Source organism: Parvularcula marina (genome assembly GCF_003399445.1).
In the GTDB taxonomy this organism is placed as follows: domain Bacteria; phylum Pseudomonadota; class Alphaproteobacteria; order Caulobacterales; family Parvularculaceae; genus Parvularcula; species Parvularcula marina.
On sequence record NZ_QUQO01000001.1, the window covers coordinates 1,596,454 to 2,506,174 of the forward strand.

887 protein-coding genes, 6 tRNA genes, 2 other RNA genes, 5 pseudogenes and 1 riboswitch (2 of these 901 running past the window's edge) are annotated in these 909,721 nt (G+C 59.9%); of the genes and pseudogenes, 497 read left to right on the top strand and 403 right to left on the bottom strand.

Going from position 1 to position 909,721, the window contains the following annotated elements; translation table 11 throughout:
- The 5 genes from DX908_RS07640 to DX908_RS07660 form a co-directional block, all read right to left on the bottom strand.
- Positions 1-903, bottom strand: the 5' portion of a protein-coding gene (locus DX908_RS07640; protein WP_116391766.1) for an SDR family NAD(P)-dependent oxidoreductase. It extends 12 nt beyond the left edge of the window; only the first 903 of its 915 coding nucleotides appear in the window; it begins with the start codon at positions 901-903; the stop codon falls past the left edge of the window.
- 94 nt (positions 904-997) lie between these two features.
- Positions 998-1,630 (bottom strand): TetR/AcrR family transcriptional regulator, encoded by a 633-nt coding sequence (locus DX908_RS07645; RefSeq protein WP_116393027.1) that lies wholly within the window; start codon positions 1,628-1,630, stop codon positions 998-1,000.
- A gap of 98 nt (positions 1,631-1,728) precedes the next feature.
- A complete protein-coding gene (locus DX908_RS07650) occupies positions 1,729-3,336 on the bottom strand; it encodes an AMP-binding protein (RefSeq protein WP_116391767.1) in 1,608 nt (535 codons plus the stop codon).
- Entirely contained in the window at positions 3,333-4,997 is a 1,665-nt protein-coding gene (locus DX908_RS07655; RefSeq protein WP_116391768.1) for a carboxylesterase/lipase family protein, read from the bottom strand. The genes DX908_RS07650 and DX908_RS07655 overlap by 4 nt, the downstream gene beginning before the upstream one ends.
- A 187-nt stretch (positions 4,998-5,184) precedes the next feature.
- Positions 5,185-7,434 carry a TonB-dependent receptor gene (locus DX908_RS07660; protein WP_116391769.1) on the bottom strand — a complete coding sequence of 750 codons (2,250 nt, stop codon included), beginning with the start codon at positions 7,432-7,434 and terminating at the stop codon, positions 5,185-5,187.
- Positions 7,435-7,819: 385 nt separating this feature from the next.
- On the opposite strand from DX908_RS07660, the gene DX908_RS07665 reads away from it, so the two are divergent.
- The 5 genes from DX908_RS07665 (at position 7,820) to DX908_RS07685 (ending at position 14,793) form a co-directional block, all read left to right on the top strand.
- Positions 7,820-9,745, top strand: coding sequence for a DUF3604 domain-containing protein (locus tag DX908_RS07665; protein ID WP_116391770.1), 1,926 nt, complete (start codon positions 7,820-7,822; stop codon positions 9,743-9,745).
- The gene (locus DX908_RS07670; protein WP_158548576.1) at positions 9,735-10,643 is read left to right on the top strand and encodes a peptidylprolyl isomerase; all 909 of its coding nucleotides are present in this window, start codon (positions 9,735-9,737) and stop codon (positions 10,641-10,643) included. The genes DX908_RS07665 and DX908_RS07670 overlap by 11 nt, the downstream gene beginning before the upstream one ends.
- On the top strand, positions 10,640-11,638 hold the full coding sequence (locus tag DX908_RS07675) for a HupE/UreJ family protein (RefSeq protein WP_116391772.1): 999 nt from the start codon (positions 10,640-10,642) through the stop codon (positions 11,636-11,638). Before DX908_RS07670 ends, DX908_RS07675 begins: the two co-directional genes overlap by 4 nt.
- Positions 11,639-11,850: 212 nt before the next feature.
- Positions 11,851-13,185, top strand: a complete 1,335-nt coding sequence (locus DX908_RS07680) for a spinster family MFS transporter (protein ID WP_116391773.1) — start codon at positions 11,851-11,853, stop codon at positions 13,183-13,185.
- A 33-nt stretch (positions 13,186-13,218) separates the two neighbouring features.
- Complete coding sequence (locus DX908_RS07685) at positions 13,219-14,793, top strand: carboxylesterase/lipase family protein (protein ID WP_116391774.1); 1,575 nt, start codon at positions 13,219-13,221, stop codon at positions 14,791-14,793.
- Here the strand turns inward: DX908_RS07685 and DX908_RS07690 are convergent.
- Positions 14,790-16,067: a TetR/AcrR family transcriptional regulator gene (locus DX908_RS07690; protein ID WP_116391775.1), complete on the bottom strand. Its 1,278-nt coding sequence runs from the start codon at positions 16,065-16,067 to the stop codon at positions 14,790-14,792. The two genes, DX908_RS07685 and DX908_RS07690, sit on opposite strands and share 4 nt — an antisense overlap.
- Positions 16,068-16,295: 228 nt before the next feature.
- Between DX908_RS07690 and DX908_RS07695 the strand changes: the two genes are divergently transcribed.
- Genes DX908_RS07695 through DX908_RS07715 form a run of 5 tightly spaced genes read left to right on the top strand, consistent with a single transcriptional unit; the run spans position 16,296 to position 24,307 of the window.
- Positions 16,296-19,346, top strand: coding sequence for a TonB-dependent receptor domain-containing protein (locus tag DX908_RS07695; protein WP_158548578.1), 3,051 nt, complete (start codon positions 16,296-16,298; stop codon positions 19,344-19,346).
- Positions 19,347-19,391: 45 nt separating this feature from the next.
- A complete protein-coding gene (locus tag DX908_RS07700) occupies positions 19,392-20,258 on the top strand; it encodes an alpha/beta hydrolase family protein (RefSeq protein ID WP_116391777.1) in 867 nt (288 codons plus the stop codon).
- Positions 20,255-21,718, top strand: coding sequence for an SLC13 family permease (locus DX908_RS07705; RefSeq protein ID WP_116391778.1), 1,464 nt, complete (start codon positions 20,255-20,257; stop codon positions 21,716-21,718). Before DX908_RS07700 ends, DX908_RS07705 begins: the two co-directional genes overlap by 4 nt.
- Complete coding sequence (locus tag DX908_RS07710) at positions 21,715-22,896, top strand: M14 family metallopeptidase (protein ID WP_116391779.1); 1,182 nt, start codon at positions 21,715-21,717, stop codon at positions 22,894-22,896. Before DX908_RS07705 ends, DX908_RS07710 begins: the two co-directional genes overlap by 4 nt.
- A gap of 10 nt (positions 22,897-22,906) precedes the next feature.
- Complete coding sequence (locus DX908_RS07715; RefSeq protein ID WP_116391780.1) at positions 22,907-24,307, top strand: lyase family protein; 1,401 nt, start codon at positions 22,907-22,909, stop codon at positions 24,305-24,307.
- An 88-nt stretch (positions 24,308-24,395) separates the two neighbouring features.
- On the opposite strand, the gene DX908_RS07720 is transcribed toward DX908_RS07715, so the two are convergent.
- Positions 24,396-24,569: a DUF1328 domain-containing protein gene (locus tag DX908_RS07720; protein ID WP_116391781.1), complete on the bottom strand. Its 174-nt coding sequence runs from the start codon at positions 24,567-24,569 to the stop codon at positions 24,396-24,398.
- Positions 24,570-24,793: 224 nt separating this feature from the next.
- Between DX908_RS07720 and DX908_RS07725 the strand changes: the two genes are divergently transcribed.
- The 6 genes from DX908_RS07725 (at position 24,794) to DX908_RS07755 (ending at position 28,223) form a co-directional block, all read left to right on the top strand.
- Positions 24,794-25,645 (top strand): diacylglycerol/lipid kinase family protein, encoded by an 852-nt coding sequence (locus DX908_RS07725; RefSeq protein ID WP_158548580.1) that lies wholly within the window; start codon positions 24,794-24,796, stop codon positions 25,643-25,645.
- Positions 25,642-26,454, top strand: a complete 813-nt coding sequence (locus DX908_RS07730) for a metallophosphoesterase family protein (RefSeq protein ID WP_116391783.1) — start codon at positions 25,642-25,644, stop codon at positions 26,452-26,454. Before DX908_RS07725 ends, DX908_RS07730 begins: the two co-directional genes overlap by 4 nt.
- 95 nt (positions 26,455-26,549) lie before the next feature.
- Complete coding sequence (locus DX908_RS07740) at positions 26,550-26,843, top strand: ElaB/YgaM/YqjD family protein (RefSeq protein ID WP_116391785.1); 294 nt, start codon at positions 26,550-26,552, stop codon at positions 26,841-26,843.
- 3 nt (positions 26,844-26,846) lie between these two features.
- A complete protein-coding gene (locus tag DX908_RS07745) occupies positions 26,847-27,245 on the top strand; it encodes a hypothetical protein (protein WP_116391786.1) in 399 nt (132 codons plus the stop codon).
- A 233-nt stretch (positions 27,246-27,478) separates the two neighbouring features.
- The gene (locus DX908_RS07750) at positions 27,479-27,616 is read left to right on the top strand and encodes an entericidin A/B family lipoprotein (RefSeq protein ID WP_116391787.1); all 138 of its coding nucleotides are present in this window, start codon (positions 27,479-27,481) and stop codon (positions 27,614-27,616) included.
- Between the two features lie 94 nt (positions 27,617-27,710).
- Complete coding sequence (locus DX908_RS07755) at positions 27,711-28,223, top strand: Dps family protein (protein ID WP_116391788.1); 513 nt, start codon at positions 27,711-27,713, stop codon at positions 28,221-28,223.
- A 57-nt stretch (positions 28,224-28,280) separates the two neighbouring features.
- Here DX908_RS07755 and DX908_RS07760 read toward each other — a convergent pair whose 3' ends face one another.
- From DX908_RS07760 to DX908_RS07770, 3 genes are all read right to left on the bottom strand, one after another.
- The gene (locus DX908_RS07760; protein ID WP_158548584.1) at positions 28,281-29,876 is read right to left on the bottom strand and encodes a sensor histidine kinase; all 1,596 of its coding nucleotides are present in this window, start codon (positions 29,874-29,876) and stop codon (positions 28,281-28,283) included.
- A gap of 97 nt (positions 29,877-29,973) precedes the next feature.
- Positions 29,974-30,573, bottom strand: a complete 600-nt coding sequence (locus DX908_RS07765; protein WP_116391790.1) for a sigma-70 family RNA polymerase sigma factor — start codon at positions 30,571-30,573, stop codon at positions 29,974-29,976.
- Complete coding sequence (locus DX908_RS07770) at positions 30,573-30,752, bottom strand: NepR family anti-sigma factor (protein ID WP_147303754.1); 180 nt, start codon at positions 30,750-30,752, stop codon at positions 30,573-30,575. Before DX908_RS07770 ends, DX908_RS07765 begins: the two co-directional genes overlap by 1 nt.
- A 149-nt stretch (positions 30,753-30,901) precedes the next feature.
- Here DX908_RS07770 and DX908_RS07775 point away from each other — a divergent pair, with 149 nt between their 5' ends.
- Positions 30,902-31,717, top strand: coding sequence for a response regulator (locus tag DX908_RS07775; protein ID WP_116391792.1), 816 nt, complete (start codon positions 30,902-30,904; stop codon positions 31,715-31,717).
- A 182-nt stretch (positions 31,718-31,899) separates the two neighbouring features.
- Complete coding sequence (locus tag DX908_RS07780) at positions 31,900-32,418, top strand: hypothetical protein (protein ID WP_116391793.1); 519 nt, start codon at positions 31,900-31,902, stop codon at positions 32,416-32,418.
- 22 nt (positions 32,419-32,440) lie between these two features.
- Here the strand turns inward: DX908_RS07780 and DX908_RS07785 are convergent, their stop codons facing one another.
- The gene (locus DX908_RS07785) at positions 32,441-34,003 is read right to left on the bottom strand and encodes a methyltransferase regulatory domain-containing protein (RefSeq protein WP_116391794.1); all 1,563 of its coding nucleotides are present in this window, start codon (positions 34,001-34,003) and stop codon (positions 32,441-32,443) included.
- A gap of 256 nt (positions 34,004-34,259) precedes the next feature.
- Between DX908_RS07785 and DX908_RS07790 the strand changes: the two genes are divergently transcribed.
- Entirely contained in the window at positions 34,260-42,788 is an 8,529-nt protein-coding gene (locus DX908_RS07790) for a cadherin-like domain-containing protein (RefSeq protein ID WP_158548586.1), read from the top strand.
- 111 nt (positions 42,789-42,899) lie between these two features.
- On the opposite strand, the gene hutC is transcribed toward DX908_RS07790, so the two are convergent.
- Positions 42,900-43,592 (bottom strand): histidine utilization transcriptional repressor HutC, encoded by a 693-nt coding sequence (gene hutC / locus DX908_RS07795; RefSeq protein ID WP_116391796.1) that lies wholly within the window; start codon positions 43,590-43,592, stop codon positions 42,900-42,902.
- On the bottom strand, positions 43,589-44,953 hold the full coding sequence (locus DX908_RS07800) for a formimidoylglutamate deiminase (RefSeq protein ID WP_199564637.1): 1,365 nt from the start codon (positions 44,951-44,953) through the stop codon (positions 43,589-43,591). Before DX908_RS07800 ends, hutC begins: the two co-directional genes overlap by 4 nt.
- 79 nt (positions 44,954-45,032) lie before the next feature.
- Here DX908_RS07800 and hutI point away from each other — a divergent pair, with 79 nt between their 5' ends.
- The 4 genes from hutI to hutU are packed head-to-tail and all read left to right on the top strand — an operon-like array spanning position 45,033 to position 50,249.
- Positions 45,033-46,244 carry an imidazolonepropionase gene (gene hutI, locus DX908_RS07805; protein ID WP_116391798.1) on the top strand — a complete coding sequence of 404 codons (1,212 nt, stop codon included), beginning with the start codon at positions 45,033-45,035 and terminating at the stop codon, positions 46,242-46,244.
- Positions 46,241-47,782 (top strand): histidine ammonia-lyase, encoded by a 1,542-nt coding sequence (hutH, locus tag DX908_RS07810; RefSeq protein WP_116391799.1) that lies wholly within the window; start codon positions 46,241-46,243, stop codon positions 47,780-47,782. Before hutI ends, hutH begins: the two co-directional genes overlap by 4 nt.
- A complete protein-coding gene (gene hutG / locus DX908_RS07815; protein WP_116391800.1) occupies positions 47,779-48,585 on the top strand; it encodes an N-formylglutamate deformylase in 807 nt (268 codons plus the stop codon). Before hutH ends, hutG begins: the two co-directional genes overlap by 4 nt.
- Positions 48,582-50,249, top strand: coding sequence for a urocanate hydratase (gene hutU, locus DX908_RS07820; protein WP_116391801.1), 1,668 nt, complete (start codon positions 48,582-48,584; stop codon positions 50,247-50,249). The genes hutG and hutU overlap by 4 nt, the downstream gene beginning before the upstream one ends.
- A gap of 87 nt (positions 50,250-50,336) precedes the next feature.
- Here hutU and DX908_RS07825 read toward each other — a convergent pair.
- Positions 50,337-50,413 (bottom strand) — tRNA-Arg (locus tag DX908_RS07825).
- A gap of 182 nt (positions 50,414-50,595) precedes the next feature.
- Positions 50,596-51,366: a type III secretion system chaperone family protein gene (locus DX908_RS07830; protein ID WP_116391802.1), complete on the bottom strand. Its 771-nt coding sequence runs from the start codon at positions 51,364-51,366 to the stop codon at positions 50,596-50,598.
- A gap of 119 nt (positions 51,367-51,485) precedes the next feature.
- Here DX908_RS07830 and DX908_RS07835 point away from each other — a divergent pair, with 119 nt between their 5' ends.
- Positions 51,486-52,823, top strand: coding sequence for an RsmB/NOP family class I SAM-dependent RNA methyltransferase (locus DX908_RS07835; protein ID WP_116391803.1), 1,338 nt, complete (start codon positions 51,486-51,488; stop codon positions 52,821-52,823).
- Here the strand turns inward: DX908_RS07835 and DX908_RS07840 are convergent, their stop codons facing one another.
- Positions 52,824-53,309 carry a hypothetical protein gene (locus DX908_RS07840; protein WP_233508652.1) on the bottom strand — a complete coding sequence of 162 codons (486 nt, stop codon included), beginning with the start codon at positions 53,307-53,309 and terminating at the stop codon, positions 52,824-52,826.
- 157 nt (positions 53,310-53,466) lie between these two features.
- Between DX908_RS07840 and DX908_RS07845 the strand changes: the two genes are divergently transcribed.
- Complete coding sequence (locus DX908_RS07845) at positions 53,467-54,339, top strand: BrxR family helix-turn-helix transcriptional regulator (protein ID WP_116391805.1); 873 nt, start codon at positions 53,467-53,469, stop codon at positions 54,337-54,339.
- Between the two features lie 10 nt (positions 54,340-54,349).
- Here the strand turns inward: DX908_RS07845 and DX908_RS07850 are convergent, their stop codons facing one another.
- Entirely contained in the window at positions 54,350-54,643 is a 294-nt protein-coding gene (locus DX908_RS07850; protein WP_116391806.1) for a hypothetical protein, read from the bottom strand.
- 133 nt (positions 54,644-54,776) lie between these two features.
- On the opposite strand from DX908_RS07850, the gene rpsO reads away from it, so the two are divergent.
- Complete coding sequence (gene rpsO / locus DX908_RS07855) at positions 54,777-55,046, top strand: 30S ribosomal protein S15 (RefSeq protein ID WP_116391807.1); 270 nt, start codon at positions 54,777-54,779, stop codon at positions 55,044-55,046.
- Between the two features lie 154 nt (positions 55,047-55,200).
- Complete coding sequence (locus DX908_RS16425; RefSeq protein ID WP_199564639.1) at positions 55,201-57,021, top strand: AmpG family muropeptide MFS transporter; 1,821 nt, start codon at positions 55,201-55,203, stop codon at positions 57,019-57,021.
- Between the two features lie 7 nt (positions 57,022-57,028).
- On the opposite strand, the gene DX908_RS07865 is transcribed toward DX908_RS16425, so the two are convergent.
- Entirely contained in the window at positions 57,029-57,427 is a 399-nt protein-coding gene (locus tag DX908_RS07865; protein ID WP_116391808.1) for a hypothetical protein, read from the bottom strand.
- 58 nt (positions 57,428-57,485) lie between these two features.
- Between DX908_RS07865 and DX908_RS07870 the strand changes: the two genes are divergently transcribed.
- Entirely contained in the window at positions 57,486-58,484 is a 999-nt protein-coding gene (locus DX908_RS07870) for an adenosine kinase (protein WP_116391809.1), read from the top strand.
- A 3-nt stretch (positions 58,485-58,487) separates the two neighbouring features.
- Here DX908_RS07870 and DX908_RS07875 read toward each other — a convergent pair whose 3' ends face one another.
- The 10 genes from DX908_RS07875 to DX908_RS07920 all read right to left on the bottom strand — a co-directional run bounded on the left by DX908_RS07875 (position 58,488) and on the right by DX908_RS07920 (position 65,299).
- The gene (locus DX908_RS07875) at positions 58,488-59,261 is read right to left on the bottom strand and encodes a prolyl oligopeptidase family serine peptidase (RefSeq protein WP_116391810.1); all 774 of its coding nucleotides are present in this window, start codon (positions 59,259-59,261) and stop codon (positions 58,488-58,490) included.
- Positions 59,262-59,386: 125 nt separating this feature from the next.
- Positions 59,387-59,830, bottom strand: coding sequence for a glyoxalase superfamily protein (locus tag DX908_RS07880; protein ID WP_116391811.1), 444 nt, complete (start codon positions 59,828-59,830; stop codon positions 59,387-59,389).
- Between the two features lie 183 nt (positions 59,831-60,013).
- A complete protein-coding gene (locus tag DX908_RS07885; protein WP_116391812.1) occupies positions 60,014-60,340 on the bottom strand; it encodes a phosphoribosyl-ATP diphosphatase in 327 nt (108 codons plus the stop codon).
- The gene (gene hisF / locus DX908_RS07890) at positions 60,337-61,101 is read right to left on the bottom strand and encodes an imidazole glycerol phosphate synthase subunit HisF (RefSeq protein WP_116391813.1); all 765 of its coding nucleotides are present in this window, start codon (positions 61,099-61,101) and stop codon (positions 60,337-60,339) included. The genes DX908_RS07885 and hisF overlap by 4 nt, the downstream gene beginning before the upstream one ends.
- Positions 61,098-61,832, bottom strand: a complete 735-nt coding sequence (gene hisA, locus DX908_RS07895) for a 1-(5-phosphoribosyl)-5-[(5-phosphoribosylamino)methylideneamino]imidazole-4-carboxamide isomerase (RefSeq protein ID WP_116391814.1) — start codon at positions 61,830-61,832, stop codon at positions 61,098-61,100. Before hisA ends, hisF begins: the two co-directional genes overlap by 4 nt.
- Complete coding sequence (gene hisH, locus DX908_RS07900) at positions 61,829-62,458, bottom strand: imidazole glycerol phosphate synthase subunit HisH (RefSeq protein WP_116391815.1); 630 nt, start codon at positions 62,456-62,458, stop codon at positions 61,829-61,831. The genes hisA and hisH overlap by 4 nt, the downstream gene beginning before the upstream one ends.
- A gap of 149 nt (positions 62,459-62,607) precedes the next feature.
- On the bottom strand, positions 62,608-62,907 hold the full coding sequence (locus tag DX908_RS07905; RefSeq protein WP_116391816.1) for a hypothetical protein: 300 nt from the start codon (positions 62,905-62,907) through the stop codon (positions 62,608-62,610).
- A gap of 107 nt (positions 62,908-63,014) precedes the next feature.
- Positions 63,015-63,893 carry a dienelactone hydrolase family protein gene (locus tag DX908_RS07910; protein WP_116391817.1) on the bottom strand — a complete coding sequence of 293 codons (879 nt, stop codon included), beginning with the start codon at positions 63,891-63,893 and terminating at the stop codon, positions 63,015-63,017.
- Positions 63,894-63,965: 72 nt separating this feature from the next.
- Complete coding sequence (locus DX908_RS07915) at positions 63,966-64,658, bottom strand: DJ-1/PfpI family protein (protein ID WP_116391818.1); 693 nt, start codon at positions 64,656-64,658, stop codon at positions 63,966-63,968.
- 11 nt (positions 64,659-64,669) lie between these two features.
- The gene (locus DX908_RS07920) at positions 64,670-65,299 is read right to left on the bottom strand and encodes a glutathione binding-like protein (protein WP_116391819.1); all 630 of its coding nucleotides are present in this window, start codon (positions 65,297-65,299) and stop codon (positions 64,670-64,672) included.
- A 73-nt stretch (positions 65,300-65,372) separates the two neighbouring features.
- Here DX908_RS07920 and DX908_RS07925 point away from each other — a divergent pair, with 73 nt between their 5' ends.
- On the top strand, positions 65,373-65,975 hold the full coding sequence (locus DX908_RS07925; protein WP_116391820.1) for a TetR/AcrR family transcriptional regulator: 603 nt from the start codon (positions 65,373-65,375) through the stop codon (positions 65,973-65,975).
- On the opposite strand, the gene hisB is transcribed toward DX908_RS07925, so the two are convergent.
- Positions 65,972-66,571: an imidazoleglycerol-phosphate dehydratase HisB gene (gene hisB, locus DX908_RS07930; RefSeq protein ID WP_116391821.1), complete on the bottom strand. Its 600-nt coding sequence runs from the start codon at positions 66,569-66,571 to the stop codon at positions 65,972-65,974. The genes DX908_RS07925 and hisB overlap by 4 nt on opposite strands.
- Positions 66,572-66,684: 113 nt before the next feature.
- Here hisB and DX908_RS07935 point away from each other — a divergent pair, with 113 nt between their 5' ends.
- Positions 66,685-67,032: a hypothetical protein gene (locus DX908_RS07935; protein WP_116391822.1), complete on the top strand. Its 348-nt coding sequence runs from the start codon at positions 66,685-66,687 to the stop codon at positions 67,030-67,032.
- Between the two features lie 75 nt (positions 67,033-67,107).
- Positions 67,108-67,647: an ATP-dependent protease subunit HslV gene (hslV, locus tag DX908_RS07940; RefSeq protein WP_116391823.1), complete on the top strand. Its 540-nt coding sequence runs from the start codon at positions 67,108-67,110 to the stop codon at positions 67,645-67,647.
- Between the two features lie 3 nt (positions 67,648-67,650).
- Here hslV and DX908_RS07945 read toward each other — a convergent pair whose 3' ends face one another.
- Positions 67,651-68,157, bottom strand: coding sequence for a hypothetical protein (locus DX908_RS07945; protein WP_116391824.1), 507 nt, complete (start codon positions 68,155-68,157; stop codon positions 67,651-67,653).
- Positions 68,158-68,240: 83 nt separating this feature from the next.
- Here DX908_RS07945 and hslU point away from each other — a divergent pair, with 83 nt between their 5' ends.
- Entirely contained in the window at positions 68,241-69,551 is a 1,311-nt protein-coding gene (gene hslU / locus DX908_RS07950) for an ATP-dependent protease ATPase subunit HslU (RefSeq protein ID WP_116391825.1), read from the top strand.
- On the opposite strand, the gene DX908_RS07955 is transcribed toward hslU, so the two are convergent.
- Together DX908_RS07955 and DX908_RS07960 are read right to left on the bottom strand one after the other, a co-directional pair.
- Positions 69,548-70,222: a hypothetical protein gene (locus DX908_RS07955; RefSeq protein WP_116391826.1), complete on the bottom strand. Its 675-nt coding sequence runs from the start codon at positions 70,220-70,222 to the stop codon at positions 69,548-69,550. The genes hslU and DX908_RS07955 overlap by 4 nt on opposite strands.
- A 71-nt stretch (positions 70,223-70,293) precedes the next feature.
- A complete protein-coding gene (locus tag DX908_RS07960) occupies positions 70,294-71,748 on the bottom strand; it encodes an alanine/glycine:cation symporter family protein (RefSeq protein ID WP_116391827.1) in 1,455 nt (484 codons plus the stop codon).
- Between the two features lie 74 nt (positions 71,749-71,822).
- Here DX908_RS07960 and DX908_RS07965 point away from each other — a divergent pair, with 74 nt between their 5' ends.
- Positions 71,823-72,206 carry a hypothetical protein gene (locus tag DX908_RS07965; RefSeq protein ID WP_158548588.1) on the top strand — a complete coding sequence of 128 codons (384 nt, stop codon included), beginning with the start codon at positions 71,823-71,825 and terminating at the stop codon, positions 72,204-72,206.
- Here DX908_RS07965 and DX908_RS07970 read toward each other — a convergent pair.
- Together DX908_RS07970 and gshB are read right to left on the bottom strand one after the other, a co-directional pair.
- Positions 72,193-74,259, bottom strand: a complete 2,067-nt coding sequence (locus tag DX908_RS07970) for an acyltransferase family protein (RefSeq protein ID WP_116391829.1) — start codon at positions 74,257-74,259, stop codon at positions 72,193-72,195. The genes DX908_RS07965 and DX908_RS07970 overlap by 14 nt on opposite strands.
- 9 nt (positions 74,260-74,268) lie before the next feature.
- Positions 74,269-75,216: a glutathione synthase gene (gene gshB / locus DX908_RS07975; protein ID WP_116391830.1), complete on the bottom strand. Its 948-nt coding sequence runs from the start codon at positions 75,214-75,216 to the stop codon at positions 74,269-74,271.
- Positions 75,217-75,326: 110 nt separating this feature from the next.
- On the opposite strand from gshB, the gene DX908_RS07980 reads away from it, so the two are divergent.
- A complete protein-coding gene (locus DX908_RS07980; RefSeq protein WP_116391831.1) occupies positions 75,327-76,841 on the top strand; it encodes a hypothetical protein in 1,515 nt (504 codons plus the stop codon).
- Here DX908_RS07980 and trhA read toward each other — a convergent pair whose 3' ends face one another.
- Positions 76,842-77,537, bottom strand: a complete 696-nt coding sequence (trhA, locus tag DX908_RS07985) for a PAQR family membrane homeostasis protein TrhA (protein ID WP_116391832.1) — start codon at positions 77,535-77,537, stop codon at positions 76,842-76,844.
- 201 nt (positions 77,538-77,738) lie between these two features.
- Here trhA and pnp point away from each other — a divergent pair, with 201 nt between their 5' ends.
- Positions 77,739-79,862, top strand: coding sequence for a polyribonucleotide nucleotidyltransferase (pnp, locus tag DX908_RS07990; protein ID WP_116391833.1), 2,124 nt, complete (start codon positions 77,739-77,741; stop codon positions 79,860-79,862).
- Between the two features lie 78 nt (positions 79,863-79,940).
- Here the strand turns inward: pnp and DX908_RS07995 are convergent, their stop codons facing one another.
- A complete protein-coding gene (locus DX908_RS07995; RefSeq protein WP_147303756.1) occupies positions 79,941-80,261 on the bottom strand; it encodes a hypothetical protein in 321 nt (106 codons plus the stop codon).
- A gap of 155 nt (positions 80,262-80,416) precedes the next feature.
- On the opposite strand from DX908_RS07995, the gene DX908_RS08000 reads away from it, so the two are divergent.
- Complete coding sequence (locus DX908_RS08000; RefSeq protein ID WP_116391835.1) at positions 80,417-82,624, top strand: TonB-dependent receptor; 2,208 nt, start codon at positions 80,417-80,419, stop codon at positions 82,622-82,624.
- Positions 82,625-82,684: 60 nt separating this feature from the next.
- Here the strand turns inward: DX908_RS08000 and DX908_RS08005 are convergent, their stop codons facing one another.
- Together DX908_RS08005 and DX908_RS08010 are read right to left on the bottom strand one after the other, a co-directional pair.
- Positions 82,685-83,266 (bottom strand): DUF1134 domain-containing protein, encoded by a 582-nt coding sequence (locus DX908_RS08005; RefSeq protein WP_116391836.1) that lies wholly within the window; start codon positions 83,264-83,266, stop codon positions 82,685-82,687.
- 81 nt (positions 83,267-83,347) lie between these two features.
- Positions 83,348-84,751, bottom strand: a complete 1,404-nt coding sequence (locus DX908_RS08010) for a penicillin-binding protein activator (protein ID WP_116391837.1) — start codon at positions 84,749-84,751, stop codon at positions 83,348-83,350.
- Positions 84,752-84,887: 136 nt separating this feature from the next.
- Between DX908_RS08010 and rsmI the strand changes: the two genes are divergently transcribed.
- The 5 genes from rsmI (at position 84,888) to DX908_RS08035 (ending at position 90,317) form a co-directional block, all read left to right on the top strand.
- Complete coding sequence (rsmI, locus tag DX908_RS08015; RefSeq protein ID WP_116393028.1) at positions 84,888-85,724, top strand: 16S rRNA (cytidine(1402)-2'-O)-methyltransferase; 837 nt, start codon at positions 84,888-84,890, stop codon at positions 85,722-85,724.
- Positions 85,703-86,104, top strand: a complete 402-nt coding sequence (locus DX908_RS08020; RefSeq protein WP_116391838.1) for a YraN family protein — start codon at positions 85,703-85,705, stop codon at positions 86,102-86,104. Before rsmI ends, DX908_RS08020 begins: the two co-directional genes overlap by 22 nt.
- A 72-nt stretch (positions 86,105-86,176) precedes the next feature.
- Positions 86,177-86,719 (top strand): BON domain-containing protein, encoded by a 543-nt coding sequence (locus tag DX908_RS08025; RefSeq protein ID WP_158548590.1) that lies wholly within the window; start codon positions 86,177-86,179, stop codon positions 86,717-86,719.
- A gap of 73 nt (positions 86,720-86,792) precedes the next feature.
- Positions 86,793-88,346 (top strand): YifB family Mg chelatase-like AAA ATPase, encoded by a 1,554-nt coding sequence (locus tag DX908_RS08030; RefSeq protein ID WP_116391840.1) that lies wholly within the window; start codon positions 86,793-86,795, stop codon positions 88,344-88,346.
- A gap of 81 nt (positions 88,347-88,427) precedes the next feature.
- The gene (locus DX908_RS08035) at positions 88,428-90,317 is read left to right on the top strand and encodes a response regulator (RefSeq protein ID WP_116391841.1); all 1,890 of its coding nucleotides are present in this window, start codon (positions 88,428-88,430) and stop codon (positions 90,315-90,317) included.
- On the opposite strand, the gene hemW is transcribed toward DX908_RS08035, so the two are convergent.
- Both hemW and rdgB read right to left on the bottom strand, forming a co-directional pair.
- Entirely contained in the window at positions 90,312-91,445 is a 1,134-nt protein-coding gene (gene hemW, locus DX908_RS08040; protein ID WP_116391842.1) for a radical SAM family heme chaperone HemW, read from the bottom strand. The two genes, DX908_RS08035 and hemW, sit on opposite strands and share 6 nt — an antisense overlap.
- A complete protein-coding gene (gene rdgB, locus DX908_RS08045) occupies positions 91,442-92,068 on the bottom strand; it encodes an RdgB/HAM1 family non-canonical purine NTP pyrophosphatase (protein ID WP_116391843.1) in 627 nt (208 codons plus the stop codon). Before rdgB ends, hemW begins: the two co-directional genes overlap by 4 nt.
- 346 nt (positions 92,069-92,414) lie before the next feature.
- On the opposite strand from rdgB, the gene DX908_RS08050 reads away from it, so the two are divergent.
- The gene (locus tag DX908_RS08050; RefSeq protein WP_116391844.1) at positions 92,415-92,621 is read left to right on the top strand and encodes a helix-turn-helix domain-containing protein; all 207 of its coding nucleotides are present in this window, start codon (positions 92,415-92,417) and stop codon (positions 92,619-92,621) included.
- Here DX908_RS08050 and DX908_RS08055 read toward each other — a convergent pair.
- On the bottom strand, positions 92,611-93,474 hold the full coding sequence (locus tag DX908_RS08055) for a LytTR family DNA-binding domain-containing protein (protein WP_158548592.1): 864 nt from the start codon (positions 93,472-93,474) through the stop codon (positions 92,611-92,613). The two genes, DX908_RS08050 and DX908_RS08055, sit on opposite strands and share 11 nt — an antisense overlap.
- Before the next feature lie 162 nt (positions 93,475-93,636).
- Here DX908_RS08055 and DX908_RS08060 point away from each other — a divergent pair, with 162 nt between their 5' ends.
- From DX908_RS08060 to DX908_RS08070, 3 genes are all read left to right on the top strand, one after another.
- The gene (locus DX908_RS08060; protein ID WP_116393029.1) at positions 93,637-94,809 is read left to right on the top strand and encodes an acyltransferase family protein; all 1,173 of its coding nucleotides are present in this window, start codon (positions 93,637-93,639) and stop codon (positions 94,807-94,809) included.
- 64 nt (positions 94,810-94,873) lie between these two features.
- Positions 94,874-96,025 carry a dual-specificity RNA methyltransferase RlmN gene (gene rlmN, locus DX908_RS08065; RefSeq protein ID WP_116391846.1) on the top strand — a complete coding sequence of 384 codons (1,152 nt, stop codon included), beginning with the start codon at positions 94,874-94,876 and terminating at the stop codon, positions 96,023-96,025.
- 114 nt (positions 96,026-96,139) lie between these two features.
- Positions 96,140-98,620 (top strand): ATP-binding protein, encoded by a 2,481-nt coding sequence (locus DX908_RS08070; protein WP_158548594.1) that lies wholly within the window; start codon positions 96,140-96,142, stop codon positions 98,618-98,620.
- Here the strand turns inward: DX908_RS08070 and DX908_RS08075 are convergent.
- Entirely contained in the window at positions 98,617-99,792 is a 1,176-nt protein-coding gene (locus tag DX908_RS08075; RefSeq protein WP_116391848.1) for an alkane 1-monooxygenase, read from the bottom strand. The genes DX908_RS08070 and DX908_RS08075 overlap by 4 nt on opposite strands.
- Positions 99,793-99,985: 193 nt before the next feature.
- Between DX908_RS08075 and DX908_RS08080 the strand changes: the two genes are divergently transcribed.
- Positions 99,986-100,333: a hypothetical protein gene (locus DX908_RS08080; protein WP_158548596.1), complete on the top strand. Its 348-nt coding sequence runs from the start codon at positions 99,986-99,988 to the stop codon at positions 100,331-100,333.
- A 25-nt stretch (positions 100,334-100,358) separates the two neighbouring features.
- Here DX908_RS08080 and DX908_RS08085 read toward each other — a convergent pair whose 3' ends face one another.
- Together DX908_RS08085 and tsaD are read right to left on the bottom strand one after the other, a co-directional pair.
- Positions 100,359-101,366 (bottom strand): NAD(P)H-dependent glycerol-3-phosphate dehydrogenase, encoded by a 1,008-nt coding sequence (locus DX908_RS08085; protein ID WP_116391850.1) that lies wholly within the window; start codon positions 101,364-101,366, stop codon positions 100,359-100,361.
- Positions 101,363-102,427, bottom strand: coding sequence for a tRNA (adenosine(37)-N6)-threonylcarbamoyltransferase complex transferase subunit TsaD (gene tsaD, locus DX908_RS08090; RefSeq protein ID WP_116393030.1), 1,065 nt, complete (start codon positions 102,425-102,427; stop codon positions 101,363-101,365). Before tsaD ends, DX908_RS08085 begins: the two co-directional genes overlap by 4 nt.
- Before the next feature lie 22 nt (positions 102,428-102,449).
- Between tsaD and hemC the strand changes: the two genes are divergently transcribed.
- Genes hemC through DX908_RS08110 form a run of 4 tightly spaced genes read left to right on the top strand, consistent with a single transcriptional unit; the run spans position 102,450 to position 107,690 of the window.
- On the top strand, positions 102,450-103,451 hold the full coding sequence (gene hemC, locus DX908_RS08095; protein WP_199564641.1) for a hydroxymethylbilane synthase: 1,002 nt from the start codon (positions 102,450-102,452) through the stop codon (positions 103,449-103,451).
- Positions 103,448-104,149, top strand: a complete 702-nt coding sequence (locus DX908_RS08100; protein ID WP_116391851.1) for a uroporphyrinogen-III synthase — start codon at positions 103,448-103,450, stop codon at positions 104,147-104,149. Before hemC ends, DX908_RS08100 begins: the two co-directional genes overlap by 4 nt.
- Before the next feature lie 54 nt (positions 104,150-104,203).
- On the top strand, positions 104,204-106,006 hold the full coding sequence (locus DX908_RS08105; RefSeq protein WP_116391852.1) for a COG4223 family protein: 1,803 nt from the start codon (positions 104,204-104,206) through the stop codon (positions 106,004-106,006).
- A gap of 52 nt (positions 106,007-106,058) precedes the next feature.
- Complete coding sequence (locus DX908_RS08110; protein WP_116391853.1) at positions 106,059-107,690, top strand: heme biosynthesis HemY N-terminal domain-containing protein; 1,632 nt, start codon at positions 106,059-106,061, stop codon at positions 107,688-107,690.
- A gap of 4 nt (positions 107,691-107,694) precedes the next feature.
- On the opposite strand, the gene trxA is transcribed toward DX908_RS08110, so the two are convergent.
- From trxA to tsaE, 6 genes are all read right to left on the bottom strand, one after another.
- The gene (gene trxA / locus DX908_RS08115) at positions 107,695-108,018 is read right to left on the bottom strand and encodes a thioredoxin (protein ID WP_116391854.1); all 324 of its coding nucleotides are present in this window, start codon (positions 108,016-108,018) and stop codon (positions 107,695-107,697) included.
- A 103-nt stretch (positions 108,019-108,121) separates the two neighbouring features.
- Positions 108,122-111,628 (bottom strand): double-strand break repair helicase AddA, encoded by a 3,507-nt coding sequence (gene addA, locus DX908_RS08120; protein ID WP_158548598.1) that lies wholly within the window; start codon positions 111,626-111,628, stop codon positions 108,122-108,124.
- Positions 111,618-114,653 (bottom strand): PD-(D/E)XK nuclease family protein, encoded by a 3,036-nt coding sequence (locus tag DX908_RS08125; protein ID WP_158548599.1) that lies wholly within the window; start codon positions 114,651-114,653, stop codon positions 111,618-111,620. Before DX908_RS08125 ends, addA begins: the two co-directional genes overlap by 11 nt.
- Positions 114,650-115,354, bottom strand: a complete 705-nt coding sequence (locus tag DX908_RS08130) for a nucleotidyltransferase family protein (protein WP_116391857.1) — start codon at positions 115,352-115,354, stop codon at positions 114,650-114,652. The genes DX908_RS08125 and DX908_RS08130 overlap by 4 nt, the downstream gene beginning before the upstream one ends.
- On the bottom strand, positions 115,351-116,424 hold the full coding sequence (locus DX908_RS08135; protein ID WP_116391858.1) for an aminoglycoside phosphotransferase family protein: 1,074 nt from the start codon (positions 116,422-116,424) through the stop codon (positions 115,351-115,353). Before DX908_RS08135 ends, DX908_RS08130 begins: the two co-directional genes overlap by 4 nt.
- Positions 116,421-116,882 (bottom strand): tRNA (adenosine(37)-N6)-threonylcarbamoyltransferase complex ATPase subunit type 1 TsaE, encoded by a 462-nt coding sequence (gene tsaE, locus DX908_RS08140; RefSeq protein ID WP_158548601.1) that lies wholly within the window; start codon positions 116,880-116,882, stop codon positions 116,421-116,423. Before tsaE ends, DX908_RS08135 begins: the two co-directional genes overlap by 4 nt.
- Before the next feature lie 118 nt (positions 116,883-117,000).
- Here tsaE and DX908_RS08145 point away from each other — a divergent pair, with 118 nt between their 5' ends.
- Entirely contained in the window at positions 117,001-117,321 is a 321-nt protein-coding gene (locus tag DX908_RS08145; RefSeq protein WP_116391860.1) for a 2Fe-2S iron-sulfur cluster-binding protein, read from the top strand.
- Between the two features lie 60 nt (positions 117,322-117,381).
- A complete protein-coding gene (locus tag DX908_RS08150; RefSeq protein ID WP_233508654.1) occupies positions 117,382-117,843 on the top strand; it encodes an MmcB family DNA repair protein in 462 nt (153 codons plus the stop codon).
- Between the two features lie 232 nt (positions 117,844-118,075).
- On the opposite strand, the gene DX908_RS08155 is transcribed toward DX908_RS08150, so the two are convergent.
- Positions 118,076-118,765: an HAD family hydrolase gene (locus tag DX908_RS08155; RefSeq protein ID WP_116391861.1), complete on the bottom strand. Its 690-nt coding sequence runs from the start codon at positions 118,763-118,765 to the stop codon at positions 118,076-118,078.
- Positions 118,766-118,780: 15 nt separating this feature from the next.
- A complete protein-coding gene (locus DX908_RS08160; protein WP_116391862.1) occupies positions 118,781-119,743 on the bottom strand; it encodes a LysR family transcriptional regulator in 963 nt (320 codons plus the stop codon).
- 112 nt (positions 119,744-119,855) lie between these two features.
- Between DX908_RS08160 and DX908_RS08165 the strand changes: the two genes are divergently transcribed.
- Positions 119,856-120,122, top strand: coding sequence for a hypothetical protein (locus tag DX908_RS08165; protein WP_116391863.1), 267 nt, complete (start codon positions 119,856-119,858; stop codon positions 120,120-120,122).
- Positions 120,123-120,184: 62 nt separating this feature from the next.
- Here DX908_RS08165 and DX908_RS08170 read toward each other — a convergent pair whose 3' ends face one another.
- From DX908_RS08170 to DX908_RS08180, 3 genes are all read right to left on the bottom strand, one after another.
- The gene (locus tag DX908_RS08170) at positions 120,185-120,496 is read right to left on the bottom strand and encodes a hypothetical protein (protein ID WP_116391864.1); all 312 of its coding nucleotides are present in this window, start codon (positions 120,494-120,496) and stop codon (positions 120,185-120,187) included.
- A gap of 120 nt (positions 120,497-120,616) precedes the next feature.
- A complete protein-coding gene (locus DX908_RS08175) occupies positions 120,617-121,336 on the bottom strand; it encodes a DUF4386 domain-containing protein (protein WP_116391865.1) in 720 nt (239 codons plus the stop codon).
- 87 nt (positions 121,337-121,423) lie between these two features.
- The gene (locus DX908_RS08180) at positions 121,424-123,619 is read right to left on the bottom strand and encodes a sodium-translocating pyrophosphatase (RefSeq protein WP_116391866.1); all 2,196 of its coding nucleotides are present in this window, start codon (positions 123,617-123,619) and stop codon (positions 121,424-121,426) included.
- A 190-nt stretch (positions 123,620-123,809) separates the two neighbouring features.
- On the opposite strand from DX908_RS08180, the gene DX908_RS08185 reads away from it, so the two are divergent.
- Entirely contained in the window at positions 123,810-124,844 is a 1,035-nt protein-coding gene (locus tag DX908_RS08185; RefSeq protein ID WP_116391867.1) for a hypothetical protein, read from the top strand.
- A 3-nt stretch (positions 124,845-124,847) separates the two neighbouring features.
- On the top strand, positions 124,848-125,615 hold the full coding sequence (locus DX908_RS08190; protein WP_116391868.1) for a hypothetical protein: 768 nt from the start codon (positions 124,848-124,850) through the stop codon (positions 125,613-125,615).
- A 12-nt stretch (positions 125,616-125,627) separates the two neighbouring features.
- Here DX908_RS08190 and DX908_RS08195 read toward each other — a convergent pair whose 3' ends face one another.
- From DX908_RS08195 to lptM, 4 genes are read right to left on the bottom strand one after another with little or no spacing between them, the layout of a single operon-like run.
- Positions 125,628-126,020 (bottom strand): hypothetical protein, encoded by a 393-nt coding sequence (locus tag DX908_RS08195; RefSeq protein ID WP_116391869.1) that lies wholly within the window; start codon positions 126,018-126,020, stop codon positions 125,628-125,630.
- Positions 126,021-126,023: 3 nt separating this feature from the next.
- Positions 126,024-127,016 carry a carbon-nitrogen hydrolase family protein gene (locus tag DX908_RS08200; RefSeq protein ID WP_116391870.1) on the bottom strand — a complete coding sequence of 331 codons (993 nt, stop codon included), beginning with the start codon at positions 127,014-127,016 and terminating at the stop codon, positions 126,024-126,026.
- Between the two features lie 8 nt (positions 127,017-127,024).
- Positions 127,025-128,284, bottom strand: a complete 1,260-nt coding sequence (lysA, locus tag DX908_RS08205; protein WP_116391871.1) for a diaminopimelate decarboxylase — start codon at positions 128,282-128,284, stop codon at positions 127,025-127,027.
- 18 nt (positions 128,285-128,302) lie between these two features.
- Entirely contained in the window at positions 128,303-128,428 is a 126-nt protein-coding gene (gene lptM / locus DX908_RS08210) for an LPS translocon maturation chaperone LptM (RefSeq protein WP_147303757.1), read from the bottom strand.
- Positions 128,429-128,475: 47 nt separating this feature from the next.
- Here lptM and DX908_RS08215 point away from each other — a divergent pair, with 47 nt between their 5' ends.
- Positions 128,476-129,153 (top strand): hypothetical protein, encoded by a 678-nt coding sequence (locus tag DX908_RS08215; RefSeq protein ID WP_116391873.1) that lies wholly within the window; start codon positions 128,476-128,478, stop codon positions 129,151-129,153.
- Positions 129,154-129,171: 18 nt separating this feature from the next.
- On the top strand, positions 129,172-130,836 hold the full coding sequence (locus DX908_RS08220; protein WP_116391874.1) for an aq_1923 C-terminal domain: 1,665 nt from the start codon (positions 129,172-129,174) through the stop codon (positions 130,834-130,836).
- 56 nt (positions 130,837-130,892) lie between these two features.
- On the opposite strand, the gene DX908_RS08225 is transcribed toward DX908_RS08220, so the two are convergent.
- Positions 130,893-131,408, bottom strand: coding sequence for an RNA pyrophosphohydrolase (locus DX908_RS08225; RefSeq protein WP_116391875.1), 516 nt, complete (start codon positions 131,406-131,408; stop codon positions 130,893-130,895).
- Entirely contained in the window at positions 131,405-132,571 is a 1,167-nt protein-coding gene (locus tag DX908_RS08230; protein WP_158548603.1) for a divergent polysaccharide deacetylase family protein, read from the bottom strand. The genes DX908_RS08225 and DX908_RS08230 overlap by 4 nt, the downstream gene beginning before the upstream one ends.
- A gap of 144 nt (positions 132,572-132,715) precedes the next feature.
- Between DX908_RS08230 and DX908_RS08235 the strand changes: the two genes are divergently transcribed.
- Positions 132,716-134,413, top strand: a complete 1,698-nt coding sequence (locus tag DX908_RS08235) for an AMP-binding protein (RefSeq protein WP_116391877.1) — start codon at positions 132,716-132,718, stop codon at positions 134,411-134,413.
- Between the two features lie 19 nt (positions 134,414-134,432).
- Here the strand turns inward: DX908_RS08235 and DX908_RS08240 are convergent, their stop codons facing one another.
- Positions 134,433-134,675 (bottom strand): hypothetical protein, encoded by a 243-nt coding sequence (locus tag DX908_RS08240; protein WP_158548605.1) that lies wholly within the window; start codon positions 134,673-134,675, stop codon positions 134,433-134,435.
- Between the two features lie 143 nt (positions 134,676-134,818).
- Between DX908_RS08240 and DX908_RS08245 the strand changes: the two genes are divergently transcribed.
- Positions 134,819-134,908 (top strand) — tRNA-Ser (locus DX908_RS08245).
- 243 nt (positions 134,909-135,151) lie between these two features.
- Here DX908_RS08245 and DX908_RS08250 read toward each other — a convergent pair.
- The 9 genes from DX908_RS08250 to DX908_RS08290 form a co-directional block, all read right to left on the bottom strand.
- Positions 135,152-135,859 carry a DUF4386 domain-containing protein gene (locus tag DX908_RS08250; protein ID WP_116391879.1) on the bottom strand — a complete coding sequence of 236 codons (708 nt, stop codon included), beginning with the start codon at positions 135,857-135,859 and terminating at the stop codon, positions 135,152-135,154.
- Between the two features lie 101 nt (positions 135,860-135,960).
- Entirely contained in the window at positions 135,961-137,145 is a 1,185-nt protein-coding gene (locus DX908_RS08255; protein ID WP_116391880.1) for a helix-turn-helix domain-containing protein, read from the bottom strand.
- A gap of 78 nt (positions 137,146-137,223) precedes the next feature.
- Positions 137,224-137,805 carry a nucleotidyltransferase family protein gene (locus DX908_RS08260; protein ID WP_116391881.1) on the bottom strand — a complete coding sequence of 194 codons (582 nt, stop codon included), beginning with the start codon at positions 137,803-137,805 and terminating at the stop codon, positions 137,224-137,226.
- The gene (locus tag DX908_RS08265) at positions 137,802-138,752 is read right to left on the bottom strand and encodes an XdhC family protein (RefSeq protein WP_116391882.1); all 951 of its coding nucleotides are present in this window, start codon (positions 138,750-138,752) and stop codon (positions 137,802-137,804) included. Before DX908_RS08265 ends, DX908_RS08260 begins: the two co-directional genes overlap by 4 nt.
- A gap of 13 nt (positions 138,753-138,765) precedes the next feature.
- Positions 138,766-139,071 (bottom strand): hypothetical protein, encoded by a 306-nt coding sequence (locus tag DX908_RS08270; RefSeq protein ID WP_116391883.1) that lies wholly within the window; start codon positions 139,069-139,071, stop codon positions 138,766-138,768.
- A 3-nt stretch (positions 139,072-139,074) separates the two neighbouring features.
- Complete coding sequence (locus tag DX908_RS08275; protein WP_116391884.1) at positions 139,075-139,683, bottom strand: hypothetical protein; 609 nt, start codon at positions 139,681-139,683, stop codon at positions 139,075-139,077.
- Positions 139,684-139,694: 11 nt separating this feature from the next.
- Entirely contained in the window at positions 139,695-141,938 is a 2,244-nt protein-coding gene (locus DX908_RS08280; protein ID WP_116391885.1) for a xanthine dehydrogenase family protein molybdopterin-binding subunit, read from the bottom strand.
- Between the two features lie 3 nt (positions 141,939-141,941).
- On the bottom strand, positions 141,942-142,400 hold the full coding sequence (locus DX908_RS08285; RefSeq protein WP_116391886.1) for a (2Fe-2S)-binding protein: 459 nt from the start codon (positions 142,398-142,400) through the stop codon (positions 141,942-141,944).
- A 167-nt stretch (positions 142,401-142,567) separates the two neighbouring features.
- Positions 142,568-142,642: transfer RNA gene (locus tag DX908_RS08290), tRNA-Gly, on the bottom strand.
- Between the two features lie 109 nt (positions 142,643-142,751).
- On the opposite strand from DX908_RS08290, the gene DX908_RS08295 reads away from it, so the two are divergent.
- The 6 genes from DX908_RS08295 (at position 142,752) to DX908_RS08320 (ending at position 148,184) form a co-directional block, all read left to right on the top strand.
- Complete coding sequence (locus DX908_RS08295; protein ID WP_116391887.1) at positions 142,752-143,261, top strand: prolyl-tRNA synthetase associated domain-containing protein; 510 nt, start codon at positions 142,752-142,754, stop codon at positions 143,259-143,261.
- A 61-nt stretch (positions 143,262-143,322) separates the two neighbouring features.
- On the top strand, positions 143,323-144,279 hold the full coding sequence (locus tag DX908_RS08300; protein WP_158548607.1) for a tetratricopeptide repeat protein: 957 nt from the start codon (positions 143,323-143,325) through the stop codon (positions 144,277-144,279).
- A 42-nt stretch (positions 144,280-144,321) separates the two neighbouring features.
- Positions 144,322-144,984 (top strand): LON peptidase substrate-binding domain-containing protein, encoded by a 663-nt coding sequence (locus tag DX908_RS08305; RefSeq protein ID WP_116391889.1) that lies wholly within the window; start codon positions 144,322-144,324, stop codon positions 144,982-144,984.
- Between the two features lie 3 nt (positions 144,985-144,987).
- Entirely contained in the window at positions 144,988-145,203 is a 216-nt protein-coding gene (locus DX908_RS08310) for a Trm112 family protein (protein ID WP_116391890.1), read from the top strand.
- A gap of 83 nt (positions 145,204-145,286) precedes the next feature.
- Positions 145,287-145,820, top strand: a complete 534-nt coding sequence (locus DX908_RS08315; protein ID WP_116391891.1) for an SH3 domain-containing protein — start codon at positions 145,287-145,289, stop codon at positions 145,818-145,820.
- A gap of 147 nt (positions 145,821-145,967) precedes the next feature.
- Entirely contained in the window at positions 145,968-148,184 is a 2,217-nt protein-coding gene (locus DX908_RS08320) for a TonB-dependent receptor family protein (RefSeq protein ID WP_158548609.1), read from the top strand.
- 56 nt (positions 148,185-148,240) lie between these two features.
- Here the strand turns inward: DX908_RS08320 and DX908_RS08325 are convergent, their stop codons facing one another.
- The 3 genes from DX908_RS08325 to DX908_RS08335 all read right to left on the bottom strand — a co-directional run bounded on the left by DX908_RS08325 (position 148,241) and on the right by DX908_RS08335 (position 150,723).
- Positions 148,241-148,849 (bottom strand): energy transducer TonB, encoded by a 609-nt coding sequence (locus DX908_RS08325; RefSeq protein WP_116391893.1) that lies wholly within the window; start codon positions 148,847-148,849, stop codon positions 148,241-148,243.
- Between the two features lie 117 nt (positions 148,850-148,966).
- Positions 148,967-150,346, bottom strand: a complete 1,380-nt coding sequence (locus tag DX908_RS08330) for a M23/M56 family metallopeptidase (protein ID WP_116391894.1) — start codon at positions 150,344-150,346, stop codon at positions 148,967-148,969.
- The gene (locus DX908_RS08335; RefSeq protein WP_116393033.1) at positions 150,343-150,723 is read right to left on the bottom strand and encodes a BlaI/MecI/CopY family transcriptional regulator; all 381 of its coding nucleotides are present in this window, start codon (positions 150,721-150,723) and stop codon (positions 150,343-150,345) included. The genes DX908_RS08330 and DX908_RS08335 overlap by 4 nt, the downstream gene beginning before the upstream one ends.
- A gap of 110 nt (positions 150,724-150,833) precedes the next feature.
- Here DX908_RS08335 and DX908_RS08340 point away from each other — a divergent pair, with 110 nt between their 5' ends.
- The 4 genes from DX908_RS08340 to katG all read left to right on the top strand — a co-directional run bounded on the left by DX908_RS08340 (position 150,834) and on the right by katG (position 156,397).
- The gene (locus DX908_RS08340; protein ID WP_158548611.1) at positions 150,834-151,439 is read left to right on the top strand and encodes a glutathione S-transferase N-terminal domain-containing protein; all 606 of its coding nucleotides are present in this window, start codon (positions 150,834-150,836) and stop codon (positions 151,437-151,439) included.
- Between the two features lie 93 nt (positions 151,440-151,532).
- Complete coding sequence (gene fabA, locus DX908_RS08345; protein WP_116391896.1) at positions 151,533-152,078, top strand: bifunctional 3-hydroxydecanoyl-ACP dehydratase/trans-2-decenoyl-ACP isomerase; 546 nt, start codon at positions 151,533-151,535, stop codon at positions 152,076-152,078.
- An 84-nt stretch (positions 152,079-152,162) separates the two neighbouring features.
- Positions 152,163-153,383, top strand: coding sequence for a beta-ketoacyl-ACP synthase I (gene fabB, locus DX908_RS08350; protein WP_116391897.1), 1,221 nt, complete (start codon positions 152,163-152,165; stop codon positions 153,381-153,383).
- A gap of 659 nt (positions 153,384-154,042) precedes the next feature.
- Positions 154,043-156,397, top strand: coding sequence for a catalase/peroxidase HPI (katG, locus tag DX908_RS08355; RefSeq protein WP_116391898.1), 2,355 nt, complete (start codon positions 154,043-154,045; stop codon positions 156,395-156,397).
- A gap of 94 nt (positions 156,398-156,491) precedes the next feature.
- Here the strand turns inward: katG and DX908_RS08360 are convergent, their stop codons facing one another.
- Both DX908_RS08360 and DX908_RS08365 read right to left on the bottom strand, forming a co-directional pair.
- The gene (locus tag DX908_RS08360) at positions 156,492-157,619 is read right to left on the bottom strand and encodes a Gfo/Idh/MocA family protein (RefSeq protein ID WP_116391899.1); all 1,128 of its coding nucleotides are present in this window, start codon (positions 157,617-157,619) and stop codon (positions 156,492-156,494) included.
- 21 nt (positions 157,620-157,640) lie between these two features.
- Positions 157,641-158,114 (bottom strand): cupin domain-containing protein, encoded by a 474-nt coding sequence (locus DX908_RS08365; protein ID WP_116391900.1) that lies wholly within the window; start codon positions 158,112-158,114, stop codon positions 157,641-157,643.
- A gap of 176 nt (positions 158,115-158,290) precedes the next feature.
- On the opposite strand from DX908_RS08365, the gene DX908_RS08370 reads away from it, so the two are divergent.
- Together DX908_RS08370 and bfr are read left to right on the top strand one after the other, a co-directional pair.
- The gene (locus tag DX908_RS08370; RefSeq protein WP_199564642.1) at positions 158,291-158,500 is read left to right on the top strand and encodes a (2Fe-2S)-binding protein; all 210 of its coding nucleotides are present in this window, start codon (positions 158,291-158,293) and stop codon (positions 158,498-158,500) included.
- Between the two features lie 82 nt (positions 158,501-158,582).
- A complete protein-coding gene (bfr, locus tag DX908_RS08375; protein WP_116391902.1) occupies positions 158,583-159,077 on the top strand; it encodes a bacterioferritin in 495 nt (164 codons plus the stop codon).
- On the opposite strand, the gene DX908_RS08380 is transcribed toward bfr, so the two are convergent.
- A complete protein-coding gene (locus tag DX908_RS08380; RefSeq protein WP_116391903.1) occupies positions 159,074-160,867 on the bottom strand; it encodes an ATP-binding protein in 1,794 nt (597 codons plus the stop codon). The two genes, bfr and DX908_RS08380, sit on opposite strands and share 4 nt — an antisense overlap.
- Before the next feature lie 153 nt (positions 160,868-161,020).
- Here DX908_RS08380 and DX908_RS08385 point away from each other — a divergent pair, with 153 nt between their 5' ends.
- The 3 genes from DX908_RS08385 to DX908_RS08395 all read left to right on the top strand — a co-directional run bounded on the left by DX908_RS08385 (position 161,021) and on the right by DX908_RS08395 (position 164,013).
- The gene (locus DX908_RS08385; protein ID WP_116391904.1) at positions 161,021-161,842 is read left to right on the top strand and encodes an enoyl-ACP reductase FabI; all 822 of its coding nucleotides are present in this window, start codon (positions 161,021-161,023) and stop codon (positions 161,840-161,842) included.
- Positions 161,843-162,029: 187 nt separating this feature from the next.
- A complete protein-coding gene (locus DX908_RS08390) occupies positions 162,030-162,662 on the top strand; it encodes an outer membrane beta-barrel protein (protein ID WP_116391905.1) in 633 nt (210 codons plus the stop codon).
- 142 nt (positions 162,663-162,804) lie between these two features.
- Positions 162,805-164,013 carry a dipeptidase gene (locus DX908_RS08395; protein WP_116391906.1) on the top strand — a complete coding sequence of 403 codons (1,209 nt, stop codon included), beginning with the start codon at positions 162,805-162,807 and terminating at the stop codon, positions 164,011-164,013.
- On the opposite strand, the gene DX908_RS08400 is transcribed toward DX908_RS08395, so the two are convergent.
- From DX908_RS08400 to DX908_RS08425, 6 genes are all read right to left on the bottom strand, one after another.
- Positions 164,014-165,453 carry an aldehyde dehydrogenase family protein gene (locus tag DX908_RS08400; protein ID WP_116391907.1) on the bottom strand — a complete coding sequence of 480 codons (1,440 nt, stop codon included), beginning with the start codon at positions 165,451-165,453 and terminating at the stop codon, positions 164,014-164,016.
- A gap of 104 nt (positions 165,454-165,557) precedes the next feature.
- On the bottom strand, positions 165,558-166,382 hold the full coding sequence (locus DX908_RS08405; RefSeq protein WP_116391908.1) for an energy transducer TonB: 825 nt from the start codon (positions 166,380-166,382) through the stop codon (positions 165,558-165,560).
- An 86-nt stretch (positions 166,383-166,468) separates the two neighbouring features.
- Complete coding sequence (locus DX908_RS08410) at positions 166,469-167,236, bottom strand: SDR family NAD(P)-dependent oxidoreductase (RefSeq protein ID WP_116391909.1); 768 nt, start codon at positions 167,234-167,236, stop codon at positions 166,469-166,471.
- A gap of 18 nt (positions 167,237-167,254) precedes the next feature.
- Complete coding sequence (lpdA, locus tag DX908_RS08415; RefSeq protein ID WP_116391910.1) at positions 167,255-168,643, bottom strand: dihydrolipoyl dehydrogenase; 1,389 nt, start codon at positions 168,641-168,643, stop codon at positions 167,255-167,257.
- Between the two features lie 11 nt (positions 168,644-168,654).
- Entirely contained in the window at positions 168,655-169,002 is a 348-nt protein-coding gene (locus DX908_RS08420) for a GIY-YIG nuclease family protein (RefSeq protein ID WP_116391911.1), read from the bottom strand.
- A 140-nt stretch (positions 169,003-169,142) separates the two neighbouring features.
- Entirely contained in the window at positions 169,143-169,568 is a 426-nt protein-coding gene (locus DX908_RS08425) for an EVE domain-containing protein (protein WP_116391912.1), read from the bottom strand.
- A 224-nt stretch (positions 169,569-169,792) separates the two neighbouring features.
- Here DX908_RS08425 and DX908_RS16430 point away from each other — a divergent pair, with 224 nt between their 5' ends.
- Positions 169,793-170,506, top strand: a complete 714-nt coding sequence (locus DX908_RS16430; protein ID WP_199564644.1) for a hypothetical protein — start codon at positions 169,793-169,795, stop codon at positions 170,504-170,506.
- Between the two features lie 62 nt (positions 170,507-170,568).
- Here DX908_RS16430 and DX908_RS08435 read toward each other — a convergent pair whose 3' ends face one another.
- Genes DX908_RS08435 through DX908_RS08450 form a run of 4 tightly spaced genes read right to left on the bottom strand, consistent with a single transcriptional unit; the run spans position 170,569 to position 174,345 of the window.
- Positions 170,569-171,885, bottom strand: a complete 1,317-nt coding sequence (locus DX908_RS08435; RefSeq protein ID WP_116391913.1) for a dihydrolipoamide acetyltransferase family protein — start codon at positions 171,883-171,885, stop codon at positions 170,569-170,571.
- On the bottom strand, positions 171,886-172,074 hold the full coding sequence (locus DX908_RS08440; RefSeq protein ID WP_116391914.1) for a hypothetical protein: 189 nt from the start codon (positions 172,072-172,074) through the stop codon (positions 171,886-171,888).
- On the bottom strand, positions 172,075-173,079 hold the full coding sequence (locus tag DX908_RS08445; RefSeq protein ID WP_116393034.1) for an alpha-ketoacid dehydrogenase subunit beta: 1,005 nt from the start codon (positions 173,077-173,079) through the stop codon (positions 172,075-172,077).
- 33 nt (positions 173,080-173,112) lie between these two features.
- Positions 173,113-174,345 (bottom strand): thiamine pyrophosphate-dependent enzyme, encoded by a 1,233-nt coding sequence (locus tag DX908_RS08450; RefSeq protein WP_199564738.1) that lies wholly within the window; start codon positions 174,343-174,345, stop codon positions 173,113-173,115.
- Positions 174,346-174,640: 295 nt separating this feature from the next.
- Between DX908_RS08450 and DX908_RS08455 the strand changes: the two genes are divergently transcribed.
- Both DX908_RS08455 and DX908_RS08460 read left to right on the top strand, forming a co-directional pair.
- A complete protein-coding gene (locus DX908_RS08455; RefSeq protein ID WP_116393035.1) occupies positions 174,641-175,792 on the top strand; it encodes an acyl-CoA dehydrogenase family protein in 1,152 nt (383 codons plus the stop codon).
- A 76-nt stretch (positions 175,793-175,868) separates the two neighbouring features.
- Positions 175,869-176,420, top strand: coding sequence for a hypothetical protein (locus DX908_RS08460; RefSeq protein WP_116391916.1), 552 nt, complete (start codon positions 175,869-175,871; stop codon positions 176,418-176,420).
- A gap of 69 nt (positions 176,421-176,489) precedes the next feature.
- Here the strand turns inward: DX908_RS08460 and DX908_RS08465 are convergent, their stop codons facing one another.
- Both DX908_RS08465 and proB read right to left on the bottom strand, forming a co-directional pair.
- A complete protein-coding gene (locus tag DX908_RS08465; RefSeq protein WP_438943326.1) occupies positions 176,490-177,773 on the bottom strand; it encodes a glutamate-5-semialdehyde dehydrogenase in 1,284 nt (427 codons plus the stop codon).
- Complete coding sequence (gene proB / locus DX908_RS08470) at positions 177,760-178,854, bottom strand: glutamate 5-kinase (RefSeq protein WP_158548613.1); 1,095 nt, start codon at positions 178,852-178,854, stop codon at positions 177,760-177,762. Before proB ends, DX908_RS08465 begins: the two co-directional genes overlap by 14 nt.
- A gap of 153 nt (positions 178,855-179,007) precedes the next feature.
- On the opposite strand from proB, the gene DX908_RS08475 reads away from it, so the two are divergent.
- The 4 genes from DX908_RS08475 to recR are packed head-to-tail and all read left to right on the top strand — an operon-like array spanning position 179,008 to position 181,623.
- Positions 179,008-179,688, top strand: coding sequence for an SDR family oxidoreductase (locus DX908_RS08475; protein WP_116391919.1), 681 nt, complete (start codon positions 179,008-179,010; stop codon positions 179,686-179,688).
- Positions 179,688-180,083, top strand: coding sequence for a GFA family protein (locus DX908_RS08480; protein WP_116391920.1), 396 nt, complete (start codon positions 179,688-179,690; stop codon positions 180,081-180,083). The genes DX908_RS08475 and DX908_RS08480 overlap by 1 nt, the downstream gene beginning before the upstream one ends.
- Complete coding sequence (mmsB, locus tag DX908_RS08485) at positions 180,080-180,979, top strand: 3-hydroxyisobutyrate dehydrogenase (RefSeq protein ID WP_116391921.1); 900 nt, start codon at positions 180,080-180,082, stop codon at positions 180,977-180,979. Before DX908_RS08480 ends, mmsB begins: the two co-directional genes overlap by 4 nt.
- Positions 180,980-181,017: 38 nt before the next feature.
- Entirely contained in the window at positions 181,018-181,623 is a 606-nt protein-coding gene (gene recR, locus DX908_RS08490; protein WP_116391922.1) for a recombination mediator RecR, read from the top strand.
- A gap of 45 nt (positions 181,624-181,668) precedes the next feature.
- Here the strand turns inward: recR and DX908_RS08495 are convergent, their stop codons facing one another.
- The 5 genes from DX908_RS08495 to DX908_RS08515 all read right to left on the bottom strand — a co-directional run bounded on the left by DX908_RS08495 (position 181,669) and on the right by DX908_RS08515 (position 187,310).
- Positions 181,669-181,953, bottom strand: coding sequence for a T6SS immunity protein Tdi1 domain-containing protein (locus tag DX908_RS08495; RefSeq protein WP_199564648.1), 285 nt, complete (start codon positions 181,951-181,953; stop codon positions 181,669-181,671).
- 244 nt (positions 181,954-182,197) lie between these two features.
- Positions 182,198-184,264 carry a M13 family metallopeptidase gene (locus DX908_RS08500; RefSeq protein WP_116391924.1) on the bottom strand — a complete coding sequence of 689 codons (2,067 nt, stop codon included), beginning with the start codon at positions 184,262-184,264 and terminating at the stop codon, positions 182,198-182,200.
- A gap of 242 nt (positions 184,265-184,506) precedes the next feature.
- Positions 184,507-185,907: an adenosylhomocysteinase gene (gene ahcY, locus DX908_RS08505; RefSeq protein ID WP_116391925.1), complete on the bottom strand. Its 1,401-nt coding sequence runs from the start codon at positions 185,905-185,907 to the stop codon at positions 184,507-184,509.
- Positions 185,908-185,977: 70 nt separating this feature from the next.
- Positions 185,978-186,844, bottom strand: a complete 867-nt coding sequence (locus tag DX908_RS08510) for an SDR family oxidoreductase (RefSeq protein WP_116391926.1) — start codon at positions 186,842-186,844, stop codon at positions 185,978-185,980.
- A 1-nt stretch (position 186,845) separates the two neighbouring features.
- On the bottom strand, positions 186,846-187,310 hold the full coding sequence (locus tag DX908_RS08515) for a low molecular weight protein-tyrosine-phosphatase (RefSeq protein ID WP_116391927.1): 465 nt from the start codon (positions 187,308-187,310) through the stop codon (positions 186,846-186,848).
- 122 nt (positions 187,311-187,432) lie between these two features.
- Between DX908_RS08515 and DX908_RS08520 the strand changes: the two genes are divergently transcribed.
- Positions 187,433-189,658, top strand: coding sequence for a primosomal protein N' (locus DX908_RS08520; protein WP_116391928.1), 2,226 nt, complete (start codon positions 187,433-187,435; stop codon positions 189,656-189,658).
- Positions 189,659-189,661: 3 nt separating this feature from the next.
- Here DX908_RS08520 and DX908_RS08525 read toward each other — a convergent pair whose 3' ends face one another.
- The 4 genes from DX908_RS08525 to DX908_RS08540 are packed head-to-tail and all read right to left on the bottom strand — an operon-like array spanning position 189,662 to position 192,080.
- Positions 189,662-190,318: a TIGR02466 family protein gene (locus DX908_RS08525; RefSeq protein ID WP_116391929.1), complete on the bottom strand. Its 657-nt coding sequence runs from the start codon at positions 190,316-190,318 to the stop codon at positions 189,662-189,664.
- Complete coding sequence (locus DX908_RS08530; RefSeq protein ID WP_199564650.1) at positions 190,318-190,659, bottom strand: Dabb family protein; 342 nt, start codon at positions 190,657-190,659, stop codon at positions 190,318-190,320. The genes DX908_RS08525 and DX908_RS08530 overlap by 1 nt, the downstream gene beginning before the upstream one ends.
- Positions 190,660-190,688: 29 nt before the next feature.
- Complete coding sequence (locus DX908_RS08535) at positions 190,689-191,045, bottom strand: hypothetical protein (RefSeq protein ID WP_116391930.1); 357 nt, start codon at positions 191,043-191,045, stop codon at positions 190,689-190,691.
- Positions 191,046-191,081: 36 nt separating this feature from the next.
- Complete coding sequence (locus DX908_RS08540; RefSeq protein ID WP_116393037.1) at positions 191,082-192,080, bottom strand: glycerophosphodiester phosphodiesterase family protein; 999 nt, start codon at positions 192,078-192,080, stop codon at positions 191,082-191,084.
- Between the two features lie 128 nt (positions 192,081-192,208).
- On the opposite strand from DX908_RS08540, the gene DX908_RS08545 reads away from it, so the two are divergent.
- Positions 192,209-192,601 (top strand): DUF1801 domain-containing protein, encoded by a 393-nt coding sequence (locus DX908_RS08545; protein ID WP_116391931.1) that lies wholly within the window; start codon positions 192,209-192,211, stop codon positions 192,599-192,601.
- A 180-nt stretch (positions 192,602-192,781) separates the two neighbouring features.
- Here the strand turns inward: DX908_RS08545 and DX908_RS08550 are convergent, their stop codons facing one another.
- From DX908_RS08550 to ffs, 9 genes are all read right to left on the bottom strand, one after another.
- Positions 192,782-193,153, bottom strand: a complete 372-nt coding sequence (locus tag DX908_RS08550; protein ID WP_116391932.1) for a DUF7668 domain-containing protein — start codon at positions 193,151-193,153, stop codon at positions 192,782-192,784.
- Between the two features lie 9 nt (positions 193,154-193,162).
- Positions 193,163-193,486: a YbaB/EbfC family nucleoid-associated protein gene (locus DX908_RS08555; protein ID WP_116393038.1), complete on the bottom strand. Its 324-nt coding sequence runs from the start codon at positions 193,484-193,486 to the stop codon at positions 193,163-193,165.
- A 5-nt stretch (positions 193,487-193,491) separates the two neighbouring features.
- Complete coding sequence (locus DX908_RS08560) at positions 193,492-194,004, bottom strand: DinB family protein (RefSeq protein WP_116391933.1); 513 nt, start codon at positions 194,002-194,004, stop codon at positions 193,492-193,494.
- Positions 194,001-195,671, bottom strand: coding sequence for a DNA polymerase III subunit gamma/tau (locus DX908_RS08565; protein WP_116391934.1), 1,671 nt, complete (start codon positions 195,669-195,671; stop codon positions 194,001-194,003). The genes DX908_RS08560 and DX908_RS08565 overlap by 4 nt, the downstream gene beginning before the upstream one ends.
- A gap of 61 nt (positions 195,672-195,732) precedes the next feature.
- A complete protein-coding gene (locus DX908_RS08570) occupies positions 195,733-196,401 on the bottom strand; it encodes a DUF3011 domain-containing protein (protein ID WP_116391935.1) in 669 nt (222 codons plus the stop codon).
- A 100-nt stretch (positions 196,402-196,501) separates the two neighbouring features.
- Positions 196,502-196,726 carry a helix-turn-helix transcriptional regulator gene (locus DX908_RS08575; protein ID WP_116391936.1) on the bottom strand — a complete coding sequence of 75 codons (225 nt, stop codon included), beginning with the start codon at positions 196,724-196,726 and terminating at the stop codon, positions 196,502-196,504.
- Positions 196,727-196,733: 7 nt separating this feature from the next.
- Positions 196,734-197,132 carry a hypothetical protein gene (locus DX908_RS08580; RefSeq protein ID WP_116391937.1) on the bottom strand — a complete coding sequence of 133 codons (399 nt, stop codon included), beginning with the start codon at positions 197,130-197,132 and terminating at the stop codon, positions 196,734-196,736.
- Between the two features lie 19 nt (positions 197,133-197,151).
- Positions 197,152-197,562, bottom strand: a complete 411-nt coding sequence (locus tag DX908_RS08585) for a hypothetical protein (protein WP_147303759.1) — start codon at positions 197,560-197,562, stop codon at positions 197,152-197,154.
- 232 nt (positions 197,563-197,794) lie between these two features.
- An RNA gene (gene ffs / locus DX908_RS08590) (signal recognition particle sRNA small type) lies at positions 197,795-197,896 on the bottom strand.
- A gap of 178 nt (positions 197,897-198,074) precedes the next feature.
- Here ffs and DX908_RS08595 point away from each other — a divergent pair.
- Genes DX908_RS08595 through aguB form a run of 4 tightly spaced genes read left to right on the top strand, consistent with a single transcriptional unit; the run spans position 198,075 to position 200,891 of the window.
- Entirely contained in the window at positions 198,075-198,704 is a 630-nt protein-coding gene (locus DX908_RS08595) for a hypothetical protein (protein ID WP_116391939.1), read from the top strand.
- Positions 198,705-198,706: 2 nt separating this feature from the next.
- A complete protein-coding gene (locus DX908_RS08600) occupies positions 198,707-199,000 on the top strand; it encodes a winged helix-turn-helix domain-containing protein (RefSeq protein WP_116391940.1) in 294 nt (97 codons plus the stop codon).
- Positions 199,001-199,044: 44 nt separating this feature from the next.
- Positions 199,045-200,052, top strand: coding sequence for an agmatine deiminase family protein (locus DX908_RS08605; RefSeq protein WP_116391941.1), 1,008 nt, complete (start codon positions 199,045-199,047; stop codon positions 200,050-200,052).
- On the top strand, positions 200,049-200,891 hold the full coding sequence (aguB, locus tag DX908_RS08610) for an N-carbamoylputrescine amidase (RefSeq protein ID WP_116391942.1): 843 nt from the start codon (positions 200,049-200,051) through the stop codon (positions 200,889-200,891). Before DX908_RS08605 ends, aguB begins: the two co-directional genes overlap by 4 nt.
- Before the next feature lie 7 nt (positions 200,892-200,898).
- Here the strand turns inward: aguB and DX908_RS08615 are convergent, their stop codons facing one another.
- Together DX908_RS08615 and DX908_RS08620 are read right to left on the bottom strand one after the other, a co-directional pair.
- Positions 200,899-201,276 (bottom strand): PilZ domain-containing protein, encoded by a 378-nt coding sequence (locus DX908_RS08615; protein WP_116391943.1) that lies wholly within the window; start codon positions 201,274-201,276, stop codon positions 200,899-200,901.
- A 196-nt stretch (positions 201,277-201,472) separates the two neighbouring features.
- Entirely contained in the window at positions 201,473-202,105 is a 633-nt protein-coding gene (locus DX908_RS08620; protein WP_199564653.1) for a 2OG-Fe(II) oxygenase, read from the bottom strand.
- Positions 202,106-202,215: 110 nt separating this feature from the next.
- On the opposite strand from DX908_RS08620, the gene DX908_RS08625 reads away from it, so the two are divergent.
- Entirely contained in the window at positions 202,216-202,995 is a 780-nt protein-coding gene (locus DX908_RS08625; RefSeq protein ID WP_116391944.1) for a hypothetical protein, read from the top strand.
- A 6-nt stretch (positions 202,996-203,001) separates the two neighbouring features.
- Here DX908_RS08625 and DX908_RS08630 read toward each other — a convergent pair whose 3' ends face one another.
- The 4 genes from DX908_RS08630 to DX908_RS16715 are packed head-to-tail and all read right to left on the bottom strand — an operon-like array spanning position 203,002 to position 205,098.
- The gene (locus DX908_RS08630) at positions 203,002-203,421 is read right to left on the bottom strand and encodes a Fur family transcriptional regulator (protein ID WP_116391945.1); all 420 of its coding nucleotides are present in this window, start codon (positions 203,419-203,421) and stop codon (positions 203,002-203,004) included.
- Between the two features lie 9 nt (positions 203,422-203,430).
- On the bottom strand, positions 203,431-203,892 hold the full coding sequence (locus DX908_RS08635) for a GNAT family N-acetyltransferase (RefSeq protein ID WP_116391946.1): 462 nt from the start codon (positions 203,890-203,892) through the stop codon (positions 203,431-203,433).
- Positions 203,889-204,536: a tRNA (adenosine(37)-N6)-threonylcarbamoyltransferase complex dimerization subunit type 1 TsaB gene (gene tsaB / locus DX908_RS08640; RefSeq protein WP_325047974.1), complete on the bottom strand. Its 648-nt coding sequence runs from the start codon at positions 204,534-204,536 to the stop codon at positions 203,889-203,891. The genes DX908_RS08635 and tsaB overlap by 4 nt, the downstream gene beginning before the upstream one ends.
- Complete coding sequence (locus DX908_RS16715) at positions 204,514-205,098, bottom strand: NifU family protein (RefSeq protein WP_116391948.1); 585 nt, start codon at positions 205,096-205,098, stop codon at positions 204,514-204,516. The genes tsaB and DX908_RS16715 overlap by 23 nt, the downstream gene beginning before the upstream one ends.
- A 171-nt stretch (positions 205,099-205,269) precedes the next feature.
- Between DX908_RS16715 and DX908_RS08650 the strand changes: the two genes are divergently transcribed.
- Positions 205,270-207,591 (top strand): NADP-dependent malic enzyme, encoded by a 2,322-nt coding sequence (locus tag DX908_RS08650; RefSeq protein WP_116391949.1) that lies wholly within the window; start codon positions 205,270-205,272, stop codon positions 207,589-207,591.
- Positions 207,592-207,593: 2 nt separating this feature from the next.
- On the opposite strand, the gene ypfJ is transcribed toward DX908_RS08650, so the two are convergent.
- From ypfJ to DX908_RS08665, 3 genes are all read right to left on the bottom strand, one after another.
- Positions 207,594-208,472 carry a KPN_02809 family neutral zinc metallopeptidase gene (gene ypfJ / locus DX908_RS08655; protein ID WP_116391950.1) on the bottom strand — a complete coding sequence of 293 codons (879 nt, stop codon included), beginning with the start codon at positions 208,470-208,472 and terminating at the stop codon, positions 207,594-207,596.
- 57 nt (positions 208,473-208,529) lie between these two features.
- Positions 208,530-208,997: a DUF2721 domain-containing protein gene (locus DX908_RS08660; RefSeq protein ID WP_116391951.1), complete on the bottom strand. Its 468-nt coding sequence runs from the start codon at positions 208,995-208,997 to the stop codon at positions 208,530-208,532.
- Between the two features lie 66 nt (positions 208,998-209,063).
- Positions 209,064-209,702: a DUF2799 domain-containing protein gene (locus tag DX908_RS08665; protein ID WP_116391952.1), complete on the bottom strand. Its 639-nt coding sequence runs from the start codon at positions 209,700-209,702 to the stop codon at positions 209,064-209,066.
- Positions 209,703-209,903: 201 nt separating this feature from the next.
- Between DX908_RS08665 and DX908_RS08670 the strand changes: the two genes are divergently transcribed.
- Positions 209,904-210,185: a hypothetical protein gene (locus tag DX908_RS08670; RefSeq protein ID WP_147303760.1), complete on the top strand. Its 282-nt coding sequence runs from the start codon at positions 209,904-209,906 to the stop codon at positions 210,183-210,185.
- A gap of 84 nt (positions 210,186-210,269) precedes the next feature.
- On the opposite strand, the gene DX908_RS08675 is transcribed toward DX908_RS08670, so the two are convergent.
- From DX908_RS08675 to lepA, 3 genes are all read right to left on the bottom strand, one after another.
- Positions 210,270-210,752 (bottom strand): hypothetical protein, encoded by a 483-nt coding sequence (locus tag DX908_RS08675; RefSeq protein WP_116391954.1) that lies wholly within the window; start codon positions 210,750-210,752, stop codon positions 210,270-210,272.
- A 124-nt stretch (positions 210,753-210,876) separates the two neighbouring features.
- Positions 210,877-211,311, bottom strand: coding sequence for a hypothetical protein (locus DX908_RS08680; RefSeq protein ID WP_116391955.1), 435 nt, complete (start codon positions 211,309-211,311; stop codon positions 210,877-210,879).
- A 268-nt stretch (positions 211,312-211,579) separates the two neighbouring features.
- A complete protein-coding gene (lepA, locus tag DX908_RS08685; RefSeq protein ID WP_116391956.1) occupies positions 211,580-213,379 on the bottom strand; it encodes a translation elongation factor 4 in 1,800 nt (599 codons plus the stop codon).
- Between the two features lie 120 nt (positions 213,380-213,499).
- Here lepA and DX908_RS08690 point away from each other — a divergent pair, with 120 nt between their 5' ends.
- From DX908_RS08690 to DX908_RS08700, 3 genes are read left to right on the top strand one after another with little or no spacing between them, the layout of a single operon-like run.
- Positions 213,500-213,931, top strand: a complete 432-nt coding sequence (locus DX908_RS08690) for a hypothetical protein (RefSeq protein WP_116391957.1) — start codon at positions 213,500-213,502, stop codon at positions 213,929-213,931.
- Complete coding sequence (locus DX908_RS08695) at positions 213,928-214,779, top strand: HTTM domain-containing protein (RefSeq protein ID WP_116391958.1); 852 nt, start codon at positions 213,928-213,930, stop codon at positions 214,777-214,779. The genes DX908_RS08690 and DX908_RS08695 overlap by 4 nt, the downstream gene beginning before the upstream one ends.
- Positions 214,776-215,156 carry a DCC1-like thiol-disulfide oxidoreductase family protein gene (locus DX908_RS08700; protein WP_116391959.1) on the top strand — a complete coding sequence of 127 codons (381 nt, stop codon included), beginning with the start codon at positions 214,776-214,778 and terminating at the stop codon, positions 215,154-215,156. Before DX908_RS08695 ends, DX908_RS08700 begins: the two co-directional genes overlap by 4 nt.
- 3 nt (positions 215,157-215,159) lie before the next feature.
- Here the strand turns inward: DX908_RS08700 and DX908_RS08705 are convergent, their stop codons facing one another.
- Complete coding sequence (locus DX908_RS08705) at positions 215,160-215,768, bottom strand: TetR/AcrR family transcriptional regulator (protein ID WP_116391960.1); 609 nt, start codon at positions 215,766-215,768, stop codon at positions 215,160-215,162.
- A gap of 51 nt (positions 215,769-215,819) precedes the next feature.
- Between DX908_RS08705 and DX908_RS08710 the strand changes: the two genes are divergently transcribed.
- Positions 215,820-216,806: an aldo/keto reductase gene (locus DX908_RS08710; protein ID WP_116391961.1), complete on the top strand. Its 987-nt coding sequence runs from the start codon at positions 215,820-215,822 to the stop codon at positions 216,804-216,806.
- 5 nt (positions 216,807-216,811) lie between these two features.
- Here the strand turns inward: DX908_RS08710 and DX908_RS08715 are convergent, their stop codons facing one another.
- From DX908_RS08715 to acnA, 8 genes are all read right to left on the bottom strand, one after another.
- Complete coding sequence (locus DX908_RS08715; RefSeq protein ID WP_116391962.1) at positions 216,812-217,990, bottom strand: acetyltransferase domain-containing protein; 1,179 nt, start codon at positions 217,988-217,990, stop codon at positions 216,812-216,814.
- A 79-nt stretch (positions 217,991-218,069) separates the two neighbouring features.
- Entirely contained in the window at positions 218,070-218,492 is a 423-nt protein-coding gene (gene mscL / locus DX908_RS08720; protein ID WP_116391963.1) for a large-conductance mechanosensitive channel protein MscL, read from the bottom strand.
- Between the two features lie 114 nt (positions 218,493-218,606).
- Positions 218,607-220,250: a vWA domain-containing protein gene (locus DX908_RS08725; RefSeq protein WP_116391964.1), complete on the bottom strand. Its 1,644-nt coding sequence runs from the start codon at positions 220,248-220,250 to the stop codon at positions 218,607-218,609.
- A gap of 138 nt (positions 220,251-220,388) precedes the next feature.
- The gene (locus DX908_RS08730; protein ID WP_116391965.1) at positions 220,389-220,817 is read right to left on the bottom strand and encodes a hypothetical protein; all 429 of its coding nucleotides are present in this window, start codon (positions 220,815-220,817) and stop codon (positions 220,389-220,391) included.
- Positions 220,818-220,826: 9 nt separating this feature from the next.
- The gene (locus DX908_RS08735) at positions 220,827-221,699 is read right to left on the bottom strand and encodes a mechanosensitive ion channel family protein (protein WP_199564655.1); all 873 of its coding nucleotides are present in this window, start codon (positions 221,697-221,699) and stop codon (positions 220,827-220,829) included.
- 72 nt (positions 221,700-221,771) lie between these two features.
- On the bottom strand, positions 221,772-222,479 hold the full coding sequence (locus tag DX908_RS08740; protein ID WP_158548615.1) for a DUF1223 domain-containing protein: 708 nt from the start codon (positions 222,477-222,479) through the stop codon (positions 221,772-221,774).
- 56 nt (positions 222,480-222,535) lie between these two features.
- Positions 222,536-223,303: a prolyl hydroxylase family protein gene (locus tag DX908_RS08745; RefSeq protein WP_116391967.1), complete on the bottom strand. Its 768-nt coding sequence runs from the start codon at positions 223,301-223,303 to the stop codon at positions 222,536-222,538.
- Positions 223,303-225,978 carry an aconitate hydratase AcnA gene (gene acnA / locus DX908_RS08750; RefSeq protein WP_116391968.1) on the bottom strand — a complete coding sequence of 892 codons (2,676 nt, stop codon included), beginning with the start codon at positions 225,976-225,978 and terminating at the stop codon, positions 223,303-223,305. The genes DX908_RS08745 and acnA overlap by 1 nt, the downstream gene beginning before the upstream one ends.
- A 182-nt stretch (positions 225,979-226,160) precedes the next feature.
- Between acnA and DX908_RS08755 the strand changes: the two genes are divergently transcribed.
- Positions 226,161-227,069: a DUF4349 domain-containing protein gene (locus tag DX908_RS08755; RefSeq protein ID WP_158548617.1), complete on the top strand. Its 909-nt coding sequence runs from the start codon at positions 226,161-226,163 to the stop codon at positions 227,067-227,069.
- Between the two features lie 4 nt (positions 227,070-227,073).
- Here DX908_RS08755 and DX908_RS08760 read toward each other — a convergent pair whose 3' ends face one another.
- The 3 genes from DX908_RS08760 to DX908_RS08770 form a co-directional block, all read right to left on the bottom strand.
- Positions 227,074-227,949 carry a c-type cytochrome gene (locus DX908_RS08760; RefSeq protein WP_116391970.1) on the bottom strand — a complete coding sequence of 292 codons (876 nt, stop codon included), beginning with the start codon at positions 227,947-227,949 and terminating at the stop codon, positions 227,074-227,076.
- Between the two features lie 64 nt (positions 227,950-228,013).
- Positions 228,014-228,634 carry a class I SAM-dependent DNA methyltransferase gene (locus DX908_RS08765; protein WP_158548619.1) on the bottom strand — a complete coding sequence of 207 codons (621 nt, stop codon included), beginning with the start codon at positions 228,632-228,634 and terminating at the stop codon, positions 228,014-228,016.
- A 16-nt stretch (positions 228,635-228,650) separates the two neighbouring features.
- The gene (locus DX908_RS08770; RefSeq protein WP_199564656.1) at positions 228,651-229,619 is read right to left on the bottom strand and encodes a hypothetical protein; all 969 of its coding nucleotides are present in this window, start codon (positions 229,617-229,619) and stop codon (positions 228,651-228,653) included.
- Positions 229,620-229,843: 224 nt separating this feature from the next.
- Between DX908_RS08770 and ccmA the strand changes: the two genes are divergently transcribed.
- From ccmA to dapF, 8 genes are all read left to right on the top strand, one after another.
- The gene (ccmA, locus tag DX908_RS08775) at positions 229,844-230,479 is read left to right on the top strand and encodes a heme ABC exporter ATP-binding protein CcmA (protein WP_158548621.1); all 636 of its coding nucleotides are present in this window, start codon (positions 229,844-229,846) and stop codon (positions 230,477-230,479) included.
- Positions 230,476-231,117 (top strand): heme exporter protein CcmB, encoded by a 642-nt coding sequence (locus DX908_RS08780; protein ID WP_116391974.1) that lies wholly within the window; start codon positions 230,476-230,478, stop codon positions 231,115-231,117. Before ccmA ends, DX908_RS08780 begins: the two co-directional genes overlap by 4 nt.
- A 69-nt stretch (positions 231,118-231,186) precedes the next feature.
- On the top strand, positions 231,187-231,690 hold the full coding sequence (locus tag DX908_RS08785) for an invasion associated locus B family protein (protein WP_233508657.1): 504 nt from the start codon (positions 231,187-231,189) through the stop codon (positions 231,688-231,690).
- Positions 231,691-231,787: 97 nt separating this feature from the next.
- Positions 231,788-232,558 (top strand): hypothetical protein, encoded by a 771-nt coding sequence (locus tag DX908_RS08790; protein ID WP_147303762.1) that lies wholly within the window; start codon positions 231,788-231,790, stop codon positions 232,556-232,558.
- A complete protein-coding gene (locus DX908_RS08795; protein ID WP_116391976.1) occupies positions 232,555-232,743 on the top strand; it encodes a hypothetical protein in 189 nt (62 codons plus the stop codon). Before DX908_RS08790 ends, DX908_RS08795 begins: the two co-directional genes overlap by 4 nt.
- 16 nt (positions 232,744-232,759) lie before the next feature.
- Complete coding sequence (locus DX908_RS08800) at positions 232,760-234,244, top strand: glycosyltransferase family 2 protein (protein ID WP_158548622.1); 1,485 nt, start codon at positions 232,760-232,762, stop codon at positions 234,242-234,244.
- On the top strand, positions 234,241-235,224 hold the full coding sequence (locus tag DX908_RS08805) for a hypothetical protein (RefSeq protein ID WP_116391978.1): 984 nt from the start codon (positions 234,241-234,243) through the stop codon (positions 235,222-235,224). Before DX908_RS08800 ends, DX908_RS08805 begins: the two co-directional genes overlap by 4 nt.
- 13 nt (positions 235,225-235,237) lie before the next feature.
- Complete coding sequence (dapF, locus tag DX908_RS08810; RefSeq protein ID WP_116391979.1) at positions 235,238-236,101, top strand: diaminopimelate epimerase; 864 nt, start codon at positions 235,238-235,240, stop codon at positions 236,099-236,101.
- An 86-nt stretch (positions 236,102-236,187) separates the two neighbouring features.
- Here dapF and DX908_RS08815 read toward each other — a convergent pair whose 3' ends face one another.
- The gene (locus DX908_RS08815; protein WP_116391980.1) at positions 236,188-236,508 is read right to left on the bottom strand and encodes a DMT family transporter; all 321 of its coding nucleotides are present in this window, start codon (positions 236,506-236,508) and stop codon (positions 236,188-236,190) included.
- Positions 236,509-236,706: 198 nt separating this feature from the next.
- Here DX908_RS08815 and mtaB point away from each other — a divergent pair, with 198 nt between their 5' ends.
- The 3 genes from mtaB to DX908_RS08830 are packed head-to-tail and all read left to right on the top strand — an operon-like array spanning position 236,707 to position 240,146.
- Complete coding sequence (gene mtaB, locus DX908_RS08820; protein ID WP_116391981.1) at positions 236,707-237,984, top strand: tRNA (N(6)-L-threonylcarbamoyladenosine(37)-C(2))-methylthiotransferase MtaB; 1,278 nt, start codon at positions 236,707-236,709, stop codon at positions 237,982-237,984.
- Entirely contained in the window at positions 237,977-239,446 is a 1,470-nt protein-coding gene (gene ftsY / locus DX908_RS08825; protein ID WP_199564657.1) for a signal recognition particle-docking protein FtsY, read from the top strand. Before mtaB ends, ftsY begins: the two co-directional genes overlap by 8 nt.
- A gap of 7 nt (positions 239,447-239,453) precedes the next feature.
- The gene (locus tag DX908_RS08830) at positions 239,454-240,146 is read left to right on the top strand and encodes an inner membrane-spanning protein YciB (protein WP_116391983.1); all 693 of its coding nucleotides are present in this window, start codon (positions 239,454-239,456) and stop codon (positions 240,144-240,146) included.
- Positions 240,147-240,173: 27 nt separating this feature from the next.
- Here DX908_RS08830 and DX908_RS08835 read toward each other — a convergent pair whose 3' ends face one another.
- Positions 240,174-240,752, bottom strand: a complete 579-nt coding sequence (locus DX908_RS08835; RefSeq protein WP_116391984.1) for an NUDIX hydrolase — start codon at positions 240,750-240,752, stop codon at positions 240,174-240,176.
- 211 nt (positions 240,753-240,963) lie between these two features.
- Between DX908_RS08835 and DX908_RS08840 the strand changes: the two genes are divergently transcribed.
- Positions 240,964-241,620, top strand: a complete 657-nt coding sequence (locus DX908_RS08840; RefSeq protein ID WP_116391985.1) for a MarR family winged helix-turn-helix transcriptional regulator — start codon at positions 240,964-240,966, stop codon at positions 241,618-241,620.
- A gap of 94 nt (positions 241,621-241,714) precedes the next feature.
- Here the strand turns inward: DX908_RS08840 and xth are convergent, their stop codons facing one another.
- On the bottom strand, positions 241,715-242,515 hold the full coding sequence (xth, locus tag DX908_RS08845; RefSeq protein WP_116391986.1) for an exodeoxyribonuclease III: 801 nt from the start codon (positions 242,513-242,515) through the stop codon (positions 241,715-241,717).
- Between the two features lie 50 nt (positions 242,516-242,565).
- Positions 242,566-243,783, bottom strand: coding sequence for a hypothetical protein (locus DX908_RS08850; protein WP_116391987.1), 1,218 nt, complete (start codon positions 243,781-243,783; stop codon positions 242,566-242,568).
- A 165-nt stretch (positions 243,784-243,948) separates the two neighbouring features.
- On the opposite strand from DX908_RS08850, the gene DX908_RS08855 reads away from it, so the two are divergent.
- Entirely contained in the window at positions 243,949-244,707 is a 759-nt protein-coding gene (locus tag DX908_RS08855) for a sulfite exporter TauE/SafE family protein (protein ID WP_116391988.1), read from the top strand.
- On the opposite strand, the gene DX908_RS08860 is transcribed toward DX908_RS08855, so the two are convergent.
- Both DX908_RS08860 and DX908_RS08865 read right to left on the bottom strand, forming a co-directional pair.
- Positions 244,704-245,330 (bottom strand): hypothetical protein, encoded by a 627-nt coding sequence (locus DX908_RS08860; RefSeq protein WP_116391989.1) that lies wholly within the window; start codon positions 245,328-245,330, stop codon positions 244,704-244,706. The genes DX908_RS08855 and DX908_RS08860 overlap by 4 nt on opposite strands.
- A 203-nt stretch (positions 245,331-245,533) precedes the next feature.
- Positions 245,534-246,325 carry a LolA family protein gene (locus tag DX908_RS08865; RefSeq protein WP_116391990.1) on the bottom strand — a complete coding sequence of 264 codons (792 nt, stop codon included), beginning with the start codon at positions 246,323-246,325 and terminating at the stop codon, positions 245,534-245,536.
- Between the two features lie 180 nt (positions 246,326-246,505).
- On the opposite strand from DX908_RS08865, the gene DX908_RS08870 reads away from it, so the two are divergent.
- A complete protein-coding gene (locus DX908_RS08870) occupies positions 246,506-246,982 on the top strand; it encodes a hypothetical protein (RefSeq protein ID WP_233508659.1) in 477 nt (158 codons plus the stop codon).
- A gap of 3 nt (positions 246,983-246,985) precedes the next feature.
- On the opposite strand, the gene DX908_RS08875 is transcribed toward DX908_RS08870, so the two are convergent.
- Positions 246,986-249,424 (bottom strand): DNA translocase FtsK, encoded by a 2,439-nt coding sequence (locus tag DX908_RS08875; RefSeq protein WP_116391992.1) that lies wholly within the window; start codon positions 249,422-249,424, stop codon positions 246,986-246,988.
- A 311-nt stretch (positions 249,425-249,735) separates the two neighbouring features.
- Between DX908_RS08875 and DX908_RS08880 the strand changes: the two genes are divergently transcribed.
- Together DX908_RS08880 and DX908_RS08885 are read left to right on the top strand one after the other, a co-directional pair.
- A complete protein-coding gene (locus tag DX908_RS08880; RefSeq protein WP_116391993.1) occupies positions 249,736-251,037 on the top strand; it encodes a CAP domain-containing protein in 1,302 nt (433 codons plus the stop codon).
- A 66-nt stretch (positions 251,038-251,103) separates the two neighbouring features.
- On the top strand, positions 251,104-252,348 hold the full coding sequence (locus DX908_RS08885) for an FAD-dependent monooxygenase (RefSeq protein WP_116391994.1): 1,245 nt from the start codon (positions 251,104-251,106) through the stop codon (positions 252,346-252,348).
- On the opposite strand, the gene DX908_RS08890 is transcribed toward DX908_RS08885, so the two are convergent.
- The 6 genes from DX908_RS08890 to dnaK all read right to left on the bottom strand — a co-directional run bounded on the left by DX908_RS08890 (position 252,345) and on the right by dnaK (position 259,679).
- Positions 252,345-252,869 (bottom strand): retropepsin-like aspartic protease family protein, encoded by a 525-nt coding sequence (locus DX908_RS08890; protein WP_116391995.1) that lies wholly within the window; start codon positions 252,867-252,869, stop codon positions 252,345-252,347. The genes DX908_RS08885 and DX908_RS08890 overlap by 4 nt on opposite strands.
- Positions 252,869-254,521, bottom strand: a complete 1,653-nt coding sequence (locus DX908_RS08895) for an amidase (protein WP_116391996.1) — start codon at positions 254,519-254,521, stop codon at positions 252,869-252,871. The genes DX908_RS08890 and DX908_RS08895 overlap by 1 nt, the downstream gene beginning before the upstream one ends.
- Before the next feature lie 52 nt (positions 254,522-254,573).
- A complete protein-coding gene (dapB, locus tag DX908_RS08900) occupies positions 254,574-255,332 on the bottom strand; it encodes a 4-hydroxy-tetrahydrodipicolinate reductase (protein ID WP_116391997.1) in 759 nt (252 codons plus the stop codon).
- The gene (dnaJ, locus tag DX908_RS08905) at positions 255,329-256,498 is read right to left on the bottom strand and encodes a molecular chaperone DnaJ (protein ID WP_116391998.1); all 1,170 of its coding nucleotides are present in this window, start codon (positions 256,496-256,498) and stop codon (positions 255,329-255,331) included. The genes dapB and dnaJ overlap by 4 nt, the downstream gene beginning before the upstream one ends.
- A 167-nt stretch (positions 256,499-256,665) precedes the next feature.
- Positions 256,666-257,406, bottom strand: a complete 741-nt coding sequence (locus tag DX908_RS08910; protein ID WP_116391999.1) for a class I SAM-dependent methyltransferase — start codon at positions 257,404-257,406, stop codon at positions 256,666-256,668.
- Between the two features lie 347 nt (positions 257,407-257,753).
- Entirely contained in the window at positions 257,754-259,679 is a 1,926-nt protein-coding gene (dnaK, locus tag DX908_RS08915; protein WP_116392000.1) for a molecular chaperone DnaK, read from the bottom strand.
- 272 nt (positions 259,680-259,951) lie between these two features.
- Between dnaK and DX908_RS08920 the strand changes: the two genes are divergently transcribed.
- Positions 259,952-261,199, top strand: a complete 1,248-nt coding sequence (locus DX908_RS08920; protein ID WP_116392001.1) for a transferrin-binding protein-like solute binding protein — start codon at positions 259,952-259,954, stop codon at positions 261,197-261,199.
- A gap of 6 nt (positions 261,200-261,205) precedes the next feature.
- Here the strand turns inward: DX908_RS08920 and DX908_RS08925 are convergent, their stop codons facing one another.
- Both DX908_RS08925 and grpE read right to left on the bottom strand, forming a co-directional pair.
- Entirely contained in the window at positions 261,206-262,534 is a 1,329-nt protein-coding gene (locus tag DX908_RS08925) for a surface lipoprotein assembly modifier (protein ID WP_116392002.1), read from the bottom strand.
- A 37-nt stretch (positions 262,535-262,571) separates the two neighbouring features.
- On the bottom strand, positions 262,572-263,195 hold the full coding sequence (gene grpE, locus DX908_RS08930) for a nucleotide exchange factor GrpE (protein ID WP_116392003.1): 624 nt from the start codon (positions 263,193-263,195) through the stop codon (positions 262,572-262,574).
- 79 nt (positions 263,196-263,274) lie between these two features.
- Here grpE and cutA point away from each other — a divergent pair, with 79 nt between their 5' ends.
- The gene (gene cutA, locus DX908_RS08935; RefSeq protein ID WP_116392004.1) at positions 263,275-263,607 is read left to right on the top strand and encodes a divalent-cation tolerance protein CutA; all 333 of its coding nucleotides are present in this window, start codon (positions 263,275-263,277) and stop codon (positions 263,605-263,607) included.
- Here cutA and hrcA read toward each other — a convergent pair.
- On the bottom strand, positions 263,588-264,622 hold the full coding sequence (gene hrcA, locus DX908_RS08940) for a heat-inducible transcriptional repressor HrcA (protein ID WP_116392005.1): 1,035 nt from the start codon (positions 264,620-264,622) through the stop codon (positions 263,588-263,590). The two genes, cutA and hrcA, sit on opposite strands and share 20 nt — an antisense overlap.
- A gap of 114 nt (positions 264,623-264,736) precedes the next feature.
- On the opposite strand from hrcA, the gene rph reads away from it, so the two are divergent.
- The 4 genes from rph to DX908_RS08960 all read left to right on the top strand — a co-directional run bounded on the left by rph (position 264,737) and on the right by DX908_RS08960 (position 267,494).
- Positions 264,737-265,444, top strand: a complete 708-nt coding sequence (gene rph, locus DX908_RS08945; protein WP_116393042.1) for a ribonuclease PH — start codon at positions 264,737-264,739, stop codon at positions 265,442-265,444.
- A gap of 2 nt (positions 265,445-265,446) precedes the next feature.
- Positions 265,447-266,499 (top strand): lysophospholipid acyltransferase family protein, encoded by a 1,053-nt coding sequence (locus DX908_RS08950; RefSeq protein ID WP_116392006.1) that lies wholly within the window; start codon positions 265,447-265,449, stop codon positions 266,497-266,499.
- Positions 266,500-266,594: 95 nt separating this feature from the next.
- Positions 266,595-267,071 (top strand): DUF1203 domain-containing protein, encoded by a 477-nt coding sequence (locus DX908_RS08955; RefSeq protein ID WP_116392007.1) that lies wholly within the window; start codon positions 266,595-266,597, stop codon positions 267,069-267,071.
- A 39-nt stretch (positions 267,072-267,110) separates the two neighbouring features.
- On the top strand, positions 267,111-267,494 hold the full coding sequence (locus DX908_RS08960; RefSeq protein WP_116392008.1) for a thiol-disulfide oxidoreductase DCC family protein: 384 nt from the start codon (positions 267,111-267,113) through the stop codon (positions 267,492-267,494).
- Here the strand turns inward: DX908_RS08960 and DX908_RS08965 are convergent.
- From DX908_RS08965 to DX908_RS08980, 4 genes are all read right to left on the bottom strand, one after another.
- Complete coding sequence (locus DX908_RS08965) at positions 267,472-268,026, bottom strand: acyloxyacyl hydrolase (RefSeq protein ID WP_116392009.1); 555 nt, start codon at positions 268,024-268,026, stop codon at positions 267,472-267,474. The two genes, DX908_RS08960 and DX908_RS08965, sit on opposite strands and share 23 nt — an antisense overlap.
- A 76-nt stretch (positions 268,027-268,102) precedes the next feature.
- Positions 268,103-268,639 (bottom strand): hypothetical protein, encoded by a 537-nt coding sequence (locus tag DX908_RS08970; protein ID WP_147303764.1) that lies wholly within the window; start codon positions 268,637-268,639, stop codon positions 268,103-268,105.
- Positions 268,602-271,193 (bottom strand): M1 family metallopeptidase, encoded by a 2,592-nt coding sequence (locus DX908_RS08975; RefSeq protein ID WP_158548624.1) that lies wholly within the window; start codon positions 271,191-271,193, stop codon positions 268,602-268,604. Before DX908_RS08975 ends, DX908_RS08970 begins: the two co-directional genes overlap by 38 nt.
- A 68-nt stretch (positions 271,194-271,261) precedes the next feature.
- Entirely contained in the window at positions 271,262-272,017 is a 756-nt protein-coding gene (locus tag DX908_RS08980) for an alpha/beta fold hydrolase (RefSeq protein WP_116392011.1), read from the bottom strand.
- Between the two features lie 244 nt (positions 272,018-272,261).
- Here DX908_RS08980 and DX908_RS08985 point away from each other — a divergent pair, with 244 nt between their 5' ends.
- Entirely contained in the window at positions 272,262-273,035 is a 774-nt protein-coding gene (locus tag DX908_RS08985; protein ID WP_116392012.1) for a hypothetical protein, read from the top strand.
- Here DX908_RS08985 and pyrF read toward each other — a convergent pair.
- A complete protein-coding gene (gene pyrF, locus DX908_RS08990) occupies positions 273,010-273,708 on the bottom strand; it encodes an orotidine-5'-phosphate decarboxylase (RefSeq protein WP_116393043.1) in 699 nt (232 codons plus the stop codon). The two genes, DX908_RS08985 and pyrF, sit on opposite strands and share 26 nt — an antisense overlap.
- A 15-nt stretch (positions 273,709-273,723) precedes the next feature.
- Between pyrF and DX908_RS08995 the strand changes: the two genes are divergently transcribed.
- Together DX908_RS08995 and DX908_RS09000 are read left to right on the top strand one after the other, a co-directional pair.
- Positions 273,724-274,344 (top strand): hypothetical protein, encoded by a 621-nt coding sequence (locus DX908_RS08995; RefSeq protein ID WP_158548628.1) that lies wholly within the window; start codon positions 273,724-273,726, stop codon positions 274,342-274,344.
- A gap of 28 nt (positions 274,345-274,372) precedes the next feature.
- Positions 274,373-275,359, top strand: coding sequence for a YncE family protein (locus tag DX908_RS09000; protein ID WP_116392014.1), 987 nt, complete (start codon positions 274,373-274,375; stop codon positions 275,357-275,359).
- On the opposite strand, the gene DX908_RS09005 is transcribed toward DX908_RS09000, so the two are convergent.
- The 5 genes from DX908_RS09005 to DX908_RS09025 all read right to left on the bottom strand — a co-directional run bounded on the left by DX908_RS09005 (position 275,329) and on the right by DX908_RS09025 (position 278,344).
- Complete coding sequence (locus DX908_RS09005; RefSeq protein ID WP_116392015.1) at positions 275,329-275,997, bottom strand: glutathione S-transferase; 669 nt, start codon at positions 275,995-275,997, stop codon at positions 275,329-275,331. The two genes, DX908_RS09000 and DX908_RS09005, sit on opposite strands and share 31 nt — an antisense overlap.
- Positions 275,994-276,917, bottom strand: a complete 924-nt coding sequence (gene trhO / locus DX908_RS09010; protein ID WP_116392016.1) for an oxygen-dependent tRNA uridine(34) hydroxylase TrhO — start codon at positions 276,915-276,917, stop codon at positions 275,994-275,996. Before trhO ends, DX908_RS09005 begins: the two co-directional genes overlap by 4 nt.
- Positions 276,918-276,948: 31 nt before the next feature.
- Positions 276,949-277,632 (bottom strand): endonuclease III, encoded by a 684-nt coding sequence (nth, locus tag DX908_RS09015; protein WP_233508661.1) that lies wholly within the window; start codon positions 277,630-277,632, stop codon positions 276,949-276,951.
- A 69-nt stretch (positions 277,633-277,701) separates the two neighbouring features.
- Positions 277,702-278,034 carry a DUF2853 family protein gene (locus DX908_RS09020; protein WP_116392018.1) on the bottom strand — a complete coding sequence of 111 codons (333 nt, stop codon included), beginning with the start codon at positions 278,032-278,034 and terminating at the stop codon, positions 277,702-277,704.
- 70 nt (positions 278,035-278,104) lie between these two features.
- The gene (locus DX908_RS09025; RefSeq protein ID WP_116392019.1) at positions 278,105-278,344 is read right to left on the bottom strand and encodes a hypothetical protein; all 240 of its coding nucleotides are present in this window, start codon (positions 278,342-278,344) and stop codon (positions 278,105-278,107) included.
- Between the two features lie 143 nt (positions 278,345-278,487).
- Between DX908_RS09025 and DX908_RS09030 the strand changes: the two genes are divergently transcribed.
- Positions 278,488-279,060, top strand: coding sequence for a DUF7010 family protein (locus DX908_RS09030; protein WP_116392020.1), 573 nt, complete (start codon positions 278,488-278,490; stop codon positions 279,058-279,060).
- A gap of 3 nt (positions 279,061-279,063) precedes the next feature.
- Here the strand turns inward: DX908_RS09030 and DX908_RS09035 are convergent, their stop codons facing one another.
- Positions 279,064-280,575, bottom strand: a complete 1,512-nt coding sequence (locus DX908_RS09035) for a mechanosensitive ion channel family protein (protein ID WP_116392021.1) — start codon at positions 280,573-280,575, stop codon at positions 279,064-279,066.
- 113 nt (positions 280,576-280,688) lie between these two features.
- On the opposite strand from DX908_RS09035, the gene miaB reads away from it, so the two are divergent.
- From miaB to trmB, 9 genes are all read left to right on the top strand, one after another.
- On the top strand, positions 280,689-282,050 hold the full coding sequence (gene miaB / locus DX908_RS09040) for a tRNA (N6-isopentenyl adenosine(37)-C2)-methylthiotransferase MiaB (protein ID WP_116392022.1): 1,362 nt from the start codon (positions 280,689-280,691) through the stop codon (positions 282,048-282,050).
- Positions 282,051-282,515, top strand: coding sequence for a hypothetical protein (locus tag DX908_RS16175; protein ID WP_147303765.1), 465 nt, complete (start codon positions 282,051-282,053; stop codon positions 282,513-282,515).
- 4 nt (positions 282,516-282,519) lie between these two features.
- Positions 282,520-283,506: a PhoH family protein gene (locus tag DX908_RS09045; RefSeq protein WP_233508662.1), complete on the top strand. Its 987-nt coding sequence runs from the start codon at positions 282,520-282,522 to the stop codon at positions 283,504-283,506.
- On the top strand, positions 283,503-283,994 hold the full coding sequence (gene ybeY, locus DX908_RS09050) for an rRNA maturation RNase YbeY (protein ID WP_199564659.1): 492 nt from the start codon (positions 283,503-283,505) through the stop codon (positions 283,992-283,994). The genes DX908_RS09045 and ybeY overlap by 4 nt, the downstream gene beginning before the upstream one ends.
- On the top strand, positions 283,960-284,940 hold the full coding sequence (locus DX908_RS09055) for a hemolysin family protein (protein WP_199564660.1): 981 nt from the start codon (positions 283,960-283,962) through the stop codon (positions 284,938-284,940). Before ybeY ends, DX908_RS09055 begins: the two co-directional genes overlap by 35 nt.
- On the top strand, positions 284,937-286,571 hold the full coding sequence (lnt, locus tag DX908_RS09060) for an apolipoprotein N-acyltransferase (RefSeq protein WP_116392023.1): 1,635 nt from the start codon (positions 284,937-284,939) through the stop codon (positions 286,569-286,571). The genes DX908_RS09055 and lnt overlap by 4 nt, the downstream gene beginning before the upstream one ends.
- An 86-nt stretch (positions 286,572-286,657) precedes the next feature.
- On the top strand, positions 286,658-287,062 hold the full coding sequence (locus tag DX908_RS09065; protein ID WP_116392024.1) for a helix-turn-helix domain-containing protein: 405 nt from the start codon (positions 286,658-286,660) through the stop codon (positions 287,060-287,062).
- Between the two features lie 76 nt (positions 287,063-287,138).
- On the top strand, positions 287,139-288,308 hold the full coding sequence (gene metK / locus DX908_RS09070) for a methionine adenosyltransferase (protein WP_116392025.1): 1,170 nt from the start codon (positions 287,139-287,141) through the stop codon (positions 288,306-288,308).
- A gap of 11 nt (positions 288,309-288,319) precedes the next feature.
- The gene (gene trmB, locus DX908_RS09075) at positions 288,320-289,009 is read left to right on the top strand and encodes a tRNA (guanine(46)-N(7))-methyltransferase TrmB (protein ID WP_116392026.1); all 690 of its coding nucleotides are present in this window, start codon (positions 288,320-288,322) and stop codon (positions 289,007-289,009) included.
- On the opposite strand, the gene DX908_RS09080 is transcribed toward trmB, so the two are convergent.
- A complete protein-coding gene (locus DX908_RS09080) occupies positions 288,996-289,868 on the bottom strand; it encodes a sulfotransferase family protein (RefSeq protein WP_158548630.1) in 873 nt (290 codons plus the stop codon). The two genes, trmB and DX908_RS09080, sit on opposite strands and share 14 nt — an antisense overlap.
- A 143-nt stretch (positions 289,869-290,011) precedes the next feature.
- On the opposite strand from DX908_RS09080, the gene rimP reads away from it, so the two are divergent.
- The 8 genes from rimP to DX908_RS09120 all read left to right on the top strand — a co-directional run bounded on the left by rimP (position 290,012) and on the right by DX908_RS09120 (position 297,936).
- Positions 290,012-290,539 carry a ribosome maturation factor RimP gene (gene rimP, locus DX908_RS09085; protein ID WP_233508664.1) on the top strand — a complete coding sequence of 176 codons (528 nt, stop codon included), beginning with the start codon at positions 290,012-290,014 and terminating at the stop codon, positions 290,537-290,539.
- A gap of 10 nt (positions 290,540-290,549) precedes the next feature.
- Positions 290,550-290,888: a hypothetical protein gene (locus DX908_RS09090; protein WP_147303766.1), complete on the top strand. Its 339-nt coding sequence runs from the start codon at positions 290,550-290,552 to the stop codon at positions 290,886-290,888.
- A complete protein-coding gene (gene nusA / locus DX908_RS09095) occupies positions 290,872-292,455 on the top strand; it encodes a transcription termination factor NusA (protein WP_116392030.1) in 1,584 nt (527 codons plus the stop codon). The genes DX908_RS09090 and nusA overlap by 17 nt, the downstream gene beginning before the upstream one ends.
- 118 nt (positions 292,456-292,573) lie before the next feature.
- Positions 292,574-293,197: a DUF448 domain-containing protein gene (locus tag DX908_RS09100; protein ID WP_116392031.1), complete on the top strand. Its 624-nt coding sequence runs from the start codon at positions 292,574-292,576 to the stop codon at positions 293,195-293,197.
- Between the two features lie 173 nt (positions 293,198-293,370).
- On the top strand, positions 293,371-295,995 hold the full coding sequence (gene infB / locus DX908_RS09105) for a translation initiation factor IF-2 (protein WP_116392032.1): 2,625 nt from the start codon (positions 293,371-293,373) through the stop codon (positions 295,993-295,995).
- Positions 295,996-296,162: 167 nt separating this feature from the next.
- Positions 296,163-296,984, top strand: coding sequence for a calcium-binding protein (locus DX908_RS09110; RefSeq protein ID WP_116392033.1), 822 nt, complete (start codon positions 296,163-296,165; stop codon positions 296,982-296,984).
- 107 nt (positions 296,985-297,091) lie between these two features.
- Positions 297,092-297,167 (top strand) — tRNA-Thr (locus DX908_RS09115).
- A gap of 448 nt (positions 297,168-297,615) precedes the next feature.
- On the top strand, positions 297,616-297,936 hold the full coding sequence (locus DX908_RS09120; RefSeq protein ID WP_158548631.1) for a hypothetical protein: 321 nt from the start codon (positions 297,616-297,618) through the stop codon (positions 297,934-297,936).
- A gap of 98 nt (positions 297,937-298,034) precedes the next feature.
- Here the strand turns inward: DX908_RS09120 and DX908_RS09125 are convergent, their stop codons facing one another.
- Positions 298,035-298,601 carry an ActR/PrrA/RegA family redox response regulator transcription factor gene (locus DX908_RS09125; protein ID WP_147303768.1) on the bottom strand — a complete coding sequence of 189 codons (567 nt, stop codon included), beginning with the start codon at positions 298,599-298,601 and terminating at the stop codon, positions 298,035-298,037.
- Positions 298,591-299,934, bottom strand: a complete 1,344-nt coding sequence (locus DX908_RS09130; protein ID WP_116392035.1) for an ActS/PrrB/RegB family redox-sensitive histidine kinase — start codon at positions 299,932-299,934, stop codon at positions 298,591-298,593. The genes DX908_RS09125 and DX908_RS09130 overlap by 11 nt, the downstream gene beginning before the upstream one ends.
- Positions 299,935-299,980: 46 nt before the next feature.
- On the opposite strand from DX908_RS09130, the gene DX908_RS09135 reads away from it, so the two are divergent.
- Together DX908_RS09135 and DX908_RS09140 are read left to right on the top strand one after the other, a co-directional pair.
- Positions 299,981-300,580, top strand: a complete 600-nt coding sequence (locus DX908_RS09135) for an SCO family protein (protein ID WP_116392036.1) — start codon at positions 299,981-299,983, stop codon at positions 300,578-300,580.
- A gap of 114 nt (positions 300,581-300,694) precedes the next feature.
- Positions 300,695-302,002 (top strand): polyhydroxyalkanoate depolymerase, encoded by a 1,308-nt coding sequence (locus DX908_RS09140; protein ID WP_116392037.1) that lies wholly within the window; start codon positions 300,695-300,697, stop codon positions 302,000-302,002.
- A gap of 9 nt (positions 302,003-302,011) precedes the next feature.
- Here DX908_RS09140 and DX908_RS09145 read toward each other — a convergent pair whose 3' ends face one another.
- On the bottom strand, positions 302,012-302,233 hold the full coding sequence (locus DX908_RS09145; protein ID WP_116392038.1) for a hypothetical protein: 222 nt from the start codon (positions 302,231-302,233) through the stop codon (positions 302,012-302,014).
- A gap of 63 nt (positions 302,234-302,296) precedes the next feature.
- Between DX908_RS09145 and polA the strand changes: the two genes are divergently transcribed.
- Both polA and DX908_RS09155 read left to right on the top strand, forming a co-directional pair.
- Positions 302,297-305,113, top strand: a complete 2,817-nt coding sequence (gene polA / locus DX908_RS09150) for a DNA polymerase I (RefSeq protein ID WP_116392039.1) — start codon at positions 302,297-302,299, stop codon at positions 305,111-305,113.
- A 95-nt stretch (positions 305,114-305,208) separates the two neighbouring features.
- Positions 305,209-305,640, top strand: coding sequence for a DUF4282 domain-containing protein (locus DX908_RS09155; protein ID WP_116392040.1), 432 nt, complete (start codon positions 305,209-305,211; stop codon positions 305,638-305,640).
- On the opposite strand, the gene htpX is transcribed toward DX908_RS09155, so the two are convergent.
- Positions 305,623-306,525 carry a zinc metalloprotease HtpX gene (gene htpX, locus DX908_RS09160; RefSeq protein WP_116392041.1) on the bottom strand — a complete coding sequence of 301 codons (903 nt, stop codon included), beginning with the start codon at positions 306,523-306,525 and terminating at the stop codon, positions 305,623-305,625. The genes DX908_RS09155 and htpX overlap by 18 nt on opposite strands.
- 72 nt (positions 306,526-306,597) lie before the next feature.
- On the opposite strand from htpX, the gene DX908_RS09165 reads away from it, so the two are divergent.
- A complete protein-coding gene (locus DX908_RS09165; protein ID WP_199564661.1) occupies positions 306,598-306,834 on the top strand; it encodes a DUF1674 domain-containing protein in 237 nt (78 codons plus the stop codon).
- Here the strand turns inward: DX908_RS09165 and dnaQ are convergent.
- Genes dnaQ through DX908_RS09190 form a run of 5 tightly spaced genes read right to left on the bottom strand, consistent with a single transcriptional unit; the run spans position 306,827 to position 310,425 of the window.
- Positions 306,827-307,534 carry a DNA polymerase III subunit epsilon gene (dnaQ, locus tag DX908_RS09170; RefSeq protein ID WP_116392042.1) on the bottom strand — a complete coding sequence of 236 codons (708 nt, stop codon included), beginning with the start codon at positions 307,532-307,534 and terminating at the stop codon, positions 306,827-306,829. The two genes, DX908_RS09165 and dnaQ, sit on opposite strands and share 8 nt — an antisense overlap.
- 14 nt (positions 307,535-307,548) lie before the next feature.
- Entirely contained in the window at positions 307,549-308,163 is a 615-nt protein-coding gene (gene coaE / locus DX908_RS09175; RefSeq protein ID WP_116392043.1) for a dephospho-CoA kinase, read from the bottom strand.
- Positions 308,160-308,978 (bottom strand): shikimate dehydrogenase, encoded by an 819-nt coding sequence (gene aroE / locus DX908_RS09180; RefSeq protein WP_199564662.1) that lies wholly within the window; start codon positions 308,976-308,978, stop codon positions 308,160-308,162. Before aroE ends, coaE begins: the two co-directional genes overlap by 4 nt.
- Positions 308,972-309,562, bottom strand: coding sequence for a Maf family protein (locus tag DX908_RS09185; protein WP_116392044.1), 591 nt, complete (start codon positions 309,560-309,562; stop codon positions 308,972-308,974). Before DX908_RS09185 ends, aroE begins: the two co-directional genes overlap by 7 nt.
- Positions 309,559-310,425, bottom strand: coding sequence for a pyruvate, water dikinase regulatory protein (locus tag DX908_RS09190; RefSeq protein ID WP_116392045.1), 867 nt, complete (start codon positions 310,423-310,425; stop codon positions 309,559-309,561). The genes DX908_RS09185 and DX908_RS09190 overlap by 4 nt, the downstream gene beginning before the upstream one ends.
- Positions 310,426-310,751: 326 nt before the next feature.
- On the opposite strand from DX908_RS09190, the gene hemE reads away from it, so the two are divergent.
- The 3 genes from hemE (at position 310,752) to rho (ending at position 313,655) form a co-directional block, all read left to right on the top strand.
- Positions 310,752-311,789, top strand: a complete 1,038-nt coding sequence (hemE, locus tag DX908_RS09195; protein WP_116392046.1) for a uroporphyrinogen decarboxylase — start codon at positions 310,752-310,754, stop codon at positions 311,787-311,789.
- A 9-nt stretch (positions 311,790-311,798) separates the two neighbouring features.
- On the top strand, positions 311,799-312,239 hold the full coding sequence (locus DX908_RS09200) for a CopD family protein (protein WP_116392047.1): 441 nt from the start codon (positions 311,799-311,801) through the stop codon (positions 312,237-312,239).
- 138 nt (positions 312,240-312,377) lie between these two features.
- The gene (rho, locus tag DX908_RS09205) at positions 312,378-313,655 is read left to right on the top strand and encodes a transcription termination factor Rho (protein ID WP_116392048.1); all 1,278 of its coding nucleotides are present in this window, start codon (positions 312,378-312,380) and stop codon (positions 313,653-313,655) included.
- Between the two features lie 6 nt (positions 313,656-313,661).
- Here rho and DX908_RS09210 read toward each other — a convergent pair whose 3' ends face one another.
- Positions 313,662-314,588, bottom strand: a complete 927-nt coding sequence (locus tag DX908_RS09210) for a glycerophosphodiester phosphodiesterase family protein (RefSeq protein WP_116392049.1) — start codon at positions 314,586-314,588, stop codon at positions 313,662-313,664.
- Between the two features lie 53 nt (positions 314,589-314,641).
- Here DX908_RS09210 and DX908_RS09215 point away from each other — a divergent pair, with 53 nt between their 5' ends.
- From DX908_RS09215 to DX908_RS09245, 7 genes are all read left to right on the top strand, one after another.
- A complete protein-coding gene (locus DX908_RS09215) occupies positions 314,642-314,896 on the top strand; it encodes a DUF6489 family protein (RefSeq protein WP_116392050.1) in 255 nt (84 codons plus the stop codon).
- Between the two features lie 15 nt (positions 314,897-314,911).
- Positions 314,912-316,186: a tRNA uridine-5-carboxymethylaminomethyl(34) synthesis GTPase MnmE gene (gene mnmE / locus DX908_RS09220; protein ID WP_116392051.1), complete on the top strand. Its 1,275-nt coding sequence runs from the start codon at positions 314,912-314,914 to the stop codon at positions 316,184-316,186.
- A 66-nt stretch (positions 316,187-316,252) separates the two neighbouring features.
- The gene (gene mnmG / locus DX908_RS09225) at positions 316,253-318,115 is read left to right on the top strand and encodes a tRNA uridine-5-carboxymethylaminomethyl(34) synthesis enzyme MnmG (protein ID WP_116392052.1); all 1,863 of its coding nucleotides are present in this window, start codon (positions 316,253-316,255) and stop codon (positions 318,113-318,115) included.
- Positions 318,108-318,752 (top strand): 16S rRNA (guanine(527)-N(7))-methyltransferase RsmG, encoded by a 645-nt coding sequence (gene rsmG / locus DX908_RS09230; protein WP_116392053.1) that lies wholly within the window; start codon positions 318,108-318,110, stop codon positions 318,750-318,752. The genes mnmG and rsmG overlap by 8 nt, the downstream gene beginning before the upstream one ends.
- The gene (locus DX908_RS09235; RefSeq protein ID WP_116392054.1) at positions 318,753-319,538 is read left to right on the top strand and encodes a ParA family protein; all 786 of its coding nucleotides are present in this window, start codon (positions 318,753-318,755) and stop codon (positions 319,536-319,538) included.
- Complete coding sequence (locus DX908_RS09240; protein ID WP_116392055.1) at positions 319,538-320,428, top strand: ParB/RepB/Spo0J family partition protein; 891 nt, start codon at positions 319,538-319,540, stop codon at positions 320,426-320,428. The genes DX908_RS09235 and DX908_RS09240 overlap by 1 nt, the downstream gene beginning before the upstream one ends.
- A gap of 379 nt (positions 320,429-320,807) precedes the next feature.
- Positions 320,808-321,848, top strand: coding sequence for a threonine aldolase family protein (locus DX908_RS09245; RefSeq protein WP_116392056.1), 1,041 nt, complete (start codon positions 320,808-320,810; stop codon positions 321,846-321,848).
- Here DX908_RS09245 and DX908_RS09250 read toward each other — a convergent pair.
- Both DX908_RS09250 and hemH read right to left on the bottom strand, forming a co-directional pair.
- Positions 321,845-322,744: a histone deacetylase family protein gene (locus tag DX908_RS09250; RefSeq protein ID WP_116392057.1), complete on the bottom strand. Its 900-nt coding sequence runs from the start codon at positions 322,742-322,744 to the stop codon at positions 321,845-321,847. The two genes, DX908_RS09245 and DX908_RS09250, sit on opposite strands and share 4 nt — an antisense overlap.
- Positions 322,744-323,814 carry a ferrochelatase gene (gene hemH / locus DX908_RS09255; RefSeq protein WP_116392058.1) on the bottom strand — a complete coding sequence of 357 codons (1,071 nt, stop codon included), beginning with the start codon at positions 323,812-323,814 and terminating at the stop codon, positions 322,744-322,746. The genes DX908_RS09250 and hemH overlap by 1 nt, the downstream gene beginning before the upstream one ends.
- A 95-nt stretch (positions 323,815-323,909) precedes the next feature.
- On the opposite strand from hemH, the gene DX908_RS09260 reads away from it, so the two are divergent.
- The 10 genes from DX908_RS09260 to DX908_RS09305 all read left to right on the top strand — a co-directional run bounded on the left by DX908_RS09260 (position 323,910) and on the right by DX908_RS09305 (position 332,398).
- Positions 323,910-324,440 carry a CC0125/CC1285 family lipoprotein gene (locus DX908_RS09260; RefSeq protein WP_116392059.1) on the top strand — a complete coding sequence of 177 codons (531 nt, stop codon included), beginning with the start codon at positions 323,910-323,912 and terminating at the stop codon, positions 324,438-324,440.
- 79 nt (positions 324,441-324,519) lie between these two features.
- Positions 324,520-326,631, top strand: a complete 2,112-nt coding sequence (locus tag DX908_RS09265; protein ID WP_116392060.1) for a prolyl oligopeptidase family serine peptidase — start codon at positions 324,520-324,522, stop codon at positions 326,629-326,631.
- A gap of 61 nt (positions 326,632-326,692) precedes the next feature.
- Complete coding sequence (locus DX908_RS09270; protein WP_233508665.1) at positions 326,693-328,054, top strand: dicarboxylate/amino acid:cation symporter; 1,362 nt, start codon at positions 326,693-326,695, stop codon at positions 328,052-328,054.
- Positions 328,051-328,542, top strand: a complete 492-nt coding sequence (locus tag DX908_RS09275) for an asparaginase (protein WP_116392062.1) — start codon at positions 328,051-328,053, stop codon at positions 328,540-328,542. Before DX908_RS09270 ends, DX908_RS09275 begins: the two co-directional genes overlap by 4 nt.
- 12 nt (positions 328,543-328,554) lie before the next feature.
- The gene (locus DX908_RS09280) at positions 328,555-329,010 is read left to right on the top strand and encodes a methyltransferase family protein (RefSeq protein ID WP_116392063.1); all 456 of its coding nucleotides are present in this window, start codon (positions 328,555-328,557) and stop codon (positions 329,008-329,010) included.
- Positions 329,011-329,217: 207 nt separating this feature from the next.
- Positions 329,218-330,717, top strand: coding sequence for a signal recognition particle protein (ffh, locus tag DX908_RS09285; RefSeq protein WP_116392064.1), 1,500 nt, complete (start codon positions 329,218-329,220; stop codon positions 330,715-330,717).
- Positions 330,714-331,136 (top strand): hypothetical protein, encoded by a 423-nt coding sequence (locus DX908_RS09290; RefSeq protein WP_116392065.1) that lies wholly within the window; start codon positions 330,714-330,716, stop codon positions 331,134-331,136. Before ffh ends, DX908_RS09290 begins: the two co-directional genes overlap by 4 nt.
- Before the next feature lie 12 nt (positions 331,137-331,148).
- Positions 331,149-331,586 carry a 30S ribosomal protein S16 gene (rpsP, locus tag DX908_RS16775; RefSeq protein WP_116392066.1) on the top strand — a complete coding sequence of 146 codons (438 nt, stop codon included), beginning with the start codon at positions 331,149-331,151 and terminating at the stop codon, positions 331,584-331,586.
- 6 nt (positions 331,587-331,592) lie between these two features.
- A complete protein-coding gene (rimM, locus tag DX908_RS09300; protein ID WP_116392067.1) occupies positions 331,593-332,132 on the top strand; it encodes a ribosome maturation factor RimM in 540 nt (179 codons plus the stop codon).
- Between the two features lie 68 nt (positions 332,133-332,200).
- The gene (locus tag DX908_RS09305) at positions 332,201-332,398 is read left to right on the top strand and encodes a hypothetical protein (RefSeq protein WP_116392068.1); all 198 of its coding nucleotides are present in this window, start codon (positions 332,201-332,203) and stop codon (positions 332,396-332,398) included.
- Here the strand turns inward: DX908_RS09305 and pheT are convergent.
- From pheT to DX908_RS09350, 9 genes are all read right to left on the bottom strand, one after another.
- On the bottom strand, positions 332,395-334,773 hold the full coding sequence (gene pheT, locus DX908_RS09310; protein ID WP_116392069.1) for a phenylalanine--tRNA ligase subunit beta: 2,379 nt from the start codon (positions 334,771-334,773) through the stop codon (positions 332,395-332,397). The genes DX908_RS09305 and pheT overlap by 4 nt on opposite strands.
- Positions 334,770-335,180 (bottom strand): acyl-CoA thioesterase, encoded by a 411-nt coding sequence (locus DX908_RS09315; protein ID WP_116392070.1) that lies wholly within the window; start codon positions 335,178-335,180, stop codon positions 334,770-334,772. Before DX908_RS09315 ends, pheT begins: the two co-directional genes overlap by 4 nt.
- 5 nt (positions 335,181-335,185) lie before the next feature.
- The gene (pheS, locus tag DX908_RS09320; RefSeq protein ID WP_116392071.1) at positions 335,186-336,226 is read right to left on the bottom strand and encodes a phenylalanine--tRNA ligase subunit alpha; all 1,041 of its coding nucleotides are present in this window, start codon (positions 336,224-336,226) and stop codon (positions 335,186-335,188) included.
- Between the two features lie 138 nt (positions 336,227-336,364).
- The gene (rplT, locus tag DX908_RS09325) at positions 336,365-336,721 is read right to left on the bottom strand and encodes a 50S ribosomal protein L20 (protein ID WP_116392072.1); all 357 of its coding nucleotides are present in this window, start codon (positions 336,719-336,721) and stop codon (positions 336,365-336,367) included.
- Between the two features lie 15 nt (positions 336,722-336,736).
- Positions 336,737-336,937: a 50S ribosomal protein L35 gene (gene rpmI, locus DX908_RS09330; protein ID WP_116392073.1), complete on the bottom strand. Its 201-nt coding sequence runs from the start codon at positions 336,935-336,937 to the stop codon at positions 336,737-336,739.
- A 161-nt stretch (positions 336,938-337,098) separates the two neighbouring features.
- On the bottom strand, positions 337,099-338,448 hold the full coding sequence (locus DX908_RS09335; RefSeq protein WP_199564664.1) for a hypothetical protein: 1,350 nt from the start codon (positions 338,446-338,448) through the stop codon (positions 337,099-337,101).
- Between the two features lie 112 nt (positions 338,449-338,560).
- Positions 338,561-339,157, bottom strand: a complete 597-nt coding sequence (locus DX908_RS09340; RefSeq protein ID WP_116392074.1) for a Smr/MutS family protein — start codon at positions 339,155-339,157, stop codon at positions 338,561-338,563.
- Positions 339,147-340,334: a murein transglycosylase A gene (mltA, locus tag DX908_RS09345; protein WP_116392075.1), complete on the bottom strand. Its 1,188-nt coding sequence runs from the start codon at positions 340,332-340,334 to the stop codon at positions 339,147-339,149. Before mltA ends, DX908_RS09340 begins: the two co-directional genes overlap by 11 nt.
- A gap of 30 nt (positions 340,335-340,364) precedes the next feature.
- Positions 340,365-341,018 carry a Tim44/TimA family putative adaptor protein gene (locus DX908_RS09350; protein ID WP_116392076.1) on the bottom strand — a complete coding sequence of 218 codons (654 nt, stop codon included), beginning with the start codon at positions 341,016-341,018 and terminating at the stop codon, positions 340,365-340,367.
- A 108-nt stretch (positions 341,019-341,126) separates the two neighbouring features.
- Here DX908_RS09350 and DX908_RS09355 point away from each other — a divergent pair, with 108 nt between their 5' ends.
- From DX908_RS09355 to DX908_RS09365, 3 genes are all read left to right on the top strand, one after another.
- Positions 341,127-341,519 carry an FxsA family protein gene (locus tag DX908_RS09355; protein ID WP_116392077.1) on the top strand — a complete coding sequence of 131 codons (393 nt, stop codon included), beginning with the start codon at positions 341,127-341,129 and terminating at the stop codon, positions 341,517-341,519.
- A gap of 90 nt (positions 341,520-341,609) precedes the next feature.
- A complete protein-coding gene (gene secB / locus DX908_RS09360) occupies positions 341,610-342,098 on the top strand; it encodes a protein-export chaperone SecB (RefSeq protein WP_116392078.1) in 489 nt (162 codons plus the stop codon).
- 69 nt (positions 342,099-342,167) lie between these two features.
- Entirely contained in the window at positions 342,168-343,406 is a 1,239-nt protein-coding gene (locus DX908_RS09365; protein ID WP_158548635.1) for a glycosyltransferase, read from the top strand.
- A 279-nt stretch (positions 343,407-343,685) separates the two neighbouring features.
- Here the strand turns inward: DX908_RS09365 and DX908_RS09370 are convergent, their stop codons facing one another.
- Genes DX908_RS09370 through DX908_RS09420 form a run of 11 tightly spaced genes read right to left on the bottom strand, consistent with a single transcriptional unit; the run spans position 343,686 to position 352,090 of the window.
- The gene (locus DX908_RS09370) at positions 343,686-344,087 is read right to left on the bottom strand and encodes a GFA family protein (protein ID WP_199564665.1); all 402 of its coding nucleotides are present in this window, start codon (positions 344,085-344,087) and stop codon (positions 343,686-343,688) included.
- A 13-nt stretch (positions 344,088-344,100) separates the two neighbouring features.
- Positions 344,101-345,066, bottom strand: coding sequence for a hypothetical protein (locus DX908_RS09375; RefSeq protein ID WP_147303769.1), 966 nt, complete (start codon positions 345,064-345,066; stop codon positions 344,101-344,103).
- Complete coding sequence (locus DX908_RS09380; protein WP_116392082.1) at positions 345,063-345,821, bottom strand: HesA/MoeB/ThiF family protein; 759 nt, start codon at positions 345,819-345,821, stop codon at positions 345,063-345,065. The genes DX908_RS09375 and DX908_RS09380 overlap by 4 nt, the downstream gene beginning before the upstream one ends.
- Entirely contained in the window at positions 345,818-346,279 is a 462-nt protein-coding gene (gene dut, locus DX908_RS09385) for a dUTP diphosphatase (protein WP_116392083.1), read from the bottom strand. Before dut ends, DX908_RS09380 begins: the two co-directional genes overlap by 4 nt.
- Positions 346,276-347,607: a bifunctional folylpolyglutamate synthase/dihydrofolate synthase gene (locus DX908_RS09390; protein ID WP_116392084.1), complete on the bottom strand. Its 1,332-nt coding sequence runs from the start codon at positions 347,605-347,607 to the stop codon at positions 346,276-346,278. Before DX908_RS09390 ends, dut begins: the two co-directional genes overlap by 4 nt.
- 1 nt (position 347,608) lies before the next feature.
- Positions 347,609-348,577, bottom strand: coding sequence for an acetyl-CoA carboxylase, carboxyltransferase subunit beta (accD, locus tag DX908_RS09395; RefSeq protein ID WP_116392085.1), 969 nt, complete (start codon positions 348,575-348,577; stop codon positions 347,609-347,611).
- A 9-nt stretch (positions 348,578-348,586) separates the two neighbouring features.
- Positions 348,587-349,408: a tryptophan synthase subunit alpha gene (gene trpA / locus DX908_RS09400; RefSeq protein WP_116392086.1), complete on the bottom strand. Its 822-nt coding sequence runs from the start codon at positions 349,406-349,408 to the stop codon at positions 348,587-348,589.
- Between the two features lie 38 nt (positions 349,409-349,446).
- Positions 349,447-350,700 carry a tryptophan synthase subunit beta gene (gene trpB / locus DX908_RS09405; RefSeq protein WP_116392087.1) on the bottom strand — a complete coding sequence of 418 codons (1,254 nt, stop codon included), beginning with the start codon at positions 350,698-350,700 and terminating at the stop codon, positions 349,447-349,449.
- Positions 350,701-350,715: 15 nt separating this feature from the next.
- Positions 350,716-351,387 (bottom strand): phosphoribosylanthranilate isomerase, encoded by a 672-nt coding sequence (locus DX908_RS09410; protein WP_199564666.1) that lies wholly within the window; start codon positions 351,385-351,387, stop codon positions 350,716-350,718.
- A 10-nt stretch (positions 351,388-351,397) separates the two neighbouring features.
- Complete coding sequence (locus DX908_RS09415) at positions 351,398-351,733, bottom strand: LapA family protein (protein ID WP_116392088.1); 336 nt, start codon at positions 351,731-351,733, stop codon at positions 351,398-351,400.
- Between the two features lie 51 nt (positions 351,734-351,784).
- Complete coding sequence (locus DX908_RS09420) at positions 351,785-352,090, bottom strand: integration host factor subunit beta (RefSeq protein ID WP_116392089.1); 306 nt, start codon at positions 352,088-352,090, stop codon at positions 351,785-351,787.
- 185 nt (positions 352,091-352,275) lie between these two features.
- Here DX908_RS09420 and DX908_RS09430 point away from each other — a divergent pair, with 185 nt between their 5' ends.
- From DX908_RS09430 to coaBC, 3 genes are read left to right on the top strand one after another with little or no spacing between them, the layout of a single operon-like run.
- Positions 352,276-353,043 carry a class I SAM-dependent methyltransferase gene (locus tag DX908_RS09430; protein WP_233508666.1) on the top strand — a complete coding sequence of 256 codons (768 nt, stop codon included), beginning with the start codon at positions 352,276-352,278 and terminating at the stop codon, positions 353,041-353,043.
- A gap of 4 nt (positions 353,044-353,047) precedes the next feature.
- Positions 353,048-354,568 carry a 2-polyprenylphenol 6-hydroxylase gene (ubiB, locus tag DX908_RS09435; protein ID WP_116392092.1) on the top strand — a complete coding sequence of 507 codons (1,521 nt, stop codon included), beginning with the start codon at positions 353,048-353,050 and terminating at the stop codon, positions 354,566-354,568.
- Positions 354,565-355,803 (top strand): bifunctional phosphopantothenoylcysteine decarboxylase/phosphopantothenate--cysteine ligase CoaBC, encoded by a 1,239-nt coding sequence (gene coaBC / locus DX908_RS09440; protein WP_116392093.1) that lies wholly within the window; start codon positions 354,565-354,567, stop codon positions 355,801-355,803. Before ubiB ends, coaBC begins: the two co-directional genes overlap by 4 nt.
- 7 nt (positions 355,804-355,810) lie before the next feature.
- Here the strand turns inward: coaBC and DX908_RS09445 are convergent, their stop codons facing one another.
- From DX908_RS09445 to DX908_RS09455, 3 genes are all read right to left on the bottom strand, one after another.
- Positions 355,811-356,743, bottom strand: a complete 933-nt coding sequence (locus tag DX908_RS09445; protein WP_116392094.1) for a TraB/GumN family protein — start codon at positions 356,741-356,743, stop codon at positions 355,811-355,813.
- Between the two features lie 63 nt (positions 356,744-356,806).
- The gene (locus DX908_RS09450; protein WP_116392095.1) at positions 356,807-357,283 is read right to left on the bottom strand and encodes a hypothetical protein; all 477 of its coding nucleotides are present in this window, start codon (positions 357,281-357,283) and stop codon (positions 356,807-356,809) included.
- Positions 357,284-357,351: 68 nt separating this feature from the next.
- Positions 357,352-358,329, bottom strand: a complete 978-nt coding sequence (locus DX908_RS09455; protein WP_116392096.1) for an ABC transporter ATP-binding protein — start codon at positions 358,327-358,329, stop codon at positions 357,352-357,354.
- Positions 358,330-358,474: 145 nt separating this feature from the next.
- Here DX908_RS09455 and DX908_RS09460 point away from each other — a divergent pair, with 145 nt between their 5' ends.
- A complete protein-coding gene (locus DX908_RS09460) occupies positions 358,475-358,843 on the top strand; it encodes a bleomycin resistance protein (protein WP_116392097.1) in 369 nt (122 codons plus the stop codon).
- 67 nt (positions 358,844-358,910) lie between these two features.
- A complete protein-coding gene (locus tag DX908_RS09465; protein WP_116392098.1) occupies positions 358,911-359,189 on the top strand; it encodes a zinc-finger domain-containing protein in 279 nt (92 codons plus the stop codon).
- Here the strand turns inward: DX908_RS09465 and DX908_RS09470 are convergent.
- The 4 genes from DX908_RS09470 to DX908_RS09485 form a co-directional block, all read right to left on the bottom strand.
- Positions 359,186-359,725, bottom strand: a complete 540-nt coding sequence (locus tag DX908_RS09470) for a hypothetical protein (RefSeq protein WP_116392099.1) — start codon at positions 359,723-359,725, stop codon at positions 359,186-359,188. The genes DX908_RS09465 and DX908_RS09470 overlap by 4 nt on opposite strands.
- 61 nt (positions 359,726-359,786) lie before the next feature.
- Positions 359,787-360,335: a DUF2244 domain-containing protein gene (locus DX908_RS09475; protein WP_199564667.1), complete on the bottom strand. Its 549-nt coding sequence runs from the start codon at positions 360,333-360,335 to the stop codon at positions 359,787-359,789.
- A 58-nt stretch (positions 360,336-360,393) separates the two neighbouring features.
- Complete coding sequence (locus DX908_RS09480; RefSeq protein ID WP_116392100.1) at positions 360,394-361,011, bottom strand: sulfotransferase family protein; 618 nt, start codon at positions 361,009-361,011, stop codon at positions 360,394-360,396.
- Between the two features lie 66 nt (positions 361,012-361,077).
- Positions 361,078-361,968 (bottom strand): prephenate/arogenate dehydrogenase family protein, encoded by an 891-nt coding sequence (locus DX908_RS09485; protein ID WP_116392101.1) that lies wholly within the window; start codon positions 361,966-361,968, stop codon positions 361,078-361,080.
- Positions 361,969-362,067: 99 nt separating this feature from the next.
- On the opposite strand from DX908_RS09485, the gene DX908_RS09490 reads away from it, so the two are divergent.
- Both DX908_RS09490 and DX908_RS09495 read left to right on the top strand, forming a co-directional pair.
- Positions 362,068-362,379 (top strand): autorepressor SdpR family transcription factor, encoded by a 312-nt coding sequence (locus tag DX908_RS09490; protein WP_116392102.1) that lies wholly within the window; start codon positions 362,068-362,070, stop codon positions 362,377-362,379.
- Positions 362,376-362,756, top strand: a complete 381-nt coding sequence (locus DX908_RS09495) for an SdpI family protein (RefSeq protein WP_116392103.1) — start codon at positions 362,376-362,378, stop codon at positions 362,754-362,756. Before DX908_RS09490 ends, DX908_RS09495 begins: the two co-directional genes overlap by 4 nt.
- Here DX908_RS09495 and DX908_RS09500 read toward each other — a convergent pair whose 3' ends face one another.
- The 4 genes from DX908_RS09500 to trmD all read right to left on the bottom strand — a co-directional run bounded on the left by DX908_RS09500 (position 362,757) and on the right by trmD (position 366,549).
- Positions 362,757-364,454 (bottom strand): ArnT family glycosyltransferase, encoded by a 1,698-nt coding sequence (locus DX908_RS09500; protein WP_116392104.1) that lies wholly within the window; start codon positions 364,452-364,454, stop codon positions 362,757-362,759.
- On the bottom strand, positions 364,451-365,236 hold the full coding sequence (locus DX908_RS09505) for a glycosyltransferase family 2 protein (RefSeq protein ID WP_116392105.1): 786 nt from the start codon (positions 365,234-365,236) through the stop codon (positions 364,451-364,453). Before DX908_RS09505 ends, DX908_RS09500 begins: the two co-directional genes overlap by 4 nt.
- A 174-nt stretch (positions 365,237-365,410) precedes the next feature.
- On the bottom strand, positions 365,411-365,827 hold the full coding sequence (gene rplS / locus DX908_RS09510; RefSeq protein ID WP_116392106.1) for a 50S ribosomal protein L19: 417 nt from the start codon (positions 365,825-365,827) through the stop codon (positions 365,411-365,413).
- Positions 365,824-366,549 carry a tRNA (guanosine(37)-N1)-methyltransferase TrmD gene (gene trmD / locus DX908_RS09515; RefSeq protein WP_116392107.1) on the bottom strand — a complete coding sequence of 242 codons (726 nt, stop codon included), beginning with the start codon at positions 366,547-366,549 and terminating at the stop codon, positions 365,824-365,826. Before trmD ends, rplS begins: the two co-directional genes overlap by 4 nt.
- A gap of 342 nt (positions 366,550-366,891) precedes the next feature.
- On the opposite strand from trmD, the gene DX908_RS09520 reads away from it, so the two are divergent.
- On the top strand, positions 366,892-367,323 hold the full coding sequence (locus DX908_RS09520; protein ID WP_116392108.1) for a hypothetical protein: 432 nt from the start codon (positions 366,892-366,894) through the stop codon (positions 367,321-367,323).
- A gap of 238 nt (positions 367,324-367,561) precedes the next feature.
- On the opposite strand, the gene DX908_RS09525 is transcribed toward DX908_RS09520, so the two are convergent.
- Complete coding sequence (locus tag DX908_RS09525) at positions 367,562-368,755, bottom strand: hypothetical protein (protein WP_116392109.1); 1,194 nt, start codon at positions 368,753-368,755, stop codon at positions 367,562-367,564.
- An 85-nt stretch (positions 368,756-368,840) separates the two neighbouring features.
- Positions 368,841-369,521: a helix-turn-helix domain-containing protein gene (locus DX908_RS09530; protein ID WP_116392110.1), complete on the bottom strand. Its 681-nt coding sequence runs from the start codon at positions 369,519-369,521 to the stop codon at positions 368,841-368,843.
- Between the two features lie 256 nt (positions 369,522-369,777).
- Here DX908_RS09530 and DX908_RS09535 point away from each other — a divergent pair, with 256 nt between their 5' ends.
- Complete coding sequence (locus tag DX908_RS09535; RefSeq protein ID WP_116392111.1) at positions 369,778-372,657, top strand: M16 family metallopeptidase; 2,880 nt, start codon at positions 369,778-369,780, stop codon at positions 372,655-372,657.
- Between the two features lie 65 nt (positions 372,658-372,722).
- On the opposite strand, the gene holA is transcribed toward DX908_RS09535, so the two are convergent.
- The 3 genes from holA to leuS are packed head-to-tail and all read right to left on the bottom strand — an operon-like array spanning position 372,723 to position 376,947.
- Positions 372,723-373,784 carry a DNA polymerase III subunit delta gene (gene holA / locus DX908_RS09540; protein ID WP_116392112.1) on the bottom strand — a complete coding sequence of 354 codons (1,062 nt, stop codon included), beginning with the start codon at positions 373,782-373,784 and terminating at the stop codon, positions 372,723-372,725.
- Complete coding sequence (gene lptE / locus DX908_RS09545; protein WP_116392113.1) at positions 373,781-374,359, bottom strand: LPS assembly lipoprotein LptE; 579 nt, start codon at positions 374,357-374,359, stop codon at positions 373,781-373,783. Before lptE ends, holA begins: the two co-directional genes overlap by 4 nt.
- Entirely contained in the window at positions 374,359-376,947 is a 2,589-nt protein-coding gene (gene leuS, locus DX908_RS09550; protein ID WP_116392114.1) for a leucine--tRNA ligase, read from the bottom strand. Before leuS ends, lptE begins: the two co-directional genes overlap by 1 nt.
- Positions 376,948-377,105: 158 nt before the next feature.
- Here leuS and DX908_RS09555 point away from each other — a divergent pair, with 158 nt between their 5' ends.
- Positions 377,106-379,055 (top strand): sialate O-acetylesterase, encoded by a 1,950-nt coding sequence (locus DX908_RS09555; RefSeq protein ID WP_116392115.1) that lies wholly within the window; start codon positions 377,106-377,108, stop codon positions 379,053-379,055.
- A gap of 21 nt (positions 379,056-379,076) precedes the next feature.
- Here DX908_RS09555 and DX908_RS09560 read toward each other — a convergent pair whose 3' ends face one another.
- Positions 379,077-379,769 carry a queuosine precursor transporter gene (locus DX908_RS09560; RefSeq protein ID WP_116392116.1) on the bottom strand — a complete coding sequence of 231 codons (693 nt, stop codon included), beginning with the start codon at positions 379,767-379,769 and terminating at the stop codon, positions 379,077-379,079.
- A 132-nt stretch (positions 379,770-379,901) separates the two neighbouring features.
- On the opposite strand from DX908_RS09560, the gene pxpA reads away from it, so the two are divergent.
- Genes pxpA through DX908_RS09575 form a run of 3 tightly spaced genes read left to right on the top strand, consistent with a single transcriptional unit; the run spans position 379,902 to position 382,209 of the window.
- On the top strand, positions 379,902-380,651 hold the full coding sequence (gene pxpA, locus DX908_RS09565) for a 5-oxoprolinase subunit PxpA (protein ID WP_116392117.1): 750 nt from the start codon (positions 379,902-379,904) through the stop codon (positions 380,649-380,651).
- Positions 380,648-381,271 carry a 5-oxoprolinase subunit B family protein gene (locus tag DX908_RS09570; protein WP_116392118.1) on the top strand — a complete coding sequence of 208 codons (624 nt, stop codon included), beginning with the start codon at positions 380,648-380,650 and terminating at the stop codon, positions 381,269-381,271. The genes pxpA and DX908_RS09570 overlap by 4 nt, the downstream gene beginning before the upstream one ends.
- Positions 381,268-382,209 (top strand): 5-oxoprolinase subunit C family protein, encoded by a 942-nt coding sequence (locus DX908_RS09575; protein WP_116392119.1) that lies wholly within the window; start codon positions 381,268-381,270, stop codon positions 382,207-382,209. The genes DX908_RS09570 and DX908_RS09575 overlap by 4 nt, the downstream gene beginning before the upstream one ends.
- A gap of 10 nt (positions 382,210-382,219) precedes the next feature.
- Here DX908_RS09575 and DX908_RS09580 read toward each other — a convergent pair whose 3' ends face one another.
- Positions 382,220-382,684: a DUF3576 domain-containing protein gene (locus DX908_RS09580; RefSeq protein WP_116392120.1), complete on the bottom strand. Its 465-nt coding sequence runs from the start codon at positions 382,682-382,684 to the stop codon at positions 382,220-382,222.
- A gap of 214 nt (positions 382,685-382,898) precedes the next feature.
- Between DX908_RS09580 and DX908_RS09585 the strand changes: the two genes are divergently transcribed.
- Positions 382,899-384,155 (top strand): porin, encoded by a 1,257-nt coding sequence (locus tag DX908_RS09585; RefSeq protein ID WP_158548637.1) that lies wholly within the window; start codon positions 382,899-382,901, stop codon positions 384,153-384,155.
- 16 nt (positions 384,156-384,171) lie between these two features.
- Here DX908_RS09585 and DX908_RS09590 read toward each other — a convergent pair whose 3' ends face one another.
- Positions 384,172-384,774, bottom strand: a complete 603-nt coding sequence (locus tag DX908_RS09590; protein WP_158548639.1) for a thiamine phosphate synthase — start codon at positions 384,772-384,774, stop codon at positions 384,172-384,174.
- A 10-nt stretch (positions 384,775-384,784) separates the two neighbouring features.
- Between DX908_RS09590 and DX908_RS09595 the strand changes: the two genes are divergently transcribed.
- Positions 384,785-385,468: a YggS family pyridoxal phosphate-dependent enzyme gene (locus DX908_RS09595; RefSeq protein ID WP_116392123.1), complete on the top strand. Its 684-nt coding sequence runs from the start codon at positions 384,785-384,787 to the stop codon at positions 385,466-385,468.
- A gap of 8 nt (positions 385,469-385,476) precedes the next feature.
- Positions 385,477-386,127: a response regulator transcription factor gene (locus DX908_RS09600; protein ID WP_116392124.1), complete on the top strand. Its 651-nt coding sequence runs from the start codon at positions 385,477-385,479 to the stop codon at positions 386,125-386,127.
- Here the strand turns inward: DX908_RS09600 and DX908_RS09605 are convergent.
- The 4 genes from DX908_RS09605 to DX908_RS09620 form a co-directional block, all read right to left on the bottom strand.
- A complete protein-coding gene (locus DX908_RS09605) occupies positions 386,124-387,284 on the bottom strand; it encodes a glycosyltransferase family 4 protein (protein WP_116392125.1) in 1,161 nt (386 codons plus the stop codon). The two genes, DX908_RS09600 and DX908_RS09605, sit on opposite strands and share 4 nt — an antisense overlap.
- Positions 387,285-387,717: 433 nt before the next feature.
- Positions 387,718-388,668, bottom strand: a complete 951-nt coding sequence (locus tag DX908_RS09610; RefSeq protein WP_116392126.1) for an isoaspartyl peptidase/L-asparaginase family protein — start codon at positions 388,666-388,668, stop codon at positions 387,718-387,720.
- The gene (locus DX908_RS09615; protein ID WP_116392127.1) at positions 388,665-390,119 is read right to left on the bottom strand and encodes an alanine/glycine:cation symporter family protein; all 1,455 of its coding nucleotides are present in this window, start codon (positions 390,117-390,119) and stop codon (positions 388,665-388,667) included. The genes DX908_RS09610 and DX908_RS09615 overlap by 4 nt, the downstream gene beginning before the upstream one ends.
- Before the next feature lie 61 nt (positions 390,120-390,180).
- Entirely contained in the window at positions 390,181-392,001 is a 1,821-nt protein-coding gene (locus DX908_RS09620) for a DEAD/DEAH box helicase (RefSeq protein ID WP_116392128.1), read from the bottom strand.
- Between the two features lie 324 nt (positions 392,002-392,325).
- On the opposite strand from DX908_RS09620, the gene putA reads away from it, so the two are divergent.
- Complete coding sequence (gene putA, locus DX908_RS09625; protein WP_116392129.1) at positions 392,326-395,415, top strand: bifunctional proline dehydrogenase/L-glutamate gamma-semialdehyde dehydrogenase PutA; 3,090 nt, start codon at positions 392,326-392,328, stop codon at positions 395,413-395,415.
- Positions 395,416-395,448: 33 nt separating this feature from the next.
- Here the strand turns inward: putA and zapE are convergent, their stop codons facing one another.
- Positions 395,449-396,597, bottom strand: a complete 1,149-nt coding sequence (gene zapE / locus DX908_RS09630; protein ID WP_116392130.1) for a cell division protein ZapE — start codon at positions 396,595-396,597, stop codon at positions 395,449-395,451.
- Positions 396,598-396,675: 78 nt separating this feature from the next.
- Here zapE and DX908_RS09635 point away from each other — a divergent pair, with 78 nt between their 5' ends.
- Positions 396,676-397,662: a threonine ammonia-lyase gene (locus DX908_RS09635; RefSeq protein WP_116392131.1), complete on the top strand. Its 987-nt coding sequence runs from the start codon at positions 396,676-396,678 to the stop codon at positions 397,660-397,662.
- On the opposite strand, the gene DX908_RS09640 is transcribed toward DX908_RS09635, so the two are convergent.
- Both DX908_RS09640 and DX908_RS09645 read right to left on the bottom strand, forming a co-directional pair.
- On the bottom strand, positions 397,650-398,108 hold the full coding sequence (locus DX908_RS09640; protein ID WP_116392132.1) for an arsenate reductase ArsC: 459 nt from the start codon (positions 398,106-398,108) through the stop codon (positions 397,650-397,652). The genes DX908_RS09635 and DX908_RS09640 overlap by 13 nt on opposite strands.
- Positions 398,105-398,452 carry an ArsR/SmtB family transcription factor gene (locus DX908_RS09645; RefSeq protein WP_116392133.1) on the bottom strand — a complete coding sequence of 116 codons (348 nt, stop codon included), beginning with the start codon at positions 398,450-398,452 and terminating at the stop codon, positions 398,105-398,107. Before DX908_RS09645 ends, DX908_RS09640 begins: the two co-directional genes overlap by 4 nt.
- 165 nt (positions 398,453-398,617) lie before the next feature.
- On the opposite strand from DX908_RS09645, the gene DX908_RS09650 reads away from it, so the two are divergent.
- Together DX908_RS09650 and DX908_RS09655 are read left to right on the top strand one after the other, a co-directional pair.
- Positions 398,618-399,169, top strand: a complete 552-nt coding sequence (locus DX908_RS09650; protein WP_116392134.1) for an outer membrane beta-barrel protein — start codon at positions 398,618-398,620, stop codon at positions 399,167-399,169.
- A 162-nt stretch (positions 399,170-399,331) separates the two neighbouring features.
- On the top strand, positions 399,332-399,859 hold the full coding sequence (locus DX908_RS09655) for an outer membrane beta-barrel protein (protein ID WP_116392135.1): 528 nt from the start codon (positions 399,332-399,334) through the stop codon (positions 399,857-399,859).
- Between the two features lie 88 nt (positions 399,860-399,947).
- Here the strand turns inward: DX908_RS09655 and DX908_RS09660 are convergent, their stop codons facing one another.
- The 6 genes from DX908_RS09660 to sdhC form a co-directional block, all read right to left on the bottom strand.
- Positions 399,948-400,739, bottom strand: coding sequence for a succinate dehydrogenase iron-sulfur subunit (locus DX908_RS09660; protein WP_116392136.1), 792 nt, complete (start codon positions 400,737-400,739; stop codon positions 399,948-399,950).
- A 174-nt stretch (positions 400,740-400,913) separates the two neighbouring features.
- Positions 400,914-402,332: a cell envelope integrity protein CreD gene (gene creD / locus DX908_RS09665; protein ID WP_116392137.1), complete on the bottom strand. Its 1,419-nt coding sequence runs from the start codon at positions 402,330-402,332 to the stop codon at positions 400,914-400,916.
- 117 nt (positions 402,333-402,449) lie between these two features.
- On the bottom strand, positions 402,450-402,827 hold the full coding sequence (locus tag DX908_RS09670) for a nuclear transport factor 2 family protein (RefSeq protein WP_116392138.1): 378 nt from the start codon (positions 402,825-402,827) through the stop codon (positions 402,450-402,452).
- 11 nt (positions 402,828-402,838) lie between these two features.
- Positions 402,839-404,641: a succinate dehydrogenase flavoprotein subunit gene (sdhA, locus tag DX908_RS09675; RefSeq protein ID WP_116392139.1), complete on the bottom strand. Its 1,803-nt coding sequence runs from the start codon at positions 404,639-404,641 to the stop codon at positions 402,839-402,841.
- A gap of 19 nt (positions 404,642-404,660) precedes the next feature.
- The gene (gene sdhD / locus DX908_RS09680) at positions 404,661-405,005 is read right to left on the bottom strand and encodes a succinate dehydrogenase, hydrophobic membrane anchor protein (protein WP_116392140.1); all 345 of its coding nucleotides are present in this window, start codon (positions 405,003-405,005) and stop codon (positions 404,661-404,663) included.
- Between the two features lie 5 nt (positions 405,006-405,010).
- Positions 405,011-405,451 (bottom strand): succinate dehydrogenase, cytochrome b556 subunit, encoded by a 441-nt coding sequence (gene sdhC / locus DX908_RS09685; RefSeq protein ID WP_233508668.1) that lies wholly within the window; start codon positions 405,449-405,451, stop codon positions 405,011-405,013.
- 124 nt (positions 405,452-405,575) lie between these two features.
- On the opposite strand from sdhC, the gene DX908_RS09690 reads away from it, so the two are divergent.
- From DX908_RS09690 to DX908_RS09700, 3 genes are all read left to right on the top strand, one after another.
- A complete protein-coding gene (locus tag DX908_RS09690; protein ID WP_158548643.1) occupies positions 405,576-406,118 on the top strand; it encodes a YbjN domain-containing protein in 543 nt (180 codons plus the stop codon).
- 338 nt (positions 406,119-406,456) lie between these two features.
- On the top strand, positions 406,457-407,149 hold the full coding sequence (locus DX908_RS09695; protein ID WP_199564668.1) for a DUF305 domain-containing protein: 693 nt from the start codon (positions 406,457-406,459) through the stop codon (positions 407,147-407,149).
- Positions 407,146-408,960, top strand: coding sequence for an LVIVD repeat-containing protein (locus DX908_RS09700; RefSeq protein WP_147303770.1), 1,815 nt, complete (start codon positions 407,146-407,148; stop codon positions 408,958-408,960). Before DX908_RS09695 ends, DX908_RS09700 begins: the two co-directional genes overlap by 4 nt.
- Before the next feature lie 5 nt (positions 408,961-408,965).
- Here the strand turns inward: DX908_RS09700 and DX908_RS09705 are convergent, their stop codons facing one another.
- The 8 genes and pseudogenes from DX908_RS09705 to DX908_RS09740 all read right to left on the bottom strand — a co-directional run bounded on the left by DX908_RS09705 (position 408,966) and on the right by DX908_RS09740 (position 414,191).
- A complete protein-coding gene (locus tag DX908_RS09705; RefSeq protein WP_116392144.1) occupies positions 408,966-409,409 on the bottom strand; it encodes an acyl-CoA thioesterase in 444 nt (147 codons plus the stop codon).
- Positions 409,410-409,417: 8 nt separating this feature from the next.
- Positions 409,418-409,696: an HPr family phosphocarrier protein gene (locus DX908_RS09710; protein WP_199564669.1), complete on the bottom strand. Its 279-nt coding sequence runs from the start codon at positions 409,694-409,696 to the stop codon at positions 409,418-409,420.
- The gene (locus DX908_RS09715) at positions 409,693-410,115 is read right to left on the bottom strand and encodes a PTS sugar transporter subunit IIA (protein ID WP_116392146.1); all 423 of its coding nucleotides are present in this window, start codon (positions 410,113-410,115) and stop codon (positions 409,693-409,695) included. Before DX908_RS09715 ends, DX908_RS09710 begins: the two co-directional genes overlap by 4 nt.
- A 5-nt stretch (positions 410,116-410,120) precedes the next feature.
- Positions 410,121-410,624 carry a phosphoenolpyruvate carboxykinase (ATP) gene (locus DX908_RS09720; protein WP_116392147.1) on the bottom strand — a complete coding sequence of 168 codons (504 nt, stop codon included), beginning with the start codon at positions 410,622-410,624 and terminating at the stop codon, positions 410,121-410,123.
- Positions 410,621-412,375 carry a sensor histidine kinase gene (locus DX908_RS09725; RefSeq protein ID WP_116392148.1) on the bottom strand — a complete coding sequence of 585 codons (1,755 nt, stop codon included), beginning with the start codon at positions 412,373-412,375 and terminating at the stop codon, positions 410,621-410,623. Before DX908_RS09725 ends, DX908_RS09720 begins: the two co-directional genes overlap by 4 nt.
- Positions 412,376-412,424: 49 nt before the next feature.
- Complete coding sequence (locus DX908_RS09730; RefSeq protein ID WP_116392149.1) at positions 412,425-413,123, bottom strand: response regulator transcription factor; 699 nt, start codon at positions 413,121-413,123, stop codon at positions 412,425-412,427.
- 71 nt (positions 413,124-413,194) lie between these two features.
- Complete coding sequence (locus tag DX908_RS09735) at positions 413,195-413,476, bottom strand: 4a-hydroxytetrahydrobiopterin dehydratase (RefSeq protein ID WP_116392150.1); 282 nt, start codon at positions 413,474-413,476, stop codon at positions 413,195-413,197.
- Between the two features lie 11 nt (positions 413,477-413,487).
- Positions 413,488-414,191: pseudogene (locus tag DX908_RS09740) on the bottom strand (Sir2 family NAD-dependent protein deacetylase).
- Between the two features lie 103 nt (positions 414,192-414,294).
- Here DX908_RS09740 and DX908_RS09745 point away from each other — a divergent pair.
- The 6 genes from DX908_RS09745 to DX908_RS09770 all read left to right on the top strand — a co-directional run bounded on the left by DX908_RS09745 (position 414,295) and on the right by DX908_RS09770 (position 419,028).
- Positions 414,295-415,383: a DUF1036 domain-containing protein gene (locus tag DX908_RS09745; RefSeq protein ID WP_158548645.1), complete on the top strand. Its 1,089-nt coding sequence runs from the start codon at positions 414,295-414,297 to the stop codon at positions 415,381-415,383.
- Positions 415,370-416,098 (top strand): pyrimidine 5'-nucleotidase, encoded by a 729-nt coding sequence (locus DX908_RS09750; protein WP_116392152.1) that lies wholly within the window; start codon positions 415,370-415,372, stop codon positions 416,096-416,098. The genes DX908_RS09745 and DX908_RS09750 overlap by 14 nt, the downstream gene beginning before the upstream one ends.
- The gene (gene dapD, locus DX908_RS09755) at positions 416,095-416,931 is read left to right on the top strand and encodes a 2,3,4,5-tetrahydropyridine-2,6-dicarboxylate N-succinyltransferase (protein ID WP_116392153.1); all 837 of its coding nucleotides are present in this window, start codon (positions 416,095-416,097) and stop codon (positions 416,929-416,931) included. The genes DX908_RS09750 and dapD overlap by 4 nt, the downstream gene beginning before the upstream one ends.
- 117 nt (positions 416,932-417,048) lie before the next feature.
- Positions 417,049-417,363 carry a MarR family transcriptional regulator gene (locus DX908_RS09760; RefSeq protein WP_233508670.1) on the top strand — a complete coding sequence of 105 codons (315 nt, stop codon included), beginning with the start codon at positions 417,049-417,051 and terminating at the stop codon, positions 417,361-417,363.
- The gene (locus DX908_RS09765; protein WP_116392155.1) at positions 417,356-418,273 is read left to right on the top strand and encodes a S66 peptidase family protein; all 918 of its coding nucleotides are present in this window, start codon (positions 417,356-417,358) and stop codon (positions 418,271-418,273) included. The genes DX908_RS09760 and DX908_RS09765 overlap by 8 nt, the downstream gene beginning before the upstream one ends.
- Complete coding sequence (locus DX908_RS09770) at positions 418,270-419,028, top strand: C40 family peptidase (protein WP_116392156.1); 759 nt, start codon at positions 418,270-418,272, stop codon at positions 419,026-419,028. The genes DX908_RS09765 and DX908_RS09770 overlap by 4 nt, the downstream gene beginning before the upstream one ends.
- Here the strand turns inward: DX908_RS09770 and DX908_RS09775 are convergent.
- Positions 419,025-419,222, bottom strand: coding sequence for a DUF4169 family protein (locus DX908_RS09775; RefSeq protein ID WP_116392157.1), 198 nt, complete (start codon positions 419,220-419,222; stop codon positions 419,025-419,027). The two genes, DX908_RS09770 and DX908_RS09775, sit on opposite strands and share 4 nt — an antisense overlap.
- A 17-nt stretch (positions 419,223-419,239) precedes the next feature.
- Positions 419,240-419,908 (bottom strand): c-type cytochrome, encoded by a 669-nt coding sequence (locus DX908_RS09780; protein WP_116392158.1) that lies wholly within the window; start codon positions 419,906-419,908, stop codon positions 419,240-419,242.
- A gap of 131 nt (positions 419,909-420,039) precedes the next feature.
- Between DX908_RS09780 and DX908_RS09785 the strand changes: the two genes are divergently transcribed.
- The gene (locus tag DX908_RS09785) at positions 420,040-420,897 is read left to right on the top strand and encodes a prephenate dehydratase (RefSeq protein ID WP_116392159.1); all 858 of its coding nucleotides are present in this window, start codon (positions 420,040-420,042) and stop codon (positions 420,895-420,897) included.
- Here DX908_RS09785 and nudC read toward each other — a convergent pair.
- Together nudC and DX908_RS09795 are read right to left on the bottom strand one after the other, a co-directional pair.
- Positions 420,867-421,772, bottom strand: coding sequence for an NAD(+) diphosphatase (gene nudC, locus DX908_RS09790; protein WP_116392160.1), 906 nt, complete (start codon positions 421,770-421,772; stop codon positions 420,867-420,869). The genes DX908_RS09785 and nudC overlap by 31 nt on opposite strands.
- Before the next feature lie 168 nt (positions 421,773-421,940).
- Positions 421,941-423,326, bottom strand: a complete 1,386-nt coding sequence (locus DX908_RS09795; protein WP_116392161.1) for a helix-turn-helix domain-containing protein — start codon at positions 423,324-423,326, stop codon at positions 421,941-421,943.
- 154 nt (positions 423,327-423,480) lie between these two features.
- Between DX908_RS09795 and DX908_RS09800 the strand changes: the two genes are divergently transcribed.
- The 7 genes from DX908_RS09800 (at position 423,481) to arsC (ending at position 430,892) form a co-directional block, all read left to right on the top strand.
- Positions 423,481-425,070, top strand: coding sequence for an isocitrate lyase (locus DX908_RS09800; protein WP_116392162.1), 1,590 nt, complete (start codon positions 423,481-423,483; stop codon positions 425,068-425,070).
- A gap of 157 nt (positions 425,071-425,227) precedes the next feature.
- Positions 425,228-425,677, top strand: coding sequence for a hemerythrin domain-containing protein (locus DX908_RS09805; RefSeq protein WP_116392163.1), 450 nt, complete (start codon positions 425,228-425,230; stop codon positions 425,675-425,677).
- A 93-nt stretch (positions 425,678-425,770) separates the two neighbouring features.
- On the top strand, positions 425,771-428,047 hold the full coding sequence (locus tag DX908_RS09810; protein WP_199564670.1) for a S9 family peptidase: 2,277 nt from the start codon (positions 425,771-425,773) through the stop codon (positions 428,045-428,047).
- A 78-nt stretch (positions 428,048-428,125) separates the two neighbouring features.
- The gene (locus DX908_RS09815) at positions 428,126-429,280 is read left to right on the top strand and encodes a PQQ-dependent sugar dehydrogenase (RefSeq protein ID WP_116392164.1); all 1,155 of its coding nucleotides are present in this window, start codon (positions 428,126-428,128) and stop codon (positions 429,278-429,280) included.
- A 51-nt stretch (positions 429,281-429,331) separates the two neighbouring features.
- Positions 429,332-429,925, top strand: coding sequence for a DUF3313 family protein (locus DX908_RS09820; protein ID WP_116392165.1), 594 nt, complete (start codon positions 429,332-429,334; stop codon positions 429,923-429,925).
- A 56-nt stretch (positions 429,926-429,981) separates the two neighbouring features.
- Positions 429,982-430,476, top strand: coding sequence for a CreA family protein (locus DX908_RS09825; RefSeq protein WP_116392166.1), 495 nt, complete (start codon positions 429,982-429,984; stop codon positions 430,474-430,476).
- Positions 430,473-430,892, top strand: coding sequence for an arsenate reductase (glutaredoxin) (arsC, locus tag DX908_RS09830; RefSeq protein WP_116392167.1), 420 nt, complete (start codon positions 430,473-430,475; stop codon positions 430,890-430,892). The genes DX908_RS09825 and arsC overlap by 4 nt, the downstream gene beginning before the upstream one ends.
- A 340-nt stretch (positions 430,893-431,232) precedes the next feature.
- Here arsC and gcvA read toward each other — a convergent pair whose 3' ends face one another.
- The gene (gene gcvA / locus DX908_RS09835) at positions 431,233-432,135 is read right to left on the bottom strand and encodes a transcriptional regulator GcvA (protein ID WP_116392168.1); all 903 of its coding nucleotides are present in this window, start codon (positions 432,133-432,135) and stop codon (positions 431,233-431,235) included.
- Positions 432,136-432,263: 128 nt separating this feature from the next.
- Between gcvA and cysG the strand changes: the two genes are divergently transcribed.
- From cysG to DX908_RS09895, 12 genes are all read left to right on the top strand, one after another.
- Positions 432,264-433,664, top strand: a complete 1,401-nt coding sequence (gene cysG, locus DX908_RS09840; RefSeq protein ID WP_158548647.1) for a siroheme synthase CysG — start codon at positions 432,264-432,266, stop codon at positions 433,662-433,664.
- Entirely contained in the window at positions 433,661-434,029 is a 369-nt protein-coding gene (locus DX908_RS09845) for a DUF2849 domain-containing protein (protein WP_116392170.1), read from the top strand. The genes cysG and DX908_RS09845 overlap by 4 nt, the downstream gene beginning before the upstream one ends.
- Positions 434,030-434,035: 6 nt before the next feature.
- Complete coding sequence (locus DX908_RS09850; protein ID WP_116392171.1) at positions 434,036-435,706, top strand: nitrite/sulfite reductase; 1,671 nt, start codon at positions 434,036-434,038, stop codon at positions 435,704-435,706.
- Positions 435,693-436,085 carry a DUF934 domain-containing protein gene (locus DX908_RS09855; RefSeq protein ID WP_199564671.1) on the top strand — a complete coding sequence of 131 codons (393 nt, stop codon included), beginning with the start codon at positions 435,693-435,695 and terminating at the stop codon, positions 436,083-436,085. Before DX908_RS09850 ends, DX908_RS09855 begins: the two co-directional genes overlap by 14 nt.
- Positions 436,082-436,822, top strand: a complete 741-nt coding sequence (locus tag DX908_RS09860) for a phosphoadenylyl-sulfate reductase (RefSeq protein WP_116393054.1) — start codon at positions 436,082-436,084, stop codon at positions 436,820-436,822. Before DX908_RS09855 ends, DX908_RS09860 begins: the two co-directional genes overlap by 4 nt.
- A gap of 41 nt (positions 436,823-436,863) precedes the next feature.
- Positions 436,864-437,244: a 30S ribosome-binding factor RbfA gene (gene rbfA, locus DX908_RS09865; RefSeq protein ID WP_116392173.1), complete on the top strand. Its 381-nt coding sequence runs from the start codon at positions 436,864-436,866 to the stop codon at positions 437,242-437,244.
- A gap of 96 nt (positions 437,245-437,340) precedes the next feature.
- Positions 437,341-437,796, top strand: coding sequence for a hypothetical protein (locus tag DX908_RS09870; protein WP_116392174.1), 456 nt, complete (start codon positions 437,341-437,343; stop codon positions 437,794-437,796).
- A 157-nt stretch (positions 437,797-437,953) separates the two neighbouring features.
- Complete coding sequence (gene truB, locus DX908_RS09875) at positions 437,954-438,910, top strand: tRNA pseudouridine(55) synthase TruB (RefSeq protein WP_116392175.1); 957 nt, start codon at positions 437,954-437,956, stop codon at positions 438,908-438,910.
- Between the two features lie 54 nt (positions 438,911-438,964).
- Positions 438,965-439,495: a DUF1993 family protein gene (locus DX908_RS09880; protein WP_116392176.1), complete on the top strand. Its 531-nt coding sequence runs from the start codon at positions 438,965-438,967 to the stop codon at positions 439,493-439,495.
- Positions 439,496-439,688: 193 nt separating this feature from the next.
- Positions 439,689-441,131 carry an amidohydrolase gene (locus DX908_RS09885; RefSeq protein ID WP_116392177.1) on the top strand — a complete coding sequence of 481 codons (1,443 nt, stop codon included), beginning with the start codon at positions 439,689-439,691 and terminating at the stop codon, positions 441,129-441,131.
- A 12-nt stretch (positions 441,132-441,143) separates the two neighbouring features.
- Positions 441,144-442,433, top strand: a complete 1,290-nt coding sequence (locus tag DX908_RS09890; RefSeq protein WP_158548649.1) for an amidohydrolase family protein — start codon at positions 441,144-441,146, stop codon at positions 442,431-442,433.
- Positions 442,434-442,513: 80 nt separating this feature from the next.
- Complete coding sequence (locus tag DX908_RS09895) at positions 442,514-443,002, top strand: hypothetical protein (protein ID WP_116392179.1); 489 nt, start codon at positions 442,514-442,516, stop codon at positions 443,000-443,002.
- Here DX908_RS09895 and truA read toward each other — a convergent pair.
- The 3 genes from truA to def are packed head-to-tail and all read right to left on the bottom strand — an operon-like array spanning position 442,995 to position 445,210.
- Positions 442,995-443,744, bottom strand: coding sequence for a tRNA pseudouridine(38-40) synthase TruA (truA, locus tag DX908_RS09900; protein WP_116392180.1), 750 nt, complete (start codon positions 443,742-443,744; stop codon positions 442,995-442,997). The genes DX908_RS09895 and truA overlap by 8 nt on opposite strands.
- Before the next feature lie 3 nt (positions 443,745-443,747).
- Positions 443,748-444,686, bottom strand: a complete 939-nt coding sequence (gene fmt / locus DX908_RS09905; protein ID WP_116392181.1) for a methionyl-tRNA formyltransferase — start codon at positions 444,684-444,686, stop codon at positions 443,748-443,750.
- Between the two features lie 8 nt (positions 444,687-444,694).
- Positions 444,695-445,210 carry a peptide deformylase gene (def, locus tag DX908_RS09910; RefSeq protein WP_116392182.1) on the bottom strand — a complete coding sequence of 172 codons (516 nt, stop codon included), beginning with the start codon at positions 445,208-445,210 and terminating at the stop codon, positions 444,695-444,697.
- A 209-nt stretch (positions 445,211-445,419) separates the two neighbouring features.
- Here def and rmuC point away from each other — a divergent pair, with 209 nt between their 5' ends.
- Positions 445,420-447,588, top strand: coding sequence for a DNA recombination protein RmuC (gene rmuC / locus DX908_RS09915; protein WP_116392183.1), 2,169 nt, complete (start codon positions 445,420-445,422; stop codon positions 447,586-447,588).
- Here rmuC and DX908_RS09920 read toward each other — a convergent pair.
- Positions 447,585-448,319 carry a hypothetical protein gene (locus DX908_RS09920; protein ID WP_116392184.1) on the bottom strand — a complete coding sequence of 245 codons (735 nt, stop codon included), beginning with the start codon at positions 448,317-448,319 and terminating at the stop codon, positions 447,585-447,587. The genes rmuC and DX908_RS09920 overlap by 4 nt on opposite strands.
- 81 nt (positions 448,320-448,400) lie before the next feature.
- Positions 448,401-449,255 carry a universal stress protein gene (locus tag DX908_RS09925; RefSeq protein WP_116392185.1) on the bottom strand — a complete coding sequence of 285 codons (855 nt, stop codon included), beginning with the start codon at positions 449,253-449,255 and terminating at the stop codon, positions 448,401-448,403.
- A 384-nt stretch (positions 449,256-449,639) separates the two neighbouring features.
- On the opposite strand from DX908_RS09925, the gene hemA reads away from it, so the two are divergent.
- From hemA to DX908_RS09950, 5 genes are all read left to right on the top strand, one after another.
- The gene (gene hemA, locus DX908_RS09930) at positions 449,640-450,908 is read left to right on the top strand and encodes a 5-aminolevulinate synthase (protein ID WP_116392186.1); all 1,269 of its coding nucleotides are present in this window, start codon (positions 449,640-449,642) and stop codon (positions 450,906-450,908) included.
- A 101-nt stretch (positions 450,909-451,009) separates the two neighbouring features.
- Complete coding sequence (locus DX908_RS09935; RefSeq protein ID WP_116392187.1) at positions 451,010-452,017, top strand: peptidoglycan-binding protein; 1,008 nt, start codon at positions 451,010-451,012, stop codon at positions 452,015-452,017.
- A 98-nt stretch (positions 452,018-452,115) separates the two neighbouring features.
- Positions 452,116-453,252 carry an alkene reductase gene (locus DX908_RS09940; protein WP_116392188.1) on the top strand — a complete coding sequence of 379 codons (1,137 nt, stop codon included), beginning with the start codon at positions 452,116-452,118 and terminating at the stop codon, positions 453,250-453,252.
- Positions 453,253-453,363: 111 nt separating this feature from the next.
- The gene (gene ppa / locus DX908_RS09945) at positions 453,364-453,894 is read left to right on the top strand and encodes an inorganic diphosphatase (RefSeq protein ID WP_116392189.1); all 531 of its coding nucleotides are present in this window, start codon (positions 453,364-453,366) and stop codon (positions 453,892-453,894) included.
- Positions 453,895-453,973: 79 nt separating this feature from the next.
- On the top strand, positions 453,974-454,921 hold the full coding sequence (locus DX908_RS09950; RefSeq protein WP_116392190.1) for a sterol desaturase family protein: 948 nt from the start codon (positions 453,974-453,976) through the stop codon (positions 454,919-454,921).
- Positions 454,922-455,010: 89 nt separating this feature from the next.
- Here DX908_RS09950 and DX908_RS09955 read toward each other — a convergent pair whose 3' ends face one another.
- Positions 455,011-455,604: a YceI family protein gene (locus DX908_RS09955; protein ID WP_116392191.1), complete on the bottom strand. Its 594-nt coding sequence runs from the start codon at positions 455,602-455,604 to the stop codon at positions 455,011-455,013.
- A gap of 214 nt (positions 455,605-455,818) precedes the next feature.
- On the opposite strand from DX908_RS09955, the gene DX908_RS09960 reads away from it, so the two are divergent.
- From DX908_RS09960 to DX908_RS09970, 3 genes are all read left to right on the top strand, one after another.
- Entirely contained in the window at positions 455,819-456,115 is a 297-nt protein-coding gene (locus DX908_RS09960) for a YggT family protein (protein ID WP_233508671.1), read from the top strand.
- Positions 456,116-456,118: 3 nt separating this feature from the next.
- Complete coding sequence (folD, locus tag DX908_RS09965; protein ID WP_116392193.1) at positions 456,119-457,006, top strand: bifunctional methylenetetrahydrofolate dehydrogenase/methenyltetrahydrofolate cyclohydrolase FolD; 888 nt, start codon at positions 456,119-456,121, stop codon at positions 457,004-457,006.
- Positions 457,007-457,094: 88 nt separating this feature from the next.
- Positions 457,095-458,261: a hypothetical protein gene (locus DX908_RS09970; protein ID WP_116392194.1), complete on the top strand. Its 1,167-nt coding sequence runs from the start codon at positions 457,095-457,097 to the stop codon at positions 458,259-458,261.
- An 18-nt stretch (positions 458,262-458,279) separates the two neighbouring features.
- On the opposite strand, the gene DX908_RS09975 is transcribed toward DX908_RS09970, so the two are convergent.
- The gene (locus DX908_RS09975) at positions 458,280-459,470 is read right to left on the bottom strand and encodes an acetyl-CoA C-acyltransferase (RefSeq protein ID WP_116392195.1); all 1,191 of its coding nucleotides are present in this window, start codon (positions 459,468-459,470) and stop codon (positions 458,280-458,282) included.
- 116 nt (positions 459,471-459,586) lie between these two features.
- On the opposite strand from DX908_RS09975, the gene DX908_RS09980 reads away from it, so the two are divergent.
- Both DX908_RS09980 and DX908_RS09985 read left to right on the top strand, forming a co-directional pair.
- Entirely contained in the window at positions 459,587-460,822 is a 1,236-nt protein-coding gene (locus tag DX908_RS09980; RefSeq protein ID WP_116392196.1) for a M24 family metallopeptidase, read from the top strand.
- Positions 460,823-460,988: 166 nt separating this feature from the next.
- Positions 460,989-461,408, top strand: coding sequence for an SET domain-containing protein (locus tag DX908_RS09985; protein WP_116392197.1), 420 nt, complete (start codon positions 460,989-460,991; stop codon positions 461,406-461,408).
- 206 nt (positions 461,409-461,614) lie between these two features.
- On the opposite strand, the gene egtD is transcribed toward DX908_RS09985, so the two are convergent.
- The 3 genes from egtD to DX908_RS10005 form a co-directional block, all read right to left on the bottom strand.
- Positions 461,615-462,544, bottom strand: coding sequence for an L-histidine N(alpha)-methyltransferase (gene egtD, locus DX908_RS09995; protein ID WP_116392199.1), 930 nt, complete (start codon positions 462,542-462,544; stop codon positions 461,615-461,617).
- 9 nt (positions 462,545-462,553) lie between these two features.
- Positions 462,554-463,807, bottom strand: coding sequence for an ergothioneine biosynthesis protein EgtB (gene egtB, locus DX908_RS10000; RefSeq protein ID WP_116392200.1), 1,254 nt, complete (start codon positions 463,805-463,807; stop codon positions 462,554-462,556).
- Positions 463,808-463,888: 81 nt separating this feature from the next.
- Complete coding sequence (locus DX908_RS10005; protein WP_116392201.1) at positions 463,889-464,854, bottom strand: NAD-dependent epimerase/dehydratase family protein; 966 nt, start codon at positions 464,852-464,854, stop codon at positions 463,889-463,891.
- 56 nt (positions 464,855-464,910) lie between these two features.
- Between DX908_RS10005 and DX908_RS10010 the strand changes: the two genes are divergently transcribed.
- From DX908_RS10010 to DX908_RS10040, 7 genes are all read left to right on the top strand, one after another.
- A complete protein-coding gene (locus DX908_RS10010) occupies positions 464,911-465,513 on the top strand; it encodes a nicotinate-nucleotide adenylyltransferase (RefSeq protein ID WP_199564672.1) in 603 nt (200 codons plus the stop codon).
- Between the two features lie 57 nt (positions 465,514-465,570).
- Positions 465,571-466,059, top strand: coding sequence for a ribosome silencing factor (rsfS, locus tag DX908_RS10015; RefSeq protein WP_370337269.1), 489 nt, complete (start codon positions 465,571-465,573; stop codon positions 466,057-466,059).
- A gap of 12 nt (positions 466,060-466,071) precedes the next feature.
- The gene (locus DX908_RS10020) at positions 466,072-466,557 is read left to right on the top strand and encodes a 23S rRNA (pseudouridine(1915)-N(3))-methyltransferase RlmH (RefSeq protein WP_199564673.1); all 486 of its coding nucleotides are present in this window, start codon (positions 466,072-466,074) and stop codon (positions 466,555-466,557) included.
- A 52-nt stretch (positions 466,558-466,609) separates the two neighbouring features.
- Positions 466,610-467,791, top strand: coding sequence for a murein hydrolase activator EnvC family protein (locus DX908_RS10025; RefSeq protein ID WP_147303771.1), 1,182 nt, complete (start codon positions 466,610-466,612; stop codon positions 467,789-467,791).
- A gap of 105 nt (positions 467,792-467,896) precedes the next feature.
- Positions 467,897-469,399: a S41 family peptidase gene (locus DX908_RS10030; protein ID WP_233508673.1), complete on the top strand. Its 1,503-nt coding sequence runs from the start codon at positions 467,897-467,899 to the stop codon at positions 469,397-469,399.
- 100 nt (positions 469,400-469,499) lie between these two features.
- Positions 469,500-469,913, top strand: a complete 414-nt coding sequence (locus tag DX908_RS10035) for a helix-turn-helix domain-containing protein (protein ID WP_116392205.1) — start codon at positions 469,500-469,502, stop codon at positions 469,911-469,913.
- A gap of 99 nt (positions 469,914-470,012) precedes the next feature.
- Positions 470,013-470,537, top strand: coding sequence for a DUF4199 domain-containing protein (locus tag DX908_RS10040; protein ID WP_158548650.1), 525 nt, complete (start codon positions 470,013-470,015; stop codon positions 470,535-470,537).
- Positions 470,538-470,762: 225 nt separating this feature from the next.
- On the opposite strand, the gene DX908_RS10045 is transcribed toward DX908_RS10040, so the two are convergent.
- Positions 470,763-471,632: a TerC family protein gene (locus tag DX908_RS10045; RefSeq protein ID WP_199564674.1), complete on the bottom strand. Its 870-nt coding sequence runs from the start codon at positions 471,630-471,632 to the stop codon at positions 470,763-470,765.
- A 160-nt stretch (positions 471,633-471,792) separates the two neighbouring features.
- Here DX908_RS10045 and DX908_RS10050 point away from each other — a divergent pair, with 160 nt between their 5' ends.
- The 10 genes from DX908_RS10050 (at position 471,793) to atpC (ending at position 480,535) form a co-directional block, all read left to right on the top strand.
- Positions 471,793-473,529 (top strand): hypothetical protein, encoded by a 1,737-nt coding sequence (locus DX908_RS10050; protein ID WP_116392207.1) that lies wholly within the window; start codon positions 471,793-471,795, stop codon positions 473,527-473,529.
- 146 nt (positions 473,530-473,675) lie between these two features.
- Positions 473,676-474,224 (top strand): F0F1 ATP synthase subunit delta, encoded by a 549-nt coding sequence (locus tag DX908_RS10055; protein ID WP_116392208.1) that lies wholly within the window; start codon positions 473,676-473,678, stop codon positions 474,222-474,224.
- Between the two features lie 3 nt (positions 474,225-474,227).
- Positions 474,228-475,760 carry a F0F1 ATP synthase subunit alpha gene (gene atpA, locus DX908_RS10060; RefSeq protein WP_116392209.1) on the top strand — a complete coding sequence of 511 codons (1,533 nt, stop codon included), beginning with the start codon at positions 474,228-474,230 and terminating at the stop codon, positions 475,758-475,760.
- Between the two features lie 12 nt (positions 475,761-475,772).
- Positions 475,773-476,141 (top strand): hypothetical protein, encoded by a 369-nt coding sequence (locus tag DX908_RS10065; protein WP_116392210.1) that lies wholly within the window; start codon positions 475,773-475,775, stop codon positions 476,139-476,141.
- Positions 476,141-477,019: a F0F1 ATP synthase subunit gamma gene (locus DX908_RS10070; protein WP_116392211.1), complete on the top strand. Its 879-nt coding sequence runs from the start codon at positions 476,141-476,143 to the stop codon at positions 477,017-477,019. Before DX908_RS10065 ends, DX908_RS10070 begins: the two co-directional genes overlap by 1 nt.
- 25 nt (positions 477,020-477,044) lie before the next feature.
- Positions 477,045-478,472, top strand: coding sequence for a F0F1 ATP synthase subunit beta (gene atpD, locus DX908_RS10075; RefSeq protein ID WP_116392212.1), 1,428 nt, complete (start codon positions 477,045-477,047; stop codon positions 478,470-478,472).
- A 242-nt stretch (positions 478,473-478,714) separates the two neighbouring features.
- Positions 478,715-478,885 (top strand): hypothetical protein, encoded by a 171-nt coding sequence (locus DX908_RS16315; protein ID WP_158548652.1) that lies wholly within the window; start codon positions 478,715-478,717, stop codon positions 478,883-478,885.
- Positions 478,886-479,141: 256 nt separating this feature from the next.
- Positions 479,142-479,312: a hypothetical protein gene (locus DX908_RS16320; RefSeq protein WP_158548654.1), complete on the top strand. Its 171-nt coding sequence runs from the start codon at positions 479,142-479,144 to the stop codon at positions 479,310-479,312.
- Between the two features lie 154 nt (positions 479,313-479,466).
- Positions 479,467-479,625 (top strand): hypothetical protein, encoded by a 159-nt coding sequence (locus DX908_RS16325; RefSeq protein WP_158548656.1) that lies wholly within the window; start codon positions 479,467-479,469, stop codon positions 479,623-479,625.
- A gap of 526 nt (positions 479,626-480,151) precedes the next feature.
- Positions 480,152-480,535: an ATP synthase F1 subunit epsilon gene (gene atpC / locus DX908_RS10080; RefSeq protein WP_116392213.1), complete on the top strand. Its 384-nt coding sequence runs from the start codon at positions 480,152-480,154 to the stop codon at positions 480,533-480,535.
- Between the two features lie 2 nt (positions 480,536-480,537).
- Here the strand turns inward: atpC and ccmI are convergent, their stop codons facing one another.
- Positions 480,538-481,671, bottom strand: a complete 1,134-nt coding sequence (gene ccmI, locus DX908_RS10085) for a c-type cytochrome biogenesis protein CcmI (protein ID WP_158548658.1) — start codon at positions 481,669-481,671, stop codon at positions 480,538-480,540.
- Positions 481,672-481,990: 319 nt separating this feature from the next.
- Here ccmI and gdhA point away from each other — a divergent pair, with 319 nt between their 5' ends.
- Positions 481,991-483,367 (top strand): NADP-specific glutamate dehydrogenase, encoded by a 1,377-nt coding sequence (gdhA, locus tag DX908_RS10090; protein WP_199564746.1) that lies wholly within the window; start codon positions 481,991-481,993, stop codon positions 483,365-483,367.
- 30 nt (positions 483,368-483,397) lie between these two features.
- Here the strand turns inward: gdhA and DX908_RS10095 are convergent, their stop codons facing one another.
- The 4 genes from DX908_RS10095 to DX908_RS10110 all read right to left on the bottom strand — a co-directional run bounded on the left by DX908_RS10095 (position 483,398) and on the right by DX908_RS10110 (position 487,537).
- The gene (locus DX908_RS10095; protein ID WP_116392215.1) at positions 483,398-484,390 is read right to left on the bottom strand and encodes an aspartyl protease family protein; all 993 of its coding nucleotides are present in this window, start codon (positions 484,388-484,390) and stop codon (positions 483,398-483,400) included.
- An 11-nt stretch (positions 484,391-484,401) separates the two neighbouring features.
- Entirely contained in the window at positions 484,402-485,109 is a 708-nt protein-coding gene (locus tag DX908_RS10100) for a Crp/Fnr family transcriptional regulator (protein ID WP_158548660.1), read from the bottom strand.
- Between the two features lie 174 nt (positions 485,110-485,283).
- Positions 485,284-486,243, bottom strand: a complete 960-nt coding sequence (locus tag DX908_RS10105; protein ID WP_158548662.1) for a FecR family protein — start codon at positions 486,241-486,243, stop codon at positions 485,284-485,286.
- 25 nt (positions 486,244-486,268) lie between these two features.
- Positions 486,269-487,537, bottom strand: coding sequence for a tetratricopeptide repeat protein (locus DX908_RS10110; RefSeq protein ID WP_116392218.1), 1,269 nt, complete (start codon positions 487,535-487,537; stop codon positions 486,269-486,271).
- Positions 487,538-487,700: 163 nt separating this feature from the next.
- Here DX908_RS10110 and DX908_RS10115 point away from each other — a divergent pair, with 163 nt between their 5' ends.
- The 15 genes from DX908_RS10115 (at position 487,701) to DX908_RS10185 (ending at position 511,538) form a co-directional block, all read left to right on the top strand.
- Positions 487,701-490,085: a CHASE2 domain-containing protein gene (locus tag DX908_RS10115; protein WP_116392219.1), complete on the top strand. Its 2,385-nt coding sequence runs from the start codon at positions 487,701-487,703 to the stop codon at positions 490,083-490,085.
- Between the two features lie 36 nt (positions 490,086-490,121).
- The gene (locus tag DX908_RS10120) at positions 490,122-490,976 is read left to right on the top strand and encodes a metallophosphoesterase (protein ID WP_116392220.1); all 855 of its coding nucleotides are present in this window, start codon (positions 490,122-490,124) and stop codon (positions 490,974-490,976) included.
- 123 nt (positions 490,977-491,099) lie between these two features.
- On the top strand, positions 491,100-493,544 hold the full coding sequence (locus tag DX908_RS10125) for an NAD(P)-binding domain-containing protein (RefSeq protein WP_116392221.1): 2,445 nt from the start codon (positions 491,100-491,102) through the stop codon (positions 493,542-493,544).
- Positions 493,544-494,416, top strand: coding sequence for a hypothetical protein (locus DX908_RS10130; protein WP_116392222.1), 873 nt, complete (start codon positions 493,544-493,546; stop codon positions 494,414-494,416). The genes DX908_RS10125 and DX908_RS10130 overlap by 1 nt, the downstream gene beginning before the upstream one ends.
- A 10-nt stretch (positions 494,417-494,426) precedes the next feature.
- Entirely contained in the window at positions 494,427-496,307 is a 1,881-nt protein-coding gene (locus DX908_RS10135; RefSeq protein ID WP_116392223.1) for a cytochrome c3 family protein, read from the top strand.
- 9 nt (positions 496,308-496,316) lie between these two features.
- Positions 496,317-498,323 carry a heme lyase CcmF/NrfE family subunit gene (locus tag DX908_RS10140; RefSeq protein WP_116392224.1) on the top strand — a complete coding sequence of 669 codons (2,007 nt, stop codon included), beginning with the start codon at positions 496,317-496,319 and terminating at the stop codon, positions 498,321-498,323.
- On the top strand, positions 498,320-498,778 hold the full coding sequence (locus DX908_RS10145) for a cytochrome c-type biogenesis protein (protein WP_116392225.1): 459 nt from the start codon (positions 498,320-498,322) through the stop codon (positions 498,776-498,778). The genes DX908_RS10140 and DX908_RS10145 overlap by 4 nt, the downstream gene beginning before the upstream one ends.
- 139 nt (positions 498,779-498,917) lie before the next feature.
- On the top strand, positions 498,918-505,796 hold the full coding sequence (locus tag DX908_RS10150) for a cadherin-like domain-containing protein (RefSeq protein ID WP_116392226.1): 6,879 nt from the start codon (positions 498,918-498,920) through the stop codon (positions 505,794-505,796).
- 167 nt (positions 505,797-505,963) lie between these two features.
- The gene (locus tag DX908_RS10155; RefSeq protein ID WP_116392227.1) at positions 505,964-506,578 is read left to right on the top strand and encodes a ribonuclease D; all 615 of its coding nucleotides are present in this window, start codon (positions 505,964-505,966) and stop codon (positions 506,576-506,578) included.
- Positions 506,579-506,720: 142 nt separating this feature from the next.
- Complete coding sequence (gene lptC / locus DX908_RS10160; RefSeq protein WP_116392228.1) at positions 506,721-507,410, top strand: LPS export ABC transporter periplasmic protein LptC; 690 nt, start codon at positions 506,721-506,723, stop codon at positions 507,408-507,410.
- A gap of 63 nt (positions 507,411-507,473) precedes the next feature.
- Positions 507,474-507,950 carry an LptA/OstA family protein gene (locus tag DX908_RS10165; RefSeq protein WP_116392229.1) on the top strand — a complete coding sequence of 159 codons (477 nt, stop codon included), beginning with the start codon at positions 507,474-507,476 and terminating at the stop codon, positions 507,948-507,950.
- Entirely contained in the window at positions 507,950-508,741 is a 792-nt protein-coding gene (gene lptB / locus DX908_RS10170; protein WP_116392230.1) for an LPS export ABC transporter ATP-binding protein, read from the top strand. The genes DX908_RS10165 and lptB overlap by 1 nt, the downstream gene beginning before the upstream one ends.
- Before the next feature lie 62 nt (positions 508,742-508,803).
- Positions 508,804-510,255 (top strand): RNA polymerase factor sigma-54, encoded by a 1,452-nt coding sequence (gene rpoN, locus DX908_RS10175; RefSeq protein ID WP_116392231.1) that lies wholly within the window; start codon positions 508,804-508,806, stop codon positions 510,253-510,255.
- A gap of 101 nt (positions 510,256-510,356) precedes the next feature.
- Positions 510,357-510,938: a ribosome hibernation-promoting factor, HPF/YfiA family gene (gene hpf, locus DX908_RS10180; protein WP_116392232.1), complete on the top strand. Its 582-nt coding sequence runs from the start codon at positions 510,357-510,359 to the stop codon at positions 510,936-510,938.
- Positions 510,939-511,070: 132 nt separating this feature from the next.
- Positions 511,071-511,538 (top strand): PTS sugar transporter subunit IIA, encoded by a 468-nt coding sequence (locus DX908_RS10185; protein ID WP_116392233.1) that lies wholly within the window; start codon positions 511,071-511,073, stop codon positions 511,536-511,538.
- Positions 511,539-511,617: 79 nt separating this feature from the next.
- On the opposite strand, the gene DX908_RS10190 is transcribed toward DX908_RS10185, so the two are convergent.
- Positions 511,618-511,860 carry a DUF1150 domain-containing protein gene (locus DX908_RS10190; RefSeq protein WP_199564675.1) on the bottom strand — a complete coding sequence of 81 codons (243 nt, stop codon included), beginning with the start codon at positions 511,858-511,860 and terminating at the stop codon, positions 511,618-511,620.
- A gap of 192 nt (positions 511,861-512,052) precedes the next feature.
- Positions 512,053-512,847 (bottom strand): undecaprenyl-diphosphate phosphatase, encoded by a 795-nt coding sequence (locus tag DX908_RS10195; RefSeq protein WP_116392234.1) that lies wholly within the window; start codon positions 512,845-512,847, stop codon positions 512,053-512,055.
- Between the two features lie 168 nt (positions 512,848-513,015).
- Here DX908_RS10195 and DX908_RS10200 point away from each other — a divergent pair, with 168 nt between their 5' ends.
- The 4 genes from DX908_RS10200 (at position 513,016) to DX908_RS10215 (ending at position 517,940) form a co-directional block, all read left to right on the top strand.
- Positions 513,016-513,591, top strand: a complete 576-nt coding sequence (locus DX908_RS10200) for a polysaccharide biosynthesis/export family protein (RefSeq protein ID WP_116392235.1) — start codon at positions 513,016-513,018, stop codon at positions 513,589-513,591.
- Between the two features lie 147 nt (positions 513,592-513,738).
- A complete protein-coding gene (locus tag DX908_RS10205; RefSeq protein WP_158548664.1) occupies positions 513,739-515,139 on the top strand; it encodes an outer membrane beta-barrel protein in 1,401 nt (466 codons plus the stop codon).
- A gap of 145 nt (positions 515,140-515,284) precedes the next feature.
- Complete coding sequence (locus DX908_RS10210) at positions 515,285-517,486, top strand: GumC family protein (protein WP_158548666.1); 2,202 nt, start codon at positions 515,285-515,287, stop codon at positions 517,484-517,486.
- 28 nt (positions 517,487-517,514) lie between these two features.
- Positions 517,515-517,940: a M23 family metallopeptidase gene (locus tag DX908_RS10215; RefSeq protein WP_233508720.1), complete on the top strand. Its 426-nt coding sequence runs from the start codon at positions 517,515-517,517 to the stop codon at positions 517,938-517,940.
- A gap of 54 nt (positions 517,941-517,994) precedes the next feature.
- Here the strand turns inward: DX908_RS10215 and DX908_RS16660 are convergent, their stop codons facing one another.
- The 3 genes from DX908_RS16660 to DX908_RS10230 all read right to left on the bottom strand — a co-directional run bounded on the left by DX908_RS16660 (position 517,995) and on the right by DX908_RS10230 (position 522,159).
- Positions 517,995-519,278 carry a calcium-binding protein gene (locus DX908_RS16660; protein WP_116392239.1) on the bottom strand — a complete coding sequence of 428 codons (1,284 nt, stop codon included), beginning with the start codon at positions 519,276-519,278 and terminating at the stop codon, positions 517,995-517,997.
- 168 nt (positions 519,279-519,446) lie between these two features.
- Entirely contained in the window at positions 519,447-520,991 is a 1,545-nt protein-coding gene (locus DX908_RS16670; RefSeq protein WP_116392240.1) for a calcium-binding protein, read from the bottom strand.
- Between the two features lie 127 nt (positions 520,992-521,118).
- Complete coding sequence (locus tag DX908_RS10230) at positions 521,119-522,159, bottom strand: calcium-binding protein (RefSeq protein ID WP_116392241.1); 1,041 nt, start codon at positions 522,157-522,159, stop codon at positions 521,119-521,121.
- 128 nt (positions 522,160-522,287) lie between these two features.
- Here DX908_RS10230 and trpS point away from each other — a divergent pair, with 128 nt between their 5' ends.
- Positions 522,288-523,301, top strand: coding sequence for a tryptophan--tRNA ligase (gene trpS / locus DX908_RS10235; protein ID WP_116392242.1), 1,014 nt, complete (start codon positions 522,288-522,290; stop codon positions 523,299-523,301).
- A gap of 63 nt (positions 523,302-523,364) precedes the next feature.
- Here trpS and DX908_RS10240 read toward each other — a convergent pair whose 3' ends face one another.
- Positions 523,365-524,390: an alpha/beta hydrolase gene (locus tag DX908_RS10240; RefSeq protein WP_116392243.1), complete on the bottom strand. Its 1,026-nt coding sequence runs from the start codon at positions 524,388-524,390 to the stop codon at positions 523,365-523,367.
- A 130-nt stretch (positions 524,391-524,520) separates the two neighbouring features.
- Here DX908_RS10240 and DX908_RS10245 point away from each other — a divergent pair, with 130 nt between their 5' ends.
- The 4 genes from DX908_RS10245 (at position 524,521) to DX908_RS10260 (ending at position 527,212) form a co-directional block, all read left to right on the top strand.
- The gene (locus tag DX908_RS10245; RefSeq protein WP_116392244.1) at positions 524,521-525,144 is read left to right on the top strand and encodes a hypothetical protein; all 624 of its coding nucleotides are present in this window, start codon (positions 524,521-524,523) and stop codon (positions 525,142-525,144) included.
- A complete protein-coding gene (locus DX908_RS10250) occupies positions 525,141-525,437 on the top strand; it encodes a winged helix-turn-helix domain-containing protein (protein ID WP_116392245.1) in 297 nt (98 codons plus the stop codon). The genes DX908_RS10245 and DX908_RS10250 overlap by 4 nt, the downstream gene beginning before the upstream one ends.
- A gap of 69 nt (positions 525,438-525,506) precedes the next feature.
- A complete protein-coding gene (locus DX908_RS10255; RefSeq protein ID WP_116392246.1) occupies positions 525,507-526,826 on the top strand; it encodes an amidohydrolase in 1,320 nt (439 codons plus the stop codon).
- Positions 526,823-527,212, top strand: a complete 390-nt coding sequence (locus DX908_RS10260; protein WP_116392247.1) for a hypothetical protein — start codon at positions 526,823-526,825, stop codon at positions 527,210-527,212. Before DX908_RS10255 ends, DX908_RS10260 begins: the two co-directional genes overlap by 4 nt.
- On the opposite strand, the gene DX908_RS10265 is transcribed toward DX908_RS10260, so the two are convergent.
- Positions 527,209-527,847, bottom strand: coding sequence for a bifunctional 4-hydroxy-2-oxoglutarate aldolase/2-dehydro-3-deoxy-phosphogluconate aldolase (locus DX908_RS10265; protein WP_116392248.1), 639 nt, complete (start codon positions 527,845-527,847; stop codon positions 527,209-527,211). The genes DX908_RS10260 and DX908_RS10265 overlap by 4 nt on opposite strands.
- Positions 527,844-529,265: a pyruvate kinase gene (gene pyk / locus DX908_RS10270; RefSeq protein WP_116392249.1), complete on the bottom strand. Its 1,422-nt coding sequence runs from the start codon at positions 529,263-529,265 to the stop codon at positions 527,844-527,846. The genes DX908_RS10265 and pyk overlap by 4 nt, the downstream gene beginning before the upstream one ends.
- An 89-nt stretch (positions 529,266-529,354) precedes the next feature.
- Here pyk and DX908_RS10275 point away from each other — a divergent pair, with 89 nt between their 5' ends.
- The 3 genes from DX908_RS10275 to phoB all read left to right on the top strand — a co-directional run bounded on the left by DX908_RS10275 (position 529,355) and on the right by phoB (position 532,363).
- Positions 529,355-530,779 carry an ATP-binding protein gene (locus DX908_RS10275; protein WP_116392250.1) on the top strand — a complete coding sequence of 475 codons (1,425 nt, stop codon included), beginning with the start codon at positions 529,355-529,357 and terminating at the stop codon, positions 530,777-530,779.
- Positions 530,780-530,915: 136 nt separating this feature from the next.
- Positions 530,916-531,635: a phosphate signaling complex protein PhoU gene (phoU, locus tag DX908_RS10280; protein ID WP_158548670.1), complete on the top strand. Its 720-nt coding sequence runs from the start codon at positions 530,916-530,918 to the stop codon at positions 531,633-531,635.
- Between the two features lie 35 nt (positions 531,636-531,670).
- On the top strand, positions 531,671-532,363 hold the full coding sequence (phoB, locus tag DX908_RS10285) for a phosphate regulon transcriptional regulator PhoB (RefSeq protein ID WP_116392252.1): 693 nt from the start codon (positions 531,671-531,673) through the stop codon (positions 532,361-532,363).
- A 4-nt stretch (positions 532,364-532,367) separates the two neighbouring features.
- Here phoB and DX908_RS10290 read toward each other — a convergent pair whose 3' ends face one another.
- Entirely contained in the window at positions 532,368-533,828 is a 1,461-nt protein-coding gene (locus DX908_RS10290) for a TrkH family potassium uptake protein (protein ID WP_116392253.1), read from the bottom strand.
- Positions 533,829-533,872: 44 nt separating this feature from the next.
- A complete protein-coding gene (gene apaG / locus DX908_RS10295) occupies positions 533,873-534,277 on the bottom strand; it encodes a Co2+/Mg2+ efflux facilitator ApaG/CorD (protein ID WP_116392254.1) in 405 nt (134 codons plus the stop codon).
- A gap of 157 nt (positions 534,278-534,434) precedes the next feature.
- Here apaG and DX908_RS10300 point away from each other — a divergent pair, with 157 nt between their 5' ends.
- Both DX908_RS10300 and pdeM read left to right on the top strand, forming a co-directional pair.
- Positions 534,435-535,517: a 2'-deoxycytidine 5'-triphosphate deaminase gene (locus tag DX908_RS10300; RefSeq protein ID WP_116392255.1), complete on the top strand. Its 1,083-nt coding sequence runs from the start codon at positions 534,435-534,437 to the stop codon at positions 535,515-535,517.
- Positions 535,518-535,579: 62 nt separating this feature from the next.
- Positions 535,580-536,317: a ligase-associated DNA damage response endonuclease PdeM gene (gene pdeM, locus DX908_RS10305; RefSeq protein WP_116392256.1), complete on the top strand. Its 738-nt coding sequence runs from the start codon at positions 535,580-535,582 to the stop codon at positions 536,315-536,317.
- Here pdeM and DX908_RS10310 read toward each other — a convergent pair.
- Both DX908_RS10310 and gloB read right to left on the bottom strand, forming a co-directional pair.
- Positions 536,314-536,808 carry a DUF3429 domain-containing protein gene (locus DX908_RS10310; RefSeq protein ID WP_116392257.1) on the bottom strand — a complete coding sequence of 165 codons (495 nt, stop codon included), beginning with the start codon at positions 536,806-536,808 and terminating at the stop codon, positions 536,314-536,316. The two genes, pdeM and DX908_RS10310, sit on opposite strands and share 4 nt — an antisense overlap.
- A gap of 47 nt (positions 536,809-536,855) precedes the next feature.
- A complete protein-coding gene (gene gloB, locus DX908_RS10315) occupies positions 536,856-537,638 on the bottom strand; it encodes a hydroxyacylglutathione hydrolase (protein ID WP_116393060.1) in 783 nt (260 codons plus the stop codon).
- Positions 537,639-537,719: 81 nt separating this feature from the next.
- On the opposite strand from gloB, the gene DX908_RS10320 reads away from it, so the two are divergent.
- Together DX908_RS10320 and hisC are read left to right on the top strand one after the other, a co-directional pair.
- Positions 537,720-538,484, top strand: coding sequence for a class I SAM-dependent methyltransferase (locus tag DX908_RS10320; RefSeq protein ID WP_116392258.1), 765 nt, complete (start codon positions 537,720-537,722; stop codon positions 538,482-538,484).
- An 11-nt stretch (positions 538,485-538,495) separates the two neighbouring features.
- Positions 538,496-539,593: a histidinol-phosphate transaminase gene (gene hisC, locus DX908_RS10325; RefSeq protein WP_116392259.1), complete on the top strand. Its 1,098-nt coding sequence runs from the start codon at positions 538,496-538,498 to the stop codon at positions 539,591-539,593.
- 113 nt (positions 539,594-539,706) lie between these two features.
- Here the strand turns inward: hisC and DX908_RS10330 are convergent, their stop codons facing one another.
- The 6 genes from DX908_RS10330 to DX908_RS10355 form a co-directional block, all read right to left on the bottom strand.
- A complete protein-coding gene (locus DX908_RS10330; protein ID WP_158548673.1) occupies positions 539,707-540,660 on the bottom strand; it encodes a DUF2125 domain-containing protein in 954 nt (317 codons plus the stop codon).
- Positions 540,650-541,420: a lysophospholipid acyltransferase family protein gene (locus tag DX908_RS10335; RefSeq protein ID WP_116392261.1), complete on the bottom strand. Its 771-nt coding sequence runs from the start codon at positions 541,418-541,420 to the stop codon at positions 540,650-540,652. The genes DX908_RS10330 and DX908_RS10335 overlap by 11 nt, the downstream gene beginning before the upstream one ends.
- 4 nt (positions 541,421-541,424) lie before the next feature.
- A complete protein-coding gene (locus tag DX908_RS10340; protein WP_116392262.1) occupies positions 541,425-542,021 on the bottom strand; it encodes a YdcF family protein in 597 nt (198 codons plus the stop codon).
- A gap of 70 nt (positions 542,022-542,091) precedes the next feature.
- Positions 542,092-543,627: an amidophosphoribosyltransferase gene (gene purF / locus DX908_RS10345; RefSeq protein WP_116392263.1), complete on the bottom strand. Its 1,536-nt coding sequence runs from the start codon at positions 543,625-543,627 to the stop codon at positions 542,092-542,094.
- Between the two features lie 69 nt (positions 543,628-543,696).
- Positions 543,697-544,212, bottom strand: coding sequence for a CvpA family protein (locus tag DX908_RS10350; RefSeq protein WP_116392264.1), 516 nt, complete (start codon positions 544,210-544,212; stop codon positions 543,697-543,699).
- A gap of 90 nt (positions 544,213-544,302) precedes the next feature.
- A complete protein-coding gene (locus DX908_RS10355; protein WP_116392265.1) occupies positions 544,303-545,349 on the bottom strand; it encodes a helix-turn-helix domain-containing protein in 1,047 nt (348 codons plus the stop codon).
- Between the two features lie 183 nt (positions 545,350-545,532).
- On the opposite strand from DX908_RS10355, the gene DX908_RS10360 reads away from it, so the two are divergent.
- Positions 545,533-546,348 carry a DUF2306 domain-containing protein gene (locus DX908_RS10360; RefSeq protein WP_116392266.1) on the top strand — a complete coding sequence of 272 codons (816 nt, stop codon included), beginning with the start codon at positions 545,533-545,535 and terminating at the stop codon, positions 546,346-546,348.
- Between the two features lie 5 nt (positions 546,349-546,353).
- On the opposite strand, the gene DX908_RS10365 is transcribed toward DX908_RS10360, so the two are convergent.
- The 3 genes from DX908_RS10365 to radA all read right to left on the bottom strand — a co-directional run bounded on the left by DX908_RS10365 (position 546,354) and on the right by radA (position 549,392).
- Complete coding sequence (locus DX908_RS10365) at positions 546,354-546,773, bottom strand: response regulator (RefSeq protein ID WP_116392267.1); 420 nt, start codon at positions 546,771-546,773, stop codon at positions 546,354-546,356.
- Between the two features lie 60 nt (positions 546,774-546,833).
- Positions 546,834-547,886 (bottom strand): sensor histidine kinase, encoded by a 1,053-nt coding sequence (locus DX908_RS10370; RefSeq protein ID WP_116392268.1) that lies wholly within the window; start codon positions 547,884-547,886, stop codon positions 546,834-546,836.
- 138 nt (positions 547,887-548,024) lie between these two features.
- Positions 548,025-549,392: a DNA repair protein RadA gene (radA, locus tag DX908_RS10375; RefSeq protein WP_116392269.1), complete on the bottom strand. Its 1,368-nt coding sequence runs from the start codon at positions 549,390-549,392 to the stop codon at positions 548,025-548,027.
- Positions 549,393-549,470: 78 nt separating this feature from the next.
- Between radA and DX908_RS10380 the strand changes: the two genes are divergently transcribed.
- The 4 genes from DX908_RS10380 (at position 549,471) to DX908_RS10395 (ending at position 554,364) form a co-directional block, all read left to right on the top strand.
- Positions 549,471-550,556 (top strand): M48 family metalloprotease, encoded by a 1,086-nt coding sequence (locus DX908_RS10380; protein WP_116392270.1) that lies wholly within the window; start codon positions 549,471-549,473, stop codon positions 550,554-550,556.
- Positions 550,553-552,067: an ArnT family glycosyltransferase gene (locus DX908_RS10385; RefSeq protein WP_116392271.1), complete on the top strand. Its 1,515-nt coding sequence runs from the start codon at positions 550,553-550,555 to the stop codon at positions 552,065-552,067. Before DX908_RS10380 ends, DX908_RS10385 begins: the two co-directional genes overlap by 4 nt.
- A gap of 129 nt (positions 552,068-552,196) precedes the next feature.
- Entirely contained in the window at positions 552,197-552,484 is a 288-nt protein-coding gene (locus DX908_RS10390; protein ID WP_116392272.1) for a hypothetical protein, read from the top strand.
- 71 nt (positions 552,485-552,555) lie between these two features.
- Complete coding sequence (locus DX908_RS10395; protein ID WP_116392273.1) at positions 552,556-554,364, top strand: DUF885 domain-containing protein; 1,809 nt, start codon at positions 552,556-552,558, stop codon at positions 554,362-554,364.
- 286 nt (positions 554,365-554,650) lie between these two features.
- Here the strand turns inward: DX908_RS10395 and DX908_RS10400 are convergent, their stop codons facing one another.
- The 4 genes from DX908_RS10400 to DX908_RS10415 form a co-directional block, all read right to left on the bottom strand.
- Positions 554,651-555,262, bottom strand: coding sequence for a 5-formyltetrahydrofolate cyclo-ligase (locus DX908_RS10400; protein WP_116392274.1), 612 nt, complete (start codon positions 555,260-555,262; stop codon positions 554,651-554,653).
- Between the two features lie 31 nt (positions 555,263-555,293).
- A non-coding RNA gene (gene ssrS / locus DX908_RS10405) (6S RNA) lies at positions 555,294-555,451 on the bottom strand.
- Between the two features lie 27 nt (positions 555,452-555,478).
- Entirely contained in the window at positions 555,479-555,796 is a 318-nt protein-coding gene (locus DX908_RS10410; protein ID WP_116392275.1) for a cell division protein ZapA, read from the bottom strand.
- 1 nt (position 555,797) lies between these two features.
- Positions 555,798-556,070, bottom strand: coding sequence for a hypothetical protein (locus DX908_RS10415; RefSeq protein WP_147303773.1), 273 nt, complete (start codon positions 556,068-556,070; stop codon positions 555,798-555,800).
- A 180-nt stretch (positions 556,071-556,250) separates the two neighbouring features.
- Here DX908_RS10415 and tkt point away from each other — a divergent pair, with 180 nt between their 5' ends.
- From tkt to folE, 16 genes are all read left to right on the top strand, one after another.
- Positions 556,251-558,206 carry a transketolase gene (tkt, locus tag DX908_RS10420; protein WP_116392277.1) on the top strand — a complete coding sequence of 652 codons (1,956 nt, stop codon included), beginning with the start codon at positions 556,251-556,253 and terminating at the stop codon, positions 558,204-558,206.
- 2 nt (positions 558,207-558,208) lie between these two features.
- Positions 558,209-559,216, top strand: coding sequence for a type I glyceraldehyde-3-phosphate dehydrogenase (gene gap / locus DX908_RS10425; protein ID WP_116392278.1), 1,008 nt, complete (start codon positions 558,209-558,211; stop codon positions 559,214-559,216).
- Between the two features lie 14 nt (positions 559,217-559,230).
- A complete protein-coding gene (locus DX908_RS10430) occupies positions 559,231-559,653 on the top strand; it encodes a hypothetical protein (protein ID WP_116392279.1) in 423 nt (140 codons plus the stop codon).
- 1 nt (position 559,654) lies between these two features.
- Positions 559,655-560,284: an SAM-dependent methyltransferase gene (locus tag DX908_RS10435; RefSeq protein ID WP_199564676.1), complete on the top strand. Its 630-nt coding sequence runs from the start codon at positions 559,655-559,657 to the stop codon at positions 560,282-560,284.
- 3 nt (positions 560,285-560,287) lie between these two features.
- Complete coding sequence (locus DX908_RS10440; protein WP_116392280.1) at positions 560,288-561,481, top strand: phosphoglycerate kinase; 1,194 nt, start codon at positions 560,288-560,290, stop codon at positions 561,479-561,481.
- A 52-nt stretch (positions 561,482-561,533) separates the two neighbouring features.
- Positions 561,534-562,427: a fructose bisphosphate aldolase gene (locus DX908_RS10445; protein WP_116392281.1), complete on the top strand. Its 894-nt coding sequence runs from the start codon at positions 561,534-561,536 to the stop codon at positions 562,425-562,427.
- 7 nt (positions 562,428-562,434) lie between these two features.
- Complete coding sequence (gene thiE / locus DX908_RS10450; protein ID WP_116392282.1) at positions 562,435-563,088, top strand: thiamine phosphate synthase; 654 nt, start codon at positions 562,435-562,437, stop codon at positions 563,086-563,088.
- 37 nt (positions 563,089-563,125) lie between these two features.
- Positions 563,126-564,292 (top strand): tetratricopeptide repeat protein, encoded by a 1,167-nt coding sequence (locus DX908_RS10455; RefSeq protein WP_116392283.1) that lies wholly within the window; start codon positions 563,126-563,128, stop codon positions 564,290-564,292.
- 82 nt (positions 564,293-564,374) lie between these two features.
- Positions 564,375-567,269 carry an isoleucine--tRNA ligase gene (gene ileS, locus DX908_RS10460; protein WP_116393062.1) on the top strand — a complete coding sequence of 965 codons (2,895 nt, stop codon included), beginning with the start codon at positions 564,375-564,377 and terminating at the stop codon, positions 567,267-567,269.
- Complete coding sequence (lspA, locus tag DX908_RS10465; protein WP_199564677.1) at positions 567,266-567,934, top strand: signal peptidase II; 669 nt, start codon at positions 567,266-567,268, stop codon at positions 567,932-567,934. Before ileS ends, lspA begins: the two co-directional genes overlap by 4 nt.
- Entirely contained in the window at positions 567,931-568,488 is a 558-nt protein-coding gene (locus tag DX908_RS10470; RefSeq protein ID WP_116392284.1) for a DUF3035 domain-containing protein, read from the top strand. Before lspA ends, DX908_RS10470 begins: the two co-directional genes overlap by 4 nt.
- Positions 568,489-568,561: 73 nt before the next feature.
- Positions 568,562-568,723, top strand: a riboswitch (FMN riboswitch).
- A gap of 122 nt (positions 568,724-568,845) precedes the next feature.
- Positions 568,846-569,955: a bifunctional diaminohydroxyphosphoribosylaminopyrimidine deaminase/5-amino-6-(5-phosphoribosylamino)uracil reductase RibD gene (ribD, locus tag DX908_RS10475; protein ID WP_199564678.1), complete on the top strand. Its 1,110-nt coding sequence runs from the start codon at positions 568,846-568,848 to the stop codon at positions 569,953-569,955.
- Positions 569,937-570,536 carry a riboflavin synthase gene (locus DX908_RS10480; protein ID WP_116392285.1) on the top strand — a complete coding sequence of 200 codons (600 nt, stop codon included), beginning with the start codon at positions 569,937-569,939 and terminating at the stop codon, positions 570,534-570,536. The genes ribD and DX908_RS10480 overlap by 19 nt, the downstream gene beginning before the upstream one ends.
- A complete protein-coding gene (gene ribB, locus DX908_RS10485) occupies positions 570,533-571,159 on the top strand; it encodes a 3,4-dihydroxy-2-butanone-4-phosphate synthase (protein WP_116392286.1) in 627 nt (208 codons plus the stop codon). The genes DX908_RS10480 and ribB overlap by 4 nt, the downstream gene beginning before the upstream one ends.
- A gap of 1 nt (position 571,160) precedes the next feature.
- Positions 571,161-571,640 carry a 6,7-dimethyl-8-ribityllumazine synthase gene (ribH, locus tag DX908_RS10490; protein ID WP_116392287.1) on the top strand — a complete coding sequence of 160 codons (480 nt, stop codon included), beginning with the start codon at positions 571,161-571,163 and terminating at the stop codon, positions 571,638-571,640.
- Between the two features lie 2 nt (positions 571,641-571,642).
- The gene (folE, locus tag DX908_RS10495; protein ID WP_116392288.1) at positions 571,643-572,212 is read left to right on the top strand and encodes a GTP cyclohydrolase I FolE; all 570 of its coding nucleotides are present in this window, start codon (positions 571,643-571,645) and stop codon (positions 572,210-572,212) included.
- On the opposite strand, the gene ybgC is transcribed toward folE, so the two are convergent.
- Genes ybgC through DX908_RS10525 form a run of 6 tightly spaced genes read right to left on the bottom strand, consistent with a single transcriptional unit; the run spans position 572,209 to position 576,587 of the window.
- Entirely contained in the window at positions 572,209-572,610 is a 402-nt protein-coding gene (gene ybgC, locus DX908_RS10500) for a tol-pal system-associated acyl-CoA thioesterase (protein ID WP_116392289.1), read from the bottom strand. The genes folE and ybgC overlap by 4 nt on opposite strands.
- Complete coding sequence (gene ruvB, locus DX908_RS10505) at positions 572,607-573,620, bottom strand: Holliday junction branch migration DNA helicase RuvB (RefSeq protein ID WP_116392290.1); 1,014 nt, start codon at positions 573,618-573,620, stop codon at positions 572,607-572,609. The genes ybgC and ruvB overlap by 4 nt, the downstream gene beginning before the upstream one ends.
- Complete coding sequence (gene ruvA / locus DX908_RS10510; protein ID WP_116392291.1) at positions 573,617-574,237, bottom strand: Holliday junction branch migration protein RuvA; 621 nt, start codon at positions 574,235-574,237, stop codon at positions 573,617-573,619. The genes ruvB and ruvA overlap by 4 nt, the downstream gene beginning before the upstream one ends.
- A complete protein-coding gene (ruvC, locus tag DX908_RS10515) occupies positions 574,234-574,734 on the bottom strand; it encodes a crossover junction endodeoxyribonuclease RuvC (RefSeq protein ID WP_116392292.1) in 501 nt (166 codons plus the stop codon). Before ruvC ends, ruvA begins: the two co-directional genes overlap by 4 nt.
- Before the next feature lie 51 nt (positions 574,735-574,785).
- Complete coding sequence (locus tag DX908_RS10520; protein ID WP_116392293.1) at positions 574,786-575,736, bottom strand: bifunctional riboflavin kinase/FAD synthetase; 951 nt, start codon at positions 575,734-575,736, stop codon at positions 574,786-574,788.
- Entirely contained in the window at positions 575,730-576,587 is an 858-nt protein-coding gene (locus tag DX908_RS10525; RefSeq protein ID WP_116392294.1) for a TIGR01459 family HAD-type hydrolase, read from the bottom strand. Before DX908_RS10525 ends, DX908_RS10520 begins: the two co-directional genes overlap by 7 nt.
- Before the next feature lie 153 nt (positions 576,588-576,740).
- On the opposite strand from DX908_RS10525, the gene DX908_RS10530 reads away from it, so the two are divergent.
- From DX908_RS10530 to mtgA, 3 genes are read left to right on the top strand one after another with little or no spacing between them, the layout of a single operon-like run.
- Entirely contained in the window at positions 576,741-577,271 is a 531-nt protein-coding gene (locus DX908_RS10530; protein WP_116392295.1) for a hypothetical protein, read from the top strand.
- A gap of 48 nt (positions 577,272-577,319) precedes the next feature.
- The gene (locus DX908_RS10535; RefSeq protein ID WP_116393065.1) at positions 577,320-578,246 is read left to right on the top strand and encodes a glycine--tRNA ligase subunit alpha; all 927 of its coding nucleotides are present in this window, start codon (positions 577,320-577,322) and stop codon (positions 578,244-578,246) included.
- Complete coding sequence (mtgA, locus tag DX908_RS10540; protein WP_116392296.1) at positions 578,227-578,982, top strand: monofunctional biosynthetic peptidoglycan transglycosylase; 756 nt, start codon at positions 578,227-578,229, stop codon at positions 578,980-578,982. Before DX908_RS10535 ends, mtgA begins: the two co-directional genes overlap by 20 nt.
- A gap of 8 nt (positions 578,983-578,990) precedes the next feature.
- Here mtgA and DX908_RS10545 read toward each other — a convergent pair whose 3' ends face one another.
- The 4 genes from DX908_RS10545 to DX908_RS10560 all read right to left on the bottom strand — a co-directional run bounded on the left by DX908_RS10545 (position 578,991) and on the right by DX908_RS10560 (position 583,062).
- Complete coding sequence (locus tag DX908_RS10545; protein WP_116392297.1) at positions 578,991-579,362, bottom strand: response regulator; 372 nt, start codon at positions 579,360-579,362, stop codon at positions 578,991-578,993.
- A gap of 54 nt (positions 579,363-579,416) precedes the next feature.
- Entirely contained in the window at positions 579,417-580,913 is a 1,497-nt protein-coding gene (locus tag DX908_RS10550; RefSeq protein ID WP_116392298.1) for a two-component system sensor histidine kinase NtrB, read from the bottom strand.
- On the bottom strand, positions 580,910-581,353 hold the full coding sequence (locus DX908_RS10555) for a MarR family winged helix-turn-helix transcriptional regulator (RefSeq protein ID WP_158548675.1): 444 nt from the start codon (positions 581,351-581,353) through the stop codon (positions 580,910-580,912). The genes DX908_RS10550 and DX908_RS10555 overlap by 4 nt, the downstream gene beginning before the upstream one ends.
- A 215-nt stretch (positions 581,354-581,568) precedes the next feature.
- Positions 581,569-583,062, bottom strand: coding sequence for a SpoVR family protein (locus tag DX908_RS10560; RefSeq protein ID WP_116392300.1), 1,494 nt, complete (start codon positions 583,060-583,062; stop codon positions 581,569-581,571).
- A 301-nt stretch (positions 583,063-583,363) separates the two neighbouring features.
- Between DX908_RS10560 and DX908_RS10565 the strand changes: the two genes are divergently transcribed.
- Positions 583,364-583,942, top strand: a complete 579-nt coding sequence (locus tag DX908_RS10565) for a lipid-binding SYLF domain-containing protein (protein WP_116392301.1) — start codon at positions 583,364-583,366, stop codon at positions 583,940-583,942.
- Between the two features lie 61 nt (positions 583,943-584,003).
- On the opposite strand, the gene DX908_RS10570 is transcribed toward DX908_RS10565, so the two are convergent.
- The 6 genes from DX908_RS10570 to DX908_RS10595 form a co-directional block, all read right to left on the bottom strand.
- Positions 584,004-585,320 (bottom strand): YeaH/YhbH family protein, encoded by a 1,317-nt coding sequence (locus DX908_RS10570; RefSeq protein ID WP_116392302.1) that lies wholly within the window; start codon positions 585,318-585,320, stop codon positions 584,004-584,006.
- 117 nt (positions 585,321-585,437) lie between these two features.
- Complete coding sequence (locus DX908_RS10575) at positions 585,438-586,148, bottom strand: protein-tyrosine phosphatase family protein (RefSeq protein ID WP_116393066.1); 711 nt, start codon at positions 586,146-586,148, stop codon at positions 585,438-585,440.
- An 11-nt stretch (positions 586,149-586,159) separates the two neighbouring features.
- Positions 586,160-586,951 (bottom strand): glycosyltransferase family 2 protein, encoded by a 792-nt coding sequence (locus DX908_RS10580; RefSeq protein WP_116392303.1) that lies wholly within the window; start codon positions 586,949-586,951, stop codon positions 586,160-586,162.
- Complete coding sequence (locus tag DX908_RS10585; protein ID WP_199564680.1) at positions 586,948-587,742, bottom strand: hypothetical protein; 795 nt, start codon at positions 587,740-587,742, stop codon at positions 586,948-586,950. Before DX908_RS10585 ends, DX908_RS10580 begins: the two co-directional genes overlap by 4 nt.
- Before the next feature lie 179 nt (positions 587,743-587,921).
- Positions 587,922-588,356 (bottom strand): PA2169 family four-helix-bundle protein, encoded by a 435-nt coding sequence (locus DX908_RS10590; RefSeq protein WP_116392304.1) that lies wholly within the window; start codon positions 588,354-588,356, stop codon positions 587,922-587,924.
- A 91-nt stretch (positions 588,357-588,447) separates the two neighbouring features.
- Positions 588,448-588,612, bottom strand: a complete 165-nt coding sequence (locus DX908_RS10595) for a DUF1328 family protein (RefSeq protein WP_116392305.1) — start codon at positions 588,610-588,612, stop codon at positions 588,448-588,450.
- Between the two features lie 210 nt (positions 588,613-588,822).
- Here DX908_RS10595 and DX908_RS10600 point away from each other — a divergent pair, with 210 nt between their 5' ends.
- The 4 genes from DX908_RS10600 to DX908_RS10615 all read left to right on the top strand — a co-directional run bounded on the left by DX908_RS10600 (position 588,823) and on the right by DX908_RS10615 (position 595,327).
- A complete protein-coding gene (locus DX908_RS10600; RefSeq protein WP_116392306.1) occupies positions 588,823-589,116 on the top strand; it encodes a hypothetical protein in 294 nt (97 codons plus the stop codon).
- 152 nt (positions 589,117-589,268) lie between these two features.
- The gene (gene glyS, locus DX908_RS10605) at positions 589,269-591,686 is read left to right on the top strand and encodes a glycine--tRNA ligase subunit beta (protein ID WP_116393068.1); all 2,418 of its coding nucleotides are present in this window, start codon (positions 589,269-589,271) and stop codon (positions 591,684-591,686) included.
- Positions 591,687-591,724: 38 nt separating this feature from the next.
- Positions 591,725-594,394 carry a pyruvate, phosphate dikinase gene (ppdK, locus tag DX908_RS10610; RefSeq protein ID WP_116392307.1) on the top strand — a complete coding sequence of 890 codons (2,670 nt, stop codon included), beginning with the start codon at positions 591,725-591,727 and terminating at the stop codon, positions 594,392-594,394.
- A gap of 147 nt (positions 594,395-594,541) precedes the next feature.
- Positions 594,542-595,327 carry a cell wall hydrolase gene (locus DX908_RS10615; RefSeq protein ID WP_158548677.1) on the top strand — a complete coding sequence of 262 codons (786 nt, stop codon included), beginning with the start codon at positions 594,542-594,544 and terminating at the stop codon, positions 595,325-595,327.
- Here DX908_RS10615 and nadC read toward each other — a convergent pair.
- From nadC to DX908_RS10660, 9 genes are all read right to left on the bottom strand, one after another.
- On the bottom strand, positions 595,316-596,179 hold the full coding sequence (gene nadC, locus DX908_RS10620; RefSeq protein ID WP_116392309.1) for a carboxylating nicotinate-nucleotide diphosphorylase: 864 nt from the start codon (positions 596,177-596,179) through the stop codon (positions 595,316-595,318). The genes DX908_RS10615 and nadC overlap by 12 nt on opposite strands.
- Positions 596,176-597,756, bottom strand: coding sequence for an L-aspartate oxidase (locus DX908_RS10625; RefSeq protein WP_116392310.1), 1,581 nt, complete (start codon positions 597,754-597,756; stop codon positions 596,176-596,178). Before DX908_RS10625 ends, nadC begins: the two co-directional genes overlap by 4 nt.
- Positions 597,731-598,825, bottom strand: coding sequence for a quinolinate synthase NadA (gene nadA / locus DX908_RS10630; protein WP_116392311.1), 1,095 nt, complete (start codon positions 598,823-598,825; stop codon positions 597,731-597,733). The genes DX908_RS10625 and nadA overlap by 26 nt, the downstream gene beginning before the upstream one ends.
- Positions 598,826-598,991: 166 nt before the next feature.
- Complete coding sequence (locus DX908_RS10635; RefSeq protein ID WP_116392312.1) at positions 598,992-599,930, bottom strand: NUDIX hydrolase; 939 nt, start codon at positions 599,928-599,930, stop codon at positions 598,992-598,994.
- Between the two features lie 43 nt (positions 599,931-599,973).
- On the bottom strand, positions 599,974-600,375 hold the full coding sequence (locus DX908_RS10640) for an ACT domain-containing protein (protein WP_116392313.1): 402 nt from the start codon (positions 600,373-600,375) through the stop codon (positions 599,974-599,976).
- Entirely contained in the window at positions 600,372-600,971 is a 600-nt protein-coding gene (locus DX908_RS10645; protein WP_116392314.1) for an HD domain-containing protein, read from the bottom strand. The genes DX908_RS10640 and DX908_RS10645 overlap by 4 nt, the downstream gene beginning before the upstream one ends.
- Positions 600,972-600,974: 3 nt before the next feature.
- On the bottom strand, positions 600,975-601,577 hold the full coding sequence (locus tag DX908_RS10650; protein ID WP_116392315.1) for an SMI1/KNR4 family protein: 603 nt from the start codon (positions 601,575-601,577) through the stop codon (positions 600,975-600,977).
- Positions 601,578-601,595: 18 nt separating this feature from the next.
- The gene (locus DX908_RS10655) at positions 601,596-602,078 is read right to left on the bottom strand and encodes a RidA family protein (RefSeq protein WP_116392316.1); all 483 of its coding nucleotides are present in this window, start codon (positions 602,076-602,078) and stop codon (positions 601,596-601,598) included.
- Positions 602,079-602,087: 9 nt separating this feature from the next.
- Positions 602,088-603,209: a beta-ketoacyl-ACP synthase III gene (locus DX908_RS10660; protein ID WP_116392317.1), complete on the bottom strand. Its 1,122-nt coding sequence runs from the start codon at positions 603,207-603,209 to the stop codon at positions 602,088-602,090.
- 252 nt (positions 603,210-603,461) lie between these two features.
- Here DX908_RS10660 and DX908_RS10665 point away from each other — a divergent pair, with 252 nt between their 5' ends.
- The gene (locus tag DX908_RS10665; protein WP_158548679.1) at positions 603,462-604,745 is read left to right on the top strand and encodes a multidrug effflux MFS transporter; all 1,284 of its coding nucleotides are present in this window, start codon (positions 603,462-603,464) and stop codon (positions 604,743-604,745) included.
- On the opposite strand, the gene DX908_RS10670 is transcribed toward DX908_RS10665, so the two are convergent.
- The 5 genes from DX908_RS10670 to DX908_RS10690 form a co-directional block, all read right to left on the bottom strand.
- The gene (locus tag DX908_RS10670) at positions 604,712-605,293 is read right to left on the bottom strand and encodes a DNA-3-methyladenine glycosylase I (RefSeq protein ID WP_116392319.1); all 582 of its coding nucleotides are present in this window, start codon (positions 605,291-605,293) and stop codon (positions 604,712-604,714) included. The genes DX908_RS10665 and DX908_RS10670 overlap by 34 nt on opposite strands.
- The gene (gene ygfZ, locus DX908_RS10675) at positions 605,290-606,093 is read right to left on the bottom strand and encodes a CAF17-like 4Fe-4S cluster assembly/insertion protein YgfZ (RefSeq protein WP_158548681.1); all 804 of its coding nucleotides are present in this window, start codon (positions 606,091-606,093) and stop codon (positions 605,290-605,292) included. Before ygfZ ends, DX908_RS10670 begins: the two co-directional genes overlap by 4 nt.
- A gap of 39 nt (positions 606,094-606,132) precedes the next feature.
- On the bottom strand, positions 606,133-608,187 hold the full coding sequence (gene pbpC, locus DX908_RS10680) for a penicillin-binding protein 1C (RefSeq protein ID WP_116392321.1): 2,055 nt from the start codon (positions 608,185-608,187) through the stop codon (positions 606,133-606,135).
- On the bottom strand, positions 608,187-613,034 hold the full coding sequence (locus tag DX908_RS10685; protein ID WP_199564681.1) for an alpha-2-macroglobulin family protein: 4,848 nt from the start codon (positions 613,032-613,034) through the stop codon (positions 608,187-608,189). The genes pbpC and DX908_RS10685 overlap by 1 nt, the downstream gene beginning before the upstream one ends.
- 138 nt (positions 613,035-613,172) lie before the next feature.
- Positions 613,173-615,173: a DUF3857 domain-containing transglutaminase family protein gene (locus DX908_RS10690; RefSeq protein WP_116392323.1), complete on the bottom strand. Its 2,001-nt coding sequence runs from the start codon at positions 615,171-615,173 to the stop codon at positions 613,173-613,175.
- A gap of 82 nt (positions 615,174-615,255) precedes the next feature.
- On the opposite strand from DX908_RS10690, the gene DX908_RS10695 reads away from it, so the two are divergent.
- The 4 genes from DX908_RS10695 (at position 615,256) to DX908_RS10710 (ending at position 619,131) form a co-directional block, all read left to right on the top strand.
- On the top strand, positions 615,256-616,254 hold the full coding sequence (locus DX908_RS10695; protein ID WP_116392324.1) for a 2-dehydropantoate 2-reductase: 999 nt from the start codon (positions 615,256-615,258) through the stop codon (positions 616,252-616,254).
- Positions 616,255-616,627: 373 nt separating this feature from the next.
- On the top strand, positions 616,628-617,422 hold the full coding sequence (gene rpsB, locus DX908_RS10700) for a 30S ribosomal protein S2 (protein ID WP_116392325.1): 795 nt from the start codon (positions 616,628-616,630) through the stop codon (positions 617,420-617,422).
- A 161-nt stretch (positions 617,423-617,583) separates the two neighbouring features.
- Positions 617,584-618,507 carry a translation elongation factor Ts gene (gene tsf / locus DX908_RS10705; protein ID WP_116392326.1) on the top strand — a complete coding sequence of 308 codons (924 nt, stop codon included), beginning with the start codon at positions 617,584-617,586 and terminating at the stop codon, positions 618,505-618,507.
- An 81-nt stretch (positions 618,508-618,588) separates the two neighbouring features.
- Positions 618,589-619,131, top strand: coding sequence for a hypothetical protein (locus DX908_RS10710; RefSeq protein ID WP_116392327.1), 543 nt, complete (start codon positions 618,589-618,591; stop codon positions 619,129-619,131).
- On the opposite strand, the gene DX908_RS10715 is transcribed toward DX908_RS10710, so the two are convergent.
- Positions 619,116-619,586: a hypothetical protein gene (locus DX908_RS10715; protein ID WP_116392328.1), complete on the bottom strand. Its 471-nt coding sequence runs from the start codon at positions 619,584-619,586 to the stop codon at positions 619,116-619,118. The genes DX908_RS10710 and DX908_RS10715 overlap by 16 nt on opposite strands.
- Before the next feature lie 350 nt (positions 619,587-619,936).
- Here DX908_RS10715 and DX908_RS10720 point away from each other — a divergent pair, with 350 nt between their 5' ends.
- Entirely contained in the window at positions 619,937-621,901 is a 1,965-nt protein-coding gene (locus DX908_RS10720; protein ID WP_116392329.1) for a calcium-binding protein, read from the top strand.
- A gap of 53 nt (positions 621,902-621,954) precedes the next feature.
- Here the strand turns inward: DX908_RS10720 and DX908_RS10725 are convergent, their stop codons facing one another.
- A complete protein-coding gene (locus DX908_RS10725; RefSeq protein WP_158548682.1) occupies positions 621,955-622,959 on the bottom strand; it encodes a TIGR00341 family protein in 1,005 nt (334 codons plus the stop codon).
- Positions 622,960-623,128: 169 nt separating this feature from the next.
- On the opposite strand from DX908_RS10725, the gene pyrH reads away from it, so the two are divergent.
- The gene (gene pyrH / locus DX908_RS10730) at positions 623,129-623,881 is read left to right on the top strand and encodes a UMP kinase (protein WP_116392331.1); all 753 of its coding nucleotides are present in this window, start codon (positions 623,129-623,131) and stop codon (positions 623,879-623,881) included.
- 51 nt (positions 623,882-623,932) lie between these two features.
- Here the strand turns inward: pyrH and DX908_RS10735 are convergent, their stop codons facing one another.
- Together DX908_RS10735 and DX908_RS10740 are read right to left on the bottom strand one after the other, a co-directional pair.
- A complete protein-coding gene (locus DX908_RS10735) occupies positions 623,933-626,656 on the bottom strand; it encodes a vWA domain-containing protein (protein ID WP_116392332.1) in 2,724 nt (907 codons plus the stop codon).
- Between the two features lie 3 nt (positions 626,657-626,659).
- Positions 626,660-627,370, bottom strand: a complete 711-nt coding sequence (locus DX908_RS10740; protein WP_116392333.1) for a FecR family protein — start codon at positions 627,368-627,370, stop codon at positions 626,660-626,662.
- 166 nt (positions 627,371-627,536) lie between these two features.
- Here DX908_RS10740 and frr point away from each other — a divergent pair, with 166 nt between their 5' ends.
- The 17 genes from frr (at position 627,537) to lpxB (ending at position 644,283) form a co-directional block, all read left to right on the top strand.
- Positions 627,537-628,088, top strand: a complete 552-nt coding sequence (gene frr, locus DX908_RS10745; RefSeq protein WP_116392334.1) for a ribosome recycling factor — start codon at positions 627,537-627,539, stop codon at positions 628,086-628,088.
- Between the two features lie 40 nt (positions 628,089-628,128).
- The gene (gene uppS, locus DX908_RS10750) at positions 628,129-628,905 is read left to right on the top strand and encodes an undecaprenyl pyrophosphate synthase (protein ID WP_116392335.1); all 777 of its coding nucleotides are present in this window, start codon (positions 628,129-628,131) and stop codon (positions 628,903-628,905) included.
- Positions 628,906-629,147: 242 nt separating this feature from the next.
- On the top strand, positions 629,148-629,834 hold the full coding sequence (locus DX908_RS10755; RefSeq protein ID WP_116392336.1) for an RNA polymerase sigma factor: 687 nt from the start codon (positions 629,148-629,150) through the stop codon (positions 629,832-629,834).
- Complete coding sequence (locus DX908_RS10760) at positions 629,779-630,726, top strand: hypothetical protein (protein WP_147303774.1); 948 nt, start codon at positions 629,779-629,781, stop codon at positions 630,724-630,726. Before DX908_RS10755 ends, DX908_RS10760 begins: the two co-directional genes overlap by 56 nt.
- A gap of 113 nt (positions 630,727-630,839) precedes the next feature.
- The gene (locus DX908_RS10765; protein WP_116392338.1) at positions 630,840-631,406 is read left to right on the top strand and encodes a hypothetical protein; all 567 of its coding nucleotides are present in this window, start codon (positions 630,840-630,842) and stop codon (positions 631,404-631,406) included.
- A 147-nt stretch (positions 631,407-631,553) separates the two neighbouring features.
- On the top strand, positions 631,554-632,126 hold the full coding sequence (locus tag DX908_RS10770) for a sigma-70 family RNA polymerase sigma factor (protein WP_116392339.1): 573 nt from the start codon (positions 631,554-631,556) through the stop codon (positions 632,124-632,126).
- The gene (locus DX908_RS10775) at positions 632,119-632,751 is read left to right on the top strand and encodes an NrsF family protein (protein ID WP_116392340.1); all 633 of its coding nucleotides are present in this window, start codon (positions 632,119-632,121) and stop codon (positions 632,749-632,751) included. The genes DX908_RS10770 and DX908_RS10775 overlap by 8 nt, the downstream gene beginning before the upstream one ends.
- A gap of 108 nt (positions 632,752-632,859) precedes the next feature.
- Positions 632,860-633,681, top strand: coding sequence for a phosphatidate cytidylyltransferase (locus tag DX908_RS10780; RefSeq protein ID WP_116392341.1), 822 nt, complete (start codon positions 632,860-632,862; stop codon positions 633,679-633,681).
- 29 nt (positions 633,682-633,710) lie between these two features.
- Entirely contained in the window at positions 633,711-634,892 is a 1,182-nt protein-coding gene (dxr, locus tag DX908_RS10785; RefSeq protein WP_116392342.1) for a 1-deoxy-D-xylulose-5-phosphate reductoisomerase, read from the top strand.
- A 35-nt stretch (positions 634,893-634,927) separates the two neighbouring features.
- Positions 634,928-636,412: an RIP metalloprotease RseP gene (gene rseP / locus DX908_RS10790; RefSeq protein WP_116392343.1), complete on the top strand. Its 1,485-nt coding sequence runs from the start codon at positions 634,928-634,930 to the stop codon at positions 636,410-636,412.
- Positions 636,413-636,493: 81 nt separating this feature from the next.
- A complete protein-coding gene (gene bamA, locus DX908_RS10795; protein ID WP_233508675.1) occupies positions 636,494-639,079 on the top strand; it encodes an outer membrane protein assembly factor BamA in 2,586 nt (861 codons plus the stop codon).
- A 116-nt stretch (positions 639,080-639,195) separates the two neighbouring features.
- Entirely contained in the window at positions 639,196-639,792 is a 597-nt protein-coding gene (locus tag DX908_RS10800) for an OmpH/Skp family outer membrane protein (protein ID WP_116392344.1), read from the top strand.
- A gap of 115 nt (positions 639,793-639,907) precedes the next feature.
- Positions 639,908-640,969, top strand: coding sequence for a UDP-3-O-(3-hydroxymyristoyl)glucosamine N-acyltransferase (lpxD, locus tag DX908_RS10805; RefSeq protein ID WP_116392345.1), 1,062 nt, complete (start codon positions 639,908-639,910; stop codon positions 640,967-640,969).
- A complete protein-coding gene (gene fabZ, locus DX908_RS10810; protein ID WP_116392346.1) occupies positions 640,966-641,433 on the top strand; it encodes a 3-hydroxyacyl-ACP dehydratase FabZ in 468 nt (155 codons plus the stop codon). Before lpxD ends, fabZ begins: the two co-directional genes overlap by 4 nt.
- Before the next feature lie 4 nt (positions 641,434-641,437).
- On the top strand, positions 641,438-642,223 hold the full coding sequence (lpxA, locus tag DX908_RS10815) for an acyl-ACP--UDP-N-acetylglucosamine O-acyltransferase (protein ID WP_116392347.1): 786 nt from the start codon (positions 641,438-641,440) through the stop codon (positions 642,221-642,223).
- A gap of 3 nt (positions 642,224-642,226) precedes the next feature.
- Positions 642,227-643,099, top strand: coding sequence for an LpxI family protein (locus DX908_RS10820; RefSeq protein WP_116392348.1), 873 nt, complete (start codon positions 642,227-642,229; stop codon positions 643,097-643,099).
- Positions 643,096-644,283: a lipid-A-disaccharide synthase gene (gene lpxB, locus DX908_RS10825; protein WP_116392349.1), complete on the top strand. Its 1,188-nt coding sequence runs from the start codon at positions 643,096-643,098 to the stop codon at positions 644,281-644,283. The genes DX908_RS10820 and lpxB overlap by 4 nt, the downstream gene beginning before the upstream one ends.
- Here the strand turns inward: lpxB and DX908_RS10830 are convergent.
- On the bottom strand, positions 644,230-644,709 hold the full coding sequence (locus tag DX908_RS10830) for a RidA family protein (RefSeq protein WP_116392350.1): 480 nt from the start codon (positions 644,707-644,709) through the stop codon (positions 644,230-644,232). The two genes, lpxB and DX908_RS10830, sit on opposite strands and share 54 nt — an antisense overlap.
- A 4-nt stretch (positions 644,710-644,713) precedes the next feature.
- Positions 644,714-646,012, bottom strand: a complete 1,299-nt coding sequence (locus DX908_RS10835; RefSeq protein ID WP_325047970.1) for a DNA polymerase IV — start codon at positions 646,010-646,012, stop codon at positions 644,714-644,716.
- A 138-nt stretch (positions 646,013-646,150) separates the two neighbouring features.
- On the opposite strand from DX908_RS10835, the gene DX908_RS10840 reads away from it, so the two are divergent.
- Complete coding sequence (locus tag DX908_RS10840; RefSeq protein WP_147303775.1) at positions 646,151-646,531, top strand: response regulator; 381 nt, start codon at positions 646,151-646,153, stop codon at positions 646,529-646,531.
- 59 nt (positions 646,532-646,590) lie between these two features.
- The gene (locus DX908_RS10845) at positions 646,591-647,979 is read left to right on the top strand and encodes a PleD family two-component system response regulator (protein WP_116392353.1); all 1,389 of its coding nucleotides are present in this window, start codon (positions 646,591-646,593) and stop codon (positions 647,977-647,979) included.
- 80 nt (positions 647,980-648,059) lie between these two features.
- On the opposite strand, the gene glnA is transcribed toward DX908_RS10845, so the two are convergent.
- The 4 genes and pseudogenes from glnA to ruvX all read right to left on the bottom strand — a co-directional run bounded on the left by glnA (position 648,060) and on the right by ruvX (position 651,755).
- Positions 648,060-649,466 (bottom strand): type I glutamate--ammonia ligase, encoded by a 1,407-nt coding sequence (gene glnA / locus DX908_RS10850; RefSeq protein ID WP_116392354.1) that lies wholly within the window; start codon positions 649,464-649,466, stop codon positions 648,060-648,062.
- A 278-nt stretch (positions 649,467-649,744) separates the two neighbouring features.
- Positions 649,745-650,332, bottom strand: a pseudogene (gene plsY, locus DX908_RS10855) (glycerol-3-phosphate 1-O-acyltransferase PlsY); the annotation flags it as partial.
- The gene (locus DX908_RS10860; RefSeq protein WP_116392356.1) at positions 650,329-651,282 is read right to left on the bottom strand and encodes an aspartate carbamoyltransferase catalytic subunit; all 954 of its coding nucleotides are present in this window, start codon (positions 651,280-651,282) and stop codon (positions 650,329-650,331) included. The pseudogene plsY and the gene DX908_RS10860, both read right to left, overlap by 4 nt.
- The gene (gene ruvX, locus DX908_RS10865; protein WP_116392357.1) at positions 651,279-651,755 is read right to left on the bottom strand and encodes a Holliday junction resolvase RuvX; all 477 of its coding nucleotides are present in this window, start codon (positions 651,753-651,755) and stop codon (positions 651,279-651,281) included. The genes DX908_RS10860 and ruvX overlap by 4 nt, the downstream gene beginning before the upstream one ends.
- On the opposite strand from ruvX, the gene DX908_RS10870 reads away from it, so the two are divergent.
- The 5 genes from DX908_RS10870 to gatB are packed head-to-tail and all read left to right on the top strand — an operon-like array spanning position 651,754 to position 656,391.
- The gene (locus tag DX908_RS10870) at positions 651,754-652,602 is read left to right on the top strand and encodes a hypothetical protein (RefSeq protein ID WP_116392358.1); all 849 of its coding nucleotides are present in this window, start codon (positions 651,754-651,756) and stop codon (positions 652,600-652,602) included. The genes ruvX and DX908_RS10870 overlap by 2 nt on opposite strands.
- Before the next feature lie 51 nt (positions 652,603-652,653).
- Positions 652,654-652,953, top strand: a complete 300-nt coding sequence (gatC, locus tag DX908_RS10875) for an Asp-tRNA(Asn)/Glu-tRNA(Gln) amidotransferase subunit GatC (protein WP_116392359.1) — start codon at positions 652,654-652,656, stop codon at positions 652,951-652,953.
- Entirely contained in the window at positions 652,950-654,425 is a 1,476-nt protein-coding gene (gene gatA / locus DX908_RS10880) for an Asp-tRNA(Asn)/Glu-tRNA(Gln) amidotransferase subunit GatA (RefSeq protein WP_116392360.1), read from the top strand. Before gatC ends, gatA begins: the two co-directional genes overlap by 4 nt.
- Before the next feature lie 10 nt (positions 654,426-654,435).
- The gene (locus DX908_RS10885) at positions 654,436-654,873 is read left to right on the top strand and encodes a VOC family protein (protein ID WP_116392361.1); all 438 of its coding nucleotides are present in this window, start codon (positions 654,436-654,438) and stop codon (positions 654,871-654,873) included.
- Between the two features lie 21 nt (positions 654,874-654,894).
- Positions 654,895-656,391, top strand: a complete 1,497-nt coding sequence (gene gatB, locus DX908_RS10890) for an Asp-tRNA(Asn)/Glu-tRNA(Gln) amidotransferase subunit GatB (RefSeq protein ID WP_116392362.1) — start codon at positions 654,895-654,897, stop codon at positions 656,389-656,391.
- Positions 656,392-656,424: 33 nt separating this feature from the next.
- On the opposite strand, the gene rlmJ is transcribed toward gatB, so the two are convergent.
- The 5 genes from rlmJ to DX908_RS10915 form a co-directional block, all read right to left on the bottom strand.
- Positions 656,425-657,150: a 23S rRNA (adenine(2030)-N(6))-methyltransferase RlmJ gene (gene rlmJ / locus DX908_RS10895; protein WP_199564682.1), complete on the bottom strand. Its 726-nt coding sequence runs from the start codon at positions 657,148-657,150 to the stop codon at positions 656,425-656,427.
- Between the two features lie 44 nt (positions 657,151-657,194).
- A complete protein-coding gene (gene rsmA / locus DX908_RS10900; protein WP_116392364.1) occupies positions 657,195-658,007 on the bottom strand; it encodes a 16S rRNA (adenine(1518)-N(6)/adenine(1519)-N(6))-dimethyltransferase RsmA in 813 nt (270 codons plus the stop codon).
- On the bottom strand, positions 658,000-659,082 hold the full coding sequence (gene pdxA / locus DX908_RS10905) for a 4-hydroxythreonine-4-phosphate dehydrogenase PdxA (RefSeq protein ID WP_233508677.1): 1,083 nt from the start codon (positions 659,080-659,082) through the stop codon (positions 658,000-658,002). The genes rsmA and pdxA overlap by 8 nt, the downstream gene beginning before the upstream one ends.
- Before the next feature lie 3 nt (positions 659,083-659,085).
- Positions 659,086-660,360, bottom strand: coding sequence for a peptidylprolyl isomerase (locus DX908_RS10910; RefSeq protein WP_116392366.1), 1,275 nt, complete (start codon positions 660,358-660,360; stop codon positions 659,086-659,088).
- 112 nt (positions 660,361-660,472) lie between these two features.
- A complete protein-coding gene (locus tag DX908_RS10915) occupies positions 660,473-661,021 on the bottom strand; it encodes a DsbE family thiol:disulfide interchange protein (RefSeq protein WP_147303776.1) in 549 nt (182 codons plus the stop codon).
- Between the two features lie 158 nt (positions 661,022-661,179).
- On the opposite strand from DX908_RS10915, the gene DX908_RS10920 reads away from it, so the two are divergent.
- From DX908_RS10920 to metH, 3 genes are read left to right on the top strand one after another with little or no spacing between them, the layout of a single operon-like run.
- Positions 661,180-662,169 (top strand): ArsR/SmtB family transcription factor, encoded by a 990-nt coding sequence (locus tag DX908_RS10920; RefSeq protein WP_199564683.1) that lies wholly within the window; start codon positions 661,180-661,182, stop codon positions 662,167-662,169.
- Positions 662,156-663,022: a methylenetetrahydrofolate reductase [NAD(P)H] gene (gene metF, locus DX908_RS10925; protein ID WP_116392369.1), complete on the top strand. Its 867-nt coding sequence runs from the start codon at positions 662,156-662,158 to the stop codon at positions 663,020-663,022. The genes DX908_RS10920 and metF overlap by 14 nt, the downstream gene beginning before the upstream one ends.
- Positions 663,019-665,673: a methionine synthase gene (gene metH / locus DX908_RS10930; RefSeq protein ID WP_369122904.1), complete on the top strand. Its 2,655-nt coding sequence runs from the start codon at positions 663,019-663,021 to the stop codon at positions 665,671-665,673. Before metF ends, metH begins: the two co-directional genes overlap by 4 nt.
- Here the strand turns inward: metH and DX908_RS10935 are convergent.
- Positions 665,658-667,073, bottom strand: a complete 1,416-nt coding sequence (locus tag DX908_RS10935) for an MATE family efflux transporter (protein ID WP_158548687.1) — start codon at positions 667,071-667,073, stop codon at positions 665,658-665,660. The two genes, metH and DX908_RS10935, sit on opposite strands and share 16 nt — an antisense overlap.
- Positions 667,074-667,249: 176 nt before the next feature.
- Here DX908_RS10935 and DX908_RS10940 point away from each other — a divergent pair, with 176 nt between their 5' ends.
- Positions 667,250-667,513 carry a hypothetical protein gene (locus DX908_RS10940; RefSeq protein WP_199564684.1) on the top strand — a complete coding sequence of 88 codons (264 nt, stop codon included), beginning with the start codon at positions 667,250-667,252 and terminating at the stop codon, positions 667,511-667,513.
- Between the two features lie 2 nt (positions 667,514-667,515).
- On the opposite strand, the gene DX908_RS10945 is transcribed toward DX908_RS10940, so the two are convergent.
- From DX908_RS10945 to DX908_RS10955, 3 genes are all read right to left on the bottom strand, one after another.
- Positions 667,516-668,739 carry a glucuronyl esterase domain-containing protein gene (locus DX908_RS10945; RefSeq protein WP_116392371.1) on the bottom strand — a complete coding sequence of 408 codons (1,224 nt, stop codon included), beginning with the start codon at positions 668,737-668,739 and terminating at the stop codon, positions 667,516-667,518.
- A 79-nt stretch (positions 668,740-668,818) separates the two neighbouring features.
- Positions 668,819-669,667: a hypothetical protein gene (locus DX908_RS10950; protein ID WP_116392372.1), complete on the bottom strand. Its 849-nt coding sequence runs from the start codon at positions 669,665-669,667 to the stop codon at positions 668,819-668,821.
- A gap of 111 nt (positions 669,668-669,778) precedes the next feature.
- Entirely contained in the window at positions 669,779-670,945 is a 1,167-nt protein-coding gene (locus tag DX908_RS10955) for a YcjF family protein (RefSeq protein WP_116392373.1), read from the bottom strand.
- A gap of 91 nt (positions 670,946-671,036) precedes the next feature.
- Between DX908_RS10955 and DX908_RS10960 the strand changes: the two genes are divergently transcribed.
- Positions 671,037-671,543, top strand: a complete 507-nt coding sequence (locus DX908_RS10960; RefSeq protein ID WP_147303777.1) for a hypothetical protein — start codon at positions 671,037-671,039, stop codon at positions 671,541-671,543.
- A 9-nt stretch (positions 671,544-671,552) separates the two neighbouring features.
- Here the strand turns inward: DX908_RS10960 and DX908_RS10965 are convergent, their stop codons facing one another.
- From DX908_RS10965 to DX908_RS10980, 4 genes are all read right to left on the bottom strand, one after another.
- On the bottom strand, positions 671,553-672,299 hold the full coding sequence (locus tag DX908_RS10965; RefSeq protein WP_116392375.1) for a hypothetical protein: 747 nt from the start codon (positions 672,297-672,299) through the stop codon (positions 671,553-671,555).
- Positions 672,300-672,545: 246 nt separating this feature from the next.
- Positions 672,546-674,492, bottom strand: coding sequence for a PrkA family serine protein kinase (locus DX908_RS10970; protein WP_116393072.1), 1,947 nt, complete (start codon positions 674,490-674,492; stop codon positions 672,546-672,548).
- Between the two features lie 532 nt (positions 674,493-675,024).
- Positions 675,025-676,461 (bottom strand): mechanosensitive ion channel family protein, encoded by a 1,437-nt coding sequence (locus DX908_RS10975; protein WP_147303778.1) that lies wholly within the window; start codon positions 676,459-676,461, stop codon positions 675,025-675,027.
- Positions 676,462-676,567: 106 nt separating this feature from the next.
- Positions 676,568-677,200 (bottom strand): lysoplasmalogenase, encoded by a 633-nt coding sequence (locus tag DX908_RS10980; RefSeq protein WP_116392377.1) that lies wholly within the window; start codon positions 677,198-677,200, stop codon positions 676,568-676,570.
- A 99-nt stretch (positions 677,201-677,299) separates the two neighbouring features.
- On the opposite strand from DX908_RS10980, the gene DX908_RS10985 reads away from it, so the two are divergent.
- The gene (locus DX908_RS10985; RefSeq protein WP_199564685.1) at positions 677,300-678,004 is read left to right on the top strand and encodes a DUF2270 domain-containing protein; all 705 of its coding nucleotides are present in this window, start codon (positions 677,300-677,302) and stop codon (positions 678,002-678,004) included.
- A 63-nt stretch (positions 678,005-678,067) separates the two neighbouring features.
- Positions 678,068-678,943 (top strand): N-acyl homoserine lactonase family protein, encoded by an 876-nt coding sequence (locus DX908_RS10990; protein ID WP_158548689.1) that lies wholly within the window; start codon positions 678,068-678,070, stop codon positions 678,941-678,943.
- Positions 678,944-678,959: 16 nt separating this feature from the next.
- Here the strand turns inward: DX908_RS10990 and DX908_RS10995 are convergent, their stop codons facing one another.
- From DX908_RS10995 to DX908_RS11005, 3 genes are read right to left on the bottom strand one after another with little or no spacing between them, the layout of a single operon-like run.
- Positions 678,960-679,385, bottom strand: coding sequence for a DUF1801 domain-containing protein (locus DX908_RS10995; RefSeq protein WP_199564686.1), 426 nt, complete (start codon positions 679,383-679,385; stop codon positions 678,960-678,962).
- Between the two features lies 1 nt (position 679,386).
- Positions 679,387-680,778: a mechanosensitive ion channel family protein gene (locus DX908_RS11000; protein WP_158548691.1), complete on the bottom strand. Its 1,392-nt coding sequence runs from the start codon at positions 680,776-680,778 to the stop codon at positions 679,387-679,389.
- Positions 680,775-682,349: a lysine--tRNA ligase gene (locus DX908_RS11005; protein WP_116392381.1), complete on the bottom strand. Its 1,575-nt coding sequence runs from the start codon at positions 682,347-682,349 to the stop codon at positions 680,775-680,777. The genes DX908_RS11000 and DX908_RS11005 overlap by 4 nt, the downstream gene beginning before the upstream one ends.
- A 90-nt stretch (positions 682,350-682,439) precedes the next feature.
- Between DX908_RS11005 and DX908_RS11010 the strand changes: the two genes are divergently transcribed.
- The 5 genes from DX908_RS11010 to DX908_RS11030 all read left to right on the top strand — a co-directional run bounded on the left by DX908_RS11010 (position 682,440) and on the right by DX908_RS11030 (position 686,854).
- Positions 682,440-682,874 (top strand): tellurite resistance TerB family protein, encoded by a 435-nt coding sequence (locus DX908_RS11010; protein WP_116392382.1) that lies wholly within the window; start codon positions 682,440-682,442, stop codon positions 682,872-682,874.
- Positions 682,871-684,280, top strand: a complete 1,410-nt coding sequence (gene rimK / locus DX908_RS11015; protein ID WP_116392383.1) for a 30S ribosomal protein S6--L-glutamate ligase — start codon at positions 682,871-682,873, stop codon at positions 684,278-684,280. Before DX908_RS11010 ends, rimK begins: the two co-directional genes overlap by 4 nt.
- Positions 684,277-684,642, top strand: a complete 366-nt coding sequence (locus DX908_RS11020) for a DUF952 domain-containing protein (protein ID WP_116392384.1) — start codon at positions 684,277-684,279, stop codon at positions 684,640-684,642. Before rimK ends, DX908_RS11020 begins: the two co-directional genes overlap by 4 nt.
- Positions 684,639-685,673: a quinone-dependent dihydroorotate dehydrogenase gene (locus DX908_RS11025; RefSeq protein ID WP_116392385.1), complete on the top strand. Its 1,035-nt coding sequence runs from the start codon at positions 684,639-684,641 to the stop codon at positions 685,671-685,673. Before DX908_RS11020 ends, DX908_RS11025 begins: the two co-directional genes overlap by 4 nt.
- Before the next feature lie 83 nt (positions 685,674-685,756).
- Positions 685,757-686,854, top strand: coding sequence for a serine hydrolase domain-containing protein (locus tag DX908_RS11030; protein ID WP_116392386.1), 1,098 nt, complete (start codon positions 685,757-685,759; stop codon positions 686,852-686,854).
- A 195-nt stretch (positions 686,855-687,049) separates the two neighbouring features.
- Here DX908_RS11030 and DX908_RS11035 read toward each other — a convergent pair whose 3' ends face one another.
- On the bottom strand, positions 687,050-687,544 hold the full coding sequence (locus DX908_RS11035) for a hypothetical protein (protein WP_199564687.1): 495 nt from the start codon (positions 687,542-687,544) through the stop codon (positions 687,050-687,052).
- 201 nt (positions 687,545-687,745) lie between these two features.
- Between DX908_RS11035 and DX908_RS11040 the strand changes: the two genes are divergently transcribed.
- Entirely contained in the window at positions 687,746-689,389 is a 1,644-nt protein-coding gene (locus DX908_RS11040) for an amidohydrolase (protein WP_158548693.1), read from the top strand.
- Here DX908_RS11040 and DX908_RS11045 read toward each other — a convergent pair.
- On the bottom strand, positions 689,386-690,660 hold the full coding sequence (locus DX908_RS11045) for a peptidase MATCAP family protein (RefSeq protein WP_116392388.1): 1,275 nt from the start codon (positions 690,658-690,660) through the stop codon (positions 689,386-689,388). The genes DX908_RS11040 and DX908_RS11045 overlap by 4 nt on opposite strands.
- Positions 690,661-690,807: 147 nt before the next feature.
- On the opposite strand from DX908_RS11045, the gene DX908_RS11050 reads away from it, so the two are divergent.
- The 3 genes from DX908_RS11050 (at position 690,808) to DX908_RS11060 (ending at position 694,278) form a co-directional block, all read left to right on the top strand.
- Positions 690,808-693,657 (top strand): intermembrane phospholipid transport protein YdbH family protein, encoded by a 2,850-nt coding sequence (locus DX908_RS11050; RefSeq protein ID WP_116392389.1) that lies wholly within the window; start codon positions 690,808-690,810, stop codon positions 693,655-693,657.
- Between the two features lie 81 nt (positions 693,658-693,738).
- Positions 693,739-693,921: a YnbE family lipoprotein gene (locus DX908_RS11055; RefSeq protein ID WP_116392390.1), complete on the top strand. Its 183-nt coding sequence runs from the start codon at positions 693,739-693,741 to the stop codon at positions 693,919-693,921.
- A 15-nt stretch (positions 693,922-693,936) separates the two neighbouring features.
- Positions 693,937-694,278, top strand: a complete 342-nt coding sequence (locus DX908_RS11060) for a YdbL family probable chaperone protein (protein ID WP_116392391.1) — start codon at positions 693,937-693,939, stop codon at positions 694,276-694,278.
- Positions 694,279-694,298: 20 nt separating this feature from the next.
- Here the strand turns inward: DX908_RS11060 and DX908_RS11065 are convergent, their stop codons facing one another.
- From DX908_RS11065 to DX908_RS11080, 4 genes are read right to left on the bottom strand one after another with little or no spacing between them, the layout of a single operon-like run.
- A complete protein-coding gene (locus DX908_RS11065) occupies positions 694,299-694,808 on the bottom strand; it encodes a PH domain-containing protein (RefSeq protein WP_116392392.1) in 510 nt (169 codons plus the stop codon).
- Positions 694,809-694,857: 49 nt separating this feature from the next.
- Positions 694,858-695,628, bottom strand: a complete 771-nt coding sequence (locus DX908_RS11070; protein WP_116392393.1) for an ABC transporter ATP-binding protein — start codon at positions 695,626-695,628, stop codon at positions 694,858-694,860.
- On the bottom strand, positions 695,625-696,620 hold the full coding sequence (locus DX908_RS11075) for a FecCD family ABC transporter permease (RefSeq protein WP_199564688.1): 996 nt from the start codon (positions 696,618-696,620) through the stop codon (positions 695,625-695,627). Before DX908_RS11075 ends, DX908_RS11070 begins: the two co-directional genes overlap by 4 nt.
- Complete coding sequence (locus DX908_RS11080; RefSeq protein WP_116392394.1) at positions 696,617-697,426, bottom strand: ABC transporter substrate-binding protein; 810 nt, start codon at positions 697,424-697,426, stop codon at positions 696,617-696,619. The genes DX908_RS11075 and DX908_RS11080 overlap by 4 nt, the downstream gene beginning before the upstream one ends.
- 168 nt (positions 697,427-697,594) lie before the next feature.
- Here DX908_RS11080 and rplU point away from each other — a divergent pair, with 168 nt between their 5' ends.
- The 6 genes from rplU to obgE all read left to right on the top strand — a co-directional run bounded on the left by rplU (position 697,595) and on the right by obgE (position 701,236).
- Entirely contained in the window at positions 697,595-698,242 is a 648-nt protein-coding gene (rplU, locus tag DX908_RS16720) for a 50S ribosomal protein L21 (RefSeq protein ID WP_116392395.1), read from the top strand.
- Between the two features lie 2 nt (positions 698,243-698,244).
- Positions 698,245-698,511, top strand: coding sequence for a 50S ribosomal protein L27 (gene rpmA, locus DX908_RS11090; RefSeq protein WP_116392396.1), 267 nt, complete (start codon positions 698,245-698,247; stop codon positions 698,509-698,511).
- An 84-nt stretch (positions 698,512-698,595) separates the two neighbouring features.
- Positions 698,596-699,135 carry a GNAT family N-acetyltransferase gene (locus DX908_RS11095; RefSeq protein ID WP_147303780.1) on the top strand — a complete coding sequence of 180 codons (540 nt, stop codon included), beginning with the start codon at positions 698,596-698,598 and terminating at the stop codon, positions 699,133-699,135.
- Positions 699,125-699,652: a GNAT family N-acetyltransferase gene (locus tag DX908_RS11100; protein ID WP_116392398.1), complete on the top strand. Its 528-nt coding sequence runs from the start codon at positions 699,125-699,127 to the stop codon at positions 699,650-699,652. Before DX908_RS11095 ends, DX908_RS11100 begins: the two co-directional genes overlap by 11 nt.
- 1 nt (position 699,653) lies before the next feature.
- Positions 699,654-700,184 carry a GNAT family N-acetyltransferase gene (locus DX908_RS11105; RefSeq protein WP_116392399.1) on the top strand — a complete coding sequence of 177 codons (531 nt, stop codon included), beginning with the start codon at positions 699,654-699,656 and terminating at the stop codon, positions 700,182-700,184.
- On the top strand, positions 700,181-701,236 hold the full coding sequence (gene obgE / locus DX908_RS11110; RefSeq protein ID WP_116392400.1) for a GTPase ObgE: 1,056 nt from the start codon (positions 700,181-700,183) through the stop codon (positions 701,234-701,236). The genes DX908_RS11105 and obgE overlap by 4 nt, the downstream gene beginning before the upstream one ends.
- Positions 701,237-701,381: 145 nt before the next feature.
- Here obgE and DX908_RS11115 read toward each other — a convergent pair whose 3' ends face one another.
- Both DX908_RS11115 and DX908_RS11120 read right to left on the bottom strand, forming a co-directional pair.
- On the bottom strand, positions 701,382-701,876 hold the full coding sequence (locus tag DX908_RS11115) for an alpha-isopropylmalate synthase regulatory domain-containing protein (protein ID WP_116392401.1): 495 nt from the start codon (positions 701,874-701,876) through the stop codon (positions 701,382-701,384).
- Between the two features lie 287 nt (positions 701,877-702,163).
- Entirely contained in the window at positions 702,164-703,135 is a 972-nt protein-coding gene (locus tag DX908_RS11120) for a complex I NDUFA9 subunit family protein (protein ID WP_116392402.1), read from the bottom strand.
- A gap of 145 nt (positions 703,136-703,280) precedes the next feature.
- Between DX908_RS11120 and DX908_RS11125 the strand changes: the two genes are divergently transcribed.
- The 4 genes from DX908_RS11125 to DX908_RS11140 are packed head-to-tail and all read left to right on the top strand — an operon-like array spanning position 703,281 to position 707,051.
- Positions 703,281-704,465 carry an anthranilate synthase component I family protein gene (locus DX908_RS11125; protein ID WP_158548695.1) on the top strand — a complete coding sequence of 395 codons (1,185 nt, stop codon included), beginning with the start codon at positions 703,281-703,283 and terminating at the stop codon, positions 704,463-704,465.
- The gene (locus tag DX908_RS11130) at positions 704,462-705,037 is read left to right on the top strand and encodes an anthranilate synthase component II (protein ID WP_116392404.1); all 576 of its coding nucleotides are present in this window, start codon (positions 704,462-704,464) and stop codon (positions 705,035-705,037) included. Before DX908_RS11125 ends, DX908_RS11130 begins: the two co-directional genes overlap by 4 nt.
- Positions 705,034-705,885 (top strand): aminotransferase class IV, encoded by an 852-nt coding sequence (locus DX908_RS11135; RefSeq protein ID WP_116392405.1) that lies wholly within the window; start codon positions 705,034-705,036, stop codon positions 705,883-705,885. The genes DX908_RS11130 and DX908_RS11135 overlap by 4 nt, the downstream gene beginning before the upstream one ends.
- A complete protein-coding gene (locus DX908_RS11140; protein WP_116392406.1) occupies positions 705,882-707,051 on the top strand; it encodes an acyl-CoA synthetase family protein in 1,170 nt (389 codons plus the stop codon). Before DX908_RS11135 ends, DX908_RS11140 begins: the two co-directional genes overlap by 4 nt.
- Here the strand turns inward: DX908_RS11140 and DX908_RS11145 are convergent.
- On the bottom strand, positions 707,048-707,596 hold the full coding sequence (locus tag DX908_RS11145) for a pilus assembly protein N-terminal domain-containing protein (RefSeq protein ID WP_116392407.1): 549 nt from the start codon (positions 707,594-707,596) through the stop codon (positions 707,048-707,050). The genes DX908_RS11140 and DX908_RS11145 overlap by 4 nt on opposite strands.
- Before the next feature lie 138 nt (positions 707,597-707,734).
- Between DX908_RS11145 and DX908_RS11150 the strand changes: the two genes are divergently transcribed.
- The 10 genes from DX908_RS11150 (at position 707,735) to DX908_RS11195 (ending at position 717,869) form a co-directional block, all read left to right on the top strand.
- Positions 707,735-708,460, top strand: coding sequence for a Crp/Fnr family transcriptional regulator (locus DX908_RS11150; protein ID WP_116392408.1), 726 nt, complete (start codon positions 707,735-707,737; stop codon positions 708,458-708,460).
- Positions 708,461-708,600: 140 nt separating this feature from the next.
- Positions 708,601-708,795, top strand: a complete 195-nt coding sequence (locus tag DX908_RS11155) for a Flp family type IVb pilin (protein ID WP_116393076.1) — start codon at positions 708,601-708,603, stop codon at positions 708,793-708,795.
- A 204-nt stretch (positions 708,796-708,999) separates the two neighbouring features.
- Positions 709,000-709,491, top strand: coding sequence for an A24 family peptidase (locus DX908_RS11160; RefSeq protein WP_116392409.1), 492 nt, complete (start codon positions 709,000-709,002; stop codon positions 709,489-709,491).
- A gap of 110 nt (positions 709,492-709,601) precedes the next feature.
- Positions 709,602-710,387 carry a Flp pilus assembly protein CpaB gene (gene cpaB, locus DX908_RS11165; RefSeq protein WP_116392410.1) on the top strand — a complete coding sequence of 262 codons (786 nt, stop codon included), beginning with the start codon at positions 709,602-709,604 and terminating at the stop codon, positions 710,385-710,387.
- Positions 710,388-710,410: 23 nt separating this feature from the next.
- Entirely contained in the window at positions 710,411-711,838 is a 1,428-nt protein-coding gene (locus DX908_RS11170; RefSeq protein ID WP_158548697.1) for a type II and III secretion system protein family protein, read from the top strand.
- A gap of 13 nt (positions 711,839-711,851) precedes the next feature.
- On the top strand, positions 711,852-712,529 hold the full coding sequence (locus tag DX908_RS11175) for a CpaD family pilus assembly protein (protein ID WP_158548699.1): 678 nt from the start codon (positions 711,852-711,854) through the stop codon (positions 712,527-712,529).
- 48 nt (positions 712,530-712,577) lie between these two features.
- Complete coding sequence (locus DX908_RS11180) at positions 712,578-714,326, top strand: CpaE/TadZ family protein (RefSeq protein ID WP_116392413.1); 1,749 nt, start codon at positions 712,578-712,580, stop codon at positions 714,324-714,326.
- Positions 714,327-714,335: 9 nt separating this feature from the next.
- Positions 714,336-715,823 carry a TadA family conjugal transfer-associated ATPase gene (locus DX908_RS11185; RefSeq protein ID WP_116392414.1) on the top strand — a complete coding sequence of 496 codons (1,488 nt, stop codon included), beginning with the start codon at positions 714,336-714,338 and terminating at the stop codon, positions 715,821-715,823.
- Positions 715,824-715,834: 11 nt separating this feature from the next.
- The gene (locus tag DX908_RS11190; RefSeq protein ID WP_116392415.1) at positions 715,835-716,824 is read left to right on the top strand and encodes a type II secretion system F family protein; all 990 of its coding nucleotides are present in this window, start codon (positions 715,835-715,837) and stop codon (positions 716,822-716,824) included.
- 4 nt (positions 716,825-716,828) lie between these two features.
- Positions 716,829-717,869 carry a type II secretion system F family protein gene (locus DX908_RS11195; RefSeq protein WP_116392416.1) on the top strand — a complete coding sequence of 347 codons (1,041 nt, stop codon included), beginning with the start codon at positions 716,829-716,831 and terminating at the stop codon, positions 717,867-717,869.
- Here the strand turns inward: DX908_RS11195 and DX908_RS11200 are convergent, their stop codons facing one another.
- Positions 717,870-718,817, bottom strand: coding sequence for a helix-turn-helix domain-containing protein (locus DX908_RS11200; protein ID WP_199564689.1), 948 nt, complete (start codon positions 718,815-718,817; stop codon positions 717,870-717,872).
- 122 nt (positions 718,818-718,939) lie between these two features.
- Between DX908_RS11200 and DX908_RS16895 the strand changes: the two genes are divergently transcribed.
- Both DX908_RS16895 and DX908_RS11210 read left to right on the top strand, forming a co-directional pair.
- Positions 718,940-719,590, top strand: a complete 651-nt coding sequence (locus DX908_RS16895) for a hypothetical protein (RefSeq protein ID WP_199564690.1) — start codon at positions 718,940-718,942, stop codon at positions 719,588-719,590.
- Positions 719,591-719,603: 13 nt separating this feature from the next.
- Positions 719,604-720,548 (top strand): DMT family transporter, encoded by a 945-nt coding sequence (locus DX908_RS11210; protein ID WP_233508680.1) that lies wholly within the window; start codon positions 719,604-719,606, stop codon positions 720,546-720,548.
- Between the two features lie 79 nt (positions 720,549-720,627).
- Here the strand turns inward: DX908_RS11210 and DX908_RS11215 are convergent, their stop codons facing one another.
- Positions 720,628-721,629, bottom strand: coding sequence for a tetratricopeptide repeat protein (locus tag DX908_RS11215; protein WP_158548701.1), 1,002 nt, complete (start codon positions 721,627-721,629; stop codon positions 720,628-720,630).
- Here DX908_RS11215 and DX908_RS16330 point away from each other — a divergent pair.
- The 3 genes from DX908_RS16330 (at position 721,628) to DX908_RS11225 (ending at position 726,093) form a co-directional block, all read left to right on the top strand.
- Positions 721,628-721,786, top strand: a complete 159-nt coding sequence (locus tag DX908_RS16330; protein WP_158548703.1) for a hypothetical protein — start codon at positions 721,628-721,630, stop codon at positions 721,784-721,786. The genes DX908_RS11215 and DX908_RS16330 overlap by 2 nt on opposite strands.
- Before the next feature lie 62 nt (positions 721,787-721,848).
- A complete protein-coding gene (locus DX908_RS11220) occupies positions 721,849-723,219 on the top strand; it encodes a leucyl aminopeptidase family protein (protein WP_116392419.1) in 1,371 nt (456 codons plus the stop codon).
- 240 nt (positions 723,220-723,459) lie between these two features.
- Complete coding sequence (locus tag DX908_RS11225) at positions 723,460-726,093, top strand: sensor histidine kinase (RefSeq protein ID WP_158548705.1); 2,634 nt, start codon at positions 723,460-723,462, stop codon at positions 726,091-726,093.
- A 5-nt stretch (positions 726,094-726,098) separates the two neighbouring features.
- Here the strand turns inward: DX908_RS11225 and DX908_RS11230 are convergent, their stop codons facing one another.
- Positions 726,099-727,091 (bottom strand): hypothetical protein, encoded by a 993-nt coding sequence (locus DX908_RS11230; RefSeq protein ID WP_147303781.1) that lies wholly within the window; start codon positions 727,089-727,091, stop codon positions 726,099-726,101.
- A gap of 134 nt (positions 727,092-727,225) precedes the next feature.
- Positions 727,226-728,248 (bottom strand): PilZ domain-containing protein, encoded by a 1,023-nt coding sequence (locus DX908_RS11235; protein WP_116392422.1) that lies wholly within the window; start codon positions 728,246-728,248, stop codon positions 727,226-727,228.
- Between the two features lie 134 nt (positions 728,249-728,382).
- Here DX908_RS11235 and DX908_RS11240 point away from each other — a divergent pair, with 134 nt between their 5' ends.
- Complete coding sequence (locus DX908_RS11240) at positions 728,383-729,033, top strand: tetratricopeptide repeat protein (protein ID WP_116392423.1); 651 nt, start codon at positions 728,383-728,385, stop codon at positions 729,031-729,033.
- A gap of 3 nt (positions 729,034-729,036) precedes the next feature.
- Here the strand turns inward: DX908_RS11240 and DX908_RS11245 are convergent, their stop codons facing one another.
- Positions 729,037-729,495, bottom strand: a complete 459-nt coding sequence (locus DX908_RS11245) for a GcrA family cell cycle regulator (RefSeq protein WP_116392424.1) — start codon at positions 729,493-729,495, stop codon at positions 729,037-729,039.
- A gap of 263 nt (positions 729,496-729,758) precedes the next feature.
- Here DX908_RS11245 and DX908_RS11250 point away from each other — a divergent pair, with 263 nt between their 5' ends.
- The 3 genes from DX908_RS11250 to DX908_RS11260 are packed head-to-tail and all read left to right on the top strand — an operon-like array spanning position 729,759 to position 732,430.
- Complete coding sequence (locus DX908_RS11250) at positions 729,759-730,619, top strand: ABC transporter permease (RefSeq protein ID WP_116392425.1); 861 nt, start codon at positions 729,759-729,761, stop codon at positions 730,617-730,619.
- A gap of 5 nt (positions 730,620-730,624) precedes the next feature.
- Positions 730,625-731,590, top strand: a complete 966-nt coding sequence (locus DX908_RS11255) for an Hsp33 family molecular chaperone (RefSeq protein ID WP_116392426.1) — start codon at positions 730,625-730,627, stop codon at positions 731,588-731,590.
- Positions 731,591-732,430, top strand: a complete 840-nt coding sequence (locus DX908_RS11260) for a sulfurtransferase (RefSeq protein ID WP_116392427.1) — start codon at positions 731,591-731,593, stop codon at positions 732,428-732,430.
- A gap of 19 nt (positions 732,431-732,449) precedes the next feature.
- Here the strand turns inward: DX908_RS11260 and DX908_RS11265 are convergent, their stop codons facing one another.
- From DX908_RS11265 to DX908_RS11290, 6 genes are all read right to left on the bottom strand, one after another.
- The gene (locus DX908_RS11265) at positions 732,450-733,871 is read right to left on the bottom strand and encodes a Glu/Leu/Phe/Val family dehydrogenase (protein ID WP_116392428.1); all 1,422 of its coding nucleotides are present in this window, start codon (positions 733,869-733,871) and stop codon (positions 732,450-732,452) included.
- Positions 733,872-733,938: 67 nt separating this feature from the next.
- Entirely contained in the window at positions 733,939-735,522 is a 1,584-nt protein-coding gene (gene purH, locus DX908_RS11270) for a bifunctional phosphoribosylaminoimidazolecarboxamide formyltransferase/IMP cyclohydrolase (protein ID WP_116392429.1), read from the bottom strand.
- Between the two features lie 318 nt (positions 735,523-735,840).
- Positions 735,841-736,983, bottom strand: a complete 1,143-nt coding sequence (locus DX908_RS11275; protein ID WP_199564691.1) for a UDP-N-acetylglucosamine 4,6-dehydratase family protein — start codon at positions 736,981-736,983, stop codon at positions 735,841-735,843.
- Positions 736,984-737,167: 184 nt separating this feature from the next.
- A complete protein-coding gene (locus DX908_RS11280; RefSeq protein ID WP_116392431.1) occupies positions 737,168-738,625 on the bottom strand; it encodes a hypothetical protein in 1,458 nt (485 codons plus the stop codon).
- A 1-nt stretch (position 738,626) separates the two neighbouring features.
- Positions 738,627-739,301 carry a ribulose-phosphate 3-epimerase gene (gene rpe / locus DX908_RS11285; RefSeq protein WP_116392432.1) on the bottom strand — a complete coding sequence of 225 codons (675 nt, stop codon included), beginning with the start codon at positions 739,299-739,301 and terminating at the stop codon, positions 738,627-738,629.
- A gap of 250 nt (positions 739,302-739,551) precedes the next feature.
- On the bottom strand, positions 739,552-740,112 hold the full coding sequence (locus DX908_RS11290; protein WP_116392433.1) for a hypothetical protein: 561 nt from the start codon (positions 740,110-740,112) through the stop codon (positions 739,552-739,554).
- A gap of 98 nt (positions 740,113-740,210) precedes the next feature.
- Between DX908_RS11290 and DX908_RS11295 the strand changes: the two genes are divergently transcribed.
- Positions 740,211-741,266: an aldo/keto reductase gene (locus DX908_RS11295; protein ID WP_116392434.1), complete on the top strand. Its 1,056-nt coding sequence runs from the start codon at positions 740,211-740,213 to the stop codon at positions 741,264-741,266.
- A 219-nt stretch (positions 741,267-741,485) separates the two neighbouring features.
- Here the strand turns inward: DX908_RS11295 and astB are convergent, their stop codons facing one another.
- From astB to DX908_RS11310, 3 genes are read right to left on the bottom strand one after another with little or no spacing between them, the layout of a single operon-like run.
- Positions 741,486-742,826, bottom strand: coding sequence for an N-succinylarginine dihydrolase (astB, locus tag DX908_RS11300; protein ID WP_116392435.1), 1,341 nt, complete (start codon positions 742,824-742,826; stop codon positions 741,486-741,488).
- A complete protein-coding gene (astD, locus tag DX908_RS11305) occupies positions 742,823-744,283 on the bottom strand; it encodes a succinylglutamate-semialdehyde dehydrogenase (RefSeq protein ID WP_116392436.1) in 1,461 nt (486 codons plus the stop codon). The genes astB and astD overlap by 4 nt, the downstream gene beginning before the upstream one ends.
- Positions 744,284-744,286: 3 nt before the next feature.
- Positions 744,287-745,324 carry an arginine N-succinyltransferase gene (locus DX908_RS11310; RefSeq protein WP_158548707.1) on the bottom strand — a complete coding sequence of 346 codons (1,038 nt, stop codon included), beginning with the start codon at positions 745,322-745,324 and terminating at the stop codon, positions 744,287-744,289.
- Between the two features lie 305 nt (positions 745,325-745,629).
- Between DX908_RS11310 and DX908_RS11315 the strand changes: the two genes are divergently transcribed.
- On the top strand, positions 745,630-747,060 hold the full coding sequence (locus DX908_RS11315) for a hypothetical protein (protein ID WP_147303782.1): 1,431 nt from the start codon (positions 745,630-745,632) through the stop codon (positions 747,058-747,060).
- On the opposite strand, the gene DX908_RS11320 is transcribed toward DX908_RS11315, so the two are convergent.
- Positions 747,057-748,445, bottom strand: coding sequence for a sensor histidine kinase (locus tag DX908_RS11320; protein ID WP_116392439.1), 1,389 nt, complete (start codon positions 748,443-748,445; stop codon positions 747,057-747,059). The genes DX908_RS11315 and DX908_RS11320 overlap by 4 nt on opposite strands.
- A 59-nt stretch (positions 748,446-748,504) precedes the next feature.
- Positions 748,505-749,614, bottom strand: coding sequence for an alanine dehydrogenase (gene ald, locus DX908_RS11325; RefSeq protein ID WP_116392440.1), 1,110 nt, complete (start codon positions 749,612-749,614; stop codon positions 748,505-748,507).
- A gap of 421 nt (positions 749,615-750,035) precedes the next feature.
- On the opposite strand from ald, the gene DX908_RS11330 reads away from it, so the two are divergent.
- Together DX908_RS11330 and DX908_RS11335 are read left to right on the top strand one after the other, a co-directional pair.
- Positions 750,036-751,217, top strand: coding sequence for an OmpA family protein (locus DX908_RS11330; RefSeq protein ID WP_158548709.1), 1,182 nt, complete (start codon positions 750,036-750,038; stop codon positions 751,215-751,217).
- 146 nt (positions 751,218-751,363) lie between these two features.
- Positions 751,364-753,544, top strand: a complete 2,181-nt coding sequence (locus tag DX908_RS11335; protein WP_116392442.1) for a transglycosylase domain-containing protein — start codon at positions 751,364-751,366, stop codon at positions 753,542-753,544.
- On the opposite strand, the gene DX908_RS11340 is transcribed toward DX908_RS11335, so the two are convergent.
- A complete protein-coding gene (locus DX908_RS11340) occupies positions 753,527-754,276 on the bottom strand; it encodes a M48 family metallopeptidase (RefSeq protein WP_116392443.1) in 750 nt (249 codons plus the stop codon). The genes DX908_RS11335 and DX908_RS11340 overlap by 18 nt on opposite strands.
- A 159-nt stretch (positions 754,277-754,435) precedes the next feature.
- Between DX908_RS11340 and mutS the strand changes: the two genes are divergently transcribed.
- The 9 genes from mutS to DX908_RS11385 all read left to right on the top strand — a co-directional run bounded on the left by mutS (position 754,436) and on the right by DX908_RS11385 (position 767,223).
- On the top strand, positions 754,436-757,123 hold the full coding sequence (mutS, locus tag DX908_RS11345) for a DNA mismatch repair protein MutS (protein ID WP_233508681.1): 2,688 nt from the start codon (positions 754,436-754,438) through the stop codon (positions 757,121-757,123).
- Positions 757,107-759,752 (top strand): [protein-PII] uridylyltransferase family protein, encoded by a 2,646-nt coding sequence (locus DX908_RS11350; protein ID WP_116392444.1) that lies wholly within the window; start codon positions 757,107-757,109, stop codon positions 759,750-759,752. The genes mutS and DX908_RS11350 overlap by 17 nt, the downstream gene beginning before the upstream one ends.
- Positions 759,753-759,758: 6 nt before the next feature.
- Positions 759,759-761,300: an exodeoxyribonuclease VII large subunit gene (gene xseA, locus DX908_RS11355; RefSeq protein ID WP_116392445.1), complete on the top strand. Its 1,542-nt coding sequence runs from the start codon at positions 759,759-759,761 to the stop codon at positions 761,298-761,300.
- A gap of 130 nt (positions 761,301-761,430) precedes the next feature.
- Positions 761,431-764,205, top strand: coding sequence for a TonB-dependent receptor (locus tag DX908_RS11360; RefSeq protein WP_116392446.1), 2,775 nt, complete (start codon positions 761,431-761,433; stop codon positions 764,203-764,205).
- Positions 764,206-764,303: 98 nt separating this feature from the next.
- Entirely contained in the window at positions 764,304-765,374 is a 1,071-nt protein-coding gene (locus DX908_RS11365; RefSeq protein WP_158548711.1) for a phytase, read from the top strand.
- A 96-nt stretch (positions 765,375-765,470) separates the two neighbouring features.
- The gene (gene ykgO, locus DX908_RS11370; RefSeq protein WP_116393079.1) at positions 765,471-765,596 is read left to right on the top strand and encodes a type B 50S ribosomal protein L36; all 126 of its coding nucleotides are present in this window, start codon (positions 765,471-765,473) and stop codon (positions 765,594-765,596) included.
- Between the two features lie 77 nt (positions 765,597-765,673).
- Complete coding sequence (locus DX908_RS11375; protein WP_147303785.1) at positions 765,674-766,213, top strand: tetratricopeptide repeat protein; 540 nt, start codon at positions 765,674-765,676, stop codon at positions 766,211-766,213.
- Between the two features lie 4 nt (positions 766,214-766,217).
- Positions 766,218-766,718, top strand: a complete 501-nt coding sequence (locus DX908_RS11380; protein ID WP_158548713.1) for a TerB family tellurite resistance protein — start codon at positions 766,218-766,220, stop codon at positions 766,716-766,718.
- 22 nt (positions 766,719-766,740) lie between these two features.
- A complete protein-coding gene (locus DX908_RS11385) occupies positions 766,741-767,223 on the top strand; it encodes a GNAT family N-acetyltransferase (protein ID WP_116393080.1) in 483 nt (160 codons plus the stop codon).
- Here DX908_RS11385 and DX908_RS11390 read toward each other — a convergent pair.
- The 3 genes from DX908_RS11390 to DX908_RS11400 all read right to left on the bottom strand — a co-directional run bounded on the left by DX908_RS11390 (position 767,220) and on the right by DX908_RS11400 (position 768,643).
- Positions 767,220-768,101 (bottom strand): MBL fold metallo-hydrolase, encoded by an 882-nt coding sequence (locus DX908_RS11390; RefSeq protein ID WP_116392450.1) that lies wholly within the window; start codon positions 768,099-768,101, stop codon positions 767,220-767,222. The genes DX908_RS11385 and DX908_RS11390 overlap by 4 nt on opposite strands.
- An 8-nt stretch (positions 768,102-768,109) precedes the next feature.
- Entirely contained in the window at positions 768,110-768,535 is a 426-nt protein-coding gene (locus DX908_RS11395) for a protein tyrosine phosphatase family protein (RefSeq protein WP_116392451.1), read from the bottom strand.
- Positions 768,536-768,566: 31 nt separating this feature from the next.
- A tRNA-Pro gene (locus DX908_RS11400) sits at positions 768,567-768,643 on the bottom strand.
- Positions 768,644-768,775: 132 nt separating this feature from the next.
- Here DX908_RS11400 and DX908_RS11405 point away from each other — a divergent pair.
- The 8 genes from DX908_RS11405 (at position 768,776) to DX908_RS11440 (ending at position 775,400) form a co-directional block, all read left to right on the top strand.
- Positions 768,776-768,850: transfer RNA gene (locus DX908_RS11405), tRNA-Gln, on the top strand.
- 514 nt (positions 768,851-769,364) lie between these two features.
- Positions 769,365-770,141, top strand: coding sequence for a DUF3450 domain-containing protein (locus DX908_RS11410; protein ID WP_116392452.1), 777 nt, complete (start codon positions 769,365-769,367; stop codon positions 770,139-770,141).
- A gap of 32 nt (positions 770,142-770,173) precedes the next feature.
- Positions 770,174-771,541: a MotA/TolQ/ExbB proton channel family protein gene (locus tag DX908_RS11415; protein WP_158548715.1), complete on the top strand. Its 1,368-nt coding sequence runs from the start codon at positions 770,174-770,176 to the stop codon at positions 771,539-771,541.
- A 26-nt stretch (positions 771,542-771,567) separates the two neighbouring features.
- The gene (locus DX908_RS11420; protein WP_116392454.1) at positions 771,568-772,101 is read left to right on the top strand and encodes a MotA/TolQ/ExbB proton channel family protein; all 534 of its coding nucleotides are present in this window, start codon (positions 771,568-771,570) and stop codon (positions 772,099-772,101) included.
- Between the two features lie 4 nt (positions 772,102-772,105).
- Positions 772,106-772,534 (top strand): ExbD/TolR family protein, encoded by a 429-nt coding sequence (locus DX908_RS11425; protein ID WP_116392455.1) that lies wholly within the window; start codon positions 772,106-772,108, stop codon positions 772,532-772,534.
- Positions 772,535-772,623: 89 nt separating this feature from the next.
- Positions 772,624-773,034 carry an ExbD/TolR family protein gene (locus DX908_RS11430; RefSeq protein WP_116392456.1) on the top strand — a complete coding sequence of 137 codons (411 nt, stop codon included), beginning with the start codon at positions 772,624-772,626 and terminating at the stop codon, positions 773,032-773,034.
- 14 nt (positions 773,035-773,048) lie between these two features.
- A complete protein-coding gene (locus DX908_RS11435; protein WP_116392457.1) occupies positions 773,049-773,663 on the top strand; it encodes an energy transducer TonB family protein in 615 nt (204 codons plus the stop codon).
- 171 nt (positions 773,664-773,834) lie between these two features.
- Positions 773,835-775,400 carry a tetratricopeptide repeat protein gene (locus tag DX908_RS11440; RefSeq protein ID WP_116392458.1) on the top strand — a complete coding sequence of 522 codons (1,566 nt, stop codon included), beginning with the start codon at positions 773,835-773,837 and terminating at the stop codon, positions 775,398-775,400.
- Positions 775,401-775,491: 91 nt separating this feature from the next.
- Here the strand turns inward: DX908_RS11440 and mnmC2 are convergent, their stop codons facing one another.
- Positions 775,492-777,252: a tRNA (5-methylaminomethyl-2-thiouridine)(34)-methyltransferase MnmC2 gene (mnmC2, locus tag DX908_RS11445; RefSeq protein ID WP_116392459.1), complete on the bottom strand. Its 1,761-nt coding sequence runs from the start codon at positions 777,250-777,252 to the stop codon at positions 775,492-775,494.
- Positions 777,249-778,457 carry a lytic murein transglycosylase gene (locus tag DX908_RS11450; RefSeq protein WP_116392460.1) on the bottom strand — a complete coding sequence of 403 codons (1,209 nt, stop codon included), beginning with the start codon at positions 778,455-778,457 and terminating at the stop codon, positions 777,249-777,251. The genes mnmC2 and DX908_RS11450 overlap by 4 nt, the downstream gene beginning before the upstream one ends.
- 133 nt (positions 778,458-778,590) lie before the next feature.
- Between DX908_RS11450 and DX908_RS11455 the strand changes: the two genes are divergently transcribed.
- Complete coding sequence (locus DX908_RS11455; protein ID WP_116392461.1) at positions 778,591-779,337, top strand: glycosyltransferase family 2 protein; 747 nt, start codon at positions 778,591-778,593, stop codon at positions 779,335-779,337.
- Positions 779,338-779,353: 16 nt separating this feature from the next.
- Here the strand turns inward: DX908_RS11455 and DX908_RS11460 are convergent, their stop codons facing one another.
- From DX908_RS11460 to DX908_RS11490, 7 genes are all read right to left on the bottom strand, one after another.
- Positions 779,354-779,746 (bottom strand): MerC domain-containing protein, encoded by a 393-nt coding sequence (locus DX908_RS11460; RefSeq protein WP_116392462.1) that lies wholly within the window; start codon positions 779,744-779,746, stop codon positions 779,354-779,356.
- A 214-nt stretch (positions 779,747-779,960) separates the two neighbouring features.
- Complete coding sequence (locus tag DX908_RS11465; protein ID WP_116392463.1) at positions 779,961-780,689, bottom strand: energy transducer TonB; 729 nt, start codon at positions 780,687-780,689, stop codon at positions 779,961-779,963.
- A 91-nt stretch (positions 780,690-780,780) separates the two neighbouring features.
- A complete protein-coding gene (locus DX908_RS11470) occupies positions 780,781-781,935 on the bottom strand; it encodes a M20 aminoacylase family protein (RefSeq protein ID WP_199564693.1) in 1,155 nt (384 codons plus the stop codon).
- A gap of 41 nt (positions 781,936-781,976) precedes the next feature.
- The gene (locus DX908_RS11475; protein WP_147303786.1) at positions 781,977-782,675 is read right to left on the bottom strand and encodes a hypothetical protein; all 699 of its coding nucleotides are present in this window, start codon (positions 782,673-782,675) and stop codon (positions 781,977-781,979) included.
- A 114-nt stretch (positions 782,676-782,789) separates the two neighbouring features.
- A complete protein-coding gene (locus DX908_RS11480; RefSeq protein ID WP_116392465.1) occupies positions 782,790-783,464 on the bottom strand; it encodes a hypothetical protein in 675 nt (224 codons plus the stop codon).
- A gap of 23 nt (positions 783,465-783,487) precedes the next feature.
- Positions 783,488-784,588 carry a serine hydrolase domain-containing protein gene (locus DX908_RS11485; protein WP_116392466.1) on the bottom strand — a complete coding sequence of 367 codons (1,101 nt, stop codon included), beginning with the start codon at positions 784,586-784,588 and terminating at the stop codon, positions 783,488-783,490.
- 3 nt (positions 784,589-784,591) lie between these two features.
- Positions 784,592-784,894, bottom strand: coding sequence for a hypothetical protein (locus DX908_RS11490; RefSeq protein WP_116392467.1), 303 nt, complete (start codon positions 784,892-784,894; stop codon positions 784,592-784,594).
- 75 nt (positions 784,895-784,969) lie between these two features.
- Between DX908_RS11490 and DX908_RS11495 the strand changes: the two genes are divergently transcribed.
- Positions 784,970-785,638 (top strand): hypothetical protein, encoded by a 669-nt coding sequence (locus DX908_RS11495; RefSeq protein ID WP_116392468.1) that lies wholly within the window; start codon positions 784,970-784,972, stop codon positions 785,636-785,638.
- Between the two features lie 3 nt (positions 785,639-785,641).
- On the opposite strand, the gene DX908_RS11500 is transcribed toward DX908_RS11495, so the two are convergent.
- Together DX908_RS11500 and DX908_RS11505 are read right to left on the bottom strand one after the other, a co-directional pair.
- Positions 785,642-787,117: an AMP nucleosidase gene (locus tag DX908_RS11500; RefSeq protein WP_116392469.1), complete on the bottom strand. Its 1,476-nt coding sequence runs from the start codon at positions 787,115-787,117 to the stop codon at positions 785,642-785,644.
- 3 nt (positions 787,118-787,120) lie between these two features.
- Positions 787,121-787,339: an AMP nucleosidase gene (locus tag DX908_RS11505; RefSeq protein WP_116392470.1), complete on the bottom strand. Its 219-nt coding sequence runs from the start codon at positions 787,337-787,339 to the stop codon at positions 787,121-787,123.
- Between the two features lie 160 nt (positions 787,340-787,499).
- Here DX908_RS11505 and galE point away from each other — a divergent pair, with 160 nt between their 5' ends.
- Positions 787,500-788,495: a UDP-glucose 4-epimerase GalE gene (galE, locus tag DX908_RS11510; protein WP_116392471.1), complete on the top strand. Its 996-nt coding sequence runs from the start codon at positions 787,500-787,502 to the stop codon at positions 788,493-788,495.
- Positions 788,465-791,293, top strand: a complete 2,829-nt coding sequence (locus tag DX908_RS11515) for a right-handed parallel beta-helix repeat-containing protein (protein ID WP_116392472.1) — start codon at positions 788,465-788,467, stop codon at positions 791,291-791,293. The genes galE and DX908_RS11515 overlap by 31 nt, the downstream gene beginning before the upstream one ends.
- A gap of 11 nt (positions 791,294-791,304) precedes the next feature.
- Here the strand turns inward: DX908_RS11515 and DX908_RS11520 are convergent.
- Positions 791,305-792,351 (bottom strand): annotated as a pseudogene (locus DX908_RS11520) (homocysteine S-methyltransferase family protein); the annotation flags it as partial.
- 177 nt (positions 792,352-792,528) lie between these two features.
- Between DX908_RS11520 and DX908_RS11525 the strand changes: the two are divergent.
- Together DX908_RS11525 and DX908_RS11530 are read left to right on the top strand one after the other, a co-directional pair.
- Positions 792,529-793,134 carry a superoxide dismutase gene (locus DX908_RS11525; RefSeq protein WP_116392474.1) on the top strand — a complete coding sequence of 202 codons (606 nt, stop codon included), beginning with the start codon at positions 792,529-792,531 and terminating at the stop codon, positions 793,132-793,134.
- A 21-nt stretch (positions 793,135-793,155) separates the two neighbouring features.
- Positions 793,156-794,055, top strand: a complete 900-nt coding sequence (locus DX908_RS11530; protein ID WP_116392475.1) for an alpha/beta hydrolase family protein — start codon at positions 793,156-793,158, stop codon at positions 794,053-794,055.
- 3 nt (positions 794,056-794,058) lie between these two features.
- On the opposite strand, the gene DX908_RS11535 is transcribed toward DX908_RS11530, so the two are convergent.
- The 3 genes from DX908_RS11535 to bamJ form a co-directional block, all read right to left on the bottom strand.
- Positions 794,059-794,796 carry a DUF6090 family protein gene (locus DX908_RS11535; RefSeq protein ID WP_116392476.1) on the bottom strand — a complete coding sequence of 246 codons (738 nt, stop codon included), beginning with the start codon at positions 794,794-794,796 and terminating at the stop codon, positions 794,059-794,061.
- A gap of 110 nt (positions 794,797-794,906) precedes the next feature.
- On the bottom strand, positions 794,907-795,956 hold the full coding sequence (locus tag DX908_RS11540; RefSeq protein WP_116392477.1) for an alpha/beta hydrolase: 1,050 nt from the start codon (positions 795,954-795,956) through the stop codon (positions 794,907-794,909).
- Between the two features lie 18 nt (positions 795,957-795,974).
- Positions 795,975-797,126 (bottom strand): BamJ family beta-barrel-assembly machinery protein, encoded by a 1,152-nt coding sequence (bamJ, locus tag DX908_RS16460; RefSeq protein WP_116392478.1) that lies wholly within the window; start codon positions 797,124-797,126, stop codon positions 795,975-795,977.
- A gap of 211 nt (positions 797,127-797,337) precedes the next feature.
- Between bamJ and DX908_RS11550 the strand changes: the two genes are divergently transcribed.
- From DX908_RS11550 to DX908_RS11565, 5 genes are all read left to right on the top strand, one after another.
- Positions 797,338-799,236, top strand: a complete 1,899-nt coding sequence (locus DX908_RS11550) for a ribonucleoside-diphosphate reductase subunit alpha (RefSeq protein WP_199564694.1) — start codon at positions 797,338-797,340, stop codon at positions 799,234-799,236.
- A gap of 105 nt (positions 799,237-799,341) precedes the next feature.
- Positions 799,342-799,833, top strand: coding sequence for a hypothetical protein (locus DX908_RS16180; protein WP_147303787.1), 492 nt, complete (start codon positions 799,342-799,344; stop codon positions 799,831-799,833).
- A 683-nt stretch (positions 799,834-800,516) separates the two neighbouring features.
- Positions 800,517-800,804 carry a GIY-YIG nuclease family protein gene (locus DX908_RS11555; protein ID WP_116392479.1) on the top strand — a complete coding sequence of 96 codons (288 nt, stop codon included), beginning with the start codon at positions 800,517-800,519 and terminating at the stop codon, positions 800,802-800,804.
- 160 nt (positions 800,805-800,964) lie between these two features.
- Positions 800,965-802,239 carry a TIGR03862 family flavoprotein gene (locus DX908_RS11560; RefSeq protein ID WP_116392480.1) on the top strand — a complete coding sequence of 425 codons (1,275 nt, stop codon included), beginning with the start codon at positions 800,965-800,967 and terminating at the stop codon, positions 802,237-802,239.
- On the top strand, positions 802,236-802,985 hold the full coding sequence (locus DX908_RS11565) for a DUF4197 domain-containing protein (RefSeq protein WP_116392481.1): 750 nt from the start codon (positions 802,236-802,238) through the stop codon (positions 802,983-802,985). The genes DX908_RS11560 and DX908_RS11565 overlap by 4 nt, the downstream gene beginning before the upstream one ends.
- 4 nt (positions 802,986-802,989) lie before the next feature.
- Here the strand turns inward: DX908_RS11565 and DX908_RS11570 are convergent, their stop codons facing one another.
- Positions 802,990-804,009: a hypothetical protein gene (locus tag DX908_RS11570; RefSeq protein WP_116392482.1), complete on the bottom strand. Its 1,020-nt coding sequence runs from the start codon at positions 804,007-804,009 to the stop codon at positions 802,990-802,992.
- A gap of 267 nt (positions 804,010-804,276) precedes the next feature.
- Between DX908_RS11570 and DX908_RS11575 the strand changes: the two genes are divergently transcribed.
- The 10 genes from DX908_RS11575 (at position 804,277) to DX908_RS11620 (ending at position 815,160) form a co-directional block, all read left to right on the top strand.
- A complete protein-coding gene (locus DX908_RS11575; protein ID WP_147303788.1) occupies positions 804,277-805,218 on the top strand; it encodes a hypothetical protein in 942 nt (313 codons plus the stop codon).
- 308 nt (positions 805,219-805,526) lie between these two features.
- Positions 805,527-805,937 (top strand): hypothetical protein, encoded by a 411-nt coding sequence (locus DX908_RS11580; RefSeq protein WP_116392484.1) that lies wholly within the window; start codon positions 805,527-805,529, stop codon positions 805,935-805,937.
- Between the two features lie 23 nt (positions 805,938-805,960).
- Positions 805,961-806,437 (top strand): methyltransferase family protein, encoded by a 477-nt coding sequence (locus DX908_RS11585; protein WP_116392485.1) that lies wholly within the window; start codon positions 805,961-805,963, stop codon positions 806,435-806,437.
- A 12-nt stretch (positions 806,438-806,449) separates the two neighbouring features.
- Positions 806,450-807,304 (top strand): bifunctional DNA-formamidopyrimidine glycosylase/DNA-(apurinic or apyrimidinic site) lyase, encoded by an 855-nt coding sequence (gene mutM / locus DX908_RS11590; protein WP_116392486.1) that lies wholly within the window; start codon positions 806,450-806,452, stop codon positions 807,302-807,304.
- 72 nt (positions 807,305-807,376) lie between these two features.
- Positions 807,377-807,643, top strand: a complete 267-nt coding sequence (rpsT, locus tag DX908_RS11595; protein ID WP_116392487.1) for a 30S ribosomal protein S20 — start codon at positions 807,377-807,379, stop codon at positions 807,641-807,643.
- A gap of 647 nt (positions 807,644-808,290) precedes the next feature.
- Complete coding sequence (locus tag DX908_RS11600; RefSeq protein ID WP_116392488.1) at positions 808,291-809,727, top strand: DnaA ATPase domain-containing protein; 1,437 nt, start codon at positions 808,291-808,293, stop codon at positions 809,725-809,727.
- 93 nt (positions 809,728-809,820) lie between these two features.
- Positions 809,821-810,939, top strand: coding sequence for a DNA polymerase III subunit beta (dnaN, locus tag DX908_RS11605; protein ID WP_116392489.1), 1,119 nt, complete (start codon positions 809,821-809,823; stop codon positions 810,937-810,939).
- A 4-nt stretch (positions 810,940-810,943) separates the two neighbouring features.
- Positions 810,944-812,062, top strand: a complete 1,119-nt coding sequence (gene recF, locus DX908_RS11610; RefSeq protein WP_116392490.1) for a DNA replication/repair protein RecF — start codon at positions 810,944-810,946, stop codon at positions 812,060-812,062.
- 138 nt (positions 812,063-812,200) lie between these two features.
- Complete coding sequence (gene gyrB, locus DX908_RS11615; RefSeq protein WP_199564753.1) at positions 812,201-814,612, top strand: DNA topoisomerase (ATP-hydrolyzing) subunit B; 2,412 nt, start codon at positions 812,201-812,203, stop codon at positions 814,610-814,612.
- A gap of 23 nt (positions 814,613-814,635) precedes the next feature.
- Positions 814,636-815,160, top strand: coding sequence for a P-loop NTPase family protein (locus tag DX908_RS11620; RefSeq protein ID WP_116392491.1), 525 nt, complete (start codon positions 814,636-814,638; stop codon positions 815,158-815,160).
- Here the strand turns inward: DX908_RS11620 and DX908_RS11625 are convergent.
- Positions 815,154-816,776 (bottom strand): SulP family inorganic anion transporter, encoded by a 1,623-nt coding sequence (locus tag DX908_RS11625; protein WP_116392492.1) that lies wholly within the window; start codon positions 816,774-816,776, stop codon positions 815,154-815,156. The two genes, DX908_RS11620 and DX908_RS11625, sit on opposite strands and share 7 nt — an antisense overlap.
- A gap of 164 nt (positions 816,777-816,940) precedes the next feature.
- On the opposite strand from DX908_RS11625, the gene DX908_RS11630 reads away from it, so the two are divergent.
- Positions 816,941-820,219: an amidohydrolase family protein gene (locus DX908_RS11630; RefSeq protein ID WP_116392493.1), complete on the top strand. Its 3,279-nt coding sequence runs from the start codon at positions 816,941-816,943 to the stop codon at positions 820,217-820,219.
- Positions 820,220-820,249: 30 nt separating this feature from the next.
- On the opposite strand, the gene DX908_RS11635 is transcribed toward DX908_RS11630, so the two are convergent.
- From DX908_RS11635 to DX908_RS11645, 3 genes are all read right to left on the bottom strand, one after another.
- On the bottom strand, positions 820,250-821,089 hold the full coding sequence (locus DX908_RS11635; protein ID WP_158548717.1) for an alpha/beta fold hydrolase: 840 nt from the start codon (positions 821,087-821,089) through the stop codon (positions 820,250-820,252).
- 170 nt (positions 821,090-821,259) lie between these two features.
- Complete coding sequence (rpoH, locus tag DX908_RS11640; RefSeq protein WP_116392495.1) at positions 821,260-822,171, bottom strand: RNA polymerase sigma factor RpoH; 912 nt, start codon at positions 822,169-822,171, stop codon at positions 821,260-821,262.
- 184 nt (positions 822,172-822,355) lie between these two features.
- The gene (locus DX908_RS11645) at positions 822,356-823,366 is read right to left on the bottom strand and encodes an RluA family pseudouridine synthase (RefSeq protein ID WP_199564695.1); all 1,011 of its coding nucleotides are present in this window, start codon (positions 823,364-823,366) and stop codon (positions 822,356-822,358) included.
- Positions 823,367-823,397: 31 nt separating this feature from the next.
- Between DX908_RS11645 and DX908_RS11650 the strand changes: the two genes are divergently transcribed.
- Positions 823,398-823,739: a hypothetical protein gene (locus DX908_RS11650; protein WP_147303789.1), complete on the top strand. Its 342-nt coding sequence runs from the start codon at positions 823,398-823,400 to the stop codon at positions 823,737-823,739.
- A 149-nt stretch (positions 823,740-823,888) separates the two neighbouring features.
- Here DX908_RS11650 and rarD read toward each other — a convergent pair whose 3' ends face one another.
- Complete coding sequence (rarD, locus tag DX908_RS11655) at positions 823,889-824,836, bottom strand: EamA family transporter RarD (protein WP_116393085.1); 948 nt, start codon at positions 824,834-824,836, stop codon at positions 823,889-823,891.
- A 182-nt stretch (positions 824,837-825,018) separates the two neighbouring features.
- On the opposite strand from rarD, the gene DX908_RS11660 reads away from it, so the two are divergent.
- The 4 genes from DX908_RS11660 (at position 825,019) to DX908_RS11675 (ending at position 830,930) form a co-directional block, all read left to right on the top strand.
- Positions 825,019-826,125, top strand: coding sequence for a helix-turn-helix domain-containing protein (locus DX908_RS11660; protein WP_158548718.1), 1,107 nt, complete (start codon positions 825,019-825,021; stop codon positions 826,123-826,125).
- Between the two features lie 108 nt (positions 826,126-826,233).
- Positions 826,234-828,549 (top strand): TonB-dependent receptor, encoded by a 2,316-nt coding sequence (locus tag DX908_RS11665; RefSeq protein ID WP_233508682.1) that lies wholly within the window; start codon positions 826,234-826,236, stop codon positions 828,547-828,549.
- A 91-nt stretch (positions 828,550-828,640) separates the two neighbouring features.
- Complete coding sequence (locus DX908_RS11670) at positions 828,641-829,597, top strand: alpha/beta fold hydrolase (protein ID WP_116392498.1); 957 nt, start codon at positions 828,641-828,643, stop codon at positions 829,595-829,597.
- Between the two features lies 1 nt (position 829,598).
- Positions 829,599-830,930 (top strand): spinster family MFS transporter, encoded by a 1,332-nt coding sequence (locus DX908_RS11675; RefSeq protein WP_199564696.1) that lies wholly within the window; start codon positions 829,599-829,601, stop codon positions 830,928-830,930.
- Positions 830,931-831,061: 131 nt separating this feature from the next.
- Here the strand turns inward: DX908_RS11675 and DX908_RS11680 are convergent, their stop codons facing one another.
- Complete coding sequence (locus tag DX908_RS11680) at positions 831,062-832,078, bottom strand: aspartate-semialdehyde dehydrogenase (protein WP_116392500.1); 1,017 nt, start codon at positions 832,076-832,078, stop codon at positions 831,062-831,064.
- Between the two features lie 217 nt (positions 832,079-832,295).
- On the opposite strand from DX908_RS11680, the gene DX908_RS11685 reads away from it, so the two are divergent.
- The 7 genes from DX908_RS11685 (at position 832,296) to DX908_RS11720 (ending at position 837,949) form a co-directional block, all read left to right on the top strand.
- Positions 832,296-832,979 carry a calcium-binding protein gene (locus tag DX908_RS11685; protein ID WP_116392501.1) on the top strand — a complete coding sequence of 228 codons (684 nt, stop codon included), beginning with the start codon at positions 832,296-832,298 and terminating at the stop codon, positions 832,977-832,979.
- Between the two features lie 156 nt (positions 832,980-833,135).
- On the top strand, positions 833,136-833,846 hold the full coding sequence (gene tolQ / locus DX908_RS11690) for a protein TolQ (protein WP_116392502.1): 711 nt from the start codon (positions 833,136-833,138) through the stop codon (positions 833,844-833,846).
- Between the two features lie 4 nt (positions 833,847-833,850).
- On the top strand, positions 833,851-834,264 hold the full coding sequence (tolR, locus tag DX908_RS11695; RefSeq protein ID WP_116392503.1) for a protein TolR: 414 nt from the start codon (positions 833,851-833,853) through the stop codon (positions 834,262-834,264).
- Between the two features lie 14 nt (positions 834,265-834,278).
- Complete coding sequence (tolA, locus tag DX908_RS16340; protein ID WP_158548720.1) at positions 834,279-835,154, top strand: cell envelope integrity protein TolA; 876 nt, start codon at positions 834,279-834,281, stop codon at positions 835,152-835,154.
- A 91-nt stretch (positions 835,155-835,245) separates the two neighbouring features.
- On the top strand, positions 835,246-836,580 hold the full coding sequence (gene tolB, locus DX908_RS11710) for a Tol-Pal system beta propeller repeat protein TolB (protein WP_116392505.1): 1,335 nt from the start codon (positions 835,246-835,248) through the stop codon (positions 836,578-836,580).
- A gap of 213 nt (positions 836,581-836,793) precedes the next feature.
- Entirely contained in the window at positions 836,794-837,321 is a 528-nt protein-coding gene (gene pal, locus DX908_RS11715; protein WP_116392506.1) for a peptidoglycan-associated lipoprotein Pal, read from the top strand.
- A 73-nt stretch (positions 837,322-837,394) separates the two neighbouring features.
- Positions 837,395-837,949, top strand: a complete 555-nt coding sequence (locus DX908_RS11720) for a hypothetical protein (protein WP_116392507.1) — start codon at positions 837,395-837,397, stop codon at positions 837,947-837,949.
- 10 nt (positions 837,950-837,959) lie between these two features.
- Here the strand turns inward: DX908_RS11720 and DX908_RS11725 are convergent, their stop codons facing one another.
- The 4 genes from DX908_RS11725 to map form a co-directional block, all read right to left on the bottom strand.
- Positions 837,960-838,202: a ribbon-helix-helix domain-containing protein gene (locus DX908_RS11725; protein ID WP_116392508.1), complete on the bottom strand. Its 243-nt coding sequence runs from the start codon at positions 838,200-838,202 to the stop codon at positions 837,960-837,962.
- Positions 838,184-838,405 carry a hypothetical protein gene (locus DX908_RS11730; RefSeq protein WP_116392509.1) on the bottom strand — a complete coding sequence of 74 codons (222 nt, stop codon included), beginning with the start codon at positions 838,403-838,405 and terminating at the stop codon, positions 838,184-838,186. The genes DX908_RS11725 and DX908_RS11730 overlap by 19 nt, the downstream gene beginning before the upstream one ends.
- A gap of 76 nt (positions 838,406-838,481) precedes the next feature.
- On the bottom strand, positions 838,482-839,201 hold the full coding sequence (gene radC, locus DX908_RS11735) for a RadC family protein (protein WP_116392510.1): 720 nt from the start codon (positions 839,199-839,201) through the stop codon (positions 838,482-838,484).
- 21 nt (positions 839,202-839,222) lie between these two features.
- Entirely contained in the window at positions 839,223-840,086 is an 864-nt protein-coding gene (map, locus tag DX908_RS11740) for a type I methionyl aminopeptidase (protein WP_116392511.1), read from the bottom strand.
- Positions 840,087-840,220: 134 nt separating this feature from the next.
- On the opposite strand from map, the gene DX908_RS11745 reads away from it, so the two are divergent.
- Positions 840,221-840,694, top strand: a complete 474-nt coding sequence (locus DX908_RS11745) for a hypothetical protein (RefSeq protein ID WP_116392512.1) — start codon at positions 840,221-840,223, stop codon at positions 840,692-840,694.
- Positions 840,695-840,773: 79 nt separating this feature from the next.
- Here DX908_RS11745 and DX908_RS11750 read toward each other — a convergent pair whose 3' ends face one another.
- From DX908_RS11750 to DX908_RS11765, 4 genes are all read right to left on the bottom strand, one after another.
- On the bottom strand, positions 840,774-841,157 hold the full coding sequence (locus tag DX908_RS11750; RefSeq protein ID WP_116392513.1) for a VOC family protein: 384 nt from the start codon (positions 841,155-841,157) through the stop codon (positions 840,774-840,776).
- Between the two features lie 96 nt (positions 841,158-841,253).
- Complete coding sequence (locus tag DX908_RS11755) at positions 841,254-841,622, bottom strand: DUF1304 domain-containing protein (protein ID WP_116392514.1); 369 nt, start codon at positions 841,620-841,622, stop codon at positions 841,254-841,256.
- A gap of 44 nt (positions 841,623-841,666) precedes the next feature.
- Positions 841,667-842,290 (bottom strand): DUF3299 domain-containing protein, encoded by a 624-nt coding sequence (locus DX908_RS11760; RefSeq protein WP_116392515.1) that lies wholly within the window; start codon positions 842,288-842,290, stop codon positions 841,667-841,669.
- A complete protein-coding gene (locus DX908_RS11765; RefSeq protein ID WP_158548722.1) occupies positions 842,287-842,841 on the bottom strand; it encodes a ZrgA family zinc uptake protein in 555 nt (184 codons plus the stop codon). Before DX908_RS11765 ends, DX908_RS11760 begins: the two co-directional genes overlap by 4 nt.
- Before the next feature lie 146 nt (positions 842,842-842,987).
- Here DX908_RS11765 and DX908_RS11770 point away from each other — a divergent pair, with 146 nt between their 5' ends.
- Together DX908_RS11770 and DX908_RS11775 are read left to right on the top strand one after the other, a co-directional pair.
- Positions 842,988-843,305, top strand: a complete 318-nt coding sequence (locus DX908_RS11770; protein WP_116392517.1) for a hypothetical protein — start codon at positions 842,988-842,990, stop codon at positions 843,303-843,305.
- A gap of 53 nt (positions 843,306-843,358) precedes the next feature.
- Positions 843,359-843,787, top strand: a complete 429-nt coding sequence (locus DX908_RS11775) for a Fur family transcriptional regulator (RefSeq protein WP_116392518.1) — start codon at positions 843,359-843,361, stop codon at positions 843,785-843,787.
- Positions 843,788-843,810: 23 nt separating this feature from the next.
- On the opposite strand, the gene DX908_RS11780 is transcribed toward DX908_RS11775, so the two are convergent.
- A complete protein-coding gene (locus DX908_RS11780; protein WP_199564697.1) occupies positions 843,811-844,947 on the bottom strand; it encodes a M14 family metallopeptidase in 1,137 nt (378 codons plus the stop codon).
- Between the two features lie 113 nt (positions 844,948-845,060).
- Between DX908_RS11780 and DX908_RS11785 the strand changes: the two genes are divergently transcribed.
- From DX908_RS11785 to pgi, 10 genes are all read left to right on the top strand, one after another.
- On the top strand, positions 845,061-846,047 hold the full coding sequence (locus tag DX908_RS11785) for an SDH family Clp fold serine proteinase (protein ID WP_116392519.1): 987 nt from the start codon (positions 845,061-845,063) through the stop codon (positions 846,045-846,047).
- A gap of 156 nt (positions 846,048-846,203) precedes the next feature.
- Positions 846,204-847,640: a hypothetical protein gene (locus DX908_RS11790; RefSeq protein WP_158548724.1), complete on the top strand. Its 1,437-nt coding sequence runs from the start codon at positions 846,204-846,206 to the stop codon at positions 847,638-847,640.
- A gap of 58 nt (positions 847,641-847,698) precedes the next feature.
- Positions 847,699-848,085: a hypothetical protein gene (locus tag DX908_RS11795; protein WP_116392521.1), complete on the top strand. Its 387-nt coding sequence runs from the start codon at positions 847,699-847,701 to the stop codon at positions 848,083-848,085.
- A gap of 58 nt (positions 848,086-848,143) precedes the next feature.
- Positions 848,144-848,812 carry a hypothetical protein gene (locus tag DX908_RS11800; protein WP_116392522.1) on the top strand — a complete coding sequence of 223 codons (669 nt, stop codon included), beginning with the start codon at positions 848,144-848,146 and terminating at the stop codon, positions 848,810-848,812.
- Positions 848,813-848,824: 12 nt separating this feature from the next.
- Positions 848,825-849,235 carry a heavy-metal-associated domain-containing protein gene (locus tag DX908_RS11805; protein WP_116392523.1) on the top strand — a complete coding sequence of 137 codons (411 nt, stop codon included), beginning with the start codon at positions 848,825-848,827 and terminating at the stop codon, positions 849,233-849,235.
- Positions 849,235-849,615, top strand: coding sequence for a hypothetical protein (locus tag DX908_RS11810; RefSeq protein ID WP_116392524.1), 381 nt, complete (start codon positions 849,235-849,237; stop codon positions 849,613-849,615). Before DX908_RS11805 ends, DX908_RS11810 begins: the two co-directional genes overlap by 1 nt.
- Positions 849,616-849,632: 17 nt before the next feature.
- The gene (locus DX908_RS11815) at positions 849,633-850,403 is read left to right on the top strand and encodes a MauE/DoxX family redox-associated membrane protein (protein ID WP_233508683.1); all 771 of its coding nucleotides are present in this window, start codon (positions 849,633-849,635) and stop codon (positions 850,401-850,403) included.
- A 65-nt stretch (positions 850,404-850,468) separates the two neighbouring features.
- Complete coding sequence (locus tag DX908_RS11820) at positions 850,469-852,613, top strand: protein-disulfide reductase DsbD family protein (RefSeq protein WP_158548726.1); 2,145 nt, start codon at positions 850,469-850,471, stop codon at positions 852,611-852,613.
- Positions 852,614-852,626: 13 nt separating this feature from the next.
- On the top strand, positions 852,627-853,223 hold the full coding sequence (locus DX908_RS11825; RefSeq protein WP_116392526.1) for a redoxin domain-containing protein: 597 nt from the start codon (positions 852,627-852,629) through the stop codon (positions 853,221-853,223).
- A gap of 86 nt (positions 853,224-853,309) precedes the next feature.
- On the top strand, positions 853,310-854,950 hold the full coding sequence (pgi, locus tag DX908_RS11830; protein ID WP_116392527.1) for a glucose-6-phosphate isomerase: 1,641 nt from the start codon (positions 853,310-853,312) through the stop codon (positions 854,948-854,950).
- Here the strand turns inward: pgi and DX908_RS11835 are convergent.
- The gene (locus DX908_RS11835) at positions 854,928-855,533 is read right to left on the bottom strand and encodes a GGDEF domain-containing protein (RefSeq protein ID WP_158548728.1); all 606 of its coding nucleotides are present in this window, start codon (positions 855,531-855,533) and stop codon (positions 854,928-854,930) included. The two genes, pgi and DX908_RS11835, sit on opposite strands and share 23 nt — an antisense overlap.
- A 175-nt stretch (positions 855,534-855,708) precedes the next feature.
- On the opposite strand from DX908_RS11835, the gene purE reads away from it, so the two are divergent.
- Together purE and DX908_RS11845 are read left to right on the top strand one after the other, a co-directional pair.
- A complete protein-coding gene (gene purE, locus DX908_RS11840) occupies positions 855,709-856,212 on the top strand; it encodes a 5-(carboxyamino)imidazole ribonucleotide mutase (protein ID WP_116393089.1) in 504 nt (167 codons plus the stop codon).
- On the top strand, positions 856,182-857,282 hold the full coding sequence (locus tag DX908_RS11845) for a 5-(carboxyamino)imidazole ribonucleotide synthase (RefSeq protein ID WP_116392529.1): 1,101 nt from the start codon (positions 856,182-856,184) through the stop codon (positions 857,280-857,282). Before purE ends, DX908_RS11845 begins: the two co-directional genes overlap by 31 nt.
- Positions 857,283-857,291: 9 nt before the next feature.
- On the opposite strand, the gene DX908_RS11850 is transcribed toward DX908_RS11845, so the two are convergent.
- Complete coding sequence (locus tag DX908_RS11850) at positions 857,292-857,579, bottom strand: hypothetical protein (RefSeq protein WP_116392530.1); 288 nt, start codon at positions 857,577-857,579, stop codon at positions 857,292-857,294.
- A gap of 107 nt (positions 857,580-857,686) precedes the next feature.
- On the opposite strand from DX908_RS11850, the gene DX908_RS11855 reads away from it, so the two are divergent.
- The 12 genes from DX908_RS11855 (at position 857,687) to DX908_RS11910 (ending at position 867,873) form a co-directional block, all read left to right on the top strand.
- Entirely contained in the window at positions 857,687-858,829 is a 1,143-nt protein-coding gene (locus tag DX908_RS11855) for a DUF2336 domain-containing protein (RefSeq protein WP_116392531.1), read from the top strand.
- A gap of 165 nt (positions 858,830-858,994) precedes the next feature.
- Complete coding sequence (locus DX908_RS11860; protein WP_116392532.1) at positions 858,995-859,546, top strand: Na+/H+ antiporter subunit E; 552 nt, start codon at positions 858,995-858,997, stop codon at positions 859,544-859,546.
- Positions 859,546-859,866: an MrpF/PhaF family protein gene (locus tag DX908_RS11865; protein ID WP_116392533.1), complete on the top strand. Its 321-nt coding sequence runs from the start codon at positions 859,546-859,548 to the stop codon at positions 859,864-859,866. Before DX908_RS11860 ends, DX908_RS11865 begins: the two co-directional genes overlap by 1 nt.
- Positions 859,863-860,225 carry a monovalent cation/H(+) antiporter subunit G gene (mnhG, locus tag DX908_RS11870; RefSeq protein WP_116392534.1) on the top strand — a complete coding sequence of 121 codons (363 nt, stop codon included), beginning with the start codon at positions 859,863-859,865 and terminating at the stop codon, positions 860,223-860,225. The genes DX908_RS11865 and mnhG overlap by 4 nt, the downstream gene beginning before the upstream one ends.
- Positions 860,222-860,917 (top strand): DUF4040 domain-containing protein, encoded by a 696-nt coding sequence (locus DX908_RS11875; RefSeq protein WP_116392535.1) that lies wholly within the window; start codon positions 860,222-860,224, stop codon positions 860,915-860,917. Before mnhG ends, DX908_RS11875 begins: the two co-directional genes overlap by 4 nt.
- A complete protein-coding gene (locus tag DX908_RS11880) occupies positions 860,914-861,357 on the top strand; it encodes a Na(+)/H(+) antiporter subunit B (protein WP_233508684.1) in 444 nt (147 codons plus the stop codon). The genes DX908_RS11875 and DX908_RS11880 overlap by 4 nt, the downstream gene beginning before the upstream one ends.
- 4 nt (positions 861,358-861,361) lie before the next feature.
- On the top strand, positions 861,362-862,219 hold the full coding sequence (locus tag DX908_RS16900; RefSeq protein ID WP_116392537.1) for a sodium:proton antiporter: 858 nt from the start codon (positions 861,362-861,364) through the stop codon (positions 862,217-862,219).
- Positions 862,216-863,715 carry a monovalent cation/H+ antiporter subunit D family protein gene (locus DX908_RS11890; protein ID WP_116392538.1) on the top strand — a complete coding sequence of 500 codons (1,500 nt, stop codon included), beginning with the start codon at positions 862,216-862,218 and terminating at the stop codon, positions 863,713-863,715. The genes DX908_RS16900 and DX908_RS11890 overlap by 4 nt, the downstream gene beginning before the upstream one ends.
- Complete coding sequence (locus tag DX908_RS11895) at positions 863,715-865,205, top strand: monovalent cation/H+ antiporter subunit D family protein (RefSeq protein ID WP_116392539.1); 1,491 nt, start codon at positions 863,715-863,717, stop codon at positions 865,203-865,205. Before DX908_RS11890 ends, DX908_RS11895 begins: the two co-directional genes overlap by 1 nt.
- A gap of 25 nt (positions 865,206-865,230) precedes the next feature.
- The gene (locus tag DX908_RS11900) at positions 865,231-865,557 is read left to right on the top strand and encodes a hypothetical protein (protein ID WP_116392540.1); all 327 of its coding nucleotides are present in this window, start codon (positions 865,231-865,233) and stop codon (positions 865,555-865,557) included.
- Positions 865,554-867,311: a Na(+)/H(+) antiporter subunit D gene (locus DX908_RS11905; RefSeq protein WP_116392541.1), complete on the top strand. Its 1,758-nt coding sequence runs from the start codon at positions 865,554-865,556 to the stop codon at positions 867,309-867,311. The genes DX908_RS11900 and DX908_RS11905 overlap by 4 nt, the downstream gene beginning before the upstream one ends.
- Positions 867,312-867,477: 166 nt before the next feature.
- On the top strand, positions 867,478-867,873 hold the full coding sequence (locus DX908_RS11910; protein ID WP_116392542.1) for a helix-turn-helix domain-containing protein: 396 nt from the start codon (positions 867,478-867,480) through the stop codon (positions 867,871-867,873).
- On the opposite strand, the gene gluQRS is transcribed toward DX908_RS11910, so the two are convergent.
- Positions 867,845-868,708, bottom strand: coding sequence for a tRNA glutamyl-Q(34) synthetase GluQRS (gene gluQRS / locus DX908_RS11915; RefSeq protein ID WP_116392543.1), 864 nt, complete (start codon positions 868,706-868,708; stop codon positions 867,845-867,847). The two genes, DX908_RS11910 and gluQRS, sit on opposite strands and share 29 nt — an antisense overlap.
- Positions 868,709-868,869: 161 nt before the next feature.
- Here gluQRS and DX908_RS11920 point away from each other — a divergent pair, with 161 nt between their 5' ends.
- Positions 868,870-869,322: a J domain-containing protein gene (locus tag DX908_RS11920; protein ID WP_116392544.1), complete on the top strand. Its 453-nt coding sequence runs from the start codon at positions 868,870-868,872 to the stop codon at positions 869,320-869,322.
- A gap of 2 nt (positions 869,323-869,324) precedes the next feature.
- Here the strand turns inward: DX908_RS11920 and DX908_RS11925 are convergent, their stop codons facing one another.
- Both DX908_RS11925 and tldD read right to left on the bottom strand, forming a co-directional pair.
- Positions 869,325-870,788, bottom strand: a complete 1,464-nt coding sequence (locus DX908_RS11925) for an amidohydrolase family protein (protein ID WP_116392545.1) — start codon at positions 870,786-870,788, stop codon at positions 869,325-869,327.
- Positions 870,789-870,855: 67 nt separating this feature from the next.
- Positions 870,856-872,271 (bottom strand): metalloprotease TldD, encoded by a 1,416-nt coding sequence (tldD, locus tag DX908_RS11930; RefSeq protein WP_116392546.1) that lies wholly within the window; start codon positions 872,269-872,271, stop codon positions 870,856-870,858.
- Between the two features lie 218 nt (positions 872,272-872,489).
- Here tldD and DX908_RS16790 point away from each other — a divergent pair.
- From DX908_RS16790 to DX908_RS11960, 7 genes and pseudogenes are all read left to right on the top strand, one after another.
- Positions 872,490-872,828: pseudogene (locus DX908_RS16790) on the top strand (cytochrome c oxidase subunit II transmembrane domain-containing protein); the annotation flags it as partial.
- A gap of 354 nt (positions 872,829-873,182) precedes the next feature.
- Positions 873,183-873,671: pseudogene (locus DX908_RS16795) on the top strand (cytochrome c oxidase subunit II); the annotation flags it as partial.
- A gap of 11 nt (positions 873,672-873,682) precedes the next feature.
- Positions 873,683-875,458 carry a cytochrome c oxidase subunit I gene (gene ctaD / locus DX908_RS11945; RefSeq protein ID WP_116393091.1) on the top strand — a complete coding sequence of 592 codons (1,776 nt, stop codon included), beginning with the start codon at positions 873,683-873,685 and terminating at the stop codon, positions 875,456-875,458.
- Positions 875,459-875,475: 17 nt separating this feature from the next.
- On the top strand, positions 875,476-876,408 hold the full coding sequence (locus DX908_RS11950; protein WP_116393092.1) for a heme o synthase: 933 nt from the start codon (positions 875,476-875,478) through the stop codon (positions 876,406-876,408).
- Complete coding sequence (locus DX908_RS16465) at positions 876,401-876,577, top strand: hypothetical protein (RefSeq protein ID WP_199564699.1); 177 nt, start codon at positions 876,401-876,403, stop codon at positions 876,575-876,577. The genes DX908_RS11950 and DX908_RS16465 overlap by 8 nt, the downstream gene beginning before the upstream one ends.
- A gap of 6 nt (positions 876,578-876,583) precedes the next feature.
- Positions 876,584-877,156 (top strand): cytochrome c oxidase assembly protein, encoded by a 573-nt coding sequence (locus DX908_RS11955; RefSeq protein ID WP_116392547.1) that lies wholly within the window; start codon positions 876,584-876,586, stop codon positions 877,154-877,156.
- Positions 877,157-877,209: 53 nt separating this feature from the next.
- Complete coding sequence (locus DX908_RS11960) at positions 877,210-878,184, top strand: alpha/beta hydrolase (protein WP_116392548.1); 975 nt, start codon at positions 877,210-877,212, stop codon at positions 878,182-878,184.
- Here the strand turns inward: DX908_RS11960 and DX908_RS11965 are convergent.
- Together DX908_RS11965 and DX908_RS11970 are read right to left on the bottom strand one after the other, a co-directional pair.
- Entirely contained in the window at positions 878,156-878,572 is a 417-nt protein-coding gene (locus DX908_RS11965; RefSeq protein ID WP_116393093.1) for a SufE family protein, read from the bottom strand. The genes DX908_RS11960 and DX908_RS11965 overlap by 29 nt on opposite strands.
- A gap of 87 nt (positions 878,573-878,659) precedes the next feature.
- Entirely contained in the window at positions 878,660-879,628 is a 969-nt protein-coding gene (locus DX908_RS11970; protein WP_116392549.1) for a hypothetical protein, read from the bottom strand.
- A 211-nt stretch (positions 879,629-879,839) separates the two neighbouring features.
- Here DX908_RS11970 and DX908_RS11975 point away from each other — a divergent pair, with 211 nt between their 5' ends.
- Positions 879,840-881,024 (top strand): sensor histidine kinase, encoded by a 1,185-nt coding sequence (locus DX908_RS11975; protein WP_116392550.1) that lies wholly within the window; start codon positions 879,840-879,842, stop codon positions 881,022-881,024.
- The gene (locus DX908_RS11980; protein WP_116392551.1) at positions 881,021-881,353 is read left to right on the top strand and encodes a DUF1491 family protein; all 333 of its coding nucleotides are present in this window, start codon (positions 881,021-881,023) and stop codon (positions 881,351-881,353) included. Before DX908_RS11975 ends, DX908_RS11980 begins: the two co-directional genes overlap by 4 nt.
- 18 nt (positions 881,354-881,371) lie before the next feature.
- Here the strand turns inward: DX908_RS11980 and DX908_RS11985 are convergent, their stop codons facing one another.
- Together DX908_RS11985 and DX908_RS11990 are read right to left on the bottom strand one after the other, a co-directional pair.
- Complete coding sequence (locus DX908_RS11985; protein WP_116392552.1) at positions 881,372-882,343, bottom strand: DUF2336 domain-containing protein; 972 nt, start codon at positions 882,341-882,343, stop codon at positions 881,372-881,374.
- Between the two features lie 87 nt (positions 882,344-882,430).
- Complete coding sequence (locus tag DX908_RS11990; RefSeq protein ID WP_158548730.1) at positions 882,431-884,785, bottom strand: transglycosylase domain-containing protein; 2,355 nt, start codon at positions 884,783-884,785, stop codon at positions 882,431-882,433.
- Between the two features lie 139 nt (positions 884,786-884,924).
- Between DX908_RS11990 and DX908_RS11995 the strand changes: the two genes are divergently transcribed.
- The 25 genes from DX908_RS11995 (at position 884,925) to DX908_RS12115 (ending at position 909,628) form a co-directional block, all read left to right on the top strand.
- On the top strand, positions 884,925-885,392 hold the full coding sequence (locus DX908_RS11995; protein WP_116392554.1) for a YcgN family cysteine cluster protein: 468 nt from the start codon (positions 884,925-884,927) through the stop codon (positions 885,390-885,392).
- Positions 885,393-885,498: 106 nt separating this feature from the next.
- Entirely contained in the window at positions 885,499-886,944 is a 1,446-nt protein-coding gene (locus tag DX908_RS12000) for a serine hydrolase domain-containing protein (RefSeq protein WP_116392555.1), read from the top strand.
- Positions 886,945-887,248: 304 nt separating this feature from the next.
- Positions 887,249-888,601, top strand: coding sequence for a DNA-packaging protein (locus DX908_RS12005; RefSeq protein WP_233508685.1), 1,353 nt, complete (start codon positions 887,249-887,251; stop codon positions 888,599-888,601).
- A 14-nt stretch (positions 888,602-888,615) separates the two neighbouring features.
- A complete protein-coding gene (locus DX908_RS12010; protein WP_116392557.1) occupies positions 888,616-889,779 on the top strand; it encodes a phage portal protein in 1,164 nt (387 codons plus the stop codon).
- Complete coding sequence (locus DX908_RS12015) at positions 889,779-890,021, top strand: hypothetical protein (protein WP_116392558.1); 243 nt, start codon at positions 889,779-889,781, stop codon at positions 890,019-890,021. Before DX908_RS12010 ends, DX908_RS12015 begins: the two co-directional genes overlap by 1 nt.
- Positions 890,021-890,521: an HK97 family phage prohead protease gene (locus DX908_RS12020; RefSeq protein WP_116392559.1), complete on the top strand. Its 501-nt coding sequence runs from the start codon at positions 890,021-890,023 to the stop codon at positions 890,519-890,521. Before DX908_RS12015 ends, DX908_RS12020 begins: the two co-directional genes overlap by 1 nt.
- A complete protein-coding gene (locus DX908_RS12025) occupies positions 890,518-891,711 on the top strand; it encodes a phage major capsid protein (protein ID WP_233508686.1) in 1,194 nt (397 codons plus the stop codon). Before DX908_RS12020 ends, DX908_RS12025 begins: the two co-directional genes overlap by 4 nt.
- Positions 891,712-891,783: 72 nt before the next feature.
- A complete protein-coding gene (locus tag DX908_RS12030; protein WP_116392561.1) occupies positions 891,784-892,332 on the top strand; it encodes a head-tail connector protein in 549 nt (182 codons plus the stop codon).
- On the top strand, positions 892,329-892,643 hold the full coding sequence (locus DX908_RS12035) for a phage head closure protein (protein ID WP_116392562.1): 315 nt from the start codon (positions 892,329-892,331) through the stop codon (positions 892,641-892,643). The genes DX908_RS12030 and DX908_RS12035 overlap by 4 nt, the downstream gene beginning before the upstream one ends.
- Complete coding sequence (locus DX908_RS12040; RefSeq protein ID WP_116392563.1) at positions 892,640-893,056, top strand: DUF3168 domain-containing protein; 417 nt, start codon at positions 892,640-892,642, stop codon at positions 893,054-893,056. Before DX908_RS12035 ends, DX908_RS12040 begins: the two co-directional genes overlap by 4 nt.
- Positions 893,057-893,067: 11 nt before the next feature.
- Positions 893,068-893,481 carry a phage major tail protein, TP901-1 family gene (locus DX908_RS12045; protein ID WP_116392564.1) on the top strand — a complete coding sequence of 138 codons (414 nt, stop codon included), beginning with the start codon at positions 893,068-893,070 and terminating at the stop codon, positions 893,479-893,481.
- Entirely contained in the window at positions 893,478-893,816 is a 339-nt protein-coding gene (locus tag DX908_RS12050) for a GTA-gp10 family protein (RefSeq protein WP_116392565.1), read from the top strand. The genes DX908_RS12045 and DX908_RS12050 overlap by 4 nt, the downstream gene beginning before the upstream one ends.
- A 23-nt stretch (positions 893,817-893,839) precedes the next feature.
- Entirely contained in the window at positions 893,840-893,971 is a 132-nt protein-coding gene (locus tag DX908_RS12055) for a phage tail assembly chaperone (protein ID WP_233508687.1), read from the top strand.
- 1 nt (position 893,972) lies between these two features.
- Positions 893,973-894,506 (top strand): phage tail tape measure C-terminal domain-containing protein, encoded by a 534-nt coding sequence (locus DX908_RS12060; RefSeq protein WP_116392567.1) that lies wholly within the window; start codon positions 893,973-893,975, stop codon positions 894,504-894,506.
- Positions 894,499-895,134, top strand: coding sequence for a DUF2460 domain-containing protein (locus DX908_RS12065; protein WP_116392568.1), 636 nt, complete (start codon positions 894,499-894,501; stop codon positions 895,132-895,134). The genes DX908_RS12060 and DX908_RS12065 overlap by 8 nt, the downstream gene beginning before the upstream one ends.
- Positions 895,134-896,000: a phage/gene transfer agent baseplate hub protein gene (locus DX908_RS12070; protein WP_116392569.1), complete on the top strand. Its 867-nt coding sequence runs from the start codon at positions 895,134-895,136 to the stop codon at positions 895,998-896,000. The genes DX908_RS12065 and DX908_RS12070 overlap by 1 nt, the downstream gene beginning before the upstream one ends.
- Entirely contained in the window at positions 895,997-896,434 is a 438-nt protein-coding gene (locus tag DX908_RS12075) for an NlpC/P60 family protein (RefSeq protein ID WP_116392570.1), read from the top strand. The genes DX908_RS12070 and DX908_RS12075 overlap by 4 nt, the downstream gene beginning before the upstream one ends.
- Positions 896,431-900,240, top strand: coding sequence for a baseplate multidomain protein megatron (locus tag DX908_RS12080; RefSeq protein ID WP_116392571.1), 3,810 nt, complete (start codon positions 896,431-896,433; stop codon positions 900,238-900,240). Before DX908_RS12075 ends, DX908_RS12080 begins: the two co-directional genes overlap by 4 nt.
- A gap of 90 nt (positions 900,241-900,330) precedes the next feature.
- Positions 900,331-901,239, top strand: a complete 909-nt coding sequence (locus tag DX908_RS12085) for a PAS domain-containing protein (RefSeq protein WP_116392572.1) — start codon at positions 900,331-900,333, stop codon at positions 901,237-901,239.
- Between the two features lie 89 nt (positions 901,240-901,328).
- The gene (locus tag DX908_RS12090) at positions 901,329-902,255 is read left to right on the top strand and encodes a DnaJ C-terminal domain-containing protein (protein ID WP_116393094.1); all 927 of its coding nucleotides are present in this window, start codon (positions 901,329-901,331) and stop codon (positions 902,253-902,255) included.
- A gap of 143 nt (positions 902,256-902,398) precedes the next feature.
- Positions 902,399-903,946 carry a Do family serine endopeptidase gene (locus DX908_RS12095; RefSeq protein WP_158548732.1) on the top strand — a complete coding sequence of 516 codons (1,548 nt, stop codon included), beginning with the start codon at positions 902,399-902,401 and terminating at the stop codon, positions 903,944-903,946.
- Positions 903,947-904,054: 108 nt separating this feature from the next.
- Positions 904,055-904,732, top strand: coding sequence for a response regulator transcription factor (locus tag DX908_RS12100; protein WP_116393095.1), 678 nt, complete (start codon positions 904,055-904,057; stop codon positions 904,730-904,732).
- 52 nt (positions 904,733-904,784) lie between these two features.
- Positions 904,785-906,389, top strand: coding sequence for a sensor histidine kinase (locus DX908_RS12105; protein WP_158548734.1), 1,605 nt, complete (start codon positions 904,785-904,787; stop codon positions 906,387-906,389).
- A gap of 103 nt (positions 906,390-906,492) precedes the next feature.
- A complete protein-coding gene (locus DX908_RS12110; RefSeq protein ID WP_116392575.1) occupies positions 906,493-906,780 on the top strand; it encodes an HU family DNA-binding protein in 288 nt (95 codons plus the stop codon).
- A 22-nt stretch (positions 906,781-906,802) separates the two neighbouring features.
- Entirely contained in the window at positions 906,803-909,628 is a 2,826-nt protein-coding gene (locus DX908_RS12115; protein ID WP_116392576.1) for a bifunctional [glutamine synthetase] adenylyltransferase/[glutamine synthetase]-adenylyl-L-tyrosine phosphorylase, read from the top strand.
- Here the strand turns inward: DX908_RS12115 and DX908_RS12120 are convergent.
- A protein-coding gene (locus tag DX908_RS12120) for a sensor histidine kinase (RefSeq protein WP_116392577.1) crosses the window boundary here: on the bottom strand, positions 909,610-909,721 show its 3' portion. The gene runs 2,153 nt beyond the window's last position; the window shows 112 of its 2,265 coding nt (coding positions 2,154-2,265); the start codon falls outside the window, past its right edge; the stop codon is at positions 909,610-909,612. The two genes, DX908_RS12115 and DX908_RS12120, sit on opposite strands and share 19 nt — an antisense overlap.

Consider the following 909,721-nt stretch of genomic DNA (forward strand, 5'->3'; position numbering starts at 1 on the left):
GAGCGTCAATGATTCAGCCGCTGTGGCGCTTGCCACCTCGCGTTCCGACTGGGCAAAGCCATATGCCGGCACGATTTCACCGCTGCGGTCCGCAACACTGTCCCATACCGCAATCAGACGCTCACCTGCCTGCTCATCCGTACCGATGAACTCACCATTCGTCAGCGTAATATTGGCTTTCGCAAAATGCCCGGCGCCCGCGCATAGGATTGCGCGTGTCGGCGCGTCTTCGCCGACCAACGCCAGAAGGCCGGGGCTGACCAGCGCGGGATCAAGCTGGCGGAGGCTCTCCTCGGAAAGCACACCCTCGGTCATTTGGGTTGCGGCCGTCGGTGCGAGCGCGTTGACCCGAATGTCATAACGCTCCCCTTCGATCGCGAGCGTCTGCATCAGGCCAACCAGCGCCATTTTCGCGGCCCCATAATTGGCCTGTCCGAAATTGCCATAGAGGCCCGACGAGGAGGTCGTCATAACGATGCGGCCATAATTCTGTGCCCGCATGATCGGCCAGACCTTGTGACAACAGATCGCCGCGCCCATCAGGTGAACATCCATCACCAGCCGGAAGTCATCTAAGTTCATCTTGCCGAAGCTCTTGTCACGGAGAATGCCGGCATTGTTGATGAGAATGTCGATCCGGCCCCATTCATCGATGATCCGGGACATCATCGATGTGACGTCCGCTTCATCCGTGACCGAACAGGTGATGGCCATCGCCTCCCCACCCTGCTCCTGAATTTCGTGGACGACATTCACGGCGGCTTCTGCGGAGAGGTCATTGACGACCACTTTCGCGCCTTTGCCTGCAAGATAAAGCGCATGGGTCCGGCCAAGGCCGCCGCCAGCCCCGGTGATCAGTGCGACGCGGCCCTCAAGCGACGTTTCAGATACAGCATTCGTCATGTGTTGCCCTCACATTTACTAACTCACTAGTGAGTGAATTACTTATCCATCAAGATTTTGGCTGATTGTCCAGTCACTTGGCAGGAAATTGATCTCACTCGTCTTCGTGCCGCCCCTTGCCGCAGAGCTCACGGAAACCCGCCGCCATGAAGGACGCCATACGGGCCTTCACGGCCGAAAAATCATCAGACTTGCAGACACCGCCGGAGAGTTTGTCGATCCGGCCCGTCCTTGCGAGCGTCAGGAGAAGCGCGCCACTGACGAAGTGATAGCCCCAGAAGATGTCCTCTTCCGAACAGTCCGGCAGCGCTTTCTTGAGAAGGTCGATAAGCCTGAGGACGACCGGGTCAAAATGGTCATCCATGAGGTTGGCGCCCCATTCGGGCGTGTTGGCGACGAGAGCGCCCAGCGCGCCATAATTCTTCCAGCTTTCGCCACCCTGGATATAAAGATCGAGGTCGGTATCAAGGAAAGCATGTAGCGCGCCTTCGACTGTCGGCTTGCCGGCGCAGGCTTTCTCATACTCATCGAGCGCTTCGATCCGTCGCGTGCTGGTCACGACGGCGCGGCGAGCGAAGACCTCATCGAAGAGCTTTTTCTTGTCGTCGAAATAATAGTTCAGAAGTGTGTGATGAACGCCCACACGTTTGGCCACGTCTTTCAGTGTGACGCCATGCAGCCCGTGTTTCGAGAACAGAAACTCGGCTTCGTCGAGGATCTGTTCCATCGTCTCGGCGCGTTGTTCGGCCTTGGTCGTCCGCCGGCGTGTTTTGGTCTGCTTCGTCACCACGTTCTCTTCTAGCCCCAAACAGTGGTGATCAACAATTAGTCACGCCTCGGGTCAAGCTCTCCATATTCGGCACGAAGTCGCATCTTGTCGATCTTGCCCGTCGGGGCCAGCGGCATGGAGGGCAGGCGCACCACGGCATCGGGGATCCACCATGACGCAAATCGGCTGCGCAGAGGCTCGAGCAGGGTTTCATCACTCACATCATCGCTGTTGAGGGTCTCGACCAGCAGGATCGGCCGCTCGCCCCATTTGGGGTCCGTCCGGCCGATGACAGCCGCAAGAGAGACTTCGGGCAGGGCCCCGATGACCGCTTCGATCTCTGCGGGGTTGATCCACTCACCGCCCGATTTGATGAGATCCTTTGCCCGCCCAGTAATGGCCAGCCGGCCCTCCTCATCGATTTTGGCAAGATCGCCTGTGCGGAACCAGCCCTCCTCATCAGTCGCCAGCTCTTCCTGTCCGAAATAGCGTTCAAGAACTGCAGCGCCCCGAACGAAGAGATGTCCCTCTTCGCCCCGCTGATTGGCAAGCGGCTTGCCGCTTTCATCTTTAAGCAGAAGATCGACGCCGATCGCGGGTTTCCCGGCATATTGAGCCGAGATACTGGCCTCATGCTTCGGCGTGACCGTGCCGGAGGGCGAAAGCTCCGTCATGCCCCAGCTAGACTGCACGCTCGCTCCAAGGCGGCGTTCGATCCGCTCCAAGAGCGCAGGCGGCAGCGGCGCCCCGCCCATGATGATGCGCTTGAGAGTGGGCAGCTCGATCCCGGCAGCCTCAACATGCTCAAGAAGGCCGAGCCAAACTGTCGGCACCCCAACCCCGACCGTAACATTCTCGGTCTGGATGAGATGCGCGAGATTCGCACCATTCGTCTGACGGCCCGGCAGGACGAGTTTTGCGCCAATGGCTGGCGCCGCGAAGGGAATCCCCCACGCATTGGCATGGAACATGGGCACAACCGTCAGGATACTGTCTGTCCCCGAGAATGCCATGACATCCGTCTGCAAGAGACGAAGCGTATGCATGAAGCTTGAACGGTGGGTGTAGGTCACCCCCTTCGGCTGACCTGTCGTCCCGGAGGTAAAGCAGAGCCCGCAAGGCGCCGTTTCCGGAAAGTCCCCCCAGGGAATATCCTGCGGCTGATCGTCGATGAGCCGCTCAAGCATCTGAACCCCCGGGGCGCCGTTCGGCCCCTTGGTCTCCGTTGCCTCACCATCAATCACAAGGATCTGGACGAGGCCCGGCGCATGCTCTGCCATCTGATGAGCTAGCGGGAGGAGGTCCGCACTCACCACAAGGATGCGCGCCTCTGACTGGCAAACCATGTCGCCGAGCTGTGGAGGGGTCAGACGGGGGTTGAGTGTATGACACACGGCCCCCATCCCCATGATCGCAAACCACGCTTCAAGATGCGCTTGGGTATTCCAGGCCAGCGTCGCAACGCGCTCACCCTCTTTGACGTCGAGGCCAGCGAGTACGGACGAAACGGCCTTGCTCCGCTCCATCAGCCCGGCATAGCCGATACGCGTGCTCTCACCGTCCAGCCCGGCCGTGACGATCTCTGCATCGGGATGCCATTTGGCCGCGTGGGTCAGAAATTTGTCGAGGGTCAGGACAAAGTCCTGCATGGCGCCATCAATCATGGGCAATCCGCCGTCTCTGACGGAAGAACCGGGGACCAGAGCCCGGTATTCCAGTTCCATGGCAGCGAGCCGGCAGCGCGGCGGCGGCACACAGTTTCCTCGTGCAGCTCATACATGCCCGGCATCAGATGGTGATCAGCACGCGGATGATCCTCAAACGCCATATAGGCTTCATCCTCATCAAAGGACGCCCACTCTGCCGCTCCCGGCGCCGATGGCGTCCCGGTTTTCGCAAAATTGGCCCAATAGGCCGTCATGGCTGCGGAGAGTTCCTTCTCGGCATCCGTGTCCGGAATTTTCGGCCAGTTCATGGGCGTCAGGTCGAGCGTGCCGAAGACATAAGGGAGCTCGGAGGCGTGAAAACCGTGCAGCCCTCTTTCATCTGCCGCCGGATAGCCATGGTCGAACATGTAGAGATATGCCGACTGGCCCAGCGCGGTCTGGTATTTCGCCATGCGCTCGGATGTCCAGCCATAGAGCGCATCCCGCGTCGTCGCGACGATGCTGTCTTCTAGCGTGTCTGACGGATAGAGCCGCAGGAATTCATCCGCGAGATCGCCGTAACGGTCGCGGATGACGTCTTCATAGTCTTCGGCACTGTCAGGCGCTGCAGGCGCAAGTGCCCGCATGGATTTGACTTCACCACTGTTAAAACCGACGAGGAGCGGCACAGGCGCCTGCTCTCCGCGTTCAAAGACAGCAACAGGCTGGTCAGGAATGATCACACCATCAACGACGCCGAAAGGCGCGAAGCGGACCTTATTTGCCTGCTCATAAACTTCTTGCGCATCCATTGCGCGCAAATCCGCAATATTCTCAGCTCCCATTGCTTTTGCCGTGGCGAGCCCGACATCCTCAGCTGACGGAACGCCATGCTGCATCTCGGCGAGAGCCGGTGTCGTGACCATATAGGCGCTCTGGGCAATTGCCCCGTCGAACAGGCCTTCGGCTTTGGGGGAGGTCATCAGATACATGACGCTCAGCGCGCCAGCAGATTCGCCAGCAATAGTGACCTGCTCCGGATCACCACCGAAGGCGCTAATATTATCCTTGACCCATTCGAGTGCCGCGACCTGATCGAGCAAGCCGTAATTGCCCGAGATTCCGTCAGGTGATTCTGCGCTTAATTCCGGATGCGAATAAAATCCCAGAACGCCGAGACGGTAGTTGACCGACACAACAATAACACCCTGCTCTGCGAATTTCGTGCCCTCATAGAGCGGCTCTTTGCCCGAACCGGCACGCAGCGCGCCGCCGTGAATCCAGAAAAAGACAGGCGCGTCCTTTGCGTCCTCCGGTGCCCAGATATTCAGGGTCAGACAGTCTTCGCTGATCTCACCGATGTCATAGGCATAGACGCTCTCGGAGGATGCGTTCTTCAATTGAGGCTGAACGCAGGCAGGCCCGAATTCCTGAGCGTCCTTTACCCCATCCCATGCCGCGAGCCTGACGGTGGGCTTCCAGCGCATGTCCCCAACCGGTGCTTCCGCGTAAGGAATACCCTTGAAAATGTTGATCCCGTCTTGGGCGACGCCTTTGACCTTGCCCGCAGGAGCTGAAACGACAGGTTTGTCATCAGCGACATGGTCATCACCTGCATCGGCGCACCCCGATAGCAATACCGCACACAAACAAATAAGCGACTGAAATGACTTGTGCATTATGCTTCTCCCATGATCGGGCCGCTCTCGTGCAAGCCTTCAGGATCATGACGATACTCTCGAAAATTCACCGAGGGACCGGCAACCTTCCGAGCTGAAAATCCCCGGCTGCTCAGGAAGCGCAGCCGGGGAGTTGGTTGCAAAGCCGGCCAAAGAGTCCAGGGAGCGCTCTTTGACCGAACCATGCTTAGATGCCGTAGCTCAACCGGATACCGATGGTCCGGGGAATGTGTGTGCCGTACTTACTTTCGATGAAAGCTTCCGGGTGCACATAGGTGAGCGAGTCGTCGTCGAAGAGGTTCTCGACATAGCCAACGACAGTCCATTCACCCATATCTGCACCAAGAGAAAGGTTCACCTTCTCCCAGCTATCGGTGAAGTCATATTGCGGGCTTTGGACACCCGGCTGACCCGGCACGTTCGGGAACAGTCCCGGGAACGAACCGACATGGACGATGTTCGCGGAGAAGAAACCATCCGCTGAGTCACCGATATCGAAGTTATAGCGAAGGCGCGCTGCACCCTGGAATTTCGGCGAAGCCGTCCGGGCACCTTCAACGGCGCCTGAGAAGGCTGCCTCTTCCGCAGTCAGCTCAGTCACTTTCGATTCGTTGATGGCGCCATTCACGCTCAGGACCAGATTATCAGTTGGCAGAAGTGTTGCTTCGAACTCAAAGCCCTTACTTTCGATCTGACCGATATTTGTCGCAAACTGAACAGAGTCAGAGACCCGGTTCGCCTGCACCTGAATGTTACTCCAGTCGATGTAATAGGCAGCAAGGTTGGCACTCAGTTTGCCATCCATCCAGACGCCCTTCATGCCAACTTCGTAGCTCTTGAGGTCATCGGAATCTGCACCCTCCGGAATGATGATATCATTCGGGTCAAGAGTACTTGCAAGGCCTGCACGTGCGTTCCGGACTGGCGCCCGGAAACCGGTCGCATAGGTGGCATAGGTCGTCACCGCAGGCGTCAGATCGTAAGAGACGCTTGCCTTGTAGGACGGGCCTGTTTCCTCAGCCTTCTCCCCTTCTTCGGGCGGAATGGCCGAAACCGTCAGCGGCCCCGTCGCGAAGGTCAGCGCTGCCAGCAGGTAGTTACTATTATACCCACCAGCCTCGGTGTACCCTTGCGCATCGGTGGTACCGTAACGCAGGCCACCAGTGAGGCGTAGCTTGTCACTGACGTGATAGGTCAGCTCACCAAAGCCGGCGATTTCGTTCTGCCGCGCATGTGTTTTCGCACGCTGATAATATTCGTCCGGAAGACCGGTCAGCCCGCGCATGTCGAGGAACTCCTGCGTTCCGCGATAGTTCAGATCGACGTCCCGGCGCTTGGTGAAATAAAAGCCGCCAACGATCCAATCCCACTTTCCGCCGGCAGCCGAAGCCAGACGCAGCTCCTGGGTGAAGATGTCATCATAAGCATCCGCATCAAGAGCAAATGGAATCGTCTGCCCGAATGTGGCCGCCAGGTCGACATAGAACTTCTGATCGAACGTCGTATAGGTCGAGGAGCTGGTGAAGCTGGCCCAGTCCAGATCATATTCGACAGTACCATTGTAGTTCGTCAGCTTACCGTGGAACTGGTCAGGACGGTCAGAGACGTGCACACGGCCAAGTTCAGGGCTGATGGTTGCCGAATCTTCGGGGTTACTTTTCTCATGCGAGAAAAGAAGCCTCACGGATAGACGATCGGTTGGCTCGACGAGGAAAATCGCACGTCCGCCGTAGTTTTTCAGGACGTTGGAGTTTTCAATACCGGTTCCGGCATTATCGACCCAGCCATCCTCATGACGATAGAAGCCGACAACACGCAATGCTGCTTTGCCCTCGATAACGGGCACGTTGACCATCGCATTATACCGCTGACGGAAGGCGTCTTCATCAATGACGCCATAGTCAACGAGGGCGGAATAATCGAAATTATCGAGATCCGGGTTCTTCGTCAGGATACGCATCGCGCCGGCGAGCGACCCCGAGCCGAACAGTGTCCCTTGTGGACCGCGCAGGAACTCGACGCGCTCAACATCGAACAGGTTCGGGTCGATAATGGTCGAGTTCCCGTTCGCAGAGATAGGCACTTCGTCGATATAAACAGCAACCGTACTTTGAAGGTTGGCATTATAACCATTGGTGGCAATACCGCGTGCGGTGAAATTGTTGAAGTTCGCCGTCGGCTTGTTGAGGATCACCCCCGGGGTTTCATCCGCGATACCTTCATATCCAACGACGCCCTTGATCGAGAGCTCCCGTTGGTCGAATGCCGACACACTGAGAGGCACATCTTTGATGCTCTCTTCGCGACGGGTCGCCGTGACGATGATTTTATCTTCAGTGGCGGATTCGTCCGCCGACGTGTCTGTGTCCTGTGCAATAGCTGCTGGCAGGGACATCAAAAGGATCGCGCTTACCGATCCCAAAAGTTGGGCCTTCATAGACTACCTCCCGTTCATGCCGATCTCCCGCCGGCGTGTTCGAAAACTATTGTTCAAGATCGGCCCCATGTCAATTTCACTATCACGTGTGTGAATGTTTTTCTGGGCGCGGTTCCACAGATAGAATCTGTTGGCGAACTCAAAGCGATTATTCCTTTATCATGTTTATTTTCAATATCTTACAGCGTTTCTTCGATTTCCGCGGATCGTGATATCACCCCCTATGAGCTGAGAATACGGCGCGAGAATTGACCGAGTGTTTCGATTGAGCAACACTCACTCACATGTGAATGAGCGTTAAAACAGCTCAGTTCGGGAGGACAATTTGACCATCATCCGCAGGACGTGCGCGCACTTTCCCGTAACGCCATATATAGAGACCGGAATGATCAGACGGATCGGGATTTGCGCCTCACTACTGGCCCTGTCGGCATGCGGAGCAGATGAGACTGCCCCCTCCCCCAAGGACCTTGTCGCAGCTCGCCCGATTGGCACCGAAGAAATTGTGACGAGCAGCAGACCGGCCCCAGAGGGCCCGCCGTCCAATCCTCTCCGTAATGTCTATTTCGGCGATCTGCACATCCACACACGGAATTCTTACGACGCCTATCTCTTTAATGTGCGGGCTACACCGGACGATGCCTATCTTTATGCCAAGGGCGGCACGATCAAGCATCCGGCAGGCTTCGACATCAAAATGAAGTCGGGGCCGCTCGATTTCCTCGCCGTCACGGACCATGCTGAATATCTCGGCGTGCTCGAGGCGATCGACACGCCCGGCACGGAATATTCAACGGTTCCTTACGCGAAGGATCTGTTCTCAAGCGATACCGGCAAGGTCATCAGCGCCTTCAGCCTGTTCGTGGACAGCCTTGTCAGTGGAGAGCGCCGTGACGATCTCTCTGACCTGTCAGCCACAAGGTCGGCATGGCAGGAGACGATTGAGAGTGCGGCCCGCCATAATGATCCGGGCACGTTCACGACATTCATCGGATATGAGTTCACGTCCGCACCGGAGACGCGAAACCTCCACCGCAATGTCATTTTCTCCGGCACGGATGTGCCGCCGCTCCCTTTCTCGGAATTTGAATCCCAGAACCCCGAGGAGCTCTGGAACTGGCTCGACGAGCTGCGCGAGAGCGGCACCGAAGCCTTGGCCATTCCTCATAATGCCAATGCCTCGGATGGGACGATGTTCGAATATGTCAAATGGGACGGTCGGCCGATCGACCGCGCCTATGCTGAACAACGTCTGCGCAACGAGCCGCTGGTCGAGCTGATCCAGAATAAGGGGCAGTCGGAGACTATGCCCCTCCTCTCCCCGAATGACGAGTTCGCCGGCTTTGAAGTTCGGGAGACCTATGTCGGCTCGACCAAGCCGATTACGAAATTTGCAGGCAGCTATGTCCGCGATGCCCTGAAGCGAGGCCTCGAAATTGAAAATGAGGCTGGGGTTAATCCGTATAAGATCGGCTTTGTCGCGGGCAGTGACGGCCACAACGCCGCCAGCGCCTATGCGGAGGACAATTACTACGCCAATCATGGTGTGTTGGATGGAACGGCTCGGCAACGCGGCTCTGTCCCGCCCCCGGATTATGAAAGCTGGGAAGATTATTACGCAGACGGACGGCCCGCCGGGGCTTCTGCGGGATCAGGCGGGCTGACCGCAATCTGGGCGGAAGAGAATACGCGAGACGCCCTTTACGCAGGCCTCCGCCGCAAGGAGACCTATGGGACATCAGGTCCCCGTATTAAGGTGCGCCTCTTTGCCGGCTATGATCTCGATGGGATCGATCTTGCGACCGATGAAGGCGTTGAAGCTGCCTATCGGCACGCGATTCCCATGGGTGGTGATCTGACTGCCAAGCCCGGCAGCGCCCCGCAAATCGCTGCCATTGCGATGCAGGACATCGATTCCGCCCCGCTGCAGCGCATACAGATCATCAAGGGCTGGGTCGATGATCGCGGCCAGTCACATGAGCAGGCGTTCGACATGGCCTGCGCCGATGGCGGCACGGTTGATCCGCTGACCCATCGCTGTCCCGACAATGGCGCAGACGTCGATCTTTCGACCTGCGCGATCTCACCGGACAAGGGCGATGCGCAGATTGCCGGCCTGTGGACGGACCCTGAATTCGATGCCGGGCAGAATGCCTTTTATTATGCCCGTGTGCTGGAGAACCCGACCTGCCGTTGGTCGACATGGGATGCCGTGCGTGCCGGCGTCGCCCCCAATCCGCGCCGTCCTGCGACCATTCAGGAGCGTGCCTATACGTCGCCCATCTGGTACAGCCCCGCGGATGTCGACTGATCCCTCGCCCCAAGCGGGCCTTTCCTCCTTACGCGCTTCCGGATCCAGAGCGATCCGCGAACCGCTGTTCCAGTTCTTGCTGGTCGCGATCGTCCTCTTCACGCTCAACAGCCTTCTGAATGGCGGCGAGGCAGAAGGGGACGGGCAAACCATCACCATCCCTGAAGGCCGGGTGTTGCAGATCGCGGAAAGCTATCGGCTGATGTCCGGCCGGGCGCCCAGCCGAACGGAGCTTGAAGCTCTGATTGCGGACTATGCTGATGAGGAGATTGCCGCCCGCGAAGCGGCCGCGCTCGGGCTAGATGCGGATGACACGATCATCCGCCGCCGCCTGCAACAGAAATTGACCTTCCTCGTAGAGGACAGTGCCGCGACAAGTGAGCCGACAGCCGAAGACCTCGCCGCCTATTTCGAAGCGCATCGGGAGGACTACATCCTCCCCGCCCGGCTCGCCTTCCGGCAAATCATGGTCAGTCCCGACAAGAGAGGGGACACAGCGCCCGCCGAGGCTGCTGCAATTCTCGAAGAGCTGAAGGCCGGGACGAACCCAACCTCGCACGGCGATCCGTCGATGCTGCCCAAATCCATGACACTGAGCCCCGAGACCGGAATCGCGATGGTCTTTGGCCAGAGTTTTGCCGCCACACTTTTCGCCAGCGACAAAGAAGGCTGGTTCGGCCCCGTCCGCTCACCGATCGGCCTTCATCTCGTTGAGATCACGAGCCGCGAGCCAGCCCGCATGCCAGCCTTTGCCGAGATCGAAGCGCAAGTCGCTGCCGACTGGATGGCTGAGAACCGGGCCTTTGCCCGCAGTGAGTTCGAGGAAGACCTTCGCGAGCGTTATGACGTCACGATCGAGTGGCCAGAGGCCTATCGTGACGGCCCGGCCGGGGAATGATCTTGCACTGGCGCCTCTATTTCCTCCTGCCCCTGATCATCGCAATTTGCGGGACCGCCTCCGCACATGAGGTCCGGCCCGCATATCTTGAACTTCGCGAGATCGAGCTGGGCACCTATGACATATTGTGGAAGACCCCGGCGCGAGGTGATCTACGCCTTGCCCTGAATGTCATCCTGCCGGACAGCTGCATCACCACCTCCCCACACCGCACCGTCCCGGTTGAGGCAGCCGTGATCGAACGCTGGCGTACGATTTGTGAAGGCGGGCTGCAGGGCCAGACGATCCGTATCGAGAATCTTGAGACCAGCCTGACGGATGTCATCCTGCGGGTTGAACCGCTTGAGGGAGCCGCCTCTACGCTGCGGCTCGACGGCGCTACCCCATCGTTGGTGATCCCACAGAAGCAATCAGGATGGGCGGTCGCCCATTCCTATTTCGATCTGGGGGTCGAGCATATCCTGCTCGGCTTTGACCACCTGCTCTTTGTCCTGTGCCTCCTATTGCTGGTCCGGAATGTGCGCAGGCTGATCGGTGCCGTCACCGCCTTTACGGTCGCCCATTCGATTACGCTGGCCGCGACGACTCTCGGGCTGGTGCACCTCGCCATCGGGCCGGTCGAAGCGCTGATCGCTCTTTCGATCGCCTTTCTGGCTGCCGAGATTATCCGGGTACATAAGGGACAAACAGGCGCCACAGCACGCTGGCCCTGGATTGCCTCTTTCGGCTTTGGCCTGCTGCACGGGTTTGGCTTTGCCTCCGTCCTCGCGGAAATCGGCCTGCCAGGCGAAGCCCTGCCGGTCGCCCTCCTGTTCTTCAATATCGGGGTCGAGGCCGGCCAGCTCCTCTTCGTCGGGGCTGTCCTGCTCGTCATGCTCCTCCTGCGGCAATTCTCCTCCCGCCTGCCGGAATGGAGCTGGCGCGCGGCCCCATACACGGCGGGCAGCATCGCGATGTTCTGGTTCATTGAGCGCACGGCCGGCATTATTTTCTGACTCCCCGGCTAGAAGATTTTCATTCACACGTTAGTGAGTATTGACGACCGGTGCCTTCGCCCTGCATGATGCCGCCCAAGACCCGAATACCAATCATGAAAAAGATCGGGGAGGACGACGGATGAGGAAAGCGGCTGCCGCGCCATTCTTGGCGCGCGATACTCACGCCTGTAGCTCTGTGCACGTCCTTCTTTGCGAGGGAACACCGAGCCATGTCTGAGACCCCAATAGCCAATCCGGTGAACCCTGCCGCAAACACCGGCAACTCCGCTGATCCAAAGCCGACAAAGCGCGCCTGGGTCGTGCTGGGCATCCTCTGTTTCGTCTATATTCTGAATTTTCTGGACCGTCAGCTGCTCGCGATCCTCGCCAAGCCGATTCAGGATACGCTCAATATTTCTGACACCCAGCTCGGGCTGATCACGGGCCTCTATTTCGCATTTTTCTATTGCTTCATTGCCATTCCGGTCGGCTGGCTGGCGGACCGGACACACCGGGTCGGCATCCTGTCTCTAGCCTGCGGGATCTGGAGTGCCGCGACTTTGGCCTGCGGGCTCGCCAAATCCTATCCGCAACTTGTCATTGCCCGGATGACCGTCGGCTTTGGTGAAGCGGGCGGTGTGCCGCCCTCATATGCGATCATCACGGATTACTTCCCCAAGGGGAATCGCGGCCGGGCGCTCAGCATCTTCAATCTTGGCCCGCCCATCGGGGCAGCCCTCGGCATTGCCTTTGGCGCCGCCATTGCCGCCGCCTTCAGCTGGCGGATGGCATTTATCGTTCTAGGCGGTATCGGAATCGTCACAGCCATCGGCGTCGCCCTGTTCGTCAAGGAACCGCCACGCGGCGCCTTTGACAAAGTGTCGGACCAAGAACGACAGGAGAAAGCGAAATTCTGGGAGACACTGAAGATGTTCTTCTCCCGCAAATCGCTGATGCTCGCTGCCCTAGGCAGCGGATCGACCCAGTTCATCACCTATGGCCTTGGGAATTTCACCACACTTTACCTGATGCGCGACAAGGGCATGACGTTGAGTGAAGTGGCTCTTTGGTATTCCCTCATCGTCGGCTTTGGCATGGGCGCCGGGATCCTCGTCTCTGGCTGGGCGATCGACAGGTTCACCCGGAAGTCAAAACAGGCTTACGCGCTTGTCCCGGCCGCCTCTCTTGCGCTCGCTATTCCGTTCTATCTGGCATTCGTCTGGGCACCGACATGGGAGTGGTCGCTGATCTTCCTCATCGGCCCGATGTTCCTCAACTATTTCTATCTCTCCTCCTCTGTCGCTCTGGTGCAGGAAGAGGTGAAACCGAACCAGCGTGTCATGTCTGGTGCTCTCTTGCTCCTTGTCATGAACTTTATCGGGCTCGGGCTCGGGCCGACCTATGTTGGCGCGGCGAGTGATTTCTTCCGAGCTGATTTCCCGGAGAATTCACTTCAGATCGCGCTCTTCACACTGACTCCATTCTACGTCTTTGCGATCATCCTCTTCCTCTGGCTGGCGAAGGTCCTGAAAAAGGAAAGTGAAGACGCCGCCGCGGCTGTATGATAGGCCCTGCCCGCAATAGAGGGCAGGAATCTCATGTCGGACACAGATCACTCCCCCATCGTCAACACCCCAGCAGGTAGGCTGGAAGGGACGCGGGAAGATGGACTTCACGTCTTCAAGGGGATTCCTTATGCAGAGCCGCCCACGGGCCAGAACCGCTGGCGTCCCCCTATGCCCAAGGCCGATTGGAACGACATCAAGGAGGCGACATCCTTCGGCCCTGCCTGCCCTCAGCCGCCCCGGCGGCCGGGCAGTATCTATGCAGACGATTTGGGGCCGACGAGCGAAGACTGCCTCAGCCTCAATGTCTGGGCGCCTGAGGATGCCTCAAACGCGCCTGTCTATGTCTGGATACATGGCGGCACGCTTATCTGGGGCGCGAGCAAGGAATGCTACTACCATGGCGCCCGTCTCGCCCGCGAAGGGATGGTCGTCGTCACGATCAATTACCGGCTCGGCATTTTAGGCTATCTTGCCCACCCGGAACTCAGCGCTGATTCCGTGGACGGCATATCCGGCAATTACGGCCTGATGGATCAGATCGAGGCCCTGAAATGGGTCAGACGGAACATCAGCGCCTTTGGCGGCGATCCCAATAATGTCACCGTAGCTGGCGAATCCGCTGGCGCCCTGAGCATTCTCTATCTTCTGAGCTCTCCGGCGGCGAAAGGGCTGTTCTCGAAAGCCATTCTGCAGAGCTCCTATCTGATCTCGACGCCCCACCTCAAAGAGCGGGTGCATGGCGAGACGCCTGCAGAGGAAATCGGCAGCGATGTCGGCAAGAAGCTTCAGGCGAGCGATCTGTCCGTACTCCGCGCAATGGACGCGCAAGACCTTGTCGATAACGCCACGCTGGCAGGTTACCTGCCCTTCGGCACAGTCGACGGGCATCTCCTACCGGCTCAGCCGGCAGACATCTTCGACCGAGGAGAACAAGCTCCTGTGCCCGTCCTTGCGGGGTTCAACAGCGGCGAAGTGCGTTCGTTACCCTTCCTTGCTGCCCCGCCCCCATCATCGCGTGCCGAATATGAGGACGTCATCAGGGGCCGGTATGGAGAGATGGCGGAGGAATATCTGCGTCTTTATCCGAGCACAGATATGATGGAGAGCAATTTCGCTGTGGTCCGCGACGCGCTTTATGGCTGGACAGCAGAGAAGCTGGTCCTACAGCAGTCGGAACAGGGCCTTCCCTCCTATCTTTATCTTTTTGACCATGGCTATCCGGCAGCTGATGCAGCGGACCTCCATGCCTTTCATGCATGCGAAATCCCTTACATGTTCGGGAATTTCGATCGCACACCTCCACTATGGCCAACCAATCCGGATACGGCCGAAGAGCACGCGCTTTCCGATAAGATGGTCAGCTATTGGAGCCGCTTTGCCGCGACGGGAACGCCAACTGCTCCGGAGACTGCTGAATGGCCCGCTTACGGAAATACCCGCGCCTATATGGCATTCCGCGACAAGCCTGAGCCCGGCGCCAATCTCATGCCTGGCATGTTTGAGTTCCACGACTACGAGATTTCACGCCGCCGCAAGGATGGCGGGACCCCCTGGAATTGGAATGTCGGGCTGGCCTCACCGCCACTGTCCGAGAAACAGCGCTAGCGCTCTGCAGCGAGACCGAAGAACAGCGTCTGGAAATAATGCGGCGCTGAAATCATTCCTTGCTCACCATCTGCCTCTATTCCGAAAGCGGTGAGCCGCTGGCGCGTCGCGCCGAAGATTGCACCGCAGATCAGATATTCCAGCGCCTCGATATCGACCGGACGGATACTGCCACCTGAGATGCCGTGAGCGACAAGCTCACTGATCCCCGCCGTTACCCGCTTGAACCGGGCGGTCGCAATCGGCCGCTGCTTTTCATCCAGTGCTGAGAACAGAGTCAGCCGAAGAAGCGGATTAAGATCCGTAAGGTGACCATTATATAGTGAAGTCAGAAAGAGATGAAGCCGCGTCATGGCGTCGGCCTCACCACTCATATGTGTTGCGAGCGCTTTCTCCATCATGTCGAGCGTATGATGGACGCAACTGTTCAGCAGCGCATCCTTGTCATCGAAATGATAGTAGAAGACGCCTCTCGTTACCCCCAGTTCTGCGGCAACATCATGTACTGACAGATTTCTGTAGCCCCATCGATTTAGATGTCTCGTCCCGATACGAAGAAAGGCTTCCAGTTTCATCTTGTTACGCGCTTTGCGGTCAAAGAGAAAATTGTCCGTATCAACTGCAGTCTGCGAGCGCGCAGATGGCACTTTGCGGCTGCGCGATGCCGCCAGTCCGTAGCAAAGAAGGTCGCATAGCGCATCGATGGCCGCATCATGAGAATCCGGCACGACATTCTGGAGCCAGCGCCGGATCCATTGCTGCATACTGATCAACAGGAATGCCGACGCAGCAGGTGAGCTTGACCGGATCGACTTGTCTTCGATCCCCTTGCGGATGAAACTGCGAAGCGCCTTACCATGCGCCGCCAGGCGCGGCTTGATGGATCTTGCATCACCTTCGCCGAGGGCGGACGGATCACTGATGACCGCCAACGGCATTCTATGCCCGAGGATCGCCGCCGACTGAGCCTGCGCATAGGCCCTGATCCACCGTACAACCCGTTCAAGTCCAGTCGGCGCATCTGCCGCCAGCTTGATTTCCGCTTCGGCAAAATCACAAGTCCCTGAATAGGCCTCGAAGAGCAGCGCCTCTTTCGACTTGAAATGATAGCTGATGCTCGTCTTGGCTGTGCTGAGACGCCCAGCCACGTCCTCTAGGCGAGTGTCGTGATAGCCTTGATCGTTAAATAGCTTGATAGCTTCTGAGAGGATAATCGCACGCTTTTCGCTGCGATCAGCGGACTGAAGCGTCGATGCTTTCGGTGCCTCACCCATTCTCAGTCGTCTTCCTCCACTCACGCTGCCTTTTTCTGACGGGTTGCTATCTCCGTCGGCATTCGAGGCATTCTTGCCACGCTATAGCAAAAATTTGAACCGCTTGTATTAAATAATTGACTTGGTTCAAATGACCGATACGGTCACCTCCACACAAAACACGCCTGCAATTTAAGCGGAGGGAATAAAATGAGGGTGACGAAAAAAGAGTTTTTGCTGAGCGCGGCCATGGCTGCCGTCATAGCGTCTGGCGCTGCCTGGGCTCAGGATGACACGACCGATACCGATGATGACGATGTCATTGTGGTCACCGGGACCAACATTCAGGGCGCGCGCATCAATGAGGCGCTGCCCGTTACGATCGTCGGCGAAGACGATATTGCCGCAATCGGCGGCATCGACGGCGAAGACCTGATCCGCTCTCTTCCTGCTCAGGGCGGCGTTGCCTTCCGTCAGGACAACAACACAACGAACAACAACGCTCGCGGTGACGTGGCGTCGATCAACCTACGGTCGATCGGCTCAAGCGGCACACTCGTACTCCTCAATGGCCGCCGTGTCGTTAATCACCCCTCGACCCAAGCAGAGCTCTCCACCCCGGTCACCACGACCAACATGAACTCCCTGCCAGTTGCAGGCATTTCCCGTGTTGAAGTCCTCAATGACGGTGCCTCGGCTATTTACGGCACGGACGCCGTTGCCGGTGTCTTCAACACCATCCTCGACGATGATTTTGATGGCTTCCAGGTTCAAGCCCGTAACCTCTACGCGACCAATAACGACCTCAACGAACAAACCGTCACGCTGAAAGCCGGTCGGAATTTCAATGAGGGCAAGACCAACATCTCGGTCGCAGCCGAGTTCTCGACGCGTGACGGCATTTTTGCAGATGAATTCAAATTCTCAGCCAGCGAAGATCGTCGGCCTTTCCTTGTAGGGACAAGTTTTGAGGGCGACACTTCTTTCGACAACCGTGCGACTGCCTCTCCTTGGGGACAGTTCACGCTCAGAACGACATCTTCGACCCGTGTTCGCCAGAATGGTACCACACTGACAAATTCTTCGGGCAGGTTCCATATTCAACCAACGAGTTTCTCGGGATGCCGAGCTGATACGGCCGATGCACTCTCCGTTCCTGGCATATGTATTGATGACAGCAGTCAGGACCGCGATCTGCGCTTCGATGGCGCCTATGAGCGCTCAGTCATTTCTGACCGTGACCGGTTCAATGCCTTCGCGTTCCTGAACCATGATCTCGATAATGGAGTTCGTCTGTATAGCGAGCTTGGAATCTATTACGCTGAAACTCAGAAAACGAACGAGCCTCGAAACGGTATTGGCGCAACCGAAATCTCGATTCCGGCCAATTACTATTACAACCCGTTCGGCCCGGTCATGTTCTCTGATGGTTCAATCAACCCGAACCGTCTTCCTGGCCTGGAAAACGTTCCCGTTGAAGGCCTGCCGGTCTTCACCGATGGCGGCCGTTATCGCTTCGTTGATGTTGGCTTCCGCGATATTGAGGTCCAAAACATGCAATGGCGCGCACTTGGCGGTGCCCGCGGTGAGTTCGGTACAAGCGGTTGGGACTGGGATAGCGCAGTCCTTTATAACCGTGCCTATGCTGAAGACTCAGTGAACAATTCAGTGTCTCGTTCACTCTTCCAGCAAGCGCTGATGAATGAGACACCCAATGTCTACAACATTTTTAATGGTGCCGACCCGGACAACCCGTCGATCGGTGACGCAACGCCGAACGCGCAAAGTCTGATCGATCCCTTCCTGATCGATGTTGTCCGCAAGAGTACATCAGAACTCGCTCTTGCAGATTTCAAGGTCACCAATGGCAATGTCTTCGCCCTGCCGGGTGGTGATGTTGGTGTCGCCCTCGGCGTTGAGGCCCGTTACGAAGCCTATGACGAAGACCGCGATGAACGTGTCGATGGCACCATCACCTATACGGATGCTGTGACAGGCGAAGTCAGCCAGACGGATGTGTACGGCACAAGCCCGACGCCGGACTCGAACGGCTCGCGCAATGTCTATGCTGCTTTCGCAGAAGCCTCCGTGCCGCTGGTCAGCCCGGATATGAACATCCCACTGGTCAATACTTTCGACCTGCAGCTTGCTGCACGTTACGAGCATTATTCGGACTTCGGCGGCAGTGGCATCAAGCCGCGTGTGGCCGCTGCCTGGAAACCATTCGATTTCCTCAAACTGCGGGGCGCTTGGTCAAAAGGCTTCCGTGCCCCGAACCTGATCGTCGTGAACGAATCAGTTGACCGATCGAATGCTCGCGAAGACAGCTATGCCTGTGAAGCCGGTGTCCGTAATGGCACTTTTCCGACATTTGGTGATTGTACTGGTTTCTCGGTTGGCCGGACGGAACGACGCACAGTCGCGGAGGATATTGGCCCTGAAGAAGACACCAACATCACTTATGGCCTCGTCTTCGAGCCTCGCGGGATCAATGGTCCGCTCAGCTTCCTCAATCCACTGACGATCACAGTCGATCGCTGGGAAATTGAACGTGAGAATGTGGTCGGCGTCTTCGGCGCAGAGAACCACGTCAGCCTTGACTACCTGCTACGCCTACAAGGGTCATCGAACCCGAACGTAGTCCGTGCTGCTCCGAATGAAGATGATATCGCCTTTTTCGATGCGGCGGGCCTCACGCCAGCTGGGGAAATTGAGGTAATTCTGGATACCTATGACAACAATGAGAACATTGACGTCGAGGGCTGGGACTATGCCCTTTACTATGACCTCGATGACCTTCCGGTCGGGGACCTCAGCTTCAAGCTGAATGCTTCTTATCTGGATACTTACTTTATCGCCCTGTCACCGGGCGCACAGATGATCCGTGATGCTGTCGATAGCGGTCTGATTTCGGATGATATCACCGTTTCGCAGGAAGGCGAGATCATCAAACAGGATGGTCAGCCGGAATGGCGCCTCGGGTCGACCATTACGTGGCGTCACCCGACCGGTGTCGGTGGCGGTGTTCGCGTCAACTACATCAGCGAATTCATCGACACGGGCGCAGGCCTCAATCCCGATGGGGATCCCTTCATCGTCGACGACTGGGCGACAACCAATGTCTACCTTCAGTATCAGCATGATGGTGAAGGCTTTATGGATGGTCTTCGTGTTCGTGTCGGCGCCAACAACGTCACCGACGAAGAACCACCGCTTGCGGACGAAACCAACGGTTATGATGCTGCCTATCACAGTATCCGTGGTCGTCAGATTTACTTCGACATCCGCAAAAAATTCTGATCAACGGGCATGGGGTGCTGTCAGTGACGGCACCCCTATCCTCATATGCACCGTTATTTCCTCACCCTCCTGATCATTGCGGTTGTTTTCTTTCAATCGGCATTCGCCGGTGAACTCCGCTCGGGTCAATTCACCTTCTCCGGCTGGGATGGCCCGGCCCTGGAAGTTCACTATATCGAGCCTGCCGAAGACGACATGGCAGACGCTCCCATCGTCATTGTCATGCATGGCGTCCGGCGGAATGCGGATGATTACGCCCGCAACTGGCGTGAACTCGCGAAAGAATATGGCTTTCGCATCTATGCACCAGAATTCTCACAACGGGATTTCAAGGGCGCTGAGCTCTATAACCTCGGCGGCATCGGTACGGATCATCCCAGCTCTTATGCAGCGATTGAACCGCTATTTACCAGTATCATGGAACGTGGCGGCACGGCGGACGGGTACTACCTCTTCGGTCATTCCGCGGGCGCACAATTCGTTCACCGCGCGCTTCTCTTCGAAGATCTCGACCACCTCAAACTTGCCTTTTCCGCAAACGCTGGCTGGTACACTATGCCCGACGAAACCCTCGATTGGCCTTACGGCATCAAGGGTACGGCTGCGGACGAAGATGATCTTCGCGCGTGGTTCGGTAAGCCGATGATGATCCTTCTCGGCGAAGAAGACACCGACACTCGCGATCGTAACCTTCGTCGTTCGATGGAAGCCCTGAAGCAAGGGCCGCATCGCTTCGCCCGCGGCGTGACCTTCATCAACGCTGCGAAAGCCAAAGCGGATGAGCTGAGCGTGCCCCTCATCTGGCGCGGCGGCACCGTGCCCGGCGTCGCCCATGACAATGCCGGCATGGCGATCGCTGCAGCGCCGCTGATTGCCGCTCATGAAAAAAATAAAGTAGACACACAACCATGACCACCAAGTCGATCGAGGCCCCCGCCCTTCACCAGCGCGTGGGGCTGATCCTCGGCCCTGTCGCCGCGCTGCTTGTCTTTTTCTTCTTCGATGCTGAGGGTGTGTCCGATGCTGGCGTCATGACCGCCGCCGTCGCGACCCTCATGGCAATCTGGTGGGCGACAGAAGCCGCGCCTGTAGCGGTGACTGCCTTTCTGCCGCTGGTCCTCTTCCCCGCATTGGGGGTTTCTCCGATTTCCGAAACCGCGCCTTCCTATGCTCATCCGATCATCTATCTCTTCCTTGGCGGTTTTGTCATTGCCCTCGGGATTGAACGAACTGGGCTCCACCGCCGGGTCGCACTCAGCATTTTCAGACTAGCTGGGGTAAACGGACGATCCCTCGTCGGCGGATTCATGGCTGCTGCCGCAATCATCAGCATGTGGATCTCCAACACCTCCACCACCCTGATGCTGCTGCCTATTGCGATGTCCGTCATCGTCGTCATCCGAGAATCGATGACCTCATTGACCGAGAAAGAGCGCCGGGATTTCGAAACCTCCCTCCTGCTCGGCCTTGCCTATGGCGCGACCCTCGGCGGCGTTGCAACACTGGTCGGTACACCACCCAATGCCTTCATGGCTGGGTTCATGGAAACGACTTATAACGAGGAAATTGATTTCCGCCGCTGGATGATTGTCGGCGTCCCCGTCTCCGCCATCATGCTACCGCTGACATGGCTCCTTCTGACTCGGATCGTCTTCAAGGTCGGCTTCAAATCCAATGATGAAGCTCGCCAGCATATCGCCGAGCTGGGCTCCGGTCTCGGCCCGATGAGCAAAGGTGAGGTACGGATTGCCCTGCTGTTCGTCTTTCTTGTCGGTGGTTGGCTGTTCCGTAAACCGATCGCCAATGCGACCGGCCTTGCCGAGCTTTCCGATGCCGGGATCGCCATGGCCGCCGCAATTGGCGCCTTTCTCATCCCCAGCGGTGAACGGCGCGAAGCGCTCGTCACATGGGAGGACACAAAGCGCCTTCCATGGGGGGTGCTGATCCTTTTTGGCGGCGGCCTTGCGCTCGCTGGCGCGATGACGAGTTCCGGCCTGACCGAATGGCTGGGGCGTGAGCTTGCGCCGCTCGGCACGGTGAACATCGTCATTCTGGTCGTTGCGTCCGCCGCGCTTGTGATTTTCCTCACGGAACTGACGAGCAACCTCGCTACGACAGCAACATTCCTCCCCGTCATGGCCGCCATTGCCGTTGAAACAGGACAGGACCCGCTGGTCTTCGTCATTCCGGTGACGCTGGCCGCCTCTTGCGCCTTCATGCTGCCTGTTGCGACGCCGCCAAATGCGATCGTCTTCAGCTCCGGCTCGGTCTCGATCCCCCGCATGATGCGAGCGGGCGTTATGCTCAATCTGATCGGTGTTGTCGTTCTCTCCCTTGTCGCAATCTTCTTGGCCCCGGTGGTATTCGGATGATTACTTATTCGCTTCTCTTTCTTCTCAGCAGCGTTTCAGCAAGCGCCGCCACTGATCTGCCGTGCACAGAAGGCAGTGTTCGCCTCCTTGCCGATTTCCCAGGCGCTCGTGCCGAAGATTGCCGCAGGACCAAGAACGGATTTGCTATAGTCATCCGACCGGAGGCCGAGCCGATCAACAAAAGCCCCTGGTATGCCTTCGATATCGTAATGGACGAACAAGCCGAGGTCGCGACCACAGTCACGGTCAATATCCGCTATATCTATGGCAAACACCGGTATGATCCCAAACGGTTTGACGAAGAAACGGGCTGGACGTTGCTGCCTGAAAAAGACGTCCATGTCCGCGATGACGGTAAATTTGCCCGTTTCGTGTTCGATGTCACAGAACCCCGTACACGGATTGCTGCTCAACCGCTCTTTGATCCAGCCGATCGCGAAGCATGGACGAAAGACTATGCCCAGCGTGCTGGCTTCGACCTGACCGAGGCCGGCAAAACCCCGAATGATCATTCCGTCTGGCACATGAGCTCCCCTGCCGAAAAGCAGGACGCCCCGCATCTGCTCATCATTGGCGGTCAGCACCCGCCAGAAGTGCCTGGCACAATTGCCATGCGGGCCTTCCTTGATCGTCTGGGGGAAGATGATGAGCTGACGGCTGCTTTCCGCCAGCAATTCCACATCGACATCTTCCCGACCCTCAATCCTGACGGGATCGCAGCCGGGCACTGGCGATTTAACAGCCAGCTAGTCGATATGAACCGCGACTGGGGACCGTTCGAGCAAGTCGAAACACGCCTCGTTCGAGACCTCATGGAAACGCGTACCGAATCGGGTGGTCAACCCGTTCTGATGATTGATTTTCACGCGACTTTCAAAGGTGATATTCTGTACACCCCGACCGGCGAAGATGGTGAGCGCTACCAGCCGTTCCTCAACGCATGGTCGGAAGGCATCACCTCCCGCATGGGCGGAGGACCAGGCTTCATCGTCGATCCGCGCTCGAATCCGGGGCTGCCGACCGCTAAAAGCTGGTTCACATCGACCTATGATGCCCCCGGCCTCACCGTTGAGCTGGCGGACAAGACGAATGCTGTTCGCGCTCAAAAGCTTGGGCGAGCCGCTGCCGAGGAATTACTGCACATCCTTCCTGATTATGCCGCTGATATAACAAAATAGGAGCCGTACAATGATGAATAGCCTGATTTCCGGATGGCTGTTGATTCTCGCGTCCAGTTCCTCACCTTCTTCGCCGCAGACTGTCGAAGATGTCTTTACACCCGAGCACCGCAACATGCTCGTCATGCAAGTTGAGGCCGCCATCGCCAACGCACAGGCCGATCATGGCGTCATCTCCCGCAAAGTGGCGCGGGAAATTGGACGTACCGCAACGCTAGAGTATGCTCCCCTCGACGAAGTCGCAGCGGAGTATAAAATTGTCCGGCACCGGATGGTCGCGCTCCTCAATGTCTGGCGCCGCTCATTAAGTCCTGAAGCCCAGAACGCGCTTCATTTTGGCGCCACCACCGTCGACATCTATGATACTGTCCGTATTCTGCAGGTGCGCGAGAGCATCGGTCTGCTCCGTGAAGACATGCTGGCGGTCGAAGCCCTGCTTGTTGAATTGGCCCGCGAGTATCGCGATACCCCCATGATCGGCCGTACTCTAGGCCAGCACGCTTTGCCCATCACCTTCGGCAAGAAGGCCTCCGTCTGGGCTGCCGCGAACCGTCGGAACATTGAGCGGCTGAATGACATGGAATGCCGCCTGGTCACCCTCGGCGTCTTCCGCGGTGCCGTTGGTACCCATCTGGGACTGGGGCCAAAGGGCATCGAAATTGAAAATTCGGTCGCCGAGTCTCTGGGTCTTGGCCCTGTGACCCCCGCCGACTGGCACGGGATGCGAGATGTCTTCGGGGAGTATGCTTCGGTTCTTTCCATCAGCTCCCGGACATATTCCAAGATTGGTGAGGAGATCTTCTTTCTCCAATCGACGGATATCGGCGAAGTCTATGAACGCCGCGCCTCAACCGCGATCAGCAGCAGCACCATGCCGCACAAGCGGAATCCAAGCCGTTCAGAAGCCCTGATACATTGGGGGCGTGTCATCCCCGCCGAGGCGAACATTCTGATGGATGATATCGCCAATGCGTTTGAACGCGACAACACCTCCCGCCCGAATAGCACGATTGAAGATCTGTCAGTTGATGCAGCCGAGATGATGGATGATCTCGAATCCCTGCTAGAGCGGCTGGAGGTCGAGCCGGACAGAATGGCTGAAAATCTTGGCCGCACGGATGGAATGATCCTTGCCCAGCGGATTGTCTTTGCACTGCAAGAGGATGTCGGCAAGGAAGCAGCTGAGGCGCATGTCACCGAGGCAGCGCGGGCATCTTTGACGCAAGGCTTGAGTTTTCGGGAGTCATTGCTGGCCGATCCTGAAATCGGCCCCTATTTGACCGACAATATTGATGAGCTTCTTGATCCGTCTACTTACCTTGGCTTGTCCGCGGAGCAGGCTGACGAGACTATTGCCTGGCTGGCCTCAACGCCAGCAACCCCGGTCTGCGGCGAGACGTCTGCGAGATAGCTCGTTCAGACATCGCGCTTAAGCTACGAAACTCAAGAAAAAAGCCCGGACAATTCGTCCGGGCTTTTTTATTCTCATGTGGCGCCTGTTAAAGAGGGCTTCGCCCACGGACTGCACGCGCGATAAACGTGACGACCAAAAGCGCCAAGAAAATGAAGAACAGAATTTGCGCAATACCGGCCGATGCGCCGGCGATGCCGCCGAATCCAAGTGCTGCTGCGGCAATGGCAAGTACGAAAAAAGCAAGTGCCCATCCAAGCATGGTAATATCTCCTAATAACAAACTATTGGTTCGAAGCTAAATCGCTTACACGGAATAAACGAGGTGGCCTCACTGCGGTTCCCAGAGGGCCAGAATTAAATCTTCGACCGGCCGGGAACTTTATCGGAACTCTCGCTTTTTATCCCCTGAACCGCGCTGTGCGCCTGAGTTTCTGGTCACGACGCTAACTGCCATTTGGCATGAAAAGGGGTGTGCCTAAGATCATGATCGTCCTTATCAATCGGGATTCTGGGTCCACTTCTGATCGCACGAGCGCAGAGCTGCAGCAGATATTGCAGGAACACGATTTGACTGCCCAAATTATAGAGACGCGCTCAGATGACCTGACACGCGATATCTCTGACACGGTCGAAAAAGATCCTGAAATGATCATCGCGATCGGTGGCGATGGCACGGCAGCATGCCTTCTCGACCAATGCCATGGCCGTGATATTGAAGTTCTTCCGCTTCCCGGCGGCACCATGAATCTCTTACATAAATCTTTGCACGGTGAATTTGACGACTGGCAGGATTGCCTGACCAAGGCATTGACAACGGGCAGGGCCCGCAAGATTTCCTGTGGTCAGGTTGCTGACAGGACATTTTATGTTGGCGCAACCTTCGGACAGCTTTCCCACCTCTCCGAAGTCCGGGAAAAAATCCGTGAAGGCAGTTTCACAGAAGCTGCCGATGAACTCATCAAGACAGAGGCTCTCGACCTCACGACGACGCTTGAAATCACCTATAAGGAAGCAACAGGCTGCGAAGCGCGACTTGATGCAACTGCGGTCGGCTCACTCCTCATCGCTGGGAATGGCCCTGCTCATTACCGCTTTGATATTGGTATCATGGATCCCGGCTCTCATTTCTCACTTGCGAAAACGGCGCTTGCCGCCATCGTCAATGACTGGCGCAAACTGGAAGATATCGATTTCATTCGGACACGTGCCTTCACCGTGTTTGACAATGAGAGAGACGAGATTGCCGCGACACTCGACGGTGAACCGGCAGAACTCCCCAATCTGTGTGACGTCAAAATCAAAGAGAATGTCGTATCAGTACGAACCGCAAAATGAACATCACCCGCCTGGCGCATGTGGCGGACCTGCATTTCGGCGCGCTTGATAAAGCTGCGTTAGACGTCTTCACGTCTTTCATTCAGTCAAACAACGTTGAAGGAATTGTGATCTCGGGCGACCTCACCCAACGTGGTAGCCATCACGAATTTGAGCAATTCAAGGCCTGGTCTCGTGAGGTTTCAGTACCTCTCATCTGCGTACCGGGCAACCATGATACGCCCATGTATAGCGTGGCACGCCGCGCCATAAGCCCGTTCAGACGATATAATTCATATACAGATCACATCCCGGCTTCCGGTACTTTTGGTTCATTCCAGGTCGAAGGGCTGAATACCGCTCGTGGATGGCAATTCCGGCTCAACTGGGCGGAAGGGTCGGTCAGGCAAGGTGATCTGACAGAACTGCTTGGCAGATACCCCAAAGATTCGGACACTATCTCCGTCATTGCGTGTCATCACCCCTTCCTCTCCCCGCCGTCTTCGCCTTTGCGGATCCGTACACGCCGCGGCGTCTGGGCCAGTCGGGCAGTGGCCGATAGTAAGGTGAGCCTGCTCCTTGCCGGCCATGTCCACACCCCCACCACGACCTGGCGAGGCACAAAGGAGAAAGGCTATCTTTCGGTGACGTCCGGAACGCTATCGCAACGGCTCCGCCGTCATCCGCCCAGTTTCAATCTCATTTCTCTTTATCAGGACAAGATCGAAATCGAGGCTGTCATGGCGACAGAAGCTCAAGCTGGCCACCGCAAGATACTGGGGACTTGGCCTCGGCAGGGCAGCCAAATCCTTCCCCACCCAAACCGGTAATCTCCATACGTGCCCTGCAAAAGGGTGAGGGAACGGAACCCCAGAACATGCTCATGCGTAGGTAGGGTGTGCAATTTTTTTGGAGGTTTCACATCATGAATACCCAAACGACGAATGTGAATGGTGAGAGCCACGATCTGGACACTCTTCGCGCGGATGTTTCGGCCCTGCGGGCTGATTTGCAGACGCTTCTTTCCGATGCCGGCAAAGTTGCAGGTGAATTCGCTGACAGCGGTATGAAGCGCGGCAAGGAAGCTGCGTCCCGCATGTCATCGGCAGGCAAGGACGGCATTGCGAAGGCTGAGAACAGCGTGAAGGATCATCCCGTCGCCGCCCTCGGCATCGCTTTCGCCTTTGGTGCCCTTCTGGGCTTTGCCAAGCGGAAATAACCAGTGGACAAGGCTAAGCTTCGCCTGTTTGCCGGGATCGCTGGCGCCCTCTTTGGCTTTTGTGGCTTGGTGGCGCTGGCGGTCGCTGGCAGTATTGCATTGGCCGCGGCGATTGGCCTTGGTCCAGCCGTGGCTGTACTCGCGGGCGCTTTTCTTCTGCTCGCGATAATGTGTTTCAGCTTTTTCCTTCTGCCGACGAAATCGATCGAGGAAGAAATCCATCAGGCTGAGGAGTTGGGATCTGCGGCCCTCGCAGACCTTCCCTTTGATACCCTCAAGCAGTTTATCAAGAAGCACCCATTATCCGCTACCGCGATCGCACTTACAGTTGGCTATAGCCTGATCAAGAACCCGCAAGGCCTGGCAAAGCAGGCACAGCGGGCGATGATCCATTTTATGTAAAAATTTTTCCGCGAGGCCGGAACCAACTTCGGATGCCGGCGTTTTAGATTAGATACCTGCCCACCCTGCGGGTGTTTTCCTGCCCAAAGGAGCCGATGCCCCTCTGCCCCTGCCTCAGCATCGGCTCCTTTACCCCCCCACATTTACTTACATTTTTATCCGTTTACGTCTTTTTCTAGACGGAACCATTTCCTCAGCCGATCGTTTCTATTGGGACAACCATGGAGGCTATCATGAGACGCTATTGGAAACTTTTCGCCATGTCCCTCTTCGCAGCGGGAACTGTCGCCTGCTCAACTATCGAAGGCGTTGGCAAGGACGTCGAGGAAGTTGGCGAGGAAATTCAGGAGACCTCTGAGAACAATCGTTGAGGCGAAAAAAGCGCGAGAACTGGACCGGAAGAACTTCAGTTCGATCCGGCCCATTTTCGCATTCCAATTTCATTTTTTTACAGACGGATAGAACATGACCAATACTGCATTGAAAATCGCAACGACCGAATTTGAACCCGATGTCGGAATGACCGACCAGGAACGCGCGGATGTCGCTAACGCCCTCTCACACGTTCTCGCCGACACCTACATGCTATTTATCAAAACCCAAGGCATTCACTGGAATGTGACGGGTCCGTCGTTCGTCGGCATCCACAAGCTGACCGAAGAACACTATGAGAATATGTATGAGGCGATCGACAAGATTGCTGAACGCATCCGTGCGCTTGGGATCAAAGCCCCGGCTAGCTATGCCAAATATGGCGAGCTGTCCTCCATCTCCGACAATGGTGATGACTATTCTTCAGTTGGGGATATGCTCAACACGCTGATCAGTGACCACCAAAAAGCCGTGCAATCCATGCGCAAAGCAATTGGTTGGTGCGAAGACAAAAAGGACTTCGTCACTGCTGATATGATGATCGAACGAATGGCCTGGCACGAGGAAGCGATCTGGATGCTCAAATCCCTATCTGCAAGTTCGTAATCCGACCACGCAGACAACCTTTTCAAAGGCGGGAGTTCATCAACTCCCGCCTTTTTGTTATCGCGGAGGAATTCTCAACTCCACATGATAACCCTGTTCATTGACTGCCTGTGTGAGCTCTGCCGAAAGCTGGCGCGCAAATGCCGTCATGAGCTTTGATCCAAGTCCTGAAGATGACTCACCGACCTTTCCGGCCTTCCCGTCATCCTGGATTGAGAGAAACAGATCGTCGCCATCTTCCATCAGTGTCACGCTGATCTCTTCACCATCACCGGTTTCAAGGGCATATTTCACCGAATTCGTGATCGCCTCGAGGACAAACAGTGCCATCGGGATCGCGTCATCCGACACTCTCTCGACCTCGGCGATATTCCAGCGCAATCGCCCCCCGAATTCTTCTATACCGAGCGCACCCTGAAGGTGCTCCAGCAGCGCATCGAAGAATGGCCGCATCTGGACATATTCCAGTCGCTCATGCTGATAAAGAGTTTGGTGTACGATTGAAAGTGCATCGATCCTGTTACGGACGTTTCCAAGTACTCTTCTTGCCTGAGTGTCCTCGAGAGGCCGCATCTGCAGCCGAACAAAGCTGCTGACAATCTGAAGATTATTTTTGACACGGTGATGGATCTCTTTGACCGCTGCATCGCGCACAGCAATCGCTTCGTGCAATTCCTCGTCCCGCTGCCCGATCCGCCTCGCCATATTCTCAAGAATGGAAGATAGCTTCGATATTTCCTGCGGCGCTTCTTCGAACGAAGCATCAGTCGTATAATCATATTTCCCGACAGCATAAGCAGCCGTCATGCGCCGTAATGGCCAGAACCATTTGAGGATCAAATGCTCGATCGCGAACCAGACAGCAATCAGGGTCAGGAGGAATGTCAGTATCGGCAAGCCGATCGTTACTGCCGGACGCAGAGTGAACTCGCTGACAATTCCCGGCGCCGGCCGTGAGACCATGGCGTAGATACCGCCCTCGCCGATAGGGCGGATCACGCGGTCATAAGGATCGCCTTCATTGTCATCGACGACATCCAGCATCGTCTCATTGGACTGCACGGCCTTGCGAACGTCCAGCGCACGACCATCCTGAAACCTCACGCTGCCAAAGACATTCCCGTCGCTATCAACGAGCGCAACTTCGATATCATCCTGCTCTCGGGGGGCTGGCATGGCAGACATGAGTCTGTAGATATTGATCCCTATACTGGCAGATCCTGCGAACTCTCCATTCTCATCCTCTAGCCTGTGGAGTGAAGCAAATGACCATTCATCGCTCTCGACACCGATGAACGCACCTGTCCTCAACGTCACACGACCATCTCTGAGCTGTGCATGCCAGTAGCGATCCTGGATCTCATAACCAGGCTCACCTCTGGCCGTACATTTGGCCAGCCCCGTCACACCATAGTGAACGATATTCTGTACGTAGGGAAACACAGGCTTGATGCGCGCCATGGTCTCAGAACATCTGTCTTCGGCGATATCATCACTGAAAATCGCGAGGAGCGATTCTGCCGAGGCAACAGATTTCTCAATCCAGTCGATAGCATTGTCAGACGCCAGAATGAGTTCTTCCTGACGATCTTGAATGGTATTTCGGCTATCGAGATAGGCTCGCCACCCAGCGATGACGAGGACAGGGCTCAATGCTGCAGCAATCGTTACAAGGAGACGCGCGCGGAGGCTTTGAAGTGCCTTTGGAACGCTCGTGGCATTGCCGTTCGCACCCTTCCCACTTCCAGCCTTAACCTCTCCCTCCTTGGAGGGAGGCTGCTTCAGCCATGATGTCCGAGATTGCGTCGCTAGCTTTTGCGCCTTGCTCGTCGCTGAATCCTGCTGATCCGTCATTCAACATTTCCTCAAGCGCGCTCCGCCCACGGCTCACACGGCTCTTGATCGTTCCCACGGCGCATCCGCAGATAGCAGCAGCTTCATCATAGGCAAGGCCTCCAGCACCAACGAGAATGACAGCTTCCCGTTGCTCTGAGGGGAGTTTTTGTAAGGCATTTCGCAGCGCGAGAACCTCTAAAGGCGCAGACGGATCATCGACAGCCATCAGCGTACCTTCGGCGACCTCCTGATCCAGCGGCTGAGATCGCCATGCTCTACGCTGTTCGGAATAAAAGTGATTCCGAAGGATCGTGAACACCCAAGCACGCAGATTGGTGCCTTCCTTATAGCTTTCGCGGGATTTCCACGCCTTCAGCATGGCTTCCTGCGCTAAATCATCCGCCATCGATGCATTACCGCACATGCTTCTGGCGAAAGCACGAAGTTGCGGAATAAGGACGGTCAGCTCTTTTTTGAAATTCTCGTCTTCAGACGGATGTGATGCACTGGCCATTATGCATCACCAGATGATGAGCGGTTGTTATCAGCATCCTCTAACAATTTTAGGAAGTCATCCGGGACATCTTCCTGGATGACATCATCATAAATTTGGCGCAATTGACGCCCAATTCTGTTGGTGCGCATGCGACGCTCGCGCTTCTCCAACGGATTGGTGTCTTTTTGATCAGTCATAAATTCGTCATTCGGGTTATCGTGATCGGGCAATATCATAACGCCGCTTCCGGCAGCCGGTTCCGAGAAATCTGAGATTTTTTTGATTTTTTTCGCAACCTTCTCGTCACCAGAGCGTTTTAGCGCTGATCACTGATTGAGGGTACCAAATGTCACTTGTTGAAACTTTCCGCCCGCATCTGCCGTTTCTGCGGCGTTATGCACGGGCGCTGACAGGCAGCCAGCAGAGCGGGGATGCTTATATTCGCGCCTCTCTTGAGGCTCTCTCTGCTGACCCCGACCAGATTGGCACTGGCATCACAGATGGGTCAGAAGCTCCTCGCATTGCACTCTACCGCCTGTTTCACACGATCTGGAGCACTACAGGTGCTGCACTTCAATCTCAGAAAGACGAGATTGAGAATAGCGATCTCAGCCCACTCGATCGCCTCGAAACACTCTCCCCGCTTTCGCGTCAGGCTTACCTTCTGACCATGCTGGAAGGGTTCACCCGTAACGAGGCCGCTATCATTCTTTCACTGTCACCTGCTGAAGTCGACGAACTCGTTGATACAGCCCAGCGTGACATTGAGAGCGAGCTGCGGACAAATGTGCTCATCATCGAGGACGAGGCCATTATTGCCGCGGACCTCGAAGCACTGGTGACGGAACTTGGTCATGATGTTGTTGGCACAGCCGCCACGCGTGACGAAGCGGTCAAGACGGCCTTGAGCACGAAACCCGGTCTCATCCTTTGCGATATTCAGCTCGCCGATAACTCGTCTGGCATCGACGCTGCACAGGATATTCTGGCCAGTTTTGATGTGCCCATTATTTTCATCACGGCATTCCCTGAACGTTTGCTGACAGGTGAGCGGCCGGAGCCAACCTACCTGATCTCCAAGCCGTTCCAGGACAATGTCGTCAAAGCGGCAATCGCGCAGGCGTTGTTCTTTCATCCCGCCAAGGACAAAAAGGCAGCCTGATCTGGCGTGAACACATGACGAATAGCCGTTGAGCAATCGACGCTAATCCCAACGAAACATGGCCCCCATTCTCGCAACAAAGAGATGGGGGCCTTTCTTTTTCCGCCCTCTGGAATGGCTAATCTCACGATCGCGCGGAACCGGCTCCTTGCACAGACGTTTGTTCGGTGGAGGGTATAAACATGCGTACCAAAGCCATTTTCATCTCTACCGCCGCTATTCTCGGCACCGCGTCCGTCGCATTGTCCAATACGGACACGCGTACGGTAACGGATAAAAGGTCATCTATTGAAATTGATCAATTCGAAGCTGACGCTCAAAAGTCATTCTATCGGATCGACATCAATGATGACGACAAGATTGATATCGAAGAGTTCGCCGCTCAAACGCTTGTGCATGCCGAGCTCGCCCGTTTTAACGGATACGTTACTCTTGAGACTGATGAGATTACCTATATTCCATTGAGTAACCGCCCTCAGTACGAGCTGTCACTTTCGGAACGGACCCGCATCACGACTCTCGCCCGCCGTGAGTTCTATGAGTATGCTGGCGATGATGGCGAAATGTCTTTCTACGAATGGACAAGCTATAAGCTCGCAGATGTTCGCCAGCACGATCGTGACCGCGATAGTCGGATTGAAGGTGACGAGCTGACAGATTACGCACGTCAAGTTGCTCGCCTTCGTCACTCTGGCGTATAAAGATTATGTTTGATATGTCAGGCTATTCTTGGCCTGACATATCTTCTTCAACAGCCAATAAACCACTTCGCTGGCATTCCTGCAGCAGGTGATCAAGCGCAGCAATGATCCGGGCGGGATCTGCTTTTTGGTTTGGTGTGGCGTTTTGATCGCCAATATCCAATCGTCCCTCTGATACGGCCGTGCAAATCTCTTCCACCAATGCCTCGCGGGTTCTTGTGCCGTCCATCAGCCTTGCGATAAAGCGCACAGGACCGCGCAACGCGACAGGCTCGTGAAGCCGGGAGCTTACCTCGACCATACCTTGCGCGAGCTGCGCCCTGGCGACGGGCCAGAGAGCCGGACGATCATCCGCCGCGCTCCCATTCCGTAGAGGGATGGTCGACACTTTAACGTGACCAGCCTCAATTGTGCGCCACAGGGCGTCATGCAGCCGATCCGCCGCCCCGGGCTGGCTGGCGCCCGTACCCACCAGAGCGATATCCGCGATTTCGTCGAGCGTGCGGGTTTCCGGATAGGCGTCCTCGAGCAGCGAAAGCGCCTTTCCTGCGACAGGGTCATTGGTTCGGATCCGCGACTCGCCATGACGGAAGGTCAGCGTGCCGCCCTCTTCTGCCTCCCTGACCATGGAACAGGCATAATGAAGTGACTGCAGCACTTCGCCGTGTGCCTTATTGTCTTTTTTGGCATCTGCCCGTCGCAGGATGGACCGCCTGAACTTCCTGCCACTGACAAAATCAGCGCCTTGTGTCCGCGATAGATGGTCAACGGCAGTGATAATGGGGTGCTCCTGCTCCAGTAGCGGCCCCAATGAACTTACGTCCTGTTCGGGCGGTGCGGCATCGCAGACATAGGACAGCCCATGCCCTTCTGCCCATTCGACAAAATCATGGAAGTGACACGGCTCATTGAACGGCCCCAGAAACTCCCCTTGAAAATGCGGATCGGTCATGCGGACGCATTGGGCGATCTCGTCCTTCAGCGCGCTGCCATAGGGCGTCTTCGGATCAAGACAGCCGGCATAAGCCTCTAGGACACTCCGCGCCTCCGCGATCGCCGTGATTGGATCAGTGCCCGGATCTATATGACGCTGGCATATCTCACGGACCGCCATACGGAGCCCCCAGCCGGGATAGGTATTATAACTGATATAGGCGAGCCCGGTCTCCGTCAGGGAGGCGGCGCAGATTTTCAGGATGGCTTCCCGAACGGGCTGCGGCGTCCAGCTAAAGACCCCGTGGCAGATGATAAAATCATATTTCCGCGCACCCAAATTAAGCTGCGATATATCTCCCTGACGAAGCGAAATATTCTTCAGGCTGAGTTCTTCAATCAGCTGATTGCCGTCACGGATGTGCCGGTCAGCAAGATCCACCCCTTCAAATCGGGCCTCCGGAAATCGGGCGGCCAGCGGGATGATATTGCCGCCTGACGCACAACCAAGTTCCAGCACAGTCGCCGTCTCAACGGCCGGGACATGACAGCCATGCAGAGCAGCGAGCGCCGCCAACCGCGCCGGCTGCGTTTGCGGAAATGGCAGTGATGCATAGGGCAGTGCATCATAATCGATCTGATCCGGCGTCATGACTGCGCTCCCCTCAACGGCTGCCCAACCAAACGGCAGAAAGCCTACATTTCAGTGCTTTAGCACTATACACGACGTGAATTGACCGAGATGACGACTTTAATACCGCTTTACGCCGCCCAACCCTTGGAATACATAAAAGGTTAATGAATCAATGAATTCACTCGGGTCACGGGCAAAGATCCTCCCGCCTACATCTTAGGCGAGCATGACCCCCCACCCTCGTGAAAGCAGTGGTTTTCTGGGGGAGATCAGCATGGACTATTTTCTGACGATTGATGGCGTCAATGACGGCACAGACGGCTTCGAGCCATTTGCTCTGTTCGAACACGGCATGTCACGATCTGAAGCGCTACTCTTCTCGGGCTATCAGGGCTTTGGCCCAGTCCGTATAGAAAGTGCGCCTGCGGACATCTCAGTCAATTCATTCAGCAGTCGGCAGGCCATCGAGACAGGCCTCAATACACCCGGCGGCAATGAACAGATTGCTCTGAATGCTGATAACCTCTTGCTTCCAGCTGCCGCTCAGTCCCTGAGCAGCATTTCAGGCATCGCAAAGACCTATCTTTTCATCGATGGGTTGAATGGCGGCTCCACAGATATCGGTTTTGAAGGCGCGTTCGAGATCAACTCTGTGCAGCTTGGCGCCGGCCTTTCCGTCTCCAACGGGACGCCTGGTGCTCCGTCATTCTCCGAGCTGAATGTCACCCTCGAGGGCATGTCGGCTGACTTGCTGTCTGCGATCGCCGCGGGGGCGGGCATTGAGTCCATCCAGGTGCTGGCTGTCGATGGGTCCGGCGACACCCTCTATGATCTGCGTCTTGGTGACGTCTTCGTCACAGGAAATTCTGTTTCCTCAGGTGGCGGTACGCCAAACACCAGTCTGAGCTTTTTCTATGAGAAGATAGGCCTGACACTTGGGGACAAGAGCTTCGGCTTTAATGTGGCCTCGAACATGTCGATCGAAGCCGACGCAATAGCCGAACCAGTTCCGGCGGTGGAGAATGGCCTCGAGGATGGCGCTGCTGTCCAGTATTATCTGACCATTGACGGCTATAATGGCGGCGTCAGTGACAAGGGTTTCAAAGGCGCATTCGAGATTGATTCGTTCCAGTTCGGTGCCGGTGTCGGCGTTTCAGTCGGCGGGGGAGCACCGATGCTCTCCTTGCCCAGCTTCAGTGAGCTGACAGTATCACTGCAGGGTTTTGCGCCGGGGCTGTTTGCCGAGCTGATCGCCTCTCAACGCTTAGGTGCCGTCCAGATCGAGGGCGTCGACGTGAATGGCGATGTCATCTACGATTTGCGGCTTACGGATGTTTTCCTGGGTAGCCAGTCCGTTTCAGCAGGTGGCGCGACACCCGCAAGTTCGCTGAGCTTCAACTATCAGAAAATCGGTCTTATCACCGAGAGCGGAGATTTCGGATACGATTTGCCTTCCGGAACAGAGATCAATGCGCAGAATCTGGCGCAAGCTAGCGCCGACCCCATGCTTGATCTCGAAACTCAGTCTGCAGATAATTACTATCTGATTATCGACAGCGGCGCGAATGGCGCTGCCGGGAAAGGCTATTTCGAGATAGAGCTCGGCTCTGTTCAGTTCGGCGCTGGCGTCGGCATCAGCGGAAACAACAAAAGCGCGCCATCCTTCAGTGAGGTCACTGTCACTTTTAACGGCATTGCCGCCAACCTCTTCGACTTCATCGGCGCCGGAAATAGCATCGGCCCCGTCAGGATCGTGGGTACGGACAATAGTAGCGCGAACGGCTCAAAAGGCGCCGTGATCTATGAGCTGCGGCTTGATGATGCGTATGTCACAGGGAACAGTATTAGTGGCGGGGCGGGCTCAGCCCTTTCAACAAGCCTGTCGCTCGCATCAGAGCGCATCGGCTTCATCACCGATCCCAGCTCCTTCGGTTATGACATCGCAACCCAGACAAGCGCGGATCCTGAAAACTTGCCTGTCGCTATGGCCAATCAAGGCGGCTTCGGAACTGCGGCTATTGAGCAATATTATCTTGTCATCGATGGGCTAGACGGCGGCGTCACCTCGAAAGGTTTTGAAGGCGCATTCGAAATCAACTCCCTGCAATTCGGCGCTGGTGCGCCGCTGCAATTCATGGCCGCGACACCCATGCAGGGAATGCCGAGTTTCTCGGAAATCACAGTTTCTCTCGATGGCATCTCACCAACCCTGTTCACTCTTTTGGCAACGGGCGCTGATCTTGGTGCGGTGAGCATCAAGGGGGTGAGCGCAGGCAGCGTTGTCACCGAGATCCGGCTCGCGGATGCGCTGTTGTCCGGGAATTCCGTCTCGGCAGGCGGCAGCGATTTCAGCTCGAGCCTTAGTTTTGCCTATGATCAGATCGGCATCATCACACCCAACGGGAATGCCGGCTACGATCTTAGCGCTGGTACCCTGATAAATGCGCTCAACATGGATGAGGCTGTCGGGGGAAATGGCAGTGACCATGAAAACGGCGCCGTTGAACAATACTACCTGCTGATTGACGGCCTTAATGGTGGGTCTACGGATAAAGGTTTTAGCGGCTGGTTCGAGATTGACTCACTCCAGTTCGGCGCTGGCCTCTCCATTCAGAATGGCAGTCCTCAGAACGCCGCATTCTTCTCGGAGATATCCGTCAGCCTTGATGGCATTTCGCCCGAGCTACTGGATGAGCTTGCCTCCGGTAACGGGCTCAGTGCGGTCTGGATCGCAGGCATCAATGCAAATGGTGAGGTCATCTATGATCTGCGCCTTGGCGATGTGGACATCACAGGTAATAGCATCAGCGGCGGCAACGGATTTTCTGTCTCCTCAAGCCTGTCATTTGCATATTCGCGGATCGGATTGATCACGACAGAATCGGAATTTGGCTTCAACCTGATCTCAAATACGGTCATCGATCCGGACACCATTGCCAGCCCCGCGGCCAGCGCGATTGATGGCTTGGCTGAAAATGCCGTCACTCAGTACTTCCTGACCATTGACGGGTTTGATGGCGGCTCTTCCGGCAAGGGGGGCGCAGATCAGACCTACCTGCTCGACTCGATCCAGTTTGGTGCTGGCGTCGCCGTGCAGCAGGGCGGCCCCAAAGGTAATCCGTCCTTCTCCGAAATCACGATCATGCTTGATGACATCACGCCAGAACTTTTCGAGGTGCTGGCCAATGGAGACATCCTGCCTTTCGTGCGGATCACTGGGCAGGACAGCAAGGGCTCCACGGTCGTTGATCTGCGTCTGGGTGATGTCTTCGTCACCGGCAATTCCGTCAGTGGCGGGGACTCATCAACCTCCAGCAGCCTCACCCTGAATTATGACGCTTTCGGCCTGATTTCACCGGGCGGCAGCTTCGGCTATGAACTTTCAACGGGCACGGAGATAAATCCAAATTCGATCGGGAATATCGCAACAGAACCGCCTGTTGCAAACGATGATCAAGCGACCACTGACGAAGATGCGTCTGTCATCATCTCCGTCCTTGCCAATGACAGTGATGGCAATGGCGACATGCTCTCAATCTCGAATTTCTCACAAGGGATGAATGGCACCGTCACGGACAATGGCGATGGCACACTGACATATCTGGGCAATCAGGATTTCTTCGGCGCGGACAGCTTCACCTATACGATCAGTGATGGCAATGGCGGCGCCGATACCGCCACGGTCAGCGTCACCATCAATGCAGTCAATGACGCACCCATTGCCAATGACGACAGCTTCTCCGTCGACGAAGACAATGTCCTGATGGGCAATGTGAAATTGAATGACGTCGATGTTGAGGACCATGCCATTTCCCTGCTGGCGGTCGATACTCAACATGGTGTGCTGGTCCTCAACCATGATGGCAGCTTCACCTACACACCGGGTGCTGACTTTAACGGCACGGACAGCTTCACTTATGTCCTTCGCGACCCCGACTTCCCGGCCACACCGCAGGATGTCGCCGTCGTCACGATCACGGTTGATCCGGTCAATGGTGCGCCCATTGCTGGCGACGACATCATCACGGTCAGCGAAGACGCTGGTGTCATGACATCATTCAGCCAGACATTCGATAATAGTCAGCCCACGCTTGCTCTCAATGAAGTCATTGTTTCATCGGGCGTCTTTCCATCTAATGGTGGCAGCGGCGGCATTCTGGGCCTGGCTCATCTCTTCACATACGCTTTTAACTTCACCCCCACCGGGACGGTGAACACTAACGGAAACCTGCTCTCCATTTCTCAGAACACGGCGTTGTTCAGCCTGATTGGCACTATCTATGGCGGAAATGGCGTGACGACTTTCGGTGTACCGAATCTCGACAGCCGCCTGAGTACCGGTGATGATCCAAACACCCTCCTCGGCCTGCAATACGGCACGGACGACATAACCCTCACAAGTGCTAATCTGCCTGCAAGCCTCGGTGGCGAAGACCAGCCGTTCAGCAATGAACAGGACTCACTGGTTGTCAAATACATGATCAATGTCGACGGTTTCTTCCCGTCAGAAAGCGGCGCATCACTTGACTCCATCGGCATGATCCATCGCTTTGCCGGGAATTTCGAGCCCAACGGGATGCTGGAGTGCGACGGACGCCTGCTAAGCATTGCTCAGTATTCGGCTCTATTTGCAGTTATCGGCACGACATATGGCGGTGATGGGCAAACAACTTTTGCCCTGCCCGACCTGCGTGGACGTACGATTGTCGGGGCAGGCAATGGGTTAAACCCTGGCGATGTCATCGGCGAGGATGATACGACCCTGACAGAAGACAACCTGCCGCTAAGTGTTGGTGGCAACAATGATCCGTTTACCAATCAGGGTCCGGCATTGGCGCTCAACATGCTTGTCGCACTGCAAGGATTATTCCCCTCTCAGAGTGGTGGTGGTGGCGGGCCTGATAGCAGCGTGGCCACCCTTGGACAGGTTGTCGCTTTTGCCGGTAATTTCATACCTGGCAACTGGGCGCTTGCGAATGGAGCCATCCTGAACATCAGCCAAAATCCGGCTCTATTTGCGCTTCTCGGCACCACATATGGCGGCAACGGACAGACCAATTTTGCCCTGCCCGACCTGCAGGGGCGCTCAATCATCAATGCGAATTTCCAGGACCCTATCGGGACACAGAGCGGTGGCTCTCAGTATCAGCTCGATCCAAACTCTTTTGATGGCAGCCTGCTGATAAATGACAGTGATCCGGAAGGGGACGATATCTCGATAGTCGCAGTCGAGGGCGACGCCATGAATCTCGGCGTGGAAATCACTTTGGCTTCCGGTGCGCTTCTCACAGTTCATGCCGATGGCTTCTATAGCTACAATCCGAATGGGCAGTTTGAATATCTGGATGCTGGTGAGACTGCGACCGATACCTTCACCTACACGATCAGTGATCCAGACGGCGCGATGGACATTGCGACCGTCACTGTCATGATCAATGGCGTGAACGACGCGCCCATCGCCAATAACGACAGCTTCTCCGTGGACGAAGACAATGTCCTGATGGGCAATGTCAAAGTTAATGATAGTGACCCCGAAGACCACGCCATTTCTCTGCTCGCCGTCGACACCCAACATGGCGTGCTGGTTCTCAACCATGATGGCAGCTTCACCTACACGCCGGGTACTGACTTTAATGGCACGGACAGCTTCACCTATGTCCTGCGCGACCCGGACTTCCCGACCACACCGCAGGACGTTGCGACCGTCACGATCACGATTGATCCAGTCGATGACGACCCTATCGCAGCGGACGACAGCGGCATGGGGTTCACGACGGATGAGGATACGAGCTTCACGACCGGTAACGTGCTCGACAATGATAGCGACCCTGATGGGGGCATGCTGACGGTCGATTCCGCGGATACAACCAGCGCAGCTGGCGCCGCGATCACCAACAATGCCGACGGGACGTTCGATTATGACCCGGGCAGCCTGTTTGACTATCTTGCCGTGAGCGAAACGGCAACGGACACTTTCTCCTACACCGTCACAGACGGTAGCGGCGGGTTCGATACGGCGACCGTGACGGTGACCATTACCGGGGTAAACGATGCCCCGATCCTGCCGGTTGCGCAGGGTTATAATCTGATGCTGCCGGAAGATGCCTTTAACGGATTCCTCGGGATCGGCCTGACCAACAGTCCGGATGTCACCGATGCAGACCTATCAGATCTGGTCTCCGTGAATGTCACCTCGGTCAGCCAATCGGGGGATAAGGCCGGTGTACTGACAAATGAACAGCTCCTGCCTCTCCTCTTTATTCCGGGTAATCCGATTATCGGGGCGGGAAGCACGGAAGGCGAAATTGTTCTCAACTTTAGCGGAGAGGCTGGACTGTTCGACTTCCTGCAGGCCGGCGATCTGCTGGAGATCACCTACACCTTCACGGCCACTGACTCACAAGGCGCAACCGATACATCCTCTATCGACTTCCGTATCACCGGCGTGAACGACGCCCCGATTGCGGCAGGCGACAGTGGCGCCGCCTTCACAACGGATGAGGACACAAGCTTCACGACAGGCAATGTCCTCGCAAACGACAGCGACCCTGACATGGGGGATGTGCTGAATGTCAGTGACGCGACACCTCTCACCTTCCTGAGTGATGCGGGCGCCATGATCACCAATAATGGCGACGGCACCTTTGATTACGATCCGGGTGGGCTTTTCGACTATCTCGACGCCGGGGAGGCAACGACGGATAGCTTCTCCTATATCGTCAGTGACGGGAATGGCGGCTTTGAAGCGGCACAGGTCACCATCACCATCAATGGGGTCAATGACGCGCCCATCGCCAATAATGACAGCTACATGGTGGACGAAGACAATGTCCTGATGGGCAATGTCAAAACCAATGACAGCGATCCGGAAGACCACGCCATCTCCCTGCTGGCGGTCGATACCCAGCATGGTGTGCTCGTCCTCAACCATGATGGAAGCTTCACCTACACACCGGGTGCTGACTTTACCGGCACGGACAGCTTCACCTACGTCCTGCGCGACCCAGACTTCCCGACGACACCGCAAGATTTCGCTGTGGTTACGATCACGGTTGATCCTGTCAATGATGCTCCCGTCGCCATGGATGATGACGTCACCACCGATGAAGACGTGGCGATCATCATTTCTGTGCTTGCCAATGACAGCGATGTAGATGGTGACATGCTCTCCATCATGAGCTTCAGCCAGGGGGCAAACGGCACCGTCACCGACAACGGCGATGGCACGCTCACTTATCTGGGGAATGCGGATTTCAACGGGACTGACAGTTTCACCTACACGATCAGCGACGGAAATGGCGGCACCTCTACGGCAACCGTCAATGTGACGGTTGATCCGGTCAATGACGATCCAGTTGCGATGGATGATGATGTCACCACCGACGAGGATGTGGCGATAATCATCTCCGTCCTGTCTAACGACAGTGACGTCGACGGCGACATGCTCTCCATCTTGAGCTTCAGCCAGGGGGCAAACGGCACCGTCACCGACAATGGCGATGGTACGCTCACCTATCTAGGCAATCAGGATTATTTCGGGACGGACAGCTTTACCTACACCGTTAGCGACGGGAATGGCGGTACCGACACGGCAACTGTCACCGTGACCATCAATTCGGTCGAGGACGATCCGCTCGACCTGACCGGCACGCCTGGCCCCGACACGCTCATGGGCGCCGACGGGAATGACACCCTCAATGGGCTCGGCCAGGATGATGTTCTTGATGGTGCTGCTGGCGATGATACGCTCTTCGGGGCTGCTGGCGATGACACACTCCTCGGCCAGAATGGTGAGGACACCCTCAATGGGGCGTATGGGGACGACTCCCTTGATGGCGGCAATGGCGCCGACAGCCTGCTAGGTGATCGCGGCGAAGATACACTTCTCGGCGGCGAAGGCGATGACACGGCCAAGGGTGGCCGCGATGATGACACCCTGCTTGGTGGTGGCGGCAATGACCTTCTCATCGGCAATAATGGCGTCGACATGCTCAATGGCGAAGACGGCGATGACGAGTTGCGCGGCGGCTACGGTAATGACGTCCTGCTCGGCGAGGATGGCGACGACCTTCTGAAAGGTGAAGACCTCGATGACTCGCTTGTGGGCGGCGATGGTCAGGACACGCTCGAAGGCGGCAATGATCGCGACACGCTGTATGGCGGCAATGACGATGACCTGCTGCTGGGCGGCAATGGCCGCGACATCCTCTACGGCGAGAATGGCGAGGACGTCCTTCGCGGTGGGTTCGGCAATGACGCACTTGACGGCGGCGAAGGCAATGACGCACTCGATGGCGGCGATGACAATGACACGCTTGATGGCGGGGCCGGCGTCGATACGCTCGAAGGCGGGGACGGCAGAGACCTGCTGATGGGCGGTGCTGATAACGATCTGCTGATGGGCGAAGGCGGCCGCGATACGCTGCTTGGCGGCGGTGGCGATGATGATCTGCGCGGCGGCAATTCTGATGACATGCTCGAAGGCGGCGATGGCGAAGACATCCTCTCTGGCGGAATGGGGGATGACACACTAATCGGCGGCAGTGGTGATGACACCTTCACCTTCTTCGGTAATGTCGAGAATGGTGATAATCTGCTGACGGACTTTGACACTGGCGCTGGGTCAGAAGATGTCATCCGCCTCGTCGGTTTCGGCGAAGCATTCGACGAATTCGCCGATATCCTCGCTGCGGCCAGCCAGGTTGGCCTGAATACCGTCATTGACCTGGGCGGCGGCAATTCCATCATCCTGACGGATACGGTGGTCGCTGATCTGCATCAGGACGACTTCGTCTTCATCTGATGATAGGCGGCGTCTCGGCATAAAAGACGAGCGCACCGGCTCACCTAACGTGTCGTTGTGGCGACCGCGCAGTCCGGCCGAAGCGATACTCTGTGAGCGATGTAATCGTCGTTAGAGTTCGGTCCGCATGTGATAGCCTGGGCGGTAACACAGCTTCGTCGTCGTGATGTAGAGGTCGCGAAGCCAAGTCGTGCGTTCGACAGTGAAGAGCGGCGCACCTAATGACGTCGCAAGCGCTTGCGCTTCGATCTGTCCGGCTGCCATCGCCGAAAATCGAACATCGCCGCTCGAATAGGGAACTTCTCTGACGAGCCACTCGTTTGCGCTGATAATGTCGAAGGGAGCATCGACAACGCCCGGCGCCGCCTTGATGTTCACCCATCGGTCTTCAAACGCATAGGGCTGGCCGTCACTCAGATGCACGGTGTGAAGGCGAAGAACGCGCGCGCCTGTCGCAAGTCGCAGGCGAGACTGAATGAAGCCCGGCGCCTTTAGCGTTTCACGGAAGGCGACTCGTGAGCTGTAGGCTCCACCAGCGGCTTCGATCTCGTGACGAAGGATAGGTATACGAAACTTTGCCTGCCGCGACGGAATCTCTCTTACGCGTGTGCCCGCTCGCCGCTTGCGCTCGATCAGGCCATCTTCGGCGAGTTTCTGAAGGGCGCGATTCACAGTCGTGCGAGAGCAGCCATATTCCTCGGCAAGATCGGTTTCACCGGGCATCATCGCGCCGGGCGCCCATTCGCCATCGGTAATACGACCACGAATGGCTTCACGAATCGAGATGTGATTACGCTCGTTCAAAGATCGGCTCTCAGCTCAGCCATGACCGCGTCAAACCGGGCACGGATTACGTCACGCCGGATATGTTCACCCTGCCTGACGGCATGACGACCTGCGGACCAGACGTCACTGACGGCGCTATCGTCTCCCGCGAATATCCAGGCGTCGAGGAGATGATCATCTTCCATGCCCGCAAGGTAGGGCTTCGCGCCGTCGAGCGCGACGAGATCGGCAAGTGCGCCGGGCGCGATCCGACCCGAATCGCGTCCCAGCGCCTGCGCGCCGCCGGCTGTCACATGATCATAGAGGAAACGCCCGCAGGAGCGTGCATCGGCAAGCACGGCCCGGCGCCGCAACGTTAGCCGCTGCGAATATTCAAGCAGGCGCAGCTCTTCGGTGAGGGAGATACGGACATTGGAGTCGGAGCCGACCGCCATTCGTCCGCCTGCGTCAATAAAGGCGGCGGCAGGAAATACGCCGTCACCGAGATTGGCTTCAGTGATGGGGCAAAGCCCCGCCACGCTCTTTGACACCGCTGCATCACGGGTTTCGTCCGGGCTCATATGTGTTGCGTGGATGAGGCACCAGTTCTCGGCAATCTCGGCATGATCGAGAAGCCAGCGCACTGGTGTCGAGCCGAGCGCGGCCTTGACCTCATCCACTTCTGCGGTCTGCTCGGCGATATGGATATGAACGGGGGCATCTTTTGCGAGATCCGCCGCAAGGGCGAGCCCCTCTTGGGTCACCGCGCGCAGGGAATGCGGCGCAACACCAAGACGAAAGTCATCTGCAAACAGATTTATCTTAGAATGGATCGACTCGTGGAGACGTTCAAATCGCTCAAGATCGCAGCCGAATCTCAACTGTCCGTCCTTGAGCGCGCGATCATCGAGACCACCGCGCATATAGAGCACCGGAAGGTGTGTACAGCCGATCCCCGTTTCATCCGCCGCATTCAGAATGCGACCCGACATCTCCGCCGGGTCATCGTAAGCCTCTCCCCCATTCTGATGGTGGAGGTAGTGAAATTCTCCGACAGCGGCGTAACCGGCCTCGAGCATTTCGACCTGAACCTGCGCGGCGATGGCTTCCACATGTTCCGGCGTCAACCGTTCGACAAAGCGATACATCAGCTCACGCCATGTCCAGAAATTATCCGTACCCGCTTTGCCGCGAAACTCCGTCAACCCTGCCAGAGCGCGCTGAAAACTGTGGGAGTGCACATTCCCCGGCGCCGGGAGCAGGATGTCCACGCGCGTGGCGTCCGGCAAATCCCCGTCGCCGATGGCGGTGATGCTGCCGTCTTCGCCGATGGTCACATGTGCATCGCGGCGCCAGCCTGCCGTCGTCAGCATCTGCTTTGCGAAAATCGCCCGTCGCAATGGCTTGCACCCTCTGCTAATATGTGTACACATATTAGACCATAACGCAGATATTTCAAGCATCGCGGAACACCAACATATGCCCGCACGGCTCCTGACCCAATGCAGACTGGCGACTATGACGCCGGGCGGGGCACCATACGGCCTGGTGGAAGATGCGGCGATCGCGATTGATAACGGACGTATCGCCTGGGCGGGCGCATCACCCGAATTACCCTCGCAGTATACAGAACTTCCAGAAGAGCTGCTGGGCGGACGTCTCGTCACCCCAGCGCTGATCGACTGTCATACCCATCTCGTCCATGGCGGCGACCGTGCGCGGGAATTCGAGATGCGCCTCAACGGGGTGAGCTATGAAGAGATCGCCCGCGCTGGCGGCGGCATAAACTCCACGGTCGTCTCGACGCGCGCGGCAAGCGAGCAGGAACTGATCGATACGGCGCTCATCCGCCTCGACAGCCTGATTGCGGATGGTGTCGCCGTCGTTGAAATAAAATCAGGCTACGGCCTTACCGTGGACGATGAACTCCGCATGCTGCGTGTCGCACGGCGGCTCGGCGAGTTGCGGCCTGTCAAGGTCGTCACGACCTGGCTTGCTGCGCATGCCATGCCGAGAGATTTCAACGGTGACGCTGACCAATATATCAACGACGTTGTGATCGCCGGGCTGGAACGAGCGGCAGCAGAGGGCCTTGTCGATGCCGTCGACGGCTATTGTGAGAATATCGCCTTTTCGCCTGCACAGATCGAACGGGTCTTTCAGAAAGCGCGCGAGCTCGGCCTGCCAGTAAAACTTCACGCCGAGCAGCTTTCCGACCAGAAGGGCGCGGTGCTTGCCGCCCGCTATGGCGCGCTTTCGGCCGATCATCTTGAACATCTTGCGCCCGAGGATGCAGGCGCGCTAGCCGCTGCGGGCTCTGTCGCGGTCCTGCTTCCCGGCGCTTTTTACGCGCTGCGCGAGACGAAGCTGCCGCCGATTGAGGCACTGCGCAGCGCCGGCGTTCCGATGGCCGTGGCAACCGACTGCAATCCCGGCACTTCGCCTTTGTCATCCCTCCTCGTTACCATGAACATGGCCTGCGTGCTCTTCCGTCTGACCCCAGAAGAAGCGCTTGCAGGGGCGACCAGCGCCGCCGCCAAGGCGCTCGGACTTTCAGGTGAGTACGGAACTATCGAGCCCGATACCCGAGCGGAGCTTGCAGTCTGGAACGTCAAACACCCGGCGGAGCTGAGCTATCGTATCGGGCGCTCCCCCCTTGAACGGCGGATCTCAGCCATGGAGACAGCATGAGCATCGTCCTCAACCCCGGTCAGGCAACTCTGACCCTGCTGGAACGGATCTATCGCGGCGAAGAGGCTTTTCACCTCGACCGTACCGCGCGTGCTGGCGTCGATCAGTCAGCGGAGAAAATTGCGCAGGCTGTCAGAGGCTCAGCCCCGATCTATGGCGTCAATACAGGCTTTGGGAAGCTGGCATCGGTCCGCATCGAGACAGCACATATCGAGCAGCTTCAACGCAACCTTATTCTCTCCCATTGCGCCGGCACGGGCGCACCACTTCCTGCGGCGATCACGCGCCTGATCATGGCCTTGAAACTCTTGTCACTCGGGCGCGGCGCGTCCGGCGTGCGATGGGAGCTCATTGAGCAGATCGAGACTTACGTCGCAGCCGGAATACTACCGGTCATCCCGTCGCAAGGTTCGGTCGGCGCCTCCGGCGACCTTGCACCTCTTGCCCATATGACTGCGGCGCTGATCGGTGAGGGCGAGGTCGCCTTCCGGGGCGCGACGATGCAAACGGCGGATGCCTTATCCATGGCAGGGATTTCTCCCCTACCGCTGGGGCCTAAGGAAGGCCTTGCCATGATCAATGGTACGCAGGTGTCGACGGCGCTGGCGCTTGCCGGGCTCTTCGATGCATGGCGGCTGGCGGTAGGCAGCCTTACGACCTGCGCACTGTCCGTAGACGCCGCAATGGGAACGGCCGCACCTTTCCGGGAGGAGATCCACCTCCTGCGCGGCCACCCCGGCCAGATCGATGCGGCGCGTCGTCTGCGCGAACTCCTGTCGGGATCCGGTATCAATGCCAGCCACATCGATGGTGACGAGCGTGTCCAGGACCCTTACTGCCTGCGCTGTCAGCCGCAAGTCGCCGGCGCCTGCATCGATCTCATGCGCCGAGCCGGGGCATCCCTTCTTATCGAAGCCAATGCTGTGACCGATAACCCGCTCGTGCTGCCGGACGGCGACATCGTTTCGGGCGGCAATTTTCACGCTGAGCCCGTGGCCTTTGCTGCCGACGAGATCGCCATCGCCATTGCCGAAACGGGCGCGATTTCGCAGCGACGCATTTCTCTGCTTGTCGATCCGGCCTTGAGCTATGGCCTGCCGGCTTTTCTGACGCCCGCGCCCGGGCTGAATTCCGGCCTGATGATCGCGGAAGTCACCTCCGCGGCTCTGATGAGCGAGAACAAGGCGCTCGCCAATCCGCGTTCGGTCGATTCCACACCGACCTCGGCCAATCAGGAAGACCATGTCTCGATGGCATGTCACGGCGCGCGGCGGCTTGAGGAGATGAATAACAATCTTGCCGGGATCATCGCGGTCGAGGCGATGGCCGGCGCGCAAGGGATCGATCTGCGCGCGCCCCTCCAGACGAGCGAAAAGCTGTCAGGCGTCATCAAAGAGATCCGCAGTGTATGCCCTCCGCTTACGGATGACAGGATCCTCTCAGGCGACATAGAGGCTCTGAAGACTGTTGCATTATCGACGACACGACTCGCGGACATAGGCGGCGTCGCACCCGTCATGCTGGAGCTTGTGCCGTGACCCCGGTAAGTGTTCACGAAGGCACAGCACCCGTCATCCTCGTCCAGCCCCATTCGGGGACATTCGTTCCCGTAGAGATCGAAGCGCGTCTGAACCCCTGCGGCCGCGAACTTCTTGATACAGACTGGCATGTGGACCGGCTTTATGAAGACCTCCTTCCAGAGGCCAGCGTGGTCCGGGCGAATTTTCATCGCTATGTCATCGACGCCAATCGCGACCCTTCCGGCGTCAGCCTCTATCCCGGCCAGAACACGACCGGCCTCGTCCCTCTCGTCACGTTTGACGAACAGCCGATCTGGGCGGAACCGCCTACAGATGAAGAGATTGAGGCGCGGCGCAGGGACTATCATTCCGCCTATCATGCTGCGCTGTCGCTGGAGATCGAAAGGGTGAAGGCCCGCCACGGCGTCGCCGTTCTTTATGACTGCCATTCGATCAGGTCCCGGTTGCCCTTCCTCTTCGAAGGTGAGTTGCCCGACCTCAATATCGGCACGAATAATGGCGAGAGCTGCGCACGCGCCCTCGAGAGTGCTGCCACTGATATTTGTGCGCAGTCGGATTTTTCTTGCGTCCTCAATGGCCGTTTCCGGGGCGGCTGGACGACTCGTCATTATGGAAAACCCCGAACGGGCGTCCATGCGATCCAGATGGAGATCGCCCAGCACTGCTATCTTGAAACCGAAGCGCCGCCCTTCGCCTATAACGACAGCAAGGCAGATAAATTGCGCAAAACGCTCAAACAGATACTCGAACGCGTCAATGCGCTGGCGCTCAGCGGAGAACTCGAAGGAGACGGATCGTGACTGACAGACTGGCCAACAGACGTGAGGTCAAGGCCCCAACCGGATCAGAGCTCAACTGCCTTTCATGGACGACGGAAGCACCTTTCCGTATGCTGCATAATAATCTCGATCGTGAGGTGGCGGAGAATCCGGACGAACTCGTCGTCTATGGCGGCATAGGGCGGGCCGCCCGCACATGGGCTGACTTCGACAGAATTTCTACCGCACTGAAGACGTTACGCGAGGACCAGACGTTGCTGGTTCAATCGGGCCGGCCGGTTGGTGTTTTCGAGACGCACAAGGATGCGCCGCGCGTGCTCATCGCCAACTCCAACCTCGTTCCACACTGGGCGACCTGGGAGAAATTCAACGAACTCGACCGCAAAGGGCTGATGATGTACGGCCAGATGACAGCCGGATCGTGGATCTATATCGGTACGCAGGGGATCGTTCAGGGGACGTATGAAACATTCGTCGAGGCGGGCCGGCGCCACTACAGCGGCGATTTAAAGGGACGCTGGATCCTGACCGGCGGGCTCGGCGGCATGGGCGGCGCACAGCCGCTCGCCGCGGTAATGGCCGGCGCCTGCTGCCTCGCGGTCGAATGCAATCCCGACAGCATCGATTTCCGTCTGCGTACGCGCTATCTCGATGAGAAGGCCGAAACGCTGGACGAGGCGCTCGAGATGATCGAGCGCTGGACAAAGGCCGGAGAAGCAAAATCAGTCGGCCTTCTCGGCAATGCCGCCGACATCTTTCCCGAACTCGTCAAGCGCGGCGTGAAGCCTGACATCGTCACCGATCAGACCTCGGCCCATGACCCGGTGAACGGCTATCTACCGCTTGGCTGGACGATGGCAGAATGGCGCACCAAACGCGAAACTGATCCGAAGGCGGTCGAAAAAGCTGCACGCGCCTCAATGAAAATCCATGTGCAGGCGATGCTGGATTTCTGGAATGCAGACGTTCCGACACTCGATTACGGCAACAACATCCGCCAGATGGCGTTTGAAGAAGGGCTTGAGAAGGCGTTTGATTTTCCAGGCTTTGTGCCGGCCTATATCCGCCCGCTCTTCTGCCGTGGCGTCGGGCCGTTCCGCTGGGCGGCGCTATCCGGTGATCCGGAAGATATTTACCGTACGGACGAAAAAGTAAAAGAGCTGCTGCCGGACAATGCGCATCTGCATAACTGGCTCGACATGGCGCGCGCGCGGATTTCGTTCCAAGGGTTGCCGGCGCGGATCTGCTGGGTCGGATTGGGTGATCGCCATCGCCTCGGGCTCGCCTTCAACGAAATGGTCGCAAACGGTGAACTCAAGGCGCCGGTCGTGATCGGCCGCGATCATCTCGATTCAGGGTCGGTCGCCAGCCCGAACCGTGAAACCGAGGCGATGAAAGACGGCTCGGACGCCGTATCCGACTGGCCGCTCCTGAATGCGCTTCTGAACACTGCGTCCGGCGCCACCTGGGTGTCACTGCATCATGGCGGCGGCGTCGGCATGGGCTTCTCGCAGCATGCCGGCATGGTCATCGTCGCCGATGGTACCGAAGACGCCGCGCGGCGCCTGAAGCGTGTCCTCTGGAACGATCCGGCGAGCGGCGTCATGCGCCACGCGCACGCAGGCTATGATGATGCTGTGGCGTGCGCGCAGGAGATGGGTTTGGAACTCGGCCTATCGAAGTAGGCTGACGAAGGTCGCGACTGAAGCGCGGTCGATCTGGTCGCCCCAGTGGAAGCAACGGACAAAGCACAGTTAGCTGTGAAGGAAAAATGGCGCACCCGAGAGGATTCGAACCTCTGGCCTCTGCCTTCGGAGGGCAGCGCTCTATCCAGCTGAGCTACGGGTGCGAAGAGGACCCCCGATAGCGGTCCTTGACGAGGTCAGCAAGAAGAAAGCTGAGCCATAAGCTCAAGGCCCTCGTTTACAGCCAACCTGCACAGGCCCGCGTGCACCAACCCCCCGAGGTACAAAAAACCCGGCATCGCCATCTGGCCATGCCGGGTTCTTAAAATTCGAATGCGAGAAGCGCTTAGCGCTCGCCCGTCACCTGGTTGACGATACGGCCAGGGGCCAGACCATCTGCCTTCACGAAGGTGTCGACCACATCGGTCAGCGCTTCGAAGCTGACTTCGTGGCTGGACGGGTTCAGGCCAACCTGCTGGGCAAGCGACGCATTGGCGAGGATGCCGCGCATGTTGAGACCATTGGCCGACAGATCGCTGTCGGTCGGCGCCTTCACCGTATTGGTAGCTTCATAAAGATGGCGGTCAAAGGTGGATGCCATGTGCAGGTAATTGGCGATCGAGATCGCAAGGTTACCGCGCGGTGTGCCGTAATCTGCAATGTCATAGCGGCTGACATAGGCGACGCCTGAGTCATCAAGACCCGTCGAGACGAACGCATAGCGGTAGTTGAAGGCCGCAACCGTGCGCGACGGCGCGTTGCTCTTGAACAGGGCCAGCATGTGCAGCCCGCGGCACTTGGTGCCTTTGTCGTTACAAGCCGTCGGCGTGAGCTGGAATTTGAGGCCGTTCGGTGCCGCGGCGAGAATGATTTTCTGGCCATCGGGCAGCTTTGCGCCCTGATATTTCAGGCCCATCTCATCAAGGATCGGCAGGATCGAGACCGCATCAAAGCTCTCAAGAATTTCCGTTGGATTGGAAATCGGTGCTTTCTCTACAGCCAAGGAATTGCTTTGTGCCGCTGCTATCCCCATAGCCAGCGACCCGGCAGCCGCAATACATGCGCCTTTCAGAATGTTCTTGATCATCTCATCCCCAGTCAGTTCGTTGCCCACCATCGCCGCCCTGCTACAGCGGCATCACAGGAAGTCTTAACCCAAAAAACGCCATTGGGGTAGCCGCCCCGACCTGAAATCCCCAAAAACACCCCCAGATCGACGCAGGATCCACTCCTTTCATGCCCAAAAATCCTCCCATCACCCAGCCTTCGAAAAAGCCGAAAATCATTGAAGGCCTGGCAAGCCGGGGCGCAGCCCTTGATATCCTTCGCCTTTTGCGCAGCGGTTTGGCGCTTGATGAGGCGCTTTCTGTCTCAAAGACGTTTGAATCGCTTGAGGGGGCGGATCGCGGCTTCGCGCGGGCACTGGTCATGACCGTGCTGCGCCGGCGCAACACGCTTGATGAAATCTACGCGCCTTTCCTCGACCGACCGCTGAAACCGAACCAGCACGAGGTGCGGACCATTCTGCGGCTGGCGGCCGCGCAAATCATCTTCCTTGAGACCCCGCCTCATGCTGCCGCCTCGACTGCTGTGGATCTGGCGCGCGAGCGCCGGGAGACGGCGGGCTTTGCCAAGTTGATCAACGCGCTTTGCCGCCGCATGGCGGAGGCCGACCCCGAGCGGATCAAGGCTCTGCCGCCCCGCACCGACACGCCCGGCTGGTTCTGGCGCAAGCTTGAGCGCAGCCATGGCGCAAAGGCCGCCCGCACTATCGCGCAGGTTCATGCCTCAGAGCCGCCGCTCGACCTTACCTTCCGAACGTCAGCCGACCGTGATGAATGGGCGGAAAAGTTGGGTGCCGAGCCTGTGGGGGAGGTATCGCTCCGCCAGCTCGACCGCGGACGGACCGAGAATATTGAGGGGTATGAGGACGGTATCTGGTGGGTCCAGGATCTCGCCGCCACCCTGCCCGCCCGCCTTGCCGGCGACGTTGCAGGCAAGCGCGTCTATGACCTTTGTGCCGCTCCCGGCGGCAAGACGATGCAGCTGGCTGCGGCAGGCGCGGATGTCACGGCTGTCGACATCTCCCCCTCACGGATGGAGCGGCTGACGGCAAACCTTCAGCGCACCAATCTTAAGGCGACAAGCTTCATCTGTGATGTCCTCGACTGGCAACCCGAAGACCTTGCCGATGTCGTTCTTCTTGATGCGCCCTGCACAGCGACGGGGACTGTCCGTCGGCACCCGGACCTTCTCTGGTCAAAGAAAGAAGAAGACGCCGAAGCCCTCGCCGTCCTTCAGGACCGGATGCTCGATCATGTCACCGCCATGGTTGCACCCGGCGGGCTTCTGATCTTTGCGACCTGCTCGCTCCTCCCCGAAGAGGGGGAGGAACGAGCCGCAAGGTTCCTGAAGACGCATCCCGAATTTGAGCGCGTGCCCGTGACCGAGGAAGATGTTGCCGGCCTGCCGGTGATCAACCGTGACGGAGACCTGCGCTGCACCCCGGCCGTCCTTGCCGACAAGGGCGGCATGGACGGGTTCTTTGCGGCACGCTTCCGCAAGAAAGACTAGCTAGCGCGCAAAGCCGCCCAGCCAGTTCCAGAATTCTGCCGGATTATTCTGGCAGAATTTTCTCAGCACACGCGCATAATCGAGCAATGGCTGGACTTCATCGATCCTGACACCAAGGCGTTCGGAGATTTCATCAATCGCCGAGCCGTCAGATGTCATCCGATATGCGGTGAAGGCTCGCCACTCATCTGTCTCGGAGAGAAGCCCGCGCAACAACTCATCCCTTGCCTCAAAGGCTGACTGGGAAAGCTCCCTGCCGCGTCCTTCATTATTCCTCTTTGAACAGATCGTGCAGCTATTCTCGATACATTCACCGAACAGAACGATTTGCGCTTCGTGACGGCCAGCCTTGTCCGACACATTCGAGCCTTCACCTGAGGACGCACCTCCTCTGCTTGCCTGCCTTTTCCAGACAGCAAGCGCGGAGACAGTCTTCGCAAACTGATCAAGCGTTGCGGGATCACCGATTTCGATCAGCAAAGTCACGTCCTGCCGAAATTTCCGCGCGCACGGCTCCTCGTCATGGAACTCCATTTTATCCACCACCTCATACTCCCAGATTGACGCCGCCCAACGGCACGTATATTAAATATACTCATATAGTTTTTGGGTCAATATAGTTAATTTACTTATCGGGCGAATCATGCAGCCAAATGATCTCAAACTACGCTGGGGTGTCGAGCAACGCCTTGAATTCATTGAGTATCGGCTGTTCTGGGAGGGGTATGTAAATCGCGGAGATATTATTGACCGATATGGCGTTTCGGTCCCTCAGGCCTCCAAAGACCTCGCTCAATACCAGGAAGCTGCCCCCGATAATCTCGATTACGACCGGCGCGCCAAAAAATATGTGCCGCTGCCAGGATTCAAACCAATCTATCTGAAACCGGATGCCGAGGATTACCTGACCAAGCTGGTGTCACGCACGTCCCAGTCATCCGATCTGCTGTCGGGTATCGAATATCCAAAGGCGGACATGATCCCGAACCTCAACAGGAAGCTTGATCCTGATGTCCTGCGCAGCCTGACGACCGCCAGCCGCCACTTGCAGGTCGTGGAGGTTGCCTATCAGTCCATGACGTCAGAAGCGTCTGCACCGACATTGCGGAAGATCAGCCCGCATGGGTTCGGCAGCGACGGGATGCGGTGGCATGTCCGTGGTTATTGTCACCGGGATGACATCTTCAAGGACTTCCTCATCTCCCGGTTTCACGACATTAGGGCAATTGAAGCGTCCGAGATTGATCCGAGAACAGACCTTCAATGGCATTCGACACTGAATGTCATCCTTACCCCCAATCCCGCGCTCTCAGAAGCCCAGCAGGATGTCATTGCAGCAGATTACGGGATGCTGAATGGCCGTCTGGAAGTCGACGTCCGGAAATCATTCCTCTTCTACTTCCTTCGACGATACCGGCTCGACCTGACAGATCTGTCGCCAGACCCGCGCGAGGCGCCGCTTGTCATCGAAAACCGGTCGGCGTTTGAAGAAGCACTTGTTTCAAATCAGAACTGAGGTGCGCCGATCAGAGCTCCGGGCGGCTGCGGCGGATCTCATCGACGGCGAGCTTGGCATCACGCAGGCCTGCGCCCGTATCCTCCCGCAAGCGCCGGATCGCCGGGATGACTTTTTTCTCGGCCAAAAGGTTGTCGATATCGGCGCGCGCTTCTGCGGTCAGTTTTGACACCAGCAGCCCGGGGTCCTGCGCCGGCTGGGCCAGCGCCCGGTCCTCATCAGTGGCGCGCGCAAAACGGCCCATCACATAGCCGAGAATGAAGACCCCGAAGAGGAGCCATAAGGAGGTTGCGCCGCTTTCCATGAAATGACGCTAGCACCAATGACTTGCCGCAATCTTAGCGCTTGCCTTGGCCCTACTTTGCCCATATGAGCGCCCCCTTCCGCTGGACGGTGCCCCGGCGGGAATTCTGATATCGGCACCGCGGAGAAGAAAAATGTCGATTACGCCCGAGCGTAAAGCCGAACTTATTGCCGAATACGCCATCAAAGAAGGCGACACCGGCTCCCCCGAAGTTCAGGTCGCGATCCTGACGGACCGGATCAACACGCTGACCGAGCACTTCAAAGAGCACAAAAAAGACAATCACTCGCGCCGCGGCCTCCTCAAAATGGTTTCGCAGCGCCGCCGCCTGCTCGATTATGTCCGCGCCAAGGAAGAAGCACGCTACCTGTCGCTGATCGAGCGCCTGTCGCTGCGCCGCTAATCCGCGCGAACATCTGAATTTGAAGAGGCCGCCCGGAACACCCGAGGCGGCCTTTTTCATCTTCAAGTTCTCTGACCGAAACGTCACGCCAGCGCGTTAACCTTGAGGACTCGAATTCAGCTATAGTGATGGATCACTGAACGCTGGAGGCCCCGTGACGGATACGAACAAGTCGGCAAACACTGAAGCGCCGTCACAAGCCGCCGCCCTGTCATCTGGCGACAAAGCCGATAAGGATCCGCGCCAGCTCTGGGGGCCGTCCTATCTCGACACGTCGTCGTGGAAGTGGGTGCCGGGCTGGCTCTATCCCTATATGCGGCCCGAAATGCTCGCCATGCTGATGCTTGGCTTCGCATCCGGCCTGCCGCTCTACATGTTCTATTCGAAGACCTCGATCTGGCTGCGGGATTCAGGGATCGAGCGATCGACCATCGGGTTCTTCTACTGGATCGGCCTTGCCTACACCCTCAAATGGATCTGGGCGCCGGTCATCGACAAGACCGTCATCCCCCTTCTCGGCCGCTCGGTCGGCCATCGCCGCTCGTGGATGATGGTGTCGATTGCCGGAACGGTCGCGGGCCTCCTCATCCTAGCCACCGCCGACCCGTCACAAGGATTGATCCGGGTTCTGATCGGCGCCGGCCTCGTTGCCTTCTCGGGCGCGACGCTCGATGTCTCGATTGACGCCTGGCGGATTGAAAGCGCGCCGAACAAAGCACAGGCAAACATGGCCGCGTCCTACTCCCTTGGCTATCGGGGCGCGCTAATTTTCTCTGGTCTTGGCGTCAGCCTCGCCGGATGGGCAGATAGCTGGACGATTGCCTTTTGCGCGATGGCCGCGGGCATGGCTGCCTGCGCTATTCTCATCCTGCTGATCAAGGAGCCATCACAGCGCAAGCAGAACCAGAATCTGGACGGCCTCCCGTTTTTGGCAGGGCCGATCAATGCGACTGCCGTGGCAACTGCAATATTTGTGGCGGCCCGCATCCCCAAGATGTTCGGCATCGAGACGATTGTCGTCGACATCCTCGCTGTCGTCGCCGTTGCGGCGTTAATTATCGGCCCGCTTCTGTTCCGGGGCACCAAATCGCCTTTGCCCTTCCGCCTTCTTCTCGCGGGCGTCGGTGCCGCTTTCGTCTACTCTCACGAGATCGCAAGCCTCTCCAGCGTGCCCCAAGATACGCCGCTCTTCGATGTCATCCTTGCCGTGGTCTCAATCCTGATCATCGGGATTTACGCCCGGATCGTCTATCAGCTAGTCACATCGGCCTTCGGCACCACAGCCGACACAACCGAGGAAGCACCGCGAGGGAAGTTCTACTCGCTCTTTGCCACGCCGCTTTTGCAGGTCTGGGACCGTTTCGGCAAAGTCCTGATCCCGATCCTTGTCCTTGTGCTGATCTACCGCACGAGTGACTTCACCATGGGGGTGATGGCTGGCCCGCTCTATATCGACCTTGGCTACCAGAAGGAGACAATCGGCCTGATGCAGTCATCAGGTGTCTTCGCAATTATTGCCGGTCTCTTCGTCGGCGGGCTGGTCGCCAACCAGATTGGCGTCATGCGCTCCCTCTTGGTGGGCGCTGTACTGACGATCGTAACGACGGCCTTTTATGCCTATTTCGCAACCGTCGGGGGCGAAGGCGAAACGCTGCTGCTCGCCACCGCCATCAATGCCGACAATTTCGCCGGTGGGTTCGTCACCACCGTCTTCATCGGCTACCTCTCAAGCCTCGTTGATCCGAAATATGCCGCGACCCAATACGCGCTCTTCTCATCGCTCTACGCCCTGCTTAACAAACTGGTCGCGGGCTTCTCAGGCCTGATCGTCGATGCGCTGGGCTATTTCTGGTTCTTCCTGCTGACTGCTAGCTATTCCATTCCGGCAATCGCGCTGATCTTCGTCGTCATGGCCATGCAGAAGAAATATCCGCCTAAACCGGTCGGCGATGCCCTCGAGGAACCATCCGTATAGGCAGCAATCAGCTGCCCGGTGCCCGGCGGGCCACAAGGCATTCGGCAAAGCTGGGCATCACTCTGCCCATGATCGACGGGCCGACCGCAAGACTTGAGACATTGCCGCCGGCCGGCATGATGACGGCATAAAGCCGGCAGGCCCCAAGGTCATAGCGGCGGAATTCATTGCTGCCCTCAACCCGGGTCAGGGCGGGGGCACCGGTCTCGGCCTCAAGCGCGGCAACAGGCCGCCCGATGAAGCCTTCGGCGGGCGGGACATTGGCGATCCGCTCAGAGGGCAGACCCTTCATGAAATCGCCCAGCGGGTCAGTCTCCGCCTTTGGCCCTGCCACCACTTCAGGCGCATGATCTGCGCCGGATGTTGTCTCACACCCTGCCAGCAGCCCGCCAGCGAGCAGCGCCATTGCAAAGCCCCATACGGCCCCGCTAGGGCATCGCGGATTGAAAAAAGAGGACATCTTCATGACCGCCACTTTAGACGTCATCGCCATCGGAAACGCAATCGTCGATGTGCTCGCGCATACGGAAGATGCGTTCATCGAGAAGCATGACCTCATCAGGGGTGCGTTCGTGCTGATTGACGAAGAAAAGGCCGCTGCCATTGGCGCGGATCTTCATAATCCCGAACAGGTAGCGGGCGGCTCGGCGGGCAACACGGTTGCTTGCCTTGCAAGCCTTGGCGGCAAGGCGGCCTATATCGGCAAGGTTGCGGATGATGAATTCGGCGCCGTCTATCGCAATTCAATGGAAGAGATCGGCGTCAAATTCCTCTCCGATTATGAACGCTCAGGTGCGGCAACGGGCCGGTGCCTGATTGCGGTGACGCCGGATGCCGAGCGGACCATGGCGACCCTTCTCGGCGCGGCCGGGATGATCACGGTCGATGATATCGACGAAGAAGACATCACCCAGGCGGCGGTCACCTATTTTGAAGGCTATCAGTTCGATGCCCCGCATGCGCGGCAGGCCTTCATGAAAGCCTGCATGATCGCACATAAAGCGGGCCGAAAGACGTCCCTCACCCTCTCCGATATCGGCGTCGTCGAGCGGAACCGCGAGGTCCTGCTCGAAGTGATCAACGATCATGTCGATCTTGTCTTCGCCAATGAGGATGAAGCCCGCGCGCTCTTCGGTACGCATGACAATGCGCAGGCGCTGGCCGCAGAGATGTCCAAGATCGTCCCCTTCGGCGCGGTCACCTGTTCCGAACGCGGCTCAATCGTCTACGGCCCGGAGCACCCTTGCGAGGAAGTTCCCGCTTTCACGCCGCCGCAGCTCGTCGACACGACAGGGGCGGGTGATGCCTATGCCGGCGGCTTCCTTTACGGCTTCACCCGCAATATGCCGCTTGATGAGTGTGCACGCCTTGGCTCGCTCTGCGCAACTGAGGTCATCTCCCATATGGGCCCACGCCCAGAAGTGAACCTTGCTGAGCTGGCAAAGGAAAAGGGCTTCTTTTAAGCCCTACTCAGCCTCAGCTTCTCCATCGAGAAACCGGATCGCTTCAATCAGCTCCGGCCCCCGCGGGGTCTGGTGTGTGGCGTTACGATCATCGATCAGAAGGACGTTCTCGATCCCTTCATTTTTGTACTGACTGAAGATCGAGCGCGTCTCTCGGCGGTTCTGATCGCGCGCACCGGTATAAAAGACATACCGGTTCTGCCGCATCAGCGCCTTCTGCTCTTCGGTGGCATCGAGGCGGTTCACCCCGCAAATGAAGATCGCTCCCCGAAATGTTGCCGCGTAGGTTGGCGCCAGCATACTGGCCATTCGTCCGCCACCTGAGAAACCGGCCACATAGACCCGCGAGGCATCAACCGGGTAGTGGTTCGCGATTAGATAGGTTGCAAGGATTGTCTCATAGGCCCGGTACTGCGCCCGCCGGGAATTGCCGGAGCGATTAAGCTCCACAAAGATCATATTGGTTTCATCGAGCGCCGGGCCCCACCCTGCGGGCAGGATCGCCTGACGGCGTGGGGTGATATAGGAGAGAAGCCCGATGGGCGTGCCCGGCTCCCAGCTCTCAGGCACATAGATCAGGAATTCGAGGTCCTGATCGGCATCCATTCCCTTCACAAAATTAGCTGCCGCCTCCGCGCCGATGATCTCAGCGGGAGATGCCTTGACGGAGAACCAGCCGCGTTTCTCCCCGGCGGCAAAATCGGCGGGCAATTCCGCCGCCTGCGCGCAGGCCAGCATGACGAGGCTCAGACTGAGCGCGATGAAGATTTTCAGCATGACGTGCCCTCCCCCTTATCGGAGGAGGGCAGCGTTTCTCTTTGCTCACAAAAAATCAAGCGCTGGATGTAGAGCCATCCCGACCGCATTCGCGGCCGGTTTCTGCCGGACAGTCTGCCAATCCGTCAGGACACGGTCTTCACAGAAAGGTGCGGCACCCCTCCGGATGTTCGCTCCGGCGAAATACCATCAGGACGGACAAATTTGGTCACACGCTGTCTGTAGGCGGAGAAGCTGTCAAAGGTGACGACATCCACTGGCTCATCGAAATGAAGCGTCAGGCGAACACCCTGCTCTCCCATATTATGCACAGCAATTATCTCACCCGCGAAGGGCTGCCCCAGATAATCGCCGCTCACGCGCCGACCGGGCTGGAAGCTGGGCGGATCAGGGCGATTGCCCGCCCGTGCATGAAGCGTATTCCAGTCACGCATACCGTATTGGCGCGCAATCAACTCCAGGGCTTCGGAATGGCTGATGAAATCACCCTCCGACGCCAATGCTGCGCGCAGATTTTTCGCCTGTCGTTTCAGGGCCTCTAGCGAGGGGATAGATAGGTTTTCTGTCATGACGACACACTGTTTCCTATACCGCCGGGATTTCCGCTGGGGCTCGCATTGCCAATGGACCGGCAGTTCAAAACGTGTCGTTCCAGATCATTCGAGGACTTCACCATAAACGCGAGCGGCAGGGGCCTCGACCCTATGAGGGCCAAGTAGGGAGCAATCTCGTTCTCGTCAACAGGGGGCGGATCATTTCCCGCGGCTGGCTTTTTCGTCGTGGCCGGACACGCCCTCGCGCGCAGCCAGAACTGCCGCGACATCCGCAAAGCTCAGCCCGTTCGCGGCCAGCAAGACGCCAAGATGGTAAAGGACATCCGCGGCCTCTGCAGCCAGCTCGTCTTTTTTGCCCGTTGCTCCAGCCAGAGCCGCCTCGACAGCCTCCTCACCGAATTTCTTGGCGCAGCGTTCCGCGCCTTTGGAGAGCAGGCTTGCCGTATAAGAACTGTCGGGGCTCTCGCTCTTGCGCGCCTCGATTGTTGCCTCAAGCCGGGTGAGAACATCGCCAATACTGCTCATGTCAACCTCATGGGTATGCCGTGGTCGGACATATGGGATTTCGCCTCGGCAATCGAATAGGTGCCGAAATGGAAGATGCTGGCTGCAAGAACCGCAGAGGCCTTGCCTTCAGTGACGCCCTCGACAAGGTGATCGAGCGTGCCCGCGCCCCCGGATGCAATCACCGGGATCGGTACTGCTTCTGAAATCGTCCGTGTCAGATTGATATCATAGCCTGATTTGACGCCGTCCCGGTCCATCGAAGTGAGGAGGATCTCGCCCGCGCCAAGCTCCGCGGCGCGCCTCGCATATTGGATGGCATCGACCCCGGTGGGCGTCCGCCCGCCATGGGTGAAAATCTGCCACCCCCGGCCCGGCACCGCCTTCGCATCAATCGCAATGACGATGCACTGATTGCCTGCCGCTTTTGCCGCCGCGCTGATGAGATGCGGATCGCGGACCGCCGCCGAATTGATCGCAACCTTGTCTGCGCCTGCGGCCAGCAGCCGGTGGACATCATCGACAGACCGCACCCCACCACCAACCGTCAAGGGACAGAAGACCTGCTCCGCCGTTCGCGTCACGATATCGAGCAGCGTGCCGCGTTCTTCATGGCTGGCCGTGATATCGAGAAAACAGATCTCATCCGCGCCTGCATCGGAATAGGCTTTAGCACTTTCCACCGGATCGCCGGCGTCTTTGAGATCAACGAAGTTGACGCCCTTGACGACGCGGCCATGCGCGACATCGAGACAGGGGATGAGCCGGGCTTTCAGTGTCATGTGACACCTTCAAGTGAGAGCACATTCTTTGGCTCAATTGTTCGTTCGTAGAGGGACCGCCCGAGAATGGCGCCTGCCACGCCATCGTCCCGGCAGGCCAATAGATCGGAGATATCCTCCGCCTTCGCAATCCCGCCCGAGGCAATCACAGGAATACTCGTCTCCCGCGCCAGCGCCCGTGTCGCCTCGACATTCGCGCCGGTCAGCGCGCCATCGCGGGATATGTCAGTATAAACCACAGCCGCGATTGAGGTGTGGTCATAGCGTTTGATGAGGTCAGACGCCGCAATGTCCGAAACCTCGTCCCAGCCCTCTGTTGCGACCCTTCCATCCTTCGCATCAATCCCAAGGACAATCCGGCCGGAGAAGAGGTTGAGAGCGAGTTCAGTGAATTCAGGATCCTTCACGGCCGCCGTGCCGATGATCACGCGACTGACCCCAAGCGAGAGCCAGCGTTCCACCGTTTCAAGGGACCGGATGCCGCCGCCGATTTCAACCTTTGCCTTCGTTGTACGGATGATGTCTTCGACCGCATCTGCGTTTTCTGGCTTGCCCGCAAAGGCGCCATCAAGATCGACAACATGCAGATGAGAGAACCCCGACTCCTCAAAGGCTTTGGCTTGCGCCGCCGGGTCATCACCGTAAACCGTCGCCTTCTCCATATCGCCATGGAGCAGGCGGACACATTTGCCGGCTTTGAGATCGATGGCGGGCCAGAGAGTGAAGGTCATGACGGCTCCCAGTTGAGGAAATTGCCGAGCAGCGAAAGCCCGTAGGTCTGACTTTTTTCAGGGTGGAACTGCACACCGGCAATATTCTTCCTGATGATCGCCGCCGGGAAGGTTTCGCCATAGGTTGCGGTGGCTGCGATATCCGCTGGATCCTCAGCATCAAAACAGAATGAATGCACAAAATAGGCATCGCCATCGGGCGGGAAGAGCGCGTGCTCTTTGGCCTGCACGTCATTCCATCCCATATGCGGGATTTTAAGGCCCTCTGCCTTCAGGGCACGGACGGACCCTGCGATCCAACCGAGCCCCTGGTGCTCGCCATGCTCGAACCCTCGGCTCGCCAGAAGCTGCATCCCGACACAGATACCAAGAAAGGGCGCGCCCTTATCCAGCACCGCCTCGCGCAGGGCGTCGATCACGCCATCACGTGCGGACAGAGCCGCCATGCACGCCCCGAACGCGCCGACCCCGGGCAGGACGATGCGGTCCGCCTTCAGGATCTCCTTCGGCGATGAGGTTACGCAGATCCGTGCTGCGCTCGCCCCCTCTTCGGCGACACTCGACAGCGCCTTCTCCGCGGAGTGGAGATTGCCGGAGCCATAATCGATGAGCGCAACGGTTTGCATAGGCGCCCGCGATAATCGTCCCGGACGCGAGGCGCAACGCCGCCGCCCGCAAAAAGCCCCGCCCAACAAAAAAAGGGCCCCGCGGTTGCGAGACCCTTTCCGGAAAAACTCAGGCCCAGAAAGGCCCGGTAAATCGGCTTAAGGCCGACTTACATGTCGTCTGATTTTTGGCATGCCATGATCGCAGCAGTGCCAGCTTCGCCGAGCGATTCCATGCCCACTTCGGGGTCATAGGCGTCGAGGTCAGCCATCACAGCTTCGTCGTGATGGGCTTTTTTGTAGAGGCATTTGCAGTCAGTCATGCTGCCTTCGTCTTTGACAGCTTCACAGCCAGCAACCCATTCTTTCATGGCAGCTTTGTCATCGGCTGACATTTCATGGTCGTCGCCAGCAACAGCAACGCCAGCAGTCAGAACGAGCGCGGCGCCCGCGAGAAGAAGCGATTTCATTGGTAGTTCCCTCTAATTATGTCTGCCCCAACGGCAGTGGGGAGAATTTGCGTTAACTATACGGCAAAAGAAAGACACATCCCTGCAACTTTTGAAAACAGGCGTAGTCAGGCCCGTAAATGCTCGTCGAAAAAGGCAAGTGTCCGCCGCCAGGCGAGCCCCGCGGCCTCCGGATCGAAGCGGCTGGTCGAATCATTATGGAAACCGTGATTCACGCCTTCATAAAGATGGACCAAATAGGGTTTTCCAGCCGCGATCAGCGCCTGTTCATAGGGCGGCCAGCCCGCATTCACGCGCTCATCAAGCCCAGCGAGTTGGATCATGAGGGGCGCTGAGACTTTTTCGGCATCCTCCGCTGACGGCCAGCCGCCATAAAAGGGCACAGCCGCAGACAGGCCTTCGGCCCGGTAGGCCAGCTCATTCGTGACATAGCCCCCAAAACAGAAGCCGACACAGCCAACCTTTCCGGTCGAGGCGGGATGCGCCTTCACGCTCATCAGGCCGGCGAGGAAGTCTTCGACCATCTCCTCGCGGTCGCGCTCACGCTGCAATGCCCGGCCATCATCATCATTGCCGGGATATCCGCCAAGTGGGTAGAGCGCATCGGGCGCAAGGGCGACATAACCCGCCTTGGCAAGCCGCCGGGCCACATCCTCGATATAGGGGTTCAACCCCCGGTTCTCGTGGACGACCAGAACGGCCGGATGCTGCCCCTCCCCTGCGGGCCGGGCGAGGAGGCCCGCCATCTCGCCTGCGCCTTTCGGGGATGGGTAGATCAGCGTTTCGGTCTCAATATCCGGATCATCGGGCGAGACCTGCTGGGCCATCGCATAATTGGGCAGGAGCGCAGCCAGCATGCCGGAAATGGTGAGCCCCGCTACGGCATAAGCGCCGAGGCCTTCCAGAAAGCCGCGCCGGTCGACCTGTCCGTGGCAATACTGGTCGTAAAGCTCATAGGCTTCCTGCGGCAGCTTACGCGTACTCATGGCCAAGTCTCCTCCGTCCATTTTACCGGGGATCATAGCGATTGGCCAACAAAGCGCGAGAAGTGCTGACAGTCAGGCAGGCGGTTTCCACTCGAAAGAGCGACCGGCAAAGCCCGGCTCCTGAGCCAATATTTGCGCCGACATCCCTTCAACAGCCTTGACCAAAGCCTTGGACCGATCAGGCGCCTCTTCGGGTGTGGTTTCTTGATAGGGCGGAGACGGATAATATTCGATCCCGAGCTGCAGGGTCTTTCCCGCCATCTCTCCACCGATCTCCCCGGCCAGATAAAGTCCGGTATCGATACTGGCCGACACGCCCGCGCCCGTCACATATTTACCGGACCGGTGATACCGCTCAGGCACGACGTCCACGCCATATTTGGCAAGGTCGTCGCGATAGAAATAATTTGTGGTCGCCGATTGTCCGTCCAGCATCCCAGCAGCGGCAAGAATACCGACGCCATTGCAGATACCCACCGTCCAGGTCGTCCCTTCATCAAGACGTCGCAGCACATCGAGGACATGGGGTTTATTCAGTACCCGGTCGACACCCGGCCCGCCGGGGATATAGAGAATGTCGAGAGAGCCGATATTTTCGAGCGACGCCGTGGCCGTCAGGCCAAGCGCTCGCGTATCGGCTGCAATCAACCCCTCTTCTTCAGCGAAGAACACGGTCTCCATGCCGGGAAGGCGCGCGAGCACCTCATATCCGCCGATTGCATCGAGCAGGGTCAGCCCGTCAAACAGGAAAATGCCTAATCGCATGGTGTAGTCCTTTATGTCCGTGGAGGGAAGGATTGCATCTCTTCCCGTTCGATCGCGACTGCCGCAGCAACTGCTTCAATTGCCATGCATCGCTTTAGGAAGTCTGTGAGGTTGTCAGGCAGCTCGATCCCTGTGAACCGCACGAGCAGTAGCGCCCAGAGCAGATAAGCATCGGCCACACTGAACTTCTCATCCAGAAGGAAGGCATCGCCAATCTGCTTGGACATATAGGCGACTGTTTCACCAACCCTGTCTCGCAAGATTGCCTTTGTGTCGTCATCCGTCTCCGGACGGAAATAGGGAAAGAGGAAAGCCTTATGCACTTCCGTGCCGACAAAGCTGAGCCATTCCTGCAGCCGGTAACGACCGGGATCATCCGCGGCAGGCGCAAGCCCAGACCCCGGCGCCAGATCGGCAATATACTGAAGAACAGCGGCATTCTCGGTCAGCTTGCTGCCATCGGGCAGGATGAGGACCGGCACACGCTTTTTCGCTGTGACATCCGCGAAGGACAGCCCGTCCTTAAGGGATGTCTGGGTCGTAAAATCGACCGGCAGGTATTCGGCATCGATCCCGCCCTGCATCAGCGCCATCCGCGCTGCGAGCGAGCAGGCCATGGGCCGGTAATAGAGCTTGAGCATGGCGTCCTCTTTTTTGTACTGTTTGATACATATATCGTATCAGCGCAAGCTAAAATGTATCGAGTAGTACAAAATGTCTGAAACCCTTCATCGGGGCCGTCCCCGCAAATTTGACGAGAAAGCTGTTCTCGACGCCGCGCTGGAAGTCTTCCGCCGGCAGGGGTTCAGTGCGACCTCGCTTGATGACCTGACGGCGGCCACCGGCCTCAACCGGCCAAGCCTATATGGCGCCTTCGGCAACAAAGAGGCGCTATTCCGTTCGTGTGTTGATCATTATTGGCGTACGCAGGGCCGCGAATATATGCGGGCGCTCTTCACGGGCGACACGCTCGCCGAAGGGCTTGGCAATATGTGCCGCACCTTCCTCGATGCGGTCTGTGTGCCGCATCCGGGCGGATGTATCGTCGCTTGCTGCCTGCCGAGTGCATCAACTTCGGATCTCGATCACACAGAATTTCTCTCGGATATCTTCTCGCAATGCGATGCCAGCGTAAGGAAACGACTGACCCGCGCCAGCAAGGACGGCGATATTCCGCAAACGGCGGACATAGAGACCCTGGCCGGCTATATCGTGACCACCCTCTTCGGTTTCAGCTTGCGAGCACGAGCAGGCCTGTCACGCGACATTCTCGACCGTCAGGTTGAGCTCTTCATAAAGACTGTGGCGAACCCTTAAGAGCCGAGCGACCCTTTGGTCGAGGGCGTCTCGCCCGCTCGGCGCGGATCAATCATGGTCGCGATGTCGAATGCTTTCGCGAGGGCCTTGAAACAGCTCTCGGCAATATGGTGGCTATTATCCCCATACAGATTTTCGACATGCAGGCACATGCCCGAATTGGTCGCAAAGGCGTGGAACCATTCCTTGAACAGCTCTGTATCCATCTCCCCGACCTTGTCGCGGGGGAAGGCGACCTTCCAGATGAGATAGGGCCGCTTTGAGATATCAAGAGAGGCGCGCGTCAGCGTCTCATCCATCGGCACATAGGCATGCCCGAACCGCGCAATGCCTTTCGCATCGCCCAGCGCATCGGCCACGGCGAGACCCATCACGATGCCGACATCCTCGGTCGTGTGGTGCATGTCGATATGCAGATCGCCCTTCGCCGTCACCTCAAGATCGATGAGAGAATGCTTGGCAAAGCCTTCGAGCATGTGATCGAGAAAACCGATCCCGGTCGAGATTTTTGCCTTGCCCGTCCCATCGAGATCGAGCGTCACGGTGATGTCGGTTTCCTTGGTCGCGCGCGTGCGCGTGGCGATTCTGTTGGTCATAGCCCGTGCCCGTTAGCGGAAATTGCTTACCAAAGCGATGCGGCAGGTGGCCTTGCCTTTTTGCCGGCAAATCGGTGAAGACAAGATGCGCCTTACGCGCAAGGAGTTCCCTCATGCCCTTCCGCCTGACCATGACAAGCCTTGCCGGCCTTCTCCTGCTCACCGCCTGCGGCAGCAGCCCAGAGGCGACGTTCAGCCGGGGCTGTGATGCCATGATGAAACGGCAGGACGGTGTGAACGATGAGGAACGCAAGACGTTCTGCACCTGTCTGAGCGACGGCACGTCCGCGCTGTCCGATGAGGACAGAAAAACGCTCGGCATCCTGATGAAAGAGGGCAAGGCCGACGAGGATATCCGCATCGGCCTTCAGGGCGCGAGCGACGAAGGCGAGCTGAGCGTCACCGGCGCCGGGATCTTCCTGCAGAAATCCATGAGCTGTTCGCTGACCATGGTGCTTTGACGCCGCCCCCTTGCGAGAAGGGGGTATCGGCGCCTATCTCCCGTGCCTTCATCGACTGAACGGAGATCGACGCCCATGACCACCATCCTTGCCGTCCGCCGCGGAAATGAAGTCGCCCTTGGCGGCGATGGCCAGGTGACCATGGCCGAGAAAGTCATTTCCAAGGGGGATGCACGCAAGGTTCGCCGTATCGGCGAGGGCAAGGTCATCTCCGGCTTTGCCGGCGGCACCGCGGATGCCTTCACCCTGCTCGAACGGCTCGAAGGCAAGCTTGAGCAATATTCAGGGCAGCTCCTTCGCTCCTGCGTCGAGCTTGCAAAAGAATGGCGTACCGACCGCTATCTGCGGCGGCTCGAGGCCATGCTGATTGTCGCGGACAAGGACCAGACCCTGATGGTCTCGGGCCTCGGCGACGTCATCGAACCCGAAGCGCTTGAAGGCGGCGGCGTCATCGGTATCGGCTCTGGCGGCAACTATGCCCAAGCTGCGGCGCTCGCTCTTTATCAGAATACGGATCTGTCCGCCGAAGAAATCGTCCGCAAGGCGCTCACCATCGCCGCCGACATCGACATCTATACGAACCACAATCTGATCGTTGAGACGATCAAGAACTAGGCCCTACTCCGTCCCGCTTACTGCCTCGAGGTCACGGCATTCGCGCTGCGCCTCGCCCTGGATGAGATTGTTGAGGTTCGCGCGGTGATAAGGCTCTCGGCTCCGCGCATAGTAATTGGCGGCAAACGGCTTGTAGCGCGTCAGCGTCCAGCCATTCGGCTGCAACGTGAAATAGGCGTATGAGGCCTGAATACCGACAGCCGTGGCGGGCTGCACCCGTCCCTCAATGACCCCGAGATCCGGACGATAATATTCCTGTCCACTCGTATCATCGATGGAACAGACAAGGCAGGTGGATTTCGCCCCGAGAAGAGACCTTTGCCCCCAGCATTCGAGCGCCTCGATCCACAGGCTATCCTTGTAGATCCACATCTCTCGGGCATAGCCAGCGCGGATTTCGGCGTCGCCCTCCCGCAGAAGATAGGTCGCATCTTCAGCGCTGATTTCGGCAAGCGCACTTCCGCTTCCGACACAAAACACCGCCAGAACTGCACTCAACCAACGGGTCATTGACCGGGCCCCTCAAAAATACCACACGCACGCCCCACACTATACGCAAGAGTCCCAACCGCAACAGGAAGTGAGCCCCATCCATGGCCAATTTTACCCCGCGAGAAATCGTCTCCGAGCTCGACCGCTACATTGTGGGGCAAAAGGATGCGAAGCGGGCAGTGGCTGTGGCGCTGCGGAACCGCTGGCGGCGCCGGCAATTGCCGGATGATCTGCGCGACGAAGTGACGCCGAAGAATATCCTGATGATCGGGCCGACCGGGGTCGGTAAGACCGAGATTTCCCGCCGCCTTGCCAAGCTGGTCGGCGCCCCCTTCCTGAAGGTCGAAGCCACCAAATTCACGGAGGTCGGCTATGTCGGCCGGGATGTGGATTCTATCATCCGCGACCTTGTCGAAGTTGCCATCGGCCTTGTCCGCGAGAAGCGCCGTGAAGAGGTCAAGTCGCGCGCCCATGAGGCCGCTGAAGACCGCGTGCTCACCGCCCTTGTCGGCGAGAATGCAGGCGAGGCCACCAAGGACAGCTTTCGCCGCAAGCTGCGGGCGGGCGAGCTTGATGACAAGGAGATCGAAATCGACCTTGCCGATACGGGCCGCGGCGGCGCGCCGATGTTCGACCTTCCTGGCATGCCCGGTGCATCGGTTGGCATGATCAACCTGTCCGACATGATGGGCAAAGCTTTTGGCGGGCAGAAGAAGACCCGCAAGATCAAGGTCAAGGACGTCTACGAACCATTGATCGCCGAAGAATCCGATAAGCTGCTCGATGATGAGCAGATCGCGACCGAAGCCGTCTCCCTCGTTGAGAATGACGGTATCGTCTTCCTCGATGAGATCGACAAGGTCGCCCGGTCTTCAGAACGCTCAGGCGCGGATGTCAGCCGTGAAGGCGTGCAGCGTGACCTCCTCCCGTTGATCGAAGGCTCGGTCGTCGCCACCAAATATGGTCAGGTGCGGACGGATCATATCCTGTTCATCGCGTCGGGTGCGTTCCATGTCGCCAAACCCTCTGACCTGCTGCCCGAACTGCAGGGCCGCTTGCCAATCCGGGTGGAGCTCAGCGCCCTGACGGTTGAGGATTTCATCGCCATCCTGAATGACACAGAAGCCAGCCTGCCCAAGCAATATTGCGCCTTGATGGAGACCGAAGGCTTCACCATTTCCTTCACCGAAGACGGCATCCAACGCCTCGCCGAGAAGGCCGCCGAGGTGAACACCAATGTCGAGAATATCGGCGCCCGCCGGCTCGCCACGATCCTTGAGCGCGTGCTGGAAGATATCAGCTTTGATGCGGCTGACCGTTCTGGCGAGACCGTCGAGATCAATGCCGCCTTTGTCGATGAGCGCCTCGAAGGGCTCGTCGGCAATGCGGATCTATCGAAATTTATTCTTTAGTCCGGGGTATGAAGGTTCCGGTCGCGCGGCATCCGGTTGAGGCCGCGCTCCGGCGGCGCCTCGCCTTCGAATTCAGGCAAGGTCGGCTCAGCCGCTTCCTCTACTTCCTCTTGTGGCGCGAGCAGGAAAGGGAATGGATCACCTTCAATGAATTCATCGCTCCGGCCACTGACATAACTTACGCTGGCCGCAACTGCGCCATTTGAGAAACTGGCTTCCCGCGCCAGCTCACCGCCTTGCGCGACATTGACGCTGCCATCGAGGGAGGCAGACGTAAAATCAAAGCCCTTACAGAATTTCGTCCGACCAAAGTCATTTGAGAGATTGGTCGACTTACAGACGCGCTGATAATTTTGATAATCAAGAGTGACGCTACTGCAACGCGGATTGTAGAAGGCAATGAGGTCATTGCTGAGATCGACCAGCGCATTCGACACGGACACGGCATCATTATAGCGATCAACCGAACTCGCGCTTGAGCGATTGATCGACATATTGCCCAAGCGCCGCTTTGCAGCGTCCTTCCGTTGGAAAATGTTATCGAGCTGATGGCTCATCCCGGCGCAAAGCGCGGCCTCTTCGACTGACAGCGCGCGCTGGGCGGAGGCGGATCCTGCCATGGCCGCAAAACAGAGGCCTGCCGCAAGGGACATTTTCAGCTGATTACCCATGGAAGATCGCTTCCCCCAGTCACACCCATAGGAAGAGTACTTTCATAAGCCCCAATCGGCAAGCGAAAGCCTTAAACGGGCCGATCCTGCCGCCGTTTCTCAAGCCATGCCTCATCTGCCTCATGGAGTTGCCAGGCCGCGTGATCGAGATCGAGGTCAGCGAATGCTTCCGGGTCGAGCACTGGCACGCGCTTGGCCCTGAACTCGGCATCGAAATCCCGGAGCAGCCGGAAGGCGATCGGCGAGAGAAGCACCAGCGCGAAAAGGTTCACCAGCGCGAGAAGCCCCATCGTGACATCCGCAAAGCCGAAGGCCGCCCCCAGATTGACCATCGCGCCGACGAGCACAAAGCCGATGGCGATGACCCGATAGGCAAAAAAGGCCGCCTTGTTGTCCTGGAAGAAATAATCGACCGCCGTTTCGCCGAGATAATAATTATACATGATCGAGGAGACGACGAAGAGGAAGAGCGCGACCGCGACGAAGATCTCGGCCCAGTCGCCGACATGTTCCGCCAGCGCCGTCTGGGTCAGAATGACCCCATCCGTTGCCGCATCGCCTAGAGGCACACCTGACATGATAATGATCAGCGCCGTACACGTACAAAGAATGATCGTATCGATGAAGACAGAGAGCGCCTGCACGATCCCCTGCTGGCCCGGATGGGCAACATAGGCGATGGCCGCGACATTGGGCGCAGAGCCCAACCCCGCCTCATTCGAGAAGAGCCCTCGCCTGATCCCCTGCAGGATGGCCGCCCCGACACCGCCCGCAACCGCTTCCTCCAGTCCTAAAGCATGCCGGAAAATCGTCGAGAATGCCGCCGGGACATCGGACAAATTGGTCGCGATGATGAAAAGGACGAGCCCGACATATCCGATCGCCATGACTGGCACGATGATCTCAACGACACTGGCGATGCGGGAAACCCCGCCAAGGATGACGATCCCGATGAGGATGGCAAGGACAACGCCCGTCGCCATGCTCGGCACACCAAAGGCGCCCTCGATAGAGGTCGAGACAGCAAAGCTCTGCACGACAATAAAGGCGATCCCGAATGTCAGCAGAAGGAGGAAAGAATAGAGATAGGCCAGCCCCTTTGATCCGGCACCCAAAAGAGGCTTCAACCCCTTTTCGATATAATAGGCAGGCCCGCCGCGGAAATTGCCGTCCGGCTCTCGCGTCTTGAAAAGCTGGGCAAGCGAGCACTCAAAGAAACTCGTCGCCATGCCGACCAATCCCACAAGCCACATCCAGAAGATCGCGCCCGGCCCGCCCAGCGTGATCGCAACCGCCACACCGGCAATATTGCCCGCACCAACCCGTCCGGCCACGGACAGTGCCAGCGCCTGAAAGGATGTCGCCTCACTGCCTCGGTGGCTGAACCCTTGCGCAAGGACACCAAACATGCGGCCGAAATAGCGAAACTGAACGAAGCCGGAGCGAAGCGTGAAATAAAGCCCGATGGGGACAAGGGTGAAGAGGAGAATTTTGCTCCAGATCAGATCATTCAGTGTGGCCAGCATGGGCGACAGCTCCCTCCTCTTATTTCTGCACCGCCAGACGTAACGCGCAACCAGCCACTTCGTTCCATAACTGCATGCACGGCCTTGCCGGGGCGGCCTTCCCGCCATTATCCTTCTTCTCGGTGGGAATGGGGGCGCTTATGCGCGAAGTGCAGTCAAACAGCCAAAGCGGCAGCAATCCGGTCTTACGGTTTCTCTATCGGCTCTACACCTGGCCAGCCTATCCCGTGAAACTGGTGCTCGGATTTATCTTCACGGCCATCGTGACTGCTATACGGACGATCTGGCGGCTGACGGTCGGCAGGATCATCCAGTCCTCAAAGGAAAAGGGGGGCCTGTTCCGCGCCGTCGCAACATCTTATGAGCTTGGGCTTGCGACCTTGTTTTATGCGGCTGTCTACACCCAGTGGGAGACGATCACCGGCTGGTGGCGTCAGCTAGGACTTATCGGCGGATAGATGATGGTTCTGCCGGAGCTGTGAAGACCGGCATCGCGTCTATCAGATAACGCGACCCGGTCGCCGACAGGTGATTATCGTCAAAATATAGCGGGTGCCCTTCTTTATCCTGCGTGAGGCATTTATCTTCCGGACAAAGAATTTCCGCTGGGTCATAGAGGGTAAGCGCTCCCTCTTCTTCGAGTGTCTGAAAGCTGTAGAGAAACGACTGGCGCTTTGCCGCCACCTGCGCTCTTGTTTCAACAGCAGGTGAAGGCAGAAACGGCCAGAGAGCGGCCCGAGCCAGCGCATCCGGCACAGGCCGGGGATGAGACGGCACATCGAGAAGAACTCGTAGCTCCGTATGCGGTTCAATACGCCTTACCGTATAATCAAGGGACCAGCCGAATTGCTCCAGCCGCGCTGATGGCATCCCTTCATGCGCAAAGGGGCCTCCCACAGCAATGCTGGAGCCCGGCCTGCCGTCAGGCCGGGGCGCGAAAATATCCCAATGACCAACCAGCAGAACCATCGGGACACGTCCTGTCTCAATGAGGCGCGCAGCCGCTTCATTATGCGCTTCGCAAGCAAGCGCACTATCGCGCGAGAAACTCGTCCAACCAAGTCCAAGCAAGGGCGGACAGGACGCCTTGTCCATAACCGCAATGTTGAGCCCGCTCCGCTCTGCCAGCGCAGCCAGCCCCGGCACGATGGCACCGGCATGGCTATCGCCCCAGAGCAGGATATCGATATCGCGGCTGCCCTCCCCTCCCAGAAAGCACAATCGGCGTTCTGTCCACAGAGGGTCAGATTTAAGAGGATCACCATCAGCAAGATAGGGACAGCGTCGCTCCTCCCCGCCTCTGTCTTCCGCCCCCGCGAGAATAGGAGCGACTTCCGGGGGAATACGCCCCGGCAGGCCATTTGTCAGATGGACAGCGGCGACAAGGCACATCGCCATGACCCAGACCGCCGCGACACCGCCGAGTAGATGAACAGGCTTGATCAGCACACGGCGCTGGCGGATCGGCTGTTCGACGAAATGATAGGTGAGGCTTGCCAGCCCGAAGGCCGGGATGAGCGCCAGCGCCATCATCCAGTCCTCTGGATCGTAAATCAGATGCCGGACCAGCGTCAGGATCGGCCAGTGCCAGAGGTAAAGCGCGTATGAAATCCGCCCGAGATAGACCGCGCCTTGGTTCTCGAGCAGCATCCTGCTGCCGCCCCTCGCCTCATCGCCGAGGAGATCGCGGCCAAGCAATGCAGGCAAAAACGCGATAAGCGGCACAAGGAGGATCGCCCCCGGGATGCCGCTCTCCTCTGTGATAAGCCCCCCGCAGGCCATGATGACGAGGAGCCCAGGCACAAGGCTCCACTGAACCAGCTTCAGGGCGATAGGGCGGGAACGGATAAAGGCGCCGATCTCTTCGCGATAAACCGCGAGAACGCAGCCCAGCAGCAGCTCCCAGATCCGGTTCCATGTCGCAAAAAACGCCCGTTCCGGGCTGGCGATTGAGACAGAAACCACGGCTACAGCAAGCCCGAGGATGAGGAGGGCGATCAGCCCTTTGCGAAGGTACTTACCCGGCAGTGCCATGAGAAGTAGCGGATAGAAGAGGTAGTATTGCTCCTCCACCGACAGCGACCAGTTATGCAGATAGAGGTTCGTCCAGTTATCGGCGGCAAAATAATCCGTGCTCGCAAAGAAGTACCAGTTGGAGGAGAGGAGCAGCGACGAGCCGAAGGCCGCGGCATTGCGCGCGAGGTGATCTGGCAAGAAGCCGATCATACCGATGAGCAGCGACACCGTCCCGACAAGGAGGAAAGCAGGCGCGAGCCGCCGCACCCGCCGCAACAGGAACCGGCCATAGTGAAACTGGCCCTCGCCCCGCTCCTGCCCGATGAGTTGGGTGATGAGATAGCCCGAGATCACAAAGAAGAGATCGACACCGATGAACCCGCCGGGCACGTCATCGGGAAAGGCGTGAAAAAGCAGCACCAGCAACACGGCAAAACCGCGCAAGCCGTCAATATGCGGACGGTAGGTGAGATGCTGGGGCCGAGAGAAACTCATAAGGGCTGATCAGGTGCGGTTCTTCTCCACCCAGTCCCAGAACATGACCGCGATATCCGCGCCGCCAAAGCGTTTGACTTCCTGAATGCCAGTCGGGGAAGTCACATTGATTTCGGTGATAAAGCCGCCGATCACATCGATGCCGGTGAGCAGAAGCCGCTTCTCTTTCAGGACCGGACCGATCCGTGCACAGATTTCCCGATCGCGGTCATCTAGCTCAATGGCTTCGGCCACCCCGCCGACATGCATGTTGGAGCGCGCTTCGCCCTCGGCAGGCACGCGGTTGATCGCGCCCACTGGCTCACCGTCGAGCAGGATGATCCGCTTATCGCCCTTCCTCACATCTTTGAGATATTTCTGCGCGATCACCGGCACACGCCGCCCGGCAAGGAACATCTCAAGCAGTGAAGCGAGGTTCTCGTCATCGGGCCTCACCCGGAAGACGCCCGCGCCGCCATTGCCGTAAAGCGGCTTGATGATGATGTCGCGATGGGTCTCCCGGAACGCCCGGATCGCCTTTTCATCGGCGGTGATGAGGGTTTCGGGCATCAGGTCCGGAAAATCCATCACCAGAATTTTTTCCGGCGCATTCCGAATTTCTGCCGGATCGTTGAGCACCATCACGCTCTCGGGCAGTTTTTCGAGCAGGTGACAGGCCGTGATGTAGCTCATGTCAAAGGGCGGATCCTGCCGCACCAGCACGACGTCGACCTCACTTAAATCGAGTAATTCGCGGCTGCCGAAACGGACATGATCGCCTTCATCGCGGCTCAGTTTATCGATGGAACGCGCAGAAACACTAAGTTTTTCGCCTTCCAGCCGCAGATCCGGCGCTTCATAGGTCCAGAGTTTGTGACCGCGCGCGAAGGCTTCAAGGGACAACGCGAATGTCGTGTCTCCCTTGATGTCGACCGCCTCCATCGGGTCCATCTGCACGGCAATCTTGAGGACGGACATCTGAATTCTCCTATTTGGGGCAGCAAATACTTGGGCAATGCGTGACCGCATCGCCACTGGCATTAACCTGCCGCCATGGTAAAGTCGGAATTCCAGAGGGGATGGTGGCTATGGCGAATCAATTCGTAGCTTATCAGGACGAGCGTCACGGACTCGCCGCGTGGGTGGCTGAGCAGATCGCTGCGGACCTGTTCCGTAATCAGGCAGAGCCTGATGCACCGCTGCATGAAGTGACTGAGGGACAAGCACCCGAAGCCAGCATGCGCGCTGGTGGAGCGCCGAGTTTTACAGCTGAATCCTACGGCATGCGGCTTTCTGCAGGCGGCCGGGATACTGCCCTGATGGAAGGACCGGCCCCTCGCCAGCGTGCCGATCAGGGTCTCGATAAAGCCTATCGGACGTGGACCTCGCCGCGGACTTCCGCCGAGTCGATCATGTCGACCGTGATCGCAGGCCAGGCTCAGGTCGGCGTCCTGCCGCTTTATGACAATGACAAAAGCTTCTCTCGCGATACGCTGAATGCGCTGATCGATTTCCCGCCGAACCGGGTGATCCGCGAATATGTCGCCGAGAGCAATTACGTCCTCGCCGCTCCCGCTGACCTGATCCACGAGATCGAGCAGTCCGGCTATACCGACAGCTTCTCCGGCACCGGCTCGTCGCAGAGCTTCCAGTGGAATCGCGACAAGCAGCAGCGCTATCTGCGCAAGGTCACGACGATTTTCGCCTCCGCCGATGCCATGCGTCATTGCTCGGCAGCCCTTGAGGGTTTCCGCGCACGCGGTATCGAAGTTCAGACGATCCCTGATGGAGCAGACAGCTATCGCAAGGGCCTCGAAGTCGCGAGCGAGTACCTTGATCCGAACCGCCGGGTTGAGACCTATTTCTCTAACGCCAGCCACACACGGGTCAGCAAGTCACGCGGCGCCAATCACAACAAGCCCGTGATTGCGGTCCTCCTCTCCGCCGACAAGGCGATGAGCCCGGACGGCTATGCCTATGACAGCGATTATGTCGTGCTTGAAGCCGAGATGGCCGGTGCGGATCGCATCCGCACCTCGTTCATCGCGCTTCAAAAAGGCATCCCGGCAATTCCGCCAGAGGATATCGATCCACTGCGCTATGAGATGGCGTCACTTCGCCAGCGCTTCAAAGCCCCGAAGAAATCAGGCGGCGGCGCTGACCATCGCGCGCTTTACCCGATTGCCGGTGACAAGCCGAACGGCGCTCCTCAGCCCGAAGGCGTACCGGCCTATGTTCGCTGTCTTTATAAATGCGACACGGTCGGCAATGGCGTGAAGGACATCTCGCCGGTCATTCGGGCGCTTGCAGAACAAAAGCTCTCTTATACGACGACGACGCTTGATGGCCGCCCCGGCCACCCGATTGTCTTCGCCATCGATGTCCCGGCAGACCGCTGGGAAGAGATGCGCCCGGTTCTGCGCCAGATCACGCGGATGACCAATTATCGGCGGCTTGCCGATTTCCCGGCCATCCAACCGATGATCAAGGAAACCATCCGCCCGAAAACCGCGACGACCGCGCGCGGCCGGACGGCGATGCTCCTGATTGGCGGGATTGTGGTGGCAGTGGCCGCCTTTGCCTTCATGCAGATGGGCGGCTGATCAGGCAGCCGCCCGCTCATTCAGCACAAAGCCGTAAATCGCGATGAAATGGCAGATGCTGCCCGCGAGTACGAAACAGTGGAAAATCGTGTGCGTGAAGGCGCGTGACTTCCACGCATAAAAGACCGCGCCCACGGTAAAGCAGAGCCCGCCTGCGACCAGCCAGATGAAGCCGGACAGCGCCATGTTCTGGATCAGCTGGTGCACGATGAAAATCGCGATCCACCCCATGCCGATATAAGAGGCCAGCGACAGCCAGTCATATTTCTTGAGCCCCGCAAAGAAGTGGACGACGAATTTCATCGCAACCCCAATTGCCGCCACGGACCAGACCACGGCGAGGATCACCTTCCCCGTCATATCCGGCAAGGTGATGAGCGCAAACGGCGTGTAGGAGCCTGCAATCTTTAGATAGATCGCCGCATGGTCGATCACCTCAAGGAACGGCTGCACCGACAGCTTGAAACAGGCGTGATAAACGGTCGAGGCGATATATAGGAATATCGCGCAGCCGCCATAAATGCTGACCGCGGTAATGCCCGCCGCACCAGAACCAACGGCCACTGCCTTCAGGATCAAAAAGACCAGCGCAATGATCGCGAGGATAATGCCGACGCCATGCGTCACCGCATGCAGCACTTCCTCAAGGGCGGTGTGCACGTCATGGGCTTCAGCGGCTCGTTTTGGTAGGACCATAACGTATCCTTACGCTGTAAAGACGGCAGAGCTAAGGCACTCGTCGCAAAAATCATGCCCTGACCAATCACGGCTGATGACACTCGGTTGCATCTGGCGTTGGCTTGCCCCACAAGCCCCGCCATCGATCAGAAAAGACTGACGATATAGGCCGCGAGCGGCAATTCGGCCGGCGGCGATCACGAAAGACGAACGATAAGAATGTTCACAATCACCAAAAAAACAACCGAATGGGCCGGTCGGCCCCTCACGCTCGAAAGCGGGCGCATTGCGCGCCAGGCCGATGGCGCCGTTCTCGCCACCTATGGTGAGACCACCGTTCTCGCCACCGTCGTGGCTCAGAGAGAGCAGAAACCGGGGCAGGACTTCTTCCCGCTGACCGTGAACTACCAGGAAAAAACCTATGCCGCCGGCCGTATTCCGGGCGGCTTTTTCAAACGCGAAGGGCGTCCTTCCGAAAAGGAAACCCTGACCTCGCGCCTCATCGACCGGCCGATCCGGCCGCTGTTTGCGCCAGGCTTCAAGAACGAAGTTCAAGTCATCTGTACCGTGATGAGCCACGATCTTGAAAACGATCCGGATATCGTTGCGATGATCGCGGCCTCTGCCGCCCTGACTATTTCCGGCGTCCCCTTCATGGGCCCGATCGGCGCTGCTCGCGTCGGTTACAAGGACGGCGAATTCATGATCAACCCGACCCTCGCCGATCTTGAGGGCACGGAACTCGATCTCGTCATGGCCGGCACGCAAGACGCCGTCATGATGGTTGAATCGCAGGCTGAAGAACTCTCCGAAGAAATCATGCTCGGCGCCGTGATGAAAGGTCATGAGGCGTCACGCCAGATGATCGATCACATCATCTCATTTGCCGAAGAATGCGCAAAAGAGCCGTGGGATTATGTGCCTGCGGATTATTCGGATATCGCGCCGCGCGTCCGTGAACTGGTCGAAGCTGACCTCCGCGCTGCCTATCAGGAAACGGTCAAACAGAACCGCCAGGAAAAGATCAATGCCGCCAAACAAAAGGCGAAAGAGACTTTCATCGGCGAAGATGTGGCTGACCCGATTGACGGCATCGTCCTCGGCACGCTCCTGAAAGAAATCGAGAGCGATATCGTCCGTAATGATATCATCGAGACGGGCAACCGGATCGACGGCCGTGACACGAAAACCGTCCGTCCGATCGTCTCAGAAGTCGGCATCCTGCCGCGCACGCACGGCTCCGCACTCTTCACCCGCGGGGAAACGCAAGCCATCGTCGTCTCGACACTGGGCACCGCCGATGACGAGCAGTTCATCGACGCGCTTGAAGGGACGTATAAGGCAAAGTTCCTGCTGCACTATAACTTCCCGCCTTTCTCGGTTGGTGAGACGGGCCGCGTCGGCTCTCCTGGCCGCCGCGAAATCGGCCACGGCAAGCTGGCCTGGCGGGCGCTTCAGGCTGTTCTTCCGGCTGAGGAAGAATTCCCTTACGTCATCCGCCTTGTCTCGGAGATCACCGAGTCGAACGGCTCCTCCTCAATGGCAACGGTCTGCGGCTCTTCGCTGGCCATGATGGACGCCGGTGTGCCGATCAAGCGCGCTGTCGCCGGGATCGCCATGGGCCTCATCCTTGAAGGCGAGAAATTCGCTGTCCTGTCCGATATTCTGGGTGATGAAGATCACCTGGGCGATATGGACTTTAAAGTGGCGGGTACGTCCGAAGGCGTCACCTCGCTGCAGATGGACATCAAGGTTGCCGGCATCACAGAGGAGATCATGCAGGTCGCCCTTGGTCAGGCCAAAGACGGCCGGATGCACATCCTTGGCGAGATGAACAAGGCGCTTTCCGCTTCCCGCGGCGAAGTCGGCGAGTTCGCGCCGCGCATCGAAACGCTGAAAATCCCGGTCGACAAGATCCGGGACGTCATCGGCTCGGGCGGCAAGGTCATCCGCGAGATCGTCGAGAAGACAGGCGCGAAAGTGAATGTCGAAGACGACGGCACGATCAAAGTCGCATCATCTGACGGCGCGTCGATCGATGCGGCCGTCAAATGGATCAAGTCGATCACAGACGAACCGGAAGTCGGCGAAGTCTACAAAGGCAAGGTCGTCAAGACCGTCGACTTTGGCGCATTCGTCAACTTCTTCGGCGCCCGCGACGGCCTTGTTCACATCAGCCAGCTGAATGACGGCCGTCCGGAGAAAACCACCGACGTCGTCAATGAAGGCGACGAGGTTTTCGTCAAGCTTCTCGGCTTTGATGACCGCGGCAAGGTTCGCCTGTCGATGAAGGTCGTCGATCAGGAGACCGGTAAGGAAATCGCCAAAGACGGCGACGAATAATCCTTACACAACCTGATTGAGGTTAAAATGAAGGCCGGCCCCGCAAGGTGCCGGCCTTTTTTTGTGGCCAGCTAACCGTCAGTGGTCCATCTTTTCTTTCATCTTTGGAGCATCTTTCATCTCCATGTTTTCTAACGCCATGCAGTCTTTCTTCATCGCGTCTTTTTTCATCGACTCATCTTCCATGGAGTCCTTCATGGCGTCGCCCTCGGCCATGGATTCCTCTTTCATCATGGCGTCATCGGCCATCATGGAATCATCCGCCATGCCCTCTTTCATCTTGTCTGCAGGCTTGCAGTCTTCAGCCTGAGGCTTCTCTTTCATCCCATCTTCCATCATTTCCTGAGCGGCAAGAACCGTCGGAATAGACAACAATGTAACCGTGACGGCAGTCAGCATTCGTTTCGACATGGGGGTGCTCCTCACATTTGTTTCCCGCTTTCCTGTTCGTGACGCAGGCGCAGAAGTTACAAAAAATGCGCCCCGATCAATTGCTCCGCCTTGGCAGGTGAGTAGTCGCCCCCTATGCGTCATCCAAAAACAAATGAGGAAACATGATTGCCTTCGCTGCACTCGGCATGCTTTTGGCCGACGACATCATCACCGTAACTGGCACCAAGCTAGACGCACCGCTCAGCGAACTGCCCATGAGTGTGGATGTATTGTCTGCAGATGAGCCCGGCGGGCTTGCCCCTCTTAATGCAGCAGAAGAAATCAGCGAGCGCCTCGCAGGCGTTGAGGCCGCGGTCGCCAACGGCACGCAGGTTGCCTTCCAGATCCGCGGCATCGGTGCAGTCGATCATCAGGCGCTGACCCCCACGGCCGCAGCTGTCTATGTCGATGGCGTCTTCATGGCGACCAACGTCCAGACGGGCTTTCTTCTTTATGACATCGACCGCGCGGAAGTCCTCAAAGGCCCGCAAGGCACGCTTTATGGCCGCAATGCCTCCTCCGGTGCGGTGAATTTCGAGACCGTCCGTCCGTCAGCGGACCAGTCAGGCTATCTCAGGCTTGCGCTCGGCAATTTCGGGCTGATCGATAGTGCCGGCGCTATCGGCGCCTCTTTCTCTGACCGCATCCATGGCCGGCTGGCCGGACGCTTGCTGCGCCGCGATGCCGTCCTTGATAATGTCATCACGGATGCGGGCGTTCCGGCCCCGGATGATGCAGGTAAGCGCGAGGAATACGGCCTGCGCGGCAGTCTTCTGGTCGAAGGCGCGACAGGCTGGGACACGCTGATCCGCGCGCATTGGGAACAGGATAGCGGCATCAACGCCGCCCCGCGCAATGACAGCCTCGATATCGGCGATCATGAAATCTCGATTGGCCCTGACGGCATTCAGGATACGGACAGCTCATTCTGGGGTAGCTCGCTTGAGGTAACCGGTCAACATGGCGAGTGGGAGATATTCTCCCTGACTGCCTATGAAGCCTATGACCAGAATTACGGGTTTGATTTCGATGGTGCTCCTGCACCTTTTGGCAATCCGAACCTCAACGCCAATCTCTCCTATGACCGCGAGTTCTGGCAATTAAGTCAGGAGGTCCGCGGCCAGCGGCAATTTGGCGATCATCGCGTGATGATCGGTGTGACGGCCTCGACCGATGATTTTGATCAGGACTATCTGATCTGGTGCGGCGATCTTGACCCTGAGACTCTGCTTGGCTCCTGCCCCTATGTGGGCGCGCCCGGCCGGGTCGGACCAACACCTGCCTCTCCCGGCACGCCCCTTTCCCTCCTGACACGGATCGAACAGGCTCGCGATACCGCAGCTCTCTTCACCCATAATGAGATTGCGCTTGGGGCACTCACCACCCTGACCCTGGGCGGACGCCTCACATGGGAGCGGATCGAAGGCGAAGGTTTCGGCATCCACATCTTCGATGATGGCACGCGCGGTTTTAACAATCGCGATGGACTCGGCCCGGCCATGGGCAGCAATGTCATTGAGGACACGCGGTTTACCGGTAATGCTGCACTCTCCCGCCAGATCGGGACGGGTACGGCCTATCTTGCGATTTCCAGCGGCTATAAATCGGGCGGCTTTAATGGCGAAGTCCAGAACAACGCCACCCATTTCGCGGATGAGGGTCTCTTCGGGGCAGAAACAGTCACCGCTTATGAAGCCGGGTTCAAATCTCCGCTGGGGCAAACAGCCTTCCTGAATGCGGCGATCTTCTATCAGGATTATGCCGACCCACAGGCGCGGATCTTCGTCAATTTCACTCAGCCCAATGGCGATGTCATCACCTCGAACTCGCTTTCCAACCTTGATGAGGCAACAAGCTATGGCGCTGAGCTGAATCTCGACTGGCAACCCAGCCCAGCACTCGATCTGCGGGCAGGGCTCGTTCTGCTCGAGACGGATATCCATCAGGGGACGGAGGCTGTGCCGACCGGCAATGCCGACACCTTTGACGGCAATCCCCTGCCCTTCGCACCCGAGGTCTCAGCGACACTTTCAGGGACCTACACAATGCCCCTCGATAATGGCGGGACGTTGATCCTCGGCGGACATGCGAAATACCGCAGCGAGTTCTATCTCGATGCGGAAGGTCTTACCGCACGGTCGCAGGATGGATATACGATCCTTGATGCCACAGCCGCGTACCGTTTGCCGAGTAAGAAGCTGACCATCGGCCTCTTCGGGCGCAATCTTCTTGATGAGGATTATGCCGTCTCCGGCTACGGCTTTATCGGCTATAACACCTTCCGCAGTGCCCCTCGCTCATGGGGCGTTGAGGCAAGCCTCGATTTCTAGCCCCCACAAAAAAAGCCCCGGCGAATACCGGGGCTTTTCACATCTTCATCTTTCAAAAGATCAGAACGGGACGACCCGCGGCTCCCGCGAATAAGCAAGATAACCGATATTCGCGCCCAGCCGGGCCCCAACGCCTGCGCGCATCGGCACAAGGGTGATATTCTCTGCACGCTGATAATTGGCACCCACACCGCCAACGAGATAGGCCGTGCCTTCAACACCGGGGAAGCGCTGGATCAGGCGATCCGGGTTCTGAAGACCATAGACAAGTGTGAAGGTTTTCGACGCGTTAGCCCCGAGATCCCAGCCGATTGACGGGCCCTGCCAGTAAACCGGCATCTGATAGCCATTGCGCATCACAAGATAGCCCGAGCCATAGCGAAGCCCTGCGCCAATCGCGCCGGAGGCTTCTTCGCCATAAATATAGCCAATCGGCTCCCCAAGATCGGCAAAGGTCCGCTCAACGAGCGTCCCGGCGGTTTCTGCCGACACGCCGAGCCAATCCTCAATCGCGTTGACGGCACCGGATTCGGAGAAGTCGCTATTGGGCGGCGGCGGAGGCGGCGCGTTCTGTCCCGAGCGCGGGGACATGCAGGCCGAGGCCAGAAAGAGGAGGCTAAGGGCAGCCAAAATCCGGGTCATAAGTCACCATCCAAGTTCAAGACCTGTAAACGCCGGTCTCAACTGATTTGTTCCCGCAGAAAACGGGGGCGAAAGCGTTACTTAAAATCCGACCTGCTCAACAAAGCTGCGCGGAGCCGGATCAATAACTTCGATACCCGATGGACGGATTTCAAGAATGGCGAGGCCACGCTCGACCATACCGTCCGAACGCAGGCGGAAGAGGCCGTCCGCGCCGAGATAGCCATTCGGGTTAGCAATCGTATCGACCGAGAACCGCGTCTCCGGCGGCAGTTGCGAGAGACGAGCTGTCAGAAGCGCGGCATCATAAGCGAGCGAGGCAAGACGGGCCGGACGTTCGCCATAAGCGCGCTCATAACGGCGCTTGAAGCCTTCGGCGAGCGAGGGGTCGGGCGCGGCGAACCAGCCACCATTGAGCGCCGGTTCACGGGTCAGCAGCGGGTTGTTCCAGGCCGACAGGCCGAGCAGTTTCACCTGCCGCACATTCACATTGTAATAGGGGAAGAGCGGCGCCAGCGCGCGAAGAAGACGGCCCTGCTCCGGCAGCAGCACCGCCTGATAGCCGCCTTGCGAGAGATCACCATTGACGATCACGCCCGTGCCGCGCTCGTCCTCCGGCGCGCGGAAAGGGTCATCCCCGTTGATGATGCTGCTCGCGCCTGCTGCCAGATTTGAATTGGCGTTCATGACACGCGGCGTCACGTAAGACGGCACAAATTCGTCATCGGCAAATTGCGCCATGCGCCGCGCCGGCTCGATCATCTTGTCAGCGGAGCGCTCGTAACGCTCCGTATGCACGATATTGCCGCCGCGATTATAGACCTCGGTCGAGAAGGACCGGGCGACGCGGTCACCGAATTCTGAATAAGGCGCCATCAGGCCGAACCGGGCATAGCCCTGCTGCAGCGCATATTGGGTGACGCGGGAGATTTCCGCCTCGGGCGGGAAGCTCAAGAGATAGACCCCATTCCCGGCGACTTCAGAGTCGGAAGAGAAGGCGATGACCGGAATATTATAGGGGCGGGCCACATCCGAGACGGCCGCCACCGATTCGGAGAAGAGCGGGCCGAGAATGATCTCCGCGCCTTCGCGAATGGCTTCTTCAGCCATGTAGCGGGCACCCTCTTCGGTGCCTTGGGTGTCTTTCGGGATCAACAGATAGCGTTTGTTGTCGCTTTCAAAGGCAACCATCTGCGCCGCTTTCAGCATGGATGCCGCCGCCGCCTCGATATTCTCCGACGGGTTGGTGAAGGGCAGCAGGATTGCGACCCGCACCAGCTCATCATTCCGGTCCGCCTGCGGGACCGTCACGAATTCCTCTTCGCGGATCTCCGGCAGGTCAGGGCGCTGCTGTTCCGCCGTCCGGTCTGGATAGCTCGACGGCCCGGTCGTTTCGCAGGCGGCAAGCGCCATAGAGCCGATCAGGACGGCAGTGAGCATTCGGAAATGGCGGCGGAAAGTAAGAACCATGAGCGCGTCTTCCATCAAAGTGTCGGATATCCCCGTACACCTTAGGGGAGGCGTTAACAGGTCTCAATCGCCTGAAGAGGGCAGATATGTGAAATGATTGTGGCCAGAGACGTTGACCGGCCCGCCGGATGGCGATCACAGAAAGGCCGATATGACAGATTTCTCCCTCGCGCCCGGCCTTTATGTGGCCGCAACCCCGATCGGCAATCTTGGCGATGTCACGAAGCGGCTGGCCGATACGCTGGCCGCCGCCGATGAAGTGCTGTGCGAGGACACGCGGATTTCCGGCAGGTTGATGCAGGCGCTCGGCATCACCGCAAAGCTGCGCCCTTATCACGATCATAACGGCCCGCAGGTCCGGCCCGGCATTCTGGCCGCGCTGAAAGATGGCGCGCGGATCGCGCTGATTTCCGATGCCGGCACACCGCTGATTTCTGATCCCGGCTACAAGCTGGTTGCCGAAGCGCGCGAGCAAGGTATTCAGGTTTACACCGTCCCCGGACCATGCGCCGCGATTGCCGCGCTTTCGATTGCCGGGGTACCGACCGACCGCTTCTCCTTTCTCGGCTTTGCCCCTGCCAAACAGGGCGCACGTCAAAGCCTCCTGCGGGAGGTCATGATGCGCGAGGAAACGCTCGTCTTTTATGAAACCGGTCCGCGCCTTTCAAAAATGCTCCGTGACGTGACGGAGGTGATGGGCGACCGGCCCGTCCTGATCGCCAGAGAGCTGACCAAGCTGCATGAGGAAGTCGTGCCTGGCACAGCGGCAAGCCTTGCTGACATCTATGAGAGCCAGCCCCCGAAAGGCGAGATCGTCGTCGTGCTGCCGCCTGCTGCTGCCCCTCAGCCCACAGAGGAAGACATCGACCGGTTGATGGAAGAGGCGCTCAAGACGCTATCCCTCAAAGACGCCTCCGAAGAGGTGGCCAAGAAAACCGGGCGCCGCAAACGGGATCTTTATCAGGCATGGCTCGGCCGGACACGGTAAGCCGCGCCGCCCGTGAACGGGCCGGACGGCGAGCCGAATGGCTTGCCGAACTCCTCTTACGTGCGAAGGGATATTCGATCCTTGCCCGTCGTTTCCGCTCTGGCAAGGGAGAGATCGATCTGGTCGCTAGGCGCGGGGCCACGCTCGCTTTCGTCGAGGTCAAGGCCCGGCCCAGCCACGAAGAAGCGGCCATTGCCATCACCCCCACTGGAGAGAAAAGGATTGCAGCGGCGGCGGTCATATTCCTGTCGCGCCATCCAGAGCTCTCGCCAGATACCATCCGCTATGACCTGATTACTGTTGCGGGCCTGTGGCCCAGACATCACAAAGATGCCTTCCGTCCCGCCCCCGACTCACGCGATCCTGCTGCGCTCTTCTGAGCCCTTTTCCGGTGCCATGCTCATGCCTATTTTGGGCGCGACACACATTCTTGGTTAATGAGGACCATCGACATGCCAGCCCGTCTCCTGCTCTTAAGCCTCGCCCTCCTGCTTTCGGCCTGCGTCACCAATCGCAGCCTTGAATCCGGTGTGGCGGATACGAGCCTCGATCTGGCGCTGAAAGATGCCCTCTTCCGGGATACCAATTACGACACCTCCGACATCGACATCACCATCTTCGAGCGCCGCGTCCTTCTCTCGGGTACCGCTCGGTCGGTAGATGCCCGCCGCGATCTCTCGATGAAGGCCCGCTCGATGGCAGGGGTCGATGAAGTCATCAACGAAGTGGTCGTTGGCCCCCGGACGGCGTTCGGTCAGGGGACGAAAGACGCCTTGATCGACCAGAAATTCGGCTGGGCGCTGAAAGCCGATAACGGTATTTATCGCGACAATTACCAGTTCTCGGTTTCCAATGGCGTGATCTACCTGCTCGGCGTGGCGCAGGGGCCGGCGGAGCTCGACCGCGTGCTCGGACAGGCCCGCGTCATTGACGGGGTCAAAGACATTGTTCCGCATGTCGTTTTCGTCGCCGATCCGCGCCGCTCAAAGACCTGATATTTGTTCTTGTAATGTTCTAGTTATTCGCTAAAACAACCCCTCGTGGAGAGAGCATGAGGGGAGGCCGGCCATGGTCGCGACAGTCACGACCTTTGCCTATGAAGGTGTCGAGGCCCGGCCGGTTTCCGTTCAAGCCCAGGTCACGGGCGGCAATCCGAAATTCTTCATCGTCGGCCTAGCGGACAAATCCGTCTCCGAAGCGCGCGAGCGGATCTGGTCGGCCTTTGCCGCCATCGGGCTGGGCGTCCCGCCCAAGCGGATCACCGTCAATCTCTCCCCTGCTGACTTACGTAAAGAAGGCAGCCATTTCGACCTGCCCATCGCGCTCGCGCTGATGGCGGAGATTGGGGCGATCCCCAAAGATGCCGTCGATGGCTATGCCGTGATCGGAGAGCTCAATCTCGATGGCACGCTCGCCGGCGTGACAGGCGCCCTGCCTGCGGCCATTGCCGCCCAATCCGAAGGACTGGGGCTGATCTGCCCGGCTGCCAGCGGAGCGGAGGCCGCCTGGGCCGGAGAAGATGCCGGGATCATCGCGCCCGAGAGCCTTATTCAGCTGGCAAACCATTTCAAAGGCACCAGCGTTCTGGCGCCGCCCAAACCCGGCGAGCTGATCCCTTCACGCGCCGCGCCTGACCTGCGCGAGGTCAAGGGACAGGAGACGGCCAAGCGCGCGCTCGAAATCGCCGCCGCCGGGGGACATAATCTGCTGCTCGTCGGCCCGCCGGGGTCCGGCAAATCGATGCTGGCCGCGCGCCTGCCTGGTATCCTTCCGCCGCTATCGCCGCGCGAAATGCTGGATGTCTCGATGATCCAGTCGGTTGCCGGGCATATCAAGGATGGCGCCCTGTCGCCTGACCGTCCGTTCCGGGCGCCGCATCATTCGGCCTCTATGGCCGCGATGGTTGGCGGGGGCGTCCGCGCTTTGCCCGGCGAAGCCTCCCTCGCGCATCGCGGGGTTCTTTTCCTTGATGAGCTGCCTGAATTCTCCGCCCCTGTTCTCGACAGTCTGCGCCAGCCGCTCGAGACAGGGGATGTTCGGATTGCCCGGGCCAATGCCCATGTCCGCTATCCAGCGGAATTCCAGTTGGTCGCCGCCATGAACCCCTGCCGCTGCGGATATGGTAAAGCTTCGGGCCGCGCTTGCGGCCGCGGTCCTAACTGCGAAGCCACCTATCAGGCGCGGATCTCCGGGCCCTTCCTCGACCGGATCGATCTGACGATTGAGACCCAGCCGGTTGCGGCGCTCGACCTCACCGCGCCTGCGACAGGTGAGACAAGTGCCGAGGTCGCGGCCCGCGTCATCAAGGCAAGGGAGATCCAGCTCGCTCGTTCCGCCGAAGCGGGCGTACCGGCGCTCAATGCAAGGCTCAGCGAAACCGCGCTTGATACCCAGGCCAGCCCCGATGCCGATGGTCAGGCGCTGCTCACCCGCGCCTGCGAACAGCTCAACCTGTCGGCCCGCGCCTATGCCCGCATCCTGCGGGTTGCCCGGACGCTTGCCGATCTTGACGGCAATGACGGGGTCGTCCGGCGGCACATCGCCGAAGCGATCAGCTTCCGGCAACGTGACGGCCTCTCAGCACCGACCGGAGAATCCGCCCTGCCTCGCCATGCAGGCTGACGCACTATCCGTATTTCATGCACCTTTTGTTCAAATTTTTAGCAGAAGGTCTCGCCGGTTCGACAAAAGCCCGGAGCAGCTATGTCACCGCCCAATGCGGTCCTAGATCGGATCGCCCTTTTCGCCATTCTGATTGATGACGAGAACCGGATCCGGTTCCTCAATGCTGCCTTGCGCGACACGACCTCCCTGTCCGAGGGGGATCCCTTCTCGCCGACAGACCTGCCGATCGACACCCGTCTCGTTCAGGGGCCGACGGCGAAGTCGAACCACTTCACGACGGCGATGCAGATCCGCAATCAGAGCCGGCTTGTCGAATGGAGCCCGTCGCAATTCTCCGACGGCGAGATTCTGCTTATCGGCAAGGATGTCACGAGCGACCGCCGGTCTTATGCGACCTTGCGCGAACTCGCCCGCTCCGCCGCGGATGCCAGCCAGTCCAAGATGCGCTTCCTAGCAACCATGAGCCATGAGATGCGCACGCCGCTCAATGGCATTCTGGGGATGAACGGGCTTCTTCTGGACACGGAGCTTGATAGCAACCAGCGGACCTATGCCGAGGCTGTGCGCCAGTCCGGCACCGCCCTTCTCGGTCTCATCAACGATATTCTCGACTATTCAAAAATCGAAGCGGGACGTCTCGACCTTGAAGAGCACTGGTTTGATCCCGCCAACCTTCTGCAGGGGGTGACCGAGCTTCTGTCTCCGCGCGCGGCAGAAAAAGGCCTTGAGATCGCGGCCTATGTCGCACCGGATGTCCCCAAACGTCTTTACGGGGATGAAGGCCGCCTGCGTCAGGTGCTCCTCAACCTTGCCGGCAATGGCGTCAAATTCACCGAAAGCGGCGGGATTTCCCTCGAGCTGCGCGCGTCTCCTGCGGAGAAACCGGGCTCGATGCGGCTCAAATTCGATATTCGCGATACAGGCATCGGGATTTCGCAGGAGCATATCACTTCGATATTTGAAGAATTCTCGCAAGGCGACAGCGGCAGCGCCCGCAAGCATGAGGGCACCGGCCTCGGCCTGACCATCGCCCAGCAGATCGTGAACGCCATGGGCGGCACGATCTCTGTCGAAAGCGAAACCGGCAAGGGCAGCATTTTCGGCTTTGAGATTTTCCTCAACGCCGAGAAGAGCAAGACCATCGACGATCTTCCGCCTCATGATGATGTGACTGTCGTCGTCGCAACGAACCAACCCTTCCTCAAGCACATTCTCGGCCTGCAACTTGAAGCGATCGGGGTCGGCAAGGTCCTATTTGCTGACACAGCCGCTGACGCCCTCGATCATTTGTCGAGAAATCCGTCTGCCACACTTTTCTGCGATCTTTCGATCGCCGCGACCGACGGCCCGAAACTCGCAGGCGCGTCCCCGCATTCAATCGTGCTCCTCTCGCCGCTGGCCCGTGGCCGCCTCGATGCATTCCGTCAGGCGGGTTTCGATGGCTATCTGATCAAACCGATCCGGCAGTCGAGCCTTGCCGAACGCCTTTCCCGGACTACAAGCCAGTCCATTACCAGCCGTCCGCAGCGGTTGGACACGACGGAGGTCAATCCCATGCCCTCTACCCCGAACAGGCTCCGCGTCCTTCTCGCCGAAGACAATCAGATCAACTCGGTCCTCGCCCAGGCGATCCTCAAACGCGCCGGCCACCATGTCGATGTGGCCGCGAATGGCCGCGAGGCGCTCGACACCTTCGCACTGGCGCCATATGACCTTGTGCTGATGGATATGCGCATGCCAGAAATGGATGGCCTCGAGGCCACCCGCCGCCTCCGTGATTCCGGTGCGACCTTGCCGATCATCGCCCTGACCGCCAATGCCATGGCAGCGGATCGTCAGGAATGCTTCGATGCCGGTATGGACGACTTTGTCTCCAAGCCGTTCGAGCCGCAGGAGCTGCTCAATATGCTGATCAAATGGACATCTGGTGACGCAGAAGATCGCCGCGAAGACGCCGCCGCATCATAAGGCGCCAACCAGCCTGCTGATAATATAATCCGTGATCAGCCTGTGATCCTCCGGGATCATCAGGCGATGGCTCTCCTGCTGCACCATGCCATCGTCGAGTAGCGCGCCCGTGACGGACAAGACGGACGCCTTCTGCTCTTCCTTCAAGAGATTCAGATCGAGCCCCGCTACCTGGCGTAACCCGCCCGCAAGGAGCTCGATGAGCTGGGCTTCTTCATCAAGCTGCTCTTCATCATACCGCTCCTGGTGCGGCATACCCAGCCATTCACGAATCGTGGGCCTGCCCGCGATCGCAGAGCGCCCTACCTCAAGTGTCAGACGCCCATGCGAGCCGGGGCCGATCCCGATCCAGTCAGCGCCTCGCCAATAAAGGCTATTGTGTTTGGCCTCCGCCCCCGGGCGGGCATGGTTTGAAATCTCATATCCCGGACACCCCGCCGATGCCGTCATCGATTGCGTCATCGCATAGAGCCCGGCGGCCCGCTCATCCGGCATGGGGTGCCAATCACCGCGCCCGACGGCTTTTGCAAAAGCAGTCTCGGGTTCCACCGTCAGCTGATAAAGCGACAGATGCGGCGCCCCGACCGCCAGAATATCGCTCAGCCGCATCTCCCATGCCACAAGATCTTCATCCGGCAGGGCATAGATAAAATCGAGCGTATACGCCTCAAATGTACTGGCGGCGACATCAACCGCCCGGCGCGCCTCCGCCTCGCCATGGTTGCGCCCGAGAAACGAAAGCTGCGCATCGTCAAAAGACTGGACGCCAAGGGACAGCCGATTGATCCCGGCGGACCGGAAACCGGCAAAATGCGATATCTCCGCATCCGTCGGATTGGCTTCAAGCGTGATCTCCGCCGCAGGTGCCAGACCGAAGAGTCGATCCGCCGCCTCTATCAATTGCCCGACCGCAGACGCGGGCAGAAGAGAAGGCGTGCCGCCGCCGAAATAGATGCTGGCGAGCTGCCTTGACCCCATCCGTTCCCGGAACTTCTCTAGATCTAAGACATATTCAGCGACCCAGCGCGCAAAATCTTCATCGCGGCTGCGGGTGATTGTGAAATCGCAATAGGGACAGATCCGGGAACAGAACGGCCAATGGATATAAAGCCCGGTCTCTAAACTCACGACAGGCCAAGCTCCGCCCGCAGAGCCGCCAGCGCTTTTGCGCGATGGGAATAGCCCGCCTTCTCCGCCGGCGTCATTTCACCGAATGTCCTTTCTTCTCCATCGGGAATGAAGATCGGATCATAGCCAAAGCCGGCTACTCCGCGCGGCGGGAAGGTCAGACGCCCCTCGACGCGGCCCTCCGCGACCAGCTCCTCTCCGCCCGGCAGGATCAGGACAAGGACACAGACAAAGGCCGCGCGCGCGCCCATCGCCGCTTCATCGCCGCCAAGCTCCTTCATGATCCGGGAGAAAGCCATGTCATAATCCCGATCCGGCCCTGCCCATCTGGCCGAATAGATGCCGGGCGCCCCGCCCAACGCATCGATGGCAAGACCTGAATCATCGGCCAGCACCGCGCCTAGCGTTAGCCCGGCCGCCGCCAATGCCTTCAGCCGTGCGTTGCCGGAAAACGTGTTTTCCGTCTCTTCTGGTTCGGGGAGGGCCTTGTCGATCGCCGACAGGATATCAATATCATCCCCACGGAACGCTGCCTCAAGCTCTCTCAGCTTGCCTTTGTTATGGCTCGCAAGCAGCAATCCGCCCTCCCTCAGAACGGCCTGAACCAATTTCTTTTCTGTCATGACAGGCTCCTCACTTGTATTGTTATTCGGCAAACCCATATTGAATAACATGATGGCGACGCAGGGTCGTCATCGCACCTGAAGGGAGAAAAAACTCATGTCCAGCTCACGTTTCGCGTCGGTATTTATGTCGATCGTTGCCGTCGGCATGGTTGTCACCGTCGGTGTGGGCGTTCTTGCAGCGCTCGCGCCCCTGTCCATCGGCGCTTGAGAGTAACTTCATAGTGCCATGGATGTTGCGTTTAGGGCACGAATGCCCTCAATCTGGCCTATATTCACGCTCAGGCGGGGGTGCACACCCGCCAATGGGCTCCGTAAACAACTTGGTCAGGATGACGATCGGGCAATGACGATCAATGTAAAGCTCGACAGGATGTTGCTCGACAGACGCATGTCGCTGACCGAGCTTTCCGACAAGGTCGGCGTGACCATCGCCAATCTGTCGATCCTGAAAACCGGCAAGGCAAAGGCCGTGCGCTTCTCGACGCTTGAGGCGATCTGTGAAGCGCTCGACTGCCAGCCCGGCGATATTCTCGAATTCATCAAGGAGTAGCGGGGGCTTCAAGCCTGTCGCGAAACCGCCGGCTGACCGGCACTTCATCCCCATTCTGCATGACCGCCACGGCATCGCCTGATCCCGTAGGCTTTAGCTCGACCATAGCTTTCGGATTGACGAGCCATGAGCGATGTACCCGCACAGCCTCACCACCAGCCGCCGCGACCTGATCGGATAGCGCAGACAGCGTGGTCCGTATTGTCACTGTCCGGACAGATGTTTTCAGCTCGACATAATTGCCCGAGGAGTTGGCCGTCAGGATATCCTCGATTGTGACATAGAGAGTCCGCCCACCGCTTTTCACACTCAGCTGCCGGGTCGCCGCCGCATCCCGCCGGGCCGTCGCAAGGTCCGCGCGCATCTGTTCGAACTGCCGCGCAAGGACGATAAAGACGACGATCAGCGCATAGGTCATCACATCCTTGCGGAATTCGTACGTCAGCTCCCGCAAGGGGTTGTCGGTGAAAATATAGTGCTCGCCCCAGAAGAGCGCGTGACCGATTTTCCGTAAGATCACGAAGAAAAATATGTGAAGACCTGAATAGACGATCACGCCGAGCACATGAAACAGCACCAGGCGTTTCCAGTCATGCTGCCCCGGTGTCGCCTGAGAGACGATCCACCTCACCAGCGGGAATAATGCCAGGATCACGAAGATACTCGAGAATTCCCAGAGCATGACCCTGGACACCGGAGAGCCGTCCCCAGCGCGATCAAGTTCGGTCGCGTAAGACCAGACCGCGATTATCTGACCGGCGATGCCAAAGATCGCAAACCACAGAAAAGCGGACCAGTCGGCCCGCCGGTCGATGGCCCTAGGATCGCCCGCCTCCTCACTCGGCCGTTTCATCGCTTTTATGAGCCTGCCGATCATCCCTCATGTCCGCCGCTTGTCCCTGAGGCTGCGAATATTGGCGGCATTCACGCGAAAATCCATGCCGCAAATCCCTTGGCGCTCGGCACGGCGCGCCATCCGCGCGATCCAGCCGGAAACGCATAAGGGAGCATGCTGATGATGAGTCTTACCCCTAAGGACGGCTCTATCGACAATCGCCGTTACGACCTCGACTGGCTGCGCGTCATCGCCTTTGGCCTCCTGATCCTCTATCACAGCGGCATGTTCTACGTGACGTGGGGCTGGCATGTGAAAAGCGCCTATGCCGGCCCGCTGATCGAGCCCCTGATGTCGGCCGTCAATCCGTGGCGGCTCGCGCTCCTCTTTTTCATTTCCGGCGTCGCCGTCCGCTTTGCCAGCGACAAGGCTTCCTCGCCTGCCAGTTTCGCGGGCTCTCGCGCGTTCAGGTTGGGAGTGCCGATCGTCTTCGGCATGCTGTTGATCGTCATGCCGCAGACCTATTTCCAGCTTAGACAGTCGGGGCAGATCGAGGCCGGTATCCTCGATTTTTATCCGCGCTATCTCAGTGGTGATCCCGATTGGGGCGTGATCACCCCGACCTGGAACCACCTTTGGTATGTCGTCTATCTCTTCGTCTATATCCTGCTGCTCGTCCCGCTGATGCCGCTCCTCCGACGGCTCGCATGGGGGCCGATCGGGCAGGGACTTGGCTGGATCGCATCGCATCCAGCGCGCCTCATCTTTCTGATCGCGCTCCCTTTCATCGCTTATGAGTATCTCCTGTCCCCTCGCTTCCCAACGACGCATGCCCTCATTGGTGACTGGGCCAATCACGCCCACCGACTGACAGTCTTCCTGCTCGGCTATTTCGCGGCAAAGAACCCCGGCTTCTGGTGCGGCATTGCGCGGAGCTGGCCCTATGCGCTGGCAACGGCAGTAGGGCTCTGGGTCTTTGGCGGTCTGATGGAAGCCTATTGGCCGAGCGTCGAAGGCACCGTTTTCGGCAAGCCGATCGCCCTCAGCGAGCCTGCGCTGACAGTTCTATACGCATGGACAGTGATCATCAGCCTTCTGGGTCTCGCCCAGAGATTCCTCAACCGCTCCTCGCCCGCCTTGAGATATCTCAACGCCGCCGTCTTTTGCTATTACATCGTCCACCAGTCGATCACCGTCACGGCGGGGTATCTGCTGACCGAGATTTTTGCGCTCGGCCCAGTCCTTGAGCCTATTCTGGTGGTCGGTATTACGATTGCCGGGTGTGTTCTCTCCTTCGAGATCTTCCGGCGCATCCCGGGCTTACGCATCGCCTTTGGAATCCGGCAGCGTTAAGCGTTCACAAACGTCGTCCGGATCGCTATGTGCGCGGCTTGCTTGAATAAGGTAGACTGCCGCGGTGACCACACTGCTCGATCTTGCGCCCGAAAAACCCGCGACGCGCCCTTCGCTCTTTGGCCTCGACCGGGAGGGCCTGCGCGCGCGCCTCGCCGAGGATCTGGGGCTTGAGCCCAAGCCCGCGAAAATGCGCGCAAGCCAGGTCTGGCAGTGGGTCTATGGCCATGGCGCCCGCTCTTTTGACGATATGACCAATATCGCAAAGGACATGCGGTCCCGGCTGAAAGAGACCTACTCCCTCGCCCGACCGGAGATCACAGAACGGCAGGTCTCCTCGGACGGCACACGGAAATATCTCATCCGCTTTGCCCCGGGCATTGAGGCGGAGGCGGTCTACATTCCTGGCGTCGGTCGCGCAGGCGCCCTTTGCGTCTCAAGCCAGGTCGGCTGCACCCTCAACTGTACCTTCTGCCATACAGGCACGCAGGCGCTCGTCCGTAATCTGACGGCTGAAGAAATCGTCGCGCAGGTGCTCGTCTGCAAGGACGATATCGAGGAGTGGCCCTCCAGCCGCGATGACCGCAAGCTTTCCAACATCGTCTTTATGGGGATGGGTGAGCCGCTTTATAATCTCGACCACGTTGCCCGCGCCATCGACATCATCTCCGACAATGAAGGAATCTCGATCTCGCGCCGCCGGATCACGGTGTCGACGTCCGGCGTCGTCAGCGAAATGCAGGTACTGGGCGAGCGCACCGATGCCATGCTCGCGATCTCTCTTCATGCGACCAATGACGAGCTTCGCAACGAGCTGGTCCCGATCAACAAAAAGTGGCCGCTCAAGGAACTTCTCGATGCCTGCCGCGCCTATCCAGGCACGTCGAATTCTAAGCGCATTACCTTTGAATATGTGATGCTCGACGGGGTGAATGACAGCGATGCGGAAGCGAAGGAGTTGGTCCGCCTGCTCCGCGGCATCCCGGCGAAGATTAATTTGATCCCCTTCAATCCATGGCCGGGCAGCCCATACGCCTGCTCCTCATGGGAACGGATCGAGGAATTTGCCGATATTGTGAATGCTGCCGGCTATGCCTCTCCGATCCGCACGCCGCGCGGCCGGGACATTTCGGCGGCCTGCGGACAGCTAAAATCGGAAAGCATCAAGCAACGCGCTTCGGATCGTCGCAAGTCCGCATCCAATCCTGCGGCATAAGCTTCCGGATTCGTCAAAGTTTAACCATGCTGCTGGTAAACCGTTGTCATGGTTTCAGCGTCTCATCCTCGGCCCGCCAAGTCGCTCCGTAAGAAGATTGGCGATCACACATTGATGTGGTCGCTGCTCGTCATTGCGCTGACGACGGCAGTCAGCTTTGGCTGGACATATATGTCGACCCGGGATCACCTATTAGGCGAGCTCGAACAATCTACAGTTGAGCGCGCAGCAAGCCACCAAGTTCTTTTCGACCGAGTAAGGACTTTAGAATTACAAGCTAGAAATCTTTTTCTCAGTGGACTGCCTCATATGGAAGAATCGGCGACGGTCGGATTCTTCAATCACATTTACCCTGAGAAGGAAGATGGGACGCGACGCTCTCGCCCAGATCTCTTTGACGGCTTTAATACAAATTACGGCGTGCACGTCTATGGCGTGGGCGCATTTATAGCCAATGGTGCTGATGATACGTTAGACGATAAAAAACGTCTGGTTGCAGCCTATCATACGATCAGTCGCCTCGGCCCTTCCGCGGGTCTCGGCATCGACAATCTGTGGTTTTTCACACCCGATAATGCGCTGATCATGTTCGCCCCAGACCGCGAAGACCGGCTCATGTTTTATCGAGCGAACGCACCGGCGGACTTCGATTTCCAAGGGCAGCGTTTTGCCAAAAACTCATTACCTGAGAACAATCCGGATCGGGTCATGACATGCACGCCGTTGACTCCAATCGTCTACGACCAAACAGGCAAGACACTGACTTCAGGCTGCCAACTTCCCGTTGATCAGAATGGAGAATATGTAGGTGCGTTCGGTGTCAGTCTGTCGTTGAACGGTTGGCTGAAGGAAGCAGTCAGACCGGTCATGAATACCGGCACGCCGATTCTGCTCGACCGCGACCTAAATGTGATGTCGCACCCCGAGCTTCATCGCGAGGAAAACCCCGCCCAGCCTGCGGATATCGAAAGCCAACTGAACTTTCAGGCCTCGCCTGGCGCCTTCCAGCGGGAGAGAATTTTCTATCACAAGGAGTCCGGCAGCTTCATCGCCCATGCGCCGATCCATGGCCCTGAATGGACCTTCGCCATTATGGTCCCCCACGCTGCCATTACGGGCACGGCCACCCGCTCCGCTGCGATAACCGGTTTCATTGCATTTCTAGGCACAGCGGGCCTCGTCATTGCCCTACATATCCTCATTAGTCGGAATGTTCTTACCCCCCTGAACATGTTGACCCGCGAAGCAACAACTGACGAAATGAAATGTTGCGAAGATGCACAGGCACTTCTCGACCGGGATGATGAAATCGGCCAACTTGCCGGCGCCTTTGCTGACCGGGACGCCCGCTTCAGGGCGCTCGTCGATACGCTCGAGACGCGCGTCTCCGAGCGCACAGCAGAGCTTGAAGCCGCCAAAAACAACGCCGAGCTCGCCAATGAAGCAAAGTCACGCTTCCTCGCGACGATGAGCCATGAAATCCGCACCCCGATGAATGGCGTCATAGGCATGGCGGATGCTCTCTCACGCACCAAACTTGAGACCGATCAGGCTCAGATTCTTGGTATTCTCAAGAACGCAGGTAACTCGCTCCTGACGATCCTCAATGACATCCTTGATCTCTCGAAGATCGAGGCGGGCGCTGTCTCTCTGGAGATCATGCCAACCGAGGCAGAGGAGATGCTCGAAACCGTTCTTCACACCCACAAGGTGACAGCTGAAGAAAAAGGATTGGAGCTGACGCTCAACATTGATGACAGCGCGCGTGAAAGTTTCTTGGTGGACCCGACGCGCATTCGTCAGATCGTCAATAATCTCGTCTCGAATGCCGTGAAATTCACCGCCGAAGGCAGCATATCCATCAGTGCACAGCATGAAAATGACATGCTGGAAATCAGTGTCAGTGATACGGGCCCGGGCATTTCAGCTGACGCGCTGCCCTATATTTTTGATTCCTTCCGCCAAGAAGACAACACGACAACCCGGCGTTTTGGAGGTACAGGCCTTGGCCTCGCGATCGTCCGCCAGCTTTGCGAAATGATGGGCGGCAGCGTCGAAGTGGCGAGCAAGCAAGGCGAGGGTTCCACTTTTACCATCAGGGTTTCTGCTGAATTGGCGAATGATTCAGCCAAATCAACTCTCCCGACACAATCCGTATCTGACGAGAATGATCAGATCGCACGCACCCTTCTTCAGGGGACAGACATCCTTGTCGCCGAAGACAATGAAACCAATTGCATGGTGCTGCGCATTCTCATGAAGCCCTATGGCCTCAATCTGACATTCGTCGGCAATGGCGCAGAAGCTGTCTCCGCTTGGCGCGATGGCGATTATGAAGCGATCCTGATGGATATGCAGATGCCAGTCATGGACGGTTTGGAGGCCACCAAGCGCATCCGCGCCGAAGAGGCCGAGAATGGCCGGGGACCGATCCCCATCATTTCAGTGACGGCAGACGCCATGGATGATCAGCTCAAAGAGCATCTTGCTGCTGGTGTAAACCGCGGGATGACCAAGCCGATTTCAGCCCCGTTGCTGGCCGACGCCCTGATCAGCGAGCTGGCCCTGAAAGCTCGCAAAAGCAGCGCCGCTTAAGCAGCGCCTGCCGCCCATTTTGCCTCAAGCCGCGCCCGAGCCGGCTCATGCAGGTTGACCTTCGAGAGTTCACCTCCGGCCCATTCCATGACTTTCGGGTCCATCACCCGGAACCAGAGCGGCGGGATCATCGCCATCAGCATACAGCCCGGATATCCCGTCGGCAGTTGAGGGAGCCCCTCGAAATGCCGCAGCACCTGATAGGGCCGTGCGGGATGGGCATGATGATCCGAATGCCGCTGCAAATGAAACTGCATTATGTTTGAGACGATGTGATTGGCATTCCAGCTATGCCGCGGGGCGCAGGGCTCATACCGGCCAGATTCGTTCCGCTGACGGAGCAATCCGTAATGCTCGATATAGTTGACCAGCGTCAGCGCGAACCACGCAACGAAATGGTGCAGGATAATCCATGGCAGGGCGGCAATCCCGAGCGCAAGAACAAGCGCCAGCGCCACCACAATCGTGATCGCATCGGCCTGCAAGATCTCATTCCGCCATGACCAGATGCCATGGCCTCTCTTTTCCAGACGTTTTTTCTCGATCGCCCAGCCGCCACGCAGGGCGCCGGGCAACTCACGCATCGCAAAGGCATAGATATTCTCGCCGAACCGGCCGGAGGCGCAGTCCTCGGGCGTCGAGACATTCTTGTGATGCCCGAGGTTATGTTCAGCGCTGAAATGTCCATAGCCGACCGCGCCCAGCGCGAGCTTCGCCATCAAACGATTGAGCCTGTCGGTCTTGTGCCCCAGCTCATGTCCGATCGTGATCATCGAGCCGTTCAGCGTCCCTGTGCCGAGCACGAAAGCTAGCTGCGCCCAGAAGGGCAGGCCCTGCGTCACAACAAAAATCATGGCGGCAATGAATGCCAGATAGCCGACCGGGATCACCGCATGGACGGCCGCCATGTAGAATCTGTCTTCAGCCATGGCTTTGAGGACACGCTCGCCAGGATTCGTGTTGTCGACCCCGACCAGCGCATCGAGCAGCGGCACCACGAGATAGACAACACAGAGCGGCAAAAGCGCAGTCCAGAGCGCGTGATCGAGCGCTATCCAGGCCAGAATCGCCCAGATCGGGGTCAAAGTGACTACGCTATAGCCGATAATCCACAGATATCGTTTTGTATCCGATTTCTTTAAGGTTAATGATTCTGCTGCGCTTTTTGTCATCGCTTATCGGCCCCTCTCCCGAGCCCTATTGTCCTTACATGCAGCGGCGGCGCGTAGAACAACATTTGGCATTTCTTAACACTTGGAGAATCCGGGCGCAGCGGTTAATGTCTCAAGAACGCGTTGGTGGGGTGAAGAGTCGATGGGACGCACGGAAAGCATTTTTGCAGGTATTTTGCTCGCCGCAATCATCATGGCAGTCGCCGTGGTTGTGCTCCGAAGCGATGCGCGGACGAGCGGGCCTTCTCAGCCCTTTGTGATCGCAGAGCCCGATATTGGCAGCTTTGACGTTCGCTTCTCCGGCAACACCGACGCTGACACTTGCACCTGCTATGAGCAGGCATATGCCTTCGGCGCTAAATATTCTGATATTTCGAGCGATCTCTACCGCGGCGGTTTCCAAGCCTGTGAATCCCGGCTTGGCCATGGCGGTGCGCAGGCGTGGACCTATGGCTGGTCGAACGGCATGACGGGCACACCGGGCCGCAAGAGCTGCCGGAATTACATGGCGCAGGCTCGGGCAGCCAGCCAGGGCCACTAAGGCCCGGCTCGCAGACGCCGTATTCCTAATTCTCTGATTTCAATGGTCGGGTGAGGAGTTCCTCAACCACGGACGACAATGGCTTGTGGCCCTCGATGAGGGTTGCCACCCCTTCGGCGATCGGCATTTCGACCCCGGCTTCTTTTGCCAGCCGCACGAGGATCGGGGCGGTTGCCGCCCCTTCCGCGACCGTGCGGCGTTCTTTGAGAATATCGGCGACTGCCCGGCCCTGACCGATCTCATACCCAAGGGAGAAATTCCGAGACTGCTGCGAGGAGCAGGTCAGGATGATGTCGCCCAGACCTGAAAGCCCGTTGAGCGTTTCAGGCCGGGCGCCTTTTGCCACGGCAAAGCGGACGGTTTCGGCAAAGCCCCGCGCCATCAGTGCCGCCCGCGCAGAATTTCCGAGCCCCGCCCCCTCGACCATGCCGCAGGCAATCGCGAGCACATTCTTGATCGCCCCGCCAAGCTCCGCGCCGATCACGTCGTCGCTGAGATAAGGTCGGAAGGTCGGCGTCGCGAGCGTGACGAGCCAGCGCTCGCCCCGCGCTTTGTCCTTGTCCGCGAAAGTCACCGCCGCGGGCAGGCCGCGCGCCACATCATGCGCAAAGCTCGGCCCGGAAAGAACGCCCGCGCCCGCCTCGGGCCAGATCTCCTCGACAACCTGATGAACGGCTCGGCCGGTCGACTGCTCGATCCCTTTCGAACAGAGCGCCAGCGGCAACGCGTTGTCCGGTGCCGCCTCACGGAAGGCCGGGAGCTGCGCGCGGATATGCTGGGCCGGGATCACGCAGAGCATCGCGTCGGCCCCAGCAAGCGCGCCATGATCGGTCACTGCCGTGATGCCTTCGGGTAGGGGGATACCGGCTAGGTAATCTTTGTTCTCACGCGCATCATTGATCTGCGCCGCCACAGCATCATTCCGTGTCCAGAGCGTTACCTTACGCCCCGCACCCGCCAGGAGAGCCGCGAGCGCCGTGCCCCACGCCCCGGCCCCGGCGACGAAGCAATGCTCATAGGGTTTCGCCGTCATGCTTTTCGTCCTTTCCGGCCCGAGCCGAGGGTCACATCCGCTTCCCGCTCATCAAGTGGCCAGCGGGCACGTGGTGCCAGCCGCATGACACCGCTTATCGCCTCCGGCCCCAGATGCAGATACTGCCTCGCTCCGGCCAGCGCGATCATCGCCGCATTGTCCGTACAGAATTTAAGTGGCGGCACGACTAGCTGCCAGCCTTCGCTCGTCGCCAGCGTCTCCAGCTCAGACCGCAGGAGCGTATTGGCGGCCACACCGCCAGCGGCCACCAGATGCCGGGCCTCGCCCGCCATCTCTATCGCCCGCGCGGTACGCGAGATCAGATGCGCCACGGCCGCCGCCTGAAAAGAGGCGGCAATATCGGCCGCATCAAGCGCGATAACGGCTTCTTCCACATGCTGACGAATAGCCGTCTTCATGCCGGAGAAAGAAAAGTCACACCCCGGACGGCCAAGCAATGGCCGCGGCATGTCATACCGCGCCGCATCACCATTAACTGCCAGTTTCTCGATCGCCGGTCCGCCTGCGCCATCAAGCCCGAGCAGCTTAGCAGTCTTGTCAAAGGCTTCGCCTGCCGCATCATCGATTGTCGTTCCCAGCCGCCGAAAGGTCACCGCATCTTCCACGACGAGAAGCTGGGTATGCCCGCCCGAGACGAGCAGCAACAAATAAGGAAAAGGAACGTGCCCGGACAGCTCAACCGACAGCGCATGCCCCGCCAGATGGTTGACCGGCATCAGGGGCACCCCGGCGGCGAGCGACAATCCCTTGGCGAAGGTGAAGCCCGACATGACCCCGCCGATCAGGCCCGGCCCCGCCGTCGCCGCAATCAGGTCGAGCGCCGCCGGCGCCACGCCCGCTTCCGCCAGCGCCGCCGCCGCAAGATCGGGCAGGCGCACCGCATGGGCCCTTGCCGCAATCTCTGGCACCACCCCGCCGAAATCGGCATGTTCGGCGACTTGGCTCGTCACCTTCGATGACAGGATCTCCACCCCGTCGCCCACGCGCAACACCGCCGCTGCGGTATCATCGCAGCTGGTCTCAATTCCCAGAACGGTCAGGGGCGCGGTCGCTTGCGCGGTCATGGCGACCGGCCTAGTCATCGCCATCATGTCCTTCAAGCCCCTCGCGATCGCTTCACGCCAATCTCCTCTGGCCGTCAGACAGGCCGAACTCGTCCGCGACCTGCTAGGCGAGGCCGCCGGTATCGCGCCCGAAGACCGCGAGGCGGCCTTCCCGCTCAAGACTTACGTCAGCACCGGGGACAAATTGCTCGCCCCCAGCCTCTCTGAAATCGGCGGCAAAGGCCTCTTCACCAAGGAGGTCGAGGACGCACTTCTGTCAGGCGAAGCGGATATTGCGGTCCATTCAATGAAGGACATGCCGGCCGAGATGCCGGATGGCCTCATCCTTGCCGCGGTCCCCGCCCGCGAAGATTACAGAGATGCGCTGGTCAGCCCCGGCGGGCTCACCTTTGACGCGCTGCCCGAAGGCGCCCGTATCGGCACCAGCTCGATCCGGCGGCGTGCCCAGCTCTCCCGGCTGCGCCCAGACGTGACACTCGCTCCCATGAGGGGGAATGTCGGTACACGGCTCGATAAGCTCGCGCGTGGCGAGGCGGACGCCACCTTCCTTGCCGAGGCAGGCCTTAAACGTCTGGGCCGGGATGATGTCACCCGCACGCCCCTGTCGCCGGACATCATGCTGCCCGCGCCGGGCCAGGGCATTCTCTGCATTCAGGCGCGCGCCGATAATGACGCCGCGCTGGAACTCTGTGCCCGTATCAATTGTCAGGACACGGCACTGGCCAGCGCCGCTGAGCGCGCGCTTGTGAAGAAGCTCGACGCCTCCTGCCGCACGCCGCTGGCTGCCCTTGCGACCCTCAAGGAAGGCGAGCTGAGTTTGCGTGCCGAAATCCTGATGCCTGATGGCACCTCGCATTTTGGCGGTTATCGCGAACTACCCGCACAGGATCGCTCCGCCCCCGGCGTACTTCATGCCGCCGGCCTGATCGGGGAAAGCCTTGCCCGCCATCTGATCGAGGAGGCGGGGGACCAGCTCACCCGCATCTTCGGCGCTTCATGACGATTTTCATCACCCGCCCTGCACCGGACGCAGAACGGACCGTCGATGCCCTCCGCGCCGAAGGCATTGAGGCGGAGGCTGCGCCCCTGATGAACATAAGCTTTGCCGATAAGGCCCTGCCCAAGATCCCGGAGAATGCGCTTCTCGCTTTCACCTCCGCGAATGGGGTCCGGGCATGGGTCTCAGCAGGCGGCCCTGCCCTCCCCGTCTTTGCGGTCGGGGATGCCACGGCAAACAGCGCCGCCGAACTCGGCCTGCCCATCGAAGGCATCGCAAGCGGCGATGTCGAGGCGCTTTTCATTCTACTGGATGCGGAGGCGGCGGGCCGCTCGATCCTCCATGTCCGGGGCCAGCAGGCGATCGGCAATCTTTGCGACCGCTTGGGCGAAGCTGGTCATTCCACAGTCAGTCTGCCGCTCTACGAAGCTGTTGCGGCCCCAAAACTGCCCCCCAACCTCAAAGCAGCGCTGGAGAGAGAGGTACATGCCGTCGGGATTTTCTCCCCGCGGAGCATGAAGCTCTTTCTAGACCTCGTGGAGGCAGAGGGTCTCACGCCCCGCCTGACCGCTCTTGATGCCATTTGTCTCAGCCCGGCCGTTGCCGAAATTGGCAAATCTTCAGGCTTTCGAAGCGTTCATGTTGCAGAACGTCCGGAGCTCTCTGCCTTCGTTGACACTGCTCGTTTGCGACGCACATAAGCCAAGGCGGGAGACAATGCCCGCCTTGTATCGTGTGTGCACCGGAGAGAGACCATGGCCCCGCAGGATCCACCCCGCGACGACGAGACCCCTGAGACCGAGTCTTCGCCGGACACCCCCGAAATCGCCGATGAAGGTGACGCGCCGCGCGAGCTGTCGACGGACAATACCGACGCGGTCGATGCGGAAATCGTGAGTGAGACGACAGCGGACGAAGAGACGGACGAATTCGTCGCCGCCGAAGACCCAGACACCATGGTCGCTAACGCATCTGAAGAAGATGCGTCTGACGAGGCACCAGAAGAAGAATTGGCCGCCGCAGAGCCGGCCAATGAGAACACGCCGAAAGGCGGCGGCCTGGCTGCGCCTTTTGCCATTATCGTTGGCGCGCTGGTTGTCGTTGCCGCGCTTGTCTACTTCCTCAATCACGATGATGAGAGCGTGGAACCTGCGAAAGTCGAGCGCGTCGCCGCGGCTCAACCAGTCGCTGCTACTCCGATCAATCGCACGCAGGTTTCTGAAGATGTTGCACCTGATACGGACGGCCATGCCGTAGCGGACGAAGCGCCCGTCGCCGCCGTCACGGAAGATGAGCCCGCGACCGAGGAAACGGACGATAGTTCCGGTACGGAAAACACCATCGTGGCTGCAGCTTCCGAGGAAGAAGAAGAGCCGGACACCGCGCCTGAGGAAGAAGTGATCGCATCCAGCGAGGAAGATGAGGCCGAAGAGCCCACCACGCAGGAAGAAGAAAATGAAAGCGCCGCGAGCGCCATGGTCGCCGCCATGACGCAAGGCGAGGAAGCAGACGACAATGCAAGCAGCGAAGAGACGGCCGCGCGCCGTTCCGCACTGATCGCCCGGGCCGCTGAACGCAACCGCGCCCGCCGCGAAGGCCGTGACGAAGCGCCGATCACGGAAGAAATTGAGGATACAGAAGAAACGCAAGTCGCCGAGATCGAGGAAGAAGAGCTTCCCGAAGACATCTCCCATGCGGCCAGTTCGCTGACAGAAGAAATCAACGCCGCCGTCGTCACCCTCAATGAAATCGACAGCGAAAACGCTGCTGATGAGGTCGCTGAAGTTGAGGAAGTGAAAGAGGCGCCCGTTGTGGCGGCCGTGACACCTGCACCGACGCAGCCGGCCCCGGATCTTGAGGAGCTCAAATCAGATGTCCGTGCGGATGTCCTCGCCGAGACTGAGCAGGTTATCGACCAGAAGATCCAGCAAACCGAACAGGAAGTCCGTGCCCTGCGCACAGAGCTGACCGAACAGCAGCGCCTCGCCGATGAGCGCCTTGCTGCCCTCACCCGCAAGATCGACACACTAGAGACGAATGATCTGACGGCAGCCCGTCAGGGAACGCTGCTGATTGCCCTCTCCGATCTGCATGACAGCGTCCAGTCCGGCTCGCCCTTCCTCAAACAACTTGAGAATGTCGAGCGCATTGCGCCCAATGCACGGTCACTGAGCCCGCTCCGCACCCATGCTGCCACAGGCCTACCGACGGATCAGACGCTTCGCACCAGCTACGCCCTTGCCGCGCGGCAGGCACTTTCCGGCGCCAAGCGTGAAGAGGCGGATGGCCCCTTCTCCCGCCTTGGCGCTAATCTGACCGGGCTCTTCACGGTACGGAAGGTCGGCGAAGTCGAAGGTGATACGCCCTCGGCCATCATCGCTCGCGCCGAATCCCGGATGCAGAATGGCGACCTTAACGGCGCCGTCGAAGAGCTTGGCAATCTGGATGGCCTTGCGCACGACGCCTTTGCTGACTGGATCGAAAAAGCCGCGGCCAAGGTCGATGCCGAGCGCCGGATCGAAGCCATGGAACGGGCCGTGACGGCCCGGGCCGGATAGGTCTAGACTTGAAGCCAGAACCCGCATCATTGCCAGGGAGCAGCCCCGCTAGATGATACGCATCGTGATCTTTATCGCCATCGTGTTCGCCCTCACTCTCGGGGCGACACTCCTGATCAATGTTGAGGGCGAGACGGTCATGTATTTCGGCGACATTGTCTTCAATGCGCCGTCCTGGGCCGTCATCATGCTGCTCTCGGCTTGCGCCATGGTCATCGTTGCAGCGACACTGTTCCTCTACGGTGTATTGCGGATGCCAAAGGCGATTGCCCGCCAGCATAGAGACCGCCGCCGCGTGAAAGGCCTGACCGCACTGACCCGCGGCCTTGAAGCTGTCGCTGCTGGCGATGCAACCGACGCCCAGCGCCATGCGAAAATGGCCAGTCGTCAGCTCAAGGACGAGGCTGGCCTCACCCGCCTCCTGACCGCGCAGGCGGCACAGCTTGCAGGCGATGAAGTCACCGCCGAGCAGAGCTTTGCCGCGATGCTCGAAGCGCCTGAAACCGAATTTCTCGGGCTTCGCGGGCTTTATCTTCAGGCCATGAAACAGGGCGACCGCAAGGAAGCCCGTGAATATGCCGAGCGCGCCTTCCGCCTGCGCCCCGGCACGGAATGGGCTTATCAATCCGTCTACACCCTGCATCTTGATCGCGGCGCGTGGGGTGATGCCCGCGATATCCTGATCAAGGCGCAGCAGCATGGCCATGAAGGCGGTGAGCCCGCTAAACGACGTGAAGCCGCGCTCCTCACCGCCATGGCCTATGGCGCCGAGGCCGGCGGCGAGGCAGACACCGCCCGCCGCGAAGCCAATGAGGCTCTCAAGAAAGCCCCCGGCTTTGCGCCTGCCGCTGTCCTTGCCGCGCGCCTTGAAGGGAATGCAGGTCGCCGCTCCAAGGCCGCCAAGATCCTTGATGAAGCCTGGGCCATTGCCCCGCACCCCGCGATCGCCAAGACCATGGCCGATCTTTATAAGGATGAAACGCTAGAGCGCCGGGCCGAGCGCCTGACGAAGCTCGCTGAGAATAAACCGGAAGCGGATGAAAGTCAGCTCCTGATCGCCGAGCAGGAAAACGCGCGTAGCGATCACGCCGCTGCCCGCGAAAGGCTGGAGCCGCTGCTTACCCGGAACCCCCGTGCCCGGACATTCTCCGCCATGGCAACCGCGATCCGTCACCTTTATGGCGATGCCGCCGCGAGCGTGTGGCAGGACCGGGCCGCCGCCTCTCCGCTTGACCCCGTGCCCGGCGCAGATGGCGATTTTCATTTCACCACGGATGGCTGGAAGCGGCTGATCCGCGAATATGGCGACCATGGCCGCATGGCACCGCCGCCGCTTGAAGAGCTGCGCACCAGCCTGACGGTCGAGGAAGTCCGCCTGCTGCTCGCGCCGCCCGTCATCACCGAAACAGCGATCGAAGACGAGGCGCCCGCCGCCATCGTCGATGCCGAGGTCACCGAATCCGAGACAACGCCGGAAGCTGAACCTGAAACCGAGCCTGATCCTATCGACGACCAGCAGGCTGTCGATGACGCGGCCTCCCTCTCTCCAGATAGCGGCACAGATACGCCGGAGACGGACGAACCAGCAGCCTCAGCCGGTCAAGACACGGACGCAGGAACAAAAACGTCCGCCGAAGGCGATCCCCCGGCGGACGAAGAAGACAAGGCCAAAGAAGGCGCCTGAGCCGTTACGCGGCGGCGTCCTGCACCCATTTGACGATATTGCCCTTGGCATCGGCGCCGAGCTTGGTGGCGACCGGCTCGCCGCCCTTGAACAGCATCAGCGTCGGCACGCTGCGCACGCCATATTGCATCATCACGGACGGGTTCTCGTCGATATCGACCTTCGCGACCGTCAGCTTGCCTTCGAGCTCTTCGGAGATTTCCTCGAGCGCCGGGCCGATCTGTTTACACGGGCCGCACCACGTCGCCCAGAAATCGACCAGCACGAGGCCGTCATTCTTCAGGACCTCTTCCTCGAACGTCGCATCCGACACTTTTACCGTAGCCATGATCACTCCTATTCATGATCGGGGCGGTCACATGAGGGCCCGCGATCCTTCAAATACCAGACTTGCACGAGGTAGGCCTTCGGGGCCAGACCGCAAGCCCCTATCATCCGATGGATTCTAGGGTCCGGTCCAGCAATTCTGGGCTGAGCGGCATCAGCTGCGGCGTATATGTCCAGAGGATCGCGGCCTCGACCTGATGCGCAGGGAAGAGCCGCACGAGCAGCGCCCGGTAAATTGCCATCTGCCGCAGGATCCCATGCGGGGCCGCCTCTGGCGTCGCGGGCGGCGGGCGCATCGTCTTGTAATCGACGACCAGCACCTTGCCGTCCGACACCAGCAGCCGGTCGACCTGCCCCGCATAGTCCCGGCCCCCAAGCTGGCCGCGCAGCGCGACCTCCGTCTGCCCGTCAGGACCGAAGACATCGCCAAAGGCCGGATCGCGCAGGACCGCCAGCACCTCATCCCGCCATGCGGTGCGCGTTTCATCTGTTTCCTCGGCGGCATGAAGGGTCAGTAGCCGGTCCGCCGCCCCCTCCCACGCCCCGGGCGGCAGAGCGGGCAGGATTTCGAGCAATTGGTGAATGACCAGCCCGCGCGCACGCGGGGAAGGTCCCCCTTGCGCCGCTGCGCCCCGGCGGGGCGGATAAACCGGCCCGTCATCTTCTTCATCGAGCGAGGAAGGAAAATAGACCGTAGGCGATGTTTCCGGCGGCACCGCCGCAAACAGCCAGTCCGGCGCGGTCACAGCATCTTCCGTCCTGTTCGTGCCGGCCTTTTCTTTCAGGAGAGCGGGCTTCCCGCCCCGCCGCAGCCTGACCGGCAGGTCTTCGCGCCAACCGCAAGCCCGCTCTTCTATCCCCTCTATCCGGTCAAACGCCTGACACGCCAATCCGTACCAGGACGCTTCCATGGGCGGCTTTGCAGCCGCCGCCTCGTCAGGTGTTGTCTTCTCGTTCCGCCGTCCGGCTTCCGTCCCGCAGATAACCAGCCGCTGTTCCGCGCGTGTCGCGGCAACATAGAGCTTGCGGCGGTATTCCTGCATCTCCCGGGATTTGAGATAGTCCTTGCCCGCTTCCGCCGCCGGATGCGTCACCCCGCTGGGCAGGCGGATAAAGACGCCGTCTTCGTCATCATCTTTGAGCAGAGGGATGTCCTCATACCGCGCGCCGGGCTTGAAATTCGCATCGGCCAGATAAACGGCGGGCGCCTCAAGCCCCTTTGCGCCATGCACCGTCATGATACGAACCATATCGGCTTCGTCACCGAATTCCTTCTTGATGTCGCTCGTCAGGCCCTGAAGATGCGCAAGGAACCCATTTAGCGTTCGCGGATTTCTGACATCAAACTCAAGCGCCTCATTCATGATCTCATCGAGGGCATCATCGGAGGCATCGCCTAGGCGTTGCCGCAATAGATAGCGGCCCGTCGGTGCGCCCTCTTCGAGCAGGACCGACAGAAAGGCAAAGGAGCCGAACCGGCGGCCCGCTTCCTCAGCCGCGCTGATCCGCGCCACGATATCAGCGGCCTTCTTGCCCAGCGGCGTTTCATCACGCGCCGAGAGCAATGCCGTCCACAGACGGCCCTTCCGGTCATAGGCCAGGCTGAAAAGCTCATCCTCCGTAAACCGCCCAAAAGGAGATTTCAGTATTTCGGCCAGCGACAGATCGTCTTCGTGATTGACAGCAAAACGCAAGGCAGCGCTGAGATCCTGTACCGCGACATCTTCGAGCAGCTTGACCCGGTCCGTGCCGCCATTCGGAATGCCTTTGAGCGCCAGTGTACGAACGATCTCGGGGAACACGCCTGTCCGCCGCTGGCAGAGGATCATGATATCCCCATAGGTCGGACGCCTTGCATGCCCTTCCTTATCGGTCACCACTCCCGTGCGGACATAATCCTCGATATCCGACGCGATGGCCTCGGCCAGCGCCCGGTTGGGATGTTGTGGGCCTTCGGCATCGACGGGCAGCACCCAGAGGTCGGGGTCTTCGCGCTCGGGCTTGCGGAAGAGCGGCCATAACTCGACCTGTCCGGCAAGGTCAGGTTTGGCCGGGGCGTGCAGCTCCCTTTCATCCTCATAAAGACCACTTCCGGCATCACCCTCGAACATGGCATCGACCGTGTCGAGAACTGTCCGGGCAGACCGGAAGGAGAGAAACAGCGTTTGCTCCTCGAAAGGATGCTCGCCCGTCGCCTCCCCCATGCGGGATTTCTCCTTTTCAAACAGACGCGCATCCGCGCCCTGAAAGGAATAAATCGACTGCTTCTTGTCACCGACCACAAAGGCCGTGCGCGGATGGGCGCCTGGTTCACGATCCCAGAACCCGTCCCGCAGTGAGTTGATCACCGCCCATTGCCGCGCGCCCGTATCCTGCGCCTCATCAAGCAGGAGATGCGAAATCCCCTGATCAAGCTTGAAGCGGATCCAGTCATCATGATGGGTTTCTACCAGATGCGCCGAATGCTCGATCAGATCATCGAAATCGAGCGCGCCCCGCGCCTCTTTGAAAGCCTTGTAGCGTTTCTCATATTCTCTCCGCATTCGGATGAGAGAAGCGTTGAGCTTGAGGATCTTGAGACCTTCGCATTGCGCATGGGCGTTACTCAGACGCTCACAGAATTCGAGCGTATGCGCCTTATAATCTCGCACCCTTGCGCGAACAAATTCATTGCCGCCACAGGTTCGCTCGGCGGGCATTTCCTTTTTCGCCGTCAGCCAGGCGGCAATCGCCTCATAGAACAGAGCCGGCAACTCCTCAGGTGACGCGCCTTTGATCTTCCGCGCCATAGCCGACTGCAGATCGAATTTCTGCCTCGGCTTGTCACCATATTCATGGACGAACTCATCATGCGCCTGCTCAAGGTCGGACAGATAGGCCGGACTGGCACTGCGCAAAGCGTCCGCCGCGATTGAGGCTTCATCCGCCCCCAGCTTCAGCCCGAGACGCGAGAGGATGATAGTCTCATCGGGCTCTTCATGCTCCCTCCGATGGCTGAGCATCTCCATGACCTGCGCGACATTGCCGAAATGGTCGAGCAGAGCGAGGAAATCCTCGCGCCATTCGGCATGCTCGACACCATTAGCAAAGTCGCTGGCGATTCGCTGGCAGAGGTCTTCTGTCTCCGCCTCTTCCAGAACGGAGAAACCCGGCAGCAGCCCCGCCTCAAGTGGGAACCGGCTGAGCAGGCTTTCACAAAATGCGTGGATCGTCTGTATCCGCAATCCGCCTGGCGCATCGAGAGCCCGGGCAAAAAGCCGCCTTACCTCACTGAGGTCAGGTGCCTCCACATCCGGCCCGAGCCGGGCCGCCAGTGCGGCAGCCAACGCCTCATCACTCATCAACGCCCATTCACCGAGCGTGCGGAAGAGCCGCGCCTGCATCTCTGCGGCGGCGGCTTTTGTATAGGTGATGCACAGGATCGAGGCCGGATTGGCGCCTTTCAGCTCCACCCCGTCGCCCATCAGCAGACGGATCACCCGGTTCGTCAAGACATGGGTCTTGCCCGACCCTGCATTGGCCGAGACCCAGGCGGAAAGCTGAGGATCAGAAACGCTGGTCTGGATTTCCTCCGTGCGGCGGAAATCATCGGTTGAGCGGTCAATCGCCATTTTCCGCACCCCCGTCATCACCACGCACCGCCCATTCCCCGCGCCGGGCGAGCAGATCATAATCTCCTGTATCAGCAGCTTTCTTGGGATAGATCTGTGAACGGAATGGCCGTTCTCCGGAGAGCATGGCCTCGAGCAATTCCCTCAGGCGGCGGTCCACTTCCTCAATATGGTCGGCCAGATCCTGCCCCCAAAGCTCGCCCTTATAATCTCTGCCGTCAGCCTTGAGGTCGCCGAAGATCGGCGCATCGAGCTCCTTCAGGATCGGCAGATAGGCAATCCGGTGGGTGCCTGACGCTTCGAATTTCTCGAACGCTCCTGCGCGCGCCATCAGAGCCAGAATGCTCAATTGCGGATCAAAGGCGAGGTCCTGCCGCATCGTTGGCGGCACACCGGTTTTGTAGTCGATGATACTCAGCAGGCCATCCTGACGCCGATCAATCCGGTCGGCGCGGCCATTCAGGCGCATCTCGCCGGAGGGCAGGTTCAATGTCCAGAGGCCCGTCTTTTCGAACCAGCTCTCTGAAAGCTCCGAGGCAAGACTTTCCTGAAGCACCTGCCAGTTCGCGAGCGCCCTTGCCGTATCGCGCCGCCAGAAGACAAGGTAATCCATCGGAATGCGGTATTTCCTGAAGACTTCAACAAGCAGATCCTCACCCCGCGCTTCCCAAACGCCGGGCTCCTCTCCCAATGCCTGGAAAAGGTCGTGATAGACATTGCCGCGCTCGGCATATCCGACCGGCATGTCGAGCGGCTGCAGATGTTTGAGCTTCAGCACTTGCCGCGCATAGATCGCATAAGGATCACGCATCAACCGGCCGATGGCGGTGACACTCAGCTCCGGCGGCATCGCTGATTTTGGCGGCACCGGCTCAGGCGGCGGGGCGTGTGCGATCTCAGACGCCGGCGGCGCCTCCCGGATCGCCCGAAGCGCACGCAGGCTGTCGGTGATATCGACATCCTTTTGCAGGCCGCCAGCCCGAAGAAAGCTTTCAATCCGTACCCACCAGCGTGAGGCACTAGCCGGAGAGCGCCCCTGCCGCATGGACCGGCTGAGCACGACATCGGGCCGGGCCGCGTGCTGTTCAAAGTCATGCGCCGCCCGGCCGATCGACTGTTCAGGTGCCGCAAGACCGAGCGAGACCCGCATCTGCCGCGACAGGAAGGGATCCTCTGGCGCTGCATCAGGCCAGACGCCTTCATTCAGCCCCGCAAGAATGGTGAGATCCGCTGTCTGTAGCCGCGCCTCAACCAGTCCGTAAACAAACAGCCTTGGGTGACCGACCCCGACGCGGCGGACGACAGCGCTGCCGAGCAAGGCCTCGAAAAGATCGGCATAATTTGTCCCCGCTGGATCTTGCGGTAAGACCGGAGAGGTCAGAAGGCCATCAATCGTGCCCGATAACAGCTCGCCATCCTCATAGCGCCATAGGCGGGTGACCCCTTCCTCCGTATCCGTTGCAGAAAGTCTTTCGGCCAGATCGGTCATCACGGATATCTGCTCGGCCAGCGAGCCGGCCCCCACAAACTGGTCGAGATGGCCAGACAGAAGATCGAGCAGCGGCAACGCTGCGGGCAGCTTCTCCCCAAGCACGGGACTAAGACCCGAGATGAGATCCGCCCAGCACGGATATTTCACGCCGCGCAGCTCCAGATCGATCCGCCGGGCCGCCTGCCGCGCCGTATCGAGATCCTGCCCCCATTGGCAGAGCTCATGATTGAGGATCTGCATGAGAGCCGCACCACTTGACGAATCACCGAGCCACGCCGCCACAGCGCGCATGAATGTCCCCCGGAATGTACCGCCAAGGGGCGTGCCGCCTGTGTCGTCAACATCAATGCTCCATGCCCGGAGCTTTGCGCAGACCCGCCGCGCCAGATCCCGGTCCGGCGTCATCAGCATGGCCGTCCGGTACGGCACATCCAGCGCCTCACGCAATAACAGACTGATCAGCGCGGCCTCTTCATCGGGGCTCTCAGCGGCCAGCAGGCGAAGCCCCTCACAGGCGGCACGCAGCTCTCCGGCATCTTGCAAAGCGGCAAAGCCGTCATACCAGCTATCGGTCGCATTGGCGGGCCGCAGGGCAAGGCTCAGAAAGGCACGTCGGGGCTGGAGCGAATCTTCTCCCTCCGCCCACGGCAGAACTTCACTGCGTGGCAAGTCATCCAAATCATTTTTCAGCCAGTCACGGAAAATTGCCTGCGGATGGGGCGCTTCGATTGCTTCCCACGCTTCTGCGTCCATCTCCGGCTCGAAACCCGGCAGGATGACGACGCCTGCTTCACTCATCGCAACGCGCGCCATGAATCGGCTTGTGGCTTTTACTGTGCCCAGAGAGCCCGCCACGATCACCGGATCCTGCGGCGCATAAAGCAGCACTTCCCCAAGCTCATTGAGGATCGCCGTCCGGCGCTCCGCGCCTTCCATCCAACCTTGCGCCTCAAGGATCTGCGGCCAAGCAGACCCGAGGATCGACAGGAAATCGAGCTGTTCCGCCCAGTGTTTTGCGACATCGCCCTCAAGGTCGCCGGAGGAGAATGTCTCAAGCTGCGAATAATGCACATCATCCCGGTGCAGACCATCGAGAAAGCGCCCGAGCAGTTCGCCTGTGCGGATCGCGCTGGGCCAGTCCGCGCCCCGATCCTGCGCAATCTCCTTGGCTCGCACCAGATGCGCAAGCTGGAGGCGGCGGGTCACGGGGTCCGCTGACGGTTTCAGCTCCAGTGCCGCCGCCGGGGGTTGGCCTGAAATAATGAGGTCTTCCTCATCAAGATCACCTAATGCACGCAGACGCGGCAGGAGAGTCACCTCCCCTTCGCCGAGGTCACCGAAAAGCTGAGCCGCCGTCCGGATCGCGCGGCGGTTCGGCAGGAAGAGTGTCAGGCGAGACAACCCGATCGGGTCATCCTTATACGCCTCAACAATCGGCGCGATCAGCTCGCGCAGGAAATCGGCCCCTGCCGGAATGGTCGCGACCGCAGGGGATCGCGCAAGATGCGCCGAGAGAAAGGCCGGGGCCTTCACACCCCCTCCCCGAGAAGTTCTGTTGCCGCGTGATAGCCCGCCGGATCCCCGACATGCATCCATCGTCCGTCATGAATAAGGCCGAAGAGCCGCCCATTCTCCATGGCGCGCTCCCAGAAGACGCGTGTGGATTTGGGCGCAGGCTCCTCCCCTGCCCAAAGGCGGGGATGAATGATCTGCAGTCCGGTGAAAACGTATTTCTCGCTATCGCCATCCCAGGAGAGCTTCCCCTCCGCATCGAGATGAAAATCGCCATGTCCGTCATAGCCGGAGGTCATCGCGACGGGGACGAGCAGGAGAAGTGCATCCATTTCCTCATCGCTCCACGCTTCACGCAACTTCTTGACCGGTCCGCCATTTTCATGCGGCAGGATGGCATCCGTATTGGTACAGAAGACCGGCTCCTCACCCAGCAAGGAGGATGCCTTGATGAGCCCGCCGCCGGTTTCCATCAATTGCTCACGCTCATCGGAGACGATGATCTCGGGCAATGTGATTTCTGCCAGATGGGCTTCCATCTTATCGGCCTTATAATGAACATTGACCACGGCGCGCGTCACCCCGCCTGCCGAGAGAAGGTCTAGAGACCAGTCGATCAGCGGCTTGCCCGCGACCGGCACCAGCGGCTTTGGCAGATCGCCAGAGACCTCACGAAAGCGGGTGCCGAGGCCCGCGGCCAGCACCATGGCGGTGTCGATCATGACGCACCCCCGAAATCAGAAAGGAGCGAGGGCATATATTGCTCAAACCACGGACGAATGGCGGCGGCATCCGGGCGATCAAGATCGCGACGGAAATGCGCCTCGACACGCGGCAAGAGGCCGTCATATTTCGGCTTGCCGTCGCGCCGGGTGAGCCGCGCGAAAATGCCGAGGATCTTGGCGTTCCGCTGGGCAGCAAGGATAGCATAATCGCGGATGAAGCCTACATCGCCCGCCGCCACATCATCGTGCAGCTCTCTGGCAAGGCCGGTATCGACATCCCGCCGGGCATCCTCGAGCAGGGAGACAACATCGTATGCAGGCTGACCAATCAGCGCGTCCTGAAAATCGATCACGGCAAGCGGGCCGTCTTCGGGCACAAGGATGTTCTCGGCATGGAAATCCCGCAATGTCAGGGCACGCGGCTCGCTCAGCCGTTCGAGAAGGGCATGCCACATGGCGCGATAGGCCTCGATGGCATCGCCCGACAGCTCGGCCCCGCGATGCGGCGCATACCATTCCGGCAGCAGCATGGCCTCGGCCTCATAGGCCACCCGGTCATAGGTCTGCAGCGCCCAGTTTGAGACCTGCCCCGGCGCGATCCTATTCTCCCTTAGCGGACGAATAGCCTCCAGCGCCGCAGCATAGAGCGCACCTTCATCTTCGCCTGCCTCGATCGCATGGACCAGCAGGCGGTCGCCAAAGTCCTCAATGACGGCAAATCCGCCCACCGGGTCATCGGCAAATATGCGCGGCGTGCGCACACCCACCTCGCGCAAGTAATCCGCAAGCGACGTAAAGGCCTCAAGCCGGGGACCCGCGAGCCGCGCCATGGCGTTATAGCCAAGCTCGCGCCGTGCGGATTCATCCGCATCGGGCGGGCAGGCAGCGGTCTCGGCACCCGGCGGCGCATCCATCAGCAAGGCTGGGCTTTCCCCACCCGAAAGGCGGAAATAACGGCGGGTTGAGGCATCGGCCGTCAGCGGCTGGGGCGGTGTGCCTGCCCACCCCGTCCGCTCAAGGAAGGCTGCGCGCGCTGCCTCCCGGTTCGCCATCTCATCACCACTCATACAAAGTCCTTTTCCGAAAGGCGCGCAGCCCAGTCTTCATCGCCGGCCAGCTCCCAAACCCTCGCGCCCGGCTCTTCTCTCGCCGTGACGGTTAGCGCCCCGCCGGGCAGATAGCCCTCGCCATGTTCGGCCCATTCGACAATCAGGATGCCAGCCTCTGCTGCCTCATCCAGCCCCAGCTCCATCACCTCTTCGGGATCTTCCAGCCGATAAAGATCGGCATGGGTGACCGGGGGCGTCGTCGCATATTGCTGGATCAGGGCGAAAGTCGGGCTCGGCACCTCGATCTCCTCCCCCGCCAGCGCGCGGATCAGGCCGCGGGCCAGCACGGTCTTGCCCATACCCAATGCGCCGGACAGGAAGACGGTATCGCCCGCGCGCAAAAGCGCGGCGAGCTGCCTGCCGATCCGATCCGTGTCTGATTCGCTCCCTGCTCGGAGCGTCATGAGAAGTGTCACGAGAAACAGTATAGCCATGTGGGGGCCCGCCGCGAACCCGCAAGACTTGAGCTTCTTTCCCCTAAGAGGCTAAGGGGCGGATCGTTCACCAGATCCCGATCCCGGAAAGACCCCGCCCATGGTAAAGCTGACCTATATCGAACATGACGGCACCACGCATGATGTCGAGGCCGCGCCGGGCCTGACCGTCATGGAAGCGGCCGTGAAGAACAACGTGCCGGGCATCGATGCCGATTGCGGCGGCGCCTGCGCCTGCGCGACCTGCCATGTCTATGTCGATGAGGCCTTTCGGGCGAAAACCGGTGAACCTTCGCCGATGGAGGAATCGATGCTCGATTTTGCCTCCGAGCGGCAGGAAAACTCGCGCCTCTCCTGCCAGATCACGGTCGAGGAAGCGCTCGACGGGCTGTCCGTCCGGCTGCCGGAATTCCAGGGCTGAGCTGACCGGCTTCATCTTGCGGCTTGACTCCGCGCCTCATTTTCATGCTTTGTTCCCTTTGTGGACGACAGCCTCACCGATATTCCGCCCGGCTTTTCAGAGGCCGGGCTGCGCCCCGAAGTCACCGCGAAGCTGACCCGCGGGGTTGCGCGGCTGCTACGCCATATGGGCTGTGCAGTCCTGGCCGAGATGCGGCTGGCCAATGGTCGGCGCGCCGACCTGATGGGCATCTGCCCGAAAGGCACCCTCACCCTTATCGAGATCAAATCCTGCCGCGCCGACTTTGAGGTCGACAATAAATGGCCGGATTATCTCGACTGGGCCGACCGGTTTTATTTCGCGGTCGATGAGGAATTCCCGCGCGAGCTGCTCCCCACAGACGAGGGCCTGATTATCGCGGACGGGTTTGGCGGAGACATCATCCGCCCCTCTCAAGATCGCAAGCTGAGCGGCGCGCGGCGCAAGGCCGTGACATTGCGCTTTGCCCGCCAAGCCGCCTTCGCAGGATTTTCCGAGGAATAAAGGGGGAGCGGCAAAGCAGGCCACCTTTGAAATCTGGCCGCGTCCGCACCCCCATATAGGTGGATGGTCGCATGCTTGCCGCCCCGCCCTCTGGGGTATCAGGAATGAGGGCAGTACCATTCCTGACATCGAATGACGGGTATGTTGGGCAGGTCCGTCATTCGTTCACAAAAACTTAACACAATTGGGACGGTTACGCAGAAAGAGTTTTCCCCCAGAAATTGTGATATTCTCACAGCATACGGAGGGCTATGGCCAGCTCAGAATGCGTCTCGATCAAACGATCCGCACCCGCTTCTTGCAGCTGATCCGCATGATCCTCAAGGCAATGCCCGCCACCGAGGAACCCCCAGACTGTTCCGCCTGCGGCCTTTCCGGCGGCAACACCATGCGCGCTATCCTCGATAATGAGACATGAGGCCGGATCCACGCCAAGCTGTTCGGCCGCATAAAGAAAGATATCTGGTGCGGGCTTTCCATGCTCGACGAAATCCGCCGAATAGACATGCCCGTCAAAATAAGGCGCCAGACCGTAACGGTTGACCTTGTCATCAAGATAGATCTGCGCAGATGAGGAGGCGACTGCCATTCTGTAGCCCAACTCACGCGCCGTTTGCACAACGTCCAGAGCACCGGGCACAATTGTCATGGTATGTCGCTGTGCCCGCCGCGTCTCAATCATCCCGTCCCAGAGACTGGTGAATTCCGCCTCCGACGGCATCCGGCCGAGAACAGCGCCATATTCATCCTGCAGCGCCGTTCTGAATAGGTCGGCGCGCATCCCATTGAACCGTCGGATCAGATCCTCCGGCCCCCAATCAAATCCACGCTCATTGAGAAAGACGGCAACATCTTCAAGCCCGACGATTTCGCTGTCGACGAGCACACCATCACAGTCAAAAAGGATTGCAGCAAAAAGCATGGCGCGCCCTTAGCCTTACGCCAGCTCTTCCGCTAGCCTGCTTGGATCCGCTTGAATACGGCTCATCGCGTCGTGCAGGCGATCCCGCACGAAACGGTGGCGGGAGTTCTGTGTCCAGTTGGGGTGCCAGGCGATGACGAGGTCAAAAGACGGCACCTTCACGGGCGGCTCGAAAATATAAAGGTTCTTCGGCATCAGTCCCATCAGAAGCTGCGGGCCGGTCAGAACACAATCCGTATGCATCACGATTGGCAAGGCAAGCAGGAACGAAGATGTCGTGTAAGCGATGTTCCGGTGATAGCCCCGCTCTGTCAGCGCCCGATCAGTGAACCCTTCGGCCTTTCCTGCAGGCGCAACGAGCACATGATCAAGAGACAGGAACTCTTCCAGCGTCAGCGGGTGGCCCGCCAATGGATGGTTTGCCCTCACGGCACTGACGAAGTTGTGCCGCGCAACGGGCCGGATGACGAAGTCTTCAATACGGATGGTCGGCGGCAGGTCGAGTACCGGCGCCTCGGGCAGGAAACAAAGGTCGAGCTTGCCCGTCGCCAGCTCGCGCGCCGATTCAAGGCTGGGGCTTGAGAGATCAAGGCTCAACCCTGGTGCTTCCGACCGGATCACCTCTTCCCATAATTTGGCGATCAGTGCGCCGACATCATCCGTACACGCGATCCGAAAGCGGCCCTTTGCATGAACGGGGTCGAACGGGTCGGGCACGCGTAGGACTTCACGGCATTGCTCCATCGCATGGGCAACGACCGGCCGGAGTTCCTCGCCTAGCGGGGTCGGGATCATCTCGCCGCCGGTCTTGACCAGAAGCGGGTCACCGAACGCATCCCGCAGCTTGGCAAGCGCCCGTGAGGCCGCGGGCTGGGAAAGACCAATCTGGGCTGCTGCCGCCGTCACGCTGCGCTCTGACAGCAGCCAGTGCAGCGCCAGCAAGAGATTCAGGTCGAGGCCTTCAAGACGTCTGTCCATAATTCACATTTGGTATATTGAAAATGACTATTATGCATTTGTGATATATGCACTGCACACTTAGGTCAAGGGTGACCGGCGCGGGATCGGTCGCCAGTTCAAGAGGACCATCATGTTCATTCGCTCCACTCTCATTGCCGGCGCAGCTCTGATCGCTGCAGCCAGCGCCCCTGCCCATGCGAACACCCAGGAAGAGGTGGAACTGTGTCTGGCTGCACTTAGCCAGGAAGCGCCTGACGCCAAATTCTCCTTCAAACGGAAAAGTGGCGGCGCGCTTGCTAAACTGAAATTCGAAATGGTGTCCGCTGACGGCGAGAAGAAAAGCGTCGTTTGCAAGGTCCGCAAGGGCGAAGTCGAAGAACTCGACATGGACGCATAAGCCGCTCCCGGCTTTTAGAATGCCCAATGTGAAAACGGCCCCTTTCGGGGCCGTTTTTTGTTTTATTTCTTGGTCATCTGCTTGGCGACAACACCGCCGCCGCCGCCGAGAATACCGCCGCCAATGGCGCCTTCGACGATGTTCTGCAGATAGGTCATCAGCATATTGGCATCATCGCCAGAAGCCAGAACCTCATTGAGACCCGCCTGGTCGGCGCCAAAGCCGCCAGCAAGACCCCCGAGAAGGCCGCCCAGCGTCCCTGTCGTCAGACCGCCACGCAGCAGTTTGGACAGGATCGGCCCGAGAATGGCCCCAGCCACCCCGTTGGTGACGAGTTCAGGATGTGCCTGAATCCAGTCGAGAATTTGTTCCATCTGTTCGTTACCCCTCTAGTTCGGTACGCGTTTCGCCCCCGTAAGGGTTAAGAAAGCTGATCTAGGTTATCCCGTCCAGCTATTTTCCAGCAGCCAGAAGTGGCTCTGACACCGCTGAAATCAGCTCACTTCAGGCCACTTCTTCGGATTGAGCCCGCGGATCAGCAACCAAAGGGTGAGCGCGCCCTCCCCGACCAGAGCGGGCAGGATCACCATCATACTGATGATCTTTGCAAATGGACCATAATCCGCAAACAGAAGAGTTCCCATCCCATCCACAATGTATCCGGCACCGGCCAGGAAAAGCAGGATGCCGAGGAGGGCCGGCAGATAGGCCGCCCTGACCAGCAAGAGCCCGAGCAGGAAGATATGGATGCCAAAGAATACAAGTGAAACGGCGAACCCCGAACCATAAGATTTAAGTGCCAGATAGATCTCGGCCTGCGCGTTGACGGGCGAGAGCGCATCCCCTGCCTCAACGATCTTCAGGATATGGACGAATTCGAGCGCAACAGCTGCGAACATGACCGTATAGACCAGCCGAAATAGCGCCGAGAGGAGTGACAGTTTTCGTCCGGCAGGGATCAGCAAATAGTATAGCGACCATGAGATGATCACATCGGCGATCAGCACGATGACAAATGCCGCTGCGCCAAGCCGAAACTGCCCCAGATTTTCCATCAGATTGGCGGTCGTGGCCGCGGGGTCTCCGTCGACAACCAGACCGCCGATCGCGAACATATTGGCAAAAATCGCAAAACCGAAAATCAGTAGGTAGAAAAAGCCCGTGAGCCGAGCGAGTCCTTGCGCTTGCGATGCCGTCAGTGTGGATTTGTCCATTCTTGCCCTCTCCCCATTCCTCTATTGCCCAAAGAAAAAGGGCGGCCCGAAAGCCGCCCTTTACTAGATAATCAGACCTCGCCGGTGTCAACCGTGAGCAAAGAAGGCGAGCATCAAGAGTGCCACGATATTGGTGATCTTGATCATCGGGTTCACCGCAGGACCAGCTGTGTCCTTATACGGATCGCCGACGGTGTCGCCCGTCACGGCCGCTTTGTGGGCTTCTGAGCCCTTGCCACCATGATTGCCATCTTCGATGTATTTCTTGGCGTTGTCCCATGCGCCGCCACCCGCGGTCATGGAAAGCGCCACGAAGAGGCCGGTGATGATCGTCCCCATCAGCATCGCACCGAGAGCTGACAGTGCAGCATCCTTACCGGCTGCCGCGCCATCAGGCGCGAAACCAGCAACAGCAAGTCCGATCAGAACATAAAGAACAATCGGCCCAAGGATTGGCAGCAGTGACGGCACGATCATTTCCTTGATCGCCGCGCCCGTCAGCAGGTTCACGGCCCGCGCATAGTCAGGACGCTCCGTGCCCTGCATGATGCCCGGTTTCTCTTTGAACTGGCGGCGCACTTCCTCAACGATGGCGCCTGCCGCGCGGCCAACGGCCTGCATGGCAAGGGAGCCGAAGAGGAAGGGCAGAAGCCCGCCTGCAAATAGGCCGATGATGACATACGGGTTCGACAGATCGAAGCTGACCGTCACGCCCTCGAAGAACTCGAACTTGTCCGAATTCTCAACGAAGAATTCGAGATCCTTCGCATAGGCCGCGAACAGCACCAACGCGCCGAGGCCCGCAGAGCCAATCGCATAGCCTTTGGTCACAGCCTTAGTCGTGTTGCCGACCGCATCGAGCGCATCCGTTGTCTCACGCACAGAGCTGTCGAGTTCGGACATCTCCGCAATGCCGCCCGCATTGTCCGTCACCGGACCGAAGGCGTCGAGTGCGACGATCATCCCGGCAAGAGCCAGCATGGTCGTGACCGCCGTTGCGATCCCGTAAAGACCGGCCACACCAAAGGTGAAGGCGATCCCCACCATGATGATCAGCGCCGGCAGGGCCGTTGCTTCCATGGAAACGGCAAGGCCCTGGATCACGTTTGTGCCGTGGCCGCTTTCAGAGGCCTTGGCGACGGATTTCACCGGACGGAAGCCCGTGCCGGTGTAATATTCCGTGACCCACACAATCGCGCCCGTGACGACGAGACCAGCAATGCCGCAGTAAAAGAGGCTTAGACCGGTAAAGGTCGTCGCACCATCACGTGTCGAGAAGACCTCGTCAAAGCCGAGCATCAGGCCGGTCACAACAGCCAACGCGATGATCGACAGGCCACCGGTTGCGATCAGGCCCTTGTAGAGCGCGCCCATTACATTGGTGGAGCCCTTGGAGAGCTTCACGAAATAGGTGCCGATGATCGACGTCACGATGCAGCTTGCGCCGATCGTCAGCGGATAGAGCATAAAGGTGCGGACATTGTCGAAGACACCGTCACCGCCCGAGAGGATCTGAATTTCCGTCGGCGCAAAGAGGATCGCGCCCAGAACCATGGTCGCCGCGATGGTCACGACATAGGTCTCGAACAGGTCAGCTGCCATGCCGGCACAGTCGCCGACATTGTCGCCCACATTGTCCGCGATGGTGGCAGCGTTCCGGGGATCATCCTCCGGGATACCTGCTTCGACCTTACCGACGAGGTCACCGCCGACATCCGCACCCTTGGTGAAGATGCCGCCGCCCAGACGGGCAAAGACAGAGATCAGCGATGCACCGAGCGACAGGGCGATCAGCCCCTCGACAACACGGCGGTCATCGACATGCTCAGTCACGGAAGTGAGGACCGCGAAATAGACAGCGAGGCCGAGCAGCGCGAGGCCGGCGACCAGCATGCCTGTGACCGCGCCCGACTTGAACGCGATGTCGAGACCCTTGGCGAGGCCGGAGCGCGAGGCTTCGGTCGTGCGCACATTGGCCCGGACCGAGACCAGCATGCCGATATAGCCTGCCGCGCCGGAAAGAACCGCGCCGAAAAGGAAGCCAACGGGCGGCGCCCAGTCACGGAAGAAAATGAAGAGAAGTGCAAATACCACGACACCAACAATGGTGATCGTTGTGTATTGCTTGTTCAGATAGGCTTGCGCGCCTTCCTGAATGGCTTTGGCGATCTCCTGCATCCGATCTGTGCCGGCCGGTGCCTTCATCACGGACTGCGCGGTGATGAAGCCATAGGCCACCGCCAGGAGGCCCGCCGCGATGACGAGCATTAGGGTCAGTGTCATGGGTGTTATCCCCTCTCCAATTGGTTATTTCGCCCTTGCGAGAACCGCTGGACGTTTTTCAACCAATGAAACTGTCAGCGGTTGGCGTCAGAATCAATTGCATTGTCAGCCCTTCCCGCATTTGGAGTCCTGAACCTCACCTTAAACATTCTGTTTTAGGGCGGCGCTTGGGGAACTCTGGGAGAGGTGTATGCGCCACCTCATTATTATTGCGGCTACACTGGCTCTTTTGGGATGCGGACCTGAAGAAGAGCCGACGCCTACGCGCGCAGCGGCAGAAAACTATCACCGAGAGCTGCGGGGATATGAATATCACGAAGATGTGATGCGCGATTCCGAAGGGACGCATTATTATGTCCAGTCCGCGCTCAGCGGCTATTTCCGAACAGATGACGAGGACTTGCCGGTAAGTCTCACTGAACTTGCAAGTTCCGGCTGTCAGATCCCGCGCCCCGAAGAGACGGACGCTCTTTACATTGTCCATGTCGGTGGCAGTGAGCAGCAGGCCCCGATCCATTACATCACCAACCAAGCCATGAATGACGCCGCCGAGCGGATGGTCAGCGCCTATGTCCAGCGCGAAGGCGACATGCCCGCCTATGCCCGCTTCAAAGCCGGCCGGACGATGCCCATCACGAATGTCGTCGTGACCGAGCGCGAAAAACCCGTCTTTCTTATCCTGATCAGTCAGGGCGACCTCATCTGGTCCTTCCAGCCTGCTGAAGGCACACAGATCCGCCAGATCGTCGCACTGACCCCGGGGATGCTCGGCTTTGCGCATCTGCCGGAAGGCACAGAGGTTCACTCCCTTTATGGCAGGAGCCTTGCCCGCTGCGGCATCAAGCCTGCGCGGATGCCAAAAGAGCACTGGTCCTTTGTCCGCAATGTGAAGGAGTCCTCCTACGGCCAGGATCTCCTCGCTGAGAACAGGAAACGCGCCCGCGACTTTGACCGCTGGATGCGCGAGACTTTCGACCTTGGTTTTTATAGCGCTGTTGAGGGCCTCCATCTCAGCAACGCGCTGATTGGCCCGATGCCGGCCAGCGAGGACGCTCGCGCACCTTACCTGCCGCTCTTGGGCAGCGCTGTCCTTCTGTCTCCGTCGGATTTCGTCATGGCCGCGTCCCAAAAGACATTCAGTAGCCAGAGCGAAGCACTGGTCCGTCAAACCGCCACTGAAGCCGCGGGCGGCAGTCTTTCAAATCTCGTTGCAAGGGGAAACTGACCCATGTTCGACAACAGTCCCATTTCCATGATTACCAAGCTGATCGGCCTTTGCTGTTTCGGTGTGTTTCTTGCGACCCAGCTGAATGTCTTCAATCACGTGCAAGGCATGACCTATGCGATGAATGGCGGTGACCGGCAAAAAGATCCGCTGGCAGATCAGGGGATCATCGTCTCCAACAACACGATGGATCATAACCGCAAGATCATGTCGTCCGCCTATATGGCGACTGTCAAACAGGACGACATCGACGCCTATCGCAACGTGACCTTCTCCGCACAGGTGCCGGTCAAACAGCTTCTTCAGGACGGAGAGAGCCGTCCCGAGGATGGGTTCGAAGGGGTATTCGCTGAATCCCGTGCAGTTTTCTACGCACAGGAAGAATGCGAGCGACTGCTACAGACAATGGCGTCGAGCTGTCAGGTCGTCCGCGCCACTGGCAAGTACAAGCGCGATATCGTCGACATCTCCGCCGTTCTGAAATTCACGCAAAAAGCCGCGTTCGGCGAACTTGATGCAACGACTGCCTGGTCATTCAACGAAGTTCAGGTGAACATGACCGACGGCATGGTGACTTCGCCCCGTCAGTATGCCCACAAAAAACGCCTGCAATTCTATCGCAAGGCGGTCAGTGAATGCACTCAGATCAAGCGTCGCGCAGGGAATTGTGCGATCACCAGTATTCGCATCAGCTCGTTTCAGGAATCGAACAGCACGATGGTCAATATGAATGCTTCTGCCGAATACGGCTTTCTGATGCGTCAGAGATAAGCGGCGGCCATATCAACCTAGCCGCTCTTCCAGCCATGCTCGCAGGACGGCTGCATTATCCGTACCCAGTTTGATCTGGGGGTCAGCGAAATCTTTCGTGCGGATCCGCAAGGAACCGGGCAGCGCCTCAACGGCCGAGACTTCACTCCGCGCAAGGATCCGGACCAGCGGGAACATTCCCATCGGACGGATAATCGCAACGCGGTGAGCGCCAAGACCAAGCAGGACGCCGCCCTTGAAGACGCGCTCTTCTTCGGGCGTTTCACCCGGATGGGCTTTCAGAAAATGCGCCCGCGCTTCCTCAATGGAGAATTCAGCTTCGCGGCCTTTGCCGAGCCGGTTGAGCAGCAGGGCCACCCCGCCGATCGCGACAGCCACAAAGACGAAATAGAGCAGGAGCGCCATGGCCTATTCCTTGAAGGTGACGGTCGATTGCCGTCGTCTGTTGACGTGAAGGTCAAAAACATCCGGACGCGAATAATGCCCCACCACATCCAGCGTCAGATGCGCCCGCCGGACATGGGCGTGATCGAGATCCGCAACAAGCAGAGCCTCCTTATCGAGCACCGGCGGAATGACCCAATTGCCGTCAGGATCCGCAATGCAGCTTGCGCCATTCGCAAGTTGGCCTGCATCATTGAGCTTGCCGATATCCGGCAGGTTGAGTTGCGGCACATCCGCGCCTGACATCAGACCAGAGACAGAAAGAGCATATCCCCGCCCTTCCCGCGCGATCATCGGCGTCAGTTGCTCCGTATTATGAAGACCACCCGGCCATACGGCGACGTGCAGGTCCTCGCCTTGCGCATAAAGACTGGCCCGTGCGAGCGGCAGCCAGTTCTCCCAGCAATTAAGACCACCTGCGGTGAAAGCGCCAAGCTTGTGGACGCGCAACCCATTCCCATCGCCAGCGCCCCAGACAAGCCGTTCCTCATAGGTTGGCATCAACTTGCGGTGCACTGATTTAATCTCTCCATCCTCGCCGATATAGACAAGGCTGGCGTAAAGCGTATGGCCGCCGCGATCGGCTGCCCGCTCCATCACCCCAAGATAGACCGCCATTTTCGCGTCACGCGCCATGGCGCAGAGCGGCTCAAGATGCCCGCTTTCGATCTCGACACCATGATCGAGATAATGCGCATACCACTCTTTCTGGACGTCACTTTCGAACTGGGCGCCATCGGTCCGCTCGACCCAGAAAGGGTAGCCCGGCACGAGGGATTCTCCGAAACAGACAAGCTGCGCGCCTTCACTGGCGGCCTGCCCGGCGCAAGCTGCGACTTTCTCCAGGGTTGCATCACGATCAAGCCAGACCGGCGCAATCTGCGCCAGCGCAACGGTCAGCCTGCCTTTTTCCCGGATCGTGCCCTGATCAGACGGGCGGATGATTTCAAGCGCCATGCGACACCTCAAAGCCAGGACGGCACAGCCTCTCCGGACAGCATGTCCTCATAGCTGGGACGTTTACGGATAATGGCAAACCGCTCTCCATCGACGAGCACTTCCGGGGCCAGTGGCCGAGTGTTGTATTGCGAACTCTGCGTCGCGCCATAGGCACCTGCACCACGGAACGCGAGCAACGCGCCTTCCTTTGGGTCACGCAACGCGGCATCGCGCAGGAAAACGTCCGTCGACTCACAGACTGGCCCGGCAATATGGCAGGATTTTGGCTCCGCATCCGATTGCGCAACTTCCTGCACGTCATGGTGAGAGCCATAAAGCGCCGGGCGCATCAGATCGTTCATGCCGCCATCGACGATGACATATTGCGTTCCGTCCTGATCTTTCTGGAGCAAGACCTCTGTGACGAAGAGACCCGCATTCCCGGCGATCAGCCGGCCGGGCTCCATGATCACCTGCACCCCCAGATCGTCTGTCAGGCGGCGAATGATCGCGGCATAATCAGAGGGCAGCGGCGGCACTTCGCCATCCTGCCGGTAGGGGATGCCAAGACCGCCGCCCAGATCGAGGGAAGCTACTTCACAGCCCTTCCCGCGCAACGCCGTCACAAGGTCACGGCCTCGTCCTGCAGCCTTCTCGAACGGCATCAGCGAGGTGATCTGCGAGCCGATATGCATCGCAATCCCGCGCGGCGCGAGCGAGGGGTGGGCCGCAGCTTCCGTATAAAGACGGACAGCCTCATCCCAAGGGATACCGAACTTGTCGTTCTTACGCCCCGTCGAGATGCGCGTGTCTGTCCCGGCATCGACATCCGGATTAACGCGCAGGGCCAGCGGAGCTGCAACGTCCATCTCCTCTGCCACACCGGCGAGTTGGCGAAGCTCCGCCTCACTCTCGACATTGAACTGCAGGATGCCGGCTTCGAGCGCCGCCTTCATCTCGGCGCGCGTCTTGCCAACACCTGAAAAGACGATCCGATCCGCCGGAATGCCGGCTTTCAGGGCACGGAAGAGCTCTCCGCCCGATACGATATCCGCGCCCGCGCCTTCTTTTCCCAGCAACGAGAGGACGGCGATATTCGACAGCGCCTTGACCGCAAAAGCGACCAACGCACCTGACCCCGCAAAGCCTTCGGCAAAAACCCGGTAATGGCGGCGCAAGGTGGCCGCGGCATAGACGTAGAACGGCGTGCCCACCTCATCAGCGATAAGGGGAAGCGGCACATCCTCCGCATGAAGAACGCCATCACGATAGGTGAAATGATCCATCAGAGTGGCCCCGGTCTGCTACCGCGTGAAGGACTGATCCTGATTGCCAGGAGGCGGCGGTGTGTCGAGCGGCGCCTTGCGCCCGCAGGCACTCAGCGAAAAGGCGGAGACGAGGATGAGCAGGGCGAAGATAATCCGGGACATGATCGACCGATTGCGCCGCTCGCCGGGGGCCGTCAAGTAGAGCCGTCATGACCGACCCGCATGCTCCGCGAACTGCCCCGCTCGGCCGCCTGATCAAGCTCATGGCCCTGATCGGGGCCGGCTTCATCCTCTTTGTGGTTTTCGCCGCCTCCCAGAAACCCCGGACCGGCCCGCCGGGCCTTGAGGAGCTGGCCGCGCGCATGCCCGGCGTCAGGTTGACGGCGAATGAGGACGGTCTTGCCGCCTTTCTGGCTCCCGGAGAGGAGGCAGAAACTTATGACGTCCTCGGCGCACCCGAGGGTCTGCCGGGCGCCATCGCGGTCTATTTCTGGCCCGCCGACTGCACCACACATTGCGAGACCGCGGCACAAGCTTTCATCGCGGGGCTGGGTAGCAATTCTGTCTTCACCCCCGTTATCGCCCGCCAGATTCCGCGTTCAGCGGGCCAAAGATGGGAAGCGGCACTGCCGATGGGCGTCATCGGGGTCAATCATTTCGGCGGCGCCCATCGCGAGCACCTTTCCGGGTCGCCACGACACATTGTGATTTTCTATCGAAACAACCGCGAAATCGCCCGCGCCAGCGGCGTCGACTGGTCAAAACAGCCTGCACAGGACCTAATTCGCGCCCTTCAGGACACACTTTTACCGGATATTGTATTTTTCTTCGCACCTGCACTGTGCGTCGCAACCAGTTCATGGTTAATGATTCGGCGTGTCCCTTGAGGCTATGGAGAGATACCCATGACAAATAGTTTGAAGGCGCTTCTGCTTGGCGCCACCGCAAGTTTCGCTCTCGTCGCATGCGGCGGCGACAAAGATGACGCCAAGGATGATGCCAAAATCGAAGTCGACGGCAAGTCGATGACGATGAAGTCTGACTCCCCGCTCGATAAACCATTCAAACTGTCGAATGCTGAGCCTTATGACATCGCGGCTCTGCTCGACGGGATGGGAGGCGCACTTAGCTACGATAGTGCAGATTTCGACGGAGACCTCGGCGCAGCCGTCATCACCAATCTTCGCCCTGCATCTGACGATGGCGGCGAGACATCGATCGGCCGGGTCGAAATTTACGGCCTGAACCAGGAAGCGCTAGCCGGTATGGGCTCTGGCGCTGGCTTCACCGACATGACCGAGCTGTTCCGCAAGGTCCGCATGTTCGACGTCAAATCGACCTTCCCGGTTGAAGAAGGCTGGGACGGCTCAGAGCCGACCGTCGGCAATATCTCGATCGGCGCACTCGAAATCGACACGATCAAGATGATGGGCACGCCTGGCGGCGATATGGGTCCGGACAGTGTCGAATTCGGCGGTCTTTCGCTGAAAGACATGTCGATGAACGTGCCTTTCTCGGGCGAAGGTGACGGCGTCAAATTTGCGACCCCTGACTTCCGCGTTGCTGGCTACAAGAACGGCGTCTTTGGCGGCCTGATGGCAGCTGACCTCTCATACGACATCAAACAGTCGGACGAGATGATCCAGGAACAGCTGGCCGGGATGGGCCCGCAAGCTGGCATGCTCACCGACATTCCGCTTCTCAAGAACATGATTTTCCCGGCCCACCAGTCCGGCAAGATCGGCATGATGAGCTGGGACGGCCTGACTTTCACCAACCTCATTCCGTTCATCCAGAACGGCGAGACCCCGCCGGTCAGCGAGACGAACCTCATCAAAATCGGCGGCATGAAATTCCTCGATCAGGAAGTCTCGATCAACGGCAAGAAAGCCGCGTCGGTTGAAAGCACGGTTGTTGATCCGATCGACTTCCACCACTTCATGCCGAAAAAGATCCGTATCGTGTCGAAAGGCTCCAAAGCTGACATGACGGCTTATGTCGGTGACGAGAACCCGGCGATCACCAAAGTCCTCAAGGACAATGGTCTCGACAAGGTCAACGGCGAAAGCGAACTTGAATATTCGTTTGACCCGCGTTCGGGCGGCATCAAGCTCGACATGGATGGCGAAGCCAAGGGTTTCTATGGCCTCAGCCTGAACTTTGCGATGTCGGATTTCGACTACGACACGATCGTTGGCGCTGAAGATGAAGGCGCCAAACAAGGCGCCGTGATGAACGCAGCCATCGACGGCATGACGCTGAAGCTCAAGGATGAGAAACTCCTCGACACTGTCTTCGCCATTGCAGGCGCACTTACCGAGCAGGATCCTGCCGGCCTTCGTCAGCAAGCTGTTGGTCTCATGTCGCTTGGCGCCATGCAGGGCGCGCAATTCTCTCCGCGCGTTCCAGAATATGCGACCGCGCTTTCGAGCTTCGTCAGCGAAGGCGGCACACTGACCATCAGCGTCGCCCCGTCACAGCCCGTGACGATCGGTTCGCTGGCCGCCTCTGGCCAGTCCAATCCGGGCGCCGTGCTCGACACGCTCAACGTCACGGTCAAGCAAGACTGATCCTGACCGAGATCAAATGATTAAGCCCCCGCTTTGGCGGGGGCTTTTTTTATGGGTTAGCGATTGCCGGAAGCGATATAATCCGCAAGCGGCGAGAAGGCCCGCACAAGCGATTTGTAGACATCCCGCTTGAACGGCACGACGAGGTCAGGAACCTCCTCTAGCGGCGCCCAGCGCCACTCACAGAACTCCGCCGGCTGATGAGAATCGAGGTTCACCTCGTCATCATCACCTTCGAACAGCATGAGCGCCCATTTCTGTTTTTGCCCGCGCCAGCGGTCGCGCTTCTTTGCTTTGTAGTCGGAAGGAAAGTCATAAACGAGCCAGCCCGGCGTCGTGACCAGAAGACGCGTCGAGCTGACGCCGCTTTCTTCCTGCAGCTCGCGGACAGCCGCATCTTCAATCGACTCGCCGGGATCAACGCCGCCCTGCGGCATCTGCCAGCGATATTTATAGGCGCGCTGGACGGCGCTGGAGGCAACGCGCTTGCCCAGCCAGACTTCGCCTTTGCGGTTCAACAAACATATCCCGACATTGGGACGGTACTGATCAAGGTCGGGTAGTTCTTTCATGACGGTCCATTAGCTACCGCAGAAGCGGGAACAAGGTCAAAGCCCTCTTTTTCAAGGCCATCCGCCCACGTCTCAATGGCGCGAATGGCATCGGCTGAAATATAGAGCCGGGCGAGCACAGGCCTTCCACTGCTCGCCGAGGCTTTGAGCTGGGAGAGCCCCTGCTCGGCAAGGCCGCTGCCGCGCGGCACGATTACATTGACCCGGCCATAAGGAACACCTTGCTCGATCGCGGCCTGCGCGCCGAGCCCAGTGTCATCAATATAACCAAGCCCTCTTGATTTGAGGACGGACATGACTTCACTGATCGCGGCCTCATCTTTACCAAAAGACGTGCCCAGATAATTCGTCGCCAGCGGATAGGCCGGCGCCCGCGCGAGCAGCCAGCCAAGCCGCTTGCCATTCGCCTCGCCCCGCCGCGCAATCGTCAGGCCCGCTGGCCCCAGCGCTTCAGCACTGACGCCCGGCTCTTCCATGGGCAGCTCGATGGCGACCTCATGCCCTGCCGCCATCGCCTTTTCCATCAGTGCCGTGACGTCTTTGGAATAGGGTGCAAAACTGAGCGCAACTTCCGGGGGCAGACGGTTGATCGCCTGCTCAGTCAGCTCGGCATTAAGCCCCAGCCCGCTGAGCATGACCGCCACCTGCGGATCGCGGCCCGACACGTTTGGCCGCCGATATGCGTTGAAAGGCGTCAGCCCGTCAGAACCGATTTTCGGCGCTAATCCATATTCGCTCGAGCCGACCAGTGCGGGTAGCGCTGTGGTCGCCATCTTGCGCCGCGCAGCTGCAGCCGCCTCTCCACTGGTTTCTGGAATGGTGATCCGCAGCGTGCCATCGGGCTGCTCTTCCTCGGTCGTGATCAGCTCGCTGGTCCGGGTGACGCCCGTCGGGCCCGCCTCAATATCGTCCGGCACAGTGATGACCTTGGGCCCGGTAGCGGCCCCTTCATCCTCGACCATGACAACAGGCTGTCCCGGCTCAACACCCTGCGGCGCGCCCGCATAGCGCTCAGGCTCTAACGGCAAATCAACGACCAGATCGGGTTCATCGACCGGTTCCGGCGACAGCCAGACAAATACTGCGCCCGCAAGCAGGACCACCCCCAGCCCCAGCCACGCCATTTTCAGGCGGGAAAGGCCGAAATTTCTCTTCTTTCGCATGCGCTTGTCCGGACTCCATCGCACATGCACCCTTGCCCCCGGGGCCCGAGTGTCGTTGAACATGAGATAAGGTCGTGCCTCCTAGACGGTTTCGATGCATGAAAGAAGGCTGGCAGCCGGATTGTGAGCGGCCGGGAGGAAAAAATGGTGAATGACAACGCCCCGGCGAAAAAAGCCGCCCCGACCCCTGAAGAACTCGCCCAGGCGGCTGAGGAAAAGGAACGGGCGACCGCCGAAGGCCGCCTGAAGGACGAGGCGCGCCGGACCCGCAAGAAAATCTGGTCGCAATCGCGCGCGACCGTCATCGGCAAGGTGCTGGAGACCAAGGCGCGTGTCGGCGGCAGCAAGGTCGCCTTCATCGATCCGGAAGGCAAAGAGACAACCTATAAGGATGTCGCGCGCGGCGCTTTCGCGCTCGGCAACGCCCTGCGCAAACGCACCAAGCGCGGCGAGAATGTCGGCGTCCTGATGCCGACGAGCCCCGCGGGCGTGATCACCATCCTCGCCCTTCATATCGACGGCCGCGTGCCGACCATGATCAATTTCACGGCTGGCGAATCGGCGATCCTCTCTGGTCTTGAGACGGCGGAAGTGAAGCTCGTTCTCACCTCACGGAAATTCGTTGAGGTCGGCGGCTATGATGACCTCGTCGAGGCGATCAAGAAGAAATGCGAGATCGCCTATCTTGAGGACATCAAGGAAAACCTGACCGCCATCGACAAGCTGCGTGCCGCGCTGGGGGAGAAATTCCCCTCCTTCATGCGCCGCCCGAATTCCCCCGATGCGCCTGCCGTCATCCTCTTTACATCGGGTACGGAAGGAAAACCCAAGGGCGTTGTTCTCTCGCACCAGAACCTCGTCGCCAATGTCGAGCAGGTGCGCAATCACGTCATTCTTGAAGACACCGACATATTCATCAACCCGCTGCCGATCTTCCACTCCTATGGCCTGACGGGAGGGCAGTTCTATCCGCTGATTGATGGGCTGACCTGCATCCCTTACCCCTCACCGCTGCATGTGAAGATTATCCCGGAAGTCATCCGGCGCTATGGGGCAACGATCCTCTTTGCGACCGACACCTTCCTTCAGCGCTATTTGAAAAACGCCAAGGATGGCGCGCTTTCAACCCTTCGTTATGCCGTATGCGGCGCAGAAAAGGTACGCGATGAAACCCGCGCGCTTGCCCGCAAGAAATTCGGCTTCAACGTGCTTGAGGGCTATGGCGCCACCGAATGCGCGCCGGTTATCGCGGTCAACCAGCCGGGCGATATCCGTCCGGGCACGGTCGGCAAGCTCCTGCCCGGCGTTGAATCCCGCGTCGATGCTGTTGAGGGCCTGTCCGAAGGCGGACGGCTTTTTGTCCGGGGCCCGAACGTCATGCTCGGCTATCTTGACCCGGACCATCCCGGTGAGCTGCTCGCCCCTGATGAAGGCTGGCACGACACGGGCGACATCGTTCATATCGATGGCGGCGGCTATATGTCGATCCGTGGGCGGCAGAAACGCTTTGCCAAGATCTCTGGCGAGATGGTCAGCCTGGCCGTGGTCGAGAACTGCGCCGGGGTCGTCTGGCCGGACAGCCTCCATGCTGCCGTCATCCTGCCCGATGACAAGAAAGGCGAGCAGATCGTCCTTCTGACCGAAGAACCCTCACCGAAGCCCGAAACGCTCAAAGACTGGGCACGCAATCACGGCGTGCCGGAACTCGCCGTGCCCAAACGGGTCCTGCATGTGCCGGACATCCCGGTCCTCGGGACCGGCAAGGTCGATTATGTCAGGCTGAATGCCATGGCCGAGGATCTGATCGCCACGGCCGAAGCGGAAAAAGCGGCCGCCGAATAATCGGCGGCCAATCCGGGCCTTAGTTCACCGGCCGGAACACCAACGTCAGGATCACGCCCGGCACGCCGATCAGCGTCCACAGCGGCAGGTCGAGGAAGAATTTGCCGACCCCGCCTTCAGGCACGGACAGCTCAAGCCCCGCAATATTCATGAATTCGGCGGTCGTCGTGATGACGGGAATGCCCTCATCCAGCGTCGACACCGCGTCATAGCCCAGCAGCATCAGCGCCAAAGCCACCAGAATCCAAGCAAAAATCCGCAAGACCGCCATGATCGCGCCCGCCCTCAATACTAACCTCCCCCGACATTATGCGAGGGACGTGCCGACGGCAATGATGGGCGCGGGAATAGGCGCGGAAAGCCTTGAAATTCCCGATCAGTCTGGGCAAAGGGGCTCTTCTTGAAGGACAGGTGGCCGAGTGGTCGAAGGCGCACGCCTGGAACGCGTGTAGGCGGGTAACCGTCTCGAGGGTTCGAATCCCTCTCTGTCCGCCAGCCTTCGCGGCGAATTGAGCCTAGCGAAATGAGCTGCAAGGCTGTCACGCCGGAGCTTCGCAGGAAGAGCAGGCGGACTTTCGCCGCTACGGCTTGGCGAGCCAGACTCTCTATTTCGCGCTACCGCCTTCGGCTACTTGAGCGCGTGGTGCCTTCACGTCGAATTGAACCTAACCAAGCGAACCACGAGGGCGGCCTTATTCGCCGCCCCTCGCTTTTGGTCATCGGTGCAGAAAGTCAGGTTCAAGAGCTCCTCGCCATCCAGTGCTTTGTGTTGATCCCCGCAAAGAGCAGCCAGAACGCGGCGACCCATTCAAAGAGCGCACCCGGCAGGAAGAAGAGCATGATCTTTTCTTCAAGCGCCGGATAGAGAATGACCGTCGCGGCGACCGACCCGATCACCAGATAGGTAAAAATCCCCCAGGCCGAGAGCCAGCGCGGAATGAACCGTGACCGGAAGAACAGCGAGAAAAAGAGGACCCCGCCGACCGCCATTGGGATGAGCAGGAAATAGATCGCCGAGCCATAGACATCGCGCAGGAGCGAGACGAGGGACGCGCGCTGATCATCAGAGAAGCCGGGGGTCAGTTCCGGATTCACCACCGTGATGAACACGGCATATTTGAAGATGATGAAGGTCGCGCCCATCGCGCCTTCGATCAGCCGGCAGAACGCCGCAACCAGCGCCGGCCCCTGACCCACCGATTTCAGCACCATATACATTGCCGCGGCGGAGACGCAGACGAAGGTGTAGAGCACCACTTCGGCCAGAAATCCCGTGCGGAACATGAGCGCAAGCAGCGGCGAGGCATTCTCATCACCTAGCGCACTGAGCGACGGGATCGGCCCGAAGGTGATGTAGATCCCCGCAGCACTGTAAAGGACATAGGATAGCCCCGCGAGCCGGGCCATTCGGCGGGCGGCGACATCGTTGAACGGCATTGTGGACATGGTAAGAAAGCTCCCCTCAGCAAAAGTGATCCAGACCGGCGCAACTGCCGGTGACCCTTTTGCAGATGGAGAAGGCCTGACCGCCTGTCGTCCGGATGGGGCTATTCGGACGCTCTCAGGGCAGATTTTTCGGGCTTCGCCGCAGCGTGTAGCCCCGCATTCCGGGCACTTTCGCGATAGGCGCTCGGCGGCGAGCCGACATGCTTTTTGAATGCGGCGTTAAAGGTCGAGCGCGAATTGAACCCGACTTCGAGGCCAACCTCGAGGATTGTGAGCTCGGTTTCGGCGAGCAGCCTCTTGGCCTCCTCAGCCCGGCGGCTGTTCACGAAGTCAAAGAAATTGACGCCCAGCTGCTGGGAGAGCGTTTCGGAAATGTGGTTCTTCGTGATGCCCGTGACGTCTGAGAGCTTGCGAAGCGACAGACCCTTGTCGGCATAGAGACTGTCCTTGTTGAGCGCAGCCCTAAGCTTGCCAGCGGTTTTGCTTAGCCGCTCTTCTGAGAGGATCGGACGCCGGGCGGGCTCCTCGGCTTTGCCCGTCCGCCCAAGCGGCAGCGCCGGCTGATGCAATCCGAGAAACGCAAAAGCCGCGATTGCCAGAGACTCGCTGAAGGCCAGCGTGACATTAAAGGCCGGGATTGAAACGCCGGACAGCCAGAAGGCCTGCTTGACGGCAAAGAACAGCCAGGCGCCCGCAAAGACGAAAAGGATGTTGCGGAGCCAGTCGAGCGACTTGCGCTCGATATTCGCAAACTGCTCCATCATCTGTCGCCGGTGGCGCATCTGTAGATGCAGGGCAGCGGCAAGATAGACGGCTGTCGTTGCAAGAAAAATGACGAGAGATCCGGTGCAGGTGAACAGCGCGATCCGGTAATGCGCAGGATTTCGCGTCGCCGGATCAGCGAGCGCGAGCTTTTCCTCCGCACTCAGCGTCGCGAAGGGCAGGCTGATGAGAATGACGAGCAGAGGACCGAGCAGCGCGATCCAGTCGAGCCCGCCAAAGGACCGCTTTTCAGATGAGATTAGGGCCCGCGTATAGAAGAAGACGGCCGGGCCCAAGGCTGCCTTGACCGACAGATCAGCCCCCACAAGATGCGGCGCGATGCGGTAAGCGCCGGACAGCACAAGCAACTGGCCAAGCACATGCGCAAGCAGCGCAATCAGCACGACACGGAAATATAAGACCCGATCGCCGCGCTGGCCCCGATTGGCCATCGCCATAGCGAACGCAAAGCCGATTGATCCGGATGCGACGGCGTAGGCGATTGTCGAGAACGTGTCGGACATGGGCCCGTTCTCGGAAAAATTGCCGCCGAGGGCAATCGCTATCCATGCAGGAATTGCGCAAGCCGAAGACCGGCTTCATCACGCCTGATCATATCGATGCAGACTTTCTTCCGTATCAATATCTATTGCGGCTTCATCGCGCAGGGGAACGCGGCGAATGTCTTTGTGTTGCCGAAGATAGTCTCGACCGCCCACCTCGCCTCTCAGCCTAGAGAGAGCTTCGAAATGCGCGCGGCTGAACAGAACCGGCGGCATCAAGCGGCCTTCCCGTTCGCTCGCGACGACATCTGCGGCACCTACGGCGGCACACACGGCCTTAAGATCACGTGGTATAATGAATGGCATATCGGCAAGGACGATAAGCGCGGCTTTTGCATCCCCTCGCTTAATCTCGGAGATGCCTAGCGCCAAGGACGCCCCCTGTCCCTCTTCAGGGTTCGGGTTGGGCACAATCTGAACGCCTGCTTCCGTATAAAGATCGATGAGCGGGGACTCCGCGGTCGGCACGACAGCATAGCGGCTTGGGAAGCCCTTCGTTGCCGCCAGCACATGCGCGCCAAGCGGTTGCCCCCGGAAAGGCGCGAGCAGCTTGTTCCCTTCTCCAAACCGGCGGCTTTGCCCACTGGCAAGGATCAGGACCGCGATCACCGCCGGGTTCATTCGTCCACGGCCTGCCAGGCTGCCGTTACTTCGGCGAGCGCCGAGATCGCGAGCGCCTGAGCGTCCCGCGCCTTGGCGACAAGCCCGATCGGCGCATGGATTCGCGCAATATGCTCCTCCATCACGCCTGTCTCGCGCAGAGCAGCGCAGCGTCGTTCATGCGTCCGACGGCTGCCCAGCGCGCCGATGTAAAAGGCCGGCCCCGCCATCGCCTCGAGCAGCAAGGCCCGCTCCCACTCATGCTCATGGAACATAAGCACAAAGGCTGTCCACGGATCATCGCGGCCCTGCGGCGGAGTATCCGGCGCCATCAGATGATCCGTCGCAAGGCCCATCCCTTTTGCCAGTCCAAGGCTCTCCTCATCCGGCGATTGCAGATGCACATCATACCCGCACACAGAGGCGAGCCTCGCGAACGCGAGAGGCTCCGTGCCCCGCCCGGCAATGCGCAGTCTGAGGCGCGGCTTCAGCTTCACGGCCAGTCGTGTCCCATCCCAATCCGCAGCGCGAGCACCCGCTTCAGCGATCGCCAATCCATCAATACCCGCTTCAAGCGTGACCGCAGATCGCTTTATAAGCCGGGTACAAATCGCCTGGATTACTTGCAAATCTGGATTGGGCAAGACCAATAGCTCAAGCCGTCCACCGCAGGGCAGGCTCACGTCGCGGAAGGTCGACCCCTCGCCATAAATCAGGGTACGTGGCTTATCCTCGGCAATAGCTTCACGGGCCTGAAAGACAACATCTGCATCAACGCAGCCATTCGAGACATAGCCCGAGACCCGGCCATCGCCTGCAATCGCCATCATCGCGCCAGGTGGCCGGATGCCGCCGCCGGTGATGTTGGTGATCAAAACAAGGGCCGTCCCTTCACCCCGTGCCGCTGCCGCAAGGAGAAAGCCGAGAATATCGGCCGAGTCGGTGTAATGCCGGGGTGAAAACCGCAATGGATTGCCCTCGTCAGGCTGCGCGATGCATGATACGGCTCGTCACTCTACTGATGAAATGCCCGATCATGAAAATAACTGGCGCAATCATCAAGAAACGATGCAGGCCGAGCCCCAGCATGTTGACGACAATGAAAAGAACGAGCGTACCAAGGCCGTACCAGTAAACCCGCTCACTGCGGGCCGGCATCAGGTCGGCCAGCACATGACCAAGCCCTGCGAAGCAGACAAACAGGAACACCCCTATAGGGCTGGCGCTGAAAAGCAGCGCGAGGATCAGGCCCGAGAGCGTTGCAAGATATAATGGCAAAGCACCCATGATCTACTCCCCTTCCTCTGCAGGCGTCATATCCCCGGGACAAGGCGCACCCGTCTCTTCCCACGCCAGAACCGCTGCTGCCGTCAGGTCCGCAGAGCCCGGCGCCGGTTCACGGCCCGGCCCCGGCGCCCATCCCCAAAGGACAAGCTCGTCATGCGAAATGTGATCGGCCACTTCGGCAAGCGTTCGGCCGCCATTACGGTCGGGATCCTTGATCTGTTCACAGATCGCTGCGCTGTCTTTGCCGAACCATTCCATCTCGACCGGCGCGAGCGCCCAGACATGCGCGCCCGGCGGGCCGTGCGGGAGGTCTGAATTCTCCGTCTGGTGACAGGTCATGCAGGGCAGGGTCATCAGACCGATCCGGTCATCTCCGCCAGTGATGTTCATGCCGTGATACTGCCACTCGCCCGGCGCCAAACCATAGCTCGGCCCGGACCAGCGCGGCCGATTATCCGCCCCGACATGGCAATTGGCACAACGCGGATGGGACAGGACTTCATAGACCTTGTTCCATTCGGCAAGCCCTGCCTCACGGGACGGCGACGCCTCTTCCTGTGCTATTGCGGGGCTGACAAGAAGGAACAAGGCAAGAGCGATCAATCGTTTCATCTCATTCCTCCTTATACAAAGCTGATATGCTTGTTGAACGGCATTTCGCGGATCCGTTTGCCGGTGGCCGCAAAAATCGCGTTGGCCAGCGCCGGGGCGGCAGGCGGCACGGGCGGCTCCCCGATGCCGCGAACATGCTCGCCATTCTCAAGGCCGCGCACGATGATCTCTGGACACTGATAAAGTCGCATGCCCTCGTGCTGGTGGAAATTGGTCTGCTGCGCCCGGCCGCCTGAATAGGTGATCTCGCAATTCATCGCATGGCCCAGCGCCCAGATGACGCCGCCCTGCACGAGATTTTCAAAATTAACCGGATCGACAACGCGGCCGACTTCGGCGGCAACATAGACCTTGTCGATGCGGATGCCGTGGCCGGTATCGGTCACCTCGACGACTTCCGCGACGGGCGTGCCGAAGGAAAGACAGAAGGCGACCCCGCGCCCGCGCCCCGCTTCCATCGGACTGCCCCAGCCTGACATTTCACCGACGGCTTCGAGTGTTTTGCGCGAGGGCTCATGCCACATCAGACGCAGACGTTCCTCCAAGGGATCGGCGCCGGCCTCATGGATCAGCTCATCGAGGAAACAGTCATGAAAGAAGCCATTGGTCGAGGCGCCGACTGAACGCCATGAGCTCACCGGCGCCAGCTCAGGTGCTCTGTAGCCGGACATCCGATAATTCGGGATGCTGTAAGGCTGGTCCCATGCGCCGGACGTGATAACACTATCAGGTCCGGGCACGGAAAAACCCTGCCGCCCCATCTGGGAGGAAATCACCGAAGGCATGGCAATGCCGAGGTCATAGGCGTCGACATGGCCGTCTTTCACCGCGCCGCGCATCCGGCCCATGGCGATCTGGCGCGGGAAGTCATGGATCATGTCTTCTTCGCGCGAATAGGTAAGCTTGATCGGCGTGCCTTTCATCTGAACGGCCAGTTCAGCTGCCTGCTTGACGACTTCGTCTTCCAGACGGTGACCGAAGCTGCCCCCTGCCATCAGGACATGCACACGGACTTTTTTGACATCGACACCGGCGATGCGGGCGACATTCTGCTCAACAAAGCGGGGGATCTGAGTCGCCGTCCAGACATCGACCCCATCCTCACCGACCAGCACCGTCGCATTGATCGGCTCCATCGGCGCATGCGCAAGATAGGGCGCACGATACTCCGCCTCATGAACTGTTTCCGCCGCGTCCAGCGCCTTTTCGACATCGCCATCGTCCCGCGCCAGCTTGTCGAGGTGGTCCTTATTAAAAGAGGCAGCGAGCATCGCCCAATGTCCGTCCATTTCGGCAGGATAGGCCGCCTCTCCCCATTCGACCTCGATGGCTTCTGCGGCCTTGATCGCCCGCCACGTATTGTCAGCGATCACGCCGAAACCGCCCGTGACAGGTAGCACCTTCAGTACGCCGCGCATCTTCTCTGCGGCACTCGCATCATGACTTTTCACGCCTGCGCCCTGATGCGGATTGATCCGGATCGCCGCATAGAGCATGCCATCGATCTGCTGGTCGATGCCATAATCCTGCGTGCCGGTCGATTTGGCGACAATGTCATGACGGCGCATCGGCTTGCCCAGAAGGCGCCATTGAGAAGGATCGCGCAGCTTGACATTTGTCACTGGGCGGATCTTTGTCGCCTCTTCAGCCAGCTCGCCATAGCCGATCGTCGTGCCGTCCGGCAGCTCAACGGCACCCCGTGCGGTTTTCAGTTCACGCACCGGCACCCGCGCCTTTTTGGCAGCCGCAGCTTTGAGCGTCTCACGCGCCACAGCCCCGGCGATACGTAATTTGACAAAACCGTCAGGCACGGTGGTTGAACCGCCCGTGATCTGCATGCCGACGAACTTCATGACGGCGTCCAGCGTGCTGCGGACGGTCTCTGCGGCAAAGCTGTCATCGGTCGCGCGAAAGGGCGCCGCCTCCCGCGCTAGCGCGGTGTTATAATAGATCGCATCGGGCGGGCCGGGATCGACCCGCACCTGATCCAGCCCGATATCGAGCTCCTCTGCGATCATTGCCGCCTGGATCGAATAGGCGCCTTGCCCCAGATCGGTGCGCGGCGTGATCAGCGTGACGCCCGCCGCATCAAGCCGGACGTAAGGGGTGAGCGCCGCCTCCCCTTCTCCCAGATCATCCTCAAGCGGATTATTCATCGGGCTTTTATATTTATAGATGCCGAAAACAACCCCGCCGCTGACAGCAAGGGAGCCGACAAGGAACGTCCGCCGGGCTATATCTACAACTAGCGCCATGACTCAGGCCTCCTTCAGCTTAGCGGCGGCCAGACGAACCGCCTTGCGGATCCTCGGATAGGTGCCGCAGCGGCAAAGATTGGCCGACATGGCGTGGTCGATTTCCTCATCTGACGGGTCCGGATTGATCGTCAGGAAGGCGGCGGCCGACATGATCTGCCCCGACTGGCAATATCCGCATTGCGCGACCTGCGTTTCAATCCATGCCTCCTGCACCGCGTGCAGGGCGTCGGGCGCACCGAGCGCTTCGATTGTGGTCACATCGCCATTCACCTGGCCTGCGCGGATCGAACAGGAACGGACGGCGAGCCCGTCAATATGCACCGTACACGATCCACATCGCGCCAGTCCGCAGCCATATTTGGGGCCGGTGATGCCCAGCTCGTCCCGCAGGACCCAGAGGAGCGGCATGTCCTCTTCGACATCGACCTCATGGGTCTCGCCATTGACGGTGAGTTTCATCGCTCGCTCTCCCTCGCGCCGCTGACGCGAACGCGGAACCACAGAGGTGTCCTAACGCGTGTGTGCAACAGGACAAAACCAGTCTGTCAGATAGGCTGAATCGCGTGTTTACGGGAGGCATGCAGACAGGTTCTGTCTGCATAACGGATATGACTATCCCGGAAAAATGGAGCGGGCGATGCGATTCGAACGCACGACCCTCACCTTGGCAAGGTGATGCTCTACCCCTGAGCTACGCCCGCTCATTGCCGCTTTAAAAGCGGCGGCGAGCTCGCCTTAAAGACTACGGCGAGAACTGATGCAAGCAGAAAAATTGATTCAGTTACCGTTCTGAGGCAGTCCGCCTGCGTCATGCCCTCAGAAGATGATCTTCACCGCTGGTTTTCGTCCCATGGGTTCGCGATTGAGCAGCGCGAGCACCCTGCGACCCCGACTGTCGCCGACGCAAAGCGCATCAAGGTCGAGCTTCCGCCCGGCCATTCAAAGAGCCTGCTCGTCGAAGGAAAAGGCGGCGACCTGACCCTGATCTGCGCGCGCGGGGAAATTCGCGCTGACCTGAAGGCACTCTCAACGACGCTAGGCACAAGGCGGTTCAGCTTTGCCGGGGAAGAGACAATGGTGGAGACGCTTGGCGTGCGCCCGGGCTCCCTCACCCCGCTCGCCCTGATCAATGACACCGGCCGAAAGATCGCCCGCGTCGTCCTTGATGCGCCGCTGATGAAAGAGGCCGCGATCTGGTGCCATCCCTTGCGCAATACCGCCTCTGTCGGGGTACCGCCCGAAGCCATAATCGCCTTCATCACAGACCATCACGGTGCGCCGGTCCTGATCGATGTTGCCGCACCAGAGAACGGCGCCTGACCCACTTGCCCGATCCCGCCGGGACGGCCATCTAGACCCCAAGAGAAGAAAGACGATTCCTATGACCGACATTATCGGCGGCACGCCTGAAGGCGGCACTCAGGCGCAACTCGTAAAAGACGCCACCATCGAGACCTTTCAGGCCGATGTGCTGCAGGCCTCGCTCGAGGTTCCTGTGGTCGTTGATTTCTGGGCGTCATGGTGCGGACCCTGCCGGACGCTGGGGCCGATCCTTGAGAAACAGGTGCAGGCCCGCGGCGGCAAGGTGCTGATGGTCAAGGTCGATACCGACAAGAACCAGATGTTGGCCCAGCAGCTGAGGATCCAGTCCCTGCCGACTGTCATGGGCTTTATCGGCGGCCAGCCGGTGGACGGCTTTCAGGGCGCCCTGCCCGAAAGCCAGGTCAGCCAGTTCCTCGACCGGCTGATCGATGCTGCCGCGCAGGCCGGTCTCGGCGGCGGCAAGTCGCCCGCCCATGACCCTAAGGCGCTCGCCGAGATGGGCGAGAAGGCGCTCGAAGAGAATGATTTTGCGACCGCGCTGCAGGCTTTTGGTGCATCCGCTGAAGCCTCCGAAACCGGCAGCGACGGGCAGGTGACTGCCTTTGCCGGCATGGCCCGCGCCGCGCTCCTTGGCGGCAGCCCGGAGCAGGCCGAGCAGTTCCTCGGCATGGTCCCCGAGGCAAAGCGCGACCTTGCCCCGGTGGCGCAGGTCCGCGCGATGATGGAGCTGTCAGGCGGCAGCGATGTGCCCCCCGAGGCCGTCGAGAATGCGCTAAAAGCCGCAGAAGCCAGCCCCCAAGACCCTGAAGCCCATTTCGTGCTGGGTGAAGCGCTGGCCGATGCCGGTGACACCGAAGGCGCCATGGCCTCTCTCCTACGCTCTATCGAGCTCGACCGGGAATGGCGCGAAGGTGCCGCTCGCGAGAAACTGCTCAAGATTTTTGAGGCTCTTGGGCCGGCGGATGCCGGCGTCAAATCGGCGCGGCGGAAACTGTCTTCCCTCCTGTTTGCCTGAGCCATAAAAGACTACAAATGCTGCGGGCGAGAAGGAGACAGCATGACAGACACCGGATTGGTTCTGCCTGACGAAATTGCCCTTTTCCCTTTGCGCGACGCAGCCCTTTTCCCCCGCTCGCACTTGCCGCTCAACATGTTCGAGCCGCGTTATCTCGCGATGACAGAATATGCGCTGGGGGCGAACCGGCTTATCGGTATGATCCGTCCGCGTTCCGAGAACGAGGATATGAACCCGCCGCTTTATTCCATCGGCTGTGCAGGACGGGTGGTCTCATTCTCTGAGACGGACAATGGCCAGTTCCTGGTGGAGCTCCTTGGGGTCAGCCGCTTCCGCCTGATCTCCGATCATCTGACGGATGGGAATTTCCGCATGGGAGAAGTCGACTGGAGCGCATTTCGGTCAGATCCCTCTTCACCCCAAGAAGACACCGACAGCCTGCGCCCACAATTGCTCAGCTCACTGGAGACCTATTTAAAATCAACTGGCCTCGCTGCAGACTGGGAGACGATCGACAATGCCGCAACGGAAACAATCGTTAATTCCGTGGCTGTGAGTTGCCCCTTTGATGCCGATGAAAAGCAGGCACTCCTCGAAGCGCCGAGCCTGACCCAGCGCATCAGGGACCTCATGACCCTGATGGAAATTGCCGCTGCCGAAGCGCTCGATGACATGGCGCCCGACACCTTCAGCAGGATACAATAGAAAATGAACGACAAGATCGACCCGAAGCTCCTCACCCTGCTCGTCTGCCCGGTCACCCGCAGCACGCTGCATTATGATGCAGAAAAACAGGAACTCGTTTCGGACAAGGCAAAGCTTGCCTTCCCCATTCGCAGCGGCATTCCGATCATGCTGGAAGCCGAGGCAAGGCGGCTTGATGAGGCCCCGAAAGCGGGTTCAGACACTCCCTTAACGGAGTGATTTTTTTCCTTTGTTTATCGTCGCTTAACCATGATGAACTATTAACACTCTCGCAAGAGTCATGAAGAGAGTGTGAGGTTCCCATGGTCCGTATCTGGCCGATTGCCGCTGCCGTATCAGCCATAGCGCTTTCCGTGACCGTCCTTCCGTCCGCCATTGCAGGGGCTGGCGAAGTGGCAAAACCCCAGCCTATCATTGAGGCTGATAGCCCTTCCGGGCTGCCTGTGCCTCGTTTCGTCGCCCTACGGAAAGATGAAGTCCGCGCCCGTTTCGGCCCGAGCTTTGATTATCCGGTGGCGTATGAATTCCGGCAGGAAGGTCTGCCGCTCAAGGTGATTGCCGAGGATCGTGACAATATCTGGCGCCGGGTCGAAGACCGTGATGGCCGCCGAATGTGGATCCACCGCTCCATGCTGTCAGAGAATGCCCACGGCATCGTCACCTCGGACAGCACCATTCTTCGCGCTGCGCCGAACACGCATGCGAAAGGCCGTGCCCGTCTTAATAATGGCGTGATGGCAAAGATCGAACGCTGTGAGCAGAACTGGTGTCAGGTTCGCGCCGCTGACTATCGCGGCTGGCTACCCAAGGAACAGCTCTGGGGCGCGCCGATCTGATTTCACTGTTCTCGAAGATATGAAGGCCATCCGCTAGGGTGGCCTTTAGCATATCGCAGTTGACAGTCATTCGCATTTGCACGACACAGCCGCCCTCTCTTAATGGGGTTTGCAATCGTGTCTTATTCTATATTGGCTGGCGCATTGATGGCCGGCGCCTCTCTTATCGCCGCCGCTGCAGCGGAGACCGTTCCCGCGAACGCGGATATTGACCTGATCACCGTCACTGGCAGCCGCCCTGCGAGTGAGATCGCAGGCGCTGTGGACCGGATCGATGCCGACGCTCTGCGCCGCTTCGAATTTGCCGACATCAACCGCATTCTGCGCCAGGTACCTGGGCTTAATATTCAGGAAGAGGACGGCTTCGGTCTTCGTCCCAATATCGGCATCAGGGGTTCAGGCGCCGACCGTTCTTCGAAAATTGTCATCATGGAAGATGGCGTCCCTGTCGCACCTGCGCCCTATGCAGCGCCTTCTGCCTATTACTTTCCTACTGCGGGGCGCATGAACGCAATCGAGATCGTGAAGGGGCCGGGCGCTGTGCGCTATGGCCCGAACACAACTGCAGGCGCCATCCAGTTTTTCTCGACCCCGATCCCTGAAGAAGCGGCGGGGCATATCACGGCATTTGTCAGCGACACAGACCGGACGACCGTTCACGCCTATGCCGGCAAGCGTTGGACTGCTGACAGCCTCCCTGTCCATATTGGCGGACTGATTGAGTTCTACTCAGATGAAAGTGATGGCTTTAAGAAAATCACTCGTGGCGAGACCGGCTTTGACATCACCGACTTTGTCACAAAGCTGGGCTTTTATTCCAAGCCGGGCGCAGCCGCAGAGCAAAGTCTGGTCTTTAAATATCAGCATTCGGAGCAGACCTCGGATGAGACCTATCTCGGCTTGACCGAGGCAGATTTCGCTCGTAGCCCCTACCAGCGATATGCCGCAAGCCAGCTTGATCAGTTTCAGGGCGATCACGACACTTATCAGGCCACCCATAACATCACTTTCGGGAATGGCATCAAACTCAACACCATCGCCTATCGAACGGATTTTGCGCGGAACTGGCGCAAGCTTGATGCTTTCGACAATTCAGCATTGTCAGAGTCCGGCGATTGCAACAGCCTTAATGAAATTCTGATCGATCCGCTGGCATGCGAATTGGAGTTCCGCGTCCTTGCCGGCCCCCAAGGGTATGTCAGCCCTGATGATGTCCTCGGCCTGCGCCATAATAACCGGGATTATTATGCGGCCGGTATTCAATCCGCTATCGGATTTTCCTTTGAGGGACTGGGCGCCAGCCACGATCTGACCGCGAGCATTCGATATCACGAAGATGAGCAGGATCGCTTTCAGCAACAAGACCAATATCGCATGGATAATGGCACGCTTGTCCTGACGACTGACAATGCGCCGGGCACGCAATCTAATCGCCTTTCAACCGCTGAAGCCTGGTCAGGATATCTCGAAGACATCATCAGCTTCGGGAAGACTGAGATCACGGCAGGCATTCGCATTGAGAATGTCGAGACCATGGAAACCCGTTGGTCGGGCGCCGACCGCACCGATGCAACGATCAGCCGGGAGCGCTCTAACAGCTATACGGAGCTTCTTCCGTCACTTGCCGTTCTCTATCGCGCAACACCGGAACTCTCCGTATTTGCCGGAGTGCATCGCGGATTTGCCGCGGCCGGGGTCGGCTCATCTGAGGACACTGACCCGGAAGAGAGTTGGATTTATGAGGTTGGCGGACGATATACCAATGGCCCCGCCTCTATCGAGACCATCTATTTTTTCAATGACTATTCAAACCTCATTGGTGCCTGTACCAATTCGACCGGTGGATCTGGCTGCGATATCGGCGACAGCTTCAATGCGGGCGAAGTTGACGTCTACGGGCTGGAGGTCACGGCGAGCACTGATTTTGCGCACTATGCGCAGCTGCCGGATATGTCCCTTCCTGTCGCCGTCACCTATACGTGGACTGAGAGTGAGCTTCAGTCGAGCTTTGACAGCGGGTTCTTCGGCACCGTCATCGCAGGTGATGAATTGCCCTATGTTCCGGAACATCAGCTAACCGTCAGTGCCGGGATTGAACAAGGCGCATGGCGCCTTGACGCCATCATCAATCATGTGAGCGAGACTCGCAATGTCGCTGGCGGAGATCCCATCCCCGCGAGCGAAGAAATCGACGCACGCACACTCGTCGATCTGTCAGCCAGCTATGAAGTGACCGAGCATATCTCCCTTCTCCTCAAGGCGGAAAATCTGTTTGACGAGGAGTATCTCGCAGCACGGCGCCCCTATGGCCTCCGCCCGGGCAAGCCGCGTGAAGTCTTCGCTGGCCTGCGCATCGATTTCTAACCTCGCTCCGTTAGACAGTCAGCACAAAGAAGGACGGGGCCCGAAGGCCCCGTTTTTTATTCTTCGAGTTTGAAGTCGAATGTCTTCTGTAGCCCTCGCTTGCGGATCCCGTCTGGATCGGCATCGGGGAGGGGTGAGTATTTCCACCCCTCAATGGCACGCAAGGCCGCCTTGTCGAGACAACTGTCATCTGACTCAAGAACACGCGCATTGATGACCTGTCCGCCATTGGTGACGTCATATTCCACCGTGACGTCGCCCTCGATTTCCCGCGCGGCGCAATTGGCCGGATAGGCCGGTAATTTCTGCAGCACCGGATAGAAACCGGTCGGGGTAATCGTTGGCCCTTCCATCCCACCAGGGTTCCCTGGAAGACCGGGGATCTTGCCAGGATCAGGCCTCGGATCTTTAATTTTCGGGCCCGGAATAGGATCACCATCACCATTGTTCTCCGGCTTGGGCGGCGGTGGCAGGTCTGGCGGTGGTGTCGGATTTGGCGGCGGCGGAGGGGGTGTCCGCTTCGGAAGAACAGTCTCCCTGATATCTTCAAGCGCGTCAGGCACTGTCGAGCCGTCATCACGGATCAGATGGTACATCAAAAGAAAAAGCAGGCTTGTGACGATAACCGCCACTGGAAAGCCCACCAGATAACGTAAGAATTTCATGTTCCTGCCCCACAAGTTACGTGTTTGGGGCGGATGCTACCTCAGGATGAGGCAATCGCAAAGCTCGCGGTAAGCGGCAGCGAACCGGCACCCCGAAATGAGGTGCCGGCAGCAAGTTTAGTCCTTATGCGGCTTAACCTTCGGTCCCGGCAGGTCGAGGACGGTCGCCGGATCGACATGCTCGCCATTGACGATCACTTCGAGATGAAGATGCGGGCCGGTCGCCTGCCCCGAAGCACCAACCCGCGCAATCAACTCGCCGGCACGGACTGTTGCCTTGCCATCCGCCACGATTGTATCGAGCTGAGCGTAGCGGGTGATCACACCGTCCCCATGATCAAGCTCCAGCATATTGCCGTAACCTGCGTCTGACAGAGTGACCCGCAAGACCTTACCCGACGCCGGGGCGTAGACCGGCGTGCCCAATGGCGCGGCAATATCTGTCCCTTTATGCATTTTCGGCTTTTTGTTGATGGGATGGACTCGCTCTCCATACGGACTGCTCATATGTCCCTCGACAGGCCGAACTGTAAAGTTCACCTCCGCCGCATGGGCGATCTGCCACGCCGAGAGGGGCGCCAGGACGAGGCCGAGCGCAGCCAGTACGGCAGTGGCCCGCCGGTTGCGGCGGCGCGGCTTTGGTTGCATGATATCTCCTAATCTCACGCGGATATCTCCTTTGGTTCTGGGTGAGAGAACCGCCGGGGCGCATGTCGGTGCTGCTCCGGCGGTATGCTTCAGGACCCGGATCAGCGTCGCTGCATAGGCCTTTCGCATCTGGGGCGCCGCGCCAAGAACCCGCGCATCACAATCAAGTTCGGCAGCAAGGCGGCAATGGCTGGTCTGCACACGAATGAACGGATTGAACCAGAAAACGGCATCAGCCGCGGCAAGAATGAGGAACCAGAACGGGTCCCGCCGGGCGATATGCGCCCGCTCATGTGCGATGATCAGCGCTGTCTCTTCCTCGCTCGCAGTCTTTGAATAGGCGCTCGGCAGAATGACCCGCCCGCAAGGCGTCGCGAAAGGCGAGACCGGCGCGCCGGTCAGGCGCACATCGCCCACAGCATCCCGGCCGATAGAGTGCCGCAAGATCTCACGCATACGGACATAGCCACGCGCAAACCGGCCAAGCCCCAAGGCAGCGCCCGCAAGATAGAACAAAATCAGCGTCGCCCAGACCCACGGCATCAGATTAAAGCCGGGGGCAGCGGCTTCTTCCGCGACAACAACGCCGAGCCCGCCAATATGCTGCGGCTCTCCCATAGGCGGCAGCGGTGATGGAATATGCGGCATCAGTTCCGGCAGAAAGACGACTGCTAATCCGCAAAGAACCGGCAGGACCATCAGGACAAGGACGGCCCGTTCCTGCTGATCACTCAGTGACGTCTCGCCCGCACATATCCGGCGCAACAGCGCCACAAGGCCCGACCACAAAAACGGCACACAGAGAACCATCAGCACAAAGAGGGCAGAAGGAGAAAGGCTCAACGTCATGCGTCATCCTCCTCATTGAGCCGGGCGAGCATGTCCTCAAGCTCAGCAATTTCATCCGCGTCGATGACCGAGCTGCCGGTGAACATCGACACCGGCAGCGGCGCATCCGCGCCCAAGACGTTGCGCCCGAAATCGCGGATCAGCCCGGCAAGGGTTTCGACCTTGGGCTGGGCCGCCGTGAAGGTCTTGATGCCGTGGACCGGCTCGATATCGAGGAGGCCCTTCTCGACCATGCGGTCGAGCGTCTTGCGCGTCGCCGAATAGGACCAGCCGGACTGGACCTCCGTTGCATCATGGATTTCACGGGCGGAGAGGCGCCCTTCGCGCCAGATCGCCTGAAGAAGCCGAAGCTCAGAGGAAGAAGGGGATGATGACATATAAGCAATCCGTCGCAGGTATGCGACATTTGTCGCATCAGCATCACTGACTGTCAATGCAGGATTTTGCGCCTCGACCTCTCAATGCCCAAAGGACTAAATCGCAGGCCATGAAACTCATCTACACCAATGCCTCCCCCTATGCCCGCAAGGCCCGCATCGTGGCCCTCGAAGACGGGATAGATCTTGAGCTGATCTGGCACCATCCGACTGCGGAAGGCTCGAAGGTTCCTGACTTCAATCCGCTGGGCAAAGTCCCGGCGCTGATCCTAGATGACGGCACGCTGATCATCGACAGCCCCGTGATCTGCGAATTCCTCGACCAGCATGAGCGGACCCCCAGCCTCGTGCCCGCCGCCGGTCCCGACCGCATGAGGGTGAAGACGCTGGAAGCCATTGCAGACGGCATCATGGACGCAACGGTCGCGAGTGTTCTTGAGACCCGCCGCGATCCGTCCGAGCGGTCGCCCTATTGGCTCACCCGCTGGGAAGAGGCAATCCGGCGCGCCCTACCGCTGCTTGAGGGTCAGCTCCTCGCCGATGAGAGTTTCAATCTCGGCACCATCGCCAGCATTTCCGCACTCCATTATCTCGACTTCCGTTTCCCCGAGCAGGCCTATCTCGAGCCCCATCCGGCCCTCTCCGAATGGCTCAAATCACATGAAAACCGGGACAGCATCGTCCAGACCATGCCGTTTGACGGCCCCTCTCGTTGACGGTGACAAAGGGGCGGCGCTACACCCGCCGGGAAGTTTGAAGGAGCGGCCGTCGAGCGCGCTCCACCGCCCTCTTTTTTCCGCTGGAGTCTCATGTCTGATATTGCCGTCACGCCCCGCCCCAATTCCTTTGACAAGCAGGCGCTGATCGACTGCGGCATGAACGGCTATGCCGGCCCAGGCACGGCTCAATTGCCTGTGCCGCCGATGCTGATGTTCGACCGCATCACCTCGATCACCGATACTGGCGGCAAGCACGGCAAGGGTCAGGTCATTGCCGAGCTCGATATCACCGATGACCTCTGGTTCTTTGAATGCCACTTCCCGGGCGACCCCGTAATGCCCGGCTGTCTTGGCCTTGATGCCATGTGGCAGCTCGTCGGCTTCTTCATGACATGGGGCGGCAGCATGGGCCACGGCCGGGCGCTCGGCGCCGGTCAGATCAAATTTACAGGACAGGTGAAACCTGAGGTTTCCATTGTCCGCTATGAAATAGACATTCGCCGGGCAATGCGCGGCAAACTCGTCCTCGGCATCGGTGATGGCACCATGTTCGCGGATGATCGGCCGATTTATGAGGCCAATGATCTGCGGGTCGGGCTGTTCAGCCAGGACCAGCTTAATTCGGGCGCCATGTAAGCCGGGAAATTCCGGCCAAATATGCCTATATAAGCGGCACAACCATAATCGTGCCGGTAGCAAGACTTCAGGTAAGGAACGCGTATGAGAAGGGTCGTCGTAACTGGAATGGGGATCGTATCTTCGATTGGCAGCAGCCTCTCGGAAGTGCTGGACTCCCTTCGCGAGGCCAAATCCGGCATCAGCTTCTCCCCCGAAATGGCGGAGCGTGGCTTCAAGAGCCAGATCCACGGCAAGCCCCAGCTCGACGTCACCGAAGTCCTCGACCGCAAGACCCGCCGTTTCATGGGCGAGGGCGCGGCCTGGAACTATATCGCCATGCGCGATGCGATCGAAGATGCGGGCCTTGAGAAGAAAGACATCTCCGATCCGATGACGGGCATCGTCATGGGATCTGGCGGCCCTTCGACCCGGACGATCGTCGAGGCGGCGCAGAAGACAATTGAGACTGGCAGCCCGCGCAAGATCGGCCCGACCTCGGTGCCGAGCGCGATGAGTTCGACCAATTCGGCCTGCCTTGCCGTCCCTTACGAGATCAAGGGCCTCAACTATTCGATCAGTTCGGCCTGCGCGACCTCCGTACACTGTATCGGCCATGCCTATGAGCAGGTTGCGATGGGCAAGCAGGACGTCATCTTTGCCGGTGGCGGCGAGGAACTCGACTGGACGCTCTCGAACATGTTCGATGCGATGGGCGCGATGTCCTCCAAATATAATGACAACCCCTCGATTGCGTCGCGTGCGTATGATGCCGCCCGCGACGGCTTCGTCATAGCTGGTGGGGCTGCGACCGTTGTCGTTGAGTGCCTCGACCGGGCACTCGCCCGCGGCGCGAAGATCTGGGGCGAGATTACGGGGTACGCAGCCAATTCGGATGGCTTCGATATGGTCGCGCCATCAGGCGAAGGCGCCACTCGCTGCATGAAAAAGGCGATGGAAACCGTCAAGCGCGCCATTGGCTATATCAACACCCATGGCACCTCGACCAAGGTCGGCGACATCCGCGAAGCCAATGCGATCCGTGACGTCTTCGGCGAGAAGACCCCGCCCTTTGGCTCGACCAAGTCGCTGACCGGCCACTCACTCGGCGCGGTCGGCGCGCAGGAGCTGATCTATTCGCTCCTGATGATGAAAAACCGCTTCCTTGCCAAATCCGCCCACATCGATGAGCTCGACCCTGAGTTCGAAGGCATGAATATCCTCCGTGAGCGGATCGACAATGTCGACCTCGGTGCCTTCATGTCGAACAGCTTCGGCTTTGGCGGCACCAATGCCTGCCTCGTCATGGAGAAATATGAGGGCTGATCGCACCCTTATATATTACGAGATTTCCGAAGGGGCATGTGAAAGCGTGCCCCTTTTTCATGCGAGCCGCCTTAACACCCTGAAATCTGAAAATTGAGACACCTCACCCCAATATGGCGGGAATGAGGTCTTTCTTACGCATCCCTCATCCGGCCTGATACATTTCGACAAACTTTTTGCCGTTCCCTCGGCTACAGCGCCCATAGAGCAATCATCTCTACGGGAACGATCCTCATGAATGGAAAGTGTCGCAGGCCTGAACCGGCTGAAGACCATGGGCGGCAGGCTGGAAAGCTGCGCCGGCGTTCCCCCGAAATCCGGCTGGCACGTCTGCCCCACTGCCTCGCCAGTCCGGAGACCGCCGATATCCCTCCCTGGTATCGGCACCCCAAGGAGGCCCGCATCCATTAGCACCCCGGTGCGGGCCGTTCTTCCCTGTCGCCCGGTCTTCACGGACCGGGCGCATCTTTTCGCACATACACGTGCCGAGGGAAAGCAGGAGATGAGAAACAAGTCTCGATATCCCTTGCACGGATAAATAGGTGTATCGATTTTATCGATACACTTTATGGTGATAATCTATTATTCCGCACCAATGACTCGCCCGTAACCTCTTCGCACAAGAGCGCTCAACGCTCTCAAAAGAAGAGGAACGCGTGATGAAACAGTCCAGAAAATCAATGTTGTGTATCACCGCCGCCGCCCTGGCACTGACAGCCCTGTCAGCCTGCTCGGATGGCTCATCGTCATCTGAGGCCACTAGCGCCGCCGCAGCCGAGGCAGCTAAACCCGCCACCCCGATGAACAGCGCAGCGGAGCCATCCACGCCTGCGCCCAAGCCTGCCAAGATGAGCAGCGCCGCGCATGATGAGATCCGCACCAACGATTTCTGGTGGCCTGAGACCCTCAATCTCTCTGCCCTGCGTGCCAATGAAGTCACCCGATCTAATCCGCTCGGGGATGATTTCGATTACGCCGCCGCATTCGCAAAGGTCGATATCGAGGCGGTCAAAACTGACCTAAAGGAAGTCCTCAACACCTCCCAGGACTGGTGGCCGGCCGATTACGACCATTACGGACCGTTCTTCATCCGCATGGCATGGCACAGCGCCGGGACCTACCGCACCTATGATGGCCGCGGCGGTGCCGGCGGCGGCCAGCAGCGGTTTGAGCCGCTTAATAGCTGGCCGGACAACGCCAATCTCGACAAGGCGCGCCGCCTTCTCTGGCCGGTGAAGCAGAAATATGGCGAGAACATTTCCTGGGCGGACCTGATGGTCCTTGCCGGGACCGTCGCCATGGAAGACATGGGTTTCAAGACCTTCGGTTTCGCCGGGGGCCGCGAAGATGATTGGCAGGCGGAGCTTGTCTATTGGGGGCCGGAGCAGAAAATGCTGGCGCGCGAACGCTTCCATGGCGATGGTGAGCTTCGCGATGGCCTTGCCGCGACCCAGATGGGCCTTATCTATGTGAACCCCGAAGGCCCGGACGGTAAACCCGACCCGGTCGCCGCCGGAAAATTCATCCGTACAGCCTTTGGCCGCATGGCCATGAATGATGAGGAAACCGTTGCACTTATCGCGGGCGGTCACACATTCGGCAAAGCGCATGGCAAGGGCAAGGCTGACTGTGTCGGCAAGGAACCCGCCGCCATGACCGTCGAGCATCAGGGCATCGGCTGGAACAATAGCTGCGGCGCCGGCAACGCTGCCGACACCTTCACCAGTGGCCTTGAAGGCGCGTGGACATCAAGCCCGGCCCAATGGACCCATCAGTACCTCAACAATCTCTTCGCCTTCGAATGGGAGCAGACGAGAAGCCCGGCCGGCGCGATCCAGTGGGTGCCCAAAGATGGCGCTGGGGAAGGCATGGTGCCCGATGCCCACCTCGAAGATGTGACGCACCAGCCGATCATGTTCACGACGGATCTTGCGCTCAAATTCGATCCTGAATACCGCAAGATTTCCATGCGCTTTCAGGAGAATCCCGAAGAGTTCGAGGACGCTTTTGCCCGCGCCTGGTTCAAGCTGACCCACCGCGACATGGGCCCGCGCGCCCGTTATGTCGGCGCGACGGCTCCCGCCGAGGCGCTGATCTGGCAGGATCCGGTTCCCGAGGTCGACCATCTCCTCATCACCTCCGCAGATGAGGAACGTCTGAAGGCGGATATTCTTGCAACAGACCTGACCGTCCCGCAGCTTGTGCGGGCGGCATGGGGCTCGGCAGCTTCCTTCCGTGACACCGATATGCGCGGCGGCGCGAATGGCGCGCGCATCCGGCTCAGCCCCCAGAAAGACTGGGGGGTGAATAATCCGGATGAGCTGGCCCAGACCATCGCCACGCTCGAAGGCGTACAGCAGGCCTTCAATGACGCGCAGTCCGGGAACAAGCGGGTGTCGCTGGCCGATGTCATCGTGCTTGGCGGCGCCGCAGCGATTGAGAAAGCGGCAGCCGATGCCGGTCATGACGTTACCGTCCCCTTCGTGCCCGGACGAACGGACGCGACGGCCGAAATGACGGATGCGGACTCCTTTGCACCGCTAGAGCCCAAAGCGGATGCGTTCCGCAATTACTACAGCAGCACGGCCCGCCTCTCGCCTTCCGAGGAGATGGTCGATCGCGCTGATCTTCTCTCCCTCACCGTGCCGGAAATGACGGTTCTGGTCGGCGGCATGCGCGCCCTTGGGGCGAATACGGATGGCTCCGATTATGGTGTCCTGACGGATGAGCCCGGCACGCTCACGAATGATTTCTTTGTGAACCTGCTCGATATGGGCACGGTCTGGACCCCGGTTGCGAGCCAGGAGAATGTCTATGAAGGGCGCGACCGCACAACGGGCGATCTCAAATGGATGGCAACCGAAGTCGATCTCGTCTTTGGGTCGAATGCGGAGCTTCGCGCCGTGGTCGAGCATTATGCCTATGAGAATGCCGAAGAGCGGTTCATCGAGGACTTCATCGCGGCATGGACCAAAGTGATGCAGCTCGACCGGTTCGATATCGGCCGCACCTGAACAAGGCTCCCTCTTTCATCAGAGGGCGTTCTTTAAATCATGAGCGCACGGCAATGCCCCCATTGCCGTGCGTTTTTTGTGTAGGGATTCCCCCTCACCCCGGCATTTTGGGTGGGGTGAAGGTGTCGGCGCGGCTCGCCTGTACTTGCGCTTTCAGCGCCAATTCGGTCGCAAGGAAACAATGCGCCTGGCTCATCGCTGTTTCGGTGCGGTTGAGGACATCATCGACCAGTTGCGGCCCGTAAGGCGGCACGACATCAGAGCAGTCGATCTGCCGGATCTCTTTCTGGTCAACAAGGAAGAGATGATCCCTACCCGGCGCACCGCCAATGTCGACATATTTGCGCAAGTCGATATAGCCGTCTGTCCCCAGGACCATCAGGCGTCCATCTCCCCAATAGCCCAGCCCCTCCGGCGTGAACCAGTCGATCCGGACATAGCCTACCCCACCATTCCCGCGCAGCATGGCATCGCCGAAATCCTGAAAGTCCGGATGCGCCTCATTATGGAAATTTCCGGTCTGGGAAGCCACGACCTCCGCTTCGGTGGAGCCGGTGAAATGAAGGAACTGGTCCATCTGGTGCGAACCGATATCGCAGATGATGCCGCCGAACTGCGCCAGATCCCAGAACCAGTCCGGGCGGGTCGCGGGCCGGATCCGGTGCGGCCCCAGCCCGATTGTCTGGATAACATCACCGATCGCACCTTTTGCGACCAGCTCACTGGCGCGGATCGAGCCGTAATTCTCAAAACGCTCTGAATAGCTTATCGAATAGATGCGCCCCGTTTCCTTCTGCACCCGGCGCACCTCGGCAAGCTGCTCAAGGCTCGTAATGCCGGGCTTGTCGGCCATATAGTCTTTACCTGCCTTCATGACCCGGATACCGATGGGCGCGCGCTGGGCCGGTATGGCGGCGGAGACGACCAGCCGGATCGTCTCATGCTCGATGATCTCGCGCTCATCGCTGACCCGTTTGACCTCGGGAAAACGGCTCTGGAATTCCGCAGCCAGATCATCCTCAACCGCGTAAAAATGGGTCAGCCTGCCGCCGCCCCTAATGACGGCCGCGCACTGGCTATAGACATGACCGTGATTGAGGCCGATCACCCCGAAATCGAGCCTGTGAGGCGGGGTGGCGCCGGAAGGCCGGATGCCGAAGGCTGCCGCTGCGCCGAGGGCCGCGCCTCCTTTGACTGCATCGCGCCGGTTGAAATGGGACATGATGCTCCTCCTGCTTGCCGCTTACGGATGAAAATTGATGACCTGATAGGTCGCGGGGCCGTCACCAACATTTCGCACCCCGTGCCAGTCCATCGACAGGAACACCATGACCGAGCCCGGCCCGATCACTTTCGTCTCGCCATTGACGTAGACCTCGAGCGTCCCCTCCTGCAACACGACGACTTCCTCATTCGGATGCCGATGCGGCGCGTGCGAGGTCTCGCCCGCATTGAGCGTCGTGATGTGGATCTCCAACGTCTCGAGCGTGCGCGAGGCCTCATCCATCAGCTGCACACGGGCGCCGCTTCCTGTATCGCTGAACGCCATTTCGTCCCGCGAGAACACGGTCACCGGATCCCCCGGCACGGGCTCGGCGGCAGCTTCGGGCGGCGCGATGCTGACTGCTTCCGACATGCTTTGCGGCGGGCTCGCCATGGCGATTGTCAGCCCTGCGGGCAGGGCCGTGAGCCCCGCTAATATCCTGATCCCGTTCATCTCGCGTCTCCCTGTCCTGAGGCGCAGGCTAGCAGCAGAGCGAGGGCCGAGCCATGATGCGTGGCCGTTCGGCGCAGCGCGGGGCTTCCGGGCGCATTCTTGACCCGCTATCAGGCCCTTACACGTCGTTAAGAATGACTCGCACCCTACTTGACAATCGTTCTTAACCGCCGCAAATGACTCTCATGATCGTTTGCGTCTGCCGCCGTCTGAACTGCACCGCCGTCAAGGAGGCCATCTCCTCTGGCGCGCGCTCGCCTGAATGCGTGCAGGCCCATCACGGCCATCAATTCAATTGCGGCCGCTGCCGGACGACGATCGGTGAAATGATCGCCTCCGAGATGGATGACCGGGCCACGCCCGAAACACTCCTCGCAGCAGAATAAGATGAGGGCGCGCATTTACGCCCCCGTCCGAAGCGCATAGGCCCTTCTTCAACTCATTCATCCGGTAAGAGGCAAGGCACCCATGAAGGGCGACGCAAAGGTAATCGAATTTCTCAATCTGGCGCTCAAAAACGAGCTGACGGCAATCAACCAGTATTTCCTGCATGCGCGGATGCTCGACAATTGGGGCATCACGGTTCTGGGCAAGAAGGAATACAAGGAATCCATCGAGGAGATGGAGCATGCCGATAAGCTGATCGAGCGTATCCTGTTCCTTGAGGGGCTGCCGAACCTGCAGGATCTCGGCAAGCTGCGCATCGGTGAGGATGTGAAAGAGCTGCTCGAATGCGACCTGGCACTTGAGCTTGATGCCATTCCGCTCCTCAAAGACGCGATGGAGCATTGCGAAAAAGTCCGCGACTATGTCAGCCGCGATCTCTTCGATTACATTCTGCGTAATGAGGAAGAGCATGTCGACTGGCTCGAAACCCAGCTTGAACTGGCGGATCGTCTCGGGATGCAGAACTTCCTGCAACTCCAGTCTGAGCCGAATGCGTCGGGCGGCAGCCTCGATTAAGCGGTCATCCGTGGGGTGACGGTCTCGCCGGCCTTTTTGCCTGCAAACTCGGCCATCACCTTGCGCAGAGCATCCATCGAGATCGGCTTTGCAAGATAGCCGTCAAAGCCGGCCTCAAGAAAACCGCTGATCTCATGCGCCAATGCGTGGGCCGTCACCGCGATGATCGGTGTGCCCTTACCCACGACGCCCCGAGCCGCCTGCTCTCGGCGGATTGCTGACATGGCATCGGTGCCCTCCATATCGGGCATGGAGATATCCATGAGGATGAGGTCGAATTCCATTTCACTAGCAGACTGGATGGCCGTCCTGCCGTCCTCGGCCATGACGACCCGCGCCTGCATCGAACCGAGATAGGACTCGAGCACCATCCGGTTCACCTGATTGTCATCAGTGACCAGAACATTGACACCGGGGAAGACACTCAACTCTTCGCTTTCATCTGTAAACTGAGAAACCAGCGACTGTTTTTCGGCGCAGAGCTCAAGCGGCAAGCGGACAGTGAAACTTGTCCCCTCCCCCAGCTTTGAGGTTACATTCACATCACCGCCCATCCCATGGGCAAGACCGTTGACGATCGCCAATCCCAGCCCCGTGCCCCCATAACGGCGGGAGATTGTCTTATCTGCCTGGGTGAAGGGCTCCATGATGACGTTGAGCTGCTCATCCGACATGCCGATCCCTGTATCACGGACACTGATCATGACATGGCCTGTCGGCTCATCTTCTTTGATATGGATGCGGATGCCCCCCTCGCTGGTGAATTTCAGCGCATTGGAGACAAGATTATTGAGGATCTGCATTAGGCGTAATTCATCACCCATGCGCAAGCAGGCATACCCCTCCTGCACCGTCACACCGAGTTTGATGCCCTTGGCCTCGGCAGTCATTGCATGGGTACGGACGACCTTGTCGGCAATCAGCGCAAGATCGATGGGCTGTTCTTCAAGCTCGATACGGCCAGCCTCAATCTTCGAGAGATCGAGAATATCGTTGAGGAGCCGCAACAGGAGAAGACCTGAATCCTGAAGGATTTCCACCTTTTCCATGGCGGCCGGGGTCAGGTCATCCTGCTTGAGGGCCTCCGCCATGCCGAGCACTCCATTGAGCGGCGTACGGATTTCATGGCTCGTGCTGGAGAGGAAATCGGATTTCGCCTTGTTTGCCCGCTCGGCTTCTCTTTGACCGTGCTCAGCGTTCTTCCGCGCATCCAGAAGCTCAAGCGAAAGCTGGCGCGTCGTCCGAAACGCGACAACGAGGTGAGCGAGGTAAAGAAGCACGGCTATCAGCATGATTACCCCGCTCGCCCGGCTGGCTGGCCCGTATCCCACGACAGCCAATATCGGAATCCCGATGAAATAGAGCGCGTGCGGAATAGCTGCGGCAACGAATGTGCGCCGCTCATTCCGCATGTGAAGCGTCACATGAAGCAGCGATCCCGCAAACCAGACGAAAGAGAACACACCATCCGCCGGGTTCCCTAGGAACCACAATAGCGCCGCAACGGCGGAATATATCAGGGAAGCCTGAAAGGCAGAGGCTGCAATGAGATTAAGCCGGGCCTCACTGATCGGTACCGGCTCTGCTCGGAAAGCGGGACGCCAGATCAGAAAATCGACCAACTGGCTGAACAGCACGATCGCCAGCCAGGCCAGCCCGATTACAGGCTCGACCTCGACGGCGAGAACCGTGGCCCCAAAAAACGCGATAATTATCCGCGTTTTCAGCTCCTTACGGCGCCCCCTCGCCGTGAGGCGGAGATCATCCAGCTGTCGCTCGGATAGACCCAAAGCACGTTACTCCCACATATTTTGGGCCCAGAATACGATGTCTTCGTGAAGGGAGAGATAATTCAGAAGTTAAGCCTGTAGTTAATCATAACAGACTTGGCCTAGGCGCAAGCGCCGCCTAAAGCCTGCGATCAAAAGATTAAGGAGCCCCCCATGTCCGATGCCCCCATTTACCCTGAAGGCGATCTGTTGAAGGGCAAGCGCGGCCTCATCATGGGCGTGGCGAACAAGAACTCCATCGCCTGGGCGATCGCCCAGCAGCTCAAGGCCCAAGGCGCCGAGCTCTGCTTTTCCTATATCGAAGCGATGGAAAAGCGCGTCCGCCCACTGGCTGAGGAACTTGGGGTCGATTTCCTCGTCCCTTGCGATGTCACCGATGATGCCTCGATGGATGCCTCTTTCGGCGCGATCAAGGAGCGCTGGGGCGAGATGGATTTCCTCGTCCACTCAATCGCCTTCTCGGACAAGGATGAGCTGAAAGGCTCCTTTGTTGAGAACACAACGCGCGAGAATTTCCGCAATTCGCTCGACATCTCGGCCTTCAGCTTTGTCGATTCCGCCCGCCGCTCCGCTGAGATGATGAAGCCCGGCGGCTCGATGATCACCCTGACCTATCTGGGGTCAGAGCGGGTCATCCCGTCCTATAACGTCATGGGTGTCGCCAAGGCCGCACTGGAAGCCTCAACGCGCTATATTGCGCGGGATCTTGGCCCCAAGGGCATCCGCGTGAATGCGATCTCCGCTGGCGCAATCAAGACGCTGTCGCTGGGCGGTATTCAGGGCGGCCGGTCGCTTCTGTCGGAGGGGCGCAACTGGTCACCTCTGCGTGAGGATACGGACCCCGTCGGCGTCGCCGGTGCCGCGCTCTATCTGCTCTCCGATCTGGGCAAAAGCTGCACGGGCGAAGTCCTTCACGTCGATGCCGGCTTCCACATTGTCGGCATGCCCGACCCTGAGGCGCTCGGCGGGGAATAGTTCCGTTATCGAATCGTAATTCCAGCGGACTACGTCACAATATGGCCAGATAGTGGCAAATCGTGACGTAGACGTTGAATTGTAACAACATGAATATCTTCGTGAAATCAGATTTCCGTCTCTGAGGGAACGCTCCCTTACCCCCGCGTGTTGAAGGCCCCGTAACCTGAAAAGGAAAGGGATTACGATGACCTTCACGAAACTTCTCGCCGGCAGTGCTGCGCTGGCTCTCATCACCGGAACCGCCGCCGCCCAGGACCAAATGGGTCAGGGCACGGAAGATACTGGCCTTTATGTCGGGGGTGGCTACACCTTTATCGACATCGAATCCGAAGAAGATATTGGCGATAACACCAACGCCCTGACCGGCCGCCTTGGCTGGCAGATCATTCCGAATTTCGCCCTTGAGGGTGAAGCCACCTTCGGCATCGATGATGGTGAGTTCGACTATGATGGCGACGAAGACGATTTCGACTTCGACGACAATAATGACGGCGATCTCGACGATGTTCTGAATGCGGATGGTGAGCTAGGCCTCGACTATCTCGTCGGCCTTTACGGCAAATATACCCTGCCGGTCACCGATGCCGTCGATCTTTATGCCCGTGCCGGTTACGCCTTTGCCGAGATCGATGCGACCTTCGAGACCGCAGGCGGCAATGAGTTCTCCATCGGCGGCTCGGAAAGCGGCTTTGCCTTTGGTGGCGGCGCCGGCCTCGACATGACGGAAAGCTCAACCGTCCGCCTCGACTACACCCGGTATGAATTCGAGGATGCGAATGCCGACGGCGTGAACGTCACCTATGAGCATAAGTTCTAAGCGCCCTTTGCTTACCTCAGCTTGGAACTTGTCCCCCGGAAGGTCTGTCCTTTCGGGGGTTTTCCTGTCAGCGCCCGCATCTTGCTCCGATGCGCGGGATTGGGCAGGGTCCGGCCCGTATGGTTAACAAGGATCACGCCCCATGAGCCGTCTTCTCAGCGCTTCGCTCGCCGTAATCGCCGCCCTCACCGCCCCGGCGCTGGCCGATCCCGCAAACCCAAGCGAAAAAGCTATTCGTCTCGCCAAGGAAACGATCATCCTTGATGGCCATGTGGACATTCCCTACCGCCTGCAGAACCAACCGGAGAGCATTGCGGTGCGCACCGAGGCAGGTGATTTCGATTATGTCCGCGCGATGGAAGGCGGGCTGAACGCGCCCTTCATGTCGATCTATGTCGCCTCCAGCTTCCAGTCGACGCCGGGCGCCGCGCCAGAGCAGGCCGACGCGCTGATCGACCTGGTCGAGGGGATTGCCGAGGCTGATCCCGACAAATTCGAGGTCGCATATTCCGTAAGCGATGTAAAACGCATCACCAGCGCAGGGAAAATCGCTCTGCCCATGGGGATGGAGAATGGCGCCCCGATTGAAACGGACCTCGCAAAGCTCGATCACTTCTATGAACGCGGCATCCGCTATATCACTCTGACGCATGGCCAGCCCAATGCGATTGCGGATTCAAGCTATGACATCAACCGGCCCAATGAGGGCCTGAGCGACTTTGGCGTGGAAGTCGTCCGTAAGATGAATGATCTGGGGATCATGGTCGATATAAGCCACGTTTCCGATGATGCCTTCTGGGACGTCATGGCACTGACCGATGTGCCGGTGATCGCCAGCCATTCCTCCGCCCGTCGCTTCACCGAAGGGTTTGAGCGCAACATGTCCGACGACATGATCAAGCGCCTTGGCGAAGAGAACGGCGTCATCATGATCAATTACGGCTCCAGCTTCCTGACCAATGATTATCAGGAATGGACGAGCCGCCTGCGCGCCGCCAGCGCCAGCTGGCTCAAGGCCGAAGGCATTGATGAGCCTACGGATGAACAGCGCGAGGCCTTCCAGGCCGGCTATATGGCCGCCAGCCCCAAACCCTATGCCACAGTCGAGCATGTCCTCGACCATATCGACCATGTCGTTGATATTGCCGGGATCGATTCGGTGGGCCTGGGGTCGGATTTCGACGGGGTCGGCGACAGCCTGCCGGTCAATCTCAAAGATGCCTCGATGATGCCGCGCCTCGTTCAGGGCCTGATCGACCGCGGCTATTCGGATGAGGACATCAAGAAGATCCTGTCCGGGAATGCCTTACGCGTCTGGAACGCGGTCGAGGCAGCGGCGAAGAAGGGGTGATCACACCTTCCCCAGCTTGATGACGCGCATCTTGTCCTGAGTCATCTCGTGCATGGTGTGGCCAATGCCGCCGACGCCGTGCCCGGACTGTTTCCGGCCTGCAAAGGGCATCCAGTCAACCCGGAAGGCGGTGTGGTCATTGATCATCACCGCCGTCGCATCAAGCCGCCGCGAGGCGTCCATCGCGATATCGAGGTTTTTCGTGAAGACCGCCGCCTGGAACGCGAAAGGCAGGTCGTTTGACTTCGCAATCGCCTCATCAAGGCTGTCTACGGAGTAAATGCAGATGACCGGCCCGAAAATTTCCAAGGTCGAGACCCGCGCATCGGCGGGCGGATCAAGCAGGATGGTCGGCGCATAGGTCGTCTCGCCCAAACGCTCCCCGCCGGTCACGACCTTGGCGCCGCCTGCCTTTGCCTCATTGACCCATTCCTCAACCCGGTCGACTTCACGTGGACGGATCAGGGGCCCACATTCGGTCTTGGCCGAGACCGCATCGCCGACCACCAGCCGGGCCGCGCCATGCGCCAATTGCTCGGCAATCGCCGGGGCCATTTTGCGCGGCGCATAGACCCGCTGGACCGACACGCAGACCTGCCCTGAATGATACATCCCGCCTTTCAGGAGGGAGGGGATCATCTCGGAGAAATCGGCATCCTCCGCCACAATCACGGGGGCCAGCCCGCCATGCTCCAGCGCGCAGCGCGTGCCGGGCGCCAGTTTCGATCGCAGCATCCAGCCGACCTTGGCCGAGCCGATAAAGGAGAAGAAATGCGTACGCGGATCAGTTGCCATCTGCTCCGCCCCGACCCGGTCATTGAGGACAAAGCGGCACCATTCTTCGGGCAGCCCTGCCTGATGGAAAATGTTCACCAGCGTCTGGCAGGAGAGAGGCGTGTCCGCAGATGGTTTGACGAGGACCGGACAGCCCGCCGCCACCGCCGGGCCGACCTGATGCACGATCAGATTGAGCGGATGGTTGAAGGCCGAGAGCGCAACGACCGGCCCGATGGGCTCGCGCTGGGAAAAGGCGATGCGCCCCGCCCCCGCTGCGGTGAGATCCATCGGGATCTCCTCGCCCTTGATCTCCGCGATGCCGTGAGCGCAGAGGCCGATGCCGTCGATGGCGCGCGTGACCTCCACGATCGCGTCCTGCAGCGGTTTGCCGCCTTCATTGGCGATCTGATGCGCCAGCGCGTCGGCATTGTCCTCCATGATCCCGGCGGCCCGAGCGAGGATGTCGATACGCTTATGCGCCGGCAGCCACGCATTGCGGTTCCGGTGCAGTGCCTGCGCCTGATCGAGATAACCGTCGACCACATCCCACGGGTTCATGGCGACTTCGCCGATTTTCTTGAGGGAATAGGGATTGACGACGTCGACCTTGCCGCCACCGCCGGATGCGCCGCGCGATTTGCCGCTGAACCGTGATCTTAGCATGCCTCATACCCCCTCAAGGCGCTTCTGTGCGAAGCCTAACCCGAAGAGGGCGCGGGGACCAGAGCGCGGCGTAGTCGTCCACCAGACGGGCCAGTCAGCCCCTCTCAGTTGCCTATCTGGAATTCGATAGTCGTCCGCACCCCTTCCCGAGCGACTGGCTGGCGGTCCACGATTTTGGGCGCGTAGACCCATTGCACGACAGACTTCTCCGCCGCCCTTTTGTAGCAGGAGCGCGTTGCGTCAACCGTCTTCACATTGATCGGCGCGCCTTCTGCCGTCACATCAAATTCGAGCACCACCCTCGCATTCCAGACACCTGGACCATTCACACAACGCCTGAAATCGGCATATTCAGGCGGAACCCGCAACAGAGGCTGCGCATCACGATCAAGCCCGCCTTCCTCTTCCATGAGGGTACGGATTTTATGGATCGTCTCTTCTGTGATCCGGTACTCAAGCGTTGCGGTGAGCTTCCTGTCCTCCGCCGACCCTTTCCGTGCAGATTTATAATCATAGAGCCAGACTTTCGTTATCGTGACTGCCGAAAGATCAAGGCACGGATTGGTCGAAGACTGGACGGCGATATTCTCCGTCCTGCCATTCCAATCAACGTCATAGCCGACCGTCACGGTGCCGATGAATCCATCTTCCGGGTAGTTGTCCGGATCGATACAGTAATAATAAAGCCCCAGCGGCGGAGCCTGCCGTGAGATCGGGACGGGCTTTTTATCATCAACAGCCCCGGCCAGAGCCGGCGCCGAGCCTAACAACAGCACAAGGAGGAAAGACAGAACGCCCCCCGCACGCGTCTTGAACTTACTGCTCATCAGCATCCCCTTCTTCTTGCCGGCCAGATTTACTTCACCCGGAATAGAGGAAAGCACCTGCCAGCTTGCACGGCGACATGACGGCCCTCTACTGACAGCCATCGGCCCTATCGGAGGCTAGATCAGGAAATTCTCGCACACGCCCTGCCCCCAAGAGGAAAGAGCCTCGCACAAAAGTTGTACCGGAGCTAGCCCTCGCGGTGTACGGCAAACGGCCCAAAGGCCTGATCGACCGGCATCAACTCGATACGGTTGACGTTGATATGGGCAGGCAGCGCCAGAACATCCGTGATCACCCGGGCGATATCATCCCCGGTCATGCTGTCCGCGCCCTCATAGACCTTGTCCGCTTTTCCTTTGTCGCCTTCGAATCTGACAAGCGAGAACTCCGTATCCGTCATACCCGGCTCGACCGAGGTGACACGGACCTTCGCGCCCAGAAGATCGGCTCGCAGATTGAGTGAGAATTGCGTCACGAAGGCCTTGGTCGCGCCATAGGCATTACCGCCCGGATAGGGATATGATCCGGCAACAGAGGAAATATTGATGACATCGGCACGCGGCAGCGATTTCAGTCTCGGCAGGAAGCCCCGCGTCAGATGCACAAGGCCCGTCACATTGGTCGCAATCATCTGATCCCAGTGAGAAAGCTCCGCCTCCGCCGCGCCTGAGAGCCCGAGCGCCAACCCCGCATTGTTGATGAGGATATCGGGTTGCCAGTCCTCCGAAAGCGTTGCGGGGAACCCATCGACCGCGTCCAGATCCATCATGTCGAGCTGGGCGGTCTTGAGCCGGTCCGTCCCCGCCTCTTTCTCAAGCGCGTCGAGCCGGTCCGTCCGGCGCCCCGTTGCGACAACTTTCGCGCCGCCCGCCAGCAGCCGCAGCACGGTGGCGCGACCGATCCCTGACGTGGCCCCGGTGACAAGGGCAGTCCGGTTTTCAAATTGATCCGTCATCGGCTTTCCTGTCTCAGCTTAGATATGAAGGGCGTGCCCGAGTGCCTTGAGGGCCGCTTCCTGCACGCCTTCTGATTTCGTCGGATGCGCATGGATCGTGCCCGCCACATCTTCGAGCCGCGCGCCCATCTCGATCGCCGTCGAGAACTGCGCGGAAAGTTCGGACACATCCGCGCCCACGGCCTGAAAGCCGAGAATGACGTGATTGTCCGCACGCGCAGTGGCTTTTACGAAGCCGGTCTCGTTCTCCATCGTCATTGCACGGCCATTTGCAAGGAAGGGGAACACACCGACCCTGACGTCGATGCCCAGTTCTTTTGCCCGCGCCTCGCCAATGCCGACCTGCACCACCTCCGGATCGGTAAAGCAGATTTCCGGAATGGCCCGCTTGTCCCAGGCCCGGTTCTCGCCCGAGATGATCTCCGCAACCATCTCGCCCTGCGCCATGGCGCGGTGCGCGAGCATCGGATTACCCGTCACATCGCCGATGGCCCAGACGCCAGTCATCGAGGTGCGGCACCGCTCATCAATCTTCAGGAACGGGCCATCCATCGCAAGGTCGAGTTCTTCGAGCCCCCAGCCGTCTGTGCGCGGACGGCGCCCGACCGTAACGAGCACCTTTGCCGCCTCGATGTGAGAGGCCTTTCCATCCACCTCGACAGCAAGGCGGCCATTTTCATAACCCTTGGCCAGCGTGCCGAGATGCAACTCGATCCCCAGCTCTTTCATCCGTCCAAGGACGGGCTTCACGAGATCACGATCATAGCTCGGCATGATGCCGTCCGTCGCCTCAACCACGGTGACCTTCGCACCGAGCTTGGCCATAGCCATGCCCAGCTCCATGCCGATATAGCCGCCGCCGACAACCGCGAGGGTTTCGGGCACCGCCTGAAGATCAAGCGCCGTTGTGGAGGACAGGATATCTCCGCCAAACGGCATGAAGGGCAGCTCCACCGAGGAAGACCCCGTCGCGATGATGATGTTCTTTGCCCGGATGTCCTGATGACCGTCTTCCGTCTTCACCCGCACGGTTTTGCCGTCGATGAATGTGGCCCAGCCGCGCATTGTTTCAACACCGGCTTTTTTTAGAAGGCCAGCAACACCTTTGTTCAGCCGTCCGACGATCCCGTCTTTCCATTTGACGGTCTGGGCAAGATCAAGCGCTGGCGCCACCGTCGTGATGCCGATCTGGCTGCCCTCCTGCATATGAGATATCTTATGGAATTCCTCGGCTGCATGGATCATCGCCTTTGACGGGATACAGCCGACATTCAGGCAGCAGCCGCCAAGCGGGCCGTCATCAACCAGCATCGTATCGAGCCCCAACTGCCCGGCCCGGATCCCCGCGACATAGCCACCCGGCCCGCCACCGATAACAAGAACATTCGTAGTGATAGGATTTGGCATAGAGTTCCCTCCTATTGAGGACGCCCTTCAGGGAACTGGTCCTCATATCTCTCAAATTCTTTGGCTGTCAGTCCAAATAGCGAAGGATAGAGGTCGTTCCAATCGCGATTATGCTCTTCGATCAGCCTGATCTTCCATGCGCGGCGCCATTTTTTGAGCCGTTTCTCGCGTGCAATCGCCTCGTCGACATCTTCAAAAGCTTCATGCCAGACAAGACGGGTAACCCCATATTTCGCCGTGAACCCCTTTATCCGTTTCGTACGGTGCTCCCACACCCTTTTCGCCAGATCACTCGTCACACCGATATAGAGCGTGCCATGCTTCCCCGATGCGAGGAGGTAGACGGAATAAGTTTTCACCCTCCCCTCCTGTCATCCCGGACGGCGCATAGCGGCGATCCGGGATCCATAATTGATGATAAGCCTCCCCAGCCACCGGCCCGGCATCCCGATTATGGTTTCCGGGCTCGCAAGCTCTGCTTGCGCCCCGGAATGACAGCTCATGGCTTCACGCCGCCCAAATTGCAGATCTCTTTCCACTCCGCCGCCGTCACCGGCTGCACCGAGAGGCGGGAATTCTTCACAAGGACCATCTCGGCAAGGCTGTCTTTTGCCTTGATCTCCTGCAGCGTGACCGGCGTTTTGAGCGGCTCTATCGCCTTGATGGTCACGCATTCCCATGGGGAGCCAGGCTCCGCCGTCGGATCGGGTTTTGCTTCCTCGATCACCTCGACGATACCGACAATCTCCCGTGTTTTCTGGGAGTGATAGAAGAACGCCTTATCCCCGGCCTTCATCTCCTGCATATAATTCTTGGCCTGATGATTGCGCACGCCATCCCACGGCTCCCCCGCATCGCCTTTGGCGACTTGCTGGTCCCACGACCAGGTGGAAGGTTCCGATTTCATCAGCCAGTAACTGGGCATGTGCGCTCCCTTGAATTGAACCAGCCCACTCGATGTGCATTTCCCGATGCGGCGGGCAGACATTTCATGACCGCATAACAGCAGGCTTCCTGTTATAAAACCATGCTCTGCCGGGCTGCATCCGATACAATTTGAGACAAGATTGCCGCAATCCGGCCCGCCGCCCGCCATCGCGCAGCGGAACGCTCATTCCGGCCCGGAAGGGCCAATGAAAGGAGCATGTTATGCGAAAACGACAGATGGTCGCCGCCCTCGCGGCGGCCGGCGCGCTGCTGGGTATCGGCAGTGCGGCGCAGGCCGGTGAATGGCGGCTCGATCCATGGCGATGCCCCGATTTAAGGGAGGATATCCTCGACGCCCGGGTTAATTACGGGCGGGCGGATCGGCGCGAAGACCGGATCGACAGGCGGTACACGAACTGCCCGCGCAGCGCGTGGGTATATGTCGGCGACCGTTATGACCGATACGGCCGATATTACAGTGATTACCGTGCTGGGCCGCCCCGATACCGGGACTATGCCTATCGGAACGGTTATCTGATCGGATCGATCGGGGACGCCTATTTCCGGATTGTCCTGACCGATAATGACCGCTTCCAGCGTTATTATCGGTACTCGCCTCATTATTATCGGCGTGACGTCAGATATGACCACCGGAATGATCATCGCGATCAGCGTTATGCACGGCGCGAAAACCACCGGGACGACCGCTATGATCGCCGCAATGACCGACGCGATGATCGTGGAGACCGACGCAATGACAGGCGTGATGATCACAGCGACAGGCGCAATGATCGGCGGGACGATCGCGGAGATCGTCGCGACGACAGAAGGGATGACCGGGGCGACCGGCGAGATGATCGCAGGGATGACAGGCGTCAGGGGCGCGGCAACGAAAGCGGCAGAGCCCCGTCTGCCGTGAAGGGCCGGGCCGGTTAAACGAAAGGCAGAAGGTAAGCCCTTCTGCCTTTTATCCCTTACGCTGAATGACCGGGCGATCCTCAGATGAAGAGGGTCGCCGGGTTTTCAAGATAGGCTTTGATCGACTGCACGAACTCCGCCGCATCCCAACCATCGACAATACGATGATCGAAACCGGAGGAGAGGTTCATCAGCTTGCGCGGCACGACATGACCATTCGCGTCATAGCGCGGCAGGGTCTGGATCTTATTAACCCCGACAATGGCGACCTCCGGATGGTTGATCACCGGCGTTGTCACGAGCCCGCCCATCGGCCCCAGCGAGGTGATGGTGATGGTCGAGCCTGAAAGCTCTTCGCGTTTGGCCGACCCATCGCGCGCGGCAGAAGAAAGCCGCAGCACTTCCGCTGCGTTCTGCCAGACATCATTCGCCTCGGCATGGCGGATCACGGGGACGATCAGGCCATTATCCGTCTGCGTTGCAATACCGATATGCGCCCCGCCAAAACGATGAACGACACCTGCATCATCGTCAAACCGTGCATTGATATGCGGGAATTTCCGCAAGGTGAGCACCATGGCCCGCATCAGATAAGGCAGGACGGTCAGCTTTGGCCGGTCACCGCGGCCCGCATTCATATGCGCGCGCAGATCTTCGAGGGCAGTGACATCCACCTCTTCCACATAAGTGATGTGCGGAATACGGCGTTTGGACTCCTGCATTTTCTCGGCGATCTTCCGGCGCAGGCCGATGACCTTCACTTCCTCGACAGACGTGTCGGGAGCGAAGGTCGCACCTGATCCGCCGGGCACCTTTGCCGGAGACTGGCCTGAAATATAGCTGTCGAGATCCTCATGGGTGATCCGGCCAGCAGGGCCTGTTCCGTAGACGAATTGCAGATCGACCCCTTGTGCGCGAGCCCGCGCCCGCACTGCCGGGGAGGCCAGCGGCTTGTCATTGACATCGCGCGCACGCGGAAGATCGACGAGCCGTGAAGCTGCCGGTTGCGCTTGTACAGGGGCAGGCTCAGTTTTCGGCGCTGGAGCAGGCGCGGCTTTGGGTTCGGGTGCAGGGCTTTCCTCTGCAACCGGCGCCTTTTCTTCCGCAGGGGCCGTGGCGGCAGCGGACGCAGAATCTTCCTTCGTGTTGCCCGCACCTTCGACTTCGAGCTTGATGATCTCGGAGCCGACCGCGACGACTTCGCCGACAGCCGGGCCGATCCACAACACCTTGCCTTTGCGGGGGCTCGGGATTTCGACGGTCGCCTTGTCAGTCATGACATCAGCGAGATTCTGATCCGGTTCGACCTCGTCTCCGGGCTTGATGTGAAGCTCGACAAATTCGGCTTCCGCAACACCCTCGCCGACATCTGGCAATTTAATAACGTGTACGCCCATTTAGCCCCCCATCCGGCGGCCGGTGACGATACGCAGGACCGTCGCAAGAATAATGATCGCCGGGGCGATGATGCGAAGGGCGCCGACCCGGCCGGACGCGACCTCTTCAACCGCCGGATAGTCAACGACGAGGATCATGCCGATCATGGCCGCTGCGATGATCACCAGAATTTCGGTTACCAGTCTCATTTACCCCTCCATGACTTCGCGCAATGCCGCGCCAACACGCTCCGGACCCGGCAGATAAGCCCATTCCTGCGCATGCGGATAAGGTGTGTCCCAACCGCAGACCCGCAGGATCGGCGCTTCGAGATGATAGAAACAGCGCTCCTCGACAAGCGCGAGCAGCTCACCCGCAAAGCCGCCCGTCTGGGTCGCTTCATGTATGATGACGCAGCGGCCCGTCTTCTGGACGCTTTCATTGATCGTATCGAGATCAAGCGGAATGAGGGAGCGAAGGTCGATCACTTCAGCATCAATGCCGGTCTCTTCGGCTGCCGCTTTGGCAACATAGACCATGGTGCCATAAGCGAGCACGGTCACATCACTGCCGGAGCGTTTAATATCCGCCTTACCCAGAGGAATATTGTAATAACCCTCCGGCACCTTGCCATCTTCGTGCTTGGACCACGGCGTCAGCGGCTTTTCATGATGGCCATCAAAGGGGCCATTATAAAGGCGTTTCGGCTCGAGGAAGATGACCGGGTCAGGATCCTCAATCGCGGAGATCAGGAGGCCCTTGGCGTCATAGGGCGTGCAGGGCTGGACGACCTTGATGCCTGAAACGTGCGTAAAACAGGCTTCCGGGCTCTGTGAGTGCGTCTGACCGCCGAAAATACCGCCGCCCGTTGGGGTACGGATGGTGATCGGGCAGGTAAACTCCCCCGCCGAGCGATAGCGGATACGCGAGGCTTCCTGCGTGATCTGGTCGTAAGCCGGGAAGATATAGTCGGCGAACTGAATTTCAACGCAGGGCTTCAAGCCATAGGCCGCCATGCCGATTGCCGTACCGACAATACCGCCTTCTGAAATCGGCGCATCGAAAACGCGGTTCTGGCCGTATTTCTTCTGAAGGCCAGCGGTGACGCGGAAGACGCCGCCGAAATAGCCAACATCCTCGCCATAAACGACGACATCGGGATCGCGCTCAAGCATGACGTCATGCGCATCGCGTAGCGCCTCGATCATGTTCATGGAGCGGGTGTTCGTGACAGTATCAGACATTGATCAGAACCCTGCTTTCTGACGCTGTTCTTTCAGGCGCCCCGGCATTTCGGCATAAACGTCCGTGAACATGTGCTTTGTGCTGGCGCCATTGCCTTCACTGACAAGACCGATGGCCTCTGCCTCCTGCTCGGCTTCTCGCATCTCGGTCTCCGCATTACCGGAGAGGTCATCGAACTCCGCTTCGGTCAGCTCGCCCGCAACAATCATATGCTGCTTGAGCCGATCAATTGGATCGCCCAGCGGCCATTTCTCCGCCTCATCTTTTGGGCGGTAGGCGGACGGATCATCAGAGGTCGAGTGCGCGCCCTTCCGGTAGCTGAGATATTCAATCAGAACCGGACCCAGATTGCGCCGGGCGCGTTCCGCTGCCCATTGAGCTGCCGCGTGAACGGCGAGGAAGTCATTGCCGTCAACCCGCAGGCCCGGAATGCCGTAGCCGAGACCGCGGCTGGCGAAAGTTGCGCCCAAACCCCCGGCGATGCCCTGGAAGGAGCTGATCGCCCACTGATTATTGACGATGTTGAGAATGACCGGCGGCTTGTAGACGCCCGCAAAGACCATGCCCGTATGCCAGTCGCCTTCGGCGGTTGCGCCATCGCCGATCCAGGCCGCACAGATCTTCGTGTCGCCCTTGATCGCCGAAGCCATGGCCCAGCCCACTGCCTGCGGCCATTGCGTCGCAAGATTGCCGGAGATCGTGAAAAAGCCATGCTCTTTCGAGGAATACATGATTGGCAGTTGGCGGCCTTTCAGGGGATCGCCCTCATTCGAATAAATCTGGTTCATCAGGAGACGGACCGGATAATCCTGACTGAGGAGGATGCCCACCTGACGGTAGCTCGGGAAGTTCATATCACCCTTGCGCAGGGCCAACTGGTGCCCCGCCGCGATGGCCTCTTCACCGAGACACTGGATGTAGAAGCTTGTCTTGCCCTGACGCTGCGCTTTCATCATGCGGGCATCGAATGCCCGCGCACGGATCATCGTCTCCAGCCCCTTGCGCTTTGCTTCGGGTGTGACGGTTTCCGCCCACGCACCATGCGCCTTGCCATCCATGTCGAGGACACGGATCAGGCCGGTCGTGAAGGGACGGCTTTCCTCTGCCCCAAGATCAATTGACGGGCGGGGCATCTTGCCCGCCTCGCCGATATCTACATGCGAGAAATCGGCATCTTCTCCCGGGCGTCCGGATGGTTCCGGTACGGTGAGGCTGAGCGGCGCGTAATCATCCACGATACGACTATGTCCATCCATGTCTCTGCGAACCCTCCCTTATGGGTTTTCGACCCGCGACATACCCGCAAGGGACAGTCCCGGTCATCAGATGGGTGCAGCGAATATCACACTCAAATTGGACTTTTCTTCCACCAACCCAGCTCGCGAAAGCGGGATATATGTGCCGCAGCGCAACATCCTCCCAATCTGTACCGTTTCAGGACGTATGCGCTGAAATCCGGGGGCCTCCCCGCAGCTCGGCGAGCGTGATATGCGGCCCAAAACAACGACCGATACAGCCGAGGACTCGCTCATGGACTTTGCGCTCAATGACGAACAGCAGGCCATTCAGGACATGGCCCGCCGCTTTGCCGCAGATGAACTCGCCCCGAATGCCGCCCGCTGGGATGAGGAAAAGCACTTCCCCGTCGATGTTATCAAGAAGACGGGCGAGCTTGGCCTGGCCGCGATCTATGCGCCCGAAGAGATCGGCGGCTCAGCCCTGTCGCGGCTCGATGCCGTCCTCGTCTTCGAAGCCCTGTCGGCTGGCTGCACGGCGACGGCCGCCTATGTCTCGATCCACAATATGGTGACCTGGATGGTCGGGGCGTTCGGTAATGACGCCCTCAAATCAAAATATGGCGAAAAGCTCGCAACCGCCGAAATGCTGGGCAGCTATTGCCTGACCGAGCCGGGCTCGGGCTCGGATGCCGCAGCTCTGCGGACCAAAGCCGTGCGCGACGGAGACGATTATATCCTCAATGGCTCAAAGGCGTTCATTTCAGGCGCTGGCTCCACCGACCTCTATCTCGTCATGGTACGAACGGGCGAGCCCGGCCCGCGCGGCATCTCCGCGATCCTCGTCGAGGACGGCACGCCCGGCCTCACCTATGGCGCCAATGAGAAGAAGATGGGCTGGAACGCCCAGCCGACCCGCGTCATCACTTTCGAGAATGCCCGTGTGCCGGCCGAAAACCTGCTGGGGCAAGAGGGCGAAGGGTTCCGCTTTGCCATGAAGGGGCTTGATGGCGGCCGTCTCAATATCGCGGCCTGTTCTCTCGGGACGGCGGATGCCGCCATCCGTCAGGCACTCGATTACACCAATGAGCGGACGGCCTTCGGCAAGCGGCTCAATGAGAACCAGGCGCTGCAATTCAAGCTGGCCGACATGCAGATCGCGCAGGAAGCCTCACGCTCTCTCCTCTATCGGGCCGCATGGTCGCTCGACCAGAAACTGCCCGAGGCGACGCAGCTTTGCGCTATGGCGAAGAAATTCGTGACCGATCAGGGCTTTGATATCGTCAATACCGCACTCCAGACGCATGGCGGCTATGGCTATCTGGGAGATTATCCCCTTGAGCGGATGCTCCGCGATGTCCGCGTCCACCAGATCCTCGAAGGCGCCAATGAAATCATGCAGATGATCATCGCACGCGGGATGCTCAAAGACTATCAGGCCGGCTGATCGAGCAGCATTGGACGCAACGCCAATGAACGCCTAAACTCCTTCCCAGTGTATTATGGGAAGGAGAGACATCCATATGTTGCACCGTTTTGTTGCCGTCCTGTCGGCATTTGCCGTCCTGATCACGGCTCAGGCATCCGCCAAAAATTTCACCACCGCGGACGTCGAGAATTTCATCAAGGTCAGCGAAGAGCTTAAGGGCCTTGAAGACCGCTATCCCGATGCGGATCTCGGGGTCGACACGAGTGACATGAAATCTTTCACGCAGATGATCGACGAAAATGGCAATCTGAAAGTTTACCGCCGCGTCCTTTCAGACATGCCTGAGGGACCGGCGCGCAAAGAAGTCGTGAGCGCAATCAAGAGCAATGGATTTTCGTCTACGGATGAATTTGCGCCCAAAGCCGATGCGATCATCATGACCTATCTCGCCATTGAACTTGGCAAGCAGGACATGTCGGGCATGGACCAGATGACCCCGGAAATGATGGCAGCCATGCCGCCGTCCGTGCAGGCTCAGATGGGCCCGGTCATTAAGATGATCAATGCCGCGAAGAATGTTCCGGCTGCAGACAAGGCGACGCTGACGCCACTCCTGCCAAAGCTGGAAGCTGTCTTCCAAGACTAATCTATCAGACCACTATACTGAAAAGCCCCGCCACATCCGGCGGGGCTTTTTTTGTGTCTGCTATTCAAGTCAGGCTCGGGTCTGGCCGGACCCGCGCACCTGATATTTGAACGTCGTGAGCTGTTCGCAGCCGACCGGCCCGCGCGCATGGATGCGGCCTGTCGAAATACCGATCTCCGCGCCCATGCCGAATTCTCCGCCATCGGCGAACTGGGTTGAGGCGTTATGCATGACAATGGCGCTGTCGATTTCGGTGAGGAATTTCTCCGCCACCTTTTCGTCCTCGGCAATGATGCTTTCGGTGTGTCCGGAAGAATAGGTGCTGATATGTTCGAGCGCGCCATCGACACCATCGACCACTTTCATGGCGATGCGGGGGGCGAGATACTCTGTCACCCAGTCCTCGTTGGTCGCCGGGATAAGCCCGTCAGCGCGCGACAGGGAGGCATCATCGCCGCGCACTTCGCAGCCCGCTTCGATCAGGGCCTTTGCAATTTCCGGCACGAATCTGTCGGCAGCCGCGCGATCGATCAGGACCTTCTCCGCAGCGCCGCAAATCCCTGTACGGCGCATCTTGGCATTGACGACGACGGCCTTTGCCATCTCGATATCCGCTGAGGCATCGACATAGACATGACAGATGCCTTCCAGATGCCCAATCACCGGGACGCGTGCTTCCTTGGACACACGCTCGACTAGGGAGCGTCCGCCGCGCGGCACGATGACATCGACATTCCCGTCGAGGCCGGAAAGCATGTGCCCGACCGCCGCACGATCTGTCTCCGGCACCATATAGACCGCATCGCGCGGCATATCTGCCTCAGCGAGAGCCTCTCGCACGAGCGCGACCAGCTTGCCGGATGTGTTGAAACTATCCGAGCCCGGACGAAGGATGACGGCATTGCCCGATTTGAGTGTCAGTGCGCTGGCATCGACCGTCACATTGGGGCGGCTCTCATAGATCACACCAATCACGCCGAGGGGCACGCGCACGCGGGAAATCTGCAGCCCGTTCGGCCGCTCCCAACTTGCCAGCACATCACCGACAGGATCGGGGAGCGCCGCGACATCGCGCACGCCCTGAACGATCCCGGCAATGCGCTCCTCATCGAGCCGCAGCCGGTCAATCATCGGTGCATCAAGGCCGTTCTCCTCGGCCCGCGCCAGATCTTTTGCGTTCGCCTCAAGGATTTCCGGCACGGCGCCTTCGAGTTTCGCGGCGATGGCTTCGAGCGCTTTGACGCGGGCCTCTGCCGGCATAGTGCCAAGCTGGCGGCTGGCATAACGCGCAGCTGATGCTGCATTCAAAAGAGTCTGGTGGAGCGGTGTCACACTTTCATCAGTGGTCATCATCTTCTCCCAAAGTTAGAATGAGATTATCCCGGTGCAGAACGATATCTCTCGTCTTTCCCTTTGCGGTCGTGAAATCGCAGGCCGCAAGGCCAAATCCGACCACCTCATCATTATGTCTAATTTCAATAACGTCGCCGCGCAGGAATGGATCCGAAACGCTTGTCACGCCGACAGCCAGAAGACTTGCGTCGTTCTGGAGAGCTTTCACTGCGCCCTCGTCGATTTCCACGGCCCCGGCCCGCTCATGCACGCCTGAGAGCCATCTCTTCCGGGCAGAGAGTTTCTCGCCCGCTTCAAAAACTGTGCAGCGCGCCTCACCAGTGATCAGGTCCCGGATCGGATGCTGGCGGCGGCCTGACGCAATGATCGTCGTCACACCCCAGTCAATGGCGATCCGTGCAGCCGCAAGCTTTGCCCGCATCCCGCCTGTACCAACACTACTCAGGGATTCCTGGGCGGCATCGAAATATTTTCCTGCCTCACCATAGGGAATGAAAGGAACGTGCTCGGCGCTCGGGTCCGCAGCCGGATTGCCCGTATAAAGACCATCAATATCAGACAAGATGATCAGAATGTCGGCATCGACAAGACCCGCCGTCTTTGCTGCCAGCCGGTCATTATCGCCATAGCGGAACTCGCGCGTCGTCACGGCGTCGTTCTCGTTCACGACCGGAATGACCTCATGATAAAGCAGCGCCCGCAGCGCTGCCCTTGCGTTCAGATACCGTGTCCGGTCATCGGTAACGTCCGGGGTCAGAAGAACCTGCGCTGCGACGCGGTTATGCGCCTCGAAGGCCGATTGCCATCTGGTGATCAGCGCCGCCTGTCCGATCGCGGAAAGCGCATGACGGTCCTCCGTTGCTTCTGGGTCCAGCGATGGCACGAGCTCATGCCCCACCGCGACCGCGCCTGAGGACACAAGGACAGCATGCCATGGCCGCTCACGGATATCGGCGGCGACCCCGCCCATGGAAAATTCTTCAACTTCGGTAATAAGCGCAGAGCCAACTTTCACGACGGCAAGCTTGGCGCGCTCCAGAAGGTCTCTAACAAAATGAAGTGACTGATGATCGTCTGCCACGAAAAAAGGAATCTCCTCTACTCCTATCGGCTACGTGGTTCGCAGCCGCACAAATGTCCACCCTCCGCAGGGGAAAGATGCTGCAAACTGGGGTCGCGAAACCCGTGCGTCTCAGGCTAACCGGCACCACGTGAGTCAGCAGGAGTAAGCCTTATGTCATCCGTTCTGATTACCGGTGCGAACAGGGGTATCGGTCTCGAATTTGCGCGTCAGTATGCTGCTTCCGGCTGGACGGTCCATGCGGCGTGCCGTCAACCGCACAGTGCCGGTGAGTTAAACGCACTGGGCGGGATTCGGTTGCATGAAATTGACGTCACGGATCACAATTCCATCGACGCGCTAGCCGCAAAGATAGATGAGCCGATCGATGTGGTCATCGCCAATGCCGGCGTGATGGGCCCGAGAAGCGATCAGCAAAGCTTCGGCAGCTTTGATTACGAGGCCTGGCGTGCTGTCATGGAGGTCAATCTCTATGGCACCGTTCACACCTGCGAAGCCTTCACGCCGCACCTTGAGAAAGGCGATCAGAAAAAACTCGCGGTCCTCTCCTCCAAGATGGGATCGATTGCCGATACGAGTGGCGGGCTTGCCCATTACCGCACATCGAAGACCGCGCTGAACATGGCGATCATGGCGTCGGCGGCGGGTCTTGCCCAGAAGGGGATCGCCGCCGGGATCTTCCACCCCGGCTGGGTCCAGACCGATATGGGCGGGCCGAGCGCGCTTATCACCACCGAGGAATGCGTGACCGGCCTGCGCCAGCAGATCGCGGGCCTGCCTGTGACGGCCAAGCCTGACTTTTTGACGTTCGATGGCGAGGTGCTGTCGTGGTGATGCTCCAAGGACAATGCCTCTGCGGCGATGTGAAGTTCCGCATCACCGCGCCACTGACCCATGCCTCTGCCTGTCATTGCGACCAGTGCCGCCAATGGTCCGGCCATTACTGGGCGACGGGCCGGACAAAGCAGAATGATCTCGTCATCGAGAATGGCAGCGAAAGCATCGCGTGGTATCCCGAGCGACACGCCGAGCGGGGGTTCTGCGTGATCTGCGGCTCTTCGCTCTTCTACCGCCAGATTGATGCGGCATCGGAGCATGTTGCAGTTTCGCTCGGCGCCATCAAAGGCGATACCGGCATTGAGCTTTCCCGGCACATCTTTGTGCGGGAAAAGGGTGACTATTACCAACTGCCCGCAGAGGCAGAAACATATGAGGGAGATGACGAATGAGCAGCATTCTTTTTATCGGGCTCGGCAATATGGGCTCAGGCATGGCGGTCAATCTGGTGAAGGCCGGGCATGACGTTCATGCCTTCGACTTGTCTGCCGATGCGGTTGCAAAGCTCGCCGATGAAGGCGCAACGCCGGTCCCCTCGCTGAAGGATTTCAAAGGTGCCGTTGACGTGGTGATCACCATGCTGCCCGCTGGCCCGCATGTCGCGAGCGTTTATACGAGCCCTGACGGCCTGCCCTCCTCGATTGAAAAGGGCACGCTCTTTATCGACTGCTCGACCATTGATGTGCAGACGGCCCGCGCCGTGGGGACAGGCGCCAAGGAGCGCGGCTTTCCTTTCGTCGATGCGCCGGTTTCCGGCGGTGTTGCCGCCGCGCAAGGGGGTACACTGACCTTCATGGTCGGCGGAGAGGCGTCAGATTTCGAGAAGGCCAAACCCTATCTCGACTCCATGGGCAAGAATGTCTTTCACGCAGGGCCTCTGGGGAACGGGCAGGTCGCCAAGATCTGCAACAACATGCTGCTCGGCATTTCAATGATCGGCACCTGTGAGGCGTTCCACCTTGCCGAAAAACTCGGCCTCGATGCGCAGACCTTTTTCGATATTTCCTCGACCGCGTCGGGCCAGTGCTGGTCGATGACGAGCTATTGCCCGGCGCCGGGACCCGTCCCCAATGCGCCGTCGAACCGCGATTACCAGCCGGGCTTTGCCGCCGCGATGATGCTCAAAGACCTGCGCCTTGCGCAGGATGCGGCAAAGACCGCGAAAGCCCCGACCCCGCTCGGCGCCCATGCAGAGCAGCTCTATGCGCTGATGGAATCGGCCGGGGCGGACGGGTTTGATTTCTCCGGCGTGATGAAGCTGCTTGATGGATCGCTGCCGAAAAACTGACCTCGCGACAGAGGGGCCGGACAGGCTATAGTGGCGGCATGGTCTCTTCTCCTGCCGGTCCCGAACTCGATCATCTGATGAAACTGCTCGCAAGGCTGCCGGGGCTCGGCCCCCGCTCGGCCAAGCGCGTGGCCCTGCACCTTTTGCGCAAGCGCGAGGCGCTGATGGAGCCGCTGGCCGAAGCGATCTCGGCCGCCGCCCAGCATGTGCAGGCCTGTGATATCTGCGGGAACTGGGACAGCCGGAACCCTTGCGGTATCTGTGAGGATGAGGCGCGCGACACCGGCGTCATCTGCGTCGTACAGGATGTTGCCGATGTCTGGGCGCTGGAACGCTCAGGCGCCCATCATGGCCGCTATCATGTGCTTGGCGGGGTCATCTCTCCGCTCGATGGGGTGGGGCCGGATGATCTGAACATCGCCTCCCTTGCCCAGCGGGCAAGTGCCGGCGGGGTCACGGAAATCATCCTTGCCACCGCCGCGACCGTCGATGGTCAGACCACAGCAGGTTACATCGCCGAGCGGCTCGAGGGGATCGATGTGAAGGTCACCCGCCTGTCCCATGGCGTGCCCATGGGCGGCGAGCTTGACTATCTCGATGAGGGCACGCTCGCCGCGGCCCTCAGGTCGAGACAGATTTTCTAGGCATCACACGACCAGAACTGTTTACCACCAGTCCGTATACATCCCTTAATCGGTAAACTTTAGTTGGACCTGCGCGCCATCAGGCAGATCGCGGATCTGCTTTCCTAAGTACCCAGAAAATTTTATCAGCTCCACAAGCGGAGCTGACTTTACATTAGACATCTCATAGGCACCGCTGAGAGCACCCGGAATAACTAGGCAGTACGACCAGTCCTCCGGCAGCACACCCAGACTTTCCCTCGCAGCTTCAACAAGTACCGCCATTTCCCAATCCGCGACAAAATCAAGATCACGCCAAAGGCTATCAAAGTGCTCTTTGCTGTCTGCCACAACTTCGCAGTAGACGTCTTCAGGGCAAAGACGCCAGTATCTTCCATCATGATCGCGGATGATGAGATTGCCAAATTCGTTTCGAGCAACAATCTCAAGAGGCTCGATACCTACCCAGCCTCAAGTATCTCAGAAACCAAATCCATCGCACACCACCACTTCTCCAGAAGCGCCAGCAAAGGACTGATAAAGCGCGTCGCGTCCCTACACCTTGAGCTCAGAAAGCTTACCTTCTTACCATATTCTACCAGATTTTCACGCGCTCTTCAGGCGGAAGATAAAGCTCATCGCCGGGCTGAACGTCGAAGGCGTCATACCATTCGTCGATATTCCGTACCATGCCGTTCACCCGCAGATACATCGGGCTGTGCGGCGCGGAGAGGAGCCGCTGGCGAAGGGACTCTTCGGTCCGCTTGAACCGGCGCGCCTGCGCCCGACCAAGGAACACCCGCTGCTCACCGGTAAAGCCGTCAAGCACCGGCGATTCCTCACCGTTCAGATGCTCCTTATAGGCATGATAGGCGACCAGCACCCCGGCAAGATCACCGATATTCTCACCCAGCGTCTGCCGGCCATTCACATGCAGGCCGGGCAGCGGCTCATATTCATCGAACTGCGCGGCGAATTTGTCACCCAGCGCATCAAAGGCCGCGCGGTCCTCTTCCGTCCACCAGCTTTGCAGGAAACCCTGCGCATCATATTTCGAGCCCTGATCATCGAACCCGTGCCCGATCTCGTGCCCGACGATGGAGCCGATGGCGCCGTAATTGATCGCGGCATCCGCCTTCGGATCAAACAGCGGGGACTGGATATAGCCCGCCGGGATGAAGGCTTCGTTCCGGTTCGGGCTGTAGAAGGCATTGACCGTCTGCGGCGCGGTGAACCATTCGCGCTTGTCCACCTTGGTGCCGAGCCGGTTATTGCTTTCGGCTTGTGACCAGACGCGGTGACGTTTGATATTGCCAAAGAGATCGCCAGAGACGATGTCGAGCTCGGAGTAATCCTGCCACTTCTCAGGGTAGGCGATCTTGGCGGTCATGGCGGCAAGCTTCTCCTGCGCCTTGACCTTGGTTGCGTCCGTCATCCATGTCAGATTATCGATCCGCACAGAGAGGGCCGAACGGATATCCTCGAACATCTCGGTCATCAGGACTTTTGATTCTTCGGGGAAGTATCGGTCGATATATTCCTTGCCCACCGCCTGATCGAGGCGGCCATTCACGAGAGCAATCCCCCGCTTCTCCCGGTCGCGCGGCTCTTCCTGTCCGTTGAGTGCCTTGCCGAAGAATTCGAAATTCGCCTGATAGACATAATCAGGAAGGAAGGCGGCGTTCGACGAAATATAGTTCGCCAGCAGATAATCCCGCCAGACAGCCACCGGCGTTTCCGCGTAAAGCGCTGCCAGCGATGGGAAGGCAGATTTCTCGCGCACGACGATATCACCTTCGGATGGCAGGCCCAGCGTATCAAGAGCCGCTTCCCACGGCATACCCGGCGCCATCGCCTCAAGCTCCGCAATCGTCATCCGATTATAGGTGAGATCCGCATTGCGCCGCTCGGCCCGTGTCCAGTGCCGCTCCGCAATCGCGGTTTCAAGATCAAAGACCGCCGCTGCGCGCTTTGCACTATTGTCTTCGCCGAGCAGCTCCAGCATCCGCGCCAGATGCTCCTTATACGCTGCACGGGTTTCATCGAGTCGCTCTGACTCTCTCAAATAGTAGGAGCGATCCGGCATACCGATGCCCGAATGGGTCGCGCCCATCACATAATCGGACGGGCTTTTTGAATCGATGGTGACATAGATGGCAATCGGGCTCGGCAGGCCGAGCGAGGGATCAGCCATCAGCCGGGCGATATCCTCATGCGTCTTTGCCGCACGGATACGGGCAACATCTTCCGCAATCGGATCGAGACCCTTCGCCTCAATCGCGGCAACATCCATGAAGTCATTATAGAAATCGCGGATCTTCTGGCCTTCGGAGCCGGCCGCGACATCCGAGGTCGAAAGGTCCGCGATGATCTCGGCAATGCGCGCCTCGTTGCGCTCCTGCATGATCACCGAAAATCCGGTCCCGGAGCGGTCGGACGGGATCTCCGTCGCTGCGAGCCAGCCGCCATTGGCATATTGGAAGAAATCATCCCCCGGGCGTGTCGTGGGATCAAAAGCATCGAGCGGGTAGCCCCAGGGCTCGATCATCGGCCCCTCTTCTTCGGCCATCATTTTAGGGCCGGCATCGCCGGTGGTCGTGGCACAGGCCGCCAGAGAGATCAGCGCAACCCCGCCAAGCAGGGACTTCAGCAGTCGGGACATGGGTCTCCCCCTTCTCGTTTATCGATATAGAAAGCCCGCCCTCAACGTTAGGTCAAGGGCGGGCGATCATCATTCTCAGTATCTAGGTGCATTTTGCGCAAACAAGCTTTCGAATTGTGCAAGCCATGCCGGACGAAAAACAGACCGCATAACGGTCAATGCGCGACCACAGTTGAAGGTCACCTGCGGGCACAAAAAAGGGGCGCCGTCGGCGCCCCATTTCCATTCTATCCGATCCCGGATCAGTAACGGTAGCCTTCGGGCTTGAACGGGCCGCTCTTTGACACGCCGATATAGTCGGCCTGCTCGCCCGTCAGTTCGGAAAGCTGCGCGCCGACATGCGAAAGGTGCAAGGCCGCCACTTTCTCATCGAGACGCTTGGGCAGGACATAGACCTTGTTCTCATATTTCCCGTCCTGATTATTCGCATAAAGCTCGATCTGGGCGAGGGTCTGGTTGGTGAAGCTGGCCGACATCACGAATGACGGGTGGCCCGTGGCGTTGCCGAGGTTCACAAGGCGGCCTTCGGAAAGAAGGATCATCCGCCGGCCGTCCGGCTTGGTCAGCATGTCGACCTGCGGCTTGATATTGTCCCATTCCCAGTTGCGAACGCCATCAACTTGAATCTCATTGTCGAAGTGACCGATATTGCAGACGATCGCCATGTCTTTCAGGTCGCGCATATTGTCGACGGTCAGGATATCCTTGTTGCCCGTGGCGGTGACGACAATGTCCGTACGCTTCACACCATCATCCATGGTCACGACCTCAAAGCCGTCCATGGCTGCCTGAAGCGCGCAGATCGGGTCGATCTCCGTCACCATCACCCGGCAGCCTGCACCGCGAAGCGACTGGGCCGAGCCCTTGCCGACATCGCCATAACCAGCCACCAGCGCCACCTTGCCCGCCATCATGACATCCGTACCGCGACGAATGGCATCGACGAGCGACTCTTTGCAGCCATACTTGTTGTCAAATTTCGACTTGGTGACCGAGTCGTTCACATTGATCGCCGGGAAAGGCAGCGTGCCATTCTTCTCGCGCTGATAGAGACGAAGGACACCGGTCGTCGTTTCTTCCGTCACGCCTTTAATCGAGGCTTTGACGCGCGAATAGAAACCGGGGTCACGGGCAAGACGGGCCTTGATCGTGTTGAAGAGGCAATTCTCTTCTTCATTACCCGGATTGTCGAGGATCGACGGATCGCTTTCGGCTTCCGAGCCCAGCAGGATCAGCATGGTCGCATCGCCGCCATCATCAAGGATCATGTTGGCAAGACTGCCATCGGACCATTCCCAGATGCGGTCGGCATAGTCCCAGTATTCCTGCAGCGTCTCGCCCTTTTTGGCGAAGACCGGCGTGCCATTGGCGGCAATCGCGGCCGCGGCGTGGTCTTGGGTCGAATAGATGTTGCAGCTCACCCAGCGGACCTCGGCGCCGAGCGCCTCGAGGGTCTGGATCAGCACGGCGGTCTGGATCGTCATGTGCAGCGAGCCAGCGATCCGCGCGCCTTTCAGCGGCTGAGCCGCGCCAAATTCTTCGCGCGTCTGCATAAGGCCGGGCATTTCATGCTCGGCGATCCTGATTTCCTTGTTGCCGTAATCGGCTAGCGAAATATCGGCGACATCATAGTCCTGGGTCATGAGGGATCCTCTGGAGATTCTTCTATGTGAGGGGCGCCTAGCAGGGGCGGCAAAGGATATAAAGCTTTCTTTATATGCCTGCCAGCAGGTCCTGCAGCCCCTCTCGATAGCTAGGATATTTCAAGGAAAATCCTGACAAGGCCTTAAGCCCGTCATTCTTCAGCCGCTTGTTGTCCTCATAAAATGAGCGCGCCATGTCGGACATCTCCGCCTGTTCGAAGGGGACTTTCGGTGGCGGCTCGATGCCGAGGAGCTCAGCGGCATAAGTAATGACATCCTGCGGCGGAGCGGGTTCGTCATCGGCAAAATTGATAACCGTAGGCGCGGTCTCAGCCTCGATGAGGGCATAAAGCCCCGCGGCGATATCGTCCCGGTGGATGCGGTTGAAGACCTGACCCGGCTTGATGATGCGCTGGGCGAGGCCCGCTTTCGAACCGCGCGTGCCACCTTTCAGACTGAGAAGCGCATTCCGGCCCGGTCCATAGATCCCGGCGAGCCGGCAGATATGGTGACGCACACCGAAATAACGCCCCACATACCGCCATTGTGATTCCGCCAGCAGGCGGCGTCGCGCCCGCGCGGTCAACGGCAAGCAGGGTGTCTCCTCATCAACCCATTCTCCCTGATGGTCGCCATAAACGCCCGAAGAGGAGAGATAGATAAGCACCGTATCCGGAGAAATATTCTCGATCGATGTGACGGCTGGACATCCCATCTCTCCTGGCGGCACGGAGATGACTATGGCATCCGCTTGTCCCGCCAACTCTGGCAAGGCTCCCTTGCCATTCCAGAGATGCCCCCTGATCCCGTTTGCCTCGAGCTTTTCAGCTTTGGATGGATCCCGCGTCGTTGCGTGGATCTCCCAGCCCTCCGCTTTTAATTGTTGAGCAAGAGGCTCGACTGAATAGCCGAAGCCGACGGCAAACAGCACCGGCATCTTAGCGCCCCGCCTCGATATCATCGAGAATGGCGTCGACGGCTTCCTCGACAAGATCGATCACATGATCGAACCCCTCCGGCCCGCCATAATAGGGGTCGGGCACATCGCCGCCGCCCGTCCGAGCAAGGAACATCTGAAGATTGGCCGTCGCATCGGGCGGACGAATATCGAGAAGATCAGCATGGTTTGAGCTGTCCATCGCGAAGATCATATCATGGATGTAGAAGTCGCCACTATCTGCCTGTTGCGCACGGTGGGCCGAAAGATCGTAACCGCGCAAGGCTGCCGCCGCCGTCATTCTTTTGTCTGCCGCCCCGCCGACATGCCAGCCGCCGGTTCCCGCGCTCGCCACCTCGACTTGTATACCGCGCGCCTTTGCTCGCGCCCGCATCACGCCCTCGGCGACGGGGGAGCGGCAGATATTCCCAAGGCAGACGAAAAAGAGACGCGGAGCTTTACTCATGCGCCTGAGATAGCAGATATGGAGGCCATGCCCAATTGGGCAGAATGTCTGGCCATCACGAGTGCCCTTATGCGAGACTCGGCTAGACTTGCACTCCCCGAAGCCGAAACCTGAAGGAGCTTATGGCCGAGCGCGGCGCACAACCTGACCCCCAGCTTTTCGCGACCGAGGAGGTGCCGAAAGAGCGGGTTCATGTCCTGCTGCCGATGCCGGTTGGCGACGGCTATGACTATGTCCTGACTGCCGGAATGACGGCACCGCCCGGGAGTTTCGTAATTGTGCCGCTGGGACCGCGCGAAATGGTCGGCGTCGTTTGGCCCGAGCCGACCGATCCTGACCTGCCCGAGCGCAAGCTCAAACCCGTTTCGGAAGTGATCGACGCGCCGCCCCTCTCGGCGGATGTCATGGCCTTTGTCGACTGGGTGGCAAATTACACGATCAGCCCGCGCGGGACCGTCTTGCGGCTGGTCATGCGGTCGGGCCAGCAATTGAGCCCGCCCAAACCCCAAACAGGATATATCCGCGCGGAAGTCCCGGACAGCCTGCGCATGACCAGCGCCCGCGAGAAGGTGCTCGATATGACCAGCGAGACCCCGCTGACCGCCGCTGAGCTGGCCCGCGAGGCCGGGGTGAGCGACGGGGTCGTCCGGGGGCTGGCCGAAGCGGGCGGGCTGCAAGCCATTGAGATTGATCCGGACCCGCCCTTTGGAGCGCCGGACCCTGACCGTAAGGGGCGCGCGCTTTCCCCCCTTCAGGCCGAAGCGGCAGAGCACCTCACCGCCGCCGTGCGCGAGGAACGCTATAGCGCCTGGGTGATCGACGGGGTCACGGGGTCGGGCAAGACGGAAGTCTATCTCGAAGCCATCGCCGAGACACTCCGTCTGCGGCCGAGCACGCAAATCTGTATCCTGCTCCCGGAGATCGCCCTGACCCTGCCCTTCCTCAAGCGGATAGAAGAGCGCTTTGGCGCAGCGGCCGCGCATTGGCATTCAGATGTCTCCTCCGCCGAGCGCCGCCGAGTCTGGCGCCGGGTCGCAGAAGGTCAGGCTCGGCTAGTCGTCGGGGCGCGCTCGGCGCTCTTCCTGCCTTATACGGATCTTGCTCTGATCGTCGTCGATGAGGAACATGAGGCAGCCTATAAGCAGCATGACGGTGTTCTCTATCAGGGAAGGGACATGGCGGTCGCACGCGGAGCGCTGGGAAACTTCCCTGTCCTTCTCGTCTCTGCCACGCCCTCGCTTGAAACCCTCGCCAATGTCGAGGAGGGCCGGTACGGACTTGTCTCCCTGCCTTCCCGCTTTGGCCCCGCCACTCTGCCGGACACAGACATTGTCGACATGCGTGCCCATCCCCCGGAGAAAGGCCGCTGGCTTTCGCCGAAGGTGATCGAGGCGGTCAATGAGACGCTGGGGCGGCAGGAGCAGGTACTCCTTTATCTCAATCGTCGCGGCTATGCGCCCGTCACGCTCTGCCGGAAATGCGGAGAACGGATGACCGCGCCGCATTCGGATACATGGCTGGTCGAGCACCGGTATTCGAACCGGCTGGTCTGTCACCATACGGGCTATTCGATCCCCAAGCCCGATCATTGCCCGCATTGCGGGGCGGCGGACAGTCTGACGCCCTGCGGTCCCGGCGTTGAGCGGATCGCCGAAGAAGCGAAAGAAACATGGCCGGACGCGAAGATCGAAATTCTTTCCTCTGACATGCTGATGGGGCCGGGCGCTGCCAAGTCGCTCCTTAAACGGATGACTGAAGGCGAGATCGATATTCTTGTCGCAACGCAGGCCGCCGCCAAGGGGCACAATTTCCCGAACCTCACCCTCGTTGCGGCGGTCGATGCCGATCTTGGCCTTGCGGGCGGTGATCTGCGCGCCGCCGAGCGGACTTTCCAGACCCTGTCACAGGTTTCTGGCCGAGCTGGCCGTGCCGCCAAGAAAGGCCGTGTGCTGCTGCAAAGCTATCAGCCCGAGAACCCGGTCATTGCGGCGCTTGCTCGCGGCGACCGCGACGGCTTTGCCGAGGCCGAGCTTGAAGGCCGTGCCGCACTCGGCTTTCCGCCCTATGGACGGCTCGCCGCCGTCATCCTGAGCGGTGAGAATGAGCAGAAGCTGAATGAAGTTGCCCGCGCGCTGGCCGGGGTCGTGCCGCATGCGGAAGGTGTCGAAGTCTGGGGCCCGGCTCCTGCTCCGCTCTATCGCCTTCGCGGTACTTACCGGCTGCGCTTTCTCGTCAAGACCACAAGGCGGGTCAGCATTCAGTCCGTGCTTGATGAATGGCTGTCACGGATCAAGATCCCCGCCTCGATCCGTAAGACGGTGGATGTCGACCCCTATACCTTCACCTGAACCCTACCGCCCCGGCTCGCCCGGCCCGACCATCAGATTGATCGCAATCGAGATCCGCTCTCGCGAGCCCTGATAGGGACGCACACTGTGTTTGAGCCATGAAGGGAAGGCGACAATCATCCCGTTTCGCGGCCGGATGCCCTTCACATTCTCCTCCGGCTTTCCGTCCGTCCGTTTAGCCACGATATCGGGTGTGTACATCCGGTTCATTGGAAAGCGGGGGTCGTGGAGAACCAGCTCGCCACCCTGATCCGCGCCATCGCCTTCATAGCCGGTATCGACATAATAGACGACGGACCACAGCGCGCCGGGATGGGCATGCATCTGGTTCGAGGCGCCGGGCGGCGAGACATTCGCCCACATCTCCGCCACCCATCCAAAGCGGCGTTCATCCGGGCTCGACAGCTCAACCGTATGCGGATCACACAGGATACAAGCCCGGCGCCCGAGCGCCTGCGCCGCCTCCCCGCCCCAGGCCATCATGTCGGTCGTTGAATGCCAGCCGAGTGTGTTCGATCGCTCGATCCCCCCGCTTTGCGCGCGGTTCTGCTCGATCACATCTTTCAGCGCCTGATTGAGGGGCTCGCAATCGGGCATATCCCCGATCAGGACAATGGTCGGAAACAGCTCATTGACGCGGGTGTTGAAGCGATCCTCCATCACGCGCCTTCGGGATCATAAAAGGAATCAAAGACGCGCACGGATTTCCAGTTATCCTTCAGCGTCTCGATGAATTTCTGGTGCCGGTCCGTCACCTGATAGGCGTCATGCGCTTCCCTGCTCTCGAAGGCGACCAGCAGCGAGACGTCGAAGACCTGATCATTCACCTCCCGCGCATAGTCCCCGGCCCGCGCACCGACGGAGAAGAAGAGAACCCCTTCGTGCCCGGAGAGATATTCCCGCGCGCCCTCGATCAACGCATTGACCGCCTCGGGGCTTTTGTCCTCCAGCTCGAAGAACACCGCATGTGACATCGCCGTCCGCGTTTCTGCCGGCATCATGACCTCCCTTTTTTGACCTCCTTAGGCGGTCAGACCTGTCCCATCAAATGACGGACGATCACCGTCATGGAGAGGAAGATCCACAGCGTATTGAAGGCAACGAGAGTGGGGAGAAGCTTCTTCATCGACGCCCAGATCAGCGCCACGGACGTGCCGAGCGTCAGCACATGCAGCCACCAGATCTCCACACCGAAGACGAGGCCCGGCACGATCACCGCCGCCTTGGTCGCCCAGGCGAGAAACTCGACCGTGTTATAGCTGGTCCAGTAATCGCGGCGCCCCCACATCTTCATGCAGCCGATGATCGGCCGCCAGCCGACATGGGTGTAGACAATAAGGGTCAGTGTCGCCGCCAACAGCGCGGCAATCAGATACGGGTTGGTCATGAAATGGCCCCGGCAAGAAACGGACCGCTCCTTAGCCTATTGGCGCCCGCCCGCCCAGACAGCGTCCTCGCCTTTGAGGGCCGGGCCGATGATCTCCACCCGGTTGGTCCAGATATAGCCGCCGAAACTATCCGGCACACGGGCGAGCGTTTCGGGGTCATCGATGCCGGGCGTGCCCGGATCGCCGCTGCCATATTCGCCCATCAGGATGATGTCAGATCCCGCAGCCGTCATTCGCGCCTCAAAAGCCCGCGGCCAGCCCCAGGCCAGCCGCGCATGGCTGATCGGCAAAGCGAGCGTCCGGTTGCGGCAATCCGCAGGGACATTCGCAGTCCAACCGGTGAGAAGATAGGATTTGGCGCAGGCCTTCAGCGCGGGCTTGTGAAAATAGCGCAAGCCCGGGAGGGCTTTGAGCGTCTCTTCAATTGGTCCGGGGGCACCGTAAACACCCCAGAGCCGCTCGCGCCATTCGGGATGGGCGACCATGAGAGCTGCAAAGGCCGCGCCTTCCTCGAGGTCATTGCTCTTGAAATTGATCAGAAACTGCCCGTCCGGGAAAGCCTCGAACACTTCTGTCAGGGAGGGGATCATCCCCACCCCCTTGCCGCGAAGAGGGAAGGTCTCCCCGCCATCGGCGGTATAGCCATAGCCCGCATCAAGCGTCTTGATGTAATCAAGGCTTGCGCGGCGGGTCACGCCCTCCCCATCCGTGCGGCAATCAAGCGTCCAGTCATGAAAGACTACGAAATGTCCATCCGTTGTCGGATGGATATCAAGCTCAATGACATCCGCCCCCGCCGCAAAGGAGGCCTCGAATGAGGGAATCGTGTTCTCGATAAAGTCATGCTCGGGCGGGAAGATGCGGGTCGCAGTGCAGGTCTGGTTCGTCAGCCCTTCGCGTGAATAGGTGTGATGGATACCCCGATGGGCGATGATCTTGACGTCTTCGCCGATCGGCTTCGCCAATAGCGAAGCATTCCGTGTCCAGAGGGCCGCGATAATCATCAGCAGCCCGATACCAATGCGGCTCCACATCATCCGCCCTCTTTTTTGTTCCCGAACGGAGGAGAGCAGATCAATGGGGCGGTTTCAGGGCATCTCCGGCTAGCTGATGCCTCTACCGGAGACTTGCTCGCAAGGCGCGCCAGCTGTATCGATAGGCCATGAAGCCCGAAACCATCGATCAATATCATGACGCGCAGGCCAGCGAGGATCAGCAGATCTGCGCGCTCCTCCGTCAGGAGATCGACCGGGCGTTCCCCGATGCCGAAAGCAAGATCTGGCATGGTCATCCGGTATGGTTTCTCGATGGAAATCCCATCACCGGTTACAGCAAGCTGAAAGACAGCGTCCGCCTACTCTTCTGGAGCGGCCAGTCCTTTGAAACGGGCGGTCTGTCCGTGGAAGGAAAATTCAAGGCCGCCGAGAAGCGCTACACTTCTTCAAGTGAGATCGATACAGTGGAACTGCGAGGGTGGCTTGGTGAGGCTCGTGATATTCAGTCGGACTACAAGAACCTCGTGAAGCGCAAAGGCCGCCTCGAGCGCCTGAAGTAAGCGCTGTGCGAGGATAGGTTACTCTCGATTTCTCCGCTCATGCCCGCGAAGGCGGGCATCTGCCTCTGATGCGCCTCTCACTCATATTCGGCACGCACAAAGATGAACTCAACCTTCGTCACTCAAGACCAGATCCCCGCCTTCGCGGGGATGAGCAGGCGAAGAGATAGAGATAAGAAACTAAGGAACATAAATCAGACCCGCTTCAAACTCATATCCTCCGGATACTTCATACACACGGACATGAAGAACCAGGTCACTCGTATTACCCTGAACAGTTATCAGATCGACCAGCACTTGCCAGTAATCTCGTTCCCATACGTATATTGAAGTTTCCCATGCACGGTCGGAAAGTGGGCCAATCAGCTCAGGATAGGCCTGCAGATTGCCACTATTATATGTGAGTGTCTCGGCATCGATTGGTCTTATGCCATCTCCGGCCGCCGCCTTACCTTTCGCGTATAAATCGGCGATTTTCTTGAGAGTAGATCGCCAAAGGCTTGGGACCGCTTGTTCTTTTTCCGGTAATTTTTCGACGGCGACGTCAGACATAAGGAGCCATCAAAACGGCAGTTTCATGCCCGGGGGAAGCGGCAGGCCGTCGGTCATCGATTTCATCTGCTCCGCAGACGCTGTTTCGAGTTTTGACTTCGCGTCATTGATCGCGGCGGTGACGAGGTCTTCGAGGACTTCCTTATCCTCTTCCTTGAACATCTCCGGCGATATTTCGACCCTCGAGGCATAACCCTTGCCGTTAAGCACCACACGAACGAGACCGGCGCCAGCCGTGCCCTCGGCCTCCATCGATGCAATCTTCTGCTGCATCTCTTCCATTTTCTGCTGCAGGCCTTGCGCCTGTTTCATCATGTCGCCGAAATTCTTCATCATGATCAGTACTCCTTATATTCCTGCGGCATGATCGGAATATCCGTATCATCGGGTTTCGCCCCCGCCGCGGTCAGCATCATGTGGATCTGCCCCCGGTGATGGGTGGCATGGTTAAAGACATGAACGATCAGGGGCGCTTTCGGGTTCGAAAGCTCTCCATAAGAGATCGATTTATAGGTCAGCACACCGTCAATATCGCCTTGCGTCATGCCATCGGCCCAGTCACGGATGACGCCATCAAGCTCGCGCCGCTGACCCACAAACTCGTCCCAGTCGATATGCGCCTGCGCATCCGCGAAGCTCGTGATCTTCGGTGCCTCAACGACCCCGAAGCGGGCAAGCCAGAGGAAATCCGCCCAGTAGATATGCCGGAAGGTCGCGCCGATCGACCCCCAGAAGGCACCTCGCTCCGCCCACCGATCTTCATCCGTGAGAGTTGAGGCGGCTTTGACGAGGCTGTCATTTTGCCAGTGATTATAGCGCGCCATCATCTGCGCATATTCAGGGGTGATCATTCATCACTATCCTTGGGGGCCCCTTTCAACGGGCGGACGGCCGAAATCTTCGCGCCGGGGAAAGCCTCGAACGCGGCTTTGACCAGCGGGTGGGCGTGAAGCTGTTCATCGCGTTCCATACGGAGGGTTTTGACGCCGCCCGGATCCTTGACGATGGAAATCATCCAGGGGCGGTCCGTCCAGTCCTTCAGCGCCGTCGTCAGCCGCCCGGTCAGGGATTGGGGCGCGTCTTTCGTCACCGCGACATCAAGCCGGCCGTCCTCGATATGGACGGGGATCAGGCAGGTCTCGATCAGGGTCCTCAGCTCCGCATCGCGGTGCTGTTCAGCAAGCCGCGCGATCTCAAGCAGGCTGGTGATGCCGGGATCAGCAGATTGTTGCGCAACCGGAACAGCCCTTGCTTCGACTGAGGCTTGGGGCGCGAGCGCGGCCTGCGCACCGCCCCCGCCACGCGGGGCCGCAGGGGCCGGGCTTTGCGTGCCGCCTCCGGTGCCTGAGCCTTCACCAAGCGCCTTCAGCGCTTCTTCGGGCGTCGGCTGGGCCGCTGCATAGGCCACGCGGATAAGACCAATCTCGGCTGCCGCTGCCGCATCGGGCGCCGCCAGCGTCTCCTCCAGCGCCTTCATCAGGAGCGACCAGCAGCGGGTCAGCGCCGGGAGCGGCACGGATTTAGAGAGCGCAATGGCGCGGTCCGCATCCGCCTCTCCTGCCTGGCCATGACGCGCGGCGGCCTCCCCCGCCGCCGTCGTGCGGGTCAGAAGATGCGTCATGTCGAGCAGATCGCGCAGGACCGCCGAAGGGTCCGCGCCTGCATCATATTGCTCCCGGAACAATCCAAGCGCGGTCGCGGTTTCGCCCTTCATTGCGGCCTCGAGCAGGGCCCAGGTCTGGGTCCGGTCAACGAGCCCCAGCATGTCGCGGACATCCGACGCACTGATCGCCTCGCCCGCTTTCTGGACCAGCGCCTGATCAAGCAAAGAGAGCGCATCACGCACCGAGCCTTCAGCGGCCTGCGCGATCATGAACAGCGCCTCACGCGCAATCGCGGCGCCTTCCTTCTCGGCGATCCCGGCGAGGTGTCCCGTCAATGTCTCGGCATCGAAACGGCGAAGATCAAACCTCTGGCATCGCGAGAGGACCGTCACCGGCACCTTGCGGATCTCCGTCGTTGCAAAGATGAATTTCACATGCGGCGGCGGCTCTTCGAGGGTCTTGAGCAGCGCGTTGAAAGCGCTGTTCGAGAGCATGTGCACCTCGTCGATGATATAGACCTTGGTCCGCGCCTCGATCGGGGCATAGCGCACCCCTTCGATCAGCTCACGGATGTCCCCGACGCCTGTGCGCGAGGCAGCGTCCATCTCGATGACGTCCGGGTGGCGGCTTTCGGCGATGGCGCGGCAGTGTTTCCCCTCAACCGCCATATCGACGGTCGGGCGGTCAATCTCATCGGTCTCGTAATTTAGGGCGCGCGCCATGATCCGTGCGGTGGTCGTTTTGCCCACCCCGCGCACGCCAGTCAGGATGAAGGCATGGGCGATGCGGTTCGCATCGAACGCATTGCGCAGGGTTCTGACCATGGCGTCATGGCCAAGAAGGTCATCGAAGCTCTGCGGCCGGTATTTCCGGGCGAGCACACGGTATTCGGGAGAGGATGCGGCGTCTGACACGCCTCACATCTAGGGCAGAAGCGGGACGGAGGAAACCGTCCCGCTCTCCACAAGCCATACTTTAGTAGCGGCGATACCGGTCGCGGCTGACATAGGAGAAGACCGCGCGGCAGCCATTATTCACCCAGACCCCTTCGCGGGTCTCGCCCCAGTCGGTACCCCGACGGCAGGGCGCATCCGAACGGCGGTCATAGAGCCGAAGTTCAGTGAAGTTCTCATTGATCCGGCACAGCCGGTAACGACGATTGTCGCTCTCGCATTTGATATATTGGAGCTCGCCATAACCGCCGCGACCATAGTCGTCGTCGCGTCCGCCGCCATAGCCGCCTTCACCAAGCTGGACCTGAAAGGTCGCGCGGCAGCCATTATCGACCCAGACTGCGTAGCGCTCGACGCCCCAGTCACGGCCGATCTGGCAACTGCCCGACGAACGTGAGGCGACATAGCGCAAAGACCAGATCCGGCCGCCGACCTCGCAACGGTCATACCCGCCGCGCGAGCGGCATTCGATGGTGCGTTCGCGGCCATACCGGTCGCGGTCGCCATAGCGATCATTGTCGCGGTAGGGCCGCGCTTGCGCCACTGGCGGCGCACCTGCCGCCCGGCCTTTCACGCCTTGCGATGAGGCGCCGGCCAGTTCGACATTAAGATCGACACCCGCCTGCTGGGCAGCGGCAATCCCGAAGGAAGCAGCAATGGCGCCCGCGGCGGTGAGAATGGTTTTCAGCATGTTGGTCCTCCCTGAAGGGCCTTTTCGATGTCTCGATAGGGCCAGCGGAATGTGTCCGAAAGGGGGCACCGGTTTCCCAAAGAGTCAACCAAAGGGGGCACTACTTTCCATCTTGCTCCGGATGATACTGAAACACCTCATCGAGCGGCACGCCGAAGACATGCGCGATGCGATAGGCCGCCTCGAGGCTGGGGGCGTATTTGCCCTTTTCAATCGCGGCGATGGTCTGGCGCGTCATGCCAATCCTGTCGGCCAGCTCACTCTGCGTCATTTCATCGGCATCAAAGCGTAAGCGACGGATATTATTACTGATGGGAAGGGCCAAATCCGGTTCAGCCCTCCACCCGGTAGAGAATGATCTGCCAGAACGCCTTCACACCCTCGGCGAGCAACAGCCCGAGGAAAGCGATATTCGCGACCATCCAGTTCTCCTCCTTCAGCGACAGCGCGATGATGAGCAGCAGGGTGGCATTCAGAACGGCAGCCCCGACAATATCCGCCCGCCGCGCAATGCGCCGGTCACGCTCATCGCTCTTATCGCTATCTCGATAGAAGAGAATGCTGACCGCAATATGGATGACGATTGCCAGCACAATGAAAATGATGATGGCGGTGAGGATCCAGCTCTCCGCGCCAATCCCGCCCGCCTCGATCAGGCTTTGGCCGTAAAGCCCCCCGACGATGAGACAGACCAGCAGCAGGATCCACGCGCTTTTTTCCTGAAAAGACATGATTTCACTCCCGATATGATCAAGCGGACGCGCCGCGGTAGAGGGTGATCTGATAGAGCACTTTGGCGAACTCCCCTGCGACCATCCAGAAGAACAGGAAATGCGCGATCAGCCGATCGCCGGTCATCAGCGCATAAATAAAAACCAGAAACGCACCGATGGTGATGATCGTGCCCTGCGCCCGTTCGGCCCGCAGCGTGATCTTCTCATCCCGTTCGTCACGAGCCTCGCGGTCCGCTTTTGATGTGAAGACCGACACCCCGATCGAGCCGACGGCGGTGACGATACCGAAAGCGATCATGGCGATGATCAGCTCTGTATTGGTGCCGACCACGATATTGCCGCCCTCGATCAGCGAGACCAAGTGCCCGCCATAAACGAGGATAATCCCCACCAGAGTGACCCAGGCCAGTTTTTCCCTGAATGTCATGCTGCCCTCCTGTTCCTGCCGCTTGAAGCGAACGAGCATGTTCGCCTGACGCTACATAATGTTAGATTTATTATACATCATGTCAAGAATATAGACCAATGATCGCATAGAGAGCTGATAAATATGGATTTTTTTGGTCGTCCATTCTGCATATTGGGCAGAAAGCCGACCAAGCTCCCGGCGCAGAATCGGCGACGCGGCTGCTTATAAGGGAGCAGAATGTAAGGGAGGAATAAGTGGAAGACCGACACGACCCGGGACGGAAACTCGTTACGGCTGCTTCCTTCCGGACCTGACCGGGTTGGCGAGGCGCCCGTCCGCGCGGCCTTCCGGCGGGTTACGTGGCGAATGAACCGGATGATTGCAACATCGCAGTGACGGATTCTGTATCTCGGTTGAAAAATCAGGCCTGCCTCGGCAGCCTCTCATCCATTTGCCCTTTCCAATCATTAGTTTGATTTGCAAACGAGCTTGTTTATATTACCCCACCAGAGGAGATTTCCGCGCTAATCATGACGCCCGACCCCACCAGAGATGATATTTCGTTTCTCAAACGAGTGAGCGAAGAAGGACGATACGCCCCGCTACTGGGCGGGCGCTATCTGCTCATGTGGGGCACGGTTATCACCATCGCCTATACCTTCCAGTACCTGATCCTGTCGCAGACGTTGGCCTGGCCCGGCTGGTCCATCGCCGCGATGTGGTTGATCGTCATGGCGATCGCCGGCGGATTCATGGCCACATTTCCCAAAGCCATCCGGAACAAACCCGGCCTTCATGCCGTCTCCAACCAGGTCGAGCGCTGGGTTTGGACCGCAGGCGGCATGAGCATTTTCGCCTTTGCAAGCGGCACGATACTGGCGATCAGCCTGACCGGCGCATCTGTGGTTCTTTTCGACATGATCGTCGCCATCGCCCTTGCGGGATACGGGACGGCGTTCCTCGTCGTCTCCTATATCGCCGGACAGGGATGGATGCGCCTGCCCGCGATCGGCAGTTTCATCGGCACAGGGATCATCCCGTTTTTTGCGGGCACACCGCTCACCTATCTGGTTGGGGCGGTCATCGTGTTTTTCGTTGCGGTCATTCCGGGCATCATCCTGCTTCGTGCAGAGCCTGCGGCGCTCAAGGAGGCAATGTGATCATGGCCGGTTTCGATGCGGGCAATATTGATGAGACGATTCATGGCCGGATCCGTCTGGGGATCATGGCCTATCTCGGCTCGGTCTCACCGGCAGGGTTTACGGAGCTTGCGAATGTGCTGGAGGCAACCAATGGGAACCTCTCCGTACACCTCAGAAAACTCGAGGAAGCGGGCTATGTCAGCATCGAAAAAGGGTTCGAGCATCGCCGTCCGGTGACCCATGTGCACCTGACCGAAAAGGGCCGTGAGGCGTGGTCGGTTTACCTTGACGCGATCAAGCCGCTATTCGGCTGAAAATTCCCCTATCCAGAACGCCGCTCTTATGGCATCGGCGAAAAATGACAGACATTTCCTTCTCTCTGGTGCCTGAATGGGCGCCGCAATCAGCATTGTGGATCGGCTGGCCGCGCCTCGCCCATGACTGGCCCGAGGGGCTCGTCACGGCGCGCGAGGAAGCGGCTAACCTTATCCGTAACGCCAGTCGTTTCGTTCCCGTAAAGGTTTCCATCGGCGGCCCTCGGTCAATGGCCGATGCGCTTAAACGCGAGCTGGATGAGGTCGCCGACCTCTATCCCGTCTCCGCGACCGATGTGTGGCTGCGCGACACCGGCCCGATTGTCGGTTTCGATGAGGGAACGCTCTCGGCGCAGGCCTTCCGGTTCAATGGCTGGGGCGGCCGGTTCGGCGCTGCTGACGACCGCTATACCGCAGGCGCGATTGCCGCGATCGAAGGCGCCTATGTAACCTCGCATGACTTTATTCTTGAGGGCGGCTCGATCGAGATCGACGGTGAAGGACGCCTGCTGACGACCAAGGATTGCCTTCTGAACCCCAACCGCAATGGCGGATGGGAAAAGCGCGAGGCGGAGCGCACCTTGCGCGATACATTCGGGGTCGATGAGATCCTGTGGCTCGACCGTGGCCTCGTGAACGACCACACGGACGGTCATATCGATAATATCGCGCGGTTCATCGGGCCGGGCCATGTCGTCTGCCAGCGCGCCTCCGACGAGGATGATCCGCACCGGGAACGCCTTGAAGAGATCGAGCGGGCCTTGCGTACCTTCAGCCTTGAAGTCTCAACCATCCCCTCACCGGGACGGGTGACCAACAAGGAGGGCGATGTCGTGCCGGCGAGCCATTGCAATTTCATCATCACCAATGGCGCGGTCCTGCTCCCGACCTATGATGAGGCGAATGGCGCCGCTGCAGCTGAAGAGCTGGATGCACTTTTCCCGGATCGTGAGATCGTGCCCCTGCGCGCGGACCATATCCTGAAAGGCGGCGGCGGCTCCTTCCACTGCATGAGCTGTCAGATCCCCGCATTCGAGGAGGACGTAGCATGAGCCGGAAAGTCACTGTTGCCGCTATTCAGTATGCGCCGGGTCTAGCAAAGGACTCCTTTGCCGAAGCCGAAGCGCTGGTCCGCGAGGCAGCGAGCCAAGGCGCGCAGGTGATCCTGCTGCCCGAACTCTTTGAAGGCCCCTATTTCTGCAAGACGCAGGAAGAAGAGCATTTTGCCATGGCGCAACCCTGGCAGACGCATCCGGTGGTCACGCGCTTTGCGCCGCTCGCCAAGGAACTGGGCGTTGTCCTGCCGCTATCGATTTTCGAGCGGGAAGGTCCGCACACCTATAACTCGCTGGTCTGTGTTGATGCGGATGGCGAGCTCTTGGGCGTTTATCGCAAAAGCCATATCCCCGACGGACCGGGCTATCAGGAAAAATATTATTTCCGGCCGGGCAATACGGGTTTCAAAGTCTGGGCGACCAAATTCGGCAAGATCGGCGTCGGTATCTGCTGGGATCAGTGGTTCCCCGAGGCCGCCCGCGCCATGGCCCTTCAGGGGGCGGAGCTTTTATTCTACCCGACCGCCATTGGCGCCGAACCGCAGGCCCCGGAGATGGACACCGCCGCGCGCTGGCGCCGCGGGATGCAGGGCCATGCGGTTGCGAACACCATGCCGGTGATCGCCGCGAACCGCTTTGGAGATGAGGACGGACAGGTCTTTTATGGAACCAGCTTTATCGCTGACCAGACCGGCGAAATCGTCACCGACTTGAACCGGACCGAGACGGGCGTCATCACAGCGAGCTTTGATCTTGATGAGCTGGCAACCGAACGCTCCGCTTGGGGCCTTTTTCGTGACCGTCGGCCAGAGCTTTATTCTCCGCTCACCTCTTAGAGAGTGTTCAGAGCATGGTCTCAGATGAATGCACGGAGATCAGCTTTCTGATCTTCGTGGTCATCCGCTGCTGTTCCCACTCGGAGAATTCGAACAAACCACCATATCGCATGCCGATTCGTCCACTCACAATCCTGACACGAAGGGCGAGTTCCTTGTCGATATCGACCTTATAGATCTTGCCGACTTCCAAAGGGCTCCGAAGGTGAAGCCCGATGCCCGAGAGGCTGATGTCTGTGGTTGAACCGACCGCCGCCTTATATCCATCGATATAGACCTGTACCGGCAGGTCGACGTCGTACCGGATCTCCTTGCGGCGATTGAAATCGCGCAGGGCACTCGTGCCCTGATGTTTTACGACACCTACCATTGCTGCCCACACCATGTTTGCGCCTTGCCGCCACCCGGCAGGACGATTGAAAAGTCACGCAACAAACACCTAAAGTTGAGAATGGCCATCGATGATTAAGATCGAGGCCACAAAATCAGTAAAACTTTACGTAGGCGAAACAAACTCCCGCGCCACCGACGTCTCCTGCAACTCGGGAGCATCAGTAACGCGCCATAAGTAGCCGGGCAGACTAGCCTCGCTTGCCCTCGAACGGGTTCAGCTTTTTGAGGAAATATTGCAAACCGCCGCGGTTCTCCTTGCGGTCAAGCTCGTCCTGATTGATCAGGAAGGTCGTCTGGATGACGTACCGCTCACCGCCAAAGGGCGGATGTCCATGCCAACTCGTCTCCGACCGGGCAAAGGCAAAGACATTACCCGCCAGAGGCTCGACCTCTTCGGCGTAGTCGTCCATTGACTGATCGCCATTCAGGGCACGGATGGCCCCGCCCTCGTCCTTATCCCAGCTCTCATTCAGATAAACCAGCATGGTGCAGATCTTGCTCTCTGAATCATTATGGATGCGCCCATCGCTTTCCTTTGAAAGCTTCCGTACCGTGATCATGCGCGGCTTGTCGCGCAGCTCCAGTCCCAGCTTGTCGGAAAGGACATCCGCCAGCTCCGGCGATTGCAGATCCGAGATCAACTCGGCGAAGCGTCCATGGCTGTCGAGCTTTGACAGCGGCAGATAGCCGGTCTTGGCGATCGCCGGGTAATCGGCGCGGACACCTGCCGCCTCGTCAAGCGAAAGGGCCCCCTCCGCCACGATATAGGTGAAGGGTTCGGTACGGGTGCGCGCCGCGCGAAGGGCTTCGAAATTCAGCATATGCGCCATCTAGCGCGGCAGGGGCGGCTCGTCACTATCCCGCATTGGGCCATTCTGGCGGCACTGAAGATAGCTGGTCCCTTGCGAAGAACATTCTGGTAGAAGGACTTATGACATCTCGCGGCATCGGCATATTGAGCTGGCGGGCCCATGACGGGCTCGACGACATTCTCGCCGGTTATGGCGCCGCGGGACTTTGGGACCTGTTCGACGAAAAGCTGATCTGGTTTCAGGAAGAGAGCGATGCAGACCGGGCGCTGGCCGACCGCCATGGCCTGCCCTATGGCGGCACACCCGACAATCAGGGGATATTGGGCGGCTTCCGGAACCTTGCCGCTGCGATGAGTTCGGACATCATTCTTCTGCTCGAAAACGATCTGCCGTTGATAGAGGGGCATGAAGAAGTCGCCCGCCAGATTGAGGCCGCCACCGAGATGCTGGCCAATGGCGAAGCGCAGGTCGTACGCCTGCGGCACCGCAAGCAGCCGGGGCAGAAATTCGACACGCTGGGCAAATACCTCCGCTATCACGGCGAAGGCGCGATGCCCTATCTCCGCCGGACGATCCGTGTGGGGAAGGCAAAGCGGCTGGCTGGCACGGCGCTTTATTCAGAAGAATATCCCGACGCCATGTTCCCTGACTTTATCCAGGCGCGCGATGACGGCGGATGGCTCATCTCATCGGCTTGCCTGCCCTGGACCAATCAATCGATCATGGTACGGCGGGAATTCCTGCTTGATGAGATCATCGCCTATGCCGAGGCGCACCCCTCCCCGCGCCGGGTCAACGGATTTCCGGATATCGAGAAGGAATGGAACACGCCGCGTTGGCGGCGCTCAGGCTGGCGGGTCGGGGCGACCGAGGGCCTGTTCACGCATGAACGGCCCTGAGGCCGTCTACTTTTTCTCTGACTCATCAAGCGGCACGCCATAAAGCTCGAGCCGGTGATCGACGAGGCGGAAGCCATGCTCCCGCGCGATCTTTTCCTGCAGCGCCTCGATCTCTTCATTGACGAATTCGATGACTTCCCGTGTACGAACATTGATTAGGTGATCGTGGTGTTCCTCGGTCGCTTCCTCATAGCGAGAGCGTCCGTCCTGAAAATCATGCCGCTGGACGATCTCGTAATCTTCGAGGAGCTTCAGCGTACGGTACACCGTCGCAATAGAGATGCGGTCATCAAGCTCTGATGCCCGGCGGTGGATTTCCTCCACATCCGGATGATCGTCAGCCAAAGAGAGAACGCGGGTAATGACCCGGCGTTGCTCCGTCATGCGAAGGCCTTTTTCGGCGCAAAGTTTTTCGAGGCGGTCCATTCGATGCTTCTAGGCGGTATCGTGATGTTCGGGCAAGCCGGGACACCACTCCATGATCAGGGCCGGCCGGCCGCTCCCGTAATAGTCCTTGCGCTGGCCGACATTGCTGAACCCTGCGCCCGCATAAAGCTGGATCGCAGGGTCGTTATCGGTCGCCACCTCGAGGAAGACGCGCGTCACCCCGCTGGCCTCAAGACCTTTCAGCGCCTCTTCGAGGAGAAGCCTTGCATGGCCCTGACGGCGCTCGATTGCGATGACGCCCAAGGTCAGGATCTCCGCCTCATCGAGAATCTGGCGCGTCGCGATCAGCCCGCCGGGCGTGCCGGAGGCTTCCGCGATCAGAACGAGACTGCTGTCATCAGTAATCGAGTTATACCAGAACTTCTCATCCCAGACGGAGGTCTCAAAGACAGCGTGATGGAGACGGGACAGGAGGCCTTCGTCTCCGGGGCGAGCGGTACGGACACTCATGCGCGCTTTGCCATCGGCGCCGCATCAGGCGGACGCAAATAGAGCGGATGAAGCGGGCCTGGGCTGAGCTGGGGGACAGCGGCGAGCAGAAGCCCAAGATCGGGGTACGGACCGGCAACGGGTTTCTGATCCGGCCAGACGATCTCTGCGCCACTACCGATCAGGACGCCGCCGCCCTCGATGACCGGCGCCGTGGCGGCACGCGCCGCGTCGATATCGAGCAGGAAAGGCTGTGCCGAGCTGCCATCAAAGACCTGTCCATAGACCTGCCCGCGCCGCGCATCGATCAGGACCGCGCCCTTCGCGCCTGTCGGCGCAGAAAGCCACAACGCCTCAAGTGTGGTGATCGGCAGGGTTGGCAGACCGCGCGTCAGGGCAAAGCCGGACGCAAATGAAAGCCCGACACGCACCCCCATGAAAGAGCCCGGCCCGACGGTCACCGCAACCTGACCGATATCGGCAGGCGTCAGCCCGGCTTCCGCCAGCAGCTCTTCGATCATCGGCGCGAGATGCTCGGCATGGCCGACACCGATATGTCGTGTCAGGACGATATCCTTGCCGCCACCGCCAATGCCGACGCTCAACGCCGCAAGGCATGTATCTATCGCGAGTGTATGAATGTCAGGCCACCGCTTCGACGGCAGTCACTTCGGGCACATAATGCTTGAGCAGGTTCTCGATGCCGGATTTGAGCGTCATGGTCGAGGACGGGCAGCCCGCGCAGGCGCCTTTCATGGTCAGAAAGACGATCCCGTCGCCTTCGACAAAACGGTGAAAGACAATGTCCCCGCCATCGGCGGCCACCGCCGGGCGGACACGGGTTTCGATCAGCTCGATGATCTGCTCGACGATCTCTCGAGTCTCGCCCTCATAATCATCGGCGGATCCGGCAGTATCTGCGCCGCCCGCCGCCCCCTCATCGAGGACCGGGATACCAGCGGCGAGATAATCCGCAATCGTCCCGAGGATCGCCGGTTTGATATGCACCCAGTCGACGCTTGGGTCTTTGGTGACGGTCACAAAGTCCCCGCCTAGATAGACACCGGTGACACCATCGACATCGAACAGCGCCGCCGCCAGCGGTGAGGGCTTGGCGGCCTCGATCGTCGGGAAGTCGACGCCCAGCTCACCACGGCCGATCACATCCCGGCCGGGCAGGAATTTCATCGATTGCGGGTTTGGTGTATCTTCGGTCTGAATAAACATGAATGAAGCTCTTTCTTCTTAGCCCCCTATGTAGGACGCAAGGGTGTTCACGCAAATCGGACACTTCGCCACTGTAAAGATACAGCATTCTGAGGGTTTCGCGTTGCCGCCACGCTAGGTGCATCGTAAGGCGAATTTTGAACGACTTGCACAAAAAGAAGATAAGGTTCCATGGCCGACGACAGTTCGATCAAACTCACAGATGAGGAAGCCATTGATTTTCACGCGCGCGGCAAGCCCGGCAAGCTGGAGATCACCCCCACGAAACCGATGGCGACACAGCGCGATCTCTCGCTGGCCTACTCGCCCGGTGTCGCCGTGCCGGTCAAGAAGATCGCAGAAGACCCCGACAGCGCCTATGATCTGACGACCCGCGGCAACATGGTCGCGGTGATCTCGAACGGCACCGCGATCCTCGGCCTTGGTAATCTGGGGGCGCTAGCCTCCAAGCCAGTCATGGAAGGCAAGTCGGTCCTCTTCAAACGCTTTGCCGATATCGACTCCATCGACCTCGAGGTCGATACGGAGGACCCGGACGAATTCATCAATGCCGTGAAATATCTCGGCCCGTCATTCGGCGGCATCAATCTCGAAGACATCTCTGCACCTGACAGTTTCGTGATCGAACAGCGGCTCAAAGAGCTGATGGACATTCCGGTCTTTCACGATGACCAGCACGGCACAGCGATCATCGCTGCGGCAGGCCTGATCAACGCGCTCGATATCACCGGCAAAAAGATCGGCGATGTGAAGATCGCCGTTTCCGGCGCCGGCTCTTCGGCGCTTGCCGTGATCGGCCTGATCAAGGCCATGGGCGCTAAGCACGAAAACGTTCTCGTCTGCGACCGCAAGGGGGTTCTCTATCAGGGCCGCGAAGACGGTATGGACCAGTGGCGCTCCGCACATGCGGTGGATACGGACAAACGCACTCTCGCCGACGCCATGGAAGGCGCAGATGTGGCGCTTGGCCTGTCGGTTGCCGGGGCGATCAGTCAGGACATGGTCAAGTCCATGGCCAAGAACCCGATCATCTTCGCCATGGCGAACCCGACACCGGAAATCACGCCTGAACAGGTCCGGGAAGTCCGCGATGACGCGATCATGGCAACCGGGCGCTCTGACTATCCCAATCAGGTCAACAATGTTCTGGGCTTCCCCTACATCTTCCGCGGCGCCCTTGATGTCCGGGCCCGGACGATCAATGAGGAAATGAAGATCGCCTGCGCCAACGCGCTGGCCGAGCTTGCCCGAGAGGATGTGCCCGACGAAGTGGGCGCCGCTTACGGCAAGCGCCTGCAATATGGCCCCGGCTATATCATTCCGACCCCGTTCGATCCGCGGCTGATCTCCAAGATCCCGCCCGCCGTTGCAAAAGCCGCGATGGACACAGGCGTTGCCCGCAAGCAGATCAAGGACCTGCCGGCCTACGCTGCAAAACTTGCGACCCGGCTCGATCCCTCCGCTGGCTTCCTGCAGAAGATCCATGCGAGCTTGCGTGCCAGTGAAACACCCAAACGCATCGTCTTTGCCGAGGGCGAAGAGGAGGTGGTGATCCGCGCCGCCTATGCCTTCCAGCAGCAAGAGCTGGGGCAGGCGATCCTGATCGGCCGGGACGAGCTGGTGAACCGCGAAATCGAGCGGCTCGGCCTGCCGCGGTCGCACAATATCGAAATCTGGAATGCGCGGCATTCTGCGAACACCTCGCTCTATACCCGCTATCTTTATGACCGCCTGCAGCGCGACGGCTATCTAGAGCGGGACTGCCGCCGTCTGGTTAATCAGGACAGGAACGTTTTTGCCGCCTGCATGCTGGCCCATGGCCATGGTGACGGCATGGTGACGGGCCTGACCCGGCACTACAATGTCGCGCTCAACAACATCAATCTGGCGCTTGACCCGCGTCCTGGCGAGCGGATCATCGGTATGTCGGTGATGCTGGCCAAGGGCCGCACCGTCTTCATGGCGGATACGACGATCACGGAGCGCCCAACGCCCAAAGAACTCGCCGACATCGCGGTGCAGACCGCCCATGCCGTCCGGCAGATGGGCTTTACCCCGCGCGTCGCCTTCCTCAGCCATTCGAATTTCGGTAATCCGGAGACGGAAGATGTCGCCCGCATTGCAGAAGCGGTGCGCGTGCTCGACCGGTTCTATCCGGCCTGCGATTTTGAATATGAGGGCGAGATGACGCCGCGCATGGCGCTCAACTATGACCGGATGGAAGCGATCTATCCCTTCTCCCGCCTGAATGGACCGGCCAATGTGCTGATCTGTCCGGGGCTTCACTCAGGCGGCATAGCGTCCAAGCTGATGGCGGAGATCGGCGGGGCAACTGTGCTCGGCCCGCTCCTCATCGGCCTGCAGCGGCCGGTTCAGATCATGCCGACAGGCGCCCAAGGGACTGATATCGTCACCCTTGCGGCGATTGCCGCCTATGAGCTTGACCGCGATCACCGCGACTGGGCCCAGACGGCCGCCGCAAAAGGCAGTTAAGCCTAGAGCTGGCTGTAGGGCACCTGGAACGTGTCGCAAGCGCCGAATGACCCTGCGTCAAAGCCGCGATAGAACCAGCGCTTGCGCTGTTCAGACGTACCGTGAGTAAAGGTCTCGGGCTTGATCGTCCCACCTGAGCGGCGTTGGAGCGTATCATCACCGATGGCCGCCGCCGCCGTCAGCGCCTCTTCAATATCGCCGGGCTCGAGCGCCTGACGCCGCTCGCCATTGGCCCACAGGCCTGCAAGACAGTCCGCCTGTAGCTCCATCCGGACCTGCATCTGATTGCTTTCTGACTGGCCCATCCGGCCTTGTGCCGATCTAACCTGATCAGAGATGCCAACGACCGTCTGCACATGGTGGCCGACCTCATGCGCGATCACATAAGCACGCGGAAAATCACCACCCGCATTGAACCGTGTCTCGAGCTCCTTGAAAAAGATCGTGTCGAAATAGACCTTGCGGTCGCCGGGGCAATAAAACGGGCCGACCGATGACGGCGCCGTGCCGCAGGCGGTGCTGACGGCACCTGAGAAGATCACGACCTTTGGCGCTGGATAGATACCGCCATTAAGTCCTTCTTCGCGGAAGACCCGCGCCCAGATGTCTTCGGTACTGGCAACGACTGCAAGGATTTCATCGTCATACTGACCATCGCCGACTTCAGTCGACTGGGTCGGACTGCCGCCCGCAAGAAGCTGGAGCGGGTCGATGCCGATCTGCTTCAGGCCGAAATAGCCGGCCACCACCACCGCGACGCCGACAATGCCGAACTTGCTGAAGATAAAGCGGATCAGCATGAAGATCGCCCCGGCGCCAACTGCCTGGCCCGCCCGGCGCTCCACATTGTCACTGCGCCGCCGGTTATCCCATCTTGCCATCTTACGCTCTCCCGGATGATGTCACATCCCAGAAGAAAGCCCAGTCAGCCGGGGAGTTCAATCATTCCCGGCAGGCAGATCGAAAAGATCATGCCGCACCCGCAATTGCCGAGTAGAAACCCGGATCTCTGCAAGAAAATAGGCAAGCCCGCTGATCAAAAGGCCCATTGCCAGCACAAAGAGAAGCGCGATCCCCGCAGCGACTGGCAGGCTTGTGATCTCCCCGAAAAAGGTGATCGCGACCAGCACGCTGACGAGAAGGGCCGCGACAGTGCAAAGCGTGATCGCCCGGTTCGAATAGTTGATCCGCCGCGACAGGGTTTTCAGCTCATCGACATGGCGGGCGCGTTCCTCGCCGGTCTCGCCAGCCTCAAGCCCGTCCTCCAGTGACCGCACTCGGTCGACCACCCGACCCAGCCGCGAAGTCATGACATTGAGCAGGCTGCCAATGGCAACGAGCAAAAAGATCGGCGCGATGGCCGTCTCGACGACCATGGCGATGTCGGGAGTGAGCATCGAATTCATCCCCCCGCCTTGCGCGGCTATGGGGGGAGCCGTCAATGCCTTGCCACTTCGAGCCCGAATGCCGCTCTAGTAATTGCGCGAACGGATCTCGGCCTGAATGCGCGAGAGGTCATATTCGGCGCGATCAAAATCGCGCTCGGTATCGCGCAGCTGGCGCTCCGCGTAATAAAGATCGTCATCGGCCTCGCGCAGATCCCTCCGTGCCCGCTCTATCCGGCGATAAAGCTCTTGGCGCGCATTATCGTCTTCTTCATTGACGAGCTGGCGGCGTGACCGTTCAATCGTATAGCGGGCCGAGCGGATCTTTGAGAGCAGCGAGTCATAGCGGCTGCGCGCACTGTCAAAGTTGCTCTTGGCCCGCGCATAGTCGCGGCCGACGCTGAAAGCATCGCGCGTCAGAAGATCCGCCTGAGGACAACTGAGGATATCGCCCCGGCCTTGCAATGCTGCATCGAGCGCGCCCTGCGGCGTACAGAAGAGCCGGTTGCCCTCCTCCCAGCCGCGCGCATAGGCGCCGCGATCAAAGGCCAGCTCATAGCGGCTGCACTGCGCAACGCGATCCTCAACCCGGGTGACCGGATAGCCATTGCGGCCATCTTCATAACCGAACGAGGCCGGATCGCCGCTCTCGCACTGCTCTTCGGAGAGCCCGCTGGCACAGGCGCCAAGCGCCAGAAGCGCTGCGATTGTCAGGAATTTGCGCATCTTCGTTCCCCCTCTACCCCGGCTTCAAAAACCGGCCCTCACGCTAGGCGGAAATGGGCCGCCGGGCAATCTCCCGCCCGCTTTTGCCCCTTTATGGTTAATCCGGTGATGCCCGTCACACGTGCCCGCCGCACGAATTGCTATCTCATCCTTGTCGCCGCGATGAAGCGGCCCCGGAACATCGAATTGAGGAGAGAGACCATGAGCTTCACCATGAAAACCGCCGCCGCCACCGTTGCCGCCGCTTTCGTCGCCGTTGCTGCCGCCAAGGCCCAAGAGGTTGAGTTCGACCCCAACCAGGTCGGCGAGTTCACCCGTCAGGCAAGCCTGGAGCTGAGCGTCGAGATCGCCGCCCCGACCGCCGTGATGCAGGCCCGCTTTGCCGAGCTGGAAGATGACACCACCGTCAAGCCGGACATGCGCTTTGCGCAAAATGATCAGGAAACAGAAGAAGAGGCCGTGCAGGTCGCCGCCAACTGGTAACCCCCGAGGCCAAACGGCCCCATTCCCCACTGTGCAGAAATCCCCCGCGAGGCCAAACCCTCCGCGGGGGTTTTCATGTTCAGCCTACCAATGGCTGCGATAATAGCGGCGGCGCTTATTATAATGCCGGTTATGGCTGTAGCGATGAGAAGACCGGTAGTGGTGATGATGGTCATTGCTGTCCGCCAGCGCATAGCCGAGCACCGCGCCGACCAGCACGCCTGCGATCACTTCGCCTGAATTATCCTGTCGCGGATAATAGACCTCGCCGCGGCGGCGATTGCGGTCATTGTAATAGGCATCCTCATAATACCGGTCACGCGCTGCCTGCTCGCGGTAATAGCGATCCTCGTAATAGCGGTCGCGATCATCATAATAGGCGCGGTCGTCATAATAACGGTCGTCCCGGTACTGATCGGAAGTCTGGACCGTTACATTGACGTCAACGCGCGTCGAACCGGCCGGCCCGATGGCGGAATATCCCCGCACCTGAGCTGTGGCAGGCGAAAGCGCGGTCAGGGTGAGCGCGGCGCCAGTGCCAAGAGCGGCAAAGAGCCTTTTGTTCATTGTCATGTCCTCCCGGTGATGCCCACGAATGGTAAAAAGGCTAGGAACGAATTGTGGCGGAAAAGTGTCAGCCTTCCCACCCCCGAGTGTCAGTTCCGTAACGGGATGAAGGGCTTAAGCCTGCTCAATAGCACGAATAGGTGCTGTTGCTGATCAGCCAGCGGCGGCCCGACTCATCCGTCCCCTGCACGCCATAGGATGGGATCTGCACAGAACCATAAGCATCGAGCCGGATCACCGTCACCCGCCCGTCCTGCCAATAGAGCACGGCATAGCGGCTGTAAGGATCATAGCCGTAGCGCCCGTACCGCCCAGTCGCGCTGTTGAGCTGGGCGCCCGTGAAAATGCGGGTGTAAACGCGAAAGCGCTGGCCCGTCGGCAGATAGGTGACACACGACACCTCCGATCCGCGCGTCTGATAGGGGGTCGGGGTCGCATAGGTAGTACTCGCCTCAAGAAGCGCCTGGTTGATGATGGCCAGGTTCTCCGGCGTGATCTCGCAGGCGCTGAGCAGCAATGCTGCGGACGCTAATGCGGCACGGATACGGAATTTGGCCATGTCACCCACCCCCAGAGGCGATAAGTGTGCCCGCAAGACGCATCGGCTGTAAAGATGGCCCGACTTGTGAGGGATTGGGGAGGGGCCGCCCTCGTATCTTCCCCCTCTCTCCGCTCATGCCCGCGAAGGCGGGCATCTGGTCTTCCGTGATGAGGCTGAGGTCTGTCTGTTCGCACCTCGAAAATGAGAGACCAGCGCATCAGAGGCAGATCCCCGCCTGCGCGGGGATGAGCGGGTGGAGGGTAAGTTTAGGAGGAGAGTAAACTACTCACCCATCCATCTTCAGGGCCTTGATGAACGCATCCTGAGGGATGTCGACGCGGCCGAACTGGCGCATCTTTTTCTTCCCCTCTTTCTGCTTCTCGAGCAGCTTCCTTTTCCGCGTCGCATCGCCGCCATAGCATTTGGCGGTCACGTCTTTCCGTAAGGCCCCGATAGTTTCGCGCGCGATGACCCGGCCGCCGATCGCCGCTTGGATCGGGATCTTGAACTGGTGACGCGGGATGAGATCCTTGAGCTTCTCGCACATCGCGCGGCCGCGATATTCCGCCTTTGACCGGTGCACGATGATGGCGAGCGCGTCCACCGGCTCCTCATTCACCAGAATCTGCATACGGACCAGATCATCCTGGCGGTAGCCGGTGATCTGATAGTCGAACGACGCATAGCCCTTGGTGATGGATTTGAGCCGGTCATAGAAGTCAAAGACGACCTCGTTCAGCGGCAGCTCATAAACCACCATGGCGCGGGAGCCGGCATAGGTCAGGTCCTGCTGGACGCCGCGGCGCTCCTCACACAGCTTCAGGACTGCGCCGAGATATTCGTCCGGGACCAGAATGGTGGCCTTGATCCACGGCTCCTCCAGATGGTCGATCTTGACGGGGTCGGGCATATCGGCGGGGTTGTGCAACTCCTCCATCGTGCCGTCGGTCAGGAACATGTGATAGACAACCGATGGCGCGGTGGTGATGAGATCGATATTGAACTCACGCTCGAGCCGCTCACGGATGATCTCCAGATGCAGGAGCCCGAGAAAGCCGCAGCGGAAGCCAAAGCCGAGCGCGGCGGAGGTTTCCATCTCGAACTCGAAACTCGCATCATTGAGCCGCAGCTTGGCGATGGCGTCGCGCAAATCTTCGAATTCTGCGCTGTCGACTGGGAAGAGCCCGCAGAAGACGACCGGCTGGGACGGTTTGAACCCGGCAAGGGGCTTGTCCGCGCGGCGGCGCTCATCCGTAATCGTATCACCAACATTGGTGTCAGCGACTTCCTTGATCGAGGCGGTGATATAGCCGATCTCGCCCGGCCCCATTTCCGCAACCGTGGTGCGGTGGGGCGTGAACTTGCCCACAGAATCGACCGTGTAGACCGCTTTTGCGTTCATCATCAGGATTTTCTGACCCTTACGGATCTTCCCGTCGATGACGCGGATCAGGACTACGACGCCGAGATAGCTGTCATACCAGCTGTCAACCAGCATGGCTTTCAACGGCGCATCGGGATCACCCTTTGGCGCCGGCAGGCGCGTGACAATGGCCTCGAGCACATCGTCGATGCCGATGCCTGTCTTGGCGGACATCAGAACCGCGTCAGAGGCATCAAGCCCGATCACATCTTCGATCTGCTCCTTCACCCGGTCGGGTTCGGCGGCGGGCAGGTCGATCTTGTTCAGAACGGGGACGATCTCATGATTGACCTCGATCGCCTGATAGACATTGGCGAGGGTCTGGGCCTCAACGCCCTGGCTGGCATCGACCACCAGCAACGAGCCCTCAACGGCGGCGAGGCTGCGGTTCACTTCATAGGCAAAGTCGACGTGACCGGGCGTGTCGATCAGGTTCAACTGATAGGTCTCGCCGTCTTTCGCGGTATATTTCAGCGAGACAGTCTGCGCCTTGATGGTAATGCCGCGCTCACGCTCGAGCTCCATATTGTCGAGCACCTGCTCCTTCATCTCGCGGTCGGTCAGCCCGCCGGTGACCTGGATCAGCCGGTCGGCCAGCGTCGACTTGCCGTGGTCGATATGCGCCACGATGGAGAAATTACGGATCTTGGAAAGCTCGGTCATCGCGGCGATTTATAGATGCCGCGGGGCTTTCGCAATGCGGTATCGGGGGGCCAAGGCCCGGTTTAACCCGATATTTCCCATGTTTCGCTACGAGACAGGCTTCCAAGGAGACGTCCTGTCATGGCTGAACCCGTTCGCCCCCTCCGCCGGCCCTTTGCCGCCGCCGCCTTTACCGCGATGGCGGCCTATATGCTGTTCTCGCCCGCCCTGCCGCAGCTCTTCGGAACGGGCGCGCCCATGGTCCGGCAATGGACGATGTTTTCAGGCGTCGGGGTCGGGCTGCCAAAGGGCACATTCCGCATCGAATATGCCGATGGCCGGACGCAAGATCTGAGCCCGCTCGAGGTCGCCGGGATGACCCGCTATCCTGTGCGGCGACCGATCTACCGCTTTGATGGCTATGCCAAGGGGCCTGAGGGGCTTGCCCATTTTGCCGCCGCGACCTGCACGACCCTGCCCGAAGGCGCGCGCCTGACCTTTGATGGCGTGTTGGCGGAGCGACGCCACTGGACCCGGATGGAAGCCATGCGAGTCTGTGAGGTGCCGGCATGATGAGAGAGCTACGCGCCTCAATTGAGGAGATTTCGAGCGTACAGGTTTCGGCCCGGCCCATTGCGCTCTTCCGTATCGGGATTGTTGCCCTGTTGTGGAACCGCTATGGCGCGATGAACGGCATGTTCGGCGCGGACAGTGACGCCGAGCTTTTCTTAAGCCTCATGTTCTTTGGCACGACGGCGCTGGTGCTGGTCGGCTTCAAGACACGGCTGGCTGCCGCCTTCCTTTTTGCCACGCTGGCGATGCAGTATTACGTTTTTGGCTATGGCCTGGGCGTCCATGAATACACCCACCACCATGCTTACATGCTGATGCTCTCAACCCTGATCATTGCGATGGGGCCATCGGATCGCGCCTATTCGATTGACAGGTGGCTGGCGATCCGCGCCGCAGAGAATGCGGGCAAACCGATCCCAGATGAGATGGGTCCCGGCTGGGCCTTCCGCCTGATGACGGTGCAGATGGCAGCGCTTTATTTCTGGGCGGCGGTCGACAAGACGAGTGTATTCTATCTCAGCGGCGACTGGCTCGCCCGGGTTTTTGAATGGGGCTATGCAGGGCACATCCTCTATCCCCTGCTGACGCTCAAGCTGTTCCTGATCACCGCTTCCATCATTGTACTGATCGTAGAGTATTATCTGGCTGCTGCGGTGCTTTGCCGCCTGTGGTTACCTGTCACTTGTACGATCGGCATAGCGCTCCATTTATGTTTTGCGCTGATGCTGAACGTGGACACCTATTCCTTGACCATGATCATTGGATACCTTGCCGTCATTCCCGCCGACCGGATACACGCGGCGATTGACCGCCTGCAAGGGTATCGCCCAGCAGGGGCGCCCGCATGATCCGTGTCGTTTATGACGGGGAATGTCCCTTCTGTGTGGCGTATACGAAGTATACCCGCCTGAAGGAACGCCATGGCAAGGTCGACCTCATCAATGCGCGGGAGAATCCCGACCTCATGGCAGACTATGCGGCCAAGGGATATGAGATCGATGAGAGCTTTATCGTCGAAGTCGAGGGCGAGACCCTGACACATGGCGCGGCAATGGCCTATATCCATTCCCAGTTGGCGCCGAAATGGACCGGGCTGCCCTTCATTGCCAATGCGAAATTCCTGAACACGATCTATCCCGCTTTACGCGGCACACGGAATCTTACCTTACGCGTTCTCGGGCGCAAACAAATCCACAATACCGGCAAGCATAATCGCACCGCATAAGCGCTAGCGCGTGGTCCAGTCTTTCACCGCCATGCGAACCGCCCGGCGCACGACGTCATCGACCTCTCCGCGCGGATTACCGCCAAAAACTCTCGGCCACAGGAGCGGCTCCTTGATCGCGCCTAGAAACTGCATTCCGGCCAGATAAACATCATCGATGACAAATGTGCCGTCCGCCACACGCCGTTCGAGATAGGTCCCGAGTGCGCGGAAGGCCGCCGCCTTGCCGTGCCGGAAATAGGCCTCGCTAATCGCAGGGTTTGAGCCGGTAGCCCCGACGATGACCCGCACCATGTGAATATGCTCCGGGCTCGTCACAAGCGTGATCAGGCGGCGGCCGAAATCGGCCAGCGCCTCCTCTGGCGGCACGCCTTCATCAAGCTCGCCCAGCTCCTCAGCCAGTGCTTCATATTTCTCGGCCATCACCTCGGCGAAAAGCGCGTCCTTGTTCTCGAAATGATTATAGAGCGTCGCCTTCGAGATCCCCGCCGCCGCCGTGATTTGATCCATCGACGTCGCCTCAAGCCCTGCCTCAAGGAACAGCTCCCGCGCCGCCTTCAGGATGAGGGCGCGCTTGCCGGGGCGGGGTCCGCTGCTTTTTGCCTTTGACATTTGAGCCTCAAGACTGTACTGTACCGTACAGTTTACTTTTGGAGATACAAGATGCGCAAAATTGCCCTTGGCCGCTCAGGAATGGAAGTCTCCCGTCTGGGATTCGGGTGCATGGGTCTCGCCGAGTTCTATGGCGCCCCGGCCTCGCAGGAGCAGGTCGATGAGGTGCTGACGGCCGCACTCGAAGCAGGGATCACCCATTTCGACACAGCCGACATGTATGGCCGCGGCCTGAATGAGGAGCAGATTTCCGGATTTGTGAATGCCCACCGCAAGGAGATCGTGCTGGCCACGAAATTCGGCGCGGTACGGACGGACAACCCCGCTGACCGGGTTATCGACAATTCACCAGATTATGTGATGCGCGCCTGCGAGACCTCGCTCAAACGGCTGGGAGTCGAGGTGATCGACCTATACTACATGCACCGCCGCAATACCGACACGCCAATCGAAGAAAGTGTCGGCGCTATGGCGGAGCTTGTCCGTGAGGGGAAGGTTCGGCATATCGGCCTGTCCGAGATGAATGCCGACACACTGCGCCGGGCGCACGCGGTTCATCCCATCACGGCACTGCAATCTGAATTCTCGCTGTCGACACAGGACGTCGCGGGCGAGATGCTGCCGGTCTGCCGAGAGCTTGGCGTCACTTACGTCGCCTATTCACCGCTCGGGCGAGGCTTGCTCTCCGGCACCTATACGCCGGACACGGAAATGGAGGACAGCGATTTCCGCAAATACCTGCCGCGGTTCGACAAGGACCGGCTGGCTGAGAACCTCAAACCCGTCGATGTCCTCAAAGACATTGCCGTCGCACATGAGGCGAGCCCTGCGCAAATTGCGCTGGCCTGGGTATTGGCGCAAGGCGATGACATCCTGCCCATTCCGGGCACGACCAAGCCTGAGCGGGTTTGGGCGAATGCAGGCGCTGCCGACCTCACCCTGTCCAAGGATGATCTCGATCGGTTAGCACAGGCCTTTGAAGGCGCGATTACAGGCGACCGATATCCGCCGATGGGCATGGAAAGTGTCGGGCTTTAATCAGCTTACAGATAGCTGAGCCACCAGTCCTTGCGGCGTTTCTTCAAGCCCGCAAACCATTTGCAGGGCCAGTACAGGATGAAAATCGTACTGGCCCACGCAATATAGGCCCGCAACAAATTCGGGGCATACTCCTCCGGCCATGTCGAGGGATCAAAGAACATCTCCATGATGTCGCCATACTGAATGATCTGCCACAGCCAAGCCGTCGCATGCACGAACGGGATGTGAATGACATAAAAGAAGAACGGCACCTTTCCGAAGACGGATACGCGATCGGCCCATGCCCCGCTCCATTTCTCAAGGAGGGGAATGAGCAGCAGTGCGGGGCCAAGTGTCATCAGCAGGAACTGCAATGAGGGCGGATATTTCAAGACGTTGACGAAGCTAACGACACTCATCGCAAATGAATCCTGCACCGCCCAGGCACCCGGATCGCCATAGAGATTGAAGCCCCGCAAGACGAGGAAGAGCGCAATAGCCGCTGCACCCGTCAGATAAAGAATTCGATCCCGCTCTGCTGCGGGCTTGAGAAGAATGGGCGCAGCCGCATAACCGAGCGCCATAACCCCTGCCCAAGGAATGAGTGGATAGACAAGGAAAATCCCCGGAATCGCGCTGCTCTCACCAACCGGCGAGAAGGATGGCACATGCAGGATGGACCAGAGCGCGCCAGAGAAGCCATCGCCCGGCGCGATTCCATCAAACAGATTATGTAGGAAAATCAGTGCAAGGCCTATAAGACCAACCACCCTACGCGGCAGGAAGATAAGTCCCGCAAGGACGATCATGGAAAGTCCGATTACCCAGATCACCTGTAGAAACACAGCCTGATAGGCAAACTGCCAAGAGAAGCTCACCACCGTTATTTCGATAAACATGAGCCATAGGCCCCGCGTCACGAGGAACCGAGCAAGATGCGCCTTACTGGCCTGTCGGGCATGAGCGTAAAGAAATGCGCTGGTACCAGCGAGCAAGATGAAAACAGGAGCGCAGTAATGCGTGATCCAGCGGGTAAATCCGTATGCGAATGTCGTCTGGCTCGCATCGAGCGGATCAAATGACGCGATCGACCAGTAGTCCCGCACATGGTCGAGAGCCATGATAATAATAATAAGCCCACGCAGCAGATCGACTGATCTGATCCGTGGGCGTTCCACACGATCAAGGTGCGGTGAATTCATGGCATATCCCCTCTCGGGGCTAGCTTTGCCTTAAATAGAACCCCGGCGATAGTAGAGAACCGCTATCGCCGGGCGAAGCTTATTTTGCCTTCAGAAGATCTCTGATTTCTTCAAGCAGGACTTGCTCTGCCGGAGGGGCGGGCGGCTCTGCTGGAGCTGCTTCCTCTTTTTTCTTCAGCGAGTTCATGCCTTTGACCAGCATGAAGACAGCCCAGGCGACGATCAGGAATGAAATGACATTGTTGATGAACATACCATAGGCGATGACCGGCGCACCGGCTTCGTTTGCCGCCTCTAACGACGCATATTCATTACCGTCCAGCGGAATGATGAGGTCGGAGAAATCGATCCCCCCCATGAGCATTCCGATCGGCGGCATGATGATATCGCTGACCAGCGATTTGACGATCGTGCCAAAAGCACCGCCGATGATGATACCGACGGCCATGTCGACGACATTGCCTTTGACGGCGAATTCCTTGAATTCGTTGATAATTCCCATTTAATGCACCCCTGCTAAATGTTAATGCGACAGCTTTTTTAGCCGATTTCACTCATTCGAGAAGCAGGCAAAAGCAGTTGGATCGGATTTAAGTCACCGATCCAACTCAGGATTTTAGCCCCGGTCTTCAGGGCTAAGCTCACCGGCGCGGCGCAGGAGCTGAACGAAACCAGCGCGGTCGCCATATTCGTCACGGCCCTTCGCGTCATTCGCCTCATCGATCAGCCAGTCATAGGTCAGGCTCTCCGCATAGGAACTGCGGGAGAGCTTTTCCCCGAAACCAGCAGCGAGGATCGCAAAGCGGGTATCGTCCGAGGCCGCCGCAAAGCTCCGCACCCGGTCATCAGGCGTTATTGCCTGTTCGATGAGACGGCTTTTCATCTGGCCGGGTCGTTTGTAGCGGATCCGAAGGAAGCCAAGCTCCGCATCGGGATCATAATCCACCGATGAGGTGCTGGCATAACGGCGATCCTCCAGCCAGCCTTCCTCGCCCGTCCGGACAATTTCATAGAGCGCGGTCACAGTGTGGCCAGAGCCGATATCGCCTGCATCAACTGCGTCATTCTTGAAGTCTTCTTCATTCAGGATACGCGTCTGATAGCCAATCAACCGGTATTCGGAGACCGCCGCCGGATTGAACTCGACCTGAAATTTGAGGTCCTGCGCAATCGGGAACATGGACGAAGTGAACTCACGCACCAGCACGCGGCGCGCTTCATCCAGCGTGTCGATATAGGCCGCAACGCCGTTCCCATTCTGAGCGATGGATTGCATCATCTGGTCGTTGAGATTGCCTGCCCCAAAACCAAGAACGGAGAGGTAGACCCCTTCTTTGCGCTTACGGGCAACGAAATCCGTTAGCGGATCATCTCCCGTCACGCCGACATTGAAGTCGCCATCGGTTGCAAGGATGATCCGGTTGACGCCGTCCTTGTCGAAATTCTCCATCGCAAGGTCATAGGCAAGCTGGAGCCCCTGCCCGCCTGCGGTCGAACCGCCCGCGGAGAGCCGGTCGAGCGCCTGCTTGATTTTGACCTTTTCGTTCCCAGGTGTGGGATCGAGCACGACACCCGCCGCTCCGGCATAAACGACGATCGAAACCGTATCGTCCTTATCCAGTTCATCAACCAGCAGCTTCATGGAGCTAACCAATAGCGGCAGCTTGTCAGGGCTGTTCATCGACCCCGATACATCAAGCAACAGCACGATATTGGAGTCGGGGATTTCATCGGGCTCGATGTCATATCCCTTGATACCGATACGGATGAGTTCGGATTTGTCATTCCAAGGCGTGGGGACGATTTCGATATCCGGCCGGAAGGGCTCATTACTGCTTTTCGGCAGCGGGTAGTTATAGTCAAAGGCGTTGACGAATTCCTCGATCCGCACCGCTTCAGAAGGAGGCAATTGCCCATCCGTCAGATAACGCCGCGCGATGGAGTAGGATGCCGTGTCGACATCTGCTGAGAAGGTCGAGACCGGGTTTTCGCTGACCCGGAAGACAGGGTTCTGCACACCGTTTGAATAGCGCGACGTGTCTGCCGGCTGGGCGTAAGGCGCAGGCATCGGCGCATAGGCCAGATCCAACTGTGCGCCCGCCGCCATCTCGCGCATCATCTGTGGCGGCGGCGCATATTCCGCGAAGGTCTCATCTGCCGTCGCATCGGAACGGTTCGACTTGGAATTGTCCTTGTCATGGCTTGCACAGGCGACGAGCCCCGCGGCCATGGCGCATGTGATCAGTAATCTGTATTTCATGTGGAAGTCTCCCTCTTCCCAACGTAGCCCGACGAATGAATTGGCCACGCACCCTGCGTCAGGGGCTAAACCGCCTTCCGATTGGGGCGAGAAAAGGGCTCAGGTGCCCTCGTTGCAGAATGTTCAGATTAAAGAGCGCTAAGACTTCGCCGATGACGAGCGGCGGCGCTTTGCTTTTCCCGCGATGGGACGCTGCTCGAGCAGCACCCCGGCAAGGAGCAGGAAAGCGGCACTCGCCACCCTCCAGGCCATGACAAAGCGGATGATCCGCTCATCCGCACCGTAAGCGAAGGGATAGGAAAGGAGCAGCACCGCATCCGCAAGAAGCCCGCTGAGAGTGACGACCACCATACCTTCGACGAGTCGGCCCGGCTTGCTCACCATGCGGATGAGATAAGCGACGAGGAATGCTGCGAGGAGGCTGGCGAGGATCAACCCCGCCATGCCGCCGAAACGCTCCACCGCCCCGCCGACCTGACGCACAGCCAAGAGGCCGAGCAGCCAGAGGATCAGGCCGCCGCCCAGAAAGACCGGATAGACAATGGTATCGCCAAGCGGACGGCGCATGTGGGTGCCCTATGACTGTTGCGGGATCTGATAGACCGTCCGTGTCGGGAAAGGAATATCGATACCGTCAGCATCAAAGCGTTCCTTGACGGCTTTGGTCAGGGCAAATTTCGTAGGCCAGTAATCTCCACTTTTCACCCAGACGCGCATGGTGATGTCGACTGAGCTGTCATTCAGATTACTCACGATGATCTGCGGTGCAGGATCAGAGAGTGTGCGCTCATCTTTCTCCATCTCGTCGCGGATCAGCGTCATCGCCTTATCGATGTCGCTGCCGTAGGAAATCCCGTAGACAATATCGACGCGCCGCGTGTCGTAAGCGGAATAGTTCGTGATGGCACCCGACCAGATATCCCCATTCGGCACGATGATCTGGACATTGTCCGGGGTCGCAAGAATGGTCGTGAAGAGGTTGATCTCTTTCACCGTGCCCGCTTCCCCGCCAGCATTGATATAATCGCCGACATGGAACGGGCGGAACGCTAGGAGCATGACGCCGGAGGCCAGATGCCCGAGCGTGCCCTGCAAAGCGAGGCCGATGGCAAGACCCGCCGCACCGATAAGGGCGGCAAGCCCAGTCGTCTGTATCCCGAACATCGATAGGACCGCGATGACGACGAAGGCGACGATCAGATAATACACAAGGCTGCTGAAAAACCCGGCCAGCGTCTCATCAAGGTTCGGCGCCTTCATGACCGCCTTGCGGGTCAGTTTTTTCAAACGGCCCGCGAGCCACATGCCGACAATGAGGACGAGAAGCGCGCCCAGCGCCTTAACCCCCCAGTCAACGGCGGTCTCGATCAGCCGCGCACGCGTCTCAGGCGCGAACATGCCGTCAAAGCGTCCAGCAGAGGCGGCGGTCAGCATCATCATCGGTGTCATGGAATTTCCCCTTGATCCGGTTCCTCCCGCGACTGCCGCAATGTGCCCGAAGGGTCAACGCCCGGCGCTGTTTCAGGGACAGTAGGCCGCCGCATGAACAGGGCCCGGTCCCGGCGCCTGAATGATAACAGCGCAGCCCATGCCCTCTTCGGGCAAGGCGATCTGATAAGTGACCTCGCCCCGAACCTTGCCGAGGGGGACAAGCTTTCGCACGACGTGTCGGCCGCCAAGCTCGCGGCCGTGGTTCTCGCCGCGCGGCACCTCATTTTCGATATCCCGCACAAAATAGGCGACCCAGCCTTCCGCCGGTTCAGCGGATATGGCTGTCACAGCGAGCCGGTCGCTTTCCACGCGCGTGAAGCTGAGCGAGGCGTCACTTGCGGAGATGTTCCTGACTGCACCGTATACGGCGCTGCGCCTTGCGCCATTAACCTCCGCCGTGCCGCCGATCACCGCCTGGGGCGTATAGACCGCACGCGTGCCGCGGATTTCCGCATTATAGCGGCGCTGGCGTTCGGTGAAGGCCGCGTCCGACCACGGATCCTTCCACACGCCATAGCGGCCATAGACAAGGTCATCCCAGTAATCGACATGCCATTCGAGCGTCACCAGCGAGGGATCGTCGGCCAGTTCGTGAAACAGTGCCTCGGCAGGTGGACAGGATGAGCAGGACTGGGAAGTGAAAAGCTCTGCCAGCACTGGGCGGTCAGAGGGCGCCGCCCCCATCGCGGGAGCGGAGAGGAATGTGGCCAGCAGGCCGAAGGGCACTAAACGCAGCATAGACATTCATTCGCGCATACCCACCGCCGGGTTACAGGGGCGCCTTTAAGGCCGTGCTACGCAAGCTTCACGACGCCCGGACGTGGCGGCCCAACGCGCGGTGAGCCTTGTCCTGCGATCCAACTGACCAGCGCATATTTGGTGCCCATCGTCACCGGGCGCGCCGCATGAGCGTAACGTCCATCGGAAGGAAAGGCGATGAGCATGCCGCGGCGCGGCGGTAGCGAGAGGCCAAAATTGGGAAACTGGATTTCCCCGCCCTGATAGCCTTCATTCAGATAGATCAGCAGACTGACATCCCGGTTTTCAACCCGGTTCCAGCGCCGCGCCTCTGCGTCGAATACATCTGCATCGGCATGAGGCAGGAATTCGCCGCCCACAGGATAGCGAAGGATTTCCGGCTTCTCGAACCATTCGGGCATCACCGCCATAAGCGGCGCGACCGTTTCCATGACCGACTGCCCGACAATGCCGGTGATATCGAGGCTAATATCGGCGGGGTCGATATAGTCCGAACGCCGCACATCGTCGCGATAATCCTTATGCCCGGCACCTTCGCCGACCGTGCTCGACGTACCTTCTTTCTGGGCACACTCCGCAACAATCTGGTCGCAGAGGCCGGCAGGCAGGAAATTCTGGATAATGACGAAACCGGGCGGCACGGCACCGCGCTGATAGGCGATGCCTTCGGGCTGTTCGCCCGCCACCTCTGCCCAGGCCGTCTGAAGCGCCGGCTTCTGGGTCAGGTAACCCGTTTCACTGAAACTGAGGCGGTCCTGCCAGCCGGGAGCAACGCCCGGCTGGCCTGGTCTGTTATCCGACATTACGAGGCGAGCTTGCGCAGCACGTAATGCAGGATGCCGCCATTGCGGTAGTAGTCGAGCTCATCCGCCGTATCGATACGCGCAAGGAGAGTAACGTCCTTTTTATCGCCATTGGCAAATGTGATCGTAGCGGTGAGCTCCTGCTGCGGCTCGAGCGTTTCAACGCCATGCACCGTCACCAGTTCATCGCCTGTGAGGCCGAGCGATGCCCAGCTGTCGCCACCGGTAAATTGCAGCGGCAGCACGCCCATACCGATCAGGTTTGACCGGTGGATCCGCTCGATTGACTGGAAGATGACGGCCTTGACGCCCAGAAGGATTGTCCCCTTCGCTGCCCAGTCACGCGATGAGCCGTTGCCGTAAAGCTCACCGCCAAAGACAACGAGCGGCGCGCCATCGGCTTTGTATTTCATTGCGGCGTCATAGATCGACATCTGCTCACCGGTCGGGACATACTTCGTATACCCGCCTTCGACCCCGTCGAGCATCTGGTTCTTGATGCGGATATTGGCAAAGGTGCCGCGCATCATGACCTCGTGATTGCCCCGACGCGAACCATAGGAGTTGAACTCCCGTGGCGGCACCTGATGGCCTTCGAGATACTTACCAGCCGGGCTGTTCTCGGCAATCGCACCAGCAGGTGAGATATGGTCCGTGGTCACACTGTCACCGAGCAATGCGAGCACACGAGCGCCTTCGATCGGCTGAAGATCGCCGACGGCTGTCGTCATGCCATCGAAATAGGGCGGGTTCGCAACATATGTCGAAGACGGCCAGCTATAGGTCTCGCCACCACCGGCTTCAATCGCCTGCCAGCGGGCATCGCCCTTGAAGACATCCGCATAGCGTTCCTGGAACATCTCGCGGGTCACGCACTGACCAACAATTTCAGCAATCTCGTGGCTGGTCGGCCAGATGTCTTTCAGGAAGACATCACTACCATCTTTATCCTGACCAAGCGGATCGCTGGTCAGATTGACATCCATCGACCCGGCAATGGCGTAGGCAACAACCAGTGGCGGGGAGGCAAGGAAGTTGGCGCGAACATCCTGGTGGATGCGGCCTTCAAAGTTACGGTTGCCCGAGAGGACCGCCGCGACAGCAAGGTCGTTTTGCTGAATGGAGTTCGAAATCGCCTCAGGCAGCGGGCCTGTATTCCCGATACAGACGGTACAGCCATAGCCAGTGAGGTTGAAGCCGAGTGCATCAAGATCATCCTGCAGATTGGCTTTCTCAAGATAGTCGGTGACGACCTGACTACCCGGCGCAAAGGATGTCTTCACCCAGGGCTTGCGGTTCAGGCCCAGCGCCCGCGCTTTGCGTGCAACAAGACCCGCCGCAATGAGGACAGCGGGGTTTGAGGTGTTCGTGCACGATGTAATCGCAGCAACCGCAATGTCACCATGTCCGAGCGTGAAGTCCTCACCCTCAACAGCGAACTGTTTGCCGGCTTCGTCAGCCTTGCCATATTCCTTGTCGAGTGCAGCAGCAAAACCCTGCGGCGCTGCGGTCAGGAGGATCTTGTCCTGCGGGCGTTTCGGCCCGGAAATCACGGGCACCACGGTGGAAAGATCAAGCTCGAGCGTATCGGTGAAGATCGGCTCGACGCTATCGTCACGCCACATGCCCTGCGCCTTGGCATAGGCCTCGACCAGCGCGATGCGGTCCTCTTCCCGGCCAGATGTCCGCAAATAACGGAGTGTTTCATCGTCAATGGGGAAGAAAGCACACGTGGAACCGAATTCCGGTGACATGTTGCCAAGCGTTGCCTGATCCTCAAGCGACAGGTGGCCAACACCCGGACCGAAGAACTCAACGAATTTGCCAACGACACCCTTGTCGCGCAGCATTTTCGTGACCGTCAGCACAAGGTCAGTTGCGGTTGCGCCCTCAGGCAGTTTGCCCGTCAGCTTGAAGCCAATGACATCAGGGATGAGCATGGAGACCGGCTGGCCCAGCATGGCTGCTTCAGCTTCGATCCCGCCGACGCCCCAGCCGAGGATTGAAAGGCCGTTGACCATGGTCGTGTGGCTGTCCGTACCCACACAAGTATCGGGATAGGCAAAGGTTTCGCTGCCAGCCTCAGCCGTCCAGACGGTCTGGCCGAGATATTCAAGGTTCACCTGATGGCAGATGCCGGTGCCCGGCGGCACGACGCGGAAATTGTCAAACGCGCCCTGACCCCATTTGAGGAACTGGTAACGCTCCTTGTTGCGCTCATATTCACGCTCGACGTTTTTCTCGAAGGCATCCTCGGTCCCGAAATAGTCGACCATGACAGAGTGGTCGATCACGAGATCAACGGGGGCCAGCGGATTGATTTTCTCCGGATCCTGACCAAGCGACTTCATCGCGTCCCGCATGGCAGCAAGGTCAACAACAGCTGGAACGCCGGTGAAATCCTGCATCAGCACCCGCGCCGGGCGATAAGCGATCTCGACCGGATTATGGCCATCATTCTTCAGCCAGTCGCCGAAAGCGTCGATCATGCCGGTCGTAACTGTCCGGCCATCTTCAAAGCGCAGCATGTTCTCAAGCAGGTATTTCAGCGAGACCGGCAGGCGCGAGACATCGCCGAGACGGTCCTTGACCTTGTCGAGGCTGTAATAGCTGTAGGTCTTGCCCGCCGCCTCGAGGGTCGTTTTGGTCTTCAAACTGTCGTGTCCGGGTATCATATATGGGCTCCTCTGTCTGGCGGCGTGGCCTTCGCGGCCGCAACATTTCGAGCGTCTTATGAAGCTGCCTTGCGGCGGACGCAATCGCGCCATGACAGCGCCGCGACGGAATGCCCAGATCGACAAAAGAGGCGGAACGGCGGAGATTTACCCGGGACGCGGCAAGGCAGGGAGCACGCGAGATGCGCAAATGGATTTTACTGGCCGGGATCGGCCTTCTGGCAGCCTGTGACGGCGGTGGCCGGGACGAAGCTCGCCTTCAAGCCGAGATGGCGCCGGCCATGGAGATGGCCGAAGCGGATGCCGTCGCTGTTTCCTCCGCACGGATGGCGCCCAAGGCCGATATGGCGACGGGTGGCGCCAATTCCGACGGTGAGCCGGTTGATGCGAGCGTGCCGCGCCAGCTTGCCTATGAATATGACGCCTCGCTTCGCCTGCCGGCCGAGAATGTCGCCGCGATGATCGCCGCGCATGAGGCTCGCTGTAACGAGGCCGGCCCGCGCGTCTGTCAGGTCATCTCGAGCTCCGTCGCCGAGCAGAATGAGAATTATGTCTATGGCAGTCTCGAGATCCGGGCGGCCAAGGATTTCATGGACAATTTCCGCGAAGGGCTGGCCGGTGATGCCGAGGACGCAAAAGGCAGTCTCGTTTCGATGAATTCGCGGGCGGAGGACCTGACCCGCCAGATCACCGACACCGAAGCGCGGCTGAATGCGCAAAAGACCCTGCGCGATCGCCTGCTGCGTCTGCTTGAACGCGAGACCGATGAGGTCGGCGACCTCCTCCAGATCGAGCGGGAGCTTGCGCGTGTACAGAGCGAAATCGAAAGCGCCGAAAGCTGGCTGCGTGTCTTGCGGGCGCGTGTCGCGATGGACAGACTGACGCTGAACTATCAGTCGATTCCCAAAGCCGTGACGCCGCAGACGGCCCAGCCCTTACGCGATGCGTTCACGAACTTTTTCGCAGACCTCGCATGGAGCTTGGCCGCGGTCATCAGCTTTATCGCGCATATGATCCCTTGGTTGATCGTTATTGCGCCGGGCCTGTGGCTCCTGCGCGCCGTGTGGCGGAACTGGCGGAAGAAGCGTTAGCGCTTTACCGCCAGCCAACATTCTCCGGCACCGGTTCGAGATAAAGCGTTGATAGAAAGGTATGGAGGTCTGAGACCTCCGTGTCGGTCAGCGCATAGAACCGGTCGCCGCAGACAAGGCCCATCAGTCCGATGTCGCGCGGGCCGCCGGCGGGCTCGCATTCCCGCATGAGCTTGGTGAAATCCTCAAGCTCATAGCCCGCAACCATGGCAAGGTCAGGTGAATTGCCGAATACCTGATCACCGCGAAGGTCAAAGCCGTGGCATTCATTGCACATGGTCATGGCCAGATATTCGCCGTGGCGCAGAACGGGGTCATCCGCATCCGAATATCTGAGCGGCGGGACCAAGGCGGCTAGATCGGTTGCCGTCGGATCATCCTCATAAATGAGCCGCCAGCGCAATGACCAGCCGAGTTGCCCTTTGGGCAGCTTTTTGTCCGACACCGGAACAGTCCGCAGATACCCGATCAGCGCAGCAAGGTCGTCGTCAGTGAGGTGTAACCAGTTATAAGACGGCATGGAATACATCGCCCGGCCATCCGTCCCGATACCATGCCGGATCGCCGCCTCGAGCGCGGATGCGTCATTCTCCTGCACGACCTTCGCAAGGTTCGGCGCCACGGGGCGTTTCGCCCAGTCCCACATATCGGAGAAATCCCGGCCTTCGAGCTGTTGCCCGTGACAGCCAAAACAGCCGCGCGTGCGGGCGATATGCTTGCCCTTCTCCAACGACGCGGCATCTGTCGGGATCTCCGTGGCGAAGGGCGGAGGCGTCTCGTAATCCCGAAGCCGGGCCTCGGATCGCCAGTAAACGCTCAGCACCAGCAGTGCCGCTGCAGCCGCAAAGCCGCCGAATATCATCAGAATGATACGGATCATGATGTCTCTCCCCGGCAAGGAGATTAGCAGATTAGAACTACGACGTGACTCTCATTTACAGTCGCTATGTCCGGACGGCCGTCAGCAGCGTGCGCCCGGCCGTTTCTTCCCCATGCGGCGTAATCCTGACGTCACTAAATCCTGCTGCGTCGAGACGGGCACGATATTCATCAGGTGAGAGGCTTGCATGATAGACTTGCTCGCTCGCGACGGTGCCGGTGACTTCACCATCCTCCGGGCCGACCGTCAGCAGGAGCGGCGCTCCCGGCACCATCAACGGCGCGAGAGTAGCAAAGAACGCCCGCTGCTCTTCCCGTGAGAGGTGGAAGAATCCGTCCCAGCTGATCACCCCGTCATAGCGGCCGCAGAGGTTGAGATCCCGCATGTCGCCGACGAGCCACTCACCTTCCTTGTACTGTGATTTTGCAAGCTCGATCATCGCAGGCGCATAATCGAGGCCGGTCAGCCGGTAGCCCTGCTCAAGGAACCAGCCGCCTATCGGCGCACCGGACCCGCAACCAAGATCAAGAACATGCCCGCCCCTAGGCAGCTTTGCTGCGAATTCTTCAAGGCAGGGACGCTCATGCAATGAAAGAGGCCGCTGCGCATTCCACGCAGCGGCCTGCCGGTTATAGACAGCTTTCGTTTCGGCCCTGACGGTATCGAGATCGTCTCTAGACGTCACGACTGGGGCCGCTGGATCAGGCAGGATCCGGCGCCGGAGTATCAGGCCCGTCCGAAAGTTTATCCTTGTCCTTGCCGAAGCCGGGGACGAAGTCGCGAGCCTTTTTCGTCAGCTCCCGGAATTTGTCGGAAGCTTTCTCAAGACGCGCTTCCCATTCGGGATCCGGCACCTGGCCTTCGGTCTTCTCGAAAAAGACCTGCATCAGAGAGAACATCGCAATCGGCTCGATGATCGCAGCCTTGAATGACCACGCAAGAATGAAAGCGATGATGAAGGACCAAAAGCCGAGGTCACCGGGGATCAGCGCCATAATGGCAAAGGTCGGTGCCAGCAGGATCACGAAGATGAGGAAAGTCAGCCCCCACATCATCAACGACAGCCAGACGGCATTCTTGATGAAGGATTTGTAGTTCTGACCATAAAGGACCAGCGCCTCACGCGCCGTCGCCCACATATTGTCCGAATTCGTCCGAATGGCATGCGCAAGGATGATCTCATCCACATACGTCAGCGACATACGGATGACCGAGTTCACGAGCTTCATGAGGTTTTCGAGACCAGGGATCGGCAGAACCCATGCGATGCCGCCAAGCAGGCGGGTGATCGCCTTGAGGACGCCTTTCACCAGCTGGTCGACCGCGAACATGATTGACGCTTCCTTGAATTTCGCCTGAACGACATCCTTGGCGTAGGTCACCTGACCTTTGCCTTCCGGGAATGGCTCATTGTCGTAGAGCTTGGTCAGGACAGCGATGTGACCGGCCTTGACGACATAAAGAATGTATTCGCGCAGCCAGTAGAGAACGCCTGACGCGCCGGCAAAACCAAACAGCGCGCCGTAGAAAGCGCCCGCGCCCTCACCATCCCCGAAGGAGGTGACGCCATAGCCGACCGCGCCACCCGTGCCGGTCGCAAAGATATAAAGCAGTGCAATGCCGAAATAGACGACCATGCGCGTCACGATGAACGGCGTCGTCTTGATCATGGCATTGATCGATCGAGATAGACTGAAATCCCATCCCATAATGTATTCTCCCCTCTAGTCAGTTTGCAGCACTAGCGGGATTTCAGCGGATTCTCAAAGTCCTGATGGTAGATGCTGGAGGTTGCAGCCCGTCTTTGCCGCAGCGCAACCGGTGCACGCTGCATATAGTTCACGCTGCCCGACTGCTTGACCCCCCACCCCTACCCGCCGCAAAGGCAGCGGTCATGGAGATGGACCACCACACGCTATCGCTGACCATTGAGGGCCTTGCTGCCGAGCGGGGTGGACGCGTCGTGGTCGCGGGGCTCGCGTTCTCGCTGTCGCCCGGTGAGGCGCTGACGCTGCGCGGCGCGAACGGGACAGGCAAGACATCGATCTTACGCGCTGTGGCCGGGTTTTCAGACCCTGCTGAGGGCACAGTCCGCTTTGATCTGTCCGGTGAAGAGGCCGACGCGAGCGAGACGCGAGCAACCGCGATCCACTGGCTCGGCGGTGATGATGCGCTGGCTGACAAACTCACCTTAAAGGAAAGTCTGTCCTTCTGGTCGTCCCTGCTGGGTGGCGGCGCAACGGATGAGTTGCCCGCGCGGCTGGGGCTTTCAGGTTTGGAAGACACGCCGCTTGGCAAGATGTCGACGGGCCAACGGCGGCGCGCCGGGATCGGCCGGCTTCTTTGCGCGCCTCGTCCGCTCTGGCTGCTTGATGAGCCAATGAGTGGGCTGGATGATCAGGGCAGGGAGCTTTTGCTGTCGATCATTGCCGAGCACCGCGCAACGGGCGGCATCCTTTTAATGGCAAGTCACGACGAAGGCATTCCGGGCTGCCCGGTCCTGCGCCTCTCCCCGGCGGTGGCGGCATGAGCGCGGCGTCGGCAGCTTTTTTACGCGAATGGCGGTTGAAGGCGCGCGGCGGCGGCTGGGCGGCGGCGGTCGGACTTTTCGCCGTGGCGGGTGGTCTCGCTCCCCTCGCGCTGGGACGCGATCCAGAATTTCTTGCCGCGGCGGGCCCCGCAATATTGTGGCTCTCGGCGATCCTCTCTCTCCTCATCGGGCTTGACGGTCTTTATGAGGAGGATTTCCGCACCGGCGGGCTTGCCATTTATCGGCTCTCGCCACTGCCCTTTCCGCTCGTCATGCTGATCAAGACGGCAGCCGCTTGGTGCGCAACCTGCCTGCCCCTCGTCCTGATTGCCCCGGTCCTTCTGATCGCCTTTGGCGCGGAAGATCCGGTCTCGGGCACACTTGGCTTTTTGCTCGGCACGCCGGGGCTAGCCTTACTGGCCGCTGCGCTCGGGGCGCTTTGCGCCGGTATGCGGCGCGGCACGGCGCTCATCGTCTTTCTCGCGCTGCCGCTGCTCACCCCGGCGCTTGTCTTCGGACCGGCCAGTGCGGGCGCATCACCGTTGGTCCCCCTTCTCATCCTCGGTGCGTTCAGCCTTCAGGCGCTCGCCCTTTCGCCTTTTATTGCATCCGCCGCCCTGAAGGCGCAGATGGCATGATTGTCAGGTGGGGAGCCTTTTATCCTTCCCGCGCCTTTGCCATAATGACAGACGTCAAAAGGAGCCGACATGACACTCACCCTGACTGTTCTCGCCGCACTCGTCAGCACCACGACGAATTCCGCCATGATGCAGGAGCCCGAGGCTGTTGCGAATTACCGCGACTGGACCGTCTACAAGGCCGAAGTCGGTGGCGATACAGTGTGTTATGCCGTGACCGAGCCGACCGATCGCGACCCGGCAGGCGTTGATCACGGCGAAGTCTATTTCGCTGTTTCAACATGGAAAAGCGGCAAGGCTGCCGAGCAACCGAGCCTGATGGCCGGTTATGACCTGCGCGAGCGGCCCAAGCCGCTGGTCCGCATCGGCTCGAACCGCTGGGACATGTTCACTGCTGGCGATGAAGCCTTCATCGAAACCGATGGCGATGAAAGCCGTCTGGTGGGTGCGATGAAGCGCGGCTCGGACATGCGGATTTCGGCGATGTCCGAGCGCGGCACCAATACCGAATATTCCTTCTCGCTCTACGGCATCACCAACGCGCTTGAACGCGCCGCACGCGAGTGCCGCTGACGCTGACGCGCGCAAGTTGAAAAACTCGCGCGCACCTTGCTGTCCCCGCCCGCTGTGAGCATGATCCTTTAGGTTTAGGGATCGCGGGGCATCGCGCATGGGTGGAATATTGGAGAAGGCTGCGCTGGCAGCCAGCCTTCCTGTAGTGTTTTTTGCTGACCATGCCGCAGCCTCGCCATGGGGCCAGCCCGATCAGGACAGCTTCCGCAGCATCAAGACCGATTACTATCGCAGCGGCGAGGATGACCGTCAGTTCGAGCAGATGGTCCTCGAGACCTATGCGGAGCAGGGGTTTTTCGACCGCTGGTCACTGGGCGGCAAGCTCGGCTCGACCTGGCAGCGGGTCGAATTCGGCGGCATGACCGATATCCGCACCGGCTTGTCGGATGCGGAAATCTTCATCCAGCGGCAAATGTATGGCACCGAAACTCAGGCTGCCGCGATCCAGCTCCTCTATGGTTTTGAGACGACGACGCGCTCGGCACTTTTCGCTGAAGAGATCGACGGGCGCTCCGCCGCCATCGAGCTCTCAGGCTTGTGGGGCGCTGGGAACGAGGCCGCCTTCATATCGACCCGAGGCGGCTATCGCGCGAGCCTTGGTGATGACGCTGACCAGCTCAAACTCGATGTCACCTTCGGGCTTCATACCGATGAGACGAGCATGTTCCTCCTCGACATCTACTCAGCCTTTGCCGCAGGCGATGCCGAGCCCGGCGGCGCAGAGTTTGACCTCGTCACTGTTGCGCCCTCGCTGGTCATGCGGGCCTCTCCCCATGTGAGGATCCAGTTTGGCGCCCGGCGTGACGTGGTAGCTGATGGACTTGATGCAGGGACGGGGGGCTTTATTGCGTTGTGGGTAGAGCCATGATGAAGCGGCTCTGCATCTATACCCTTGTCCTGATCGGGATCGGCGCGCTCGGAGAGGCGGGAAGCAGCGCTTTTGCAGCCCTTCCGGCAGAGTTTACGGCGGCGGCCCTGCCCTGGCGGATTCTCCTTATGATTGCCCTTCCGGTCGTCGGCATCTATGGCCGACGTAGAGATGGCCGAAGATAAGCAGTTATCAGCCCTGATGGCGTTCCGAAACGAACTGCTTTCCCACGAAGGCAGCGTCTCGATGTTCCGCGCGCAGCATCAGGATCTCTTGACCCGCGGCGCATGTGAAGCCCTCGCCGAAGCCTCGCCAGAGCTCTCCGCCAAACGCCGGTTTTCGAGGCCTCAGCTCATAACTTTATGGAGTATCGGCGTCCTGATCCTCATTGCCGCGCTCTTCTCCTTTCGCGGCGTGCTGGTCGGGCTGAACGCGGCCTTCATTCTTTACGGGCTGGCCCTCTGCCTCTTCCGACTATCGCTGGTCGCCAATATCATCCGCGAGGCACGGCCCCGGCGGATCCGCAATACCGAGCCCCTGAGCGATGACGCCCTACCGTTGATCACGATCCTCTGTCCTCTTTACAAGGAGGAAGAGAGCCTACCCAATCTGCTCGGCGCGCTCGACCGGCTCGATTACCCGCGCGAGAAGCTCGATATCAAGATCGTTCTCGAAGCCGATGACGAGTTCACCCGCAAGGCCGCGGCCAAAGCCTGCAAGCCCGGCAAATATGACGTGGTCATCGTTCCGGAAGGGCAGCCCAAGACCAAGCCAAAGGCGTGCAACTACGCCCTCTGGAGCGCGCGCGGTGAATACATCGTCATTTATGATGCAGAAGACCGTCCGGCCCGGGATCAATTACGCCGCGCCGCCGAAGCCTTTGCCGTCCTGCCGCCGACAGTTGCCTGCCTTCAGGCACGGCTCAATTACTATAACCGTGAGGCCAGCTGGCTGACGCGCATCTTTGCCGCCGAATATGCCTATATCTTCGATATCCTGCTGCCCGGCCTGACATCGCTCGGCGCACCGCTGCCACTCGGCGGCACCTCCAACATCTTCCGCACAGAGGCCCTGCTTGCGATTGGCGGCTGGGATCCGCACAATGTCACCGAAGACGCCGATATCGGCATGCGGCTGGCCGCCAAGGGCTACACCAGCCGGATGCTGGATACGACGACGCTGGAAGAAGCAACCAACGGCCTTGGGGCCTGGTTCCGTCAACGGACGAGATGGATCAAGGGCTATATGCAAAGCTGGGCCGTACATTCGCGATATCTGCCGAAGAGCCCGGCCCATGCACTCACCCTGCATCTGGTCATTGGCGGCGTGATCGTCGCCTCACTGTTCAACCCGATCTTCTGGGTGCTGTATATTGTCTGGCTGAGCGGGATTGTCGATCTCGACTGGCTGTTCCCCGCTCCCCTTGGCGCGCTTGCGACCATCGGTTTTCTTGCCGGCAATCTGATCCTTCTCTGGCTCTATATGCTCGCGCCGATGCGGCGGCGCTGGCACGATCTTGTCCCCTACGCCCTGACCTCGCCCGCCTATTGGGTGCTGCAGATGGCCGCCGGATATCGCGCGGCATGGCAGTTCATCACGAGCCCACATTACTGGGAGAAGACCGAGCACGGCGCCGGGCTCGCCCATGAAGAGATCGCCGAGCGCGACCTTGAGGCGAGCACATGAGCCTGACCACTATGCAGCAGCGCAGTTTCTGGCAATGGCCGGAGACCCAAGGCTTCGCCATTGTCCTTGCCATGGCGGGCGCCTTGGCGCTGACCGGGTTTGAGGACTGGACCGCCCATGTCTTTCATGGCCGCCTGACCCTGCTTGAAGGCGAGACGGGCTTTGCGCCCGGCATGGATCTGACCTTGTGGTTCGGACGGTTGCTCGCAAGCCTGCCGGGCACATCGGAGGCCGCAGGCCTATCGATTGCCACCGCCATGGCCGTGCCGATCATTGGTCTGACAAGTTTCCTGACAGCACCCAAGCGCCCCGGGCGGCTGATGCGCGCGCTGCTTCTATGCACCCACCCCCTGACGCTTGCCCTTGTTCTTGGCGGCGCCGGATGGGCCGTGATCGGATTATATGTGTTGTGGCGGGCCCTCGCAGCATTACCTCGGCGCAGGCCGCATCAGGGCATGGCGGGATCGGGCCTCGCCATTGCCTTTGCGTGGCTGGCCGTCCCCGGCTTCAGCGCCTTCCTGCTGCCGCTCGGCGCGACCCTGTGGCTCTGCGCCCCGCGGCATATGCAAAAGCGTTTCATGCTCTCTTATTATCTTGCGCTGTTTGCGCCCGTGGCGATGCTGGCCGGCGCCAATGCCTATGCCGCATGGGCCTTCGGGCTTGAATGGGTGGAGACCCCGCTGACCGCGCCGATGACCTCCGGCCTGCCGGTCGCGATCCTCTTCTCTCTTTGCGCGACGATCCTGAGTGGACCCGGCCTGATGCGGATCACCTCGATGTCAGGCACCGCAACGCGCCTTGCCGCCCTCGTCGCCAGCGCCTTTGCCGCAACCGCCACAGGCGCCGATCCGCTGGCCGCCGCCGCGATGGCCGCCACCGCGCAATATGCCCTTGCCGCCCGGCGGGGCGAGCCCAGCATGCTCAGCGTCCTGTCCTTTGCAGGCGGCGCGGCAGTCGTGATAGGCCTCGGCGCGCTTTAGGATCACCGCCCCCATGTCCGACCTTCCGCCCGCCCTTGCCGGTCTTGATGGCTGCCCGTTCTGGCAGATGGACGGCGCGGGCAATGATTTTGTCATTGTCGATTTGCGCCGGGGCGGCGAGCTGACACGTGAAGCCGCGCAATATCTCGGCGACCGCGAAGGCCCGTTCGGCTGTGACCAGATCATAGGCCTTGTCCGCGACAAAACCGGCGGCACAACGATGATCATCTATAATACCGATGGCAGCTTTGCGGGTGCCTGCGGGAATGCCTCGCGCTGTGTCGGCTGGCTCCTGATGGAGGAGACAGGCGAGAACGAGCTGACTTTTGGCTCACCGTCAGGTCCGCTTCATGCCACCCGCGCAGGCGAGGCCCAGATTACGGTTGATATGGGTGAACCAAAGCTCGGCTGGGAAGATATTCCGCTGGCGGAAGAGATGAATGATACCCGCTATATCGACATCAAGCTCGGCCCCATCGACAAGCCGGTCCTGTGGGGGCCGTCCGCCGTCAGCATGGGCAATCCGCATTGCGTCTTTTTCGTGGAAGACGTGGACACCCAGGCGCTCGACCGCTTCGGGCCGATGATCGAGCATCACCCGCTCTATCCTGAAGGCGCCAATGTCTCGGTCGCCCAAGCCGTGGATCGGGAGACCCTCCGCGTGCGCACATGGGAGCGCGGCGTGGGTCTCACCCAAGCCTGCGGGACCGCCGCCTGCGCCGCCCTCGTCTCTGCCGTGCGGCGGCGCCTGACCGACCGTAAAGCCACTGTTCACATGCCGGGCGGCGCGCTGATCATCGAATGGGATGAGGCGACGAACCACGTCTTCAAGACCGGGCCGATCAGGCTGTCCCGGCAGGGGGTTTTCGGCGATTAGCGCGTGCAGACGGTCTCGTGATCGGACCATATCCACAAGGATTAGGTGCAGTGCAATTCAGTTATCTGGGAACCTCTCCAAAGCTGTCAGGCCGGGGAAGAAATTCTCATCATGATTAGGCCCGCCATGATTAGCATTGCGGCTATGATTCGTAACATTGTGAATGCTTCGCCCAGAATAGCGATACCCACCAGAAAAGTCCCGATGGTGCCTATACCTGTCCAGATTGGATAAGCTGTCCCTAGAGGCAATGTCTTCATAGACAAAGAAAGTAGGCCGAAACTTCCGATCATAGCGACAAGCATCACAGCAGTAGGCACGACGCGCGTAAAACCACTCGACTGCTTCATGCTATAAGCCCACAGGATTTCGAGAATTCCGGCAAGAATGAGATAGACCCAAGCCATTTGGCCCTCCGAAAAAGAGCCAGGCCGTCCTGGTCATGCGTACCCTGTTGGGAGAGGTCGTCCTCTCCTTCACTATTTAGAAGGTGAGACAATCAGCACAAGAGCGCTTTACTTTTTCACCCGCGAAGTCGCTTCGCCATATCGCCGCTAATTGCGCCCCTTGCCGCAGCGAAGCCGGACCGTCACATAGGCCGTTCCATGACCCAGACCCCGCATATCGTCAGCCTCGGCTGCCGCCTCAATACCTATGAGGCCGAACGCATGGCGCGGCTGGCCCGTGAGGCAACGCCTGAAGGGGAGCTTGTCGTCATCAACACCTGCGCGGTGACCGGCGAGGCCGTGCGCCAGAGCCGTCAGGCGATCCGGAAGGCACGCCGCCAGCATCCCGATGCCCGCATCCTTGTTTCGGGGTGCGCGGTGCAGACGGACCCGGACGGCTTTGCCGAGATGCCCGAGATTTCCGCCCTGATTGGCAATGGCGAGAAGCTCGCGCCCGAAGCCTATGCCGCGCCCGGCGAGGTCGCCGATGTCTTTGCCCGCGAACACCTGCCCAAAGGCCCTGCGCCCATGGCGACCGTCGAGGCGCGTGCACATCTGGAAGTCCAGAATGGCTGCGATCACCGCTGCACCTTCTGCATCATCCCGTTTGGCCGGGGCAAAGCGCGCTCGAAACGGCCCGAGGACTGTGCCGCCGAAGCGCTGGAGCTGGCGCAAGCGGGCGCGCGGGAGATTGTCCTGACCGGGGTCGATCTCACCTCTTACGGGCCCGACCTTGGCGAGGGCATGACGCTGGCCGATCCCATCGAGGCATTGCTGGACGCATTGCCGCAAGAGATCGGCATCCGGCTTTCTTCTATCGATGGCGCAGAGATCGATGACAGGCTTTTCCGTCTGGTCACGGAGGAGGCGCGCATTGCGCCCCACCTGCATCTGTCATTGCAGGCCGGGGACAATATGATCCTGAAGCGGATGAAACGGCGGCATTCCCGCGAAGACGCCATTGCGCTCTGCCAGCGGCTGAAAGCCGCGCGGCCCGAAATTGCCTTTGGCGCGGATCTGATCGCTGGCTTTCCGACCGAAACCGAAGAGATGTTCGAGAACTCGCTACGCCTTGTTGAGGAATGCGGGCTTGCCTTTGTGCATGTCTTCCCTTTTTCGCCGAGGGTCGGCACGCCGGCGGCAAAAATGCCCCAGCTTTCCCGCGACGAGGTCAAGTCTCGCGCCGCGCGTTTGCGCGACTGCGCCGACCTTGCCTTGCGCGATCATCTGGGCCGCCATCTGGGCGAGACGCGGTCCGTCCTTGTCGAGATGAACCGGCACGGACAGGCGATTGGCAAGCTGAACGATTTCACCGACATCGTACTCGATATCCCTCTGCCCAAGGGCGCGCGCGAAGAGGTGCGTATCAGCGGGCATGACGGACGGCGCCTGACGGGCGAGATGATCACCGATGAACTGGAGGCCGCCTGTGGCTGAGAAAAAAGGTCTGTTCGGACGGCTCTTTGGCCGCAAGCCGAAAGCCGATGCCGAAGAACCCGCCGAAGAGGTCGTTGCGGAAGACGCGCCGGCGGCGGTTGAGGAAGAGCCCTCTTCTGACGTGAACGCGGAGGATTTCGCGCCGCGAACGGAAGAAGAGGAGATGGAAGACCTCGATGCGGCACACAGCACCATCGAGAAAGGCGAAGAGCCAGTCGTCCTTGTCCCTGAAAGTGAGCCCGGTCCAGAACCTGTCGCCGAGACGCCTGCGGATGATCATGATGACATCTCGCACGCTATGGCGCCGGAAGTCGCCGACGAAGACGATCTTCACGCCGTAGAAGAAGAGGCCGAACGCGAGGCCGAAGCCGAGATATATAACGAAGAGCTGACCGAAGGGGAAGAGCCGGAACCTGAGGATGACCCTGCGCCTCTTCGCAGTGAGCATGACGTGCCCGCCGCTCTCGCGCCCGAAATCGCCGATGAGGACCAGCAGGTCGCAGACACCCCCGCAGAGCCGGCACCCGAAAAGCCCAAAAAACGCGGCGGCCTTTTTGCGCGCCTCCGCGAGGGTCTCGCCAAGACTTCCGCCAAACTGTCCGGCGGAATCGGCGACATCTTCACCAAGCGCAAGCTCGATGACGAAACGCTCGAGGAACTCGAAGACCTTCTGATCACGGCGGATCTCGGCCTGCCGGCAGCAACGCGGATCATCACGACCCTGTCAAAGACCAAATATGATCAGGAGATCAGTGACGAAGAGGTCCGCGCGATCCTCGCCGAAGAAGTCGCCTCGACCTTAAAGAACCTCGAAGCGCCGCTGGAGGTGAACCCCGCGCACCGGCCGCATGTCATCCTGATGACCGGGGTCAATGGCGCAGGCAAGACAACGACCATCGGCAAGCTCGCCAGGAAATTCTCCGATGAGGGACAGTCGGTCCTCCTCGCTGCGGGCGATACGTTCCGTGCAGCCGCGATCGAGCAGCTCACCGTCTGGGGCGAGCGCGTCGGCGTGCCGGTCGTTGCCAAGGAGCAGGGCGCGGATGCGGCAGGCCTTGCCTTTGATGCAATCAAGCGCGCGCAGGAAGAAGACATCGATGTCGTCCTGATCGACACGGCCGGGCGACTGCAGAACCGCAAGGAGCTGATGGAGGAGCTGGGCAAGATCGTCCGGGTCATTAAAAAGCTCGTGCCCGATGCGCCGCATGACACCGTGCTCGTGCTCGATGCGACAGTCGGCCAGAACGCGCTGAGCCAGGCGGAGAATTTCCTTCAGACTGCGGCGGTTTCGGGTCTGATCATGACCAAGCTCGACGGCACGGCGCGCGGCGGTGTGCTGGTCGCGCTGGGCGATAAATTCGCCCTGCCCATCCATTACATTGGTGTTGGCGAAGCGGTAGAAGACCTTCAGGCCTTTGACGCCGAGGAATTTGCAAAAGCCCTGACGGCTCGGGGGGAGTGACCATCAGATGACAGACGTAACCAGCACCGCCCCAGCGAAAGCAAAACTCGATGGCCGCGAGAAATTCGCTGTCGAAATGGGCCCGATCGCCGTCTTCCTGATCGGCTTTTTCCTGCACAGCCGGTTGGGGCCGGTGGCCGACCGCATCGTCGGCACTGAGTTTTTCGGCATGGAAGGTCACGAGCTTTATTTGGCGCTGGCCATGATGCTGCCCGTGCTGATCATCGCGCTCGGCTATTCACTGATCAAGACACGGCGGATCGCGCCGATGCTGCTGGTTTCCAGTATGATCATGATCGTCCTCGGTGCGCTGACCTTCATTTTCCAGTCCAAGACTTTCTTCTATATCAAGCCGACAATCATCTATGGCTTCTTCGCCGCGCTATTGGCGGGCGGACTGCTCTCGGGCCGGACTTTTCTTAAATCCGCCTTTGATGGGGCTTTTGATATGCCGGAGGCCGCATGGCGTACGCTGAGCTGGCGCTTCATCGGCTTTCTTGTTGTCGCCGCTGTGATGAACGAGATCTTCTGGCGCACCCTGACGTCTGGTTGTGTGCCCGATGCCTTCTGTGACGGCGAAGGCACATGGGTGAAGATCAAATCATTCGGCTATCCGATTGCGTCCTTTGCCTTCATCGCCGCCAACATGCCCTTCATTATGAAGCACACCGCTGCAGAGGAAGAAGGCGACAAGGCGTAGGCCCAGCCTGCCTTTCGCAACAGATCCCTAGAGCCCGTCGGCGGGATTACTCCGTACGGCAAAGTCCGCCTGTCCTTCGACCGCACGCCAGTCTCTGAGCGCCCAGGACACGGAGGGAAAGGCGAGGTCCGGCCAGGGAATATCCTCGAACGACACCAGCATCAGGTCTTCGCTTTCCGGACCCGCCGCAATGGTATCCGGGTTGGTCAACCGGGCACGGTACATCAGCTGGACCTGGCTGATGCGAGGCAGCGAATAGACCGCGAGCAGACGGTCAATCTCGAGCTTCGCTCCCGCCTCTTCCCGCGCTTCGCGGCGAGCACCCGCTTCGGCACTTTCATTCGTCTCCAGATAGCCCGCAGGCAGTGTCCACCAGCTTTTTCTGGGTTCGATCGCCCGCTGACAGAGTAGAATCCGGCCGGAATCGTCCGTGGCCACGCTACCCACCACAATGCGTGGATTTCGGTAGTCGATGAAGCTGCACCGGGTGCAGACGGACCTTTCCCGATCGTCTCCAGAAGGGATCTCGAGACGAAATGACGGGGACAAATCTTCCTTATGGGCCAAAAATTGCCTCCAAAGGTGCTCCGAATCGTGAGAATCCATCGTTTCGGCAGCAAAAAGTCTTGCATCCGTACCCGAACCTCATCATTTTGCAAGCGTTCTTTAACTGAACCGTGCCATCTATCCTGCGTTCAATGCGCCATGACACGGCACAAAGAACTTCTGGGGGCGGCCAATCCGCTCTCGTTATGTCAAACCCGAAGGCGGACCATTTAAATAACCCCGCCCAGAAAGAGACCAAAGAGCGATCCCGATGGCGAAATTCGACCTCAAACAATCCCCCGGCCACCTTCTGCGCCGTGCTCAGCAATATGCTGATGATCTGTACAAAAGCGGTGTTGGCGCCGGTGGCCCGACTCCGCGTCAGTTTGCCGTGCTTCACACGGTGGCCCAGGACGAAGGCCTGAGCCAAACCGATCTCGTCCGCCGCACCGGTATCGACCGGTCGACACTGGCTGACATGATCGCCCGTCTGACGAAAAAAGGCCTCCTGGCTCGTCAGCGTACCAAAGACGATGCCCGCGCAAACGCAGTCAAACTGACCGCAGCTGGCAAGAAAATGCTCAGCGCTGCTGAAGGCAAAGTGATGTCGGCTGAAGATAAAGCCCTCAACATGCTGCCGAAAACGCAACAGGGCGCTTTCATGAAGGCTCTGCAGTCCTACGCTGAAGCTCTCGACAAGATCGAAGCTGAAGCTATGGCGCCGCGCCGCGCTCCGGCTAAGAAAAAAGCTCCGGCCAAGAAGAAGAAAGCTCCGGCTAAGAAGAAGAAGGCTCCGGCCAAGAAAAAAGCTCCGGCTAAAAAGAAAGCCGCTCCGGCCAAGAAGAAAGCTGCTCCTGCGAAGAAGAAAGCTGCTCCGGCCAAGCGTAAGGCTCCGGCCAAGCGTAAGACGGCTGCCAAGAAGCGCTAAGCTTCCCGCACTGATGGCCGGACACCCTCCGGCCATTAAGGCAGAAATCAGAAACGCCGCTCCTTTCGGGGCGGCGTTTTTCGTTAGGGGTCAGCTATTCTGCAAAATCGAGCGTGACGGGCACGTGGTCGGAGGGCTTCTCCCAGCCGCGCGCATCCTCATGGATCGTGAAGGCGCCCGCGCCCGCTTTCATCGCCCGCTCACGCAAGGGTTCGGTCACCCAGATATGATCGAGACGGCGACCGCGGTTTGAGGCCTTCCAGTCGCGCGCGCGATAGGACCACCACGTATAAAGCTTCTCATCCTCGGGCGTCAGCTCTCGCATGACGTCAATGAAGGGCGCCGCCTTGATGAGTTTCGCCATCCGCTCGGTTTCGGGCGGTGTGTGCGAGACGACTTTGAGAAGCTGTTTGTGCGACCACACATCGTTTTCATGCGGCGCGATGTTGAGATCCCCGACAAGGATCTGCGGACGCTTGCCGGTGCGCCGGAACATCTTCGTCATCTCCTCGACGAAGGCCAGCTTGTGCGCAAATTTCGGGTTCTTCTCCGGGTCCGGCTCATCGCCGCCCGCGGGGACATAGAAATTGTGAAGCAGGGTGTCGTCCTCGAAGGTCACTGCGACATGGCGGCAATCCGCCTCGCCGCAGAACTGTCGGGTCTCGACCTCTTTAAACGGAATGCGAGAGACGATGGCGACACCGTGATAGCCTTTCTGGCCGTGCACGGCGTGGTGCTCATAGCCCGCCTTGATGAAGGCTTTGGCCGGGAACTGATCGTTCTGACACTTGATTTCCTGCAGGCAGAGAACGTCAGGCGACGCCTCTTTCAGGAAACGTTCAACAAGACCAATACGTAAGCGGACGGAATTAATGTTCCATGTGGAGAGGCGCATCCGGCGGGCCTACACCAAGGTTCCGCCGCATGCCAGTCTGACGAACCACCTTACTGGATGGCGGCGCGTGAGCAGGCCCGCTCAACGAACAGGGTCTGCGGTGTGCCGAATTCCCGAAGGTTGAAGCCGGCAATGCTGGAGCCTTGTGAGCGCAGGAAGTCCTCGATCAGCGCCCGATGCTGGCGTTCCGCACGGGCACGGCGCTCAGCCTGAGTTTCGTTTTTCGGGACGATCTCGCTTTTCTGCAGATAGCGTACACCGAACAGGATCGGTGCCGACTGGCGCGTCAGTTGAGCAACTGGCGTACCGGCGCCAACCATCTTGCGCGTGGCTTCAGCGACATTCTCGGCCGCTGCGGTCGAGCCGCCCGGCTGGTACTGACCAACGGAAAGCGCATAAACGACAGCCGGGCTGCGGCAGTCATTGGCGTCTTCTTCGCCGCGCAGTTCTTCAAGCACATAGCGCGCAATGTGGAAGCCGCGATTGGCGGCGCGCTGATCCGCAACACCGCTTTCGATGTCCCAGCCAGCAAGACCAATCGCGAGGAACAGGTCGTAGTCGGAAACATTCGAGCCCGGCCCTGCGACCATGTTGAACTCATCCCGAGACAGTGCGAATTCCCGCTTGTAGTAGAACTCGTCATTCCGTGTACCCAGCACCGGCAGGTCGACCGGATGCCAGACCGGTTCGAAGATGAAGGCGCCATCTTCTTCGGCCATGAAATCAATCACATCAAACTGAGCCGACTGACGGCCCGCACAGATGACATAGGATTTGATCGGCTCACGCTCGATCCCGACGATCACGTCGCGGTCTTCATCGCGCTTGGTCCAGACCGGGCCTTCATCGCAATCGACGAGAACCGGAGCGGAGGACGGCACGGAGGCGGTATTGATCGGGTCATCCGCAGGCGTATTATTCGCCGCGCTCTGCGCCCCGGCCTGCTCACCGCCGCGGCCGATCGCGAATTGCGCGCCGATGATCACGGCGACAATGCCGATGATGGCGATGACGATATTGCGAAGGCCGCCATCAGCGCCGCTGCCAACGCTGGTCTGGATCGCGGGGCGCGTCACATTCGGATTGAGCATGGGCGGCGCGACAGGGGTCAGCGGCATGTTGGTCGCAGTGGCGGAATGTCCGGCGCGCTGCTTGTCCCAGAAAGCCCAGGCGATGGTTCCGGCAATGCCCAGAAACGCCAATATCAGCACCATCATTCCCAGTGGCGACGAGAACACATCAACCAGTCGCATCGGCAAGTCAGCCATCACTTTTCCCCTTCGCCCGACGAGCGGCGTACACCGCATCCCGACGGCACCCCCAAATGGGCCATTAAGACGCTGTTAACGGCTTACCACAGCGGTGGGGAAGCGCCAACAGATGCGCAACGTGCCAGAATTGCCCGAAAGCCCGGTCGTGGCTAATCGGCCACGATGAACTTCCCGGATCTGGCCCCTAATCTCGGCACATTCGCCGAAATTACCGTCATCGTGGTCAGTTTCCTGGCTGCAGGCGTCACTGCGACCTTCTCGATCGGCGGCGGATTGCTGCTGATCGGGGTCATGGGTGTGCTTGCACCGGTGACCGCCGTCGTGCCGGTCCATGGCGCGATCATGATGGGTGGAAATGCCGGAAGGGCCTTTGTTTTCAGGCGCGGGCTCGATCTGCCGATCTTTGGGGCGGTGTTTGCCGGCGCCCTCTTGGGGGCGCTGATCGGTGGACAGATCGTGACAACCCTGCCTGCCGCCGCGCTGCGGCTGTTGATCGCGGGGTTTATCCTGTTCTCCCAGTGGGGGCCGAAACTGCGTCTGCCTTTCGGGCGAAAATCATTTTTCCTCGCCGGCACCGTCTCGACCATCCTCAACCTCTTTGTCGGGGCGTCGGGCCCGTTCATCACGGCGCTTCTGGCGGCCGTCCCGCGGTATGACCGGATCAATCTGCAGGCCACCGCTGCGGCCTGTATGACTGTGCAGCACGGGCTGAAAATTGTCGTGTTCGGGCTCGCCGGCTTTGCCTTTGCGCCCTGGCTGCCGCTAATCCTGCTCTCGATTGCGGCAGGCTTCGCCGGCACGCTGCTGGGCGCGAAGCTCCTCTCACGGTTTGACGAGAACCAGTTCCGCAGCGCCCTCAAATGGATCCTGACGGCGCTTGCGATCTATATGATTTTACTGGTGATTCTGAAGCTGTTCTAGAACACGCTGCAGCTAGAGCCGATCACTGTGACAGGCCAACGCCCCTGCTCGAAGAGCCTCAGCTTCCAGACAAAAGCATGGTCGTCAGCCTCTTCTTCACCCGCAGCGGCCGCAATCAGCGCGAGCGCAGCGCCATGGGCCGCCTGCACCGCCGCCCCGACCGCCAGATTTAGCGCGGCCTCATCAGCCATATCCCAGAGGGCGGCCTGCTCTTCAGCCGCCGCTTTTGCCGCATCGCCAGCTTCCTGCGCGACGAGTTTAAGCCCTACTTCGAGGGCTTCCTCGGACATCACCGAAAGAGCCGTTTCTGTCAGGTTAGAGCGCAGGAGTTCTTCGGCCTCCCAGGCAGGTGAGGACCAATCATGGGTCTCCGCCGCGGAGGCAGCATCGTCATAATCGGCAAGGATGGCCAGATCCGCCTCGGGAAACCCCAGCCGGTCGAGATATTCGACGGCTGTTTTGCGCAGCTCTGGCGTTGGCGGCTCACCCAGATGGGCAAACCACGAAATACGCTCAAGCCCCTGCGCAAAGCGCCGGAGTCGCACCAGAATAGGGGTTTCCTGTTCGAGAGATGCGAAGGCGGCGGGATCGATAGTGGGGGTGGGGTCGTCGCCCGTTACCATTTTCCGCCGCCTTCCGCCCGTTGGGGATCGAAGGGCTGATGCGGCGCGGGTGAACCGTCAGCGGGGGGGCAACGCCGGCCCACCAGTTCGCGCCACATTGTCAGATTACGCTCTTTCACGGCCAATTCCAGTTACGCCTCGTAAATGTTTGACTGTGATATCATCGCAACTAGTCGAGGATGCAAGGGGGAATACCTGCCCCCTTAATCCCGCAGGAAAGTGCCGCCTGCATCAGGTGCACGGAACAGACGGTTGTTCAGCTTCGCGCCGATCTCAACTTCACTGAGTTCGACCGTCGTGACGGCGTTGTTCGGCTCGCGCACACCCCAGCCGATCAGCTCCATGTCGGGTGCGGTAAAGGCCAGCGCCAGCTCGCCTTCCATCTCGCTGTCGGTCGCCGCGATGATCAGGCTGACCCGGTCTTCGGAGCGCATGACATCGACAAGTTCCGCCGCCTCACGGTCTAGGCTTTTCGAGAGCAGGAATTTGAGCGGTGTCTCGCTGACCGGATAGCTGTCGGTCGTCTCAAGATCCGCGTCATGCACATAGACGAGGCCGTTGGTCGCAACGATCAGCTGCGGCGAGGGATCATCATAATCAAAGCGCAGCTGGCCCGGCCGGCGGATCGAGACATCGCCTTCATAGACGCTGCCGGACGGCGAGACCTGCAAGAAGCGGGCTTTGAGGGTTTTCATGCCTTCGAGCGCCTCGGCGGCGCGGTCGAAAACCTCATCATCGCTGAGATCGGAGAACGCCACCGCGTTGGCGGCAATCGTGACGGGTGCAGCCTCGGTTTCGAGCGCGACGGTCGCTTCCGCAATCGGGGCCGGCTCAGTCGTCTCCACCGTCATTTCGGTGGAGGTATCCTGCGCAATTTCAGTCACTGCCGCCGCTTCAATCGTCACGGCGGTGGTCCCGCTATTTACCATCAGCGGAGTCGACGAAACGGAGCTCATCAGCATCGCCGCGACGGCGGAAAATGGGGTCATAAACATTCTGGGGTCCTTCCTCGTCACCCGAACAGAGGACGTAATGCACGCCAATGGCCCGTGAAAGGCCCCATTTCGTTACGTTCTGGTGGGCCGAGAATTCGCCACAATTCCGCCGTTTACCTTGCCAAAGGCAGTATTATTGCTGTTCCGAAATAAACCTTCGGGAAATAGTTTTCCCCAATAATGGTGACTTATCCACAACGCCTGTTCGTGGAAATGATTTGTTTAACTCGGTCCCTGGTTGCGGGACCAAAAGGAGAAGAAATGGACATCCCAGGCCTGTCCCCGTCACAGGCCCCCGCGCGAGCAGATTTGCGTCTAGGGGCCTCTTCCGCTGCCCCGGCGGCAGCGAATACTCAACCTTTGCGCACGGATGTTCCAAATCCGGTGCCGGAAGTCTCCCGCAGCGCAGAAGCCGCAAGCCTGCGCAAGACGCAGGAAGGCGAGGCGATCATCGCCTCCTCACCTTCTCCTCAGCCTTCTGCAGAATCGCTTTTTGCAGATGTGTTCCCAGAGCCCCTGCCGGCCGATCTCAGCGCAGCTGAACGAAGCGAAGTCTATGCGCAGATCTTCGGGAATGTCGAAGGGCCTCTGCCCAATGAACGCGCCAACGCCGCGGAGCGATTGTTTCTGACGACCGCGAACCTGTTCCGAGGCTGAGGATCAGGCGGCATCCTCGCCGACGAGGATCTCACGTTTGCCCGCGTGATTGGCGGGGCCGACAATGCCCTGCTCTTCAAGCTGCTCCATGAGAGTTGCAGCGCGGTTATAGCCGATCTGCAGCCGCCGCTGAATGTAGCTGGTCGAGGCCTTCCGGTCACGGGCGATGATCGCCACCGCCTGATCGAACATGGCGTCCCCTGACGAAGTGTTCCCGCCAATATCAAGCCCGAGCTGCTCGGCCGTCTCGTCATCGCCTTCGGTGACTTCCTGAACGTAAGACGGCTTACCCTGTTTCTTCAGATGGCTGACGATCTTTTCGACTTCGTCATCCGCCACAAAGGCGCCGTGCACGCGCGTGATGCGCCCGCCGCCCGCCATATAGAGCATGTCCCCTTGACCGAGGAGCTGTTCGGCGCCTTGCTCACCGAGAATAGTGCGAGAGTCGATTTTCGAGGTCACCTGAAAGGAAATTCGTGTCGGGAAGTTCGCTTTGATCGTGCCGGTGATGACGTCAACGGAAGGCCGCTGGGTTGCCATGATCAGGTGGATGCCTGCCGCCCGCGCCATCTGCGCCAGACGCTGGACCATCGCCTCGATATCCTTGCCCGCCACCATCATCAGGTCGGCCACCTCGTCGATCACGACAACGATGAACGGCATTTTTTCGAATTCGAGTTCTTCTTCCTCATAGACCGGCTCGCCGGTATCAGGATCATAGCCCTTGTGCTCGCGACGGGTCAGGGGCTCGCCCCTTGCCTCGGCCTCAGCCACACGCTCGTTGAAGCCATGGATGTTCCGCACACCCATCTGCGACATCTTGCGGTAGCGGTCCTCCATCTCCTTGACCGTCCATTTGAGCGCAACCACGGCCTTGCGCGGATCGGTCACGACGGGCGCGAGAAGATGCGGGATCCCCTCATAGACCGAGAGTTCGAGCATTTTGGGGTCGACCATGATCAGCTTACACTGATCAGGAGGCAGACGATAAAGCAGTGACAGGATCATGGTGTTGATCCCGACCGATTTACCTGAGCCCGTGGTCCCGGCGATCAGGAGGTGAGGCATCTTGGCAAGGTCGGCATATTGCGGTTCGCCGCCAATATCCTTGCCAAGCGCAAGGGTCAGGTTGCGGCCCTGATGGAAACCGTCCGAGGCCAGCATTTCGTGGAAGAGGACGAATTCCCGATCGTCATTGGGCAGCTCGATGCCGATGGCGTTCCGGCCGGGCACGACAGCCACCCGCGCGGCAACCGCTGACATCGACCGGGCGATGTCGTCGGCAAGGCCGATGACGCGCGAGGATTTGACCCCTGCGGCTGGCTCCAGCTCATAAAGCGTGACGACCGGGCCGGGCCGGACATTGATGATCTCGCCCTGGATCTTGAAGTCGGCGAGCACGCTCTCAAGTTGGCGAGCGCGCTCCTCCAGTTCCTCGTCCGAAACGACGCGAGCGTGATTGGGGTTCGGGGCCTTGAGGAGTTTGAGAGAGGGGAATTTGTAATTGCCCGGATCATATTCCGGCGCCTCGTCGAGCACGCGGCGCGGCTGGACCTTTTTCACCTCACGGATGATTTTCCGCTTAGGCGCCTCGTCCTCATCTTCCTCATATTCGTATTCTTCGCCGTCTTCATATTCGTACTCTTCCTCATACTCCGCCTCGTCCTCGGCTTCATATTCGGCTTCGTCCTCATATTCGTATTCTTCTTCCGCCTCGGCTTCGGCCTCCTCATCGAAGGTCGGCTCCTGGCGTTCGCCGCGGGCTTCACGCCACTGGTCCAGCAGAACAGTCGCTTGTGCAGCGACATAATCATAGCACCAGAAGAAGGCATCGAGCCCTGCATCGACGTGGTCGCGGCGGATATTGAGCGCGTGTGCACCGGCCCATGCGCCGGCAAAAATCAGAATTGGCGCGGCGAGCAACAGGCCCAGCCAAGAATGGATCCAGCTGAGCGGCAGTGCAGCCAAGGCTTTCACCGGGGCACCGATGAGCCCGCCCATACCGACAAGATAAGGCCAGTCCGCCGGCACCGGCAGGCAGGCACCAAGACCGGCTGCAGCAAGGACAGCCCCGATATAGGCGCCAAGCTTTACCCATGCGCTGAGCGGCGTGTGCCCCTCCGGCGCGCCATGGCGGAATGCTTCCCACCCCCAGACGGCGGGAATCAGGACCACGACAAGCGCGGCACCACCAAACATCTGCAAAAGGACATCCGAGAGAACCGCGCCCGCTTGCCCGCCCCAATTGGCGACATAGGTGCGGCCCGTTGCGACTGACCAGCTGGGGTCGGAAATGTCGTGGGTCAGGAGGCTGACAAAGGCAAAAAGCCCCAGCGCGATCAGCGACAGCCCGCCTGCGCGGACAACCAGGAACCGCACCCCGGCCATGAAACGGGCAAGAGCTGTATATTCGGTTTCGGCAGTTTCAGCGTATCGGGACATGGACGGCGGCACTCACGCGAAGACAATAGTTTCTGATGCGTGTAATTTTGTCCGCCTCAGGGTTAAGCCTTCTTTACGAAATGGCCGGTTTGCCCGCCCTGACGGCGTGAAAATTCAGCCATAGTGACCAGATTGAGAAGCATCCGTCTCATTTTTGCTACTTTCTGGTGTCATCTCGCCTGCATCATTCACCACATGACCGGACTTCCGATTCCTTCATTCTTCCGCTGACGGCTGATCTGACAGCCCGAAAGCCAGCATTGCGGAATCGGATCTGCCATCACCCCGGGGGGGGCGTGCAGGAGACCTTCATGGCGACGAATTCGGCTTACGCGCAGCTGGTTCTGGAACTGATCAATCGTTACCGGCTCGACCCCGCCGGAGAATATGACCGCCTCATCAATTCGAATGGACAGGCCGTCCAGTCAAACATCCAGTCAGCACTGAATTATTTCGGTGTCGATCTGGAGGCGCTGGAGGACCAGCTTGATGATGCCTCGCCCGTTGCGCCCCTCGCATGGAACGCCAATCTTGCTGCGGCGGCTCTGACCCACAGTGAGCTGATGATCGAATATGATCAGCAGAGCCACCGTGTGCAGAATTCGAATGGTAATTATGTCGAGCCGGGCCTTGGCGACCGGATCAGCGATGCGGGCTATACCGGCTGGAGCAATCTGGCCGAAAATATCTATGCCTATGCGAAAGATCCGTTGCACGGCCATGCGGGCTTCGTCATCGACTGGGGCTTTGACGCCGGTGACAATAGCGGCAATTTCCAGTCAAATGGCGACGGCATTCAGGATCCGCCGGGCCACCGGATCAATATTCTGTCGGCAAACTATACGGAAATAGGGATCAGTTTCGTTGCCGAGAACAACAGCTCCACTGATGTCGGTCCGTTCGTCACGACCCAGAATTTCGGTAACCGGTTCAGTTATGACCCGCAGGTTCTAGGCGTTGTCATCAATGATCAGGACGGCGATGCCTTTTATGATATCGGCGAAGGGCTGGGCGGCGTTACCGTCACCCTGACGGGCTCGAATGGCACCTATACAACGACCACGGCGGATGCCGGCGGCTATCAACTCGAAGTCCCTGCCGGGAGCTATGAGATCACCTTCTCTGGCGGTAGTCTTGGCGGCATTGTCACGAAATCGGTTTCGATCAGTGGCCAGAACGTCAAGGTCGATGCCCGCGCCGACGAGGCAGAAGGGGCTGTGGCCACCCCGACCTCAGGCAATGACAACCTGATGGGCACGATGGGGGATGACATGATCTCGCTGCTCGGCGGGCATGACCGCTATGACGGACTGGCCGGCAACGACACCATCTATGGCAATGGCGGTAGTGATACGATTTTCGGCGGTGATGGCAGTGACATCATCTATGGCGGCAATGGCAATAACGTCATTTATGGCGATGGCCCGCCGACAGCCGTGTCGGCAGAGAGCCCCGGCGCAGCCCCTGCGCCCCTGAGTGAAGAAATCGCGAGCGACGAGATCACCCAGATGCTCATCGATGCAGGGCTCTACGGCAAGGATGGCCTGCCCTCGCTGCAGGAGGATCCCATCCCGCTGGTTGAGTATTTCGATCCCGAGACTTTCCTCATCTGAACACTGCGACGACATCGCCGCATGCCGGCAGTGGACGGCTGAAGGGCGAAGGACTAGCTCTAGCCCATGGACAAGAACCGTCACGATGTCGCGATTGCCGGGGCCGGGCTGACTGGCCAGCTGATGGCACTGGCCTTGAGCCAGCAGGGCTTTTCCGTCGCGCTGATCGACCCGCATCCGGCGGACGCGCAGGCCGATGATCCGCGCACCACGGCCCTCGCCTATGCGAGCGTTCGGCTGTTCAAGCGCCTCGGCCTGTGGGAGGCGCTCGAATACAGGGCGGCGGCGATCAATGACATCCTCGTGACCAATGGCCGCCCGGCGGACCGGTTCCGCAAGGGCGGACTCTCCGGCGGCAGGCTTCATTTCCCATCCTCACTTCTGCCCGAGCACAGCGCCGGGCCGGAGGGCACGCCGCTCGGCCATATCGTGCGCAATGCGGACATGCTGGAAGTCTTCCGTGCCCGCCTTAAAGAGGATGAGAATGTCGATCTCATCACCGACCGGATAGAGGTGGTGGAGAACAAGCGAGGCAATGTTACCCTGCCGCTAGGCGGGGGACGGACGATTGAGGCTGCGTTCCTGATCGCCTGTGACGGCAAGCAGTCGCGCCTGCGCGAAACCCAAGGCTTCCGTACCCGCAAATGGGGCTATGACCAGAAGGCGCTGGCCTTCAATTTGAAAACCGAAAAGCCGCATCACGGTGTGGCGCAGGAGATTTTCTATCCGCAAGGCCCTTTCGCGATCCTGCCTCTTCAGGGCAATGAAGTCTCGATTGTCTGGACCGAGAAAAATCCGGGAGCAGATCATTATGCGCGGCTGCCTGAGGACGAGCTGATTGCGGAAGTCCGCGCCCGTGTTGGCGACCATCTGGGGCAGCTTGAATTATCTTCCAAGCCTGCCGTCTTCCCGCTGACTTTTGTTTATGTGAACAATCCGGTCGAGGGGCGGATCGTCCTTGCCGGTGACGCCTATCACGGCATTCACCCGATTGCGGGGCAGGGCTTTAATCTCGGCATCAAGGATATCGCCGTCATGGCCGATGTCCTTCATGAGGCCCGTTCGCACGGCCTTGATGTCGGCGCGCCCGATGTGCTCGCCAATTATGTCCGTTGGCGGCGCTTTGATTCAGCAGCGCTCTCCTTCGGCACCGATGCGATGACCCGTCTGTTCTCGAATGATATCGCGCCGGTCCGCTGGGCACGTGGGGCAGGGCTCGGCCTTGTCCAGCATTTCGATCCAGCAAGAGTGCTCTTCATGCGTCAGGCAGGCGCCGACACCGGCGAGCTGCCGCGCCTGATGCGGCCTTAATTGACGGCGATCGTCAGCCCTTCACTGTCAAAGGACACGCGCCCGAAACGCCGCAACACGTTCATCCCGAGCAGGCTGACCTCCAGCCTGTCATCAGGCAGGACAAAGACGGTGACCTTTTCGATCCGGCCGGGGCCGAAATCGACGATCTCCGCTTCCGCGCGCGCGGCCATGACATAGCCATTGGCGGTCGAGAACCGGCTGTTGAAATCATCCGGAGACAGTAAGATCCCGGCGCGCTTCGCATCGCTTTCGCGCAATGTCAGGAAACTGGCGCCGGTATCCACCAGCACCGTCACATCTGCGCCATCGATAATGGCTTCGGCAATGAAAGAGCCGCCCGCGCCGGAGCGGATGAACAATTCCTCGCGGCCATCTTCAGAAATGATGACGGCGGGCGCATCGGCACGATAGGAGCTGCCGACCGTGAATTTTCCATGCTCATCGAAGGATCGCGCAACCACGAGTGCAATCACCGCTGCGACCGTGAAAAGCGCATAAAACCCTGCGTGTCTTTCCATCACTCGCCTCCTTCCCCGGGCGCTGCATAGGGCCGCATGGCCCCAGCGGTCTCCTCCAGCACAAAAGAGTTTGCCGCGAAACCGGGCGAAACAATGGCACGGGATTGCTGTTCGAATCCATAGGCAGCGCGGATCATTGTCGCCTCGTCCCAGGCGCGCGCCATGAAACTCATGCCGACCGGCAAGCCGCGCACGGTTCCCATCGGCACTGTCATGTTGGGCGTGCCCGCAATCGCCGCGATATAATCCGCGCCGGTGCCGCCTGGATATTCATCGCCATAGACCGCATCGATCAGGAAAGCGGGCGGGCGTGAGGGCGCAACCAGCACATCGACATCATACTCCTTGAGCAGGTGATGGATGCCCTCATCCCGCGAGGCTTTACGCAAAGCGGCATAAGCGCCCTTGTAACGCGCTTCTTCCATGCCGCCCGTCTCTTGCGACATGAGAAGAATTTCCTGTCCGAAAAGAGCCAGCTCTCGCGCGGCGTTTACCTCGTTATAGGCAATGAGGTCATCGAGCGAGCGCACGGTGACGGCAGGGGCCGCATCGGCAAGATAGGAATTAAGCGCAGTCTTGAACTCCGCCTGCAGAATATAGAAGGATTGCGAGAAGGCCTCGCCCGACTCGAAAGCGTCGATATCAACAAGGGTGGCCCCGGCAGCTTCGAGATCGGCAAGGCCGTCTGCAAAGACCGCGCCGATCTCTTCATTCTCACCTACGGCAAAACGCAACACACCGATGCGTAAACCCGAAAGGTCACCATCGAGCTCTGCGAGATAATCCGTCACATGATCATCTGCCTTGGCTGTTGCGGGATCAGCAGGGTCCTCGCCTGCCATGACCGCCAGCATGAGCGCCGCGCTTTTCACATCGCGCGCCATGGGGCCTGCCGTATCCTGTGTCGGGGAAATCGGCACGATATGCGTCCGGGAGAGAAGCCCGACCGTCGGCTTGATCCCGACAATCCCGTTCATCGCCGAAGGGCACATGATCGAACCATTGGTCTCTGTGCCAATCGCCAGCGGGACGAGCCCTGCAGCAACCGCGACCGCCGAGCCCGAAGATGATCCGCAAGGGGAACGGTCAAGGCTGTGCGGGTTCTTTGTCTGCCCGCCAACGCCGGACCAGCCGCTCATCGAATTGGTCGAGCGGAAATTTGCCCATTCGGACAGATTGGTCTTGCCAAGGATGATCGCGCCTGACGCGCGCAACCGCGCGATGATCGGCGCATCCCGGCCAGTCCTGTTCTCAAGCAGCGCAAGCGAGCCCGCCGTCGTAGGCAGCTCCCGCGTTTCGATATTGTCTTTGACGAGAACCGGCACACCATGGAGCGGGCCGCGAAGGGCACCATTCCGCGCCTCCTCATCAAGCGCTTTTGCTTGCGCCATGGCCTCGGGATTGATCGAGAGAACTGACTGGAGCGTCGGGCCCGACCGGTCGAGGGTCTCGATCTGCCCAAGAGAGAAAGCGACCTGGTCTGCGGCACTGAAATGCCCCGCCGCAATGCCTGCGGCCATATCCATGGCATCAAGATTGGGCGCGTTGATGATTTCGATGCTGCTGCTGGTGCCGGTCGAAACCGCCGGGTCACTCACGCAAGCGACAGCCGAAAGACCCGCCAGAGCGGATACCAAGACGCGACGCTTCATGCGGAGTTCTCCCCCTACCTGCCCGGACGGAAGACTGCCTTTTTGAGGCGCGTCAGTCGAGCCCCAAGACATCGCGCATGGTGTAAATGCCCGGTGCCTTGCCATTCACCCAAAGGGCCGCACGCAAGGCACCTTCAGCAAATAGCCGCCGGTCGAGCGCCCGGTGGCTGAGAGAGATGACATCATTTTCACCAAAGAAGCTGACCGTGTGATCACCCTTGATGCCGCCGCCGCGCTGGACCGAGAAGCCGATCTCGCCTTCCTTACGCGGGCCAGTCTGGCCGTGCCGGTCAAAGACGCCGCGTTCGGAGAGGGTGACCCCTGCACCGCGCGCCGCCGCCTCTCCCAGCATGAGGGCCGTGCCGGACGGCGCGTCAACTTTTCGCCGGTGATGGGTCTCGGTGATTTCGATGTCATAGCCATCGAGCTTGGCCGCTGCTTCCTCGACCAGCGCGAGGAGCATGTTGACCCCTAGCGAGAAATTCCCCGAACGGACGATCGGGATAAGCGCGCCAGCTTCCCGGATCTCATCTTCCTGCTCGTCCGACAGGCCGGTCGTGCCGGTGACGACCGCCATGCCGCGCTTGGCCGCATCACGGATCAGGGCAACGCTGGCCCCCGGCAGGGTGAAATCAATGAGGACATCCGCATCCGGTGCATCAGCAACCGTGCGGGACATCAGACAGCCCGCAACTTCCTTTTTCGAAGAAGAGATCCCGCCGACAAGATCGAATCGGTCATCACTGCGCGCCGCCTCAAGCGAAGCGCCACCTGTCTGCCCCGTGGCGCCGGCGACAAGCAGCCGGATCATCCCTGTCCGGCTCCGGTGTCACGGATATTGTCCCAGAAATCCTTGGCGCGATCAAAAAAGCTGTTTGATTGCGGACAATCCTTGCCGCCGCCTTCGGCGCAGAATTCCTGCAGCAGTTCTTTCTGGCGAGGGGTGAGGTTGGTCGGTGTCTCGACCCGCAGCTCGACAAACATGTCGCCGCGCTGTTTCCGGCGAAGCTGGGTCATGCCCATATTCCGCAAGCGGAATTTACGGCCCGTCTGGGCGCCTTCGGGGATCTTGATCTTGACCCGGCCGCCATCAATGGTCGGGGTTTCAATCTCCCCGCCAAGCGCGGCTTTTGCCATCGGCACATGGACATCGCAGTAAAGATCCGGCCCGTCCCGCTCGAAAAGCTCGTGATCGGAAATCCGTACAAAGAGGTAGAGATCGCCATAGGGCGCGCCGCGCACACCCGCTTCGCCCTGACCGGTCAGGCGGATCCGCGTGCCGTCCTCAACCCCTGCCGGGATATCGACCGCCAGTGTCCGGTCGGAGCGCACCCGCCCCTGTCCGTTACAGCTCTTACAAGGGTCGGAGATCACCTCGCCCGCGCCGTGGCAGTTCGGGCAGGTCCGCTCGACCGCGAAAAAGCCCTGCTGCATCCGCACCCGGCCCGCGCCGTTACAGGTCGCGCAGGTCTTGGGCGTCGTCCCCGGTTCTGCGCCGGATCCTTCGCAGCTATCGCAGGTCTCGGATGAGGGGACGGTGATTTCCTTGTGGATGCCATTATAGGCCTCGCCCAGCGAGATCTCGACTTCGTATTTGAGATCCGCGCCGCGGCCCGATGCCTGACGGCCCCGTCCGCCACCGCCCCGGCCACCCATGAACTCGCCGAAGATATCTTCAAAGACATCCGAGAAAGCGCCCGCGGAGAAACCACTGCCGAAGCCCGCGCCGCCGGGGCCTGCCCCGCCATGGCCGTTCTGGAAGGCGGCATGGCCGAAGCGGTCATAAGCCGCGCGTTTCTGCTCATCGGACAGGACCTCATAGGCCTCGCCGATTTCCTTGAATTTCATTTCCGCTTCTGCGTCGCCCGGATTGCGGTCCGGGTGGTATTTCATCGCAAGCTTGCGGAAGGCGGATTTGATCGCGGCGCCATCGGCACTCCGCTCAACACCCAGAAGCTGATAATAATCCTGCGCCATCTTTCGTGTCGCACTGCCTCATCTATTCACTCAGGTGGGCGCCCGCCCACGGGATCTGGTTTGCCCGGAAGGGCCAAAGCTAACCCCTCACATATGAAGTCATTCGCCCCTGTTGAACCCCGCCCCCGAACAGAATTCAGGCGCGCCGGGGAGGCGGAACGGGCCGCTTAGCGTTTCTTCAGGAAAATATACAGGCATTGCGAAAGGAAAGACGGGGTCACCGCCATATATCCAAGCCATACCCGCGCGAGGAACGCCGAGCCAAAATTATAGGCGGGCTGGGCGTTGTAGTAAAAACTGTGGTCCTCAAACGCCTCGCCTGGGAAATAGCGCCGGATCGCGAATCTTGTGTTGAGGCGAAAGGCGGTGGGGAAGACATCCGCCTCGCCGCGCTGGCCGGGCTGACCCTCCAACATCTTGGCGTGCCGGTCATTGGGGATGAGCCGTGCGCCGATCGCGCCATAGCCCCATTTGTTCGGCGTCCACGCACAGAGCCAGCCGCTGGGTTTGAGGACACGAGAAAGCTCCGCCGAGACCCGATCGGGGTCCGCGATATGCTCGAAGACGGCATAGGAATAGATGAGGTCGACGGAATTGTCGGGCAGCGGAATGGTGCCGTCGGCGCCGATGAGATGGGTCTCGTCCATCGCGTCATTGGTCATGACGGCCTCATCGACATCGACGCCGATGATCCGGGCGCAGCGCCCCTTATAGGTCGAGATGCGGTTCAGATGTGGTCCGTATTCGGCAAAGCGGTTCCGGCCCGCGCCGTAATCGAGGACGGTCATGTCTTCGGTCACCAGCTCATCGACCATGGAGAAGAACAGCAGGCGGTCCTGCCGCCGGTGGAACTTCACGATCCGCCGTTCGGGGAAGAGTTGCTGCATGGGGCCGCGCGCGTCAGCCATGTACCTCGCCCTCAATGATCAGAGGACCTCTGATACGTCAGAAGCGTTAAGAGGAATTATGCTCAGATTTTTTGCCCGCGGGTCAGACGCGGTGGGCGGGGTCTGATCATGTCTGGAATCGTCATTGTAGTCCCACAACCACCAGAACAACTGCAACCTGAATAAGCTGGCTCTGAGCTCGGGCGCTGCCGCCAGGTACCGAGAGACGCCAGGCCCATCATCGCAGAGCAAATAACTTTGAGGATGAGCATCATATTCTATCTCTTTTCGAAATTCAGCACGCCTGCGCTGACCGAAAATGAAAGAGGCCCCCTAATGGGGGCCTCAATCAAGTAGATTCCGTACGCTTACTTCTTCTCGTCGCCGTCGACTTCTTCGAAGTCGGCATCGACGATTTCAGCATCCTGCGCTGCATCGGCAGCCGCATCAGCGGCGGCGGCCTGTTCCGCCGCATCGGCGGCTTCGCCCTGACCGTAGATGGCTTCGCCGAGCTTCATCGAGGCGGTGGCGAGCGCCTGAACCTTCTCGTTGATCTGCTCTGCGGTCGCATCTTCACTTTCAAGCAGCGAGCGGGTGTCGGCGATGGCCGCCTCGATCGCTTTCTTGTCGTCGTCGCCGATCTTGTCGCCATGCTCTTTGAGCGAATTTTCGGTCGAGTGGACGAGGCCTTCGGCCTGGTTCCGGGCTTCGACCTTTTCGCGGCGTTCCTTGTCCGCCTCGGCATTCGCTTCGGCGTCCTTGACCATCTGTTCGATATCGTCATCCGACAGACCGCCAGAGGCCTGAATCCGGATCGATTGCTCCTTGCCCGTCGCTTTGTCTTTGGCGGACACGTTGACGATGCCGTTGGCGTCAATGTCGAAGGTCACCTCGATCTGCGGTACGCCGCGCGGGGCCGGTGGGATGCCGACGAGATCGAACTGGCCGAGATTCTTGTTGTCCGCGGCCATCTCACGCTCGCCTTGCGCAACACGGATGGTCACGGCCGACTGATTGTCCTCAGCGGTCGAGAAGACCTGAGATTTCTTGGTCGGGATCGTCGTGTTCCGGTCGATCAGGCGGGTGAAGACACCGCCGAGCGTTTCAATACCGAGCGACAGCGGGGTCACATCGAGGAGAAGAACGTCTTTGACGTCACCCTGAAGGACACCGGCTTGGATCGCCGCGCCTTTCGCGACGACTTCGTCCGGGTTCACCCCTTTATGCGGCTCCTTGCCGAAGAAGCTTTTCACCGTTTCCTGGATTTTCGGCATCCGGGTCATGCCGCCAACGAGCACGACTTCGTCGATATCGTTCGGCGTGAGGCCGGCATCTTTGAGCGCGGCCTTGCAGGGCTCGACCGTGCGCTTGACGAGATCCTCGACGAGGCTTTCGAATTTCGCGCGGGTCAGTTTCAGGTTGAGGTGTTTCGGGCCCGAGCTGTCCGCCGTGATGTAAGGCAGGTTCACTTCATACTGGCTGGCAGAGGAGAGCTCTTTCTTGGCCTTCTCAGCCTCTTCGCGAAGACGCTGCAGCGCGAGTTTGTCAGAGCGCAGATCAATGCCCTGCTCTTTCTTGAACTCGTCCGCGAGGTAATCAACGATGCGCAGGTCGAAATCTTCACCGCCGAGGAAGGTGTCACCATTGGTGGCCTTCACCTCGAAAACGCCGTCGCCGATTTCGAGAACCGAGATATCGAAGGTACCGCCGCCAAGGTCATAAACGGCGATGGTTTTGCCTTCCTGCTTGTCGAGGCCATAGGCGAGCGCAGCGGCTGTCGGCTCGTTGATGATCCGCAGGACTTCGAGGCCCGCAATCTTGCCGGCGTCTTTGGTCGCCTGACGCTGGGCGTCGTTAAAGTAGGCAGGGACCGTGATCACGGCCTGCGTGACGGTCTCACCGAGATAGGCCTCGGCGGTTTCCTTCATCTTGGTCAGTACGAAGGCGGAAATCTGGGAGGGCGCGTATTTCTCACCGCGCGCTTCGACCCAAGCATCGCCATTGTCGCCTTTGACGATGGAATAAGGGACCATGCCCTGGTCTTTTTTGACCGTGGGGTCTTCAAAATTGCGGCCGATGAGGCGCTTGATCGCGTAGAACGTATTATTCGGGTTCGTCACCGCCTGACGGACGGCGGGCTGACCGATGAGGCGTTCGCCCGCATCGTTGAACGCCACGACGGACGGGGTGGTGCGGTTACCTTCCGCATTTTCGATGACTTTGGCTTCCTTGCCTTCCATCACCGCGACGCATGAGTTGGTCGTTCCGAGGTCAATGCCAATCACTTTGGCCATAGGTCATTTTTCTCCATTGCAAGCAGACAGCGTTGCCAGTGTGCTTTATCTTCGGGCCAAGCCACGAGACACCCCTGACGGTACAGTCTCTTCAGAAAATGGCAGGGCTTACCCTCACCGGGAGGGCATATAAGCAGAGCTGATCGCGGCTTCAACGCCCCTCTTTTGATGAAACTCAATTCAAGGTCTGCCATCAGGCTTAAGCGCCCGTTCACTTTGCTGAGCTAGGTAATCCCTCGATTTTTAGTGTGTCCTTGAGAGGATTGACGCCGATGGCTGGCCGTTTTCTGACCGCGAGCGCCGCTCTCGCCCTTGTCGCTGCGTGCTCGAGCACGGGCGGGGGTGATTTCACCGAAACCCCGACCCCTGTCGTTGACGGGAGCACCGGGCAGACCGGGCCACAGCGGAACCTCCTGCTCTCTGACATGTCTTATGGCTCCCCGGGACGGGGCCGCGCGATCAATGAAACTTTCGAGCTTCAGGTCTCAACCTTTCAGGTCGCCCCTGACGCAAATGGCTCGACCGGCCCAAGCGGCAATGCTGTCCTCGGCCTTGTTGCGAATTCCGCCGACATGGAAGGCTTCAGCGAAGGCAACACGCTGACCTTTACCGCGGCGACTGGCGAATTCGTCTTCGACATCAACACCGACACGGGCGCCTTCTCGCGCTCGGTCTTCGACATTCTGATCGACGATCCATCCGAAATTGCGGGCCTCGAGAATTCGCGGACCGCAAAGCTGTGGGGGTCGAACCCGACGCTCAGCTTCTACTCGAATGGCACGCCTTATAATTTCCAGGATGCCTATCCGCTAGCCGGGATCAACGGCAACTCCTCCGTGGCCGCCATTGCCAACGCCCTGACCGCACTGGCTGAGTCCGATGTTGATGCGGACCAGGATTATTATGATGCGATCACGACGGCGGCGAACCAGCTGATCGATAATCCGGACCAGTTCCATTACGGCTATAATTTCGCGGGCGGCTACGGCTATTACACCGCAACGAATCAGACGGGCACCAATGGCGAAACCGAGACGGTCGCAATTGGCGAGTTCTCGGAATTTGCCGATACGGGCGAGCAGACCTACGGCTTTTTCGTCTACGGTCACCGCACGCCACTGGGCGAGATGCCGGCGACCGGCACGGCGCTTTATGAAGGCAAGGTCTCGGGCGCGGTCCTGACCAACAACTCCGTCCGCTCCCTGACGGGTTCTGCCAATATGGATGTCAACTTCTCAACCGGGCTGCTTGATTTCTCGATCGCGACCCTGATCCGTGAAGGCGGGAACAATGAGGGCGGCACGACTTTCCTTCCCTATAAGGATCTCAACGGCACGGGCACGATCAACGATACGATCTTCTCGGGCAATCTGATCGAGCCGAATGGCGATTCCTCAGGGGACTTCCAGGGCGCTTTCTTTGGCCCTGTCGCCAATGAGGCGGGCGGCACGTTCCGCTTTGGCAATGGCGCCTCTTACGCTGCAGGCGCCTTCACCGTCGCGCAGCCGACCGACAATTAAGGGGTATCAGAACGATTTGGCGAGACCGACATCAACAGCATGTCGGTCATAGTCAAAGAGGCTGATCGTCGATTCATTATCCGTATAGCGATAACTTAAAGACGGCGCGAAGCCGCGCACCGCAAAATCGCGGATCGACAGGCTGGTCGTCAGATCATAGGTGACGTCCTCGCGCCGCTCTCCGCCATAGAACTGCGTTGCTTTGTCAAAACGCCGGAAGGTCACCTCGGGGCGGATCCCCAGATTGATCCGGTAGGGCAGCGCGACCAGCGCGCCGAGATTGACCGCAAATTGAGTATTCGCAAGGCTTTCAGCCTTTGCCGCCTCCCGGATCGCCGCAACACCGCCTGACAACCGCAGCCGCTTGGCCGCCGCCACCGTCACCTGCGTTCCTGCCAGAAAGACAGGGCCATCGCGGTCAGGCTGCTCGTCATAGGTCACATGTCTGGCGGCCACTTCCCCCGCGAGAAGCACGCGCTTGTTCATCGCCCGCTGAAGGGCAAGACGCCCACCGACACTTGCCGCATAAGGATCACCGGCAAAATAGCGCCGGTCGGCAGTCGCCGCGATGACGCCTGTCACACCGTTCTCGCTGCCCAGCCGCACACCGAGTTCCGCCGCAAGGGTTGCCTGATCGAATTCAATATTGCCGTAATCGGCGACTTCTCCGCGTACCGCGAAATGCCCGCGCACCCCCTCGCCGATCTTGGGCGTTACCGCCCCAGAGAGCGCATAAGTGACACCAAGCCCTGACTGCTGGCGGGCCTCATCATCAAGCTGGGCGGGCAGGAAGCCGAAAAGGTTGAAGGTCTCGTCGCTGGTCGCAGAATTCACATTCGTCGTGGGCGCGGCGGCGGCCCGGAAATCGACATGGACGACGCGCCGCTCCTCAAGCATCCGCATGTCCGATTTGGCCTGCGTCGCGACAACATCAGGCGGGTTCTGTTTCAACATCGCGCGGATATGGCGGCGGGCCTCGCGATCGCGCTTTTCCTGGATCAGGAGCTGGATCAGATCATTCTGGCGGCGCCAGTCGGCAGGGTCGTAGGCGACCATCGCCTCAAGGATGCGCAAAGCTTCCTCCTTGTCCCCCCTTTTATAGGCGATCTTGGCGGCCAGCGCATCGACGGGCCGCATATCGAAATCGTCCGGGTTCGCTGCAGACAGCGTGCGAAGGATCGCCTCCGCCTCTCCCAGCTTCCCCTCATCCACTAGCCGCGAGGCGATGACGAGCGCGCCCTCTCCCGTCGTTTTGATCTTGTCAGCCGCAAGCGCTCCGCCCGCGCAAAGCGCGGTCGTTGCCATCAGGCCAAGAAGGAAGGAACGGTGAGCCATCGGGCGGACATTCCACCCGAAAGCCTTAAAGCCACGTTTAGGATGATGCAGTGGCCTCGGCGCCGGTCGAAACCGTCACCATGGCCGGGCGGATCACCCGGTCGCCGATGAGAAAGCCCGGCGCCACGACATCGACAACGATGTCCTTTGCCGCGCCGCCGCCCGGCACCTGTGCTATTGCCTGATGCACATTGGGATCGAAAGGCTCACCCGCCGGATGGATGCGCACAACGCCATTCCGTTCAAAGACGGTCAGGAGTTCCTTCTCCGTCATGCGGATGCCGCCAACGAACCCGTTAAGAGCCTCGGCATCCATAGTCGTGGGGTCTTCAGGCGTATGGTCGAGCGCGCGCTGGAAATTGTCGGCAACCGACAGAAGATCGCGCGCAAAAGAAGTGATGCCGTATTTTGAGGCATCGGCTTTCTCGCGATCCGCGCGTCGGCGGGTATTGTCGAGCTCTGCGGCCACGCGCAGCAGCTGGTCTTTCAGACCATCAATCTCGCCCTGCATTTCGGCGATGCGCTCTTCGGCCAGTTTCTTGATCTGATGACCGTCCAGAGCCTCATCGCGGAGGTGATCGGGGATATCCTCAGGCTCATGGTCCATGAGGCTTTCCTCATCCATCACAGGATCCTCGGGCTTGCCGTCGGTGTCACTCATGTCACGTGTTTTCCGTTGTTCTGATCGGGAGGCAGGGCATGTACGTAAAGGGGCCCGCCTATTCAAGGAACGAAGCCTGATGAACGCCCCCGTCCTGATTGTCCAGACGACAGTTGCCTCGACGGCCGATGCCGAAAAACTCGCAAAAGCGCTGATTGAGCGGCGCCTTGCGGCCTGTGTGCAAATGAGCGGGATCACCAGCGTTTATCGCTGGGCCGGCGAGGTCCAGTCGGGGAACGAGATCCGGCTCGACATCAAGACGTCGGGTGCGCGCAAAGACGCGCTGCTTCAGGGGCTCAAAGAGCTGCACCCCTATCAGGTGCCAGAGTTGCTGGTGATCGATGTCGATGCGGCGGGTGAGGGCTACGCCAAATGGGTCGCAGAGGAGACGGCTATCGAACCAGCCGGCTGACGACATCCGCCGTGTAATCGACCAGCGGGATGACCCGCGCATAGTTCAGCCTCGTCGGCCCTACAACGCCGATGACACCGATGATGTTCCGGTCCTTGTCGCGGTAGGGCGCGGTGACAACCGAGCTGCCCGACAAGGAGAAAAGCGGGTTCTCCGAGCCGATGAAGATCCGCACGCCCTCGCCTTCTTTTGCGGCGTTGAGGAGATCGACGATCCCCTGCTGGCGTTCAAGCTCATCAAAGAGCCGCTGGACGCGCTCAAGGTCATCGCCCGCCGCGGCGAGCAGTTTCGACTGCCCCTTCACGATCAGTTGAGGGCCACCGCCCGGTCGTTTGGCAAGATCGGCAATCCCCTGCCGGACAAGATCCGTCGTCAGCTCATCAAGCTGCCCGCGCTTCTCGTCGATCTCGCGAAGGACCGATGCGGAGGCCTCGGTCAGGGTCCGGCCCGACATCTGGGCGTTGAGGAAATTCGCCGCCTGAATGAGCGAAGTCGCCGGCAGGCCTTCGGGCACAGAGATCAGCCGGTTTTCGACATCGCCCGCATCATCGACCAGCACCATGAGGGCGCGGGCCTTATCAAGCGGCACGAAGCTGACCTGCCGCAGGGGCCGGTCATATTTTGAGGTCAGGACGAGGCTTGCCGTCTGGGTCAGGCCCGAAAGCTGGCTGGCCGCGCGATCAAGCAACCCTTGCGCATGGCCCTCGCTGCCCGCCTCTTCTTCGAGCGCGGCGCGTTCCTCGGGCGTTGGGGCGCCAACCTCCATCAGCCCGTCGACGAAGAGCCTGAGCCCCTCTTCGGTCGGCATCCGCCCGGCAGAAGCGTGCGGGGAATCCAGAAGGCCGATCGCGGCAAGGTCCGACATCACATTGCGGATCGTCGCCGCAGAAAGATCGAGACCCGTTGCGCGCGACAGCGTGCGCGAGCCGACCGGCTGGCCGGTTTCGAGATAGGTCTCGACCAGGGATTTGAAAATCGCCCGGGAGCGGGTGTCGATGTCAGTGAGCAAAGTCATGTCAGGATGTGATGTATGCTGCCGCGCGGATTTTTGCCAACGCCCGCAGTGATCTGCCTCGACCGCGCCGACGCGGTCGTCTATGCGGGCCCACCAAGAATTGAGGAGATGCCCATGCGCCCTTCCGGCCGCAGCTTCAACGAAATGCGCGAGGTCAGTTTCGAGACCGGCGTGAACCGCTACGCCGAGGGCTCCTGCCTCGTCAAATTCGGCAACACCCATGTGCTCTGCACGGCAAGCTGGGATGAAAGCGTGCCGCCATGGATGCGCAATTCCGGCAAGGGCTGGGTGACGGCTGAATACAACATGCTGCCGCGCGCGACCCACACACGGGGCCGCCGCGAACGCGACAAGGGCCCGGGCGGACGCACGCAGGAAATCCAGCGCCTGATCGGCCGCTCCCTGCGCGCCGTTGTCGACATGCAGGCCCTTGGCGAGCGCCAGATCCTGATCGACTGCGATGTCATTCAGGCCGATGGCGGCACACGGACGGCTTCGATCACTGGCGCCTATGTCGCGCTGCGTCAGGCCGTCGAGTGGGCCAAGTCGAACGGCATCATCAAGAATGATCCGATCACCGACACGGTCGCCGCGATCTCCTGCGGGCTTTATAATGGCAGCCCGGTTGTCGACCTCGATTATGATGAGGATTCAAGCGCGCAGGCCGATGCCAATTTCGTTTTCACCGGCTCCGGCGGCATCGTCGAGGTGCAGGGAACGGCGGAAGGCGATCCGTTCTCTGAGGAACAGTTCACGACCCTCCTCAGCCTTGCCCGCCGCGCCTGTGATGAGCTGACACAAAAACAAAAAGAGACCGCATAAGATTGGCTGAGACCCTGCCTGACCAACCCCTGGTCCCGCAATATCCGGCTGCTGACGGCAAGCCGCTTTATCCGGCACAAACTCCGGAAGACCGGGATATTGCGCACTGGCAGGAGAACAGCCCCTATTTTGTGCCGCCCGGCGATGCCAAGCACCCGCACATTGTTGATACACTGATCAAAGAGCGGGCGGTCAAGCTGTCGAAATCCCGGCTGTGGCCGCTTTACCGGCATTTCTTCAACTGGCTGCTGAACTATAAGGCGGCCAAGAAGATGGTCGATACCGCCGGGCGCTGGCGGGCGAAGGAAGCCTTTGGCTACGCTTCGGGCCTCCTCAACATGACGCTGGATGTCGAGGGGCTCGAGCACCTGCCGCGCGATGGCGCCTTTATCCTGACGATGAACCATCCGACGGGGATTGCTGACGGGCTCGCCGTGCACGATGCGATTGTCGATGTGCGCTCCGACGCCATCGTCTTCGTCAATGGCGATGCCTTGCGGCTTAATCCTCTGCTGACGGATAAACTGATCCCGGTGGAGTGGCGGGAGGATAAAAAGACCCGCGCCAAATCCCGCGAGACGCTGAAAGCCTCGAACGCCGCCTTTGAGGGCGGACGGGCGATCATCCTGTTCCCCGCCGGGCGTCTTGCCTATATGGACAAGGACAAGGTCCTGCATGAGCGTGTCTGGCAGACGACCGTCGCAGCGCTCGCCAAGCGCTATAAGGTTCCGGTCGTCCCCGCCAACATCAAATCGCGCAATAGCTGGCTTTATTACTGGTTGTGGAACGTCAATGAGGAGCTGCGCGACATGACGCTGTTCCATGAGCTGCTGAACAAGGCCGGCAAGACGTTTCGTATTCGCATCCAGAAGCCCATTCCCTATACGGATATCCTGAAAGACAATGACGAGGCCGCCGCCGAGATGCGCGCCTATTGTGTCCGCGGGATTGATGAGGGCCTAAGCTTTGACGAGTGGCGGGAAAAAGACGGCACCTATGATGTCAAAGAGGGCATCCCAGAGAAATCAAGCCCGAAGACACCGGACTGCGTCTGACGCCACGCCGTTCGCGGGATTCGGACGCGGGCTTATGTTCCAGATTGCCGATTGAGAAGTGAACGGACAGTCTCCCCTCCATCAAGGAGGAAGCCATGTCATTCCAGATACACGCCCTGCCCGCTGCGCCTTTCGCGCGCTATTTTTCCATGTCCGAGGAGGAGCTGGCCGCCAACCGGGCCCGCCGGGTCAAAGCCACCAGCTTTCCCGGCTGCCCCTGCCGCGTGAGCCTTGAGGATGCAGCCGTCGGTGAAGATGTCATCCTGCTCCATTATGAGCACCAGCCAGCGGACTCGCCCTATCGTTCCAGCCACGCGATTTATGTCCGGCCCGGCGTCAGCCAAGCCGAACCAGAAGAGGACACGATCCCGGACCAAATGCGCGGGCGCCTGCTCTCGGTCCGGGCATTCGGCAAGGACGACATGCTGACCGGCGCAGAAGTGCTGGAGGGCACGGAACTCGAAGAAGCCATCGGACGGCTCTTTGCCAATCCGAGGGCGGAATATCTTCATGTCCATTACGCCCTGCCCGGCTGTTATGCCGCAAAAGTCACCCGCACCTGCGACACATAATCCCGTCGAAAGCCCCAGAGGCCGTCCTATATTCAGAGGATGGCCAGCACACCTTCCCTCACCGTCTTTTATGACGGCGCCTGCCCGCTTTGCCAGCGGGAGATCGGGTTGCTCCGGCGACTCGATGGCCGGCGCGGGCGGATCAATTTCGAGGATGTCTCGCAACCGGACGCCGCGCCCTCCTGCTCGATTGAACGGGAGGTACTGATGGCGCGGTTTCACAGCCGACTGCCCTCAGGCGAAATCGTCAGTGGCGCGCGTGCCTTCACCGAGGCATGGAGCCGGATTCCTTATTTCATCTGGCTACGGCCAATCGGTCGCTTCGCCCCGACACGCGGGGCGCTCAACCTGATCTATAGAGAGTTCCTGAAGATCAGGCCCGGCCTTCAGCGGCTCGCCGCTAGAACTGATAGCCGACCCTGACGCCAAAATTGTCGAGACCCTCATTCTTGCCTGAGCAGAAAACCTGCCCGTGGCTGAGGTGCTCCCAATAAAAGGCGACGCTCATATTCTCGCTGACCTTGCGGCCGATCGCGGGCGCCAGATGGAATAGCGCGTCACAGCCATAGGTGCGCTCCGTATCCAGAATACGCTGGCGCTCGACCGGCATGTTGGCGGGCGGCAGCTCGGTCCGGCCATTATGCCCAACGACACCGAGCTGGAACTCGGCAAACCAGTTTTCGCGGAAGGCGATCTCCGGCTGGAGCCCGGCGCCGCCAAAATCGATATAGCCATCAGTGTTGGTCACGCCGACGAGATAAGGGCGAATGCCCCAGCGGCGGCCCGAATATTCAGGCATCCTGCCGAACACATATTCGAACTGGATATCAAAGCCGCTTTCCCGATCGGAAATGTCGTGCTTGGCAACCCCGAGCCGAACTTCCCCAGCCTGCGCAGGCAAAGCGGTCAACGTAAAAAGGCTAGCGAGCAGAGCGGTCAGTTTGAGGTGCTTCATCACTTCCCCCGTAAGGTGTGTTCCCACATCCCCTTACCACGTTCCGCTTGTGTGCCCATGCTTTTCTGTCGCCGCGTTAATGAACGAGGGCGGCTGCGGTACCTTGGGGGTAATCAGCAGTGAAGGTCACCGAATGGATCTTGCCGCCCGGCTCCTCGATATTGATGAGGTTTGACCAGGCTGGATCATAATCAGAGAGAATGCCCGCCTTCGTCACTGTCACGTGACCGGGGATGAGCTGGTAGACATAGGCGTAATTGCCTTCGACCTCGGCGCCGAGTGTCAGAACCTCGCCGCCTGAATAATCGACCCATGAGGCGACATAGCCCGCAAGCTCGATCAGCTGGGATTCATCATCCAGATTGGGGACGCCCACCTCGGGCAGTGCCTCGAGCACGCCCATCGCGTCATGAGCATGAAAGCGCCAGGTGACTTTGGTCACCGGGGCGCCATTCTCCGTGTCATGAAGGAGCGTGCCAACCACCTCCGGCTGACGGTGTGCCCAAGCGGGCACGGCCAGAAGGAGGGTCAGAACGGAGATGAGAAGGAGGCGGAGACCCGCCTCCCCGCGATGATCAGCGGTCGTCGTCAGACGCATCGTCTTCATCATCATTCTCTTCTGCCTCATCCTCGCCGTCGTCTCCGTCATCTTCATTCTCGGTGGCGGCAGGCTGATCCTCTTCTCGCGGCTCATCCGTCAGGGGAACATCCTCCCCTTCAGCTGCTTCACCTTTTTCGCCCTCATCAAGTTCAACCAGCGCATTTGCCATCTGGTTATTCGAGGAGCCCGATGAGCGATAAAGATCGAAACGTGAGCGGCTGATCTTCGGCGGGAAACTGTTGTTGTTTTTATCCGCATCCGCAATTTCATGATAGGGATCGATCTGAACCGACGCGATGGCCTTATCGGTGATGAAGAGCTTCGTCACCCCCTCGGCATCACGGCGCCAGATTTCGGCCGGGATCATCATGAATTCCTCTTCGCCGCCCTCATAGGTGATGAGCAGCGGGATCGGCATGACAAGGCCACCGACATTTCGGAAGTCCATGAAATAGACAAAGGGATCTTCTTCCTGCGCCCGGTCAAAGATCGCGCGTTCGGCCGTATCAAGACCTTCAAGGAATTTCTTATAGTCGTTGCGATCCTTGTTGGTCGGCTCGAACCGGTCCTGTTCTGTATAGAAATCAGAGAGCTGATTGCGACGACGCTGAAGACGGGTGCGGATCCCCTCTTCCCTGTTGCGTTTCACGGCCAGCGGCTCGGGGTAAGCTTCTGAATGCTCCTCACGCTCGAATTCGGATTCGATATCAGGATCCTGCGTTGAAATCCGGTACTCACGAATATCGGCGATTGCGATGTCAACGTGATCCGTCGTGTAGTACCAGCCGCGGAAGAACCAATCGAGATCGACGCCGCTGGTCTCTTCCATGGAGCGGAAGAAATCTGCCGGGGTCGGACGTTTGAAGGCCCAGCGACGGGAATACTCCCGGAACGCCGCATCAAACAGCTCTCGGCCTAGGACTGTCTCCCGCAAGACAACAAGTGAAGCTGCAGGTTTGGAATAGGCGTTCGGACCGAATTGAAGAATCGAATCCGACTGGGTCATGATCGGCACCTGGTTCGTGCTCGTCATATAACCCGTAATGTAGTCGAGAAGATTCACTTCGCCGCCGAAGGCAGGATATTTTTCTTCCCATTCCAGTTCAGCAACATATTCAAGGAAAGTGTTAAGCCCCTCATCCATCCAGGTCCATTGGCGCTCATCTGAGTTCACCGTCATCGGGAAATAGATGTGGCCGATCTCGTGAATGATAACGCCGATCAACCCATATTTGATGCCGCGTGAATAGGTGATCTCACCATCGGGCGCATCTTCCGTATTCGGCCGGTACCCGTTGAATGTAATCATCGGGTATTCCATCCCGCCGCGCTCCCACGCATTCACGGAGATCGCTGTCGGATACGGATATGGGAAAGAGAATTTCGAGTAGACTTCCATCGTGTGGATGACACTCTCTGTCGAGTATTTCGACCAGATCGGCTCGGCCTCATTCGGATAGAATGACATCGCCATCACTGACTGATACTCAGCATTCTCCCATTCCTGCTCAAATCCTTGCGCATCCCAGATGAATTTGCGCGAGGAGGACCAGGCAAAGTCACGGACATTGTCTGCCTTGAACCGCCATGTGCGGCGATTATCCGTACCCTCTTTTTCGTTCTCCGCCGCTTCTTCCGGGGTCACGATGAAGACCGGATTGCTCGAGTCTTTTGCATCTTCGAGACGGTCGCGTTGTTCTGCCGTCAGAACATCATTGGGGTTCTGAAGCTCACCGGTCGAGGCGACGATATGGTCCGCAGGCACCGTGATCGAGACATCGTAATTGCCAAATTCGAGCGTGAACTCACCCCGGCCGAGGAAAGCCTTATTGTGCCAGCCCTCATAGTCCGAGAAGGCAGTCATGCGCGGGAACCACTGCGCAAGGAAGTAGATGCAATCCTTGTCCTGATTATCCGGCGCTTCACCTGTGGGGAAGCACTCATAGCCGCCGCGGCCGCCAACGACGCTCTCGTCGATGATGTTGAATGTCCAGTCGATGTCGAGTTCGAACGTATCGCCGGAACGCAGTGGTTCGGGCAGGTCGATCCGCATATGCGTATCGACGATCGTGTGATCGAGCTCCCGGCCCCGCCGATCAAGAACGGCTTCGATCTTGAAGCCGTGATCGCCATCTTTCAGCGCGTTCTGCCGAGCCAGCGTGCCATAGGCGAGACGGTCCGAACTGCTGCCGCCGGAACGGCGCGAGCCGCTGGTCGCAGATGTCTCAGACATCCGGGCCAAGGAGCCCTCGGCAAACCGGTTCTGGTCAAGCTGGACCCAGAGGTAGCGGAGCGTATGCGGAGAATTGTTGGTGTAGAGGATCGTCTCCGACCCGGTAATGCGCTTCCTGTCTTCATCAAGGGAGACGTCGATGACGTAGTCGGCCTGCTGCTGCCAATAGGCAGGCCCCGGCTCACCGGTTGCGGCCCGAAAGACATTCGGCGTGGGCAGCTTGTCATCGAGCTGTTCGAAGGCGCGCGCTCCGGACCCTGTTCCTGTGAAAGTCTGCGCGGACGCAACACCACCCAAGGCCGCAACAGCGGCCAGCCCGAAGATCAAACGCATTGGGTCTACTCCTTACCCGTACCGGAAGTCGGGCGGAACGTAACGGATATGCCCTGCTTGGGAAGGGCTTAGGCGGCTTCCCGGCCAGACTTTACAAGAACGTCACGTGCGTAATCGACCAGACCGTCCGCCAGCGCATCAACCTGAGAGAGAAACGGCGAGTGCCCGGACGCCAGACGATAGACATCGACATCATTGCGGCGGGCGACCATTTCTTCCTGAAGGACGGTCGGGATCGTCAGATCCTTCTCACACAGGAAATAGCCCTTCGGCACGCTGCCGAACTGTTCTTCAGTCAGAGTGACAGGCGTCAGAAACGGCGCACCCGGCTGCGTGCTGAGGCGGTCCTGACAAAAGCGGATATCGGTGTCGTCACAGTCATTATAGAAAATTGGCGCGGCCAGCTCCTGATTGATCAGAACGTGACTCAGATCCGGCGCCGGTGTGACGGCCGTTGCCATGCGAGGCGCCGGATTGCGGGCCTCAATGGCCATCAGGCTTTCGCCTGACTGCGGCAGATAAGCCGCGATATAGGCCATACCGGCGAGGCGGTTGGCCTGGGCTTCAGCGACCTGCGAGATCACCATGCCCGCCATCGAGTGGCCAACAAGAAATGGATTGTCGTGCTCAACACTTTTGATCGTGTCGCTCACCGCTTCGACGTAATCAGCCATGGTCACGGTCGCTGGATCGCGCTCATCATCACCATGCCCGGGTAGATCAATTGAGATGGCACGGTGCCCCCGCGCCTCGATTGCGCTCACTAGCCGCCGAAAACACCACCGGCCATGAAACGCCCCATGTACTAACACAAACACTGACATACTCTTTCAGCCCCCCCACAGGATTCAGTCTGATCCGTTCGGGGTCTTAAAGAAGAAGGGCTGATACAGGGTGAAAGGGCTGATGAGCATTTGCGCGCGCCGCTTCATCCCCCGCTAACCATAACCCGCTGGGCGTCCGGACAGGAATTTGCTTGCGTCCCGGCGGGTTTCAGGTTGGCTTGAAACGAGTAGAATGGCGGGATGGACAGGTCCGCCTGCGGACCCCGAATTGCCGGAGAGATGAATGCGCCGCGAGAAGAAAAGCGACAGTCTCGAAGTCAGGCTGCCCCACAGCCAGAAACGCGACTTCATGGAGATCTGCAAGGATCAGGAGACGACCGCTTCGGATGTCGTTCGCGCCTTCATCAGCGGCTTTATCGAGGACGCAAAGCAGACAGAAGAAGAACAGGCGCCTTCGCGCCTCAAGGAGCTGTCCATGACTTTCAAAAAGAACCCCCGGAAAACCTTTGGCGCCACAGCAGGTGCTCTCGGTGCATTCGCGCTTTTCGCTGGCACGCCGTCGATGGCCGATGACGATGTCTTTGGCCGCCTCGACAAGAATGGCGACGGCAAGGTCACGGCCGAGGAAATCTCGCCCGAAGGCAGCGAAGGTTATCAAGCCGCCAAATCCATGGTGATGGCCATGGATATCGATGATGACGGCGCGCTGTCGAATTCAGAATTCCAGGGCCCGACCGGCTGTGTCGTTCGCCGTGAGGATTCAATTCAGAAAACCGACGGCGAGGACGCGACCCGCGTCATCAGCATCAAGATGGCCGCCTATAATTTCTCCGACCCGGAGATGAACAAGATCTCGATCACCACCTCTGACATGACAATTGATGCCGACATGGAAGAGGACGAAGCTCAAGCGACGGCTGACTCCATGATGGATGACCTGCGCGAGCGTCTCGTTCTCGAAACCGGTGACGAGGGCATCTGCAACGCCAAAGCAAACGCCAAGATGAAAGTCGAAAAGCGGATCGAGAAGACTAAAGAAATTGAGAAATCTCGGTAAGGATCGCTTTTGCCGCTAGAGCGGGATCATCCACTTTCACAATGGGCCGGCCGACGACCAGTCGGTCGGCTCCTGCTTTTATGGCATCGCCCGGCGTGATCACCCTCTTCTGATCATCAGCCGCCACACCGGCAGGACGGATGCCAGGGGTCACGATCTCAAGCGCATCACCCAGACGGGCACGGATTTCTTTGGCCTCCGCCGCACTGGCGATCACGCCATCGGCGCCCGCCTCTGCCGCCATTTCCGCGCGCAGAAGGACGAGGTCGAGAACGCCCATGCCAATGCCATGATCATTGAGATGCGACTGATCCCAGCTCGTCAGCACGGTGACGGCAAAGATCTTGAGCCGCTCGCTCGCCCGGCCGTTAAGCGCGCCCTTGATGACATCCGTATCCGCATGAACGGTCAGGATGTCGCCGCCAATCGCGCTGAGGCTTTTCACCCCGCGCTCGACCGTCGCACCAATGTCAAAGAGTTTGAGATCGAGGAAGATCTTCTTTCCCGCCTCCCCAAGCTGCCGGGCGAAATCATAGCCGCCAATTGGGAAGAGCTGATAGCCGATCTTATAGAACTGCCCCTCCTCCCCGATGGCGGTAACGACACGCGCGGCCTCCTCAACAGAAGGCAGATCAAGCGCGGTGATAAGGCGGTCCTGAGGAGTAAGAGTCATGGGCGGTGAATAGCCGTGATCGGCGCGTGTCGCCAGCATTCATGGACAAGCCACCCCCACGCCGACATAATTCGAGCAAAACAAGTGGGGTGTGACATGCGGGGATGCCTGATGGGCCTGGGAGGGCTCTTCCTGTTTCTCATCGTCTTTTTTGCAGGAATGATGCTCGTCTTGGCAAAGACCACACGAGGCGCCGCCGAATACGCGGAAACTTCTCTTCTCGAAATCCTGCCCGGCTACGATATCGAAGAACTCGTTCGGCGGGCTGCGCCTGATGCAAAGAGCGCTTTTGGGGGTCAGGAAAGCGTCAAGATGAAGGCATATGTCGCAAAGCATCTGGGCGAGTTCCGGGGCCTTATCGGGGAAGTCTCCTGCCCGAACAGAAGTTTCAATTCTTCTACCGGCGAAGGAATGGTCCGCAGGGCGGAATGCTATGCGACAGCTGAATACGAGAAGCAGAATGCTGAAATTACGATGGTCATCGTGAAACGTGAAGAATGGGGCATAGTCAGTATACGTTTTAATATTGACCACGAATTCGACGACGAGGACGCCATCATCGTCACCAGATTATTGCTACCCGCAAGGCAGGCATCGCAATTCCATCCCGCTTCGGCTGTGAGCCAAACCTCATAACAAGATAGCACTCCCAAGGAGGAAACTCATGTTGTTCCGTACCGCCGCACTTTCTCTTCTCCTGACTGGCGCTGCTCATGCCGACACACTGATCACCGGCAACAAGCAGGAAGCGACGATCAGCTTGATCGATCTTACGACAGGCAAGGAAGCCGCCCGTCTGGAAACAGGACAGGCGCCGCATGAGGTCGCCGTCTCCCCAGACGGCAAGCTCGCCGTTGTCGTCTCCTATCGGGCGCAAGGCTATACGGGAAACACGCTGCATGTCTTTGACATCGAAAAGGCGGAGAAGATCCGCGTCATCGACCTTGGTGATCATCAGGGCCCGCATGGCCTCAAATGGATCCCCGGTACGCGCGAGGTGATCGCGACCACCGAAGTCAGCGAAAACGTCGTCATCGCCAATGTCGATACGGGCGAAGTGACGGGGAGCATCAGTACTGGCCAGCAGGGCACGCATATGGTTGCCCTCAGCCCCGATGCGAAAACCGCGTATACGGCCAATATCGCATCTGGCTCATTCTCCGTCCTTGACCTTGAGGTCCGCTCGAAATCTCGCGACGTGAAGGCTGGGCAAGGCACCGAAGGCATCACCGTCAGCCCGGACGGCAAGGAAGTCTGGGTCGGGAACAACAATTCCCGCTCGGTCATGATCTTTGATGCGGAAAGCTTTGAGATGAGAACCGAGTTGCCCATGGCCGGCATTCCGATTCGTGTAGAGATGAACCCGGACGGCAGCCTTGTCGCCATCAGCTTTCCCGCGCGCCATGAAGTGATCATTCTCGATGCCGTTACCCATGAACAGGTCGCGGTGATTGGCCTTGAGGAAGCCGGCGGGCTCGTCCCCGTCACGCTTCTTTGGTCCCCGGACGGATCAAAGCTCTGGGCCGCAGCTACCAATGCCGCCCGGATCATCGAGATCGAAACGGCAGGCTGGACGATCGGCCGCGCACTCGCCGCGGGCCAAGGGTCGGATGGCCTCGGCTATTCCCCTGTGGATGTCGCGGGGGAATAATCACGCCCGAACAGCACTTCCTCACCTGTCTCTTTCCAGAGCGGGAATTTCTGCATGATCGTAGTGAAGAGCGGCGATGCCATATGCCTTGCCAGCCATGTGTGGACATGCGGCCAGTCCTGCGCATCGAACCAGTCCATATCCGCAATCCGGAACTGACGAATGAAAGGGAAGATCGCATAATCGGCGAATGAGGGCACGGTACCGAAAAGCTGCCCACCAACCGTCAACCTTTCATTCAGTCCCGTGATGAATGCGGCGCCCGCCGCGCGGTGCACTTCGGCATCGGCGTCTTCATAGCGCGTCGCATATTTATAACGGTCGAGGTGATGCTTGAACGGCCCGTCATTCTCCGCAATCAGCTCGCGCATTTCCTCCGTTAACGGCAAAAGCGGGCCCTCACCCGTCCGCACAGCCCATTCCATGACAGCAAGGCTTTCATCGATCACCTCCCCATCCGGCAGGACCAGCGCCGGCACGGTACCCTTGGGCGAAGCGGTGAGCATCTCCTCCGGCTTATCCTTCAGCAAGATCTCCCGCAGGCGAACCTTATGCCCCATCAGGCAGAGCGCCATCCGCGCCCGCATCGCATAGGGGCAGCGCCGGAAGGAATAAAGAACGGGCAGGCTAGCCGTCACGACTTATCCGATGGGGTGCCGAGATGCGCCTCGCCTCGCGCGCGGGATAACGCAATCTGCTTCTGGCGTTCAGCAAAACCTTTGCGCTTCTCTTCGTCATATTCCTCAATACACTGAGGACAGGAGACGCCTTCGACGTAAGCCGGGTCCGCCTTCATCTCATCGTCGATCGGACGGCGGCAGGCAAAGCACTGATCATAAGTTCCAAGCTCTAGGCCGTGGCCAACGGACACCCGCCCATCAAAGACAAAGCATTCGCCCTGCCATTTGCTATCCGCTTCGGGCACATGCTCAAGATATTTGAGGATGCCGCCCTTGAGGTGCACGACATCATTGTCCCCTTTTGACAAAGCATACGCCGTCGATTTCTCGCATCGGATACCGCCGGTACAGAACATCGCCACCCGCTTACCGGGGTTCTCTGCGCGGAACTTGTCATACCATGCAGGGAAATCCCGGAAGGATTCCGTCTGCGGATTGATCGCGCCCTCAAAAGTGCCGATCCCGACCTCGTAATCATTGCGCGTATCGATGACGACCGTATCAGGGTCGGAGATCACCTCATTCCAGTCTTCCGGCGCAACATAGCTGCCGACCTGCTTGATCGGACTGATCCCCGGCACCCCCATGGTGACGATTTCCTTCTTGAGACGGACTTTTGCCCGCAGGAAAGGCTGGCTCTCGGCATGGCTTTCTTTGTGCTCCAACCCCGCACAGCCAGGCAACGCGCGGACCGCGGCCAGCACCGCATCAATCCCTTCGCGGTCACCTGCAATCGTGCCGTTCACCCCTTCGGGCGCGAGCAGGATCGTGCCCTTAACCTCATGCGCAGCCATGACGGATTGCAGCGTCTCCTGATGGCGCGCGAGATCCTCAAGCGGGGTGAAATGGTAAAGGGCGGCAACGACGATATGGCTCATGCCCGCCCTATATCGCCTTGGCGCCCGGAAATTAAGCCGTCTTCTTTTTGGCAACTGGTTTGGCAGGTATCGCCGCACCCGGTGCGAGCTTTTTCGGGCTGTACCCGCAGAGATCCGCGACAACGCACCGCCAGCATTCAGGTGTCCTCGCCTTGCAGAGATAGCGGCCATGAAGGATCAGCCAGTGATGCGCCCCGCGCCGATATTCCTCCGGCGTGACTGTCAACAGCCGGTCCGCCACCTGATCGGCCGTCTTGCCGATGGCAAGCCCCGTCCGGTTCGAGACCCGAAAGATATGGGTATCAACCGCAATCGTTGGCTGACCGAAAACCTCATTACACACCACATCGGCGGTTTTGCGGCCAACGCCGGGGAGCTTCTGAAGCTCATTGCGGTCGTCCGGCACCTCGCCGTTATATTCGTCGATCAGCATCTGTGAGAGCGCGATGACATTCTTTGCCTTGTTCCGCCACAGACCGATCGTCTTGATGTAACCGGCCAGTCCTACTTCACCGAGCGCGACCATCGCCTCCGGCGTGTCCGCCACCTTGAAGAGCGGCCCGGTCGCCTTGTTGACACCGACATCGGTCGCCTGCGCCGAAAGAGCGACGGCAACCAGCAGCGTATACGGAGAATGGAAATTGAGTTCTGTCTTTGGCTCCGGCATTTCCGCAGAGAGCCGGGCGTAGAATTCCGCAATTTTCGCGCGCGTCATGGGGCGGGGCATGCGGGACGCCGTACATGGAATTGGCCGGGCAGCAAAGGCCGCCCAGCCAAAATCGGCTCAGACCTTGTCGAGCGTACCCGTGTTTTTCGCGAGCAGGTAATAGAACGGCACGCGGTGCTTGTTGCCGCCGTCACCAGCCATCTGCACACAGACTTCGTTGATCTTCTCCATGATCTGGTCATCGGAATGCCCGGCATCAAGGCCGAGATGCTTTTTCGCAAAGCCGTCGCGGATGCGCTCGAGCTCTGAATTATCAGAGCAAGAGACGAGAGAGGAATCCCGGTTCTGAAGTGCGATGCCAAGTTTTTTGGCAATGCTTGTTACGGTGCCTTCGTCCGCATCAGCATCATATTTGCGGACTTTTTCGACATATTCGGAATAATCGGCCATCGGGCTCTCCTCCTGCTTGAAACAACCAGGAAGTGTTAAACCTGCTTTGATGGCAAGGAAAAGGCAGGAATCAGGATTTCCGGGCCTTCATCAATTGCCACGCAAAGAGAATGAAGCTGGCTGCGCCCGCGATCAGAATGCCGGCATGGACCTCGTTGGGAATTCTCGCCGCGATCTGGTCCGGGAAGGACATCTGCAACAGATAGTAGATGACGAAAATCACCGAAGGGATGGCCGCCCATTTAGGGCTGCTGCCTTTCGTCGGCGACGCTTCATCGCTTGCATTCCGCTCAAGATCGCCGATCGACATCGTTATCCTCACATTCTGTGCGGCGTCACCTTAGCACACTTACCGGCGAACAAAGTTGAGACTTTTTAGCAGGAGGACTTGCACTGAACTGTTTTGGCAATATGTTTGCTTTTTAAACTGTGATGCCGGAACAGGAGCCACCCATGCAGACCGATACATTGCGCGAGGCGCTGAACGCAGAGCGGCGGGCAAGCTATCTTCGGCTGGGCGGCGGTTGGCCCATTCCGCTGGCGGGCACGGTTTATTGGGCGGCACTCGCCCTCCTCGGCTATACCGGGTTCAGCTTGAGCGAATGGTCGATGGCCGCCTTTTTCGGCACAGGCGCGATCTTTCCCATGGCGCTTATTTTTGCGGCCCTCTTTCGCAATCCCTTCATGAAGGAGAAGACGGCTGTCACGTCCGTCCTTGTGCCGACCTTCATATCCATGCTGCTCTTCTGGCCGATGATCATTGCCGCGATGCAGGCTGCGCCGGAGCTGATCCCCCTGATCCTCGCCATCGGCCTGTCGCTGCACTGGCCGGTCATCGGCTGGAGCTATGGGCGGACCTCACTTTATACCGCCCATGCTGTCATCCGGGCCGTCATGGTGCTGATGATCTGGCTTTATCTGCCGGATGAGCGCCTGACCCTACTGCCGCTATCGGTCGCCGGGATCTATCTTCTGACGGTCCTCGCGATCCTTATCGACACGAAGGCCTTGGCGCGGCGGAGATAAAGATTACTCCGACGCCTCGACTTTCGCTTCGGTAAGGGTTGGCAGTGTCACTGCGCTCGATTTGATATGCAGGTCCCGCTGCGGGAACGGAATTTCGATGCCGTTCTCATGCAGGCGCTCCCAGATGCCCATCATGACCTCGGATTTGACATTGGAAATGCCGTTGGGCGGATCATTGATCCAGAAGCGCAGGTCGAAATTGACCGAACTGTCACCGAATTCCATCAGGTTACAGACAGGTTTGGGGGTTTCCAGCACGCGCGGCACTTCGGCTGCGGCCTCAGTTGCGAGCTTCTGGACCAGCCGCAGATCTCGCTGGTCATACGTCACTCCGAACGGCGCATGGATACGCACGGCCCGGTCGCTATGCGACCAGTTGACGACACCCTCATCGATGAAGATCGAGTTCGGCATCAGGATATTGTGCCCGTCCCGTGTGCGGATCGCGACGTAACGGCTCTTCATTTCGGTGATCCAGCCAAAGACGCCATCGACCTCAATCGTATCGCCGGGCTTGATCGATTTGTCCGCAAGCAGCGTGAACCCGGCAAGGAAATTGCCGATCACCTTTTGCAGACCAAGGCCGATCCCCAAACCGACCGCGCCCGAGAATACCGCCAGTGAGGCGAGATTAAAGCCGATCATCTGTAGCGCGATGACGAGCGCAATGATCGGCAAGGCAAAGTTGAGGATCTTCTCGAGCAGTGCCCGGAAGGACGGGTTCAGCTCCTCGACATTCTCAAGCTGACGGCTGATCAGGGAGGAGGCAAAAGACGCAATCCAGAAGAAGATTGCAAAGATGATCCCGGCCCGGACAATGTCGAGCATGGAGATCGTGACCGCTGCATTGTCCCCCTCCGCAGGGGCAAGGGTCAGGGACGCCGCCTCAAGCTGGGCAACGACATCGCCGAGAATGCCGAACGCATCGAGCGCCGCAATCGGCCATGCGACATAGAAGGCCACCTTCGACCAGAAGGGTGAGCGGATGATGAGCGTGACCAACCGGATGAAGATCGCCGCCGCCAAAAGGCTTTGCGCAGCCGATAATAACCCGTTCGAGGCATCCATCGCGCCGACAAAACTCATGAAGATGCCGAGCGTGATCCAGAGCGCGATCAGGGTCGCGACCGTTGCCAGCGCATCACAGGCGCGGCGCAGAATGCCTGCGGGTACCCGGTGGCGGACATGTTTCTCGATCAGCCGCTTCAGCTTCGGCCCGAAAATGATCGCCGGCACGAAGGCGATGAGAAGCAGGCCGAGCTGGATCAGCATGTTGAGGGTCAGGATATTCTCCTGCGTCCACGCCCATAGCTCGAGCCCGCGTTGCCGCAGGCCATCAACCGCGAGAATCTCTGAGAGCCCCGAATCCCCCTGCGCCGGCGGGGTCTGCCCGGGCGGCGTCACAGCCGCTTCGCCGGGAATGTCGCTGGTGACCGGCTCGGCCTGTTGGGGCGCGGCGTCCGCCTCATTGGCGGGGGGCGGCGTCTGGTCGGTCTGGGCGTCGGTTTCCTGCAAGGGGGCCTCTAGTTTAAGTCCGTCATCGGCCGGGCCCGGCTACTCCCGGCGCGGCCACCATAAATCTGCAACCCCCTACCCTGATGGCCCCCTTTTCGGCTAGAGCCCTGCGAATGAGTGAAAATTCCGCCCCGACGCCCCCGAAAAAGGTCCATGTGAAGACCTGGGGCTGCCAGATGAATGTCTATGATTCAGAGCGCATGACCGGCCTTCTGAAGCCGCTCGGCTATGCGCCGACGGAGATCGCCGAAGAGGCCGACCTCGTCATCCTGAATACCTGCCACATTCGCGAGAAGGCAGCCGAGAAACTCTATTCGGAGCTGGGGCGCCTGAAAAAACATGGCCGCAATGCCGACGCCAAGATCGCGGTCGCCGGCTGCGTTGCGCAGGCCGAAGGCGCCGAGATCCGCGCCCGCGCGCCGCAAGTCGATCTTGTCTTTGGGCCGCAAAGCTATCACCGCCTGCCCGAGATGATCGCCCGCGCCGCCCGTGAAAAGGGCGAAGTGCTGGAGACCGAATTCGAGGCGGAGGAGAAATTCGACGCCCTCGGACAATCCCGCGAGGCGGAAGGCTATACCGCCTTCGTCACCGTGCAGGAAGGGTGCGATAAATTCTGCACCTTCTGTGTCGTCCCCTATACCCGCGGTGCGGAAATTTCGCGCAGTACGGATGATATTACCGCCGAGGTGCGCAGCCTGGCCGCCCAAGGCGTGCGCGAAGTCACCATGCTCGGCCAGAACGTCAATGCCTGGCATGGCGCAGCGCCCGCTGGGTCGGGAGCGGATGATTGGGGCCTTGGCCAGCTTTGCCGCCACATTGCGCGGATCGATGGGATTGAGCGCATCCGCTTTACGACCTCTCACCCGCGCGATATGGATGACGAGCTGATCGCCGCCTTTGGCGAGGAAGAAAAGCTGATGCCCTATCTGCACCTGCCGGTGCAGTCGGGTAGCGATCGCATCCTGAAAGCGATGAACAGGGGGCATACGGCGGAAGACTATCTGCGCCAGATCGAGGCTGTCCGTGCGGCCCGTCCCGATATCGCCATTTCCGGCGACATGATCGTCGGTTTTCCGGGTGAGGATGATAAGGCGTTCGAAGAAACAATGGCGCTGGTCCGTGAGGTGAATTACGCCAGCTGTTTCTCTTTCAAATATTCCCGCCGTCCGGGCACGCCCGGCGCGACCATGCCCAAACAGATCGCCGAAGAGATCAAATCCGCGCGCCTGCTCGAATTGCAGGCCCTCCTTGAAGACCAGAAGCAGACCTTCAATGCGGGTCTTGTCGGCAAGACCCTGCCGGTTCTGTTCGAGAAGAAAGGGCGCAGCCCCGGCCAGCTCTCCGGCCGCAGTCCCTATCTGCAGGGCGTTTTCGCCGAAGGCCCCGAGAGCCTGATCGGACAGATTGTCCCTGTGCTGATCACGGGCACGCATCCGAACAGCCTGTCGGGTCAGCTTGTGCGTGAAGCAGCATAGATGCCCAAAACGGCATCACATATAGTCGCCTTCAGCCTCGCCCTCGCTGCCTGTAGTGCCACACCTAACCCTACACGGATAGATGGGCCGGCACTTTTTGAGGCTCGCATTTCATCCGTAAACTATGTCGGCCTCGAAGAGCAGCTTAACACTCGCACCTCAGATGGTGCCGTTGTCATGGGAAGTGTTTACGAGCTTGTCGTTGAAGTTGTTGATATTCATTATGGCGATGACTCGATCCGTAATGGTTTCGTCCACATCATCCAAACATCTGCTGGAAGCCTGAAGCCAAGTGACGAGATTTTATTGTACGTACCCGAAACGATTGCTGAAGAAATGAATCTTTCGACGTGGTGGAGAAGCCCGAAACCTTACTGCATTTCTAACTCTGAAGTTACGTCAGTCAGTGCAGAACAGGCGTTTGCAAATGCAGAGATACGCGGCACCGATTTGTGTTTAGGATAACGATTTGACCGACACCGAAACCCTGACCTTTGATCGCAATGAGCTGATGTCGGACCTTTGCGGGCCGCATGACACCAATCTGCTGCTGATCGAGAACCTGCTCGGCGTGAAAGTCCTGCCGCGCGGCAACCAGATCACTTTAAGCGGATCGGACGGCGCGCGGTTGCAGGCAAAAGCCGCCCTTCAATCCCTCTACGGACGGTTAGAAAAGGGCCTGCCCATTGCCGGCGCTGATGTCGAGGCCGCGCTTCGCCTGATTGGTGAGGATAGCGGCACGAAAGAGACATCCGCCGGTCCGGCCCTGACCTTCCCCCGGCGGACGGTTGTCGGACGCACCCGCGCCCAGATCGAATACCTCACCTCCATGTCGAAGAACGAGCTGGTCTTTGGCGTCGGCCCGGCGGGGACCGGCAAGACCTATCTCGCCGTCGCCCATGCCGCGCTTCAGCTCAAACAGGAAAAGATCGAGCGCATCATCCTGTCGCGTCCCGCGGTTGAGGCGGGTGAGCGCATCGGCTTTCTGCCCGGCGACATGAAAGAGAAGGTCGATCCCTATCTGCGACCCCTTTACGATGCGCTTTATGATGTTCTGGGTCATGAATATGTCGACCGGCGCATCGACAAGGAAATCGAAATCGCGCCGCTCGCCTTCATGCGGGGGCGGACGCTGTCGCGCGCCATGGTCGTTCTCGACGAAGCGCAGAATGCGACCATCGCCCAGATGAAAATGTTCCTGACGCGGCTGGGGGAAGGCTCCGCCATGATCGTCACGGGCGATCCGAGCCAGACCGACCTGCCCGATGCGAGCCAATCCGGCCTTCAGGACGCGCTCTCGCTCCTCAACGGCATCGACGGCGTTTCCATCACCCGCTTCACCGGCGATGACGTGGTCCGCCACCGGCTCGTCAAGGAAATCGTCAATGCCTATGACGCGCGCGATCAGGCCCGCATGGCGAAAAGCCGCAAGCCATCGCGTGAGGGCAAATCGTGATCAGCCCGGATATCTCGATCGAGAATGAGGGCTGGCAGAAATTCGATATCGAAACGATCGTGTCGACCTGCCTGTCTTCCCTAGAGGCCGAAGCCCCGGACGGCATGCGCCCCGGTGAGGTCGTTCTCCTTTTTACCGATAATGACGCCGTCCATGAGCTGAACCGCGAATGGCGCGGCAAGGACAAGCCGACCAATGTGCTCTCCTTTCCGGCGGAGGATTTCCCTGTGCCGGAGGGGGAGGCTGCACCGCTTGGAGACATTGCTCTTGCCCTCGAAACCTGCCTTTCTGAGGCGGACGAAAAAGACATCTCCCCTGAGGCGCATCTTTCCCATTTGATCCTTCATGGAATTTTGCATCTATTGGGGTATGATCATATTTCGGACAGTGACGCGGCGGAGATGGAAGACCTCGAACGCCGCCTGCTGGCAAGAATAGGGATAGCCGACCCTTATGGATCGGCCGCCGATGGAGAAAGCGATGCCTGACGGCGCCGGGCCGTCTATTGTCCCCGCAGAAAATGCGGGGCCGGACATTCCTCAACAGACACGCCGCCGCGGCTGGTGGCGGTTATTTTCAGGCAAGCCTGAAGAATCCTTCATTCATGGTGACACCCTGAATGGCGCGGCAGCGTTCCACGACGCCAGCGAGGCTGAGCGCGAGATGATGACGCGCATCGCGGCCTTCAAGAAAAAGCGTGTCGATGACGTCGCGATCCCGCGCGCCGATATTGTCGGCGTCGATGTCGAGACCGATATCCGTGACTTGCTCAAGACTTTTTCGGAGGCGAACCATTCTCGCCTGCCGGTCTATCGCGGTGATCTCGATGACCCGCTAGGCGTTGTGCACATCAAGGACGTCGTTGGCCTGCTCGCGGATGATCCAGCGGACGCGGTGCCCGGCAATGGCACCGCGCTCTCAAGCCTTGTTCGCAAGATCCTTTATGTGCCGCCATCCATGCCGGTCACTGAGTTGCTGCTGCGGATGCAGGCAAGCCGGGTCCACATGGCGCTCGTCATTGATGAGTTCGGCGGCACCGACGGGCTCGTGACCATTGAGGATCTTGTCGAACTGATCGTCGGGGATATCCGCGATGAGCATGACGACATGGAAGACTTTACCATCGACAAGATTTCCGAGGGCAAATGGAATGTCGATGCGCGCGTGCCGCTCGATGACCTTCAGGAACAGCTCGGCGTGCGCTTTGCGCTAGAGGATCATGACGCCGATACGCTAGGCGGGCTTGTCTTCTCACTGGCGGGCCGAGTGCCCATGCGGGGCGAGATCATTTCGCATCCGAACGGGGCAGAGATCGCGATCCAGGAAGCCGATCCCCGGCGCATCCAGCGGGTCACCTTACGCATGTTGCCAAGACCTGCGGCGGCAGATACGCCCGAAGGCGGAGAACTGAACGAGGCCACCGCCGCCAAATGACCCCCAAGGTCACGACTGAGCAGACGACGGATCGATGGGGCGCGATCAGTACCCTTATCAACCGTGAAGCAAAGCGGCTGGCCGAGACCCGCGGCTGGAGCCGATACGGCATTGCCTTCGGGTTTGGTGCCCTGACGGCAACGGCGCTTGCTCCCTATTATATCCTGCCGGCGCTGGCGGTCGGGCTTTGCGGTCTCGTGATCCTGCTGGATGGCGCGATGGCCTCTCAAACACCGAAGCGCATGGCGTTCCTGACCGGATGGGCCTTCGGTTTCGGCTACTTTCTTTTCGGGATGTACTGGCTCGGCTTTGCCTTTCTGGTGCAGGCGGATCAGTTCGGCTGGATGATCCCGATTGCGATCCCGGCCTTTACCGGGTTCCTTGGATTATTCAGTGCCCTGCCGGCATGGCTGGCCGCCTTTGTCTGGCGACCCGGCATTGCGCGAATTGCGGCGCTCGCCGGCTTCTGGGCCATCTTCGAATTCCTGCGCGGGAATATCCTGACCGGCTTTCCGTGGAACCTGATCAGCCAGAGCTTTGCGGGGACGGCCCTTCTTGCTCAGCCCGTGGCGTGGGTCGGCCCTTATGGCTACTCCCTTATCCTCGTCTTTCTTGCCATGCTGCCCGCCGCCGCCATTACGGGAGCGGAACGGTTAAGCTTGCGGCCGCTTTTCGGGTTTGCAGCAGGCATCGCCGGCATCCTTCTATTCGGGATCATCCGCCTCGCTGGGGAGCCCGCCTTCCGCGAGGACGCGCCGAAGCTGGTTATCGTTCAGCCCAATGTCGCCCAGCGCGACAAATTCGATAGCGCCAAGCAAGCCGAGAACTTTCGCCGGATGATCGAGCTGACCCGCCAGGAAGCGGGCGAGGAAGAGCCCGCCCTCGCCGTCTGGCCGGAGAATGCGCACCCTTATCTTGCCAATGCGTCGGATGCGCCGGGCTTTTTCGGTTCAACCCTGCCCCAAGGGACCACCCTCATTGCAGGGACAGTCCGCAGCTGGGAGGATGAGAGCCATACCCGGTATGGCAATTCGGTCGCGATTTTCGGGACCACGATGGATGGCGAGAAGCCGCTCGATGCGGTCTACGACAAGCATCACCTCGTTCCCTTTGGAGAATATCTACCCCTCAAGGGCCTCCTCACCTCACTCGGTCTCAGCCAGCTCGCTCCCTTCGCAGAGGGTTTCACGGCAGGTCCGGGCCCGCGTACTTTTGACGCAGCCGGGATAAAAATCGCGCCGCTCATCTGTTACGAGGACGTATTCCCCCGTCAGCTTTACCCCAAAAACGAGAGGCCCGAGTTGCTCGTCGTTGTCACCAATGACGCGTGGTTTGGGGATAATGCAGGGCCTCGCCAGCATCTCGACATTTCCAGATTGCGGAGCATCGAAAGCGGCCTTCCCATGGCACGGGCCGCAAATACTGGGATCTCGGGAGTTTTCGATGCTCGCGGAAGACTTCTCCAAGAAATCCCGCTATACCAGCAGGACGTCATATCGATTCCGGTGCCGTCCGCCGGGGCGCGCACGCTTTACGGGAGCTTTGGCGAATTGATGTTTGTTTTCCTGCTCTTCGCAGCCGCGTTCATAAACTTTTATGTTAAACTTGATGCAACGGTTGAGCACGCGTAGACGCCGCGAATCCATTTCGTGTGTAAAACCGTTGTTGAGGCGTATGCTTAGTGACCAATAAAGTGAACAAAAGAGCCCCTCACCCTATGGATATTCATGTCGGCAGCCGCGTTCGGCTTCGCCGCATGATGAAAGGGATGAGTCAGGATAAACTCGGTGAAGAACTCGGTCTCACCTTTCAGCAGGTCCAGAAATACGAAAAGGGTGTGAACCGTATCGGCGCCAGCCGCCTCTACGATATCTCCCGCATCCTCGAAGTCCCCGTTCAGTTTTTCTACGATGACTTCGGCGCCTCCGCGAACGGCAACATGATCGGCTTCGCCGAAGACAAGCAGCCGGAATATGAAGGCGAGAAGGGCGATTTCTTTGCGACGCTCGCAACGCCGGAAGGCATGCAGCTTTCTCGTGCTTTCTCCCGGATCAATGATCCCCAGGTTCGCCGCCGGGTTCTCGAGCTCGTCAAAGCCCTAGCTGAAGAAGAAGAGCGCTGAGGCATCCTTCGCTCTTGCGATGTGCTCGGCATTCAGGGATATAAACCTTTCCTTATATGATTTGGAAAGGCGCCAGATGCCCTCTGATACTTATCTCTTCACGTCTGAATCCGTTTCCGAAGGTCACCCGGACAAGGTCTCCGATCAGATTTCTGACGGCATTGTTGACCTTTATCTGGGCCGTGACCCCGAAGCCCGCGTTGCGGTCGAAACGCTGACGACGACGAACCGCGTCGTGCTTGCCGGCGAAACGCGCTGCGCAGCCGACGTCTCTGCGGATGAGATGATCGAGACCGCGCGCCGGGTGATCAAAAAGATCGGCTATGAGCAGGAAGGCTTTCATTGGGAGAAGGCCGCGATTGACTGCTACGTCCACGAACAGTCGACCGAGATCGCGCAAGGCGTTGATTCGGGCGAAGACAAGGAAGAAGGCGCGGGCGATCAGGGCCTGATGTTCGGCTTTGCCTGCGATGAGACCCCTGAGCTGATGCCGGCGCCGATCGCCTTCAGCCACCGGATCGTCAAGGCGCTGGCCGATGCGCGCCATTCTGGCCGCCGCCCGGAATTCCAGCCCGATGCCAAAAGCCAGGTCACCTTACGCTATGAAAACGGCCGCCCGGTCACCGCGACCTCCGTCGTGGTCTCGACCCAGCATCAGGATGGTCTGAGCCAGGACGATATCCGTCAGCTCGTCCGACCCTTCGTTCTTGAATGCCTGCCCGATGCGGACTGGATGTGTGCGGAGGAAGATTTCTACGTCAATCCGACCGGCAAGTTTGTCATTGGTGGCCCGGATGGCGATGCGGGCCTGACCGGCCGCAAGATCATTGTTGATACCTATGGCGGGGCCGCGCCGCATGGTGGCGGCGCCTTCTCTGGCAAGGATCCGACCAAGGTTGACCGCTCGGCAGCCTATGCCTGCCGCTATCTTGCCAAAAATGTCGTAGCCGCGGGGCTCGCCCGCAAATGCCTGATCCAGGTTTCCTATGCCATTGGCATCGCCAAGCCGCTGTCGGTTTATGTCGATCTGACCGATGGCGAAGTTGATCCTTCCAAGCTGGAAAAAGTACTCAGTGAAGTGATGGATCTGCGCCCCAAAGGCATCCGCACCCATCTGGGGCTGAACAAGCCTATCTATGAGCGCTCCGCCGCTTATGGTCATTTTGGCCGCGAGCCCGACGCCGATGGCGGTTTCTCCTGGGAGAAGACCGATCTCGTCGACGAACTCAAACGCGCCTTCTCGTAACGGAAAAGACAATGAAGCCCCCCGAATGGGACAAGGATCGCCTCTGGGGGCGGCATCAGGCAAAAAAGCTCCGTCCACGTCCTCAAAGGCTGATGGAGGAGCTGTTGCCGCGCGTGGAAGTCACGCCGGAAACTGTCTTTGAGCGCACGCAGGCGCATGGTGGCCCTGTCTGGCTGGAGGTTGGCTTTGGCGGCGGGGAGCATCTGGCGTGGCAGGCGACCCATAATCCAGATGTACTGTTGATTGGTGCCGAGCCCTTCATGAACGGGGTCGCAAAGCTCCTGACCCAGATCGAAGATGAGGGGCAGGAGAATATCGCCGTCCGTTATGGCGATGTAAAACCCCTGATGACGGCATTACCTGACAAGAGCCTTGAGCGGCTGTTCGTCCTGCATCCCGATCCGTGGCCAAAGAAACGCCATTTCAAGCGGCGCATGATCTCACTGCCGTTCCTCAAAGAAGCAGCACGGCTTCTCAAGCCCGGCTGCGAGCTACGAGTTGCGTCCGACATCCCCGATTATGTCCGCTGGACGCTAATGCATGTCCAGATGCATAATCGTCAGTCAGCAGACTTTGAATGGACAGCCGAATGCCGCGCCGACTGGACAGACCGCCCGGAGGACTGGCCGCAAACCCGCTATGAAGCAAAAGCAAGGCGCGAAGGCCGCCCACCGGCCTATCTGCGGTTCACCCGGACATAAGTGTCAGATGCTCACGCATCACAACGTCTTTATACGTCTCTAAAGACACCTCTGTGCCGCACATCTCCCCTAGCCGCGCAAGGTCGGGGGCGAGCTTTTCTTCGAGCATACGGATGACATCCGGCGAGAAGCGCTGATCCGTGTTGATCGCCCGCGCCCGGCGAAAGGCGCGCTTGACCCCGCGGGGAATGAGAGTGCGGCGCATCGCCCGCACAAGCGGCAGCTTCATCAACCCGCCTTCAAGCGGCATGACCCTATAGCCCATCTGGGCGCTGTGCATCTGCGCCAGCTCTTCTGACCACGTGCCCGTTATCCCAAGGTAGCGAAGCACCCGCGCAAATTCAGCCTCAGGTTCTGCCGACATCCGCTCCATACTGACGATCAGGAAGCGGTCGGCGTGGAAATGCTCAAGCCAGCGTTCTAGCTGGGCGGCGTAACAGCCATATTGCCAGAGGGCAGGTTCTTTGGCGGCGACCTCATCAATCGTTGCCGCCTCATGACGCTTTCGGATCATGTGGAAGGCGTGCGACCGCGCGCGCTCGACCGGATGGCGGATCATATAGATGAACTTGGCGTTCGGCGTAGCCGCCTTCAGCCGCTGGGCCGCGTCCGGCAGATCCGGCCATTTGGTGTAATGGGTCGACGCCTCTCCGATCAGCTCGCCGGAGCCCGCGCCCTCGAACAGTTTCTCGTACCAGCCCTGCCCGCGCGCGAAGATATCATCATCGGAGAAGAAATTCGGCTCCTTCGGATCGGCCATGAAGATGCCGTCCTGCGCACCCAATTGCGCCGCGAGCGTCGTTGTTGCCGCCTTCATCGCGCCGAGGACGTAGAAATCAGGGAGCCGGGGGGTACTCATAACCATGTCCTCTGTCGGTAGGGGGATGACACACTCTCCCTCTTCGCCTATATCCCTCCCGCATTTCGGAAAAATTCGGAAGCGGCCCCCTCCAGGGCCGCTTTTTTCGTACCCGCCTCTGATGCGGAATGGAGTATAAAAGAGTGGTGACCCCGCTTGAGACCAAATTGGAAGCGTTGATCGCGCCCATTGTCGAAGCCACCGGCTTTGAACTGGTGCGCCTGCGGCTGACCGGCTCTCAGACGAAGACGGTCCAGATCATGGCCGAACGCCCCGACGGCACGATGACGGCGGAGAATTGCGCGACACTGTCCCGCGCGATCAGCGCCATGCTCGAGGAGGCCGACCCGATCTCGGACAAATATATCCTCGAAGTCTCCTCCCCCGGCATCGACCGGCCGCTGACCCGGCTGAAGGATTATGAGCGCTGGGAGGGCTTTGAAGCCAAGATCGAGCTGCGTCAGGCCGTTGAGAACCAGAAGCGCTTTCGCGGCATCCTCGCCGGGATCGAAGGCGAAGATGTCTGCATCGATCTTGAGGGCGAAGAAGACACAGCCCTCATCCCCTATTCCCTCATCTCGAGCGGCAAGCTGCTCCTGACTGATGAGCTGGTCACCGAATCCCTCCGCCGCGCGAAAGCCGCGGGGAAGGAGGTCGATGATGGGGAGTGAGAACATATACATGTTCTGGGCTCTGATTGCCGGATGTATGGTTTATACGACGCTCTGGGCCTTCCAGTTGACGGGAAGTCTCTCACGCATTGCGATGAATTCGCTATGGGCAAAGCTGATTGGAGCAGCGCTTTTTGCTGCAACAGTATTCGTTCCTCAGTATGGCGCTTATCTTGCGGCTCCTGAAGCAAGCATCGCCCCCATATACTCGCTGATCCCGTCCGTCCTCTTTGGCGTAATCGTTGCGTTCGCTGGCCTTCCATTTGCCGCCAAGCTTACCAAGCAATTTATGTCCAATTCGTTTGAACAGGTACCTTCAGAAAGAGACGAAAATGACCGTCACCCATAACAAGATCGAACTCGTCCAGATCGCCCGCGCCGTGGCGCAGGAAAAGAATATCGACCCCGGCATCGTGATCGAGGCGATGGAAGACGCCCTCTCCCGCGCGGCCCGCTCGCGCTATGGCGCCGAGACCAATGTCCGGGCCGAGATTGATCCGAATACGGGCGAAACGCGCCTGTGGCGGCTGATGGAAGTCGTTGAGGAAGTCGAGAATGAATCGACTGAAATCTCGCTGAAGGCTGCCAAGCGCCAAAATCAGGAAGCCGAGATCGGTGACTTCCTTTCAGATCCTCTGCCGCCGATGGATTATGGCCGCGTTGCCGCGCTGGGCGCGAAACAGGTCATCAACCAGAAGGTTCGCGACGCAGAACGCGACAATCAGTACAATGACTTCAAAGACCGCGTTGGCGAGATTATCTCTGGCCTGATCAAGCGGATCGAGTATGGCCATGTGATCGTCGATCTCGGCCGTGCCGAAGCGATTATCCGCCGTGACCAACAGATCCCGCGTGAACCGCTGCGTCAGGGTGACCGCGTCCGCGCGCATATCGCTGATGTGCGCCGTGAGCCGCGCGGGCCGCAGATCTTCCTGTCGCGTTCTCACCCGCAATTCATGGCGCGCCTCTTCGAGCAGGAAGTGCCCGAAGTTTATGATGGCGTGATCGAGATCAAGGCCGTTGCCCGTGATCCCGGCTCCCGCGCCAAGATTGCTGTTTTCTCGAATGACGGCTCGATCGACCCGGTCGGCGCCTGCGTCGGGATGCGGGGCTCTCGCGTGCAGGCCGTCGTGGGCGAGCTGGGCGGCGAGAAGATCGACATCGTGCCGTGGTCGGAAGATATCGCAACCTTCGTCGTCAACGCGCTCGCGCCGGCAGAAGTCGCCAAGGTCGTTCTCGACGAAGAGCTTGAGCGCATCGAAGTTGTCGTTCCCGACGAGCAGCTCTCCCTCGCCATTGGCCGCCGCGGCCAGAATGTCCGCCTTGCAAGCCAGCTGACCGGCTTTGAGATCGACATCATGACCGAGGAAGAAGAGAGCGCAAAACGGCAGAAGGAATATGCCGAACGCTCCGAGACCTTCATGAAGGTGCTCGATGTCGATGACATGATCGCCAATCTTCTGGTTGCGGAAGGTTTCGCGCGCGTCGAGGAGATCGCCTATGTCGATCTTCACGAGATTGCCGAGATCGAAGGCTTTGACGAGGAAACCGCTGAAGAGCTTCAGGCCCGCGCGCTCGAATGGCTGGAGAAAGAACGCCAGGAACTCGATGCCAAGCGCAAGGAGATGGGCGTTGAGGATGACCTTCTCACCATTGAAGGGCTGACCCTGAAAATGGTCGTTCGCCTCGCTGAAGAGGGTGTGCTGACGGTTGAGGACTTCGCCGGCTGCGTCGCCGATGACTTCACCGGCTGGACCGAGCGCGTCGATGGCGAGAAGAAGCATTATGAAGGCATGCTCGAAGGCTTCCGCATCAAAGCGGACACCGCCGAAGCCATGATCGCCGAAGCCCGTCGCCGCGTCGGCTGGGATACGGATGAAGAAGGCGAAGAGGGCGCCGAAGACGCGACCGCATAAGCTACGTCCTCGTCCTTCGAGACGTCCGGACGAGCCGGGCTCCTCAGGATGAGGACTTCCATTGGCCTCACCCTGAGGTGGCCTGAAAGGCCCTCCAAGGGCGAGGCCGGGAGTTCGAATGAGCGCAAATAAATCCCGCCAGACCGACAGGCGCTGCGTGGCAACCGGCGAGGCGATCCCGCCGGGCGCCCCGGCCTTGCGCTTTGTCCGGGATCCGCAAGGCATCCTGACGCTCGATCTCTCCGGCAAGCTGCCCGGGCGCGGCGCGTGGCTGCAGGCAGAATCTGGCTTCCTCGAGCGCGCACTCAAGAAAGGCGGCTTTGCCCGGTCCTTTAAAGAGGGCATCAGCCTGCCGGACGGCATGACGCCCGAAGTCTACGCGGCGGAGATCCGCACGCAATTGACCCGCCGGACGCTGAACCAGCTCGGCCTTGCCCGCCGAGCAGGCCAGTGCCTGACCGGGTTTGAAGTCGTCAAAGCGGCCGTCCCGAAGCTGATTGCCTATGTCACGCCGTCCGATGCGGCACCCGACGGGGTTGGAAAAATCCTGCGCACGCTTGAGGCACGGGGGAACGCCCCCCATATCGTATTAGAGCCGGATAGCACCGCCCTTGCGGAGGCGATCGGCAGTCCGGGTGCCGTGCATTTGGGGCTGATCCCCGGTAAGGCGGCCGAAAGCGCCCTTTACGAGGCGATCCGGCTGAGGCATTTCACGGGATCTGACACAACATCCCGGCAATAAAAGCCGTTTTGCCCGCCTTGCCCGGTGGACCCGAGGCGGGTGGAAGAGTATGTGACGCGTCCTCGCCACGACGGAGTCATGTTAGACTTGCGTGGGTCGGGCGAATGCCCCCCGCGCGTCTTATCTGTTTTGGCGACGAATGACGGGGCCCATTTGGGGTCTTTTGGAGATTTATGAGCGACGACAGCCAGGAAAAATCGGGAAGCGGACGCCGTCCGCTGACGCTTCGGAAGACGGAGACGGGAGCTGTAAAGCAGAGCTTCCCGCATGGCCGCACGAAAACGGTCGTGGTCGAGAAGAAGCGCCGGGTGCGTGCACCCGGTGACGGTACCCCTGCGGCCGCAGCAGATGCGGCCCCGGCAAAGCCTGCGCGGAAAACCGCAGCACCTGCCAAGCCCAAGACCACCCGCACCGCCGGCACCGATGCTAGCGGTAAGCCGAAAGTCCTCCGCCAGCTTTCCGAGCAGGAGCAGAAGGCGCGTGCCGCCGTTCTCGCTCGTGCCAAGAAAGAGGCCGAGGAGAAAGCCAAGCGTGAGGCCGCTGAGCGTGAAGAACGCGAACGCCGCGCCGCTGAAGAAAAAGCCCGTCTCGAAGAGGCCCGTAAAAAAGCCGAAGAGGACGAGCAAAAGCGCAAAGCTGAATCTGAAGCGCGTGAGAAGGCTGAGGCAGCCGCTCGTCAGGCTCTTGAGAAAGAAGAGCTGGAGCGCAAGGCCAAGCAGCCTGGCAAGGGCGGCAAGCCCCAGCGCGAAGACGATGATAGCGATGACGGCGACAATCGCGGCGGCAAGAAATTCTCTGCCGACGAAGACAATCCGCTCTCTGCCCTTGGTGGCCGGATCAAGCAGAAACGTAATTTCGGCGCGACCAATGAGAGCAAAGCCAAAGAGCCGCCCAAACGTCGCACAGGCCGCCTGACAATTGCCAAGGCGCTTGAGGATGACGAGCGCCAGCGCTCGCTCGCTTCGGTGAAACGTGCCCGCGAGAAGGAAAAGGCAAACCGCGCCAAGCGGGGCCAGAACTCCGAGAAACAGACACGCGAAGTCACGATCCCCGATCTGATCACCGTGCAGGAACTCGCCCAGCGGATGGCCATGCGTTCGACGGACCTGATCCGCGAGCTGATGAAGCAGGGCCAGATGGTTCAGGCCAACGCAACGCTTGATGCCGACACCGCTCAGCTGATCGTTGAGGATCTGGGTCACTCGGTAAAACGGGTTTCTGAATCCGATGTCGAAGACGGCCTGATCGCCGAAGCCAATCCGGACGCGGAACGTGTCTCGCGTCCGCCGGTCGTCACCATTATGGGCCATGTCGACCACGGCAAGACTTCGCTGCTTGATGCCCTGCGCCAGACCAATGTGGTCGAAGGCGAAGCCGGCGGCATCACCCAGCATATCGGCGCCTATCAGGTGAAAGCGCCTGATGGGAAGCTCATCAGCTTCCTCGATACGCCGGGCCACGCGGCCTTCACCTCGATGCGGGCCCGCGGGGCGAACGTCACCGATATCGTGATCATCGTGGTCGCGGCCGATGACGGCGTCATGCCGCAGACCATCGAGTCGATTAACCACGCCAAGGCGGCGGGCGTCCCGATGATCATCGCGATCAACAAGATCGACAAGCCCAATGTCGACCCGAACCGCGTGAAGACCGAGCTCCTCCAGTATGAGGTACAGGTCGAAAGCATGGGCGGTGAGGTTCAGGACATTGAGGTCTCCGCCCTCAAGCGGATGAACCTCGACGGGCTTCTCGAAGCCATCCAGCTTCAGGCCGAACTTCTCGAACTGACAGCTGATGCTGATCGCCAGCCATACGGTACGGTTGTTGAAGCGCAGCTCGACAAGGGTCGCGGCTCTGTCTCCACCCTTCTGGTGCAGGAAGGCACGCTCAAACGCGGCGATATCGTCGTTGTGGGTGCTGAATGGGGCAAGGTCCGCGCGCTGATCGACGATCAGGGCCATCAGGTCAAAGAGGCCGGTCCGTCCAAACCGATCGAGATCCTTGGCCTGAACGGTGTGCCTGAACCCGGTGACCAGTTCGCCGTGGTTGAGCACGAAGCCCGCGCCCGCGAAGTCGCTGAATATCGCGCCCGCAAGAAGCGCGAGAAGGCAAATGCGGCCACCTCCGGCACCTCGCTGGAGCAGATGATGGCCCAGCTGCAGGATGCCGAGATCAAGGATCTGCCGATCGTCCTCAAAGGCGATGTGCAGGGCTCCGTCGAAGCGATCGTCGGCTCGCTTCAGAAAATGGCCAACAAGGAAGTCCGTGTTCGCGTCCTGCACACTGGCGTCGGCGCGATTTCCGAGAGCGATGTCATTCTGGCCGAAGCCTCCAAGGCCCCGGTCATCGGCTTTAACGTCCGGGCCAATAAACAGGCCCGCGAAGAAGCCGAGCGTTCAGGCGTCGAGATCCGCTATTATTCGGTGATCTATGACCTGATCGACGACATCAAGGGCACGCTTACCGGCATGCTCGATCCTGAGCTGCGCGAAACCTTCCTTGGCAATGCCGAGATCCTGGAAGTCTTCAACGTCTCGAAAGTCGGCAAGGTCGCTGGCTGCCGTGTTACGGATGGCCAGGTCAAACGCGGCTCCAAGGTTCGCCTGCTGCGCGACAACGTCGTCATCCACGAAGGCGAATTGTCTCAGCTCAAGCGCTTCAAAGACGACGTCAACGAAGTGCCGGCCGGTCAGGAATGCGGCATGAGCTTTGCCAATTACGACGACCTGAAAGTTGGCGATGTTATCGAATGTTTCGATGTCGAACGCGTCGAGCGGACGCTCGAAAGCGTCGCCTGACACCAGATCGAGGCAAAAGCCTCCTGATGACGAGAAATACGCAAGGCGGGATGACCACTGGTCATCCCGCCTTCTTCTTGTAATTCATTGAAAAATGGGGATTTCCACAGACGCGTTAAGGCGTTAATATGTGTAAACCGGTTTATGTGGCGTGAAGGAGAGGCCCCATGGAATTCGAAGGGACTTTTGACGAGGATAAGATTGTCGGGACGGTCGATACCGACGTCATCGACGGTAAAGGCGCCAATGACACGCTGCTCGGGTATGGCGGGGATGACAGCCTTGAGGGCAATCATGGCGATGATTTCCTCTCTGGCGGTTGGGGGAATGACTTCCTCTTTGGCAATAATGGGAATGACACCCTCAAAGGGAAGACCGACGACGATACGTTGCACGGCTTCTCGGGCGACGACCTGATCTATGGCGGCAAGGGCGACGACCAGATCGAGGGCGGCTCCGAGAATGACACCCTCATGGGTGAAGCCGGGGAAGACGAGATCTACGGTCAAGCCGGCGATGACAGCATTCGCGGCGGCGCCGACAATGACATGCTCTATGGCAATACCGGCAATGACACGGTCTGGGGCAATGAAGGCGATGACGTCATTAACACAGGTGTCGGCGATGACCTTGGCTACGGCAATGCCGGCGCCGACCTCATCTACGGCAATGATGGCGATGACACGCTGTTCGGCAATTTGGGCAATGACACCATCTATGGTGACAAGGGCAATGACAGCCTGATCGGCGGTCAGGGCGATGATCTCTTCGTCTTCGAGCTCGACTTTGGCGACGATACGATCCGTGACCTCAATGATGGCGACCAGATCCAGCTCAACAATCTCGAGGGCGTCGACAGCTATGCCGATGTCGAAGCGGCGATGAGCCAGGATGGCGATGATGTCCTCCTGACTTTCGCGGACGGCACGATCCGTATTGAGGACACACAAGTCGCCGATCTGACAGCCGACGATTTTGTGATCCTCTGATCGGACGCATGAATTTGATAAGGAGAAGCCGCCTCAGAACAGGCGGCTTTTTCTTTGGGATTAGCTGATTGCGCGCCGCGCGCTCTTCGGCTATTGGCCGTTCCCTCGCCGCATTAGCTCAGTTGGTAGAGCATCTCATTCGTAATGAGGAGGTCGCTGGTTCGAATCCGGCATGCGGCACCATTCTCCCCCTGATCAGATTTGCTGAAACTCTGGCCCTTTCCTCCAAAAGGAAGACCGGAAATTTTCTTCGTGATCGGATGAATGAATCAATTTGGCATCTCTAAGCTGCTGTCCAAGCAGGCAATCTATTTAAAGTATACATATAATGATATATGCATCCTATAGTTGCATACCAAGATGAACTTATTGAAATTCCGGGCTTTTTCAAATCATGATTGCCGTTCTCTATAATGAGTTGCTGGCAAGACTGCCGCTTTAGTGTCTCATTCATCATTTAGAAACCGTTTACGTGTTGAATCACATAGGAAATCACCTTTTACCATAATCCGGACGCAGAAGAGGTTCCGCCATGTCTATTACTATGTTGTCAGTACTTGCTGCTTTAGCAGCTTCCAGTTCTCCGGCCCCTGTCGGCCAAATTGCTGATGTTGACGGCGCAGTCATGGTCATGCGCGCTGATCAGTCTGAAGCTGCGATGTCCGGTGATGTCGTTTTCGAAGGTGACCGTGTCATCGCGAAGACGGGCAGCGCCGCCACCGTTCGCGCCTTTGGTTGCGATACGGAAGTTTCTGAACTTGGCCTCGTCACGGTCGCTCCTGAAATGTGCGGTGAAACTTCGCAGATTTCATTTGGCGCAGCACAAGCTGGCGCCGGCTGGGCCGGTCTTTCAGATGCAACGAAAACGCTGATCTTCTTCGGCGGTGCTGCAGGGACGGTTGCAATCGTCGATGCTGTCGTCACCGACGATGATGAGCCAGCCAGCCCGTAAGCTGACCTTTTCTTCCGGCTACGGCCGATCAAGTCAAAGAAGCTGAATGCCATCCGCATTCAGCTTTTTTCTTGCCTGAATTTCTGACTGCTCGATCCTCAGATCGGTGCGCGCTTGGCGAGGATCCGCTGCAGCGTCCGACGGTGCATGCCGAGACGACGCGCCGTTTCTGACACATTGTGATTGCAGAGCTCATAGACCCGCTGGATGTGCTCCCAGCGGACACGATCAGCCGACATCGGATTTTCCGGGGGCTCTGGCATCTCGCCCGGTCCTGCCAGCAGCGACTTGAGGACGTCATCCGCATCGGCGGGCTTTGCGAGATAATCGATTGCGCCTGCTTTCACTGCCGCAACGGCCGTCGTGATGTTGCCATAGCCGGTCAGAATGATCGCCCGCGCATCCGGGCGGCTTTCATGCAGCTGATTCACAACCTCGATGCCGTCGCCATCTTCGAGCCGCAGATCAACAACAGCAAAGGCCGGAGGTGCGGCAGCAATCAGGCGAGTGGCTTCGCTCACACTTTCGGCGAGGATCGGCGAGAACCCACGCTTTTCCATCGCCCGGCCAAGGCGGGTGCGGAAAGGCTGGTCATCATCGACGATCAGGCAGGTGGCATCTTCGGGAAGGTCGGCGGCGCGCAGGGCGATTGTTTCATCCATCATGTTTCAGCTTCTCTTTTCCGACTGATATATCCCGCTTTTCTTTCACGTAAAGGTTGGCAATCGGCCAAGAAATCTCAACCCACGCCCCCGGCAAACGGCGCCCATTGCCGAAGCACAATGTCGCACCCGTCCGCTCGAGCAGCGTTTTGGCGATAAAAAACCCAAGTCCGAGCCCCTGTCGCCTTGTCTGATATCGTGTTGTTCCTTGCCTGGCGAAGGGTTCTCCCAAGCGTTTAAGGACATCCGGCGGGAAACCCGGGCCGTCATCTTCAATAATGACAAGCAACTCTTTCTGGTCCCAGCGCGCTGAGATCCGCAGGGTCTTGTCGGCGAATTTTACCGCATTCTCGATAAGCGTCCGCAAGCCATAGATGATTGCGGGTTGCCGCTTTAGCCGTTCGGGCGGAGCAAGATCCGAATCTGGATCGAAGACGAAATGCACGTCCGGGCCTTCCTGATTGAGAAAGGGTTTGGCCGCCTGATGGAGCATCTCTTCGAGTGTCAGTTCGGCATGCCGGACATCATCCGATGAGCCGACATCCGAAAGCCGCATCAGGATCTTCTGACACCGTTGCGTTTGCGAAATGAGGAGCTGTGCGTCTTCCTTTAGGGGACCATCAGGCAGATCGCCCTCCATCTCACGCGCCGTCACAAGAATGGTCGAAAGCGGCGTCCCCAGCTCATGCGCAGCAGCAGCAGCCAGCCCGCCGACGGCCGTCAGCCTCTCCTCCCGGGAGAGAACAGCCTGGGTCGCCTCAAGCGCCGTCGTCAGCTTTGACTGCGCAACCGCCACCTGCCGCGCATAAGCGGCCGTGAACGTCACCCCCAGCATCAGGGCCGCCCATGATCCGAAAATATAGATATGAGGCAGCGTGACACCGCCAGGCATGGGGGTGTGCCAGATGGCCGTTATGGTCAGAACGGCGATCACCGCGCCGATGACGAGATAGGCACGCCATTTCTCTAGCGCGAACGCCGCCAGCATTGGCGCGAGGAGCAGCCAGACCGAGAATGGGTTCAAAATCCCTCCGGCAAAACCGAGCACGACACCGATCTGCGCAGTATCGAATATGAGGTGCGCAGCAATTTCATTGGGGGTCAGCGCATTGGACAAAGGCTTTGTTCGAATGACCCAGAGATTGACCAGAATCGATGAGAGAATGGCCAGCCCGATGGGGATCAGGGGCAAATCGAATTTCAGGACGAATTGCACGAAAAGGGTCACAACCGTCTGACCGGCAATCGCAAACCACCTCAACCGGGTCAGCGTTCTTTGTCGGATCAGGCTCTGTGGCCGCATAGCTGCGACCTCAATACTGGTTTCACTGTTCATGAGGACCGCCTATAGCCTATCTCACATCATCTAAAGGTGAGGCAGCATGACACTCCGGCACAGTATCCTTCTCCTCATGGCAGCGCCATTCATGTTGAGCGCCTGCGGTGGTGAGAGCAGCCAGACAGATATTCCACGGGCCGGTGAAATACGCCTGAATTCTAGATTTGATGCGGATTTCGACCTCATCGCCCAGACAGGCGAAACGGTCACCGACGAAGATTTCGAAGGCAAACCGATGTTCATCTATTTTGGGTTTACGACCTGCCCTGAGGTTTGCCCGACTGCCCTCGGCAAGATGACAGCAACGCTGGATGCCCTGGGCGAGAAAGACGCCGCGAAAGTCCAGCCGCTCTTCATCACGGTCGATCCCGAACGCGATACTGCCGAGCGCCTGCGCGCGCATCTTGATTATGACCCCCGCCTTCTGGGGCTCACCGGCACGCTCGAGCAGATCGAAGCCGCCAAGAAAGCGCTGAACGTTTACGCAAAGAAAGTCCCCATGCCAGACAGCGCGCTGGAATATACGATGGATCACCAGCGCCTGTTTTTCATCACAGGACCAGATGGCACGGCGGAAATCGCCATCTCTGACGCCGCCCCGACCGAGCAACTGGCTCAATTGCTGGAAGAGCGCCTGAAATAATCTCTCAATCTAACGAGTGGTTAACCATTGGAATTGACTCTTTCTCAGGTCATATTGCGCTAGTCTTCGCAGGTGCAGCATCGCCTGCCGGAACCTGCGTCATAGGAGGCGCTCATGCTCTATTCCGCAATTGAGATCAGCCGTCAGGCTCTCTCGCCTTTTAATGCGGCGGCCCGCTCGACACTGAAAATGTACGAAGCGCTGGGGATTGATGAAGGTCACCTCACCATTTTTACGCGGCCCCCGATTGCTGCACTTAAAGTCTATGAATCTCTGACGCGCCGTTACACCAAGCCGGACTGGGGCCTCCCCACCACACAGATCGGCGAGACCGAAGTCCCCGTCTCTGTCGAGACCGTCATAGAAAAGCCCTTTGGTTCTCTCATTCGTTTTGCTCGCGATCCGGATGCCTTGCGCGCCGCAGGCAAAACCGAACCCGATCCGCGCGTCCTGATCGTCGCGCCGATGTCAGGGCATTATGCGACCCTGCTGCGCGGCACGGTTCAGGCCATGCTGCCCGACCATGAAGTCTTCATCACCGACTGGGCAGACGCCCGCGAAGTGCCGCTCTGGTTCGGCCGCTTCGATATGCACGATTACATCGATTACCTGATCGAATTCATGCGTGAGATTGGGCCCGATGCCCACACTATGGCCGTCTGCCAGCCGGGGCCGCTCCTTCTCTCCGCTATTGCGGTGATGTCTCGGGAAAATGATCCGGCCACACCGTCGACTATGACCTTTATGGGCAGCCCGATCGATGCGCGGCGCAGCCCGACCGTCACGAACCTGCTCGCTGAACAGCGCGCCTTTGAATGGTTCGAGCAGAACATGATCCAGACCGTGCCCGCCCCCTATGCGGGGATCGGCCGACGCGTCTATCCGGGCTTCTTGCAGCTCTACAGCTTCATTTCGATGAATGCGGAGCGTCATATCGAGGCGACCTGGGATTACTTCGAGAACCTGATCCGCGGCGATGATGATTCAGCAGAAAAGCATGAGCGCTTTTATGATGAGTATCTCTCCGTATGCGACATGACCTCAGAGTTTTATCTGCAGACGATCCGCGAAGTCTTCCAGGAATACAGCCTGCCGCGCGGCCTCCTCTGCCATCGCGGTGAGACAGTTGATCCGTCCCTCATCACCAAGACGGCGCTGCTGACCGTTGAAGGTGAGCTTGATGACATCTCCGGCATCGGTCAGACGCAAGCCGCCCATGATCTGTGTACGGGCCTGAAGCCCAAGAACAAGATCGACTATGTGCAGGAAGGCGCCGGGCATTACGGGGTCTTCAACGGCTCACGCTGGCGCACGATCATCCAGCCGAAGATCGCAGAATTCATCCGGGAACGGTATGATCCGGCAAAAGAACGCAAATTCCTCGCCGGGAAATTCCCCCTTCGGGATGCCGGCGCGGCCTAACTAAGGCCCCTACTCTTCACCTTTGCTCGACGGGTCAGTTTCGATGGACTGACCCGGCGTCGCATCCTTTGTCTTGTTTGGCGGCGTGGCCTTGATCGCCTCGAACATGGCTAGCTTTGCCTGTCGCACCTGCTTGCGGCGCATATAGGCCGAGCCGCTCGGCTTCAACGCGCGGCGCAGGACACGCCACACCGCGATCACGCCCAGCAGGACAAGGATCCAGACCAGCATCACATTCTCCAAAATCCACATGCCAGACTAGGCAACATTCGCGCGCAAGGCTATCGGAGTGGGATGTCAAAACCGAAGCCCCTCGACGGCAATAGCCGTCTCTATCTCATCGATGGCTCCGCCTATATCTTCCGCGCCTATCACGCATTGCCGCCTCTGACGCGCAAGTCAGACGGCCTGCCGATCGGGGCCGTGTCGGGTTTCTGCAACATGCTGTGGAAGCTTTTGACCGATGTGCAGGATGCCGCCCAGGAGCATATCGGGACACCTACCCATTTTGCGGTTGTCTTTGACTATTCCGGCAAATCCTTCCGGAACGCTCTTTATAAGGAGTATAAGGCGAACCGTCCGCCCGCGCCCGAAGACCTCGTCCCGCAATTTCCGCTGATCCGGGATGCCACCCGCGCCTTTGGCCTGCCCTGCCTTGAGCAGGAAGGGTTCGAAGCGGACGACATCATCGCGACACACGCACGCCTCGCCGAAGAAGCCGGCGCCGAGACCGTCATCGTCTCCTCGGACAAGGACCTGACCCAGCTCGTTACCGACCGCACGGTCATGTTTGATCCGATGAAGAACAAGATCATGGACACCGCGGCCGTCATCGAGAAATTCGGGGTTGGCCCGGAGCTGATGATCGACCTTCAGGCGCTGATGGGGGATTCGACCGACAACGTGCCCGGCGTGCCGGGTATTGGCCCGAAAACGGCGGCGCAACTCCTCGAAGAATATGGCTCGCTCGATGACATCCTCGCCCAAACCGAAGAGATCAAGCAGAAGAAACGCCGTGAGATGCTCGAGACGCACAAGGAAGAAGCGCTCATCTCTCGCCAGCTTGTGACGCTTGACCGCAATGTACCGGTCCCGGACGATCCCGCTGATTTCATCGTCAAAGATTTCGATCACGAGACCCTGATTTCCTTCCTTGAGGAAATGGAATTCTCGACCCTGACCCGCCGCATCCGCGAGGCAGGCGGCATTGCCGCGCCAGAGACGAAGAAAGCTTCCGCGCCGTCCGCCTCATCTATCGGCTTTGACCGCGACAAATATGAGGTCATCTATGATCCCGATGACCTCCGTGCCCTGATGGATGAGGCCATTGAGGTGGGCACGCTCGCGGTTGATACCGAAACCGACAGCCTGAACGCCATGCGCGCAAGACTAGTCGGGCTCTGTTTTTCCTTACGCCCCGGGCATGGGGTTTATGTACCCTTGCTGCATGGCAGCTCGGACGGGCTTGATTTTGATGGCGACGAGAATGCCGCCAAGCAGATGGATCAGAAGCTTGCGCTTGAGATCATCAAGCCCGTGCTGGAAGACGCCTCCGTTCTTAAAGTCGGGCAGAACCTAAAATATGATGCCCTGATCCTGTCGCGCCACGGCATCGATATTCAGCCCTATGACGATACGATGCTGCTCTCCTATGCTGTCGAAAGCGGGATCGGCAATCACGGTATGGATGAGCTGGCCGAACGTCATCTCGGGCACACCTGCATTTCCTTCAAGGAGATCGCCGGGACCGGCAAGAACGCCAAGACTTTCGATCAGATCGCGATCCCCGAAGCGGCAAAGTACGCCGCTGAAGACGCCGATGTGACGCTCCGGCTGTTCCATGTCCTTAAACGTCAGGTGGCGGATGATGGCATGATGACGGTTTATGAAACCATGGATCGTCCTCTTGTCCACGTGGTCCGTGACATGGAAGAAGCCGGCATCCGCGTTGACAAACAGCACCTCTCGCGCCTCTCCGGTGAGTTCGCGCAGCGCATGGCAGCCCACGAGGCCGAAGCCCACAAGCTGGCCGGGGAAAGCTTCAACCTCGGCAGCCCCAAGCAGATTTCCGAGATCCTGTTCGGCAAGCTCGGCCTGCCGGGGGGCAAGAAGACCAAGACCGGTGCCTGGTCGACCGCCGCCGATACGCTGGATGATCTGGCAGCGGAAGGCATCGAGATTGCGACCGAGCTTCTCGCCTGGCGCCAGCTCTCCAAACTCAAGGGCACCTATACCGACGCCTTACAGGAAACGATCCATCCCGACACGGGGCGGGTTCATACCTCCTACTCCCTCGCGGCAACGACAACGGGCCGCCTCTCTTCAAACGATCCGAACCTTCAGAACATCCCGATACGGACAGAAGACGGCCGCAAGATCCGCGAGGCCTTCATCGCGGAGAAAGGCAATGTCCTGATCTCCGCCGATTACAGCCAGATCGAGTTGCGCCTGCTCGCCCATATTGCCGGGATCGATGCCCTGCAGAATGCCTTCCGCGAAGGGCTCGATATTCACGCGATGACAGCGTCGGAAGTCTTCGGTGTGCCGATTGAGGGGATGGACCCATCCGTCCGTCGTTCGGCCAAGGCAATCAATTTCGGGATTATCTACGGAATTTCAGCCTTTGGCCTTGCCCGGCAGCTTGCCATCCCGCGCGGCGAAGCCAGCCAGTACATCAAGGACTATTTCGAGAAATTCCCCGGTATCCGTCAGTATATGGATGACATGATCGCCGCCGCCAAGGCGGATGGATATGTCGAGACGCTGTTCGGACGCAGAGCTCATGCGCCGAACATCAACTCCAAGCAACATCCGGTACGCAGCTTTGCCGAGCGGCAGGCGATCAACGCGCCGATCCAGGGTTCTGCCGCCGATGTCGTCAAGCGCGCCATGATCCGCGTACCCCCTGCACTGAAAGAGGCGGGGCTATCGGGCCGAATGCTGCTTCAGGTGCATGACGAGCTGTTGATCGAGTGCCCCAAGGCAGAAGCCGATGAGACCGCCGCGCTCCTCAAAGACGTGATGGAAAAGGCAACGCTGCCCGCACTTGAGATTTCCGTGCCGCTGATCGTCGAAGCCGGGATCGGTAAAAACTGGCAGGAAGCTCACTAAAGAGCCCATTAATCCAAGGGCAAACCGCGCCTTGCCGTCCTGCGGCAAGCGCGTTAGCCCTCACGAAGGCAGGGGCGCCAAACGGGAGAGCAGCAATGTCCGATCTCATCGGCCGCTTTTTGAGCTTTGACGAACATCTCGGCCGGGGCCTCGTCAAATTCGCCTACTTCGTCTCGCTCTTCTATATCGTCGTCATCCACCTGTTTCATCTGGTGGGGCATCTGATCCATCTCGATATCGGCGAGTTTTTGCTGGTCCCGTTCAAATTCCTGCTCTGGGTGCTGGTCTTACGCATCCTCGCTGAATTCCTGATGGCCGTCCTGTCGATCGACGATCACCTGCAAACAGCTAGCGGGATGCAAGACGGGTTTGAAGCCGGCCTGACCCCCGAACCGGGGGGCCAACCCGACAGCCCCAAATCCGCCGCGCCGATCATCACCCCTGCGCCTGAGGCGCCGGAAGACCAGCAGTCTACGGATGATGATGGCGACGCGTCAAAGGACGAGACTTCACCCCCAGGGGCCTGAGGGACGGGCAGGCTCTGACGGGCGCTCCGTCGCGCGGCCACCTGCCATTTCGACCAGCCGGTCGATCCGGTTCTGGGTCGCAGGGTGCGTCGAGAAAAGATTATCCGCCCCGCGCCCTGACAGCGGATTGATGATCATCATCTGACCGGAAGCTGGGTGGCGCTCCGCCGTCACATTCGGAATGCGCGCGACGCCATTCGAGATTTTCGCCAGCGCCGAGGCAAGCCAGATCGGATTGCCGCAGATTTCCGCGCCGATCCTGTCCGCCTCATATTCCCGCGTCCGGCTGATCGCCATCTGCACGAGGCTCGCGGCCAAGGGCGCGAAGATCATGATCGCAATTGTCTGGATCATCCCGCCGGCGCTGTTCCGGTTGCCGCCGAAGAAAATCGCGAAATTGGCGAGCGCCGTGATCGCCCCAGCGAGTGTTGCCGTGACGGTCATCGTCAGTGTGTCACGGTTTTTCACATGCGCCAGCTCATGCGCCATAACGCCCATGACTTCTTCCTCGGTCAGCATGTTGAGAAGCCCGGTGGTAGCCGCGACGGCCGCGTTCTCCGGGTTCCGCCCGGTCGCAAAGGCATTGGGCTGGGGGCTCTCGATGACGTAGATTTTCGGCACCGGCATTCCGGCCCGGCCCGCCAGACCCACAACGCCCTCCGCATAACGCCGCAGCTTGATCTCCCGCGTATCGGGGTCGACCTGCCGCGCATTATACATTTTCAGGACGATCTTGTCGGCGTTCCAGTAGCTGATGAAGTTCATTACGGCTGCGAAAGCAAGCGCAATCACCATGCCTGTTGCTCCGCCCAGCAAGAGGCCGATGACACCGAACAGCGCCGTGATGGCCGCGATCAGCATGAAAGTGCGCAATGATGAATTCATCGGAATAAGGCCCTTGATAGACTAGTTGAAACTCTTGGGATGAGAGATAGGTAGAGGAGAAAGGAGCTGCCAGTGACCGATACGCCATCTGACGAGCCTGTGCCGATGACCAAAGACGGCATTCCGATGATCGTGAATGGCCGGGAGCTGTCGGAGATGGAGATCGGTATCCTCCGCGAAGCCAAAGAACGTCGTGAGCAGATCGCGCTTGAAGACGCCGAGAGGGAAATTGGCGGAGCGGACCGAACGACCAATCCGACCCGCTATGGCGACTGGGAAAAGGCCGGCCGCGCCGTCGACTTCAGCTGAGCTTCGCCCAGATTGGCTCACTCACCCCATCTGACAAAAAGGCCGTATGCGCCTCTTTTTCTTCTTCCGTCAGGAGGACTGGGCGCGGACCGTCGCGCACCGGGGTCGGCCTATTCTCATCATCCGACCCATTCTCCCCGCTGCCGCGTCGCCCGAAGGAAAAGCCCGACTGCGCGCCGCCCGTCAGCTCGACATAGACTTCCGCAAGGAGCCGCGCGTCGAGAAGCGCGCCGTGGCCTTGTGATTCCCGCTGGGAAAGATCGATCCCGAAGCGCGAGCAGAGCGCATCAAGCGAAGCAGGCGAACCGGGGAACCGCTTGCGGGCGATCTTCACCGTGTCGATGACCTGATCGGCTTCGGTCCAGCGCCAGGGCAGGCCGATCTCCTCCAGATGATGTTTCATGAAGCCGCAGTCGAAGGGCGCGTTATGTGCGACCAGCACGCCGTCTCCGGCAAAATCCAGAAACGCCTGCGCGATGCTCGGATCACTGAAGACCGGCTTGTCGGCAAGGAATTCCGAGGACAGCTTGTGGACCGCATAGGCCTCTTTGGGCATGTCCCGTTCAGGGTTGATATAGACGTGGAATTTCTTCCCCGTGAGCGCGCCATTGACCATTTCAACGGCGCCGATTTCGACCAGCCGGTGGCCCTTATGGGGTTCGAAACCAGTCGTTTCGGTATCGAATATAATTTGACGCATGCTCAGTCTTGAGGCTATTTGCCGCCAGCGTCGAGGGCCTTGGCACGGATATCGGCAAGGATTTCCCGGACCTTTTCCCGAGCTACCTCAAACCCTTCACCGGTAGGGACGACATAGTCCGCCAGTTTGAGTTTCTCCTCTTCCGGCATCTGCGCGGACAGGATCGCGGCGTATTTTTCTTCTGTCATGCCGGGCCGCGCCAGCACGCGCGCTTTACGGACCTCTTCCAGCGCAGAGCAGACGACAACAATGCCTTCGGACCGGTCAGGATTGTTCTCAAGGAGGAGCGGGATATCGAGCAGCACGATTTCCGCGCCGGCCCTTTCCTGCGCCTCGAGAAACCCCCGCTGATCGGCGGCCACAAGCGGATGGACGATCTCTTCAAGGGCTTTGAGTTCTGCCGGCTTGCCGAGCACTGCCTCGGCGAGAAGCGCGCGGTTGATCCCGCCAAGCGGTCCGCCGACCCCCGGAAACCGCTCAAGGATCGGCGCCACGCCAAATCCGCGAGGGGAATATAGTCTGTGGACGGCCTTATCGGCATCCCAGACCGGAATCCCTTCGCCCTCGAATAGGGCCGCGGTCGTGGTCTTGCCCATCCCGATGCCGCCCGTCAGTCCGATCGTGATCATTTCAGTCCCTCAAGAAATTCTATCGCTACCGGCTCATCATCCGGACGGATGCCGAACCAGGCTTCAAAACTCGGCACGGCCTGATGCACCAGCATCGGTAGGCCATTCATGGTTTTCTGGCCCCTCTCCCGCGCGCCTATCAAGAGGTCGGTTTCGCGCGGGGTGGTGATAATGTCGATCACCGCGGCATGGGGCGGCAGGCTGCCGACAAACATATCGAGCGGCGGCTGGCCCTCCATGCCGAGCGAGGTCGTGTTGATCAGAAGATCAATCTCGCCGAGTTTAGTGTCCCGGGCCGCCCAGCCGATGGGTTTGATATCGAAACGCTCCGCCAATTCAATGGCTTTCGAGGCCGTCCTGTTGGTGATCTCAATCCGCTCAAGCCCCGCCTCTTTGAGCGCCACGATGATCGCAGGTGCAGCGCCCCCGGCCCCGATGATGCGCGCGGAGCGGGGCGCGGGATCCAGCGCCATTGAGGAAAGCGCCGCGCTGAACCCTGCAATATCCGTATTGTCGCCGATGACTTTGCCGTCCCGGAAGATCAGCAGGTTCGCCGCGCCGACGGATTCGGCCCGTTCGGTCAGCTCATCGCAAAGCTCAAAAGCAAGCTGCTTGAACGGGATCGTCACATTGACCCCGGCATAGCCTTTTTCGGGCAGGGTACGGATCAACTCTCTGAAGTTGTCCTCATCCTTGCCGTCGATGGCGGTGTAATCCGCCTCAACCCCATGCGCCTTGATCCACCTTGAATGAAGCGCGGGGGATTTTGACTGGCCGATCGGGTGGCCGATCACGGCAACGTGACGCATCACCATGCTAGCACCTCGCGTGCCCGCAACTCAGCTAAAAGCGGCATCAACGGCAGGCCAAGAATGGTGAAATAATCGCCCTCGATATTCTCAAACAGCCGGACGCCTTCGCCTTCCAGCTTATAGGCCCCGACAGTTGCCAGCACTCTCTCGCCGACCGTTTCGAGATAGGAAGCAATCTCATCCCGGCTGGTCTTTCGCATAGTGAGGGAAGCGGAGCCACGATGCCGCCAGATGATCTCGCCGCCTTTTGCGAGGACCAACCCGGAGCGCAGATAATGGATTTTTCCGGCCATCTCGAAGAGCCGGTCGCCCGCCTCCTCAAGCGAGACCGGCTTGTCATAAAGCTCGCCATCGAACTCCATGACCTGATCGGCGCCAATGACGAATTCATCCCCCGATGCTGCGCAGGCCAGCGCCTTTTCCTCCGCGAGGATCAGAGCGATTTCTGCCGGCGTTTTCCCGCGAAGAAGCTCGCGCGCCTTGACCACGCCCTCATCAATATCGGCGGGCCGCGCATCATAAAGAATCCCCGCGCCATCGAGCAGCGCGCGCCGGGACGCAGAGCGGGAGGCAAGAACGAGGCTCATCCCTGGCTGATATCCCCGCCCTGCCGGGCGCTCATCAGGGTGAGGACTTTCGCAGCGGTTTCTTCGACCGAGCGGCGGGTGACATCGATGGTCGGCCAGCCATTCTTGGCAAAATACCGTTTGGCCTTGGTGACCTCTTCTTTGACCTGATCTTCATCCGAATAGGTCGCGGCATCCTGATTCGCGGCAAGATTGGTCAACCGCGTCCGGCGGATCTGGGAGAGCCGCGTCGGGCTGGCAGTCAGGCCTACGACCAGCGGTTTTCGCAATTGGGCAAGTTCCGGGGGCGGATCGCTGGTCGGGACCAGCGGCACATTTGCGGCCTTCACCCCGCGGTGGGCCAGATACATGCAGGTCGGCGTCTTTGACGTCCGGCTGACCCCGACGAGGACGACATCCGCGCTTTCCAGATCCCAGGTCATCTGCCCGTCATCATGCGCCATGGTGTAATCGATGGCCGCGATGCGGCGGAAATAATCATCATCAAGCTCATGCTGCGCGCCGGTCTGCATCGTCTGTTCGAGACCGAGATAATCCGCAAACGCATTGAGCAATGGGTCGAGAACGGGGATCGCTGGTACCTGCAGCTCTGCGCATTTCACCTCAAGCCTACGGCGCATCTGGCGATCAACGATCGTATACATGACAAGGCCCGGCGCCTGCTCAATCCGCGCGAGAACCTTGTCGAGCTGGGCATTCGACCGCACAAGGGAGGCCACATGTTCGAGGGGTTTGGCCCGCTCGAACCGGGCGGCGGTTGATTTCAGCATGGTGCTGAGCGTCTCGCCCGTCGAGTCGGAGACAAGATGGACATGAAACCAGGTCGTCGCACGTATGCGCTGGGCGGGAGTCACACTGCTCATCCTGTCGTGCTTTCCGGCCGGAAAATTGCCATCGCCATTATCAACATTCGGCGGTTCCTACCGAGTTTATGCCGGGAGTACCACGGCCATCCCCGGCCCATATGCAAAAGTTGCGCATTATCCCCGGCTGGGGATATCCATGAGAAAGATGACCGGTTGCTTAACGAAACATTAAAGTCATACCGCGGTAGTCAAGACAGAAAATCGCGGAGTCGAAAAACATCCTGTCTGGGGAAAAGGCGAGTCGATAAACACGCACTAAGTGCGATATCCACTTTATCCACCCCTATAGGACTCATACTTCATTTCAGATAAGCGCTACCGGTATGTCTCAAGAGAATTCAAAATTCATGCGTGTGCTGAGAGGTGAGCCCCTCTCAATTCCCCCTATCTGGTTCATGCGGCAGGCTGGCCGTTATCTTCCAGAGTATAGGGCCGTGCGGGAGGAAGCAGGAGGTTTTCTGGATCTCTGCTACAATCCTGACAAAGCCACTCGGGTCACCCTTCAGCCTATAGAACGCTTTGATCTCGATGCGGCCATCCTTTTTGCCGACATCCTTCTGATCCCTCAGGCATTGGGCATGAAGCTCTGGTTTGAACAGGGCGAAGGGCCAAGGCTGGAGCCGGTTCTCAAAGATGACATGTCCGCAGCCGGAAAGCTTTCTGGCGATGACATCCATAAAACGCTCTCGCCGGTCTATGAGACGGTCTCTCAAGTTCGGGCGGCCCTACCTCCGGAAAAGGCGTTGATCGGCTTCGCAGGGGCTCCCTGGACCGTTGCTACCTACATGCTGGCCGGTCAGGGCGTGAAGGATCCTTCGGCGCTTCGGATGACCGCTTATCAGTCGCCGGACAAAATGGCCGCGCTGATTGATCTCATCGCCTCGGCAACCGCGGAATACCTCATCCGGCAAGCCCAAGCAGGGGCAAATGCGGTCATGCTGTTTGATAGCTGGGCGGCAGGTCTGCCCTCCGCGCTATTCCATGATCTCTGTGTTGATCCTGTCCGAAGGATCGCGGCGGAAGTGAAAGCCAAAACGGGCATACCGGTGATCGGTTTTCCGCGCGGATCAGGTCCGGCCTACTCGGAAGTCGCGAAACTGAAAGAAATCGATGCCGTGTCGATTGATACGGGTCTTCCGTGGGATTGGGCGGCTGAGAACCTTTCCCCGCATGGCGCGGTGCAGGGCGGTCTCGATCAGCTCCTGCTTCTTGAAGGCGGAGATGCGCTGTTCTCATCGGCGGACAGGTTGATCGACAGCTTCGCCGGCAAGCCCTTCATCTTCAACGTCGGGCATGGGCTGATCCCGCAGACCCCGCCGGAACATGTTGCCGCGCTGGTCAAACATATCCGCGAGCGCTAGGGCGCGGTCATGCAAGCGCTCTATCCCTGGATCAAATCGCTCCACCTCATTCTCGTCATCGCGTGGATGGCGGGGATGATGTATCTGCCGCGACTGTTCGTATACCACCACCAGTCCGAACCCGGCGGGGAAGCCGAAACCTATTTCATGAAAATGGAGCGCGGGCTTCTCAAGGGGATCATCAATCCCTCGATGATCGGCGTCTGGGTTCTGGGTCTTGCGATGATCGCCATGGCGCCGGGGCTTCTCAGCCAGATCTGGTTTCTCGTGAAGCTTGCCTGCGTGATCGGTATTTCCGGCATCCACGGATTTTATGCCGCGAGCTTCAAGCGCTTTCAGAATGGCGAAAGGCCGCGGACCGAGAAATTCTGGCGCATCATGAATGAAGTGCCCTTCCTTCTGATGATCATCGTCGTTTTCATGGTGATCGGGGTCAATCCAACCGGCTGATCCCCTTGGGATTGACCGGCTGAGCTACTAAATATATCCTGATAGGAGCGGCGTCCTGCCGTTCACACCTATGCTTTTCCCATTCGAGTTGACTTGCCGGCGCTTGCGCTGAGCCTTCTCGCTATATCCGGATTTTCCATGCTGCCCGATACAATCACCCTTGATGAGATCAAGGAAAAGACACCCCAAGACCTCGTTTCGTTTGCGGAAGAGGTCGGGGTCGATAACGCTTCTGCCCTGCGCAAACAGGATCTGCTCTTCGCAATCCTGAAGGAGCTGGCCGAAGAGGAAGTCGAGATCATCGGCTCGGGCGTGCTGGAAATCCTGCCCGACGGCTTCGGTTTCTTGCGTTCCCCGGATGCAAACTATCTTGCGGGCCCGGACGATATTTACTGCTCGCCGCAGCAGATCCGGAAATTCACGCTCAAGACGGGCGACACCATCTCCGGTGAAATCCGCAGCCCGAAAGATGGCGAGCGTTACTTCGCGCTGACCAAGGTCAACACCGTCAATTTCGAGGATCCGGAGAAATCCCGGCACAAGGTTCACTTCGATAACCTCACCCCGCTCTACCCGGATCAGAAACTCCACATGGAAGTCATCACCGGTGACGAGAAGAAGAAAGATCTCTCGACCCGCGTGATCGATATCGTCTCGCCGCTCGGCAAGGGCCAGCGGGCACTGATCGTTGCGCCGCCGCGGACTGGTAAAACCGTCCTGTTGCAGAATATCGCGCACGCCATCACGACTAATCACCCGGAATGCTATCTCATCGTTCTCCTGATCGATGAACGTCCCGAAGAGGTGACGGACATGCAGCGCTCGGTGAATGGTGAGGTGGTGTCCTCGACCTTTGACGAACCCGCCTCGCGTCACGTTGCGGTTTCCGAGATGGTCATCGAGAAAGCCAAACGCCTGGTTGAACATGGCCGCGATGTTGTCATCCTGCTCGACTCGATCACGCGTCTGGGCCGCGCCTACAACACTGTTGTGCCGAGCTCGGGTAAGGTCCTGACCGGCGGTGTTGATGCCAACGCCCTGCAACGTCCGAAGCGGTTCTTTGGTGCTGCGCGGAATATCGAGGAAGGCGGCTCTCTGACGATTATCGCAACGGCCCTTATCGATACCGGCTCGCGGATGGACGAAGTCGTCTTCGAAGAATTCAAAGGTACGGGTAACTCGGAAATCGTCCTTGACCGGAAAGTTGCGGACAAGCGGACCTTCCCGGCGATCGACATCGCCAAATCCGGTACTCGGAAAGAAGACCTCCTCATCCCGAAAGAAGAGCTGTCCAAGATCTTCGTCCTGCGGCGTATCCTGTCGCCGATGACGCCGATGGATTCAATCGAGTTCCTGCTCGAGAAACTGCGTCAGACGAAGACCAACAAGGACTTCTTCGATTCAATGAATACGTAGAGCGGATTAGTTCGAGGCCGGACAGGCGGAGGGGCTCGCAAAGCGCCCCGCTGCCATCAGGGCCTCGGCAGCCGCTTCCGGCCGATCGGTTGCAATCAGATCGATCCCGAGTTTCGAGATATCGACATAGCCTTCATCATTGCGGCTTGCGGCATACTGATTGTCGAGTGAATCGCGGCCGCCCAGCGTGCCAAAAATCGCCTCAATGCCTTCTGATTGCAGGGCTTGAGAGAGAGGGCCATTCGGCGCCTCAATCCCCGTCCAGGCGAGAATATTTTCCCGCTTCATCCCCCGGTCGACCAGCCGGTCGATATCGTCAGCCGAATTTACGGACACCGAAATCATGGAATCGGGAAAGCGTTTGGAAAGGGCGATGGCGGAATTCTCCGTATAAGCAATCAGGATCACCCAATCCTCTGCACCGGCGTCCCGAACGGCTTTCGCCACGTCATCATAGTCTGTAGACGGTTTGATATCGAGTTCGAGAACCGTCTTGCCCTTGGCCCATTCGAGCGCCTCATCAAGACGCGTCAGGCCATAGGCCGTGACCTTGCCCTGATCATCTTTCAGCGAAAGCGCACGAAGCTCGTCCCAGGATTTTTCTGCCGCCGGACCACGCCCCGTGGTCGTCCGACCCAGATTGTCATCATGATGAAGAAAGAGAACGCCATCCGCGCTGGTCGCGACATCGACCTCAAGGAAAGCGCCGGTCTCCCCATATGTGCGCTCGAAAGTCGCGAGCGCGTTCTCGGGATAGCCTGGGGCCGGTCCGCCGCGATGCGCGGCAATCTGGGTCAGGCCCAGCTCCCCGATACAGTCAAAATAGACCGGCAGGCTCAGGAATGGCGGAAATGGCGATGGACCCTCCGGCGGAGAATTTCCCCCGGGAGAGCAGGCAGTCAGAAGCATGGCTGCGAAGAGCAGTTTGCGCATGGTTTATTCCCCTCACCGGCCCATGCTAGCGCAACTCACCCAGCAAGGAACGCATGATGAAGATTACATTCAATGTAGATTGCACGCCGGCCGAAGCGCGCGCCTTCTTTGGTCTGCCGGATGTACAGCCGGTCAATGACATGATCGTGTCATCCATGGTTGAGCGGACGAAACAGAATCTCGACACCCTGAGTGATCCCAAAGCGTTCTGGGAACGCGCCATGGCGACCGGCACCGGGAATATGGAAGCCTTCCAGAACATGTTTGCCGCCGGGATGAAGGCGTCCGGCGGATCCGACAAGAAATAGAGCGGCCCCGGGCCGATGGAGACGATCTTCGCACGGAGTTCCGGCTCGGGCCGGACGGCGATTGCTGTCTGGCGGATTTCTGGTCCGGCAGCGGGCGAGGTCGTTGCGAAACTCGCAGGCTCATTGCCGTCTGCCCGCCGCGCGAGCCATCGGCAGATCAGGGATCCGCTAGGCGGGCTCCTTGATGACGGGATCGTCCTTTGGTTTCCCGGTCCCAATACGGCGACGGGCGAGGACTTGGCCGAATTCCATCTTCATGGGTCACAGGCAGTGGCCACCCGTTTCACTGAAACACTGACGGGGCTCGGTTTGCGACCTGCGGAGCCAGGTGAGTTCACACTTCGCGCTTTACGTTATGGCCGGATGGGATTGCTTGAGGCGGAAGGCCTCGGTGATCTTCTCGATGCCGAAACAGAACAGCAAAGACAACAGGCTTTGGGAGGCTATACTGGGTCCGCGCGAGAGGTCGTGGCGGGCTGGCGCGACGGGCTTTTGGCCGCGCTCGCAGTGCTCGATGCGGCCGTGGATTTTCCTGACGAAGAAGATGTCCCTGCGGAGATCGCCTCCCGCGCGGTCCCGGCACTCGAAAAAGTGTCGGTCTCCCTGAAACAGGAACTGGCGAAATCCGCCAAGGGCCGCCGGCTCCGCGAGGGGCTGACGCTTGCGATCATCGGGCCGCCGAATGCGGGCAAATCGACCCTCCTCAATCGGCTGGTCGGGGAGGAGCGGGCCATCGTCTCGGACATTCCCGGCACGACGCGGGACGTGGTCAGTGCCCGGCTCGATATTGCGGGACGGCTGGTCGAGGTGCTTGATACGGCGGGTTTGCGTGATGAAACAGATGACCCCATCGAACGCGCCGGGATGGAACGCAGCCGTGCAGCGCGGGAGCGGGCGGACATCATCATCGAGCTTTCCGCCGACGGAAGCCGGGAAGACCCCCGCCTCCTCCGCGTGACCAACAAGATCGACCTCGGGGAGACGGCCCCCGAAGGCACGCTCGGGCTCTCCGCACTAACGGGCGAAGGCTGGGACGAATTCCTCATCGCGCTGACCGGGAGGATCGAGGCAACGGCGTGCCCCGCTCTTTTTACACATGAGCGGCAGATCGCCCTACTCCAGTCCGGCGCGGCGGCGCTGGATAGGGTGCTCGATGATCCGGCGCAGGATCCCGAACTGCTGGCGGAAGATGTCCGTTCAGTGATCGCCCTTCTCGATCAGATGACCGGCCGGATCACGGTTGAGGATGTGCTGGGCGCCATCTTTTCCCGCTTCTGCATCGGAAAATAGCGTTTCACGTGAAACAGGCGCTCGCGCCCTCTCCACAAGCCGCCTTCCCTTCGCTATCTGCCTGCAATGAGCAGAGATTTTGACGTCATTATTGTCGGCGGCGGCCATGCCGGGACGGAAGCGGCCTGCGCTGCGGCCCGAGCGGGTGCGCGCACGGCGCTCGTTACCCATAAATGGGCGACGGTCGGCGAGATGTCCTGCAATCCAGCTATTGGGGGTCTGGGAAAAGGCCATCTGGTCCGCGAGATCGATGCGCTCGATGGGATCATGGGGCGTGCTGCCGATCAGGGCGGCATCCAGTTCCGGCTGCTCAACCGGTCAAAAGGCCCGGCTGTTCGCGGCCCACGCACGCAAGCCGACCGCAAGCTCTATCGCGAAGCCGTCCAGCGACTGGTGACAGCGCAGGAAAACCTGACCGTCATCGAAGCGGCGGTCGATGATCTGATCGTTGTCGGTGATGAATGCCGGGGCGTGATCACCGATAAGGGGGAGCGGATCGAAGCCTCTGCTGTGGTCGTGACCACGGGCACCTTTCTGCGCGGCGTCATCCATCGCGGCCATGACCGGATCCCGGCAGGCCGCGTGGGCGAAGCCCCGGCCAATGCGCTGGGCGAGCGATTCGAAGCCATGAACCTGCCGCTCGGGCGGCTGAAAACCGGCACGCCGGCTCGGCTCGACAGGCGGACAATTGGCTGGGACCGGCTCGAAATGCAGGAAGCCGATGAGCGGCCTGTGCCTTTTTCTTTCCTGACGAGCGAGATCACCGTGCCGCAGATTGCCTGCGGCATCACCTATACCAATGATGCGACCCACCGGATCATCGAGGAAAACCTCTCCGGCTCTGCCGTCTATGGCGGGCGGATTTCCGGGCAGGGGCCGCGCTATTGCCCGTCGATTGAGGACAAGGTCGTCAAATTCCGGGACCGCGCGTCTCATCAGGTCTTTCTCGAGCCCGAAGGCCTCGATGATCACACGATCTATCCGAACGGGATTTCGACCTCCTTGCCGGAGGAGATCCAGGACGCGTTTCTCAAGACCATTCCAGGGCTCGAGACCGCGAAAGTCCTGCAATATGGCTATGCCATTGAATATGACTACGTCGATCCGCGTGCACTCGACCGGACGCTGGGACTGCGGATGCTGCCGGGGCTTTTCCTGGCGGGTCAGATCAATGGCACCACGGGATATGAGGAGGCAGGCGCTCAAGGCCTGATGGCCGGGCTCAATGCTGCGGCCCGTGCGTTGGGCCAATCGCTTCGCACCCTCACCCGGTCTGACGGATATATCGGGGTGATGATCGATGATCTGGTGACCCGCGGGGTGACCGAGCCCTATCGCATGTTCACCTCTCGCGCTGAGTATCGTCTTTCCCTGCGGGCGGATAATGCGGATCTGCGCCTGACGCCACTGGGCCTTGAATGGGGTTGCGTCGGTGAGGAACGGCGCGAGGCGTTTCACGTGAAACAGTCCGCGGTCGAGGGCCTGCGGCAGGTCATGACCACGACCACCCTCACCCCGAATGAAGCCGGTGCCCATGGCATCAAGGTCAATCAGGACGGGCGCCGCCGGTCCTTGCTTGATCTCCTCAGCCTCAAGGATGTGTCGCTGGACGACATTGCTGCCCTCGCCCCGGCACTGGCTGAAGCGCCGGAAGATGTGCGCACGGTGATCGAAGCCGATGCGCTATATGCGGGCTATCTTGACCGGCAGGAGGCGGAGATCGTCACCCTGCGCAAGGAAGAGAGCCAGCCCATTCCGGCCGATTTCGATTTCCATGCCGTCACGGGCCTTTCCAATGAGGTGAAAGACCGTCTGACACGGGCGCGCCCGGAAACGCTGGGCCAGGCGGGCCGCGTGGAAGGCGTCACGCCCGCCGCGCTAGCCACTCTTCTTATCCATTTGCGTGGGGTGTCCGCCGCCAATGGCTGAGACCGCCCTGCCCCGATCCCTTGATGAGTTCGCGGACCGGCATGCGCTGGATGCGGAGACGCGCGGCCTGTTCGCGCAATATGATGAGCGCCTCTTGGAGACGGCGGCACATACCAATGTCATCTCCCGTAACACCCTGCCCGACCGATGGGCCCGCCATTACGAGGACTCCGCTCAGCTCTTCCCGTTGATCCGGGAAGACGCCACCACCCTTCTCGATATTGGCAGCGGGGCCGGGTTCCCGGGGCTCGTGCTTGGCATTCTCTGCCGGGATCGCCCGCTGAAGATCACGCTGGCTGACAGCGTCGGCAAGAAAGCCCGTTTCCTTGCGGAAACCGCTCATGCACTGGGATTGAGCAACATCACAGTCTCGTCAGACCGGGTCGAATCGTTTCACGTGAAACGCATGAGTTTCGATGTCATCACCGCCCGGGCCGTGACCGCCCTTGATGGCCTCCTCGCCCTTGCCTCCCCCCTGCTCGCGCCGGGCGGAATGTTGATATTTCCCAAGGGCGCGCGGGCCGATGAGGAATTGACGGCAGCCGCCACGGGGTGGAGATTCAACCATGAGAAACGCGCCAGCCATACCGACCCGGACGCGTCGATCCTTATCCTGACTGAGCCCGAAAGACGCTAAGTGACCCCTCCTCGTATCCTCGCCATTGCCAACCAGAAGGGCGGCGTCGGCAAGACCACCACCACGATCAATCTCGGAACGGCCCTCGCCGCCATTGGCGAGAAGGTACTGATCATTGATCTCGACCCGCAGGGGAACGCCTCGACGGGCCTGGGGGTCGAGCATGCGCGCCGTAGGCTGACGACTTATGATGTGCTGCGCGGAGAGGCAGAACTCTCTGATATTGCTCAGGAAACTTTGGTCCCGGGGCTGACGGTTGCGCCCTCTGGTGTCGATTTGGCGGCCGCCGAAGTCGAGCTGATCAATGCCGAAGGCCGCCATCACCGGCTACGCCGCGCGATTGAGAGAGTGTCCCAGAATGGGACGGGTCCGTCCTATGTGCTGATCGACTGCCCTCCTTCGCTGGGCATGCTGACGGTCAATGCGATGGCGGCAGCGGATGCGGTGCTGATTCCGCTCCAATGTGAATTCTTCGCCCTCGAAGGCCTTGCGCAGATCCTGCGGACCATCGGCCAGGTGCGTCAGCGGCTGAACCCGTCCCTCGATCTGCAAGGCATCGTCCTCACCATGTATGACCGGCGGAACAATCTCTCCCGCGAGGTTGAGAACAATGTCCGCGACCATATGGGCGAGAAGGTCTACCGCACGGCCATACCGCGCAATGTGCGCCTCTCCGAAGCGCCGTCGCATGGCAAACCTGCCCTGCTCTATGATCTGAAATGCTCAGGCAGTCAGGCTTATGTTCGTTTGGCTACCGAAATTATCCAGCGTGAAAGGGCCGCCTGATGGCTGCAGCACGAAAAGGCCTGGGCCGCGGGCTTGAATCAATATTCGCCGATGAAGGCGGTGATGAGCCCCTCGCCCCGCGCGAAGGCCCGGCGACGATCTCGCTGGCCGACATTGCGCCCGATCCTGACCAGCCGCGCAAAAGTTTCACGGATAAGGAGCTCGATGAGCTCGCCGCCTCGATCAAGGCGCGCGGGCTTTTGCAGCCGATACTCATCCGCCCGGTCGAAGGCGGGAAAGCGAAATATCTGATCATCGCCGGCGAACGCCGCTGGCGGGCATCCGCGCGCGCCAAGCTGCATGAGATCCCGGTGATCATCCGCAACACGGATCCCGGCCAGACTGCGGAAATCGCACTGATCGAAAATATTCAGCGTACAGACTTGAATGCCATCGAGGAAGCGGATGCCTATACGCGGATGAAGGAGGTTTTCGGTCGCAAACCCCAGGAAATCGCCGATGCGGTGGGCAAATCGCGCAGCCATGTCGCCAATATGATGCGGCTCTCCGCCCTCCCCGCAGATGTCCGCGCCCATGTCGTCGAAGGCAAGCTCTCCATGGGTCATGCCCGCGCCCTTCTGTCGGCGGCTGATCCGGCAAAGCTCGCCGAAGACGTGATCCGGCGCGGCCTTTCAGTGCGCGAGACAGAATTGCTGGTCGGCACGGGCAAGAATTTCTCCGGCGGTAAGAACAAAGGCGACGACAAAGGCCCCAAGGCGCCGCGCAAAACCGATGCGGACACCAAATCGCTGGAGAATGATCTCGAAGCGGCGCTCGGCCTGACGGTCGAGATCGATCACGGCAAGAAGGGTGGCACCGTCACCCTTGCGTATGACACGCTGGAACAGCTTGATGATATCTGCCGCCGGCTGATGGGCACGGCGGTTTAAGGCGCGGCAGAGTGTGTAGAGACGCTAATGCGGTATTCACGGAACAATGGAAAGAGTATATCTAAGCTTTATATTCTGGCTGTTGTAATATGTGTACTGATAAACATATACCTAATCCTCAGTTATATCGCAGATGGTTTAGATACGTTACAGACTACAAACGCGATGCGTGCTATAGCCTTCTATTCGTTGATAGTTTTTCCTGCTACTTTCGTAACATTATCCGCATTTGTTTACATTCCCGCGAAATCACAGAGCCTAATTTCCAGATCCCGCAGCTTCGAATTCATATCAATCTTGATGTCAGTAGCGGGAGTTATCCTATTCTGGGTGGTGCGCGATATTTAGTATGCAAGAGAAAAACCCGGAGTCAGAACAAATGCTTTTCACATCCGACAACTGGGCCGGGGTTCACCCGAAAATCATGGACGCCATGATCGCCGCCAATGAGGGGCCGGTGCCGGCCTATGGCGCGGATGAGCTGACGCAATCCGTCATCAATCAGTTCACGGAAATGTTTGGCAAGAAAGTCGAAGTGGCTTTTGTGGCAACCGGCAGTGCGGCAAACTCGATAGCGTTGGCCGCCATGCTGCCGCCCTTTGGCGCGGTCTTCTGTCATGAGCATGCCCATATCCAGATCGATGAATGCGGGGCACCGGAATTTTTCACGGGCGGCGCCAAGGTGCTGCCGCTGGCAGGTGAGGGGGGCAAACTCACCCCCGCTATTCTCGAAGAGGGGATGCGGATCTACACGCCCGCCATGGCGCACCGCGTCCTGCCGAAAGCTGTGTCCCTGACACAAGGCACCGAAGCTGGGACAGTCTATACAATTGATGAAATCCGTGCGCTGACGGCCAAGGCCCGCGAGCTCGGCCTTTATGTCCATATGGATGGCGCGCGTTTTGCCAATGCGGCTGCGCATCTTGGCGCGAGCCCCAAAGAGATCGTGACCGATACCGGCGTTGATATCCTGACGCTGGGCGGCACCAAGAATGGCTGCATGGTCGCAGAAGCCATCATCGTTCTGAATGAGGCGCTGTCGGAGCATCTGGTCTGGCGCCAGAAGCGGGCAGGGCAGGGCTTCTCCAAGAACCGCTTCCTCGCCGCGCAATGGAAAGCCTATTTCGAAGATGACCTCTGGCTGAAGCTGGGCGCACACGCCAATGCGATGGCCACGCGTCTTGCAGAGGGGATCAGCGCGGCGGGGTTCGAACTCGTCAATGAAACCCAGATCAATGAGGTCTTCCCGATCCTGCCAGATGCGGTGGTTGAGGGCCTGAAAGAAAAAGGCGCGGCCTTTTACGACTGGGTTCAGCCTGGCGATTCTTATGACGGCAAGCTACGCCGCCTCGTGACAAGCTATCAGACAAGCGAGAAGGAAGTTGAAGCGTTCCTGACCGCGCTCAAAGCTCTCGCCTAAAATCTGTAGACAGATTTCGCCACGCGATAGGTGTTCGCATAGGCGAGCACCGTGTCGGTGATCGGCTCGGCATAGCCGCCACCAATGCCCATCGAGACGGGGATACCCCGGCGATGGCAGCCCTCCAGCACCAGATGATCCCGCGCCATCAGCCCTTCATGGGTGATATCGAGGCGCCCCAACCGGTCGGTGATCAGGGGATCGACCCCGGCCTGATAAAGAACGAGATCGGGCGCGAAATTCCAGACCTGCGGCAGATGCTCTTCGATGGCGGCGAGGAATGCCGCATCGCCCGTATGATCGGGCAGGGGGACATCGAGCGTGCTTGGCACTTTGCGGAAGGGGAAATTCTTCTCGCCGAAAACATCGAGAATGAAGATGCCGGGATGATCGACAAGCAGCGCGGCATTGCAGTCGCCCTGGTGCACATCGAGATCGATGATCGCGATACGGTCAACGGCGCCCTCATTCAGAAGCGTCCTGGCAACGACAGCAAAGTCATTATAGATACAGAAGCCCGCGCCGAAATCCGCATGCGCATGATGCGTGCCGCCGGCGAGCTGTCCCGCAAGGCCCCGTTCTAGGGCATCGCGCGCGGCAGCGAGTGCCCCGCCTACGGTCCTTTGACCGCGCTTATGGATCAGATCCGACCACGGAAAGCCGATCCGGCGCATCTCCTTGGGGTCAATCGTGCCGTCGCGTAAGGAGTGAACATATTCCTCCGTATGCGCAGCGGTAATGACATCTTCGGGCGCCTGTGGGGAGAAGGTGAGGGCGCTTTCCTCGACGATCTCATTGGAGATCAGCGCCTCGCGCAGGAGGTTATATTTCTCCGCCGGAAAGCGGTGACCTTGCGGCAGAGCGAGGGTGAAATCCGTCGAGAAATAAAACCGCATTACTCGGCAGCCGCGGCGGCCACATCCTTTGGCGCAATCCAGCCGCCCAGCTCCCGCCGTGCCAGCTCTTCAAGACAGGCAAGAAACGCCTCATCATTATTGAGGCACGGAATGGGGGTCAGCTCCTGCCCGCCCGCTTCTTTGAACGTTTCGCGCAGGCCGATGCCGATCTCTTCAAGCGTTTCGATACAGTCGGAAACAAAAGCAGGGGCCGCAACTGCGAGCTGTTTGATTCCGTCCTCTGCGGCCTTTTTCACAAGGCTTTCGGTCGAGGGTTCGAGCCATTTCTCCGGGCCGAATTTCGACTGAAAGCCGAGTGGCGCGAAGGTCTCATCCCAGCCCATCCGTTCACGGAGCAGCCGCGCCGTCTTCTGGCAATGACAATGATAGGGATCGCCCGCATTGAAATATCGTTGCGGAATACCGTGGAAGGAGAGGATTACGCGCTCTGTCTCCTCCGGCACGTGCCGCCGCATCGAGGTCTCAAGAGCATCGATGTAAGAGGGCTCATCGTGAAAGGGTGGAGCGATCCGGATAGCGGGCTGCCAGGGCCGCTCTTTCATGGCCTCTGCGACCTTGTCCGCGACCGTCCCCGTCGTCGTCGCTGAATATTGCGGATAGAGCGGCAGGATCATGATCCGGTCATGACCCTTCGCCATTAGCGCGCCGATCCGCTCCGGGATCGAGGGGTTCCCGTAACGCATCGCGTAATCAACGGTGACGTCATCGCCTAAGCGCTCAGCCAAGCCTTCCATCTGCCGTTGGGTGTAATAGGCGAGGGGGCTCTGTCCTGACTCTTCATGCCAGATAGACTGATAGAGCTTGGCTGTCTTGGATGGTCTCGTATTCAAAATGATCCCGTAGAGAACCGGCAGCCAGAAAATCCGCGGGTAATCGACGACCCGTTTGTCGGACAGGAACTCACGCAGATAGCGGCGCACGGAGGCTGGCTCTGGAGTATCGGGCGTGCCGAGATTGACGAGCAGCACGGCCACGCCGCCGGTCTTCACCGAGGGGTGCGCGGGCGGCAGGTTCATCTCCTTGCCGGATTGTCGGTTGGTCTCTGACATGCCGGGGTGCTAGTGATGTTAGGCGCGGCGCTCAAGCTACTTGCCGCATCGTTGCGCATGTTTGCCGCACCGACCCTTTCGGGAAAGGAAATGTCATGAAGCTCCTCCGCTCCGCCCTTGCCATTGCTGCGTTCGGCGTTTTGTCCGCCTGCGCGACCTCCACTCCCTATGCCGCTGCGGGCAGCGATGATGGATACGGGTTCTCAGAGCAGCGGATCGAGGACGACCGCTTCCGCATCACCTTCAAGGGCAATTCCCTTACAGACCGCGAGACGGTCGAGACCTATCTTCTCTATCGCGCCGCCGAGATCACGCTTGAATATGGCTATGACCATTTCATCGTCGTGAAGGATGATACCGAGAAATCGACCACCTATTCCGGCACGCGTGATCGCGGCTTTTATTCCTATTACGGCGTCGGGCGACCCTTCCCCTATTATGGCTACGGCTATCGCTGGGACCCGTTCTATGACGATGTCGATATCCGTGAGCGCCGCCGCTATTCGGCGATTGCCTATATCGTTCTCGGCAAAGGCGCGAAGCCGGCCGATGAACCGGCCGCCTATGATGCTCGCCAGGTCATCGAAAACCTGCGGCCTTCCATCATTCTACCTGAGCAGGGCTGAGCCCGGTATTTGAGGGATTGCGCCCCGCGTGGGCGGCGTTACGGTCCCGCCCATAAAGTTAACCGGGCAGGAGGAAACCATGCTGCCGAAAAACTTCCTGCGGTCATCTCTGGCCGTGCTGGCCGTTGCGACGACGGCGATTTCCATCACGCATGCACAAGAAGAGGCGCCCGCAATGGCTGAATCCGACGACCCCTATCTCTGGCTGGAAGAGGTCGAAGGCGAGCGGGCACTGGAATGGGTTCGGTCTCAAAACGACCGGACACTGGCAGAGCTTCAAGCAAGCCCGCTCTATGAGGGTCTCCTCGAAGAAGCCCGCGCGATCCTGACTTCTGATGAGCGGATCCCGGGCGCGGCTTTGCGCGGCGGCTATGCCTATAACTTCTGGCAGGACGAAACGAACGTTCGCGGCCTGTGGCGCCGGATGACGACCAAGGATTACGTCGCGGGCAAATCCGACTGGGACACTGTCCTCGACCTTGATGCCCTCGCCGAAGAAGAAGGCGAGAACTGGGTCTATAAAGGCGTGAGCTGCCTCGCGCCGGCCTATGAGCGCTGCATCATCACCTTGTCGCGCGGCGGCTCTGATGCGTCCGTCCGCCGGGAATATATCATCGGCGAAGGCTTCGTTGAGGATGGCTTCAACCTCGCCGAGGCGAAAGCCGGCACGGCCTGGCTCGATGCCGACACGATGCTGGTCGCAACCGACCTTGGCGAAGACACCAAAACCGACAGCGGCTATCCGCGCCTCGTCCAGCTCTGGGAGCGCGGCACCGCGATTGAGGACGCGCCTGTGATATTCGAAGGCGAGAAGAGCGATGTCGGCAGCTTCCCCTTCTCGGTCTGGGCCGACGGGAAATATACCGGCGGGGTCGTTCGCGCGCGAACCTTCTATGAGAGCGATTACAATACGCTGGGTGAAGACGGTCAGCTCTTCGCGCTGCCGCTGCCCGCGAAATCGAGCTACTCCGGCTATGTCGATGGCAAGGTCATCGTCTCGCTTCAGGAGGATTGGGAGATCGGTGGCGAGACCTATAAAACCGGCTCCGTCGTTGCTTACGATCCCGAAACGGAAAAGACCTCGCTGATCTTTGCCCCGTCCGACCGGGTCGCGGTCGATGGGGTGTCGAGTTCAGAGGACACGGTCTTCGTCTCGCTCCTCGACAACATCAACGGAAAGCTCCTCAGCTTCACGCCGACCCGCAAGGGCTGGAAGAAGAAGGAGATCGCCCTGCCGGAAAACGGCGTGATCTCGGTCTCCTCCGTCGATGACGAAACCGGCGACATGCTGGTCTATTACGAAAACCCGACGACACCGGAGACGCTTTTCTATGTGAAGAAGGGCGGCGCCCCGCGGGCGCTCAAATCGACCCCGGATTTCTTCAACGCCGAGGGCATGGTCACAAAGCAATATGAAGCGACCTCCACGGACGGTACGAAGATTCCCTATTTCGTGATCGCTAAGGAAAGCGTGCTCGAAGCCGGTCCCGCGCCGACGGTCCAGTACGGCTATGGCGGTTTCCAGGTGTCGATCCTGCCGCAATATTCGGCAACGACCGGCAAGCTCTGGCTGGAGAATGGCGGCGTCTATGTCATCGCCAACATCCGTGGCGGCGGCGAGTTCGGGCCGGAATGGCACCAGGCGGGCCTCAAGACCAACCGGCAAAAAATCTATGATGATTTCTATGCCGTCTCCGAGGACCTGATCGCAAAAGGCATCACGACGTCAGATCAGCTCGGCATCCTTGGCGGCTCGAATGGCGGGCTTTTGATGGGGGTCGCAATGACCCAGCGCCCGGACCTCTACAAAGCGATCGGCATCGGCGTGCCGCTGCTTGATATGCTGCGCTATGACCAGCTGCTCGCCGGGGCCTCATGGGTCGGTGAATATGGCAGTCCGTCGATCCCCGAGGAGCGGGCCTTCCTTGAGAAGATCAGCCCCTATCATAATGTGAAAGAGGACGTGGATTACCCCCGCGCCTACTTCTTCACCTCGACCAAGGACGACCGCGTCCATCCGGGTCACGCCCGGAAGATGGCGAAGAAGATGGAAGCTCAGGGCCACCCCTTCCTGTATTATGAAAACATCGAAGGCGGCCACGGCGCTGCGGCGAACCAGGAGCAACAGGCCAAACGCCTCGCGCTTCAATATGTGTATTTCGCGAACCTGCTCGGTTTGGACGCGGAATAACAAACAGCCTTAGAACGAGAAGCGGGGGTCGGGTGCCCCCGCTACTTTTATATGGAGAGGGATGATGGAAGGCAGTCTTGAGGGTCTGGGCGCATTGCCCTTCTGGGGGATTACGCTTGGCGCGTTTGTGCTGTTCTATTTTCTTGGCAGCGTCCTTAAATTCCCGCTCTGGCTGAGAGTCCTGATCGCGCTCCTTGTGGGCGGATTTGTTGGCTATCTCTTTGGGGATGTGGCTGCTAGTGTGAAGCCGGTCGGTGACGGGTTCGTCAAACTGATCCGAATGCTTATCATTCCGCTGATTTTCACGACCATCGTTGCGGGCGTCATTTCGCTTGGCGATCCCAAAAGGCTGGGTAGTCTCGGTGTACGGACGATCCTGCTTTATCTTTGTACGACCGTGTTTGCCGTTGGGCTTGGGGTTCTGGCTGGGCTGATCGTCAAGCCGGGCGTCAATGTCGATTACGCTGCAGCCGATGTCAGCGCTCAATCTGATCTGACCTCACGGCTGGAAACGGCGGCGGCAGCCAGCCAGTCACAGACTGCTGCCGACAAGCTTTTAGATATCATTCCCGCCAACCCGATTGAGGCGATGGCGGACGGCAATATCCTGCCGATCATTTTCTTCTCCATCTTGTTCGGCATCGGGATCATCGCGGCGAAAGAGGGTGAAGGCCCCGTCGGGAAGGTCATGGAATCCGCTGCTGAGGCGGTTCTGAAGATCACGCATTTTGTCATGCTTCTGGCACCTTATGGTGTCTACGCGCTCATGGCCTGGGTCATGGGGACGCTTGGCCTTGGGGTTCTCGACAACCTCGCCAAGCTCGCGGTGGCTCTTTATATCGCCTGTGCCGTCCACATTCTCTTTGTCTATGGCGGCCTTATCCGCGTTGTGGTTGGCCTGCCGCTAATCCGGTTCTTCAGCGGCATTCTTGATGCGATGAGCACGGCCTATTCAACGGCCAGTTCATCCGCGACGCTGCCGGTGACAATCTCCAATGTGAACAAAAACCTTGGCGTTGAGAAATCGGTTGCGGGCGCTGTCCTGCCGATCGGTGCGACCGTCAATATGGACGGCACCAGCCTTTATATCGGCCTTGTCGCACTGTTCGCAGCGCAGGCAGTTGGATTGGATCTGGGGACGGCTGAGTATCTCGCTATCGGGATTGCGGCTGTCGGCGTCAGCATCGGTGCCGCCGGTATTCCGTCCGCAAGCCTGTTCCTTGCGGTTGGGGTACTGACGACTATCGGCGTAAGCGAAGCAGATGCGATCCTCATCATCGCGCTGATCTTCCCGTTTGATCGCCTACTCGACATGATGCGGACGATGACGAATGTGACGGGAGATGCCGCAGTCGCAACAACGGTCGCAAAATGGGAAGGCGCTCTTGATGAGGAAATCTTCCGGCGGGCAGAAAAAGAATGAGATCTGTCCGTATTCTGACGACAGGCGGCACGCTCGATAAGGTCCATGACTGGCGGGCCGAGAACATCACCTTTGCAGGCGCGGGCAAGTCCCAGGTGCCCGAGGTGCTGGAGCATGGCCGCTGTTATCACCCTGAGGTCGAGCAGCTCTTTCAGATCGACTCGCTCGACATGACCGAGACCTATCGCAATCTCCTTCTCGAACGGGTGAAAGCCGCGGCAGAAGAGGGGATCGTGATCACCCACGGCACCTCGACCATGGCGGAGACGGCGCGCTTCCTCGACGGCAAGGCGGAGGGCAAGACCATCGTCCTCACCGGCGCCATGCGGCCGCATTCCCTGTTCATCTCGGATGCCGCCTTCAATCTCGGCGGGGCGGTGATCGCGGCCCAGACACTGCCGGCAGGCGTCTATGGCGTGATGAACGGCCTCGTTTTTGCGGCATCGGAGCTCAAAAAGAACGAGAAGCTCGGCCGGTTCGACGTTTAAGGGGCGGAGCAGGTGAGCTGGCTTGAACTCAAAATACCGCCGCTCCTTCTGATGTTGCTCTGCGGCTTTGGCATCTTCTGGTTCGGTGCCAGCCCCGACGCCCTCACGAACTGGGCATTACTCATTCCGGGCGCGCTCACGGGCGTTTTGGGCGTCATCCTGCTGGTCCGGGCCGTCCGCCGCTTCATGGCGGCAAAGACGACCGTCAATCCACATACACCCTCCAAATCGAGCGAACTGGTCATCGAGGGCGAGTATCGCTGGACGCGCAATCCCATGTATCTGGGCATGTTGCTGATCCTCATCGGCCTCCTGATCGTCCTGCCGTCCGTGACTGGCGGCGCCATTGCGGCCTCCTTCTTTGTCTATATCACCCGGTTCCAGATCATGCCGGAGGAGCGGCTGCTCGAAGCCCAGTTCGGCGGCGAGTATCGCGAGTATAAGCGCCGGGTCCGCCGCTGGATCTGAGGCGGCAAGGATCACCTTGACCTTGGCCCCCCGTAAGTTTATCCACCGCGCTCAAAATTCGGTCCAGCTGTGTCTTTCGCAGCGTCTACCGGCACGACCCTTCATCACCATATGAAGACGAGGCCGGGGATGTCCCGCCGCCGGGGTAACGCCCTCGCGGCGGCTAACTGCGTTTGGCGCCCCGCTTGACCGAAAGGAAAAGGATTTATGTTCGACAGCCTGTCTGACAGACTCTCCGGTGTATTCGACAAGCTCCGCGGCCGCGGGGCCCTGTCGGAGGCCGACGTCACCGAAGCCCTGCGCGAAGTGCGCGTGGCCCTGCTCGAGGCGGATGTCGCGCTGCCTGTCGCACGCGAATTTGTCGGCAAAGTCAAAGAACGCGCCATTGGTCAGGAAGTCCTGCGCTCGGTCACGCCGGGCCAGCAGGTCGTCAAGATCGTCCATGATGTCCTGATCGAAACGCTCGGTGGCGGCGATAATGCGCATGAGATCAATCTCAACCATGCGCCGCCCGTCGCGGTTCTCATGGTCGGCCTTCAGGGCTCGGGGAAAACGACGACCACGGCGAAACTCTCAAAACGGTTGAGCGAGAAGGACAAGAAGCGTGTCCTGATGGCATCGCTCGACACGCGCCGTCCGGCCGCCATGGAACAACTCCGTGTACTGGGTGAGCAGGCGAGCGTCTCGACCCTGCCGATTGTCGATGGGCAGACGCCGGTCCAGATCGCGCGGCGTGCGATGGAAGCGGGCCGTCTCGGCGGCTATGATGTCGTCATGCTCGACACGGCGGGCCGTCTGTCGATTGACGAAGACCTCATGGCTGAGGTCCAGGAAATCCACAAAGTAACGAACCCGGCTGAAACACTGCTTGTTCTTGATGCCCTGACTGGTCAGGACGCTGTTCAGACGGCGGAGAAATTCAAAGCCCGTGTGCCGGTCTCAGGCGTCGTCCTTACCCGGCTTGATGGTGATGCGCGCGGCGGCGCGGCCCTCTCCATGCGGAGCGTTACGGGTGCGCCGATCAAATATGCCGGGATGGGCGAAAAGCTCGATGCTCTCGATGTCTTTGACCCGGAGCGCATGGCGGGCCGTATCCTCGGCATGGGCGACATCGTCTCGCTGGTCGAGAAAGCCAGTGAACAGATCGACGAGGAGAAAGCCGCCAAGGCCGCCAAGAAAATGGCCAAGGGTGAGTTTGATCTCGATGACCTGAGGGATCAGTTCGCCCAGATGCGCAAAATGGGCGGCATGGGCGCAATCCTCGGCCTGATGCCCGGCATGGGCAAGATCAAGAACGCGGTCGATGCCGCCGGCGGTTTCGACGACAAGGAAATCCGCCGTCAGGAAGCGATCATCGGTTCCATGACGAAAAAGGAGCGCAAGAAACCGGCGCTCATGAATGCCTCCCGCAAACGCCGTGTCGCCTCTGGCGCGGGCGTGCAGGTGCAGGACGTCAACAAACTGCTCAAAGCCCATAAGGGCATGGCCGACATGATGAAAAAGATGGGCAAGGGCGGCAAGCGAGGCATGGCGGCGAATATGGCCAAGATGCTCGGCGGCGGCGGTCCCGGCGGCATGGGCGGTCTTGGTGGCGGCATGCCTCCCGGCATGGGCGGGGGCGGGATGCCCGGTCTTGGCGGCGGCGGCGGTCTTCCGGGTCTCGGTGGCGGCAGCCTGCCCGGCCTTGGCGGAGATAAAAAGAAATGATCCGTCTAACGCTTATCTCATCTGTTGCTCTGCTTGCGGCCTGCGCCAGCAATGACGACAATACGATCAGTTCCATGAATTATCTTCAGGCGCCGATTGAGGCGGCCTGCGCGCGCGATGCCCTGATCGATGAGGAGGGCTTTGCGGCCGTGACCTCGATCCGGCAGATCGGCGGCGCCGAACAGATCGACGCCACATTCAATCAGGACATGCCCGTTACCGTCATCGTCCGCCGTCAGGACGACGGCACAGGTGAGGTCAGCGTCTTTACGCGGCTGGAGGAGGGCGCAACGCCCCTTGAGCGCCGCAAAGCGAATTTCGCTGTGACAACAGCGGATGAAACCATCTATCGTCAGTGTACCGCTGACGGGAAGATCAATCCTGGTGACGGCGACGTCATCATCGAAGCACAAGAGTGAAAGAAGGAAATCATGGCTCTTAAAATCCGTCTCGCCCGTGGTGGCGCAAAGAAACGCCCTTACTACTCCGTCGTCGTTGCCGATGCGCGCATGCCGCGTGATGGCCGCTTCATCGAGAAAATCGGCTCCTACAACCCGCTGCTCGGCAAGGACGATGAAAAACGTGTGCAGATCAATGCAGAGCGCGCCAAGCATTGGCTTGAGCATGGCGCCCAGCCGACCGATCGTGTCGCCCGCTTCCTGTCCGCCATTGATCTCGTAAAATGGGAGCACGGTAACAACCCGAACAAGGCAAAGCCGGGCAAGAAAGCCCAAGAGCGCGAAGAAGAGAAGAAAGCCAAGGAAGAAGCTCGCGCTGAAGCCGAAGCTGCTGCCAAGGCTGAAGCTGAAGCTCCTGCCGAGGCACCGGTCGAGGAAGCTGCTGCCGACGACGCCGAAAAGGCTGAGTAAGGACAGATGTCCAACACCCCGCGCATGGTCGTGGTCGGCCAGTTTGCTGGCACGCATGGTGTGCGCGGGGGGTTCAAGCTCCGCAGCTTTACGGAGCAGCCGGCTGATATCGCCGCCTATGGCCCGGTGGCGACCGAAGATGGCCGTAAACTGACGATCAAGCTCGTCAGGGAATTAAAACCGGGCCTTTTTCTCTGCTCCGCGCCTGAAATCACGACCCCAGAAGAGGGCGATGCCTATAAGGGCGCGCTCCTGCATGTCGCGCGCGAGCTCCTGCCCCCGCCCGACGAGGACGAATTCTATCTCGATGACCTTATTGGCATGACGGCGGTAACGCCGGAGGGCGAGCCTGCGGGACAGGTCAAAGCGGTCGTCAATTATGGCGCGGGCGATCTTGTCGAGCTGTCGCAAGTACCTGGCCGGAAAGGCGCGGTTCTCCTCCCCTTTACCAAAGAGGCCGTGCCAGAGATTGATCTTGCCGGGGGCCAGCTCACCGTCATCCTGCCTGAAGAAGATGACGAGTTACCGCCCGACGACGCCGTCTGACTTGCGGGTGCGGGCGGCTGTCCCCATTCTTGCATGAACAGAACGGTCAAACCCGGAGTGCACCGCCCATGGGCGCCATACCCTATCTCGTCCTGCTCGCGATTTTCGCGCTGGTCCTCTACTGGTTCGCGCGCCGGTCGGAGACGGACAAGGACGCGTCGAAGGGCATTCTCGGCATTGGCCGGGATCAGGACCGCGAACCGGAGCTGGATGAGCTTAGCCCGAGGGAGCGGGTGCGCCGTCTCTCGGGCCGGGACAAGGATTAGCCGCGCAGTTTTGCGCCTGTCTTCTCTGCCTGCGCCACGATCCGGGCGCTGATGGCGTCGATTTCCTCTTCGGTCAGGGTTTTCTCACGCGGCTGAAGCGTGACTTCGAGCGCGAGCGACTTCTCGCCCTCGCCAATCCCCTTGCCGCGATAGACATCGAACAGCCGCACATCGGTGAGGAGCTGTTTCTCCGCGCCGCGAACGGCTTTGAGGAGTTTCTCCGCAGGCGTCTCTTCTGGCAGGACAAAGGCGAAATCGCGCCGGACCGGCATGAGCTGGCTGGCATTGAGCGGCGGACGGCCGCTCGCGGTCTTGCCTTTGGGTGCCGGGATCTGGTCGAGGAAAACTTCCATCGCCGCAACGGGGCCGGGCACATCAAGGGCTTCGAGCACGCTGGGGTGTACTTCGCCGAAATGGGCGAGTGTCACTTTGGGGCCAAGGCCGAGCCGAGCCTTGCGGCCGGGATGGTAATGGTCCGGCGCATCCGTCAGGGTCATGAGATTATCGGTGTTCACCCCTGCCGCCTGAAGAACGCTGATCGCCAGCGATTTGGCGGTGAAGACATCGGGCGCGGATTTCTCGCCCTGCCAGCCGGACGGGGCGGCGCCCCACGCAATGGCGGAGACGACGCTGCGCTGATCTTCGGGGCGATCCCCCTGATAGCCGCCGCCAAGCTCGAAAAGCCGGACATGGCGTGCGCCGCGTGCGGCATTGCGGCCCATAGCGAGCAAGAGGTTCGGCAGGGCGCCGGGGCGCATCTGTCCGAGATCGGAGGAAATCGGGTTCGAGAGTTTCGGGGCGTCCTTGCCGCCGAACATCTCGGCGAAAGGTGCATCGCAGAAGGCCCAGGTGACCGCTTCGTGATAGCCGGCGCCTGACATCGTCTCGCGGGCCTTGCGCTCGCGTTGCGGCAGGATGGCCGGGGCATGACGGTCAGCAGCACTCAAAGGCGGCAGCTCGTCCGTTGGCAGATTGTCGAGCCCGTGGATCCGCGCGATCTCTTCGACAAGATCAGCCTTGCCTTCGATGTCGGGGCGGAAGCTTGGCGGGGTCACCGTCCATGTGCCGCCGCGCGAGACCTCGAACCCGAGCGCACAGAGGATGCGCTCTTTCTCGCTGTCAGAGACGTCCAAACCCGTCAGGCGAGCGACTTCCGATGTCGGGAATTCAATTTCGCGAGCGGTATCCGGGATCTCGCCAGCGAGGGCGATCTCACTCGGCTCGCCGCCGCAGATGTCAAGGATTAGCTGGGTCGCAAGATCGAGACCGAGCTGAACTGATTGCGGATCGACGCCGCGCTCAAACCGGTAGCGGGCATCAGAGACGATGCCGGTCTTGCGGCCCGTGCGCGCGGTGATTAGCGGATCGAAAAGCGCGCTTTCGACCAGGACATCGGTTGTTTCATCCGTACAGCCCGAGTCCTCGCCGCCCATCACGCCGCCAAGGCCGAGAACGGCCTTATCATCGGCGATGACGCACATCGTCTCATCGACCTCATAGGTCTTGCCATCAAGGGCAAGGAAGCTCTCACCCTTTTTGCCCATCCGGGCCCGGACCGTGCCGGTCAGTTTCGCGGCATCATAGACGTGCAGCGGACGGGCGCGGTCATAGGAGACATAGTTCGTGATGTCAGCGAGTGCATTGATCGGGCGAAGGCCGATCGCGCGGAGCTGTTCCTGAAGCCAGTCAGGCGAGGGGACATTCTTCACGCCCCGGATGAGCCGGGAGCCGAATGCCGGGCAGGCTTCCTTGTCGTCAATCTCGACCGGGATCGGCTGGGCAAAGCTGCCCCCCACGGTTTCGGGAACAGGAGAGATCAGCGTGCCGAGCCCGGTAGCGGCGAGATCACGTGCGACGCCATCAACACCATTTGTGTCCGGACGGTTCGGCGTGACTTCGAAATCGATCACCGGATCATCAAGCCCCAGCACATCAGCGAGCGGCGTGCCGACAGCAGCTTCGGGTAGCTCCATGATGCCGTCATGGTCGTCGCCAAGCTCCAGCTCACGGGCCGAGCACATCATGCCGAGGCTTTCGACGCCGCGGATTTTGGCTTTCGAGAGGGTGACGTCGAGACCGGCAATATAGGTGCCGACCGGGGCAAAGGCGACGTGGATGCCTTCGCGCGCATTCGGCGCGCCGCAGACGATCTGCAGCTCGCCATCTTTTGTGTCGACCTTACAAACCTTCAGCTTGTCCGCATCGGGATGTTTCTCGGCATGCTTGACATAGCCGACCGTGATCGCGCTGAGGCGATCCGCGGGGTTCTCGATCTCCTCGACCTCAAGGCCGATCCGCACCATGGCGTCGGCGATCTCGTCGATGGAGGCATTGGTGTCGAGATGCTTTTTCAGCCAGCTGAGTGTGAATTTCATTGGTCTGTCTCCGCAGTAAGGGCGGTTTTGTCGATCGGTTTGGGGCGGCCATCGGGTCCGAGCGCCACAAAGGTGAAATCGGCTTCGGTGACGAGGTGGCGTTCGCCAAGCATGTTGCGCAGAACCCAGACCTCGACATGCACGGTGACGGATGTCGTCCCCACACGCATGATGTCGGTGTAGCAGCAGACAACGTCGCTGACATGGATTGGCTGGTGGAACCGCATCGCGTTGACGGCGACGGTCACGACGCGGTTCTTGATGTGATCGACCGCGGCGATGGCGCCGGCAATGTCCATCTGGCTCATCACCCAGCCGCCGAAAATGTCGCCCGCGCCATTGGCATCGGCCGGCATGGTCAGTGTACGGGTCGTCAACGTGCCTTGGGGTTCTGTCTGTTCGGCCATGGGCTTCAGAACCCGTAATGCTCAAGCCAGCGCGTGTCGCCGGAGAAGAAGTCGCGCAGGTCGGGGATGCCGTATTTCAGCATGGCGAGCCGATCGACGCCCATGCCGAAGGCAAAGCCCTGATATTCATCGGGGTCGAGCCCACAATTTTTCAAGACATTGGGATGCACCATGCCGCAGCCGAGGATCTCCATCCATTTATCGCCCTGACCGAATTTGATCGCGCCATCGACACGCTCATAGGCGACATCCATCTCGGCGGATGGCTCCGTGAACGGAAAGAAGTGCGGGCGGAAGCGAGTGCTCAGATCATCGATCTCAAAGAACCGTTTGACGAAGGCCTCCAGCGTGCCCTTCAGGTGACCCATATGGGTCTCCTTGTCGATGACGAGGCCCTCGACCTGATGGAACATCGGCGTGTGGGTCTGGTCACTGTCGCAACGGAAGGTCCGGCCCGGCGCGATGATGCGGATCGGCGGCTTCTCAGAGGTCATGGTCCGGACTTGCACCGGCGAGGTATGCGTACGGAGCACCATGCGCGAGCCGTCTTCTTTTTCCTCAAAGAAGAAAGTGTCGTGCATTTCGCGCGCGGGGTGGCCGGGCGGGAAGTTCAGCGCCGTGAAATTGTGAAAATCATCCTCGATGTCCGGGCCGTAGCGGACGGAGAAACCCATATCGGCAAAGATTGCCTCGATCTCGGCAAAGACCTGGCTGACGGGGTGGATCTTGCCGCGCGGCTGGGGATCAACAGGCAGGGTAACATCGACCGTCTCGGCCTTCAGGCGCGCTTCGAGAGCTGAATGGGCGAGGATATCGCGGCGCGCGGTGATCGCGGTGCCGACGCGTTCTTTGAGGCCGTTCAGAAGGGGGCCGGCTTCCTGACGCTCTTCGGGGCTCATCTTGCCAAGCGATTTCATCCGTTCGGAGATGACGCCCTTCTTGCCGAGCGCATGGACGCGCAGTTCTTCGAGGGCGGTTTCATCCGCGGCGGCGTCGATTTTTGCCATCAGCTCGGATTCGAGGCTGGGAAGATCGTCTAGGGCCATGGCTGTTCGTACCTGTCTAAATTCTCTGGCGCCTCATGCCCGAGGCAGGGGGGCTCATCAAGCGGCGGGCGGCGTAACAAAAAACCCGCTTGCGGAGGGCCGCCAGCGGGTTCTGCCGTGAAGAAGGGGGAAGCGTGCTTATGCGAGCGCGCTTTTTGCCTTCTCCACAAAGGCCGTAAACGATTCCGGCTCACGGGCAGCAAGTTCGGCCAGCATTTTGCGGTCGACTTCGATGCCAGCCTTGGCAAGGCCGTTCATGAATACCGAATAGGTGATGCCATGCTCACGGACAGCAGCGTTGATCCGCTGGATCCAGAGCTTGCGGAATTCCCGCTTGCGGGCCTTCCGGTCGCGATAGGCATATTGGCCGGCCTTTTCGACCGCCTGATTGGCGGTGCGGAACAGGCGGCGGCGAGCGCCGTAATAACCTTTGGCGCTGGCGAGAACTTTTTTGTGGCGGGCGGAACGGACGGTCCCGGTCTTCACACGTGACATATGACGGGCCTCCTATTAGCGCGCGTAGGGCATGTATTTCTTCGCGATCCGCTCGTCGGCGTCGCAGAGAACCATGGCTTTACGTTTTTGACGGATTTGCTTGGGCGAGCGCTTGATCATGCCGTGGCGCTTGCCAGTAGGATAGGCAACCAGCTTACCTTTGCCGGTGACCTTAAAGCGCTTTTTGGCGCCCGATTTGGTCTTCATTTTGGGCATTTCATCTACTCCGCTGTGGGATGGAGCACCGGGGAAACCGGTACTCGGGAAATCGTCGCCGAGGCATGCCTTGGGCCAGACGACGGGTGGAAGCGGCGGGTTCTAACGGCTTGTTCTGGCGAATCAAGCGGAAAAAGCCCCGAACTCAGGGCTTTTCCACATTAAGAGCCGAGTGACATCACAAAGCGCACGAGAGAGGTGCCGGAAATCGCCAGAGTCATGCCCATGACGATGCCGCCAATGATGAATTTCTGACGGTTCGGGTGATCCTCGGGCTTGGAGAACGCAAACCAGACGACCGGCAGCAGGATAACGTTGCCGACTATGACAAGGTATTTGAACGTCTCGGTCGGGAAGAGTTCGGCCCAGCCGATGGGGTCGCCTGACAGCGTGGCGCCGATGGCCGGCAGGCCGAGCGCAAGGTCGATCGAGAGGACGATACCGATAAAGGCCTTCGCGATGTCTTCGCCGGTGTCGATGACGGCAACGATGAAGCGCGTTGCGCGAGTCAGGATGGCAAAGGCGTATTCACGGCCGGCGATCAGGCCGAGGAAGACCCAGGTGGTCGACATCGGGATCTCGCTCAGTTCCTTGAAGAAGAAGAGCAGTGACGCATAGATGAAGTCGACGATGGTCGCCGAGCGGATGTCGGTCACGGCCGTCTTGGTGCGCAGGATGCGCTGCACCGGGCCCCCGCCATTGGCGAAGGTCAGCCCCAGCAGCAAGAGGATGATGACCATCGCGCCAAAGCCTTCGGCCGCCGTCAGCTCACGCGGCAGGAAGACGAAGATGTTGGCAAAATCCTGAATGAGCCAGATCGACCAGAGATAGGCCGTGGTCGCCCACTGTGCGACGACCCAATAAAGCCCGCGCCCGACAGAGAGCGCCATGCCAAGGCCGATGGCTTCGAGGACCAGCACGCAGCCAATGCCGACATACATCTCGTTGATGTTCGAGATCGTCCCGAAATAATAATATTGCGAGGCAAGAAAGACCGTGCCGACGATGGCAATCATACCGTAGGGCACGAAGGCTTCAGGGTCGTTTTTCTTGAACCAGTCTTCAAAAGTGCGCGTGACCAGCATGTAGACGCCAAAGCCGGTGACAAAGGCGACACCATAGCCAATTAGCGACTTCTCGATCATGGAGCCAAGGCCCCCGAGCGTCGCAAAGATCGTCAGCACCATGAAGGAAGTGGAGACCGGGATACCCAGCCGGGTGATGATCACGAGAACGGCGGGCGGCAGGACGTGATACCACTCGATCGGGATCGGCGGATATTTGGATGTATTGGCCAGGCGTCCGTAGGACGGATCCCCGTCATTGACCTGCCAGCCATAGGTGAAGGTTACGACCAGGATCAGCGCTGCGAAGGCAAACAGGATTGTCCAATGCAAGTGGCGGTTGGAATTGATGAAGGTGCCGAGGGTCTGCAGCGCGTCGTTACCGACAACCGCATAGGCCGCAAGGATGAAGCCTACCGCGGCCCACAGTGTGATATCGAATTCCATAATTTACCCGCTGCCCAATTTTTCCGGAAAAGGCAGGTCGCCCTATACGCGGTGTGCAACGGTTTCATGACAGTTGGGGAAATCGACGAAGATCCGTGGAATTTTGTGCTAACTACAACCGGCGGGCAGGTTTCCGGGTCTTCAGGAACACGTAGAAGGCGCCCCGGCCGCCGTGTCGTTGGTGCGATGGCCTCACTGAGGAGATCCTGTCACGCAACGGGGTGCGCTCCACCCATTCGAGAAAGCGCTGGCGCAGGATGCCGCGGGGCGCCTCTTCAAAGGGGTCATATCTGCTTTCGCCCAGATGGCCCTTGCCGGTGATGACAAGCACGACCCTGTTGCCGCGCAGGCTGGCGAATTCGATGAAATGATCGAGCCGGGTGCGGGCTTGCTCTTGAGTCAGACCGTGAAGGTCTAGCTCGGCGTCGATCTCGACGCGGCCCCTTGCAACATGCCGGGCCTGCCGCGGATCCCCCGCCTCATAGGCCGGGGGCAATTCTTCGGGCGGTGTTGTCTTTTTGGGAAGCGCGATCGGCAGGGGCGGCGCGCGGCGCTTGCGCGGAGACATGGACGGCGCAGGTTTGGGTTCTTCGGATAAATCCGTGATCGGCAGGATCGCGCCCGGTCGCGGCGTCACCGTGTCGGTGACCTTCTGCCAGAGTGCTTTCTCCCCGGGCCGCAAGGGCCGCTTGCCGCCCCTACGGGGCATCGGGAAGGGCGCTATTGGGAAGAAGCACGATCATCCGGCCGGGGGCTTTCAGAACGCCTGCCGCTTCACCCGCTGCCTCGCCCGCGCCAAAGAAAACATCCGCCCGCTGAGCACCGGTTATCGCGCCGCCAGTATCCTGTGCGATGTAGAGTGCGCGTTCGGGTGTCTCACCATCGCGCTCCAACCAGACGGGCAGGCCATAGCCGTAAATCTCGTCATCGACAGCAAGGCTGCGCCGTGTCGTCAGTTGCACGCCCTGCGCACCCAAGGGGCCGAGCTCGGGATCGGGTAATCCATCGAGCGTTGTGAAGAAGACATAGGACGGGTTCGAATAACGCACCCGCGCGGCGTCCTCATATGGCGCGGCGCGCAGCCATTCGCGGATCGACTGCATGGAGACAGCCTCCAGCGGCAAGGCACCATCTTTCACAAGCGTTCGCCCGACGGGGACATATTTATGCCCGTTCTGCGCGGCATAACCGACGCGCATGACCTCTCCATCCTCCATAACGAGACGGCCTGAGCCCTGGATCTGCAAAAACAGAAGGTCTGTCGGATCCATAAAGGCGAGCGGAGCGGTCGCTTCGGGCGGCGCGGTGATGATCTCCTGATGCGTCGCATAAGGAACAAGCCGGTTACCGCTGACCTGTCCGGCGACACGCTTGCCCGCAAGGCTTGGATCGAAGGCGCCGAGATCCACCGTGATCAGATTATCGGGGCGGGTCAGGACAGGAACAAGGCCCGGCGCGGGCGCGCTATTTGCCGGATAGGTCGGCTCAAAATAGCCCGTGAAAAGCGCTTCGCGGCTTTCGGGCGTTTTCCGGCTGACAAGGACAGGCGTGAAATTCGTCTCGATAAAGCGCCGGGCGGCGCCTTCAGGCGCGTCTTCTCCGCCCAGCATCGCCGCTTGAAGGCAGAGATCGGTGATGACCGCGCCGGAGACTTCGCCGGAATTCTCAATCCCCGGCAGGAAATCGACCGTACCCGCAGGGTTCTTGGTTAGCTTTGCGCAGCTTCGCAGGAAGACCGGCATGGCCTCGGCAACGCGGTCCTCTTCCCAGCCTTCAAGAGCAGCATAGGAGATCGGCAGGGCAGCCAAAGGCGCTGGCGGGCGTTCCTTGGGGCTCGTCGCACAACCGACAGCGAGCAGGGACAACGCAAGGGCGATACGCTTCACGGACTTACCCCCTTCTTTAATCGGGCAGGATCAGTTTGCGGCGTTCTCGGTCGCGCTCAATACCCAATTGGGATCGGTCGAGCCTGCCGGGCGCGAATAGGTCCAGCGGTCACGGACGAGATCGATCCGGTTCGGGTCGCCATCGACGATATTACCATCCCCATCGCGCATTACGCGGATCTGGTCAGAGCGATACTCGACGACGATCTCGATATGATCGCTGCGCTTCCCGGCACTGACGACTTCGGCCTTCTCGATGCCGACAAAGGTGACGTCCATCGTCTGACCGGCATTCTCCCGGCCTTTCACGGCAATCTCAAAGGTCCGCATGACGCTCGGATCGACAAAGGGACGGATGCGGTCGAGATCGCCGCGGGCAAAGCCCTGCACGATCATCTCATAGGCGGATTTGGCGCCATCGACGAAGCGGGCGTGATCAAAACCGGGGTAATGCTCGATGACTTTTTCAGCCCAGGCCGGCGCGGGCGCTTTGGGCTTTTCGACCGGCTCTTCTGGCATGGTCAGAGGCGCCTCGGCTTCCTCCTTCTCTGTCTGGGAGAGGTGAGTGCGCAGGCGTTCGGCGTCTTTCTGCTCAGCGCCGCCACGCGTTCCGAGAACGGAAAACAGCTTGTAGCTGAGGAAGGCGGCCAGTCCGACAAAGAAGAGGAGAATTGGATCAATCATGGGTGACTATTTTCAGCGGTTCAAAACTCTTGGGGTCGTAGCGGCTTGGCTCTGCCCTATATAGGGGTTTACCGCAATTCTCACAGTGTCCCCGATGGAGGCGCAAGCATGGCGCTCATCCTTTTCATACTTCTTATCGGCCTGCCGATTGCCGAAATCGCCCTGTTCATCAAGGCCAGCGCTGTCATTGGCTGGTGGTCGGTGATCGGCCTTACCATTCTGACAGCTGTTTTGGGGACGGCGCTGATCAGGGTGCAGGGCTTTCAGGCCCTGCATAATCTGCGCGGCAGTATGGCCGAAGGCAAAGCGCCGGTCGAACCGGTGGTTGATGGTGTGTTCCTGTTGATCGCCGCGCCTCTGATGATGACGCCGGGCTTTCTGACTGACACGATCGGCTTTCTGCTGCTGGTGCCGCCGGTCCGGCACGAGATTGCGCGCTATGCGCTCCGGCGGCTGCGTCGGGCTGTCGACAATGGCAATATCAGGGTCGTGCGGCACTAGGCGCGACTCGGGAAATCGTTCTACCGCCTTGCTTAGAACCGCGCTCGCATGGTAGCGGCCCGCTTCCCGAATAACCGAGGAAGAACCTCCATGTCCGAGACGCCCCCGAACGACCAGCAACCCACCTCAGACCAACCGGTCATGCGCGCCATGTCGCAATATCTCAAAGACCTGTCCTTTGAGAGCCCTGGCGCCCCGCAATCGCTGATGAGCAATCTGCCCGCTCCCGAAGTCGAAGTCGGCGTCGATGTGAATGCCCGCCGGGTCGGTCCTGATCAGTACGAAGTTGAGCTGGCTTGCAACGCGACCTCTACGCGCGATGGCGAGACCGTGTTCGTGGTCGAGACCAATTACGCCGGTCTCTTCCTCATCCAGAACGTGCCCGACGATCAGATGGAGCCACTCCTTCTCGTCGAAGCACCGCGTCTTCTCTTCCCGTTTGCCCGTCAGATCGTGGCGAGCGCGACCAAGGAAGGCGGCTTCCCGCCGCTGATGCTTGAGCCGCTTGATTTCGCTGGCATGTACCGCATGCAGCGGGCACGCGCTGCCGAAGGGGCAATGCCGAACGGCAACGCCTGATAAAGGCGCAAGGCTTGCAAGGACCGCTTCTTAATCAAGCGGTCCTGCATGACGGGGGAGAATACTGGGATGAAAATCCTGTTCCTGCACAACAACTACCCGGCCCAGTTCGGGGCGATCGGGCATTATCTCGCAAGCGAAGGCTGGGAGGTCAGTTTCATGACCCAGCGCGCGGGCACGAAGTCTGACGTGATTAACGTCACCGTCTACCGCGACCGCGATCAGCCTAAGGAATATGATGTCGGCCACCCCTACCTGCAGAGCACGGGCAAGGCAGTCGTCACCGGGCTGTCGGCGCTGGAAGTCGCCAATCATCTGAAGAAGAAGCAGGGCTATACGCCGGACGTGATGGTGGCCCATTCGGGCTGGGGCCCGGGCTTGTTCCTGAAAGAAGCCTGGCCCGACACCCCGCAGGTCGGCTATTTCGAATGGTATTATAAGGGCGAGGCCGACGACGTCGTCTTCATGCATGGCCCCGGTCGTCCGCATTTTGAGAAAGCGCGCGAGCGCATCCGCAATGCAACGATCATGTCCGAGCTAATTTCCTGCGATGCCGGGCTCGTGCCGACCGCCTATCAGGCGTCCCAGTTCCCGCAGATTTTCCAGCCCAAGCTGCGCGTCATGCATGATGGGGTGGACACGGAGAGTTACAAACCCGCCGATCCGGGTGAAGTCACATTCGGGGACGACAAATTCACCAAGGGCGAGGAAATCCTCACCTATGTCGCGCGCGGCATGGAGCCCTATCGCGGCTTCCCTGAATTCATGAATGCGCTGGAGCTGTTGCAAAAGCGGCGGCCCAAACTGCGCACTATCATCGTGGGTGAGGATCGTACCGCCTACGGCAAGGCACTGAAATCCGGTAAGACGTATAAGGAAGATGCGCTGGAGCGGCTCGATCTCGACCTCTCGCGGATCACCTTTACCGGCCTTCTGCCGCGGAACGAGTACCGCAAGGTCATCCAGCTTTCATCCGTGCATGTCTATTTCACCGTGCCCTTCGTCCTGTCGTGGTCGATGATGGAAGCGATGAGCACGGGCTGCCTGATGCTCGCCTCTGACACCGCCCCCGTCCGGGAGCTGATCAAGCATGGCGAGAACGGCTATCTGACCAATTATCAGGATAAAGAGCGTCTGGCCGACGATCTTGAGAAACTTCTCTCGACCAAGGATGATCACGAGCATATCCGGAAAGCGGCGCGCGAGACGATCACCAATAATTACGCTGCACGCGATCTTTATCCGGCGAAGAAAGCCTTCTTTGCAGAGGTGGCCGCCGGGCGTCAGTTCTCGCGCGGTTTCGTCTGATCCCCTTAAAATGAGAAAGGGTCACGCATTGCTGCGTGACCCCGTCAGACCCGCCATTGATCCGGGCCATGTCCCTGAAAGAAGGGACTGTGGGACGTCGCCGTCAGGCGAGAGGCTGCTCCCGATCCAAAAGCTCGACACCAACCACGTTCCAATGGCGAATTTTCTGACTCGACATCAGATCACCTCCTTTCAGTTGCTTCCGCAGAGTGAAGGGTGACCTAAATTGCGGGTTCCAGCAAGCGGCGGGGAAAAGATTAGTTACCGCTGGTTCCGGGCTTATGCCTCAAAGCCATTCTGATGCTGCTTTCCTGAATCGCCGATTTCATCCCAGACAGCCTTGGAGCCGACCCAGATATGGTGGGCGACACGCAAGGTCTCACCGCCTTCGCTAAGAATGCCAGCCGGGACAAACATCGTGTCCGGATCATTCATGCCGGGAAGCGTCGAGCCGCAAGTCTTGCAGAACCAAGATTGCCAGTCGGCATCGGGCTTCTTCCAGTTCGAAACCAGCTCTTCTCCGCGTAGCCAGCGAAAGTCCTTGTTGGGAACAATGACGACAGGGATACCTGAGCTGCCAGTCAGTTTCCGGCAGATCGAGCAATGACAGACATAAATGTCTTTGAGCTCCGCATTGATCTCGAACGCGACGCCGCCGCAATTGCATTCAGCTTTTACCAAAGGACGCTCTCCCTTACGGCGCAGCGACATAGACCGGGATGAGGGCTGCCTGCTGACGTCGCCACGCTTCGATCAAGGTCTTGGCAAGCACGATGGCGGCGACCCGTGTCTGGGTCGGATCGGACCTTACAAGAATGGCCAGCCCCAAGGCGATGCATTGCGCCATGGCGGGGGCGCCGCCCGCAATCCGTAGCGCGTCATAGCCGGTTGAGACATCCGCACGGAAATCATCTGGGTTCGGCTCGCGCATCGCGGCGAGCGATAAAAGCGGCAGGGCTTCGGCGGCGTGCTCAAGCCGCTCTTCAATCAGGGCCGCGCGATGCCGCTCGATCTGCTTTGCATGATCGGCAAGGCTGTCCTCCGCGAGCGTGCCGAGGATCGCCGCTTCCATACGCGAGGGGCGGGGCAGGTCGGTTTCGGAAATCGCCTCAACCGCCAGATCAAGATCGATCAGATTATCGGGTTTGAAGGCGGCGAGCAGGGCAAGGTCCGGCATCAGGGCCGGGCCCGTCTGCCAGAAATGGCCGGTCTTCAGATCCTTCCACGCCGCGCTGATCCGCGAGAGCAGATAGCTGTCATCCGCGCGGTGCCCGCCGGAGAGGAGCGCGGCAATTGACAGCTCGATCCAGGGCGAGGTGCTGCGCAGCGAAAAGCTAGTCCATTGCGCGCGAAAAGCGGAGAGATGCGTGCCGATATGGCCGCTGACGGCGGGTGAGCCCATCAGGAAAGGCGCAAGGATCAGCGCTTCCCAATTCTCGAAACTGCCGAAGCTCCCCTCCGAGCGCTGCATGTCGAGGGCATAGTTGGCGGCGCGCGCGGGCTCGGCGCCGGAGGCAAGAATGATGACGGCCGCCGCATCGCGCAGCCTTTTCGGCGCGGATCGGCACGGGCCTGCCGACAGCTCCTTGCGGATCTCGAGATAATCGAGCAGCGGCAGCGAGGGGCCGGGGGCCACTATGGGGGCGGTTGCGTCGGTCAAGCGCGCACCTCGGCAGCGCAAACCGGACAGGCAGGATCTTTCGGCACCGAAATGCGTCGCAGTCGGCCTTCCCTTCCCTGATAGATCAGGAGTTCGTTTTTCATCGCCCCCTTCATACCAGTGAGATATTTCATGGCTTCGAGGGCTGCAAGACTGCCCACCACGCCGGGCACCGCGCCAAGGACGCCTTCGGTCTCGCAATCGGCGGCATCTTCAGGGGGCGAGGGCACAAGACAACGATAGCAGGCGGAGGCCTCATCCATGGGGAAAAGAGCGATCTGCCCGTCGAACCGCCCGATCGCGGCGGAGAGGAGCGGCACGCCTTCGGTGCGGCAGGCCTCATTGATGAGATAGCGCGGCGCGAAACGGTCAACGCCTTCGATCACGAGGACGCATCCGGCAACCAGATCCTTGGCATTTTCGGCATCGAGATATTCAGCCGTGAAGCTCACCTCAATCTCGGGATTGAGTGCGGCCAGCGCGCGTGCCGCGCATTCGGCCTTCGGCTTGCCGATGTCCTCGGTCGTATAAAGCGCCTGTCGCTGGAGGTTTGAGAGCGCGACCATGTCGGCATCGACAATGTGGATGTGCCCGGCCCCAGCAGCAGCCAGATAGGTGAGGATCGGGCAGCCAAGACCGCCCGCGCCGACCACGAGAATTTTTGACTCTTTCAGGCGCTGCTGGCCCTGACCGCCGATCTCCGGGAGCAGAAGTTGGCGGCGATAGCGTTCGATCTCTTGCTTGGAGAGGCTCATTGCCCCGTCGAGCCGAACCCGCCCGTGCCGCGGACGGTCTCTGAAAGCTCGCTGACTTCTTCGAAGCCGGCCTGCACAACGGGTGCAACGATCATCTGGGCGATGCGCATGCCGCGCTCGATCAGGAACTCTTCATTGCTGGAATTATAAAGGATGACCCGCAGCTCACCACGGTAGTCCCAATCGACCGTGCCGGGGGAGTTAAGACAGGTGATGCCGAATTTGGCGGCAAGGCCGGAGCGCGGGCGGACCTGCACTTCATAGCCTTCGGGTATGGCCATGGTCAGGCCGGTCGGCACCATCGCGCGCGCGCCGGGCGGCAGCGGCATGGGCGACTGATCCTCGGCGATGGCGGCGCGCAGATCGGCCCCGGCGGCGCCTGCGGTTTCGTAAGACGGCAGGGGCAGGTCTTCGCCATGCGGCAGGCGACAGACTTCGATGACGGGGCCTCGGCTCATTTATGGTCCTCCAGAATATGACCGGCGAGGTAGAGCGAGCCGCAGATCAGGATTCGCGGCATGCCCTCGCCGGAGCGTCCGGTATCCCTCATGGCCTGTTCGACGGCTGCCGTCACGCTTTCCATCGCCTCGGCCGGGACACCGGCATCCTGCGCGATACGGGCAAGATCCTCGGCATCATAGGAATTATTCGTCGGCGATTTCACGGTCAGGACGGTTGAGACGAGATCCTCGAAAGCGTGGAAGAATCCGTGCGCATCCTTGTTCGCCTGCATCCCGCAGATCAGGATGACGGGCTTGGGGCTGCGCTCTTCGAGGTCGGCTAGGGTGCGGGCGAGGGCCTGCGCCGCATGCGGATTATGCCCGCCATCAAGCCAGATCTCGCCGGGGTCGCCTGTATGGCGCTCGACCATGTGAACGAGCGGGCCTTCGGTCAGGCGCTGCATCCGGGCGGGCCAATGGGCTTTTTCGATGCCTTCGGAGATCGCGTCTTCGCTTGGCGCCAAGCCGGCGGCCTTTACGGCAGCAACGGCGAGGGCGGCATTGTCGATCTGGTGATTGCCCGCGAGCCGCGGCAGGCTGAGATCGCATAGCCCGTTCTCGTCTTCATAGACGAGCCGCCCGCTCTCCTGCCGATAACTCCAATCCTCATTATAGACATGCGGATTGGCGCCGATGGCGAGGGCCTTGGATTTAAGGGTTTCGAGCGCGTCGGCGCGCTGCTGGCCGGTGACGAAAGCGGCGCCCGATTTGAGGATGCCTGCCTTCTCGCCTGCAATCTCGGGCAGGGTTTCCCCCAGCCATGACTGGTGGTCGAGCGCGATGGGGGTGATCACGGCGGCGCGCGGATGCTCGATCACATTGGTCGCATCGAGCCGCCCGCCAAGGCCGGTTTCCAGCACCACGACATCGCCGGGTGTCTCGGCAAAGGCCAGGAACGCCGCTGCTGTTACGGCTTCGAAATAGCTGAGCGGCAGATCACCGGCAGCCGATTCACACCGGCCAAGCACGCTCGCGAGCTGCTCATCGCCGATCTCCTCACCGGCCAGCACGATTCGCTCATTGAATCGCACCAGATGCGGGGAGGTGAATCCATGAACCTTCAGCCCGCCAGCCGCGAGGATCGAGCGGATATAGGCGCAGGTCGAACCCTTCCCGTTGGTCCCGGCGATATGGATGACGGGCGGCAGCTTCTCATGCGGATTGCCCAGCCGGTCGAGCGCTTGGGTGATCCGGTCGAGACCGAGTACGATTTCGGCGAGGCTCCGCTCGGCGAAGCCATCGAGAATGGATTGAATGGCCGCCTGGGCGGCAGTCTGTGGGATCATCTCACTCGGCAGCTTTGGGAAGCTCTTCTTCCTCAGGGGCCGGTGCCGGCAGGCTTGCCTGTTCAGGTGCCTTTTCCTCGGCAATCTCAACGACAGGGGCGGCAACAGCCTTCTTCACGCCCTGTTTCATCAGGACACGAAGGAGAGAGGAAAGCGTTTCGCGCATCGCGTGGCGATGGACGACCTGATCGACCATGCCTTTTTCGAGAAGATACTCCGCGCGCTGAAAGCCTTCGGGCAGTTTCTCGCGGATTGTCTGCTCAATGACGCGGGGACCAGCAAATCCGATCAGCGCGCCGGGTTCGGCCAGATGCACGTCGCCCAGCATGGCATAAGAAGCGGTGACCCCGCCCGTTGTCGGGTGGGTCAGAACAACGATATAGGGCAGGCCCGCATCGCGCAGCATCTGCACGGCGATCGTCGTGCGCGGCATCTGCATCAGGGACAGGATCCCTTCCTGCATCCTCGCACCGCCCGAAGCGGCAAACAGCACCAGCGGCGCCTTGTCTTTAATCGCAGTCTCGGCGGCCTTGATGATGCCTTCACCCAGCGCCATGCCCATCGAGCCGCCCATGAAGCCGAAATCCTGCACTGCGGCGACAAGCCGGAGATGGTCGAGCGTGCCGCGCGCAATGACGAGGGCGTCTTTCTCGCCGGTCTTCTTGCGGCTGTCGCGCAGACGGTCAGAATATTTCTTGGTGTCGCGGAATTTCAGCGGGTCCTCATGGACATCCGGCAGCTCCACCTGATCCCATTTGCCGTCGTCAAAAAGCGCGGCGAGACGCTCGGTCGGGCTGATCCGCTGGTGGTGATCGCATGTCGGGCACACCTGAAGCGCTGCCTCCAGATCCTTGAGGAAGGTCATCTCCGCACAATTCGGGCATCGCGACCAGAGGGTGTCGCCTCTGTCGTCTCGCTGACGAAAGATCTTCTTGATGCCGGGCGGGGTGATGTCGGACAGCCAGTTCATTTCGATCTATTACCCAGATTTTCTTGCGGTTTTGATAGCGCGAGATAGCCCTTCAGCCAAACTCACGGTTTGTTTAATCGCGTGATCGTGACCTTTTTCGAGCCCCTTGGCGAGCGTGTCGACAAGGGCGGAGCCCACGACAACGGCGTCAGCCTCACGGGCAATCTCAGCGGCACGTTCTTCTGTCTTGATACCGAAACCAACGGCGACAGGTAAAGAGCTCGCCTTCTGAAGGCGTTCAACGGCGCCGGAAACAGCGGCCGCCGCGCCGGTCTTCGCGCCGGTGATCCCAGCAACCGAGACGTAATAGACGAAACCGGACGAGTTTTTCAGGACGGCGGGCAGGCGCTCATCATCCGTGGTTGGGGTCGCAAGTCGGATGAAATCGAGCCCCGCGGCGCGGGCCGGCAGGCACATCTCGGCATCTTCCTCAGGCGGCAGGTCGACAATGATCAGACCGTCTACCCCAGCGTCATGTGCGTCTTTCACAAAGCGCTCCGGCCCATAGGAATAGAAGGGGTTGTAATAGCCCATCAGGACCAACGGGGTCTCATTGTCCTGCTCTCGAAACGATCTTACCAGATCAAGCGTCTTGGGCAGGGTCTGGCCCGCATCAAGGGCGCGTTGGCCGGCCAGTTGGATCGCTGGGCCGTCCGCCATCGGGTCGGTGAAGGGCACGCCGATCTCGATAATGTCTGCGCCTGCGCCGGGCAGGGCGCGGATCAGCTCAAGCGAGGCGTCAAACCCCGGATCGCCGCCCATGACAAAGGGGACGAACCCGGCGCGGTTCTCAGCTTTCAGCTTCTCGAAGGTGGCGGTCAGTCGGGACATTGGCGGCGTGTGGCGAAAATGGAGGGCGGGGGCAAGCCTTACCCGATTTCGACTCCCAGATGCTCGGCGACGGAGAAGATATCCTTATCGCCCCTTCCGCAGAGATTCATCAGGACGATCTGATCGCGTTTCAGCTCACGGGCCTTATCGAGGGTCCGGGCAAGCGCATGGGCGGGCTCAAGCGCCGGGATGATCCCCTCGAGTTTTGAGAGAAGCTGGAACATGTCCAGCGCCTCCTTGTCGGTCGCGCTCTGATATTCGACCCGGCCGATCTCATGCAGCCAGGCATGTTCCGGCCCGATGCCCGGATAATCGAGGCCGGCGGAAATCGAATGGCCTTCGACGATCTGGCCGTCATCATCCTGCAAAAGATAGGTCCGGTTGCCGTGAAGAACGCCCGGGCGCCCACCCTGAAGGGATGCGGCGTGATCGGGGGTCTCAAGACCCAAACCCGCTGCTTCAACGCCGATGATTTCGACATCGGTATCATCAAGGAAGGGGTGGAAAAGCCCGATTGCATTCGAGCCGCCGCCGATACAGGCCATGATCGTGTCGGGCAGGCGCCCCTCGCGGTCGAGGAGCTGCTGGCGGGCTTCCCGGCCGATCACCGACTGAAAATCCCGGACCATGGCCGGATAGGGGTGGGGGCCCGCTGCCGTGCCGATGATGTAGAAGGTGTCCGCGACATTGGTGACCCAGTCACGCAAGGCCTCGTTCATCGCGTCCTTTAGCGTCCCCCGGCCGGAGGTGACGGGCACGATTTCCGCGCCCAGCAGCTTCATGCGGAAGACATTGGGTTTTTGCCGCTCGACATCGGTGGCGCCCATATAGACCGTGCACGGAAGGCCAAAGAGGGCGCACACGGTCGCGGTCGCGACCCCGTGCTGGCCGGCGCCGGTCTCCGCAATGATCCTTGTCTTGCCCATGCGGCGGGCGAGCAGGATCTGCCCCAGGCAATTATTGATCTTGTGCGCGCCGGTGTGATTCAGCTCATCGCGTTTGAAGAAAATGCGCGCGCCGTGGCCCTCGGGCGCTGTCTCACGCACATGCTCGGTCAGGCGTTTCGCCTCATAAAGTGGGGAGGGGCGGCCCACATAATTTGTGAGCAGATCCTCGAATTCGGCGTGAAACGCCGGGTCTTCCTTGGCCGCCTCATATGCTTTCTCCAGCGATAGGACGAGCGGCATCAGCGTTTCGGCAACAAAACGGCCTCCGAAGATGCCGAACCTTCCCTCTTCGTCCGGGCCGGAGCGATAGGAATTGGGGCGGGCGTCAGGGCTCGGACTGCTCATCTGGCGGGCTTTCTCTCAAGGGGTGCGAAGCGCGGCCCTAGCAGCAAGAGCCGCTTCGACAAATGCGGCAATTCTCTTGGGGTCTTTAACGCCTCTGGATCGCTCGACGCCGGAGGAGACATCGACGCCCGAGAAGGCCGGGAACATGTCACAGGCGCGGATGGCGTCCGCGACATTCGCCGGGGTCAGCCCGCCCGCTAGGATGAAGGGTGTCTCGCCGCGATAGGCTTTGAGGGCGGACCAGTCGAAGGGCGTGCCGTGCCCTCCTTGACGCTTATAGCCGTCTGGCGGCAGCGCATCGAAAATCCAGCTACCGGGGACGGGGTCACCCTCGCCGGGCAGGTCGCTTTCCTGCCAGATGCCTTTGGCCAGCATGCAATCGGGGAAGGCGCGGACCAGCTCAAACCGTTCCGCCCGGTTCTCCCGGCCATGGATCTGGACGATATCGAGCCCGACACTGTCCCTGATGGCGTGGATCTCCTCCGCGCCCTGATCCGCGAACAGCCCGACGATTTGCACTTTCCCCCGCGCCAGCTCGGCTAGGGCGGCGGCTTTCTCCGGCGCCACATATCGCGGGGAGACACGGGCGAAGACAAACCCGATCATCGTGGCCCCGGCATCAATGGCGGCCTCGACGGCGTCCTGAGTCGTCAGGCCACATATTTTGATATCGAAACGGTCTTGCACGAGAAAGGGACTAGCGTCGCAGCGCGAGCAAGCGCGACTTCTTCGGTGTATCGCCCACAGCGAGCGTCAGCTCGTCCTCAAGGCGGCGGATTTCGCGCTTTCTGTCCTTTGCCTTACGGCGCAGCGAGCCCGCGCTCAGCCACATGCCAAAGGCGCCAAGGAGGAAGCCGACAATGAGGCAGGCGATCAGCGCCGCCCAGAGCGGAATGGCCGGGGTCGCCAGCGCCGGGTTCTCAAGGCTTGTCGGGTCGAGACTGATCCGCACCATCTGACGGTTGGCGACGAAAAAGACGACCAGCAACAGCCCGAAGACAAAGAACAGGAAATAGGCGAGCAGTTTACGCATGCCGCCAGAAATAGGGCTTTTCGCAGCTCACGGCCAGTGGCGAAGCGGGTGTTATTCCGCCGCGGCGAGGGCGACGTCTTCCTGGTTCAGACGCTCGCGCATTTCCTTGCCGGCCTTGAAGAAAGGCGTCCATTTCTCCTCGATCTCGACAGGATCGCCGGTCCGCGGATTGCGGCCCACGCGCGCTTCGCGATGTTTCACCGAAAAAGCGCCAAATCCGCGCAGCTCAACACGGTCGCCCTCGGCCAGCGCAGTTGAGATATGGTCAAAAATGGCGCCGACGATTTTCTCGACATCCTTGACGAAAAGATGCGGATTCTCAGCCGCAAGCACCTGTACGAGCTCTGATTTAATCACGCCTCGCTCCCCATTGCCTCAATATCAACACACGCAATTTTTGCCCTTTGCGCGTGCCCCACAGCCTTATGTGTATAACGAGTAAGGTTAAAATGCCAGAGGCAACAACAATTTGCGAAAATGACGCGATTGCCCCTGTGGCATGCATGGTCCACATACCGCCTGATATTTGCATAAAGGCGAGCATGCCCATGGAGACCGTCAGTTTTGGGGATCGTGATGTCGCGCCCGAGGAAAAGGGCGGACTGGTGCGGGCCGTCTTCGGATCGGTCGCGCCACATTACGACCTGATGAATGACCTGATGTCGGGCGGGCTGCACCGGGTGTGGAAAGATGTCCTGCTCGACAGGCTGAACCCCCAGCCGGGCCAGACCCTCGCCGATGTCGCTGGCGGGACGGGCGATATCGCCCATGGCTTCATCCGCCGGGCGGGCACGCGGCCTGCACGTGGGCGCAATGAGGCGAGTGCCTTCATCATCGACGTCAATCACGCAATGCTCGAAGCCGGACAGGGCCGGGATGAGGAAGAAGGTCTCACCGAGAGTGTGACCCGCGTTTGCGGCGATGCCGAGGCGCTGCCGCTGCCCGATGCGTCGGTTGATACCTATACGATCGGCTTTGGTATCCGGAATGTCACCTATCGCGACCGAGCGCTCAAAGAAGCGTTCCGTGTTCTGAAAAGGGGCGGGCGTTTTGCCTGCCTTGAATTCTCGCGGCCCATCACGCCGCTGATTGAGGCCGCCTATAATACCTATTCCGATGCGGTGATCCCGCGGCTCGGCGGTGCCGTTGCGGGGGATGCGGACAGTTACAAATATCTGATCGAAAGCATTCGCCGCTTTCCGCCGCAGGAGGCGTTCGCGGCAGAGGTGCGGGCGGCGGGTTTTTCTCGCGTCAATGTCGAGAATTTGACCGCCGGGGTTGTGGCCATTCATTCAGGGTGGAAGATCTGACGCGATGTTCCGGACACTAAGCAATTTTCGGCGGCTTATCCGCGCGGGCTGGGTTCTCTCCCGGCATGACGCGTTGATCCCGCGTGAATTTGCGCACCTTCTGCCGGCGCCCGTTCGCCTGCTCGGGCGCCTCTCGCGTATTGGCGCGCGGGGGCGGGGCCTTCGGCCCGGTGAGCGGCTCGCCAAAGCGTTGGCGGGGCAGGGTCCGGCTTACGTCAAATTCGGCCAGCTTCTTGCGACCCGTCCTGACATTGTCGGCTTTGAGATGGCGAATGATCTGGGCACGCTCCAGGACCGGATGCCGCCGTTCCCGACGGATCAGGCAAAGGCAGAGATTGCCCGCGCATTAGGGCGCCCCGTTGAAGATATTTTCGCTGAATTTTCCGAACCTATTGCGGCCGCCTCTGTCGCGCAGGTCCACAGGGCGCGGCTAAAAGATGGCGGAGAGGTCGCCGTCAAGGTTCTCCGTCCCCGGATCGAACAGAAGGCGCGGCAGGATTTCCGGGCATTCCTCCTCGGCGCAAGGCTGCTGGAGAAATTCTTCAAGACTGTCCGCCGGATGGAGCCGATCAAATTCATCCGCACGCTTTCGGAAGCGGCAGAGGTCGAGCTTGATCTCAGGATCGAGGCGGGCTCGGCATCAGAGCTCATGGAAAATCTGCGCGAGACGCCGGAGATCCGGGTGCCGGACGTGATCTGGGACCTCTCCGCGCGCCGTGTCCTGACGATTGAGTGGATCAATGGAACGCCGGTATCGGATACGGCAGCGCTCGATGCGCGGGGGATTGACCGCCCGGCGCTGGCGCGGCTGGTGCTCCAGACTTTCCTGACGCAAGCGCTGGAGCATGGTTTCTTCCATGCCGACATGCACCAGGGTAATCTCCTGATTGATGAGAAATCCCGCCTTGTGCTGATCGATTTCGGGATCATGGGGCGGCTTGATGAAGAGGCGCGCCGGGTCTTTGCCGAGATCATCTATGGCTTCATCCGGCGTGATTACCGGGCCGCGGCCAAAGCGCATTTTGATGCGGGCTATGTGCCCGCCCATTATAATATGGAAGCGTTTGCCACCGCCCTGCGTGCGGTCGGCGAGCCGATTTTCGGGCGCACGGCGGAAAAGATGGACATGTCCCGCGTCCTCCAGCAGCTCTTTGACGTGACCGACGTCTTTGACATGCATTTGCGGCCCGAGCTGGTGCTCCTTCAACGGACGATGGTCGTGGTCGAAGGCGTCTCGCGGATCCTCGATCCCCAGATCAATCTGTGGGAGACGGCCGAACCCGTCGTGAAGGAATATATTGCCGCCCGTGTCGGCCCGCGAGCGATCCTCGGCAATGCAAAGAAAAGCGGCGAGGCGGCGCTGCATCTGCTCGAAGCTTTTCCGCAATTTGCGGCAGCAGCAGAGGAAGCTGCCGAGCAGATCCTCAATGGCGGCGTCAATCTGTCGGACGATACGGTCGACCGGCTGGCTGATGCCCTGCGGGGCAGGAGGCGGCGCAAATCCGATGCGCCGAGCGCGGCATGACGGCAGATGGCCTTTTAGGAAAGCGCGTGCTCCTTATCATCAGTGGGGGGATTGCTGCTTATAAATCCCTGTTTCTGATCCGGCTGCTCAAGACTCGCGGCTGCGCCGTTACCGGTGTTCTGACAAAGGGCGGCGCGGAATTCGTGACCCCGCTCAGTGTCGGCGGTCTGACCGGAGAGAAGTGCTACACGGATCTTTTCGATCTCACCGATGAAGCGGAGATGGGGCATATCGAGCTGTCACGTGCAGCCGACCTTGTCGTCGTTGCGCCTGCCAGTGCGGATCTGATGGCCAAGACAGCCAATGGCCTCGCCGATGATCTTGCGTCGACCCTTCTTCTGGCAACGGACAAACGAGTGCTCTGTGCCCCAGCCATGAATGTCCGCATGTGGGAGCACCCCGCGACCCAGCGGAATATTGCTACGCTGAAAGGGGACGGCGCGCTGTTCGTCGGGCCGGAAGATGGCGAAATGGCCTGCGGCGAATATGGCCCCGGCCGGATGGCTGAGCCCGAGGCGATTGTTGCTGCCATCGACGCTGCGCTTTCGGGCAGGGAGATCCCGCAATCGCCCGTTACGGACGGCCCGCTTTCGGGGCGGCATATCCTTGTGACGGCAGGGCCGACCCATGAACCGCTCGATCCTGTGCGGTATCTGGCGAACCGGTCTTCAGGCAAGCAGGGCTACGCGATTGCGTCCGCCTGCGCCGCGCTCGGCGCGAAGGTGACACTGGTCAGCGGGCCGGTGGGGCTCACCTCTCCGCCGGGGGTCAACAAGATCCGTGTCGAGACGGCCCGGCAGATGCTGAAAGCGTGTGAGGACGCCCTGCCAGCCGACAGCGCGGTGATGTGCGCGGCGGTGGCCGATTACCGGCCTGATATTGAAACGCCGCACAAGATCAAGAAGGAGCGCGGCGGGCTTTCCGCGATCACGCTCGCGGAAAACCCTGATATCCTCAAAACGATTGCGCAATTACCGGCGGATCGCCGTCCAGCGCTGGTCGTGGGATTTGCGGCGGAGACGGATGATGTGCTCGGCCATGCCGAGGCCAAGCGTAAGCGCAAGGGCTGTGACTGGATCATCGCCAATGACGTCTCACCCGGCACCGGAATCATGGGCGGGGATGAGAATGCGGTGACCATTCTCTCCGATGAGGGTCAGGAGAGCTGGACCCTCACGTCAAAACAGGAAGTCGCGCGGCGGCTCGCCGAACGGATCGCAGCCGCGCTTGCGTGAATGACGACTACGGATTGACCCGGACGCTTTCGTGGCCGTGCTGGGTGAGATAATCCTGCACCGATTTAGCGCCAGCAAGGTGCCCGGCGCCGACGGCGACAAGGAAGGTACCTTCCTCTTCCTCGATCAGTCTGTCGATCTTCACGGCCCATTTCTCATTGCGCTCATAGAGCAGCTTGCTCGCAAGTTCTGGCGTTTCTTCCCAGCCATCGGACATGAATTCGGCCAAACCGTCCGCATCCCCATCATACCATAGGCCGACCATCTCGGCGAAATAGCCTTCGACATCTGAAAGCTCATCAACGCCTTCGATGAGCGATTTCGCCCAGACTTCGTCCGGCACATCGGCAATGATCTGGATCTGTTCGGCGAGGCCTTCGAAATAGCGCTGCGTCTTGCCTTCTTCACTCGCCCGAGCGCCGAGCAGCATCTCAATGCCTGCGGCCGGGTCACCGCCGGCTTTCGCCATGGCAAGCTGTGTCAGTTGGATGCTCGCAAACCATGGCCGCATATTGCCGAGCGCCTCAGCGGTGAGGCCATATTCTTTCAGCGCCTCATTCAGCTCTTCGCGCTGGTCAGCGGTGAAAAGGTCGGCGAATTTCCGTCCATCCGTATAAAAACCTTCTGACATGATCAGCGGGCTGGCGGCTTGGACTTCCTCGGGCGAGGTCACATTCGCTTCGAAAAAGACGGCATTCGCCTCGGCCCAGGCGGCTTCGAACGCGTCCGTCTCCCAGTCGAGATCGGGGTGGAGGATGTGGATCGTGCCCATCATATAGACGGTCGTGTCCGCGTCGCCTGTCTTCCAGATCGCAACATTGGACGGCCCCTCTGTCGCTTCGGCCAGTGTTTTGGGGGCGTCATCGGCGGCGAATGAGGTCGCGCCCGCAAAGGCGAGAGCCGAAACGCCGAGAAGCGCAGATTTAAGGGTCCGGGTCATGGAATTCTCCAATTGAAGGATCGCTGATCCCCTATATGGGGAGAGGTGTTCGGAAAAACGAGCTTACTTGACGCGCCGCACACGAATGGATTGACGGCTGTCATCGAGTTTCAGCCGGTAGCTGCCCATCGCCGCCTCGGTGATCGTGACGGTTTTCGGCGGCTTCTTCGAATTGACGCGGATGGGCCGGTCACTTGAGAGCTGGCGCCAGACCTGACCATTATCAAGAATGATCGTCAGGTGATCGGTCCGGTCAACGACAATCTCTGTAATGTCCGAATAGATGGCAGGCGCATCACCGCTTTTGACCAGCTCGCGTTTGGCCTCGAATTCCGCTTTCAGCTCTTCCTCGCTTTTCGGCGCGGCAAGCGTCGAGCGTGGGGCGGCAGCCTCAAGCGCCAGCGCTTCGGGAGCGGCTTCTTCACGGCCGGCCAAGCGGTCATAACAGGCGAGCCGCTCGGCGGGCACATCAATGACGCGGCAGGTCTCAAGGCTCGGTTGGCTGAGCGCGGCGCTGGCAATCAGAAGGCTGGTCAGCATGGGGCAGTCCCTTATCGACTTGCGACAAAACTATGGGATGCCCGGGGGCCCGTCAATCAAGGCGGAGCTTAGCTGTCCGAGCCGTAAGTCATCTCCATGAAGACATCTTCGAGGTCGGCCTCGACGGTGGAGAGGTCTTTGACGCTGATCCCGCTCTGGCTGAGCGCGGCGAGGATGTCGGCGACCCGCGTCGTGCTGGGGGTGTAGTCGATATATAGCGCGCCATCGCGAAGCTCGGTGCGGCAGGCATCGCCGATCTGCGGCAACGCCGTGATCTCATCTTCCGGCACGACCATCAAGGATTTGCGGTCGAGGCTCGCGATCAGCTCATCCTTGGGCTTCACGGTTTTCACCTCACCCTGATGGATGATGCCGATCGTATCACAGAGGGTCTGCGCCTCTTCGAGGTAGTGCGTTGTCAGAATAATCGTGACGCCGCGTTGGTGCATCTCGACGACCTGCTCCCAGAGCTGTTTGCGCAGCTCGATATCGACCCCGGCGGTCGGCTCATCGAGGATCAGGATCGGCGGGGAATGCACCATGGCTTTGGCAACGAGCAGGCGGCGTTTCATCCCGCCCGACAGCATACGGACATAGGCGTCGGCCTTGTCCTCCAGCCCCAGCGCGCGGAGGATTTCCATCGTGCGGCGCTGGTCTTTGGGCACACCGTAAAGCCCGGCCTGAATCTCCAGCCCTTCTTTGGGGGTGAAGAAGACATCCGCCGAGATTTCCTGCGGCACGACCCCGATTGAGGCGCGGGCCGAGCGGTGGTTCTTGTCGATGTCAAAGCCCCAGATCGAGACCTCGCCTTCGGTCTTGGTGACAAGGCCCGCAAGGATATTGATGAAGGTCGATTTGCCCGCGCCATTCGGGCCGAGCAGGCCGAACATCGAGCCGCGCGGAATGGTCAGGTCGATCCCTTTGAGGGCTTCTTTGGGCGGGGACTTCTTGGTGCCTGCATAGATCTTCTTCAGCCCGCGTGCGACAATCGCGGCGTCGGAGACTTCGGCATCTGCTGTGGAAACGGGGCGAGCATCATCTGGCATTGGGGCTATGTCGGCGCGCATGGGGGGCGGGTCAAGCAAGCAGAGCGGAAGAGTGTTTTACCTCAGCTAATCCAAAGGGCAGCCGGAGGGGTTGAGGCCCCCTCCCGAATATGTGTCAGAGGGGGAGGCAACAGGAGGATCTCTCATGGCATCCCGCGTCACCGCCAATCTGCCGAGCGCCGATTTCGACCGGACCGAAGAGTTCTACGGCAGGCTGGGTTTCGCGCGCGGCTACCGGGATGAGGGCTGGATGATCCTCGCCAATGGGCCTTACGAGATTGAATTCTTCCCGATGAATATCGACCCCGCTTCAAGCTGGTTCTCGGCCTGTCTCCGCACGGATGATCTCGATGGCCTATATGAGACCTTCTCTGCCGCGGGTCTGCCGCAGGATGACAAGGCCATCCCCCGCCTCGGCGAGCCGGTCGTGGAACCCCACGGCATCCGGCTTTTCTACATGCTCGATCCCGACGGCAGCCTGATCCGGGTGATCGATGAGGCCTATCAGGGCTGAGCGATCTTGAAAGCGCGCGCATTTTCTCTCATCAGGTGGCCTCTGACGTGAGAACTGGAATTCGATCATGGCCGCACCCACCATCGCCAAACCCGATCTTGCCGCGATCCTGCAAAAGGTGACCTTCCGCCCCGAGGCGCTCGAAGTCGTCTTTGTCGACCAGGCGCGGGTCGCCTGCGAAGGGCCGGGCGGCGCGTCCGGGCACCCGCGGACTTTCTATACGGTCGGGTATGAAGGCTATGCCGAGTGCAAATATTGCGACCGGCTGTTCGTCTATGACCCGGCGCGGGCCGGTGAGCAGGTCGAGGGCGAGGCTGTCCTCGCGCTGGCGGCGCCCGGCGCCTAACGCCGCCGCAGGATCTCTTCGCGCAAATCGCCCGGCGCTTTCTTATGATAGCGCCGCATCAGGACATAGACGACGGCGATCCAGAAGAAGAGCAGCCCGAAGAAATAATAGAACCCGGCCATGTCCTCGATGATGTAGGACAGCGTTTCCGGTGTCGTCTTACGCAAGAGCGAGGCATCGCCCGAGCCAAGATAAAGCTCGGCGGCCATGTCATTGGGCTGCGGGACCCAGCCCCATTGCTGGGCGTAATAAGCAAGCCCCGCCAAGAGGCCGAGGATGATCGGCGAGCCGAGCAGGAAAGTCCCCACTGTCGCGAGCAGATAGGCCGGAAAGCGCGGCATGTTCGTCTCGGTATAAATGACCTCGAAATCGGCTTCGCTGAGGCCCTCAAGCAGGGCTGCATCGGTCCGGCCGATGCGGGCGAACTCTTCCTTGGCGCCGATGCTCAGATCAGTCCGGATGCGGCGCTGCCAGTAATGAAGCGCGCCATAGCCGCCGCCGATCACGACGGCGCAGAAGAGAAGATAGTAGAGCATCAAAGCCTGCCTCGGTTGGAGAGGCTCCTTAAAGGGCGAAAGGGGCGTTGGGCAATGTCGCTCAGACCTTCGCCTTTGCCAGCGCCGCGCTGAGGGCGTCCGCAACTTCGCCGCGTTCTTTGGGAGAGAGGAAGCTGCCGACGATCAGGGTCTTGCCCTTCTCGATGAGGCGCATCTGGCTTTCATGCTCGATCGGCCGGTCGATCTCGACCCGTACCCAGAAAGGGTTGAGCTTCCAGCGCGTCTCATGACCGGAGGGCAGGACGCGAGAGACCCAGAGCGCGTCATCGGTCAGCATGATCCGCTCATGCCGCCGCCCCTGAACGTAGGAGAGCTTGAAGGCGAGCCAGACAATAAAGATGTCGACGCCGCAGAAAAACGCGACCGGCCACGCACCGGCCGTGAAATAGATCAGCGCATTCATGACATTGACCGCGATCACCACCGCCATGACCTGCCGGAATCCTTCCCAGCTCAAGGAACGGTTAGGGGTGAGAAGGGCGTGAAAGGCGAAGTCCTCATCCCGCGCGACAGGCTGCATGTCCTCGCGCCGGGCCTTGCCCGTCACGGTCGGCGCCATGGTCTCTAATGTGCGGATGCGCGTGTTCATGCAGGCATGATAGTCGGCGGGAAGGTGACCGTCACGTGACGGAATTGTCGCGTAGGCGTCAGCCTTTGCCCGACACCTTGTCCCAGAACTCGGCGCGGTCATTCGTGCGCGGAAAAGGCGTGTCCGGAACTGGCTGGCCGAGAAAGGCGCAAAGCGGCGCCCATCCTTCTTTCGCCTGAAAGACGAGGAGCCTGTCGGCCGGGATGGCGGCCTTCACCGCTTGCTCATGCGCGATGAACGCGTCGTGCAGTTCCTGCTTGCTTTTCTCTGGGGCAAATCCGGATTTCGCGATCACCCGCTCGGCCATATTCAGCCAGTCGCGCATTTCCTCCGGGGCCTGATCTTTGCTGCAGATCAGCGTGTGGATGGTAGAGGAGTAGCTCTCCGTCCAGCTTTCTGGGCTGCGGGTGGAGAGGACGAATTTGGCTTCCGGGTAGGCGGCGGAAAGTTCACGGAAGAACGCTCCTGTCGGCCAGTCGACCGCGCTTTGATACCCGTCATAGATCGCCGCCCAGTCCGGATTGCCGTCAGCGGCAGCAGACCACAGCGGCACCTGCGTCGGCATGTTGAGCAGCACTTCTTCCATGTGATGGCATGGGCCGAGGCCAAGCACATTAAGGGCAAGTTTGAGTGAATAGGTTCCCGTGCGGCCAACGCCGGCGCCAATAACTTTCATGTTTCTGGTGTCTCCCCCTGAAAGGGACACTCTAAAGGAGGCGGCGACCGCCACCAAACGGGAAACTCACTCGTCCTGTCCGGCCTCAATCACCTGACGGCGGATCTCTCTTGTCCGGGTAAAGAGCTTGTGAAGCGCGTCGCCGTCCTCCCAGCGGATGGCGCGCTGCAGGGAGGAGAGGTCTTCGGAGAACCGGCCCAGCATCTCGAGCACCGCATCCTTATTGGCAAGGAAGATGTCGCGCCACATATCCGGGTTCGAGGCGGCGATCCGCGTGAAGTCCCGAAAGCCGCCTGCGGAATATTTGATGACTTCGCTTTCGGTCACGGTTTCAAGATCGGCGGCCGTGCCGACGATGTTGTAAGCAATCAAGTGCGGGATGTGGCTGGTGATCGCAAGGACGAGGTCATGATGCTCCGCCTCCATCACTTCGACTTTACTCCCCAGCGCTTCCCAGAAGGATTTGAGTTTCTCCGTGGCCGCCGCATCGGCGCCATCAGGCGGGGTCAGGATTGTCCAGCGGCCTTCGAAAAGCTCGGCAAACCCGGCCTCGGGGCCTGAATTCTCCGTACCCGCCACGGGATGAGCGGGGATCAGGTGGACGCCCTCAGGCGCGTGGGCGGCCATCGCCTTGAGGGCGGAGAGCTTGACCGAGCCGACATCGCTTAAAGTGGCGCCGGGTTTCAGCGCGCCGGCAATCTCCTTTGCCAGCGCATCGAAGGTGCCGACCGGGGTACACAGAACGACCAGATCGGCGTCCGCGACGGCTTTTGCGGCATCGGTCTCGGCGCGGTCAACGAAGCCCAGCTCGACGGCTTTCTTGCAGACAGCCTCGTCCCGGTCCGCGCCGATGATCTCGCCCGCAACGCCCGCGCGGCGCATGGCATGGCCAAGCGAGGAGCCGATAAGGCCCAGCCCGATCAGGGTCACACGGTCATAGAGTGGCGTCTTGGTCATGATAGCGGCCCGGCAGATAAAGATCCCTGTTGGCCTGCCGCCGGTCTTGCCGTCAAGCGAGGCTTGACAACGATTAGACAATTAGCTAATTATCAATTCATGACCAGCGTATTCAAGGCCCTCTCCGACCCGACCCGGCGCAAAGTGCTCGAGCTCCTCAAACAGGGGCCGATGTCGGCCGGCGAGCTGGCGGGCCATTTCGTCGTCTCCAAACCGACCATGTCGGCGCATTTCTCGGTCCTCAAGGAAGCGGACCTCGTTCACGCGGAAAAGGACGGCAAGCAGGTCATCTATCATCTCAAGCTCTCCGTACTCGAAGAAGCCTTGCTCGGTCTTGCCGGATCATTCGGGATCGCGATGCCGGGAAAGCAGGCTAGCGGGGGCGTTGCCAAAGGAGAAACGGCAAAATGAAACAGGTCACAACTTCCCTTATTTTTGCTGTTATGATGATCGGTTCAGCGCTGGCTATGGCGTATGCGGATCAGCTCGGCCTGAAGGAGCCTGCCGATGAACGAATCTATGGTGTCATGATTGGTTTCATGCTCGCCTGGTTCGGGAATATCATGCCCAAACAGGGGCCGGAAACCAATTGTGCGCAATGCAGCCCCTCAAAAGGGCAAAACATGCGTCGGTTTGCCGGGTGGGTTTTCGTGATTGCGGGACTGGCTCATGGCGCCGTCTGGCTCGCTGCGCCGCTTGAGGTTGCCAACTACATCGCGATGGGAATTGTAGCTGGGGCGCTGGTGCTGGTGATAGGCCGCGCGACCGTCACCCGCGCCTGGGTGTGATTATTCCTGTGCGGAGGGCCAGTTCAGCTGGCCTTCCTCCAGGATAAAGATCGTCAGGTCGAGATCGTCGCCTTTGACGTAATTGTGCCCACTGACGATATTGACCGGATAGGGCGCAACCCCTTCTTCTGACATTGCGGCCAGAAAGCCCTGCTGCTCGGTCACATCGATGATGGCGACACCGCATTCCCAGTGGCCCAGCAGGAACTCTGCCGATTGCGCGCCGGTATCGGCAAGATATGTCCGTGTCCCGAGATAACGGACATTGGACGGCTCGCGATAGCCTGCGGTCGTCGCCATGATCTCTTCACAGCCGGTCAGTTTCCCGACTTCCTGCGCAACGTAGTAAGACGGCCAGAGTGGCTTGAGGGCCGGAATGGCACCCTGAAAGACAGCCCAGTATGTGCCGATACCAGCGGCCATCAGGACGGCGAGGCGGGGCAGTGCTGACGGGCGTCGCGCGGCCATGATCCCGGCACCGATAGCGATCAGCCCAAAGATGATCGCCAGCACATTCGGCGCGCTCATCATTGTGGTGCCAAGATAATCCGCCGCAATCATCGGCACGGCGGCGAGGATGGCGGTGGCCAGCACGAAAAGCCCGAGGAAGGCCAGATGGATCCGGCGCGGCCATTTCTTCGACCAGAGCTCGGCGGCATCCTTGATGCCCCATGCGGCAAGGATTGCCAGCGCCGGCATGGCGGGGAAAATGTAATGCGGCAGCTTGGTCGCGATCAGCTCGAAGATCAGCCATGTCGGGACCAGCCAGCAGATCAGGAATTTGACGGCCGGGTGCTCGCGTTTCGTCCAGGCAAGGCCCGCAGCGAGCCCGACAAACAAAGTGCCCGGCCAGAAGGTGATCGGCAGGAGGAGCGTGTGATAGCCGAAGGGCCCTGCATGGCTGTCATCGCTTTCGGCGACCTTGCCCAATAATGCGTGCCCGACCGATTCCATGAAGAAACCGCCATCGGTCTTGATGTTGATGGCGATCAGCCATGGCAGAGCGATGGCCGCAGCCACCAGCACGCCGAATAGCGGACGGATGCGTTTGAGGACGCCCCAGTCGCGCGTCCAGATGCCGTAAGCCGCGATCGTCGAGACCGAAACGAGGGTGACGATCGGCCCCTTGATCATCAGCGCGGCGCCCGTTGCTGCCCAGAAGATGAGCGGTGCCCCGATGAATTTCGGTCTTGGCGATCCCTTCGCCTGAGTGAGAAGGAAGAAGAGTGCGGCCTGCGCGATCACGCCTGCGGCCAGCAGCATGGCATCGGTCTTCGCTGTGCGCGCCTCGACAGCCGCCATCAGGGTCAGGCCGAGCATCACGCCTGCGGCCATCCCGCCTTGCGCGCCGATGATCCTTGCGCCCAGCCATGCGGTGAGGATCCCGCCGATCAGTACACCGATGAGGGAGGGCAGGCGGAACGCCCAGATCGGCGCGTCCGGTCCGCCAAAGGGGGCGGAGGTTGCCACCTGCATCCAGTATATGCCCGCCGGCTTCACCCAGCGCGGATCTTCCTGAAAGCGGATGTCGATATAATCGCCCGTCTCCATCATCTGTGATGAGGCTTGCGAGTAACGCGCCTCGTCCCGGTCCATCACGGGAATCGAGAAAAAGCCGGGCAGGAGGGCAAGGAGCAGGATCGCGATCAGTGCGCCCCATTCTCGTGTGTTCAGTGTCTTGCGCAGATCGCCAGTCACGCTTTGTCCTCATGGGGGCGAAGAAGAAGCTCTTTTGACGGATAATGTGTCCGCCGCATCAGCCAGATGACACCCATCAGGTCGAAAAGACCCGCAAAGGCGCGGCCGATATTGGAATATTTTGAGGCGCCGTGAACGCGCGGGCGGTTATCGACCGGCACATAGCGCGCTTCATAGCCGAAATGCTGAACGAGCGCGGGCAGATATCTGTGCACCGCATCGAAGAAAGGCAGCGACAGGAACACATCGACCGGCAGCAGCTTTAGCCCGCAGGCCGTGTCCGGGCAGTCATCCTTGAGGAGGCTGCGGCGCAGGCCATTGGCAAAGCGCGAGGCATATTTGCGGTTATTGCCGTCCGTACGCTGCTTTCTGACGCCGCCGACAATGCCGACCGTCTCGATGGTCGAGAGATCAACCTCGCCAGTCAGCGCCAGCATGTCTTTGGGATCATCCTGGCCGTCACCATCCATGGTCGCCATCCAGCGCCCGCGTGCCTGCAACGCGCCCGTGCGCAGGGCCGCGCTTTTGCCCGCCCGATTGGGGTGAAGGGCGAAGCGGAGCTGCGGATTGGCCGCCAGCATTCCTTCGACCACGGCGCCCGTGCCGTCATCCGAGCCATCATCGACGATGAGGAGTTCGGCGGATCGGCCAGCGAGGGCGGCCAGCACTTCTTCGATCACCGGGCCGATATTTTCGACTTCGTTGAAGACGGGGATCACGACCGTGAGGTCGGGGCGGGCCGCAGGGGGCTGGGGAGCGTCAGAAGTAGGGGTCGAGGACATGCAATCTCAACTGGGCTAACCGGCCCTTTCGAGGGCCAGACAATCAAACTTGCCGTCATCCAGCATGAAACTCGGGCGAGCGAAACTCCCGATCATGCGAAAACGGCGGTTGGCGAGACGCAGACAGCAAAAAGGCCCCGGAAAGGGGCCTTCGCTTGAGCTTTGGGGCTCTGCTTATTCTTTGTCGGCGGCTTTGCCGGACTTTTTCTTGCCAGCTTTCGCCGCAGCCTTGCCGCGATAATCGACCTTTTCGGCGATCCGGGCAGATTTCCCGCGACGGCCACGAAGATAGTAAAGCTTGGCGCGGCGGACTTTACCGCGGCGGACGACTTCGATGGAATCAACCAGCGGCGAGTAGATCGGGAAAACCCGCTCAACACCTTCACCAAAGGAGATCTTGCGGACGGTGAAGCTCTCATTGAGGCCCCGGCCGCCACGGCCAATGCAGACGCCTTCGAAAGCCTGGAGACGCTCGCGCGTACCTTCACGGACTTTCACCAGCACGCGCAGCGTGTCGCCGGCGGCAAAGGCAGGAACTTCGGGTTTGAGTTCGGCGGCGTGTTCCGCCTCGAGCTGTTCAATAATATTCATGACGGCGATCCGTCCTTTTCCTTGTCGCCGGATTGGACCCCGCCATTCCCATCGGAAAGCAGGTCGGGTCGTCGCGCGCGCGTCAATTTAAGAGCCTCTTCCCGCCGCCATGCCGCGATCTTCTTGTGATCACCGGATAACAGCACTTCAGGGATTGAGGCCCCCTCGAAATCTCTTGGCCGGGTATATTGAGGATATTCAAGCAAACCCTGCTCGAAGGATTCCTCTGCCCTTGAAGAAGGCGCGCCCAATACACCGGGGATCAGCCGCACGCAAGCCTCTATCAGGGCCTGGGCGGCAACTTCGCCGCCGGCGAGGACGAAGTCACCAATCGAGACTTCTTCAAGGTTTCTGGCGGCGATCACTCGCTCATCGACCCCCTCGAACCGGCCGCAGACAAAGACCGCGCCGGGCCCTTGCGCCAGCTCATGGGCGCGGGTTTGCGTGAAGGGGCGCCCACGAGGGGAGAGAAGGAGGCGCGGGCGGGTCTCATCGCCCAAGGCGTCGATGGTTCGGGCAAGCACATCGGCGCGCATCACCATGCCCGGCCCGCCGCCTGCGGGCGTGTCATCGACGGTGCGGTGTTTGTCGTCTGCAATGTCACGCGGGTTCAGCGTGTCGAGGCTCCACAGCCCGTCGGCAAGCGCACGGCCCAGCACCCCGACGCCGAGCACGCCGGGAAAGGCATCGGGATATAGAGAGATGACGGACGCTTTCCACATGGGAGGAGGGGTTTGGCGGAGGACGACGCGAGGGGCAAGGTTTTCGGCTAGTTGTGGGAGAGGTGCTCAAACATCATTTTGCGGAGTGCATTTTGTGCGCATTCGGATGGTGCATACACGAAGTAATGTAATCACCATTGCGGAAGGGCCAAACGATCTAAGTGAGCCTACATTTTGAACAATAATCAAGGATGGCTCGGCAACGCGAGAAAGGTTGTTGAAATTTCGGACTTGCAGTTAGTGTGAGGATGATGCCCCAGGCGCATACTTCATCGATGTAGCAAAACCCTTGTTGACCAAGAACAGCCAACCTGATTTGCTGCGGTTATAAGGGGAGTGAAAATGGGGCGAACGGAATCAATCTTCCTAGGTATTTTGCTGTTGGCAACTGTACTCGCGGTTGTCACCGTAGTGATACGGACGGATACAAGATCTGCTGAGCTCATGGGTGACTCAGAGATTCAAGCAAAACTAAAAGTTTTAGACGAAATAAACGCGTCAATTTCGAGTGCCCAGGATCAACTTGAGAGGCTGGATCAGCAAGTGGCACTGATGACGGACTTTGTTGCCAAAGGCGACGACCCCTCTCAGCTTCGCGATATTACTCTGATGCGGCGCTTGGATCGGTTGGACGACAAATTTGAAATCTATCGGAATGAAGAAATCAAAAGACAGGAAGAGCGAGAAAGACAAGACTACCTGATAAATGTCAGCTTCACTTTGATCGGTGCGCTACTGGGTTATGCCATTAGCTATGCATTCCGGCCTAGGTAGGACTTTTTCTTGGAACAAGGTGCGTCAAGAATATCAGAACTCTATCAATCGTTCGAAGTTGTCTACAGTTTAAATCTTCCACGCCAAGGCGCGGCGCCTCTCTGCTTAAATCTCGGCCTTGCAATTCCAAGGACCGCCATGATCAGAAATGCACGTTTCACTGCCGCGTGCCTCACCTTACCCGGCGCACATTAGACGAGAATAAAAAAGCAGGGGCAAGCGCGGGGCCACGCCCGTTTCAGCGGGCGGCGGCAGCCTTTTCCTCTGCGATATCATACCATTTCTGGACCGCCTCTTGCCCAGCGACTTCTGCGGCCCGGCGGCGGACTTCGTCCGGGGTCAGAAGACCCCGATCGAGCGCGGATTTGAACCAGTCCGCATAGACGCCGCCTGTTTCGGCAAAGCCGTCTTCTTTCATCGCATGATAAAGCGCGGCGGCGAGGAGGTGCATGCCGTCATCGCGGCTGCTCCATCGCGGACCGGGTTCGGCAGCGAAGTCAAAATGCTCCGCCAGCAGCTGGTCGAGCGCTTGCGTTGAATCCTCATCGATCAGTCCCATGAAACTGTTATAGCCAAAGGCCGGGTTATGGTTCTCAACGATGGAGATGATCCACGGGTCTTCCTCAAGAGGCTTCAGCTTCTCAAGCAGCTCCTTGTCCTGACGATCAAAGGGCGGATGGAAAATTTCATGCGCTGCGACGTGCAGATGAGTGTCGGGATCAAGATGATAGACAGCAAGGAAGCGCTGCCCCTTGATTCTGATACCGTAGGGATGCACGAAGCGCACAACGATCAGCTCGATTTCGGGATCAAGATCCCGCCCAAGATAAAGCTCATGATACGGAATGAGATCGTAACCGGAGACAGCAGGCTCAATCGCCGCAATGGCCTCATTGAGGCGCGGCAGCGTGTCTTTCGCATAGAACTCCTCAAGACCGACTTCCTTCAGCCCTTCAAGCGCGAGAGCGATGTCGGGCATGATCTGTAGGGCGGCCGCGTAGTTCCGCTCGCTCCAGTCGGCCTCCGCCATCAGTCCCGGTTTCAGATAGGTCTCAGGATCTTTGGCTGAGCGCAGGACATCGTCGAGCGTATCGGTGGGGCCAGCGGAGAAGAAATTGACTAGCGTCGGGCCGGTCAGGCGTTTTTTCTCGACACGGAGGTTCTGGTCGATGCGGTCGAGCGCTGCCACGGACGCAGGCGGCATTTTCTCGCGCAGGAACCCGATGGTCTCGGCGTAATAGGGGGCTTGCAGCACATCACCCGAGATCACCCCGATCAGGAGGAGGGCATCAAGTCCCGGCGAAGTGCTGACGACCCATTGGGTCTGCGTCTGCTCTACCTTATCCGTAGACGGCGGAACGGTGGCGCAGGCCCCCAGAATGATTGTCAGGACGAGGGCAATCCCTGATCGTCTCCAGCCGAGAAATGACATCGCACTATCCTTCCGAAGTCCGGCCCCTGCCGGTGATCAGCGATGCCTAGCTCATTGGCGGGGCTCCCGACTTGAACGGATTTGATCAGGCCGCGCGAAAAGTGGCCGGTGTCCGGCCGGTGGCGGATTTGAGCGCCCTTGTCAGATGCGGCTGATCGGCAAAGCCGCAAAGCTGGGCCGTCTCGGCGATGGAGGCGCCGTCCCGCAGCTCTTGAATGGCGCGCCTGATCTGGGCCTCCCGCCTGATGTCGGTGGGCGGGCTGCCGAGCCAGCGCCGGCAGACCCGGCTGGCATGCGGCACACTGACACGGCAGGCCGTCGCGGCGGCCTCGATCCGCCAGCCGCAGAAAAGGAGCGCGAGGAACTCATCGAGCCATTGCGGCGGCGCAATCGGGGCCTGCGGGGTCGCCTCCTCAAGAAGGGCGAGCGCGGCGTCATGCTTTGAGGCTTCGGCCAGCCGGATCAGCTCATCCGTCGCCGGGGTCGCATAGACACCATAGCCTGTCTCATCGGCGGGCCCGGCGGGCAGGGGGATGTTGCAGACTTCGCAATCGCCCTCGCCAAATTCATTGGCATGGGCGTGATAGGTCGGATGAATGACAATATGGCCGGGGCCGCAATCATACCGGCCATCAAGCCCGCTTTCGATATAGCGCCCGGTCAGAATGATGGCGGCATAGGCATTCTCATGCCGGTGCGCGGGAAGGACATCGCCTCCCCTGAAGCGATCCGCCTCCATGGCCGGAATGCGAATGAGCACCGTCATCTTCCTCGGCTCCACTGACCTGCCGGGCAGCCCGCTTGCGGGTGCCTGTTAAGGAAAGGATGCCACCGGCGCGGGCACTTGCAAAGCGGCCTAGCGCCGTAATTCCGGGGGATCACAAGGCTTTAAGGGGCGACAGAGACAGCTCCGGGCGGTAAAGCGCCCCTCATTGACTATCAATAAAGGTGGGGCCACGGTGCCGCCGCAAATCCAGAAGCCAGCGGGCCTTTCCCGCAGCATGTTCCTTGGGGAGCCAAAAATGCGCAGATCTCTCATTATTTCGACCGCTCTTGCCGCCGCGCTGGCGCTGACGGCCTGTGAAACGACCGGCTCGACCGGCAGCTCGATGGAGGACATGGCGCTGCCCGGCGGCATCAAGCTCGTCGAGAAAGTCACGAAAAAGGGCGATGAAGTCGTCATCCCCTATTCCAAATATGTCCTGCCGAACGGCCTGACCGTCATCCTGCACGAAGATGATTCAGACCCGCTGGTCCATGTTGATGTGACCTACCATGTCGGCTCTGGCCGTGAGGAGATCGGCAAGTCGGGCTTTGCGCACTTCTTCGAGCACATGATGTTCCAGGGGTCGGAAAATGTCGGCGACGAAGAGCACTTCAAGATCGTCTCTGAATCGGGCGGCACGCTGAACGGCACGACCAACACCGACCGCACCAACTATTTCGAGACCGTCCCGTCAAACCAGCTTGAGAAAATGATCTGGCTCGAAGCGGACCGCATGGGCTTCCTTCTCCCCGCCGTCACGCAGGAGAAGTTCGAGGTCCAGCGCGAGACCGTGAAGAACGAGCGCGGCCAGAACTATGACAACCGCCCTTACGGCCTGATCCGCGAAAAAGTCGCCGAAGCGATGTACCCGGAAGGCCATCCTTATAGCTGGCTGACGATTGGTTATATCGAAGATCTCAACCGCGCCGACCTTGATGACCTCAAGCGCTTCTTCCTGCGCTGGTACGGACCCAACAACGCGGTACTGACGATTGGTGGCGACCTCGACAAGATGCAGACCCTCGAATGGGTCAACAAATATTTCGGCTCGATCCCGGCTGGCCCGGAAGTCGCAGACCCCGTGCCGACCGAGGTCACGCTCGATGCTGACCGTTATATTTCGTATGAGGACAATGTCTCCCTGCCGCTGGTATGGATGACCTTCCCGACGGTACATGTCTATCACCCGGATGAGGCGCCGCTTGACGTGCTCTACTCCATCATGGGCGATGGCCGGACCTCGCTTCTCTACAAGAACATGGTCAAGGACGGCTATGCCGTGCAGGCCAGCGCCAGCCATGGCTGCAGCGAGCTTCATTGTCAGTTCACGATGTTTGCCCTGCCGAACCCGGCCAGCGGCAAGTCGCTCACCGATCTTGAGCAGATCATGCGCGACAGCCTCAAGGAATTCGAAGAGCGCGGTGTGCTCGATGACGACCTTGAGCGTGTGAAGGCCGGTATCCGCGCGAGCAATATCTTTGGTCTTGAAAGTGTTCGCGGCAAGGTCAGCCAGCTGGCGGCCTTCGCCACCTTCGCTGACACGCCGAACTACATCCAGAAAGAGATCGACCGCTATGACGCCGTCACGAAAGAGGACGTCATGCGGGTCTATGAGAAATATATCAAAGACAAGTCCGCGGTGATCCTCTCTGTTGTGCCGAAGGGCCAGCCGGACATGGTCGCGGCGCCTGACAATTGGACCTTCCCGGGACGGACGATCCCGGAAGCCTCAGATGATGACAGCGCTCTAGCGCTGCGCATCCCGGCGGATGACTTTGACCGGTCGATGCAGCCGGCGGCTTCGGGTGAGAACCCGGTTGTCACCCTGCCGACCCTGTGGCGCGATGAGCTGTCGAACGGCGTTGAAGTCCTCGGCGCGATCAACGACGAAACGCCGACGACGGCCATTTCGCTCCGCATTGAGGTCAGCCAGCGCGATGAACCGCTTGAGAAACTCGGCCTCGCCGAAATCACGGCGGCGATGCTGAATGAAGCAACGCAAGAGTCGACCAACGAAGAGCTGTCGAACCGTCTGGCGAAGCTCGGCTCGTCGGTTTCGGTCAGCGCCGGTAGCCGTTACACGACGATCACTGTTCGTTCGCTCACGGAAAATCTCGATGAGACGCTCGCCATTGCGCGCGAACGCCTGCTTGAGCCGGCCTTCAACGAGGACGACTTCCAGCGGGTGAAAGGCCAGACGATCGAGGGCATCAAGCAGTCGAAGACGCAAGCGTCGGCGACCGCCAGCCAGGTCTTCACCCAGCTTATGTACGGCAATGACAATGCCTTTGCGTGGCGCGATGCGGGCCGTGTCGACACGGTCGAGACCATCACGCTCGATGATGTCAAAGCGTTCTATGACACCTATTATAAGTCTGGTGCAGGTAGCATCATTGCGGTCAGCGACTTGCCTGAGAAGAAGATGATGGCCAGCCTTGCGGCCTTCTCGCCGTGGAGCGGGGATGCAATGCCGCAGAAGGAGCTCGCGCCCTTCCCAGCCATCGATGCGAGCAAGCTCTATCTCATCGACAAGCCGGGTGCGGCCCAATCCGAGATCCGGATTGGTAAGCGCGCCCTGCCATTCGATGCGACGGGCACATACTATAAAGCAACGCTGATGAACTACGCCCTTGGCGGCGCGTTCAACAGCCGGATCAACCTCAACCTGCGTGAAGACAAGGGCTATACCTACGGGGCTCGCTCATTCTTCTCCGGCTCCGATCAGTATGGGGAGTATCGGGCGCAGGCAGGTGTCCGTAAGGATGCAACGGCCGCGTCCATCGTTGAATTCTTCAGCGAGATCGGCAGCTATCAGGAAGATGGCATCTCCGAGGACGAACTGGCCTTCACCAAGCAGGCGATCGGCCAGTCCGAAGCCCGCGATTATGAAACGCCGTTCCAGAAGCTCGGCTTCCTCTCGCAGATCCTGACCTATGATCTGCCGGATGATTTTGTTGATGAGCAGCAGGACATCCTCCGCAACCTGACGAAGGAGAATGTCGACATGCTGGCAGCCGAGCTGCTCGATGGTGACATGGCGCTGGTCGTGGTTGGCGACAAGGAGGCCATCTGGGATGAGCTCGAAGCGCTGGGCCGTGAGATCGTCGAACTCGACGAAAACGGCATGCCGAAATAATTCCCTGACGGGAACATGAATTGAGGAAGGGCCGGGCGGCAATGTCCGGCCCTTTTTCTATGGAACTAGCTGCGTGAGCGTCCCGCCATCATGGAGAGGCGCAGCAGCGTCCGCTCGACAAGTTCCGCCTGCGGCATGCCGGTTCGCTTGGAATCAAGATCCGTCACATAAACATCCCTGACTGCCTGCCGGAGGCGCGGCAGCGGCCAGGAGGTGAGGGCGCGGGAGAAACTGCGCTGCTCCCCGAAAAAGACAGGCGGACGCAGGGATTTGATGGCCGCCTCGCGGGCGGTGCCGCGATCAACCGCTTCCTGCACCGTCTGCAGGCGGAGAAGCTTGTTCTGAAGGATGCGTAAGATCGCCAGCGGCGAAACCCCGGCGCCGCGTGCGCGGTAGAGCGCTTCGGACAGCCGGCTCGTCTCCCCGCCCAGCGCAAGGTCGATGATCTCGAAGGTCGCATCGGACGTGCTCTCGGCCAGTGCCTCGCGGATATCCTCCGTGCTCACCGTTGCGGCCTCACCGCGCTGGGCTTTCGTGCCCTTATAGAGGATGAGCTTTTCCAGTTCCGAGCGGGTGATGCCGCGATCCTCGCCCAATCGGCTGGCGAGCGCCATCAGCGCCTCTTCCTCGATATCGAGCGCTTCGGCTTTCAGAGCTGATCGCAACGTGTCGAGCAGATCCTGTCCGTCCTCGGCATAACAGGCAATCGCCGCTGCGGCACGGCTGGCCTCACAGGCTTTGCGCAGGGCGCTTGTCTTTTTCAGCTCCCCGGCCTCAATCACGACCAGCGCATTGGGGGTCAGCTCATCGCTTTCCAGCGCCTTGAGGAGATGTTTGACGGCCTTGGTTACATGATCGCCGCTGCCGCGCACACGGATCAACCGCTCCCCGCCCATGAAGGAAAGCGCGGCAGCCTCATCGGCCAGTTGCCCGGTGGAGGTAATATCCGCCTCGCCCAGCTCAACCGCGTTGAAGGGGTCATTGGGGTCATCGACCACATGTTTGGAAAGCTGCGCTGCGCGTTCGCGGACCAGGCCCTGATCGGGGCCGTGAAACAGTGCGACATGTGTGCCCTGCGGCCTGCTTTTCAGGAAACGGGCAATATCGCCTGTCTTGATCGCTGTCATTGGCCCTGCGGCGGGGTGCCGGTGTCAAACCGTCCGTCCACGTCCAGAATATCCGGCAGCTCAACCTCATTGGCCTCAGGCGGGCGCCCGGCTAAATAAAGCGCCATGTCGGTTTCGATGCGTCGGGCAATCTCGACGGCGGCGCGGCGGGCGGCATCTTCGCGGCCTACGAGCGAGGCATATTGGCTGGAGACAACGCCATAGCTCGTCATCGCCGAAATGCTCTGGCGGTGAACGATCTTGCCGGTCTCCGTGTCGCGCAGTCGATAGGAGCCAAAGAGCGTGTAATCGAACCGTGTCGTGGCAGCAGAGCGCCGAACGACGGTGGCGGCCCGGCGGTCTTCAAGACTGACAAGCAACTCGTAACGCGGCGCCCCACCGGCGGGCTCGGGTAACAGGTCGCGCAGCTCTCGGTTTACCAGCCGCTGGATCTCGGGATTGGCTTCGATCCCGGCGATCTCAACCGAACGCAGCCCCTCGGCCACCGCACTGTCGCCGCCCGTCGAATAAAGCGGCGTGAAACCGCAGGCGGGCAGAGAAATCAGAAGAGCGGCAGCGAGGAGAGGGCGCAGCATTATCCCACCACGATGTTGACGATGCGTCCGGGCACCACGATCACTTTGCGCACATTCTTGCCCTCGGTAAAGCGCTGGACGTCAGGCATTGCGAGTGCGGCGGCCTCGATGTCGGCGTTCGGGGCGTCTTTTGCGATGGTCAGCTCACCGCGTTTCTTGCCCTGCACCTGCACCATCAGGGTCTGGGTGTCGGTCGCGAGCAGGCTTTCCTCGGCTCTCGGCCAGTCGGCATGACAGCAGAGGCCGTCACCGCCGAGTGTCTCCCAGCATTCCTCGGCAAGGTGCGGCATGAAGGGGGCGACCATACGGGTCAGCGCCGACAGCGCTTCGGCGGTCACGAATTTATTGGCGTCATCCGACACGCTGAGGCCCTTGAGGTGCCCAAGCAGTTCATAGAGCCGGGCAATCGCCTTGTTAAAGCGGAACTCCTCGATATCTTCCGTGATGCTCGCAATCGCGCCATGCACCGCGCGGCGGCGTTCTACCAGATCACCGGGCAGATCCGCAGGGCAGATTGCCGGGGCGCCTTTTGCTGCGCCGGGGAAGCCAGCGACGAGATCATAGACCCGGTTGGCAAAGCGCCAGGCGCCTTCCGCGCCGGCGGTCGTCCATTCGACATCGCGCTCAGGCGGGGAGTCAGAGAGGACAAAGAACCGGATCGCATCCGCGCCATAGGTGTCAGCCATCTCTTCTGGTGAGACGACGTTCTTCTTGGACTTGGACATTTTCTCGATGGGGCCAATTGCGATCTCGCTGCCGCCATCGATCAGGAATGCCTTGCTGCCCTTGACTTCGACTTCTTCGGGTGTCCGCCAATTGCCCTCTGCGTCCTTATACGTCGCATGTGTCACCATGCCCTGCGTGAAGAGGCGGGCGAAGGGCTCATCTGTATCGAGATAACCACAATCCTTCATGTTTCGTGCAAAATAGCGCGCATAAAGAAGGTGCAGGATCGCGTGCTCGATGCCGCCAATATACTGATCGACGGGCAGCCAGCGGCTCGCCTCTTTCGCATCGACCGGCTTGTCGCCGGGCTGGCTGGCAAACCGTGCGAAATACCACGAGGAGTCCACAAATGTGTCCATTGTGTCGGTCTCGCGCCGCGCCGCGCCGCCGCATTTGGGACAGGTCGTCTCGCGCCAGTCCTTGGCATAATCCTTATCAAGAGGATTGCCCGGCTCCTTGAAGGCTTCGGCAGGCACTTTCGGCAGCTCAACCGGCAACTGATCCACAGGGACAGGGACGATATCGCATTTCTCGCAGTGAATGACCGGGATCGGACAGCCCCAGTAACGCTGGCGGGAAATCCCCCAGTTCCGCAGGCGATAATTCGTGGTCCCCTGGCCCCAGCCCATTTCCTCGATTTTGGCGATGGCGGCGGGCAGGGCCTCTTCGGCCTTCATGCCGTCCATGAAGCCTGAATTGATCATCGTGCCGGGGCCGACATAGGCCTCATCCGCGACATCATAACCCTCTTCATCCGTACCCGTTGGCAGGACGACCGGAATGACGCTCAGATCATACTTCCGCGCAAAATCGAGGTCGCGCTGGTCATGTGCCGGGCAGGCAAAGATCGCGCCCGTGCCGTAAGTCGAGAGAATGAAATTCGCGACAAAGACCGGCAGTTCGCGATCATCGAAAGGATGCTTGCCGGTGACGGGCAGGCGATAGCCTTTCTTCTCGGCCTTCTCGATGGCTTCTTCGGAGGTGCCGGCGGCCTGGCATTCCTGAATGAATTTCTCGAGGTCAGGATCCGACTTCGCAAAATGCTTCGCCAGCGGATGATCCGGGGAGACGCCCAGGAAGCTTGCGCCGTAAAGCGTGTCCGGCCGGGTCGTGTAGATCTCCAGCCCCGAAATCGGCAGGCCCTCGCCATTGAGCGGAAAGCTCATCTGTAGGCCCTTGGATTTGCCGATCCAGTTGCGCTGCATCTCCTTGACGTGGGCGGGCCAGCCATCAAGACGGCCATCATCAAGCGCTGCGAGAAGATCATCCGCGCGCTCCACGATCTTGAAGAACCACTGATTCAGTGTACGGCGTTCCACGGGCGCGCCGGAGCGCCAGCCCTTGCCGTCGATCACCTGCTCATTGGCGAGCACCGTCATGTCGACGGGGTCCCAGTTCACTTGCGCTTCCTGCCGGTCGATGAAGCCCTTTTCGAGGAACTCAAGGAACAGCCGCTGCTGCTGGCCATAATAATCGACATCGCAGGTGGCGAGATCACGGCTCCAGTCGAACGAGAACCCGATGCGTTTGAGCTGGTCCCGCATCACATCCATGTTCGAATAGGTCCATTCGCCCGGATGCTTGCCGGTCTGCATCGCGGCATTCTCGGCCGGCATACCGAAGGCATCAAAACCCATCGGGTGCAGAACATCATGGCCGCGCGCGCGTTTGAACCGCGCGATCACATCGCCCATGGCATAGTTGCGGACATGGCCGATATGGATCTTCCCCGACGGATAGGGAAACATTTCGAGCACGTAGTATTTCGGCCGGTCGCCGGATAGCTCGGCGCGGAAGGCGTCGGCCTCCTCCCATGCTTTCTGCCATTTCTCTTCGGCGGCTCTGAAGGCGTATTTGGCCATGCTGGAAATTCTTCTCTTTTCGTCGTTCAGTTCATGCGGAGCCCGCCTTCTGGCGCGGGGCGCGGGGCGCGGCAAGGGACTGAGCCGCGGCATTGGAATTTTCCCGCTGATAGCGCTACCAATGCGCAAACACAAAACACCCATGGGAGGGAAAAGCGATGAAACAGACCTTGCTTGCGAGTGCCGCCATTCTGGGCAGCCTGTTTGCTGCGGCAGAAGCCGCGCCGGAGCTGGCGCCGATTTTCTCTGATTCCATGGTGGTTCAGCGCGGGGAGCCGATCCCCGTCTGGGGCACAGCGACGCCGGGGGCCGAGGTCACGGTCTCGCTGGGTGAGGCGGCGAGCGGCACGGCGACGGCGGGTGAAGATGGCCGCTTCCGCGTCGATCTCAGCCCGCAATCGGCCAGTGGGCCGTACGAGCTGACGGTCAGCGAGGGCCGCGACCGGGTGACGCTGGAGGATGTCATGGTCGGCGATGTGCTCCTCTGCTCGGGCCAGTCCAATATGGAATTCCCTGTCTCCCGCGCGCTCAATGCAGGCCGCGAGGTCGGCGCGGCGAATGATCCGCTGATCCGGCACTTCACCGTGCCGAAAGCTTATCTTCCCGAACCGACGATGGAGATGTCAGCGGATGCGAGCTGGCAGAAAGCAACGCCGGAAACCGCCGGGCACTTCTCGGCTGTCTGCTATTTCACCGCGCGCGACCTGAAACCGCATCTGCCTGCCGGGTTCGCCATCGGGCTCATCAACTCCTCATGGGGCGGCAGCCAGATTGAGGCGTGGCTGCCCAAGGCCAAGCTCGAAAAACTTGGCGGCAATGAGGCCGACCTCGCCCTGCTCGCGGAATATGGGGAGAGCCCGCATACAGCCTCGCTGAAGATCGGCGGTAAGTTCGAAAACTGGTGGAATGGCGCCATGCCGGAGGGCCCCGTGCCCTATGCGCCGGGGGCGGACGAAGTTGCGTGGAAAGACGCGCCCGAAGGATTGGGCAGCTATACCGATTGGGCGTCGGAGAACCTCGCCGGCAAGACCGGGCTCATCTGGTATCGCGGCACAGCAACCCTGACTGATGCACAGGCGGAGAAGGCGGAAATCTTGCGCCTCGGCCCGGCGGATGATGTCGACTATACTTGGATCAACGGCACCTTCGTTGGCACGACTTTCGGTTGGGGCGATCCGCGCAGCTATGACATCCCCGAAGGGGTACTGACCGAAGGCGAGAATGTCATCATCTCCGGCGTCTATAACAGCTGGGGCGCGGGCGGTATGACGGGTCCGGAGGATGTCATCTCCATCGAGATGGCATCGGGCAAGAAAGTGCCGGTCACGGATTTCAAATTCTGGTTCAGCCCGGACGGCATCGGCTCGCCGCCGCGTGGGCCATGGGAGTCGGTCAGTGGCCTGACGACCATCGGTAATGGCATGATCGCCCCGCTTGGCCCGACGAAATATAAGGCCGCCCTCTGGTATCAGGGGGAATCCAACGCGGATGAACTAGCCGCGATCTATGATGATCAGCTGATCGCGCTCGCCGAAAGCTGGCGCGAGCAGTCCGGCGTTGCGGACCTGCCGGTCTTTATCGCCCAGCTGCCGAATTTCGGCGGGCTGAGTGAGGGCGGCGGGGACTCGAACTGGTCCACTTTGCGCGAAGCCCAGCGTCAGGCAACGCTTGCCGACCCGAATATGGAACTCGTTGTGCTGATTGATGCGGGCGACCGCTGGGATATCCACCCGCCGAACAAGCAGGTGGTGGGCCAGCGCATGGCTGACTGGATCAGAGAGGCCGTCTACGGACAGGATATCGAGGCGGGCGGCCCTGTGCCGGTGAAAGCCGAGCGCCGTCGGCGCCGGACGATTGAAGTGAGCTTTGACCGTATCGGCGGCGGGCTGATGGCGGCGGGCGGCATGGCCGGCCCGTTCGCTGTCTGTGGTGCCGAGGGCTGTGAGCCTGCAACCGCCACCCTGCGGGATGAAAAGACTGTGGACGTCACGATCCCTTCTTCGACCGAGGTACAGACGATACGCTATTGCTGGGGCGATGCCCCGGTCTGCACGCTGTTCGGCGAGGATGGCGAACCTGCAGTGCCGTTCGAGCTGACCGTCGAATAGGGGTAACTATCACGGCACGGATTACTTCTTCAGTGAGAAGGGGGAGAAATTCGTGCCGCGGTCAAAGATCTCGACCCCTTCGGCCTTTTTCAGCTGTCCGATCACGTAATAGGTGACAGGGGTCAGGATCGCTTCCCACACGACTTTCAGGACATAGTTCAGCATCATGACCTGCAGGATCTGGCTGATCGACCAGACGCCTAAGAATGCGACGGGATAGAAAATCAGGCTGTCGATCCCCTGACCAACGACGGTCGAGCCAATCGTCCGTTGCCAGAGATGTTTGCCTTCGCTCATCAGCTTCATCTCTGCCATCACATAGGCATTTGCGAATTCCCCCGCCCAGAAAGCGATGAGGGAGGCAAGCACGATGCGGGGCGTCTGCCCGAAGACATAGGCGTAATGCTCCTGTCCGCCCCAATCCTCAGCAGGCGGCAGGCTGACCACCGCGAATGCCATGAAGACGGCGAATAGGTTAGCGGCAAACCCGGCCCAGACGGCCCGGCGCGCACCGGCATAACCGTAGACTTCGGTCAGGATGTCGCCCAGCACATATGACAGCGGAAAGAACAGGATACCGGCGCCGAATGTCGCGCCAAAGACGTCCGCGATCTTGGCTGCCCCGATCAGGTTCGAGCACAGAAGAACGGCGACGAAGGCGCCGAGTGCCAGATCGTAATAGCGGAAATGATGGGCGGGTTTTTCGTCGGACATGGGGCTTTAATCTTTGCGGGTGATTGCCAACTTTGCGCTGGAGCGGAGGTGGCTGCAAGTCGTGGGTGGATTGAGGATGGGAGGCTGGCTTTGGTGTTTGAGCCATAAGGCCAATTGCGCCACTTTAGGACCATGACCAGAACGATCGATTTGAATGCCGATCTCGGCGAAGGCTGCGGCGATGACGAAGGGTTGATGGAGGTGATCTCCAGCGCCAATATCGCCTGTGGCGGCCATGCCGGGGATGAGATGTCGATGCGCACGGCCCTGCAGCTGGCCAAACGGCATGGTGTGGCGGCGGGCGCGCACCCTTCCTATCCGGACAAGGAGCATTTCGGGCGGCGGTCGATGACTGTAGAGCCTGAGGCGCTGCTAGAGACTCTCTCGATGCAAATTGCGAATCTTGCCGGTTTTGCAGCGGAGGAGTTCGTGACACTGCGCCACGTCAAACCTCATGGCGCGCTTTATAACGATGCCGCACGCGATCCGGCGCTGGCAGCGGTCGTGTTGGCCGCCATTCGGAAGGTGTTACCGGACGCCGCGCTTGTGGGCCTTGCCAATTCAGCGCTTGAGCAGGCCGCGCATGCGGCTGGCCATCCCTTCATTGCCGAGGGGTTTGCGGACCGTGTCTATACGGAAGAAGGGTTTCTTTTGCCGCGATCGGAAGAGGGGGCGGTGATCGAGGCGGAGAGCTGCCGGATCGCGCAAGCCTTGGCGCTCGCAAAGGGGCGTCCCGTAGCAACGGCGAAGGGCGATGACATCACGATCCCCGTCGAGACGATCTGCGTTCATGGCGATACGCCCGGCGCGCTCAATAGTGCAAAGGCGATCCGCGCCGCGCTGGAACATGACGGGCTGGCCGTCAGGGTGGCGACCCCATGATGCGGGCAAGGATGATTGGCGATGATCTGGCGGAGCTGGCGGTTGAAGACGGCGGGGCTGCGCAGGCAGTTGCGGACCTCCTGCGCGAAAGCGGCAGTTTCGAAGAGATCGTGCCAACCATGCGAAAGGTAGCCGTTCAGTTCGATCCTCTCTCCATCGAAGCAGAAGATGTGCTCACCCTGCTGACGAATGCGAAACGCAATGCCGTCGAGGGGGCGTCCGGTGAAGCTAAAACACTTGTCGTGCCCGTCCATTATGGCGGCAAAGACGGCCCCGACATTGAGCTGGTCGCGGCCTCTGCCGGGCTATCGGTTGCGGAGTTCATCGAGCTGCATGGCGCGCGCGAGTACCCTGTCGAGATGATGGGATTCACACCGGGTTTTGCCTATCTCGGCGGGCTCGATGACCGCGTGACAGCGGGACGACTTGAGACACCAAGGCCGCATGTGCCGGCGGGGTCTGTAGGCACAATCAAGGGGTTCTCCTGTATTTATGCGCTTGCCGGTCCCGGCGGCTGGCCGATCATCGGGCGGACGGATTTCCCGCTTTTTGATCTTGATAAAGAAGATCCCTTCCGCCTTGTCCCCGGCATGAAGATCCGGTTCGAGGCTGCGCAATGACGCTTCTCATCAGTGAGCCCGGCATTCAGACGACGATCCAGGCAGGCGCAAGGCGGGGCCTGCGTCACAAGGGCGTGCCGGTATCGGGGCCTGCGGATGAAATTTCAGCCGCGCTCGTCAACCGGGCTGCAGGCAATCGTCCCGATGCGGCGCTTCTTGAGATCACCTATGGCGGCTTTGCGGCGGCTCTTGATGGCCCGCTGACGCTCGCGGTCGGCGGGGCTGAGGCGGAGATCACCGTCAATGGGCTGAAAGTCTCGCCGTGGGCGCCGATCAATATTGGCCGAGGACGGCGGGATATCCGCATCGGCCCGGCCATAAAAGGCGCGCGGGTCTATCTTGCTGTACGCGGTGGTCTGAAGGCGGATCAGTTTCTGGGCTCCTGTTCGACCTATCTGCCGGCAGGCTTTGGCGGATATCAGGGGCGAGCCCTGAAGGCGGGCGATGAGCTTGTCATCGCAGGCACCGATGCCATCGCCGAACCGGCAACGGTGCCGGCCTCGCTACGGCCTTTCGTCTCGGAAGGCTGGTCTCTGCCGGCGCTTGCCTCTGCCGAAACGGACTGGCTGTCCGAGACATCCCGCGCCCGCCTGTTCGGTGCGCCGTTCATTGCGGGGCGGCAGATGAGCCGTATGGGGATTGAACTCGTAGGCGATGACCCGCTGGAAGTCCGTGAGAAAGGGCTTCCTTTCAGCGCGCCGGTCTTTCCGGGCACGGTGCAATGCCCGGGCAGCGGGCATCCCTTCATCCTGTCGGCGGATGCCCAGACGACGGGCGGCTATCCACGAATTGCCCAGATCATCCGCGCGGACCGTCATCGGCTGGGGCAGATCCGCCCCGGCGATCAGGTGACCCTGACAGAGGTGACCGATGCGCAGGCGCGCAAAATTCTGGCCACAAAAAAGGCGGCTCTCGCCGCCTTCCTGATGTCAAAATGACGTATGGGGATCAGCCATCAAGGCTGTTCAGGCGCAGCTCGCGCGCGCGGGACAGGATCGCGTTTTCGATCTCGCGGGCGGTTGCCGGGTTCACCGGGGCATCGACCCAGCCATAATCCGTGAGCTGCTGGCGGAAGACCGTGACGCGCAGCGCGTCGGCCCGAAGCGCCGTGTCGAGGATATAGACATTCGTCTTGAAGCGTTCCTGCGGCACCTGCGGGTTGCCGTACCAGTCAGTGGCGATGATCCCGGCAAGGGGATCGGCCTTGTCGACCGGCATGAAATCGATCGTGTCGAGCGATGCCAGCCACAGATAGCGGTTCACATTGGTCGGCACGCTGCCACCGCGATCAGCCTTGATCAGCGGCGCATCCCGGCCCGGGACCGAAACATCGTTGTTAGCGCAGGCGGCGAGAACCGCTGCAGCTCCGGCAATGCCGAAAATTTTGAGCATACGAAAACGTTCCGGCGTCATAGCCTGTCGACCCTTATTCATTTTGGCCTATACCTAACCAGTCGGCCCGCGGCGTCAATGCCACTCGCAACAGGAATATGCACGTGTCATTCCTGCCACGTTATCCTGTAACCGTAGAAGTTTGCCGTCGAGTTTATTTGTAAGCCGCCGAATTACCTGCCAGATAAGGATGAGAGCGCTCCACAAGGGCGTAAAAATGATGAGGAAATGTCTGATGGCGCTTCGGCGTAAGCATGCGTTGAATGGGCTGGCAGGGGCTTTTGTCTCTTGCCTGGCACTCGGCGTGGCTGCGGCGCAGGACGAAAACCCCATTGAAGTGTCCGGTGAGCTCAGTGTTGTTACGGGTGTTGTCGATGGCGAAACGAAAGCCGACGCCAATGCCGAGCTGAACGTCACTGCGACTCACATCCTCAACAATGGCGTCGAACTGGGCGCGTCCGGTTCTGTCAGAGCCGATGCTGACCGGCCGTCGCAATATTATGCGGCCGGGCGTTATTCCTCGCTTCTGTCCGGTGGTGACCGTGGTGTCGGGCCCGAAGGCGGCGATGTTTTCCTTGAAGGCGCCTATCTTTTTGCCAGAGGCGGCTTCGGCAGCATTCATCTGGGCAAGGATGCCGGGGCGGCCAGCCGTCTGGCGGTGACATCTCCCAACATTTTCCGCGCCGTTGGCGTCAATGACTGGAAGACGGACCTGACCGGTCTCAATGACGTTCACACGATCAATGATTTCTCCGGCCAGTCGACCAAGATCACCTATATGCCGCCGCCGGGTTTCTTGGGCGGGCTGATTGGCCAGCTCCAGCTTGGCGTTTCCTACGCGCCGGAACTCGACAATTGCGGTGACCGTCGCTGCGCGCCTGAAGATGGCTTTGGCGCGCCGAGCGATGTGTCCCTTCTGGGCGCAAACCAGCGCTGGCAGGATGTGCTCGAAGCAGCACTTTACTACCAGAACGGCTTCAAGGTGCGGGATGACCGCCTGACGGTCGGTCTGAGCGCAAGTTACGTCACCGCCGACAAGGATGAGAGCGGCCAGCCGGTCGAACCGGTCGTCCCTGTCTTCGGCGATTACAAAGGCTACGCTTTCGGGCTGAACCTCGCTTACGGCAATGTGACCTTCGGCGGCTCGATGAAATCGACCAATGCCGGGTTCGATGAGAACCGGGATGAGGACTATCTCGCCTTTGACGCTGGGGTGACCCTCGAAGCGGGCGAATGGAACTTCATGCTAGGCTACGGGAATGCCGATGCCGAGCGCGATGCGACCCTGCTGGTCGGCCCGGCGACGCCGGATGCCGCTTTCGGCCGGCTCGACCGCGAGACCCAGACCGCGCAGGCCGGTGTCTCTTATGTCTTTGATCATGGCGTGACGCTGGGCGCTGCCGCGCAATTCGTCGACAGCCAGCGTGACGAAGCGATTGGTGGATCAGAGAATGCCGCTGCCGTCATGTTCGAAAGCTCGATCAAGTTCTGATCCGGCCCCGGCGGTCCTACCCGCTCCATGCGCCGATCACGCCCATTCCGTAAAATGGCAATCCATGCAGTCCGCAGGCGGAGTCTGCGGTCATTCCGCCAAGCGCAAAGGCGGGGATGGACATGCGCCGCGCCAGCGCCGCTGCGTTTTCTGCGCCGAGGGGCTGTGCATCCTCGTGACTGGCCGTTGGCCATACTGGCGAGACGAAGCCGAAATCCGCGCTCTTCTCTTCTGCAATCCGAGCCTCCGCCGCGTCATGAACGGGCCAGCTCACAAACCCCGTGGAGGGGCAGGCATGGCTGCCATCGGCTCCGGCCAGCACCATGCGCGCGGTCAAAAAGAAATGACCCTTTGCCTTGGTTACAGCCATCGTTTCCGCCGCCAGCGCCCGGCGTGCTTCTGCAGGCAACCCGTCATGGCGGAAGAGGACGGCAAGCGGCGGGACATCTCCGGCCTCCGGCACCTCGCGCAATAAAGAGAGAAGATCCGCCTGTCGCCGGTCATCTGTGAACAGGACCAGCGAGAAAGGCGGCAATGCCCCCGGCCATACCGGGGCGGCCTGCCGTAATGCCGTTGCGGCCTCACACAGGCTCCTGACATTTGACGCAATATCGGGCATCGGAGGGGCCATGACAGAAATTGATGTGATCGCAAACTTGAAGGACGTCGAGGCGAAAATCGCCGCCGCGGCGGAAGATGCCGCGCGCGATCCGGCGGAAGTGTTCCTCACGCTGGTCAGCAAGACCTGGGAGGCGGACGATATCCGCCCGCTCCTTGATGCCGGGCATCGCCGCTTTGGCGAGAACCGGGTGCAGGAAGCGCAAGGCAAATGGCCGGAGTTGAAAGATGCCTATGATAGTGTCTGGCTTCACCTCATCGGTCCGCTTCAGACCAATAAGGCGAAGGACGCGGTCCGGCTGTTTGATGTGATCGAGACCCTCGACCGGGAAAAACTCGCGCAGAGCTTCGCCAAGCTCGCCGAGGATGGCGAGCTGATCCCCGAACTACTCGTGCAGGTGAATACCGGTGAGGAAGAGCAAAAAGCGGGCGTCGCACCGAAGGCGGCAGCGGATTTTGCGCGCTACTGCCGGGATGACCTCGCCCTCCCGGTCACGGGGCTGATGGCCATTCCGCCTGCGGATGAGCCGCCGGCCCCGCATTTCGCGCTTCTATATAAGCTGTCTGAAGAGCTTGGCCTGCCGCGTCTCTCCATGGGGATGTCCGGCGATTACGAGACGGCCATTCATCTGGGGGCGACGGATGTCCGGGTCGGCTCTGCGATTTTCGGCCCCCGCCGCCCGAAGGAGGGGTAAGGAGCAATATGGCCGGTCAGATACGCCTTATCCTGCTTGAGCCTGACGCCGCCATCCGCGCGGCGCTGGTCGAACAGTTCGCCGTCGCAGGCGAATTCCACGCCATTGCCGCCGCTGATGTCGATGGCCTGCCGGATGAAGAGAGCAGTCTTTCGCATATCGATGTACTGCTCACGGATGAAGCGCGGCCCGAAACGCTGTCTGCCGCTGCCGCGCGCGGCTTTCGGGGGCCGGTTATCGCGTTCAGGGCAGGTGAGGGCGTTCAGATACGTCTTGAGCGGCCTTGCCGGTTCTCAACCCTTGCCGCGACCATCCGCTCGGCCCTTCATGATCATACGCGTTCGGAGGATGCCCGTTTCCAGCTCGGGCCATACGAGTTCAGCCCGGCGGAACGCGTGCTTGCGGTTCCCGGCGAGGAACCCATCCGCCTGACCGACAAGGAAGCGGCCATCCTGCGCTATCTCTACCGGGCGGGCACGCGGCCGGTCAGTCGCGAGGAGCTACTCGGCGAGGTCTGGGGGTATCAGTCGGGGATCACGACGCACACGCTCGAAACCCATATCTACCGGCTGCGCCAGAAGATCGAGCCTGATCCCAGCGAGGCAAGGCTGCTGATCACGGTCGAGGGCGGCTATCGCCTCGGCCAGACGAACGCCTAGCGCCGCGCAAGGATTAGATCATTGGCAATGGCGACGACCCGTCTGGCGTTCGCCGCCCAGGTGAGATCCCGCTCAAGCAGCACCTGACGCGCGGCCCGGCCGAGCCCCTCACGTAGCGCGGCATCCTCTGCCAACAGATCAAGCGCCTGATGGAAAGCGCGGGTATCGCCTGGCGGGGTCAGGAAGGCGGTCTCTCCGTGGGTCACCACTTCGCGGATATTGGGCTGGTCGGGCGCGATGACCGCGCGGGCCTGCGCCATATATTCCTGCAGCTTGAGGGGGGAGGCATAGGCGGTGACCGCTGGCTGCAAGGCAATGTCGAATGCCGCGATATGGGCGGCGACTTCGTTGCGCTGGACGACGCCTGTCACGGTCAGCCGGTCTGCCACGCCCAAGCGTTCGGCCTGAGCTTTGAGGGAAGGTGCGGCGGGGCCATCCCCGACCAATAGAAGATGACAGGACTTACCCGTTTCGGTGGCGAGCCAATCGACGGCGCGGTCGACCCCGTGCCAGTCGCGGACAAATCCGACAAAGCCGAGCACCAGTGGCTCGGTGATCTCATAGGCGGCGCGAAGGTCCTTACCGTCGGACAACTCGAGCGTTGCTTCATCGACACCGTTGGGCACGACATGGATCCGCTCTTTGGGGACGCCCTGCGCTTCGATGATCTCACCCAGCACGCCAGTCACCGGCAGGACGGCATCGGCGGTCTGCCAGATGTGCCGCTCAGAGCGCCGGGCAAGGCCCTCCAGCGCCAGTCCGTCATTTGAGGCACGTTCATCGGCGAGCGGTGAGTTCACTTCGAGAATCAGCGGCAAATTCAACGATTTGGCGACTTTTTCTCCAGCATAATAATAAAGGTTGTAGCGTTCGTAGATAATGTCGGGCTCGAACAGCTTCGCAGCCCCCCTGAGGCGATGTGACGCAGGGAGGGAGTAGCCCCACTCGGCGAGCTCATAGAGGGGCTTGGGGAGGTGTGATCCGCGAGGGCCATCACTCCCAGCCGACAACCTTTGGGGGGTATCCGGTGTCGATATCCCCTCGGGTCCACAGATCAGGACCTCGTGGCCTAATTTCAAGAATGCCCTTGTCAGCGCATCGATATGGACGCGTTGGCCATCCGCCGAGCGGGTGCGATGGGAATAGAGAATGCGCATTAGGACATTGCTGTGCCGTTATTTCGTCTGGCTTGTCACGTTGATACGTGAGTCATCATTTTTTTTAGTTGATGTCAGCAATGTTATTCTATATCTCCGTTGCCAGAGGCAATGATACCGTGTTCTTTGGTCTCTAATGTCTCTCGTAACCCGCCACTGTCACTTGCGTAACAGTTGTGACTTTGGTCGCCGCCATCGGTTTTTGCATGTCTCTCTCCCCCTTCCCCGCACTTACCGATGGCGGCCCTTCCGGCTTCTCAGCAAAGAAATCAATTTGCGATTAAGTCTCGATATCACTAATCGATAAGAATCCTGTCCGCTGCTCATCCTCTCTCCCCCCTTGGAGCACGGGCGGGTAGGGGTCGCTGCCGTAAGGTAGCGGCCCCGCTCGGAGAGGTTCGTCGGCGGCTTACTGAGGCTGTCGAGGCAGCCCTCAGTTCATCTCTTCAAAGACACCGACGGTTGGGCGTGCATCATCACTGACCATGCCGCGAACCATACCGTCCGAGGTAAAGGGCATCGCGACATTCCCTTGAGCGTCAACCGTGACGATGCCGCCCTGGCCATCTCGGCCCTCGCCAGCAGCATCCATTTCGGCAATCGCGGCGGCGGCGGCCTCAGCGAGCGACTGCCCGCCATACTCCATGCGTGCGGCGACTGAGCGAAGGGCGGTGAAGCGGATGAAATACTCGCCATGGCCTGTGGCAGAGCCCGCCATGACGCCATTCTTGGCATAGACCCCAGCGCCGATATTCGGGCTGTCACCGACCCTGCCCGGGATTTTTGCGCCATATCCGCCCGTCGAGGTTCCTGCAGCGAGGTTCCCGCAGCGGTCGAGCACGGCAGCACCGACGGTGCCGTGGTCCTCAGGATCGGATTTCGGCGTGTTGCTCAGGAAATAGTCAGGCGAGACGACGGTCGCGCCTAGCTTCGTCACAGCAACCTCACCCCTGTCACCGACCATCATCACATGGCGGGTTTTGTCCATGACAAGACGCGCCGCTGTAATCGGGTTCTTCACATAGCGCATGGAGGCAACAGAGCCCGCATTGAGGGTCTGGCCGTCCATGATCGAGGCGTCGGTTTCGACGAACCCCTCCTGGTTCGCGATCGCGGCGCGTCCGGCATTGAAGAGACCAGAATCCTCCATCTGAGTGACCACGTCCTCGACGACATCGACGCCGTGAGCCCCGCGTTTGAGGTCATTGCGTGCACGGCCGAGCATTTTTCGCATGAAAACGAGCTTGGCTTCGGGCACCTGTCCGGCGCGGGCCGTGCCGCCATGGACGACAAGCACGAAGTTCTCCTGAGCACGGCAGGGCGTCGTGTCAGCCGCAGCACCTGAGGTTAGGGCCGCGGCTGCGATGAGCGCCGAGACGCTCATTCGTGGTGCTCGCCGGAGGCGATTTTCTTACGGGCCTCTTCATTGGCGAAATACGCCTTGGTGAGTTTGAAGATCAGCGGACTGAGGAGGACCAGCGCGATGAGGTTCGGCGCCGCCATCAGGCCGGTCAGCGTATCAGCAACCAGCCAGAACAGGTTCACGAGGTTGGCGACTTCGCCTTCGAAAACGAGCGCAGCAGCACCGAGGAAGGTGACAAGGATCCATGAGATCCGGAACGGAATAATCGATTTCGTTCCGAACAGGAATTCGCAGCACCGCTCGCCGTAATAGCTCCAGCCAAGGATGGTGGTGAAGGCGAAGATCGTCAGCGAGACGGCGACGATATGCTCGCCGACCCCTGGCAGGCTCGAGCCAAAGGCGGCTGCCGTCAGCGGAGCTGCCGTATCGCAACCAGCAGGTTGACCGTTCATCAGGAAGGTCGCTGCGTTCTCTGCTGTCGGAATACATTCCGGACCCACGATACCGGAGGTGAGGATAACGAGCGCCGTGATGGTGCAGACGATCAGCGTGTCGATCACTGTACCGAGCATAGCAACGATGCCCTGGTTCACCGGATCAGTGTTCTTCGCAGCAGCGTGCGCGATAGGCGCTGAGCCCTGACCAGATTCGTTTGAGAAGATGCCGCGGGCGACACCTTTCTGCATAGCCAGCATCATGAGACCGATCGAGATGCCGGTTCCCGCACTGCTGAGACCGAAGGCGCCGGTGAAGATCATGTTGAAGGCACCGGGGATCGCATCGGCATGCATAAAGATGACGATGAGGCCGGCGCCCAGATAGCCAATCGCCATCAGCGGAACGAGCTTGGTGGCGACATTGGCGATGCGGGTGATGCCGCCAAGGATAACGGCGCCGGCAGCCAGCGCCAGCACGCCGCCGGTGATCAACGGGCTGATCCCGTAATTGGAGTTGAGGGCATCGGCGATGGAGTTCGCCTGGATCGAAGCGCCTGTGCCCCAGGCGGCGAGGACGCCAAAGCTGGCGAAAATGACAGCGAGCCAGATCCAGCTCTTACCGAGACCGTTCTTGATGTAATACATCGGCCCACCAACGTGGCGGCCGTCTTCATCCGTCTCACGGAATTTGAGGGCGAGGACGCCCTCGGAATATTTTGTGGCCATGCCGACAATAGCGGTCATCCACATCCAGAAGACTGCACCCGGTCCGCCAATCGCGATGGCGGCGGCGACCCCTGCAATGTTCCCCGTCCCGATGGTCGAGGAGAGGGCCGTCATCAGCGCGCCAAAGGGCGAGACGTCGCCCTCTGTATCCTCACGCTTCCGGAACAGCTGCCCGATGGCATAGGGCAGCCGGATGATCGACATCAGCCTTAGACCGAAGGTGAGATAAACGCCCGTCAACAACAGTAACGGGATCAGGAAGTACTGACTCCAGACGAAGCCGTTTATCTCACGAATGATATCTTCCATCGGTAGCCCCTCATGACGGATTTATGACCGCCGGACATTAGGGGCCCTTTCAGGCGTCTGTCTACCGCGCAGCCCGGCCTTGCGTGCCGTTCTTGCGTGGTGGGCCATTCCGGCGCTGGGCGGGTTTGCCCGGCTTGCCTTCCGGGCGGCGTCCATCCTTGCGCGGCGGGCGTTTGCCCTCAGCGCGCGCGGGCCAGGCAGCGTCAGATTTGTTGCCGGGGCGTGTGTCACGGCCCTCAGGGCGCGAGCCTTCTGCCCGTTTTGGACGCTGGTCCTCTGCGCGCTTGGGGCGCTGGCCATTCCGGTCGTCGGGACGACGATCCGGGTTCGGCTTGCGGCGATTGTCGCTGCGGCCTTCGCCCCGTGTGTCACGGCGGGTCTCACCGCGCGCCTCATCGCGAGAAAAATTGCGTTTATCGCCGCGCGTATCGTTGCGCTTGTCTCCGCGATGATCACTGCGCGTGTCACCACGGGCATCATCATTCGAGCGGGCCTTATATGGCCGGCGACGATCATCCTGCCGCGCCGGACGTTCTGAACGTTCTTCGAACCGGCGGCCTTCTGCGGCCGGTGCATCCTCAGCCCTTTGGGCGGGACGGGCACCGCGCGGTTTGCGGTCCGCGCCTTTTCGATCAGCAGGCTTGCGATTGCGGGGATTGCGCGATGTCCGCGCGTTTCGGGCTTCGCTCTGCGCTTCTTCCTCACGCTGAAGACGGGCTTCGGTCGGGGTCTTCTCGGCAGAAGGCTGCGGCAGGTCACCGGGCAGGGCCAGCATCCACAGCTTGCTTTTCGTCACGCGCTGGATGTCCTTGAGGAAGCCGCGCTCATCATCAGCGATGAAGGAAATGGCTTTGCCTTCGGCACCTGCACGGCCCGTCCGGCCGATGCGATGAACATATTGTTCGGGTACGTTGGGCAGCTCGAAATTGATGACATGGGTCAGGCCCGAAATGTCGATCCCGCGCGCCGCGATGTCGGTTGCGACCAGCACCCAGACCTTGCCGGAACGGAAGGCGCCAAGCGCGCGCTCGCGCTGGTTCTGGGACTTGTTGCCGTGGATCGCGACGGCCTCAATGTCATGCCGGGCAAGCTGTTTAACGACGCGGTCGGCGCCATGCTTCGTCCGGGTAAAGACAAGGGCGGATTTGACCTCATCCTGTTTAAGGACATGGGCAAGAAGCTGCGGCTTCACGGTTTTGGAGGCATAGAAACCCTGCTGCTCGACGCGCTCGGCTGTCGTGCTTTCAGGCGTCACGGAAACCTGCACCGGATCACGCAGATAGGTGTCAGCCAGCTGTTTGATGGATTTCGGCATGGTTGCCGAGAAGAACAGCGTCTGGCGTTCCTTGGGCAGCAGGCGGACGATCCGTTTCAGTGAATGGATAAAGCCCAGATCAAGCATCTGGTCGGCTTCATCGAGCACCAGCATCTCAACACCGTCGAGCGTCACCGCGCCCTGATCGATCAGGTCGAGAAGACGGCCCGGGGTCGCAACCACGACATCCATGCCGGCGGACATCTGGCGGATCTGTTTCTGGATTTTCACGCCGCCGAAAATCGTTGCCACGCTCGGGCGGACTTTGCGGCCATAGGTCGACACGGATTTGGCAATCTGGCTCGCCAGCTCGCGCGTCGGGGCAAGGATCAGCGCACGCATCGTTTTCGGCGCGGCGCGGCCCATGTCGCGGGCCAGGCGGTCGAGGATCGGCGCGGTGAAGGCGAGGGTCTTGCCGGTGCCGGTCTGGGCGATGCCGAGCAGGTCGTGGCCTTCAAGGATAAGCGGGATCGCCTGCTCCTGAATCGGGGTCGGGCTGTCATAGCCGCCCTCGGTCAGGGTGGAGGAAATCGCTTCGGCAAGGCCAAAGCCGGTAAAATCAGTCATGGAGATACAATCTAAAAAAGGCGGCAGCCCACAGCCCCTTCCGGGCCATGCGGCGGTCGCATGCGGTTCGTAAACGACCCGCGTGAATAAGGGGCGTCAGTTCGGTGACGTCAGGGACAGACCGGATCCGGCGAGCATCGCCCGGAAAAGCTTCACGCTGTCTGTGTCGGCATGAGCATGTCATGCTCGTGCCGCGCAGATGGGCGTTTATGGGGCGACTGTCAACAAAAGCCGAACGACCGCCGACTTTTCTTGAAATCCTGCGTATCCTCTTGCAGAGGCGGGGAAAAAGCCGGGTTTCGGCAAGTAGTTCGAGGAGGTTTCATGGCCATTCCGCATTTTGAGGCAGAATATGCCCCGTCCGACATGACTCTGGTGCGTGCCATGCTGGCACGGAATGCCGTCGATCCCGCATTTAAAAAGCGCGTGCAGGACCGCGCCCTTACCTATGTCGAGGCGATCCGCGATGCCCCGAAAGGCGCGGGCCTTGAAGACTTCATGCAGGAATACTCACTGACGACCAAAGAAGGGCTCGCCCTCATGGTCCTCGCCGAGGCGCTCCTGCGAATTCCTGATGAGGAAACGCAAGACAAGCTGATTGCCGACAAGCTCGGCGAGGGTGACTGGGATTCGCCCGATGGCGATGAAGGCTGGCTCCTGATGGCGGCAAGCTGGGGCATCGGGCTTTCCGCCCGCATCGTCCGCCCCGGCGAGACACCGGGCGGAGTCATCCGCAATCTTGTCCGCCGGGTCGGCAGCCCCGCTGTCCGCATCGGCACCCGTCAGGCGATGAACTTCCTCGGGCGGAATTTCGTTCTCGGCGAGACGATCGAGGCGGCGATGGAGCGCGCCAAGCGTCAGGAGAAAAAAGGCTACCGCTACTCCTATGACATGCTGGGCGAGGGCGCCCGCACGATGGAAGACGCAAAGCACTATTACGACTCCTACGCGCACGCGATTGACGCCATCGGCTCTCGCGCGAAAAGCAATCAGCCGCCTGAGGACCGCCCCGGTATCTCGGTCAAGCTCTCGGCGCTCGATCCGCGCTATTTCCTGAAGAACCGCGATGAGGTGATGGACAATCTCGTCGCCCGCACGCTGGAGCTGGCAAAAAAGGCGAAGGCAGAAGATCTCAACTTCACCATGGACGCCGAAGAGGCCGACCGGCTGGAAATCTCACTGGAGATTTTTCGCAAGCTCGCCATGGCGGAGGAGTTGAAGGGCTGGGACGGTCTCGGCCTTGCGGTGCAAGCCTACCAGAAACGCGCGCCGGAAGTTATTCACTATATTGACGATCTGGCAAAGGCGACGAACCGTCGCTTCATGCTACGGCTCGTCAAGGGCGCCTATTGGGATACGGAGATCAAGCGCGCGCAGGAGCGCGGGCTTGATGATTTCCCGGTCTTCACGCGCAAACCCGCAACCGATCTTTGTTATCTTGATTGCGCGCGGACATTGCTTGATTGCCGTCCACGGATCTTCCCGCAATTTGCCACCCATAACGCGCTGACCATGTCGGCCATTATCGAGATGGGCGGCAAGGAAGGCTTTGAGTTCCAGCGCCTGCACGGCATGGGCGAAGTCCTCTATGATGCGGAAGTCGTGGACAGCGGCATCCCGGTGCGCATCTATGCACCGGTCGGGGGGTATAAGGATCTTCTCGCCTATCTCGTTCGCCGGATGCTAGAGAATGCGGCGAACTCGTCATTCGTTGCGCAGATCGCCGATGACCGCATCCCGAATGAAGACTTGCTCGAATTCCCGCAGGAAGAGCTGCGCCCCGATATCGAGAATGGTGAACCGCCCGTCCACCCGCTGATCCGGACGCCTGAACGCATCTATCCTTTGCGCCGGAACTCCAAGGGGCTGGAGCTGGGTCATCAGCCGCATATCGATGTGCTCCGTGGAGAGATGGATCGTTTCCGGGGCCCGCGTGAGCCGCTCAACGCGATCATCAATGGGGTCGATCACCGCTTTGTGGGCGAGACCCAGCCGATCCTCAATCCCTCACGTCTTGACCAGCCGGTCGGTGAATGGCGCGCCAGCGGCAAAGCGGAAGTCGATGCCGCGATGGCGGCGGCAAAAGCGGCGTTCCCTGACTGGAATGCGCGCCCTGTGGCTGAACGCGCCGACATCCTCCGGCATTTTGCGGATCTCATGGAAGAGCAGATGCCGCACCTCATCGCGGTCATCGCGCATGAGGCGGGCCGCACCATCGATGACGGCATTGCGGAGGTTCGTGAGGCGGTCGATTTCTGCCGCTATTACGCCAATCGCGCTGAAGAACTGATGGTGACCCAAGAGCTGCCCGGCCCGGTCGGTGAGAGCAATATGTACCATCTCGAAGGGCGCGGCGTGTGGGGCGCGATCTCGCCCTGGAACTTCCCGCTCGCGATTTTCGTGGGGCAGGTCGTGGCCGCTCTCGTCACCGGCAACACGGTCGTTGCCAAGCCTGCTCCGCAGACGCCCTATATTGCGTGGCGCGCGGTCGAGCTGATGCTGGAGGCGGGTGTGCCCTCCGGCGCGATCAGCCTTGTGCTGGGCGCTGGCGAAACCGGGGCTGCCCTTGTGGGGCATAAGGACATTTCTGGTGTTGTCTTTACGGGCTCGGTGCCGACGGCAAAGGCCATCAACCGGACGCTTGCGGAAAAAGACGGCCCCATCGTCCCGCTGATCGCGGAGACGGGCGGCATCAACGCCATGGTCGTTGATTCCTCGGCCTTGCCTGAACAGGTGACAGATGCCGTCATCGCCTCGGCCTTCCGCTCGGCGGGCCAGCGATGCTCCGCCCTCAGGCTGCTTTATGTGCAGGATGATGTCGCGGATGACATGATCAAAATGATCAAGGGCGCCGCAGAGGCGCTTGCCATCGGTGCGCCGATGGATTTCGGTATGGATGTCGGTCCGCTGATCGACAAGGATGCCTGCGAGCGGCTGGAGACGCACTGGAAAGAGATCACCCAGCACGGCAAGGTAGTCTATGAAGGCAAATCACCGGTTGGCGGCACCTTCTTTGCGCCGCGCATTGTCGAGCTTGATGCGCCGGATCGTCTGCAGGCGGAGGCTTTCGGGCCGATCCTGCATATCTGCCGCTGGAAGTCGAAGGATCTGGATAAGGTCATGGCCGCCGCGCGTGGCACAGGCTTTGGCCTCACCTTTGGCATTCACAGCCGGATTGAGGGTCAGAAACAGGCGCTCGCAGAGATGGCGCCGGCGGGAAATGTCTATATCAACCGCAACCAGGTCGGCGCGATCGTCGGGGTACAGCCCTTTGGCGGACATGGCCTCTCGGGCACCGGCCCGAAGGCGGGCGGCCCGCTCTATCTCACGCGCTTTGTCGAAGAGAAACATGTCTGTGAGGACACAACAGCCGCAGGCGGCAACGCATCGCTCATTGCCCTGAGTGACGAATAAGGAACTCTCCTCCCCCGCTTGCGGGGGAGGTGTCTACTCCGCTGCCTGTTCCGAGACGCCCTCATGTTCCTGTGAGAGATAATCCCGGCTGCGCATTTCATGAAGGCGGCTGGCCGTCCGCTGGAACTCGAATGCGCCGTCCCCTGACGGATAAAGCCCGTCGGGCTCTGCTGCTGCCGAACAGATCAGCATGGCGCGCGCCTCGTAAAGCGCATCAATGAAGGTGACAAAGCGTTTGGCTTCGTTCCGGTTTTCCGGCCCCAGAAGCGGGATGTCGTCGATGAAGACGACGGGGAATTCGGATGCGAGGGTCAGATAATCGCCCGGCCCGAACTTCTCACTGCACCAGTGTTTGAATGCCCCTCTTGCCACTCCGCGCGAGGCACACGGAACATGAAGGCTGCGGCGCCCGACATCGATTTCCATCGGCGCGATCTCGCCGCGCGCGGTCATGCGCGCGAAAAGCTCGTCCATCCTCGCGGTGGCGTCCTTGCCCAGCGGCGAGAAATAGACCCGGTCCCCTTCGAGATGACCCAGCCGGTAATCCCGGGCGGCGGAAATCTCCATCACCTCCAGACGCTCTTTCAGAAGCGCGATGGCGGGCAGGAAGAGCTGACGGTTAAGCCCGTCCTTGTAAAGATCATCAGGATGCCGGTTCGAGGTCGCCACCACCACCGCGCCCAGCTCAAACAGCGTGCCGAACAGCCGCCCCAGCAGCATGGCATCGGTGATGTCCGACACCTGAAACTCATCGAAACATAAAAGATGCGCCTCGGAGAAGACGTGGTTCGCCGCATGCGGGATCGGATCGTCGAGCGAGGCGCTCTTCATACGCGAGGGGTGAGCGCGACGTGTCTTTTCGTCCATTGCGCGCCAGTCGCGGATGAAACGGTGAGTTCGCTGCATGAAAGCATGAAAATGCACCCGCAGTTTTGCCCGCACCGGCGCCTTCTCGAAAAAGAGGTCCATCAGCAGGCTTTTGCCTGCCCCGACCCCGCCCCAGAGATAGAGGCCCTTTGGCGGCTTAGGGGTTTTGCGGAACAGCCCCTTTGCCGCCGGATCATATCGCTTGAGGGATTTTGCCAGCCGGTCGAGCGCCTCGGCGCCTGCGCGCTGGGCGGGATCGGGCTGCAGCGTGCCGTCGCGCACCATGGCGTCATAGGCGGAAAGCGGTGAAGGCATGGAAATCCTGTTTGGCTGACGGTACAGGCGGGCGGGAACGCATGATATAGCCGCCTCAGTCGGGGAGACAATTCACAGATGATCGACGCTTCGGTGACCTTCGCAGATATCAAGGCAGCCGCCGAACGGCTGAAGCCCTATATCAACCGCACGCCGCTGTTGCGCTCGACGGTGCTCGACATGCGCTCGGGCGGCACGGTGTTTCTGAAAGCCGAATGCGTTCAGCGCACGGGCTCCTTCAAGATCCGGGGCGCGCTCAACCGCATCCTGCAATTGACAGAGGATGAGCGCAAAGTCGGGGTCGTTGCCTATTCATCCGGCAATCATGCGCAGGGCGTAGCGCTTGCGGCAAAGCTGGCGGGCGTCGATGCAACGATCGTGATGCCGGAAGATGCCCCTGAGGTGAAACGCGAGCGGACCCGGCGCCTTGGCGCGGAGATCGTCACCTATCAGCGCCTGACCGAGAGCCGCGAGGATATCGCCGCCGGGATCGCCGCCGAACGCGGTGCCGTCCTTGTGCCGCCTTTTGAGGATCCGCACATCATTGCGGGGCAGGGGACGTCGGGCCTTGAGATCGCCGAGGAGATGATGCGTCTGGGGCGCGAGATCGACCAGGTCATGGTCTGCTGCTCAGGCGGCGGATTGGCGGCGGGGGTGGGTATCGCCATGAAAGAGCTCAGCCCAAAGACAAAACTGATCACGGTCGAGCCCAATGGCTATGATGATGTGAAACGCTCACTCGTTGCGGGCACGCGGGTCACCAATGTGCCGGGCAGCAGTTCGATCTGCGATGCGTTGTTGCTACCCACCCCGGGGCATCTGACTTTCTCGATCCTCAAATCGCTGGGAGCGACGGGGATCTCGGTTTCCGACCGTGAGGCGATGGGTGCCATCCGTTTTGCCGCTGAAGAGCTGCGGGTTGTCGCGGAACCCGGCGGCGCGGTCGCGCTGGCAGGCGTGCTCTATGGACATGTCGACAGCCGCGACAAGACAACCGTCGCGCTGATCACCGGCGGGAATATCGATACAAAAGTGCTGGATCAGGCGTTGCGTTACGCGGCCTGACGGGCGCGGACAAAATCATCGATCCGGGCGCGGATATCGGCGAAGACTTTGTCGAATTCGGCCTTCTTATCCTCATCGCTGCCCGTTGCGGCGGCTGGGTCGGGAAATGACCAGTGGAGCTTCTCCGGCATCTGCCCGCCGGGGCGGACGGGCCAGACGGGGCAGGTCTCACCGGCCGCATTGTCACAGACCGTGATGACAATATCCATCAGCGGCGCATCGGGCGCGGCAAATTCATCCCAGCTTTTCGAGCGTGGCGCGCCGCCATCCCCGGTCACGACCGGGATGTCATGTTTCTTCAGGGTAGAGAGCGCAAATGGGTTCGGGCCGCCAACCGGTTTCGATCCGGCGGAGAAGGCGCGATAGCCGTCAATGGAATTGAGATAGCTTTCAGACAGGATCGACCGGGCGGAATTCCCGGTACAGAGGAAAAGGACGTTGGTCATGTCGCCTCGAGGGCCTGGCGTGCAGCTTCCCTCATATCATCGATCCCGCAGATCTCCTTGTCCGAGCTGCAGCAGTCACGCAGCAGGAACTCAACAAGGCCGTGAATGCCGCTGTAATTGGCGCGGTAGATGATCAGCCGCCCATCCCGCTCTGAGGTCACAAGACCCGCCAGCAGAAGTTCCTTGAGGTGGAAGGAAAGGGTCGAGGACGGAACGCTCACCTGCTGGGCCAGCTCTCCGGCAGGCAGGCCCTTGGGGCCGGCAACGACCAGCTCTCTTAACACCTGAAGACGGGTGGTTTGAGCCAGCGCACTGAACCCGGTTGCGGCGTCCTTGATTTCCATTTCGGTCTCTCCTCCGTCGGAAGGGAACTCTTTTGCGACATTGCGGCCCAAGCACAAGTGATGTTCCTGAGAGGCACGTTTAGAAGAATTGAAATTCCGCAGGGGGCTCCACATCTCCCCGTCTGTCGGCACGCCCGCCGAACAGAATGTTTTTGAGGAATTTCAATGACTAAAGTAAGTGCAGTGGCTCTTGCAGCCCTTTCGGCCGCCCTTCTTTCCGGGACGGCCCTCGCCGGTGACGGCAATTCGAAAGCCAGCGTCGGCTACACAGCTGCCGATTTCGATGACGCAACGCTCGGCCTTGCGGTCGCCCGCTATAATTACAGCTTCACCGACTATCTCGCCGCTGAAGGCGAAATCGGTTTCGGTATTGTCGATGATGATGTCAGCGACGGCGTTTTCTCCGCCGATGTCTCGGCTGATTTCACCTATGGCCTCTTCGGTGTCGTCCAGTATCCGTTCGATGACCGCGGCTCGAATGTATTTGCCCGTATCGGCTATATGGACACCGATCTTGAATTCGATGTCGACGGCTTCGGCGACATTGATGTCGGCGCGGATGGCGCAGCCTACGGCATCGGTGCCAACTACTTCTTCAACGAGCAGTCCGGTGTGCGTTTCGACTACACCCGCTTTGATGCGGATGTGGACGAAGACGGCGTCGAAGCTGACGGCGAAGCCGATCTCTACGGCATTTCCTACGTCTTCAAATTCTAATTTGATGACGTCATTCGCGGAGAAGCCCGGCCACACCAGCCGGGCTTTTCTGTGTCCAGCGTCTTTCCGGTCACTGGCCAAAAGCCTAAAATCACGCGCATAAGGGCCCATTCGGCGCAAGTTTTGCGTCATGCGAAATATATCGGGCTTCCGGAGAGAGTTATGCGCCAGTTTTTCCCTATTCTGGGCGGTATTGCCGCCACCATGCTTCTGGCTTCGGCCGCACATGCCGGTGACGGCAAGTCGCGCGCGAGCTTTGGCTACACCCATTATGACTCAACGGGTGGTGAGCTGGGCATGATCACCGCCCGCTATGGCTACCAGCCTTACAAATATATCGGCATCGAAGGCGAGCTGAGCACGGGCATCGTTGATGAGACCGTGACGGTCGGCACGCAGACCGCCGATATCGGTGTCGACATCGCCTACGGGCTTTATTCGACCGTACAGGTCCCGTTTGACCGTCTGGGTTCGAATGTTTTTGTCCGCGCAGGCTATCAGGAAATTCATTTCGATCTTGAATCCGGCGCGACCACGGCAGAGGGCGAGCTTAAAGGCCTTGGCTATGGCGGCGGGCTCAATGTCATGTTCACCGTCCATCACGGCCTGCGCATGGAATATACGCGCGTAGAAGGCGAGGATGACGAGAACGCCGATACCTATTCGCTGTCCTACGTCCTGCGCTTCTAGGCACGCGGAAGACTTCACCGGGGGGTGATCCGACCACGAAAAAAGCCCGGCAGCGATGCCGGGCTTTTTTTATCCGTTACTGGAAGGCCTAGCGGCGCTCGACCTGCATCCGCTTGATCTCGTTGATCGCCTCTGCGGGGTTCAGCCCCTTGGGGCAGACATTCACGCAGTTCATGATCGTGTGGCAGCGATAAAGCTTGAAGGTGTCTTCAAGCGCGGCAAGTCGCTCATCGGTCTTGTCGTCGCGGCTGTCCTTGATCCAGCGATGCGCCTGAAGCAGCGCGGCGGGGCCGAGATATTCATCCTGGCCGTCCTTGTTGCCGTTCCACCAATAGGACGGGCACGACGTCGAGCAGCAGGCGCACAGGATACATTCATAAAGCCCGTCGAGCTTCTCGCGATCTTCCGGGCTCTGACGGTGCTCGGTCTCGGGCTCGTCATCCGCCTGAAGATAGGGCTGCACCTCGGCATGCTGCTGGTAGAATTTCGAAAGATCTGTGACGAGGTCTTTGACGACCGGCTGGTGCGGCAGCGGATAGATCGAGATGTCGCCCGAGCCCAGCTCATCGAGCCCCGTGATACAGGCAAGGCCGTTCTTGCCATTGATGTTGAAGGCGCAGGACCCGCAGACCCCTTCGCGGCAGGACCGCCGGAAGGCGAGGGTCGAATCGAAGTCGGATTTGATCTTGATGAGGAGGTCGAGGACCATCGAGACGCCGGTGACATCGACCTGATAGCTGTCGACGCGCGGGTTCTCTCCGTCATCGGGATCATAGCGGTAGACCTTGACGGTGCGGATATCGCCGCCGTCCGCCTTGGCCTTGTGGACGCGGCCCTTGCCGGTGATTTTCGAATTCCGCGGGAGGGTGAGTTCGACCATGTGGTTTCGGCCTCATGAAGAGAGATGGATTTTTCCGGCTTCCGATAGCAGGGCCCGCCGCGGAGTGCAAAACGACAGATTGGCGCGCTGCTGCCGATGATTTCGGTAGAAAAATCACCTTGATGATCGGTTAAAGGCCCCTTGCCGCTAAGACAAAGGGCCTTCCGGTCAGGATCAGGTGGTCTGGGCGTCAGGCTTGCGGCCCCCTACACCGTACCAGTCGATATTCCGTGTCACGAACATGGTGATGGCAAGCGCCGTGAACGCGCAGGACGCCCCGATCAGCAGCGCGAAATCCTCGGACTTCATCAGGAGCCAGATCAGGCAATAGACGCCCGCAAAAGCGAGGGCCGAGACAATGCCGCCTGCGCGCCGCCTGAAAATGCTGGCGGCATAAAATCCGGACAGGAGGACAGTGACGACCGCCATGCCGAGAAAGGCCGTATCGAAGGGCACATGCTCGGACAGGGCAAGGACCATCACATAGAACAGGACCTGCGCAAGGCCGATCAGGATATATTGCGAAGGGTGTGCCCGGGATTTGTAAATGATCTCCAGCAGGAACACGGTCAGGAAGATCAGGCCCATAAACAGGAGCGCATATTTCAGCGACCTGTTGATCTTGCCATAGGGCGTATCCGGATTGACGAGATTGACGGAGAGCATTTGCCGCATCAACTGGCTGCCGACCTCCTTGTCCGCCATGAAGCTGTGCGCCAATGGACGGGACAGAGAACTGGTGCGCCAGCCTGCCTCAAACCCCTCCTCGGTGATGGTACGCGAGAGAGGTGAGATGCTTCCCGTCATACCGGGATGCGGCCAGTCGCCGGTCATGGTCACGTCGGTTGAATCGCCAAGCGGCGCAAATCCGATACTGCCGCCCCCCGACAGGGTCATCTGCAGCTCATAGTCAAAAGCCTGCGGGCGTATACCGACCGACAGTGGAGCGCTGAGGCCAGAAATGACCCGGCGGTCGGATGTCTCCCCGGGTCCATCGATGATTTCATATCCGGACTGAAAGGCCGGGGTCTGAGGTGTGCCGTTGATGCTCAAGGCCGGCGCGCCTCTCACGCCGGTCAGGCTGTGATGGGATGAAAGACCCATGGCGATCCGAGCCTCACTCCATAAAAGCTCCGTATTCTGCGGAACGGTGATAGATTTGGGGTCGAACCGGCCGTTCACGCGAACGCCTGCCTCATAGACGGTTGCGGTAAAGATGGAGCGATGGCGTTGTTCTGTTGCAAGATCGATATCGGCGGTGACCGTCTCGGGCAGCAGGATATAGGTCCGGCGGACGGGCATGACCGGCGACTTTGAGTCCTTGTCGAAACGGTATCCCTCGACCTGTTCGACCGCCGGGATGATCAGGAAGGGGCCAGCCAGCTTCTGCTCGCCGCCTTCGCGCTGATAGATTTCTTCCGTAACCAGACTGGCCCGGCCTGACCTCTCATAGACGAGTGCATAGATGAAAAGCGCCGGGATCCACATCATTAGGGCCAGAAGGCCGACCAGAATGAATTTGAGGCCCACGGCGCGGGTCTGTTTGGGGAGGAGTGACCTTGCGGCCTCCTCCAGCGTGGTGTCGGACATCATGGTTCTCCCTCTGCTTATCCGCACGGGAGAACGCGCTTCAATCGGCGCTATTACGGGGCTCGCCTGTGGCAATGGCGAGGCGATTTGGGGGCGTCCCGGCCGTCAGGGAGCCTGAGGTTACTTGAAATCGTTTTCGTTGAGGGGCGTCAGAAAAGCACGGCGTTCACAGATCAGCTCACCGCGGAAGACAAAGGTTTCCGCTGAGATAAAGCGGAAGATCGTGCCGTCTTCTCTGTCTGCTTCGCCAGCCAGCTCGCCCATCACCGTGTCATCTTCTTCGATGAGGCGGATCTCTGTCAGGCGCGGCAAGCCGGTGAAGCCCTCGCCTTCGATGGCCGCATCATAGGCTTCTTTCCCCTTGAGACGGAAAAAGCCGAACACGGTCCATTCGATGTCGTCGGTCAGGCAGGACAGGATTTGCGCATGATCCATCTTACGGAAGCCGTCGAGATAACGGCGAACCATGGCTTTCTTGGCGGATTCCTGATCTGCCATTGAGGTTTTCCTCAGTACACCCGAGCTTTCGGCTCGATGTAGGAAATGTCGTTCGACATCGTCCATGTATGGACGGGGCGATAGTCGATCGTGGTCGCGCCGTCCTCATACCAGGTGATGGTGTGCTTCATCCATTCATCATCGTTCCGGTCGGGGAAGTCCTCGCGCGCATGGGCGCCGCGGCTTTCCTCACGGTTGGCCGCTGAATCCATGGTGACCATGGCCTGCGCGATGAGGTTGTCGAATTCGAGCGCCTCGACGAGGTCGGTGTTCCAGATCAATGTCCGGTCACTGACGGCAATATCGGCAAGGCCCTTCTGGACTTCGCGGATCTTGACCTTGCCCTCTTCGAGAACATCTCCTGTGCGGAAGACGGCGCAATTGTTCTGCATCACGCGCTGCATGCCGAGGCGAAGCTCCGCCGTCGGTGTGCCGCCGGATGCGTTGCGGAAATGATCAAGCCGGTCGAGCGACTGCTCGCCCGCATTGCTGCCGAAATCCGGCACCGGTTCATTGGCGTTCAGAACCTCCGCACAGCGAAGGCCCGCCGCACGGCCAAAGACCACAAGGTCGATCAGCGAATTCGAGCCGAGACGGTTTGCGCCGTGCACGGAAACGCAAGCCGCTTCCCCAATCGCCATCAGGCCGGGGACGACCGCATCATTGTCATCGCCGCGCTTGGTCAGCACCTCGCCGTGATAATTGGTCGGGATCCCGCCCATATTATAATGGACCGTCGGCAGGATCGGGATCGGCTCTTTGGTGACATCGACGCCGGCGAAGATGCGCGCGGATTCAGAGATGCCGGGCAGGCGCTCGGCCAGTGTCTCGGCCGGGATGTGGTTGAGGTTGAGGTGAATGTGGTCCTTGTTCGGACCGACACCGCGACCTTCGCGGATTTCGATGGTCATCGAGCGAGAGACAACATCGCGCGAGGCAAGATCCTTGGCGGAGGGCGCATAGCGCTCCATGAACCGTTCGCCCTCGGAGTTTGTCAGATACCCGCCCTCGCCGCGCGCACCCTCGGTGATGAGGCAGCCCGAGCCGTAAATGCCGGACGGGTGGAACTGCACGAATTCCATATCCTGGAGAGGCAGCCCTGCGCGAAGAACCATGGCATTGCCGTCACCGGTGCAGGTGTGGGCAGAGGTACAGGAGAAATAGGCCCGGCCATAACCGCCGGTGGCGAGGATCACCATCTTGGCGCGGAACCGATGAATGCGGCCCGTATCAAGATCCATCGCAACGAGGCCGCGGCACTCGCCATTTTCCATGATCAGGTCGAGCGCGAAGTATTCAATGAAGAATTCCGCCTGCTGACGGACAGCCTGTCCGTAAAGCGTGTGGAGGATCGCATGGCCTGTCCGGTCGGCGGCGGCGCAGGTCCGCTGAATCGGGCCTTCGCCGTAATTTTTGGTCATCCCGCCAAAGGCGCGCTGATAGATCTTGCCATCTTCGGTGCGCGAGAACGGCACGCCCCAGTGCTCCAGCTCGTAAACGGCGGCGGGCGCGTGCTTGCAGAGATATTCGATCGAGTCCTGATCACCCAGCCAGTCTGACCCCTTGACGGTGTCATACATATGCCAGCGCCAGTCATCCTCGCCCATATTGCCAAGGCTGGCTGAAATGCCGCCCTGCGCTGCGACCGTGTGCGAGCGGGTCGGGAAGACCTTGGTGACGCAGGCCGTCTTCAGGCCCGACTGCGCCGCGCCCAGTGTCGCGCGAAGCCCGGCACCACCGGCGCCGACGACCACGACGTCATAGGCGTGGTCCGTGATCTCATATGATTTATAGGCAGGTTTGGTCGAACTCATGGATAGGCCTCAGATCATCCTAATGCGTGCCGTTCAGGGTAATGACGATCACCGAGAAAAGGGCCGTAAAGCCGAGGATGACCGCGAATACCTTGTTGAGCATCAGGAGCCGCGAGCGTGCCGCGGGTTTGTGGATATAGTCCTCGATCACTTCATCCATGCCCAGACGCATGTGGTAGAAGATCGAGAGAATGAAGATGACAAGGAGCAGCGCCGTCAGCGGCTCGCCCGCCCAGGCGGTGAACTCCGTCCAGCTTGCCCCGATCAAGCGCACGACCGAGATGATGAACCAGACCACCAGCGGGATCTGGATCATCGCGGTGAACCGCTGGTGGTTGAAATGCTTGGTCGATTTGTTGGCCATGTGAACTACCCCTTCATGCCCAGCGCGACGGCCCAGAGAAGGCCGGTCAGCACGAATGAGAGAAGGATGACGACCCAGACGACTTTCTTGGCCGTCTCTTTCTCGAGCAGCCGGCCCGAATCCCAAATGATATATTTGATGCCGTTCACGAGGTGATACATCATCGCCCAGGAGAACCCGGCAAGGACCAGAAGGCCCAGCGGGGAGCCAAGCAGGCCAGTCACCTGATTATAAAAGGCTTGGCTGACGGCGGCGGACAACAGCCACAGCGTGAACAGGACAGAGCCCGCATAAAGGGCGATCCCCGTTGCACGATGCAGGATCGAGCTCGCCATGGTGACGGTCCATTTCCAGATCTGGAGATGGGGCGAGAGGGGCATTTTGTCGGTATCGGGCGCGTAGGTCGGTCGCGTCTTCAGGAATTCTTCGGCCATGGCGACTTTCATTGTTGCAATTGCGGCATTCGGGCAAGCCTTGTTGCGTGTGACAAGGCCGCGCGCCGCTTACAGCGTAGACATCGACGCGCCTTTACGGCACGTTAATACTCACGACTAGCCGGGGATGACAGTCATGTTGCGCGCAATTTCAATTCTTGTGGCGGGTGCCGCGCTCAGCCTTTCGGGGGCCCATGCCCAGGACCGCAATGTCCGGGATGCAATCACGGCCAAGCAGCTCGAGGATGTGCTCTCGAATGCGGGCCTCAACCCGACCATGCTGCGGGACAAGACGACCGGCGCACCGGTCGCGACGGGCAAGTTCTATGACAATGCCAATCGCTCGATCCTCGATCAGCCGAAAGAGACGGTCTTTGCCGTGCGCGGTATGGATTGCTCTGGCATCCCCGTCTCCTGCGGCCAGCTTGTGCTCTATGCGACCTTCAATCTCGACCGCGAAGTGACGGAGCAGGATTTCCGCGTCGTCAATGAATGGAATGACACCTCCATGTTCGGCCGCGCCTTTGTTCTGGAAGAAAAGCAGAAGATCGGCGTCGACTTCCGGCTCGACATGATCGGCGGGGTGACCGGCGACCATGTGAATGGCCGCATCGGCCGCTGGCCCGAAGTCCTCAAAGAATTCCGCGAGAAACTCGAAGCGGCGCAGGACGGCAGCTAAGTTTTCGGCTGGCCGCTCCTTCAACCCGCTCATCCCCGCGAAGGCGGGGATCTGCCTCTATAGTGTATTCTCTCCATCCCGCGGCTCGACTGCGGGACCCAAGGTGCCTGACTTTCCAACCAAAACCCTTGTCGCCCCGGGCTTGCCCCGGGGCCCAGCTCCGAATCCCTCATCCCGTTTGGGCTGTCAGGTCTGGCGATGGACCCCGGCGTTTCGCTTTGCGTCAGCCGGGGTGACGCGGGTTGGTGGAGAGAGACCCCCCCCTGTCCTCAAATTGACGGGACACCCCGCGTGGCCGTAGCGTCACCTCCGCTGCACAGGTCAGGGGATGAATGACGATGATGGGGAGCGTAACCGCCGCTGCGGCATGGCTGGCCGCCTTCTCGCTGATCACGGTGCAGGACGCCCCGATCGTCCAGCCCGGCGCTCCCGGTGAGGCGGCAACCCGGCTGACCCCTGAGGCATCCGTTGAGATGAGCGATGCGGGCTACACCGAGGCTGACATTGCCTTCATGCAGGACATGATCGTCCATCACGGACAGGCGGTCGAGATGGTCGCGCTGATCGAGGCGCGTACGGAGAATGAAGCCGTCCGGGCGATGGGCGCGCGGATCTCGCTCTCCCAGTCCTCGGAAATCGAGCTGATGCAGAACTGGCTGCGCGCGCGGGGGCAATCGACGGAGTCAAAACTCCTCAAAAGCGGTGGTCACGGCGATCACGATATGGGCGACCATAAAATGGATCATGGTGACAAGGATCCGATGGACATGCCGCTGATGCATGGCATGCTCAGCCCCCGGCAGATGAAGACCCTCGCCGCCGCAGACGGCCTCGCCTTTGACCGGCTGTTTCTGTCGGGCATGATCCAGCACCATCAGGGTGCGCTCGACATGGTCGACATGCTGCTGTCCGATCCCTCGAACGGCCAGGACGCCCTTCTTTCTGAATTCCTCTCCTCGATTGTCGGGGACCAGTCCGCGGAAATCCTCCGCATGCAAACCCTTCTTTCCGCCCTCGGGAGTCCATCATGACCAGAACAAGAATTCTTCTCCCCCTTCTTGCCACCTCAATGCTGGCAAGCGCGGCATTCGCACAGGAACCCACCGAGGGCCCTGAGACCGCGCCGGTCGATGTTCGTACGAACCTCGGCTCAGGGCTATTTGATGCGGAGAATGCGGCATGGAATGTCGAGCGGATCGGCAGCGTTCAGTCTCCGCCCGGTTTCTTTGATCCTGAGGCGGTCTGGCGCCTGCCGCCGGAACCCAAGCCCGGAGAGGCGCGCCAGCGTCCCGGCCAGATCATGTTTGCCAATACCGATCTCGCCTTCAGCGGGGATCGCGTCTTCATGGGCAATTTCCACGGCTTTAACGTGTTCGAGGCACCGGGCGACGGCTCACTCAATCACATTCTCTCGATCGTCTGCCCCGGCGGGCAGGGTGACGTTTCCGTCTACGGAGATCTTGTCTTCCTGTCGCAGGAGCAGAACCGGGGCAGGCTCGATTGTGGCGGGGGCGGGGTCTCCGGCCGGTCAAGCGAGGAGCGCTTCCGGGGTGTCCGGATTTTCGACATCAGCGATATTGACAACCCCCGTCAGGTCGCGGCCGTCCAGACCTGTCGCGGCTCACACACCCACACGCTGGTGCCGCATCCGACCGATACGAATGTGCTTTACATCTATAACTCCGCGACATCCGGTGTCCGTCCGGGCTCGGAGCTTGAGGGCTGCTCGAATGGCGAGCCGTCCTCCAATCCGGATACTGCGCTTTACAGTATCGACATCATCAAGGTGATGCTCGATGCGCCCGAAGAGGCAGCCATCGTCAATCGTCCGCGCATCTTTGCGGATCGTGAGACGGGCGAGGTCAATGGATTGTGGAAGGGTGGTCAGGTCGCGGATGGCGGGCAGAAGACCAACGCGACCAATCACTGCCATGACATCACGGTCTACCCTGAGATGAATCTCGCTGCGGGCGCCTGTTCGGGCAATGGCATTCTGCTTGATATTTCGGACCCGGAGAATCCTTCGCGGATTTCTGAACTCGCCGATCCCAATATGGCCTATTGGCATTCGGCGACCTTCAATAATGACGCAACCAAGGTTCTTTATGCGGATGAATGGGGCGGTGGGCTGGGCGCGCGCTGCCGGGCGGATGATCCCATCGCCTGGGGCGGGGATATCATCGCCGACATCACCGAAGACGGCCTCGTCAAGCGCAGCCAGTTCAAGATCCCGTCCGTTCAACCGGACACCCAGAACTGCGTCAGCCATAATGGCGCGATCATCCCCGTGCCGGGCCGCGATATCATGGTGCAGGGCTGGTATCAGGGCGGGCTCTCGGTGATCGACTTCACCGATAGCGCGCATCCGAAGGAAATCGCCTATTTCGATCAAGGCGCGATTGATGACGGCACGCTGGTGCTGGCCGGCTACTGGGCCGCCTATTGGCATAATGGTCGGATCTATGCGCCGGAAATCGTCCGGGGGCTGGATGTTTTCAAGCTGACGCCCAGCGAATTCCTCAGCGAAGCCGAGATTGCCGCTGCCGAGATGGTGACGGTCGATGTCACTAACCCGCAATGGCAGCGGCGTATCGTCTGGCCAGACAGCCCGGTCATCGCGCAAGCCTATCTTGATCAGCTTGCGCGCGCGGACAGTGTCGGTGAGTTAGGGCTCGGCGTAGAAACGGTGCGGGAGCTGGCGCGCTGGGAAGCGGGCCGTCCCCGGACAAAAGAGCTGGCGCGCCTTGCCGCAAGCTATGAGGAAGAGGCGCAAAGCGCCGATGCCGCGCATGCAGAGATCATGATGAACCTTGCCTCGGCCCTTCGCCGGGCAGGGGAATAGCGCTCTTATTTGTGATCGTCGGGCTCCAGCCCGAATAGCGCAAAAATCTCCGGGCCGACCTTTTGCGGGCGGCCCGTTTTTGCATCCAGCAGCACCCATGTCGTCTGTGCTTGCACGGACCATTTGTCCGAGCCGACTTTGCGGATATCGACATGGCGGTCGAATTTTGGGCCCTTGTGCTTGCCCAGCCAGGTGCGGATCTCGACCTGATCACCGGCTTTGACTTCCTCGCGATAATCGATCTCGTGGCGGCGGCAGACCCAGATATGGGTCTCTTTCATCTCTTCGGGGATGACTGAAAACCAGTGGGCGACGCCGACATCCTGCACCCATTTGACATAGACGGCATTATTGACATGCCCCAGCTCGTCTGTGTCCGACGCCCACGCCGTCCGGTGAAAGAGGATGGCAGAGTCATAATCCTTGGCGCCGTGATAGGGATTGGTCATGGGCAGGCTCACTGCGCTTCGTCAAAGCGGTTCTCGATGAGGGCGGCGAGGGCGGAGACCGCTTCCTCCGCGTCCGGCCCTTTGGCGGCAACGGTGATCGATGTGCCGATCCCGGCGCCGAGCATAAGAAGCGCCATCAGCGAGCAACCGCCGACGGTGGTGTCGTCCTTGGTGACGGTGATCTCGGAAGCGAAATCAGCGGCCATGTCACAGAATTTTGCCGCCGCTCTTGCATGCAGACCGCGCATGTTCCGGATGGCAACTTCGCGCGAGACCTCATCGCTCACGCGTCGTCTTCCTTCCGTCCGGTCAGCTCCCATGAGGCAACGCGGATATATTTGCGGCCCGCTTCATAGGCGGCGCTGACGGCTTCTTCGATTGTGGATTTCTCGCGGAAGCTGACCGGGGCCAGCTTGATCAGCATGGGCAGGTTTACCCCGGCGATGACTTCGCCGCCGGTCTTGCCCATGACAGCGATGGCAAGGTTTGAGGGCGTGCCGCCGAACATGTCGGTCAGGATGATCGCGCCCTTGCCGCCGCCGGCTTCTTCGACGGCGCGTTTGATGTCGTCGCGGCGTTCTTCCATGTCATCATCGGGGCCGATGCAAATCGCCTTGATGCCCGGTTGCGGGCCGACGACATGCTCGGCTGCGGCGATAAGCTCGCGGGCAAACTGTCCGTGGCTGACGACCACAAGTCCGATCATGGCAATTATCCCTCATCTGCCGCAGCGGGCATATAATCGAACCCCGCTCGACGCGAATGTCCAGATAAAATGGAACGGACAAATACAATCAAGCCTGCTCTTCCATGGGTCCAGTGGAATTCAGGCAGGGTAGGGCCATGCTCGCCTAGGGGCGCCCAGGGGGCGGGGTCAGCCGGTTGGCGCTCGGTGGTCAAACCCATCCGGAAGGCAAAGCTCAAAGGATATCGTTCGATGGCCGGAACGACGCTGATCCCGGTGCCGCGCAGCTCGATCCGCCCGGCCATACCGGCGGGCGCGCTGGCAACCAGCCGATCATCCTTGACCCCCAGCCAGCTCATATCATCGCTGATCAGCCGGCTGCGGCGATGGGCACACTGTGTCATCAGCGACATGGCGGTCTGGGATTTGCCCGCACCCGGCGGGCCGAGCAGGGCGATGCCGCAAAGCGGGCCATCGGCATCGACCGCCAGCGCCAGCGTCGTTGCAGGCAGAAGCAGGGGGGCGGTCATGCGGCGCGCCGCAGCGGGATCGTGACGTGGAAGACCGCGCCGATCCGCTCCGTCCCCATCGCATTGAGGCGGTTCTCCGCCCAGATCCGCCCTTCATGGCTTTCGACGATCTGGCGGCAGATCGCGAGGCCGAGCCCGGAATTATTGCCGAACTGCGTGCCCGCGGGACGCTTGGTGTAGAAACGCTTGAAGATGCTTTCGAGATTTTCTTCCGGAATGCCGGGGCCGTCATCGGCGACCGAGATCCGGACCGCCGGGCCCCAATCGTCGCGCTCGACTTCCATCATCACCCGGACGGAACCGTCCTGCGGGGAGAAGGAGAGCGCATTGTCGATCAGGTTGCGGAACACCTGCCCCAAGGTCGAGGGCGAGCCGAAGATATAAAGCGGCTGGGAGCCGAACCGGCCAAGCAGGCGGACGGGCGCCTGCCCCGTCTTGCCCATCATATTGTAGGTCTCGACGATGTCGCGGAGGAGCTGGGCGATATCGACCGCCTCGCGGCTTTCCCGCGCAAGATCGGCATCAAGACGTGAGGCGTTGGAGATGTCCGTGATCAGACGGTCCATCCGCGCCACATCATTGGCGATGACCGCGAGGAGGCGCGCGCGGGCTTCCGGTGTGTTGGCAAGATCGAGGGTCTCAATCGCGCTGCGGATTGAGGTTAGCGGGTTTTTCAGCTCATGGCTCACATCGGCGGCGAAATGATCGATCACTTCGATCCGGTTATGCAGCGCCAGCGTCATTGAGCGGAGGGAGTCAGAGAGCTCGCCGATCTCGTCACGCCGGTTGGGGAATTCGGGCAGGCGCAACTTGCCGGTCCCGCGCAGGCCGTCGCGGACCTTGTCTGCCGCGCGAGCCAGTTTCCGGATCGGCGCAGCGATGGTCATGGTCAGGATGATCGACAGGATGCCGGCGACGATGGCCGCGATGAGGAAGAAGTTGAGATGCGCCGCGCGCGCCTCATCGAGTACCTTGTCGATGCCGCCGATCTCCGCCGTGACGACGCCATAGACCGCCTGCACCTTTCGTATCGGGACCGAAACCGATGCGACCAGCTCTCCGGCTTCGTTATAGCGCAGGCTGTCCGCGCCGCGGTCAGCCGCCTCGCCCGTCGAGAGGAAGGCGCGGGTCAGCTCCTCCTCCAGCGTGCGCCGGCGGGCCGCCTGCCGCAGGCCGGGATCGATGAATGTATCGACGAATGTTTGCTGAAAACCCTCGGCGAGATCCTTCAGCCCAGAGGCAGGTGCCGGGGTCAGGTCGGGCAGCTCTTCATATTGCAGCTCGCCGGTTCGCAGGATCTGGTCCTGCAGCAGCAGCGAGCGGGCATTCTCGATCGGTGCGCCATCGTAATCTTCTGGGGTCTCAAAGATCCGGACCCGGCCTTCAAAGCTTGGCCAGACACGTGTGAATATCGCATTCACGCGGTCGCTATCGATCATGACATCGCAAGGGGCAGAATCATCATCCGCTGTCAGAAGATCGCAATTGGCGTCCTCGGCGGCGACAGTTGCCATGATCGAGGCGATGACCTGCGCCTGCGCGCGCACGCCTTCGAGCTTGGCCTCGATCAGGCCGTCACGGTACTGTGTGACCCGCAAGGAGCCGATGAGAAGTATGCTCAGACCCGCAAGCTGGGTCAGCAGGATGGTGATCGTCAGGCGCGAAATCGGAAAGCGCCCGGTCTCGTCTCTTAAGCGCGAGAACAGCGATCGTTTCTGGGTACCTTCATTCGTATAGCTACGACCCGACATGCGGCGCCGTTTGGCACCGTTGCCCGCCGCCCGAATGCGACGGTGGCGCTTAGCCTTCCTTATATTTGTACCCGACACCGTAGAGTGTCTCAATCTGGTCGAATTCCCGGTCCACGACCCGGAACTTCTTCCTTATGCGTTTGATGTGGCTGTCGATCGTGCGGTCATCGACATAAACCTGATCGTCATAGGCTGCATCCATCAGCGCATCGCGGGATTTCACAAAGCCGGGGCGCTGGGCGAGGGATTGCAGGATTAGGAATTCAGTGACGGTCAGCGTGACCGCCTGACCTTTCCAGGTGCAGTCATGACGAAGGGGATCAAGGCAGAGCTCGCCCCGGCGGATCTGCTGGGAGCTGTCGCTCTCCTCAACCGGCGTGTTCTGAGCGGCCCGGCGACGCAAGACAGCTTTCACCCGTTCGAGCAGCAGGCGCTGGGAGAAGGGTTTCTTGACGTAATCATCCGCGCCCATGGTCAGGCCGAGCACTTCGTCGATCTCCTCATCCTTTGAGGTCAGGAAGATCAGCGGCACATCGCTCGACCGGCGCAGCTCACGCAGGAGCTCCATGCCGTCAAGACGCGGCATCTTGATATCCGATACGACGATTTCGGGCCGGTCGCGCAAAATGCCTTCGAGCGCCTCGGCACCGTCTTCATAGGTCGTGACATCGTGACCGTCCGATTCAAGCGCAATCGAGACGGAAGCGAGAATGTTCTGGTCGTCGTCGACTAGGACAACTCTGGCCATAGATCGGGGATCTCCTCCTGCAACAGGGTCAGTCTGTTGGCGAATTGTGGCAAGCTTTAGCCGAGCCGCATTTAAAGTCTTTCAATAAAACTCGCGAGGGCCACATCGCGGGCCGACAGCCCATCCGCATCATGTGTCGTCAGCGTGATTTCGACCCGGTTGTAAACATTGAGCCATTCGGGGTGGTGGTCGCGCTTGTCGGCCTCGATGGCAATCCGCGTCATGAACCCGAAAGCCTCGTTGAAATCCTTGAACGTAAAGGTCGCCTTGGCGGCATCCCGGCCTTCAACCTCTTCCCAATTGGGAAAGTCTTTGAAAAAGCTTGCTCGTTCTTCAGCCGAAAGTTTCTGCATGGGGCACTCGCTCAATTGCCGGAAAGGATGTCTTTGGCCCAGCGCGGCACTTCGCGTGCAGCGGGGCCGAGAATGTGGTCGTCGAACAGGCCCACATTCTCGGCGCGTTCGAGATTGATGAGAAGGGTGCGGCGCCGCTTGCGCGGGCTTCGGCGGCTAGGCCCGCAGCAGGGTAGACAGTGCCAGATGTGCCGATGGCGACAAAATGGGTCGCCTGCGAAACGGCCGCCTCGATCTCGGCCATATGCCGGGGCATCTCCCCGAACCAGACGACGGCGGGGCGCATCCCGCCGACACTCTCACAGGAGAGGCAGGGCGTCTCTGTGGAAAGATCGCCCGGCCATTCATGCTCCTGCCCGCAAAAGCTGCAGCGCGCATGCGCGATCGAGCCATGCATCTGGAGGATCGCTTTCGAGCCTGCCCTTGCATGAAGGTCATCGACATTCTGTGTAATCAGAAGAAAGCGGTCCCCTCTCGCGGTCAGCGCCTCTTCAAGTTCCGCCAGCGCAAGATGCGCCGCGTTCGGTTCAACCTCGGGGAGCCCGGCGCGCCGCAGATTATAGAATTCATGGACCAGCGCCGGATTGTTCGCGAAGCCTTCAGGCGTGGCGACCTCCCGATAGTCATATTTTGCCCAAATTCCATCCGCATCTCGGAAGGTCTGAACGCCGCTTTCCGCGCTGATACCGGCACCGGTCAGGATGACAAGAAACATAAAAAGAAGAAGTCTGACCGAACGGGCCGCGTCAAGGCTTGCAACGAGAAGGCGCTTGCTAGAAAACAGCTTTACCGTGCCTGGACGCATTTCGAGGTCAAAAATGTCTAACCGCTCTGTCCGTTTGCGGCCTATTTCCGGGGCCATCACGCTATTCGGCATTCTGGTGTTGAGCGGTATGACCATGCTGGCGGGCAGCAAAGCCGCTGCCCAGTATGATTTCTGCAACAAGACCAGCTACGCGCTCTCCGCCGCTGTCGGCTATGTCGATGGCGAAAGCCTCGTTACTCGCGGCTGGTGGCGTCTGCGGGCTGGCGAATGCAAGCGCGTCCTTTCCGAGAAGGTCCAGCCGGGGCGCTACTTTGTTTATGCCGAGGCCATACCGGGCCATAAGGGCGAGCTAAAAACCTGGTCCGGCCGGACCCCGCTCTGCGTTCAGAACGACAGCCTTTTCACCCTTCGCGATCAGGATGAGTGCGCGGAAGACCCGCGGCGCCAGCGGGAGTTCCAGCCCGTCGATGTCACCAATGAAGGCAATGGCACCTGGACGACCGAATTCACCGACGAGAACAACTTCACGGTCTTCATGGCAGAGATTGCCGGGGTGCAGCGTCTGCTCACCGATATCGGTGTCTATGATGGCCGCATTGACGGCTCGCTTGGGCGCAACACCAAGGCGGCCCTCACCCGCTATGCCAAGCAAAAGGGTCTGGGGAACGCCAGCAGCATCAATGACACAATCATTGACTCGCTGATCACCGAGGCGAACCAGGCCGATGCGCGTCAGGGCTTTTTCTTCTGCAACTCGACCATGCTGCCGGTCTGGGCCGCGATTGCCCAGCCGCAGGGTGAGGAGGGCTATTCCTCCTCCGGCTGGTGGCGGCTTGAAAGTCAGGAATGCGCCAAGGTCCGCCGGGGCGCTCTCTCAGGCGAAAGTTTCTACGTCTACGGCCTGATGGAGGCGGAGAGCCGCTCTGTCCCGCTCGCCGGCGGAGACACCGAGTTCTGTATCTCCTCAGTCCAGTTCGAGGCCGAAGGCGATGTCGCCTGTGATGAGGCGGGCTTTGACAAGGCAAACTTCCGCCGGATCGATACGGGCACGGACAAGGCCTTCACTTTCCAGTTCACCCCGGAACTCTTCAACCCGGACTTCGCGGATCGCGTCCGCGCCGAGGCGGATGAGGAACAGTAATCCCTTCCAGGGCATCGACACCTGGATCTTTGATCTCGACAACACGCTTTATCCCGCTGACTGCCACCTCTTCCGGCAGATCGACCAGCGTATGTCGGTCTTCATTCAGGAACGGCTCGAGGTCGAAGCCGGCCATGCCCGTTTCCTGCAAAAGGACTGGTATGCCCGGCACGGCACGACTCTCGCCGGGCTGATGGCCGAGCATGACGTCGCGCCGCAGGACTTCCTTGAATATGTCCACGACATCGACCTCTCCGATGTGGGTCACAATGCTGAACTGCGTGAGGCGATCTCCCGCCTGCCGGGGCGGCGGCTGATCTTCACCAATGGCTCGGTGCGCCATGCCGAAAATGTCGCGGGCAAGATCGGCATTCTCGATCTCTTCGACGGTGTCTTTGATATCGAGGCAGGGGATTACCAGCCGAAACCGCATGCCCCGGCCTATGACCGCTTCATAGGGCATTTCGATGTGACCCCGGAACGATCCGCGTTTTTCGAGGACATGCCCCAGAACCTTCAGGTGCCGTATGAGGCGGGGATGCGGACCGTCTTGGTCCAGTCCGCCGCCGAATGGTTCGACGATGAGCCCGAGGACAAACGTCCCTCAAAGCCCGGTGAGACTTATCCACATGTTCATCATGTCACGGATGACTTGACCGGCTTTTTGGGCAACCTCACAACGCGCGCCCTTGCCGACACAGAGGAAGACACGTGAGCACCCAAGAGCTGAGCCAACTGATCGACGATGCGTGGGAGAACCGGGACCGGATGGATGATCCGGAGGTCCGCACGCCCGTGCTCGAAGACGCGGTGCGCGAGGCGCTGAGCCTGCTTGATTCAGGACAGGCACGGGTCGCCTCCCGCGAGGAGGGCGGCGAGTGGACCGTGCATCAATGGCTGAAAAAGGCGGTGCTCCTGTCTTTCCGCCTGCACGATAATGAGCTGATCCCCGGCGGTCCGGGCGAGAGCACATGGTACGATAAGGTGCCGCCGAAATTCGTCGGCTGGACCGAGGCCGAGTTCAAACAGGCCGGCTTCCGTGCTGTGCCGCACGCCATGGTCCGCTATGGCTCCTTCATCGCACCGGGCGCGGTGCTGATGCCAAGCTATGTGAATATCGGGGCTTATGTCGGGCCCGGAACGATGGTCGACACCTGGGCGACGATCGGCTCCTGTGCGCAGATCGGCGCGAACTGCCACATCTCCGGCGGGGCCGGAATCGGCGGCGTTCTTGAGCCCGTTCAGGCCGCCCCTGTGATCATCGAGGACAATGTTTTCGTCGGTGCCCGCTCAGAAGTTGCCGAAGGCGTGCGCGTCTGTGAGGGCGCCGTTTTGTCAATGGGAGTTTTCCTCGGCGCGTCGACAAAAATTGTAGACCGGCAGACCGGGGACGTGGTCTATGGAGAGGTGCCGCCCTATGCGGTCGTCGTGCCGGGCACGATGGCTGGCGAGAATGGGGGCCCGTCGCTGGCCTGCGCTGTGATCGTGAAAACAGTGGATGAGCGCACCAGGGCGAAGACTGGGATCAACGAACTTTTGCGGGATTAGCATTCGAAATCACTTGCTAGTTTTCCCTTATTTCGATATCAAAACGAACCATAAACAACCAGAAGTATACCAGTACCAGTGAACCCGACCTCTCTTCTCCTCCCCTGGCGTGACGTGATGACCGATACGGTCCGGCTCGACCGGCCCGATCTCTCGATGCGGCAATGGGCGCTGCTCCTCACCGTCTATCTGATGCCCGGCCCACACACCGTGCGGCGGCTGTCCGAGGAGCTTGGCGTGCCCAAGCCCGCCATCTCTCGCGCGCTCGATGCGCTCTCCATTCACGGCTTTGTGAAACGAGCGCGGGATCAGGAAGATCGCCGGATCGTCCTTGTGCAGAAAACCGAAGAGGGCGCTCTCTTCATCGACCAGTTCGCGGCCATCGTCGAAGAGCGCGAACGCCAGTCCGACCTCGGCGCGTTTTATGGCTGACAGGGGCCGTCCCCATGTCCGCGTGATCGCGCCTGCGCGCTGGGCACCTGATGAGGTGCTCTCTACATTTTCACAGATCGCAGAAGACGAAGGCCTGTCGGTCGAGATTGATCCGCAGGCAAAGCTTCGCGCCGATCAGCTTGCCGGCAGTGATGACGAGCGGGCGGATGCGCTGGCCGCGGCCCTCGGCGATGAAGATGTCGATATCATCTGGTGCGCGCGCGGCGGCTATGGCTCGGCGCGGGTGCTAAACCGATTGTCAGGAATGATGGTTTCGAAGCCGAAACTCTTGATCGGCTATTCCGATATGACCGCGCTCCAGCTCTCGGGCGCCCTGCCAGAGGTCACCCATCTCCACGCGCCGATGCCGATCGATGCGGCAAAGCCGGGCGGAGGCGATCGTCTCGCGGCGGCGGCCCGTCTGGCGAAGGATCTGGTTGCGCAAGGACAAGCTCCCGCGAGCGGATATGATCTGGAAGGCGTGGCGGAGGGTACGGCTCGCGGGTCTCTCGCCATCGGCAATCTTTGTGTGCTGACGACATTGCTTGGCACGCCTTACGAGCCGCAATGGGATGGCGTGATCCTCTGCCTCGAGGATATCTGCGAATATTACTACGCGCTCGACCGGCATTTCGTGCATCTCGCCCAGTCTCGCGCAGGCCAGGGCATCGCCGGGATTGTCATCGGCGACTTCACCGACCTTGAAGATAATGATGTACCGTGGGGGGAGGATGTGCCCGCCATGGTGCGCCGGCATTTCCCCGATATCCCGGTCGCTTACGGTCTGCCCATCGGGCATGGCGACCGCAATGAAGCGCTGATCCAGGGCGTGGCCGCGACACTCAGTGTCACGGGCGGCAATGCCCGCCTCGACATTGAGGGCTTTGCACTGGCAGGAGGGGCCTCATGACCTCCCATCGCATTGCCCTGCCGCACAGCCTCGCCCTTGCCGCGCCTGAAGACGGCGCCGAGGCGGTGAGCGATTTTCTCTTCGGTGAGCGCGTGGTCAAACTCGAACAATCATTGGGATATGTTCGGGTGCGCAACGAATATGACAGCTATGAGGGCTGGATCCCGGAAGCTGCGCTCGGCCCGGATACAGCCCCCTCTGGCCAGCCGCCATTCCGCGTCCGCGCCCGCCTTGCCGGGGCCTATCACCGCCCGGCCTGCGAGCTGGCGATGGAGGGGATCGGGGTCGGCTCACCGATCTATCCGGTCGCGCGGATCGATGGCTGGATCAAGGATGCGGGCGGATTGTGGTTCCGCGAAGATGACGTTGTGGCTGTGCCGGCGAAGCTCGACCGGGTCGATGTCGCGCTCGAATTCATCGGTGTGCCTTATGTCTGGGGCGGACGATATGGCGGCGGCATTGATTGCTCCGGCCTCGTCCAGATCGGTGCGATGCTGAACGGTCTCGAATGCGAGCGGGATACGAAGGATCAGGTCTCAAGCTTTGGCGAAAAACTCGGCGGGCTCGATGCGCGGGGCCTTCAACGCGGCGATGTCCTTTACGTGCCCGGCCATGTCGCGATCCTGACGGGCCCGGATGAAGCGGTCCACGCCGATGGCAAGGCAGGGCATGTCCATGTCCAGAAGATCGAGGAGATCGTTGCCAATCGCGGCTTCAAGCCAGAGGACGTGACGATCCGGCGGCCCGCGGCCTAATCCTCGTCGTCATCCGTTTCATTATCGAGACGATGCCCGTCGACATGGCGCTTCGCCTCATCCTGCACGCGCTTTGCGTCGGCTTTGGCGTCTTTGGTCAGGCCATGAAGCTGGCGGTTGGCCTCAGCCGATTTTTCTTTCTCGGCCCGGGCCTTGGCTTTGCGGAAGCGGCGCAGATTGACGATATCCGCCATGAATGCGCCGCCTTCCCTCAGTGACCGCTGTCTTCCGCGTGATCGCCTTCTTCCATGGCGGCAGACTCTTCTGCGCCTTCTTCGGAGGCCGGTGCCGGCTCAGGGAAGGGATAAGGCTCATCAGCGAGCGTTTGCAGGAACGCCAGAATGTCGGCACGCTTCTCGTCCTTGCGGACCATCTGCGCCATCTGGGTGCCGGGCAGGAAAGCTTGTGAATTCTCAAGCAGGTGATCGACCCGCTGATAGGTCCAGACCCCGCCAAGATCCGACATGGGACCTGAATAGCCAAAGCCAGGTACGCTCGCGACTTCCTTGCCCATAATGCCCCAAAGGTTCGGGCCGATGCCGTTATCGCCGCCAGCTTCGAATGTGTGGCAGGCCTTGCAGAGGCCGGCAGCGCGTTCGCCGCGATCCGCGGAGGCGCTGGCGAGGAGGGTGCCCAGATCGATTTCCGGCGCAGCTTCCGCAGCCCCACCGCCTTCAAGAACGATTTCCGCCGGAATATAGGCGAGGCCGAACGGATTGGCTTCGTCATGATGTTCGGCGCCATGATGGCCGCCAAAGACATTCGTCAATGTCGTGATGATGATCGGCAGACCGAAAGCGATCAGCAGGGTGGTCAGCACAGCCGCGGCCACCTTGTTACCGAAAAGAGGGTCTTTATTTTTGTCGTCAGAAGGAGTCATGAGACGGCTCTCTGGTGGGATAGGCGGCACGATATTTGCGCCACCAGAAGAAGATTTCGCGGACCTCTAGCGCTGGTGGTCAGGCGCTGCAACATGTCGAATGGCCTCAGGGCCTGGGGAAGGGAACGAAAGTGGTCATCCGTATCGCATATCAGGGGGAGCCGGGGGCATTCTCGCATGAGGCTTGCGCAAATTTTGCGTCCGACCGGGAGCCGCTCGACTGTCCGACTTTCGCCCATGTCTTCCGCGCAGTGGCGGAAAACCGGGCCGAAGAGGCCATGGTGCCGGTCGAAAACGCGATCGCGGGACGTGTCGATGACGTCTACCGCCTCCTGCCCGACATGAAGCTGGCAGTCTGTGCCGAGCACTTCCTGCCGGTGAAGATGCAGCTCATGGTCGCACCCGGTACCGACCCGTCGGGGCTGAAAACCGTGCGCAGTCACGCCATGGCGCTGGGGCAGTGCTCGCAGGTCATCGCCCGGCGTGAGCTGATGCCGGAAGTGGCCCGCGATACGGCTGGCGCCGCGCGCGTCCTCTCCGAAGAACCGGATGCGAGCGTCTGCGTTATCGCGCCCGCCGGGGCAGCTGAGCGCTATGGCCTCGAAATCATCGAGCATAATGTGCAGGACGAGGACAAGAATGTGACCCGCTTCCTGCGCCTTGCGCCGGAGGAAAGCGCGATCTGGCCGGATCTTCTTTCCGGGCCGATTCTGACCAGTCTTGTCTTCCGGGTCCGGAATATCCCGGCGGCGCTCTACAAGGCGATGGGCGGTTTTGCGACCAACAATGTCAACATGATCAAGCTCGAAAGCTATCAGGAAGACGCAAGCTTTACCGCGACGCGTTTTCAGGCGGAGATTGAGGGGCATCCGGATGATCCGCCCGTGCGCCGCGCGCTCGAGGAGCTTGGCTATTTCTGCGAGGACATGCGCCTGCTCGGCGTCTTCCCGGCAGACCCTTATCGGCAGACCCATCTCTTCAGGAGCTGATGGGCAATCGCAAAAGGCGGCGGCGCAAAGGGCGGCTCTGACCGGCCTGGCGCCAGCATCGCCTCGATTTCCGTCCGGCTGAACCAGCGGGCCTCGGCAATTTCATCCGGGTCCAGCGTTAATTCTTTTGACGCCACTTTCGCCTCGAACCCGACCATTAAGGAGGAGGGGAAGGGCCAAGGTTGGCTGAAGGCGTATTCAATTTCTCTGACGTCGAGCCCTGCCTCTTCTTTCAGCTCGCGTACGCCGCATTCCTCCAGCGTTTCGCAGGGCTCAAGGAATCCGGCAAAGGCGGAGAAGAAGCCTTCGGGGAAATTCACCCCGCGACCCATGCAGACTTCATCGCCAAAGGTCGGCAGGACAATCGCCACAGGATCGGTGCGCGGGAAATGCTCCGCCCCCGTCGCAGGGTTGATCCGCTTAAAGCCGCCATCGGCCAGAACCGTCGGCCCGCCATCTTTCGCGCAATGCCGGTGCCGGTAATGCCAGGAGATCAGCCAGACGGCTTGCCCGGCGACTGACAGATCGCGGGGGGAGAGATAGGGCGCTGCCTGCCGAAGGACGGCAAACTCTCCCATGCCGGAAAAGGCTTCCTCCTGACCCGTCACATTTACTGCGTATCGCGGGCTGTCATTCTCCAACCCCAGCAGGACGAGTTCAGGCTCGCCTCGCAAAAGCGTGAGCGCATCGAGCGTCAGCCATGACAGGCGCGATTTAGGCGTATCACGGATGATCAGGGGGTCGGCCTTGGAGATGACCAGCATCTGCGCATCTGCGTGATCCCGCTGCGCGGCGACCCAGTCGGGGTTGCGCCGCTGGTTTCCGGCACGGTCGAGCGGGTTGCCCGTGAAGATATTGGGGTTGTCGTTCAGCATGGCGGCGTTGTGGCGGGGGTAGCCGATCTTCGCAAGAGAAGGCCCTCACCCGAAGCCCGCTGACGCGGATCTTCGACCTCTCCCAAAGGGAGAGGTGATGAAGCGCTGCCCAACCTCTCCCGCCGGGAGAGGTCGAAAGTCGGGCTACCGACTTTCGGGTGAGGGGTCTTACCCGTCCGAGAACCCGAAGGGAGCGACGAGGCGCCGGTAATCATCGGCAAGGAGTTGCCGGCCGAGCGGGGGTTCCGCGCGGGCGGTGCAATCGGCACGCTGGCAGAGCCGGCAGGTAACCCCGATCGGGGTCGCGGGCGCGGCGGCAAGATCGAGCCCTTCTGTGTAGACCAGCCGAGAGGCTTCCCTGATATCGCAGCCCAGCGCGATGGCGCGGGTGACGCGCGGCGCCCCCCAAGCGCCGCCCCCTGCCGTTACGGTGCGGGCGATCGAGAAATACCGCTCACCACCGGGTAGCTCCAAAATCTCGGTCAGGATCTCGCGCGGACGGCGGAATGTATCGTGCAGGGACCATAAGGGGCAGGAGCCGCCATGGCGGGCAAAGGGAAACCCGCCACCATCAAATCGCTTGGAGACATTCCCCGCAGCATCGATCCGGATAAAGAAGAAAGGCACGCCCTTCGCGGAGGGTTTCTGGAGAGTCGTCAGCCGGTGGGTCGTCTGCTCGAAGCTTGTGCCGAAATGCCGCCCCAGTGCTTCGATGTCATAGCCATTGCGTTCGGCTTCACGGTAGAAATCGCCATAGGGCATCAGCATCGCGCCCGCTGCGTAATTGGCGAGTGCCCTTCGTGCGATCTTTCTGGAAGTTTCTTCGGTAAACTGACTGTCAGCCAATGCGGCATCGAGTGCATCGCCAAGATCAAGATAGGCAAGCTGCAGGGCAATCTGGAAATTCGTGCCTGCCCCATCAAGACCGTCATCAAGCGCCAGCTCCCGCCGGTGAAGATCAAGGCGGCGCACCGCGCCATGCATGATGTCGCCGGGTAGGCGGCGCACCTCATAACCGTGGCGACTCAAAAGATACGCCCCCAGATCACCCCCGGTCTCGCGGGCGAGCTTTTCGGCCCGGTCATCAAGGACGGGGAAGAAATTCTGCCGCGCAGCGAGAAAGGTGCGGGTCTCATCAAGGGGGTTGTGCCCCTGATCGCCGCCCGCCTTGTCGGCGAGGGCAAGCTGTCCCTCGCGATAGGCGGTGTGCAGACGGATGATTGCCTCGGCCATGCCGGGATTGCCAAGGGCGAGGTCTTCGCGCTCCGCCGCGCCGACATCGAGGCCCGACAGGAGCGGGTCGAGAAAAACCTCATCAAGACGCCCGGACAACTGCTCGCCGCCATCCCCGGCAAAATCGGCGAGGTCGACGCGATAGGTCTCGGCCAGTCGCAGCAGCATGTCGGCGGTCAGCGGGCGCTGGTTGCGCTCGATCAGCGCGATATAAGAGGCAGAGACCCCCAGCTCCTCGGCCATCTGAGCTTGGGTCTGGCCCAGCTCCCGCCGCAGGCGCCGAAGGCGCGGGCCGATGAAAAGCGAGCGGGTGCGGGACATGGTAAACCCTTTGTGAAGTTGTCTGTAAGAAATTTACAACTTTACAATCAAAAACGTGAAAACTCTACTACATAACCTTCGCAGGCGCGAAAAGCCCTGAAAGGACAGGCATATCGGCCGGGTATTTTCGATTTTGTCCGAAAGGAACCCTGCCATGACCTATGACCGCGAACTCAACACTGCCCGTGACATTATCGGCGGCCACGCCACCTGGGCTGCGATCGATCCTGAATCGGTCGCCCGGATGCGCCTGCAGAACCGGTTCAAGACCGGTCTCGACATCGCCCGCTACACCGCGAAGATCATGCGCGCCGACATGGCCGCCTATGATCAGAACCCGGCCAATTACACTCAGAGCCTTGGCTGCTGGCATGGTTTCATTGGCCAGCAGAAGATGATCTCCATCAAGAAGCATTTCGGCTCGACCAAGGGCCGCTACCTTTATCTATCGGGCTGGATGGTTGCCGCGTTGCGCTCAGAGTTCGGCCCGCTGCCCGACCAGTCGATGCATGAGAAAACCTCCGTGCCCGCTCTGATCGAGGAACTCTACACCTTCCTGCGTCAGGCCGATGCGCGCGAGCTTGGCGGCTATTTCCGTGAGCTTGATGCGGCGCGGGAGCAGGGTGAGACGGCCAAGGAGAAAGAACTCCTTCAGAAGATCGACAATTTCCAGACCCATGTCGTGCCGATCATCGCCGATATCGATGCCGGTTTCGGTAATGCCGAGGCAACCTATCTGCTCGCCAAGAAGATGATCGAGGCGGGCGCTTGCGCGCTCCAGATCGAAAATCAGGTCTCGGATGAAAAGCAGTGCGGCCACCAGGATGGCAAAGTCACCGTGCCGCATGAGGACTTCCTCGCGAAAGTCCGGGCCTGCCGCTATGCCTTCATGGAGCTGGGGGTTGAGGACGGGGTCATCGTGACCCGGACGGACTCGCTGGGCGCAGGCCTGACCAAGCAGATTGCTTACTCACAGGAGCCGGGCGACCTTGGTGATCAGTATAACTCCTTCCTCGATTGCGATGAGGTCACGCCGAACGAGATCGGTCCGAATGATGTCATCATCAAGCGCGAAGGCAAGCTGATGCGTCCCAAGCGCCTGCCGTCGAACCTGTTCCAGTTCCGTCAGGGGACTGGCGAGGATCGCTGCGTGCTCGACTGCATCACCTCGCTGCAGAACGGGGCCGACCTTCTCTGGATCGAAACCGAAAAGCCGCATGTCGAGCAGATTGCCGGCATGGTGGACCGCATCCGCGAGGCCGTGCCGAATGCCAAGCTGGTCTATAACAACTCGCCCAGCTTCAACTGGACGCTGAATTTCCGCCAGCAGGTCTTCGATGCGTGGACGGAAGAAGGTCGCGATGCCTCCGCCTATGATCGTGCCGCGCTGATGAGCGTCGAGTATGATGAGACGGACCTCGCCATCGAGGCCGATGCCCGGATCCAGAGCTTCCAGGCGGATGCTGCGCGCCGCGCCGGGATCTTCCACCACCTCATCACGCTGCCGACCTACCACACGGCGGCGCTCTCGACCGACAATCTCGCCAAGCGCTATTTCGGCGAGGAAGCCATGCTGGGCTATGTCAAGAATGTTCAGCGTGAGGAGATTCGCCAGGGCATTGCCTGCGTGAAGCACCAGAACATGGCCGGCTCCGATATCGGGGACGACCACAAGGAATATTTCGCCGGGGAGGCGGCGCTCAAGGCGGGCGGAAAAGAAAATACAATGAACCAGTTCGCCTAATAAAACCCCAAGACCAGCCCGGCGCCTTCTCACCTACCGCCGGGTTGGTCGCTTATTTCTTGGCAAGGCCGCTCCCTCGGGGGCGGCTTTTCCTTTTGGGAACCGGGACGCGATGACCGGCGTTTATCTGCCAGAATACTGGAGGTGAGGACCGGACATGAATATCTATGAACGCCTGATCGTCGACCATGAGAAACAACGTGATCTCTTGGCCCGTATCGCCAAAACCGAAGGCGAGAGCAAAGAGCGTAAATCTCTCTGGAAATCGCTTTATACGGAGCTTGAAGCGCATGCGCTCGCCGAGGAGCAGGTCTTCTATTCTGTGCTGATGGAGGAGCCGGACGGCACCGAGAAGTCTCGCCATTCTGTCGCTGAGCATAAAGAGATGTCTGATATTGCCGAAGAACTCGACGGCATGGATATGTCGAGCCCGGGCTGGCTTAACCGCTTCCACACGCTTGAGGAAAAGGTGACCCACCACCTCGATGAGGAGGAAGAGGAAGTCTTCGTGCGAGCCAAGAAGCTGCTTTCCGACAGCGAAGCCAAAGCGCTCGCAAAGGATTTCGAGGTCCGCAAATCCGCAGAACTGCATGACGCGGCTGCCTGAATAGGCTTTATCGTTACTCAACAAGACCCTTGCCCCCTGAGGGGGGAGCAGGCATCGTCCCGGCCGTAAGACATTGCGGCCAAGGGACGTGACATGACCAAATCTTTCTTTCTCCAATCGACCGGCTGGACACGGGCGCTCGCCCCTGCTCTGGCCCTGCTGATGGCGACAGGCGTTCAGGCCTGCGGCTCGTCGAATGAAGAGGCGGAGACGGAAACGCTGGCCGCTGCAGAAAAGGAAGTGCCCATGGTTGTGAAGCGCCAGGAAGAGCTGACCGCGCCGGTTGCGGAGAAACGCCCGGTCGAAATCGTTCAGCACGAGATTAAGCGGATCGATAATTACGCCTGGCTTCGCGACGACAACTGGCAACAGGTCCTCCGCGATCCGTCCCTCCTGCGCGAAGATATCCGTGAGCAGCTCGAGGCAGAGGTCGAGTATTATAAAGATTCGACCAGCCACCTTGAGGAATTGCGCGAGACCCTTTTCGCGGAAATGCGGGGACGGACGAAAGAGGATGCAAGCAGCGTCCCGATGCGCGATGGCCCCTATGAATATTATGTCCGCTATCGCGAAGGCGGGGAGTATCCGGTCTATGCTCGCCGGACAGAAGAGAATGCGCCAGAGGAAGTCATCTTTGACGGCGACAAGGAACGCGGCGACTCCAAATTCTTCGATATTGGCGGGATTGATACCTCCCCCGATCACAAGCTACTCGCTTACGGCACCGACCGGGTGGGGTCTGAATATTACGACCTGCGCATCCGCGATCTGGCGACCGGCGATGAATATGACGAAACCATTCCGTCAACGGATGGTGGTGTCGTCTGGGCGACCGATTCAAAAAGCTTTTTCTATGTCGAACGAGACGACAATCAGCGGCCCAAGCGTGTCAAGCATCACCTGCTGGGCGCTGATCCGGCCAGTGACCGGTTGATCTATGAGGAAGAAGACGATGCCATGTTCATTGGTATCGGCGATACCTCATCCGAGAAATATCTGATCGTCAGCATCGGCAATGGCGTGACTTCGGAAAATCACTTCCTGCCGCTCGATGATCCGATGGCGGAGCTGACGCTGATCGCGCCGCGCGTGCATGACCAGCTTTATGATGTCGATCACCGTGGCGATCTTTTCTACATCCAGACCAATGCGGGTGACGCGGTCGACTTCAAGATTGTGACCGCACCGGTTGATAATCCGGACCGGGAGAACTGGACCGACTGGCTGCCGCACCGGCCGGGCACCTATCTCTCCTATTTTGTCCCGTTCAAGGACTATATCGTCCGGGTGGAACGCTCCGACGCAGTGCCGCGCATCGTCGTTGGCGATTATGACGGGAATGAACACACGATCAGCTTTGACGAGGGCGCCTATTCGCTCGGCGTTCATGGCTGGGGTGAGTTCGATACCAATATGGTGCGCTTTTCCTATGAAAGTCCGTCCACCCCGGAAAAGACTTTCGACTATAATATGGAAAGCCGCGAGCGGACTCTGCGCAAGACCCAGGAAGTCCCTTCTGGTCATAACCCCGACCTTTATGTCGTTGAGATGATTGAGGCCGAAGCCCGTGACGGCGCGAAAATCCCGATCATGGTGATGCGTCTGAAGACAACGCCTATGGACGGCTCCGCGCCGCTCATGCTCTACGGTTATGGCTCTTATGGCGCCTATATTTCAGACAGCTTCTCAACCTCGATCCTGTCGCTGGTCGATCGCGGCGCGATCTATGCCTTGGCGCATATCCGTGGCGGTTCTGCCAAGGGTCGCCAATGGTATCTCGACGGCAAGCTCGACAAGAAAGAAAACACGTTCCGCGATTTCAATGACAGTGCCTATGCGCTGATTGAAAAGGGGTACACGTCCAAAGGCAATATCGTTGCCTATGGCGGATCGGCGGGCGGCCTCCTCGTTGGCGCGGCGGTCAATCTTGATCCGGAGCTTTATGGCGGCATTCTGGGCGCGGTGCCCTTTGTCGATGTGATCAACACGATCTCGGATGACACGCTGCCGCTGACACCGCCCGAATGGGATGAATGGGGCAACCCGATCACGTCCGCGGAGGAATATGGCTGGATCGCGAAATATTCGCCTTATGACAACATCAAGCAGGGCGCTGCCTATCCGCCGATCCTCGCAACCGGCGGTCTTACCGATTACCGTGTCACCTATTGGGAGCCAGCCAAATGGATCGCGCGCCTGCGTGAAGAGGCGACGGGCGGACCGTTCCTTCTGCGGATGAATATGGCGGCGGGCCATGGCGGCTCAGCGGCCCGGTTTGAGCGGATGGAAGAGCGTGCTCATCTTTACGCCTTCGCTCTCGATATTTTCGGCCTGACTGACGCCACGCCAGTCGACCACAAAGCTGAATAAACGAATTCTCATGGAACCGCCCGGCCCACCGGGCGGTTTTATCTCTTAATGTCTGCCTATCGGAGGAACTCCCCGACTATGACCCGTCCCTATTTTCTGATGTCTGCCGCCATGATTGGTCTCGCCGGTTTGCCTGCCTGTGCTGGAGAAACTCAGCCGGAAACACAGCAAGACAGCGGCGTGCCGTTTGAGATCACGGAAGTGGCTGAATTCACCCAGCCATGGGCGCTCGTCTTCCTGCCCGATGGCCGGATGTTGGTGACAGAAAAGCCAGGCAATATGCGTTGGGTGACGCAGGGCGGCGAGACGTCTGACCCCTTCGCTGGTTTGCCTGCAGTAGATGAGGGTGGCCAGGGCGGCCTCGGCGATGTCATTCTGCACCCGGACTTTGAAGATAATTCGACGATTTATTTCTCCTATGTTGAGGCGGGCGAGGGCGACACACGCGGCGCTGTGGTCGCGACCGCTACGCTCTCGCTGACGGAAAACGGCGGCGCTCTAGCGGATGTCACGACGATCTGGCGGCAGAACCCCAAAGTGACGGGCCGGGGACATTTCGGTCACCGCCTCACTTTCTCGCCCGATGGCGAATACCTTTTCATCTCTTCGGGTGAGCGCCAGAAATTCGATCCCGCACAGGACATGGCGCAGAATCTGGGCAAGATCATCCGTCTTTACCCGGATGGCTCTGTGCCGGAAGATAACCCTTTCTATGATCAGGGTGGGGTCACGGCCCAGATCTGGTCGTTCGGTCACCGCAATCCGCTGGGCCTCGCCTTCAACGAGAAAGGCGAGCTGTGGGAGCACGAAATGGGCCCGCGCCATGGTGATGAATTCCAGTTGATCGAACGGGGCGAGAATTACGGCTACCCCATCGTCTCCAATGGTGATCACTATAGTGGAGAGGAAATCCCCGATCATGATACGCGTCCGGAGTTTCGGGCGCCCGATGCCTATTGGGTGCCGGCAATCTCGCCTGCGGGACTGATCTTCTATGGCGGGGAAATGTTTGAGAGCTGGAAGGGCGATGCCTTTATCGGCGGGCTCTCCAGTCGGGCGCTCGTCCGGGTGACATTTGATTGTGAAGACGGCGCCACGGCCTGCGAAGCGGAGCGTTACAGCATCAATGATCAACGTGTCCGGGAAATCGAAGAGGGGCCCGACGGTACGATCTGGGTTTTGACGGAGAGTGGGTCTGACGGCACGCTCGTGAAGCTGACGCCCGCAGAATAAGTTTTTGCGTCATGGCTGGGCGGTGCCGTCTGCGCGTGATAGCGTTCTCATATGAAAATCATCCGACGCGCCGCTTCCATCTTCCTTCTGCTACTCACCGCCGCTCTTTCCTTCGGGGTGGGCGCGGCGGCAGAGCCATTCGACAAGTTCGAGATCGGCGAAGGGGCCGACATTGCCTCGTATGAGCGGGTCTATGTCGCACCGGTGATGGTCAGCGAAGGGCTGGCGGCCCGTATCGATTACGTGCCGCTCAATGCGTCCGACACCGTTCGCCCGCTCTCGCCGGGCAATGTCCGCCGCAATGTCGAAGAGGTCGAGGACGTCATCAAAGCCGCCATCGGCAAACGCGTGACGCTGGTCGATGAACCCGGCCCTCGGGACCTCACCATACAGATCATCTTGACTGACCTGAACCCGAACCGGCCGTCACAGGCCGAGCTGAAAGTCCGCCCGACCATGAATGCCTCCAGTGTGACGGCGGGCGGGGCTGCGGCGTCAGTCGAATTCCTTGTCGGCGATATCCTGATCGCGCTGGGGGAATCCGCCTATGCGGGCAATGCGCTTGATGGCCAGTCCCATCCGTGGCGCGATGCGGATCTCTACTTTGCGGCGCTGGCGCGGGATATCGCAAGTCTCCTCGACTAGGCGTCATTCTGCCCACGGGGCTGGCGTCTGGGGCGGCTGAGCCCTATCTCCATTGGATGAAAATACCTCATTCCGCCGCCCTTCTGCCACTCTTCCTTCTTGCCGCCTGCGGGCGCGGCGGTGGCGGGGAAGAGGTCGGCGAGTTCAAGAACGATCTTTACGGGAACGAAATCAAGGTTCAGGCCTTAAAAGATCCGAAGGTCGAGGGCGTCACTTGTCACCTCACCTATTTTGATCGTGGTTTCTGGGATCGGGCGGCCAAGGGCAATTGGTTTGAGGATCCCTCCAACAGCTCGATTGCCTGCCGCCAGACGGGGCCGATCGTGATAGGTGATATCGATCAGGGCAAGGATGGCGAGCTTGTCTTCTCGCAGCGGCACAGCCTGATCTTCAAACATATCGGTGTGCGGCGCGTTTATGATCCCGAGAACGAAACCCTCATGTATATTGTCTATTCGCGCAAACCGATTGATGGCTCCGCCAAGATGAGCCTGTCGACCGTCGCCCTTTATGGCGGCGATGCGCGCTGGCTGGCGGAGAGAGAAGAATGATCACGATCTATCACAACCCTGACTGCGGCACGTCGCGGAATGTCTTGCGCGTGCTTGAGGCGACGGGCGAGAAACTCAATGTTGTTGAGTACCTTGATACGGGGTGGACGCAAGGCCAGCTCCTCGGTCTTTTTGCCGCCGCTGATATCACCCCGCGCGAAGCCTTGCGCGAGAAACGCTCTCCGGCAGAAGAGCTGGGGCTGCTGGAAGATGGTGTGAGCGACGAGACGATCATGGCCGCGATGCTGGAGCATCCTGTGCTGGTCAACCGTCCGATCGTCTGTACGCCGAAGGGCGTGAAAATGTGCCGGCCGTCAGAAACGGTCTTTGACCTTCTCGACCGTCTGCCGCCGGGTCCGCTCGCGAAAGAAGACGGCGAGCTGTTGATCGATGAGAATGGGAAGCGCGTCGGCTAAAGGCCATCTCCATTCGGCATGGAACGCCTCATCGCGTTGGCAAGTTCATGCGTATCTGAGCAATGAGGCATCGACCTCATCCGATCCCATGTGCTGGATGAAGATTTCCTTGAACTCTGCATTCCGTCGGCGGTTCTCCGGCGTGTTGGGGGGCAGGGTCCAGTCCCTCCGCTTCGATCAGCCACCAGACGAAGTCTTCAGCTGTCACGAGACCTGTCTCGGGAATATAATCCCTGATGTGCCGAGGCTCGCCATTCACGACTGAACCGCAATAGCCATAGCGGACACAGAAGACGTGCATCATTCCATCAAATCGACTCGGTTTGGCCATTCAGTCCTTTCAGGCGGCTCCATTGCCCCCGGCCTCTTCGGCGATCCACGCCTTGAAGGCCTTCACCTCCGGCAGGGCGGATTTGGCCGACGGGTGCGCGACCCAATAGGCAAAATCGGTCGGGCTCGTCAGGTCGAACGGGATGACGAGGCGCGCGGCTTCAAGGTCCGCTTCGGCCAGCGCATATTTAGCGAGCGCCACGCCCCGGCCCGCGACCGCCGCCTCAATGACAAGGCTCGACTGGTTGAAACGGGGGCCGCGCGTGCCGTCGACATCGACCCCGGCGGCCTTCAGCCACATCGGCCAGGTTGCGATCTCATGGTCGGTCCCGTCATCATGCAGCAAAGTATGGCCAGATAGATCTTCGAGCTTTTTCAGCGGGTTATCGCCCGTCAGGAGGCCCGGCGCACAGACCGGCACGATCCGCTCTTCCATCAGTTTTTCAACGACCAGATCCGCGTAATGCCCCTGGCCATACCGGATGGCGACATCGACATCGTCGACCGAGAAGTCGACCAGCTCCATCCCGGCATGGATATAGACTTCGATCTCGGGGTGCTTGGACTGGAACCGGTCGAGCCGGGGAACCAGCCATTTCGACGCAAAGGACGGCGCGACACTGACCGCGAGCCGCCCGGCTTTGCGCTCAAGGTTCATCAGCCTGACGGCCGCATCGAGCCGGTCGAACCCGTCGCGAAGGGAGGGGAGCGATGCCAGCCCCGCCTCGGTCAGGGTCAGCCCCCGCGCATTGCGGTGGAACAGCGGCACGCCGGTTGTCTCCTCCAGCAGCTTGACCTGCTGGCTGATCGCGCCCGGCGTCACGGCCAGCTCATCAGCCGCCTTGGTGAATGACAAATGCCGTGCGGCAGCCTCGAAGGCCCGCAGGGAATTGAGGGGAGGCAGACGCCGCATCGCTCGCTCCTGAACCGGTTTAGATTTCCTGTGGCCGCTGCCCAGAACTCATCGTTTGTGTCCTCTAGGGCCATTCCTCACATAGGGAAATGTCCCCGGACGATATAGTTATTCTGAAGCGAGCCCCAATGCGTTACTTCCCGGCCTTTTTTAATTTCGCGAACCGCCCGGTTTTCGTGGTCGGGGATGGCGAACTGGCGGCCCGCAAGATCCGGCTGCTGGCCAAAGCGTCTCCGCTGATCAATATCTTTTCGGTATCGGAAGGATCTCTGGTGGAGCAGGAATTCGGGGCAGATTATGTCTGCTTCCGCCGCGATCTGCGCAAGGCGGACCTCGAATTCCACCCGGGCCTCATTTTTATTGCGGTCGAGGATGAGAAAATCTTAAAAGACGCCGTCGCTCTGGCGAAACGGGCGCGCATTCCGGTGAATGTCGTCGACCGCCCGGAGCTGTGCGATTTCGTCGTCCCCTCGATCATTGAGCGCGGCGATGTCGCCATCGGCATTTCGACCGGCGGCGCGGCCCCGGTCCTCAGCCGCCGCCTGCGCGAAAAAATTGAATCCCTGCTGCCTGCCCGTCTTGGCGAGCTTGTGTCCTTCGTAAAGGACCGCCGCCCGCGCATTGCAGACAGGATCGCCCTTCGGGATCGCCGGGGCTTCTACGAGCGTCTTCTCTCCAGCCCCATCAGTGAGGCGGTGCTCGATGGTGACATGAAATCGGCAGAAGCCGGTTTCGAGGCGGCGCTGGATGCGGACACCCCACTGCCCGGAAGCATCCATATTGTCGGCGCCGGCCCCGGTGATCCTGAACTTCTCACCTTAAAAGCCCTGCGCGTGATGCAGGAGGCGGATGTCGTCCTGTTCGACAATCTCGTCTCCGACGCCGTGCTCGACCTTGTCCGCCGCGATGCCGAGCGGGTCTATGTCGGCAAGCGCCGGGCGGACCATTCAATGTCCCAAAGCGAAATCGGTGAGCGGATGATTTCGCTCGCGAAAGAAGGAAAGCGGGTCGTCCGGCTGAAAGGCGGCGATCCCTTCATCTTCGGGCGCGGCGGGGAAGAGCTGGACCAGATCAAGGCGGCGGGCCTTGCGGCCAATGTCGTCCCCGGCATCACAGCTGCGACGGGCTGCGCATCCTCTGCCTCCGTGCCGCTGACCCATCGGGGTGTCAGCCAGGCCGTCAGTTTCGTGACCGCCTATGCGGGCGAGGGCGGTGCGCCGGATATCGACTGGCAGGCGCTGGCCCGGCTGCGTCACACGCTGGTCGTCTATATGGGCGTCTCTCGCGCAGGTGAGGTTTCGGCCAACATGATTGCCGGGGGCCGCGCCGCCTCCACCCCTGTTGCCGTCATCGAAAAGGGCACCACGGACGAGCAGCGCATTCTCAAGACGACGCTCTCTGCCATGCCCGGCGACATGCTCGCTGCCAATATCACCGGCCCGGCCGTTCTCATCATCGGCGAAGTCGCAGACTTCGCTGACGGTGCCGGGCTTATCCAACTCTCTCAGCAAACGGAGCTTGCCGCATGAGCGCCACAGCCCTTCTCAAGGACACTCCCGCCCCGGCCAAGATCAGCGCGGGCGGCGTCAAGAAAACCCGGAATGTCGGTCTCAAGACCGTCACCGCCAACGATCTGATGTCGGGCGCCGCCGTCTATCTGACGAAAGATGGCGCGTGGACGGAAGACCTTGCCGATGCGATCGTTGCGGAAGGCGAACGAGCCCTGGGGCTCCTCGCTCTTGCCGAAACGGATGAGGCACGGATCGTCGGTCCCTACCTCATGGATGTCGAAGCGGAGGATGCGGGCACGGCCCCCTCCGGCCGGGCGACGTTGCGCGAAACCATCCGCCGGGCCGGTCCCACCATTCACCCGGAATTTGCTCGCGGAGTCTGATCTCTCATGTATCATTACGACCAGATCGACCGCGATCTCGTGCAGGCGCGGGTGGATGAATTCCGCGACCAGGTGCGCCGCCGCATCTCGGGCGAGCTGACCGAAGACCAGTTTAAGCCGTTGCGGCTGATGAACGGGCTCTATCTCCAGCTCCACGCCTATATGCTGCGGGTCGCCATTCCGTATGGGACACTATCCTCGGCCCAGCTGCGCGCACTCGCGACGCTCGGGCGCGATTATGATCGCGGCTACGGCCATGTGACGACGCGCCAGAACATGCAGTTCAACTGGGTGGGCCTCGGCGATGTGCCGGATGCGCTCCAGTTGCTCGCTGATCATGACATGCATGCGATCCAGACCTCCGGGAACACGATCCGCAACACGACGACAGACCCTTTCGCAGGCGCAACGGATGAGGAAATAGAAGACCCACGGGTCTGGTGCGAGGTGATCCGTCAGTGGTCGACGCTACACCCTGAATTCTCCTTCCTGCCGCGCAAATTCAAGATCGCGGTGACGGCGGCGCAGAATGATCGCGCGGCGACGCAGGTGCACGATATCGGCCTCCAGCTTTATCCCAATGAGGACGGCGAGGCGGGCTTCCGGGTGCTGGTCGGCGGCGGGCTCGGGCGCACGCCTTATGTCGGCGAGCTGGTCCGCGACTTTCTGCCCAAAGAGCATCTCCTCAGCTATCTTGAGGCGATCCTGCGCGTCTACAACATGCATGGCCGCCGCGATAATCTTTACAAGGCGCGGATCAAGATCCTCGTCAATGAGATGGGCACGGAGGCTTTCCGCGAAGCGGTTGAAGAAGAATGGCAGCGCCTGCTTGCGCTCGGGCCCGGCGGGTCGGTCGATCTGCCCGACGCCGAACGCGCGCGCATCGCGGCCTTCTTCAAGGGCCCGGATCTGACGGCCGATCCTGACGGCGAAGCGGTCCTGAAAGAAGCGCGGGCGGACAGCCGCGCGCTCGACCGCTGGGCGGAGGTGAACCTCCATCCGCACAAGGTGTCTGGCCACGCCATTGTGACCATCTCGCTTAAGCCCATCGGCAAGCCGCCGGGCGATATCACCAGCAACCAGATGGATGCGCTGGCTGATCTTGCCGACCAGTATGGCCAGGGTGAAATCCGCACAACGCATGAGCAGAACATGGTTCTGCCGCATGTTCGGCAGGCGGACATACCGGCGCTCTACCAGGCGCTCGAAGAGTATGGCCTTGCCTCGCCCAATGCCGGCCGGATCACCGATATCGTGGCTTGCCCGGGGCTCGACTATTGCAACCTTGCCAATACCCGCTCGATCCCGATCGCCAACCAGATCCAGGAGCGCTTCGACGACCTCGACCGTGAACGGACCATCGGCGAGCTGAAGATCAAGATCTCGGGCTGCATCAATGCCTGCGGCCATCACCATGTCGGCCATATCGGAATCCTCGGCGTCGATAAGAAAGGCGAGGAGTTCTATCAGGTGACCCTTGGCGGCGCGTCGGATGAGCAGGCCGCCATCGGCACGATTGTCGGTCGCGGTTTGTCTGCGGACGAAGTGGTCGAAGCGATCGACCGCGTGGTGCGCACCTATCTCGATATCCGCCGCGATGCTGGCGAGCGTTTCATCGACACCTATCGCCGTCTTGGCGCCGAGCCCTTCAAGGAGGCGCTTTATGCTGAAGCTTAAACTCTCAGACGGCGAGCTGGTGGCGCGCGAGGATATCTCGTCGGGCCGCGTGCGGAAGATCGATAACACCCGAGACCTCAACAAAAGCCCGGTCGAATTTGCGGACGGGGACATCATTGTCCTCGACTTTCCGACCTTCAAGGACGGGCGGGCTTTCAGTCAGGCGCGGGCCCTGCGCGATCAGGGTTTCACGGGTGACATCCGGGCGGTGGGCGGTCTTTTCCGGGACCAGCTCGCTTTTGCCGCGCGCTGCGGCATCACAAGTTTTGATCTCGAAACGGATGAAGACATCGAAGGGCTTCGGGTCTCCGTCGGCCGCTATCGGCACCATTATCAACGCCCGGGCCCTGCGGGCTCGGCATGGGAGGCGCGGTCATGACGGCAGCCTTGAAAGCTTTCGACCTGCGAGAAGCAGCGAGCCCGGAGGAAGCTGCCCAGCTTCACGCGGCGGCTCTCGATGCACGTTATAAAGACGATGCCGCGCTCGATATTCTTGATGCCGCGATCAATCGCGAATTCAAAGGCGAGATCGCGCTTGTCTCTTCCTTCGGGGCGGAGTCGGCGGTGCTTCTACATCTTGCCGCGCAGGTGGCACCTGACGTGCCCGTCCTGTTCATCGACACGGGCAAGCACTTTGCTCAGACCCCGATCTATCGGCGTCAGCTCGCCAAAAGCCTCGGCCTCACCAATGTGCAGGACATCAAACCTTCGGCTGAGGAGCTTTCGGCGGAAGATCCCAATGGCGATCTGTGGAAGCGCGACACCGATGCCTGCTGCACCTTGCGCAAGGTCCGGCCCCTTGATGGCGCGCTGAAGAATTATGCCGCCTGGATCACCGGCCGGAAGCAGTTCCATGGCGGCGCGCGCGTCACCCTGCCGACTTTCGAATTCAAGGGTGACCATTTCAAGGTAAACCCCATTGTCCGCTGGGATCGTGACGATATCGAAACGTACTTTGCTCGGCACGACCTGCCAAAGCATCCGCTGGTCGAACAGGGCTTTGCTTCGATCGGCTGCTGGCCCTGCACCCATCCGGTGGCCAGTGGCGAAGATACCCGCTCGGGACGCTGGCGCGGCCAGTCCAAGACCGAATGCGGGATTCACACGATGCGCTGATGACCATTGATAGAGGCACTTTGCGCGCCTAGGTCACGGAAATGTCTAATCGTTTCGCTCAACCTTCCGGTCCTTCCCAACGCCAGCTCCGCGCCGGCGAGCTGATCCGCCATGCCCTGGCGGAAATGTTCCAGCGCGAGGAGGTCCATGAAAAGGATCTGCCCAAAACCCCGATCACCTTCACCGAGGTGAAAATCTCGCCCGACCTGAAGGCGGCGACGGTGTTTTGCGCTTTTCTCGGTAAGGATGATGTCGATACCGAAATCGCTCAGCTCAACCGCGCAGCGGGTGCGATCCGCGCTGTCTTGGGGCGCAAGGTGCAGTTGAAATTCACGCCCTCATTGGTGTTCCACAAGGACGGGACATTCGATGAAGTCGCAAGAATCTCGGCGCTCTTGAAAGAATCACGCTCTGCCGACTAGCAATTTTCCTTCCATACGTTAATAATTCACACCGGAAGCGGCCTCTCGGGGCCGTGGGGTTTGACGGGCAATTGCTGACGGAGAGGAAAACGGGCGATGTTCTTCCGCAAAAAAAATCGTGACGAGGATACTAAACCTCCGGTCACCAACGCAAAAAACACGACGGTCGAGGGGACCGCTCCTGATGTAGTTGAAAGCCCTGTGGCTGCGACGGCGTCTCTGGGCAGCGAAAAAGCTCAACTGGCAGAAGAAACAGTCGATGCGCGCGTTGTTGCGCCGCAGACGACGACTCTTGCTGTTGCTGGCCTCAGCGATGACGACGCCGTTCGCCTCTTCCCGGGCTTTGAACGCGACGATTTCGAAGTCGGCTTCCGTTCCGACCGTGAATATCCGGCTCTCATGATCCGCTGGAAAGATGGCGGCGAGTGGTTCACCGTGCCGCCGATTTTCAACCGCGGCATTCTTGCGGCCATGGACGAGCGTGAAAGCTCGAATGACCTTAATCGCCTGCTGCGTAACTACGGTTACGACATCGACGCGATCCAGGAATAACGCTGGGCTAGGGCCCTCTGGGGCCCGCTGGCGCTCAGAGGGGGAGGACGGCATCCTTGGGGGAGGGTGCCGTCTTTTTTATGTCTGGCGTCTGGCCTTTCTATTCCGTCTTTAGTATCAGCCCGCGCTTCCTCTAGATGAGCGGAATGGAGCGCATATGGCCCGGCGGAAACGCGGCAATCCGGTGCATGGCTGGCTGGTCCTCGACAAGCCTTATGATCTTGGATCGACCGAAGCGGTTTCGAAATCGAAATGGCTGTTCGAAGCCCAGAAGGCGGGCCATGCAGGCACGCTTGATCCGCTCGCAACCGGTATTCTGCCGATTGCTTTTGGAGAGGCGACCAAAACCGTCACTTATGTGCAGGATGGGCTGAAGACCTATCGCTTCACCGCCCGCTGGGGCGTCGCCACCGCCACCGATGATGCCGAAGGCGAAGTTGTCGCTGAAAGCGATGTCCGCCCGACGCGCGAGGACATCGAAGGGGTCCTGGGAGATTTCACCGGCATCGTGACCCAGCGTCCGCCAGCTTTCTCCGCGATCAAGATCGACGGCCAGCGCGCCTATGACCTCGCCCGCGAAGGCGAAAAAGTCGAGGTGCCCGAGCGCGAGGTGCGGATCGAGGATCTGCGGCTGGTCGAGATGCTCTCAGATGATGAGGCGGTGCTGGAGGCGGTGACGGGCAAGGGGACTTATGTCCGCGCGCTTGTGCGGGATCTGGCGCAGGCGCTCGGCACGGTGGCCCATGTCTCCGCCCTGCGGCGCACGGCGGTTGGCCCCTTCACCGAGGAGATGGCGGTGCGGTTCGAGGATATGACGGGTCGTCCGGATACGGAACGCCTTGGGCCAGAAGATCGCGAAGGCGATTACACCTCCTTCCTCACCGGCATCGATGCGGCGATGGCGGAATTCCCGTCGGTCAGCATTGACCGCCCTGCGGCCTCCCGCCTTCAGCACGGTAATGATGCCATTCTTTCCATCGCCGAGGTCGCGCCCCTTCGTCAGGGAAACCCTGAAGATATCGAGCCGGTGCTGGCGGTCGAGGGTGAGACGCCCGTGGCGGTCTGCCGTCTTGAGGGGATGAAGCTGCGCCCGGTGAAGGTTTTCAACTTCTAACCCGGCCACCAAGCGCCTATATGCCGGTGACCAAGTTAGAGAGGGGACACCGGAATGACCGTGCACAAACTGATGCAGGCCTGCGATATCTTTGACTCGCGGCTCCAGATGCTGGGCAATCTCATGGCGAAGGCTCAAGGCCAGTTTGCCGGGGAAGACCGCTCCCTCGATGACATCATGACCGCGCGCGTCGCGCCGGACATGCTCCCCTTTCCCTATCAGATCGTCTTTGCCTGCAATCAGCCAAACGGCTTTGCCGCCTGGGTCATGGGCGAGGAGGCGCCCGAGACGAGCGCCGAGACGATGAGCTGGGAGGAGCTTACCGCCCATATCACCGAGACGAGATCGCGGATCGAGAAATGCCGTGCGGCGCTCGACCCCTCACATCTCGAAAAGATCAAGACGATCAATTTGCCCGGCGAGATGTATCTGGAGCTGAACGGCGATGACTATCTCGCCGAATGGCTGATGCCGAATTTCTATTTCCACGTCGTCACGGCCTATAACCTGATGCGGATGAAAGGGCTTGTGATCGGCAAAGCCGATTACATGCAGCACCTGATGCCGCATGTCCGGCAGAAATAGTGTCGAGCTGAGTTTTCAGAGGAGCTGGAGACCTCGATCTCGTTCTCCTCTGGGGCTGGCGGGCAGACAATCTGCCCACGCATATGCATTCTCTTAACGCGGCCTGCTGCACGAGCGTTTCCGTGCAAGCTTGCTGGTCCGGGCCGTCTCGGTCATGTTCCCGGCAAATAATGAACTCAGAGGATGGGGTAAGATGCGGAAAACGACGATTTTCCTTGCTGCCTGCCTGACGCTCGCTGCCTGCGGCGGGTCAGGGGATGACAGCGAGTCCAAGGAAACCAAGAAGAAGGATGGGGAGGCGGTTGCAGAACTGCCTGACAAGAACCCTTATCCTTCGACCTATATCCGTTATCCCTCAGAGGATGTCGTCATCACCGGCGCGACTGTCCTGACCGGGACAGGCACACTGATCGAGAATGGCGCAGTCGTCCTTCATGATGGCAAGGTCGCCGCGGTTGGCGCTGCTGATGAAGTCGATATCCCCGATGGCGCGGAGACGATCGATGCGGCGGGCAAATTCGTGACCCCCGGCATTATCGACATTCACTCGCACCTTGGTGTCTATCCCGCGCCGTCGGTCAGCTCGACCTCGGACGGCAATGAAGCGACCAGCCCGAATACGGCTGGTGTGTGGGCGGAGCATTCGATCTGGCCACAAGACCCAGGCTTCAATCGCGCGCTGGCAGGCGGTATCACCTCGCTGATGATCCTGCCCGGTTCTGCAAACCTCTTTGGCGGCCGCACGGTGACGATCAAGAACGTCCCCGGACGGACGGTTCAGGAAATGAAATTTCCTGACGCGCCTTATGGTCTCAAAATGGCCTGCGGCGAGAACCCCAAACGGGTTTATGGCAAGTCCAGTCCCTCAACTCGCATGGGCAATTTCCGCGGCTATCGTGACGGCTGGATCGATGCGGCGGCCTATAAGAAAAAATGGGACGTCTACGCAGAAAAGATCGAGGATGGCGAGGATGCAGATCCGCCCTCGCGCGATCTGAAGCTTGAAACCCTTGCCATGGCGCTGGACGGAGAGATCCTCGTTCACATGCATTGTTACCGTGCGGACGAAATGGCGCAGGTCATCGATATGTCAGAAGAGTTCGGCTACAAGGTCTCCTCCTTCCAGCACGCGGTTGAGGCCTATAAGGCCGCAGACCTCCTTGCCAAGAACGGCACCTGCGCGGCGATGTGGGCCGACTGGTGGGGCTTTAAACTCGAAGCCTATGACGGCGTGCGCGAGAATGCAGCACTGGTGGCGGCCCAGCCCGAGGGCTGCGCGATCATCCACTCGGACAGCGATGTGGGGATCCAGCGGCTCAATCAGGAAACCGCAAAAGCCATGGCGGACGGCAATGCCATCGGCCTCAACATCACCCCCGAAGAGGCGATCACCTGGATCACCTCGAACCCGGCAAAGGCCATGGGCATTCTCGATCAGACCGGCACCTTGGAGGCCGGCAAGATGGGCGATGTCGTGATCTGGTCGGGCGATCCCTTCTCTGTCTATTCGCAGGCGGAGAAAGTCTTCATCGACGGCGCGCTGATGTATGACCGGAACGATCCCAATATCAATCCGCGGTCGGATTTCGAGCTGGGCCAGATTGGCCAGGGCCCGAATGGCGGCGCAGGTAAATAAGGTGCGATGGACATGAAAAAGCTGATTTCCACCCTCGCTTTCGGCATGGCGGCCCTCACCGGGGTTGCTACGGCCCAGACTTATGCGATCACAAATGGTCATCTGATGATGACCGGCGATGCGGCCGATCCCGGTGAGATCGTCAATGGCACTGTCATCATTCGGGATGGCGTCATCGTGGCGGCGGGCCGCAATGTGACGATCCCGGACAATGCAGAAGTCTATGACGCCGGTGGCGCGCCGGTAACGCCGGGCCTCTTCTCGCCAATCTCGGGGCTCGCGCTTGAAGAGATTGAACTCGCGGACGATGCCAATGACCGTCGGGTCGGGGGCTTCCCGCTTTCGGCTTCGCTGAAAGCGGCGGATGCAATCAATCCCGATTCAACCGTGATCCCCGTATCGCGTTCGGCGGGTGTAACACGCGCCCATGTCGGCCTGTTAGCTGGTGGGGACACCCAGTTTGGCGGCTGTGGCGCCCTGATCGTTCTTGATGGATCAATGGATCCACTAATCAAGGAATGCGCAGCGCAGACGGCCCTGCTTGGCTATTCGGGCGCGCGGCGCGCGGGCGATAACCGGGCGGCATCGATCGCCATGTTCCGCCGTGCACTGACGGATGCACGTAATTATGCGCGTGACCCATATCTCTATAACCAGCGTTGGACCGAAGGCCATCTGCCGGCAGAAGATGCGGATGCGCTGGGCGATGTGCTTAGCGGGGATGTGCCGATCATCATCTCGGCATTCTCGGCGCCCGATATCCGCCGGACGCTCGATCTTGCCGATGAGTTCGGTTTCGACCTTATCCTTTATGGCGCGGTCGAGGCGTGGCGGGTCGCAGACGAGATTGCTGCCGCCGATGTGCCTGTGATCATCGATCCGATGACGAACCTTCCTTATCTCTGGGAGGATATGGGCGCGACGCTGGCCAATGCGGCCCGGCTCGAAGAGGCCGGTGTTGATGTCGCTTTTGCCAATGGCGAGACGCATAATATCCGCCTGATGCCGCAGATGGCCGGAAATGCCGTGGCCAATGGCATGTCGCATCTCGGGGCACTGGCCGCGATCACAGCCGTCCCGGCACGGATCTTCGGTGTTGAGGACCAACTCGGCACGCTGGCGCCGGGCAAGGCGGCGGATGTCGTCGTCTGGACCGGCGATCCGCTGGAACTTTCTTCGCGGCCGCGCGTCATCTTCATCGATGGCAAGCCGCAATCGCTCGACAGCCGCCAGTCGGCGCTCGTCAAGCGCTACCGGAACCTCGAACGCCGGGACCTGCCGACCCAGTATTACGGGCAATGACAGCATGAGGGCCGCCTGTCATTTGGCAGCGGCCCTCAAGACATGTAGCGTCCCGTTTTTAGCTGAGTGGAACTTTTCCAATGGCGTTTATTTCAATCATGGCAGGCGCATCGCTTTTGATGGCGGGTCCTGCCGGTCATTTCACGACCGAACAGGCTGCCGATTGCGCGGCGATACAGGCCATCACCCTTGATGCGATGCGCGCGGCATCAAACGTTCCAGCGCCGATCCGCCTGAAGGTCCGCAACGGTCTTGCGATGTGGGAATATGAGCTGTCGGCGAGTGCGGAAGGCGCGCCGCCTGAGAAACTGCAAAAGGCCGCCGATTTAGCGATCGCAAAAGTGCATGAGGAAATGCCGCAAGGGCAGGGCGCGGATGCTGCTGCCGCCCGGGGCGAGTACCTGACTTCGCGCAGTGCGGCCTGCGCAACTCTCATTGCCGAAGCCTATGGCGAGCAGGAGCATCCGGTGATGCCTTATTTGCGTGAGGCGGATGCGAAGGCGGGCCTGCCTGCTGTGACTCCGGTTTCTGCCTCGGCTGCGGACGATAAATCGCGCGGGCTCAGATAGGCTCGTCGTAATCGGCTTTCACAAAATAAAGACCTGACGCCGGGGCCACGGGACCGCAGGCCGTGCGGTCGGCTGCCTCGAGCGCCGTCTTAACGTTATCAGGGGTCCATTTGCCAAGGCCGACTTGGATCAGTGTGCCGACGAATGAGCGCACCTGATTGTGAAGAAAGCTGCGCGCGGAGAGCCGGAAATGGATCTCCTCGCCCTCGGTGGTGACGCTGATCTCGTTCAATGTCTTGACCGGACTGGCCGACTGGCAATTGGCCGAGCGGAAGGTCGTAAAGTCGTGTTTGCCGACAAGATGCGCGGCGCCTTGCGCCATAGCCTCGACATCAAGTGGGCTAGCGACCTGCCATACCCGGTTGGCGAGCAGGGCGGGCCGGGCGCGCCTCCTCAGTACACGATAGAGATAATGCCGCTGGGTGCAGCAGAAGCGCGCATGCCAGTCATCACTGACAGGCTCTGCGGTCAGCACCGTCGCCGGATGCGCGCGCATATAGAAATTGAGCCCGTCTCGAACCGTGTCGGCGGGCATATCTTTTTCAATGTCGATATGCGCCGTCATGGCGATCGCATGGACGCCTGAATCTGTCCGGCCTGCCCCCATTGCCATGGCGGGCCCCTGGCTTAACGCGGCGCCCGCATCCTCGAGTGCTTCCTGTACGGAATAGCCATTGCTCTGGCGCTGCCAGCCGCAAAAGGGCGTGCCGTCATATTCAACCTCGATGCGGTAGCGCGGCATCGCTCAGCTCAGGCTTTCGCCGGGGGCGAGGGGGTAGCCACGAAGGAAAGTGTCCGCATCCTGCGCCGCCTTGCCGGGGCGCTGGAGCTTGGTGACGAGAAGGGCGGTGCCATCGCCAGCCGCGATTTTGATCCCTTCCGCTTCCGAACCGAGGATGGTGCCGGGGGCGCCTTGCCCCTCACCGGGGGCCGACTCCCAGATTTTCAGCCGGACTTCCTCGCCGTCGCGGGTGAGCAGCGTCCATGCGCCGGGCACAGGCGTCAGCCCCCTGATATGCGCATCAATGTCGATCGCCGGTTTTGACCAGTCGATCCGCGCCTCCTCGGGCGTGATCTTGTGGGCGTAGGTCACGCCCTCTTCGGGCTGGATTTGCGGGACGATCCCGCCGCGGTCGAGCGCGGCCAGCACGCGGGGCAGCATGTCTGCCCCGATATGGGACAGTTTTTCGCTAAGGCTTGCGGCTGTGTCGGTCGCGGTGATCGGCACTGACTCGGAGAGAAGGACGGGCCCGGTATCAAGCCCGGCTTCCATCTGCATGACCTGCACGCCGGTGAATTGATCGCCCGCCATGATCGCTCGCTGGATCGGGGCGGCGCCCCGCCAGCGCGGCAGGAGCGAGCCGTGCAAATTGAGGCAGCCAAGCCGAGGGGCGGCGAGCACGGCCTTGGGCAGGATTAGCCCGTAGGCGACGACGATCGCTACATCGGCCTCAAGCTCGGCAAAGGCCTCTTTCTCGTCCTGCGATTTGAGGCTCTCGGGATGCCGGATCTCAAGCCCATGATCCTCGGCAAAGGCATGGACCGGACTTTTCTGGACCTTATGCCCCCGCCCGGAGGGGCGCGGCGGCTGGGTATAAACGGCCGCGATCTCGTGGCCGGAAGCGATCAATGCCGCAAGAGAGGGGACCGCGAAGGCCGGGGTACCCATGAAGACAATACGCATGATGAGGCTCAGGCCGCTGCTTCGGCTTTTTCGCGTTTCAGCTTTTTAAGGATACGCTCGCGTTTGAGGCGCGAGAGATGGTCAATGAAGAGAACGCCGTTGAGGTGATCCATCTCATGCTGGATGCAGACCGCAAGCAGCCCTTCGGCCTCCAGCGTCTGCGGATTGCCCTCATAATCGAGATAATCGACGACGCACCGGTCGGGGCGCTCCACCTCTTCATAGAATTCAGGGACTGACAGGCAGCCTTCCTGATAGGGGGCCAGCTCATCGGACGGATCGCGGATCACCGGATTGACGAAATAGCGCGGTTCCTTGGGTTCATCGCCTTCGGAAAGATCCATGACGATGACGCGGATGGGCTCGCCCACCTGGATCGCCGCAAGGCCGATGCCGGGCGCATCATACATGGTTTCGAGCATGTCATCCATGAGCTTGCGGATCTCATCGGTGACCTCGTCAACCGGTTTTGAGACCTCTCGAAGCTTGGGGTCAGGTGCCGTAAGGATCGTTCTGATAGTCATATTTTCCCCAGATATGGCCGCTTTAGGTGAGCGTCAATCTGCGCGTTTATTTTACGCTGGCGCCAATCCATTGATCCATCAATATTAATAGCAGTGGAAGTTTTTGGCATGAGTCTCGCTTTTAAGCTTTCTGTGTCATACTCTGGGTCATCCGAGCGAGGGAACGGTCATGTTTGACCGCTAGCAGGGGTGCACGGAAGGCGTAAGAAATGAGTTTTTGGACTAACATCACCGCGGCAGCGACCGCGCCAATTCCCGTTGAGGAACAGATCGCGCTCGCAGACGAGCTCTTGCGCGAAGGGGCCGGCGGGAGCGGATCTTTCTTTGCACAACATGCAGGTTGGTTGAGTTTCCTCGGGCTGGTTGTTCTGGCCGTGACGGTGATGATGATCATTCTTGCCGGGCGATACCGTCGTCGGGGCGATGATTTTGCCTTCCAGGAAGAGCCTCTTTTCGAAGACGAAATGGCGAGCGCGCATATGGAGCGCTATGACGACCGCTACGCCGAAGTCGTGATCGAGGACGAGCCGCAGGGTGACGGCTTCGCACAGGTTTTGGCTTCCGGGCACGAATTCGATGGGCATGGGGACGACAGGGAAGAAGAAGACTCCATGATGGAAGAGCACGAGGAGATCGCCGAAGAGCAGGTGGCGATGGAAGAAGAGGAAGAAGCTTCTCCCAATGTGGTTCCGCTCCGCGCGGCACCTGAAGAGCCCCAATATGAGGCAGCTGCCGAAGAAGAGACGGAAATCGAGGAAGAGGACGACGATCCTGAACCCGATGATCATGTGGAAGAACAGGCTGCCCCGCGTTACGCCTTCGCGACGGGCCGTGCCTCGACTGCCGAGACAAGTTTCGTTCAGCGCACCGAGCCTGAAATGCCGCGCCATGGCGGCGCCATGGCCAGCGGCGGCAGTGATGACCGTGACCGGCCATATGTTGCGCCGTTCATCCGTGACGACATCGAGCGCTCCGAGCGCCGCCAGTCGGATCGCATTGACCGGCTGCGCGATGATTTCGCTCATCAATTCGATACAATGAAGGCCGAGCAGTCTTCGCGTCTCGACCTTGTGATCGCAGCGATCGACCGCAAGCTCGACAGCCTTGATCGCAAAAGCTCTGAACGGGCGACCCCGGCACCTTATTCACCGGCCTCCGATGAAGTCGGCCGCAATGTGAACTCGCTCAACGATCAGGTGCAACGCATCTCTGCCTCGATCGATAGCCAGAGCCAGCGCATCCGCGCCATCACTCAGATTCTCGAGACCAAATTCGCCGAGGTCGGCCGCGTCTATGACGAGGTGAAGACCGTCCACGAAGAGGTCAAAAGCACCCGCAGCGAGATGAACCGCACCGGCACGGCGATCACCGATGTCCGCGGCGATCTCGACGAAGTGAAGGAACATGTCGGCCGTCTTGAACGCGCAATCCTTGACCGCGCAGCACAGGACAGCTCGACGACCGTGCGTCTGGCGGATGTCGTGCGCGGCACGCTGCCCGACGGCTCGTATGAGTTCGGCGCGACCCTCGCCAATGGCGAGACCGCTGACTGCCTGATCCGTTTTGAAGGCCTGCGTCACCGCATCGCCGTAGATGGCGGCTTCCCGATGGAAGCCTTCCACGAGCTGCCTTCGCGCGATGCGGTTCGCCGCAACATGCCGCAGGCAAAAACCGCCGAAGATGGCTTCCGCCGCGCAATCCTGCGCTCGATCCTTGAAGCTGCCGACCGTTGCATCTCGCCGGGCGAGACAGCCGATAGCTGCCTTCTCTTCCTACCGTCAGAAGCTGCGTACACGATCCTTCATGACCGCTTCCCCGATCTCGTCCGCGACAGCCAGCGCGCCCGCGTCTGGCTGGTCTCGCCCTCGACGCTGATGGGCACGCTGCATCTGGTCAAAAGCCTCTTGCCGGATCAGGGCGACCTTGCCCGCCGCGAAGCGGAGATGACGCAATTCCGTGCCCAGCGCGAAGAGGACAGCCGTCTGCGCGAAGAAGTCGAAGCCTTGCGTCAGCGCGCCTCGACTCTCGCTGAAGAGCTTGAGCGCACGCGCGGCACGCTCCGTGGGCTGATTGCCCCAGCGGCAGGTCATTCGATCGAAGCGCCGGCCCCGGCTCCTACCCCTGCGCCAAAGGCGTCCGTCAGCCGTCCTGAAGAGGATGATGACGCTCGCAGCACCTGGGGCGGCTCTGGGTTCGAGCGCGCAGCTCGCGAGCATGAGCGTCCTGCGGCCCGTGATGCGGACCGCTATGATGATGACGAAATCATCGAGAGCCTGTCATTCGAGGGTACCCCGGACTGGCAGAGCCCGCTTGGCCGTGACACCGGTAAATCCAAGCCCGCCGCTTATGAAAGCGGCCGCGAAGGCCCCTTGCGCTAATCAGCGCGGGGGACCGCCGTCCCTTCAAAGACGAACCGGCCGGCATGGCTGATCTTGTGATGGGGTGCGCCCCAGATCTTGCCGCCGCACCCTTCCGTCCAGCGATGGCAGAAGGAGAAATCCTCCGACAGCTGACGGCCATCGACCTCGACCTTATCAAATGGGGTGAGGAATTGCGGATGCGGCATCGGGTAGGGAAGCTGGCAGGCTTTAGGCGGCTGCGCGATCTCCGGCATTGTCTCGATCATCTTCGTGACCGCCTTGCGGCTGATCAGCATGATCCCCGTACCGCAGCGGGTCATACGGAGGAATTTGCCTGACGTCTCGCCTGAGGGGTGGCGTTCTCCGACAAAGCGAAATGATTTGCGCAAGGCTGTATCAAAGTCCTCTTTGGACTGATGAAGATATTTCAGGTCAATATGACGACTGGGGATGAAGGCGCCGGTCACATCCTGATCCAGCTCCAGCATGTCGAGCACCAGCTCGGGCGGAAAGCCCATATCATTGTCGACAAACAGGATGTGGCTGCAATCGGTCTTTCCATAATAGAAATTCGTCAGCAGATAATTCCGTGAGGCGACGATATCGGCGTAATCAACCCCTGTGTGCGAAAGGATGATCTGTGCACGCAGCAGGCTGTAGATGAGGTGGTAGAAGCTCGAGACGTAGTGACCCGAATAGCTATCCTCATAGCTCGGTGTCGCCACATTGATTTTCATGCGCGCAGCCATGCTGCTCCCTCCCCACCGGGCTCAAAGGGGCAGAGCCTAGGTGCCGCCCGGCGCTGTGGGAAGGCGCGAAATTTTTTATGGTTAATGGGCGAGAAGGACCGGCAGGTCGGATTCCCGCAGGATATCGCGCGTGACCCCGCCGACAATCGTCTCGCGCCAGCGGGCATGGGAGTAGGCGCCCATGACCAGCAAGTCGCCGCCAGCTTCGGCAACCGCCGTGTCGATGGCGGTGCGGATCGAGCCAGAATGCGGCTTCTCGCGGGTAACGGCTGTCGCTTTGATCCCCTTGCGGCGGAGCGAGACGGCAAGTTCTTCAGCGCTCGGCAGGCCAGCGCCCAGCGGGCCGACTGACAAGACGGTCGCTTCCTTGGCATGGGTCAGGAAGGGTTCGGCAAGGGCCACCGCGCGAGCAGCCTCACGGCTGCCATTCCATGCGATCACCGGGTGACAGGGCAGGGTGATGCCCGGCTGCTCTGGCGCGATCAGGACAGGGCGTCCTGTTCGGGCCACCATGGTTTCCTCAAATCCGGCTGAGAACGCCGCAGATCCGGCGCGCCGTGAGAGAACGACGAGATCCGCCAGCCGGGCATGGCCGGCGGCGCGCTCCTCTGTAATTCCGCGGGCTTCCACCCAGGCAGCGGAGGCGTGAGGACGCTCGCGCACTTCATCGGGCTCAATCACGTCGATATTCTCGTCACCACAGAAATCGAGGAAAATCCGGCCCAACTCCTCGGAAAGGTCCTGAAGGGCATCTTCCTGCCTTGCGATCAGGTCAGTGGTGATCGCCATCTCAGAGGGTTGGATCGTCGCCACTGGCTCGATCACATGCATCGCGATGATATGCGCATGAAAGGTCCGCGCAATCGGTAGTGCAGCTTTGAGGGATGGCCGGAAGCCCCGGTCATTCAAGGCAGGAACGAAGAGCGTGCGGTACATGGGTCTCTCCCCGGGATCATGGATCTTGATGGGGGTATAGTGCCGGGCTGCACGCGGTTTCTCTTGACGAATGTCAACGCATCGCGGTCAGGCGCCCGTAAAGGGGTTCTCAACCCGGATGGTGCTTAATTCGGGCACGCGTCCTGCACATTCCGCGAGGGTGGCAATTTACCGCCTTTGCCGGAGGGCAGGGAGAGGCGCATGTCCTGTTGAACTAAAGGGTGACGGAAAGCTGCGAAGTGTTCGCAATACTGGAGAAGACAAATCTCCTTTTGTGGGGCCTGAGGGCTTGAAGTCAGAGGCTTGCGCCTCGACAATAGAAACGGTTTACACGGGGGCGAGAGTCGGCTTGCGGCTCGTGCCGCAGGGCGTAAGAGAAATTCGATGAAGTTTGCCGGTCATTTTGAAGACGCCCTCGACCAGTTGCGGCGTGAAAACAGATACCGCACTTTTGCGGATCTCGAACGGCTCGTGGGCGAATTCCCGAAGGCCCGCTATCACAGCGATGAGGGCGTGAAAGACGTCACCGTCTGGTGCTCGAATGACTATCTGGGCATGGGCCAGTCGCCGATCGTGCTTGATGCGATGACCTCGACCGCGCTTTCAACCGGCGCTGGCGCAGGCGGCACGCGGAATATCTCCGGCACTTCCCACCCGTTGGTCACGCTCGAGAAAGAACTCGCGGACCTGCACGGCAAGGAAGCGGCCCTCGTTTTCACTTCTGGCTTCGTCTCCAATGACGCGACCCTGTCCACGCTCGGCAAGCTGTTGCCGGGCGCGGTCATGCTCTCGGATGAGATGAACCACGCTTCGATGATCGAAGGCATTCGCCGCTCGGGCTGCGTGAAGAAGATTTTCCGGCACAACGACGTTGAGCATCTCGAACAGCTCCTCGCCAATCTGCCGCTCGACGTGCCGAAAGTGATCGCGTTCGAAAGCGTCTATTCGATGGATGGCGACATCGCCCCGATCGAGGCGATCTGCGATCTCGCCGACAAATATAACGCCTTGACCTATATCGATGAAGTCCATGCGGTTGGCATGTATGGGCCCCGCGGCGGCGGCATCACCGACGCACTCGGCCTCACCGGCCGCATCGACATTATCGAAGGCACTCTGGCGAAAGCCTTCGGCGCGCTGGGCGGCTATATCGCCTCGTCGAAAAATGTCGTCGATGCGATCCGCTCATTTGCGCCAGGCTTCATCTTCACGACGGCTCTGCCGCCCGCGATTGCCGCAGGCGCCACCGCATCGATCCGTCATCTGAAAGAATGCGCCGATGAGCGTGAGGGCCAGCAGCGTCAGGTCGCCGAGACCAAGGTCGCGCTCGACGCCGTCGGCCTGCCGGTGATGGATTCAGAAACCCATATCGTGCCGGTGCTGGTCGGCGATCCCGTCCTTTGCAAGGCGGCGGCGGACCGGCTGCTCGATGTCCACGGCATCTATATCCAGCCGATCAACTACCCGACCGTGCCGCGCGGTACGGAACGCCTGCGCATCACACCGACGCCGCTGCATAATGCTGAGCTGATCGCCCAGCTTTGCGATGCGCTGGTTGAGACATGGGCGGCGCTTGAAATCCCGCTGGTTGAGCCGGTGACAGAAGAAACCGCTGCAACTGCCCGGATTGCCGTTCACCGCGCCGGCGGCTGAACCCCTCACCCGACTTACACCCTCTGCTTGCCGACTGGCCCGCGGGCGACTACCCTGCGTGTGGAGATTTAGCTGCGCGTTTGTGCGGCGACGGGGGAGACATGGGACGATTTCTAGAGCTCGATGACACGAGCCGCCTCGACCTCAACCAGCTGGTGAAGATGCTGCCCGGCCGTCAGGGCTGGAGCATCGTCAAATGGCTGCCGCGTGGCAGCTATGTCCGCGCCATTCTCTCTTCATGGCCTGTGCTCCAGCAATATGGCATCAACACACCCGTCCGTGTGGCCCATTTTATCGGGCAGGGACTGGTCGAGACGAGCTGGCTGACGGCGACAGAGGAAAATCTGAAATACAGCGCCTCGCAACTGATAAAGACTTTCTCCGTCTACCGCAATAATCCGCGACTGGCCGAACAGCATCACAAACAGCCGGAAAAGATCGCCAATACCGCCTATGGCGGACGGCTGGGGAATGACCAGCCGGGCGATGGCTGGAGGTATCGCGGACGCGGATTTTTCCAAGTGACGGGTAAGGACAATTATCGCCGCTTCGGCGAAATCTCCGGCCTGCCGCTGGTCGAGGATCCGGATATCCTCTCGCGCGACCTGAAAGCCTCAGTTGAGGTGGCAGCGGCCTATTGGGATCATATGGACCTCTCATGGCCAGCGGATCAGGGCCAGTCCCGCGCTGTCTCGCGCGGCGTTAATCGCGGTGACCCCACTCACAGCTCGCCTGCCTATCACGAGGATGAACGCCTTCTGTGGACGGAGAAAGTTCTCGAGCTACTCGGCGCAGCAGAACAAGTGATCGATGGGTCAGGCCGCGATCTCTCCCTCGGCATGGCGGGGTCCGATGTCCGGAAGTTGCAGGAAGATCTCCTCTTTCTGGGGCATGAGGAAGTCGGCGCCGCGGACGGCGTTTTCGGGCGCAAGACGCGGCTGGCAGTCATCTCCTTTCAGGACGAAGCTGGGCTAGAGATGACGGGCATCGCTGATGAGGAAACCCTCACGGCGATCGAAGCGGCGCTTGAGGATCACTCAAAACCCCCCGCCGACCAACAGGCAACTGCGTCGCGTATCCGCTTCCGTCCCTTCGAACAGGGCGCCTGATCCACCCCCCAGAATTCCTGCGGCGCGCGCCCCTTGGATGAGGCGCGGGGGGCTCTACCTATGGCCCCACGAATGCTCAATGCGAGAGGAGCTCCACCATGTCGATGACTGGAACCACAAGCCTGCCCGAACCCCGGCAGGCCGAACTCAAACCCTTGTTCGAACCACTCAAAGCCGGGGATATCGAAGTACCAAACCGCATCTTCATGGCGCCGCTCACGCGAAATCGTGCGCATGAGGACGGAACGCCGTCCGAACTTGCCATCGATTACTACCGCCAGCGGGCAAGCGCCGGGCTGATCATCACCGAGGCAAGCCAGATCTCAGCCATGGGCAAGGGCTATCTTGATACGCCCGGCATCCATGAAAACAGCCATGTCGAAGGGTGGAAAAAAATCACTGAGGCCGTTCACGAGGCAGGCGGACGAATAGCGATCCAGCTCTGGCATGTCGGGCGGATCTCCCACACCTCACTCCTGCCGGGCGGGGCCTCACCGCTCGCGCCATCGGTCGTCCGGGCGAAAACTCAGACTTTCACGAAGAACGGTTTTGAGGATGTCTCAGAGCCGCAAGCGATGAGCCTCGATCAGATTCGTCAGACTATTGATGATTACGCGCGGGCTGCGCGCCTTGCCGTTAAGGCCGGGTTCGACGGTGTCGAAATCCACGCGGCCAATGGCTACCTCATCGATCAGTTCCTTTCCGATGCCACCAATCAACGCGACGACGAATATGGCGGGGCGATCGAGCACCGCATCCGCTTCCTCCGTGAGGTGACGGATGCTGTGACTTCCGAAATCGCCCCCGGCCGGACAGGCGTTCGCCTCTCGCCCTATGGTCAGGCCAATGACATGTCGGCCAGTGACCAGCAGGGGACCTATGGCGTTGCCGTCGATGTCCTCAACGGTCGCGGGCTCTCCTATCTTCACTTCGTCGAGCGGTTCAGCCGCGATATCCCCGAAGACGTGATGGCCGGGCTCGCAACGCTCGCCGAGCGCTGGGACGGCGTCTTCGTGCCGAACGGGTCGTTCAATGCAGCCGAAGCCGCCGAATGGATCGCCGCGGGCAAGGCCGATGCGGTCGCCTTCGGCAAGCTCTTCATCTCCAATCCCGACCTGCCGGCCCGGTTCGCGCTTGGCGCTGAGCTCAATGAATGGGACCAGTCGACCTTCTATGGCGGCGGCGCGGAAGGCTACACCGACTATCCCGCCCTGGGCGATCAACTGACCGCCTGATCCCGGTACCTCTGCCCGGTTCCTGCCGGGCAGCGGCCCCGCAATTTTCGGGGGCCTCTTGCTGCATTGCAGCATTCCGATTAAGCGCACGATCCAAAGAGGATCAGTGCCATGGATATTTCAAAGATTTCGGCAGGCCATAACCTGCCCACCGACATCAATGTCATCATCGAAGTGCCGCTCGGCGGCGAGCCGATCAAATATGAGGTCGACAAGGATTCGGGCGCGATGTTCGTCGACCGCTTCCTCTACACCTCGATGCGCTACCCCTGTAATTACGGCTTTGTTCCGCACACTTTGTCGGGTGATGGCGACCCGGTCGATGTCATGTGCCTTGGCAATCGCCCTCTGGTCCCCGGCGCGGTTCTGCGCGCACGCCCCATCGGGGTGCTCATCATGGAAGATGAAGCCGGCATCGATGAGAAGATCCTCGCCGCGCCGCATCCGAAACTGACCCGCTACTACGACAAGATCGACACCTATCAGGATGTCCAAGAGATCATGCTGGAGCGGATCTGGCACTTCTTTGACCACTATAAGGATCTTGAGCCCAACAAATGGGTGAATGTCAAAGAATGGGCGCCCAAGGAAGAGGCCGAACGCCTCATCATGGAAGGCATTGAGAACGCGAAGAAAGGCTGACGCCTGTCAAAACGGGCAACTGACGGCGGTGTCATGCCGCCCGATTGCCCTTTACTTCTCCACTGACTAGATTGGGGCCATGGAAGCGCCCAACCTGCCAGATATCTCGTCCTTCGCAGCGCCGCTTTATATCGGGCTGATCCTGCTGGAGATCGCGCTGATCGCGAAATTCCGTGCACGGGGCGCCTATGAAACCCGCGATACGGTGACCAGCCTATTGATGGGGACGGGCAGTGTGATCGTGCCCCTCCTGCTGGCCGGGACCGCCTATGCCTGGCTGAAAGCGCTTGAACATAGTCTTTATGACTGGCGGCTCTTCGATCTTGGGTTTGAGTGGTGGGCCTTCGTCATCGCCTTTGTCGGCTATGATTTTGTCTATTACTGGTCGCACCGGTTCCAGCACACGATCCGCTGGGGCTGGGCCAGCCACGTCATCCACCATTCCTCCCAGCATTATAATCTGTCCACTGCCCTTCGGCAGACATGGACCGGGCTCTTCACCGGCTTTTTCGTCCTGTCTATCCCGCTGATCCTGCTCGGCCTGCATCCGGCAGTGATCGCCTTTGCCGCATCGCTGAACCTGCTCTATCAGTTCTGGATTCACACCGAAGTCATCGACCGCTTCCCTCGCTGGTTCGAGGCGGTGATGAACACGCCCTCCCATCACCGCGTCCATCACGGCAAGAACCCGCGCTATCTCGACAGCAATTATGCAGGCGTCTTTATCGTCTGGGACCGGATGTTCGGCACCTTTATTCCCGAAGAGAAATCCGATCCGGTCCGCTATGGGCTGGTCAAAGACATCGGCACCTTCAACCCGTTCCGGGTGGCCACCCATGAATATGTTGCGATCTGGAAGGACGCGACCCAGCCCGGTCTCACCATTGGCCAGCGTCTGCGATATCTCTTTGCGCCGCCGGGCTGGTCACATGACGGCAGCCGCAAGACCAGTAAGGACATCCGCGCCGAGGCGGGTTTCTCAAAAAGCGGGGCTGAGGCGCCCGCGCCGCTTCATCCGGCGGAATAATTCCTCCCCATAAAGAGAAAACGGACGCCGTTGCCGGCGCCCGTTCTCTTAGAAAACCAAGTCTAGGGGAGATAACCCGGGGGGTAGGGTCACTTGGTTTTCTCGAACTCAGCCTCGATCCGAATGTCGACATCCGTCCCGACGGCCGGGGCAAAGTAATCAAGACCCCAGTCGCGGCGATCAACAGTCGCCGTGGCGGTAATGCCGAAATGGTCTGACCCCTTCATCGGGTGCTCACCAGCACCATTGAGGGTGACATCGAGCGTCACGGGCTTGGTGACGTCCTTGATCGTCAGGTCACCGGTCAGCGTGCCGGCATCAAGATCAATCGCGGTCGAAGTGAAGGTAATGCCCGGATAGCTTTCGACATCGAACATATCGCCACTTTTTAGGTGAGTATCGAATTTCTCGATCCCTGAATTGACTGATGCAGGATCGATAGCGACGCTGAGGGAGGACGCGGCAGGGTTGCCGCTGTCGAGCGTCACGCTCGCGTCAACTTCATCGAAACGCAGGATCGGATGAGAATAGCCAAGGTGGCTGTAGCTGAAAGTGACATAGCCATGGGTCTTATCCATGACATATTCACCGGAGGAAATGCTGGAAATGTCAGGGGTTTCCTGAGCGCTCGCGGCGGAGAGAAGAAGGGCGGCACCAAGGATGGGGGCGGTGAAGCGGAACATTAAAGGCCTCGTTGAATTGCGGGACGGCGTCAGGTGCCGTCTTCACCCTAGTTAGAAACCAACCCGCCATCCTGCTACGGGTTCCGGCGCTAAGAGCTTTTGCGCCAATCGCAAAAGATTGCCCCTATCCCCAGACAGTTGAGGGCCGGGGCGAGGCAGACTAGAGGGGATGGGCCCCTATGCCTTCTATCCATAAAGGACCCGCCTCATGGTCATGATCCATTACATCGTGAACTCGCTGATCAATCTCTACATCATCGTGCTGCTGGTCACGGTTGTGTCGAGCTGGCTGATCGCTTTCGGGATCATCAACCGGCACAACAACATCGTCGATGCGATCCTGCGCTTCTGTTATGCGGTGACCGAGCCGGTCCTGCGCCCCATACGGAACATCATGCCCAATCTGGGCGGGATCGACCTTTCGCCGATCATTGCGTTCGTCCTGATCCGCGCGATTCAGCTGGGGCTGAATAATTATGTCTTCTATCCCGCAATGCGGCAGGGGTTCTGATCGATGACAGCGGCGCTGATTGACGGCAAGGCGATTGCCAAAGATCTCCGTGAGCGGATTTCCGGGGCCGTCGGCCCGCTCGAAGCGGCGCTCGGGCGTAAGCCGGGCCTTGCCGTCGTGCTGGTCGGCGAAGACCCCGCCAGTCAGGTCTATGTCCGCAACAAGGCCAAGCTGACACGCGCCGTCGGCATGGAGAGTTTTGAGCACCGCCTCGCGGCTGACACGCCTCAGGCCGAGGTCGAGGCGCTGATCCGTCAGCTCAATGAAGATGAGACGGTCGACGGTATCCTTCTGCAACTGCCGCTGCCGGACGGGCTTGATGCCAATGCTGCGATTGCGCTGATCGATCCTGAGAAAGATGTCGACGGGCTCACGGAGGTCAATGCCGGGCGCATCGTGCTCGGCAAGCAGGGTCTTGTGCCGTGTACGCCGCAAGGCTCGGTGATCCTCGCCAAATCGCATCTGCCGGATCTCTCCGGGCTCAATGCCGTTGTGATCGGGCGCTCGATCCTTGTCGGCAAGCCGCTGGCCCTGCTCCTTCAGTCAGAGAACGCCACCGTCACCATGGCGCATTCACGCACGAAAGACCTCGCCGAGGTCTGCCGTTCGGCGGATATTCTCTGCGCGGCGGTCGGACGGCCGGAAATGGTCCGGGGCGACTGGATCAAGCCCGGCGCGACCATCATCGATGTCGGCATCAACCGGATCGAGGCCGAGGACGGCACGGCGAAACTCGTCGGCGATGTCGCCTTTGATGAGGCCAAAGAGGTGGCAGGCGCGATCACGCCCGTCCCCGGCGGGGTCGGGCCGATGACCATTGCCTGCCTATTGCGCAACACGCTCCTCGCGGCGGCCCGCCGGGCGGGACAGCCCGATCCACAAGGCGTCTAGGGCCCTGATCGGCCTCAGAAATTACCGACTTTCGATATGGCCTGCCTTGCGCTAAACTGCCCCCCAATAGGGAAGGCAGGGCAACAAAATGACAGACCAACTCGGGATTCAGGGAGATGTGCGGCCGGAAGACGAGCCGCTCCCCTTTCTCAGCAATTTTCAGGATATTTTCCTCTCGATCGGGCTGATCATCTTCCTCGTCGGGATCAGCATTCTTGCGGTCACCATCGGGGAAAGCCTGATCACCAATTCCGATACCGCACCATGGGTCATCGCCGGTCTTTGCGGTGCCGTCCTCGCGGTCGTCTGGGTTCTGTCGGAAGTCATTGTCCGTAAAAGGCGGCGCATCCTGCCGGGCATTATCCTCTGCGTGACGTTCATGTGGCTAATCCAGGCCATCGGGATGAACATCTATGCCGGCACCTTCGGTGAGCGGATCGAAGATGATTTTGACTCCATCGAATGGGTCGATCCCGATATCGATGATTCACAAGTCACGCATGAGGCGTTGCGCAAGGTCGCGGCATCCGCGCGCGATACGCTCCCCTGGTCGGCCAAGGGCTTCTTCCTTGCCATGCCGGTCCTGATGCTGGCAGGTGCGTTCATCTATTACCGCCGGTTCCAGCTGCCATTCTCATCGGCGATGGTGGGGCTGAGTACGATTTCGGTGGCGTTCACCTTCCTCCTCTTTGCCTTCCCCTATGATATATTACGGTTCCTGCCGCTGATCGGATTCCTGTCCGGTCTCGCCATGCTCATCGGGGGCATCCATTTCGACATGCGCGATCCCGAGCGGGTGACGAGATGGTCCGGCAACGGATTCTGGCTGCATTTCTTTGCCGCCCCGATGCTTCTCTCCAGCGTCCTCTTCATCTCCTATTTCGGGATCAGCTTCAGCGTGCCGGACATGGTCGCAGGCGATTTCGAATTCTGGGAGAAAAATCCCTTCACGGTCCAGCAATCCATCGTGACCCTGACGATCATCGGCATCTTCGCGGTCATCTCGCTCTTGCTTAACCGCCGGGCGCTCGTCGTCTCGGGGCTCGTCTCGGCAGGGATTGCGATCTGGATCATCGTCGATGCAACAGGTCTTGGTGGCGCGCAGGTCGCCGCGCTGACACTCATCCTGCTCGGCGGCGGTATCCTGTTCCTTGGCCTTGGCTGGAATGGTGCGCGCAAGATGCTCCTCGCGCTGGTGCCGTCCTCAGGTGTCTGGGGACGGATCTTCCCGCGCGTCGATAATGTCGATGGCTAAGTGAAGCTTTGTGAGCTTCTAGCTCACCAATTCGACACTAATGGCGGTGGCTTCGCCGCCGCCAATGCAGATCCCGGCAGCGCCGATCTTGCCGCCGCGATGTTTCAGTGCATTGATCAGGGTGACGAGGATCCGCGTGCCGCTGGCCCCAATCGGGTGACCCAGCGCGCAGGCGCCGCCATTCACATTCACCTTCTCATGGGGGAGCTGCAGCTCTTCCATCGCCGCCATGGGGACGACAGCAAAGGCTTCGTTGATCTCAAAGAGGTCGATATGAGCCTTGTCGAGCCCCGTTGCGTCCATCAGCTTTTGCAGCGCGCCGACGGGCGCGGTCGTGAACCAAGCCGGCTCCTGCGCATGGCTCGTCATCGCGGTCAGTTTGGCGAGCGGGGTCAGCCCGCGGCGCTCCGCTTCGCTCATCCGCATCATGACGACGGCAGCTGCGCCATCCGAAATCGAGGAAGCATTTGCCGCCGTCACCGTGCCGTCTTTCTTGAAGGCGGGGCGTAGCGAGGGGATCTTTTCAGGCCGGGCCTTGAAGGGCTGCTCGTCTTTAGAGATGACGACCGTGCCAGTTTTCATCTCGATACTGATGGGCACGATTTCATCATCGAACTGGCTTTCGGCGGCTGCCATCGCCCGGTTCAGGCTCTCGATCGCGTATTCGTCCTGCAGCTCGCGCGAGAATTCGAATTTCTCCGCACACAGCTCGGCAAAATTGCCCATCAGCCCGCCTTCATAGGCATCCTCGAGCCCATCGAGGAACATGCTGTCCTTGATTTCGCCATGGCCGATCCGGTAGCCGCCACGCGCTTTGGGGAGGAGGTAGGGAGCGTTGGTCATCGACTCCATGCCGCCCGCCACGCCGATGGTGACCGCGCCCGAGGCAATGGCTTCGGCCATCATCATCACCGTCTTCATGCCCGAGCCGCACATCTTGTTGACGGTCGTGCAGGGAACTGAGTTCGGCACGCCGCCAAAGATTGCCGCCTGCCGCGCCGGGGCCTGACCAAGCCCTGCGGGCAGGACACAGCCCATCAGCACCTCATCGACTTCCGCGCCGTCGACCTTTGCTCGGTTGAGCGCGCCATGGATCGCCTTGGCGCCGATCTGCGGGGCAGTCAGCGAGGCCAGCTCGCCCTGCAATCCGCCCATGGGCGTGCGGGCGATGGAGGCAATGACAATCGGATCGTCGGTCGGCAGCAGCATGAGAAACTCCCTGTTCGTTTTCGGCCCTTCTATGCCTCAGGCTAGGGTGGGTCCAGCAAGGCTGACCGTGACGAATGCGCCCCGGACGCGCTAGGACGGTTAAAACGGAGACAGGCATGATCACCAAACGCGATTTCCTCAAGACAGCGGCGGCCGGCACGGCTCTCGCCGGGCTCACAACAGCGGGGACGGCATCGGCGACGGGCAGCACGATCCGCGATGTCGGACCGATCAGGACCGATGAGCGCATCGCCCGTATCGAAAAGGCGCAAAGGCTGATGGGTGAGCATGGGCTGGGCGGCATCCTGCTCGAGCCGGGGCCCTCCATGACTTACTTCACGGGGCTTACATGGTGGCGGTCCGAACGCATGACGGCAGTGATCATCCCGGCCGAAGGCGATGTCGCGGTCGTCACACCTGCATTCGAGGAACCATCGATCCGGGAGCGGATGGAAGTCGCCGCCGAGGTGCGCGTCTGGAACGAGGATGAAAGCCCTTATGCGCTGGTGAAGGGGATCCTCGAGGATCGCGGCGTCACAGGTCCCTTGGGGCTTGAGGACACGGTCCGCTATCTCGTCGTTGAGGGGCTGCGCAAGGACATGCCGAACCGCGCTACCGTCACGGCGGCGCCCGTCGTCTATGGCTGCCGGATGATCAAGACCGCGCATGAGATCGAGATCATGCAGGCTGCAAATGACATCACGGTCGCTGCATATCGTGAGATTTATCCTCAGGTCGAAGTCGGTATGACGGGTCCTGACATTTCTAAGCTGATGAATGACGCGACCCGCAAACTGGGCGGCAGCCCGCAATTCTCCCTCGCCCTGATCGGCGAGGCGAGCGCCTATCCTCATGGCTCGGAGAAAGTCCACAAGGTCGCCGAGGGCGAGATCATCCTGATGGATTGCGGCTGTTCTTATCTCGGTTATGAATCGGACATCTCCCGCACCTGGGTGCATGGCGAGGCGAATGAAGAGCAGACCCGCGTCTGGAATACCGTCCGTAGGGGGCAGGAACTGGCGCTCGAAACCGCAAAGGTCGGCGTGCCCGCCCGGGCGGTCGATGCCGCCGTCCGGAAAATGTATGAGAAGGAAGGCTTCGGCCCCGGCTATCAGCTTCCCGGCCTCTCGCACCGCCTCGGCCACGGCATTGGCATGGAAGGCCATGAGCCGATCAATTTCGTTGGCAATGAGGATACCAAGCTTGCCGCCGGCATGTGCTTCTCGAACGAGCCCGGCATCTATCTGCCCGGTAAGTTCGGCGTCCGGCATGAGGACTGCCTTTACATGACCGAAGATGGTCCGGTCCTTTTCTCCGGGCTCTCGCCCTCCATCGACAACCCGATGGGATAATCTGGAGGGGCCTCGAAGGAGGCCGTTCCCCCACTGATTTTCCCTCTCGCAGAGGGCGCAATTGAAGCGTATATTATGCGCTAGCGCACCGTGGCGCCCGGATGGGGGCGATGGCCCCACCGAACCTGCTTTTCCCGGTCACACGGCCCGGAGGAGTGTCAGCCTCATGATGCTGGTCCCCTGTTACCTGGCGCCGTCCTCGATCGAAGGGCTTGGTGTCTATTCAACACAGCCTATCCTGAAGGGCGATATCGTCTGGGCCTTTGACGACCGGTTCGACCGGCTGATCCCGAAAGACGAAATTGCATCGGCGCCGGAACATCTGCGGATTTTCTTTGAGCGGTATTGCTACGACATGCCGAACTCACCCGACTGCCTCGCGCTTGATGCGGATGAGGGTCGGTTCATGAACCATGCCGATCTGCCCAATCTTGATTTTTCCTCGCCCGACCGAGGTATCGCCCTGCGTGATATTCCGGCTGGGGAGGAACTGACCTGCGACTATCGTGAGTTCACGGTGGGAGAGGTCGTCTTCCTTGGCCCCCGTCACCATGTGAGCAAGGCCAATGGCGTGGCGCACCACTAAGCGGTCATGATCCTCTCGACGCTGTTCGTCCGCCCGGGCAAGCAGGTCCACCGGCGCGGAGGGCGGCCCGCCTCCCGGCAGGACGACCCTGCCCGGGAGGCGGTCAGGCCCGAAGGCGAGGCTGTGACTTGCGCCGAATGCGGCCGAGCACGAGTTGATGGCGGCTTCTTCCCTGTGGGGAGGTTTCCGGGCAGCTTGGGCTAGGCTTAGCCTTTGAGAAGGAAAACGCCGAAGAGATCATTCTCATCGGTCCAGTATTTCGCGAGCGACCAACCGGCACGAGCGCCCATCTCTTCAAATCCGTCCACGGTATATTTGTAGGAATTCTCCGTGTGGATGGTCTCGCCTTCGGCAAAGTCGAAGCGCTTGCCATCAATCGTCACAGTCTGGGGACGGGTTGCGACAAGATGCATCTCAACGCGCGATAGATCGGCATTCCAGACGGAACGATGCACAAAGCCGTCCTCATCGAAGTCGGCGCCCAGCTCCCTGTTCATCCGTGTCAGGAGGTTGAGGTTGAAGGCGGCCGTCACACCACCCGCATCATCATAGGCCGCTTCAAGGATTTCCCTTGATTTGATGAGGTCGCCCGAAATCAGGAAATAGGCGCCATCTCCCAGCGATGTGCGGACACGGGAGAGGAAGGGCACCGCCGTGCCGGGCTCAAAATTCCCAATGGTCGAGCCGGGGAAAAACCCCAGCCGCTCTTCGGGCGCACCAAGCCCGCTTGGCAGGCTGATCGGTTCTGTAAAATCCGCGACCAGCGGGATGACATCCACATCCGGGTGCTGATCCTGCAGATCGGTAGCGGCGTCCTTGAGGAACTCCTCCGAGATATCGCTCGGCACATAGATTTCAGGTTTCAGCGCTTCGAGCAGCGGTCCCGTCTTCTTGCTCGACCCGCTGCCATATTCGATCACCGCACGGATATTCGGCAGCATCTCATGCAGCTCGGGAAAGGCGCGGGCAAAGATCGTCGCTTCCGTCCGTGTGGGGTAGTATTCGGGCACATCGGTGATTTCTTCGAACAGCTCAGAGCCGCGAAGGTCATAGAGCCATTTCGGATGCAGCGTCTTTTGCGGTTGTGACAATCCGTCGAGCACTTCCGCAAGGAAGGCCGGGTCCGTATCGGTCATGAAAAATCCTCAGACGTCTTCTGCGAGGCGGAGGCCGGAAAATTGCCAGCGCTTGTTCGGGTGAAAGAAATTCCGGTAACTCGAACGCACATGTCCGGGCGGGGTTGCGCAAGACCCGCCGCGCAGGACCATCTGCCCGCTCATGAATTTGCCATTATATTCCCCGACCGCGCCGGTGGCGGGGCGGAAACCCGGATAGGGCAGATAGGCGCTGCCGGTCCATTCCCAGACATCCCCATAAAGCCCGCTGATGCCCGTGCCGGTCTGCGGGGCGGGGCGATAACGCTCCGTGCTCATATCATTGCCGCGCGGTGAGTGAGTTTGTGCTATCGCTTCCCATTCGGCCTCGGTCGGCAGGCGGTATCCGGCCCAGCGGGCAAAGGCATCCGCCTCATAAAAACTGATGTGACAGACAGGGGCGTCATCATCGATCGACTGCTCCCCGCGCAAGGTCATGCTGCGCCAGTCATCATCGCGGCGCCGCCAGTAGAGCGGGGCTTCCCATCCTTCGGCCTCAACCGTGGCCCAGCCATCGGAGAGCCACAGGAGCGGGGTCTCATATCCCCCGTCGCTGATGAACTCTTTCCACTCACGATTGGTCACGGCATTGTTCCGCAGGCGGAAAGGGGTGAGCAGCGCTTTGTGGCGCGGGCCTTCGCAATCAAAATGAAAGCTGTCCGGATCCGCCCCGATTTCGATCTCGCCGCCGGGATGCCCGGTCCAGCCGGAGGTAATCTCCTCGCGGCTCACGACCAGCGGTTCGGGCTTGCGAAAGGCGGGGTTGATCGGGTTTTGCGCAAAGGCGTGAAGAATGTCGGTCAGGAAAAGCTCCTGATGCTGTTCTTCATGAGCAAGGCCCAGCGCCATCAGCTCCCTGTCGAGAATGCCTTCACCGGCACGTGCAGCAATCGCGTCATCGACATGCGCGCGATAGGCTTTGATGTCGTCGAGTGAGGGGCGCGAGAGCATGCCGCGCTGCGGGCGGGCATGGCGGGCGCCGACACTCACATAATAGGAATTGAAGAGGAAATTATAGCGCTCATCGAAGAGCTTGTAGCCGTCGTCGAGCGGGGCGAGCAGGAAGGTCTCGAAAAACCAAGTCGTGTGCGCGAGGTGCCATTTGGCAGGGCTCGCATCTTCCATGGACTGGATCGTGGCATCGGCGTCCGACAATTCAGATGCTAGCAGCATCATTCGTGTGCGGACGTCTAGAAACGCACTTTCGGGATCTTTGCGCGCGGTCGAAGCGAAGTTTTGGGGCATCTCTCATGCCCTCCGTCGTCGGCGTTCCATCATTCTGACAGTTCGGGATGGGCGACGCAAACGTTACATGTATTCAGTCGATTATTCCGTCCGCCAGTCGCGGAACCACGACACGAATTTCTCCAGCCCCTCATCAAGCGACGTCCCCGGTGCATAGCCAAGCTCCTTGCGGGCCCGGTCAATATTGGCCCATGTGCGCTCAACGTCGCCGGGCTGCATCGGTTCAAAATTTTTGACCGCTTCTTTGCCTGCATGTTTTTCGATCAGGGCGATCATGGTCATCAGCTCTTCAGGCGAGTCATTGCCGAGATTGTAAACTCTGTGGGGAATGCCGCGCTCATCGGGGATGGCGGGCGTATCGAGCGCGGAGAGGATGCCGGCGACACAGTCATCGATATAAGTGAAGTCGCGGCCCATCCTGCCCTGATTGAAAACGCGGATCGGCTCGTCCTTCATCACCTTGTCGGTGAAGATCCAGTAGGCCATGTCCGGCCGGCCCCATGGTCCGTAAACGGTGAAAAACCTGAGGCCTGTCAGGTCGAGCCCGTAAAGCCGGGCATAGGAATGAGAGAGCAGCTCATTCGACTTCTTGGTCGCGCCGTAGAACGAGACAGGATCGTCGGTCCGGTCGGTCTCCGAAAAAGGGATCTGGGTGTTGCCGCCATAGATCGAGCTGGAGGAGGCGTAGACGGTCTTCTTGACCTCGGCCTGACGGGCCAACTCCAGCACGCGGGCATGACCCTGAAGGTTTGAATGCACGTAAGCGGAGGGGTTCTCGATTGAGTATCTGACCCCGGCCTGGGCGGCGAGATGGATGATCCTGTCGGGTTTTGCGGGCAGGTGGTCGAAGACGTCTTCGGCGATATCCCCTTGGATAAAGGTGAACCCCGTCCGGCCTGACAGCTCATCGAGGCGGGCCTGCTTCAGCCCCAGCCCGTAATAGCTGTTCACATTGTCGACCCCGATGACCTCTTCACCACGGTCGAGCAGTGCCTTGATCGTGTGGAAGCCGATAAATCCTGCGGCCCCTGTCACGAGAACTGCCATAGAGCTATGCCCTTCAACTGAACTGGCCCGGCCTTGCCCGGGCGGAGGAGTGGACGTTGCGAAAGATCACCCAGGATCTCGAAGGTCACCTGTCGATAGGTATCCTCGGCGGATCCTTCAATCCCGCGCATCGCGGCCACTTAGAAGTAACGCGCGCCGCGCGCCACCTCCTTTCTCTAGACAGATGCTGGTGGCTCGTCAGCCCCGGCAATCCCCTCAAAGACCCCGAAGGCTATGCGCCGTTCGAGGAGCGCTTCGCGGCGGCGGAGGATCTGACCCGGCAATTTCGCTGGCTGACGGTCAGCGGGATGGAGCAGCGCTTAGGCACGCGCTTTACGGTCGACACCATGCGGGTACTGACGGCACGCTTTCGCCATGCCCGTTTTGTCTGGCTGATGGGCGCGGATAGTCTTGCGACTTTTCATCTCTGGCGGGACTGGCAGGCGATTGCGCAGATGGTGCCAATGGCTGTCATCTCCCGGCCGGGCGAGCAGATGGCGGCGCTCACTTCCCCTGCGGCGCGGGCCTTGTCGCGCTACCGGATCCCCGCTGATGAGGCGAGGACACTTGCCGCGCGAAAGGCGCCCGCATGGGTCTACCTGCCGGTTGTGCATAATCCCGTGAGTTCCACGGAGATCCGTGAAAAAAGAGACCCTTAAAACTCGCGCCAAAAAGTGTTACGTCAGAACGGCTTCCCGAAGGAGGAAGTGTTTACCTTGGAGGCAGGCCTGATCGCTCAGTCCGCAAATGGCGACACTCTGATTGCCGCCAATACTGTTCATACGGTGGATGAAGACACCAGTACCCCCGGTGGGCAGGAAACCCTGAACCTAATTCTGAACCGTCTCGACGAGGATCAGGCGATTGATGTCGTCCCGATCGAACTCGTCGGCAAATCCGACGTGGCCGATGCCATGGTGATCGCCTCTGGCCGGTCCCAGCGGCATGTCGGCGCGATGGCGGACAAGATCGCGCGCGATCTCAAAGACGCCGGCGTCAAGGAAGTCTCAATCGAGGGGCTGCCCGCCTGTGACTGGGTGCTACTCGATGCGGGCGATGTCGTAGTGCATCTCTTCCGCCCTGAGGTCCGGGATTTCTACAATCTCGAGCGGATCTGGGCGCCAGAGCTTTTCGACGAAAAAGCCGCCGGTGAGTTCGAGCCGAAGACCGATGCCTTTGAGCTGAAGGCCCAGGACGAGGACTAGCTTCTGTTCCGTTTGAGCATCGCCGCGGCCGGTAAGGATCGCGGCACGCCAACTGCCGAGATGACCGGGACCTATCTTGACCGCGCGAGCGGTATGGCCCGGGGCCTCGGCATCGACGGCCCCTCCCTCCATGTCATCGAAGCGCCCAAGGCGCTTTCCGGTCCTGAGCGTCAGGCGCGCGAAGCCGAGCTTTTGCTTGGCGCGGTGCCGCCGGGCGACGGGATCATCCTGCTCGAAGAGCGGGGGAAGAACATGAAAAGCCGGGACATCGCCGCGCTGATCGAAAAGCACCGGGACGATGGCGCGGGTGGGCTTCATTTCATGATCGGCGGGGCGGATGGCTTTGGCTCTGCCCTGACTAAAGATCACCCTCAGGTGCGCGGCACGCTGTCTTTTGGGGCGGCAACATGGCCGCATATGCTTTGCCGGGTGATGCTGGCCGAGCAGCTCTACCGCGCGATGACCCTTCTTGCGGGGCATCCCTATCACCGGGACTGACCCTATGGTGTCCGCGCGCGACCCGCGATACGGGAAGATCATGCGGATTTTGGTGAGTATCATCAGCCTCTTCGCGCTCGGGGCGGCTGCAGCTCAGGATGTGCCCGAAGAGGCGCAGGACGAGGCTGAACGCCTGCGCCAGATCGAAGAGCAACGCGCCGAGAATGCTCGTCGCGCCGCCGAGATCCGCGAACGGGCCGAAGCCGCCGCTGCCGCGCTTGAGGCTTTGCGCTCCCGACTTGTCGATACCGCGAGTGGCTTGCGCGAAGCAGAAATCCGGCTGACGCAGGTAGAGGAATCGCTCGCCCGCCTCGATGAAGAAGAGAAGGCCGCACTTGCTACGCTGGAACGGCGGCAGGAGGCGCTCTCACAGGTGCTTGCCGCGCTGATCTCGCTCGAACGCGCGCGTCCACCGGCGCTGGCGGTCTCGCCGGAAGATGCGACCCGCGCCGCCGTTGCGGCGATCACCCTATCGGCGGTCAGCCCTGAGCTTGAAGGCGAAGCAAAGCGCCTGCGCGAAGATATCGACCGTATTGCCCGCCTGCGTGAACGCCGCGCTACGGAACGAGAAGAGCTCGAACAGGCCGAAACCGCGCTCGCCGAGCGCCGCCGCCTACTCGAAGACCTCCTTCAGCAGCGCGAAGCCGCACGGCAGGAAGATGCTGACGCACTCGCCGCCCTTGAAGAAGAGGACCGCCGCCTTGCGCGTGAAGCCTCGAATTTGCGCGAGCTGATCGCCGGGATCGCCGCGCGGGAACGCCCAGAAGTCCCCGACCTGCCGGACGTTCTGCCCGGCGGCCCGGAAGTCTACACCAATCTGCCCGACCGTTTCTCGCTGGCGCGGGCCCAGCTTACTTTGCCAGCGGCAGGGCGCATCCTTTCGGTCTTCGGCGAGCGCGGCGATGATGGCGCGCGCGAGGACGGGATTGCGATCGTCACCCGAGCCGGTGCTGTTGTGACCGCGCCCTTTGATGGGGTGATCGACTGGGCAGAAGCCTTCGGGCGGCTTGGCAATGTCGTCATTATTGATGTCGGGGAAGAATACCGCCTTGTGCTGATCGGTTTGGGCGAGCTTGATGTCCGCCGGGGCCAGCAGGTGCGCGCGGGCGAACCGCTAGGTGCCATGGCGCGTGAGGGCGCGGGCCTCTTGAAGTTTCAGGTCCGCCGCCGTGACCTGCCGGTTAACCCTGTGCCGTGGCTACGGCCGTCACTTGTTGCAACTGGATCAGATTAAATTTGGAATTCTCTCACGAACTTCACTTAAGACTACCCTTCCGGGTCTTTGCGCGGCAGCCATAGTCGTGTCAGACTACATTCCGTTTTCCGATAAGGATTCGCTATGACCAATAAATTCCGCCCCCTCAAAACGCGCTCGACCCGTATGTCATCGAGAGTCTCCGTTTCCGCCATGGCCGCCGCGATGGTCGCCGGTGGTGTGCTGACGGCAGCAGCGCTGACCAGCGGATTTGCCCGGCCGAATTTCAATGCCGAGACTTTCCAGCAGCTCGACCTCTTCGGTGAGGTCTTCGAGCAGGTGCATGAGAATTACGTCTCCGAGCCGGAAGACAAGGTCATCATCGAAGGCGCGATCGACGGTATGCTGTCCTCGCTGGATCCGCATTCAAGCTACCTCACGGTTGAGGATTTCGACCGGATGCAGGAGCAGACCCGCGGCTCTTTCGCCGGGCTGGGCATTCAGGTCAGCCAGGAAACCGAAGGCGCGGGCCGCGGCCTTGTGAAAGTTATCTCGCCGATCGACGAGACCCCGGCTGCGCGGGCCGGTCTCCAGCCGGGCGACCTGATCTATGAAATCGATGGCGAAAGCGTCTTCGGTATGACCCTTGATGAGGCGATCTCGCTGATGAAGGGCCCCAAGGGGACGGCTGTCGACATCAAGCTGATCCGCGAAGAAGAAAACGAGCCGCTCGAATTCAACATCGTGCGCGATATCGTAACCGTCAGCCCCGTGATTTCCCGCCTTGAAGAAGGCGGCATCGGCTATGTGCGCCTGACGGGCTTCACCGCCCAGACCGAGCGCAAGATGCGCGAAGCGATCCGTGACCTGAAGGAAGAGAATGACGGTGAGCTCAAGGGCCTCGTCCTCGACCTGCGGAACAATCCGGGTGGCCTGCTCGATCAGGCGGTCGGTGTCTCCAACGCCTTCCTTGATGGTGGCGAGATCGTCTCGACCAAAGGCCGCCGCCGCAAGGACTCGATGCGCGAAGTTGGCGAGCCGGGCGAGATGCTCGCCGGTGTCCCGATCATCGTCCTCGTCAATGCGGGTTCGGCTTCGGCTTCTGAAATCGTCGCCGGTGCGTTGCAGGACCGCAACCGTGCTTTGCTGCTCGGCACGAAATCCTTCGGCAAGGGCTCGGTCCAGACCGTGCTGCCGCTGCAGAACGGCATGAATGGCGCACTCCGCCTGACGACGGCGCGTTACTACACGCCGTCAGGCCGCTCGATTCAGGCGCAAGGCATCGTCCCTGACATTGTCATGCCGATCACTCGTCCGGGTCAGGAAGAGCCTGCTCAGCGCCGCCGTGAGGCAGACCTTCGCGGGGCACTTGATGTGCCGGAAGATGCCGCTGAAGACATGGTCGATGCCGATCCGGAAGTAGAAGAAGCACCAGAAGGCCCGACCACGGCCCAGCAGATCTTGCTCGACGGGCAGGCATCGCTGAAGAAAAAAGAACGGGAAAAGGAAAACGCCACCGCCCTCTTCGTTGAGCCGACCGAATGTCCGCTCGAGGAAGATTGCCAGCTCAATCGTGCGCTGGAATTGCTCGGTGACAAGCCGACCTATGCCCAGCTCCTCTCGGATGCGAGCGCCATCGAGCGCTAAGCCGCCGGCATATCAACAGATCAAGAAGCCCCGCTTTCGTGCGGGGCTTTTCTTTTAGGCCGCTTGCCACCCCTGAGGCTTTCGCGGCATCTTCGGGGCCATGTTGCGCACGGCTTTTCTCTACGGGCTAATCCTCGCTGTCGCCGGGTTCGTCGTCGTCTGGATCGAGGCGTCGACCAGTTTCGGCCTGATCGCCCCGCAATTCGGGCTGATCGCGCTGGCGGCCGGATTTCTAGCGCTCGGCATCTGGGCAGGACGGCGCTTCCTGCCAGCTGGTCCGCCCGCCGATGACGGCCCGAACACGGCGGCCATCTCGACGCTCGGGCTCTCCCCGAGAGAGATCGAAGTCCTCTCCGCCCTCGCCATCGGCCAGTCGAACAAGGAAATCGCACGCCAGCTCGATATCTCGCCCAACACGGTGAAGGCCCATGTCGGCAGCCTTTGCCGCAAGCTGGAAGTCTCGCGCCGGGGCGAGGCGGTCTCAGCGGCACGAAAACTGCGAATTCTGGTCTGAATCGCTCACCCAGACGGCTAAATACCCATTCGGGTAATAGAGAAATCGGGCATTCTGGGCCCTTCTCGCGCCATGCGAGAAACAAAAAGGAGACCCCGCATGCTTCGTTACGGCCTTATCTACGGCGGGATCGCCGGCGCGATCACCATCCTCGTCATGGTCATCGGCATGATGTTCGCGACCGAGCCCGGTGCCGGGACCAGCTCCATGCTGGTCGGCTATCTCATCATGCTGCTGGCGATGGTGATGATCTTTGTCGGCATGCGGCAATATAGAGACCGCGAGCAGGGCGGCCTCATCAGCTTCTGGACCGCGCTCAAGCTCGGCGCATTAATGGCACTGGTTGCCGGTGTCGCTTACGTCATCTGCTGGGAGATTTATCTGGGGTTCACGGGTTCCGCTTTCATTGATGGCTACACCGCTGCTGCGATCGATAAGCTGGACGGGCAGGGCCTTCCGGAAGCTGAGCTTCAGAAGAAGATCGACGAGATCAACAAGATGGGTGAGATGTACGGCAATCGGCTGTTCCGGATGCCGATGACCATGCTGGAGATCCTGCCGGTCGGGCTCATCGTTGCGGCGATCAGCGCGTGGATTGTTCAGCGTAAACCCAGCGTGGTGTGAGTTTAGGAGTGTGCCACCTCTCCCTTATCCGAGGGAGAGGTCGAGGCATGCCTATTCAAACCGAACTCTCAACCCGCTCATCCCCGCGCAGGCGGGGATCTGGTCTTGCGTGACGGCGGCTAAGTTCATCTTTGTACACGCCGAAAATGAGAGAGAGCGGCGGCTCAGAGGCAGATGCCCGCCTGCGCGGGCATGAGCGGAAGAAAAGCAAGCTGGAGAACAGCCTCACGCCTCGGCGGGGCTATTCTCCTTGGTCTGAAGAAGGCCGACATCGGGTTCGGTGGTTGGCACGCCCTGACGCGCGGCTTCTTCACGCGCGGCCATCAGCTTGTTGCGGTATTTCGACTGGGTCACGGAGACGCCGACCATGATGAAGATCACGAAATAGAAGCTCGCTTTCGACATCGCATGCACTTCGTATCCAAAGAGGGTGAGGTGGGCGAGGTGCCCGCCATCGGTGACCAAGAGGATGCCGACGACCAAGAGGATGAAAAGCCCGACGACTTCATAGGCGCGGTTCTTCTCAAGGAAGCGGGCGACGTGATCGGACAGCCAGATCATCAGGATACCCCCGACCACGATCGAGGCGGCGATGACGAGGAAGCGTTCGGAGAGAGCGACCGCGGACAGGAGACTGTCGAACGAGAAGACAAGGTTCATGATGACGATCAGCGCCAGCGCCGAGGCGACCGGGCGTTTGCCGACGGCTTCTGCATGTTCGAGGTGGTCGACCGAGAGAAGGTGGAAGATCTCCTTCATCGCCGTCCAGATGATGAATGCGCCGCCCGCGAGCGTCAGGAGTGCCCGTAATGTGAATTCACCGTGCACGAACCCTTCGCTCCAGCCGAACAGGGGTTCGGTGACCGCATTGAACGTAAAAAGGATGACAAAAAGCAGGATCAGCCGGAAACCGAGCGCGATCCCGATGCCCATCCGGCGCACATAGGCTTGTTTGGAGGCCTCGACTCGGCGGCTCTCAATCGTGATGTAGAGCAGGTTGTCGAACCCCAGCACCGCCTGAAGCAGGACGAGCATCAGGAATGTGAACAGGTTCGAGAGCGTGAACAGGCCCTCAAGGCTGAATGCGTTCTCCAAGGTTTCCCCCTCAGAATAGATTGTTACTTGCCGCGGGGTGTTACGCGACGTTGTCAGAAGATTGAAATGCCAATGTCATCCGGGCCCGTCGAGCCGGAAAAAAGTCGACGCCTGCGTCTCTCTCGCGTTAAGACCTTAATCAAGGGACTGGGGGACTGACGTGCTGCGGGAAATCAAGCTCAACCACCGCGATCGAAAGCGGATGAAGGTGCTGACCCGCGCTGTCGTCACCCGGCTATTGCCGCAGACACCCGAATTGCAGGGCATTCTGAACCGCGGCGAGAACCGCGCGATCCGGGTGCTCTCGACCTTTCCTGGCCTTCTGATGGCCGCTGGCGCCTACTTCCTCTTCTATAAATATGGCGCGATGCTTGAGGGCATCCCTTATCTTGAGCATCTGGCGGACCAGACCGGCATGATTGTCGGCGCGCTTTGCGTTTTCGTCCTCTTTGTCTTCTTCAACCCGCTCGCAGGCTGGCTCGATAACCGCTTCATGCAGTTCTGGAGCGGGGTCTACATGTTCCGCTTCAAATGGGCGCAAGGGGATAAGGCGGCGGAAGTCCTCGATGCGGCTGAGAGCCTGATCCGCACGCGGCCTGACAAGATTGTCGAGGCGCTGCGCGAGGAGATCGAGGACACGAAAAGTCTCTCCATCCCGAAGCAGGTGATGGAGGTGATTGATGGCTTTCCGGGGCCCGGCGCGCCCAGTGCCATCATCATCCGCAAATTCATGGAGCGGCGGCTGAAATCGCAATATCTCGCCGACCGGTTCGAGGGCATGCGCAGCGATGAGCGCGATTACGCCAAGCGCTATTTCCTGCGGGCTAGGGCGGTGCGGAATGCCATCCGCTCCCAGCTCCTCCTCAATGAGCTCGGCGCCGAATTACGCGCGGAAATCCCCGCTGGCCCCGACTGGCAGCGGTTTTACTGGTCCCAGCCCAATGCGCAGGAAACGACGCTGTTTGACTCCAAAGACTTCCACCAGCGTTTCCGGACCGCCGCGCCGCATTACCGCTGGCCGGTCGCAACGGCGAAGGATTCGGTGGGGGAGACGGCTGTGTTCAGGTTGGTCGCGGCGATCGAGAACCCGATGCGTCAGGCGATCTATGCGATCAATGTGCGGGAAATCATCGATGCCTTCCCGGAGGTGATCCGCTCTTTCATCGAGCATGAAGAAGGCGAGATCGACGAGGATGACGCCCGCGTCCCGGCGCTGACCGAGCTTTATCTCGAGCTTTTGCAAAGCATTGATGTGCAGATGTTCGGCAAATGGGACCGCCGGACCCTGCGCCCGAGCTCCGATGTGCACATTATCCCGCAGCCGGTCCTCAAGAACGCAGCGCCTGCGGGACAGGAGCCAGACTGGCTCTTACGCTGGGATCCCAACCGGATCGACTGGAGCCTCTTTGACGACAGTGACGGGAACACCCGGCGCGCCTTTGCCGTGCTTGCCGAGTCGATTGACCGGCTGGGTCAGCGCTCGACCCCGATCATCCTGTCGCGCGGCGACACGCTGCTGATTGATAATCTGCGCTGCCTCGTCGCCCGCCGTGAGCTTGATGCCAAGCGGCTCGCGGGGGCCAAGCGGGCGGCGATGTATCCGCTGACATGGTGGCTGCGCGGCTATTACGGTTTCCGCCAGCCAACCGCCGAGCCCATCGTCCGTGATGAAGCACCCCAGATCGTGCCGATCACCGAGGATGAGCTGAAGTCAAAATCGGATTTCACAGATGAGGAGCCGACCCCGCGTGAGGTTCATGAAATCGGCCCGCATTCGGTCCTCGAATTCGTCGAAGAGACGCCAGAAGCGGAAGATGCACATCGTGCGCTGCTGGTCCCGCGGCGGCAGGGAGCGCCGGAAATGAGGCGCTTGAGAGAGCCCGGCGAAATTCTCTGACAATCGCCTGTCCAGTCCTTGTTGCACCGCACGGGGGTGCATGCTATCCGCCCGCGAAATTTGGATGCCTTCAGCCCTGAAGGCGCCTCTTCACTTGTTATTCCCGATACAGGCATCTGCCTGTCCCGCCCACGGAGGAACCCCGCATGGCCGATTCCAGGTCGGAAGTCGCTGAGCGGTATGCCGAAGCCCTGTTTGAACTCGCGCTTGAAGAAGGCGCGCTCGAGACTGCCGAAGCCGATATGAAAGAAATCGGTGCGGCGCTTGAGCAGAGCGACGATCTGCGCCGTCTCGTTGAATCGCCGGTCTTTGACCGTGATGTCATCGCAGATGCGCTGAGTGTCGTTCTAGAGCAGGCCGGCGCATCGCTGACCGTCAAGAATTTCGTGAAGCTCCTTGCCCGGAACGGCAGGGCTTCCGCACTGGCCGGTGTCGTCGCCGCATTCGCTGCGCGCGCTGCCGACCATCGTGGCGAGGTCTCGGCAGAGGCTGTCTCCGCAGCGCCGCTTTCGGCGGACCAGGAGAAGTCCCTGCGCCAGCAGATCGAAGCCAAGGTCGGCAAGAGCGTCGTCCTTACCACCCGCACCGATGCATCTTTGCTGGGCGGCCTTGTCGTCAAGGTCGGCTCGAAGATGATCGACTCATCCCTCCGTACAAAGCTCAACAGACTGCAACAGTCTCTGAAAGAGGCCTGACCCATGGAACTTAACGCGGCTGAAATCAGCTCGATCCTCAAGCAACAGATCAAGGACTTCGGCAAGGAAGCCGAAGTCTCCGAGATCGGACAGGTTCTGTCCGTCGGTGACGGGATCGCCCGCGTCTACGGTCTCGACAACGTCCAGGCGGGCGAAATGGTCGAGTTCGACGGCGGCATCAAAGGCATGGCGCTGAACCTCGAAGACGACAATGTCGGCGTCGTGATCTTCGGTGACGATACCGGAATTAAAGAAGGCGCGACCGTTCGCCGGACCAGCTCCATCGTGGACGTGCCTGTCGGGCGCGGCCTGCTTGGCCGGGTCGTCGACCCGCTCGGCAACCCGATCGATGGCAAAGGCCCGATCATGTATGAAGAGCGCCGCGTCGTGGACGTCAAAGCGCCGGGCATCCTGCCGCGGAAATCCGTGCACGAGCCTGTGCAGACCGGCATCAAGGCCATCGACTCGATGATCCCGATTGGCCGTGGCCAGCGCGAACTCGTCATTGGCGACCGTCAGACCGGCAAGACCGCCATCTGCATCGACGCCATGCTCAACCAGAAGCAGCCCAATGCGGCGGCTGCGGATGATTCGGGCAAGCTGTTCTGTATCTATGTCGCTATCGGTCAGAAACGCTCGACGGTCGCCCAGATCGTCAAGACGCTCGAAGATAATGGCGCGCTGGAATACACCGTCGTCGTGGCCGCGACCGCTTCCGAGCCGGCCCCGCTGCAGTTCCTTGCGCCGTTTGCCGGTTGCGCCATGGGCGAGTTCTTCCGCGACAACGGCATGCACGCCGTGATCGTTTATGACGACCTCTCCAAACAGGCCGTTGCCTATCGTCAGATGTCGCTGCTGCTTCGCCGTCCGCCGGGGCGCGAAGCCTATCCGGGCGACGTCTTCTATCTTCACTCGCGGCTTCTTGAGCGCGCAGCGAAGCTGAACGAAGATCATGGTCTTGGTTCGCTGACCGCGCTGCCGGTCATTGAGACGCAGGCGAACGACGTGTCGGCCTATATTCCGACCAACGTGATCTCGATCACCGACGGCCAGATCTTCCTTGAGACGGACCTCTTCTTCTCGGGCATCCGTCCGGCCGTGAACGTCGGTCTGTCGGTGTCTCGTGTGGGCTCTGCGGCTCAGATCAAGGCGATGAAACAGGTTGCCGGCAAGATCAAAGGTGAGCTTGCTCAGTATCGTGAGCTTGCAGCCTTCGCCCAGTTCGGCTCCGACCTCGATGCGGCAACGCAGGCCACGCTGAACCGTGGTGCGCGCCTCACCGAGCTTCTCAAACAGCCGCAATATTCGCCGCTGCAGGTTGAGGAACAGGTCGTCGTGATCTTCGCGGGTACGCGCGGCTATCTCGACAAATTCCCGGTCGAGCGCGTTGGCGCTTTTGAGGAAGAGCTCCTGCGCCACATGCATTCGAGCCATTCGGATGTCCTCACGACGATCCGTGACGAGAAGAAACTCTCTGACGAGATGGAAAAGAAACTCATCGAAGTTCTCGACGCCTTCTCGAAAAACTTCGCGTAAGGAGCAGGGTGGGTGGCTGCACGAAAAGCATATGCTTTGACGGCACTTGCCGCCCTCGGCCTGTCCGCCTGCGCGTCTTCGGGCACTTATGATCTTCGGCCTGCCTATCTTGCGGCGGTGCCGGAGGCGACCTCCACCTATCTCGACTGCGACGGGGTGTCGGATGTTGTTTGCGACTGCCGCCGCGGCGGGCTGGAGCAAGAATTCCCGAAACCCAGCCTGACCGATTTTGACGCCGGCTATAAGGTGCTGGCCGCCGAGATCGATAACGGCGCGACGCACGATGAGGCGGAAGTCAAAGCCATTCACACTGTCTTCGCCGAAGTCACCAAGGACATCGAAGACATCTGTTCGTATCATGAGAAAGAGGCGGCAAACTAATGCCCTCACTTAAGGATCTCAAAAACCGGATCGGCTCGGTCAAATCGACCCAGAAGATCACCAAGGCCAAGCAGATGGTCGCCGCGGCCAAGCTGCGCCGGGCTGAGGAAGCTGCCACCGCCGCTCGTCCCTATGCGGAGCGGATGGAGACGGTGCTCTCGAACCTCGCCGCTGGTATGGGCGAAGGTGCAAGCGGGCCGAAGCTGCTGACCGGCACAGGCGAAAACAAAGTCCACCTTCTGGTCGTCGCAACGGCAGATAAAGGTCTTTGTGGTGCCTTCAACTCCTCGATCGTCCGGCTGGCGCGCGAGCGCATCGTCAAGCTCGAGGGCGAAGGCAAGACGGTCAAGATCTTCACCGTCGGCAGCAAGGGCTATGACCAGCTTCGCCGTCTTTATGCGGACAAGATCGTCAAGCGGGTCGACTTCAAGGACCAGAAGACGGTCGGTTTCGACGCGGCAAAAGACATTGCCGAAGATCTGCTTGAAATGTTCGAAGCGGGCGAATTCGACATCGCCACGATTTTCTTCGGCAAATATAAATCCGTGATCGCACAGGTGCCGACCGCCACGCAGGTCATTCCTGCCGATCCGCCGGAAGTCTCCGAAGACGCCGCGATCACCGCACCTTATGAATATGAGCCGGATGAGGAGCGTATCCTCAAGACCCTGCTGCCGCGCTATGTCGCCGTTCAGGTCTTCCGTGCCCTGCTTGAAAACATGGCGTCCGAACAGGCCGCCTCGATGACCGCCATGGACAATGCGACCCGCAATGCCGGCGATCTCATCGACAAGCTGAACCTGCAATATAACCGCGCCCGCCAGGCGCAGATCACCACCGAACTTATCGAAATCATCGCCGGGGCCGAAGCGGTCTAACGGGCGAAGGAGGTAAAGAAGAGAAATGTCACAAGGACGAGTTTCACAGGTTATCGGCGCTGTCGTCGACGTTGAGTTCGATGGCGAGCTGCCGTCGATCCTCAATGCTCTGGAGACGGACAACCATGGCAACCGCCTGGTGCTCGAGGTTGCTCAGCACCTCGGCCAGAACACGGTACGGACCATCGCCATGGACTCGACTGAAGGTCTGGTGCGCGGTCAGGCTGTCACCGATACGGGCGACGCGATCCGCGTGCCGGTCGGCGAAGCAACGCTCGGCCGCATCATGAACGTGATCGGTGAGCCGGTGGACGATGCCGGCCCAATTCAGACCGAAGACCGCCGCGCCATTCACCAATCGGCGCCGCCCTTCGTTGAGCAATCAACCGAAGCGGAAGTCCTCGTCACTGGCATCAAGGTCGTCGACCTTCTCTGCCCTTACGCACGGGGCGGCAAGATCGGCCTCTTCGGCGGTGCAGGCGTCGGCAAGACCGTTCTTATTCAGGAACTCATCAACAACATCGCAAAAGTGCACGGCGGTTACTCCGTGTTTGCTGGTGTTGGTGAGCGGACCCGTGAAGGTAACGACCTTTACTGGGAAATGATCGAATCCAATGTGAACAAGAACCCGGCCGAAAATGGCGGCTCGGCGGCTGGCTCCAAAGCCTCGCTGATCTACGGCCAAATGAACGAGCCTCCCGGGGCCCGTGCTCGCGTCGCGCTCGCCGGTCTTTCGGTGGCTGAGCACTTCCGTGATCAGGGCCAGGATGTTCTGTTCTTCGTCGACAACATCTTCCGCTTCACGCAGGCCGGTGCAGAGGTGTCCGCACTTCTCGGCCGGATCCCGTCCGCTGTGGGCTACCAGCCGACGCTGGCCACCGACATGGGCACGCTGCAGGAACGCATCACGACGACGACCAAGGGCTCGATTACGTCCGTGCAGGCCATCTACGTGCCAGCTGACGACCTGACTGACCCGGCGCCGGCAACTTCGTTCGCCCACCTTGACGCCACGACCGTTCTTAATCGGGCGATTTCGGAAAAAGGCATCTACCCGGCTGTGGACCCGCTCGACTCGACCTCGCGGATCCTCGACCCGCGCGTCGTTGGCGAAGAGCACTATCAGGTCGCCCGCGGCGTTCAGAACATCCTTCAACGCTACAAGGCACTGCAGGACATCATCGCCATCCTCGGCATGGACGAGCTCTCAGAAGAAGACAAACTCACCGTGGCCCGCGCCCGGAAAGTGGAACGCTTCCTCAGCCAGCCATTCGACGTTGCTGAAGTCTTCACCGGTTCTCCGGGCATCCAGGTGCCGCTCGAAGATACGGTCCGTTCCTTTAAAGGTCTGATCGGTGGCGAATACGACCACCTGCCAGAGCAGGCCTTTTACATGGTCGGCGCAATTGAAGATGCGATCGCCAAAGCCGATAAAATGGCCCAAGCCGCTTAAGCGACTGAAATTAAAAGATAAAATGGCCGGTCACCCTCGCGGTGGCCGGCTTTTTTCTTGGTCGATTCGGTCAAATTCAATCGATTACGGCAATTTCTCGCTCGTTAACTTCAAATTTTAAGCTCTTTCGAACCTCATTCGCGTCAATCTGTGATGGTCATCACAGCGGGGTGTGGGGCGGTGAATTAGGTTCTGATCATCGGACGGGGAGAGCCCGACGGTGATCAGGAGGAGAGAAGACCATGACTGCCATTTTTGACCGCGCTTTCGTTGCCCTCGGAGTTGATGCCCATGACCTCACGAGCGTCAAAGGCCGGTCAGCGATCTATCTTGGCCTGATGGCCATGGCAGTTGCCTGTCTCTCTCTCGTTGGCGGGATTTGCAGCAATCTCGTCGGGGGTCCGGTCGCTTAAAGCTCTCCCCTACCGATACGGATACCCCATTATCCTGACTAAGCGGCGCCGCCCTCCCGGCGCCGTTTTTTCGTGTACAAGGGGCCGTTCCAGATCCCCAAAAGCCATATTTTTCGCGATTTTGACGTCAGTTTGAGACCGATTTGCCGATCTTTCTCATCAATCTGTGATGCCCGTCACAGCGGGTCCGGGCTCGAAAGGATAGTTTTGTCTCATCGGACGGGGAAGCCCGGATGACCTTAAGAGGAGAGAGACCATGACCGCCATTTTTGACCGCGCTTTTGTTGCCCTCGGTGTCGATGCCCACGATCTCACGAGCGTCAAAGGCCGGTCGGCCATCTATGTTGGTTTGATGGCCATGGCGGTCGCGGGCGTGACGCTCGCAGGCGGGATTGTCACCAATCTGGCCGGTGGACCGGTTGTCTGAGGTTTCCCCTTCCGATTTATGCCCCTCCTTACTGGCGCCCCTCAGGGGCGCCTTTTTTTTGCGAATCGTGCAACAGATTTGTGTCTGGGTGGTTCTGGTAAGTGGAGTTTAGGTCCCTATATCGAAAGTCAATAAGATGACCGGAGAGCCAAAAATGACCCGCACCTTTGACAGAGCCTTTGTGGCCATGGGTGTCGATGCTAAAGACCTGACCGCTATGCGCGGCCGTTCGGTCATCTATGCCGGCCTCATCATGATGGCCGCAGGTGCGCTCCTCCTGGGGGCGGCAATCATTTCCAATATTGCTTCGTAAGAACTCGCCTGCTTTTCCCGGTGGATTTTCCATAAAAGACGCCGACCTGTGACGCCCGTCACACCCGCCTCAGCCCCCATTGAATAGGTTGCCTTTGTCGGCAGCCCAAACCGACACCCTAAGACCGGGGAAACCCGGGCACTCAATCGGTGGAAGGAAACGGCGTTCCCACAATGCCGAGGTCTCATTGCCCTGAGACTTTCATCCGACCGCAGATTCGCCCGGGAGGGACTGACAAGCTCACACCTGCCTCAGAGCTTGGCGGCCCCATCAAACCGGTTCCCGTGTGCACCTTTGGGAGAGGGGACGCACGAATACCCTAAAGGACCCTCCCACGGGGTCTGGAACTCAAAACCCGTCACCATTGCCCTGGTGACGGGTTTTTTTCATTTCTTCCCGAATGGATGCGAATGTGAGCTGAGATAACGAGTTCTTGATGCCGACAGGCCCCGGACATGTTGCACCCGCGAGGGGCCTCGTCTAAACGCCCGCAAATTCTCTTTTCCGATCTGCAAGGACCCCGCCCGTGGCTGAATTTCATTTCTCGCTCGTCTCTCCCGAAAAGGAACTCTATGCCGGGGAGGCCCAGTCCGTCTCCGTGCCCGGAACCGAAGGGATTTTCGAGGCCATGCCGGGCCATGCGCCGGTCATGTCGACCCTCTCGCCGGGCATTCTGTCCTTCAAAGGAACGGATGGCGCCGAGGCCCGCTTTTATGTGCGTGGCGGTTTCGCTGATGTGACCGCAACGGGTGTCACGGTTCTGGCTGAACTCGCCGTGCCGGAAGCCGAGCTCAAGGGTAACTTGCTCGCTGAAGAGAAATCCCTCGCTGAGACGCAGCTTGCCGCCGATCATTCACCGGAAGAAAATCTCGACGCGAGCCGCGCTGGCGACGTTCTCGCCGGGTACTGAGCTTAGCGCCCTTCCAGAAACGCTTTTGCCGCTGCATCATCGGGGTCCCGCTTGAGGACTTCGCGATGGGCTAAGGCTGCATCATCCGTCCGGCCAAGGACTTCATAGGCGCGCGCAAGCCGTTTCCAGCCTTCGACATCATCGGGTTCTTCCGCCAGCCGGGCGGCCAGTCCCTCGACCATGCCCTCGATCATCTGCTGGCGGTCATCCGCCGACATGTTCTGGGCGGCTTGCATCTGTTCCGTAGACGGCCCGGCAAAGCGGCGTTCCTCTTCCGCCGGCGGCAGGCTTTCAGGCGAGAGCTGGGCGATCAGGCCATCCACTGCTGGCAGCCACGGCGCCCCATCGGCTGAATTTTCCCGCAAATTGCGAAGGTCTGCCAGCGCGCCGGGGACGTCTCCGGCTTGGGCGCGAGCGAGCGCGAGATAATAGACCGACTGCGGATCACCGGGGTAATCCTCGAGGATCAGCTCGAAGATCTGACGCGCCTCATCCCCGACAACACCTTCATTGGCGAGCACCATGACCTCGGCCATCTCGCCCGCCATCTGAGCGTCCCCGCCGCCGGTCAGCCGGTTGATCTGGGCATAGGCGCGCAGCGCGTTGTCATACTCGCCGAGCCGGGCATAGGTGCGGGCGAGCAGAGTGAAACCGTCGACATCCTCTGTCTCGGTCTCAAGTCGTTTCTCAAGGGCGGTAATCTGCTGGTCGAGCTCGGGGTGGCGTTCATTCGCGGCAAGCTGCTCCCGCGCCTGTGAGGGAGAGATCGCGGACGGCATCTGCGGGCCGTCCGGCGTGCCCAGCGTCAGATAAATCAGGGCGCCAGCCAGCGGAATCGCGGCTAGCGACGCAATCACAGCCAGCCGTCCGGCCCGGCTGACGGTCGTTGTGCGAGCGGCCTCTTCACGCTTGAGCGCCTGCAACAGGCGGCGCTCGATCTCGCTCTTGGCGGCAGCTTTCTGATCCTCCGTCAGCACTCCCCGTGCGGCATCGCGGTCAAGCTCTGCCAGCTGGTCCTGATAGATCGCCACATCACGGGATTCGGCGCTGTCGCTCTTTTCCTGCCGGAAGAACGGCCAGCTCAGAAAAGCCAGTATGATCAGCGTGATCAGCCCGCCGGCTAAAATGATGGTCAAGATTGGCAACTTTCTTGCGCTAAGATGAGGGTCATTAACCGGTGAAAACGGCGCGGACCAGCTTTCCTAGGCGCGCTTCAACGGTTAAGCTGTGGTTAATTGTGGGGGTAATACGATGTTCAAACGCAGAAAACCGACAACTGCCTCGACCAAGGTCGTGCGCAAGCTCGGGCCAAGTCCAACACCGCCGAAAGTAGATGTGGCCCCGGCCGATGCGAAGTCGACCGTCGCGCAAAGCCATACAATTGCCCAGCAGCTCTCCGAAGGCCCGACCGGGGCAGGCACGCCGCTGCCGGAAGTCACACGCAAGATGACGACCATGCCGAAAGTCTCGCTCGCAGGCAGCAGCTCGCGTAGCGCTGGTGATCTGAAGACATTCATGGCCGGGGTAGTGGCGCGCAATCCGGGTGAGCCTGAATTCCATCAGGCCGTTCAGGAAGTTGCCGAAAGCATCCTGCCTTTCGTCGCTGACAACCCGCAATATCGCGACACGATGATCCTTGACCGGATGACCGAGCCAGACCGCCAGATTTCCTTCCGCGTGCTGTGGCAGGACCGGGACGGCAATGTGCAGATGAACCGCGGCTACCGCGTTCAGTTCAACGGCGCGATCGGTCCCTATAAGGGCGGCATCCGTTTCCACCCCAGCGTGACAGCCAGCGTCCTGAAGTTCCTCGGCTTTGAACAGACCTTCAAGAACTCGCTGACCGGCCTGCCCATGGGCGGCGGCAAGGGCGGCTCGAATTTCGATCCCAAGGGCAAGACCGATGCCGAGATCATGCGGTTCTGCCAGAGTTTCATTACCGAGCTTTATCGCCATATTGGTGAGGATACGGACGTTCCGGCCGGTGATATCGGCGTTGGTGCGCGCGAAGTCTCCTACATGTTCGGCCAGTATCGCCGCATCACCAATAAATGGACCGGCGTTTTCACCGGCAAGGGTCTCGATTTCGGCGGCTCCCTGATCCGGAAAGAAGCGACCGGCTATGGCGCGGTCTACTTCATCCAGAACATGCTCGTCGCAGCGGGTGACTCGATGGACGGCAAGGCCGTCTGCATTTCGGGCTCAGGCAATGTTGCAACCTATGCGGCGGAAAAAGCGACCCAGCTTGGCGGCACGGTTCTCACCCTGTCTGACTCGCGGGGCACGATCTATGATCCCAACGGCATCACGCCGGAGAAGCTCGAGATCGTCAAACAGATCAAGGAAGTCGAACGCGCACCGATCGCGGTCTATGCGGACCGGGTGAAGGGCGCGAGCTTCCATGAAGGCTCACGGCCCTGGGGCGTTGCCTGTGATGTCGCCATTCCGTGTGCGACGCAAAACGAGTTGGAAGCCGAAGACGCAAAACTCCTCATCAAGAACGGCATCAAGGCCGTTGGGGAAGGCGCGAATATGCCTTCGACGCTTGAGGCGGTGCATATGCTGCAACAGGCCGGTGTCATGTTTGGTCCGGCTAAGGCGGTCAATGCGGGCGGGGTTGGCGTCTCTGGTCTTGAGCAGAGCCAGAACTCGCTGCGGCTTTCCTGGTCGGCCGAAGAGGTCGAGGACAAGCTGCGCAACATCATGGCCTCAATCCATGAGCAATGCATGATGTACGGCCAGGACGGTCAGTATGTGAACTATGTCAAGGGCGCGAATATCGCCGGCTTCCGTAAGGTGGCCGATGCGATGCTTGCTCAAGGCTATATCTGATCACGGTCCGGATCAGTCTGGCGGGATTATTCAAGGCGCTCCTTCGGGGGCGCCTTGTTCATATTTGAGGTGCGGACCGTTGGGGTCGATATAGACCATGCCGCCCTGAAAATCGATGACATACCGCCGTGTAGTGAACATGTCTGCGCCTGCGATGATCAGCGGCTGGCCTTCGCCCACCATGGGTTCGAGAGCATCAAGGTCGAAGATGAAAAAGCGTGGGGCGCCCCAGAAATGGCCGCCGATCTGGAAGCGGTCAACGATGATGGAAAGCGATGGCTTGAATGTGCCTGTTGCGCCAGAGGCCTCCCAGTCCTCACGCATGCGTTCATACATCGCGCCCAGATCGTTCTTTAAATGAGCGGTCGCCCAGTTCATGACGGAGAAATCCGCGCCCGTATCAATCAGCACGGGGACATACCGGCTGACGATCGGGGCCCTGCCGAACCAAAGGTCTCTGGTGAGTGGGCTGCCTTCGAGATGCGAGATCGGGATCTGGTCCCATCCGAGATAGGGCGTTGCGTCAAAAGTGGCAGCCGGCATGAAATCGACGCGGTCGATCTCCGGATCGAATTTGAGGGTGTAATGCTGAAGGACATCGGTGCCCAGAACGCCATCGACATCGGGTGGCTTGGGGCGCGGCTTCAGGATCGCGATATGGATATCGTCATAGACATCCTCGCCGATGGTCAGCCCGGAGAGGAGTGCGGCGGGGCGTTCATCAGAGCCTGTCAGTCCTCGGACGAGAACTTCCTCGCCTTCAATCCTTGTAGCGCCCAGCGCCTCATAGGTGCCGATATAGGCAGCGGAAGTGTTCGCGCCTGTATCCATGATGAAGGAGAAAACGCCTTTGTCACCGACTTGCAGCCGGACGACCGGCAGATCGGTTCTCGGCTCAAGAAAAGGAAGGCTGGCGGTGATGGCGGGTGCGGACGGCGAGGGGACCTCGACGGGATCCGCTGGCGTGCTGGCGCAGGATGAAAGGAGAAAGGCGGACAAAAGTGCGCCGAAAGCCTTTCTCATCCCATCACTCCTTATGCTGACTGGTCGGCAATCTCTTCGAGAGCATCGACACGGAAGAGGGTGATCAGCCCGCCGGAGCCGCCAAGCAGGCCGTCATCTTCCCAGACTTTGAGCTGGCGGTTCACATTCTCCCGCATCAGGCCGGCATGAGCGCCTAGATTGGCCTGGCTCAGCTTGATATCGACGAGGATGCCGCCTTCGGGTTGCGGCTTGCCATATTGCTCGGCGAGGCGGAGCAACGCGCGCGCAAGCCGTGGGCCTGCCTGCAATGTCGTCATCTCCTCAACGAACTCGTCCGTTTTGCGAAGGCGTCCGCAAAGGACGCCGATAATGTTGAGGGCGACTTTCGGGTGGGTCTCAAGATAGCTGATGAAACCTGTCCGGCCGATCACAAGGACACGGCTCTCTTCGATCGTGATGGCGCTCGCTGTTCGGAGGCCGCCGTCGAGGACGGCAATCTCACCAAGGACTTCACCGGGGCCCATGAAGGCCAGCACGGTTTCCTTGCCGCCTTGCGAGGTCGTGCAGATTTTGATCCGGCCGGAGAGCACGACATACATGTTCTCGGCATCTTCGCCCTGACGGCAGATCGCCTGCCGCCCCTTGAAGATCTTGATCTGGGAAATCGCGATCAGGTCATCGAGACCGTCATCGTCGATACCGGCGAAGAACGCATGCTGCCGCAATTCAAAGCGGATGCTCGCCTGTTTATCGATCATGCCTCGTGCCCAAACCGCCATAGATCGGCGGCCCCTCAACGGGGGTGGGAGCGCCCCCGCGGCTGCTAAATTCGCATAACTCTAAGCGATTATTCGGAAAAACGCACGTGTCACGAAACAGTTGAACTGCAGCGGGCCGCAACAGGGCCCGCTCCATTACTCAAGCTAAGGCGCTTACTGGTCGCCCATGCACTCCAGCGAGCCGAAATCGTCGATCACGCCGCCCTGACCGCCATCCAGAATGATGCCGCCATCGGTGACGGGAATGCCGTCAAAGACGGGGCAGGCCATGGTTGGCCGTTCCACCACATTCTCCTCTTCAGGTTCCTGCGGTTCGGGCTCAACGGGCTCTTCTTCGACCACGACATTTGATTGCGGGATCTGGATATCCGGGACAGGCGAGACAGGCTCACCCGTCGGCACGGAGACCACTTGCTGGCCAAAGCTCTGCACAGCCTGCTGCGGCAGCGGGAACGGGCCTATAGGCGCAGCGCCCGGGCCGGGGATAAAGACCGCTGAATTGGTCCGTGTCAGCGTGACGGTGCCATTCGGCGTCGTGATCGTGACCTCGCCTTCGCGGGTGAGGTTGTCACCGGTGGTCGTGCTCGGGCCACGGAGGACGAGGATCGTTGCCTCCGGGCCGGTGGGTACGCCTTCGAACTGGCCCTCGAGGCCGGAAAGCTGACGGACAGCATCCTCACCGACGGCGCCTTCAACGATCGTCCCGCGGATCCCCATGGACGCGACGGGCGTTTCGATGCGGACATTCTCAGGGTTCTTGGCCGTGCGGCCTGACATGAAGCGGAACGCGCCTTTGGTGACGCGGGCCGTCATTTCGCCGGCATCGCTTTCGGGGTCATAGACGAACTCATCGACGACCAATTCAGCCCGCGGGCCGACGGTAAAGACGGTCTGGTCGACAAGCAGCATCTGCATGGCCGAATTGTCGCCTGACGTGATCAGGTCGCGCATCTTGATGCCGGTGCCTACAGCTGCGGCGCGGCTGGTGTCTTCATCCTCGCTCTGGACGGAGACTTCGTTACGGATGGCGGAGGCCTTGCCGATTTCCTGAGCGGCGGCAGCGCAAAGGCTGGAAGCCAGCAGAAGTGCGGTAGTGAGGCGTGTGATCGTCATGGTCATATTCTCCCCGTCACGTCCCTCAGAAGCGGTAAATCAGGCGGAATTCCCCGCCATAGCTGTCGAAATCAAAGACCGTCTGGTTGGAGGACCGGTCAGACCGCGTTGCGGCCAGCTCGATGAGGACTGGATCAAGCCAGGCGGCCTTGTCGCCGGTGAGCTCAGTGACCGGCACGCCGTAAGCGACGCGCGTATACCAGAACTCGTCGGCGCGCGTGCCCTTATACTCATAGTCCCGATAGATGAGGTTCGAGCTCAGATAGCTGCCATTCTGCCAGAAGACGCTGAAACTGCCTGCTCCGCCAAGGAATGTGTACGCGAAGAGATCCTCGAAGGCGTCCTCATCGACCATCTTGTCGCGATAGGAGACGCCGAGCGAGCCGCGGAACATGGGTGAGAAAACATGCGAGACGGTCAGAGAGGCGTCGGCGCGGGCGCCATCGCGGAAGTCCGAATTGTCGCCGGTGCCAAAGACGTTTGAGTAATTCTGGTCATGGTATCCAACCTGGAGGGTCCCGCGTGTCCGCGGAGTGAAGTCCCGCATGATCCGCGCCTGAACGCCAAGCTCATCCAGATATCCATCACCGCCGATGATGACAGTCCGACCGGACACGTTTGCGCGCCAGTCCATAAGGCCGGTCTCCCCGGCCACACCCGCGCGGGCGCTGGCAATCAGAAATTCCGAGAATTCGTCATCCTCAAACTGTTTGAAATAGGCATCGCCCTCACCGAACAGGCGAAGCTCGCTCGTGTCACTGAGGTCGTGTTCGACTTTCGCCCGGCCCCGAAGGACCAGAGAGAACTGATCGACACTTTCAATCGTCAGCCCATCTTCGGCGAGTTGGGAGCCCGCATTTTCGTCATAGCCAAGGCCCGCTGAAACGCGACCGGAAATCCTCGTGCGTTGTGTCTTCTCATTGGAGGCCGTGCGATAGCGTTCGACCTCAGCCAGCGCCTCAGCGGAGAAGTCGCGGCCTTCGAGAAGGTCCGCTTCGCGTTTCGCGGCGGTGTAGTCCCCAAGCTGGAAGAGCACGCTGGCATAAAGCAGCCGGGCTTCATCCCAGTTCGGCTCATCAATCAGCAGACGCTCGAGCGTAGCGGCGGCGGCGAGAAGGTCGCCAGCTTCCACGCGCTGTTGGGCGTAAGTGATGTTGAGCTGCTGGTCGGATGGATTGTTCAACACCTGCTGGAAGGTGATCTCTTCCTGCGCCGAGGCGTTGCTGATTCCGGAAATACAAAGCGACGTCGCTGTTGCCAGCGAAATCGTGATGACGTGCTTGAAAACCCCCACGGTTTTCTCCCCCGCTGACTGCTGCTCTTTCGTACCCCTCTGGGGTGTGTGCCGTCAACGACATAACCCTAAAATGGGAAGTCCAGAACATCAGTGATGCTGGACGGGCACAAACTTAACGGTTACCGTTTAAGCCGCAGGCGAGGGGCTGAGAGAGCGGGGCATGGCGAAGCGTTCCAGATTGATGCGCATGGGATGGCGCAAACGCGCGCTTCCGGCTGCGGCCGGGCTCATCGTGCTCGTCCTGACAGCGGCTATCCATTATTATAATCCCCTTTCCCTGAACCGTTTTGGCGACCAGCTGATGGACCAGTTCCAGCGTTGGGAACCCCGTGAGTATCAGGATGTTGGTGTCCGGGTTGTCGATATCGACGAGGACTCGATCGACCGCATCGGCCAGTGGCCTTGGCCGCGCACGCAGATCGCCGAGATGACCCAGCGCATGTTTGAGGCAGGCGCAGGCGGCGTGGCCTACGACATCGTCTTTTCTGAAGCGGATCGGACCTCGCCTGAAAATTTGCGCCCCACACTGATTAAAGGCGGCGCGACCGAAGAAGTGCTTGCGGGGCTCGAGCAATACCGCCCGCATGACGAAGTGTTCGGCGAAAAGCTCGGCGTGCTGAGTGAGCTCGGTGGCGCGGTCATCATGGGCTATTTCTTCGAGTATTTCGAGGGCCCGGACATGCAGCCGAAACGGCTTTATGGTCCATCCAGTGCCGGGGAAGTGCCTGTCCAAGCTCTGCCCAGATATGTCAGTGTGACGGACTCAATTCCTGTTATTAATGACAATGCCTATGATGCGGGTTTCGTCAGCACGCCGAAAGACCCCGATGGCATCGTGCGCAAGGCAGCGCTGCTGGCCTATCTCGATACGGGCACGCCTGCGGATGACCCCTTCGCCATCCTCGATGTCTATCCCTCGCTCTCGCTTGCGATGTATCGCTTCTTCCTTGAGGCGACGGCGGACACGACCGCGAAGGTCCGTGATGCCCGCGGCTACCGGATCGAGACTTCGACGGGCTCAGGCGAGATCGGCGCCAATGTCTCACAGATTGCGGGTATTCGCTTTGGCGAGAAGCTGGTGCCGACAACAGCCAAGGGCGAGCTGCTAGTTCATTTCACCGAAGGGCGTGAGAACCGGGTCATCCCCGCATGGAAACTGCTCGACCCGGATGTTAGCATCGAGGAGCTTGAAAAAGACTTCCTTCTGAAAATGACGGATGCGGATGGCAATGAAAGCTACCGGCCGACCCTCGTTTATGTCGGCACCGGGGCGCAGGGGCTTTATGACCTTGTTGCAACGCCGCTCGAGCCGACCCTGCCTGGAGTGCTGGTTCATGCTCAGGCAACTGAGCAGATGCTGCTCGGTCACTTCCTGACAAAGCCGGACTGGGCGCCGGGTGTGCGTCTCCTCAGCCTGCTGCTGGGCGGTTTGATCCTGATCCTGATTGTCCCAATCGCCGGCCCGCTGCGCAGTGGTCTTGTCGCGGTCCTGATTATTGGCGGGCTCTTTTTTGTTTCCTGGGAGCTTTACGTCAATCAGCGGACCCTTTTCGACCCGGTCTATCCGGCCATCGCGCTGGGGCTCGTCTACCTGATAACGTCGACCAGTAGCTTCATCCTGACGGAGGCGGAGAAATCCCACATCAATGGGGCCTTCTCCCGATATCTCTCGCCGGATATGGTCGCGAAGATCGCTGACGATCCGGGCTCGCTGGAACTCGGCGGTGAGAACCGCGACATGACGATCCTGTTCTCGGATATTCGCGGCTTCTCGAAGATTTCCGAAGGCATGACCTCGGCCGAGCTGACCAGTTTCCTGAACCGCTATCTGACGCCGATGACGCAGATTCTGATGAGCCACAAGGCGACCGTCGATAAGTATATCGGCGATGCGGTGATGGCATTCTGGAACGCGCCGCTGGATGACCCTGAGCATCATCGGAACGCAGCCCTTTCCGCGCTCGAGATGATGGATCGTCTTGCGGAAATGAATGCGGCCCGGAGTAATCCGCAGGCGCCGGAAAGTGAAAAACTGCCGGTTGAGACAACAATCGGGATCGGTCTTTTCTCTGGCGACTGTTCGGTCGGCAATATGGGTTCGGACCAGCGGTTTGACTATTCCGTACTCGGCGATGTCGTGAACACGTCATCGCGTCTTGAGGGTATGACCAAGCAATATGGCGTCGGCATCCTTGTGGGGGATTCGACGGCAGAACATCTTGGTGAGTTTGCCCTGATTGAACTCGACCGGGCGAAAGCCGTCGGCAAGGATAGCTGGCTGACGATTTTCGCTCTCGTCGGGGATGAGCAGGTGGCGAATGATCCCGCATTCGCCAAGCTGCTCGAGCTTCAGTCAAAGTTCCTTGCGACCTATCGCGAGCAGAACTTTGAGGAAGCTTTAACCATGATCGGGGAACTCTCCCGATTGGGCGCAGGTTTTGGGCTCGGGAAACATTACACAATCATGCAGGAGCGGATTGAGGCATATCTGGTGGATCCGCCGCCACAGGACTGGGAAGGCGTCTATGTGTTGCGGCAAAAATAAAAGTCGCGGATCCCAGATGATGCGGGAGGAGACCCCATGCTGATCGCTCAGATCACGGATCTGCATATTGGCACCGGCAACGATATCGGGGCCGAGGACAATTACCATCGCCTGCTCGCGGTGTTTGAGACCCTGTCCAAACTCAAGCGCAAGCCGGATGTCTATATTGCGACAGGGGATCTGACCGAAATCGGATCGGTTGCGGCCTATAAACTCCTCAAGCAGATGATTGATGAGGTAAATCCCGGCGTGCCGGTGCTGCCATGCCTCGGCAATCACGATGTCACCGAGAACTTCAAAAAGGTCTTCGGCAAGACGCATATCCATGAGGGCTTCTGTCAGTATTCGGTCGATCTCGGCGATGTCTGGCTGGTTGTCACCGATACGCATGACGAAACCATTCATGGCGGCGCCTTTGATGAGGCGCGGGCGGACTTTCTTGATCGCGCAATTGAGGAGGCCAATGGCCGCCCGGTGCTGCTAGCCATGCACCATCCGCCCTTTGTCACCGGCATCGACTGGATGGGGGCGCGCAATTACGAAGAGCCATGGCTGGTTCAGGTGCGCGACGTCATCAAGCGCCACAGTAATGTGAAGAAGATCATCTGCGGGCATATTCACCGGACGATGGACCGGCCCTTCGCGGGCAGCTCCTGCATCGTTTCGTCCGCAACGGCTGCGCAGGTTCATTTGGAACTCGCGGCGATCACCTCATCGACGGCGGATGGCCGTCCGCTGATCGTTGATGAGCCGCCGGGCTTTGCGCTTCACTGGTGGGATGGCCGTGAATTCGTGACCCATCACGGGGTCGCTGGCGATTTTGATGTCATCCTCGAATATCATGACCGGTTCCGGAACGTGATGCGGGATGTGTTCCACGTGCCTGAATAGGCAGGCGCGCTGGAGAAGTAAGAGACAGACAGAGCGTGCTGGTCTGGTGTGGGGACGCCAGGCTCGCGGGTTCTAAAGAGCGGGCAATTTTGGTAGGATTGCCCGGAGTGGGGACTGAATTTCGTGTCGGATAATTTTAAAGTCGCGATCATCGGCTCGGGCCCTGCGGGGCTCAGCGCGGCGGCACGCGCGGCGGCGCTCGGCATGTCCCATGTCCTGCTTGAGAAGACCGACCACCTCTCCGACACCATCTACAAATACCAGAAGGGCAAGCACATCATGGCGACGCCGGACCAGCTGGTCCTGCGCTCCGACATGTCCTTTGCTGCCGGGAAACGCGAAGACATCCTTGGCACCTGGGATAGTCAGGCGCTGTCCCAGAAGGTGAATGTCCGGCTCGACGCGGAAGTCCTCGATATTTCGGGCTCGAAGGGCAATTTCAAGATCCAGCTCAAGGGCGGCGATGAGATCAGTGCAGAGAACATCGTTCTCGGCATCGGCACGCAAGGCAACCCGAACAAGCTGCGCTGCCCCGGCGGCGACCAGCCCTTTGTCGGCTATCAGCTCGATGACCCTGCCGAGCATCTCGACAAGCATATCATCGTCGTTGGTGGCGGGGATGCCGGGATCGAAAACGCGCTCGGGCTTGCCAATCCGGATCTCGGCAACACCGTCACGCTGCTTCAGCGCTCGGACGGTTTTCCGCGGTCAAAGCCGGCCAACGTCGCGCTGCTCGAAGAGGCGCGGGCCGATGGACGCCTCGACTTCCTGATCAGCGCGTCGCCCAAGGAACTTCTAGCCGACCGCATGATCGTCGAAGCGAAAGATGGCGAGATCGAGCTGCCCTGCGACATGGTCATTGCGCGTCTTGGCTCTGCGCCGCCGCGCAAACTGATCGAGGGATGGGGGATCGAGTTTACCGGCCCCGACCGTGAGGCCTATCCGATCCTGTCGGAAGAATTCGAAAGCGTTGTGCCGGGTATCTTCGTCATCGGCGCACTGGCGGGTTACCCGCTCATCAAGCACTGCATGAACCAGGGCTATGATGTCATTGAACGGATCAATGGCAACAAATCTCTCAAGCCCGCCGACCAGCCGCTGCTAGAAGCGATCTTCAAGAAGGTCCCCGGCGGCAAGAGTGTCGATTACTGGATCGACCACCTGCGCAAAGACGTGCCTATCTTCGAAGGCGTCAGCCGCCTTCAAATGCGCGAATTCCTGCTCGATTCCAGAATGCATGCGCCGAAGGCGGATGAAATCATCTTTCGCCGCAATCAGGCGGGCTCATCCCTCTGGGCGGTTGTCGATGGCTCGGTGCAGGTTGAGATCAATCCCAATGATACGCGCCAACGGGTTGAGCTGGGGGCGGGGCAGATCTTTGGTGAGATTGGCCTCATCTCCGGCCGGCCACGTTCGGCGACCATCCGTGCAGGACGCAATGCGATCCTGATTGAAGTGCCTCGCTCAGCAGCGCTCAAGCTGATCGACACCATCCCGGCGGTGAAACGCAAAGTCGACACCATCGCTACTGAACGCCAGATCCGCCAGATCTTCGGCAACGGCCTCGATGTGAAATGGATCGAGAAGCTCATTGCGAATGCGGAATATGTCGACGCCCCGGCGGGGATGACGATCATCGAGGAGGGCTCGGACGACCTCGACGTCTATATCATCCGCTATGGCTCGGCGCTGGTGGAGAAGAATATCGGCGGCAAGGACGTCTTCCTCTCTTATGTGCCGGCGGGCGCCTATGTCGGGGAGATGGCGCTGTTCGAAAACCGTGTACGGACGGCCTCGGTCAAGACGGCGATCAAATCCCAGCTGATCCGCCTGTCGGGCGAGATCTTCGAGGAACTCTTATCGGCTGAGCCCGAACTGCGCGAACGCATCCGCGAAACCGTGGTCGAACGCCGCCGCCTCAATGCTTTCGTTGAAAGCAAGAAAGACAATTTCGATTCGGTCTCGGACTATTACTCTCAGGTTGCGGACTTCCTCATCTCCGAAGGTCTTGGCGAGGCGACCGACGCGCTCCTGATCGATGAAAGTCTTTGCGTCGCGTGCGACAACTGCGAGCTGGCTTGCGCGGAAACCCATCAGGGCATCTCGCGTCTCGATCGTGAGGCGGGCCAGGCTTATGAGAGCATCCACGTGCCGACCTCATGCCGGCATTGCGAGCACCCGCACTGCATGACGGACTGCCCGCCCGACGCCATTCACCGCGGCGCGGATGGCGAGGTCTTTATCGACGAAACCTGTATCGGCTGCGGCAATTGCCAGCGTTATTGTCCGTATGGGGTTATTCAGATGCAGAAGATCCCGCCGAAACGGCCGGGGCTTTTTGCCTGGTTCCTCTTTGGCTCCGGGCCGGGGCCGGGCCAGCCGAGCCAGAAATGGATCAATCAGAAAACCAAGGGCAAGGATGTCGGCAAATTCGCGGTCAAATGCGACATGTGCAAGGGCATCAAGGGCGGCCCGGCCTGCGTGCGCGCCTGCCCGACGGGCGCGGCCATCCGCGTCAGCCCTGAGAATTATCTGAACACGGTCAATAAGAATGGCGGGGGGCAATAATGGCTTTTGATTCCGCCAACCAGAAACGGCGCCAGCAGGCCGCCCATATCAGCTTCCTCAAACACGCCAATTTCAAATGGGCGAAGTTCGCACTGGTGATCTCGGTACTCGCTGCGGCCGGCTATTTCCTCCACGATCCGCTGCCGCGCCCGAATGGCGGCACCATTCTAGGCTATACGCTGGGGACAATCGGCGCGCTCCTGATCCTGTGGCTGACCATGCTCGGCATCCGCAAGCGGAGGATCGCGCCGGGCAACTGGAGCCTTAAAGGCTGGACCTCGGCCCATGTCTATCTGGGGCTTTCACTGATTGTCATCGGGACGCTCCATACCGGCTTCCAGTTCGGCTGGAACATTCACACCCTTGCCTATGGCGCGATGATCGTCGTCATTCTCTCCGGGCTCGTCGGTATCTGGTTCTATGCGGTCATTCCCGAAAAGATGGGCCGTAACCGGGATGAGCTGACACGCGAGCAGATGGTGGCGGAGATCAATGCCTTTGACCGTCAGCTGACCCAACAGGCCCAACCGCTGCCGCCGGCGATCTCTGATCTCGTCAAACAGTCCGTGCAAAAAACGAAAGTTGCGGGCGGCGTTCTTTCGCGTCTTGCCAAGCGCGCGCCGACGGATGCGACCGATAAGGCGCTCGAGAAACTGCGCCGCATGCATCCGAACATTGATGGCCCGGACCGTCAGGTCGTTGACCAGCTGATCGCGACGCTCGAGCGCAAGCAGACAGCGCTAGGCCGTGCCCGCCGCCATGTGCGCTACAAGACCATGCTCGAGCTGTGGCTCTATGTGCACGTCCCGATAACCTTCCTGCTTCTGGCAGCGCTGACGGCGCATATCGTCAGCGTGTTCTTCTACTGGTGAGGGCGCAGACATGACGTTCATCATCAGACAGATCACCAGACGGCCATCAGGCGATGACATCATCCGCGACCGCGAACTGCCGGGCGACGAAGTCACCGTCGGCCGCGCGACGCATAACGAGATTTTCCTCTCCGACCTGCGGGTTGGCCTCGATCACCTGACGATCTTCCTCTCAGGCACGCGCCTCTCGGTCGAAGCAGAGAAGGGGCACCCCTTCACGATTGACGGGCGTGAGCAGTCCAAGCTGACGCTCAGCCAGGGCAACACGAAGGCCATCATGGTTGGCCCGTTCCAGCTCAGCTTTGAAGCGGCAGAACGCGGTGTCTGGCGCATCTCGGTTGAGCGGGTGGAGCCGGAAGCTGCCCTGGAAGAAGATCAGGTCGATGAGATTTTCACCCTGCGCGGCACCCTGCTTGGCAAGCGCTTGCCCTCATGGGCCGGATATCTTGGCGCGATCTTCCTGTTCCTTGCCGTGCCTGTCGCGTGGTTCTACGGCATTATTCCGAATGCGGCGGATGAGGTTGTGGACCTTGACCGCTCATGGCTCTCGGGGCCCCTTTCGAGCGACCACGCCAATCTTGCGGGTGAATGTCAGGCTTGCCACCAGGCAGCCTTTGATCACGTCAATGATTATGCCTGCATCGAATGCCATGACGAGCTGGGCGATCACGCCGAGCCCGTCCTTTTGACTCAAGCCGTGCCTGATCCTTCGGGTGTCGACGGGCTCATCACGCAAGCCTCGATGTTCTTTGGCAAGGAGCGCGGGCAATGCGCCGACTGTCACCGCGAGCATAATGATGATGAGGGGCTGATCCTTGAGGCTTCCGTTCTGTGTGCGGATTGCCACACCGGGCTTCATGACCGGATCGAGACGGATCTTGAAGATGCCAGCAGTTTCCGGACGAGCCATCCGAACTTTCAGGCCGTGCTGATCGACACACCCGGCGCAACGCTCGGGGATGAGCCGACCTTCCGCCGCGTGCCGCTCGGCAGTGCGGATGTCATGGACAATACGGGCCTCAAATTCCCGCATGACCTCCACCTTGAAACGTCCGGCGGGGTTGCGCGTCAGGCGCAGACGCTGTCGGCAGAATACGGCTTCGGTGATGCGCTGGTCTGTGAGGACTGCCATTCGCTCGACAAGGACGGGCTCCTCTTTGAGCAGATCGAGATGGAGGCGAATTGCCAGATGTGCCACGCGCTCGACCTGCCCGATGAGCAGTACACGCGCGAGCTGCCGCACGGCAAACCGACCGAAGTCATCGCCCTCATCCGCGATTATTACCGCAACCGGACGATTTCAGACCTCGTGATGCCTGATGGCTCCTTGCGCCGCCGGCCGGGCGATGACCGCCGGGTGCGCCGCCAGCCGCGCCCCGAGACCGCCCGCGTCGATGCCATGGCGATTGCCGAGGAACAGGTCGCTCAGATCTTTGCGGAGAAAGGCGCCTGCGGCACCTGCCATGTCGTCAAACAGCCGCCCGCCGGGACGGTCGATTTCGACATCCAGCCGGTGCGCTTGATCGACAAATTCATGATCCATGCTGAATTCGATCATGATGCTCATGATATCGGCGATCTGACCTGTGACAGTTGTCACGAGGCGAAATTCTCCTCTCTCTCAACCGACGTGCTCCTGCCGCAAATCGAGACCCAAGCCGGGCTCCCCGGTGGCGGCGATGTCGAGGGCTGCCGCGAATGCCATGGCGATGAGAAATCGCGTGCGCCGCTGACGGCCTCGGCCTGCCTTGACTGCCATGGCTATCATGACGGCACCCATGCGCCGATCATGCGCCCGCGTGTGGTGGTCGATGCCAGCGGATCAGGTGGCGAGCTCAGCTTCAACCCGTCGCGGTGGGGACGCATTCCCGAGGGCGCGACGATCCGCTAAGGCGGCCCAATGATCATCGAACTTGGCCATTTCGCCCTTATTCTCGCTCTCCTCGTCGCCGGGGTGCAGACACTCTCCGGCATTGTCGGTGGACATCGCGCCGACCGGACCCTGATGGGGGTCAGCGGCTTTGCGGCTTATGCGCAGGTCACGCTGGTCATCCTCGCTTTCCTTGCGCTGATGCATGCCTATCTGACATCAGATTTCAGTGTGCGGAACGTCTTTGAGAACTCCCATTCGATGAAACCGATCATCTACAAGATCGCGGGCGTCTGGGGGAATCACGAGGGCTCACTGATACTCTGGATTCTGATCCTTGCTGCGCTCGGCGCGGCGGTGGCGGCGTTCGGTCGGCGGATCCCTGAGACATTGCGAGCGCGCGTGCTTGGCGTGCAGGGGCTGATCGGCGTCTGCTTTCTCGCCTTCGCGCTTTTCACTTCGAACGCTTTCCTGCGGATGGATCCGGTGCCGCTGGACGGCACAGATCTAAACCCGCTCCTTCAGGATGCTGGCCTCGCCTACCATCCGCCCTTTCTTTACCTCGGCTATGTCGGTTTTTCGGTCGCCTTTTCTTTTGCGGTGGCGGCCCTGCTGGAGGGCCGGGTGGACCCCGCCTGGGCAAGGTGGGTTCGTCCGTGGACGCTGCTTGCCTGGGCAGCGCTGACCCTCGGCATCGCGATGGGCTCATGGTGGGCCTATTACGAGCTTGGCTGGGGCGGCTACTGGTTCTGGGATCCGGTCGAGAACGCCTCTCTCATGCCGTGGCTGGCGGGCACGGCGCTTCTCCATTCGGCGATCGTTGTCGAGAAACGCGACACCTTGAAGCTCTGGACCGTCCTGATGGCGATCATCGCCTTTACGACCTCGCTCCTCGGCACTTTTGTAGTGCGTTCAGGGGTGCTGACCTCCGTACACGCCTTTGCCAATGACCCCTCGCGCGGTGCGCTATTGCTGGCGATCACCATTCTCCTGTCAGGCGGAGCCTTTACGCTCTTTGCCCTGCGGGGGTCCGCCATGCGGTCTTCGGGCAGCTTTGCCAGCGTCTCCCGCGAAAGCGCGCTGGTCCTCAACAATGTCATCCTCTGCGTGATCACCTTCACCGTGGTGCTGGGGACGTTCTGGCCGCTTTTCCGTGAGGTCGTGACGGGCGAACGCATTACGGTGGGCCCGCCCTATTACACGATTGTGACGACCCCGCTCATGATTCTCCTCGCCATCATCATGGCCGCGGGCATCTTCCTGCCGTGGAAGCGGGGAGACGCGAAGAAAGCTGCTGGTCGCTTAAAGGCGGCGGGTGTTGGCACCGTTGTGGCTGTCATTGCCGGGCTCTACTTCTCCGGCATCCACAATATACTCGCCGTTGTCGGACTGGCGATCGGCGTCTTCATCATCCTGATCACGTTCACGGATGTTGCAGACCGAGCGAAGCTCTTCCGTATTCCGTTTAAAACGTCGCTCGCGCGAATGCTTGGCTTTCCGCGCGCCTTCTGGGGCGGCTCAATGGCGCATCTGGGGGTCGGGTTTGCGATCCTCGGCATGGTCGGCACCTCGCTCTGGGTGACTGAAAAGCAAGTCGTCATGACGCCGGGCGAGACAGCCGAAATCGCCGGTCTGGACATCACCTTTGAGGATATCGGCGTCTACCGGATCGCCAATTATGAAAGCGAAATGGCCACTTTCACCCTGTCGAAGAACGGCCGGAAGATTGCGACCATGATGCCGGAGAAGCGCTGGTATCCAGTCGCTCAGCAAACAACAGTCGAGGCCGATATCCTCCCCCGTTGGGCGCATGACATCTATGTCGCCATCGGTGACCAGCGCGGCGAGGATCCGCGTAGCCGCGTCGTCAGGCTCTATCATCACCCGCTGGTCATGTGGCTTTGGGGTGGCGGAGTGTTGATGGTCTTTGGCGGGCTCGTCAGCCTATCCGACCGTCGCTACCGAATCGGCGCACCGACCCGGAAGAAAGCGGCCCCGGCAGCGCCCGCCGGGCCAGAGACGGTGCCAGCAGAATGAGAAATCTGATTTTCCTCGTCGTCATCGCCCTTGCGGGGCTCTCCTCCAGCCTCGCGCAGGAGGGAGAGGCAAGCGACGCCTCGATCGATGCTCGCGAGCTCGAAATTGCCGAGACGATTCGCTGTGTTGTCTGTAAAAACCAGTCGATTGCCCAGTCAGATGCCGAGCTTGCCCGCGACCTGCGGGCGATCCTTCGTGAGCGGCTTGAGGCGGGGGATACGGATGTCGAAGCCCGGGACTATATCGTTGAGCGCTATGGCGAATTCGTGCTCCTCAAACCGACCTTTTCGGGGAAGAATTTCCTCCTCTGGGCAGGGCCGTTTATGGTGCTTATTCTCGCGATCTTTGGCGGGATCGTCTTCATTGTCACGCGGCGCAATATTCCCGCTGGTAACCCTTCCTTAACCCCTGAAGAACGCAGCGAACTCGACGCTTTCCTGAAGCAGAAAGAATAGGCCCCAGCGGCCCTTTTTCACGCACCGCACAGTTGAATTTTAGCTTTCGATTAAGCTAGACGAGAGGGGCGAGGGGAGAGAGCGCGTGCCGTGGGGGCTGCGCTCATTTTCGCATCCCCTATACGGTTGCGAGGGCACCATGACCAATGATCGCGAGTTCGGCGAGCGCGGCACCACTCTTTTCTCGATGCTTGCTGGACAAGAGGATGTGATCAAGAACGGATCGCTCTCAGGGCCTGGCGGTGCGGGATTTGTGGGCACCGGCCCGATTATCCCCTCAACAGGATCCGGCACCGTTTCGGTGGCGTCGATCGTGCCGCCCAGCCCTGTGTTCTCGAACGCGTCGGTTCCCGCCGGCGCCGTTGTTCAGGCCGAGGATGATGCTTTCACGTTGGGCGAGGATGACACGCTCGCCGGCAACGTTCTTGACGATAATGGCAGCGGGACTGACGCCGCCCCTCAGGGGACGGAAGTTTTCGTGACCGAGGTCAACGGTCTTGCCTTCAACGGCACGGCCGTAATCGAGACCGCTTTTGGCGGCATCATCAATATCGACAATGACGGCAATATCTTCGTTGATCCGTCGGGCGGCTATGATTTCCTCGCCGCGGGTGAGGCGATCCAGGAGACCTTCACCTATACGCTCTCCGGCGCGAACACGATGATCGATCCGGGCGAGTTCGAAGCCGTCGTCAATGTTAATAATCTCGACTCAGAGACCGGCTGGGTCATTCTTGGGGCGAGCCCTGACGATTTCTTCGGGATTTCCGTCGCCGGTGCCGGTGACGTCAACCAGGACGGCTTTGCTGATCTCATTATTGGCGGCTATCGCGGCGGCAGTAATTTCGAGGGTCGCGCCTATATCGTTTTTGGCGGGACTCAGGGCAATGGCCCCCTGACTGTCGCGGATGGCAGCTTTGGCCTCAACGGCCAGTCGGGCTTCGCCTTTGCCGGGATTCAAGGCGTCCAGCTGATGGGTCAGGCTGTCGGCGGCGGCGGCGATTACAATGGCGACGGCATTTCTGATTTTCTGGTTGCCTCGCCGCGTTTTGATACGTCGGGCACGAACAATGCGGGCTCCGTCGATGTGATTTTCGGTGGGCAAGGCATCAACAATGTCGCCACTTCCGGTTTCTCCATTTTCGGAACCGGGCCGAACACTTATGCTGGCATCACGACCGCGAATGCCGGTGACCTCAATAATGATGGCATTGATGATGTTGTCGTTGGTGCATGGCCGGCTGATCCGGGTGGTCGGCTTGAGGCGGGCGAAGTTTATGTTGTCTTTGGCAGCCAGAGCCAGCAGGGCAATGTAACCGTCAGTGGACTGACGGGGTCGAATGGCTTTGTTATTCAGGGTGTCTCGGCGGGTGACCGCGCGGGCACGGCGCTTGCTTCCGCAGGTGACTTCAACGGCGACGGTATTGAAGACCTCATCATCGGCGCGACCCACCGGGATGTCGGCGCGATTGAAAATGCAGGCTCCGCCTATGTCGTCTTCGGCTCCAGTAGCGGTTTTGGCGGCACGCTGAACCTCGCCAATGCTGGCTTCCGCCTCGATGGCATCGAGGAGAATGACTATCTAGGGCGCTCGGTTTCCTCCGCAGGCGACATTAATGGCGACGGGATCGGCGATATCGCCGTCGGCGCCTTTAACGCAGCGCAAGGCGCGGCGGCGCACGCCGGTGCAGTTTATGTCGTCTTTGGCGGGCAGGGGATTTCCGGTACGCTCTCTGCAGGCGCTCTCAACGGCACCAATGGTTTTACCATTCGCGGTTTTGAAACCGATGCACAGGCTGGTGTGTCTGTGTCGCTTGCCGGCGATGTCAATGCGGACGGTTTTGATGACCTGTTGATCGGCGCCCACCTTGAAGGCGCAAATGATCAGGGTGCAGCCTATGTTGTCTTCGGCAGCGCAAATGGCTTTGGCAGTTCGATCAACCTCAACGGCCTTGACGGCACGAACGGCTTTAAAATTTCCGGTGCGCCGGGCGAGGGATATCTTGGCTGGGCGGTTGCCGGCGTCGGTGACGTTAATGGCGACCAGGTCGATGATATCGCGGTTTCTGCATTCGGGCTTAATGATGACACGGGCGCGGTCTTCGTTATTTACGGGCGCGGTACGCCGGTCGATGGCGAGAGCACAGCGACCGTTACGGTCACCTTCCAGGGCGAGAACGATCCGGTCGTTGCCAATGATGACAGCTTCACCGTCACCGAAGATGGTGGTCGTGTGGATCTCGAAGAATCCTTCCTGACGAATGATGTTGATCCGGATACGTCCGACACGCTGACTGTCGTGTCAGTGAACGGCCAGACCATTGTTGGTACTGACATCACTCTCACAACTGAGGGGGGCGGTACCCTAACTGTCTTCCTCGATGGGACTTATGACTACACACCTTCCTCATCAGCTCAGTCTCTGACGGGCGGTGAATCGATCACGGATTTCTTCACCTACACAGTAACTGACGGCACAGTTACGAGCGGTCAGGCGACGGTTTCGCTGGTCGTGACAGGTATCGATGATGCGCCATCAGCAAATGATGAGACCTTCACGACGGATGAAGATCTGGCGGTCATCGACTCCTTCTCTGGTGCTGGGAACCTCCTCGATAATGACTTCGATCCCGAAGGCGAGGATCTCATCATTACGGCGGTCGAAGGCTCGGCGGCCAATGTCGGTAGCACGATCACTCTGGCATCCGGCGGCACCCTGAATATTCAGAGTGACGGCTCGATCCTCTACTTCCCGCCGAGCGGCGTGGACTCGCTGGCTGCGGGTGAGCAGTTTGTGGATACGGCAACCTATACCGTCAGTGATGGGACGCTCGAATCAACGGCGACGGTCACGCTGGTCACGACAGGCGTCAATGACCCGGTCAGCGCGACGAATGACAGTTTCGCCCTTTTCGAGAATGACCCGGGCCTCTCGGGCACGGCAAATGTTCTTGATAATGACTTTGATGTCGATGCTTCGGATACAATTACCGTAGCTGAGTTTGACGGCGATCCGATCCCCGTCGGCGGCAGTGTGACGATGACGTCCGGTTTCGGTTCGCAGGTGACGCTTTTTGCCGATGGCACATTCCAGTATGTGCCGGGCAGCGGCTTTGACTCGCTCATGCCGGGCGAAACTCAAGACGACACCTTTACCTACCTCATCACGGACGGCGATACGACCAGCACGGCCTCGATCACGGTCACCGTGTCGGGTGAGGACGACGCGCCTGTTACGCTTACGGACAATTTCGTCCTCTTTGAGGATGACGGTAGTCTTTTCGCATTCTCATCAGGGTCGGCGAATGTACTGGATAATGATTCTGACCCGGAAGGCGGCAGCCTGACGGTGACGGAGCTGAACGGTAATCCGACATTCAGCGGTATGGCGGGAGCCACTTCCGCGGATGGCGCGGACATCTTCATCACTTCCTCCGGTGTCGTCGATTATTTTATCCCGGCGAGCTACCAGAGCCTTGATGACGGCGAATCGATGATGGACAGCTTCACCTATACGGTGAGCGACGGGAACACCTCTGTCGTCGAAACGGTCAACATCATCGTCAACGGCTCGAACGATGCGCCGATCGCAGCGGATGATACGGCAACGGCCTTTGCGATGTATCCGGGCCCGTCGATCACAGCGCTTGCGAATGGCCAGTTCAGCTTCGTTCAGTCAGGTTTCTCGGGCGGCGGCGCCGTATACGGTGTTTTCGAAGCCGAAGACCTGAATGGCGATGGCGCCATTGATCTCTCTGAGGTCACAGCTTTCGAAGCCGCGTTTACCGGCGGTGATATGGTCGGCGCCTTCAACCTTGATTTGAGCGGCCTGCAATATCTCGTCTTTGATCTCGATGGTACACTGGGCGATGGCACCAGCGGCGCTGCCGGGGCGGAAGGCATCATCTGGATTGGGGCTACTGAGCAGTATATTTCGGGGACGTCTTTCCTCAGCGCGAGCATGCCGGGCCTCGTTGATGACGGTCAGGAGTCGGATCAATCAACCGAATTCGCGACGGCTGACTCTGCTAAAAATGTCCTCGATAATGACACGGATGTTGACACCAGCGATACGCTGACGGTTTCCGAAGTCGAAGGGGTGGCTGGAAATGTCGGCACCCAGATTACGCTTAGCTCTGGCGCCCTTCTGACGATGAATGCAGACGGGACATATTCCTATGACCCCAATGGCGCTTTCGACTCACTGCCCCAGGGACAGACGGCCACGGAAACCATCACCTACACGGTGACAGATGGTGATGTGACGGATACGGCGCAGCTGACGATCACGATCGAAGGTACGCTTGACGGCGTTGTCGCGAATGATGATTTCTTCACGGCGGCTGGCGGCGCCTCGACCTTCAGCGCTGATGTCAATGACGACGATGTACCGATGGATACGCCGGTCAGCGGTGTGAACGGTCAGGATGTCGGCACAGGTACCACGATCACGTTGACCTCAGGTGCAACACTGACGATCAATCCGGACGGGACGTTCAATTATCAGTCGCCGGGCTATTTCTCGAATGCGGGCCTTGATGTCACGATTTATGACAGCTTCAGCTATCGTCTTGATGACGGCACGGTCAGTAATGGCGACCAGCCTAAAGAGCCGGTGACCGCACAGACATCGGCCAATCCTGATGGCGATCCTTTCCTGTTTGCCAATGAAGCATACGCCTATTTCGGGGCCAGTGTTGCCGGTATCGGCGACATCAATGGTGACGGGATAGACGACATTGCAATCACTGCACCGCGTTCGTCGAATGGCAGCTATTTCAATGCAGGTAAGGTCTATGTCGTCTTCGGGCGGACGGATGAGAACAATGCACTCGACCTCGATGCGCTGGACGGCACGGACGGGTTCGTTCTGACTGGCGAAACCTCAATCGGTATTATTGGCGCATCGATCAGTAAGCTCGGTGACGTCAATGGTGATGGGATTGACGACTTCGGGGTTGGCAGCGGCGTCTATGGTGATGGGATCTACGGCAACAAGGTCGCTTATGTGATCTATGGCCGGGATACGACGCAAGGCGACAGCTTCAGCGCGACTGAACTTGTCGAGAACCTTGACAGCACCACGACCGGTTTTGCGATCTACAATGAAAATTCGTATGCTGGCTTCGGGACGGTTGTTTCGGGGGCTGGCGATGTCAATGGTGACGGCTTTGCCGATATTTTGATCAGCTCGCCAGGCGACGATGGTCAGGGCTCGGGCGGTTCCTACGGGGGTCAGGGCCGCGCCTATGTCGTTCTGGGTACAGATCAGGCCCGCGCTTCGTTCGGGTCGGTTCAGGATGAGATTTCCGCAAATCAGGCATTCTCGGTCTACGGATATAGCAATTCTACCAATTATGGCTTCAGCCGCACGGCCAGTGGTGCGGGCGATATCAACGGTGATGGGTTCGACGATATCATCATCGGCGCGAGCTATAGCTCTAGCGTTGGGGCAATTACTTACGTCATCTTCGGTTCGAATTCGCTTGCAGGAACGGATGTTGACGCAACAGCTGTCGACGGGACCAATGGCTTCCTGATCGATGCGACGGGCGTGTCCACGGGACTTGGGCGGTCGGTCGCGACCGCCGGGGACTTCAATGGCGACGGCATTGCTGATGTGATGGTATCGGATTCCGGCTTTTCCAATGGTCTTGGCTACAATTCCGGCGCGACCTTCATCATCTTCGGCAAGGATTCAACGCAGGGCGATAACTTCGCTGCGACAGTTACCCCGCAGAGCCTCGACGGGACCGACGGGCTCAAAATCTTCGGAGCGACAGACGATTACGGCTTTGGCTTCAATATCTTCAGCCTCGGCGATGTGAATGGCGACGGGTTCGACGATATCTCGATCGGCACCGGCTACAGCCAGGCTGGCGGTCGTGCCTATGTGATTTTCGGCACGGATAACGGCTTTGGCGGCGAGCTCCATGCCTTCAATATTAATGGCCATAACGGCACGATTTTCGAAACGCCGGAGGGCGCCCCGAAATTCGTGGTCGCCGGAGATATTAACGGAGACGGCTTTGTCGACGGCATCATCGGTAACCAAACTGGCCAGGGCGTCAGCGGCTATAATGATGCCTATGACGGTGTCGTCTATGTCATTCTCGGCGATGCCGATGTTGGTAACGATCCGGCCTCAGCGTCGGTCTATATTGCGCTGACCCCGAACCCTGCCAGTGCCATCACCTTCGGTCAGATGACTGCAGCTGGAGACTTCTCCGGCACGGATTTTGATGATATGATCGAAGGTTCTAGTGGTAGTGATACGATCAACGGTATGTCCGGTGATGACACCATTAATGGAATGGGGGGTGATGACGTGATTATTGGCGGAGACGGCAGCGATCTGATCATCGGTGGCGATGGCAATAATCTGCTCATCGGCGACAATGGCGGGGTAATCCCGGTCAGCCTGTTAACCACACTTGATAACTCTGGAACACCTCCACCGCCCGTGACGCCTGACCTTAAAGGCGGCGTTGTGGATGCTGGTCCTGCCTATGGCAGTGTTGACCCGTGGGTGAACTGGGGCACGCAAAAAGGCGATGTTATCGACCGTGGCCCTGTGTCCGGCTTTGACCCGTCGCTGGAGCCTGACTTCGTCTATAGCGATGGGGCTTCGTCCTATGGCTATGACACGCCGAGTTCCGATGACCCCTTCGCGGTTGGTCCTGTGTCTGGTGTCGTCGTTGTGGCGCAGTCTTCTTATGCGCCTGACCTCGCAGGCGATCTGCCGCGCGGGCAAGTCTTCGGCAGCCAGTCATTCTATGACGGGCCGGATATGCCGAGCTGGATGGTTGAGCACACCATGTGGGAGGCACCCGGTTTTGACTATGACTTCCTCTTGGTCAGTGGCGAAGAGCCAGGCCCGGCCATTGCTGGCCTGCCTGAAGTCGATGGTCCGGTGCAGACCGTGATCGAAGAGCCCGGGCTGGTCGATATCGTGACGATCCTTGCGGGTGGCGGGCCTGTTCACATTCCTGATCCGCTTGAGGACGTCCATTTCTGATGCCCTCACGGGCCTTTGGAATGACAATGAAATTCCCAGAACCGCGCCCCTCAAGGCGCGGTTTTTTGTTGGGGTGAGTAGTGTCGGGTGCGTGGCTCGCCTGCGGGGCATGACAAGCGGTATGGTCGCTGCTACTTCGCCGCCCTTATCGCAAGAAGGCGCCTTTCATGACCGTTTTCCTCCATCACCAAGATCTGCCCCAAGATGTCAGCTTTGAGGGCGCGATTGCGGTCGATTCAGAGACGCTCGGCCTCAACCCGCTGCGCGATCGGCTCTGCGTGGTTCAGCTCTCCGACGGCAAGGGCGACGCGCATCTCGTCAAATTCGACGGGTCTGACTATTCGGCGCCGCGCCTCAAGGCGCTGCTTGCGGATCCCACCCATCTCAAGATCTTCCATTTCGCGCGTTTTGACATCGCCGTCTTTCGCCACTGGCTGGGGGTCGAGACGACGCCGATCTATTGCACCAAGATCGCCTCGAAACTCGCGCGGACTTATACCGACCGGCATGGCCTCAAAGACGTCACGCGCGAGTTGGCGGGGGTTGAGCTCTCCAAACAGCAGCAGTCCTCCGACTGGGGAGCAGCTGAGCTGTCGGATGCGCAAAAAGACTATGCGGCCTCGGATGTCCTCTACCTTCACAAGGTCAAGGCCGCGCTCGACGGGATGCTCGCGCGGGAGGGCCGCACAGCGCTGGCGCAGGCCTGTTTTGACTTCCTGCCGACCCGGGCAGCGCTTGATCTGGGCGGATGGAGCGAGACCGACATTTTCGCTCACAGCTGAGCGGGCCGGAGGGGCGAAACCCTTCGTGACCTTGTCGTCATAAATCGTAATTTAACGCGATCGTCAGATGAGCGGACCTTTCCCGGTGGCAGTCAGAGTGCCATATTCCGGGAAGTTATTTCGTATCGAATAGAGGACCGGCGTGGACCAGGCCGCCGACAACTTTCAGGATTTCGTGATGCGTCGCCCAGACAGGCGGCGGCTCTCGACGGCGGCCGTCAGCGCGCATTCCCAAAGGGTCAAATGGCTGCGCCTTATCGTACCGGCAATCGGCGCGGGGGTCCTGATGACCTATGCGCTGAGCGCAACCCCCCCGGTGATCGACAAGGCCTTCATGCGCGACTTTGCCAATATCGACACAGACGCAGAGAATATGCGCCTCAATCGGCCCCGGCATACGGGCTATGATCTTGAGGGCAATCCGTTCGAAATTGCCGCCGCCTCAGCCTTGCGGAACCCCGAAACCCCGGGGCTGATCTCGCTGGATAGCCCGCAGGCTTTTCGCGGCCTTGAGAATGATGAGGACGTGACGGTCCGGGCCTTGCGCGGTCTCATGGATACGGAAGCCAAACGGCTCGATCTTTCCTCGAGCGTGGAACTTGATCACCGCATCGGCGGCAGCGATTTCACGCTCAATACCGATGCGGCCGAAGTCGATTTCGAGAACAAGACGATCAAATCGGTGTCCGGCGTCAGCGGCTCCGGCGATCGCGGCACCGTTGCTGCGGATAGCATGACAGTTTATCAGGATGAGGGCCGCGCGGTCTTTGAAGGGAACGTCCAGTTCCAGATCGCGCCCGCCAAGAAAAAGGATGATGACACCGGCGGCTGATAGGGTGAGGAGACGCTCCGCACTATTGCCGCCAAGGGGTCACAGCAGGAAGGCCAAGGGGACATGCTGATTCTTGTATCGCTGATGGGGATGACGATGCTGTCGTCCCAGGACCTTCCCGCACAGACATTGCGGGATGATCAGCCGATCGATGTCTCTGCGGGCCGCTGCGAGGTTTTCGAGAATGAGGACACGGTGCGTTGCGAAGGCGCGGTGCGCGTTTCGCAGGGCGAGGCCATTCTCGCAGCCGACCGGATGACGATTTACGGCACGCAGGAAGAGGGCGGTTTCCGCCGGATCGAGGCGGAGGGCGCAGTGCGCTACGCCACCGGCGAGAATGCAATGTCCGGGCAGAGCGCGACCTATGATGCAGCCACAACGACCCTCACGCTGATTGGCGATGTCGTTGTCGTGCAGGCTGATCAGGTGATGACGGGCGGGCAACTCGTCTACAATACGACGACCGGCGCAACCCTCTTTACACCGCCCAATGGCGGCAGGGTGCGCGGTGTCTTCTACACCGCCAACGACGCCCGGTAATGGATGGTGCGCCCATAGACGCCGAGCTTGTCAGCACGGAAGGTGAGCCCCTCGGCGGGGCGGGCGCCCGCGAGGGCCTGCGCGCTGAAAACCTGCAGAAAATGTTCCGTAGGCGGCAAGTCGTCAATCATGTGAGCTTTCATGTCCGCCGCGGCGAGGCGGTGGGCTTGCTTGGCCCCAATGGTGCGGGCAAGACGACCTGTTTTTATATGGTCACCGGGCTTGTCCCCGCTGATGGCGGTTCGATCACGATTGACGGTTATGACGTCACCCGCCTGCCCATGTATCAACGGGCAAAGCTGGGGATTGGCTATCTGCCGCAGGAAGCCTCGATTTTCCGGGGGCTGACCGTTGCGGAGAATATTCAGGCCGTGGTGGAGCTTGCCCATAAGGGCAAGGAGACCCAGCGCGCCGTAACTGAGGCGCTGATGCGCGAATTCGGCATCATGCATGTCAAAGATTCAGCGGCGACAGCCCTTTCGGGCGGTGAGCGCCGGCGGCTTGAAATCGCCCGCGCTGTCGCGACGGGTCCTGACTACATGCTGCTCGATGAGCCCTTTGCCGGGATCGACCCGCTGGCCATCGCAGATATCCGCGAGCTGGTCGCGCATCTTAAAGATCGCGGGCTCGGCGTTCTGATTACCGACCATAATGTCCGCGAGACGCTCGATATCATCGACCGCGCCTATATCCTGCATAAGGGCGAGGTGCTGAGCGAAGGCACACCCGCCGATATTATTTCTAACGAAGACGTGCGCCGCGTTTATCTGGGGGAAACCTTCCAGCTGTAATGTTCTTTCTGGTGTGAGTAGCCCGCCACTTTGGGGAGTGCCGGGATCTGGGAGAGCATGAAATGAAGATTACGCCCAAATTGGAGGCGCGGCAGAGCCAGCAGCTCGTCATGACGCCTCAGCTTCAACAGGCGATCAAGCTTCTCCAATTGACCAATCTGGAACTGACCGAATTTGTGGAATCCCAGCTTGAGGAAAATCCTTTCCTTGAGCGGGAAGAGACGGAGCCGGGCGAGGAGGGGAATGTCTCGCTTGATTCCGGACGTGACGAGCTGACGCCGGCGGATGTCGACAAGTCGATGACGCAGAACGACACGCTCGATGGGGCTAGCCCGGGGGATGCCGGTGCAGGGGACTGGTCGTCAGTCTCCGGCCGGCAGGGGCCTGCCAGCGAGGAATATGACGCCGCGCAAAACAAGGCCGAGACGATCAGCCTGCATGACCATCTGACGAGCCAGCTTCATCTGGCGACCCGGGATGAAGTCATGCTGATGATCGGCGCGCATCTGATCGATATGATCGATGATGGCGGCTATATGCGTGAGGATGTCGGCGAGATTTCTCTTCGTCTGGGGGCGGATGAGGCACTGGTCGCGCGGACGCTTCGCCTTGTGCAGAGTTTTGAGCCATCAGGCGTTGGCGCGCGGAACCTTCAGGAATGCCTCAAACTGCAATTGCGGGATATGGGCGAGCTTGATGTCTGCATGGACCAGTTCCTTGAGCATCTACATCTTCTGGGGACGTATAATCTGCCGGCGCTTCGCCGCGCCTGTAAGCTGAGCGAAGAAGAGCTGTCGGCCAAGATCTCGCGCATCCGTTCGCTCGATCCCAAGCCGGGCCTCAAATTCGGCCATGATGCGGTGCAGGTCGTCCTGCCCGATGTCTATGTTACCGAAGCTGAAGATGGCGGCTGGAAGGTCGAGCTTAACTCGGAAACCCTGCCGCGCGTCATCGCCAATGAGCGCTATTTCTCGCGCCTGTCGTCGAAGGAGCATGGCGGGGAAGCCCGTAACTTCCTCAATGAGCAGATGTCGAACGCCAACTGGCTGGTGCGCAGCCTCGACCAGCGGGCACGGACGATCCTTCGGGTGGCAACCGAGATCGTGAAATATCAGGACGAATTCCTGATCAAGGGGATCTCCTATCTGAGGCCGCTCAATCTCAAGACGATTGCCGATGCGATCGAGATGCATGAGTCAACCGTCAGCCGGGTGACATCCAATAAATATCTGCATACCCCGCGCGGCATGTTCGAGTTGAAATATTTCTTCACGCCGGGCATTGCCTCACGCGATGGCGATCACCAATATTCCGCCGAGACGGTCCGTCACCGGATCAAGGGGTTGATCGAGAATGAGGATCCGGCCGATCCGGTCTCAGATGAAGCGCTTGTCATCCTTCTTGGTAAGGAGAATATCGATATTGCCCGCCGTACTGTGGCAAAATATCGCGAGGCGCTCGGTCTGCCTTCTTCTGTGCAAAGACGCCGCATCGCCAAGCGTCAGGCTGTCTGAATAACTATATGTAAAGAGTGCTCCGCAAAGCAGATGGGTGCCTTCCCACGCTGATTGCAAAGGCGCATATTAGCCACCCTGTTATGGAGATGGAGTATTTTATGGACGTTCAAATCACCGGAAAAGCCATTGATCTGGGTGCTGCATTGCAAACTCACGTGAACGATAATCTTTCCGCTGGTGTCCACAAATATTTCGACCGATCGGCCGAAGCCCAGGTGACCTTCGACAAGGAAGGTCCGGAAATTTCATCAGAAATTACACTACATCTCGCCTCTGGCGTGTTCCTGACCGCAAGCGATAGAGCGCATGATGCGTATGGGGCCTTTGATGGCGCCATGCAAAAGCTGGAAAAACGGGTTCGCCGGTACAAGCGGCGCCTGAAAGATCACCACGCAAATAATCGTGACCCTCTTCCCGCCGAAACGGCCTCTTCCTATATCATCGCAGCGCCGGGCGATGTGGAAATCGAGGAAAGCGGTGAGAACGGGGACAGCCCCCTGATCATCGCCGAACAGCCCAAGACCCTGCGCAGTATGACAGTCTCGGATGCCGTTCTTCAGCTCGATGTTTCGGATGAGGAAGTCGTGATTTTCCGCAATGCCAAGCATGGCGACCTGAACGTCGTCTATCGCCGCGCAGACGGGAATATCGGCTGGATCGACGGTAGCCGACGGGGCTGACCTCGAAAGTCAAGTCACGAAAAAAATGAAATTTACTCGAATTTGAAGGTTCCTTAGTGACGCCGTGCGAGACTGTGGTATGTGCGGTACTAAGTAACAGTGCTGCCGTTTCCAAGAACGGCAAGGTTCTGAATGGTTAATGATATCAGTACTTTCCTGACGCCGGCAGATGTCCTCATCGACATCGAAGCCCGGTGCAAACGGGAATTACTTTCGAAGATCTCCCATCACGCGGCCAGCCGTTTCGGCCTGAACGAAACGGCCCTGACGGACGCTCTGATGGAACGTGAACAGCTCGGCACGACCGCCATCGGTCACGGTGTCGCCATTCCGCACGCCAAGATGAAAATCGACCGGCTGTGGGGTGTCTTTGCCCGCACGGCAAAGCCCGTGGATTTCGATGCGCTTGATGACCAGCCGGTGGATCTGCTTTTCCTGCTTCTGGCACCTGCCGAAGCCTCTGCGGACCACCTCAAGGCCCTTTCGCGGATTGCCCGCGCGGTGCGCCCTGAAGTGACGCGCAATGCACTGCGCGGCGCCAAGGACCGTGAGGCGCTTTATGCGCTGCTGACCGGTGAAATTGACGCCGCCGCTGCGTAACGCCTCTTAAAAAGACAAATAAAAAGGCGCGGGGGCAATGCTCTTCCGCGCCTTTGTTTTATCTGGATTTGGACCCGGTTTAGTGAACGCTGAGCGGGGTCATTTCATGCTGGCGTGCGGCGGCAAAGGCGATCTCACGATCGCTCATCAGCGCGATGCGGGCACCATCTTCGCCATGCAGGGCGTATAGAATGCTGTCATCTGAGAAGGCGTCGCTGAGGTCTTCAGACTCGCGTTCGATCTCGTCACGGACATCGCGGGCCATGACGGGGCGCACATAACAGATCTTGTGGTTGGCGAGGGGATTATTCGTCATTTCCATCGAACCCAACCCTTTCCTTGTTGCGTCAGGCAGCCGTGCAACCGGCATGCCGTGCGGGACCTCTCAGTCTCGTTACATCATCTCAATTTCAGAAAAATGAACGCCAAATGCGTGAAATCTTCCTGAGACTTTCGTGTTACTGGATAATGTAACAAGGAAAATGTAACACTAATATGACGGTCCGCAAGGGGGTCAGCTCAGCATGGTGAAAATAAGAAGCCCAAGAACGATCCTGTAGATCACAAAAGGCGTAAAGCTTATTTTCTGGGCGAAACGTAAGAACAGGACGATCGCAAGATAAGCCGCCACAAAACTGAAGAGGGCGACAACAAACATCGGCATCAATTCTGCCGTGCCGCCTTCCTTGACGAAATCGACCCCAATATAGGCGCCTGAGGCGATGATCGCCGGGATCGCCATCAGCATCGAGAACCGAGCCGCCGCTTCGCGCGTAAAGCCGAGCCAGCGGGCCGCCGTGATCGTGATCCCTGAACGGCTGGTCCCCGGAATGGTCGCAATCGCCTGTGCGACGCCAATGGTCATGACCGACTTCCAGGTCGAGGGCAGCTTTTCATTCTCGGTCGGTCGCCGGTCGGCGATGTAGAGGACGATCCCGAAAATGATGCTGGCCGCCGCAATGATCTTTGGATCGCGCAGCACGTCTGAGGCGCCTGTCAGTGCAAGGACCACCCCGGTCAGGACCAGCGGGATCGTGCCGACCGCAAGGAACAGGAAAAGCTTGCGGTCATCGGACTGCTTGAAGGCCAGCGTGTCGATGCCGCCCCGGAACAGCATGGCGGTTTCCTGCCGGAAATAGATCAGCACCGCGCCAAGGCTGCCGATATGCGCCGCGATATCGATCGCTGTGCCCTGATCCTCCCAGCCCAGGATGACCGGCGCGAGGATGAGATGCGCTGAGGAGCTGACAGGAATGAACTCAGTCAGGCCCTGCACGATCGCGAGGATAATGAGATGAATGATCAGCATGAAAACCTCGCAAGGGGCACGCAAGTGAAGGGGACACGAGCCTTGCCCTTACGCCGCCTCGCAAAGCTGCGCCAAGGGACTTGCGCGAAATGACGGAGCTATGGCTTTTGCCGTTTCGCAACGCCCTCTATGGTAGAAGGGCACGCCATCGTTTCACCGGAGACCCCCATGCGGCTTCTTTCGCTCTTTGCCTTCCTTGCCCTCATGTTCAGCGCCTGCGCTTCGACACCGGGCGGTAGCAATTCGAACATTGTCGAGGCCGGCCAGCGTGAGCCTTTCGATGCCGCGCAATATCTTCTGGGGCCGGGCGACCGGATCCGGCTGATTGTTTATAATGAGGCTGATCTCTCGGGTGAATTCACGATCGATGGCGCAGGGCAGGTCTCCCTGCCGCTGATCGGTGAGGTTGAGGCGAATGGCCTGACAGTCAGCGAGTGGCGTCAAGCGGTCGATGCCAAGCTGCGGGGCGGGTATCTCAAAGACCCGCGGGTCAGCGCCGAGGTGGCGGCCTACCGGCCCTATTATATCCTCGGCGAAGTCGAGCGGGCCGGCACCTATCCCTATCAGTCGGGTCTGACGGTGCTGAATGCCGTCGCGACGGCAGAGGGCTTCACCTACCGCGCCAACCAGAAATACGTCTTCATCCGCCGCGATGGGGAGAGTGTTGAGACCCGGTATGACCTGACTTCGACGACGCCGGTGCGGCCGGGCGATACGATCCGGATCGGCGAACGATTCTTTTGATCTGAGGTTAACGTCGCTGACGGATTTCCCGTTTCTGGACGGGATTCGTCCACGTCTTCACGAATGTGAAACTGTAATTCACTAGGGTCTGGCCCAAGTTTTGCACCATTCCGCGTGCAGGATTGCGACGTCAGAAGGGGCGACCCCGTGTTTCGAGATAAGCTTCACCGTCCGGCCATCATTGGTGCCACCACCATTGGCCTGGTCATTTCCAGCTTCGGCGGGGTTGCACTCGCCGAGTCCCTCTTCATTCGTGACCGGAATATCTCGGTGCTGGAGCGTGAGCGCCCTGGCTATGAGGCCGAGGGCTTGCGGACCGGCCAGTTCATCATCAAGCCAAAGGTCGATGTCGGGGTGGGCTACAGCTCGAACGTCTTTGCCCTGTCCGATGTGGATGCCGCGCTTGGATTTGATGTCTTCGAGGACGAAAGCGACGTCTACGCCTTTGCTCGTCCAAGCGTGCGGTTCGAAAGCGACTGGAGCCGCCATGCAATCGCCGGCGGCGCCTATGTCGAGGCTGTGCGCTTTAACGAATTTGACGAAGAGAGCATGGTCGATTGGGGCGCCTATCTCGATGGCCAGATCGACGTCACCGAATTTGCCGACTTTTTTGGCGGGCTGTCCTATGACCGCCTGAATGAAAGCCGCCGCAGCTATAATTCAGCATTCCTCTTCGACGAGCCGATCAATTACACCCAAGGCGAAATTTATGGCGGCTACCGTCAGGAATTCGGCCGGGTAAAGATCAAGGGGCAGCTTGGTGCCCAGACGCGCGATTATGACGACGCGCAGGTGATCCCGCTGGTTGTTGTCACGCCGGGCCTTTTCTTCAATGCGGATCAGGACTTCCGGGACCGCACCGCGATCACGGCCTTGGGTGAGGTTGCCTTTGCGGTTACCCGCGATACGGCTGTCTATTTCGAGGCGCAGAAGAACTGGCAGGATTTTGACGGCACCGACGCTGTCTTCCGCCGCGAGCGGGATTCCAATGGCTATCGCGTCACGGGCGGGGTTGATTTCGATCTGACCAAGCTGATGCGCGGCCGGGTCGGCATCGGCTATTTCTCTCAGGAATTCGATGATCCGACCTATGACGAAATCAGCGGTGTCGCGATTGATGCGGCGCTTGAATGGTTCCCCAGCGATCTGACCACTGTGACCCTGACCGCCGACCGCGGGGTCGATAATTCAGCGATCATCTCTTCGGCGGGCTATATCTCGTCTGATGTGATGATCCAGCTCGATCACGAGCTGCGCCGCAATGTCATCCTGTCGGGCTTTGCCGCTTTCGGCCGGGACGAATATGACGACCCGCTGCTCAACGGCATGGGCATGCCGGTGATGGACGTGAACGGCAATCCGGTCAGCCAGGAAATCGATCGTTTCGGTGTCGGGCTGGGTGCGGATTACTATATGAACCGAACGTTCTCGGTCGGTGTCGATTATACCTATGAGACCCAGGATGTCGCGCGGACCGTCTTTGATGGTGGCTTCGACACCAATTTCGATGTCCATCAAGTCCTGATCACCGCGACCTTCAAGCGCTGAAGAAAGATTCATCCCGTCTACCCGTAAAGGTGGCACGGCTCCTGCAACCCCGCTTTGTGCGGGGTTTTTCTTTTTCCCGTCATTAGCTTAACTACCTTGGGGTATGCTCAGGCTTCACCCGAAGGTCAAAACGGCCGGAGCTGTCATGAACGCCTTTACGCAGATCACCATGCCGATGCAGCAAACAGGTAATAATGCCCCCGCGATCGACCTGCCCGCGCTGTGGTCCATCTTCCGTCGCCGTTTCCGGATCTTCGTCGCTGCCGCGATCGTGACGCTGGCGCTGGTTACCGTCATCACTTTTCAGATGACCCCGAAATATACCGCCGAGGCGCGGGTCGTTCTCAATGCCCGAGAGACGCAAGCCCTTGATGTCTCCGCCATCATCTCCGGCATCTCACCCGATGCGGCAACAGTAGAGACGGAAGTTCAGATCATCCGTAGTCGGTCCATGGCCGAGCGCGTGGCGGATGAGCTAAACCTGTTTGAAGAGCCTGAGTTCAATCCGTCCGTGAGCGGCAAGAAGGGGTTCTTCTCCGGCCTCTTCCCTTCGCAGCTCTCATCTGAAGATAATGATCGCATGATGCGCTCGCGCGTGATCAATCGGGTGCTCGATGCCGTTGAGGTTGAGCGTGCTGGGATCACCCATGCCATTTCCATCCGGGTTGAAAGCAAAAGCCCGTCGCGCGCGGCGGACATCGCCAATGCCTTTGCCGAGCAATATCTCGTCGACAGCCTCGATAAGAAATTTGAGACCTACCAGATCGTCAGCACCTATCTGAGTGAGGCCGTGACCGAGCATCGCGTCAAGCTGCGGATCGCAGAAGACGCCATCGAAACCTATCGCGCCGAAAACGGTCTTCTGTCTGCGGAAGGATCGCTTCTTTCCGAGCAACAGATTGCTGATCTTCAGGCCCAACTGATCGCATCAGAAGCAGAGCTTGCCGAACGCCTTGCCAAGCTGCGCGACGTCAATCAGCGCCTTGCTGCGGGCGTCAGCGCCGATGCCATTGCTGATGTGCTCGCATCCCCCGTCATCTCTGACCTGCGCGCCAAACAGGCCGATCTTGCGCGCCGCCGGGCGGATCTTGAATCCCGCTATGGCCCGCTTCACCCCAGCCTTGATAATCTGAAGTCGGAGGAAGCCGATCTTCAGGGGCAGGTGCAGGCTGAAATCGACCGGATCGTCGGGCGCCTTGAAAGCGATGTCTCCGTCGCGCGAGAGCGTGTTGGGTCAATCCGTTCCGCGATCAATGGTCTGCGCTCTGATCTCTCCACCGACAACCAGGCACTTGTCCGCCTGCGCGAGCTGGAACGCGAAGCGGATGTCAGCCGCAAGAACTATGAGGCGCTGCTCGCTCGTGCGCAGCAGGCGGAGCTTTTCGAAGACCTCGCCGAGGCTGATGCGCGTATCGCTGACCGTGCCGCCGTGCCGACCAGTCCTTCTTCGCCGAACAAGAAACTGAACCTTGCCCTTGGCATTATACTTGGCGGCGCCATGGGTGGCCTGATGATCGTCCTTGCCGAGATCTTCGACAATGGCATCCGCACGGCAGAAGACATTGAGCGCACACTGAATACAAACCTTGTCGCGCTGGTGCCGGCCCTGACGCCGGAGAAACTGACGGGCGAGATCACCTCCCCGCAGGATTATCTTGTCGAGAAACCGCTCTCTTCATTCGCGGAAAGCTACCGCACGCTTCGCACCGCGCTGACGCTCGGCAAGGAAGCAGGTTCGGGTGGCCGGGTGATCGCGCTGACCTCGGCGCTGTCGGGCGAAGGCAAGTCGTCGTCGGCCATGTGCCTTGGCCGGATTTCGGCCCTGTCGGGCGACAAGGTGCTGGTCATCGATTGTGACGTCCGCCGCCGCATGCTCTCGACCAAGCTGATGGATGACGATGCAGCGCCTCGCGGTCTCGCCGAAGTCCTGCGCGGCGATGTGCCCCTGCGCAATGCGATCCTCAAAGATGACAAATCCGATCTTCGCATCTTGCCCGTCTCTGAGGACCGCTCTGGGCTTGGCGATCTCTTCGGCTCGGGCCGTTTCGAGGCGCTCCTCAGCCAGCTTCGCACCAAATTCGATCTCATCATCCTCGATACCGCGCCGCTGACGGCGGTTGCTGATACCCGGATGGTGGTTTCCCTCGCCGATAAGGTCGTGCAGTTTGTGAAATGGAAACAAACGCCGGTTACGGTCGCGCGGACCGCGAACAAGATCCTGGGCGAACTGGATACTGAATTGGCAGGGGCCGTTCTCAGCCAGGTCGATATGCGCGCCCAGGCAGGGTATGGGTATGAAGGCAGCTATCGCTACTACGCGCAGCACGGGAAGTATTATTACGACTAAGGGGCTGCTGCTCACCTTTCTGGTGGTGATGCTAGGCCTAGGCGGCTGTGCCACCACCAAGAAGGGGCCGGGCACCCTCTCGCCGCCGCTCAAGCGACTCGATATTTCCTCCGAATTCGGATCAAGGGGCGGACGCCCACATTACGGCATCGACCTGACCGCCGATCAGGGCACAAAGGTCATGTCCTCCGCCGATGGCAAAGTGATCTTTGCAGGAAAGCAACGCGGCTTTGGCAAGATCGTCATCATCGATCATGGCGGCGGGGTGCAGACCTATTATGCGCATCTCTCTCGCATCAAGACCAGCAAGGGCAAGAAAGTCGACCGTGGGCAGACGATCGGCCTTGTCGGCAAGACCGGCAATGCCTCGGGCCCGCATCTTCATTTCGAAGTTCGTCATGGCGGCACGCCAGTTGATCCGCTGCTCCAGCTTTCGACCCTGCCGCGCGGCTGATATGAAAAAGGCCCGGCGCATGGCCGGGCCCTGATCATTCATCCGTCATCTGACTCAGGTCACGAAGGTGAAATCGTCCGGCGTGATGTCCGCGAGTGAGAAATTCTCAAGCACCAGCACGCGGTCATCCCAGGTGAAGACGACATCATCTCCGACCTGTTCTGCGGCATCGAGCGCCTGTTCGAATTTTTTGATGCCTTCGAGTTTCTTCATATAGATATTGTCGACGCCATCCTCGAAATCGGTGATCACGTCATATCCGTCAAAGAACAGGAATGTGTCGGCGCCTGACCCGCCGGTCATGACGTCATCGCCGGTACTGCCGTCGAGGAAGTCATCCCCTGCGCCGCCATCGAGCGTATCGTCACTATTGTTCCCGTGCAGCGTATCTGCGCCGTCACCACCGTAAAGGACGTCGAGGCCGCCTTCGCCATAGATCTCGTCATTACCGGCATCGCCAAAGATCGTGTCCTTGCCAAAGCCGCCGCGGAGGAGGTCGTTATTGTCACCGCCATGCATTTCGTCATGGCCGTCTTCGCCGTCGAGCGTGTCACTGCCCTGATCGCCAAACAGCGTGTCATTGCCGACCCCGCCAAGCAGCCTGTCGTCATCATTCCCGCCACGGATGATATCATTTGCGCGATTGCCGAAGAGCTCGTCTTCGCCGTCGCCACCTTCAAGGCTGTCATTACCGTCGCCGCCAAAAAGGTCGTCGTCGCCCGCACCGCCGAGCAGCGTGTCGCGGCCGCCTTCACCTTCAAGGATGTCCGACTGGTCGCCACCATCGAGATGGTCATTGCCGTCCTCACCGCGCAGCGAGTCGATCCCAGCGCCGCCATAAAGCTCGTCATCACCGAGCCCGCCGAGCAAGGTGTCGGCCCCGCCGCCACCTAACAGCGTGTCATGTGCGCGGTTGCCGAAAAGCTCATCGGCACCATCGCCGCCATCGAGCTCATCATCGCCATTGCCGCCGAAAAGCTCGTCATCCCCGCCTTCGCCGGAGAGATGGTCAGCGCCATTTGCGCCCTCAAGGATGTCGGCATCGCCGCCACCCATCAGGCTGTCATCGCCTTCTTCGCCTTGCAGGAGGTCGATCCCGGTGCCGCCGACCATCGTGTCGTTGCCGTCGCCGCCTTTCAGCGTGTCTTGGCCATCGCCGCCGTCGATATTGTCATGACCGCGATTGCCGAAAAGCAGGTCATTGCCTGCGCCGCCCGCGACCGTATCCTGGCCATTGCGGCCCTTGATCGTGTCGTGACCGTCAAGACCCTCAATAAAATCAGGATCTTGAGTACCCAAAGTTTCTTCTGATTGGTTCGTGCCCGAAATAGTCGCCATACTGCCCTCTCTGGCGTTTTTCTCTTGAATGGGAGCGTCCCTGCCTACTGCCCGTGGCGCGAAACGCGATAGGAGAATGCCCCAGATAGGCGAACAGGGTGGAATGAGCGTGACCACAATGGGGCAAGATTGGGGCAGGGGCGATTTTTCCCTGCAATCTATTGGTGTTTAGAGCAACACATCGTCGTCAGTGAGGAAACTTAAGTTAAAGTTCTCGATACGGAGTGAGGAATCATCAACCGTAATGACAACATCCACGCCGTCCTGTTCCGCCGCATCGAGAACGTCCTCGAAAGTTTCAAAATCCGTGATTCCGGCGAGTGAAATTTTATCGATCCCGTCTTCGAAATCGGTGATCACATCGGTACCTTCGAGAAAATAGAAAGTATCGGCCCCGGCCTCACCAGTCAGGATATCATCGCCCGCACCGCCATCGAGTAGGTCATCTCCGCTGCCGCCGATCAGGGTGTCATTTCCTTCGTCCCCGAACAATGTGTCGGGTCCGGCATCTATAGTCGGATTGCCGGGACGCTCGCCATAGATGAGATCATCGCCTTCCCCGCCATGAACGAGGTCGGCATCATTGCCGGCTTCGATCGTGTCATTGCCGCCATCGCCAAGGACAGTGTCATCATTCCCTCCGGCGCGGATCGTGTCATCTCCGGCGCCCGCATGGATCAGATCGTCGCCATAGCCGCCCTTCAGCGTATCGGCGCCGTCCCCGCCATCGAGGATGTCGTTATCGTCCTCGCCATTGAGGCTGTCATTCCCTTGGCCACCGCGCAGATCATCTGTACCCGTCCCTCCGAGGGCGGTGTCATTGCCTTTGCCGCCGACCAGCGTGTCATCGCCAGTGCCGCCTGTCAGGTTGTCATTGTCATCCTCACCGCGCAGGCTGTCATTGCCGTCTGCGCCTTCGAGCGTGTCCCGGCCATTCCCGCCATAGATCAGGTCGTCATCGCCGCCGCCATTGATATAGTCGAAGCCATTATTCCCATAGATCGTATCTTTGTGGGAATTTTGCAGGGGATCGCCATTTAAGAGGTCGCCATAGATGACGTCATCGCCACCATTGCCGTAAAGAAGATCGTCCCCGGATGATCCCTCGATCGTGTCTCGGCCCGCGCCGCCCTTGATCGTGTCGATACCGTCACCGCCAGTGATGGAATCGTGGCGGTCGCCGCCATCGATATCGTCATCGCCGTCCTGCCCCAGAATCAGGTCATCGCCCTGTCCGCCGCGCAAGGTGTCGGCGCCCAGCCCGCCGTCGATATCGTCATCACCCGGACCACCTGTTGCGAAGTCATCTCCGTCTGCGCCGATGAGTGTGTCATTGCCGCCGCGCCCGTAGAGGCTATCGGCGTCATTCCCGCCGTCGAGGTGATCGTTCCCTGCGGCGCCGTCGAGCGTGTCAGCGTCATCGCCGCCGGTCAGCTCGTCATCTCCGTCCTCACCATAAAGGACATCAAGCCCCGCCCCACCATCAAGGGTGTCATTCTCGGTCCCGCCGCGCAGAGTGTCATTGCCGGCATCACCATAGAGGGTGTCTTCCCCGGCATTGCCGAAGATGCGGTCATTGCCGTTCTGTCCAAGGATCTCGTCGTCTCCAGCGCGGCCTTTGAGCGTATCGGCGCCGTCATCGCCCGAGATCAGATCCGGGCCGCCGGTCCCTTCGAGGGAATCGTCATCAATTGTCCCGTCGGTATCCGCCATGACTGCTCATCGTCCTGCGCCACATCCGTCCCGTGAGGGGCGGCGGGGCAAGAGTGACGGACGCGTGGGCAAGCGTCAATGAAGGCGCTTGCCCGGTCATGTTCCCGGTATGGGCGAAGGGACGACCCTAAAAGGCGAAATCGTCTTCCGTCAGGGTGCTGAGATCGACGCCTTCGAGCCGCAGGATATCATCCCCAAAGGTCAATACCGTATCGACGCCGTCCTGTTCTGCAGCATCAAGGATGTCCTGGAAGGAACTGATCCCGCTTATCCCTTCAAGGGAGATCAGATCATCGCCTTTGGTGAAGTCGGTGATGACATCCTCGCCGTCAAAGAAGATGAAGGTGTCAAACCCGTCTCCACCGGTCATGGTGTCATTGCCGAGCCCGCCATCGATCAGGTCGTTCCCGCGCGCACCAAAGATGAGATCGTCACCGGCATTGCCGCGCAGCGTATCGATTTCAGCCAAGTCGTCGGAAGGCTCAAGGCCGGCCTCATACTCTCCATAAAGAGTATCATTGCCCTTGCCGCCGCGCAGATCATCGCCCTCAGTGCCGCCTTCGAGAAGGTCATCGCCGTCGCCGCCCTCGAGAACGTCACGGCCTTCATCACTCTGCAATGTATCAGCGCCGCCATTGCCGTAGAGTAAATCACTGTCATCATCGCCTGAGATCAGGTCGTCGCCCGCATTGCCTTTTAGGGTGTCGGATCTGTTCCCGCCACTGATAGTATCGTTGCCAGTCCCGCCCTTGATGGAGTCAAGATTGTCTCCACCCTGAATGTCGTCATCGCCGCCGCGCCCAAGAATGATATCCGAGCCCGAGCCCCCATCGATGACATCATCATCGGCACCGCCATCAATCAGGTCTGCGCCATTGCCACCTTGAATCGTATCCCGACCATCTTCGCCGAAAATTTGGTTCTCTCCACCGACGCCGAACAGGGCGTCGTGCCCCGCGCCACCCTTGATGGTGTCATTCCCTGAATTGCCGCGAATTGTGTCGTGTCCGGCATTGCCGAAGAGGGCATCGTCGTCGTTGCCGCCAAGGAGGCTGTCATTTCCCTTACGGCCTTTCAGCGTATCGTCGCCATCGGCCCCTAAAATCGTGTCATTCCCGTCCGTACCTTCGTAAAGTTCCGGATCGTTTGTACCGTTAAAATTTGCCATGATTGCCCCCAGATACTGCCCACTATCACAGGTAGATAGCTTGTATGACCACAAGCGGAGGGTCAATCGGTAAATGAGCCCTGATCTTTCTGGTCAAAATGGAGTGCTCACGCTAGAGGCGCCGTCCTATGACCAGAACCCACACCCCCCGCGTATTGTCCGGCGTTCAACCGACCGGCAATCTTCATCTCGGCAATTATCTTGGCGCGATCCGCAAATTCGTGCCGCTGCAGGACAGCCATGAGGCGCTCTATTGCATCGTCGACATGCACGCGATCACGGTGTGGCAAGACCCCAAAGAGTTGCGCAACCAGACGGTCCAGATTGCGGCCGCCTATCTTGCGGCAGGGATCGATCCGGCGAAGGCTGCTATCTTCAACCAGTCGGCTGTGCCGGAACACGCCCAGCTTGCCTGGATACTCAATTGTGTGGCGCGCATGGGCTGGCTCAACCGGATGACCCAGTTCAAGGACAAGGCCGGCAAGGACAAGGAGAAGGCGTCCGTCGGGCTCTTCACCTATCCTGTCCTGATGGCGGCCGACATTCTGGTTTACCGTGCGACCCATGTGCCGGTCGGCGACGACCAGAAACAGCATCTTGAGCTGGCGCGCGATATTGCGACTAAATTCAATAATGATTTTGGGGCGGAGGATTTCTTCCCGCTGCCTGAACCGATGATCCAGGGCCCCGGCGCGCGGATCATGTCTTTGCGCGACGGCACCTCGAAGATGTCGAAATCTGATCCGTCCGACCTGTCGCGCATCGGCATGATGGATTACGCTGACACGATCTCCAAAAAGATCAAAAAGGCAAAGACCGACCCTGAGCCCCTGCCGTCCGAGAAAGACGGGCTGGCCGACCGGCCGGAGGCAAAGAACCTTGTTGGTATCTATGCGGCTCTTTCGGGCAAATCTGACGAAGACGTGCTCGCCGAATTCGGTGGGCAGGGCTTTGGCGTTTTCAAACCCGCCCTTGCGGAGCTTGCGGTCGAGAAGCTGGCCCCTATCGCGGGTGAGATGCGCCGCCTGACAGCGGATGCGGATTATGTCGAAGGCATTCTCCGCGATGGCGCGGCAAAGGCGCGGGCAGTGGCAGGGCCGATCATTGAGGAAACCAAGAAGGCCGTCGGCTTTCTGGTCTGATCCTGCGAAAAGCAGACAATAGTGACCTCTGTCTGAGTTTACTCAAGCAGAGGTCATTAGCGCTTAGAGGTCAGCAGTTTCTGCAAGCCAGGCAGCGGCCTTCTCCATCACCGCCGGATCATTCATCAGGCTGTTATGGCCGTGCCGCGGGATGACCACCGCTTCCCCATCACTATGGGTGCTGACGAATTCAGGATAGGCGCTGGCAAGGAAGACCTCATCGCGCTCGCCGATCATCACGAACAACGGCACATCGACGGCAGCCAGCGCTTTTGAGCTGTCCTTCGGCGCAACCGGCTGGGCCGACAGGATCGCGCCGTATGAATAGGCGACCGGCTCGCCCGGCGCATTGAAATAAAGCACGGGCGTGTCATTGGCGAGGGTGATGCCGAGCATGTTATACATCAGTACCCCGAGGAAAGGCTTCTGATCGAAAAGAACGAAGGGCCGGCCGGGATCTTCTGCCGTGCCGGCGGTCTCGGGCGTTGGGTGCTGCGTCGGGCCCTCACCGAAATTGGGCGAGAACAAAAGATAGCCGTCAATCGTCGGTTTTTCCTCGAGCAGCGCAAAGCGCATCGCAATCCCGCCGCCCATCGAATGACCGGCAATGATGATCCGCCCGTCAGGGTTCTCTTCGCGCAAGACGCTGACGATATCTGCCAGGTCTTTTTCATACTGGCCGATATAATCGACCCGGTAAGGTGCGCCGCCTGATTTGCCATGACCACGAATATCGGGGGTGATGACTTGCGCGCCACTGGCGCCAGAGAGGAGGCCCGCCGATTTATTCAGAAGCTCCGCTCTCGAATTGACGCCGTGAAGATAGACAATCTGCGTGCCGTCATTCTCGCCATAGACGCGGGCGGACAGCGTCGTGTCATCCCGCGCGGTGAACTCACGCTCTGTATAGGCATAATCTTGCGAGAAATCTGTGCCACCAAACTCCTGCAAGGTCCGCCAGCCGGCTTCCTCCATCGGATAGTCGGCGAAGGGATCTTCGGTCTTCTGCATCAAGAGCCAGGTTGCACCGCCCAGATAGATGGCCAGCAAGGCGAGGACCACAATGGAGGACCATTTGAGGAGTTTCATGGCGTTTCCTTTCCGCCCCAAAGGGCCACAGTCGCTTAGAAACAGCAACTTTAAAAAATGAAGTCCTTCACGAGATATTGATCAGAAGCGCGAAGTCAATACGTAAGGAGCGAAAGAAAGGACCCCAGCGATGAGGCTCGACCCGCCGCGTTTGTCAGAAGATGCGGATTTCATTGCGAAACTCGCGAAGGAAAGCGGCCAGCGTCATGGCGATCGCATGACCGGCCTGATCCTGTTTGTGATCGGCGGTGGGCAAGGCGCGGCGCTCCTACTTCTCTGGTTGCAGGCGATTGGCCTCGTGCCCGACGGGACGACCATATCCATCGGCGCCTTTCTTGTGGCCATTGCGGCGACGGCGTCGGTGCTGGTCTATGCGGGGCGTTCGGGCGAATTGCCGGGCCGGCCGTCGACGATAGTCGGGCGCGCCATGGCGGGCATTTTCTGCGGAGCCGGGATGACGACCGGCATCATGGCGATCATCTTCATGCATGCCGCCGGGCGGGCACAGGACTGGAATATGTTCGCTTACTTCCCGATTGTATTCTGCGGTCTTCAGGGGACGGCCTTTTTTGCCGCCGGGATGATCCGGCGGCAGAATTTGCTGATGGGCGCAGGCGCGGGCTGGCTGGTGACGGCGGTGCTGCTTGAGTTCCTGGTTGGGCGGGCGGGGTATTTGCTGGTTCTCGGGCTCAGCTTCCTCCTTTTATTCTCCGGCCCCGGATGGGTTCTTTACAAGCGAGGGCAGGCATCATGAAGCTCGACCTCACCCAGATCGATGATGTCATCCATTCCCGGCTGCGGCTCGGGATCATGGTGATCCTCTCTGATGCAGAGAGCGCGACCTTCGCGGAGCTGAAGGAACAGCTCGGCGCGACGGACGGCAATCTCTCCGTCCAACTCCAGAAACTCGAGGGTGCAGGCTATATCTGCCTGATCCGCCGCCTTGTCGGGCGCAAGACCGAAACGCGGGCGGAGCTGACGAGGGAGGGGCGCGAGGCCTTTGCGGCTTATGCCCAGATGATGTCCGCCCTGATCGGCAAGACCTGAATGCCGCGCTCCATTGCGGGGATATCCGGGACAGCATAGTCTGGCTGGAAAAATTCAGGAGAGACCGTCATGCTCAAGACCACCCTGCTTGCCTCCGCCCTGCTAGTGGCGATTCCCGGAATGGCCGCCGCGCAGGACGCTGACCCGCTGGCCGAAGCCGTTGCTGCCGATTATGACGCCAATCTTGAAGAGCTGTTCCTTTGGTTCCATCAGAACCCGGAGCTTTCCTTTGGTGAGAAAAAAACCGCCAAGCGGCTGGCGCGGGAAATCCGCAAGCTCGGCTATAAGGTGACGGAGAATGTTGGCGGCACCGGCGTTGTCGCCGTGATGGAGAATGGCGAGGGGCCGGTCGTACTGGTCCGGGCGGATATGGACGGTCTGCCGGTCAAGGAAGATACCGGGCTCAGCTATGCCTCGACCGCGATGCAGGTGGACCGCGATGGCGTTGAAAAGCCGGTCATGCATGCCTGCGGACATGACGTGCACGTTACCTCCCTTGTTGGCACCGCTCGCCAGATGGCAGAGCACAAGGACGAATGGTCCGGAACGCTGATCCTGATTGGTCAGCCAGCGGAAGAGCGGATCTCGGGCGCACGCGAGATGCTCGAAGACGGCCTTTATGAGCGCTTCCCGAAACCTGACTATGCGCTCGCCTTTCATGTTTCCTCGGAAGTCCCCACCGGTAAGCTCGTCGTCAAGGGCGGCCCGGTTTATTCAAGCTCAGACAGTGTCGACATCTATGTGAAAGGCGTTGGAGCACATGGCGCTTCACCGCATCGCGGGGTCGACCCGATCCTTGTCGCCAGCACGATTGTCGTGAACCTCCAGACGCTCGTCAGCCGGACGATCTCGCCGCTTGATTCAGGCGTTGTGACGGTCGGTGCCTTCCATGGCGGGATCAAGCATAACATCATCCCGGCGGAGGCGCATCTTCAGTTGACGGTGCGTTCTGACAAGCCCGAAGTGCGCGCGGCCTTGCTCGACGGCATCGATCGCGTGGCCGAAGGAACAGCGCGGGCGCTTGGCGTGCCTGAAGATCTCCTGCCGGTTGTCGAGCGCTCGCCAACCGAAACCACACCGCCTACGGAGAATGATATGGCGCTCGCCACCGAAGTGCGCGCGACCTTTGATGAGCATTTCGGCGACAGCATTTTCTATGACAGCCCGCGCACCGGCATGGGGGCGGAGGACTTCGCCTATTTCGTCGCGCCGGAATATGACGTGAAGGGCGTTTATTTCGCAGTTGGCGGCACGCCGGAGGATGAGGTCGCCAATGCGCCTTCGCATCACTCGCCCTTCTTCAAGATCGCGCCGCGCGAGTCCGTCACCCTCGGGACCGAGGCGATGACGGTCGCGGCGATGAGCCTGATGCAGAAGGCAGGCGAATGACCCTTTTAGGTATCCGCTTTTGTAAGGTGGCGGCGGGCGATGATGCGCCTGCTCTCGCTGAATCCCTTGGGGATGGCGGGCTCGGTCTCAATCGTCAGAAAATGGAAATGCCCGAGGGCATGGAGGGTTTCCCCGGCGCGGTCTTTCCGCTGGATGAGGGCAGCACGGATAGCTGGGTCGAGATCTGGCAGGCGAATGAGCACATGCCGGAGATGACGATGCTGCAGCTCGTCGTTGATGACGCCGATGCCTATGCGGCGCGAGCAAGAAAAACGGGCCTTGATGTACAAGGCCCGTTCGATGCGCATGGAGAACGGATTTATTCCGTCAGCGAATTGCCGGGCGGCATGGCGCTCTCCTTCCAGTCGAAACTGGCGGAAGGTTAGATCGCAGCAGCCGCTTTCGCGATCCGGGTGATCTCCGCCCAGTCGCCATCGGCAATGGCGGCTTTCGGCGTCAGCCAGGAGCCGCCGACACAGAAGACATTGTCCTGCGCCAGATAGTCCGGAGCCGTCTTTTCTGAAATCCCGCCGGTCGGGCAGAATTTTGTGGCTTGCAGAGGACTTGCCAGCGACTTGATCATCGGCAACCCGCCTGCGGCTTCGGCGGGGAAGAATTTCAGCCGTTCAAAGCCGAATTCCATCGCCGCCATAACGTCGGATGCGCCCGCCGTGCCGGGCAGGAGCGGGATGTCATCGATCAGCGTGATCGCAGCTTCCGCAAGGCGCGGGGTCAGCCCCGGGCTCACCGCAAAGACAGCACCGGCATCAAGCGATTGTTTGAGATGCGTTGGGCTCAAGACCGTCCCTGTACCGACGACCATGTCGGGCAGGCTGCCCTTGATCCGGCGAACGGCATCCAGCGCCGCGTCGGTGCGCAGCGTGATCTCGATGGCGCTGATCCCGCCTTCGAGCAGGGCTTCGGCGAGCGGAACGGCTTTGTCGGCATCGTCGATCACGACGACCGGCATGACGCGGGTCGACCCCAGGAGGTGGTCGATGGCTGCGGCCTGATTGCTCATTTATAATCCCCGATACGGAAGATCTTCATCGTATTGGTGCTGCCCACCCGTCCCGGCGGCAGCCCGGCGAGCAGGATGGCGAGATTTTCGCTCTGCGCACCGGTGAACTCGGATGAGGCTTCGGCAGCAAAGCGGGTCAGCTCCTCGAAATCTTCCGTGTCCTTGATGATCTTTGGCGTCACGCCCCAGGCGAGCGCCACCTGACGGGCGGTAAGCTCATGCGGCGTCAGCGCGATGATCGGCTGTTCGGGCCGAAGCTGGGAGATGAGATAGGCCGTGCTGCCCGAATTTGTCGCGGCCACAATGGCGGTCGCATCGACAAGGTCCGCGGCGTCAGCGGCGGCAACAGCCGTCGCCCCGCCGACCGCATTCATGAAGGGATCAGGGCAGGCTGCGGCAATTTCCGCAAAGCTGTTTGGGTCTTCGCTGACCGCCCGGATGATCCGTGTCATGATCGCAACGGCGGCTTCGGGGTGGCGGCCGACTGCGCTCTCCGCGCTCAGCATCACAGCGTCCGCGCCAAGATAAACGGCGGTCGCCGTGTCGGAGGCTTCGGCCCGTGTCGGGATCGGCGCATCGACCATGGATTGCAGCATCTGGGTCGCAACGATCACCAGCTTGCCGCGCTCGCGCGCCATGGAGATGATCCGGCGCTGGGCGGGTGGCACCTGCTCCAGCGGCAGCTCGACGCCGAGATCGCCGCGCGCGACCATGACGCCGTCAGAGGCTTCGACGATGCCTTCAAGGTCTTCGAGGGCGCTTGGCTTTTCGATCTTGGAGATGATCCGCGAGCGGGTGCCGATGATCTCGCGGGCGGCCTGCACATCCTCGGCACACTGAACGAAGCTCAGTGCGACATAATCGGTATTGTGCTCGAGCGCGAAAGCAAGGTCGCTGCGGTCTTTCTCAGTCAGGGCATCAATGCGCAGGCGGCGACCCGGCACGTTGATCCCTTTACGGTTGGTCACCGTGCCCGGCACTTCGGTCTTCAGGACCATTTTGGCACTGCCGCCTTCGATGACCGAGAGGCGGATCGCGCCGTCATCGATCATCAGCTCGTCGCCGGCTTTCAGCGCCTCGAAAAGCTCTTCATGCGGGACAGGCAGGGTGCCCTCGGGCGCGGTCTCGCCCAGGTGCGCTTCGACCTCGTCGCCGAAGCCGAGCTTGAGAGCTTCGCCCGCGATTTTGCCAACGCGAAGCTTGGGGCCCTGCATGTCCGAGACGATCGGCACATGACGCCCCATCTCGCTTGCGACCTCCCGCACAGTCGTCAGGCGGCCAAGATGTTCTTCATGTTCGCCATGGCTGTAATTCATGCGGAAAGCCGAAGCGCCTGCAGAAATCAGGGCTTTGACCCTGTGCGGCGCCTCGCTGGCCGGGCCTAATGTGGCAAGGATTTTGGTCGTCGGATGCATCATGATGATAACGTTCCCTAAAATACGAGGGTCTCATACGGAGTTGTGGCGCGCACGAAAACCTGCCACCTCACCAAGTTCGGAAAGCGCATATGATCAATAAGGTAGATGATAAAGGAGAACTTCCCATCTTTCGGGCTCGTAGCCGGGCCGGGGATTTCATTTTTTGCGGCACCATCGGTGTCATCTGCCTGATTTCCGCACTTTTCTTTGCGCATGGCTCCGTTCTCGCAGGCGGTATTATCGCCGGCGGATATCTCATCGCGCTGATCCTGCGTTACTCTCTTCTCAGCGATGCTCCGGCCGTCAGGGCAGGCACGAATGTTTCCGAGGAACAGCTTGAGCTGATCGAACGCCTGCGGGCGCTGCTCAATGCGCTGCCCCAGCCTGTCATGCTTCTGAATGACGAAGGCTCGATCGAGATGAGCAACCGGGCCAGCGAGGAGATGTTTGGCAAGCAATCGACAGGCCGACACATCGCGGCTGTCATTCGCGTCCCCAAGGCGCATGAGGCACTCCGTACGCTTGAGGCTACAGGCAAGCCGGTCGAAACCGAGATTTCACTGACCGGGGCGCAGGAACGCACCGCGCTTTTCTATGCCGCCGGTCTTGGCATCTCCAATGCGCATGATCGCGGAGCGATGATTGTCATGCTGCGTGACCGCACAGAGCAGAAAAAGCTCGAGCGTATGCGGACGGATTTCGTCGCCAATGCGAGCCATGAATTGCGCACACCTCTCGCCTCGATGGCGGGCTTTATCGAGACGCTGCAGGGCCACGCGAAAAACGATCCGGCCGCGCGTGAGCGCTTCCTTGAGGTGATGGCCGCCCAGGCGGACCGCATGTTGCGACTGGTCGAAGACCTGATCGGGCTCTCAGCGATTGAGCTGAATGAAACTAAACCGCTGACGGACAAGGTCGATCTGGCGGCCCTGACGGCGAGTGTCACTGAATCCCTCCAGCCGATCGCACAGGCGAAAAACAGCGAGCTTATTGTCGAGACCGGCGATGTCCCGGCCATGGTGCTGGGTGACCGGCATGAGCTTTTCCGCCTTTTCCAGAACCTCTGTGAGAATGCCCTCAAATATGGGGTCAATGAGGAGACGGGTCGGGCGACCGTGAAGGTCAGGGTTGGCTTTGGTCATCCTCCTGCGCGGGAGGGCTATATCCGGACGGGGGATTCAGCGCCGCAGATCGCAGTGCGCGCTGGGGTCGAGGAAGCGCGTCTCGTCCATGTCCAGATCGCCGATAATGGAGAAGGCATCGAGCCCAATGATCTGCCGCGCCTGACCGAGCGGTTCTACCGCGTGAACCCCCAGCTGAGCCGCGCCAAGGGCGGCACAGGGCTCGGCCTTGCCATCGTGAAGCATATTCTTGGGCGGCATCGGGGTGGCCTCCAGATAGAAAGCCAGCTGCGCGAAGGCTCTACTTTCACTGTGTTTTTCCCGCCCCTTCAGGGCGAGCAATTGCCTCGCACTCTCAGCGCTGATAAAGACAAGCGCACTGAGCGCGCTTGACTGCGGCGCAAACGCCGCAAGCTCAGCATTTTGGCGCCTTTTTCGCATAATGGATGCCAGAGAGACGGGGATCGTCTCGTGACCGACAAGAATCTGTCACATGAATCAGGCAGATGGGGCTGACCGGGAGAGCAGAATGCCCTTTGGACTATTGAAATCGGTAGCTGGCCGGCTCGACAAGGTTGATATCGCCCTCGCAACGATGGGCGGACTGGTCGAGCAACAGGTGGCTGACGCAATCGCTGCCTTCGAGCGGGGAGATGTGCTCCTCGCCGAGGAAGTGCGCCTGCGCGACACCGAAGTTGATCGCCATGAACGCCTGATCGAGCGCGAGGTCGTGGCCATCCTTGAAGACCGCCGTCCGGGCGGGGAATCGCTGCGCCGCGCCATGACTGCCATCAAGCTGGCCGCTGAAATGGAGCGCGTTGGGGATCTTTCCAAGAATATCGCCAAGCGCACGACCGTCCTGGCAGATCTCGAAGATATCGACGCAACGCGCCGGGTCGTTCCGACCGTTGCTCGCATGGGTCGCCGCGCACTGACCCAGTTCGGGGAAAGCCTTGACAGTCTCTTCCGCGGCAATGCGGCAGCCGCCCTCGCGGTGCGTGAGGCGGATGACCAGATCGATGATCTCTATAATTCGATCTTCCGAGAGATTCTGGTAAGTATGGGCCAGTATGCTGCTGGTGTTCTGATGGGCACGCATCTTGTGTTCGTCGCCAAGAATTTTGAACGGATCGGTGATCACGCAACGAATATCGCCGAGAGGGTGCATTACACCCTGACAGGTGAAGAGTTGACGGAAGAGCGTCCGAAGACGGACACGACCAGCGTGACGGCGCTGTCGAGCGTCTGACGGGCCTTCCCGCCGCAGACTGACGGAACCAGACAATGAATGCGACCAAAGTGATGATCGTGGAGGATGAAGCCTCGATCGCCGCCCTTCTGGAATATAATCTGAGCAAGGAAGGTTTTGCCGTCTCCATGGCCGGTGACGGTGAGGAAGCCATGATCAAGGTCGAGGAAGAACGCCCCGACGTGATCGTCCTTGACTGGATGTTGCCGAATGTCTCGGGCATCGAAGTCTGCCGTCGCTTACGTTCTCGCACAGCGACATCGAATATCCCGATCATCATGCTGACCGCACGAGCAGAAGAAGCCGACAAGGTGCGCGGGCTTGAGACGGGAGCGGATGATTATCTCGTCAAGCCGTTCTCCATGGTCGAGCTGACGGCTCGCATCAGGGCTGTCCTCCGGCGTATCCGGCCGAGCCTTGTGGCAGAGGCTGTGACCTATGGCGATATCGAGATTGACCGCGCGGCCCATCGCGTGCGCCGCGGCGATACCGAAATTCATCTGGGGCCGACCGAATTTCGTCTCCTTGATCATCTGATGCAGAATCCCGGCCGGGTCTTCTCCCGCGAACAGCTCCTCAATGCGGTCTGGGGCTCGGATGTATTCGTTGAGGCACGGACGGTCGATGTCCATATCGGGCGCTTGCGCAAAGCGCTCAACGCGCATGGTCATGACAATCCAATCCGCACGGTCCGCTCAGCAGGCTATGCGCTGGAAGTTGCCTCTTGAGCGCTTAGCGCGTCCAGAACCATGGCGTCAGCATCACGAGGACGGTCAGCAATTCTAGCCGGCCGATCAGCATAGTGATGCTCATGACCCATTTGGCGGCATCCGGCAGGCTGGCGAAATTTGATGCCGGACCGACCGTGGGCCCCAGTCCCGGGCCGACATTGGCAATTGATGTGCCGGCAGCCGAGAGGGCAGTGATCATATCTAGCCCCATGGTGGACAGGATGACGGCGGACGTCGCGAAAATCGCAAAGTAGATGAAAAAGAAGCTCAGCACCGAGAGGAAAACGTCATCGGTGATAATGCGGCCATTGAATCTGGCAACGGTTGCCCGGTGCGGGTGGGCCAATCGCCGGACATGAAGCGCCAGGGCCTCGAAGGCGACCTGCACCCGGAAGACCTTCAGCCCGCAGGAGGTCGAACCAGAACATCCGCCGACGAACGGGATAATGAAGAAGAACCCGGCGGCAAACGCGCCCCACAACATGTAATCGGCAGAAGCATAGCCCGTCCCGGTCATGAGTGAGACGACGTTGAAGATGGCAAGACGGAAGGCCTGGAACGGTTCCAGTCCAAAATCATGGGCAATTCTAAGGCCGATGATGAGGGTACCTGCTGCGATGACGAGGAGGAAGAGCTTGACCTCGCTGTCTTTTGTCAGCCTCCCGACTTTCCCGCGCAGCAGAAGCAGATACAGCGTAAAGGGCAGAGCCCCGATAATCATGAAGACTGTCGCTACGAGGTCGACGGGATAGCGGATGGAGGGGTCGGTCAGGAAATAGCCAAAGCTTGCGTCCTTGGTCGAAAAGCCGCCGGTTGCAATCGTTGTCATGGCATGATTGATCGCATCAAACCCGGTCATGCCGCAGAATTTATAAGCAGCAAAACACAAGAAGGTCAGGAAGACATAGAGGATCGTGATGGCGCTCGCGATCTGCCCGGTGCCGGGCAAGATTTTCTCGGAGGGTTCAGAGGCCTCCATGCGGAAGAGCTGCAGACCACCGACGGCCAGAAACGGCATCAGGGCGGTCGCCATGACGACAACGCCGACACCGCCGAGCCATTGCAGGATTGAACGCCACAAAAGGAAACCAGGTGGTGCATTATCAAGGCCGGATACGACCGTGCTGCCCGTTGTCGTCAGCCCCGACATCGATTCGAAAAATGCATCGGTGACCGAAAGGTCCTTACTGCCGAGGATGAAGGGGAGAGTGCCTGCGATCGCGATCGCAAGCCAGATCATCGTGACGGTCAAAAAGCTTTGCCTTGTCGTCAGCCCTTCGATCTTGCCCCAGCACGCCGTGGCCAGGCCCGTCCCGCACGTCCCGCAAACCAGCGCGGCCGTGCCAAAGGCGCGCCAGTCTCCATGCCCGGCGATCAAATCGGCGAGCAATGGAAACAGCATCAACCCCCCTGTCATGCAGATGAAGAGGCCGACAATGAAAAGGACCGGGCGGAATTCCATTCTTCTCTCGGGCAGCTACCAGCGCCGCTGGGGGAGGGTGTCCGTCAATTCGGGCGCTGACGGCAATGGGGGCTATCGAGGGAGAAGGCGGGGATGCCCGCCATGAAATGCTCACCGCCCGCGGTCAGCATGCCGTAATGGCCGACCATCAGGCCTGAGGGCGTCTCGAGCGGACAGCCCGAGACATATTCATAGACATCGCCAGGCGCGAGAACCGGCTGCTCGCCGACCACCCCGTCACCATCGACGGTGAAGGTGCGCCCGCTGGAATCAGTGATCTGCCAGTGCCGGTCGCACAGCCGCACGACCGTGTCGGAATCATTGTCGATCCGCACCCGATAGGCCCAGACATAATGGCTTTCAGACGGCTCGGATTCTTCTTCCAGATAATCCGGCTCGACGGTGACGCGGATACCGCGCGTCACTTCCTCATAAAGGGGCGTCTCCATGGAGACCTCACTTACACTTTGCCCAACGCATTCGCCCTTGCCCGGCGAAGGGGGCGGTTTACGCCTCCGGGCGCGTCACGCAAAGCCTTTCCTCCAGTTGCGTCTTGCTCTTGGCAGAGGGGGCCAGTACCCCGTCTGACACTGAGAAAGAGGACCTATGACCGCGTCTACCAACGGTATTTTTCAGGCAGATGACATTCGCGCCGCGATTGGCAGCGGCGTGATCGGCCTTGGCGCCGAGGCGGGAGCGGCCCAGATCCAGCCGGCCAGCCTCGACCTGACTCTCGGCGCGAAGGCATGGCGCGTTCGCGCGGCATTCCTGCCAGGCCGGGAGAAAACGGTCGAAGGGCGCCTTGAAGAAGGGCTTGGCCTGCATGAGCTGGACCTGACCGAAGGGGCCGTCCTTGAGAAGGGCTGCGTCTATCTCGTCAAGCTGCGCGAAAGCCTGACCCTGCCTTTCGGTGTCTTTGCGCGGGCCAATCCGAAAAGCTCGACCGGCCGGATCGATGTCTTTGTCCGCCTCGTGACGGATATGGGCACTTCTTATGAGACCGTTCCTGCTGGTTATGATGGCCCGCTTTATGCGGAGATCAGCCCCCGGACGTTCTCGATACTTGTGCGGGAGGGCTCCAGCCTCAACCAATTGCGCATCCGGCGCGGACAAAGCGCGCTCAGTGATGATGAGCTCTCGGCCCTGCATGTCGCCGATCCGCTCGTGACGGGAGTGGCCGATATCGAAGGGGGTTTGCGCGTCTCGGTCGATCTGGGCGGCAGTCTGGGCGGCATCATCGGCTACCGCGCGCGGCGGCACACAGGATTGATTGATATCGATAAGGTCGGCGCGCTGGCGCCCGATGATTATTTCGAGCCGATCCCCCGGCCCACCAATGGGTTTCTCATTCTGGACCCGGATGAATTTTATATTCTTGCGAGCCGTGAAGAGCTGCGTATGCCGCGCGACCTGGCTGCCGAGATGGTGCCGATCGATACCGACCTTGGAGCCTTCCGGGTGCATTATGCGGGCTTCTTTGACCCGGGCTTTGGGCTCGAGGCGCCGAGCCGCGCTGTCCTTGAGGTTCGCGGCTATGATGCGCCTTTCGTGCTGGAGCATGGCCAGACCGTGGCCCGGCTTTCCTTCGAGCGGCTGTCGGGCGAGCCTGCGCTTGCTTATGGGGCGGGCATGAAATCGAACTATCAAGGCCAGGGCCTCCGGCTCTCCAAGCATTTCAATATGGGGTGAGGGCGGTGTTCGGGAAAACTCGTCATTCCCAAGCCCCCGCGCGCCGCATAGCCTTTGCCTCCATGCCGACACGATCCAATCAATGGCCCGGCGCCTGTCATTGGCGCCTCTCCGGCACCGATGTGTGGCTCGACGCGTCGGGCGCGATGTTCGTGCCTGCCGCCAGCCTGCTTGTCGTCTCGGACCTGCATTTCGAAAAGGGCTCACATTACGCCGAACGCGGACAGATGATCCCGCCCTATGACACTCGCGCGACTTTAAAGGCGGTCGAAGCGGCGATCCGAAAATACCGCCCCCGGACGGTTCTGTCGCTCGGCGATACCTTCCATGATGGCAGGGCAGAGGCCCGCATGATGGCCGAGGACCGACAGAAGCTGATCGCGCTTTGTGAAGCGCAGGACTGGATCTTCGTTCTCGGCAATCACGACCCTCTGCCGCCAAAAGCGTTCAGAGGGAGGGCGGTAGAAGAGATCAGTGCCGGGGGCCTGCACTTTACCCATGAACCCGAAGGGGCGGGCTGGCATGTCGCCGGGCACCTTCACCCTTGTGCGCTGGCGGTCAGTGAGGGGCGCGGCTTCCGGCGGAGCTGTTTCATCTCCGACGGCACACGGATGATCCTGCCCTCAATGGGCGCCTATACGGGCGGGCTCAATGTGCTGGATGAGGCTTTTGCGCCAGCATTCCCGGACGGTTTTGATGTCTTCCTGCGCAGTGGGCCACGTGTTTTCCGCGTGCCGGTCTCATCGCTGCGGGCTGATAACCAGCCGGTACGCGGCTGGCGCCTTGGCGCGCGGGCCTAAAAGCGGGTCAGACCCAAAATCGTCAGTAAGAGGAAGCCTGTGGTGGCGAGCGTCAGCCGCATTCGCAATCCGCGATACCATGGCGACCATTCATTGCGTGCGAGCAGCTCGGTCGTCAGCAGAAAGAGGAATGCGACGAGGAGGATACCGAACCGCACGGTTGATCCCATGCCAAGGCCGGGCAGCAACTGGTTGGGCACCACCGCCGCCCAGCCGAGCAGCAGCGGGAAGGCGGTAAAGATCAGCCGGTCCGGTCGCCAGTCACGGATCGCGACGCCCCATCTTGCGCCGCCAAGGAATGACACGACGATCGCGCCATAAATCAGCACCCAGCCGATAAAGCTCATCGCCAGTTCATAGGTAAAGAGCCCCGGCGTCATCCAGATCAGGATCGCGGCAAGGGCAAAGGGGATCAGGCTGGCATAGCCAAACTGCATGGCCCGCAATTGCGTGCTTGAGGGGCGGTCAAGATCGGTCCCAACGATGCGCATGCCTCATCCTCTCTCCTGCCGGAGAGCTTAACAGATTTGGCGTGAGACTAGAAACTGTCCTTGCGGCGGCGGATCTCAGCGAAGACCTCCGCCGGGGCAGCCTCCCCCATGCCGATGGCCGCCTGCATCGAGGGGGCATCAGCGCGAAGGAAGGGGTTGGTCTCAAGCTCTGTCGCAAGCGTCATCGGCACGGTTGGCTCGCCTTTCTCCCGCAAGGTCTTCACTTCGCCGATCCGGGCGGCAAGCGCTGCATTCTCCTCGCCGAGGCTGTCGGCAAAGGTGGCATTGGCGGCAGTATATTCATGCGCGCAGTAAAGCGTCATGTCCGCCGGCAGGGCTTTGAGTTTGGAAAGCGAGGCCCACATTTGCTCAGGACTGCCTTCAAAGAGGCGCCCGCAGCCCAAGCTGAAGAGCGTGTCGCCGACAAAGCCGACATGCCCTTCGTCAAAAAGATAGCAGATATGCCCCATCGTATGGCCGGGCGTGTCGATCACGCGGAAAATGACATCGCCAAGCGCCACCTCATCGCCGTCGCAGACGGCGCGGTCACGGCCCGGAATACGGTCGCCTTCGCCTGACGGGCCTATGATCTGGGCGCCAAAGCGGGTTTTGAGGGCCTCATTCCCGCCTGTGTGATCGAAATGCCAGTGCGTGTTGAGGATCAAATCGAGCCCCCAGCCCTGTCGGTCGAGTTCCGCCGCGATGGCGTCGGCATCGGGCGTGTCGACACAGGCGGTTTTTCCCGATCCCTCCTCGCGCAGCAGGAATCCATAATTATCTTTGAGGCAAGGAAATTGGACGACGGTGAGCGGGCCGTATGTGCGTTTCATGATCATGGTTTGTGATATGGGCGCGAAAAGCGCAATGTCGCGCCGAATTCGCACCGCCGACAAAGGAGATCAGGTTTGCGGGTGGCCGTTTCGGAACTCGAAGGGTTCTACGCCAGCGCCATGGGCGCCGTGGCGCAAGAGGCCCTGTCGACGAAACTGACCCAAGCCTGGGGCACGGCGGAGCATTTGCGAGTAGCGGGCTTTGGCTACACCCAGCCTTATCTCGGGGTTTTCACCGGGGCCGAGCGCATGGTTGCGATGAGCCCCGCCGGGGCCGGTATCCGCGCGGGCGGCGATGTCCCCGCAGCGCTGGTCAGCGAATGCGCCTGGCCCTTGCCCGATGCCTCGATCGACCGGCTCCTGATCCTTCACGGCATGGAGGAAAGCGCCGATGCCCGCCGCCTGTTGCGCGAGGCATGGCGGGTTCTGGCCGATGACGGGCTGATGATCATCGCGGTCGCCAACCGCCGCGGGCCGTGGGCGATGGTTGAGACCAGCCCCTTTGCCGCTGGCCAGCCCTATTCGCGGCGCCAGCTCGATGATGCACTGAAAGCCGCCATGTTCGGGCCGACCGCCCATGCAACGGCGCTGCATTTCCCGCCGATCAGGAACAAGGCGCTGCTCCGGCTCGCCCCGACATGGGAGCGGCTGGGCGCGACGATTGAGGATTGGCGCCTGCCGCCGATCTTCCCCAATCTCGCGGGCGTCAATCTGGTTGAGGCCCGTAAGGTCAGTGCCCTGCCGATTTCGGGCAGCAAGGCGGAGGTCTTCCGACCCGGCCTGTTGATGCCGGGGCGCCTCGGGAAGGCAAGCCCTGCCAATCGCGTGAAGAAAGTCAGAAAGTGACAGAAGACAGAATGCCGAAACGGCCGCAGCCTCTCGCCGGGCTCGCCGATATTGCCCCTTACGTGCCGGGCAAGGCCGAGGCGGGCGGAAAGAAAGTGTGGAAGCTCTCCGCCAATGAGAGCGCGATGGGGCCAAGCCCAAAAGCGGTCGCGGCGGCACAGGAAGCGGCCGCTTATATTCATATCTACCCTGACGGCGCGGCGCGCGATCTCAAAACGGGGATTTCGGAAGTTGAGGGGCTCGACCCTGCTCGCCTGATCATCGGGTCGGGATCGGATGAAGTGCTCCAGCTCCTCATCCGAGCTTATGCCGCGCCGGGTGAGGCGATCCTGCAATCAGCGCATGGCTTCTCCTATTACCATGTTGCGGCGGCGGCTGTCCGGGTGAAGACGATTTTCGTGCCGGAAGTGAATTATCTTGCAGATGTCGATGCGCTCCTCGCCGCAGTCGCGCCGGAGGTACGGATTGTCTTCATCGCCAATCCGAACAATCCGACCGGCACAGTCCTGATGGCCGATGAGCTGCGCCGTCTGCGGGACGGCCTGCCTGATGAGGTGATGCTCGTCCTTGATGGCGCCTATGCAGAATACATGATCGATGAGGGCTATAGTGATGGCTGCGATCTCGTTGATGAAGCGATAGAGCGCGGCATGGATAATGTCGTCATGACCCGGACATTCTCCAAGATTTATGGGCTTGGCGGCGCGCGGGTCGGCTGGGGCTATGGCCCGCCGGAAGTGATCTCGATCCTTGAGCGGATCCGCCCGCCTTTCAACATCACCGTGCCGTCGCTGAAAGCCGCCGAAGCCGCGATCCGTGATCAGGCTTTCATGACGGAGAACCGCGCCTTCACTTTATCCGAACGCGCGCGGCTGAAAGAGGGGATCGAGGCGCTCGGCTTTGCGACCATCCCCAGCCACGCCAATTTCGTGACCTTCGATGCGGGCAGTGCTGATGACGCAAAAGCAATCCTTGCTCATCTGGAGGCAGACGGCATTCTCATCCGCAGCGCGGCCTCCAGCGGCTTGCCCTCCCATCTGCGCGTGACGGTGGGCCCCGCCGAAGCGAGCGATGCGTTTCTTGAGAGCCTGAAGGCTTTCGCTGCTTGAGTAAGTCGGCCTCGTCCTTCGAGACGCCGCGTTGCGGCTCCTCAGGATGAGGCCTCAAAAAAATCCTCATTCTGAGGTGGCCCGCAGGGCCCTCGAAGAACGAGGATTTTCCGTTAGCGGACTTTCGGTAGCTCGCCGATTTTTGCGCGAGCAATGCCGGAGATATAAAGTGCGCCGCCGCTCATCTCGAAGGGCACGGTCGCCTCGGGTTTGCCGGAGCGATAGGCCTTGAGCACCAGCTCCGCCTGAAGAAGCTGGTTGGGCTCTGCTATCTCGAAAGTGCGGATCAGCGAGAGGAGCTTTTGCTCATCGCGATAGGTGACATCGAGACGGCCTGCGGGATAGCCCGCCTCATCAATGCCGAGTTTGCCATCGAGTTTGATGAGGGTCGGTGGGCCGTCGCGCCCATCGTCAAAGGCGATCTGGGAGGCTTCGATGGTTACCTTGTCGCCCTGCCCGGGCTCATGGCTGATGAGGAGGTCCACACCGGGGAGGATCGCCTGGCGGTCTGTTTCATCCGTATAGGTGACATTCCGGAAGCTCGCGCCAAGATACCATTTATCCGGCTCATCGCTTACCCAATTGGCTTTCAGCGACCCAAGGTCGAGAGACGGCCCGTCGGGGATCTCGACCAGCACGTCATCGCCTTCGGCGCTGTATTTATCCTCAGCGATCCCGACACGCAGATTGTTCGGCGTCAGGCTGAGATATTCCTCACCGAGAATGATCGCCTGCGGCCCGCGGGGGGCAAGGATCAGGGTCTCAAGATCATGCGGCACGGCAATGATGTGGAGGATCTCGCCCGACCAGTCGAAATTGCCGCGCTGCGCCCAGTTGAAATTGTCGATCCGGGCACGGAGCGCCATGGGGTAGCCGCGCACCTTGATCCCGTCATAGGTGACGGTGTGCCCGGCCTCGCGCTCATTTTCGATGAACTTGTCGACCTCGTCGCGCATGAACCCGGCGCCATAGAACCACAGCGCGGTATAGCCCGCGATCAGCAGCCCGCCGATGACAAGGGGCAGGATCAGGAAAAGCCGGTTGGCGCGGCGCTCGCTAGTGCTCATGGCGGGGCAGTCCTTCGCTGACGGGCGGGTTCGACCCTGCTTGTCCCCTCGGGGCCTCGGCTTCAAGCCGCCGGACGGCATTTTCAACGGTCCGCTCCAGCTCCTCGGTCAGCGCCGCGCGGTCGAGCCCTGCAGGCAGGGGAGGGAAGACTTCCATTTTGATCGTGCCGGGGATCTTCTCCGGCCCCGGCGTCAGCCAGTAGCTGCCCGAATTATGCGCGACCGGCACGACCGGCAGGTTCAGGCTTTTGGCCAGTGCCGCGATGCCCGGCTGATAGGGGGCATGGCTGCCGGGCGCCGCGCGGGTGCCTTCGGGGAAGATCACTATATGGCTCGCACCGTCTTCCAGCGCCGTCTTTGCCTCGGTCAGCATCGAGCGCAGCGCCTTGGCGCCGGCATCCCGGTCGACAAAGATGAAGCCGACCGCCTGGCACCACCAGCCGAACATCGGAATGCTCTTCAGCTCTTTTTTCAGGACGATCGCTCCGCGCGGCAGCTCGACCGTCAGGGCCAGCGTCTCCCACATTGACTGGTGCTTGGCTGCGATGATGGCGGGGCTGGTCGCAAAATGCTCCCGGCCCGTCACTTCGGAGCGGACCCCGCAGAGCCAGCGCGCGGCGCACAGATTGCTCCGGGCCCAGAGCTTGGCCACCTGCCATGCTGCCGGGCGATAGGCCATGAACGGCACGCCCAGTAACCCGATCACTGTGGTCGAGAGGCAGAGAAAGAGGAGATAAGCGTAGGAACGGATAAGACGCATGGGCTCAGGTCAGGGACCGCGCATAGGCGAGCAGGAATTTGGCATATTCCCGCGACAGCAGGTTCCAGACTTTGGGCGAGGTCATCCAGCCTTCATCCGGGGCCAGACGGCTAGCCACGGGCACACTGACGATTGTCAGTTTCGGCGCGGCATGTTTCAGCTCGACGGCGGCGCGCGGCAGATGGAATTCGGACGTCACCAGCACGACCGCTTCATAGCCATGGGCAACGGCCCAGTCGCGGGCTTCCAGCGCATTGCCAATCGTCGTCTGGGCGCGGGGGCCAAGATCGACACAGCATTCGATCAGGGTGCGGTCACCGGTGGCGGCAAGATCGTTCTTGGTCACCTGCGGATGGGTGCCGGAAATCAGGACCCGCTCAGCCAGCCCCGTTTCATAAAGCTTGAGCGCCCGCTCGATCCGCTCCCCGCTGCCGCCGGTAAAGACGACGATGCCGACCTTGTCGCGGGGGATGCCTTCAAGTGCGCTCATCGCGCGATCCATGTCGAAATTACGCTCGCGCGGCAGCTGGCCGACAAAGATGAAGAACCCGAGGACGAGGCCAAGGGCTATTCCTGCCAGGAGCTTCACGAAAACACGCATCGATGAGGGCCGTCCTTGTTCGAGACACCAGCCTAATATGGCAAGCGTCTGATGGCAAAGCCTTCCGGGGTTAGCTCGTTTCCGCGAGGAAAGAGAGTTGCTCGACTTTCGCGACCTGTTTGAGGCGGTCAAGATCGGTCAGCGGGGTCGGATATTTGCCCGTGAAGCAGTGATCCGAATAGGCGGGCCGTTCGGGATCGCGCGGGCCTTTGCCGAAGGCTTCATACATCCCGTCGACCGACAGGAAGGCAAGGCTGTCCGCGCCGATATGCTCGCGGATTTCCTCGACGGTGTAGTTCGCCGCCATGAGCTCCTCGCGGCTCGGCATATCGATGCCGTAATAGTCCGGCCACAGGATCGGCGGACATGCGATCCGGAAATGGACTTCCTTTGCGCCGGCCCGGCGGAGGAGGCGGGTCAGTTTTTTCGAGGTCGTGCCGCGCACAATGGAATCATCGATCAGGACAACGCGCTTGCCCTCAACGACGCCCTTATTGGGGGAAAGCTTCCGGGCGACGCCCAGCTCGCGTAGCTCCTGCGTCGGCTGGATGAAGGTCCGGCCCGCATAGTGGCCCCGGATCAGCGCCATGTCATAGGACTGGTGCGTTTCATTGGCATAGCCGATCGCCGCCGGCACGCCGCCATCGGGAATTGGGGAGATGACATCCGCCTCGACAGGAGATTCTTTGGCCAGCTGCGCGCCCAGCCGTTTGCGCAACTCATAAACGCATTCATCCTCGATGAAGCTGTTGGGGCGCGCAAAATAGATCAGCTCAAAGACGCAAGACCGGGCATGGCTCTGCGGGGGGAAAATCTGGCGGCTCTCGATCGAGCCATCGGCGCGGCAGATCACCATTTCGCCAGGCTGCACCTCACGGATGAAATCCGCGCCGATCAGGTCAAAGGCGCAGGTTTCGGACGCCAAGACAGGGGCATCGCCGAGCTTGCCGAGGACGAGCGGGCGGATACCCACCGGGTCACGCACACCGATCATCGCATCATGCGTCATCGCGATCAGCGCATAGGCGCCCTCAATGGCGGGCAGACTGTCCATGATCCGTTCAGGGATCGACAGGCGCCGCGATTGCGAGATCAGCTTGACGAAAATCTCGCTGTCCGAGGTCGTATGGAAAATGCGCCCCTCACGGATCAGCTGGGTGCGAAGCGTGCGGGCATTGGTCAGATTGCCGTTATGGGCAAGCGCCAGCCCGCCGCGGTCGAGATCTGCGTAGAAGGGTTGGACATTGCGCAGGCCCGACCCGCCGGTCGTTGAATAGCGCGTGTGTCCGATCCCTGAATTGCCCTTGATCTGGCTGACGACCTTTTCGGACATGAAATGCGAGCTGACGAGGCCGAGCGCTTTTTCATTATAGAACTGCTCACCGTCAAAGGTGGCGATACCGGCCGCTTCCTGCCCGCGGTGCTGGAGAGCATGAAGGCCGAGCGCGATGGTGCCGGCCGCATCGCCCGTATGTCCGATCATGCCAAAGACGCCGCATTCCTCATTGAGGGCGCGCGGCAGTTGCGGGGCACTGATTGCGCGCCGCTGTTCGCGTTCAAGGAAACGGCGCTGGGCCGCAAGAAGGCGGGTATCCTGGCTGGGCATTCAGGCCTCCAAAACCGCTATCGCCCGAAAAGGGTGGAGAAGCGGCTAAGGCCCTTCCGACCCACGGCTCTAGACCGGTTCATTCTGCGGCGATTCGCCGTCTTCTGATTCCGTTTCCGCCCCGAGGGGCTGAAGCCCCATGCCTTCAAAGAACTCGGCGGCAATGACCACGGGTCCTTTGAGAAGCGAGTTTTCAAGCCAAGCGGGCGGGTTGTCCTCGTCGAAATAGATATTGAGGGCCAGATACACCAGCCCCAGCAGGAGCCAACCCCTTATGATTCCATAAATAACGCCGCCGATGCGATCCCAGCGCACAGGCTCCTTGCCCAGATAGCGTCCGAGGACGATCTCAAGGACGATATGCGCGATGATAAAGATGATCAGGAACAGCGTCGCATAGCCCGCGATCTGGCTGAACGTGCCTTCGCCGAAAAGCGTGCTGAAGCTTTGCCCGAAGAACATGCAGGCCATGACGCCAAAGCCGATGGCGACCAGTGTCACGAGCTCACGGGTGAAGCCCCGGATCCAGGCAAAGACGCCGGAAAGACCCAGAATGGCCAGAATGAAAAGATCAAACAGGGTCACGCTGCCTTACCCGCCGGGAACTTGTTATCCGTAATGTCACAATCGGCGCGGCTGGGCCAGCGGGGAATTGCACTTCTCAGGTGTTCAATGTCAGGCGGTTTGCAGCTCGCCTGAACGCGCCGCGGTCCGATACGCACCTGGTGTCATCCCTGTCTCTTCCTTGAAGGCCCTGTTGAAGGGGCCGATCGAGCCAAAACCGCACTCCATCGCGACCGACAGGATCGATTGGTCTGCATGGTGCTCATCACCCAGCATGGCTTTGGCTTGCCCAATGCGATGGTGATTGATCAGCCTGTTGAAGTTCGGATAGCCGAGCGCCCCGGTGATCGCTTGGCTGACTTTATAGTCTGGCTCGCCCAGCACGGCGGCAAGATCAGCCACCTTGATCTCAGGATTGGTGAAGAGCTGCTCGCCCTCGAGATGCTGGGTGATCCGCGCGCCGAGCCGGTGATCGGCCTCAAGCGGTGTGCGCCGGGACTGCTGGCGGGAAGAGCCTGCCGGGAGCGGATGGAACAGCCGATAGCGGACCGCGATGCTTGCGCCAGCGACCGCAAAGACCGCGCAGGTGACCTTGATGACCATTGAATCAAGGACGGTGAATTCGGCGACCTCGCGCTGCAGAACGACGGCGGCGGTAAAGAGGAGCGCATAGCCCGCCACGAACCTCTTGCGGAAAGTCCGCTCTTCGGCGGGCAGGTTCTTGCGCAGGCCTTCCAGCGGTTCAAACAGCGGCAGAAGGAGGACCGTCGAGCTGATCAGCGTGAAGATGTTCGAGACGATGCCGGTCACCATGTTGGCCGGGGCATCGGCGTTCAGGTCGAGCACAAACCCTGTGAGGTAAAGAACGACGACCAGAACGACCGGCCATCGCCCGCCATCGGGGCGGAAAAGCGAGCGGGTCAACAGCCAGGCAATCCCGCAGGTCGCGCTGCAAGCAAAAGTGAAGATGGGCAGGAGCGGGCCGAGATGCTCTCCCGCTGCCGCGACAAGGCAGAAGCTGAAAACGCCCGTCACGAACAACGCCCAATAGATCAGGACCGGATGGGCGGCCAGTTTTTGCCGCGACGTCCCTAGAAAAGAGAGGGCCAGTCCGGCGGTCAGGATCGGGGCTGCCATGATGGCCTGTGTCGCGCTCATTGCGTGCTTCTTCCTCTTCCCGGCAGTTCTTCTAACTTAGGTCCGGCCCAGACCAAAATCGATGCCGGAAATCCCCAAAAAACAATGGCCGATTTCCAAATCAGCGAGACGAGAGCCGCTCATCCTTCTCATTCCTGACCCTACAGCGCGCGAAACTCGCCGGTCAGATGAAAGGATTTCTGGATGCAACCCCCTCGCCATCAACTGTCCGCCCGCCTGCCCGGCAAGGCCCTCAAAACTTCTGGCGTCATTTGGTACCTAACGGCGGCAGCGGGGCAGCTCGCCTTCATCTATTATATCCTCGTTTATTATGGCGGCCGGACGGCGCGCGGCGAATATGCGGCGTGGAACGACCGGCCGATTATCATGGGCTATGCCGAGGGTGACCTTCTCGGCAACATCATGTTCGCCCTTCATGTCCTCCTTGCCGCCGTCATCACCTTTGGCGGGTTGATGCAGCTGATCCCGCCATTGCGGCGGCGGTTCCCCGCTCTTCACCGCTGGAATGGGCGGCTCTTCATGGCGCTTGCCGTTTTCATGGCGATCGGGGGGATATGGCTGGTTTGGGGCAGGGGGGCCTTTCTCTCAGTTTCTTCCGGCATCCCGACGACTATCAACGGCATTCTCATCCTGATCTTCGCAGGTATCGCGCTGCGCTATGCGATCCGGCGCCAGATCGATCAACATCGTCAATGGGCGATGCGGCTCTTCATGGCGGTCAACGGGGTCTGGTTTTTTCGGGTGATGATCATGGCATGGATCATCGGCAATCAGGGGCCGCGCGGGATGAACTCGACGCTTTCAGGTCCTGCCGATTTTGCGATCTCTTACGGCTCGTTTCTGCTGCCACTTCTCGGGCTTGAGATCTATTTTGCCGCAACACGCAGCCAGAGCGCGGGCGCCAAGCTCGCGGCGGCGGGGTTCGTCCTTCTGATGTCAGCGCTGATGGCGCTCGGCATCTTCGGGACCATCACCCGCATGTGGGGGCCATATCTCTGAGGCGATCAGGAGCGAGGCGGGTCATTCCAGGATAAGCGATCCTCAATGGCCCGCCTCAGCTCGAAAAAAGCGAAAGGCTTTTGTACCCGAACTTCAAGCCGGTATTTCTTGGGCAGGTCATTCTCGGCATAGCCGGTGACAAAGACGAACGGAATTTTCTTCTCGTTCAGTTCATCCGCGAGCGGATAGGCCATGGTGCGGTCAAGATTGATATCGAGCACGGCAAGGTCGAAATCCTCGCGGTCGGCGGCAGCCATTGCCTTTTCCAGATTGAGAAACGGCCCGACGGTATCGCAGCCAAAGGATTGAAGGGCCTCTTCGACTTCGAGCGCGACGAAGAACTCATCCTCAACGATCAGTACCCGTTTGCCAGCCAGTCTGCCGGCTTTGCCATCTCCGGTTCCGTGTCGAGGCCCTCCAGCCATGTCGTTTCCCGAGGAGTAGTGGACTTGTGAAGTGCGGATTCTACGCTCTGCCATTTTAATTTATTGCCCCGCTCGTATGACGGAGATGTCAGTCGGTACTGCGATATTGCAGGTCACTCCATCAGGAAAAAAATTCAGCTTAACTGTTCCGTGCAGGTCGTAAGGGACACCGCGTTCAAGCAGCATGTGCCCGAACCCGCGGCGCGTAGGCGGCTCGACCGCAGGGCCGCCAGACTCTGTCCATTGAATGGCCAAAAGCTCATTGTCGTCAGAAACATCCCAGTTGACCGCCACCTTCCCCTCATCAACCGATAGGGCGCCATATTTAGCGGCATTGGTGGCAAGCTCGTGAAATGCCATGCCCAGCGTGATCGCCCCTTTGGGCGTCAGATTGATGTCGGGGCCATGCAGAGAAAGATTCTCAGCCTTGTCATTTCTGTACGGAGAAATCTCATCTTCGATCGTGCTGCGAAGGTCTGCGCCGGTCCATTTGGATTCTGCCAGTCTGTTATGGGTATGGGCGAGCCCGCGGATGCGCCCCTCAAAGGATTTGCGTCCCGCCGCGTAAGAAGCATCTTCATGAAAGCTGCGCTGGGCAACGGAGATGACAGTTGCGAGCGTGTTCTTCACCCGGTGGCTTAGTTCGGCGATCAAGAGGTCGCGCTTCTCCTCGGATTCCTTGCGCTCGGAGATATCGCGGACGATCCCGGTAAAGAGCCTGCGTTCGCCCAGCCGGAATTCACTGATGGACAGGTCGGCAGGGAAGGTCGATCCATCCTTCCGTTGACCAACGACTTCACGGCCGATGCCGATAATCTTCTTCTCGCCTGTGTCGCGATAATGCTTCAGATACTGATCATGATGATCCTGATAAGGTTCAGGCATCAGCATTTTGACATTAGCACCGATCATCTCGTGATCGTCATAGCCGAACAGATTCAGGGCCGCGGGATTGAGGGATTCGATCGTGCCTTCTTCGCTGATCGTAATGACACCATCCAGCGCGTGATCAAGAATAGCCCGTAGGCGGACTTCACTCTCCGCAACATCCTGTCGGTGGGGCCCGGCCGGATTTTCGGGCGCGGGTTCCGCTGTGAGTGTCCTCTCAGTCATGCAGCTCACTCTCTCAGAGCCGTCGCGGCAAATACAACCATCACGTGGTGAAGTGTCGCCGCCTCCCGCTATATAGGTGTGCGCTGGGGGGTCATGCAAACCCTTTCTCAGATTGGGGAATTTGGAAATCTGGGAGGATCAGGCGAGGCTTTTGACGTAAGCGACGACATCGGCGGCCTGCTCGACCCGGCGGCGCGAAGTCGCCTTGTCGCCATCCGCGCCATTCGGGCAGAGGATTTTCTCAAAGCCAAGTTTTCTCGCTTCCGCCATCCGGGTGTCCATCTGCGGCACGGCGCGGACAGCGCCCGACAGGCCGATCTCCCCGAATATCGCGAGTTTCTCCGGCAACGGCGTATCGAGCCGTGAGGAGAGAAGGGCGGCGACCGCCGCCAGATCCGCGGCGGGTTCTGAAATCCGCAAACCCCCTGCGACATTCAGAAAGACATCATGCCGGCCGAAATCCATGCCGCATCTTGTATCGAGCACGGCGAGCAGCATGGAGAGCCTTGCCGAATCCCATCCCACCACGGCCCGGCGCGGGGCGCCCAGAGTCGACGGGCTGACTAGCGCCTGAAATTCACAAAGGAGGGGCCGCGTCCCCTCGATCCCGGCAAAGATCGCCGCGCCCGTCGCGGGCTCGCCGCCTTCACCAAGGAACAAAGCGGAGGGGTTCGGGACTTCTTTCAGGCCCCCGCCGGTCATCTCGAAAATGCCGATTTCATGGGCCGCGCCAAAGCGATTCTTGACCGCCCTCAGAATACGGAAGGATCGGCCGGTCTCGGCCTCGAAATAAAGGACCGCATCGACGAGGTGCTCAACGACGCGCGGGCCCGCCAGCTGGCCGTCTTTGGTGACATGCCCGACAAGGATAAGGACGCAGCCTGTGTTCTTGGCGAACCGGACCAGCTCCTGCGCGCAGGAGCGCACCTGCGTCACCGTGCCGGGCGCGGCGGGCAGGCTGTCCGACCACAGGGTCTGGATCGAATCGATGATGACGGCCTGCGGCTTTTCGGCCTTCAGCGTGGCGAGGATATCGCGCATCGACGTGCCGGTGGCGAGCGACATGGGCGATTTGGTCAGGCCCAGCCGCCTTGCCCGCATGCGGATCTGGGCGGTGGCTTCCTCGCCGGAGAGATAAAGCGTCCGTGTACCGCGTTCGGCAAGGCCGGTCGCGATCTGCAGCAGCAAGGTCGATTTGCCGACGCCGGGGTCACCGCCGATCAGGAGCGCGCCGCCGGGGACCAGCCCGCCGCCGACCGCGCGGTCGAATTCGGCATTCCCCGTGGGCAGTCGCGCTTCGGCCTTCACATCGCCGTCGAGCGTTTCAAGCTCAATCGCGCGGCCCTTGCTGGCCGCTGCGCTGGCCGACAGGCTGCCGGGCGGGGCGCTGGCGCCTTCCTCGATCTCGATCGAGTTCCATGATCCGCAGGCGTCGCACCGTCCGGCCCATTTGGCATAGACGGCACCGCAGGACTGGCAGACATAGGTGTCAGTGGCGCGGGCCATGGAATTCCTTTTCTTTCGGCTCCCTAATCCTGAGGAGCAAGCATTTAGCTTCGGCGCATTCTCCTCTAGCATCGGGGAATGCGGTTCTGTTCTGTTCTCCTTCTCATGTTTCTTGGCGCCTGTGCCAGTCCCGACTTTGCGGCGCCCTCGCTGGACGAGGCGGTGGTCGCCGCAGAGCGCAAGGCGGCGATTGAGGACGCGATGGAGACGGCGCTGAGCCGCCGCGCGCGGGTCTATGACCTCTCCTGGCCGATCCTCACCGCGAATACAGAGCTCTGCCCCAAAGTGCGGCCCTCCCTCGGCACGGTGCTGGCGGACCGCAAACAGCTTGCGCGGCTGGCGGGCGGCTTGCGCGAGAAGGAGCTCGACTTCATCGGCGTGCCTGATGAGCTGACCATCATGCATGTCATGGCGGGCAGCCCGGCGGATCGGGCCGGCATCCCCTCCGGCGCGCGGCTTATCGCGGTGGAGGGCGAGGCGGTCGAGGAGCCCAAAGACGCGGCCGACAAGATCCGGGAGCGGACAAAGGAAGAGGAGCCCGTCACCCTGACCATCGCCGATGGGGCGGGCAGGCGTGATGTCACGCTCTCGGGCGTTGAGCGCTGCGATTACGCGGTGAAGATTTCAACCAGCCAGGCGATCAACGCCCATGCCTATTCGGGCGACATCGTCATCTATACCGGCGTCATCCGCTCGCTGGAGGATGAAGCCCTGCGCTATCTGATCTCCCATGAGGCCGCGCATCTGATCGCTGAGCACCGCGCCAAATATATCCGTAATGTGACGGTTTCAGGTGCGGTCATCACCGGCCCCGTCCTTTATGTGGCAGGCGGGCTGGCCGACCGGCTGGCCGGTGCCGCCGATGAGCCGCCCGATATTTCCTATCGCGCGCGGGCGCTGCGCTTTCTTGCCCCCTGGGCGGAAGAGTTCGAAGCGGAAGCCGATTATCTGGGGCTTTATCTTTTTGCGCGGGCGGGCGGTGACTTGCATGCGGCGGGCGATGTCTTTCATGTCTTCAGCCGGGAGACGCCGGCGGCGATCTATGCGCGCTCGACCCATCCTTTGACGCCGGAGCGGCTCGCAAGGCTCCGCGCTGCGATAGACGAGATCGAGGCCAAAGAGGCCGCAGGAGAAGACCTCATGCCGGAACGGGTGGAGAAATGAAGGCCGATGCCGAACAGCCCGTCATGACGGGCCCTGCCTATTCGCTCCGCCTGACCCTGATCGTCGTGACGATCTTCGGGGTACTGAGCGCGCTGGTGCGGCGTATCGCGGGCGATTATCTTTCCATGGATGACGCCAAGACCAATGTATTCACGCAGGTCTGGCAATGGGGGTACCAGCCGAACAACCCGCCCCTCTTTGAATGGCTGATCAAGATCCTGCACCATCTGACGACAGGGGATCTGTGGAGCTTCCTTCTCGTCAAATATCTCGCGCTGATCGTGGCCGCCGGATTCATCCATGCTGCGGTGCGCACCTATGCGGGCCAGCGCGTAGCCTTCGGCACGGCGATCGGCATGGTGCTCCTCTATCAGGTCGGCTGGAACTTTCATCAGGCCTTCACCCATTCGGCACTGTTGCTGCCGGCGGTCTCGGCCTTGATCTGGGCGGGGCTCATGTCCTTCCGCCAGCCCAGCTATTTTCACATGTTCGTCCTTGGCCTGACGGTCGGTATCTCGCTCCTGACAAAATATAATTCGGGCCTGTTCGTGGCGGGCTACCTTCTGGCGAGCCTTGCCAATCCGCGAATCCGTACGGTGATCCTCGCCCGGCGGTTCATCATCGCGCCGCTCGTGACGGCGGCGATCATCCTGCCCCATGCGATATGGTTCCTTGCGCAGTCGTCCGCCTATAAGGAGACGCTGGAGACGACCATGGGGCTGGAAGGCGCCTATTGGGATCGGCTGGGTGAAGGGCTCCTGTCGCTGATCGTGGCGACCATTTCTTTTTATGTCCCTTGGGCGTTCCTCATTGCGCCGCTGGCAAAGGGCAAGGGCCTTGTCTGGTTCTCAGAAGAGCGCCTTCTGATCCGCTCGACCGTGCTCTCGCTTCTCATCATGGTCGCCGCCGTCGTTCTGTTCGGCATGGGCAATGTGTCAGAGCGCTATCTGATACCGGTCCTCCTGCCTGCTTATGTCGGGGTGACCAGCGTCGTCCTGCGCGCGCAGAAAAGCCTGCGGCCTTGGGTGACGCTTTGTGTTGCCATTGCCATCCTCGTCACGGTGATCCGTGTGGTGACCTATCTCTTCCCCGGTCCGCCCTTCTGTAACGACTGCCGAGAGTACATTCCCTATGCCGCGCTCGAAGAGCCGATCCGCGCTGTCGCGCCGGAGGGTAGCGTGCTGATCGTGCGCGAGGAGAATACCGGCGGCAATCTCGTTGAGATGTTCCCGGCCTCGCCCGTCCGGGTCCTGACCTCCTTCAATCTGATCAACCCGATCAAGGAGAAGGGGCTTTCCTGTTTCTATATCTGGTCGGAGGATATGGTCGGCGGGGTGGCCGTGCCGCCACCGCTCGATTATGTCTATGACGATCCGCGCACGGTTTATGTTGAGGCGCCGTGGCGTCACATGCTCAAGCCCGAAGGCTTCCGCAAAACCGTCTGGGGCATCACCCCGATCGATAAACCTTCTCTTTACGAACTGTTTTGTTCGCCAACGGAACGTGGTTAACCAGCAGTCAATCCGAAGTAAAGAATCTCATAAATCGTCCTTTACCTGATCTTCATTGCAAGATGGTCATTTCGTGACAGGGTTAATCGGCAGGGTGCCGAATAAACCTTCTGGTAGGGAAGATAAAAAATGTCTGTTGAGTTCGATCATGGCGTTCTGGACAATGCCGAGAAGCTCTACACCGCCGAAGATATGTACCGTCTCGGCATCGAAGCTTCGACTCCGGGTGAGGGGGAAGACCCCGATCTCATCACGGCCCATAAATGGTTCAACCTTGCGGCCTCGCGCGGTAATGAATTGGCCCGCGAATATCGCGCCCAACTCACGCTGGAGATGGATTCCCGCGAGATCGCCGAAGCCCAGCGCCTGGCGCGCAAGTGGATGGCTGATAACCGGACCCTGATTTCCCCCCTCTGATCACCCTCATTCTGGCCAAAGCGCGCCCCGCCCCCTAAACCATCGGCAAAAACCCGGTGAAGGAGGGGCAAATGAAGCGCTTTGTGGGATGCCTTTTGGGGCTTGGCCTTGCGGCCTGCGCGAGTGATGGAACCTCGGACCAGACGGTCTGGACGCCCGTAGACGAGAGTGTCGTCGGCGCGGCCACGTCAAAAACCGGCCATCCGCAACTTACCTCTGTCATTGATGATCACTGGGCGCTGATGATGCGCGAAAGCCCGACTTTCGCGACCAGTCTGGGCGTGCGCGATTATGACGACCGTCTCAGCGACCCATCGCTTGAGGCCTATGCCGAAGGCATTTCGGCCCGCCGCACCCTTCTTGCCCGCCTGAAAAAAATCGACCGAAGCGATCTCACCGAAGACGAGGCGCTGAATCGCCAGCTCCTGATGCTCGAACTCGAAAACGAGATCGAGGCGTCAAAATATGGCGGCCGGTACATGATCATGACCAATCGGGGAGGTCCGCATCTCGACCTGACGGGGCTGCCTGATTACCTGCCGTTCCGCAGCGAGGCGGATTACGAATCTTATCTCACCCGCCTGACCCTGATGCCCGAATATCTCGAGAAATCGACGGACCGGCTGCGGTCAGGGCTTGAGGCCGGATGGGTCCAGCCCTGCGCGCCGATGGCGGGTTACGAGGACTCGATTAATATCCACATCGTGATCGACCCCGCCGACAGCACCTTTATGCGGCCTTTCGATAACAAGCCTGCCTCGATTGACGAGGCTCGCTTCGCCGCGATGCGCGTTGATGCGGCCCGCACGATCCGCGATCAGATCGTCCCGGCCTTCCGTGAATTCGAAGCCTTTTATAACCTCGAATACCAGCCCGCCTGCCGGGAGGATGTCGGCACTATCTCCATGCCGGGCGGCAAGGAATATTATGAATACCGTGTGCGTCTCTTCACGACGCTCGATCTGACTCCGGAAGATGTCCACCAGACCGGCCTTGCCGAGGTCGCGCGCATCCGCGCCGAGATGGAAGAGATTGCGAAAGGCGAGGGCTTTGAATCCCTCTCGGCTTTCCAAACTTATCTTCGGTCGAACCCGGATTTCTATCCGAAAACGGCAGAAGAGCGCCTTGAGCGTGCGGCCTGGATTTCGAAGAAAATGGACGGCCAGCTGGTGAAGCTCTTCACCAAGATCCCGCGCATGCCTTATGATATCAAGGAAATCCCCCTCGATATCGCGGAAAAGACGACCACGGCCTATTACTTCCCGCCTGCGGGCGATGGCAGCCGAGCAGGCTCCTATTATGTGAATACGACCCTGCTCGACACGCGGCCGCTGCATGAACTTGAGGCGCTGACCCTGCATGAGGCGGTACCGGGTCACCACTTCCAGATCGCGTTGGCGCAGGAACTCGATATGCCGGCCTTCCGCCGGTTTGGCGGCTTCACCGCCTTTGTTGAGGGCTGGGGGTTATACTCCGAGCGCCTCGGTATGGAAGTCGGTTTCTATGAAACACCCTATACGGACTTTGGGCGCCTTTCCTATGAGATGTGGCGCGCCACGCGCCTCGTTGTCGATACAGGCATGCATTACAAAGGTTGGTCGCGCCAGCGAGCAATCGACTATATGCTCGATAATTCAGGGCTTTCCCGGAACAATGTGACGACTGAGGTCGATCGCTACATCACCTGGCCGGGTCAGGCGCTCGCGTATAAGACAGGCGAGCTGAAGATCCGTGAGCTGAGGGCGCGTGCCGAAGCAGAGCTCGGCAAGGATTTTGATGTCCGGCTCTTCCACGATGCTGTGCTAGAGGCGGGCGCCGTGCCGCTTTCGGTCCTCGAAGAGCGCATCGAGAAATGGATCGCCGGGCAGAAAGCTGGGTGAGCCTGCGGCGGCTGTTAAAACGGGCGCAAACTTCGCCTCACCCTTAGGGAGAAGTCGAAGGTCAGTTTGCTGATCTTCGGGTGAGGGGCTGTCATTTCACACGGTTCCCACCACCCGCTCATCCCCGCGAAAGCGGGGATCTGCCTCTGAGGTCCCGCTCTCTCATCTCTGAAGAGTACAAAGATGAAGCCAACCTTCGTTATGTATGAACAGATGCCCGCCTGCGCGGGCATGAGCGGAGGGATAGAGATCGTGTGATCGGAGGATGGCCTTGAGGAAGCGGCGCCTACCGCCTTCGCTCGAACCGCTCCGCGCCGTCTTCGCTGACATAGCCGTCAAGGAACTCATCATGCGGCATGACGGGGAAGCGCTCCATCTTCTGGGCGGCATAACCGAACCCGATGGCAAGAACCTCACCTTCGGCACGCAGTTTCATCAGCGTGCGGTCATAATAGCCGCCGCCCATGCCTAGACGCGCACCATCACGGCGGACACCGAGCACCGGCACGGCGATAATCTCAGGGGCTGCCTCTGGTGCGCTCTCGGGCGGGATCGGGATGCCGTAGCGGCCCTTGATGAGCGGCGTATCCATGCGGAACTGTCGGAAGATAAGCGGCGCATTCTCCTCAACCGCCACCGGCAGGAGGACTTCGTGACCGGCCGCCAGAAGATCCGCATTCAGATAGGCTGTGTCGAGTTCGTCTCCGACCGGACAATAAAGCGCGATGCGCAGCGGCGTCTGCGGGATGAAATCTTCGATGAAATGATGGGCGGCCTTCATCGCGGCGCTGCCGCCATCCGCGGCGGCAGCCTCGGCCCGTGCGGCTTTTGCGCGTTTCCGGAACGCAGCTTTCCAATCGAGATCGGGAAGAGGGGGCGGTGTCGCACCATTCTGCATGAAGAGCGCCGCTTCCTTTCGCGGAGTGAACTAAAGTGCCGCACCGGCCGTTGGACATTTTTGTCGCCCTGGACCCGAAGGACCAGGTGGGCGCCGCGTGATAAGGGCCACGACCCTAGTCAGAGACAGCTCCCGAACATGAATTTAAGGCCCCGGGGACGTAAGTCCTGACGAACCGGGCAGCGACCTCCAAGGTAGAGAGGCGCGCGGGCCTGTTCAAGCGTCAGCTGCGTCAGCCTTACCAGAAAGTCTGGCCGCGCAGGCTTCGATCCGGCTAGCGGCGCGCTCGAGATCCTGCGCGAGGGCGGCATGAGCTAGTGCGGTTTCGGTGCCCTGAGCTTCGAAATATTCTTCACAGACCGTCAGCCCCGCGAGCAGCAAAAGGCGGGCTTCGGCGATATGGCCATGCTCTTCGGCCAGCCGGTCGACATGCGAGTTGAAATGCGCGGCGAGTTGGCGAAGCCGGTCTTCCTGGCCGTCACTGACTTTCAGCGAATAGCCTTGCCCGTTCACATTGATCCGGACCTCCGCCATGTCACGATGCCTCTTTTTTCTGTGAGTCTTTCGATGCGTCCTGCCCCAGGGCAGCCGTTAAGTCGCCGATGATCCGGTCGAGCCCCTGTTCGAGCTGATTGAACTGGGCAGCCAGTCCCGGATGCTCACCTGCGCGCAGCGGGCCGATGGCATCAAGAGCCTGTTCGAGCGACGAAATCGCTCCATCCAGCCGGGAAAAGGCCGGGCCAATTGGGGGCGGATGCGCCATATATGAGAGCGTTGCGCGGATTTCTTGCCATGTCGAGTCGGACACGCAGAGGGTGAGTGCTTCTAGAACACCTCTCCGCAGATTGAGAACTCCTCGCCCTTATCACTTGTCTCAGAGCCTTGATCTTGCGGGGGCTCCGGTGCATTCACCGCGCATCTTCATTCTAATTCCAGCACTGGCAGGCCCACTTTGACCGCTTCACTCGATCAGGACCTTACCCGCCGCATGGCTTCGGCCATTTCCGTCCTTTCCATGGACGCCGTTGAGAAGGCGCAATCGGGGCACCCCGGCATGCCGATGGGCATGGCGGATGTCGCAACGGTGCTCTTCACCCGGCACCTGAATTTCGATGCCAGCACGCCAGACTGGGCCGACCGCGACCGGTTCGTCCTCTCCGCCGGTCACGGCTCGATGCTGATCTACTCCCTCCTGCACCTCTTGGGCTATGATGGCGTGACGATGGAGGAGCTGAAGAACTTCCGTCAGCTGGGTGCAAAGACCGCCGGGCACCCTGAATATGGCCATCTGCCGGGGATCGAGACGACGACCGGCCCGCTGGGTCAGGGGATTTCGAATGCGGTCGGCATGGCGTTGGCCGAGGCCCATCTTGCCGCCCGTTTCGGCGACGATCTCGTCAACCACTATACTTATGTGATCGCCGGGGATGGCTGCCTGATGGAAGGCATCAGCCAGGAGGCTATCGGTCTTGCCGGTCACCTGAAACTCGGCAAGCTGATTGTTCTGTGGGATGACAATGGCATCACCATTGACGGCAAGGTGTCGATGTCAGACTCGACGGATCAGCGCGCGCGGTTCGAGGCGTCGGGCTGGAAGACGCTGGCCTGTGATGGTCATGATGCGGCAGATATCGACCGTGCTCTGACCGAAGCCAAAGGTTCTGACCGCCCGGTCCTGATCGCTTGCAAGACGACGATCGGTCACCGCGCCCCGACCAAGGCGGGCACAGCCAAGGCGCATGGCGCGCCGCTCGGCGCAGATGAAATCGCCGCCGTGCGTGAAGCTTTGGGCTGGGAGCTGCCGCCATTCGAGCTGCCGGATGATCTTCTCGCTTCATGGCGCGAAGCCGGCAGCCGCGGTGCGGACGCCCGCATCGCCTGGGAAGCTCGCCTGTCTGGCAGTGCGCATAAGGATGAATTCTACACCTCGATGGCGGCTGATGCGGCACCGGCGATTGAGGCGCTTGGCAAATATGCAGCTGAGCTCGCCGAAGACGGCAAGCCGACTGCGACCCGCAAGGCGTCACAAGCTGCGCTTGAGCATGTCAATGCGGCGCTTTCCTTTACTGTGGGCGGCTCGGCAGACCTTACGGGCTCAAACAATACCAAGACATCCGACTTGGCCGTTCTCGATGCGGAGCATTATGACGGCCGCTATGTCCATTACGGCATCCGCGAGCATGGCATGGCCGCCGCGATGAACGGCATGGCGCTGCATGGCGGGATGATCCCCTATAGCGGTGCATTCCTTGTCTTCGCTGATTACATGCGCCCGTCGATGCGGCTTGCCGCGCTGATGGAACAGCGTGTGATCTATGTGCTGACCCATGACTCGATCGGTCTGGGTGAGGATGGCCCGACCCACCAGCCGGTCGAGCATCTGGCAAGCCTTCGGGCGATCCCGAACATGGCGGTCTTCCGGCCTGCTGATGCGCTTGAAACCGCTGAGTGCTGGGCGGCGGCGCTGGCCCGGACATCGGGGCCGAGCGTTCTGGCCCTGACTCGCCAGAATATCGGCCCGGTACGGAATGAAGCGTCCGAGAACAAAAGCCTGCGCGGCGGCTATGTCCTGCGCGAGGCGGCGGGCGCCAAGATCACGATCCTTGCGACCGGCTCGGAAGTCGACATCGCGCTCGGTGCAAAGAGCATTCTTGATGCGGAAGGCATTCCGGCGCGGATTGTCTCAGTGCCTTGCCTTGATCTCTTCATGGCGCAGGACATGAACTATATCGCTGAAGTGCTCGGCAACACGCCGCGTCTCGGCATCGAGGCCGGTATCCAGCAGGGCTGGGACCGCCTCCTTGGCGCCTTCGGCCAACCCTATGACTTCCTCGGCATGCAGGGCTTTGGCGCCAGCGGGCCGTATCAGGAACTCTATGAACATTTCGGGCTGACAGCCCAGACTGCAGCGGATCGTGTCCGCTCACTGATTGAAAGGAACTGAACATGACTGTCAAAGTCGGCATCAACGGATTTGGCCGGATCGGCCGCCTCGCCCTGCGCTCGATGATCGAGCATAATCGCAGTGATATCGAAGTCGTTGCGATCAATGATCTGGGCCCGGTCGAAACCAATGCCCATCTCCTGCAATATGATTCCGTGCATGGCCGTCTTGCGAATGCCGTGTCGACCGGCGAGGGCGAGCTGTCCGTGGACGGCAAACCTATCAAGGTCTTTGCCGAGCGTGACCCGAAGGCCCTGCCCTGGGGCGATCTTGGTGTCGATATCGTCATGGAATGCACCGGCATTTTCACCGACCGTGAGAAAGCGGCGATGCACCTTGAAGGCGGCGCCAAGCGCGTTCTGATCTCGGCCCCCGGCAAGGATGCCGACAAGACCATCGTCTTTGGTGTCAACCACGACAAGCTGACGGCAGATGACGTCATCGTCTCCAATGCGTCGTGCACGACCAACTGTCTCTCGCCGGTGGCAAAGGTCCTCAATGACACGATCGGCATCGACAAGGGGATCATGACGACGATCCACTCCTATACGGGCGACCAGCCGACGCTCGATACGATGCACAAGGATCTCTACCGCGCCCGTGCCGCGGCGATGAGCATGATCCCGACCTCGACGGGTGCAGCGAAGGCCGTTGGCCTCGTTCTGCCGGAACTCAATGGCAAGCTCGACGGTTTCTCGCTCCGCGTGCCGACCCCGAATGTCTCTGTCGTCGATCTCAAATTCGTGGCCGAACGGGTAACGACAGCCGATGAAATCAACGCCGCGATCAAGGAAGCCGCGGACGGCCCACTCAAGGGTGTCCTTGGCTATACGCTCGCGAAGAACGTCTCGACCGACTTCAACCATGATCCGCACTCCTCCATTTTCCATATGGATCAGACCAAGGTCATGGACGGCAATTTCGTGTCGGTTCTTTCCTGGTACGACAATGAATGGGGTTTCTCGACCCGCATGTCGGACACGGCAATCGCCATGGCGAAGTTCCTCTAAGCGGAGCCGAGACCATGATGCGCAAGGCATTTCCCGGCCTCCTTTTTCTCCTCGCGGCCTGCGGCGGCGGGGAGGAAGGAGCAGAAAAGGAAGCCCCCGAGGCTTCTGCGCCGCAAAGCGTTGCGGCCTACCCCTTCGAAGGGCTCTGGGCCAATTCGTTCACGGATTGCTCTTTAAAGCCGGGCAGTGCCGAAGAAGCCCCCATCCTGATCACATCCAATCGGATGGTTGGCTATGAGAATGAATGCGATGTGACGGATGTGACAGTGATCGATGAAGCCGCGGGCCGGTATGAGCTGACCCGTTCCTGCATGGCGGAAGGCGAGTCTTACGAAGAAGTGGCGAGCCTGAGGATCAGTGGCGATACGCTGATGTTCCAGTCCAGTGGCGGCAGCGTCACCTGGCTGCGCTGTCCGGCCACGGAGGAAGACGGCTAAGGTGATCAACCGGGATGCGAAATTCTGGGACGACCGTTTTGCCGGGGCGGAATATACCTATGGCGAGACTCCTAATGCGTTCCTTGCGTCCCAAAAGGCGCAGTTCCATCCTGGCCAGACCGCGCTGATCCCTGCCGATGGCGAGGGGCGCAATGGCGTCTGGCTCGCAGAGCAAGGGCTCATCGCCACCAGCCTTGATCATTCAGAGGTTGGCACCACGAAAGCCGCTGCGCTTGCCGAGAAACGTGATGTTGCGCTCGATACGGTGCTCACGGATGTTTTCGACTGGGACTGGCCGGAAAGCTATTTCGATCACATCGTCCTTATCTATTTTCATCTGCCGGCTGAAGGCAGGCGGGAACTCCACCGCCTTGCCGCGAAGGCCCTGAGGCCCGGCGGGCGGATCACGCTAGAAGCTTTCACGCCGAAGAACCTCATCTACCGGGCCGAAAACCCGAAAGTCGGCGGCCCGCCAGAGGAGCACCTCCTGATGACGGCAGAGATGCTGGCCGTGGATTTCGAAGGGCTCCGTCCGATCCTGCTCAAGGAACGCGACACGGTCCTCCGTGAAGGGAAATTCCATGACGGCAAGGCTGCCGTCGTCAACGCCATTTTTGAAAGGGACGCCTGACCGATGACCGCTTTTCACACTCTTGATGATCTTGATGTCGCCGGTAAGCGGGTTCTGGTCCGGGTGGATTTCAACGTGCCGATGGAAGGCGCGCGGGTGACGGATACGACGCGTCTTGACCGGGCCGTCCCGACCGTCCGGGAGCTGATTGACCGGAACGCCAAGGTTATCCTGATGTCGCATTTCGGTCGCCCCAAGGGGGCACGTGTGCCGGAGATGTCCCTGCGGCCTGTCGCCGAAGCATTCGAAGGCGTGCTCGGCCGTCCGGTCGCCTTTGTGGATGATGCGGTCGGCGACAATGCGGAAGCGGCGGTTGAGGCGCTTTCAGCTGGCGATGTCCTGCTGCTTGAGAATACCCGCTTTTATCCGGGTGAAGAGAAAAACGATGCCGAGTTTTCTAAACAGCTCGCAGCCCTCGGTGATCTTTATGTGAACGATGCCTTCTCGGCGGCGCACCGCGCCCATGGCTCGACCGAAGGCGTGGCGCAAATTCTTCCCTCCGCTGCCGGACGGTCGATGCAGCGCGAGCTTGATTATCTCGCCCTTGCGCTGGCCGCGCCCGAACGCCCGGTCATGGCGGTCGTCGGCGGGGCCAAGGTCTCAACCAAGCTCGATGTGCTCGAGCATTTAACGGCGAAGGCCGACAAGCTCGTCGTCGGGGGCGGCATGGCGAACACCTTCCTGCTCGCGCTCGGTCACGAAATCGGAAAGTCTCTCGCCGAAGCTGACCTCGTGCCGACCGCGAAAGCGATTCTGGAGAAGGCCAAGGCCGAAGGCTGTGAGCTTCTGCTGCCAAGGGATGTGGTCGTTGCGAAGGAATTTGCGCCCAATCCCGAGACGCGGGTCTGCGCGCCGGATGATGTGGCTGCCGATGAAATGATCCTCGATGTCGGCCCGGATAGTGTCGATCACTATGCTGAGGAACTGGAAAGCTGCAAGACGCTCCTCTGGAACGGACCGCTCGGCGCGTTCGAGACACCGCCCTTCCAGACGGCGACTGTGGAGCTCGCAAAATTTGCCGCGAAGCTGACCTTGGAGGAAAAACTCACCTCCATTGCAGGCGGCGGCGATACTGTGGCGGCGGTAAATATGGCCGGTGTCGCTGATGATTTCACCTATGTGTCGACTGCGGGCGGCGCATTCCTGGAATATATGGAGGGTAAGGCGCTGCCCGGTGTGGAGGCGCTCAAAAAGTAGTCATGCGGAAAGACGCCAAAAGGCGCGTCCGTTATTCAGTTAGGGGAATAAAATGGTAAATAAGGAAATGGCCGAACAGGCCTCACAGAAGCCTGGCTTCATTGCGGCACTCGACCAGTCGGGCGGTTCAACGCCGAAAGCGTTGCGTCTCTACGGCATCGAGGAAAGCGCCTATTCAGGCGATGAGGAGATGTTCGCTCTTATGCATGAGATGCGGGCACGGATCATCAAATCGCCGGCTTTCACCGGTGACAAGGTGATGGGCGCGATCCTGTTCGAGCGCACCATGGATGGTGAGATCGACGGTGTACCGACGGCGGAATATCTATGGAAAGAACGCAGCGTCGTTCCCTTCCTCAAGGTCGACAATGGGCTTGAGGATGAAAAGGACGGTGTGCGTCTGATGAAGCCGATGCCGGGCCTTGATGACCTTCTCGACCGCGCGGTCAAGAAAGGCATCTACGGCACCAAGATGCGCTCTGTCGTCGATGCGGCAAACGCAGAAGGCATCGCCGCCATCGTTGAGCAGCAATTCAAGGTCGCCCGCCAGATCCTCGGTCACGGCCTGATGCCGATCATCGAGCCGGAGGTCACGATCTCCATCGAAGACAAAGCCGAAGCCGAAGATATTCTGCTGGCGGAGCTGACAAAACATCTCAATGCCCTGCCGGAGGAACGTCAGGTGATGCTCAAGCTGACCCTGCCGACCAAAGCGAACCTTTATGAACCGCTGGTCAATCACCCTCGGGTGCAGCGGGTCGTGGCACTGTCGGGCGGTTACTCTCGTGCCGAAGCCAACACCAAGCTCGGCCAGAACCGGGGCGTCATCGCCAGCTTCTCGCGCGGCCTGACCGAAGGTCTCTCCGCGCAGCAGAGTGATGGCGAGTTCAACCAGATGCTGGGCGAATCGATCGACAGCATCTTTGAAGCCTCCGTAGGCGGTTGATCATCTGATGGCGGATTGTGCGCTTTATCTCATCACACCGCCGCAAATCGAGCTGGAGGCATTCCTGCCCCAGCTCGACGCTGCCCTTGCGGCGGCGCCCGGCGCGGGAGTTGAGATTGCATGCCTGCAACTCCGCCTGAAAGATGTGCCGGACACGGAAGTTCTGGCGGCGGCAAAGGCGATCAGGCCGGTGCTTGCCGCACACGGCGCGGCGCTGATCATCAATGACAGCGCCGAGCTTGCCAAAAAGGCGGGCGCCGATGGCGTTCATCTGGGGCAGTCCGATGGCAGCGTCAAACCCGCCCGTGCTCTCCTCGGCGATGACGCCGATATCGGGGTCACCTGCCACGACAGCCGGCACCTCGCCATGATCGCCGCTGAACAGGGCGCGGACTACGTTGCCTTTGGCGCCTTCTTTCCAACCTCAACCAAGGAGACGGCCCACAGGCCCGATCCTGAAATCCTCACTGCCTGGTCGATGATGACGACCATGCCTTGCGTGGCGATTGGCGGCATCACGCCGCAAAATGCGAAACCGCTCATCGAAGCAGGCGCTGATTACCTCGCCGTCTCCGCCGGCATCTGGGCGCATCCGGGTGGCCCGGCTAAAGCTGTTGAAGAATTTGGCGAAATCTTGCGGGCAGTGGGGGGCGGCGCGTAGACAATTGAGATAGCCCGGCCCTCGGGGGGAGTTCGTCATGTTCGCGTCCATCATTGCCGCCCTGATCATGCAGGCCGCCGAGCCGGCCGAGACGGTGACGATCAGTGACGCCATCCGCGCGGTCGAAGCGCAGGATTATGAGCGCGCCTTCTCCATCGCCGAGGAATATGCCGCCGCCGGCAGCCCGGATGGCCAGCATCTGCTCGGGCATCTCTATGCTAATGGCCTCGGCGTCCAGAAGGATGTCGCAAAAGCGGTCGAGCATTACGTCTCGGCGGCCAAGGCTGGGCAGGTGAATGCGCAATTCGCGCTGGGCGAGCTTGCTTATACCGGCGAAGGCGCAAAGCAGGACTGGCAGCGCGCCGCCGAGTGGTTCAACCTTGCCGCTGCCCAGGGGCATATGCTCGCCAAGACCCGGCTCGCCTATATGTATTCAGAGGGCCAGTCGGTGCCGCAGGACATGCAGCGCGCCGCCGCGCTCTTTAAAGAAGCTGCCGCTGCGGGCGTCCCGGCCGCCCAATATCATCTCGCGCTCCTCTATCTTGAGGGGAACGGCATGACCAAAGACCTTCAGGAGGCGGCCCACTGGTTCGAGCTGGCCGCGAAGAATGGCGATGCCGACAGCATGTATAATCTGGCGCTGATGCTGGAGGCTGGGCGGATCACGGGCGAGCCGGACTATGTCACCGCCGTCAACTGGATGCGGCAGGCGGCGAGGGCAGGGGTTCTGCCCGCCAAGACCTCGATGGGGCTTTTTGCCTATAATGGCCGCGGCATGGAGCGGAATGAGGCCGAGGCCCTTAAATGGTTCCGCGCCTCGGCGGAGGATGGCGATGCGGAGGGGATGTTCCTCTATGCGGTCGGGCTCTCCGAAGGCTTGGGCGGGCGCCGGGATTTCAACGAAGCCCTGCGCTGGGCGGAGAAATCGCTGGAGCAATCCTACAGCCAGTCCCCGCAATCCGTGCAGGAGCGCATCGCGCTCCGGGACCAGCTTCGCGACATCCTTGCGCGCCAGCGCCTGCTTGCTGAACGCCAGCAGACAGATGAGGTGATCCGCTCCGCGCAATCGGTGTCACTCTTCTCGCAACCCGTAACGCCGCCGCCCACACGACCGGCGGCTGAGCCGCAGGCTCCGACAGCGACGATCGCGTCGCAAAGCGAAGAGCCGGACACAGTCCGGCGCCGCAGGGGGTTGCGCCGTTAATCGGCCCGGCGCGCCTTGCCGCCATCCCCCCGGCAGGTCTAGAAGCCCCTTTCCGTCCCGTCCCTAACACCATGTGAATTCGATGCCCGACGATCAGGCCCCTTCCGGCCCCGACTATCGCCACACCATGTTCCTGCCGGAAACCGATTTTCCGATGCGGGCGGGCCTGCCCAAGAAAGAGCCCGAAATGCTCAAGCGGTGGGCAGAGATGGACCTTTACGGGAAGATCCGCGCGGCATCGAAGGGCCGGACGCAATTCACCCTACATGACGGGCCGCCATACGCGAACGGCAACATCCATATGGGCACCGCCATGAACAAGGTGCTGAAAGACATAGTTATCCGCTCACGTCAGATGTTGGGGTATGATGCCAATTACGTCCCCGGCTGGGACTGTCATGGCCTTCCGATTGAATGGAAGGTCGAGCAGGACTTTGCCGGAAAGGGGCGCAAGCGGGCCGATGTTCCGTCCTCTGAACTGCGTGATGCCTGCCGCGCCTATGCCAAGAGCTGGATCGAAACGCAGATGGCGGAGTTTCGCCGCCTCGGGATCGAGGGGGACTGGGACCATCCCTATCTCACGATGAATTATGAGAGCGAGGCAGCTGTCACGGCCGAATTCCTCAAGCTCGTTGAGAAAGGGCTCGTCTATCAGGGCTCAAAGCCGGTGATGTGGTCGCCGGTCGAGCAGACGGCCCTGGCCGAGGCCGAGATCGAATATCACGATCATCAGTCCACGACGATCTGGGTGCGTTTCCCCTTTGAGAAAGGCACGGCGCCCGAAGGGCTGGATGACGCAAAGATTGTCATTTGGACGACGACCCCGTGGACGATCCCCGGCAACCGGGCGGTCTGCTACGGCCCGACCATGTCCTATGGCGCCTACCGGATCGACAAGGTCCGCGACGACATGGAATTTGATCCGTGGACGGCGGCAGGCGAGATCGTCATCCTCGCTGATGCGCTGGCCGATGCGGTCAAGGAGGCGGGCTTTGTCAGTGAATGGACGCGCCTGCGCGATGTGAAGCCTGAGGAGCTGGGCAAGGCGACATTGCGCCATCCGCTCGACGGTCATGCGGGCGGTTATGAATTCGATGTGCCGCTCCTGTCGGGGGATCACGTTACTGATGAGGCGGGGACAGGCTTTGTCCACACCGCGCCCGGCCACGGTCAGGAAGACTATTTTGCTTGGCTCGGTCATGGTCTGCCCGGCGATCAAATTCCGCATACGGTTGGCCCGGATGGCGCCTTTACCGAAGAGGCGCCCGGCTTCACCGGCGAGAAAGTTCTCGTCACGGAAGGCAAGAAAAAGGGCAAGGACGGCACCGCCAATGGCGCCGTCATCAAGGCCCTGCTGGAGCACAATGCGCTGTTTGCGCGCGGTCGGTTGACCCACTCCTATCCGCATAGCTGGCGGTCAAAGGCGCCCGTGATCTTCAGGAACACGCCGCAATGGTTCATCCGTCTGGGGGCGGAAGGTGAGGGCGGCCTGCGGGATGACGCGCTCAAAGCCATTGCCGACACGAAATTCTATCCCGAAGGCGGACGCAACCGCATCCGCTCCATGGTGGAAAGCCGTCCTGACTGGCTGATCTCGCGCCAGCGGGCATGGGGCAATCCGATCGCGCTCTTCGTGCATAAGGAAACCGGCGACATCCTCGTCGATGCGGAGGTCAATGCCCGAATCGTCGCCGCCATCGAAAAGGGCGGGGCGAATGCCTGGTTTGATGCGCCGGATACGGAGTTCCTCGGCAGCTCTTATAACGCCGATGACTATCAGAAGATCACGGACATTCTCGACGTCTGGTTCGATTCTGCCTCGACCCATGCCTTCTGCGTTGAGGCGCGGGATGATCTGAAATGGCCGGCGGACCTCTATCTTGAAGGCTCAGACCAGCATCGCGGCTGGTTCCAGTCGAGCCTGCTTGAAAGCTGCGGTACGCGGGGCCGGGCGCCCTATGATGCGGTCCTGACCCATGGCTTCGTGCTCGATGCCAAGGGCTACAAGATGTCCAAATCACTGGGCAACACGATCGCGCCTGAAGAGCTGACGAAGCAATACGGCGCCGACATCATTCGTATCTGGGCGGCCAGCTCCGACTACGTCGAAGATGTCCGGATCGGCGATGAGATCATCGGCTCGGCGGTCGATGCCTATCGCAAGCTGCGCAATACGCTGCGCTATCTCTTGGCAGCACTTGATGGCTATACGGAGGAAGAGGCGGTCGGCCATGCCGACATGCCGGCGCTTGAACGCTATGTGCTGCATCATGTGGCGCGGGTTCATGCGCAATCCGTCTCGGCCTATGAGCGCTTTGATTTCAAGGCGGCGTGGCGGGCGATCACGGATTTTGCCAATATCGACCTCTCGGCCTTCTATTTCGATATCCGCAAGGACTGTCTCTACTGCGATGCGCCGTCCTCGATGAAGCGCCGCGCAGCCCGGACGGTCATGGCAACGCTGCTTGATTATCTGGTCCGCTGGCTTGCGCCGATCATTCCGTTCACGGCGGAAGAAACCTATCTGTCGCGCTATCCGGGCGAGGCGGATGCAGGCTCGATCCATCTGGAAACTTTCCTGACGCCGCCCGCTGAATGGACGGATGCGGCGCTTTCCGAGAAATGGGGCCGGGTACGGACGGTCCGCCGTGCAGTGACGGGCGCGCTCGAAGTTGCCCGGCGTGACAAGGAGCTGGGGGCCTCGCTTGAGGCGGCGCCCATCGCTCATATCAGCGATGCGGATTTGCGTTCGGCGCTTGACGGCATCGACATGGCGGAAATCTCAATCACATCGGGCTTCACCATCGATGAAGGGCCTGGGCCGGACGGAGCTTTCCGGCTCGAAGACCAGAGCCCGGTTGCTGTCGTTGTTGCCAAGGCGCCCGGTGAGAAATGCGCCCGTTGCTGGCGCGTCCTGCCGGATGTGTCGGATGAGACAAAACTCTGCGGACGCTGCGCTGAGGTGGTCAAATCGTGAGCGCGTGGTGGCAGACAGCGCGGGCGAACCCGACCTTCCGGCTGACGGTTCTGCTCGCCATCATCACCATCGCGCTCGATCAGGCGTCAAAGCTCTGGATCCTTCACGGCATCAAGCTGCCGACCAATGTTGATGTGAATGCCAATGGCCGGCTGGTGCAGGGCCATATGGATCTCGGCCCGATCTTCGACCTCACCTATGTCGAGAATACAGGCGTCAGCTTTGGCCTCTTTGCCGGCGGGATGGTCTCGCGGGTACTGCTTACTGCGCTCGCGCTCGGTGTGGCGATCTTCATCCTGCACTGGGCTGGTTCGCTGACACGCCGTTGGGCTGCGATTGGCGCAGGTTTCATCGTCGGCGGGGCGATCGGCAATGCCATCGACCGCGCGTCCTATGGCTATGTTGTCGATTTCCTCGACTTCTCGGCGCTTTATTTCCCTTGGCGATTCAATATCGCGGACACCGGGGTCAATCTCGGGGTGGTTTGTCTTGCCTATGACGCCTTTTTCGTGGCACCCAAGAGCACCACAAAAGGGGCAGAGGCTGAGACAACGGCTCATTTCACGTCAGATGAAGCTGGGGAAAGGGTCGAAGAGGAGACCTTCCCCGATGAGCCCTCGCGCCCTATAAGGCCCGAAAATAAAGATTCTAGGAGTTCCGAATGATCGCGCGTTATCTGTCTCTGGCCGTCCTCGCCGGCTCGGCACTTCTGATTACCGGCTGCGGCAGCCTCGGCAATGCCCTCGGCACCGGCAAGAACCCGCCTGACGAGTTCGCCATTGTCACGAAGGCGCCGCTGACCGTGCCGCCGGATTACGCCCTTCGCCCGCCGCAACCGGGGGAGACCCGGCCGGAGCGCCTGTCGACCGCTGACCGCACGCGCCAGCTTCTGATTGGCGATGAGTCCTCCGCGCCGCCCACCAATGGCGAACTGGCTCTGCTGCAAAGCGTTGGCGCGCTTGATGTCGATGACAATATCCGCGCGACGCTGGCGGCCGAAAATGGCGGCCGCGCTCAGAAAAGCGAAAGCCTTGCAAACCAGCTGATCTTCTGGACCTTCGAAGATGGCCAGATCGATGACAGCCGGGCACCGCTGCGGGTCGACAATGCCGAAGCCTGGAAGGCTGAGCGTCATGACTCAATCGAGGCTGTGACGGGCGGCGGTCAGGTTGTGATCAGCCGTGACCAGCGCATCCTCAACCTGCCGGGCGTCAAGTAACTAACCCCGCATTTGCGATGACATTCTGAGGCCCTTGTCCGGCAGCGGACGAGGGCCTAAGTCTGTCTGCACATAGAGCTTTCGGGGCGGGGTGAAAGTCCCCACCGGCGGTAATGGCGACGAAGATCGCATAAGCCCGCGAGCGGAAGGCGCTCCTCTTCAGGGGGAATGCTGAAAGCAGGATCTGGTGAGAGTCCAGAGCCGACGGTCATAGTCCGGATGGTAGAAAGCTTGGAATGCGTCAGTGTGGGCGAGGCTCGCATTCGCGTATTTCGTCTTCACGTGGCTGCTCTTTTGGGGCGGGCATCTTTTGAGGACATGCGCCCCGGGATCTCGACGAATGTTGAGGAGACGGGCGTGGACGACACCGCTCACATCTTGCGCGCAGTGGCGCTGGCCGAACGGGCGGCGGGGAGGACCTCGCCGAACCCGATGGTGGGCTGCGTCATCGTGAAAGACGGTGAGGTGATCGGCGAGGGCTGGCACCAGGGGCCGGGCACGCCTCATGCCGAACCGGCGGCGCTGGCGGAAGCGGGGGACGCCGCGCGTGGCGCGACCGCCTATGTGACACTCGAGCCCTGCAATCATTACGGCAATACCCCGCCCTGTTCAGAGGCGCTCATCGCCGCAGGGGTTGCGGAAGTCGTCTATGCGGCGGCAGACCCCAACCCGCTCGCGGCGGGCGGGGCGGATCGCCTTCGTGCCGCGGGTATCCGTGTACGGCATGTGCTGGTGCCCGAAGCGGATCGGCTCATCCGCCCCTGGGTGCATGGGCTCACCGCGTCCCGGCCTTATGTTTACGCCAAGCTCGCGATGAGCCTTGATGGCCGCACGGCAACAAAGACTGGCGAGTCAAAATGGATCACAGGACCTGAAGCGCGGACGCATGGCCACCTCCTCCGCCAACGGACGGATGCCATCATTGTCGGTGTGGAGACGGTCCTTGCGGATGATCCGGGTCTTGATCCCCGCCCCGAAGGCGTGGTGCCCGCCCCGTCGCTCAAGATCGTGATGGATAGTCGTTTGCGGACACCCGCTGAGGCGAAACTGCTCTCAACGCCCGGTGATGTGCTCATTTTCACGACCGGTACGGCGGACTGGCAGGCAGAAGACGCATTGCGCGAACAAGGCGCCGAAATCATCCGTATTCCATCCGTCAACGATCGCCCCTCTCTTTCAGCAGCTTTGGCGCATCTCAAAGAGATTGGCTGCCAGTCCGTCATGATCGAGGGCGGCGGTACGTTGCTGAGCTCTGTATTCGATGACGGGCTCGTTGATGAGGTCTGGGCCTATATTGCCCCCCTCATCCTAGGTGGTGGCCGGCCAGCCATTTCTGGTGAGGGGCCGGACCAGCTTGCCTCGGCTTTCACGCTTGCCGACCGGCAGGTCGAACAGCTTGGTACGGATCTTTTCATCCGCGGAACGCTCCAGAGACGGGAGGAGGCAGTATGTTCACAGGCCTCGTAGAGGAAATGGGCACGGTCCGGCGGGCCGGGCCAGAAGGGGACGGCTACATCCTCGATATCGCGGCGGACACCGTGCTTGAGGATGTGCGCTTTGGAGACTCGATCAGTGTCGAAGGCGTCTGCCTCAGCGTCACCGAATTTGACCGTACCCGGTTCAAGGTTGGGCTGGCCCCTGAAACTCTCAACCGTACGACATTGGGTGACTTGAAAGAAGGCGACCGCGTCAATCTTGAGCGCTCCCTTTTGCCCACGACACGACTTGGCGGGCATTATGTGCAAGGGCATGTCGATGGGACCGGATGGATCCGGGAGGTCCGGCCTGATGGCGATGCGCTCTGGGTCATCATCGATACGTCGCCAGAGATCATGCACTATATTGTCCGTAAGGGATATATCTCAGTAGATGGCACCAGCCTGACCGTCGTTGAGACGGGGACGGACTGGTTCTCTCTCACGCTTATTTCCCACACCCAGCCGCTGGTGACGCTTGGTACGAAAAAGCCGGGCGACCGCGTCAATCTCGAAACCGATATCATGGCGAAATATGCCGAAAAGGCGCTCGCAGGAAGGATCGCAGAATGAGCTTTGTTCCCGTCAAGGAGGCCATCGCCCGGATCAGGGATGGCGGTATGGTCATCATCTGTGACGATGAGGGCCGCGAGAATGAAGGCGATCTCGTGATCGCCGCTGAATTCGCGGATGCCGCCGCGATCAATTTCTGTGCCGTGCATGGCCGCGGGCTCATCTGCTGTGCGCTGGCGCCGGAGATCCTCGATCGGCTGGAGCTGCCCCTCATGGTGCCGCAGGAGGAAAACCGCTCCGGTTTCGGCACGGCTTTCACCGTCTCGGTCGAAGCGCGAGAAGGGGTGACGACCGGCATCTCCGCAGCCGACCGGGCACGGACGGTTGAGGTGCTGATCGACCCTGAAGCGAAACCGGACGACCTCGTCAAGCCGGGTCATATGTTCCCCTTGCGCGCGCGGAATGATGGCGTGCTTGAGCGGGGCGGGCAGACAGAAGCCAGCGTCGATCTCGTCCGACTTGCTGAGCTTCGTCCGGGGGCGGTCATCTGTGAAGTGATGAACTCCGACGGCACGATGGCACGGCGGGACGATCTGATGGAATTTTCAAAAACCCATGGCATCCCCATGGTGACGGTCGCGGCGATCCGCGAACACCGTCTTGCCCTGAGAAAGGCTGCCTGACATGACAAGCAGAATTGAGGCTCCCGTGACGGGAGCGGGCCGTCGCATCGCGATCATCGACACGGGCTGGAATGATTTCATCGTCAGCCGACTGACGGAGGGTGCCACTTCGACGCTGCGCCGCCATGGTGTTGCGGAGGATGATATCGTCCACATCACGGTGCCGGGGGCATTCGAGCTGCCGCTGGCGGTCAAGACGGCGGCGGAGACCGGCCGCTATGCGGCCATCGTGGCGCTTGGCTGCGTCATTCGCGGGGCGACCCCGCATTTCGATTATGTCGCGGGCGAAGCAGCCAAAGGGATTTCTTCCGTCATGCTTACCACCGGCGTGCCGGTGGCCTTCGGTGTACTGACGACAGACACGATTGAGCAGGCCATTGAACGGGCTGGAACGAAGCTCGGTAATAAGGGCGCAGAGGCCGCGCAGGTCGCGCTCGAAATGGCGGGCCTGATCGAGGCTATCAAGGCGGAAGGGGCATGAGCATGAGTGAACGTGCCAGCCGGGCGGAGGCAGAGGCCGCTGTCCGTGTACTTCTTTCCTATATCGGCGAGGATCCCGACCGCGAAGGGCTTGTCGATACGCCCAAGCGCTTCGTCAAAGCTTATGATGACTGGTTCAAGGGGTATGGGGAGGATCCGGACCAGATCCTTGCGACCACTTTCGAGGAGGTCGAGGGTTACGATGACATCGTGCTTCTCAAGGACATCCGGGTGGAAAGCCATTGTGAGCACCATGTGGCCCCAATCATCGGCACGGCCCATGTCGCCTATCTGCCGGACCGGCGGGTTGTCGGCCTGTCCAAGCTGGCCCGGCTTGTCGATACATATGGAAAGCGCCTGCAGAGCCAGGAAACACTGACCAATCTGATTGCGAACACGATTGACCGTGTGCTGAAGCCTCGCGGCGTTGCGGTGATCATCGATGCGGAGCATCAATGCATCTCGACGCGCGGCACAAGGAAATCGGAGATTTCCTGCGTCACCCGGTCGGTCCTTGGCGCCTTCCGCGATGATCCGCGTTATGAAGAGCGGCTTGCCCGGCTGATCGGCTAATCGTTGAAGACGCTTATGACATCCTGAGGGATGCGGCGTGGCCGGCCCTCAGGCGTCAGGCAGGCAACGATAACTTGCGCCGATGCGATCAGGACACCATCGCGTTCCGCTTTCTGATCAAAAATCATCCGTGCCCCTTTGACCTCCGTCACTATCGTCGTGATGGTGAGAAGGTCGTCCATCCGCGCGGCGAGATGATAGTCGAGATCCATTTTGCGGACGGCAAAGACCAGCGGCTCTTCGCGCGCCATCAGGTCGGAGTTCGTGAACCCGCACTGGCGCAGGCCCTCGGTCCGCCCGCGTTCAAAATATTTCAGATAATTGGCGTGATAGACGAGGCCGGAAAAATCCGTGTCCTCATAATAGACGCGGATCTCCAAGGTCGTGGTCAGGCTCACAGGACGCCCCCTTCCCGGTTCGGGGCGGCAAGGCCCAAATGCCTGTAGGCGCCATCTGTCAGCATACGCCCGCGAGGAGTGCGCTGGATCAGGCCCTGCTGGAGGAGGAAGGGCTCGATCACATCCTCGACCGCATCCCGCGCTTCGGCGAGGCTGGCGGCGATGGTCTCAACGCCAACGGGGCCGCCGCCAAAATGCTCCGCAATGATCCGCAGGTAACGCCGGTCGAGCGCTTCTAGGCCCAGCGCGTCAACATCGAGGCGGCGGAGTGCAGCGTCGGCGACACTTTGTGTAATCGGCAGATTGCCTTCGACGGTTGCGACATCGCGCACGCGGCGGAGAAGTCGGCCGGCCACGCGCGGTGTGCCGCGGGCGCGCCGCGCAATTTCCCGGGCGCCATCCTCGGTCATCCCGGCATCGAGCCTGTCCGCGCCGCGCCGGACAATCGCCATCAGCTCATCTTCCGTATAAAAATCAAGCCGCATGGGAATGCCGAACCGGTCAAGCAGCGGTTTGGCAAGAAGGCCTGAGCGCGTCGTTGCGCCGATCAGGGTGAAGCGTGGCAGCTCGATCTTGACCGAGCGGGCCGACGGGCCTTCGCCGATCAGGATATCGAGCGCGTAATCCTCCATGGCGGGATAGAGGACTTCCTCAACCGTGGGGCCGAGCCGGTGAATTTCGTCAATGAACAGAACATCGCGCGGCTCAAGTGCCGTCAGGATCGCCGCAAGGTCACCGGCCTTGGAAATGACGGGCCCGGAGGTTGAGCGAAAACCGACGCCCAATTCGTTGGCGACGATCTGGGCGAGCGTTGTTTTGCCGAGGCCCGGCGGGCCATGAAAGAGAACGTGATCCATCGCCTCGCCACGCGCTCGGGCGGCCTTGACGAAAATCCCCAGATTGTCCTTGACGCTCCGCTGGCCGGTGAAATCGTCCAGCCGTTTGGGGCGGAGGGCGGCATCGGCATCCTCCGGCATCCGTTCGGGGTCTGTGAGGCGGGCTTCACTCATGCCGTGGACAGACCTTTCAGTGCAGCCGTCAGGACGGACTGCACGGTCTCACTCTCATCTGCCGGCACGGCCCTGACCGCGCGCAAGGCGGCAGACTCATCATAACCAAGCCCGACAAGGGCGGCGATGGCATCCCGCCTTGCATCATCAGCCATCGGAATGTCATCGGAAGGGACGGCGCCTTTTGTCGGCAGGCCCACATCGCCCGCATCAAGGATGCCGCCCGTCCGGCTTTTCAGCTCCGTGACGATCCGCTGGGCGAGTTTGGGGCCAACGCCTTGCGCGCGCGACACGGCGGTCTTGTCACCGACCGCGACGGCATCGAGGAGGGCCGCGGGGGACAGGACGTTCAGAATGGCGATGGCGGCTTTCGCACCAACTCCTTGCACGGTCTGGAGGAGGCGAAAGGCACGGCGTTCCGATTGCGTCTCAAATCCGACGAGCCGGATATAGGTTTCGGCGACCAGCGTCTCGATGACCAGCTCGACATCGTCCCCTTCGGCCAGCCGGGCGAGTAGGCGGGGGCTTAAAGAGACTTCATAGCCGACGCCGCCGACATCGAGGATCGCTGTCTGCTCGTCCGTTGACAGAATTGTGCCGCGAAGATGCCCGATCATGCGCTGGCCCTCATCCGGAACTGGCGATGCGCCGCATGGCAAAGCGCCGCCGCAAGGGCATCCGCTTCGTCGGCTGTCGGCTCGCCGACTTTCGGCAAGAGCCGCCTGACCATGGCGAGGATCTGGCCCTTGTCGGCATGTCCTGTCCCGACAACCGCTTTCTTGATCTGGTTCGGCGCATATTCCGCAACCGGAAGACCGGCGCGTGCAGGCGTCATCAGGCAGACCCCGCGCGCCTGCCCCAGCTTGAGGGCAGAGCGGGGATCGGCATTGACGAAGGTCTCTTCAACCGCAGCTTCCTCAGGGCGGTACTCAGCGAGAGCGTCTTCGAGCCCGGCAACAAGGACGCAGAGCCTGTCGGCAAGCTCCATAGCGGGCTTTGGCGCAACGCGGCCACTTGCGACATAACGCAGGGCGGATCCTTGCGCGTCGATTATGCCCCAGCCGGTATAACGCAGGCCCGGATCAATCCCGATAATGCGGACGGTTGTACTCATTCTCTTACTTTAGGGAGCGTTGCCGCAGGAGAACAGCCCCGGAACAGAATTTCAGGAATGCGCCTCATGCCACGCCTTGGCGGCGGCGACATCCTTGTGGATCTGGGCTTTTAGTTCGTCGAGCCCGTCGAATTTCTGCTCGGGTCGGAGGAAGCTCAGGAGCGAGACATCGATCGTCTGGCCGTAAAGGTCTCCCTCGAAGTCAAAGAGATGAACTTCGAGGCGCTCGGTTTCTCCGTCTACGGTAGGGCGGCGGCCGATATTGGCAACTCCGGCAAAGCTGGTGCCATCGATCTCGGCGCACACGACATAGACGCCGAATGTCGGGCGGACATACTCGCCGAGCGAGACATTGGCCGTTGGGAAATCAAGCGTGCGGGCCAGCTTGCGACCCTCGATCACCTCGCCGCGAATAACGAAAGGCCGTCCCAGCATATGTGCCGCTGCTTCAGGCTCGCCGTTCTGTAGCGCGAGGCGAATGCCGGAGGAGGAGAATTTCTCTCCTTCCTTCGTCAGTACAGGCTCGATTGTATCGGCGCTCATGCCGACTTCTCCGGCCAGTCGAGCAAGGGCTGCTACATCGCCCGAACGGCCTGCGCCGAATTTGAAGTCCGTCCCCGTCACAATCCCTTTCAGGCCCATGATATTGCCGAGCGTGTGCTTGACGAAGGTCTCAGGAGTCTGGGTGTAGAGCCCTTCAATGAAGGGGAGGACGAAGAGCCAGCTGACCCCCAATTCACCGAGGATTCGGGCCTTGGTCTCGATCCCGGTCAAAAGGAATGGGGGCGTATCTGGCTGGAAGACCTGCCGCGGATGCGGGTCGAAGATAACGACAGCGGCGGGGGAATTGGTTTTCTGGGCCAGCGTGACGCCGTAGCGGATGAGCTCCTGATGCCCGCGATGCACGCCATCCATATTTCCGATGACGGCCAGCGCGCCGCGATAGGCATCGCCAAGGGTACACTCGAGCGGCACCCGGATGATCTTGGCATGTTCTACCATTTCAGTCCGTCTAACGCATATTGAGCGGATACGTCATGCTCACCGAGAAGAGCGCCGAGGCGCGGCCCGTCAATCCGCCCTGTGGGCCCGCGTGACTGTTCGGCGAAAATACCGTCGGCGACGAATGCCACGTCGAGTTCCTCGCGATTGGCGCCGAGGATGTCCGTCTGAAGCCCATCGCCGATGGCCAGCATGCGGGAGGCCGGGCGGCCTGTTGCCTCCAGCGCCTTTCGGCAGGCATCGTAAATCGGCTTGTGGGGCTTGCCGCAGAAGATCGTCTCTCCGCCTAACTCCTCATAGAGATCGGCAAGGGAACCTGCGCAATAAATCATCCGGTCACCGAATTTCACGACCCGGTCCGGATTGGCACAGATCATGGGCAAGCCGCGTGCCGCCGCAAGGCTCAGCATCTCTCGGTAATCTTCGGGCGTCTCGGAGATATCATCGAACAGCCCCGTGCAGAGGATGAAGCCTGCCTCCTCGATCGGCACGAACTGCGCGCCTGCCGCGTTGAACAGCGTGTCGTCCTTGTCAGGCCCCAGCCGGAAGCCGGGGATGTCGCCCATCGCCTTCACTGCCTCGACCGTCGCATCGCCGGAGGTGATGACGGCATCATAGGCCTCACGCGGCAGGCCGAGCCGGTCGAGCTGCGGCGGGATCGCGGACGACAGGCGCGGCGCATTTGTGATGATGACAACCGGCCCCCGCGTCTCGCGGAATTTGAGCAACGCATCGCCTGCGCCCGCGAAAAGCTCGCGGCCATTGTGGATAACACCCCAGGCATCGCACAGCAGCGCGTCGTAGCGGCCTGCGATTTCTGACAAGCCCTTGATAATGAGGGGCGCCCCCATGCGCATTTCTCCTGTTCATCCCAACAATGACCGCGCCCATACACGAATTTGTCTGCCTGTGACGAGTAGACGGCGGTCCGCTTCTGTTTTATTGTTTTTCGGTACCAAGGGGCGGGTTCTTTTCCCTCCTCGGGCAAGCTTGGGAGGCGGGGAATGCCGGATCTGCGGATCGGTTCAAATGGTGATGTGCCCATTGGTCAATTACCGCCGCTGCAAGCGCGCGGGCCAGCATGGCTCAGCTACCCTGTTGGATCTGCGGTTTCATCGGGCGCAGCAGCCGGCCTGCCCGCAGCGGGCCTCTTCTTTTCGGGCCAGCAGGTGCCGCTCCTTTTTGTCGGAATCGTCGGCGGCTTCATGTTTGTCTGCCTGACAGCCGGGCTCCTTGTCTTTACGCCAGAACGGCGGACAGGCCCCAACCTGTTTGCGGGCGTATTTAGCGTCGGGCACACGCTTTTGCTCGGATTGCTCGCAGCCGCTTACTTCTTGCCCGGCGGGCGGGAGCTAGCAGCGAGCCTCATCACCAAAGTTCCGTTTTTGGCGGCTCTGCCGGTCCTGCCCGGATCTATTGCAGCTGTTGCACCCCTTTATCTGACGGCTTTTGTGGCTTTTTCGGTTCTGGCGCCGCTGGCGATCATTTTGTTCAGATATCTTGCGCTCAATCGGCCCTCACAACCGGGCTCGTGATCGCGCCACCGATTGCCTTTCGCGTCGGCCGAGATTAGCTACGCCTCCATGACGAATTCCGCCGAAAAAGACCCTCTATCCTTTCAGGACCTGATCCTCACGCTCCAGAATTACTGGTCCGAGCGCGGCTGCGTGATCCTGCAGCCCTATGATCTGGAGATGGGGGCAGGCACTTTCCATCCGGCGACGACCCTGCGGTCACTCGGCCCAAAGCCGTGGCGCGCGGCCTATGTTCAGCCCTGCCGCCGGCCGGGCGATGGACGCTATGGCGCCAACCCCAACCGGTTCCAGCATTACTATCAGTTCCAGGTCGTCCTGAAGCCATCACCGGCGGATATTCAGGCGCTCTATCTGGGATCGCTTGAAGCGATCGGCATTGATCTTGCCAAACACGATATCCGCTTTGTCGAGGATGACTGGGAGAGCCCGACGCTCGGTGCGTGGGGGCTTGGCTGGGAAGTCTGGTGTGACGGGATGGAAGTCACTCAGTTCACCTATTTCCAGCAGGTCGGCGGCTTTGACTGCAAACCCGTCACGGGTGAGCTGACCTACGGGCTCGAACGCCTCGCCATGTACGTGCAGGGTGTCGATAATGGCTATGATCTCGCCTATAATTCCGCAGGCGTCTCATATGGTGATGTCTTCCACCAGCAGGAAGTCGAATTCTCCGGTTATAATTTCGAGCTGGCAGATACCGAAATCCTACTCGATCAGTTCCGGGAAGCCGAGCAGAACTGCGAAGCGATCCTGAAGCGAGGCGAAGAAGAGGAGCGCAGCTTCGTCCTTCCTGCCTATGATCAATGCATTAAGGCCAGCCACCTCTTCAACCTTTTGGATGCGCGCGGGGTGATCTCGGTTGCAGAACGGCAGTCCTATATTCTCCGTGTCCGGAAGCTGGCGAAGATGTGCTGTGAGGCATGGCTGAACAGCCCGCAGGGTATGACCGAGGGCGCAGGTGCCGTCGAAAAAGTCTAAGCGGCGCAAGAAGTCGCGCTTTGCGCGATGGCGGGCGAAAATCCGCCTGCCGTCTTTTCTGACCCTGTTTAAATGGGGCGTGATGGCGGCGCTCGGCTTCGTCATTGTCAGCATCTTCTGGGTTGTTGCGCTGCGCTTTGTGCCGGCCCCCGGGACAACGCTCATGGTCATGCGAAGCTGGAGCGGGGAGGAAATCAGCCGGGAATGGGTTCGTCTTGAGGACATTTCGCCTGAACTCGTAAGAGCCGTGATCGCAGCGGAAGATACAAAATTCTGTACCCATCGCGGTTTCGATGTCGAGCAAATCAGGAAAGCTCTCGATGATGCGGCGGAAGGCAAGCGCTTGCGCGGTGCCTCGACGATCTCCCAGCAGACGGCAAAAAACGTCTTTCTCTGGCCCGGGCGGGGCTTTGTGCGCAAGGGGCTTGAGGCGTGGTATACGCTCCTTATCGAGACGTTCTGGCCAAAATCCCGCATCATGGAGATGTATTTGAACGTCGCTGAATGGGGCGATGGCTATTTTGGCGCGGAGGCTGCTGCCCACGGACGATTTGGGAGAGATGCGGCGGCATTGTCCCCTTATCAGGCATCGCTCCTTGCAGCTGTCCTGCCCAATCCTCATGACTGGAGAGCGGATAATCCGGGGCCGTATGTCAGAAAGCGGGCAGGGACATTGCAGGCTCGCATGCGTGTCGTTGCTCGAGATGGTCTCGCTGACTGCGTCCTCGCGAAATGATCGCCTGATTATCCGTTGAGCATCGTCGAGACTGCAGTGAGCAATTCATCATCTTCAAACGGTTTGAAGAGGACCGCGACAGCGCCAATCGAGTCCGCGCGGGCTGTGACCTGCTCCAGCGTCTTGCCCGGGCCGCCACCTGACATGATGATGAACGGTATGGGCGGCGTATGCTGAGCAAGCTCGCTAGCAAGCTCGAGGCCGTTATCTTCGTTCATCCAGACATCAATGATGGCGCCCGCATAATTGCCACCTGAAAGCAGCCTTCGGGCGTCATCTAGTGAGTGTACTGCCGTTGCTGCGTATCCTGCCTCATTCAGGGCGATGGACACTGTTTCGGCGACGTCCTCATTATCATCGACGACCATGATCTGGGTCATCGTCTCTCTCCTTGCAGTGCTACCTAAAAGGCCCCCTCAACACTGCCTCGATCATTATTCCATACTAGGCGATGGTATCCAAACACTGAAAGCTGCACCTTTCTCTGGCAGGGAAGTAGCCGTGACGAGCCCGCCCCAGCTAGTGGCCAGTCCCTTCACAACAGAAAGTCCCAGCCCCACGCCGCGACCCGGCGTTTTTGTCGTTACAAACGCCTCAAAGAGCCGGTCGATGATTGCGGGATCGATACCGGGGCCTTCATCTTCAATGCGCAGGCAAATGGCTTCGGTCATCCCTTTATCGGCAAATGCGCCGGGGAGGTTTTCGCTCACATGGTCGAGAGAAATGGTGACCGTGCCGGCATAATTCATGGCTTCTGCTGCATTGTTGAGCAGATTAAGCAGGATTTGACTGAAGCCTGATCGGCTGACGGCAGCCAGCATGGGTGTCGTCGGGAGGTGCGCCTCATATTCGAGGCCATTCGGGGCCAGATCCCTCGCGCTGGAGAGCGTTTCCTCAAGAATGGCGCGCAGGTCACAAGGCTCCGGGCTGTCAGTACTACGTCCTGCGAGGCTCAAGGTTCGGCGCAGGATCTGACCTGCGGTCATCACGCCCTTATTGATTTTCTGGGAATATTCCGTGCACTGCTCGCGTGTCGCATCGCCCGTCAGCTTGCGCGCATAGAACGCGACAGGGTGCAGGATGTTGGAAAGCTCATGCGCTAAGTTGCCTGCAAAATCGTTGAGTGCAGATATTTTTTGCGCCTCATACATGGCCTCGGTCAGCCGTGCATGTTCTTCGCGCAGGCGGTGGCTTTCAGATCTGTCGATCGCAAGATTTAATGTGGCGACTCGTTCGCCCTTAGCATCAAAGAGCGGTCGCGCGAAAGCAAGCCACGTACCGACACCATCTTTTTGCTGCAGCTCTAGTGTTACTCCTTCATTGTAATCCTTGTACCGCATAAAATTCTGGGCTTCCCGCTCGGCGAGTTCTGTCAATCCGTTGCCGAATGAATCGCTGAGTGTCTTGCCGACAAAGCTGTTCGCAGTCAGGTCGAGCCGTTCGGGAAGGAAGTCATTCATGTAAGTGACCCGCCCTTCAAGATCAGTAACGGCCAACGCTATCGGCAGGTCACGGAGTACCTGGCTATAGAAGGAAATCGTATCTTCGACTTTCTTGTCTGCCAGAACCTTTGAAGTTCGGTCATTGAGGACGACAACGATACTCCCATCATCCAGATGAGTGCCCGTCCCTTCGTAGAAATGTATTTTCTCCTCGGTAATGTGCCAGTGAACAATTCCATGCCAAGGGACTTTCCGTGAAATGAATTGTTGCCAGACAAGCGCGCGCATGTCTTTTCGCTCTTCCGACGCATTATCGAGCCGGAACCAGGGGATGCCTGCGATCGGCGTCGAGCTGAGCCCGCCAAGTCTGGAGAAGGCTTCGCTCTGATAGAGGATGACACCCTGGGGATCGGTCAGCGCATGTCCGATCCCGGCCTGCTCCATGACTTCGAGAACTTTCTCGGCGGGAGGAGCAGGGTGGGAGGTCATTCTTCTCTCAGGTGACGCAGTTGCGAATTGATCTTGTCGAGGATGCGGCTGAATTCCGCAATCTCTGTTTCGTCAAGATGCGTAAGGACTCCAGAGAGATCGTGAAGCGGATCTTCTTCGAGGCGACGATTGCCCTCTTCTGTCAGGCTGAAGGTCACGGCCCTGCCGTCATGGGCCGCGGGTTGTACGGATAATAGTCCGCGTTCGACTAGTGACTTGGCTGTACGAGATGTACTGCCAGATGTGTTGCCGAGATAACGTGAAAGCCCGATGACCGTCGCTGCATGACGGCCGGCACGGCTGAAATATCTGAGGGCGGACCATTGGCTCGCATGCAGATCATCACCGTTCCGGCGTTCAAGGACGCGCCGGGCAAGTTGTTCAAAAAGTTGTGCGGTGCCGCTCGCGCGGCGCTGTTGTGCCGGGTCAAAATCGGCCATGGCTCTCCCATCCATGACTATGTGTATACATGAAAGCTGCCAGTAGCAATTTTTGTTATTGACAGTTTGATGACGCTCGGTTGTATTGCGCTACTCAACCGGCGGCTAGCCGGTTTTTTATGGTTTCGGTCGTGACTGGTCTCTCTCCCCCCCAATCACCGGCATGACCACGAAGAGGCGCGGTAGCAATATCGCGCCTCTTTTTTATACCGAAACTAATCGGCGGCTTGTTCTGTCAAAGCGACTTCAAAGCCCCAAAGGTTCTCGAGATGCCGCAGAACAGACGCCTTGGTGCCCGAATCAAGCTTCCGGCCGTTAAACACGTTGTGCTGAATTGTGAGTTTTCTGTCACCTTCTAGATCGGCTGAGACGACTTGAAGGTTCGGCTCATGGAGGCCCAGATCATACATCGATGAGAGGGCCTGGCGTGTGTCGCGATATCCCTGCTCATCATGAATGGCGGCGACCTGATAATAGGGCTTCTTGCCATCATCGCCGAGCGAGAAGAGGCGGAAATCCCGCATGATCTTCGGCGAGAGATATTGCAGGATGAAGCTTTCGTCCCGGTAGTTCGCCCATGCGTCTTTCAGGGCGCCGCGCCAGTCGCCGCGACCGGCAAGATCCGGGAACCATTCGCGGTCTTCGTTCTCGGGGTTTTCAACCACGCGGACAATGTCCTGCATCATGGCAAAACCCAAGGCATACGGATTGATACCGGAATAGCGCGGGTCATCGAATTCCGGCTGGAAGACGACCGAGCTATGTGAGTGCAGGAACTCCATGATGGAGCCCTCAGAAATCCGCCCCTGATTATAGAGCTCGTTCATGATGTAATGGTGCACGAAGGTCGCGCAGCCCTCATTCATGACCTTGGTCTGTTTCTGCGGGTAGAAATATTGCGAGACGTTCCGGACAATTCGGACCAGCTCCCGCTGCCATGGCAACAGAACGGGGGAGGCCTTTTCCACAAAATAGAGAAGGTTCTCTTCGGGCAGTTTGATCGACCGGACTTCCGTCTGGCGCTCTTCGACGTCTTCCTCAGATTCTTCCGTATGGGGAAGGGTCCGCCAGATATCGTTGAAGGTCTCGCGCTCATGCTCGGCGCGGGCCTGAATTTTCTCGCGGCGCTCGGTGTCCGAAAGCTTCGGCGGACGATTGTAACGGTAGACACCCTGATCCATCAGCGCGTGGGCGGCATCGAGGATGACCTCGACTTCTTCGTGCCCGTATTCTTCCTCGCATCTGGAGATATAGTTCTTCGAGAAATCGAGATAGGTCAGAATGGCGCTGGCATCCGTCCACTGACGGAAGAGGTAGTTGTTCTTGAAAAAGTGATTATGGCCCATGCAGGCATGCGCGATCACGAGCGTCTGCATGGTCATGGAGTTTTCTTCCATGAGATAGGCAATGCAGGGGTCGGAATTGATCACGATCTCATAGGCAAGACCGGTGAAGCCCTTTTGGTAATTCATCTGGTCACGGGCAAAATGCTTGCCGAAGGACCAGTGCTTGTACATCAGCGGCATGCCGTGGCTGGAATAGGCATCGAGCATCTGCTCGGAGGTGATGACCTCAATCTGGTTGGTATAGATATCGAGACCCAGATCATTGAGGCCGATATCTTCGCATGCTTCATAGGCGCGCTGCAGGTCGGCGAATGTCCAGGCAGCATCCGTGTAAAGAAGCTCGGCTTTGGCGGTTGCGCTCATCTATCCCTATCCTTCTGGCGTTGTCCTGTGCCGGGAGGCGTCCCCACACAAGGAACCGGTCAGTCAGTCTGGCTCATCATTAGCATAAATCGCGATAGCTGAACGGACATCTAAGTTTTCGAAAATGTCTCATTTGCCTGCCGCACGGGGCCAGCGCGTAAAAAATCAAGATTTTGCCATGATCGGCCGTGAACCAATGGCGCTCATCCGAGTTTAACTGACAACGGCGGAGAAATGCGCCTTCATTTCGCGTCGCGATTTCATGTTGGCTCTTAAAGAGCGTCATTAGAGAGAGTTTGTTATGTTTAAGAATATTGCAAAGAATTCGAGTGCCCTTGTGGGCTCTGTATGTGCTGCGTCGCTTGGTCTTGGTGCGCTGACGGGCTCTGCTTCTGCGGGCGACAAGGAAGTTTTTGAAGCCGAAGTCATCGCCGCTACCGAGAATTGCGCGGCTGTTTCGCTGTCTTGCGCTGCCAATCTCGAAGATGCAGCAGGTGTCTTGATTTTCCCGAATGTTGTGTCGGCCAATCTGATCGTCGGTGGCTCAGGCGGTAAAGGCGTCCTCGTCGAGAATGGTCACATCACGGGCCATTATAAGATTGGTGGTGCATCGGCTGGCCTGCAGGCTGGTATCGACGGCACCAGCCAGATCTATGTCTTCCCGACCGATGTTGAGCTGAACAAGTTCAAAGATGGCGGTGAGTGGAATATTGGTGCGACTGCGGACATCACGGTCATCGACGCTGATGCGTCGGCGCAGGCCGATACCAGCGGTGTGCTCGCCTACATCTTCAACAGTGAAGGTCTCGAGGGGGGTGTGTCGATTGACGTTTTCCGCGTATGGGAAACCGAAGCCTCCAAGAACGGCACCAGCATGTAATCTGCGGTCCTGAGGCTGATAAAATTGAACCCGCCGGAATGTGTTCCGGCGGGTTTTTTTCTTACGCAGCTTTTCCTGATCCCTGCCGCTCCTTGGCGAACAGCTCCCGGAAGACCGGGAAGATGTCGCGGGGATGGGCGATGCGGGTCTGGGCAAATCTCGGATCAGATATGGATCTGTAGGCGCGCCATAGCTCGGCTCCGGCATCGGGATCGGAAAACACATCCATCTCCCGTTCATCGAGGATCTCGATATAGGCGTAATACTGAAGAATCGGCAGCACTTCCTGATTGAGAAGCTGGACGCAGCGCTGCGCATCGCCGGTCTGGGTATATCCGTCAGAGGCCTGCGCGACATAGATGTTCCACTGGTCGGTCGGAAAGCGCTCCTGCTGGATCTGCTGCATGACCTCAATCGCGGTCGAGACAATCGTGCCGCCCGACTGGCGTGAATAGAAGAAGGTCTCTTCGTCGACTTCCTCCGCATGATGCGTATGCCGGATGAAGACGACTTCGACCCGCTCATAGCGGCGTTTGAGGAAGAGGTGGAGCAGCATGTAGAACCGCTTGGCGAGGTCCTTCTCGCGCTCACCCATCGAGCCGGACACGTCCATCAGGCAGAACATGACGGCGGCTGTCGTCGGAATCGGGGTCGGCTCAAAGGCGTTATACCGAACATCTAGTGGGTCGATATAAGGCGCCCAGCGGCGACGGGCTTCCAACTCTTCCAGCTTGGCCAGAATGGCCTTTTTCTCTTCGATCTGCGCCTCGGAAGGGGCGGCAATTGATTCAAGCTCGAAGAGGCGTTCCTTGAGCTCGTTGATTTCTTTCGTGGACGGACGGCCAAGGGCGAGGCGGCGGCCATGCGCGTTCCGCATCGTCCTGATGAGGTTCATATTGGTCGGCGCGCCCGAGACGGTCATGCCGGCCCGCTTATACTTCCACGCCGTCATGTCCTTGAGCGACCGCTTGACCAGATTGGGAAGCTCCAGATCCTCAAAGAAGATGTCGAGAAATTCGTCCTGGGTCAGCGTGAAAGAGAAGCTGTCCTCGCCATCGCCGGAATCACTTGCGTCCTTGCCGCCTTTGCCCTTGCCGGAGGGGGGCTTGCGTAAGCGGTCGCCCGTCGAAAATTCCTTGTTGCCCGGATGGACATGCTCGCGCTTGCCGGAGGCAGGGTCGAGGCGGAAACGCGGTTCCGCGGTTGATTTCGACGGAATAGAAATCTTGCCGGATTTCTCCAGCTCCTTGACGGAGCGGTCCTTCAGGCTCTTGGCGACGGCGTCCTTGATCTGTGAACGGGCGCGGCGAAGGAAGCGCTGGCGGTTGGCGAGCGACTTGCCTTTGGGATTGAGACGGCGATCGACGAAATGGCTCATGAGGAGAAGGTAGACACATCCACCTTTCAATTCACGTAATTTGCGGGCGGTTTTGCGAAATCCTCACGTAAAAAAGACGTGGACACCCCTTTTCCCGTGATTTTGCGCTACTTTAGGCTATTCGCGCCGCAGGATGACTTCCGTCAGGAGCGAGCCAAAAGTCCCCGGTTTGAAGCTTTGCGTGACTGCATCCCGATCATAATCGCTCGCGACCCAGTCGAGGAAATGTTGCTTGTTCGGCAAAACGCCGTCTTCTAGCGCGGCCCGGCGATAGACATCAAAGAAATGATCAAGAACGCCGGTCTTGCCGGATTTCACATGGCCGTAGCGATAGGTGAGCTGATCGAGCGCTTCATCGAGCGGCTTTTCCTGCCGCAGGAATTTGTAAAGGGTTGAGCCGATCCCGGCCCGGTCCGCGCCTGATTTGCAATGCATGAGGGCGGGATATGCCATCGTCTCGAAATGCTCATTGAGGCCGAGGATGAACTCGCGGGGCGGCGCTTCGCGGGACCAGGCGCGATGATCGATCAGGCGGATGCCATTCTCGGCGCAGGCTTCTTTTTCAAGCCAGTAAAAGCCGGGCTGTTCGTCAGCGACACGCCCGCCGCCATGGACATTTCGGAGGCCGCGAAGATTGATGATCGTCTTTATGCCGCGTTCAGCCCATTCGCGGATCTTTTTCGGCGAGGGCTGATAGGTGCGCACCATTTCATCCGAAATCCAGTGCGAGTTGTCATAGGCTTTGCGGAGGAAGCCATGATCCTCCAGCAGGAGAGAACGCCACGCGGCTTTCCGGCCCTCCGGGGTCTGAAATTCTTCTTCGGTCATGAACCGGCCCATCACTTGCCGTCCTTTTTCTCGAAATGATGGCGCTCATACATTTTCACATCCTTCAGCCACCGGCCGATGGCGATCGTCATGGCAAAGGAAAATCCGTAGGCGCCTTTGAGGAAAAGGCCCTTGAGGATGTAGCGCTTGAGGAAGTAAACCGGCAGGCCGAAAATCATCCGGAAACGGAGCTGCCAGAGCGGCTTGAGCGGTGCGGATTTCGCCCGCTGCGTCATGTTGCGTTCCTGCTTGGTCAAGAGGAAGCCGATATCGGTGAACGCGTAGTGGATGATGGGTGTTTTCAGCTTTGGCACCTGCGTGCCGGACGGAATGTCGAGCTGGTCCCATGCGGCGGAGTCCGGCATCCGGATCTCGCGGGAATCATACAGCTTGTTGCGGTGGTCAGGATCGACATGCCGCCAAGGCTCGCCGACCGGCGGCGCGATGATCATGCGGAGCGCATAGATCTTGTGCGCGGGTTCACCGTTCTGGAAGAGAGCGGCGATCTCGGCGGCAAGCTTAGCGGGGATAACTTCATCCGCATCAAGATCAAGGAGCCACGGATGCTCGCAAAGGTCTTCTGCCGCGCGTTTCTGCTTGCCGGTGCCAAGCCAGTCCATCGAAATGACTTTTGCACCGGCGTCTTCGGCAAGCCGGACTGTGTCATCCGTTGAACCTGAGTCAACGACGATCACCTCGCGCGCGACCTGCAGGGCGGCGCGCACGACCTCCGCGACAAGACGTGCCTCATTCTTGGTACGGATATAGGCGGAGATGGGAGGTCTGGTCTCAGGATTTGTCATGACCCGGCCTTCTCGGGGGTGCGCATCGCCGGGGTCAAGCCTGCCGCCTCTTCACGTTCCCACAGATCCGCAATCCAAGGCGCGGGGCGGGTGTGTTTATAGAAGCGTTTGTACCATTTGGTCGGCCAGTACCCGCGAGCGGCCTCATCGATGTCGGGCCGACCGGTAAAGACCACGGTTTTGGCGCCTTCAGGCAGGCGCGGTGTCTTTGCCCAATTCAGCGGGAAGGGCGGCACGATGGAGTGCTTGAACGACAGGCACCATTCGCGCGGCCAGAAGACCTGATCGCGGATCAGGGTCGAGATATATTGCTGCTCGATCCGGCATTCCGACAGAACGCGGGCCGGGTCGGTGGCGAATTTCTCATAGATCTCAGGATGCGCCCCGGCCCGGAAGCGGAAGACACTGGTATTGCCGATGCCCTCACCGAGCTGGGTCCAGTTCTCGATCACGCAATACTGACCGGGGGCGTAATCGAACATCTCGCCCAACGGGCCGGTGATCAGAATGTCGAGATCGAGGAACAGGACATCGCCGGTCAGGCCCGCCACGCCGTCCTGCCAGACCGACAGTTTCCGCCACGGCGTCCATTCATAAGGGGAGGGCAGCGGGATCTCGGGGAGGCTTTGCGCCTCGATGCCGGGATCTAGCCCTTCGGCGTCGTCGGTCAGGCACAGGAACCTGAACGGCCGGTCCATATGGGCCTTGGCCGCCTGATAGAGGCGGTTCGCATAGGGCGCAGGATAACGCGTCCCCCATTTCATGCAGAGGATCGTGACCGGTGTGGTCATGGGCGGGCTTGTCGTTCCGTTCAGAGTTTCCCGCGCGGCTAGCACGACCATTCGCCCTTGGCGACATGCAGGGTTTCACAAAGCCGGGCACAAAAATGGCCGCCATGCGAGGGGGAACATGGCGGCCAGGGTGTCTCCTGACGGGTTTGCGGGTCAGGAGAAGAGAAAGGGCGTCAGCGTCAGACGCGATGCTCCATGCGCTCGGCATAGGCTTCGCCGGCACGGGCACTCATATGCGCTTTCTGCAACAGGCCACGCGTCGGCGGCGTGATGTCATCATCGAGCTTGCTCTCGATATATTCGGCAAGGCGCTCCTCACCGTCATCGATCGCGCCAAGGGCCGCCTTTTCGTCATCCCGGAAGAGGGAGGAGAAATCGGTCATGGCCCGGTGCAACGTGCCAAGCACCCCGCCATCCGTTTCAGGCTCCGCGCCGAGGCTTTGTGTCTGGGTCTGGAAGTCCGTGATGAGCTGCGCGCGTTCCTGACTGCGCTCCATGAACTCCGCGTGAAGGACATAATTGTCATCGGTGACTTCAGCCGCCTTGGCATAGCCCTTCTGGCTATCGATCAGCATTTTGGTGACATCTTTGAGAACGTCGACATCTTTGGTCATGGGTATCTCCATTGATCAGTATTAAGAATATAAAATGAGAGGCGGTAATTTTGGCTGGGGCCGATAAACCGGCGCCAGCCCATCTGCAGTCCTAGACGCGCCGAACCAGTCGCATGACGATCGAAACCGCGAAAAGAACGAGGAAGATGAAGAACAGCAGTTTCGCGATGGAGGCTGCGCCCCCGGCGATGCCGCCAAATCCGAAGAGTGCCGCAACAAGCGCGACGATCAGAAACATCATGGCCCAACTGAGCATGACAACCTCCTTGTTTGATAAGGAAAAGACGCGCTGAGCCGGTCTTCGTTCCGTCGTCCCGTGCGGATTACGCAGAGTTCAGATCGCTCAGGAGTTAGGGTTAACGGCCGCAGGTTTTCGGGCCGTTCTGGTGATGCCCGTCACAGCGAAGCGCGCGGGCAAATGGCATTGTCTCATCATCGAAACCGATAACCTTAACGAGAGAACACGATGAAAAAGTCCTTCGCCACCGCCGCTTTCACAGCCTTCTTTTCCGCCGCCGCTGCCCTGCATGGCGCTTTCGCCCAGACCCATGAGGCTGAAATGACGTCACAGGAAATCAGCGCCAAAGTCGCTGAGCAGACCCTCAACCTGTCGGTCGCCCTCGACGGCAAAATCGAAATGATGGACGCGCCCTTCGCCGAAAAACTCGCCGCCCTCGACAATGCCCAGCCGGGCCGCGCCCGCATGGCGCAGAACACCCGCCCGGAACGCGAGACCATCGTGCTCGCCATGGCGAATTAAGCAGGCGATTTTTCGTCAAAGCCTAAGGGTTATCGGATAAGGCGCCTCATCGGGGGCGCCTTTTTCACGTTTAGCGGGCAGAGGACTTGCTCCGGCGCGGGGGATCGGCCATTTCCTCGCAACTGCAACATATCAATGGGGCGCCTGCCTTTATGCCTGAACTTCTGCTTGAGCTGTTCTCCGAAGAAATTCCTGCCCGGCTGCAGCGCCGCGCGGCGGGCGACCTTGAGCGGCTGGTCACGGACGGGCTCAAGGCAGAAGGGCTCAAATGGGACGGCGTCAAAGCCTTCTCGACGCCGCGGCGACTGACGCTCGTCATCACCGGGCTGCCGGTCGCGCAGGCGGATCTGAAAGAAGAACGCAAAGGCCCCCGGGTCGGCGCGCCGGAAAAGGCGGTCGAGGGCTTCCTCAACTCAGCCGGTCTTGAAAGCCTCGATCAGGCGCAGATCCATGAAGACAAAAAAGGCCAGTTCTACGTCGCGGTGATCGAGCGGACGGGTCAGCCGACGGCGCAAGTGATCGCCGGGATGATGCCGGAGATCATCGCGAAATTCCCCTGGCCCAAATCGATGCGCTGGGGCGCAGGCGACATGCGCTGGGTGCGCCCGCTGCATTCAATCCTCTGCACTTTTGATGGCGAGGTCGTGCCCTTCACGATTGAGAATGGCGATCTGCCGGTGACGTCCGGCGACAAGACCTATGGCCACCGGTTCATCGCGCCCGAAGAGATCCAGGTACGGAGCTTTGAGCCCTATGCGGCGGAACTGCGCCGCGCGCGAGTGCTCCTTGATCCTGATGAGCGCGAGGAGCTGATCCTCGGTGAAGCCAGAGCGCTGGCAAAGGCGCAAGGGCTGGAGCTGGTCGAAGACAAGGGCCTTCTGGCGGAAGTCGCCGGGCTCTCCGAATGGCCAGTGCCGCGGATCGGGAATTTCGCCGAAAAGTTCCTGACCGTCCCTGACGAGGCGCTCATCGCCTCGATGAAAGGGCACCAGAAATATTTCTCCGTCATCAACCCTCAGACGGGGCGCCTGGCGCCGAAATTCATCACGGTTGCGAATATCGAACCTGCCGATGGCGGCGCGGCCATGATGGTCGGGTATGAGCGTGTGCTTGAGGCGCGGCTGTCGGATGCCTGGTTCCTCTATCATCAGGATCTGAAAAAGACCCTTGAGCAGCACGGCCAGAAGCTCAGTGAAGTGACGTTCTTTGAAGGCCTCGGCACGACGGCGGAGAAAGTCGAGCGCGTGGCGGCCTTGGCAAAGGAACTCGCGCCGATTGTCGGGGCTGATCCTGCGCTGGCGGAGAAAGCGGCGCTTCTCTCCAAATCGGACCTGACGACCGAGATGGTCGGCGAATTCCCTGAGCTGCAGGGGATTATGGGCCGCTATTATGCGCTCGAAGAGAATATTGAACCGGAAATCGCGGACGCGATCCGGGATCATTACAAGCCCGCCGGGCAGAATGATGATGTGCCCACCGCGCCGGTGTCGGTCGCGGTCGCGCTGGCGGATAAATTGGACTCACTTGTAGCTTTTTGGGTGGTCAATAAAAAGCCAACTGGTTCAAGCGATCCTTTTGCGCTCAGGCGCGCTGCACTTGGTATCATCCAGATTGTGCTTAAAGGGAATGTTCGTTTTTCCCTTTATGACCATTTCTCTCGAGTAGTCGGGCATCTAATTGAGCAGTGCGTAGATGAGGACATCCTGTCCAAACACGATGCGGAGCAAGCCGCAGCGAGCCCAGGCGAATGGTTTCAAGGAAATGACGAGCACGAACTACTAGAGCATCCCGTGTGTACGCTGCTAGGGTATGGTCCAAATGACGCAGATGTCAGATTGGCTCTATCGCGCGAAGAGCTTCATTTTATAGCTGATCCTGAGGACTGTCCCGAAGCATACGAGGCATTGCCCGAGGCGAAACGAGCTCATGATGAGCTAACACAACGATTGGCAGATATGGCGGGGCTCAGTTTTGCTTTAAGCCCTAATGATATTGAGCCGATCGAGCTGTCTGAGTACCTGCCGATTAAACGTGTTTTGCCTCTGGTAGGTCCAGACCTCCTCGCTTTCTTCCATGACCGGCTCTCAGTCTATTTGCGGGATCAGGGCTATCGCCATGACCACATCCGCAGCGTTCTGACGCCGGATGCGGATGATTTTGTTCTGGTCGTTAAAAAGCTCGAGGCGCTCAAATCCTTCCTCGACAGCGAGGACGGCGCGAACCTCACCGCCGCCTATAAGCGGGCCGGCAATATCCTGAAGGCGGAAGCCAAGAAGGGCGATTTGCCGCAAGGCGAGATCGACGAAGCCGTGCTCGAAGCCGGGGAAGAGAAAACCCTTCATGCTCGCCTTGCGGGTGCGCGGGATGCGCTCGGCCCGGCATTGGCGGGAGAAAAGTACGAGGCGGCGATGTTAGCGCTCGCAGGGCTCCGTGCCCCCCTTGATGCCTTCTTCGAGAAGGTTACGGTGAATGCGGACGACCCTGCTTTGCGCCGGAACCGGCTCCTGCTGCTTGGTGACTTCATTTCTACCTGTGGCCGCGTTGCCCAATTCTCGGAACTCGAGGGGTAATGGCGGCTCATCCATTCCATTTTCGGAAGGCCTGAGACGTGACGCAATATATCTATAACTTTGGTGGTGGGTCGGCCGACGGCCGGACCGAGATGCGCAACCTGCTGGGCGGGAAAGGCGCGAACCTTGCGGAGATGGCTTCGCTGGGTCTGCCCGTACCGCCGGGTTTTACGATCACGACCGAAGTCTGCACGGCCTTTTATGACAATAATCGTCAATATCCTGACGGTCTGAAGGAACAGGTGGCGGCCGCCGTCGCGCATGTCGAAGGCGTCGTCGGCAAGAAGTTTGGTGATACGTCAAACCCGCTGCTCGTCTCGGTGCGCTCCGGTGCGCGGGCGTCGATGCCGGGGATGATGGACACCGTCCTCAATCTCGGCCTCAACCGCGAAACCGTTGAGGGGCTGGCAAAGCTCTCCGGGGACGAACGGTTTGCCTATGACAGCTACCGCCGCTTCATTCAGATGTATTCGGACGTCGTGCTCGGGATCGACCACCATAATTTCGAGGAAATCCTCGATATCTATAAGGAAGATCGCGACTACACGCTCGACACCCAGATGACAGCCGAAGACTGGAAGTCTGTCATTGCTGAATATGAGCGGGCGGTTGAGGATGATCTCGGGCGGCCCTTCCCGCAGGATGTCGAAGAGCAGCTCTGGGGCGCTATCAATGCGGTCTTTGCCTCATGGATGAATGACCGCTCGAAAACCTACCGTCGTCTGAATAATATCCCCGAAAGCTGGGGCACGGCTGTCAATGTGCAGGCCATGGTGTTCGGCAATATGGGCGACACATCGGCGACCGGCGTTGCCTTCACGCGTGATCCTTCGACAGGCGAGAAAGCCTATTATGGCGAGTTCCTGATCAACGCACAGGGCGAAGACGTTGTCGCCGGGATCCGCACGCCGCAGGCGCTAACCAAGGTCTCCCGCGAGAAAATGGGCAGCTCGGATGCATCCCTCGAAGAGGCGATGCCGGGCACCTATCAGGAACTGATCGCGGTCTTCGAGAAACTCGAAAGCCATTACCGCGACATGCAGGACATCGAATTCACCATCCAGGAAGGCAAGCTCTGGATGCTGCAGACACGGAACGGCAAGCGGACCGCCAAGGCGGCGCTGAAGATTGCCGTTGATCTGTGTGAAGAAGGAAAAATCTCGGAAGAAGAAGCCGTGATGCGGGTCAATCCGTCCGCGCTTGACCAGCTTCTCCACCCGACACTCGACCCAAAGGCCTCACGCGACCTCCTGACCAAGGGTCTGCCGGCAAGCCCGGGCGCTGCCTCCGGCGAAGTCGTCTTCACGGCCGATGAAGCCGAGAAACTTGCAGGCGAAGGCCGCAAGGTCATGCTGGTCCGTACCGAGACGAGCCCAGAAGATATTCACGGCATGCACGCCGCAGCAGGCATCGTCACCGCCCGTGGCGGGATGACCTCTCACGCGGCGGTGGTTGCGCGCGGCATGGGCCGGGCCTGCGTCTGCGGCGCGGGCGATATCCGTATCGAACGCGACGGCAGCGGCTTTACCGCTGGGGGCCGCACCGTGAAGCCGGGTGATATGATCACCATTGATGGCTCAACCGGTGAAGTCTTCATGGGTGCGGTCGAAACGATCGAGCCTGAGCTTTCCGGCGATTTTGCCAAGGTCATGGCGTGGGCGGACAAAACCCGCCGCATGAGAGTGCGGACCAATGCGGAAACCCCGGCGGACGCGAAAACCGCTCGCGGCTTCGGCGCGGAGGGGATTGGTCTTTGCCGGACCGAGCACATGTTCTTTGACGCGAACCGCATCCTTGTCGTCCGTGAGATGATCCTGTCGGGCACGGATTCAGCGCGCCGGGCGGCACTCGCCAAGCTTCTTCCCTTCCAACGGGACGATTTCAAGGAGCTCTTCATGGTCATGCGCGGCCTGCCGGTGACGGTGCGCCTGCTCGACCCGCCGCTTCACGAATTCCTGCCGCATACGGATGAGGAAATCGCGGAAGTCGCCAAATCCGCTGGCGCGGACGCGGAAGAATTCCGCATGCGGGCTCGCCAGCTTTCCGAAGCGAACCCGATGCTGGGGCACCGGGGCTGCCGTCTTGCGATCACCTATCCTGAAATCTACGAGATGCAGGTCCGGGCGATCCTGGAGGCGGCCTGCGATGTCGCGGCCGAAACCGGCGATGCGGTCGTGCCCGAAATCATGGTGCCGCTGGTCGCCATGAAGTCCGAGCTTGAGACCCTCAAGGCCCGGATCGATGGTGTGGCAAAGGATGTCTTTGCCGAGAAGGGCCGCACGCTCGACTATCAGGTCGGCACGATGATCGAACTGCCGCGCGCCGCGCTCACGGCCGATGTGATCGCCGAGGATGCCGAGTTCTTCTCCTTCGGCACGAATGACCTCACCCAGACCGCGTTCGGCCTGTCTCGTGACGATGCAGGCTCCTTCCTGCCGCATTACATCCGGCAGGGCGTCATCGAGCAGGATCCCTTTGTGACGCTCGATCGAGAGGGTGTGGGCCAGCTTGTTCAGATCGCTGCCGACAAAGGCCGCAAAACCCGTCCAAATATTAAACTTGGCATTTGCGGCGAACATGGCGGCGATCCGCAGTCGATTGCGTTCTGCGAAGAGGTTGGATTGGACTATGTGAGCTGTTCGCCCTTCCGCGTGCCGATTGCCCGTCTCGCAGCTGCACAATCGGCCTTGTCAAACAAGCAGGACTAGTGCACTAGCCGCGCCGCTCGCGTCTTTGGCGCGGGAATTGCTTGCCTCGATGTCACGTCATTGGGGTGGAAGCACCAGATGTTTGTTACTATATCACGTTTATTGGTAGGGCGCTGTCCTCGGGACGGCACAAATACTGGGACAAACATGAAAAAGATAACTGGGTTCCTGTCCCCGAAGCGGGCAGGGGTGTTTGTTGCGTGTGCCGTTTTGGCAGCTTCGGCCTCATTTGATGTGATGGCCTCGAACAAGAGCGGGACAGCTTTTGCGTCCCCATATGATTCAGCTGTCGCCTATTCGTACAGAATGGCGTCGCAGGGGAATAATGTCGAATTCACGATGCCGACCGCTGCGGAGCGCGAGGCCGCGGATCCCTTTGTCGTGCTCTCTGACCGCGGCGTTGATGTTGATCCGATCCGGGCTGTCGCAGCCGAGCTGGCGCTCGACCTCAGCGGCATAGAGATCGCCATTGCGGGTGGCCGAGCTGATGCGGCTGTCGTGCCTGCCGCCGACCGGAAATGCCTTGCTCAAGCCATTTACTACGAAGCGCGCAATCAAAGCTCTGCCGGTCAGATGGCCGTTGCTGACGTCATTCTCAATCGCGTCGATGACAAGCATTATCCGGGTTCGGTCTGCGGTGTCGTCTACCAGGGCGCAAAGCGTGAGACGGGCTGCCAGTTCTCTTTCACCTGCGATGGCTCGATGACCAAGCCGGTCGATGTGCTCGCCATGAAGGACGCACAGCGGATGGCAGAGGCGGTCCTGTCTGGCCTGCGGATTGAGATCACGCGCGGGGCGCTCAACTATCACGCAAATTATGTGGCGCCGTACTGGGCGCCGCGGCTGCACAAGACGGCCGTGGTCGATGACCACGTCTTTTATACGCCGGTGCGTTACGCGCAGCTGGCGCAGGGCGGCACGTCAGCTCAGTGACAATTCCATGCCGATGTCCAGGGTCGGCGCGGAATGGGTGATCCACCCGCTCGAAATCACATCCACCCCGGTCTCGGCGATCTCGCGCACAGTTTCGAGCGTGACATTGCCGGAGGCTTCGAGCAGCGCGCGGCCATCGGTCAGGCGCACGGCCTCGCGCAGCGCTTTGGGCGCCATATTGTCGAGGAGGATGATGTCAGCGCCCGCGGACAGAACCTCACGAAGCTGATCAAGCGTATCGACTTCAATCTCTACACGGACGGTGTGCCCGGCATATGAACTGGCAGCATCGAGCGCACGCCTTATGCTGCCGGCGGCCACAATGTGATTGTCCTTGATCATTACCGCATCGTGCAGGCCGAAGCGGTGGTTCATCCCGCCGCCGCAGCGCACGGCGAATTTCTGGAGCGCCCGCAGGCCCGGTAGGGTTTTGCGTGTACAGGCAATCGCGGTGCCGGTGTCTTCAACGATCTCGACAAAGCGGGCCGTGGCCGAGGCAATCCCGCTCATATGCCCAAGGATATTGAGCGCAACGCGCTCGGCGGTCAGCAGGCTGCGGGCGGAACCGTTGGCAACAAGGATCGTATCGCCAGGCATCAGGGCAAAGCCGTCGCCCTTCAGGGTTTCAAGCTCGATCTCTGGATCGACCGCGCGAAAGACGCGGCGCGCCATCTCAACGCCAGCGGCAACGCCGAAGGTGCGGGAATTCAGCTCCGCCCGGGCGGGCCGGTTCTTCGGCACGGTGGCGATGGTCGAGATATCGCCCGCATCGCCGAGGTCCTCGGTCAGCGCGCGCATGATCAGGTCAGCCGTCATGGCTTCGGGAAGGGGGAAAGTCAGCTCACGGTTCATTTGAGCACCTCATAGGCCTGAATATCCTCTGCCAGAACGAGCGCAGCGTCTTCATTTCTTACCGTCATCGTGTGCATCGGAGGTAGGGTTTCCGGATAATCGAGGCGCGAATGTGCGCCGCGGCTTTCGGTCCGCGCAAGCGCCGCCTCAACGATCAGCTCTGCGGTGAGGAGAGAGAGCCGGTCGCCTTCCGTTTCGGGCAGGGTCTCGCGGATACGGTCAAGGAGCGTCGAGAGCCCGCCAGCCTCACGAAGGAGGCCGCATTGTCCGGCCATGGCCTGACGGATCGGGGGCATCGAAACGGGAGGACGCGGCGGCAGGACAGTGGGGGCCGCTTCAAACTCCGTGCGCGGGGCTTGCGCGAGGCCGCGTAAGACATCCGCGGCCCGCTGGCCGAAGACGAGCGCTTCGAGAAGGGAGTTGGAGGCGAGCCGGTTGGCACCGTGAACACCCGTGCTGGCGCATTCGCCAACGGCCCACAGGCCGGTGACGGTGCTGCGCCCGTCCGTATCCGTTGCAATGCCGCCCATATGGTAATGCGCCGCTGGCGCGACCGGGATCGGCTTGATCGCGGGATCAATCCCGGCCGCCATGCAGCTTTCATAGACGGTCGGGAATTTGGCTCGGAATTTCGGGCCGATGGCTTTGCGGGCGTCGAGGAACGCTTCCCCGGTTGAGGCAATCGCCCCGGCGACACCGCGCGCCACGACATCGCGGGGCGCAAGCTCCGCATCAGGATGAAGGGCGGGCATGAAACGGCGGCCATGCGCATCATGAAGGGTCGCGCCTTCGCCCCTGATCGCCTCGGTCGCGAGCGGGGCGGGGTCCTGTCCGATATCGATGGCGGTGGGGTGGAACTGGACGAATTCGAGATCGCGCAACTGGGCACCGGCCTCATAGGCCATGGCAAGGCCATGACCTTGCGCATAAAGAGGATTTGTCGTGACGGCATAAAGCCCGCCAATGCCGCCTGTCGCAAGGACGACATTCCATGCCGCAAAGCCGACAAAGCATTCACGGTCGGCATCCCATGCCTCGATCCCGCTGACTTCGCCGTGATGGGTCGTAATGCGGTGAACGATGGTCCGTTCCCGGATTTCAATGTGTCGTGCCTGCATCGCCCGCTCAGTCAGCACTTCCATGATTTTGGCGCCGGCTTCGTCACCGCCGACATGGACGATGCGGTCACGGGAATGGGCCGCCTCTCGGCCCAGCTTCAACTGGCCGTTGCCGTCACGGTCAAAGGGGACGCCAAGCTGGAAGAGATCCTCGATCCGGTCCGGGCCCTCCGTGCAGAGAATACGCGCGGCGTGCTCATCGACGAGGCCCGCTCCGGCGGCCAGCGTATCCTTCAGATGAAGCTCGGGGCTATCCTCCAGCGACATGGCGGCGGCAAGGCCGCCCTGCGCCCAGCGCGAAGAACCGCCATGCCCGACGCGACCTGCGGTGACCAGAAGCACCGGACGCGGCGCCATGGCGAGGGCCGTGTAGAGCCCGGCAATCCCGGCGCCGACAATGATGGTGGGCGAATTGCCCCCCCGGTCGGTCACTTCACCGGTGCTCCACGGCCACGACATCGCCCGTCTTGCCGACAGCGAAATTCGAGACGGACCCCAGTTTCGGCAGGTCGATCATCCGCTGGACCGCCGCGAGGGCTTTGATGCGGATATCCTCATCGACGGTGACTTCATGCTCACCGGTTTCAAGGCAACGCAGGATCCCCTCAAGCGTGATCCGCTTCATATGCGGGCAGAGATTGCACGGCCGGACGAAATTCACATTCGGATTCTCGGCGGCGACATTGTCCGACATCGAACATTCGGTGATCAGGACCACATGTTTGGGCTGATTGTCCTTCACATAGCCTGACATGGCGGCGGTCGAACCGGCAAAATCGGCTTCGGCGAGGACATCCGGCGGGCATTCAGGGTGGGCCAAGACGATGACGCCCGGATTGCCTGCCCGCATTTCGCGGATGTCTTCTGGGGTGAATTGTTCGTGCACCTCACAGGAACCGGCCCATGTGATGACTTTCTTGTCGGTCATGGCGGCGACGTTTTTCGCGAGATACTGGTCGGGGATCAGGATCACGCTGTCCGTGCCCCATTCGGCGCAGATATGCTCGACGACCTGCACGGCGTTCGACGAGGTGCAGCAGATATCGGTCTCGGCTTTTACATCGGCTGTCGTGTTCACATACGTCACGACCGGGATGCCGGGATAGCGTTCCTTCAGCAGGCGGACATCCGCCCCGGTGATCGAGGAAGCAAGCGAGCAGCCCGCCTCAAGTGAGGGGATCAGGACCGTCTTTTCCGGCGCGAGGATCTTGGATGTCTCGGCCATGAAATGAACGCCTGCCTGAATGATCATCTGCGCATCGGTCTCAGCGGCCTCACGGGCGAGGGCGAGGCTGTCGCCGCGGAAATCACCGACCGCGAAGAAGATGTCCGGCGTCATGTAATTATGCGCGAGGATGACCGCGTTTTTCTCCGCCTTCAGATCATTGATGCGCGCAATGATAGGGGCGTTCAGCTCCCATTCGAGGCGCGGCACGAATTTCTCGACCAGCGGATAGAGGTGGTCGGTCTTGGCTTTGACCTCTTCGGTAAAGGCCAGCGGAATTTCAGCTTCGAAGCCATGAGCCATGGCTTACCCCTTTCATTGTCTGTGCGAACTTATGCTCACAGAGAGTATATGGGGTGTGAAGATATGCCCATCAAGAGCAAAAGGCAAAGGCGAATTGCAGGTTTTCCCCAGATAATTGCGCAAACAGTGCCATTTTTGGGGAAAACAAAGGCGGGGCTGGGGGAAACTATTGCCGCATCCGGGGCAGGGTCATGCCGAGGCTGTGCTTTTCGAGGGCCAGCGCGCTCGCACGGTAGAGGGCGGCCGGGCGCCCGCCAGTCGAGGCCGCGACGATGTCTGTTTTCTCGACCAAGCCTGCGCTTTCGAGGCTGCGGCGGAAATTCTGTTTGTGCAGGCGGAAGCCGAGGATCGCCTCGACCGCGAGCTGGAGGTCGGTGAGGGTGAAATGCTCCGGCATCATCTGGAACAGGATCGGCCGGTAGCGCAGCTTGCCGCGCAGGCGGCCGATGGCGGTGGCCAGGATGCGGCGGTGATCGGACAGCATCGGCCGGCCAAGGCTTTCATCCGTGGCACGCGCGGTCTCGCCCCTGTCGCGCGCTTCTTCGGGGACGAGCCCCGCCTCATAGAGAAGCTCATAGCGGTCGAGGACGCGCTCTTCTTCCCACGGTACGCCTTCCAGCGCGAAGCTGGCGCGAAGGCGGGCGCGGCGGTCTTCGCTATCGGCCCAGACGTCGAGTTTCGGCAGGATGTCATCTGTCAGAATGGAGGGCGCGCCGTCCCGCCAGTCTTCCCACGGAAAATAAGTATACCAATCAACCCATTGAGCGCGATCAATCGCCGGGGGCACGCATTCGGGCGCAAGACCCAGATAGCCGACCGAGACGACCCGGTCAGAGGGTTCGGTGTCGCGCATGACGGCGCGCGGCGCCTCGCGGCCCATGTCGCCGAACGTGTAGAGCTGCTCGACATAGCCGAGCGGCACATCCGCCTGCAGCTCAACGAATTGCCTGAGGCCGATTTCGAATGTCCGGTGCGCGCCGGGATCGAACGCCCCGAAGGGCAGGGCCCAGCCGACCGACCGCTCAACGCACAACACGCACGGGGAAGGCCCTTCCAGCGCGGCGAGGACGGCATTGAGACCGATGACGAGGCGGTGTTCGGACATGGGGCGCCTTATGCGCGGCAGCGGGGACGGTAGCAACAGTTCCTCAGCAGGGCGATGAGGTAAGCGACTTGAGAATCTCCATGGCCTCATCCGCGCGCGCGTCGGGCACAAAGAGGTGGTCGTGATAATAGCCCGCGACGGGGTTCACGGGGATATCTTTGGCCGCCAGCGCAGCCGAAACGGCGGCCATCAGCCCTGCGGCATCAAGCGCGGAATGCACCGATAGCGTGATCCGGCGGCAGGGAAATTCATAGGCCAGCCCCTCCTTCTTTGCCGTCTCTTCGGTCAGGATCAGGGTCTCTCCTTCTTCTTCCGTAAACTGCATAAGGAGAGAGAAATGGGCGGTGTCTGTTCCGGCAGGCACGCACGCGAAGACATAAGTGTCCGCATCGAGCACTGGCGTCAGGCCGGACAGTAATCGTCCGAGGTCACGCTCGCCGCTCATTTGGCCATCTCCTTCCAGAGTTGCTCGAACCGGTCGAGATAGAGGGCTTGTGAGTCCTCCGTTGAAAGAGCGGTGAGGTGGAGGGGCTCGATCTTACGCGGGACGGGGAAGAATTTCTCCGCCTCGGGCACGTCGAACCCTGCGATCTGGGTCGCCTCGAAATAGGCGCAGGCCCGGTCAGCTTTTTTGATGTGCTTTTCGACCGTCTGCGGAAGATCAGCGGGCAGGGAGAAGCGGACATGAATGGCACGCTCCAGCCCCTTCTCGACTTCCTTGTATTTTGCGCCGAGCGCCGCCTTGAAGGGCGAGATCATGTCGCCGATCACATATTCGGGCGCGTCATGCAGGAGCGCCGCCATCTGCCATTTGACGGGCCAGTCGGGCTTCATCTGCAGGCACATATCGGTGACGATCACCGAATGCTGCGCGACGTTGAAAGGGAGCGGCCCCGTCGTCTGACCGTTCCAGCGCGCAACGCGGGCAAGGCCATGGGCGATGTCCTCGATTTCGATATCGAGGGGCGAAGGGTCGAGAATGTCGAGGCGGCGGCCGGACAGCATGCGCTGCCACGCGCGCGGCGGAGGATTGGTGGGCATCGGTCAGCCTTTAAACCAACCGCCCGTCGCAAATCCATCGGTTGTTTCTGCGAAATTACTCCAGACAGGTACAAATTTTATGGGATCCTGTGGAACATCAAACGGGCTGGATGGCGCGAACTCCCTCAACAAATAATCCGTCAGATCATGGCCGTAATAGATGATGTCACTCTGCATGATCGAGAAGACGGGATTACCTGATTCAACTGGCTCTGCTGACAAATAGCGGTGCCCATAAATCGGAAGAAGGCGGGGCCAGGTTTCAAAATCAGCGCGTACGGTATTTTCGATTTCTTCTCTGGACGTCGGCTTCTCGCCCCACCTGTTCAGCCAGAGGTCATCATGCCTAACATCAAAGATGAGGCCATCAATGATCCAATTGATACTTTGTGTGTAAGCCTCTTTGGAAAAGTCCCACCACGGAAAGAGGGCGCCACCCGAGCCAGAGGTGTTCTGGAGAAAGAACCGAAAATCCTGCGGGAAAGGAAAGCCGAGGTCTTTCTCAATGGCATCAATTTCGGGGGCCGCCAAGCCATGCTCGCCAAACTGGATTGGCTCGTTGCTGCGCTCTCGTAGCTCTTTCAGGAAATCAATAGTCAGGTCCATGCCGGAATATGCTCGTTATTACTCCCGACCGAGCGGCGCATAGGCCGTGATTTTAATCTCCGTGATCCCCGTATCGGGATAGAGCCGGTCTATATCGATGGCTGTCCATGCCGTATGCGGCGGTTTCATGTACCGGTTCTTGACCTGCAGGAAAGTGTCGATCTGGATTGGCATATCCGTGTGGTAAGTCGTCATGTCGACGACATCGTCCCAGTCAGCGCCAGCCGCAGTCAATATCTCGCCGATATGAATAAAAGCTCGATCAAACGCGGCATCGAGATTTTCGGGTGTCGCTTCGATCATCTCGCCGGTTTCGGGGTCGGTCGGCAGCCCTGCAACCACGCCGGCAAGATACACCATGTCACCGGCCCGGACGGCTGGGCTGTAGCTATAATACTCAACCGTGGTTTCCATCCCTTCCGGGACAATGGCCTGTTTTTCCTGTGCCACCGCTGTGCCGATGAGGCTCAACCCGAAAAGAAGTGCGAGAGTCGTTTTCATGTTCTGTCCTTATCCTGCTCTGACAATCACGCTGCCTGCGGAATATCCCGCGCCGAAACCGGAAATGACGCCGATATCGCCCTTGGCAAGGCCGTCATGATGTTTGTGAAAGGCGATGATCGAGCCTGCCGATGACGTGTTGGCGTAATCGTCGAGCACGACCGGGGATTCCTCGCGGGTCGCCTCGCGGCCCAGCACTTTCTTGGCGATCAGCTCATTCATGTTGAGGTTCGCCTGATGCAGCCACATCCGCTTGAGGCTGTCGCCGGGGATCTGATTGTCGGCAAGGTGGGTTGAGATCATCTCGGCCACCATGGGGACGACTTCCTTGAAGACCGAGCGGCCATTCTGTTTGAAGAGCTTGTCCGTATCGGGATCGTCCCAGTCAATGACCGTGTCGGTCGAGGGATCCATAAAGCCCATATTGTTGCGTATATTATTCGACATGACCGTCTTGAGGCGAGTGTCGAGAATATCGAACTGACCCGGCGCCGGTTCGCCTTCCGCCGGGCCGATAATGACGGCGGTGCAGACATCACCGAAAATGAAATGCCCGTCGCGGTCGCGGAAATTGATATGGGCCGAGCAGATTTCAGGATTGACCATCAGTACCCGACGCGCGCCGGTTGAGAGGAGCCCCACCGCCGTCTGGATGCCGAAGGCCGCCGACGCGCAGGCGACATTCATGTCAAAGCCGTAGCCGTCAATGCCGAGGGCGTTCTGGATCTCGACCGCCATGGCGGGATATTGCCGCTGCATGTTCGAAGCCGCGCAGAGAACAGCGTCGATGTCGTCCGGGCCGAGATCAGCGCGTTTCATCGCATCGCGCGCGGCCAGCACGCCCATCTCAGCCATGATCGACAGCTCGTCATTCCCGCGGACGGGCAGTTTCGGTCGCATACGGTCGATATCGAGGATACCGTCCTTTTCGAGCACATAGCGCGCCTTGATGCCGGAGGCTTTCTCAATGAAGCCGGGAGAGGATGGCTCTTTCGGCCGGTCGGGGTTTTCGGCGTTCCACCTCTCAACCCAGGCATTATAGGTGGTGACCAGCTCTTCATTCGAAATGGAATGGGGCGGGGTATAAAGCCCGGTCGAAAGGATACGGGCTATAGGGGCATCGGCGGTCATGCGCGGCCTTCTTCATTCTTGAACACTGTTCCGCCTAGCATGCGCCCGCATGTGCCGAGTGACAACAGCCCGCGTTCTCAGGCGGGCTCGATTTCGGTAAGCTTATCGGGCGCCTGACTGTGATCTTCCGAGAGATCACCTGGAATGAGCGCCGGGGCGAGACCCTCCAGCGAACGCAAAACTCTCTTGTCTCTTCATATTATCGCGGGCCACGGCTTGCGCCGATCCGGGCAGAGGCTTAGCGCCTGCAACATGATGACTAGCTCCGCGACATTGACTTCAGACAAGCCCGACAATCCGCAATTGCCTGGACAGGCCGAATTTGTGACGCTCATCGCCGCGTTAATGGCGATGAATGCACTGTCGATCGACATCGTCCTGCCGGCACTCGGCGTGATCGGATCATCTTTCGCGCATCACTCCGGCAATGAGATCCAGCTGATCGTGACGACCTATGTCGTTGCGTTCGGTGCGGGCCAGCTTGTGCTGGGGCCGGTCATGGACCGGTTCGGGCGGCGCCCGTTCCTGATCTCCGCTCTGATCCTTTTTGCACTGGCCAGTTTCCTTGCGATTGCGGCGTCCAGTTTCAACGGGCTGCTGGCCGCCCGCGTGGTACAGGGGCTTGCGGCCTCTGTCCTGCGGGTCTCGGCCGTCGCAATCGTCCGTGACCGGTATAGCGGGCGGGAGATGGCGAAGACCATGTCGACCGTGATGATGGTTTTCATGATCGTGCCGCTACTTGCGCCAGCGCTCGGTCAGGTCATCCTGCTGACAGGGCCGTGGCCGCTGCTCTTTGTCACCATGGGCGCCCTTGGCGGGGTGGTGGCGCTCTGGGTCGCGATGCGCCTGCCAGAGACATTGCCGCCCGAGGCGCGTCGGTCCGTCCGGATCTCAGTGCTGCTCGAAGGGTACAAGATCATCCTTACCCACCGTGTTGCGGCAGGCTATATGATCGCCAGCGGTTTCGTTTTTGGTATTCTCTTCAGCTTCATCACGGCCTCGAACCAGATCTTTCTTGATGTCTACCAGATCGGCAGCTGGTTCCCGCTGGCCTTTGCGGCGGTGGCGCTTGGCCTTGCGGTGACCAATTTCCTCAATGCAAGGATGGTAGAGCGGATCGGCATGCGGGCGCTGTCGCATACAGCGCTTTGCGTCATGGTCGTTGGAACGGCCGTCCATGCGCTGTTTGCCTCTTTCGGTTATCAGCCGCTCTGGCTCTTCATCCTGCTCGCAGAAGTGCCGTTCCTGATGCTCGGTTTTCTGGGCGCGAACATGACGGCGCTGGCGCTTGATCCTTTGGGTAAGGTCACGGGGCTTGCGACCTCGCTGCAGGGCTTCATTACGACTGGCGTTGCAGGGTTCCTCGGCACCATGGTCGGGCAGGCCTTTGACGGCACGGCCCAGCCTTTTGCGTATGGCACGTCGATCCTGTCCATCTGTGCCCTGCTGATCGTTCTATGGGTCGAGAAGGGCAAGCTGCGGGCGTTCGATTTCAGCGGCGATCAGACGCCGGAAAGCGTGGCCACCTCGCGGTGACGCGGACAGGTGACGAGGTGATCATTCACCATGCCGACGGCCTGCGCGAAGGCGTATACGATTGTCGGCCCACAGAATTTGAAGCCGCGTTTTTTGAGGTCCTTTGACAGGGCGTCGCCTTGCGGAGATGTGGCCGGCACCTGCGAGATCATCTTCCATTTATTGGTGATCGGCTCGCCGTCGAAATAGGACCAGAGATAGTCGGAGAAATCTTCGCCATTCTTCGTCATCTCACACCATAGCTTGGCATTGGTGATCGCGCCTTCGATCTTGCCGCGATGGCGGATGATCCCTGCATTGCCGAGCAGTTTCTCGACACGTTTATCCGTGTAGCGCGCGACCTTTTCGGGATCGAGGCCGTCAAAGGCGTCGAGGAAATTCTCACGCTTATGCAGGATCGTCCGCCAGCTCAGCCCCGCCTGAAAACCGTCAAGGATCAGCTTGCCCCAGAGGGATTTTGAATCGTAATTCGGCACACCCCATTCCGTATCGTGATAGCTTTCATAAAGCGCATCCCCCTCGGTGACCCAGTCGCAGCGATTCTTCATGGCAGATAATCCGGTTTGTGAAGCGTGACGGGGATGTCTTCGGCCATCGCGGCCTCGCCGTCCAGCCGGTCGAGCCGTACAATGGCGAGCCCTGTGCCGCCCACTGCATGACGGATTTCCCCGACCGTGCGTCCCTCCTGTTTAAGGGAAGTGCCGGGGGTGAGGTTATCGCCGCGCACAATATAGGTCCGCTTACGGATTTCACCTTTGCGGAACATGCGGCTGGCGACTTCCTGGCCGACAAAGCATCCCTTTTTGTGGTCGATGCCGTGCAGGGCATCAAGGTTCACATCAAGAGGGAACGCTTCTGCCTCGCCAATGCCTGCGCCCATATCGGGGATGCCGAGGGTGAGCTGGTGGGCAAGGTATGTGTCTTCCGTATCCGGAATGCCACTCACTCGCGGGGCCAGCCATCGGAAACCGAGCTCCGCATGGCGGGGATCGGGAGCGGCGGCGATGGCTCCCTCAAGCACGCTGTCTTCATCAGGGAAGACGCACACCAGATAGTCCGCCGTCACATCACTCATCTCGACCTTCGCCCGCAGGCGATAAAGCATGAGCTTTTTGAGAAAGCCCGGCCCCCGCCCTGTGGGCAGGTCGGCATAAATATCCTCGGCCGTCATGGTCAGGAACAGGGTCTCAAGGATCTTCCCCTGCGGCGTCAGGAGTGCGGCATAAAGCGCGCGGCCTTCGGCGAGGTGATCCATATTGGCTGTCAAAAGCCCCTGCAGCAGGGACTTGGTGTCAGGCCCGGAGAGTTTGAGGATATCACGGGAGAGGCGGGTCGGGGATAATGTCATGGGAGCCATTTAGGCCCGGTTGAGGCCCGTTGCATCCCCCTAGCCCTGTGGCCCTCTCACACGCACTTTGGTGACGGTCGAGCGCCCTGCCGCATCGACAACTTCGAGCCGGTAAAAGCCGGGGCCGCCCGGCTGCCAGATCGGCGCGCCACCCGCATCAAGGCCGATAGGCTGACCGTCCGCATACCACTGGAGCGGTCCTGTACCGCGTGCTGAAAGGACGAATTCGCGGGCCGGGCTGTCCGCCCAGATTTCCGCCTCATCGGGGGGGAAGAGGATCTGCGGCGGTGCATTGTCCGGCGTGAATCGGGCAAGGGGGGAAGGCGCATCCGGCAGCGCCTCGATTTTCTCCGCACCCGTCTCATCTGGCAAGGTCCGGCGGATGGCATCGAACAGATCGAACAGGAGCGGGGCTGCGGCCTGCCGCCCGGTCACACCGGGGCGCGGCGTGCCATCCGCATAGCCGGTCCAGACGATGACGGCATAATTGCCTGAAACCCCTGCCGCCCAGGCATCACGGAAGCCGTAAGACGTGCCTGTCTTGAAGGCGATGTGCCGGGCGCCGGTCGTCAGTTTGGAGGGCATCCGGCCCGGCGGGGGCGGGGCGCCTTTGAGGATGGTCAGGATTTCCGTCGCGCTTTCGGGGCTCATCAACGGATAGCCCTTGGCACTGCGGTTGGCTTCTTCTTCTTCAGGGGTGAAGGCGAGCGGCAGGGCCTCACCCTCATCGCCGAGCGCGGCATAGAGAATACCGAGATCCCGCATACTGATCCCGAGGCCCCCAAGCGCAATGGCGAGGCCGACATCGCTGTCAGCAGAAGACGGCATGGAGGGTGAGCCGCCCGCAAATGTCAGGGCAGAGAGGAACCGGGCGGCCCCGACCTCATCGAGCACCTGCACGGCGGGGACGTTCAAAGAGTGTTGAAGCGCGGCGGCGATGGTGACTTCGCCGCGGAAGGTGCGGTCGAAATTCTCCGGGCTGTAGCTGGCAAAGCGGCTGGGCAGATCGTTGATCACCGTGCCGGGTGCGGCAGCGCCGTCATCAAAGGCAAGCCCATAGATAAAGGGTTTGAGGGTCGAGCCCGGAGAGCGGCGGCGATTGGTGAGATCAAGCCAGCCGCCGGCGCGGTCGCGGCCTGCCGAACCGACGGCAGCCCGAACGGCCCGGCCATCAATCTCGATGATGAGGGCGGCGGCCTGCACATTCTCGCCGCTGGAAATGGCAGCCGCGCGGACCAGGCGTTCTGCTTCGTCCTGAAGGCCCCAGTCGAGTGTGGTCGTGAAACTGCCCGATTTGTCCATCCGTTGACGGATGGTATCGCTGATCTGCCATGCATCGCCGGGGAAGGCGGCGCGGGTAGCGGGGACATCCTCAAGCCCCGCATCTTCGGCAGTCGTCGCCGCAAGGACGCCATTCTCCGCAAGTCGGGTCAGGATCGAATTGCGGGTCGCCTTGGCGATGCCCGGTTTGCGATCGGGGCGGCGCGCCTCAGGCGATTGAGGCAGGGCGATGAGGAGCGCGATCTCCTCAGGCGTCAGGGCTTCGGGTGGACGGCCGAAATAGGCAAGCGAGGCCGACCGCACCCCTTCGAGATTGCCGCCATAGGGCGCGAGCGTCAGGTAAAGCTCGAGGATTTCCTGTTTCGACAGCCGCGCTTCGAGCTGGAGCGCGCGGAAGCTCTCAATGATCTTGGAGCGGAGCGTCCGCTCGCGCGGTTCCAGCAGGCGGGCGGTCTGCATGGTGATGGTCGAGGCGCCGGACGTGATCTCACGATTGGCGGCGGCACTCGCAAGCGCGCGGAAGACGGCCAGCGGGTCAACGCCCGGATGCTCGTAGAAACGCTTGTCCTCAATGCGGATCAGGGCGTCAATATAGTCCGTGTCAATCGTGTCGACATCGGCGGCGAGCCGCCAGCGGCCATCCTCAACGGGAAAGGCGCGGAGCGGACGGCCTTCGCGGTCGGTGATAACGGTTGAGACCTGCTCGCCCCGTTCGATGGGCGGCGGGAAGAGCCGGTCAAGCGCGATGACGCCGATGGCGAGGGCCGCAACAGAGGCGGCCCCCCATTTGAGATATCGGCGCAGGCCCGCCATCAGGGGGCGATGGAGACCGTGCCGGAAGCCGAACGGCCGGTGACGTCGGGACGGTACATGTCCTCGGCGACCGCGCCCGGCATGGTGAATTCACCGGGCGTCACGGCACGGACGATATAGGCGAGCCGCCGCGAGATCAGCCCTTGCGTGTCGATCGCCGCAACGAAACGGTCATCGCGCGCTTCGGCGACATTGGGCAGGGCCACCGTGCCGAGGAAGGTGTAGGGCCCGTTGGGCGCTGCATCCTCGGGACGGATCACCGTTTCGATCTCAAAGCCCGCAGGCAGAAGATCGGCGATGATATAGGAGGCATAAGCCCGGCGCTCCGGCGTCAGGGTCAGCCAGACGACCATGCGGTCGCCGCGCTCAACAGAACCGAGATCGATTTCCTCACCGTAAAGGTCCGTGAACCGCTTATCGATGGTCAGATCGGCGGATTGGGCCGGCGGCGGGCTCGACGGGGAGCCGCTGGCAAGGACCGTCACCCAGACGGGGCTGTCGCCTTCATTGGTGAAGGGGCCAGCGTTTTCGAGGCCAGCCGGATTCAGCTCGAGCGGCTGGGGGGCTTCCTCATTGTGATAGGAAACGCGGACCTTTGCCGTGTCCCCGGCAATGGCGCGCGCAGCCATGATCATCTGCGCTTTTTCCTGCGTCGTGAGCGAGCGGGGCTCGGGCACATCGCGGGCAAGGCGCGGAACCAGTTTCTCGACAATGTCGGTGTACCCCGCTTCTGCGGCGAGGGCCGTGATGGCGGCAAGGTCGCGGCGCGGCGTCTGGTACCAGTCGCCGTCATTCTCGTAGCCGATCTTCTCGACCGCCTTCTCGAAGGCATTGGCCGCGCGGGCTCGGTCACCAATGGCCGCAAGACCGGCGGCGATATGCGCACGGGCGAGCGGGCTCTCGATCTTCTCGAGCATCTCGTCATGCATATAGCGCAGGCGCGAACGTTCCGCCCGGCCGTTCCGGGCAAGGACGTAAAGCGCGTAGGCCGTGCTGCGGTTCTGCATCCGGTCGGACGTATCCGCCGTATATTGCTGGGGCGGCAGGGTCACATCATAGCCGGAGCTGCGATAGAACTGACCGCGAGCCAGCGGCGTGAGTGCATCGAGCGCACGGGTCACCGCGGCCTCCGGCACAGCATAGCCCTGCTCTTTGGCGCGGGTCAGGAAATCGGCGGCATAGGCGCCAATCCATGGCCGCGCATTCTGGTCCCCGATCCGCCACAGCCCGAAGGCGCCTTGCGCATTCTGACGCGACAGAAGGGTTTCGATGGCTTCGTGGATTTCAGGGCGCACCCCATCCGGTCCAGCAACACCTTCCAGCCCTGCGAGCTGTTCAGCATAGAGCAGCGGCATGGTGCGGCTGACGAGCTGTTCTGTGCACGCATAGGCATAGCGATAGAGCGAGGCATAAAGCGCCGCCGTATCAATCGGCGTTGCCGCTGCGCTGATCTGCGCGAGCTCCGTGCCGGAGATGAACCCGGAGAGAAGATCCGCAGGCGGTGTATAGCTCTCCCCAGGGGCGAGGGTGAATTTCTCAACCCGCGTGACCGGCCAGAATGCCGGGCGCACTTCGATGGGATAGGAGCTGGAGACAATATAGCCGCCCGGCCCCTTGGCCGTGATCGCAAGGTCGGCAAGGCCGACTTCATCCGCCTTGATGCGGACGTTTTCGTCCTTGCGATCGCCTGCATTGAGCGTGAGCTTGAGATCGCCATTAGGCACGCTGACCTCGCCGGAGCTGACAACGGAGATGTCATACTCGCCCTCGGGCCCCGCGACATTGTCGGCAGTGACGGTGGCGAGCGCCTCGTCGCCCGGCGCAAGGAAGCGCGGCAGGATGAGTTCTGCAGGCACATCATCACGGACGGTGAGCGGCTGGTCGGCAGAGCCGATGCCTTCATCCGACCAGACAACGGCCATCAGGCGAAGCTCGCCGTTAAAGTCAGGCAGTTTGAGCGGCACTGTTGCGCGCCCGTCGCGGCCCATCTCAACGACGCCCGAGAAGAGCGCGACCGTTTTAGTGGGAACGACCGTGAGGCCAGCCCCGCCGATCTGGTCGCCGCCCGAGCGGATCGGTGATGCTGCGCCCTGGTTCGGGTCAAGCAGCCGTCCGTAATCGTCATAAAGATTTACGCCCAGCGCTGATTTGCCGAAGAACCAGTCCAGCGGCTGAGGCGAGTCGAATTTGGTGAGCAGCAGGATACCCTCATCGACTGCGGCGAGCGTGACATAGGCTTTGCCGCGCGGGCCGTCCTGCGCGACGATATCGACATTATAGGTCTGGTTGGGTGTGACCGGACCCGGCGCGTTGATCATCACCTCATAGCTGCGGTCAGAGACATCGACCGGCACGTAGGCGACGCCGACGGCGCGGCGCGGACGCGGCTGGGTCACCGCATCACGCGGGGTGTAGACTGTCACCATGACGTATGCGCCAGAGCCCCAGTCCTCAGAGACGGGCAGGGCGATTTCGGCGCCGGCTTCCTCAACGCTGACCTGCCGTGTCAGGAGGACTTCGTCGGTGGCCACCACGACTTCGGCAAGGCCTGCATAGGGCGCCTTGATGGTCAGCGTGGCCCGTTCTCCCACCGTGACGGGGTCTTCGGGCGCAGAGACGCGCACCTGATCGGGGGCTTCGACGCCATCGACGGTGCGGCCGCGCCAGCCGACCCAGAAGCCTTTGGAGGCAAGGTCTTCGCCATTCATCGTGGCGTAGAGGGTGTAATCGCCCCAATCGAGTTCCGGCGTGTTGATGAGGGCGGGTTCGCCTTCACCGGTGATACTCAGCACACCCGATTCAATCGGCACGATGCGTTCTGACCGCCGCCAGCGCCATGAGCCACCCGATGTGCGGTACCAGTCGTAATCATAATCGCGGCGGACCAGTCGCCAGCCGATCTCGGCATCCGTGGCCGCGCCCTTGGCATCGACCGCGATGACCTCGAAGCTCGCTTCCTTGCCGCGCTCCGCCCGGCCGTCAAAGCCGGGTTTCATGCCAAGATAGACATCACGCGGATGATAGGGGATGCGGACATCATCGGCGACAACGCGGCCGCCTGGCTCCTCGACCTCGACCACCGCGCGGACGCGCAAGGGTTTGGTTGAGTCAAGACCGCGCGCGGCAATCGCCAGCGGGACAGCGGCCTTGCCTTCGCCATCGGCTGTGGTTTCGGGCAGGTCGAACTGGATCTGCGAGAAGCGCTCATCATGCATGCCGAAGCTGTAGCCTGCCCAGTCCTTGAACGGATTATAGGCGGTCTCAACGCGCGCCGTGCCGCGCACCGGCAGGCCTGCGCCCGGCGCACCGTAAAGGAAACGGGCGCTGGCCTCGATCATGCGGGTCTCGCCCGAGCGCATCGGGGTATCGGTATCAGCATCAAGCTCAAGAGCGATCCGCTGGGGGATGAAATCTTCGACCGAGAAGCTGGTGCTGCCGACTGTGCCGGCGCCGTCAAGCTCAACGGCAATGCGCCAGATGCCCCGTGCGGCGGCTTTCGGCAGGGCAAAGGGCTGGGAGAGCCCGCCTGCATTGGCGAGTTCCTCGAACCGGACGCGTGCCTGCTCGATGCCATTCGGCTGATAGAGAACGAGCGCACCGGCCCGGTCCTCAACCGCATGGCCCGCTGCATCACGCAGGAGGAGGCTCGCCTGCACGGTCTCGCCGGGACGGTAGATACCACGATCAAGATAGAGGAAGGCATCGGCCATGTCCGGGCGGTAGCGGCCAGAGACCGGCTCATTCGAGAGATCAACCGGCGTTCGGTTAAGATCGAGAAGGGCGAAATCGCCTTCCCGGCCATAGGCCATCAGCATGCTGGGTGTGTTGCCTTCATCCCCGGCCATCATGGCCGCGGAGAAATCAACCTGGCCGCTGCCATTGGTTTTCTTTGTACCGAGAATCTCATTCGAGCGGGCAACGAGCTGCACCTCGACACCGGAGACCGGCTCTGCGCTTTGCAGCGACCGGACGGTGACGTTGAGCCCGTCCTTGCCGCGATAGGCGGTGAAAGCCAGATCGGTGACGAGCACCCAGCGGGCGGCCTCTGCCGGGCGGTTGACGTCGCGGTCTAGTGCGCCAGCATCCTTGATCTCGACATAATAGGCGCCGGGCTCAAGCTCGCTTATGGCTTCGGCGATGGGAAAGACCGAGGTGACGGTCGAATTGGTCGGGCCCGCCGTATCAATACGGCCCTTCCAGACTTGTGTGCCGAGCTCATAGGGTTCGTCCCCGCCATATCCGTACTCGCCTTCGCCAGCGGAATAGCCTTCGGAGATGGAGCGGAAGACAAGGGCGCGGTCGGTGACGCGGGAGACCTTGATCTCGACCTCATCGACATTGACCGTGGTGAGGGCGAGGCCGTCCGCATCGATCCGGGGCAGGATCACGCCGGAGCCGGCAAAGGCAACGACCGCCGGGCGGTCATCAAAGGTCAGGGTCAGGCTCTCATCGCGCTCCAGCGTATCGCCATCGGCTGAGGGGAAGCCTGTGCGAAGTGTCAGCTCTTTTTCATCGCCATAGGAAAGCCCGCCAAGACAGAGCCGCGCGCCATCGACCCGGAGGGCGATGCGGGCATCGATATCGACATAGGCGGAGTAATCCGTGTCCGGCGAAAGGGGCTCCGAGAAGGTGAGGCAAAGCTCGGGCGTCGTTGACTCGCCGTTCACCGCATAGCGCAGGAAGGCGAACTCTTCGGGCACAGGGGCCGGGCGGGGCGCCTCGGCCGCCATTTCAGCCTCGGTGCCGGTATCCGTATCGGCTGCATCCTCCTCATTCGAGCAGGCAAGGAGTGAAAGTCCCAGAAGCGCGGCCATTGCCGTCCGCCAGACCCGATGCGTCATACTCATTCCCTCTTCCATGATGAGCCCCTATTACCCCCTGCTTTTAGGGCGATGGGCCGTGTCGCGAAACACCTGACTACCGCAAACCCTGACTGGGGCGGCGGCAAGGCGCGTGAATGGCCAAGTGCGGGTAAAATGAAGGCGTTAGCGCCCGAAGAACGCATCCCTCAGGATCTCGCCCACACTTGGAGATTGTTCCGTCTCGTCGTCTTCACCCAGCTTTCCGAAGTCCCAGGTGATATAAAGGAGGTCGTCAAAGGCCCGCCGGGCGCGCTCATAGCTCTGGGCGTCCTCCGCCGGAATGGCGCGGCCCTCGGTCCGGATCGCCCATCGCAGATGCAGCCGCTCGCCGTCTTCTTTGGTCTCGAAATCGACCGAGAGGGGGCCGATACGGCTCGACACCGCCTCCATGCCGTCATGGGTGCCGCCATTCTCGACGATCACTTCATGAACAGCGTTGAGAGGGTGCGGGATCGCGATTGGGGCCTTGCGATCCTTCCCGTCGACTTCGGGCAGGTCGTAATCCACCGAATAGGCCGAATAGGCGAATTCATCATCGAGATCGTCGGCCTCGAAATCCTCAAAGGCGAGGCTGTAGGATTCCATCATGGTGATGAGGTTGGCGTCGCGGTCGTCCGTCACCTTGATCCGCTCAACCATGTCGAGGCCCGGATAACGCTTGCGGTACCAGTCGCGGTAATTCTCCGACATCGTCCTGTTCGAGGTCTCGCTGATATCGCCGCGCATGACGTCGGCGGCGCGGCCATGAAAGACCGAGGCGACGGTGAAGGCGATGTCGCCTGAATCCTCAAATGCGTAAGTCTCGACGACTTCCTTTTCGGGCGCATCGAGCGGGCTGTCATTCATTTCTTCGAGTTCAGCACCGGGGCGGATCGGCAGGGCCCAGGAATAGCGCGGCGCATAAATCTCCGGGAATACTCCGCCCTGCAGCGACCAGGTCGCGTCGATGTAATGCGGTTTGCCCTGCCATTCGATCCGCACAATGACGTGATCGAAATGGACCGGCCCCGGAGCGACCAGTGGCAGCAGCGCCCCTTCATCCGAATGCACCAGCGCCGGGACAGCCTCATAGCCCATATGGCGCAGCATGGCTGTCAGGAGGAGGGATTTGTCCTTGCAGTCGCCATAGCCGCGCCGGCCGGTCAGCGCAGGGGGGCGGGGGCGATAGGCGCCCAGTCCGATCACGTCACTGACATAGCGGACATTGTCCTGCACATGCCGGATCGCCCAGGTGATTTTCTCCGCATCCGTCCCTTTGAGCTCATCTAGCTCTTCGGCAAGCCCCGCAGGCAGGGTCATGTCGATGTCATAGAGATCGGCGGCCCAGGCGGCGACATCACTCCACTCATCATAGCTGGAGATCGACAGGCTGCCGCCCTGAATATGGCCGACCGGTGTGTTGGCCTCATAATCATAGATGTCGGGATGGGTTGCCTGCCACAGATATTCCGTCATACCGTTCTTGCGGCTGACGGTCATGTCCTCGGCATCGCCGCGGGTCCGGATGGTCAGCGGCAAGTCATCAGGCACGATGATCCGCCGACGGCCGAACCCTGTATCCACCACAAAGCGGGTCGGGAAATCGGCAAAGAACTCATCCGGCCAGAGCGGCGTCTTCGCCACCAGCGTGTGGGAGACATCGATGATGTCGCCGACCCGGACATCGGGCAGCTCGGCAAAGACGGTCATGCGGCCATCAACGATACCGCGGTCAAGCTCCTGCTCCTGTCGCGCAAATTGCAGCTCCAGCCCTTCAAGGCGGTCGAGCTTTTTACCGCCCCGCCAGATCGCAACGTCATGAAGGATGATCTCCTCCTTGGTCGGATCATAATCGAGCGACAACCGGGCGGCTTCCTCAAGCCCAGCGACGCTGGTGACGAGTTCGGCAAACCGCCAGAAGGAATCATAGCCATCGGCTGTCTTGCGGCGCTGCATGTCATAGAGAAGGACGATCGAGCCGTCCTCGGCCTCATCGCGGGAGACAAGGTCCGGGTCCGGCCGGCCCGAATCCTCAACCCATTCAGGGACGGGCGCGATCTCCGCTTTGCCGTCTTGCGCCCGCACAGGCATCAGCGCGAGAACGAGGCTTGCGCCAAAGGCGAGCGTTAGTGCCCTGAGATACATGCGTGAACTTCCCCGTCACCCTTCAAGGTGATCAAAGCATTGACGGCCAGAAGCGGCAAGAGAGAGCGGACAAGGAGCAAAGATGGCCCAGACGAAAACCATCGCGATTGCAGGCGCGGGCAGTATAGGCGGTTATGTTGGCGGGCTCCTTTCCCTTGGCGGCCATGAAGTGCGGATGCTGGCGCGGCCCGCGATGGTGGCGCGGGTGGCGGCGGGGCTTCACCTCTCTAGCCATGAAGGGCTCGATGCGACGGTACTGCCGGGGCAGCTTCAGGTCAGTGAGGATAGCGCGATCCTGCGCGGCGCGGATATCATTCTGGTCACGGTCAAATCGGGCGGCACGGCAGGCATGGCCGAGCTGATCGCGGCGGAGGCACCGCAAGGTGCGGTGGTCATCAGCCTGCAGAACGGTGTCGGCAATGCCGATATCTTGCGTGCTGGCCTACCCGGCCGGGATGTGCGGGCGGGGATGGTGCCATTTAATGTGCTGCAGACGGAGGATGGGCGGCTCCATCGGGGGACCAGCGGGGACATCATGATCGAGGCGGGCCCGGGCGGCATCAGTGAAGCGCTGAGCGTGCCCTACCTGCCGGTTCACGAAAGCACCGATATGGGCAGCGTCCTCTGGGGCAAGCTTCTTCTCAACCTCAATAATGCGCTCAACGCGCTGTCTGGCCTAACCCTTTATCAGCAGCTCTCGGACCGCGACTGGCGGCGGCTGGTTGCAGGGCAGATGGACGAAGCGCTCCGTGTGCTGGCGGCGGCCGGGATTATCCCGGCAAAGGCAACGCCGCTGCCGCCGAAAATGGTGCCAAAGATCCTGCGCCTGCCAACCCCGGTATTTCGCATCGTCTCTGGGCGTATGCTGAAGATCGACCGGATGGCGCGCTCCTCCATGTGGGAGGATTTAAGCCGCGGGCGGCCGACCGAGATCGGCGTCCTGCAGGGCGCGGTTGAGGATTTGGCCACCCGGCACGGACTCACCGTCCCCCTGATCTCCCGCGTCGCCGAACTCATCCGCGTCGCCGAAGCAAACGGTGCAGGCAGCCCGGGATTATCGCCGGATGATGTTCGGGGGTGAGGTTTGAGTTCGAGCTCACTTTATTTCCGCTCATGCCCGCGCAGGCGGGCATCTGGTCTTCCGTGATGATGCTGGGGTCTAGTTGTTCGCACTTCTAAAATGAGAGATCAGAGCATCAGAGGCAGATCCCCGCCTTCGCGGGGATGAGCGGGTGAACTGATGCGTTGGTATGTTCCCTGACTCAAATCCCCTTGCCTCAGGTCCCTTTTTCCACTATGCGCCCGCGATCGTTAAATCCCCACGCGGGGTCACATACTTCGGTGGCGCTGGATCCGCCGGTCTGACAGGGGAGGCAAAGCCTCCATCCAACCTGCCTTTCCGGGCCCCTCGCTTCCTCCCCGCGGCGGCTCAACCGAAGAAGGAAATGCAGACTATGGCTCTGCCCGATTTCACTATGCGCCAGCTCCTCGAAGCCGGCGTCCACTTTGGCCACCAGACCCACCGCTGGAACCCGCGCATGCGCCAATACATCTTTGGCGACCGTTCGGGCATTCATATCATCGACCTGTCGCAGACTGTCCCGCTCCTCCACCAGGCGCTGGTCAAGGTCCGCGAAGTCGTCGCCGGTGGCGGCCGCGTACTGTTCGTCGGGACCAAACGCCAGGCGCAACAGCCGGTCGCAGAAGCTGCTGCCCGCTGCGCTCAATACTACATGAACAACCGCTGGCTCGGCGGCACGCTGACCAACTGGGAAACCGTGTCGGGCTCGATCAAGCGTCTCGGCGCGATTGAAGCCGCTCTTGAAGGCGAAGCCAAAGGCTTCACCAAGAAAGAGCAGCTCAACATGACCCGCGAGCACGAAAAGCTCGAGCTGTCGCTCGGCGGTATCCGCGAAATGGGCGGCCTGCCGGACCTGATGTTCGTTGTTGACGTGAACAAGGAAGACATCGCGATCAAGGAAGCCAAAAAGCTTGGCATCCCGGTCGTCGCGGTTGTCGACACCAACTGCTCGCCTGAAGGCGTCGATTACATCATTCCGGGTAATGACGATGCATCGCGCGCGATTTCGCTTTACTGCAACCTCGTTGCAGACGCGGTGATCGACGGCATCTCGGCCTCTGCGATCGATATGGGTCAGGACCTCGGCGAGCTTGAAGAAGCCCCGGTCGAGCCGGCCCTCGAAGAAGCGGCCGCTGCTGCGGACGCAGAACCGGCGAAAGCCGAGTAAATTCCTCACCGGCCTTACGGGCCGGATGAGATGGCCAAATGGCCAGACAAATTATCACTGCTCTGCCCCCATCGTGCACCACGAGGGGGCAGACGCCTTTTCAAATGGCGGCGCTTGGCTTAGGGGCCAGCCCGCGAGAGACCCCTCAAAAGGAGACACCCATGGCGATCACGGCCCAGATGGTGAAGGAACTGCGCGAGAAAACCGGCGCGGGGATGATGGATTCGAAAAAAGCCCTGCAGGAAAATGACGGCGATATCGAAGCCGCTGTTGATTGGCTGCGTAAGAAAGGCCTCGCGAAAGCCGCGAAAAAGGCCGGCCGTGCAGCATCTGAAGGCCTCGTGGCATACGCGCTCGACGGCACCAAAGGCGCTGTCGTTGAAGTGAACTCTGAAACCGACTTTGTTGCACGCAACGAGCTGTTCCAGAAAATGGTCGCCGAAATCGCGCAGGTCGCTCTGTCGACCGACGGCTCTGTCGAAGCTGTGAAAGCGGCCCAGTTCCCGGGCGCTGGCAAATCCGTTGAAGAGCATGTCAACGAGATGGTTGGCCAGATCGGCGAGAATATGAGCGTGCGCCGCGCGGCGTCACTGTCTGTCGAGCACGGCGTTGTTGTGCCTTACGTGCACACCCCGATTGGTGAGCAGGCCGGCAAGATCGTTGTTCTCGTTGCGCTGAAATCGGTTGGTGACAGCCAGGCCCTTCTGCCGGTCGGCAAACAGGTTGCCATGCACATCGCTGCCGCTCGTCCGCTGGCGCTGACTGTTGCTGACCTCGATCAGGACGTCGTTGCCCGTGAGAAAAACGTGCTGGCCGACCAGGCACGTGCCTCTGGCAAGCCGGACAACATCATCGAGAAGATGGTCGAAGGCCGGATGCAGAAATTCTACGAAGAGAGCGTTCTCCTCGAGCAGATCTTCGTCATCGACGGCGAGACCCGCATCAAGGACGTCGTTGCCAATGCGAAAGCGGAAGCTGGCGCAGAAGTGACGCTGGACGGCTTCATTCGCCTCGAGCTTGGCGAAGGCGTCGAGAAGGAAGAAGAAGATTTCGCAGCGGAAGTCGCCGCGATGAACAAAGGCTGAGCTGAGAGGCTTTCGGTCTTTATATGATCTTCGTGAAAGGGCGTTCCTCCGGGGACGCCCTTTTTTGTGAGGAGAGGGTGGATGGAAATTAGCACACCTGAATTGCAGGCCGATTGCTCGCGCTGTGAGGCGCTGTGCTGTTTCGCTCTGGCATTTGTTCAGGGGCCTGAATTTCCATTCGACAAGTCCAATGGGGAGGCTTGCCCCAACCTCGATGAGAAGAATGGCTGCCGTATCTATACTGAGCGCGACGTGCAAGGATATGCAGGCTGCGCGAAATATGACTGCCTTGGGGCGGGGCAACGGCTGACGCAGGAAATTCTGGCGGGCCGGTCATGGCGTGAAGAGCCATCGTTGATGCGCGTTGTTGTTGAAGCGCTGCCGGCCATGCGAGAGGTTCATGAACTGCTCGGTCTCCTGAAAGGCGCAGCCGCCTTGCCGCTCAACGCTGAAGACAGGGCGAGGCTGGAAGATCTGTGTAGAGAGCTGTCACCAGAGGAAGGCTGGACTGCCGATTCATTATCCCAATTCCGGGCGGGAACGCTTTCCTCGCGCGTGCATGGGTTCCTGCAATCGCTTCGGCCTTATGTGCGACAAGCGCGGCCCTCTCAGGCTGTCAGATAGCCGCGGCAATATCCATTCGAGATCGACACTTTCTGGATCCGCCGATTGTTCTTGTCGACGAAAGAATAGGATATCTCGACATCACTTTCACTAAGCCGTGTACCGACATAGCGCGGGCATTCCGCTTGCTTCATTTTTTTTGACAGCGCGTGGAAGGCCGTCGGGTCTGGCGTGCCGCTGCCCCGGACGGTGATCTCGAACTGGATCCGGCGGCGATACTCATCAACGGTCGTTCCGGTCAGATCAAAAGAGGGACCGACGCCAGAAGGACTGACAAGCGACCGCCTCACGACGCGCGCCATATCCGTTGCCTCTTCGGTTAGAAAGGCACGGCGGGCTTCGGCGCTGGCGTTGTCGTATGAGAAGGGCGCAGGGCCCACTTTTGAGAGCTGAAAGCCGCCCAGAGCAGCGACGCCAACACCGCCGATCATCACGATCCGCATCATCCCGTTCATCGTCTCTCTCCCCGGAAAGCTGATTTTATGGGCTGGAGAATACGCGAAGGAGGTGAAGTTGAAGTTCTCTGTTCGCCTAAAATGACATGTTCCCGCTAAGTATCGCGACAACCACAGTGATCTGACCACCCCAGCCTGTGGAAATGTCTAATTCCCCCTTTACAAACAGCGGATTACCGTAAATTTTGGGGCCGCTAGGCGTCGGGGGAGAGAACGGGCCAGCTTTTCCGGCGTGCGCGCTCATCCTCACGACATTTCCGGCTAGATTGCCGGACCGTTAGGCACGGGAACGGTCGAACCTGTGTACAAGGATTTTGCTGGGAGTTGGCGCAGCAAGGAGGAGCTTGAGCATGGCAGGGTTCACGTCATGGACAATTGAAGACGCATCAAACGGGTTTGCCGCTTTCCGGGTGCCTATGGCCGAGGAAGCGCCGCATGACGAGGGATGCGCCTGCGCGGCATGTTGTGCCGGGCATGGTGAAGGGGATGGTCACGATCATTCCTTCCTCAAGGAACGCAGCTTTTTCGAAGATGGCCAACTCTCGAGCCTCGGGACAGTCTCCTATGAGGATAGTGGCGTGCATTCGGGATGGGGCCAGGGGCTCAATTTCGACAGCGGCCTTCTTAAAGCCATCGACTTCGGTGTGACGGTTCTCGATGTGACGGGAACGACGTCACAGGCAACCCTCGATATCTTCAAGACACTGACGGAAATTGCCCTCAATACCTGGGGGCAGTTCCTCGCCAGTGTGCCGGGTGCCTCGATCGAGGTGCAGGTTCAGGTTGGCGGAACAACTGCTGTGGCGGCCGCCGGTCCCGCGACGAACATTTATGACTATTACGTCGATAATGACGGCAGCGGCACCTATAATGCCGGTGATACCGCCGTCTATATCGCTAATACACTCTATGAGATGCAGACGGGTATCGACTCCAATGGGGCGACCCCGGACCTTTATGTCTATGTGAACCCGTCCTTCATCAACTCCGGCCAGTTCTTCTATGACACGACTGTGTCGCAGAACGTTCCCAACAATCAGTTCGATTTTTACTCCGTACTGCTCCATGAGCTGGGGCACGGGTTGGGCTTTTTTGGTTTCCAGGAAGTCAGCGACAATGGCCTGCCGGTCGATACCTCCGACGGCTTCCCCGCCTTTTTCGGCAATGAGTACGACCTGCTTGTCGAATATATCGACGGCATCCCGCATTTTGTTGGTGAGAATGCCATGGCGGTCTTCGGCGGGCCGATCCCGCTCGAATATGATCAGGGACCTGGGTCTGACATTTCACACTTCATCGGTACAACGACAGTTGTGCAGAACGGCATCAATCTCGCGCAGGCGCTGATGAACCCGTTCGTCATTCCCGGCGACCGCGTCTCGATCGGTGATCTTGAACTCGCCGTGCTGCAGGATATCGGTCACACCATCATCAAGCCGGCCGGCTTTGCTGTGAACGGGCCGGGCGATGAAGGACAGGCTGTCATCCCGGACGGCACCGGCGACGGCGAATTCATTCAGGGCGATGGTGATGACAACGACCTGATGGGCGGTGACGGCGATGACACGCTCGAAGGCCGCAATGGGGATGACACGCTGAGCGGCGGTGCTGGCGACGACTCGCTGATCGGCGGCAATGATGACGACTCGCTTCTCGGCGGTGCTGACGACGACACGCTGATCGGCAACAAGGGCGAAGACACGCTAGAGGGCGGCGACGGCGATGACACGCTCTTCGGTGGCCTTGATGCTGACACGCTCGAAGGCGATGCTGGCAATGACACTTTGCAGGGCGGTGCCGATGACGACGTCCTTGATGGCGGCAATAATGCTGACACCGTGCGCGGTCAGGCCGGTAATGACACGGTGCGCGGCGGCGCTGGTAATGACCTCGTCGAAGGCCGCGGCGGCAATGACCTTGTCGAAGGTGGCAGCGGTGATGACACCGTCACCGGCAATGCGGGGGCTGACACGGTGCGCGGCGGGACCGGCAATGATCGCCTCAATGGCGGCAATGGCGCTGACCTCCTGATTGCTGAGGAAGGCGTTGACCGCCTGACTGGTGGATCGGGTGCGGATGATTTTGATGTTCGCGATGCTGAGCGCGCCATCATCGTCGATCTTGATTTCGGCGAAGGCGATGAGATCATCTTCGAAGATGCGATCATCTCAAGCGAGGCCGAGTTGCTTGCCTATATCGATGTAAACGAACTGGTTGTGACCCAGACCGGCAATGGCGGGAACAACCTCACGATCGAATATGGCGACGGTCAGGAACTTGTCCTGCAGGGCGAGGGCGACCTGATCATGGGCTAGGCCCGGCCATGAATTCAGATTGAAAAAGCCCGCCCTTTGTGGCGGGCTTTTTTTTATTCAGGGAGATCCATGTCCGGTAGGACGGAGGTCTGGGTCAGGATGATGATCGTAGCTGCGGCTGCCAGAAGAAGGCCGAGGATAATGATATTATTCCGCACTGCCCCTTCGGCTGATTTCTTCTCCAGCCAGGTCCGTGGCCGGATGCCCTTGAAGGCATAGACGCCTTGCGCCGCCAGCATGATGCAGATGACATTGACGGTGAGGAGGAGCGCGGAGCGGGCCGCGAACACAAACTCTCCTGCACCAACGAAAAGTCCGATGGCTGCGGCAGGCGGCAGAAGCGCGACCGCGACCATCACGCCGACCAGCGCACCTGCGACACCGGTTGAGATGGAGAGAGCGGCCGCTCCTCCGGCCGCCAGCGCAAGTGCGATGGAATCGATGCCGACAATGGTGCGGCTCATCAGCTCTTCACTTTCGAGATTGACCGGGATGATCAGGCCAATGACGACTGCCGCGCCTGTCCCGACAAGAAGACCGAGCACTGCATTGCGGGCAGAGCGCATGGAGAGCTTTCCGTCGCCAAGCGCGGTGGCAAAGCTGAAGGCAAGAATTGGCCCCAACAGGGGCGCGATGACCATGGCGCCGATCACGGCGGCGACACTGTCGGCATTCAGACCGACAGCGGCAACAATCGTCGAGGCAAGGGTCAAGAGAAAGAAATCAGTAGACAGATCAGCGCCGTCCGCGACGTCGGAGTAGATCTCCTCACGCAAGGCGACGCGCTTCTGTTTCTTCTCATCCTCTGGCTTGTCGAGCGCGGGCGCCGTGCCCTCAACCGGCAAGATGAGGATCCGCCAATTGTCACTGCCGTTACAGACCGACTGCAGCTTGTCGATGAAGCCTTGCGTGTCGTCCTTGCCAAAGAAAACCTTGAGCAGCCTGATGTCATCATCATCGGGCTCGAACAGCCGGTGAAAGACGGGCTCAGCCTCCTCGACGGCACGCATCACATCGGAGGTGCAATGGTCCGGAAAAGTGACCTCGATCAAGCGCATGGGCGGGCCTTGGGCAGTGGGCGTTTGTGCATGTCGGCACCCCACCAAAATCCGTTCGGGCTGGCAATCGGGCGCGGCGAGCACCTCGTGCGACATTGCAGAGCAGGTTTCACCTAGAAACGCGCGGCAGCATCTGATAACGGGCCAAAAATTCCCCGTGAGGTGCCTGATGTCCCAGTCCGATGTGTCGATCCCCGAGACGCCGGCGCGTTATAAGCGCGTCTGCCTGAAGCTTTCCGGTGAGGCCCTGATGGGCGACAAGGAATTCGGGATCGATCTCGAAACGGTTGAGCGATACGCAAGCCAGGTGAAACGCGCCCGTGAGCTGGGCTCGGAGATCTGCCTCGTCGTCGGCGGCGGGAACATCTTCCGCGGCCTGCAAATGGCGGCACGCGGGATGGAACGGGCCAGTGCCGATTACATGGGCATGCTGGCGACCGTGATGAATGCGCTCGCTATCCAGAATGCGCTCGAGCGGATCGGGGTTGAGACCCGGGTCATGTCCGCGATCGAGATGACGGCCGTCTGCGAGCCCTATATCCGCCGCCGCGCACTGCGGCATCTCTCCAAAGGCATTGTCGTCATTTTTGCTGCAGGCTCAGGCAATCCGTTCTTTACAACCGATACCGCTGCGGCGCTGCGCGCTGCCGAGATGGGCTGTGACGCCCTGATGAAGGGCACGCAGGTTGATGGCGTCTATTCGGATGATCCGAAGAAAAATCCTGATGCGGAACGCTTCGATCACCTGACCTATCTTGATGTCTTCCGCCGCGACCTGAAGGTCATGGACCAGGCCGCGATTGCGATTACACGCGAGAATGGCATCCCGATCGTCGTCTTCTCTCTTCGCGAAGGCGGCATTGAGGGTGCCCTTGCCGGAACGGGCACATTCACGGTGATATCAGAGAGCGCGAACGGCTAGGTTCGCTTTCGTCCGAAGCCGGACGAGTGACTTCTTCCTGATCATCCGGGTTTAGCGCGGCCGTTCCTTGTCCGGTTGCGGCTGGGGTTGGCGCTGCGGCTGCTGACGTTGAGGCGCAGGTTGTTGCCGCTGTGGTTGCTGCTGCGGTAGTCTTTCAAGCTGCCTGTTCGGCACTTCCTGCAGGCGGCGATTGATGACCGGGGGAGTATCCGCCACCACATCGATATTCTGTGTCGCGATCAACCGCTCGCCACGCAGCCAGTACTGGAGCTGGTAACGCCCGGCATTCTTCGGCGCGGTCAAGGTGACGGGATTGCCTTCACCTGCATAGGCCGCATCCATGAAGGACGATGCTCTCGCCCTTGGGGCCGAAATAGTGATCCGGTCATCCTTATGCCCCGGACCCTGCCAGCTTACCCGGAAGGTCTCGCCCGTCCGGACCTGCCGCGGGCCAGAAAGGTCCGCGCCGACATCGATCACATCGATGGGCTGGCGCGCAATGACCTCGCCGGACTGGCCCATGACATAGCGGACCTCATATCTGCCGGGCAGGAGGGGCACGCGGATGGTCACGCGGCGGGCGTCGGAGATGCGCGCGGTTTCTTCTTCTCTCTGATCATTCGGCCGGGCGATGGCGATGTAATCGCCTCTCTGGCCGGGGCCCTGCCAGTCGACGACAAGATCGGTGCCGACATAGATCCGGCCATCGGTGCGCAGCCGTAAGCTGGCCTGAGCTGATCGCTTGATCGGCACGGTGACGACCTGCGTGACGCCCGGCAGGACAAGCATGCCCCGCACTTCGCCTCTGTCCCCGCTCGCGGTCGTTGCCCGGAAGTCATATGTGCCCGTCGGCAGCTCGATCGTGATGCCGGAGCCTGAATCCTTGCCGCGATAGACGACGTCTTCCGTGCGGGTACGGACGACGATCCAGTCGATCGCCTCGCCGATTGGTTTCACGGTTGCGGCGTCGATCGCGAGAAGGCGGAAGCGCGCCAGTTTTTCTTCTTCTGCGACCTGTGGGGGTTCGGTTTCGTTCACGGAAGGTCCGCGATCCGTGACCGGCGGGTTGAGTTCAGGCGGGCGGCGCGTCGGATCGATAGTTGTCGATGGGCCGTCATCGATGATCGCGGGAGGCGATGTTTCTTGCGTCTGCTTGCGCTCGATCGTGACGATCACGGTCTGCGGGAAGCCCGGCTGGACCTCAACGCTGCGGGCCATGCCGCGCTCGCCGGTCGCGATCTGGGCGGTGAAATCATAGACGCCCGGCGCCACCTCAATGGTGATGCCGGTGCCGTTCCCCTTGCCGCGATAGACGGTCCGGCCGGTCTCACGGTTGGTGACGGTCCAGGCCACAGTGTCCCTGATCGGTGTGTCGGCCGCCGCATCGGTTGCGATGAGGCGCAGCTCGACCACTTCGTCAGCTTCCTCGATCACGGGCGGGGTGGCTTCGGTGACCGGCGGGCGTTCATCAATCGTTGCAGGAGGCGGGGTCTCCCGGACGGTTCGCCGCACCGGCACGACGACACCGCGCACTATGCCCGGCGCCAATGTCAGGCGGCGCAGATCCCCGCGCTCGCCAGCTTGGGTGATCACCACAAAATCATAGGTGCCCGGCGGGATATCGACGGTCAGGCCGTCGCCCGGCCCCTTGCCGCGATAGACCACGTCTTCGCTGTCACTGTTGATGATCAGCCATTCGACGTCTTCCTGAAGGCGCGCGCCGGTTTCAAGGTCGGTGGCGACGAGGCGAAGCCGCGCTGCTGCCGGTTCTTCCTCCACCTCTTCGACCGGCGCAGGCGGGCGCTCTTCAAGCGTCGCGGGCGGCGGGGTTTCCTCCACCGGCTCTTCAGTCTTGCGCTCGACCGGCACGGTGATGCTGCGCTCTGCGCCCGGATCGATGGTTATGCGCCGCGCGGCACCGCGCTCTTCGTCCTCTGTGATGACCACGAAATCATAAGTACCCGGTGCAATCTCGACATCGAGGCCGACGCCGGAGCCCGTGCCGCGATAGATGATGTCTTCGCTTTCGCTGCCGATGATCAGCCATTGAACATCCTCGCCGAGCGGCTCGCCCGTAGCGGCATCAGTTGCGACAAGCTGAACACTCGCATCGGTCTCCTCTTCGTCGGGGACAGCCGGCGGGGTCAGGCCGACAAGCTCGGTGACTTCCGCCGGGCTGACGAGGCGGCCACCGGTAACCTCGGCGATGCATTTAAGCTCGGGGAGTTTGATCTCATCGCCGTCGCCCGCGGCAACGACATGCGCCGTAAAGCGCGCATTGGCGGCTTCGAGTTTCTTGGCGACCTCACACGGGTCGCGGAAGCACTGATCGCCGCCGTCGCTGAAAAGGACGATCTCGATCGGCCGGGCGCTGCCGGCATAGTCCTCGGCCACCTGTTCGATGGCGGAGGATAAGGGCGTGAAGCCGCGCGGGGTCGCATCGGCCAGCGTCTTGCGGACAAGCTCGCGGTCTCCGCCTAGGGGGACGGGTGTTTCAATTGAGCCGCAGAGCGTCCGAGAGCCGGGGCCGACCGTGACAAGGCCGACCCGCCGTCCGGCGGGCAGGCTGTCGAGGAGGCTGTTCGCAGCCTCGCGGGCAAGGTCGATCTTCGGCGTACCGTCGACTTCGACGAGCATGGAGGCTGAGCTGTCAAACAGGATGATGACATCGCTGTCTTCCGCCAGCTGGCGTTCCTGCGCTGCAGCTGGGCCCAGCGCCAGAAGGACGAAGCCGATAAGGAAGAGGCATAAGCGGTTCAGTGCGGCATGATGCATGGCTTATTCCTCCCCGTCCGGACGGAAATTATTGTCCGGGTTGAGAAGGGCCTCGAGTTCATCATCGAAGGTGGTCGAGGAGAGAAGCTCGAAAACTTCACTGCGCGAGAGATCCGTGCGCTTGACGGGCGCGGCATCTGGCCCCGCGACAAAGGCATAGTCGCCCTGATTGCTTAATGTGACTGTACCGGCTTCATTCGTGATCTCGACTTCGCCATAGATCAGGACCACATCAAGGCTGTCGCCCAGCTGGCGAATCCAGAAGTCTGTGCCTCTGATACCGATACTGGCAGCCGGCGTCTGAACAAGTAGGTCTTTTTCCTTGGCATTGCTGACATTGCCCGAGAGGATGCGCAGCGTACCGGTTACAAGGCTCATGCCGAATGTACCGATCGTGCGCGGCTGGTAAACATATTCGTTGATAACAAGTTCAGTATGCGGCCCGACTGACAATTCTGTCTTGTCGATCAGCACAGCCCGCATCACGCCCGTTTCATTCGTGCGCAGCATATTGTTGATAAAGAAGCTGTCTTCGACCGCCGCGACCGAGCAGTCGCCATCTTCGGTGATGCAGATTTCCGACTGGGTCTGCTCGCGTTCGACGCGACCGATGCTGCCATCGGGATAGGTCTGTGGTTCTGAGAAATATTTATAGGCGTAAAAGCCGGTTGCCCCGAGCAGCGCCAGAATAAGCAGAAATAGCAGGCCTCGCACGACGTCTCCCCTTCTTCGTCGGCAGCAGAAAGGCCAGTTTTCTCCAATAACCGGCCAAACTCAAGCCATTGGCTCACCTCTTTGACCGAGACGCTTTCGTTTGGTCCGGACTTCGTTCATAAGCCGCTACCTCAGGCACGACCGATATAAAGAAGGAACCGGAAAAATGAGTGACGGCCCCGATATGAAGGAACTCGAAAAGCGGATGGATGGGGCAATTGCCTCGCTCAAGACCGAATATGCGGGCCTCCGCTCGGGCCGGGCCACCGTGAACCTCCTCGATCCGGTCATGGTCAATGCTTACGGCTCCGAAATGCCGCTGAATCAGTGCGGGACGGTCGGCGTGCCCGATCCGCGCACCCTGTCAGTGCAGGTCTGGGACAAGGGCCTCGTCGGCGCGGTTGAGAAGGCGATCCGCGATTCTGGGCTCGATCTGAACCCCGTGACCGATGGCCAGACCGTGCGCATCCCGATGCCCTCGATGACCGAGGAGCGCCGCAAGGATCTCGCCAAGATGACCGGCAAATATGCGGAGGCCGCGAAGGTCGCGATCCGCAATGTCCGCCGGGACGGCATGGAAGAAGCGAAAAAGGCCGAGGGCGTCTCTGAGGACGACCAGAAGAAGATGTCTGATGACGTGCAGAAACTGACCGACCGCAAGGTCAAGGAGGTCGATGACATGCACGAGGCTAAGGAAAAAGAAATCATGCAGGTCTGAGGGGCATGCCCTTCGGAAATCTGCATAAGGATCTTATGTCATGGTGCTGAGCCAGACAGCCCGCTTTGCGGGACGCATGTTCGACAAGGCGAAGGGCTCAGAAGAGCCCGACGCCGAAAAACCCCTGCGCCATGTGGCGATCATCATGGATGGCAATGGCCGCTGGGCGAGCCGCGAGGGCGTCACGCGCCTCAAGGGCCACCAGCAGGGGGTCGAGGCGGCGCGCGGCGCGGTCGAAATGGCAAAGGAGCTGGGGCTCACCCATCTAACGCTTTACAGCTTCTCGACAGAGAACTGGTCGCGGCCTGACTGGGAGGTGCAGCACCTTCTCAACCTGTTGCGGCAGTTCTTTGCCAAAGACCTCAAAAAGCTCGCCGATCAGGGCATCCGTGTAAAGATTATCGGGGATCGAGATACGCTGCCCGATGATATTCGCGGCCATGTCGAGGAAGCAGAGGCGCGGACGGCGGATAATCCGGGCTACACGCTGCAGATCGCCTTTAACTATGGCGGGCGGGACGAACTTGTCCGGGCCGTGACGAAAATTGCCAGCCGCGCGGCGGCAGGTCAGCTTGATCCTGCCGATATTGACGAGGCGGTGCTTTCCAACGCGCTCGATACGGGCGGCGCGCCGGACCCGGATCTGATCATCCGTACCTCAGGCGAGCAGCGGATTTCGAACTTCCTGTTGTGGCAGGCGGCCTATGCCGAGTTCGTCTTCCTTGACTGTTTCTGGCCGGACTTCACGCGCGAGGAATTCCTCGGCGCGGTCGAGCAATACCAGGCCCGCACAAGGCGCTTCGGCGCACGGCCATAACTCCAGCGTTAGGCCGAAGAAGCGCTATTTTTCGGCCTTCGTCCGACATTTTTAGAAACTTGCCGTTTTATTAAATTGCGCCACCATTCCCGTTGGCGCAACCTTTCCGTGCATATCGGTGAGGTGATCGCGTTTCGTTTTATAATCCAGAAATTTAGCGGGAATTCCCCCAAATAGTTCCGCCTCTGCCGATGACCACATTGAGCGCCTCTATTGGTGCTTGAACGGTAGAGGAAGCAACGATGAGCGAGCTCAGAACTATCGAGCAACGCCGCCTTTATAATGAGGCGTATGCTCGGATGTCCCAAATTGTTCGATCATTCAGAATCTGCCCGCGTCATGATCAGCATGCCGTGCAGCAAATCACCAACGATGTGTTTCTTGTCTGGTGTGAGCGCCGTAAAAACCACGTGCATCCCTGGGCAGATGAGGATCACGAATTTCTCTGGACGACATCAGTCGCCAAAAACAAGATCATCGATTTCCTGCGCTCGGAAGGACGTTGGCGAGAGCGCAATGTTCAAATGGATGATCCCATTGATCCGCTAGCAGAGGGTTGTGCCGATTCAGCCATTGTGGCGCAGGGTGGGGACTTGCAGGTCTCCGAACCTGCATTACTGAAATTCTGTCGGCTGCCTTTGGAGCGCCTGTTTCGCGCCATCGAAAAGGAATGTCACTTCACTGCGATTATCGTCAGCAGGCGATGGATAGATCCAGCAACTTGCACGGTCATTTCCCGTGACAAGAGTGCAGAAAAAATCGCGATAGCATTGAGTGCTAATCGCCATGTTGGGCGGGTAACCCCAGACCAGGTGCGGGAGGTTGATCGACTATTCAGGAGACTGATTGAAGATTGTGACCTGCTAGATCGAGTTGTGGCGGGAACTGAACCGAGCGGATGGCTCGCGCGGGTGCGCGACCACCGATAATTTCGCATATGGGATTGATGGAGAAATACCCATGAGTAATGGACATTTGTTTGATAATTCGGCGACTGCCCTCTTGAGGAGTGATTGTCCGTACGATGAAGGAGATGAGGGTATTAAGTTCCTCTCATCAAGCGAGATCATCCGCGCGCAATTGGCAGTTTCGGCGCCGCAGGTGGTTTTCACTGAGGATGAACGATATGACATCGAAGGGGATGTGACGCAGCGCCCGGTGCAGATTTCGGAAGGTGCCCAGAAGAAAGACGTTCTGGACGAACTTTTCTACGCTGGTGGCGACAGGGCCGATGTGCGGGACAATGCGCTGACGAAACGTACCGTCACGCGAATCAAGGATATGGCACAGGCGGGAGCCTGTTTTCGTGTTTTCAGGGCTATGCTTCGTCAGGAGCCCTTTCTTCTTTCCTCTGCGGCATCAATTCGCCCGGAGAAGTTTGAGGATTGGGAGATCCGTGCAAATCCGTGGCGTGTTTCTGGGCTTCGTATCCTTTTGAATGACGCTCTGCTTGCGATTCCTCGCCGCCGCCGCCGTGGTCTTCTCGAGAAGGCGTATGTTTATGATTCAAGCCTGACATTTCTTACGAGGGCGCCACGCGGGCTGGTCAGTTATGGTCGTCCGACTCTCGTAACTGATGCGGCTGAAACGTCGGCCGATGAAGCGTTCTGGACACAGATGAGAGAAGCTGTCTGCTTTGCGGCGATTGGCAGTGATTCTGCCGTGGCGGTCGTTGCGCAACGCATCGAGAATGATCGTGTGGAGATTACGATGTCGAGCGTTGAGGTTGACGGAGCTGACATTTTTGATCCTGATGAATGCTGGGTTACAAAGGATGTGATGCTCAGCATTTTCGGCTGCAACGGAAGCGAGGAGCCGTGAAGGCTTAGGATTCATTCCTGTCAAAAAACGCCGCTGCGATTTGCAGCGGCGTTTTTATTTATTCTTACACGTATTACATGTGGTGGCGGTGTTGTTCTCCCCAAAGGAGAGGGGTGCTGGGCGATATTGAAATTGATGAGGCGGAATCAGTCAGCGATGAGGAGGCGGGAATGAAGCGGCATCAATACATATTTGGAATCACTATGCGCTTACTTCTGGTTTTGCTGGTACCAGCATTGCTGAGAATGAGTGGCTGGGTCACCATCGGTAATATTCCATCATGGTTGCCGGAATTTATTCTGATTACAGAGTTGGCGATCCTGACCTGTGCAGCCATGTGGTGGATTGGCTCGAAGGCTGTCGTGTATATTCTCAAAAGTCGTCTTGGTAGAGACCATCAATCAAGTGCGGATGCCTATCTCGACATTTTCATGTTCTGGGTCATGTGCGGATCAGTGCAGCTTCTGCTCCGGACGGCTGGCTTTCTGGCCATAATACTTTCGCCAGTCCCGACCAGTGACGCTTCATTTCTTGAAATGATGCCAATGGTTGCGGGGGTCTTATGTGCATTTCTGGGCAGTTTCCCGGTGAAGGGGAAGCTAGCGCGACTGCAGGTCAGGAGACACCGGGATCTGTTTGACGACAGGCATCTCCGATCTTTCGGTCCGCGAGAGAGCTGAAAATGCAGTGTCAGAGTCAAGCAAGACGAAGAAGGCCCAGAAACGGGCCTTCTTTTTTACGTGGCATTCCCGCCCCATGTAACCTCTGCGGCGGCACGGCGAATAAGCCGTTGAAACCGGCATCGCGGGAGCGCGGCGAGGGAGAGCATGGAAGTTGTGAAGTTTCCAGAACAGAGCAAGCGGCGGGTGCCGGGTATCGACCTTGCGCCTGTTGGTGAGCTCATGGCGCGCGCCCAGAAAGGCGACAAGAGAGCCTATAATGAGGCGCTGACCCAGTGCGAGGCATGGTTGAAAACCTATCTGCCGCGCCGGCTGGCGCCCGAACATGTCGAGGACGCGATTCAGGAGACCCTGCTCGCCGTCCACAGGAAACGCCACACCTACGATCCATCGAGACCCTTCCCGCCATGGTTCGTTGCGATCGCCCGGTTCAAATGGCTCGACCGGCTGCGCAGCCATTACCGGCATGAGCAGAGTGAGCTGCATGACGATCACGGGATCGACAGTCATGAAGAGACAGTCCTCTCTCGGATCGTGCTCGAGAATGTGCTCGGCCATCTGCCGGAGGCGCAGGCGACGGTCCTGAAACTTGCCAAGATCGAGGGCCGATCGGTTGAGGAAATCTCCATGGCGACGGGACAAAGTGCCTCCCTCGTCAAAGTCAATATCCACCGGGCACGGAAGAAACTGATGAAACTGTTGGAGAAATCGTATGAGTAGTGATTTCATCAATGGCCTGACCGCCACCGCTGAACCTGTCGCCCGGCGCCATGCCGGGCTTGAGCTGCTTGCTGTTCTGGCTGTCGCCGCGATCGAGCTGGTCGGTTTCACCTACTTTTTTGATTCGCAGATTCTGGCGGCGGCCTATGCGGCCGACCCTGTCCGCATGACGGCGAAGTTCGTGATTTTCGGCGCACTGGCCGTGGCGGCGATCACGCTGGCGATTCTGTCGCTTAATCCGGCGGCAAAGCGGATCGGCGAGGGGACACTGGCAATCATTCTGAGCGTGCTTGCGGCATCGATCCTCGTCTTTGATTTCACTTGGCGAGGCAGTTTCTCAGCGAGCTTTGTGCCGTCTGCGGGAATGCATTGTGCCATCTCGGTTGCGAGCCTTGCGCTGCCGGTCACGCTGGTCCTTGGTATGCTGATGATGCAGGGTGCTTCGACCCAGCCGGGCCGCTCGGCCTTCCTTGCGGGGCTTGCGGGCGGGGCCTTCGGTGCCTTTGTCTTCTCGCTTCAATGCCCGATGGTCTCGATCTGGTATCTGGGTCTCTGGTACGGCGCGGGCATCGCGGTCGTCTCGGCTGCCTCCTATCTGCTGATGCCGAAATTCATTCGCTGGTAAGGGGAGCTTTTCCCTCTTCCCGTAACCTGACAGAACGGCGCGCGGCCATGACCGGCCCCGCGCCTTTTCGTCGGGAGAAGACCCATCAGTGATACCGATCCGCCAGTCGTGAGCGAAGACAAGTCCGCATCGAAAATGCGCGGGCTGCTCACCCGTGCGCTGACGGCTGCCGTGTTGATCCCGATTGCGGTCGGTGTCGTGGTCTGTGGCGGGCGCGCCTATTCGGCGCTGATCGCCTTCATGGTGATCATCCTGATTTTCGAATGGGCGCGGATTGTCGACCGGGCGGAGTTCTCACGTGGTTTTTATACGCTTTCATTCACCGCGATTGCGGCGGTGTTCTTTGCGGCAGGCGGGCAGTACTGGCTCGCCATCGGCCTTGCGCTCGGGGGCGGGGGGCTCGCGACCATTCTGGAGCTGCGAAAGAAGCCAGCGGTGTCCTGGCCGCTGGTCGGGGCGGTCTATCTCGTCCTGCCCGCGATCGCGGTTCTCTTTATCAGGCACATCCCGGAGACGGGGCTCGGGCTGACGCTGGTCCTGTTCGGGGTTGTCTGGGCGACCGATAGCGGCGCCTATCTTTTCGGCACTTTCATCGGTGGGCCGAAGCTGTGGGAGAAGCTCTCGCCCGGCAAGACATGGAGCGGAGCGATTGGCGGGCTCTTCTGCGGCGCAGCGGCAGCGATGGTCATCGGCCTGATGAGCGGGCTGTTACTCACACCGCAAAGGCTGATGCTGACAGGCTTTGCGCTAGCGCTGGCAACGATTGCAGGCGACCTGCTCGAAAGCGCGCTGAAGCGGGCTTACGGGGTCAAGGATACGGGCGGAGCTTTCCCCGGCCATGGCGGCGTCCTTGACCGGCTCGACGGGTTTATCCTTGCCGCAACAGCACTTGCGCTCTTACTGGTGGCCCGCGGGCAAGGCATTGCCTAAGAGAAGAACAGGCAATCAGGGTTTCAGGAATGACGCTTTCTCGGCGCGTGACAGTTTTGGGGGCCACCGGCTCCGTCGGGACAACCACCCTGTCGCTGATTGAGGCATCGAACGCCGCATGCGAAGCCGATATCGAGGTCGTGGCCCTCACCGCCAATTCCAATGCGAAAGAACTGGCAGAGCTTGCGATTGCTCACCGGGCGGAGTTCGCCGCCGTCTGTGACGAAGCCGCGGGGCCGGCGCTCGCTGACGCGTTGGCTGGGACCGGCATACGCCATGGCGCCGGCGTCGAGGCGGTGATTGAAGCAGCGATGATGGATGCGGGCTGGGTCATGGCGGCGATCGTCGGCGCGGCAGGCATCCAGCCCTTATTGGCCGCCGCCACGCGCGGCGCCGATATCGCCTTTGCCAATAAGGAATGCCTTGTCTGCGCGGGCGATGCGGTGCTGGCGGCAGTGGCCAAGGGCGGCGGGCGGCTCCTGCCGGTCGACTCTGAGCACAACGCGATTTTTCAGGTCTATGATTTCGAACGCCCTGAGCGGGTACGGAGGATCATCCTCACAGCATCAGGTGGGCCGTTCCGTGAGCGCTGCCGCACGACGCTGGCCGGGATCACCCCGGCGGAAGCCGTCGCCCATCCGAACTGGACCATGGGCGCGAAAATCTCGGTCGATAGCGCGACCATGATGAATAAGGGTCTTGAGCGGATCGAGGCCGCCTATCTTTTCCCGACGCCGAAGGAGAAGATCGAGATCCTGGTTCATCCGCAGTCGGTCATTCACTCGATGGTCGATTATGTTGATGGCTCGGTGCTGGCACAGCTCGGGCCGCCTGACATGACGGTGCCGGTTGCCTCGACGCTCGCCTGGCCGGATCGGATCCCGACTCCGGTTGAGCCCCTCGATTTTGCAAAGATTGGCACCATGACCTTCGAGACACCGGATGAGGAGCGCTTCCCCGCTTTGCGGCAGGCGCGTGAAAGTCTTGATGAGGGCGGGCTGATGACGGCAGTGATGAATGCCGCGAATGAAGTGGCGGTCGAAGCCTTTCTCAACGGTCACATCGGTTTTCTGGACATTGCGGAGATCACCGATCATTGTCTCGCATCGGCGCGGCCGGAAGGTGTCTCGACCGAACTTGAGGCGGTCCTTTCGGCGGATGCAGCATCCCGTGAAGCAGCGCGCCAGCGCATCGCACGGCTCAACGGTTAAATAGAACAGGGCGCGGCTGCGCGGGTATCAATTTCATGATCGAATTACTGGTTTCTATCGGGATTTCTCTGGCTGCCTTTGCGGTCCTCCTCGCTTTCATCGTCTTCATCCATGAGTACGGCCATTTCAAAGTGGCGCGGCTCTGCGGGATCCGGGTCGATACATTCTCGATTGGGTTCGGCCCGGCCATGCTCAAATGGACCGACAAGAAAGGCACGGTCTGGAAGATCGCGGCGATCCCGCTGGGCGGGTTCGTCAAATTCTTCGGCGATGCGAATGCGGCTTCCGCAGGCACCAGCACGGATGAGCATGAAGAGCATCCGATGACGACCCAGTTCAATTCGGAGAAGGATCGCCTCGCCGCGGTGCTGACCGAAGAAGAGAAAAAAGTCTGCTTCCATTTCAAACCGGTCTGGCAGCGCATGGCGGTTGTCGCCGCGGGGCCGTTCTCGAATTTCATTCTTGGCGCGGTGATCTTTGCGATCCTTTTCGCCACCGTCGGCACACAGGAAATCACGCCCGTTGTCGGACGGGTACAGGCCGAGACCGCAGCCGATGAGGCGGGCTTTGAAGCCGGCGACAAGATCCTCACGCTCAATGGTCGTCGGGTGCGCGATTTCACAGATATGGCGACGCGGGTGAAGCTCTCCTCCGGCGAGACCCTGACCTTTGAGGTCGAGCGCGACGGCAGGGAGCTGACGCTGATTGCTGTGCCCAAGCGCGTTACTCAGACGGATGGCTTTGGGAATGAAGTCCGCGTCGGACAGCTCGGCATTGTCGCCTTTACCGACCCCGTGATCGGGGTGGTGATTGACGACTCGACAGCGGCGAGGGCCGGGCTTGAGGCGGGCGACCGGGTTCTTTCCGTTGATGGCCAGCCGATTTTCACCTGGTCGGATATCGGGCTCGTCACGGAGGGACGCGCAGGCGAGACTGTGCCGGTCATCATTGAGCGCGATGGTCAGGAGCTGACCCGCAATGTGGAAATCTATTCCGTCACCGTGACGGACACCGAAGGCAATGAGCTGAGCTTTGATACGCTTGGTCTTGGGCCGAAACGCGATCCGCTCCAGCGGCTCGGACCGGCGGCTGCGGCGAAGGCCGGGGTCGAGCAGGTTGGCGAAGTGCTGGGCGTTACCGTGCGCTATCTGGGCCGGCTGATTTCCTTCAAGGAAGACCCTCGCCAGCTCGGCGGTCCCGTGAAAATTGCGAAATATGCCGGACAGGCAGCGGAGGCTGGCTTCAATCCGGCTTACGAGATTCCGCTCACAGACCGCATTCTTATTAGCCTTCAGACCTTCATCAACCTCGCGGCGCTGATTTCTGTCTCAATTGGGTTCATGAATATCCTTCCAATCCCAGTTCTGGACGGGGGGCACCTTGTGTACTACGCGTACGAGGCTATCGCCGGGCGGCCACTCAGTGACCGGATACAGGGGATCGGGTTCCGCATCGGCCTCGCGATCGTCGGAACGTTCATGATCTTCGTCATCGTCAATGATGTGGTGGGCCTGTTTTGATGCTGGCACTGGACGGCAGGCGAGAGTTGAGTATTGAGGGCGACCCGGCGTAAGGCGCCGCAGGTCTAACGGATGGGTGATATGGGCGCGAAACGCTTTCAGGCAATCTTGATGGGCGGTGTTGCGCCCCTGATCATCGGACTTTCAGCATCAGCCATGGCGCAGGAGCCGGCCCCGCAAGGCGCCGCCCAGCCGGGTGCGATCCAGCAGTCGCCGATCGTTCAGCGGATCGAAGTCACCGGCAACCAGCGGATCGAATCAGGGACCATCCGGTCCTATCTGCCGATCAGCCCGGGCCAGCCGGTCAGCCAGATCGTCATCGACTCCTCGCTGAAAGCGCTCTTCGGCACCGGCCTTTTTGCTGATGCAGAGATCACGTTCGACAATGAAGGGACCATGCGCGTCGACGTGCTGGAAAACCCCATCGTCAACCGCGTCCGCTTTGAGGGCAACAAGACTAAGGAAGACAAGCTCACCGAAGAGCTCCAGCTTTCGCCGCGCGCTATCTATACTCGCGCAAAGGTCCAGGCCGACACCCAGCGGATCATCGATATCTACCGCGCGCAGGGCAAATTCGCTGCGACCGTGGTGCCGAAAATCATCGAGCTGCCGCAGAACCGCGTCGACGTTATCTTCGAGATCGACGAAGGCCCGAAAACCGGCGTCGCCAAGATTACCTTCATCGGCAATGAGGAATTCACTGATGCCGAGCTGCGCAAGGCGGTTCTGACCGCTGAAACGCGCTGGTGGGATTTCCTTGAGTCCAACGACAACTACGACCCCGACCGTCTCGAATATGACCGCCAGCTCCTGCGCGAATTCTATACGAAGCAAGGGTATGCGGACTTTTCTGTTGTCTCTGCTGTCGCTGAGCTGACGCCGGACCGCGAGGACTTCTACATCACCTTCACGGTGGAAGAGGGCCCGCAATATGAATTCGGCAAGATCGATGTGCGGACATCGCTCGAAAAAGTGCCGGGCGGCAGCCTCGAGCGGGTCATCCCGATCCGTCAGGGCATGCAGTTCAACTCCGAACTTATGGAGCAGGCGGAAGAATCGATCACTTACGCGACCGGGATTGCCGGTTACGCCTTCGTCGATGTTCAGCCGCGCCTGACCCGGAACCCTGAGACCCAGACAGTCGATGTCGTCTTTGAGGTCAATGAAGGCCCGCGTGTCTATGTCGAGCGGATCAATATCCGCGGCAACTTCCAGACCCTCGACCGCGTCATCCGCCGTGAGATGCGTCTTGCCGAAGGTGATGCCTTCAACAAGGTGCTGGTTGAGCGCTCCGAGCGCCGGATCAAGGGCCTTGGCTATTTCTCGGAAGTTGAAGTCACCGAACAGCCGGGCTCAGCGCCTGACCGGACGGAACTCGATGTTGCCGTGACGGAACAGTCGACCGGCTCCTTCCAGGTCGGCGCGGGCTTTAGCTCGGCTGATGCGTTCATCGTCAACTTCCAGCTTGAGCAGCGCAACCTGCTTGGCCGTGGCCAGTATCTCCTGCTTGATCTTTCGGGCTCCTCTCGGACCCGCCGGGCACGGATCAGTTTCACTGAACCTTACTTCCTTGGTCGCCGCCTGCGCTCTGGCTTCTCGGTCTTTGCCAACCGCACGGACTTCGAAGAAGCGGGCTTTGTTTCGGACAGCTATGGCGCCGGTCTGAACGTCGGCTTCCCGGTTTCCGAATTCGGCTCGATTGGCCTCAGCTATCTTCTGCGTCAGGACGATATCACGCTTGAGATTCCGGGCCAGCAGACGCTGCTTGCCGGTCAGTCACCGCAGGATATCCTGGTCGCAGGCGCAAGCTTCACGCTTAACGGCACCAACACAGTTGTTGCCAACCGCTGTGACTTCCTGACGTCGAGCATTGATCCGACCTGTGACAGCCGCGGTAAGCGCCTGACCTCACAGATTGGCTATAACCTCCGCTTTGACCGCCGGAACGATCCGATCGACCCAAGCGCCGGCTGGCGTTTTGATGTCGGTCAGTCGCTCGCCGGTGTCGGCGGTGATGTGAACTTCCTTCAGACGACCGCTCGCGGCTCGATCTATCAGCGCCTGCCGTTTGATTTCGTCGGTGCGCTGAAGTTTGATGCAGGCTACGTCGATGGCTTTGGCGATGACGGCGTTCGCGTGAACGACCGCTTCTTCAAAGGCGGCAACCGGGGCTTCCGCGGCTTTGACGTCGCTGGTGTCGGCCCCCGCTATATCCAGTGCCGCTCTGGCGGGACGCGGATTGCCGGGACAGCCCGTTATGAACGCTTTGACGGCGACCCCGTCGGCACGCTCTGCACGAACACAGTCGATCGCGCGATCGGCGCACGCGCCTACGCTATCGGGACACTGGAGGCGAAAATTCCGCTTCCCACCCCGCCTGAGCAGGGCATCCGCGCCGCACTCTTCACCGATTTCGGTGCCGTCGGTGTGATCGATGAGGATGACAAGCTGCTGAACCAGAACCTCCTCTCCTATATCGATTACGACGGGAATGGCGTCGGGGATGAGCCGGTGCAGGATGACTTCTCGCTCCGCGTCTCAGCGGGTCTCTCGATCAACTGGAACTCGCCTTTCGGCCCGGTCCAGATCGATATTGCCGAAGCGCTGGTCCGCGAAGAGTATGACGAAGAGCAGGTCATTCGCTTCAGTGCTGGCGGGGCCTTCTAAAGGTCGTTAAATTTCACGAAACGGTAACGGGCCGGGGGGCTCTTCCGCCGTTAAGCAGTCGTGCGTTGCGGGATGGAGACATCCCGGTCCACGATATAACCAGGGGCAGGTGTCCAATGTTGAAGAAACTTATCGCCGCTGCGGCGGCCATGCTTGTTGTCGGGGCCGCGCCGGCTCTTGCACAGAAAACCGCTTATTATGACCACGCCAAAGTGGTGAATGATTCCAATGCCTGGAAAGCACTTCAGGCAGAGCTGCAGACCAAGAGCGCGGAAGTTGCTTCCAAGCTCAAGCCGATCGCTGACGAGATCAACAGCGAAGCGGCTGCTGTCGAGCAGATCGTTGCCGACAAGACGCCGCAACAGCTGCAAAGCCTCAGCGACGAGCAAAAGAAACTTGTCGGTCAGTGGGACCAGAAACGTCAGGCCCTTCAGGCCAGCCAGCAACGCGTGAGCCAGGAATTCGGCCTCATCCGTGAGCTTGCTGAAGCCAAGATCAACGAAGCGATCGTGAACAGCCTTGAGGATGTTGCAAAATCCAAACGCGTCGATGTTATCGAGCGCCAGACCGCTCTGGGCCACTACAGCTCCAAATTCGATGCAACACCGGAAGTTCTGGCTGCTGTGAACCGCTCGCTCTCGACCCTTTCGGTCGATGGCCTCGTTGCGGAAGTCGCCGAAGCCCAGAAACAGGCACAGGCAGCCGCGCAATAAGCCGGACTGCTTACTCTTTTTAAGACCGGGCCCCGAAACGGGCCCGGTTTTTTGTTGCCTCGCGCCCGAAGGAAAGGGGTGCAAGTGAAGATGGGAAGCCCTAAGGGCATGGGTCATGACGACTGAACAGCCGGCCGGCGGTTTCCGGCCAGATCCCCGATTTTTTCTCACCCGTCCGCCGCTGCCGTTGATCGATGCGATCGCTGTGGCCCGGGCCGAGATCAGCCATTCCGATGCAGGCCAGCACCGGATCAGCCATGCCGCACCGCTCACCGATGCGGGCGAGGGCGCCGTTGTCTTTGCTGAGAGCGCTCGAGACATCGAAGCGCTTGAGGCATGCGAGGCGAGCCTGATCCTGACGAACGAGAAAGCTGCCGAAGCTGCTGCTGCACGCTTCCCCGAGGCAACGATTGCGATTGCCAACACGCCGAAAGCTGCTTTTGCGCGGCTTGCCGAGGCGCTGCACCGGCCGCTTTCAGACCTCGCCGGGGATGAAGAGCTGCCTGAGATGGATGAGCCGAACATCGCCAAATCCGCGCATCTGGGCAAAGGTGTCATCGTCATGCCCGGCGCGGTGATCGGCGCGGATGCCGTGATCGGCCCTCGCGTTGTCATTGGCCCCGGCGTTGTGATCGGCGAGGGCACGCGGATCGGTGCTCATGTCTCAATCTCCCATGCTGTGATCGGCCGCGAATGCGTGATCCTTGCAGGCGCGCGGATTGGTGAGGCGGGCTTTGGCTATGTCGCCGATGAGGGCCGGGCTCTGCCACTGCCCCAGCTTGGGCGCGTCATGATCGGCGATCATGTCGATATCGGTGCGAATACCACCGTCGATCGGGGCACGCTTGGCGATACGGTCATCGGCGACGGGACCAAGATCGATAACCTTGTGCAGGTCGCCCATAATTGCCGCATCGGGCGGGGTGTGCTGATCGCCTCCCAGACGGGGATTTCAGGCTCTTGCGAGATTGGCGACGGCGTCATGATTGGCGGGCAGGCCGGCATGGCGGACCATGTCACGATCGGCGCAGGCGCGATGATCACCGCGAAATCGGGCCTGATGAAAGATGTGCCGCCGGGCGAGCGCTGGGGCGGTATCCCCGCCAAGCCCGCACGCGAGTGGATGAAAGACGTTGCAGCCCTCAGTAAACTGACCAAAAAGGGAGGAAGCAAATGACCGAAGAAAATACAGAATTTCTGCCCGATTTGGACCTGGCTGCGATCAAGGAGATCCTGCCGCACCGTTTCCCGATGCTGATGGTCGACAAGATTGTCGAGATTTCAAAAGACGGGGCCACGGGCGTCAAGGGCGTGACCGCGAATGAGCAGTTCTTCGAAGGGCACTTCCCGCAAATGGCGGTCATGCCCGGTGTGCTGATCATTGAATCGATGGCGCAGACGGCGGCGGCCTATACCGCCTATATCGACAATGTGGATACGGACAATAATATCGTCCTGTTCATGGGCGTTGAGAAAGCCAAATTCAGAAAACCTGTCGTCCCCGGTGATCAATTGCGTATCCGCGCGACGATCACAGCCCGCCGCCCGCCGGTCTGGAAATATGAAGCCAAGGCCTATGTCGATGACAAGCTGGTCGCGGAAGCCGCCTTCAGTGCCATGATGACGCCGCCCAAGGACTAAGCTCATGAGTATTCATCCCACCGCGATTATCGAGGACGGCGCGCAGATCGACCCGTCCGTTGAGATTGGCGCCTATGCCCATATCGGCCCGAATGTCGTTCTCAAGGAAAAGGTGAAAATCCTCTCTCATGCCAGCGTGACGGGGCACACGACCGTCGGGGCGGAAACCGAGATCCATCCCTTTGCCGTGATCGGCGCGCCGCCCCAGCATAATGGCTATAAGGGTGAGCCGACGACCCTGATCATCGGGGAACGGAACAAAATCCGTGAGCATGTGACGATGCATACCGGCACCGTGCAGGGGCATGGCGAAACCCGTGTCGGCAATGACTGCCTTTTCATGGTTGGCGCGCATGTCGCGCATGACTGCACGGTCGATGACCGGGTCATCATGGCGAATAACGCGACGCTGGGTGGGCATATCCATATCGGCGAGAGCGTATTCCTTGGCGGGCTCTGCGCCATTCACCAGTTCTGCCGCATCGGCGCCTTTGCCTTCCTTGGCGGCGGCGGTATTCTGACAACGGACATTATCCCTTACGGCTCTGCCTTCGGGAACCATGCCCGGCTTGAAGGGCTAAATATTGTCGGCATGAAGCGCCGCGGAATGAAGCGGGAGACGATCCACGCCATTCGCTCTGCCTATCGCATGCTGTTTGCCGAGGAAGGCACGCTGAAGGAACGGCTCGAGGATGCAACCTCGCTCTTCTCTGAAGTCCCCGAGGCGATGACCATCATCAATTTCATGAAGGCCGATGCCGACCGGCCGCTTTGCCTGCCGGAGAAATAAAAGATGAGCCGCCGTTGGGAAAAGGTCGGGATCATCGCCGGGGGCGGCGAGCTGCCGCGCCAATTGGCGCAGGCGGCGCACGACATGGACGCGCCCTATCATGTGATCCGGCTCAACGGGTTCGCCGATGAGGCGATGAAGGCATTTCCTGGCGATGATGCGGGGATCGGCGAGGCGGGAAAGATCATCCGCCTTCTGAAAAAATCTGAATGCGATGCCGTCGTCTTTGCGGGCCTCGTCCAGCGGCCGAATTTCGGTCAGCTCAAACCCGACTGGCGCGGCGCGGCGCTCTTGCCACGTGTCGTGGCCGCTGCCCGCAAGGGCGATGGCGCGATGCTCGACGTGCTGGTCGAGACATTCGCGGCTGAGGGCTTCCTTGTCATCGGCGCTGAAGAGGTCACCGGCGTCCTGCGCAGCGAGGCGGGCACTCTGGGCCAGATCGTACCTGACGATGTGGCGTATGCGGACATGAAAAAGGCCGCAGCTCTCATTGAGGCTATCGGTCCGTTTGATGTCGGCCAAGGCGCAATCGTGCGCGAGGGCTTTGTTGTTGCTGTCGAGGCGGCAGAGGGAACTGATGCCATGCTGCGCCGGGCCGCACCGATTATCGCGCGGCTTCAAGGCGAAGAAGGAGATGGCGGGCACCGTGCAGGTCTCCTTCTCAAACGGCCGAAGCCGGGGCAGGAAATGCGTATTGATCTGCCAACCATTGGGGCACGGACAGTCGAGCTTGCCGCCGAAGCCGGCCTTGCCGGTATTGCGATTGCGGCGGGGGAATCCCTGCTACTCGATGCCGAAGAGGCGATCCGTCTCGCCGATGAGCGCGGACTTTTCATCCATGCCTATTCAGCCGAAGAGCTGAAACGCCGGACGTGACCGCGCCCCGCCTTCTCCTCGCGGCGGTGGAGCCTTCCGCGGATGCACTCGGGGCCTCTCTTATCCGGGCGCTGAAAACCCTCATTCCAGAGATTGAGCTGACCGGTTGCGGTGGCCCACTGATGGCCGCCGAAGGCTTTGAGAGCCGTTTCGATACCTCCGCCTTTTCGGTGATGGGGTTCACGGATGTTGCCCGCGTCCTGCCCGAAGCGTGGCGTCGCTCACGCGAACTCGCCGCGATCTGCGAGAAGGAAAAGATCGACATTGCTGTCTTTGTTGATGGCTGGAGCTTCTCTCGGCTTGGCGCCAAGCGCATCCGCAAACGCAGCCCGGGCACGAAAATCGTCAAATTCGGCGCGCCACAGGTCTGGGCCTCGCGCCCGCAGCGGACAGAATTCGTCCGTGATCATTTCGATCTTGTCCTGACACTGCTGCCCTTCGAGCCGCCTTATTTCGAAGAGGTGGGCACGAAGGCAGTCTTTGTCGGCAATCCCAATTTCGAAGCGGTGTCACAGGTGCCGCGCTCGGGCCCATCTTTTCGGGCACGTCATGATATCGGCCCTTCGCCCCTGCTTGCGGTCCTTCCGGGCAGTCGCAAGGGCGAGGTGACGCGGCTCCTCATCCCCTTTGCCGATGCGGTGACGGTTGCGGCAGAAGAAATTCCCGGCCTCAAGGTCGTGATCCCGGCGGCGCCCGCGGTCGAGGAGATCGTGAAAGCCAGCGCTGACCAATGGCCGGTCAAACCGATCATCATCTCCGCCGATGACCGCTTCGATGCATTCGAAGCTGCGGATGTCGCGATTGCCGCCTCTGGTACGGTGACGACGGAGCTGGCGCTTTGCAACACGCCGATGGTTGTCGGCTACAAAGTTGATGCGCTCACGGCCTATTGGGCAAAGAAAGTACTTGTGACGGAATATGTCTCCATCCTGAATGTCTTTGCCAAAGAGGCGATCATTCCTGAGCGGCTGCAGGATGACTGCACGCCCGAGCAATTGGGGGCCGATATCGTCCGGCTGTTCCGTGACGAGGAAGCGCGCCGTCTGCAATTGTCAGCCTTCCGGCGTCTCCTGCCCGAACTGGTCGGGCAGGGCGATTCAGCCTCGCGCGCGGCGGTCGAAATCCTTCGCCTAACGAATACGGAAGATCCCGTCGATCTCGACAGCAGCGCCGAGGGGCAGTGACGGCACGCCGACGGCGGCGCGGGTGTGCTTGCCTGCATCTCCCATGACATCGAGCATCAAATCCGACGCGCCATTGATGACTTTCGGGTGATCGAAAAAGTCAGCCGTCGATGCAACGAACCCGCCGAGCCGGACACAGGACGCAACCCGGTCAAGATCGCCCTCGAGCGCGGCACGCGCCTGGGCGAGAAGCATGATCCCGCAGGCACGGGCTGCTGCAATCCCTTCTTCTAGCGACAAAGCCGTGATCCCGGCTGCCGGGCTGCCGCCAAGGCATCCCTTGATGATCTGGCCGTCCGTCATTGAGACCTGCCCCGAAATATAAAGAAGCTCACCCACGATCTGCGTCGGCACATAGGAGGCGACGGGGGCGGCGGGTTGGGGAAGTTCGAGCCCCAGTTCCTCGAGGCGGGCGATGATCGACATGGCATCAGTCCTTTTTCTTGCGGGTCGTCCGGTAATCTCTCAGTGTGCCAATGACCCCGTCACCGAATTTCTCGGCAAGGGATGAGACGGCATTCTCCCGCCTTCCTATACGCTTGTGGTCGCCGGAAAACAAAAATCCGTCATCCATCAGGTCGGCATCGACGAGGTCGGAAATCCCGACACCGATAAGGCGGTATTTGCGCCGGGGCGCCTCAATCAGTTCCTCTGCAAGCAGCTCGCGCCCAGTCTCGAAGATCAGCGCGGTGAGGTTCGTTGCATGCGGCAAGGTCCGCCGGCGGGTAAAGCTCTTGAAGTCATGTGTTTTGAGCTTGAGGGTGACGACCCGGCCAGCCAGCTGGGCTGCTTTAGCGCGGGTCGAGACTTTCTTTGCCATGGCATAGAGGCGATCCTCCAGCGGCTCACGGTCGGAGAGATCCTCATTGAACGTCGTCTCGCCCGAGACGCTTTTCGTTTCATGGCTGGTGACGACTTCGCGGCGGTCCTCGCCCCGCGCGCGGCGGGCGAGCGAGCGGCCATGGTCGCCATATTTCTTCTCAAGCCAGGCATCATCAGCTTTCTGAACATCACCCAGTGTCCTGAAGCCGTCTCGCGAGAGGCGGGCGGCAAAGGCCTGACCCACGCCGGGGATCAGGCTGACGGGATGGGGTGCAAGAAAGGCGGCGGTCTCTTCCCGCCCGATCACGAAAAAGCCGCGCGGCTTGTCAAAATCGGATGCAATCTTGGCAAGGAGCTTATTATGGCTGAGCCCGATAGAGACGGTGATGCCGACCCGTTCCTCGATCCGCCGGGCGAACCGGGCGAGTGTTGCGGCGGGCGGCGCGCCATGCAGGCGGTCCGTGCCCGTCATATCCATATAGGCTTCGTCAATGGAGGCGGGCTCGACCAGCGGGGTCAGCGCGCGCATCTCTTCCCGGATCTGATGGGCCGCCTCTTTATATCTATCAAAGCTTGACCGGACGACGACCGCCTCAGGGCAGAGCTGTTTTGCCTTGAACATCGGCATTGCCGAACGGATGCCGTAGGAGCGGGCGATATAACAGCAGGCGGCAACGACCCCGCGCACTTCTCCGCCGACAAGGACGGGCTTGTTGGCCAGCTCCGGGCGGTCTCGCTTTTCGATCGCGGCGAAAAACGCATCGCAATCGACATGGGCAATGCCGAGGGAGAAAAGTTCAGGATGGCGAACCGTCCGTGCCGAGCCGCAATTGGGGCACAGCTCCTCCATGGGCGCGGTGTTTCCGCAATCCCGGCAGAGCTGTTTTTCGGATCGCTCAGGCATCATCTTCAGGGTCAACCAGCAATTAACCTAATTCGCGGCAGAAAGTCCGACGGGAAAAAGGTCTTGATAACGCCTTTCCCAACCGCCACTCCCAGAAAGGGGTAGCCTTTTGTTACCGGTTCGCAAATCATGATGTCCTCGATGGCTGAAACATCCGAAACCAAAACGGTGCTTGTCGTCGAGGATAACGAGCTGAATATGAAGCTCTTTCATGACCTCCTCGATGTTCAGGGATACCGCGTCCTGCAGGCCATGAACGGCCCGGACGCGCTGATTCTGGCGCGTGAGCACATGCCTGACCTTATATTAATGGACATCCAGCTGCCGGAGCAGTCGGGCCTAGATGTCACCCGTGAGATCAAAGCGGACGAGGAATTGCGCGCGATTCCGGTCATTGCCGTCACCGCTTTCGCCATGAAAAGCGACGAACAACGCATCCGGGACGGCGGATGCGAAGATTATATTGCAAAACCTATCTCGGTTCCGGTCTTTCTTGAGAAAGTGAAAAGGTATCTCGGGTAGAACCCTCTCAATGTAGGATCTTTGCTTTTTGGCAAAGGGGTGCTGGTGAGGGTAGGCAAATGACTGCCAGAGTTCTTGTTGTTGACGATCTGATCCCGAATGTGCGGCTGCTAGAGGCCAAACTCCGGGCCGAATATTTCGAGGTCCTGACGGCCTTGTCCGGGCAGGAAGGGATCGACATTGCGCTCGAGAATTCGCCAGACATTATTCTCCTTGATGTGATGATGCCGGGGCTCGACGGGTTTGAAACCTGCGAGCGGCTGAAAGCCGACCCCCGGACCTGCCATATCCCCGTTGTGATGGTGACCGCGCTTGACCAACAGGCGGACCGGATTGCCGGGCTGAAAGCCGGGGCGGACGATTTCCTGACGAAACCTGTCCAGGATCTTGCCCTGTTCGCGCGTGTCAGGAGTCTCACACGTCTGAAACAGATGACGGATGAATTGCGACATCGCCACGCCAAAGGCGCGGAGCTGGGTGCGATCATGCCGCCCGATCTCGATAATCAGGCCTATCGCACCTCGGAAATCCTGGTCATCTCAGAAGATCTGATCATTGATGGGCTGAGCGACGATGTCGATGGCCTGCCCGAAGGTGTCACATTCAATTTTGAGAACGATCCACGCAAGGCGATTGAGCATATCCGCTCTAGTGCGCCGGACATGCTGATCGTCGATTTGGGGCTGAAAGAATATGACCCCTTGCGGCTTTGCTCCGCGATCCGGTCATTTGAAGAATCACGGCTGACGCCTCTTCTGGCGCTCGCCCATGAATCTGAGATGCGCAAACTCGTCCGGGCACTGGATATCGGGGTCAATGACTATCTGATGCGCCCCATCGACAGCCAGGAAATGGTCGCGCGCGTTCGCACCCAGCTGCGCCGTCAGTGGTATGTTGAGGATCTGCGCCAGTCCGTGCAGCAGAGCCTTGAGCTTGCCGTCACCGATGCGCTGACCGGGCTTTATAATCGCCGCTATCTGGGGTCCCAGCTGCCGCGCCAGTTCGGCCTTTCAAAAGAGCGCAATCTGCCGTTCTCGCTGATCATTCTCGATGTCGATCACTTCAAGGTGGTCAATGACACACACGGCCATGATGTTGGCGACGAAGTGCTGGTTGAAATTTCCGATCGGCTGAAGCGCTGCGTCCGGGGGATGGATATTGCTTGCCGTTATGGCGGTGAAGAATTTGTCTGTGTCCTGCCGGAAACCGATCAAGAAGGTGCGCGGGTGATCGCTGAGCGCGTCCGGGAAGATATTGCCAACCGCCCCATGTCTCTGTCGAGTGGGCAGGAACTAGACGTGACGGTCAGTATCGGTCTTGCCACGCATGAGCCGCAAGATGCGGAGGATACCCCGCCGCGACTGCTCAAGCGGGCTGACGAAGCGCTTTATGCGGCGAAAACCGGCGGCAGGAACCGTGTCGTGCCGCAGACGGAACTTGCAGCGTAAATACCGACAATCTCAACGGACAAAAAAACGGCCGGAGAAATCTCCGGCCGTTTTGCATTTCATGGACCTGAAGGTCGTCCTTAGACGCTGTAATACATGTCGAATTCGACAGGGTGCGGCGTCGTGTTGTAGCGGACGACTTCTGATTTCTTCAGCTCGATATAGGCGTCGATCTGATCATCCGAGAAGACATTGCCTTTCTTGAGGAAGTCGCGGTCAGCATCGAGCGCGGCCAGTGCTTCGTCGAGTGAGGCGCAGACCGTCGGCAGGCCCTGCTGCTCTTCAGGCGGCAGGTCGTAAAGGTCTTTGTCCATCGCATCGCCCGGATCGATCTTGTTCTCGATACCATCGAGGCCGGCCATCAGAAGGGCCGAGAAGGTCAGATACGGGTTACCGGCGGCATCCGGGAAACGGGTCTCGATGCGCTTGGCTTTCGGTGAGGACACCCACGGAATACGGATCGAGGCAGACCGGTTACGAGCCGAATAGGCCAGCATGATCGGCGCTTCGAAGCCCGGGACCAGACGCTTGTAGCTGTTGGTCGAAGAGTTCGAGAAGGCGTTGATCGCGCGGGCGTGTTTGATGATGCCGCCAATATAGTGCAGGCAGGTCTCGGAGAGATCCGCATACCGATCACCGGCGAAGACCGGCGTGTCGCCTTTGAAGATCGACTGGTGAACGTGCATGCCCGAACCGTTGTCGTTATAGACCGGTTTCGGCATGAAGGTCGCGGTCTTGCCAAAGGCGTGCGCGACCTGATGGACGACATATTTGTACATCTGCATCTGGTCGCCCATTTTGAGCAGGGTCGAGAACATCATGCCCAGCTCATGCTGGCTAGGGGCCACTTCGTGGTGATGCTTCTCAGGGCGCAGACCCATATCCGACATGTAAGAAAGCATCTCGGTACGGAGGTCCTGGCAAGAGTCGACCGGCGGGACGGGGAAGTAGCCGCCCTTGGCGCGCGGCCGGTGCGCAAGGTTGCCGCCTTCAAAATCGCGGTCCGAATTATACGGGCCTTCATTCGAATCGATGGCAAAGCCCATATGGTTCTGGTCGGTCGCAAAACGGACATCGTCAAAGACGAAGAATTCCGCTTCCGGACCGAAATAGGCCGTATCGCCGATGCCTAGCGATTTCATATAGGCTTCGGCGGCCTTGGCTGTCGTGCGCGGGTCGCGCGAATAGGGCTGGCCTGTCGACGGCTCGAGAATGTCGCAGATCAGGATCAGCGTCGGCTGGGCGAAGAACGGATCGATGACCGCCGTTGACGGGTCGGGCATCAGGATCATGTCGCTTTCATTGATGGCTTTCCACCCGGCGATGGAGGAGCCATCGAACATGGTGCCGTCTTCGAACAGATCCTCGTCCACCATGGACCGGTCGAATGTGACGTGCTGCCATTTCCCGCGCGGATCAGTGAACCTCAGGTCAACATAGCGGATGTCTTCATCCTTGATTTTCTTAAGGACGTCTTTGGCCTTCATTCGTCATACCCCTGTCGGATTTGCTGCGCTGCAGCAGGAAGCCGCAGCCGTTGTGCAGAGACTGCTGGCAGATTCGAGTGCCCGCAAGAGAAATTTCCAGTTTTGGCGAATTGTCGCGTCAATTGCGCTAAAATTAGCACAATATATCTGTATTAATCCCTCTTGGGGGGATTCATGCCGTCATCTTGTGCCTCTGCGTCATCTTCCGGCGGCGTGGCCGTTGCCGAGATGGAGGCTGTCCAAGCGCCGTCAGTAGAGCCTGAGTCGGCCTTTTTGCCTTGCCCTATTCGCGGCTCGGTGCCGGCCATGATGCGCTCGATATTCGCTCGGTGGCGGAAGAAGATGAGGGCACTCATGAACAGTGCCGCGCCAAAAAAGGCCCATTGGCCATTCACGAGGAACAGGAAGGGCGTGATCGCGGCAGCGACCAGCGCGGAGAGCGAGGAGATACGGCTGAGGGCGGCGGTTGCCAGCCAGATGCCGCAGGCAATCAGCCCGACCGTGAAACCGAGCGCGAGCGTGGTGCCAAGGAAGGTCGCAACGCCCTTGCCGCCCTTAAAACCCAGATAGACCGGGAAGCAATGGCCGAGAAAGGCCGCACCCGCCGCAATCGCCATCAGGACCTCACGGTCCTGCCGCGCGATGGTTGCGATCCCGACAAGGAGAACCGCAATCGCGCCTTTGCCTGAATCAAGGATGAGCGTGGCCAGCGCCAGATCCTTGCGCCCGGTACGGAGCACATTGGTTGCGCCGATATTGCCAGAGCCGATCTTGCGGATATCGCCCAGCCCTGCCGTCCGGGTCAGGACGAGGCCGAAGGGCACGGCGCCCAGAAGATAGGAGAATACGAAAACGAGAAGGCTCATCGGGTCTTGCCCCGTTCGATATGTTCAAGAAGGGCCATGCGCAGGGCGACCCCCTGGCGGACCTGACTGCGGATCAGGGAGCGGTCGGGGTCATCGGCTAGCTCCTCGGTGATCTCGACATTGCGGTTCATCGGCCCCGGATGCATGACGCGATAGCCGGGCTTGGCTGCCGACATGCGGTCATGGGTCAGGGCGTAGGCGGCGTGATATTCTTCCGTATTCAGAGAAAGCGCTTCGGTCATGCGCTCGACCTGCAGACGCAGGGTCATCGCAAAATCGACGCCTTCGACGACCTCTGCGATGTCATGAACCATGCTGGAAACGCCTTCGGGTTTCTCCTCGGGCAGAAGATCAGGCGGCCCGCCAAGCCGGATGGTTGCGCCCAGACGCGAGAGAGCGGAGATTGCCGAGGCGGCAACGCGCGAATGCCGGACATCGCCGCAGATCGCGACAGTGATGTCCTCCAGCCCGTCTTCAGCACGGCGACCCAGCGACAACAGGATCGATGAGACATCAAGCAGGCCTTGGGTTGGATGCCCAAGGGCCCCTTCGCCGGCATTGATGACGGAGGTTGGAAAACCGTCCCCTTCGATGGCGGCGACCGCCCGATTGATCGTCTCGGGCTCGGTTGCGCGCAGGACGAGGTAATCGGTCCCTTGTGCCCCGAGGGTCAAAACCGTGTCTTCGAGGCTCTCGCCCTTCTGTACGGAAGACGCCGCAATCGGCAGCGTCACGGTGAGGGCGCCCAGCCGCTTGGCCGCGATGTCAAAAGACATCAGCGTCCGGGTCGAGGTCTCATAGAAAATATTGGCCTGAAGCCGTGTCGCGAGGGCCGGGGCGGGCCAGCTTCCCCGATCCATCATGTCTCGCATGACGAGGGAGCGGTTGAGGACCGCCAGAAAGGCGTCCTCGGGCATGGAGCGGATGTCGGTGAGATGGCGCAAACTCATGAGTCGCCGCTTTGCCGTGCGGCGGCCAAACGGTCCAGAGCCCCTTGCAGAATATGTGTCGCGGCATGGGCATCGATGGTCGCGGCGCGTTTGTCCCGGCGCATCCCGATGGCGATCAGCTTGTCCTCGACCGCTGCCGTCGACAGCCGCTCATCCCAGAACGCGATGGGCAGGTCGGTCTTTTTCTTCATGTTTAGGGCAAAGGTGCGTGTCGACTGGGCGCGGGGGCCCTCCGAGCCATCCATATTATAGGGCAGGCCGAGGACGAGGCCGACAACATTGCGCTCTTGCGCCAAGTGCAGCAATTCAGCCGCGTCGGCGCCGAATTTTGTCCGCTTGATCACGGTGACGGGGGTCGCCAGACTTCGCTCCGGGTTTGAGACCGCAATGCCGATGGTCTTGGTGCCAAGATCGAGGCCGAGCAGTGCCCCAGGCGGGAACTTCGCGGCTGCATTGAGGAAAGGATCATCCATGGCTGTCGTCTGGTCTCTGCTGGCGCTCTTGGCAATGGCGGCGTCGCCGGTCGAGATTGTCCCTGATGAACCGGGCATTGGCGGGCAGGACGTGCCCGCATGGACCAAAGAGGCATGGCAGGCCGATGGCGATGCCTTGCTCGCTGTCTCTTCCTTTGACGGCAGCCTTCAGCTTTCGGTGGGGCAGGTGCCTTTTACGACGATTGAGGCCGACGAGCCGGACGTGGCGCGCGTGAATGTCGCGACCGTGCCGCATGGCCAGCTCTCCCTGATCGCCCACACTTCGCTGGAGGAGCAGGCAGGCCGTATCCGCATTGAGCTGATCGGCGATGGCTGGCAGGCCGGCAGCGACAAGGCGCGGCACCTCCTGCGCCAGAACCTCGCCCATGAGATTGCTCATCTAGCCCAGAAACAGCGTTATGATTCCGCCTATGAGCTGGCCGTCTTGCATGAGGGCTATGCCGAGGCGCGCGCGCTCGACCTTCTGATCGACGCAAAGCTCTGGACCGCTGCGGATGTCCGGCTTGCCCGATTGGGATTTGAGCAATCCTGCGAGGCCGCGCTTCGTCGCGGGCCGCTGCTGCCGCAGATCGAGGCCGGCGACCGGGAGGCAAGTTATGCCTGCGGCGCGTTACTCTGGATTGCGGCGTCCGAACGGGTGAATGCGCGGCCGGATGTCCTTCACCGCTCCTATGCGAAGGCGGTGCGGCAACCCGCGGGGCTCGGCCCCTGGGCGCGGGAGACTTTCGGGCCGGACTTTACCCGCTCGGCCTATATGTTTCTGACGGCCAATTATTCAGGCGGCCCGCAGACAGCGCTTGAGGGCCTCGCCGCTGGACGGCTTTGAGCGCCGCTGGTAGGGCGCGGCTCTTCACCTCGAAGGAGTTGCTTCGCCCCAATGAGCATTGACCGGGATACCGTCTTGAAAGTCGCCAATCTCGCGCGCATTCGCCTTGCCGATGACCGCGTCGAGCCGATGACAAAGGAATTGTCCTCGATCCTCGACTGGATCGAGCAGTTGCAGGAAGTCGATGTCGACGGCGTTGAGGCCATGGCCTCCACCGTCGAGGTTTCGCTGCCGATGCGTGAGGATGTGCTTGCCGAAGACCAGACCGGCGGCGGACGCCCCGAGGAAGTCGTCGCAAATGCGCCGAAGACGGAAGATCACTTCTTTGTCGTGCCGAAGGTGGTGGAATGAGCAAGCTGACTGACCTCACCCTTGCGGGCCTGCGTGACGGGCTCGGCAAGAAGGAATTCTCTGCTCGCGAAGTGACCGACGCCTATCTTGAGCGTGCCGGGCAGGCAGGGCCCCTCAACGCCTTTGTGCGCATCACGGATGATATTGCCCGCAAGCAGGCCGAAGATTCAGACGCCCGTATCGCGCGCGGCGATGCTCGCCCGCTCGAAGGCATTCCCTTGGGCATCAAGGATCTTTTCTGCACCAAGGGTGTGACGACGCAGGCCGGCAGCCACATTCTTGATGGCTTCACGCCGACCTATGAGAGCACGGTTTCGCAGAACCTTTTCGACGATGGCGCGGTGATGCTGGGCAAGCTGAACCTTGATGAATTCGCCATGGGCTCCTCGAATGAGACGAGCTATTTCGGGCCTGTCGTGAACCCGTGGCGGCGCGAAGGCGATGAAGCCAAGCTGACCCCCGGCGGCTCGTCGGGCGGTTCTTCCGCGGCCGTTTCTGCGCGTCTTTGCGCTGGCGCGACCGCGACCGATACGGGCGGCTCGATCCGTCAGCCTGCGTCTGTCACGGGTACGGTCGGCATCAAGCCGACCTATGGCCGTTGTTCTCGCTGGGGCATTGTGGCATTCGCCTCCTCGCTCGATCAGGCGGGGCCGATCACCCGCGATGTGCGCGATGCCGCGATCATGCTCAAATCCATGGCCGGACACGACGCCAAGGATTCCACCTCGATTGACTGTCCGGTCCCGGATTATGAGGCTGTGCTCGATCAGGGTGTCAAAGGCCTGAAAATCGGTGTGCCGAAGGAATACCGCATTGACGGGATGCCGGTGGAGATCGAAGCCCTGTGGCAGCAGGGGATCGAGTGGCTGAAAGATGCGGGCGCGGAGATCGTCGATGTCTCCCTGCCGATGACCAAATACGCCTTGCCGGTCTATTATATCGTGGCGCCCGCCGAGGCGTCCTCGAACCTTGCGCGCTATGACGGTGTCAAATACGGCCTGCGCGTCGAGGACGACAACATCCACGAGATGTATTCAAAGACCCGGGCCGCAGGCTTCGGTGCCGAAGTCCAGCGACGCATCCTGATCGGCACCTATGTGCTCTCGGCAGGCTATTATGATGCTTATTATATCCGGGCACAGAAGGTCAGAAAGAAGATCTTTGACGAGATGATGGGCGTTCTGAACGGCGTTGATCTCTTGCTCACGCCCTCCACGCCGTCGGCGGCATTTGGACTTGGTGAGAAAACTGCTGATCCGATTTCGATGTATCTCAACGACATCTTCACCGTGACGGCAAACCTTGCCGGCCTGCCGGGGATTTCGGTGCCCGCAGGGCTCGACGCCCAACAATTGCCGCTGGGGCTGCAGCTCATCGGCCGGCCGTTTGATGAGGAAACCGTCTTCCGCGGCGCAAAAGCGCTCGAGGATGCGGCGGGCTTTACCGCCCGTCCGGGCGAATGGTGGAGTTAAGGAGGAGCCGATGCGTTACCTTCACACGATGATCCGTGTCTCCGATCTCGATGCGACGATCGGGTTCTTCAATCTTCTCGGGCTGGAGGAATTCAGCCGTATGGAGAGCGAGAAAGGCCGCTTCACGCTGGTGTTTCTTGTCGCGCCCGAAGACCGGGAGCTGGCCAAGGAAAACAAGGCGCCGCTGGTCGAACTCACCTATAATTGGGATCCGGAAGAATATGCGGGCGGCCGGAATTTCGGCCACCTCGCCTACCGGGTTGAGAATATCTATGACACCTGCCAGCGGCTGGCCGATGCAGGCGTGACGATCAACCGTCCGCCCCGGGACGGTCATATGGCCTTCGTGAAGACGCCCGACGGTATTTCCATCGAGCTCCTGCAGGAAGGCGACAACCTGCCGCCCGCTGAGCCCTGGGCGACGATGGAAAACACCGGCAGCTGGTAAAGATTACGAGAAAGAACGAACATGTCCGAACCCCGTAAAGTTCTGCAAGGCGAAACCGGCGACTGGGAAGTCGTGATCGGCCTTGAGGTGCATGCGCAGGTCTCGTCCAAGGCCAAGCTGTTCTCCGGCTCGTCCGCAGAATATGGCGCCGGGCCGAATGAGAATGTCAGCCTCGTCGATGCGGCCATGCCCGGCATGCTGCCCGTCATCAACCGGTTCTGCGTCGAACAGGCGGTGAAGACCGGCCTTGGCCTCAATGCGAAGATCAACAAATGGTCGCGCTTTGACCGCAAGAACTATTTCTACCCGGATCTTCCGCAGGGCTATCAGATCTCACAATATAAAGACCCTGTCGTCGGCGAAGGCGAGATCGAGGTCGAGCTTTCCGATGGGGAGACCATCATTGTCGGGATCGAACGGCTCCACCTTGAGCAAGATGCCGGCAAGTCGATCCACGACCTTGCGCCGCGCGAAAGCTATGTTGACCTCAACCGCTCCGGCGTTGCGCTGATGGAAATCGTCTCCAAGCCGCATATGCGGACGGCGGAGGAGGGCGCGGCCTATTTCTCCAAGCTGCGGACCATCGTGCGCTATCTTGGCACCTGTGACGGCAATATGGAGCAGGGCTCCATGCGGGCGGACGTCAACGTCTCGGTCTGCCGCGCGGGCAGCTATGAGAAATTCATGGAGACCGGCGACTTCAGTCACCTCGGCACACGGACGGAAACCAAGAACGTCAACTCCATCCGCTATGTCCGTCAGGTCATCGATTATGAAGCGCGCCGCCAGATCGAGGTGCTCGAGGCCGGCGGCGAGATTGATCAGGAAACACGGCTCTTTGACGTGAAGACGGGCGAGACCCGGACCATGCGTTCCAAAGAGGATGCGCATGACTACCGCTATTTCCCTGATCCCGACCTGCTGCCGCTCGAGCTTGACGATGCGATGATCGAGGAGATCAAGGCGTCCCTGCCCGAGTTGCCCGATCAGAAAAAGCACCGCTTCATCAATGATTATGGCCTCTCGCCTTACGATGCGGCGGTGCTGGCCGCGGATCGTGAGAAGGCGGAGTATTTTGAGGACGTCGCCAAGGGGCGAGATGGCAAGCTCGCCGCCAACTGGGTGACAACGGAACTCTTCGGGGTGCTGAACAAGGAAGGGCTTGAAATTTCACAGAGCCCGGTCAGCGCGGCACAGCTTAACGAGATGCTGGGCTTGATCGAGGACAACACCATCTCCGGCAAGATCGCCAAGCAGGTCTTCGAGATCATGTTCGAAGAAGGCGGCAATCCGGGTGAGATCGTCGAGAAGCGCGGCCTTAAACAGGTGACCGATACGGGCGCAATCGAAGCCGCCGTCGATGCCGTGATTGCGGCGAACCCGGATCAGGTTGCGAAGGTCAAAGACAAGCCCAAGACCCTCGGCTGGTTTGTCGGTCAGGTGATGAAAGAAACTGGCGGCAAGGCGAACCCGCAGGCCGTCAACGAGATCCTGAAAGCAAAGCTCGGGGTGGAGTAATCTTCTCTTCCCCCGCATTGCGGGGGAAGTGCCTTATTTTTTCAGTATGATTCCCGCCTGCGTCAGCGCGGCCTCGAAACAGGCCTCGCTGCCAAAAGGCGGGTTCACGAGGATGAGGCCGGAGCCGAGCATCCCTTTGCCTTCTTTGTAATGGAAGCGGACCTCGTGCCGAACTGAAGAGAGAGGTGCGAGCGTCTCGATCATGCCTTCATGCCGACCGGCGGCTAGGATCGGATACCAGATCAGGATTGAGGCTTCGGGCCATTTCTTCGTCAGCTTGGGGACAAAATCTGCAACCTGATCATATTCGGTTTTCACTTCATAGGAAGGGTCGATCAGGACCAGCCCCTTGCGCGGGGTGGGCGGCGCGATGGCGAGGACGCCCTCATAGCCGTCGCGCTGGTGAATCTCCGCTATCGTCCCTTTCATATTGTGTTTGAGGGCGGGGCCTTCCGCGGGATGCAGCTCCATCAGAAGCTGGCGGTCCTGCGGGCGCAGGAAATGGCTCGCGATCAGCGGGGAGCCGGGATACGCAGTCTCGCCATGCCGCGCGCGGATCGCACGGATAGCCGCGCCATAGGGCGTGTCCAGATCAAGAGACAGCTTGCCTACGCCATCGGCGGCCTCGCCGGTCTTTTGCGCCTCGGCGGAGGTGAGGTCATAGAGCCCGCGGCCCGAATGGGTCTCCATCACCGTGATGCCGCGGTCCTTTTTCGTCAGCAAAGAGAGGAGTTCGGCAAAGACAATGTGTTTGTGCAAATCCGCCGGGTTTCCGGCGTGAAAGGCGTGCTGGTAGGAGAGCATCAGGCGCGTGCCGCCAGAGAAAGGAACTGATCCACCGAGAGGGTTTCGGCGCGGGCGGTTTCCGCAATGCCGAGGTCCTCAAGCACCTCGCCGAGCCGCTCGCCAAAGACAGGTTTCAGGGTCGAGCGCAGCATCTTGCGGCGCTGGCCGAAGGCGGCGGCGGTCACTTTCTCTAAGGACCGGACCAGCGCCGGGTCGATCTCGCATGTCTCAAAGACGAGGACAGATGAATCAACTTTCGGCGGCGGCGTGAAAGCGCGGGCGGGCAGATGAAAGCCGAGCCGGGGGCGGCTCGCTGCCTGCGCGATCACCGACAGGCGGCCATAGGTTTTCGAGCCCGGCGCAGCGAGGATGCGGTCCCCGACCTCGCGCTGGAACATCAGCACCATGCGCGTCCACCAGCGCGGTGAGGCAGTCAACCACTTCACCAGAAGCTCCGTAGAGATATTATAAGGCAGGTTCGACGCAATGATGCTGCCCATGGGCGCGATTTCGGTCTCGTCATAGGCGAGGGCATCGGTCTCGATGGTGGTGAGCTGGCCCGGATGGGCGGCGCCCAGCTCTTCCATGACCGGGATCACCCTTGCGTCACGCTCAACCGCGATGACAGCGGCGCCTGTTTCGAGCAACGCGCGGGTCAGCCCGCCAGGGCCGGGGCCGACCTCCAGCACGGTATCGTCCGCACCCGCTTCTGTGAGCCCCGCGATCTTCCGTGTGAGGTTGAGATCGAGCAGGAAGTGCTGGCCCAGCCCTTTCTTTGCGGCAAGGCCATGCGCGGCAATCGTCTCTTTGAGGGGCGGAAGGTCAGCCATTCGTCTGATGCTGGAACGCGTTGCGCGCCATGACCATCCGGTCGGCGGAATAAATCGCATTGATCAGGCTGTCGGGCCGGGCGTGGCCTTTTCCGGCGATGTCGAGCCCCGTGCCGTGATCGGGCGAGGTGCGAACAATCGGCAGGCCGAGGGTCGTGTTGACAGCGGCATAGAAGGCCGCGGTCTTCATCGGGATCAGTGCCTGATCGTGGTACATGCAGAGCGCGGCGGAATATTTCGTCCGCGCCTCCTCATGAAACATGGTGTCGGCGGGGAAGGGGCCGATCGCGTCAATGCCGCGTTCGCGAAGCATGCTGATGGCGGGCAGAATGGTCTCCTGCTCTTCCTTGCCAAGCTTGCCGCCTTCGCCCGCATGGGGGTTGAGGCCTGCGACCGCGATGCGCGGGTTGGGGATGCCGTAATCACGGACCAGCGCCTGCGCGAGGATGAGGCCTGTACGGAAAATCCGTTCCTTGGTGATCAGCGCAGGGACTTCGGCGAGCGAGACATGCACGGTCATCGGCACGACACGAAACGGCCCGGCGGTAAGGATCATCACCGCGCCACGCTCGACGCCTTTGGGCATGTCGGTCTTGGCGGTCAGTTTCTCGAGATATTCGGTGTGCCCCGGATGGGCGAACCCTGCATCGGCTAGGGCTTCTTTCTGGATCGGCAGGGTGACGAGCCCGCCCCCCGCCCCTTCGCTGATAAGTTCGACGGCGCGGTCGATACTGGCGACCACTGCCGGCGCGGAGGCTGGCAACGCTTTGCCAAACTCGCAGTCTTTCAGGAGCCCAAGCGTATCTTCGGGAAGCGCCATGACGGGCAGGGCAGAGGGGAACAGCTCTTGCGCGCGCGACGGGTCGCTCAAGGTCGCAATCGGGATATCGGCATTGAAGGCGCGGGCAACGCGCTCGACCCGCATGGGGTCATCGATCAGGAAAAAGGTAGGCCCCTGACCGGGCGGCATTTCGGAGAAATGCTTCCACGCCTTGAGCAGGATCTCGGTGCCCACCCCGCCTGGTTCGCCCATGGAGACGGCGAGGGGAAGGCGATCCTCCGTGTCCGTCGTCAAACCTTAGCTGCCTGACTCATCGTCTTGCTGGGAAAGCCGCATCTCGACGGCGCTGTCCCGCTCGACATCGCGCAGGTAACGGCGCGAGAGCAGCTCGAGCTCTTCGGCGCGAAGCTGGTTCTCGACTGCGGCACGTGGCGGCAGACCATAGCCTGCGTCCCGCTCACACATCAGGATGCGGTGATAGGCGCCTTCGCTTTCGATGATGTCTGAGACTTTGCCCTCTTCAAGATTGGCAAGGACATCATGAAAGACGGATTCGTAATCGCTTTCGCGCAGCATCGGCAGGGCGGTGACACCGATCCCGGAACCCAGATCGATGCTCAACTCATCGCCATTGCAGGCATTGGTGCGCGCAAGGTTCGCCATGCCCTTTTCGACTTCAGCGCGGTCCATCGTGGCCGGCGCGCCCGCATAGGCGACCATGTAGCCCGGCTCACCGGCTTGTGTGGCTGGACGGTGCTGGCGCACGGCAATCATTTTCAGCATGCCGGTCTGCGGGATCGGCCGCGAGATATTGCCTTCGCCAAGACGGGTGACAACAGCGGCAAGGTCGGGGTCCAGATCATTTGCAACGACCCAGCCAATGTCACCGCCGCGAGCGGCAGAGGGGCAGGCGGAATATTGCTGGGCCAGCGCGCGGAAAGGGGCCCCGCGGCGCATCTGCTCGATCATCTGCATGCCGATATTATACATCTGCTCCTGCTCTGACGCCTGAGAGACAGGCAGGCAGATTTCGGAGATGAGATATTGGTCCGCCGTTACGGTGGCGAGGAGATCCTCCATCGTGCTCTCGACTTCGTCGTCGGTGACGGAGACACGGCTGCCGAACCGTCCGCGCACGAGCTGTTCCCAGGCGAGGTCCGCGCGGATGCGTTCCGCCAGCGTGCTGACGTCGACGCCTTGTGAGCTGAGGTCGCGGGTCAGATCCTCGATCGTGCCGCCGCCTTGTGCTGCCATGTTGGCGAGCTCTTCCTGCACAGCCTCATCCGGAATTTGCAGATCCCAGCGCTCGGCTTCCTGCAGTTTCAGGCGCTCTTCGACGAGTTCGCGAAGGGCTTGTTGCTGGAATTGCGGAATGGCCTCGGGGGGCAGTTCGGGAATGCCTTGCGTGACCATCATCAGCCGCATGCGCTGGCGGATGTCGAAGGTCGAAATCGGATCATCATTGACGACCGCTGCCACACGCTCGCCGACCGGCTGTGCGGCGGCCTGGGCCATCCCGCAAATCCCCGCCAGGACGGCGGCGCATACGCATCCAACTAACCTCATGGACATATCCTGATCTGCCTGCGGCGGTGGAGTTCCGCCCTGTTTCTTTTCGGCCTTCTACCGGACCTTTTCCCCAAGCGAAACGGGCTGGCCGTGAAAAGCCGTTAAAACCTGCGGGTTAACTTTCTGGCCTGTCTCTTTTCTGGAGCTCCAGCACCATCGGGCGCAGGGTTTTCTCCCAGAAATCAGGGGTCAGGGGGCCGGCATGGCGATATCGGATACGCCCTTCCTGATCGATCAGAAATGTCTCGGGCGCCGCGGTGACACCGAACTGGATGATATTCCGCCCCGCCGCGTCATTGCCGACCTTGTCATAGGGGTTGCCCCATTGGGCCAGCCAGTCCGCGCCGCGTTCGGGCGTATCGATCCAGTTGATGCCGTAAAGCGGGACTTCATCTTCGGCGCCGATCTGCATGAGCAGGCTGTGCTCCAACCGGCAGGACGGGCACCAGGAGCCGAAAATGTTGACCAGTGTGACCTGGCCTTTGAGCTCTTCAGTCGTAAAGGCATTACCGAGCCCCGGCATATCCGCCAGCTCTAGATCAGGCGCGGGCTTGTCGATCAGTACAGAGGGCAGATTCTGCTGGTCAAGGCTGAGCCCGCGAACGGCGAACAGGGCCACGATGACAAACAGGCCGAGCGGGATGATAAGGAGAAGGCGCTTCATGGGCGCCTTTCTGCCGTGCAGGCCGAGGGCTGGCAATGCGTCATCGCGGCGAAAGTGATTGACCACATAAAGATTTCTTTATATCCATTCTCGCATAAAGATTTCTTTATATGCGGTCGGTTTCATCTGCGCATTCATCTGGAAGGACAGCCAGTTCCGTGACCGGTTTTGACCATATCCTCGGCCAGCTCCGCGCAGCGGGAGAACAGACGCGGCTGCGTATCCTTCTGCTTCTGCGCGAGAGTGAGCTGACGGTCACCGAGCTCACCGAGATTCTGGACCAGAGCCAGCCGCGAGTCAGCCGGCATTTAAAGGTGCTGGCCGATTCAGGGCTCGTCGAACGTTTTCATGAAGGCGCGTGGGTTTTCTACCGGCTGGCCGCGCCGCTGACGCTTGGGCCGCTCGCCGATCTGCTGGCGGAAGGCGATACCGAAGCTCTGCCCGAAGACATGACGGCATTTGCGCGCATCCGTGAACGGCGCGCCAAACAGGCGGCGGATTATTTCGCCGCGCAGGCCTCCCATTGGGAAGCCCTCCGTGCCCTTCATATCGCAGATGAGAAGGTGGAAGAGGCGCTGCTCGAGCTGTCCGGCGGGCCGGGGGAGACCTTCCTCGATCTTGGCACCGGCACGGGCCGGATGCTGATGCTGTTTGCGGATCATTATGAGCAGGGCATCGGCTATGACCTCTCGCCCGAAATGCTGGCGATTGCCCGCTCGCGCGTGATGGAGGCGGGACTTGCCCACGCGCAGGTGCGGCGCGGCGATTTCATGGAAGATCCTTTGCAGGACGGCGCGGATATTATCTGCCTGCATCATGTCCTGCACTACCTCACCGCGCCGGAGCAGGCGATCAAGGCGGCAGCAGAAGCCGTGACGCCGACGGGCCGCATCCTGATCGCTGATTTTGCACCGCATACCCATGAAGACCTGCGCGAGACACATGCGCATCGCCGCCTGGGGTTTGAGGACAGCGAAATCGAAGGCTGGGCCCGGAGAAATGGGCTTCATCTGATCGGCGACCGGCGGTTGGAGCCGCCTCGCGAAGGTGGTCTTGTCACCCGCGTCTGGTGCCTGTCACCGCAAAAATCCTCGCAACCTTTTGCTTCCTCACATTCCACCCATCAGGTGCCGCATGCCGCCAGTTAAAGTCAGTTTTGAATTCTTTCCGCCGAAGACGGATAAAATGGGGGAGACCCTCTGGACCTCTGTTGGCAAGCTGGCGCCGTTGAAGCCGACATTCGTCTCCGTGACTTATGGTGCGGGCGGCTCGACTCGGGAGCGAACGCACAAGACAGTTGAGCGGATTGTGTCGGAGACGGAGCTTTCCGTTGCCGCTCACCTCACCACGGTTGAAGCCACAAAAGACACGGTCGATGATGTTTTGCGCGACTATTGGGCGGTGGGTGTCCGGCATATCGTGGCGCTGCGCGGTGATCCGCCCGCCGGTGTGGGCGAGACATATGTGCCGACACCGGGCGGCTATGCGAATGCGGCGGAGCTGACGGTGGGCGCAAAAGGCATCGCCGATTTTGAGATTTCCGTTGGCTGCTACCCCGAAAAGCACCCTGAAAGTGCATCCGTCGAGGCGGATATCGATTATCTGAAAGCCAAGGTCGATGCCGGGGCGACGCGGGCGATCACCCAGTTCTTCTATGACAATGATGTCTACGAACGATATGTCGAGCGGGTCCGCAAGGCGGGCATCGACATTCCGATCGTGCCCGGCATCATGCCGATTTCGAATTTTAAATCACTCTGCCGGATGTCGTCCCTGTGCGGGGCGAGCCTGCCGAAACGTCTGCATGCGCTGTTCGATGATCTCGATGATGACCCGGCCCAGCGCCAGTTGGTCGCCGCGACGATTGCTGCTGAGCAATGCGTTGACCTGCAGAAACGCGGTATCGACCAGTTTCATTTCTACACGCTCAACCGCGCGGAGCTGACGCTCGCCACCTGCCGGATGATGGGCCTGACGCCTGCCGTTACCGAGGCGGCGTGATGTCAGAAGCGAAGATGGTCCCGACCTTCGTCAATATCGGCGAACGGACGAATGTCACGGGCTCCGCGAAATTCCGGAAGCTGATCAAGGCTGGTGACTATGCCACCGCCGTCGATGTCGCGCGCCAGCAGGTCGAAAACGGCGCGCAGGTGATCGACGTCAATATGGACGAAGGCATGCTCGACGGTGCCGAGGCCATGGTGACCTTCCTGCGGCTGATTGCCTCCGAGCCTGATATCGCCCGCGTGCCGGTGATGATCGACAGCTCCAAATGGGAAGTGATCGAGGCGGGCCTCAAACAGGTACAGGGCAAGGCCATCGTCAATTCGATCTCGCTTAAAGAAGGCGAAGACGCCTTCCTGTATCATGCCGGGCTTTGCCGCCGCTATGGCGCGGCGGTCGTGGTCATGGCGTTTGATGAGGATGGGCAGGCCGATGCGGCGGACCGCAAGATTGAAATCTGTACACGCAGTTATAACCTCCTTGTCGAGAACGGCTTTCCGCCCGAGGACATCATCTTTGATCCTAATATTTTTGCGGTGGCGACGGGGATTGAGGAACACAATAATTACGCCAATGATTTCATCAACGCGACGCAGGCCATCAAGGAAACCCTGCCCGGCGCGCGGGTGTCGGGCGGCGTCTCGAATATCTCCTTCTCTTTTCGCGGCAATGATGCCGTGCGCGAGGCGATGCATTCGGTCTTTCTCTATCATGCCATCCGTGCCGGGATGGATATGGGGATCGTCAATGCTGGTCAGCTTGCGATCTATGATGATATCCCGGCGGAGCTGCGCGATCCGGTTGAGGACGTGATCCTCAACCGCCGTGACGATGCGACTGAGCGCCTGCTGGAGGTTGCCGAACGCTATCGCGGACAGGGCGCCAAAGCGCGTGAGGAGGATCTGACCTGGCGCGAGGCGCCAGTCGAAGAACGCATCCGCCACGCCCTCGTCAAGGGTATTACGGCGTATATTGAAGAAGATACGGAAGAAGCCCGCATTGCACTCGGTCGTCCGCTTCATGTCATCGAAGGTCCGTTGATGGACGGCATGAATGTCGTCGGGGACCTCTTTGGTGACGGCAAGATGTTCCTGCCGCAGGTTGTCAAATCCGCCCGCGTCATGAAACAGGCGGTTGCCTATCTCACCCCCTTCATGGAGGAGGAGAAGCGCCTGTCGGGCGAGGATTCAGCACCCAAGGCCAATGGCAAAGTGCTGCTCGCGACGGTCAAGGGCGATGTCCATGATATCGGCAAGAACATTGTCGGCGTCGTTCTTCAGTGTAACAACTATGAAGTCATCGATATGGGCGTCATGGTGCCTGCCAATGACATTCTTGCCAAAGCGCGCGAGGAAAAAGTCGATGTCATCGGGCTCTCGGGCCTCATCACGCCGAGCCTGGATGAAATGGTCAATGTAGCAAGCGAGATGAAGCGGCTCAGTATGGACCAACCGCTGCTGATCGGTGGGGCGACGACCTCGATTGCGCATACGGCAGTGAAAATCGCCCCTAGCTATGACAAGGGCGTCGTCTATGTCACCGATGCAAGCCGGGCTGTCGGGGTCGTCAGTAATCTGATCTCCACCGAGCGCCGGACAGATTATTTGGCCGGGATCGCCGGTGAATATGATAATGTGCGCGAGAAATTCCTTGGCCGTCAGAAACAAGATGACCGCATCTCCATTGCTGATGCGCGTAAGACGCCTTTCTCGGATCATGCGGGCTGGACGCCGCCTGCGCCGAAACAGACGGGCCTGACCGAGATCAATGACCTGCCGCTCAAAGAGCTTGTCCCCTATATCGACTGGTCGCCGTTTTTCCAGAGCTGGGATCTGCACGGACGATTCCCGGCGATCCTTGAGGATGACAAGGTCGGCGAGGCGGCAACCAGCCTTTACAATGATGCGCAGGAAATGCTGGTGCAGCTCGTCGAAGAGGGGTGGTACACGGCGCACGGCGTTGTCGGGTTGTGGCCGGCCAATCGGCGCGGCGATGACATTGTTGTGTGGACGGATGAAACACGGAGCGAGGAGCGCGCAGTCTTTCATTCTCTCCGCCAGCAGATCAAAAAGCGTGAAGGCCAGCCCAATTACGCTCTGTCCGATTTCATCCTGCCCGAAGGCGAGGCGGACTGGATCGGCGGCTTTGCTGTCACCGCCGGGCATGGCGAGGACGAGATCGTCGCGCGCTTCAATAAGAAGAACGACAACTACAGCTCGATCATGGCCTCAGCCCTGGCTGACCGGCTGGCCGAAGCCTTCGCGGAATATCTGCATGAGAAAGTCCGGCGCGAGATCTGGGGCTATGCCGCAGATGAGACACTGACGCCGGAGGAGCTGATTGCGGAGGATTATCAGGGCATCCGCCCGGCGGCGGGATATCCAGCGCAACCGGACCATACGGAAAAGGAAGTCCTCTTCTCGCTTTTAGAGGCAGAAGAGAAATGCGGCATCTCACTGACTGAAAGCTATGCGATGCAGCCGGGCGCGGCGGTCTCGGGGCTCTATTTCGCGCATCCGAAATCGGTTTATTTTGGTACGGGGAAAATCAGCCGCGATCAGGTTGAAGATTATGCCGCCCGCAAAGGCTGGGAGCTCAGCCGCGCCGAGAAATGGCTGAGCCCCATCCTGTCCTACATCCCGGGTTGAGGCGGTGGCGTCCCTTCCTTCACGAAAACTCCGTAAGGCCGGCCGGTCTTACGCCATGTCAGGAACAGCGTGACGGATACCAGCACCGCCATTGACGCTTGCGCGATGGGACTGGCGATCCAGATGCCCCACTCCCCGATGATCCGTGGCAGGATGAGGGTGAGGGGGATCGTGAAAAGATAGACCTGCGACAGCCCGAACAGGGCCGCGCGCCCCGCATCGCCGAGCGCCTGAAAATAGCCTGCAAGGATCGTATTGCTCGCAAAAATCACGAACAGCATGACCATGATCGGCAGGATGCGTTCAACTTCGGCGATGACTGTCTCATCACCGACGAACATGCGCGCCAAGAGCCCTGCGCCGAGGATGAAGACCGCCTCGATCACAATCGCAAAACCGACGGCAAGACCGAGGGCGACGACAAGCGCCTGATTGGAACGATGATAGGCCCCGGCGCCATAATTGTTGCCGACAATCGCCTGCGCGGCGAGCGACAGGCCGAGGATCGGGAAGAAGGCAAAGGTCATGATCCGCTGGATGATACCGTAAGCGGCCACTGTCAGTGCGTACTCCTCGCCTGCAAAGGCTTGGATCGAATAAACGATGATCCCCGCCATCAGGCTGACGCCTAGGAAGTTGAGCGAACCCGGCAGGCCGAGCGCAAGGATGCGCCGCCAGCGATCCCAGTCGGGGAAGGGCGCGTGGGGCAGCGCGCGGATATCGGAGAAATGCCGCAAGCGGAGGATGACAATAATCGCAAAGGCCACACCCTGCGCCGCAATCGTGCCAAGGGCGGAGCCAAGCACGCCGAGGCCGAGAACAACGATAAGGACAAAGTTGAACCCGACATTGAGAAGGGTGATCCCGGCCGACAGCATGGTCATCAGGCCGATCTTTCCCTCCGACCGGAAGGTGTCATATTGCAGGGCCAGGATGAAATTCATCGGCGCCGCCAGATAGATCGGCGTGATATAGGTGCTCGCCATCGCCGCCAGATCCTCATTCCCGCCGGAGAGCAGGGTGAGAACACTCGTCCGGGTCAGGAGATAGAGGGCAAGGACCACAAGGCTGATGATCAGGCTGAGGCGCTGAGCCGACCCGAAAATCGAATTGGCGCGCTCAACATCATCGGCACCTAGCGCGCGGGCGATGAGGCTCGCCGACCCGCTGCCGACCAGCGAGGAAAGGGCGATCAACAGCATGAAGAGCGGGAAGGCCATGGTCACCGCCGAGAGGGCATCGGCGCCGACATAATGGCCGAGGAAAATGGCATCGACGATGTTGAGCAGACCATTGACCATCATCACCGCGATGATCGGCGCGGCGGATTTGAGGAATAGCTGGACAAGGCTTCCCTGCAGATAGGGGTTCTGGCGGCGGGGTGCGGCGGTCGCAGGCATCGGGGCAACTTTCATTTGGGCAGCCGACCCGGATAGGGCAACGAATTCTCGATGGATACCCCATGGCTCCTGAAAGCTGATCTCTGCATCCTTTTTGCCGCACTGCGCCATTGCACTGGTTCAGGCTAGGGAGCCTCCCCATATCCAGAAACTAACGCGTAGGATTGGTGCCATCCATGCAAGAGAATGACGATCAGCAATTAGATCCCAGTGCAGCCAACACTTCGAACCGGCGGTTCGTCCTGTGGGCTGGCGGCTTGCTTGTGGCGGCTGTGCTGGTATTTGCGGCGGTGACGCAATTGCCGATTTTCGGGCGCGGCTTTCATGCCGTCTTTGCGGTCATTCTCGGGGTCGGTTTCACGATTGCGCTGGCCGTGGGGCTGATGGCGTTGACTTTCTACTCGGCCCGGTCCGGGCATGATGATCAGATCGGCGAGTAACGCTACTCATCCAGTCCGAAATGCTGGGATACGAAGGCGATGAAATTCTCCCAGTCCGACAGTTTCGTGCCGTGGGTGCCCTCGCGGATGAAGACCGCGATGTCTGCGTTGGCGTTCATTTCCTCCGGGTCCGTCTGATCGAGACCTGAGAGACCGTAAAGCTCATAGGCGGGATCGGCACCTTCGGCGGTTCGATAAGCACCCATAGGTCCGGCCCAGAGATCGTCCCAGCCGCCGCCGAACAGGACCGGCCGCGGTGCCATCGTGCCAAGCGCCATATGCTGATCAATCGGCAGCTCCGTTTCGAGGCCCGCAAAATCCCGATAGGCGGGCGCGAACCAGTGCGGGAAACCGCCGGTGATGTTCTCGATTGACTCCCCCTCATAAGAGCGGTTGAGCGTAGCGCCCCCTGTCCCTGACTGATGCGCCCACAGAAGATCGATGCGCGGGTCGAACAGCATGGCGGCAAAGGCCGCCTTGCCGTTCCGCGAATGGCCCATCACCGCCATGCGGTCCGGATCAAACCGGCTGTTCGTTTCGAGCTGGGTGACGGCGAGGCTCGCGACCCACCCCCAGGCGGCGATTGCGCCGGGACGTACAGCCGGATCATCCGCAGGCGACAGGTCTTCGAGAAGCGGAATGGCTTTTTCCCGGTCGTCAGGGATCACGTCGCCAGCATAAATGCTGACAACCGCCATGCCTTTGGCGAGGAGGCGCTCGACCGGCATCGAGATGAGGAAGGGATCGTCACCTTCCGGGAGCGGCATGTTCGCAAACCGACTGCAGAAGTCTGGTGCACCGTTGAACGGCGCGCTGAAGGCTTCACGACCGCCCAGTGCCAGCGGATTGCCGCAAAAGCTGAACTGCATGATGGCCGGGTACGGACCATCGCCCATTGGCAGGATATAAGCCACCGAAAAGCGGCGGTGGAGGGTGGGGTCTTCTAGTATAAATTCTCCGGCAGCGCTCGCGCCCGTGATGCCATCGGCGCTGACGGCCTTATGGTCGATCAGGACCGGCTCGCGGCTTTCGGGAAGACGGCCATAGATCTGGTCGGCAAAGGCATCTCGCAAAGCGGGCACGCGGGCTTCCCACTCTGCTCGGGTTTTCACTTTGGGGCTGTCGCTAAAGGCCGCAAGGACCGGCGGAGTTGCGGGCGGCGTCTTGTCCGCGGGCTCGTCAGCAAGCAGCGCACCGAGCGTGATCAATGATATTAGCCAGGCCATGTTTGGCTCCTCCCGTTCATAAGGAGGAGACCATTCACGGCGCTGTCATTCAAGTCAGTTCTGCTGAGGGACCCGCGGTCTAAGCGCCGCTGCCGGAGAGCTGGCTGAGCTTGATGCCGGTCCGTTTCATGACATCCGTGCAGAACGGGTCGGCGGTGCAGGCCGCCCTGAAACCGCTGACGGCGTAGATCGCGCTGGCATCGCTTTTGCCGCTTTCGAAATAGTCGGTGAACGATGCAACAAGATCGATATTGAAACGTCCTTGGATCTCGCGGAGCGTTTGTTCGTTGCTAACCTCGCTGCTGCAATCACGCTGCTTCATGCAGACGGCAGTAAAAGCGAGCCAGTCCGCATCCCCATCCTTGATGCCTTGCGCATACTGATCAAGGTATTCGCCGGGAGAGAATGAGTAGCGACCATAGGTGATGTAGTCGCCATTGATCATGGGGATGCGCCGGAATTCGCGCTCATCACTATGCGGCGAAGTATTCTCCGAGACAGTCAGCATTTCGTATAGCTCACGCTGGGCCGGGGAAAGCATATTGATCGTCCGTGAATAGGGCTCGCGCTGGCGCGCCATCTCCTGATAGCCTTCGCCCCAGACAAGTGTGCGAGGTGAGCCAACTTCTGGCGCATCGTTCCACTCGTGACGCAATTGCAGACCATGGGCGATGCCGCTGGCCAACGCCGTTACCGCAAAAAGACCATATAGGACTTTCTGTTTCCGTTTACGGATGAGCCGGTCAAAAAAGAGCGCAACGGCAGCGGCAATGCCGAACAGAATCAGCGGATTGCCGCGCGTCCAGATTTCGCCAAGCGCGGCGAGGGCCGCCAGCGGCATGACAATGAAGATGAGGACAAGAAGGACCGCCTGAGTGAGGCGCATCACGCCATTGGCAGCATCATTGGCATTGACGACGAGAAGCATGTTCCACCCCTGAAAGACAGTTCCGAAGGGGGAAGATAGATGCGTAATCGTAATTATCCGCCTAGCGTGAGGGGCATCAGGGTAAAGATCAGTTTACCATGTTGCCGTTGGTCAGGACGGCTCGGAGCTTTCCTTGGGGCGCATCCGCTTACCGACGGTGTTCTGGACGATCGACCATGCCGATTTCGGTGCGGCCATGGCCTTGCCTGCGACATCCATGGCGGTGCCAGTGACCCCGCCGCAAGCTTTGACCAGATCGCTGATCAGGCTGGCCGAGTCGCGCCGGACCTGCTCGACGACATCGCTTGCGACCTGCAGGGCTTTTCGTTTTGACCAGACATCAAAGCTGCGGCAGCGGCGTTTCGCGGCATAACCCAGCTTCATGGTCATCAGCGCATTGACGGAGCCATCCATCAGCGGACCTGCGACGACGCCACCCAACCGGTTCATCACGCCACGGAGCGTATCGCCCGCTGTCTCACTGAGGTCATCGGCCACCCGGCTGAGGACGACAGAGGCGGCGACATCGCCGATAATCTTGAAGCTGAGCCTCAGGCTGGGACGGCCATAATAAAGCCTACCGATACGGCTGATCATATTGACGTTGCGCCACAGCACAATGAAGGCATCGACGGTGCCGTTGAGGCTGACGGCGGTGGCGGTGCCGACGCCTAGTGCTTCTTTTCGGATGTAGGCGTCGATCTTCTTGTCGAGACCCGTCAGCAAAGGGAGGATCCGCTCCTGCTCGAACCGGTTGATCTCCTCACCTGCGACTTTCGGGTCGATATGTTTCTCCGCCTGACGGAGCTTCTCCAGATCAAGGATCGCCGCATCAATCCCCTCATGCTCTTCGGTGAGGGCCGGATTGCGGCGCATGTTTTTGAGATAGTTGAGATCATACTGGGTGCGGTGCTCGACGTCGCGATGCGTGAGGGCGGGATCGCCCAGCTCGACATCGGGCGGCACGGCAACGGCGGGCATACGGAGGAACCGCCATGCGGGCCTGAGGACGAACCAGACCAGGGCGACGGTGACGAAACCGAGGAAGATGCCGCCGAGCAGCGGATGGATGCCGAAAAACATCGAGGCGAAAAGATAGACCTGCCCGATGATGACGAGGGCCGCGAGCATGGCCGCGCCGTAAGCGGTCCATTTGATCGCCGCCCAGGCGCGTTTCCACTGGGCGGAAATCTCCCAGCGCTCCTCGGCGGGCGTGTCTTCCGCGGCTTCGGCCGGGGGCACCTCTTCGGGCGCGCGTTGTCGGGTCCAGATGGGCATAGGCACAATAGATGTAAGAGTGCCGAGGCGGGTTTTGAAGATGGGCGCCAATCTTCACCGCTTGCTAACCAAATCGGCTTGGGATGGCGCGATGCAAATCACATCCGCAGCCACTCATCCTGTGTCTCCGTCCGTCGCCACAGGTCCCCAGCGGGTCGAGACCGAGGCCGGGCGCTTTGCGCTCGCCGTGGCAGAGCCCGATGGCCGCCCGAGCGTCGAGGACATTTTCGCAAAATACGACCTTAACAATATCTCCCCGCGCGAGATCGACCAGCTCGTCGATGAGCTGCGCGATAACGGGCACACAGACGATGTTGAGATGATCATGATGCTGGAGACTCGCGGTGAGCGGTTCATGAGGCATCTGCGCGAGTCGGTGGGCGTAGAGGCTGTGGCGAATGATTACACCACGAAATTCGACCTGATCGGCTCGATCAAGACCCAGATCCAGTTCGCCCGTGCCCATGGCGATCCGACCGAGGCGAGCGAGGAATTGCTGGCGATGCTGGAGCGCTATGACGCTCAGAGGGAGACGCAACTTCGCCCCAGTGCCGGAAATTCGTCTGCGGAGAATATGGTCCGGGCAGCGCTGGTTTAAGACTACGCCTCAGCCATATTTGGCGAGTGCTTCGGCCACGCCCATGCGCGGGGCGATGAGATCGCCATTGGGCTCGCGGCTTGCTTCATCCATGTCGAGATTGAAGATATCGAAGGCCTGGGCCGCGCTCTCATCAACGCCTGTGACGATGGTATCGAGCGTATGGGCGGGCTCGGTCGCAACGAACCAGTGGATATTGTCCGCCTCCATCCCGATTGAGGAAAGATCGCCGGGGCGGACCTCCCTGTCGACGGTAGGCCGGATACGGAGTGCCGTCTCATTACGCTCCAGCTGGTCATATTGCCGGAGGTGCATCGCCCCGGACAGTGGCAGATGGGCGGAAACCATGCCGGCGTGACCATGTGGAATGATCGCGCGGCCTTTGCCGATCGCGAAGATCTTCGAGAAAAAAGAGAGACGGCGGTTCGTGCCGTCATCCCATTTGATGTTTGCTGTGGCGACGCCTTTCTCGGCAAACCCGGCAGCTTCGCTCCTGGCGGTAAAATCCGTGTCCCGAAGGATATCGTCGAGGGAGACTTGCGCGAAGAGCTGGTCGAGGCCGGTACGCCAGTCAGCAACGCTGAGGCTCTCAGCCCGGAGAAAGGCGGTCAGTTCATCGGTTTTCCGCACCCAATCGGGAAGCTCCCTTGCGGCGCTCCCTCTGCGGGTGGCGGCCTGAGCGGGATGGATCAGCGTGCCGAGTAATGCGGTCACGGCACTCATCTGGATCAGGGTTTCGCGGCGGGTAGAAGTCATGATCACATTTATATCAGATGTCTGGGCTGTCGTCCCCGCTCCCCGGGAACGGGGAGAGGGACAGGGTGAGGGGTTCTCAGGGCAGTGCGCTGCTCCAGCAAACCCTCACCCTAAGCCCGCCGACGCGGCCTTCGACCTCTCCCTTTGCCAAGGGAGAGGTGAGGAGCGCGCGACCGGCAATCAGCAACAAAAAAGGCGGCAAGGCTTTGCCTTACCGCCTTACTGAATAGGTGTTGGTGGGTTTGATCACCCCGCCTTGTTGACCCGCATATACCACTCGACGAGGCGGCGGACCTGGCGGGGCGTGTAGTCCCGGTCGGTCATGCGCGCGACGAAGTCATTATGCTTCTTCTCGGTCTCTGAATCCTTCTTCGAGTCAAAGGAGATGACCGGGAGGAGGTCTTCGACTTGCGTGAACATCCGCTTTTCAATCACGGTACGGAGCTTCTCGTAAGACGTCCATTTGGGGTTCTTGCCCTCATTCGCCGCACGGGCGCGAAGGGCAAATTTGACCACCTCGTTGCGGAAGTCTTTCGGGTTGGCGATGCCGGCCGGTTTCTCGATCTTGGAGAGTTCCTGATCGAGCGTGTTGCGGTCGAGGAGCTGGCCGGTATCCGGATCCTTGAAGTCCTGATCCTCGATCCATGCATCGGCATAGGCGATATAGCGATCGAACAGGTTCTGTCCGTATTCGCCATAGCTTTCGAGATAGGCTTTCTGGATTTCCTTGCCGATGAAGTCGGCATAGCGCGGGGAAAGCTCGCCCTTGATGAATTCGAGATATTGCTTCTCGACCTCGTCGGGGAACTGCTCGCGCTTGATGGCATTCTCGAGCACATACATCAGGTGCACGGGATCGGCGGAGACTTCTTCGGTATCGAAGTTGAACGTCTCGGACAGGATCTTGAAGGCAAAGCGGGTCGAGATACCGTCCATACCCTCATCGACGCCGGCGGCGTCTTTATATTCCTGATGGCTCTTCGCCTTGGGATCGGTGTCTTTCAGCTTCTCGCCGTCATAGACCCGCATCTTGGAATAAAGGTTTGAGTTCTCGTGCTCGCGCAGGCGCGTGAGGACCGAGAAACGAGCCAGCATGGGCAGGGTCTCTGGCGCGCAGGAAGCCTGCGACAGCTCGGAATGCGCCAGCAGCTTTTCGTAGATCTTGGTCTCTTCGGTTGGCCGCAGGCAGTAGGGAACCTTGATGACGGAGATCCGGTCAAGGAAGGCCTCGTTCGAGCGGTTGTTCCGGAACTGCTGCCATTCGCTTTCGTTCGAGTGCGCCAGAATGATGCCCTGGAAGGGGATCGGGCCGAGCGCTTCGGTACCGACATAGTTCCCTTCCTGCGTTGCGGTCAGCAGCGGGTGGAGCACTTTGATCGGGGCTTTGAACATCTCGACGAATTCGAGAAGCCCCTGGTTCGACATGCAGAGGCCACCTGAATAGGAATAGGCGTCCGTGTCGTCCTGTGAGTAGTGCTCGAGCTTGCGGATATCGACCTTGCCGACGAGGGCGGAGATATCCTGATTGTTCTCATCACCCGGCTCGGTCTTTGAGATCGCGATCTGGCGGAGTTTCGACGGCCAGAGTTTGACCACGGAGAATTTCGAGATGTCCCCGCCGAACTCGTCGAGGCGCTTGGTCGCCCACGGGCTCATGATCCCGGTCAGGCGGCGTTTCTCGATGCCGTATTTTTCTTCGAGCAGGTTTTTGAGGTCATCGGTCTGGAACAGGCCGAGCGGACTTTCATAGACGGGGCTGATCTGGTCACCGGCTTTCAGGACGTAGATCGGGAACTGCTCCATCAGGTCCTTGAGGCGTTCAGCGAGTGAGGACTTGCCGCCGCCGACCGGCCCGAGAAGGTAGAGCACCTGACGCTTTTCCTCGAGGCCCTGGGCGGCATGGCGGAAGTAGCCGACGATCCGTTCGATCGTGTCTTCCATGCCGTAAAAGCCTTCAAAGGCTTTGTACTGTTTGATGGTGCGGTTGAAGAAAATCCGGGACAGCCGCGGATCCTTCGATGTGTCGATCATCTCCGGCTCGCCGATGGCTTTCACCATGCGCTCGGCCGGGGAGGCGTAGAGCATCATGTCATCCCGCGCGGCGAGGAGGTAATCGCGGAGACTCATCTCCTCGTGCCGGGTCCGCTCATAGCTTTCCGCAAAGGCGTCGAAAATATCCAGTCCGTCGGTCATGATCGCCATCCGTCTCTCGCCGCGTTCCTGCGGCGGTTACTCACCAGCCCGGTTGAGGGCCCCAGTGCACCACGCGAACCGTGGCCAGAATAAGGCGATTCAAATGCGGATTCCCCAAATAGGGGTGCCGCAAGACCCGCCCGTCTCTCATCCGGTAAGTATAGTGCAAGCCTATTAAGAAGGTACGACTGCCCGGCACTTTTTACGAGTGCAGTGAAGTCACACTTTGTCCCCGCTGCTTCATTTTTTCCAAGCAGATGCTTGTTTTTTAAGAAAAAAGTGAATTGACCGAGACCGTTAAAAATCCGTACCATGCGGAAAATTTGCGATCTCCGGGCGCGGAGCGTTGCTGGCAGTCGGCATGCCCGAGTGCCAGCCGCGACTGCCTGTCGCGATGGCCAGTCTCTGGCGCACACACTTCGCCTTAATGGGGTAGGGGTCATCTCACCCTCCGCACGGCCCTTGGGGACATTTCTCCCTTGCATGCAGGATACCATCCCGCGGGGGCATGCGGATAAATTGACCGAAAATGCTACAAGGAAAAGAAGGAGCGGATGCGCGCGCCGATGCCGGCGGGGGCATGTGCCGGGGCCTTATCATCTGTTGGCAGACGGTCGTGATCGGCCTGCTCGCCTGCCCTCTGGGCCAGAAGAGCGCTGAGATCTTCGGCCAGTTCTGGGCGTTTCTTCAGGATCGGTGCGAGAGCCTGCTTGCTGATTTCGAGCGCTTCGAGGTCAGTGCAGGCGATGACGCTGGCGGTGCGCGCCTCGCCAGTCAGGAGCGACATCTCGCCGACCACATCCCCGGTCGACAGGGTGGCAAGCGCATGGGCGGTGTCATGGCCATTGCACCGCTGCACGACGGCTGCGCCTGAGAGGAGGATAAAGAGGGAGCTACCCTCCACACCTTCCTCGATCATAGGCTGGCTACTCGAAAAGTGCCGCCGGGTGGCAGCAGCGGCGAGGCTCTCAATTTCGTCCTCATTCAGGACACTGCCAAAGAGGCGGGTCTGGCGGATCGCGGCCTCGGCATCAACGCTTGCCCGCGACTGGGGCTTGCGGTCGCGAGGATCGCTCAGCTCGATCTGCGCGGGCGGGATGCGCAGATCATTTCCGGCAACGGCTTCGAGCAGGGCCGTGCGCAAAATCGAGCGGGCAATCGATGGGCTGAGACGGTGAATGTCCGCATAGAAACGGACCTGATATTCGATCCCGTCGGTCGTCACATCGGTGACGAGGACGGAGGAGGCGGGTGATATGTGAAGGCCCTCAGCCTCTTCAATAGCCTTCATGGCGGCACCCAGCAGGAGCTTGCGGGCGCGTTCCGTCGGCGTCTCATGCGGCAGGTGGATCGTCACCTCGAGCCGTTTGGGACCAACGGGCTGGCTGTGATTCGTGATCGTGAAGACCCCGCCGATCGAGTTCGGCATGATGAAGCTGCGTCCATCCTCCAGCATCAGGCGCGTTGTCCGCCAGTCGATCTCGGTCACAAGGCCATAGACGGGTTCTTCGAAGTCGCGGCTGGTCACGCTGATCCAGTCACCGACCGCGTATGACCGGTCGATCGATATGGCGAGGCCGGAGAAAAGATCGAGAATGACGCTACGCAGGGCAAAGCCGATGATGACGGCAAGAAAGCCCGAGGCTGCAAGCGCCCCGCCGAGCGAGAAACCGAGCTGGTTCTGCAAGATGTGGAACAGCGCCGCGCCGAAAATGAGGATCGAGACGGTCAGCGGCAAAAGGCGCGGGACCTTCGCGCCCATCACATTGGCGAGATAACCTTTCCAGAAGAAGACACGGACAATCCCGTCAATAACCAGCGCGACGGACAGGGCGATGAGGCCGCCGAGGAGTTTCTCGATGGCGAGCACCCATTCGGGGCTCGTCTCTCCAGCATACGCGGAGATCACCCACCAGCGCAGGGCCAGCAGGACCGACAGGAGGATGATGCGCCGAAGAACCAGCAGCATGACGATCACTTTGCCTCTTCAGATCCGAGGCCCGGGAATGTCAGGAAATGCGGGCGCAATCAATGCAGCCAGCGCATCTGGCTAAACGCGCCGGTAAGGCTGCGGCTCAGAGCGAGGCCGCAAAAAGGAGCTGCGCGGCATAATAAAGAGGCAGGCCCCAGATGCGCGAGCCGGGATCAGAAGCGGTGAGCCGGTCGCGCGCCACCGAGATATCCGAGACGGCAAAGGCAAGGGCGGCGGCGGCGAAAGGAAGGGCGAGGTGCCCGCCAATTCCGCCAGCAAGGGCGGTGGCGACCATCGCGCCGATGATGATCGTGTAGGCAGCCACCGGCACACGCCACTGAGTGAGGAGCGATGGCCAGAGCCGGACCATGACCCCGCCCATGAAAAGGACAGTGAGCCCGGCCCCTGCCGCCCAGGCAAAATTGGGGAACGGGCTGAGCCGCAGGAACCCGGCCGTATAGGCAACATGCGCGGCGCCAAAGGCCGCCATGCCGCCAAGGAACAAAAACCGCCGGGCACTGAGCAGGAAGACATCCCCCAGAAGGCTGAGGATGAGCCCGGCAAAGATCAGCCGGCTGAAATGCGTCTCCATCGCGCCCTGATGCCAGGCGAGATAAACGAAACAGAGCGAGGCCGCGCTTTTTGAAAACCCGATCAGCAGTATCGCTCGCCGCTGTTCGGCCCACAGGCAGACCGCGACAAAGAAGAGGCAGAGTAAGATGAGATAAAGGGTCATCGGGTCAGTATCTGCACATTCTCGTCATGGGCAAGCAGCTTGTCCCATTTGACGAACCCCCGAAGCGGGTGACATTCCCTCTCCAAGGAGAGCCCGAAAATGGCCAAGAGCAAACCGACACGTTCCCAGCTACCGCCGCCTGAGGCGCCTGATGGCGACCCTTTCTCGGGCTCCGAAATGGGGGCTATCGCCCACCTTTACCGTGGCGAGGTCTACCGCTCGACAATCTGGCGAACGCGGCTTGATGCGACGACCAACTGGTCTGTGGTCTCACTCGGTATCGCGCTCAGCCTCTCTTATGCGAATCCCGAGGCGAGCGCCCTGCCGCTCCTGCTGGTCGCGCCGCTGATCTTCCTCTTTTTATATCTCGAAGCACGGCGATACCGATATTTCAATGTGTGGCGGGCGCGGGCGCGCTGGATCGAGATCAATTTCTATGCGCCGCTGCTGAAAAGGCAGCCTTATGTGAACGGGCCGTGGCAGACGACGCTCGCGGAGGATTATGAGATCCCCGAGCACCACATCTCTTTTTCGCGGGCGATGGGGCGGCGCCTGCGGCGGAATTATCTTTGGATTTTTTCGGTTCAGGCGCTGGCCTTTTTCGGCAAGGTCATCGTCCACCCTGTGCCGTTGGAGAATTGGGGTCAGCTGTTCGAGCGTATGGGGACAGGGCCAATCCCCGGCTGGGCGGCAGGTGGTGCGGTGCTTGGACTCTACCTTTCTGCAGCGACTTTCACATGGGTGATGCTGCGCGCGGACCGCAAGAAACTGCGCGATCGGCCGAACCCGATTTCGATGGGGTAAGGATGGGCGACGGCGGGCTTATCCGCTATAGCCGCCCCCGTGATGCGTAAAGGAGAGAGCCCGATGAAATCCTGGATCATGCTTGCCCTGCTTGGCACGTCGATGTTGACCGCTTGTGGCGGCAAGGACGACACCAATGAGCCGGAACAGATCACCGAGCCGCCGGTCGTTGAAGAAGCAGCCGTGACAGGCGTCGCGACAGCGCTTTACGTCTTTGATTGCGGAACGATTGCGATCTCGGATCTCGATGTCTTTGCCTCAGACGGCAGTTATGCGGGCCAGACTGATACGTTCACGGATAGCTGTTTTCTGATCCGCCACCCAAAGGGCGATCTTCTGTGGGATCTCGGCCTGCCAGCTGCGCTTGTCGGGCAGGAGCCTCAGGTCAACGAGCCTTTCACCGTTTCTCTTGAAACTTCTCTTGCTGATCAGCTGAATGCGATCGGCGTTGCGCCAGGCGATATTGATCTTGTCTCAATTTCGCATTCGCATTTTGACCACACCGGCCAGCCAGAGGCGGCAGGCAAGGCGCTGTGGCTCGTTCATCAGGCGGAATATGATCACATGTTCGATGCCGAGAACCCGAATGACTACTCAGCTTTCGAGAAGTTCGACACAAAGACGTTCACGGAAGATTACGATGTCTTCGGCGACGGCGCAGTCCGCATCATGTCGCTGCCCGGCCACACGCCGGGGCATACGGCGCTGCTGGTGAAGATGGCGGAGACCGGCCCGGTCCTGCTCTCAGGCGATCTTTATCACCGCGCGGAAAGCCGTGAAGGGACGAAGGTGCCGCGCTTCAACACCGACGAAGCGATGACGCGGAATTCCATGGACCGGTTCGAGGCGATTGCAGCGGCGAGCGAAGCGCTGGTCATCATCCAGCATGAGCCGGTTGATGTCGCGAAGCTGCCGAAACCGCCGGAAGCACTGAAATAATCCCGTTCAGGACTTATTAGAGCTTCTCGCCGGGAAGTCTGCTTGCCTGCCTGACCCAGCCTGCGAGCAATTCCTCGTCAAAGCCGTCATCTTCATAGATGGCGTAATATCGGACACCTTCCTGCTTTGAGGCTTTCGGGGGGACAGGATCGAGATCCGTCCCTCGGAAAAAAGTGATCTGGATATATTCCTTATAACAATAAAGGGCGAGGAACCATGAACCCGGCTCGACGCCATAAAAGGGCGTGTTCCATTTGACGGCCTTTGCCGCGCCGGGCACAGTTTTTTCAACCAGGGCATCGAGCTTTCGTCCGATAGCGGATTTCCAGCCGGGCATGGCATTGATATAGGCTTGGACAGGGGCATCCCCGTCCCCTTTGGGGATCTGCGGGTTCCCGCTGGAGAGGAGTTTCGGAGCGTCGCCGGAAGCCTTTCGGGTCATGTCACAACCCTGCCTTTCCCTCATCGCCAAATTCGGTCGGGGCAGCGTCCGAGAGAAGATCCGCCTCCCCCGTTTCGGCGCGGTCCTCGGCGACTTTCTCCTCGATGCTGCGGTCAGGCGCGACGTCGACGGGGCCAGTGGCAGTAGCCGGTTCTGGCCGGGACGACGCAGTCGTCACGGTGGCCGATCCTTTGGGCAAGACCACACCTTCCGGCATCTGGTCGATGCGCAGTCGGTAGATCGGCTCGGGCAGGGTGAAGCCTTTTGCCTCCAGCTCATTCTTGACGATACGGATGGAGGCCGATTTCGCCTTTGCGAAGTCCGTATGCGCCTGATCGATCCATGCCGCAAAGCTGAGGACGATATTGCTGTCCCCGACCTTTTCGATCCATGCGGTGGGCTCGGGATCCTTCAGGATGAATTCGAGTGTTTCGAGCTGGGCAAGGCCGGTTTCAATGGCTGCCTGCGGATCATCATTCGCATCGACCCCAAGCTCAAAGGAAAAGCGGCGCTCCGGATTGCGCGTATAATTGACGATGATGGCCTTGAAGACCTGCGCATTGGGGATGCGCACATGATTGCCGTCCCGCGACATCAGGATGGTCGCGCGGGAGGTCAGGCGCACGACATGGCCTTCCTGCCCGTCAATATCGACGAGATCCTTCGGCCGGAAGGGCTGGCGAAGGGAGAGCATGACGCTGGCGATGAAGTTCTCGATTGAGTCCCTGACGGCAAAGCCGACCGCGAGGCCGAGAACACCTGCTGCCCCCAGAACGGCGGAGAGGACAGCCACGGCATCAAGGATGTTCAGGGCAATGACGAGCCCGAGCATGATGAAGACCAGAGGGATGATCATGCCGAAGAGCCCGGCGACCAGCGTGTTGGGGGCGATCCGCCGCCACAGCCATCGTTGCCGCCCGAGGAACAGGCCGAGGAGCCAGAAGACGATGACGATGGTGATCGCGACAGCGAGCAGGGGAAGAAGGGCAATCGAGTCGCGGGCAAGCTGCTGCGCGCGCTCCGTTGCCGGGCCAAGCTGGCGGTTGACCGAAAGGTCCGTACTGATTGCATTGTCGACGGCGACCACACCGCTGATCCGGCTGGCGACTGCCTCCGCCTCGCTCGCTGCCGTGCGCGAGGTGACCATGCCGGAGAGGCGGACAACGCCGCCCGTCACCTCAACCTCGATCCCGTCAAAGGCGGGCAGTGCGGCAAAGATATTTGTCAGCCGCGCTTCGATATTCTCGTCTTCGGCTTCGGTGGGCTGCGTGGTTTCAATCTGGCCGTCAGTGAAGACGACCTCGCCTTTATCGTTCTCCTCCACCTCCTGCGCCCCGGCCGGGACGAACCCGGTCAGGGCGAGAAGGAGGATGAGGAGCGGCAGGGTTCTCACCGGGCCAGCGCCTCGCGGATGAGGGCCGCGACTTTGTCCGGACCCATCACTTTGGTGAAGGCGCCCATGCGAGGGCCTTCGGACTGGCCGAAGACGACCTCGTAAAGCCCGACGAACCATTGGCGGATATTCTCATATTCCGCCGCCTTGCCGGCATCGAAGACGGCTGTCTGGTATACATCTTCCTCTTCGCCAGGCACAAGGACGTCGAGCCGGCCAGCGAGATCTTCGAGCGCACCGCGCTCCTGATCCGTTGGCTGACGATAGTTCTTCTTCGGCTTCACGAAGTCTTCGAAATAGTTGATCGCATAGGCAAAGAGCGGCTCGACCGCTGCCATCTCCGCATCCGACGCCTGCGGGCGGTATTTGCGGATGAAGCCGCGCAGCACGTCTGGATCGGACGTGCCCGAGGCATCAACCAGCGTCAGGAGCAGCCCGAACGGCACGGGCGGGGTGACGTCCGGCACATCGCCGCCATGGACATGCCAAGCGGGGTTGTCGATGGCTTTTGCGCCTTCCTGCTCGGGGTACTTGGTGACATGCGTCCAGTACTCATCGACCGTCTTCGGAATAATATCGAAATAGAGCTTTTTCGCCTTTTTCGGATTGATGAAATTGTAAAGGGCGAGGCTCTCGGGCGCTGCATAACGCAGCCATTCGTCGATGGTCAGGCCATTGCCTTTGGTTTTCGAGATTTTCTGTCCGTGCTCGTCAAGGAAGAGCTGGTAGTTAAAGCCAGCCGGCGGCGTGCCGCCGAGCGCGGCGACAATCCGGTTGGACAGCCGCACGCTTTCGGTCAGATCTTCGCCCGACATCTCGTAATCGACGCCGAGCGCATACCAGCGCCCTGCCCAGTCAGCTTTCCATTGGAGCTTGACCGCGCCGCCCGTGACCGAGCTTTCGACGCGGCTGCCGTCCTCATCCTCATAGACGACCATGCCGGAGGCGGCATCGCGCTCGAGCAGAGGCACGTAGAGGACGCGGCCGGATTTCGGACTGATCGGAAGGATCGGCGAATAGGTCGCGCGGCGTTCCTCCCCCAGGGTCGGCAGGATGATGTCCATGATGTCTTCATAGACTTCGAGGACGCGGGTGAGCGTCGTATCAAACATGCCCGCTTCATAGGCGGCGGTTGCCGACTGGAACTCATAGTCAAAGCCGAAATGGTCGAGGAAGGCCTGCAGCCGTGCGTTATTGTGGGCCGCAAAGCTCTCATGCGTCCCGAAGGGGTCGGGCACACGGCTCAGCGGTTTTTGCAGATGCGGCTCAAGCTGGTCCGGGTTGGGGACGGTGGGCGGCACTTTGCGCATCCCGTCCATATCATCTGAAAAGCAGATGAGGCGCGTTTCACGGCCCGTCAGGGCCTCGAACGCCCGGCGTACCATGGTCGTGCGGGCAACTTCCCCGAAGGTGCCGATATGCGGCAGGCCGGACGGCCCATAGCCTGTCTGGAAGACGACCGGCCCGTCCTTTTCCGCCTTTTCGAGCCGCTTGATCAGGTTTTGGGCTTCCTGGAATGGCCAGGACCTGGCGTCGGCGTACTCGTTTGCGGTGAACTCTCTTAGGCTCAAGGGTCTTATCCTCTTTCAGGGTGTAAGGGGGGTTTGCGAAGTTGCGCGGCATTCCCTAGCAAGCCGCCCGTATAGTCATAAAGGCGCAAGATGGCCCATACCGTTGTTCAGCTAACACCCGCCGAAGCCGTCATCTATCTCATGGTCATGACTTCGGCCTCGGATGGACGCATTTCCGAAACCGAACTCCGGGCGATTGGCCGGGTTGTCCGGTCCTATCCCATGTTCACCGATGCCGATGAAGACGGGCTGGTGCAGACATCCGAAGCGGCTGGCCAGCTCATGTCATCTGACGGGGGCCTGCACAAGGTGATCGATTCAGCCGCGGCGGCCCTGCCGTCCCATCTGAACGAGACTGCCTACGCCGCCGTCGTCGATGTCGTCACCGCGGATGAAAATCTCGACATGACGGAGATCCGCGTGCTCGAGCTGATCCGCGATGCGCTGAAGGTAAGTGATGACGGCGCTGCCGCTATCGAGCATGCCGCACGCGCCCGTCACATGACTCTCGAGGAGATCGAATGACTGATGACAGCCTAAAACTGGGCTGGGTTGAGTGGTGTTCCCTGCCGGTACTGGGGTTACCGGCCCTCAAGGTGAAGGTCGATACCGGGGCGAAAACCTCGGCCCTGCATGCTTTCACCGTCGAGCCATTTGGCCCCGCGAGTAAGCCGAAAGTCCGCTTCGGGATTCATCCTATCCCGGAGAAACCTGAAATCGAAGTCTATTGCTCTGCCGATGTGGTCGACCGCCGTGAAGTGACAAGCTCCAATGGCGAGACCGAGATGCGCTATGTCATCGAGACGCTGATCCAGATGGGCGATCATGAATGGCCGATCCAGATCACGCTCTCTGACCGTGAGGGGATGAGCTATCACATGCTGCTCGGGCGTCAGGCGCTCTCGGCATATCCAGGTGATGGCGAGCCGCAAGTCTTGCCCTCGATGAGCTATCAGCAGCCGAGCCTCGATTACGACGTCTACGACAAGATCACGAAGAAGCCGCCGACCAAGCGCTCCTTACGCATTGGTGTGCTGACTCGCGAGCCGAAATCCTATTCGACGAAACGGCTGGTCGAGGCGGCAGAAGCGCGCGAGCATGTCGTCGAGCTGATCGACACGCGGCGCTGCTATATGCTGATCAATGCGGGCAAGCCGGAGGTCCATTATGATGGCCGCGCTCTGCCGATCTATGATGCGATCATCCCGCGTATCGGCGCCTCGATTACCAATTACGGCACGGCCGTCACGCGCCAGTTCGAGGCCATGGGCTGTTACTGCGTTAATGGCAGCCACGCCATCGCGGTCAGCCGGGATAAGCTCTATGCGCATCAATTGCTGGCGCGCGAAGGGATCGGCATGCCGACCACGGCCTTTGCGTCGAGCCCGCAGGACAATAAGAGCCTGATCGATCTGATGGGCTCACCGCCGATCATCGTGAAGCTGCTTGAATCAAGCCAAGGCAAGGGCGTGGTCCTCGCTGATACGAAGAAGGCGGCTGAGTCAGTTGTCGGGGCCTTCCGTGGGCTGAAGGCGGATTTCCTCGTTCAGCAATTCGTCAAGGAAGCGGGCGGCGAAGACATTCGCTGCCTCGTCATTGGCGGCAAGGTTGTCGCGGCGATCAAGCGGACTGCCGCCCCCGGCGACTTCCGCTCGAACCTGCATCAGGGCGGCTCGGCGTCGGTCGTCAGGATCACGAAAGAAGAGCGTGAAACCGCGCTCGCTGCCGCCAAGGTGCTGAATCTCGGCATGGCGGGTGTGGACCTGTTGCGGTCGAATGACGGCCCCAAAGTGCTGGAAGTCAATTCGAGCCCCGGCCTTGAGGGCGTTGAGACCGCATCCGGCAAGGACATTGCGGGGCTCGTCATTGAAGCGATCGAGAAGCGCGTCTCGAGCTATGTCCGCCGCCGCCGGCGGGCAAGAGCCGCATGAGCCCGTTCCGGGAGGGATATCTCTACCGGCTGTGCTGTCCGGCACAGTGGGACGGGTTACGCAAATGCGAACATGTTCCGTATAGCCCGGATGATGCGCATGACGGCTTCTTTCACATGTCGACCCCGGTGCAGGTGCTGGAGACGGCGGCAAAGCATTATGCCATGCATCCAAAGCTTGTCGCCATCGGATGCCCCGACAGCGCCCCCGGTGAGCTTCTCAAATGGGAGCCTTCACGCGGCGGGGCGCTCTTTCCGCATGTTTACGGCGATGTCCTGACCGAATGGTTTGACCACCTCGTCCCCCTGATCAAACAGGCTGATGGCTACGTGCCGGTTCCGGGAGCAGAAGAAAATATATGAGCATCTGGCGGCTCGGCACGCGTGCCTTTCATGCCTTTGATCCCGAAACGGCTCACAATCTGACGATCCGCGCCTTGAAGGCGGGGGTTGGCCCCCAGCGCAAGGGGGATCTGTTCCCGGCGCTTGAGACCAAGGTTGCGGGCCTCACCTTCCCCAATCCGCTGGGGCTGGCGGCCGGTTTCGACAAAAATGCCGCGGTGCCGGATGCCTGCCTGAATATGGGGTTCGGCTTTGTCGAGGTCGGCGCCGTCACGCCGCGGCCGCAGGCCGGCAATGACAAACCGCGGGTCTTCCGTCTCTCTCGCGATCAGGCGGTGATCAACCGCTATGGTTTTAACAATGACGGGCTCGAAGCCATTGCCGCGCGGCTGTCTGCCCGTTCGGGCCGGGGGATTGTCGGGATTAATCTGGGGGCGAACAAGGATTCGACCGACCGTGTCGGCGATTATGTGACCTGCGCCGCGCGGCTCGCGCCGCTTGTCTCTTTCTGTACAGTGAATGTTTCCTCCCCCAATACGCCGGGCCTGCGCGCGCTTCAGGAAAAAGATGTCCTGATGTCGCTTCTCAAGAATGTCCGTATGGCGATGACGGGGAATGCCAAGCTCTTCCTCAAGATTGCGCCGGATCTCGGCGATGAGGATCGTGCCGACCTTGTCGAACTGGCCAAGGCCGCGCCGATTGATGCGCTGGTGATCTCCAACACGACCATTGGCGAACGGGACCGGCTGGCTCATGATCCCGACCAAAAAGGCGGGCTCTCTGGCCGTCCGCTTTTCCCGCTCTCAACCGCGCGGCTGAAGGAATTCGCAGGCGCCCTTAGCGGAGCCGTCCCGCTGATCGGAGTGGGCGGGATTTCCGGTGCGCAGGACGCTTATGAGAAAATCCTCGGCGGCGCCTCGCTCGTCCAGCTCTATACCGCGCTCGTCTATAAGGGCCCGGATCTCGTCATCGATATCCTAGAGGGCCTGTCTGAACGTTTGTCAGCGGACGGTTTTCAGGACGTCGCGGATGCGGTTGGCAAGGGGCTCTAAGGCCTGCCTGCTGACTGTTAGATGGTTATCGACTTTCGATAAGATCATGCTAAGCATGACCCCCTGAGGGAAAGGGACTCGTCATGCTTCATCTTCTGATCGCCTCACTCGCTGTGTTCATGGCCAGCCCGCCGGAAGTGGCCGAGATCAGCCCTCCCAAAGAGATCATTGCCGAACGGATCAGCGGCCTGCTGGAAGAGCGCCCTGACCTGAAGGGCGTCTCCGTCACCGTCCGGCAGGAGGACCGGACAATGGCGATCAGCAAGGGGCAGGCCGCGCCTGACGGCACGCAGCTGACGGCCGAAACGCCCATTCGGATTGCAAGCGTTGCCAAGACCTTCACGGCGGCAACGGTGCTGCGGCTTTACGAACAGGGTATGGTTGATCTCGACACGCCGATCCGTGAGCTGATCGATGATCGTTATGACACCCTCCTGAGTGGAGACGGATATGACACTTCCATCATCACGGTGAGGCATTTGCTGATGCATGTCTCCGGCATGCCGGATGCTGCGGATCGCGCATATATCGATCTGGTTCTCGCTGATACATCGCAGCAATGGACACGAGATGAACAGCTGCAACTGCTTGTCGACAATCACGATCCGATTGGTCCGCCGAATACTGAGTTTCGCTATTCGGATACCGGATATGTCCTTCTCGGCCATATTATCGAGCGCCTGACCGGTGATGCGTTGGGAATTGCAGTTCGGCGTGAGCTTAAATTCGATGAGATTGGCCTGACCTCAACATGGTGGGAGCAGACAGAGATGCCCCCTGCAACGGCCCTTCCTCGGGGGCACCAATATCTGGGTGAGCAGGATACGCATGACTGGAACGGCTCGATGGATCTTTATGGCGGCGGCGGGCTCATCTCGACGACCACGGATCTTTCCCGATTCATGCAGGTGTTATTCAACGGCGAGATTTATGATGACCCAGAGACGCTCGAACTCATGACGACGGCGCCCGGTCATCCGTTTCCGGATAACTATCGGATCGGTCTTTTCCCGCGCGACATCAATGGCGTGCAGGCCTATTCCCATGGCGGGTTCTGGGGGGTTGAGATCATGGCCTCGCCGGCGATAGATTTTTATGCAGCAGGTGTGTCGATGGAGCAGTCCGGTTATCGCGCCATGGTCGCAATCCTTCGGGATGCTCTGGGCGCGATGGCGGAATAATTGAGTCTTATCGTTGGTGCTGCTCAGGCGACACGCTTGCCCGACTCTATACTGCACTCGCTTATATAAGGGCCGGGACCTCGTGGTCGATATCCTTGAAGCTTGTCAGAACATTTATCAGTGGACGGTCTTCAGGAGGTCGTAGGGCGCGGTTGGCAAGAGGCTGTGAAAAAAGTTTGATGAACGACAAATCATTCAGCTGATTTTTTCCAGCCTTTCCCAAAAATCGATCGGGGGAACACTTTCGATCATTCCTGCGACCATTTCCACAAATCCGGCATTGAAATAGTTTTTGCACAACTCCCAAAGTTCGCGGCCACGCTCTGTACCAAGAACAAAATAAATTACGCCGCGATAGCTCTCCCAGGTTTCCTTGTCCAGCGCGCCGTTTCTATATTGTAGCCATTCGTGCTCGCGTGCGCGCATCTGCCCGATCATCCAGAAAATCAGCTTGGTCTTCTCTTCTTTTGTAGGTGTTTCCGGCTGGGAAAAGATGCGTCCGAGTTCCGGAAATTCCAGGTACTTATAGACACCTGTCTGATCATTGGTCAGCTGAGCTTGTCGAGATTCCGAGCGCAGCTGTTGTGCCCCCTGCCTTACTTGAATCGTCAAATAGATGAGAGTGACAGCGACCACGACGACCCCGATGATCTGGGCCAGATAGGCGATATCTTCGAGGGTCAGGGTCATAACGCTAATGCTCCGGCAGGTCTGGCCATAGTAGTTCTTACTCGTCTTGCAATTTGAGTAATTGGTGGACCAGATCACAATTCATTCTGACCGGCTAGATGACGGCGTATGGCTCCGATTGAAGCCCCCCCTTCATCGGCGCGCGCCGGGGTGCTAGTGGGCGCACCGCGAGACGCATTTTGAGGAATGGTGGATCAGGCGATGACGTACTCCCTTCTTTCCGTTGCCATGGCGGCGATGTCTTCGGTTCTGTCGGCGGGGTCAGCGCCCGGCGATACTTGCGAGAGCTGGGCGATGACCGGCGATATCCGCACCGCGCCGGGCGAAGCCGCCGAAGCGGTCCTTATCTCCGGCGAGCGCGTGACGGCTGTCGGGGATGCGTCACTGGCCGATGCGCTGCCCGCCGAATGTGTTGTCGCGCTGCCCGAAGGCGCGGTTGCGCTGCCCGGCCTGCATGATGGTCACGCCCACCTTCTCGGTGTGGGCCTGCGGGAGATGACCCTCAATCTTGAAGGAACGACCTCGATTGCAGAGCTGCAGACCCGGATCAAATCGGCAGCGGCAGAACTCGACAAATGCGAGACGCTCTATGGTCGCGGCTGGATTGAAACCGGCTGGCCCGAAGGGCGCATGCCGACGGCTGCAGATCTCGACAAGGTCGTCAAAGACCGCCCCGTCATTCTGGTGAGGGCGGACGGTCATGCCATGGTTGTTAACACGATGGCGCTGAAGAGAGCCGGGATTACGAAGGACACGGCCGATCCTGAAGGCGGGCGCGTTGAACGCGACGAGAAGGGCAAGGCGACAGGCCTTCTGATCGATATGGCTATGCCGCTTGTTGATGATCTTCTGCCCAAGCTTGATGAGGATCGCCGCCGCGAGGGGTTGAAAGTCGGCGCCGAGAAGATGGCCTCGCTCGGTTGGACCGGCGTTCACAACATGTCGGTCAATCCGGAAGATGTCGTGATCCTCAAGGAGATGTCAGCGGCGGGCGAGCTGCCGGTACGCGTCTTCAACTATCTCGTACCCGGGGCGCTTGATCAGGTGATCGAGCAGGGGACGGGGTGCACGGATGATGACATGGTGTGCACGAACGGCATCAAATTCTATGTCGATGGCGCACTTGGCTCGCGCGGGGCGCTGCTCTTTCATGATTATGCCGACCAGCCCGGCAAGCGCGGCCTGCAATTGATGCAGAAAGAAGATGCGGTCGAGGCCTTCCAGAAAGCCTATGAGAACAAGGTCCAGGTCACGACCCATGCGATTGGTGACAAGGGTAATTTCCTCGTCCTTGACTGGTATAAACGCGTGCTGGGAGAGTTGGACGCGACAGAGCGCAAAGCGCCACGCTGGCGGATTGAACATGCGCAGATCGTCCGACCGAACGATATTCCGCGTTTCGCCTTTTACGGCATTACACCGTCCATGCAGCCGAGCCATGCGATTGGCGATCTCTTCTTTGCGCCAGCCCGTCTGGGCGAGCAGCGCCTGCTTGGTGCCTATGCCTGGGGCCGGTTCTTTGAGAATGGCGCTAATGTCGTCGGCGGTTCTGATGCGCCGGTCGAGAAAGGTGATCCACGGATCGAGATTTTTGCTGCCACCAAACGAAAGGCCCTCGACGGCACGCAAGGCGAAAACTGGCACCCCGAAGAGGCGGTGACCGAGGAGCAGGCGATTGCCATGTTCACCACCAATGCCGCCTATGCCGTCTTCAAGGAAGACCGACTGGGGCGCCTTGCCGAAGGGTTCTATGCGGACATTTCGGTTTTCTCGGGCGATCCGTTCGAGACGGATTGGAATGCCACCAACGCCCTGATGACGGTGGTGGGCGGCAAGGTCCGCTAATCCTTGATCTCGGTGAGCAGGGTCTCAAAGCGTTTCTCGACGCTTTCGAGATCCACCGAGGCGAGGAAAGTCGAATAGGCAAGTGCCGAGAGAAGATAGCGCAGATCCCGCACCCAAGGGGGCAGGAATTGCGGCTCACTGATCAAGCCTTCATCAAGCAGCATACGGACGGCATCGATGTCGTTGATGTCGATCTTGCCGACGAACAGCGCGCGGATCAGGTCGGCATCGCCTGTCGTGACTGCGGCACGCAAGAAATTGTGCACCTCAAGCAGGCCGCCTAGATAGACTGAGTCCTTCGTGAAAGGGCCGCCGCCATTGACGAGGCCACCGCGCACGACCCGGCGCGCGCTTTCAAAGGCTTCGAGGGGCGCATCCTTTGGGTTCCGTTCACGGAAGAACTGATAGAGCTCAATAAAGTCGGCGCCCTCGGTCGACATCTCAATGCCGATCACCCGGTCGGCGAGCCGTTTGAACCGGCGCGGATCAAGCGATCCGGTAATGAACTCGGCAAAGACGGCAAGCCCTTCCTGCGTGCGTGCATTGCCCGGATGGCTTTCGGCGAGCAGGGGGAAGCGGTTCTGTGACCGACCGTTATAGCCGGTCGCAATGTGGATCAGCGCTTCATGATGGAGGAGCTGGTCGACATCGAGATCTGAGAAACTCGCATCGGCGCGCAGCTTGATATAGTCGCTGCCGGCGGCGGCCTTGGCGGAGACATTCGTTGTGACTTCAAGGCGCGGTGCCCGGTCCCCGAAATGCTCCGGCAGCTCTTTTTCCATCCGGGAACGGACGTCTTCGGCCGTCAGGACTTCGGGCGGTTCCAGCAGCATACTGCCTTCATCGAATTCGGAGAGGACAGTGTCGAGCCGGTGGGCAAGGTCGAGCGCCGTCACCTTGCCATCGGCAATCGCCGCCGTGGGCGAGCCGTAAAGTGCGACCGAATGGCCGTAAAAGGCGCTGGTCCCGACGCAGGTGAGCAGCGCGGCGGTCTCCTCGACCGTGTCGATCATCCGGTCGAGCCAGGCATGAACCGGGGTCGAACCGTCGACCAGATGCTCTGCATCATGCAGCAGCTCAAGCGAAGGGCTCGGATCGATAATGTCATATTCAGGGGTTGGGGGCTCTTTCTCGCCGCTGGCAAAGAATTTGTCGGCAAGGTCGCGGTCCCAGCTCAGCGTGCGCAAGACAGGCAGGCGCTCCTCCGCGGCGAGAATGAGCGCAGCTGCGTGTTGCAGCCTTTCGAGTTCTGCTTCTGAAAATGCCGACATGAAACCCTTCTGAATCAACCGGCTCCATGGCCGCAGTCGCAACCTTCTTACAACAGATTCCGCACTGCGTCATATTCGCTGGCGCCTGCCCTCGCCTTGGCGGGAACGCCGGGGCATAGTGCACATTATATATGAGGGGCGAGCGGCGTGGCCGCGAAAGGGTTTGATCTGTTGAAATGGTTGTGGCGCATATCGGCCGGACTGGTCCTGCTGCTGATCGTGGCGGCGGGGGCGGCCTATATCTGGCGCCTGCCGCTGGCCGGCTGGATCGCTGAGGGCCAGCTTGAAAAGCTTGGGCTGGAAGATCCGGACGTCACCGTCACGACACTGACCATGAAAAAGGCGGCCTTCACACTGGAGGCGCCGCAGCTCTCGGGCGAAGCCTCGGTCGATTACGAATTTGGCGAGCTTTGGCGCGACCGCCGCGTGCGGGACATCGTCGTGCCGCGGCTCGAAGGCACGCTTGTTCTCACCGAAACGGGCGAGGTGAGTGTCGAGGGGCTGTCACTTCCCCAAGGCGATGGCGAGCCGCAGGAGAAAAGCGGCTATCCCTTCCGTTCCCTGACGGTGGCGGAGGCGAATGTCGCGCTGATGACGCCGGAAGGCGAGGGGCGGCTGACCGCCGCCATCGCGGTGGATCCTGAAGAGGGCGGTGAGATCGTGCTGGAGCTGACCGGCGACCGGCTCGGGGTAGAGACGCTGTCCGCGGAAGCGATCAACCTCTCCGCCAATATCGATCTTACATCTGATGGCCCGGCCACGGGCAAAGCCACTCTGCGAGGCGATGTCCTCACAGCACAGACGATTGCCCGTAATCTCGATCTGCAGCTTGATGGCGCGGCGGGAGACTGGCGACCTTTGCTTGCGGGCAAGCTGCCGGACAGCGGGCGTCTATCGCTCAATATCAGCTCGGCCTCAATCGGCGCGGAGACGACGGCCGTGCTGCAAAGCCTTGCTGATGGCGCACCGCCCTTCCAGACCGAACTCGATCTCGTCACCCTGACGGGCTCTGTTGATGCGATGATCGAAGGCGGTGTGATGACCGCCCGGATCGGCGATGCGCCTATTGAAGCCCGCAGTAGTGAAGGCAGCTTCCTCCGCCTTGAAGGAATAGAGGCAGAGCCCCTCCTTGTACTGAGTGAAGACAGTGCGGATGTTGCCGCACGTCTCTCGACAGAGCTGCCGCAATTTGCGGGCGATGTCGTGCTGCTCGCTAAACAGGAGGGAACTGGCCCATGGGAGTTGGCTCTCGCCGGCCATTTGCCGCGCTGGGAGATTGCTGGGCTGACGCTCAATGCGGATGAGGTGGCCGCACAGGGCAGCTATGATCGCGGTGTCCTGACGTTGGAAACACAGCTTGCCGGCCGATTGCAGCAGGCCCGGCTGGGCGCGCTGACCGTCAGTGATGCGCCGATCCGCGCGCAATTGCCCGTGCGGGCCGATTTCAATACCAGCCTCTTCAGCATTCCGGGAACGGAAGACGCTACAGTCGTTGTTGGTGGCGCAAAGCTGCGCTCCACCAATGGCAGTATGAGGGCGACGTTGGGGCCGACGGAACTGATCCCAGAAGCAGGCCGCCCCTTCCTGTCTGCGGCTTTGGGTGAGGCCAACAGCCTTGAAGGCGGCGTCGGTGTGCGGCTCTCGCGGATTTCGGCGCAAGCCGGAGAAACGCAAATCCGGGCGAGCAGCCTGCGCGGCGCGGCTAGCCTTGATTTCGATAATCAGGAGAATATCACTGCCCTGACCATGTCACTGACTGGCGGGAATGGGCAGATCAATAATACGCTCAGCCTCCAGAATATTGTTGCCGACGGACAGGTCCGGGTGCTCAGCGGGGATGCCGAAGGCGAGCTTACCATCAAGGGTGTGACCATCACCGAAGCGCGGGAGGCTCCGCGCGTTGCGTCCATGAAAGTCAGCGGCCCCGTGAAGCTGAAAAGCGGGCGGGTTGGTTTTAATTTGGCTGTAGCCGGCCCCAACGGCACGCCGCTTGGCACAGTCAAAGGTCAGCACACGCTGGAAACGGGCCGGGGGCATGCTGAATTTGACAGCGGGGAGCTGCGTTTCGTGGCCGGCGGACTGCAACCCTCAAAACTCCTGCCGCCTCTGATCGGGATCATCAGCAAGGCGACGGGAAGCCTGCATGGCTCGGCGGTCGCGGATTGGGGTAATGGCGGACTCAAGACGAGCGCGGTCATCTCTCCCACAAAGCTCAGCTTCTCGGGCCCCGGTATTACGGTCGAGCGGACATCCGAGCTGACGGGTGTGCTGACTTTCTCGAACCTCTTCCCCGTGACGACGGATGGGATGCAGGTCATCGAGGTCGGCTCCATCGATTTCGGCTCGATCGCCCTGCCCAACGGAGAAGTCCGTTTCGAACTGCCGGGTGATGACACGCTGGTCGTTGAGGAAGCGGTCTTCCCGCTTTTTGACGGGCAGATGATCGCCGAAAAGGCCGTGATCGGATTTGATGGTGGCTCGGTGGCAACCTTGCGCGCGGAGGATCTTGATCTCGGCGCGATCCTGTCCTTCCTCAAAGTGAAGGGGCTGACAGGCGCGGGCCGGGTTGAAGGTACACTGCCCATCGTCTTTGACCGCTTTGCCGTCCGTATCGAGAATGGTGTGTTGCGGGCAACCTCACCGGGGGTGATCGAGTTCACCGGTCCGACCGCGGAAGCTGCGGCCCAATCGAACCAGGGCGCGCGCCTTGCCTTTGATGCGCTCGAATTCCTGCGCTTCTCGGAGCTTGAGGCGACGATCAACGGCCGGCTCGACGGCGATCTTGATTTCAAATTCACCTTCAAGGGTGAGAGCGAGGTCGATCTCGATGGAGATGGCGGGGCAGAGAATGTGAATGCGCCTATCATTTTCCGCGCCAATGTCGAAGTGCCGTTGATTTCGCTCATCAATCAGGCGCGGCTGTCGCGCGATACGCGGCTCCAGATCGAGGCGGCGCGAGAACAGCTTGAGAATGAACGCAATGATCCCGAAGAGTAACGGCGTGTCGCGCTTTTTTTTCTGCCGCAATCCTGCCATGTTGGGGCAAGAGATTTGGTGCCCACCAAACGGGAGACCCGCATGACCCGATTTGCCTTTCTGGCCCTTGCGCCGCTGACCATGGCGGCTTGCGCAACCGTGAAGGTTGAGGCCCCCGACAAGCCCATTGAGATCAACCTCAACGTCAAGATCGAACAGGAAGTTCGTGTGAAACTTGATCGTGAGGTCGAGGATCTGATTTCGTCCAACCCGGATATTTTCTGAGCAAGGAGCCGCATCATGACATTGAAAGCGCTCGCCGCCGCCCTCACCCTGACGCTGTTTACCGGCGTCGCCCATTCTGCCCCGCCGATCATCGAGGAGGCGAAAGCCGCCTGTGTCGTCGGTGAACGGATTGATGGCTATCTCGGCATTATCGACGAAAGTGCCGCCAGTGATACGCTTCGCCGCGAAGTGCGGGACATCAATCAAAAGCGGAAAGACGCCTATCAGCAATTGGCCAGCGCCAATGGCGTGCCGGTGGCTGCCGCTGCCAAGGTGACCGCTGAAAAGCTGATCAATGGCGCGCCGTCCGGCCATTGTGTTCAGGACGCGTCCGGCCAGTGGGTGAAGAAACCCTGATCAGACGATCCGTCTGGGAATTAATGATTCTGCGCTATGTGCGCAGGTATGTGGCTACGCAGCCGGTATTGGCGGCGTGAACCCTTTGACGTTGAGCCATGCTCAGTCGGCATCTCGGGGCGGATTATTTCTGCGCGGGCGTCTGACATTTTTTGCCTTATGAGGATCGGGTTCATGACCGGCGGTGAGCAGAGCTCGCCCCGGCCGGAACCCCATAGCCGCAACTGGCCATAGCCGAAGAGCCATCCCCAAAATCCTTGTTCGATCGTCACTTCATCAAGCGAGGTGAGCGGGATTTCATGGGTCTCGCGGGAGAAGAAGCCGACCTTGTAGATGATCTTGCGGTCGGTCAGGCCGAACTCTGTTGTATGCAACCAGATCTGCATTCGGACGAAAATGACGATGCCAATAATGAGGATGCCGAGAAAGATCAGCGCCAGCCAGGAGATGACATGATAGGGCCAGGCGATATCCGCCTCATGCAGGATATTCTCGCCCTCGGCTTGGCTTTTCTGGATATATGTCGGCATGATTGTTTGACCTCGATGGGGTAAACGGATGGCCTGCCGCAAGGTTCCCTCAGGTTCGCCGCCAGGGGATGAGCCAACGCTGGCCGTCGCTCTCACCCGTCAGCGGTGTGATGCCGTAAGCTGTTTGCAGGGTGTCTTCGCACAACACCTCTGCGGGCGGACCGTCCGCAATGATCCGCCCCCGATGCATTACGATGACTTGATCGAGATAGCGTGAGGCAAGGTTAAGATCATGCAGGACGACAAGGATGCCCTTGCCGCTTTTGGCCTCGGCGGAAAGAAGGTCTATGACCTCAAGCTGGCGGGCCGGGTCGAGCGCGGCGGTTGGCTCATCTGCGAAAAGGTAAGGCGTGCGGGCGGCGAGCGCCCGGCCCAGCAGGACCAATGCCCGCTCCCCGCCTGACAGGGACGTCGCGGCGCGTTCGGCAATCGCAGAGAGCCCCAGCCTGCCGATCGTATCCTCGACAATGGCGCGGTCTTCTGCAGACGGACGGCCGAACCGACCTTGAAAGGGAAAGCGACCAAGCCCGACAACATCCCTGACCGTCAGGGACCAGTCGACTTGCTGGCCTTGTGGCAAATAAGCGAGGCGATGGGCTAACTGGCGTGGGGTAAGGCTTGCCGTCGTAATGTCGTCAAGGCGGACCTCGCCTTTTGCATCAGGGAGAAGCCCTGCTATCGCGCGCATCAGGGTCGATTTACCGGCTCCATTCGCGCCGATCAGGCCGGTGAGGTTGCCGGGCTCAACGGTGAGAGAGGCGTCCTCGACGATATGGCATTCACCAAGCGGGACGCTCAGCTTTCGGACAATCAGGCTCATGAGGCGCTGCTCCTCGTCTTAAGGACCAGCCAGAGGAAGAAAGGCGCGCCGATCAGTGCGGTCACAACGCCGAGCTTCAATTCCGTGCCGGGTGTGATCAGCCGCACGAGGATGTCCGCGAGTAAAAGGAGAAGCGCCCCGCCCAGCGCACTGACAGGCAGGAGGCGCGAAGGCCGGTGCCCGACGAGCGGGCGGAGAAGGTGCGGGACGATCAGGCCGATAAAGCCGATGACACCGCTGACGGCGGTCGCGGCGCCGACGCAGAGGGCCGTGCCGCTAATGATCAGGATACGGGTACGGCGTAAGTCCGCGCCCATGCTCTGCGCAGTTTCCTCGCCGAGGGTGAGGGCATCAAGTGCAGGCGCGGCAAGGAGCAGCATGACCCACCCGGCGACAATGAAGGGTGCGGCGAGCGTCACATGAACCATGCTGCGATCCGTCAGGGAGCCGAGCATCCAGGTGACGATCTCATAGGCGGCAAAGGGATTGGGGGAGAGATTGAGAGCAAGCGCGGTCAGCGCGCCAGTCAGGCTGGTGAGCGCTACGCCCGCAAGGATCAGTGTCAGGATCGATTGTCGGCCCGCAAGAACATGCAGGAGCAAGGCGGCGAGCAGCGCGCCGATGATCGCCAGCAGTGGCAGGGCCAGCGCGAAGGCTGCTGACAGGCCGAAATAGAGTGCGATCACGGCGCCGAGGCTGGCGGCGCCCGAGACACCGATAATGCCAGGCTCGGCCAGCGGGTTGCGCAAAAGCCCTTGAAGCGCCGCGCCAGAGAGCCCGAGCGAGCCGCCGATCAGGACCGCAAGCAGCATCCTAGGCAGGCGGATCTCCCGCATGATCAGGATCGCCGTGTCCGCTTCCCCGCCGGTCAGCTTGCCGAAAAGGCTCCCCAGCCCAGCGGCCGCAGGCCCAATCATCAGGGAGGCGAAGGTAGCAATCAGAATGCAGATGAAAAGACCGCCGCAGAGCAGCGTATAGGGAAGAGGCTTCACGGTGCGGCCTCTATCAGAAGCTCGACCGCTTCGACCGTCTTCGGTGTGCCGCAGGCGGTCAAATAGCCGGGGATCTTCACTTCCCTTGCTTGCGTCAGAAGATTCCCCAGCGCAGGGTGTTTAAGAGCTTCGCTGGCGAGGGCCGGGGCATCGGCGCGGGCATCTCCCAGATCAATGACATCGGGCTGCACGGTCAGGAGGGTCTCAAGATTGACCCGGCGGCTGCCGAAAAATCCCAGCTCATCTCCCAATGTTCTGTATCCTGCGCGCGCCGCAATGTCGGAGGTCAGCGTGCCGCTGCCGGTGCTCCAGCCATTCGCGTCATAGGTTGCAAAAAGGGGGCTCTCATCATTCGGGGCCTCCGGAGGTGTGGCAAGCCGGGCTTCCATCCGGGCGATGATCTCTTCTGCCTTTTCTTCCTCGCTGATGGCGGCGCCGAGCGTCCGAAGGTTTGTGGCAATATCCTCAATGGAATTGGCCGGGGTGAAGTCCACCACCTGATAGCCGAGCCGGGTGAGGATAGAGACCGTCTCGCGCGTCGAGAATGTCCCGGCGAGGACAAGGTCAGGCTCAAGCCCGATCACTTCCTCGGCGCTGCCCCGCACCGTGCGCAGGCCTTTGGCCTCTGCCGCATAGGCGGCCATTCTGGGATCGACCGCCCAATAGCTGACACCGGCGATCCGCTCGCGGTCCGCCAATTCGATTAGCAGCTGGTCGGTGCAGAGATTGAGCGAGACGATGCGCTGCGGCGGGGATGCCTCGACTGAAGGGGCCAGAAAAATGTAGAGGATCGCAAGCCAGCTCATCCTTGCGGGCTAGACGGTCTCTTGCGCCGGGGAAAGTGGCCTCAACCGCCGATTCCGCTTGACCTCTCCTGGTTTTCCCCCTAGCTGCCCGCTTCTTGAAACCGGGGCACCAAGATCCCGGGGTGAAAAAGGCATGGCCGGCACACCGGCGAAGCGAAAGGCAAAGATATGTACGCAGTCGTGAAGACTGGCGGGAAGCAGTTCCGCGTTTCCGCAGATGATGTCATCAAAGTCGAGAAGCTGGTGGGCGACGCCGGCGATATCGTCACCCTCGAAGACGTGCTGATGGTGGGCGGCAATGGCTCGACCGAAATCGGTGCGCCGAAGGTCGATGGCGCCTCTGTTTCTGCAGAAATCCTCGAGCAGGGCCGCGACAAGAAGATCACCGTCTTCAAAAAGCGCCGCCGCCAGAACTATCGCCGCAAAAAAGGCCATCGCCAGCCGATGACCGTGCTGAAAGTCCGCGAAATCCTGACGGGTGGCGCGAAATCGAGCGCGAAGGCTGCGGCCAAACCGGCTGCGAAAAAAGAGGCCCCCAAGGCCGAAGCCAAAGAAGCCCCGAAGGCCGATATCGTCGATGATGTCGCGCTGATCGGCGGCGTTGGCCCGAAATTGAAAGAAAAACTTGAGACTGTCGGGATTACGTCTCTTGCGCCGCTGGCGGAGATGTCCGACGAGACCAAGGCAAAACTCGAGGAAATCGGCTGCGCAGGCCGCGCTGAATCCGATGAGTGGCAGGAACAGGCTAAAGAATTGCTGGCTGGCAAACCGCCACGGGCGAAAGTTGACCAGGCAGCCGCGAAGAAGGACGACTAAGCATGGCACATAAAAAAGCAGGCGGCTCGTCACGTAACGGCCGCGACTCCGCGGGTCGGCGCCTTGGCGTCAAGAAATATGGCGGCGAGCTCGTCATTCCCGGCAACATCATCGTGCGTCAGCGCGGCACCAAGTTCTTCGCTGGCGACAATGTCGGCATGGGCAAGGACCACACGCTGTTCGCCAAGGTCGAAGGTCACGTGACCTTCCGCACCACCAAGGAAGACCGCAAAGTCGTTTCGGTCGCCCCGGCTGAGGCTGCGGAGTAAGACAGGGTTCTCGCAAAGACCTGACCTTGAATTGAGGAGGGGCCTTCGCGGGCCCCTTTTTCTTTGGAGGTCGAAAAGACGGACATGCCTCACTCATTACGGACCGAAAGGCTGCTCTTGCGCCCCGCGATATTGCGGGACGCGAAGGGATTGTCTGCGGCTTTGGGGCATGAGGTTCTCACTCGGCAAACAGGGACACTCCCCTTCCCGCTGACCGAAGATAAGATGCGCGAAAAACTGCGCGGCATGATCGCTCGGCAAGGCGAGTCTGAATTCGGGTTCGTGATGATGTTCTGTAGTGAGATGATCGGACATTTGGGACTTGGCCGCAGATCATCAGGAGATTGGGACGTCGCTTACGCCATCACCCCGGCATTCTGGGGGCGGGGGCTGGGCACGGAGGCTGTTCAGGCAGTCTGCCGGTTTGGCTTTCAGGTTCTCAATCTTCGTGCCATTCAGGCAGATGTCTTTCACGACAATGCGGCCTCGATGCGTATTCTGAATAAGTGTGGCTTCAGACAGAGCTCGGGACGGGCAGAGGCACACTGCCTGACACGCGGGATGAACGTGCCTGTTGTAAATTTCGAATTGGTTCGGGAAGGTTTCTTGAAAGATGCCGCATAGCCTCCGTACACAAAGGCTGCTCCTGCGCCCCGCGACGTTGCGGGATGCGAAGGGGCTTGCGCGGGCGTTCAATGATTTCGACCTGACGCGCGCGACCAAGACCTGGCCGTACCCTGTCACCGAAGAACATGCGCGCTTCCGCATCCGCCACTGGCAAAAGGTTCAGGGCAAGGACGAGTTTGGCTTTCTCGCTTTTTTTGAGGGGCGGGTCGTCGGCTCGCTCGGTTTCTCCCATCGGTCGGGGGATGTCTGGTCGCTTGGCTATGGCATCGCGCGCGAATGCTGGGGGCAGGGCATGATGAGCGAAGCGGTCGGCGCGTTCTGCGCCTTCGGGTTCAAGACGCTGCGCTTCGGCACGATCGAAGCGGATGTCTTCAAGGATAATGCGGGCTCGATCAAAGTTCTGGAGAAAACCGGCTTTGAGATGATCGGTGATATCGGTCCGGGCTGGTCAACCACATTGCAGGGCAATTTCCCCCGTTGGGGATACAGGCTCACCCGCGAAAGGCTGAACTGACATGCCGCACAGTATACGAACGGAAAGGTTGCTCATCCGTCCTGTCACCCTGCGGGATGCGAAAGAGTACTGGCTGACCCATAACCATCCCGATTTTGCCCGCATGACAGGCAGTTGGGCCTATCCTTTCACGCAAGGCGAAGTCTGCCGCCGGATTCGCGAGGCGATGCTGGCGGGCGAAGGCGAGAAGCGGTGGCTGGCATTCATCGAAGGCACGCGGCTGGCTGGAACTGGTGTGCTTTTTGACTGGCAGCCGGGCTCGGTCGAGATTGGCTATGATGTCAGCCGGGGATGTGAAGGCCGGGGGCTTGCCAGCGAAGGCGCGCGCGCCCTTTGCCAACTTGCCTTCGGGCAGTATCGCGTCGGGGTGATCCGTGCACGGGTCAGTGTCGATAATCCCGCTTCGGCCCGTATTCTGTGCAAGCTGGGATTTGAGCAGATCGGCCCCGCCGAAATGGGGTGGTCGGCGCATTACGGCAGGCACACGCCGCTCTATCATTACCGCCTCATCCGTGAGAGGTTCCGGCCATGAAATTTCTTGATCGCGCAAAAATTTATATCCAGTCAGGTGGCGGCGGAAATGGCTGTTTGTCATTCCGGCGGGAGAAATATGTCGAATTTGGCGGTCCCGATGGAGGGGATGGCGGCGATGGCGGGCATGTCTTCGCCGAGGCTGTCGATAACCTCAATACACTGATCGATTACCGCTATCAGCAGCATTTCAAGGCTGAGCGCGGCCATAATGGCTCGGGCCGCAACCGGACCGGCGCGGATGGCGCGGACATCACGATCCCTGTGCCGACCGGCACCGTGATCTATGAGGAAGACGAAGAGACGGTGATTGCCGATCTCGATGTCTCCGGAAAACGTGTGCTGCTCGCCAAGGGCGGTAATGGCGGCTGGGGCAATGCACGCTTCAAATCCTCGACGAACCAGGCGCCCCGCAAAGCCAATCCCGGCCAGTTACCGGAAGAACGCACGATCTGGCTCAAGCTCAAGCTGATTGCCGATATCGGGCTTCTCGGCCTGCCCAATGCAGGCAAGTCGACATTCCTTGCGGCTGTTTCGGCGGCAAAGCCGAAGATCGCCGATTATCCGTTCACGACGCTTCATCCCCAGCTTGGGGTGGTCCGGGTCGGCCTAGGCCGCAGCTTCACGCTGGCAGATATTCCGGGCCTGATCGAAGGCGCGCATGAGGGCGCGGGGATCGGTGACCGTTTCCTTGGCCATGTCGAACGCTGCGCCGCGCTTCTGCACCTCGTCGATGGCACGCAAAGTGATGTTGCAGGCGCCTATACGACGATCCGGCATGAGCTGGAGATGTATTCGGAAGATCTTGCCGCGCGGCCCGAAATCGTTGCGCTCAACAAGATCGATGCCATTGATGATGAGGAAATGGCCGAGAAGCAGTCCGCCCTCGAGATAGTTGCGGGCAAAGTGCACCTTCTTTCCGGCGTCACCGGGCAGGGCGTTCAGCCGCTCCTCCATCAATTGATGGATCTGACGGCCAAACGCCGCGGCGAAGAGATCAGTGAGGCGGCGGCGTCCGAGCTCCCTGAAGAAGATGATGGCTGGACGCCGTAATCGCTCAATCTACGGAATAAAGCCCCCGGAGTCGGGCTTTATGCCAAACGGAGTATTGGGCGAGACGATGAGAGCGGGCAGGGGGCTGAGGGGCATGCTCCCACCGTCTCGCCGGAAGTGAAGGCCCGGAGTGAGCCTTCACTCATCACGCAGCGAGCTGTGAGGCGGCCCGCCGCGATTTCCTCCATCCGTAATCGGTATATCCCTTGGCGTCGGTAATGGCCTCGGCCTGCTGCTCGGCCTCATGCGCATTCACGATGCGAAGCGCCGCGATCATGAAGGCGTCATGCTCGCTGGTCGCCCAGCCGAAACCGGCGCTGCCGCGGCTCTGCTCATCGACGAGCACGATATGGGACTGCGCCCGTGCGCCGAATTCATTGCGCGTCGCATAGATCTTCGCGCAGCGCAGCGTGTAGCGGCGCCCGGTGATCTTGCTCAGCGCATTGATCAGCGCGTGAAGCGGCGTCTGGCCTTCGCCCTTGGCGCGGGCGGTCATGCCGTCCCGGTCTTTGAGCGAGACGAGCGAGGTCGACACCCCGTCCATGCCGTGCACGTGGAAGAAGTCGAGCTGGTAGCGCCAGTCCATACTGGCAGGCTCTAATCCTGGATCTTCGTCGGGTCTCTCATCATTGGGCGGCATCTTCAGGGTTCTCCATAACAAAAAACCCCGTCTCGGCTGAGGCGGGGTCGATCTTCACTCCGGGTATTGGAAAGTGCTCTAGATCAACCTCGCCTTGTGACCAAAAATCGTCTGAATAAGGCGTACGACGACGGCGGCGCAGGAAAGCGCAAGCCATTTCATCGAGGACGCCATTTTGGTCATTGGGTCGAGTTTCTCCTAAGCCTCGACAGAAAACGCCAAAAATGGCGCTGCCGTCAACAGGAAATTTTCTCCGCTCTTAAGGAGGGGAGCTGAAGAGAGGCTCGTTAGACCGTTTCCGGGCTGAACTGTCCGGCCTTGCGGTAGCGGTAGAGATAGGTCGGCAGGATCGCTTCCATGGTTTCCGGGCGGATACCGAAATCCTCGATCGTGCCGTCCGCATCGCCCGCTTCGCCAACGACATTGTCGTATTTCAGCAGTTTGACCTGATCAGGCGTGATGGGCGCATCAAAGAAAGGCGTCCAGCCAGAGGGCCGCGCGAGCTGGGCCATCAGGCCCGCCATGCCAAAGGGCAGGGGCGCAAGGATCCGTTTGCGGCCGATGGTCTTCAGCATAAGCTGCATCAGCTCCTTGAAGCTCATGACTTCCGGGCCGCCAAGCTCATAGGTTTTGCCTTTATACTGATCATCTGAAAGCGCGATGGCGACCGCATCGGCGACATCATCGACATAGACCGGCTGAAAGCGGGTCTTGCCGCCACCGATCAGCGGCAGGGCTGGCGCAAGCTGTGCCATAGAGGAAAAGCGGTTGAAGAATTCATCCTGCGGACCAAAAATGATCGAAGGGCGGAGGATCACGGCGTTTGGCGCATATTCGCGGAAGGCTTCCTCGCCTTCGGCTTTCGAGCGGGCATAATCGCTTTCGCTGTTCGCATTCGCGCCGATAGCGGAGATATGCACGATGCGGGTGATTCCGGCCTTGGTCGCCATCTCGGCGACATTACGGGCGCCGGCGGCGTGAACAGCGTCGAATTTGTTGCGGCCCTGATTGGCAAGGATGCCGGTCAGGTTGACGACGGCGCTCGCGCCATCAAGGGCAGCTGAGATCGAGGGCCGGTAGCGGACATTGGCCTGCACGATGTCGACCTGGCCCAGCTTGCCCAGCGGGCGAAGGTAATTGGCATTCGCCGGACGGCGTACCGCGGCGCGGACGCGCCAGCCCCGGCTTGCCAGCTCCCGCACCACATGCCGGCCCACAAACCCTGAGGCGCCAAAGACGGTGACGATATTCGCAGGCATGGGAGGTCCTTTCCCGGTCGGGCACAGAAAACGTTTCACGGGGAGATAGACAAAGCCGAGCGACTTGGGTAGGGGGCAGATGCGCGCGGGGTTTCATGGCTTTTCCTTGCGCGGCAGGCCTTCAATGTGCAGACGCTCATCTCCCATGCCCACCCTCACTTTTCATGACGCCGCTCTTCATGGCGGGGCGCTGTTCGGCCCCGGCTTTACAGGTGCGGGCTGGGCCGCAGGCCAAGCGCTCACGGGCACGCTGACTGTGCCGTTCAGTGAGGTCGGGCCGAGCCTTTTCGAGGATATCGCTGCATTTTGCGCGGAAATCCCCGAAGGCGGGGCGGTTGGCGGCTATATTGGGTATGAGGCGGCGGCTAGCCTGATGCCGGAGCTGGGACTGCCCGAAGGCCCTGACGGCCTGCCGGTCGTGCATCTTGTCCGCTATGGGCAGATGAGGCCGTTCGAGCCTGCGCCCGATGCGGCGGCAGCGGATGTGCCGGACCTCACTTCACTGACATCGCCTGATGCGCAGGATTTTGTGCCCAAAGTGCAGGCGGTCATCGACGAAGTGCTGCGCGGGGAGATCTTTCAGGCAAATATCTCGAGGCGTTTGTCGGCGACACTTCCGGCATCTGAGGGTCTTGGTGCCCGGTTTTTCTCGCGGATGATGGCGCGGGGGGCGGCGCCCTATGCAGCCTATCTTCCCTGTCCGGGTGGCGCGGTGCTCAGCAATTCGCCCGAGCTGTTCCTTGAAATCAGTGATGGCCATATCGCTGCCGAGCCGGTCAAGGGGACAGCCCCGCGATCTGGCGATCCGATTACGGATAAATCTCATGCGGATGCTCTGCTCGCCAGTGAAAAGGACCGGGCAGAGAATATCATGATCGCGGATCTCTTGCGCAACGACCTAGCCAAGGTCTGCCGCGATCATTCGATCACTGAGCCTGCGATCTGCGCGTTGCGCAGCCTGCCGGCAGTGCATCATCTTTACTCGCGGATCGAGGGAGAGCTGCGTGAGGGATGCGGATCGATTGCGGCGCTGGCGGCGGCTTTCCCTTGCGGCTCTGTGACCGGCGCGCCCAAGCATCGCGCGATGCAGGTCATCTCTCGCCTCGAAGGTGAAGGGCGCGGGCCTTATTGCGGGACGGTGCTTTTCATGCCGCATCAGGGAGCCAATGTTTTCTCTGTCGCAATCCGGACGGCGGCTTTGGCATTTGCGGGAGAGACCGCCCGGCTGGATTATCGCACCGGCGGCGGCATTACGGCGCTTTCCGATCCGCAGGCGGAATATCTGGAAACACAGGCCAAGGCCTACGGTTTTGAGGCGATGGTGCGATGATCCTGCTGATCGATCATTTCGACAGTTTCGTGGAGACGCTCGCCCGCTATGCCCGCGAGTCAGGCGCTGCCACCCATGTACTGCGCGTTGATGATCTCGTGGCCGCTGATGTCGCGGTAGAGGCGCCGCAGGGCATCATCCTGTCGCCAGGGCCGGGGCAGCCTTCCGATACGCCTGAAACGATGGCGCTGTTCGAGCTGTTGCCGGAGACGCCGATCCTCGGGGTCTGTCTTGGGCATCAGGCCCTCTGTCAGGCTTATGGCGGGGCGACCGTACCGGCGCCGCACCCGATGCATGGCCGCGCCAGCCAGATCCATCATGAGGGCGGCGGGCTTTTTGCCGATATCCCGAGCCCGTTTCCGGCCGGGAAATACCACTCTTTGCTTGGCACACTGCCCGAAGACGGCCCGCTCGACGCGCTGGCATGGGATGAGGAGGGCACGCTGATGGCGGCCCGGCACCGGACGCAGCCGCATTTTGGTGTGCAGTTTCACCCCGAAAGTCTTCTCACGCCCGCGGGGCGCATTATCATGCGGAACTTTCTGTCCCTGACGGACAAGGAGACTGCATGATCTGGTGTGATGGCGAATTGCTGCCGGACGAGGCGCCGCTGGTCCGGGCACAGGACCGGGGGCTGCTGCTTGGCGACGGGCTGTTTGAGACACTCAAAGTCTCAAAGGGACGGGCGCTGTTCCTGACAAAGCACCTCGCGCGGCTGCAGGTCTCCGGCCAGTCGCTCGGTTTCCAGATCAACCGGCACATGCTTCGCAATGGCGTGCATGAGCTGCTCGAGGCCGAGGGCGCAAAAGATGGCTCCATGCGGATCACGGTGACGAGAGGTCCCGCGCCGCGAGGGCTCTCCCCGGTCCCCGTCTCGGAACAGACGCCGGTCGTGTTTATCGCGTTTTTTGCAGGCGCCGCGCCCGCCGCCTTGCCCGATGTGCCGGACCGGCTGATCGCCGCGCCCTTTGTGCGTTCCTCTGGTGCGGTGAGTTCCCGCTACAAAACCCTTTCCTATACGGATAATCTGGCGGCCATGGCTTTTGCCAAGGATGAGCAGGCCGCCGATGTTCTCTTCTTCAATGAACGCGGAGAAGTGACCAGCACGACGATGGCGAATATTTTCGTCCGGACCGGGATCGGTTACATGACGCCGCCTTTGTCCGCGGGCATCCTGCCCGGCATCACGCGCGACGTGCTGCTCGAGGAAGCAGCAGAAGCGGGCATCACTATGGAGGTCCGCCCGTTAAAGCCTGAAGATCTTCGCGACCGGCTACTCTTCCGGACCAATTCGCTCCTCGGTGTGCGGCCTGCCTGGTTTGACGACCGGACATCGAGCCTGCGTCCGGCGATTGACGAAGATGATGGCCTGCTCGCCAGCCTTTATCGCCTCGCAGAACGGCGCGAGGAAGGGATATGAAGAATTTCGAGTTCCGCCCCGGCCAGCTGGTCAGGATCGTCGCGGCCCTGACGGCCGATGAGCTGTCGCGCCGTTTCGGGCGCTATACAGAGACGCTGACCCTGTCGAAATGGGGGGAGGAGACAGCCCTCGGTACTGGCGGCGTAGCGGCAACGGCAGAGCAGATTGAGGCCTGCGGCGCGCGCATGGCTCAGTTTTTCGGCCATGAAGCCGAAGAGCTTGGCGTCACCGCAAAGGATACGTTCGGTTCAATCGCGGAACGGCTTGCCGGGCTGATACGGGATGAACTGACAGATTTCCGCTTCCATCCGGCAACGCCTGCCGGTTTTGTCGATACCCGTCACAATGCGGATGATATTTTCCAGGACGCAGGGGCTGTCGCGAGCCTGATGCAGGGCCGCCGCCGGGTCGTCTCGCTCGTCTCTCCGCATTCGCTGATGGGGCTTGTCTCCACCGTCATGGCGCCAAACCTACTTGGCTTTGAGGTCATCGATGCGCGTCATCTGGGGCCGGATGAACTCTCCTCGACGGTCAGCTTTGGCGATATTGTGATCGCGACGCCGACGCTGTGGCGCTATCTTGCCGATACGCTGCCCGGCCTTGCCAACAATGTCATGGGGATGACCTTCGGTGAGCGTTTCGGGCCGGACCTTGCCGCGCGTCTTCGCTCGCGCGGGATCGGCGCGATGCGCGAGCTCTACGGATCAACCGAAAGCGGGGTCATCGGCTGGCGCGACAGCCCACCCGATCCATTCGTCCTTTTCGGGCACTGGACCCGGGAAGGGGACAAGGTCATCCGTAAGCGGTCAAATGGGCTCAGCCATGCCATGCTGCCGATGGATAATCTTGAGTGGCAGGAAAAGAATACGTTCGAACTGGGCGGGCGCCGGGATGGTGCGGTCCAGATCGGGGCAATCAACGTCTTTCCTAATGCGATTGCGGCAATCATCGAGGAGCATGAGGATGTCGTCTCCTGCAGTGTGCGTGTCTCGCAGCGGCCGGGCGCACTCGACCGGTTGATCGCGGATATCACGCTGAAAGAGGGCTCAACCTCTGACCAGGGTATGGCCTGGTCGATCGACGAGATCTGCCGCAAAAGATTACGGCCGCCGGAGCGGCCGCGGATCTATTCTTTCTTCATCGAAAAGCAGGGCGGCCCCGCTTAACTGCCGGGCTGGCCTTCTTCAGTGCCTTCAGCTTCTGGCGATTGTGTATCCATAAACGGATCGGTCGGCTGAGTCGGTACGCCAATTGATGTGTTGGCAGCATTGCGAGCCGCTGCGAGGCGGTTGGCTGCCTGCGCATCAATCGTCCCCAGAGCAAGCCGAGAGTCGTTCGAGCCATCGCCGACAGCCGGCACCTGCTCACAGACATTCGTGCAGGCAAAGCTGTAGCGCATGTCACCCGCCTGAAGGGTCAGCCGGTTCGCTGTCGGGTTACGGACAGCAACCGTCAGTGTCTCAATCTTTTCGCCTTCAGGGGAGAAGAGCGACACATTGGTTGAGCCCGGCGTAATGCCGAACAGAATGATTTCGGTCGAAGATTTGACGGTCACATCAGCAACGGAAGGGTTGCCGACAATGATGCTGCCAATGGCGCGATCAGTTTGATGCAGCCGGGCGTGATCGATGGTGACCCACATTTCACCAGCCTCAGCAGACGCAAATAGCGCTGCGAGAGAGAAAAAGACGGAAGCGGACGTTTTCATCATGGTTCCTCGGCAAAAAGGCCTAGGTCCGCAATAGATCACCTAATCATCAACAAGGCTTTAAGTCTGTTGCGCAGGATTTTTACTGAAAGACAAGGCCTCGGAGGTAGTAAGGGTTAAGACGTTAAGGAATGCGCCCTCATGGCTTCTGAAGAGCTTAAGAGAATCATCAAAGAAGGTGCAGCCAAAGAGCAAGCGAGCGGATCAGAGCTTTCCTGCTTACGTCCCTTCGAACTTCTTGACGCGGACTGTCTTGCGGGCCTCGTACTGGCCGAAGAAAAGGTCAGCTATGAGGCAGGCGACACTGTTGTCGTTACCGGACAATTCGACGGCACACTCCTTTATGGATTGATTTCTGGCACGGCGCGGATCGTCCGCCCGGCGGTGAAAGCCGGTGATTTTGATGTCCAGGAAGCCAATGAGGGCGACGTTGTCGGCCTCGCCGAATTGCTGGCATCAGGCGAGACTAGCCCGAGCGGCATCGGCATCACTGCGCTGACCGATCTTGAGATCCTACTCTTTGATGGGGATCTGCTGCTTGAGGCGTGCAAGGCCGACAGGAAAGTCGCCGATGGCCTGTTGCGATATGCCGCCCAGCAATGGCTGGCTGCGAGCCGCCCGGCGGATACCGAAGCGCATCGGGACTTGCGGATTTATCGTCACCTTATCTCCCTTGCAGAGCGTAATGGCGAGAAAAGCGTCATTCGGGAGATGCCCCGCCACTCACAGCTCGCCGAGCAATGTGGCGTGACGGACCGGGATGCAGCGGCGGCTGTTGCGCTCTTGATCGATAAGGGGATTGTCCGCCGCGATTATCCCTCTTTGGTCATTGAAGACATGGCCGCCCTCAGAGCATCTGCTTACTGAGCGCTTTTATATAATCCGTTTACGATTTATTTACGATAGGCGTTCCTGCGTTGCCCGTTTTGTTTACTCCCAGCGTGTAGGACGGGTTTTGTCTGGAAAGTGCAAGACCAGATACAGTGGTTGGAACTAGGAGTATGATCATGACCAATCTCATTCAGCGCTTCATCAAAGATGAAGACGGCGCCACCGCGATTGAATACGGCCTTATCGCTGCACTCATCGCTGTTGCCATCATCACCGCCGTTGGCACGCTTGGCGACCAGCTCGCCGAAGCCTTTGGCGACGTGAACAAAGGCCTCAAAGACGAAGGCTTCGAAGGCGCGTCCTCCGACTAAGTCTAAAAGCGGGCGCGAAAGCGCCCGCCTTCAAGACCAGGGTTCAGCTTCGCTGCGTATCCGTCATGCGTAATTTGGCGGGTCTCCCGGCGGACAAGATCCTAATGAGCCGGCCTCCCAAACGGGAGGCCGGTTTCATTTTGGGCGGAAACCCCGGGTCAATCTTTATGGGTCATAAGGGGGCGGGCAAAAGGATTAACTGACATGTCTTCGCTTGTCTTTCTGATTTTCCCGGCGCTGATGATCGTCGCGGCCATCTGTGATGTGAGGAGTTTCCTCATCCCCAACCGGGTGACGGCAGCCATTGCGGCGGCCTGGCCATTCGCGGTTCTGCTGGCTGGCATGGGCATGATGGACGCAATGTGGTCCGTCCTTTTGGCGGGCGGTGTACTGTTTTTTTGTTTTGGCCTTTTCGCTTTTGGCTGGCTTGGCGGCGGAGATGCCAAATTGCTGGCGGTTACAACGCTCTGGATTGGCCCTGCCGTCCTGCCGGCATTCCTCTTCGTCACCGTCATGGCTGGCGCTGGCCTTGCGATTGTTCTGTTGACTTTCCGGCGTTTTCCTTTGCCAGTCATGGCCTCAACGGTCGGATGGGTCAGCCAGCTTCACGAACGTAAACGCGATATTCCGTATGGCGTCGCGATTGCGGCAGGCGCGATCTACACTTGGCCGGCAACGGCCTTTTTCCCGTTTTGAAGAACTCTTGAGCCGATTGGTGCGTTTCGGGACACGTTATTAACATTGTTTTGAAGGTTCCCGTCCACTGTGCCCACCGGAAGAGAGTTTACCTTTAAAGGTAAGAGCACATGAATGTCTCGCGCATACTGATTTTGGTCGTTGCAGTTATCGCCGGTGGGGGCGCCTTTTTCCTGGCGATGTCAGGGGAGGAAGAGCCCGTAGTGCCGATCATGCAGACAGCTACAAAGCCTGACATTGCGCTGACGAAAGTCCTCTTTGCGGAAGTCGATGTCCCGCAAGGTATGCCGATCACTGAAGACCAGATGACGTGGGTCAGCTGGCCGTCAAAAGACGTACCCGAATTCTATATCACCGAGGATCATCAGGAATATCTCGAAGCGCTGCCTGAAATGCGCGCACGCCAGCTTATCCGTGCCGGTGAGCCGATTTATCCTCTGAACACGGTTGCTTACGGTGATCGCGGCTTGATGGCGGCGATTATGACGCCGGGTATGCGCGCCGTGACGGCACGCTTGCCGGTTGAGAATGTCTCAGGCGGTTTCGTGCTGCCGGGTGATCGCGTCGATGTTTATGCGACAAGCGAGAATGCCAACAATTATGACTCGTCCGGCCAGAACAATCAGCAGCTCGCGAATAGCCGCATCGTTCTGTCGAATGTCCGGGTGCTGGCGATTGACCAGATCTTTGAGCAGGACGGTGAGATGAATGCCATTACGGGCAAGACTGTCACGCTCGAAGTGACCCCATCTCAGGTGCGACCGTTTCTTCAGGCGCGCAGCAGTGAATCCTTAACCCTCATTCTGCGAAGCGTTTTCGAGGATGACCAAAAGGGGACCGACATTGATCAGGCATCGCCAGATCAGGTTGTCGTGATCCGCTACGGGCAGGGGTGATTATGATCCGGCTAGGAAATAAAATGATGCGGAACTTCCTTGCGGCCCTGGGTGTGGCCGCTTTTACGGGTGTGTTCATGCCTGCCATTGCGCAGGAAGCGACCGTTGATGTGGGTGGTGAAAGTTATCAGAGCCGTGAGCTGGTCCTGCCGCTGGGCAAGGCCGCGATCATCGATCTGCCGCGCGCAGCCTCTGACATTCTCGTCTCTAACCCAGGCATCGTTGACGCCGTCATCCGTACGCCGCGCCGGGTCTATATCATGGGCCGCGAGGCTGGGCAGGCGAATGCGTTCTTCTTTGACCGCCAGAACCAGCAGATCCTCAATCTCGAAATTCGTGTCGAGCAGGATTCAGATTCTATCCAGCATCTTCTCGACAAGCTGCTGCCGGATTCGCGCATCGAAGTTGAAACCCTGAATGGCAGTATCATCCTGCATGGCACGGTCGATACAGCAAGCGAAGCAGAGCGCGCTGAGCGCATTGCCGAACGCTTTGCCGGCACTGAAAATCTCGTCAACATGCTGTCTGTCCGTGAGCCTGCGCAAGTCTTGCTCAAGGTACGGATCGTTGAGATGCAACGCCGCCTGATCCGTCAGCTCGGCATTGATCTTAATGGCGTTGCTCAGGTCGATAGCAATGCGGTCAGCTTTGCGGTCCAGAATTCTTTCCCGCTTTCGGGTGAAGCTCTTGGCGGTATCTCGGGCACGGTGAACACGCCGGGTTTTGGAGACATCAGCAATCTTGATTTTGCCTTTGACGTTTTCGAGCAGAACGGTCTCGTCAAAACGCTGGCAGAGCCGAGCATCGTCTCGGTCAGCGGCCGCGAAGGCTCTTTCCTCGCAGGTGGTGAATTCCCAGTGCCGGAAGCTGGCGCAGACGGCACGCCGTCGGTGACCTTCCGTCCGTTCGGTGTCCAGCTGCAGTTCCAGCCGCTGGTTTTCTCCAAAGGCCGCATCCAGCTGAACCTCAGCACTTCCGTGTCTGAACTTTCTGCCGCGAATGGTCTGACCGTCGGCGGCTCACGCGTGATCGATGAGAACGGCAATATTCAGACGGTCGGCGGGTTTATCGTGCCGGGCGTAACCTCCCGGAATGCGTCGACCACGGTCGAGCTGCCCTCGGGTGGGTCGATTGCTATCGCCGGTCTCCTTCAGGAAAATATTTCTGACTTCGTAGACGGCGTCCCAGGCATCAAGGAAACGCCGATCCTCGGCGCGCTCTTCCGCAGCCAGGAATTCCGCTCGAACCAGACAGAGCTTGTGATTATCGCAACGCCTTATCTTGTTCAGGCAACGGACGGCGCAAAGCTGACGGACCCGTCACAGGGTCATGCCCCACCCACCGTTCTTCAGTCAGCTCTCTTGGGCAAGCTTGAGACGTCCTACGGGGTTCAGGGCGCGCGCAGTGGCAGTAGCAAGCTTGGCGGCCCGATGGGTTTCATTCTGGATTGATCGGAGCACGAACATGAAACAGTCCCTTCTTCTCTGTGCCGCTGCGATCCTCATCACCGCTTGCGGTACGCCGCTTTATAACGGCCCGAACCAGGCAACGACGGTGTCCGACCGTCATCCGATTTCGGTTGATCAGCAGACGATGTCTCTGTCTGTCGCTATTGATCCGACGAGCCATGGGTTGAGCCGTGGGCAACTGGCTGAGATTGATGCTCTTGTGACGGCATACCGGACGCGCGGGCATGGCCCGATCACCGTGACGGCGCCGACGGGTACGACGTCTGATCTTGATGCGGCTGAAACTGCCGCAAATGTGCGTCAGGCGCTCAACAATTTTGGCATCGACTACCGCGATATTCAGGGCTCATCTTATCGGGCAGGCGGACGGCCGGAAACGGTCATCGTCTCTTTCACCCGGTATGTCGCAACCTCATCGGCCTGCGGCGTTTACAAGGGTGAGTTTGTTTCTCGCATGCGGAATATGCCGCACCCGAATTTCGGCTGCGCGGATCGTCAGAACCTTGCCGCTATGGTCGCAGACCCCCGCGATCTGGCGCGGATGCAGACAAGCGATCCGATGGATGGCGAATCCGCTGCTTCACCGGTCTCGGCGGCCAAATCGCCTGAGAACCGGGTCAATGAAACTGGATTTATCGACACGATCGGGAGAGAGCCGGTCGATGCTCGCTAAGGACGTATACGATACTTTGCCGATCGGCAGTGTGACGAGGAGAGAGGCATGACTGGCTCGCCGGTAAACGCCAAAGAAGAGACAGACGAAGAGCTTGATCTCGATTTTGAGCTCGATGATCTGGACGCCCTCGACGATGAGGAGCTGCAGCGCCTGCTTGAGCAGGATCCTGCGCTCGAAGCTGAATTGCGAGCGATTGAAGAACAGGAAGCCGCCGCAGCAGAGGCTGCAGCCATTCAGACAGATGCGGCTCTCCCTGAGACAGACGCAGCAGAAGATTTCGTCGATGACGAGGAGACTGGTGCGGTCGATACCGAGACCGGCCTGACTGCGCTGCCAGTTGAAACGCCGCCGCCTGCATCTTTCGATGATGTTGATGAGGATGCACCGGATCCGGATGATACCGCCGAATTCGATGATGCAGATATCAGCGATGATTTCGATGCAGAGATCGAGGCTGAAGACGAAGATACGGACGAACTGGTCGATGATCTTGCGGATCTCTCATTCGCGCCGCCTGTCGTCGAACCCGAAGCCAGCCCGCCTGCGACCGTCGAAATGGTTGAAGAGGAAGTCGAGGACGTCGATCCGTCCCAGCTTCGCCTTGTACCGATCCCGCGGATCAACATTCATGCTTTCTGCTCCAGCGACCGGATCACCTCGCTGATCGAACAGGCGTCACAAGACCGCCGGCTCGCAAAAGCTCATGTCACGATCCATTCAGGTGACGCCGAGCGTGCGGCTGAAATCTACGCGAATGAGGCCAGCCCGAACCTGATCATTATCGAAGGCGGCACGGACTCAAAGGCGCTCCTTCGCGGCCTCGATCATCTTGCGAATTTCTGTGATCCGTCGACACGCGTGATCTGCGTTGGCGATCTCAATGACATCCGGCTCTACCGTGAACTGATGGATCGCGGCGTCAGTGATTATCTCGTCCTGCCGCGCTCGCCACTGCAGATTATCTCTTCGATCGGTGAGCTTTATGCGGATCCCGATGCGCCGGCGGTTGGCAAGACATACGTCTTTGTCGGTGCGCGCGGTGGGGTGGGCTCCTCGACCGTCTGCCACAATGTGGCCTGGGGTCTTGCTCAGGATTTCCTGTCGGACACCGTGCTTCTCGATCTCGACCTTCCTTTCGGGACGGCTAGCCTCGATTTCGAGCATGATCCGAGCCAGGGTCTTGCCGAGGCGCTTTCCGCGCCGGAACGTCTCGACGATGTGCTGCTCGACCGCCTGTTGCAGAAATGCACAGACCGGCTTTCGCTCTTCGTTGCGCCGAACCTGCTCGATCTTGATTATGATCTGCCAGCGGAAAGCTTTGAGATGGTGATCGAGATGGTTCGCAAGACGGCGCCGTCCGTCGTCATCGATATGCCGCATCTGTGGTCAGACTGGGCACGCCAGACGATCCAGAGCGCTGATGAAATCGTCATTACCGCAACCCCGGATCTTGCGTCCTTCCGGAACGCAAAGAATCTGGTCGAAAGTGTCAAAGCACAGCGTACGAATGACTCACAGCCGATCCTGGTTCTCAATCAGGTTGGGGTGCCCAAACGCCCCGAAGTGCCAGCTGAGCAATTCGAAGAAGCACTCGGCATCGCCCCGCTTGTCAGCATCCCGTGGGATCCGGTTGCGTTTGGCACCGCTGCGACCAATGCTGAGGCCCTGCTTGAAGCTGCGCCGAAATCCAAAGCATCCGCGGCCTGCCGGCAGCTTGCCAGCCGCCTGACCGGGCGCGAGCACACACAATCCCAAGGCTTCAGCCTTAAGAGCTTGTTTTCCAAGAAGGGATAGAAGCGTCCCATGTTTGGTAAACGCCCCAATGAAGCTGCGAGCCCAGCCAGTGTAGCCACGAAACCTGCGGCCGCGAAAAAACCGGCTGCTGCGGCACCGGTGGCCAAGGCAGCGCCGCCCAAGGTCGATGACGCGCCGCCCAAGGTTGCCAAGCCGAAGGCTGCCAGCAAGCCCGAAGCCGCAACTAAGCCAGCGGCGAAAGCGGTCGTCGTCGATGAGGCGAAATCCGAAGGCTATTACGATACCAAGACAACGATCTTCAATGCACTGATCGATACGATTGATCTGTCGCAACTTGCGCAGCTCGACGTTGAGGCGGCAGCAGAAGAAATCCGTGACATCGTCAACGAGATCATCTCGATCAAGGGTCTCTCGATGTCGATCTCTGAGCAGGAAAGTCTGCTTCAGGACATCTGTAACGATGTGCTTGGCTATGGCCCGCTCGAGCCGCTGCTCGCGCGGGACGACATCGCCGACATCATGGTCAATGGCTCATCCCGCGTCTTTATCGAGGTAAGCGGCAAGATCCAGCTGACGAATGTACGCTTCCGCGACAATTCGCAGCTCATGAACATCTGCCAACGGATCGTCAGCCAGGTCGGCCGCCGGGTCGATGAAGCCAGCCCGATCTGTGACGCGCGTCTGCCTGACGGCTCTCGTGTGAACGTTATCGCGCCGCCCTTGTCTATTGACGGGCCAGCCCTCACCATCCGGAAATTCAAGAAGGACAAGCTCAAGATCGAAGATCTTGTGAAGTTCGGCTCGATTTCCGAGGCCGGGGCGAAAGTGCTCGGGATCATCGGGGCCTGCCGGATCAACACGCTGATCTCCGGCGGTACAGGTTCGGGCAAAACGACGCTTCTCAACTGTATGACGTCGTTCATCGAATCCGATGAGCGGGTCATCACTTGCGAAGACGCCGCCGAACTCCAGCTGCAACAGCCGCATGTAGTCCGACTTGAGACCCGCCCGCCAAACCTCGAGGGACAGGGCCAGGTCACGATGCGCGACCTCGTCAAGAACTGTCTGCGGATGCGTCCTGAACGGATCATCGTGGGCGAGGTGCGGGGCTCGGAAGCATTCGACCTTTTGCAGGCGATGAATACCGGTCACGATGGCTCGATGGGGACGCTTCACGCCAACTCACCGCGCGAAGCCCTGCAGCGTCTTGAATCCATGATCACCATGGGCGGTCTCGGCCTGCCCTCAAAAACCATCCGTGAGATGATCGTCGGCTCCGTCGATGTCGTCATTCAGGCGGCGCGCCTGCGCGATGGTTCGCGGCGGATTACGCATATTACGGAAGTTCTCGGGACAGAGGGCGATACGATCATCACGCAAGACCTCTTTGTCTATGACATTACGGATGAAGATGGCGACGGCAATATTATCGGGCGTCACCGCTCAACGGGGATCGCCCGGCCGGCCTTCTGGGATCGTGCCCGTTATTATGGCCGTCATGGCGATCTGGCCGAAGCTCTGGACGAAGCTGAATAGGAGAGGGACATATGGACATTGAGCCGCGTACCCTCATACTTGTTGCTGGCGTTATCATTGCCGTTCTCGGTGTCGGCTTCGCGCTGACTGGCGGCAAGGGCGAAAAGGCTGCGAAACGGGCAAAGTCGCTGAGCGGCAATGCGCGTGTCGCAAAGGCCAAAACTGACTCTCAGTCACAGCAAAAAGACCGCCGCAAGCACGTTCAGGACAGCCTCAAGAAGATTGAGGAAAAGCAGAAAGAGCTGAAGAAAAAGGGCAAGTTGTCCCTCGACCAGCAGCTCGAACAGGCAGGTTTCGATATCACGATCCGTGATTTCTACATGGTGTCGGGCATTGTTGCACTCATCATGATCGGTATCGGGATTATTTCCGGCCAGAGCCCGATGATCATCGGCGCCATGGGCGTTGTCGGTATGTTCGGCCTGCCGCGCTGGTTCGTTGGCCGCGCCAAGAAAAAGCGCCAGAAGAAATTCGTGGCTGAATTCTCAAACTCCATCGACGTTATCGTCCGTGGGGTGAAGTCTGGCCTGCCGGTCAATGAATGCCTCAAGATCATCGCACGCGATGCGCAGAGCCCGGTGAAGGAGGAATTCCACCTCCTCGTCGAAGGTCAGCGGATCGGTCTCTCGCTCGAGCAATCCCTCGACCGGATGTATACGCGGATGCCGGTGAATGAGGTGAACTTCTTCGCCATCGTGCTCATCATCCAGCAGCAGACCGGCGGTAACCTTGCCGATGCGCTAGGAAACCTCTCAACGGTGCTCCGTTCACGGAAGTCGATGCTCGGCAAGATTGCCGCGCTCTCAATGGAAGCCAAGGCATCCGCTGCGATCCTTGCCGCTATGCCGTTCTTTGTTTCTGGCATGGTGTCGATGTCGGCGCCCGATTATCTCGAACCACTTCTAGTGACGCAAACCGGCCAGTTCATGCTGATGGCGGCGGGTGTGTGGATGTCGATCGGCATCTTCGTCATGAAGAACATGATCTCGATTAAGGTCTGACGCCATGATGGATATTATCGAGACTATCACCAATCGGCAGGTCCAGATCGGCATCCTTGCCGGGCTTGCTGTTTTCGCAACGGCGATGACGCTGGTCGCGCCGCTCTTTGCGACAGGTGATCTTGGCAAACGGGCCAAGAAGGTCGCGGACTATAAAGAACGGCTGCGCGAGCAGTCTCGCGCGGATATCAAGGCGAGCCAGAAAAAATCGACATCGCTCCGTACCGCGAGTGCCAAGGGCTTTGCTCAGCGCATGGTGGAGCAGTTCAACCTGCTTGAAGTCTTTGACGCCAATACCGCGCGCAAGCAGCAGATCCAGGCCGGCTGGCGCGGTGAGCGTCCGCTTGTCACCTATATGATGGCGCGGGTCGTCACGCCGATCATCGCATTGCTGGTCGCGATCTTCTACATCTATGTCCTCGAAGTCGGTGGGCTGAGCAGTTTTATGAAACTGATCGCCTCATTCGGGGCCCTGATCGTTGGCTTCTATTTGCCGCAGCTATATGTCTCCAATGCGGTGACAAAGCGCCGTCAGAAGATCCAGCTGGCTTTCCCGGACTCACTCGACCTCATGCTGATCTGTGTGGAGAGCGGCATGTCGATCGAGGCGGCTATGCAGAAAGTCACCGAAGAGGTCGCGACGACCTGTCCGGAGCTGGCCGAAGAATATGGTCTGACCACTGCGGAACTTTCCTATCTGCAGGACCGGAAGATCGCTTATGCAAATCTTGGCGAGCGGACTGGTCTTGAAGGGGTGAAGGCGGTTGTCACCGCGCTCATCCAGTCCGAACAATACGGCACGCCGCTGGGGCAATCTCTGCGGGTGATGGCGGCAGAAAATCGCGAGCTGCGCATGCAGGAAGCGGAGAAAAAAGCTGCTGCGCTGCCGCCAAAACTCACCGTGCCGATGATTCTCTTCTTCCTGCCGGTGCTGTTCGTCGTCATTCTCGGCCCGGGCGCGCTGATTGCCATGGGCAAGGGCGAAGAAGAGGGCGATCGCGCAATCGTTCAGAACGCAACTGACGGCCAGAATAGCGGCAACTGATCAGGTGGCTGATTTCTGCCGGAAGGTCCGTCGATAGGCTGCCGGATTGACTCCAACCCTCGCTCTGAACCGGCGGGCAAAATTCTCAAATGATCCGAAGCCAGTATGTGCGGCAATCTCCGCCAACGGTGCGTCACTTTCCTCCAGCATCAGGCGAGCGGCGCGGATGCGTTCTGACTGAAGCCATTTACCGGGGCTGGTGCCTGTCGCTTCAGTGAAGCGACGCGAGAAAGTGCGCTCGCTCATCCCGGCAGTGCCGGCGAGTTGTTCGAGTGACCAGTCGAGCCCGGGCGCTGCGCGGATATCATCAATCAGGCTGGACAATCCCGCATCGCGTGGGCGCGGCATTGGGGTGTCGATGAATTGCTGCTGGCCGCCTTCGCGATGGGCGGGAAGGACGAGGCGGCGCGCCACCGCATTCGCCTTTGCCGCGCCGAAGTCCTGCCGCACGATGTGGAGCAGGAGGTCGATCCCGGCAGCAGCCCCGGCGGAGGTCAGGACGTCACCTTCATCAACGTAAAGTGCCGCAGGTTCAAACTCGACGTCCGGAAACCGCGAGCGAAACTTCTCCGCATGCAGCCAATGTGTCGTTGCGCGTCTGCCTTCAAGCAGGCCGAGTTCGGCAAGGAGGAAGGCGCCCGTGCAGATCGAGATCATCCGCGCGCCTCTTCGTGCTGCCGCTCTCATCGCGCGGGCCAGTTTCGGATCGCAAGGCGCCGCATTAACAGGCCAGCCGGGCACGATGATCGTGTCGGCAGTCTTCAGGAGCCCGGCGCCATGATCGGGCAGGATGCTAAGCCCGCAATGTGCACGGATCGGTTCCCCCGAAGAGCTGAAGGTCTGGAAGTCATAGAGCCGGTTCTCCCCGTCCGGGGGTGTCAGGTTCAGGACTTCCTGCGTGATCGCGAATTCGAAGGTGCAGAGCTCATCATAGACAAGCGCTGCCACCTTGTGCCGGCGAGGATGTGATGAACTTGGCAAGAAAAGTCACTTCTTTGTCAATCTTGCCACTGGTTGTGCCCGGCCTTCCTGCCCATAGTCAAGCCAGTACAATGAGAAGGGGAGCCCCCGTGACAAAAGCGGTAAATGAAACCTGCCCCTGGTCGGGCGATCCGGTCTCGCCAGACTCCCTCGCGCAGTATCGCGGTCAGACCGTCGGGTTCTGTAATCCGGGGTGCCGGGACAAATTCGAGAAGGCCACTCTGGCTTTTGATAAGGCGATCGCCGCGCAGGATGCCTTCCCGCGTGGGGCCCCGGTTGAGGTCTCACCTTACCGGCCGCGCCAGGTCACAGCGCTTGGCAACTGGTGTGTCGGTGACATGCATCTCAAGCTGACCTGCATGACCGCTGAAGAAAGAGCAGTCATCAGTGAAGAGATGATCGAGGCCGCGAGGCGGTTTACTGAAGAGGTCCTGCCTCAGAAGCGCGCTATCGAAGGCGCGGATCATCATGCGGGATTTGTGATCCTTCATGAGGGTGAGATGGGCACATGGCTGCTCGTTCACTGGTGGGCGCATGGCGATATCCAGCTCAGCTTTCTTGCCATGGCCCTGCCGGGAACGGAGGAATTCCATCTCCAGACGGACCGGCATTTCCATGCGTGTGTCTGGGAGCAGGTGGTCATCGGTTTTGAGCGGGATGCCTGGGTCACCCATGTGATGAAAGAGGGCGGGCGCATCGATGACTATCTCGAGGCCCGTCTCGCCGACGGGCTCTATTAGGGAGGCAGTTCTCATGTCCACGGGTGTTCAGCCGGCCCTTCATATGGGGCGGACGGAATGGTTCATCCTTCTCTTCCTCGGGGCGGTCTGGGGCGGATCCTTTTTCTTCGTCGAGATCGCCATCGAAGCCCTCCCGCCGCCCATCGTCGTTGCCATCCGGCTGATGGGCGGCGCCGTCATCCTGTGGGGGATTGCGCTGGTGGCGGGTCACCGACCGCCAGCCTCATTGTCCCTGTGGGGAGGGTTCCTGCTGATGGGGCTTCTCAATAATGCGCTGCCCTTCACCCTGTTTGCGTGGGGACAGACCCAGATCGCCTCGGGCCTTGCCGCCATCTTCAACGCGACGACGCCGCTTTTCACCGTACTGGCCGCGACCCTCTTCCTCAGTGATGAAAAGATCACCCTGCGGAAAGGAACAGCCGTTCTGGTTGGTTTCATCGGTGTCATCGTCATGATCGGCCCGTCGCTGCTTGCGGGGCTCGGCGATGCGCTTTGGGCACAGCTTGCCTGCCTTGCGGCGGGGGCGTCCTATGCGGTGGCGGCAATCTTCGGGCGGCGGTTTGCCAAGCTTGGCATCTCGCCCATGGTGGCTGGCGCCGGGCAGGTTTCCTCCGGGGCGCTCCTTTATCTGCCTATTGCGGCACTCAACTGGCAGGGAGCGGATTTCTCCGCAGCAGGGTGGCAGACATGGGCTGCGCTTGGCGGTCTGGTCCTTCTCTCGACTGGACTGGCTTACGGACTTTATTTTCAGCTTCTCGCGCGGGCCGGGGCGACCAACATGACGCTGGTCACTTTCCTTGTGCCTTTGTCCTCGATCCTCTTGGGCGGATTATTTCTGGGCGAACGGCTCGACCCCCGGCACTTTGCCGGCATGGCGCTGATCGGGTTCAGCCTTGCCCTGATCGATGGGCGGTTGTTGAGATTGCTCACCCCAAGGCAGCGGACACCGGCCATCTGAACCGGAGAGACCGTTCCCTTAAAGAAGAAAGGCGGCCCAAGAAGGCCGCCTTTTCATTTCTTGAGGAGAGGAGGGCGGATCAGTCGTCTTTATATTGAAGAACTTCGGGACCGGTCGTTGCGGCCTGCGCAACAATGGTCGGCTGGTCTTCATCGGCTTTCGCAGAAGCACCGACAGCGTCGGAATCCGTCGCCTTGGCGCCAGCGCCCGGAGCGGGCTTGCCGTCAATGACTTCCGGCGCGGTGAAAGGGGCAACGCCAGGCGCATTGGAAGACGGCTGGTTCTTCTTGATCAGGCCCGGCGTCGGTGACGGGTTCGGCTCCGGCACGACGGACTGGTGGACCGCATAGCTGACCGTGTCAGGATCATCCCCGAAATCAGGCAGCTCGACATTCGACTGGGCAAGATCCCCCCAATAGGCAGGGCCGGCGACCAGTTCGCGGAAATAGGCGACATTACCGTCCGCCACGCTCGGCGGCAGGTCGGAGCGGGCGAGCCGCTCGGCATCGGCGGTCTTGCCGCTCATAGCAAGGACGATCGCAAAGTTCTGGCGGACACGGGCCGTGCCCTGACCATCATTGGTCGCTTCGCGAAGGACTTCTTCGGCTTTTTCGTGCCGTCCGGAGAGGGCGTAGGAAAGCCCCATATTGTTGAGCACTTTTGATTTGTCGGGGGCGAGGGCCAATGCGCGCTCGTACTGGATGCGAGCCTGACGGTGCTGGCCCGTCATGTCGAGGGCAACGCCGTAGGCGCTCAGCGCACTCCAGTCTTCGTAATTCCCTAAGGCAAGCGAGCGTTCGATCGGGCGCACTGCTTCATAGGCCCGCTCATTGGCGATCAGGGTCTTGCCAAGCTCGAGCAGCACATCAGCGTCGTCACGTGAGCGTGAATTAGCCTGCTGCATCACCCGCAGGGCTTCTTCATTGTTCTCGACATCGCGCAGGGCTTTCGAGAAGGAGACAGCCACGCCCGTATCGCTCGGATCGCGGTCATAGCGCGTGCCCCAGAAGGCGGCCGTTGCGATCGGATCGAGCCCGCTCGGCGTTGGCTGCGCCGCGACTTCCGTTTCGGGCGTCGACATGAATCCGCTTGATGATGTGGCGCAGGCCGACAGGGCCGCAGCCAGGATCATGACGGAGGTGGTGCGCCGCAGGGATAAAGGGGCCATCTCGTTCATCCTTGAACATTTTTCCGTGCGGGGATCCGCACATCTGATGTGGAAGAGACTGGCCGAATAGCCCCAAGAAAGTCTTAATCATGACAGTCAGATGCATCCTGTTCAGCAGGAAGAGGTTGAGAAATGAGTGAATGGCCCGCCGGTATTGCTGCGAAGACCGATGACAACGTCAAAGGGGCGACGCCCATCCACCTTATCCCGGCGCAAAATGCCGAGGCGGTGATCGAGGAACTTGCGCCTTCTGCAGCCCGAATTGCCGCGCAGGCGGGGTTCCGCGGGGAGCTGGGGCAGGTTCTGCCAACGGGCGCAGGCGTGCTGATCGGGGCCGGGAGCGGGGATGACCCATTCGCACTGGGGGCAGGCGCTGCCGCACTGGGGGAGGGGCATTATGTGCTCAAGACCCAGCTGCCGGGGGAAGCTGCCTATCTTGCGGCCCTCTCATGGGCCTTTGGCGCCTATCGGTTTACGACATATCGGGGGGGCGCGCCCGTACCGACGCTGCTTCTGGGCAAGGAGATCGATACCGAACGGCTGATCCGAGAGGCCGAAGCTGCTTCCCTCGTGCGGGATATGGTCAACACCCCGGCTGAGGAAATGGGACCGGAGGAGATCGAGGCGGAAGTCAGAAAAGTCGCCGACGCTCATGGCGCGGATGTCGAGGTCACGACCGGGCAGGCGCTCGTTGATGGCTTCCCGCTGGTCAATGCAGTGGGGCGGGCGGCAACACGCGGGCCGCGCCTGATCGATCTTCACTGGGGACCAAAGAACGCGCCGAAACTGACGATCGTCGGCAAGGGCGTCTGCTTTGATTCAGGCGGGCTCAACATCAAGGGCGGCGCCGGCATGTCGCTCATGAAGAAAGATATGGGCGGGGCCGCCAATGCGTTGGGCTTGGCCCGGATGATCATGGCGGCAAAGCTGAATATCCGGCTTCGGCTGATCATTCCGGCCGTCGAGAATGCGATATCTGGAAACGCCTTCCGCCCCGGCGATGTCTTCCGGTCGCGTCAGGGGATGACGGTTGAGATTTCCAATACGGATGCGGAGGGACGGCTGATCCTCGCCGATGGGCTGGCGCTCGCTGCAGAGGAAAAGCCCGACCACATTATCTCGCTGGCGACCCTGACAGGGGCCGCTCGCGTTGCGCTGGGCCCTGATTTACCGCCAATTTATTCGACTAGGGACTCTTTTGCTGAGCGTGTTGCACTGCGAAGCCATGAGATCGCAGACCCTGTCTGGCCCATGCCTTTATGGCGCCGTTACGATGAATTCCTCAAATCCCAGATCGCCGATGTAAACCATGCGTCGGCCTCCAGCTTTGCCGGATCGATCACGGCAGCGCTGTTTCTGAACCGTTTTGTGCCTACGGAGATTCCCTACACGCATCTCGACATCTTCGCCTGGGTGCCCGCGGCGCGGCCTGGCCATCCGCAGGGTGGCGCGGCGATGGGAATCCGTGCACTGTTTGATGTGGTGTCAGAGTCCGTGACCTGAGCAAAAAATTTCCAGATTTAATGGAATTTAGGGTTTTCTCAGAACACGACGATTCGTAAACACGTGGCTAATTTTCGTTAACGATTTCTTGATCGTTACATTTTTGAATGGTCGAGTGTGTGCCGATTCACTGGCGGGCACTGGGCAATGGCGGCGTGAGGTGCGAGTTTTTCCCTCATGCAGGTATCCGCGGGACGGGCAATGAAAGCAGGCGTCAGACGCCTTTTGGCCAGAGTCGGCATGGGGGCTACTTCGGTGCTCTCGCTTTATGCTGGGCTATCCGCCCAGGCAGAGCCCGTGACGACGGCTGCCAGCAAGTCCCCCATTGATCCCACCCTCGTCATCACTGGCGGCGCGGTCATGTTTGGCCTTGGCGCTGCCCTCTGGGCCGTTCGGGTCGCCTCCGCCTCACGTCATTCGACCGTCGATTGGTCGCGCCGTCTTGCCGAGATGGAAGCGCGATTCGAGACATCTGAAAGCATTTTGTCGTCGCATCCCGGGCTCGTGCTGGTCTGGGATGACACCGAAGCCGACCTTGAAAGCGGCGGCTGGGGTCGTCCGCGCGTCCTAGGCGGACCGGCGGCGCTGGCCTCGGTCCTCGCCTTTGCGCCTGACGACGCGATGGCGTTCGAGAACCCGGCCGAAAGCCTTTTCTCCGCGCTCGGTAACCTGCCGCTCGAAGGTGATGAGAGCCGATCGTCGGCGCCGACCCTTCGTCAGAAGGTTCATGCCCTGCGGGCGCATGGCGTTGCGTTCTCTGGCTCGGTTGTCACCGAAGAGGGGCGTCCGATTGAATGCGATGGCCGGGTCGCCGGCAATCAGGTCACTCTGTGGCTGACAGACCCTGTCGTGCGTCTCGCCGAAGAGGCCGGGGTCGTCGGGCAGGCCCGTGACCGTTCTGCCGATCTGCACGGTGCGCTCAATCATCTAGATCGCACACCGATCGCCGCCTGGCGACGCGGGCCCGATCTCAGGATCGAATGGGCCAACCAGGCCTATCTGGAGATGGTTGAGGCTATCAATCTTGCCGAAGTCGTCGACAATCAGGTCGAGATCGACCCTGAATTCCGCGCCATCGCTGAACGCGCCAAGGAAGAAAGCTCCCGGCCCGGACGGCGCGCGACCGATGGTGTCGTCACTGTCTCGATCAAGGGCCAGCGCCGTGTGCTGCGCGTCATCGAAGTGCCGATGCATGGCTCGGGTGGCGCCAGTTTCGGCGGTATGGCGATCGACATCACCCGTCAGGAACGCGCGCAGGACGAACTGAAACGTCAGCAGTCGGCCCATCAGAAGACGCTCGATCAGCTTTCCGCTGGCGTTATTGTCTTCAATGCTGGCCAGCAGCTTGAATATTATAACCAGGCTTTCGTCGATCTCTGGCGTCTCGCTGATGCGGACCTCCGTGCGCGGCCATCCCATGGTGAGCTGCTCGACATGCTGCGCCATATGAGCAAGCTGCCGACGCAGGCTGATTTCTCTGCGTGGAAGCGTGGCCAGCTTCGTCTTTATACAGAAGAATTGGCGGAAAGCCGGTCTTCTTCTGAAGGCACGATGCCGGACGAAATCTGGGATCTGCCGTCTGGTGCGACTTTCCGGGTCCGCCAGCAGCGCCATGCGCTCGGCGGTGTTGCGGTCGTCTTTGAAGACATCACCGAGACGCTGAGCCTGCAAAGCCGCTACGCGACACAGATTTCCGTGCAGCGCGCGACGCTCAACAATATCGCCCAAGGTGTTGCCGTCTTTGGTGCCGATGGACGGCTGGCCCTGCATAACCGGTCGTTTGAAGGCATGTGGTCACTTGGCCGCGACCAGCTCATGGACCGTCCGCACTGGGATGCTCTTGAAGAGGGGATGGTTGCGCGGGCCCGTGAGGCGGGACACGCCTTCCAAGATCTCAAGTCCCGAATTGTCTCTCTTTCGCATGAGGACCGGGTCGCCTTTGTCGGGGAAGAAATCACCCTTAAAGATGGCCGCATCCTTCTGTCTGCGACCTCGCCACTGCCCGATGGGGCGACGCTCGTCACTTTCCTTGATGTCACCGACAGCCGCGAACGGGAGCACGACCTTGAGATCCGTAACCGGATTTTGGAAGACGCCGACCGCATCAAGACGCGCTTTGTCGATCACATTTCCTACCAGCTCAGGAACCCGCTCAACACGATCATCGGCTTTGCCGAAATGCTCGAAGGTGAGATGGTCGGGACACTGAATGAGCGTCAGAAAGACTATGCGGCAACTATCCTGACCGCGTCGAACCATCTGCTTGATCTGATTAATGACATTATCGATCTTGCAGCGATTGATGCTGGACGGCTGGGGCTCGACATGGAAGATGTCGATGTCCGCGAACTCCTCGAAAGCGCCGCGACCTTCGCAGCGCTCAAGGCCGAAGACAGCCAGATCCATCTGAAAGTTGATTGCCCGAAAACCATCGGCACGATCAAGGCGGATGAACGTCGCCTGAAACAGGTCATGTTCAACCTGCTCGCCAATGGCTTCAGCTTTACAGAGCCTGGCGGCGAAGTCGTGCTTGGCGCCCGCCGCGACGGCGATGTCATGCGTATCTGGGTCGAGGATACGGGCCGTGGGGTGAGCCCCGAAGATCAGGCCACGGTATTTGACCGGTTTGAAAGTGCCGGACCCGGCGCAGGCGCGGGCCTTGGCCTTGCGCTCGTCAACTCATTCGTTGAGCTTCATGGCGGCTTTGTCCGTCTAGCAAGCCAGGAAGGGGCGGGGACCATGGTCACTTGCCACATACCCGTTGGCGGTCCGACCCAGTCGCTGCGTCTTGAAGAAGATGATGATATTATAGAGTCAGATGACGTGATCGATGATGGCGATCACGGGCCGTCGAGCATGCCTGCTGCTGAATAAGCAGATTATGCGGCCGAGGCGGCTGATCCATCCGATTGCGGTGATTTTAACTCATCAGATTCAAGCAAAACCTCAGCCAATTGATGCGTGCTGAGAGGATGTAGGAAGCTGATCCCAGAGTATCCGCCATTCGACCAGCGGACTCGGGCCTTAAGCCATTTTCCGCATATGAGCACGTCGAGACGGTCGTTCTTCTCCATCTCTGCCTTGTGACAGATCTTGCTGCCGGCAATGCCGACATCGAGCATCAAAGCTCGGTAATAATCTTTCTCGTGCTTGATCTTGATGTTGATGAAACACATCTGGCGAACCGCTTTTCTGCTTCGCATGCTCCTCCTGACACTGATCGTGCCAATGATGGCGCAAATGATCAGGCCAATGAGCATCTTGTTACGGGTTTTTCTGGCTTCTTCCGCTGTCATGGAGCTAAAGCCGCCGCTACTGCTGTCCCCGCCGCCACTGGTGGCCGAGTCATGGGAGTCGCTGTCCGTTTCATATTGAACGCCAAAGGGTGCAGCTTTCCCTGGTCCGGCATCCTTGGCGCTGGCTAGCGGTACGCCGCCATCGTAAAGATCAGGGTAGGGACGCTCTTCTTCTTCCTGCACTTTACCGGAATCATTCTCGCATCCCCAGAAATCGAGAACGGTCTGGCTGCTTCTTAAAGCTGTTCCCTGATTGGAGGTGGTGACAAGTTGGCGGGCATAATCCAGCCGTCCGGCCTGAAATTCCCTCGCGGCTTCACGCATGGTCGCAAGATAAATCAGCATCTCACGGCGTTCCGACCGGAAGGTCGTGCTTTCCGTTTGCGGGATCATGTCAAAAAGGGAGACGCCACTGAGCCCTTCGGAGATGATCGCCATCTCTTGCCTGAAGCCGCTAGCTTCAGCGCTGTTCATCGCTGTCTGGGCGTGTTGCGCCACATACGCGAAATTCTTCAGGGACGAGCAGGCTGCTGTGCTCGAGCCTGAAGCTGCGGGGTCACTGGCGGTCAGTGACAATATAGCGATTATCCAAAGGCCCATATAACCTTCATCTCGATCAAATGGCGGTCATTTTACCGCCCAGACTCTCAATGAAGGCAGAAGAAATAGCTAAAATTTTAGGTAAAGCGGCCTCTTTTGTGATCGGCGGTCTAGGTCGCGAGCGCCTGTGAACCAGATTTTTTGCCCGTCATCAGGTCGCTGCCGGTGCTCTGATCCTGCTTCAGAATGGCCGAGAGAATCTCTGGCCGCAGCTTTCTCTGAAAGGCGATGCCGGAATACTGCCGGTTGGCCCATGCGGATTTGCCTTTCAGGACACGCTTGCCAATTTTCAGCTGCATCGGCGTTTTCGGATCGAGCTGCGGCCCGCCCATCAACTTGGCACCGCCGCGCCCAAGATCGACGATCTTGACGTCGTAATTCCCACCCTTGGCGATCAGGCGTGCAGAGATGCGGCAGGGCTGGCGATTGCTGCGCTCGCCGGCCTTAAAGATCCTCCAGCAAAAGAACATCCCGATGAGCATCAGGCCAGCGGTACTCAGAATAATCCATTCCTTGCCTTCACTGCGCATCTCTTCCGGCAAGGCTTTGGAAACCTGGCTCATCATCCCTTCCTTGGCATCATTCGCCATGGCGCGGGCTTTCAGCAGGGTGACTTTCCATGCCGGGATCGACCGAGGCCGCTTTTTAATGCGCGGCTGCTTGTCAGCTTCCAGTGTGGTCTGACGGCGTTTATCGCGCCATTCCTGGTATTGCGTTTCTCCGGTTTCCTGACGGCACCCCCAGAAATCAGTGAGAACACTCCGCGCGCGCCAGGCGCTGCGCGTATTTGATTTCTGCAGCATACGGATGGCGGCTTGCTTGTCGCCGGCCTTATAAAGGCGGACCGCTTCCCTGTTCCCGGCAATGTAATCTGCCAGCCTGTCGCGATGCTTCAAGAAAGAGCTGCTTGTTCCGGGAACCAGTGAATCTGCGCTGAGGCCAGAGGTGAGCTCTTCGATATCTCCCATCTCAAGACGGAAGTGACGCTCACCATAAGCATTGCGAGCTTCATGTGAATGAATGGCGATACGCTCAAGGCGCGCGATATCGGCGCATGGCGTCACCGCCCCGCCCATATCCGTACTGAATCCACCACTGCCCATGAGTGCCAGGACGAGAAAAAGACCAGGCATGTCAGACCCTAAAGTGCCACCAAGTCGCGTTCTATCCACGAAAGAATGAAGGAGCCGAAAAGGAAGACGGTTACTGCGAGATTAGTATTCGTGACCGTAATGCGTCATCGACGGACACCATGCTAAAGGGCGGCATGACAATCTCGCTTCTCGTCTCTGCTGTCCTGTCCGTTCTGACGCCCGTGGGGCCAAGGAACTATGAGTCCTGTACCTCGATCATCGAGCTCGATCCCGAAGGCGGGCTTGATTACGCCGAAGCCTGGCAGGGCGAGGGCGGCGGCGCGCAGGCGCGTCACTGCACGGCCATCGCGCTGATTGCCCTTGATAAGCCCGCCAGCGCCGGTGCCATCCTTGCACGTCTGGCAGAGGAAGAGGTTTTCGATCCGGGGGTGTCCGCACGATTGTACCTGCAGGCAGCCGAGGCGCTCATGTCGGGAGGCAGGAAGGAAGCCGCGTTTCGTGCATTGCGCGGCGCCTATGAAAAGGCGCCTGACACACCGGAAGTCCACATGTCTGCGGCAGTGATTTATGCGACTGCGGAGGAATGGGAGGGTGTGATCCTCACCCTTGATGCACTGGCTCGCTTTGCGGATCTGTCATCAGATGCATTCGCCCTGCGGGGGCGCGCAAAATTTGAGCTGGAAAGATATGTGGAGGCGTCAAGGGACGTGTCCGACGCATTGGCACTCGATCCATATCTGGTCGATGCCATTGTCCTGCGCGGTGATCTGCTCAATGAGGGGATCTCAATCCCCAATGATCCGTTCACCGCGCCAAAGGAGTAAGGCTTAGCCTGCAACCTTGATTTTCGGCAGGGCAGTCGGGGCAATCCGTTTCGGTTCCCGGCGGCCTGTATTCGGCTGGAACGCCACTTGGCTATGATAAGCACAGTATGGCTTGCCGTGGTTCGACGGCTGGCCGCAGAAGTGGAATTCTTCCGAGGTCGGATCGCCGATCGGCCATTTGCACTGATTGCCGTCAATTGAAGAGACGGTCGGGCGGTCAATGCCCGGATAGAGATTTTCAAGTCCAGTAATAGGGGTCTTGAGTTCAGGCTCGTCATATCGCTGAACGGTTTTGGGTTTCGGTGCCGCCGGTGTGGCCCGTCCGGCTAGACCCAGCCGGTGAACTTTACCGATCACCGCATTGCGCGTGACGCCGCCCATCTTATTTGCAATCTGACTAGCTGAAAGTCCTTCGCCCCAGAGCTGTTTGAGTTGATCAACCCGTTCCTCGGTCCACGCCATTGAAGCCTCCTAAGGTCCGCTCTGTTCCGGAAAATACCGGACACTATATATTGAGGACATCTATCTCGTCCCCAAGATATAGTGCACTCCTGAGGAGGTTAACACAATATGAAGAGGGCTGTAGTTATCCCCTATCCACATCTTGTGAGAGAAATTTATCCACATTTTTGGCGTGAAAATGCCCTGTGGCAAGGCATTGCAGGGGTCTCTAAGGGACAGCTAACCGGTTGCGGTGATTTGCCTGGCGAGGGCAAGGAGAAAATATGAGTGAAGCATTAACCAAATCAGCGGCCGGCCCCGACACCCTCGGCGTACGGCCCTTCGGACGGGTCAACTGGATCGGCCTCTGGACGCTCTATCGCAAGGAAGTCCGGCGCTTCATGAAGGTGGCTTTCCAGACCGTCTTCGCGCCGATCATCACGACACTGCTGTATCTGACCGTTTTTCTCGTCGCTTTCTCGGGAAGTGACCGCAATCCGGTCATGGCGGGGCAGGTTGTGGCGTATGCTGCGTTCCTGCCGCCCGGGCTGATCATGATGGCGATCCTGTCCAATGCGTTCCAGAATTCCTCCTCCTCACTGATCATTGCCAAGGTGCAAGGGACCGTCGTCGATGTGCTGATGCCGCCTTTGTCGGCGGCGGAGCTGACAGTTGCCTTTGTCGCAGGTGCAGCAACGCGCGGGCTTCTTGTCGGGCTCGTCACGGCGCTGACGATTGCCGGTTTCATGGCCTTCACGCACAGCCCCTTCCAGATCCAGTCTCTCGCGGCGATCCTGTACTTCTCTATTGCCGCTTCGCTGATCCTCGGCGCGGTCGGGGCAATTGCCGGGATGTGGGCGGAGAAATTCGACCAGCTCGCGCTGATCTCGAACTTCGTCATTACGCCGCTGACCTTCCTGTCGGGCACGTTTTACTCGGTGAACAAGGAGGGGCTGCCTGATTGGGTGCCCGGCGTATCGGCCTTCAACCCCCTCTTTTATCTCATCGATGGCTTCCGATATGGGTTTATCGGGGTCAGTGACGCACCGGTGATGCGCGGCGCGCTGATCTCGCTCGTGCTGACGGTGGGGCTGATTTTCATTACCTACCGGCTGTTCCGCAGCGGCTATAAACTGAAAGCGTAAGACACATGTTTGATGATGCAGCGCCCGGCGGCGGGGGCGAAGGAAGAAGTGACGATCTTATCCTGCCATTCAAGGTGGGCGAGGCGGCCGTGCGCGGACGGGTGGTCCGGCTGGGCAAGGCTGTTGATGAGATCCTGTCGCGTCACGATTTCGCGGACCCCGTCTCGGCACTGGTCGGGGAGGCGGCAGCGCTTGTTGCCATGCTCGGCTCGGCACTCAAATTCGATGGCAAGCTGATTTTCCAGGCGCAAGGCGACGGGCCGGTCTCGACGCTGGTTGCCGATTATACCAAGGGCGGCGCGCTCCGGGCGACCGCCATGGTCAGAGAAGGCGCAGAGGAGACTGCCGCCAAGGCGCAAGGGCCAGAGCTTCATTACCTCCTTCGCAAAGGCCACCTTGTGATGACAATTGATCAGGGCTCGGACATGGAGCGGTATCAGGGCGTGACCCCGCTTGATGGGCCGGACCTTGCCACCGCCACCGTCAATTATTTCGCCCAGTCAGAGCAGATCCCGACCGCCGTGAAACTCGCCGTAGGGCGAATTCAAGATGCTGATGGCCGGACGAGCTGGCGTGCTGGCGGCATCATGGCGCAATTTGTCCCTGGCGAAGGCGGTGAACGCGAACGCGGCGAAGCGGCGCTTCTGGCCGAAGTAGACGAAGATGCCTGGAACCGGGCTGCGACACTTCTTGAAACCACGCAGGCCGATGAATTGCTCGATCCGACAGTGTCGCCTGAACAGCTCCTCTATCGTCTGTTCCACGAAGATGGCGTGCGAGTCTTTGATCCGGTCCCGGCATATTTTGCCTGTACCTGCAGTAAGGATAAGATTGCGCGGGTCTTGGCCCAGTATGATTCAAGCGTCATCAAGGAAATGGTTGAGGACGGTGCAATCGAAGTTTCTTGCGATTTCTGCCGGACGATGTACCGATTTGAGCTTGATGAAAGCGGAGAGGCCTTCAAGGCGTAAATGACCCTCGCCCATATCGTCTCGCCCGAAGAAGCGGGTTCCCTGAAGCCCCGCTTTGTTGATGCGCGCTGGTTCCTGCCGAATGATGAGCGGGTGGGGCGGACGGAATATGACCGGCTTCACATTCCGGGTGCGGTGTTTTTCGATATTGATGAAGTGGCAACGCCTTCTGATAACCATCCGCATCTCGCGCCTTCACCAAAAAAGCTGGCCAACTGGCTGGGGGCTGTGGGTATCACGCCTGACGCATGTGTCGTCATCTATGATGAGGCAGGGTTCTTTAGCGCCCCGCGCGTCTGGTATCTCCTCAAGGCGCTCGGCCATGAGAATGTGCATGTGCTTGATGGCGGGCTTTCGGCTTGGCGCCGGGTCGGTGGGGATGTGACTTCTGAGGTTCCGGCTTATGAGCCGGCGGACTATCCGTTGCCGGAGAAACTCTCCTGGCCTGTCGTGGACCGCGAAATTGTTCGTCATGCGTTGACGGGACGGATGGCGGATGTCGTTGATGCACGGCCTGCTGGGCGATTCAAGGGCCGCGATCCTGAACCGCGTCCGGGCCTATCTTCGGGCAGTATGCCGGGGGCCTTCAATCTACCCTTCAGCTCCCTGACAGGCGCAGACGGCCGCTTTCTGATGCCAGATCAGCTCGACATGCTCTTTCGGGATAAGGGGCTTGATCCAGCTAAACCGATCATTGCGTCTTGTGGATCGGGGATATCGGCCTGCGTTGTGTTGCTGGGGCTTGCTGAAGCGGGCTGGCCGATGGGCACGCTCTATGATGGCTCATGGATTGACTGGGCCAGCCATCCAGAGGCCCAGATAGAAAAAGAGGGGGCCTGAGCCCCCTCTCTTCATTCGATCAGAGCCCGGCGCTTTCGTAGCTCTTCGCAATGTCAGTCAGTGACACGCAGTAAGCGGCGGTCCGCAGGTCTTCGATATTGTTGTCGAGCTTGAAGGCCCGCATGCGGTTATAGGAATTGCGCATCGTGTCATCGAGGCCTGAGCGGACAAGGTCGATTTCGTCCGAGCCATGAGAGAAGCGCTCGATGAAGTCCGGCGCCAGCGGCTGACCGGTTGCGCGTTCGAGCTCACGGATCAGTTCCATGGCGCGTTTTTCTTCCTGACGGCGCTGCATCCGGCCAAAGCGGATGTGGCTCAGGTTCTTGACCCATTCAAAATAGGAAACCGTCACACCGCCGGCGTTCGCATACATGTCGGGGATGATGACGACGCCTTTCTCGCGCAGGATCGTGTCGGCATTTGCGGTAACCGGGCCGTTTGCGGCCTCGAGGATGACGCGGGCTTTTACATATTCCGCATTGCCCCCATTGATCGAGCCTTCGATCGCGGCGGGAACGAGGATGTCACAGTCATGCTCGAATACGGACGTACCGTTTTCGATATATTTCCCATGCGGGAAGCCCTTCAGGCCGCCATTCTTGGTGATGAAGTGCTTGAGCTCTTCGATGTTGATGCCTTTTTCATCAACGATCGCGCCGTCGCGTTCGATGACGCCAGTGATCAGCGCGCCGTCTTCTTCAGACAGGAACTTGGCGGCGTGATAGCCCACATTACCAAGGCCCTGAACGATGATGCGCTTGCCTTCGATGCCGCCTTCAAGACCGGCAGCGGTCACGTCTTCGGGGTGTTCAAAGAAGGCTTGGAGCGCATACTGACAACCACGGCCGGTCGCTTCGACACGGCCGGCGATCCCGCCAGCATGGGGCGGCTTGCCGGTGACGCAGGCAAGGGCGTCAATATCGGTCGGGTGCAGACGTTTATAGGCGTCCGCCATCCAGGCCATTTCGCGTTCGCCTGTGCCCATGTCCGGGGCAGGCACGTTTTGCGAGGGGTGGATGAGGTCGCGTTTTGCGAGCTCATAGGTAAAGCGACGGGTGATGCGCTCAAGCTCTTCGACATCCCATTCATTGGGATCGATCGCAAGACCGCCTTTGGAGCCGCCAAACGGCACCTGCACCAGCGCGCATTTATAGGTCATCAGTGCGGCGAGTGCTTCGACCTCGTCCTGATCGACGGAGAGCGCGTAGCGGATACCGCCCTTGACCGGCTCGTAATGCTCGGAGTGAACGGCGCGATAGCCGGTGAAGGTGTGGATCGTGCCGCGCAGCTTCACGCCGAAACGCACAGTGTAGACCGAGTTGCAGACCTTGATTTTGTGTTTCAGGCCGTCGGACATGTCGAGATGTGTCACGGCACGGTCGAACATCATGTCGACACTCTGACGGAAGGTCAGCTCGCGATTATGGACAGGTCGGTTCATGCCATTCCTCCAGGGGTTTAGCGGCGAGGCAAACGCCGGGGCGTTCTTTCGCGCCCTTTCTCAAGCTCTAGTGCCGGAAATGTCTCATTCCGGTAAATACCATGGCGAGGCCGCGCTCGTCTGCGGCGGCGATCACCTCCTCATCGCGGATCGATCCGCCCGGCTGGATGACGGCTGTCGCGCCGGCTTCGGCAGCGGAGATCAGGCCATCCGGGAACGGAAAGAAGGCGTCAGAGGCAACAACGGAGCCGCTGACCAGCGGAGTCTCAAGCCCCATGGCTTCGGCGGCGTCCTGTGACTTGCGTACAGCGATACGAGTTGAATCAAGACGGCTCATCTGGCCAGCACCAATGCCGACGGTCGCGCCATCCTTCACATAAACAATCGCATTCGATTTCACGTGCTTGGCCACCTTGAAGGCAAAGAGAAGATCGGCCTTTTCTTCGCCAGATGGCGTGCGTTTGGTTACAACTTTCATGTCTTCCGGGAACACCTGTCCGTTATCCATGAATTGATAGAGGAACCCGCCTGCGACAGGGCGGGCCCGCATATGACCCATGCGTGGGTCGGGCAATTCTGATGTCGTCAGAAGGCGGAGGTTTTTCTTCTTGGCAAAGATCTCGGCAACGCCGTCTTCGATGGCAGGCGCTATGACAATCTCGGTGAAGATCTTGACGATCTCCTCGGCGGTCTTTGCATCAAGCGGGCGGTTGACGGCGACGATGCCGCCAAAGGCGGAGACGGGATCGCAAGCAAGGGCGCGCTCGTAGGCTTCGAGGAGGTTGTCACCGCTTGCCACACCGCAAGGATTGGCGTGCTTGATGATGGCAACGGCCGGAGGGAAGAATTCTGAAACGAGTTCGACCGCGGCATCGGCGTCATTGATATTGTTGTAGCTCAGCGCCTTACCCTGATGCTGGGTCGTCGCGGTAATGCCGGGGCGATCCTCCGTGCCCTTATAAAGCGCGGCCGGCTGGTGCGGGTTCTCGCCATAGCGCAGCTCATCAAGCCGGGTACCGGCAATCACGACGCGGCGGGGGAGAAGATCTCCCAGTTCTTTCTGGAACCAGCCGGAGATCGCCGCGTCATAGGCCGCGGTGCGTGCATAGGCGGTTGCCGCCAATTTCTTGCGGTCGTCGAATGTGGTGCCGCCCTCTGCCAAAGCATCGGTGATGACGGTGTAATCTTCCGTATCCGTCACGATGGCGACATGGGCGTGGTTCTTGGCGGCGGCGCGGATCATCGCCGGGCCGCCAATATCGATATTCTCGACCATTTCGTCATAGTCCGCGCCACGCGCGAGCGTCGCTTCGAAGGGGTAGAGATTGACGACCAAGAGGTCGATGCCTTCGATCCCGTTCTCTTCCATCGCTTCGATATGGCTGGATTTCGAGCGGTCAGCGAGGAGGCCGCCATGCACTTTGGGGTGCAGCGTCTTCACGCGGCCGTCCATGATTTCGGGGAAACCGGTGACATCAGAGACGTCCCGCACATCGAGGCCCGCTTCACGCAGCGCTTTGGCTGTGCCGCCGGTCGACAAAAGCTCAACCCCGGCCTCGCTAAGGCGCGTGGCAAAGGGGATCAGCCCCTCCTTGTCACTGACGGAAATCAGGGCGCGTTTCAGGGGCAGTCTGGCGTCGGAAGAAGTCACTGGGCTTGGCACTCCGGATAAGGCTTTGCGGCGGAATGCCGGGGCTTATCGGCCTCTGCGATGACAAGGGCAAGCGATGCAATGCGTAAAATCAGCATTCCGCCAAGAACTGCCGAAAGTGACCAGCGCGGCTCATCTTCCTGACATTTTCCGCTGCTTTGGCAGCAGGTGCCGCAGCTTTGTCATCACTTGACTTACGTGGCCTATCGGTTGCGAGGAGGCGGGTGCGCAAACCGGTCCCTCGGTCCAGCTTGGTCCGATGACGGAGTGCCTCTGATCTGATTGAAAACCCGTCTGAAATGACATCCCCGAAGGTCGTCAGTCGGCGTGGCGGGCGCGGTCCGAAGGCGTTGAGATCTGTTCCTTGGTATTCGGGGTCACCCGGAATTCCGGCACCAGATGGTTGACGGCCCCGGCCAGTGCATCCGCATCGCCATCAACCGCATAGCCGATAATCTCTTCGAGCCGCGGCTCCAGCAGCGGCAGGTCGATCATTGACGGTGAGGCGAGAAGGATGCCTTCGACCCCGGTGCGAACGAGCCGCTCGAGATCGTGGAAGACTTCCTCGAACAGCTTTTCGCCGGGCCGCAGGCCAGTATAGACGATTTCGATGTCTTCATGCGGGCGCAGGCCGGCAGCAGAAATCATCCGTTCGGCAAGGGTCACGATGCGCACCGGCTCGCCCATATCGAGCACGAAAATCCGCCCGTCATGGGTCATGACCCGGTTGGATTCATCGCAGAGGGATGCCGCTTCGAGAACGAGCTGCACAGCTTCCCGCGTTGTCATGAAAAAGCGCTGAACGTCCTTATGCGTCACAGTGATGGGCCCGCCTTGCGCGATCTGGCGCTGGAAGAGCGGGGCGACCGAACCGGTGGAGCCAAGGACATTGCCAAAGCGAACCGTGGTGAAGCGGGTGCCAGTCTGGGCGATGTCAAGCGCCTGCGCATAAAGCTCAGCAACACGTTTCGTTGCGCCCATAAAGCTGGTCGGGTTCACGGCCTTGTCGGTCGAGATGAAGGTTACGGCCTCGGCGCCAAACTCGATAGCGGTATCAAAGACGTTCTTTGCGCCCAGGATATTGGTCAGGGCCGCTGGCGCCAGATTGTTCTCGACGATCGGCACATGTTTGAAGGCCGCTGCGTGCAGGACAACATGGGGAGCAGATTTCTCAAAGAGCCGCTTCAGATGCGCTTCCCGGCAGACATCGACGAGAACCGAGCGCATCGACAGGTCCGGGTAACGGCCCCGGATCTCGAGATCGATCTCGTAAAGGTTGAATTCCGAATTATCGACGAGGGTGAGCTCGCTGGGGGCAAAATTTGCGACCTGTCGCGAAAGCTCCGACCCAATCGTGCCACCGGCACCAGTTATCATGACGCGCTTGCCGGTGATGAAGCGTTCGGCCTGGCGCAGGTCAATATGACGCGGGGCGCGATCGAGCAGTTGGGCGCTGTCCAATTCGAGAGCTGTCAAATCGCTCGGGGCAAGACGGGCCCGTACACGGTCAGTGCGACGGCGTCTGAACCCTGGCAAGCCTGCTTTGAACCCCATGCTGCCACAATCTTTCTATATATACGGCCCGAATATGTCCCAACTGACATAGCCTTATGGCAATCTCATGACCATCGGGCAGAAACACAATCTATTGTCCCCACTTTATCCGCCATCGGACGGCGGGACCACAAGGGGACATGACGATTTGATACAATTTTTCTATGCGCCCGTCTGGCCACGCACTGACACTTTCTTCGATCTGTGTCTTTGCGCCATCTATTGTAAGTCTGGCACCTGCTCCTTGATCTAGAGCAATATCGACCCCTCCATGCTCATCGAGCTTGGCCTGACCCGCGCCTATATGCAACCTTAGGTCGAGTTTTTCGGTGGGGATTTGCTCTTCCACGCTTAGCTGATGCTCACTTTCAGAAAGCTCAAACTTCCGTTGGATTGTGCCGCGGCGGCTCGACCAAGAGAGGCCCATTTCCTGAGCGCTGGGGCGCGAAAAGCTCGACGGGGCGAGGGCGGGGATATCAAATCCCGAGGCAGCAGCAGGCGTATTGAGTGCATCAGCCCAGGCCGCCATACGGTCCACAATCCCGATCGCCGCAGGTGAAGGCGCGCCGCAACTGACGATCAGAGGCGTGCGCCCGGTGGTCAGCGCGATACCTCCCGTGCCAGCCAGGTCCTGATCCTTGCCGAGGTCAGCCATGAAGAGTGTGTCACCGTCACGAAGGCTCGCATAACCCATCCGTTCAAGGAGGATTGCTGATTCTGGGCGGATCATGGGGCCTATGCGGTGAAGGGCTGCCTTGTCGGGCGCATATCTGCCGGGCATCTGCACCATGCCGCCCTCCCCGGTCAGAAAGCCGCCAATATAGAGCCGGGCAACTTTCAGCGCTTCATCAAGTTCGGGCGGTGCGCTGAGGCGACGGATGTCAAAGGCTTCGGACAGGATGAAGAGATCATCCGTCTCCTGAAGGGCGACATTCACATGCCGCCAGCTGGCTGGCAGCTCGCCTTCGGCGAGCGGCCGTAGGTACTGGCCCAGTCGGGGCGTGTCTGTTGTGCCGATTTGCCTGTCTTCGGGCAGGCAGAGACTTGCCAAAGTGCGCGCGACCACGACGGGCAGGCGCTGCTTGTCCTTGCCGCGCCGCAGGAAGCGCGAAAGATGCCTTGCCTGTCGGGCTGTGGAATCAAGGATCATCGCCCGCATCGGGCCGTCCATGCCGTTGGTCAGAAGGTCCATATGGCACAGCATCCGGATCACGCGCGGTGCGCAAAGCGTTGCCCGCCACGTGGCGGGCGAGAACCGGCCATGCTGTTCCAGCCAGAAGGCCGTCAGCTTACGGATGGCTTCCGCTCCATCTTCACCAGCGCCTGCGAGGATCGGCAACCAGTCAAAGCGGTGAAAGGATTCGGCTGCGGCGAGACTGCCTGGAGACATATCGTCCTCGGCCGTCCAAGCGCGCGCAGCCTCGATCAGCGCCTCGGACGGGGCCGCCGAGACTTCCGGGTAGAAGACCAGTCGCTGCGGGATGGGACCGCGCAGCTGAACGTCATGATAAAAACGGGCACGGCCACTTTCACGCGGGCGCTTACTCACCTTAAACCGCCAGACTCCCCGCCGCTTTCAGTGCGGCGATGTTCTCCGCATACGCATCGGGACCACCACGGAAAACGGCCGTCCCGGCGACCAGCGCATCGGCGCCGGCTTTTAGGATCGAGGCGGCATTGTCCGGGGTGACCCCGCCATCAACCTCGATCAGGATATCACGCCCCTTCGCCGCAATCATCTGCCGCAGCCGCTCGATACGGGGCAGCTGTACAGGCAGGAAAGCCTGTCCACCAAAACCCGGATTGACGCTCATCACAAGGATCAGATCGATCATGTCGAGCACCGGCTCGACAGCTTCCAGCGGCGTGGCTGGGTTGAGGGCAACGCCGGGTTTAACGCCCTTATCCCTGATCATCTGCAGTGTACGGTGCAGATGCGGTCCAGCTTCTGGGTGCACGGTCAGGTAATCGGCGCCAGCCTCTGCAAAGGCGGCGATGTAGGGATCCGCCGGGGCGATCATCAGATGAACGTCAAACGGCTTTTTCGTATGCGGACGCAGCGCTTTGACGACACCCGGCCCGATCGTGAGATTGGGAACGAAATGCCCGTCCATCACATCGACATGTATGAAATCGGCGCCTGCCGCATCAATTCGTCTGACCTCTTCACCCAATTGGGCAAAATCGGCGGACAGGATCGACGGGGAAATAAGGGGAGCGCTCATGGTCTCGATCTAGGACGGGTCACGGGCACTGACAACCAAGAGCCCTCTCGTCAAAAACCCCCGCCGGGGGGACGGCAGGGGCTTATGGGAATGTGCAAGTTACTCTGGTTGGGGCTAGGGCGCTTTTAGGAGAGAGCGTCAAAACCTTGATCAGTTACCTATCTAACAAATTAGACCGAAATTGGGCGAATTTGGGCAGAATGTGACATTCGGCAAAGTTTTCTCAAGCTTGCTTAATAGCCGGTTAAGCTCAGGCGGAGGCCGCAGCCCTGTCTTCAGCCTGCTTTTTCTTCCGCCAGCCAAGGGCGCTCCATAATAGGGCGCCGCCGCCGACAACGGCGCTGGCCTTCCACGAGACATCAAGCAGCGCAAAGGCAAATAAGGCGCCCAGCGTCAGGACGGACATTTTTGCAGCCGTCCGGCCCGGCGCCTCTAAGACCTCCGCCACTTTGCGGACCGTCGCGCGGGCGGCGCGTCTAGGGGCCTTGGCGGCAGCGCTGACAGCCTTTGTGGCGGCTTTGCGGCTCGAGGCGAGCCAGTTGAGGATGCGATTAAAGCCAAGGGCGGCGATGGCGCCGCCAATCAGCGTGCCGAGGGCCGCGGCGATGCCCCATTTGAGGTGGGCGGGTGCGGCCTCCAGCGTGCCGGCCTGTTCCTCGGCGACGACGCTTGTGCCTGCCGGATCGACGACAATCACCTGCTCTCGCTCCAGCGCCGGGGCGGAGGCAGCAGTCTGCGGCTCGGCAGCGGTAAAGATCGCAAAGGCCGCCGCAATGGCGCCGGTCCCGGCCAGAAGGTCACGCTTTTTCATCGGAGATTCCCACATCGGCTTATATGTGAAGATGGGGGCTTGGGCGAAAGCGGGCAAGGTGCCATCTCTGCCCCTCAACAGACTTTAAGGAGCCGCCCATGTCCGGACTCGACCGACGCCCGTTGGGGGATACGGAGGTTAGCGTTTCTAGCCTTTGCCTTGGGACCATGATGTTTGGCGACCAGATAGGCGAAGAGGCGGCATTCCGTCAGATGGATCGCTGTTTCGATTTCGGCATTGATTTTTTTGACACGGCTGAAATCTACACGATCCCGCCCAAGGCGGAGACACAAGGCGATTCTGAACGCATCGTCGGCAAATGGATGAAAGAGCGCGGTTGCCGTGACAAGATCGTGCTGGCAACGAAAGTTTCGGGCCGTTCGGGCAATCAGTGGCTTCGCGGGACAAAGGAAAAACGGGTCACCCCTGCGCAGATCCGTGAGGCGGTCGAGGATAGCCTTGAACGGCTGCAGACGGATTATATCGATCTTTATCAGATTCACTGGCCTGACCGGCGGGTGGCGATGTTCGGCTCTGAACCAAATGGCTTTGTCGCGCAGGATAATGCTGATGCGGTGCCCATCGCCGAACAGCTCGGCGGCATGGCGGAGCTCGTCCGTGAGGGGAAGATCCGCTATGTCGGCCTTTCGAACGAGACCGCCTGGGGCGTGATGGAGTTTGTCCGCGCCGCTGAACGCGAAGGTTTGCCACGTGTCGTGTCGATCCAGAACGCCTATAGCCTCGTCAACCGGACCTTCGAGCAGGCGCTCGCCGAGGTCGCGATGGAAGAGAAGGTCGGGCTGCTCGCCTATTCGCCGATCGCTCAAGGATCGCTGTCTGGGAAATATCTCGGCGGGCAGAAGCCCAAAGGGTCACGCGGCGAGATGTTCGGGCGGCTTGACCGGTACAAGACCCCGAATGCGGAGGCCGCGATTGCGGCTTACGTCGAAGTGGCGCGGGATATGGGGGTGCATCCGGCAGCGCTTGCCATGCAGTTCGTCACGACACGTCCTTTCGTGACGTCGAACATTTTCGGCGCGAACGGAGATGAACAGCTTGATGTGATCTTCAACTCACTGGAGGTCGAACTGACCACGGAAGTGATGCAGCGCATCACCGACATCCATAAACGCTATACGAATCCGTGCCCGTGAGGAGAAGGCGCTATTCTATCCTGCACAGCCCTCAGGGGCAGCGCGCGAGATATCTGCTGGCTTTGGGTGGGTGCCCGGGATTGTCATGGTTCCTCATTTATGCGTTCACCCCACTGCATAAATGGGTCCCAGGTTGGGTCGCGTTTCCTGCCTTCTTCGCTTTGATGGCAGGCGGTGCGATCTGGGCCATTTCGAAATTCGAACGTGAGCGGAAAGAAGCTACCTTTGAAAATCGTAGATCGGCCCCAGATCAAGAAGAGAGCTGAGCTCATCGAGCGCGGTGCGCACCTCGGTCAGGAGAGCGGGGTCCGCAAGATCCGCTGCCGTCATCCGGTCGCGATAGTGTTTCTCGACCCATGATTCGAGGGCGGAGATTTTTGCCTCATCGAGCAGAGCAGGCGCGTGCGTCTTTCCAAGCTCCTCATCGGTCAGCACAACGCGCAGGCGCAGGCAGGCGGGGCCGCCGCCATTCTTCATGCTCTGATTGAGGTCGAAATAATGCGCCTCGGCGATGGGGCTGTTCCCGGCAATGGCCTGCTCAACCCATGTCCGTGTGGAGGTCGTCGTCTCCGCTTCGCCGGGCAGGATCAGCGCCATGCGGCCGTCGGGTAAGGTAATCAGCTGGGAGTTGAAGAGATAGGAGCGGATGGCATCGCTCAAAGGCACTTCGGCCTCGCTCACCTCAACGAAGATCGGCTCAAAGCCGAGGTCATCGCCGCGCCGCCGTATACGGTCGAAATCAGATTCAGGGCTCTCGAAGGCTTTCTCGTGATAGAGGAGGACATTGGCATTCGCGACGCTGACGACATCATTGTGGAAGGCCCCGGCCTCAATCGCCTCGCGCGACTGGCGGATATAGACCGCCTTGTCATCGACGCCGTGATGGCGGGCAATGGCTTCGCTCGCTTCGCCTGCCTGACGGGGCAGGAAGTTCCAGCCGCCAAGACGCTCGAAGGCGGACCGGCCATAGACGAAAAGCTCCGCTCCCGGCTCTCCATGCGACGCGGCCATCCGGCCATGGTTGGCTGCGCCTTCATCGCCCATGGCGCCCATCACGGGTACCGCGTCATGATGCGCGAATGCGCCCGTCTCTTCGGGGAAATATGTCTTCAGGACACGGCCTGTAAGCGGGTGCTCGATAGAGCGGTGCGCCATTGCCGTCAGGTTCGCCGGGGTGAAATGAACGCGCTTATCGGGAGTGTCCGCGGACGGGGAAACGGTGGCCGCATTGGCGGTCCACATTGCGGCAGCAGAGGACATGTTGCGCAATAGGGCGAGGTCGGTTTTTGCGGCCTGTGCGATGACATCCGCATCCGTCCCAGTGAAAAAACCCATCTTCCTCAAGGCCGGCACGAAAGGACGCTCATGCGGCGGCAGGACACCCTGCTTCAGGCCCAGTTTCATCAGGGCCCGCATCTTCTGAAGGCCCTGCAAGGCGGCGGCCTTGGGGTTCGAGGCTTCGCCGCCATGGCTCATCGAGGCGACATTGCCCATCGAGAGCCCGCCATAATTATGGGTCGGGCCGACCAGTCCGTCGAAATTGACCTCGTAAGCCGTCATGCGTTCAGCCCCTTTGTCTCCATCTCGTCTTTGAGCGGACCTTCCTGCACCATGCTGGCCATCGGCCAGGCACAGTAATCAGCCGAATAATAGCCCGCCGGGCGGTGGTTGCCTGAAAGTCCCGGGCCGCCAAAGGGCGCCTTGCCCGATGCGCCTGTCGTCTGGCGGTTCCAGTTGACGATCCCGGCACGGATGTCCTTGGCAAAGCTCTCCCACAAGGCAGCGTCATCAGAGAGAAGTCCCGCAGCAAGGCCAAAGCGGGTGTCATTGGCGGTGCGGACCGCTTCCTCAAAAGAGGGAACACGGATTACCTGCAGGAGGGGGCCAAATACTTCCTCATCTTTCCGGGCCGTCCAGTGGGTCGTGTCGATCAGGCCGGGGCTGACATAGGCGGGTCCGTGATTAAGGTGCTCTGAGCGGACGATCTCCTCTGCGCCGTGGGAGACCATATCGTGCTGGGCATCGATGACAGCTTGCGCCGCGCGATCATGGATCAGCGGCCCCATAAAGGGCTCGGGCTCGCCATCGGGCGGGCCGACGCGCAGCCTTGGGATAAGGTCCGTGACCGCGTCAATAATGGCTTGCCCCTTCGCGCCTTCCTCGACGATCAGACGGCGGGTGCAGGTGCAGCGCTGGCCGGAGGTGATGAAGGCCGAGCGCGCAATAATGGTGGCGGCGCCCGCCGCATCGGCGACGTCCCATGCAACGAGCGGGTTGTTTCCACCCAGTTCCAGCGCGAGGATTTTCTCAGGATGCCCGCCAAGCGCCTGATGGATCGCGCGGCCTGCCCGGATGCCGCCGGTAAAGGCGATGCCCGCTGTAACGGGGTCGGTGATCAGCTGGTTGGCTTCTGCCGCGCCGCCATGGATCAGGTTGACGACCCCGGCGGGCAGGCCCGCTTCTTCCCACCAGCTGACCATCAGTTCGGCAACGGCGGGGGTGATCTCGGAAGGTTTGAGGACGATCGTGTTCCCGGCGATCAGGGCCGGGATGATATGCCCGTTCGGCAGATGGCCGGGGAAGTTGAACGGCCCGATCACCGCCATCACGCCATGGGCGCGGTGTGACAGCCGGGTCGCGCCATCATCGCGGGTTGGCGTGCGTTCATGATAGGCGCTGAGCGAGACGGCGGCCTTACCCGCAATCGCGCCGGCCTCGGTCGCGGCATCCCACAACGCCTTGCCGGTCTCGGCGGAAATCAGCCTTGCCATCTCGTCCTTGCGCTCGGCGGCAATGGCGGAATAGCGCTCGATATAGGCATATCGTTCGTCAACGGACAGTCGCTGCCAACCTTCAAAGGCGCGTGCAGCGGCTTCAATGGCGGCGCTGACCTGCTCGGGGCTCGCATAGGCGCCCGACCACAGCGTCTCGCCATTGGCGGGATTGGTCGAGGTGAATTCCTGCCCACCACCCTGTTGCCATTCATTGCCGATGAAGAGGTTGCCGCTTGCCGTCATGATTTACTCCTTTGCCCGCAAGGGAGCTGCTGCCACGAGCGCGCCCGGTTTGAAACCGCCCTGTTCAGCAATGGCAGGTGAAAGAACAACCGTTTGCCCCTGCCGGTGGCCGGTGCCGATGGCGCAGGCATAGTCCTGACCATCCAGGGTCGAGACAAGGAACGGCTCGGAGCCTGCGATATGGTCGGCATTGTCACTGACGGTCAGGCGGCGATCTGTGCGTTCCTGTACGGTACGTACACGGTCAATTGGGCACTGAATGGAGGGCCCACCATCGAAAATGTCGATGCAGCGGGAGACGGCAAAATTCTCCGTCAGCAGCATCTTCAGCGCTTGTCCGCTGGTCTTGTGCGGCTTGCCGATCACCTCCTGGCCGTCTTCTGGCAGGAGCGAGACATAGATCGGGAATTTCGGCATCAGATGCGAGATGAAGCGGAAATCATTCGCCGACAGACGGTCGGCTTCGTCAAATGTCGTATGGAAGAATTTTGCCGCGATATGCTCCCAGAAGGGGCAGGTGCCGTCTTCATTGAACCAGCCACGGATCTCGGCCATGACATTTTCGCCGAACCGATCCCTTCGTGTGCCCATGAACATGAGCCGGCTGAGCGAGAGGAGGCGTCCAGCGCCCTGACCACGTGCTTCTTTCCCAACGAGTAGCGTGCCGATCTCCTCATAGCCGTGGAAATCATTGACGAGGAACAGGATGTCGGATGACGCCTTGAGCCCACTTTCGGGAGCCTGCGCGGCAATATGGCTGCGGCGGTAAGAATAGAACGGCCGGTCGGCACCAAGGTCGGGGAAGATCGATGCCATCCCGACTGCGTGGTCCCCATTGTCGAGGACAAAGAAAAAGATATCCCGGGCTTCGGCGCGGCCTGATCCGGCAAAGGCCTTGTCTGAAGCTTCAATCCTTTCGAGAAGAGCTTCTTCTGTGTTCGGAACAGTTGTCATGCCGAGACCGGCATTCTGGGCCAGTTTCAAGAGTGAGGGCAGGTCCTCTTTCCGCGCAGGGCGGACAATCAGAGAGGGGGTGGACACGTTCGGTGAACTCCTTCGGACGGCGGGCTCGGGGTGGGCCCGGCCAATGCTTCTGGTTTTCGCCCCCGGTAAGGGCTCACGGCGGCGGCGGCAAGAGAGGGGGATCAGTCAGGGTGCAGGATGGTCTCCCCAGACCAGTCAAATACAGTGTTTCAGGTGTGTGTGCTGTTAACGAATCCTAACAGGATTAACGATTTAACTGCGTTTCTTAACCAAAAGCCTGTATCTTTTAACCTTTTATTAAGCTACGGAAGAAGCGGGGAGTGAAGGTGTTTAATCACGCGCGAAGGGCGCGGGAGCGTATGATGACAAAACACTACACTGAGCTGACCGGCGCACTGGGCGATAAAATCCAGTTCGGTCCCCCGATGCATAGCGCGGAAGACTTCTTCAATAAGGCTGTGCCCGTCGTCTCAATTAATGGTGTGACCTACGAATTGAGGTCTATCGGCACGCTCGGCTTCACTCTTGTGGGTCCTCTACCAGAGGTTGTCAACGAGGATGACGATCCGCTTACGGCTGTTTTTACACAGTCGGGCCGTGAGATCTTCGAGACTAGAATTCTAAAACCCACACCGATTGATGATCAGGTCATCAATTGCCGCTGTTTTGACCGGGCCATCACGCTTGAAAAGCTCGGCCATGCCAATGCCGCGGCTGTCGCAGCGGCAAGGGTCAGGGCGCCGAAGATCGCGCCAATGGATATTCCGACCGAGTACAAGGTCTTCTGTGCCGATACGCTCGACATCATGGCGACCTTGCGCCGTCAGGTCGAAGAAGAGATTTCACCCTTTGAGCAAGAGCTGACAGCCGAAGAGCGTCACGAACTCGACAAGCAGATGGAAGAAGCGGTCGCCGACCAGTGGCTGCCCTTCCTTGAGCGGGCGAACAGCCTGGTCCTGCCTTTCAAGCACGACGTAGAGATGCGTACCCGCATGAAGCGGTATACGGAGAATGTCGTGACCGGGGAGATGTGCAAGGGCGCACTCCAGCACCGCTGCTATTATAAGCCTCTTGGCTATCCGGGCGACTTCGAGATTATGAATGCGTTCTACGACAATGTGCCGCGCGGCGAGAACGCCTATACCCGGCTTGTCGATATGCTCGGCCTGATCGCCGGTCGGCCGGTTGCCAAGAGGATGCATTATCTGACGGCAGAACTTGAGCGCATGGTTGCGACATCCGACCGCCGGCACCATCACGTGATGAGTGTCGGCGCAGGCCCTGCGCGGGAGTTCAAGCGCTTCTTCGAGCGGGCGGGCAAGATCGATAACGGCTTCTCGATCACGCTGGTTGATCCGGAGACGCGGGCGCTCGAATGCGCGATCGGCAATATCTATTCCTCAGTGAAACACGGTGTTTCCTCGATCATGGTGTCGGGGATGAACACGTCCTTCACCGAGATGCTCCGGCCAAAGAGTACTTTCCGGCATCTGCCGCCACAGGATTTCATCTATTCGGCGGGGCTGACGGATTATCTCAACACCAAGCTGACGAAGTCGATGGTGTCGAAGCTCTATGACCTTGTCCGGCCGGGCGGGACTGTCCTCATCGGGAACGTCAATGACGCACCGAACGGCATGTACTGGTCGGCTGAATATGCTGTCGATTGGAGCATGTTCTTCCGCAACATGGCAGAGATGGAAGAGATCGCCGACGGCCTGCCGGGCAATCCGGAGATCACCGCGGATGAAAGCGGCTCCTATTTCATGCTGAAGCTGACAAAGCCTGCTTAAGCGGCAGTTTTGGGCTGAGCTGCCGCGACACCTTCGGTGGCGGGCGGAATCACGATCTGCGCCAAGCATCCATGATCCGGGATCGAACAGATATAGAGCTTGCCGCCGGCGATTCGCGTCAGTGTTCTGGAGAGTGATACGCCGATACCCAGCTTGTCACCGCCAAGCTTGCGGACATCCTCAACCTGCCGGAGTGCTTCGCCAGCAAGATCGAAATTCGAATTCGTGATCCCCGGCCCATCGTCACGAATCGAGATGATGTCTCCAATGCTCGTGACCTCAGAAGAAATCGTGATGGTGCTACCTGGCGGGCAATAACGAACGGCGTTGTCGATCAGCTCATCAAGCGCACGCGTCATATGCCGCGGATCGACGAAGATGTTCTCCTCGCCACATTCCAGATTGAGCGTAATGCGCTTGGTTTCTGCTGGGGTTTGGTGGCGGTAAATTGCTTCGCGGACGACACGGGTCGGTGTTGTCATCTGTGGGGAGGCCGGCAGCAGACCTGCGTCCGCACGGCTGTAATCCAGCAGACGCTGGCTCTGATGGCTCAGGCTCGTGCCGGCGCGGTAGATCTCTGACGCAAAGCTACGGGTTTCATCGCCCGGTCCATCAGGCTGATCTGTCTGCTCAATGATCTGGGCATAGCCGATAATCTGGTGAAGCGGCGTTTTGACGACATGGCCAAGCACGTTGAGCAGGGCGTTCTTCCGGTCGACTGAACGTTCGGCATCCTCAGCCATCTCAAGGACTTGCGCAAAGTAATGCTCGCGCTCGCGATAGGTCATGAATTCCTTGCGGCGATTGCGCTCAAGGAAATAGTTCCCCGCGGCAGCGCCAAGGAAAATGCTGACCACCATGACCTGACCGGCGAGCAGATCGGGACCAGGTGCAAAGCCATGAGTTGCGATGACGAGGGTAATAGTCATGAAGCTCAGAAGGCCCGCACAGACCCTGAAATTGAGGCGCGCGACGGCGCTAAACTGAACTGCGAGCTGAATTAGCCCGACATAATAGGGCGGTGTGTTCGATCCAATGGCCGCGATAATTCCGGCAAAGGAGACAGACACGATGGCGACGATGGCAACAGTGATCCACATCATGTTGCGATAGCCCCATGGCGTGAATGTCAGCGCGAATAGGGCCAGCAGGAACGGAAAGCTGATGAGCCGCAATGTGACGGTAAAGGGCGCAAGGTCTCCGAGGACGATCCAGTCAAGGATCCCGTAGCCCAGATGGATGAAGGCGCCGGAGATCATAAGCAGCTGATCGAGACGTCCGCCCTGCGCAAGCGCAAATTTCCTGTAGGCACGCTCAAGGTCTTTATCCTTGAATCTTGCCGAGACAGGGTCGATCGCCGCTGGGGCAACGTTGGAACTAGGCATCGTCACAAGGATGATGCCTAGACCAGTATCGTTAAAATTTTCGCTTAACGCGTGTGTCCTCAGACAAAATCTGATGCCGGACGATAAGACAGCCCCAGATCACGAGCGACCGCTTCATGAGTGATGTCCCCTTCGGCCACATTCAGCCCTTCAAGAAGGTGCGGATTGCTGGCCAGTGCTGCCTTTGGACCCTTCCCTGCCAGCTCGATGATATAAGGCAGGGTGCGGTTGGCGAGGGCCACGGTCGAGGTGCGCGGCACGGCGCCTGGCATGTTGGCGACACAGTAATGAACGATGTCGTCGACGATATAGGTCGGATTGTCGTGCGTTGTCGGTTTTGAGGTCTCAAAACAGCCGCCCTGATCGATCGCAATATCGACCAAGACCGCGCCTTTTTTCATTGTGCCCAGCATATCGCGGGTCACCAGTTTGGGCGCTGCGGCGCCGGGAATCAGAACCGCGCCGATGACGAGATCGGCGGTCTGTACGGCATCGGCGAGCGCGCCAGCGGTCGAATAGACTGTCTGGACCTGATTTTTGAACAGTGCATCGAGTTGCTCAAGGCGATTGATAGAACGGTCAAAGATCGTGACATCAGCCTGCATGCCGACGGCCATCTGTGCCGCGTTGAAGCCCGAGACCCCGCCGCCGATGATAACGACTTTCGCTGCGGCAACGCCGGGTACGCCGCCAAGCAGCATGCCGCGGCCGCCTTGCGATTTCTCAAGGCAATGTGCGCCGACTTGGACGGACATCCGGCCCGCAACTTCACTCATCGGCTTGAGGAGCGGCAGGCCGCCGTCGATGGCGGTGACCGTTTCATAAGCGATGGCCCAGGCTTTGGATTTCATCAGGCCTTCGGCCTGGCGCTTGTCCGCGGCGAGGTGAAGATAGGTGAAGAGCGTCTGCCCCTCGGACAGCATCTCGCATTCCTGCGGTTGCGGTTCCTTGACCTTGATGACCAGATCGGCCCCGAAAGCATCCGCAGCAGTCGGAACAATTTTGGCGCCCGCAGTTACATAGTCCTCGTCCGTGAAGTCGATTCCGACCCCGGCATTGGTCTCGACGACGACCTCATGGCCCAGTCGGGTGAGTTCCAGCACACTGTCCGGGTTGAGCCCCACACGATGTTCGAGAGTTTTGATTTCCTTAGGTACACCAATGCGCATGGGGCCTCCGAGAGCGAGTTGTGATCCGGTCTTCTGAATGTCGCCGGCTGATGCGGGGCCGGTAAGCGCAAAACACCCGCTTGTCACCACCCATATGGAGCCTATCGGATGGTGTGTCGGGCGGAGCACAGGGGGGAGCAAAAAGCGGTCTGTGGCACCGCAGCATGAAGGAATGCCCTCAAGATAGCTTGCGTTTGACACAAGCTCGCCTCAAATTTCTGCTGGATTATGGATCGCATCGCGGATTGATGCGTTTTTGGATCAAGCCGCATGTGCGGCGAAACGGCGTGAAAAAAGGCTTAATGGAAGGTTCCCTTCAGCCACTTTGATCGCTATGAAGTGAACGGGGTGTCATGTGTTGGCCGCGAGATTGCTACCATCCTTGACCAGCACCAAACGATCGGACCTTCAGGAGGGGATGATGAAATTTAAACTCGCTCTGCTGGCTGCGGCGGGCTCAACTGCAATGTTCTCGAGCGCCATCGCGCAAGAAGACACAGGTTGGTACGGCGCTCTCGGCGCTGGCTATGTTTTCGAAAACGAAGTCGATTTCGAAAGCGCCAACTCTAATCCGGCTTTCGATTCTACGATCGACGCCAGTGACAACGTCGCCGTTTACGGCGCGCTTGGTAAGTACCTCAGCAATGGCTGGCGTACGGAACTCGAATTCGCGACGCGGACCCAGAATGTCGACTCGATTGACGGCGACGGCCTCGGCTTCGCTGGCTTCCCGACCACGGCTTCTGATCTTGGCGACATCACGGTTTCGACCCTGATGGTCAACGCGTACAAAGAATTCGCGTTCGACATGAACGGCAAGATTTCGCCTTACCTCGGCGCAGGTATCGGTGCGGCTTACTTCCGTCCGGACTTCAACAACATCACCAGCCCGACGGCTGCAGATGCTGGCGGTCCGCAGTTCTCGAACCGTCTCGTTGTTGCTGACAGGGATTATGTCCCGGCTGCCCAAGGTATGGCTGGCCTGACGTATGACTTCGCCGACAACATGATGCTCGACCTTCGCTACCGTTACCTCAAAACGGCTGAAGTCGACTATGGCGGGTACATGAACAGCGCTTTTGCTGACTTCTCGTCTGAGTATGACGCACACGAAGTGACTGCTGGTTTCCGTTGGAACTTCGGTGGCGCTCCGGTTGTCGTCGATACGCCGCCGGCTGTTCAGTACAAAACCTGCTTCGATGGCAGCCGCGTGGAAGTCACTGCTGACTGCCCGCCGCAAATCGAAACGACGACTGACGTCACGGCGAACATGGAGCCGCTCGTTGTCTACTTCGACTACGACAAGTCGAACCTGACTGACGCTGCGCGCACCCTGATTGCTGCACGCGCTGATGAAGCGATTGCTGCTGATGTTGCTGGCGTTAACGTCGAAGGTAACACGGACAGCTCCGGTTCTTCCGCTTACAACCAGGCCCTTTCGGCTCGCCGCGCTGGCGTTGTCCGTGATGCTCTGGTTTCCAACGGCATCGACTCGTCGATCATCACGGTCGAAGCTCTGGGCGAATCGAACCCGGCTAAACCGACTGCTGATGGTGTGCGCGAGCCGCTCAACCGTCGTACGGAAGTCACCTTCAGCTACTAAGATCGCAAGATCTTCTGGCATTGGGACCGGCGCCTCTCGGGGCGCCGGTTTCTTTTTGTCCATCTGACGGGCTTTGGCCGCGAAAAGTGCCTGCCCGCCGGATTTGGTTAAGCCGGTCTTAAGCCTCCCGCATTCTAATCCGCCTCATGGCCAACGGCAGCGGCCGCAAGGGCGGCACGTCATCACGAAAAACCAGCTCAACGCGCCGCCGCCAGCCCGCGCGACGGCGGACGCCTGCCGCGCGTAAAAAAAGCCCGAAATTGAGCACCAAATCACGCGCGAAAAAAACGACTGCGTCTTCGTCAGCTCGCCGAAAGACCTCTTCTCCTGCGCGCCGCCGGACGGCTGCCCGGAAGAAGGCAGGTAGCGCAGGCTTTCCGTTATTCCGCCAGACCGGCAGGTTTTTCCTGCGGGCAACGACGGCGGCCTTCTTTCTTCTTGCTGCGGGGCTTGTGACGCTCCTGATCTATGGCCGAGGGCTTCCGCCAGTTGGGGATCTTGCTTCGGCGCGGAAGGAGCCGCGGGTCGAGATCCACGCGGCGAATGGTGAAGTCATCGGTATTCGCGGCCAGGATCGGGGCCAGCCGATCGATGCGGCCGACCTCCCGCCCCATGTCGTCGGCGCTTTCCTCGCAACAGAGGACCGCAATTTCTATCACCATGTCGGGGTCAACCCGGTCGCGATTATCCGAGCCCTGATGGTCAACGTGAAGGCAGGCGATGTTGAGCAGGGTGGTTCGACTATCACCCAGCAGCTTGTTAAGAACCTCCTCCTCACGCCAGAGCAGAGCCTCCACCGCAAAGTGCAGGAAATGCTCCTGGCTCTGAAGATTGAGGCGATGTATTCAAAGGACGAGATCCTCTCCTTCTACCTCAACGCCGTCTATTTCGGGAATGGCGCCTACGGGCTCGAGGCCGCCTCGCGCCGCTATTTCGACAAGCGCCCCGAAGAGCTGAGCGTTGGTGAGGCAGCGGTGTTGGCGGGCCTCCTCAAAGCGCCCTCTCGCTTTGCGCCGACAGCGGATGAAAACAAAGCGATCTCGCGGGCAAAAGTTGTCCTTGCTGCGATGGTCGACGCCGGTGTCATCACCCATGCCGAAGCAAAAGCTGTCTCTTTCACCCGGCTCGCCGATATTGCCGAGACCGACCATGCTGCGGCTTATGCTGCCGATTACGCCCTTGCAGAAGCTGCCCGCATCTTGGGCGGGGTCGAACAAGATCTCTTAATCGAGACGACCATCGATCTGCCCGCAACTCGTTCCTCTGCGACCGCGCGTGAAGTGATTGCCGCCAAGGATGATCTTTATACCCCGGAAGTGCAGGCCGCCGCTATTGTGCTTGATGAGAATGGCGCTATCCATGTCCTGATCGGCGGCAATGATTACCGCCAGAGCAGTTTCAACCGCGCCGTCCAGGCCAAGCGCCAGCCGGGTTCTGCCTTCAAGCCCTTCATCTATCTGACTGCGCTCGAAGAAGGCTTCCGCCCCGAAGACATGATCAATGACAAGAGGATCGAGATCGGGGACTGGGCGCCGAAAAATTACAAGGATACCTATGCCGGGATGGTGCCGCTATCCGAGGCGATGGCACGTTCGCTGAATGCCGCCGCGATTCGCCTGCAGGAAGAGGTGGGCCGCGAGAATGTGGTGGAGATTGCCAACCGCCTTGGCCTGAAGATTGATGATCCGGGTCCGTCCCTTGCCCTTGGTACTGTTGAAGTGACCCCGCTGGAGCTGGCAACCGCTTACCTGCCGCTGTCGGGTGGAGGGGTAGTTGCAGAGCCTTTCATCATTACAAGGATCAGCGCAGCAGACGGCACCGAACTTTATCATCATGAGATAGAGCGCGCGCCGCGGCTGGCCGTCTCTCCGGACGTATTGGTGCCGTTTGATCACATGATGCGCGAAGTGGTGACGAACGGGTCGGGCCGTCGCGCAAAAATTGCCGGCCATTACGCGGCGGGTAAGACCGGGACTAGCCAGTCGAGCAGGGATGCCTGGTTTGCCGGATATGCCTCGGGGCTGGTTGGAGTGGTCTGGCTGGGCCGGGACGATGACCGCCCGATGGGCTCCGGTCACCGGGCGATGTCGGGTAGTCATGCACCGGCTGAATGGTGGTCATCGGTGATGACAGCATCACTTGACGGTGTTCCGGCGCGCGAGCCGACGCCTTACGCACCGGAGCCGCGCTCGGACAAGCTCCTCTCCCATCTTGCAGCGATCCTCGGTGTACGTGCGCCACGTGAGCGGCAAGGGCCGCCGCCAGCCAATATCGAGGATATTATTTCAGGTGAGGCGGGGCCAGACGCTTCAGGCTATTTCGAATGAGGCTGTCTCGACCGGCTCCGCGCCATAACGGAACAGGATGCGTCCTTCGTCCCGAAGCCAGCATTCATGGTCCCGATATTCCGGGCACATGAGATCTACCAGATTCCAGAATGCGGAAGAGTGATCCATATGCCGCCGATGCGCGACCTCATGGGCAACGACATAATTCAGAACGGCGGTCGGTGCATGGGCGAGCCGCCAGTTGAAGGTCAGATCGCCTTTTGAGGAGCAGGAGCCCCAGCGCGATTTCATGTCGCGCACGCGTACCCGGCCAATTTCGACACCGATCATCGTGGCTTTCATCTCGGCGCGGCTGCGGCAGACGGCCTGAACCTCACGTTTGAGAAGCCGGATGATAGAAGCTGTGGGATCCTTGCCTGCTGGCCCACCGATGACGAGTGTATTGTCTTCAAGCTTTGGGGTCACCTGCTTGGGGCAATGGATAATCAGCCGATCCCTGCCCAATACCGGAATGCGAACCCCCGGCATAAAAGGCAGGGGTGGCGGCATTTCGTCAAGGCGGGAGCCGATCCAGTCCCGGCGGTTCTCCGCCATGGCTAGCGCGGCGCCGATATCTCTTTTGTGAGGACAGGTAATGCGCACGCGGCCCGAGGGGTCGACCCGCATGATCAGCCGTTTGGCGCGGCGATCAACGCGCACGGTCACCGGCAAAGACCGGCCGCCCAGATCGATCGATCCCGCTTCGACGGTATGTACAGCGCGTTTTGTCATCTGGCTTGGCAAGATGAATTCCCTTGCGAAGGCCCCTCTCTCCCCATTAGCTTAGCATATATTCGCCCTATCTTTGTGGATATTTATCCCCCGCAAGATGACGCTTTCGCACTTGCCTTGGGGGGACTCCCGATAGCCTCATGCCGGAAAGGAGACGTCATGGACGGGTCAGCCGATTTTCCGGATGCGAAAGCTGCGAAGATGACGCCGATGATGGCGCAGTACCACGCGATCAAGCAGCGCGCGGAGGGCGCACTGCTGTTCTACCGCATGGGCGATTTCTACGAGCTGTTCTTTGATGATGCCGTGGTCGCGGCAGAGGCGCTCGACATCACCCTGACCCGGCGCGGCAAGAAGGAGGGTGAGGACATCCCGATGTGCGGGGTGCCTTTCCACGCAGCCGAAACATATTTGGCGAGACTTATACGCAAAGGTTTCTCGGTCGCGATCTGCGACCAGACCGAGGACCCGGCAGAAGCAAAGAAGCGGGGCGCAAAATCCGTCGTCGCCCGCGATATCGTCCGGGTCGTCACGCCCGGGACAATCACCGAGGAGGAATTGCTCAGCCCCCGGTCGGCGAACTACCTTGTCAGTGTCGCGGTGCTGGGGGAGGGTGCAGCGCTTGCTGCTGCAGACCTCTCGACAGGCGAGATCGAGGTCCAGTCGCTGGCACCCACGGCGATCCGCGATGCGGTCGCAGCGTTGTCACCGGCGGAGCTCCTCCATGCCGATCCTGTGCCATCCGCGATTGAGGATATTCTTCAGGAGGCGGACTTCCCACTCACCTCCCTGCCTGCGCATCAATTCGATAGCCGCAGCGGTGAGATGCAGCTTTGCCGGACCTATGGTGTCGATACGCTGGAAGGCTTTGGGACATTCGCGCGCGCGGATCTTGCCGCGCTTGGCGCACTGGTTGGCTATCTTGAGCTGACCCAATGTGGCAGGCTGCCGCCGCTTCGGCCGCCTCGGCGGCGCGAGGCGTCAGGGCAGATGGCAATTGATGCGGCGACGCGGCGCAGCCTTGAGCTGACCCAGACTGCAGAAGGGGACCGCAAGGGCTCACTCCTTCATGCGATCGACCGGACACGGACGGCTGCGGGCGGCAGGATGCTGGCCCAGATGCTGGGCGCGCCGCTGCAGGAGCCTGCGGCCATCAATGAGCGGCTCGATGCGGTGGCTTATTTTCATGAAGCCTCGCGCCTGCGCGGGGATATGCGCGAGGTGCTGGCTGAAAGCCCGGACCTGACACGGGCGCTCTCGCGTCTGTCAATTGGCCGGACGGGGCCGCGGGATCTGGCGCTCGTCACGCGCGCGATCACCGGCGCGGCAGCCCTCTATCGTTATCTTCAGGAGACGGAAGGTCCGTTTGAGCGGCCCGCTATTCTGTCCCGATCACTTGCGGCTCTTGCGCCGGCCAGTGAAGGGCCGGTGGCTGTGCTCGCAAGTGAGCTTGGCCGGGCCTTAAAAGAAGAGCTGCCCTATCTGGCGCGCGATGGCGGGTTCATCGCCGAAGGCTATGACGACGTCCTCGATGAGACGCGCGTCCTCCGTCAGAATTCGCGCCGTGTCATGACGGAGCTAGAGGAACGCTATCGTACCCTCACAGGCGTCAAATCACTGAAAATCCGGCATTCCAAAGTGCTCGGCTATTTCATCGAAGTGACGCAGGCCAACGCAAAGGCGCTGACCGACGGGCCGGAGGCCAGCCTCTTCCGGCACCGTCAGACCATGGCGAATGCCATGCGGTTCGGTACGGATGAACTAGCTGATCTCGACAGCCGGATTGCGGCGGCAGCTGAACGCGCGCTGGCGCTCGAACTCGGGCTTTTTGACGAGCTTTGTGAGAAAGTGCTCGCTGAGCATGATGCGCTAATGTCTCTGGCCGAAGCCGTGGCATCGCTCGATGTTTTCTCCGCCCTTGCACTCCTTGCGGCAGAGGAAGATTACGTCCGTCCCCAGATCGATCGCAGTCGGCGTTTCGAAATCGAAGGTGGCCGCCATCCAGTGGTCGAGCGGGCATTGAAAGCTGGCAGCGGCGCGGAGTTCATTCCTAATGACTGTCAACTTTCGGAAGGCGAGACGCCGTCACTATCCATCGTAACTGGCCCGAACATGGCCGGTAAATCGACCTTCCTCAGGCAGAATGCGGTAATCGCGATCCTCGCCCAGTCGGGCAGTTTCGTGCCCGCCAAGGCGGCGCATATCGGTGTTGTCGACCGGCTTTTCTCCCGCGTCGGGGCGTCCGATAATCTTGCGCGCGGGCAATCAACCTTCATGGTCGAAATGCTGGAGACGGCCGCCATCCTCAATCAGGCGAGTGCGGACAGTCTGGTGATCCTTGACGAGGTCGGGCGTGGCACCTCGACCTTCGACGGCATGTCGATTGCCTGGGCAGCGCTGGAACATCTTCATGACCGGATCAGATGCCGCGGGCTTTTTGCCACCCATTATCACGAGCTGACCTCACTGACCGAGAAACTGCCCCGCCTGCGGAATGTCTCGATGGCGGTGCGTGAGTGGAAAGGCGATGTCGTCTTCCTGCATGAGGTGCGCCCCGGTCCTGCGGATCGCTCCTACGGTCTCGCCGTGGCAAAGCTCGCGGGCCTGCCGAAGGAAGTGACCGACCGCGCAGCCAAGGTGCTCGCAGAGCTTGAAGCCGGTAACCGGACGGATGCGCCTGTCCTGCCGCTTTTTGCTGCGGCCGAGCCGCCAGCTTCTTATGACCCTCCAGAGGACAAGCTTGGCGAAGCGCTTGATGGGCTGAACCCGGATGAATTGACGCCGCGCGCCGCGCTTGAGGCGCTATACGAGTTGAAAGCGTTGAGGGGCCGTGACGGCGGGCGGTGACCCCCCCATCGTCGCCGGGCTGCTCAAGGGTAAGTTTGCCCGTGAGCGCGCCGGTGCCCTTCGCTCGTTCTGGCTCTCCGAACAGGACAGGCTGCTAGGTGCAGGCGTGCCCGGTGATGAGGTTGCGGTCCATCTTGCAAAGCTCATGGATGAGATCATCCGTGCCCTGTGCGAAGGCGCGTGTGACGATTTTGCCGTCATGGCGGTCGGCGGCTATGGGCAGGGACGGCTTGCGCCTTTCTCCGATATCGACCTTCTGATCCTGACGCCAGATGACGAGCAGGAAGGCGCAGCGCCTGATTTCATCTACACACTATGGGACATGGGTGTCGTGCCTGCCCAAGCGATCCATACGGTGCAGAGCGCGATTGCTGCAGCGGAAGAAGAGCTTGATACCCGCACCTCGTTCCTTGATGCCCGGCCCGTCTGCGGCAGTGAATCTCTGATGAGAGAGTTTCATGCGGCCTATGAGGAACTCAGGAAGCGGACGATCCCGGAATATTTTCAGGCGAAACTCGAAGAACAGCGCCTGCGGCATGAGGATGCCGACAACTCGACCTATGCGATCGAGCCGGATGTCAAACGGGGCCGAGGCGGGGTGCGTGACCTTCAGACCCTTTTCTGGCTGGGCCGCTATCTTGAAGGGCGGGATAATTTCTCGCTCAGCACCATTCTTGCGCCGCGCGAGATCAGGCGGATCGGCAAGCTCGAGGAATTCTTCTGGTCCGTCCGTGTACATCTGCACAAGGTGGCAGGGCGCGGCGATGATAAGCTCTACTTCCCCCTGCAGCGCGATATCGCAACGCGGCTCGGCTTTTATGAGAACGACCATGCCAGCAAGGTCGACCGCTTCATGCGCTATTATTTCCTTGCCGCGCAGGAGACGAGCCGACTGACGGGTGTTGCCATCCGCCGGCTCGAGCGCCGCGCACTTGGGGATGGCAAGCTGCCCAAGGGGAAATCCGTCGATAGCCATCCGGGGATTGTCGCGGTGAAGGGGCGGGCGGCGTTTGCCAAGGAGATCACGACCCCCGATGCGCTCAACTGCCTTGAGCTTTTCCATGCCTGCGGCCTGCTGGGTCTGCCAATCCATTTTGAGGCCTTCACGGCGGTGGCGCGCGCCTCGCGGCGGTTCACTTTCCGTGGCCTTCAGACCCGTCAGATCACGGACAGGTTCACCGATATTCTGAGGGATTCGCCTAAACTCGAACCCGTCCTGCGGCAGATGGCGGAGACAGGCTTTCTGGGCCGGATGCTGCCCGCCTTTGGCGGTATTGTCGGGCGCGCCGAGCATGGCCTCTTCCGGCGCTTCACGCTTGATGACCATGTCCTGCGCTCGATCTCGGTGCTCGATCGGATCTGTGCGGATGACGGTGAGTTCAGCGGAACCGTGTTTCTTGATCGGGCTCGCGAGTTCCGGCCAACCTTGGCTTTCGCGCTTCTCATTCAGGAGATGCCGGCGGCCATGGTCCGGCCCTCGGCACAGAGGATCCGCAGGCGGATTACCCAGCGGGTCGGCTTCATCCTTGATGATAAGGAAGCCGCGAAACTGATCGCTTTTGCGATCCTCAATCGCAGCCTGCTGGTCCGCACGGCAACAAGGCGGGAGGTCGCGGCGCCCGAAATGCTCGAAGGGGTGGCAACCACCATCGGCACGGTTGACCGGCTGGCCTTCCTCTCGCTCTTCACCCTCTGTCGCCAATATGAGGCCGGTGTTGGGTCGTGGGAGGAATACAGCCATCGCGATGTCCGGCTACTCGTCCAGTTGCTCAATATACAGATCACAGGCGGCAGCACAGCTGTCTCGCTCTTTCTCAATGGCAGAAGCCAGGGCTTACGTGATCAGGTGGCGGCCAAGGTCGGCTCCGGCCGGATGGCCGCGTTTGACGCGCTGGTCGAGGCGGCGGGGCCTGCATTCTGGACCTCCGCCGATGTGCCCGCCGCGACCCGGCTCGCCGCCCTTATGGCGGAGCCCGGCCCGGAGGAGGCCGGCCGCAGTGCGGTCTATGCGGATGAAGAGGGCTTTCTCAACATCATCGTTTACAGTGAGGACCGGCTGACCCTGTTCGCCGAATGCGCAGGGCTCGCCGCCATGCGCGGGGGCAGCGTCTTCGGTGCGCGCGGCTATGCCTTCGTGCATCAGGGGCAGCATCGCGGCGTCATCATGATGCAGATCCAGCGTGCGGGCACGCCGCCTGAACCCTTTGATCCGGCCGATATCGAAAGCCTCGGCATTGCGGAGGATTTTGATGCCATCGCGCAAGGTCATCCGCCGAAGATCAGCCTGCCGCCGCCTTCCGTGCGGGATCGGCGGCATGTCTTCGAGGTCGAACCCAGTATACGGATGGACAAGGATGCCTCCAATGACGCGCTGGTCGTCGAGGTTGAGGCGCGCGACCGCCCCGGGCTCCTCTATCTGCTTGTCAGCCATCTGTCGGAAATCGGGGTCGATACGTCCTACGCGCTCGTTGCGACCTATGGGCACCGGGCGGTTGATACCTTCTATCTGCGGGACTATCCGGGGTACAAGATCGAAGATCCCCGCCGGATGGAGGTCATTCGCCGCCAGATCATGCGCGCCTTGAGCGATGATGCGGCGGACTCAGCACTGATCCGCACGGGGGCATGAGGAAGTATGGCTGATAACGTCCCTGAATATTCCGTCACCGAACTGTCCGGCGCAATCAAGCGCACGATGGAGGATGCCTTTGGCTATGTCCGCGTGCGTGGTGAGCTGGGCCGGGTGACGCGGGCGGGCAGCGGGCATTGCTATCTCGACTTGAAGGATGAGCGCGCGGTTCTCTCTTCTGTCATCTGGAAAGGCTCGTGGTCGCGCCTTGCGGTCAAGCCGGAGCAGGGGATGGAGGTCATCGCCACCGGGCGGCTGACGACGTTCCCGGGGCAGAGCCGCTATCAGCTTGTCATCGATCAGATGGAGCCTGCGGGCGCCGGCGCGCTGATGGCGCTGTTCGAGGAACGCAAGAAACGTCTGGAGGCGGAAGGCCTGACGGCGAGCGAGCGCAAGCGGTCGCTGCCGAAAATGCCGTCCGTCATCGGGGTTGTGACCTCACCGACCGGGGCGGTGATCCGCGATATCCTTCACCGCCTGCGCGACCGATTTCCCGCGCATGTGCTTGTCTGGCCGACTGCTGTGCAGGGAGAGGCCTGCCCGCCGGGGGTTATCGCCGGCATCGAGGGCTTCAATGCGCTGCCCGAAGGTGGCCCCATCCCGCGACCCGATGTCATTATCGTCGCGCGCGGCGGGGGCAGTCTCGAAGACCTCTGGGGGTTCAACGATGAGGGTGTCGCCCGCGCAGCAGCGGCGAGCCGGATCCCGCTGATCTCCGCCGTCGGGCACGAGCCTGACTTTACCCTGATTGATTTTACAGCTGATGTCCGCGCACCAACACCGACCGCTGCTGCCGAGATGGCGGTCCCTGTACGGACGGAGCTGCTCAATGATCTCGCCGTTCGCGGCAGTCGTCTGGCCCAGATCGTCACGCGTGGATTCGAGCGGCGCCAGCTTGCTTTCAAATCTGCCGAACGCGGCCTTGGCCGGCCCGAGGCGTTGCTTGGACCATCAGAGCAGCGCTTTGACAATGCGGCTCTCGGTCTGCGCCGGGCACTACAATCGCGACTCAATGCGGCGCAAAGCCGGTATAGTGAGCTTGCCGGACGGTTCGGGCCCGGGCTCGTCCGTCACCGGGCGGAGCTTCGAGCCCAGCAGCTCAAAACCCTGTCTGGCCGTCTCGGCGCAGCGCCTGCGCGGACCGTCGAGAAAGCTCATGCTCGCGCCGATGCCGCAAGGCTCCCCCGCCGGGCGCTGCTCCAGCATGTTGCGCGTAATGGCGAGCAATTGAGCGTGAGAACAAAGACCCTCCGCCGTCTCGGGTCTGAGAAAATCGAGGCGGCCCAGACCCGTCTCGCTGAACGTTCCCGGCTTCTCTCCAGCCTCTCTTATATGGGTGTCCTCGAACGCGGGTTTGCCCTCGTCATGGATGAAGGCGGCAAAGTCGTCCGCCGGGCAGGGGGCGCAAAAGATGGCGACAGTGTCGCGATCCGGTTTGCCGATGGGGAACGCGCCGCGACCCTTGGGAAAGGCCCGGATACGTCCCGGAAAGCGAAACCAAAATCTGCTTCCCCCAAAGCTCCGCAAGCCAATCTCTTTGATGAGTGATGCAGCGCAGCAACGGCTGGCCGTTGCGACCGTGCTGTCACGTATCCGTCACGAAGCTGTGATGTAACCGTCGTCTTCGGCGCGCATGGGCCCCTCCTGAAGATTCCTTCCATCCTCTCAGGGGCAGATCATGAAAAAGTTCACAATGCTGATGGCCGCAACATCCGTGGCCGCGCTTTCCTCCGCCATGGCGGGCGACATCACGGGTAAAGTCACTGACGCCGACGGCACGGTGCCGCTTCGCGGTGCTGAAGTGACGGTCGAGGAGACCGGCCAGAAAGTCGTGACTGGCCGTGATGGTTCCTTCCGCGTGACGGGCCTTGAGGCCGGCACCTACAATCTGTCGGTCACCTATCTTGGCGCCCCGGACACGGCTGCCAGCGTCAGCCTTGCGAGCGCCGACGCGACCAGCTCCGTCGATATCGCCATGGGCGGTGAGGGCGATGTCCTCGTCGTGACCGGTCAGCGCGGCTCGCTCAACTCTGCCCTCAACCAGCAGCGCAACGCCGACGGCGTCGTTACGGTCCTGTCCGCGGACGCTATCGCTCAGCTGCCGGACGAGAACGTTGCTGAAGCTGCCCGTCGTGGTCTTGGCGTCTCGATCGCCAACGACCAGGGGGAAGGCCGCTTCATCACGATCCGCGGCATCAACTCTCAGCTTAACGCGACCTCGGTCAACGGTGTGCGCCTGACGTCGCCGGAATCGGGTGACCGCCGCGTCGCGCTCGACGTTGTCGACGCTGACGTTCTGAAGAACATCGTCATCAACAAAACGCTGTCGGCTGACATGGATGGCGACGCAATCGGTGGTGCGATCAATATCGAGACCATTTCGGGCCTCGACCGCGCCGACAGCCTCCTGAAGCTCAAGGCCGGCGTCATCTACACGGGCAAGAGCGAAGAGTGGGGCGAGAAAGTCTCTGGCACCTACGCCAACAATTATATGGATGGCCGTTTCGGTGTCGCCCTGTCGGGTTCCTATCAGAACCGCCAGATCGAGAACGACAACAAGGAAGTCGATGGCGATTGGAACGTCGAAGACGGTCTGCTTCCGTTCCCGGAAGAAGAGCTTGAGTTCCGTAACTATGATGTCGATCGCGAACGTATCTCACTGGCCGCCAACTTCGATTACATGGCGTCCGAGAACACCAAGCTTTATCTGCACACGCTCTATAACCAGTTTGGCGACCAGGAATACCGCCACCGCGTTGAAGTGAAGGTCGAAGACGCCATCGACAATGGCGACATCTCGTTCTCTGCCCCGAATGCCGAAAATCAGCTCGTCAGCTTCTTTGGCGACGATCTGGAAATCGACCGCGACGTCAAGGACCGCTACGAAGAGCAGCAGATCTGGTCGGCGGTCACTGGTTTTGAGCATTCGATGGACCTTTGGACCTTCGACGGCTCGCTCTCCTTCACCCATGCCGAAGAAGCAGAAGACAACCTCGAAACCAATTTCGATCAGGACATTGAAGAAACGCTGACGATCAACGTCGCCAGCCTCAGCGAGCCGCGTCTTGCCATGGTCGGCCCGAACTATCTCGATGCGTCTGGCTATGAGCTTGATGCCATCGAACTGACCGACGGCCTTACCGAAGACGAAGAACTCGCGATTGCGTTCAACGTGAAACGCGATGTGACGTTCAATGACAATCCGGGCTTCTTCAAATTCGGCGTCAAGTCGCGCATGCGTGACAAGAACTACGATCTCGACTTCAGCGCCTTTGATTACGAAGGCGATGACGACGTTACGCTCGACATGTTCGAAGCATCCTTCGACTATCCGATCGATACGTTCGGTCCGCATGCCGATGCTGGCCTGCTGAAGGATTTCTTCAACGCCAACCGCAACGATCCCTCGCAGCTTGAGTTGGATGAAGCTGGCTCTCTCGAAGAAGCTGGCGTTTCCAGCTTCGACGCTGAAGAAGACGTCCTTGCTGGTTACGCCATGGTTCAGGTCGACATCGACAATCTCCGCCTGACCGGTGGTGTTCGTGTTGAGAAAACCGATGTTGAAGCGACGGGCAATGTCTTCGACGAAGACACAGAGACCCTCACGCCGATCACCATTGAAGATAAGTATACGGATATCCTTCCTTCTATCGCGATGCGCTGGGAAGTCCGTGAAGACATCATTCTGCGTGCATCTTACTATGCTTCGATCATTCGCCCGAATTTCGGCCAGTTTGTGCCGGCCGGTTCGCGTAATGACGATAATGAGCTTGAGGCCGGTAACCCCGATCTTGAGCGTACCGAAGCTGATAACTTTGACTTCCTCGTCGAGGTCTATCCAACCGACTCGTCGATCTTCCAGGCAGGCCTTTTCTACAAGGATCTCGAAAACCTGATCTCGCCGGTCTCCAGCGATGTACCGGGTACCTATAACGGCCTCGACTATGTCGAGATCGAGACCTTCGCGAACTTCGAAGATGCTCACATTTTCGGTGCGGAAATCGGCTACCAGCAGGCGCTCGACATGCTGCCGGGCATGCTGGACGGTCTGATCGTCAGTGCGAACTACACCTTCGCCAGCTCCGAAGCGACACTGCCGGACGGTGACACCATCGAAGTGCCGGGCCAGTCCGAGCACATCGCCAACTTCATCCTTGGCTACGATAAAGGCCCGCTTGATCTTCGTGCGGCCTATTCCTTCAAGGGCGAGAATATTGATGATGTCGATGTCGACGGCATTTCCGCTGGCCGCTATGTTGATGACCAGGAATTCCTCGACCTCTCTGGTAAGTTCAAGATTACCGACCAGATCCGCATCTATGCCGACATCAAGAATGTTCTTGATACTGAGCTGAAGGTGTCGAACCGCTATGAAGGTGTGCCGGGCCGCTTCCTCAGCCAGTATGAAGAATATGGCCGCACCTATCAGATGGGCGTCCAGTTCAAGTTCTGATCTGGCTCGCTCTCTAATTGACAAATGGGCGGGGTGTACGGTGAAAGCCGTGCGCCCCGTCCGCTTAACCGCCGATGCTTTTTATTCATGAGATCCTGATGAAACCGACACTTCTTCTCCCTGCTTTGCTCCTGACTGCCTGCGCTTCCATGCCCATTGGCTACGAACCGATTGACGAGATGCCAGAGACGGATCTGTCGGTCCCTGCTGTGACGGCAAAGGTCGAGACGGCCTCTGTCGACAGCTCTGGTGACGCAGCGGACGATCCCGCGATCTGGATCGATCCGCGCGACGCCTCTCGCAGCCTTGTTCTCGGGACGGACAAACAGGCTGGGCTCTATTCTTATGATCTTACGGGCAACGTTGTGCAGTTCATTCCCTCGGGCGCGCTTAACAATGTCGATCTGCGCCAGCGCGTGACGGTCGGCGGCTGGCTGGGCGATCTCGCGGCGGCGACGAACCGCACCGATAATTCAGTCACACTGTTCACGATAAGAAGCGGCGAGATGACGGAGATGGGGCGCTTCCCCGCGGCCCGGAAAGAGCCCTACGGCTTCTGCATGGGCTATCAGGACGAGAACGTCCTGATGGTGGTCACCCATAAGAATGGCGAGGTTGATCTCTTCCGGCTCGACGGTTTCGGTGAGCCTGCGCAGGCGACCCTGCTCCAGACCGTGAAAATGGAAAGCCAGCTTGAAGGTTGCGTCTTCGATGAACCCAATGCTGCTCTTTATGTCGGTGAGGAGAATGCCGGCATCACCCGCTATGACCTCAACCCGTCGGCAGAGATGCCGCTTACAGGCGGGCGCCGGATCGATGTCCTTGGCTCGGACACCGGCATCGTCGCCGATATAGAAGGGCTTGCCATCTACCGGCAAGGCGAGACGGGCGGCTATCTCATTGCCTCCAGCCAGGGCAATAACACCTATGCGGTGTATAAACTCGAAGACGGCACCTATCTTGGCCGCTTCTCGATCGGCACGGATGAAGCGACCGGCATTGACGGGGCAGAAGAGACTGACGGTATCGAGGCCTCAAGCGCGGCGCTGCCGGGCTACCCCAAGGGCGTCTTTCTTGTGCAGGACGGCTTCAACATGCCGGAAGGGTCGACCCAGAACTATAAATATGTCGACTGGCGCGACATTGAGGCCGCGCTCGATCTCGAATAACAAAGACTCCGCTTGACCCCGCCGCGCTCATTCTTTATGCGCGGCGGCTCGAAATCACACCGCGCGCAAGCGCCCCAGCACGCTCGACAGGTCATCATGAAAGTCCGCAGCTCGCTTAAATCGCTGAAGAACCGCCACGCCGACTGCCGTGTCGTGCGCCGTAAAGGCCGTATCTACGTCATCAACAAGACGCAGCGCCGTTACAAGGCACGCCAGGGCTGAGCCCGGCCATCGGCCTGACGATAACCTTTCCGGGCTTTTTGTTGGCGCGGCTTTCGAGCCGCGCTATTCTTGTGCGGATGCGGTTCTTTTTATTCATCGCGATTCTGTCTGCGCTCGCCTCACCGGCGAAGGCGGACCAGTTCGACCCGGCGCTGGCGCAGCTCTTCGTCGATCTGCGCGAAGGGCGGGGCGATGCGTCTGTCCTTGAAGCTGAGATTGAAAGCCGCTGGCTGATGCCGCCCGAAGAGGGCACGGCGATTCTGGTTGAGCGCGCGGTCAAGGCGATTGATGAAGACCGCCTTGCGGTCGCTGAGACCCTCGTCGCCCATATCACTTCCATTGCGCCAAGTTTTGCCGAAGGCTTCGTCCTTGAGGGCCGCCTTGCGCTGGCCCGGAACGATACCGGCACCGCGCTGCGCGCCTTCCGCCGGGCCGTCTCGCTTGAGCCGCGCCATTATTATGCCCTCGAACGGCTGGGTGATCTTGCGCTGATGCTGGGGGACAAGCCTCGCGCGCATGAGCATTACCGCGATGCCCTCGACTGGCATCCGCGCCAGCCCATGCTGCAGCAAAAGACCGACCGGCTGCGCACGGAAATTTACGGCCGGGAGATCTGATCGAGTGATCGCGTTTTCTGTTCTCGTCGGCCTCGTCTGCATCCTCCTTGCGGTGAATGAGACGCGGAAATTCCGCCGCCGCCAGAATGTTCGGCCTGCTGCCGGGGCGACCGGCCTCGTCGAAATGCTAACAGACCCCAAGGAGGCTGCGGCCATCCTTCTGGTGCAGGTTGCGGCCTATGGCGATGGGCAAGTCACGGTCGAGCAGAAGTCCCGGATCATGGGCCTGATGTCCGAGCACTTCGGGAGCGATGAGGAAGAGGCCGAAGGTCTCTTCTCCTTTGGCCGCATGGCGGTCGGACAGATAGGCGATGTCATGGGCAGCCTCGGGCGGCTTCTCCGGCCGATCCGCGAGCATCTGACGCTCGAAGAGATGAAGGGCCTGCTCGGCATGATGTCGGCGGTTGCGGCGAGTCATGAGCGGGCAGACCCCGATGCACGTCGCCTCATCGAAGAGACCCGCGATGCGCTTCATGTCGACCTGCCGGTCGCGCTGCGCGACTGATCAGAGCTATCTCCGTATTCAGATGAAAGACCCCGGCACTGAGATCGAGTTTGTCCGCCTGACGGAAGTCTCACCTGAAGAGATCACGGCGCATATGTCGGACCCGAGAATGGCCGAGCACATGCCGCTGCTCAAAGCTGAGTGGACCCATCAGTCAACGGAAGGCTTTATTCAGGCAAAGGAAGCCTGCTGGCAGCGCGACGGTCTCGGGCACTGGGCATTTCTCTCGGGCGGGGCCTATGTCGGCTGGGGCGGGTTTCAGAAAGAGGGGGAGGAATGGGATTTTGGTCTCGTCCTCCGGCCAGACAGTTTCGGGCTCGGCCCCCGCATTGCGCGCAAGGCGTTGAGCATCGCCAAGGCTGATGCGCGCATTCCATACGTCACCTTCCTGCTTGCGCCGTCACGACGGAGCCTGCGCGGGCTTGAACGGTTGGGCGCGCAGCAGGTCGGTGAGATTGACTATGATGGCAGCCGGTTTCTTAAATACCGGCTTGATACGGACTAACCCGCCGAGAACCCGCCATCCTCATGGCGGCGGACTGAACCTCGTTTGACGTGCCGTTCCAGATGCGCCTCGACATTGAGCGCTGCAGCAAAATGCATAGCCGGATCGATATCAGTGTAAACGATGCGGGCAATCTCTAGCGGCGATTGCGGCGCGGCGGTCACGGCGGCGAGGATCGACTCATCGCGCTTCTCCCGATGCACCCTCACGGCACGGACGAATTCCTGCGGGTTTGGCACCGGCGCGCCATGGGTGGGGTAGTAGACCTCATCATCGCGCGCCAGCAAGAGATCGAGACTGGAGAAATAGTCATCCATGTCGCCATCGGGCGGTGCGACCACCGTTGTGGCCCAGCCCATGATGTGATCGCCGGTAAAGAGCGCGCGCTCGTCTTCCAGAGAGAAACAGAGATGATTGGCGCAATGCCCCGGCGTGTGGACCGCCCGCAGCCGCGCTGAGGGCAGCTCAAGGAGATGTCCGTCCTTGATCTCCGTATCCGGACGGAAATTGAAATCCGCGCCCTCATCGAGTGCTGGCGGCGCGGCGCCTTTCTCAACCTCATGAGCGCCATGGCCAAGTACCACCGCGCCGGTCAGCTCTTTGAGGCGCGAAGTTCCGCCGCAATGATCGAGATGGGTGTGGGTGACAAGGATATGAGTGATGGGGCCGGGTGCTGCCGCAATGACGGCCTGCGCATGTGCCTCATCCTCCGGTCCCGGATCAATCACGGCCACGCCGCGCTCATCGCCGATCAGATAGGTGCCGGACCCCGTAAACGTGAACGGCCCCGGATTCTTCGCAATCACCCTTGTGATCAGCGGGGACAATCGGTCCGGCTCGCCATGGGTGAAATCAAAGGCGCGAATAAAAGGAACCATGACGGGGCTCAGCCAGAGGGCGCGAGAGAGGCAAGCCCGCTGCGGAAGCCAGAGAAATCAAACCCAGCAGCTTCGGTTGCCGACATCACGTTCTCCAGATCATCGCCGGCCTGCACGCGGGTTGCCGCCCAGAGGAGGGCAGAGCGTTTGCCGCTGGCGCAATAAGCGAGGATCTTTGAGTGGGTGGCAATCGCCAGATCGAGTGCCTCCATCTGTGCGGGCGTCAGGCCTTGTGAGGCTGAGATCACCTCAAAACTTATGCCGCGCTCGGCCGCAGCCTCTGCCATCTCGGCCATGGTGGGCTGACCTGGCGCTTCGCCTTTGACGCGATTGCAGATGACATGTGTGACGCCGTCTTCTTTGGCGGCATCGAAATCGGCTGGACTCAGCTGGGGCGCGACGAGGAATTGGGGGGCTAGAGGGATCAAGGGCATGGGCGTCTCCTGACGCGTTCCTGCCGGAAAATGGTCGGAGTGGCGAGATTCGAACTCACGACCCCTGCCTCCCGAAGACAGTGCTCTACCAGGCTGAGCTACACTCCGACGAGCGCGCGCCATAACCGCTTGGAAGCAGCCATGCAATCGAAATTCTCGAGGGTCCAAAAAACGGTCAAAAATCGGTCAAATGGGCTGTTGCGCTCCCTATCAGCCTTGGATATAGACCCGCTCTCCTGATGGGGTGTGGCCAAGTGGTAAGGCAGCGGTTTTTGGTATCGCCATTCGCAGGTTCGAATCCTGCCACCCCAGCCAGTCCTTCCCAAAATATTCTCAACTGAAGCATGAATTTTTTGCGACTATTCAAGTCTTGTCTGTGCTCGCGGAAGGGGAATGTGTGCACTGCAACAATGAAAATGCGTGTGTTTATTTTGGCGATTTCTAGCCGAATCGAGAATTGATTTTCTATTGTTTTGCAAGGATTTAGAGACCTTCCGAGGGCGGATTCAAACAGTTTCAATTTAATCGGTTGACGGGTCTGGGCCTTTCCTGTGATATCGTATCAGTGAGTTGGTGATCTCCGGGCATCGACGGCGTGCGCGTGTGCGTGTCGGGGCATTGCTTTTTGCAGGATTTTAACCAATCATCGCGAATAGGTCGGGGAGGGGTCCCGGCCACTTTGAGGGGTGACGGAACGGGACGTGATCTGACGCGTTCGGTCGAGGTCTGAGTTAATCGGGCCTTTCGAATTTTCTGGCGGAACCTCCGCCCTTAACCAGAGGACGGCCAGGTCTGGCCAGTTAAACGGAAACATCCGGTAGGTGAGCAAATGATGAGAAAACTTGCTTTTCTGGGGTCTGCGGCCCTGATGACGCTGGCGATGACCTCGCCAGCTTCTGCACAATTCCGCGCGGCGCTTGATGAAAGCCGCGCTGCGGTGGACGAAGGTGCAGCTTCCCAGCAGCGCGTCGAGGAACTCGATGATCAGGCTGCGGAACTGCTCGGCGACTTCCGCGCAGCCCAGAAACAGCGTGACCTGCTGCGGCGCTTTAATGCCAGCCGTCAGCGTGAGGTTGAGAACCAGCTTCTTGAAATCCAGGGCCTCCAGCAGGACGTGGAAAACATCGAAGGTCTGCAGCGTGCAACGCAGCCGCTTCTCGATGACATGATGGAAGACCTTGCGGCTTTCGTCGAAGCTGACATGCCCTTCCTTGAAGAAGAGCGCGCAGCCCGGATCGCCCGCCTGCGGAACGTCATGGCAGACTCCACTCAGACAGCGGCCTCCCGCTACAATCTGATCATGGAAGCCTTCCAGATCGAGAACGAATATGGCCGGACGCTCGACTCCTATGAAGGCGTCGTCGACAACAATGGCGAAGAGCTCAAAGTCGAGTATCTGCGCATTGGCCGTCTCGCACTGATCTACAAGACAGCTGATGACAGCGTTCTGCGGATTTACGATCGTTCAGTCGGCGACTTCGTCGACCTCGACCGCGGCTTCCTTGACGATGTCGTCACCGGCATGCGTATCGCAAAAGAACAACTTCCGCCTGATCTCATGATCATTCCTGTGTCCGCGCCAGTTGACGCTACGTCGGGCCAGTAAGCGGCTGAGAGAAGGGTTTGAAAGAAATGACCATGTTCAAGACCATGAAATCCGGCATTCTTGCAGCTGCAGCCGTCATCGCTGCGACGGGCGGTATCGCCTCTGCTCAAGACATCTCGCTTGACGACATTCTTCGTCAGGCCCGGGAAGAGCGCCGTCAGGCCGCTCAGGAAAACCGCGAGCGCGAGCAGCGCTTCCTTGCGGAACGAAACCAGCAGCAAGCTCGCCTCAACCAGGTTCGTGGCCAGGTGAATGCAGCCGAAGCTGAATCGGATCGGATCGAAGCTGAGTTCCGCGCGAATGACGACCGCATCCGTGAGCTGCAAACTGAACTGGAAGCCCAGCAGGGCGAGTTCGGCGAGCTCTTCGGTGCTGCTCGTTCGGCTGCTGCTGACCTCGCTGCCCAGCTCGACGGCTCTGTGATCTCGGCTGAGTATCCGGGCCGTTCGGCAATCCTCCGCAAGACGGCGGAAGCCAAGACCCTGCCTTCCGTGGATGAGCTTATCTTCATCTACGAAACGCATATGGAAGAAATGATCGGCCAGTCGAAAGTTTCGAAATTCAACGCGACTGTCTGGAATACCAAAGGTGAGAGCGATACCGCTGAAGTGACCCGTATCGGGCCGTTCGTCGCCTTCTCCGGTGGTGAATACTACACCATGAAAGACGCAGAAAACGCCGTGCCGCGCCTGACCGAGCTGAAAAAACAGCCGAATGTCAAAGACGCGACATCGAACGCTCGCAGCGTCGCATCCTACAGCGGTGACGGCTACACGGCCGGCACGATTGACCCGACCTCCGGTCAGCTTCTCGACCTCTATGTTGACAGCCCTGACCTTCAGGAGCGTTTCAACCAGGGTGGTCTTGTTGGTAAGGTCATCGCGATCGTCTTCGCAGTCGGTGTTGTGATCGGTCTTCTCAAGCTCTTCACCCTGTTCATGACCAATTCGGCCGTGAAGGGTCAGGTACGCCGCAAGTCGCCGTCGCGTGGTAACCCGCTCGGCCGTGTCATGATGGCATATGAAAGCAATCCGAATGCGGATGCTGAAACGCTGGCCCTCAAGCTGGACGATGCAGTTCTTCGCGAAATCCCGAAACTCGAGCGTGGTCTGAACCTCGTGAAAGTCTTCGCGGCTATCGCACCGCTGCTCGGCCTTCTGGGTACGGTTGTCGGCATGATCATCACCTTCCAGCAGATCACTCTGTTCGGTACAGGCGATCCGAAGATCATGGCCGGCGGTATTTCTCAGGCGCTCGTTACCACGGTGCTTGGTCTTATCGCAGCTATCCCGCTCCTGCTGCTGCACGCTTTTGCGTCAGGCTTCTCCAAATCGGTGGTCCAGACCCTTGAAGAGCAGGCTGCTGGCATGATTGCGGAGCGGGCTGAGAGCCGGTCGTAAGCGCTTAGGCGAAGGGAGACTGTCCTATGCTGGACGTATTCAACCCTGCGAACGCTCTGGATAATCTCCAAGCGTTCTTCGCCGCGGGCGGCAACGTTCTGGTCGTCATCATGGCGGTGACGTTCGTGATGTGGCTGCTGGTCCTCGAACGGGTTCTGTTCTTCGTCACGGGTGGGTCTTCTGTGCGCAAACGCGCAGAGAAGTCCTGGGAAGCCCGGTCGGACAAGACGTCCTGGTATGCTTTTGCGATCCGCGAAAAGTCGATTTCGGAAGTAGGTCAGACGACCATGTCCAATCTTGGCGTGATCAAGGGCCTTATCGCGATCCTGCCGCTGCTGGGCCTTCTGGGCACAGTGACGGGCATGGTCGAGGTGTTCGATGTGATGGCTTCGACGGGTTCATCCAATGCGCGCCTGATGGCGGGCGGGATCACCAAGGCAACCATCCCGACCATGGCGGGCCTCGTCGCTTCGCTGTCCGGTATCGTGATGGCCAATATCATTGAGGGCATGGCCCAGCGCGAAGTGCGCGATGCCACCCACAACATTGTGATCGGATAAGTTCATGGCGAGACGCAGAAGAACAGGAGACGAGGCGGCTGACGTCAATGTGACGCCCCTGCTTGATATCGTCTTCATCATGCTGATCTTCTTCATCGTGACGGCGACCTTCGTTTACGAAGACGGGTTCGATCCGAACCTTCCGCCGGACAGCCAGGATGAGCCGGAAGATCCACCGCCCAGCATGCTGCTGACGGTCCAGGCTGATGGTTTCATCCGAGTGGATGACATCCGTCAGGTTGATCCCCGGTCAGTGACTTCAGTGGTCGAACAGTTCCTCGCGAAAGAGCCCAAAGGTGTCGTGATCGTCAATGCGACGCCTGACGCCCGGACCGGAACGACGATCACCGTGCTCGACCAGGCACGCCAGGCGGCCCCGGATGAAACTGTCCGGAATTCGCAGATCACGCTCACTCTGGCGAGCGGCAACTAAGATCGGGCGGGCGCCCACCATGCGGCGCTCCCCAATTTGGAAAGTAAAGTTTGGCCGGCTCCCGGCCATAGGAAAGACGGAAGAGACCGATGGCTAGACGACCGCTTAGAGCGCCGGCCGGTGGTGACGAAGATGACGTCAACGTGACGCCGCTTCTCGACATCGTGTTCATCATGCTGATCTTCTTCATCGTGACGTCCACCTTCATCAAGGAACCGGGGATCGATCCCGAGCGCCCGAAAGTGGAACTTCAGGAAGCACAGAAGAAAGTCTCCATTCTTGTTGCCATCTCGGCGGAAGACGAGATCTTCATCAATAACGAGCAGGTCGAACTCAGTGAGCTGAGCTATGCGATCCGCGAGTTGCGTAAGGAAACGCCGAAAGGCAGCGCGGTCGTGCAGGCCGATGTCGCTTCGCGTTCTGAAACGCTCATCGAAGTACTCAACGAAGTGAAGGACGCGGGCATCGATGATGTCGCGGTCTCCACTGAAAAAATCTGACGGGGGCACACGACATGGCATCGATCTTTCGTAGTGTACTCGGTCTTCCTGTCGCCGCCGTGGTGACAGTCTTCCTCTTCTTGCTGATGTATGGTCTCGTTCGCGTGGACCAGCTGCCGGAAGTTGAAGAAAGCGATGACATCAACATCAACTTCCAGCGGAACCTGACGGACTCTGAAGTTCGGAACCAGAAGGTGTTCGAGCGTCCGGCTCTTGACCAGCCGCCGCCCCCGCCGCCGGCTATCAACCAACAGAACTTCCAGCCGCAGGTGGATGGGGTTCAGGCTGTTGCCCCGACTTTCGAGGCCAATGTCGATATCGGCTCTGGTTTCAACCCGGACCGCGACGCCCAGCCGATCGTTCGGATCCCGCCGCAGCTGTCTGACTTCCAGCGCTGCATCCGGTCCGACGAACAGAAGACCGAGCGGGTTGTGCTTGAGTTTGACGTGACGCCAGAAGGTCAGGTGGCCAACGTTCGCGTCGTCGGCTCCACGGATCGTTGTTACGAGCGGGCTGCTATCCGCTCTGCCCAACGCTGGAAATATAACCCGAAAATCGTGGACGGCAGTCCGGAGCCGCGGTTCGGCGTTCGCACTACCATCGAATTCCAGGTGGGCGGCGAAGGCTAAGGGTTTGGCCAGCCCGTCTGGTTGGCCAGCAAGCAAAAAGGGGAGGGATGCGATGAGCGTGTCCCCTCCCGGTTACCGGCGGAGATCCGGCGGTAGCGACAAATAGGGATTTTGGCGGACGGTGACCGATTTTTAGGTGCCTACCCGCGTCTGACGAAGAGACTGAACAGCATGCGTAAACATCTGTCTGCCGCTGCGATTATGGCCCTGGTCGGAATGGGGGCTCTGCCTGGAGCAACGCCGTTTGCTTCGACAGCTAATGCCGCCACGGCCCAAAGTAATCAGACGCCGGAGGAAGAACGCCGCCGGGCACGGCTCAGCCTGTCGACCTCGACAGCTCGTGTCCTGCAGGAAGTCTTCAACGACATTAACTCCGAACCGCCGAACTACGCCAAAGCGATGGATTCGCTGAACCGCCTGTTGAGCCGCGACGGCCTCAGCAAGTTTGACGAATCAACTTCGCTGGAACTACGTGCTGGTATCTACGCGCAGCAGGAAAATTATGCCGCTGCTCTTCGCGATTTCGAGCGCATCCTCCAGCTTGATGAGCTGCCTTTCGATCGCCTGAAGCAGATCCGGTATTATGTTGCTCAGCTCTATTTCACGCAGGAACGCTACGCTGATGCGATCCGCTTTATGGAGCTTTACCTCGCTGAAGAGGGCAATGTCGAAGATACCAATGCCTGGTACATCCTTGCTGCTGCATATGTTTCGCAAGGCAATTACCAGAAAGCCCGCCGTCCTGCGGAGCGCGCGCTGCAATATGACGAGAAAAAAGAGAAGAAGAGCTACGATCTTCTCAACCTGATCTACTCCGAACTCCAACTGAATGCTGAACGCGGCCGTCTCCTCGAAGAGATGGTGGAGCGCTTCCCGAATGAGGAAGGCTACTGGGCCCAGCTTTCAGGTTCTTACGATGCAGCTGGCCGCCGCAAGGACGCGCTCGCGACACTTGAAGCTGCCTATAATGCCGGTCTCATCACGGATGAGGACAAGATCATCGCCCTCGCGCAGTACTATTCTTCGCTCGACAACCCCTATCGCGGGGCCAAGCTGATCGAAGAGGAAATGGCGGCTGGTGCCGTCAAGCGTGACCTCGATAATCTCACTCTTCTTTCTCAGCTCTGGTCCATGTCTCGTGAGCAGGACAAGGCGATTGAAGCCCTTTCTGCTGCGGCACGGATCTCACCGTCGGGTGAGCTCTATTACCGCCTTGGCCAGAGCTACATGGCCAGTGAACGCTTCGAAGAAGGCATCCGTGCCCTGAACGAAGCGCTCGAGCGGGGCGGGTTGTCCGCACAGGACCGCGGGGATATCAACCTGTTGCTCGGCAACGCCTACTTCCAGCTCGATCCGGACTCTGCCGATGGCCGCCGCCGTGCGCGCCGTGCCTTTGAACGTGCGCTGAACAGCCCGCGTTCGCGGAACTCGGCTCAAGGCTGGATCGCATATATCGACGCTTACGAACGGACACTTCGTCAGCAGGCGGAAATCGAACGCATCCAGCGCCAGGAACGTCTGCAACGTGAACGCGATCGTTGTGACTCACTGGTTGATCTGGCCGACCTCGGTGGTGCTGTGAACGAATCAGATGTCTCTGAATGTCGCGCGCTGATCGCTCGGACGGATGAGCAGGGTCGCCCGCTTGATCCGAACGCTGCTAGCGATGAAGAAGAAGCGGCTGCAACCGAAGAAGAAGGTGAAGCAGCAGATGAAGAAGCCACCGACGCTGGCTGATCTGCTTTTCTTCAATCCAAGATTTGAAAACACCGGTTCAGTTGAGCCGGTGTTTTTTTATGTCCGAGGCCAGTTTATAGGGAATTGCGTCTCAGCTCTGTCCGCGCCGGCGGCGACGTTCCGCAAATCGTCCGGGGGCAGCGAAGCATGAAATGGGCAGAGACAGGGGCGAGACGTCTCCTGTCATTCGGGCAATCAAGTGCCGGGCCAGGATTGGAGCTGTGACAAGCCCGCGAGATCCGAGCCCCGTCAGGGCAAAAACTCGCCCGCTCTCATCAAGCTCTCCCGCAATAGGATGACGGTCTCGCGTCGTGGCGCGCAAGGATGCGCGCGCCGAGATCCAGTTTCCGGCTGGTCTATGAAGCAGTGCTTCGGCAGCAACCCGGTTAGCAGCGGAGCTTGCTTCATCGGGTTCGGGTACGTCATCAGCTTGCGCAGGATCATATGTAGCCCCGGCAATCAGCAGGCTGTCGAGCGGCGCGATATAGGTGCCCTCGGTCAGGATGTGGGGGGGCGCAGGTCCCGCAAATATATCGACCTGCCCACGAGACGCGGACATGTCTTCTTCGAACCCGGCAAGTTTAGCTGAGCGAGGCCCTGCAGAGACTAGCACTGCATCGCTCTCGACAGTGCCGTCTCTGAGGGTGAGCGTGATATGCTCACTGGACTGATCAATGGCCTCTACCTGCCCCTGACGGAAGGAACATCCTTCGATCAGTGCAGCGATGGCATCTCGTGGGGAAAGTAGGGCGGCGGCACCTGCAAGAAGCCGGTCCGCTTCCAGATGCAGCTCGCCGTCTGGCCATAATCCAGTCTCAAGCACACGATGGTAGCGTTCAGTCTCGCCCTGCATCGCCCCTCCAAAAGCCAAAAGTGCATCGGGAGAGTGATCACCATAAAACCGCCGGGCAAAGAGGAACGCGTCGCGATAGAACCGGGCCGCCGGATTATCCTGCGCCTCAAGCCGCGGCATGAGGAGCCCAGCCGGGTTGCCGGAAGCTCCCGCACCGGGGCTCTCCCGATCAATGATCTCAACATCCAACCCGGCACGCCGCGCCTCGAATGCCGCACATGCTCCGGCGATCCCGGCGCCGATAATCGTCAGCTTCCGGATTTGTGGTGCCGCAGAAGTCTCATCTCCCGGCATCCGGCCGGTCAGCATCTCGCGCTTGCGGCCGAAGCCCTGCCGCCGGGCAAGGGTGAAGCCTGCCGCTTCCAGGCTCCGTCGCACGGCGCCCGCGACGGTGAAGGTCGCAAAGCTGCCGCCCGGCCTTGTATGCGTGGCGGCAAGATGGAGCAGGTCTTCCGACCACATTTCCGGGTTCTGGGCTGGGGAGAAGCCATCAAGAAACCACGCATCGGCGTGAAAATCCGTTTCCGACAGAACTTCCGTTGCCGGACCGAAACCGAGGGTCAGGCGGACACGGTCCGACAGATCGATCTGCACCTGACCGGGCCGGGGGCGGGGATAGGCGCGTGCCAGCCGCTCGGCCCAATCGCCCAGTTCCGGCCAGCGCGTTGTGATGGCGGAGAGGATTCCTCCCAATTCTTCCGGGTCCAGCGGAAAGCCTTCAGCAGACCAGAAATGAAGCCGGGCCTCGCTGGGGGCGACTTCTTCAAAAAGATGCGCCGCAGCTAGCAGGTTGAGCCCCGTGCCAAAGCCCAACTCCCCGATGATAAACGGGCGAGTGCCGGCATGCCGGGCAAACCGCTCGGGTAGATCATTGCCGTCAAGGAAGACGTGCCGTGTCTCAGCGAGGCCGTCTGCCTCCTGATAATAAATATCGCCGAACTGGTTCGAGCGTAAGGCCTCCCCGTCCCGCGAAATGTCCGGTCGGGGAAGGCGACTCATCCGGCCTGCATGGCAGCAAGGGTTTTGGCCGAGGCATAGCCGTCGGCGGCCACGCCTTGATCCTTTTGCCACTGGCGGATCGCAGCCTGCGTACCAGCACCGATAATACCGTCTACAGGACCGGGGTTGTAGCCTTTTGCGGTCAAAACTTCCTGAAGCATCTTCCGCTCACTGAGCGACAGCGGCCGGTCATCGCGCGGCCACTCAGCGGAGAGGGGCTGGCCCCGTCCGGCGATTGCATCGGACAGCCGCCCGATGCCCAGCGCGTAGGAGGTCGAGTTGTTGTACTTCATGATCGCCCGGAAATTATCGAGCACCATGAAGGCGGGGCCGTTTGCGCCGGCTGGAACAATGACAGAAGCGCTAGCGTTGAAATCCGCCTTATCAGCAAGGCTGCCGGTGGGGAGTGCAACGCCTAGCTGATGCCAGCTGCTGACAGTTTTCTCGGTCCGAAGGCTCGCTTGTGAGTAGTCAAACCCGTCCGGCAGGGTCACTTCAAATCCCCATGGCTGATCAGCCTTATAGCCTGATTTGGCCAGATAGTTGGCGGTCGAAGCAAAGACATCTTCATGATCAGCCCACAGATCTTTTAGGCCATCACCATTTTCATCAATGGCAAAGGCAAGATAGGTGGTCGGGATGAACTGGGTCTGACCCATTGCGCCGGCCCATGAGCCTTTGAGCTGGTCACGACGCGCGTAGCCGTCCTGAATAATTGTCAGGGCCCCGATCAGCTGGGACTTGCCGAAACTCTGCCGTCGTCCGTCATAGGCCAGCGTTGAGAGCGCCGAGATCACGTCATGGCTGCCGAGGATCGCGCCATAAGAGCTCTCCAGCCCCCAGATCGCGCCGATGATTTCCTTGTCGACGCCATATTTGGCCTCGACCTTATCGAGGATCGCGGCGCGCGCAGCAGTGTTGTTCAGCCCGTCGGAGATGCGCCGGTCGGACACGGCGCTGTCGAGGTAAGTCCAGATGGCCTGTGCAAATTCGGGCTGATTATTATTACGATCAACGACGATTTGCATCGGTTTCGCACTTGCCATCTCGCGATCATAGACTTCCGCCGAAATGCCTTTCGCCATGGCTTCTGCCTTGAACGAGGTGATGAAGGCGTCGTATTTCGCCTGGTCGATTTCCTGCGCTGATGCGCCCGAAATCCCGGCCAGCAATGCCGCCCAAATCCCAATGGCCCGTTTCGTCATCTGGAACTCCCGCTTGTTCGAACCCCTTCCTAACAAAGCCCGCCCGCCCGTGCCAATGAGAAGCGTGAGAGGTTGAGGCGCGTGCCGGGCGCCTGCAAAAGGGGCGGCGTCATTGTTGTAAACGGTTCGTGCCATGCCCGCTCTCGCCCGTCAGGATCTGCCCGTCATCGCTTGTGTGACGGCCTATAACGAGGCCGAAACGATCGGCGCGATCCTTGAGACGCTCAAACAGGTGAACGGCATCACCCGGGTGCAGGTCGTCGATGACTGCTCCGAGGATGCAACCGCCGAGATCGCCCGAGCCGCCGGGGTGAAGGTGATCAGCCTGCCGGAAAAAGTGCCGGTGGGGCAGGCGATCATGCATCATCTTGAGGGGATGGAGCCCGAAGCCATCGTCCTGTGGTGTGATGCTGACCTTGTGGGCCTCGAGCCCGGGCATATGCAGACCCTGATCGATTCGTTCCGTGAGGGGACAAGAATGCAGGTGACCAGCTCCCGCGGCGTACCGCCCAACTGGCCGGGATGGGCACGCAATGGCGCGGTGAAGGCTTTCTGGGGCTGGCTCTTCGGGCCGATCTCGGGCGAGCGGGCGATCCTTAAATCCGATTTCGAGGCAGCGATTGCGCTCGCGTCAAAACTGGAATGGGCGGAGATGATGCGCGGTTACGGCATCGTTCTCTTTCTCAACTGGTATGCGCGTGCCTATGGCGGCGGCTCGGAGGTGAAGTACTTCGATACCCTTCGCCAGCGGCAGAAATATCAAAAATGGAAGACCGGCAACCCGGTCGGCCAGATGTTCCGTCAATGGGGGGAGTTCATCCGTGTCTGGATGAAGATCAGGCTGAATGCCGGACGGATTAGAAAGCTGGCAGGGCTGTAGGTGCTATTAGGCTGCCTTAGCTGTGTCGTCTCAGGCGCAGAACGTGCCCCGTGGCAATCAGCAGCGCGCCGGTCACGGTCAGCAGCCGCTCATAATCCTCAACCGCCTCGATGAAGGCGCCCAAAAGAAGGAAGCCGAGACCTGCGAGGATCAGCGGGAAGAATGCTCTCTCGCGTCCCGTTTTCTGCCGCAGGAGGACCGCGAAAAGCGACAGCGGCACGGCAGTCAGCGCCATCATTTGGTGGATGAGGTGATTGTCGGAAATCGTCCCGACGAGCGGCAGGAACCCTGCGAGTATGGGAAGCGCAAGGCAGTGCATAATGCAAAGGCCAGAGAGCCCCGCAGCCCCCAGATCGATCAGGCGGGAGGAATGGCCTGAGCAGGGATAGGCGGCAGGGTTTTCGGACATAGGGAACTCAACGCAACAGGGATAGGGCGGCGCCCTTGGATGGTGCCTCAGATAGTGAGCGTGATAGTATCACGCAAGTCTTTACAGTGGTTAAATTTGGGGACGCGCAGTTTAATCGGCCGATCCGTAATGACGATGACGCGATCAGGCAGGGGGTATTGAGCGAGGGCGAAATCCGCGTGCGTTCTTGTTCAGATCACACAAACCTTGGAGCTTACCTTTCGCCAATCTGAAATTCGATAGATGACGTGATGTCAGTATGAGCAGCGGGTTTTCCGTCAATCATCCGGGGGGCGTAAGTCCATCTTTCCACCGAGCGGATTGCAGCCTTTTCGAAGCATTTACTCGAGCTGCCCAGTATTCTCGTATTCACCGGTTTTCCCTCTGGGGAAACATCGAAGGCAACAACCACCCGTTCGAGCCTGAAGTCGGCGCTTCGGATACAGTCTCTGAAATCGTTTAGAGCAGGTGGTTTCCGGCGTTCGGGAACGGCATCATTGCCTGTTTTCCTCCGGACAATGATGGCCTCACGAAGCCTGATCAAATATTCTTCCTTGTTCGCTTCGTTTTCGTCGAAAAGCTGGTATTTCAACGTGGCGTTCATTTGCAGCGGGGCGCCGCGTTTCGGTTTCGGGATCGATCGCGGGTTATAGATCCAAAGCCCCACCATTTTAGTGGCGGAGTCCTCAAGGCATGGATCGGTCGAGGAGGAAACTTCCAGATCAATCGTCCTCCCCGTCCGGGTCAATCCGTATGCGACATCGACGCTACCGACGTACCCGTCTTCGGGTATCGCGTCTGGGGCAACGCAGTGAAGATACATGCCGAGTGGTGGGGCCGGCTGTTGTAGGGGTTCTGGAGTTTTCTCTTCCGCTGCAAATGCAGGAGCAATGCTCATGCAGCTCAACAGAAGTGTGGTGATGCCCAATATACTGCGCCGCATGTCTCCCCCTCCATTCGCCAGTTGATGGCGATATGGGGAGCTTAACTTGAGGATGACTTCACTTCAACTGAAGGGTGAGTTGGGGGCTGCCTCACCCCCGCTCCTCAAGGAACCGCCGTGCAAGGCTCACCCAGTAGCGGACGCCGGGTTCCAGGATCTCGTCATTGAAATCATAGCGGTCATGGTGGAGGCCGAAATTCTCCCCCGCCGGATGGTCATTGCCGAGCCAGACATAGGCGCCGGGTTTGGCCTCCAGCATGGCGCCGAAATCCTCTGACCCCATTGAGGGGTCAACGCCCTCCACAATCGCATCGGGGCCAAGGGCATCGCCTGCCGCGCGTTTGGCCAGCGCGGTTTCGGCCTCACTGTTCACGGTTGCGACATAGCGCTGGTCGTAATCAACCGATGCCGTCAGCCCGGCGGTCGTCGCGACGGCTTCAGCCATTTCAGCCATCACATCCCGGATGACGCTGCGCGCCTCATCATGGAACGTCCGTACACAGCCGCGAATGATGGATTCAGCGGGCAGGACGTTATAGGCATCCCCGCCATGGATCTGGGTCACGCTGACGACGGCGGGGTGCAGCGGATTGACCCGGCGCGAGACGAGGGTCTGAAGCTCCGTGACCAGCTGCGCGGCGGCGACTAGCGTATCGGTGCCCAGATGCGGCATGGCGGCATGGGCGCCGCGCCCGGTGAGGCGAATCTCGAAAATATCATAGGCGGCCATCATCGGCCCTGCCCGCACGGTGAACTGCCCTGCGGGCAGGCCCGGCCAGTTATGCAGGCCAAAGACCGCATCGACGGGGAAGCGCTCGAAGAGCCCATCCTCGATCATCGCGATGGCGCCGCCTTCATTTTCCTCCGCTGGCTGAAAGATGAAGGTGATCGTGCCCGCCCAGTCATCCATTGCGGCGAGTTCCCGCGCGGCCCCGAGCAGCATGGTCGTGTGCCCGTCATGCCCGCAGGCATGCATCTTTCCGTCATGGGTCGAGGCGTGGCTGAACTCATTCTTCTCGCGGATCGGCAGGGCATCCATATCGGCGCGTAAGCCCACATTGGGGCCATCGCCACGCTTGAGAACCCCGACAACGCCCGTGCCGCCAATGCCGGTCGTCACCTCAATACCGAAAGAGGTGAGGAGGTCCGCGACCATCTTTGCCGTCTCGACCTCCTCAAAGGCGGTCTCGGGATGGGCGTGAAGGTGGCGGCGCCAGCGGATCAGGTCTTCTGTGTCACTCATCATCCGAGCATGGACCGCATGGGCGCAAATGTCATCGCCTCTGATCAGGCGGCGCTGTCCTCAGCATCCAGCAGGCGGGCCCGCAGGCGCGCGCGGACAAAGGTGATCGGGATGACGATGGTGCGCAGGATCGCGAGCACAAAGGCGAGGCCATAAATGCGGATGCCGGAGAGAAAGACGTCGCCATCCTCCGTGAACGCCGTCAGCCGGTCTTCGGCAATGTAGCTGGTGATCCCTTTCAGATTGTCCGACCCCAGAAAAAACAGAAAATAGCCTAAGGAGCCGGCAATCCCTTCGCGCACGAATATGTCGATGGCTTCCCACGTTGTCATGTTGCCGAAGAGGGTTTCCTGCGCTGCGCGCGGGGCGGCGGCATAGCTTGCGCCGAGAAGGGCGAAGATCACAAGGAAGAGGGTGAGCCGGGCTGCATTGGCCCCCGAAAGGAGCGCGACCGTCTGGCCGGGACGAAGGCGCCGCAGGAGCGAGGCGCGCTTTACGCTCTCATTGTCCACCTTGGGGATGAGGTCGGGGAAGGTCGTGCTGATAATGCTGATGACCTTGGCGATGATATCGGCGAGGACGACCGCCAGCATGATTAGGAAAAAGGCCGAGGCGGCGCTGAAATTCTCGATCAGGGCAGAGATCGTGCCCGACCAACCAAGCGCGGCCACAATCCCGATCAGGATGATAGAGGAGAGCGTTCCCGCCGCGATCCGCTTGATAAGGTCAATGATTCCCAGCATTTCGGCCCCCATGCCGTCTCGTCCCACAAGGGGGACGCTACAGGCTGGCGCCCGGTGTCACAAGGTGATCTATGTTATCAAACAGGCGGCGCCTATAAGGTGTGTGCCTGCGGATCATTCCACCTGTTCGAAATCTGAGAAGGTCGCGGTGAATTCTGTATCGACCGCGCGGAAGAACTGCTCGCCCTTCTGACGGGAATAGAGCTTGCGCAGGACGGCGGGGCCGTTCTCGCCAAGGCGTTCGAATTCCTGCACGACTTCGAATTCTTCCATCTTGGCCGCCGGATTGGGTTTGAAAGGTTTGAGGCCCTTCACCTCATAGCGGGCGAGCCGCTGGTCGTCCTTTGCGACATAAAGACGAGCACGGACGACGTCTTCCGCTGTGCCGGTCACGTCGTCTTCATCAACCTGAGAAGGGATGAAGCGGTAGATATATTGATCATCGGTTTCATTGACGAGGGTGATGTCGTCAAGATACTCCCGGAAGTCCGCATAAAGAAGACCGCCGGGTTCGGATTCGGATTTCTTGATATTGCCCAGCTTCTTTTTCGCTTCGCGGGGCAAGGCGTCGGGATTGCCGTCCAGCGTCGACCAGCGATCGCGGCCCGCGTCATAGCGAACGGTGATGGGCGCTTCGCCTGGCCATTCGAACTTCATCGTGTAGGAATAGCGCAGGCCCGCTTCGGCCTCGGCTTCGGAGAGGGCCGCATCGATCGGCTGCTTGTCGCCGGCATAGGACGGCGTGAAGGAGCCGAGCAGGGTCGCGGCGATCATCGCTTTGAGGCGCATGGGAATTCCCCTTTTTTCCGGCGTCAGAGCGCCCGGTAAATCTCGTCCAGAAGATGGGAAGTCCGCTCGCCGCCGACAAGAACCCCCAGCATCCGGCTCGGCAGATAGGCAACCGAGAGCCCCGCATCGGGGTCGGCCATGCCGAGCGAGCCGCCAAAGCCGAAATGCCCGACAGCATTGGCGCTGGGTCCCAGATGCCCACCACGGTTCCGCATCACCCCTGCGCCCCAGGAGAGATCAAAGGGCAGCACCTTGTCCGGCCCGGCGACACGTTCGGCCATCGCGGCCTCGCGCGCGTCATCGGGCACGAAGGACGCGTCGTTGATCCTGCCTGTTGCGAATGCCTGCAGGATCTCGGCGAGACCACGGGCGGTCGCGTGCATGTTCGAGGCGGGGATTTCCGCTGCCATCCAGTCCTCGCGGGAAACCTTGGCGGCTGCTGACCAGGGTTTGAGGAAGGCGGCCTTGGTCGGCTCATCAATCGTGCCGAGATCGGCGGGGGCGGGCGGTTTCTGCATGAACCCGGCGCGGGCCTGCTCCTCCGGCGTCATACCGCAATAGCAATCGAGTCCCAGCTCGCGGAGCGCCTCGCCGACCGTCCGGCCGGTCGCGCGCCGATAGGTTTCACCGGCGATATAGCCGACGGTCTGGGGGTGATAGCCATTGGCCGTGCCCGGCGCCCACATCGGCTCCATCGCGGCGAGCTTGGCGCAGGTCGCGTCCCAGTCGAGCCAGATCGCGGGGTCTGTTTCATCCGTAAAGCCCGGCAGGCCCGCCTGATGGCTCATCACTTGCGAGAGCGTCAGCCGGTCTTTGCCTGCCGCGCCGAAATCGGGCCACAGCTCGGCAACCGGCTGGTCGTAATCAAGCTCGCCTTCTGCGACGGCCTTCATGACCAGTGCGGCGAGCACCGCCTTGCCGGCTGAATAGATCGAGAGCAGCGGATCGCCGAAGGGCGCGTCTTTCTTGCGATTGGCATATCCTGCACGGATATCGGCCAGCACTTCGCCATCGGCGATCACCGTAACGCCGCAGCCAAGATCGGTGCCGTCTTCGATGCGCGAGGCGATGAGATCAGCCACGCCGTTAAAGCGCGGCTGCCAGTCTCCGGTGACAATATCCATCGGTTAACGGACGAAAAGGCAGGAAACGCCGGCCTGTGCTGCCGCGCGCGCAATGCGGTCATCATTCACGCGGCCCAGCGCGTCGATCACATTACGCGGCCCTGCATCATCGGTCAGGTCGTCCAGCGTGCGGGCGACATCCCGCAACCGGCCATCATCAAGGCGTTCATCGAGTTCGTCGGCCACGCAATCGGCCTGCGCGCGACTCATCCCGAGTTCGCGCAGGCGGTCTTCGATCGTCAATTTGGATACGGTCGCGCAGGCGACGAGGGAGAATGACGCAATCGTCAAAAGAATCCGTCGCATGGGGTCTCCTCATTCTTATTGGAGGCGGTGTAGCCTATTCTGAGCGTACGGGGAAACAGCCGGGGAGTTCCAAAGATGACCATTTTGCCATGGCTTGCAGGCACGCTGGCGCTGACGGCAGTGAGCGAGGACGTGCCGGTCTTTGAGCTGTTGCCTGAGGCGCAGCAGACGCGGCTTGCGGCCTGCGGTGTCGATGCGGGCGAGCTCTCGCGGCTTTTGGAGCTGAAGCAGCGGCCCTTCGATCAGGATTTCGAAGGCGGGTGGCGCGAAATTGCAGGGCGCGATGGCTGCCGTCTGGCTGCAGCGGACGCGATAGAATCCTACATGCTCTTTGCGCGCCCATATGGTCCGGAACACACAAAGATCCTGCGCTGGCATGCAGGTCAGATGTATGCATATGAGCAGCGTACGGATAAAGCGATCGCATATTTCAGGGCAACTTACGACGACGTCGAAAGTGTGGCGTTCCCCGGTCCTGAATGGAACCTCTATGTTGATGCGACGCTGGCCTTCCTGCGCGGCGACTACGACGCGTTGGTCGCCGCGCGGGATGAATTGGCAGTCCAACCGGTTCCTGAAGAGCGAAAGGAATCCCGCCGCAAGATGCTGGCCGATAATCCGAATATGACGATGCCGGAAGGGTTCATCGACGCGCCCATGAACCTCAATGTGGTGAAGGGGCTCGTCGACTGTTTCGGCAAGCCCTATTCGCAAGCCTATGGAAGCTGCGAAAAGGACGAATAGCCCTTACCGGAAGGGCGGCTCGTCAAAGCTTCTCAGCTTGCGGGAATGCAGAGCGGCGGAGCCGTCGCGGCGGAACATCTCCAGCGCTTCGATCCCGATACGGATGTGCTCACCGATCGATTTCTCATAGAAGCGGTTGGCCGCACCCGGCAGCTTGATCTCGCCATGCAGCGGCTTGTCCGAGACGCAGAGCAGCGTGCCGTAGGGCACGCGGAACCGGTAGCCATTGGCGGCGACCGTCGCACTTTCCATGTCGATCCCGACCGCGCGGGCAAGGTCGAGCACCCGTCCTTCATCCTCAAAACGTAGCTCCCAGTTCCGGTCGGCATGGGTGACGACCGTGCCGGTCCGCAGGCGGCGCTTGAGATCCGCACCGCTGTCGCCCGTCACGCGGGAGGCCGCTTCAGTCAGGGTTGTCTGGATCTCGGCAATCGGCGGCACCGGAATGTCGGCGGGCAGAACACTGTCGAGCACCTGATCGCGCCGCAGATAAGCGTGCGCCAGCACATAATCGCCAAGGCGCTGGGAGTGCCGCAAGCCACCACAATGGCCGACCATGATCCAGCATTGCGGACGAAGAACCGCGAGATGATCCGTAATCGTCTTGGCGTTGGAAGGCCCGACCCCGATATTGATCAGGGAAATGCCTTTGCGGTCCTTGGTTTTCAGATGATAGGCCGGCATCTGAAAACGGCGCCATTCCCCGCCCTGCAGCGCGGCGATGGTTTCAGGCTTGTTGTCAGTGGCCATGATGCCGCCCGGCGCGACGAAGGATTCATACTCCTTGCCTTCGGCGACCTTGCCCAGCGCAATCTCCACAAACGCATCCATATAGCGGTGATAGTTCGTGAACAGAATGAAGTCCTGGAAGTCCGCCGCTTCGGTGCCGGTATAGTGCTTCAGCCGCTGTAGCGAGTAATCCGTCCGCAAGGCCGTAAACAGGCTGAGCGGTTTGAGGCCGCGATGCTTGCCGGAAAGGGATTTCGCCGTCGAATGCTTGCCGTCGGCGATATCATCATCGAGTTCGGCGAGGTCCGGCGTCGGGAAGACCGTTGCCAGCTCCGCAGGCGGAATTTTTTCTGAATCGATCTCGACCTGACCGCCCAGCACGTAAGGATAGGGGATCTCCTCGCCGGACGGGCCGACCGACAGGGCGACCTCATAGCGTTTGGTGATCAGCTCGAGCTGAGCTTTGAGGTAATCCGCGTAGAGGGCCGGGCGCGTAATCGCACTCTGATAGATGCCGGGCGAGGCCATCTTGCCGAAAGCGGCGGAGATCGGCGGCACGGGCCCTTCGGGCAGATATTCGATCCGCAGGGCCGGATAGCACCATGAGGCGCGATCGTCGGGGAACGTGCCGTTCCGGACATAGGCTTCGAATGCGGATTTCAGTGCCCCGCAATTGCGCTCGAACATCTCCTGAAGAAGCTCGATCGCCTTGTCAGGGGTTGCTGCGGGCTGCCAGCCGATCTCTTTCATGCCTTATTCGGCTTCCTTGTGGCGGAAGGTCACGGCGAATAGCGTTTCGCCTTCGAAAAGATCTTCAGGCGCGCCGTGACCCTCGATCATCTGGAACTGCCGCGGGGTGATCGACCCCTCCATGACATACCCTTTCTCGGCCATTTTGCCGCGATGGAACTCGAGAGCGGCGGCCGAGAATTCACGGGCCAGAATGGTGATACGGGCAGGGGACTGCGACATGGTGACGTCTCTCCGGTGTAAAGTTTTGATCTATGCCCCTGCAAAAGCAGGTTCGCCGAACCTTTTCAATCGGCGTGACCTGTTCGGCAAAAATTGACGCTTTTGCGCGACCATATGGAAATCGTGCATAATGCGCGGGGGAACCATTGGTTAGTAGTTGATGGGACGAGAGAAAATCCTGATTACCGGCGGCGCGGGCTATATTGGCAGCCATGTCGCCTGGGCGGCCGCGGATGCAGGGCATGAGATCATCGTGCTTGATGATCTCTCGACCGGCTGCCGGGATAATGTCCCGCCGACGGCCGAGTTCATCAAAGGCAATGTCGGGGATTCGGCGCAGCTCGGGAAAATCCTCTCAGATCCATCGATCACCGCCGTCATGCATTTTGCCGGCAAGGTTGTGGTCCCTGAATCGATTGCCGATCCGATCACCTATTACCGCGAGAACACCTCCGCGACGCTGGCGCTTCTCGCCGGAATGGTGGAGGCGGGAACAAAGACGCTGCTCTTCTCTTCGACGGCGGCAGTTTATCAGCCCCAGGACGGTATGCTGCGCCTGCCCGAAGATGCGCCCAAGGCGCCGCTTTCGCCTTACGGCCAGTCAAAGCTGATGAGTGAGGCGATGATCGCCGATATCTGCAATGCGCATGGTCTTGGGGCCATGGTGCTGCGCTATTTCAATGTCGCGGGCGCGGACCCTGATGGTCGGACGGGCCAGTCGGGCCCCTCCAGCACTCATCTGTTGCGGGTTGCGACCCAGACCGCGCTAGGGCTGCGTGAGCGGCTGACGGTTTTCGGCGATGATTATCCGACCCCGGACGGTACATGCCAGCGGGACTTTATCCATGTCACCGACCTTGCGACCGCGCATATGCTGGCGCTTGATCACGCCAAGCGAGTCGGCGGCCGGTCGGTGATGAATTGCGGCTATGGCCGCGGCACCTCCGTGCGCGAAATGATCCGCGCGGTGGAGGGGGTGACGGGCGAGCCTCTGCCGATCGAGATCGGCGAGCGCCGCCCCGGCGATGCGCCCGTCATGGTCGCCGATCCACGCCGTATTTTCGACACGCTTGACTGGCAGCCCAGCCATGACAACCTCGACGAAATGGCGAGGACAGCGATTTCATGGGAAAAACGGCAGATCGGCGCAAAGTGAGGCGGGCTTTCGGGGCCTTCACCCTCCTATCTTGCCTCTTTTTCACGTCCTCCGCAGCGATGGCGCTCGAGATCATCGAAGTCACGCCGGGCGAGGGGCTAGCCGCTGCTATCCGATCCTCTGCGGCGGGCGATGAGCTGCACCTTGCTGAGGGGCGCTATACCGCCCGTGACATCCGCATCCCGCATGATTTGACCATCATTGGTGAAGGCGAGGTGATCCTCTCTTCGCCCCAGCCGGTCGCCAAGGGGCTGCTCGTGTCGCTCACCGGCGTTGACCTCACTGTCCGGGGGCTGAGGTTCGAAGGCGCAGTCTCGCCCGACAAGAATGGCGCGGGCATCCGCTTTGAGGGCAGCGATCTGGTGATCGAGGATTGCGTCTTTCTTGAAAATGAAGACGGCATCCTTGCGACGGGCGATCATGACGGATCGATCCGTATCCGGCGCTCTTCCTTTATCCGCAATGGCCATGGTGATGGTTTCTCGCACGGTGTCTATCAGTCGAACGGTGCCGTCTTTGAAGTGACCCAGAGCCGCTTCTCCGGCACGAAGGTCGGCCATCACCTCAAGATCCTTGCCGGTGACATCACCGTGACGGGGAACAGCTTTGATGATGGCGAGGGGCGGACATCCTATGTCCTCGATGTGCCTGCGGCGGGCAAGACGGTCTTTAGCGGCAATTCCATCCTGCGGCGGCGCTCGGCGGACCAGAACACGCTGGTCAATTTCTCCACCCGGCGCGGCGATCATGGCGGCTCGATGGAGATCTCTGGAAATTCAATCGTCAGTGAGAAGACCAATCTGCGTATCCTGCGCAACCCTGAGAAACTGCCCGCCACGATCAATGGCAATGCCGTCTCGAAAGTTCGCCGGATCGGTGAGAATGAGGGCGAGGAGGGCAGCTTCCACCTCCAGCCTGCGCCTGAATATGACATGTCCTTCCGCCTGCGCCGCACCGACCGCGAGGGCGGGTTCGTCACTTTCGGCGAGGCCTTCGAGAAGGGCGCGGTTCCGGCGGGCGCAGGGCTGATGCTTGAGACAGGGGGCGACGCGCTGCCCCTCCAGATGGATGTGAAAGCGACCCATGATGACGGCAGTGTCCGCCACGCGGTCCTGACGCTTGGCGTGCCCGCGGGACGCGGCGCGGTAGAAGGGCAGTACAGAGCCGGCAAGGCCGAGGCGGCAGCGCCGCTCGGCTGGGATGCGAGCCTGTTTGACGGGCTCACCCTGCGGCTTGATGGCCAGCTTGGCGGCAAAGTCACGACGGCAACGCTCGACATCAATGACACGCTTACCGGCGGGGAAGCATGGCTTACGGGTCCGCTGGCGGTTGAGAAGACTGCCGCAGCGCCACTCGGCCCGCTCCTCATCGTGCGGCTTGATGGCCGTCAGTATCAGGACGGCACGGCGCGCCTCCGGCTCACTTTCGAGAACCACAAGACCTTCAGCCCCCTGCCGCGCGATCTTGCCTATAAGGTGACCCTCGCGCGCGGGGATGAGACCCTCAGCGTCACGGATGTGCCGCTGCATTACCGGCATTCGGGCTGGACCATGCTGGCGCCCCTCGGCGCAGAGCCAGCGGGAGAAGTGATCCCGTCGCTGACGCGGCTCACCCGTTCAGGCGCGGTGCCGCCTTATACGGATGATGTGACCCCGCAGGTGCGGGAGGACGAGATCGGCCCACCGCCTTATCTGCCCGGCACGCATGGCGCCCTGACGCCTTACATGCCCTCGACCGGCGGGCGGCTCGATATCGGCCCGATGACCCATTGGGCGGCGGCTTGGGCAATCGCGGGGGAGAGTGAAGCGCGGGAAGAAATGCTCCGTACCGCCGATATCGGCCTGACGATCCCGTGGCATTTCGAAGAGGACAAGACCGGCCTGCCGATCCGCCTCGATCAGCGTCCCCGTTTCTGGGCGGAGGAACGCGGCGCGGGCAAGGGCCGGGACCAGTTCCCCGAAGGGCTGATGGAAGAAGACCGCCCCGGCGGCTGGGTGCCGGACACCGCGCACAAGCCGGAGCTGGCCTATCCCGCCTACCTTGCGACCGGCGAGGCGCTCTATGCGCGCGCGCTCAGCCATGAGGCGGCATTCGGCATCAACGCGATCTGGCCAAAAAAACGCGAGCCTGGCCCGCTGGTCGTCAATGCGCTTCAGATCCGCACCGGCGCATGGAGCCTGCGCTCAATTGCCAATGCGGCATGGCTCCTGCCCGATGATGATCCGCTGAAGGAATATTTCATTGCCCTTCGCGATGAGAACCTTGCCTATCTGAACCAGCGCTATGTCACCGGCGGGACTATGGATGCGGCGGGCGAGACCGAAGGCTGGTTTGACAATTATGCGCGCGGCGGCCCTGGTTCCTATGCGGCATGGCAGAGCGATTTTCTCGCCATCATCATCGCCCATGAGGCAATCCGGGAGACACCAAACGCGCGTGAGGTGCTCGACTGGCTGGCGGGCTACATTACAGGCCGAGTGCTGAATATCGACGATGTGACGATTTATGCCGGCGCCCGCATGATGATGCTGGATGATGACGGGCGCTATGTCTCAAGCTGGGCGGAGGCCGAGCGCCTGACGCGGCGCGACTATCCTGACCAGACGCCCTATATGGCGGATGCCAAGGGCTATTACTCAATCCTGCGCGCAGCGCTGGCGACGATTTACACTGCGACCGGCAACCCGGATGCGGCCCGCGCGCTGGAGAAACTCCGCCGCGTCGACCGGGCAGAGGAGCTCTTCCTTGAGCGGAACAAGGGCGGACGCATCTGGGCGTCCCAGTTCAATTTCGACTAATTGGCGAGGATCAGCGGCTCGAGCCCTGAGAGACGCATCGCGGGCTTCACCTCCGGCAACGCACGGGGCGTGACGCCCTCAACCGCCTTGGCAAAGGCGGCAATGTGATCGGGCGTCGTCCCGCAGCAGCCGCCGATCATGTTCAATAATCCGGCCTCGGCCCATTCTTTGATATGGCTCGCCATGCTTTCGGGCGTCTCATCATATTCGCCAAAGGCATTGGGCAGGCCCGCATTGGGATAGGCCGAGACATAGCATTCCGAAATGCGGCTGAACTCGGCGACATGCGGGCGCATCAGATCGGGCCCGAGCGAGCAATTGACCCCGACCGAGAAGGGGCTCGCATGGCGCACCGAATTATAGAACGCCTCGACCGTCTGGCCTGACAGGGTGCGGCCCGACTGGTCCGGGATCATGACGGAGATCATCACCGGCACCCGCAGGCCCTTTTCGTCGAACAGCTCTTCAATGGCAAAGATCGCGGCACGGACATTCAGCGTATCGGTGATCGTCTCGATCAGGAGCATGTCGGCGCCCCCTTCGATCAGCCCGTCGGCGGCCTCATAATAGGCATCGCGTAGCTCCTCGAAGGTGACATTGCGCGCGCCGGGATCATTCACATCAGGGCTGATCGAGGCCGCGCGATTGGTTGGCCCGATCGCGCCGGCAACAAAGCGCGGGCGCTCCGGGGTCGAAAGCCGGTCCGCTTCATAGCGGGCAAGGCGCGCGCCCTCGACATTCAGCTCGCGGGCGATCTCCTCCATGCCGTAATCGGCCTGCGCGATGGTTGTCGCGCTGAACGTATTGGTCTCGATAATGTCGGCCCCGGCCTCGAGATATTCGCGGTGCATAGTCGCGATGATCTCCGGCTGGGTGAGGTTGAGGAGGTCATTGTTCCCCGCCACGTCCTTGGGCCAGTCATGGAAGCGCTTGCCGCGATAGGCTGCCTCATCGGGCTTCTGGCGCTGGATCATGGTCCCGGCCGCCCCGTCGAGCACGAGAATGCGCTCCTTGAAGGCTTGAGCGAGCTGGTCCTGGCGTTGGGCGTGCGTGGTCATGGCGATATCCGGTGGCTACACAAAATCATATAAAGAAATCTTTATATGATGACAATCGGGGGGAACGAATCCATTTCCCACGCGGTTTTTCTCCTGGGGAGTGAGGATACGGATTGACCGGCGTGTGCCGGTCCTTACGTTCCGCCCGGACAACACCAACCCAAGTGGAGAACGATTATGGCTTTAAGCCTTCCTGACCTGCCTTACGCCAAGGACGCTTTGGCACCCCATGTCTCGGCAGAGACCCTCGATTTCCACCACGGCAAGCACCACCAGAAATATGTCGATGTCGCCAATGAAATGATCGAAGGCACGGACCTTGCCAATGCCTCGCTCGAAGAGATCGTCCGTGCCGCGCATAAATCCGGCAATCAGGGCCTCTTCAACAATGCGGCCCAGATCTGGAACCACAATGTCTACTGGCTGTCGATGAGCCCGAATGGCGGCGGTGAGCCAAAAGCCGGTTCCAAGGTCGCCGCAGCGATCAAGGACAGCTTTGGCTCTTATGGCGAATTCGCAGACGCCTTCAAAAAGGCTGGCGCGACCCAGTTCGGCTCGGGTTGGGCGTGGCTCGTGCACAAGGGCGGCAAGCTCGAGGTCCGCAAGACACCGAATGCGGAATGTCCGCTGACCGATGATGGCGCAACGACGCTCCTTACGATGGATGTATGGGAGCATGCCTACTATCTCGATTACCAGAATAAGCGCCCAGACTATATGGAGCACTGGCTTAGTCACCTGGCGAATTGGGATTATGCAGAACAGCAACTCGCCAGTGTCTAAATAATCCTCTAGAGGAGTGTCATGGCTGATCCCGTGACGCTTCCCGATGAGATCACAGAAGAAGCCGTCCGCGTGACCGCGCGTGACGGCTTTTCCTTGTCCGCGCTGTGGCTGCGCCCGCCGGCGGCGAAAGGTGCGCTCCTGGTCTCAACCGGTACGGGCTATCCCAAGGAATTCTATCTGCGCTTTGCGCGGGCTGCGGCGGAGCGGGGCTTTGCCTGCCTCCTTTTTGACTGGCGCGGCATAGGCGGCTCGGCGCCTGAAGATCTCGCCGCGATGAAGATGGATTATTCAGACTGGGGACGGCTTGATTTCCCGGCCATGTTCGAAGCTTTGCGCGCGGGCAGCGGCACGGACGGCCCGCATCTTCATGTCGGACATTCGGCGGGCGGGCACATGGTCGGCTTTGCGGATAATCATGCTCTCATCGATGCCCACGCCTTTATCTGTGTGGGATCGGGGTATTGGGGCAATCACCTTCTCTGGTATCGCCCGGCGGCGCTCTGGTTCTGGCATGGCTGGGGCGCCTGGTCCTTGGCGCAGCACGGCTATGTGAAGCGGGGTGGGGGCTGGACCGGTCGCCCGTTGCCGCGCGGCGTCTTTGAGACATGGAAACGCTGGTGCCATGACCCCAGCTATTACCGCCGGGAGCTGGAGGAAAAGCTCCGCCCTCATCATTTTGAGGACGTGACCGCGCCGATCCGCTCTTTCATCTATAAGGATGATCCGATCGCGACGCCGAAGACGGGGCAGCACATGCTCGATGCCTATCCGAATGCGCCCTCGGAATTGGTGGTGGCATCAGCTGCTGATTTCGGCCTCTCCGCCATCCGTCATGACGGACCGTTCCCAAAACGCTCCCTCGCTGCGGCAGAGCCTGTGCTGGAGTGGCTGGATAGTTTTCTGATCGTTGAGAGGTGACCCTCAGCGCTTCTCCATCTCCGCCTGGACAGCGGTGAGGAGGGTCTCGGCGTCTTTTTCGATGCCGGTCAGGCGGTCATACTGCCAGTAAGAGAGAAAGCTCGCCATTTTCACAAAACCGAGAAATGATTTGTCCGTCTTCGCCAGATCAACGGTCTCACTAAGACTCGCGCGGTCGGCCATGCCGACACCATTCTCGCGCGTCCAGTCGAGCATCCCTTCCGCCTGGTTCAGCAGGATATTGTCGTCACCGCGCTGACGATCCATGCGGTCATAATAGCCGGTCAGGTCTTTCACCAGAGACCGGTTTGAAATGACGCCAATCCTCCCTGTCTGGATCAATTCTTCAAACGTGCTGTTTGAGCTGACCATGAAAAAATAAGCCGTGAGATTTGCGTAAGGGTAATCATCAAACGCGCCATTGGACGGCAAGTCGCGATCAATCGGCGCGAAGAAGGTTGGGCGGTCAAGTTCCGGTGCGGCCTCGGCCAGAATGGCTTCGGCGGTTGCGAGGCGTTGTAGCGACAGCGTCTGTCCGGCGCGGGCCTGCGACAGGTCCGCCTCAAGATTGACGGCGAGTTCGGCAAGATAACGCCGCTCGTCACGGCGGTCGTGTCGCGCCTCGTTCCAGTTCGTGATTTGAAAGGCGATCAGAATGCCAGCCACAACGATAATGAAGTCGAGAAAGACAGCCGCCCAGTTATGTGTACGGACATGTTTCATGACGCGGCGCAGAAGCACAAATATTCCCCTCAATTTCTCGGGGCACCATAGGGCGGTTCGAAAGCTGAATTAAAGGGGACGCATTTTCCGCAAGCATATCAATCTATTCTTGCCGGTGCGCGCTTACTCTATTCGCGCGATTTGCCCGCAAATTCGGTGACCGCTGCGACCATCGGCGCGGAGATTGCGTCTTCTTCAAGGAGGAGGCAGTGCCCGGCCTCGGGCAATTCGATCCGTGTGCAGTGGGGCAGTTTTTCATCGCAGGCGGTGATCGTCCGCGCATAATCGAGGATCTGGTCGCGCTCTGCCGTGATCATCAGGATGTCCGCGTCAACGCCTTTCAAAACATCCGTCTCGGCAAGATAGCGGCCGGACCGGTCAAACCCCGTCGCCCATTCCATGGTGATCCCGCCAATGCGGAATTCAGGGTGCAGGGCGAAGATCGCATCCTTGTTATAGATCCGGTCGGGCCGGGTCGCACAGCCATAGCCCTCAAGGGAGAGATCCCATTTGGGCGTCCACTGACCTTGTGTCGGCGCATAGCGGTGACCATAGCCCAGATCCGTCAGTCCCCCCATGATCCCGTTGATCACGCCCGTCGGCATGCCCGGGGTCTGGAGCGCGAGACCCGGGACGATTAGCGCGATGCGGTCCGCCTCAATCATGCCGTCCGCTGCACCGCGTAAGGTGACATGTGCGCCGAAGCTCTCCCCGACCAGCGTCACGGGTGAGGTGGCGGCTGACTGCCGCTCAGCCATAAAGCCGCCTAGGACGTCCGCATACCATGCAAAATTGCCGGAGATGGGCCGCTCGGGGAAATCGGCCCGCCGCGTTGAGCCGCCCTGTCCGGGCAGATCGACGGCGATGACGGTAAAGCCCGCCTCGTGCCACGCGGTCAGGAAATCGCCATAGGCTTCGATATAGTTGGAGAAGCCGGGCACGAAGATCAGCGTACCGCGATCCTCTGCCGCGCGCGCTTCGCCCCAGCGCATCTGCCCGCCCTCATAAGGGTAGCTCGCCCATTGCCAGCCTGGCGGCATCGGCACGGGGTTCTCGGCCAGATAGGCATGGGCCCGCTCGATTTCCGCAGGCCCACTCTGATGTGAGTGATTGCGCGGCACCGGCAGGAGAAGAGCCAGGCCGCAAAGGACGGTGATGACGATCAGTGCAGTCTTCACCGCCCCGCAATGCTCCTGTTACTGACCGCCCTGATCGGCCGGTTTCTCGATGGCGAGGAGTTCGACATCAAAGACCAGTGCCTGCTCCGGGCCGATCGGGCCGCCCGGCGTGCCCATCTCGCCATAGGCGAGCTCGGAGGGGATATAAAAGCGGTATTTGTCGCCCGCATTCATCAGGCCAACACCTTCCGTCCACCCCGGAATGACCCGGTTGAGAAGGAAGCTGATCGGCTTGTCGCTGTCTGCCGGCTCTTCGCCCTCATAGGACTCATCAAAGACGGTCCCGTCGGGCAGCGTGCCGCGGTAATGCACCGTGACCTGATCGGTCGGGGCAGGGGAGGCACCTTCGCCGCCATCCTCGAGCACTTCATAAAGGATGCCCGATTCGGTCGACATGATGCCGTCTTTGGCTTTCACTTCTTCGAGGAAAGCGGTGGAGGCGGCGCGGTTCTCAGCCAGCATGGCCTCATAGGCTTCGCGCTGGGCGGCCTCTGCAGCTTCCTGCTCGGCTTCCGCATCGGCGATGATCTGCTCCTGCTCGGCAAGAATTTCGGCGCGGCGGTCATCCTCATCGGCGCCGACGCGCTCGACCAGCTCAAGGTCGAAGACAAGATCTGTGTAGGGCGGGAAGATGCTGTGTCCGCCAAGCTCTTCATAGTGGGCGTCGACAACATTGAAGGGAACGATCAGGCGCGCGCGCTCACCTTCGCTCATTGCGGCCAGGCCCTGCGGCACGCCGGGGATCGGGATCGCCGACCAGCTCTCAAGATCAGGGACAATCGGGGAGGGGATCACCAGCGGCCCGCCGCCGTCAGAGCGGGTGTCCTGAAGGATATTGCCGTCAATCGTCGTGCCGGTGAAATGAAAGCGGACCATGTCCCCTTCGGCCAGCTTCTCGCCGTTGCCTTCGGTCATGGTTTCGATCAGCAGCCCGCCATCGATTTCCCGCACACTGTCCTTGGCGCGCTCGGCGGCGAGGAATTCATCGCTCTTCTTCTTATTGATGGCGGCATAGTCGATCTCCGGCGCATCGGGGATCGAGACTTCGCCGGTCGGCTCCATCGGATCGATTTCCGGAGTGTCGGGCTTGTCGGCATCGCCCTTGTCACCGCCGCAGGCAGCAAGAAGAGCGGAGGCCGCGATGGCGGCGCCGAAAAATTTTCTGGTCATAGCGATGTCTCCATCTGGAATCGGGGAATGATGAATTTCGATTTTTTTCGGGTCTCCCCTAGCCCTGACGGGCTCGCAATTAAAGGCTTGTTAACCCGAAAAGCGCGACGTGGTTACTCCTGTGTAAAACCATATCTTGACCGTGAAGCGTTATGCACCTCTAGATGTGGTGCCCAGCAAGGACGGTTTGGGGAACAAGAGAGGAACAAAAATGCGCGACCTTTCCATGACCGAAACGGCCCGGAAAACAGTTGAGGAAACGGTGACGGCACCGGCCCAGCCCGCCGCCGAACCCAAATCCGACGCTCGTCCGGTCCTCAAAGTCGTCCGCGAGGTTCAGGTCGACCGGTCGCGCGATGCCCTGCTGACGGATTTCGGCAAAAAGACCATGGATGACCGCTATCTGCTCGAGGGCGAAAGCTATCAGGACATGTTTGCCCGGGTCGCGACCGCCTATGGCGATGACGCTGACCACGCCCAGCGCATCTATGACTATATCTCGAAGCTCTGGTTCATGCCGGCGACCCCCGTCCTCTCGAATGGCGGCGCGAAACGCGGCCTGCCGATCTCCTGCTTCCTCAATGCGGTGGGTGATTCGCTCGACGGCATTGTCGGGACATGGAACGAGAATGTGTGGCTTGCGTCCAATGGCGGCGGCATCGGCACCTATTGGGGCCAGGTCCGCTCGATCGGCGAGACGGTGAAGGGCCAGGGCAAAACGTCTGGCATCATTCCTTTCATCCGCGTGATGGATTCGCTGACCCTTGCGATCAGCCAGGGCTCGCTGCGCCGCGGCTCGGCCGCCTGCTATCTCGACATCCACCACCCGGAAATCGAGGAGTTCCTCGAAATCCGCAAACCCTCCGGCGACTTCAACCGTAAATCGCTGAACCTGCATCACGGCCTCAACATCACCGATGAGTTCATGGAAGCGGTCGCGGCGGATGAGGAATTCGGCCTGCGCTCGCCCAAGACCAATGAGGTCATCCGTACCGTGAGCGCCCGCAAGCTGTGGCAGAAGATCCTTGAGATCCGCCTGCAGACGGGTGAGCCCTATCTCATCTTCTCGGACACGGTGAACCGCGCCATGGCCAAGCACCAGCGCGATCTGGGGCTGAAGGTCTCGACCTCGAACCTCTGTGCCGAGATCATGCTGCACACCGGCAAGGACCATCTAGGCAATGAGCGGACGGCCGTTTGCTGCCTCTCCTCGATCAATGCCGAGAAATATTTCGAGTGGAAGGACGAGCCGCGCTTCGTCGAAGACGTCATGCGCTTCCTCGACAACGTGCTTGAAAGCTTCATCCAGGAAGCGCCGACGGAAATGGCGAAGGCCGTTTACTCAGCACAGCGCGAGCGCTCGGTCGGTCTCGGCCTCATGGGCTTCCACTCCTTCCTGCAGGAAATGGGCGTGCCGTTCGAAAGCGCGATGGCCAAATCGTGGAACATCCGTCTCTTCAAACATATCCGGATGGGCGCGGACGCCGCATCGGTGAAACTCGCCGAGGAACGTGGGCCATGTCTGGATGCGGAAGAACGCGGCATCAAACAGCGCTTCAGCCACAAAATGGCGATTGCGCCGACGGCGTCGATCTCGATCATCTGCGGCGGCGCGTCCCCTTGCATCGAGCCGATCCCGGCCAATGTCTATACGCACAAGACCCTGTCGGGCTCCTTCACGGTCAAGAACCGCGCGCTTGAGCAGCTCCTTGAAGACAAGGGCCTGAACGATGATGACACCTGGGCCTCGATCCTCGAGCATGAAGGCTCGGTCCAGCATCTTGATTGTCTGTCTCAGGACGAAAAGGACACGTTCAAGACGGCGTTCGAAATCGACCAGCGTTGGGTCATCGACCTTGCCGCCGACCGCGCACCCTTCATCTGCCAGTCCCAGTCGATCAATGTCTTCATCCCCGGTGATGTCGACAAATGGGATCTGCACATGCTGCACTGGACCGCGTGGGAGAAGGGCGTGAAGTCGCTCTACTACTGCCGCTCCAAATCCGTTCAGCGTACGGCCTTTGCCGGCGGCAAGGGACGCGAGGAAAATGTCTCCCCGATGCTCCTGCCGGAGAAGACGGATTATGACGAGTGTCTGGCGTGTCAGTGATGGGGTGAGAGGTAGCGATTATTGCCCTCAGGAGAAGAAAAGCGCTAAATACACTTAGAGCATGTTGCGGAGACGCAAGGTGTCTGGGAGCGAACTAATCCACGATTGATCGCATATGAAGCTGCGTCCCACCAATACGGGACAATTGCAGTAAAGAATGCTTATATCTTGAATGGTGGGGCTCTAGTGATTTTTCCGGCTTTTCTTGCTGCTGTGCAAGAGAGTGGTGCATTTATTCCGGCAAAAGATATTCTTTGGGCGGCTGGTTTTTATATATCGGGTATAATTTTCGCTAGTTTTGCCGTGCTTTGTGGTTATTTGAATTTTCAGTGGCATTCGCATAAAGTTCAGTATGAGCGTGGAAGAGACCTGCTGCTGATCAAAGAATATTATGATATTGATACGTATCATCGATTAAAAAGCTATCGAGACGAAACGCTTGAGTGGTATAAGGAAAAGTCAGAAGGATCGTCAAAATTGATAGGGCGCTCCTTTTTTGTAGGTGTGATATCAGGGGCATTGTCATATGTATGCTTCCTGCCAGGAACTTGGTTTGCTGGCAAAGCAATACTGATGATTAGTGGTGCCTCAGTATAGCAGGCAATTAGATTGCATAACCATCCGCATGCGATGTTTCGTCCAAGTGCGGACCTCGGCATTCCCAGAACCCACCCAACCATCCGCTCATCCCCGCGCAGGCGGGGATCCGCCTCTGATGCGCTGATCTCTCATTTTTGGAGAGTGGAAAGACAGGTCCCAACCCTCATCCCTTAAGACCAGATGCCCGCCTGCGCGGGCATGAGCGGGGTGAGAGAGCTAGCAGGACGGATTACGTAGCCATCCGCCTGCGGTGTTTCGTCTAGGTGAACCCCGGCATTTTCAGAACCTACCCCACCATCCGCTCATCCCCGCGCAGGCGGGGATCCGCCTCTGCGGCGCCGGTCTCTCGTTCTCGATGAGTGGGAAGACAGAGCCCAACCCGCATCACACAAGACCAGATGCCCGCCTGCGCGGGCATGAGCGGGGTGAGAGAGCTAGCAGGACGGATTACGTAGCCATCCGCCTACGGTGTTTCGGCCAAGAGCGAACCCCAGCATTCCCAGAACTCACCCCACCATCCGCTCATCCCCGCGAAGGCGGGGATCTGCCTCTGAGGCACCGATCTCTCATTCTCGGTGAGTGGGAAGACAGAGCCCAACCCTCATCCCTCAAGATCAGATGCCCGCCTTCGCGGGCATGAGCGGGGTGAGAGGGAAAGAGAAATATGCTAACCCCACGCCATGGCGTTCTATGTCTACATGGTGACCAATCGGCCCGGCGGGGTGATTTATACAGGGCATACGGAAGATATCGAGAACCGGACATGGGAGCACCGCGAACAAATCCGCAAAGGCTTCGCGTCGAAATATAATTGCTCTCGTCTCGTCTGGTATGAAATCCACGAGGCACGCGAAGATGCCTTCACTCGTGAGCGACAGATCAAAAAATGGAACCGGGCGTGGAAAATGCGCCTGATTGAAGAGACAAATCCCGACTGGGTTGATCTGTTCAACAGCCTCTTTGGCTGAGCTTCATTTTCCTCCGCTCATCCCCGCACCGGCGGGGATCCGCCTCTGAGGCGCCGGCTCTCCACCCGTCAAGCCGCGGGATGACGGCGCTAAGTTCGAAGGGCAGCGGATCTTTAGGCAGCCACTTTGCCTTGGGCGAAAGTCCGGCTAGAGGCGCGCGATGACCTCACCTTCTCATGAAATTGCACGCGCCGTGATCATCGGGGCCGGTCCCGCTGGCCTGATGGCCGCGGAGATGCTCACCGATCACGGCATCGCCGTCGATATTTATGACGCCATGCCGTCGCCTGCGCGCAAATTCCTGATGGCGGGCAAGTCGGGGCTGAACATCACGCATACGGAGGGGCTTGAGATGTTCCTTGCCCGGTATAGCGAGGATGAGGGCCGCTTGGCGGAGATCGTAGCTGATTTCACTCCGCATATGATCATCCGCTGGATGGAAGAGTTAGGGATTGAAGCCCAAACCGGGCCGACCGGCCGGGTCTTCCCCAGCATGATGAAGGCCTCACCGCTTTTGCGCGCCTGGTTGCGGCGCTTGGAAGACGGCGGCGCGACACTTCATACTAGGCATCGCTGGACCGGCTGGGACGAAGACGGCGCGCTTTTGTTCGAGACGCCGGACGGGCCAAAAGCCGTGACGGCGGAGGTGGTCATCTTCGCGCTGGGGGGCGCAAGCTGGTCTCGGCTCGGCTCAGATGGGGCGTGGGCAGAGCATTTTGCGAAAGAAGATATCCCCGTCACCCCCTTCATGCCGTCCAATAGCGGCTTTCTCGTTGACTGGTCGGCGCATATGAATGAGACCTATGCCGGCGCGCCGGTCAAGAATATCCGCTTGACCGCGGGGGATGTCTCAACGCGGGCGGAATTCGTGATCACCGAACGCGGGGTCGAAAGCGGCGGTATTTACATGGTCTCCGCCCCGCTTCGAGAGGCGCTTGCGGCAGGTGAGGCTCTCCTCAATATTGATCTGTTGCCGGATGTTTCAGAAGAGGCGCTGACCGAAAGGCTGTCCCGACCGCGCGGTCGCCAGTCGATGAGCAATCACTTGCGAAAGGCGGCGCGCCTGACCGGCGTGAAAAAGGCGCTGCTCTATGAATTCACTCCTAAAGAGGTGCTGGAAGATGCGGCCGCTCTAGCGAAGGCAATCAAATCGCTCCCTTTACGGATCACTGGAATGGTGCCGCTTGACGAGGCCATCTCGACGACGGGCGGGGTGCCTTTCGCGGCGTTGACAGAAGAATTGATGCTGGAAGATCGGCCCGGCACATTCTGCGCAGGCGAAATGCTTGGTTGGGATGCGCCGACGGGCGGTTATCTGCTGACGGCGTGCTTCGCGACGGGCCGCCGGGCAGGTCAGGGTGCCTGCAGCTGGCTGCTCGACAGCGCTGCGCCGAACGGGCAAAACGGTGTCACAGATAAAGGGGACGCCGCATGACCATGAAACCGACCCGCCGCCATCTTCTCGGCCTCTTGCCCGCCGGGTTACTGGCCGCCTGTACGACGGCCGAGCAGGAGGCAATCCTTGGCGCCGTTCTTTCCGGCACTGGCACCACGGGCGGCACCAGCGGCGTGACCTCCGCCGAAGCGGCGCAAGGCATTCGCGCAGCGCTTGAGCAGGGCATCCTCTCCGCGATTGCGCAGGTTGGACGCAATGACGGTTATTTCCGCGATGGGCGTATCCATATTCCGCTGCCCAGCCGTCTGGCCAGCATTCAGTCCCAGCTTCGCCCGCTCGGGCTCTCCGGCCTGCTTGATGATCTTGAGCTCCAGATCAACCGCGGGGCGGAGGCGGCTGCGCCGCAGGCTAAATCGATCTTCCTCGATGCGATCCGTTCTCTGAGCATTTCGGATGCGATCGGTATCGTCAATGGCGGGCCGACTTCGGCAACCGACTATTTCGAACGGCGCACGACGCCGGCGCTGACCTCGCTGTTCACGCCGGTCATGGAATCCGCGCTGCAGCGGGCGGGCGCGATCCAGACATTCGATAATCTTGTGGCAAGCCTGCGCAATGTGCCGCTCGCGCCGCAGCTTGGTGCCGATGCGAAAAACGATCTTATCGAGCATGGCGTGGGCAAGGGCCTCGACGGTCTCTTCTATTATATCGGGCAGGAAGAGGCGGCGATCCGCAGCAATCCGGCCAAACGGACATCCGAGATCCTCAAGCGGGTCTTCGGCTGACGGCTCAGAGCGTTACGATATCCTGACGGCTGCGATCATTCAGCCAACCTTCAAAGGCAGAGCGCAGCCGGTCGGTGGTCAGCGCGGCGGTTATATCCTCCGTGCTGCGCATACCGGTGAGTGAGCGCTTGACCTCTTCATTCTCGTGCCAGATGCAAAGGCCGCGGGCCGAGATCCGGCGACCAGTCGAATTGATGGTCGTCAGCATGCCGTCGAACCAGTAAAAATCGTCATCTGACGGACGATGGCCGACAAAATAGCTCAACACCGGACGGTGCGCCGTGCGGGCAAGGCCAAAGACATGGGACTGGTCGAAAAAGGAGACGCCATTGGCCTCCCGGCTGCCCAGTGACTGGCCGTTATGGTCGTGGCGCTCATATTTCTCGGAGAAATAGGTGTAGCCTGACCGCTCCGCATGCGGTTCGAATTTCAGGCCATGCACGACCAGCCCGTCAAAATTGCCCGTACTGCGCCGGATGAAGCTGAAATGCTTCTTTGCGGAGAAACGCGGATCGGAGGGCGTAACGTCATCGGCGCTTCGGTTGAACATCAGCGCGGCGAGCGCGAAAGTCTGGGAGATGTGCTTGGCGCTGTCGAGGACGGCAAAATCTGCCGACGGCCCGTCCAGGATCGAGGCAATGCTCTCCCCCCGGAGGTTCTTGGCGACAAGGTCAGTCTTCTCATAAGGCGCAAAGAACTTAATCAGCGTGTCGCGGCCAAGCTCGTAATTCTCGGAGATCACGGCATCGAGGATCGCGGCATGAGAGGGCTGAACGCCATTCTCCGCCTCCTGAAAATTCTCGCGCAGCTCTTCGATCAGGGCCTGTTCGGGCACCCCGCGTAGGGGGGTGCCTGAATCAAGGAACGCCTTGATCAACTTATAAGCATTGTCGACGTCACCTGCCGGGCCCACCCGCTCGGCGGCACTCTGAGCCAGGTTCTTGATCCCGCCATAGCCGAGATTCTGCTTCGCGTGGACGCGCGAAAGGATGTGCAGCGGTAATGTCCTGCGATCAGAAACCATCTCGCCAGCCTCCCGCGCCGCCCTGCCACCACAATCAGAGGGTGGCAAATGCGACAATTGCCCTGAAATTCGAGAAAACTTCTCAAATTTTGCCAAATTCTCCACTGTATAGCCGGTACCTGCCGAACCCGGCAAGTTTCCTCCTGCTCATCAATATTTGCTCTTTTTTGCGAGGATTGAGCCGGCATAAGGCGCACTCTTTACCCTTTATTTCGTCCGTACTCGCCGCGATATTCGCGTCGTCGAGACAGCTATGGGGGTGTCGACGTGAAAAAAACTGAACGAGTACAAGGGGCTGCGGCTGTCGTGGATAGTCGTGACCTCATCAACCTGCCGGCCGGCACAAGGATCGAGCGCACAGAGCTCGGTGTCTATGTCGGCAAATGGCTCAGGCGCGGTTTCCTGACGAAAAGGGCCAATCATTTGGCTCCCTTATTCGCGCGGCGCGTCGATGCACGCCAGCTGGGGGCACTGGACCCCAGACCCGGTGTTCGCTTTGAGCCGCCGACCCTTGCGTCATCGCGAGGGAATCTGCGCACGGATGAAACGCTGCTCTGTGTCGAGGAGCTTTCATTTCCGACAAAGGAAGGCGGCCGCGTCCTGGGCGATGTCAGTATCAGCTTCCGGCTGATTGACGACTCCGTGCTTGTCGCAGGGCTCCTGAATGCGGGGATCCTGCAGCAGATCTCAATCGAGCTGCCGCGGCGGCTGCGTGAGATCCTGTCGGCTGAAGTCGGGCGCTGGGCGCAGCGGGATGTCATCGAGAACCTGCTGCCGATCCGTGACAATACGCTTGCCGCGCTGTCTCGGGAGATCGGGCCGGATGCTGCAAAGGATCATCTCGGCCTTGGCCTGCAGTTGATCAACGTCACCGTCATCCTGAGGACGCCTGATCTTTATCGTGCCTCAGGCGCCAGGGGGCCGGACCTGATCGCGGATCTGGCAAGGGCGCGTGAGGCGATGGGCACCATCACCTCAAAGGCGGATGAACGCGCCATCGCGCAGATGTTTGACGGGATCATCCGTCAGCATTTGCTGCGAACACTGAATGCCGGTCGGGCCAAGATCTTTGTGGTCCCGACTGAAGCCACGGGCCTTCTGGGCAATTTTCAGGATATCGAGCGTATGGCTGGAAATGATGACGACTCAGATGGACCGCAGGGTGACGGGCCACCGCTCTTACTTCCCCCAGAGGGAGAAGCGGCCTGATCCTGGAACGAGACAGGGGGCAGCGGCTGGGAATCCACCGATTTCCGGCCGTTTATCTTATCCATTTAACCCTTTGAAACCATGTCAGAAAATGATGTTTTCCACTGACTGTGATGTGATAAAATCATCCAATTGCGGATAAATTTTTGGTCAGAACATGCGATGATCTCTGGACAGAATACGTCCACCGCACTTCTACTTGAGTCCCTTGCGGGGATGTTCTGCTTCATGACTGCCATGCGAACCGGCAGTTTTGGCGGAATCCGGGAGGGATATAGGTAGCTGCCTGAGGGAGGTTAGCGACTGATATGTTACAGCATTTGCTGAACCTGACAGCCGGGACGATGGCTGTCGCGGGGAGCATGGCAGCGGAAGACCGCAGCTATGAACTTCTCAGTGCCACGCTGGATGGCCGTCTCCTTGTCGCCTTCGTTGATTATCAGGGTACGGCGGTCGCTGTTGATCTGACAGCGGAGCGGCCCGAGATCATTACCGGCCTTGCGGCGGGTGCCATTCTTTCCGATTTGCGAGATGCAGCTGCCGATGTGGATGAAGAGACCTATCACATCTCTTCTGGTGCCAGTCACAGCCAGATCCGGGTGGATGGCGATGTGCAAGTCGGCCGGGTCAATTCGACAGAGGTCGCAGCTGTCATCGATACGCTGCCGCAATTGCTGCCCCTCCAGCGCCAGCATCTCAAAACGAGTTTGGGCCTTTAAGCCGAAGCGCCTAAAGGCAAGCGATGCCGACCGAACCCCATAATTACGCCGAACGGCCGAATACCATTCCATGGCCGCCAATTCTGCTTGGCTTTTGCCTGCTCGGGCCGCTCCTTCTTGCGAAGGTTATTCCGCTCGATACCGGCCAGCGCTTCGTTGAGCTTGGCCTCGGGATGCTGGCGGCGGCTTTTGTCATTGATGGATGGGTATTCGAGACCTTTCGCAAATACCGGACGGAGATCATGCCGCATAAACCGGCCACCAAGCTGGTAACGGACGGACCCTTCAAATATTCCCGGAACCCCGTCTATTTCGGCAATGTGATGATCATCATGGCAGGGGCTGCCTTCACCGGCAGTGCCTGGTTCCTGATCAGTGCGATCATCTTCGTTTTCGCCGTGACCCGGCTCGCCATTGTCCGCGAAGAGCAACACCTCGCCGCGCTTTTCGGGCAGGAATGGGAAGAGTATCGGGCAAGGGTGCGGCGCTGGTTCGGATGAGGGCACTTCACTATGCCTGAATTGCCGGAGGTCGAAACCGTCCGCGCCGGGCTGGCGCCAGTGATGGAGGGGGCAAGGATCACCTCGGTCACCCTCAACCGGCCCGACCTGCGTTTCCCTTTCCCGGAGAAATTCATCTCCCGCCTCGAAGGCCAGCGGATGATCAGGCTCATGCGACGGGCCAAATATCTGGTCGGTGAGCTTGAGAGCGGTGAGCATCTCATTATGCATCTGGGAATGACGGGCCGTTTCAGCATCGAAGGGAAGGGCGCGCCGGGCAATTATCATCATGATGTCGCGGGAGATCGCCATGTCCATGTCATCTTTGAGCTGGAAGGGCCGAAAGGCCTCGCCCGCGTGACTTATGCCGATCCCCGGCGGTTTGGGTTCATGGATCTCGTACCGGCAGGGGAGCTTGCCAGTTCTGCGCATTTCGCCCGGATGGGACCGGAGCCGCTCTCTGATGAGCTGACCGCCGACACGCTGCGGTTGCGGCTGGCAGGCAAATCAGCGCCCCTTAAAGCTGCGCTTCTCGACCAGCGGGTCGTGGCGGGGTTGGGCAATATTTATGTCTGTGAGGCCCTTTACCGGGCCGGCCTTTCTCCCCGCCGGATGGCCCGTACCGTCGGGCCTGCACGGGCGGAGAAGCTGGTCAGGGCCATCAAGGACGTGCTGCAGGAGGCGGTCGAGGCCGGCGGGTCCACTTTGCGGGATTTTGCGGCCGCAGATGGCGCGATGGGCTATTTCCAGCACCGCTTTGACGTCTATGACCGGGCAGGGGAGGCATGCCGAAAATGCGCCTCACCGATACAACGCCTCGTCCAGTCTGGCCGCTCCACTTTCTTTTGCGGCACATGTCAGCGATAAATGCGTTGACCCAGCTTATTCAGCGGACTATAGGCGCGTCCTTGTCTCATCCGACCCGGAGAAGAATATCCCATGGCGAATACGTCATCGGCCAAGAAAATGGTCCGCAAAATCGAACGCCGGACCGCCGTGAACAAATCACGCCGCAGCCGCGTGCGCACTTTCCTGCGCCGCGTTGAGGAGGCGATTGCAGCCGGCGATGCATCGGGCGCACAAACTGCGCTGCGCGACGCGACGTCTGAACTGCAGCGGGCGGTTAGCCGCGGAATTATCCACAAGAACACAGCGTCACGTAAACTGTCCCGCCTGTCGGGCCGGGTTAAAGCTGTCGCTGCATAATCGCATACACAATTCTGTGTGCTGAACAAAGTAACAAGCCCGTCTCGTAAGAGGCGGGCTTTTTTGTTGCGTAGTCGAAACTCTGCAATTAAGACCTCTACGTCCTAAGCGCAAAGAGTGCGTTCTGCTAAAATTTAAAATTCCTATGCTGCAACAGCACTTTCTGGAATTTTTTGACGGCGCTGATGTGGGTAAATATGCGGAAAAAAAATTGCATGTTCGAAGCTGGCTCCAAACCGTTGATTCGCAAAGTTCTGGCGTAAAATTTATTCACCATAATGCATGTCAAGTCACATAATCGGTGAATTGAAGGCTTGTCAGACAGCCCTTAGGATATCTAGTGTTCTTGAACCGGGTGCCGATTAGGGCGGTGCCCTGACAAATTAAGATAGGGGCAGAAAATGCGGACGGACTCGCAAATGAGTAAGGCTGAAATTCTAGCAACCACTCATGAGGCCGCATTCCCTATCCTTCTTCTTGTCACGGGGCGAAGTTCTGTCCCTGGGGGCGCGTAGTTTAAACCCCCTTCTTGTCGACTGGTCCTAAATTTTACCTGCCGGCAATTTCAGTAATTCATTTTTGATCTGTGTACCCTCGAGCCCATTCGGGGTGGGTAGGGTCTGTTGCTTCGGGGCATCTCAACCAACATGACGCAAGAAAACCAAGAAACGAAACTGGCCGCGTTCCGCGATGGCCTGAAAGACTTCTACGGCACCGACATCTACACCAGCTATTTCGATCCTATCGATGTAGGTGAATATGACTCCCGCCGCGCAACGCTCTTTGCCAAGAACCGTCTGGCTGCTGATCGTATCTCGACGCGCTTTGCGACAGGTGTTCACGCGCTCTGGTGTGAGCATTTCGGGCCGGTAGAAACGATTGAGATCTGTGAAGGGGCAGAAGGCGTGCAAATGTCATCAGTGATCCGTGCTGAAGATGCTGCAAAACAGGCCAGTGCTGCGCTGATGGCGCGCCCGGCACGCGAAATTTCTGCTGCCCCCTTGCCTGAATCAGACGAAGAGACGACACAGCCTTCCGACAATTCTCTCAACGTACTGGTCAATGCCATGCAGACCCTCGACAATTTCTGCGTCAACGAAACAAATCGTATGGCACGGCTCGCAACCGAGCAGGTGATCGAAGGGTCCGGCGCGCCGGTGACCTACCTCTATGGCAATAATGGCTACGGCAAATCGCACCTCCTGAATGCCGCGTGTAATGAGTATAGCCGCCGCTTCCCAGGCCGGCGCATCATGTACATCACCTATGAAAGTCTTGTGGCGGACGTATCTGACGCGGTCGTTTCGAATTCGATCAAGGATCTGCGCGCACACCTCAATGACACAGACCTTCTGGTCTTTGATGATGTCCAGCTGCTTCGTGGCCGGAAACGGACGCAAGAAGAACTCGCTTGCCTGATGGAGCGGTTCCAGCCGCTCGGTAAGCCAATCCTCGTAGCTGGCGCTCTCTCACCGGGCGAGCTTGCAGAGACTGGTATCTCACCTCGACTGACCGAACGCCTCAAGGGCGGCGCGAGCATCCGCATCGGTAAGCCGGATGCCATCCTGCGCTTGCGTATCGTCAATCGTTCAGCTGAACAGTTCACGGCACGAACGGGTACGGAGATTCCCCAACGCCATCTCGATTATATCGCCCGGCGCTGCGATGTCTCCGTTCGCGAACTCCTCGGTATCCTGCGTTATTTCGAGATCGCAATCGTTGCGCGTGACAATGACGGCCCGATCACAGATGAGTGGGTTCGGGAAATCCTGTCCGAGAAACTGGCAAGCCAGAAAGCGCAGACAACTCTTGAAGACGTCTTCAGCTTCACGGCCAGCACCTTCGGGGTGACCTCAGCAGATCTGCGCAGCAAGTCGCGCCGACGTGAACTGGTTCGTGCCCGGCAGGCTTTCTGTCTCTCTGCTCGTAAGCTGACGGATGAAAGCCTTAAAGCAATTGGCAGCATGATCGCTCGTGATCACACAACAGTGATGCATTCCATCGATCAGGCGGAAATCTTCTCGACCGGCGACAAGACATTCGGGCACAAGATCAATACGATTTTCGATCATTTCGGGCTCTAAGGCGCTTCCGCTCCCTCCCAAAGATCACACTGGCATCATGGGTCGGGCTGTGCTTTTATCGCAGCCCACCTTAGCCAGGATCAGGCGAACTACATGCAGGTTACGATTGAACGGGCGACGTTCCTGAAAGCCCTCAACCACGTCCAGAGTGTCGTGGAACGGCGGAACACTATTCCGATCCTCTCCAACGTGCTGATGCGCGCGGAGGGCGGTACCATGTCCTTGACGGCGACCGATCTCGATATCGAGATTGTTGAGCAGATTCCGGCTGATGTCACCGCCAATGGCGGGATCACGGCATCGGCGATCACGCTTTTCGACATCGTCAAGAAGCTGCCTGAGGGCGCGCAGATCGCGCTCGACAGCGGCGAAGACGGCGGACGGCTGACGGTCTCTGCAGGCAAGTCTGAGTTCCAGCTCGCGGTTCTGCCGGATCAGGATTTCCCCTCTCTTGCCGGGGACGGAGAGGGCGCGAGCTTCACCATGCCGACTGCGGATCTGCGCCGCCTTGTTGATCGCACCCGTTTTGCGATGAGCCAGGAGGAGACGCGCTACTACCTCAACGGCATCTATCTTCATGCCCATCAGGAAGATGGCAAATCGGTCCTCCGGGCGGTCGCAACGGACGGTCACCGTCTGGCCCGCCTTGATGCGGAGCTCCCCGATGGGGCTGCCGATATGCCGGGCGTGATTGTGCCGCGTAAAGCCGTGCTCGAACTGCGCCGCCTGCTCGATGATGCCGGCGATGACATCTCGATCACGATTTCGGAATCGCGCATCCGCTTTGCCTTTGACGACATCGTCCTGACCTCAAAGCTGATCGATGGCACGTTCCCGGATTATGCCCGCGTCATCCCGACCGGCAATGACCGGGTGCTCGAAGTCGAGAACGCCGCTTTCCGCCGAGCCGTTGACCGGGTCTCCACTGTCTCTGCGGACAAGACGCGCTCGGTAAAGCTCTCGCTCCGCGAGGACCAGCTGACCTTGCTCGTCAACAATCCCGAGACGGGCAGCGCGACCGAAGAGCTTTCCGTCGATTACCGCGCGGAAGATCTCGATATTGGTTTTAACGCCAAATATCTCCTCGATATCGCCGATCAGATCACCGGTGATAATGCGACCCTCCATTTTGCCGATGCCGCCTCGCCGACGGTGGTGACGGACACGGATGATGTTCAGGCACTTTACGTGCTGATGCCGCTGAGGGTCTGAGCCAATGCGCCGGGTGCGGCGCATCAGCCTGCGCGACTTCAGGTCTTATGAGGCTCTCGATATCCGAACGGATGCGGGGGCCATTGTCCTTTACGGGCCGAATGGCGCGGGCAAGACCAACCTTCTCGAAGCCTTATCCCTGATGGGCCCCGGGCGAGGGCTTCGGCGTGCGACCGCCGCGGAGGTTGCCCGGCAAAAGGGCGCAGGTGGTTGGGGCATCGGCATCGGGCTTGGGGATGAGGATGACGAGTTCTCACTGTCGCTGCGCGCAGAGCCCCCCGAGCCCTTGCGCAAAGTCGCCCAGATCGATGGGGCGTCCGTTTCCTCCAGCACTGTCTTTGCCGATCATCTGCGGTTTGCGTGGCTGACCCCGGCGCAGGACCGTCTGTTTCTTGATGCCCCCGGTGATCGGCGCCGGTTTCTCGACCGCATGGTCCTGACCGGTGATGCCGCCCATGCCCCGCGCTCGCTCGCCTATGAAAAGGCGATGCGCCAACGTCAGGCCGTCCTTTCGGACAAATGGGATCAGGGTCTGCTCTCGCTTCTTGAAAGCCAGATGGCGGAGCATGGCGCGGCGATCGTCGCGGCTCGCCAGCGGACGCTTGAGGAGCTGGCATCGGGCTATGCCTCGCTCCGGACCGGCGCGTTTCCCGGCGCGTTACTGGCGCTCAGTGGCCCCTATGAGGAAGCCATCGCCGCAGGCCAATCGCTTGCAGAGATCGAGATGTGGCTGAAGGGCGATCTGGCCCGCAGCCGTAGGCGGGATACTGAAGCCGGCCGGGCGCTCGCTGGGCCGCATCGCGCTGATCTGGCGGTCACTCATCGCGAAAAAAACCAGGCGGCCAAGTTCTGCTCGACAGGCGAGCAGAAAGCACTCCTCGTCGGCCTGGTGCTTGCTCATGCGGCCAGTGAAGCGCAGCGGAGCGGGGCGCCCCTCATCCTCCTTCTCGATGAAATTTCGGCCCATCTCGATGGCGCACGGCGTGCGGCACTGGCCGAAATCCTCGCCTCTCTCCGTATACAGGCCTTCATGACCGGAACCGACCGGGAGCCGTTTTCGCCCTGGTCGAATAGCGCCCTGATGATCGAGATCGGAGAGGGCGGGCGCGCGCATCCCGAATGATGCATTAAGTTATTGAATTTATTGAATGAATAACTTCGCAAAAAGGGGGTAATTTCCCCCCGTCCGGGTTGGCATTCGCGCGGCGAATCCGCTAGAAAAGCGCAAATAAAAATGCGTGAAAAATCAATGGACCAATCTATGAACGGCGAGGCGGCCGGCTCGGCCCAGCCCGCTGAATACGGCGCCGATTCCATCAAAGTTCTCAAAGGTCTGGACGCGGTTCGCAAGCGTCCGGGCATGTATATCGGTGACACCGATGATGGCTCGGGCCTGCACCACATGGTCTATGAGGTCGTCGATAACGCAATCGACGAAGCGCTGGCCGGTCACTGCGACACGGTCGGCGTCATCCTGAACGCGGATGGCTCTGTGACGGTCAGCGATAATGGCCGGGGGATCCCGACAGACATCCACCCAGAAGAGGGCGTGTCAGCGGCGCAGGTCATCATGACCCAGCTTCACGCAGGCGGGAAGTTCGACCAGAACAGCTATAAGGTCTCGGGCGGCCTTCACGGCGTCGGCGTCTCGGTCGTCAACGCGCTCAGCGACTGGCTGATGCTGAAGATCAATCGCGCCGGCAAGGTGCACGAGATGCGGTTTGAGAATGGTGACGCCATCGATGACCTCAAGGTCATCGGCGAGACATCCGAGACCGGTACGCTCGTGACGTTCCATCCGTCTGCTGAAATCTTTGCTATTACCGAATTTGATTTTGAGACGCTGGAGCGCCGTCTGCGCGAGCTTGCCTTCCTCAATTCGGGTGTGAAGATCGTGCTGAAAGACCTTCGGCATGTCGATCCCGTCGAGGAGGAGCTCTTCTATGAGGGCGGGCTTGAGGCGTTTGTCCGCTATCTCGATCAGGCAAAATCGCCGGTCTCCGATACGCCGATTGCCTTCTCGACGGAGAAGGACGGCATCACGGTCGATGTCGCGATGTGGTGGAATGACAGCTATCACGAAAGAGTGCTCTGCTTTACGAACAACATCCCCCAGCGGGATGGCGGTACGCACCTTGCCGGTTTTCGGGCCGCGCTGACCCGGATTGTCAACAATTACGCAAATTCCTCCGGGCTCCTCAAAAAAGAGAAAGTCTCGCTTTCCGGGGATGACGCGCGCGAGGGCCTGACCTGCGTTTTGTCGGTGAAGGTGCCGGATCCGAAATTCAGCTCCCAGACGAAAGACAAGCTGGTCAGCTCCGAGGTTCGCCCGGTTGTTGAATCGGCTGTCGGCGAAGCCCTCAATGAATGGTTTGAGGAGCATCCGACCGAGGCCAAGCGCATCGTCCAGAAAGTCGTCGAGGCCGCGACTGCAAGGGAAGCTGCCCGCAAGGCGCGCGAGCTGACCCGCCGCAAGGGCGCGCTCGATATTTCGTCCCTGCCAGGCAAGCTTGCCGACTGTCAGGAACGCGACCCGGCGAAGGCCGAGCTGTTCCTCGTCGAGGGTGACTCCGCTGGCGGCTCTGCCAAACAGGCCCGTAACCGGGAGAACCAGGCGATTTTGCCGCTCAAGGGGAAAATCCTCAATGTCGAACGGGCGCGGTTTGACAAGATGCTGTCGAGCCAGGAAGTCGGTACGCTGATCACGGCGCTTGGCACCGGTATCGGGCGCGATGATTTCGACATCAACAAGCTGCGCTATCACAAGATCGTCATCATGACCGACGCCGATGTCGACGGTGCGCATATTCGTACGCTGCTGTTGACTTTCTTCTACCGGCAGATGCCGGAGATCGTGCGCCGGGGCTATCTCTATATCGCCCAGCCGCCGCTCTATAAAATCGCCCGCGGCAAGTCCGAGCAATATCTCCTCGATGAAGACGCAATGGCGAATTATATGTATACCGAGGGTCTGGAAGGCGCGAAGCTTCGCCTCCATTCAGGCGAAGAGATGATCGGTAATGATCTGGCCGAAGTCGTCCGTGCGGCACGCGCCTCCGTTGCGGCAGTGTCGGCATTCCCTGACCGCTTCCCGCGCGATGTCATTGTCCAGCTTGCGCTTTCCGGCATTCTTCATGCGGATGAGCTGACGGCGGACATGGCGGAAGGGCTTGCGGCCCGGCTCGACATGATTTCGGAAGAATATGAGCGCGGCTGGCAGGTCGAGCTTGAAGGTGAAGATGGCCTCGTCCTCAGCCGCACGCTGCGCGGCGTGACGGAGCGCTATGAGATTGGCGCCGATCTCCTGCAAAGTGGGGACGCGACACGGCTTGCCAATGCGATCAATCCCCTGCTCGAGATTTTCGCAAAACCGGCCTTCCTTGTCCGGAAGGAAACCGAGACATGGGTGCGGGGGCCGGGCACGCTGCTCGACGCCGTGCGCGAGGCCGGGGCCAAGGGCATTACTGTCCAGCGTTATAAGGGGCTGGGCGAGATGAACCCCGACCAGCTCTGGGAGACGACGCTTGATGCGGATGCGCGCCAACTCCTGCAGGTGCAGATTGAAGAGGCCGATGAGGCCGATGACATCTTCAGCCGCCTGATGGGGGATGTTGTCGAGCCGCGCCGCGAATTCATTCAGGAACGCGCGCTGGAAGCCGAACTCGATATCTAGATCACCTCGGGTGGAGCACGCATATGGAGCTGCACCGTATCATGATCATCGGCGGGGCGGGGGCAGGGAAATCGACCCTTGCCCGCCAGATTGGCGAGCGCCTTTCACTGCCGGTCATTCATCTCGATGCGGTGTTCTGGCAACCCGGCTGGGTGGAGCCTGACCGCGATACCTTCAACGAAAATGTCCGGCGCATTATCGAGGATGAGAGCTGGGTCATCGAGGGCAATTATTCTGCCACATGGCCAGAGCGTGCGGCTCGGGCGGATCTGATCGTCTTCCTCGATGTTTCAACGGGCCGCCGCATTTACCGGGCGATCCATCGTTCCCTGACGAATTACGGCAAGACCCGGCAGGATATGGCGCCGGGCTGTGTCGAGAAATTTGATCCCGCCTTCATCAAATGGGTCGCTGATTACCGCTGGCGGGGGCGGCCCAAAACGCTCAGACTGCTTGAAGATCCGGTAGTCGCGGACAAAGCGTTCACGCTGCGGAACAAGGACGATGTCAGCAATTTCCTCGCAACGCTTGACCGGCTGGGTCAGTGACCGCCGCCGACCATGCCTGTACGGACCGTATAATCGACCGCGATGCCGTAATCGGGGTCATCCCCTGAATCGACCATCAACTGTTCGGCACGGTGAAGCAGGCGGTGACAATCCCGCGAGAGATGCCGCAGCTGAAGCCGCTTGCCGGCGGCCTCATATTTCGCGGCGACATCTTCAATCGCGCGCAGGGCGGAGCCATCCGCCACCCGGCTATTGGCAAAATCGATGATCACATTGTCCGGGTCGGTCTCGGGCTGGAACAGCTCCGTGAACCCCTCAACCGAGCCGAAAAAGAGCGGGCCCTCGATCTGATAGACGCGGCCATCGCTGACATCCTTGATATTCGCGTGAATGCGGCGGGCATTGGTCCAGGCGTAGGCGAGGGCCGACACGATGACCCCGACGACCACGGCGACGGCAAGGTCCTGCCATACAGTGACGGCTGTCACGAGAAGGATGACGACAGCGTCTGTCCTCGGGATCTTCGGCAGAATACGGAAGGAATGCCAGGCGAACGTGCCGATCACGACCATGAACATGACCCCGACCAGCGCGGCCAGCGGGATCTTCTCGATCAGCGGCGAGGCAAAGAGAATGAAGACAAGCAGGAACAGAGCAGCGGAAATCCCCGACAGCCTCGTGCGGCCGCCCGATTTCACATTGATCATGGACTGGCCGATCATGGCGCAGCCGCCCATGCCGCCGAAGAAACCCGTAACCGTATTGGCAACGCCTTGCGCTACGCATTCCTGTGACGCGCCGCCGCGCTTGTTCGTGATCTCCCCCACGAGGTTCAGCGTCAGCAGGCTCTCGATCAGGCCAATCAGCGCCAGGATCACCGCATAGGGAAGAATGATCTTCAGGGTCTCAACCGATAGCGGTACCATGGGCAAATGGAAGGCCGGGAAACCGCCTTTGATGGACGCCAGATCCCCGACGCGCGGCGTGTCGATGCCGACAGCGATGACCAGAATGGCGGTGATGCCGATCCCGGCCAGCGGGGCGGGGATGATCGAGGTCAGTTTCGGCAGCCCCCAGATGATCACCATGGTCAGGGCCACAAGCGCGAGCATGATGAAGAGCGGCGCGCCGGAGAGCCATTCGCCTGCCGCCATGCCGTGCCCAGCGCTTTCCGCCGTCCCCGGTACTTGGAACTGGGTCAGCTGCGCCATGAAGATCACGATGGCGAGACCATTGACGAAGCCGAGCATCACGGGGTGCGGCACCAGCCGAATGAACTTGCCCCATTTCATGACCCCGGCAAGGATCTGAAGAAGGCCCATCAGAACGACAGTCGCAAAGAGATACTCAACACCATGCTGCGAGACGAGCGCGACCATGACGACGGCGAGCGCGCCCGTCGCACCGGAAATCATGCCTGGCCGTCCGCCGATCAGCGCAGTGATCAGCCCGACCAGAAAGGCGGCATACAGACCAACCAGCGGGTGAACCCCTGCGACAAAGGCAAAAGCCACAGCCTCCGGCACGAGGGCCAGTGCGACGGTCAGCCCGGAGAGGAGTTCCGTTTTGGCCTGCGCGGGGCTCAGATTCGGGCCGCGAGTGCGCGCGGCAACACTTATCCGGTCCGCAAAAGCGGCGAGGGTCGGTTGAAGCATGTCGGGAAGCCCATTGCTTTGAATGTCGGGTGGCCCCGCCTAACCGTTTTCATGCTGCATCGCAACATCGCGTGGAGGTTTTCTTGCGTCACCGGCGCGGCTTGACCCGCAAGGGAGAGCGCCGGAGTGTGGGGCTTATCGGAAAACAATGAAGGTGAGACCCGATGAAGAAGCTGCTCCTCTCCACAGCCCTTGCGGCCCTGTTCGCGCTGCCGGCCGTCGCCCAGGAGGCTGGCCAAGGGACTGAAAACGAAGAGAAAAAAGACGAGAAATGGGATGTGGCGAACCCGCCGCTGCCGATGCGGGAGGTCACCATCAATGTCGATGAGGGCACATGGATGAATGTCGATGTGTCGCCAGACGGGCGCATGCTCGCCTTCGACCTGCTCGGGGACATCTACACCATGCCGATCAGCGGGGGCACGCCGACGCGGATCGCCGAAGGCATGCCATGGGAAATGCAGCCCAAATTCTCGCCGGACGGCGAGATGATCGCCTTCACCTCCGACCGTGAAGGCGGCGATAATATCTGGGTGATGAATGTCGATGGCTCGGACAAGCGATCGATCACGTCTGAGAAATTCCGTCTCCTGAACGAACCGGACTGGAGCCCGGACGGCACCTATATCGCGGCGCGTAAGCATTTCACGACGGCGCGTTCGCTGGGGACAGGCGAAGTCTGGCTCTATCACCTTGGCGGCGGGGGCGGGGTGGCCCTCGTTGAAAAACCGGGCAGCTCCTATCAGAAGGAACTCGGTGAGCCGGTGTTCTCCCCGGATGGCGGGTCGATCTACTACACGCGCAGTACCTCGGGCGGGAATACATTCGTCTATGCGGACGATTCAAATGGCGAGATCTTTGCCATTGAGAAATATGATCTTGAGACTGGCGACCGCTCGGATGTCATTGGCGGTGCCGGCGGTGCGGTGCGGCCCACCCCTTCACCCGATGGGCGCAAGCTGGCTTTCGTAAAGCGTGAGCGAGGGCTCTCCGGCCTCTACGTGAAGGATCTTCGCTCGGGCGCTATCACCAAGATCTATGATGATCTTGATCAGGACATGCAGGAGACATGGGGCGTGCACGGCCTTTACCCCGCCATGGACTGGATGCCGGACAGCCGCGAAATCGTCTTCTGGGCGGGCGGCAAGATCATGCGTGCCGACATGAGCGGAAATGCAGAAGTCATTCCGTTTACGGTGAATGATACGCGGGACGTGATCGATCCGCCGCGCCCGCAGGTCGAGGTGGCGCCTGACAGTTTTGAAACGAGGATGCCGCGCTATGCCGCCGTCTCCCCGGATGGCAATCGTGTGGTGTTCCAGTCGCTCGGCAAGCTTTATGTGAAGAGCTTGAGCGGCGGGGCACCGCGGCGCCTGACCCGGTCTGGCGACGGAGTGCGGGAGCTTTCCCCGTCATGGTCGAGGGATGGCCGGCGTCTTGTCTATGTCGAATGGACGGATGCGGAGCTTGGCAAGGTCAAGACGGTGACGGCCTCCGGCGGCGGTGCGCGCACCGTGACCAACCGGCCGGGGCATTACGCGAACCCGGTTTTCTCGCCCAATGGCAACACCATCGTATTTGAACGCGGCAGCGGCGGGTATCTCCTGTCCGATCTGTGGTCGGATAATCCCGGCATTTACAGCGTGCCCGCGAGCGGCGGTGAGCAACGGCTGGTCTCCCAGTCGGGCTTCAATCCGCAATTCGGCGCATCAAATGACCGCCTGTTTGTGACGACAGGCGGCGGAGACGGCTTCTCCTTCGTCAGCATGGATATGAATGGCGAAGCCCAGCGGACCCATGCCACAGGTGAGCTGGTGCCCGAATGGGAGATTTCCCCGACAGGCAAGCATGTCGCCTTCCGCGACAATTACGGCGCTTACGTCATGCCGCTCCTGCCCGGACCGCAAAAAGTCGGCGGCGGCAAAGGTGGCTCAGCTGTGCCTGTCGTCAAGGCAAGTGAAGGTGGGGCCACCTTCATGAGCTGGTCCGAGGACGGAGAGACCCTCAACTGGACGCTCGGCCCGGTGCTTTATTCGGCGGGTCTCGATGAAATGGTCCCGACTGCCCCGAAAGGTGAAGATGACGAGGGCTACACCCCGCCGGAGTCGGGTGTATCACTCAGCATCGATGTGCGGGCGGACAAGCCTAATGGCGCGGTCATCCTGTCCGGCGCGAAGATCGTAACCATGGCGGATGAAGATGGCGGGGTCATCGAAGATGGCGTCATCGTCGTTCAGAATAATCGCATTGTTGGCATCGGCAAGGCGGGCGAGGTGCCCGAGCCATCAGGCGCCAAGCGCGTTGATGTCAGTGGCAAGACGATTGTTCCCGGCTTTGTCGATGCTCACGCGCACGGCCCATATTCGGATGACGGGATCGTGCCGGACCAGAACTGGTCGACCATCGCGCATCTCGCACTGGGCGTGACGACGATCTTTGATCCCTCAACATCCTATGACAGCTTTGCGGCATCCGAGATGCAGCGGGCCGGGATGATCCTCGCGCCGCGGATCTATACAACGGGTGAGATCGTCTATGGCGCCAAATCGCCTTACCGCTATGCTGATATTCAGACCTATGATGATGCGCTAGCGCATGTTCATCGCCTGAAAACCCAAGGGGCGCATGGCATCAAGAACTACAACCAGCCGCGCCGCGACCAGCGCCAGCAGGTGGTGAAAGCAGCGATTGAGGAAAACCTGATCGTCGTGCCGGAGGGCGGCTCGCTTTTCACCATGGACATGTCGCTGATCCAGGATGGCAACACCTCCGTTGAGCACAACATCCCGCAGCGGGTGCTTTATGAGGATGTCCTTTCCTTCTGGGAGCAGACGGAAGTCGCCTATACCCCGACGCTGGTTGTGACGTATGGGGGCCTCGGTGGTGATCCATATTGGCGCTACAAGATGGATGTCTGGAAGCATCCGATCCTGTCGGCCCATGTGCCGCCGCATATCCTTCAGCCTTCAAGCGTTCGCAGCACGAAAGCGCCTGAAGAGGACTTCGTCGATCAGTATGCCGCGCATCAGGCTAAGCGTCTTGCCGATCGCGGGATCAAGGTGTCAATCGGCGCCCATGGTCAGGAAGAGGGGCTCGCCGCCCATTGGGAGATGTGGTCCTTTGCTCGCGGTGGGATGAGCCCCATCGAAGTCCTGCGCACGGCAACGGTTTCACCAGCCCAGCATCTCGGTTTCTGGGCGGATATCGGCTCACTCGAAGAGGGGAAACTGGCAGACCTTGTCATCCTTGATGCGGATCCGCTGGAGGATATCAGCAACACGGACAAAATCTCGTACGTCATGCAGAATGGCCGCCTTTATGAGGCCGACACGATGAATGAGACCGTGACGGGGGATCGCCAGCGGGCGCCTTATTACTGGGAGACCTCCGGCGGCGGTGTCCGGCCCGTCGGTGGTGTCGCGCATACGGCGCATCAGGATTGATCGGAGAGGGGCGGCATTGGCCGCCCCTTTTCATTCGCGGATATCAAGCCAGGCCCGAACCGTCTTCCCGGCGAGTTCGGGTTTTTCATGATGGACCCAGTGCCCGGCCCCCGGCACGGTCATCAGTGTCAGGTCATTTTCGGCATAGTTCCAGCTATTGTCATGTCCGGAGGTCGCAAGCGCCACATCATCCGTTCCGTGTATGATGAGGGTCGGCGCCTTCACCTTCGGCAGGGCATCCGGGTCCGCGGGGCGAGGCCCCGTGCCTTTCGGGAAGGCTTTGCGGTACATGTTCATCATGCCGCGAAAGCTGGAGCGCTCGAAGGCGGCGCGGTATTTTTCGATTTTCGCCTCATCTTCGAGCTTCATGATGCCGAGGATCTTGTCCACGCTTAAACGATCTTCCGACCCTTCGGTCTGGAAATTCCGGGCATACTGGCTGCGCTCTTTCTGCTCAGGGTTGGCGCCGATCTCCTGACGGAAGAGGACGGGGTGCGGTGTTGAAAAAACGATCAGGTGACTGACAAGCTGGGGTGAGAAAATCGCCAATTGCCAGGCAAGCGCGCCGCCGAAATCATGCCCCATGATGATCGCGCGCTCCTCCCCCTCGGCGCGGATGACTGCCGCCACATCGGTGCACAGCGTCCTGATGTCATAGGCGTCAACATCATCAGGCTGGTCTGAGAGGTTATAGCCGCGCAGATCCATCGCCGCGACGCGATAGCCGTCTTCAAGATAGGGGAGGATATCATCCCAGCTGCCATGGTAATCAGGAAATCCGTGTACGGCAACAATCAGCGGGCCATCGCCCCCGACGCTGTAATGAATGCGGATGCCGTCATTCTCGGCAAATTTCGATTGGCGTGTCATGCGCGCAGAATGGCACATATCGCAGCCTGCGCGTAGGGCAGAGTTCATGGGGGGCAGGCCCGGGGCGACGAATGTAGAGATCCGCCAAAAAAGCAGATCCCCGCTGGAGTTCAGCCCGGACCTGATCCGGGCCGGGGATGAGCGGCGCCTTGGGTGGGAGAAAAACTCGCTTAGTGCAGCGTTTCTGACCGCATTTCCTTGTCGAGGCGTTTGACGGCCTTCTGGACTTTCTCGAAAGCGCGCACCTCGATCTGGCGGATGCGTTCGCGGGAGACATTATACTCCGTGGACAGCTCTTCGAGCGTCTTGGGCTCTTCGGCGAGGCGGCGCTCGGTGAAGATATGCCGTTCGCGTTCGTTCAGCTCCCCCATGGCCTGTTGCAACAGGTCCATTCGGGTGTCGAATTCGTCTTCGCGGGCCAGCTGGGCCTCGGCATTGACGGCATCTTCATCGACAAGCCAGTCCTGCCATTCCGCACTGCCGCCATCTTCGCCCTGACGCATCGGCGCGTTGAGCGAATTGTCCGATCCCGACATACGCCGGTTCATCGAGATAACGTCACCCTCGGAGACACCGAGCTTGGTCGCGATATGCTCGACTTCTTCCGGCTTCAGATCACCATCATCGACAGCGTCGATCTGGCCCTTGATCTTGCGGAGGTTGAAGAAGAGCTTTTTCTGCGCGGCCGTCGTGCCGATTTTCACAAGGCTCCAGCTGCGCAGGATATATTCTTGGATCGAGGCGCGGATCCACCACATCGCATAGGTCGAAAGGCGGAAGCCCTTGTCCGGATCGAATTTCTTGACCGCCTGCATCAGGCCGACATTGCCCTCGGAGATCACTTCGCCCGTCGGCAGTCCATAGCCGCGATAGCCCATGGCGATTTTCGCAACGAGCCGGAGGTGAGACGTGATCAGCTGCTGGGCAGCATCAGGGTCCTGATGCTCCTTGAAGCGTTTCGCCAGCATGAATTCCTGATCTTTTTCAAGCATCGGGAATTTGCGGATTTCGGACAGGTAGCGCGAAAGGCCCCCTTCCGGGGTCAGGGCAGCACCCGTCGACGTAGTCAGCGCATTGGCCATGGTAGTATTCGTTCCCTCGGAGCGGGCATCACGCCTAACATGGCGAAAAGAGCGATGCCCGCTAATTTCCGGTCATTTGGTGTTTATCTGCCGCCAAGAAAAGAGGGCGGCGCGCAATAGTTTATTCGATCCTGCGCAAACGGGGGTTACTCTTCGAGTATCTACGGGGAATTCCGATCTCTTCTTATAGTTGACGCAGTACGTCCCGCAGCTTCTCAAAATCCTTGGGCGGGTCGGTTTCGAACCGCAGCTCCTCGCCGGTCAGCGGGTGCTCAAAGCCTAGGATTGCGGCGTGCAGCGCCTGGCGCTTGAACTTTGCAACGACGGCGAGGGCTTTTTCGGCCGCCTCATCGCTGGGCCTCAGCCCCGGAATGCCGGGCCGGCCATAAAGCGGATCGCCGACCAGCGGATGCCCGATATGGCTCATATGAACCCGGATCTGGTGAGTGCGGCCGGTCTCGAGCCGGCATTCAATCAGGCTGGCAATCGCATCGCCTTCGAGCTTCGCGCGGCCAATGCCGTAGGGCTCGATCCGTTTGAAATGGGTCGTCGCTTCTTTGCCCTCGGGCCGGTCAAAACCGACGACAGCCATTTTCTTGCGGTCCCCTGAGGAGCGCGCGAGCGGCCAGTCGATCGTGCCCATGGTTGGGCGCGGGCTGCCATGCACGATTGCCAAATAGGCGCGCTCAATATCGTGGGTCTGCCATTGCTCGGACAGGCCCTGATGCGCCCGGTCATTCTTGGCGACGACCATGACGCCGGACGTTTCCTTGTCGAGCCGGTGAACGATGCCGGGCCGGATCACTCCGCCAATCCCCGACAGCGTATCGCCGCAATGATAAAGAAGCGCGTTGACCAGCGTGCCCGACCAGTTCCCGGCGGCGGGGTGGACGACAAGGCCCGCCGGCTTGTTGATGACGATCAGGTCGCCATCCTCGAACAGGACATCGAGCGGGATGTCTTGCGGCTTCGGGGTTGGATCCTCTGGCGGCGGCGGAAGGAGGGTGAAGACCTCGCCTTCGCGCAACTTCCATTTGGGATCGGCAAAAACCTCGCCATCACGGGAGAGGGCGCCGCCCTCAATCATGGCTTTCACCCGCGCACGGCTGAAGGCGTCCGTCTGGTCGGAAATCCATTTGTCGAGCCGCGCGCCCGCATCTTCGGGGCCGACCGTGAAGGTCAAATCATCTGTCATGGGAAAGGGGAGGTGCGCGGGCCTGCGCTTTATGTCAAACGCCATCGCCATGACGGAAGAAACACAACACGACCTGCCCGAGAGCGGCCCCAATCTGATGGTCCTTAAGGGAATCGTCTGGGGGCTTGGTGTCCTGATCCTGATGGGCCTCGGCCTTGTCGCCTGGAAGATCTCGCAAGGGCCGGTCTCGACCGCGCCAAGAGAGGATCTTGCTCTGGTGATCGAGGAAGGCGACAGGATCGTCTCTTCGAGCATGGATAATGATCAGCTAATTGCTGTGATTGAGCGCGACGGAATGCCCCACCGCATCATGATAGTCGATATGCGGACGAATGAGGTGAAGGAAATTCCTGTGGAACGGCGCGTCCCCTGACGGAAATGTCATCACGTAACTGCGTGATACCCCTTTTTTGCCGGATATGGCATCCCATCTCTTCCTCAGGACGCGAGAGCGTTCCCGCGGGGCGCCGTTAATCCCCCCTCGTTCCCCCCTCAACGGCGTCCCGCACTCTCTCCTTTAATTCATTCAGAGGACTGTGCAGCGGCGACCTGCATGATGGGTTTTTCGTTGCGGTGCGGACGGTGCCGAAGGGCATCAAAAGCAAAGATCGCGACCGCGACCCAGATAAAGCCAAAGCAGATCTGGCGCGCCAGCGTGAAGGGCTCGCCGTCAACGACGGCAACAAGGAACTGCAGTGTCGGGCCGATGAATTGCAGGAAGCCCAAGGTCGCAAGCGTCAGGCGCCGTGCTGCCATCGCAAAGAACAGCAGTGGAATGACAGTCAGTGGCCCGGCGAGAGCGAGTAGGCCGACGAGTCCCGCATTTCCTGCAAGGCCCTGCTCCATCCCGGTGTCTTTTGTAGCGATCAAAAACCACAGCCAGCCCGCCGCGAAAGGCGCGAGCAACAGGGTCTCGATGAACAGGCCCGGCATGGCGCCGATCTGCACTTTCTTTCTGGCATAGCCATAGATTGTGAAGGTGATCGCGAGCGTGAAGGCGATGGTCGGGAAGACCCCGCCATAAAAAGTCAGCACAAGGACTCCAATGGTCGCGAGCACGACGGCGGCGATCTGCGCACGGCGCAGCTTTTCACCGAGGACGACAACCCCGACCAGCACATAAATCAGCGGATTGATGTAATAGCCAAGCGAGGCCTGCATCGTGTTTTCCGACTGAACGGCGGAGATATAGACAAGCCAGTTGAGTGCGATGACGGTTGCCGAAAGCAGTAACCACAGCATGACGCGCGGCGAGCGTAAGCCCGCCAGCACTTCGGGCCATTGCGACCGGCCCCAGATGATCAGCGCGCCGAAGGGCACGGCAAAAAGGATGCGGTCCGCGAGCACCTCATCCGCCGCGACACCGCGCAGCAGAATGAAATAGATGGGGAAGAACCCCCAGAACGTGTAGCAGAGGAGCCCCGACAGGAGCCCCGTTACTTGCGTATTTTGCTGTGTTTCGCTTCCCATGGGCACCCGATAGGCCCGAGGCGCATGAAGCGCTAGCGGTGATCGGACGATCTCTTCTAAAGGCCGTTCAACATTTCCTTCCAATCAAGACGCGTTCTTGCCCGGAGGGGAAAGCACCTTGACCGCTCGGCGCGTTTTCACCAGCTCGCCGAGCGTGCTATGATCAGAGGCACATGAGGGAAATGAGCAAATCTGCGATCGCGATGGCGGACCTGCCGCCGACGCGCTGCCATATCAGGCACGCGCTCGACCTTCTCAATGCCTCCGGCCTCGATACCGCCGAAGTCACCGGTGATCTGGGGCTTGCGCAGAATGCACTCGACCGTCAGTCAGGCGGCAGTCTGCCGCTGGCCGATTTCTTCCGTATAAGATCCTATATCGCTGCGCGGGTTCGCGATGAGACATGCAATATGTCGGCGCGCCAGCTCCTGCCCGGATCGACCGATTTCGTGATGAGCCATCTGCCGGCAGAAGGCACGCTGGCCGATGTCATGGGTATCGTCGCGCGGTCTTATAACCTCCTGCATGGCGGCGAATACAACAAAGTCGAAGAGCATATGGGGGAGGTTGTCTTTTGTATCGACGACCGGACTTTTCCCTATACGGTCAAAGATGACCTTGAGCCTGTCTATTTCGCGATGGAATCAACGCTGCTGTTCCTGCACGCGCTGCTGACCATTGTGGCGCCGGGGCAGGCTGCGCGCGGGCTGTCGCATCTGTCCGTGAGGCGCCTGCATAAGGAAGAGGCCCCGCATCTGGAATACTGGTCCGTGCCCGTCCGGTACGCCGCCGCCCGATACGAGGTTGCCTATAAGAGCGAGCATGCCCACCGGATCGTGCGCTTTCCGCCGCCCGAGCGGCTGACCAGTGACGCGATTGATTCCCAGATCCGTCGGCTGCTCGATGACGGGCCGACGACATTGCGGGATATGTCCGGCCCTGTTGTGGATCTTGTTCGGGAGCTGATCTCCCAAGGCACGATTGAGCAATCAGCCGTCTCTGATTCGCTCGGCATGAGCCCGGCGACCTTACGGCGTCGGCTGACGGCGGAAGGGGAGACGTTCCGGAACCTGCGGCGCGAAATCCTCGACCGGGAAGCAAAATCCCAGTTGCTGCAGGGGATGTCGATTACCACGCTGTCGGATCGTCTGGGCTTTTCGGATGTCCGCAGCTTCAATCGGGCCTTCAAATCCTGGAACGGCGTGACGCCAAAAACCTTCCAGGATGATGGAAATGTCAGTGACGCAAAAAGCACAGCGGATGAGGAAGCCTCATCTGACGGGCTTTGAGCGATATTGTTCACTGCGGTTGCGCGAAGCAGTCATATCGCCCGGATTCCTTGCCTCTTACTAATCAGGCTTAGAATTCACGCCTTGAGAAGCGTGTTTGTGGAGGGAATGATGTCTATCAATTCGATCAGCCGCACTCGTCGGCTCCGCACCCTTATTGCTGGTGCTTCTGTTTCTGCTCTTGCCACCGCGCTTCTGCCGGCCGTGACGGCTCAGGCACTTGCGGCCCAGGGCGCCCAGGAAAATGAAGACGTTATCGTCGTTAGCGCACGTCGCCGCGACGAGACGCTGCAGGACGTGCCGGTCGCCGTGACCGCTGCCACGGCCGAACAACTCGACAATATCGGCGCTGTCGACATCACGTCAGTCCAGCGCATCACGCCGAACGCGACCATCGAAGTCGCTCGTGGTTCGAACTCGACCCTGATCGCCTTCATCCGCGGCGTCGGCCAGCAGGACCCGCTTTGGGGTTTTGAGCCGGGCGTTGGTGTTTATATCGACGACGTTTTCGTGGCCCGTCCGCAAGGCGCTGTCCTCGACATCTTCGACCTTGAGCGCATCGAAGTGCTCCGTGGTCCGCAAGGTACACTTTACGGTCGCAACACCATCGGCGGCGCGATCAAATACGTCACCAAAGACCTCAACCTTGCTGCGCCGGAATTCAAAGCGCGCGTGAACGTCGGCACCTATGGCCAGTTCGATCAGGTTGTCTCTGCCTCTGTGCCGCTCGGCGATACATTCGCCATCGGCGGCGCTGTTGCCAATTACTATCGTCAGGGCTTCGGTGAGAACCTCTTCACCGGTGTCGATCACTACGACAAAGACGTGACGGCCTACCGCCTGAGCGCTCTCTGGCAGCCTGCTGACAATTTCAAAGTCGAAGTTTCAGTTGACGAAACGCAAGACGATTCAAACGCCAAGCACGGCCACCGCCTCGTGCCGAGCACGGATGGCACGTTCCAGGTCACGGACAATGTCTATGACACGCGTGCTGGTGCTGGCGACAAGAACTCGGTTGAAACCCGCGGCGTCTCATTGACGGCCGAGTGGGGTCTCAATGACATGCTCACGCTGAAATCGATCACGGCTTACCGCGAAGGCGAAACGGTTACCCCGATCGACTTCGACGCACTGCCGCAGATCGATTTTGACGTTCCGGCGATCTATGCTGACGATCAGTTCAGCCAGGAATTCCAGGTTCTGGTCAACCGTGACCGTCTCTCTGGTGTTGCCGGGATCTACTACCTCGACGGTAATGCATCGGGCGCCTTTGACGCGATCCTCAGCGCGCTAGGTCTGACGATCTACACCGCTGGTGACCAGACGAAAGAGAACTTCTCGATCTATGGTGACTTCACCTATGAAGTGACGGATCGTCTCGATGTCTCGCTCGGCGGGCGGTACACGGAAGATGAGACCACAGCAGACGTTCAGCGCGATGTCTGGCTCGGCCTCGGCTCCGGCTCGCTTGATCCGACGAACATGACGTCTGTCTTCTTCGCAACGCAGACGGGCTATCAGGGCCTCAACCGGACAGATGACAATTTCTCTCCGCGCGTGTCCGTTTCCTACGAAGTGTCGCCGACTCTGGATGTCTATGCATCCTATTCGGAAGGCTTCAAGGCTGGCGGTTTCGACCCGCGTGCCCGTGCTGACCTCGACCCGACCGGTGCTTCGCAAGAGGGTTTCGCACCTGAAACTGTCACAAGCTACGAAGTCGGTTTCAAAGGGGCGCTCGGCGACTCGAACCAGCTGACCTATGCTGTTGCTGCGTTCTTCGCTGACTACTCTGATCAACAGATCACGGTTCAGCGCGGCGTTGATACGGATAATGACAATATCAACGACACCTTTGTTTCGACGGTCTTCAACGCTGGTAAGTCCGAGTACAAAGGGCTTGAAGTTGAATCAGCCCTTCGTGTGACCGACAGCTTCACGGCGACGGCGATGATCGGCCTGATCGACGCTGAGATCGAAGAGATCATCTCTGGCGGGGTGAACGTTGCTGATCAGTACGTCACGCAGAACACGCCGGAATTCCAAAGCCGGTTCGGCTTCATCTATGAGCCGGTGGCAGATGTCTGGGGCGGTAACCTCCAGATCAACGGTTCTGCTGAATATCGTGACGAGTACAATCTCTTCAATATCGATAACGAAGGCAGCGCTTCGGGTGCCCTTGGTCTGCCGGCAGGCACGCCGCCGCTCGATCCGGAAGCCTACACGCTCTACAACATGTCCGTGAACTGGACGAGCGACAACGACCGCTGGAAACTCGGCCTGCATGGCCGGAACCTCGGCGATCAGAAGTATCGCGTGGCTGGCTATAACTTCTACGGTGCCGGGCAGCTCGGTGCTGATGGGGCCTATTCCGCCTTCTACGGTGCGCCGCGGACCTTCACGGCAAGCCTTGAGTTCCGCTACTAAGCGACTCTGAGGGGGGCGAGACGGAGGGGTGCGTCCCTGGCGCCCCTCCGTTTCTCTTTGTGGGCCATAGTGCCCTTCTGGAGGTGGTCACATGCGTTTAGTCAATGTTCTCGGTGTGCTGATTGTTCTCGCCGCCGGCGCGGGAGGGCTGTGGTACTGGCAATCTCGTGATGCGAGCCCGGTCGAGGAAACCGAGACGGTCAGTGCCGAGCCGGTCACCTCAGAACCCGTCGAGCGTTTCGTCGACGTGGCAGGGGCCACCATCCGCATCCGCGAGGAGGGGCCTGCCGATGCACCGGTCCTGCTTCTCCTTCACGGATTTACCTATTCACTTGAGACCTGGGATGGCTGGGCCGAAGAGCTGTCGGACCGCTACCGGATCATTCGCTATGACCTGCTCGGCCATGGCCTGACGGGCCCTGACCCACAGGAGCGTTATGCGCCCAAAGAACGCGCGCAATTCGTCGGTGAAGTGATGGATGCCCTCGAGCTCGATCATGCGATCATTGGCGGCAATTCGCTCGGCGGACTTGCGGCGTGGCGCTTTGCATCGATGTCGCCTGAGCGTGTCGATGCAATGATCCTTGTCAGCCCCGGCGCCTATCCGATGAATGGGGTTGGTGATGAGGCTGCACCCGTGCCGCCTGCACTCAGCATCTATCTTCAAACCGTGCCAGACATTGCGCTGCGCGCCTCCATTGCGCGGATCTATGCTGATCCTGCAAGCGTGCCTGAAGAACGCATTCAGGAAATCGGCGCCATGATGCGTCGCGAGGGTAATGGCGACGCGATGATCAAATCGCTCGAGGAATTCACCCTACCGGATCCCGAGGAAGACCTCCGTAAACTGACCATGCCGGTTCTCCTCCTCTGGGGTGAGGCCGATCAGGTGATCCCGCCTGAACATGCCGAACGCCTGATGGCGGTTCTGCCGGATGCAATGCTGATCACCTATCCGGGTGTCGGCCATGTCACCCACGAAGAGGAAACAGCGAAAAGCGCAGCGGATGTCGCCGCCTTCCTCTCAGATCACGGCCTGGAGAAATAATGTGACGACAAAGACAGCGGATCAGCACCCGTCTTCTGCTTACAGGGCCTATGTGCTCTTCATCCTTGTCGTCGTTTACACGTTCAACTTCATAGACCGGCAGATCATCGGTATCCTGAAGGAGCCGATCAAGGAAGATCTTGGCCTGACGGACAGCCAGCTCGGCCTGATGGGCGGGGTGCCGTTCGCGCTGTTCTATGCGACTTTAGGCATTCCGATTGCGTGGCTTGCCGACCGCACCAACCGGACATGGATCATGACCGCCGCCCTGACCATCTGGTCAGGCATGACGGCGGTCTGCGGGCTGGCCACCAGCTTCGTCGGCCTTCTCCTTGCCCGGATGGGGGTGGGTGCTGGCGAAGCGGGCGGGGTCGCCCCTGCCTATTCGCTGATTGCGGATTATTTCCCGCCGGAGAAACGCGCGCGCGCGCTTGCCATTTATGCCTTTGGTATTCCGATCGGCAGCGCCATCGGCATCGTTCTGGGCGGTGTGCTGCTCGATATCGTCGGTTGGCGGACAGCCTTTATCACCGTAGGTCTTTTGGGGGTCGTCATTGCGCCGATCTTCCTTCTCACCGTGCGCGAGCCAGTGCGCGGCGGCTATGACAAGCAGGGACAGGCCACCAAGGCGGCAGGCTTCTTTGAAGTCTTCTCTTACGTCTCGAAAAAGCCGAGCTTCTGGACCATGTCGGTCGGGGCGGCGAGTTCCTCGATGATGGGCTATGGCCTCATCTACTGGCTGCCGTCCTATTATTACCGCAGCTTTGGCGATGCATTGCCGGAATTCTTCTCATGGATGCCGGACTTCCTCGTGCCTGATAATCCGAGCCCGCTGCTTTATGCCTCATACTTTTATGGCGCGATCCTTCTCGTCGGCGGCATGATCGGCGTCTGGGCGGGCGGCGCGATCGCGGATGCCTTCGGCAAGAAGCACAAGGGCGCCTATGCGCTGATCCCGTCGATCGCCTTTGCGCTGACGGTGCCGTTCTTCCTTGCGGGCGTCCTGTCGAAATCGCTGCTGGTTGTGTTCATCGCCTTCCTCTTCATCCAGTCACTCAGCCTTGTCTGGCTGGGGCCGATCACAGCGGCGTTCCAGCATATCGTGCCGGCCAATATGCGGGCGACGGCCTCGGCGATCTTCCTCCTGATCAACAATCTGATCGGCATTGCGGTTGGCACACAGGTGATCGGCACGCTGTCCGATGTGCTCAAAGATCAGTATGGGGATGAGAGCCTGCGCTATTCGCTGCTCTGCGGCACGGTGTTCTACGCAATTGCCGCGATCCTGCTTTATATCTCGTCCAAACGCCTGAAGAAGGACTGGGTCAACTAGAGAGGTTTTCCTCCCCCTGTGGGGGAGGTGCCCGCAGGGCGGAGGGGGCACGACGCCCCAAGATGACCAGGGGACGGTACGCCCCCATCCCCTCGCGATGCTCGGGACTTCCCCCACAGGGGGAAGAAATTCTATCCCACCAACCCCCGGTTCACCAGAAGCTCCGCAATCTGAACGGCGTTGAGCGCCGCGCCCTTGCGCAGGTTGTCGGAGACGACCCAGATATTGAGGCCGTTCTCGACCGTCGGGTCGACGCGGATGCGGCTGATGAAGGTCGCAAAGTCGCCTGCGCATTCGACGGGGGTCATATACCCGCCATCCTCGCGCTTATCGATGACAAGGCAGCCCGGCGACTCGCGCAGGATGTCGCGTGCATCGTCATCGGAAATCTCTTCCTCGAATTCGATATTCACGGCTTCGGAGTGCCCGACAAAGACCGGTACACGGACGGCTGTCGCGGTCAGCTTGATCTTCGGGTCGAGGATCTTTTTGGTCTCGGCGACCATCTTGAACTCTTCCTTGGTCGAGCCATCATCCATGAAGACATCAATATGCGGGATCACGTTAAAGGCGATCTGCTTGGTGAAGTTCGCCGGGGTCGGCTCGTCATTGACGAAAATGCCTTTCGTCTGGGTGAAGAGCTCATCTGCGGCTTCTTTGCCGGCGCCGGACACCGACTGATAGGTCGAGACGACGACGCGCTTGATCTTGGCCTGCTTGTGAAGGGGCGCGAGCGCCACTACGAGCTGGGCGGTCGAGCAGTTCGGGTTCGCGATGATGTTCCGCTTGCGGAAGCCTTCGACGGCATCCGCATTCACTTCCGGCACGATCAGGGGAACGTCCGGGTCGAGACGGAATTTCGAGGAATTGTCGATGACGATGCAGCCGGCCTTTGCGGCCTTGGGTGCATACTCCGCGGAGACATCGCCGCCTGCCGCGAAGATCGCGATATCCGTGCCGGCAAAATCATATTGCGCGAGGTCTTTGCATTTGAGTGTCTTGTCGCCGTAGGAAACTTCACGGCCGAGCGAATTGCGCGAGGCAAGGGCGATCACTTCTTCTGCGGGGAACAGACGTTCCTCGAGAATGTTGAGGACTTCGTGCCCCACCATGCCGGTGGCGCCGACGACAGCGACTTTCAGGCCCATCACATATTTCCTTCGGATAAGAACAGCGCCCGGAGGTGCCGTTCGCGGCGTGCCGCGTCAAGGCATTGTGCGGGGAAAATCTCTCCGAACCCAGTAGTTTTCCTAAGCTTTCGTTTAATTTTTGCCGTCAATTCTTGGAGCAGGATCGTCTCATCAGCCGTATCCTGACCATGGTAGCGTTTCTGTTTGGCCAGTCACAAATAAACAGGTGAGTGTCATGTTGCGCGCCTTTGTCCTCTTCGTGATTACCCTCGGCATCTTTTCAGTGATCGGCGTCAATCTCTTTCGCCCGGTCGCCGAGGAACGCGCGCCGGCGCCTGACTATCTTGCGCTTTGCGGTCCTGAATATTCGCCGGAGACTTCGCGGACTTATTTTGGGCCGAAGGAAATCTCCCGCCCGCCGCTGGATGGTGAGAAGTTCGAGATCACCAAAAGAAGCCGGTCATTTGAGGAATTTGCCGCGCGGCGCAGCGATGCAGGCTCGCTCGGCAACGATATTTACCGCGGGCGCGGGCTCGATGACTATTTCTTCTCCGGCCCCGGGGATGATGCGATGATCAGTGGCGACGGCAAGGATCTCTTTGATGCGGGCGAGGGGGATGACTGCCTGATCTCGACAGGCGGGCATAACCGGCTGATCAGCGGGCCGGGCAGCGATCGCTATATCATTGTTGATGCGCCGGGCATGAGCCGGACGGACATTATTTCCGATTTCGACGTCAATCGCGACCGGATCATCCTTGTTGGCTTCGATCCTGACGAGCTCTCGATCCAGAGCATGATCCGCGAGATGGAAGTCGAGGGAGGCCGCCAGACGGCCGTGATATCGCCCACCCACCGGCTGATCTTTGAGAGCCAAGAAGAAATCTCAATCCGGCCCGGGAATTTCGTGATCCGCTAGGCCGGAGCGGCATTTTGAGCGGCGCGGGCTTACCTAACCAAACTTTTGGGATCCGCTTGCCTCGCCAGTGTCACAAATTCCGTGTTATTGCGGCACGGAACGGGCGGGACGGCGATTCGCCCCCGCGATAGAGTTGGGCACGAGGAGCAGGTCTTCATGGAAGAAACGGTTGAGGTGACGGGCGAGCTCGGCACCGATTTCTCGATCTGGGGGCTGATCGCCCAGGCAGATATCGTGGTGCAGGGCGTCATGCTGCTGCTGGTCGTCATGAGCGTATGGTCCTGGGCCATCATGATCGACAAATCGATGACCTTTGGTTCTATCAAGAGCAAGGCGAAGCGCTTTGAGGACCAGTTCTGGTCCGGCAAGTCGCTCGATGATCTTTATCGCCGCCTTCGCGAGCGCGCTGACCATCCAATGGCGCGGGTCTTCGTTTCCACCATGGATGAGTTTGGCCGTGACCGGCCGGCAGATGGCGGACGGCTCGTCCCCGGTGCTTCCGAGCGACTCGACAAGGTCGCGCATGTCGCGGTCAACCGTGAGCTTGAAGGCGTGCAGAAGAACCTCTCTGTCCTTGCGACCATCGGGTCGGCAGCGCCTTTCATTGGCCTTTTCGGCACGGTTTGGGGGATCCTCAACGCGTTCCGCGGGATCGGCATGTCGGGTGATGCGAACCTCGCCGTTGTGGCGCCCGGGATCGCCGAAGCGCTCTTTGCGACCGCGCTCGGCCTTGTCGCCGCTATCCCGGCGGTCATCGGCTATAACCGCTATGCGGCCATGCTGAATTCCTACGCGACGCGCCTTGAGGGCTTTGCGACGGAGTTCACGACCATCCTTTCACGCCGTCTCGGCGGCGGGCAGGGCTGACGCCATGGTGATGGGCCTCAAACAGCAAGGCGGGCGGGGCAAGTTCTCGCCTATGGCGGAAATCAACGTCACACCCATGGTCGATGTCATGCTCGTTCTGCTGATTATTTTCATGGTCGCCGCCCCCCTCCTGACGGTGGGGATCGAGGTGAACCTGCCTGATACCGAGGCGCAGAACCTTTCCGAGCAGACCGAGCCGCTGACGGTGTCGGTAACGGCGGAGGGCAATATCTTCGTGCAGGACACTCAGATTGAATATGACAATCTCGTCCCGCATCTGACGGCGATTGCGCAGGCCGGCTACGATCAGGCGATCTATGTCCGCGGCGACAAGGATGTCGACTGGGATCGCGTCGCCAAAGTTCTCGGGCAGCTCTCGAAAGCGGGCTTCCGTCAAATCAGTCTGGTCACGGATTAAAGGCGGACGATTTCTTGCGTTTTCTGTCGCTTCCTCTTTCGCTGATCCTCCATCTGGGGGCAGTGGCGATCTTCGTGTTCGCAGCGTTCAACGCTCGCGGGCCGGAGACGAGATATGTCCCGCCGATCCCGGTGGACATCATCTCAGAGGCGGAGCTTGCGGACCGGATCTCGATCCCCGAAATGACGCGCACGGAAGACCCCGTCGAAGAGCAGCCCGCAGCAGAAGAGCCCGAACCGGAACCCGTTGCGCCTGATCCACAGCCAGACCCTGAGCCCATTGCGCCGGAGCCGGAGCCTGAACCCGAGCCGATTGCCCCTGAGCCTGAAGTCGAGGAGGCGCCCGTTGAGGAGCAGCCCGATCCCGAGCCTGCGGTCGTAGAAGAAGAGCCCGAGCCGGAACCCGAGCCTGTGAAGCCGGAGCCCGAACCAGTCGAGGAGGAAGAAGACCTCCTTGGTGACCTCGCCAATGACCTCAAGGATCTCGATCCTGACAAGGATCGTAACCGACCGAATATCGTCAATCCGGGGGCAGCCGCTGGCGATCGCGATCAGGAGCGTGTCGGCGAAGGTCGCGAGCTGACCATCACCGAAGAGGCGCTGCTGCAGGCCTGCGTTGAGCAGAAATACCGCGTCGACAAGAATGCGCGCGGCTGGGAGCAATTCATCATCCGCGTCCGCGTGCAGCTCAATATTGATGGCTCCATGTCTGGTCCAATCGAGGTGCTCAATCAGGGTGAGATCGCCCGGTCAGGGAATGCGGCCTATCAGGCTGCCGCCCGCAACGCCGTCGCCGCCATCTCTTCCTGCTTCCCGCTCGATGGGCTGGATCCAGCGCGCTACAGCAACTGGAAGAGTTTCACCTACAATTTCCGGCCGGAGGACTACTGACCGTGAACAGTTGGCAACGTCCTTCTGTTCGGCGCGTTATCCCGCTAACCTTACCGATATTGGGCATCCCTAGTTTGAGGAACATCTGTTCATGACCGTTACGCTTCGTTCGCTGAAAGCCATGGTTCTTGCTGGGCTCGCCGCCCTTTTATGCGGCGGTATCGCTGTCGCGCAGGATGATCCGGTGATCGACATTGTCGGCTCGAATGCCGATCCGATGCCGATTGCACTGCCGACCTTCATCGGCACGACGCCGGAGACGGCAGAGGCCGGCGCGACCCTGTCAGAAGTCATCGAGAACAACCTCCAGCGCTCAGGGCTCTTTGCGCCGATCGACAAGCGCGCCTTTATCCAGCGCCTCGACACGGTGAACACGCTGCCGAAATTCGCCGACTGGCGGATCATCAATGCCCGCGTGCTCCTCGTCGGTGAGGTCACCGAGGACAAGGATGGCCGGGTGCAGGTTTCTGCCCGCCTCTGGGATGTCGGCGGCTCCAAACAGCTCGGCACGATTGCCTTCAAGACTCCGAGCTCGAACCTGCGCAAAGCCGCGCACGAGATTTCCGACTTCGTCTATGAGCAGCTGACGGGTGAGCCCGGCTATTTCGACACCAAAGTCGTCTATGTCGCTGAAACCGGCCCCCGGGATTCCCGCCGCAAGCGCCTGATGATCATGGATCAGGATGGCGCAAACCCCTCGATCCTGACCGATGGCGTCAATTTCGATGCGCTGACGCCGCGCTTCTCGCCGTCAGAGCAGCAGATCATCTTCCTTGCGCTCTTCGAGGACCGTCCCAGCCAGGTCTATCTCTACGACATCTCGACGACCGAGCTTGAGGCGCTGGGCGCCTGGCGGGGCATGACCTTCGCGCCGCGCTTCACGACGGATGGCTCAGGTGTGCTCCTATCGATCGAGGAGAACGGCAACACCGATATTGCGCGGATGAGCCTGCCGACACGGCGGATCACGCGGCTGACCAATAACCCTGCGATTGATACCTCGCCCTCCATGTCACCCGATGGTGATTTCATTACCTTCGCCAGTGACCGGGGCGGCAGCCAGCAGATCTATGTCATGAATGCCGACGGTACCAATCAGCGCCGGATCACCTTTGGTGAAGGCATTTACGGGACCCCTGTCTGGAGCCCTCGAGGCGACCTCATCGCCTTCACGCGCCAGTATAAAAGCCGGTTCTACATCGGTGTTGTGCGCCCTGATGGCACCGGAGAACGCCTCCTTACCGAAAGTTATCTCGATGAAGGGCCAACCTGGTCACCGAACGGCCGTGTCATCATGTTCTTCCGCGAAGATCGTCCGGGCGGTCCGGTTGGCCTCTATGCCATTGATCTGACAGGACATAACCTTCGCAAAGTGCCCACAGGCACCGAAGCATCTGACCCTGCCTGGTCCCCGCTACTTGACTAAAATTTTTGTGAGCCGATCCTGAAGCCTTGGAGTCATATTGTAAGGAATACGGCATCAGCATAGATTTCGTCAGAAAATGGACATGGTTTTGAGATAAAGCTCGACCGTCCATGGGGAACAACCAGCCTCTTTATTGCCTGCGAGGGGGCGGTCCACGCTACGGTTAGGGTAGTTTGGGCGTAACGGCAGGAGAAATTATGGAGCTTGGAACTAATGCTTAAAAAAGTGATGGGCCGGGGTGTGGCCCTTGTCGCTCTTGCAACGCTCGCTGCATGTGCGAGCACCAATACGTCCGATGAGATGGCGGATGCGGAAACGGTCGTTCCGGAACGCTCGTCTTCGATGACGCCAGCAACGCAAGGCCCCGCACCGGGATCGCAAGCCGATCTTGAGCAGAATGTCGGTGCCCGCGTTCACTTCGGCTACAACCAGTACAACCTCACCAATGAAGCCCAGGGCATTCTCCGCCGTCAGGCTGCATGGCTGAAGGAATATCCGAATGCCCGTATCCGTCTCGAAGGCAATGCCGACGAGCGGGGCACGCGTGAATATAACCTCGCCCTTGGTGCCCGCCGCGCAAATGCTGCCAAAGCCTATCTTGTGGCGCTCGGCATCGACGATTCCCGCGTGACGGTCGTTTCCTACGGTAAGGAACGTCCGGTCGATCCGCGTTCGACCCCGGAAGCCTGGGCGATGAACCGCAACTCGACCACTGTTCTGCGGACCACGGTCGGCTCGTAAGCTGGTCAAGATTACTGCTATGAAGCGCCCGGGAAGCAGACCGCTTCCCGGGCGTTTTTCTTTGGGGGGAGCCATGATCAAGAAAGCGTTTTTCGAAGCCGCCTTCGTCGTCTTCGGCGTGGTGCTCGCGCTGGCCGCCAATGAATGGCGTGAAGGCCGGGCCGATAGGGCCGAAGCGCGTGATGCGCTCGCGGCGATCCATGAGGAAATTCGTCTCAACCGGGACATGGTCGCAGAAGCCATTTCTGCGCATGAGGCCCGTTTAGTCGCCATAGGTGACCCGACAACTGCCGCGCCGCCTGACATGAGCGCTTTCAGCGATGGGTTCATGAAGCCAGCAACAGCGCTTTCGACCGCCGCATGGGACTCCGCGGCCCAGACCGGCATTTTCAGCCATATGGAATTCGAGACGGTGCGCAAGCTGGGGACGCTCTACGCTCATCAGGATCGATATCACGATCAGGTCTCAAGCTATGCGTCGCTGATTTATGAGACGCTCTACAGGGACGGCTATCAGTCGATCTTTGGGAACAAAAGAGGCCTGCTGACGATGATACGTACCCTGAAATATCAGGAAGAGGCGCTGCTCGGTGTCTATGACACCTTCCTGACCGGCCTTGAGAGCTGAGCAGGCGTTTCTACCCGGCAGGCAGAACAGGCGGCGGCGGTTTCCGGGCAATTGAGATCGCCGCGACCCGCAGGGCAGAGGCCAAGGGTTGGCTGCCGCGCTTGCGGTCGATCTCCGCGACAAGGCGAGAGCACGGCACGGACTGACGGGCCGCTTCTTCATCCAGCAGCGTCCAGAACTCGGCCTCAAGTGACACGCTGGTGCGGTGCCCCTGCAGCGTCACGCTGCGTTTGATCAGATGTCCCGCGCCCAATTATCAACCCCATGCTGGCGGATCCGCGAAGAGGCGACATTCATGCCGTCGAGGACGCCTGCAAGGTGGGCAAGGGCGCCGTCATCGACATTGCCCATCTCGATGCCGAGCGCGGCCAGCAACTCATCGACTTCGATCGCCTGCGCGATACAGAACTGGGCAAGGGCGATGCGGATGCGGGCATCGGACGGTTTCTCGGACATCGGTCTACTCTCTGACAGCCCCGCCCGGCGAGGGCGGGGGAACGCGGAATTACAAGGCGGGCCCTAGCACAAAAGCTCAGAGAAATCCCAATGTCCTGAAGCTGACATGGCTGCCGCGCCCGATGACGAGATGGTCATGAACCGAGACGCCGACGGCCTTTGCGGCCTCGACAATCTGGTCCGTCATCTGAATATCGGCCTGCGAGGGGGTGGGATCACCTGAGGGGTGGTTATGGACAAGGATAATCGCGCTGGCGTGAAGCTCGAGCGCGCGCTTGACGACCTCACGCGGATAGACCGGCGTGTGATTGACCGTGCCGGTCTGCTGCTTCTCATCGGCGATGAGCGCATTCTTGTGATTGAGAAAGAGAATGCGGAACTGCTCGATCGGCTCATAGGCAACAGCCGCCTGACAGTAATCAAGCAGCGCCTGCCATGAGGAGAGGACCGGGCGGTTGAGCACATTGGCCTGCGAGAGCTGGAGCGAGGCGGCGCGCACGAGCGCGAATTCATCCGCTGCTCGCTCACCCATGCCAAGCGTCTTGCCGTCGGCGAGCTTCACTTTGATCTCAAGCAGGCGCTCGCGCGGGGCGGAGAGGACATCCGCGACCGTGCCGAATGTCTGGAGCAGGGCTTTCGCCAGCGGTTTGACGTCTCGCCGGGGAATGCCGTTGAAAAGGATCAGTTCAAGGATCTCATAATCCTGAAGCCCGTCCGCACCAGCACGGCGAAACCGTTCCCGCAGGCGCGCGCGGTGACCGGCAGGAGAGCTGGCATCAATGACATCCTTTGTCATGCCGTCCCCCGAAGATACGCGTCAGCCGATGGCGTAAGGCGGGCGATCCAAACCGGCGGGGGAGCCGGTGAAGATCTCATAGCCGTCCGCTGTCACCCCGATCGAATGCTCGAACTGGGCGGTCAGGGACCTGTCGCGTGTCACGGCCGTCCAGCCATCTTTCAGCATGCGGACATCGGGCTTGCCGGCATTGATCATCGGCTCGATGGTGAAGAACATGCCTTCGACGAGTTCCGTGTTCGGGGCCATATGCTTGTTGCCGAGGCGGTCCTTATACTCCGCATAGTGAACGACGCTGGGGGAGATATGGAATTGGCGCCCAAGCCCATGCCCGCAGAAATCACGGACGATGGAGAAGCCTTCGGCCTCCGCATGGGTCTGAATGGCGCGGCCAATATCGCGCAAAGTGGCGCCGGGGCGGACAACCTCAATCCCCTTCCACATCGCCTCGAAGGTCGTGTCGACAAGGCGGCGAGCCTTCACATTCGGCTCGCCGACGAAATACATCCGGCTCGTATCACCATGCCAACCATCGACGATGACGGTGACATCGATATTGGCAATGTCGCCATCGCGCATCGGCTTGCCGTTGATAGGCTTGAGCCCCGGAATGCCGTGGCAGATAACGTGGTTCGGCGAGATGCACAGCGAATGGCGGTAGCCGCGATAGCCCACGGTTGCGGGCAGGGCGCCATGATCGCAGATGAACTCATAGGCGAGCTTGTCGAGATCGGCCGTATCGACGCCAGGTTTCACCTCGCCTGCGATCATGTCGAGGCAGCTGGCGGCCAGTTTGCCGGCTGCGCGCATGCCTTGAAAACCTTCTTCCCCATAGGTGGGGATCAGGCGGGACCGGCTCGGCGCTTCCATCATATCATTATCCATCGCGGAGACTTAGGCGCTTTGGGGCGCAGTGAACAGGGGCCGCTCCTTCATGCTTGCGTAATGATGACTGGCGGATGCCTTGCCTTGTATGCCAACACGAGCCACGACTTTGCGGCATTTATTCGGAGTACCAGATGACCGGCGCGATCCTTCTTCTTCTCACAGCCCTTACGGCGTCCCCCAGCGATTCAGAGCTTGTCGGCAAATGGCATTGCGAAGCGGATGATGGGCAGGTCGAAATGGTGCTCCAAACCGATTTCAAATCCGACTACACGGCGGACTTTGATATCGTGGCGACGATGCAGCTCGACCCCGACACGACCGGTGTGATGAACATGCTGGCTGGCTATGATTGGTCGATCTCTGGCGACACGCTGTCGATGATCAACACGGGCGTGCAGCTCAAGAAGTTCCTGATGAACGGTCAGACCCTCGCTGAAGTGCTCGGCGATGCGGAAGCTGCCAAGCTGATCGAGCAGGAAGTCAGTGTGGGTCTTGTTGAGGACATGGCTGGCGAGACGCAGGACCGGATTGATGTGCTGACCAAGACCTCGCTGGTCTTTGTCAGCGAAGGCGACAATCTGGTGACGACCTGCTCGCGCAAATAAGCGCGGAATTCGAGGGCAATACCCTCCGTATAGGGACGCTCATCCGGCAGGATGTGGCGTCCTTTTTTATGCGCCTTTTTTATGATTGCGCGGCAGGGGTCATCCAGCCGATGACGGCGCCGCCGGGCTCCTTGAGCATGGCGATGCGGCCGACATCCGGGACGTCAAAGGGCGCGCGCAGGATGATGGCGCCCTTCATCCTGGCTTTCTCCAGCGCCTCATCGAGATCATCGACATGCAGATAGGCCATCCAGCCTTCTGCCGTGCCGTCGAATTCGGGGCCCTGCATGGTGAAGATGCCAGCGACCGGCCCGCCCGCGGCGTGCGCGACGAAATAGGACGGGCCTTCGCCCATATTCATCTCTTCAAAGGTCCAGCCGATCGTGTCCGCGTAGAAATCCTTCGCCTTGCCTGCATTGCGGGTCATCAGCTCATTCCAGTGAAACTGGCCGTGCACGGTCATAAGGCGCTCCCTGTTAGATGATCGCGGGGCAGAGTGTGCGCAACGGACGGCCTGCCGCCAAGCGGACAGAGCAGCGCAGGGGGGGAGCAACTCGCCTTACGCTTTTGCCCAACGGCCTGAGAGGAGGGCGAGGAGGAGGGCCGCTGCACCCGGGACGGCCTGTATCCAGAGGATAGAAAGACTGACCGACCAGGCGCCGACCGCGCCCGCCACAATCACGCAGAGGAGAAAGAAGATCGCCACATCCCGGCGGCTGGTGACGGCCGCCCATAAAAGGCCTGCGGCGAGAAAGCCATTATAAAGCCCCTGATTGAGCGCCAGCGCCGCGCTCTCTTCGGCAAAATCCGCCGTCGTGCCGAAAATCTCCTGCCCCGTCGGTGTCGTCCAGAGGACCATCTCCAGATAGAGAAATCCAAGATGAAGAAGGCCGATCAGGGTGGCAGCGATACGGGCGAGAAGGGTCATGACGGGCTCCCGGATATTGTTTTGACCGCCACCTTAGCCGCTTCTCACTCAAAGGGCTTGAGAGAAATCAGCTTGAGCGAATAGGCCGAGTTCCCAAGGTCATTCTCGAACCGGCCCGTCGTGATGATCCCCTCCACCCAGAACGCATCCCATATATCCTTGACCTTGATCGGCTCATCCGTCGTGACAAAGACGAGCTGGTTCGGCGGTGGCGGCGGGGTGTGGATGCAGGCGCCGAAATAGGGGACCAACAGGAAGGTCCGCAATTTCTCACGGGCATCATATTCGAGCGGGACAATGAAACCGGGGAGGCGAACATGTTCGCCATCAAGGTCTTCGACGACATTATAGGTTCCGAGCTGCGGCATCTCATCTAGGTCGGAGCCCTCGGAAATTATACCCATATCGCCGTTCCGCGCAGCCTCAGACAGTGTCTGCTGAGGCAGTTGAGCGATCCGCCGGTCAAGATCGATATAGAACTCCGTATAAAGCTCATCGAGCACTTCTTCCTCTCCTTCAGGAAGAAGATCATCCCAGTCGAGCGTCAGGACGGCGCTATCCGCAGGGGGGCTGTTCTCCGCGCCGGCATCGGATCGGTTACAGGAAGAGATCAGACATGCCGCAATGAAAAGAAGGGAGATCAGGCGCGGTCTGGCCGATGGCGTCATTTGAACTTTATCCGTGGACGTTGTGGAAGCAGGATATCAGCTGTCTGCTGGCCATTCAAAAAGGCAATTGCATTGATCCGCGCGATCGCCGGGAATTCCTCAAAAAGCAGGGTCTCCACCTCTTTGAGCTTTCGCGGGGAGCGGCATGACCAATGATAGGTCGCGGAGATGACCAGATGCGCCTCATGATGGTCGTCCTCATGGTCCTCTCCCTTATCATGCGGCTCTTCATGACCATCGGCGCCGGGAAGACCGGAGACCTCCATGCCGGAAAATTCGCAACTGGCGGAAGCCGTGAGAGCGAAGAGCTTCTCAGCCGCGGAAAGCCGGGCCGGCAGTTCCTCCAGAATATGGATTTCCTCGGCTGACCGGGGGGCGGTCTCAAAACCGGCGAGATCAGCCTGATGGGCTTCGAAGGTGACGCTCAGCGCCTCTTCTTCAAGCACGATGACCATATTGGCCTTGCCGTGATCGTGGTCATGCTCGTGTGAGGTGGACATGAAGCCGCTGAGGGCGGCGGTCATGCCTGCAGCCATAAGAACCTGAATCATCTGACATTCCGTTTGTTCTGACGTCGCTGGCATCCAGTGTAGCCTGCCAGCGGATGTTATACGATCACACAGCTTGGGGATGCATCCGAGCGCTCCTTACCGATTGAGGTAGGGCGAGGGCCGGAAATGTGATAACGTTCCTGCTGATGATGAGGGATCTTCAAGAGAGACGGGCCGCCCACCGCTGGCAGGCCCTGGGCTTGCACATGCTGGCCGTCTTTTGCCTCGTCTTCGCAACCGTCAGCGCCGCGCAGCACGATCATGATGACCATGAAGCGCATCCCGAATGCGCGGCCTGCCATCTCAGCGTCGGGGGGAAGACCCTCAGCGCGCCGCCCGTACTCGCAAGCCTTGCCGCGCCCGTGGTTCTGTCATCGGATCTGCCCGACCTTACAGCGGTGATCCGTGTCGAGAAACACGACCTCACCCGATCCTCACGCGGACCGCCTCTGATCCTCTCCTGAACAACTGAACATCCATTTGTCTCAGTAGAAAGATTAATCAGAGAGAACAGGACATGACCTTAAGTCTTCAAGGGGTGCACGAGCACGCCGCGCATGACGACTCGCCGCCGGATGAAAAGTTATCCCTTCCGCTCAATGCCCGGCTGGTCCTCGAGGCGCTGGTTGAGGCCGATGAGCCGTGTAAAGCCTATAATCTTCTGGAGCGGTTACGCGACAAGGGGGTCTCGGCGCCGATGACGGTTTACCGGGCGCTCGATCGGCTGACGGAGCTTGGCCATATCAGGCGGATTGAGAGCCTGAATGCCTATATCGCCCTGCCTGCCGAGCTGCATGACCAGCCTGTTGCGTTCCGGATCTGCCGGCGATGCCACCGTACCGAAATCATTCCGCTTGATCGGTCGACGCTTCGCCGTCTCGATAAATCAGGAATCCTCGACGGGGAGGCCTATATCGAGGTCTATCACGATTGTTGCCTGTGTTAGTGGCAGTGGGCCCTGCCGGGATGCTAGCGCAATCCCGGCAGGGCTGCCCAGATGGCATCAAGGCAGGTGCGGCCAAGATCGCGGCAGCGTTCTGGTGACCAGCCAACGCGCGGGTCAGGCAGGATATTGGCTTCCTTGAACGGCATCTCCAGCGTCATGGAGAGGCAATCGAAGCGTTCCCCAATCTGATTGGCGGCAATCTTGAGATTGGCCGTGCCCGGCGCATTGACAGGATAGCCTTCGGCCTTCTGGAAGGCAGGTGAAAGCGCCATCAGGGTATCCTTGAAATGGTCGAGCCGTTTCTGGTGAGTCTCCGTCCAGCAGGGGACGCCTTCGCTGCCGGCGATGAAATTGTTCGCAATCGCTTCATCGCCATGGACATCAAGGAAGAAGTCGCATCCCGTTTCATCCATCCGGTTGCGGATGGCGAAGACCTCGGGGCTACGCTCCGGCGTGGGTTCTGCCCATTCGCGGTTGAGATCGGCACCGGCCGCATTGGTGCGAAGATGCCCGCGCCGCGCGCCGTCTATATTCACCAGCGGCACGACATAAATCACTGCCTTCTCGCGCAGCGCCATAGCGACCGCATCGCCTTCATCAAGAAGGCGGGGCAGGAAGCCCTCCATCCACCAGCTGCCCATGGTCTCGCCCGGATGCTGCCGGGCAATGACCCATAGATTGAGCTTACTGTCGGCGGGCTCCCCAAAGCGGAAGAGGTCGAGAGGCTCGCCATCGAGCGTTGCGCCCAATGGTTCGTAGACGGCCTCATCAAGATCGACGAGTTCGGCAATGAATTGCCGGTAGCGCTCGGTCGGGTAGGGGGCGAAGTACGCGTAATAGACGCTGTCCCGTTCCGCCGTGTGCTGAAATTTCAGATGCCCGTCCTCATAGCTCGTCTCGATCCGGAACCAGTCCTCAAGATCGTAAGACGCGCAGACCTGATAGTCCTTCCAGCCATCGACATAGGACGAGCTCCCGGCATTCTCGATTGCGTAGCTGGCGTTCTGCCCGCCCGCGCCCGTCACCCGGAAATAGAACCATTGATGGAACTTTGCCTTGCCGTCCTCACGGATATTGAGGCGGATCTTGGCGGCGTTCGAGGCATCGAGAACCTCGATATTACCGGAATCGTGCGGGGCGGAGATATGGATGTTGGTCATGGCCGCCCCATAGGCGTGTCTTGCGCCCTCGAAAAGGGTGCCCCGCAGGGGCTAGCCCTCGAGGCAATTCTGAGGGAAGGTAGCCCCCGCGAGTATGTGGGGTATGGGGCCGGATGGAATCGCTGATCCTTTGGGTATTGTTTTTCTTCATGCTGTTCGTCCTGCCGGCCATGACCCGGCGGCGGCATGCGGCAGCTGTTGAAGCTGAGTTCACCCGCGTCCAGAAAAAGCGCAAAAGCCGCATCATTGCGATCGTTCACCGGCAGGAATCGATGGGCCTGCTGGGGCTGGCGCAGCTTCGCTATATCGATCTCAATGACGCCGAGGATGTGCTGAATGCCATCCGTTCGACGCCTAAGAACATGCCGCTCGAATTCATCCTGCACACGCCGGGTGGCCTCGTCCTGCCGGCGCTGCAGATTGCGCGCGCAATCAAGGCGCACCCCGCGCCGACCCGCGTTTTCGTGCCGCATTATGCGATGTCGGGCGGCACGCTGATCGCGCTTGCCGCCGATGAGATCGTGCTCAACCCGCATGCCGTGCTGGGGCCGATTGACCCACAGATCGCCGGGCTGCCCGCGGCCTCGATCGCCGCCGTGACCCAGCAGAAAAAGCCTGACGCGATCGATGATTACACGCTCGTTCTCGCCGATGTGGCGCGCAAAGCGCAGGCGCAGCTTGAACGCGCCGCTGAGGAGCTGCTCGCCGGGACAGTCTCGGAGAATGCCGCCCGCGCTGTCGCCGAGCAGATGTCGTCTGGCCGCTGGACGCATGATTATCCGATTGAGGCCGAAGAGGCCGCCGGCATGGGGCTGAACGTCAACAACCAGATGCCAGCGGAGATCAACGGGCTGATGGCGCTGTTCCCTGATCGGGCCTCTGGCCGCTCGGTCAGCTATACCGCGCCCGCCGTGCGCCTGCCGTTCTTCGGCAAGAAGAAAGAGGCCCCGATGGCCCCGCCGCCGGCCCCGCAAATGGACCGCACGCCCTTTGTCGGCTTTGAGCCCGGCCCCGGATCACGCAGCTTCTCTTATGGACCGTGGAACCCGAGCGATCTTCGCCGCGGACCTTCCGAACGGGACATCCGCCGCGAACGGTAGGAGAGCAAACCAGAGGAAAGCGGCGTGATGAAGAATCTCTGGCCTTTTCTCCTTGGTCTTCTTGTCGTCTCCTGCACCTCGACCGCTGAGACCGGACGGACGAGCAAGTCCGGGTACGCCCCATGTGAGATAGGCCCTCAGCTCGTTCTGTGTTCCATGACAGAGGAAGAGCTGTCTTTCGATGCGGTGCTGGCCGCAGACGAACAGGAATATTCAGATCTCGTCAGCGCCGGGGATAATCGCCGTGATGTTTATGCAATTGCCGTCATGTCAGGGGCGAGGCTGACAGAGGAGTCAGCACTTCGCCGTCAACTTCATCAGCGCGCGTTTGAAGCGGCGAACTTTGTTCCGGCCAAAGAAGGATTACGCTTTTTTGTGATGGGACGGCTTGGTCAGGAAGCCTTCCGGCTGGGTGATCTGACGACGGCATGGAAGTCGCATGAGGTTCGTCGTCAACTGGCAGTCGATAAAAGCCCGGACGAGGTCTGGGTTGAGCGAAACTATGATGTCATCATTCCTCTCAATGATGAAGGTATCTGGCGTGAGCTCTATCTAGAGGCGGCGCAGTATGGCGATGTCGCGCTTGCGCGCAATCTCGTCTCTCAAGCTAAATTCGAAAAACCTCCTTCTAAAGATGAATTAGACATCATCGTGCTTTCCATTCTGAAGGCGGCAGGCGATTTTGATGAAGCGGGAGAACTCGCTTCTTCTCTCTTTCAAAAAGTTCGCAACACGACGGACGAGGAGAGGGACGAAATTGGTATTACCGAGACCGATCTTCTCGTGGCGATGATCGAGGCTAAAGCCAACATGCAAGAGAACTTTGGGGCTGAATGGAACCTGCTTCGGCTTGAATTGGCCTATGAACAACAATCGATATCAAGTCATCAGATTACTTACTATTTTAAAGCATCAGAATTTTCTACATTTTCGCCAGAGTATGGAAGAATGCTGGTCCATTTCGGGCGAGCCATGAATGATTTATATGAGCGGGATGTGTTTGATAGAGCATATCCCGAGGCGTGGATTTGCGAAGATCTTGGTATGGATGATTGCGTGCTCGATGTTGCTCAAGATGAAGAACGCTTGGTGCGGGAATTGAAGTTGGAATTGGACGGAGCGGAGAATTTCATTCTCTATTTACTCGGCGACGTGGCATCAATTTATGCAGGTGCCGGAGATTATGCGTCTACGGATCGGCTCATCAAGGAAGTCTCATCTAAGAGCTGTGTGCCGCGCGCGCGGGTGACGGCATTTAACCGTCTTGTGAAAGAGGGGGAGCTGGAGGAGGCTGAACGCTGGCTACTCGGTTGGCTCGAATGTCAGCTGGATGAGGACCCGAATTACGCGGCCTGGTGGGGGCATGGCGGCAACATCTGGACCGCTTTTTCCACCGCCTATGGCGATCTCTCGCGACAATACACAGAGCGGGGGGATATTGCGCGAGCACGCGAATATGCCCGGCTGGCCTATGGATTCGCAATAGAAGCAGACCGGAGTTGGGGTGAGGAAAATCGCTCACACAGGAGGAGGGGGATGGCGGAAGCATATGGTTCGGCAATAGGGGCTTTTGCTGTCGCGGATAGCCAGTGAGCCTCCGCCGCGAGCGGTAGGGCTTGGCGCGGGCGCGCGTCTCACCTATCTTCCCCTCATGATCGTGTTCCGCCTCGTCGCCATTCTGGCATGGCTTGTTGCCTCGACCCTGTCGGCGAGCGCGGCTGAGCATGACGCCTCGCGCCAGATGTCGATGCGCAGCGGCGGTCATCAGGGCCATGACATGGCCTCCTCTTCCATGACGCATGATCACGCCACAATGATGTCCCATCAAACGGACACAGATGCCGGGGGCGGCGATTGCGATGAAAGCTGCTGCGATGGCCTGTGCCTTTGCGGTGCCGCGCCTGCGCCTGCGGTGATCGAGCCTGCCATTCTCGAAGCGGCTGTTGCGGCGCCGCTCAATGCGAAATTTGCGATTCTGGAGCAGGGGGCTGATCCCGGTCCTCAAAGCATCGAAAGCCCGCCCCCCCGACTTGTCTGAATGCTGACGACCTCATGCATCCGCATGGGGAATTCCATCATTCAGACAAGGAGAACTCATGTCATCAAGGCTGGTGAGGGCGCTTTGCGCTCTTGGGGCAGCCGCCGGTTTCAGCCTCACGATAAGTGAAGCCCGGCCCGTCTCATATCCCGAGGCGTGGACCGTGCAGACCTTTAACGAAGCCGAACGCAACGCGCTGCTCATACATTACACAACGACGCCGAAGGCCGCTTACGGCTTGCGGATCGAGGACCGGGGCTATGACGACCACGTCTTTTACGGCGGTCAGCATAACCGGCTCCTCAAACGCTGGAACGCGCCGGATAGCCAAGCCAATCTTTACCTCAAGCTTGGGGCAGGGGTGGCGGCTGGCGACTTCAACACAGGCGACACGGAGAGCAAGGCCGCAGGTTTTGCGCAAATCGCCGCTGACTGGGAGAACCGTCATGTGTTCTTCTCAGCCGCCGCCGGCACCTATGCCGTCGAGGGCGCAATGATGACGGAGCAGTCCGCCCGTATCGGCGTTGCTCCCTATGCGGCGGAGTTCGGCGCGCTTCACACCTGGGTCATGGTGCAGGTCGACCATCGCCCTGAGGTGGATGAGACCTTGGGCGCAGAGGAGCTGACGGTCACGCCGCTCCTGCGGTTCTTCAAGGGACCGGCTCTCATGGAGATTGGCTACAGCTCGAATGATGAGCCGCTCTTCAACTTCACCTATCGATTCTAAAAGGAAAAAATCATGAAACTGATCTCTACACTGACCGCCTCTATCGTTCTTCTCGCCTCCCCTGCCTTTGCGCAGGATCATCAGGATCACGGCGACCATGGCGAAAAGCATGAGCACGAATCTCATGATCATGGCGACGGGCATCACGAGGATATGGCGTCCGATGAGATGGCCTCATCTGAAATCGAAGCTGCCGAAGGCCGTACTGTGACGGTCAAGGTCAACGGCATGGTCTGCGATTTCTGCGCCCGGTCCCTGACAAAGGTGCTCAAGAAAAAGGACGCCGTCGAAGACGTCGCCATCAGCCTTGAGGACAAGACCGTGACGATCCTTCTTAAAGAAGGCTCGGCGATGTCCGATGAGGAGATCGAAAAGGCCGTCAAGAATGCCGGCTATAATCTCGCCGCCATCGAGCGCGCTTAATGGCGGGCCTCTTCCAGCGGCAGGCACTGGCACCCGTGCTCTCGCTTTTTGCGAGCACGGGGACGCTGGTCTGCTGTGCCCTGCCGGCGCTGTTCATCACGCTGGGCATGGGCGCGACCTTTGCAGGGCTGGTGACGGCAGTGCCGCAACTCGTCTGGCTCAGTCAGTATAAGGCCTATGTCTTCACCGGCGCGGGCGCGATGCTGGCCTTTGCCTGGTGGATGCGTTGGCGCAGCCGGAACGATCCCTGTCCGGCCGACCCGGCGCAGGCAAAAGCCTGTGCGCGGATGCGGACGATCGGCGGTGTCGTGCTCTATCTCTCGATAGGGCTCTTTGCGACGGGGGCGTTCTTTGCCTTCATCGCGCCGCGTTTTATCTAATCACTGGAGATCCTGAAATGGATATGCCGGAACAAAAAGGGGCGGCCGTCAAGGTCGCCCATCTCTACCGGATGGTCATGGAGAAACATGTCTGTCCGTATGGGCTCAAATCCAAATGGCTACTGGAGCGGCATGGTTATCAGGTTGATGACCACTGGCTGACGACCCGCGAGGAAACGGACAGCTTCAAGGCCGAGCATGACGTTAAAACGACACCGCAGACCTTTATCGGTGGTGAGCGCATTGGCGGCTTCGACCAGCTAAATGAATGGCTGACGGGGCATAAGGTCGATCCGAATAAGCCGACCTATACGCCAGTCCTCGTCATTTTCGGGATTTGCGCGTTGATGGCTGTCGCTATGTCTTTCGCCGCTTACGGAACAGTCTTTTCGTGGCGCGGTATCGAGTGGTTCGCTGCTTTCTCGATGTGCGTCCTCGCCGTTCAGAAACTGCGGGACATTGAAAGTTTCAGCAGCTCCTTCCTGAATTACGACCAGTTGGCAAAAAGATGGGTGCCCTATGCTTACGCCTATCCGTTCGCTGAGGCTGCGGCGGGCGTCCTGATGGTCGCAGGCGGGGTATTCGGACTTATTGGCGCACCTATCGCTCTTTTTGCCGGAACTGTCGGCGCGGCCAGCGTCTTCAAAGCCGTCTACCTTGATAAGCGGGAGCTCAAATGCGCCTGTGTTGGCGGGAATTCCAATGTGCCCCTCGGTTTTGTCAGCCTGACCGAGAACCTCGTTATGATGGCGATGGGCATCTGGATGCTCCTCAAGCCATGGGTCTAGCGGGGTGCCAAGGCCCCGCCTTTCCGCTACGAGATCTCCGAGCCAATGCGAGAGTGCGCACTGACATGAAATCCCGACTGCTGCCGGTTTTCCTGAGCTTCCTGTTCCTGTTCAGCTTTGCGCACGCCCAGATCGGCGCGCCGGTGACGACCGGGAATGCCGAAAGCCGGCTGGTCGCCGAGGATGAGGCGGCCGTGCCGGGGCAGATTGTCACCGTCGCCCTGATGCAGACCTTGCGCGAGGGCTGGCATGTCTATTGGCAGAACCCCGGGGATTCAGGCCTGCCCCTGACGCTGAACTGGACGCTGCCGGAGGGGTTTGAGGCCGTAGCGCCGCTTTATCCGTTGCCGCACCGCCTGCCGCTCGGCCCACTGGTCAATTACGGGCATGAGGGCGAGCCGATCTTCCTGATCGATATTGCCGTGCCTGAAAGCGCCGTGCCCGGAGATGTCGCGGAACTGGCCGTCGATGCAAGCTGGCTGATCTGTGCCGATGTCTGTGTGCCCGAAGACGCGCGCCTGACCTTGACGCTGCCGATTGCAGCGGCGCGGGGGGCGGGCAATGGCCGCTATTCGGTCGAGATCGACCGGGCCCGCCGCAGTCAGCCGCGAAAGGCGGATTTCGAGGCGGTCTATTACCATACCGATCGGGGCCCTGCCTTGCGCCTGACCGGCGCGCCTGAAGGCAAGCTTGAATTTTATCCGTATGCCCCGTCACTGGTTGAGCCTTCGGGCGCCACGGTCGAGCGGCAGGATGGTGAGGATATCTATCTGGGGATGCAGGCCGGTTTTGCTTACCGGGCGCGCCAGCCAGAGTCGCTGGCAGGTGTCCTGACAGTTGAGACGGCAAACTCCCGCCGCGGCTATGAGGTCTTTGCGCCCAAGATTGACCAGCCCGCCGGCGCGCTTGATCTGACTCCCATCAACACCAATGCCCAGCCGGAGATGCCGGGGGCGGAGGGGCCAGGCCTGCCACTGGAGGCGGACTCAGGATCGCCGCTTCTCCTGCCGACGCTCCTTCTCGCGTTTCTCGGCGGCATCATCCTCAATGTCATGCCATGCGTCTTTCCCATCGTCTTTTTGAAGGCGGCAGGCTTTGCGGCAGTGGCAAAGGAAGACCGGCAGGTCATCCGCCTTCACGGTATTCTTTATACGGCAGGCATCTTGGTCGCCTTTGCCGGGCTCGCCGGGCTCCTGATCGGATTGCGCGCCGGCGGGGAGCAGCTCGGCTGGGGCTTCCATCTGCAATCCCCCATTGCGATTGCGGTCTTTGCCATTGTGCTCTTCCTGATCGGGCTCAATCTTTTTGGCCTCTTCGAGGTCGGATCCTCCGTACAGGGCGTCGGGAATAGTCTTGCGTCCAAGGGCGGGGCGGTTGGCGCCTTCTTCACCGGGCTTCTCGCCGTCGCGGTGGCGGCGCCCTGCATCGGCCCGCTGCTGGGCGGTGCGGTCGGGCTTGCGCTCAGCCAGTCGGCCCTGACGGGACTTCTTATCTTCCTTGCCATCGGGCTGGGGCTCGCTTTCCCCTATCTGCTCCTGAGCCTGATCCCGGCGGCGGCCTCCATCCTGCCGCGTCCGGGCCCGTGGATGGTCACCCTGCGCCAGCTTTTTGCTTTCGCGATGTTCGCGACCGTCATCTGGCTCGTCTGGGTTCTCTCTATGCAGGCAGGGCCGAGCGGTATCCTGAAACTCGGGCTCGCCATGCTGGCGGCAAGTTTCGGCGCGTGGATCTTTGGCCGGGTACAGCGCGGGCAGTCAGGCTTGGTCGGCCGCATCGCCGCGGCCGCCATGCTCATTCTTGCCGTCATCCCACTCTCGCGGATCACGACAGCAGAGGCGGGGACATCCTCGCTCTCCTCGCTGGGCGTGGTCGAGACCGCCGTCTGGTCAGAAGCTACGCTGGCCGAATATCGCGCTGCTGGAACGCCCGTCTTTGTTGATTTCACGGCCGCCTGGTGCATCACCTGTCAGGTCAACAAGCAGACTGTGCTCAACACTTCTCGCGTCAAACAGGCCTTCATCGAGAATAACGTCGTCTACATGGTCGCCGACTGGACGAACCGGGATGATGAAATCACAGCGGCTTTAGAAGCGCTGGGTCGCGCGGGCGTGCCGGTTTATCTATATTATGCTCCGAATGCCGAGGCCCCCATCATCCTGCCCCAATTATTGAGCACAAAGGGCGTGATCGGCGTTATTGAGGGATCTTAGAGGAGAGACCATCATGAATATGCTTATCGCCGCACTCGCGTTCTTGGGTGTCAGCTCGACCGCCGCCCCGATTGTCGGCTCGACCGCGCCCGATTTCACAGGCACGACCACGACAGGCGAGACCATCTCGCTCAGCCAGTTCGAGAACCAGAAGGTCATTCTCGAATGGTCCAATCACGGCTGCCCTTACGTCCAGAAGCACTATAATTCGGGCAATATGCAGTCGGTGCAGAAACGCACGACCGCCGAAGGCGTCGTCTGGATCACGATCATTTCCTCCGCGCCGGGCGAGCAGGGCTATGTCAACGCCGCCGAGGCCGATGATCTGACCCACTCCCGCAAAGCGGCCCCCACCTATGTCGTTCTCGACCCCGAAGGGGAGATCGGCCGGCTTTATGCGGCAAAGACCACGCCGCACATGTTCCTGATCGATGAGGATCAGACCCTGCAATATGCGGGCGCGATTGATTCCATCCCGACCGCGAATGTGAACGATATTGCGCGGGCGGAGAATTTCGTGATGGCCGCGTTCCGCTCGCTCCAGAACGGGCAGGCCGTCGTCACCAAGCAGAGCCAGCCCTATGGCTGCGCGGTGAAATACGCATCCTGAATTGCTGCCTCGACCGGGGCGGGCAAATAACTTAATGGACACCGGCCTCCCTTGGGGGCCGGTTTTTCATGACGAGGAGACTGGATATGTCCCGTACTGACCTTTCAGAATGGCAGGCGCTGGAGGCGCTGGCGGCAACGGACGGGGCCCGCCATTTAAGGGATCTGTTTGCCGAGGATGAAGGCCGGTTCGAGCGCTTCTCGGCGGAAGCCGCGGGACTCTTTGTCGATTACTCCAAGACGCGCATCACAAGCGATGTCCTTGACGGGCTTCTGGATCTGGCGCGGGCCACACGACTCGAGGACCGCCGCACGGACATGTTCCGGGGCGAGAAGATCAACGCGACCGAGGGGCGGGCTGTCCTCCATGTCGCCTTGCGTGATACGGCGAAGGGCAAATATTTCGTGGACGGAGCGGATGTCATGGACGATATCCAGTCTGTTCTCTCCCAGATGGAAGCCTATTGCGACAGCGTTCATTCCGGCGCGCGGATGGGCCATACCGGCAAGCCGCTCGACACGGTTGTGAACATCGGGATTGGCGGCTCGGACCTTGGCCCTGTGATGGTGACAGAGGCCCTGAAGCCTTATGCGCTTGAGGGCCGGGCAACGCATTTCGTCTCCAATGTCGACGGCACGCATCTGGCGGAAGTCCTTAAACGGATTGACCCCGAGCGCACACTTTTCGTGATCGCGTCGAAGACCTTCACGACGCAAGAGACGATGACCAATGCGGCCAGCGCGCGCGAATGGTTCCTTGCCTCCGGCGCGCCTGAAAGTGCGGTAGCGGATCATTTCATCGCGCTCTCGACCAATGAAGCGGCGGTCACCGAATTCGGGATTAATGCCGAGAACATGTTCCCTTTCTGGGAGTGGGTCGGCGGGCGCTACTCGCTGTGGTCGGCTATCGGCCTGCCGATTGCGCTGTCGGTCGGGTGGAAGAATTACCGGGCGCTTCTCGATGGAGCTGCCGCCATGGACCGGCATTTCGAGACCGCACCGATGAAGGAGAACCTGCCGGTCCTCCTCGCGCTGATCGGTGTCTGGCACCGCAGCTTCCTTGGGATGCAGGCCAATGCGGTCCTCCCTTATGACCAGTATCTGCATCGCCTGCCCGCCTATCTTCAGCAGGCGGACATGGAATCAAATGGCAAGTCGGTGACCATGGCGGGTGCGCACGTGACCTATGGCACGGGACCGGTCCTTTTCGGGGAGGCGGGCACCAATGGCCAGCACGCCTTCTACCAGCTCATCCATCAGGGAACGGACATCATTCCGTGCGATTTCATCGCGGCAGCCGAGAGCCATAATCCGCTCGGGGATCATCACGAGAAACTGCTCGCGAATTTCCTTGCCCAACCCGAGGCGCTCGCCATGGGCAAGACGCCCGATGAAGTGCGCGAAGACCTCAAAGGCAGCGGCATGGCGGACGCCGAGATTGAGGCGCTGGTGCCGCACAAGGTCTTTACCGGGAACCGGCCGACCGTCTCGATCCTGATGGAGCGGCTGGAGCCCAGAACGCTCGGTTCACTGATCGCGCTCTATGAGCACCGGATTTTCTGCCAGTCGGTGATCTGGGATATCAACGCATTCGATCAGTGGGGCGTGGAGCTTGGCAAAGTGCTCGCCAAAGCGATCCTGCCTGAGCTGAAGGGTTGGGCCGATGTGAAGCATGACAGCTCGACATCGGGCCTGATCGCGCGGATCAACCGGCTGCGGCGCAGCTAGCCTCTTCTGCCACCTTCTCTCCGTCGGCATCGACATCTTCGAATTCGATGGAGAGTTTCGGGAACAGGGTTTCGTCCTTGAACGTCACGGGCGCGTGCTCGATCCGTTTGGTCAGGCGCTCCATTTTCTCGCGCACATTCTTTTTGTCGGCAAAGCCGAAGAAGATCGCGAAAGTCCCGCTGCCGACCCGGCCGACAAGATCGGTCTGGCGGACATGGCCGCCAAGCCAGCTGCCGACGCTGACGCAAAGCTCTTCTGCCGCCTCGTCACCGAAGCCCTCGCGGACCGCATCGAAATTGCCGATCGAGATGCGGGCCACACAGCCATGAATGGTCACGCCGGGGCCAAGCCGGCGGGCAAGGCTCGCCACGAACTTGCCGCGCGAGAGAATGGGGGAGGGTTTCTGGCTCGACGCCCGTTTCTTCAGGGCATCGATTTCTTCCAATGCTGCATCAAGCCGTGCCCGGAGGGACGCGATGTCTTCAAGCGCCGTCTCGGCGTCCAGAACAGGGCTGGCCTCAGGTGCTGAACCTGTCGTTTCTGCCTGCGGCAGCCGGAGTGTTTTGCGTTTCGTCGCACTCATCGGGGCCTCCCACTCAATGCTTTTGGGAGAAAGTATCCGCGAAACCTGTTGAAACCGCGTTTCGAAACGAGACCACTGTCGTAAAGGGAAGGTGAAGACGAGGCGGCGCATTTGGGGTTTCCCTTGGACCCCTATTCGTAGTATTGGCGTCGCTTTTTCGCGGGATCAGGTGAAAATGACGGACCAGCCCCAAGTGGCCATCGTGATGGGATCGACCTCCGACTGGCCGACCATGAAAGAAGCCGCCGACGCTCTCGACGTGCTTGCCGTCAGCCATGAGGATCTGATCGTCTCGGCCCACCGGACACCTGACCGGCTTTATGAATTTGCCAAGGGCGCACGGGCGCGCGGGGTGAAGGTCATCATCGCGGGCGCCGGCGGCGCGGCTCACCTGCCGGGCATGGTTGCATCCATGACCTCCCTGCCGGTCTTGGGCGTGCCGGTTCAGTCAAAAACCCTGTCCGGTCTCGATAGCCTTCTTTCCATCGTACAGATGCCGAAAGGCGTGCCGGTCGGCACGCTCGCCATCGGCACGGCGGGGGCGGCGAATGCGGGGCTTCTTGCGGCTTCGATCCTGTCGATCAGCGATCAGGATCTGGCAGCCCGGCTCGATGCCTGGCGGCAGGCCCAGACCGATGGGGTCGTTGAATGCCCGCCCAGCCAGCCGATGACGGATTAAATCAGATGCTGGAGCCGGGATCGACCATCGGCATTCTTGGCACTGGCCAGCTTGGCCGGATGCTGGCGGCCGCGGCCGCAAAGCTCGGCTTCCGCGTTGAGACCTACGGGCCTGAAATCTCTCCGCCTGCGGCGCAGCTTGCGAATGAGCACCATGCGGCGGACTATACCGATATTGAGAGCCTGCGGGCCTTTGCCCACCGGATTGATGCGGCGACATTCGAATTTGAGAACATCCCGCCCGAAACCGTCCGGACCCTGATCGAAGAAGGCGTGCCGGTTCGGCCCGACGAGCGCATTCTGGCGGTCTGTCAGGACCGGGTGCCGGAGAAGAAATTCCTGCGTGAGCATGGCTTTGCGACCGCGCCCTTCGCCGATATTCAGACAGCAGAAGACCTTGAGAAAGCTGTTGCCGAGATCGGCCCCGAGGGCATCCTGAAAACCCGCCGCTTTGGCTATGACGGCAAGGGGCAGGTCCGAATCCGGCCCGGCATGGATCTTGGCGCCGCCTTTGCGGAGCTGAACGCCCCCTCGATCTATGAGGGACTGGTTGAGTTCGATGCAGAGGTCTCGCTGATCGCCGCGCGCAGTGTCAGTGGTGACATCCGTTTCTTTGACATGCCGCATAATGATCATTCAGGCGGCATCCTTCGGATTTCGACGGTGCCGGCGAACCTGCCGATCGAGGCGGAGGAGGCTAAGTCCTCCGTGTGCCATCTTCTTGAGGCGCTCGATTATGTCGGCGTCATGACGGTCGAGTTCTTCTGGTCGAAATCGCGTGGCCTGATCGCCAATGAGATCGCGCCCCGCGTGCACAATTCAGGGCACTGGACGCATGAGGCCTGCGCGGTCTCGCAGTTCGAGCAGCATATCCGCGCGGTCGCAGGCTGGCCGCTGGGCGATCCGGTACGTCATTCCGATGCGGTGATGGCGAATCTGATCGGCATGGATGCGGAAGAATGGGCAATGCTTGCCGAGGATCCGGCGCTCGCGATCACGCTTTACGGCAAGTCAGAAGCCCGCGCGGGCCGTAAGATGGGCCACACGGTCAAAATTTTCCCGAAAAGCTGAAATCTCGGATCAGTAGGTTTCCCACTCGCCCAGATCGCCGGGGCGGTTGTCGAGATCGTCCATGCGGCGGCACTGGGTGTAGCCTGCGCGCCAGCCGGCCTGATAGCTCGGTTCGGTCTTGAAGAGATGCTCGTCGCGGTGCCGTTTGACGCCAAAGCTCGACTGGATCGCCTCTGCCGTACGGCAGCCATCCGAATAGCCCGCCGGGTAGTAAGCCCCGTCATCGCCCACTTGCGGAGATGCGCAGGCGGCCACGCCAAGAGCGGCAGAAAGGGCAATCAGAAGGCGGCGGTCCATGGCATCACTCCGGTCAGTATTCCCGTCTTCACCATGTCTAGCTGGCGCCTGCGGGGCTGGCCAGCGGAAACCGCGTATTAAGGCTGGTGCCCTAGATAACGGCGATCATGATGAACGCTGTGGCCCAGGACCCCGATAATTCGGAGGAAAAGAAAGGCAGAGCCCCTGAAATCCAGCGGGCTGAGCTTGCCAGTCGGCTCGTCGATGTCCTGTCTCTGCCTGCCGGGCAGATGAACGAGAATGAACGCGCCTTCACCGCGGACATTCTCGACCAGCTGTTCGATCACGTGCCTCTCAAGGTGAAGATCGACATCAGCACGCGGCTGTCCCGGGTTCTTGCCCCGCCAGCGCTCCTCCTGCGCCGGATGCTGCTCGAGCAGATCGAGGTTGCGACCCCGCTCCTCAAAGAACTCAAGGAAATCACGGATGTCCAGCTGATAGAAGTTGCTGGCGTCAGCGTTGCGCACCGTCAGGTGATCGCCCGCCGCCTGAAGCTGAATGAGGCCGTCATTGATAGCCTGCTCAGCTATCCGGATATCGAAGTTGTGCTGCACCTGCTGCAGCGCCCGGATGTCCGTATCGGCGAGCGCCGCCTTGATGAGCTGGTTGCGATGACCGAGGAGAATTACGTCCTGCGCGAGCCGCTCCTGACCCGTCGAGAGCTGACGCCGCGCCACGGCTTCACGATGTTCTGGTGGCTCGACCGGCCGGCGCGGCGCAAAGTGCTTTCGCGTTTCGCAATGGACCGTTCGGTGCTGCAGGACGCGCTGAAGAACCTCTATTGCGAGGTCTTCCCGGATCCAGAACCCGATCCCGTGACAAAAGGCGTTCTCAAGCTTTGTGACCGCCGCCACCGGGCGAGGGGCCCAAATGGTGAGACGGTCTCGCTCGAGGTCGTCCAGAAAACCTTCACCAACGCCTTTGCCAATCCTACGCCAGAGCTCTGCATGGCGGTCGGCTTCATGGCAGGCGTCTCCTCCGAGACGGCAAAGCGGATTCTCTTTGATCGCGGCGGCGAGCCTTTCGCGGTCATGTGCAAGTCGGCCGGGATGTCGCGGAGTGATTTCTCCGACCTTCTGGTGCGGGCACGGCTGATTCGGGACCCGGAAAGCCGGGGGCCGGAGGTCTCCGAGCAGGATTGTGAATATCTTCTCGGGATTTTCGACATGATGGCCCGCGACTACTCGCGCACGGCGCTCAGATATTGGGATTGGCGGCGCGGAATTCAGCTCGATCCGCTCGGCGATTAGCCCTTTCTACCCCTCTCGGCTGAGAAAACTCTCTAAATTCCCGTCTCCGGGTGTTGCTTTCGGCGAAAATCTTGCGATTTTGCGCGCCACGCTCTCCGGCCACGGGTGGCGTCGATCTTAACGCCGTCGCTGCGGTAATCCCGCAGCCTCTCTCGCTAGGGAATTATGCTCAGAAACCTTGTCAGACAGGCCGGACGTCCGCTGGCATTGGGCCTGAGCCTGTTTGCGCTCTGGCTGCTGCTGTCGGGATATTTCACCCATGCGACGCTGCTTTGCTTTGGCGTGGCGAGCGTGATGCTCACAGTCTGGCTCTCTGACCGTGCGGGCGTCATGGATGGCGAAGGTGTGCCGACCCGCGTCTTCCCCGGTATCGTCACTTACATGCTCTGGCTGACATTCGAGATCGGCAAGGCGAATATCGCCGTTGCCCGCGAGGTCCTCCGCCCGAAGCTGAAACTCTCGCCGAAGATGATCCACATTCCCGCCCGACAGGCGAGCGATCTGGGCAAAACCATTTTTGGCAACTCGATCACGCTGACGCCGGGCACGGTGACGATCGATCTGCATGACGACAGTATTCTCGTTCACGCGCTGACCGAAGACCTCGCTGATGTCGAGGGGATCATCTCGATGGGCGAAAAGGTTTGCGCCTTTGATGGCGAAGAGGGCCGGGATTGGGCCCGCAATCGCAAGAATGGCGGGGAGGGCGCATCCTGATGTTTGTTGCTGCCGCCGCTGCCATTGTAGTCGGGATGGTCATCGTCCTTGCCCGCGCCATTGCCGGGCCGACGCTTTATGACCGTGTGCTCGCGGTCAACTCCTTCGGTACCAAGACAGTCCTTCTCCTCGCCGTTGTCTTCTTCATGGCGGGGCGGCCGGAATTTCTCGATGTCGCGCTGCTCTATGCGCTGCTCAATTTCGTGGCGACCATCGCGATCCTGAAATTCTTCCGTTACGAAGCGCTTTCTCCTGTCATGGAAGGCGGCGCACTTGCCGAAAATCCCGGCACGGATATGGGAGGGCCGACCGAGTCATGAGCGGCATTCTCGATATTCTCTCCTGGATCCTGTTTGTCGCTGGCGGCGGGCTTGTCGTCATTGGCGCGATCGGTGTCTGGCGGTTCCCGGATTTCTATACCCGTCTGCATGCCGCAGGCGTGACGGACACATTCGGGGCGGACCTCGTTCTTCTGGCACTTGCGCTGCAGGCGGATAATTTCCTGATCGTGGTCAAGCTGCTCTTCATTTTCATCTTCCTTGTGCTCACGAGCCCTGTTTCGACCCATGCTGTCGCGCACGCAGCTTTGGTCGGTGGGTTGAAGCCGAAGCTTGGGTCTGACCTGCACACCGCGAAGACCGCAGCGGAAGCGCGCGGAGAGACGGGAGGCGGCGCATGAGCCCTGTGGACGCGACGACAGTTGCTTACGAAGCGCATGTCTCTCCGACTTTCCTGCTCGACCTTTCGTTGCTCGCCATGCTGGTCGCTTGCGCCTTTGCCATGGTCACCCAGCGGCGTCTTTTTGCCGTTGCCATGCTGTCGGGCGTTTACAGCTTCGTCTCCGCTCTCTTCTTTGTGCTGATGGATGCTGTCGATGTGGCATTCACAGAAGCTGCGGTGGGCGCGGGCGTCTCGACCGTCCTGGTCCTTTCAGGGATGGCGCTTGCCTCCCGGCGGGAAGCGCCGGTGTCCAAACAGCGTAAGATCCTGCCTCTGCTGGTCGTTGCGATTGTTGGGGCAGCGCTGATCTACGCATCATTCGATCTGCCCGCATTGGGAGATCCGAACAGCCCTGCAAACTCTTATGTCGGCATGGCGTATATCGATGTCTCACCCACCGACATCACTGTGCCGAACATCGTCACCGGCGTTCTCGCCAGCTATCGCGGCTATGACACGATGGGCGAGGTGCTGGTCGTCTTCACCGCAGGCCTTGCCTGTCTGATGCTGCTCGGCGCTGGCTCGATCAGGGGCGGGCGCCGCGTTTCCGATCAGGCGCCACCGACTCCGCTAATCGAAGCCCAACACACCTTTGAGCAGGAAATGAAGGCGCGGGCCGACCACCCAGAAGCGGGGGAGGAGCGCACATGATGGGCCACGTCATCCTCCGCGTGACGATCAAGCTATTGTTCGCGCCGATCATCCTTTTTGCGCTCTATGTGCAGTTCCATGGCGATTACGGTCCAGGCGGCGGCTTTCAGGCTGGCGTGGTTCTCGCGGTTGCTTTCGTTCTCCATGCGCTCGGCTTCGGTATCGAGGCGACCAAGAAAGTCATTTCACCGAATATCCTGCCCTGGGGCATGGCACTCGGTGTCCTCTTCTATGCAGGGACCGGCGTGCTGACGCTTCTTCTGGGGGCGAACTTCCTCGAATACGATATTCTTGCACCGGACAGCCACCACAACGCGGGCCAGCATATGGGGATCCTGTTCGTTGAATTCGGCGTCGGGCTCGCCGTTGCCTCGACCATGCTGCAGATTTTTTACGTTTTCACAGGGCGCGACCCCGAACCCGCGGATGACGCCTGGTAGACCGATGATCGATTTTATCCTTGCCAGATATAACTATTGGATCGTCATCATCCTGATGCTGACGGGGCTCTATATCGTTTATTCGCGAGGCAATCTCGTGAAGACGGTTATCGGGCTGAACGTCTTCCAGACCTCTGTTTTCATTTTCTACATCACGCTGGGGAAAGTCGTCGGCGGTACGGCGCCAATCCTGCTGGGCGCGCATAGCGCAGGCCATGGTGGGCCCAGCGCACGCGGCGCGGCGGGCGGCGATCATGGCGATGGTCATGGTGCAGACGGTCATGACACTGGTGGGCACGGTGAGGACCATGCCGCTGACCCGCATCAGGCGGCCTCTAGCCATGAGGCCCCGGTCCATGCGGATGTCCAGCACGGCACACCGCTTACTGAGGAAGAGGCGCTCGAAGTCCTCTCGGGGCAGATGTCGAATTCGCTGGAGCCGAATGCGGCAGGCGATGTCTCAGGCCAGAGTGATGTACCCGCCGAGAGCCTTCATGATTTCTCCGAAATTGACGCCTCGAACTCGCTGACCCCGCAAATGCCGGACACACATGAGCCGGCACCTGTCGACCCCGGCATCACCATCACGCCGGGCGGGCATGAAACGGCGGCCGATCCTCAGGCCGCGCTCGATGCCGGGCATGAAGCGATGACCCATGCAGCAGAGGTCGTTTATTCAAACCCGCTGCCGCATGTGCTGATCCTGACAGCGATTGTCGTCGGCGTTGCAACGACCGCAGTGGGGCTCGCCCTCGCGGTGCGCATCCGCGAAGCCTATGGCACGATCGAGGAAGATGCGCTGGAGCGCATGGACAATGAGGCCGCGACCGGGTCTCCCACCGGGGAGGGCGGCAAGGCGTGAATATTATCGAACAGCTTCCCGTGCTGCCGGTTGTCCTTCCGCTGGTGGCAGCTCCCATCTGTGTGCTGCTGCCGAAGGGCAATCTGCCCTGGGCGTTTGCAACCTTTATTTCGGTGCTGACCTTTATCCTGTCGCTGATGCTTCTGCGCGAAGTTCATGCGGTCGGAGTTATTGAGTACCAACTCGGCAACTGGCCGTCGCCATACGGGATCATCTACCGGATCGACATGGTCTCAGCGCTGATCATCACGCTTGTATCCGGTATCGCCGCCACGGTTTTCCCTTACGCCAAGCAGAGCGTCGCGAGAGAGATCGCTCATCAGCAAACGTCTTTCTTCTATGGCATGATGCTGATCACCTTTGCGGGCCTCCTTGGCGTCGTCGCAACGGGGGATGCGTTCAACGTCTTTGTCTTCCTCGAGATTTCCTCGCTCTCGACCTATACGCTGGTCGCGATGGGCGCGCGGCAGGACCGCCGGGCTTTAACCGCAGCCTTTACCTATCTCGTGCTCGGGACGATCGGGGCGACCTTCTTTGTGATCGGGCTCGGCCTTCTTTATGCGGCCACCGGTACGCTCAACATGATCGACCTGCATGAGCGGTTGGTCGGTATGGACAACAAGGTCGTCCGTGCAGGGTTTGCTTTCATCATCACGGGCTTCGGTCTGAAGCTTGCGATGTTCCCGCTGCATCGCTGGCTGCCCGACGCCTACACATTCGCGCCTTCAGCCGTGACGAGCTTCCTGGCCGCAACAGCGACCAAGGTGGCTGTCTATGTGATGCTGCGCTTCGTCTTCACGGTGTTCGGCTTCTCCTTCGTCTTCCTCGATGTCGCGCTGACCTTCTTCATCATCCTCGGCCTTGCGGGCATGTTCATCGCCTCGCTGGTCGCGGTCTTCCGGGATGATGTGAAGCAGATGCTCGCTTATTCATCAGTGGCACAGATCGGCTACATGCTGGTCGGCATCTCCTTTGCGACCGTCGAAGGGGTCTCGGCGGCGCTCGTGCACGTCTTCAACCACGCGCTGATGAAGGCCGCGCTCTTCATGGCCGTCGGCGCTGTCTTCTATGCCATTGGTTCGCACCGGATCTCGGCCTTCCGCGGGCTGGGCAAGACGATGCCGTTCACGGCGGCCTGTTTCGTCGTTGCGGGCCTCTCCCTCGTCGGCGTGCCGTTCACTGGCGGCTTTGTCTCTAAATACCTGCTCATCGATGGCGCCTTCTCGGCAGTGCTCGATGTGCCTTCGCTCGTCATCGTGCTGATGATTGTCGCCTCATCGCTGCTCGCCGTCGCCTATATCGGCCGGGTCGTTTATGAGATGTATCTTGCCGAGCCTGTCGAAGGGGTGAAGGTCGATCGCGTGCCGCTGGGCATGCTGATCCCGCTTGGGTTCATGACGGCGGCGAATGTCTATGCAGGGCTCGATGCGGAGGGGCTGACGACATACGCCCGCCGTGCAGCGGATATCCTGCTTGGTGTGGGGATGGCTGAATAATGACCCCGAACGACGCCCTTCTCATTGCGCTCTTCCTGCCCGTCATCGGGGCCTTCGGCATCATGCTGACAGGCAAGCACCCGAATGTCCGCGAGAGCCTGATCCTCGTCATGGCCGTTGCCACCTTCTTCTTTGTGCTGATGGTGGCGCGCGCAACGGCTGCTGGAGACCTTGCCGATGTCACCCTGTTCGAGGTGATGCCCGGCCTCTCGATCAGCTTCAAGCTCGAGCCGCTTGGCGCGATGTTCGCGGTGATTGCGAGTGGGCTCTATATCGTCAATTCGCTCTATTCGATCGGCTATATGCGCGGCACGAATGAGAAGAATCAGACGCGGTTCTATGTCTGTTTCGCGATCGCCATTTCCGCCGCGCTGGGGATCGCCTTTGCCGGCAACCTGCTCACCTTCTTCACCTTCTATGAGATCCTGACCCTCTCCACCTTCCCGCTGGTGACGCATAAGGGCGATGCCAAGGCGCGGGCCGGAGGCCGGGTCTATCTTGGCATCCTGATGGGGACATCGATCGGGCTTCTTCTGCCTGCGATCATCTGGACCTGGGTAATGACAGGGACGACGGATTTCGTGGCCGGCGGTATTCTGGGCGATGCGGCCGATTTCCGCAGCTGGGTTCCGGTCGTCCTCCTCGGGCTTTACCTCTTCGGTATTGGCAAGGCGGCGCTGATGCCGATCCATCCATGGCTGCCCAATGCCATGGTCGCGCCGACACCTGTTTCCGCTTTCCTCCACGCCGTTGCGGTCGTGAAGGCAGGCGTCTTCGGTGTGCTGAAAATTGCGGTTTATACGTTTGGCATCGACACCTTGCGTGAAACCAATATCAGCGAGATTTTCATGTGGATTGCGGCAGGCTCGATCCTGCTGGCTTCCGCTATCGCCATGACGCAGGACAACCTCAAGGCGCGGCTTGCCTATTCGACGGTCAGCCAGCTTTCCTATGTCACGCTTGGCGCGATGATCGCGACAAATCTCGGTGTCATGGGCGGCGCGATGCAGATTGCAGCGCACGCGCTCGGCAAGATGACTCTCTTCATGTGCGCAGGCGCGATCTATGTCGCCCACCACAAGACGCTGGTGTCCGAGATGCGCGGTCTTGGCCGGTTGATGCCTTTCACCTTTGGCGCATTCTTCATCGGGGCGATGTCGATTGTTGGCCTGCCGCCCATGGCAGGGTCATGGCCGAAATTTTTCCTGATGCTGGGCGCCGTTGATGCGGGACAGCTGGCGATCATTGCGGTGCTGATCATCTCGTCGCTGCTCAATGTGGTCTATCTCTTGTCGATCCCTGTGAAGGCGTTCTTTGGCAAGCCGGCAGGCGAGGCACAGCCCGCACCGATTGGGTGGAAGACGCTTCAGGAGGCGCCGATCTTCTGTCTTGTACCGCCGCTTCTTACTGCCGCAGGGACGATCATCCTCTTCTTCTATTCGGACCCGCTCTTTAATTTCCTCTTGCCACTGATTGGCGGTGCGGGATGAACAGCGTGCTGAAAGGACAGCTCCCATGAGCGATCCCCAGAACAATCCTCACGAGGAGCATGGTCACGGGCCGCGCCCCGGCGAGAAGAAATACTGGCTCGACAATCCGAAGAATGTCGACCTGATCTGGTACGCGCTGGCTGGCGCCTGTTTTCTGCTGTTTGTCGCCGATTTCTTCGTGGAGAAGCATCCGCATTTTCCGATTGAGGAGTGGGTGAACTTTTATGGCTTTTACGGCTTCATCGGTTGCGTCTTCCTCGTGCTTGCCGCGGCCCAGCTGCGCAAAGTGCTTATGCGTGACGAGGATTATTACGAGCGCAAAAGCGATGAAGACGGGAAGGGTCAGCAATGATCGGTGAACTCTCTCCCGCTCTGATCGTCATTATCGGCTCGGCACTGACGGTGTTCTTCCCCGGCGGTTGGCCGCGCAACATTTTCTCACTCGCCGTCATCGCGCTTGCGGGATATCAGCTCCATGCACTCGGTCTCGGTGAATACGGACAATATTCGCTTTTCGGCGAAACCCTGACGCTCACCCGCATTGATGGCCTTGCCCGCATTTTCGCGGTGATCTTCCTGATCGCGATGGCGCTCAACACGGTCTATGGCTGGTGGTTGCGTGACGCAGGGCAGCAGGCCGTATCGCTGGCCTATCCCGGTGCGGCGCTCGGCGGGGTGCTGGCAGGCGATCTTGTGACGCTGTTTGTCTTCTGGGAGCTGGCCGCGATTACGTCCGTGTTCCTCATCTGGGCCGGAAATAACGAGCGCTCCTTTGGCGCAGGGATGCGCTACCTTGTCTGGCAGATCGGGTCTGGCGTTCTGCTGCTTGCCGGTATTGCCCTTTTCTACCGCTCGACAGGATCGTTCGCGTTCGAGAACTTCATCGATGGCGGCATGTCACTGACCGATCCGGCCGTGCTGTGCATCTTCATCGCCTTTGGGATCAAGTCAGCGTTCCCGCTGCTCCATAACTGGGTGCAGGACGCCTATCCCGAAAGTACGGTGACCGGCACAATCATCTTGTCTGTCTTCACGACCAAGATGGCGGTTGCGTCGATTGCGCGCGGCTTCGCCGGGGTGGAAGCACTGGTTTATATCGGCGCGGTCATGACGGCGTTCCCGATTTTCTTCGCGGTGATCGAGAACGATTTGCGCCGGGTTCTGACCTATTCGCTGAACAACCAGGTCGGCTTCATGATCGTCGGCATTGGCATCGGCACGCCGATGGCCTTGAACGGCGCGGCGGGCTACGCCTTCTGTAACATCCTCTTCGAGGGCCTATTGTTCATGGCCATGGGGGCGGTGCTTTACCGGACCGGCACGATCAAGGGCTCTGAGCTAGGCGGGCTTTATAAGACCATGCCGCTCACCGCATTTTTCTGCATCATTGGAGCAGCGTCGATCTCGGCATTCCCTCTGTTCTCAGGCTTCATCACCAAGGGCCTGATCATCAGCGGCGCGGCGGAAGGACATTATTTCTGGGTCTGGATGACGCTGTTGTTCGCAGCCGCTGGTGTGTTCCACCATTCGGGGATCAAGATTCCGTACTTTGCCTTCTTCGCTCATGATTCAGGCAAACGTCCTGACGAAGCACCGCTCTCCATGCTGATTGCCATGGGGATCACAGCGGCGCTCTGCGTCGGTATCGGTGTGGCGCAGATATTCACCGGGCCTGAAGGCGATCCGCTCTATGCGCTGATGCCGTTCGAGGTGGTGATCGAGAAATCCTACTCGCCCTATATCTCCTATACGGCGCCGCACGTCCTCACCCAGATGCAGATCCTGTTCTTCTCAGGTCTGGCATTCGCTGTGCTCCAGAAAACCGGCCTCTATCCGCCGGAGCTACGGTCGACCAATCTGGATACGGACTGGTTCTACCGCGTGCCGGGGCGGGTTGCGCTGCTCGGTATCGTTGGCGGAGTGGTCGCCCTATGGCGGGCCGTCTGGGGCGTCACCAAGGGACTCATCGGCGGCGCGGTCAGCGGGCTTTATCACTCCCATGGGCCAGAGGGGCGCATGGCCCGGACCTGGTCGGTGGGGTACACGGCCCTCTTCACTGCGATTGTTCTTGGCATCGCGCTGATCGCTGTCTTCAGTGTAAGGTAGAAAATACCGGGAGCGCATCAGCCTCCCGGTTTTTCGATATAGCTACAATTTAAATCAAATGCGCGCGGGATGATCCGGTAAAACTTATCCCCGCTGTGGTTGTATGCCCTATCATCCTACAGCCGGAAGGGAGTCCGGTTTAAGGTTTGAGTAAGAGGGCTGAAGAATGTCGAAAGGGCACAGCCACGGGAAAGCCGTGGACTGGCACGCTCTGACGGCTCGTCGCGTGGTGGCAGGCGAGTTCGGAGTGTCAGTAGAGGAATTAATGGCGCCAACGCGCGCCAGGGCGGAGATTGCGTTCGCCCGGCAGGTGGCGATGTATCTCGCCCATGTCGTCTATCAGATGTCGTATAATGAGGTGGCGGAAGCCTTCGACCGTGAACGGACGACTGTTGCCTATGCCTGCGCCGTTGTTGAGGACGCGCGGGATGATGCAGAGCTTGATGCGCGCATGGAGCGGCTCGAAGCGCAGCTGACGCGGCTCGACCGTTTGCGCGAAGGGCGCAGGATCGACCGTTGCGGTCGTCTGGCCATCATCCTTGAATGCTGTCCGGCGGGGTGAGCCCGAGACGGGCATAGACCTCAAGCGGCGAGGCGCCTCGCGCCCGTATATCGGCGAGGGTCGCGGCCTTGTCCCGCTTGGCGAGCCGCTTGCCGTCTTCATCCGTGATCAGAGGGTGATGGCGGTAGATCGGCGGCGGCGCCTCAAACAGGGCATAGAGCAGCCGGTGAAGTCCGGCCGCTTCGGCCAGATCCTCCCCCCGGATGATATGGGTGATGCCGCTTTCGATATCATCATGGACCGAGGCGAGGTGATAGCTGGTGCCGACATCCTTCCGGCCAAGGACGACATCGCCAAACCTTGCCGCCGAGGCGAGGACGTCGTTGATGGTGCCATCCTCGTCGAGAAGGAAGGTCAGTTCATCGAAGGGCGCGCCAATCTCCTCGCGCACGGCCTTCATATCGAGCCGCCAGGCGAAGGGCGTTTCTTTTGCGAGCAGTGCCTCTTCCTCCGAGGGCGGCATCGGCCCCGGTGAATAGGCCGCGCCGAGCGGCCCGTGCGGGGCGGAACTCATTTCCTCAAGCTCCTTGCGGGTCTTAAAACAGCGATAGACGAGCCCGCGCTTAATCAGCGTCTCAAGGCGCGCCTCATAGTCGGCGAGCCGTTCGGATTGCCGCCAGATCGGCGGATCGAAGGTCAGGCCGAGCCAGCCGAGATCTTCGACGATGGCAACTTCATATTCGAACCGGCAACGACCCTTATCGATATCCTCGATGCGCAGGAGGATCGATCCGCCAGCCTCAACTGCGGCCTGCCATGTCAGGATCGCCGAATAGGCATGGCCAAGGTGCAAATGCCCCGTTGGGGAGGGCGCAAAGCGGGTGATAAAGCTCATCGCAGGGCGGCTCCGACTTTTTCAGGGCGCCCAACCGCCCATAAATCAAAGAAAATCTGCCAACCGGGGCGAAAAATTACCTCTCCCGGCAACTTATTGGGGCGAATTGGCAGGGCGTTTGCACTCATCGACATGCGAAAGACTTAGGGAAGGTCGCGTCCATGTTCGAGACAACTCAGCTGCGCCGCACGCGGGAAAAGATCGAAGCCAGCATTCGGCTGTCCAATGGGGACACGATCGAGGGCTTCCTGTTCCTCGCCAAGCAGGAACGCGTCTCGGACCTTCTCAATGATGACCGAGCCTTCCTGCCGGTTGAAACAGGCCACGATACGGTCGTCATCTCAAAAGCGCAGATTGCCGAAGTGCGGATCCATGAAACTCATGACGAAAGCGGCGTGACCGACCCTTATGAGATGCTGCGGGTTGAGCCGACGGCGAGCGATGCGGAAGTGCGCTCGGCATGGATGGCGCGGGTGAAAAGCTGCCACCCCGACCGGCTGGCGTCACTCAATCTCGACCCCGAGATCGTGCAGGCGGCCCGCCGGGTGAGCCAGCGGATCAATGCGGCCTATGATCAGGTGATCCGCCAGCGCAAAGCTGAACGCGCCGCCTGATCTTACTGGGACATCAGCATGGTGATGAGGTGCCGGGCTGTCCGCAGACGGTTGACCTCTGTTGCACCCTCGCGAAGCTCGGCCAGCCCTTGCCGGTCAAACCAGACCCCATGGATCATCATGCCGTCGAGATCCCGCAAAAGCGTAATATCCGATAGCGGATCACCATCGACGAGGATCAGGTTCGCGACATAATCTTTGCGGACCTGACCGCGCCATGACAGCCCCAGCGCATCAGCGGAAGTGACGGTTGCGGATTCGAGCACCTGACGGGGCGTCAGGCCCGCATCGATCAGCAGGTCGAATTCGTCATGCAGGGTTTCGCCGGGTGTGTTGGTGAAGATCCCCGCATCGGTCCCGGCAATCAGCGGCACGCCCGCATCGGCCATCTTCTTCGTTGCGAGCTTGTAGAACTCGGCGCGCGGCGCTTCGCGAGGGGCAGGGTCCATCTGGCTCCAATATTCATAGGTGCCGGCATCAAAGGCCTTGAGAACGGGATTGATCGTCTCCGTGCCCGGACGGTTCAGATAGGCGCCTTTGCTTTCCGCCACCCGGATCAGATTGGCGTGGGCGACAAGCGTCGGGGTGACGACGACATCGGCTGCCGCGATCTTTTCGGCGAGTGCGTCCATTGCCGCTTCATCAAGCTGGTCCCGCAGGCCATGCCAGACGATCGATTCTGTGTGCTCGATGGTCCGGAAACCGTCATCGAGAATGTCCTCGAAACTCATTTCGAAAGGCTTCTCATAGGGCATACCCTCGGTGCGGTGCCCCTCAGGCGTATGTCCGCTGACGGAGAGGCCCAGCTTTTCGGCTTCATCGAGGATCGCCGCATAGGGCTCAGGGTAGAGGTTCGAATAGACCTTGAGGTGCTCATAGCCGGCATCCGCCTGTTTGCGGACAGCCGCGCGGGCTTCTTCATCCGTGGCCACTAGAACGTGATTGTCCTGCTGGTTTGCTCCCGGCGAGTTGAGGATCGGCCCGGTCGTCAGAAGGTCTGGCCCGATCAGCCCGCCATCCTCGATGCGGCGCGACAGCGGCAGGTGGAAGGGCATGCCCGACATGTTCCGCACACTGGTCACGCCATAACCCAGATACCCGGCAAGCTCCGCCTCATCCCAGACATGCACATGCGCGTCGATCAGGCCGGGAAGGAGGGTGCGATCATCGCCTTTGACAAGCTGAACTTCCGTGCCCAGCCGGTCGGCTGCCGTGCGAACGGCGGCGACATCGCCGACTTCCACGATCTGGCCATCAACGACGAGGACGGACTGATCCGGGATGGCATCGGGCGCGCCCGGCATCATGGAGATGACGCGGACATTCTCGATCAGGACGGCGCGGGGGGCGTTACTGTCCGGCTTAAGCGCGCCGGGCAGGGAAGTGATGGCCAGCAGGAACCAGCCAGCAGCCAACAGGAGAAGGAACAGAATTCCCAGTTTGATCGGGTGGCGACGGAACATCATAGATAACTCTTAACGGTACATTCGTGTTCGGATCAAAAGAGGGGCATCAGGCAGATGCCCCCAAAGGTCAGGCGCCAGCGCCGCCGACGGTCAGCCGGTCAATCTTGAGGCTCGGCTGGCCGACGCCGACAGGCACACCCTGTCCTGCCTTGCCGCAGACGCCGATGCCCGGATCGAGCGAGAAGTCATTGCCGATCATGGAGACGCGTTTCATCACGGTCGGACCATCCCCGATCAATGCGACATTTTTAAGGGGCGCGCCGATCTTGCCGCCTTCAATGCGGTAGGCTTCAGTGCAGTTGAAGACGAATTTGCCGGAGGTGATGTCGACCTGACCGCCGGAGAAGTTGACGGCGAAAATGCCGTCCTTGACGCTCTCGATCAGCTCCGCCTGCGAATGGTCACCGCCCAGCATGTAGGTATTGGTCATGCGCGGCATGGGCGAATGCTCAAAGCTTTCGCGGCGGCCATTACCGGTGGGGGCAACGCCCATCAGGCGGGCATTGAGCCGGTCCTGCATGAAGCCCTTGAGGATACCGTCTTCGATCAGAACGGTTTTCGAGGTCGGCGTGCCTTCATCATCGACGGTGAGAGAGCCGCGGCGCCCTTCGAGAGTGCCGTCATCAATGACGGTCACGCCTTTGGCGGCGACCTGCTCATTCAAAAGACCGGCAAAGGCCGAGGTTTTCTTGCGGTTGAAATCGCCTTCAAGGCCGTGCCCGACCGCCTCATGAAGAAGGACGCCCGTCCAGCCCGGCCCGAGCACGACTTCCATTTCGCCTGCAGGGGCAGGGACGGCTTCGAGATTGACCAGGGCCATGCGCAGGGCCTCATCGACTTGCGCCTGCCAGAAATCAGGGGCGAGGAGGCGGTCATAAGTCTCGCGCCCACCGGCACCGGTCGAACCTGATTCCTGCTTATCGCCTTCGCCGGCTGTGACCGAGACATTGAGACGCACCAAAGGGCGGACATCGCGTACGATCAGCCCGCCGGGGCGCATGATTTCCACAACAGCCCATTCGCCGGAGAGGGAAGCTGAGACCTGCCGGACGCGCGGGTCTTTCGCGCGGGCATAGGCGTTGATCTCTTCGAGCAGCTTGGTTTTGACGTCGAAGGGGACCGCTTCGAGCGGATTGGCATCCGTATATAAAGTGCGATTGGTGCGGGGCGGGCCTTCACCTAGTGTGCCGGAGGCACCTGTCCGGACGGCCGCCACCGAGCTGGCCGCGCGTTTGAGCGATTCCTCGGAAAGCTCGGACGCATGCGCGTAAGCGCTTGTTTCTCCAAGCACTGCGCGAAGGCCGAGGCCCTGGCTCACGTCATAGCTGGCGGTTTTCAGCCGGCCGTCGTCAAAGACAAAGGCCTCTGATTGCGCATATTCGAGATAAAGCTCGCCATCGTCGCAGCCCGACAGGGCGTCATCGACAATGCGCTGGGAGCGGGCGGCATCGAGTTCGGTACGGTCGAAGAAAGAAAAGCTCATATCCCCTCATCTAGGTGGCCTTCACCTCAACGTCGAGCGGTCAACGCCAAAGCCCTGATCCCTTCTGACAAGAAACTTCCTGAATGAGGTAAATTAAATAAGGTGTATCTGCGGCACTCCGGACGCTTGATGAGCTGGGTGGAAGCGCGCATAAGCGCGTGAAATTCTGGAAGCCGACCATCAGCGGACTCGAAATGCGCCTTCTTTCACTGGCCTTCATGGCCTTGTTCTCGACTATTCTGACGACCGGAGCCGCCTCGGCTCAGGACAACTCGCAAAGCCAAGCGGCCGTGTCACAGGATGTTCCTGTCGATGGCTCCATCTTCCTGCGTGAGGCTGCCTCACCGATGGCGGAAGAGATCGATCAGTTCCACAATCTCATTATCCTGCCGATCATGGTGATCATCAGCGTGTTGATTCTGGCCCTGCTGATCTGGGTCATCATTCGTTACAACTCGAAGTCCAATCCGGTCCCGAGCAAGTTCAGCCACAACACCATGGTGGAAGTGGTCTGGACGCTGATCCCGGTGCTGATCCTCGTCTTCATCGCGCTGTTCTCGTTTGACCTCCTTTATATGGAGGACAAGATGCCGGACGCGCAGACCTATGAATATGAAAGCGGCGTGACCAAGGTCGCTGTCCCGAACGATTTCGCTAAAAGCCGCCGGATCAGCAATGATTCCCATCTCGAGCTGTCGATTGTTGACCAAGCGACGGGCGACGAGATGACCCTCGGCGTCGATGATTTCGATGTGCAGGGTTATGGGGACGAAGAGCTGATCATCACGCTGAATGAAGCGGTCCCGGCTGGCTCTCACCTCAAGGTTCTTGGTGGGCGCAGCCGCGTCGGTCGCCGTCCGCTGCTCCACAAGCTGGGCATGCGTGTCGGTGAAGACAACACGTCCAAGATTATCCCGGCGCCGTCGATCACCATCAAGGCAACCGGCTTCCAGTGGGGATGGACCTATTCCTATCCCGATTTCGGTGATTTCGAATTCGATTCGCTGATCGCGCCCAAGGAAACCGTGTCTTCCGAGCTGTTCCGGCTTGCAACGACGAATGACGTTGTCGTGCCAGCTGGCGAGACGGTCCGTATCGTGACCACGGGCCGTGATGTCATTCACGCTTGGGCCATGCCGGCCTTCGGCACCAAGATTGATGCCGTTCCCGGCCGTCTCAACGAGACATGGTTCTACACTGAAAACGAGGGCACCTATTACGGTCAGTGCTCGGAAATCTGCGGCATCGACCACGCTTTCATGCCGATTTCGGTGAAAGTCGTCTCCCGCGAGGAATTCGAGGCCTGGGTGAATGAACAGGCCGATCTTAACGGCCTTGAGCCGTTCTTTGATACGACAGACCAACTTGCCGCGGCCGAAGTGCCGGCAGACGTGAACTAAGGGGCAAGATGATGACCACTGCGACCCACACCGCTGACGGCCACGCCGCACATGACGATCACGACCACAAGCCGCCCTTCTTTGTACGCTGGCTGTTTTCGACCAACCACAAGGATATCGGCACGCTTTATCTGATCTTCGCCATCGGCGCGGGGATCATCGGCGGCGCGATGTCGGGCCTCATCCGGGCCGAGCTTGCAGAGCCGGGCATCTCAATCGAAGGCATGGCCGGCGCAAGTACCGATGGTGGCGGCGTCCTCATCAATTACACGGACGAATATAAGCTCGTCGATCAGGTCGACGGGGCGTGCGTCCAAGGCGAAGTCGAGGGTGATCAGTGTAAGGTTCTACGAACCGCTTCTGAACGCGAAACCTCAGCCAAGAACTTCTATAACGTCCTGATCACCTATCACGGGCTGATCATGATCTTCTTCCTCGTGATGCCAGCGCTGATCGGGGGCTTCGGGAACTGGTTCGTGCCCATCATGATCGGGGCGCCCGATATGGCGTTCCCGCGGATGAACAACATCTCATTCTGGCTTTATGGCGCGTCCGGCACGCTGCTCATGCTGTCGCTGTTTGCGCCGTCCTATGGCGCAGAGCTCGGCTATGGCGGGGGCTGGGTGCTTTATCCGCCGCTCTCGACCTCGACGAGCGGGCCGGCCATGGACTTGCTGATCGTCTCTCTCCACCTTGCGGGCGCCAGCTCGATCCTCGGGGCGATCAACTTCATCACGACGATCTTCAACATGCGCGCGCCTGGCATGACGCTGCACAAAATGCCGCTCTTTGCCTGGTCCGTTCTGGTCACAGCGTTCCTGCTGGTTCTCTCGCTGCCGGTTCTGGCAGGCGCGATCACCATGCTGCTCACCGACCGCATGTTCGATACGGCGTTCTTTGATGCTGCTCGCGGCGGCGATCCGATCCTCTACCAGCACCTTTTCTGGTTCTTCGGTCACCCTGAGGTCTACATCCTCATTCTGCCGGCCTTCGGGATCATCAGCCACATTGTCTCGACCTTCTCGAAAAAGCCGATCTTCGGCTATCTCGGCATGGCCTATGCGATGGTTGCAATCGGCTTCGTCGGCTTCATCGTCTGGGCACACCATATGTATACGGTGGGTCTGTCGGTCGACATGAAGGCCTATTTCGTGGCCGCAACCATGGTCATCGCGGTGCCGACAGGCATCAAGATCTTCTCTTGGATCGCGACGATGTGGGGCGGCTCGATCGAGTTCAAAGTCCCGATGATCTGGGCCATCGGCTTTATCTTCCTGTTCACGGTCGGCGGGGTCACGGGCGTTCTGCTCGCCAATGCCGGGATCGATATCATCATGCACGACACCTATTATGTCGTGGCGCACTTCCACTATGTGCTCTCGCTCGGCGCTGTCTTCGGCATCTTCGCGGGCTGGTATTACTGGCACGAGAAAATGTTCGGTGTGCCGTATAATGGCTTCCTTGCGGGCCTGCACTTCTGGGTGATGTTCATCGGGGTGAACCTGATCTTCTTCCCGCAGCACTTCCTCGGGATGCAGGGCATGCCGCGCCGTTACATCGACTACCCGGAAGGCTTTGCTTACTGGAACCAGATCTCTTCGATCGGCTATCTGATTACGCTGATCGGTATGCTGATCTGGGTCGTGGTCGAGATCGAAGCCTTCCTGATGCGGCACAAGCGGGTGGCTCGCGACAATCCGTGGGGCGAAGGGGCAACGACCCTTGAATGGACGCTGCCGAGCCCGCCGCCTTATCACCAGTTCAACGAACTGCCGGTCATCAAGTGACCGCCGGCGCTTCGGACATGGAAAAGGGGAGGGGCGCTGCGGCGCCCCTTTCGCATGATGGTGCCGCTGCCCGCACCTCGCTCGCGAGCCCGCGTGATTACCTTGCGCTGCTCAAGCCGCGGGTGATGAGTCTCTCGATCTTTACCGCGCTCGCCGGCATGGTCGCCGCCCCGGGGCCGATCACCAGCTGGCCGCTCGCGCTCTTCTCGCTGCTCGCGATCGCGCTCGGCGCAGGTGCCTCGGGCGCTCTCAATATGTGGTATGACGCCGATATCGATGCGCTCATGACACGGACGAAAAACCGGCCGATCCCGGCAGGCAAGGTGCCGCGCCCTGAGGCCCTCGTCTTTGGCGGTCTTCTCGCGCTTCTTTCTGTCTGGCTTCTCGCGCTGACCTCGAACTATCTGGCAGCCGGGCTTCTGGCCGCGACGATCCTTTTTTATGTCATCATCTATTCGATGGGGCTGAAACGCTCGACGCCGCAGAATATCGTCATCGGCGGCGCGGCAGGGGCGCTCCCGCCTGTCGTCGGCTGGGCTGCGGTGACGGGCTCTGCGCCTTATGAAGCGTGGCTTTTGTTCGCGATCATCTTCATCTGGACACCGCCGCATTTCTGGGCGTTGGCACTCGTTAAATCCGCCGATTACGACGCGGCGGGCATTCCGATGATGCCGAATGTGAAAGGCGCCGAGCACACGCGCCTTCAGATCTGGATCTATTCGCTGATCCTGATCCCGGTGGCGATCTCGCCCTTCTTTTTCGATTTTGCGAGCTGGCTCTATCTCGCCGTTGCAGCCATTGGCGGCCTTGCCTTCCTTCACGCCGCATTCGGTGTCTGGCGGCAGGGCACGGACAAACAGGCATGGCGACTTTTTGCCATCTCGATTTTCTACCTGTTCGGTCTCTTTCTGGCCCTCATCATTGAACACTGGGGAGGCCTGCATGGCTGATGACGACTATCGTGATCCCATCGAGGATGCCCCGGCACCTTTGAGCGACGAAGAAGTCAAAGCCCGCCGCAAGCGGAGCATTGCCATCGCGCTTGGCATCGCGGCTTTCATTGCCATCGTCTATCTGACGACGATCTTCCGCTACGCGGCGAACAACGCAGCAGGGTAGGCGGCGATGGACCGGAACACGAAAACAGTTCTGGGCGTTCTTGGCATGATCACGTTCATGACCGTGCTCGTGATCAATGCGCCGGCGCTCTATCGCACTTTCTGTCAGATCACGGGCTTTGACGGCACGACGCGCAAGGCGGATGCAGCGTCCACGGAAGTCCTTGAGCGCAAGGTGACGATCCGGTTCGATGCGAGCATGGCGGACAATCTGCCCTGGAGTTTCCACCCCGCGCAGGTCAGCCAGACCCTCCATATCGGTGAAAGTGGGCTTGCCTTTTATGAGGCGGAGAACCGCGCCGATTATCCCGTCATCGGCACCGCGAGCTATAACGTCCAGCCGGCCAAGGCGGGGCAGTATTTCATGAAGGTCGAATGCTTCTGCTTTACCGAGCAATTGCTGGCGCCTGGCGAAAAGGTGCAGATGCCGGTGACCTATTTCATCGACCCGGCCATGGCGGATGATCGGAGCCTCGATGAGGTCCGTGAGATCACACTGTCTTATACCTTCTACCGCAATGAAGTTGCCGAAAAGCGGCTCGCGGCGGCCGGCGGCGGCGCAGCGCCCGGCAGCAAATAGAAAAGCAGCGCGGCTGATTTCGCTCACTTTCTTCCTGCGGTAAGTCTGGAGACATGGAAATATCATGTCGCCCCTCCCGCCGGTTGCTCCTGCTGCTGAGCATGATGGCCCTCTCTGCCTGCACGGTGGATCTTGAGGAGGATTTCCTCTTCTGGGTGCCAAAGGATGTCGATTTCGTCGAGACGGAGGAGGCGGGGACGGGGCTTTTCATGGGCCGGGCGCTGCTTGAGCCGATGGAGCGTGACCTGACGGCGCGCGGTTACTGGACGACCAAGGTCGAGTTCCGCCTGCGGCCTGAGGATTTCATCCCGGTAGAGATCAGCCGGGACACGGTCCCTTATGACGGCGGGGAGCTGGCAGTCTTACGTGTCGACCGTCAGGAAAGTGATCCGGAGGCGCCGGTTTTTCTTCACTGCGCCGGGATCGGGCAGAGCCTTTATAATAATGGCGTCCAGCATGCCCTCAAACTTCTGCCCTATGGCGATGTCATCCAGTTCGACATGCCGGGCCACGGGATCAGCACTGGCAAGGCGACGATCGACGACCTTGATGAGGCTGTCACGCAAATGGCGGCCTATGCCGTGGAGGAGGCAGAAGGACGCCCACTGATCTTTTATGGTCACTCGCTCGGCGGCTATATCTGCGCGGGCATGGCGGCGCGTGCCGCCCGTGCCGATGGCCTTGTGATCGAGGCGAGCGGCAAGGATGCTGAATCCGTTGCCAATGCCTGGGTGCCGCGCATGATGCGGCCCTTATTCAGGATCAGGACGCCGGACGCGGTCGATCCCTATAACATTCCGCAGCTGCTTGAGAATTTCGACAGGCCGATCCTCACCATTGGCGGTGAGGAAGATGTCATCGTGCCCGCCCGGCTGGTCCGCGACATGGCGGATGCGCTCGGCCATCAGGGACATGATGTCGTCTATGCGGAAATGACGGGCAGGGATCATTCTACGATCGCCTTTGCCGATGCCTACCGACCCACGGTGACTGCGTATTTTAACCGTCTTGGGATGCCACAGCCCTGATCTTTGCGATCATGCTCGTCACCCCGTTCGAGCGTTGCGGCGTGATGTGATCTTTCAGGTCGAGCTTTGCGAGTTCCTCCTCGGCGGAGATGGCGAGGATCTCGGATTTGGTCTTGCCCGAATAAAGCGACAGCAGAAGCGCAATCAGTCCCCGGACGATGGCGGCATCGCTGTCCCCGACAATGTCGAGCCGGTCGCCATTTTGCGTGAAATAAAGCCAGACCTGACTAGCGCAGCCCCGGATGCGGGTGTCTTCGCCGCGCTCATTCTCAGGGAAGGCGGGCAGCTGTCCGCCCAGATCAATGAGATAGCGGTAGCGCTCATCCCAGTCGTCAAGGAAGGCAAAATCACCGGCAATGGTGTCGAAATCGGGCAGGGCAGAACTCATGCCCGGCATGTAGGAAGGATTGGCCAAAGAAGAAAGCCGGGACCAAGGCCCCGGCTTTTCACAATCACAGAAATCGAGAGCTAGGGATCAGCCCTTCGGCGTGCCCCCCCCGGCAATCCAGCCGACGCAGCGCGACATGTCGTTGAGGCCATGCGTGCCGAGACAGAAGGCTTCCTCAACGGCCGTCCGGCTGGCGGAGACGCATTGGGCAAGGTTCATCTGGGCGTAATTATAGCAGCGCTGGCTCTCCTTATCGGTCCCGAAGGCTGAGACGTGACCTTCATTGAGGTCATCGAGCGTGTAGCGTACGGCCAGAACGAGGGTCTTTGTCAGATAGATCTGGCGTTTGGTGTCGAGGTCGATCGGCCGGGGCGGGGTGATGGCGGACCATTGGGTCGACCAGTTGGCAGCACCATTGAGATTGGGCTGGCGGTTCCCGGCATCAGAGACGATCCGCGGCGGATTGCCGATCGCGGGCCAGTCGCGCTTCATCGCAAAGGCCTTGGCCTGGTTCACCCGCTGGGTGCCGTTGGCGGGCAGTTTTGCGCGCGCCCAGCCGGTTTCCTGAAGGCGATAGGCATCAGCGATATAGCGCTCACCGGCCTGACCGATGCGGGCAGCATCGCGGGCCGCGACCTGACGGATGGCTTCAATGGCTTCGTTCGAGCCTTCGAGTTCCCGGACCATGGCCGGGTTGTTGCGTAGATCGGCGAGGAACTGCTCGCGCTTTTTGGGTTTGTTCGCCCGGCGCTCGATCGCGGCGGCAAAGGCCGGCGTATCGGCAGCGACAAGGGCGGCATAGGCCATCTGGCCGGAGCTGATCCGGGCGGGATCATGGGAGCTGATGGTTTCGTGGACGGTCCGGGTGACCTTGGCGTTGCTGAGGGCCGCATTGTCGGCAAAATCGAAATCCGACCGCATATGCACGAAGGGGGTCGCTGTCTGCTCAAGCAGGGGAGTAGCTGGCGCTGCTTCCGGTGTGGTTGCCGGGTCTGCGGCCGAAACGCCTCCCCACATCGTTGCGACGATCGCAACGAGAGCTGCTGACTTACCCATTCTGTCCTCCGCTAATCTGCCCGATGGAGCGCATGCCCGCCGCCCGGTGAACGGTGTAACACATTCATTCGAGAAGCGGAGCCTTCCGCACCGGATGGAGGAAAATTTAACCATGGTGGCCGGTCTCCCTGACGTCCCGCAATCGAGGAGCAGTCTGGCGGTAAGAACATTCAGCTTCCGTTAACAGTCCCGGATATATTGTTAACTAGTGATGCTGGAAGCCTTTCGATCTCGTTTCAAATCCCGCGAACCGGGCCCTGAGGTCTGGGAAGGACTGGGCGATGACGTCATTGCGACGCATGGCCCGGACGGGCGTTTCTGCAAGGTTTCGGGCGGCTCGCTGACGACCTTCGGGCTCAAACCCGAAGAGATGTCCGGGCGGCGGCTGATGGAAATCGTCGCGCCTGAGTTCCAGCCCTCTCTTCTCTCTGCGATGGCGGAAGTTGCGGATCCGGACGGCCCCGGCTGGGCGCGGTTCGAGTTCCGCCTCTCTCGTGAATGCCAGCGTGGCCCGGCTCTCGAAATGGTGCTGTCGCGCATTCCGGGCGGCTTCCGCAGCGTCACCCGCAATATCGAGCACCGGCTGGCCCGCGAGGCGCAGGTCCGTAAGGAAGCGCGCGACACGATGGATGTCGCGGTGCGCCATAATGAGCAGCTTGCGAATTTCAGCCATGAACTCCGTACCCCGCTCAATGCGGTGATCGGGTTTGCGGGCGCCATTCATGGCGAGCAGTTCGGGCCGCTCGGCTCAGACCGCTACCGGGACTATGCCCGCATCATCCATGAAAGCGGCGAGCACCTTCTCTCTCTGATCTCCGACATTCTCGATCTCAACAAGGCCGAGGCGAATGAAACCGCCGCCATGATGAGCGAAGAATCAGTCGAGCGGCTTGTTCGGTTCTGTACGGATCTTATCCACCTGCGCGCGGATGAAGCCGGGCTGTCGGTCGAGATCTCCGTTGCGCCGGGCATCGACAAGGCCATGCTGGATGCCAAGATCGTCCGGCAGATCCTTCTCAACCTTCTCTCCAATGCGCTCAAATTCACCGAAGAGGGCGGCATCATCGTGACGGCCGCACTCGATGGCGACATGCTCGAAATCTCGGTGATGGATTCAGGCGTCGGGATGTCCCCGGATGATCTGGCGATTGTTGGCACGCGCTTCCGTCAGGCCCGTAAAGAAGGCGTGCGCGGCACGCGCGGCTCGGGCATCGGTCTTGCACTTTCGAAAGCGCTGGCCCGTGTCCATGGCGGGGAGCTGATCCTGCAAAGCGCGGCAGGCGCTGGCACAACAGCGGTCCTGCGGCTGCCTTACCTGCCGGTCGAGGAAAAACCGGCAGTCAAGAATATCCGGCATACGGATAATGTCGTGCCGCTGGCGGCAGCGCGGGCGTGACCACGCGCCTCAGAAGCGATTTTCAGGTATCGGCGATCCGGCAGGCGGCAAAAGCGCATGGCGCATTCTGCACCATCCTAAAACATGGCCATGACGAAGCCGGGATGATCCATCTTGTCTGGCGCAAGGGAGGCTCGGTGTCGGTCTGGTCGGAAAGTTCAGGCGAGGGCGGTTCAAGGGGCTGGCGCCTCCGCGCTGCGGATGTCACCGAAGAGGCCGCCGATACGATGCTTGAAAAAGAGAAGAAGTTCGATCCCGATCTATGGGTTGTCGAGCTTGATGGCGACATCTCTCGCGACGCGCTGCCCGGCGACTTCTTCGATCAGTAATGGGATGAAAATGCCCGCTTAGCTGGCTTCGGCAAGCGCCGGGTCTTCATGCCCGCCAGCAAGGTCGCTGACCCGGACGCGCAGGAAACGGATCGCCCGCTCTGCTGATTCCGGCATCAGCCGGTCATAAAGCGGCAGCACGGTTTCGGACACATCATGGTCCGTCCGGCGGTCCTGAAAACCGGAGATGACCTTGGCAAAGGTCGCCCGACGGATATTGTTCGACTTCATCAGGATCGCAAGGCTCTGAAAGCTCGTATCATTCACCGTGCGGATCATCGTTGCGGGGTCGATATCGAACATCGCGGAGGCGGCAAGGACGAACTCGGTCATCGCACGCGCTTCGAGCAGCTCGGTCAGGACCTGCTCGGTCATCGATTGCCGCCGTGTCCAGTCAGCTATGGTCCGTCTTGCCACGACCAACTCGTCACGGCCTGACTCGCTTGCATGCTTGATGATCTGCTCGCGGAACCTTTTCGCCGTGCGCTCCATCAGGCCGACACGGTCGACACCGATCTTGGGCGTCAACGCATCGCGATAGACGGTGAGCTGGTAATGAAACATCCAGGTGAGAATTGCGGAAGGCAATTGCACGGAATTGCCGTCATCAAGGCTCAAGCTCTCTGGCAGTTCGTTCTCTGCGACATCGGCATTTTCCTCAAGGAAGGTCTGGATGTCCTTCACCGTTTGCAACACGCTGCGGCGAAGCAGGCGCTCATTCGCGGACGGCACTTTGAGGAGGGCGAGTTTGACATGCTCGTCGCGCGCACCCGCACGGATGAGGGTCAGGACGATGAGCTTTTTGAGCCTCAGATCCATCGCATTTGCGGTGCGCGAGAGCAGAAGGTCGAACAGGGCCATGTGACGCCGGCCATAACGGTCGGGCGCGACGATGAAGCTGTCTGTCACTTCCCGCAAAACCTCGCGGCGTTCTTCGCTTGAGGTCTTGGGATCGAGAGCGATCAGCCGTTCTAATGGGCCCGTGCTCATGGATCTCCCCCGGCTAGACGGACTTCTGCAACCGCCAGTATCGCGAAATACGGTTTCAAAACCCTGAAGATTGGCCGAAACGGGGCGTTACTGCCCGTCGTTTTCAGGCTCAGTTTCCAGTCCTGGCGCTGCATTGCCGACGACACCTGGGCTTTGCGGCTGGACCGGGCCTTGCGGCTCGGGATCGGGCCGAGAACCGAGCCCGAAAAAGCCGCGCCGCCGACGCGGGGCAGGTTCTTCGATCACAGCCCAGTCAACTTGCGGGATCGGATAGGCGGTGTTGATCAGGTCGCTTCTCAGGCTCGCATAAAGCCCTGCAACGTCCCGGATATTGCCGCTTTCGAGATTGGGGTCATCGAGAAGCGGCACAGGCGAGAGGTCCTCATGTGCCCGCTCCATGAAATCCTTCCAGATCGTCAGCGGGATGGTCGCGCCCGACACTTTGTCCATGCCGCGCGCCTCGTCGTTCCCGACCCAGACCCCGGCGGTGTAATAATGGGTAAACCCGATGAACCACGCATCGCGCCAGTTATTGGTCGTGCCCGTCTTGCCGCCGACGGGGTGGCTGCCGAACTTGCCGCGCGCGCCGGTGCCGTGATCCATGACCCCGATCAGCAGGCGAGCCGTGTCATCGGCCTTGGCCGGTTCGATGACGTTAAAGCCGGGAATGGGCTCATACTCGTAAAGGACCTCACCGCTCCGTGTCCGGATTTCCATGACGGCATGTGCCGGCGTCTCCGCGCCGTGATGAGCGAAGGGCATATAGGCGGCGGTCAACTCGAGCAGGGGCACGCCGACAGAGCCAAGCGCGAGGGAGGCGACAGGATCGAGCGCGGTCGTGATGCCTGCCCGCTGGGCTGCATCAATCACCCGGTCACGGCCAATGCCTTCGGTGATTTGCACGGCGACCGAGTTGGTTGACCGCGCCGCCGCATCCGCAAGCCGCAAGGGGCCGATATGTTTCTCATTATAGTTCGTAGGCGCCCAATCGCCGACCTTGATCGGCCGGTCAATGACGATCGAGCCGGGCTGCATCCCTGCTTCAAGCGCCGCAAGGAAGACAAAGGGCTTGAAGGCAGAGCCGGGCTGGCGCCGGGCCTGTGAAGCGCGGTTGAACTGGCTTTCCTCGTAATCAAGCCCGCCCGCCATGGCGACGATGCCGCCTTCGCGGTCAAAGGCGATGAGGGCTGCCTGTTCGGCGCCGCGCGCGCGGGCCGCATCATCGATCCCGAAGACAACCGCATCTTCGGCATGGATCTGAAGCTGTTTGTCGAGCGAGGTCGTCACGACAAGATCGCGGTCGAGCGAGCCGAGGCGCTGCTCGATCCGCTGGGCAACATAATCGAGGAAATAGCCGTAGGCGGTCTCACGCTGGGCAAGGTTGAGGTCGGGCGGGACTTCCTTTGCCATCCGGCCCTCGACCTCATCGATCCGCCTCGTCTCGATCAGATTGTCGATGACTTCGCGAGAGCGGGCGACGGCGCCGTCGGGATTGATCGTCGGGGCGAGCGTCGAGGGCGCTTTGGGCAGGCCAGCGAGAAGCGCAGCCTCGCCAATCGTCAGATCACGGGCGGATTTCGAGAAATACGCCTGCGACGCTGCTTCAACCCCATAGGTGCCGGCCCCCAGATAGGTCCGGTTGAGATAAAGCGACAGGATCTCGTCTTTCGACAGGCGCGCTTCGAGCCAGAGAGCGAACTGCAGCTCCTCCAGCTTTCTCTTCAGTGTACGGTCAGGCTCAAGAAAGAGGTTCTTGGCAAGCTGCTGGGTAATCGTCGAGCCGCCTTCAACGACACCGCCGGCGCGCAGATTGGCGATCCCGGCGCGCATCAGGCCGCGCAGATCATATCCGCGGTGGCCATAGAACCGGCGGTCTTCCGTCGCGAGGAACGCATCCCTGAGGTAGGGCGGCATCTCTTCGAGCGGCACAGGGTCGGCATAACGGATGCCCCGCTGGCCGAGGAACTCGCCGTTGCGGTCAAGAAAGGTCAGGCTGGTCGGCCGGTTGATCGTCCAGAGATCGACCTCATCATCCGGCAGGACGGTGGCCGCAAACCGCAGATTGACGATGAGCCCCGCCATCAGGAGGGCGAAGCCCGCACTCCCGGCGGCGGACAGGAAATGCCAGCGTTTCTTGGTGACGCGTTTTGACGGTTTCTTCTTCACGGGCGGTCCATCACTTGTGGCGGCATCCGCCTCCAGTTCGGCTTCAATCTCGGAGAGATAAGCCTCATGTTCTTCATCGCTTGGCAGGCTTGGGTCATCCGACCGCTTCTTCGGCCTTGGCGGCACGGCGATCTCGTCATCCCCGCCAGAGAGCTGGGATTTAAACTCGACCGTCTTGTCGCCAAGCATCCGGGCAACGGATTTGAGCCCCTTCCACGCGCCAACGCTCATGGCGACGAGCCCCGAAAGGAAATCCTTCGTGGCGCTCGTGATCATGCGTTGAAAGTAGCGCGACATTCCCGGCGCTTCGCTCCATCATACCCTGCGCAAAGGCGCTTAGCCCCATAGTGGCCCACGTGCCACCGGCATTTGCGGGCACTCGATTTGGCCGGGGCTTATGTCCTAACTAAGGCAGATGACCGTGGAGAAAACCGCCGACGCGCCGTTTTGGCAGGAAAAATCCCTCGCAGAGATGTCGGCCGAGGAGTGGGAATCGCTCTGCGATGGCTGCGGGAAATGCTGTCTCGTCCTGCTTGAAGACGAGGAAGAGGGCGGCTTTGCCGAAACCTCGCTCTGCTGCTGGCTGTTCGATCCCAAAACCCGGCGCTGCACCCGGTATGAGGAGCGAAAGACGCTGGTACCGGATTGCGTGCAGGTGACGCCGGAGAATGCAGGCGCGCTCGAATGGATGCCGCAAAGCTGCGCCTATCGCCGGCTGGCCGAGGGGCGGGGGCTCGCTGACTGGCATCCTTTGATTTCGGGCCGTCCCGAAAGCGTCGTTGAGGCCGGGATCGCCGTCCGTGAGAACCTGACCAATGAGCGAAAGGTCCGTGCCCGCCATCTGTGGCGCTATGTGACCGGCAAGCGCGACGAAGAAACCTGATCATTTCCTTTGCGCGGCTGAAACGTCTTGAGCCCTGAGAGACCCGTTTGGCAGGGTGCCGCTCATCGTGGGCTTTTGCCTCACGCCCGACAGGAGCTGATGATCCATGCGGCAGTCCTTTACCGGTACCTTACTGCTTCTCCTGGCCATGTTGAGCATTCTTTCCTGTGGATCAGGAGAAGACAAAGCCGCGCGCCTGATCGAGAAAAGCTTTGATGACGGCGTGCTGCATGGCGCTGCGTCCCTGACCGTCGACGGACAGATCGTGACCCGGCACCTCTCGCTAGATGTGTCAGAGGCATCGGCTTTCAGGCTCGCCTCCCTGACAAAGGTTTTCACGCAGCTCGCCATACTTCGGCTGGTCGATGAAGGTGAGCTTGGTCTCGATCAAACCCTCGCCGATGCGCTGCCCGGCATGGAAGCAGATTGGTCCCGGCAGGTAACAATCCGGCAGCTTCTGAATTTCTCATCCGGCCTGCCTTCAGAAGTTCCTGATACAGAAGAAGGCGAAGGGGTCGTTTTTGACGAAAATGGGATGGCGGCGTCGTTCCTGATCTCGCTTGAGATTGGCCAGCTGGATTTTGAACCGGGCACGAGAACGCAATATTCGAACCTTGGATATTTCTACCTCGGTGCAGTCCTTGAGGCCCATGCAGGCGGGACATATGCGCAAGCGATTGAGGAGCTTGTCATTCGCCCCGCTGGGCTGAAGAATACAGGATTTGGTGCCGATCAGCTCGATGGCGAAGTGCACCTCAAAGGCTATGAGACGAACCCCGAAGGCGACATCGTCGAGGCCGTTCTGGATAGCGTTTCTGCACGGTATAGCTCGGGTGGGATGTTCGGCTCCCTGCAAGATCTCGAGCGGCTCAGCGCCATTGTGCTTGGCGATGATTTTCTATCCGTCAGCGGACGAGACGAGTTTTTCACTCAGTGCGGGCGCGCGGGCGCGGATGATCCTGCCTATGTCACATTCACTGGCCATGTCCCCGGATTTGCAAACGGCTGGGTTCTCTCGCGGCAGCCTCATGTCGTCATGATCAGCCTCAACAATAGGGTTGGGGAGAACCCCCGCGCCTTCATGACGCCTGTGCTGGAGGCCGCGCGGCTGGCGGGGGTTGCGTTGCCGGAGAACCGCGAGCGATACCAGCCGACGGAGGCTGAAGGCTGGATGGCGATTTCATCGCTTCGGGAAATCCCCGAATACGAAATGAACGCGGTCACTTTCCCCTTCATCGAGGCGATGCAGAGCGGTGACCGGGAAGAAGCCTTCCTTGCAATGACGGCCATGTTCGGACTCGACCCCGCCGAAATGGCAGCGGGGGATATCGAGGATTATCGCGGCTTTGTAGAGCTTGAGCAGGGAATTTTCGACCGGTTCGGTCCCTTCATCGTCAGTGCTTGGCGGCCGCAGGGCAATGGATATGAGGTTTTCCTCGAAACCGAAGACGACGCCCGAGGCGTTCGCTACCGCTTTGATCCGTCCTCGACCAATCCAGGGTTTGTCAGCGGCAAGCGGCTTGGCACCTATGGGTTCGAGCTGACAGACTAATCTCCTTATATCTGCGGCGCGGGCAATCCGCTCGAGTGCTTCCCCCACGGCAAACTTATCCCCGCCCCTCAGGGCCGACCTATAGTGCTCCTTATCGGGAGGACTATGCGTCGAATGTCGTTTGACCACATCGCGTTCAGGAACAGCCTCGGCATGCTCACCATGGAGCTGCAGGACAGGCTTTTGGGCACTGACTGGTCGTCTCCCGAAGAAGTGCAGCATGCGGACAGGCTCATGCGTGTCCTGTCAGCCTATGGACGAAACATCGAGAAATGCATTGCTATGACAGAAGATACTCAACATCGTGACGACACCACTGCAGCCGATGAAGCCGAAGCGGAACGACTCCGAGGTCTACTTTACGATAAGCTCGTTCGCTACGCAGATCGCCTCGGGGAAGAAGAACTGGCTCGACGACTTGAGCTTGATCGAGCTGATGCGGGCACTGAGCGAGTGGAAATTTTCCGCCCGCAGGGATCAATTCCATCCGGATAATGACTGGACGACCTGGCTCATTCTGGGCGGGCGCGGCGCGGGGAAAACCCGTGCTGGGGCGGAGTGGATCCGCCGCGCCGTCGCGAATGGCGCCCGTCGTCTCGCGCTGGTCGGGGAAACCTATGAGGACGCACGCGAAGTGATGATCGACGGACAATCGGGCCTGCTTCACATCGGTGATGCGCCGTCCCGGCCGAGTTATGAACCCTCGCGGCACCGGCTCTCATGGCCGAACGGGGCCGAGGCGCATATTTTCTCCGCTGATGATCCCGACGGCCTGCGCGGGCATCAGTTTGAGGCTGCCTGGGCCGATGAGCTTTGCAAATGGCGGTACCCGGAAGAGGCATGGAGCAATCTGCAGCTCGGCCTGCGGCTGGGGCAGCGCCCGCAACAGGTGGTGACCACAACGCCACGCCCGATCAAGCTCCTCCGGCAACTGATGGATGCGGAGACGACGCATCTCTCCCGCGCGACGACAAGGGATAACAAGGCTGAGCTGGCCGATGCCTTTCTGACCGAGATCATCCGCACCTATGAGGGAACGGCGCTTGGCCGTCAGGAAATCGACGGCGAGATCATCGAAGATCATGGCGGGGCCTTGTGGAGCCGGGCGATGATCGAGAGGGCCCGCGTCAAAGACACGCCGCCCCTTTCGCGCATCATCGTCGCGGTCGACCCACCTGTCAGCACCGGCCCCGATGCCGATGAATGCGGCATCATCGTTGCGGGCATTGCGGGCGAGGGCAGGGCAGCCACCGCCTTTATCCTCAAAGATGCCTCCGTTGGCGGATTATCGCCTTCCGGCTGGGCGGCGCGGGTGGTGGAGATTGCCTATTCCTACGCCGCGGACCGGGTCGTGGCGGAGGTCAATCAGGGCGGCGACCTCGTTGAGGAAGTCCTGCGCCTTCATGATCCGAACCTGCCCTTCCGCGCCGTTCGGGCCACGCGCGGCAAGACCGTCCGCGCAGAACCCGTTGCCGCGCTTTATGAGCAAGGCCGCGTCAAACACGCGGGCGCGTTCCCTGATCTCGAAGATCAGCTCACCTCCTTTACCGGCCTTGGGGGCGAGGCGAGCCCCGACCGGCTCGACGCCCTCGTCTGGGCGGTAACCGACCTTTTGCTGGGGCCGGCGCCATCCGCCCCCGCCATCCGCTATCTCTGAAAGGACTGCCAGATATGTTCGGGTTTAAAACCAAGCCGCGCCAGTTGGCGCGCGAAGAAAAAGGCAGCGTTCTGGGGGACCTCATCGCGCTGCATGGCGGCATGGGGGCGAGCTGGTCCTCGCGCAGCAATGTCTCGCTCGCTCGGACCGGATATGCAAAGAATCCGGTCGTCTATCGCTGTGTGCAGATGATTGCCGAGGCGGCATCCTCCGTACCGCTTTTCGCCCAGCAGGGGCGGGAGCGGCTGGAGGCGCACCCCCTGACCGCGCTCTTGCGAAAGCCGAACCCGGATCAGCCGGGCCAGTCCTTCCTTGAACACCTTTATGGCCATCTGCAGATCAGTGGGAATGCCTATGCGGAAGTGATTGAGGGTCTGTCCGTTCCGGCCGCGCTTTATCTTCTCAGGCCCGATCAGGTGACGGCGGAGACTGGCCCAGATGGCTGGCCGCGCGCCTATCTGCACAAGGTCGGCGGCAAGACTCGCCGTCTTCCGCGGGATACGGACGGTCAGCCCGGCCTGATCCATATACGGCTTTTCAATCCGCTCGATGACCGCGAGGGGCAGTCGCCACTATGCGTCGCGGGCAATGCGATTGATCTGCACAATGCAGCGACGGCCTGGAACAAGTCTCTCCTCGACAATGCGGCGCGTCCGTCCGGGGCGCTGATCTATCGGGGCCCGGAAGGGGCCTCCAGCCTCACTGGCGAACAGTTCGACCGCCTGAAGAGTGAGCTTGCCGACACCTATCAGGGACAGCGCCAGGCGGGGCGCCCCATGGTGCTTGATGGCGGGCTCGACTGGAAGCCGATGAGCCTCAGCCCGGCGGAAATGGATTTCCGTGAGCTGAAGAATGGGGCGGCGCGAGAGATCGCGCTCGCTTTCGGCGTGCCGCCCATGTTGCTCGGCATTCCCGGCGACAACACCTATTCGAATTATGCCCAGGCGCATCTTGCCTTCTGGCGGCACACGATCCTGCCGCTGATCACCAAGGTGGCGGACAGCTTCTCCCTTGCGCTGGCAGGGGAGGGCGTCTCGATCGGCTTTGATACCGACGCCATTGATGCCTTGCAGCAGGGCCGGATCGAGCGGTTGCGGCTGCTCCTTGATGCGGATGTCATCACCGATAGTGAAAAGCGGATCCTGCTCGGCTTTCCAGCCGATCCGGAGGTAAGCTGATGATTTCCGCGCGTGACCGGCGGCTGGTGCTCGCCATGATCGGGGTACTCCTGGCGCAAACGCTCACCGGCCTTGTCTGGGCTGGCGGGGCAGCCGCTCGGCTTGATTATCTCGAAACAGAGATTGCGCGCGCGCACCTTTTGTCTGAGCGAACCGCGCGGCTTGAGACGCAATCGAACCACATTCTTGAATCGCTGGAGCGGATCGAACGCAAGATCGATGAACGCGGAGGAGAGCAATAATGGCGCAGCCCATCTCTCCTGAAACCGTTGCTGTGGCTGGCTATGCGGCTGTCTTCGGCCAGCCGGACCTGACCGGCGACATTATCCGTCCGGGCGCTTTTCAGCAATCGATCAAAAAAATGCGGAAACTTATCCCCGCCGCCTCATCCCGTGTGATGATGCTTTATCAGCATGCGGCTGACCGTCCGGTCGGGCGTTGGGATGAATTGAAGGAAGACAGTCATGGCCTGTTCGTCAGGGGACATCTTTTTGCCGATACGCGGGACGGACGTGACCTCGTCCAGCTCCTGTCAGGGCGAGCGGTCAATGGTCTGTCTATCGGTTTCCGGCCGCGCCGTGCCCGGCGGGGTCGGGATGGCCGGCGGGAGCTCTTCGATATCGACCTCTGGGAGATTTCGATTGTGACCTTCCCCATGGCGCCCGGAGCCCGCCTGACAGAAATCGGCTCCGCCTCCAGGAAACCCCGAAACCTTCTCCATACGACAGATAGAGGACAATGATGGAACTCGAAACCAAGGCTCATGACGGCGGCGATGCCGCAACCATGCAGGATATTCTGTACACTTTCGAACAGTTCAAACAGGCGAATGACGAACGCCTCAACGGGCTTGAAAAGCGCAGCGCCGATCCGCTGATGGCCGAAAAGGTCGACCGTATCGGCGAGGAGCTTTCCCGCCAGCAGGCCGTGCTCGACCGTCTGGCGGCCCGCTCGGCCCGGCCGGCCCTTGATACGGCGGCCGATACCGGCAGCGAGGCGAAAAGCGCGTTTGACACCTATATGCGGACGGGCGCGATGACCGCACCGGAGCTCAAATCCATTGCTGCCGGGGATTCGAGCGGCGGGATTATCGCGCCGGATGAAACCGCCAGCCTGATCGATGCGCGGCTGAAGGACATCTCGCCGATCCGCCAGATTGCGACGGTGCGCCAGATCAGCGGGAACTCATACCGCAAGCCTTATCCGACCACGGATTTTGGGGCCGCCTGGGTCGGTGAGACCGGCGACCGGGACGAGACGACGACGCCGACCCTGATGGCGCTCGATTTCCCGGCCATGGAGCTTTACGCCATGCCGGCGGCGACCCAGGCCCTGCTTGACGATTCGGTCGTCGATATCGGCCAGTGGATCGCCGATGAGGTGCAGACGGAATTTGCGGTTCAGGAAAGCGCGGCTTTCGTGGCCGGCAATTCCTCCAGCAAACCCAAAGGCTTCCTCTCCTATGATCAGGCGGCTGATGCGAGCCGGGATGCGGACGAAATCGGCACGGTGGCATCGGATGGCGCCGCGATCATTGCCGATGACCTGATCGATCTGGTCTACACCCTGCCGCAATCCTATCGCCAGAATGGCCGTTTCATCATGAACCGGACGGTCGCGTCCTCCATCCGCAAGCTGAAGGATCTTGAGGGCAACTATATCTGGTCGCCGGGCCTTGCCGCCGGGCAACCCTCGACACTGCTCGGCTTCCCGGTGACGGAATCCGAAGACATGCCGGATGTTGGTACGTCCACGACGCCAGTGGCTTTCGGTGATTTTGCCCGCGGCTATCTCATCGTCGACCGTGCCGGCATTCAGGTCCTGCGTGATCCGTACTCGGCCAAGCCTTACGTCCTCTTCTACACGACCAAACGTGTCGGCGGCGGCGTTCAGGATTTCTCGGCCATCAAACTTCTCTCCATGTCGGCCTGACGGCTGGCAGCCAACTGGTGGCGGGCTTTCCGGCCCGCCATCCCTTTCATCTTTACCAGGACAGAGCTACTCATGTATACGCTGCTGACCCCACCGGCCTCGGAACCTTTGTCTCTGAGCGATGTGAAGACCGCCCTGCGGATCGATCATGATGATGACGATACGGCGCTGGCGGGCATGATCGCGACGGCAAGAACATTCCTTGAGCGCCGCCTCGACCATGCCTTTCTGGATCAGAGCTGGCAGGCGAGGGTGGAGGGCGCGCCCGATGGGCCTGTGCCGCTCCGTCCCGGCGCGGTCACGGCGGTCACCTCCGTCACCATCACCGATGAGGATGGCGCAACAACCGCTCTCTCCAGTGATGACTGGCGCTTATGCGGCTCAAAGCCTGAGAGCATCCAGTTCCTGACGCCATTACCGTCCAGCACATCTCATATCGATGTCGTCTACTCATCGGGCGCAGCGGACACGGATGATATTCCTGCTGACCTCCTTCGCGCGCTCTATCTCTTGACCGCGCATTATTATGAGGAACGCGAGCTCTTCCGGGAGCGGCGATATGTGCCGGTCCCCCTCGGTGTCGAAGCGCTCATCGAAGCCTATAAGGAGGTGCGGCTGTGATCAGTAGTCTGCGTGATCGCCTGACCCTCCTGTCGCCGGTCCGCACTGCGGATGCAGGCGGCGGCTATGAGGTCAGCTATACTCCGAAAGCCACCGTTGCGGCGCGCGGCACTTCCCTCTCAGGCGCAAGGAGACCCCTTGCTGATCGCGACATCCCCGTCAGGCGGCGAAGATTTGTCCTTCGGTACAGGGATGATCTTATCTTTGAAATGCGGCTGACCCATCAGGATACGACCTACCAGATCACCGATATCCAGGAAGATGAGCAGCGCCGGTTCCATACCGTGACGGCAGAGGAGCTTCGGCCATGACCCTGCCTGCCGCCTGGGCCCTGCAGGTGGGCTTGCGCAGCCATCTTGGCGCCAGCGCCGCGCTTGCCACCCACCTTGGCTCCCCGCCACGGATTTATGACCGGGTGCCGGAGGACGCCATCTTTCCCCTGCTGACGATTGGGGAGTCCCGCATCCGCCCGCTCGATGGCCGTGATCAAGCCATGGAGCACGATATCCGGCTCAATGCCTGGTCACGCTGGGGCGGGCACAAGGAGCTGCGCGAGATCGCGGATGCGGTTCATGACGCACTTCATGATGCGGATTTCACGGTCGATGGCTTTGACGTCATCAGTACCCGTTTTGTTTTTGCCGACATGTTCCGGCAACCCGAAAGCGACACCTATCAGGCGGTGATGCGATATCGCATCGTCACCGACAGAACCGCCGAATAAGGAGAAAACCAATGACAGTGACCAGCGGCAAGGACATGCTGCTTCGGCTTGCCGACGGCGAAGGCGGATATGACACGATCGGGGGCTTGCGAACGAAAACATTCTCGCTCGCCTCCGGCACGGTGGATATCACCCATGCGGACAGCCCCGGCTGGCGCGAACTGCTCCCCTGCGGCGGCATCCGCCAGGCGAATGTATCCGGCAACGGATTATTCATTGATGATGATGCGGCGGAGCGTGCCAGATCCCTGTTTTTCTCTGGCGAGCATGAAACATGGCAACTCCAGATCCCCGGATTTGGCGACCTTGTGGGCGCGTTTCAGATCACCAATCTCGATTATGCCGGTGAGTTCCGGGGGGAGGCGAGCTTCTCTTTGACCCTCGCCTCGGCAGGCGAGGTAACCTTCACGGCGGCAGTATCATGAGCGCGGCCGCCCCTCCCGCCCTGACGATTGACGGCGAACCGGTGCCGGTTCGACTGACACTTGGCGCGCTTGCCGAGATCGAGGATGCGCTCGGCGCCGATACGCTCAGCGATCTTGCGCGGATGCTCGCCAATCCATCGGTCAGGCAGATCCTCCTTATTCTGCCGGTTCTGATCCGGGCGGCGGGCGGCACAGCGGCCGTCCCGCGTATCAGTGAGGGGACGGTTCATCTGGGGGAGGCGATGCGCGTCATGGCGCATCTCTTCCGGGATCTGATGGCTGGGGAGGTGCCGGGAAAGCCGAAGCCGCCCGGGCCCGATGGGGCGCCTGGCTGACTTTCTGGCTCGCCCGCTTTGGCGTGACGCCAGCCGTCTTCTGGCAATTGGAGGCAAGGGATTTCGTCCTCTGCCTTGAGGCGTGGCAGCAATCGCAAGACGAGCCTTTTGACCGCGGGGCGCTTGAAAAGCTCCTGGAACGGAACGGACAATAATATGAGCGAAACACTCACCCTTACGCTGGCAACGGATGATTTCCGGGAAGGCCTCGACGCCCTTCGCCGGGAGATCGAGACGCTGGTCGAAGACGACCTCAATCCGCTGGCCGCCAGTGTCGAAGAGACCTTCTCCTCGCTTGGCCAGTCGATTGGGGACAATCTTGAAGACGCAGCAGCGAGAGGACGCCTTTCGGTTAAGGGGCTCGTCAATGACGTGCTCGCCGATCTGTCGCGGCTTGCCGCGGACCAATTCGTCCGGGCGCCTCTTGAAGAAATCTTAGGCTCCGTCTTTGGCGGCGCAAGAGCGGGCGGCGGCGGGGTGGCGCGCGGCGTGCCCTATCTCGTTGGGGAACAGGGGCCGGAGCTGTTTGTGCCCGCAGGCGCTGGCAATGTTGTCCCGCAAGGGGCCGGGCCGGTGACCGTCAATATCTCCATGCCATCGAGCTCGCCGGGGGATCCCCTTGGTCGGTCGGAAGGTCAGCTTTCGGGCGCCGTGCTCCGGGGGCTGAGAAAGGCGATGCGCAATGGCTGAAGCCTTTCATGATGTTCTGTTCCCTGTCGATATTGCCCTCGGCTCCCGTGGCGGACCCATCCGCCGCACGGAAATTGTCACGCTCGCCTCGGGGCAGGAGCGCCGTCTTGCGCGCTGGGCGCAAAGCCGCCGCCGCTATGATGCGGGATATGGTGTGCGCTGCCGGGCCGATATCGACGCCCTGATCGCGTTTTTCGAAGTGCGCGAAGGCCGCCGCTATGCTTTCCGGTTCCGCGATCCTTTCGACCATGTCTCCGGCGTCAGCGGATCGGCACCGGCCCCCGGCGACCAGCCGTTAGGGACGGGCGATGGCACTGAGACCGTCTTTCAACTGACGAAAACCTATTCGAGTGGCGCGATAGATGCGGCCCGCGTAATCACCCTGCCGGTGGCTGGAACGGTGCGTGTCGCGGCGGATAACAGTGAGCTGACCGAGGGCGAGGACTTCACGCTCAACGCGCTCACCGGTGAAGTAACGTTCACCGCAGCGCCGGGCGCAGGCGTCGTTCTGACCGCAGGCTTTGTTTTCGATACGCCGGTTCGGTTCGACACGGATCAATTGATCATCGAGGCGCGGACGGGTGGCGGAGACGCACCGGATATCCCGTTGATCGAGGTGAGGCGCTGATGCGGCCAGAAGATCCCTATACAAAAGACCGGTTTGACGAAGAGGCGCCGTCGCTCTGCACCTGTTGGCGGATCATCCGTCAGGACGACGCCGAAATCGGGCTGACTGACCATGACCGGGATATCAGTTTTACGGGCACGCTCTTCCGCTCGGCGGGCGGCGCTATGGGCAGCTCCCTTGAGGCAACGGCGTCGCTGAGCCCGGATAATGCAGATATTATCGGTGTTCTTGACCCCGACCTTCTTGGTGCGGATGCGCTGGAGGCCGGCTTTTTTGATGAAGCGGATATCCAGGTCTGGCGCGTTGACTGGGCGGATCCTGATGCGCGGCTGCTTCTGCGGACCGGGCGGCTGGGGGAGGTCGAGCGGACAGGCGAAGGGTTCCGCGCGGAATTCCGCTCTCTCAAGGCGCAGCTCGGGCAAGTGGCGGGCCGGATCTATGGCCGCACTTGCGATGCGGCGCTGGGCGATACGCGCTGCGGCGTCGATCTTCAGGATACATCCTATCATATGGATGGGGTGATCTCGGGCGGTGATTCAAGGCGGCTGGAGGTCACGGTCGGCACAAAACGCACCGCCGGATTTTATACAGGCGGCGCGGTCATTATCGATGATGGCCCGCTGGCAGGCGTCATCCGCGCTATCCGGGAACATGGCGATGCGGGCGAGGATGAGAGCATCCTTCTCTGGGAAGCGCTGCCGCAGGAGCTCAGCCCCGGCACCTCTGTCCGGCTGATCGCGGGGTGCGACAAGCAGTTTGGTACATGCGCTTCGAAATTTTCCAACCAACTGAATTTCAGGGGGTTCCCACATATTCCGGGCAATGATGTCCTGATGGCAACGGCCCGTCCGGGGGATGGGTCTTGAACAGGCAGGCGGCGGCAGAACTCGCGCGCGGCTGGATTGGCACGCCCTACCGGCATCAGGCAAGCGCGAAAGGCGCGGGCACGGACTGCCTCGGCCTCATCCGGGGAGTGTGGCGTGAATTATGCGGGCCGGAGCCTGCCGCTTTGCCGCCCTATACGCCCAGATGGGATGAGGCAGGGACGGAGCACCTCCTTCAGGCCGCGCGCAGCTTTCTGATCGAAGCTGAGAACGCCGCCCCGCAAACTGGGCAGGTTCTCGTCTTTCGCATGAAAAAGGAGGGGCCCGCCAAACATTGCGGGATCGCGCTGGGTCCTGATCTCTTCCTTCATGCCTATGATGGCCGGGCGGTCAGTACGACCCGTTATTCACCTTGGTGGGCCGATCGCCTTGCCGGCATTTTTGATTATCCGTTAGCAGAGGATAAAAGCGCATGACCGTAGCCGCCGCTGCTGCCAGCCAGTTCGTCGTCAGTGCCGCGAATGCGGCCGCACCCTATATCGCCAATGCGGCGGCAAATTATGCCGCGTCGCAAGCGCTGACGGCGGCCCAGAATCTCATCTTCGGTCCGGTGGTCCGCCGGCATGAAGGGCCACGCCGTGAGGAGATCCGCTTCCACAATGCCGCCGAAGGGGCAGGGATCCCCCGCGTCTATGGACGCCAGCGGATTGGCGGGCAGACCTTGTGGATCACTGACTTTCAGGAAGTCACAGAAGTCATCAAACAATCGAGCGGCGGCAAGGGGATCACCCGCAGCGTCGAAACGCAGCATACGGTTTACCGTTATACCGTGTCGATCGCCATCGGGCTTTGCGAGGGGGAAATTTCTCGCCTCGCGCGGGTCTGGGCCGATGGCCGCCCTGTGTCGATGAAGGACTGGAATGTCCGGATTTATAAGGGCACGGAAGACCAGTTGCCGGACCCGCTGATCGAAGCGGTCGAGGGGGTGGGGGCCGCCCCTGCCTATCGCGGGCTTGCCTATCTCGTGATCGAGAATCTGCCGCTCGACGATTTCGGCAATCGCGTACCGCAATTTAATTTCGAGGTGGAACGGCAGCTTCTTACCGATCATCCAGAGGCGCTTGAAAATCTGGTGACGGCGGTGACCCTAATTCCGGGGTCGGGGGAAAGCGTCTATTCAACGACGCCTCTATTCCTTGAGGCAGAGGAAGGTGTAACGCAGCCGGACAATGTTCATAACAGTCCGGGCGAGACGGATGCCGCCGTCTCGATTGACCATCTGGTCAGCACTTTCCCCCATCTGGAAGCCGTCTCGCTGGTCGTCTCCTGGTTCGGCAGTGATCTGCGGGCCGGGGACTGTGTGATTGAGCCCCGAATCGAGGACAGCACCCGCGTGCTGGTGCCGGATGAATGGTCCGTGGCCGGTGTGGATCGGGAGGCGGCAACGGAGGTCAGCCGGATCGATGGCGCACCCGCCTATGGCGGCACGACTTCCGATCAGGGGGTCACTGAAATGATCGCCGCCCTTCATGACCGGGGGCTCGAGGTGATGTTCCACCCCTTCATCCTGATGGATATTCCGGCCGGGAACGGTCTGGCTGACCCTTATGGCGGGGGCGAGCAGGGCGCTTATCCATGGCGGGGACGGATCACCGCTCATCCACTGGCAAGCGTAGACAAGACAGCCGCCGCCCGCACGCAGGTTTCGAGCTTTTTCGCCACCTACCGGCCGATGATCCTTCATTATGCGGCGCTTTGTGCCGAAGCAGGGGGCGTAGAGAGCTTCCTCATTGGTTCTGAATTGAGAGGGCTCACACGCCTGCGCGATGAGACGGGCACTTTTCCTGCCGTTGATGAGCTTGTGACGCTGGCGAGCGAAGTGCGCGCTATTCTGGGGGCGGGCACGAAGATATCCTACGGTGCGGACTGGTCCGAATATGGCGCCTACCAACCCGGTGATGGCAGCGGAGATGTGCTCTTCCCGCTTGATGATCTCTGGGCAGATGAAGACGTCGATTTTATCGGCATCGACAATTATATGCCGCTGACGGACTGGCGCGACGGGGGCGGGCATCTCGATGCCGAAGACTGGGACAGCCCCTATGATCGCGACTATCTTCAGGCGCGCATCGCGGGCGGTGAGAATTATGACTGGTACTATGCGGACCTGACAGCGCGCGATGCGCAGACAAGAACCCCGATTAGCGATACGGCGCATGGGGAGGATTGGATCTTCCGGTCAAAGGACCTAACGGGCTGGTGGGGCGAGGCACATTATCCGCGGCCCGATGGTGTACGGGCGGCGACCCCCACCGCATGGGTGCCGGAATCAAAGCCGATCCGCTTCACGGAGATCGGCTGCGCGGCAATCGACAAGGGCGCGAACCAGCCCAATGTTTTTCTCGACCCCAAATCGGCCGAAAGCGCCGTGCCCTATTATTCCAGCGGCGAGCGCGATGATCTTGCGGCCCGCCGGTTTCTGGAGGCACAGCTTTCTTACTGGCCGGAGGAGGAGAACAATCCTGTCTCTTCCCTTTACGCGGGGCCGATGCTGTCCTCTGACAGGCTCTATCTTTATGCATGGGATGCCCGTCCGTTCCCTGACTTTCCGGCGCGCGGCGATATCTGGGCGGATTGGCGGAACTGGGTCACGGGGCACTGGCTGAATGGCCGGGCCGGTCGGGTGCCGCTCTCCGCTCTCATCCAGCATATCGCGGCGGATGCAGGGCTTACGCAGGTTGATGCGTCGGCCTGCGAAGCGCTCGTCACGGGCTATATGCTGGGCCAGCCCATGACGGGCCGCGCCGCGCTGGAGCCGTTGTTCGAGCTCTACCAGCTTGATGCCGTCGAGCGGGCCGGGGTGCTGATCGTCAAGCCGCGAACGGGCATATCCTCTGTCAGTATCACTGAGGACGACATGGTCATCACGGATGAAAATCCGCCGCTGACCATCGCGCGGGCGCAAGAATCAGACCTGCCAGCTCAGCTTATTGTTACCTATACGGATGGATTATCCGATTATCAGCCGGGGGTCGCGACCGTCACGGCGCCCGGGGCGCATGGGGTCAGTGCGGCCCGCATCGACACGGCAGTCGTGCTCGAAGCCGGGGAAGCGGAGGGGCGGGCGGAAACCCTGCTGGTGGAGGCGCGCGCCTTGCGGACATCGCTGAGCTTTGCGCTGCCTTCCGGCGATATGACGATTGAGCTGAGCGATGTGCTGACGGTTGAGGCCTTATCCGGCGAGCTTCACGATTGCAGGATTACATCAATTACGGATGGTCCCTATCGCGCCATTGAAGCGGTACGGACCGATCGCGGGCTTTTTACCCCGCGATACACAGGGCTGAGCACACGGCCGGGCGAGCTGCCCCGGATTGCCGGGCCCGCCGCCTTTGAAATTCTGGACATTCCGCTGCTCCCTGCGGGGCAGGATGGCGCCTTCCTCAGGGCCGCTGCCTATGCGGCGCCCTGGCCCGGCCGGGTGAATGTCTATCGGGGCAGCGGAACGGAAGCGGCCCTCATTGGCGGCGTCAGCCATCCAGCCAGCCTCGGGCGGCTCGTCGCGGCGCTCAGCCCCGGCCCGGTCTCGCGCTGGGATGAAGGGAATGTGCTCCGGGTCAGGATGGTCTCTGGCCACCTTGCGTCTCTCACAGAAGAGGCGGCCTTGAGCGGGGCGGGTCAACTTGCCGTCAGATCCACGACCGGTGAGTGGGAAATTCTCAGCTTCCGCGATGCGGTGCTCGAAGAGGATGGATCCTACACGCTGCGTCACCTCTTGCGCGGTCAGCGGGGCACAGAAGAAGAAGCCCTTGCCGGGGCGGCGTACGGCGCGCGCGTCGTCATGCTGGGTACGGGGCTTGAGGCCGAGCCGCTTGATCCCTCGCTCTGGGGGACCGAAGGCATCTGGCAAGCGGGACCGGCGGGAAAGCCGCCCGGCGCCTTTCCCTATCGCGAACAGACTGTCCGCCTCACCGGCAGTGGCGCCCGTCCATTTGCCCCGGCGCATGTGACCGCCACGCCCTCCGGCGATGATCTGATGATCAGCTGGGTTCGTCGCTCTCGGATCGGCGGCGATGGATGGTCTGCGGGCGATATCCCGCTCGGGGAGTCGTCAGAGCGCTATCTGGTGCGCGCACGCGCGGAGGACGACACGATCCTTCACGAAGAGGAGGTGACCACGCCTTCGCTGACCATTGCGGCAAGCGGTGTTGCCCGCGTTGAAGTCAGGCAGATATCGGCGAGTTTCGGGGCCGGTCGGGCAGCGTCTGTCGATATTGCCTGATCACTCACATTTGAGTGAATCTCTTAAACGAATTCTGAAGTTAATTCGTTGATAGTCGAAGCTAATTCTATTCTTAAAGGAGAATTGCGAGTGGCTATCGGGGCGAACAGAACCGAGAATGCAGATATCGACGCCGATGAGAAAATCCTGAATGTGGATTTTTCAGGAGCAACGGAGCCGCCCGCCAGTCTCAATCGCCTCGCCATGCGGCTTGCAAATGTGCCGGATGAAGATTTCATCGATGCGCTGACCATCGCACTCTCTGAGGAGCTGGATTTCGATCTTGTTCTGATTGGACGGCTGAATCAGTACACGAATATGATCCGTACGCTGTCCCTTTATCATGAGGGTCAGATGAATGAGAATATCATCTATAGTCTTGCAGATACGCCCTGCGCTCGAGCGATGGAAAGCAATGTCTGTGTGTATCCGGACAATGTCTGCGAGTTGTTCCCGCGCGACCAGATGCTGATTGATATGCAGATCCGCGGTTACGTGGGCATTGCACTCTTTTCTGAAAGCGGTCACCCGATCGGTATTATTGTTGGCGTTTCAAAACATGAGATTGCGGATGTGAAAATTCACACATCGATCTTCGAATTCTTCCGTGAACGTGTGGCGCGCCGGCTCGAAACGGCTGAAAAGCTGGAGCGCTATCACCGCGCATTCTCTGGCAGCCGGGAAGGCTTCTGGGACTGGGATATAGAGACGGGCAACATGGTCCTGTCTGAAAGTATCGGCAACATGTTGGGCTTCAGCCCGGCAGAGGCGCCAGAAGATCTCGCCGAGATCGAAAACCTTCTGCATAAGGATGACAGAGCCAATTTCAAGGTATTCATCCAGGACCATCTGAAGACGGACGCCACTCATGACATGGACTTTCGGCTTCGCGCCGGGGATGGAACTTACCGGACTATCCGCCTGCGCGTGCATAAGAACGTCAATGCGTCGGGGCGGGCGGTTCGCCTGATTGGCAGCCTCACGCTGCTCGCTGCCTGACGGTTCAGAAGGCCCGTTTCGCTGCCAAGACTTGAAATCCGCTCCCGGACGGGCAGATAACCGCCATCTTGCCCCTTTCGGAGACGTTTTTGGCTCAGGATCCTTATCAAGTGCTCGGTGTCAGCCGGTCGGCCTCTGCGGATGAAATCCGCAAAGCCTACCGCAAGCTCGCCAAGCAGTTTCACCCGGACCACAATCCGGGGGACAAAAAGGCCGAGGACCGCTTCAAGCAGATCAGTGCCGCCTTCGACATTCTCGGCGACGAGGAAAAGAAGGGGAAGTTCGACCGCGGGGAGATCGACGCGGACGGCAATGAGCAGGCAGCGTTCCGGCGCGGTCCCTATGGCGGAGCCGCCGGTGGCGGTGGCTACCGGCCTCGCGGCGGCCAGCAGGGCGGCTTTGATGATATCGGCGACATTTTCTCTGAATTCTTTGGCCGGGGCGCTGGTGGGCCCCGCCGTCCCCAGCCCCAGCGCGGGCAGGATATCCGCTATCGCCTGACGGTCGATTTCCTTGAAGCCGCTAGAGGCGCGGCAAAGCGCGTGACGCTACAAGATGGCCGAACGGTCGATGTAACGATCCCCGAAGGCTTGCGCGATGGCCAGACCCTTCGCTTGCGCGGTCGCGGCGGGCAGGGGGTGGCAGGCGGGCCTTCCGGTGATGTCCTGGTCGAGGTGACGGTGCGTTCGCACCCGGTTTATCAGCTCAATGGAGATGACCTGACGCTCGATCTGCCGATCACCCTCAAGGAGGCCGTGAACGGCGCCAAGGTCACGGTGCCGACCCTGACCGGGCCGCTGACGATCAAGCTGCCGCCGAACACCAGTTCAGGCGTTTCATTTCGCCTTCGCGGCAAGGGGCTGAAGAATCCGAAGACCGGCGAATATGGCGATCTTTATGCGAAAACGCGCATCATGCTGCCCGAAAAGCCGGACACTGACCTCAAATCCTTCGTCGAAAGCTGGCCGGGAGGGGGCGAAGACCCTCGCGCCAAGCTCCGGTCGGATACCGCTTAAGTGGCTGATATTTTGGTAATAATGGCGCTCAAACCCGTGCCGTTACACAAGTTTAAGTCCGCCTTCATCGATCCGTTAGTTCCCGGAGCGCAAAGGAAGCTCCTAAATAGGTGGGAACGAGTTCAATGATCCAAGGGAAATCCATGCTGAAATCTGCCCAACTCAGAAAACTGCTTGTCGTCTCTACGGCGGCATTCGTCCTCGGCGGCGCGACTGTCGGGTCGCTCATGGCGCAGGAAAACAATCGTCCGCAGGCAGCCAAGCCCCAGCTGATGGCCCCCAATCCGAGCTTCATCCAGCAGCTCTCATTCGCCGACCTTGTCGAAGAGGTCAGCCCGGCCGTCGTGTCGATCCGTACCGAAGCGGATGTCGCTGTCCGTGACCGCATGCAGCTGCCGCCAGGTATCGAGCGCATGCTGCCGCCCGAGCTTCGCGATGAGCTTGAGCAACAACAGCAGGAAGAAGAAGACCCCGATGGTCGTTCAGTCCGTCGGCCGCTCGGTCAGGGCTCTGGCTTCTTCATCAATGATCAGGGCCATATCGTTACGAACAGTCACGTCATTGATGGCGCAGACGAAATCACGGTCGTCCTGAATAATGGCGATGAGCTGACGGCGGAGCTGGTCGGCACGGACCCGGCAACGGATCTGGCTGTCCTCAAGGTCGAGCCGTCCTCAGAGCAGCGCTATGTTCAGTTCTCTGAAGAAACTGACCTGCGGGTTGGTGATTACGTTCTCGCCGTCGGCAACCCGTTTGGCCTTGGTGGCTCGGTGACCTCCGGCATCGTCTCGGCGATGAACCGCGAGAGTAATTCCGCCTACGCCAATTTCATTCAGATCGACGCTTCGATCAACAGAGGCAACTCTGGTGGGCCGACCTTTGACCTGCGCGGCAATGTCGTTGGGGTGAACACGGCCATTATCTCGCCAACCGGCGGGAATGTCGGGATAGGCCTTGCCGTTCCGGCGAATGTGGCAACAGATATCGTCCAGCAATTGATTGATGAAGGCGCAGTGACGCGGGGCTGGCTCGGTGTTGGCATCGGCAGCCTGAATGATCGTCTTGCCGCCGCTGTTGGCACTGACTCAACCGAAGGCGCGCTCGTTCAATCCGTGACCGAAGGATCGCCTGCGGAGAAAGCCGGCTTTGAAGAAGGGGACGTCGTCCTCGAATTCGACCGCACGCCAGTTGCCGATGCAACGTCCCTGACCCGCATCGTCGGCGCGCTGCCGCCGGGTAAAAAGGTCAAGGCGAAAGTCCTGCGCAATGGTGAGGAGAAAAACCTGACCGTGACGCTCGCCAAGCGTGATCCTCTCGAAGCTCGTCAGGCTTCGGATGAAAATGAGGAATCTGAAGCGCCGGCCGCAAGCGAAGATCGTGAAATGTCCGCTGGCCTTACCCTGTCCAGCCTCAGTGACCAGTCTCGCCGCCGTCTTGGTCTCGATGATGATGTCGAGGGCGTCCTCGTCTCGGATGTCGAGCTTGGGTCTGAAGCTGCCGAAGCCGGTTTCCGGCGCGGCATGGTTCTGACCCGTGCGGACAATATGCCGGTCAAATCAGTCAAGGATCTGGAAAAAGCGCTTCAGGCTGCGGAAAAGCGCGGCAAGGAGGCGGTTCTGGTCCGCGTGCAGACTGGCCAGCAAGGGGCATTCTTCCTCGCCATGCCAGTCGAAGCAGCCGATAAAGGCTAAGTTTTGGAAAGGCTGCGGGATTCGGCATGGATCCCGCACGCTGACAGCGATACCGGGGACGAACCGGAACCAAGCTCACCATCGCCGGTGAACGGCGAGGAGGATAAAATGAAAATTCTTGTGGTCGAAGATGACGCCGATGCCGCCACCTTCCTCGTAAAGGGCTTGCGCGAAGCGGGCCACGCCGTGGATCACGCCCTTGATGGCAATACCGGCAAACACATGGCCGAAGGCGGCGGATATGATGCTTACGTCATCGACCGGATGCTGCCCGGCATTGACGGGCTGACCATGCTCGAAACCCGGCGCAATGATGGGGATGAAACCCCGGCACTGTTTCTCTCTGCCCTCGGCGAAGTCGATGACCGTGTTGCGGGCCTGAAAGCGGGCGGCGATGACTATCTCGTCAAACCCTATGCCTTCTCGGAGCTGATTGCGCGGGTTGAGGCGCTGGGCCGTCGCCGTGGGCCGACGAATATCCAGACGACCTTTACCGTTGGCGATCTTGAAATGGATGTCCTGACGCGGGCCGTTCGCCGCGCAGGCAAGAAGATTGACCTGCAGCCGCGCGAATTCCGGCTGCTCGAATATCTTATCCGCCATTCGGGCCAGGTCGTGACGCGTACCATGCTGCTCGAAAATGTCTGGGAATATCACTTTGATCCGCAGACCAATGTGATCGATGTGCATATTTCGCGGCTGCGCTCGAAGATCGACAAGGATTTTGATAAACCCTTGCTGAAAACCGTTCGCGGTGCCGGCTATACGCTGACAGACGAAGATTAGGACAGGCGGGATTCCATTGGACCCCGCGTCCGAAATGGAGGGCAACAGGGGCATGGGTGCGACCGCCGAAATCAGGCGACGGCTTGGCCATTCGCGGTTTCTGCCCCGGGCCATCCGTACAAGTGCCTTTCGCTACACGCTTGCCTATTTCATTGTCTTTATCGTCTCGTTTGCGGGCATCGGGCTGATCGTTTTTGCCTCGACCCTGAATGCAACGATGAAGCGGCTCGATCTCGAGCTTGAAGCGGACCTCGCCTATTTCGCGCAGGTGAATATAAGCCAGGGGCCGGATGGATGGGCGGGCCTGACGGCGGTGGCCAGCGAAGTGGCGCGCCTCAAAGTGATTGAGCGCGACTCACTTTACGCGGTTTATGTTGGGCCTAAGCTCCGTCAGCTGACGAGTGATATCGGGATTTTGCCGCCCAAGGCGATCAATAACCCCAACATGTTCCGCTTCGAATACCCTGCGCGGGTACTCAATTATGAGACGGGGCAAATCGAAACCGAAACCCGCCCCGCGGTCGGTCGGGTTGCAACCTTCCTTTATGCCGGTGCTGAAGGCGAAGAAAAGGTGCCGGCCATCATTCTGACGGCACGGGACACAAGCGAGATCAGCCGTGTGACCGATGCGGCCAGCGCCATTGCCATCCGGGTGATGATCTTTGCGCCGTTCCTTGCGCTCATCCTCGGACTTTTATTCTCCTCGACCTTCCTTCGTCGGGTGGACCGGATTGGCCAGACGGTGAAGGCCATCCGCGACGGGGATCTGACAAAGCGTATTGCCCTGACCGGCACGCGCGATGAATTCGATACGCTGTCTGATAATATCAACGCCATGCTCGACCAGATCGAGCGGCTGATGACGGGCATGCGGCAGGTCTCTGATAACATCGCGCATGATTTGCGTTCGCCCCTGACAAGGATCAAGGCAAGGCTCGACAGTGCACTGAATGACCCTGAGGCCAATCTAGAGGACATCCTCGACCGGACAAATCTCGATGTCGAACGACTTCTTGCGACCTTCAACGCGCTCCTATCGATCACGCGGATTGAATCAGGGGAGGGCGGCGGCTCTCGCGTGTCGGTCGATATCGCCGAGGTCGCAGAAGAGATGCTCGAGCTCTATGAACCGGCAGCGGATGATGCAGGCTTTACGCTCATCAGCAATATCGTGCCTGCCCCTGAGGTTCTTGGCTCGCGCGAGTTGATCAGTCAGGCGATCGCCAACCTTCTGGACAATGCCTTTAAATATGCACGCCACCCGGACGATGTGGATATCGAGCCGACGATCGAGCTGACGGTTGCGCCCCGTCCCGGTGGCGGCGCGCTTCTCTCGGTCATGGATAATGGGCCTGGCGTTTCCGAAGAAGATCAGGAGCGGATTCTTCAGCGCTTTGTCCGTCTGGAACGCAGCCGGTCGACCATGGGGAACGGGCTTGGGCTCTCGCTTGTCTCGGCCATTGCCCGGCGGCACAGCGCGCAATTGTCCATTGGTCGCGGCTTGCCGCAGCATCCGGGCGGGCGTGCACTGACGACCAATAGCGATTATGGCCTTGGGGTCCGAATCGCCTTCCCGCCACCTCCGCGCGAGACCAAGACGCCTCTGGCGGCGGCGGCGGAGAAAAATGCGGCCACGATTTCACAAAATGCAGGCTGAGCCTTGTTATTTGCGAAGATATTGCTTGAACCCCAGAAAAAATCAGCTCTCTATGACGCCCAATCCCGCACGTGGCGCGGGGTCTCGTTCATGGAGATAAATAATGAGCAAAGCAGAATTCATCGCCAACGTGGCGGCGTCCGGCAACATGACGAACGCGGAAGCCAAGCGGGTGGTGGAACTGGTTTTCGGCGAAATCGAAACCGGTCTCAAGAAAGCCAAGAAAGAAGGCAAATACACGATCGGCACGCTCGGCACCTTCACGATCACCAAGCGTCCTGCTCGCAAAGGCCGCAACCCGCGGACCGGCGAAGAGATCAAGATCAAGGCATCGAAGTCGCTGCGCTTCCGCCCTGCGGCCAATCTGAAGACCGCTGCCGGCACGAAGTAATCCTGACACGGAAGGGCGCGATATGACCGCGCCATTGCGAGATCTTTTGGCCGCGTCCCTTGATGAGGGCGCGGCCAAATCTATTCTGGCCTATGCGGAAGAGGGGGAGACCCCGCTTGACCGTTTCCTTGATGGCGTCGGGCATTTATGCCCCTTCCTTGGCCGGATCATGCGGCGAAGTCCCGCCCGGCTGGAGCGGGTGTTGGATGCGACACCTGAGGGGGAGTTCCCGGCCCTGATGCCGGATCCGGCTTCTGGTGAGCTACCGCTCGAGGAGCTCAAATCCTATCTTCGCAATGCCAGGAATGACATCGCCCTTGCCGTGGCGCTGGGCGATCTCTGCGGTGTGCTGACGCTCAGTGAGGTGACCGAATGCCTGACGGTCCTGGGCGACAAAGCCATCGCGCTGGCGCTAGAGGGCGGCGCGCGAGCGGCATCAGAGTTGCGCGGTGTCGAGTTCGAAGAAGAGCCGACCCTCCATCACGGGCTGTCGATCATTGCCATGGGCAAGCTCGGCGCACGCGAGCTCAATTATTCAAGCGATATTGATCTTGTCGCGATCTATGATCCCAGCCGCGCTGGGCTGTCCCCGGACAGCCGGCTCGATGCCAAGGCGGTTGCGATCAAGACCGTGCAGATCATGGTCGATATCCTGAACCAGCAGACCGTCGAAGGCTTTGTTTTCAGAACCGATTTGCGGCTCCGGCCCAATCCAGGCGCGACCAATGTCGCCGTCAGCCTGTCGGCGGCAGAACGCTATTACGAAGAATACGGACAGAATTGGGAGCGGGCGGCCTTTATCAAGGCGCGCGCCTGTGCCGGGGATCAGAAAACGGGCGAGACGTTCATGCGCCTGATCCGGCCTTTTGTCTGGCGGCGGACGCTTGATTTCGGCGCGGTGGCCGACATCCACGCGGTCAAGAAACAGATCCATGCGGAAAAGGGTCGGCCTGACCTTGAGGTCCCCGGCGCGGACGTCAAGCTCGGCCCCGGCGGTATCCGCGAGATCGAATTCTTTGCCCAGACCCAGCAATTGCTCCTCGGCGGTCGTGACAAATCCTTGCGCAGTCCCCGCACGGAGGAAGCGCTCTTTGCCCTCGCAAAAGACGGCCATATTGACGAGGCGACGGCGGAGGATCTCTGCAAAGCCTATCAGCATTTGCGGGCAACAGAGCACCGCCTGCAGATGCGCGAAGACGCCCAGACGCAGGAATTGCCAGAGGATGAGGAAGGGCTGTCGCGGATCGCCGCCCTGATGAATGCGCCCGGCCGGGACGAGTTCGTCAACGAGACCGAGGCGCATATGCGGCTTGTGCATGATGCCTATGCGGATCTCTTTGACACACCAGAGCCGCATGAGCCGGTGCCCGGCAGCCTCGTTTTCACCGGCGTCGAGGATGATCCGCGTACCCTTCAGACGCTTCGCAATATCGGGTTCGAAGCGCCGGAGGTCGTCACCGACAAGATCCGCCGTTGGCATATGGGCGCCTTGCGTGCGACCAAATCGGCGCGGGCGCGGGAGCTTTTGACGGGGCTTGTGCCGCGCATCCTGATGCAGCTGGGGGAGCTTGCCTCTCCCGATCAGGGGTTCCTTGCGCTTGATTCGCTTCTCACCCGCCTGCCGGCCGGGTTTCAGGTCTTCTCTCTCTTCACGGCTGAGCCTGAAATTCTCGATGACGTTCTCGTCCTCTGTCAGGCGTCGCCTGAATTCACACGCAAATTCGGGGAGCGCCCGGCGCTGATCGAAGGGCTGCTCGAAGGCGTCGATATCACCCCGCCAGATCCTCCCTATGCGCCGGAAGATGCAGATATGGAGGAGCGGCTTGATGCTGTCCGCCGGGTGATCAATGAGCACCGGATCAGGACCTCCGCCGGGCTCGTCCTTGGGCAGACAAGTCCGATCGCCACCGCTCGAGCGTTGAGTGATGCGGCGGATGGGGCGATTGAAGACCTCACTGCCGCCGTGCGGCAGGAAGCAGAGGCGGCAGGTAAAGCACCGCTCGGTGAGCTGGCCGTGCTTGGATTCGGGCGGCTGGGGATTGAGGCGTTGACGACCCTGTCCGATCTCGATCTCGTCTTCATCTATGATCTCGAAGAAAAATCCCATGAGGGCGAACAGCTTTTCGCCCGGCTGGTCCGGCGGATCGTCAGTGCCCTGTCGGTGCCAACTCAGCAGGGCGAGCTCTTCAAGATTGATATGCAGTTGCGGCCCTCCGGCGGGGCCGGGCCAACGGCGGTCTCTTTCTCCGCCTATGAACAATACTACACCGAGACCGCATGGACGTGGGAGATGATGGCCTTCACCAAGGCGCGTGTCGTCTATGGTGATGAAGGGATTTCACAGCGCATCGAGGCCGTCCAGAAGCAGGTTCTGACGCGCCCGCGGGATCCGGCCGAGATCGCAAAAGACGTCATTGATATGAGGGCGCGCCTTCTGGCCGAGAAAGCGCCGCGCACGCTTTATGATGTCAAACGACTGCCGGGCGGGCTGACCGATATCGATTTCATCACGCAATATCTTTCGCTGATCCATGCAGAGCATCTGGGGCTCCTTCCGCGTCATCCGCGCGATGCGATCAATACCTTCTGCCAGCACGGTATACTGACCGAAGAGCAGGCGGAGATACTGCTCGATGCCCATGAGCTGGTTGAATGCACGATCCATTACCTACGGGCGACAGAGGGCGGCGCGCCGCCTGAGAGCCTTCTTTCCGGCGCGCATTCACGCCTGCGCAAGCTCTCCGATCTGTGGGATGACAGCCCGCTCGATGAACAGCTGACCACACACAGGCGCGCGGTGAAGGCGTTGTTCGATGAGCTGGTCGGGCCTTATTCCGCCGAAATCTGAAGCGGCAGATCACCTTCCTGCGGCGCGGTCAGACGGGACGGCTTGTCCGATTTCGTCAGTATGCGCGCGCGATCCCGCAGCATGGAGGGCAGC

Coding starts and splice junctions, on each gene's coding strand:
- DX908_RS11730 (WP_116392509.1), bottom strand. CDS start 838,405: ATGTCCGAGAAACCGTCCGATGCCCGCATCCGCATCGCCCTTGCCCAG.
- recR (WP_116391922.1), top strand. CDS start 181,018: ATGGTCTCTTCTCCTGCCGGTCCCGAACTCGATCATCTGATGAAACTG.
- DX908_RS09560 (WP_116392116.1), bottom strand. CDS start 379,769: ATGTCCGACGAAAAACCCGCCCATCATTTCCGCTATTACGATCTGGCA.
- DX908_RS08165 (WP_116391863.1), top strand. CDS start 119,856: ATGTTCATTCGCTCCACTCTCATTGCCGGCGCAGCTCTGATCGCTGCA.
- trhA (WP_116391832.1), bottom strand. CDS start 77,537: ATGGTCCTACCAAAACGAGCCGCTGAAGCCCATGACGTGCACACCGCC.
- gyrB (WP_199564753.1), top strand. CDS start 812,201: ATGAACGGCGAGGCGGCCGGCTCGGCCCAGCCCGCTGAATACGGCGCC.
- rsmA (WP_116392364.1), bottom strand. CDS start 658,007: ATGGCTGACCTTCCGCCCCTCAAAGAGACGATTGCCGCGCATGGCCTT.
- DX908_RS10725 (WP_158548682.1), bottom strand. CDS start 622,959: ATGCGCTTGATCGAGGTCACTTTTCCGGACCATTGCACCTCCGATGTG.
- DX908_RS10840 (WP_147303775.1), top strand. CDS start 646,151: ATGGCTGAAACATCCGAAACCAAAACGGTGCTTGTCGTCGAGGATAAC.
- DX908_RS11910 (WP_116392542.1), top strand. CDS start 867,478: ATGTCGAAAGGGCACAGCCACGGGAAAGCCGTGGACTGGCACGCTCTG.
- DX908_RS08425 (WP_116391912.1), bottom strand. CDS start 169,568: ATGCCCAGTTACTGGCTGATGAAATCGGAACCTTCCACCTGGTCGTGG.
- DX908_RS10310 (WP_116392257.1), bottom strand. CDS start 536,808: ATGCGCATCGTTGGGACCGATCTTGACCGCCCCTCAAGCACGCAATTG.
- DX908_RS09570 (WP_116392118.1), top strand. CDS start 380,648: ATGATGCGGGCAAGGATGATTGGCGATGATCTGGCGGAGCTGGCGGTT.
- DX908_RS11875 (WP_116392535.1), top strand. CDS start 860,222: ATGAGCCCTGTGGACGCGACGACAGTTGCTTACGAAGCGCATGTCTCT.
- DX908_RS08320 (WP_158548609.1), top strand. CDS start 145,968: ATGGCCGGCGCCTCTCTTATCGCCGCCGCTGCAGCGGAGACCGTTCCC.
- DX908_RS09610 (WP_116392126.1), bottom strand. CDS start 388,668: ATGAGCGTCTCGGCGCTCATCGCAGCCGCGGCCCTAACCTCAGGTGCT.
- DX908_RS09350 (WP_116392076.1), bottom strand. CDS start 341,018: ATGATTGATCCAATTCTCCTCTTCTTTGTCGGACTGGCCGCCTTCCTC.
- DX908_RS08085 (WP_116391850.1), bottom strand. CDS start 101,366: ATGACGGCGAAACCCTATGAGCATTGCTTCGTCGCCGGGGCCGGGGCG.
- DX908_RS10555 (WP_158548675.1), bottom strand. CDS start 581,353: ATGGCCGATTTTGACCCGGCACAACAGCGCCGCGCGAGCGGCACCGCA.
- DX908_RS09970 (WP_116392194.1), top strand. CDS start 457,095: ATGACAGACCAACTCGGGATTCAGGGAGATGTGCGGCCGGAAGACGAG.
- DX908_RS07910 (WP_116391817.1), bottom strand. CDS start 63,893: ATGAGTACGCGTAAGCTGCCGCAGGAAGCCTATGAGCTTTACGACCAG.
- DX908_RS08200 (WP_116391870.1), bottom strand. CDS start 127,016: ATGGCGCTTGAAATCATCCGCCCGTCTGATCAGGGCACGATCCGGGAA.
- DX908_RS08525 (WP_116391929.1), bottom strand. CDS start 190,318: ATGGAGGATCGCTTCAACACCCGCGTCAATGAGCTGTTTCCGACCATT.
- DX908_RS10355 (WP_116392265.1), bottom strand. CDS start 545,349: ATGAGCGCGACACAGGCCATCATGGCAGCCCCGATCCTGACCGCCGGA.
- DX908_RS09365 (WP_158548635.1), top strand. CDS start 342,168: ATGAAAATCCTGTTCCTGCACAACAACTACCCGGCCCAGTTCGGGGCG.
- DX908_RS10945 (WP_116392371.1), bottom strand. CDS start 668,739: ATGGCCTGGCTAATATCATTGATCACGCTCGGTGCGCTGCTTGCTGAC.
- DX908_RS11550 (WP_199564694.1), top strand. CDS start 797,338: ATGCGCGACCTTTCCATGACCGAAACGGCCCGGAAAACAGTTGAGGAA.
- ffh (WP_116392064.1), top strand. CDS start 329,218: ATGTTCGACAGCCTGTCTGACAGACTCTCCGGTGTATTCGACAAGCTC.
- rimK (WP_116392383.1), top strand. CDS start 682,871: ATGACTGATGACAGCCTAAAACTGGGCTGGGTTGAGTGGTGTTCCCTG.
- DX908_RS09660 (WP_116392136.1), bottom strand. CDS start 400,739: ATGGTCGAACTCACCCTCCCGCGGAATTCGAAAATCACCGGCAAGGGC.
- DX908_RS10100 (WP_158548660.1), bottom strand. CDS start 485,109: ATGATCGATAAACAGGCGAGCATCCGCTTTGAATTGCGGCAGCATGCG.
- DX908_RS10775 (WP_116392340.1), top strand. CDS start 632,119: ATGAGTAGTGATTTCATCAATGGCCTGACCGCCACCGCTGAACCTGTC.
- DX908_RS09250 (WP_116392057.1), bottom strand. CDS start 322,744: ATGCGGTTTTATTTCTCGACGGATTTCACCCTCGCTCTGCCGCAAGGT.
- DX908_RS09185 (WP_116392044.1), bottom strand. CDS start 309,562: ATGAGCCTCGTTCTTGCCTCCCGCTCTGCGTCCCGGCGCGCGCTGCTC.
- ribH (WP_116392287.1), top strand. CDS start 571,161: ATGACAAGCAGAATTGAGGCTCCCGTGACGGGAGCGGGCCGTCGCATC.
- DX908_RS08440 (WP_116391914.1), bottom strand. CDS start 172,074: ATGAGACTGGTAACCGAAATTCTGGTGATCATCGCAGCGGCCATGATC.
- mscL (WP_116391963.1), bottom strand. CDS start 218,492: ATGGGAATTATCAACGAATTCAAGGAATTCGCCGTCAAAGGCAATGTC.
- DX908_RS10535 (WP_116393065.1), top strand. CDS start 577,320: ATGACGAATTCCGCCGAAAAAGACCCTCTATCCTTTCAGGACCTGATC.
- DX908_RS08860 (WP_116391989.1), bottom strand. CDS start 245,330: ATGGTAACGGGCGACGACCCCACCCCCACTATCGATCCCGCCGCCTTC.
- DX908_RS11010 (WP_116392382.1), top strand. CDS start 682,440: ATGGCCCATACCGTTGTTCAGCTAACACCCGCCGAAGCCGTCATCTAT.
- DX908_RS08050 (WP_116391844.1), top strand. CDS start 92,415: ATGACGATCAATGTAAAGCTCGACAGGATGTTGCTCGACAGACGCATG.
- DX908_RS08830 (WP_116391983.1), top strand. CDS start 239,454: ATGACAGACGTAACCAGCACCGCCCCAGCGAAAGCAAAACTCGATGGC.
- DX908_RS08305 (WP_116391889.1), top strand. CDS start 144,322: ATGACAGACACCGGATTGGTTCTGCCTGACGAAATTGCCCTTTTCCCT.
- DX908_RS08745 (WP_116391967.1), bottom strand. CDS start 223,303: ATGTCGGATAACAGACCAGGCCAGCCGGGCGTTGCTCCCGGCTGGCAG.
- DX908_RS11130 (WP_116392404.1), top strand. CDS start 704,462: ATGATCCTGCTGATCGATCATTTCGACAGTTTCGTGGAGACGCTCGCC.
- DX908_RS11210 (WP_233508680.1), top strand. CDS start 719,604: ATGTCCACGGGTGTTCAGCCGGCCCTTCATATGGGGCGGACGGAATGG.
- DX908_RS09520 (WP_116392108.1), top strand. CDS start 366,892: ATGGGGCGAACGGAATCAATCTTCCTAGGTATTTTGCTGTTGGCAACT.
- DX908_RS09745 (WP_158548645.1), top strand. CDS start 414,295: ATGTCTAACCGCTCTGTCCGTTTGCGGCCTATTTCCGGGGCCATCACG.
- DX908_RS11820 (WP_158548726.1), top strand. CDS start 850,469: ATGAAATCCCGACTGCTGCCGGTTTTCCTGAGCTTCCTGTTCCTGTTC.
- DX908_RS11860 (WP_116392532.1), top strand. CDS start 858,995: ATGCTCAGAAACCTTGTCAGACAGGCCGGACGTCCGCTGGCATTGGGC.
- DX908_RS08785 (WP_233508657.1), top strand. CDS start 231,187: ATGACACTCACCCTGACTGTTCTCGCCGCACTCGTCAGCACCACGACG.
- DX908_RS08005 (WP_116391836.1), bottom strand. CDS start 83,266: ATGACCCGGATTTTGGCTGCCCTTAGCCTCCTCTTTCTGGCCTCGGCC.
- DX908_RS09585 (WP_158548637.1), top strand. CDS start 382,899: ATGGCGCTTCGGCGTAAGCATGCGTTGAATGGGCTGGCAGGGGCTTTT.
- DX908_RS16465 (WP_199564699.1), top strand. CDS start 876,401: ATGGCTGATGACGACTATCGTGATCCCATCGAGGATGCCCCGGCACCT.
- DX908_RS09750 (WP_116392152.1), top strand. CDS start 415,370: ATGAGGAACAGTAATCCCTTCCAGGGCATCGACACCTGGATCTTTGAT.
- DX908_RS10445 (WP_116392281.1), top strand. CDS start 561,534: ATGGTAAATAAGGAAATGGCCGAACAGGCCTCACAGAAGCCTGGCTTC.
- DX908_RS10530 (WP_116392295.1), top strand. CDS start 576,741: ATGCCGGATCTGCGGATCGGTTCAAATGGTGATGTGCCCATTGGTCAA.
- DX908_RS08370 (WP_199564642.1), top strand. CDS start 158,291: ATGACTCTCATGATCGTTTGCGTCTGCCGCCGTCTGAACTGCACCGCC.
- DX908_RS11560 (WP_116392480.1), top strand. CDS start 800,965: ATGACCTCACCTTCTCATGAAATTGCACGCGCCGTGATCATCGGGGCC.
- DX908_RS09760 (WP_233508670.1), top strand. CDS start 417,049: ATGACCGATACGGTCCGGCTCGACCGGCCCGATCTCTCGATGCGGCAA.
- DX908_RS10250 (WP_116392245.1), top strand. CDS start 525,141: ATGAAGCTCGACCTCACCCAGATCGATGATGTCATCCATTCCCGGCTG.
- lepA (WP_116391956.1), bottom strand. CDS start 213,379: ATGACCGAGCTTTCCAAGATCCGTAATTTCTCCATCGTGGCGCATATC.
- DX908_RS12095 (WP_158548732.1), top strand. CDS start 902,399: ATGCTGAAATCTGCCCAACTCAGAAAACTGCTTGTCGTCTCTACGGCG.
- DX908_RS10860 (WP_116392356.1), bottom strand. CDS start 651,282: ATGAGTTTGCGCCATCTCACCGACATCCGCTCCATGCCCGAGGACGCC.
- DX908_RS11145 (WP_116392407.1), bottom strand. CDS start 707,596: ATGATGAAAACGTCCGCTTCCGTCTTTTTCTCTCTCGCAGCGCTATTT.
- DX908_RS08300 (WP_158548607.1), top strand. CDS start 143,323: ATGACCGACATTATCGGCGGCACGCCTGAAGGCGGCACTCAGGCGCAA.
- DX908_RS16175 (WP_147303765.1), top strand. CDS start 282,051: ATGCCCAAAACGGCATCACATATAGTCGCCTTCAGCCTCGCCCTCGCT.
- DX908_RS10990 (WP_158548689.1), top strand. CDS start 678,068: ATGAAATCCTGGATCATGCTTGCCCTGCTTGGCACGTCGATGTTGACC.
- DX908_RS11500 (WP_116392469.1), bottom strand. CDS start 787,117: ATGAAAGAGATCGGCTGGCAGCCCGCAGCAACCCCTGACAAGGCGATC.
- gatB (WP_116392362.1), top strand. CDS start 654,895: ATGTCCGAACCCCGTAAAGTTCTGCAAGGCGAAACCGGCGACTGGGAA.
- lysA (WP_116391871.1), bottom strand. CDS start 128,284: ATGGATCATTTCACCTATCGTGATGGCGTTCTTCATGCGGAGGATGTG.
- DX908_RS08020 (WP_116391838.1), top strand. CDS start 85,703: ATGGCTCGGCCGGACACGGTAAGCCGCGCCGCCCGTGAACGGGCCGGA.
- astD (WP_116392436.1), bottom strand. CDS start 744,283: ATGACGGCAAGCGGCAACCTCTTCATCGGCAATGAATGGCAACAGGGT.
- DX908_RS08790 (WP_147303762.1), top strand. CDS start 231,788: ATGGGTGGAATATTGGAGAAGGCTGCGCTGGCAGCCAGCCTTCCTGTA.
- DX908_RS08850 (WP_116391987.1), bottom strand. CDS start 243,783: ATGGCTGACTTGCCGATGCGACTGGTTGATGTGTTCTCGTCGCCACTG.
- DX908_RS08130 (WP_116391857.1), bottom strand. CDS start 115,354: ATGATCGACACCGCCATGGTGCTGGCCGCGGGCCTCGGCACCCGCTTT.
- DX908_RS08225 (WP_116391875.1), bottom strand. CDS start 131,408: ATGAAAGAACTACCCGACCTTGATCAGTACCGTCCCAATGTCGGGATA.
- DX908_RS08270 (WP_116391883.1), bottom strand. CDS start 139,071: ATGGGTGCTTTGCCATTATATCTTGCAACGCTCTCGGGCCTGATCCTC.
- DX908_RS07670 (WP_158548576.1), top strand. CDS start 9,735: ATGTCGACTGATCCCTCGCCCCAAGCGGGCCTTTCCTCCTTACGCGCT.
- DX908_RS10260 (WP_116392247.1), top strand. CDS start 526,823: ATGACCCTTTTAGGTATCCGCTTTTGTAAGGTGGCGGCGGGCGATGAT.
- DX908_RS11235 (WP_116392422.1), bottom strand. CDS start 728,248: ATGCCTGGTCTTTTTCTCGTCCTGGCACTCATGGGCAGTGGTGGATTC.
- DX908_RS09470 (WP_116392099.1), bottom strand. CDS start 359,725: ATGCTCTACTATCTTCTCTTCTGCGCCGTCGTGATCGGCGGCGGCTAT.
- trmB (WP_116392026.1), top strand. CDS start 288,320: ATGAAGCCCCCCGAATGGGACAAGGATCGCCTCTGGGGGCGGCATCAG.
- DX908_RS10330 (WP_158548673.1), bottom strand. CDS start 540,660: ATGAGCACTAGCGAGCGCCGCGCCAACCGGCTTTTCCTGATCCTGCCC.
- DX908_RS07875 (WP_116391810.1), bottom strand. CDS start 59,261: ATGCTGAAAATCTTCATCGCGCTCAGTCTGAGCCTCGTCATGCTGGCC.
- DX908_RS09430 (WP_233508666.1), top strand. CDS start 352,276: ATGCCCATGGAGACCGTCAGTTTTGGGGATCGTGATGTCGCGCCCGAG.
- DX908_RS07650 (WP_116391767.1), bottom strand. CDS start 3,336: ATGATTGATGGCGCCATGCAGGACTTTGTCCTGACCCTCGACAAATTT.
- hpf (WP_116392232.1), top strand. CDS start 510,357: ATGGACGTTCAAATCACCGGAAAAGCCATTGATCTGGGTGCTGCATTG.
- DX908_RS10520 (WP_116392293.1), bottom strand. CDS start 575,736: ATGGTAGAACATGCCAAGATCATCCGGGTGCCGCTCGAGTGTACCCTT.
- DX908_RS11295 (WP_116392434.1), top strand. CDS start 740,211: ATGTCCGGACTCGACCGACGCCCGTTGGGGGATACGGAGGTTAGCGTT.
- zapE (WP_116392130.1), bottom strand. CDS start 396,597: ATGCCTTCACCGCTTTCCGCCTATGACGCCATGGTGCGCGACGGCACG.
- DX908_RS09880 (WP_116392176.1), top strand. CDS start 438,965: ATGACCGTGCACAAACTGATGCAGGCCTGCGATATCTTTGACTCGCGG.
- DX908_RS11250 (WP_116392425.1), top strand. CDS start 729,759: ATGAGTGAAGCATTAACCAAATCAGCGGCCGGCCCCGACACCCTCGGC.
- map (WP_116392511.1), bottom strand. CDS start 840,086: ATGGATAATGATATGATGGAAGCGCCGAGCCGGTCCCGCCTGATCCCC.
- katG (WP_116391898.1), top strand. CDS start 154,043: ATGAAACAGTCCAGAAAATCAATGTTGTGTATCACCGCCGCCGCCCTG.
- DX908_RS11920 (WP_116392544.1), top strand. CDS start 868,870: ATGTTCGAGACAACTCAGCTGCGCCGCACGCGGGAAAAGATCGAAGCC.
- DX908_RS08800 (WP_158548622.1), top strand. CDS start 232,760: ATGGCGTTCCGAAACGAACTGCTTTCCCACGAAGGCAGCGTCTCGATG.
- DX908_RS09635 (WP_116392131.1), top strand. CDS start 396,676: ATGATCGACGCTTCGGTGACCTTCGCAGATATCAAGGCAGCCGCCGAA.
- DX908_RS08520 (WP_116391928.1), top strand. CDS start 187,433: ATGGCCGAGCGCGGCGCACAACCTGACCCCCAGCTTTTCGCGACCGAG.
- rpoH (WP_116392495.1), bottom strand. CDS start 822,171: ATGGCCAATGCGCTGACTACGTCGACGGGTGCTGCCCTGACCCCGGAA.
- DX908_RS11745 (WP_116392512.1), top strand. CDS start 840,221: ATGACCGGCGCGATCCTTCTTCTTCTCACAGCCCTTACGGCGTCCCCC.
- DX908_RS11330 (WP_158548709.1), top strand. CDS start 750,036: ATGAAATTTAAACTCGCTCTGCTGGCTGCGGCGGGCTCAACTGCAATG.
- DX908_RS08175 (WP_116391865.1), bottom strand. CDS start 121,336: ATGGACAAATCCACACTGACGGCATCGCAAGCGCAAGGACTCGCTCGG.
- DX908_RS11140 (WP_116392406.1), top strand. CDS start 705,882: ATGAAGAATTTCGAGTTCCGCCCCGGCCAGCTGGTCAGGATCGTCGCG.
- DX908_RS07645 (WP_116393027.1), bottom strand. CDS start 1,630: ATGGAACAGATCCTCGACGAAGCCGAGTTTCTGTTCTCGAAACACGGG.
- DX908_RS12010 (WP_116392557.1), top strand. CDS start 888,616: ATGTTCGGGTTTAAAACCAAGCCGCGCCAGTTGGCGCGCGAAGAAAAA.
- DX908_RS09535 (WP_116392111.1), top strand. CDS start 369,778: ATGCGCAGATCTCTCATTATTTCGACCGCTCTTGCCGCCGCGCTGGCG.
- DX908_RS07850 (WP_116391806.1), bottom strand. CDS start 54,643: ATGGAAAGCGGCGCAACCTCCTTATGGCTCCTCTTCGGGGTCTTCATT.
- DX908_RS09290 (WP_116392065.1), top strand. CDS start 330,714: ATGATCCGTCTAACGCTTATCTCATCTGTTGCTCTGCTTGCGGCCTGC.
- gatC (WP_116392359.1), top strand. CDS start 652,654: ATGAGCATTGACCGGGATACCGTCTTGAAAGTCGCCAATCTCGCGCGC.
- DX908_RS10195 (WP_116392234.1), bottom strand. CDS start 512,847: ATGCTGATCATTCATCTCATTATCCTCGCGATCGTGCAGGGCCTGACT.
- DX908_RS10545 (WP_116392297.1), bottom strand. CDS start 579,362: ATGACCCAGATCATGGTCGTCGATGATAATGAGGACGTCGCCGAAACA.
- nusA (WP_116392030.1), top strand. CDS start 290,872: ATGACCGTCACCCATAACAAGATCGAACTCGTCCAGATCGCCCGCGCC.
- DX908_RS11770 (WP_116392517.1), top strand. CDS start 842,988: ATGATGAGGGATCTTCAAGAGAGACGGGCCGCCCACCGCTGGCAGGCC.
- DX908_RS08840 (WP_116391985.1), top strand. CDS start 240,964: ATGGCGAAATTCGACCTCAAACAATCCCCCGGCCACCTTCTGCGCCGT.
- DX908_RS09415 (WP_116392088.1), bottom strand. CDS start 351,733: ATGCGTAAACTGCTCGCCTATTTCCTGTTCTTTGTCTTCGGGCTGTTG.
- DX908_RS09465 (WP_116392098.1), top strand. CDS start 358,911: ATGGCCGCACCCACCATCGCCAAACCCGATCTTGCCGCGATCCTGCAA.
- bamJ (WP_116392478.1), bottom strand. CDS start 797,126: ATGACCAGAAAATTTTTCGGCGCCGCCATCGCGGCCTCCGCTCTTCTT.
- DX908_RS07755 (WP_116391788.1), top strand. CDS start 27,711: ATGACCAATACTGCATTGAAAATCGCAACGACCGAATTTGAACCCGAT.
- obgE (WP_116392400.1), top strand. CDS start 700,181: ATGAAATTTCTTGATCGCGCAAAAATTTATATCCAGTCAGGTGGCGGC.
- DX908_RS10055 (WP_116392208.1), top strand. CDS start 473,676: ATGGCCGATTCCAGGTCGGAAGTCGCTGAGCGGTATGCCGAAGCCCTG.
- DX908_RS09200 (WP_116392047.1), top strand. CDS start 311,799: ATGCAAGCGCTCTATCCCTGGATCAAATCGCTCCACCTCATTCTCGTC.
- bfr (WP_116391902.1), top strand. CDS start 158,583: ATGAAGGGCGACGCAAAGGTAATCGAATTTCTCAATCTGGCGCTCAAA.
- DX908_RS10190 (WP_199564675.1), bottom strand. CDS start 511,860: ATGGAAATGACGAATAATCCCCTCGCCAACCACAAGATCTGTTATGTG.
- arsC (WP_116392167.1), top strand. CDS start 430,473: ATGATCACGATCTATCACAACCCTGACTGCGGCACGTCGCGGAATGTC.
- DX908_RS08365 (WP_116391900.1), bottom strand. CDS start 158,114: ATGAACGGGATCAGGATATTAGCGGGGCTCACGGCCCTGCCCGCAGGG.
- hisH (WP_116391815.1), bottom strand. CDS start 62,458: ATGCAAACCGTTGCGCTCATCGATTATGGCTCCGGCAATCTCCACTCC.
- DX908_RS10915 (WP_147303776.1), bottom strand. CDS start 661,021: ATGAAGCGCCTTCTCCTTATCATCCCGCTCGGCCTGTTTGTCATCGTG.
- DX908_RS10385 (WP_116392271.1), top strand. CDS start 550,553: ATGAAGGCCGATGCCGAACAGCCCGTCATGACGGGCCCTGCCTATTCG.
- grpE (WP_116392003.1), bottom strand. CDS start 263,195: ATGAGTGACACCGACGGCAAGCCCGAGGATCCTGTGATGGATGAGGAA.
- DX908_RS08190 (WP_116391868.1), top strand. CDS start 124,848: ATGTTCGACAACAGTCCCATTTCCATGATTACCAAGCTGATCGGCCTT.
- DX908_RS11680 (WP_116392500.1), bottom strand. CDS start 832,078: ATGGGCCTGAAAGTCGCTGTCGTCGGCGCCACCGGCATGGTGGGGCAC.
- DX908_RS08025 (WP_158548590.1), top strand. CDS start 86,177: ATGCCAGCCCGTCTCCTGCTCTTAAGCCTCGCCCTCCTGCTTTCGGCC.
- DX908_RS11375 (WP_147303785.1), top strand. CDS start 765,674: ATGCGGTTCTTTTTATTCATCGCGATTCTGTCTGCGCTCGCCTCACCG.
- DX908_RS10975 (WP_147303778.1), bottom strand. CDS start 676,461: ATGCTGCTGGTTCTTCGGCGCATCATCCTCCTGTCGGTCCTGCTGGCC.
- DX908_RS07695 (WP_158548578.1), top strand. CDS start 16,296: ATGGCTGCCGTCATAGCGTCTGGCGCTGCCTGGGCTCAGGATGACACG.
- DX908_RS08550 (WP_116391932.1), bottom strand. CDS start 193,153: ATGTCTGACGTCGCCGTCGAAAAATTACCGGAAAAAGAACAAGCGGTC.
- DX908_RS08690 (WP_116391957.1), top strand. CDS start 213,500: ATGGCTGAACCCGTTCGCCCCCTCCGCCGGCCCTTTGCCGCCGCCGCC.
- DX908_RS10265 (WP_116392248.1), bottom strand. CDS start 527,847: ATGAGCAATCAGGCCGCAGCCATCGACCACCTCCTGGGGTCGACCCGC.
- tldD (WP_116392546.1), bottom strand. CDS start 872,271: ATGAGCTTTTCTTTCTTCGACCGTACCGAACTCGATGCCGCCCGCTCC.
- DX908_RS12050 (WP_116392565.1), top strand. CDS start 893,478: ATGAGCGCGGCCGCCCCTCCCGCCCTGACGATTGACGGCGAACCGGTG.
- DX908_RS07865 (WP_116391808.1), bottom strand. CDS start 57,427: ATGGCGCTGCTCGCTGGCGGGCTGCTGGCAGGGTGTGAGACAACATCC.
- DX908_RS09825 (WP_116392166.1), top strand. CDS start 429,982: ATGAAAATACCTCATTCCGCCGCCCTTCTGCCACTCTTCCTTCTTGCC.
- phoB (WP_116392252.1), top strand. CDS start 531,671: ATGAATGCGACCAAAGTGATGATCGTGGAGGATGAAGCCTCGATCGCC.
- DX908_RS09730 (WP_116392149.1), bottom strand. CDS start 413,123: ATGGCCAGAGTTGTCCTAGTCGACGACGACCAGAACATTCTCGCTTCC.
- DX908_RS10935 (WP_158548687.1), bottom strand. CDS start 667,073: ATGCCTGCGACCGCCGCACCCCGCCGCCAGAACCCCTATCTGCAGGGA.
- DX908_RS09000 (WP_116392014.1), top strand. CDS start 274,373: ATGTTGTTCCGTACCGCCGCACTTTCTCTTCTCCTGACTGGCGCTGCT.
- mutM (WP_116392486.1), top strand. CDS start 806,450: ATGCCTGAATTGCCGGAGGTCGAAACCGTCCGCGCCGGGCTGGCGCCA.
- DX908_RS11435 (WP_116392457.1), top strand. CDS start 773,049: ATGGCATCGATCTTTCGTAGTGTACTCGGTCTTCCTGTCGCCGCCGTG.
- DX908_RS11925 (WP_116392545.1), bottom strand. CDS start 870,788: ATGATGTTCCGTCGCCACCCGATCAAACTGGGAATTCTGTTCCTTCTC.
- DX908_RS08460 (WP_116391916.1), top strand. CDS start 175,869: ATGTTGCACCGTTTTGTTGCCGTCCTGTCGGCATTTGCCGTCCTGATC.
- DX908_RS08835 (WP_116391984.1), bottom strand. CDS start 240,752: ATGGATTCTCACGATTCGGAGCACCTTTGGAGGCAATTTTTGGCCCAT.
- DX908_RS11775 (WP_116392518.1), top strand. CDS start 843,359: ATGACCTTAAGTCTTCAAGGGGTGCACGAGCACGCCGCGCATGACGAC.
- DX908_RS09495 (WP_116392103.1), top strand. CDS start 362,376: ATGAAACAGGTCACAACTTCCCTTATTTTTGCTGTTATGATGATCGGT.
- DX908_RS10105 (WP_158548662.1), bottom strand. CDS start 486,243: ATGACGATCACACGCCTCACTACCGCACTTCTGCTGGCTTCCAGCCTT.
- DX908_RS10210 (WP_158548666.1), top strand. CDS start 515,285: ATGAACGCCTTTACGCAGATCACCATGCCGATGCAGCAAACAGGTAAT.
- DX908_RS12070 (WP_116392569.1), top strand. CDS start 895,134: ATGCGGCCAGAAGATCCCTATACAAAAGACCGGTTTGACGAAGAGGCG.
- DX908_RS10590 (WP_116392304.1), bottom strand. CDS start 588,356: ATGACCAAAGATGTCGACGTTCTCAAAGATGTCACCAAAATGCTGATC.
- DX908_RS10395 (WP_116392273.1), top strand. CDS start 552,556: ATGAAGCGCTTTGTGGGATGCCTTTTGGGGCTTGGCCTTGCGGCCTGC.
- pheT (WP_116392069.1), bottom strand. CDS start 334,773: ATGAAATTCACACTCAGCTGGCTGAAAAAGCATCTCGACACCAATGCC.
- folE (WP_116392288.1), top strand. CDS start 571,643: ATGAGTGAACGTGCCAGCCGGGCGGAGGCAGAGGCCGCTGTCCGTGTA.
- DX908_RS11815 (WP_233508683.1), top strand. CDS start 849,633: ATGGATATGCCGGAACAAAAAGGGGCGGCCGTCAAGGTCGCCCATCTC.
- DX908_RS08570 (WP_116391935.1), bottom strand. CDS start 196,401: ATGCTGAAAACCATTCTCACCGCCGCGGGCGCCATTGCTGCTTCCTTC.
- nth (WP_233508661.1), bottom strand. CDS start 277,632: ATGACGCGCGCGAAAATTGCGGAATTCTACGCCCGGCTCTCTGCGGAA.
- DX908_RS11865 (WP_116392533.1), top strand. CDS start 859,546: ATGTTTGTTGCTGCCGCCGCTGCCATTGTAGTCGGGATGGTCATCGTC.
- dut (WP_116392083.1), bottom strand. CDS start 346,279: ATGAGCCGAGGCCCCGTCATCGAAGTCTGTCGCCTGCCGCATGGCGAA.
- DX908_RS09460 (WP_116392097.1), top strand. CDS start 358,475: ATGGCATCCCGCGTCACCGCCAATCTGCCGAGCGCCGATTTCGACCGG.
- trhO (WP_116392016.1), bottom strand. CDS start 276,917: ATGAGCCATATCGTCGTTGCCGCCCTTTACCATTTCACCCCGCTTGAG.
- DX908_RS08285 (WP_116391886.1), bottom strand. CDS start 142,400: ATGAAACTCACCGTCAATGGCGAGACCCATGAGGTCGATGTCGAAGAG.
- DX908_RS12115 (WP_116392576.1), top strand. CDS start 906,803: ATGACCGCGCCATTGCGAGATCTTTTGGCCGCGTCCCTTGATGAGGGC.
- DX908_RS08600 (WP_116391940.1), top strand. CDS start 198,707: ATGGCCGGTTTCGATGCGGGCAATATTGATGAGACGATTCATGGCCGG.
- DX908_RS11630 (WP_116392493.1), top strand. CDS start 816,941: ATGAAGAAGCTGCTCCTCTCCACAGCCCTTGCGGCCCTGTTCGCGCTG.
- lptE (WP_116392113.1), bottom strand. CDS start 374,359: ATGCTGCGCCCTCTCCTCGCTGCCGCTCTTCTGATTTCTCTGCCCGCC.
- DX908_RS07905 (WP_116391816.1), bottom strand. CDS start 62,907: ATGAAATCGCTTCTTCTCGCGGGCGCCGCGCTCGTTCTGACTGCTGGC.
- DX908_RS10585 (WP_199564680.1), bottom strand. CDS start 587,742: ATGACCACACCGGTCACGATCCTCTGCATGAAATGGGGGACGCGTTAT.
- DX908_RS08920 (WP_116392001.1), top strand. CDS start 259,952: ATGGCTGGCCGTTTTCTGACCGCGAGCGCCGCTCTCGCCCTTGTCGCT.
- DX908_RS10150 (WP_116392226.1), top strand. CDS start 498,918: ATGACCAATGATCGCGAGTTCGGCGAGCGCGGCACCACTCTTTTCTCG.
- pnp (WP_116391833.1), top strand. CDS start 77,739: ATGTTCACAATCACCAAAAAAACAACCGAATGGGCCGGTCGGCCCCTC.
- DX908_RS09155 (WP_116392040.1), top strand. CDS start 305,209: ATGTCCGATCTCATCGGCCGCTTTTTGAGCTTTGACGAACATCTCGGC.
- DX908_RS10300 (WP_116392255.1), top strand. CDS start 534,435: ATGACCGCGTCTACCAACGGTATTTTTCAGGCAGATGACATTCGCGCC.
- ileS (WP_116393062.1), top strand. CDS start 564,375: ATGCCCGACGATCAGGCCCCTTCCGGCCCCGACTATCGCCACACCATG.
- DX908_RS10835 (WP_325047970.1), bottom strand. CDS start 646,012: ATGATGCCTGAGCGATCCGAAAAACAGCTCTGCCGGGATTGCGGAAAC.
- DX908_RS10335 (WP_116392261.1), bottom strand. CDS start 541,420: ATGCGTCTTATCCGTTCCTACGCTTATCTCCTCTTTCTCTGCCTCTCG.
- uppS (WP_116392335.1), top strand. CDS start 628,129: ATGGTGCTGAGCCAGACAGCCCGCTTTGCGGGACGCATGTTCGACAAG.
- DX908_RS08740 (WP_158548615.1), bottom strand. CDS start 222,479: ATGCTGCGTTTAGTGCCCTTCGGCCTGCTGGCCACATTCCTCTCCGCT.
- DX908_RS11505 (WP_116392470.1), bottom strand. CDS start 787,339: ATGTCGCAGTCCCCTGCCCGTATCACCATTCTGGCCCGTGAATTCTCG.
- DX908_RS11515 (WP_116392472.1), top strand. CDS start 788,465: ATGGGAAAAACGGCAGATCGGCGCAAAGTGAGGCGGGCTTTCGGGGCC.
- DX908_RS08255 (WP_116391880.1), bottom strand. CDS start 137,145: ATGTCCGACACGTTCTCGACAATCGCCTACGCCGTCGCATCCGGATCA.
- DX908_RS11960 (WP_116392548.1), top strand. CDS start 877,210: ATGGAAATATCATGTCGCCCCTCCCGCCGGTTGCTCCTGCTGCTGAGC.
- DX908_RS08110 (WP_116391853.1), top strand. CDS start 106,059: ATGATACGCATCGTGATCTTTATCGCCATCGTGTTCGCCCTCACTCTC.
- mnmG (WP_116392052.1), top strand. CDS start 316,253: ATGAGCAGAGATTTTGACGTCATTATTGTCGGCGGCGGCCATGCCGGG.
- DX908_RS11255 (WP_116392426.1), top strand. CDS start 730,625: ATGTTTGATGATGCAGCGCCCGGCGGCGGGGGCGAAGGAAGAAGTGAC.
- DX908_RS09055 (WP_199564660.1), top strand. CDS start 283,960: ATGGATCGGCCGCCGATGGAGAAAGCGATGCCTGACGGCGCCGGGCCG.
- DX908_RS09315 (WP_116392070.1), bottom strand. CDS start 335,180: ATGGCCGAACAGACAGAACCCCAAGGCACGTTGACGACCCGTACACTG.
- DX908_RS08715 (WP_116391962.1), bottom strand. CDS start 217,990: ATGAATTCACCGCACCTTGATCGTGTGGAACGCCCACGGATCAGATCA.
- frr (WP_116392334.1), top strand. CDS start 627,537: ATGAGTGACGGCCCCGATATGAAGGAACTCGAAAAGCGGATGGATGGG.
- htpX (WP_116392041.1), bottom strand. CDS start 306,525: ATGAATTCATCATTGCGCACTTTCATGCTGATCGCGGCCATCACGGCG.
- DX908_RS08055 (WP_158548592.1), bottom strand. CDS start 93,474: ATGAAACGGCCGAGTGAGGAGGCGGGCGATCCTAGGGCCATCGACCGG.
- ahcY (WP_116391925.1), bottom strand. CDS start 185,907: ATGACCCAGGACTATGATGTCGCCGATATTTCGCTAGCCGATTACGGC.
- DX908_RS11470 (WP_199564693.1), bottom strand. CDS start 781,935: ATGATGAGTGACACAGAAGACCTGATCCGCTGGCGCCGCCACCTTCAC.
- DX908_RS07705 (WP_116391778.1), top strand. CDS start 20,255: ATGACCACCAAGTCGATCGAGGCCCCCGCCCTTCACCAGCGCGTGGGG.
- bamA (WP_233508675.1), top strand. CDS start 636,494: ATGGGCGCGAAACGCTTTCAGGCAATCTTGATGGGCGGTGTTGCGCCC.
- DX908_RS09720 (WP_116392147.1), bottom strand. CDS start 410,624: ATGACCGCCCCCCTGCTTCTGCCTGCAACGACGCTGGCGCTGGCGGTC.
- DX908_RS11800 (WP_116392522.1), top strand. CDS start 848,144: ATGTCATCAAGGCTGGTGAGGGCGCTTTGCGCTCTTGGGGCAGCCGCC.
- DX908_RS16670 (WP_116392240.1), bottom strand. CDS start 520,991: ATGGCGGATACCGACGGGACAATTGATGACGATTCCCTCGAAGGGACC.
- DX908_RS10230 (WP_116392241.1), bottom strand. CDS start 522,159: ATGGCAAATTTTAACGGTACAAACGATCCGGAACTTTACGAAGGTACG.
- DX908_RS10830 (WP_116392350.1), bottom strand. CDS start 644,709: ATGTCGATCATCGCCCGCCTCGAGGAACTGGGGCTCGAACTTCCCCAA.
- DX908_RS08295 (WP_116391887.1), top strand. CDS start 142,752: ATGCCCTCAGAAGATGATCTTCACCGCTGGTTTTCGTCCCATGGGTTC.
- DX908_RS11215 (WP_158548701.1), bottom strand. CDS start 721,629: ATGTCGACGCCCGAAACGGAAGTCGCGGCGCAGCCAACGCCGAGCGGG.
- DX908_RS07785 (WP_116391794.1), bottom strand. CDS start 34,003: ATGACGCCGGATCAGATCGATTATGATGCACTGCCCTATGCATCACTG.
- DX908_RS08730 (WP_116391965.1), bottom strand. CDS start 220,817: ATGCGCCGTCCGCTTGGCGATACCATTGTCTATCCGGTCTTTCTGGGC.
- DX908_RS11835 (WP_158548728.1), bottom strand. CDS start 855,533: ATGAGTGCGACGAAACGCAAAACACTCCGGCTGCCGCAGGCAGAAACG.
- radA (WP_116392269.1), bottom strand. CDS start 549,392: ATGGCCCGCGCCACTGACACCTATGTCTGCCAGTCCTGCGGTGCCGTC.
- DX908_RS08410 (WP_116391909.1), bottom strand. CDS start 167,236: ATGACGGATCAATTTGAAAACCGGACTGCCCTTGTCACCGGGGCCACG.
- ruvC (WP_116392292.1), bottom strand. CDS start 574,734: ATGAGTACAACCGTCCGCATTATCGGGATTGATCCGGGCCTGCGTTAT.
- DX908_RS16330 (WP_158548703.1), top strand. CDS start 721,628: ATGAATCCGCTTGATGATGTGGCGCAGGCCGACAGGGCCGCAGCCAGG.
- pyk (WP_116392249.1), bottom strand. CDS start 529,265: ATGATGCATCCGACGACCAAAATCCTTGCCACATTAGGCCCGGCCAGC.
- DX908_RS09895 (WP_116392179.1), top strand. CDS start 442,514: ATGGCGTTTATTTCAATCATGGCAGGCGCATCGCTTTTGATGGCGGGT.
- DX908_RS09190 (WP_116392045.1), bottom strand. CDS start 310,425: ATGAGCAGTGTGACTCCCGCCCAGCGCATACGTGCGACGACCTGGTTT.
- DX908_RS08605 (WP_116391941.1), top strand. CDS start 199,045: ATGACAGACATTTCCTTCTCTCTGGTGCCTGAATGGGCGCCGCAATCA.
- DX908_RS07955 (WP_116391826.1), bottom strand. CDS start 70,222: ATGGGTAATCAGCTGAAAATGTCCCTTGCGGCAGGCCTCTGTTTTGCG.
- DX908_RS11430 (WP_116392456.1), top strand. CDS start 772,624: ATGGCTAGACGACCGCTTAGAGCGCCGGCCGGTGGTGACGAAGATGAC.
- DX908_RS16315 (WP_158548652.1), top strand. CDS start 478,715: ATGACTGCCATTTTTGACCGCGCTTTCGTTGCCCTCGGAGTTGATGCC.
- DX908_RS08620 (WP_199564653.1), bottom strand. CDS start 202,105: ATGCTGAATTTCGAAGCCCTTCGCGCGGCGCGCACCCGTACCGAACCC.
- DX908_RS11650 (WP_147303789.1), top strand. CDS start 823,398: ATGTCAAACGCCATCGCCATGACGGAAGAAACACAACACGACCTGCCC.
- DX908_RS08595 (WP_116391939.1), top strand. CDS start 198,075: ATGACGCCCGACCCCACCAGAGATGATATTTCGTTTCTCAAACGAGTG.
- DX908_RS10820 (WP_116392348.1), top strand. CDS start 642,227: ATGAGCCGCCGTTGGGAAAAGGTCGGGATCATCGCCGGGGGCGGCGAG.
- DX908_RS10615 (WP_158548677.1), top strand. CDS start 594,542: ATGAAAAAGATAACTGGGTTCCTGTCCCCGAAGCGGGCAGGGGTGTTT.
- DX908_RS11080 (WP_116392394.1), bottom strand. CDS start 697,426: ATGAGCTGGCTTGCGATCCTCTACATTTTTCTGGCCCCTTCAGTCGAG.
- DX908_RS11180 (WP_116392413.1), top strand. CDS start 712,578: ATGACTGGCTCGCCGGTAAACGCCAAAGAAGAGACAGACGAAGAGCTT.
- DX908_RS09850 (WP_116392171.1), top strand. CDS start 434,036: ATGTATCATTACGACCAGATCGACCGCGATCTCGTGCAGGCGCGGGTG.
- lptB (WP_116392230.1), top strand. CDS start 507,950: ATGGATGGTGCGCCCATAGACGCCGAGCTTGTCAGCACGGAAGGTGAG.
- DX908_RS11220 (WP_116392419.1), top strand. CDS start 721,849: ATGAGTGAATGGCCCGCCGGTATTGCTGCGAAGACCGATGACAACGTC.
- DX908_RS16715 (WP_116391948.1), bottom strand. CDS start 205,098: ATGTTTATTCAGACCGAAGATACACCAAACCCGCAATCGATGAAATTC.
- DX908_RS10735 (WP_116392332.1), bottom strand. CDS start 626,656: ATGCATCATGCCGCACTGAACCGCTTATGCCTCTTCCTTATCGGCTTC.
- DX908_RS11900 (WP_116392540.1), top strand. CDS start 865,231: ATGAGCGATCCCCAGAACAATCCTCACGAGGAGCATGGTCACGGGCCG.
- DX908_RS08215 (WP_116391873.1), top strand. CDS start 128,476: ATGACCGACCCGCATGCTCCGCGAACTGCCCCGCTCGGCCGCCTGATC.
- DX908_RS08735 (WP_199564655.1), bottom strand. CDS start 221,699: ATGACACCGATGATGATGCTGACCGCCGCCTCTGCTGGACGCTTTGAC.
- DX908_RS09595 (WP_116392123.1), top strand. CDS start 384,785: ATGACAGAAATTGATGTGATCGCAAACTTGAAGGACGTCGAGGCGAAA.
- DX908_RS09130 (WP_116392035.1), bottom strand. CDS start 299,934: ATGAACAGTGAAACCAGTATTGAGGTCGCAGCTATGCGGCCACAGAGC.
- DX908_RS10575 (WP_116393066.1), bottom strand. CDS start 586,148: ATGACCGAAGAAGAATTTCAGACCCCGGAGGGCCGGAAAGCCGCGTGG.
- DX908_RS08725 (WP_116391964.1), bottom strand. CDS start 220,250: ATGAAATACAGATTACTGATCACATGCGCCATGGCCGCGGGGCTCGTC.
- DX908_RS09125 (WP_147303768.1), bottom strand. CDS start 298,601: ATGATGGATGAAACAATCGCCCTGCGCGCCGCCGACCTTCCCGAAGAT.
- DX908_RS09950 (WP_116392190.1), top strand. CDS start 453,974: ATGGAAGCGCCCAACCTGCCAGATATCTCGTCCTTCGCAGCGCCGCTT.
- acnA (WP_116391968.1), bottom strand. CDS start 225,978: ATGATACCCGGACACGACAGTTTGAAGACCAAAACGACCCTCGAGGCG.
- DX908_RS10565 (WP_116392301.1), top strand. CDS start 583,364: ATGTTTAAGAATATTGCAAAGAATTCGAGTGCCCTTGTGGGCTCTGTA.
- DX908_RS08500 (WP_116391924.1), bottom strand. CDS start 184,264: ATGTCCCGACTGCTGAAGTCCCTGCTTGGCGGGGTTGCGCTGATCTCT.
- folD (WP_116392193.1), top strand. CDS start 456,119: ATGACAGCGGCGCTGATTGACGGCAAGGCGATTGCCAAAGATCTCCGT.
- DX908_RS11240 (WP_116392423.1), top strand. CDS start 728,383: ATGACAATCTCGCTTCTCGTCTCTGCTGTCCTGTCCGTTCTGACGCCC.
- DX908_RS08615 (WP_116391943.1), bottom strand. CDS start 201,276: ATGGTGTGGGCAGCAATGGTAGGTGTCGTAAAACATCAGGGCACGAGT.
- DX908_RS10185 (WP_116392233.1), top strand. CDS start 511,071: ATGGTTAATGATATCAGTACTTTCCTGACGCCGGCAGATGTCCTCATC.
- DX908_RS12045 (WP_116392564.1), top strand. CDS start 893,068: ATGACAGTGACCAGCGGCAAGGACATGCTGCTTCGGCTTGCCGACGGC.
- DX908_RS08060 (WP_116393029.1), top strand. CDS start 93,637: ATGATGAGTCTTACCCCTAAGGACGGCTCTATCGACAATCGCCGTTAC.
- DX908_RS10130 (WP_116392222.1), top strand. CDS start 493,544: ATGGCTTTTGATTCCGCCAACCAGAAACGGCGCCAGCAGGCCGCCCAT.
- truB (WP_116392175.1), top strand. CDS start 437,954: ATGGCCCGGCGGAAACGCGGCAATCCGGTGCATGGCTGGCTGGTCCTC.
- DX908_RS11670 (WP_116392498.1), top strand. CDS start 828,641: ATGCGTTTAGTCAATGTTCTCGGTGTGCTGATTGTTCTCGCCGCCGGC.
- DX908_RS07920 (WP_116391819.1), bottom strand. CDS start 65,299: ATGCTCAAGCTCTATTACCGGCCCATGGCCTGCTCGCTCGCAGCGCGG.
- coaE (WP_116392043.1), bottom strand. CDS start 308,163: ATGATCACGATCGGACTGACGGGCGGCATCGGGATGGGCAAGACCACG.
- pxpA (WP_116392117.1), top strand. CDS start 379,902: ATGACCAGAACGATCGATTTGAATGCCGATCTCGGCGAAGGCTGCGGC.
- DX908_RS10240 (WP_116392243.1), bottom strand. CDS start 524,390: ATGAAACTCCTCAAATGGTCCTCCATTGTGGTCCTCGCCTTGCTGGCC.
- gdhA (WP_199564746.1), top strand. CDS start 481,991: ATGCCGAAAGTCTCGCTCGCAGGCAGCAGCTCGCGTAGCGCTGGTGAT.
- rimM (WP_116392067.1), top strand. CDS start 331,593: ATGTCCAACACCCCGCGCATGGTCGTGGTCGGCCAGTTTGCTGGCACG.
- DX908_RS11025 (WP_116392385.1), top strand. CDS start 684,639: ATGAGCATCTGGCGGCTCGGCACGCGTGCCTTTCATGCCTTTGATCCC.
- DX908_RS10255 (WP_116392246.1), top strand. CDS start 525,507: ATGCTCAAGACCACCCTGCTTGCCTCCGCCCTGCTAGTGGCGATTCCC.
- DX908_RS08395 (WP_116391906.1), top strand. CDS start 162,805: ATGAGCCGTCTTCTCAGCGCTTCGCTCGCCGTAATCGCCGCCCTCACC.
- DX908_RS11260 (WP_116392427.1), top strand. CDS start 731,591: ATGACCCTCGCCCATATCGTCTCGCCCGAAGAAGCGGGTTCCCTGAAG.
- rdgB (WP_116391843.1), bottom strand. CDS start 92,068: ATGACAGAAAAGAAATTGGTTCAGGCCGTTCTGAGGGAGGGCGGATTG.
- DX908_RS10715 (WP_116392328.1), bottom strand. CDS start 619,586: ATGAACGGGATGATGCGGATCGTGATGATCGGCGGTGTTGGCGTCGCT.
- DX908_RS09145 (WP_116392038.1), bottom strand. CDS start 302,233: ATGCTGGTCTGGATCCTTGTCCTGCTGGGCGTGATCGCGGTGTGGCGT.
- DX908_RS11125 (WP_158548695.1), top strand. CDS start 703,281: ATGCCCACCCTCACTTTTCATGACGCCGCTCTTCATGGCGGGGCGCTG.
- DX908_RS07935 (WP_116391822.1), top strand. CDS start 66,685: ATGCCCTTCCGCCTGACCATGACAAGCCTTGCCGGCCTTCTCCTGCTC.
- DX908_RS10215 (WP_233508720.1), top strand. CDS start 517,515: ATGCTAGGCCTAGGCGGCTGTGCCACCACCAAGAAGGGGCCGGGCACC.
- DX908_RS07675 (WP_116391772.1), top strand. CDS start 10,640: ATGATCTTGCACTGGCGCCTCTATTTCCTCCTGCCCCTGATCATCGCA.
- radC (WP_116392510.1), bottom strand. CDS start 839,201: ATGACAAAGGATGTCATTGATGCCAGCTCTCCTGCCGGTCACCGCGCG.
- DX908_RS08855 (WP_116391988.1), top strand. CDS start 243,949: ATGAACTTCCCGGATCTGGCCCCTAATCTCGGCACATTCGCCGAAATT.
- pgi (WP_116392527.1), top strand. CDS start 853,310: ATGTCCCGTACTGACCTTTCAGAATGGCAGGCGCTGGAGGCGCTGGCG.
- DX908_RS08035 (WP_116391841.1), top strand. CDS start 88,428: ATGTCACCGCCCAATGCGGTCCTAGATCGGATCGCCCTTTTCGCCATT.
- DX908_RS11095 (WP_147303780.1), top strand. CDS start 698,596: ATGCCTCACTCATTACGGACCGAAAGGCTGCTCTTGCGCCCCGCGATA.
- DX908_RS10660 (WP_116392317.1), bottom strand. CDS start 603,209: ATGACCGCCGATGCCCCTATAGCCCGTATCCTTTCGACCGGGCTTTAT.
- DX908_RS11150 (WP_116392408.1), top strand. CDS start 707,735: ATGGCTTCTGAAGAGCTTAAGAGAATCATCAAAGAAGGTGCAGCCAAA.
- DX908_RS08230 (WP_158548603.1), bottom strand. CDS start 132,571: ATGCGAAAGAAGAGAAATTTCGGCCTTTCCCGCCTGAAAATGGCGTGG.
- DX908_RS08275 (WP_116391884.1), bottom strand. CDS start 139,683: ATGAAACGATTGATCGCTCTTGCCTTGTTCCTTCTTGTCAGCCCCGCA.
- DX908_RS07665 (WP_116391770.1), top strand. CDS start 7,820: ATGATCAGACGGATCGGGATTTGCGCCTCACTACTGGCCCTGTCGGCA.
- DX908_RS11850 (WP_116392530.1), bottom strand. CDS start 857,579: ATGGACCGCCGCCTTCTGATTGCCCTTTCTGCCGCTCTTGGCGTGGCC.
- DX908_RS10380 (WP_116392270.1), top strand. CDS start 549,471: ATGCGGTTCTGTTCTGTTCTCCTTCTCATGTTTCTTGGCGCCTGTGCC.
- DX908_RS11810 (WP_116392524.1), top strand. CDS start 849,235: ATGGCGGGCCTCTTCCAGCGGCAGGCACTGGCACCCGTGCTCTCGCTT.
- DX908_RS10800 (WP_116392344.1), top strand. CDS start 639,196: ATGTTGAAGAAACTTATCGCCGCTGCGGCGGCCATGCTTGTTGTCGGG.
- DX908_RS08280 (WP_116391885.1), bottom strand. CDS start 141,938: ATGGCGCTAGTTGTAGATATAGCCCGGCGGACGTTCCTTGTCGGCTCC.
- DX908_RS07730 (WP_116391783.1), top strand. CDS start 25,642: ATGAACATCACCCGCCTGGCGCATGTGGCGGACCTGCATTTCGGCGCG.
- sdhA (WP_116392139.1), bottom strand. CDS start 404,641: ATGAGTTCGACCAAACCTGCCTATAAATCATATGAGATCACGGACCAC.
- DX908_RS09455 (WP_116392096.1), bottom strand. CDS start 358,329: ATGCCAGATGATGCTCGCCCCGTTTCCACAGCAGATGCCGAAGTCTCC.
- DX908_RS10645 (WP_116392314.1), bottom strand. CDS start 600,971: ATGCCCACCAATCCTCCGCCGCGCGCGTGGCAGCGCATGCTGTCCGGC.
- DX908_RS10580 (WP_116392303.1), bottom strand. CDS start 586,951: ATGACAAATCCTGAGACCAGACCTCCCATCTCCGCCTATATCCGTACC.
- glnA (WP_116392354.1), bottom strand. CDS start 649,466: ATGAAGGCCAAAGACGTCCTTAAGAAAATCAAGGATGAAGACATCCGC.
- DX908_RS08650 (WP_116391949.1), top strand. CDS start 205,270: ATGGCCGACGACAGTTCGATCAAACTCACAGATGAGGAAGCCATTGAT.
- rpsP (WP_116392066.1), top strand. CDS start 331,149: ATGGCTCTTAAAATCCGTCTCGCCCGTGGTGGCGCAAAGAAACGCCCT.
- rho (WP_116392048.1), top strand. CDS start 312,378: ATGCTGCCCGATACAATCACCCTTGATGAGATCAAGGAAAAGACACCC.
- DX908_RS08630 (WP_116391945.1), bottom strand. CDS start 203,421: ATGGACCGCCTCGAAAAACTTTGCGCCGAAAAAGGCCTTCGCATGACG.
- pdeM (WP_116392256.1), top strand. CDS start 535,580: ATGCCGACACGATCCAATCAATGGCCCGGCGCCTGTCATTGGCGCCTC.
- dxr (WP_116392342.1), top strand. CDS start 633,711: ATGACGCTTTCTCGGCGCGTGACAGTTTTGGGGGCCACCGGCTCCGTC.
- pyrH (WP_116392331.1), top strand. CDS start 623,129: ATGTCCCAGTCCGATGTGTCGATCCCCGAGACGCCGGCGCGTTATAAG.
- coaBC (WP_116392093.1), top strand. CDS start 354,565: ATGACGGCAGATGGCCTTTTAGGAAAGCGCGTGCTCCTTATCATCAGT.
- DX908_RS08580 (WP_116391937.1), bottom strand. CDS start 197,132: ATGTCTTTTCAGGAAAAAAGCGCGTGGATCCTGCTGCTGGTCTGTCTC.
- ubiB (WP_116392092.1), top strand. CDS start 353,048: ATGTTCCGGACACTAAGCAATTTTCGGCGGCTTATCCGCGCGGGCTGG.
- DX908_RS07660 (WP_116391769.1), bottom strand. CDS start 7,434: ATGAAGGCCCAACTTTTGGGATCGGTAAGCGCGATCCTTTTGATGTCC.
- DX908_RS09855 (WP_199564671.1), top strand. CDS start 435,693: ATGCTGAAGCTTAAACTCTCAGACGGCGAGCTGGTGGCGCGCGAGGAT.
- mmsB (WP_116391921.1), top strand. CDS start 180,080: ATGAGCAGCATTCTTTTTATCGGGCTCGGCAATATGGGCTCAGGCATG.
- hisB (WP_116391821.1), bottom strand. CDS start 66,571: ATGACCAACAGAATCGCCACGCGCACGCGCGCGACCAAGGAAACCGAC.
- cutA (WP_116392004.1), top strand. CDS start 263,275: ATGAACGCCCCCGTCCTGATTGTCCAGACGACAGTTGCCTCGACGGCC.
- DX908_RS07845 (WP_116391805.1), top strand. CDS start 53,467: ATGCAGCCAAATGATCTCAAACTACGCTGGGGTGTCGAGCAACGCCTT.
- DX908_RS07945 (WP_116391824.1), bottom strand. CDS start 68,157: ATGACCCGTTGGTTGAGTGCAGTTCTGGCGGTGTTTTGTGTCGGAAGC.
- DX908_RS08770 (WP_199564656.1), bottom strand. CDS start 229,619: ATGATCAAGACGACGCCGTTCATCGTGACGCGCATGGTCGTCTATTTC.
- DX908_RS11070 (WP_116392393.1), bottom strand. CDS start 695,628: ATGAGCCTGATTGTCCGAAAGCTGAGCGTCCCGCTTGGTGAATGCCAT.
- DX908_RS08435 (WP_116391913.1), bottom strand. CDS start 171,885: ATGGGCGTACACGTTATTAAATTGCCAGATGTCGGCGAGGGTGTTGCG.
- DX908_RS08445 (WP_116393034.1), bottom strand. CDS start 173,079: ATGAACATGATCGAGGCGCTACGCGATGCGCATGACGTCATGCTTGAG.
- DX908_RS10005 (WP_116392201.1), bottom strand. CDS start 464,854: ATGGCAGTTCTCGTGACAGGGGCCGCAGGATTTATCGGCTTCCACACG.
- fabA (WP_116391896.1), top strand. CDS start 151,533: ATGTCTGATATTGCCGTCACGCCCCGCCCCAATTCCTTTGACAAGCAG.
- DX908_RS10390 (WP_116392272.1), top strand. CDS start 552,197: ATGTCTGTTGAGTTCGATCATGGCGTTCTGGACAATGCCGAGAAGCTC.
- DX908_RS09815 (WP_116392164.1), top strand. CDS start 428,126: ATGACCCGTCCCTATTTTCTGATGTCTGCCGCCATGATTGGTCTCGCC.
- DX908_RS11395 (WP_116392451.1), bottom strand. CDS start 768,535: ATGCCCTTGATCCCTCTAGCCCCCCAATTCCTCGTCGCGCCCCAGCTG.
- atpA (WP_116392209.1), top strand. CDS start 474,228: ATGGAACTTAACGCGGCTGAAATCAGCTCGATCCTCAAGCAACAGATC.
- rsmI (WP_116393028.1), top strand. CDS start 84,888: ATGACAGATTTCTCCCTCGCGCCCGGCCTTTATGTGGCCGCAACCCCG.
- fabZ (WP_116392346.1), top strand. CDS start 640,966: ATGACCGAAGAAAATACAGAATTTCTGCCCGATTTGGACCTGGCTGCG.
- DX908_RS09445 (WP_116392094.1), bottom strand. CDS start 356,743: ATGACCCGGACCCTTAAATCTGCGCTTCTCGGCGTTTCGGCTCTCGCC.
- DX908_RS08335 (WP_116393033.1), bottom strand. CDS start 150,723: ATGTCATCATCCCCTTCTTCCTCTGAGCTTCGGCTTCTTCAGGCGATC.
- DX908_RS10910 (WP_116392366.1), bottom strand. CDS start 660,360: ATGTCCATGAGGTTAGTTGGATGCGTATGCGCCGCCGTCCTGGCGGGG.
- DX908_RS08695 (WP_116391958.1), top strand. CDS start 213,928: ATGATGAGAGAGCTACGCGCCTCAATTGAGGAGATTTCGAGCGTACAG.
- ykgO (WP_116393079.1), top strand. CDS start 765,471: ATGAAAGTCCGCAGCTCGCTTAAATCGCTGAAGAACCGCCACGCCGAC.
- hutI (WP_116391798.1), top strand. CDS start 45,033: ATGCCCGCACGGCTCCTGACCCAATGCAGACTGGCGACTATGACGCCG.
- DX908_RS11420 (WP_116392454.1), top strand. CDS start 771,568: ATGCTGGACGTATTCAACCCTGCGAACGCTCTGGATAATCTCCAAGCG.
- DX908_RS07725 (WP_158548580.1), top strand. CDS start 24,794: ATGATCGTCCTTATCAATCGGGATTCTGGGTCCACTTCTGATCGCACG.
- DX908_RS10625 (WP_116392310.1), bottom strand. CDS start 597,756: ATGTCGTGGCCGTGGAGCACCGGTGAAGTGACCGACCGGGGGGGCAAT.
- DX908_RS11290 (WP_116392433.1), bottom strand. CDS start 740,112: ATGAAAAAGCGTGACCTTCTGGCCGGGACCGGCGCCATTGCGGCGGCC.
- recF (WP_116392490.1), top strand. CDS start 810,944: ATGCGCCGGGTGCGGCGCATCAGCCTGCGCGACTTCAGGTCTTATGAG.
- DX908_RS10955 (WP_116392373.1), bottom strand. CDS start 670,945: ATGCCCATCTGGACCCGACAACGCGCGCCCGAAGAGGTGCCCCCGGCC.
- DX908_RS11660 (WP_158548718.1), top strand. CDS start 825,019: ATGAGCAAATCTGCGATCGCGATGGCGGACCTGCCGCCGACGCGCTGC.
- DX908_RS08910 (WP_116391999.1), bottom strand. CDS start 257,406: ATGGCTGACGCGCGCGGCCCCATGCAGCAACTCTTCCCCGAACGGCGG.
- DX908_RS11985 (WP_116392552.1), bottom strand. CDS start 882,343: ATGAGCACGGGCCCATTAGAACGGCTGATCGCTCTCGATCCCAAGACC.
- DX908_RS09920 (WP_116392184.1), bottom strand. CDS start 448,319: ATGGCTGCGCGCATGAAAATCAATGTGGCGACACCGAGCTATGAGGAT.
- DX908_RS09655 (WP_116392135.1), top strand. CDS start 399,332: ATGCGCCAGTTTTTCCCTATTCTGGGCGGTATTGCCGCCACCATGCTT.
- DX908_RS08780 (WP_116391974.1), top strand. CDS start 230,476: ATGAGCGCGGCGTCGGCAGCTTTTTTACGCGAATGGCGGTTGAAGGCG.
- DX908_RS09775 (WP_116392157.1), bottom strand. CDS start 419,222: ATGGCGGATATCGTCAATCTGCGCCGCTTCCGCAAAGCCAAGGCCCGG.
- DX908_RS11765 (WP_158548722.1), bottom strand. CDS start 842,841: ATGATTCAGGTTCTTATGGCTGCAGGCATGACCGCCGCCCTCAGCGGC.
- DX908_RS11320 (WP_116392439.1), bottom strand. CDS start 748,445: ATGCCTAGTTCCAACGTTGCCCCAGCGGCGATCGACCCTGTCTCGGCA.
- DX908_RS09765 (WP_116392155.1), top strand. CDS start 417,356: ATGGCTGACAGGGGCCGTCCCCATGTCCGCGTGATCGCGCCTGCGCGC.
- pal (WP_116392506.1), top strand. CDS start 836,794: ATGCTTAAAAAAGTGATGGGCCGGGGTGTGGCCCTTGTCGCTCTTGCA.
- DX908_RS10640 (WP_116392313.1), bottom strand. CDS start 600,375: ATGAGCGGCGAGCGTGACCTCGGACGATTACTGTCCGGCCTGACGCCA.
- DX908_RS10870 (WP_116392358.1), top strand. CDS start 651,754: ATGGCTGTCGTCTGGTCTCTGCTGGCGCTCTTGGCAATGGCGGCGTCG.
- trmD (WP_116392107.1), bottom strand. CDS start 366,549: ATGTGGAAAGCGTCCGTCATCTCTCTATATCCCGATGCCTTTCCCGGC.
- mutS (WP_233508681.1), top strand. CDS start 754,436: ATGGACGGGTCAGCCGATTTTCCGGATGCGAAAGCTGCGAAGATGACG.
- DX908_RS09955 (WP_116392191.1), bottom strand. CDS start 455,604: ATGTTCCGCTTCACCGCCCCCATCCTTGGTGCCGCCCTTCTTCTCTCC.
- rarD (WP_116393085.1), bottom strand. CDS start 824,836: ATGGGAAGCGAAACACAGCAAAATACGCAAGTAACGGGGCTCCTGTCG.
- DX908_RS11825 (WP_116392526.1), top strand. CDS start 852,627: ATGAATATGCTTATCGCCGCACTCGCGTTCTTGGGTGTCAGCTCGACC.
- DX908_RS08080 (WP_158548596.1), top strand. CDS start 99,986: ATGGCAGTCGCCGTGGTTGTGCTCCGAAGCGATGCGCGGACGAGCGGG.
- DX908_RS10040 (WP_158548650.1), top strand. CDS start 470,013: ATGCTTCGTTACGGCCTTATCTACGGCGGGATCGCCGGCGCGATCACC.
- ald (WP_116392440.1), bottom strand. CDS start 749,614: ATGCGCATTGGTGTACCTAAGGAAATCAAAACTCTCGAACATCGTGTG.
- DX908_RS08530 (WP_199564650.1), bottom strand. CDS start 190,659: ATGATGCCGGCAGAAACGCGGACGGCGATGTCACATGCGGTGTTCTTC.
- DX908_RS11055 (WP_116392390.1), top strand. CDS start 693,739: ATGACCCGATTTGCCTTTCTGGCCCTTGCGCCGCTGACCATGGCGGCT.
- DX908_RS11415 (WP_158548715.1), top strand. CDS start 770,174: ATGTTCAAGACCATGAAATCCGGCATTCTTGCAGCTGCAGCCGTCATC.
- DX908_RS11845 (WP_116392529.1), top strand. CDS start 856,182: ATGCCCGCCCAGCCAGCCGATGACGGATTAAATCAGATGCTGGAGCCG.
- DX908_RS08145 (WP_116391860.1), top strand. CDS start 117,001: ATGGTAAAGCTGACCTATATCGAACATGACGGCACCACGCATGATGTC.
- DX908_RS12040 (WP_116392563.1), top strand. CDS start 892,640: ATGACCCTGCCTGCCGCCTGGGCCCTGCAGGTGGGCTTGCGCAGCCAT.
- DX908_RS09110 (WP_116392033.1), top strand. CDS start 296,163: ATGGAATTCGAAGGGACTTTTGACGAGGATAAGATTGTCGGGACGGTC.
- DX908_RS10770 (WP_116392339.1), top strand. CDS start 631,554: ATGGAAGTTGTGAAGTTTCCAGAACAGAGCAAGCGGCGGGTGCCGGGT.
- hisC (WP_116392259.1), top strand. CDS start 538,496: ATGCCGAAACGGCCGCAGCCTCTCGCCGGGCTCGCCGATATTGCCCCT.
- DX908_RS09935 (WP_116392187.1), top strand. CDS start 451,010: ATGGGACGATTTCTAGAGCTCGATGACACGAGCCGCCTCGACCTCAAC.
- fabB (WP_116391897.1), top strand. CDS start 152,163: ATGAGAAGGGTCGTCGTAACTGGAATGGGGATCGTATCTTCGATTGGC.
- DX908_RS16325 (WP_158548656.1), top strand. CDS start 479,467: ATGACCCGCACCTTTGACAGAGCCTTTGTGGCCATGGGTGTCGATGCT.
- DX908_RS08195 (WP_116391869.1), bottom strand. CDS start 126,020: ATGGCGCTCCTGCTCTATTTCGTCTTTGTGGCTGTCGCGATCGGCGGG.
- DX908_RS07960 (WP_116391827.1), bottom strand. CDS start 71,748: ATGCTGGCCACACTGAATGATCTGATCTGGAGCAAAATTCTCCTCTTC.
- DX908_RS10965 (WP_116392375.1), bottom strand. CDS start 672,299: ATGACTTCTACCCGCCGCGAAACCCTGATCCAGATGAGTGCCGTGACC.
- DX908_RS07980 (WP_116391831.1), top strand. CDS start 75,327: ATGGCGAATCAATTCGTAGCTTATCAGGACGAGCGTCACGGACTCGCC.
- DX908_RS09860 (WP_116393054.1), top strand. CDS start 436,082: ATGACGGCAGCCTTGAAAGCTTTCGACCTGCGAGAAGCAGCGAGCCCG.
- DX908_RS11955 (WP_116392547.1), top strand. CDS start 876,584: ATGGACCGGAACACGAAAACAGTTCTGGGCGTTCTTGGCATGATCACG.
- DX908_RS07780 (WP_116391793.1), top strand. CDS start 31,900: ATGCGTACCAAAGCCATTTTCATCTCTACCGCCGCTATTCTCGGCACC.
- DX908_RS09985 (WP_116392197.1), top strand. CDS start 460,989: ATGATGCTGGTCCCCTGTTACCTGGCGCCGTCCTCGATCGAAGGGCTT.
- aroE (WP_199564662.1), bottom strand. CDS start 308,978: ATGGTGATGCGTCACGTTGCCGTGATCGGCCACCCGATCGGCCAGTCA.
- tsf (WP_116392326.1), top strand. CDS start 617,584: ATGGCGATCACGGCCCAGATGGTGAAGGAACTGCGCGAGAAAACCGGC.
- DX908_RS10120 (WP_116392220.1), top strand. CDS start 490,122: ATGCTGATCGCTCAGATCACGGATCTGCATATTGGCACCGGCAACGAT.
- DX908_RS08385 (WP_116391904.1), top strand. CDS start 161,021: ATGTCCGATGCCCCCATTTACCCTGAAGGCGATCTGTTGAAGGGCAAG.
- DX908_RS11965 (WP_116393093.1), bottom strand. CDS start 878,572: ATGAGTTCTGCCCTGCCCGATTTCGACACCATTGCCGGTGATTTTGCC.
- hemC (WP_199564641.1), top strand. CDS start 102,450: ATGGCGACCGGCCTAGTCATCGCCATCATGTCCTTCAAGCCCCTCGCG.
- DX908_RS07765 (WP_116391790.1), bottom strand. CDS start 30,573: ATGGCCAGTGCATCACATCCGTCTGAAGACGAGAATTTCAAAAAAGAG.
- ruvB (WP_116392290.1), bottom strand. CDS start 573,620: ATGAGTGAAGCCCGCCTCACAGACCCCGAACGGATGCCGGAGGATGCC.
- DX908_RS11120 (WP_116392402.1), bottom strand. CDS start 703,135: ATGCCTGCGAATATCGTCACCGTCTTTGGCGCCTCAGGGTTTGTGGGC.
- DX908_RS10200 (WP_116392235.1), top strand. CDS start 513,016: ATGCGGCTTCTTTCGCTCTTTGCCTTCCTTGCCCTCATGTTCAGCGCC.
- rpe (WP_116392432.1), bottom strand. CDS start 739,301: ATGAGCGCTCCCCTTATTTCCCCGTCGATCCTGTCCGCCGATTTTGCC.
- DX908_RS10970 (WP_116393072.1), bottom strand. CDS start 674,492: ATGACCGACGGACTGGATATTTTCGACGCCTTTGCGGAAAGCTATGAG.
- DX908_RS09305 (WP_116392068.1), top strand. CDS start 332,201: ATGGGCGCCATACCCTATCTCGTCCTGCTCGCGATTTTCGCGCTGGTC.
- DX908_RS08560 (WP_116391933.1), bottom strand. CDS start 194,004: ATGATCACCCCTGAATATGCGCAGATGATGGCGCGCTATAATCACTGG.
- DX908_RS08970 (WP_147303764.1), bottom strand. CDS start 268,639: ATGATGATGAAGACGATGCGTCTGACGACGACCGCTGATCATCGCGGG.
- DX908_RS12015 (WP_116392558.1), top strand. CDS start 889,779: ATGATTTCCGCGCGTGACCGGCGGCTGGTGCTCGCCATGATCGGGGTA.
- holA (WP_116392112.1), bottom strand. CDS start 373,784: ATGACAGCGATCAAGACAGGCGATATTGCCCGTTTCCTGAAAAGCAGG.
- DX908_RS12100 (WP_116393095.1), top strand. CDS start 904,055: ATGAAAATTCTTGTGGTCGAAGATGACGCCGATGCCGCCACCTTCCTC.
- DX908_RS07830 (WP_116391802.1), bottom strand. CDS start 51,366: ATGGTGGGCAACGAACTGACTGGGGATGAGATGATCAAGAACATTCTG.
- rpsB (WP_116392325.1), top strand. CDS start 616,628: ATGGCTCTGCCCGATTTCACTATGCGCCAGCTCCTCGAAGCCGGCGTC.
- DX908_RS09260 (WP_116392059.1), top strand. CDS start 323,910: ATGAAGCTCCTCCGCTCCGCCCTTGCCATTGCTGCGTTCGGCGTTTTG.
- DX908_RS11975 (WP_116392550.1), top strand. CDS start 879,840: ATGCTGGAAGCCTTTCGATCTCGTTTCAAATCCCGCGAACCGGGCCCT.
- hemA (WP_116392186.1), top strand. CDS start 449,640: ATGAAGTTTGCCGGTCATTTTGAAGACGCCCTCGACCAGTTGCGGCGT.
- DX908_RS11480 (WP_116392465.1), bottom strand. CDS start 783,464: ATGCGCCTCAAAGCGATGATCGCCGCGACCCTGCTCGGCTCCTTCACG.
- purF (WP_116392263.1), bottom strand. CDS start 543,627: ATGCCCAGCCAGGATACCCGCCTTCTTGCGGCCCAGCGCCGTTTCCTT.
- DX908_RS09575 (WP_116392119.1), top strand. CDS start 381,268: ATGACGCTTCTCATCAGTGAGCCCGGCATTCAGACGACGATCCAGGCA.
- DX908_RS09705 (WP_116392144.1), bottom strand. CDS start 409,409: ATGACCAATCCCTATCACGGCGCCAAGGATTATGACTCTGCCATCCTC.
- nadC (WP_116392309.1), bottom strand. CDS start 596,179: ATGAACCGTGAGCTGACTTTCCCCCTTCCCGAAGCCATGACGGCTGAC.
- DX908_RS10650 (WP_116392315.1), bottom strand. CDS start 601,577: ATGGACCTGACTATTGATTTCCTGAAAGAGCTACGAGAGCGCAGCAAC.
- DX908_RS09940 (WP_116392188.1), top strand. CDS start 452,116: ATGTCGATGACTGGAACCACAAGCCTGCCCGAACCCCGGCAGGCCGAA.
- DX908_RS09485 (WP_116392101.1), bottom strand. CDS start 361,968: ATGACCAAGACGCCACTCTATGACCGTGTGACCCTGATCGGGCTGGGC.
- DX908_RS11475 (WP_147303786.1), bottom strand. CDS start 782,675: ATGCTGGGAATCATTGACCTTATCAAGCGGATCGCGGCGGGAACGCTC.
- DX908_RS11425 (WP_116392455.1), top strand. CDS start 772,106: ATGGCGAGACGCAGAAGAACAGGAGACGAGGCGGCTGACGTCAATGTG.
- DX908_RS08315 (WP_116391891.1), top strand. CDS start 145,287: ATGGTCCGTATCTGGCCGATTGCCGCTGCCGTATCAGCCATAGCGCTT.
- nudC (WP_116392160.1), bottom strand. CDS start 421,772: ATGCTGAACGACAACCCCAATATCTTCACGGGCAACCCGCTCGACCGT.
- ribB (WP_116392286.1), top strand. CDS start 570,533: ATGAGCTTTGTTCCCGTCAAGGAGGCCATCGCCCGGATCAGGGATGGC.
- fmt (WP_116392181.1), bottom strand. CDS start 444,686: ATGCGTATTGTCTTCATGGGTACCCCGGCCTTCGCGGTCCCCTCTCTT.
- DX908_RS11805 (WP_116392523.1), top strand. CDS start 848,825: ATGAAACTGATCTCTACACTGACCGCCTCTATCGTTCTTCTCGCCTCC.
- DX908_RS08980 (WP_116392011.1), bottom strand. CDS start 272,017: ATGTCAGTGTTTGTGTTAGTACATGGGGCGTTTCATGGCCGGTGGTGT.
- DX908_RS08545 (WP_116391931.1), top strand. CDS start 192,209: ATGAAGCCCGAAACCATCGATCAATATCATGACGCGCAGGCCAGCGAG.
- DX908_RS07870 (WP_116391809.1), top strand. CDS start 57,486: ATGACCGCCACTTTAGACGTCATCGCCATCGGAAACGCAATCGTCGAT.
- DX908_RS11530 (WP_116392475.1), top strand. CDS start 793,156: ATGGCTGATCCCGTGACGCTTCCCGATGAGATCACAGAAGAAGCCGTC.
- dnaJ (WP_116391998.1), bottom strand. CDS start 256,498: ATGGCGCAGGATTATTATCAGCTTCTGGGTGTTGAGCGGAGTGCCGAT.
- DX908_RS10155 (WP_116392227.1), top strand. CDS start 505,964: ATGACCGTTTTCCTCCATCACCAAGATCTGCCCCAAGATGTCAGCTTT.
- DX908_RS09770 (WP_116392156.1), top strand. CDS start 418,270: ATGACCTCCCATCGCATTGCCCTGCCGCACAGCCTCGCCCTTGCCGCG.
- cpaB (WP_116392410.1), top strand. CDS start 709,602: ATGAATGTCTCGCGCATACTGATTTTGGTCGTTGCAGTTATCGCCGGT.
- DX908_RS11685 (WP_116392501.1), top strand. CDS start 832,296: ATGTTGCGCGCCTTTGTCCTCTTCGTGATTACCCTCGGCATCTTTTCA.
- gatA (WP_116392360.1), top strand. CDS start 652,950: ATGAGCAAGCTGACTGACCTCACCCTTGCGGGCCTGCGTGACGGGCTC.
- DX908_RS08755 (WP_158548617.1), top strand. CDS start 226,161: ATGCGCAAATGGATTTTACTGGCCGGGATCGGCCTTCTGGCAGCCTGT.
- DX908_RS08100 (WP_116391851.1), top strand. CDS start 103,448: ATGACGATTTTCATCACCCGCCCTGCACCGGACGCAGAACGGACCGTC.
- DX908_RS11635 (WP_158548717.1), bottom strand. CDS start 821,089: ATGACACGCCAATCGAAATTTGCCGAGAATGACGGCATCCGCATTCAT.
- DX908_RS10980 (WP_116392377.1), bottom strand. CDS start 677,200: ATGACCCTTTATCTCATCTTACTCTGCCTCTTCTTTGTCGCGGTCTGC.
- DX908_RS10360 (WP_116392266.1), top strand. CDS start 545,533: ATGCAACCCCCTCGCCATCAACTGTCCGCCCGCCTGCCCGGCAAGGCC.
- DX908_RS08070 (WP_158548594.1), top strand. CDS start 96,140: ATGTGGTCGCTGCTCGTCATTGCGCTGACGACGGCAGTCAGCTTTGGC.
- DX908_RS10670 (WP_116392319.1), bottom strand. CDS start 605,293: ATGAAGAATCGCTGCGACTGGGTCACCGAGGGGGATGCGCTTTATGAA.
- DX908_RS11170 (WP_158548697.1), top strand. CDS start 710,411: ATGATGCGGAACTTCCTTGCGGCCCTGGGTGTGGCCGCTTTTACGGGT.
- DX908_RS07680 (WP_116391773.1), top strand. CDS start 11,851: ATGTCTGAGACCCCAATAGCCAATCCGGTGAACCCTGCCGCAAACACC.
- tkt (WP_116392277.1), top strand. CDS start 556,251: ATGGCTTCGGCCATTTCCGTCCTTTCCATGGACGCCGTTGAGAAGGCG.
- DX908_RS11135 (WP_116392405.1), top strand. CDS start 705,034: ATGATCTGGTGTGATGGCGAATTGCTGCCGGACGAGGCGCCGCTGGTC.
- gcvA (WP_116392168.1), bottom strand. CDS start 432,135: ATGCGGCGTCTGCCTCCCCTCAATTCCCTGCGGGCCTTCGAGGCTGCC.
- gloB (WP_116393060.1), bottom strand. CDS start 537,638: ATGAAACGCACATACGGCCCGCTCACCGTCGTCCAATTTCCTTGCCTC.
- leuS (WP_116392114.1), bottom strand. CDS start 376,947: ATGGCCAAATACGCCTTCAGAGCCGCCGAAGAGAAATGGCAGAAAGCA.
- DX908_RS09240 (WP_116392055.1), top strand. CDS start 319,538: ATGGCTGCAGCACGAAAAGGCCTGGGCCGCGGGCTTGAATCAATATTC.
- DX908_RS08795 (WP_116391976.1), top strand. CDS start 232,555: ATGATGAAGCGGCTCTGCATCTATACCCTTGTCCTGATCGGGATCGGC.
- DX908_RS11195 (WP_116392416.1), top strand. CDS start 716,829: ATGATGGATATTATCGAGACTATCACCAATCGGCAGGTCCAGATCGGC.
- lpxA (WP_116392347.1), top strand. CDS start 641,438: ATGAGTATTCATCCCACCGCGATTATCGAGGACGGCGCGCAGATCGAC.
- DX908_RS11245 (WP_116392424.1), bottom strand. CDS start 729,495: ATGGCGTGGACCGAGGAACGGGTTGATCAACTCAAACAGCTCTGGGGC.
- DX908_RS09020 (WP_116392018.1), bottom strand. CDS start 278,034: ATGGCCGATTATTCCGAATATGTCGAAAAAGTCCGCAAATATGATGCT.
- DX908_RS11465 (WP_116392463.1), bottom strand. CDS start 780,689: ATGCGGCGCAGTATATTGGGCATCACCACACTTCTGTTGAGCTGCATG.
- rpsT (WP_116392487.1), top strand. CDS start 807,377: ATGGCGAATACGTCATCGGCCAAGAAAATGGTCCGCAAAATCGAACGC.
- DX908_RS08400 (WP_116391907.1), bottom strand. CDS start 165,453: ATGCTAAGATCACGGTTCAGCGGCAAATCGCGCGGCGCATCCGGCGGT.
- apaG (WP_116392254.1), bottom strand. CDS start 534,277: ATGGAGACGCCCCTTTATGAGGAAGTGACGCGCGGTATCCGCGTCACC.
- DX908_RS10635 (WP_116392312.1), bottom strand. CDS start 599,930: ATGTCCGAACACCGCCTCGTCATCGGTCTCAATGCCGTCCTCGCCGCG.
- DX908_RS11780 (WP_199564697.1), bottom strand. CDS start 844,947: ATGACCAACATCCATATCTCCGCCCCGCACGATTCCGGTAATATCGAG.
- DX908_RS10845 (WP_116392353.1), top strand. CDS start 646,591: ATGACTGCCAGAGTTCTTGTTGTTGACGATCTGATCCCGAATGTGCGG.
- DX908_RS09700 (WP_147303770.1), top strand. CDS start 407,146: ATGACCAGAACAAGAATTCTTCTCCCCCTTCTTGCCACCTCAATGCTG.
- DX908_RS08000 (WP_116391835.1), top strand. CDS start 80,417: ATGATTGCCTTCGCTGCACTCGGCATGCTTTTGGCCGACGACATCATC.
- thiE (WP_116392282.1), top strand. CDS start 562,435: ATGGCGGATTGTGCGCTTTATCTCATCACACCGCCGCAAATCGAGCTG.
- DX908_RS08895 (WP_116391996.1), bottom strand. CDS start 254,521: ATGAAGCGTCGCGTCTTGGTATCCGCTCTGGCGGGTCTTTCGGCTGTC.
- DX908_RS11995 (WP_116392554.1), top strand. CDS start 884,925: ATGACCGTGGAGAAAACCGCCGACGCGCCGTTTTGGCAGGAAAAATCC.
- DX908_RS08875 (WP_116391992.1), bottom strand. CDS start 249,424: ATGTCCCGATACGCTGAAACTGCCGAAACCGAATATACAGCTCTTGCC.
- DX908_RS09120 (WP_158548631.1), top strand. CDS start 297,616: ATGCGCGCTGATCAGTCTGAAGCTGCGATGTCCGGTGATGTCGTTTTC.
- DX908_RS08360 (WP_116391899.1), bottom strand. CDS start 157,619: ATGTCCCATTTCAACCGGCGCGATGCAGTCAAAGGAGGCGCGGCCCTC.
- DX908_RS11580 (WP_116392484.1), top strand. CDS start 805,527: ATGTTACAGCATTTGCTGAACCTGACAGCCGGGACGATGGCTGTCGCG.
- DX908_RS10030 (WP_233508673.1), top strand. CDS start 467,897: ATGACCAATAAATTCCGCCCCCTCAAAACGCGCTCGACCCGTATGTCA.
- DX908_RS09805 (WP_116392163.1), top strand. CDS start 425,228: ATGAATATCTATGAACGCCTGATCGTCGACCATGAGAAACAACGTGAT.
- DX908_RS11020 (WP_116392384.1), top strand. CDS start 684,277: ATGAGCCCGTTCCGGGAGGGATATCTCTACCGGCTGTGCTGTCCGGCA.
- DX908_RS08760 (WP_116391970.1), bottom strand. CDS start 227,949: ATGATCCGTATCATTCTGATGATATTCGGCGGCTTTGCGGCTGCAGCG.
- DX908_RS10430 (WP_116392279.1), top strand. CDS start 559,231: ATGATGCGCAAGGCATTTCCCGGCCTCCTTTTTCTCCTCGCGGCCTGC.
- DX908_RS10145 (WP_116392225.1), top strand. CDS start 498,320: ATGAGAAATCTGATTTTCCTCGTCGTCATCGCCCTTGCGGGGCTCTCC.
- DX908_RS10470 (WP_116392284.1), top strand. CDS start 567,931: ATGATCGCGCGTTATCTGTCTCTGGCCGTCCTCGCCGGCTCGGCACTT.
- DX908_RS08220 (WP_116391874.1), top strand. CDS start 129,172: ATGACAAATAGTTTGAAGGCGCTTCTGCTTGGCGCCACCGCAAGTTTC.
- DX908_RS10070 (WP_116392211.1), top strand. CDS start 476,141: ATGCCCTCACTTAAGGATCTCAAAAACCGGATCGGCTCGGTCAAATCG.
- mtaB (WP_116391981.1), top strand. CDS start 236,707: ATGACCCAGACCCCGCATATCGTCAGCCTCGGCTGCCGCCTCAATACC.
- DX908_RS11060 (WP_116392391.1), top strand. CDS start 693,937: ATGACATTGAAAGCGCTCGCCGCCGCCCTCACCCTGACGCTGTTTACC.
- DX908_RS10035 (WP_116392205.1), top strand. CDS start 469,500: ATGTTGCGCACGGCTTTTCTCTACGGGCTAATCCTCGCTGTCGCCGGG.
- DX908_RS10455 (WP_116392283.1), top strand. CDS start 563,126: ATGTTCGCGTCCATCATTGCCGCCCTGATCATGCAGGCCGCCGAGCCG.
- DX908_RS09690 (WP_158548643.1), top strand. CDS start 405,576: ATGTTGCGCGCAATTTCAATTCTTGTGGCGGGTGCCGCGCTCAGCCTT.
- egtD (WP_116392199.1), bottom strand. CDS start 462,544: ATGACCGATACGGACCCGGCCTTCCTTGCGGAAGTGCTCGACGGATTG.
- DX908_RS11600 (WP_116392488.1), top strand. CDS start 808,291: ATGACGCAAGAAAACCAAGAAACGAAACTGGCCGCGTTCCGCGATGGC.
- DX908_RS11160 (WP_116392409.1), top strand. CDS start 709,000: ATGTCTTCGCTTGTCTTTCTGATTTTCCCGGCGCTGATGATCGTCGCG.
- ruvX (WP_116392357.1), bottom strand. CDS start 651,755: ATGGATGATCCTTTCCTCAATGCAGCCGCGAAGTTCCCGCCTGGGGCA.
- DX908_RS09975 (WP_116392195.1), bottom strand. CDS start 459,470: ATGCTGCTGCCGACCGACGATCCGATTGTCATTGCCTCCATCGCCCGC.
- pheS (WP_116392071.1), bottom strand. CDS start 336,226: ATGGCCCTAGACGATCTTCCCAGCCTCGAATCCGAGCTGATGGCAAAA.
- DX908_RS11720 (WP_116392507.1), top strand. CDS start 837,395: ATGATCAAGAAAGCGTTTTTCGAAGCCGCCTTCGTCGTCTTCGGCGTG.
- DX908_RS11115 (WP_116392401.1), bottom strand. CDS start 701,876: ATGCCGCCCAATGATGAGAGACCCGACGAAGATCCAGGATTAGAGCCT.
- DX908_RS09530 (WP_116392110.1), bottom strand. CDS start 369,521: ATGACGGTGCTCATTCGCATTCCGGCCATGGAGGCGGATCGCTTCAGG.
- DX908_RS08885 (WP_116391994.1), top strand. CDS start 251,104: ATGGACAAGAACCGTCACGATGTCGCGATTGCCGGGGCCGGGCTGACT.
- tolB (WP_116392505.1), top strand. CDS start 835,246: ATGACCGTTACGCTTCGTTCGCTGAAAGCCATGGTTCTTGCTGGGCTC.
- DX908_RS09605 (WP_116392125.1), bottom strand. CDS start 387,284: ATGCGCATTCTCTATTCCCATCGCACCCGCTCGGCGGATGGCCAACGC.
- DX908_RS11755 (WP_116392514.1), bottom strand. CDS start 841,622: ATGACCCTTCTCGCCCGTATCGCTGCCACCCTGATCGGCCTTCTTCAT.
- DX908_RS07995 (WP_147303756.1), bottom strand. CDS start 80,261: ATGCTGACTGCCGTCACGGTTACATTGTTGTCTATTCCGACGGTTCTT.
- DX908_RS08340 (WP_158548611.1), top strand. CDS start 150,834: ATGAAACTCATCTACACCAATGCCTCCCCCTATGCCCGCAAGGCCCGC.
- DX908_RS10400 (WP_116392274.1), bottom strand. CDS start 555,262: ATGCAGAATGGTGCGACACCGCCCCCTCTTCCCGATCTCGATTGGAAA.
- DX908_RS08330 (WP_116391894.1), bottom strand. CDS start 150,346: ATGACGTTGAGCCTTTCTCCTTCTGCCCTCTTTGTGCTGATGGTTCTC.
- DX908_RS10755 (WP_116392336.1), top strand. CDS start 629,148: ATGAGCGAGCTCAGAACTATCGAGCAACGCCGCCTTTATAATGAGGCG.
- DX908_RS10995 (WP_199564686.1), bottom strand. CDS start 679,385: ATGACCCGAAAGGCTTCCGGCGACGCTCCGAAACTCCTCTCCAGCGGG.
- gshB (WP_116391830.1), bottom strand. CDS start 75,216: ATGTCCGTCCTCAAGATTGCCGTGCAGATGGACCCGATGGAGGCGGTC.
- DX908_RS10440 (WP_116392280.1), top strand. CDS start 560,288: ATGACCGCTTTTCACACTCTTGATGATCTTGATGTCGCCGGTAAGCGG.
- purE (WP_116393089.1), top strand. CDS start 855,709: ATGACGGACCAGCCCCAAGTGGCCATCGTGATGGGATCGACCTCCGAC.
- DX908_RS11950 (WP_116393092.1), top strand. CDS start 875,476: ATGGAAAAGGGGAGGGGCGCTGCGGCGCCCCTTTCGCATGATGGTGCC.
- phoU (WP_158548670.1), top strand. CDS start 530,916: ATGCCCTTTGGACTATTGAAATCGGTAGCTGGCCGGCTCGACAAGGTT.
- DX908_RS10115 (WP_116392219.1), top strand. CDS start 487,701: ATGGCGAAGCGTTCCAGATTGATGCGCATGGGATGGCGCAAACGCGCG.
- mnhG (WP_116392534.1), top strand. CDS start 859,863: ATGAGCGGCATTCTCGATATTCTCTCCTGGATCCTGTTTGTCGCTGGC.
- DX908_RS09620 (WP_116392128.1), bottom strand. CDS start 392,001: ATGACTGATTTTACCGGCTTTGGCCTTGCCGAAGCGATTTCCTCCACC.
- DX908_RS08585 (WP_147303759.1), bottom strand. CDS start 197,562: ATGACATTCAGGGAAAAACTGGCCTGGGTCACTCTGGTGGGGATTATC.
- DX908_RS11495 (WP_116392468.1), top strand. CDS start 784,970: ATGACCATTTTGCCATGGCTTGCAGGCACGCTGGCGCTGACGGCAGTG.
- DX908_RS11040 (WP_158548693.1), top strand. CDS start 687,746: ATGACGTACTCCCTTCTTTCCGTTGCCATGGCGGCGATGTCTTCGGTT.
- DX908_RS11335 (WP_116392442.1), top strand. CDS start 751,364: ATGGCCAACGGCAGCGGCCGCAAGGGCGGCACGTCATCACGAAAAACC.
- DX908_RS07835 (WP_116391803.1), top strand. CDS start 51,486: ATGCCCAAAAATCCTCCCATCACCCAGCCTTCGAAAAAGCCGAAAATC.
- DX908_RS07655 (WP_116391768.1), bottom strand. CDS start 4,997: ATGCACAAGTCATTTCAGTCGCTTATTTGTTTGTGTGCGGTATTGCTA.
- DX908_RS08705 (WP_116391960.1), bottom strand. CDS start 215,768: ATGTCAAAGGCAAAAAGCAGCGGACCCCGCCCCGGCAAGCGCGCCCTC.
- DX908_RS09380 (WP_116392082.1), bottom strand. CDS start 345,821: ATGAGCCTCTCCAAGCAAGAGATCGAACGCTATCGCCGCCAACTTCTG.
- astB (WP_116392435.1), bottom strand. CDS start 742,826: ATGACGGCTTACGAGGTCAATTTCGACGGACTGGTCGGCCCGACCCAT.
- DX908_RS07775 (WP_116391792.1), top strand. CDS start 30,902: ATGTCACTTGTTGAAACTTTCCGCCCGCATCTGCCGTTTCTGCGGCGT.
- DX908_RS11990 (WP_158548730.1), bottom strand. CDS start 884,785: ATGATCACGAGCGCCACGAAGGATTTCCTTTCGGGGCTCGTCGCCATG.
- DX908_RS09715 (WP_116392146.1), bottom strand. CDS start 410,115: ATGATCGGACTTGTGGTCGTCAGCCACGGACAGTTTGCCCGCGAGCTT.
- hslU (WP_116391825.1), top strand. CDS start 68,241: ATGGCCAATTTTACCCCGCGAGAAATCGTCTCCGAGCTCGACCGCTAC.
- DX908_RS11620 (WP_116392491.1), top strand. CDS start 814,636: ATGGAGCTGCACCGTATCATGATCATCGGCGGGGCGGGGGCAGGGAAA.
- hisA (WP_116391814.1), bottom strand. CDS start 61,832: ATGACCTTCACTCTCTGGCCCGCCATCGATCTCAAAGCCGGCAAATGT.
- DX908_RS10550 (WP_116392298.1), bottom strand. CDS start 580,913: ATGACCTCCCACCCTGCTCCTCCCGCCGAGAAAGTTCTCGAAGTCATG.
- rplU (WP_116392395.1), top strand. CDS start 697,595: ATGTACGCAGTCGTGAAGACTGGCGGGAAGCAGTTCCGCGTTTCCGCA.
- DX908_RS07915 (WP_116391818.1), bottom strand. CDS start 64,658: ATGCGATTAGGCATTTTCCTGTTTGACGGGCTGACCCTGCTCGATGCA.
- accD (WP_116392085.1), bottom strand. CDS start 348,577: ATGAACTGGCTGTCCGACATCACCCCGCCCGGCATCAAGAAGATCTTT.
- DX908_RS09335 (WP_199564664.1), bottom strand. CDS start 338,448: ATGGAATTCGATATCACACTGTGGGCCGCGGTAGGCTTCATCCTTGCG.
- tolQ (WP_116392502.1), top strand. CDS start 833,136: ATGGAAGAAACGGTTGAGGTGACGGGCGAGCTCGGCACCGATTTCTCG.
- DX908_RS12080 (WP_116392571.1), top strand. CDS start 896,431: ATGACCGTAGCCGCCGCTGCTGCCAGCCAGTTCGTCGTCAGTGCCGCG.
- DX908_RS09780 (WP_116392158.1), bottom strand. CDS start 419,908: ATGACTCCTTCTGACGACAAAAATAAAGACCCTCTTTTCGGTAACAAG.
- rsmG (WP_116392053.1), top strand. CDS start 318,108: ATGGCTGAGACCGCCCTGCCCCGATCCCTTGATGAGTTCGCGGACCGG.
- putA (WP_116392129.1), top strand. CDS start 392,326: ATGGCCATTCCGCATTTTGAGGCAGAATATGCCCCGTCCGACATGACT.
- pbpC (WP_116392321.1), bottom strand. CDS start 608,187: ATGGCGGGCCTGCGCCGATATCTCAAATGGGGGGCCGCCTCTGTTGCG.
- DX908_RS10695 (WP_116392324.1), top strand. CDS start 615,256: ATGGCCCAGACGAAAACCATCGCGATTGCAGGCGCGGGCAGTATAGGC.
- dnaK (WP_116392000.1), bottom strand. CDS start 259,679: ATGGCCAAAGTGATTGGCATTGACCTCGGAACGACCAACTCATGCGTC.
- DX908_RS11905 (WP_116392541.1), top strand. CDS start 865,554: ATGATCGGTGAACTCTCTCCCGCTCTGATCGTCATTATCGGCTCGGCA.
- DX908_RS10410 (WP_116392275.1), bottom strand. CDS start 555,796: ATGGCGGAGGTCCGGATCAATGTGAACGGGCAAGGCTATTCGCTGAAA.
- DX908_RS09090 (WP_147303766.1), top strand. CDS start 290,550: ATGTTCTGGGCTCTGATTGCCGGATGTATGGTTTATACGACGCTCTGG.
- DX908_RS12020 (WP_116392559.1), top strand. CDS start 890,021: ATGGCGCAGCCCATCTCTCCTGAAACCGTTGCTGTGGCTGGCTATGCG.
- DX908_RS08535 (WP_116391930.1), bottom strand. CDS start 191,045: ATGACCAACCCGTATCTGATTGCCGCGCTGTTGGCGGCGACACTGACC.
- DX908_RS09450 (WP_116392095.1), bottom strand. CDS start 357,283: ATGCTGACCAGCCTTCTGATTGCCAGCGCCGCGCTCAGCCAACCGAGC.
- DX908_RS08155 (WP_116391861.1), bottom strand. CDS start 118,765: ATGCTTTTTGCTGCAATCCTTTTTGACTGTGATGGTGTGCTCGTCGAC.
- def (WP_116392182.1), bottom strand. CDS start 445,210: ATGACTATCAGAACGATCCTTACGGCACCTGACCCCAAGCTTCGAGAG.
- ppa (WP_116392189.1), top strand. CDS start 453,364: ATGGATATTTCAAAGATTTCGGCAGGCCATAACCTGCCCACCGACATC.
- DX908_RS08250 (WP_116391879.1), bottom strand. CDS start 135,859: ATGTCCACAATGCCGTTCAACGATGTCGCCGCCCGCCGAATGGCCCGG.
- DX908_RS08075 (WP_116391848.1), bottom strand. CDS start 99,792: ATGACAAAAAGCGCAGCAGAATCATTAACCTTAAAGAAATCGGATACA.
- DX908_RS09555 (WP_116392115.1), top strand. CDS start 377,106: ATGAAACAGACCTTGCTTGCGAGTGCCGCCATTCTGGGCAGCCTGTTT.
- DX908_RS11790 (WP_158548724.1), top strand. CDS start 846,204: ATGACAGAGGAAGAGCTGTCTTTCGATGCGGTGCTGGCCGCAGACGAA.
- DX908_RS07880 (WP_116391811.1), bottom strand. CDS start 59,830: ATGACAGAAAACCTATCTATCCCCTCGCTAGAGGCCCTGAAACGACAG.
- DX908_RS11440 (WP_116392458.1), top strand. CDS start 773,835: ATGCGTAAACATCTGTCTGCCGCTGCGATTATGGCCCTGGTCGGAATG.
- DX908_RS08675 (WP_116391954.1), bottom strand. CDS start 210,752: ATGAACAAAAGGCTCTTTGCCGCTCTTGGCACTGGCGCCGCGCTCACC.
- DX908_RS12025 (WP_233508686.1), top strand. CDS start 890,518: ATGATGGAACTCGAAACCAAGGCTCATGACGGCGGCGATGCCGCAACC.
- DX908_RS11895 (WP_116392539.1), top strand. CDS start 863,715: ATGACCCCGAACGACGCCCTTCTCATTGCGCTCTTCCTGCCCGTCATC.
- DX908_RS07970 (WP_116391829.1), bottom strand. CDS start 74,259: ATGAGTTTCTCTCGGCCCCAGCATCTCACCTACCGTCCGCATATTGAC.
- DX908_RS08475 (WP_116391919.1), top strand. CDS start 179,008: ATGTCATCCGTTCTGATTACCGGTGCGAACAGGGGTATCGGTCTCGAA.
- DX908_RS12030 (WP_116392561.1), top strand. CDS start 891,784: ATGTATACGCTGCTGACCCCACCGGCCTCGGAACCTTTGTCTCTGAGC.
- DX908_RS10665 (WP_158548679.1), top strand. CDS start 603,462: ATGATGACTAGCTCCGCGACATTGACTTCAGACAAGCCCGACAATCCG.
- DX908_RS08390 (WP_116391905.1), top strand. CDS start 162,030: ATGACCTTCACGAAACTTCTCGCCGGCAGTGCTGCGCTGGCTCTCATC.
- DX908_RS08665 (WP_116391952.1), bottom strand. CDS start 209,702: ATGCGCAAATTCCTGACAATCGCAGCGCTTCTGGCGCTTGGCGCCTGT.
- DX908_RS09800 (WP_116392162.1), top strand. CDS start 423,481: ATGACCTATGACCGCGAACTCAACACTGCCCGTGACATTATCGGCGGC.
- DX908_RS11570 (WP_116392482.1), bottom strand. CDS start 804,009: ATGGTTTCTGATCGCAGGACATTACCGCTGCACATCCTTTCGCGCGTC.
- DX908_RS08515 (WP_116391927.1), bottom strand. CDS start 187,310: ATGAGTAAAGCTCCGCGTCTCTTTTTCGTCTGCCTTGGGAATATCTGC.
- DX908_RS09275 (WP_116392062.1), top strand. CDS start 328,051: ATGAGATCTGTCCGTATTCTGACGACAGGCGGCACGCTCGATAAGGTC.
- dnaQ (WP_116392042.1), bottom strand. CDS start 307,534: ATGCGTCAAATTATATTCGATACCGAAACGACTGGTTTCGAACCCCAT.
- DX908_RS08635 (WP_116391946.1), bottom strand. CDS start 203,892: ATGAGTGTCCGTACCGCTCGCCCCGGAGACGAAGGCCTCCTGTCCCGT.
- DX908_RS09640 (WP_116392132.1), bottom strand. CDS start 398,108: ATGACCAACGTCCTTTTCCTCTGTACCGGGAATTCCGCCCGGTCGATC.
- DX908_RS11225 (WP_158548705.1), top strand. CDS start 723,460: ATGGGGGCTACTTCGGTGCTCTCGCTTTATGCTGGGCTATCCGCCCAG.
- lpxD (WP_116392345.1), top strand. CDS start 639,908: ATGACGACTGAACAGCCGGCCGGCGGTTTCCGGCCAGATCCCCGATTT.
- trpB (WP_116392087.1), bottom strand. CDS start 350,700: ATGAGCAGTCCGAGCCCTGACGCCCGCCCCAATTCCTATCGCTCCGGC.
- trpA (WP_116392086.1), bottom strand. CDS start 349,408: ATGTCCCGACTGACCGCCACCTTCGAGAAGCTGAAAGCTGAGAACCGC.
- DX908_RS11490 (WP_116392467.1), bottom strand. CDS start 784,894: ATGCGACGGATTCTTTTGACGATTGCGTCATTCTCCCTCGTCGCCTGC.
- DX908_RS07740 (WP_116391785.1), top strand. CDS start 26,550: ATGAATACCCAAACGACGAATGTGAATGGTGAGAGCCACGATCTGGAC.
- DX908_RS08185 (WP_116391867.1), top strand. CDS start 123,810: ATGCGCCACCTCATTATTATTGCGGCTACACTGGCTCTTTTGGGATGC.
- tolR (WP_116392503.1), top strand. CDS start 833,851: ATGGTGATGGGCCTCAAACAGCAAGGCGGGCGGGGCAAGTTCTCGCCT.
- DX908_RS09695 (WP_199564668.1), top strand. CDS start 406,457: ATGATGGGGAGCGTAACCGCCGCTGCGGCATGGCTGGCCGCCTTCTCG.
- DX908_RS07700 (WP_116391777.1), top strand. CDS start 19,392: ATGCACCGTTATTTCCTCACCCTCCTGATCATTGCGGTTGTTTTCTTT.
- glyS (WP_116393068.1), top strand. CDS start 589,269: ATGCCTGAACTTCTGCTTGAGCTGTTCTCCGAAGAAATTCCTGCCCGG.
- DX908_RS10365 (WP_116392267.1), bottom strand. CDS start 546,773: ATGGCTGGAGGGCCTCGACACGGAACCGGAGATGGCAAAGCCGGCAGA.
- DX908_RS09960 (WP_233508671.1), top strand. CDS start 455,819: ATGATCCATTACATCGTGAACTCGCTGATCAATCTCTACATCATCGTG.
- rpoN (WP_116392231.1), top strand. CDS start 508,804: ATGAAGATTACGCCCAAATTGGAGGCGCGGCAGAGCCAGCAGCTCGTC.
- rseP (WP_116392343.1), top strand. CDS start 634,928: ATGATCGAATTACTGGTTTCTATCGGGATTTCTCTGGCTGCCTTTGCG.
- DX908_RS08955 (WP_116392007.1), top strand. CDS start 266,595: ATGTCATTCCAGATACACGCCCTGCCCGCTGCGCCTTTCGCGCGCTAT.
- DX908_RS11625 (WP_116392492.1), bottom strand. CDS start 816,776: ATGCTTCAACCGACCCTCGCCGCTTTTGCGGACCGGATAAGTGTTGCC.
- DX908_RS11185 (WP_116392414.1), top strand. CDS start 714,336: ATGTTTGGTAAACGCCCCAATGAAGCTGCGAGCCCAGCCAGTGTAGCC.
- DX908_RS10370 (WP_116392268.1), bottom strand. CDS start 547,886: ATGACTGAGAGGACACTCACAGCGGAACCCGCGCCCGAAAATCCGGCC.
- DX908_RS11360 (WP_116392446.1), top strand. CDS start 761,431: ATGAAAAAGTTCACAATGCTGATGGCCGCAACATCCGTGGCCGCGCTT.
- DX908_RS12105 (WP_158548734.1), top strand. CDS start 904,785: ATGGGTGCGACCGCCGAAATCAGGCGACGGCTTGGCCATTCGCGGTTT.
- dapF (WP_116391979.1), top strand. CDS start 235,238: ATGTCCGACCTTCCGCCCGCCCTTGCCGGTCTTGATGGCTGCCCGTTC.
- DX908_RS11565 (WP_116392481.1), top strand. CDS start 802,236: ATGACCATGAAACCGACCCGCCGCCATCTTCTCGGCCTCTTGCCCGCC.
- DX908_RS10685 (WP_199564681.1), bottom strand. CDS start 613,034: ATGAGTATGACGCATCGGGTCTGGCGGACGGCAATGGCCGCGCTTCTG.
- DX908_RS07965 (WP_158548588.1), top strand. CDS start 71,823: ATGCACGGCCTTGCCGGGGCGGCCTTCCCGCCATTATCCTTCTTCTCG.
- DX908_RS11175 (WP_158548699.1), top strand. CDS start 711,852: ATGAAACAGTCCCTTCTTCTCTGTGCCGCTGCGATCCTCATCACCGCT.
- DX908_RS09030 (WP_116392020.1), top strand. CDS start 278,488: ATGCAGACCGATACATTGCGCGAGGCGCTGAACGCAGAGCGGCGGGCA.
- DX908_RS09650 (WP_116392134.1), top strand. CDS start 398,618: ATGACTAAAGTAAGTGCAGTGGCTCTTGCAGCCCTTTCGGCCGCCCTT.
- DX908_RS10950 (WP_116392372.1), bottom strand. CDS start 669,667: ATGCTTCTCGTCGTCAATGCCAATGATGCTGCCAATGGCGTGATGCGC.
- lpdA (WP_116391910.1), bottom strand. CDS start 168,643: ATGCCAAATCCTATCACTACGAATGTTCTTGTTATCGGTGGCGGGCCG.
- DX908_RS11555 (WP_116392479.1), top strand. CDS start 800,517: ATGGCGTTCTATGTCTACATGGTGACCAATCGGCCCGGCGGGGTGATT.
- DX908_RS09525 (WP_116392109.1), bottom strand. CDS start 368,755: ATGTCATTTCTCGGCTGGAGACGATCAGGGATTGCCCTCGTCCTGACA.
- DX908_RS12000 (WP_116392555.1), top strand. CDS start 885,499: ATGCGGCAGTCCTTTACCGGTACCTTACTGCTTCTCCTGGCCATGTTG.
- DX908_RS09140 (WP_116392037.1), top strand. CDS start 300,695: ATGCTCTATTCCGCAATTGAGATCAGCCGTCAGGCTCTCTCGCCTTTT.
- DX908_RS10985 (WP_199564685.1), top strand. CDS start 677,300: ATGGCCAAGAGCAAACCGACACGTTCCCAGCTACCGCCGCCTGAGGCG.
- DX908_RS16660 (WP_116392239.1), bottom strand. CDS start 519,278: ATGGCGACTATTTCGGGCACGAACCAATCAGAAGAAACTTTGGGTACT.
- DX908_RS11645 (WP_199564695.1), bottom strand. CDS start 823,366: ATGACAGATGATTTGACCTTCACGGTCGGCCCCGAAGATGCGGGCGCG.
- DX908_RS11760 (WP_116392515.1), bottom strand. CDS start 842,290: ATGACGCCATCGGCCAGACCGCGCCTGATCTCCCTTCTTTTCATTGCG.
- DX908_RS10885 (WP_116392361.1), top strand. CDS start 654,436: ATGCGTTACCTTCACACGATGATCCGTGTCTCCGATCTCGATGCGACG.
- DX908_RS10690 (WP_116392323.1), bottom strand. CDS start 615,173: ATGTATCTCAGGGCACTAACGCTCGCCTTTGGCGCAAGCCTCGTTCTC.
- DX908_RS07690 (WP_116391775.1), bottom strand. CDS start 16,067: ATGGGTGAGGCACCGAAAGCATCGACGCTTCAGTCCGCTGATCGCAGC.
- DX908_RS10165 (WP_116392229.1), top strand. CDS start 507,474: ATGCTGATTCTTGTATCGCTGATGGGGATGACGATGCTGTCGTCCCAG.
- rbfA (WP_116392173.1), top strand. CDS start 436,864: ATGTCTAATCGTTTCGCTCAACCTTCCGGTCCTTCCCAACGCCAGCTC.
- DX908_RS08010 (WP_116391837.1), bottom strand. CDS start 84,751: ATGGAAGACGCGCTCATGGTTCTTACTTTCCGCCGCCATTTCCGAATG.
- DX908_RS10560 (WP_116392300.1), bottom strand. CDS start 583,062: ATGAGCGCAACCGCCAAAGCCGAGCTTCTTTACACGGATGCTGCCTGG.
- DX908_RS12065 (WP_116392568.1), top strand. CDS start 894,499: ATGGCTGAAGCCTTTCATGATGTTCTGTTCCCTGTCGATATTGCCCTC.
- DX908_RS09210 (WP_116392049.1), bottom strand. CDS start 314,588: ATGCGCAAACTGCTCTTCGCAGCCATGCTTCTGACTGCCTGCTCTCCC.
- DX908_RS16900 (WP_116392537.1), top strand. CDS start 861,362: ATGATCGATTTTATCCTTGCCAGATATAACTATTGGATCGTCATCATC.
- DX908_RS07685 (WP_116391774.1), top strand. CDS start 13,219: ATGTCGGACACAGATCACTCCCCCATCGTCAACACCCCAGCAGGTAGG.
- DX908_RS07885 (WP_116391812.1), bottom strand. CDS start 60,340: ATGAGCAGTATTGGCGATGTTCTCACCCGGCTTGAGGCAACAATCGAG.
- creD (WP_116392137.1), bottom strand. CDS start 402,332: ATGATGTCCGACACCACGCTGGAGGAGGCCGCAAGGTCACTCCTCCCC.
- DX908_RS10710 (WP_116392327.1), top strand. CDS start 618,589: ATGGAAATTAGCACACCTGAATTGCAGGCCGATTGCTCGCGCTGTGAG.
- DX908_RS09080 (WP_158548630.1), bottom strand. CDS start 289,868: ATGAGTACCCCCCGGCTCCCTGATTTCTACGTCCTCGGCGCGATGAAG.
- DX908_RS10525 (WP_116392294.1), bottom strand. CDS start 576,587: ATGGGGGCGCCCCTCATTATCAAGGGCTTGTCAGAAATCGCAGGCCGC.
- DX908_RS07925 (WP_116391820.1), top strand. CDS start 65,373: ATGTCTGAAACCCTTCATCGGGGCCGTCCCCGCAAATTTGACGAGAAA.
- DX908_RS11155 (WP_116393076.1), top strand. CDS start 708,601: ATGACCAATCTCATTCAGCGCTTCATCAAAGATGAAGACGGCGCCACC.
- DX908_RS08405 (WP_116391908.1), bottom strand. CDS start 166,382: ATGGCTGTCAGTAGAGGGCCGTCATGTCGCCGTGCAAGCTGGCAGGTG.
- galE (WP_116392471.1), top strand. CDS start 787,500: ATGGGACGAGAGAAAATCCTGATTACCGGCGGCGCGGGCTATATTGGC.
- ypfJ (WP_116391950.1), bottom strand. CDS start 208,472: ATGGCAAGATGGGATAACCGGCGGCGCAGTGACAATGTGGAGCGCCGG.
- DX908_RS09980 (WP_116392196.1), top strand. CDS start 459,587: ATGATCACCAAACGCGATTTCCTCAAGACAGCGGCGGCCGGCACGGCT.
- DX908_RS09505 (WP_116392105.1), bottom strand. CDS start 365,236: ATGTCCTCGACCCCTACTTCTGACGCTCCCCAGCCCCCTGCGGCCCGC.
- DX908_RS10340 (WP_116392262.1), bottom strand. CDS start 542,021: ATGCGTGTTTTCGTGAAGCTCCTGGCAGGAATAGCCCTTGGCCTCGTC.
- rplT (WP_116392072.1), bottom strand. CDS start 336,721: ATGTCACGTGTGAAGACCGGGACCGTCCGTTCCGCCCGCCACAAAAAA.
- rmuC (WP_116392183.1), top strand. CDS start 445,420: ATGAGTTTTTGGACTAACATCACCGCGGCAGCGACCGCGCCAATTCCC.
- lptM (WP_147303757.1), bottom strand. CDS start 128,428: ATGTCCCGGATTATCTTCGCCCTGCTCATCCTCGTCTCCGCCTTTTCG.
- DX908_RS11855 (WP_116392531.1), top strand. CDS start 857,687: ATGATGAACGCTGTGGCCCAGGACCCCGATAATTCGGAGGAAAAGAAA.
- DX908_RS12060 (WP_116392567.1), top strand. CDS start 893,973: ATGAGCGAAACACTCACCCTTACGCTGGCAACGGATGATTTCCGGGAA.
- DX908_RS09885 (WP_116392177.1), top strand. CDS start 439,689: ATGCGGAAAACGACGATTTTCCTTGCTGCCTGCCTGACGCTCGCTGCC.
- DX908_RS09670 (WP_116392138.1), bottom strand. CDS start 402,827: ATGGCAGATCAGGAATCCGCCAAGAAAGCCATGGTTCGCCGTTATCTC.
- dapB (WP_116391997.1), bottom strand. CDS start 255,332: ATGATCCGGCTGCTTGTCGCCGGCGCCACGGGGCAGACAGGTGGCGCT.
- hutH (WP_116391799.1), top strand. CDS start 46,241: ATGAGCATCGTCCTCAACCCCGGTCAGGCAACTCTGACCCTGCTGGAA.
- DX908_RS10275 (WP_116392250.1), top strand. CDS start 529,355: ATGATCAATAAGGTAGATGATAAAGGAGAACTTCCCATCTTTCGGGCT.
- DX908_RS09490 (WP_116392102.1), top strand. CDS start 362,068: ATGACCAGCGTATTCAAGGCCCTCTCCGACCCGACCCGGCGCAAAGTG.
- DX908_RS11410 (WP_116392452.1), top strand. CDS start 769,365: ATGATGAGAAAACTTGCTTTTCTGGGGTCTGCGGCCCTGATGACGCTG.
- DX908_RS08680 (WP_116391955.1), bottom strand. CDS start 211,311: ATGGCCAAATTCCGTATCCGTGCCGCATTAGCGTCCGCAGCATTGCTG.
- xth (WP_116391986.1), bottom strand. CDS start 242,515: ATGCGCCTCTCCACATGGAACATTAATTCCGTCCGCTTACGTATTGGT.
- DX908_RS10140 (WP_116392224.1), top strand. CDS start 496,317: ATGATCATCGAACTTGGCCATTTCGCCCTTATTCTCGCTCTCCTCGTC.
- DX908_RS08260 (WP_116391881.1), bottom strand. CDS start 137,805: ATGAACCCGGCGGTGATCGCGGTCCTGATCCTTGCCAGTGGGCAAAGC.
- egtB (WP_116392200.1), bottom strand. CDS start 463,807: ATGCCCCAAAACTTCGCTTCGACCGCGCGCAAAGATCCCGAAAGTGCG.
- DX908_RS09795 (WP_116392161.1), bottom strand. CDS start 423,326: ATGTCCCGCACCCGCTCGCTTTTCATCGGCCCGCGCCTTCGGCGCCTG.
- DX908_RS09355 (WP_116392077.1), top strand. CDS start 341,127: ATGGCGCTCATCCTTTTCATACTTCTTATCGGCCTGCCGATTGCCGAA.
- sdhC (WP_233508668.1), bottom strand. CDS start 405,451: ATGAAAGTCGCCATGGCCGAAGAATTCCTGAAGACGCGACCGACCTAC.
- DX908_RS09735 (WP_116392150.1), bottom strand. CDS start 413,476: ATGCAGAAACTTTCGGCTGAAGAACGAGCAAGCTTTTTCAAAGACTTT.
- DX908_RS08510 (WP_116391926.1), bottom strand. CDS start 186,844: ATGCCGGTGCTGTTTGCCGTCGGCTTCGGCTATTCAGTCGAGCCTCTT.
- DX908_RS10595 (WP_116392305.1), bottom strand. CDS start 588,612: ATGCTCAGTTGGGCCATGATGTTTCTGATCGTCGCGCTTGTTGCGGCA.
- DX908_RS11385 (WP_116393080.1), top strand. CDS start 766,741: ATGAAAGACCCCGGCACTGAGATCGAGTTTGTCCGCCTGACGGAAGTC.
- ruvA (WP_116392291.1), bottom strand. CDS start 574,237: ATGATCGGGCATCTTCGCGGCACAATTCTGTCAACGGACGAGCAGACA.
- DX908_RS11750 (WP_116392513.1), bottom strand. CDS start 841,157: ATGACCGTGCACGGCCAGTTTCACTGGAATGAGCTGATGACCCGCAAT.
- metF (WP_116392369.1), top strand. CDS start 662,156: ATGCCGCCAGTTAAAGTCAGTTTTGAATTCTTTCCGCCGAAGACGGAT.
- rplS (WP_116392106.1), bottom strand. CDS start 365,827: ATGAATATTATTGAACAGCTCGAGGCGGAACACGCCGCCGAACTCAAA.
- DX908_RS11315 (WP_147303782.1), top strand. CDS start 745,630: ATGACAAAACACTACACTGAGCTGACCGGCGCACTGGGCGATAAAATC.
- DX908_RS07715 (WP_116391780.1), top strand. CDS start 22,907: ATGATGAATAGCCTGATTTCCGGATGGCTGTTGATTCTCGCGTCCAGT.
- secB (WP_116392078.1), top strand. CDS start 341,610: ATGTCCGAGACGCCCCCGAACGACCAGCAACCCACCTCAGACCAACCG.
- DX908_RS10095 (WP_116392215.1), bottom strand. CDS start 484,390: ATGAGAAAGGCTTTCGGCGCACTTTTGTCCGCCTTTCTCCTTTCATCC.
- DX908_RS10245 (WP_116392244.1), top strand. CDS start 524,521: ATGAGGCTCGACCCGCCGCGTTTGTCAGAAGATGCGGATTTCATTGCG.
- DX908_RS10600 (WP_116392306.1), top strand. CDS start 588,823: ATGAAAAAGTCCTTCGCCACCGCCGCTTTCACAGCCTTCTTTTCCGCC.
- DX908_RS08865 (WP_116391990.1), bottom strand. CDS start 246,325: ATGTTTATGACCCCATTTTCCGCCGTCGCGGCGATGCTGATGAGCTCC.
- DX908_RS07720 (WP_116391781.1), bottom strand. CDS start 24,569: ATGCTTGGATGGGCACTTGCTTTTTTCGTACTTGCCATTGCCGCAGCA.
- DX908_RS08975 (WP_158548624.1), bottom strand. CDS start 271,193: ATGCGTTTGATCTTCGGGCTGGCCGCTGTTGCGGCCTTGGGTGGTGTT.
- DX908_RS11105 (WP_116392399.1), top strand. CDS start 699,654: ATGCCGCACAGTATACGAACGGAAAGGTTGCTCATCCGTCCTGTCACC.
- DX908_RS09215 (WP_116392050.1), top strand. CDS start 314,642: ATGATGAAGATTACATTCAATGTAGATTGCACGCCGGCCGAAGCGCGC.
- addA (WP_158548598.1), bottom strand. CDS start 111,628: ATGGCGATTGACCGCTCAACCGATGATTTCCGCCGCACGGAGGAAATC.
- DX908_RS11450 (WP_116392460.1), bottom strand. CDS start 778,457: ATGACGAAACGGGCCATTGGGATTTGGGCGGCATTGCTGGCCGGGATT.
- dnaN (WP_116392489.1), top strand. CDS start 809,821: ATGCAGGTTACGATTGAACGGGCGACGTTCCTGAAAGCCCTCAACCAC.
- gap (WP_116392278.1), top strand. CDS start 558,209: ATGACTGTCAAAGTCGGCATCAACGGATTTGGCCGGATCGGCCGCCTC.
- DX908_RS08325 (WP_116391893.1), bottom strand. CDS start 148,849: ATGAAATTCTTACGTTATCTGGTGGGCTTTCCAGTGGCGGTTATCGTC.
- DX908_RS10960 (WP_147303777.1), top strand. CDS start 671,037: ATGCAAATCACATCCGCAGCCACTCATCCTGTGTCTCCGTCCGTCGCC.
- rpmA (WP_116392396.1), top strand. CDS start 698,245: ATGGCACATAAAAAAGCAGGCGGCTCGTCACGTAACGGCCGCGACTCC.
- DX908_RS08880 (WP_116391993.1), top strand. CDS start 249,736: ATGGCGACGAATTCGGCTTACGCGCAGCTGGTTCTGGAACTGATCAAT.
- DX908_RS09100 (WP_116392031.1), top strand. CDS start 292,574: ATGAGCGCAAATAAATCCCGCCAGACCGACAGGCGCTGCGTGGCAACC.
- DX908_RS08700 (WP_116391959.1), top strand. CDS start 214,776: ATGATCCGTGTCGTTTATGACGGGGAATGTCCCTTCTGTGTGGCGTAT.
- DX908_RS07710 (WP_116391779.1), top strand. CDS start 21,715: ATGATTACTTATTCGCTTCTCTTTCTTCTCAGCAGCGTTTCAGCAAGC.
- DX908_RS08890 (WP_116391995.1), bottom strand. CDS start 252,869: ATGGAAAGACACGCAGGGTTTTATGCGCTTTTCACGGTCGCAGCGGTG.
- DX908_RS11460 (WP_116392462.1), bottom strand. CDS start 779,746: ATGTCCGAAAACCCTGCCGCCTATCCCTGCTCAGGCCATTCCTCCCGC.
- pyrF (WP_116393043.1), bottom strand. CDS start 273,708: ATGACTCTTACTCCTCAGGACCGCCTTATCACCGCGCTTGATCTGCCT.
- DX908_RS09025 (WP_116392019.1), bottom strand. CDS start 278,344: ATGTCGATCGGCGATCTTGAGCGGAATGCAAGCGATGAAGCGTCGCCG.
- DX908_RS11030 (WP_116392386.1), top strand. CDS start 685,757: ATGCTTCATCTTCTGATCGCCTCACTCGCTGTGTTCATGGCCAGCCCG.
- DX908_RS09245 (WP_116392056.1), top strand. CDS start 320,808: ATGCTTTTCACATCCGACAACTGGGCCGGGGTTCACCCGAAAATCATG.
- DX908_RS12110 (WP_116392575.1), top strand. CDS start 906,493: ATGAGCAAAGCAGAATTCATCGCCAACGTGGCGGCGTCCGGCAACATG.
- DX908_RS10655 (WP_116392316.1), bottom strand. CDS start 602,078: ATGAAAACGACTCTCGCACTTCTTTTCGGGTTGAGCCTCATCGGCACA.
- DX908_RS08815 (WP_116391980.1), bottom strand. CDS start 236,508: ATGGCTTGGGTCTATCTCATTCTTGCCGGAATTCTCGAAATCCTGTGG.
- DX908_RS08180 (WP_116391866.1), bottom strand. CDS start 123,619: ATGACACTGACCCTAATGCTCGTCATCGCGGCGGGCCTCCTGGCGGTG.
- DX908_RS08960 (WP_116392008.1), top strand. CDS start 267,111: ATGGCCAGCACACCTTCCCTCACCGTCTTTTATGACGGCGCCTGCCCG.
- DX908_RS09890 (WP_158548649.1), top strand. CDS start 441,144: ATGAAAAAGCTGATTTCCACCCTCGCTTTCGGCATGGCGGCCCTCACC.
- DX908_RS09270 (WP_233508665.1), top strand. CDS start 326,693: ATGATGGAAGGCAGTCTTGAGGGTCTGGGCGCATTGCCCTTCTGGGGG.
- DX908_RS11880 (WP_233508684.1), top strand. CDS start 860,914: ATGATGGGCCACGTCATCCTCCGCGTGACGATCAAGCTATTGTTCGCG.
- DX908_RS08965 (WP_116392009.1), bottom strand. CDS start 268,026: ATGAAGCACCTCAAACTGACCGCTCTGCTCGCTAGCCTTTTTACGTTG.
- DX908_RS08870 (WP_233508659.1), top strand. CDS start 246,506: ATGGTGACTTATCCACAACGCCTGTTCGTGGAAATGATTTGTTTAACT.
- gluQRS (WP_116392543.1), bottom strand. CDS start 868,708: ATGAGCTTTATCACCCGCTTTGCGCCCTCCCCAACGGGGCATTTGCAC.
- DX908_RS11045 (WP_116392388.1), bottom strand. CDS start 690,660: ATGTCGGCATTTTCAGAAGCAGAACTCGAAAGGCTGCAACACGCAGCT.
- DX908_RS08670 (WP_147303760.1), top strand. CDS start 209,904: ATGAGCTTCACCATGAAAACCGCCGCCGCCACCGTTGCCGCCGCTTTC.
- miaB (WP_116392022.1), top strand. CDS start 280,689: ATGAGTGAAAATTCCGCCCCGACGCCCCCGAAAAAGGTCCATGTGAAG.
- polA (WP_116392039.1), top strand. CDS start 302,297: ATGTCAAAACCGAAGCCCCTCGACGGCAATAGCCGTCTCTATCTCATC.
- DX908_RS08105 (WP_116391852.1), top strand. CDS start 104,204: ATGGCCCCGCAGGATCCACCCCGCGACGACGAGACCCCTGAGACCGAG.
- ctaD (WP_116393091.1), top strand. CDS start 873,683: ATGACCACTGCGACCCACACCGCTGACGGCCACGCCGCACATGACGAT.
- hisF (WP_116391813.1), bottom strand. CDS start 61,101: ATGACACTGAAAGCCCGGCTCATCCCCTGTCTCGATGTCGCGCATGGC.
- DX908_RS09390 (WP_116392084.1), bottom strand. CDS start 347,607: ATGATCCCACAGACTGCCGCCCAGGCGGCCATTCAATCCATTCTCGAT.
- DX908_RS08160 (WP_116391862.1), bottom strand. CDS start 119,743: ATGGACAGACGTCTTGAAGGCCTCGACCTGAATCTCTTGCTGGCGCTG.
- trxA (WP_116391854.1), bottom strand. CDS start 108,018: ATGGCTACGGTAAAAGTGTCGGATGCGACGTTCGAGGAAGAGGTCCTG.
- rpsO (WP_116391807.1), top strand. CDS start 54,777: ATGTCGATTACGCCCGAGCGTAAAGCCGAACTTATTGCCGAATACGCC.
- ygfZ (WP_158548681.1), bottom strand. CDS start 606,093: ATGACATTATCCCCGACCCGCCTCTCCCGTGATATCCTCAAACTCTCC.
- cysG (WP_158548647.1), top strand. CDS start 432,264: ATGCGTTACTTCCCGGCCTTTTTTAATTTCGCGAACCGCCCGGTTTTC.
- DX908_RS11365 (WP_158548711.1), top strand. CDS start 764,304: ATGAAACCGACACTTCTTCTCCCTGCTTTGCTCCTGACTGCCTGCGCT.
- truA (WP_116392180.1), bottom strand. CDS start 443,744: ATGCCGCGCTACCGCATCGAGGTTGAATATGACGGCACGCCCTTTTGC.
- DX908_RS09340 (WP_116392074.1), bottom strand. CDS start 339,157: ATGCCCCGTAGGGGCGGCAAGCGGCCCTTGCGGCCCGGGGAGAAAGCA.
- DX908_RS11065 (WP_116392392.1), bottom strand. CDS start 694,808: ATGCCGACATATATCCAGAAAAGCCAAGCCGAGGGCGAGAATATCCTG.
- DX908_RS08170 (WP_116391864.1), bottom strand. CDS start 120,496: ATGGAACAAATTCTCGACTGGATTCAGGCACATCCTGAACTCGTCACC.
- DX908_RS08310 (WP_116391890.1), top strand. CDS start 144,988: ATGAACGACAAGATCGACCCGAAGCTCCTCACCCTGCTCGTCTGCCCG.
- DX908_RS10290 (WP_116392253.1), bottom strand. CDS start 533,828: ATGGAATTCCGCCCGGTCCTTTTCATTGTCGGCCTCTTCATCTGCATG.
- DX908_RS08625 (WP_116391944.1), top strand. CDS start 202,216: ATGACATCTCGCGGCATCGGCATATTGAGCTGGCGGGCCCATGACGGG.
- DX908_RS09645 (WP_116392133.1), bottom strand. CDS start 398,452: ATGGAAATCAAGGACGCCGCAACCGGGTTCAGTGCGCTGGCTCAAACC.
- aguB (WP_116391942.1), top strand. CDS start 200,049: ATGAGCCGGAAAGTCACTGTTGCCGCTATTCAGTATGCGCCGGGTCTA.
- DX908_RS11795 (WP_116392521.1), top strand. CDS start 847,699: ATGATCGTGTTCCGCCTCGTCGCCATTCTGGCATGGCTTGTTGCCTCG.
- DX908_RS11970 (WP_116392549.1), bottom strand. CDS start 879,628: ATGGGTAAGTCAGCAGCTCTCGTTGCGATCGTCGCAACGATGTGGGGA.
- DX908_RS11525 (WP_116392474.1), top strand. CDS start 792,529: ATGGCTTTAAGCCTTCCTGACCTGCCTTACGCCAAGGACGCTTTGGCA.
- hemH (WP_116392058.1), bottom strand. CDS start 323,814: ATGTCAGAGACCAACCGACAATCCGGCAAGGAGATGAACCTGCCGCCC.
- lnt (WP_116392023.1), top strand. CDS start 284,937: ATGACCCCCAAGGTCACGACTGAGCAGACGACGGATCGATGGGGCGCG.
- DX908_RS09065 (WP_116392024.1), top strand. CDS start 286,658: ATGGATATTCATGTCGGCAGCCGCGTTCGGCTTCGCCGCATGATGAAA.
- DX908_RS11665 (WP_233508682.1), top strand. CDS start 826,234: ATGATGTCTATCAATTCGATCAGCCGCACTCGTCGGCTCCGCACCCTT.
- hemE (WP_116392046.1), top strand. CDS start 310,752: ATGTCTCAAGAGAATTCAAAATTCATGCGTGTGCTGAGAGGTGAGCCC.
- atpD (WP_116392212.1), top strand. CDS start 477,045: ATGTCACAAGGACGAGTTTCACAGGTTATCGGCGCTGTCGTCGACGTT.
- infB (WP_116392032.1), top strand. CDS start 293,371: ATGAGCGACGACAGCCAGGAAAAATCGGGAAGCGGACGCCGTCCGCTG.
- DX908_RS11035 (WP_199564687.1), bottom strand. CDS start 687,544: ATGACCCTGACCCTCGAAGATATCGCCTATCTGGCCCAGATCATCGGG.
- metK (WP_116392025.1), top strand. CDS start 287,139: ATGCCCTCTGATACTTATCTCTTCACGTCTGAATCCGTTTCCGAAGGT.
- DX908_RS08805 (WP_116391978.1), top strand. CDS start 234,241: ATGAGCCTGACCACTATGCAGCAGCGCAGTTTCTGGCAATGGCCGGAG.
- DX908_RS10570 (WP_116392302.1), bottom strand. CDS start 585,320: ATGAGCCATTTCGTCGATCGCCGTCTCAATCCCAAAGGCAAGTCGCTC.
- DX908_RS09810 (WP_199564670.1), top strand. CDS start 425,771: ATGACCAAATCTTTCTTTCTCCAATCGACCGGCTGGACACGGGCGCTC.
- DX908_RS09820 (WP_116392165.1), top strand. CDS start 429,332: ATGAAAATCATCCGACGCGCCGCTTCCATCTTCCTTCTGCTACTCACC.
- mnmC2 (WP_116392459.1), bottom strand. CDS start 777,252: ATGAGTCGCCTTCCCCGACCGGACATTTCGCGGGACGGGGAGGCCTTA.
- DX908_RS09600 (WP_116392124.1), top strand. CDS start 385,477: ATGGCCGGTCAGATACGCCTTATCCTGCTTGAGCCTGACGCCGCCATC.
- DX908_RS09580 (WP_116392120.1), bottom strand. CDS start 382,684: ATGACGCCGGAACGTTTTCGTATGCTCAAAATTTTCGGCATTGCCGGA.
- DX908_RS10720 (WP_116392329.1), top strand. CDS start 619,937: ATGGCAGGGTTCACGTCATGGACAATTGAAGACGCATCAAACGGGTTT.
- DX908_RS09265 (WP_116392060.1), top strand. CDS start 324,520: ATGCTGCCGAAAAACTTCCTGCGGTCATCTCTGGCCGTGCTGGCCGTT.
- DX908_RS10940 (WP_199564684.1), top strand. CDS start 667,250: ATGCAAGAGAATGACGATCAGCAATTAGATCCCAGTGCAGCCAACACT.
- DX908_RS08465 (WP_438943326.1), bottom strand. CDS start 177,773: ATGATGACCACTGATGAAAGTGTGACACCGCTCCACCAGACTCTTTTG.
- DX908_RS08480 (WP_116391920.1), top strand. CDS start 179,688: ATGCTCCAAGGACAATGCCTCTGCGGCGATGTGAAGTTCCGCATCACC.
- mnmE (WP_116392051.1), top strand. CDS start 314,912: ATGGAGACGATCTTCGCACGGAGTTCCGGCTCGGGCCGGACGGCGATT.
- DX908_RS07770 (WP_147303754.1), bottom strand. CDS start 30,752: ATGACTGATCAAAAAGACACCAATCCGTTGGAGAAGCGCGAGCGTCGC.
- DX908_RS09135 (WP_116392036.1), top strand. CDS start 299,981: ATGACACTCCGGCACAGTATCCTTCTCCTCATGGCAGCGCCATTCATG.
- trpS (WP_116392242.1), top strand. CDS start 522,288: ATGACCAGAACCCACACCCCCCGCGTATTGTCCGGCGTTCAACCGACC.
- DX908_RS08030 (WP_116391840.1), top strand. CDS start 86,793: ATGGTCGCGACAGTCACGACCTTTGCCTATGAAGGTGTCGAGGCCCGG.
- DX908_RS08660 (WP_116391951.1), bottom strand. CDS start 208,997: ATGAATTCGATGCTCACTCCCGACATCGCCATGGTCGTCGAGACGGCC.
- DX908_RS09475 (WP_199564667.1), bottom strand. CDS start 360,335: ATGAACACGCGCATCCGCACATTAGAGACCATGGCGCCGACCGTGACG.
- DX908_RS11340 (WP_116392443.1), bottom strand. CDS start 754,276: ATGACAAAACGCGCTGTACATACCGTCGAAGCGGGATCGATCGATCTG.
- DX908_RS11455 (WP_116392461.1), top strand. CDS start 778,591: ATGCCCGCTCTCGCCCGTCAGGATCTGCCCGTCATCGCTTGTGTGACG.
- DX908_RS08710 (WP_116391961.1), top strand. CDS start 215,820: ATGCGCAAAATTGCCCTTGGCCGCTCAGGAATGGAAGTCTCCCGTCTG.
- DX908_RS09725 (WP_116392148.1), bottom strand. CDS start 412,375: ATGTCGGGTCGTAGCTATACGAATGAAGGTACCCAGAAACGATCGCTG.
- DX908_RS16430 (WP_199564644.1), top strand. CDS start 169,793: ATGCGAAAACGACAGATGGTCGCCGCCCTCGCGGCGGCCGGCGCGCTG.
- hrcA (WP_116392005.1), bottom strand. CDS start 264,622: ATGACTTTGCTCACTGACATCGACACCCGCTCCCGGGCGATTTTCAAA.
- rpmI (WP_116392073.1), bottom strand. CDS start 336,937: ATGCCCAAAATGAAGACCAAATCGGGCGCCAAAAAGCGCTTTAAGGTC.
- DX908_RS16320 (WP_158548654.1), top strand. CDS start 479,142: ATGACCGCCATTTTTGACCGCGCTTTTGTTGCCCTCGGTGTCGATGCC.
- DX908_RS11265 (WP_116392428.1), bottom strand. CDS start 733,871: ATGAACCGACCTGTCCATAATCGCGAGCTGACCTTCCGTCAGAGTGTC.
- rph (WP_116393042.1), top strand. CDS start 264,737: ATGCGCCCTTCCGGCCGCAGCTTCAACGAAATGCGCGAGGTCAGTTTC.
- hslV (WP_116391823.1), top strand. CDS start 67,108: ATGACCACCATCCTTGCCGTCCGCCGCGGAAATGAAGTCGCCCTTGGC.
- DX908_RS10480 (WP_116392285.1), top strand. CDS start 569,937: ATGTTCACAGGCCTCGTAGAGGAAATGGGCACGGTCCGGCGGGCCGGG.
- DX908_RS08135 (WP_116391858.1), bottom strand. CDS start 116,424: ATGAGTGGTGATGAGATGGCGAACCGGGAGGCAGCGCGCGCAGCCTTC.
- DX908_RS09925 (WP_116392185.1), bottom strand. CDS start 449,255: ATGTACCGCACGCTCTTCGTTCCTGCCTTGAATGACCGGGGCTTCCGG.
- DX908_RS09615 (WP_116392127.1), bottom strand. CDS start 390,119: ATGGAAGATATCATTCGTGAGATAAACGGCTTCGTCTGGAGTCAGTAC.
- DX908_RS08540 (WP_116393037.1), bottom strand. CDS start 192,080: ATGTGGAGCCGCATTGGTATCGGGCTGCTGATGATTATCGCGGCCCTC.
- DX908_RS09480 (WP_116392100.1), bottom strand. CDS start 361,011: ATGAAAGTTATTGGCGCCGGCGTTGGCCGCACGGGAACCTATTCACTC.
- nadA (WP_116392311.1), bottom strand. CDS start 598,825: ATGGCTCATGGCTTCGAAGCTGAAATTCCGCTGGCCTTTACCGAAGAG.
- DX908_RS07750 (WP_116391787.1), top strand. CDS start 27,479: ATGAGACGCTATTGGAAACTTTTCGCCATGTCCCTCTTCGCAGCGGGA.
- DX908_RS11190 (WP_116392415.1), top strand. CDS start 715,835: ATGGACATTGAGCCGCGTACCCTCATACTTGTTGCTGGCGTTATCATT.
- xseA (WP_116392445.1), top strand. CDS start 759,759: ATGGCTGATAACGTCCCTGAATATTCCGTCACCGAACTGTCCGGCGCA.
- DX908_RS09870 (WP_116392174.1), top strand. CDS start 437,341: ATGTTCTTCCGCAAAAAAAATCGTGACGAGGATACTAAACCTCCGGTC.
- DX908_RS11785 (WP_116392519.1), top strand. CDS start 845,061: ATGGAATCGCTGATCCTTTGGGTATTGTTTTTCTTCATGCTGTTCGTC.
- DX908_RS11100 (WP_116392398.1), top strand. CDS start 699,125: ATGCCGCATAGCCTCCGTACACAAAGGCTGCTCCTGCGCCCCGCGACG.
- DX908_RS07790 (WP_158548586.1), top strand. CDS start 34,260: ATGGACTATTTTCTGACGATTGATGGCGTCAATGACGGCACAGACGGC.
- DX908_RS09845 (WP_116392170.1), top strand. CDS start 433,661: ATGAGCGCCACAGCCCTTCTCAAGGACACTCCCGCCCCGGCCAAGATC.
- DX908_RS11390 (WP_116392450.1), bottom strand. CDS start 768,101: ATGGTTCCTTTTATTCGCGCCTTTGATTTCACCCATGGCGAGCCGGAC.
- DX908_RS08925 (WP_116392002.1), bottom strand. CDS start 262,534: ATGGCTCACCGTTCCTTCCTTCTTGGCCTGATGGCAACGACCGCGCTT.
- DX908_RS11485 (WP_116392466.1), bottom strand. CDS start 784,588: ATGGATATTGTCACCGGAGACTGGCAGCCGCGCTTTAACGGCGTGGCT.
- DX908_RS11585 (WP_116392485.1), top strand. CDS start 805,961: ATGCCGACCGAACCCCATAATTACGCCGAACGGCCGAATACCATTCCA.
- DX908_RS08455 (WP_116393035.1), top strand. CDS start 174,641: ATGGACTTTGCGCTCAATGACGAACAGCAGGCCATTCAGGACATGGCC.
- DX908_RS08555 (WP_116393038.1), bottom strand. CDS start 193,486: ATGAAGAATTTCGGCGACATGATGAAACAGGCGCAAGGCCTGCAGCAG.
- DX908_RS10135 (WP_116392223.1), top strand. CDS start 494,427: ATGACGTTCATCATCAGACAGATCACCAGACGGCCATCAGGCGATGAC.
- ccmA (WP_158548621.1), top strand. CDS start 229,844: ATGGAGATGGACCACCACACGCTATCGCTGACCATTGAGGGCCTTGCT.
- DX908_RS08235 (WP_116391877.1), top strand. CDS start 132,716: ATGGTGAATGACAACGCCCCGGCGAAAAAAGCCGCCCCGACCCCTGAA.
- DX908_RS08985 (WP_116392012.1), top strand. CDS start 272,262: ATGCGCCGCGAGAAGAAAAGCGACAGTCTCGAAGTCAGGCTGCCCCAC.
- sdhD (WP_116392140.1), bottom strand. CDS start 405,005: ATGGCCAACAAATCGACCAAGCATTTCAACCACCAGCGGTTCACCGCG.
- DX908_RS09590 (WP_158548639.1), bottom strand. CDS start 384,774: ATGCCCGATATTGCGTCAAATGTCAGGAGCCTGTGTGAGGCCGCAACG.